This is a genomic window from Schaalia sp. JY-X169 (assembly GCF_014069575.1).
GTDB lineage: Bacteria > Actinomycetota > Actinomycetes > Actinomycetales > Actinomycetaceae > Scrofimicrobium.
In genome coordinates this window covers 1264870-2187615 of record NZ_CP059675.1, presented here as the reverse complement: position 1 = coordinate 2187615, position 922746 = coordinate 1264870, and the positions used below count along the sequence as shown (strand labels likewise).

760 protein-coding genes, 15 tRNA genes, 3 rRNA genes, 4 pseudogenes and 3 riboswitches (1 of these 785 only partly in view) are annotated in these 922746 nt (G+C 59.6%); of the genes and pseudogenes, 426 read left to right on the top strand and 356 right to left on the bottom strand.

Going from position 1 to position 922746, the window contains the following annotated elements; translation table 11 throughout:
* The 4 genes from disA to H2O65_RS09425 form a co-directional block, all read right to left on the bottom strand.
* Positions 1 to 329, bottom strand: partial view of a DNA integrity scanning diadenylate cyclase DisA gene (gene disA / locus H2O65_RS09440; RefSeq protein WP_182141451.1) — the 5' end (the start) only. The gene continues 742 nt to the left of window position 1, outside the view; only the first 329 of its 1071 coding nucleotides appear in the window; it begins with the start codon at positions 327 to 329; its stop codon lies beyond the left edge, outside the window.
* Between the two features lie 35 nt (positions 330 to 364).
* Entirely contained in the window at positions 365 to 1750 is a 1386-nt protein-coding gene (gene radA / locus H2O65_RS09435) for a DNA repair protein RadA (RefSeq protein WP_182141450.1), read from the bottom strand.
* A 146-nt stretch (positions 1751 to 1896) separates the two neighbouring features.
* The gene (locus H2O65_RS09430) at positions 1897 to 2568 is read right to left on the bottom strand and encodes a TrkA family potassium uptake protein (protein ID WP_182141449.1); all 672 of its coding nucleotides are present in this window, start codon (positions 2566 to 2568) and stop codon (positions 1897 to 1899) included.
* Positions 2569 to 2609: 41 nt separating this feature from the next.
* Positions 2610 to 4142 (bottom strand): TrkH family potassium uptake protein, encoded by a 1533-nt coding sequence (locus H2O65_RS09425; RefSeq protein WP_182141448.1) that lies wholly within the window; start codon positions 4140 to 4142, stop codon positions 2610 to 2612.
* A gap of 146 nt (positions 4143 to 4288) precedes the next feature.
* Here H2O65_RS09425 and H2O65_RS09420 point away from each other — a divergent pair, with 146 nt between their 5' ends.
* The gene (locus H2O65_RS09420) at positions 4289 to 4498 is read left to right on the top strand and encodes a helix-turn-helix domain-containing protein (protein ID WP_182141447.1); all 210 of its coding nucleotides are present in this window, start codon (positions 4289 to 4291) and stop codon (positions 4496 to 4498) included.
* 184 nt (positions 4499 to 4682) lie between these two features.
* Positions 4683 to 4781, top strand: coding sequence for a 30S ribosomal protein bS22 (locus H2O65_RS09415; protein ID WP_086992420.1), 99 nt, complete (start codon positions 4683 to 4685; stop codon positions 4779 to 4781).
* A 63-nt stretch (positions 4782 to 4844) separates the two neighbouring features.
* Here H2O65_RS09415 and H2O65_RS09410 read toward each other — a convergent pair whose 3' ends face one another.
* On the bottom strand, positions 4845 to 8081 hold the full coding sequence (locus H2O65_RS09410) for an HAD-IA family hydrolase (protein ID WP_182141446.1): 3237 nt from the start codon (positions 8079 to 8081) through the stop codon (positions 4845 to 4847).
* Positions 8082 to 8231: 150 nt separating this feature from the next.
* Here H2O65_RS09410 and H2O65_RS09405 point away from each other — a divergent pair.
* A tRNA-Lys gene (locus H2O65_RS09405) sits at positions 8232 to 8304 on the top strand.
* Between the two features lie 333 nt (positions 8305 to 8637).
* Here the strand turns inward: H2O65_RS09405 and H2O65_RS09400 are convergent.
* Positions 8638 to 9723 (bottom strand): IS110 family transposase, encoded by a 1086-nt coding sequence (locus H2O65_RS09400; protein WP_182141445.1) that lies wholly within the window; start codon positions 9721 to 9723, stop codon positions 8638 to 8640.
* A gap of 381 nt (positions 9724 to 10104) precedes the next feature.
* On the opposite strand from H2O65_RS09400, the gene H2O65_RS09395 reads away from it, so the two are divergent.
* From H2O65_RS09395 to H2O65_RS09385, 3 genes are read left to right on the top strand one after another with little or no spacing between them, the layout of a single operon-like run.
* Positions 10105 to 10530, top strand: coding sequence for a GntR family transcriptional regulator (locus H2O65_RS09395; RefSeq protein WP_259349515.1), 426 nt, complete (start codon positions 10105 to 10107; stop codon positions 10528 to 10530).
* Positions 10531 to 10533: 3 nt separating this feature from the next.
* On the top strand, positions 10534 to 11466 hold the full coding sequence (locus H2O65_RS09390) for an ABC transporter ATP-binding protein (RefSeq protein WP_182141444.1): 933 nt from the start codon (positions 10534 to 10536) through the stop codon (positions 11464 to 11466).
* The gene (locus tag H2O65_RS09385) at positions 11463 to 12149 is read left to right on the top strand and encodes a hypothetical protein (RefSeq protein WP_182141443.1); all 687 of its coding nucleotides are present in this window, start codon (positions 11463 to 11465) and stop codon (positions 12147 to 12149) included. The genes H2O65_RS09390 and H2O65_RS09385 overlap by 4 nt, the downstream gene beginning before the upstream one ends.
* On the opposite strand, the gene H2O65_RS09380 is transcribed toward H2O65_RS09385, so the two are convergent.
* The 3 genes from H2O65_RS09380 to H2O65_RS09370 are packed head-to-tail and all read right to left on the bottom strand — an operon-like array spanning position 12146 to position 15590.
* Positions 12146 to 12472, bottom strand: coding sequence for an MscL family protein (locus H2O65_RS09380; protein ID WP_259349514.1), 327 nt, complete (start codon positions 12470 to 12472; stop codon positions 12146 to 12148). The genes H2O65_RS09385 and H2O65_RS09380 overlap by 4 nt on opposite strands.
* Positions 12435 to 12878, bottom strand: coding sequence for a Dps family protein (locus H2O65_RS09375; RefSeq protein WP_182141442.1), 444 nt, complete (start codon positions 12876 to 12878; stop codon positions 12435 to 12437). Before H2O65_RS09375 ends, H2O65_RS09380 begins: the two co-directional genes overlap by 38 nt.
* 33 nt (positions 12879 to 12911) lie before the next feature.
* Complete coding sequence (locus tag H2O65_RS09370) at positions 12912 to 15590, bottom strand: YhgE/Pip domain-containing protein (RefSeq protein WP_182141441.1); 2679 nt, start codon at positions 15588 to 15590, stop codon at positions 12912 to 12914.
* A gap of 262 nt (positions 15591 to 15852) precedes the next feature.
* On the opposite strand from H2O65_RS09370, the gene H2O65_RS09365 reads away from it, so the two are divergent.
* Positions 15853 to 16191 carry a LuxR family transcriptional regulator gene (locus H2O65_RS09365; protein ID WP_182141440.1) on the top strand — a complete coding sequence of 113 codons (339 nt, stop codon included), beginning with the start codon at positions 15853 to 15855 and terminating at the stop codon, positions 16189 to 16191.
* Positions 16192 to 16215: 24 nt separating this feature from the next.
* On the opposite strand, the gene H2O65_RS09360 is transcribed toward H2O65_RS09365, so the two are convergent.
* On the bottom strand, positions 16216 to 17043 hold the full coding sequence (locus H2O65_RS09360; RefSeq protein WP_182141439.1) for a histidine phosphatase family protein: 828 nt from the start codon (positions 17041 to 17043) through the stop codon (positions 16216 to 16218).
* A 111-nt stretch (positions 17044 to 17154) separates the two neighbouring features.
* On the opposite strand from H2O65_RS09360, the gene H2O65_RS09355 reads away from it, so the two are divergent.
* Entirely contained in the window at positions 17155 to 20532 is a 3378-nt protein-coding gene (locus tag H2O65_RS09355; RefSeq protein WP_220458744.1) for a hypothetical protein, read from the top strand.
* A gap of 346 nt (positions 20533 to 20878) precedes the next feature.
* On the opposite strand, the gene pstB is transcribed toward H2O65_RS09355, so the two are convergent.
* The 4 genes from pstB to H2O65_RS09335 form a co-directional block, all read right to left on the bottom strand.
* Complete coding sequence (gene pstB / locus H2O65_RS09350) at positions 20879 to 21658, bottom strand: phosphate ABC transporter ATP-binding protein PstB (protein ID WP_182141438.1); 780 nt, start codon at positions 21656 to 21658, stop codon at positions 20879 to 20881.
* A gap of 2 nt (positions 21659 to 21660) precedes the next feature.
* Entirely contained in the window at positions 21661 to 22713 is a 1053-nt protein-coding gene (pstA, locus tag H2O65_RS09345) for a phosphate ABC transporter permease PstA (protein ID WP_182141437.1), read from the bottom strand.
* The gene (pstC, locus tag H2O65_RS09340; protein ID WP_182141436.1) at positions 22710 to 23702 is read right to left on the bottom strand and encodes a phosphate ABC transporter permease subunit PstC; all 993 of its coding nucleotides are present in this window, start codon (positions 23700 to 23702) and stop codon (positions 22710 to 22712) included. The genes pstA and pstC overlap by 4 nt, the downstream gene beginning before the upstream one ends.
* 87 nt (positions 23703 to 23789) lie before the next feature.
* Positions 23790 to 24920, bottom strand: coding sequence for a phosphate ABC transporter substrate-binding protein PstS (locus tag H2O65_RS09335; protein ID WP_182141435.1), 1131 nt, complete (start codon positions 24918 to 24920; stop codon positions 23790 to 23792).
* A gap of 143 nt (positions 24921 to 25063) precedes the next feature.
* Between H2O65_RS09335 and H2O65_RS09330 the strand changes: the two genes are divergently transcribed.
* From H2O65_RS09330 to H2O65_RS09305, 6 genes are read left to right on the top strand one after another with little or no spacing between them, the layout of a single operon-like run.
* A complete protein-coding gene (locus H2O65_RS09330) occupies positions 25064 to 26197 on the top strand; it encodes a cell wall metabolism sensor histidine kinase WalK (RefSeq protein ID WP_182141434.1) in 1134 nt (377 codons plus the stop codon).
* A 40-nt stretch (positions 26198 to 26237) separates the two neighbouring features.
* Positions 26238 to 26975, top strand: coding sequence for a response regulator (locus H2O65_RS09325; protein WP_182141433.1), 738 nt, complete (start codon positions 26238 to 26240; stop codon positions 26973 to 26975).
* Positions 26972 to 27685, top strand: coding sequence for a copper homeostasis protein CutC (locus H2O65_RS09320; RefSeq protein WP_182141432.1), 714 nt, complete (start codon positions 26972 to 26974; stop codon positions 27683 to 27685). Before H2O65_RS09325 ends, H2O65_RS09320 begins: the two co-directional genes overlap by 4 nt.
* Positions 27686 to 27709: 24 nt before the next feature.
* On the top strand, positions 27710 to 28336 hold the full coding sequence (locus tag H2O65_RS09315) for a hypothetical protein (protein WP_182141431.1): 627 nt from the start codon (positions 27710 to 27712) through the stop codon (positions 28334 to 28336).
* A gap of 51 nt (positions 28337 to 28387) precedes the next feature.
* Complete coding sequence (locus H2O65_RS09310) at positions 28388 to 30811, top strand: RNA degradosome polyphosphate kinase (protein ID WP_182141430.1); 2424 nt, start codon at positions 28388 to 28390, stop codon at positions 30809 to 30811.
* A 33-nt stretch (positions 30812 to 30844) separates the two neighbouring features.
* Complete coding sequence (locus H2O65_RS09305) at positions 30845 to 31873, top strand: NUDIX hydrolase (RefSeq protein WP_182141429.1); 1029 nt, start codon at positions 30845 to 30847, stop codon at positions 31871 to 31873.
* Between the two features lie 14 nt (positions 31874 to 31887).
* On the opposite strand, the gene H2O65_RS09300 is transcribed toward H2O65_RS09305, so the two are convergent.
* Genes H2O65_RS09300 through H2O65_RS09290 form a run of 3 tightly spaced genes read right to left on the bottom strand, consistent with a single transcriptional unit; the run spans position 31888 to position 34031 of the window.
* A complete protein-coding gene (locus tag H2O65_RS09300; RefSeq protein ID WP_182141428.1) occupies positions 31888 to 32319 on the bottom strand; it encodes a septum formation family protein in 432 nt (143 codons plus the stop codon).
* A 17-nt stretch (positions 32320 to 32336) separates the two neighbouring features.
* Positions 32337 to 33398 (bottom strand): inorganic phosphate transporter, encoded by a 1062-nt coding sequence (locus H2O65_RS09295; RefSeq protein WP_182141427.1) that lies wholly within the window; start codon positions 33396 to 33398, stop codon positions 32337 to 32339.
* A 3-nt stretch (positions 33399 to 33401) separates the two neighbouring features.
* Positions 33402 to 34031 carry a DUF47 domain-containing protein gene (locus H2O65_RS09290; protein ID WP_182141426.1) on the bottom strand — a complete coding sequence of 210 codons (630 nt, stop codon included), beginning with the start codon at positions 34029 to 34031 and terminating at the stop codon, positions 33402 to 33404.
* A 247-nt stretch (positions 34032 to 34278) separates the two neighbouring features.
* Here H2O65_RS09290 and H2O65_RS09285 point away from each other — a divergent pair, with 247 nt between their 5' ends.
* The 10 genes from H2O65_RS09285 to H2O65_RS09240 all read left to right on the top strand — a co-directional run bounded on the left by H2O65_RS09285 (position 34279) and on the right by H2O65_RS09240 (position 45624).
* Complete coding sequence (locus H2O65_RS09285) at positions 34279 to 36114, top strand: phosphoenolpyruvate carboxykinase (GTP) (protein ID WP_182141425.1); 1836 nt, start codon at positions 34279 to 34281, stop codon at positions 36112 to 36114.
* A 566-nt stretch (positions 36115 to 36680) separates the two neighbouring features.
* The gene (locus tag H2O65_RS09280; protein WP_259349513.1) at positions 36681 to 37862 is read left to right on the top strand and encodes an IS30 family transposase; all 1182 of its coding nucleotides are present in this window, start codon (positions 36681 to 36683) and stop codon (positions 37860 to 37862) included.
* A 270-nt stretch (positions 37863 to 38132) separates the two neighbouring features.
* Positions 38133 to 39386, top strand: a complete 1254-nt coding sequence (locus H2O65_RS09275) for a MoxR family ATPase (RefSeq protein WP_182141424.1) — start codon at positions 38133 to 38135, stop codon at positions 39384 to 39386.
* Between the two features lie 5 nt (positions 39387 to 39391).
* Positions 39392 to 40303 carry a DUF58 domain-containing protein gene (locus H2O65_RS09270; protein WP_182141423.1) on the top strand — a complete coding sequence of 304 codons (912 nt, stop codon included), beginning with the start codon at positions 39392 to 39394 and terminating at the stop codon, positions 40301 to 40303.
* Complete coding sequence (locus H2O65_RS09265) at positions 40293 to 40751, top strand: hypothetical protein (protein WP_182141422.1); 459 nt, start codon at positions 40293 to 40295, stop codon at positions 40749 to 40751. The genes H2O65_RS09270 and H2O65_RS09265 overlap by 11 nt, the downstream gene beginning before the upstream one ends.
* Positions 40748 to 41764: a hypothetical protein gene (locus H2O65_RS09260; RefSeq protein ID WP_182141421.1), complete on the top strand. Its 1017-nt coding sequence runs from the start codon at positions 40748 to 40750 to the stop codon at positions 41762 to 41764. The genes H2O65_RS09265 and H2O65_RS09260 overlap by 4 nt, the downstream gene beginning before the upstream one ends.
* Complete coding sequence (locus tag H2O65_RS09255) at positions 41761 to 42783, top strand: VWA domain-containing protein (protein ID WP_182141420.1); 1023 nt, start codon at positions 41761 to 41763, stop codon at positions 42781 to 42783. Before H2O65_RS09260 ends, H2O65_RS09255 begins: the two co-directional genes overlap by 4 nt.
* On the top strand, positions 42773 to 43762 hold the full coding sequence (locus H2O65_RS09250; protein WP_182141419.1) for a tetratricopeptide repeat protein: 990 nt from the start codon (positions 42773 to 42775) through the stop codon (positions 43760 to 43762). The genes H2O65_RS09255 and H2O65_RS09250 overlap by 11 nt, the downstream gene beginning before the upstream one ends.
* A 142-nt stretch (positions 43763 to 43904) precedes the next feature.
* Positions 43905 to 45242 (top strand): NADP-specific glutamate dehydrogenase, encoded by a 1338-nt coding sequence (gene gdhA / locus H2O65_RS09245; RefSeq protein WP_182141418.1) that lies wholly within the window; start codon positions 43905 to 43907, stop codon positions 45240 to 45242.
* A gap of 4 nt (positions 45243 to 45246) precedes the next feature.
* Positions 45247 to 45624: a sterol carrier family protein gene (locus H2O65_RS09240; protein ID WP_182141417.1), complete on the top strand. Its 378-nt coding sequence runs from the start codon at positions 45247 to 45249 to the stop codon at positions 45622 to 45624.
* A 22-nt stretch (positions 45625 to 45646) separates the two neighbouring features.
* Here H2O65_RS09240 and H2O65_RS09235 read toward each other — a convergent pair whose 3' ends face one another.
* Positions 45647 to 45919, bottom strand: coding sequence for a DUF4235 domain-containing protein (locus H2O65_RS09235; protein WP_182141416.1), 273 nt, complete (start codon positions 45917 to 45919; stop codon positions 45647 to 45649).
* An 89-nt stretch (positions 45920 to 46008) separates the two neighbouring features.
* Here H2O65_RS09235 and H2O65_RS09230 point away from each other — a divergent pair, with 89 nt between their 5' ends.
* Positions 46009 to 47046 carry a substrate-binding domain-containing protein gene (locus H2O65_RS09230; protein ID WP_182141415.1) on the top strand — a complete coding sequence of 346 codons (1038 nt, stop codon included), beginning with the start codon at positions 46009 to 46011 and terminating at the stop codon, positions 47044 to 47046.
* A gap of 11 nt (positions 47047 to 47057) precedes the next feature.
* On the opposite strand, the gene H2O65_RS09225 is transcribed toward H2O65_RS09230, so the two are convergent.
* The 3 genes from H2O65_RS09225 to H2O65_RS09215 form a co-directional block, all read right to left on the bottom strand.
* Positions 47058 to 48377 (bottom strand): DUF4921 family protein, encoded by a 1320-nt coding sequence (locus tag H2O65_RS09225; RefSeq protein WP_182141414.1) that lies wholly within the window; start codon positions 48375 to 48377, stop codon positions 47058 to 47060.
* 51 nt (positions 48378 to 48428) lie between these two features.
* Positions 48429 to 48851 (bottom strand): ACT domain-containing protein, encoded by a 423-nt coding sequence (locus tag H2O65_RS09220; protein WP_182141413.1) that lies wholly within the window; start codon positions 48849 to 48851, stop codon positions 48429 to 48431.
* A gap of 68 nt (positions 48852 to 48919) precedes the next feature.
* Positions 48920 to 49759, bottom strand: coding sequence for a polysaccharide deacetylase family protein (locus H2O65_RS09215; protein WP_182141412.1), 840 nt, complete (start codon positions 49757 to 49759; stop codon positions 48920 to 48922).
* 99 nt (positions 49760 to 49858) lie between these two features.
* Here H2O65_RS09215 and H2O65_RS09210 point away from each other — a divergent pair, with 99 nt between their 5' ends.
* Positions 49859 to 51424: an IS1634 family transposase gene (locus H2O65_RS09210; RefSeq protein WP_182141411.1), complete on the top strand. Its 1566-nt coding sequence runs from the start codon at positions 49859 to 49861 to the stop codon at positions 51422 to 51424.
* 128 nt (positions 51425 to 51552) lie between these two features.
* Here H2O65_RS09210 and H2O65_RS09205 read toward each other — a convergent pair whose 3' ends face one another.
* The 4 genes from H2O65_RS09205 to H2O65_RS09190 all read right to left on the bottom strand — a co-directional run bounded on the left by H2O65_RS09205 (position 51553) and on the right by H2O65_RS09190 (position 57828).
* On the bottom strand, positions 51553 to 53154 hold the full coding sequence (locus tag H2O65_RS09205) for a polysaccharide deacetylase family protein (protein ID WP_182141410.1): 1602 nt from the start codon (positions 53152 to 53154) through the stop codon (positions 51553 to 51555).
* Positions 53155 to 53290: 136 nt separating this feature from the next.
* Complete coding sequence (locus H2O65_RS09200) at positions 53291 to 54130, bottom strand: aldo/keto reductase (protein ID WP_182141409.1); 840 nt, start codon at positions 54128 to 54130, stop codon at positions 53291 to 53293.
* 36 nt (positions 54131 to 54166) lie between these two features.
* A complete protein-coding gene (locus tag H2O65_RS09195) occupies positions 54167 to 56086 on the bottom strand; it encodes an ABC transporter ATP-binding protein (protein WP_220458743.1) in 1920 nt (639 codons plus the stop codon).
* Positions 56083 to 57828 (bottom strand): ABC transporter ATP-binding protein, encoded by a 1746-nt coding sequence (locus tag H2O65_RS09190; protein WP_182141408.1) that lies wholly within the window; start codon positions 57826 to 57828, stop codon positions 56083 to 56085. The genes H2O65_RS09195 and H2O65_RS09190 overlap by 4 nt, the downstream gene beginning before the upstream one ends.
* A gap of 236 nt (positions 57829 to 58064) precedes the next feature.
* Between H2O65_RS09190 and H2O65_RS09185 the strand changes: the two genes are divergently transcribed.
* Entirely contained in the window at positions 58065 to 58727 is a 663-nt protein-coding gene (locus H2O65_RS09185) for a hypothetical protein (protein WP_182141407.1), read from the top strand.
* Here H2O65_RS09185 and H2O65_RS09180 read toward each other — a convergent pair.
* From H2O65_RS09180 to H2O65_RS09170, 3 genes are read right to left on the bottom strand one after another with little or no spacing between them, the layout of a single operon-like run.
* Positions 58724 to 59095, bottom strand: a complete 372-nt coding sequence (locus tag H2O65_RS09180) for an RNA-binding S4 domain-containing protein (protein ID WP_220458742.1) — start codon at positions 59093 to 59095, stop codon at positions 58724 to 58726. The two genes, H2O65_RS09185 and H2O65_RS09180, sit on opposite strands and share 4 nt — an antisense overlap.
* Positions 59096 to 59099: 4 nt before the next feature.
* Entirely contained in the window at positions 59100 to 60437 is a 1338-nt protein-coding gene (locus H2O65_RS09175) for a M18 family aminopeptidase (protein ID WP_182141406.1), read from the bottom strand.
* Between the two features lie 12 nt (positions 60438 to 60449).
* On the bottom strand, positions 60450 to 60905 hold the full coding sequence (locus tag H2O65_RS09170) for an N-acetyltransferase (protein ID WP_182141405.1): 456 nt from the start codon (positions 60903 to 60905) through the stop codon (positions 60450 to 60452).
* A gap of 288 nt (positions 60906 to 61193) precedes the next feature.
* Between H2O65_RS09170 and dnaK the strand changes: the two genes are divergently transcribed.
* The 8 genes from dnaK (at position 61194) to H2O65_RS09130 (ending at position 70214) form a co-directional block, all read left to right on the top strand.
* Positions 61194 to 63047, top strand: a complete 1854-nt coding sequence (gene dnaK, locus H2O65_RS09165) for a molecular chaperone DnaK (RefSeq protein WP_182141404.1) — start codon at positions 61194 to 61196, stop codon at positions 63045 to 63047.
* 121 nt (positions 63048 to 63168) lie between these two features.
* Positions 63169 to 63756, top strand: coding sequence for a nucleotide exchange factor GrpE (locus H2O65_RS09160; protein ID WP_182141403.1), 588 nt, complete (start codon positions 63169 to 63171; stop codon positions 63754 to 63756).
* A 24-nt stretch (positions 63757 to 63780) separates the two neighbouring features.
* A complete protein-coding gene (locus tag H2O65_RS09155; protein ID WP_182141402.1) occupies positions 63781 to 64833 on the top strand; it encodes a DnaJ C-terminal domain-containing protein in 1053 nt (350 codons plus the stop codon).
* The gene (locus tag H2O65_RS09150) at positions 64830 to 65474 is read left to right on the top strand and encodes a heat shock protein transcriptional repressor HspR (protein WP_182141401.1); all 645 of its coding nucleotides are present in this window, start codon (positions 64830 to 64832) and stop codon (positions 65472 to 65474) included. Before H2O65_RS09155 ends, H2O65_RS09150 begins: the two co-directional genes overlap by 4 nt.
* Before the next feature lie 9 nt (positions 65475 to 65483).
* Positions 65484 to 66803 carry a MurT ligase domain-containing protein gene (locus H2O65_RS09145; RefSeq protein ID WP_182141400.1) on the top strand — a complete coding sequence of 440 codons (1320 nt, stop codon included), beginning with the start codon at positions 65484 to 65486 and terminating at the stop codon, positions 66801 to 66803.
* Positions 66796 to 67566 carry a type 1 glutamine amidotransferase gene (locus H2O65_RS09140; RefSeq protein ID WP_182141399.1) on the top strand — a complete coding sequence of 257 codons (771 nt, stop codon included), beginning with the start codon at positions 66796 to 66798 and terminating at the stop codon, positions 67564 to 67566. The genes H2O65_RS09145 and H2O65_RS09140 overlap by 8 nt, the downstream gene beginning before the upstream one ends.
* On the top strand, positions 67566 to 68447 hold the full coding sequence (locus H2O65_RS09135; RefSeq protein ID WP_182141398.1) for a hypothetical protein: 882 nt from the start codon (positions 67566 to 67568) through the stop codon (positions 68445 to 68447). The genes H2O65_RS09140 and H2O65_RS09135 overlap by 1 nt, the downstream gene beginning before the upstream one ends.
* On the top strand, positions 68448 to 70214 hold the full coding sequence (locus H2O65_RS09130) for an N-6 DNA methylase (protein WP_182141397.1): 1767 nt from the start codon (positions 68448 to 68450) through the stop codon (positions 70212 to 70214).
* Positions 70215 to 70516: 302 nt separating this feature from the next.
* Here H2O65_RS09130 and H2O65_RS09125 read toward each other — a convergent pair whose 3' ends face one another.
* Positions 70517 to 72673, bottom strand: a complete 2157-nt coding sequence (locus tag H2O65_RS09125) for a prolyl oligopeptidase family protein (protein WP_182141396.1) — start codon at positions 72671 to 72673, stop codon at positions 70517 to 70519.
* 137 nt (positions 72674 to 72810) lie between these two features.
* Here H2O65_RS09125 and clpB point away from each other — a divergent pair, with 137 nt between their 5' ends.
* Both clpB and H2O65_RS09115 read left to right on the top strand, forming a co-directional pair.
* Positions 72811 to 75420: an ATP-dependent chaperone ClpB gene (clpB, locus tag H2O65_RS09120; RefSeq protein WP_182141395.1), complete on the top strand. Its 2610-nt coding sequence runs from the start codon at positions 72811 to 72813 to the stop codon at positions 75418 to 75420.
* A gap of 20 nt (positions 75421 to 75440) precedes the next feature.
* Positions 75441 to 76334 carry a serine hydrolase gene (locus tag H2O65_RS09115; RefSeq protein WP_182141394.1) on the top strand — a complete coding sequence of 298 codons (894 nt, stop codon included), beginning with the start codon at positions 75441 to 75443 and terminating at the stop codon, positions 76332 to 76334.
* Positions 76335 to 76437: 103 nt separating this feature from the next.
* Here the strand turns inward: H2O65_RS09115 and H2O65_RS09110 are convergent, their stop codons facing one another.
* Positions 76438 to 77235 carry an SDR family oxidoreductase gene (locus tag H2O65_RS09110; protein WP_182141393.1) on the bottom strand — a complete coding sequence of 266 codons (798 nt, stop codon included), beginning with the start codon at positions 77233 to 77235 and terminating at the stop codon, positions 76438 to 76440.
* A 60-nt stretch (positions 77236 to 77295) separates the two neighbouring features.
* Between H2O65_RS09110 and H2O65_RS09105 the strand changes: the two genes are divergently transcribed.
* The gene (locus tag H2O65_RS09105; RefSeq protein ID WP_182141392.1) at positions 77296 to 78108 is read left to right on the top strand and encodes an exodeoxyribonuclease III; all 813 of its coding nucleotides are present in this window, start codon (positions 77296 to 77298) and stop codon (positions 78106 to 78108) included.
* Here the strand turns inward: H2O65_RS09105 and H2O65_RS09100 are convergent.
* Positions 78105 to 78920, bottom strand: a complete 816-nt coding sequence (locus H2O65_RS09100) for an HAD-IIA family hydrolase (RefSeq protein WP_182141391.1) — start codon at positions 78918 to 78920, stop codon at positions 78105 to 78107. The genes H2O65_RS09105 and H2O65_RS09100 overlap by 4 nt on opposite strands.
* Here H2O65_RS09100 and H2O65_RS09095 point away from each other — a divergent pair, their 5' ends adjacent.
* The 4 genes from H2O65_RS09095 to H2O65_RS09080 all read left to right on the top strand — a co-directional run bounded on the left by H2O65_RS09095 (position 78921) and on the right by H2O65_RS09080 (position 83349).
* Positions 78921 to 79592, top strand: a complete 672-nt coding sequence (locus H2O65_RS09095) for a TrmH family RNA methyltransferase (protein WP_182141390.1) — start codon at positions 78921 to 78923, stop codon at positions 79590 to 79592.
* Positions 79593 to 79768: 176 nt separating this feature from the next.
* Positions 79769 to 80791, top strand: a complete 1023-nt coding sequence (gene fbaA, locus H2O65_RS09090) for a class II fructose-bisphosphate aldolase (protein ID WP_182141389.1) — start codon at positions 79769 to 79771, stop codon at positions 80789 to 80791.
* A 258-nt stretch (positions 80792 to 81049) separates the two neighbouring features.
* Positions 81050 to 82339, top strand: coding sequence for a hypothetical protein (locus H2O65_RS09085; RefSeq protein ID WP_182141388.1), 1290 nt, complete (start codon positions 81050 to 81052; stop codon positions 82337 to 82339).
* An 80-nt stretch (positions 82340 to 82419) separates the two neighbouring features.
* On the top strand, positions 82420 to 83349 hold the full coding sequence (locus tag H2O65_RS09080) for a carbamate kinase (protein ID WP_182141387.1): 930 nt from the start codon (positions 82420 to 82422) through the stop codon (positions 83347 to 83349).
* Between the two features lie 294 nt (positions 83350 to 83643).
* Here the strand turns inward: H2O65_RS09080 and H2O65_RS09075 are convergent, their stop codons facing one another.
* The gene (locus H2O65_RS09075) at positions 83644 to 83793 is read right to left on the bottom strand and encodes a hypothetical protein (RefSeq protein WP_182141386.1); all 150 of its coding nucleotides are present in this window, start codon (positions 83791 to 83793) and stop codon (positions 83644 to 83646) included.
* A 186-nt stretch (positions 83794 to 83979) separates the two neighbouring features.
* Here H2O65_RS09075 and H2O65_RS09070 point away from each other — a divergent pair, with 186 nt between their 5' ends.
* The 4 genes from H2O65_RS09070 to H2O65_RS09055 all read left to right on the top strand — a co-directional run bounded on the left by H2O65_RS09070 (position 83980) and on the right by H2O65_RS09055 (position 90809).
* The gene (locus H2O65_RS09070; protein WP_182141385.1) at positions 83980 to 87276 is read left to right on the top strand and encodes an ABC transporter ATP-binding protein/permease; all 3297 of its coding nucleotides are present in this window, start codon (positions 83980 to 83982) and stop codon (positions 87274 to 87276) included.
* 81 nt (positions 87277 to 87357) lie between these two features.
* Entirely contained in the window at positions 87358 to 88167 is an 810-nt protein-coding gene (gene zupT / locus H2O65_RS09065; RefSeq protein WP_182141384.1) for a zinc transporter ZupT, read from the top strand.
* 41 nt (positions 88168 to 88208) lie between these two features.
* On the top strand, positions 88209 to 89786 hold the full coding sequence (locus H2O65_RS09060; protein WP_182141383.1) for a glycoside hydrolase family 1 protein: 1578 nt from the start codon (positions 88209 to 88211) through the stop codon (positions 89784 to 89786).
* A gap of 57 nt (positions 89787 to 89843) precedes the next feature.
* On the top strand, positions 89844 to 90809 hold the full coding sequence (locus tag H2O65_RS09055; RefSeq protein ID WP_182141382.1) for a rhodanese-related sulfurtransferase: 966 nt from the start codon (positions 89844 to 89846) through the stop codon (positions 90807 to 90809).
* On the opposite strand, the gene H2O65_RS09050 is transcribed toward H2O65_RS09055, so the two are convergent.
* Genes H2O65_RS09050 through H2O65_RS09040 form a run of 3 tightly spaced genes read right to left on the bottom strand, consistent with a single transcriptional unit; the run spans position 90784 to position 93464 of the window.
* On the bottom strand, positions 90784 to 91467 hold the full coding sequence (locus tag H2O65_RS09050; RefSeq protein ID WP_182141381.1) for a Crp/Fnr family transcriptional regulator: 684 nt from the start codon (positions 91465 to 91467) through the stop codon (positions 90784 to 90786). The two genes, H2O65_RS09055 and H2O65_RS09050, sit on opposite strands and share 26 nt — an antisense overlap.
* Positions 91436 to 93238: a cation-translocating P-type ATPase gene (locus tag H2O65_RS09045; RefSeq protein WP_182141380.1), complete on the bottom strand. Its 1803-nt coding sequence runs from the start codon at positions 93236 to 93238 to the stop codon at positions 91436 to 91438. The genes H2O65_RS09050 and H2O65_RS09045 overlap by 32 nt, the downstream gene beginning before the upstream one ends.
* Before the next feature lies 1 nt (position 93239).
* A complete protein-coding gene (locus tag H2O65_RS09040) occupies positions 93240 to 93464 on the bottom strand; it encodes a heavy-metal-associated domain-containing protein (protein ID WP_182141379.1) in 225 nt (74 codons plus the stop codon).
* A gap of 75 nt (positions 93465 to 93539) precedes the next feature.
* Between H2O65_RS09040 and H2O65_RS09035 the strand changes: the two genes are divergently transcribed.
* Positions 93540 to 94796 carry a class I SAM-dependent methyltransferase gene (locus H2O65_RS09035; RefSeq protein WP_182141378.1) on the top strand — a complete coding sequence of 419 codons (1257 nt, stop codon included), beginning with the start codon at positions 93540 to 93542 and terminating at the stop codon, positions 94794 to 94796.
* 77 nt (positions 94797 to 94873) lie between these two features.
* Here the strand turns inward: H2O65_RS09035 and H2O65_RS09030 are convergent, their stop codons facing one another.
* Complete coding sequence (locus tag H2O65_RS09030) at positions 94874 to 97246, bottom strand: glycogen/starch/alpha-glucan phosphorylase (RefSeq protein WP_182141377.1); 2373 nt, start codon at positions 97244 to 97246, stop codon at positions 94874 to 94876.
* 159 nt (positions 97247 to 97405) lie between these two features.
* On the bottom strand, positions 97406 to 97570 hold the full coding sequence (locus H2O65_RS09025) for a hypothetical protein (protein WP_182141376.1): 165 nt from the start codon (positions 97568 to 97570) through the stop codon (positions 97406 to 97408).
* Between the two features lie 147 nt (positions 97571 to 97717).
* Between H2O65_RS09025 and H2O65_RS09020 the strand changes: the two genes are divergently transcribed.
* Entirely contained in the window at positions 97718 to 99250 is a 1533-nt protein-coding gene (locus tag H2O65_RS09020) for an APC family permease (protein ID WP_182141375.1), read from the top strand.
* Between the two features lie 259 nt (positions 99251 to 99509).
* Here H2O65_RS09020 and H2O65_RS09015 read toward each other — a convergent pair.
* The 3 genes from H2O65_RS09015 to H2O65_RS09005 form a co-directional block, all read right to left on the bottom strand.
* Positions 99510 to 99585 (bottom strand) — tRNA-Thr (locus H2O65_RS09015).
* 181 nt (positions 99586 to 99766) lie between these two features.
* Entirely contained in the window at positions 99767 to 100570 is an 804-nt protein-coding gene (locus H2O65_RS09010; RefSeq protein ID WP_182141374.1) for a thioredoxin domain-containing protein, read from the bottom strand.
* A gap of 184 nt (positions 100571 to 100754) precedes the next feature.
* The gene (locus H2O65_RS09005; RefSeq protein WP_182141373.1) at positions 100755 to 102335 is read right to left on the bottom strand and encodes a serine/threonine-protein kinase; all 1581 of its coding nucleotides are present in this window, start codon (positions 102333 to 102335) and stop codon (positions 100755 to 100757) included.
* Between the two features lie 147 nt (positions 102336 to 102482).
* On the opposite strand from H2O65_RS09005, the gene H2O65_RS09000 reads away from it, so the two are divergent.
* Together H2O65_RS09000 and H2O65_RS08995 are read left to right on the top strand one after the other, a co-directional pair.
* On the top strand, positions 102483 to 103598 hold the full coding sequence (locus tag H2O65_RS09000) for an ABC transporter ATP-binding protein (protein ID WP_182141372.1): 1116 nt from the start codon (positions 102483 to 102485) through the stop codon (positions 103596 to 103598).
* Between the two features lie 124 nt (positions 103599 to 103722).
* Complete coding sequence (locus H2O65_RS08995) at positions 103723 to 105069, top strand: DUF4032 domain-containing protein (protein WP_182142755.1); 1347 nt, start codon at positions 103723 to 103725, stop codon at positions 105067 to 105069.
* On the opposite strand, the gene H2O65_RS08990 is transcribed toward H2O65_RS08995, so the two are convergent.
* A complete protein-coding gene (locus H2O65_RS08990; RefSeq protein ID WP_182141371.1) occupies positions 105049 to 105714 on the bottom strand; it encodes a uracil-DNA glycosylase in 666 nt (221 codons plus the stop codon). The two genes, H2O65_RS08995 and H2O65_RS08990, sit on opposite strands and share 21 nt — an antisense overlap.
* A 98-nt stretch (positions 105715 to 105812) precedes the next feature.
* Between H2O65_RS08990 and H2O65_RS08985 the strand changes: the two genes are divergently transcribed.
* The gene (locus H2O65_RS08985) at positions 105813 to 106439 is read left to right on the top strand and encodes a LytR C-terminal domain-containing protein (protein ID WP_182141370.1); all 627 of its coding nucleotides are present in this window, start codon (positions 105813 to 105815) and stop codon (positions 106437 to 106439) included.
* 211 nt (positions 106440 to 106650) lie between these two features.
* Positions 106651 to 108270 (top strand): chaperonin GroEL, encoded by a 1620-nt coding sequence (gene groL, locus H2O65_RS08980; protein WP_182141369.1) that lies wholly within the window; start codon positions 106651 to 106653, stop codon positions 108268 to 108270.
* A gap of 288 nt (positions 108271 to 108558) precedes the next feature.
* Here groL and H2O65_RS08975 read toward each other — a convergent pair whose 3' ends face one another.
* Both H2O65_RS08975 and H2O65_RS08970 read right to left on the bottom strand, forming a co-directional pair.
* Positions 108559 to 108852 (bottom strand): WXG100 family type VII secretion target, encoded by a 294-nt coding sequence (locus H2O65_RS08975; protein ID WP_182141368.1) that lies wholly within the window; start codon positions 108850 to 108852, stop codon positions 108559 to 108561.
* A 371-nt stretch (positions 108853 to 109223) separates the two neighbouring features.
* A complete protein-coding gene (locus tag H2O65_RS08970; RefSeq protein ID WP_182141367.1) occupies positions 109224 to 110285 on the bottom strand; it encodes a hypothetical protein in 1062 nt (353 codons plus the stop codon).
* Between the two features lie 164 nt (positions 110286 to 110449).
* Here H2O65_RS08970 and H2O65_RS08965 point away from each other — a divergent pair, with 164 nt between their 5' ends.
* From H2O65_RS08965 to lysS, 5 genes are read left to right on the top strand one after another with little or no spacing between them, the layout of a single operon-like run.
* The gene (locus H2O65_RS08965; protein ID WP_182141366.1) at positions 110450 to 110932 is read left to right on the top strand and encodes a PH domain-containing protein; all 483 of its coding nucleotides are present in this window, start codon (positions 110450 to 110452) and stop codon (positions 110930 to 110932) included.
* Positions 110933 to 110934: 2 nt separating this feature from the next.
* Positions 110935 to 112572 carry a PH domain-containing protein gene (locus H2O65_RS08960; RefSeq protein ID WP_182141365.1) on the top strand — a complete coding sequence of 546 codons (1638 nt, stop codon included), beginning with the start codon at positions 110935 to 110937 and terminating at the stop codon, positions 112570 to 112572.
* A complete protein-coding gene (gene panC, locus H2O65_RS08955; protein WP_182141364.1) occupies positions 112569 to 114293 on the top strand; it encodes a pantoate--beta-alanine ligase in 1725 nt (574 codons plus the stop codon). Before H2O65_RS08960 ends, panC begins: the two co-directional genes overlap by 4 nt.
* Positions 114286 to 114687: an aspartate 1-decarboxylase gene (gene panD, locus H2O65_RS08950; RefSeq protein ID WP_182141363.1), complete on the top strand. Its 402-nt coding sequence runs from the start codon at positions 114286 to 114288 to the stop codon at positions 114685 to 114687. The genes panC and panD overlap by 8 nt, the downstream gene beginning before the upstream one ends.
* A 56-nt stretch (positions 114688 to 114743) precedes the next feature.
* The gene (gene lysS / locus H2O65_RS08945; RefSeq protein ID WP_182141362.1) at positions 114744 to 116309 is read left to right on the top strand and encodes a lysine--tRNA ligase; all 1566 of its coding nucleotides are present in this window, start codon (positions 114744 to 114746) and stop codon (positions 116307 to 116309) included.
* On the opposite strand, the gene H2O65_RS08940 is transcribed toward lysS, so the two are convergent.
* From H2O65_RS08940 to H2O65_RS08920, 5 genes are all read right to left on the bottom strand, one after another.
* Positions 116306 to 116971 carry a uridine kinase gene (locus H2O65_RS08940; RefSeq protein ID WP_182141361.1) on the bottom strand — a complete coding sequence of 222 codons (666 nt, stop codon included), beginning with the start codon at positions 116969 to 116971 and terminating at the stop codon, positions 116306 to 116308. The two genes, lysS and H2O65_RS08940, sit on opposite strands and share 4 nt — an antisense overlap.
* Complete coding sequence (locus tag H2O65_RS08935; RefSeq protein WP_182141360.1) at positions 116971 to 117633, bottom strand: LUD domain-containing protein; 663 nt, start codon at positions 117631 to 117633, stop codon at positions 116971 to 116973. The genes H2O65_RS08940 and H2O65_RS08935 overlap by 1 nt, the downstream gene beginning before the upstream one ends.
* The gene (locus H2O65_RS08930) at positions 117630 to 119090 is read right to left on the bottom strand and encodes a LutB/LldF family L-lactate oxidation iron-sulfur protein (protein ID WP_259349510.1); all 1461 of its coding nucleotides are present in this window, start codon (positions 119088 to 119090) and stop codon (positions 117630 to 117632) included. Before H2O65_RS08930 ends, H2O65_RS08935 begins: the two co-directional genes overlap by 4 nt.
* Positions 119087 to 119887, bottom strand: coding sequence for a (Fe-S)-binding protein (locus H2O65_RS08925; protein WP_182141359.1), 801 nt, complete (start codon positions 119885 to 119887; stop codon positions 119087 to 119089). Before H2O65_RS08925 ends, H2O65_RS08930 begins: the two co-directional genes overlap by 4 nt.
* Positions 119888 to 120000: 113 nt before the next feature.
* Positions 120001 to 120945, bottom strand: a complete 945-nt coding sequence (locus tag H2O65_RS08920) for a sugar-binding domain-containing protein (protein WP_182142753.1) — start codon at positions 120943 to 120945, stop codon at positions 120001 to 120003.
* Positions 120946 to 121170: 225 nt separating this feature from the next.
* Between H2O65_RS08920 and H2O65_RS08915 the strand changes: the two genes are divergently transcribed.
* The 3 genes from H2O65_RS08915 (at position 121171) to glpK (ending at position 125434) form a co-directional block, all read left to right on the top strand.
* On the top strand, positions 121171 to 122898 hold the full coding sequence (locus H2O65_RS08915) for a glycerol-3-phosphate dehydrogenase/oxidase (protein WP_398396220.1): 1728 nt from the start codon (positions 121171 to 121173) through the stop codon (positions 122896 to 122898).
* A 100-nt stretch (positions 122899 to 122998) separates the two neighbouring features.
* The gene (locus tag H2O65_RS08910) at positions 122999 to 123832 is read left to right on the top strand and encodes an MIP/aquaporin family protein (protein ID WP_182142751.1); all 834 of its coding nucleotides are present in this window, start codon (positions 122999 to 123001) and stop codon (positions 123830 to 123832) included.
* A gap of 84 nt (positions 123833 to 123916) precedes the next feature.
* The gene (gene glpK, locus H2O65_RS08905) at positions 123917 to 125434 is read left to right on the top strand and encodes a glycerol kinase GlpK (protein ID WP_182141358.1); all 1518 of its coding nucleotides are present in this window, start codon (positions 123917 to 123919) and stop codon (positions 125432 to 125434) included.
* Between the two features lie 541 nt (positions 125435 to 125975).
* Here the strand turns inward: glpK and H2O65_RS08900 are convergent.
* Positions 125976 to 126689, bottom strand: coding sequence for a PspA/IM30 family protein (locus H2O65_RS08900; RefSeq protein WP_182141357.1), 714 nt, complete (start codon positions 126687 to 126689; stop codon positions 125976 to 125978).
* 89 nt (positions 126690 to 126778) lie between these two features.
* Positions 126779 to 128896, bottom strand: coding sequence for a TPM domain-containing protein (locus H2O65_RS08895; RefSeq protein ID WP_182141356.1), 2118 nt, complete (start codon positions 128894 to 128896; stop codon positions 126779 to 126781).
* 239 nt (positions 128897 to 129135) lie between these two features.
* Between H2O65_RS08895 and H2O65_RS08890 the strand changes: the two genes are divergently transcribed.
* The 4 genes from H2O65_RS08890 to H2O65_RS08875 all read left to right on the top strand — a co-directional run bounded on the left by H2O65_RS08890 (position 129136) and on the right by H2O65_RS08875 (position 133448).
* A complete protein-coding gene (locus tag H2O65_RS08890) occupies positions 129136 to 129510 on the top strand; it encodes a cold-shock protein (RefSeq protein ID WP_182142750.1) in 375 nt (124 codons plus the stop codon).
* Positions 129503 to 130387 carry a DUF3027 domain-containing protein gene (locus tag H2O65_RS08885; protein WP_259349508.1) on the top strand — a complete coding sequence of 295 codons (885 nt, stop codon included), beginning with the start codon at positions 129503 to 129505 and terminating at the stop codon, positions 130385 to 130387. The genes H2O65_RS08890 and H2O65_RS08885 overlap by 8 nt, the downstream gene beginning before the upstream one ends.
* A 105-nt stretch (positions 130388 to 130492) precedes the next feature.
* Positions 130493 to 132007 carry an NCS2 family permease gene (locus H2O65_RS08880; RefSeq protein WP_182142748.1) on the top strand — a complete coding sequence of 505 codons (1515 nt, stop codon included), beginning with the start codon at positions 130493 to 130495 and terminating at the stop codon, positions 132005 to 132007.
* A 31-nt stretch (positions 132008 to 132038) separates the two neighbouring features.
* On the top strand, positions 132039 to 133448 hold the full coding sequence (locus tag H2O65_RS08875; RefSeq protein WP_182141355.1) for an MFS transporter: 1410 nt from the start codon (positions 132039 to 132041) through the stop codon (positions 133446 to 133448).
* Here the strand turns inward: H2O65_RS08875 and serC are convergent.
* On the bottom strand, positions 133438 to 134568 hold the full coding sequence (gene serC, locus H2O65_RS08870) for a phosphoserine transaminase (protein ID WP_182141354.1): 1131 nt from the start codon (positions 134566 to 134568) through the stop codon (positions 133438 to 133440). The genes H2O65_RS08875 and serC overlap by 11 nt on opposite strands.
* 134 nt (positions 134569 to 134702) lie before the next feature.
* Between serC and H2O65_RS08865 the strand changes: the two genes are divergently transcribed.
* The 4 genes from H2O65_RS08865 (at position 134703) to H2O65_RS08850 (ending at position 137674) form a co-directional block, all read left to right on the top strand.
* Positions 134703 to 135386 (top strand): metal-dependent transcriptional regulator, encoded by a 684-nt coding sequence (locus H2O65_RS08865; RefSeq protein ID WP_398397296.1) that lies wholly within the window; start codon positions 134703 to 134705, stop codon positions 135384 to 135386.
* Between the two features lie 84 nt (positions 135387 to 135470).
* Positions 135471 to 135634, top strand: a riboswitch (cyclic di-AMP (ydaO/yuaA leader).
* Between the two features lie 2 nt (positions 135635 to 135636).
* Positions 135637 to 136380 (top strand): C40 family peptidase, encoded by a 744-nt coding sequence (locus H2O65_RS08860; protein ID WP_182141352.1) that lies wholly within the window; start codon positions 135637 to 135639, stop codon positions 136378 to 136380.
* A 211-nt stretch (positions 136381 to 136591) separates the two neighbouring features.
* Positions 136592 to 137518 (top strand): universal stress protein, encoded by a 927-nt coding sequence (locus H2O65_RS08855; RefSeq protein ID WP_182141351.1) that lies wholly within the window; start codon positions 136592 to 136594, stop codon positions 137516 to 137518.
* Positions 137519 to 137601: 83 nt separating this feature from the next.
* Positions 137602 to 137674: transfer RNA gene (locus H2O65_RS08850), tRNA-Arg, on the top strand.
* A gap of 240 nt (positions 137675 to 137914) precedes the next feature.
* On the opposite strand, the gene H2O65_RS08845 is transcribed toward H2O65_RS08850, so the two are convergent.
* Positions 137915 to 138331, bottom strand: a complete 417-nt coding sequence (locus H2O65_RS08845; protein ID WP_220458741.1) for a D-alanyl-D-alanine carboxypeptidase family protein — start codon at positions 138329 to 138331, stop codon at positions 137915 to 137917.
* 105 nt (positions 138332 to 138436) lie between these two features.
* On the opposite strand from H2O65_RS08845, the gene H2O65_RS08840 reads away from it, so the two are divergent.
* Genes H2O65_RS08840 through H2O65_RS08830 form a run of 3 tightly spaced genes read left to right on the top strand, consistent with a single transcriptional unit; the run spans position 138437 to position 141493 of the window.
* Positions 138437 to 139114: a response regulator transcription factor gene (locus tag H2O65_RS08840; protein ID WP_182141350.1), complete on the top strand. Its 678-nt coding sequence runs from the start codon at positions 138437 to 138439 to the stop codon at positions 139112 to 139114.
* A 10-nt stretch (positions 139115 to 139124) separates the two neighbouring features.
* A complete protein-coding gene (locus H2O65_RS08835) occupies positions 139125 to 140186 on the top strand; it encodes a HAMP domain-containing sensor histidine kinase (RefSeq protein WP_182141349.1) in 1062 nt (353 codons plus the stop codon).
* 47 nt (positions 140187 to 140233) lie between these two features.
* Positions 140234 to 141493 carry a hypothetical protein gene (locus tag H2O65_RS08830; RefSeq protein ID WP_182141348.1) on the top strand — a complete coding sequence of 420 codons (1260 nt, stop codon included), beginning with the start codon at positions 140234 to 140236 and terminating at the stop codon, positions 141491 to 141493.
* Between the two features lie 18 nt (positions 141494 to 141511).
* Here the strand turns inward: H2O65_RS08830 and acs are convergent, their stop codons facing one another.
* Positions 141512 to 143410, bottom strand: a complete 1899-nt coding sequence (gene acs / locus H2O65_RS08825; protein WP_182141347.1) for an acetate--CoA ligase — start codon at positions 143408 to 143410, stop codon at positions 141512 to 141514.
* A 148-nt stretch (positions 143411 to 143558) separates the two neighbouring features.
* Between acs and H2O65_RS08820 the strand changes: the two genes are divergently transcribed.
* Both H2O65_RS08820 and H2O65_RS08815 read left to right on the top strand, forming a co-directional pair.
* Positions 143559 to 147818: a hypothetical protein gene (locus H2O65_RS08820; RefSeq protein ID WP_182141346.1), complete on the top strand. Its 4260-nt coding sequence runs from the start codon at positions 143559 to 143561 to the stop codon at positions 147816 to 147818.
* 8 nt (positions 147819 to 147826) lie between these two features.
* Positions 147827 to 148066: a hypothetical protein gene (locus H2O65_RS08815; protein WP_182141345.1), complete on the top strand. Its 240-nt coding sequence runs from the start codon at positions 147827 to 147829 to the stop codon at positions 148064 to 148066.
* 100 nt (positions 148067 to 148166) lie between these two features.
* Here H2O65_RS08815 and H2O65_RS08810 read toward each other — a convergent pair whose 3' ends face one another.
* Positions 148167 to 148802 carry an SAF domain-containing protein gene (locus tag H2O65_RS08810; protein ID WP_182141344.1) on the bottom strand — a complete coding sequence of 212 codons (636 nt, stop codon included), beginning with the start codon at positions 148800 to 148802 and terminating at the stop codon, positions 148167 to 148169.
* Positions 148803 to 148969: 167 nt separating this feature from the next.
* A complete protein-coding gene (locus tag H2O65_RS08805; RefSeq protein ID WP_182141343.1) occupies positions 148970 to 149587 on the bottom strand; it encodes a 5-formyltetrahydrofolate cyclo-ligase in 618 nt (205 codons plus the stop codon).
* Between the two features lie 68 nt (positions 149588 to 149655).
* On the opposite strand from H2O65_RS08805, the gene glp (H2O65_RS08800) reads away from it, so the two are divergent.
* The 4 genes from glp (H2O65_RS08800) (at position 149656) to H2O65_RS08785 (ending at position 152894) form a co-directional block, all read left to right on the top strand.
* Positions 149656 to 150885: a gephyrin-like molybdotransferase Glp gene (gene glp, locus H2O65_RS08800; protein ID WP_182141342.1), complete on the top strand. Its 1230-nt coding sequence runs from the start codon at positions 149656 to 149658 to the stop codon at positions 150883 to 150885.
* Between the two features lie 3 nt (positions 150886 to 150888).
* The gene (locus tag H2O65_RS08795; RefSeq protein ID WP_182141341.1) at positions 150889 to 151584 is read left to right on the top strand and encodes a GNAT family N-acetyltransferase; all 696 of its coding nucleotides are present in this window, start codon (positions 150889 to 150891) and stop codon (positions 151582 to 151584) included.
* Between the two features lie 94 nt (positions 151585 to 151678).
* The gene (locus H2O65_RS08790) at positions 151679 to 152737 is read left to right on the top strand and encodes a hypothetical protein (protein WP_182141340.1); all 1059 of its coding nucleotides are present in this window, start codon (positions 151679 to 151681) and stop codon (positions 152735 to 152737) included.
* 84 nt (positions 152738 to 152821) lie between these two features.
* A tRNA-Ala gene (locus H2O65_RS08785) sits at positions 152822 to 152894 on the top strand.
* Between the two features lie 142 nt (positions 152895 to 153036).
* Here H2O65_RS08785 and H2O65_RS08780 read toward each other — a convergent pair.
* Positions 153037 to 153642 carry a methylated-DNA--[protein]-cysteine S-methyltransferase gene (locus H2O65_RS08780; RefSeq protein WP_182141339.1) on the bottom strand — a complete coding sequence of 202 codons (606 nt, stop codon included), beginning with the start codon at positions 153640 to 153642 and terminating at the stop codon, positions 153037 to 153039.
* 110 nt (positions 153643 to 153752) lie between these two features.
* On the opposite strand from H2O65_RS08780, the gene H2O65_RS08775 reads away from it, so the two are divergent.
* The 4 genes from H2O65_RS08775 to rrf all read left to right on the top strand — a co-directional run bounded on the left by H2O65_RS08775 (position 153753) and on the right by rrf (position 160114).
* Positions 153753 to 154205: an META domain-containing protein gene (locus H2O65_RS08775; protein WP_182141338.1), complete on the top strand. Its 453-nt coding sequence runs from the start codon at positions 153753 to 153755 to the stop codon at positions 154203 to 154205.
* A 476-nt stretch (positions 154206 to 154681) separates the two neighbouring features.
* Positions 154682 to 156216: ribosomal RNA gene (locus H2O65_RS08770) — 16S ribosomal RNA — on the top strand.
* A 413-nt stretch (positions 156217 to 156629) separates the two neighbouring features.
* Positions 156630 to 159757 (top strand): 23S ribosomal RNA (locus H2O65_RS08765).
* Between the two features lie 240 nt (positions 159758 to 159997).
* Positions 159998 to 160114, top strand: a 5S ribosomal RNA gene (gene rrf, locus H2O65_RS08760).
* Together the 16S, 23S and 5S rRNA genes form the textbook arrangement of a ribosomal RNA operon.
* A 551-nt stretch (positions 160115 to 160665) precedes the next feature.
* Here rrf and hemH read toward each other — a convergent pair.
* A complete protein-coding gene (gene hemH / locus H2O65_RS08755; RefSeq protein WP_259349505.1) occupies positions 160666 to 161664 on the bottom strand; it encodes a ferrochelatase in 999 nt (332 codons plus the stop codon).
* Positions 161665 to 161759: 95 nt separating this feature from the next.
* On the opposite strand from hemH, the gene H2O65_RS08750 reads away from it, so the two are divergent.
* Both H2O65_RS08750 and rsmI read left to right on the top strand, forming a co-directional pair.
* Complete coding sequence (locus H2O65_RS08750) at positions 161760 to 163556, top strand: VanW family protein (RefSeq protein WP_182141336.1); 1797 nt, start codon at positions 161760 to 161762, stop codon at positions 163554 to 163556.
* A 39-nt stretch (positions 163557 to 163595) separates the two neighbouring features.
* Complete coding sequence (gene rsmI, locus H2O65_RS08745) at positions 163596 to 164444, top strand: 16S rRNA (cytidine(1402)-2'-O)-methyltransferase (RefSeq protein WP_182141335.1); 849 nt, start codon at positions 163596 to 163598, stop codon at positions 164442 to 164444.
* 7 nt (positions 164445 to 164451) lie between these two features.
* Here rsmI and H2O65_RS08740 read toward each other — a convergent pair whose 3' ends face one another.
* Positions 164452 to 165024: an isochorismatase family protein gene (locus tag H2O65_RS08740; RefSeq protein WP_182141334.1), complete on the bottom strand. Its 573-nt coding sequence runs from the start codon at positions 165022 to 165024 to the stop codon at positions 164452 to 164454.
* Between the two features lie 106 nt (positions 165025 to 165130).
* On the opposite strand from H2O65_RS08740, the gene metG reads away from it, so the two are divergent.
* Positions 165131 to 166987, top strand: coding sequence for a methionine--tRNA ligase (gene metG / locus H2O65_RS08735; RefSeq protein WP_182141333.1), 1857 nt, complete (start codon positions 165131 to 165133; stop codon positions 166985 to 166987).
* 5 nt (positions 166988 to 166992) lie between these two features.
* Here metG and H2O65_RS08730 read toward each other — a convergent pair whose 3' ends face one another.
* A complete protein-coding gene (locus tag H2O65_RS08730; RefSeq protein WP_182141332.1) occupies positions 166993 to 167532 on the bottom strand; it encodes a hypothetical protein in 540 nt (179 codons plus the stop codon).
* Positions 167533 to 167534: 2 nt separating this feature from the next.
* Entirely contained in the window at positions 167535 to 168434 is a 900-nt protein-coding gene (locus tag H2O65_RS08725; protein ID WP_182141331.1) for a hypothetical protein, read from the bottom strand.
* Positions 168435 to 168547: 113 nt separating this feature from the next.
* Between H2O65_RS08725 and H2O65_RS08720 the strand changes: the two genes are divergently transcribed.
* A complete protein-coding gene (locus H2O65_RS08720) occupies positions 168548 to 169939 on the top strand; it encodes an ATP-binding protein (RefSeq protein WP_182141330.1) in 1392 nt (463 codons plus the stop codon).
* Positions 169936 to 170586 (top strand): response regulator transcription factor, encoded by a 651-nt coding sequence (locus H2O65_RS08715; RefSeq protein ID WP_182141329.1) that lies wholly within the window; start codon positions 169936 to 169938, stop codon positions 170584 to 170586. Before H2O65_RS08720 ends, H2O65_RS08715 begins: the two co-directional genes overlap by 4 nt.
* A 14-nt stretch (positions 170587 to 170600) precedes the next feature.
* Here the strand turns inward: H2O65_RS08715 and H2O65_RS08710 are convergent, their stop codons facing one another.
* Entirely contained in the window at positions 170601 to 171524 is a 924-nt protein-coding gene (locus H2O65_RS08710; RefSeq protein WP_182141328.1) for an alpha/beta fold hydrolase, read from the bottom strand.
* Between the two features lie 134 nt (positions 171525 to 171658).
* Here H2O65_RS08710 and H2O65_RS08705 point away from each other — a divergent pair, with 134 nt between their 5' ends.
* The 6 genes from H2O65_RS08705 to H2O65_RS08680 all read left to right on the top strand — a co-directional run bounded on the left by H2O65_RS08705 (position 171659) and on the right by H2O65_RS08680 (position 181895).
* The gene (locus tag H2O65_RS08705) at positions 171659 to 174235 is read left to right on the top strand and encodes a bifunctional lysylphosphatidylglycerol flippase/synthetase MprF (RefSeq protein ID WP_182141327.1); all 2577 of its coding nucleotides are present in this window, start codon (positions 171659 to 171661) and stop codon (positions 174233 to 174235) included.
* A gap of 1004 nt (positions 174236 to 175239) precedes the next feature.
* Positions 175240 to 177813 carry an ATP-dependent helicase gene (locus H2O65_RS08700; protein ID WP_182141326.1) on the top strand — a complete coding sequence of 858 codons (2574 nt, stop codon included), beginning with the start codon at positions 175240 to 175242 and terminating at the stop codon, positions 177811 to 177813.
* Positions 177814 to 177957: 144 nt separating this feature from the next.
* Entirely contained in the window at positions 177958 to 179178 is a 1221-nt protein-coding gene (gene sucC, locus H2O65_RS08695) for an ADP-forming succinate--CoA ligase subunit beta (RefSeq protein ID WP_182141325.1), read from the top strand.
* Between the two features lie 6 nt (positions 179179 to 179184).
* Positions 179185 to 180120 (top strand): succinate--CoA ligase subunit alpha, encoded by a 936-nt coding sequence (gene sucD, locus H2O65_RS08690; protein ID WP_182141324.1) that lies wholly within the window; start codon positions 179185 to 179187, stop codon positions 180118 to 180120.
* Positions 180121 to 180178: 58 nt separating this feature from the next.
* Complete coding sequence (locus H2O65_RS08685; RefSeq protein ID WP_182141323.1) at positions 180179 to 181525, top strand: DUF6350 family protein; 1347 nt, start codon at positions 180179 to 180181, stop codon at positions 181523 to 181525.
* A 109-nt stretch (positions 181526 to 181634) separates the two neighbouring features.
* Complete coding sequence (locus tag H2O65_RS08680; RefSeq protein ID WP_182141322.1) at positions 181635 to 181895, top strand: DUF3017 domain-containing protein; 261 nt, start codon at positions 181635 to 181637, stop codon at positions 181893 to 181895.
* On the opposite strand, the gene H2O65_RS08675 is transcribed toward H2O65_RS08680, so the two are convergent.
* The 3 genes from H2O65_RS08675 to H2O65_RS08665 form a co-directional block, all read right to left on the bottom strand.
* The gene (locus H2O65_RS08675; protein ID WP_220458818.1) at positions 181892 to 182956 is read right to left on the bottom strand and encodes an adenosine deaminase; all 1065 of its coding nucleotides are present in this window, start codon (positions 182954 to 182956) and stop codon (positions 181892 to 181894) included. The two genes, H2O65_RS08680 and H2O65_RS08675, sit on opposite strands and share 4 nt — an antisense overlap.
* The gene (locus H2O65_RS08670; protein ID WP_182141320.1) at positions 182935 to 183741 is read right to left on the bottom strand and encodes an alpha/beta fold hydrolase; all 807 of its coding nucleotides are present in this window, start codon (positions 183739 to 183741) and stop codon (positions 182935 to 182937) included. Before H2O65_RS08670 ends, H2O65_RS08675 begins: the two co-directional genes overlap by 22 nt.
* A gap of 61 nt (positions 183742 to 183802) precedes the next feature.
* Positions 183803 to 185008: a pyridoxal phosphate-dependent aminotransferase gene (locus H2O65_RS08665; RefSeq protein ID WP_182141319.1), complete on the bottom strand. Its 1206-nt coding sequence runs from the start codon at positions 185006 to 185008 to the stop codon at positions 183803 to 183805.
* Positions 185009 to 185200: 192 nt separating this feature from the next.
* Between H2O65_RS08665 and H2O65_RS08660 the strand changes: the two genes are divergently transcribed.
* The 5 genes from H2O65_RS08660 (at position 185201) to rplA (ending at position 188199) form a co-directional block, all read left to right on the top strand.
* Positions 185201 to 185273, top strand: a tRNA-Trp gene (locus tag H2O65_RS08660).
* A 64-nt stretch (positions 185274 to 185337) separates the two neighbouring features.
* Entirely contained in the window at positions 185338 to 185664 is a 327-nt protein-coding gene (gene secE / locus H2O65_RS08655; RefSeq protein WP_398396187.1) for a preprotein translocase subunit SecE, read from the top strand.
* 130 nt (positions 185665 to 185794) lie between these two features.
* Positions 185795 to 186709 carry a transcription termination/antitermination protein NusG gene (gene nusG / locus H2O65_RS08650; protein WP_259349504.1) on the top strand — a complete coding sequence of 305 codons (915 nt, stop codon included), beginning with the start codon at positions 185795 to 185797 and terminating at the stop codon, positions 186707 to 186709.
* 237 nt (positions 186710 to 186946) lie between these two features.
* On the top strand, positions 186947 to 187378 hold the full coding sequence (rplK, locus tag H2O65_RS08645) for a 50S ribosomal protein L11 (RefSeq protein ID WP_182141318.1): 432 nt from the start codon (positions 186947 to 186949) through the stop codon (positions 187376 to 187378).
* 92 nt (positions 187379 to 187470) lie between these two features.
* Entirely contained in the window at positions 187471 to 188199 is a 729-nt protein-coding gene (gene rplA / locus H2O65_RS08640; RefSeq protein WP_182141317.1) for a 50S ribosomal protein L1, read from the top strand.
* Between the two features lie 69 nt (positions 188200 to 188268).
* Here rplA and H2O65_RS10530 read toward each other — a convergent pair whose 3' ends face one another.
* The 3 genes from H2O65_RS10530 to H2O65_RS08625 form a co-directional block, all read right to left on the bottom strand.
* On the bottom strand, positions 188269 to 189318 hold the full coding sequence (locus tag H2O65_RS10530) for a permease prefix domain 1-containing protein (RefSeq protein WP_182141316.1): 1050 nt from the start codon (positions 189316 to 189318) through the stop codon (positions 188269 to 188271).
* On the bottom strand, positions 189318 to 189647 hold the full coding sequence (locus tag H2O65_RS08630) for a PadR family transcriptional regulator (RefSeq protein WP_182141315.1): 330 nt from the start codon (positions 189645 to 189647) through the stop codon (positions 189318 to 189320). Before H2O65_RS08630 ends, H2O65_RS10530 begins: the two co-directional genes overlap by 1 nt.
* 1030 nt (positions 189648 to 190677) lie before the next feature.
* Positions 190678 to 191532: an alpha/beta hydrolase family protein gene (locus H2O65_RS08625; RefSeq protein WP_182141314.1), complete on the bottom strand. Its 855-nt coding sequence runs from the start codon at positions 191530 to 191532 to the stop codon at positions 190678 to 190680.
* 43 nt (positions 191533 to 191575) lie between these two features.
* Here H2O65_RS08625 and H2O65_RS08620 point away from each other — a divergent pair, with 43 nt between their 5' ends.
* The 4 genes from H2O65_RS08620 (at position 191576) to rplL (ending at position 194351) form a co-directional block, all read left to right on the top strand.
* The gene (locus H2O65_RS08620; protein WP_182141313.1) at positions 191576 to 192007 is read left to right on the top strand and encodes a GNAT family N-acetyltransferase; all 432 of its coding nucleotides are present in this window, start codon (positions 191576 to 191578) and stop codon (positions 192005 to 192007) included.
* On the top strand, positions 192004 to 193068 hold the full coding sequence (locus tag H2O65_RS08615; protein ID WP_220458740.1) for an MIP/aquaporin family protein: 1065 nt from the start codon (positions 192004 to 192006) through the stop codon (positions 193066 to 193068). The genes H2O65_RS08620 and H2O65_RS08615 overlap by 4 nt, the downstream gene beginning before the upstream one ends.
* A 288-nt stretch (positions 193069 to 193356) precedes the next feature.
* A complete protein-coding gene (gene rplJ, locus H2O65_RS08610; protein ID WP_182141312.1) occupies positions 193357 to 193878 on the top strand; it encodes a 50S ribosomal protein L10 in 522 nt (173 codons plus the stop codon).
* An 89-nt stretch (positions 193879 to 193967) separates the two neighbouring features.
* Positions 193968 to 194351: a 50S ribosomal protein L7/L12 gene (gene rplL, locus H2O65_RS08605; RefSeq protein ID WP_220458739.1), complete on the top strand. Its 384-nt coding sequence runs from the start codon at positions 193968 to 193970 to the stop codon at positions 194349 to 194351.
* Between the two features lie 112 nt (positions 194352 to 194463).
* Here rplL and H2O65_RS08600 read toward each other — a convergent pair whose 3' ends face one another.
* Complete coding sequence (locus H2O65_RS08600; protein WP_182141311.1) at positions 194464 to 195060, bottom strand: PepSY domain-containing protein; 597 nt, start codon at positions 195058 to 195060, stop codon at positions 194464 to 194466.
* A gap of 150 nt (positions 195061 to 195210) precedes the next feature.
* Here H2O65_RS08600 and H2O65_RS08595 point away from each other — a divergent pair, with 150 nt between their 5' ends.
* Positions 195211 to 196110 carry an ROK family protein gene (locus H2O65_RS08595; RefSeq protein WP_182141310.1) on the top strand — a complete coding sequence of 300 codons (900 nt, stop codon included), beginning with the start codon at positions 195211 to 195213 and terminating at the stop codon, positions 196108 to 196110.
* 7 nt (positions 196111 to 196117) lie between these two features.
* On the opposite strand, the gene H2O65_RS08590 is transcribed toward H2O65_RS08595, so the two are convergent.
* Positions 196118 to 196921, bottom strand: a complete 804-nt coding sequence (locus H2O65_RS08590; RefSeq protein ID WP_259349503.1) for a YggS family pyridoxal phosphate-dependent enzyme — start codon at positions 196919 to 196921, stop codon at positions 196118 to 196120.
* A 316-nt stretch (positions 196922 to 197237) separates the two neighbouring features.
* On the opposite strand from H2O65_RS08590, the gene H2O65_RS08585 reads away from it, so the two are divergent.
* The 3 genes from H2O65_RS08585 (at position 197238) to H2O65_RS08575 (ending at position 206156) form a co-directional block, all read left to right on the top strand.
* Complete coding sequence (locus tag H2O65_RS08585; RefSeq protein WP_182142777.1) at positions 197238 to 198287, top strand: hypothetical protein; 1050 nt, start codon at positions 197238 to 197240, stop codon at positions 198285 to 198287.
* 429 nt (positions 198288 to 198716) lie between these two features.
* Positions 198717 to 202217 (top strand): DNA-directed RNA polymerase subunit beta, encoded by a 3501-nt coding sequence (gene rpoB, locus H2O65_RS08580; RefSeq protein ID WP_182141309.1) that lies wholly within the window; start codon positions 198717 to 198719, stop codon positions 202215 to 202217.
* Between the two features lie 30 nt (positions 202218 to 202247).
* Positions 202248 to 206156, top strand: a complete 3909-nt coding sequence (locus H2O65_RS08575) for a DNA-directed RNA polymerase subunit beta' (protein ID WP_182141308.1) — start codon at positions 202248 to 202250, stop codon at positions 206154 to 206156.
* Between the two features lie 540 nt (positions 206157 to 206696).
* On the opposite strand, the gene H2O65_RS08570 is transcribed toward H2O65_RS08575, so the two are convergent.
* Positions 206697 to 207710, bottom strand: a complete 1014-nt coding sequence (locus H2O65_RS08570; RefSeq protein WP_182141307.1) for a hypothetical protein — start codon at positions 207708 to 207710, stop codon at positions 206697 to 206699.
* 65 nt (positions 207711 to 207775) lie between these two features.
* Here H2O65_RS08570 and H2O65_RS10525 point away from each other — a divergent pair, with 65 nt between their 5' ends.
* The gene (locus tag H2O65_RS10525; RefSeq protein WP_259349502.1) at positions 207776 to 207907 is read left to right on the top strand and encodes a hypothetical protein; all 132 of its coding nucleotides are present in this window, start codon (positions 207776 to 207778) and stop codon (positions 207905 to 207907) included.
* A 218-nt stretch (positions 207908 to 208125) separates the two neighbouring features.
* Here the strand turns inward: H2O65_RS10525 and H2O65_RS08565 are convergent, their stop codons facing one another.
* Complete coding sequence (locus H2O65_RS08565; protein ID WP_182141306.1) at positions 208126 to 209586, bottom strand: glutamate synthase subunit beta; 1461 nt, start codon at positions 209584 to 209586, stop codon at positions 208126 to 208128.
* Positions 209579 to 214126, bottom strand: a complete 4548-nt coding sequence (gene gltB, locus H2O65_RS08560) for a glutamate synthase large subunit (protein WP_259349501.1) — start codon at positions 214124 to 214126, stop codon at positions 209579 to 209581. The genes H2O65_RS08565 and gltB overlap by 8 nt, the downstream gene beginning before the upstream one ends.
* A gap of 282 nt (positions 214127 to 214408) precedes the next feature.
* Here gltB and glnA point away from each other — a divergent pair, with 282 nt between their 5' ends.
* The 3 genes from glnA (at position 214409) to H2O65_RS08545 (ending at position 217522) form a co-directional block, all read left to right on the top strand.
* Positions 214409 to 215830 (top strand): type I glutamate--ammonia ligase, encoded by a 1422-nt coding sequence (gene glnA, locus H2O65_RS08555; protein ID WP_182141304.1) that lies wholly within the window; start codon positions 214409 to 214411, stop codon positions 215828 to 215830.
* An 85-nt stretch (positions 215831 to 215915) separates the two neighbouring features.
* Positions 215916 to 217169, top strand: coding sequence for an ammonium transporter (locus H2O65_RS08550; protein ID WP_182141303.1), 1254 nt, complete (start codon positions 215916 to 215918; stop codon positions 217167 to 217169).
* A 14-nt stretch (positions 217170 to 217183) separates the two neighbouring features.
* Complete coding sequence (locus H2O65_RS08545) at positions 217184 to 217522, top strand: P-II family nitrogen regulator (RefSeq protein ID WP_182141302.1); 339 nt, start codon at positions 217184 to 217186, stop codon at positions 217520 to 217522.
* A gap of 761 nt (positions 217523 to 218283) precedes the next feature.
* Here H2O65_RS08545 and H2O65_RS08540 read toward each other — a convergent pair.
* Entirely contained in the window at positions 218284 to 219954 is a 1671-nt protein-coding gene (locus H2O65_RS08540) for a CTP synthase (RefSeq protein WP_182141301.1), read from the bottom strand.
* 149 nt (positions 219955 to 220103) lie between these two features.
* Between H2O65_RS08540 and hisH the strand changes: the two genes are divergently transcribed.
* A complete protein-coding gene (hisH, locus tag H2O65_RS08535) occupies positions 220104 to 220754 on the top strand; it encodes an imidazole glycerol phosphate synthase subunit HisH (protein WP_182141300.1) in 651 nt (216 codons plus the stop codon).
* Complete coding sequence (hisF, locus tag H2O65_RS08530) at positions 220744 to 221532, top strand: imidazole glycerol phosphate synthase subunit HisF (protein WP_182141299.1); 789 nt, start codon at positions 220744 to 220746, stop codon at positions 221530 to 221532. Before hisH ends, hisF begins: the two co-directional genes overlap by 11 nt.
* A 69-nt stretch (positions 221533 to 221601) precedes the next feature.
* Here hisF and glmS read toward each other — a convergent pair whose 3' ends face one another.
* A complete protein-coding gene (glmS, locus tag H2O65_RS08525) occupies positions 221602 to 223521 on the bottom strand; it encodes a glutamine--fructose-6-phosphate transaminase (isomerizing) (protein ID WP_182141298.1) in 1920 nt (639 codons plus the stop codon).
* A 478-nt stretch (positions 223522 to 223999) separates the two neighbouring features.
* Here glmS and H2O65_RS08520 point away from each other — a divergent pair, with 478 nt between their 5' ends.
* The 6 genes from H2O65_RS08520 to H2O65_RS08495 all read left to right on the top strand — a co-directional run bounded on the left by H2O65_RS08520 (position 224000) and on the right by H2O65_RS08495 (position 231613).
* Entirely contained in the window at positions 224000 to 225184 is a 1185-nt protein-coding gene (locus H2O65_RS08520; protein WP_310649228.1) for an ROK family transcriptional regulator, read from the top strand.
* Between the two features lie 436 nt (positions 225185 to 225620).
* Positions 225621 to 226715: a substrate-binding domain-containing protein gene (locus tag H2O65_RS08515; protein WP_182141296.1), complete on the top strand. Its 1095-nt coding sequence runs from the start codon at positions 225621 to 225623 to the stop codon at positions 226713 to 226715.
* Between the two features lie 62 nt (positions 226716 to 226777).
* On the top strand, positions 226778 to 228319 hold the full coding sequence (locus H2O65_RS08510) for a sugar ABC transporter ATP-binding protein (RefSeq protein WP_182141295.1): 1542 nt from the start codon (positions 226778 to 226780) through the stop codon (positions 228317 to 228319).
* Entirely contained in the window at positions 228319 to 229308 is a 990-nt protein-coding gene (locus H2O65_RS08505) for an ABC transporter permease (RefSeq protein WP_182141294.1), read from the top strand. Before H2O65_RS08510 ends, H2O65_RS08505 begins: the two co-directional genes overlap by 1 nt.
* Complete coding sequence (locus H2O65_RS08500) at positions 229305 to 230300, top strand: ABC transporter permease (protein ID WP_182141293.1); 996 nt, start codon at positions 229305 to 229307, stop codon at positions 230298 to 230300. Before H2O65_RS08505 ends, H2O65_RS08500 begins: the two co-directional genes overlap by 4 nt.
* Before the next feature lie 59 nt (positions 230301 to 230359).
* A complete protein-coding gene (locus H2O65_RS08495; RefSeq protein WP_182141292.1) occupies positions 230360 to 231613 on the top strand; it encodes a Gfo/Idh/MocA family protein in 1254 nt (417 codons plus the stop codon).
* A gap of 624 nt (positions 231614 to 232237) precedes the next feature.
* Here H2O65_RS08495 and H2O65_RS08490 read toward each other — a convergent pair.
* Complete coding sequence (locus H2O65_RS08490) at positions 232238 to 233398, bottom strand: hypothetical protein (RefSeq protein WP_182141291.1); 1161 nt, start codon at positions 233396 to 233398, stop codon at positions 232238 to 232240.
* Positions 233399 to 234810: 1412 nt separating this feature from the next.
* Here H2O65_RS08490 and rpsL point away from each other — a divergent pair.
* From rpsL to H2O65_RS08425, 13 genes are all read left to right on the top strand, one after another.
* A complete protein-coding gene (rpsL, locus tag H2O65_RS08485) occupies positions 234811 to 235185 on the top strand; it encodes a 30S ribosomal protein S12 (RefSeq protein WP_182141290.1) in 375 nt (124 codons plus the stop codon).
* A complete protein-coding gene (gene rpsG / locus H2O65_RS08480; RefSeq protein ID WP_182141289.1) occupies positions 235185 to 235655 on the top strand; it encodes a 30S ribosomal protein S7 in 471 nt (156 codons plus the stop codon). The genes rpsL and rpsG overlap by 1 nt, the downstream gene beginning before the upstream one ends.
* Before the next feature lie 35 nt (positions 235656 to 235690).
* The gene (fusA, locus tag H2O65_RS08475; protein WP_182141288.1) at positions 235691 to 237814 is read left to right on the top strand and encodes an elongation factor G; all 2124 of its coding nucleotides are present in this window, start codon (positions 235691 to 235693) and stop codon (positions 237812 to 237814) included.
* A gap of 157 nt (positions 237815 to 237971) precedes the next feature.
* Positions 237972 to 239162: an elongation factor Tu gene (gene tuf, locus H2O65_RS08470; protein ID WP_182141287.1), complete on the top strand. Its 1191-nt coding sequence runs from the start codon at positions 237972 to 237974 to the stop codon at positions 239160 to 239162.
* A 450-nt stretch (positions 239163 to 239612) separates the two neighbouring features.
* A complete protein-coding gene (locus tag H2O65_RS08465) occupies positions 239613 to 240716 on the top strand; it encodes a hypothetical protein (protein ID WP_182141286.1) in 1104 nt (367 codons plus the stop codon).
* A 126-nt stretch (positions 240717 to 240842) separates the two neighbouring features.
* A complete protein-coding gene (locus H2O65_RS08460) occupies positions 240843 to 241562 on the top strand; it encodes a SagB/ThcOx family dehydrogenase (protein WP_182141285.1) in 720 nt (239 codons plus the stop codon).
* 310 nt (positions 241563 to 241872) lie between these two features.
* Positions 241873 to 245199 (top strand): LPXTG cell wall anchor domain-containing protein, encoded by a 3327-nt coding sequence (locus tag H2O65_RS08455; protein ID WP_182141284.1) that lies wholly within the window; start codon positions 241873 to 241875, stop codon positions 245197 to 245199.
* Positions 245200 to 245285: 86 nt separating this feature from the next.
* Complete coding sequence (locus tag H2O65_RS08450; RefSeq protein ID WP_182141283.1) at positions 245286 to 246863, top strand: SpaH/EbpB family LPXTG-anchored major pilin; 1578 nt, start codon at positions 245286 to 245288, stop codon at positions 246861 to 246863.
* Between the two features lie 112 nt (positions 246864 to 246975).
* Complete coding sequence (locus H2O65_RS08445) at positions 246976 to 247917, top strand: class C sortase (RefSeq protein ID WP_182141282.1); 942 nt, start codon at positions 246976 to 246978, stop codon at positions 247915 to 247917.
* 228 nt (positions 247918 to 248145) lie between these two features.
* Positions 248146 to 250728 (top strand): LuxR C-terminal-related transcriptional regulator, encoded by a 2583-nt coding sequence (locus H2O65_RS08440; protein WP_182141281.1) that lies wholly within the window; start codon positions 248146 to 248148, stop codon positions 250726 to 250728.
* Positions 250729 to 251001: 273 nt separating this feature from the next.
* The gene (locus H2O65_RS08435) at positions 251002 to 254796 is read left to right on the top strand and encodes a SpaA isopeptide-forming pilin-related protein (RefSeq protein WP_182141280.1); all 3795 of its coding nucleotides are present in this window, start codon (positions 251002 to 251004) and stop codon (positions 254794 to 254796) included.
* 86 nt (positions 254797 to 254882) lie between these two features.
* On the top strand, positions 254883 to 256307 hold the full coding sequence (locus H2O65_RS08430; protein WP_182141279.1) for a SpaH/EbpB family LPXTG-anchored major pilin: 1425 nt from the start codon (positions 254883 to 254885) through the stop codon (positions 256305 to 256307).
* A 99-nt stretch (positions 256308 to 256406) separates the two neighbouring features.
* Entirely contained in the window at positions 256407 to 257375 is a 969-nt protein-coding gene (locus H2O65_RS08425; protein WP_182141278.1) for a class C sortase, read from the top strand.
* 40 nt (positions 257376 to 257415) lie between these two features.
* Here the strand turns inward: H2O65_RS08425 and H2O65_RS08420 are convergent, their stop codons facing one another.
* Entirely contained in the window at positions 257416 to 258072 is a 657-nt protein-coding gene (locus H2O65_RS08420; RefSeq protein ID WP_182141277.1) for a response regulator transcription factor, read from the bottom strand.
* Between the two features lie 231 nt (positions 258073 to 258303).
* Here H2O65_RS08420 and H2O65_RS08415 point away from each other — a divergent pair, with 231 nt between their 5' ends.
* The 9 genes from H2O65_RS08415 to H2O65_RS08375 all read left to right on the top strand — a co-directional run bounded on the left by H2O65_RS08415 (position 258304) and on the right by H2O65_RS08375 (position 276846).
* A complete protein-coding gene (locus tag H2O65_RS08415; protein WP_182141276.1) occupies positions 258304 to 259467 on the top strand; it encodes a sensor histidine kinase in 1164 nt (387 codons plus the stop codon).
* A 307-nt stretch (positions 259468 to 259774) separates the two neighbouring features.
* The gene (locus H2O65_RS08410; RefSeq protein ID WP_182141275.1) at positions 259775 to 267127 is read left to right on the top strand and encodes an isopeptide-forming domain-containing fimbrial protein; all 7353 of its coding nucleotides are present in this window, start codon (positions 259775 to 259777) and stop codon (positions 267125 to 267127) included.
* Positions 267128 to 267260: 133 nt separating this feature from the next.
* Entirely contained in the window at positions 267261 to 269807 is a 2547-nt protein-coding gene (locus tag H2O65_RS08405; RefSeq protein WP_182141274.1) for a LuxR C-terminal-related transcriptional regulator, read from the top strand.
* Positions 269808 to 269908: 101 nt separating this feature from the next.
* A complete protein-coding gene (locus tag H2O65_RS08400; RefSeq protein WP_182141273.1) occupies positions 269909 to 272302 on the top strand; it encodes a LuxR C-terminal-related transcriptional regulator in 2394 nt (797 codons plus the stop codon).
* A gap of 295 nt (positions 272303 to 272597) precedes the next feature.
* A complete protein-coding gene (locus H2O65_RS08395; protein WP_182141272.1) occupies positions 272598 to 274526 on the top strand; it encodes a cell wall-binding repeat-containing protein in 1929 nt (642 codons plus the stop codon).
* Between the two features lie 132 nt (positions 274527 to 274658).
* Positions 274659 to 274740: transfer RNA gene (locus H2O65_RS08390), tRNA-Leu, on the top strand.
* A gap of 252 nt (positions 274741 to 274992) precedes the next feature.
* Positions 274993 to 275493 carry a thioredoxin-dependent thiol peroxidase gene (gene bcp, locus H2O65_RS08385; protein ID WP_182141271.1) on the top strand — a complete coding sequence of 167 codons (501 nt, stop codon included), beginning with the start codon at positions 274993 to 274995 and terminating at the stop codon, positions 275491 to 275493.
* A 7-nt stretch (positions 275494 to 275500) separates the two neighbouring features.
* The gene (locus tag H2O65_RS08380; RefSeq protein WP_182141270.1) at positions 275501 to 276238 is read left to right on the top strand and encodes a VIT1/CCC1 transporter family protein; all 738 of its coding nucleotides are present in this window, start codon (positions 275501 to 275503) and stop codon (positions 276236 to 276238) included.
* A gap of 26 nt (positions 276239 to 276264) precedes the next feature.
* Positions 276265 to 276846 carry a 1-acyl-sn-glycerol-3-phosphate acyltransferase gene (locus tag H2O65_RS08375; protein WP_182141269.1) on the top strand — a complete coding sequence of 194 codons (582 nt, stop codon included), beginning with the start codon at positions 276265 to 276267 and terminating at the stop codon, positions 276844 to 276846.
* Here the strand turns inward: H2O65_RS08375 and H2O65_RS08370 are convergent.
* Entirely contained in the window at positions 276843 to 277811 is a 969-nt protein-coding gene (locus H2O65_RS08370; protein WP_182141268.1) for a lysylphosphatidylglycerol synthase transmembrane domain-containing protein, read from the bottom strand. The genes H2O65_RS08375 and H2O65_RS08370 overlap by 4 nt on opposite strands.
* Before the next feature lie 103 nt (positions 277812 to 277914).
* Here H2O65_RS08370 and H2O65_RS08365 point away from each other — a divergent pair, with 103 nt between their 5' ends.
* Together H2O65_RS08365 and H2O65_RS08360 are read left to right on the top strand one after the other, a co-directional pair.
* Complete coding sequence (locus H2O65_RS08365; RefSeq protein WP_182141267.1) at positions 277915 to 278571, top strand: hypothetical protein; 657 nt, start codon at positions 277915 to 277917, stop codon at positions 278569 to 278571.
* Positions 278572 to 278619: 48 nt separating this feature from the next.
* Positions 278620 to 280188, top strand: coding sequence for an aspartate:alanine exchanger family transporter (locus tag H2O65_RS08360; protein WP_182141266.1), 1569 nt, complete (start codon positions 278620 to 278622; stop codon positions 280186 to 280188).
* Positions 280189 to 281048: 860 nt separating this feature from the next.
* Here the strand turns inward: H2O65_RS08360 and H2O65_RS08355 are convergent.
* Entirely contained in the window at positions 281049 to 282035 is a 987-nt protein-coding gene (locus H2O65_RS08355) for a phosphatase PAP2 family protein (protein WP_182141265.1), read from the bottom strand.
* A gap of 61 nt (positions 282036 to 282096) precedes the next feature.
* On the opposite strand from H2O65_RS08355, the gene H2O65_RS08350 reads away from it, so the two are divergent.
* On the top strand, positions 282097 to 282513 hold the full coding sequence (locus tag H2O65_RS08350) for a hypothetical protein (RefSeq protein WP_182141264.1): 417 nt from the start codon (positions 282097 to 282099) through the stop codon (positions 282511 to 282513).
* A gap of 90 nt (positions 282514 to 282603) precedes the next feature.
* Here H2O65_RS08350 and H2O65_RS08345 read toward each other — a convergent pair whose 3' ends face one another.
* Positions 282604 to 283014: a hypothetical protein gene (locus tag H2O65_RS08345; protein WP_182141263.1), complete on the bottom strand. Its 411-nt coding sequence runs from the start codon at positions 283012 to 283014 to the stop codon at positions 282604 to 282606.
* Between the two features lie 469 nt (positions 283015 to 283483).
* Between H2O65_RS08345 and H2O65_RS08340 the strand changes: the two genes are divergently transcribed.
* Positions 283484 to 291184 (top strand): isopeptide-forming domain-containing fimbrial protein, encoded by a 7701-nt coding sequence (locus H2O65_RS08340; RefSeq protein WP_182141262.1) that lies wholly within the window; start codon positions 283484 to 283486, stop codon positions 291182 to 291184.
* 168 nt (positions 291185 to 291352) lie between these two features.
* On the top strand, positions 291353 to 293938 hold the full coding sequence (locus H2O65_RS08335) for a LuxR C-terminal-related transcriptional regulator (RefSeq protein ID WP_182141261.1): 2586 nt from the start codon (positions 291353 to 291355) through the stop codon (positions 293936 to 293938).
* Between the two features lies 1 nt (position 293939).
* Here the strand turns inward: H2O65_RS08335 and H2O65_RS08330 are convergent, their stop codons facing one another.
* From H2O65_RS08330 to H2O65_RS08305, 6 genes are all read right to left on the bottom strand, one after another.
* Complete coding sequence (locus tag H2O65_RS08330; RefSeq protein ID WP_182141260.1) at positions 293940 to 295052, bottom strand: ABC transporter permease; 1113 nt, start codon at positions 295050 to 295052, stop codon at positions 293940 to 293942.
* Complete coding sequence (locus tag H2O65_RS08325; protein ID WP_182141259.1) at positions 295049 to 296020, bottom strand: ABC transporter ATP-binding protein; 972 nt, start codon at positions 296018 to 296020, stop codon at positions 295049 to 295051. Before H2O65_RS08325 ends, H2O65_RS08330 begins: the two co-directional genes overlap by 4 nt.
* Before the next feature lie 69 nt (positions 296021 to 296089).
* Positions 296090 to 297853, bottom strand: coding sequence for an ABC-F family ATP-binding cassette domain-containing protein (locus H2O65_RS08320; RefSeq protein ID WP_182141258.1), 1764 nt, complete (start codon positions 297851 to 297853; stop codon positions 296090 to 296092).
* A 215-nt stretch (positions 297854 to 298068) separates the two neighbouring features.
* Positions 298069 to 299655: a hypothetical protein gene (locus H2O65_RS08315; protein ID WP_182141257.1), complete on the bottom strand. Its 1587-nt coding sequence runs from the start codon at positions 299653 to 299655 to the stop codon at positions 298069 to 298071.
* Positions 299656 to 300146: 491 nt separating this feature from the next.
* Positions 300147 to 302117 (bottom strand): ABC transporter ATP-binding protein, encoded by a 1971-nt coding sequence (locus H2O65_RS08310; protein WP_182141256.1) that lies wholly within the window; start codon positions 302115 to 302117, stop codon positions 300147 to 300149.
* A complete protein-coding gene (locus H2O65_RS08305) occupies positions 302117 to 303847 on the bottom strand; it encodes an ABC transporter ATP-binding protein (protein ID WP_182141255.1) in 1731 nt (576 codons plus the stop codon). Before H2O65_RS08305 ends, H2O65_RS08310 begins: the two co-directional genes overlap by 1 nt.
* Before the next feature lie 128 nt (positions 303848 to 303975).
* Between H2O65_RS08305 and H2O65_RS08300 the strand changes: the two genes are divergently transcribed.
* Entirely contained in the window at positions 303976 to 304959 is a 984-nt protein-coding gene (locus tag H2O65_RS08300; RefSeq protein WP_182141254.1) for an acetylxylan esterase, read from the top strand.
* Here the strand turns inward: H2O65_RS08300 and H2O65_RS08295 are convergent.
* Both H2O65_RS08295 and H2O65_RS08290 read right to left on the bottom strand, forming a co-directional pair.
* On the bottom strand, positions 304947 to 305441 hold the full coding sequence (locus tag H2O65_RS08295) for a holo-ACP synthase (RefSeq protein WP_182141253.1): 495 nt from the start codon (positions 305439 to 305441) through the stop codon (positions 304947 to 304949). The genes H2O65_RS08300 and H2O65_RS08295 overlap by 13 nt on opposite strands.
* A 6-nt stretch (positions 305442 to 305447) precedes the next feature.
* Positions 305448 to 305600 (bottom strand): hypothetical protein, encoded by a 153-nt coding sequence (locus H2O65_RS08290; protein WP_182141252.1) that lies wholly within the window; start codon positions 305598 to 305600, stop codon positions 305448 to 305450.
* Positions 305601 to 305900: 300 nt separating this feature from the next.
* Between H2O65_RS08290 and H2O65_RS08285 the strand changes: the two genes are divergently transcribed.
* The 3 genes from H2O65_RS08285 to H2O65_RS08275 are packed head-to-tail and all read left to right on the top strand — an operon-like array spanning position 305901 to position 307350.
* Positions 305901 to 306536, top strand: coding sequence for a hypothetical protein (locus tag H2O65_RS08285; RefSeq protein ID WP_182141251.1), 636 nt, complete (start codon positions 305901 to 305903; stop codon positions 306534 to 306536).
* A gap of 59 nt (positions 306537 to 306595) precedes the next feature.
* Positions 306596 to 306991: a hypothetical protein gene (locus H2O65_RS08280; protein ID WP_182141250.1), complete on the top strand. Its 396-nt coding sequence runs from the start codon at positions 306596 to 306598 to the stop codon at positions 306989 to 306991.
* Positions 306943 to 307350, top strand: coding sequence for an SDR family NAD(P)-dependent oxidoreductase (locus H2O65_RS08275; RefSeq protein WP_182141249.1), 408 nt, complete (start codon positions 306943 to 306945; stop codon positions 307348 to 307350). The genes H2O65_RS08280 and H2O65_RS08275 overlap by 49 nt, the downstream gene beginning before the upstream one ends.
* A 121-nt stretch (positions 307351 to 307471) precedes the next feature.
* Here H2O65_RS08275 and H2O65_RS08270 read toward each other — a convergent pair whose 3' ends face one another.
* The 4 genes from H2O65_RS08270 to H2O65_RS08255 all read right to left on the bottom strand — a co-directional run bounded on the left by H2O65_RS08270 (position 307472) and on the right by H2O65_RS08255 (position 321337).
* Complete coding sequence (locus H2O65_RS08270; protein ID WP_182141248.1) at positions 307472 to 316834, bottom strand: type I polyketide synthase; 9363 nt, start codon at positions 316832 to 316834, stop codon at positions 307472 to 307474.
* A gap of 89 nt (positions 316835 to 316923) precedes the next feature.
* Positions 316924 to 318429 carry an acyl-CoA carboxylase subunit beta gene (locus H2O65_RS08265; RefSeq protein WP_220458817.1) on the bottom strand — a complete coding sequence of 502 codons (1506 nt, stop codon included), beginning with the start codon at positions 318427 to 318429 and terminating at the stop codon, positions 316924 to 316926.
* Between the two features lie 200 nt (positions 318430 to 318629).
* The gene (locus H2O65_RS08260) at positions 318630 to 320471 is read right to left on the bottom strand and encodes a biotin carboxylase N-terminal domain-containing protein (RefSeq protein ID WP_182141246.1); all 1842 of its coding nucleotides are present in this window, start codon (positions 320469 to 320471) and stop codon (positions 318630 to 318632) included.
* Positions 320468 to 321337 carry a biotin--[acetyl-CoA-carboxylase] ligase gene (locus H2O65_RS08255; protein ID WP_182141245.1) on the bottom strand — a complete coding sequence of 290 codons (870 nt, stop codon included), beginning with the start codon at positions 321335 to 321337 and terminating at the stop codon, positions 320468 to 320470. The genes H2O65_RS08260 and H2O65_RS08255 overlap by 4 nt, the downstream gene beginning before the upstream one ends.
* A gap of 235 nt (positions 321338 to 321572) precedes the next feature.
* Here H2O65_RS08255 and H2O65_RS08250 point away from each other — a divergent pair, with 235 nt between their 5' ends.
* A complete protein-coding gene (locus H2O65_RS08250) occupies positions 321573 to 322145 on the top strand; it encodes a biotin transporter BioY (protein WP_220458738.1) in 573 nt (190 codons plus the stop codon).
* 516 nt (positions 322146 to 322661) lie between these two features.
* On the opposite strand, the gene H2O65_RS08245 is transcribed toward H2O65_RS08250, so the two are convergent.
* From H2O65_RS08245 to H2O65_RS08215, 7 genes are all read right to left on the bottom strand, one after another.
* Positions 322662 to 324143 (bottom strand): family 20 glycosylhydrolase, encoded by a 1482-nt coding sequence (locus H2O65_RS08245; RefSeq protein ID WP_182141244.1) that lies wholly within the window; start codon positions 324141 to 324143, stop codon positions 322662 to 322664.
* A gap of 33 nt (positions 324144 to 324176) precedes the next feature.
* A complete protein-coding gene (locus tag H2O65_RS08240) occupies positions 324177 to 325658 on the bottom strand; it encodes a carboxylesterase/lipase family protein (protein ID WP_182141243.1) in 1482 nt (493 codons plus the stop codon).
* 1293 nt (positions 325659 to 326951) lie between these two features.
* Entirely contained in the window at positions 326952 to 328457 is a 1506-nt protein-coding gene (locus tag H2O65_RS08235) for a cell wall metabolism sensor histidine kinase WalK (protein ID WP_182141242.1), read from the bottom strand.
* Positions 328454 to 329200 (bottom strand): response regulator transcription factor, encoded by a 747-nt coding sequence (locus H2O65_RS08230; protein WP_182141241.1) that lies wholly within the window; start codon positions 329198 to 329200, stop codon positions 328454 to 328456. The genes H2O65_RS08235 and H2O65_RS08230 overlap by 4 nt, the downstream gene beginning before the upstream one ends.
* A 9-nt stretch (positions 329201 to 329209) precedes the next feature.
* Positions 329210 to 331009 carry a carbohydrate-binding domain-containing protein gene (locus H2O65_RS08225; protein ID WP_182141240.1) on the bottom strand — a complete coding sequence of 600 codons (1800 nt, stop codon included), beginning with the start codon at positions 331007 to 331009 and terminating at the stop codon, positions 329210 to 329212.
* Positions 331006 to 331833 carry a polyphosphate polymerase domain-containing protein gene (locus tag H2O65_RS08220; RefSeq protein WP_182141239.1) on the bottom strand — a complete coding sequence of 276 codons (828 nt, stop codon included), beginning with the start codon at positions 331831 to 331833 and terminating at the stop codon, positions 331006 to 331008. The genes H2O65_RS08225 and H2O65_RS08220 overlap by 4 nt, the downstream gene beginning before the upstream one ends.
* On the bottom strand, positions 331830 to 332456 hold the full coding sequence (locus tag H2O65_RS08215) for a DUF4956 domain-containing protein (RefSeq protein ID WP_182141238.1): 627 nt from the start codon (positions 332454 to 332456) through the stop codon (positions 331830 to 331832). Before H2O65_RS08215 ends, H2O65_RS08220 begins: the two co-directional genes overlap by 4 nt.
* A 216-nt stretch (positions 332457 to 332672) precedes the next feature.
* On the opposite strand from H2O65_RS08215, the gene H2O65_RS08210 reads away from it, so the two are divergent.
* Positions 332673 to 333650 (top strand): linear amide C-N hydrolase, encoded by a 978-nt coding sequence (locus H2O65_RS08210; protein ID WP_182141237.1) that lies wholly within the window; start codon positions 332673 to 332675, stop codon positions 333648 to 333650.
* 61 nt (positions 333651 to 333711) lie between these two features.
* Entirely contained in the window at positions 333712 to 334248 is a 537-nt protein-coding gene (locus H2O65_RS08205) for a hypothetical protein (protein WP_182141236.1), read from the top strand.
* A 203-nt stretch (positions 334249 to 334451) separates the two neighbouring features.
* Here the strand turns inward: H2O65_RS08205 and H2O65_RS08200 are convergent, their stop codons facing one another.
* From H2O65_RS08200 to H2O65_RS08180, 5 genes are all read right to left on the bottom strand, one after another.
* The gene (locus H2O65_RS08200) at positions 334452 to 335534 is read right to left on the bottom strand and encodes a sensor histidine kinase KdpD (protein WP_182141235.1); all 1083 of its coding nucleotides are present in this window, start codon (positions 335532 to 335534) and stop codon (positions 334452 to 334454) included.
* A gap of 12 nt (positions 335535 to 335546) precedes the next feature.
* Positions 335547 to 336245 (bottom strand): response regulator transcription factor, encoded by a 699-nt coding sequence (locus tag H2O65_RS08195; RefSeq protein WP_182141234.1) that lies wholly within the window; start codon positions 336243 to 336245, stop codon positions 335547 to 335549.
* A 9-nt stretch (positions 336246 to 336254) separates the two neighbouring features.
* The gene (locus H2O65_RS08190; protein WP_182141233.1) at positions 336255 to 337307 is read right to left on the bottom strand and encodes a glycosyltransferase family 1 protein; all 1053 of its coding nucleotides are present in this window, start codon (positions 337305 to 337307) and stop codon (positions 336255 to 336257) included.
* 3 nt (positions 337308 to 337310) lie between these two features.
* Positions 337311 to 339908, bottom strand: coding sequence for a sodium-translocating pyrophosphatase (locus H2O65_RS08185; RefSeq protein WP_182141232.1), 2598 nt, complete (start codon positions 339906 to 339908; stop codon positions 337311 to 337313).
* A 216-nt stretch (positions 339909 to 340124) separates the two neighbouring features.
* A complete protein-coding gene (locus H2O65_RS08180; protein WP_182141231.1) occupies positions 340125 to 340736 on the bottom strand; it encodes a dTDP-4-dehydrorhamnose 3,5-epimerase family protein in 612 nt (203 codons plus the stop codon).
* 120 nt (positions 340737 to 340856) lie between these two features.
* Here H2O65_RS08180 and rfbD point away from each other — a divergent pair, with 120 nt between their 5' ends.
* Positions 340857 to 341717, top strand: a complete 861-nt coding sequence (gene rfbD, locus H2O65_RS08175; RefSeq protein ID WP_182141230.1) for a dTDP-4-dehydrorhamnose reductase — start codon at positions 340857 to 340859, stop codon at positions 341715 to 341717.
* A gap of 63 nt (positions 341718 to 341780) precedes the next feature.
* Here the strand turns inward: rfbD and H2O65_RS08170 are convergent, their stop codons facing one another.
* The 4 genes from H2O65_RS08170 to H2O65_RS08155 form a co-directional block, all read right to left on the bottom strand.
* The gene (locus H2O65_RS08170; RefSeq protein WP_259349500.1) at positions 341781 to 342314 is read right to left on the bottom strand and encodes a dihydrofolate reductase; all 534 of its coding nucleotides are present in this window, start codon (positions 342312 to 342314) and stop codon (positions 341781 to 341783) included.
* A gap of 16 nt (positions 342315 to 342330) precedes the next feature.
* Positions 342331 to 343128, bottom strand: coding sequence for a thymidylate synthase (locus H2O65_RS08165; protein WP_182142741.1), 798 nt, complete (start codon positions 343126 to 343128; stop codon positions 342331 to 342333).
* Positions 343129 to 343139: 11 nt separating this feature from the next.
* Complete coding sequence (locus H2O65_RS08160) at positions 343140 to 343571, bottom strand: OsmC family protein (RefSeq protein WP_182141228.1); 432 nt, start codon at positions 343569 to 343571, stop codon at positions 343140 to 343142.
* Between the two features lie 80 nt (positions 343572 to 343651).
* On the bottom strand, positions 343652 to 344176 hold the full coding sequence (locus H2O65_RS08155) for a DUF2505 domain-containing protein (RefSeq protein WP_182141227.1): 525 nt from the start codon (positions 344174 to 344176) through the stop codon (positions 343652 to 343654).
* Between the two features lie 49 nt (positions 344177 to 344225).
* On the opposite strand from H2O65_RS08155, the gene H2O65_RS08150 reads away from it, so the two are divergent.
* Positions 344226 to 345695: a sensor histidine kinase gene (locus H2O65_RS08150; protein WP_182141226.1), complete on the top strand. Its 1470-nt coding sequence runs from the start codon at positions 344226 to 344228 to the stop codon at positions 345693 to 345695.
* Positions 345696 to 346304: 609 nt separating this feature from the next.
* Here the strand turns inward: H2O65_RS08150 and H2O65_RS08145 are convergent.
* Positions 346305 to 346553 carry a WhiB family transcriptional regulator gene (locus H2O65_RS08145; RefSeq protein ID WP_182141225.1) on the bottom strand — a complete coding sequence of 83 codons (249 nt, stop codon included), beginning with the start codon at positions 346551 to 346553 and terminating at the stop codon, positions 346305 to 346307.
* Between the two features lie 160 nt (positions 346554 to 346713).
* Positions 346714 to 349782 (bottom strand): FHA domain-containing protein, encoded by a 3069-nt coding sequence (locus tag H2O65_RS08140; RefSeq protein WP_182141224.1) that lies wholly within the window; start codon positions 349780 to 349782, stop codon positions 346714 to 346716.
* Positions 349783 to 349949: 167 nt separating this feature from the next.
* Between H2O65_RS08140 and ligA the strand changes: the two genes are divergently transcribed.
* Entirely contained in the window at positions 349950 to 352325 is a 2376-nt protein-coding gene (gene ligA, locus H2O65_RS08135) for an NAD-dependent DNA ligase LigA (protein WP_182141223.1), read from the top strand.
* Positions 352326 to 352339: 14 nt separating this feature from the next.
* Here ligA and H2O65_RS08130 read toward each other — a convergent pair whose 3' ends face one another.
* Positions 352340 to 353611, bottom strand: a complete 1272-nt coding sequence (locus H2O65_RS08130) for a phospholipase D-like domain-containing protein (protein WP_182142740.1) — start codon at positions 353609 to 353611, stop codon at positions 352340 to 352342.
* A gap of 54 nt (positions 353612 to 353665) precedes the next feature.
* On the opposite strand from H2O65_RS08130, the gene gatC reads away from it, so the two are divergent.
* From gatC to H2O65_RS08110, 4 genes are read left to right on the top strand one after another with little or no spacing between them, the layout of a single operon-like run.
* A complete protein-coding gene (gene gatC, locus H2O65_RS08125; protein WP_182141222.1) occupies positions 353666 to 353968 on the top strand; it encodes an Asp-tRNA(Asn)/Glu-tRNA(Gln) amidotransferase subunit GatC in 303 nt (100 codons plus the stop codon).
* Positions 353968 to 355506 carry an Asp-tRNA(Asn)/Glu-tRNA(Gln) amidotransferase subunit GatA gene (gene gatA / locus H2O65_RS08120; protein WP_182141221.1) on the top strand — a complete coding sequence of 513 codons (1539 nt, stop codon included), beginning with the start codon at positions 353968 to 353970 and terminating at the stop codon, positions 355504 to 355506. Before gatC ends, gatA begins: the two co-directional genes overlap by 1 nt.
* A 16-nt stretch (positions 355507 to 355522) precedes the next feature.
* Positions 355523 to 357010 carry an Asp-tRNA(Asn)/Glu-tRNA(Gln) amidotransferase subunit GatB gene (gene gatB, locus H2O65_RS08115; protein ID WP_259349617.1) on the top strand — a complete coding sequence of 496 codons (1488 nt, stop codon included), beginning with the start codon at positions 355523 to 355525 and terminating at the stop codon, positions 357008 to 357010.
* Positions 357011 to 357067: 57 nt separating this feature from the next.
* Positions 357068 to 358516 carry an NAD-dependent malic enzyme gene (locus tag H2O65_RS08110; RefSeq protein WP_182141220.1) on the top strand — a complete coding sequence of 483 codons (1449 nt, stop codon included), beginning with the start codon at positions 357068 to 357070 and terminating at the stop codon, positions 358514 to 358516.
* A 33-nt stretch (positions 358517 to 358549) separates the two neighbouring features.
* On the opposite strand, the gene H2O65_RS08105 is transcribed toward H2O65_RS08110, so the two are convergent.
* Positions 358550 to 360910 (bottom strand): glycosyltransferase family 2 protein, encoded by a 2361-nt coding sequence (locus H2O65_RS08105; RefSeq protein WP_182141219.1) that lies wholly within the window; start codon positions 360908 to 360910, stop codon positions 358550 to 358552.
* A gap of 151 nt (positions 360911 to 361061) precedes the next feature.
* Here H2O65_RS08105 and H2O65_RS08100 point away from each other — a divergent pair, with 151 nt between their 5' ends.
* The gene (locus tag H2O65_RS08100; RefSeq protein ID WP_182141218.1) at positions 361062 to 362615 is read left to right on the top strand and encodes a chitinase; all 1554 of its coding nucleotides are present in this window, start codon (positions 361062 to 361064) and stop codon (positions 362613 to 362615) included.
* Here H2O65_RS08100 and H2O65_RS08095 read toward each other — a convergent pair.
* Entirely contained in the window at positions 362612 to 365014 is a 2403-nt protein-coding gene (locus tag H2O65_RS08095) for a GGDEF domain-containing protein (RefSeq protein WP_182141217.1), read from the bottom strand. The genes H2O65_RS08100 and H2O65_RS08095 overlap by 4 nt on opposite strands.
* Before the next feature lie 282 nt (positions 365015 to 365296).
* Complete coding sequence (locus tag H2O65_RS08090) at positions 365297 to 366889, bottom strand: aspartate:alanine exchanger family transporter (RefSeq protein WP_182141216.1); 1593 nt, start codon at positions 366887 to 366889, stop codon at positions 365297 to 365299.
* A 413-nt stretch (positions 366890 to 367302) separates the two neighbouring features.
* Here H2O65_RS08090 and H2O65_RS08085 point away from each other — a divergent pair, with 413 nt between their 5' ends.
* The 6 genes from H2O65_RS08085 to H2O65_RS08060 all read left to right on the top strand — a co-directional run bounded on the left by H2O65_RS08085 (position 367303) and on the right by H2O65_RS08060 (position 373602).
* Complete coding sequence (locus tag H2O65_RS08085) at positions 367303 to 369039, top strand: acetolactate synthase large subunit (RefSeq protein ID WP_182142738.1); 1737 nt, start codon at positions 367303 to 367305, stop codon at positions 369037 to 369039.
* A 2-nt stretch (positions 369040 to 369041) separates the two neighbouring features.
* Positions 369042 to 369557 (top strand): acetolactate synthase small subunit, encoded by a 516-nt coding sequence (ilvN, locus tag H2O65_RS08080; RefSeq protein WP_182141215.1) that lies wholly within the window; start codon positions 369042 to 369044, stop codon positions 369555 to 369557.
* Positions 369557 to 370582, top strand: coding sequence for a ketol-acid reductoisomerase (gene ilvC, locus H2O65_RS08075; RefSeq protein ID WP_182141214.1), 1026 nt, complete (start codon positions 369557 to 369559; stop codon positions 370580 to 370582). Before ilvN ends, ilvC begins: the two co-directional genes overlap by 1 nt.
* Complete coding sequence (locus tag H2O65_RS08070; protein ID WP_182141213.1) at positions 370579 to 371643, top strand: 3-isopropylmalate dehydrogenase; 1065 nt, start codon at positions 370579 to 370581, stop codon at positions 371641 to 371643. Before ilvC ends, H2O65_RS08070 begins: the two co-directional genes overlap by 4 nt.
* A gap of 78 nt (positions 371644 to 371721) precedes the next feature.
* Positions 371722 to 372879, top strand: coding sequence for a branched-chain amino acid aminotransferase (locus H2O65_RS08065; RefSeq protein WP_182141212.1), 1158 nt, complete (start codon positions 371722 to 371724; stop codon positions 372877 to 372879).
* A 537-nt stretch (positions 372880 to 373416) separates the two neighbouring features.
* The gene (locus H2O65_RS08060) at positions 373417 to 373602 is read left to right on the top strand and encodes a hypothetical protein (protein WP_182141211.1); all 186 of its coding nucleotides are present in this window, start codon (positions 373417 to 373419) and stop codon (positions 373600 to 373602) included.
* A gap of 195 nt (positions 373603 to 373797) precedes the next feature.
* Here H2O65_RS08060 and H2O65_RS08055 read toward each other — a convergent pair whose 3' ends face one another.
* Together H2O65_RS08055 and H2O65_RS08050 are read right to left on the bottom strand one after the other, a co-directional pair.
* The gene (locus H2O65_RS08055) at positions 373798 to 375219 is read right to left on the bottom strand and encodes a HipA domain-containing protein (protein ID WP_182141210.1); all 1422 of its coding nucleotides are present in this window, start codon (positions 375217 to 375219) and stop codon (positions 373798 to 373800) included.
* Positions 375219 to 375539, bottom strand: a complete 321-nt coding sequence (locus tag H2O65_RS08050; protein ID WP_182141209.1) for a helix-turn-helix transcriptional regulator — start codon at positions 375537 to 375539, stop codon at positions 375219 to 375221. The genes H2O65_RS08055 and H2O65_RS08050 overlap by 1 nt, the downstream gene beginning before the upstream one ends.
* Positions 375540 to 375972: 433 nt before the next feature.
* On the opposite strand from H2O65_RS08050, the gene H2O65_RS08045 reads away from it, so the two are divergent.
* The 3 genes from H2O65_RS08045 to H2O65_RS08035 are packed head-to-tail and all read left to right on the top strand — an operon-like array spanning position 375973 to position 379888.
* On the top strand, positions 375973 to 377172 hold the full coding sequence (locus H2O65_RS08045) for a hypothetical protein (RefSeq protein WP_182141208.1): 1200 nt from the start codon (positions 375973 to 375975) through the stop codon (positions 377170 to 377172).
* The gene (locus H2O65_RS08040; RefSeq protein WP_182141207.1) at positions 377169 to 378476 is read left to right on the top strand and encodes a hypothetical protein; all 1308 of its coding nucleotides are present in this window, start codon (positions 377169 to 377171) and stop codon (positions 378474 to 378476) included. The genes H2O65_RS08045 and H2O65_RS08040 overlap by 4 nt, the downstream gene beginning before the upstream one ends.
* Entirely contained in the window at positions 378473 to 379888 is a 1416-nt protein-coding gene (locus H2O65_RS08035; protein ID WP_182141206.1) for a multicopper oxidase domain-containing protein, read from the top strand. Before H2O65_RS08040 ends, H2O65_RS08035 begins: the two co-directional genes overlap by 4 nt.
* 8 nt (positions 379889 to 379896) lie before the next feature.
* Here the strand turns inward: H2O65_RS08035 and manA are convergent, their stop codons facing one another.
* The 3 genes from manA to ilvD form a co-directional block, all read right to left on the bottom strand.
* Entirely contained in the window at positions 379897 to 381096 is a 1200-nt protein-coding gene (gene manA / locus H2O65_RS08030) for a mannose-6-phosphate isomerase, class I (protein ID WP_182141205.1), read from the bottom strand.
* Positions 381097 to 381130: 34 nt separating this feature from the next.
* Entirely contained in the window at positions 381131 to 382168 is a 1038-nt protein-coding gene (locus tag H2O65_RS08025) for an LCP family protein (RefSeq protein ID WP_182141204.1), read from the bottom strand.
* A gap of 89 nt (positions 382169 to 382257) precedes the next feature.
* Entirely contained in the window at positions 382258 to 384135 is a 1878-nt protein-coding gene (gene ilvD / locus H2O65_RS08020) for a dihydroxy-acid dehydratase (RefSeq protein ID WP_182141203.1), read from the bottom strand.
* A gap of 172 nt (positions 384136 to 384307) precedes the next feature.
* Here ilvD and H2O65_RS08015 point away from each other — a divergent pair, with 172 nt between their 5' ends.
* Genes H2O65_RS08015 through H2O65_RS08005 form a run of 3 tightly spaced genes read left to right on the top strand, consistent with a single transcriptional unit; the run spans position 384308 to position 386065 of the window.
* Entirely contained in the window at positions 384308 to 385372 is a 1065-nt protein-coding gene (locus H2O65_RS08015) for a biotin/lipoate A/B protein ligase family protein (RefSeq protein WP_182141202.1), read from the top strand.
* Positions 385373 to 385418: 46 nt separating this feature from the next.
* Positions 385419 to 385679, top strand: a complete 261-nt coding sequence (locus H2O65_RS08010) for a type II toxin-antitoxin system VapB family antitoxin (RefSeq protein ID WP_182141201.1) — start codon at positions 385419 to 385421, stop codon at positions 385677 to 385679.
* Positions 385676 to 386065 (top strand): type II toxin-antitoxin system VapC family toxin, encoded by a 390-nt coding sequence (locus H2O65_RS08005; protein ID WP_182141200.1) that lies wholly within the window; start codon positions 385676 to 385678, stop codon positions 386063 to 386065. Before H2O65_RS08010 ends, H2O65_RS08005 begins: the two co-directional genes overlap by 4 nt.
* 11 nt (positions 386066 to 386076) lie before the next feature.
* Here the strand turns inward: H2O65_RS08005 and H2O65_RS08000 are convergent, their stop codons facing one another.
* Positions 386077 to 388782, bottom strand: a complete 2706-nt coding sequence (locus H2O65_RS08000; protein WP_398396087.1) for a DEAD/DEAH box helicase — start codon at positions 388780 to 388782, stop codon at positions 386077 to 386079.
* 109 nt (positions 388783 to 388891) lie between these two features.
* Here H2O65_RS08000 and H2O65_RS07995 point away from each other — a divergent pair, with 109 nt between their 5' ends.
* Entirely contained in the window at positions 388892 to 389668 is a 777-nt protein-coding gene (locus H2O65_RS07995; RefSeq protein ID WP_182141199.1) for a fumarylacetoacetate hydrolase family protein, read from the top strand.
* A 19-nt stretch (positions 389669 to 389687) separates the two neighbouring features.
* On the opposite strand, the gene H2O65_RS07990 is transcribed toward H2O65_RS07995, so the two are convergent.
* Entirely contained in the window at positions 389688 to 390869 is a 1182-nt protein-coding gene (locus tag H2O65_RS07990) for a MalY/PatB family protein (protein WP_182141198.1), read from the bottom strand.
* Positions 390870 to 390946: 77 nt separating this feature from the next.
* Between H2O65_RS07990 and gltX the strand changes: the two genes are divergently transcribed.
* Complete coding sequence (gltX, locus tag H2O65_RS07985) at positions 390947 to 392446, top strand: glutamate--tRNA ligase (RefSeq protein WP_182141197.1); 1500 nt, start codon at positions 390947 to 390949, stop codon at positions 392444 to 392446.
* An 89-nt stretch (positions 392447 to 392535) separates the two neighbouring features.
* Here the strand turns inward: gltX and H2O65_RS07980 are convergent, their stop codons facing one another.
* Positions 392536 to 392925 (bottom strand): type II toxin-antitoxin system VapC family toxin, encoded by a 390-nt coding sequence (locus H2O65_RS07980; RefSeq protein ID WP_182141196.1) that lies wholly within the window; start codon positions 392923 to 392925, stop codon positions 392536 to 392538.
* Positions 392922 to 393197, bottom strand: coding sequence for a type II toxin-antitoxin system Phd/YefM family antitoxin (locus H2O65_RS07975; RefSeq protein WP_182141195.1), 276 nt, complete (start codon positions 393195 to 393197; stop codon positions 392922 to 392924). The genes H2O65_RS07980 and H2O65_RS07975 overlap by 4 nt, the downstream gene beginning before the upstream one ends.
* A 165-nt stretch (positions 393198 to 393362) precedes the next feature.
* Between H2O65_RS07975 and H2O65_RS07970 the strand changes: the two genes are divergently transcribed.
* The 4 genes from H2O65_RS07970 to H2O65_RS07955 all read left to right on the top strand — a co-directional run bounded on the left by H2O65_RS07970 (position 393363) and on the right by H2O65_RS07955 (position 395157).
* Positions 393363 to 393434 (top strand) — tRNA-Gln (locus H2O65_RS07970).
* A gap of 38 nt (positions 393435 to 393472) precedes the next feature.
* Positions 393473 to 393545, top strand: a tRNA-Glu gene (locus tag H2O65_RS07965).
* Between the two features lie 43 nt (positions 393546 to 393588).
* Positions 393589 to 393661 (top strand) — tRNA-Glu (locus tag H2O65_RS07960).
* A 317-nt stretch (positions 393662 to 393978) separates the two neighbouring features.
* Positions 393979 to 395157, top strand: coding sequence for a glycosyltransferase family 4 protein (locus tag H2O65_RS07955; protein WP_182141194.1), 1179 nt, complete (start codon positions 393979 to 393981; stop codon positions 395155 to 395157).
* Between the two features lie 130 nt (positions 395158 to 395287).
* On the opposite strand, the gene H2O65_RS07950 is transcribed toward H2O65_RS07955, so the two are convergent.
* On the bottom strand, positions 395288 to 396025 hold the full coding sequence (locus tag H2O65_RS07950) for an IclR family transcriptional regulator (protein WP_182141193.1): 738 nt from the start codon (positions 396023 to 396025) through the stop codon (positions 395288 to 395290).
* Between the two features lie 222 nt (positions 396026 to 396247).
* On the opposite strand from H2O65_RS07950, the gene leuC reads away from it, so the two are divergent.
* The 5 genes from leuC (at position 396248) to H2O65_RS07925 (ending at position 401608) form a co-directional block, all read left to right on the top strand.
* Positions 396248 to 397732, top strand: a complete 1485-nt coding sequence (gene leuC, locus H2O65_RS07945) for a 3-isopropylmalate dehydratase large subunit (RefSeq protein ID WP_182141192.1) — start codon at positions 396248 to 396250, stop codon at positions 397730 to 397732.
* 2 nt (positions 397733 to 397734) lie between these two features.
* Positions 397735 to 398331, top strand: coding sequence for a 3-isopropylmalate dehydratase small subunit (gene leuD, locus H2O65_RS07940; protein ID WP_182141191.1), 597 nt, complete (start codon positions 397735 to 397737; stop codon positions 398329 to 398331).
* 83 nt (positions 398332 to 398414) lie between these two features.
* The gene (gene murA / locus H2O65_RS07935) at positions 398415 to 399806 is read left to right on the top strand and encodes a UDP-N-acetylglucosamine 1-carboxyvinyltransferase (protein WP_259349498.1); all 1392 of its coding nucleotides are present in this window, start codon (positions 398415 to 398417) and stop codon (positions 399804 to 399806) included.
* Complete coding sequence (locus H2O65_RS07930; RefSeq protein ID WP_182141190.1) at positions 399803 to 400753, top strand: diacylglycerol kinase family protein; 951 nt, start codon at positions 399803 to 399805, stop codon at positions 400751 to 400753. The genes murA and H2O65_RS07930 overlap by 4 nt, the downstream gene beginning before the upstream one ends.
* Positions 400754 to 400765: 12 nt before the next feature.
* Complete coding sequence (locus tag H2O65_RS07925) at positions 400766 to 401608, top strand: 1-acyl-sn-glycerol-3-phosphate acyltransferase (protein WP_182141189.1); 843 nt, start codon at positions 400766 to 400768, stop codon at positions 401606 to 401608.
* Between the two features lie 523 nt (positions 401609 to 402131).
* Here the strand turns inward: H2O65_RS07925 and H2O65_RS07920 are convergent.
* Positions 402132 to 402818, bottom strand: a complete 687-nt coding sequence (locus tag H2O65_RS07920) for a hypothetical protein (RefSeq protein ID WP_182141188.1) — start codon at positions 402816 to 402818, stop codon at positions 402132 to 402134.
* A 71-nt stretch (positions 402819 to 402889) separates the two neighbouring features.
* On the opposite strand from H2O65_RS07920, the gene H2O65_RS07915 reads away from it, so the two are divergent.
* On the top strand, positions 402890 to 403915 hold the full coding sequence (locus tag H2O65_RS07915) for an NAD(P)H-dependent glycerol-3-phosphate dehydrogenase (RefSeq protein WP_182141187.1): 1026 nt from the start codon (positions 402890 to 402892) through the stop codon (positions 403913 to 403915).
* A 31-nt stretch (positions 403916 to 403946) separates the two neighbouring features.
* On the opposite strand, the gene H2O65_RS07910 is transcribed toward H2O65_RS07915, so the two are convergent.
* The 4 genes from H2O65_RS07910 to H2O65_RS07895 all read right to left on the bottom strand — a co-directional run bounded on the left by H2O65_RS07910 (position 403947) and on the right by H2O65_RS07895 (position 408155).
* Positions 403947 to 404768: a response regulator transcription factor gene (locus H2O65_RS07910; RefSeq protein WP_220458737.1), complete on the bottom strand. Its 822-nt coding sequence runs from the start codon at positions 404766 to 404768 to the stop codon at positions 403947 to 403949.
* Complete coding sequence (locus H2O65_RS07905) at positions 404765 to 406291, bottom strand: sensor histidine kinase (RefSeq protein ID WP_259349615.1); 1527 nt, start codon at positions 406289 to 406291, stop codon at positions 404765 to 404767. The genes H2O65_RS07910 and H2O65_RS07905 overlap by 4 nt, the downstream gene beginning before the upstream one ends.
* A gap of 2 nt (positions 406292 to 406293) precedes the next feature.
* Positions 406294 to 407175, bottom strand: coding sequence for an ABC transporter permease (locus tag H2O65_RS07900; RefSeq protein ID WP_182141185.1), 882 nt, complete (start codon positions 407173 to 407175; stop codon positions 406294 to 406296).
* A 71-nt stretch (positions 407176 to 407246) separates the two neighbouring features.
* Positions 407247 to 408155, bottom strand: a complete 909-nt coding sequence (locus tag H2O65_RS07895) for an ABC transporter ATP-binding protein (protein ID WP_182141184.1) — start codon at positions 408153 to 408155, stop codon at positions 407247 to 407249.
* A gap of 466 nt (positions 408156 to 408621) precedes the next feature.
* On the opposite strand from H2O65_RS07895, the gene H2O65_RS07890 reads away from it, so the two are divergent.
* From H2O65_RS07890 to H2O65_RS07860, 7 genes are all read left to right on the top strand, one after another.
* Positions 408622 to 409548: a methylenetetrahydrofolate reductase gene (locus H2O65_RS07890; RefSeq protein ID WP_259349497.1), complete on the top strand. Its 927-nt coding sequence runs from the start codon at positions 408622 to 408624 to the stop codon at positions 409546 to 409548.
* Positions 409545 to 411932, top strand: a complete 2388-nt coding sequence (gene metE, locus H2O65_RS07885) for a 5-methyltetrahydropteroyltriglutamate--homocysteine S-methyltransferase (RefSeq protein WP_182141182.1) — start codon at positions 409545 to 409547, stop codon at positions 411930 to 411932. Before H2O65_RS07890 ends, metE begins: the two co-directional genes overlap by 4 nt.
* Before the next feature lie 3 nt (positions 411933 to 411935).
* A complete protein-coding gene (locus tag H2O65_RS07880) occupies positions 411936 to 413135 on the top strand; it encodes a PLP-dependent aspartate aminotransferase family protein (protein ID WP_182141181.1) in 1200 nt (399 codons plus the stop codon).
* Positions 413136 to 413166: 31 nt separating this feature from the next.
* Positions 413167 to 414294 (top strand): D-alanine--D-alanine ligase family protein, encoded by a 1128-nt coding sequence (locus H2O65_RS07875; protein WP_182141180.1) that lies wholly within the window; start codon positions 413167 to 413169, stop codon positions 414292 to 414294.
* Positions 414295 to 414348: 54 nt separating this feature from the next.
* Positions 414349 to 415263, top strand: a complete 915-nt coding sequence (locus tag H2O65_RS07870) for a RimK family alpha-L-glutamate ligase (protein ID WP_182141179.1) — start codon at positions 414349 to 414351, stop codon at positions 415261 to 415263.
* A complete protein-coding gene (locus H2O65_RS07865; RefSeq protein WP_182142734.1) occupies positions 415263 to 415697 on the top strand; it encodes a metallopeptidase family protein in 435 nt (144 codons plus the stop codon). Before H2O65_RS07870 ends, H2O65_RS07865 begins: the two co-directional genes overlap by 1 nt.
* A gap of 96 nt (positions 415698 to 415793) precedes the next feature.
* Positions 415794 to 415869, top strand: a tRNA-His gene (locus H2O65_RS07860).
* A gap of 586 nt (positions 415870 to 416455) precedes the next feature.
* On the opposite strand, the pseudogene H2O65_RS10715 reads toward H2O65_RS07860, so the two are convergent.
* The 8 genes and pseudogenes from H2O65_RS10715 to H2O65_RS07820 all read right to left on the bottom strand — a co-directional run.
* Positions 416456 to 417556 (bottom strand): annotated as a pseudogene (locus tag H2O65_RS10715) (recombinase family protein); the annotation flags it as partial.
* Positions 417557 to 417736: 180 nt separating this feature from the next.
* The gene (locus H2O65_RS07850; RefSeq protein WP_182141178.1) at positions 417737 to 417940 is read right to left on the bottom strand and encodes a hypothetical protein; all 204 of its coding nucleotides are present in this window, start codon (positions 417938 to 417940) and stop codon (positions 417737 to 417739) included.
* The gene (locus H2O65_RS07845; RefSeq protein WP_182141177.1) at positions 417940 to 418494 is read right to left on the bottom strand and encodes a hypothetical protein; all 555 of its coding nucleotides are present in this window, start codon (positions 418492 to 418494) and stop codon (positions 417940 to 417942) included. The genes H2O65_RS07850 and H2O65_RS07845 overlap by 1 nt, the downstream gene beginning before the upstream one ends.
* Positions 418495 to 418515: 21 nt before the next feature.
* Positions 418516 to 418971, bottom strand: coding sequence for a single-stranded DNA-binding protein (locus tag H2O65_RS07840; protein ID WP_182141176.1), 456 nt, complete (start codon positions 418969 to 418971; stop codon positions 418516 to 418518).
* An 82-nt stretch (positions 418972 to 419053) separates the two neighbouring features.
* Positions 419054 to 420838, bottom strand: a complete 1785-nt coding sequence (locus H2O65_RS07835) for a type IV secretory system conjugative DNA transfer family protein (protein ID WP_182141175.1) — start codon at positions 420836 to 420838, stop codon at positions 419054 to 419056.
* A complete protein-coding gene (locus H2O65_RS07830; RefSeq protein WP_182141174.1) occupies positions 420835 to 421380 on the bottom strand; it encodes a hypothetical protein in 546 nt (181 codons plus the stop codon). The genes H2O65_RS07835 and H2O65_RS07830 overlap by 4 nt, the downstream gene beginning before the upstream one ends.
* Before the next feature lie 88 nt (positions 421381 to 421468).
* Positions 421469 to 422872: an ATP-binding protein gene (locus H2O65_RS07825; protein WP_259349495.1), complete on the bottom strand. Its 1404-nt coding sequence runs from the start codon at positions 422870 to 422872 to the stop codon at positions 421469 to 421471.
* A gap of 79 nt (positions 422873 to 422951) precedes the next feature.
* Entirely contained in the window at positions 422952 to 423725 is a 774-nt protein-coding gene (locus H2O65_RS07820; RefSeq protein WP_182141173.1) for a hypothetical protein, read from the bottom strand.
* Positions 423726 to 423863: 138 nt separating this feature from the next.
* On the opposite strand from H2O65_RS07820, the gene H2O65_RS07815 reads away from it, so the two are divergent.
* Together H2O65_RS07815 and H2O65_RS07810 are read left to right on the top strand one after the other, a co-directional pair.
* A complete protein-coding gene (locus tag H2O65_RS07815) occupies positions 423864 to 424439 on the top strand; it encodes a TetR/AcrR family transcriptional regulator (RefSeq protein WP_182141172.1) in 576 nt (191 codons plus the stop codon).
* A gap of 72 nt (positions 424440 to 424511) precedes the next feature.
* The gene (locus H2O65_RS07810; RefSeq protein ID WP_182141171.1) at positions 424512 to 426902 is read left to right on the top strand and encodes an MMPL family transporter; all 2391 of its coding nucleotides are present in this window, start codon (positions 424512 to 424514) and stop codon (positions 426900 to 426902) included.
* Between the two features lie 125 nt (positions 426903 to 427027).
* On the opposite strand, the gene H2O65_RS07805 is transcribed toward H2O65_RS07810, so the two are convergent.
* Positions 427028 to 427528: an SCO6880 family protein gene (locus H2O65_RS07805; RefSeq protein ID WP_310649251.1), complete on the bottom strand. Its 501-nt coding sequence runs from the start codon at positions 427526 to 427528 to the stop codon at positions 427028 to 427030.
* Positions 427529 to 427535: 7 nt separating this feature from the next.
* On the opposite strand from H2O65_RS07805, the gene H2O65_RS07800 reads away from it, so the two are divergent.
* Both H2O65_RS07800 and H2O65_RS07795 read left to right on the top strand, forming a co-directional pair.
* A protein-coding gene (locus H2O65_RS07800; protein ID WP_182141170.1) for an IS3 family transposase occupies positions 427536 to 428770 on the top strand; the annotation gives its coding sequence in 2 pieces (ribosomal slippage) (positions 427536 to 427845 and positions 427845 to 428770; 1236 coding nt in all).
* A gap of 84 nt (positions 428771 to 428854) precedes the next feature.
* Complete coding sequence (locus H2O65_RS07795) at positions 428855 to 429508, top strand: NAD(P)-binding domain-containing protein (RefSeq protein ID WP_220458735.1); 654 nt, start codon at positions 428855 to 428857, stop codon at positions 429506 to 429508.
* Positions 429509 to 429861: 353 nt separating this feature from the next.
* Here the strand turns inward: H2O65_RS07795 and H2O65_RS07790 are convergent, their stop codons facing one another.
* Together H2O65_RS07790 and H2O65_RS07785 are read right to left on the bottom strand one after the other, a co-directional pair.
* A complete protein-coding gene (locus tag H2O65_RS07790) occupies positions 429862 to 430101 on the bottom strand; it encodes a thioredoxin family protein (RefSeq protein WP_182141169.1) in 240 nt (79 codons plus the stop codon).
* A 61-nt stretch (positions 430102 to 430162) separates the two neighbouring features.
* Positions 430163 to 431158, bottom strand: coding sequence for a permease (locus H2O65_RS07785; RefSeq protein WP_182141168.1), 996 nt, complete (start codon positions 431156 to 431158; stop codon positions 430163 to 430165).
* A gap of 219 nt (positions 431159 to 431377) precedes the next feature.
* Here H2O65_RS07785 and H2O65_RS07780 point away from each other — a divergent pair, with 219 nt between their 5' ends.
* Positions 431378 to 431722 (top strand): hypothetical protein, encoded by a 345-nt coding sequence (locus H2O65_RS07780; protein WP_182141167.1) that lies wholly within the window; start codon positions 431378 to 431380, stop codon positions 431720 to 431722.
* On the opposite strand, the gene H2O65_RS07775 is transcribed toward H2O65_RS07780, so the two are convergent.
* On the bottom strand, positions 431719 to 432360 hold the full coding sequence (locus H2O65_RS07775) for a hypothetical protein (RefSeq protein WP_182141166.1): 642 nt from the start codon (positions 432358 to 432360) through the stop codon (positions 431719 to 431721). The two genes, H2O65_RS07780 and H2O65_RS07775, sit on opposite strands and share 4 nt — an antisense overlap.
* Positions 432361 to 432681: 321 nt before the next feature.
* Positions 432682 to 432960 (bottom strand): hypothetical protein, encoded by a 279-nt coding sequence (locus H2O65_RS10400; protein WP_220458734.1) that lies wholly within the window; start codon positions 432958 to 432960, stop codon positions 432682 to 432684.
* Positions 432961 to 433457: 497 nt separating this feature from the next.
* Here H2O65_RS10400 and H2O65_RS07765 point away from each other — a divergent pair, with 497 nt between their 5' ends.
* Positions 433458 to 434297: a sirohydrochlorin chelatase gene (locus tag H2O65_RS07765; protein ID WP_182141165.1), complete on the top strand. Its 840-nt coding sequence runs from the start codon at positions 433458 to 433460 to the stop codon at positions 434295 to 434297.
* Here the strand turns inward: H2O65_RS07765 and H2O65_RS07760 are convergent.
* Positions 434276 to 434785: a dihydrofolate reductase family protein gene (locus H2O65_RS07760; protein ID WP_220458733.1), complete on the bottom strand. Its 510-nt coding sequence runs from the start codon at positions 434783 to 434785 to the stop codon at positions 434276 to 434278. The two genes, H2O65_RS07765 and H2O65_RS07760, sit on opposite strands and share 22 nt — an antisense overlap.
* 211 nt (positions 434786 to 434996) lie before the next feature.
* On the opposite strand from H2O65_RS07760, the gene H2O65_RS07755 reads away from it, so the two are divergent.
* On the top strand, positions 434997 to 435845 hold the full coding sequence (locus tag H2O65_RS07755) for a helix-turn-helix domain-containing protein (RefSeq protein ID WP_182141164.1): 849 nt from the start codon (positions 434997 to 434999) through the stop codon (positions 435843 to 435845).
* Here the strand turns inward: H2O65_RS07755 and H2O65_RS07750 are convergent.
* The 4 genes from H2O65_RS07750 to H2O65_RS10515 form a co-directional block, all read right to left on the bottom strand.
* Positions 435842 to 436375, bottom strand: coding sequence for a DUF4407 domain-containing protein (locus H2O65_RS07750; RefSeq protein ID WP_182141163.1), 534 nt, complete (start codon positions 436373 to 436375; stop codon positions 435842 to 435844). The genes H2O65_RS07755 and H2O65_RS07750 overlap by 4 nt on opposite strands.
* A 210-nt stretch (positions 436376 to 436585) precedes the next feature.
* Positions 436586 to 438337 (bottom strand): arsenical pump-driving ATPase, encoded by a 1752-nt coding sequence (gene arsA, locus H2O65_RS07745; RefSeq protein ID WP_310649226.1) that lies wholly within the window; start codon positions 438335 to 438337, stop codon positions 436586 to 436588.
* A gap of 11 nt (positions 438338 to 438348) precedes the next feature.
* Entirely contained in the window at positions 438349 to 438756 is a 408-nt protein-coding gene (arsD, locus tag H2O65_RS07740; RefSeq protein WP_182141162.1) for an arsenite efflux transporter metallochaperone ArsD, read from the bottom strand.
* A gap of 134 nt (positions 438757 to 438890) precedes the next feature.
* Positions 438891 to 439061 carry a hypothetical protein gene (locus H2O65_RS10515; protein ID WP_259349493.1) on the bottom strand — a complete coding sequence of 57 codons (171 nt, stop codon included), beginning with the start codon at positions 439059 to 439061 and terminating at the stop codon, positions 438891 to 438893.
* On the opposite strand from H2O65_RS10515, the gene H2O65_RS10710 reads away from it, so the two are divergent.
* The 6 genes from H2O65_RS10710 (at position 438978) to H2O65_RS07710 (ending at position 444275) form a co-directional block, all read left to right on the top strand.
* Positions 438978 to 439241: an ArsR/SmtB family transcription factor gene (locus H2O65_RS10710; RefSeq protein ID WP_398397286.1), complete on the top strand. Its 264-nt coding sequence runs from the start codon at positions 438978 to 438980 to the stop codon at positions 439239 to 439241. The genes H2O65_RS10515 and H2O65_RS10710 overlap by 84 nt on opposite strands.
* Positions 439238 to 439642 (top strand): arsenate reductase ArsC, encoded by a 405-nt coding sequence (locus tag H2O65_RS07730; protein WP_182141160.1) that lies wholly within the window; start codon positions 439238 to 439240, stop codon positions 439640 to 439642. Before H2O65_RS10710 ends, H2O65_RS07730 begins: the two co-directional genes overlap by 4 nt.
* A gap of 100 nt (positions 439643 to 439742) precedes the next feature.
* Positions 439743 to 440303: a DUF4395 domain-containing protein gene (locus H2O65_RS07725; protein WP_220458732.1), complete on the top strand. Its 561-nt coding sequence runs from the start codon at positions 439743 to 439745 to the stop codon at positions 440301 to 440303.
* Positions 440304 to 440449: 146 nt separating this feature from the next.
* Complete coding sequence (locus H2O65_RS07720; protein ID WP_220458731.1) at positions 440450 to 442579, top strand: acyltransferase family protein; 2130 nt, start codon at positions 440450 to 440452, stop codon at positions 442577 to 442579.
* A gap of 81 nt (positions 442580 to 442660) precedes the next feature.
* Complete coding sequence (locus H2O65_RS07715) at positions 442661 to 443038, top strand: rhodanese-like domain-containing protein (RefSeq protein ID WP_182141159.1); 378 nt, start codon at positions 442661 to 442663, stop codon at positions 443036 to 443038.
* A 139-nt stretch (positions 443039 to 443177) separates the two neighbouring features.
* Positions 443178 to 444275 (top strand): hypothetical protein, encoded by a 1098-nt coding sequence (locus H2O65_RS07710; protein ID WP_182141158.1) that lies wholly within the window; start codon positions 443178 to 443180, stop codon positions 444273 to 444275.
* Here the strand turns inward: H2O65_RS07710 and H2O65_RS07705 are convergent.
* Positions 444263 to 445768 carry an exo-alpha-sialidase gene (locus tag H2O65_RS07705; protein ID WP_182141157.1) on the bottom strand — a complete coding sequence of 502 codons (1506 nt, stop codon included), beginning with the start codon at positions 445766 to 445768 and terminating at the stop codon, positions 444263 to 444265. The genes H2O65_RS07710 and H2O65_RS07705 overlap by 13 nt on opposite strands.
* A gap of 51 nt (positions 445769 to 445819) precedes the next feature.
* Here H2O65_RS07705 and H2O65_RS10705 point away from each other — a divergent pair.
* Together H2O65_RS10705 and H2O65_RS07700 are read left to right on the top strand one after the other, a co-directional pair.
* Positions 445820 to 446170: pseudogene (locus tag H2O65_RS10705) on the top strand (ADP-ribosylglycohydrolase family protein); the annotation flags it as partial.
* Positions 446171 to 446196: 26 nt separating this feature from the next.
* A complete protein-coding gene (locus tag H2O65_RS07700) occupies positions 446197 to 446574 on the top strand; it encodes an ADP-ribosylglycohydrolase family protein (protein WP_259349492.1) in 378 nt (125 codons plus the stop codon).
* Here H2O65_RS07700 and H2O65_RS07695 read toward each other — a convergent pair.
* Positions 446566 to 446943: a helix-turn-helix domain-containing protein gene (locus H2O65_RS07695; RefSeq protein WP_182141156.1), complete on the bottom strand. Its 378-nt coding sequence runs from the start codon at positions 446941 to 446943 to the stop codon at positions 446566 to 446568. The genes H2O65_RS07700 and H2O65_RS07695 overlap by 9 nt on opposite strands.
* Before the next feature lie 256 nt (positions 446944 to 447199).
* Between H2O65_RS07695 and H2O65_RS07690 the strand changes: the two genes are divergently transcribed.
* The 4 genes from H2O65_RS07690 to H2O65_RS07675 all read left to right on the top strand — a co-directional run bounded on the left by H2O65_RS07690 (position 447200) and on the right by H2O65_RS07675 (position 450863).
* The gene (locus H2O65_RS07690) at positions 447200 to 447763 is read left to right on the top strand and encodes an NAD(P)-dependent oxidoreductase (protein ID WP_220458730.1); all 564 of its coding nucleotides are present in this window, start codon (positions 447200 to 447202) and stop codon (positions 447761 to 447763) included.
* A 167-nt stretch (positions 447764 to 447930) separates the two neighbouring features.
* On the top strand, positions 447931 to 450198 hold the full coding sequence (locus H2O65_RS07685; RefSeq protein ID WP_259349491.1) for an AAA family ATPase: 2268 nt from the start codon (positions 447931 to 447933) through the stop codon (positions 450196 to 450198).
* A gap of 165 nt (positions 450199 to 450363) precedes the next feature.
* A complete protein-coding gene (locus H2O65_RS07680) occupies positions 450364 to 450609 on the top strand; it encodes an alcohol dehydrogenase catalytic domain-containing protein (protein ID WP_182141154.1) in 246 nt (81 codons plus the stop codon).
* Positions 450610 to 450617: 8 nt separating this feature from the next.
* A complete protein-coding gene (locus H2O65_RS07675) occupies positions 450618 to 450863 on the top strand; it encodes a zinc-binding dehydrogenase (protein ID WP_182141153.1) in 246 nt (81 codons plus the stop codon).
* Between the two features lie 160 nt (positions 450864 to 451023).
* Here H2O65_RS07675 and H2O65_RS07670 read toward each other — a convergent pair whose 3' ends face one another.
* Both H2O65_RS07670 and H2O65_RS07665 read right to left on the bottom strand, forming a co-directional pair.
* The gene (locus H2O65_RS07670; protein ID WP_182141152.1) at positions 451024 to 452325 is read right to left on the bottom strand and encodes a TrpB-like pyridoxal phosphate-dependent enzyme; all 1302 of its coding nucleotides are present in this window, start codon (positions 452323 to 452325) and stop codon (positions 451024 to 451026) included.
* 94 nt (positions 452326 to 452419) lie between these two features.
* Complete coding sequence (locus H2O65_RS07665) at positions 452420 to 453751, bottom strand: DNA recombination protein RmuC (protein WP_182141151.1); 1332 nt, start codon at positions 453749 to 453751, stop codon at positions 452420 to 452422.
* A 204-nt stretch (positions 453752 to 453955) separates the two neighbouring features.
* Between H2O65_RS07665 and carB the strand changes: the two genes are divergently transcribed.
* The gene (gene carB, locus H2O65_RS07660; protein WP_182141150.1) at positions 453956 to 457201 is read left to right on the top strand and encodes a carbamoyl-phosphate synthase large subunit; all 3246 of its coding nucleotides are present in this window, start codon (positions 453956 to 453958) and stop codon (positions 457199 to 457201) included.
* Here the strand turns inward: carB and H2O65_RS07655 are convergent.
* Together H2O65_RS07655 and H2O65_RS07650 are read right to left on the bottom strand one after the other, a co-directional pair.
* Positions 457194 to 457700, bottom strand: coding sequence for a GntR family transcriptional regulator (locus tag H2O65_RS07655; RefSeq protein WP_182141149.1), 507 nt, complete (start codon positions 457698 to 457700; stop codon positions 457194 to 457196). The genes carB and H2O65_RS07655 overlap by 8 nt on opposite strands.
* On the bottom strand, positions 457697 to 458824 hold the full coding sequence (locus tag H2O65_RS07650) for an ISL3 family transposase (RefSeq protein WP_182141148.1): 1128 nt from the start codon (positions 458822 to 458824) through the stop codon (positions 457697 to 457699). Before H2O65_RS07650 ends, H2O65_RS07655 begins: the two co-directional genes overlap by 4 nt.
* Positions 458825 to 458847: 23 nt before the next feature.
* Between H2O65_RS07650 and H2O65_RS07645 the strand changes: the two genes are divergently transcribed.
* A protein-coding gene (locus H2O65_RS07645) for an IS3 family transposase (RefSeq protein ID WP_182141147.1) occupies positions 458848 to 460040 on the top strand; the annotation gives its coding sequence in 2 pieces (ribosomal slippage) (positions 458848 to 459132 and positions 459135 to 460040; 1191 coding nt in all).
* Between the two features lie 218 nt (positions 460041 to 460258).
* Positions 460259 to 461488 (top strand): MFS transporter, encoded by a 1230-nt coding sequence (locus H2O65_RS07640; protein ID WP_182141146.1) that lies wholly within the window; start codon positions 460259 to 460261, stop codon positions 461486 to 461488.
* A gap of 364 nt (positions 461489 to 461852) precedes the next feature.
* Here H2O65_RS07640 and H2O65_RS07635 read toward each other — a convergent pair whose 3' ends face one another.
* Positions 461853 to 462065 carry a hypothetical protein gene (locus tag H2O65_RS07635; RefSeq protein ID WP_182141145.1) on the bottom strand — a complete coding sequence of 71 codons (213 nt, stop codon included), beginning with the start codon at positions 462063 to 462065 and terminating at the stop codon, positions 461853 to 461855.
* Between the two features lie 607 nt (positions 462066 to 462672).
* Here H2O65_RS07635 and H2O65_RS07630 point away from each other — a divergent pair.
* Both H2O65_RS07630 and H2O65_RS07625 read left to right on the top strand, forming a co-directional pair.
* Positions 462673 to 463548, top strand: a complete 876-nt coding sequence (locus H2O65_RS07630; RefSeq protein WP_259349490.1) for an IS1634 family transposase — start codon at positions 462673 to 462675, stop codon at positions 463546 to 463548.
* A 21-nt stretch (positions 463549 to 463569) separates the two neighbouring features.
* Positions 463570 to 463959, top strand: a complete 390-nt coding sequence (locus H2O65_RS07625; RefSeq protein WP_182141143.1) for a PTS transporter subunit IIC — start codon at positions 463570 to 463572, stop codon at positions 463957 to 463959.
* A 586-nt stretch (positions 463960 to 464545) separates the two neighbouring features.
* On the opposite strand, the gene H2O65_RS07620 is transcribed toward H2O65_RS07625, so the two are convergent.
* Both H2O65_RS07620 and H2O65_RS07615 read right to left on the bottom strand, forming a co-directional pair.
* Positions 464546 to 465952, bottom strand: coding sequence for an amino acid permease (locus H2O65_RS07620; RefSeq protein WP_220458729.1), 1407 nt, complete (start codon positions 465950 to 465952; stop codon positions 464546 to 464548).
* A gap of 17 nt (positions 465953 to 465969) precedes the next feature.
* Positions 465970 to 466854, bottom strand: a complete 885-nt coding sequence (locus H2O65_RS07615) for an HAD family hydrolase (RefSeq protein ID WP_182141142.1) — start codon at positions 466852 to 466854, stop codon at positions 465970 to 465972.
* 170 nt (positions 466855 to 467024) lie between these two features.
* Between H2O65_RS07615 and H2O65_RS07610 the strand changes: the two genes are divergently transcribed.
* The 3 genes from H2O65_RS07610 to H2O65_RS07600 all read left to right on the top strand — a co-directional run bounded on the left by H2O65_RS07610 (position 467025) and on the right by H2O65_RS07600 (position 472229).
* Positions 467025 to 468884 carry a BCCT family transporter gene (locus tag H2O65_RS07610; RefSeq protein ID WP_182141141.1) on the top strand — a complete coding sequence of 620 codons (1860 nt, stop codon included), beginning with the start codon at positions 467025 to 467027 and terminating at the stop codon, positions 468882 to 468884.
* A 70-nt stretch (positions 468885 to 468954) separates the two neighbouring features.
* A complete protein-coding gene (locus tag H2O65_RS07605) occupies positions 468955 to 469731 on the top strand; it encodes an ABC transporter ATP-binding protein (RefSeq protein WP_182141140.1) in 777 nt (258 codons plus the stop codon).
* Positions 469731 to 472229: an ABC transporter permease gene (locus H2O65_RS07600; protein WP_182141139.1), complete on the top strand. Its 2499-nt coding sequence runs from the start codon at positions 469731 to 469733 to the stop codon at positions 472227 to 472229. The genes H2O65_RS07605 and H2O65_RS07600 overlap by 1 nt, the downstream gene beginning before the upstream one ends.
* A 24-nt stretch (positions 472230 to 472253) precedes the next feature.
* Here the strand turns inward: H2O65_RS07600 and H2O65_RS07595 are convergent, their stop codons facing one another.
* The 13 genes from H2O65_RS07595 to H2O65_RS10700 form a co-directional block, all read right to left on the bottom strand.
* Complete coding sequence (locus tag H2O65_RS07595; protein WP_182141138.1) at positions 472254 to 473291, bottom strand: LacI family DNA-binding transcriptional regulator; 1038 nt, start codon at positions 473289 to 473291, stop codon at positions 472254 to 472256.
* Between the two features lie 14 nt (positions 473292 to 473305).
* A complete protein-coding gene (gene araA / locus H2O65_RS07590; RefSeq protein WP_182141137.1) occupies positions 473306 to 474814 on the bottom strand; it encodes an L-arabinose isomerase in 1509 nt (502 codons plus the stop codon).
* Positions 474811 to 475533, bottom strand: coding sequence for an L-ribulose-5-phosphate 4-epimerase (locus tag H2O65_RS07585; RefSeq protein ID WP_182141136.1), 723 nt, complete (start codon positions 475531 to 475533; stop codon positions 474811 to 474813). Before H2O65_RS07585 ends, araA begins: the two co-directional genes overlap by 4 nt.
* Positions 475534 to 475567: 34 nt before the next feature.
* Positions 475568 to 478018 carry an aldose-1-epimerase gene (locus H2O65_RS10570; protein WP_310649225.1) on the bottom strand — a complete coding sequence of 817 codons (2451 nt, stop codon included), beginning with the start codon at positions 478016 to 478018 and terminating at the stop codon, positions 475568 to 475570.
* 74 nt (positions 478019 to 478092) lie between these two features.
* The gene (locus H2O65_RS07575; RefSeq protein WP_182141135.1) at positions 478093 to 479187 is read right to left on the bottom strand and encodes an ABC transporter permease subunit; all 1095 of its coding nucleotides are present in this window, start codon (positions 479185 to 479187) and stop codon (positions 478093 to 478095) included.
* On the bottom strand, positions 479184 to 480254 hold the full coding sequence (locus H2O65_RS07570; RefSeq protein ID WP_182141134.1) for an ABC transporter permease: 1071 nt from the start codon (positions 480252 to 480254) through the stop codon (positions 479184 to 479186). The genes H2O65_RS07575 and H2O65_RS07570 overlap by 4 nt, the downstream gene beginning before the upstream one ends.
* Positions 480251 to 481780, bottom strand: a complete 1530-nt coding sequence (locus H2O65_RS07565) for a sugar ABC transporter ATP-binding protein (RefSeq protein WP_182141133.1) — start codon at positions 481778 to 481780, stop codon at positions 480251 to 480253. Before H2O65_RS07565 ends, H2O65_RS07570 begins: the two co-directional genes overlap by 4 nt.
* A gap of 115 nt (positions 481781 to 481895) precedes the next feature.
* Positions 481896 to 482933, bottom strand: a complete 1038-nt coding sequence (locus H2O65_RS07560) for an ABC transporter substrate-binding protein (RefSeq protein WP_182141132.1) — start codon at positions 482931 to 482933, stop codon at positions 481896 to 481898.
* Between the two features lie 795 nt (positions 482934 to 483728).
* Positions 483729 to 484562, bottom strand: coding sequence for a carbohydrate ABC transporter permease (locus H2O65_RS07555; protein ID WP_182142727.1), 834 nt, complete (start codon positions 484560 to 484562; stop codon positions 483729 to 483731).
* Positions 484563 to 484641: 79 nt separating this feature from the next.
* The gene (locus H2O65_RS07550) at positions 484642 to 485565 is read right to left on the bottom strand and encodes a carbohydrate ABC transporter permease (RefSeq protein WP_182141131.1); all 924 of its coding nucleotides are present in this window, start codon (positions 485563 to 485565) and stop codon (positions 484642 to 484644) included.
* A 90-nt stretch (positions 485566 to 485655) separates the two neighbouring features.
* Positions 485656 to 486987, bottom strand: a complete 1332-nt coding sequence (locus H2O65_RS07545; protein WP_182142726.1) for an extracellular solute-binding protein — start codon at positions 486985 to 486987, stop codon at positions 485656 to 485658.
* Positions 486900 to 487538, bottom strand: coding sequence for a GNAT family N-acetyltransferase (locus H2O65_RS07540; RefSeq protein WP_182141130.1), 639 nt, complete (start codon positions 487536 to 487538; stop codon positions 486900 to 486902). Before H2O65_RS07540 ends, H2O65_RS07545 begins: the two co-directional genes overlap by 88 nt.
* Entirely contained in the window at positions 487525 to 487818 is a 294-nt protein-coding gene (locus H2O65_RS10700; RefSeq protein WP_398396024.1) for a DUF5652 family protein, read from the bottom strand. Before H2O65_RS10700 ends, H2O65_RS07540 begins: the two co-directional genes overlap by 14 nt.
* Between H2O65_RS10700 and H2O65_RS07535 the strand changes: the two genes are divergently transcribed.
* The 6 genes from H2O65_RS07535 to H2O65_RS07510 all read left to right on the top strand — a co-directional run bounded on the left by H2O65_RS07535 (position 487777) and on the right by H2O65_RS07510 (position 495009).
* A complete protein-coding gene (locus H2O65_RS07535) occupies positions 487777 to 488073 on the top strand; it encodes a hypothetical protein (protein WP_182141129.1) in 297 nt (98 codons plus the stop codon). The genes H2O65_RS10700 and H2O65_RS07535 overlap by 42 nt on opposite strands.
* A 472-nt stretch (positions 488074 to 488545) precedes the next feature.
* Positions 488546 to 488959, top strand: a complete 414-nt coding sequence (locus H2O65_RS07530) for a PadR family transcriptional regulator (protein WP_220458727.1) — start codon at positions 488546 to 488548, stop codon at positions 488957 to 488959.
* 123 nt (positions 488960 to 489082) lie between these two features.
* Positions 489083 to 491827, top strand: coding sequence for an HAD-IC family P-type ATPase (locus tag H2O65_RS07525; RefSeq protein ID WP_182141127.1), 2745 nt, complete (start codon positions 489083 to 489085; stop codon positions 491825 to 491827).
* Positions 491828 to 491880: 53 nt separating this feature from the next.
* Positions 491881 to 493323: an MFS transporter gene (locus H2O65_RS07520; protein ID WP_182141126.1), complete on the top strand. Its 1443-nt coding sequence runs from the start codon at positions 491881 to 491883 to the stop codon at positions 493321 to 493323.
* A complete protein-coding gene (locus H2O65_RS07515; RefSeq protein WP_182141125.1) occupies positions 493316 to 494545 on the top strand; it encodes a M20 family metallopeptidase in 1230 nt (409 codons plus the stop codon). Before H2O65_RS07520 ends, H2O65_RS07515 begins: the two co-directional genes overlap by 8 nt.
* A gap of 113 nt (positions 494546 to 494658) precedes the next feature.
* Positions 494659 to 495009 carry a hypothetical protein gene (locus H2O65_RS07510; RefSeq protein ID WP_182141124.1) on the top strand — a complete coding sequence of 117 codons (351 nt, stop codon included), beginning with the start codon at positions 494659 to 494661 and terminating at the stop codon, positions 495007 to 495009.
* Between the two features lie 53 nt (positions 495010 to 495062).
* Here H2O65_RS07510 and H2O65_RS07505 read toward each other — a convergent pair whose 3' ends face one another.
* From H2O65_RS07505 to H2O65_RS07495, 3 genes are read right to left on the bottom strand one after another with little or no spacing between them, the layout of a single operon-like run.
* A complete protein-coding gene (locus tag H2O65_RS07505; RefSeq protein ID WP_182141123.1) occupies positions 495063 to 495671 on the bottom strand; it encodes a DsrE/DsrF/DrsH-like family protein in 609 nt (202 codons plus the stop codon).
* Positions 495672 to 495708: 37 nt separating this feature from the next.
* Positions 495709 to 496026 (bottom strand): TusE/DsrC/DsvC family sulfur relay protein, encoded by a 318-nt coding sequence (locus H2O65_RS07500; RefSeq protein WP_182141122.1) that lies wholly within the window; start codon positions 496024 to 496026, stop codon positions 495709 to 495711.
* A gap of 33 nt (positions 496027 to 496059) precedes the next feature.
* Complete coding sequence (locus H2O65_RS07495; RefSeq protein ID WP_182141121.1) at positions 496060 to 497307, bottom strand: NAD(P)/FAD-dependent oxidoreductase; 1248 nt, start codon at positions 497305 to 497307, stop codon at positions 496060 to 496062.
* A gap of 145 nt (positions 497308 to 497452) precedes the next feature.
* Here H2O65_RS07495 and H2O65_RS07490 point away from each other — a divergent pair, with 145 nt between their 5' ends.
* Both H2O65_RS07490 and H2O65_RS07485 read left to right on the top strand, forming a co-directional pair.
* A complete protein-coding gene (locus tag H2O65_RS07490) occupies positions 497453 to 497761 on the top strand; it encodes a Dabb family protein (protein ID WP_182141120.1) in 309 nt (102 codons plus the stop codon).
* A gap of 122 nt (positions 497762 to 497883) precedes the next feature.
* Positions 497884 to 497960, top strand: a tRNA-Pro gene (locus H2O65_RS07485).
* Positions 497961 to 498264: 304 nt separating this feature from the next.
* Here the strand turns inward: H2O65_RS07485 and H2O65_RS07480 are convergent.
* Positions 498265 to 499215 (bottom strand): DMT family transporter, encoded by a 951-nt coding sequence (locus H2O65_RS07480; protein WP_182141119.1) that lies wholly within the window; start codon positions 499213 to 499215, stop codon positions 498265 to 498267.
* A 114-nt stretch (positions 499216 to 499329) separates the two neighbouring features.
* Between H2O65_RS07480 and H2O65_RS07475 the strand changes: the two genes are divergently transcribed.
* Positions 499330 to 500112: a DsbA family protein gene (locus H2O65_RS07475; protein ID WP_220458726.1), complete on the top strand. Its 783-nt coding sequence runs from the start codon at positions 499330 to 499332 to the stop codon at positions 500110 to 500112.
* A gap of 4 nt (positions 500113 to 500116) precedes the next feature.
* Entirely contained in the window at positions 500117 to 500944 is an 828-nt protein-coding gene (locus tag H2O65_RS07470; protein ID WP_182141117.1) for a cytochrome c biogenesis CcdA family protein, read from the top strand.
* A gap of 90 nt (positions 500945 to 501034) precedes the next feature.
* On the opposite strand, the gene H2O65_RS07465 is transcribed toward H2O65_RS07470, so the two are convergent.
* From H2O65_RS07465 to H2O65_RS07455, 3 genes are all read right to left on the bottom strand, one after another.
* On the bottom strand, positions 501035 to 502447 hold the full coding sequence (locus H2O65_RS07465; protein WP_182141116.1) for a glycoside hydrolase family 1 protein: 1413 nt from the start codon (positions 502445 to 502447) through the stop codon (positions 501035 to 501037).
* 18 nt (positions 502448 to 502465) lie between these two features.
* On the bottom strand, positions 502466 to 504322 hold the full coding sequence (locus H2O65_RS07460) for a beta-glucoside-specific PTS transporter subunit IIABC (protein WP_182141115.1): 1857 nt from the start codon (positions 504320 to 504322) through the stop codon (positions 502466 to 502468).
* 235 nt (positions 504323 to 504557) lie between these two features.
* Positions 504558 to 505463, bottom strand: a complete 906-nt coding sequence (locus tag H2O65_RS07455; RefSeq protein WP_220458725.1) for a PRD domain-containing protein — start codon at positions 505461 to 505463, stop codon at positions 504558 to 504560.
* Between the two features lie 150 nt (positions 505464 to 505613).
* On the opposite strand from H2O65_RS07455, the gene H2O65_RS07450 reads away from it, so the two are divergent.
* Positions 505614 to 506876 carry a CapA family protein gene (locus tag H2O65_RS07450; RefSeq protein ID WP_182141114.1) on the top strand — a complete coding sequence of 421 codons (1263 nt, stop codon included), beginning with the start codon at positions 505614 to 505616 and terminating at the stop codon, positions 506874 to 506876.
* Here the strand turns inward: H2O65_RS07450 and H2O65_RS07445 are convergent, their stop codons facing one another.
* The 5 genes from H2O65_RS07445 to H2O65_RS07425 all read right to left on the bottom strand — a co-directional run bounded on the left by H2O65_RS07445 (position 506877) and on the right by H2O65_RS07425 (position 512906).
* Entirely contained in the window at positions 506877 to 508364 is a 1488-nt protein-coding gene (locus H2O65_RS07445; protein ID WP_182141113.1) for a glycoside hydrolase family 3 protein, read from the bottom strand.
* On the bottom strand, positions 508361 to 509257 hold the full coding sequence (locus H2O65_RS07440) for a carbohydrate ABC transporter permease (protein ID WP_182141112.1): 897 nt from the start codon (positions 509255 to 509257) through the stop codon (positions 508361 to 508363). Before H2O65_RS07440 ends, H2O65_RS07445 begins: the two co-directional genes overlap by 4 nt.
* On the bottom strand, positions 509254 to 510177 hold the full coding sequence (locus H2O65_RS07435; RefSeq protein ID WP_182141111.1) for a carbohydrate ABC transporter permease: 924 nt from the start codon (positions 510175 to 510177) through the stop codon (positions 509254 to 509256). The genes H2O65_RS07440 and H2O65_RS07435 overlap by 4 nt, the downstream gene beginning before the upstream one ends.
* Positions 510178 to 510256: 79 nt before the next feature.
* Positions 510257 to 511627: an extracellular solute-binding protein gene (locus tag H2O65_RS07430; RefSeq protein WP_182141110.1), complete on the bottom strand. Its 1371-nt coding sequence runs from the start codon at positions 511625 to 511627 to the stop codon at positions 510257 to 510259.
* Positions 511628 to 511661: 34 nt separating this feature from the next.
* Entirely contained in the window at positions 511662 to 512906 is a 1245-nt protein-coding gene (locus H2O65_RS07425; RefSeq protein WP_182141109.1) for an ROK family transcriptional regulator, read from the bottom strand.
* 540 nt (positions 512907 to 513446) lie between these two features.
* On the opposite strand from H2O65_RS07425, the gene H2O65_RS07420 reads away from it, so the two are divergent.
* Together H2O65_RS07420 and H2O65_RS07415 are read left to right on the top strand one after the other, a co-directional pair.
* Positions 513447 to 514031 (top strand): Panacea domain-containing protein, encoded by a 585-nt coding sequence (locus H2O65_RS07420; RefSeq protein WP_182141108.1) that lies wholly within the window; start codon positions 513447 to 513449, stop codon positions 514029 to 514031.
* A gap of 8 nt (positions 514032 to 514039) precedes the next feature.
* Complete coding sequence (locus tag H2O65_RS07415; protein WP_398396004.1) at positions 514040 to 514441, top strand: type II toxin-antitoxin system death-on-curing family toxin; 402 nt, start codon at positions 514040 to 514042, stop codon at positions 514439 to 514441.
* 69 nt (positions 514442 to 514510) lie between these two features.
* Here H2O65_RS07415 and H2O65_RS07410 read toward each other — a convergent pair whose 3' ends face one another.
* The 9 genes from H2O65_RS07410 to H2O65_RS07370 all read right to left on the bottom strand — a co-directional run bounded on the left by H2O65_RS07410 (position 514511) and on the right by H2O65_RS07370 (position 521410).
* A complete protein-coding gene (locus H2O65_RS07410) occupies positions 514511 to 515266 on the bottom strand; it encodes a hypothetical protein (protein WP_182141106.1) in 756 nt (251 codons plus the stop codon).
* A 26-nt stretch (positions 515267 to 515292) separates the two neighbouring features.
* Positions 515293 to 515595, bottom strand: coding sequence for a hypothetical protein (locus tag H2O65_RS07405; RefSeq protein WP_182141105.1), 303 nt, complete (start codon positions 515593 to 515595; stop codon positions 515293 to 515295).
* A 28-nt stretch (positions 515596 to 515623) separates the two neighbouring features.
* The gene (locus H2O65_RS07400) at positions 515624 to 516706 is read right to left on the bottom strand and encodes an HD domain-containing protein (protein WP_182141104.1); all 1083 of its coding nucleotides are present in this window, start codon (positions 516704 to 516706) and stop codon (positions 515624 to 515626) included.
* A 199-nt stretch (positions 516707 to 516905) separates the two neighbouring features.
* Entirely contained in the window at positions 516906 to 517334 is a 429-nt protein-coding gene (locus H2O65_RS07395; protein WP_182141103.1) for a hypothetical protein, read from the bottom strand.
* Positions 517335 to 517413: 79 nt separating this feature from the next.
* The gene (locus tag H2O65_RS10695) at positions 517414 to 517740 is read right to left on the bottom strand and encodes a WhiB family transcriptional regulator (RefSeq protein ID WP_182141102.1); all 327 of its coding nucleotides are present in this window, start codon (positions 517738 to 517740) and stop codon (positions 517414 to 517416) included.
* Complete coding sequence (locus H2O65_RS07385) at positions 517737 to 519983, bottom strand: bifunctional DNA primase/polymerase (RefSeq protein ID WP_182141101.1); 2247 nt, start codon at positions 519981 to 519983, stop codon at positions 517737 to 517739. The genes H2O65_RS10695 and H2O65_RS07385 overlap by 4 nt, the downstream gene beginning before the upstream one ends.
* 238 nt (positions 519984 to 520221) lie before the next feature.
* Positions 520222 to 520647: a hypothetical protein gene (locus H2O65_RS07380; RefSeq protein ID WP_182141100.1), complete on the bottom strand. Its 426-nt coding sequence runs from the start codon at positions 520645 to 520647 to the stop codon at positions 520222 to 520224.
* 3 nt (positions 520648 to 520650) lie between these two features.
* Positions 520651 to 521121: a hypothetical protein gene (locus H2O65_RS07375; RefSeq protein WP_182141099.1), complete on the bottom strand. Its 471-nt coding sequence runs from the start codon at positions 521119 to 521121 to the stop codon at positions 520651 to 520653.
* A gap of 94 nt (positions 521122 to 521215) precedes the next feature.
* Positions 521216 to 521410: an AlpA family transcriptional regulator gene (locus tag H2O65_RS07370; protein WP_182141098.1), complete on the bottom strand. Its 195-nt coding sequence runs from the start codon at positions 521408 to 521410 to the stop codon at positions 521216 to 521218.
* A 129-nt stretch (positions 521411 to 521539) separates the two neighbouring features.
* Between H2O65_RS07370 and H2O65_RS07365 the strand changes: the two genes are divergently transcribed.
* On the top strand, positions 521540 to 522112 hold the full coding sequence (locus H2O65_RS07365) for a helix-turn-helix domain-containing protein (protein ID WP_182141097.1): 573 nt from the start codon (positions 521540 to 521542) through the stop codon (positions 522110 to 522112).
* On the top strand, positions 522105 to 523331 hold the full coding sequence (locus H2O65_RS07360) for a site-specific integrase (protein ID WP_182141096.1): 1227 nt from the start codon (positions 522105 to 522107) through the stop codon (positions 523329 to 523331). The genes H2O65_RS07365 and H2O65_RS07360 overlap by 8 nt, the downstream gene beginning before the upstream one ends.
* Positions 523332 to 523418: 87 nt before the next feature.
* Here H2O65_RS07360 and H2O65_RS07355 read toward each other — a convergent pair.
* Positions 523419 to 523492 (bottom strand) — tRNA-Gly (locus H2O65_RS07355).
* Positions 523493 to 523722: 230 nt separating this feature from the next.
* On the opposite strand from H2O65_RS07355, the gene tig reads away from it, so the two are divergent.
* From tig to H2O65_RS07330, 5 genes are all read left to right on the top strand, one after another.
* The gene (gene tig / locus H2O65_RS07350; RefSeq protein WP_182141095.1) at positions 523723 to 525081 is read left to right on the top strand and encodes a trigger factor; all 1359 of its coding nucleotides are present in this window, start codon (positions 523723 to 523725) and stop codon (positions 525079 to 525081) included.
* A 186-nt stretch (positions 525082 to 525267) separates the two neighbouring features.
* Positions 525268 to 525891: a ClpP family protease gene (locus H2O65_RS07345; protein WP_182141094.1), complete on the top strand. Its 624-nt coding sequence runs from the start codon at positions 525268 to 525270 to the stop codon at positions 525889 to 525891.
* Between the two features lie 2 nt (positions 525892 to 525893).
* The gene (locus H2O65_RS07340; RefSeq protein WP_182141093.1) at positions 525894 to 526568 is read left to right on the top strand and encodes an ATP-dependent Clp protease proteolytic subunit; all 675 of its coding nucleotides are present in this window, start codon (positions 525894 to 525896) and stop codon (positions 526566 to 526568) included.
* Between the two features lie 135 nt (positions 526569 to 526703).
* Positions 526704 to 527954, top strand: a complete 1251-nt coding sequence (gene clpX, locus H2O65_RS07335) for an ATP-dependent Clp protease ATP-binding subunit ClpX (protein WP_182141092.1) — start codon at positions 526704 to 526706, stop codon at positions 527952 to 527954.
* 137 nt (positions 527955 to 528091) lie between these two features.
* Entirely contained in the window at positions 528092 to 528397 is a 306-nt protein-coding gene (locus tag H2O65_RS07330; protein WP_182141091.1) for a chorismate mutase, read from the top strand.
* 590 nt (positions 528398 to 528987) lie between these two features.
* Here H2O65_RS07330 and H2O65_RS07325 read toward each other — a convergent pair.
* From H2O65_RS07325 to proC, 13 genes are all read right to left on the bottom strand, one after another.
* The gene (locus H2O65_RS07325; protein WP_182141090.1) at positions 528988 to 529740 is read right to left on the bottom strand and encodes a siderophore-interacting protein; all 753 of its coding nucleotides are present in this window, start codon (positions 529738 to 529740) and stop codon (positions 528988 to 528990) included.
* A gap of 278 nt (positions 529741 to 530018) precedes the next feature.
* Positions 530019 to 533783: a phosphoribosylformylglycinamidine synthase gene (locus H2O65_RS07320; protein WP_259349489.1), complete on the bottom strand. Its 3765-nt coding sequence runs from the start codon at positions 533781 to 533783 to the stop codon at positions 530019 to 530021.
* On the bottom strand, positions 533780 to 535051 hold the full coding sequence (gene purD, locus H2O65_RS07315; protein WP_182141089.1) for a phosphoribosylamine--glycine ligase: 1272 nt from the start codon (positions 535049 to 535051) through the stop codon (positions 533780 to 533782). Before purD ends, H2O65_RS07320 begins: the two co-directional genes overlap by 4 nt.
* A 10-nt stretch (positions 535052 to 535061) precedes the next feature.
* A complete protein-coding gene (locus H2O65_RS07310) occupies positions 535062 to 536249 on the bottom strand; it encodes a phosphoribosylaminoimidazolecarboxamide formyltransferase (RefSeq protein WP_182141088.1) in 1188 nt (395 codons plus the stop codon).
* Positions 536246 to 536971 carry an IMP cyclohydrolase gene (locus H2O65_RS07305; protein WP_182141087.1) on the bottom strand — a complete coding sequence of 242 codons (726 nt, stop codon included), beginning with the start codon at positions 536969 to 536971 and terminating at the stop codon, positions 536246 to 536248. Before H2O65_RS07305 ends, H2O65_RS07310 begins: the two co-directional genes overlap by 4 nt.
* Positions 536958 to 537557, bottom strand: coding sequence for a phosphoribosylglycinamide formyltransferase (gene purN / locus H2O65_RS07300; protein WP_182141086.1), 600 nt, complete (start codon positions 537555 to 537557; stop codon positions 536958 to 536960). Before purN ends, H2O65_RS07305 begins: the two co-directional genes overlap by 14 nt.
* Positions 537554 to 538594, bottom strand: coding sequence for a phosphoribosylformylglycinamidine cyclo-ligase (purM, locus tag H2O65_RS07295; RefSeq protein ID WP_182141085.1), 1041 nt, complete (start codon positions 538592 to 538594; stop codon positions 537554 to 537556). Before purM ends, purN begins: the two co-directional genes overlap by 4 nt.
* Positions 538595 to 538598: 4 nt before the next feature.
* On the bottom strand, positions 538599 to 539915 hold the full coding sequence (locus tag H2O65_RS07290; RefSeq protein ID WP_259349488.1) for an amidophosphoribosyltransferase: 1317 nt from the start codon (positions 539913 to 539915) through the stop codon (positions 538599 to 538601).
* A 108-nt stretch (positions 539916 to 540023) separates the two neighbouring features.
* Positions 540024 to 540707 (bottom strand): phosphoribosylaminoimidazolesuccinocarboxamide synthase, encoded by a 684-nt coding sequence (locus H2O65_RS07285; protein ID WP_182141083.1) that lies wholly within the window; start codon positions 540705 to 540707, stop codon positions 540024 to 540026.
* 36 nt (positions 540708 to 540743) lie between these two features.
* A complete protein-coding gene (gene purE / locus H2O65_RS07280; protein ID WP_182141082.1) occupies positions 540744 to 541244 on the bottom strand; it encodes a 5-(carboxyamino)imidazole ribonucleotide mutase in 501 nt (166 codons plus the stop codon).
* A gap of 117 nt (positions 541245 to 541361) precedes the next feature.
* Entirely contained in the window at positions 541362 to 543209 is a 1848-nt protein-coding gene (locus H2O65_RS07275; RefSeq protein ID WP_182142724.1) for a long-chain fatty acid--CoA ligase, read from the bottom strand.
* Between the two features lie 119 nt (positions 543210 to 543328).
* Positions 543329 to 546022 carry a valine--tRNA ligase gene (gene valS / locus H2O65_RS07270; RefSeq protein ID WP_182141081.1) on the bottom strand — a complete coding sequence of 898 codons (2694 nt, stop codon included), beginning with the start codon at positions 546020 to 546022 and terminating at the stop codon, positions 543329 to 543331.
* A 90-nt stretch (positions 546023 to 546112) separates the two neighbouring features.
* Positions 546113 to 546928, bottom strand: coding sequence for a pyrroline-5-carboxylate reductase (gene proC / locus H2O65_RS07265; RefSeq protein WP_182141080.1), 816 nt, complete (start codon positions 546926 to 546928; stop codon positions 546113 to 546115).
* 79 nt (positions 546929 to 547007) lie between these two features.
* On the opposite strand from proC, the gene H2O65_RS07260 reads away from it, so the two are divergent.
* Positions 547008 to 547769 carry a ComEA family DNA-binding protein gene (locus H2O65_RS07260; RefSeq protein WP_182141079.1) on the top strand — a complete coding sequence of 254 codons (762 nt, stop codon included), beginning with the start codon at positions 547008 to 547010 and terminating at the stop codon, positions 547767 to 547769.
* Positions 547735 to 549246 (top strand): ComEC/Rec2 family competence protein, encoded by a 1512-nt coding sequence (locus H2O65_RS07255; RefSeq protein WP_182141078.1) that lies wholly within the window; start codon positions 547735 to 547737, stop codon positions 549244 to 549246. Before H2O65_RS07260 ends, H2O65_RS07255 begins: the two co-directional genes overlap by 35 nt.
* A gap of 26 nt (positions 549247 to 549272) precedes the next feature.
* Here the strand turns inward: H2O65_RS07255 and H2O65_RS07250 are convergent, their stop codons facing one another.
* Positions 549273 to 550586: an SLC13 family permease gene (locus tag H2O65_RS07250; RefSeq protein WP_182141077.1), complete on the bottom strand. Its 1314-nt coding sequence runs from the start codon at positions 550584 to 550586 to the stop codon at positions 549273 to 549275.
* A 179-nt stretch (positions 550587 to 550765) separates the two neighbouring features.
* Here H2O65_RS07250 and holA point away from each other — a divergent pair, with 179 nt between their 5' ends.
* Entirely contained in the window at positions 550766 to 551701 is a 936-nt protein-coding gene (gene holA / locus H2O65_RS07245; protein ID WP_182141076.1) for a DNA polymerase III subunit delta, read from the top strand.
* Positions 551702 to 551733: 32 nt separating this feature from the next.
* On the opposite strand, the gene rpsT is transcribed toward holA, so the two are convergent.
* Positions 551734 to 551994, bottom strand: coding sequence for a 30S ribosomal protein S20 (gene rpsT, locus H2O65_RS07240; protein ID WP_182141075.1), 261 nt, complete (start codon positions 551992 to 551994; stop codon positions 551734 to 551736).
* A gap of 202 nt (positions 551995 to 552196) precedes the next feature.
* Positions 552197 to 552925, bottom strand: a complete 729-nt coding sequence (locus H2O65_RS07235) for a hypothetical protein (protein WP_182141074.1) — start codon at positions 552923 to 552925, stop codon at positions 552197 to 552199.
* Positions 552926 to 553054: 129 nt separating this feature from the next.
* On the opposite strand from H2O65_RS07235, the gene lepA reads away from it, so the two are divergent.
* The 17 genes and pseudogenes from lepA to H2O65_RS07150 all read left to right on the top strand — a co-directional run bounded on the left by lepA (position 553055) and on the right by H2O65_RS07150 (position 571440).
* On the top strand, positions 553055 to 554902 hold the full coding sequence (gene lepA / locus H2O65_RS07230; RefSeq protein WP_259349487.1) for a translation elongation factor 4: 1848 nt from the start codon (positions 553055 to 553057) through the stop codon (positions 554900 to 554902).
* Positions 554899 to 555633 carry a tRNA (guanosine(46)-N7)-methyltransferase TrmB gene (trmB, locus tag H2O65_RS07225; protein WP_398395974.1) on the top strand — a complete coding sequence of 245 codons (735 nt, stop codon included), beginning with the start codon at positions 554899 to 554901 and terminating at the stop codon, positions 555631 to 555633. Before lepA ends, trmB begins: the two co-directional genes overlap by 4 nt.
* Positions 555633 to 556808: a radical SAM family heme chaperone HemW gene (gene hemW, locus H2O65_RS07220; RefSeq protein ID WP_182141072.1), complete on the top strand. Its 1176-nt coding sequence runs from the start codon at positions 555633 to 555635 to the stop codon at positions 556806 to 556808. Before trmB ends, hemW begins: the two co-directional genes overlap by 1 nt.
* Positions 556809 to 556917: 109 nt before the next feature.
* Positions 556918 to 557973, top strand: coding sequence for a heat-inducible transcriptional repressor HrcA (gene hrcA, locus H2O65_RS07215; protein WP_182141071.1), 1056 nt, complete (start codon positions 556918 to 556920; stop codon positions 557971 to 557973).
* Positions 557970 to 559097, top strand: coding sequence for a molecular chaperone DnaJ (dnaJ, locus tag H2O65_RS07210; protein WP_182141070.1), 1128 nt, complete (start codon positions 557970 to 557972; stop codon positions 559095 to 559097). The genes hrcA and dnaJ overlap by 4 nt, the downstream gene beginning before the upstream one ends.
* Positions 559097 to 559888, top strand: a complete 792-nt coding sequence (locus H2O65_RS07205; protein ID WP_182141069.1) for a 16S rRNA (uracil(1498)-N(3))-methyltransferase — start codon at positions 559097 to 559099, stop codon at positions 559886 to 559888. Before dnaJ ends, H2O65_RS07205 begins: the two co-directional genes overlap by 1 nt.
* Before the next feature lie 5 nt (positions 559889 to 559893).
* Entirely contained in the window at positions 559894 to 560844 is a 951-nt protein-coding gene (locus H2O65_RS07200) for a PhoH family protein (RefSeq protein WP_259349486.1), read from the top strand.
* The gene (gene ybeY, locus H2O65_RS07195) at positions 560831 to 561277 is read left to right on the top strand and encodes an rRNA maturation RNase YbeY (RefSeq protein ID WP_182141067.1); all 447 of its coding nucleotides are present in this window, start codon (positions 560831 to 560833) and stop codon (positions 561275 to 561277) included. Before H2O65_RS07200 ends, ybeY begins: the two co-directional genes overlap by 14 nt.
* The gene (locus tag H2O65_RS07190; protein WP_182141066.1) at positions 561274 to 562521 is read left to right on the top strand and encodes a hemolysin family protein; all 1248 of its coding nucleotides are present in this window, start codon (positions 561274 to 561276) and stop codon (positions 562519 to 562521) included. Before ybeY ends, H2O65_RS07190 begins: the two co-directional genes overlap by 4 nt.
* 16 nt (positions 562522 to 562537) lie before the next feature.
* Positions 562538 to 563419, top strand: a pseudogene (era, locus tag H2O65_RS07185) (GTPase Era); the annotation flags it as partial.
* Positions 563419 to 564654, top strand: coding sequence for an LssY C-terminal domain-containing protein (locus H2O65_RS07180; protein WP_182141064.1), 1236 nt, complete (start codon positions 563419 to 563421; stop codon positions 564652 to 564654). The pseudogene era and the gene H2O65_RS07180, both read left to right, overlap by 1 nt.
* A gap of 150 nt (positions 564655 to 564804) precedes the next feature.
* The gene (gene leuA / locus H2O65_RS07175) at positions 564805 to 566547 is read left to right on the top strand and encodes a 2-isopropylmalate synthase (RefSeq protein WP_259349485.1); all 1743 of its coding nucleotides are present in this window, start codon (positions 564805 to 564807) and stop codon (positions 566545 to 566547) included.
* Entirely contained in the window at positions 566548 to 567288 is a 741-nt protein-coding gene (gene recO / locus H2O65_RS07170; RefSeq protein WP_182141063.1) for a DNA repair protein RecO, read from the top strand.
* 30 nt (positions 567289 to 567318) lie between these two features.
* Positions 567319 to 568791 carry a C69 family dipeptidase gene (locus H2O65_RS07165; protein ID WP_310649250.1) on the top strand — a complete coding sequence of 491 codons (1473 nt, stop codon included), beginning with the start codon at positions 567319 to 567321 and terminating at the stop codon, positions 568789 to 568791.
* Between the two features lie 2 nt (positions 568792 to 568793).
* Entirely contained in the window at positions 568794 to 569573 is a 780-nt protein-coding gene (locus tag H2O65_RS07160; protein ID WP_182141062.1) for an isoprenyl transferase, read from the top strand.
* Entirely contained in the window at positions 569570 to 570628 is a 1059-nt protein-coding gene (locus H2O65_RS07155; protein ID WP_182141061.1) for a GRP family sugar transporter, read from the top strand. Before H2O65_RS07160 ends, H2O65_RS07155 begins: the two co-directional genes overlap by 4 nt.
* Before the next feature lie 134 nt (positions 570629 to 570762).
* Positions 570763 to 570875, top strand: a riboswitch (SAM riboswitch).
* Between the two features lie 43 nt (positions 570876 to 570918).
* A complete protein-coding gene (locus H2O65_RS07150) occupies positions 570919 to 571440 on the top strand; it encodes a hypothetical protein (RefSeq protein ID WP_220458724.1) in 522 nt (173 codons plus the stop codon).
* A 107-nt stretch (positions 571441 to 571547) separates the two neighbouring features.
* Here the strand turns inward: H2O65_RS07150 and H2O65_RS07145 are convergent, their stop codons facing one another.
* Both H2O65_RS07145 and H2O65_RS07140 read right to left on the bottom strand, forming a co-directional pair.
* Positions 571548 to 573521: an HNH endonuclease signature motif containing protein gene (locus H2O65_RS07145; RefSeq protein WP_182141060.1), complete on the bottom strand. Its 1974-nt coding sequence runs from the start codon at positions 573519 to 573521 to the stop codon at positions 571548 to 571550.
* A 145-nt stretch (positions 573522 to 573666) separates the two neighbouring features.
* Positions 573667 to 574113, bottom strand: a complete 447-nt coding sequence (locus tag H2O65_RS07140) for a hypothetical protein (RefSeq protein ID WP_182141059.1) — start codon at positions 574111 to 574113, stop codon at positions 573667 to 573669.
* A 147-nt stretch (positions 574114 to 574260) separates the two neighbouring features.
* Here H2O65_RS07140 and H2O65_RS07135 point away from each other — a divergent pair, with 147 nt between their 5' ends.
* Positions 574261 to 575175 (top strand): ABC transporter ATP-binding protein, encoded by a 915-nt coding sequence (locus H2O65_RS07135; RefSeq protein ID WP_259349484.1) that lies wholly within the window; start codon positions 574261 to 574263, stop codon positions 575173 to 575175.
* Positions 575175 to 575972 carry an ABC transporter permease gene (locus H2O65_RS07130; protein ID WP_259349612.1) on the top strand — a complete coding sequence of 266 codons (798 nt, stop codon included), beginning with the start codon at positions 575175 to 575177 and terminating at the stop codon, positions 575970 to 575972. The genes H2O65_RS07135 and H2O65_RS07130 overlap by 1 nt, the downstream gene beginning before the upstream one ends.
* 5 nt (positions 575973 to 575977) lie before the next feature.
* Here the strand turns inward: H2O65_RS07130 and H2O65_RS07125 are convergent, their stop codons facing one another.
* From H2O65_RS07125 to H2O65_RS07110, 4 genes are read right to left on the bottom strand one after another with little or no spacing between them, the layout of a single operon-like run.
* Entirely contained in the window at positions 575978 to 576481 is a 504-nt protein-coding gene (locus H2O65_RS07125; protein ID WP_182141057.1) for a hypothetical protein, read from the bottom strand.
* Complete coding sequence (locus H2O65_RS07120) at positions 576481 to 576891, bottom strand: Fur family transcriptional regulator (RefSeq protein WP_259349483.1); 411 nt, start codon at positions 576889 to 576891, stop codon at positions 576481 to 576483. The genes H2O65_RS07125 and H2O65_RS07120 overlap by 1 nt, the downstream gene beginning before the upstream one ends.
* Positions 576888 to 577754 carry a metal ABC transporter permease gene (locus H2O65_RS07115; protein WP_182141056.1) on the bottom strand — a complete coding sequence of 289 codons (867 nt, stop codon included), beginning with the start codon at positions 577752 to 577754 and terminating at the stop codon, positions 576888 to 576890. The genes H2O65_RS07120 and H2O65_RS07115 overlap by 4 nt, the downstream gene beginning before the upstream one ends.
* Entirely contained in the window at positions 577726 to 578481 is a 756-nt protein-coding gene (locus tag H2O65_RS07110; protein ID WP_182141055.1) for a metal ABC transporter ATP-binding protein, read from the bottom strand. Before H2O65_RS07110 ends, H2O65_RS07115 begins: the two co-directional genes overlap by 29 nt.
* A 142-nt stretch (positions 578482 to 578623) precedes the next feature.
* Here H2O65_RS07110 and H2O65_RS07105 point away from each other — a divergent pair, with 142 nt between their 5' ends.
* Genes H2O65_RS07105 through H2O65_RS07095 form a run of 3 tightly spaced genes read left to right on the top strand, consistent with a single transcriptional unit; the run spans position 578624 to position 581926 of the window.
* Complete coding sequence (locus H2O65_RS07105; RefSeq protein WP_182141054.1) at positions 578624 to 580015, top strand: glycine--tRNA ligase; 1392 nt, start codon at positions 578624 to 578626, stop codon at positions 580013 to 580015.
* The gene (dusB, locus tag H2O65_RS07100) at positions 580008 to 581216 is read left to right on the top strand and encodes a tRNA dihydrouridine synthase DusB (protein WP_259349482.1); all 1209 of its coding nucleotides are present in this window, start codon (positions 580008 to 580010) and stop codon (positions 581214 to 581216) included. Before H2O65_RS07105 ends, dusB begins: the two co-directional genes overlap by 8 nt.
* Before the next feature lie 2 nt (positions 581217 to 581218).
* Positions 581219 to 581926, top strand: coding sequence for a type I 3-dehydroquinate dehydratase (locus H2O65_RS07095; RefSeq protein WP_182141053.1), 708 nt, complete (start codon positions 581219 to 581221; stop codon positions 581924 to 581926).
* Positions 581927 to 581969: 43 nt separating this feature from the next.
* Here the strand turns inward: H2O65_RS07095 and H2O65_RS07090 are convergent, their stop codons facing one another.
* Both H2O65_RS07090 and H2O65_RS07085 read right to left on the bottom strand, forming a co-directional pair.
* A complete protein-coding gene (locus H2O65_RS07090; RefSeq protein WP_182141052.1) occupies positions 581970 to 582209 on the bottom strand; it encodes a hypothetical protein in 240 nt (79 codons plus the stop codon).
* 171 nt (positions 582210 to 582380) lie between these two features.
* The gene (locus tag H2O65_RS07085) at positions 582381 to 583631 is read right to left on the bottom strand and encodes a hypothetical protein (protein WP_182141051.1); all 1251 of its coding nucleotides are present in this window, start codon (positions 583629 to 583631) and stop codon (positions 582381 to 582383) included.
* A gap of 123 nt (positions 583632 to 583754) precedes the next feature.
* Between H2O65_RS07085 and H2O65_RS07080 the strand changes: the two genes are divergently transcribed.
* The 6 genes from H2O65_RS07080 to H2O65_RS10505 all read left to right on the top strand — a co-directional run bounded on the left by H2O65_RS07080 (position 583755) and on the right by H2O65_RS10505 (position 588840).
* Complete coding sequence (locus tag H2O65_RS07080; RefSeq protein WP_259349611.1) at positions 583755 to 585014, top strand: deoxyguanosinetriphosphate triphosphohydrolase; 1260 nt, start codon at positions 583755 to 583757, stop codon at positions 585012 to 585014.
* Positions 585015 to 585083: 69 nt separating this feature from the next.
* Entirely contained in the window at positions 585084 to 587069 is a 1986-nt protein-coding gene (gene dnaG / locus H2O65_RS07075; protein ID WP_182141050.1) for a DNA primase, read from the top strand.
* A 108-nt stretch (positions 587070 to 587177) separates the two neighbouring features.
* Positions 587178 to 587513 (top strand): metal-sensitive transcriptional regulator, encoded by a 336-nt coding sequence (locus H2O65_RS07070; RefSeq protein ID WP_182142715.1) that lies wholly within the window; start codon positions 587178 to 587180, stop codon positions 587511 to 587513.
* A 9-nt stretch (positions 587514 to 587522) separates the two neighbouring features.
* Positions 587523 to 588311, top strand: coding sequence for a hypothetical protein (locus H2O65_RS07065; protein ID WP_182141049.1), 789 nt, complete (start codon positions 587523 to 587525; stop codon positions 588309 to 588311).
* A gap of 109 nt (positions 588312 to 588420) precedes the next feature.
* Positions 588421 to 588495 (top strand) — tRNA-Asn (locus tag H2O65_RS07060).
* Between the two features lie 69 nt (positions 588496 to 588564).
* Positions 588565 to 588840 (top strand): transposase, encoded by a 276-nt coding sequence (locus H2O65_RS10505; RefSeq protein WP_259349480.1) that lies wholly within the window; start codon positions 588565 to 588567, stop codon positions 588838 to 588840.
* Between the two features lie 47 nt (positions 588841 to 588887).
* Here the strand turns inward: H2O65_RS10505 and H2O65_RS07050 are convergent, their stop codons facing one another.
* The 4 genes from H2O65_RS07050 to H2O65_RS07035 all read right to left on the bottom strand — a co-directional run bounded on the left by H2O65_RS07050 (position 588888) and on the right by H2O65_RS07035 (position 592440).
* Entirely contained in the window at positions 588888 to 589331 is a 444-nt protein-coding gene (locus H2O65_RS07050) for a helix-turn-helix domain-containing protein (protein ID WP_182141048.1), read from the bottom strand.
* On the bottom strand, positions 589331 to 590128 hold the full coding sequence (locus tag H2O65_RS07045) for a hypothetical protein (RefSeq protein WP_220458723.1): 798 nt from the start codon (positions 590126 to 590128) through the stop codon (positions 589331 to 589333). Before H2O65_RS07045 ends, H2O65_RS07050 begins: the two co-directional genes overlap by 1 nt.
* Positions 590129 to 590687: 559 nt before the next feature.
* Positions 590688 to 591104 carry a hypothetical protein gene (locus H2O65_RS07040; RefSeq protein ID WP_182141047.1) on the bottom strand — a complete coding sequence of 139 codons (417 nt, stop codon included), beginning with the start codon at positions 591102 to 591104 and terminating at the stop codon, positions 590688 to 590690.
* 784 nt (positions 591105 to 591888) lie between these two features.
* On the bottom strand, positions 591889 to 592440 hold the full coding sequence (locus tag H2O65_RS07035; protein ID WP_182141046.1) for a hypothetical protein: 552 nt from the start codon (positions 592438 to 592440) through the stop codon (positions 591889 to 591891).
* 98 nt (positions 592441 to 592538) lie between these two features.
* Here H2O65_RS07035 and H2O65_RS07030 point away from each other — a divergent pair.
* Positions 592539 to 592615, top strand: a tRNA-Ile gene (locus H2O65_RS07030).
* A 49-nt stretch (positions 592616 to 592664) separates the two neighbouring features.
* On the opposite strand, the gene H2O65_RS07025 is transcribed toward H2O65_RS07030, so the two are convergent.
* Together H2O65_RS07025 and H2O65_RS07020 are read right to left on the bottom strand one after the other, a co-directional pair.
* Positions 592665 to 592961 (bottom strand): hypothetical protein, encoded by a 297-nt coding sequence (locus tag H2O65_RS07025; protein ID WP_182141045.1) that lies wholly within the window; start codon positions 592959 to 592961, stop codon positions 592665 to 592667.
* On the bottom strand, positions 592942 to 593853 hold the full coding sequence (locus tag H2O65_RS07020; RefSeq protein ID WP_182141044.1) for a hypothetical protein: 912 nt from the start codon (positions 593851 to 593853) through the stop codon (positions 592942 to 592944). Before H2O65_RS07020 ends, H2O65_RS07025 begins: the two co-directional genes overlap by 20 nt.
* A gap of 306 nt (positions 593854 to 594159) precedes the next feature.
* On the opposite strand from H2O65_RS07020, the gene rimP reads away from it, so the two are divergent.
* The 27 genes from rimP to miaA all read left to right on the top strand — a co-directional run bounded on the left by rimP (position 594160) and on the right by miaA (position 624751).
* Positions 594160 to 594630: a ribosome maturation factor RimP gene (gene rimP / locus H2O65_RS07015; RefSeq protein ID WP_182141043.1), complete on the top strand. Its 471-nt coding sequence runs from the start codon at positions 594160 to 594162 to the stop codon at positions 594628 to 594630.
* Between the two features lie 3 nt (positions 594631 to 594633).
* The gene (nusA, locus tag H2O65_RS07010; RefSeq protein WP_182141042.1) at positions 594634 to 595653 is read left to right on the top strand and encodes a transcription termination factor NusA; all 1020 of its coding nucleotides are present in this window, start codon (positions 594634 to 594636) and stop codon (positions 595651 to 595653) included.
* A 121-nt stretch (positions 595654 to 595774) separates the two neighbouring features.
* On the top strand, positions 595775 to 596065 hold the full coding sequence (locus H2O65_RS10690; RefSeq protein ID WP_182141041.1) for a YlxR family protein: 291 nt from the start codon (positions 595775 to 595777) through the stop codon (positions 596063 to 596065).
* Between the two features lie 134 nt (positions 596066 to 596199).
* Positions 596200 to 599076, top strand: a complete 2877-nt coding sequence (infB, locus tag H2O65_RS07000) for a translation initiation factor IF-2 (RefSeq protein WP_259349479.1) — start codon at positions 596200 to 596202, stop codon at positions 599074 to 599076.
* 114 nt (positions 599077 to 599190) lie between these two features.
* Positions 599191 to 599631: a 30S ribosome-binding factor RbfA gene (gene rbfA / locus H2O65_RS06995; RefSeq protein ID WP_182141039.1), complete on the top strand. Its 441-nt coding sequence runs from the start codon at positions 599191 to 599193 to the stop codon at positions 599629 to 599631.
* Complete coding sequence (gene truB / locus H2O65_RS06990; RefSeq protein WP_182141038.1) at positions 599594 to 600658, top strand: tRNA pseudouridine(55) synthase TruB; 1065 nt, start codon at positions 599594 to 599596, stop codon at positions 600656 to 600658. Before rbfA ends, truB begins: the two co-directional genes overlap by 38 nt.
* A gap of 272 nt (positions 600659 to 600930) precedes the next feature.
* On the top strand, positions 600931 to 601926 hold the full coding sequence (locus H2O65_RS06985; RefSeq protein WP_182142713.1) for a bifunctional riboflavin kinase/FAD synthetase: 996 nt from the start codon (positions 600931 to 600933) through the stop codon (positions 601924 to 601926).
* 693 nt (positions 601927 to 602619) lie between these two features.
* Positions 602620 to 602886: a hypothetical protein gene (locus H2O65_RS06980; protein ID WP_398397277.1), complete on the top strand. Its 267-nt coding sequence runs from the start codon at positions 602620 to 602622 to the stop codon at positions 602884 to 602886.
* The gene (locus H2O65_RS06975; protein WP_182141036.1) at positions 602864 to 603817 is read left to right on the top strand and encodes a 1-phosphofructokinase family hexose kinase; all 954 of its coding nucleotides are present in this window, start codon (positions 602864 to 602866) and stop codon (positions 603815 to 603817) included. Before H2O65_RS06980 ends, H2O65_RS06975 begins: the two co-directional genes overlap by 23 nt.
* 31 nt (positions 603818 to 603848) lie before the next feature.
* Positions 603849 to 605888, top strand: a complete 2040-nt coding sequence (locus H2O65_RS06970; protein WP_182141035.1) for a fructose-specific PTS transporter subunit EIIC — start codon at positions 603849 to 603851, stop codon at positions 605886 to 605888.
* The gene (locus H2O65_RS06965; protein ID WP_182141034.1) at positions 605889 to 606293 is read left to right on the top strand and encodes a Fe-S oxidoreductase; all 405 of its coding nucleotides are present in this window, start codon (positions 605889 to 605891) and stop codon (positions 606291 to 606293) included. It begins immediately after the preceding gene.
* A gap of 171 nt (positions 606294 to 606464) precedes the next feature.
* Complete coding sequence (rpsO, locus tag H2O65_RS06960; RefSeq protein ID WP_182141033.1) at positions 606465 to 606734, top strand: 30S ribosomal protein S15; 270 nt, start codon at positions 606465 to 606467, stop codon at positions 606732 to 606734.
* A gap of 169 nt (positions 606735 to 606903) precedes the next feature.
* A complete protein-coding gene (locus H2O65_RS06955) occupies positions 606904 to 609237 on the top strand; it encodes a polyribonucleotide nucleotidyltransferase (RefSeq protein WP_182141032.1) in 2334 nt (777 codons plus the stop codon).
* A gap of 144 nt (positions 609238 to 609381) precedes the next feature.
* Complete coding sequence (locus tag H2O65_RS06950) at positions 609382 to 610734, top strand: pitrilysin family protein (protein WP_182141031.1); 1353 nt, start codon at positions 609382 to 609384, stop codon at positions 610732 to 610734.
* Positions 610727 to 611326 (top strand): GNAT family N-acetyltransferase, encoded by a 600-nt coding sequence (locus H2O65_RS06945; RefSeq protein ID WP_182141030.1) that lies wholly within the window; start codon positions 610727 to 610729, stop codon positions 611324 to 611326. Before H2O65_RS06950 ends, H2O65_RS06945 begins: the two co-directional genes overlap by 8 nt.
* 53 nt (positions 611327 to 611379) lie before the next feature.
* Positions 611380 to 613071: a ribonuclease J gene (locus tag H2O65_RS06940; protein WP_182141029.1), complete on the top strand. Its 1692-nt coding sequence runs from the start codon at positions 611380 to 611382 to the stop codon at positions 613069 to 613071.
* Entirely contained in the window at positions 613068 to 614147 is a 1080-nt protein-coding gene (locus H2O65_RS06935; RefSeq protein ID WP_182141028.1) for a PfkB family carbohydrate kinase, read from the top strand. The genes H2O65_RS06940 and H2O65_RS06935 overlap by 4 nt, the downstream gene beginning before the upstream one ends.
* 58 nt (positions 614148 to 614205) lie before the next feature.
* On the top strand, positions 614206 to 617013 hold the full coding sequence (locus H2O65_RS06930) for a DNA translocase FtsK (protein ID WP_182141027.1): 2808 nt from the start codon (positions 614206 to 614208) through the stop codon (positions 617011 to 617013).
* A 42-nt stretch (positions 617014 to 617055) separates the two neighbouring features.
* A complete protein-coding gene (gene pgsA / locus H2O65_RS06925) occupies positions 617056 to 617670 on the top strand; it encodes a CDP-diacylglycerol--glycerol-3-phosphate 3-phosphatidyltransferase (protein ID WP_182141026.1) in 615 nt (204 codons plus the stop codon).
* A 476-nt stretch (positions 617671 to 618146) separates the two neighbouring features.
* The gene (locus tag H2O65_RS06920) at positions 618147 to 619064 is read left to right on the top strand and encodes a hypothetical protein (RefSeq protein WP_182141025.1); all 918 of its coding nucleotides are present in this window, start codon (positions 618147 to 618149) and stop codon (positions 619062 to 619064) included.
* Positions 619065 to 619358: 294 nt separating this feature from the next.
* Positions 619359 to 619679, top strand: coding sequence for a helix-turn-helix domain-containing protein (locus tag H2O65_RS06915; RefSeq protein ID WP_182142712.1), 321 nt, complete (start codon positions 619359 to 619361; stop codon positions 619677 to 619679).
* Positions 619676 to 619897, top strand: a complete 222-nt coding sequence (locus H2O65_RS06910) for a DUF3046 domain-containing protein (protein WP_182141024.1) — start codon at positions 619676 to 619678, stop codon at positions 619895 to 619897. Before H2O65_RS06915 ends, H2O65_RS06910 begins: the two co-directional genes overlap by 4 nt.
* A 212-nt stretch (positions 619898 to 620109) precedes the next feature.
* Positions 620110 to 621186: a recombinase RecA gene (gene recA / locus H2O65_RS06905; RefSeq protein WP_182141023.1), complete on the top strand. Its 1077-nt coding sequence runs from the start codon at positions 620110 to 620112 to the stop codon at positions 621184 to 621186.
* Entirely contained in the window at positions 621164 to 621679 is a 516-nt protein-coding gene (locus tag H2O65_RS06900) for a regulatory protein RecX (protein ID WP_182141022.1), read from the top strand. The genes recA and H2O65_RS06900 overlap by 23 nt, the downstream gene beginning before the upstream one ends.
* Positions 621672 to 622184 (top strand): CinA family protein, encoded by a 513-nt coding sequence (locus H2O65_RS06895; protein WP_259349478.1) that lies wholly within the window; start codon positions 621672 to 621674, stop codon positions 622182 to 622184. The genes H2O65_RS06900 and H2O65_RS06895 overlap by 8 nt, the downstream gene beginning before the upstream one ends.
* A 98-nt stretch (positions 622185 to 622282) precedes the next feature.
* Positions 622283 to 623803, top strand: coding sequence for a tRNA (N6-isopentenyl adenosine(37)-C2)-methylthiotransferase MiaB (miaB, locus tag H2O65_RS06890; RefSeq protein WP_182142711.1), 1521 nt, complete (start codon positions 622283 to 622285; stop codon positions 623801 to 623803).
* 15 nt (positions 623804 to 623818) lie between these two features.
* On the top strand, positions 623819 to 624751 hold the full coding sequence (gene miaA / locus H2O65_RS06885) for a tRNA (adenosine(37)-N6)-dimethylallyltransferase MiaA (RefSeq protein WP_182141020.1): 933 nt from the start codon (positions 623819 to 623821) through the stop codon (positions 624749 to 624751).
* Here the strand turns inward: miaA and H2O65_RS06880 are convergent.
* Positions 624728 to 625363, bottom strand: a complete 636-nt coding sequence (locus tag H2O65_RS06880; RefSeq protein WP_182141019.1) for a class I SAM-dependent methyltransferase — start codon at positions 625361 to 625363, stop codon at positions 624728 to 624730. The two genes, miaA and H2O65_RS06880, sit on opposite strands and share 24 nt — an antisense overlap.
* A 95-nt stretch (positions 625364 to 625458) precedes the next feature.
* Between H2O65_RS06880 and hflX the strand changes: the two genes are divergently transcribed.
* Both hflX and H2O65_RS06870 read left to right on the top strand, forming a co-directional pair.
* A complete protein-coding gene (gene hflX, locus H2O65_RS06875; RefSeq protein ID WP_182141018.1) occupies positions 625459 to 627003 on the top strand; it encodes a GTPase HflX in 1545 nt (514 codons plus the stop codon).
* A 106-nt stretch (positions 627004 to 627109) separates the two neighbouring features.
* Entirely contained in the window at positions 627110 to 628093 is a 984-nt protein-coding gene (locus H2O65_RS06870; protein ID WP_182141017.1) for an L-lactate dehydrogenase, read from the top strand.
* A 741-nt stretch (positions 628094 to 628834) separates the two neighbouring features.
* Here H2O65_RS06870 and lexA read toward each other — a convergent pair.
* The gene (gene lexA / locus H2O65_RS06865) at positions 628835 to 629491 is read right to left on the bottom strand and encodes a transcriptional repressor LexA (protein WP_182141016.1); all 657 of its coding nucleotides are present in this window, start codon (positions 629489 to 629491) and stop codon (positions 628835 to 628837) included.
* Between the two features lie 180 nt (positions 629492 to 629671).
* On the opposite strand from lexA, the gene H2O65_RS06860 reads away from it, so the two are divergent.
* Both H2O65_RS06860 and nrdR read left to right on the top strand, forming a co-directional pair.
* Positions 629672 to 630250, top strand: a complete 579-nt coding sequence (locus H2O65_RS06860; protein WP_182141015.1) for a LysM peptidoglycan-binding domain-containing protein — start codon at positions 629672 to 629674, stop codon at positions 630248 to 630250.
* A 66-nt stretch (positions 630251 to 630316) separates the two neighbouring features.
* Positions 630317 to 630778: a transcriptional regulator NrdR gene (gene nrdR, locus H2O65_RS06855; RefSeq protein WP_182141014.1), complete on the top strand. Its 462-nt coding sequence runs from the start codon at positions 630317 to 630319 to the stop codon at positions 630776 to 630778.
* Here the strand turns inward: nrdR and H2O65_RS06850 are convergent.
* The 3 genes from H2O65_RS06850 to H2O65_RS06840 form a co-directional block, all read right to left on the bottom strand.
* A complete protein-coding gene (locus H2O65_RS06850) occupies positions 630764 to 632665 on the bottom strand; it encodes an AMP-binding protein (protein ID WP_182141013.1) in 1902 nt (633 codons plus the stop codon). The genes nrdR and H2O65_RS06850 overlap by 15 nt on opposite strands.
* A gap of 76 nt (positions 632666 to 632741) precedes the next feature.
* On the bottom strand, positions 632742 to 633950 hold the full coding sequence (gene serA / locus H2O65_RS06845; protein WP_182142710.1) for a phosphoglycerate dehydrogenase: 1209 nt from the start codon (positions 633948 to 633950) through the stop codon (positions 632742 to 632744).
* 46 nt (positions 633951 to 633996) lie between these two features.
* Positions 633997 to 636198, bottom strand: coding sequence for an AAA family ATPase (locus tag H2O65_RS06840; RefSeq protein WP_182142709.1), 2202 nt, complete (start codon positions 636196 to 636198; stop codon positions 633997 to 633999).
* Between the two features lie 292 nt (positions 636199 to 636490).
* On the opposite strand from H2O65_RS06840, the gene H2O65_RS06835 reads away from it, so the two are divergent.
* Positions 636491 to 637699 (top strand): PAC2 family protein, encoded by a 1209-nt coding sequence (locus H2O65_RS06835; RefSeq protein WP_182141012.1) that lies wholly within the window; start codon positions 636491 to 636493, stop codon positions 637697 to 637699.
* 4 nt (positions 637700 to 637703) lie between these two features.
* Here H2O65_RS06835 and H2O65_RS06830 read toward each other — a convergent pair whose 3' ends face one another.
* Positions 637704 to 638501: a spermidine synthase gene (locus H2O65_RS06830; RefSeq protein WP_182141011.1), complete on the bottom strand. Its 798-nt coding sequence runs from the start codon at positions 638499 to 638501 to the stop codon at positions 637704 to 637706.
* 82 nt (positions 638502 to 638583) lie between these two features.
* Here H2O65_RS06830 and dinB point away from each other — a divergent pair, with 82 nt between their 5' ends.
* From dinB to H2O65_RS06685, 30 genes are all read left to right on the top strand, one after another.
* Positions 638584 to 639798 carry a DNA polymerase IV gene (gene dinB / locus H2O65_RS06825; RefSeq protein ID WP_182141010.1) on the top strand — a complete coding sequence of 405 codons (1215 nt, stop codon included), beginning with the start codon at positions 638584 to 638586 and terminating at the stop codon, positions 639796 to 639798.
* A gap of 108 nt (positions 639799 to 639906) precedes the next feature.
* Positions 639907 to 640323, top strand: coding sequence for a DUF3040 domain-containing protein (locus tag H2O65_RS06820; protein ID WP_182141009.1), 417 nt, complete (start codon positions 639907 to 639909; stop codon positions 640321 to 640323).
* Between the two features lie 284 nt (positions 640324 to 640607).
* Positions 640608 to 641039 (top strand): division/cell wall cluster transcriptional repressor MraZ, encoded by a 432-nt coding sequence (mraZ, locus tag H2O65_RS06815; protein ID WP_182141008.1) that lies wholly within the window; start codon positions 640608 to 640610, stop codon positions 641037 to 641039.
* A 123-nt stretch (positions 641040 to 641162) separates the two neighbouring features.
* Positions 641163 to 642131 carry a 16S rRNA (cytosine(1402)-N(4))-methyltransferase RsmH gene (rsmH, locus tag H2O65_RS06810; RefSeq protein ID WP_182141007.1) on the top strand — a complete coding sequence of 323 codons (969 nt, stop codon included), beginning with the start codon at positions 641163 to 641165 and terminating at the stop codon, positions 642129 to 642131.
* The gene (locus H2O65_RS06805) at positions 642118 to 642525 is read left to right on the top strand and encodes a hypothetical protein (protein WP_182141006.1); all 408 of its coding nucleotides are present in this window, start codon (positions 642118 to 642120) and stop codon (positions 642523 to 642525) included. The genes rsmH and H2O65_RS06805 overlap by 14 nt, the downstream gene beginning before the upstream one ends.
* Entirely contained in the window at positions 642522 to 644267 is a 1746-nt protein-coding gene (locus tag H2O65_RS06800; RefSeq protein WP_182141005.1) for a penicillin-binding protein 2, read from the top strand. Before H2O65_RS06805 ends, H2O65_RS06800 begins: the two co-directional genes overlap by 4 nt.
* A gap of 78 nt (positions 644268 to 644345) precedes the next feature.
* Complete coding sequence (gene murF / locus H2O65_RS06795) at positions 644346 to 645779, top strand: UDP-N-acetylmuramoyl-tripeptide--D-alanyl-D-alanine ligase (RefSeq protein WP_182141004.1); 1434 nt, start codon at positions 644346 to 644348, stop codon at positions 645777 to 645779.
* A gap of 46 nt (positions 645780 to 645825) precedes the next feature.
* Positions 645826 to 646914, top strand: coding sequence for a phospho-N-acetylmuramoyl-pentapeptide-transferase (gene mraY / locus H2O65_RS06790; RefSeq protein ID WP_182141003.1), 1089 nt, complete (start codon positions 645826 to 645828; stop codon positions 646912 to 646914).
* Positions 646911 to 648359 carry a UDP-N-acetylmuramoyl-L-alanine--D-glutamate ligase gene (gene murD, locus H2O65_RS06785; protein ID WP_182141002.1) on the top strand — a complete coding sequence of 483 codons (1449 nt, stop codon included), beginning with the start codon at positions 646911 to 646913 and terminating at the stop codon, positions 648357 to 648359. Before mraY ends, murD begins: the two co-directional genes overlap by 4 nt.
* Positions 648360 to 648363: 4 nt before the next feature.
* Complete coding sequence (locus H2O65_RS06780; RefSeq protein ID WP_182141001.1) at positions 648364 to 649782, top strand: FtsW/RodA/SpoVE family cell cycle protein; 1419 nt, start codon at positions 648364 to 648366, stop codon at positions 649780 to 649782.
* On the top strand, positions 649782 to 650900 hold the full coding sequence (locus H2O65_RS06775) for a glycosyltransferase (RefSeq protein WP_182141000.1): 1119 nt from the start codon (positions 649782 to 649784) through the stop codon (positions 650898 to 650900). The genes H2O65_RS06780 and H2O65_RS06775 overlap by 1 nt, the downstream gene beginning before the upstream one ends.
* The gene (gene murC / locus H2O65_RS06770; RefSeq protein WP_259349477.1) at positions 650897 to 652309 is read left to right on the top strand and encodes a UDP-N-acetylmuramate--L-alanine ligase; all 1413 of its coding nucleotides are present in this window, start codon (positions 650897 to 650899) and stop codon (positions 652307 to 652309) included. The genes H2O65_RS06775 and murC overlap by 4 nt, the downstream gene beginning before the upstream one ends.
* Positions 652306 to 653067 (top strand): cell division protein FtsQ/DivIB, encoded by a 762-nt coding sequence (locus tag H2O65_RS06765; protein WP_182140999.1) that lies wholly within the window; start codon positions 652306 to 652308, stop codon positions 653065 to 653067. The genes murC and H2O65_RS06765 overlap by 4 nt, the downstream gene beginning before the upstream one ends.
* A 173-nt stretch (positions 653068 to 653240) precedes the next feature.
* A complete protein-coding gene (gene ftsZ / locus H2O65_RS06760) occupies positions 653241 to 654539 on the top strand; it encodes a cell division protein FtsZ (RefSeq protein WP_182140998.1) in 1299 nt (432 codons plus the stop codon).
* Between the two features lie 155 nt (positions 654540 to 654694).
* A complete protein-coding gene (locus tag H2O65_RS06755) occupies positions 654695 to 655144 on the top strand; it encodes a cell division protein SepF (RefSeq protein WP_182140997.1) in 450 nt (149 codons plus the stop codon).
* A 14-nt stretch (positions 655145 to 655158) separates the two neighbouring features.
* Complete coding sequence (locus H2O65_RS06750; protein WP_259349476.1) at positions 655159 to 655479, top strand: YggT family protein; 321 nt, start codon at positions 655159 to 655161, stop codon at positions 655477 to 655479.
* Between the two features lie 169 nt (positions 655480 to 655648).
* On the top strand, positions 655649 to 656284 hold the full coding sequence (locus H2O65_RS06745; protein WP_310649223.1) for a DivIVA domain-containing protein: 636 nt from the start codon (positions 655649 to 655651) through the stop codon (positions 656282 to 656284).
* 778 nt (positions 656285 to 657062) lie between these two features.
* The gene (gene lspA, locus H2O65_RS10390) at positions 657063 to 657632 is read left to right on the top strand and encodes a signal peptidase II (RefSeq protein WP_259349475.1); all 570 of its coding nucleotides are present in this window, start codon (positions 657063 to 657065) and stop codon (positions 657630 to 657632) included.
* Entirely contained in the window at positions 657625 to 658545 is a 921-nt protein-coding gene (locus H2O65_RS06740; protein WP_259349609.1) for an RluA family pseudouridine synthase, read from the top strand. The genes lspA and H2O65_RS06740 overlap by 8 nt, the downstream gene beginning before the upstream one ends.
* A 47-nt stretch (positions 658546 to 658592) precedes the next feature.
* A complete protein-coding gene (gene dnaE / locus H2O65_RS06735; protein ID WP_182140995.1) occupies positions 658593 to 662153 on the top strand; it encodes a DNA polymerase III subunit alpha in 3561 nt (1186 codons plus the stop codon).
* A gap of 96 nt (positions 662154 to 662249) precedes the next feature.
* Positions 662250 to 664742: a histidinol-phosphate transaminase gene (locus H2O65_RS10565; protein ID WP_182140994.1), complete on the top strand. Its 2493-nt coding sequence runs from the start codon at positions 662250 to 662252 to the stop codon at positions 664740 to 664742.
* Positions 664739 to 665347, top strand: coding sequence for an imidazoleglycerol-phosphate dehydratase HisB (gene hisB / locus H2O65_RS06725; RefSeq protein WP_259349474.1), 609 nt, complete (start codon positions 664739 to 664741; stop codon positions 665345 to 665347). The genes H2O65_RS10565 and hisB overlap by 4 nt, the downstream gene beginning before the upstream one ends.
* 5 nt (positions 665348 to 665352) lie before the next feature.
* Positions 665353 to 665946 carry a hypothetical protein gene (locus H2O65_RS06720; RefSeq protein WP_182140993.1) on the top strand — a complete coding sequence of 198 codons (594 nt, stop codon included), beginning with the start codon at positions 665353 to 665355 and terminating at the stop codon, positions 665944 to 665946.
* A 4-nt stretch (positions 665947 to 665950) separates the two neighbouring features.
* Positions 665951 to 666676 (top strand): bifunctional 1-(5-phosphoribosyl)-5-((5-phosphoribosylamino)methylideneamino)imidazole-4-carboxamide isomerase/phosphoribosylanthranilate isomerase PriA, encoded by a 726-nt coding sequence (gene priA / locus H2O65_RS06715; protein ID WP_182140992.1) that lies wholly within the window; start codon positions 665951 to 665953, stop codon positions 666674 to 666676.
* The gene (locus H2O65_RS06710) at positions 666673 to 667479 is read left to right on the top strand and encodes an SseB family protein (protein WP_182140991.1); all 807 of its coding nucleotides are present in this window, start codon (positions 666673 to 666675) and stop codon (positions 667477 to 667479) included. Before priA ends, H2O65_RS06710 begins: the two co-directional genes overlap by 4 nt.
* A gap of 328 nt (positions 667480 to 667807) precedes the next feature.
* Positions 667808 to 668452: a translation initiation factor IF-3 gene (gene infC / locus H2O65_RS06705; protein ID WP_182140990.1), complete on the top strand. Its 645-nt coding sequence runs from the start codon at positions 667808 to 667810 to the stop codon at positions 668450 to 668452.
* Between the two features lie 62 nt (positions 668453 to 668514).
* Positions 668515 to 668709, top strand: coding sequence for a 50S ribosomal protein L35 (gene rpmI, locus H2O65_RS06700; protein ID WP_182140989.1), 195 nt, complete (start codon positions 668515 to 668517; stop codon positions 668707 to 668709).
* Positions 668710 to 668742: 33 nt separating this feature from the next.
* Entirely contained in the window at positions 668743 to 669126 is a 384-nt protein-coding gene (gene rplT / locus H2O65_RS06695; protein WP_182140988.1) for a 50S ribosomal protein L20, read from the top strand.
* A gap of 649 nt (positions 669127 to 669775) precedes the next feature.
* Entirely contained in the window at positions 669776 to 670702 is a 927-nt protein-coding gene (locus H2O65_RS06690) for an RNA methyltransferase (protein WP_182140987.1), read from the top strand.
* A gap of 19 nt (positions 670703 to 670721) precedes the next feature.
* The gene (locus H2O65_RS06685) at positions 670722 to 671726 is read left to right on the top strand and encodes a thiamine-phosphate kinase (RefSeq protein WP_182140986.1); all 1005 of its coding nucleotides are present in this window, start codon (positions 670722 to 670724) and stop codon (positions 671724 to 671726) included.
* A 5-nt stretch (positions 671727 to 671731) separates the two neighbouring features.
* On the opposite strand, the gene H2O65_RS06680 is transcribed toward H2O65_RS06685, so the two are convergent.
* The 4 genes from H2O65_RS06680 to rpmB form a co-directional block, all read right to left on the bottom strand.
* The gene (locus tag H2O65_RS06680; RefSeq protein WP_182140985.1) at positions 671732 to 672463 is read right to left on the bottom strand and encodes an amino acid ABC transporter ATP-binding protein; all 732 of its coding nucleotides are present in this window, start codon (positions 672461 to 672463) and stop codon (positions 671732 to 671734) included.
* Positions 672453 to 673250 (bottom strand): amino acid ABC transporter permease, encoded by a 798-nt coding sequence (locus tag H2O65_RS06675; protein WP_182140984.1) that lies wholly within the window; start codon positions 673248 to 673250, stop codon positions 672453 to 672455. The genes H2O65_RS06680 and H2O65_RS06675 overlap by 11 nt, the downstream gene beginning before the upstream one ends.
* Entirely contained in the window at positions 673229 to 674077 is an 849-nt protein-coding gene (locus H2O65_RS06670) for a transporter substrate-binding domain-containing protein (protein ID WP_182140983.1), read from the bottom strand. Before H2O65_RS06670 ends, H2O65_RS06675 begins: the two co-directional genes overlap by 22 nt.
* A gap of 132 nt (positions 674078 to 674209) precedes the next feature.
* A complete protein-coding gene (gene rpmB, locus H2O65_RS06665) occupies positions 674210 to 674401 on the bottom strand; it encodes a 50S ribosomal protein L28 (RefSeq protein WP_182140982.1) in 192 nt (63 codons plus the stop codon).
* A 283-nt stretch (positions 674402 to 674684) separates the two neighbouring features.
* On the opposite strand from rpmB, the gene H2O65_RS06660 reads away from it, so the two are divergent.
* The 8 genes from H2O65_RS06660 (at position 674685) to H2O65_RS06625 (ending at position 681838) form a co-directional block, all read left to right on the top strand.
* Complete coding sequence (locus H2O65_RS06660) at positions 674685 to 676907, top strand: ATP-dependent DNA helicase RecG (RefSeq protein WP_182140981.1); 2223 nt, start codon at positions 674685 to 674687, stop codon at positions 676905 to 676907.
* A gap of 4 nt (positions 676908 to 676911) precedes the next feature.
* The gene (rsmD, locus tag H2O65_RS06655) at positions 676912 to 677481 is read left to right on the top strand and encodes a 16S rRNA (guanine(966)-N(2))-methyltransferase RsmD (RefSeq protein ID WP_182140980.1); all 570 of its coding nucleotides are present in this window, start codon (positions 676912 to 676914) and stop codon (positions 677479 to 677481) included.
* Positions 677482 to 677490: 9 nt separating this feature from the next.
* Positions 677491 to 678063 carry a pantetheine-phosphate adenylyltransferase gene (gene coaD, locus H2O65_RS06650; RefSeq protein WP_182140979.1) on the top strand — a complete coding sequence of 191 codons (573 nt, stop codon included), beginning with the start codon at positions 677491 to 677493 and terminating at the stop codon, positions 678061 to 678063.
* A gap of 40 nt (positions 678064 to 678103) precedes the next feature.
* Positions 678104 to 678868: a hypothetical protein gene (locus tag H2O65_RS06645; RefSeq protein WP_259349473.1), complete on the top strand. Its 765-nt coding sequence runs from the start codon at positions 678104 to 678106 to the stop codon at positions 678866 to 678868.
* A gap of 40 nt (positions 678869 to 678908) precedes the next feature.
* Entirely contained in the window at positions 678909 to 679493 is a 585-nt protein-coding gene (locus tag H2O65_RS06640) for a DUF177 domain-containing protein (RefSeq protein ID WP_182140978.1), read from the top strand.
* The gene (gene rnc / locus H2O65_RS06635; protein ID WP_182140977.1) at positions 679486 to 680205 is read left to right on the top strand and encodes a ribonuclease III; all 720 of its coding nucleotides are present in this window, start codon (positions 679486 to 679488) and stop codon (positions 680203 to 680205) included. Before H2O65_RS06640 ends, rnc begins: the two co-directional genes overlap by 8 nt.
* A complete protein-coding gene (gene mutM / locus H2O65_RS06630) occupies positions 680198 to 681055 on the top strand; it encodes a bifunctional DNA-formamidopyrimidine glycosylase/DNA-(apurinic or apyrimidinic site) lyase (protein ID WP_182140976.1) in 858 nt (285 codons plus the stop codon). The genes rnc and mutM overlap by 8 nt, the downstream gene beginning before the upstream one ends.
* A gap of 156 nt (positions 681056 to 681211) precedes the next feature.
* Positions 681212 to 681838 (top strand): response regulator transcription factor, encoded by a 627-nt coding sequence (locus tag H2O65_RS06625; protein WP_182142703.1) that lies wholly within the window; start codon positions 681212 to 681214, stop codon positions 681836 to 681838.
* Between the two features lie 113 nt (positions 681839 to 681951).
* Here H2O65_RS06625 and H2O65_RS06620 read toward each other — a convergent pair whose 3' ends face one another.
* The 5 genes from H2O65_RS06620 to H2O65_RS06600 form a co-directional block, all read right to left on the bottom strand.
* On the bottom strand, positions 681952 to 683106 hold the full coding sequence (locus H2O65_RS06620) for a sensor histidine kinase (RefSeq protein ID WP_182140975.1): 1155 nt from the start codon (positions 683104 to 683106) through the stop codon (positions 681952 to 681954).
* Complete coding sequence (gene cydC / locus H2O65_RS06615) at positions 683106 to 684875, bottom strand: thiol reductant ABC exporter subunit CydC (RefSeq protein ID WP_182140974.1); 1770 nt, start codon at positions 684873 to 684875, stop codon at positions 683106 to 683108. Before cydC ends, H2O65_RS06620 begins: the two co-directional genes overlap by 1 nt.
* Positions 684872 to 686704 (bottom strand): thiol reductant ABC exporter subunit CydD, encoded by a 1833-nt coding sequence (gene cydD, locus H2O65_RS06610; RefSeq protein WP_182140973.1) that lies wholly within the window; start codon positions 686702 to 686704, stop codon positions 684872 to 684874. Before cydD ends, cydC begins: the two co-directional genes overlap by 4 nt.
* 170 nt (positions 686705 to 686874) lie before the next feature.
* Positions 686875 to 688032, bottom strand: coding sequence for a cytochrome d ubiquinol oxidase subunit II (gene cydB / locus H2O65_RS06605; RefSeq protein WP_182140972.1), 1158 nt, complete (start codon positions 688030 to 688032; stop codon positions 686875 to 686877).
* A 15-nt stretch (positions 688033 to 688047) separates the two neighbouring features.
* Entirely contained in the window at positions 688048 to 689595 is a 1548-nt protein-coding gene (locus tag H2O65_RS06600) for a cytochrome ubiquinol oxidase subunit I (RefSeq protein ID WP_182140971.1), read from the bottom strand.
* Positions 689596 to 690073: 478 nt separating this feature from the next.
* Between H2O65_RS06600 and H2O65_RS06595 the strand changes: the two genes are divergently transcribed.
* From H2O65_RS06595 to H2O65_RS06565, 7 genes are all read left to right on the top strand, one after another.
* On the top strand, positions 690074 to 692560 hold the full coding sequence (locus H2O65_RS06595; protein WP_182140970.1) for an Rne/Rng family ribonuclease: 2487 nt from the start codon (positions 690074 to 690076) through the stop codon (positions 692558 to 692560).
* A gap of 168 nt (positions 692561 to 692728) precedes the next feature.
* Entirely contained in the window at positions 692729 to 693037 is a 309-nt protein-coding gene (gene rplU / locus H2O65_RS06590) for a 50S ribosomal protein L21 (RefSeq protein ID WP_182140969.1), read from the top strand.
* A 30-nt stretch (positions 693038 to 693067) separates the two neighbouring features.
* Complete coding sequence (rpmA, locus tag H2O65_RS06585; RefSeq protein ID WP_182140968.1) at positions 693068 to 693325, top strand: 50S ribosomal protein L27; 258 nt, start codon at positions 693068 to 693070, stop codon at positions 693323 to 693325.
* Positions 693326 to 693410: 85 nt separating this feature from the next.
* Positions 693411 to 694934, top strand: a complete 1524-nt coding sequence (gene obgE / locus H2O65_RS06580; protein ID WP_182142702.1) for a GTPase ObgE — start codon at positions 693411 to 693413, stop codon at positions 694932 to 694934.
* 32 nt (positions 694935 to 694966) lie between these two features.
* Entirely contained in the window at positions 694967 to 695554 is a 588-nt protein-coding gene (nadD, locus tag H2O65_RS06575; protein ID WP_182142701.1) for a nicotinate-nucleotide adenylyltransferase, read from the top strand.
* A gap of 71 nt (positions 695555 to 695625) precedes the next feature.
* Positions 695626 to 695997, top strand: a complete 372-nt coding sequence (rsfS, locus tag H2O65_RS06570) for a ribosome silencing factor (RefSeq protein ID WP_182140967.1) — start codon at positions 695626 to 695628, stop codon at positions 695995 to 695997.
* A gap of 212 nt (positions 695998 to 696209) precedes the next feature.
* Positions 696210 to 696282 (top strand) — tRNA-Ala (locus H2O65_RS06565).
* Between the two features lie 197 nt (positions 696283 to 696479).
* On the opposite strand, the gene H2O65_RS06560 is transcribed toward H2O65_RS06565, so the two are convergent.
* Entirely contained in the window at positions 696480 to 697664 is a 1185-nt protein-coding gene (locus tag H2O65_RS06560; protein WP_259349472.1) for an IS1249 family transposase, read from the bottom strand.
* Positions 697665 to 698158: 494 nt separating this feature from the next.
* On the opposite strand from H2O65_RS06560, the gene H2O65_RS06555 reads away from it, so the two are divergent.
* On the top strand, positions 698159 to 699289 hold the full coding sequence (locus tag H2O65_RS06555) for an IS1249 family transposase (RefSeq protein WP_259349471.1): 1131 nt from the start codon (positions 698159 to 698161) through the stop codon (positions 699287 to 699289).
* 253 nt (positions 699290 to 699542) lie between these two features.
* Entirely contained in the window at positions 699543 to 700589 is a 1047-nt protein-coding gene (locus H2O65_RS06550) for an esterase family protein (RefSeq protein WP_182140964.1), read from the top strand.
* 318 nt (positions 700590 to 700907) lie between these two features.
* Here the strand turns inward: H2O65_RS06550 and H2O65_RS06545 are convergent, their stop codons facing one another.
* The gene (locus H2O65_RS06545) at positions 700908 to 701345 is read right to left on the bottom strand and encodes a putative immunity protein (RefSeq protein WP_182140963.1); all 438 of its coding nucleotides are present in this window, start codon (positions 701343 to 701345) and stop codon (positions 700908 to 700910) included.
* 68 nt (positions 701346 to 701413) lie between these two features.
* Positions 701414 to 701881 (bottom strand): SRPBCC family protein, encoded by a 468-nt coding sequence (locus H2O65_RS06540; protein ID WP_182140962.1) that lies wholly within the window; start codon positions 701879 to 701881, stop codon positions 701414 to 701416.
* A 160-nt stretch (positions 701882 to 702041) separates the two neighbouring features.
* On the opposite strand from H2O65_RS06540, the gene H2O65_RS06535 reads away from it, so the two are divergent.
* Positions 702042 to 703436: an MFS transporter gene (locus H2O65_RS06535; protein ID WP_182140961.1), complete on the top strand. Its 1395-nt coding sequence runs from the start codon at positions 702042 to 702044 to the stop codon at positions 703434 to 703436.
* A gap of 3 nt (positions 703437 to 703439) precedes the next feature.
* Here the strand turns inward: H2O65_RS06535 and H2O65_RS10375 are convergent, their stop codons facing one another.
* Complete coding sequence (locus H2O65_RS10375) at positions 703440 to 703886, bottom strand: hypothetical protein (RefSeq protein WP_220458722.1); 447 nt, start codon at positions 703884 to 703886, stop codon at positions 703440 to 703442.
* An 80-nt stretch (positions 703887 to 703966) separates the two neighbouring features.
* Between H2O65_RS10375 and gndA the strand changes: the two genes are divergently transcribed.
* Genes gndA through pgl form a run of 4 tightly spaced genes read left to right on the top strand, consistent with a single transcriptional unit; the run spans position 703967 to position 708637 of the window.
* Positions 703967 to 705409 (top strand): NADP-dependent phosphogluconate dehydrogenase, encoded by a 1443-nt coding sequence (gndA, locus tag H2O65_RS06525; RefSeq protein ID WP_182140960.1) that lies wholly within the window; start codon positions 703967 to 703969, stop codon positions 705407 to 705409.
* The gene (zwf, locus tag H2O65_RS06520) at positions 705406 to 706947 is read left to right on the top strand and encodes a glucose-6-phosphate dehydrogenase (RefSeq protein ID WP_182140959.1); all 1542 of its coding nucleotides are present in this window, start codon (positions 705406 to 705408) and stop codon (positions 706945 to 706947) included. Before gndA ends, zwf begins: the two co-directional genes overlap by 4 nt.
* Positions 706944 to 707858 carry a glucose-6-phosphate dehydrogenase assembly protein OpcA gene (locus H2O65_RS06515; RefSeq protein ID WP_182140958.1) on the top strand — a complete coding sequence of 305 codons (915 nt, stop codon included), beginning with the start codon at positions 706944 to 706946 and terminating at the stop codon, positions 707856 to 707858. The genes zwf and H2O65_RS06515 overlap by 4 nt, the downstream gene beginning before the upstream one ends.
* Entirely contained in the window at positions 707858 to 708637 is a 780-nt protein-coding gene (pgl, locus tag H2O65_RS06510) for a 6-phosphogluconolactonase (RefSeq protein WP_182140957.1), read from the top strand. Before H2O65_RS06515 ends, pgl begins: the two co-directional genes overlap by 1 nt.
* 19 nt (positions 708638 to 708656) lie before the next feature.
* Here pgl and H2O65_RS06505 read toward each other — a convergent pair whose 3' ends face one another.
* From H2O65_RS06505 to H2O65_RS06490, 4 genes are all read right to left on the bottom strand, one after another.
* A complete protein-coding gene (locus H2O65_RS06505) occupies positions 708657 to 709418 on the bottom strand; it encodes a glycerophosphodiester phosphodiesterase family protein (RefSeq protein WP_182140956.1) in 762 nt (253 codons plus the stop codon).
* 64 nt (positions 709419 to 709482) lie between these two features.
* Positions 709483 to 711132 carry an ABC transporter permease gene (locus tag H2O65_RS06500; protein ID WP_220458721.1) on the bottom strand — a complete coding sequence of 550 codons (1650 nt, stop codon included), beginning with the start codon at positions 711130 to 711132 and terminating at the stop codon, positions 709483 to 709485.
* Positions 711116 to 712021 (bottom strand): ABC transporter ATP-binding protein, encoded by a 906-nt coding sequence (locus H2O65_RS06495; RefSeq protein WP_182140955.1) that lies wholly within the window; start codon positions 712019 to 712021, stop codon positions 711116 to 711118. The genes H2O65_RS06500 and H2O65_RS06495 overlap by 17 nt, the downstream gene beginning before the upstream one ends.
* A 163-nt stretch (positions 712022 to 712184) precedes the next feature.
* A complete protein-coding gene (locus H2O65_RS06490) occupies positions 712185 to 712895 on the bottom strand; it encodes a TetR family transcriptional regulator (protein WP_182140954.1) in 711 nt (236 codons plus the stop codon).
* Positions 712896 to 712984: 89 nt separating this feature from the next.
* Here H2O65_RS06490 and H2O65_RS06485 point away from each other — a divergent pair, with 89 nt between their 5' ends.
* Both H2O65_RS06485 and H2O65_RS06480 read left to right on the top strand, forming a co-directional pair.
* The gene (locus H2O65_RS06485; protein WP_182140953.1) at positions 712985 to 717463 is read left to right on the top strand and encodes an acyl-CoA dehydratase activase-related protein; all 4479 of its coding nucleotides are present in this window, start codon (positions 712985 to 712987) and stop codon (positions 717461 to 717463) included.
* A gap of 673 nt (positions 717464 to 718136) precedes the next feature.
* Positions 718137 to 719489: a hemolysin family protein gene (locus H2O65_RS06480; RefSeq protein ID WP_182140952.1), complete on the top strand. Its 1353-nt coding sequence runs from the start codon at positions 718137 to 718139 to the stop codon at positions 719487 to 719489.
* Here the strand turns inward: H2O65_RS06480 and H2O65_RS06475 are convergent.
* Both H2O65_RS06475 and H2O65_RS06470 read right to left on the bottom strand, forming a co-directional pair.
* On the bottom strand, positions 719464 to 720516 hold the full coding sequence (locus H2O65_RS06475; protein WP_182140951.1) for a hypothetical protein: 1053 nt from the start codon (positions 720514 to 720516) through the stop codon (positions 719464 to 719466). The two genes, H2O65_RS06480 and H2O65_RS06475, sit on opposite strands and share 26 nt — an antisense overlap.
* Entirely contained in the window at positions 720516 to 723086 is a 2571-nt protein-coding gene (locus H2O65_RS06470) for a DUF3696 domain-containing protein (protein ID WP_182140950.1), read from the bottom strand. Before H2O65_RS06470 ends, H2O65_RS06475 begins: the two co-directional genes overlap by 1 nt.
* A gap of 93 nt (positions 723087 to 723179) precedes the next feature.
* Here H2O65_RS06470 and H2O65_RS06465 point away from each other — a divergent pair, with 93 nt between their 5' ends.
* A complete protein-coding gene (locus H2O65_RS06465) occupies positions 723180 to 725219 on the top strand; it encodes a copper-translocating P-type ATPase (protein WP_220458720.1) in 2040 nt (679 codons plus the stop codon).
* On the opposite strand, the gene H2O65_RS06460 is transcribed toward H2O65_RS06465, so the two are convergent.
* Positions 725194 to 726306: a serine hydrolase domain-containing protein gene (locus H2O65_RS06460; RefSeq protein ID WP_182140948.1), complete on the bottom strand. Its 1113-nt coding sequence runs from the start codon at positions 726304 to 726306 to the stop codon at positions 725194 to 725196. The genes H2O65_RS06465 and H2O65_RS06460 overlap by 26 nt on opposite strands.
* 87 nt (positions 726307 to 726393) lie before the next feature.
* Between H2O65_RS06460 and H2O65_RS06455 the strand changes: the two genes are divergently transcribed.
* Complete coding sequence (locus H2O65_RS06455; protein WP_182140947.1) at positions 726394 to 727449, top strand: LacI family DNA-binding transcriptional regulator; 1056 nt, start codon at positions 726394 to 726396, stop codon at positions 727447 to 727449.
* Here the strand turns inward: H2O65_RS06455 and H2O65_RS06450 are convergent.
* The 3 genes from H2O65_RS06450 to H2O65_RS06440 all read right to left on the bottom strand — a co-directional run bounded on the left by H2O65_RS06450 (position 727433) and on the right by H2O65_RS06440 (position 732556).
* Positions 727433 to 728893 (bottom strand): M81 family metallopeptidase, encoded by a 1461-nt coding sequence (locus H2O65_RS06450; RefSeq protein ID WP_182140946.1) that lies wholly within the window; start codon positions 728891 to 728893, stop codon positions 727433 to 727435. The two genes, H2O65_RS06455 and H2O65_RS06450, sit on opposite strands and share 17 nt — an antisense overlap.
* A 76-nt stretch (positions 728894 to 728969) precedes the next feature.
* Positions 728970 to 731003 carry a sucrose-specific PTS transporter subunit IIBC gene (locus H2O65_RS06445; protein WP_182140945.1) on the bottom strand — a complete coding sequence of 678 codons (2034 nt, stop codon included), beginning with the start codon at positions 731001 to 731003 and terminating at the stop codon, positions 728970 to 728972.
* A gap of 101 nt (positions 731004 to 731104) precedes the next feature.
* Positions 731105 to 732556 (bottom strand): glycoside hydrolase family 32 protein, encoded by a 1452-nt coding sequence (locus H2O65_RS06440; RefSeq protein WP_182140944.1) that lies wholly within the window; start codon positions 732554 to 732556, stop codon positions 731105 to 731107.
* A gap of 123 nt (positions 732557 to 732679) precedes the next feature.
* Here H2O65_RS06440 and H2O65_RS06435 point away from each other — a divergent pair, with 123 nt between their 5' ends.
* Genes H2O65_RS06435 through H2O65_RS06425 form a run of 3 tightly spaced genes read left to right on the top strand, consistent with a single transcriptional unit; the run spans position 732680 to position 736843 of the window.
* Positions 732680 to 733642, top strand: coding sequence for a MoxR family ATPase (locus H2O65_RS06435; RefSeq protein ID WP_259349470.1), 963 nt, complete (start codon positions 732680 to 732682; stop codon positions 733640 to 733642).
* Between the two features lie 41 nt (positions 733643 to 733683).
* Positions 733684 to 734682 (top strand): DUF58 domain-containing protein, encoded by a 999-nt coding sequence (locus H2O65_RS06430; RefSeq protein ID WP_182140943.1) that lies wholly within the window; start codon positions 733684 to 733686, stop codon positions 734680 to 734682.
* Positions 734675 to 736843 (top strand): transglutaminase domain-containing protein, encoded by a 2169-nt coding sequence (locus H2O65_RS06425; protein WP_182140942.1) that lies wholly within the window; start codon positions 734675 to 734677, stop codon positions 736841 to 736843. Before H2O65_RS06430 ends, H2O65_RS06425 begins: the two co-directional genes overlap by 8 nt.
* On the opposite strand, the gene H2O65_RS06420 is transcribed toward H2O65_RS06425, so the two are convergent.
* On the bottom strand, positions 736821 to 737594 hold the full coding sequence (locus H2O65_RS06420) for a cytochrome b5-like heme/steroid binding domain-containing protein (protein ID WP_182140941.1): 774 nt from the start codon (positions 737592 to 737594) through the stop codon (positions 736821 to 736823). The genes H2O65_RS06425 and H2O65_RS06420 overlap by 23 nt on opposite strands.
* A gap of 325 nt (positions 737595 to 737919) precedes the next feature.
* Between H2O65_RS06420 and H2O65_RS06415 the strand changes: the two are divergent.
* Both H2O65_RS06415 and H2O65_RS10685 read left to right on the top strand, forming a co-directional pair.
* Positions 737920 to 738231: pseudogene (locus H2O65_RS06415) on the top strand (transcriptional regulator); the annotation flags it as partial.
* Between the two features lie 64 nt (positions 738232 to 738295).
* Positions 738296 to 738595 carry an NAD-dependent epimerase/dehydratase family protein gene (locus tag H2O65_RS10685; RefSeq protein WP_182140940.1) on the top strand — a complete coding sequence of 100 codons (300 nt, stop codon included), beginning with the start codon at positions 738296 to 738298 and terminating at the stop codon, positions 738593 to 738595.
* Here H2O65_RS10685 and H2O65_RS06405 read toward each other — a convergent pair.
* The gene (locus tag H2O65_RS06405) at positions 738539 to 739186 is read right to left on the bottom strand and encodes a TMEM175 family protein (protein WP_182140939.1); all 648 of its coding nucleotides are present in this window, start codon (positions 739184 to 739186) and stop codon (positions 738539 to 738541) included. The genes H2O65_RS10685 and H2O65_RS06405 overlap by 57 nt on opposite strands.
* Before the next feature lie 125 nt (positions 739187 to 739311).
* Between H2O65_RS06405 and H2O65_RS06400 the strand changes: the two genes are divergently transcribed.
* Positions 739312 to 740181 (top strand): VOC family protein, encoded by an 870-nt coding sequence (locus H2O65_RS06400; RefSeq protein ID WP_182140938.1) that lies wholly within the window; start codon positions 739312 to 739314, stop codon positions 740179 to 740181.
* Positions 740182 to 740234: 53 nt separating this feature from the next.
* Positions 740235 to 740960, top strand: coding sequence for a sulfite exporter TauE/SafE family protein (locus H2O65_RS06395; protein ID WP_182140937.1), 726 nt, complete (start codon positions 740235 to 740237; stop codon positions 740958 to 740960).
* A 323-nt stretch (positions 740961 to 741283) separates the two neighbouring features.
* Here H2O65_RS06395 and H2O65_RS06390 read toward each other — a convergent pair.
* The 3 genes from H2O65_RS06390 to H2O65_RS06380 form a co-directional block, all read right to left on the bottom strand.
* Positions 741284 to 742467, bottom strand: a protein-coding gene (locus tag H2O65_RS06390) for an IS3 family transposase (protein WP_182140936.1) whose coding sequence is annotated in 2 segments (ribosomal slippage) — positions 741284 to 742206 and positions 742206 to 742467 — 1185 coding nt in all. Because the reading frame shifts where the segments join, the coding sequence is not laid out codon by codon here.
* A 59-nt stretch (positions 742468 to 742526) separates the two neighbouring features.
* On the bottom strand, positions 742527 to 744407 hold the full coding sequence (locus tag H2O65_RS06385) for an HNH endonuclease signature motif containing protein (RefSeq protein WP_182140935.1): 1881 nt from the start codon (positions 744405 to 744407) through the stop codon (positions 742527 to 742529).
* Positions 744408 to 744557: 150 nt separating this feature from the next.
* Positions 744558 to 745136, bottom strand: coding sequence for a protein-L-isoaspartate O-methyltransferase (locus H2O65_RS06380; protein WP_310649249.1), 579 nt, complete (start codon positions 745134 to 745136; stop codon positions 744558 to 744560).
* Between the two features lie 122 nt (positions 745137 to 745258).
* Here H2O65_RS06380 and H2O65_RS06375 point away from each other — a divergent pair, with 122 nt between their 5' ends.
* Together H2O65_RS06375 and H2O65_RS06370 are read left to right on the top strand one after the other, a co-directional pair.
* On the top strand, positions 745259 to 747445 hold the full coding sequence (locus H2O65_RS06375; protein ID WP_182140933.1) for an alpha-galactosidase: 2187 nt from the start codon (positions 745259 to 745261) through the stop codon (positions 747443 to 747445).
* Complete coding sequence (locus H2O65_RS06370) at positions 747445 to 748050, top strand: NUDIX hydrolase (RefSeq protein ID WP_182140932.1); 606 nt, start codon at positions 747445 to 747447, stop codon at positions 748048 to 748050. The genes H2O65_RS06375 and H2O65_RS06370 overlap by 1 nt, the downstream gene beginning before the upstream one ends.
* On the opposite strand, the gene H2O65_RS06365 is transcribed toward H2O65_RS06370, so the two are convergent.
* Positions 747948 to 748988: a LacI family DNA-binding transcriptional regulator gene (locus H2O65_RS06365; RefSeq protein ID WP_182140931.1), complete on the bottom strand. Its 1041-nt coding sequence runs from the start codon at positions 748986 to 748988 to the stop codon at positions 747948 to 747950. The genes H2O65_RS06370 and H2O65_RS06365 overlap by 103 nt on opposite strands.
* A 254-nt stretch (positions 748989 to 749242) precedes the next feature.
* Here H2O65_RS06365 and H2O65_RS06360 point away from each other — a divergent pair, with 254 nt between their 5' ends.
* The 5 genes from H2O65_RS06360 to H2O65_RS06340 all read left to right on the top strand — a co-directional run bounded on the left by H2O65_RS06360 (position 749243) and on the right by H2O65_RS06340 (position 756146).
* A complete protein-coding gene (locus tag H2O65_RS06360) occupies positions 749243 to 750556 on the top strand; it encodes an ABC transporter substrate-binding protein (RefSeq protein ID WP_182140930.1) in 1314 nt (437 codons plus the stop codon).
* A 120-nt stretch (positions 750557 to 750676) separates the two neighbouring features.
* Entirely contained in the window at positions 750677 to 751642 is a 966-nt protein-coding gene (locus H2O65_RS06355; RefSeq protein WP_259349469.1) for a carbohydrate ABC transporter permease, read from the top strand.
* On the top strand, positions 751635 to 752456 hold the full coding sequence (locus H2O65_RS06350; RefSeq protein WP_259349468.1) for a carbohydrate ABC transporter permease: 822 nt from the start codon (positions 751635 to 751637) through the stop codon (positions 752454 to 752456). Before H2O65_RS06355 ends, H2O65_RS06350 begins: the two co-directional genes overlap by 8 nt.
* Entirely contained in the window at positions 752453 to 755458 is a 3006-nt protein-coding gene (locus tag H2O65_RS06345) for a glycoside hydrolase family 2 TIM barrel-domain containing protein (RefSeq protein ID WP_182140929.1), read from the top strand. Before H2O65_RS06350 ends, H2O65_RS06345 begins: the two co-directional genes overlap by 4 nt.
* A 46-nt stretch (positions 755459 to 755504) precedes the next feature.
* Positions 755505 to 756146 (top strand): N-acetyltransferase, encoded by a 642-nt coding sequence (locus tag H2O65_RS06340; RefSeq protein WP_182140928.1) that lies wholly within the window; start codon positions 755505 to 755507, stop codon positions 756144 to 756146.
* Between the two features lie 11 nt (positions 756147 to 756157).
* Here H2O65_RS06340 and H2O65_RS06335 read toward each other — a convergent pair whose 3' ends face one another.
* From H2O65_RS06335 to H2O65_RS06325, 3 genes are read right to left on the bottom strand one after another with little or no spacing between them, the layout of a single operon-like run.
* Positions 756158 to 756418, bottom strand: a complete 261-nt coding sequence (locus H2O65_RS06335; RefSeq protein ID WP_182140927.1) for an SHOCT domain-containing protein — start codon at positions 756416 to 756418, stop codon at positions 756158 to 756160.
* 2 nt (positions 756419 to 756420) lie between these two features.
* Positions 756421 to 756852: a DUF6325 family protein gene (locus H2O65_RS06330; protein WP_182140926.1), complete on the bottom strand. Its 432-nt coding sequence runs from the start codon at positions 756850 to 756852 to the stop codon at positions 756421 to 756423.
* 40 nt (positions 756853 to 756892) lie between these two features.
* On the bottom strand, positions 756893 to 757234 hold the full coding sequence (locus tag H2O65_RS06325) for a DUF4342 domain-containing protein (protein WP_182140925.1): 342 nt from the start codon (positions 757232 to 757234) through the stop codon (positions 756893 to 756895).
* Between the two features lie 147 nt (positions 757235 to 757381).
* On the opposite strand from H2O65_RS06325, the gene H2O65_RS06320 reads away from it, so the two are divergent.
* A complete protein-coding gene (locus H2O65_RS06320; protein WP_182140924.1) occupies positions 757382 to 757939 on the top strand; it encodes an exonuclease domain-containing protein in 558 nt (185 codons plus the stop codon).
* Positions 757940 to 757946: 7 nt separating this feature from the next.
* On the opposite strand, the gene H2O65_RS06315 is transcribed toward H2O65_RS06320, so the two are convergent.
* Positions 757947 to 758588 (bottom strand): hypothetical protein, encoded by a 642-nt coding sequence (locus tag H2O65_RS06315; RefSeq protein WP_182140923.1) that lies wholly within the window; start codon positions 758586 to 758588, stop codon positions 757947 to 757949.
* Between the two features lie 82 nt (positions 758589 to 758670).
* On the opposite strand from H2O65_RS06315, the gene H2O65_RS06310 reads away from it, so the two are divergent.
* A complete protein-coding gene (locus H2O65_RS06310) occupies positions 758671 to 759828 on the top strand; it encodes an MFS transporter (RefSeq protein WP_182140922.1) in 1158 nt (385 codons plus the stop codon).
* Here the strand turns inward: H2O65_RS06310 and H2O65_RS06305 are convergent.
* Positions 759825 to 760385 carry a dihydrofolate reductase family protein gene (locus H2O65_RS06305; protein WP_182140921.1) on the bottom strand — a complete coding sequence of 187 codons (561 nt, stop codon included), beginning with the start codon at positions 760383 to 760385 and terminating at the stop codon, positions 759825 to 759827. The genes H2O65_RS06310 and H2O65_RS06305 overlap by 4 nt on opposite strands.
* Before the next feature lie 75 nt (positions 760386 to 760460).
* Here H2O65_RS06305 and H2O65_RS06300 point away from each other — a divergent pair, with 75 nt between their 5' ends.
* Positions 760461 to 760862 (top strand): PGPGW domain-containing protein, encoded by a 402-nt coding sequence (locus H2O65_RS06300; protein ID WP_220458719.1) that lies wholly within the window; start codon positions 760461 to 760463, stop codon positions 760860 to 760862.
* 35 nt (positions 760863 to 760897) lie between these two features.
* Here H2O65_RS06300 and H2O65_RS06295 read toward each other — a convergent pair whose 3' ends face one another.
* The 3 genes from H2O65_RS06295 to H2O65_RS06285 form a co-directional block, all read right to left on the bottom strand.
* Positions 760898 to 761188 (bottom strand): type II toxin-antitoxin system RelE/ParE family toxin, encoded by a 291-nt coding sequence (locus H2O65_RS06295; protein ID WP_182140920.1) that lies wholly within the window; start codon positions 761186 to 761188, stop codon positions 760898 to 760900.
* Complete coding sequence (locus H2O65_RS06290; protein WP_182140919.1) at positions 761185 to 761418, bottom strand: type II toxin-antitoxin system ParD family antitoxin; 234 nt, start codon at positions 761416 to 761418, stop codon at positions 761185 to 761187. The genes H2O65_RS06295 and H2O65_RS06290 overlap by 4 nt, the downstream gene beginning before the upstream one ends.
* A 299-nt stretch (positions 761419 to 761717) precedes the next feature.
* Entirely contained in the window at positions 761718 to 762797 is a 1080-nt protein-coding gene (locus H2O65_RS06285) for a restriction endonuclease (protein WP_182140918.1), read from the bottom strand.
* 222 nt (positions 762798 to 763019) lie between these two features.
* Between H2O65_RS06285 and H2O65_RS06280 the strand changes: the two genes are divergently transcribed.
* From H2O65_RS06280 to H2O65_RS06225, 11 genes are all read left to right on the top strand, one after another.
* A complete protein-coding gene (locus H2O65_RS06280) occupies positions 763020 to 764588 on the top strand; it encodes a type I restriction-modification system subunit M (protein WP_182140917.1) in 1569 nt (522 codons plus the stop codon).
* Positions 764585 to 765508 (top strand): restriction endonuclease, encoded by a 924-nt coding sequence (locus H2O65_RS06275; protein ID WP_182140916.1) that lies wholly within the window; start codon positions 764585 to 764587, stop codon positions 765506 to 765508. The genes H2O65_RS06280 and H2O65_RS06275 overlap by 4 nt, the downstream gene beginning before the upstream one ends.
* Positions 765505 to 766599, top strand: a complete 1095-nt coding sequence (locus H2O65_RS06270; RefSeq protein WP_182140915.1) for a restriction endonuclease subunit S — start codon at positions 765505 to 765507, stop codon at positions 766597 to 766599. The genes H2O65_RS06275 and H2O65_RS06270 overlap by 4 nt, the downstream gene beginning before the upstream one ends.
* A 2-nt stretch (positions 766600 to 766601) precedes the next feature.
* Positions 766602 to 769745, top strand: coding sequence for a type I restriction endonuclease subunit R (locus tag H2O65_RS06265; RefSeq protein ID WP_182142695.1), 3144 nt, complete (start codon positions 766602 to 766604; stop codon positions 769743 to 769745).
* A 114-nt stretch (positions 769746 to 769859) separates the two neighbouring features.
* Positions 769860 to 770111 carry an AbrB/MazE/SpoVT family DNA-binding domain-containing protein gene (locus H2O65_RS06260; protein WP_182140914.1) on the top strand — a complete coding sequence of 84 codons (252 nt, stop codon included), beginning with the start codon at positions 769860 to 769862 and terminating at the stop codon, positions 770109 to 770111.
* Positions 770108 to 770470 (top strand): type II toxin-antitoxin system VapC family toxin, encoded by a 363-nt coding sequence (locus tag H2O65_RS06255; protein ID WP_182140913.1) that lies wholly within the window; start codon positions 770108 to 770110, stop codon positions 770468 to 770470. Before H2O65_RS06260 ends, H2O65_RS06255 begins: the two co-directional genes overlap by 4 nt.
* Before the next feature lie 175 nt (positions 770471 to 770645).
* Complete coding sequence (gene tdh / locus H2O65_RS06250; protein ID WP_182140912.1) at positions 770646 to 771704, top strand: L-threonine 3-dehydrogenase; 1059 nt, start codon at positions 770646 to 770648, stop codon at positions 771702 to 771704.
* Positions 771705 to 772907 carry a glycine C-acetyltransferase gene (locus tag H2O65_RS06245; RefSeq protein ID WP_182140911.1) on the top strand — a complete coding sequence of 401 codons (1203 nt, stop codon included), beginning with the start codon at positions 771705 to 771707 and terminating at the stop codon, positions 772905 to 772907. It abuts the gene before it with no gap.
* Positions 772908 to 772925: 18 nt separating this feature from the next.
* Positions 772926 to 774266 (top strand): family 20 glycosylhydrolase, encoded by a 1341-nt coding sequence (locus tag H2O65_RS06240; protein WP_220458718.1) that lies wholly within the window; start codon positions 772926 to 772928, stop codon positions 774264 to 774266.
* Between the two features lie 325 nt (positions 774267 to 774591).
* Positions 774592 to 776265 (top strand): HNH endonuclease signature motif containing protein, encoded by a 1674-nt coding sequence (locus tag H2O65_RS06230; protein WP_182140910.1) that lies wholly within the window; start codon positions 774592 to 774594, stop codon positions 776263 to 776265.
* A gap of 234 nt (positions 776266 to 776499) precedes the next feature.
* A complete protein-coding gene (locus tag H2O65_RS06225; RefSeq protein WP_182140909.1) occupies positions 776500 to 776847 on the top strand; it encodes a TM2 domain-containing protein in 348 nt (115 codons plus the stop codon).
* On the opposite strand, the gene H2O65_RS06220 is transcribed toward H2O65_RS06225, so the two are convergent.
* Positions 776844 to 778025: an NAD-dependent epimerase/dehydratase family protein gene (locus H2O65_RS06220; protein WP_182140908.1), complete on the bottom strand. Its 1182-nt coding sequence runs from the start codon at positions 778023 to 778025 to the stop codon at positions 776844 to 776846. The two genes, H2O65_RS06225 and H2O65_RS06220, sit on opposite strands and share 4 nt — an antisense overlap.
* Before the next feature lie 412 nt (positions 778026 to 778437).
* Here H2O65_RS06220 and H2O65_RS06215 point away from each other — a divergent pair, with 412 nt between their 5' ends.
* The 3 genes from H2O65_RS06215 to H2O65_RS06205 are packed head-to-tail and all read left to right on the top strand — an operon-like array spanning position 778438 to position 782216.
* Positions 778438 to 779832: a DASS family sodium-coupled anion symporter gene (locus H2O65_RS06215; RefSeq protein ID WP_259349467.1), complete on the top strand. Its 1395-nt coding sequence runs from the start codon at positions 778438 to 778440 to the stop codon at positions 779830 to 779832.
* Positions 779833 to 781731 carry a sensor histidine kinase gene (locus H2O65_RS06210; RefSeq protein ID WP_182140906.1) on the top strand — a complete coding sequence of 633 codons (1899 nt, stop codon included), beginning with the start codon at positions 779833 to 779835 and terminating at the stop codon, positions 781729 to 781731.
* Positions 781728 to 782216, top strand: coding sequence for a response regulator (locus tag H2O65_RS06205; RefSeq protein WP_182140905.1), 489 nt, complete (start codon positions 781728 to 781730; stop codon positions 782214 to 782216). The genes H2O65_RS06210 and H2O65_RS06205 overlap by 4 nt, the downstream gene beginning before the upstream one ends.
* Here H2O65_RS06205 and H2O65_RS06200 read toward each other — a convergent pair.
* From H2O65_RS06200 to H2O65_RS06180, 5 genes are all read right to left on the bottom strand, one after another.
* Positions 782213 to 783157, bottom strand: coding sequence for an N-acetylglucosamine kinase (locus H2O65_RS06200; protein ID WP_182140904.1), 945 nt, complete (start codon positions 783155 to 783157; stop codon positions 782213 to 782215). The genes H2O65_RS06205 and H2O65_RS06200 overlap by 4 nt on opposite strands.
* A gap of 246 nt (positions 783158 to 783403) precedes the next feature.
* Positions 783404 to 784186: a respiratory nitrate reductase subunit gamma gene (gene narI / locus H2O65_RS06195; RefSeq protein ID WP_182140903.1), complete on the bottom strand. Its 783-nt coding sequence runs from the start codon at positions 784184 to 784186 to the stop codon at positions 783404 to 783406.
* Entirely contained in the window at positions 784183 to 784848 is a 666-nt protein-coding gene (gene narJ, locus H2O65_RS06190) for a nitrate reductase molybdenum cofactor assembly chaperone (protein ID WP_182140902.1), read from the bottom strand. Before narJ ends, narI begins: the two co-directional genes overlap by 4 nt.
* Positions 784845 to 786428: a nitrate reductase subunit beta gene (gene narH / locus H2O65_RS06185; protein ID WP_182140901.1), complete on the bottom strand. Its 1584-nt coding sequence runs from the start codon at positions 786426 to 786428 to the stop codon at positions 784845 to 784847. The genes narJ and narH overlap by 4 nt, the downstream gene beginning before the upstream one ends.
* Positions 786428 to 790135: a nitrate reductase subunit alpha gene (locus tag H2O65_RS06180; RefSeq protein WP_182140900.1), complete on the bottom strand. Its 3708-nt coding sequence runs from the start codon at positions 790133 to 790135 to the stop codon at positions 786428 to 786430. The genes narH and H2O65_RS06180 overlap by 1 nt, the downstream gene beginning before the upstream one ends.
* 290 nt (positions 790136 to 790425) lie before the next feature.
* Between H2O65_RS06180 and H2O65_RS06175 the strand changes: the two genes are divergently transcribed.
* Genes H2O65_RS06175 through H2O65_RS06160 form a run of 4 tightly spaced genes read left to right on the top strand, consistent with a single transcriptional unit; the run spans position 790426 to position 793504 of the window.
* Complete coding sequence (locus H2O65_RS06175) at positions 790426 to 790821, top strand: molybdopterin-binding protein (protein WP_182140899.1); 396 nt, start codon at positions 790426 to 790428, stop codon at positions 790819 to 790821.
* A 13-nt stretch (positions 790822 to 790834) separates the two neighbouring features.
* Positions 790835 to 791662 carry a molybdate ABC transporter substrate-binding protein gene (modA, locus tag H2O65_RS06170; protein WP_182140898.1) on the top strand — a complete coding sequence of 276 codons (828 nt, stop codon included), beginning with the start codon at positions 790835 to 790837 and terminating at the stop codon, positions 791660 to 791662.
* A gap of 7 nt (positions 791663 to 791669) precedes the next feature.
* Entirely contained in the window at positions 791670 to 792461 is a 792-nt protein-coding gene (locus H2O65_RS06165) for an ABC transporter permease (RefSeq protein WP_220458717.1), read from the top strand.
* Positions 792458 to 793504, top strand: a complete 1047-nt coding sequence (locus H2O65_RS06160) for a sulfate/molybdate ABC transporter ATP-binding protein (RefSeq protein ID WP_182140896.1) — start codon at positions 792458 to 792460, stop codon at positions 793502 to 793504. The genes H2O65_RS06165 and H2O65_RS06160 overlap by 4 nt, the downstream gene beginning before the upstream one ends.
* On the opposite strand, the gene H2O65_RS06155 is transcribed toward H2O65_RS06160, so the two are convergent.
* Positions 793470 to 794279 carry a TetR/AcrR family transcriptional regulator gene (locus H2O65_RS06155; protein WP_182140895.1) on the bottom strand — a complete coding sequence of 270 codons (810 nt, stop codon included), beginning with the start codon at positions 794277 to 794279 and terminating at the stop codon, positions 793470 to 793472. The two genes, H2O65_RS06160 and H2O65_RS06155, sit on opposite strands and share 35 nt — an antisense overlap.
* 79 nt (positions 794280 to 794358) lie before the next feature.
* Between H2O65_RS06155 and H2O65_RS10560 the strand changes: the two genes are divergently transcribed.
* Positions 794359 to 795348 (top strand): molybdenum cofactor biosynthesis protein MoaE, encoded by a 990-nt coding sequence (locus H2O65_RS10560; protein ID WP_182140894.1) that lies wholly within the window; start codon positions 794359 to 794361, stop codon positions 795346 to 795348.
* Positions 795348 to 795842, top strand: a complete 495-nt coding sequence (locus tag H2O65_RS06145) for a molybdopterin-binding protein (protein ID WP_182140893.1) — start codon at positions 795348 to 795350, stop codon at positions 795840 to 795842. The genes H2O65_RS10560 and H2O65_RS06145 overlap by 1 nt, the downstream gene beginning before the upstream one ends.
* A gap of 19 nt (positions 795843 to 795861) precedes the next feature.
* Here H2O65_RS06145 and moaC read toward each other — a convergent pair whose 3' ends face one another.
* The 9 genes from moaC to moaA form a co-directional block, all read right to left on the bottom strand.
* The gene (gene moaC, locus H2O65_RS06140; protein ID WP_182140892.1) at positions 795862 to 796335 is read right to left on the bottom strand and encodes a cyclic pyranopterin monophosphate synthase MoaC; all 474 of its coding nucleotides are present in this window, start codon (positions 796333 to 796335) and stop codon (positions 795862 to 795864) included.
* A 7-nt stretch (positions 796336 to 796342) separates the two neighbouring features.
* Positions 796343 to 797191 carry a potassium channel family protein gene (locus tag H2O65_RS06135; protein ID WP_182140891.1) on the bottom strand — a complete coding sequence of 283 codons (849 nt, stop codon included), beginning with the start codon at positions 797189 to 797191 and terminating at the stop codon, positions 796343 to 796345.
* A gap of 23 nt (positions 797192 to 797214) precedes the next feature.
* Positions 797215 to 798423, bottom strand: coding sequence for a gephyrin-like molybdotransferase Glp (gene glp, locus H2O65_RS06130; RefSeq protein WP_182140890.1), 1209 nt, complete (start codon positions 798421 to 798423; stop codon positions 797215 to 797217).
* A complete protein-coding gene (locus H2O65_RS06125; protein ID WP_182140889.1) occupies positions 798410 to 799168 on the bottom strand; it encodes a HesA/MoeB/ThiF family protein in 759 nt (252 codons plus the stop codon). The genes glp (H2O65_RS06130) and H2O65_RS06125 overlap by 14 nt, the downstream gene beginning before the upstream one ends.
* 8 nt (positions 799169 to 799176) lie before the next feature.
* Entirely contained in the window at positions 799177 to 800562 is a 1386-nt protein-coding gene (locus H2O65_RS06120) for a NarK/NasA family nitrate transporter (RefSeq protein WP_182140888.1), read from the bottom strand.
* A complete protein-coding gene (locus H2O65_RS06115) occupies positions 800563 to 801900 on the bottom strand; it encodes a nitrate/nitrite transporter (protein ID WP_182140887.1) in 1338 nt (445 codons plus the stop codon).
* A 166-nt stretch (positions 801901 to 802066) separates the two neighbouring features.
* Complete coding sequence (locus H2O65_RS06110; protein ID WP_182140886.1) at positions 802067 to 802663, bottom strand: molybdenum cofactor guanylyltransferase; 597 nt, start codon at positions 802661 to 802663, stop codon at positions 802067 to 802069.
* 4 nt (positions 802664 to 802667) lie between these two features.
* Positions 802668 to 802907, bottom strand: a complete 240-nt coding sequence (locus H2O65_RS06105) for a MoaD/ThiS family protein (protein ID WP_182140885.1) — start codon at positions 802905 to 802907, stop codon at positions 802668 to 802670.
* A complete protein-coding gene (gene moaA / locus H2O65_RS06100; protein ID WP_182140884.1) occupies positions 802908 to 803924 on the bottom strand; it encodes a GTP 3',8-cyclase MoaA in 1017 nt (338 codons plus the stop codon).
* 481 nt (positions 803925 to 804405) lie between these two features.
* Here moaA and H2O65_RS06095 point away from each other — a divergent pair, with 481 nt between their 5' ends.
* The 3 genes from H2O65_RS06095 to H2O65_RS06085 all read left to right on the top strand — a co-directional run bounded on the left by H2O65_RS06095 (position 804406) and on the right by H2O65_RS06085 (position 808757).
* Positions 804406 to 805776, top strand: coding sequence for a bifunctional o-acetylhomoserine/o-acetylserine sulfhydrylase (locus H2O65_RS06095; RefSeq protein ID WP_182140883.1), 1371 nt, complete (start codon positions 804406 to 804408; stop codon positions 805774 to 805776).
* A 129-nt stretch (positions 805777 to 805905) separates the two neighbouring features.
* Positions 805906 to 807246 (top strand): homoserine O-acetyltransferase, encoded by a 1341-nt coding sequence (locus H2O65_RS06090; RefSeq protein ID WP_182140882.1) that lies wholly within the window; start codon positions 805906 to 805908, stop codon positions 807244 to 807246.
* Positions 807247 to 807662: 416 nt separating this feature from the next.
* Entirely contained in the window at positions 807663 to 808757 is a 1095-nt protein-coding gene (locus H2O65_RS06085; protein ID WP_182140881.1) for a hypothetical protein, read from the top strand.
* Positions 808758 to 809040: 283 nt separating this feature from the next.
* Here H2O65_RS06085 and H2O65_RS06080 read toward each other — a convergent pair whose 3' ends face one another.
* From H2O65_RS06080 to H2O65_RS06070, 3 genes are read right to left on the bottom strand one after another with little or no spacing between them, the layout of a single operon-like run.
* Positions 809041 to 811803, bottom strand: a complete 2763-nt coding sequence (locus H2O65_RS06080; protein WP_182140880.1) for a glycoside hydrolase family 3 N-terminal domain-containing protein — start codon at positions 811801 to 811803, stop codon at positions 809041 to 809043.
* Complete coding sequence (locus tag H2O65_RS06075) at positions 811803 to 814220, bottom strand: glycoside hydrolase family 3 C-terminal domain-containing protein (RefSeq protein ID WP_220458716.1); 2418 nt, start codon at positions 814218 to 814220, stop codon at positions 811803 to 811805. Before H2O65_RS06075 ends, H2O65_RS06080 begins: the two co-directional genes overlap by 1 nt.
* Positions 814217 to 815098 (bottom strand): phosphatase PAP2 family protein, encoded by an 882-nt coding sequence (locus H2O65_RS06070; RefSeq protein WP_182140879.1) that lies wholly within the window; start codon positions 815096 to 815098, stop codon positions 814217 to 814219. The genes H2O65_RS06075 and H2O65_RS06070 overlap by 4 nt, the downstream gene beginning before the upstream one ends.
* Before the next feature lie 199 nt (positions 815099 to 815297).
* Between H2O65_RS06070 and H2O65_RS06065 the strand changes: the two genes are divergently transcribed.
* On the top strand, positions 815298 to 815978 hold the full coding sequence (locus H2O65_RS06065) for a TetR/AcrR family transcriptional regulator (RefSeq protein ID WP_182140878.1): 681 nt from the start codon (positions 815298 to 815300) through the stop codon (positions 815976 to 815978).
* Here the strand turns inward: H2O65_RS06065 and H2O65_RS06060 are convergent.
* From H2O65_RS06060 to pdxY, 9 genes are all read right to left on the bottom strand, one after another.
* A complete protein-coding gene (locus H2O65_RS06060; protein WP_182140877.1) occupies positions 815966 to 816727 on the bottom strand; it encodes an ABC transporter ATP-binding protein in 762 nt (253 codons plus the stop codon). The two genes, H2O65_RS06065 and H2O65_RS06060, sit on opposite strands and share 13 nt — an antisense overlap.
* Complete coding sequence (locus tag H2O65_RS06055) at positions 816724 to 817866, bottom strand: iron chelate uptake ABC transporter family permease subunit (RefSeq protein ID WP_259349466.1); 1143 nt, start codon at positions 817864 to 817866, stop codon at positions 816724 to 816726. Before H2O65_RS06055 ends, H2O65_RS06060 begins: the two co-directional genes overlap by 4 nt.
* Positions 817856 to 818896: an ABC transporter permease gene (locus H2O65_RS06050; protein ID WP_182140876.1), complete on the bottom strand. Its 1041-nt coding sequence runs from the start codon at positions 818894 to 818896 to the stop codon at positions 817856 to 817858. Before H2O65_RS06050 ends, H2O65_RS06055 begins: the two co-directional genes overlap by 11 nt.
* A gap of 32 nt (positions 818897 to 818928) precedes the next feature.
* Complete coding sequence (locus tag H2O65_RS06045; RefSeq protein WP_182140875.1) at positions 818929 to 819960, bottom strand: ABC transporter substrate-binding protein; 1032 nt, start codon at positions 819958 to 819960, stop codon at positions 818929 to 818931.
* A gap of 166 nt (positions 819961 to 820126) precedes the next feature.
* Positions 820127 to 820420: a DUF2218 domain-containing protein gene (locus H2O65_RS06040; RefSeq protein ID WP_182140874.1), complete on the bottom strand. Its 294-nt coding sequence runs from the start codon at positions 820418 to 820420 to the stop codon at positions 820127 to 820129.
* A 75-nt stretch (positions 820421 to 820495) separates the two neighbouring features.
* Positions 820496 to 821173 carry a DUF5701 family protein gene (locus tag H2O65_RS06035; protein WP_182140873.1) on the bottom strand — a complete coding sequence of 226 codons (678 nt, stop codon included), beginning with the start codon at positions 821171 to 821173 and terminating at the stop codon, positions 820496 to 820498.
* Positions 821174 to 821215: 42 nt separating this feature from the next.
* Positions 821216 to 822529 (bottom strand): aminopeptidase C, encoded by a 1314-nt coding sequence (locus tag H2O65_RS06030; protein WP_182140872.1) that lies wholly within the window; start codon positions 822527 to 822529, stop codon positions 821216 to 821218.
* Positions 822530 to 822610: 81 nt separating this feature from the next.
* The gene (locus H2O65_RS06025; RefSeq protein ID WP_182140870.1) at positions 822611 to 823483 is read right to left on the bottom strand and encodes an aldo/keto reductase; all 873 of its coding nucleotides are present in this window, start codon (positions 823481 to 823483) and stop codon (positions 822611 to 822613) included.
* A gap of 49 nt (positions 823484 to 823532) precedes the next feature.
* On the bottom strand, positions 823533 to 824384 hold the full coding sequence (gene pdxY, locus H2O65_RS06020; protein WP_182140868.1) for a pyridoxal kinase PdxY: 852 nt from the start codon (positions 824382 to 824384) through the stop codon (positions 823533 to 823535).
* A gap of 88 nt (positions 824385 to 824472) precedes the next feature.
* Between pdxY and H2O65_RS06015 the strand changes: the two genes are divergently transcribed.
* The 3 genes from H2O65_RS06015 to H2O65_RS06005 are packed head-to-tail and all read left to right on the top strand — an operon-like array spanning position 824473 to position 828164.
* On the top strand, positions 824473 to 825756 hold the full coding sequence (locus tag H2O65_RS06015) for a galactokinase family protein (RefSeq protein WP_182140867.1): 1284 nt from the start codon (positions 824473 to 824475) through the stop codon (positions 825754 to 825756).
* Between the two features lie 51 nt (positions 825757 to 825807).
* Positions 825808 to 827346, top strand: coding sequence for a UDP-glucose--hexose-1-phosphate uridylyltransferase (gene galT, locus H2O65_RS06010; RefSeq protein WP_220458715.1), 1539 nt, complete (start codon positions 825808 to 825810; stop codon positions 827344 to 827346).
* Positions 827347 to 827402: 56 nt separating this feature from the next.
* Positions 827403 to 828164: a GTP pyrophosphokinase family protein gene (locus tag H2O65_RS06005; RefSeq protein WP_220458714.1), complete on the top strand. Its 762-nt coding sequence runs from the start codon at positions 827403 to 827405 to the stop codon at positions 828162 to 828164.
* Position 828165: 1 nt separating this feature from the next.
* On the opposite strand, the gene H2O65_RS06000 is transcribed toward H2O65_RS06005, so the two are convergent.
* Positions 828166 to 829329, bottom strand: a complete 1164-nt coding sequence (locus H2O65_RS06000) for a glycerate kinase (protein ID WP_220458713.1) — start codon at positions 829327 to 829329, stop codon at positions 828166 to 828168.
* 36 nt (positions 829330 to 829365) lie between these two features.
* Between H2O65_RS06000 and H2O65_RS05995 the strand changes: the two genes are divergently transcribed.
* The 9 genes from H2O65_RS05995 (at position 829366) to H2O65_RS05955 (ending at position 839159) form a co-directional block, all read left to right on the top strand.
* Positions 829366 to 830058 (top strand): CoA pyrophosphatase, encoded by a 693-nt coding sequence (locus H2O65_RS05995; RefSeq protein WP_182140865.1) that lies wholly within the window; start codon positions 829366 to 829368, stop codon positions 830056 to 830058.
* 18 nt (positions 830059 to 830076) lie between these two features.
* On the top strand, positions 830077 to 830841 hold the full coding sequence (locus tag H2O65_RS05990; RefSeq protein ID WP_220458712.1) for a succinate dehydrogenase cytochrome b subunit: 765 nt from the start codon (positions 830077 to 830079) through the stop codon (positions 830839 to 830841).
* Positions 830838 to 832850: a fumarate reductase/succinate dehydrogenase flavoprotein subunit gene (locus tag H2O65_RS05985; protein ID WP_182140863.1), complete on the top strand. Its 2013-nt coding sequence runs from the start codon at positions 830838 to 830840 to the stop codon at positions 832848 to 832850. The genes H2O65_RS05990 and H2O65_RS05985 overlap by 4 nt, the downstream gene beginning before the upstream one ends.
* A complete protein-coding gene (locus H2O65_RS05980) occupies positions 832847 to 833608 on the top strand; it encodes a succinate dehydrogenase/fumarate reductase iron-sulfur subunit (protein WP_182140862.1) in 762 nt (253 codons plus the stop codon). Before H2O65_RS05985 ends, H2O65_RS05980 begins: the two co-directional genes overlap by 4 nt.
* A gap of 19 nt (positions 833609 to 833627) precedes the next feature.
* Positions 833628 to 834143: a carbonic anhydrase gene (locus H2O65_RS05975; RefSeq protein WP_182140860.1), complete on the top strand. Its 516-nt coding sequence runs from the start codon at positions 833628 to 833630 to the stop codon at positions 834141 to 834143.
* Positions 834133 to 835263 carry a calcium:proton antiporter gene (locus H2O65_RS05970; protein WP_182140858.1) on the top strand — a complete coding sequence of 377 codons (1131 nt, stop codon included), beginning with the start codon at positions 834133 to 834135 and terminating at the stop codon, positions 835261 to 835263. Before H2O65_RS05975 ends, H2O65_RS05970 begins: the two co-directional genes overlap by 11 nt.
* Before the next feature lie 38 nt (positions 835264 to 835301).
* Complete coding sequence (locus H2O65_RS05965; protein ID WP_259349465.1) at positions 835302 to 836573, top strand: alpha-amylase family protein; 1272 nt, start codon at positions 835302 to 835304, stop codon at positions 836571 to 836573.
* Between the two features lie 24 nt (positions 836574 to 836597).
* Complete coding sequence (proB, locus tag H2O65_RS05960; RefSeq protein WP_182140856.1) at positions 836598 to 837770, top strand: glutamate 5-kinase; 1173 nt, start codon at positions 836598 to 836600, stop codon at positions 837768 to 837770.
* 78 nt (positions 837771 to 837848) lie between these two features.
* Positions 837849 to 839159, top strand: a complete 1311-nt coding sequence (locus H2O65_RS05955; RefSeq protein ID WP_182140854.1) for a glutamate-5-semialdehyde dehydrogenase — start codon at positions 837849 to 837851, stop codon at positions 839157 to 839159.
* Positions 839160 to 839169: 10 nt separating this feature from the next.
* Here H2O65_RS05955 and H2O65_RS05950 read toward each other — a convergent pair whose 3' ends face one another.
* Positions 839170 to 839574: a hypothetical protein gene (locus H2O65_RS05950; protein WP_182140852.1), complete on the bottom strand. Its 405-nt coding sequence runs from the start codon at positions 839572 to 839574 to the stop codon at positions 839170 to 839172.
* Positions 839575 to 839627: 53 nt separating this feature from the next.
* Between H2O65_RS05950 and H2O65_RS05945 the strand changes: the two genes are divergently transcribed.
* The 4 genes from H2O65_RS05945 (at position 839628) to H2O65_RS05930 (ending at position 844173) form a co-directional block, all read left to right on the top strand.
* Positions 839628 to 840560 carry an aldo/keto reductase family oxidoreductase gene (locus H2O65_RS05945; protein ID WP_182140850.1) on the top strand — a complete coding sequence of 311 codons (933 nt, stop codon included), beginning with the start codon at positions 839628 to 839630 and terminating at the stop codon, positions 840558 to 840560.
* Between the two features lie 109 nt (positions 840561 to 840669).
* A complete protein-coding gene (locus H2O65_RS05940; RefSeq protein ID WP_182140848.1) occupies positions 840670 to 842124 on the top strand; it encodes an NAD(P)/FAD-dependent oxidoreductase in 1455 nt (484 codons plus the stop codon).
* 5 nt (positions 842125 to 842129) lie between these two features.
* Entirely contained in the window at positions 842130 to 842336 is a 207-nt protein-coding gene (locus H2O65_RS05935; RefSeq protein ID WP_220458711.1) for a hypothetical protein, read from the top strand.
* Between the two features lie 139 nt (positions 842337 to 842475).
* Positions 842476 to 844173: an FAD-dependent oxidoreductase gene (locus H2O65_RS05930; protein ID WP_182140846.1), complete on the top strand. Its 1698-nt coding sequence runs from the start codon at positions 842476 to 842478 to the stop codon at positions 844171 to 844173.
* A gap of 538 nt (positions 844174 to 844711) precedes the next feature.
* Here H2O65_RS05930 and H2O65_RS05925 read toward each other — a convergent pair.
* Positions 844712 to 845308 (bottom strand): HdeD family acid-resistance protein, encoded by a 597-nt coding sequence (locus tag H2O65_RS05925; protein ID WP_182140845.1) that lies wholly within the window; start codon positions 845306 to 845308, stop codon positions 844712 to 844714.
* A gap of 185 nt (positions 845309 to 845493) precedes the next feature.
* Between H2O65_RS05925 and H2O65_RS05920 the strand changes: the two genes are divergently transcribed.
* Both H2O65_RS05920 and tpx read left to right on the top strand, forming a co-directional pair.
* Complete coding sequence (locus H2O65_RS05920) at positions 845494 to 847425, top strand: heavy metal translocating P-type ATPase (RefSeq protein WP_182140844.1); 1932 nt, start codon at positions 845494 to 845496, stop codon at positions 847423 to 847425.
* 4 nt (positions 847426 to 847429) lie between these two features.
* The gene (gene tpx / locus H2O65_RS05915) at positions 847430 to 847936 is read left to right on the top strand and encodes a thiol peroxidase (RefSeq protein WP_182140843.1); all 507 of its coding nucleotides are present in this window, start codon (positions 847430 to 847432) and stop codon (positions 847934 to 847936) included.
* A 72-nt stretch (positions 847937 to 848008) separates the two neighbouring features.
* Here tpx and H2O65_RS05910 read toward each other — a convergent pair whose 3' ends face one another.
* The 3 genes from H2O65_RS05910 to H2O65_RS05900 form a co-directional block, all read right to left on the bottom strand.
* Entirely contained in the window at positions 848009 to 848380 is a 372-nt protein-coding gene (locus H2O65_RS05910; protein WP_182140842.1) for a GntR family transcriptional regulator, read from the bottom strand.
* Positions 848377 to 849228, bottom strand: a complete 852-nt coding sequence (locus tag H2O65_RS05905) for a hypothetical protein (RefSeq protein WP_182140841.1) — start codon at positions 849226 to 849228, stop codon at positions 848377 to 848379. The genes H2O65_RS05910 and H2O65_RS05905 overlap by 4 nt, the downstream gene beginning before the upstream one ends.
* Before the next feature lie 116 nt (positions 849229 to 849344).
* Complete coding sequence (locus H2O65_RS05900) at positions 849345 to 849758, bottom strand: hypothetical protein (RefSeq protein WP_182140840.1); 414 nt, start codon at positions 849756 to 849758, stop codon at positions 849345 to 849347.
* Positions 849759 to 849927: 169 nt separating this feature from the next.
* Here H2O65_RS05900 and H2O65_RS05895 point away from each other — a divergent pair, with 169 nt between their 5' ends.
* A complete protein-coding gene (locus H2O65_RS05895; RefSeq protein ID WP_182140839.1) occupies positions 849928 to 851001 on the top strand; it encodes an aspartate-semialdehyde dehydrogenase in 1074 nt (357 codons plus the stop codon).
* Positions 851002 to 851066: 65 nt separating this feature from the next.
* Here the strand turns inward: H2O65_RS05895 and thrB are convergent, their stop codons facing one another.
* The 5 genes from thrB to H2O65_RS05870 form a co-directional block, all read right to left on the bottom strand.
* Positions 851067 to 851987 carry a homoserine kinase gene (gene thrB / locus H2O65_RS05890; RefSeq protein WP_182140838.1) on the bottom strand — a complete coding sequence of 307 codons (921 nt, stop codon included), beginning with the start codon at positions 851985 to 851987 and terminating at the stop codon, positions 851067 to 851069.
* 11 nt (positions 851988 to 851998) lie between these two features.
* The gene (gene thrC, locus H2O65_RS05885; RefSeq protein ID WP_182140837.1) at positions 851999 to 853054 is read right to left on the bottom strand and encodes a threonine synthase; all 1056 of its coding nucleotides are present in this window, start codon (positions 853052 to 853054) and stop codon (positions 851999 to 852001) included.
* A 123-nt stretch (positions 853055 to 853177) separates the two neighbouring features.
* Positions 853178 to 853966 carry an SGNH/GDSL hydrolase family protein gene (locus H2O65_RS05880; protein WP_220458710.1) on the bottom strand — a complete coding sequence of 263 codons (789 nt, stop codon included), beginning with the start codon at positions 853964 to 853966 and terminating at the stop codon, positions 853178 to 853180.
* Positions 853967 to 854013: 47 nt separating this feature from the next.
* A complete protein-coding gene (gene der / locus H2O65_RS05875; RefSeq protein WP_182140835.1) occupies positions 854014 to 855564 on the bottom strand; it encodes a ribosome biogenesis GTPase Der in 1551 nt (516 codons plus the stop codon).
* 96 nt (positions 855565 to 855660) lie between these two features.
* The gene (locus tag H2O65_RS05870; protein ID WP_182140834.1) at positions 855661 to 857250 is read right to left on the bottom strand and encodes a Mur ligase family protein; all 1590 of its coding nucleotides are present in this window, start codon (positions 857248 to 857250) and stop codon (positions 855661 to 855663) included.
* Positions 857251 to 857301: 51 nt separating this feature from the next.
* On the opposite strand from H2O65_RS05870, the gene H2O65_RS05865 reads away from it, so the two are divergent.
* From H2O65_RS05865 to H2O65_RS05830, 8 genes are all read left to right on the top strand, one after another.
* Complete coding sequence (locus H2O65_RS05865) at positions 857302 to 858129, top strand: DUF881 domain-containing protein (RefSeq protein ID WP_182140833.1); 828 nt, start codon at positions 857302 to 857304, stop codon at positions 858127 to 858129.
* Between the two features lie 10 nt (positions 858130 to 858139).
* Complete coding sequence (locus H2O65_RS05860) at positions 858140 to 858472, top strand: small basic family protein (RefSeq protein ID WP_182140831.1); 333 nt, start codon at positions 858140 to 858142, stop codon at positions 858470 to 858472.
* Positions 858473 to 858590: 118 nt separating this feature from the next.
* The gene (locus H2O65_RS05855) at positions 858591 to 859235 is read left to right on the top strand and encodes a DUF881 domain-containing protein (RefSeq protein WP_182140830.1); all 645 of its coding nucleotides are present in this window, start codon (positions 858591 to 858593) and stop codon (positions 859233 to 859235) included.
* Positions 859236 to 859340: 105 nt separating this feature from the next.
* A complete protein-coding gene (locus tag H2O65_RS05850) occupies positions 859341 to 859772 on the top strand; it encodes an FHA domain-containing protein (RefSeq protein ID WP_310649222.1) in 432 nt (143 codons plus the stop codon).
* A gap of 101 nt (positions 859773 to 859873) precedes the next feature.
* On the top strand, positions 859874 to 860545 hold the full coding sequence (locus H2O65_RS05845) for a MerR family transcriptional regulator (protein WP_182140826.1): 672 nt from the start codon (positions 859874 to 859876) through the stop codon (positions 860543 to 860545).
* A 199-nt stretch (positions 860546 to 860744) separates the two neighbouring features.
* Positions 860745 to 861260 (top strand): MerR family transcriptional regulator, encoded by a 516-nt coding sequence (locus H2O65_RS05840; protein ID WP_182142687.1) that lies wholly within the window; start codon positions 860745 to 860747, stop codon positions 861258 to 861260.
* Positions 861260 to 861547, top strand: coding sequence for an acylphosphatase (locus H2O65_RS05835; RefSeq protein WP_182140824.1), 288 nt, complete (start codon positions 861260 to 861262; stop codon positions 861545 to 861547). Before H2O65_RS05840 ends, H2O65_RS05835 begins: the two co-directional genes overlap by 1 nt.
* 152 nt (positions 861548 to 861699) lie before the next feature.
* Positions 861700 to 862065 carry an RNA polymerase-binding protein RbpA gene (locus H2O65_RS05830; RefSeq protein ID WP_182140823.1) on the top strand — a complete coding sequence of 122 codons (366 nt, stop codon included), beginning with the start codon at positions 861700 to 861702 and terminating at the stop codon, positions 862063 to 862065.
* Here H2O65_RS05830 and lnt read toward each other — a convergent pair.
* The 31 genes from lnt to aspS form a co-directional block, all read right to left on the bottom strand.
* Positions 862062 to 863672, bottom strand: a complete 1611-nt coding sequence (lnt, locus tag H2O65_RS05825) for an apolipoprotein N-acyltransferase (protein WP_182140821.1) — start codon at positions 863670 to 863672, stop codon at positions 862062 to 862064. The two genes, H2O65_RS05830 and lnt, sit on opposite strands and share 4 nt — an antisense overlap.
* Positions 863654 to 866401 (bottom strand): RNA helicase, encoded by a 2748-nt coding sequence (locus H2O65_RS05820; RefSeq protein ID WP_182140819.1) that lies wholly within the window; start codon positions 866399 to 866401, stop codon positions 863654 to 863656. The genes lnt and H2O65_RS05820 overlap by 19 nt, the downstream gene beginning before the upstream one ends.
* On the bottom strand, positions 866394 to 867389 hold the full coding sequence (locus H2O65_RS05815; RefSeq protein WP_182140817.1) for a YafY family protein: 996 nt from the start codon (positions 867387 to 867389) through the stop codon (positions 866394 to 866396). The genes H2O65_RS05820 and H2O65_RS05815 overlap by 8 nt, the downstream gene beginning before the upstream one ends.
* Positions 867382 to 868374 carry a YafY family protein gene (locus H2O65_RS05810; protein WP_182140815.1) on the bottom strand — a complete coding sequence of 331 codons (993 nt, stop codon included), beginning with the start codon at positions 868372 to 868374 and terminating at the stop codon, positions 867382 to 867384. Before H2O65_RS05810 ends, H2O65_RS05815 begins: the two co-directional genes overlap by 8 nt.
* Positions 868375 to 868403: 29 nt before the next feature.
* Positions 868404 to 869252: an ATP phosphoribosyltransferase gene (hisG, locus tag H2O65_RS05805; protein ID WP_182142686.1), complete on the bottom strand. Its 849-nt coding sequence runs from the start codon at positions 869250 to 869252 to the stop codon at positions 868404 to 868406.
* Positions 869253 to 869257: 5 nt separating this feature from the next.
* Positions 869258 to 869521: a phosphoribosyl-ATP diphosphatase gene (locus H2O65_RS05800; RefSeq protein ID WP_182140814.1), complete on the bottom strand. Its 264-nt coding sequence runs from the start codon at positions 869519 to 869521 to the stop codon at positions 869258 to 869260.
* A gap of 68 nt (positions 869522 to 869589) precedes the next feature.
* Positions 869590 to 870693, bottom strand: a complete 1104-nt coding sequence (locus tag H2O65_RS05795; RefSeq protein ID WP_182140812.1) for an ABC transporter substrate-binding protein — start codon at positions 870691 to 870693, stop codon at positions 869590 to 869592.
* Complete coding sequence (locus tag H2O65_RS05790; RefSeq protein ID WP_182142685.1) at positions 870690 to 871466, bottom strand: ABC transporter permease; 777 nt, start codon at positions 871464 to 871466, stop codon at positions 870690 to 870692. Before H2O65_RS05790 ends, H2O65_RS05795 begins: the two co-directional genes overlap by 4 nt.
* An 87-nt stretch (positions 871467 to 871553) precedes the next feature.
* Positions 871554 to 871674, bottom strand: a riboswitch (FMN riboswitch).
* Between the two features lie 71 nt (positions 871675 to 871745).
* Positions 871746 to 872429, bottom strand: a complete 684-nt coding sequence (gene rpe, locus H2O65_RS05785) for a ribulose-phosphate 3-epimerase (RefSeq protein ID WP_182140811.1) — start codon at positions 872427 to 872429, stop codon at positions 871746 to 871748.
* An 18-nt stretch (positions 872430 to 872447) separates the two neighbouring features.
* Positions 872448 to 873869, bottom strand: coding sequence for an RsmB/NOP family class I SAM-dependent RNA methyltransferase (locus tag H2O65_RS05780; RefSeq protein WP_182140809.1), 1422 nt, complete (start codon positions 873867 to 873869; stop codon positions 872448 to 872450).
* Entirely contained in the window at positions 873870 to 874862 is a 993-nt protein-coding gene (gene fmt / locus H2O65_RS05775; RefSeq protein ID WP_182140808.1) for a methionyl-tRNA formyltransferase, read from the bottom strand. It abuts the gene before it with no gap.
* Between the two features lie 31 nt (positions 874863 to 874893).
* Complete coding sequence (locus H2O65_RS05770) at positions 874894 to 876756, bottom strand: hypothetical protein (RefSeq protein WP_182140806.1); 1863 nt, start codon at positions 876754 to 876756, stop codon at positions 874894 to 874896.
* Between the two features lie 26 nt (positions 876757 to 876782).
* A complete protein-coding gene (gene metK / locus H2O65_RS05765; RefSeq protein ID WP_182142684.1) occupies positions 876783 to 877991 on the bottom strand; it encodes a methionine adenosyltransferase in 1209 nt (402 codons plus the stop codon).
* An 8-nt stretch (positions 877992 to 877999) separates the two neighbouring features.
* Positions 878000 to 879268 (bottom strand): bifunctional phosphopantothenoylcysteine decarboxylase/phosphopantothenate--cysteine ligase CoaBC, encoded by a 1269-nt coding sequence (gene coaBC / locus H2O65_RS05760; protein ID WP_220458709.1) that lies wholly within the window; start codon positions 879266 to 879268, stop codon positions 878000 to 878002.
* Complete coding sequence (gene rpoZ, locus H2O65_RS05755; protein WP_182140804.1) at positions 879246 to 879512, bottom strand: DNA-directed RNA polymerase subunit omega; 267 nt, start codon at positions 879510 to 879512, stop codon at positions 879246 to 879248. The genes coaBC and rpoZ overlap by 23 nt, the downstream gene beginning before the upstream one ends.
* Positions 879513 to 879581: 69 nt before the next feature.
* Complete coding sequence (gene gmk, locus H2O65_RS05750; RefSeq protein ID WP_182140803.1) at positions 879582 to 880139, bottom strand: guanylate kinase; 558 nt, start codon at positions 880137 to 880139, stop codon at positions 879582 to 879584.
* Between the two features lie 85 nt (positions 880140 to 880224).
* Positions 880225 to 880539, bottom strand: coding sequence for an integration host factor, actinobacterial type (mihF, locus tag H2O65_RS05745; RefSeq protein ID WP_182140802.1), 315 nt, complete (start codon positions 880537 to 880539; stop codon positions 880225 to 880227).
* A 101-nt stretch (positions 880540 to 880640) separates the two neighbouring features.
* Positions 880641 to 881192 (bottom strand): transcription antitermination factor NusB, encoded by a 552-nt coding sequence (nusB, locus tag H2O65_RS05740; RefSeq protein WP_182140800.1) that lies wholly within the window; start codon positions 881190 to 881192, stop codon positions 880641 to 880643.
* A gap of 16 nt (positions 881193 to 881208) precedes the next feature.
* Positions 881209 to 881772 carry an elongation factor P gene (gene efp, locus H2O65_RS05735; RefSeq protein ID WP_182140798.1) on the bottom strand — a complete coding sequence of 188 codons (564 nt, stop codon included), beginning with the start codon at positions 881770 to 881772 and terminating at the stop codon, positions 881209 to 881211.
* Positions 881773 to 881788: 16 nt separating this feature from the next.
* Complete coding sequence (locus tag H2O65_RS05730; RefSeq protein ID WP_182140796.1) at positions 881789 to 882346, bottom strand: shikimate kinase; 558 nt, start codon at positions 882344 to 882346, stop codon at positions 881789 to 881791.
* Positions 882343 to 883947 (bottom strand): 3-dehydroquinate synthase, encoded by a 1605-nt coding sequence (aroB, locus tag H2O65_RS05725; RefSeq protein WP_259349463.1) that lies wholly within the window; start codon positions 883945 to 883947, stop codon positions 882343 to 882345. The genes H2O65_RS05730 and aroB overlap by 4 nt, the downstream gene beginning before the upstream one ends.
* Positions 883944 to 885179, bottom strand: a complete 1236-nt coding sequence (aroC, locus tag H2O65_RS05720) for a chorismate synthase (protein WP_182140794.1) — start codon at positions 885177 to 885179, stop codon at positions 883944 to 883946. The genes aroB and aroC overlap by 4 nt, the downstream gene beginning before the upstream one ends.
* Positions 885180 to 885191: 12 nt before the next feature.
* On the bottom strand, positions 885192 to 885776 hold the full coding sequence (locus H2O65_RS05715) for a prepilin peptidase (protein WP_182140793.1): 585 nt from the start codon (positions 885774 to 885776) through the stop codon (positions 885192 to 885194).
* Between the two features lie 143 nt (positions 885777 to 885919).
* The gene (locus tag H2O65_RS05710) at positions 885920 to 886804 is read right to left on the bottom strand and encodes a shikimate dehydrogenase (RefSeq protein WP_182140792.1); all 885 of its coding nucleotides are present in this window, start codon (positions 886802 to 886804) and stop codon (positions 885920 to 885922) included.
* Positions 886805 to 886810: 6 nt separating this feature from the next.
* Positions 886811 to 888343: an endolytic transglycosylase MltG gene (mltG, locus tag H2O65_RS05705; RefSeq protein WP_182140791.1), complete on the bottom strand. Its 1533-nt coding sequence runs from the start codon at positions 888341 to 888343 to the stop codon at positions 886811 to 886813.
* On the bottom strand, positions 888330 to 888806 hold the full coding sequence (ruvX, locus tag H2O65_RS05700) for a Holliday junction resolvase RuvX (RefSeq protein ID WP_259349607.1): 477 nt from the start codon (positions 888804 to 888806) through the stop codon (positions 888330 to 888332). The genes mltG and ruvX overlap by 14 nt, the downstream gene beginning before the upstream one ends.
* A gap of 14 nt (positions 888807 to 888820) precedes the next feature.
* Positions 888821 to 891514: an alanine--tRNA ligase gene (alaS, locus tag H2O65_RS05695; protein WP_182140790.1), complete on the bottom strand. Its 2694-nt coding sequence runs from the start codon at positions 891512 to 891514 to the stop codon at positions 888821 to 888823.
* A 142-nt stretch (positions 891515 to 891656) separates the two neighbouring features.
* Positions 891657 to 892280, bottom strand: a complete 624-nt coding sequence (gene rpsD, locus H2O65_RS05690; RefSeq protein ID WP_182140789.1) for a 30S ribosomal protein S4 — start codon at positions 892278 to 892280, stop codon at positions 891657 to 891659.
* Positions 892281 to 892432: 152 nt separating this feature from the next.
* Positions 892433 to 893800, bottom strand: a complete 1368-nt coding sequence (locus tag H2O65_RS05685; RefSeq protein ID WP_182140788.1) for a replication-associated recombination protein A — start codon at positions 893798 to 893800, stop codon at positions 892433 to 892435.
* A 71-nt stretch (positions 893801 to 893871) separates the two neighbouring features.
* The gene (locus tag H2O65_RS05680; RefSeq protein WP_182140787.1) at positions 893872 to 894489 is read right to left on the bottom strand and encodes an L-threonylcarbamoyladenylate synthase; all 618 of its coding nucleotides are present in this window, start codon (positions 894487 to 894489) and stop codon (positions 893872 to 893874) included.
* 86 nt (positions 894490 to 894575) lie between these two features.
* On the bottom strand, positions 894576 to 896378 hold the full coding sequence (gene aspS / locus H2O65_RS05675) for an aspartate--tRNA ligase (protein ID WP_182140786.1): 1803 nt from the start codon (positions 896376 to 896378) through the stop codon (positions 894576 to 894578).
* 236 nt (positions 896379 to 896614) lie between these two features.
* Here aspS and H2O65_RS05670 point away from each other — a divergent pair, with 236 nt between their 5' ends.
* Positions 896615 to 898399, top strand: coding sequence for a DEAD/DEAH box helicase (locus tag H2O65_RS05670; protein WP_182140785.1), 1785 nt, complete (start codon positions 896615 to 896617; stop codon positions 898397 to 898399).
* Between the two features lie 59 nt (positions 898400 to 898458).
* Here H2O65_RS05670 and hisS read toward each other — a convergent pair whose 3' ends face one another.
* The 23 genes from hisS to H2O65_RS05555 form a co-directional block, all read right to left on the bottom strand.
* On the bottom strand, positions 898459 to 899769 hold the full coding sequence (gene hisS, locus H2O65_RS05665) for a histidine--tRNA ligase (RefSeq protein WP_182140784.1): 1311 nt from the start codon (positions 899767 to 899769) through the stop codon (positions 898459 to 898461).
* A 21-nt stretch (positions 899770 to 899790) separates the two neighbouring features.
* Positions 899791 to 900456 carry an MBL fold metallo-hydrolase gene (locus H2O65_RS05660; RefSeq protein ID WP_182140783.1) on the bottom strand — a complete coding sequence of 222 codons (666 nt, stop codon included), beginning with the start codon at positions 900454 to 900456 and terminating at the stop codon, positions 899791 to 899793.
* Positions 900457 to 900472: 16 nt separating this feature from the next.
* Entirely contained in the window at positions 900473 to 901780 is a 1308-nt protein-coding gene (locus tag H2O65_RS05655) for a DUF349 domain-containing protein (RefSeq protein ID WP_259349462.1), read from the bottom strand.
* 188 nt (positions 901781 to 901968) lie between these two features.
* Complete coding sequence (locus H2O65_RS05650) at positions 901969 to 904290, bottom strand: bifunctional (p)ppGpp synthetase/guanosine-3',5'-bis(diphosphate) 3'-pyrophosphohydrolase (RefSeq protein WP_182140781.1); 2322 nt, start codon at positions 904288 to 904290, stop codon at positions 901969 to 901971.
* Positions 904291 to 904305: 15 nt separating this feature from the next.
* The gene (locus tag H2O65_RS05645; protein WP_182140780.1) at positions 904306 to 904869 is read right to left on the bottom strand and encodes an adenine phosphoribosyltransferase; all 564 of its coding nucleotides are present in this window, start codon (positions 904867 to 904869) and stop codon (positions 904306 to 904308) included.
* On the bottom strand, positions 904866 to 905957 hold the full coding sequence (gene secF, locus H2O65_RS05640; RefSeq protein ID WP_182140779.1) for a protein translocase subunit SecF: 1092 nt from the start codon (positions 905955 to 905957) through the stop codon (positions 904866 to 904868). Before secF ends, H2O65_RS05645 begins: the two co-directional genes overlap by 4 nt.
* Entirely contained in the window at positions 905950 to 907863 is a 1914-nt protein-coding gene (gene secD / locus H2O65_RS05635; protein WP_182140778.1) for a protein translocase subunit SecD, read from the bottom strand. The genes secF and secD overlap by 8 nt, the downstream gene beginning before the upstream one ends.
* Before the next feature lie 38 nt (positions 907864 to 907901).
* Positions 907902 to 908321 (bottom strand): preprotein translocase subunit YajC, encoded by a 420-nt coding sequence (gene yajC, locus H2O65_RS05630; RefSeq protein WP_182140777.1) that lies wholly within the window; start codon positions 908319 to 908321, stop codon positions 907902 to 907904.
* Positions 908322 to 908439: 118 nt separating this feature from the next.
* Entirely contained in the window at positions 908440 to 909483 is a 1044-nt protein-coding gene (gene ruvB, locus H2O65_RS05625; RefSeq protein WP_182142681.1) for a Holliday junction branch migration DNA helicase RuvB, read from the bottom strand.
* Positions 909484 to 909502: 19 nt separating this feature from the next.
* Positions 909503 to 910096, bottom strand: a complete 594-nt coding sequence (gene ruvA, locus H2O65_RS05620) for a Holliday junction branch migration protein RuvA (protein ID WP_182140776.1) — start codon at positions 910094 to 910096, stop codon at positions 909503 to 909505.
* 63 nt (positions 910097 to 910159) lie between these two features.
* Positions 910160 to 910804, bottom strand: coding sequence for a crossover junction endodeoxyribonuclease RuvC (ruvC, locus tag H2O65_RS05615; protein ID WP_182140775.1), 645 nt, complete (start codon positions 910802 to 910804; stop codon positions 910160 to 910162).
* An 8-nt stretch (positions 910805 to 910812) separates the two neighbouring features.
* Positions 910813 to 911571: a YebC/PmpR family DNA-binding transcriptional regulator gene (locus H2O65_RS05610; protein WP_182140774.1), complete on the bottom strand. Its 759-nt coding sequence runs from the start codon at positions 911569 to 911571 to the stop codon at positions 910813 to 910815.
* A gap of 83 nt (positions 911572 to 911654) precedes the next feature.
* Positions 911655 to 912230 carry an NUDIX hydrolase gene (locus H2O65_RS05605; protein WP_182140773.1) on the bottom strand — a complete coding sequence of 192 codons (576 nt, stop codon included), beginning with the start codon at positions 912228 to 912230 and terminating at the stop codon, positions 911655 to 911657.
* Complete coding sequence (locus H2O65_RS05600; RefSeq protein ID WP_182140772.1) at positions 912223 to 913509, bottom strand: PrsW family intramembrane metalloprotease; 1287 nt, start codon at positions 913507 to 913509, stop codon at positions 912223 to 912225. Before H2O65_RS05600 ends, H2O65_RS05605 begins: the two co-directional genes overlap by 8 nt.
* On the bottom strand, positions 913499 to 914083 hold the full coding sequence (locus H2O65_RS05595; protein ID WP_182140771.1) for a hypothetical protein: 585 nt from the start codon (positions 914081 to 914083) through the stop codon (positions 913499 to 913501). The genes H2O65_RS05600 and H2O65_RS05595 overlap by 11 nt, the downstream gene beginning before the upstream one ends.
* Positions 914080 to 915252 carry a glycosyltransferase family 4 protein gene (locus H2O65_RS05590; RefSeq protein WP_182140770.1) on the bottom strand — a complete coding sequence of 391 codons (1173 nt, stop codon included), beginning with the start codon at positions 915250 to 915252 and terminating at the stop codon, positions 914080 to 914082. The genes H2O65_RS05595 and H2O65_RS05590 overlap by 4 nt, the downstream gene beginning before the upstream one ends.
* A complete protein-coding gene (locus H2O65_RS05585; RefSeq protein WP_182140769.1) occupies positions 915249 to 916196 on the bottom strand; it encodes a phosphatidylinositol mannoside acyltransferase in 948 nt (315 codons plus the stop codon). Before H2O65_RS05585 ends, H2O65_RS05590 begins: the two co-directional genes overlap by 4 nt.
* Complete coding sequence (gene pgsA / locus H2O65_RS05580) at positions 916193 to 916828, bottom strand: phosphatidylinositol phosphate synthase (RefSeq protein ID WP_182140768.1); 636 nt, start codon at positions 916826 to 916828, stop codon at positions 916193 to 916195. Before pgsA (H2O65_RS05580) ends, H2O65_RS05585 begins: the two co-directional genes overlap by 4 nt.
* A complete protein-coding gene (locus tag H2O65_RS05575; RefSeq protein ID WP_182140767.1) occupies positions 916828 to 917406 on the bottom strand; it encodes an HIT domain-containing protein in 579 nt (192 codons plus the stop codon). The genes pgsA (H2O65_RS05580) and H2O65_RS05575 overlap by 1 nt, the downstream gene beginning before the upstream one ends.
* Positions 917407 to 919431, bottom strand: a complete 2025-nt coding sequence (gene thrS / locus H2O65_RS05570; protein ID WP_182140766.1) for a threonine--tRNA ligase — start codon at positions 919429 to 919431, stop codon at positions 917407 to 917409.
* On the bottom strand, positions 919428 to 920516 hold the full coding sequence (locus H2O65_RS05565; RefSeq protein ID WP_182140765.1) for a lipid II:glycine glycyltransferase FemX: 1089 nt from the start codon (positions 920514 to 920516) through the stop codon (positions 919428 to 919430). Before H2O65_RS05565 ends, thrS begins: the two co-directional genes overlap by 4 nt.
* A 79-nt stretch (positions 920517 to 920595) precedes the next feature.
* The gene (locus H2O65_RS05560; protein WP_182140764.1) at positions 920596 to 922065 is read right to left on the bottom strand and encodes an amidase; all 1470 of its coding nucleotides are present in this window, start codon (positions 922063 to 922065) and stop codon (positions 920596 to 920598) included.
* Between the two features lie 192 nt (positions 922066 to 922257).
* Positions 922258 to 922710: an AraC family transcriptional regulator gene (locus H2O65_RS05555; RefSeq protein WP_182140763.1), complete on the bottom strand. Its 453-nt coding sequence runs from the start codon at positions 922708 to 922710 to the stop codon at positions 922258 to 922260.
* Positions 922711 to 922746: the final 36 nt, after the last annotated feature.

The following is a 922746-nucleotide window of genomic DNA, read 5'->3' as shown; positions in this document are numbered from 1 at the left end:
CTCTGAGCGGTGCGGTGACGCATCCCGGATTCGTCAGTAGGTATCGACGGGTCCGGAATCAGTTGAACGTTGGCCTTACGGATCAGCCAGGTGTCGGTATCGATGATGACTGCGCCGTCCATTTTTGCAAGTTCGCGCAGACGTGCGGGAGAGAAGCCCACTTCGAGTTCAAACCCGCCAGAACACAGTGCTTCAACTTCTGGAGAGTAGCCGAGAATTATCAAGGCTCCCGTATGGGACCTCTGAATCCTCTCTAACCCCTCGCGGAGCTCAGTGCCCGGGGCAACCAGCTGGAGCGCTTTGCGTAGCGCAATGCTGTCTGTATCCATAAGTCGCCCGTATTCCCTTCAAGCTTTGCTTCTACCTAGTCAAACGCGTACCTTGCCGCTTCGACCAGGTTCTCTACTGGTAGGAGCCTAACCGTCTTCGGTACCCGGACTTCACCGATTTGGCTGGCAGGAACCAGTGCTGTATCCCAGCCTAGCCGGGAGCCTTCAATTATTCGGCGTGACAGCCCTGTGCCGCCACGCACCTCCCCTGTCAGACCCACCTCACCCAGAGCAATCACCGACTGACGTGGCTTCTTCCCTTGAGCCGCTGACCAGACCGCCAAGGCAATCGCGAGGTCGACGGCTGGTTCGACAATTCTGGCACCCCCGACCGTGGACACGTACACTTCCTTCTGCGACAGATCCAGACGAAGATGTGCTTGAACAACTGCCATCACCATTGCAACACGTGATGAATCCAGGCCCGAGGTGATGCGACGGGGGCTTCCCCCACTTCCCGGGGCGACGAGGGCTTGAATTTCGGTCAGGAGCGGTCGGTTACCCTCAAGCGTCACGGTGACGATGCTCCCCGGCGCATTCCCGCGAGAGCCTGACGTGAACATAGTGGAAGGGTCCGTGACCTGACGGATTCCCGCCTCTTCAAGCGTGAAACACCCAACCTCATCAGTCGAGCCATACCGGTTCTTCACGGCACGCAGCATGCGCAGAGCCCCGGTGCGTTCCCCCTCAAACTGGCAAACGACGTCCACAAGGTGCTCCAGTGTTCGTGGACCCGCAATTGTCCCATCCTTAGTCACGTGCCCAACAAGCAGTGTCGGAAGTGCATTCTGCTTGGCCGCATTGATGACGACCTGGCACACCGCTTTGACTTGGCTAACCGAACCGGCGGACCCGTCGACGAGGCCGGAGGTCATGGTTTGGACAGAATCAACAATCAACAGTGATGGTTCATGCATCTGTACAAGCGAGGCCACAGACCCAACATCCCCTTCTGCGGCCAGCAAGAGGTTGGAGCTCAGGGCACCGATCCGGTGCGCGCGCTTGGAAACCTGAGCTACAGACTCTTCCCCCGTGACATACAGAACTGGACCCTTTCCCAGAGTCGTGGCTTCCGCAGCGTACCGGGCAGCAACATCAAGAAGTAGAGTGGATTTCCCAACTCCCGGCTCCCCAGCGAGAAGCACAACTGATCCAGGGACGATTCCGCCCCCGAGAACCCTGTCAAACTCTTCGACCCCGCTAGGCCAAGCATTCGCGTCCTCGACTCTCACTTGGTCGAGAGTCACTGCCCCCGCCCCAGAACCGCTACCGACCATCGGAGTAGAGCGACCTGACGAAACCGGTTGAGGGACGAACTCTTCTAATGTTCCCCACGCCTCACACTGGCGACACTGGCCTAGCCATTTGGGGTTCTCCCATTGGCATTGCGCACAACGAAACGCAGTCTTGCTCCGAGCCATCACAGCGCCCACTTTCTACCGTTCATCACCCGAGGCTACAAGACGGTTCCGACATCACAGGATCGCCAGGGCATCGTTGGGGAAAACACCGCCTGCGCAGCTCTGGGGAAAACACCGACCGCCTGACTACGGTCACCCAGAGGGATCTACCTGGGACGCTCAGAGAAACGAATCACATCAAGCGAGTTGCCAGAGACTACCAAGACATCTTCACGATCGACACGTGTTTGCGCGTCTGCATACTGAAAAGCCTTCCCCGACCTCATCAAACTGATGACGCGAACCCCGTACTTGGTCTGCACCATCGATTCTCCAAGCGTGAATCCCTCAAGTTCACGAGGTGGGCGCATCTTTGCGATGACAAACTCCGACTTGTCCATCTCTATGTAGTCAAGCATCTGCCCGCCAACAAGGTGCGCGGTTCGTTGCCCAGCGTCATACTCCGGATACACAACGTGGTGCGCACCGATACGCCGCAGGATTCGTCCGTGTTCCCGTGAAATGGCCTTTGCCCAAATGCTCTCAACTCCGAGGTCGACAAGGTTTGCGGTAATGAGGACTGACGCTTCCAGTGAGGAACCCACCCCAACCACCGCGGAGGAAAAGTCCTGCGCCCCCGCCTGGTCCAATGCCTCAGGATCCGTTCCATCGCCTTGAACCAGTGGCAGCGTGCCACTGAAATGGTGGACGCGGCTGTTCTGCTTCTCCATCGCAAGGACCTCAAAACCCAGGTGCTCCAGCGTCACGGCGACGGCCGCCCCGAATCGTCCCAGTCCCACAACCAACGTCCCGCTGGTCTTCCTAGCTCGCTGTGCCATTGCTACTCCTTAGTAAACACCGTGGCATTCTGGTTGAAGTGTTAGCCAACAATTGGGCGCTCCTCGGGCATACGTATGAAGCTCCTGCGCTCACGCAGCGCTAGTCCCGCAGCAAATGTCATGGGTCCCACACGTCCAACGACCATCACCAGTGCAAGAAGCAGCTTGGCTGCTGGAGGCAATGCAGAAGTTATCCCGGTTGAAAGTCCCACCGTGCCGAAAGCGCTGATCACCTCGAAGAGAATGCGGTCCAGCGTAAATGGAGTGATCACCAGGAGGATTGCGGAGACACTGAGGACGAGGACGACCGCCACAAGCAGGACTGCAACGGCCTGACGAATTGTGTTCTGGGGAAGGCGCCTGCGGAATGCTTCAACATCCCTGCGGCCTCGGGCTTCAGCCCACGCTGCCAACACCAGGATGGTGAACGTTGTGACCTTGATGCCACCGGCATGGGAGCCGGAGCCACCACCAATGAACATCGATATGTCCTGCACCAGCCATGATGCGCCCGTCATCTGGGAAACATCGATGGCGCTGATCCCCAGCGACCTCGTGTTTATTGCACCGACGATGGTGTTGAGGGCCTTCTCAGAGAAGTTCAAGTCCCCGAATGTGTAAGGGTTATTCCATTCGAGGGCGGCGATAATCAGACCGGTCGCGACGGCCAGAGCGATGTATGTCGTGAGGGTGATCTTCGAGTGGAGCGATAGGGACTTCGGGTGCCTCCAGCGCCTGCGCAGGTCCACGATTACAGGAAAGCCAATAGCCCCAACAAACGCCGCAAGGATCAGGGGAAGCATCACCAGCCAGTTGCCAACGTATGCCGCCAGTCCCTCTTCCATGACCACAAAACCGGCGTTGTTGAAGGCGGAGATTGACATGAAGAGCGCCTCCCAAATCGATCTCCACACCGAGTGGCCTTGGCGAAGGAATGCAGGCGCGACGATTATGAAGAGCACGACCTCGGCAACAAGTGTAGTGACGAGGACGCCGCGGATTAGGGTGAGCGCGTCACCCAGACGACCCTGGGTGTCGTCTTGGGAAAGTAGGCGCTGCGTGAGGCCGAGTCTTCGTGACACCGCAAGGGTAAGGAGTGACGCCATGGTCATCACTCCCAGGCCGCCAAGGGTGATCCCGATTGCTATGACAATCTGGCCGAACATGGTCCAGTACGTAGCAGTATCGACAACGGTGAGGCCGGTGACACAGACGGCGGAAACGGCCGTGAAGAAAGCGTCAATGAATGGAGTTATGCCCCCCTGAGTGTTGGCAATGGGTAGTAGCAATAGCCCGGTGATCAAGATGATGAGGAGGGAGAACACCAGCAGGGTGAGCCTGGCCGGGTAGCGCAAGGCATACTGGTTGAAGCTGAGTTGGGAACGATAGAAGAATGAGTGGCCTTCACCGGAGCGAATCAAGAGATGGTCCGTACGCAGCGGAGTTGGAGCTCTATCGACAGGTTCTGCCTCGGCAAAATGGATGTCGTGAGGTGCGGTGTCGAGGGCTTCTGTGCGCAGGGGGTCGCGACGCCAGCCTGAACTATGGCCGGTGCTATTTCGTCGTGAGCCCAATGGACCACACCCCTTAGTGAACTGTGTTCCCCGGTGGCAATCGTGGGATAGTATTCAGTCTATGGTCTGTAGCGGCGGATTTGGCTCGTGTCAGACTCGCCGAAGTATAGTCAGTCTCTTCCTCTGCTCTGGGATAAGGTAAGTCGATGGAAACTCAACCTTCGCCCCGCTTCATGACGGTCAGTGAAGTGGCGGACGTCATGAGGGTGTCCAAGATGACGGTTTACCGCTTAATCCATGCCGGTGAGCTCCCCGCGATTCGCGTGGGAAAGAGTTTCCGAGTCCCTCAGGGCGCAGTGGATCACCTGCTTGACGCGTCATGGACAGCAGATGAGCAGGGCGAGGTCGGTAGTTAGTTCCCCCGATGAGGACGCACGGTCGAGCTAAACACTTCAATTTCTTGTGAGTTTGCGCTTGTTTCCGGCCGAGAGTGTGTTGTTTCCGTCTCTCGTAGTAAAGTAGGGGCGTTCAAAGTCAAGTTGGTGGGGCCCGCAGGGTTGCTACCATTTCAGATGTGATGTTGTTGGAGGGAGTGACCCTATGGGTTCAGTGGTCAAGAAGCGCCGCAAGAGGATGTCGAAGAAGAAGCACCGCAAGATGCTGCGCAAGACCCGCCACCAGCGTCGCAACAAGAAGTAACCTGACGCAGGTCTACAAATGCCCCGATCCACAAGTGGAACGGGGCATTGTTGTCAATGGGGCCTAACGGTTCCCCCACACGATCTGATTCTCGCCTTCGACCTCGACCTCAACTTGTCGGTCCGAGGGCGCGCGATACTCAAAATCAACCCCGGTTCGAGAGACGTGAACATCAAGCGGGTAGCCGTCAAGCTCCAGAGAGAACGTCATCCCCACCCAGTTCACAGGAAGCCGCGGGGCGAAGCGGAGGGTTCCCGTGTCGTCGCGGAGTCCGGCGAAGCCCATGATGAGGGTGCTCCAGGTTCCTCCCAACGATGCGATATGGACACCGACGTCCGTGTTGCGATGTAGGTCCGCAAGGTCCAGATTGAGGAGCCTTTCAAAGTAGTCGGCCGCCAACTCCGGGTGCCCGACCTCGGCTGCCACAATCGACTGTGCGGCTGCCGATAGTGAAGAGTCACCCGTGGTGATTGCATCGTAGTAATCGAAGTTCGCCAGCTTGTCTTCTGGGGAGAACTGAGATCCCAGCAGGTAGAGGGCGAGGACGGTATCCGACTGTTTCAACACCTGGTGTCTGTAGATCACCAGCGGATGATAGTTCAGCAGCAGGGGATAGTTGCTTGGAGGGGTTGCCTCAAAGTCCCACACCTGCTTCTCGAGGAACGCTTCATCTTGCGAATGTAAACCGAGTGCGTCGTTCCACGGGATGAACATCTTGTCTGCGATCTCAGTGAATGAGGCGACCTCTGCATCTGAGAGGGCGAGGCGACGAATAACGGCCTCGTACTCTTCGGGGTGTTCGTCTTCAATCTTCTTCAGCCAGCGGGCGGCAGAATGCAGGTTCGCTTTCGCCATCACGTTGGTGTACAGGTTGTCGTTGACGACGGCCGTGTACTCGTCCGGTCCTGTGACTCCATGGATGTGGAAACGTAGGTCGCGTCCACTGAGGAAGCCCAGGGAGAGCCACATCCTTGACGTCTCAACCAGGATATCGATGGCCTCGGTCAACAGGAAGTCAGTGTCACCTGTGGCGTTGAGGTACTGATTGATGGCATACGAGACTGCGGCATCGATATGGTATTGAGCCGTGCCCGCAGGGTAGTAGGCAGACGACTCTGGTCCTGCGATGGTGCGCCAGGGGAAGAGAGCCCCTTCCTCGCTCATTTCAGAGGCGCGAACCCTTGCTGCATCCAGTGTCAGGTAACGGTAGTGGAGCAGCTGCCTAGCTGCCGAAGGGTTGGCGTAGACCAGGTAGGGCAGCACGTAGATCTCAGCATCCCAGAAGTAGTGCCCGTCGTACCCGGAACCGGTGAGGCCCTTTGCTGGGACGCCCGTCCCCTTTAGGCAGGCCGTTGCCTGCAGGAGCTGGAAGAGGCACCAGCGCACACGGGCCTGGATGGATGCTTTGTCCTCGTCAGGGTGATCGACGATCGCTCCGGGGCGCGGTGTCGCCGTATCGTCCAGCTCAATGACGACGTCCCCGCGGTCCCACAGCGCGGCGACCACGCTCGACTGGCGGTCAAAGAAGGGGGGATTGTCCGCTCGGAGCGTGTCGTCTAATGCGGCATCGGCCTCAGGGGCAGGATCTCCGGGGCGCTCTTCGAAGAGGTCGTCACGCGCGTAGGACAGAGTCTTAGTCAAGGAAAGACTCTCCCCTCTGCAAACTCCCGCAGAGGCAGCCCAGGCCAGAGTGTCGCCCTCGTCCGGCTCAATCGGGGTCACGGCGACAGGGGTCGCCACGGACCCTTTCGCTTGAGTGTGACTCCCGGCCGGTAGTAGTGCCGCCTGGTTCTTGACGGCAAGTGCCGCCGCCATCTGGGAAGCCCGCACCTGGTAGGCGATCGACGCGGACTCGTCAGCAGTGAAGACATCTGTTTCAATCACCGCACCGTGAACAAGTCGGTTTGCCTTACGGGGATCATCGAGTTCCAGGGTGATCCCTTCGGTGAGCTCGATGGGGGGCAGAGCGGGGGTTTCGACGACAGAGCGGATCGCAATCTGGCAGTCGTCCTCGAGCGGGGTGACGCGCAGGTCAATGGTTGCCAGATGCGGGTCAAAGAGGGCGACGGCGGCGCGTTGCTCGATCCGCACGCTGACACCCTCTTCCGCTCCGCGTCCCCGCCACAGCGCTGTTTCGTAGAGGATTCCGGAGTGAAGATCCAGCGTTCGGGATTGCTCAGAAAGGTAGCCGCGCGCCGAATCAGTGATCGCCACGCTGTTCACGAAGATGTCGAACCCGGTGGCGTCCGGCAGGGTCACCATTGACTGGCCGATTCTGGCAAAACCGTACGCGTCCTCGGCGTGAGCGATCGGCCAGGTTTCGTGCAGCCCGTTGAGGTAGGTCCCGTCGGATCCACCCGCGCGTCGCAAGCCGAGATTGCCGCGAATCCCCAAGTATCCGTTGGTGAGGGCGAGGACTGAGGCCTCAACATCTGGGTTCTCCGAGGCGAACTGGGAGTTGCCCATGACCCAGTCGGGATCATCGGTTGGGTGGAAGCGCGGTGGAATATCCACGCCCAGAAACGATCCGGTGGGGAGGTAGTCCTCTGGCACCAGTTCTGCAAGATCTGCCACGACAACCGTCGCTCCGTTTTCGACGAGGACGTCTGCGCCAGCGCCCCTATCCACGCCGATAACCATCCCGAAGTCTCCGCCGCGGCCGGCCTGGACGCCAGACACGGCATCCTCGACCACCGCGCAGGCAGCTGGGTCGACACCAAGCTGCTTGGCTGCATCCAGGTAGGTATCGGGAGCAGGTTTGCCTGCCAATCCGCGGGAAGCGGCGACGTTCCCGTCGACGATGACGGGGAAGTGGTCAAAGAGCCCGGCGGCCTTCAAAACCTCGGGGGCGTTCTTTGAGGAGGAGACGACTGCCGCCTTCAAGGGGTCTCGCGCTCCGCCCTCGTCCTCGGTGCCATTGAAGATGTAGTCCAGGAAGCGCAGAGACCCTGGGTATGGGGCGACCCCAGATGTGGCAACGGCCTCGTTGAACTCGAAGTTCTTACGGTTTCCCAGCCCGCAGATTGTCTCTACGTCAGGGGCGTCCCCCGGATCACCGTAAGCAACCTGGATGCCGCGAGAAGCCAAGATTGCCGCAACCGCGTCATAGCGTGCCCGGCCGTCCAGATGTTCAAAGTAGTCATCGTCCGTGTAGGGGGCAACGCCCTTCCGAGCGAAGTAGTCGCTGAAGAGGCGGCGCCACGCTTCCTCGTGGATGGTGGCGGTTGGGGTGAGGACGCCGTCGAGGTCGAAGAGGACGGCCTGGATGGATGGCGAAAGCGATGGATTTTCCCGGGTCATGGAGCAACACTAGCGCCGGGGAGGGGCGTGCGCGCAAGTGCGATTTGGTCGCAATTTGGGGGGCGAGAGTGAGGGGATCCGGCGTGGTCGACGTGTTTCACACTCGCTGCGGTTTGAGGGAGGTGCGCCGCACACTACAATGATCTGCGCGGGCCTATAGCTCAACTGGCAGAGCAACGGACTTTTAATCCGTGGGTTCCGGGTTCGAGTCCCGGTGGGCCTACAAATTTGGGGGGCGGGACACGCCCCGCGCCCACCACGTCCCGCGCTTGCCACGCCTCGCGCTTGCACCAGCCGTTGACGGGAGTCTTCAGGGAGCGGGTTTGATCTAAGGGAGCGGGTTTGGCCCAGATTACGGTGTGATTTAAGGGCAAAGTGAGCCAAACCCGCTCCGTATGCCCTAACCGGCTCGCTAAAGCCCAACCGACTCCTCGAACACCTCCGCGGCATCGCCCTAGAATTCCGAAACCTCCAAAACTACATCCACCACAGCCTCATCCACACCGGAGGATTCAAACGCCACCTACAGCCCCTTTCGTGACTCTTCTATTGTGTGTCAAGCGGGAATTTTGTGGGTTTCACTTTCGGCTGTGACAGGGATTGTGGCTGCTTGAAGGGTGCGGTAGACCTGCCGGGAGACGTATCGTTTCAGGCAGCGCATGATCTCTTGTTTGCTCTTACCTTCTGCGGTGCGTTTTTGGACGTATTCTTGGGTCTCTTGGTCGTAGCGCATACGAACTAGGACCACTGTGTGCAAAGCATTGTTCAAAGATCGGTCACCGCCTCGGTTGAGACGATAACGCTGATTGTTACCTGATGATGCTGGGATCGGGTTCGCGCCTGCTAGAGCCACGAATGCGGCTGCACTACGGATGCGATCATGGTGGGACCAGGCCAGATAGAACTGGGCGGCAGTAACCGGGCCGATTCCCCTCATAGTGAGAAGAGCCGGTGCTACCTGCTGCACCAGAGTTTCGATAGCGTTTTTGTTATCAGTCAGTGCCTCCCGGTTCGCGATGATGAGCTTAGCGAGCCGCACTGCTTCGCTCCGAGCAACTTGTAAGTCAATGGTCTCAGCGCGAACCCGCCATTTCGCAATCGCTTTGATTTGGATGCGTCCCAAAGCTCTGCGCGCATCGATGCCAAGCGCATTAGTCCGCACTAATGCAGTGAGCCGGTTGATCTGAGCAGTGTTCTCTACGGTGAGCCCATGACGTGCCTGAACCAGGATACGCAGAGCCTCACGAACTCCTCCAGAACGGGGGATCTGGAGAGAAGTAACATCCCACCCCATGACGCTCGTAGCGGCTCTGCGAGCATCAATGAAGTCATTCTTCGCGATCCGTCCTGCCCTATGAGGTGGTTTTGGAGCCTCCGTTACTAAGATGCCTTCTCGCTCCAGGTCTAGTCGCAGGGTCTGCCCAAATGAGCTAACACCTTCCATCGAAACCAAAACCCTGCAACTGTGATTGGTGCGCCGCCGCAGCCAACTAATGGACCGGGCGAAACCCGCAGGAGTGACTGGGAACTCCCCGCAATCAACTTCTGTTTGTGTGCGACTTTCGACAATACTGAAAGCATGTTTACTTGCATGAGTGTCTACCCCGACAACGAAATCGTAGGCATGTGCAACAATGGTCATAGCAGTGACCTCCCTAATCGATAGCTGGCCCTGTTGGCCCGATCCGGGGAATACGTGTTCATGGGGCAGTTCTGTAACGAGCCACGCTAAATACAGAGCGGACAATCTTCTAATCAAGCCACCAAGAGCAGGCCGGATCGGTGCCACCTGAACAGTGCATGGACAAGTCACAAAAAAGACACTCCCAGCACCGCTGCAAGGTCAGAAGAGCCGTGAGCCACACCCACCGAACAGATAACACCCATCCTGCCAGCCAGTCCCAGACCAGCCAATAAACAACTTACAGAAGAGCCGGATTAGTGACGTGGGGCGACGGTGGCGGCTCTTGCGCGCAGCTTCCCCACGTTGTATGGTTGGTTACTCAAGTAATGAACCAGGGAGGTGGTTGTGTTCAGCGATGGTCGACCGATTTTCCTGCAGATTGCAGAGATGATTGAGAATGACATTGTTGCGGGAAACCTGGGTGAAGAGAGCCAGGTTCCCTCTACCAATGAGTTCGCGGCCATGTACCGCATTAACCCTGCCACTGCCGCCAAGGGCATCAACTTGTTGGTCGAGGACGGAATCCTCCACAAACGCCGCGGGATCGGAATGTTCGTCTCACCCGGAGCGCGCGAACGCCTCATGGAAAAGCGACGCGCGCGGTTCTCGCGCGACTACCTGGAGCCCATGCTGATCGAAGCCGCAAGCCTTGGACTGACATCCGCTGAGCTCCACAAACTGATTGATGAGGTAGCCCCTCATCTCCGTGAAACACCAGGTCTCCAACAGGGGACACCAACCGCCCCCTCCGCAGAAAGGGAGTGACCAATGACCGAAGTTGTGGCGCGTGCCCGCAATCTAACGAAAAAGTACAGAGATAATGTCGCACTTGACGACATCTCCTTCACCCTCGAAGCCAAACGCATCTACGGTTTGCTGGGGCGAAATGGCGCTGGTAAGACCACCGTCATGTCGATCCTCACAGCGCAGAACTTCCCAACTGATGGTGTCGTCGAAGTGTTTGGGCAGCCCCCATTTGAGAACTCCAGAGTCCTCAGTCGACTGTGCTTCATTCGCGAATCCCAGAAATACCCGGAAGATTTCACCCCCAAGCACGCCTTCAAGGCGGCCGCCATGTTCTTTGAAAACTGGGATCAGGGGCTCTGCGAGACACTCATCCAAGACTTTGAACTGCCCATGACCCGCACCATCAAGAAGCTATCCCGTGGACAACTGTCCGCAGTTGGGGTCATTATCGGACTGGCATCCCGGGCCGAACTGACGTTTTTCGACGAGCCCTACCTGGGGCTAGACGCAGTAGCCCGACAGATTTTCTACGATCGTCTGTTGCAGGACTATGCCGAGCATCCGCGCACCATTGTCCTTTCCTCACACCTGATCGACGAGGTCGCCAACCTGCTTGAGCACGTCATCGTCCTCGACCATGGGCGAATCATCATGAACGACAACACGGAATCGATCCGCGGCAGCGCTTATACCGCCGTTGGGCCCGGGGTTGCGGTTCGCGAGTTTGTTGGGAGCAAGCCGGTCCTCTATTCGGAGTCCATCGGGTCTTTTGCCCAGATGACTGTTTCTGAGCCGCTTAGTGAAGAAGACGCGCAGAAGGCAGCGCTGCTGGGGGTTGAGATTGTGCCGGTTTCCTTACAGCAACTGATAGTCCGCAAGACGCTGGGCAACCGTTCCGCTGAGTTCAGCGGCAATGGCTCCGCCAAGGCAAGCAAGAGGGGAGAAACAGCATGAACTACATCAGTAAGGTAATGCGACTGCAACTGGTAAACCGGTGGACATTCATCGGTGTCCCCCTCATGGTCCTTGGGGGGTCGCTTCTGATCGTCATCCTCCTCGGCCTCGTCGTCCCAAACGACGGTGTGATGATTACCGGAGCCGCTCAGGCGCCACTGTGGTACTTCATCGTGGTTGGGGTTCAGGCCCTGTCACTGACGTTCCCATTTTCTCAGGCCATGTCCGTGACCAGGCGTGACTACTTCTTGGGGACCTTGGCGACCTTCATTCTGTTCTCACTAGCGTTTGGAGTGGTCTTCCTCGTCCTAGCACTCATTGAACAGGCAACCAGTGGATGGGGCGTTGATACTCTGGTCTTCGCGATCCCCTGGCTTCTCAACACAGGTTGGCTTGCAATGATTCTGTCGGTTGCAGCACTTGCCCTTGTCATGTTCCTGATCGGTTTGTGGATGGCAACCATCTACAAGCGCTGGGGCACGGTGGTCATTGTTGCCATCTCCCTGGGCCTCGGCCTAGTCCTGGTCGGCGTCATTGCGTTGATTACCTATTTTCAGTGGTGGCCGGCAGTGCTCACCTGGGTCGTGGGTCAAACACCGATGAGTGTGGCGGGCTGGCTGCTGATCCTCATCGTTGCACTTTCCTCAGGGTCATTCCTTACGCTGCGGAAAGTGACAACCTAGTTGCTGGTCTTCAGTGAATCGCGGATCTCAGTCAGCAGGAGGACCTCTGGCGAAACTTCAGTGTCATCTTCGGTCTTTTCGAGGTCGAGCATCGCGTCCTTCCTCTTGTTCATCGCGTTGATTGGCACGACGACGAAGAAGTAGAGGGCAGCCGCCACGATCAAGAAGTTCAGTAAGGCCGTAAGGAAAACTCCTGGGCGAACGACAGCAGGGTCGCCCAGGAGTTTAATCTGAAACTCAAATTTGATTCGTAAGACCGTCGTGATTAGAGACTGGAACTGTAACCTAAACCGCCGAACGCAAGAACCAGGCCTGCAAATCAAGTGCCGCAGAGGTAGAGATCAGAAGATCACCAGAGACCGGGTCCTCTTCGTCAACAGGCTCAATGAACCCCTTGATATTGTCAGAGACCTGCTGAACCTTCTCAGCCATCAACTGGTAGGCCTTATCGGATTCCAACATCCCCTCATCAATCTCACTCAAGATCGTGTCGCGGGCAACTGTAGCGGCGCGGCCATCGGGGAAACCACCAACCTGTCCTAGGCGCTCAGCAACTTCATCGAGGGTGCTGCGTGCAGCAGCCACCACTTCGTCAAGAGCTAAGTGAAGCGACCGGAACGATGCTCCACGAATGTTCCAGTGTGCTTGCTTCGACTGCAGTTCCAAGGCAATCAGATCAACCAGGCTCTGCTGCAGTGCGGAGGTAACCGTTGTGCTTGCTTCCTTCATTTTGTCTTCCCTTTCAATCCGCTCAGGGCGCGTTTACTGCCCCAAGACTTGATCCTCAGTTGGACGTCCGTGGACGTGAACGCCCGCTTCCTCCACTCTACTACCAGCATCCGACACAGTGACCAGTGGGTTGACTTCCAACGTTGGATTTGCCCCGCGTTGGCGCGTAGCGCGGTCGTCCGTTGTAGATTTTGGACCGAGGGTTCCCAAAGTAGAGTTCTGGCTGGCTGTAACACCAAACGCGGCAAGCCGGGCCTGTGCGAACGCAAGCAATTCTCTCTTGATGTCGCGACGTCCCGCAAGCGTTGCGACTCCGACCTCGTCCTCGGCCGGGTAGTTGTCCGGCAGCAGTGCGGCGTCATAGGGGAGCGGATGGTTCCTAGTGCGCAGGTACGCCGCAAGCAGAACCAGAGCTGCGCAGATCACCAGCCAAGCCAAGAGAATCGCGACGGTCGAACCCATAATTCCCGGAACACCTCCACCTGCAATCGCGGAGCGGAAAGCAAGCTGGGTGTATGTCATTGGAAGGAATGGATGCACCCAGTTGAAGAACGCTGGCATCGTCTCTATCGGGAACGTCGCACCCATGGAGGCAATCTGTATCAGCAAGAGGACGATTGACACGAATCTTCCTCGGTAGCCCAGTGTCGCGACGCAAGCCTGGTTAACCGCGACAAACGTCAAAGAGGCGAGAATGCCGATGCCGAGCATGGCCCCCACATTGACGGCGTGCAGCTCAACCAGCCAGTTGGTCCCCAGCACTGCAGCTGTAGCCTGAACTACAGCCAGAATGGATGCCGTTGCTGCAGGACGTGCCGCCGCCATCCACCAGGTTTCACCCGGGCCGGGACGGCGGTCGAGGGCGGGAAGGACCAGGAAGATTGCGATTCCACCAATCCACAATGCCAGTGAAATGAACATCGGAGAGAATCCCGCACCGGTGTTGTTGACTTCGCGTTCTCTGACGGGGTCGATTTGGACCAGGTGTGAAGAGGTTTCAGCAATCTGTGTTGCTTCTGTTTGCGAGTAGTCGGGGATCTGCTCTTGGCCCGCTACCAGCCCTTCCTCAAGTTGCGCGCTTCCCGCTGCAAGTGCAGACGACCCGCTTGCGGCCGAGGATGCGCCCGCGGACAGAGAGTTCAGGCCGGTCGACAGGTCGGTGGCTCCGGCCGCGAGGGCTCCTGCGCCCGAGTTGAGTGCATCAACGCCGGAAACCAACGTGGGAACCTTCTCCTGAAGAGTGCCCACACCTGCCTCAAGGGCCTTGCTTCCCGAGGCGAGCTCGTTGGCGCCACCGCGCAGGGTCGCGGAGGTCCCCGATAGCGTCCCGAGCCCGTCGTCTATGGAGTTAACGCCGCCCAGGATAGTCTGGCTGGCCGCGGTGTCCGAGGTCGTTCCAACCGAAGCCTGGAGTGCAGTTAGGCCCTGGTTGACCTGAGCGGATGCTGCTGCGATTTGATCCATGCCCGTCTGGGCAGCCGCAACTCCGGCAATGGCTTCATCGGCCTTTCCTGCAACCTGATCAACCTTGTCGACGATTTGACCTTTGCCCGACGCCATCTGCGCCACAAGTCGGCATAGAGGATCGGTCTCACCGTGTAGTGCCACGCACTGTTGATAGACCGCATCGATACTATTGGACACGCCTGTCACCAAGTCGCGAATCTCTCCCGGGAGCGGCGCAAGCTGCGCGACAGGTTCGCTGATCTGCTTGAAGCTCTCATCCAACTGGGAACTCCCAGCGGCAAGTTGTGCCGAGCCTGTCTGGAGAGAGGAAATCCCTGCTTGCAAGGACGGTGTCTGAGCGCGCAGGGTTGCTGTTCCAGCAGCCACTTGGTCAACCCCCGCGGTGTACTGATTGACCCCGCCGCTAAGGGTGGCTGCACCGCTCGCGAGTGCCGAAGAGCCCGCACCCAATGCCGACACCCCGGTCTGTAGCTCGGGAACCTTGTCTGCCAGGGTGTTCGTCCCGGATGCTAGCTCACCTGCACCAGAGTCCAGTTGCGTTGCCCCGGCGGCGGCCGCGCGGGCGCCCTCGTCCAGTTCGGTCAGACCGTCAGCTAGTACGGTGGATCCATCTGCTAGCGCGGTCGAGCCGTCCACAGCCGTTCCCATGCCGGTGCGGATTGTCCCCAGCGACTCCAGAAGCGCTTCCGCATATATGGAGGAGGCTTCCGAGCTAACCCTGTCCTGCAGAGTTGCGGCGACGGTTCGAGCCAGGGTTCCGGACAGATAGTTGATTCCGTCGTCGGTGACCAGGTTCAGCCGCGCGGAAACGGTGTCAGCAGCACTGACGGTGCCGATCTGGGACACCTCCTCTGAAAGCCCGGCCGGGATGTAGAGGACGGCGCGCACCGACTGGGACTTCATGGCACGTTCGGCCTGGTCTGCACTCATTTCTTCCCAAGTGAAGCCCGTGTCTTCCCCGTCTTCAGGGTGGACGAGGGCGTCCGTGAGCATCTGACCGACATCAACCACCATGTTTGATCCCGACACGAGATCTGCGTCAAACGGCTGATCCTCATTCACAACAGCGGCCTGAATGTGACCCATCCGCTCCAGGGGATCCTGGTATGCGGAAGAGAGGATCCCCCCGTACATGAGTGGGATAGCAATGATCGCCACAACCACCAAGATATTGGCGAAGACGTTGGCGGTGAACTTTGGTTTGCCTACTACATTCGGCATCTCTGAGAGAGATTTCCTTGCCATGGTAGTGCTCCTCCGGGGTGTCAAGCCCCAAATACTTCAATCAATCGATGAGATTTTATTCCGGCTTGACTGTTTGTTCCAGGGTGGGTAATCGCCGTCACGGTACTGTGTCACAGTGATTTCTGAGCCGATTGAGGGGGTGCGCCAGAGCCCCGCCGGGACCTCCAAAAACAGGTGATCAAAACCTCAGAAATCTAGGCAGAGTGGCGGTTTTTTCTGTTCCTCAGACCACAAGGGTGCCGGTGTGGACTAGGCTGAAAATATGATCTCACTCACAGAACTGGGCGCCCTCGAACTGGAAAACGCCCGCGCCTCCAAGAGTGGCCGCTCCGGGAACACCATCTACGGGGGTCACGAACGTCACCTGCGTCAGACAGTGATTGCTCTCAAGGCCGGATGTGGCCTGGCAGACCACGAGAGCCCGGGTGAAGCTACGCTGCAAGTCCTGCGGGGAAACGTCCTCCTGACAAACGCTGAGACGGGAACCTCTGAGAACCTCTCCGAGGGCGACTTCGCCCTCATTCCGCCCGCTGTGCACGGAGTTGAAGCCCACGAGGATTCGGTCCTACTACTTACCGTCTCGCTACACCCGCACAGTTAGGCCGGGCGGGCGTAACGCGTCGGTCTACCAGTCCTCAGCGCTGACATTCGTGCGCACCAGGGCAAATCCTGGATTGGGAGAGTAGCGCAGGTGACAGACCGCAGCATTCGCAATGGGTTCCCCCGCATACTGCACGGGATCCATCAGGGACAGAAGCGTGCGGATGAAGGCGCCGTGTGACACGACCGCGAGGGAGGGGTTCGGTCGCGGCAGTGCCGGGTCTTCCCCGCCACCGGACCCGGACACGCGCTGCTGTGCCAAGGCTTCAGCTTCAAGACGGATGCGCAGAAGAGATTGCTCGGCTCGCTCAAGAAACTGCTCCCAGGTGTTGGCTCCGCCGCTTGCATCTGCTCGCGCCAACGCGGTCATCACTGCTGGTTCATCAAAACCCTCTGCCGCGGCATGCCTCATGTGAGTCCAAAAATTCGCTCCCACTTCTCCAGCCGAGGTTGGTTGGATGCCCAGCTGGTCAAAGATCGCGTGCCACATTGCCTCCAGGGTTGCGCCCTCGTACGCCCCGAAGTTCCATTCGCGAAGCTCTGGAACCAGGTCGATCTCAGGTTCACCGACTTCACCGGCAACCAACCGGGCAGTGTGCAGCGCGCGACCGAGGTCGGACGAGAGCATCCTGTCGATCGGCAAGACTTCCGCTGCATTTCCCCCTCGCCGCGCCAGAGCACGCCCCGTGGCACGAGCTTGCTCCATGCCCACTTCCGTGAGCGGCGTTTCCATCCACCCGGACATTTGCAGTGCAATGTTGGCTTCGGTTTGTCCATGCCGAATGAGGAAGATGTCGACTGGAGGGGTTCGACTTGGTTTCTGGTCGTCTGCGGGTAGGTGGGGTGTAGGCATACAGCCACCATACCGACCGGCGTGATCCGTTTCGTGAGCGCATAGTGAACAACGGGCCAACCAACCCGAGTAGTTCAGGCGCCGATCGGCTTTGGGGCTTAAGCTTGTGGCATGGAGAACAATTTGGATATCGCTGCAGTAAACCTCCGCCTGAGCCTACTTGGGCTTCCAACCCCGACGGATTCGCACGCAACCGACGAAGCGCAGTTGGTCAAACCAATCATTGCGCGACAACGTGAGTTGGACCGGCGCCTCTCGCACCGCCTCTCAGCCGTGGATGGGAGAATCCAGGCGTTCTTAGACTCCTACCTCGACGGTACCGGGGTGTCCCCACAACTGCCGCGGGTCACCTTCGTCCTCGACCAACCGGGCCTAGCGCGAACCCTGTCGTTGCCGATCGAAGGTGACGTTTTCAAATCCGATCTTCTCACGTCGTACCGCACTCTTAACGGAGTCCTCCATAACCCCGCCAATGACCGCCGCACCACCAAGGGCGTCTTCCACATTGCGGATGGGGGACTGCCGGTCCAAGACGACAAGATCGAGGTTCCCCGGGCTGTATTTGGCCGACTGATGGAACACGCCTTTCTCCCGCCTGAGGAAGCAAAGGTTCTTCCCTATACAACCGATTCGGAAGACCCGGTGGGAGCATGGGTTTCCCTTCTGCTGCGCCCCATCGTCGTTCCTGAGGTACCTGGTTTTAGTGGCGAAAGGACAATGGAAGTTCGCTTTATTGCCCCCGGCTCGCTGGTTGCCAACCTGGACTTTGTTGAGGGCATCTTCGGCAATGGTGGCGATCCCTACGTCCCCGAGTTTGACGCCTCCCTCGACCCAGACACCTGGACCGGCACCACGGGCCTGGTCGTCCTCGCCCCCCACCTCACCAAACTCACCAAGAAGGAACTGGGTCTGCCACGGTGGGAGGACGCTACGGAACGTCAACGCCGCGACGGGCAGTGCTGGAAAGATTCCGACGAACTCTACAACGGTGGTAGCGCATTCAAGGTGTGCGCTCGGGATGAACGCGGCGTCATCACCACGGTGATTGCTGACAACTACTTCGGGTACTGCAAGAAGGAAGTCAAGGCACAGATCTCTTACTCCGCGAACCTGTTTGGTGAGGTGGAAGAAGAGCACGCTGGTGGCGCTCGCGTCTACCCGCGCTACAACCTGGGTCCGAACTACACCGACAAAGAGTCCGACCCGTCCTACACGTTGGCCGAGGTCGTATGGCGCGACCCCCAGCGTTTTGTTGCGCAGCCCGAAGGTTACGTGCTGGACATGGAGGACGAGAGGAACGTCCTCGTCCCCGCCGGCGCCACGTACAGCCTATGGACGAACACGATTACTTGGGAGCAGGACGGGAAGAAGCGTTGCATCCCGCTGCGCTACGGCAAGATTTACGTTGCCCCGGACGGGTATCAGATCCACTTGGCCCAACTTGAGAATGACCAATCGCAGTGGACACTGATTGGTTCATCTTCGAGGTCGACGACCTGCCACAAGCCAGCAACCGTCTCAGGTGGCGGCAAGTCAGAAATCTCCAAGGCGATTTCCGATGCGGTCATCAACGGTGATTCGTATGCCCCCGACTTCGACAAAGATATGGCGAAGGTTGCCGAAATCCTCAAGATGGACTTCACCGATCGTTTCATCGATGAGGCGAACATCAGCGACACAAGTCGACCCATCCTCTCTGACCTGCGTTCTGTGGGGTCGGTCGTCAAACTACTGACGCCCAGCCCCGACTACACGGATGAATACAACGAGTGGCTCGCGACAGTCCCGGGTTACATCATGGAGTTGGTGCTGATCGTCAAGCGTTACTACCAGCCTGAATGGGGTGACGATTGGGCATCGCATTTCACTACCGGCATGGTCAATGGCCGCAAGGGCACGCTGGTGCACACCGATCGTGGCAAGGTGCGCGTGTCGATGCTGCGCGTCGGGTATGAGACCGACGGATCATGGCGTCTCTTCGGCTTGCGTTACGATTTCCATCCCGCGGGCAAAGTACAGACCGAGGACGACATCACTGCGAGCATCGTGGTCCCAGGGAAGAACGGCGCTAAGTCGCGGAAGTACGTGAAGAACTGCGAGAACCTGTTGTTCCAACGTCCCGATGAAGCCATCAACCGAGGCTACGATAAGCAGGCAGAGAAGGATATTGCAGGCCCGCATGTCTTCCTTAGCAACTATGAGCCGCTCACCCGTGGGCAGGCGGTCGCGATCGTTGATGACGCGGTGGGATTCAGCCAGTTCACCAAGCCGATGCGGGACATCCTTCTCAGGGCCGCGTATGGTCCGGAAGATCAACCAGCTTACGTGGTGTCATCAGCCCAGCCGCGCATCGTCGATGGGAAGCCTTCTAAGAACCCCCGCTACTTGCAGGTTCGACCCGACCTGGCCCATCCGAAAGCGACGGCAAGTGCGGATCTCGCATCGCGGCTCTTCGCTAAGGTGCCGATGGACGCAGAGTTTGAACTGCCCGTGGATATTGTCGTGGCAGGACGCCGCAACAACCCGGCTGACGAGGGCGTGCCGCCGCTCGCTTCCTACGGGCCGCTGCACTACATGGAGCTCCCGGAGCTGTTCATGGAATTCATTTCCTCGATGACAGGCAAATCGCCCTCGACGACGGGTGCCGGTTCCGAAGGTGCGATGACGAAGGGACCGTTCAATGCGCTTCCCTCAATCATTGACCTAAATGCCGCGCTGCTCTCGTTCGCATTGACGGGCTACGACGGTTGGCTTTCAAGCGCTGGTTACGTGGGACCCAAGGTACGCGTGGATCACGATATTTCGATGTTGATCCCCGAAGTGTTTTCCCGCATGTCGGACGAGGAGCGTTCGGCTAGGAACCTGATTGCCGAGGGCGCCCTCGAACCCGTGCCAAACATTGTGGTTGACGGTCAAGAGGTAGAGGCGAGCCGCTTGGGGTACCGCATGACAAAGCGCTTTGCTACGAAGTACTTCGGCCGCATTTTCCTGCACCCCGACCTGGTCTTCACCCCGGAAATGTTGAGTCCGGAGCTGCAAGGCGAGGACGTTTACGCGGAGTCGGTGGCAACAATCGTTGAGACTCATCGCCGCGTAGCGCAGTCATACATTGATGACGGAACCATCGCATTGGGTGTGCCGCCGATTCGTGCACTGCTTGAGGTGATGGCAAACGGTCAGACTTCCGATGGGTTGACCTTGCAGGATGACGAGTTCCGCAGGCAGTTTGATCGTGAGGCCGTACTGGCCTCAGACTGGTACAGGGAACGGTTGCAGTCTGAGAAGGACCAGCACGTTGCCCTCCTGAAGCGGTCGGCTGCGGCTGTCGAAGACTTCGTGTCCCGCCCGCACGGTGCGACGGAAGACCGTAGAGAGGTCTATGTGGAGCGACTGGAGAGACTGAAAGAGGAGCTCTCGGATCTTGAAGCGCAACCACTTGAGGACTTTGCCGGCACGCTGGGCCGCCAGGTCAGGTGGAATGCAGTCTAGACCCGTGTAGCGCGAGGCCCGCGCCCGCGAGCGTAGGGCTCGGGCCTGGCGCCTGCACTCGCGCCCGGGCCGATTTGCGGGCCGGGTTTCGGCCGGGTTTCGCGTCACGAGAGCTGAGGTTCGCCTCTCCACGGCCGCCTCCCACCAAATGTATACGTGGGGGCGAAATGTGCGTCTCGGGTACCTACCCCAGACGCACATTTCATCCCACCATATACATTTCACGCTGGCTGGGCGCCGGGGCGCGTTTGGGCGCCAGGTTGGGCTGGTGAGGGAGCCGCATTGGCGCCGGGGCGCGTTTGGGCCGGTGGGGCCAAGGCGGGCGCCCGCGTTGAAGAGCGTGAGCCTATCCGAAGCGGCCCGCCACGTAGTCCGCAGTCTGCTTGTTCTTGGGTGCTGAGAAAATCAGCGACGTATCGTCATACTCAACCAGTTTGCCGGGCTTGCCCGCCCCGGCAAGGTTGAAGAAGGCAGTGCGGTCTGAAACGCGTGCCGCCTGCTGCATGTTGTGAGTGACGATGACGATCGTGTAATCGGCTTTAAGCTGCTCAATGAGCTCCTCAATGGCGATCGTAGAGATCGGGTCGAGGGCGGAGCAGGGCTCATCCATTAGGATCACGTCAGGCTCAACGGCGATTGCACGTGCAATACAGAGGCGTTGCTGCTGGCCACCTGAAAGCGACGAACCGGGCTTGTCGAGGCGGTCCTTGACCTCTTCCCACAGGTTCGCGCCGCGAAGCGCCTTCTCAACGATCGCGTCGGCCTCGGCTTTGGGGAGGCGCCCGCCGTTCAGCTTGACTCCCGCCAGCACGTTGTCAGCAATGGACATAGTGGGGAAGGGGTTGGGCCGCTGGAAGACCATTCCCACTTTGCGGCGAACGTCAACCGGATCAACTTTGGAACCGTAGAGGTCTTCGCCATTGATCTTTACGGACCCGTCGACGCGAGCCCCAGGAATCACTTCATGCATGCGGTTCAGCGTCCGCAGGAACGTGGACTTACCGCATCCCGACGGGCCGATGAGGGCGGTGACAGAGCGTGGAGCAATTGTCATCGAAACGCCCTCGACTGCTAGGAAGTCCCCGTAGTAAACATCCAGGTCTTCTGTATCAATCTGCATTGCCATGTTCAGCGGTTTCCTTTCGGTGCGAACTTGGCGGCGATGAGTCGCGCAACCAGGTTCAGTGCCATAACGATCAAGATTAGGGTGAGGGCGCCAGTCCATGCGCGGTCCACGTAGGCTGCCGCGTCAACGCCCTGGGACATGTAAGAGTTGTAGGCGAACACGGGAAGGGTCATCATGGGGCCGTCTGTCAGCGAGTAGTTCATCGACTGCGTTAGGCCAACGGTGACCAGGAGAGGTGCCGTTTCACCGATGACACGCGCGATTGCCAGCATGACGCCCGTGGTGATGCCCGCAATCGAGGTGGGGAGGACAACCTTGGTGATGGTCCTCCACCGCGGGACCCCAAGTGCTAGGGATGCTTCGCGAAGTTCGTTGGGAACCAGTCGCAGCATTTCTTCGCAAGAGCGAACGACGACAGGAATCATCAGGACGGAGAGCGCCACGGCGCCGGCCACACCGTTTTGTGACCCAGGACCAAAGACCAAGAGGAACAAGGAATAGGCGAAGAGGCCGGCGACAATCGATGGGATACCGGTCATGACATCGACGAAGAACGTCACGGCCTTCGCCAGACGTCCTCGGCCGTACTCAACCAGATAGATCGCGGTCATGAGGCCGATTGGTACGGAGATCACCGCTGCCAACCCCGTGATTTCAAGAGTGCCGACGAGGGCGTGAAGCGCGCCTCCGCCCTCGCCAACCACGTTGCGCATCGAGTTGGTGAAGAATGTGACGTCGAACCGGTTGATGCCGCGTGAAATCACGGTGATCATCAGGGACAGAAGCGGGACCATTGCGAGGGCGAAGGAGGCGTAGACCAGGACCGTTGCCACCCTATCCTTCTGGCGGCGCCTCTTGAGATGAACGTCGGACTTATCGACGGCAAATGGTGAGCGAGGGGGCGGAAGAGCAACGCTGCGGTGAGAGTCATGCTCCAACTCGGGCAGGGAGATGATCTCCGCCAAGATCTCTGGCCCGGCGACCTCAAGTGCGCTGGGCTTCTGCTTCTTCGCTTTCGAAGAAGATGCCTTTGGGGAGGCGATATCTTCACTCATGCGTTTGCTCCTGAGAATGCGGCGCGGCGGGAGATAACCCAGCGGGCGCCCATATTGACTACCAGGGTGATTGCGAACAGCACCAAACCGGTTGCAATCAGGGTATTGATCCGAAGACCGAAGGCCTCTGGGAAGTTCAGTGCGATGTTGGCTGCGATCGTGTTGGGGTTCTGCGTGGTGACCAACGCGAATGAGATCAGGGCTGCCGGGGAAAGGACCATGGCAACTGCCATTGTTTCGCCGAGGGCGCGTCCTAGCCCCAGCATCATCGCGGAAATAATGCCGCTGGTGGCGCCTGGAAGCACCGCCATGCGGATCATTTCCCAGCGAGTGGCGCCGAGTGCGAGAGCTGCTTCTTCCTGAAGTTTCGGGGTTTGCAGGAAGACTTCGCGGCACACGGCAGTCATGATCGGAAGGATCATCACGGCAAGAACAAGGGCCACGGTAAGGACGGTACGTCCGGTTCCGGAAGCCGGACCGGTGAAGAGTGGGATCCACCCGAGGTAGGTTGTCAGCCACACATAGACAGGCTGCAGGAAGGGCGCGAGGACCTGAATGCCCCAGAGGCCGAAAACAACCGAAGGGACAGCAGCCAGAAGGTCAACGAGATATCCCAAAGGGGCCGCGATCTTCTTGGGTGCGTAGTGAGAAATGAAGAGCGCAATCCCGATCGCTACCGGGGTAGCCAGCAGAAGGGCGATAGCGGCAACCCAGACGGTTCCAAAGGCGAATGGTGCCACGTACTGCCAAATCGTCTGCGGCTCGTTGACACCAACCTGGTCTCCGGCGACGAAAGCCGGCCATGCTTCGGCCAGAAGGAAGACGGTGACAAAGCCGAGCACAACAAGGATGAGGACGCCAGCGCCAACAGCAAGACCTTTGAAGGACATGTCGGCGAAGCGATTGTTGCGCTTTGGTTCTTTCTTTGTCGTCGCGACATCTCCCGGGGTGGGGGAGCCTGAGGTTGGACGCTGTGCGATGGTGGACATCTGTTCTACCTTTGCGCGCTCGTGGTGATGGCACCCGAATGCGGGGCCGGGCGGAAAGTCCGCACACCCGGCCCCGCAAGGGGTTCGTTACTTGATGGACTCAATGGAGGCCTGGACCAGTTCGCGGGTCGCGGCAGAAAGAGGTGCGGAGCCTGCGCCCTCGGCTGCTGCTTGCTGACCGGCTTCGCTTGCGATGTAGCCTGCGTAAGCCTTGATGAACTCGGTTGTCGCTTCGTCCTTGTTGGTGTCACAGACAAGCAGGTAGGAAACCAGCACTAGCGGGTAGGCGCCCGACTCGGTGGTGGTGCGGTCTAGGTCGATTGCTACGTCACCGTCGTGACGGTTCTCAGCAACAGGAGAGACCTCGACGACCTTGGCAGCTCCTTCGGCTGAGTAAGGAACGAACTCCTCGCCAACCTTCAGAGCGACAGTGGAAAGGCTGGAGACCTTTGAGGCGTCCGCGTAGCCGATGGTTCCTGTTCCCGTGGAGAGGGCCTCAACCACTCCGGAGGTGCCCTGCGCGCCCTCGGCTCCAGCGAAGCTGAAGGGGAACTTATCTTCGGCTTTTGCATCCCAAACATCGCCAGCATTTGCACCCAAGTAGGCTGCGAAGTTCTTTGTTGTACCGGAATCATCTGAGCGGTAGACAACGGTGACTGCCTGATCAGGCAGTGTTGCACCCGGGTTCAGTGAGACGATTGCGTCGTCGCTCCAGTTGGTGATTTCACCTTTGAAGATACGCGCGATGGTGTCTGCGTCAAGGTTGAGGGAGTCATTACCTTCTAGGTTGAAGGCAACTGCGATGGGGGAGATGTAAACGGGGAGGCTGCGAGCCTTTGAATCGGCAGCACAAGCGGCAAAGGTGCCCTCAAGCTCCTCATCAGAGAGGTACGAATCGGAGCCGGCGAATGCAACGGCACCCTCCATGAACTGCTTGCGGCCCGCGCCTGAGCCAACAGGGTTGTAGTTGATTGTGACGTCCGCGTTGTCGGTTTGGAATGCCGCAATCCACGCCGCCTGGGCCGCTTCCTGTGAGGAGGCGCCCGCACCACCATAGGTTCCGGAAATGCTTGAGGACGACTCCGCGGTATCAGTGGATCCGGCGGCCCCTGACTCTGGGGTAGAGGTCGAACCCTCATTTGCTGCGCAACCTGCAAGGGCAAGAGGGAGGGCAGCCGCGAGGGCCGCGATACGTAGAACGTTATTTCGTTTGCTCATGACTTCAGTTTGGCCACGTCGTGTGAACACGCCCTGTAGCAAATGTGAACTCCGCGTGAACACTGGGTGAAGACTTGTTGAAGCCTTGCGTGTGGGCTAGACCACAGGCTATAAGAGTTGTGCGGGGCCCCTACTATGGGGGTATGCAATCGCAGTCGATGGCGATGCTCATCGCCTTGGGGGTAGGCCTGGCACTGGCCTGTCTGGTGCTCCTCATACTAGTTAACAGGGGAAGGTTGACGTCCCGGTCCGCCCCGCGACCGGTCGATGAGTTGGATCCCACCACGGAGGCTCTCTTAGAGTCGATCCCGATGCCTGCAGTAGTCTTCGGCGAATCTCTGCGACAAACCTACGTGAATCCAGCTTTTGTGAGCAGTGAGGACCTGGTGCGGCGCGTTAGGCGTCAAGAGTGGTTCCAACGCGCTCTGATGACCGCGCTCCTGAGCGGGGAGGCCACGTCCCGACCCGCAAGTGCTGAGTATCCCGAGGACATTTACGTCATGGCGCTTCCAGGCAAGAAGACTGTCGCCATCGTCATTGACCAAACTGAGCGTTACAGAACAGCTGCGATGCGGGAGGATTTCATCGCAAATGCCAGCCACGAGCTCAACACTCCCGCGGCCGCCATCTCTCTCTTGGCCGAGGCGATTGTCAAGACTGCGAAGAAGGGCAGTACCACCGAAGTCTTCTCCAAGTCACTGGTTGAAGAGGCGGACAGGCTTACGTCACTGACCAGGGACATTGTCAGGCTCTCGGAGGTTCAAGAAGTCTCTTCGTCAACCGATGACGACCGCAACCTGCAGGTCTTCGATGCGGCACAGTCGGTCGAGTACGTGGTGGCCTCTCACCTTTCTCTAGCTGACCAGGTTGGAGTACAGATCGAGTATCTTCAGCCGATCTCTCCGGGTCCCTTCCTTGTCCAAGGCAACAAGCAGTGGTTTGAGGTTGCCGTTGGAAACCTGGTGGAGAACGCTATTCAGTACTCTCCGGCTGGCGCACCCATAAGTGTTTCGGTGGATGTGGCAGACGGCCTCGTCTCCGTTCATGTGGCAGACCAGGGTCCCGGCGTGGCTCATGAGTTGCAGGAGCAGATCTTCCAGCGTTTCTACCGGCTTGACTCCGCACGCACTCGCAAAGCAGGCGGAACGGGGCTGGGGCTTTCCATTGTTCGCAACACTGCACGCCACATGGGGGGCGATGCAACAGTTGTTTCCCAACCTGGGGAAGGGGCGACCTTTACCCTGTCGGTTCCAGCTACCGCAGAGCCGCTGACATGAAACTCGCCACTGCCCACTGTTGTGATTCGGAAGGAAGCTCGTGAGAAAACGCTTACTACTTGTTGAAGATGAGCCGGCAATCGCCCTGCCGCTCGCTTTTCTCCTTGAGGAGGAAGGATTCAAAGTCAAGACGGTCGGTGACGGGGTCGCTGCGCTCAAAGAGTTTGCTCGCAAGGAGCCGGACCTCATCCTTCTTGATGTCATGCTGCCCGAAATGTCGGGCGTAGAGGTGTGTCAGCGGATTCGTCTCACCTCAGAAGTACCCATCATCATGCTTACCGCGCGGGCCGCTGAGGTAGATAAGGTTGTCGGCCTTGAAGTTGGTGCGGACGACTACGTGACCAAGCCGTATTCATCACGGGAGCTCATCGCCAGGATCCGTTCCGTGATGCGCCGCTCGAAATCTTCGGTTGTGGACGCGATTACCGACGAGGACGAGGTGCTGACGGTGGGTGCTGTATCAATTGACTCGGGACGTCACCTGGTGAAGGTTAACGGGGACGAGGTTGACCTTCCACTTAAGGAGTTCCAGCTCTTGCGAGAACTGATGGCCAATGCGGGCCGCGTTGTCACCCGGGCGCACCTTCTTGACCAGGTGTGGGGGGCGGACTTCTTTGGTGATCAGCGCACGCTTGACGTACATGTCAAGCGCCTCCGCTCCCGCATAAGTCCAGGGGATGTTGAGCGTCGTCTCATCACGACAATCCGCGGTGTTGGGTATCGTTTTGAGGACGTGGATGATACGCGGATGAAGAGCCGGGAAGGCGCAGGACAATGACGATTGTTGAGGTTTGTGTTGACAGTGTCAAAGGCGTAAAGGTGGCCCGTGAGGGCGGAGGGGACCGCGTTGAGCTGTGCCACGAACTGTGGTGCGGCGGCCTCACCCCAAGTCTGGAGACCATAGAGTCGGCAATGGAATGTGCCCCCCGGCTAGGACTGCGGATCCTGGTTCGTGAGAACCCCACGTCGTTCTTCCTCACCTCCGCGCAAGCGGAAGAGCAAGCAAAGCTCATCGCCACGATCGCCGGCCGCTTTGATGGGTCGGGGGTTCCCCTGGGGTTCGTGGTTGGCGGATTGGCCCACGGTGAAGATGGCCCCCAGGTTGATGTGGAAGGCGCCAGACTTTGGCGCAAGGCAGCGCGGACGCACGACCTCGTCTTCCATCGCGCCTTTGACGAAACCGCGGACCACGCCGCGGCCCTGAGGATGCTGATCGACCTCGACTACAACGGCGTTCTCACGACCGGGGGAGGCGCCGGAGTAGCCGATATCGGCGGTCTTCGTGCGCTGCGGGAGCAGGCCGGGGACCACCTTGCCATTATTGGCTCAGGTGGGCTGCGTGCACACAACATCGGCTGGGTCGTTGAAGAAGCCCATTTGCGCGAAGTACATTTTCGAGCGCCCGGACCCGATGGGAGCGGAACTGATCCTGACGCAGTTCGGGACACCGTAAAAGCCGTTCGTGCCATACAATTGAGTGCTACGTAACATTCCTGGCACTAGGAGGATCCCATGTCTGAACGCTCATTCCGCCGCCCCGCATCCCTTGATCAAGCGGAGGCCGAAGCAATCGTCGGAGATGAGGACCCTGCGGCGGAATCAGAAATTGCGCACACCACCGCTTGGGCGCTACTCGGGGTTCCAAATGCTGACTTTGATGTGGCGGCCGTAGCCAAGCTCAGAGAGTCCGTGCGGGCTGAGGGTGTTGACATCATTGCGGCTGCCTGGTCGAAGTCGCCAGAGTTCACACTGCCCGGCGCGCTGTGGCGCATCTATTTGCTCTGGCAGTGGAGTCAGCTCAACCCCGAAATCCTTAATGACCGCTACCAGGAAGGTTTGGACGCCCTCGCTAGTAAAGGTGTGGACGTCCACGACCAGCCCCCGCTAGAAGAGATCATTCGCGGTGTCGAAGGTGTGCTGGCGGGCTACGCGAACGAGGACGATTTGGCGGCTGTCCTTGAAAGTGCCGCCCAGGCCATGCGTGTCATGGCTATGGGAGTACGCTTTGGACCTGAGTGGATCACGGAAGAAAACCACGTCCTCGCACACACCGTCACGCGGCGCCCCCAGGCGCTCCTTGACACGGCGCGGGAACTGGATGAGAGTGCCCAGCAGGCAGCAGCAGGGACACTCGACTGACCAAGCCGACGCCGCTAGAAACCCCCTTATACCGCCGTTGCAGAGGAAGAAATGACAGTGGACGATGCCCCGACCATTCAGGGCGATGAAGATGCATTAGAGGAAGCTGGCGACGCAGCGGACGCGGGAGCAGCAGGAGACGCCTTAGCCGAGGACGAGCAAGCGCGGCTTAAGCTTGAAACGGCCCGCGCCTCGGAGCTCTTCCTTCCCGCCGATAGTGACATTTTGGTTGGCGAAGAACATGAGGACGCGCAGTACGACCTCGACGAGGCATCACTCGTTGATGATGATTGGGATGATGCGGGAACACTGATCCCCACGGGCATGCCGGTCGACACTTCTGTCCCACTGGGCCTGGAACACCCGCTGCCAGACGGGCGCTTTGCGGATCGGGAACTGTCGTGGCTAGCGTTCAACCAGCGCGTCCTCGAACAATCCGAGGACGAATCAGTCCCACTACTTGAGAGACTGTGGTTTTCGGGGATCTTCTCTTCCAACCTTGACGAGTTCTACATGGTGCGGGTCGCGGGCCTGCAACGTCGTATCAATGCGGGCATTGCCCGCCCCGGCGCCTCGGGGCTGCCACCACGCGAGGTGCTTGAACACATTACCGCCCGCACGCGGGAGCTGGTGGAACGCCAAGCCGCCAGCTTTGTGGAAGAGTTCCGACCAGCCTTAGCCGAAGCGGGCATCCGCTTTTCGGAATGGGAAGCCCTGGACCAGACCACCCAGGACCGGCTCTCCTCCTACTTCAGACACCGCGTCTTCCCAGTGTTAACGCCGCTTGCGGTCGATCCGAGCCACCCTTTCCCCTACATCTCGGGTTTGTCACTGAACATTGCGGTGGTTCTGAAGAACCCCGTGTCCGGCAAGAGGCACTTTGCGCGTATCCGGGTTCCAGAGACTCTGCCGCGCCTCATCAACGTCGACACTGCGTTGCGTGAAGGGCGTGTGGAGCAGTACGTTCGACGCGATTCGGGTGCAACGTTCCTGACGATTGAACAGCTGATTGTCGCTCACCTCGACCACCTCTTCCCCGGCGTTGAAGTTCAGGAAGCATATACCTTCCGTGTCACGCGCAATGAGGATCTCGAGGTCGAAGAGGATGATGCAGAGAACCTTCTGACTGCGATGGAGGAAGAATTGCACAGGCGTCGCTTCGGCGCTGCAGTGCGCCTTGAGGTTGAAGAGGCGATGAGTTCCTTTGTCTTGAACTTCCTAACGGAGAAGTTGGAGGTACATGGAGAAGACGTCTTCAAACTGCCGCCTCCGCTGGACTTCACACTCTTCAACGAAGTTCACGACCTCGACCTGCCCGCGTTGAAGTACCTTCCGTTTGTTCCCGTCACTCCGGCTGGGCTTACAGAGGTTGAGTCTTCAAAGCCTCAAGATGTTTTCCGCACGCTGAGTCACCACGACGTGCTTCTTCACCACCCCTATGACTCATTTGCGACCTCCGTGCAGCACTTCATCAGCCAGGCGGCGCGGGACCCCCAGGTCTTAGCCATCAAGCAGACCCTGTATCGCACCTCGGGGGACTCCCCAATTGTCTCGTCCCTTATTGAGGCTGCCCGCAACAACAAGCAAGTTGTGGCAATTGTCGAGGTGAAGGCCCGCTTTGATGAAGAGGCAAACATCGAGTGGGCTCGAAAGTTAGAGAAGGCCGGCGTTCACGTGGTCTACGGCATGCTCGGTTTGAAGACCCACTGCAAACTGTCTCTGGTGGTTCGCCAAGAAGGTGACGTCCTCAAGCGCTACTGCCACGTGGGGACAGGAAACTACCACCCGGGTACAGCGCGCGGCTACGAGGACCTGGGACTGCTCACTTCTGACCCCGTTGTCACGCAGGACCTGACCAGGCTTTTCAACCAGCTTTCTGGCTACGCACCGAAGTCGACGTTCCGCAGGCTCTTAGTCGCACCGGTGTCGATCCGGTCAGGACTCCTTGAACGCATTGAGGAACAGGCTCGACGGAAGCAGGCGGGCGAGGACGCGTGGATTGGGATCAAGGTCAACTCAATCGTCGACGAACGGATCATTGATGCTCTGTACCGAGCGAGCCAGGCAGGGGTCCGCGTTGACATCGTTGTGCGTGGGATCTGCGGCCTCAAACCAGGTGTGAAGGGCCTTTCGGACAACATCAAGGTGAGGTCGATTCTGGGTCGCTTCTTAGAGCACTCGCGCATTTTTGCATTCGGTCCCCCCGGATCCGAAGAGGTGTGGATTGGCTCGGCCGACCTCATGCACCGCAACCTTGACCGGCGGGTTGAAGCGCTGGTGAGTATCGAAAACCGGGAGCATGCCGACTACCTTGCGGGGCTGGTGAGGACAGAGGCGTCGCCCTCGACCTCTGCTTGGAACCTGCGAAAGAGCGGGCGGTGGAACCGGCGGACTCACGACAAGTTCGGTGCACCATTGCGTGATATTCAAACAGAACTCATGCAGGAGGCATCTTCGAGGGTGGTGGGGCGGTAGGGTCTGCCCTCAGGCAGTGGGTAAAGTGGTCATATGGCAAGTCGCACATTGACCTTTCCTAAGGGTTTGGTTCGTTCCGCTGGAGCAGTCGTCTGGCGTCCAGTCCCCGGGGTTAAAGTTGTCCCGGGGCAGCCGGTGTCTCCCAGTGAACTAGAGTTCCTGATCGTTCATCGACCTCGGTATCGGGACTGGAGTTGGCCCAAGGGTAAAGCCGAACGGAATGAGACGGTGCCGGTCGCGGCCGCTCGGGAGGTTGAGGAAGAGACCGGATACGCGGTGATTCTTGGCGCTCCCCTTACGACGCAGCGCTATCGACTCGGCTCGGGACACCTCAAGGAAGTCCACTACTGGACTGGAACGATTCTTGAAAGCGGGCCCGCGCTTGCTGCGAGGACCCCGGTGAGACGAGCTCCAAAGAAGGAAATCGACATCGTTCAGTGGGTTGATCCCAGTCGGGCTCGGGCACTGCTTACCAGGCGTGGGGATCGCAGGTTGATGACAGAGGTCATCAATAGGGCTGGACGCGGTGAACTTGTTACCTCAACAACGATTCTTCTTCGCCATGCTAAGTCTGTTGATCGCGCGAAATGGCGTGGTGATGAGTCGCGTCGTCCGTTGACCAGACTGGGTGGTGCTCAGGCCCTCGACCTCGTGCCACTGCTGTCCGCGTTTGGGGTCAGGGTGGTTCACTCATCAACTTGGTTGCGATGCGTGCAGACGGTGGTCCCGTATGCGGCGGTTGCTGGCGCAAAGTTCAAGGCGGATGAGTTCTTGACGGAGGACGCCGTGAACCTGGACCCGGGCCCGTCAAGTGCCCTCGTTGAGGGGCTGCTGGGTAGGAAAAAGGGGGCGCGGGTTGTGAGCCTTCACCGGCCAGGATACGCGGCTCTGTTGGAGCCGATCAGAGATATCACACCGCGAAGGATGATGGCGTTGGTTGAGGCCCCGCGGAAGAACTTGAACCGCGCAGAGATGCTGGTGGTCCATGTTTCCCATGCGTCTTCTCCCCGGGTTATCGGGGTGGAGAGGCATGAGCCCTACACGAAGCTCGCCGTCAAGTAGCAGGCTCCTAGTCTTTACCTCCGGGCGTCCTCGAACGAAGACCTAACCGCCGTGTCCCCATATACCGCGGCGATACATGCGACGGTGGTGTCCCCGCTATCCCAGGCTCCTTCAGTTGGGAGCAGTGGGAAGAGGGTGAACACGGACGTCAGGGGGTCGGACCCAACAAACTCTTGAAATGCGTCCTGACAGGGCACTTCCGCTTCCTTCGTGAGCTGATCTACGCCCGGGTAGGGCCCCCCAACCGGTTCGTAAAGCCCGACGACCTGGCCACGGTGGGGAACTGTGCAGTCGACGACGTGCACCCCGCTAGTTCCCGTGGAGGGATCCCGTAAGCAGTCGCCCACGTCCAGGGTCTCGGCTGTAGTCGAACAACCGCCCACAACTAAGGGCGTCAACAGCGCCAACACAAAGGTTGCAAGGAGACGAGGACGGAATACCTGCATGGTTTTGAAGGAGTGCTTTACAGCGGGATTATCGCGTGGAACAAGAAGTACATGATGGCTGCGACCGCGGCAGCGGCCGGAAGAGTGAGGACCCACGCGACCATGATGTTCCCGGTTACGGACCAACGCACGGCGGAGAGCCTCTTGGTGGCACCGACACCAAGGATGGAAGCGGTGATCGTTTGGGTTGTGGAGATCGGAGCGTGCAATGCGTAGGCGGCGGTGTAGAGAACACCTGCGGCCACCGTCTCTGCCACGAATCCACGAGCAGGGTCGAGATCGATCATCTTCGACCCCAGGGTTTTCATGATCCTGTACCCGCCGGAGTAGGTGCCAAAGGAGATCGCCGTCGCAGCGGCGAGCTTGACCCAAAGTGGAATTGTCATCTCTCCGGTGGCTGCGTCGAAGATATTGTGGGTCTCACCGTATCCGCCAGCCAGTAGAGCCATGACGATGATGCCCATGGTCTTCTGTGCGTCCTGCAAACCGTGTCCGAGTGCCATCGCGGCGGCAGAGAACGTCTGAAGGATGCGGAAATGCGCCATGGTGCGGTGGTAGGGACGGTTCGCCAGCCACGCGAGAATCGCCTTCATGAAGAAGAATGCCAATACGAAACCGATAACCGGAGATGTGACCATCGGGATGATGACGTGGGTGAGAATCGAATCCCAGTGCACCTGCGTTGCAGATGCCAGGCCCGCACCCATCAGACCACCGATAAGTGCGTGAGAAGACGAGGAGGGCAGCCCGAGCCACCACGTTGTGTAGTTCCAGACCACAGCTCCGACAAGCGCGGCCATAACGATGATCAAGCCGGCTCGCTGCATGGAAGTGTCATCCGAAAGGGCGAATGCGTTGATATCGATAATCCCAGAACCAATAGTCTTAGCAACCTCGGTTCCAAGTAGAGCGCCGACCAGGTTCATGACGGCCGCCATGGCCAGTGCAGTCCTGGGCTTTAGTGCACGAGTCGAGACAGAAGTCGCGATTGCGTTGGCCGCGTCGTGAAACCCATTGGTGTAGTCGAACAGCAGTGCAATGCCGATGACCAGAACGACGAGGAATATGTTGAAGTCCACGGGTCAGGATTCCTTGACTGCGATCGTTTCAATTTCGTGTGCAAGGGACTCGAAGGCATCGGTGCACTTCTCAAGGATGAGGACGAGGTCCTTCAGCTTAATGATGGTCACAGGATCGAGCCCCGAATCAAAGAGGCTGGCAAGAGTGCGGCGGTAGACTTGGTCGCCCTGATTCTCAAGAATGTTGATTTCCAGCCAGAATGCCTTGAGGTTCTGGGGTTTCTTAAGCTTGGGCATAGCATCTGCCGTGAGCTTTGAACACTTACGCAAGACCGCGACTTGGCGTTCAATGAGGTCGTCAAAAGGAGTGGGGATCTCACCAATGTTGTAGAGAACGACCAAGTCTCCGGCCTCGTCCATCAGGTCGACGCAGTCGTCCAAGAGGTGGGCGACCTGGGACATGTCTTCACGATCGAATGGCGTCACGAAAGACTGGTTGATCTTCTGGATGAAGCTGTGATTGATCTCGTCAGCCTCATGCTCAATGTCATGTAAGCGGTCGCGCATCGTGGGGCGATCATCCGGATCTGCTGCAAGGATTTCCCGTAGAAGGGCAGAAGCGTCAACCAACTTCTCTCCTTGCTGCGCTAGAAGCGCAAAGAATGATGGACCGCGGTCCGATGTCAGTCCCATTTCAATCTCCGTTAACTGTTAATCAAGCAAATGTTCATGAACGACACCAGCCTATCTGCACAATTTCACCGCGGTGAACATGGTGTGAAACACGAGTACCAAGATCCGCTCGCAGAGGTGTGAGTCAGGCCACCTCAGGGACTTAACGACCATGCACGTTTACCTTCTATTTGCAATAATGGATGGGCAGAATACGAGGGGCCTACCCGCCCCTAAGCGAAGCCCTTTTATAGGAGGCAAGCAACATATGTCCGTGACTGAACAGGGTGTCCGTGCGGCCGCTCCGGCTAACACACCTGAAGATGTAATCGATTGGGTTACGAAGATCGCTGAGCTGACGAAGCCTGAGGCCGTTGAGTTCTCTGACGGCAGTGATGCTGAGTGGAAGCGACTGACCGACCTGATGGTTGAGAGTGGTACATTCACCCGTCTCAATGAAGAAAAGCGCCCCAACTCTTTCTTGGCACGTTCGCTGCCTTCAGATGTGGCACGCGTCGAGTCGCGTACCTTCATCTGCTCTGAGAAGGAAGAGGATGCAGGCCCCACTAACCACTGGGCAGATCCCAAGGAAATGAAGGCGATCCTTCACGACAAGTTCGACGGCTCCATGGCCGGTCGCACGATGTACGTGATCCCCTTCTCCATGGGTCCGGTAGGTGGCCCCATTTCACAGCTGGGCATCGAGATCACCGATTCGCCTTACGTTGTTACCAACATGCGCATCATGACCCGCATCGGCACTCCTGCCATGGATCTGATTGCTGAAGGTCAGGAATGGGTCCCGGCAGTTCACTCTGTGGGCGCACCGCTCGCTCCAGGCCAGGAAGATGTTCCGTGGCCTTGCAACGATGACAAGTACATCACCCACTTCCCTGAGACCAATGAGATCTGGTCTTACGGTTCGGGTTACGGAGGCAACGCCCTCCTCGGCAAGAAGTGCTACGCCCTGCGTATTGCTTCGACGATGGCCCGCGACAACGGCTGGATGGCCGAGCACATGCTGATTCTGGGCTTGACCCGCGAATCAGATGGTCGCAAGTTCTTCGTAACTGCAGCCTTCCCGTCGGCTTGTGGCAAGACGAACCTCGCCATGCTTGAGCCGACAATCCCCGGTTACAAGGTTGAGACAGTTGGTGACGACATCGCTTGGATGCGTCCCGGCCCAGATGGTCGTCTCTACGCCATCAACCCTGAAGCTGGCTTCTTCGGTGTCGCACCGGGTACGTCTTACGAGACCAACCCGATGGCAATGGAGTCCATGAAGGCAAACGCCATCTTCACGAACGTTGCACTGACCGATGATGGTGACGTGTGGTGGGAAGGTATGACGGACGAGGCTCCGGCGCACCTGATCGACTGGCACGGTAATGACTGGACGCCAGAATCGGATGCTCCATCGTCACACCCGAACAGCCGCTTCACCGCTCCCGCGTGGCAGTGCCCGATCATTTCTGATGACTGGGAAGCTCCGCAGGGTGTGCCGATTGATGCGATCCTCTTCGGTGGGCGTCGCGCGACCAACGTTCCGTTGGTGGCAGAGGCTTACGACCAGGATCACGGCGTTTACGTCGGTGCGACCGTAGCTTCCGAGGTCACCGCCGCCGCGACTGACGTCAAGGCTGGCTCGCTGCGTCACGATCCATTCGCCATGCTGCCCTTCTGTGGTTACAACATGGCCGATTACTGGGGCCACTGGGTAGAGATGGGTGAGAAGCTTGGTGACAAGTTCCCACAGGTCTACCAGGTCAACTGGTTCCGCAAGGACGACAACGGCAAGTTCATGTGGCCGGGCTATGGCGACAACGCTCGCGTTCTTGACTGGATCGTTCGTCGTTCCGCAGGTGAGGTCGACGCGATTGATGGTGTTACCGGTCGCTACCCGAAGTTCGAAGACTTCAACCTTGAGGGCTTGGATCTGACTGAGGACGACTGGAATGCTCTCTACGAGATCGATGCGGATGCTTGGACACTTGAAACCGATGACTCGGAGACCTACTTCGAGCAGTTCGGCGACAAGGTTCCGACGGCTGTTCGCGACCAGCTGACCAAGCTGCGTGAGCGTATTGCTGCCGCGAAGAACTAGGTAGTTTCCAAACTAGTCTGACTCGCTAAGAGTGGTGGGGCACCTGACTGAGGTCGGGTGCCCCATTCTTATGCCCGGGTGTCTTGCGATTCTGCCCGGGTGTCTTGCGATTCTGCCCGGGTGTCCTTTGCTGGCTCTTTGCAGAAGAGGCTGCGGGTATCCTTCTCGCCTCTACGACCGGTCACCGTTGCCGTCATTGCCCACCTCAAACCGCGAGATCGAGTAGTATCGACACATTACACTGTTATTGAACCCGAAACTGTCGATACTATTCGATCTCGCGGAGGCGGAGGAGGAGGAGGCGGAGGCGGAGGGTGAAGAAGGGGCGGCGGAGTCGGCTCGCTAAAGCCTAACCGGCAAGCTAGGCCCAACCGGGACTTCCTTCTGCCGCTTTCAGCCGCGTCTCGCGGTGTTCTCCCATGGCCTTCGCCGTTCCCTACGGCCTTCGCCGTCCCCCTCCACTTGCAAGGTTGCCGCTGTCACGTAGGGTTGCCGCTGTCACGTAAGGTGGCCTGTAAATTTGCGGCGGGTTCTAGCGGTGAGTGCAACACCCTGAGAATAGGAGGGTGAGTACGATGATTGGTTTTTCGGAGAGGTTGCTGCCGGAGGTAACGAACAGGATTTGGGCGTTACGTAAACAAGGACGTTCCGCTAAGGAGATTGGCCAGGTTGTGGGCTGGTCTGAGAGAGCAGTGCGGGGGTTCATTAGTGATCATGGGGGGATTGACCCTCGGAAGAAGACTCGTGCGAGGTCTTTGTCTTTTGAGGAACGTATTGAGATCCAGGCGTTGTGGAAGGCAAAGATGGGGATCCGAGCGATTGCCAGACAGTTGGATCGTTCCGCGTCAACGATTAGCCGGGAAATCAAACGGAATGGACACTTCCAGTGTGAACGATCAGCGACGCTGTCCTATAGTGCTACGCGCGCTCAGGTGGTTGCTTATGAGAGAGCCCGAAGACCAAAGCCCAGTAAACTTGCTACACAGCCTGAGTTACGCGCCTATGTTCAAGACCAGCTCACTTTGAGGCGATCTCCGGAACAAATTTGTGGGAGGTTGCGGCGGGATTTCCCAGACCGGCCGGAGATGCGAGTGTCACACGAAACGATTTACCAGTCGATTTATCTCTTGGCTCGAGGCGGTCTCAAACGTGACCTTGAAGTGCGGCTACGCACAGGTCGGAAGATTCGCCGTGCGAAACGTCGTAGTACTGAACGTGTGGGTCGTATCGCGAATATGGTCAATATTGTGGATCGTCCCGCCGAGGCTGATGATCGAGCCGTTCCTGGCCATTGGGAAGGGGACTTGATCATTGGTAAGGATGGGAAGAGTGCGATCGGGACCGTGGTTGAACGGCATTCAGGCTACCTGATCCTGGTATGGATGGATCCCACCAAGAATCGTGTCGAGGCACTCACTGACGGGCTGATCGCGAAAATGAAAGACCTCCCCGACGTGCTGCGTAAAACCCTGACCTGGGACCAGGGTAAAGAGATGAGTGCGCATCAACAGATCGCGATGGCTGCTGATCTCGACGTGTTCTTTTGTGACCCACACTCACCATGGCAAAGGCCCACCAATGAAAACACCAACGGGCTTCTCAGAGAATACTTCCCCAAGGGCACTGACCTGAGTATCCACAGTCAGGCTGACCTAGACTATGTAGAGTGGGAAATGAATGACCGACCACGGAAGCGGCTCGATTTCCTAAAGCCCGCCGAAGTGATTGAAGAAATCCTGTTGCACTGACCCCTAGAACCCGCCTGCAGAACAGAGGCAACCCTACGTGATAGCGGCAACCTTAGGCTGGAGTCCTCCGATGAATGCCCTCTAGGAGGCCAGATGCTGCTAGCTTCACTAACGTGGCAGGATTTTCCTGATATTTTGCCCAATATCACGCCACATCTGTGAAGTTAGCGAGATCTGGACGCTCAGGACCAGTGGAAGAACTCATGCGGGACGATTTATCTGCACTGTGGGAAGCTTGGGGTGAGATGCAGGCCGATCGTTGGGAATGAAATGGCAGAAGAAAGCTGGGGCCCTGGGAGTACAGAGGACGCTGGGATCGGTGAGACTGCTGGTGCTGGTGGGGCCGATGGGGTTCTTAGTGTGAATGGCTACTCTGGGACCAGTGAGACTGCTGGTGCTGGTGGGGCCGATGGGGCCCGTGAGGTTCCCGAGGTTGGCCGGGATGGGCGAGCCCAAGAGGGTGGCCGGGCCGGTGGGACTCCCGAGGGTGGCCGGGCTCCCGAAAGTGGCGCGTCTGGCGGGGGCCCCGTTGCACCCAGCCCGCACCTCACTGAAGCAGAGTTGGCCCGCAGCGGTGAGTTGCTCAACAAGATCCAGGCGCTTTACGGCGAGCGCGTAGTGGGCCAAGCCGACCTACGCCAGTCACTCCTAGCAGCCCTGATGGCCAGGGGACACGTTCTAATCGAATCTGTGCCTGGTCTGGCCAAAACCACTGCGGCCCAAACGTTGGCAAGTGCCGTATCCGGTTCCTTCCGCCGCATCCAATGCACCCCTGACCTGATGCCCTCTGACATTGTCGGCACCCAGATCTACAACCAACAAGAGGGCACCTTCATCACGCAGCTGGGCCCCGTCCACGCGAACTTTGTGTTGCTCGATGAGATCAACCGCTCCTCTGCCAAGACTCAGTCGGCAATGCTTGAAGCGATGCAAGAAGGACAGACCACGATCGGTGGGGAGAACCACCGCCTCCCCCAGCCCTTCATGGTGATGGCAACCCAGAATCCCATTGAAGAGGAAGGCACCTACGTTCTTCCTGAGGCGCAGATGGATCGCTTCCTCATGAAAGTCGTGATTTCTTACCCCAGCGCCAGTGAAGAAGCCCAAGTTCTAGAGATGATTGACGCTGGAGCCTTCAACAGGCCGAGTGTGGCAACCCCGATCTCTTTGGCCGAGCTAGAAGAGCTCCAGACCTACACGTCCCGGGCTTACGTCCATCCCGCGATCAAGGCCTACATCGTCGACGTCATCAACACTACGCGAGGTGGCGGCCCCAATCCGCTGCCCGGCCTCGACAAACACCTGCGGATGGGCGCGTCTCCCCGTGGGGGCATCGCCCTGATGAAAGTTGCCCAGGCACACGCACTGATGAGCGGACGCAACTATGTGGTCCCCGATGACGTCAAGGCTATGCGCCACTCTGTTCTTCGCCACCGACTAGTGCGGACTTGGGACGCTGTTGCCGACGGGGTTTCCGTGACAGGCCTTGTCGACGCGGCCTTCAACGTGGTTCCAGTTCCATAGATCCCATGTCGTCACCTCGCCTACAGGACTACTCCCGACTGGTTGCCTACCCGGTCCAGAAGAAGCTGCTCTCTCTTCTGGACGGGTACCACCGTGGTGAGGGAGCGGGCAGCAGCCACGAGTTTCTCGACATGGCGGAGTATAGATACGGCGACGATATTTCCGACATCGATTGGAAGGGGACAGCCCGCAGAGGTCAACCCGTGGTGAAGAGGTTTGAGTCAACCGCGGTCCTCTCCGTGATTGTAGCTTCCGACACCGGGTCATCCATGGCTGCTTTGGCCGAGGACGGAAACGCCAAGAATGTCGTTGCCGCAGAAATTGTGAGGGCCCTATCTTGGCTGGTGTCGGCGCACGGGGACCTACTCGGACTAGTTGCCGGGAACGCCAGTGGCGTCCGCTCCATGCCTGCTCGCGCCGGCGTGGGTCACGCGGAAACTCTGTTGAGGGTTGCAGCATCTGCCACGGTTTCTTCTGCGCCATCAGACCTGTCATCACTGTTGCGTCACGTCGAGTTGGGCAGGCGCCGATCCCTGGTTTTCGTCATTAGTGACGATAGCCAGATCAGTGATGTAACGGCCGCCCTCCTGGGGCGGCTCACATCGCGCCACCTAGTGGGGCTCTTCTTGATTGAAGACCTTGATCCCACACGCCCCGGCGGCGCAAAGTTGGATGCCAAAGCGCGTGCTAAGCAAGACCCCTCAGAGTTGGTGGACGTCACGGCAGGCCCGCTTCCCACATTTGTTGAAGGCAACCAGGTGATTGAAGCCCAGTGGAGGATGTTCCGCAAGATCCGCCGCCAAGAGGTCGACCGCAGGCTGGAGGCGCTCCCGCTGACATATCGGCGTGTCGGTGGAATGGGGGACGTGTTGCCCGCACTGGTAGACGTTGTTGGAGGGGGGAATCGTGCAGCCTGAGCTTCGCGAACCCCTGGTCTACTCCAACTGGGTGTGGGTGCTGGGCGCGATAATTATCGTTGTTGCGGTCGTGTGGAGCGTGACACTCCTGCTCGTCTACCGCGGCTCGAAGGTAGAGAAGCAGAGTTCCGTAAAGACCTTGGGTCAACTGCAACGCGGCCGCTACAACCGCCACATTGCGGAGGTGCGAGAGGGGTTTGCAGGGGGTCAAATGACGGCAAGAGACGCCCATTTCGCGCTTGCCTCCCTGATTCGTGCCGCGGCAACGGAGAAGACCGGCCTCAATATCGAGTCCCAAACTTCACTGGAGGTCGCTCAGAACCTGCCGATGTGGCCGTTGCTGACGGAGGCATTGCAGTGGTGTGAGAATGAGACTTTCCCGCCCGAGGGCGCAACTGCGATGGTCCAGCGCGGGGCAGAGCTTGCGAGCGAGGTGGTGAACAGATGAAGTACCCCTGGCTGTTCGCCCTCGTCCTCTTTGTTTTCATACTGACAGCGGGGCTGGCCTGGTGGACTGCGCGAGGCCGAGGATGGGGTCCCGTCACCTGGGTCGCCAACACGGCTGCGATGCGCAGACTGCCCGCGTTCCAAAAGGAACGCTCGAGGTCGCGGTGGACTATGGCGGGTGCTACGGCTGCGCTTGCGGTAATGATCGGGGCCGTTTCCGTATCTGCTGGGCTGCCCGTCGAGCGCAGGGTTGAGCATCCCAAGTTGGCGAGCCGTGACATCGTTCTCTGCTTGGACGCATCCGGGTCTATGCTGCCGTACGACGGGCAGATCCTCCGCAGCTTCCAAGAAATGGTGGAGAGTTTCGAGGGCGAGCGACTGGCGCTGCAACTGTGGAGTGCGCAAACCATCACCCGTTTCCCCCTCACTGATGACTATGAGTTGGTCTCTTCGGTCTTAGGAGAGGCCGCAGGAGTCATCGATCGTGGCTACCTGGGTCCCGAAGGTGAGTACGTTCTGGTCACCCCGGAGCTTTCGTCCTACCTGGAGGGCATTGACGCTCCGGATGGCCAGGAGATCGCTTCCCTGGTGGGTGACGGGCTGGCCACCTGTGTTATGGGCTTTGACAATATGGATTCTGAGCGTTCGCGCACCATTTTGCTGGCTACAGATAACGAAGTGATGGGGGAGCAAATCTACACGCTCGCCGAAGCGGTTGAGACGGCAACTAAGGCCGACATTGACATCATTGCTCTCTACCCTGCGGTTGGTGGTGTCTTGACTGCGGAGGGCGAGCAGCTCCGCAGCGTCGTTGAGGGTGCTGGTGGCGAGTTTTATGACGCGTCTGACCCGGGCGCAATCGCCCAGATCGTCGCAAAGATTGAGGCTGAGCAGCTCGCCGACTTGGAAGGCGAGATCAAGACAGTCGAGACGACTGTGCCACGCACCGCCCTCGTATGGACCGCCTGGGGACTACTAGCTTTCCTAGCGGTAGCGGTGGTGAGGCGGTCATGACGTTTCAGCCGTTGCTCAGCCCAGTTGTTCTGGGACTGTTCCTTGTCGTCGGTCTAGCCTTGGTGACCTGGGCATTTGTTCGAGGACGGCGGAGCACCAGAGGCAGCCGCGGTCTACTCACTCTGCTCCGTAGGGGTGGGATGGTCCTGCTCCTTGGGCTGGCTTTTTCGGGACCCGCGATTGCAGTGGAGCAAGAAGATGTGGTCTCGAACGTTGAAATAATCTTTGCTGTTGATCGGACGGGATCAATGGCCGCCGAGGACGGTCCCGATGGTGCCCCAAGACTCGAGGCTGTCCGCAGGGACATCCGGACGTTGGTGGAGGCGTCCTCGTCCGCACGTTTTGCGGTGGTGACGTGGGATTCCTCAACGCGCGTTGAACTGCCTGTCACCACGGACAGCTCAGCTGTGGTCAACTTTGCGGACAATCTTCACCAGGAGGTTTCGGAGTTCTCCACAGGGTCGTCATTGGAGAGGCCGACAGCGGTTGTGCATGACCTTCTGCAAGGGGCGGCGGAAGCGCGCCCCCAGAACCTGCGCTACCTAGTGGTGTTCTCAGACGGGGAGGCAACCGATGGCATGATGCCGTCAGAGACGTCCGAGGCCGGTGCCTGGAGCGAAGTGTTTGACCTGGTTGATGGTGGAGCCGTCCTCGGGTATGGCACCGCGGAGGGCGGACCGATGCGGATCTACGGCGTGGGTGGCACAGGCGCGACGGATGAGTACATGACCGACGACGGTGGGCAGACCGCGATCTCTTCGATTGATGAGGCGTCCCTCCAAACACTCGCTAGCGAGTTGGGAATGCCCCTGCTGCTCAACCCAACGGAGGTGCAACTGCAGGCACTCGGAGGGGAGTTCATGGATGGTGCAAACACGGTGATTGAGGGTCGTCCCACCGTCTTTACCTACTCGTATCTGACGTGGATCCCGGCACTGGGACTTGCGCTTCTGGTTTGCTGGGAGATTGTCGTCTTCACCAGGGCCGCGGTGAGGTTACGGAGGACGCGTGCGCTATAGCGATTCCTACCGCCGCAAGCCGACTCCCGGAGCGGGTCAGCAGGGGAGCCCCGCGCCGCACTATGGGACATTCAACGGCTCCGCTCCAGAGGTGGGGCAACCGTTCGGTGCCATCACCCTGCCCGCGCCGCCTCCGAGCGTAAGAAACCGCCGCATCCTGCATTTACTGTGGTGGACACTCCCCTTAGCGATCGTCTTCCTGGTCGCGGGCACGGCGCTGATCGGGCTGTGGTTGTGGAGCTCCTCAACGAGTCACGCTGTGGAACGCGAAGATTGGTCTCAAGCCCGGGTTGCCTACGAGCAGCAAACTTCGGTGACAAGTCATTTCCCACAGACCTGGTTGGGTCAGTACAACCTGGGGACAGCCCTGGTCCACGAAGGTGATGTTGAAGGTGGATTGACCCTGCTCAAGGATGCGTTCGAGGGCGTCCCCAAAGCGACGGTTCAAGAGGACGGGAGCATCGGCGCCTTCTCATACGAGTGCTCTGTGAGATTCAACCTCTCAGCAGCGGTAGAGATGCAGGGTGATGCGGCAGTATCCGCCGGGGATGACTCGGGCGCCCTCGAACTTTACGAAACTGCTTTGGGATGGGTGGCGCCCTGCCAGGTGCAGGAACCAGCCGGGGATCCCTCGGAGGATGACTCTTCCGGCGGTGGCGAATCGGACGAGGGCGACCAGGGAGAGCAGAACCAACAGGTTGACCCGGAGATGGATGAGGCGACAGGCGAAGCGGGGGATAGGCTCCGCGAAAAGATCGGTGAACTCACGGCGGATGATGCGAGTGAGGGGCCAGGTGACGCAGAAGAGACTCCGGGTGAATCTTCGGATGGTTCGGGGCAGACAAACGAAGATACCGGAGAGACTCCGGAAGAGCGCGAGCGCCGTGAGGATTTGGAACAGAAGAATCAGGACCAAAGTGAGCGTCTGCGTGAGAGCCAGGAGTCACGCAACCGCGACCCTGGCACCGGCGGGTGGTGACCACGCGACTGAGTCCTACATCACGAGGGCTGCGTTGCATTATCTGGACGAACTGCGCGGATCGTGTGGCAAGGGCGTTTAATTGGCGTCGCCTGCGCATAGTGGGCCCGCTACCCGGCGGGAAATATGGAGAGGAATGAGTATGCATCCGCAAGTTGAACGGACACTCGAAGAAGTGCGTCGTCGTAACCCTGGCGAACCGGAGTTCCAGCAGGCAGTTGTCGAGGTGCTCAGCAGTATTTCCCTGGCGGTTGAGAGGGATCCTTCCCTGGCTGACCACTCGCTCCTTGAGCGCCTTGTCGAGCCAGAGCGACAAATCCTCTTCCGGGTTCCGTGGGTGGATGATTCGGGTACCGTGCAGGTCAACCGTGGATATCGCGTCGAGTTCAACTCGGCTCTGGGTCCCTACAAGGGAGGCTTGAGGTTTCACCAGTCGGTGAACCGTAACATCATCAAGTTCCTGGGGTTTGAGCAAATCTTTAAGAATGCCCTGACGGGGCAGAGCATAGGCGGCGGCAAAGGTGGGTCTGACTTCGATCCGCACGGTAAGTCAGACTGGGAAGTAATGAATTTCTGTCAGGCATTCATGACCGAACTTGCCCGGCACATTGGTGACAAGACGGACGTGCCAGCGGGAGATGTTGGCGTGGGTGAGCGTGAAATTGGCTTCCTGTTTGGTCAGTACCGCAGGCTGAAGAACCGTTGGGAGACCGGTGTGATCACCGGCAAGGGCCTCGATTGGGGTGGCTCGCAGGCCCGCCGCGAGGCAACCGGATACGGCGTAGTTTTCTTTGCAAGGGACATGCTCCGCAACCGTGGGGATGATCTGGAGGGTCGCGTTGTCACCGTGTCAGGTTCTGGCAACGTTGCTATATACGCCATTGAGAAGGCTCTTCAGTTTGGCGCTAAGCCCGTGACTTTCTCAGACTCTTCCGGGTGGGTGTACGATCCCGAAGGCGTTGATATTGAGCTCCTTAAGGAAATCAAGGAGAAGCGCCGTGGGCGCGCTTCAGACTATGTGGCGGAGCGCCCCAGTGCCAAGTTCCACGCTGAGGGGCGACCCTGGTCAGTGCCCTGCGACATCGCTCTGCCCTGCGCCACTCAGAATGAGTTGAATGAGGAAGATGCGAAGCAGCTGGCAAGGAATGGCTGCGTGATCGTGGCCGAGGGCGCAAACATGCCTAGCACTCCCGAGGCAATCCACATTTTTGCCGACGCGGGTATCCTCTTCGCCCCTGGTAAAGCGGCGAATGCCGGCGGTGTTGCGGTCTCTTCTCTGGAGATGGAGCAGAATGCGGCACGCGCACGATGGACTTTCGGAGAGGTCGAAGGTCAGCTGGCCGTCATCATGAGCAACATTCACCGCAGTTGTCTTGAGACTGCAGAAGAGTATGGAAAGCCAGGGGACTACGTCGTCGGCGCTAACATTCGTGCGTTCCTGCGAGTTTCGGATGCGATGCACGCCCAGGGGGTCTTCTAGCCCAATGGCGCTGCGCCGAATTCGTGATGAGGACGGTACCGCTGCGTGGGACCGTTGGCTTACTGAAACAGCCAGCGGTCTGCGCCCGGATCGGGAGGCTACGGCGCTAGCCGTCCGCTACACGTTGCAGAAGATTGCTGATGTTGCCCCCGGGGCATCGGTCGAGGTCCGCGTGGTACCGTTCGGTGCCACACAGATCATTGCCGGCGCCACGCATCGTCGAGGTACACCACCAGCGGTCGTTGAGATGGGTGCGACCACGTGGTTGATGCTGGTCTCAGGGCTCCAGTCGTGGGCCGACGCCCTAGACTCAGGACGCGTGGATGCATCGGGGGCGAGAGCCGATCTAGGTGACCTGTTGCCGCTGTCAGGAACTAGCTAACTTCCTCGGAGCGGTTGCTTGGCTAGGCCTGGACGGAGTCCCCGTCTTGGGAATCAGGGTTCTTTGAGTCGATCAAATACTTCGCCGTCATTGTGTGGCCAACGTGCTGAAAGGCTGTCACTAGTACCGCGGAGATTGCCGCGTAAGCAAGTAGCTGGCCTAGGCGGCTTCCCTCATCTTCCGAGGGCGGTTTGTTGCCAGTGGTTGTCTCCCAAACAAATGCTGCTAGCTTTGGGGCCACGAATGAGGAAATGGCCATCGCGGCGATGCCTGCGATCCTTGCCTGGAGGTTCATCTATTCTCTACCTTCTATGCTGTGTGGACCACGCGCGACCCGGTGCGCGCCGTGGCGCTATCTCCTATCGTAAAGGGTAATCTCGAAGCGTGAATCATCAGAGCAGTGTTTCGAGGGCGATCATGCAGCGGAGGAGTTGGAAGCGGGCAGTAGCGACATTGCTGCTCGGAAGTAGCGTCGTTGCGCTCTCCGCGTGCACGGCAAGCCTTCCGACCAATGTTGCATTGACCTGGGGTGGCAGCGCGCAGAGCGGGGAGGTTGCGGAAGTAGTGACCATCGCAGTGCCGCAGGGTGAAGAGTGGTCGCTTGCGGGACTCGAAGCGCTGTCGGGCGTATCCGGTGTGGCCTATCGCCAGGTTGTTGTGGATGCCACGCTCTTGGGCGAGGTCGAGGGCGGTGCACCGCTGGCTTTAGTTGATGTCCTGGTTGGAAGTGACCCGCTGTGGCTTGAGAGCAGTGGCGTCAAGGGTGTCCTGACGGCAGATTCTGTGCAGATAGAAGGCGGCGTTGATTCGGTACTCTACGGGCATGACGCGGCTTGCGTACTCGCAAATCGCACTTGGTTCTCGGCCAACAACATTACGATGCCGAGTCAGTTGTCGGACCTCACCGCCAAGGAAAAGTACAGTGTGGCCGCGACAGCTGACCCACTGACATCTCCCTCAGCACTGGCCCTCCTTCCCCGTTGGGCAGCGGATTGGGAAGCATTTGAGGGCTTCTCTACCGGGTCAGCAGCGCAGCAGTCTGGGGCGCAAAGTGGGGCCAACGAGGAAGCTGCCACTGGGAGTTCAGCCGCCGGCATTGCGGGTTCTGTCCTAGTGCCACTTCGGCATCCTAATAATCTTGGTACCGACACACAGTTCAAAGTGCTCCCAGATTCGTGTGTGCGGCGCGAGGTTAGTGCTGTTACTGTCGCAACAGCGGCCGATCGGGTTGCCCTTGCAGAGGACTTCATAGACCTGCTGACTTCTCCCCAAGGACAGCGGATCCTTGCAGAGTACGCCCTCGCATACCCTCTGGACACCTCCATCGCTATCACCGGTGCGGTGTCGTGGGCAGACATCCAGGCCGCCTATCCAGATGAGACGGTTCTGGAGGGGGTCAAGGAGTGGGTCGAGACCTTCTAGGTACCCTCGGCTCAGCCACCGAGTAAGGAGGGGTCGACAGAGCACTCCGCGCCAACTCGCAGGGGGCTGATCGCTCCCGCGTCGCGAAGCTCTGCCAGTGTGGAAGTTACCCGGTTGTGGACGCGCCAGGGGTCGATGGTGTTCAGGTAGATCCGCGAACCGCCCTCGAACCCCGCCATGGTAGACACCCGCCATTTCAGCAGAATGCGCCACCGCATTGGGATGCTCACGGAGGGTGGGCGGTAGTACCACTCTTCGTTCGTTGGGATCTTTACGCCCGTCGCAGCGTGCACTGCGTGAAGCATGTCGGAGATGCCCCGTAGTTGCTCCGGGCTCGCTTCCCACGGATTGTAGGGTGCTCCGGTGGGCCACACGGCGACCGTCGGGTAGCGATGCCCGAATCCAGCGAGGGCGATCGCGTGGTCATTCTGAGCAATGACCAGTTTCCTTGTCGTTGCGACCCGGAGGATCTCCTGGTAAATGGCGGGGTTCTTCCGCAGCCGTTCCAGCTCGGATTGTGACTGGACTGATAACTGGTCGATCGCCACAAGTTGCTTGTGGAGGTGGTCAAAAGAGGCGCCAGCTGGCTTGAGCCAGTTCTGGAACGCGACTACGTAGCGAACAGCCGGGTCCAAGTGGTAGAGGTTGTCCATTGCCTTCACGGTGAGACGAATGTACTGTTCGTGCTCATCCGGCGTCAGGGTTCCGGACCCTGCCAGCTGGTCAGTTTGCGTTGCGCCGTAGGTGTAGTGGCGGCGGGGGATGACGAGGTCGTGTCCGCCGGAGAAAAACCCATTGGCTTGCTGGAGCTTGTCCGAATCACTCAGTGCGTCACATTCGTCTTCCGTCATACCTGAGGCCAGCATGCGGTCGTGAACCAGCCGCATCACGTGATCGTAGCCTGCATCCGAGGCCAGGTACTCGGCCATTCGACGGTGCTGGGCTTCAGTCGGGACGTGTCCGTGATTGAGGTGCCAGTAGTTATAGGAGACGATTTCAAAGAGGTTGGGGATTCTCCGGAAATCTGCCACAGTATCGAAGAGCTGGTCCGCGCCTAGGTCACTGAGGTATTTCCACTGGCTGTCACCGACTCGGACCAAACGCTCCTTCTCCGGGGGTGTCTCAAGATAGCGCTTCTCGCAAAACGGGCAGAATGCACCGTTTTGGTGGGGGTTGATCGCACGGGGTTCTGGCAGCGCAGAGGGAATAGGTCGATCCCCTCTGCCTGGGACAGTCCAGACTTCAGTTCCTGAAAGAAGGTTGGTCTGCTTTACCGTGCCATCGGCCATACGAACAATGGCTTCATCGCGATACGTCGCCGGTAACGTCATCTCTCAACCCTAGCTCGAGTAGCCCGACATTGGGGGTTGGCTCGGGCCGTGCTATGCGTTTGCCGATTTGCCTTCCACCCAGCCGCGCGCCTGCTCCGAGAGGCTAGCAAGCATTCCCACAACCTCTTGGGCTTTGTTTGCAGGAACGAAGAAGTGGTCGTGGTGGAACCCCGCTACCACATTGCACGCAATTCCCCGCGAAGCGATGGTCTGCGAAATAGTGGCGGTCAAACCCACAGCACCCAGATCAGTCACCGCACACGGTGTGATGCGTGCAAATAGTTTGTCGCTGGCCAGGCCGTATTCGAGGGCATCGGCCGCCTTGACGATCAGTGTCAGCCCCTCGGCCTCCCGAATCACTGCAAAAGGTTCTAGCCCGGGGGGAACCGTGTCTGTTGATACGAACACGTAATTGCCTTCAACCTGCGCGTCAAGCGCGGCAAGGGTTTCATCAAGTGAATGCAGTGACTCCATGGCAGGAAAGTCTAGTTCGACCGCCGCTACCGCCTCTGGCCGTCTCACAGAGAGACCCAGTGGGGAAACTAACCCCGAATACCCTGTGCAGAGTAGAAGTAATCTGCAGGCAGTTGTGTGTCTCCAAACAACTGGGACACCGTGACCAGCGTAAACCCGCGCTCAAGCAGTCCGTCTGCAACTGCTCCAGCGGCCGCCACAGTCTCTTCGTGGATGTCGTGCATGAGGACGATTCCATCGGGTGTCGCATCCCAAACAGACTGCGCCACGATTGAGTCGTATCCAGGCTTCTGCCAGTCATTAGTGTCCACAGACCAGAGGATTGCTGGCAGGCCACCCGCGGCCAGCGTGCGTGAGTTCAGGTCTCCGTAGGGTGGGCGCAACATAGGCACAGGAGCTCCGGTTACCGCAGTGATGGCGGCGGTTGTGTCGTTCACCTGTGCGGCGACGGAGGCATCATCCAGGGTTGTGAACGCGGGGTGGCTCCAAGAGTGGTTGCCAATTTCGTTGCCCTCGTCGTAGGCCCGCTTCAAGATATCTTCTTGGCCAGCTATGTTCTGTCCAAGGACGAAGAAGGTAGCGGCCGCATATGGGCGAGCAGCGTAGACGTCGAGGACCTGGGGCGTGAGGTATGAGGGCCCATCATCGTAAGTAACGGCAACGCAGGGAACCAGGTCGCAGTCGACGTATTCACGCCCGGAAGGGACTGCGGCGGGACCGGCCCAGGGGAGGGCCTCCGCCATCGAGTTTGAGATGCCAGCTCCGAGAGGTGTAAGAATCTCCTCTGCTCGGGCGGCTGGGATCTTCAGGGTCGTGGGGAGTATTTCCACCTTGGGGTCGCCTGCCGCCAGGAAGGCTATGAAGTCTTGATCGACGGTGACAAGGATATCGCCCCTGACTTGGACCACCTGGGGCTTTTTTGTCGTGTTTGGTTTGTGTTTGTGCTGGTCGTGGCTGGTTTGGTTGGTGGTTTGGGGACACTAAGGGGTGTTGTTTTATGATGGGGTATGCCCCCTAAACTGCGTAAAGTTCCTACCGCGTCGGGAGCGACCGCGGTGCAGATCGTGGTCAAGGAATCTGGGCGGGTGCGGGTGTTGGAGCATCTGGGGTCTGCTCACAGCCCCGGTGAACTGGCGGCACTAATGCAGGTAGGTCGGGAGCGGTTGCATCCGGGTCAAGCGGAACTGGATTTAGGGTTAGACCCCACAGTGCGTGGTGGGGCGGTTGTGCAGTCTCAGTCATCACGCTTGTTGGTTGAGGTTATCCGAACTGCTTGGGATGCTCTGGGGTTTGATGTAATCGCAGATGAGGGGTTCTTTCAACTGGTCCTGGCCCGTTTGGTGGAGCCAACTTCAATGGTTGATAGTCGCCGCGTGTTGGAAGAACTGGGGGTCACCCCAGTGCATTACTCAACCTTCAAACGAGCCTTGACGCGGGCTGGGAAGCGTGATTACCGGGGCCAAATCGCTACAGCCTGCTTTGAGCACTCCGCAGTTACGAGTGGCCTGTCCTTGCTGCTTTACGACGTGACCACCTTGTATTTTGAGGCTGAGAAGGAGGATGACTACCGCAAGGTCGGGTTCTCCAAAGAACGCCGGGTTGATCCCCAAATCGTGGTGGGCTTACTGGTGGATCGGGCGGGTTTCCCTTTAGAGATTCACTGTTTTGCTGGTAACAAACCCGAAACCCAAACCATCCTTCCAGTCGTGAAGGCCTTCGCTGACCGTAATAACGTGGTTGACATGGTGGTGGTAGCAGACGCAGGAATGCTGTCAGCCACCAATCTGGATGCCATCGAGGAAGCCGGGTTGCGGTTCATTGTGGGATCGCGGATGACTAAAGCACCCCAGGACCTGGCGGGCCACTTCCACTGGCACGGCAGTGACGCTACCGATGGTCAAATCGTTGACACCACCACCCTCAAACGGGGCAAGCCTCGCGCTGACCCGGAGGGCAGTGTTCCTCTCACCCAGCCAGTGTGGGACCCAAACAATGCGGCCCACGCCAGGTCGTGGCGCACAGTGTGGCAACACCGCCACAAACGCGCAGTAAGGGACCGTCACACTCTCCAGAAGCAGCGTGAACGAGCCGAAACGATTATCAGCGGTGAAAGGCCCGGTAAAGCGGCCAGGTTTGTGAAAACCAGTGGCACCAAACGTGTTTTTGACCAAGCCACTTTTGAGCGGGCCCTCCTGCTTGCCGGGTGGAAAGGCTACATCACTAACATCCCTAAAACCGTGATGGACGCCCAAGAGATCGTGGGGTCTTACCACGAGTTGTGGCATGTGGAGCAGTCGTTCCGCATGAGTAAAACCGACCTGCAGGCTCGCCCTATCTTCCACCGTGAGCGAGATGCTGTTGAAGCCCATTTGACCGTGGTCTTCACTGCCCTAGCCATCAACCGCTACCTCTACGCAGCAACCGGGACCACCTTGAAAAAACTGGTACAAACCCTACGGCCCCTACGAGACGTCACCATTCAGATCAGCGGCCAACAAATCACCGCCACCCCCAAAATCAGTACCCAAACACAAAAACTACTCAACAACCTCGGAAACAGGAAGGGACACTAAAGAGGTCCAAGTCAGGTCAAGCGCGGCAAGGGTTTCATCAAGTGAATGCAGTGACTCCATGGCAGGAAAGTCTAGTTCGACCGCCGCTACCGCCTCTGGCCGTCTCACAGAGAGACCCAGTGGGGAAACTAACCCCGAATACCCTGTGCAGAGTAGAAGTAATCTGCAGGCAGTTGTGTGTCTCCAAACAACTGGGACACCGTGACCAGCGTAAACCCGCGCTCAAGCAGTCCGTCTGCAACTGCTCCAGCGGCCGCCACAGTCTCTTCGTGGATGTCGTGCATGAGGACGATTCCATCGGGTGTCGCATCCCAAACAGACTGCGCCACGATTGAGTCGTATCCAGGCTTCTGCCAGTCATTAGTGTCCACAGACCAGAGGATTGCTGGCAGGCCACCCGCGGCCAGCGTGCGTGAGTTCAGGTCTCCGTAGGGTGGGCGCAACATAGGCACAGGAGCTCCGGTTACCGCAGTGATGGCGGCGGTTGTGTCGTTCACCTGTGCGGCGACGGAGGCATCATCCAGGGTTGTGAACGCGGGGTGGCTCCAAGAGTGGTTGCCAATTTCGTTGCCCTCGTCGTAGGCCCGCTTCAAGATATCTTCTTGGCCAGCTATGTTCTGTCCAAGGACGAAGAAGGTAGCGGCCGCATATGGGCGAGCAGCGTAGACGTCGAGGACCTGGGGCGTGAGGTATGAGGGCCCATCATCGTAAGTAACGGCAACGCAGGGAACCAGGTCGCAGTCGACGTATTCACGCCCGGAAGGGACTGCGGCGGGACCGGCCCAGGGGAGGGCCTCCGCCATCGAGTTTGAGATGCCAGCTCCGAGAGGTGTAAGAATCTCCTCTGCTCGGGCGGCTGGGATCTTCAGGGTCGTGGGGAGTATTTCCACCTTGGGGTCGCCTGCCGCCAGGAAGGCTATGAAGTCTTGATCGACGGTGACAAGGATATCGCCGTTCGTATCGAAGCCAACATTGGACAGCGATTGCCCCAGGTCTCCAAGGGTTGCAGCGTCGGGAGGCAGCACCTCGCCGCCACTCATGGGGCGTTCAATCTTTGCCAGGTCCGTGAGAGCATCGTAAAGAGTCGGCAGCGCCTCGGGTTTAATGAGATCCCGACCGCGCGCGACCTCGCCAGTCTCCGTGTTCGTGTAGATGATCTCCACAAAGTCGCTGGCAACCTCTGTGGCAGTGCCGCGGACGAAACGCAACTTTTGCCCATAGTTTGTCCCGGAAGCCAAGATCGTATCGCAAGCCACGGTAAGTTCCACGTCGCTACCAGCTGGAAGCGAGAGGCGTGGGTCGTCAAGAATTTCACGTCCAGTCAGTGCGGTGGTTCCCGGCACGCAACCACGCTCCAGCCACTCTGCGCTGCGATCGTGGGCCTCCGGTGTATAGACGGCTCCACGGGCCTCCGCTTGAGCCTGGAGTTGAGTGTTGACCGTGTCCGCAAGGAAACCATTGAACGGCTGCTGACCGGGCAGGTACGCCCATCGCGCTTCAGAACCAGTAGTTGAAGTGATCTTTTGTCCGGTCAGTCCATCAACAACCAGGTCGGTTGGGTGGGTGAAGTATTCTCCCAGGGTGATTTTTGGTGGCTCGGGTGTCTTTCCGCCTGCGCTACCGCTCTGACCTCCGGTTGATGGGGTGCATGCACCAAGTGTCAATGCGGCAGCCACGGTGAGAGCAGCCAACATTTTGCTACGTCTACTTGAAAGAATGCTTGCGTTCATTCTGCTGTTCCTTTTCACACCGACTCAGAATCAAAAGCTATGCGGGCATCACGGGACCCCAATCATTGTTATGCTACCGCCGAAAATGGCTAGTCTCCAAGCAAAACCGTAGGGAGCCGCGTAATGTGTCGCAGTTCTACATTCTGTCCATGAGGTCGGGGTGCTTACCGGTCCGCCCTCGTTCGCCACGGTCGAGGGCGTAAATCTCCCGCATATCGGCATCAGATAACTCAAAGCCGAAGAGATCCAGGTTCTCGCGCTGGCGCAGAGGCGTTGATGACTTAGGAAGAACGATGTCGCCACGCTGAACGCCCCACCGGAGAGCCACCTGCGATGGCGATCTGCCGTGTTCCTTTCCGATTCGCTCCAAGACGGGGTCGGTCAGAAGGGTTCCACGAGCAAGAGGTGACCATGCCTCCGTCACTATGCCGTGCTTGGCGTTGAATGCGTGTAGTTCTACCTCTGCAAAGTAGGGGTGAGATTCGATCTGGTTAACCTCAGGGAGTGTCTTTGCCGTCTGGAAAAGCTGTTCCAAGTGGTGAGCTTCAAAGTTTGACACCCCGATGCTCCGAGCTCGTCCTTCGGCAGCGAACTCTTCAAGGACCGCCCAGGTGGAAGCAAAATCTCCGCAATAGTGCATGGGTACTGGCCAGTGGATTAGGAACAAATCGACGTAGTCAGTCTGCAGATCAATGAGTGTTTGCTCGAAGGTTCTCCGGGCGTCCTCGGGTGCGTGATTGGGGTTGTTTAACTTAGAGGTGAGGAAAATGTCTTCCCGAGGCAGGCCGCTGGCTCTCCATCCCTCACCGACTTCGGTTTCATTTCCGTACATCTGGGCTGTGTCAACATGGCGGTAGCCGACCTCGAGGGCGCTGGTGACTATCGCAGCGGTATTCTCGGTCACCTTGTAGGTGCCAAACCCGACCTGGGGGACCATAACCCCACTCCGCGTTGTGACAGTGGGTATCTGCCTCATCACAAACCTCCGTCCCCAGGACGTGCGCCCCGGAATCTACTCTTCTTGGTGGGGCCCGGAGAACTGGGCCATGAACAGCCGTGCGTAAGCACCGTCTGCAGCTAACAGGTCGTCGTGAGTCCCCTGCTCAACAACGTCGCCGTCTTCCATGACCAAGATCAGCTCAGCATCACGAATGGTGGACAGCCTGTGAGCAATGACGAAGGCGGTCTTGCCTTGGCGCAAGGTATCCATTGCCTCCTGCACAAGTACTTCGGTGCGGGTATCAACGGAGGACGTGGCTTCGTCAAGTATCAGCATCTCCGGGTACGCGATGAAGGCACGTGCAATGGTGAGCAGCTGACGCTCCCCGACGGAGAGGGTATCCCCATCGTCCGAAATGCGCGTGTCGTATCCGTCGGGCAGTTGCCGAATCAGGCGATCAACAGAAGTCTCTCTTGCAGCCTTCTGGACCTCTTCACGGGTAGCCCCTTCCCGTCCGAAAGCAATATTCTCTTCAATTGTGCCGTCGAACAGCCAGGTTTCTTGAAGCACCATTCCCATGTGGTGGCGCAGTGTGTCCTTGTGGATGTCCTGAATGTTGACACCGTTGATCAGAATCTCCCCTGAATCGACCTCGTAGAACCTTTCCAAGAGGTTGACCAAAGTGGTTTTCCCGGCACCTGTGGGGCCAATGATCGCCACCATCTGTCCGGCCTCGACGTTCAGGTTCAAGTTCTTAATGACGGGCTTTTCGGGGTCGTATCCAAAACGGACGTTGCGGAACTCGACGTGACCGGCTTTCATCGGCTTGTCGCTGCCCGTGTCGGGCGCCATATCTGGAGCATCAAGGAAATCGAAGACGCGTTCGGCTGAAGCAAGTCCTGACTGCAGCAGGTTCGCAACTGACGCCAACTGCCCAATCGGCTGGGTGAACTGGCGTGAGTACTGGATGAAAGCCTGCACTTCGCCGATGGTCAGCGCTCCGCCGGTCACCATAATGGCACCTCCGACCGCTACCACCACGTATGACAGGTTTGAAACGAAACTCATCACTGGGTTGACAAGGTTGGAAATGAACTGGGCCTTGAAAGAGGAGCGGTAGAGGGCCTGGTTCTCGACGGTGAAATTGTCCTCGAACTTCTTCTGAAGATTGAAAAGGGTGACGACCTCGTGGCCGGTGATGCTCTCTTCAACCACGCCCGAGACGGCGCCTGTTGCCTTCCACTGCTTGCGGAACTGCGGTTGGGCCTTCTTCATCAAGACGCCGGCGATGATGGCTCCGACGGGGAGAACGAAGAGGGCCACCAGTGTGAGCGACCACGACATAGTCAGCATCATGGTGGCGATACCGATGATGGTAAACACCGACGTGAGCAGTTGGGTCATTGTCTGCTGCAGAGTCTGCGTGATGTTGTCGACGTCGTTGGTGACACGCGAAAGAATGTCGCCACGACTGTGGCGGTCCAAGTACGAAAGTGGAAGCCGGTTGATCTTTTCTTGAATCTGTTGGCGTAACTTCCACCCGGTGTTCTGAACGACGAGCCTGGCAATCTGGCCGGAAGCCCACCCCAGGAAGGCAGAACCGACATAGATCGCTGCAACTAGAAGAAGCAGGTGTCCAAGGGCTGAAAAATCGACTCCCTGGCCGGGGACGATGTCCATTGGCTCGAGCATGTCAGCCATGCTGACTTCGCCGCTGGCACGCAGCTCGGCGATGACCTCCGCCTTGGTCGCTCCCGACGGCATCCGTGAGGAGATGTAGCCGTTGAAGACGGTGTTTGTCGCGTCGCCAAGAATGCGCGGTGCGAGGACGGAGAGTACAACCCCACCGAGGCTGAACAGCGCCACCGCACCGATCATCCACTTGTATTCGCCAAGCATCTTGAGGACTCGCTTGAGCGTGCCCATTGAGTCCTTTACCTTTGCGGGGGCGCGTCCTGCACCGCCGCCGGGACCGTGACCTGGGCCGCTCATTCGCCCTCCTCCAATGCCATCTGGGACTGAACTATCTGTCGGTAGGTGTCGGAAGTCCGCACAAGTTGGTCGTGGGGGCCGCGCGCCACAATCTCCCCATGATCAAGAACCAAGATTTGGTCGGCGTGGCGGATGGTCGCGATGCGTTGCGCGACAATAAGGACAGCGGCACCGCCAACATAGGTGGTGAGGTTGTTGCGGATGGCGGCGTCGGTCGCGTAGTCGAGGGCGCTGAAGGAGTCATCAAAAACATACAGGTCTGCAGCCTTGTAAAGCGCTCGCGCCATGGTGAGGCGTTGCCTCTGGCCCCCGGAGAAGTTGCGTCCGCCGGGATCCACCCGCGTGTCCAGCCCGTCCTCGAGCAGAGAAACAAACTCTGTGGCCTGCGCGCCTTCGAGGGCACGCTCAACCCGGGCGCGCTGCTCAGGTGAGGGGTCGTCAACTCCGGACACCGTGGATGCGATTGTCCCTGAGAAGAGGTAGGCAGACTGTGGAACGAACCCGATGTGAGAGCGCAGTGTGTCCGGGTCGAAGTGGCGAACATCCGTGCCATCGACTGTGATCGCTCCGGCTGAAGGATCCATGAGGCGCGGGAGCAGATTCGCGAACGTACTCTTGCCGGAGCCAGTGGAACCAATCACGGCGGTGACTGTGCCCGGAAGCAAGGTAGCGTCGACCCCCTGGAGCACCGGCTCCTCAGCCCCCGGGTACTGGACCTCAACATTGTCGAATGCGAAGGTTGGGCGCTCGGTGGGGAAGGGGACAAGCGCGGCTGGCGCCGGATTGGCAACCGAAGGGTTGGTTGACAGCACCTCGTTTATGCGGCGGGAAGTCACTGTTGCGCGAGGAAGCATGAAGAACAGCATTGAAGAGGTCATTGTTGCGCCGAAAATCATCGCGAAGTAGGAGATGAAGGCGAGTAGCGCACCGATTTCCATCGATCCGGAATCGACAAGGTGCCCACCGAACCAGACAACCCCGATAGTTGCCATGGAGAAGATCAGTTGCAAGAGGGGGAACATCACTGCGAACACTGCGCCGATGCGGAGGGCAACGGTCTTCAGGGAGTCGTTGGCGCCCGTGTAACGGTTGCCGAACTCATCCTGGCGCACGAATGCCCGGATGACCCTGATGCCGCTGAGTTCTTCGCGCAACACAGTGTTCATCCTGTCGAGGCGGTCCTGTTGGCTGCGGAAGAGCGGATTGAGGATGATGAAGGCGATCGTTATGACGATGGTGATCAGTGGTACGAGGACGATCAGGAGGCTGGCCAACTGCGCGTTCATGCGGAGCGTCATCACGATGCCGCCGACGCCCATGATTGGTGCGGCAATCATGAAGTTGAAGATCATCAGAATTACCATCTGGATCTGCTGAACATCGTTGGTAGACCTGGTGATAAGCGAAGGTGCGCCGAGGTCGTGGACTTCTCGCGATGAGAATTCTTGCACCCGGGTGAACACCTTTGAGCGCAGATCTGCCCCGAGCCCCATGGCCACCAGTGCCGCCAAATACACGGCGAATCCCGCGGTGATCCCCTGCGCTGCAGATACTGCGAGCATTACTGCTCCCAAAACCCACACCCGGTTCACGTCACCCGTCACCACGCCCTCGTCAATGATGGAAGCGTTAAGATCGGGTAGGAAGAGCGCGCAGATTGTGGAGGCCACTTGAAGGATGATGACGGCAGCCACCTGGTGCCAGTGCGCCCTCAGATAGGGCCAAGTTACCCGCCAAAGCATAGACAGTCCTCAATCTCCAGAAAAATGACTTTAGATGCTAAGCCTAAACGGAGATCTTTTCGTTTCGTGATGACCTTTTCTCACAGCGGATTCACGGGGCAACAACCCACGAACGAGCTCTCCGGCTGGGCCCGGCTGCCTGCTGAAGAGCCGGGGCGTTCATGGTTGCCGTGGAAACCTCTAAACTTCTGCTCATAACATGTCAGCCAACGCATCCAGGAATGGGGGGACAAGCCTTGGCAGGAAGCAATTCGGGAGATACCCGCAAGCATGCCGTCCGTGGGGTAAGCCTTCCCAATGAGGTCGTGGAGCTGGGAGTTTGGGCGGTATTAGCAGTGGCTTTCCCACCGCTTAAGGGCCCGCACGGTGAGGAGGGTGACGGCGTGGGCAACGTGTCCGAAACTGCCCGAAAGAAGATTGCCCAGCGCTACATGCCCGGTTTGGATACGCTTCTGGACGGCGCAGTGCGCCTTCGCAATGAGGTGCGCGACGGGCGCCACCTCGCCATTTCCTTGGGCCGTTATGAGAAGGTGCGCAGCGGGCTCGCTGCCGCAAATAAGGTTGCGTCCCGACCGGGTCAAGCGGCTTGGCCTCCCGGGGCGCAGACAGTCGCCGCGCGTCTCGGGGGCGGGGCATGGGCAGAAGCCCTGCGAACCCTCGGCATTAGTGCAGAGCCGGGTGGGCGTGCGCGCGGAAGTGGATCGTTGGCCGACCATGACTTCAAAGCTGCCTTGGCTGCTTTCTTTCACGACTGTGGTGAAGACGGGGGCCCTGCGACGTACTCCGCCTACTGCGCCTGGGTGCAAGAAGAGAGAGCCAATGGACGGCATCGCCCTTCGGGGTCTGCAGTGCGTCAGCGTTACTCATCCTGGTCCGGGGCGCTTGCGGCAAATCGCTAACGCCTAGAGTGTTTCGACCACTCTTCCCCGCGCAGCTCCTCCAACTGACGCCGCTCCTTCTTTGTCGGGCGCCCTGATCCGGGATCCCGAAGTGGTATGCCTCCGTAAATCCGAGGGCGGGGTGGCGAGTGATCAATGTAGGCTTCGCGAGCCAATGGCGCGCCAAGCCGCTTCGGAGGCAGGGAAACGACCTCGACAATTTTGTCAAAACCGTGGTCCCTGATGCGGACAACATCCCCCGGAACCACTTTGAATGACGCTTTGACCGGCGCATCGTTGACTCTGACATGACCTGCTCGCACCGCAGAGGTCGCTAGTGAACGCGACTTGAACTGGCGCGACGTCCACAGCCACACGTCAACACGCACGGGGTCATCCCACCCAAAATGCCGCGATGGCCCGCGCCAGGTAGACGGGGTCGAGGACGTGGCATGTTTCCCGCGTTGAATGCATCGCGAGAATTGGGATACCAACGTCGACAGTCTGGATCCCCAGGCGTGTGGCCAGAAGTGGTCCCACCGTGGATCCCGGCCTCATTGAGCTATGCGAGACAAAGACCTGGCTTGGCACGTTTGCGTTGTGGCACGCCTTGCGCCATGTTGCCACGCCCACGAGTGAAGTGGCGTAGCTCTGATCCGCATCGACTTTGAGAACCGGACCCCCACCCATGACGGGACGCTCTTTGGGTCCATGCTTGTCCTCGTACCCGGGGTTCACACTGTGGGCTGCGTCGGCAGAAAGTAGGACTGAGTTGGCCCGCGTTTGGTCGCGCCCATCGCCGTAGATCCCACTTGCGAGGCAGATACGCCTCATTACTTCTTCGAGAAGGGGCCCACGGGCACCCGTGGGGGTACCCGACCCGATTTCTTCGTGATCAAAGAGTGCGAGGACGGGGATGCGCCCACCGGCCCAAGCGTCCCTATCGAGCAGCTCCTCGCCGCCGCTTCCTGTGATGGAGGTCAGTGCATGGAGTCCCGCGAACACAGATGAGAGATTGTCTTGGCGACCTGACATTAGGAACTGGTCGTCAACCCCAAAGATCTCCGGTGGCTGTGCCGGGACAAGAAACAGTTCACTTGCCGCGATCTCTTCAGCGGACTCGAAACCTGCCATCCGTGCGACCAGACCCATGAGGTCTCGGTCGTCCCCGATGGTCCAGACGGGCTGCATGTTCTTTTGTGGGTCGAGGACGAGCCCCTTGGTGTTGACTTCTCTACCGAGGTGGGGTGCCAGTTGAGGCAAGAAAGCAATTGCGTCGCTGCAGACTAGGCGCCGGTTGCCGTCCCAGTCCACGACAGCGCCCGCGAGACGCAGGGTGCGGTCAAGCCAGGAGTTATTAAGGGGCCCACCGTAGGTCTCCACCATAATCTGCCCCCAGCCGTCACTAGAGGTCTTCTGTGGCAGTGGCTTGAGCTTCAGGGCTGGTGAGTCGGTGTGTGTGGCAGTAAGGGCAAAACCCAGCGCGCCCTCGAACTGAACCCAGGCGACAAGAGCTCCGTCTTCCACAACGAAGTATCTTCCAGGTTCTGTCGGCCAGTCTTCCCGGCGGTCGACCTCCACGAAGCCGCCCTCGGCGAGCATCTGCCCCGCCTGGTCAGCGCAGTGGTACGAGGTCGGACTGGAGTAGAGGAAGTCCGCATACTCCTGCGCATACTCGCGGACGGCGGGGGTCTGGGTAGTGAGGATAGAGGGTTCAGCGACGTTACTCATTGTGATGCTCTGTTACTCCACGTAGCGGTAGATGTTGGTTTCACGGGTTTGGAAACCGCAGCGAACGTAGAGACGGTTTGCGGCTTCGCGGGACGGTCGTGAGGTGAGGTCGACTGAAACACAGCCGAGGACTTTGGCTTGGTCGAGGGCGGCTTCAACCAGGGCCTGTCCAGCTCCCTGGCCCCTGGCGCCGTTGTCGACGACCACGTCCTCAATCCAGGCGCGCTTACCGGTTGGGATCTGAAAGGTCACCAGCGTGAGCATGCCGAGGATTGGGTCCAAGCCTGGGACAGGTGCCTCACCTGTGGGAACTGCCCTGTACGTGAAGAGAAAGACTCCTGGCTGAGCCACAAACTTCTTGAGTGCCTTTTTCCCCATGGGTTGGGCGGAGGAGGAGAGCTGGGGAATCAGCTTCTCAAACGCCTCAACCAGTTCCGGGGTGACGTCGGTGATTAGGTCAACGGTCATGAGGATTCGCTTTCGCAGAAGAAAATGCGGTTAGAACGTCTCAAGGGTACAACGTAGACCCGTGTGGTGAGGATCACTGAAGGCTCTTGGCGGTCAGATTTGGCGAAAACACGAGGAAAACTCCAAGGTTGAGTCGACTGGACTCAAGTCTGCATGATTTGGGGGTTGCGTCCGGTCGTGTCAACTTCTAAGGTTGAGTCCATGAGGCTCAAGGTTGGAAAGGTTGGGAAAGCCCTCCCGACCGTGAGCGACTGACCAAATAGATTTAGAAAACAGGAGGCACGACTCATGGGTCGAGCAGTAGGTATTGACTTGGGAACCACCAACTCCGCACTCGCGGTGCTAGAGGGTGGCGAACCGACGATCATCGTGAACGCTGAGGGCGCACGTACCACCCCTTCGGTGGTGGCATTCTCCAAGAGCGGCGAAGTTCTTGTGGGTGAAATTGCGAAGCGTCAGGCAGTAACCAACGTTGATCGCACAATTTCTTCAGTGAAGCGCCATATGGGAACGAACTGGTCCCAGAGCATTGACGATAAGAACTACACGGCGCAAGAGATTTCGGCGCGTATCTTGTCGAAGCTGAAGCACGATGCAGAATCGTACCTGGGTGAGCCCGTCACCGACGCGGTGATCACGGTCCCCGCGTACTTCAACGATGCTGAGCGTCAGGCAACCAAGGACGCGGGGCAGATTTCAGGTTTGAACGTTCTGCGCATTATCAACGAGCCGACAGCGGCAGCACTTGCCTACGGTCTGGATAAAGGAAAAGAAGAAGAACTGATTCTGGTCTTCGACCTCGGCGGCGGTACCTTCGACGTATCACTGCTGGAAGTTGCCAAGGATGATGATGGCTTCTCCACCATTCAGGTTCGCGCTACAGCAGGCGACAACCGGCTGGGTGGCGACGACTGGGATCAGCGCATCGTTGACTGGTTGATCCAGCAGGTCAAGTCCAAGACCGGTGTTGACCTGGGTAAGGATCCGGTCGCACTGCAGCGTTTGAAGGAAGCGTCAGAGCAGGCGAAGCGTGAGCTTTCAACCGCGACGACCACCACCATCTCGATGCAGTACCTGTCGATGAGCGAGTCAGGCCCAATCCACTTGGATGAGAAGCTAACGCGCGCAAAGTTTGAAGACATGACGAAGGACCTCTTGGATCGCACCGAGAAGCCGTTCAAGGACGTCATCAAGGAGGCCGGAGTTTCGGTTTCTGAGATTGACCACGTGGTGCTGGTTGGTGGCTCAACCCGTATGCCGGCCGTGAACGACCTCGTCGTCAAGTTGACCGGTGGTAAGGAGCCGACTCGTACAGTGAACCCAGATGAGGTTGTTGCTATCGGCGCAGCCCTTCAGGCCGGTGTCATGCAGGGCGACCGCTCTGACGTGCTGCTGATCGACGTGACACCGCTTTCCCTCGGCATTGAGACCAAGGGTGGCGTAATGACCCGACTGATCGAGCGCAACACGGCGATCCCAACCCGTGCAACCGAGGTGTTCTCGACTGCTGAAGATGGCCAGTCTTCCGTCCTCATCCAGGTATTCCAGGGTGAACGTGACTTCACCAGGGATAACAAGCCGCTGGGCACCTTCGAACTGACCGGCATTGCTCCGGCGCCGCGTGGGGTTCCCCAAATTGAGGTCTCCTTCGATATTGACGCCAACGGCATTGTCCACGTTTCCGCCAAGGACCGTGGGACGAACAAGGAACAGTCGATGACAATCACCGGTGGTTCTGCACTTCCCAAGGATGACATTGAGCGCATGGTGAAGGAAGCCGAAGAGCACGCTGAAGAGGATAAGAAGCGTCGCGAGGACCTGGAAACCCGTAACCTTGCTGAGCAGACCGCATACTCTATCGAGAAGCTCCTCAAGGAGAACGAGGACAAGGTTTCTGAAGACACCCGCAAGACGGTTCAGGAAGCCATCGACGAAGTGAAGTCTGCGCTCGAGGGCGACGACACGGATGCTGTGAAGAAGGCATTCGATCACCTCAACGAGGTCGGCATGAAGATTGGTGAAGAGGTTTACCAGGCTGCAGCGTCAGAGGCAGCAGAGGAAGAGCTTCCCAGCCAGGAAGATGTCAACGCTGAGGAAGAAGTCATCGACGCAGAGATCGTTGAAGACGAGGACGACAAGTAGGCGCAGTTTCGACTGACAACTTAGTAACGGGGAGGGGGTCGCGCCTGCGGCCCCCTCCGCCGTCTGTCCGGCAGACTTTAGAAGGAACGTTCAGGCCCAGCAGGCCAACGGAGAAGAGAGCATGACTGAAGAAAACACTGTTGATCCGGGTTCGGAAGACCCCACTCAACATATTGCGGAAAACACATCTGCCGACGAGGGCGGAGAAGACACAGACTTCACCGCATTTGAAGAGAATTTTGGCGACGGCAGCGACCTGGTGAAACTCCAGAAGGATCTTGACGAAGCACGCGATGAGCTCAGCAGAAGCAGGGCAGAGACTTACAACGTACGCCAGGAGTACGGTAACTATGTGCGCCGCTCCAAAGAAGAGGCTGCTAACCGCCAGGCCGCAGCCCGGGAGGACGTTGTGGAGGAACTACTGCCAGTCCTCGACGATATCGAGGCTGCACGTACAGCCGGGGAGCTGGCAGACGGACCGTTCGCGGCAATTGCGGACAAGTTCGAAGAGATCCTCGGTGGACGCTTCGGCCTCGTCCAGTTTGGGGCACCCGGAGACGTCTTCGACCCGACGTTGCACGACGCGCTTATGGCGCAGGCTAACCCCGATGTCGAAGAGGCTGTCATCGCGACCGTTCTGCAACCCGGATTCAAGGTCGGCGAACGGGTTCTTCGCCCAACCAAGGTAATCGTTGACAACCCTGCTTAGGGGTTCGATGGAGAGGAGGCTGAAATGGCTGAACAAGATTGGCTAGACCAAGACTTCTACAAGATCCTCGGCGTCGACAAGTCAGCGGACGACAAAGAGATCCGGAAGGCGTACCGCAAGCTCGCCCGCAAGTGGCACCCGGACCAGAACGCGGGGGACACGAAGGCTGAGGCCAAGTTCAAGGAGATCGGTGAGGCATTCGCCGTTCTTTCCGACAAGGACCAGCGTGAGCGTTATGATGCGATCCGCGCCATGGGTTCGGGCGGCCCCCGCTACACGGGCGGCGGCGCGGGCGGCGGCTTCGAAGACATGTTTGGCGGCATGTTCGGCGGCGGTGCGGGCCAGGGTGGCCCGAACGTGCGCTACCAAACCAGTGGCGGTGGTGGAGGTGGATTCGGTGGAGCCGAAGACATACTCTCCTCACTCTTTGGCGGGGGAGGGGGCTCCAGCCCCTTCGGCAGCGGTGGATCCGGCGGTGGAAGTCCCTTTGGCGGCTTCGGTGGTGGGCAATACGCAGCGCCGCAACCGCAGAAAGGCGCCGACCTCACAACTTCGACCACTCTGACTTTCAAACAGGCGTACGAGGGCGAGACCCTGCAGTTCGCCCTCGACGGCAAGTCGATGAAGGTGCGAATTCCTGCCGGGGTCCGCGACGGACAGAAGATCCGTCTTCGTGGCAAAGGTCAGCCCGGCGTATCAGGAGGACCGGCAGGCGACCTCGTCGTCAAAGTCTCCGTAGAGAAGAGCCCCGTCTTCACGATGGACGGCGCAAACCTACGGGTTAAAGTCCCGGTGTCATACCCGGAAGCAGCGTTGGGTGCAACGATCGACGTGCCGCTGCCCGACGGAACAAAGGTGGGGGTAAAAGTTCCAGCCAACACTTCGTCAGGCCGTGTTCTGCGGGTTCGCGAGCGAGGTGTGAAGAAAGGCAGCAAGCGCGGCGACGTTCTTGTTGAACTACAGGTCAGCACGCCCTCGAAGCTCTCCGACGACGCAAAAGCGACGATAGAAGAGCTACGGACAGAACTTGGTACTTGGGACCCTCGCGAAGCGCTTAAGGCGGCGACAACCCGATGACTGAGGCAGTAGCGTCACAGCAAGCCAACGCGAGGAGTGAGGCCGTCTATACCGTTTCGGTGGCCGCGACTCTGAGTGGAATGCATGCGCAGACACTGCGGCAGTACGACCGTCTTGGACTGGTCAAGCCAGGTCGAACCAAAGGCCAGGGACGACGCTACTCTTCAGCCGACATTGAACGCTTGCGGCATATCCAACGGTTGACTCAGGAACACGGGATCAACCTGGCTGGGGTGCAACGCATTCTCGGCCTCGAAGAAGAAGTGCGTACTTTGAAGAGCGCGCTTGATGACCTCAACGCCGCACTTGCGAGGGCGCAGACCCCCGTGAAGGGGGTTTTCACCGCGGATTCGGAGGGGAAGGTGCAGCTCCGCTCCCACTCCGGGGCAGTGGGTCGACGGTCGGACGTCCCCACCAGCGGCGGTGATGTCGCCGCTGCCTCCCTTCAGCTGCCTGGGTCGCGGCCCGTTGGGGCTGCTCGCGAACTGGTGGAGCTGGTGAGCTCGAAGCCTGGGCGACACGCACCTGTAGAGTTATCCATGCGCCCTGGCAGTGCCCTGGCGGAGCGTGGATTGACGGGCTGGCAACTGGTTGCCAGTCTACGTCTGGGGCAGATAGCAGAGCGTCGCAAGTTGGTTTGAGGGGAACGAATGACACCTAAGCAGTCTCGGGGAGGATCTCTTTCTGCGCGGGCTCGGGCAGCTCTTGTGGCGGGTTTGGGTGCTCGCGCGGCCTCGAAGGCAATGGGCCGCGGGGCGGGCGGAATGTTTGGAGGGCGCGTTGCACTTCGCGTCAACCCCGACATGATTGAAGAGTTGAGCGCCGGTAAACGATGCGTCCTCATCACGGGTACCAACGGGAAATCCACGACGACCAAGATGGTCGCTGCCGCATTGAGTGCCGTAGGCCGGGTCACAGGAAATCTGGGTGGAGACAACATGCAGACCGGCGTGACAACCGCCCTAATGGTGGGGCGGGATGCGCACCTGGCAGCTCTTGAAGTTGATGAGATGAACATGCCCGACATTGCTGGAAAGGTGGGCCCGGAAGCCATAGTTCTGCTGAATCTCTCCCGCGACCAGCTGGACCGGGTCGGAGAAATCGGAGCAGTTGAGAAGCGTCTCAGAGATGCGGTTAACGCCAATCCTCAGGCAACGATCATCGCCAACTGTGATGACCCCCTTGTTGTCTCTGCGGCCTGGGATGCGCCCAAGGTCGTCTGGGTGGCGGCGGGTGCCCCCTGGAAGGACGATGCGGTTTCCTTCCCGCGCACAGGCACGCTCATCGAGCGCCATGATGAGGATTGGGAGGTCGAGGGCGATGGCGCCTATCGCCGTCCGGTCCCCGACTGGGAGATCACCGAGGTGTTCGAGGATGGCTCCTTCGATCTGCTGGGGCCAGACGGTACCCACACCCCAGTGTCTTTGAGTGTTCCTGGCAGGGCCAACCGGGGTAACAGTGCGCAGGCAATAGCTGCCGCGGTTGTGATGGGGGTTGCTCCTCTGCGTGCTGCACGCGCGGTGGGAACTGTCAGTGGGGTTGCTGGACGCTACCAAACCTACGATGTTGCAGGGCGGGCCGTAAATCTGCTGCTGGCCAAGAACCCCGCAGGCTGGCAAGAGTCCCAGACTGCAATTCCTTCCAGTACCGAACAGGTCATTGTTGCGGTCAACGCGCAGCGCGCCGACGGTACTGATACCTCATGGTTGTGGGACGTTGACTTCACACCCCTGCGGGAGCTGGGAGCGAGTCGCATCATAGCCAGCGGGGAGAGGGCCGCAGACTTGGCGGTGAGACTGGATTACGCTGGCATCACTGCCGAAGTGATCGATAGCCCCTTCGAAGCGATCTTTGCCATGGATGTTGCTCCCGTGCAGGTGTTGGCAAATTACACGGCATTCCGGGATCTCAAGAAAGAGATTGAAACAGCACGGGCCAAGTCTGGAAGTGGCGGTGATTCAGATGTCTGAGTCGGTCCTGCGGATCGGTGTCGTTTATCCCGAGGTACTGGGTACCTATGGCGATACCGGCAACGCAACCGTTCTCCGTGAGAGGGCAGTGAGGCGCGGCATTCCAGCCGAAGTGATGATAATTGGTCTCTCGGATGCCATCCCTTCCGACCTCGATATTTATGTCCTCGGTGGTGGGGAGGATACCGCGCAAGCCCTTGCCGCATCACGAATGCGAGAACATAGAGGACTTGTGGAAGCAGCGGAAGCACGGCGTCCCATATTGGCCATTTGTGCTTCACTGCAGGTCCTTGGTGAGAGGTACACGGACGCGGGTGGACGTGAAGTCGAAGGTTTGGGATTGCTTGACGTGGTCACTCGGCCTCGGGGACGTCGTGCGATTGGGGAACTGGTTGAACGTCCCCTGCTGGCGGGTTTGACTCACCTGCTGACGGGGTTTGAGAACCATGGTGGAGGGACAACGCTGGGTCCCGATGCGAGGCCGCTGGGGGAGGTGCTGGTGGGAGTCGGAAATGGAAGCGTCGAGGACTCACTGGAAGCGGACGACTCCTCGTCGGTCCTCTACGAGGGTGCCGTGCAGGGGAGCATTATTGGCACGTACCTACACGGCCCGGCACTAGCGCGGAACCCCCAGTTGGCTGACTACCTTCTGGCAGAGGCGCTCGGAGTCAATCCCGGTGAGTTAGCAGAAATCGAAATGCCCCTTGTTGAGAGGCTGCGAAGTGAACGCCTTGAAGCTGTCGGCGTGGAAGAGGAGAACTGATGAGTGACCCTTATAGTTCGGGAAGTTCCCAGAACAATCGCGGTCAGAATCAGGGTGAGAATCCCTGGCCTGTGTACGGACAGACAAACCCGGGAGGTGTGCAGGAAGGACAGGGTTCGACGCCTTGGCCCGTATACGGTGGAGCGGATGCCTCCGGTTCGCAACCCCCACAGAGTCCCCAGTATTTTCCCGGCGGGCAGGCAGGTGCTCAGTTCCCGACCAGCTCACAACAGACGCAGAACCCATATGGGGCGTCCCCGTATGGAACTGGTCCCCAGGGCGGCACTCCATATGGTTCAGGAGTTCCACAAAACACCCACGGGCCGCACGCGGGCGGATACGGCTATCCGGTGTCGCCTCCGCTCCCGTCACGAACAGGACCGATATTGACGATTGTTGGTGGCGCGATACTTATGGTGGTCATTGCGCCAATCGTCCTCGTTGCCATGATTTTCTCTGGGATTGGACTCTCCAGCATTGTGGAGAGTTCGATGCAGGCAACCAATGGTGGCGTCGTCGTGGTGGGTGAAACCGGCTCCATCGGAGTTGCTACGACATCGACGCTGCCACAGACGTGCACACTCTCACAGGAAGGCTTAGGAAGCGTGGAAATGCAACCTGAGCTTGACGGCGCGATAGTGGTCGCAAGGGATTTGACTCCGGGGGAGTACACGCTTTCCTGCACTGGGATGACGTCATCTGACTCGGTTGTTGTTTTTGACGGGGAGGCATTGGATGGGATGCTCCCCGCGACGGCCTCGGCACTCGGGTGGGCGTCAGTGGTTGGCATCGTTGGTTTGGGGGTTCTGATCGGCGGTATTGTCTGGCTTGTGAAGCGCAACGGGCAACGGCGGTCCGCCATGATGGGCTACCGGGTCTAGGTGGATTCCCAGGTCGTTTCCCGTGCGATAGAGGCGTTGCGCGCCCCGGAGCGCTCTCTCGCACAACTGAACTGGAAGCGTGCCCTAGCGGGATCTCTTTCTCTGAAACGTCCGGATCTGGCGCGCCAACTGATTGGGCACCTCGGTGTAGATCCCTCCGAGGTGTCCCCGTTGGCGGATATGTCTGTGGGGGAGTTAGGCGTTGTGTACGAGGCGCTCCTCGCCCTGTCGGACCCGAAGTCCCGACGCCGCGATGGCCAGTACTTCACGCCCGACGACGTTGCGAAATTCATGGTTGCTGAGGCCGACCACTTCCCTGCGGGTACGTGGCTGGACCCCTGTTGTGGGATCGGTAACCTCTCCTGGCATCTTGCTGCAAGCCAGGATGACCCGAGTACCTTTGTGGCGAGACGCCTGTCCTTGGTCGACTTGGACGAGGTCGCCTTGGCTAGCGCAGAAGCGATCCTCACGGCATCCTTTGCGGCGCGTGGGAACGACGGGGTGCTACCAGAATTGGTGGCCAGGTCGCAAAAGGGTGACTTCCTGTCAGCTCGGATAACTGTCACCGCCGACTACGTCATCATGAACCCTCCCTACGGGAGGAAGGAACGCCAAGATGGCTACGCGACTGCACGGGCTGGCGAGCTCTACGCCTACTTCATGGAGAAGGTATCCGCTAGCACCAAGGGGTTTGTTTCGGTGACTCCGGCCTCGTTCTTGGGTGGGCTGCGATATGCTCCGCTGCGCAACATCCTCTCGAACAGATCAGGACGGATCTACGTCTTTGACAATGTCCCTGACACCATTTTTCGGGGGTACAAATACGGGTCCGCGAACACCAGTACCACCAACTTTGTTAGAGCGTGCATCACGGTCGCGGATCCTCAGGTAGCCGGCTCTGTTTCCGCCGGCCCTGCTTCTGGCCTCGTCCCCCAAAGCGCAGGAATTCCGGGCTGGCTGATCACCCCCATCATTCGCTGGACCAGGGCAAACAGGAAAGCAATGTGGGAAGGATTGAGGGGCTTTCTGGTTCCGCTCCGAAGAGCACCGGGCGGCGAGTGGGCGAAGTTGATGCCCGGCACCGAGGCAGTGTGGGACACACTGTGCGGGCCGGAAGTGTTGGCGCAACCAGGGTCGGAAGACTCCGATGCGAATGCCAGGTGCCTTGCAGACCTACTGGTCGTCGGGAGTCCCGAAGACGGCGAGTCTCTCTACCGGCTGTGGGTTGCATCGACCCCAAGGTACTACGTCAGTGCCAGCAAGAAACCACTACAAAGGTCAAGCTGTCACGTGCTCACCTTCCAGTCGCCAGAAGCCATGAACCAGGCATACCTGCTGCTCAACTCGTCCCTTGCCTACTGGTGGTGGAGGTGTGTGGATGGCGGCATCACCCTGCAAAAACGGACGCTGGCTTCGCTGCCGTTGCCCTCGTTGCTCGAGGACATGAGCGCGGGACGGTCGGACTTGCTCGCGGAGCTCGAGCGCAGTGACAGTAGCGACATCCAGCTGAAACTCAATGCCGGACGGATCAATGAGAATGTCAAGCGCCCTCGGGACCTGGTGGAAGAGATTGACCGGAGTCTCCTAGCAGGGCTCGATTACGACTTTACGTGGGTCTTCGTGCCGGATCTCTTTGCGCAGGACCCCCCTACGCCGGCCCTCCCGGCCCCGGCCTTCCCCACCCTGGCCTTCCCCACCCCGGGACCTGTCGCTTCAGGTTTCCCCGCCCGGGCCCTCCCGACAAGTAGCGAGCCGGTTAAGCCATAGCGAGCCCGCTAGGCTTGCATAACGGTGTGATTTGGGAGTGGGTGGGCCTAGTCGGCTCCGTATGCCCTAAGTGGCTCCGTAACGCGGGGGACGGTCCGCAGTGGAGGGGGTTTCACGCTTTGCGGGGCGAGATACGGGGCACCCCAGCCATCGGGGCGCGAAATGTATACGTGGGGGCGAAATGATTGCCCGGGGTAGGCACCCCAGGCCACCACAAGCACCCAACATATACATTTCGTGAATCAGAGGGGGTGCGAACGTCCCCAGGGTCTGCCCCGAAGCCTTTTCGCCTTTTGGAAGCGCTAAACTCCCAACTCCCGCCAAAGGAATGCCCACCCAAGGGCCTGGTTGTGCGCCCTCTGCTGATTATCGGCTGCTCCGCCGTGGCCGCCCTCGATATTTTCGAAGTACAGCACCGGCTTTCCCGCTGCTTCAGCCAAGTACCCTAGGGAACGGGCATGGCCGGGATGAACGCGATCATCCTTCGTGGAAGTCGTCAACATCAGGGATGGGTAGGACCGTTCGGGGTCGAAAAGGTGAACAGGGCTGAAGGTACGAATGAACTGCCACTGCTGCGGATCTTCAGGGTTCCCGTACTCGGCGATCCAAGAATGCCCAGCTAACATCGTGTGGAAACGGCCCATATTGAGCAACGGAACTTGACAGAGCACCGCTCCGAAGTCATCCGGATACTGGGTGTACATGTTCCCCATCAGGAGCCCGCCGTTTGAGCCACCCTGAATACCCAACTGCTGACGTGTCGTCACTCCACGGCCAACCAGGTCCCGGGCGACAGCCACAAAATCCTCGTACGCTCGGTGGCGGTTCTCTTTCAGGGCACTGCGGTGCCAGCCGGGACCGTATTCCCCGCCACCGCGAGTATTCGCGACCACATACGTGCCGCCGCGTTCCAACCATGCCCGTCCGACTGTCGGGTTGTAGGCGGGAAGTAGACTGACATCGAAGCCTCCGTAGCCGTACAGGAGGGTGGGAGACGGTCCGGAAGTACCCTCGGAAGAAACCTCGAAGTACGGTACGCGTGTGCCATCCTTTGACACCGCGAAATGCTGGGTGACTGTGACGTTTGAAGCGTCGTAGAGGTCCGGCGCTTGCCGAACCGAAGTAGCACTTCCCCGGCCGCTCTCGTCCTCGTCAAGGGAAGGGTGAACCAGCCATAGTTCGCTTGGCTCCGTGTACCCGGTGGTCACGATCCACAGATCGTTACTCTTCTGCTTATCAACCGGGCTGACAACCGCCGTTGCTATTCGTCTGGCGCCGCCATCCGTCCCTCCCGGAACATCCAGCCCCACAGTCTTCCACGCGCCACCGCCCTCGGCCGCTCCCGATGAGGGCGGAACGAGGACGGTCAGATGCGAGACAACGTCGCGGATAGTGGTGAGAACAACCAGATCGCGGGTTAGCGTGAGATCTTCGAGAACCTCGTGGGCCGTAGGTTCAAACAGTGTAGTTGACGGGGCAACGTCAGGGCTTACGAGCAGCTCTTCAGTGTCGAAGGCCAACAGGGACCCGGCTCTGTGCGTCTGCCCCTGCCGACTCCAATCTTCCCGCAACCACGCTAGGGTCCAACGGTTCCACACGGTGGCTTCAGCAGATCGTGGCACTGGAATACGCCGAGCGCTGTCCGGGACCAGCTCCCCTGGTTCCCCCTCAACGAGGAAGCGGTCCGAGGTGTAGAAGTCCTCCATCACCTCGACAATCGAGCGCTCTCCCTGCGCGTCCCTGAGCGCCCGCGCCCACACGCCCATTGCCGAGGGATCAGCCTGCAGAATCACGTTTGCGTCCTCGACTGACTGGCCCCTGTGAAGAAGGCAGGCGCGCAAAGGGTACCCGGACGGAGAGGTGGTGTCAGGTGAGGTGGGTTGGGAGAGCCAGCAGATGTCGCGCGTCAGCCATGACAGGCTGCCCTTTGCTTCCGGGCGGAAGAATCCGTCGTCAACCCAGGTTTTGCTGTCGATTGCGAACTCTCTGGTCTCATCTGCATCCGACCCGCCGTCAGACAGGGTAATGAGTGCGCGGCTAGGGTCCTGCGGGCAGACCGCAGCTCCGTGCCACACCCATGACCTGCTTTCGGTTCGGGCGAGGGCGTCGACGTCCAACAACACGTGCCAGTCATCTGATCCGTCCAGATAGCTCTGATAATTCTGCCTGCGCCACAATCCCCGCGGGTGGTCGCCGTCCGTCCAAAAGTTGTAAGCCCACTCACCGCGAACCGTCACCATGGGAATGCGCTGCGGGTTGTCGAGGACGGAGAGGATCTCTTCTTCGAGGACGTGAACACTTGGAGCTGTGTCGGAGTGGTCCGCCAGCGTCTTTTCGGTACGTTCATTACGTTCACGCACCCACGACAGTGCTTCATCACCCAGGATCTCTTCCAGGAAAGCCGGGGTGATGGAGTCTAGAGGGTCAGGGAGGGACGTATAGGATGCGGGGCTAGTCATCTGCCCACTATGACACTGCCTTCCGACACCTAGCAATTTCGCTCCAAGCGACTTCCCGGTCGCAGATGTCGGAAGTGCGTTCTATGATCGAAGTGTACTGATAGTAGCCCTGATCAAAGTTGTTACAGGAGGAAACGATGAGTGCAAAACTGACAACCCGCGCCCAGGAAGCCGTTTCATCAGCCGTGCAAATGGCGTCGGCGGCAGGTAACCCCCAGGTTGAACCTCTCCATCTCCTAGAGGCGTTGCTGGAACAACCAGAGGGCATTGCCCTGTCGCTTCTTGCAGCCGTTGGGGCGCAACGCGGGCAGGTTGGGGCGCAGGTGCGCACTGCACTGGTGGCGCTTCCGACCTCCAGCGGCTCCTCGGTTGCACAACCTCAAACCTCCCGCGCACTGATGAATGTCATCACCGATGCTCAGAAACGTGCGGAGGTGAAGGGCGACGCCTACGTGTCCACGGAGCACCTCTTGATCGCAATTGCGGCGTCCGACTCAGAGGCGGGCAAGATTCTCCGTTCGAACGGTGCCACCCCTGACGAGCTTGAGGTCCAACTTGAGAAGCTCAGGCCGGAGCCGATAACAACCGTGGATCCGGAAGGGACTTTTCAGGCACTGTTGAAGTATGGACGTGACCTGACCGAAGTTGCCCGGGAAGGGAAGTTGGATCCGGTGATTGGGCGCGACTCTGAGATTCGTCGCGTCGTGCAGGTACTCTCAAGGCGATCCAAGAACAATCCGGTCCTGATCGGCGACCCCGGCGTGGGCAAGACAGCCGTAGTGGAAGGGTTGGCACAACGAATTGTTGAGGGGGATGTGCCTGATTCTCTGCGCAACAAAAAACTGATAAGCCTAGATTTGGGCGCAATGGTCGCAGGGGCAAAGTACCGCGGCGAGTTTGAGGAAAGACTCAAGGCCGTCCTTGATGAGATCCGTAACTCTGACGGTGAAGTCATCACGTTCATTGATGAGCTACACACAGTCGTGGGTGCCGGTGCCTCTGAAGGTTCCATGGACGCAGGCAACATGCTCAAGCCCATGCTGGCTCGCGGGGAACTGCGCATGGTGGGTGCGACCACTCTGGATGAATACAGGGAGAACATTGAGAAGGATCCCGCGCTTGAACGCCGCTTCCAACAGGTCTACGTGGGACAGCCTTCTGTCGAAGACACGGTGGCGATCCTGCGCGGAATTGCTCCCAAGTACGAAGCTCACCACAAGGTAACCATTTCTGACGGAGCGCTTGTCGCGGCCGCCGAACTGTCCGACCGCTACATTGCAGGGCGTCAGCTGCCAGACAAGGCAATTGATCTGATTGATGAGGCCGCGTCGCGCTTGCGGATGGAACTGGACTCATCACCCGTAGAGATTGATGTCTTGCAGCGGTCGTTGAACCGGCTGCAGATGGAAGAGGCTTACCTGAGCGAGTCTGATCCCGACGCTGAAGATGACGCAACACAGGACCGACTTTTCCGCCTCCGTGAGAGCATCGCGGAAACGGGTGAGGAACTGAATGCGTTAGTGGCACGCTGGGAAAATGAGAAGGCTGGTCGCAATAAGGTTGGCGACCTCAGGGTCCAGTTGGATGAACTGCGGACAGCGTTTGAAGTCGCTATGCGTGAGGGTCGGTATGACGAAGCCGGTCGAATTCAGAATGGTGAGATACCGGCGATTCAGGACGCGATAGCAGCTGCCGAACTGGAAGAAATCGACCAGCGCGCTGAAAGTGCAGAGCCCATGATCGCAGAGAAGGTTGGGCCAACGGAGATCGCTGAAGTCATTGAGTCGTGGACGGGAATCCCGACAGGCCGCCTGCTTCAGGGTGAAACAGAGAAGCTTCTCGAAATGGAAGACTGGATTGGCAAGCGCCTTATCGGGCAGAAGGACGCGGTGCGGGCAGTCTCGGACGCAGTTAGACGTTCCCGTGCCGGCGTGGCAGATCCAAATCGCCCCACCGGTTCATTCCTCTTCCTGGGCCCCACCGGTGTGGGCAAGACGGAACTGGCAAAGTCACTGGCGGAGTTCCTGTTTGATGATGAGCGGGCGATGATTCGCATCGACATGTCGGAATACTCTGAGAAGCACTCGATTGCGCGCCTTGTCGGAGCCCCTCCCGGATACGTTGGTTATGACGAGGGCGGGCAGTTGACGGAAGCTGTTCGTAGGCGTCCCTACTCGGTTGTGCTGCTTGATGAGGTAGAGAAGGCTCACCCGGAAGTCTTCAACATTCTGTTGCAGGTCCTAGATGATGGGCGTCTGACGGATGGCCAGGGGAGGACGGTTGATTTCAGAAACACGATTCTGATCCTCACCTCGAACCTTGGCTCCCAGTACCTGATTGACCCTGAACTGTCCTCAGAAGGCAAGCGGGAGTCGGTGATGTCCGCAGTCCGACTCGCCTTCAAACCTGAGTTTCTCAATAGGCTTGATGAGATTGTGATCTTTGATCCTCTGGACAAAGAAGAGCTGGGACAGATTGTCGACCTGCAACTTGAGAGTATGAGTCGCAGGCTGCGCGCTCGTCGCATCACGCTTGAGATTACTGATGAAGCACGCCGTTGGCTGACCAACAACGGTTACGATCCCGCGTATGGGGCGCGTCCGCTACGCAGATTGGTGCAGAAGGAAATCGGGGATCGACTTGCGGTCTTGATCCTAGCCAACGAGGTTGAGGACGGTCAGGAAGTCTTGGTATCGGTTGCTGATGGAGGGAACGAACTTCGCGTTGAGCCGGTGGTTGCAGGCTGAAGTCAGGCAGGCATGCCTAGATGCTATGGGATGACGCTATCGTTGGGCATGTGAATCAGTTCCCGGTCCCGTTTGCCCATTCCATCGCGGCAGTCGACCGTGATGGTCGGGTCATTTGGGAGCAGGGGGATGTCACACGCAGTTTCCCCTTGGCTTCCGTGACCAAGATCGTCACTTCGCTTGCAACACTGCGGGCGGTGCAAAGCGGCATTGTCTCTCTAGCGACCATCGCCGGTTCCGTCCCGCAGTTCCACGCAAACTCGCAGCTGGGAAGCGGTGGCGCTTCGGACAATGGAGAAGCTCCGCCGTTCACACTTGCGCATCTCCTTTCCCATTCATCTGGGCTTGCAGCAGAAGGAAATGGGACGGAATTCCGTGATATGCCCGGTATGCGGCGGATCTACAGTAACCAGGGTTTTGACGTCTTGGGTGAGTTCATGAGAGAGAAGACTGGCGCTGCGACCTCACGGTGGATCGACCGTGAGGTCGCAGCACCACTGGGGCTGCGCTCAACCACAGTTCCAAGCTCCCCAGCTCGGTCGGGGTTTGGGTCAGCGTTGGATTTGACTGTTCTGGCTGAGGAACTCCTTGAGCCGCAGCTGCTGACGCCCAAGATGGCATCGGCGTTCAGTGAGGTGGCACTGCCGGGGCTTCGTGGCATCCTGCCGGGCTACGGTATGCAACGCGACAACACCTGGGGCCTTGGTGTCGAAATAAAGGGCGAAAAGCAGCCACATTGGACCCCGCCGTCCGCGTCTCCATTCACCTTCGGGCACTTTGGAATGTCCGGATCGTTCCTCTGGGTGGACCCACAAAGGGGGATCGGCGCGGTCTTCTTGGGAGCGGAACCCTTCGGTCCCTGGCATAAGGCGAACTGGCCGATACTCGGCGAAAAGATCCTTGAAGCTGCGTAGAGGGACAATTGTGCGAGTAGTTCGCACGGTACGCCCGGCAGCTTCAGTGAAATGTATACGTGGGGGCGAGATATGCGGCTGTAGCATGGCGCCCACCGCACCGTCAGGCGTGGGGCAGTTTGCTCACAATAGCCCGGACCAGGAAGCGAGGCGCAATCCGAGTGGCATGGTAGATGGCCTTGTACCGAAGTGACGGTGTAACCAGCGGTTGCTTACGCTCTAACGCCTCGAGGGTTTCCTTCACCACCTGATGCGGGGTCATCCACAGGGCTTCCATGGCTTGTCCGTAATAGTTCTTGCCGCCGGAACGGTCATGGAACTCAGTGTGCGTGAGGCCCGGCATGACAGCGGTGACGTTGACCCCGCTCCCGCTCAACTCCTCATACAAGCCCTCTGAGAAGGTGCGGACCCACGCCTTGTGGGCTGAGTACGGTCCCATACCAGTGTCTGCCGCAACGGATGAAACGTTGATAATCCCACCTCGACCGGCCGACCGCATCTGCCGTCCGCCGTAGTAGCAGGTTGCCATCACGGCGCGAACCATTACGTCGAGGCCGTAGAGCTGCCTGTCAAAGTCATCATCAAGGAATGACGAATCGAACCCGAAGCCAGCATTGTTTACCAATAGGTCAACCGACGAAGGCAGCTCTTCACTTTCCGGGGTTTCCACCGGCCGGACCGCGAGCCGCCTGCATACCTGCGCTAAGTCATCGGGTTCTGCGAGGTCGGCAACCAGCACCTCCACATTCACGCCGTTGACGCGTCGGATATTGGTCGCAAGTGCGTCCAACCTTCCCCTGTTGCGCGCCACCATGACCAGATCGCTGCCGGCATTGGATAACTGCCAGCAAAACTCCCTACCAATTCCCGACGTCGCGCCGGTTACAAGTGCTGTTCCCATCTGCTCATCGTAGGCGCTTGAAGTGATTTCTGGTGCTGCAAGATGGATAGGCTTAGGGCCATGAGAATCGCTACCTGGAACATCAACTCAATCAGGGCACGAATCGACCGGGCTGTCGCCTTCTTGGAGAGGTCGAACGTGGACGTCCTCGCCCTCCAGGAAATCAAATGCAAACCGGAACAGTTCCCGACGGAGCGGCTTGAGGAACTTGGTTTTGAAGTTCAGATGGTTGGGTATGACCAATGGAATGGGGTTGCCCTCCTTTCCCGACTGCCGTTGACCAATGTGCAGCACTCGTTCCCCGGGCAGCCCGCATGGGCAGGAAAGGACATTGTTGAGGCGCGCGCAATCGGTGCGACTGTGCATCCGCAGGATGGGGAGCCCTTTGCACTGTGGAGCCTCTATGTTCCCAACGGCCGGGAACTGGATGACGCTCACTACGGCTACAAGTTGGAGTTCTTGGCTGCTCTGCGTGAGTACATTGCGACTCTTCGTTCGAAGGACCCCGACGCTCAGATCATGCTGGTTGGGGACTGGAATATTGCCCCTAGGGACGAGGACGTCTGGGACATTGGATTTTTCGAAGGGAAGACTCATGTTTCCGGGCCGGAGAGGGCAGCCTTCTCAGCACTACTTGATGACGGCCTCGTCGAAGTGACGCGCCCTATGGTCGACAACTACACCTACTGGGACTACCAGCAGTTGCGATTTCCGCGTAATCAGGGCATGAGAATCGACTTCGCGCTTGCCTCCCCTCCGCTGGCCGATCGCGTCACGGGCGCAGAGATTGACCGTGATGAACGCAAGGGCAAAGGGGCTTCGGACCACGTGCCGGTCATCGTCGACATTGATGAGGAATGGATGCGCTTCTAGTTCTGCACCAGTTCAACCATGTCCGCAATCGAATCGTGAATGGCTGCGGGCCTGTACGGGAATGACGTGACGTCGGCAAGCTTCGTGGACCCTGTCAGAACAAGGTGAGAATGCAGCCCAGATTCAATGGCTGCAAGTATGTCGGTGTCCATTCTGTCCCCGATCATGGCGGCATCTTCCGAGTGTGCGCCAAGCGTGTTCAGGGCAGCCCGAATCATGATTGGGTTCGGTTTGCCCACAAAATATGGTGTGGCTCCCGTGGCCTTGCTGATCATCGCTGCAATGGCGCCGGTTGCTGGGAGCGTGCCTTCATCCGACGGCCCGGTTGTGTCGGGATTGGTGGCAATGAACTTGGCGCCACCCTCGATCAGACGAATCGCCCTCGTCAGTGAGTTGAAATCATAGCTGCGGGTCTCTCCGAGCACCACGTATTCAGGGTCGACCTCGGTCATGATGTATCCGGCCTGATGAAGCGCGGTTGTAAGTCCCGCTTCGCCCACAACATATGCGGTCGAGTTGGGTGACTGTTGCGTGAGGAATGCAGCAGTTGCATTGGCAGACGTCCAAATCCGGTCTTCAGGGACCATCAGACCCGAGATCGCAAGGCGTGCGGAAAGGTCGCGGTTCGTGAAGATTGAGTTGTTGGTCAGGACTAGGTAGGGCAGTTCCTTCTCGGCGAGGGCGTCGAGGAAGCGCTGGGCGCCTGGGATCGCGATGTTCTCGCGGACGAGGACGCCATCCATGTCGGTGAGCCACGCCTTCACACTGCGGTCACCTACGGAGCTGGTTGTGTTTTTGAGATCAGAAGTCATATGCACAGACTAGGGTTGAGGGGTTCATTGTGGCTAGTTTGCGGGGGAAATGTGGAGCAAGAGGCATCCGACAAACAGCGACGGGGTGTCGGTCCGTGGGTCGGCGCTCACCCAAATGGTGACCAATGGGACATGGATCTGCTGGTCGAGGGCGATTACAGGAATGTCGAGGACGAGTTCCGTTACTGGACGCGGGATGCCATTAGGGCTGAGATTGCTCGCCGATCACTGGGGTTTGAAGTTGCCATTGAGAACCTTGGTCACGACTTCAACATCGGTTCGATTGTCCGTACCGCAAATGCCCTCGGGGTTTCTAAGGTCCACATTGTGGGTCGTCGCAGGTGGAACCGGCGTGGCGCGATGGTCACCGACCGTTACCTGAACGTTGTGCACCATCCCGAGGTTACGGGGTTTCTCGAGGACGTCCGCCCTCGCGGTCTATACATTGCGGGTATCGACAATATAGGAGAGTCCCAGCCAATTGAATCCAGCCGGCTACCTCAACAAACAGTCCTGGTCATGGGGGAGGAGGCTGCAGGTCTCAGTGATGAGATGGTGCAGGCATGCGACGGCATTTTTCATATCACGCAGCATGGTTCCACCAGATCAATGAATGTTGGTCACGCCGCTGCTATAGCAATGTTTGCGTGGAGTATGCAGCATGTTCACTAGGTTAGAGGGCTGCTTCGGCGTGAATCCCGCGTGAGGATGTGCAGCATCGGGGCGGAATACTTTCGGGAATTTGGGCCCTTGGCCTAGCCAGAACTGCCGGCAAATGTGGGACAATGGGGGTTGCGAGATTAACCCACTTCGGTGCAAGTCTGTGCACCAATATTTAGGAGGTCCTTGTGGCAATCGCAACCCCAGAGGTTTACCAGGAAATGCTGAACCGGGCTAAGGAAGGCAAGTTTGCCTACCCGGCGGTGAACGTGACCTCATCCCAAACGCTAACTGCTGCCCTGCAGGGCTTTGCGGAAGCTGGCTCCGACGGCATCATTCAGGTTTCTGTTGGTGGCGCTGAATACTGGTCAGGTTCGACCATTAAGGACCGTGTGGCGGGTTCACTGGCCATGGCGGCATACGCATACCAGGTAGCGAAGAACTACGACATCACAGTTGCTCTGCATACTGACCACTGCTCGAAGGACAACCTGGATTCCTGGGTTATCCCGTTGCTAGAGATCGAAGCAGCAGAAGTTGCAGCTGGTCGCCTTCCTGCCTTCCAGTCCCACATGTGGGATGGTTCGGCTGTTCCGCTTGCTGAGAACCTTGAGATCGCCCAGCGTCTGCTCCCGATGTGCGTTGCTTCCAACACGGTCCTTGAAGTTGAGATCGGTGTTGTTGGTGGCGAAGAAGATGGTGTTGAGGCCGCTATCAATGAGAAGCTTTACACCACGGTTGCAGACGGTTTGAAGACTGTTGAGGCTCTTGGCTTTGGTGAGAATGGTCGTTACATGACCGCTCTAACCTTCGGCAACGTTCACGGTGTTTACAAGCCTGGCGCCGTCAAGTTGCGTCCGGAGCTGCTTGGTGAAATCCAGGTTGCCGTGGGTGCCGCCTACGACAAGGGTGACCGTCCGTTCGACCTCGTTATGCATGGCGGCTCCGGCTCCACTGCTGAAGAGATTGCAACCGCAGTTGCCAACGGTGTCATCAAGATGAACATCGATACCGACACCCAGTACGCATTCACCCGCCCGGTTGCCGGTTGGATGTATGAGAACTACGAGGGCGTTCTGAAGATCGATGGTGAGGTCGGCAATAAGAAGCAGTACGATCCTCGCGCATGGGGCAAGGCTGCTGAGGCCGGAATGGCTGCACGCGTTGTTGAGGCTTGTGAGCGTCTCGGCTCCGCTGGAACCAAGATGTAGTTTCAGCTCGCAATGGCTCGACCTGTCGAGCTGGTGAGTTAGAAGAGTCCCGTTGGCCTGGTGGTCGGCGGGACTCTTTGTGTGTCGGAGGCTGCTTCCTGGTGGTGGTGACTGTTTCCCGACGTCAACACCTGTTGTGCCCCGACAGCACCTATTTTCGTTGCGGGTACCCATCGCGCACATTTCCCCGATCTAGAGAATCTTTGCAGTGAAACGAGACAATCTGGTCGGGACGTGTTGCAATTGGGGAAGAGCAGAATGACTGCGAGTTCGTTGACGCTGTGCCAGCGTCAGGCTGAGGGCCAATCGAAAGGGAGAATGATGGCGGAAGATACCTGGTCCAAAGTTGAGGGAATGGTGATTGCCGGAGCCCTGGACCCGCTGAAGCTCGCTGAAGAGCTGAAGCGTGAATCTGTTGTGGCATCGCTGGTTTGGTACGACAAGACTCCGGAATTGGTGGGGGTTACCGTTGCTGAGCAGCAAGACCAAGTCGCTACGCTCGCCAAGCGCGGTCGGGTGTTCCGGCCGGGTTTGAGCATCCAGGAGCTGGCGGAGAAGATCGCGGACAAGTTCGCAGCCGAGGTCATGCTCGGTGACGTCCAGGTTGACAGGTTTGAGCGTGCTGACGACGAAGACGTCGAAGACGTCGCTTCTGAGGTTGCCTCTACAGCGGGCAAAGCTGGTGCCGAGGACGGTGAATCACTGCCAATTCGGGTTGTTGAGATCAGTGCTACGCCCTCGTCCGCGATTCCTCTTCTTGCAGCGTTCGAGGGCGTAGATGTGGCAGAACTACCCCACGATGAGCACCGCAGCATCCTGCTTGCCCAGGTTCCAGCCCATCGTTCCGGATGGCATTTCGGAGATGCGCCACTTGTTCGGCTCACTCTCCAGGGAGACGAGTTCCACGCACACTTCATGCCTGAGGATGACCCCGAGAGTGTTGTCACCTACAACTGGGGTATGAACGAGGTCGTGGTTGCGGGAGCTAAGGGGTGGGAAGGAAATATTGCGGATGAGGTCCACGACCTCGTCGGCGCGCGCGGCGACATTGTTGCCATCCATGATGCTGTTCCAGGTGTTGACGTCGAGGGCGCTTTTGAGGCCACCAAGATGCGTGGATCAGCGGCTGTCACCAAGTTCGTTCGGTCACTGGGATTGGATCCGCAAGTGGCAGAGTTCCTCCTTGGTTGGTTGACCGTTGAACAGGTCTCTGGCGCTACGGTTCACCATGCTCGCGGTATCTCTAATGCCATCGGTCGAAGTGTGGATATCCTTCTCAACGAGCGCAAGAATGAGGCCAGTTTCTGGGATTCATACACACACCTGGTTCGTAGCAAACCTTGGCTGATTCCGACTATTGCAGTCGGTGAGGTCGTGGCGGCCACCGCCCTTCTTATTGGAGGACGTAAGCGTGACGGGGTCCGTACCACAGGGGGTAAGGTCGCGACAGGGCTTGCCGTCGTTCTCCTTACGGACGCGATCGCGGATACCACCCTTGCGCGGCTTACTGCGCGGCGTGCCGAACGACACGAGGCCCAAGGGAGCTAGTGCAGGCGGTCATATCCCCACGCAGCGTGGGTGACGAAGCGCATCGCAAGTGAAGACCTGCGGGTGCGAAGGAGGCGGTAGTGCGGATAGTTGTCGCCCTGGGTGGCAACGCGTTGGCCAAGAGGGGTCAACCGATGACTGCAGAGATGCTTCGCTACAACATTCGTAGCAGCGTCGTTGCCCTCGGTGACCTGGCCCGCGATAACGAGGTCGTCATCACCCATGGCAATGGGCCCCAAGTGGGACTTTTGGCTCTTCAGGGGCTTGCATACAATGTTGTTCCACCATATCCACTGGACATTCTTGTTGCGCAAAGCCAGGGGATGATCGGATACCCGTTGCAACAGGAGCTCAGCAATGAGTTGGGAGACGACCGGGAGGTCGTCACTATCCTCACTACCACGCAGGTCTATGCTAACGACCCGGATTTTGCCGACCCGACCAAAGCCGTTGGTCCCCTTTACACGGAGTCGGAAGCACACAGTGTTGAGCAGCTTTACGGTTGGCAAACAAAGCCTGACGGATCAGGGTTCAGGCGGGTCGTCCCTTCACCGAAACCAGTGCGCATCCTCGAATCCTCAGCAATTGCTGCGCTCCTAGATAGTGGACGAGTCGTCATCTGCGTAGGTGGTGGCGGTGTCCCGGTAACAATTGAAGGTGGAATCTCAACCGGAGTGGAAGCCGTAGTTGACAAGGATTTGGCGTCTGCGGAACTGGCTGTGGAACTAGGTGCTGACACGCTCTTGATCCTCACCGATGGGGACTATGTGATCGAGAACTGGGGTGAGCCGACGGCTAGGGCAATTGCCCAGGTGTCCCCAGAAATCCTTGAGAAAATGAGTTTCTCTGCTGGGACCATGGCGCCAAAAGTCGCGGCCGCAATAATGGTGGCCAATGCGGGAGGTCGAGCCTTTATCGGCCCATTGGATCGGGTTCCGGAGATGCTTGCTGGAACGATTGGTACGCAAGTACGCCAAGGCATCCTCGGGGGCATCGTCTACGCGGTTTGATTTTCAGGCTCGTCGCAGAAGGGGCTGTGGGTATCCTTCTCGCCTCTACCACCGGTCACCGTTGCCGTCACTACCTGCCTCAAACCGCGAGATCGCATAGTATCGACACATTACACTGTTATTGGACCCGAAACTGTCGATACTATTCGATCTCGCGGAGGCGGGGTGGGTGTGGGTGCTGCGGGTGTAGGTGGGGCGGCCCAAGTGCACGGCGCCCGCACGGTTCCCCCAGCAATGCGGAGCCGGTTAGGGCATACGGAGCCGGTCGGGCCCACCCACCCTTATAACACACCGTTATGCAAGCCTAACCGGCTCCGTATGCCCTAACCGGCTCGCTAAGCCAACCGGCACCTCGACCACCTCCGCGGCATCGCCCGAGGATTCCGAAACCTCCAAAACCACATCCACCACGGCCTCCTCCACACCGGGGGGTTCAAACGCCACCTACAGCCTCTGTTATGACTCTTCTAAGTTCTGTCAAGCGGGTATCTTCTCCTCTTCGATGGGGCCCGTGGCGTTCGCTATTGGGGATGCTTGTAGTACGAGCCGGTTTGTCTAGCTTTTCGCTTTCAGCTAGGAATCCTCCGACTGGTGGAATGCTCCGCGTAGAATCGCGCGAAGGGGGCGTCCATGCTTGAGCTGAACAACATCACAAAGTCATATACAGTTGCCGATTTCACGCAAGTGGCGCTCGATGACGTCTCGATCGCTTTTCGTGACAACGAGTTCGTTGCAGTTCTTGGGCCCTCTGGTTCCGGCAAGACAACAATGCTCAACGTTATTGGCGGCCTCGATCACTACGATTCTGGCTCCCTAATCATTGATGGCATCAACACTTCGGACTACACCGACCGTGACTGGGACACCTACCGCAATAACCGCATCGGGTTTGTTTTCCAAAGTTATAACCTGATTCCCCACCAGACCGTCCTCGCCAACGTGGAGCTTGCGCTCACGCTCACGGGCGTGAGCCGGGCTGAACGTAGAGCGCGGGCAACCGAAGCCCTGCAGGAGGTGGGGCTCGGCGACCACATCAACAAGCTACCCAGTCAGCTTTCCGGCGGCCAGATGCAGAGGGTTGCGATCGCCAGGGCCCTCATCAACGACCCGGAGATCCTCCTGGCGGATGAGCCAACTGGGGCACTGGATTCAACGACCAGCCTGCAAATCATGGCGATGCTCACCAGCATTGCCAAGGACCGACTGGTTGTCATGGTCACACACAATCCAGAGTTGGCGCAGGAGTACGCCACAAGGATCGTTAACTTGCGAGATGGGCGTATCTCTGCCGATTCTGACCCGTTTGTTCCCAGTGCAGTAGACGCGAAAACATCCCAAAAGGCAGCCCGACGCACCTCCATGTCACTGGCCACTGCCGTCGCCCTGTCATTCAAGAACCTCATGACAAAGAAGGGCCGCACGCTGATGACGGCCTTTGCAGGTTCTATCGGAATCATTGGTATCGCAACGATCTTGGCCTTGGCAACCGGTGTCAACAACTACGTCAAGAGCATCGAGGAAGACACTCTCTCGGTCTATCCGCTGTCGATTCAAAGCCAAGGCATGGACATGGCAGCCCTGATGGCGCTCACTGCGGACGCTGGCGCTGGTGGTGGGGGAGGCGAGGCCGAGGCAGAAGAAGGCACAGACGGCTCCGTCCAAGAAATTGCAATGATGCAACGCATGTTCGGCTCGGTCGGTTCAAATGACTTGGCCGCGCTGAAGACTTTCTTGGATTCCAACGGCGGGAATGTTGACGACTACGCGAACCTGATCCAGTACTCGTACAACGTCACCCCACAGATCTTCACGGTGAACGAGGACGACAAGGTCCGTCAAGTCAATCCCGACTCAACGTTTGCCTCGCTTGGCTTCGGAGGGGCAGGAAGCAGTGGGGGCCTGATGGACTCCGCAATGAATACCAATGCTTTTGTTGAAATGATGGATGACTCCACCCTGATCGAGCAGCAGTATGACGTTGTTGCTGGTGATTGGCCCCAGTCCTATGACGAAACCGTCCTCGTCCTCACCCCCAGTGGTGGCGTTAGTGACTTCGTTCTGTACGCGATGAACCTGCGCGACCCAGCGGAGTTGGACACGATGGTCGCGCAGCTGGTTAACGATGAACCAATCGTCACGCCGGAGGGCGGTCCCAAGGCGTTCTCCTACGGGGAGATCATGGACGTGACGTTCAAGATGGTCAACTCTGCGGACTACTACGTCCTCGACCAGACCTATGGGGTGTGGACGGACAAGAGTGGTGACGCCGCCTTCTTGAAGAAGCTGGTGTCCGAGGGCGAAGAGTTGAAGATCAGCGGTATCGTCCAGCCTCGCGAAGGTGTGACAGCAACGGCACTGACACCTGGGATCTACTACACCCCCGATTTGGTCACCCACCTCATCGAAGAAGCTGCGACCTCGGACGTCGTCAAGGAGCAGCTGGCCAAACCGAGCGTCAACGTCTTCACGGGGCGGACGTTTGTGGACGAGGCCGAGAACCCGGAGTCTTCCGACTTCGACATGTCGAAACTTGTCAGCATTGATGAGGAAGCGATCGCCTCTGCGTTCACTTTCGATGAATCGCAACTGGGGATTGACACCTCCGCGCTGAACCTCAACATGGCGGGAATGCCGCCGCTGCAGCTTGACCCATCGGCGCTACCAACCATGGATGTCTCTAGCCTGCTGGGGAGTCTGGACCTCGGTTCGGGTCTTGATATCAGTATTGAAGATGTCCTGTCCGACCTCGACCTCAGCAACATTGACATCAATCTTGACCCGGAGGCCATCACGCAACTGGCCACGGATCTGGCAACCGGTTACGCCCAGTTCTGTATGCAGGGCAATGATTGCACTGACCCTGAAGCCAGCTTCCAAGCATTCCTAGCGACGCCCGAGGGCGTTGCGATCCTGGCGCAAACCGATGAGCTGATCAGTGGCCTCGAGGGCGACTTTGCCGCAGCCCAGGAGGAGATCACGCGACAGCTCACCGCCGCGATCTCGAATGCAGTACAGAAGCAGATCGAGCAGAACTCGGCTGCGATGCAGGCCCAACTGCAGCGGGCAATGGCAAACTACATGACCCAGGCCATGAATGCTATCTCCGTGCAAATTCAGGACCAGGTTGGCACCGTGTTAGAGCGTCAGATTGGTGATGCTTTGAGCTCCTCGATGGGGTCGCTGACTGAGAACATGGCTGCGGCGATGAGCATTGATGAGGAGGCCTTCGCTAACGCATTTGATTTCAATCTGGATGAAGCGGAGCTCAGCGCCCTGATAATGAGCATGATGGGCCAGGCGCAGAGTTCGTTTGATGGCAACCTCGCAAAGCTCGGTTATGCCGATTTTGCTCGGCCCTATTCGATTGACATTTTCCCCAAAGATTTTGAGGCAAAGGGACAAATCATCACGATCCTGGACGATTACAACGCGGACATGGAGGCGCAGGGGAAGGAGGATCGGGTCATCACCTACACCGACTTGGTGGGAACCCTCATGTCCTCGGTGACAGACATCGTCAATGTCGTTTCCTACGTCTTGGTTGCCTTTGTGGCGATCTCGCTAATCGTTTCCTCCATCATGATCGGTGTCATCACATACATTTCCGTCCTCGAACGCAAGAAGGAAATCGGCATCCTCAGGTCGATTGGCGCCTCAAAGAAGGATATTCGCTGGGTGTTTAATGCCGAGACCCTGATTGTCGGCTTTGTCGCCGGCGTGATGGGAATCGGGGTCACCCTTCTCTTGACCATTCCGGCAAATGCCATTGTTTACGCCAGGTTCGGGATTGCGAACGTTGCGACCCTACCGGTTGGCGCTGGAGTTGCACTGGTCCTGATCAGTATGGGACTCACGTTCTTGGCTGGGCTTATTCCGTCCTCGGCCGCGTCCCGAAAAGATCCGGTGGAAGCCCTGCGCTCAGAGTAGGTGGCCAAATCTCCCCATTAGGTACGGTCCCACGCGGCGGCTGGCTTCGCGAAGTTGCACAGATCCGACTACGGTGGAGTCGTGCTCCTGGCTTTACTCGTCTCTCTCTTAGCGGGACTTGCCACCTCCATTGGTGGCCTGATGGTTCTCAACAAGAAGACCCTTCAACGTTCCTACCTTGCAGTGGCGCTGGCATTTGCGGCCGGCGCAATGCTGATCATCTCGCTGTTCCAGATTGTCCCGCTGGGAATCGAGTACATGGAGTCAACGACTTCCGATCGCACGGCTCTCGTGGTTGTTTGGTTGTCGTTTTTTGCTGGAATCGCCCTCGTCCTCACGATCGACCGGCTGCTTCCCGACGTTCTTAACCCGAACGAAATGGAGGGGCGCGAGGACGATATGAGTGTTGGTGACCAAGCCTCGACGAAACATTTGATGAGGTCGGGCGCCCTGGTCGCCGTCGTGCTTGCCCTCCACAACTTCCCCGAGGGCATGGCGACGTTCTTCACCACCTATCAGGATCCGACCGTGGGTATGACCCTGGCGGTGGCGATAGCGATCCACAATATTCCAGAGGGCATTGCGGTTGCCGCACCCGTATATGCCGCCACGGGTTCGCGAAGGAAGGCATTCGCCTGGGCGACTTTCTCCGGGTTGACTGAACCGATTGGCGCGCTGATTGCGGCCGCCATGGTTTCGTGGGTGGTGTCGCCAGAGTTCTTCGGCATTTTCTACGGAATGGTTGCGGGGATGATGGTGTTCCTTGCCTTGGACGAGCTGCTTCCTGGGGCATGGCGCTACCAAACTGACAAGCACCAGACCGTTTATGGCATGCTTGCCGGTATGGCAATGATGGCGGTGAGTTTCATTCTCTTTGCCTCCCCGGCCTGACGGGCGCAGGAGCCTGTGGCCATAGCGAAAGGTCAACGACGATGGTGGCACAGCTTTTTACGGCGCTGAGCGACGCGCGCCTTGGGAGCCCCAGGCAGATACCGGACGACTTCCTATTTGGAGCGGCGACCGCCGCATACCAAATCGAAGGCGCCGCGTTTGAAGACGGCCGGGGCCCTTCGATTTGGGACACTTTCAGCCGCGAGCCGGGCGCAGTTGCGGCAGGGCAGACGGGCGACGTTGCCTGCGATCACTACCATCGCTACCGCGATGATGTTGCCCTGATGAAAGAGCTGGGCTTAGAGAGCTACCGCTTTTCGGTTTCTTGGGCGCGCGTTCAACCTGATGGCGTGCACAGCAACCGGAAGGGCATCGAGTTCTATTCGCGCCTTGTCGACGAGCTGCTCGGGGCGGACATCAAGCCGTGGTTGACCCTCTACCACTGGGATTTGCCGCAGGCGCTTGAGGATAAGGGGGGGTGGCCCAGCCGCGACACCGCAAAACGTTTCCGTGACTACGCAATGGAGGTCTACGGCGTCCTCGGCGACAGGGTTGAGGTTTGGACGACGTTGAATGAGCCGTGGTGCTCGTCTTTCCTCTCTTACACGGCGGGGGAACACGCACCTGGTCGCCAGAGCCTTGAGGCGGGCATGCTGGCGAGTCACCACCTGCTCCTTGGGCACGGGCTTGCAGTCGAAGCATTGCGGGCGGAGAGCGCGTCTCTCGACCTTGGACTGACGCTGAACCTCACGCCGACCCAACCACTGGACCCGGACAGTCCGGCAGACCTTGAGGCGGCAGCGCTTATTGACGGGCAGACAAACCGCTGGTTCTTGGACCCTCTCTTCCGCGCGAGCTATCCCACCGACATTGTCGAGGCTTTTCGGGCCCTAGACCCACGAGCGACCGAAAAGTTTGAGGACAGCGTGCGTCTCGGTGACTTGGAGTCCATCTCCACGCCGATCAGTACGCTTGGCATCAACTACTATCAGGGCGGCATCGTCACTGGTTCGAGGTCGTTATCACCAGAGTTGGCCGAGCGGATCGGGTTCAATGCCTTGGCGACCCCGCCGCTATCGGCTCCAGAGACGACTAGGCGGACCTCGTCCCCGCTTCCTGCGTCCCGCGGCTTCTCTCCGGACACCTACCTGCCGCGGACGGCTCAGCAGTGGCAGATTGACCCCATAATGCTCAAGCACCTGCTGCTACGTGTTCACAATGACTACACGGGCCCATCTGGCACTTCGATTTATGTGACAGAAAACGGCATGGCAGGCAACGACGTGCTCACGCAGACGGAGAGCGGCGCTGCGGTGCACGACCCCACCAGGGAGGCTTTCCTCGAGCTGCACCTGGGTGCCGCCCTCGATGCGCGAGACGAGGGCGCAGATGTCCGCGGCTACTTCTACTGGTCTTTCATGGACAACTATGAGTGGACCTGGGGTTACGACATGCGTTTTGGCATCATCTACGTTGACTACGAGACACAGCGGCGCATCCCCAAAGACAGCGCCAAACTCTATTCAAGGATCATTGCCTCCCGTGAGCTCAATGTCGCCCCGGATGCCGGACTGCTGGTGCGGCGTGGGACCCTGCTTGAGAATGTGCCAGTAATCTAACGTCCCGTGGAGGACACCAAGGTGTCAGCGGGGGCGAGGACGGCCTATCATCGTTCCATGGCTGTTCCCAAGATTCTGCTCTACTACGTTATGGCTCCTGTGCCCGACCCTCGCTCCGTGATGCTCTGGCAGCGGGAGCTCTGTGAACGTCTGGGACTTCGCGGGCGAATCATCGTCTCACCCCACGGCATCAACGGGACGGTCGGCGGAGAAATAGAAGCATGCAAGCAGTACATTAAGCGAACCCGGGAGTACCCGCCGTTCAAGTCTCTGTCTGAGACGGTGAAGTGGTCGGAAGGAAGTGGGTTCGAAGACGACCAGCCGGAGTGGAACGGGGGCAAGGATCGTCGGGCAGCTTGGAAGCGCATTGTCGACTTCCCGAAACTGTCCGTGAAGGTCCGTGATGAGCTGGTTGCCTTCGGCACGCCGGAGGAAGTTAAGGTTGGTCCAGACGGAGTGATTGGTGGGGGAGTCCACCTCAGCCCCGCAGACGTTAACGCCCTCGTCGAAACCCGTGGGGATGAGGTCGTCTTCTTTGATGGCCGCAACGCTTGGGAAGCTGAGATTGGCCGCTTCAGCGGAGCTGTTGTGCCGGATGTTGAGACTACCCACGGTTTCATCAAGCAGATTGAGAGCGGCGCGTTCGACAGCATCAAGAACCGTGCCGTCGTCACATACTGCACCGGGGGGATTCGCTGTGAGATCCTCTCCGCCCTCATGAAGAACCGCGGATTCTCCGAGGTGTACCAGATTGATGGCGGCATTGTTCGCTACGGTGAAACCTTTGGCGACGAAGGGCTTTGGGAGGGTTCCCTAGCCGTGTTTGACGGGCGGGAAACCATCGACTTCTCTGAGGCGGCCAAAGTGGTTGGCGTTTGCGATGTGTGCGGGGAGCCAGCCAAACACCTAGCGAACTGTGAAGATCCCTCCTGCAAGACGCGTCTAGTGGTGTGCGTTGAGCATGCACGCGAGGCTCAAACGTGCGCCGAGCACACGCCTACTGCGGCGAAGCAGCAGCGGTAAGCCCTTCCACGTCCTTGAGCACAATCCTTGACCCGTCAACCGTGATCAGGCCCGACGTGCCGAGCTGCCTGAGCCTGCGGCTCAGGGTCTCTGGCGATATCCCAAGCAACGAGGCAACATTGCGTTTGGTCGTCGGCAGGTAGACTGCCGTGACGCCGCCGGTATGGGTGCGCGGCAGTTCAAGTAGGTAGTGCACCACGCGGCTCAATGCATCCGTGTGCGTCGATCCGGTTAGCGCACGCTCTGCCTCCACCAACCGCCCCGTCACCGCCTGCAGCATCTGCAGCGCAATATCCGGATAGGCCTGAACGAGGGCGGAGAGGTCGCGGTGGCGGAACTGGCACACCTCAACGTCTGTTTCCGCAACTAAGTGCTGGCCGGAAGGACGCCCGGTGACAAAGTCAATCTCCCCGGAGAAATCCCCAGGCTCAAGGAGGCGAACCAGTTGCTCCTGGCCGTTCGCGATGATTCTGGACACCCGCACCGCACCCGTGTGTACCACCATCAGCACTGGGTCCGCATCACCAGGGGCCTGAAGTGTCTCGCCCGCCTTCCGTGAGACGGCATTGGCAAACCGTGCGACCTCGAGTTGTTGGCGTGGCCCCAGAGTCGCAAAGAGGGGAACCTTAGACACGCACGAGTGACTGGTGGGCGTCATGAGTGGGGATCCCTTCCTTCTTCTTTCCGGACAGGCGCAGTGCATTCAGGATAACCAACAGGACACTGGCTTCATGGATGAACATTCCTCCAGCCAGCCCGAGGGCGCCAAGCAGAACGGCCACGATGAGGGCGAAGACTGTGCCTAGAGCAATCGCCGTATTCTGCTTCATGATCCGCAAAGTAGAGCGGGAGACGCTGGAGGCGTGCGCTAACTGGTCAAGGCGATCGCCAAGAAGAACCACCGAGGCCGTCTCCATAGAGATATCAGTTCCCGACTGTCCCATGGCCACCCCGACGCTTGCGGTGGCTAGAGCAGGGGCATCGTTAACACCGTCACCAACCATGACGACGCGAGCGCCTTCTTCTTGAAGTCCTCGAACGTGTTCGGCCTTGTCGTGGGGCAGCATGCGGGCATGCCACTGGGGTATCCCGGCTTGCTCTGCAACTGAATGAGCGGCGCCCTCGTTATCTCCCGTCAGCAGCACCACGTTACGTAGGCCTGATTTCTTGAGATGATCGATGGAGGTGGCCGCTTCTGGCCTGATGGCATCGGTGATGGCGATGAAGCCCACGTAGAGGCCGTCAACGGCGACCAGTAGAACGGTCTGGCCAGCCTCCTCCAGAGTCTGCACGGTTCGCAATGGGCCAGCCCCGATGGCGGTGCCCTCCGTGCCGAGATAGTCGTAGTTCCCAATGTGAACGCGACGGGGTCCAACATGTGCCGCTATGCCGCGCCCACTTACGACTTCGACATCGGTTGGGATTTCCAGAAGGAGTCCCTGTGCCGCAGCCTGCGCCACAACCGCTCGGCCCAGGTGGTGTTCACTGGAGGTTTCTACAGACGCAGCTAGTGTGAGCAGGGCGTCCTCGTCCAAGTTGGCGTTATCGACGTGTACTGTCGTCACCGTGGGCTGGCCGAAGGTGAGGGTTCCCGTCTTGTCAATGGCAAGCGTGTCGGCTCGAGCCAATGCCTCTAAAGCCTCCCCGTTCTTGATGAGAACGCCATTGCGGGCCACGTTGCCAAGGCCAGCGACCGCTGCCACGGGAACCGAGATGACCAGGGCGCCCGGGCATGCGATCACGAGGAAGACCAGAGCCTTCTCTAGATCGCCGGTGAATGCGAACAGTGCGACCGCCCCCACCAGGATCGCGGGCGTGTAGTACTGAGCAAACCTGTCCAGGAATCTCGCTCCACGGGTGCGGGATTCCAAGGAGTCCTCAACAAGTTCAACGATGCGTCCGAAGGTGGTTTCGTCCCCAACTTGCGTTGCCCGAACCTCAAGGTAGCCACTTTCCACAATGGTTGCGGCGTGGACGTCGGATCCAACTTCCTTGAAGGCCGGGGCTGACTCGCCCGTGATTGAGGCCTCGTTGATGCTGGCGCTACCAGCGACGATCACCCCGTCGGCACCAATCCGCTCACCGGTTGTAATGACGAGGACGTCACCGACCTCGATGTCGTCGGCCTCCACCTCGACTCTCTCACCACCCCGCACCACGGTCGCCGTGGTCGGACTTAGATCGATGAGTCCCTGGATAGAGCGCCGTGCCTTCGCAAGGGTGCGCCCTTCAAGCCAGGCCCCGAAGAGGAAAAGGAAACCAACCACGGCAGACTCTAGGTAGTCGCCGATGGCGATCCCGCCGATGATTGCGATCGTCACCAGCAGGTCGATTGACCAGGTGCGGAGCCGCAGTGCCCGCCAGGCGCGAATGGCAATGGGTATGCCAAACGCGACACTGGCGGCAATGAGCAGGACGTCTAGGAGCATCTCAGCGCACCCGTGTCTTCAGCACCTGGTAGCCAAGTGCTGCAACCAGGTCGGCTACTTTCTGCACGTCGGTAACGTCCTCGTCGATGGTTGCGTCAACCTTGTTGGAAGTGAACTTGACCTTGACGTCAAGAACACCGGGGGAGCGGTCAAGTGTTTTTTCAATCTTTGCCACGCAGGAAGGGCAGGTGAACTGGCTGGTTGTGAGGGTAATCTTCTTTGTCATGGCTCCATTTCACCGCGGCTACGGCACTTGCGCCTTGACCTGCGTCAAGGTTGTGTGTAGCGCTAGGCTGGGGTGATGAACTTGGCGACCTTCCCCTTTGAGAAACTGCGTCGCACCCCCGATATTGAAGCCCCAAACCTGTTTGCTGCCGACGCTTCCGACAGGCTCCTGCTCGACCTTGCCACACCCGCGATTGCGGAAGCCTCCCCGGGGAGTGTTGTCGTGGTTGGTGACCGTTACGGCGCGCTCACCCTGGGGGCTGCGGCACTTGGGGTCAGACAAATCCGGGTTCATCAGGACTCCTACACGTCAGAGTTGGCGTTGGCGACCAACTGGGAGCGGCTTGGCGCCGAGTTGGGCTTACCTGCGGATTCTTATGACAACCGCGATCTCGATGCGTCGTTGTTTGACCGGGCGCAAGTCGTCCTCATGCAGCTTCCAAAGGACCTGCGGCAGCTGGAACACTGGGCCCACCTGGTGTCCCACTACGCAGACCCGTCGGTACAGGTATTTGCCGGGGGGCGAGTGAAGCACATGACGCGGGCGATGAATGAAGTTCTTGAGCGGCACTTTGGCTCCGCGACTGCCTCACTGGCACGCCAAAAGTCACGCGCGCTGATCGCCGCAGATCCGCTACCTTTTTACGAGGGCGTGGTGGCGGATACCGAGCGTGAATGCGAGGGCGGAGGTGAGCCTGAGGCCGGGAACGCGGCGCAGTCGCGAGAGTCCCACCTTAGCGAGCACTACGATCCTGATCTCGACCTATGGGTGTGTTCCACACCGGGGTCATTTGCTTCAGGCAAGGTTGATATTGGTACCCGGTTCCTCATCCCGTTTCTTGAGGATCGCGTCAACCTCCCTGAGGGAGCCGAGGGCGCTGAGCTCGTGGCAGTGGACCTGGGGTGCGGCACAGGGCTACTGACCGCCGCGCTGCTGCGTGCTCACCCCGATTACCACGTCATTGCCACAGATCGCTCCGCCGCCGCGGCGGCATCGACGAGGGCGACAATCCGCCGCAACGGCCTCGACAAGTTCGACGGGCGAGTTGAAATTCGCCGTGATCACGGCCTCTCTCAGCAGCCCGATGCCTCGGTTGACCTGGTGGTTTGCAACCCGCCATTCCACTCGGAAGCAGCGATCACCACGGCGGCATCGGACGCGATGTTTGTCGAGGCCGCGCGCGTTCTAAAACCAGACGGGGTGATGCTGACGGTCTTCAACTCTCACCTGCCCCACCGCCGCGCCCTCGAACGCGTGATTGGCCAAACGGTGCAGCTGGGACGCAACGCGAAGTTCACGGTGACGCGCTCGGTCCGCGGGAGTTTGGGATGAGGTGAAGTTGGTGGCTAAAGGGTGAGGGGCCCCACCATTTTCTGGCAGGGCCCCTCAGTGCTTCTTACTTGTCTAGGCTACTTCACCGGTTCTGGCTTGATCTTCCATACGTGTTCGGCGTAGTCCTCGATGGTGCGGTCCGAAGAGAACCGGCCCGATTCGCAGATGTTCACCCAGCACATGCGTGCCCATGCCAACTGGTCACGGTAGTCCTCGGCCATACGGTCGCGCGTCTGGCGGTAGTCCTCAAAGTCGCCCAGCAGATAGTAGGGGTCAGCCGGATCCCAAGTCGTGCCATCCAACAGCGACCACAGCAGGTCGTGGAAGTCACCGTTGCCACCATCTTGTAGGGTTCCGTCGACGAAGGCGTCGAGGACGCGCTTCAGGCCCGGCACCGTCTCATAGAGGTCGCGAGGGCGGTAGTTTGCCTGCAGTTCTGCGAGTTCTTCTTCACGAGCACCAAAGATGTAGGCGTTGTCGTAACCAACCGAATCAACAATCTCCACATTGGCCCCATCCAGCGTGCCCAAGGTGAGGGCGCCATTCATCATGAACTTCATGTTCGAGGTGCCTGACGCTTCCTTGCCAGCCGTTGAGATCTGCTCGGAAACATCGGCCGCCGGAATGATGTGTTCGGCTGGGGTGACGTTGTAGTTCTCCACGAACACAACGGCGAGGCGCCCCTTCATGTCGGGATCATTATTGACGATACGCCCGACCTCGTTGATTAGCTTGATGATCGCCTTAGCACGACGGTAGCCCGGGGCGGATTTCGCACCGAAAATAAAGACGCGGGGCGTCACGTCAAGACTCGGGTCGTCCTTGAGTCGGTAGTAGAGATCCAAGATGTACATGGCGTTGAGCAACTGGCGCTTGTACTCGTGGAGGCGTTTGATTTGCACATCGTAGATTGCGTCGGTGGGGATCTGCTCCCCCTGACGATTCTCAAGCCACTCCGCGAAGTCAACCTTATTGTCGTGCTTGATTGCCATTAGCTCACGCATGAGGGCATCATCATCAGCCTTGGGGAGCAACGTTCGCAGCTGGTCGAGGTCGGTAACCCAGGCATCAGAGCCAAGTTCGCGTGTCAGGAGCGCAGCCAATCGGGGGTTACAGCTCTTGAGCCAGCGGCGTTGGGTGACACCGTTGGTCTTGTTGTTGAAGCGTTCTGGCCAGAGTGCGTACCACTCCTTGAGAGTGTCCTTCTTGAGGATTTCTGTATGCAGCGCCGCGACTCCGTTGATTGAGAAAGAGGCGTAGCACGCGATCCACGCCATGTGGACGCGGCCGCCTGAGACGGGAGCAATCGAGTCAATGGTTGCGTAGTCAAGGCCCAAGGCCCGGAGCTCTTCGTAGAAGCGACGGTTGATTTCGTAAATGATCTCGAGGATGCGGGGGAAAAGCTGCTGGAAGATTGAGATCTCCCAAGTTTCCAGGGCTTCTGTGAGTACCGTGTGGTTAGTGTAAGCGAACGTCTCTTGAACGATTTCCCAGGCTTCATCCCATCCGAGTCCCTCATCATCCATGAGTAGGCGCATCAGCTCGGGAATGGCGAGGACGGGGTGAGTGTCGTTTAGCTGGACGGAGTTAAGCTCGCCGAACTTTGAGAAATCGTCACCATAGGTCGCCTTGTACTTCTCGATGATGGTCTGCAGCGAGGCTGAGACAAAGAAGTACTGCTGACGAACACGCAATACCTTGCCCTCATAGGTGGTGTCATTCGGGTAGAGAACGCGGCAAAGGTCGGCGACGCGTTCGCGCTCAACGATGGCGTCGGTGAAGCGTTGTGAGTTGAAGGCGTCATAGTCGAACTCTTCAATGGGTTCAGACTTCCACAGGCGAAGTGTGTTGACGTTCTTGGTGCCGTAGCCAATGATCGGCATGTCGTAGGGGATGGCCCGTAAGTGCATGTCGGCGAAGTCGACCAGTTTCGCTTCTTCCTCGCGGCGGATTACAAAGGGGTAGCCTTCTTCCATCCAGGGGTCGGGGTGCTCGTTCTGGAAGCCATCATCGATGGTCTGCTTGAACAGTCCGTAGCGGTAGAGGATTCCGTAGCCGGTGACCGGAAGGTCCATGGTAGCGCACGAGTCCAGGAAGCAGGCTGCCAGGCGGCCCAGACCCCCATTGCCAAGAGCGGCGTCATGTTCGGCCTCGAGAACCGCGGTTAACTCCTGGCCGAGAGCGGCAGCGGCTTCGGAGGCTTCCTCAAGCATATCGAGATTGACGAGGTTGTTGAGAAGGGCCCTACCCTCAAGGAACTCGGCCGAGAAGTAGTGTTCCTGTCGTCCCGCCCGGTACAGCTCCGTCGTTGCATTCCAGTCATCAGCAATCTTGTTCACGACAAGGCTGGAGAGGCCCGCCCAGAACTCGGCTGGGGTTGAGTTCTCTGTGGTCTTGCCGGACTCGGAACGCACGAATGAACCCAAGGTTGAGGTTAAATCTGCAGACATTTGCTATGTCTCCTAGCTACAAGTAGGCCAAAGCGCTTGAGACGAAAAAGTCATGGCAACAATTGGCGCGAACATTACCAAGTCTTGCAGAAGTGTGTGCCAACTGCGGGGTCATTCGCTTTGGGCTTAGGCACACTGCCGCGCGACTGGAGAGACTATTTACTCGCCACCCCCACTGAAAATCCCTGCAACGAAGCCAATAATCAACGTGATCACAACAAGGATGATCGCGACCCAAGCCAACCACATCAGGCCCTTGACGACGAAGCCAAGAATCGCGAGGATAACCCAGAGCACAAGGAGGAACATAAGTAACCAAATCATGTCCCCACCCTACCGCGGCATTCGAGCCAGGCTTTCCCGTGCAGCAGAACAAATGATTCAACAGGTGCAGACCGCCGATGGAGACTAACCTCTTAGCCGGATATTTGAGTTGCCCGCGTCGAGACCATCGAAACCAGAGGACCCAGAATGAACACTCCGAGAATAGTGAGCTTTGCGCAACCTGTCGGCTCGACGGTAGCGGGTGGAGGTGGATCGACAGCCACTTCGTCGGCAGGAAAAATGGGTTTGCTTGCGATCATTCTTCTGGGTATCAACGGGATCATCGGCTCTGGTGCCTTCCTCCTTCCCCAGCAGATCTATCATGATGCGGGATTCGCCCTCGGACTTGCAGCGCTCTTGGCGGCGGGGATTGCGACACTGTTCATCGTGTTCTGCTACGCGGACCTGGCTGGGAAAGTTACCGGCAACGGCGGTGCATGGCTGTACTGTTACAACGCTTGGGGCCGCTTCACGGGATTCCAAGTGGGGATCTTTGTCTGGTTTGCCGGGCTTGCCACAATCTCAACTGAGGTCGCCGCTTTGATTCGAATCTTCCGCGACTCGGTGCCGGCTCTGAAGAACCATTGGGTTGCGGTAGGAATCGGCGCCGCAGTGATCGTTCTACTTGGCGCCATCAACTGGTTTGGACCCAAACTCTCCCAGCTGGTCAACAGTATTTCCTCAGCAACGAAGATCGCTACGGCCGCTTTCTTTGTTATCGCAGGGGCATTTGCGTTGAAGATGGCGAACTTCAAGCCACTTGTTCCCGACACGATCAAGGACTTTGGTGAGGGAATGGGTGCGGTAGGGACGGCCTACGGCATCACCTTCTACCTTTTCGCTGGATTCTCATTCCTCACCATTGCCGGTAACAAGATGAGGAATCCGCAGAAGAACCTCTCGAAGGCTCTTGTCATCGTTATTGTCTTGGTTACGGTGGTTTATCTGCTGATCCAGACGGTCACCGTCGGGATCCTTGGTAGTGACACGGCAAAGTCCGCAACGCCGGTTGCAACCGCTATGCAGCACACCCTCGGCGAATGGGCGTACTACCTGGTCATTGCTGGTACCGCAGTTGCCGTGTTTGGCGTTGCTTTTGCATGCTCTTTTGAGGTGCCGGTTCTTGCGGCCTCTCTGGCCAATGAACACAAGCTGTTGCCTGCTTACATGGGTAAGACAAACAAGCATGGAGCGCCCTCGGTGGCGATTATCGTCACCGCTGTTCTTGCGTGCGGAATGCTCACGACTGGTTCGTACGTCTTCCTAGCCTCGTGTGTCGTTTGTGCCAGTGCAGTCCAGTACGTGCCAACCATCCTTGCTGTGCTGAAGCTGAAGAACATGCCGTCCGGGGACGGCGCGTTCCAACTCAAGGGCGCTGCCCGGTGGATCCTGTCGCTCCTAGCGCTGGCAGCGTCCTCGTACCTGTTCTTCTCCCTGACGTGGAAGGTGCTGGTGATCGCGGCTGGTGTGTTCGTGATCGGCGTGATCATCTACGGCTTGGACTCGAAGCGTCGCAGTGACCCCACGCAGAAGGTCGACCCCGGGGTCGAGCTCCACGATCCTGTTGCAACGCGCGCAGGCTCAGCGGTGATTGACCGCTCGGCTTTTCCTGATCGCGTGCTTGCTGCTTCGGCGGCTAAGGCTGCCGCTCCAGCCTCCAAGACAGGCACGTCGTCCTAGCGTCCTAGGCTCCTAGCCCGCTTGCCGACTTCGGGCTGGACTCTCCCAAGGCTGCTTCGTTACAGCCGACGTTTTGCGCGACAGTCCCAAATGTATACGTGGGGGCGAAATGCATGTCTGGGGTACGTACCCCAGAGGCACATCTCGTCCCCACGTATACATTTCGGAGGAGGGAGCGGGCGGACCGTGCAAAGAGCGGGCGGAGCGAGGAAGCAGTGGGCCGCCCACGAAGGAAGAGGCGCGTCCCTGCTGGCATGGATGGAGCCGCCTATCGGACTCGAACCGATGACCTGATGCTTACAAGGCAACTGCTCTACCAACTGAGCTAAGGCGGCGCGCAGATAAGTCTGCCTGAATGCGGCCGCCCCGTCAAAACCGTGGGGCACATGGAGTGTGAGTCGCTGGTCACAGGCGGAGGATCTGCGGGTCACAGGTGTAGGACTTGCTGGTCACACGATATTGGGACCCTTGAACCGCGTGTTTATGAGCTCGGACGCAAGTTCTACCTCCGATGCGTTAGCTGCCACTCACAGCAGTCAAGAGTTCCGCAATGACGGCCTCGGCTGTGTCCCCGGTGAGAGTGATGTTCTTGTTGTGAGCAACGAACTCGGGGGTCGCGACCTGGGTGCGGTCCTGGATATCGGCTGCTACCCAGGTGTTTGTCGCGGTCGTCAAGTAGCCCTGAGCCGCGTCCGTATCAAAAGTTGCGATGAGGTCTTCAGAGACGCCGACTCCGCGGGCGATCTCCGCAACCTGTTCCCGGGAAGCATCAAGATCCTGGTAGAACGTGTCCTCAGAGGTTGCGGCCTCATAGAAGCGGTCAGTCAGTGCGTCCTGGAACTCTAGGAACAAGTCCGGAGCTCCCGCTGCCACGACCAGAGCGCCGGCGGTCGCCGCCACGTTGTAAGCACCACCTGAAGTGATGACAGGCTGCATTAGAAGGTTGTAGTCACCGGCTTGGGCGGTGTCGGTCAGGTGGGGGCGGAGCGCCATCTCAAGCTGGGTGCAGGCACCGCACGTGTAGTCAAAGTAGAAGGTGAGGTCTTCTGCATCCGGATTGGAGACGCCAACGCCCTCGGACGAAACGACAATGGGCTGACCTTCACGGAACTGTTCGGGAAGTCCCTCTGCGGCGCTCTCAGGTGTGGGCCGGTTGACAACCACAAAAACAATGGCGATGGTGATCGCGGCAATCAGTACGACCACCAGGGCAATGATGATGTTCCTGGTCCGTTGATCCGATTTCGCCTGGGCTTCGCGCAACTGCTTTGCCTTGTCGCGAGTTCCACCATCAACCTGCGACGCGTTCTTTTTAGCCATTGGGTCTCTCCCCTTATTGAAGCCTCAACTAATTCTGCTAGTCAGAATACCGGGCATCCCCGATTTCACCAGGGTCTCAGGTTCGCTGTGGATGAAATAAGGGGGAAGTCAGCGCGGCTGGAGACAATGGCCGGGGTCGACCGACGTGCCGTAATCCCAGGCGTACCTGTGCGGCAAAGATCTGTTAGATATTCGCTGCGATCGTCAGGCCGACGAGGGCGATTAAGGCCACAGTGAGCCCCATCAACCAGCGAAGTGCAGGTCGCTTGGAAACCGAGTTGAGTCCCGACCGTAGGCCGACTCTCATTGTGTACGAGGACGGGATCAGCCAGCAGACCGTGATACCGAGAACAAACGCCACCCACACGAGCACCTCACCCGCCACCCAGGCCGCTGCGTCGGCGCCGAACCAGCCCAGTGGTCCAAGCGGATCCCAGATCCCAGCGTAGGCCTGCTGTTGGACGAGGCCGGTGACGTATGCCACGAGTGCGCCTGCGAGGAGGCCCGGCAGCAATGAAACGAGGGCGGTCACGGCCCGCCATGGGGTGGTCACAGCGACAACAAATGCTCGCTGCCCAGATCCTCGAGCGCGGTGGGCCCTCCGTTGCCAAGCGTTCACCGCCAGGGCTCCGACGACCTGAAGTGTAGCGAGGATCCCCACCAGGACGAGCAAACCCTGGAGGTGCCAAAATGCGGGAAGCCACGCGAGGGATCCCACAGAGCCGACTGTCAGAAGCAGACCCAGAGTTCCGCTCGGACCTGTTGGTGGGGGATTTACCAGATCTATCAGAGCCGTGGGAGGGACGGCGTAGGGAGAGTCGTCGGGCATGAGGGTGGGCACTGGAGCCAAGGTGATAGGGGGCGACTCGATGGCCGTCGCTTCCAGGTTGTCGCTACCCGGGGTGACAGGCGCGTCAGGAAACACCAGGCGCGCACCTTGGAGGCAACGCAGCAGGTCATCCGGTGCCAGCCTTTCATCAGCATCAGGCCTCAGTGCCCAGAGAAAGGCTTGCGCAATCTGATCGCTTAGCCCCTCGGTGTCGGGTCGACCTTCAAATACTCTCTGAAGGATCGCGTCGGTCCGCCCCGTGCCAAAGGGTGGACGGCCAGTGGTTGCCTTGAGCAGGGTGGCCGCCCAGGCAAACCAATCGCCATTCTGCAGGTGCTCGAGCGAGGGCTTCGCCGTGGCAAGAAGCTCGGGGGCAACATAGCCCGGGGTTCCGGTGATTGAACCGGTCTGTGTCAGGTGGTTGTCACCCTCGCCGTGAGCAATCCCAAAATCAATGAGTGTTGGGCCCGTTGACGTGAGGATTACGTTTGAAGGCTTGAGGTCACGGTGTGCGATGCCCGCGACGTGGATTGAGTCGAGTGCATCTGCAAGTTCGCTACCGAGCTGTGCTGCGTCGGCAGGGTTGTAGGAGAGCCTGCGTAGTTCGCTCTCTAGAGTTGGGCCCTCAATCAACTCGGTTACGACAAAAGGGGCGTATGCATCGGCCTCGACGTCGAGGACGCGCGCCACGCGAGGTGAGCGGACTTGGTTGACAAGACGGGCCTCGCGAAGGAGTCTGAGTCGCGCTTCCTCCGTGGAGGCAAGGGAAGGATGGAGGAGCTTTAGTGCCACACGGTTGCCGCCCCCGTCCTCGGCAGACCAGACCGTGCCAGTTCCACCACGACCGATCTCAGTCCGTAACAGGTAGCCGCCAACCCAGCCTGAACCCTGCTCAGGACCATCTCCCTGCGCGGAAACTGCATTGTGCGCCACCATTTGATCAATCTTAGGACGGACTGAGAGCGGTGCGTGCTAAAGTACCAAGCGGACCACGTGCGCACCGTTGCGGGTCCTAGTGCCGAAGTCGACACTAAAGAATCTCTACTAAGGATCGTCCGGCACGTACCTGCCGGTGGAGGAAAAATGGCAAGTGTAACTTTTGATCACGCGACGCGAATCTACCCCGGATCTGACCACCCGGCTGTTGACAAGCTGAATCTCGAAATCGCGGATGGCGAGTTCCTGGTTCTAGTTGGTCCCTCGGGCTGTGGCAAGTCAACCTCACTTCGTATGCTGGCCGGACTCGAAGACGTAAACTCCGGACGCATCTTCATTGGCGACCGTGATGTAACGGACGTTCAGCCCAAGAACCGCGACATCGCGATGGTTTTCCAGAACTACGCCCTGTACCCGCACATGACCGTGCGTGACAACATGGGCTTTGCTCTGAAAATTGCTGGTGAACCCAAGGCGGAAATCAAGAAGCGCGTTGATGAGGCCGCGAAGATTCTTGACCTTGAGCCCTACTTGGAGCGCAAGCCAAAGGCGCTCTCCGGTGGTCAGCGTCAGCGTGTTGCAATGGGACGCGCAATCGTTCGTAAGCCCCAGGTCTTCCTGATGGATGAGCCGCTGTCGAACCTTGACGCGAAGCTCCGTGTCCAGACGCGTACGCAGATTGCGTCGCTACAGCGTTCGCTCGGTGTAACAACCGTCTACGTCACCCACGACCAGACGGAAGCCCTCACCATGGGTGACCGTATCGCTGTCATGAAGGATGGCTTGCTTCAGCAGGTTGGCACCCCTCGTGAAATGTATGACGAGCCGGCCAACAGGTTCGTTGCAGGCTTCATTGGCTCACCAGCCATGAACTTGGCCACCTTCACCATTGAAGGCACCCACGCCAAGCTTGCTGGTGCAGTCGTTCCGCTATCGGCAGCAACCCTGGCAGCAGTAACGCCAGAGGATGACGGCAAGATTGTTGTTGGTTTCCGTCCTGAAGGGTTGCGTCCAATCGACAACAACTCGACCACCGGAATCCCGATCGTTGTGGACCTGGTTGAAGAGCTGGGATCAGACGCCTACGTTTACGCTCACCTTGCAGGAACCGGTGAGGGCATTGTTGATGTTGGCGCACAGCAGATCGTGGTGCGCGTGGCTCCGAACTCGGCACCGGTTGCAGGTTCGAACATGCGCGTAGAGATCATTGAGGGTCAGCAGCACTGCTTCTCCCATGCGACGGGTGTCCGCCTGCCGGCATAGTAGTTTCCGCGTATTGCATTAGGCGAAGGGTCGGGGTTTTCCTCGGCCCTTCGTTGTATGCAGCGTATGCCGCTACTATGTTCTAGGTTTGCTGAACTGGAAGGGGGGTGCTGTGCCAAAGAGTATGCAGATCACTGCTGCCAACGTGGATCCTGCGTTGCTGGAATTGCCGTGGGATATTCCCCTTGAAGAGTGGCCCGAGGACGTCTTAGCTGCTCTTCCCCGAGGTATTTCTCGGCATGTCGTCCGGTTTGTGAACCTGTCAGGCAGGGTTATTGCCGTAAAAGAGATTGGTGAGAGCGTTGCGTACCACGAGTACGAAATGCTGCGTGATCTGTCACGTATGGAGGCGCCATCGGTCCAGCCGACAGCGGTTGTCACCGGACGTAGAAACGCGCAGGGTGACGAACTGAACGCGGTGCTCGTCACTGAGCACCTCGAGTTCTCGCTTCCGTACAGGGCGCTGTTCAGCAGGAAAATTACGGCTGAGACGGTCGGTCGACTATTGGACGCCCTCGCCGTGCTCTTGGTTCGCCTGCACCTACTGGGTTTCTATTGGGGTGACGTCTCGCTCTCCAACACTCTGTTTCGGCGCGATGCGGGTTCCTATTCTGCCTACCTGGTGGATGCCGAGACCGGTGATTTACAGACAAAACTGACTGACGGCCAACGAAACTACGATGTTGATCTTGCCCGCACCAACATTATCGGCGAGCTCATGGACCTCCAGGCCGGAGGCTTCCTCCCCGACGATGAAGACCCTATCGAGATCGGCAACAGGATCCAGGAGCGGTACAACCAGCTGTGGGAAGAACTCACAGGCGCGGAGCTCATTGATGCTGACGAGCACTGGCGCGTGCAGGAGCGGATTGATCGGCTTGCCGCGCTAGGCTTCAGTGTTGGTGAGCTAACTATGACCTCTGCGCCTGAGGGTGACCGACTCATCATCCAACCCAAGGTGGTTGATGCGGGGCACTATCACCGTCAAATTATGCGTCTGACGGGCATGGATGTAGAGGAGCTTCAAGCGCGACGAATGCTTGAAGACATTGAAACCTACCGGGCTGTGAACGGCATGTGGCGTCAGAGCCTTGAGCATGTCGCAAGAGCGTGGACCAACGACGTGTACGAGCATGTTATCGATGCGATCCCCCCGGAGCTTTCCGGAAAACTTGAACCCGCTCAGGTCTTTCACGAGATCCTTGAACACCGCTGGTACCTGGGCCAGCAGCGGCAGAGTGACGTCCCTCTCGATGAAGTGATTGCTGACTACCTTGAGAACGTCATGCCAACGAAGCGGGATGAGGCCGTGCTCCTCAGCGGTCCCGCCGATGAGGTTCTAGCCGGGTATGACGACATGAGCAGCCGTTTTGATGACGAAGAAGAAGATGAGGACGAAGAGGCTCTCGACGAAGAGGACCTTGACGTTGCGCCAACCTCAAACGATTCTTCAACACCATTCGATCGGTGAGGCGCCCTCGTCCTCAAGAATGCGGTTCGCGGTAGAGAACGGTTTGGAACCGAAGAAGCCACGGTAGGCTGATAGCGGTGATGGGTGAGGCGACTCGATAGTTGCTGTCGAACCGAGGAGGGGTTTCAGGGAGGCCGCGTCGCGTCCCCAGAGAACTGCCACCAGCGGTTTGTTCCGCGCGACCAGGGATTTGATCGCCTGCTCCGTTATTTTCTCCCACCCTCTGCCTCGATGTGAGCCAGGTCTGCCGGGTTCCACGGTAAGAACTCGATTGAGAAGACACACCCCCTGGTCGGCCCACTTGGAAAGATCACCATTGCTTGGGGGTGCGCAACCCAGGTCGCTTGTTAGCTCTTGGTAGATGTTACGCAGCGACGCTGGAAGAGGCATGTCGGGTGCGACCGCGAAGGATAGTCCAACGGCATCTCCGACTGTCGGATACGGGTCCTGACCGACAATGAGGACCTTGACGTCCTCGAACGGGTAGCAAAACGCACGCAGAATGTTCTCGGGTTCCGGCAGGTACGTTCGCCCGCTCGCCATCTCCTCGCGGAGCATAACTCCCATGGCGTGAATATCGTCCTCAACAGGTCGCAGCGCATGCGCCCATCCGGGATCGATCACGTTCTCTAGGGGCTGCGGCATGGAGTCTCCTTCCCTTTTCCAACCAAATTCCTGCACTGATCTTATGACTCTCGCGGTTGCAGTGTCGTGAAAGCGTGCGAGGGCGGTAGGCTGCCTACGTGAGCGAAACGTATCCAAGAGATGACTTTGACGGCGTTCCTGAAGGAAACCCTGTTGGCGTCCACCGACGTACCCGTAACCCGTGGGCTCCAGTCGTGCCGTTCTTACTGGTGTTGGTGTTGGTCCCACTACTTGCGTGGGGCGTTGCAACACTCATTCAACGAAACGTGCCCCAGGCCGAGGTCGGGGCTGCGCAGTCGCAGTCACAACCGCAGTCGCAACAGGTCCAGCCCACTACGGATCAAGCCCAAAGTGACGTTGTGATTCCGGATTCAAACGTCCCCACGGCGGCCCCTGACGATCCTGGTGCAACACCTGACGAGCCAGCAGAGCCAACGGAACCTGAGGGCACTGTGGATTTCGCAGCGGCTGTGACAGTGCTCAATGGGACAACAATCTCTGGCTATGCGGCTGAGTTTGCGGGATATGTGACGAATGCCGGCTTTACGAATGTGACTGCCACAAATGCATCCACGTGGCCGACAGATCAGAACACTGTGTTCTATCCGTCTGCTGAGCTGCGCGCTACTGCAGAGGCAGTCGCGGCAGCCGCTGGGATTACGAACGTCGTTGAAAGCGGCTTTGAAGAAGCCCCGGGTTCAATCGTGGTGTTCCTGATCAACTAGCAGCGTGACCGTGGTCTCATAGGCCGTGGGAGACGTCATCTTGCACTCTATGGCGTCGAGTGCCAAACTTGGTCTTAGCACTCTCCCTTAGGGAGTGAAAACCTCTGGTTTTGGTGAGAGGCGCGTTGGACCAGGATCGGCCTGGAACATCGTGTCTTGTCCGTCGCGGGCACCAAAGCCAACCGTGAATTTCTCGGAAGGACACAAGTAAATGGCAAAGATCATTTCTTATGATGAAGAAGCACGCCGTGGCATGGAGCGTGGCCTCAACCAGCTTGCTGACACCGTCAAGGTGACGCTCGGCCCGCGTGGTCGTAACGTCGTCCTCGACAAGAAGTGGGGCGCACCGACCATCACTAAAGATGGCGTCTCGGTTGCGAAAGAGATCGAACTTGACGATCCGTTCGAGCGCATTGGTGCTGAACTGGTTAAGGAAGTGGCCAAGCGTACTGATGATGTTGCTGGCGATGGAACTACGACGGCTACCGTCCTCGCTCAGGCACTGGTACGTGAAGGGCTGCGCAACGTGGCTGCTGGCGCTAACCCCCTCGCTCTGAAGAAGGGCATTGAGGTTTCTGTCGACGCGGTCGTGGAAGAACTGCACAAGGGTGCAACACCCATTGAAACCACGGATCAGATCGCGGCGACAGCATCAATTTCGGCAAATGATACAGAGATTGGCGCACTGATTGCCGAGGCATTTGAGAAGGTCGGTGCCGAGGGCGTTGTGACGGTTGAAGAGACCAACTCTTTTGACACCACGCTTGAAACCACAGAGGGCATGCGCTTCGACAAGGGCTTCCTCTCGGCATACTTTGTGACTGATGCCGAGCGTCAGGAAGCGGTCCTTGAAGATGCCTACATCCTGCTTGTTGAAGGAAAGATCTCCTCGATCAAGGATCTGCTCCCTCTCCTTGAGAAGGTTATGCAGACCTCAAAGCCGCTGCTGATCATTGCTGAGGATGTTGAGGGCGAAGCCCTTGCGACGCTGGTTGTGAACAGAATTCGTGGCATTTTCAAGTCGGTTGCCGTGAAGGCTCCGGGCTTTGGTGATCGTCGCAAGGCCATCTTGCAGGACATCGCCATCCTGACGGGTGCAACGGTTATCTCTGAGACAGTTGGCCTGTCTCTTGAGACTGCCGACTTGGATTCACTTGGCACCGCACGCAAGGTTGTTGTCACCAAGGATGAAACCACCATCGTTGACGGTGGCGGTGACAAGGATGCGCTGGAGGCTCGCGTCAAGCAGATCCGCGCAGAAATCGAGAACTCTGACTCTGAGTACGACAAGGAAAAGCTCTCGGAACGTCTGGCCAAGCTCTCCGGTGGCGTTGCCATCATCAAGTCGGGCGCGGCCACTGAAGTTGAGTTGAAGGAACGTAAGCACCGCATTGAGGATGCTATCCGCAATGCTCGCGCTGCATCGGAAGAGGGAATCGTTGCCGGTGGTGGCGTCGCTCTGCTGCAGGCTGCAGAGAAGGTTCTTTCCGACCTCGGCCTCAAGGGTGACGAAGAGACTGGTATGGCAATCGTTCGGGCAGCAGTTGCAGAGCCATTGCGTCAGATTGCTGCCAATGCGGGCTTCGAAGCAGGCGTTGTTGTCGACCGTGTCCGTCATCTGCCAGCAGGCGAGGGACTGAATGCGACAACCGGTGAGTACGGGGACCTCCTTGCTGAGGGTATTGCCGACCCGGTGAAGGTGACGCGTTCTGCTCTTCAGAACGCGGCATCGATCGCAGCAATGTTCCTGACCACCGAAGCCGTTGTGGCTGACAAGCCAGAGCCAGCAGCCCCAGCAGGCGCCGGCGATGACATGGGTGGCATGTACTAGGAAGCACTGGGGTCGTAAGACCTGAAGCGTTTCATGGGCCCAGCCGCAGCTTTCTGCAGCTGGGCCCATTCGCTTGCCCACCTGCAAACACGGGGAGCATACGGGCTCCTTATAGAAAGGGCTGTAGGTGGTGGTCGAGGAGCAGGTTGCCCTAACCGGCTCCGTAATGCTGGGGAACCCCGCGGGCGCCTTGCACTTGGGTCGCCCCACCTACAACTGCGGCGCCCACACACCCTCTTCGGCGACCAGCCAATAAGCAACTTACAGAAGAGCCACCAAACGCTGTCCCTAAGGACCTGCGAACAGCGAGGCGGCAGCGCTTTCGGCTTCGGTGTACGTGGCGGAGGCTTGACTTAGCGCGGCTCCCACTGCTTCTAACGAGCTCTCAACCTGCACTTGCGTTGCCTGCCACTGTGCAATTACACCCTGAAATGATGACGCTGCCGCACCTCCCCAAGAGGCTTCTAGACCGAGCAACTGGGTCATCATTGTCGCGACAGAAGCGCGGATGGTGTCTGCAGTTTGGTTTGCCGCTGCGGATGCTGCACTGATCTGCGCGGCATCAACGTTATAGATTGTCACTATCTGATCCCTTCACTGGTTGGTGGGTCCAATGTGCCCTAGTTTCGGGGGTGGTAGTTGACCGATTCGTGCCAGCTGGGGATATCGCCATGATTGCGGCGATGGGGATAGTGATCGGCCTTGTTCCAGATTGCGGCGGCACGGATGCCGCAGTGAATCCCGGCGTTGGAGACAGACATCGGCCGCGCACCGCCAAATGTATACGTTGGGACGAAATGTGCATGCGGGGTACGTACCCAACACATACATTTGCTCCCCACGTATACATTTCGCGGGGGCTGGGGTGAGAGGGGCTGGGGTGAGAGAGGCGGGGGCTGGGGTGAGAGAGTGGGAGAGGCGGAGCGTAGAAGTGGGACTTGGTGACTCTGCTTCTACTTCTGCCTCCGAGAACGGGATTGTCGGTTCTCAATGAAGTCGGCAACAGTCTCAAGAGTTGATGTGTCTGCGACTGTGGATCTGGTGGATGATGTTTCGTGGGCGTCGGCCACGTCGGAAGGCCTTTCCCGTCCACCTAAAGAGGTGGGGTGGACTGAGGGCGGGGGTGGACCCGTGGGGTCGGACGAGGGCGGACGGGCGTCGGTGGTGTCAGCCGAGATCCCCGCAGCTTCTTGGTCGTCCTCGAGGCACTTGACTTTCTGAGCGCGCGAAATTCGGAGTACCTTCGACTCCCCGCTGGACTTCTCTGCTAGGACGACGTCGCGGGCCCGATCCTGAAAGTAGTCAGGCTCGCTCTCGACCTCGGGTATCTCCACTTGGAGGCTGCGGAGTTTCCGTTCCGTAGCTCCCAGTTCTGCCTCGAGATTCTCCCGCGCAGCGTCTTCCCACTGAGATGCAATTGGTGTCGAGAAGATGTGGGTTCTGTTGACCAGCCGCTGGAGAACGTGTCTGCGAGCACGCAAGAAATCCACCTCGGACAGGTGCAAAGCCTCTGCACGAAAGTGCGAGAGAAACTCTCGGTACTGCTGGGGTGAGGCCGCCAGAGCTGCGAGGTCGGCATCAACCAAGAGCCGCGCACCCAGGTCACTCCTGTCGGGGGTGTGGTACGCCAACTGGTTGATGAGCGACACAATGCGCTGCGTGCGTTCCTCTGGGATGCCGAGCGCAGTGAGATCTTCAATACTAACCATTGCGGGGATGGCTCCAAGCTCATGGGCTGACGCGAGCTCTTCCCACCCAGGTTCCTCAAGTGCGCCACGAAATGCTGCAGCCAGCCGAAGCATCTCCGGTTCGGTAGTTGCACCCTCTAGCTCATCGATACGCTCAAAAAGGTACCCAAGATACTTCCCGTTGTGGAAGCGGCGTCCCTCAAGGTTCCAGGCGGCAATTACTCGATCGATCACCTCGCGACGCTGGTTCTCCGGTGCGGTGGCCCCCGCTGCAACGAGCGCTTCGTCGAGCGCTGAGTACAACCAACTGGGCGTATTAGACCCCATTTCCTCCACCACTTAAGCTAGCGTGCCGTCGCCCCGCATACCAGGAGCTGGTCAACTGTCTGACCCTTCATGTTAGCCCTGCAAGCACTGAAGGTCACTGTGGGAGTATTTTCTACTTGTCGGAGGAATGTGTCACGATTGCGGATGAGTGAAGGAGGGTGAGAATGCCAGATGCGCTCACACCAGCAGGGGTGGACTTCCGCCATGTCTCAAAATCGTTGGCAACGGTTCGGCTGATCGCGGCCGTGCTATCTCTTGGTATCCCAGCGGTTGCGTTTGTGGTCTTGGGGATCGTCTTCTCGCCGTGGTTCTATGTGGGTGCGGGACTTGCGGCCCTGATCTTCCTTTGGCTCCTGTGGCTCATTCCACGTCAGGTACGTGCGATCCAGTTTGCGACAACTGAAACTGACTTCCTGGTACGCAAAGGGATCATGTTCCGCAGACTGGATATTGTTCCATATGGCCGCATCCAGTACGTGGATGTGCATGAAGGTCCGATTGCCCGCAAACTCGGGGTCGCCGCGATCCAATTGCACACAGCGGCTGCGGATACGGACGCGTCATTGGATGGGCTACCCGCAAATCAGGCAGCAGAACTACGTGACCTTCTGGTAGCCAACGGCGTCTCCAACCTGTCTGGGTTGTGAAGATGGCTCAGCGAAAGGGAGTTGTCGAAGAGGGCGTACCTCAGCATGCGTGGCAAAGGGTCCACCCACTTACCCCAGTTTTCAACGGGTGGCAGGTAATTGCAGTCCTGATTGCCGTTGTGCTTTTCCAGAACATCGAGTTCGTTGGTGATCTTGGGAAGCTTGCTGACTCATTCGGATTCGGACTAATTCTGCTTGTTGCCATTGGTGCACTGTTACTGATTCTGTTGGTCGTAGGTGTCTACTCATATATGTCGTGGCGCGCCATGACGTATGCGGTCACAGACCAGGCGGTCTGGCTGAGGCGGGGGATCTTGTTCCGTCAGCAGCGCCATGTCCGGCTGGAGCGCATCCAGGCAGTTGACGTTTCGCATCCCCTTCTCGGGCGAATCTTTGGGCTGGGTCGCCTCAGAGTTGATGCAGCGGGAGGTGCCAACTCTTCCCTGACGATCGGCTTCCTCCGCAGTGACGACCTCTTTGGGCTGCGCGCCGACATCTTGGCACGTGCTGCGGGCATCACTGAAGGAAACTCAGACATCGACAGTGAGACCTATGGAGCAGCTACACAAGAGCCGGTAAAGCGTGTCGTAGAGGCCGATGAGAATCTCCTCTATTCAGTCAATACCCGGACCCTGGTGACATCCTTGGCTTTGAGCATGTCATTCATGTTGGGACTGCTTGCTCTTGCGGCTTCTCTTGTCGCAATCGTCATCGTTGGGTTTGCCGCAGGCTGGGGTATTGCGCTGTCTTTCTTCCCCACGTGGATTCCAATCGTCCTCGTCGTGGGATCCCTCTTGTGGTCACGTTTCTCAAAAGAGTTCAATTTCCAAGCTGCCGTATCCCCGGATGGGATTCGTGTACGCCGTGGACTGCTCGAGCAGCGTGCAGAGACCATTCCCCCCAGACGCATTCACGCTGTAGAGATCCATCAACCATTGCTGTGGAGGCGCCGTGACTGGTACCGCGTTCTAATAACGCAGGCCACAAGGGGTACGCAGGACTCTTCAGGTGGAAGTACTGATTCGCAGGCATTGCTACCAGTGGGTACACGTGAAGAAGCCATGCTAGCGCTGTGGCTGGTGTTGCCAGACCTCGGCGTTGACGACCCGGTGGAGTTCTTCGATGAAGCCGTTCGAGGTCGATCGCCCACAAAACAGTTTATTGGGATCCCCCCCAATGCTCGTATTCTGGATCCCCTCGTGAAAAACCGTCGAGGCGTGGCACTGACGCGCACCTGCATGGTTGTTCGCGATGGCTGGGTGGTTCGCACCGCTGCCTTCGCGCCCTACGAACGGATCCAATCCGTCCTCGTTTCAGAAGGTCCGATTACGAAGGCGATGGATCTGGCTTCCGTTACCGCTTGCTTGGTTCCGGGCCCGGTCAACCTGACGATCTCTCACCTCTCTGGAGGCGACTCCATAGCGGTGAGTGACGAACTAGTCAAGATGAGTCGGCAACTCCGCGGAAGTGAACCGCCAGAACGCTGGTTCAGGCGCGTCAACGAACCTTCCTTCAACGGGGAGGTGAATGTGGATCTTGCAGATCTCAGCACAGTGGAACCCGTGCTCAACCCGACACCTTTGCCCGAAGAGAGCTTCAAGCCACCCGAACAGAACCTACAAAGTGAGGAAGCACAGTGACTTCAGGGGTACGTGTAGGCGTAATAGGAATGGGGAAGGCCGGTCCGGCTATCGCTTCAGCCATGCGAGCATCGGGAGCCCAGATCGTCGGGGTCGCTGCCAGGTCGGATGCGGCGCGCGATCGCGCTGATGCGATGCTCCCCGGTGTGCCTGTCATTGAGGCGGATCAGGTTGCCAGAGAAGCAGAGATACTATTTCTGGCAGTGCCAGATTCACAAGTCACTCCTTTGACCGAAGGGCTCGTTGAGAGGGGAAGCATAAGACCCGGAATGGTTGTCGTCCACCTTTGCGGCGCGGCTGGCATAAATCCCCTCGCCGCAGCAACGCAGATTGGGGCCATACCTTTAGCGCTTCATCCAGCAATGACCTTCTCAGGGACCTCTTTGGACGTTCGCCGCCTCAGCGGTTGTCCCATCGCTTACACAGCTCCCGCCTTGGCGGAGCCGATCGCGCTGGCTCTCATCGAGTACCTCGGCGGTGTGCCTCTCCCGGTAGCAGAGGACGACCGAACGCTCTACCATGCGGGCCTGACACATTCGGCAAATCACCTGGTGACACTGATGGTGCAAGGACAGGAAATCTTGAGCACCGCAGGCGTCGAAAGCCCAGCTGAGGCTATGCGTCCCCTGGTGACCGCGGCCCTAGACCGCGCGCTTGAAGAAGGAATGTCGGCACTCACGGGGCCCGTCGCCAGGAAGGACTACGCAACCGTAGGCTCCCATCTCGCTTCATTGAGTGAGCATCCAGAACTGACGGAAGCTGCACGGACCTACCGCGCCCTATCGCGGGCGACCCGCGTAGCATCCTTCATGCCGGCCAGTGAACCGCTTGTGGTCCACACGCCTGAGGAGCTGCGCACCGCCCTCGCCGATGATCCCCGTCCGACAAGCCTCGTCATGACTATGGGTGCTCTTCATAAGGGCCACCTCTCACTGGTCGAGCAGGTGCGACGCCCTGGATTCAAGACGGTTGTGACGATTTTCGTGAACCCTGAGCAGTTTGGTCCAGGAGAGGACTTTGACAGCTACCCCAGGACCCTTGAAAGCGATGTGGAGGCACTAGCAAACGGTGGGGTGGACATCGTTTATGCTCCGAGCCCCAAGGACGTTTATCCCCACGCTCCTCGTGTTCACGTCACCCCGGGCCCGGCAGCAAGTGTGTTGGAAGGCTACCTGCGGCCGGGTCACTTCCCGGGCGTCCTGCAGGTCGTGGGAAAGATGATGAACCTAATCCGTCCTGACATAGCAATTTTTGGTCAGAAGGACGCTCAACAGTTCGTCAACATTAGCCAGATGGTAGAGGACCTCGATATCCCGCTGGAACTTCTGGAGGCACCGATCGTGCGAAGTGCGGAGGGTTTGGCGCTCTCCAGCCGCAACGAGTATCTCAATGATCACCAGAAACAGGAGGCATTGGCGCTGAGCCACAGTCTCAAAGCTGGGCTTGCCGTAGCCGATCAGGGGGGTTCCCCGGAGCAGATTGTCACCGAGGTTGCAAACATCCTTGCATCTGCGTCAGGTGTCGCTCCTCAGTATGTCGCGCTAGCAGATGCCGAATCATTCGCGGTGGCGGCCCTATGGACACCGGATGCAGAGATGATGGGCGTTGAAAATCTCACTGACTTGGACCCCGGTCAGAGGGCATACTTGCTAGTAGCTGCGCAGGTTGGCCCGGCGCGGCTCATCGACAATGTGATTGTGAAGGTGGGGGCTGATGGTTGAGACTCTGGCATCGAACTGGCCGGTTTACAGGGAAATGGTAACCGGGAAGATCCACCGCGCTACCGTGACCGGCGCGGACATCGACTATGTGGGTTCCATCTCCGTCGACACTGATCTTCTTGAGGCCGCCAACATTCTTGTGGGGCAGAAGGTTGACGTTGTCGACGTCACGAATGGTGCGCGACTATCCACCTACACCATCCCGGCTCCTGCTGGCTCCGGAACTATTCAACTCAACGGGGCAGCAGCACACCTGGTCAACCCCACCGACCTCGTCATCATCATTGCTTACGGACACCTTCCAGATGAGATTGCTCGGACTGCACAGCCAGCAATAGTCCACGTGGATGCCAACAACCGCATCATCAACAGAGGAACTGACCTGTCCCGCTAGACGTGCGTGACGCCTCGCGCACTTCGTTTGTAAGCGCGCTGGTTTACCATGTTGAGGTGACTACGAATCTTCCTTCCCCGCAGACCACTCCAGAATCACCAACAGACGACCTGCCCGAGCAGATAAAGATCCGCTCAGACAAGCGGAAGCGTTTGCTGGAGTCGGGAGTGAACCCGTACCCCGTAGAGCTTCCCATCACTTCCACGATCGAAGAGGTGCGAGCAAAGTACGGCAACCTGGAGCTCGGTGAAGAGACGGATGACGTTGTGGGTCTTTCAGGCCGTGTCGTCCTCTCCCGTATCGCAGGTAAGTTGTGCTTCGCGACTATCCAAGACGGCGGCGGAAACCGCCTCCAAGTGATGCTGTCGGCCCGCGAGGTTGGGCCTGATTCCTTGGCGGCATACAAGGCTGACGTAGACCTGGGGGACATTCTGTTTGTTCACGGCCGCGTCATCTCTTCACGGCGTGGCGAACTGTCCATCATGGCTGCCCCCAGTGAGGACGAGGACGTGCCCGCATGGGCGCTAGCCGCAAAGGCACTTCGACCCCTACCGAAGATTTTTGCCACCGAAGAGGGTGAGGCCGGACTGGCTGAGGACACCCGGGTTCGGCGCCGCTACCTCGACCTGATCGTGCGCCCTTCAGCGCGTGAAATGGTCCGGACCCGTTCCACAGTTGTCCATTCAATCCGCTCATTCCTGCATGATCGTGGTTACCTAGAAATTGAGACGCCAATGCTGCAGACGCTAGCAGGGGGAGCCGCAGCACGACCATTTGTCACACATATGAACGCGTACGACATCGACATGTACATGAGGATTGCGCCGGAGTTGTACTTGAAGCGCGCCCTCATCGGTGGGATCGACAAGGTGTTTGAGTTGAACCGTAGTTTCCGGAACGAGGGCGCGGATTCTTCCCACAACCCCGAGTTCACCATGCTTGAAGCCTATGAGGCTTACGGAACTTACGACACTTACGCGGTCATGCTCCGTGAGCTCATTCAGCACACGGCACTCGATGCTATCGGTACACTTCAGGTTCCGCTTCCGGATGGCAGCACATACGACCTGTCGGGAACTTGGGAGCAGATTTCTCTCTATGGCTCCATCTCGGAAGCCCTGGGACGTGAAGTTACGGCACTGACACCACGCGGGGAGCTGCTGAGTATTGCCGACGGCATCGGACTTGAGCTTCCAGACCACTACGTGGACGGCAAGATTGCGGAAGAAATCTTTGAAGAACTGGTCGGTGACAAGTTGTATGCTCCGACATTCGTTCGGGACTTCCCGGCTGACAACTCCCCCTTGGTGAAGGGTCACCGCACGGTTCCAGGTGTGACCGAAAAGTGGGATCTCTACATGAGGGGCTTCGAGTTGGGGACGGGCTACTCAGAACTAACGGACCCTGTGATTCAGCGTGAACGTTTCAACAAGCAGGCGCTGGCCGCGGCAAATGGCGACCCGGAAGCAATGTCAGTTGATGAAGACTTCCTTGAAGCCATGGACTACGGCATGCCGCCAGCAGCTGGACTAGGTATGGGATTGGACCGCCTCCTCATGGCGCTGACAGGAGAGGGAATCAGGGAGACAATCCTCTTCCCCTTGGTCAAGCCCCGCGCCTAGTCACCTGACTGGGATAGCCGGGTGCGGTGGCGCAACAGGAGGATGTCAGACTCAGCTGTGTCCAACGAAGGGACAGGTCGGCACCCCTGGTTGCGCCACTGGCGGATCTTGCCTGGTTCAAGCCTGGTCAGGCGAGCCCCCCTGTAGACCAACACGTGAACGGGCTTACGCGCCTCCGCAACGTCACGAAGGAAACGGAACCAAGCATTCTTCAGTGGTGAACGCGCGATACAGATGGCATCGGCTAGGAGCCCCTCCTCTATCAGCCTTGGCACCAACTCAGATGCAAAAATCCCTTCCGCAATGAACAGCCGGTTCTGCCCCAGGGTGATCGTCCTCGCCCCTGTTCTCTGGTTGGAAGGGATGTCGTAGATCGGTACTTCAGCCTGGCCTTCGATGCACAGTTGTGCCACTGCCAAGAATGCGGCGTCGCCATCCCATGAGGCAGGGTCATCCCAATCCACCACGTTCTCAGACAGCATGGGCATTCCCTCCTCATCATCCCCTCGGTAGAAATCATCGAGGGAGAGGGAAGGCAGTCCGACGCGAGAAGCCAGCGAGGTTTTTCCCGAACCGGAAGGGCCGGTGAGAATGATGACTTGGGCGCGTGAGCGACGGAAACCGTCCGGAAGTTGAAAAAGTCCTTCTTGGGCGGGGGCCATCAATTCTCTCCGAGGCTGCTCAGTATCACTTTCAGATTACGGGGGCCATGCACGCCTTCGACACGCGATAACTCGATGTCTGACGTGGCTGACGGCCCCGCAATCCACGTGATGGGTCGCGTGGGGTTCGAACTGAGAATAGCGAAAGCTTCGCCAACTGTCTCCCTCACCGCGCCCACATCCACAATAACGACGTGGGTGTCAGGCACCAGTGTGATCGCGCGACGCCCCTGGTCGGGGGTGGCGTCAAGGATTATTGTCCCCGTAGTTGCGACGCCGCACCTGCTTGAAGTCAGGACTGCGTCGATGTTGTCGAGGGCGGAACTTGGGATTTGCCCACCCGGCCCATCCAGGTAAACCCGATGATGCGCCATGGCTGCTTTGACCCATTCTTTGGGAAGGCCACTGGGAACCACAACCGTGTCACAAGACGCAAGGAACCGATTGATTAGGGCGGTAACTTCGTCCTCGTTCGAGGCCAACCCGACCTCGGCACCGTACTCTTCGAGCCGCCCGACAAAGAGTTCCGGCAACGCAGGTGATCCTGCAGGTAGGTCCTCACGACGGTGGTAGTCGCGTGGAACCTCGACGGTGACCCCATCGCGTCCCGCATTGCGGTTAGCGCTTCGGATGCTCGCAAGGATGTCGTCTCTGCTGCTCACCGCTCAGCCTTCTCTCGCCTACTCATCCACCTGCGGAACGATTCGGTTGGTGGGGAAGGAACATCCCGGCTCTTCGTCCATGATGACACGGGCCACGGCAGCTGGGTGATTCTTCCTTCCTTGTCGGCGACGGCGCGCCCCAGTGGGAGTAGCGCCTCTGCGGCCCCCAGGCGCCTTCCGGAGCGCATGACCTCCGAGGACGCTTTCATTGCTGTGCCCCAACCGCTACCGGAACCAGCTCCAGACTCAACGCTGCGGCGGCGCAGTTCCACGAGGATGGACGGAATGTCTATCTTCACGGGGCACACGTCGTAGCAGGCTCCGCACAGAGTAGATGCGAACGGGAGTGTGGCCGACGGGTCACCGTCCTCGAAAGCGCCGAGAAGTTGCGGAGTAAGAATGGCGCCGATGGGTCCCGGATAGACGGAGTTGTACGCGTGGCCGCCTACCATACGGTAGACAGGGCAGATGTTCATACAGGCACCGCAACGAATGCAGGCAAGGGCATCGCGTCCCAAAGGATCGGCGAGCACCGTGGTGCGACCGTTGTCCAGAAGGATGAGGTGGAACTCCTGCGGTCCATCCCCGGGGGTCACACCCGTCCACCACGACGTGTAGGGGTTCATGGGTTCGCCGGTTGCAGAGCGGGGGAGTAGTTCGGTGAAGACTTCAGCATCCTGCCAGGTGGGGATCACTTTCTCGATGCCCACAATGGAGATCAGAACCTCTGGCAAGGTCAGGCACATGCGTCCATTGCCTTCGGACTCATAGACGGATAGGGCGCCGGTGTCAGCAATCATCGAGTTGGCACCGCTGATGGCGACCTTAGCGTTGAGGAATTTCTCTCGGAGGTGGGTCCTGGCTCGCATCGTCAGTTCGCGCGGGTCGTCACTTGATGGGCGATTTCCGTCCTCGAAATTATCTGTGAAGATATCGCGAACCTCAGACCTGTTGCGGTGGATCGCTGGGACCACAACGTGGCTTGGATGATCGTTGCCCAGTTGGACGATGAGCTCCGCCAGGTCCGTTTCTACCGCTTGGATGCCTCGGTCAGCGAAGTACTCGTTGAGGCCAATTTCCTGTGTGGCCATGGACTTGACCTTGACGACCTCATCCACCTGGTGGCGCGCCACGATGTCGTAGGCAATGGCGTTCGCTTCGTGCGCGTCTCTTGCCCAGTGCACGATGCCCCCGTTGGCAGTGACGTTGGCCTCTAGCTCCTCAAGGAGGTCTGCCAAGTGGTCCAAAGAGTAGCGTTTGATGGCCGCGCCAGCATGGCGCAGCTCCTCCCAGTTCTGCGTTTCTGCGGCGCGGGCGTCCCGTTTTGAACGGATGGTCTCTGTTGCGTTGCGCAGGTTTGCACGTAACTGGTCGTTGCCAACCATGCGGCGCGATCCGTCACGGAAGGTTTCCCCCCACTGCAGCGGAGAGGTCTCTGTAGTGGACTGTGGTCTCACGCCTTCCCCCTGGTGGTCAAGGTCGTACCTGCGGGTTCCCGGCGGAACGGGTGGTCGCGTGTGCCCGCCAGTACTTCGGCGAGGTGTAGTGGTTGTGTTGCAATGCCGAGTCGTGACATGCGTCCGGAGATGTTCATCAGGCAGGAGTAGTCGTCCGCGACTAGAAACTCCGCACCCGTCGACGCCACGGCCCGTGCTTTTTCGCTGACGAGGGCGGAAGAAACTTCCGGGTATTTGAGGGAGAACGTTCCGCCAAACCCGCAGCACTGCTCCGCGTCTGGAAGTGGGACGACGGTGGCTCCCTGCACTCGGGAGAGGAGCCGTTCTGGCGCGTCGCCCACTTTCGTGATGCGCATCGAGTGGCACGTCGGGTGGTAGGTGAGGGAATGAGGGAAGTAGGCTCCAACGTCCTCGATCCCAAGGAAATCCGTGAGCAGAAGTGGAAGATCATACGTGTTCTCAGCGATTATGGCCGCCCGGTTTGCCAGCTTCTGGTCGCCAAGTTTGCTGGCAACCATGGCCTGCTGGTGTTTGATGGAGCCGGTGCACGAGCCGGATGGGACGACGATCGCATCCCACGCGCCGTCCAAGATCGGTTGAAAGGTCTTGACGTGGTTCTTGATCAACGGCAGAGCGTCCTCGAAATACCCGGTATTGATGTGCATCTGTCCACAGCATGCCTGCTGTCTTGGGAAGAACACTTCGTGGCCGAGGCGCTCGAGGAGCGTCACCGTCGCGCGGGGTGCCTGCGGAAACATCGCATCCCCCATACAGGTCGCGAAAACCGCTATTCGCATCTTGCTAGTCCCTTCCCGCTACACCCACTTCGCTGTTGAGTGCATCTCCCAAGCTTAGGACTGTTTGGGCTGACTCGTGGGGCTTAGCAGTGAGTCGGAGGACTTGACTTGGATCAGAGGGTGCCGGGCAGATCCCCGCGCCCGACCTCACGTCTGCGGTGAACAAGTGCGCGGGCGGCAGACGAATCAATGATGAGGTCGGTAACTACCCCTGCACGCAAGGCCCCGAGAAGAGCCGGAACTTTGGCGCTTCCCGCCACTACGCACAGCCTAGTTGAGATCCGTTTTAGCTGTGCGGGTAGTGGTCCTGATGCCCGCGCATTGAGTGGCATATCGGTCGTGCCGTCCTCACGTATGAGGACGGTGCAAATATCCCCGACGACACCGTCCTCGCGCGCTTCCTTCAACTCCGTGGAAGACAGATACCCGCCGGCGTAGACGTGGCTGGGCATCGCAGGATCCATTGCTCCAACCCCGAAGACCACGAGGTCGCAGGAGTCGATGACATCAAGAACCCGACGAATTGACCTTTCTCGTACGAGGGCGTTCTTGGTCTCCACATAGTCAAAGAAGGCTGGAACTGGGAAGTGGACTGCTGAAGAGTCAAACGCCTTCGCGAGGGTCGAGATGATGGAGTCGGAATAAAGTGTGCCGGAATCGAAGGCGTTGGCCGCGCCATTTAGCTGGACTACTGTCGAACCCGGCATGGAGTGTGGCGCAATGTGGTTGATAACAGCAGACACGGTGTTTCCCCAGGCGACCCCCAGTGTCTTGCCGGGAGCCATCAATTCGCTCAAGCGGCTGGCTGCTACAGCGGCAACGGAGTTCAGTCTGGTAGCCGGGCTGTCGACCTCAAGTGTGGGGACCACCAGTGTCCGCACCCCGAACTGGCGCTGAAACTCCGCGGCTAAGGTGCCGGGCTCGGTGAGCGGCGCCGAAACGCGGATTTGGACAATCCCTGAGGTGCGCGCAAATGCCAGGAGTCGGGAGACCGAAGAGCGGGAGACATCGAGTCTTCGGGCCACCGCATCCATGGTCAAGCCCTGCTCGTAGTACATAGAGGCAGCAAGATGCGCCTGCTCGCGACGGATATTCACACCTTAGTGTCGCAGGTGCACGTTCGTGCAGGCAAATCGGACATTCGACCACCTGAGGGATAATGTACTTGTCTGTCTGCAACGACGGGGTGGCACTTGCCCTCAAATGGGCCAAGGCGTGGCCTCCGTTTGCGGGCCGTGACCATTCGATAACGTGATCGATCTACATCTGACGGAGATGATAACGTGGTTAGTCCGGTTCTTTCAAGAGAAGCCCGCGGAGAAGCGCTAGAAGAAATGGCACAGGGTGCCCCCCTCGATATTCTTGTCGTCGGTGGTGGCGTGACGGGTGCGGGAATCGCCCTCGACGCCGCAACACGCGGACTGAGAGTGGGAATTATCGAAGCGCAGGACTGGTCGTCCGGCACTTCTTCAAGATCCTCCAAGCTGGTTCACGGTGGTTTGCGCTACCTTTACCAACTTGATTTCGCCCTCGTCACGGAGTCCCTCCGTGAGCGCGGGCTTCTGCTGACCCGAAATGCCCCCCACTTGGTGAAGGCGCAGCCTCTGCTGTGGCCGCTGAAGATGCCAGTGATTGAACGGGCATACTCGGCGGTGGGTGTTGGTATGTATGACGGTTTGGCCCAGTGGGCGCACCGCGGATCGGTGCCGCTACAGCGCCACCACACCCGCAAGGGGTCTCTGAAGTTGTGTCCCGCGCTCAAGCCGGATTACCTGCGCGGTTCGATTGTCTACTACGACGGACGCGTTGACGATTCCCGACTGGTCATCACCCTTGTTCGTAGCGCGGTTCGCTACGGCGCATTGGCCGCCAGCAGAGTCCAAATGGTCGGCGTCGCAAAGGACGGTCAGGGTCATATCAATGGTGCGGACCTGCTCGACCTTGAGACTGGGAACACCCTGCACGTTGCAACCAAGCGCATCATCAATGCAACGGGCGTATGGACTGAAGAGAGCCAAGCTCTGGCAGATGCCACCGGTGGCCTCAAGGTCTTGGCATCAAAGGGCATTCATCTGGTGATCCCCAAAGAAAAGATCGACTCGGAAGTGGGGCTGTTCCTGCGTACCGAGAAGTCCGTCCTCTTCATCATTCCGTGGAAGTACTACTGGATTATCGGAACCACGGACACCGCCTATCATGAAGGTTTCCGTGACCCAGTCGCTGATGAGACCGATATTGAGTACTTGCTGGCAGAAGCCAACACGGTTTTGAAGGACCCCCTCACCAAAGATGACGTCATCTCAACATTTGCTGGATTGCGGCCACTGTTGCAGCCGGGCACCCTTGATGAGAACCAGTCGACGAAGGTTTCTCGTGAACACACCGTGACCACGGTGACCCCGGGTATGACCGCAATTGCTGGTGGAAAGCTCACCACCTACCGCCAGATGGCCGAGGACGCGGTTGACTTTGCGATGGGTGAAGCATTCACGAAGGAGCATCCTTCAGTCACCGCTAAGACGGAGCTGGAAGGTGCCGACGGCTACTTCGCATTGTGGAACAGCCGGGAGACAATCGCTAAAGAGCGTGGTCTGACGGTTGATCAGGTTGAAGACCTTCTGGATCGTTACGGCAGCGACATCCAGATCGTCTTCAAGATGATTGATGAGCGCCCCGATCTTGGTGAACGTTTGAGCCATGCGCCCCACTATTTGCGCGCAGATGTTGCGTTCGGTGTTGCATACGAGGGCGCAATGCACTTAGAAGACATTCTGCTTCACAGAGTCCGCTTGGTTTACGAAGAGCGGGACTCGGGTCTTGAAGCCATGCCGGAGATAGCTGACCTCATGGGTGAGATGCTCGGGTGGGATCACGATACCAAGGCGAGGGAAATGGATCTCTATCGCGACGCCTGCGAAGCAGTTTGGCAGGCACAGAAACTTCCCGATGAGAAAGAAGCTCAGGCCATTCGGGAAATGGTCGAACCTGTTAGGCCTTTCACTCAGGTCTGATACGTTGAAACGGGGTCCGGTGTTGGATCCCAACTAACTGATTCATTTCCTGTGGCCTGGTCACATTGAAGAGACCGGCTAACAGGCAATGGATACCAACATGCGCTACGGCGCGGAAGGAGTTCACAGCACAGTGTGGAATCTATGGGATGTGTTCGCTTCTGAGTTCTTCGGCACAACGATGCTGTTGCTACTCGGTGCGGGCGTTGTAGCAACAAACCTCTTGCCCAAGTCAAAGGGTCGCGGGGGCGGCTGGCTAATGATCAACTGGGGCTGGGGTCTCGCAGTCTTCGTCGGTGTTTACGCCGCTTGGAAGACAGGTGGCCACTTGAACCCTGCGGTAACCGTTGCAAAAGTGGTGGCCTACTGGTTCGACCCAGCGGTCACCCTCAACGGAGCAGCGGTCGGTTCAGCAACCGCCGTTGACGTCACGTTTGGAAATGTGCTGGTGTACTTCGCAGCCCAGTTCCTTGGTGCTTTCGTTGGTGCGGTTCTGGCTTACCTGGCATTCAAGAAGCAGTTTGACCAGGATTGCGATCCGGCCCTCAAGCTCGGCGTTTTCTCTACCGGACCTGAAGTTCGTTCCTACGGTTGGAACCTCGCAACTGAGGCAATTGCTACCGCAGTTCTGATTGTCTTCGTGATGGTTGCCGGCGGCACACCGAGCGCGGTTGGTCCTCTGGCCGTCGCCCTCGTCATTGTCGGTATCGGCGCCTCCCTCGGTGGCCCGACCGGTTACGCTATCAACCCAGCCCGTGACCTCGGACCTCGTATTGCTCACGCAGTACTCCCAATCAAGGGCAAGGGCGGCTCCGACTGGGGTTACGCTTGGGTTCCTGTTGTCGGCCCGATCATCGGCGCGGTAGTTGCCGTTGTAGTCGTTTACCTGCTCGGCCTCGGCAGCATCGACATCACTGCAGCGCTGCCGCTGTAGTAAATCAACTGGGTGGGGGTCTATCTGGCCCCCACCCTTTCTTATCACTCACTCAATTCACAAAGAAGTGGAAGGACACTTTCTATGACCGAGAAGTTCGTTCTCGCAATCGACCAGGGAACCACCTCATCCCGCGCCATTGTCTTCAATCACAGTGGCCAAATTGTTGGTGTGGGCCAGCAGGAGTTCGAGCAGATTTTCCCGAACCCCGGCTGGGTTGAGCACAACCCCATTGAGATCTGGGATTCGGTACGGACTGTCGTCGCAGATGCTCTTGTTGCCGCAGGTATCAACAAAGATGACCTCATTTCAGTCGGTATCACCAACCAGCGTGAAACCGCGGTTGTCTGGGACAAGAACACCGGCGAGCCGGTCTACAACGCCATCGTTTGGCAGGACACTCGCACAGCTCCAATCGTTCGCGAACTGGCGGGCGACGAGGGCGTAGAGAAGTACAAGGATCGCGTCGGCCTGCCGCTCGCCACCTACTTCTCAGGCACAAAAATCAAGTGGATCCTTGACAATGTCGAGGGTGCTCGCGCGCGGGCGGAAGCGGGAGATCTACTCTTCGGCACCACTGACTCCTGGGTTCTGTGGAACCTTACCGGTGGCACCGAGGGCGGCGTACACAAGACGGATGTCACCAATGCTTCCCGTACCTTGCTGATGAACCTGAAGACCCTCGAGTGGGAGCCTGATATTTGTGCCGACTTCGGTATCCCGATGTCGATGTTGCCGCAGATCTGCTCATCGTCTGAGGTTTACGGCCACGGCCGTGAGCATGGACTACTGACAGGCATTCCGATCTCAGGCATTCTGGGTGACCAGCAGGCCGCAACATTCGGCCAGGCGTGCTTCGAGATTGGCATGGCGAAGAACACCTATGGCACCGGCTGCTTCATGCTAATGAACACGGGCGAAGAGGTTGTCTTCTCCCAGAATGGTCTGCTGACAACCCTGTGCTACAAGATTGGTGATCAGAAGGCGGTCTACGCGCTTGAAGGTTCGATCGCAGTGGCTGGATCGTTGATCCAGTGGCTCCGTGACAACCTGAAGATCATTGGCTCGGCTCCCGAGGTTGAGGACATGGCTCTCACCGTTGAGGACAACGGTGGTGTGTACTTCGTTCCTGCCTTCTCCGGCCTGTTCGCGCCGTACTGGCGTGATGATGCGCGCGGCGCAATCGTCGGCATGACACGTTACAACACTCAGGGTCACCTGGCTCGTGCAGCTCTGGAAGCCACGGCGTTCCAGACACGTGAGGTTTTGGATGCCATGGATGCCGACGCTGGCGTTGCTCTCAAGGAGCTCCGCGTTGACGGCGGCATGATTGCTAACAACACCCTCATGCAGTTCCAGGCTGACGTCCTCGGCGTTGACGTGGTTGCTCCAGTCGTCGCTGAAACCACGGCTCTTGGCGCTGCGTACGCAGCCGGCATTGCCGTTGGATTCTGGGAGGGCGAGGCTGACGTTATCGCTAACTGGCAGGAAGCGAAGCGTTGGACCCCCAACATGGATGAGAAGGAAGTTCAGCGTACCTACCGCCTGTGGAAGAAGGCCGTCACCAAGTCGATGGCCTGGGTTGATGAGGACGTGAAGTAATCCAAGCCGGGCTGTTTACAGCCAGGTAGCGGGAGGGGCCGGTCAGTTCAACTGACCGGCCCCCTTTCTGTTGCCTTTGCGCACCAGCCGACGCCAGCATCCGCCCCGGACCGCTTCGCGGCCAGCACCCTCATCAGCACCCGCCCGTTACGAAGCCCCGCCCGGCGGTGCACTGAAATGTATACGTCGGGAACCAATGTGCCTCTCGGGGGCCTACCCCAAAGTGCTTTCGGTTCCCGACGTATACATTTCAAGTGAGTGTGGCCGGAATGCCGTTGACCGTGGTCGAAATGCAGGTGCCGGTGGCCGGGATGCCGTTGACTGTGGTCGAAACACCGGATCGGCCCCGATTGGCCCCGTTTGGCCGGGTATTACGGAGCCACCTAGGGCGTAGCGAGCCGACTACGCCCAGCGCGCCCGGAAATCACACTGTTATGCAAGCCTGGTCGGCTCGCTATGGCGTAACCAGCTCCCTAACGCCAACTGAGGTGGGTGGAGGGGCGACACCTGGGAAACAGGTGCCGCCCCTCCACTGTCTCTCCTACTTGTTCTTGAGGGCTGCCAGCCTCGCCTCGATTTCAACCGCGGAGGAGTCGGTCTCAAGCTCCGCGAACTGACTCTCCAGTGAGGAGGATGCCAGCTCCTGTTGGCCCATAACCTGGGCTTCCGAACGCCGAACCTTCTCTTCATACCGCGAGAGCTCCGAGGTGGGATCCATGACGTTGATCGAACCCATGGCATCGGCAACTTTTGCCTGTGCCTCTGCGGTCTTCTGTCGCGCAACCAGTTGATCGCGGCGAACCTTCAGATCAGCGAGGCGCTCCTTCATCTGGTTCAACCCAGCCTTGAGCTGTTCAACCGTCTGGTTCTGCTGTGCGATTGCCGGTTCCATTGCCTTGGCTTGATCTTCGAAAGAGATCTGCTTACCAATTGCAACCTTGGCTAGGTTGTCCCACTTATCGGCCTCGGCGGCATTGCCGATATTGCGGGCCTCATCCGCCTTGTTCGAGGCCGCCAGTGCTTTGGAACCCCAGTCGGCAGCGGCAGCCCTATCAGTTGCTAGATCCTGCTCCTGAAGTCGCAGGTTGCCGATGGTTTGGGCTATAGCCTTCTCGGCTTCTGCAATCTCATTGGTGTAGTCGCGAATCAGCTGGTCGATCATCTTCTGCGGGTCTTCCGCTTTATCGATCAGGGCGTTAACATTCGCCTTGAGTAGTTGTGACATGCGGCCAAAAACCGATTGCTTCTGTGCCATGTTCTCTCTCTTTCCTTGGTGTTTAGCGAGCTTGTCTCGCAGGTACTAGATTGCTTGCTGATCCATGCGATCCGGATGTGGCTGAGCAGTTAGAACTTTCCGCGACTCCCGCCGCCACTACTTCCACGGAACCCGCCACCGCTGCTCCCTCGGAAGCCGCCACCGCTGCTGCGTCCGCCACCCCCAAACCCACCGCTACTGCGTCCGCCGCCGAAGCTTCCGCCGCTGCGGCCCCTTTGGTTGGAGTATCCAGGTGATCCCCAAGAACCCCTGTTGTTCCTGGAATTGTTACTCATGCTGGAACCTAGAATCATTCCCCACAGGAGGGAATTGTTGCCGGAGGAGCGGTGGTTCACAGGCTGGCGTTGGCTGTACTGCAGGGAGGAAAGCGCATTCTGAGCGGAGGCGAGTGCAGCGTTTGAAGCGCTTATTGACGCCGCTGGATCACTTTGTTGCAGAGCCCGGGCCTGTGCCAACTGTGCTTGCGCATTAGATACGGCTGACCGGGCCTGCAAATCCCCTGAGCTTCGGTTTGCGGCAAGTGTGGATTCAGCTTGTGAAACCATGGCCTGCGCCGCGGTGATTCTCTCAGCGGCGAGGGCGGTGTTCCGCTGTCTCTGGTCGTGTTCAGAACGCAACGATGCGAGTGCCGCATCAAGCGCATCCTCGGCGCTTCGCAGTTGCTGAAGTGCTGCTACGGGGTCTCCCATTCCATTTCGCGCTGCCTGCCCAGCTCGGATCGCGTTCTGTGCATCATCGACAAGCGGAGAAAAGTTTGCCTGGTTAGCGGCAAGCCTAGTGACATCATCCAGGTCCGATGTGATCGAGGCTATCGCGCTACCGAGCACCTGGTTCGACTCAGAGATAACCTTCTCTGCACCATTAACCGAGCTTATGGCAGCGAGCGCGGACTGGAGCTGGGAAGTGGCGCGATCGAGGGCATCCACCGCACCGGCCCGGTTTGTGTCCATCTGCTGCTGTGCTTCGTCGCAGTTCTGAAGGGCCGCTTGAATAAAGGCGGCGGCCTGCTTTGGCTGCGCCTCCAGTGACTGCAGCTGCGTTGCGGTGAACCGAAGGCGAAGATCATTGAGCTTCTGCTCCGAAACTTGAGCCTGCACGCCTGCTTCCTGAAGTCGTGCGCGTAGTTCGCCAAGCCGTGCTTCGGCATTTGTCTGCCGATCGCGGGATGCCTTCAATTCTTCTTGCGCCTCGTGAACGGGGGGCATCACCTGAGCAATGGTGGCTAGAATCTGACCGGCGATCTGGGACTTCTGTGCCAGGTTTGGTGCATCTTGGAGAGAGGGAAGCAGTTGGAAGGACTGGCTTATTGCCTTCTGCGCGGTCTGCACAGCACCGTCAAGTTTGTCCGCTTGGGTGTAGCCCAATTGAGCGCGCGCAAACTGCACTTCGTCCGCGGCAGCGCGTAGCGCCTCATCTGAAGCCAGTAGCTGCTGCTGGGCTAGGTCCACCTGGTGCTGTTGTTCCTGCGGGTTGGTGGGGAGAGACTTACCAGCAGCACCGAGCTTCGCCTTCTTCTTGCTCGACTTTGCGAGCACCACGACTACGGCCAGGATGATTGCCGCAACGGCAACGAAGAAGATGACTCCCGCAAACGAACCACCTGCGGAGCCTGAACCTCCCGAAGAGCCAGAACCAATTGCGCTGCCAATGCTCGCAACGAAGGCTGCGGAAGCCTGCGCAGCGTGCTCACCATCCATTGGGTCGGCCTCTGCCGCAATCGCCAATGCGTCGTCCCAGGCGCGGTCAATAGCACGGTCGCTGATCAGGCTGGAATCCTCAGAGATGTTGGTGCACCAAGACGAGTCGCGCTCCTCGAACGCCAGTGCGAATACCACGGAGTTCTCTGGCAACTGCGAGAGGTTTCCCGCTTGGGAGCACCAGTCAGTTGGATCGTAGCCAGAAAAGTCTGGGACGAGGACGACAAAGGTATCTATGCCTCGACCTGCAGTTAGAGAGATTTCGTTGCGGATGCTGCCAGCTTCGCTTGTTGTGAGGAAGCCCGTCGGGTCGGTGACAGGTTCGGTGAGGGGGACTGGCTCGGATGACGGTAGTGGGCCAGTTGCCGGGTGTGGGGTGGAGGCGGTTGCAACCAGAGGCACTGCGGTGATGAGAGCTGCGACAATTAGGGTCAGCAAGCCCATCCATTTGTGGCGTGCTTTGGGGAGGGTGGTGCTTGGTCTGAGCATCTGCACTTGGTTCGCCTGCCTATCCGAAGTTGGTGGGGCCCTTAGGAAATATGTGTCTTCTGTAAGCCCGATCACTCAATACTACCGAGTGTGCTTGACATCGCCTACACCGTCCTCGCAGCCGGATACCCTGGTTGTTATGCGGTCAGCCGACACTCTCAAAACTGTGGCCGTGACCAAGTAGAATAGAAGAACCCAGCATTTCGCTGCGGTTGTGAGTGGAGATGTGGGTGAGAGCAGTGCCTACCGGCAAAGTTAAATTTTATGACGCGGAACGCCAGTTTGGTTTCATTTCGGGTGACGATGGAGCGCGCGTCTACCTCCATTCTTCGGTTCTGCCCGATGGATACCCTGCACCGAAGCCCGGAACGCGTGTTGAGTACGGTGTTGCAGACGGCCGAAGAGGTCCCCAGGCAATCTCTGTGAAGATTCTTGAGCAACCATCACTTCTTCGCGCCCAGCGTCGCAAGCCGCAAGACATGGTCCCAGTCGTTGAGGATCTCATTAAGCTTCTTGATGGGTCATCAGATTCATTACGTCGAGGGCGTTACCCTGCGAATTCCCATCAGATCGCCAAGGTTCTTAAAGTCGTTGCGGAGGATTTCGATGCCTGATTCCACACCGAATGACAGTGACGACAGGGGTTCCGAAGCCCAGAGTCTCTTGACCGAGCAAGTGGTTGAGGATGCAGAGACAGGGACGCAAGATCCGGCGGTAGTGGACATGGCGGCCAGGGCCAAGCGCAACAGGGCATTTCGTAAGGACACGGTTCTAATGGACTCGGTGTCTGTTGCGAGGGAGGCGGCTCTGTCTGTCGCTCGTGAGTCCTCGCTGGGGGACCACGCTGGTGTGCGTATGGTCGGTGATCGCTTGGCAACTCACCGATTCGTATGCCTCGAGGCCGGGTACCCGGGATGGTTCTGGGAAGTTACGCTTGGACGTGCACCTCGGTCAAAAAAGGCAACGGTTTGCGAGATTGATTTGGCCCCCGGGCCAGATGTGGCGCTGGCTCCCCCGTGGATCCCGTGGCGAGACCGTTTGCAACCCGGTGACGTATCCAGAACGGATGTGCTGCCGTACGACGCAAATGACGGGCGCCTGCAGAATGGGTTCGAAGAGGTTGACTCTGACGAAATTGAGTTGGCTGGTTTGAATGAGATGGGGCACGGGCGCAAACGTGTTCTCTCGCAGCACGGCTTGGATTTGGCCGCGGACCGTTGGTACGACTCGCCTCAGGGGGCTGTTGCCGGAGTTAAGCCGGACGCTATGTGTGCTTCGTGTGGATTCCTGTTAAAGATGCAGGGAACTATGGGCACCCTCTTTGGCGTGTGTGGGAACGAGTGGTCACCAGATGATGGTCGGGTTGTGAGTTTCGACCACTCATGCGGCGCGCACTCCGAAACAGACCAGCCTCAGCAGCGCTCACAATGGCCACTGGTGACATCACGGATCAATGACGATGATGTTGAAATCGGAGAATTTTCGGCGTAACTCTGCGGATTTACAGCAACTTACTATCTGGAGTTTTCAAGCGAGCCTCATGACGCCTGAGAAAATGTGTTCCTCCATTTTACCAGGTTGTTCGTCGCCGCCCGAATGGCGGATGCGGTGCGAGATGGCGCAAAAATCGGGGTCACACTGTGGAGAGTGAACACAAAGGTAGCTGGCAACCAGCAGAAGCAGGCACAGAAAACACCAGACGATCAATCCGGATTCCTCAACAACTTCTTCCAACTGTCACAGCGAGGCTCAACTGTAAGTCGTGAGGTACGAGGTGGCTTGGTCACCTTTATCACGATGGCTTACATCCTGATCCTTAACCCCGCAATCCTCTCGGCGAACACTGAGGGAACAGATATTACGATTGCCGCGATCGCCACGGGCACGGCCCTGGTCGCCGGCATCCTCTCCATCCTCATGGGCATCTTCGCCAACTTCCCCCTCGCGATGGCTGCCGGAATGGGGCTCAACGCCCTCGTCGCTTTCAACCTCGGGCTTGGTTTGGGCCTGACCTACCAGGAGTCGATGGGACTGGTCTTCTGGGAGGGCGTGCTCATCCTCATCCTCGTTCTTACCGGCTTCCGTGAGGCAGTCTTCCGCGCGGTTCCCCGGCAGATGCGCAGCGCAATCTCCGTTGGCATCGGGCTTTTCATTGCGTTTGTTGGCCTGATCAATGCCGGTATTGTGCGCCCCGGTGGCACGCCGGTCCAGCTTGGCGTCGGCGGATCCCTCTCCGGGTGGCCCGCACTGATCTTCGTCATTGGGTTGATCACGATCGTGATTCTCCACGCGCGCAAGGTGAAGGGTGCGATTCTCCTGGGAATCACGTTCGCAACGGTAGTGGCGTTCATTGTCCAGGCAGTCGCCAAGGTGCCGGTTGTAAGCGACGAGGTCGCTGGCGGCTGGCAGTCAACTGTCCCGCAGCTCCAGGGCTCACCAATCCAGATGCCGTCGTTCGCGACCATCTTCCAGATCGACTTCTTCGGCGCATTTACAAAGCTCGGCATTCTCCCCGTAATCCTCCTGATCTTCTCCCTCATGCTGGCCGACTTCTTCGACACCATGGGCACAATGGTTGCTGTTGGCTCGGAAGGGGACCTTTTGGACGAGGACGGAATCCCGCTGAAGTCCCGTTCCATCCTGGTTGTTGATTCACTGGGTGCGATCTTCGGCGGTCTGGGCGGCGTTTCTTCAAATACCGCTTACGTTGAGTCAACTGCGGGTGTTGGCGAAGGTGCTCGGACGGGGCTGGCTTCAGTCGTTACGGGTTCCCTGTTCCTGGTCGCGATGTTCTTTGCGCCGCTTGCCGCCCTGGTTCCCGCAGAGGCTGCCTCGACCGCACTGGTGTTTGTCGGCTTCTTGATGATGTCTCAAGTCACGGACATCGATTGGACAGATGTTGAGTACGCAATTCCAGCGTTCTTGACGATTGCGCTGATGCCATTCGCCTACTCCATCACAGCGGGTATCGGTGCGGGCTTCATCTTCTATACAGTTATTCAAGTAGCCCGAGGCAAAGCAAAGTCCGTGCACGCTCTCATGTGGATTGTCTCCGCAATGTTCTTGCTCTACTTTGCACTGGGGCCAATTCAGACCGCGATCGGCGGTTAGTTCCCAACTTTTAGAGGAGGCGCCACTCTTCGTGAGTAAGACCTTTCAGTCCCTCGGCTTCTACAACTACAAGCTGTGGTTTACGGGCAACATTTTTGCTTCATCCGCCCAGTGGATGCAGCGTGTAGCTCAGGACTGGCTGGTACTGACCGTGCTCACGGAGGGGGGCGGCCTCGAACTAGGCATCGTCACGGCCCTGCAGTTTGCCCCGATCCTACTGTTCTCTGCGTGGGCGGGAGTGGTTGCTGACAGGCTTGACCGCCGCCACCTCCTGCAGATTACTCAGACGCTCACCGCCCTGAGTGGCTTGGTCTTGGGCATCCTAGTGCTATCCGGTTCCGCTGAGCTGTGGATGGTATACATCCTTGCGTTTGTCGGTGGGACAGCGGGAGCCTTTGACAACCCGGTGCGGCAGGCATTTGTTTCCGAGCTGGTCCCAGCCCGCATGCTCCCGAACGCGGTCGCTCTCAACTCGACTGCTTTCAACTCTGCGCGACTAATCGGTCCGGCTATTTCCGGCGTCGTCATCGACTGGGTTGGTCCGGGTTGGGTGTTCGTGATCAACGCAGGATTGTTCTTGGTGCCCGTCTTCACCTTGGCGCTGATGCGCAAAGATGAGTTGTCAACGCCCCCCAAGATCCCACGCGAAAAAGGCCAGTTGCGGGAAGGGATCAACTACGTCCGAGGACGTAAGGACATCATTCTCATTTTGGTGGTGATGGGGATGATCTCTTGCTTCGGCTTGAACTTCCAAATCACTTCGGCACTGATGGCGACGCAGGTCTATAACCTGCCGGCAGGTGGCTACGGTCTTATGAGCACGTTCCTTGCCATCGGAGCTGTATCTGGTTCTCTGGTTATTGCGCGCAATAACAACCCGCGGCTGCGTCTCATCGTGGGCGCGGGCCTCCTGTTTGGCACCTTCCTTGGCTTCTTGGCGCTGGCTCCGAGCTACATGTGGTTCCTGGTGATTGCTATCCCAACCGGTGCACTATCAATGACACTGATCGCCTCGGCGAACGCCGCGGTGCAGATTTCGACAGAACCCAAGTTCCGCGGACGAGTCATGGCTCTCTATTCCATGATCTTCCTAGGAACCACGCCCATTGGAGCCCCTATTGTTGGATGGATTGGTGAGGAATGGGGCGCTCGCTGGGCAATGGGGATTGGTTCAATCGTTTCAATTGTCACGGCTGTTTTCGCGGCGCTGTGGGGTTTCCTGGTGTGGAAGATCCGCCTGGAATGGGACGGTCGACATACCCCTCACCTGGTGATTCCCGGGGCCCCGAATGTGAAACTTGCGGTCGCCTCAGAAGGTGATGCGGTACTTGCTGCGGCCGGAGCTGACACTGGGCCGGTGACACTGCCTAAGACCGAGGCCGACGTCGACCTCGCCCAGCAGGTTCAGGAAGAAACCGAAGAGGAAGAACTCAAAGACTAAGTTGAGAGGTAGCCTGGTCGACCATCCAGTCCACACAGGCTAGGAGCGAACCGATGTCGGACGTTTCCACTGACGGAAATGACGCGATGCGCAGTTGGTTGCGCCCAAGCTTTCGGTAACCCTCAATATCGACGATGCCGACGTCTCGAAGAGTTCGCGCGAGGTCGTAGACATCAATTTCCGGGGCAAGATCAACCGTGGTTGTCACGGGTGAGCGCAACGCCGGGTCTGCGACAAACAGGGATGCGAATGGGCGCGTTTCTGCCCACTCGTGGATCAGGTTGGCGCCGGCGCGGGCCCGCTTCTCCATGGCAGATAAACCCCCATTGTCAAGCATCCACTTGATTTGTTCGTCGAAGAGGATGAGTGTTGCGATGGCTGGCGTGTTGAGCGTCTGGTCCACACGTGACGCCTTGACGGCCTCGTCGAGGTTCAGGATTGCTGGCACGAAGCGGTTTGTGTCTGCCACGAGCCGCTGTGCCCGCTCTAGCGCGTCGGGGGAGAGGACTGAAATCCACAAGCCGCCCTCGGACCCGAAACACTTTTGTGGCGAAAAGTAGTAGGCATCGACCAGGTCCCAGTCAACAACGGAGGCACCCGCGATCGAGGTCGCATCTACCAGCGTTAACGCGGGCGACGGGGCGCCGCGGTAGAGGGGAGACACCACGCCGGTTGAGGTTTCATTCTGGGTATACGCGTACGCATCAGCAGTGGCGGCATTGTCTTCAACTGTGGCGAGCTCACCCGGGGGTGCTTTGACCACATCGACACTGGCCCATGGCGCTGCAGAGATATCGTCAGCAAACTTAGCCCCAAACTCTCCGAACACGGCAGCCTTCGCCCTCGTCTCCACAAGGCAGGAGGTAGCGATGGCCCAGAACGCGGTCGCGCCACCATTTCCGAGGGCGATTTCGTAAGAAGGAGGTAGCGAAAACAGCTCTCGAAGGCCTTCTCGGATGGAGGCTACCCGCGACTTCACGGGAGACTGGCGGTGGGATGTTCCCAGTTCGCTCGCGTCGGCAAGTGCATCCATTTGAGCGGGACGGATTCGGGATGGTCCCACGCCAAACCTGCCATCGGATGGTAAGAGGTGGGATGGTGGTGGGGTCAGAATCGTCATGCGTCCTAGGTTAGTTAATCGGCGACTTCTTGGCTTGGCAACGACATAGCGCGGACGGCAGGTATCGTAACAGGTGAAGCTTCGCAACAGTTTGGGGGATGACGGTGTCGGCTGACTTGATTGATACAACAGAGATGTACCTGAAGACCATTTTCGAACTGGAAGAAGATGGAGTCGTGCCACTGCGGGCACGTATCGTTGAACGCTTAGGCCATTCCGGTCCAACAGTTTCGCAGACAGTTGCACGTATGGAGCGCGATGGTTTAGTGACGGTTCGAGAAGATCGCCACCTCGACCTGACGCCGACGGGACGTTCTCTTGCGCGTGACGTTATGCGCAAGCACAGACTCGCGGAGCGGCTGCTGGTGGACATCATAGGGATGGATTGGGCTACGGCCCATGAGGAAGCATGCCGTTGGGAACACGTCATGTCCACGGCTGTGGAAGGCTATCTTCCGCCTCTTCTGGGTGACCCAACGACGGATCCCTACGGCAACCCCGTTCCAGGCCTTGGCCGCCCCGTGCGCGGTGAAGAGAAAGTCGAGGACGTCGCAGCAAGGTCGGCTGAGCCGACCGAAGTGACTATCTCTCGGATCGGCGAGCCAATCCAAGCAGAGGTGGGCTTGCTTGAAGAGTTTGCAGAGATCGGTGTTCTTCCCGCGGCTCGGGTCACCGTTGTTCTTCGCGGTGGCGACGTTGTCGTCGCAAGAGTGCCCGAAACGGATGAGGAGCGCCGGTTTGAAGTGGGCTCACTACGCGTTCCTAAGGCTTTAGCCCCACATCTGTTTGTTCTAGCGGACGCAAACCCACTTCTGTGAGTTAGATTTCGTTACGTTAGCGTGACATTCGGTGTTTGTTGGCCTAATCTTCATAGAGGAACCTCGGACTTTCGGGAATCCCGCACCCATTGCAGCCTAGTCTGCGTCGCTTTGGGTGTTGATAGGACTAGACGCAGAGTGGGGGAACCACCACTGATCTGATGATCTTGGGGTGAGGTCCTCTTCGGAGGGCGGGACGACCGTTCCTAACCCGACAGCTAACCTCGCAGGCTTAAACGGGAGAGATGGATTGACAGTTAACTACAGTGCACCGCGTCACCGCAGTGTCTCAAAGACAACTACACCGCTCAGCAGCCTTACTGACACACTTACATCCAGCGGCTTCACCACGAAGCGCATTGCCGTTGCTTCCGCAACTGGGGTTGCGGTTACCGCAACAATTGCTGGTTCAGCATTTGCTGGAACACTTCCTTCGGCTGTCCCTTCTCAGCCCTCAGACGATTTCGTCTCCAACCTGTCTACCGTTGATTCTGCGACGCTTGTTTCTTTGGATATCGCGTGGGAACCCGGCGATGAGGTCGCGGCAACCGCGGCTGAGCCAGCTGTTGAAGAAGTGGTTGAAGAAGTTGCGACGGAGACCGCCAGTCGTGATTACGATCGTTCAGCTGCCAGTGCTGAATCCTCTAGCGTTGTCCCGCCTGCTCGCGCTGGCAGCGTGGTAGAGACCGCACTGCAGTACGTTGGCTACCCCTACGTTTACGGTGGTAGCAGTCCGAGTGGCTTTGATTGCTCCGGTTTCGTGCAGTACGTTTTTGCGCAGCACGGTATTGGTCTCCCTCGCACGTCTGGTGAGCAGGGTCGTGCAGGAACGCAGATTCCTGCTTCAGAAGCACAGCCGGGTGACTTGGTCGTGTGGGGTGAAAGCCACATTGCGATCTACATTGGCGACGGCATGATCGTTCATGCATCAACACCTGCAACCGGTGTGAAGGTTAGTTCCCTTTACGGTTCCTACTACTTCTCACGCGTTTAGTCGCAGACTTCAGAAGACCGTGCCGGACTTTGTCTGGCACGTTTTTCGTTAACTGGTGCGCCCCCCGGGCCCTAGTGGTGTGTGCCGGTGTGACGCGCCGCGAATGCAGGTTTTCTCCCGATTCGACTTTGTGACGCGAGACACTTGAGGCACAATGAAGTAGATGGTGCGCAGTGACACCAGAGGCGAGAGTTTTGGGGGCGAAACGATAATGGGACACATCCAAGAGTTAGTGGTTGGTGTCGATGGTTCAGACGAAGCGCTTGATGCGGTCAAGTGGGCCGGTGCTCGTGCTTCGGCCTCGGGAGCCCGATTGCGAATTGTTTGTGCTTACGCAATTGCCTCTTACAGCGCAGCCGCCCTCGACGGTGGATTGGCAGTATTAGATGACAATGCACTCCGCATCGGTGCGGAACGAGTTATTGAGGATGCTGCGGCGTCGATCAGGGATCTTGATGTCTCAGTGACCACCCAGGTTGAGGTGGGTGACCCGTCGAGTGTCCTAGTAGAGCTGTCCCACCATGCGGATCTTATTGTCTTGGGTTCGCGAGGTGGCGGTGGGTTCGCAGATCGTCTGCTTGGCTCTGTGTCGTCGTCAGTGCCAGCACACGCCAGATGCCCGGTGGTGGTGGTGCCCCCTCACCGTTCCGGAGCTCCCTTCGTTCCGATCCGCCGGATTGTTGTTGGTACGGATGGTTCTGACACAGCCTCAATGGCGCTCAAGAAGGCCGTTGATGAGGCCGTGATTTGGAACGCAGAACTGACAGTGGTTGCGGCGGTCCCCATCGCCACTGGTGGGGGAATGATGGGGTGGGTGCCCCCCGCAATGGACCGGCAAACACTGCTTGATGACATCACAACCAGCATGGATCGTGCTATCGCAGAGGCAGTTGGCGACCGCACCATTCGAGTTGCTCGGCACGCACTCGACGGCAGTGCGGCAGCCCTTCTCACCGAATTTTCAACCGCAGTGGACCTGGTAGTGGTCGGAACTCGAGGGCGGGGCGGGTTCGCAGGCATGCTTCTCGGATCTACATCACAGACCGTCCTTCATCATTCAACCTGCCCCGTAATGACGGTCCCATCGCGTCAGCGTGACCGTGAGCCCAATCCCTCCCAGTCGTGGCAGAGGCGCTAGCCACCTCATATAAATGACAGCGGTGGTTTGTGTCGGTGCGTCCGGATGTTAAGCTGGACAGTGCTTTCCGGGAAACCGGACGCGCCCTCGTAGCTCAGGGGATAGAGCACCACTCTCCTAAAGTGGGTGTCGGACGTTCGAATCGTCTCGGGGGCACTTCATAGGGCCGCTGATTCTCAACGTACAGCGTTCCCCTCTGAACGCTGGATCTTGGGTCAGTTCTGCAGGTTCGGGTCGTGAGTGGGGTCGAGGTACGGTTGCGGGCAGCCTTCGGAAAGAGAGTCCGGCCGGTACTCGTAGTGCCATGGTTCGTTCGCGTAGATCTGGCAGAGTCCAAAGCCAGAGCTTCGGTCTTGGAACCAGAGGTAGGCATCTAGGTCTCCGATGTCCACCGCGTCACCGGAGACATGCGCAGACGTTTCCGGGGGTGGCAACCCAGCGGGCGGCTTCTTCGAGTGACCCGTAATCCGAGACTGCTTCTGTCAACAGCTGTTCCTGGAGCGCGGGAGCCCGCCACCCACTGTTGATGAAGATTTCCACTCCCTCCTCACGTGCTGCGCGTGTCGCCTGTTCTAGGGCATTCCGTAGGTCGGGAGAAAGCCCGCTGATACCGGGGAGGCTCTCATCGAACACTGTTGCGTGGGTAGGGAGGACGCCCATCTCCCGATCGTCAACTTCACGTGTCTGCACCGTGGACCCCACAAGACTGCCAAATGTCGCCTGGGGGGCTTGGCATGATACGAGGACGATTGCGGCGAGCGAGAGGGTCGCACACCCGGCAGTGAAGCGGAAGAGTCTGTTCTTGGTCGACATCCTGTATTGAGCATTCATGCATTCAGTACATGTGAGGGAGTGTTGCCAGTCCGTATGCGCTTTTCGATACGTTCGCAATATGCCACCACGCGTAGCCTTGGAAGTATGCGGGTACTGATCGTTGAGGACGAACCTCTTCTGGCTGAGGCCATTCGTGACGGATTACGGCTTGAGGCGATTGCTGCCGACATTGCGTTAGATGGCGAGACCGCGCTCTATCTGCTCGACCTGAACGAGTACGACATTGTCGTTCTCGATCGAGATCTGCCCCGGCTCTCAGGGGATGAGGTGGCCAAGAGAATTGTGCAGTCGGGAAGCGGCCTGCCGATCCTGATGCTCACGGCAGCCGACCGGATCGACGACAAGACCTCGGGCTTTCAACTGGGAGCTGACGACTACCTGACGAAACCATTCGATTTTCAAGAGCTCGTTCTCCGGATCCGAGCGCTTGATCGTCGACGGGCTTCGCGGCGCCCTCCCGTGTATGAGCTGTCGGGTCTCAAATTAGACCCGTTTAGGCGTGAGGTGTATCGGGAGGGCCGATATGTTGCCCTGACCCGGAAGCAGTTCGCCGTGCTCGAGGTGCTCATGTCGGCTGAGGGAGGCGTGGTGAGTGCTGAGGACTTGCTCGAACGAGCATGGGATGAGAACGCGGACCCATTCACCAATGCGGTACGAATCACCGTCTCCGGTCTGCGTAAGCGACTTGGAGAGCCCTGGCTCATCGGCACGGTACCAGGTGCCGGCTACCGGATAGAGGGCCCGGCCAGTGCAGAGAAATAGGCGTGGAGGCATGAGTGTGCGTTGGAAGCTTGCGCTGAGTTACGCGGCATTCCTTATGGCAGCGGGCACGCTCCTCCTCGCCGTCGTCTGGGTATTCCTGCTGCGATACGTTCCCAATACGGCAATCGCCACCACCTCGACCTTTGTTCCCAATCGTTCTGACCTGCTGAGAGCCTTCCTCCCACCGACCCTCATCGCTCTCATCGCACTTCTGGTCGGAGGAGTCCTGGGCGGGTGGTTGCTCGCAGGCAGGATGTTGTCACCCCTTACACGAATCACAGAGGCGACACGCGTCGCCGGTACGGGTGTCCTCTCTCACCGGATCCAAATGGATGACCGGAAGGACGAGTTTGGCGAACTGGCGGATGCCTTCGATGGGATGCTTGCGAAGCTCGAATTGCGCGTTTCCGAGCAGCAGCGTTTTGCCGCGAATGCATCGCATGAGCTGCGTACACCACTTGCGATCACGCGCACCATCATCGATGTGGCGCAAAAGGATCCGCGAAGGGACCCTGTCGCCGACCTGGCGCGTCTGAAAGACACGAACGATCGTGCCATCGCTCTCACGGAGGCACTCCTGTTGCTAAGCCGTGCTGGGAATACCATTGCCGAGCCGGAGATCGTCGACTTATCACTCCTCGCCGATGAGGCAGTTGAGACGTTGCTCCCGCTTGCCGAGCAGCACGGTGTGGTCCTGACAATCGACGGGTCATCTGTCGATGTGTTGGGCTCGTCGCCTCTGCTCCTTCAGATGATCACGAACCTCGTCCACAACGCGATCGTGCACAACCTGCCGCAGGGGGGCCAGGTTCGAGTGAGCACCTTGCGGGAGCGAACTCGAGCGATCGTGGTCATTGAGAACACCGGGGCTGAGATGGCTGCGGTCAAGCTCTCAAGACTCACGGAGCCATTCTTGAAAGCTGCGGGTCGGACACGACTTGACGATCAGCCAGGAAATGGGCTCGGGCTCTCGATCGTCGAGAAGATAACCCGAGCACATCTCGGTGTGCTGCGCCTGGCGCCTCGCCACGGTGGCGGGATGATTGCACGCGCAGAGTCTCCAGCCTCATAGAAAACGGTGGGGCACCGCCGGAGTACCCAACCGTTTAGGGTGAAGGCATGAACAGTATTCTCCTTAGCCTCTCTGCCAACGCGCTTGGGCTAAGCCTGCTCTGCGGCTCTGTGTCGTTGCGTGAAAAAGTCAGGGTCAAGCGCCGTACCTGGGCGGTTCTTGGCACCGTAGCATTCATTATTGCGGGTGTCTTTGTTCTGATAACTCTCAGGAGTGACCCGTACGTTCCGGTGCCAATGGTTTGGGTCGCAGGTGCACTGCTTCTGGTCGGCCTGATTTTCTGGATTGCACTTTTCGCCCTCAACCGGAGCACTGGGGACGGGCTGGGGCTTGTCGCAGTGCACCTCAAATTTGCGGGAAGAGTGGCCCTACCCGACTGGGAGTCCCTTGATACTAAGGAGTTGCGTGCGACTGACCGGTCGGACGCGTCGCACATCAACCAGATTGTCAACGTGGGTGCCGTCCTCGTCATTGTGCCCGGTATCGCCCTGGTGTTGGCGGCATCGATTCTGATGAATGTCCGCGGCAATCAAACATCCGACTTTCTGTCGCACGCAGTAGGGTTCTATACCCTCCTGATCGCAACGTGTTGGACGGCCGCATACGTCCTCACTATCGCTGCGACTTCCCTAATGCAGGTATTGCGAGGAAACGGTGGTGGCATCACGCTTCCAAGAGTCGCGATCAGCCTTGGCACTTGGGCTGGGTTCGGAGCTGCTGCAGGCGTATTCGTGGGCGCGCTGATCCCGCTTGTGGTCGTTCCTCTGTCAACCGGGGAGTTCCAGCTCTTGGGTATGGCCCTACTTGACACGGTGTCCCCGTCACTCCTCTTGGATATCTCCACGGCCGGGGCCGTGTACGGGTTCCTGATTGGCGAGGTCGTTTCAGTTGTGAGCATTTCAGCGCGAGAGAAGAACCTCTACATCAGGTCTGTCCTGCCGCCGTTGATGTTTGCAGTCACCAGCTCCCTGCTTGGACTGGCGGGGCTGACCCCCGGTGCTCTTTCCAAGGCGCTCTCGACTGAGTACTCAAAGACCATGGTGCCGGGTAAGAGTGGTGAAGATCCGTTCACCACGGCACTCACCCAGGGTCTGGACACTCAGGATGGTTGGGCCCACGTTGTTGCGGGTCTCGACCAACACGGATGGAACCAGGTGGTCGACCACCACGTGTTCTTCGTCCTCACCTGGGTCGCTGCCATACTTGTTGCGGCATTCACGCTGATAATCGGTATCCGCAAACGCGAGATGGAACTGCTTAACCTGCCACCTCGGCAAAAACCTGCACCAGACCCCAAGTCGTCCTAGCGCGGGGGATCCGGGTGGCTATCCTTCAAGCGTTGACAGGTCGCCCTCGTCTTGGCCGAGGGCGCGGGCACGCAACACTCTTCGCATGATCTTCCCAGATCGAGTTTTCGGTAAGGAATCGACATAAGAGATTTCGTCCGGCTTGGCGATCGGTGAGAGATGCTTGGCGACGTGGGAGCGCAGATCTTCCGTCATTTCACGACCCTCAGCTCGACCGGGGTTGAGGACAACGTAGACGTGGATTGCGTTGCCTTTGATCTCGTGTGGGAGGCCGATGGCCGCTGCCTCTGCGACGGCGGAATGTGAGGTGATGGCCGACTCGACCTCGGCCGTGCCAAGGCGATGCCCCGACACCTTGATAATGTCGTCGGTTCGTCCAATCACCCAGTAGTAGCCGTCTTCATCCCGTCGGGCAGAATCCCCGGTGGCGTACTTCCCGGGGTAGACGTTCCAGTAGGCGTCAACGTAGCGTTGGTCATCCCCGTAGAGGGTGCGCATCATGGCTGGCCAGGGGTTGAGCAGCGTGAGGAAACCTTCGACCCCATCTTCGACGGGATTTCCGGCCTCGTCCACAATCTGCGCCACCTGACCGAAGACGGGACGCCCAGCTGAACCCGGTTTCTGTGGCATCGCGGGGACGCCAGCGATCTGGAACATCCCTGTCTCTGTCTGCCACCAGGTGTCCATGATGGGACAGCGCCCCTGCCCGACCACGTCGTAGAACCACCGCCAGGCTTCAGGGTTGATCGGCTCCCCAACAGTCCCCAGAATGCGCAGACTTGAAAGGTCGTGGCGGTTCACCCAGGCGTCCCCGAAACGCATCAGGGAGCGGATGGCGGTCGGCGCCGTGTAGAACGTGGTGATCCCGTAGTGTTCGATCAGTGACCACCAGCGGTCGGGGTGGGGATACGATGGTCCGCCCTCGAACATGAACGAGGTCGCCCCGTTGAGGAGGGGACCGTAGACAACGTAGGAATGGCCGGTAATCCACCCGGCATCCGCCGTGCACCAGAAGCGGTCACCGTCGTGGATGTCGAACGTGTCGTGCAGGGTGGCATAGGTGCCGACCATGTAGCCGCCGTGGGTGTGGAGGACTGCTTTCGGCTTCCCGGTTGATCCGGAAGTGTAGAGGATGAACAGTGGGTGTTCGGCGTCCACCTGCACTGTTTCACAGGCTCCCCGCGCGATCGGTAGAGCTGTGAGGTCGTGATACCAGTGGTCCCGCAGTGGGTCCATTTCGACCTCTGAACCCGTCCGTTTGATGACGAGGACGTTCTCCACTGTGGGGGAGAACCGCACGGCCTCATCGACAATGCTCTTGAGGGGAAACACCGAACCGTTGATCCACGAACCGTCGGCCGTAATCACAACTTTCGACTCTGAATCGTCTATGCGGGCAGTGAGTGCGTCGGCAGAGAAGCCCGCAAAAATCACCGAGTGAACGGCACCGATCTTCGCACATGCGAGCATCGCAAAAAAGACTTCGGGGATGCGCGGCAAGTAGATGGTGACCCGGTCGCCCTTGTGGACACCGAGGGCTTTGAGAACGTTCGCCATCTGAGTGACAGCGCGGTTGAGCGAGAAGTACGAGAAGGTGCGGGTTTCTTTCCCATCCTCGGACTGCCACAGCAGTGCCAGCTTGTTCTTACGTGGACCATCGAGGTGGCGATCAATCGCATTGGTGACAATGTTGGTTTGTCCGCCGACAAACCACTTGAAGAAGGGTGCCTCACTGTCGTCCAGCACTTGGGTCCAAGGCTGGGACCAGGTGAGCTCCTTAGCTCGCCCATCCCAGTAGTCAATTGGGTCGCGGCCTGCGGATGCCTCAACTGTGCGCCAGTCCTTCACCCACGCTTCATCAACAATGGCGGGAATGGGTGGGTAGATATTCTGGGAGGTATCACCGGTTGCAGTCATCTCAAGATCCTTCTCTCTGTGCTCAACTCTGAGTGGTCTTGTCGCTATAGTGCACGATGTTGGGTGATCGGGGGAAGAGAGTCCCAGAATGACCCCCTGTACGGCACGCCGATCGCGCGAGCAGGCGCACAGTCGCTAGTGTTGCTTTGTGGCCCGTTCATTTTTTTCGCGTAAGAGCTCCCGACGTGCGGCGCCCAATGGTGCCCAGATTGAGGCCGAGGGCGTTCCCGAAGAGCCCCCTCATGCTAATGAAGTTCCCGCTGCAAGTCCGCGAGGTGAGGATGAACAAGGTGGGGATGAAGAAGAGGATGCGTCTGTTTCGCAACCAGTAGAGGATACTAGCGATTCCTCCAGTCTTCTTGATATGGCGACCGCTCTGCGCACACAACTGGCCGCTTCCGCGCGTCAGGATGCTGCTACGGCCGCAAGTCTGGCCGTGCCTTTGAAGAGTCTTCACCCAGGAGGTCTTGCGGCGCTCTATGCAGATACGCCAACGCGGCTATCCAGTTTGGTCCGCGAGCCCACCGCGCTTGCGGATATAACCGAAAAGGTCAACAGCCTGGGCGCGTTTGCTGAAGCGATGGCGACCCGCCACGGTGGTATCGTCATGCACTTGGTGGTGGGCAGCGCTTCCTGGGGTGGGCAGCGCCCGGCATCGCACGTCCCCGTATTCATGAGGCAGGTTGTAGTTGGCAGCGACGAGGACGGATCTGCGACCCTGCAGCTAATGCCAGGAGTTGAGGTTTCGTCCAGGTTGCTGCGTGAGGCAGCCGCAGCCGGGGTTGACATAGACAGAGACCTCCTGTTTGAGGCGCTGCATGGGCCCGGGGGTTTTTCGCCGGCTAGCGCCCTCGACAAGATTGCCGAAGTTGGGCGCAACATCGAGAGTTTTAGACTCAGGGACGAAATGTCCCTGGCGATCCTCACGCATCCCACAGCGGCACTTTTTAGAGACCTGGCGGATGTGGAGTTTCTTGAGCAGTCCCCTCTGTTGGTGGCTCTCAATGGCGACCGCACCGCTCAGATCGAGGCGGCTACTCAGCCGCAACCCGCAAATCCCGCCGACCGTGACCCCTGGAAGGAGGTTGGAGTTGGGGACCAATCCCCTCAGGTCCAAGACGTAATCGAACAGATTGCGGGCGGAGGATCCTATGTGGTGGTGGCAGAGAACGACTCGGACCTCATCGCGGGTGCGGTTTCCGCTGCCGCGGCTCTTGCTGGTGATGGGAAATCGGTTCTTGTTGTTGCAAATGATCAGGACGCCTATGGTGCTCTTGCCGCACGTTTTGAAGAGATGCGGATCGAATCGGTTGTGGCAAATTTCTTTCCGGATCGTTTTGACGAGGGCGTCACGACGCTTCTTGATACCGCGATGCGTGATGTTGCGCCGGGGCTGAATGAGGCGGAAACAGAGTCCATGCGGGTGGGGTTGCGGCGTGCTCGCGCTGCACTTACTGCCTATGAAGAGCAGTTGCACGCCGAGTTTGAAGAGTGGGGCGTGACGCCTTTTGATGCGCTGCAGGTTTTGACAGAGTTGACGTCCGACCCCGATGGGCCGACTACGCGTGTCAGGCTCTCTAGTGAGACCCTTGGACTTCTGTCCGAGGACGGTGCTGCGCATGCCCGCGATCTCCTCGAGGATGCCTCCCGGCAGGGGCTCTTTAGCGACCTTGGCGAGGCCAGTGGTTGGGATGACATCCCATTGGAAGATGCGGCCCAGGTTGACAGTGTTGTTGACGCGACTGAGACTCTGGCGCGAGAAGCGCTACCTGCACTGCGAGTGCAGATGGCGAGAGTTGCGGGACAAACGGGTCTCAGAACTGCCACCACTTTGGATGGCTGGAAAATGCAGCTGGAGCTCATCGCGCGAGCACGCACGATTCTCGACACATTCCGCCCGGAAGCCTTCGAAAGATCTCCAGCCGACCTCGTCATCGCGACGGCGACGCCCGAGTGGAGGAAACAAAAGGGAATAACGCTGAAAGGGTCCAAGAGGCGGCTTCTCGTCAAGCAGGCACGCGACCTGGTGCGTCCCGGTGTTCACATTGCTGACTTAAATCAGGCCCTGATTGAAGTTCAGGAGTGCCGCCACCAGTGGTTGTCCGCATCTCTGGATGATGAGCCATGGCCCACCATCCCCGAGGGCCTAGAGAGCTGCGCAGAGACTCTGGCGGCAACGGAAGATTTACTTGCGGTGTGTGCCCCATACCTAGAGCAGACGTTTGGTGACCTGGGGTCGATGGCGCTGGATGAACTGTGTCCGACACTCGAGGCCTTGGCAGACGATGCTAACGGTGCACGTTTAGTACCGCAGAGACTCAGGGTTCTAGGCGAGCTGCAGGACCTTGGGTTGGGTGAACTGGTCGACGACCTTCGTCATAGGCGTATCGACGGAGACCTGATAGGTCTCGAGCTTGATCTGGCCTGGTGGGCATCGGTCTTGGGCCTCATGCTCGCAGCCGAACCTAGGCTTGGTGGCTTCGATCCCGACCTGCTACAGGGGTTGGTCAGCGATGTGCGGGTCCTTGACGAGGCCCAAGTGGCAAGTTTGGGGCTGTCGGTGGTTGAGAGGGTTAAGGCACGGCGCCGTGACGCCCTCGCACTGTATCCGGAGCAATACACAGAGCTGGTGGCGTCCCTTGCGGGGGGAGCTGCCGGAGCCAACCTCTTCAACCAGTACTCGCTTGCCTGGGATCTGCTCCCTATCGTGTGTGCTGGACCTTCTATGGTTCCACTTCTGACCCGCCGACGTCACAGTGTCGATGTTGTGTTGGTTGTGGGAGCATCGAGCCTCTCTCTGGCGGAGACCGCCCCGGTGTTGGCTCGGGCAGACGACGCCGTGGTATTCGCACGGGGCGACGCTATCGAAGATGGCAGCTGGGTCACTCGCCTAACAGAGTTCCTCACCGTGTTGGAGTTGCCAGGTAAACCCATTACTGTCAACGGACATTTTGCCGACCTGGTTCGCAAGTACAAGCCAGACGCCAGTATCACCGCAGTGCCCACGCCGCGACCGCCCGCGGATATAGAGCACATAAAAGTTGATGCCTCCGGTATGCCAGCTCCGACAACGGTGGCGATAGAGTCCTCCTTGGGTGAGGCGGAAGCCGCAGCGAACTACCTGATTAGATCCCTCATCGATGAACCTGAGACCAGCGTTGCTGTAGTCGCCTTCAACGACAGGCATGCCGATCGCATCCGCGTCTCACTGCGCAGAGCATTGGCGGAGAAACCGCAGGCGCTCAGCGTCAAACCGGAGAAGCTAATCGTCCTGCCACACGAACTGCCGGCGCTATCTCCTGATCACACGGTACTTTCAGTGGGATTTGCGAAGACGCCACACGGGCGAGTCATCCATGATTTTGGGGTGCTTTCCACTCCGGAGGGCATGGACGTGATCGAAGCCATCGCGCAGGGAAGCGGTGGGAATCTCACAGTCATTACGTCTTTGGAATCGCAAGAGATTGACAGGTCTCGGCTCCGTCACGGCGGTGCATTGGCCCTGGTTGACTTGCTGGAGGTAGCTGAGGGACGTGACGAAGCGGCCGCTGAGGTTGACTCAGGGGAACATGTTCCGGATGACCTGTTGGTTGACTTGGCTGACCGCCTTCACCGTCTGGGACTTCCGGTAGCAGCAAATCTGGGTACTGGCGCGAACCGGATTCCGCTTGCCGTTGGACACCCAGAGGTGCCGGGGGAGTGGCTGGTTGCAGTGCTTACTGATGACCCGTCGTACCGGAGTGAGCCATCGCTTCGTGTTCGCGACAGGTACTGGCCAGAGCTGCTTGAAAGGCAGGGGTGGAAGGTTCGCACGGAGCTGTCAATGTCGGTATTCATCGATCCGACAAGGGAAGCTCAGCATGTTGTGGAGCTGGTCCTAGACGCCGTCGATGACTATTACGTTCGGATTGGTAAGCCGGTGACGCCGGCGTCCGCGGCGACGCTCGCCCTCGAAGGCGTGGAGCTGCGCGCATCGAAGAATCAGGCAGAGACGTCCCCTGAAGGCGTCTTAAGTGGAGACGTCGCCGTGGAGGGCGAGCCCGCGCCGCAGAGTGAACCGGAAGATGCCCCGGAGCCACACGCCCCAGAAGTTCAACCCGAGCCACGGGACCAGCCCGAAAGCGAGCCGGAGCCGCTTTTTGAGACGGTTGCAACGACAGTGGTCGATTCTGCGCCCTCGGACAATGCGACTCCGCTTAGCCCGCCCAGCATTACCAAGGGACTTCCCCTCTCTGCTTACAGTGACGACCAACTTGACGATGTCGCAGCGTGGCTTCGAGCAACTAGTGCGGACGCGGACGAGGGCGAGTTGGTTGAGGGGATGAGGGAGGCAATCGGCCTGAGGCGCAGGGGCTCCCAGTCCCATGCGATCCTGCTCAACGTCATACGGCGTACCTCTGGACAGTGATGATGTCTGTGGCGGGTGAAGATGCGAAGCAAGGCGAGGACGAAGGAACGCCTACCAAAGCGCGCGTCCGACGAGCTGTCTATGTGACGAGAGTTGACAATGGGGGAGTCGAAGATGCCGTCATTGTTGGGGAGGACTCAGTCAGCCCCCTACGCTCAGACATGATCGATGCGCGTGATGAGGCGGTTCCAGAGGGAGAATCTCCAGAAGATCGGTGGCTGAGGGATAACGTTCCCCCTCACTGGTAGCAGGCCCACGCCACGGTCCCGTGCGCCGGCTCCGCCCCAGCCCACCGACTCCAAACAGTCTGGCAGCCCGCGAGCGGATACTTGGGCGGGCGACGGGACGTCACCCCAGCACGAAATGTATGCTCCCGCTGGCTGCTGACTGAAGTACAGGTCCAACATCGCTTGCTTTGAGGCTTAGAGTAACCAGTGTTGGGTTCTCTCCAGAGAAGGAGTTTGAGGGTGGCTCAGAGATGCTAAGAACAGTCACGTCGTCGGCTAACCGAGTAATTGGGCACGGGTCTACGCCGCAATCCATCACCGTCCCCCATACCTCCACTACGTCACCAGCCTCCATGAAGACAGAACCCGGATCCAACGACAGAACGGTTGTCGCATAGCCGGGCGGGATCCTGGCCGTGGTGTCGCCAATGCCCAGTAGGGATTGCGTGAGGACGGTTCCGGCCGGGACGAACTGAGGTGGCCTTTGATCAAGGGCGGCGGCGACATCCCCTACGGCTCCGACGGGGACTGCCTCACCTGGAAGTGTCAGGACCCTGAGCTGTGATCGAACTACTGGTTCATTTGCCGCCAAATCAGACTTGGAGACAACAACTGCGGTGCCTTCGATTGGTGGCCGCAGGGCAAATACTGCGAAGACGACGATGGATAGTGCGGCCAAGAGGAGCAGCAGATGCTGCGCCGTGACCAGTTTGCGTCGCGGGATGAGACGTCTGTTTGAAGTGAGTGAGGGCGCCATGTGTCAACAGTGCCAAATCCCCAGCAACATTTTGTAGCTGAGAACAACATCTGGGGAAATCGCCGCCAGTGCTGCACTGTGGAAACCCCGGTAGTCGTTGGCTGCTCTCCGGGATACTATGCAGCCGTCGAGGACGCTCCGGGAAGTTGAGCAAACGCCAAGGAACTCTACAGGTTTGGGCGGCGACAAATGACCAGCTCAGTCGGCGTTAGGACGAAATCCATCAGCCTATCGTGCTCCTCAATAGGAACGCGCATTGCTTCAACGAGCTCTCCGGCATGGCAGACACCGACCAAAATGGCTCCCTGTGTTGCCTGGGAAAGAGCGCGGTCATACCACCCCGCACCTCTTCCTAGGCGGCGTCCGTCACGACCGAAGATAAGGCCCGGAATCAGTATTAGAGCCGCCTCCGAAAGGACGCCCAGTGGGGGTTCATCCCCGGTGCCACTTGCGCGCTCAGGGGCCTGCTCCTCACATCCGCCTCCGCCATCTTGACAGCTCAGGTGCTGCCACTGCGGTGAACTGCGCCCGCCACTGGCCAGTGCTGCCGGTGTCGGAACCAGAGCAGCGCCACCGCCCTCGACCCATTCCCGCAGTAGTGGCAAAACATCAACTTCAGATGAGAGAGGCAGGTAGCCAGCGATCGTTGCTGACCTGGGGATTGCTTGGATAATTTGGCGAATGTCCTGAAGTGTTAGGGGCAGTCGGGAATGGGCAATGCGCCTTGCCGCCCGCGATGCGAGGTATGCCCGTCGCCAGATCTGCTTCCGCTCTGCCACACTCATGTCTCCATGCTAAATGGAGTGTGGCTTAAGCTAGAGCAAACAGCCGTCTTGGAAGAAAGTTGGTTCCCATGCGCTCGGTTGCAGACATCTACCAGGATTGTCTAAGTAACGCTGATCAGCAAGCTCCGCTGGACCTTCTACTCTTGGATGCAGTTGGGTGCGTGTTGGCCGAGGACGTTGTGGCGGTCGCAGACTATCCGGCAAGTAACGTCGCCAGTAGGGACGGATATGCACTCCGCGCGGGCGACGTTACTATGGCTACCGCACTCACACACGTCGAGTTACCCGTGACCGGGGAGATCCGTGCCGGGCAGGCGCATGCCGGTGGTCTGGCACCAAACACTGCAGTGCGAATCGCGTCGGGGGCGCCACTTCCCATCGGAGCCGATGCAGTTGTGGCACTCACAGACACTGACCAGGGAGAGTCACTGGTGTCAGTCAACGTGGGCGTGGATGTGGGTGACAACGTCCGTCTCCAGGGTGAAGACATCAAACAGGGTAGCGTCGTCGTTCCGAAGAGGACCAGGCTGGGACCCCCGCAAATTGGGGCGATCGCGGCAGCTGGGCGCGCGCGCGTCCTCGTACATCCACGCCCGAGAGTCGTGATTCTCTCCGTCGGTGACGAACTGGTTGAACCCGGCTCAGCTCCCCGTGAAGGAAGTGTTGTCGACATCAACGGCCAAGCTCTAGTTGCTTCAGCATCTGAGGTGGGTGCGGAGACTTTCCATGCGGTCGCGGTTGGAGATGACCGAGCTGCCCTGCGGCAAATGATCGACGACCAACTGATGCGGGCCGACTTGATTGTCACTACCGGCGGTCTTTCCCACGGCTCAGGTAATACGGTGAGGGAGACGTTGGGATCCCACGGGACTGTACGATTCGACACTGTCAGCGGCCAGCCGGGAGCGATGCTGGGGGTCGGCACCGTCAGCGTTGAGGGCGATGAAACCACCGCAACTCCAATCTTTTGTCTCCCGGGTGATCCCGTAGCAGCGCAGGTGTGTTTTGAGGTTTTTGTTCGTCCAGCCCTTCGCAAGATGCAGGGATGGAAGACACTGAACCGTTCATCTGTGAAGGCTCGTGCCACATTTGCCCTACAGTCCCCCGCGGGGATTAGGGAGTTCTTGCGCGTTCGCATCCAGGGATCCCCTTCGTCCGGATATGAAGCGCACGCCCTTGGGGATCCGAAGGCTCTGTGGATTTCTGCGCTTGCGTCCTCGAACGCGCTTGCGGTAATTCCGGAAGAAACCACAAGTGTTCCCGAGGGAACGCTTCTGACGTGCATGCTCCTGGACTGAGCCGTGTCGGGGTTCTTCCGTTCGCGGCGGTCAGTGTGGGGCCGACCGGCCCGCGATCTTGAAATTCGGTACGAGGGCGAGCGGCTGGACGACCTGTTGCACGAAAACCACGGTGTGTCTTCCGTCGTGCTGCGTCCAGCAGCGGGTCGCGAACACTTGGAAATTGAGCGGGTGAGAAGAGCAAACAAGGGTTGGCTGGGCGAATGGGAGGCGACGGTCCCCCCGGGCAGTAGTGCGTCCGTGCCGACTTGGGAGGAGTTTCCGCGGCTGATGGACCGCAAGCAGGCAGGTGGTGAAGCACTCTCAATGATGGTTGTGGTTGACGGGGAGATAGCGGGTCTCATCTCCGTCGGAGCCGTGGAGCGTGGGGCGATGCACCTGGGTGTGCTTGGCTACTGGATAGCGGAGGCCCACGCGGGGAAAGGGATCACGTCCCTCGCGGTTGCCAGCACAATCGATATGGTCTTGAGTCAGCTCGACCTGCACCGTATCGAGATCAATGTTCGCCCTGAGAACGAACCTTCGCTGGGACTGGCTCGGAAACTCAAGCTCCGCGAAGAAGGGTACAAGCCACGCTACATGCACATTAATGGTCGGTGGGCGGACCATGTCGGGTTCGCAGTTGATCAGGAAGACCTGAGGCAGATGCCGGGTGGTTCCCTGGTGGAACACAGGGTCCGACGAGGGGGCAAACACTGACGGGGGCCCAAAAGGCGTGAAACCCAAATGCCAATGGCAGCAACATGCGGAGTGGCACGCCGGAAATGTCGCGGATTCAACTTAGGTTGGAGTCGTGGAATTTGCTGGCTTTATCGTTGCGGTGATCGCGTGCGTGATCGTCCTCTACGCGCTGCCCGCAACAATCGCGCGTCGTGTGGCAGTGGTTACTTCACGTGAGGGGGATCGGTTCTCTCCCGGCGTGGAGTTGGTCCCCTGCAAACAGGTTCAAGTTGAGGAGCGGATGCACCAGGGTCTGCACGTCTCAACCAGGCCTCTTCTTCCCAATGTCTTAGTGAGCCATAGCGAAGGAACACCCATGGTGAACAATCCAGAACTAGGTCTACCCGCGGTGGATCGGCCCGAGGGCCCCAAAAAGGTCGCTTCTGCTGGCAGAGCGGATAGCCCAACTCGGCAGATGGCGGCGTTACGGGCTCGTCGGGTGGCTCGACTGGCGCGTGAGCAGGCGGCTGTGAAGCGGAGGGTGGTGATGGCCGCGGCCTCATCGGTCTTGCTACTAGTCTTCGCTGTCGTTGCAGCCCTAGGTGCGTTGTCGTGGCTGTGGTTGATCCTGCCGGTGACGTTCCTTGTTGCGACGGTGGGTAGCTCTGTGGCGGGTAGTTTCCGGGCGCAGAGTCAGAGCAGGGATGAAGTCGACGAGCTCGCAAGAATCAAGGATCAGGTGAGGGCCACTACGCGTGGGAACTCACGTCCCTCTGAACGGACAGTCTCCTCGCAGAGCCAAGCAGTGGAGCCGGCCAAGGAGGATATTGAGGAGTCACTACCAGTGGGCGCTTCGGATGAGGCCGCGCGCGACGACGTAGAAAGCGATGTTGTGGTCGTCAGTGAACCCACCGCACCGCCCTCGGCCGTGATGCAGAGGCCTGCGAAGGAGTGGAATGTAGTTTCCCTCCCGCCGGTGCGGGGAAGCGGTCAGGCGCCTGCGCTGACGCGCCGTGTGCACGCTGACACCGACTTGGTGCCGATTCAAGAACGTCGGGACTCGGGCGTGCCAGCGCGGCCTTTGCATAAGTCAGACCAGGTAGCAGCAGCTGCGGTTGCAGCTGCGCAGGTGACAGGGCCGACGTTCCGCTTCGACCTGGATGCCGTCCTCGACCAGCGTCGCGCGCAGTAGGGGGCCGGTCGCGGCCATCGTCAACTTCACGGTTGAGCGGTTGTTAGAGCCCGGGGTGTCCGTGCTAAGCTTTCTACCGCATAAGGGGCTATGGCGCAGTTGGTAGCGCGTCTCGTTCGCAATGAGAAGGTCCGGGGTTCGAATCCCCGTAGCTCCACGAATGCACAACGCTCGAACCTTGACATGTTCGTGAAATGTGTACGCGGGGAATAGAAGTGAGCCGGGGGTGCGTACCCCAAGCTATTATTCCGCCCCGACGCATACATTTTGTGGTTCTTGGCCCTGGCGGGAATGTCCGCTCAGGTACGAGGACGTTCGAGGTCGAGAAGGGCTCTCTTTATTTCGGTCCCACCCGTGTAATTTCCTAGCGAGCCGTCGGCCTTGGTGACCCTGTGGCAGGGCAGAATGATCGGCAGTGGGTTCGTGGCGCAGGCCGACCCCACGGCTCGGGCCGCTCTCGGATGTCCAACGAGCTCGGCCACCCGCCCGTACGAGGCCGTCTTCCCATACGGAATTCCTGAGAGTGCCACTTGGACGGTTTGTCGAAAACGTCCGCTTGCCGACACCCAGGGGTTCGGAACCTCTGGCCCGCCCTCGTCGACTTCAAATGTTGGCAGCAGATCAAGTACGAGGGCGAAACTGTGGCGCTGGCCCGCAAAATACTCTGATAGCTGAGTTTCGACCTGGTCGAGGATTTCTACCCCTGGATGATCAACTTGGGCCTGTTTCGCTTCGCTGGGCGCAGCGGTGCGTGGTGTTGCGAGTCCTAGCTGCTCAAGCGTGGCTTCGGGTTCGAACGACAGGGCAGCCAGGCCCCGTCGGCTGGCCACCGCGAACAGAGGGCCGACGGGAGAAGTGATGTGACGGTATACCAGCGCTACTTTGCCTCGTCTAGGGTTTGACATGATTCAATTGTTGCAGGATTGGCGCAATTTAGAACCCCCCAATGCGCGTTTTGCCCAGAGGGGGAATACTGTCACTGTCAGAACGTGATGCCTCAACTCTAGGAGGACTAATGAGGAAGATTTTTTCGGCTGTTGCAGTGGTAGGACTTCTTGCGATGGGGGTTGCGGGATGCTCCTCCTCCGGTGGAACTCAGAGTTCCGAAGGGGCCCCAATCACACAGGAGTCCGCGGCGGGATCCTGGGTTCTCGTCGATGGGAAGGGGCCGGAAGGCGAGGTCAAGCCGACTGAGGAGACCCCCATTGAGCTAACGATTGAATCAGACGGACAGTTCTCAGGCAGCAGCGGCTGTAACTCGATCATGGGAGCCATGACTGTCACCGATGGCAGTGTGGACATGGGAACCATCGGGCAGACCATGATGGCATGTGAAGAGGATGCGATGACACTTGAGTTTGCGTACACGCAGGCTCTGGACTCTGTCACCGCGGGGACAGCCTCGGCTGAAGAAATGACGCTGACGGGAGAGGGTACCGAGCTGCATTTCAAGCCAGCAGGTAGCTAGGCTCAGCGCGTCTTGAGTTCGCCCCGGCAAACTTCCATATCGGAAAGGTTGCCGGGGCGATCGCAATTTTGTGTCGGCGCAGATGCCATCGGTTCCAAAAGGTTGACCGGACGTCGTTTGGACACGCCCGAACACGGATCGTCAACGCGAAATCAATGATGGATAAACCTGCAGGTCAGAGGGTGTTCTAGCCCGTGTGGCCGGGGTCACCGCAGATTCGTTTGACGGTTTGGGGGGCACCTGCGTAAAGTTCTATTTTGTTGCTCCGGTGAACAGCCGGGAAGCAGCCGGAGGCCCAAGGCCTCAAGGTGGACTTCCACAGGTTAGTGGAGCAAACCCCTTCATATGATGTGGGGTGTTGTTTGTGAACTTGATAGTGTGTTTTTGTTTGTTTGAGTGTACTCAATAAATTGTTTTTGTTGGTGTTTTTTTGGTTGGGATTGCAGCCTTTTTTGGTTGTTTTTTTCTGGCATTTTTTGTTGGAGAGTTTGATCCTGGCTCAGGACGAACGCTGGCGGCGTGCTTAACACATGCAAGTCGAACGGATTGCTTGGTGCTTGCACTGAGTGGTTAGTGGCGAACGGGTGAGTAACACGTGAGTAACCTGCCCCCTTCTTTGGGATAAGCACCTGAAAGGGTGTCTAATACTGATTATTCTGCTGGAATCGCATGGTTTTGGTTGGAAAGGTTTTTCTGGTGGGGGATGGGCTCGCGGCTTATCAGCTTGTTGGTGGGGTAATGGCTTACCAAGGCTTTGACGGGTAACCGGCCTGAGAGGGTGACCGGTCACATTGGGACTGAGATACGGCCCAGACTCCTACGGGAGGCAGCAGTGGGGAATATTGCACAATGGACGGAAGTCTGATGCAGCGACGCCGCGTGAGGGATGAAGGCCTTCGGGTTGTAAACCTTTTTCGCTTTTGACCAAGGCAGCATTTTGGTGTTGTTGAGGGTATGAGGTAAAGAAGCTCCGGCTAACTACGTGCCAGCAGCCGCGGTAATACGTAGGGAGCGAGCGTTGTCCGGATTTATTGGGCGTAAAGGGCTTGTAGGTGGCTTGTCGCGTCTGCCGTGAAATTCCGCAGCTTAACTGTGGTAGTGCGGTGGGTACGGGCAGGCTTGAGTGTGGTAGGGGAGACTGGAATTCCTGGTGTAGCGGTGGAATGCGCAGATATCAGGAGGAACACCGGTGGCGAAGGCGGGTCTCTGGGCCATTACTGACGCTGAGGAGCGAAAGCGTGGGGAGCGAACAGGATTAGATACCCTGGTAGTCCACGCTGTAAACGTTGGGAACTAGGTGTGGGGCCTGTCATGGGTTCTGCGCCGGCGCTAACGCATTAAGTTCCCCGCCTGGGGAGTACGGCCGCAAGGCTAAAACTCAAAGGAATTGACGGGGGCCCGCACAAGCGGCGGAGCATGCGGATTAATTCGAGGCAACGCGAAGAACCTTACCAAGGCTTGACATACACCGGAAGCTGCCAGAGATGGTGGTCTCTTTGATACTGGTGTACAGGTGGTGCATGGTTGTCGTCAGCTCGTGTCGTGAGATGTTGGGTTAAGTCCCGCAACGAGCGCAACCCTTGTCCTATGTTGCCAGCACGTTATGGTGGGGACTCATGGGAGACTGCCGGGGTTAACTCGGAGGAAGGTGGGGATGACGTCAAATCATCATGCCCCTTATGTCTTGGGCTTCACGCATGCTACAATGGCCGGTACAGAGGGAAGCGATATCGTGAGGTGGAGCGGATCCCTTAAAGCCGGTCTCAGTTCGGATCGAAGTCTGCAACTCGACTTCGTGAAGGTGGAGTCGCTAGTAATCGCAGATCAGCAACGCTGCGGTGAATACGTTCTCGGGCCTTGTACACACCGCCCGTCACGTCATGAAAGTTGGTAACACCCGAAGCGCGTGGCCTAACCTTTTTGGGGGGAGCGTGCGAAGGTGGGATTGGCGATTGGGACGAAGTCGTAACAAGGTAGCCGTACCGGAAGGTGTGGCTGGATCACCTCCTTTCTAAGGAGCCTCACTGGCCTGCTGGCGCACTCATGTTGGGTGTGTTTGTTTGGTGGGTTTGTTGTGGGGGTTTTGTTTTGTTAGTCATTATGGGCCGCGGTGGCTTGTGATGCGGGCCAACATTTTTGGTTGGTTGGGTATTCTTTTCACTTCTTTGTTGGGGTGGCAAACATTTTCTGGTCATGGTCTTTTGATTGTGGTTGGGGCACACTATCGGGTTTACGTTCAACACTGCTGGCGGGCCTTTTGGGGCTTGTTTGGTGTGTTGGGTGTGGGTTGTTGGTGAATTGTATAGTGGTTGTTTGCATCTTTATTTTTGTGTGATTTTGTTTTGTTTGAGTGATTTTTTGACTTCAGACGCATTTTCCTTTGTTGGTTGGTGTGTTTGGGGTTGGTTCATTTGTGTGTTTGTTTTTGTAGTTTTTGTGGGCGTTCGGTGGATGCCTTGGTATCAAGAGCTGATGAAAGACGTGGCGGTCTGCGATATGCCTCGGGGAGTTGACGAGCGAGTGTTGATCCGGGGATTTCTGAATGGGGGAACCCAGCACCTGTAATGGGGTGTTACCTGCTGGTGAGTTAAGTAGCCAGTATGGGAGGAACGTGGGGAAGTGAAACATCTTAGTACCCATAGGAAGAGATATTCCGTTAGTAGTGGCGAGCGAAAGCGGATGATGGCTAAACCGTGTGTGTGTGATACCCAGCGAGGGTTGCGCATGCGGTGTTGTGGGGCCAGACATGATACACATTCCTTCGCTGGGGGGTGTGGCTGGTGTGTGCGTGGAGTTGAACAACCTGGGATGGTTGACCGGAGGGCGTGATAGTCGCGTAGATGGTTCATGTGTGCATTGGTTTGGTTTGGTGCCCGAGTAGCGCGGGGCTCGTGAAATCCTGTGTGAATCTGCCAAGACCACTTGGTAAGCCTGAATACTTCTTGATAACCGATAGTGAATAGTACCGTGAGGGAATGGTGAAAAGTACCCCGGGAGGGGAGTGAAATAGTTCCTGAAACCGGATGCCTTTAAGCCGTCAGAGCCTTATGCCTTTGGGTGGGGGGTGATGGCGTGCCTTTTGAAGAATGAGCCTGCGAGTTAGTGGCATGTGGCTTGCTTAACCCGTTGTGGGGTAGGCGTAGCGAAAGCGAGTCTGAATAGGGCGTTTTTTGGTCGCGTGTTCTAGACCCGAAGCGGAGTGATCTACCCATGGCCAGGTTGAAGCAGTGGTAAGACGCTGTGGAGGACCGAACCCACCTAGGTTGAAAACTGGGGGGATGAGCTGTGGGTAGGGGTGAAAGGCTAATCAAACTCCGTGATAGCTGGTTCTCCCCGAAATGCATTTAGGTGCAGCGTCGTGTGTTGCCTGGTGGTGGTAGAGCACTGGTTGGTTAATGGGCCCTGTGGGTTACTGAGATCAGCTAAACTCCGAATGCCATTAGTGTTAGCGCGGCAGTGAGACTGCGGGGGATAAGCTTCGTAGTCGAAAGGGAAACAGCCCAGATCACCGGTTAAGGCCCCTAAGTGTGTACTGAGTGGGAAAGGATGTGGAGTTGCAGTGACAACCAGGAGGTTGGCTTAGAAGCAGCCACCCTTGAAAGAGTGCGTAATAGCTCACTGGTCAAGTGATTCCGCGCCGACAATGTAGCGGGGCTGAAGTACACCGCCGAAGCCGTGACATCAAGACTTTGGTCTTGTTGGGTAGGGGAGCGTCCCTCATGAGGTGAAGCAGCAGTGTGAACTGCTGTGGATTGTGGGGGAGTGAGAATGCAGGCATGAGTAGCGATTTGAGGGGTGGGAATCCCCTCCGCCGTATAACTAAGGGTTCCAGGGCTAGGTTTATCCTCCCTGGGTTAGTCGGGTCCTAAGGCGAGGCCGACAGGCGTAGTCGATGGATAACCAGTTGATATTCTGGTACCGGCTTTTGATCCGTTCAACATTGTATCTAGCAGTGAGTCTTTACCGCTGGGCACGAGTTTTTCATTCCGCTTTTGTGGTGGTTTGTTGGGTTTGTGTTTGGTCGTTTTGGTGAGCGTGGGTATGGTGAGCGTGTTAACAGGGGTGACACAAAGTGGTAGCTGCTGCACACCGGTGGTTGTGTGTGTCTAAGCGTGTGGCCTGTTCCTAGGTAAACCCGGGAACGTGATAGGTGAGGCGTGATGGGAATCCCTTTTGTGGGGTTTAGTGGTGAGCCTGTTTTGTCAAGAAAAGCCTCGACGTGAGGGTCAAAGCCGCCCGTACCTAAACCGACACAGGTAGTTAGGTAGAGCATACTAAGGCGTACGAGTGAATCGTGGTTAAGGAACTCGGCAAAATACCCCCGTAACTTCGGAAGAAGGGGGACCCCTGGAAGTGATCCATCCTTGCGGTGGTGAGCGTTTGGGGGTCGCAGAGGATAGAGAGAAGCGACTGTTTACTAAAAACACAGGTGCGTGCTAAGCCGTAAGGCGCCGTATACGCACTGACGCCTGCCCGGTGCTGGAAGGTTAAGAGGAAAGGTCAACACGCTCTTGAGTGTGTGAAGCTTTGAATTGAAGCCCCAGTAAACGGCGGTGGTAACTATAACCATCCTAAGGTAGCGAAATTCCTTGTCGGGTAAGTTCCGACCTGCACGAATGGCGTAACGACTTCTCTACTGTCTCAACCACGAGCTCGGTGAAATTGCACTACGAGTAAAGATGCTCGTTACGCGCAGCAGGACGGTAAGACCCCGGGACCTTTACTATAGCTTGGTATTGGTGTTCGTTAGTGTTTGTGTAGGATAGGTGGGAGACTGTGATACTGGCACGCTAGTGTTGGTGGAGTCATTGGTGAAATACCACTCTGATATTAATGTGCATCTAACCTTGAATCCTTATCGGGTTTGGGGACAGTGCCTGGTGGGTAGTTTAACTGGGGCGGTTGCCTCCTAAATGGTAACGGAGGCGCTCAAAGGTTCCCTCAGCCTGGTTGGTAACCAGGTGTTGAGTGTAAGTGTAAAAGGGAGCTTGACTGTGAGACTGACAAGTCGAGCAGGGACGAAAGTCGGAACTAGTGATCCGGCCACGGCTTGTGGAAGCGTGGTCGCTCAACGGATAAAAGGTACCCCGGGGATAACAGGCTGATCCTGCCCAAGAGTCCATATCGACGGCATGGTTTGGCACCTCGATGTCGGCTCGTCGCATCCTGGGGGTGGAGTCGCTCCCAAGGGTTGGGCTGTTCGCCCATTAAAGCGGTACGCGAGCTGGGTTTAGAACGTCGTGAGACAGTTCGGTCCCTATCCGCTGCGCGCGCAGGAAACTTGTAGAGATCTGTCCCTAGTACGAGAGGACCGGGATGGACGAACCTCTGGTATACCAGTTGTCCCGCCAGGGGCACCGCTGGTTGGCTACGTTCGGGTTGGATAACCGCTGAAAGCATCTAAGCGGGAAGCCATCTCTGAGATTAGGTTTCCAACACCCACATTGTGGGTGTGAAGGCCCCCTAGAGACTATGGGGTAGATAGGCCAGGAGTGGAAGCATCGTAAGGTGTTCTAAAGCTAACTGGTACTAATCGGCCGACACTACAAACAAACACAACACAAAACAAAGTGTTACGAGCATACGCAAACAACCCACACAATCATTCAGATTTGCAAGCAATCACTATGCAAATTCACTAATAATCCACACACAAAGAATAGTGATAACCCCAAGTAACACAAGATTCAGTTACGGGGTTGCCACACCAACAACAAACACCCACACCAACACAAATAAAATGGGGTTGCTCTTAGCAGCCGGTGGGTGGGTAGTGTGTGAACAACAAGTTTTGCGGGGGGCATAGCACAAGGGAAACGCCCAGTTCCATTCCGAACCTGGAAGCTAAGCCTTGTAGCGGCGAAGATACTCCACTCCATAGGGTGCGGGAAAATAGCACCCCCCCGCAAATCAACAACAATGTAGTGCCCCTGAACCAACACAAGTTCAGGGGCACCACTGGTTTAAGGGCTCTTCTGTAAGTTGATTACTGGCTGGTCGCAGAAGAGGCTGGGGTATCCTTCGTACCTCTCCGACAGGTCACCGTTGCCGTCACTACCCACCTCAAACCGCGAAATCGAATAGTATCGACACATAACGATGTTATTGGACCCGAAACTGTCGATACTATTCGATCTCGCGGAGGCGAAGGCGGGGCGGGGATGGGCGGAGGTGCCGCGGGCGCAGGCGGGGTTCCCCAGCACTGCGGAGCCCGATAGGGCCTACCGAGCCCGATATGCCCAGCGCAGCCAGAGATTACGCCGATATGCAAGCCTGGTCGGCTCCCTAAGCCGAACTGGCTCCGTATGGCGTAACCGGCTCCCTAAGCCGGACCGGCTCCTCGACCATCGCCGCGGCATCGCCCTAGGACTTCGAAGCCTCCAAACCCACGTCCACCACAGCCTCCTCCACAACGGAGGATTGAAACACCACCTACAGCCCTATTTGTGATGAGCTTGGTTTAAGCCCAGCCCGCCAGATCGGCCCTCACCAACGCTGCCAAGGCCTGCAACCAGGGGGCGGAGTTGTTCCCCCAAGGCACATAGTTGAACTCGCCGCCACCTGCGTCCTCGTAGGCAGCACGATTGAGTTCATCGATCTCCTCCAACGTCTCTAAGCAGTCACTGACAAAACCCGGGCAGATCACATCGACCCGATCTGTCCCGAGTGCTCCAAGCTCCGTGACCGTGTCGATTGTGGCGGGAGTCAGCCACGGGGCCGGGCCAAACTTAGATTGGTACGCCCTCACCACACCGCCATCAGGGATGGCTAAGCGCCGTTGCAATGCTGCAGTCGTTGCCTCACACTCCTGCGGATAAGGGTCTCCGCCCTCCGCCATCGCGACAGGAATGCCATGAAAAGACAGTACTAGGCGGTCTCCTTCGGCGAAGTTGGGCCTGCCCATGGATTCCCAGCGATTCTCCAAAGCAGAGGCCAGAGCATCAATGTACTTTGGATCCGTAGGAAACGAGCGAGCGATTCGCACGGCAAACTGATCGCGACTTCTGAGCATCCACCGTGCGACCTCGTCAGTAATCGACGCCGTCGTTGAGGCCGCGTACTGAGGGTAAAGAGGTACTACCAGAACCTTCCGGAACCCATCATCGTGCAGGCGCTGGAGGCCGCTCTGCACCGAGCTACTTCCATACCTCATTGCGAACCGGACTTCCGCTGCGTCTCCGAACTCCTGCTGGAGGTACTCTGCTTGCTGCGAGGTTGCCTTCACCAGGGGAGAGGCGTCTTCATCCCATATTGTTCTGTACTTCGCCGCTGACTGCCGAGGGCGAGTGGTTAGGATAATTCCTTCAAGGACCGGACGCCACAGAAGTGGGTGCGTTTCAACGACTCGGCGGTCTGAAAGGAACTGACGTAGATACTTCCTGGTGTGTTTAGTTTCCGGCTGATCAGGACTCCCTAGGTTCACGAGGAGAACAGCTGGGCGTGCAGGAAAAGTCTTCAAAGCAACGGGCCTTCCAGTAGGAGCCACCCATTTTAGCTTGGCAAGCGGCTCGGCTCACATCTGCTGAGGGGTGCAAAAGCACTACGGTTAGACCTGTGAAGAAAACCTCAGACCCTGCAGCACCCGATCCCTCAGCACCCGATCCCGCAGCACCCGATCCCGCAGCACCCGATCTTGTCGGGCCCGATCCCGGATCCCCTGATCAAACCCCGATTGCCGCACCGCGAAAACGCATGTCTGGGAAGCCGAAAGCGATTGTCACGGCCGGTGTCGTTGCAGCACTCTTAATCACGTACGTAGGAGCGGCGTGGCTCCTTTCTGACCGGGTGCCGCGCGGAACCACTGTTGCCGGTGTGGCGGTCGGCGGTATGTCGTCGGCAGCCGCTAAAGAGACTCTGGAATCCTCACTCGCCGATCTCACTTCCAAGCCCATGACCGTTGTCGCGGAGGGTGTAGAAGGTGAACTTGACCCCGCGCGAGCTGGCCTCATATTCGATGCGGATGCCACGGTCGCACATCTCACCGGGTTCACGCTTTCACCGGCTCGCATGTGGAGCCATGTTGCTGGTGGCCATGATGCCGCTCCTGTCAGTCAGGTTGATCGTGAACTACTGACAACCACCCTTGAAGGGATGGCAGAAAGCTTCGCTATTGCGCCGGTTGATGGTGGAATCAGCTTTGTTGATGCACTGCCCCAACCCACGCCTGCGGAGCCGGGCCTTGAAGTTGATGTCGACGGAGCCGTCACGAAGATTGGCGAGCAGTGGCTCACCGAACCCAGACCATTAGCGTTACCCGTGGTTTCCGTTGAACCCGCCATCGATGACGCCGAGGTCGAGCGGGCCTTGACCGAGGACGCCACACCTCTGGTTGAAAGTCCCATTACCGCCGTAGTTGGGGAAACCTCGGCCCAGTTGGCTCCGCCCTCCCTGGCCGCAGCGGCCAGCTTTGTCGCTCAGGGGTCGACCTTGGAGCTGATTCTGGATGGGAAGATGCTTAGTGATGATCTGCGTGCCCAGATTCCCGAACTTGAACAGGCCCCAGTGAACGCGACTGTGCAGATTTCCGAGGGCGCCCCGCAAATCACCCCCGATGCCCTGGGAACCGAAATCAATGCAGAGACGCTAGAATCCGGGGTCCTAGCCGCATCTAAAAGCGAGACGCGCACTGTAGAAGTTGAGTTAGCGCAGGTAGAGGCGGACATGACCGTGGCGGACGTTGAAGCACTGGGGATCGTTGAGAGGATCTCAGACTTTTCAACAAACCTCACCAACGACGAGGTTCGCACAAACAATCTCCGCACGGGTGCCGCTGCAATCAGCGGAGTAATCGTGATGCCGGGTGAGACCTTCAGTTTGCTCGATACTCTTGGTCCCATCACCCCCGAGAACGGTTACGGCAATGCAGGCGTAATAATTGATGGTGTCGTTGTTGATGGGATGGGTGGCGGGCTTTCCCAGCTGGCTACAACCGTCTACAACGCCTCATTCTTTGCCGGTCTAGAAGACGTTGAACACCAGCCGCACTCTCAGTACATCAACCGTTATCCAGAGGGCAGAGAGGCAACCATCTATGTTCCTTCAATTGACCTCAAGTTCAAGAACGATTCCGATTATGGCGTGCTAATCGAATCCTGGGTGGCAGACGGTCAGTTACACGTCGCATTCTGGAGCACAAAGGTGTGGGAGATCCGCACTGAAACCGGCCCGCGTCAGGATATAGTCCAACCAACAACGATCATCTCAACCAGGCCAGGGTGTGTGCCGTCCGGAGCCGGCAACCCCGGGTTCTTCGTCAACGTGGACCGCCACTTCTACCGGGACGGTGAGTTCGTCAAAACCGATTCGCGAGGCTGGCGCTACCAACCCGTGAATGCGGTGCAGTGTGGCTGAGGCATGCCTGCCGAGTAAGGATATGGACATACTGTTCCCATGAGTGAAACCACCCCCGGAGTCATCTACATGGCCGCTACTCCCATCGGGAACACTGACGACGCGTCCGCCCGACTCCGTCACCAACTGGAGACAGCAGACATTATCGCCGCTGAAGATACCCGCAGGTTGAAGGGCCTCTGTTCACGCCTGGGAATTGCGCCGCAGGGACGCATCATGGCGTTTCATGAGCATATTGAGAGCGAGCGGGCTACAGAACTCATTGCTGCAGCCCAAGAGGGGCAGACGGTCCTGGTCGTTAGTGACGCCGGCACCCCAACCGTGTCCGACCCCGGCTATCGACTGGCCATCCTTGCTGCTGCCGAGGACGTGCGCCTTGCACCACTGCCTGGTCCCAGTGCGGCTCTTGCCGCACTCAGCGTCTCTGGCCTACCATCGGACCGTTTCGTCTTTGAGGGTTTCTTGCCCCGCAAAGCCTCCGAACTGAAGGCTCACCTTGAGGGCCTAGCTGTGGAGCCGCGCACCCTCATACTCTTCGAGTCCCCGCGCAGAACCGCCGCTACCCTTGCTCAACTCAGTGATGTGTTCGGCGGCGACCGCCGAGCTGCGCTGTGCCGCGAACTGACGAAAACTTACGAGCAAGTCACCCGGGGCACCCTGGCGGAGTTGGCGGAGTTTGCGCAGGCCGCGCCCGTGTTGGGGGAAGTCACGCTGGTGATCGAAGGTGCCCCTAAACACGCGCAACAAAGCCTGCCTGATCTTGCCCAGGCAGCGTTGGCGCTCTCAGCGCGGGATGGAATCCGCCTCAAAGAGGCGGCTTCGCAGGTTGCCCAGGGTAGTGGTCAGCGCCCCAACGCCATCTTCAAGGCCGCGTTGGACGCCTCTTAGTTGTCCCCTAGGCGCTATGCACCAGCTTGATCCGGGTGCGGGCCATCTCTTCCAGCGCGGCCTCGCCCTGCTCAGGAGAAACCGGTTCTGTCAGGTCTACGAGGACGCGAACACGATCAAGTGAACGCATACGTGCGGCATCCAGGGCGGTTTCCAGCACGCAGTGTGACAGCGCCAGTCCGACGATGTCAACGTCGTCAACGCCCTCGTCCGCGAGGATATCTTCCAGTGTCTCCCCGCTGGGGCATTCGGCTTCAAAGCCCGAGTATGCGGCCTCGTACTCGCCCTTCTTCAGGTGGTAGTCGATACTGACAGGCTCTAGGGACCTGTGCAGTTCGGCTTCCGGAGTGTCAGCAACGCCGTGCGGGGGCCAAGTATCGATAAAGTCGGGTTCATCTGAGAAGTGTTCACCCGGGTCGATGTGCCAGTCCTGGGTGGTGATGATTACGTCGTAGTCGTCCTCGTGTGCGATGGCGTATCTTGCAATCTTTTTCGCGCACTCGTTCCCACCCTCAACCGCGAGTGCGCCACCTTCACAAAATGTCGGCTGAACGTCGACGATGATCAGTGCGCGGGCCATGGTAGTTCCTCCAGATATCTTCCACAGTTCGTTAGATCCGGCTCAGTCCACAAGCCTAGACTCTTCTCGGTTTTATTGGGAGGGGAAGCGCAACTAGGCTAGGGATATGAGTCATATTCTCTCCGCAGTTGCCTGGCCCTACGCTAACGGTCCCCGCCATATCGGTCATGTTGCAGGTTTCGGGGTCCCCTCCGATGTCTTTTCTCGTTACATGCGAATGTCAGGCCATGACGTGCTCATGGTGTCGGGTACGGATGAGCACGGCACGCCTATTTTGGTCGAGGCCGAAAAGCAGGGCAAAACCCCGCGCCAGTTGGCGGATGAGAACAACCTGATTATTGCGCAGGACCTAGTCAAACTGGGTCTGTCCTATGACCTGTTTACGAGGACGACGACCGCGAACCACCATGAGGTGACAAGGTCGATGTTCGAGGTCGTGCGCGACAACGGTTACATGATGGAGCAGACGGCGCAGGCCGCCATTTCGCCCTCGACGGGACGGACGCTGCCGGACCGCTACATTGAGGGCACTTGTCCACTTTGTGGCTACGCGGGAGCGCGCGGGGACCAGTGCGACAACTGCGGAAACCAGTTGGACCCGATCGACCTGATCGATCCGCGTTCCTCAATCAATGGTGAAACCCCCGAGTTTGTTGAGACGACGCACTACTTCCTGAACCTGCCTGAACTGGCAACCGCGCTCAGTGAATGGCTCGATGGCCGTGAGGCCGCAGGCTGGCGTCCCAACGTCATTCGTTTCGCGAAGAACTTCCTTGAGGAGGTTCGCCCTCGGGCAATGACGCGTGACATTGACTGGGGTATCCCGGTTCCCGGTTGGGAAGATCAGCCTACGAAGCGCCTTTACGTCTGGTTCGACGCGGTGGTTGGTTACCTTTCGGCCTCGATCGAATGGGCGAAGCGCACCGGGGATCCGGAGGCGTGGCGGAAGTGGTGGAACGACCCGGAGGCGCTGACCTACTACTTCATGGGTAAGGACAACATTGTCTTCCATGCCCAGATTTGGCCCGCTGAACTGCTGGGCTACAACGGTGAGGGTGCGCTGGGGGGAACCCCCGGGGTGTTCGGCAAGTTGAACCTGCCGACCGAGGTCGTTTCTTCGGAGTTCCTCACTATGGAGGGCAAAAAGTTTGCCACTTCACGTGGGATCGTCATCTACGTTCGCGACATGCTGGAGCGGTACCAGCCTGATGCGCTGCGCTATTTCATCAGCGCAGCGGGTCCTGAAACGTCTGACGCCGACTTCACCTGGGAAGAGTTCCTGCGCCGCACCAACAATGAACTGGTTGCGGGGTGGGGGAACCTGGTGAACCGGACCGCCTCGATGATTCACAAGCGGTTCGGGGAGATCCCGGAGCCAGCGGAACTCCAGCAGATTGACGTCGACTTGCTGGGCTCGCTTGAGAGTGGTTTTGACGAGGTTGGAACGCTGATTGAAGGCCACCACCAGAAGGCCGCCATCGCTGCCGTGATGCGCCTAGTTGGTGAAGTCAACCGTTACGTTACTGACACGCAGCCCTTCAAGCTGAAGTCAGAAGAGGAGCTGCCGCGCCTGCGCACGGTTCTGTGGGTTCTGGCGCAGAGCGTGTCCGATTTGAACACGATGCTGGCACCATTCTTGCCGCACTCTGCTAATGGGGTTGATGCTGTCATGGGTGGGGCGGGCCGCATTGCGCCGATGCCGCGGCTGGTGTGGGTATCTGAAGGGGACGAGGACGGTCTACTTGCGGAGGCCCCCGGCACGCCCGAGGACGTTGCTCCGGACTCTAACCTTGAGGTTGTCTCGGGCCGCTACCCCGTGATCACCGGCGACTACGCCGGATACATGACGTGGGGCCGACATGACGTCGAAGTGGGGACTCCGATCGCCAAGCCGACCCCCGTGTTCACTAAGTTGGATCCGTCCATCGTTGAAGAGGAACTGGAACGGTACGCCTCGCGGTAGAAGCGTTAGTTCTGTTCTGATCCGGGCTGGTTCGCCCTCGCAGAAGCCGCGACGGGACCCCTGTTCTGTGAGGTGAGGTAGGCCAGGATGAGGAAGCCAATACCTGCCGCCGCGAAGAGAATCACGACGATCGCCTGGAATGTGTTGCCGCCAAAAATGGAGGTAAACACAAGGATCAGGCCGACGATGGCAAGGATTGCCCCCCACACCAGGAGGCCCACGTTCATTGTTTGGGGGCCGTCCTCGGGAACAGTTGTTGCACCATAGTGCGCTTGCGGCATTGCACTGTAAGGGGCCTGTGGTGCTGCCATTCCCGGGCCGTACTGGTTTGTTGGCGCAGCATAGGGTCCCGCGTAGTTCGGTGCGCCCCCCGGCATCGTCGATGTCGCGATGCGGCTGCCATCGGGAGCGACAAAGATGCGTTGGACAGGCGGCATCGGCTGGGTCGGACTAGGTTGCATGTTCGGCATTGGCTGGGTTGATCCCGGCTGAGTGCTCGGCATTGTGAACTTCTCCGTTGGTGTGTCTTGCGTGTTGTCAGCCATGATCAGTTTCCCTCTCCGCTCTGAGCTGTTTCGTTTGCGCCGGATTGGGCTTCGTCACCAGAAGACGCAGAACCCAGGTTGTCAAGAATGACAAAGTGGACACTGGAGCTATCATCCAAAGTCAACCGGAAGGACACCACGTTGCTCGCGTCGGCTCCGTTTCGGCCCAGATCCCACGGGTAGTTGCTGGGGACCGGGTCCACGGTCCACGTGACTAGCGCCTCCTCGACCTCGTAATTCCCCAAGAAGGTGGTGGGTGATGTCGCTTGAATATAGGAAGTGTCGTCCAAGTTGAGCTTCTGGAACATGGGGAGCTGCTGGGAGGTCAAGAGGACAGTCAGGTTCGAATACTCCAAATCCACGTCAAAGTCAGGGTTCTGGCCCTCGGGCAGTGCCGTCAAATCGAGGAGCAGGTTCTCGTCGTAGCCCTCAATGTTGCTTTCGGACGGGTCCACCTCGCGACCATCCATGTAGTTGAAGTCGTCCTCGGTCTCATAGTCATAGTCCTCGGTCCACCCGAAGTCCGAGTCTTCCTCGAGGTATTCCGCCGATGAGCCGGTCGTGTAATCCCAGGTCGTGTTCCACGCACCGAGTGCAGCGCCCCCCATAAGGACGGGGAAGGACAGAACTGCGCCAACGATCGTAAAGGGTAGAAACCATCCGGGCTTCTGGTTCTTTAGCGCCGCGTAAATGAGGACGCCGCCCGCAATCAAAATGATGAGGCCGGTTGACACGAGGACGGCTGTACCAGCGGTCCGTGTACCGGTAGAACCGGTCAGAACCAGGATGCCAACCGCGGCGATAAGGAGCATCGCGCCGACGGCGGACAGCGATATTGAGTTGCTCAGAGTTGAAGATTGACTGCGCGCCTTGGGCGCAAGGTTTGATGGTTGTTCGCTCATGGTTCAAGTTTGCCGCACCAACGGTGTCCCCTGTCATGGGGTAAGACCCTGATAATCCCCTCAAAATGCCCGTGGGGGTGGGATGGACGGCGCGTGTCTGCCACGATGGAGTCGTGTCAAAAACAGAACGACCACCATTGCGTCTCGCGCAGTCCGACAGTGCGGACATGGATGCACCCTGGGTTGGAGGGGTAGCGTCCGGAGTTGCTTCCCGGTACGGGCTCCCAGTAGGGGCTGTCCGCGCCACATTCGGTGCGTTGAGTGCGGTTGCCGGCGCGGGCATCATCGCGTACATGTGGTTGTGGCTCACCACCCCCACAGACGAACAGTCTTCGCTGGATGGTAGTGGTGCGCCACACGCAACAGATGCGTTCCGCTCGCCGATGAGGGCGGTGGGTGAACGCCGGGACTCTCAGGTGACCGCGGGACGCCTCTTGGTTGCGGGATCCCTTTTCTTACTGTTCGCTGCTTTCGTAGCCGTCATAGGTATCGCCTCCGGGACGTCGGGGCCGACTTTCTTCTGGTCAATCATCACCGTTCTTGGCCTGCTCATGGTGTGGTTGCAAGCACCACGCATTGCGGGTCGAGCAGTGCGACCAATCGGCTTCGTCGTGCTCGGAACGCTCATGGTCGTGGTGGGGACGGTAGCCGTCCTCGCGGCAAACGGGCAACTGGTTAACGTGGGGTCAGGGCTCATTGCTGCTCTGGCTGTCCTAGTGGTTGCGACAATCGCCCTCGCCCCCCTTGGTATGAGGGTGGTCAAGGACTTGACCGTGTCACGAAGCCGCGAGGCGCGTGAAGTGGAACGTGCCGACATTGCGGCTCACCTGCATGACTCGGTGCTGCAAACCTTGACTCTGATCCGCGGCGCCGCAGACGATCCAGCCCGAGTCCGGGCCCTTGCACTAACCCAAGAGCGCGAGCTGCGTTCCTGGCTTTACACGGGAAGCGTTGAGGCAGCCGTGTCTGTTGCTGAGGCCCTCAAAGAACAGGCTGCTGACGTTGAAGCAACCTACGGGGTTGCGATTGATGTCGTTACCGTGGGGGACACGGTGCCGGGACCACGGCAACTCGCTGCAATTGCAGCGGCAGGTGAGGCAATGACGAATGCCGTGCGCCACGGAGCTGCCCCCATCACCGTTTTTCAGGAGGCGCGCGGGGGCGACCTCGAAATCTTTGTCAAAGATGCTGGAGATGGCTTCGACATGACAGCCATCCCGGACGATCGTCACGGGCTGCGCAACTCAATCCTCGGGAGAGTCTCACGGGTCGGCGGCAAGGTTGAGGTGCGGTTCCTGCCTCCGGTGGAAGTCTCACCGTGGAGTGTGCCCGAGGCTGCAACGGCGCCCTCGGACACGGAAGCTAAGAAGAGTGTCGGCGGAACGGAGATCCGCATCTTCCTACCGCAAGCGGCAGATGAGCGCTGGGTGAGCGCGGCGCGGGACAATAGTGTTGGAATGGCGCTCGTGGCGGCGCCAGAAACTGAGAAGAGAGAATCGGCATGACGATCCGCGTCCTAGTGATTGATGATCACCCCCTTGTGCGGGCTGGAGTCCGGTCCGAACTCGAGAAAAGTGACGTAATCGACGTGGTGGGGGATGCCGCCGACGTGGATTCTGCGGTGGAGGCGTGTCACTCGTTGCAGCCGGACGTGGCCCTTCTTGATGTCCATCTTCCTGGGGGCGGTGGGGGAGGGGGCCCGGAGGTGGCGCGAAGGTGCGCAGACCTGACGCAGACGCGGTTCCTTGCCCTGTCTGTTTCCGATGTTCCCGCCGACGTTGTGGCAGTGATTCGGGCGGGTGCTCGCGGATACGTCACCAAGTCGATTTCCACGCCGGAACTGATCGCATCCGTGGAACGTGTCGCGGCGGGAGACGCTGCGTTTAGTCCCCGTCTTGCGGGGTTTGTCCTGGACGCTTTCGGCACCGAGTCGACGGTGTCGAATGCCGAGGACGAACTGGATCTCCTTACTACCCGTGAGGCAGAGGTGATGCGGCTCATTGCTCGTGGCTACACCTACAAGGAGGTCGCGTCCGACCTCTTCCTCTCTGTGAAGACCATCGAAACTCATGTCTCAGCGGTTCTGCGGAAACTGCAGCTATCGAACCGTCACGAGCTGACCCGCTGGGCGTTGAAGCGCAACATCGTTTAGGTGAGGTGGGTGCGCTACTTGGTGGCTCTAGGGGTCATTGCATCCAGGATTGCGTCTGCCTGATCCAGAAGGATCCCCAAGTGGGTGGCGTCTGGATCAAAGATCAGCTCACAGTCGGGCAGGGATTTGGCCAGCTCTCTGGTTCCGTCAATGTCGACGGAGGTATCGTGGCCGCCCTGCCAGATCGTGATGGGAAGGGGAGGGGAGAGTACCGCAAGTTCTCGTGCCACTTCTGTGACTGTGGTTCCCCAGTCGGTAAGTAGAGCGGCGTTGTCGTGAACGACCCCGCGGCTTGAGACCTCTTGGGCGTGACGATGGGAGCGTGCGAAGACCCTTCGATAGATGCGCTGGTCTGGGCGCTTCTGTCGGTGCTTGTCGGAGAGGCGGAAGGACAGTTCCAAAATGGACTCACCAACGCGTGGCACCCGAGTGAGTGCCTTGAGGGCTGGCATCCAGATTCTGCTTGCCCACCGCTCCAAGTCGTTGTTGAGGACCGCGCGTTCAGTCTGAGGGGCGACCAGGCCAATGCGGTAGAGGTGTTTGCGGAGTTTTGGTCCGCACACCAGCGAGTACGGCCCACCCCCCGACCAGCCGACAATGGAGAACTTCACCAGGTTGAGGTGGTCCGTGATTTGGTGGACGTCGCCCGGCCAATCGACCACCTGCCGGTCAAGAAGAAAGTCGGACCGACCGACGCCTGGGCGATCAACCGCGATGATGCGTGCTTTCCTTGAGCGGGCAGCGTCCTCGAACACCCCGCCCTCGACAGAAGAACCGGGGGTGCCGTGAAAGTAGAGGATCGGGAAGCCGTCCTCGGCCCCAAACTCTCGCCACTCGATACGCCGCCCATCTTGAAGCGTCATCTCGCTTCGGCGTCCCTCGAACGAACCCGTGTCTTCCTGGTGCAGTGGATTGGGGGTATCTGCTCTGTCAGTCAAAAACGTCACCCACCTAACTGGTCCACAGGCAAATCTACCTGCCCCGCGGCGGCAATGTGGGAAGTGCATCATAGAATGCATTGGTAGAAGTTCCCCACACGGGTGCCCAGATCTCAACTAGCGGAGGAAACGCTGTGTCGGAAAGCACTAGCCAGAATCCAGAAGCCACTGAACCTGACAGGAAGGGATGGGCCAGTCAGGTTGGTCCGTGGATTACCCGCTACGGAAAATGGGTGTGGGCAGCACCAGTGTCGATGGCGCTTGCGGCCCTCATGGTCGTTGTTAGGGTGGTCGCCCAGATCGTTGGCTCAGATGCCCTGATGTGGAACGTGGCAAGCGGGGTGGGTGAGCCGTGGTGGACGGTCTTTACCTCCGTGGTGTGGACTTCGACTTGGGTTCACCTTGTTGTAGATGTGGTTCTACTCCTCAGTCTGGGCGCGTGGGTGGAACGCAAGATTACCTCTCAGTGGTACGCACTGGTGGGGCTTGGGTCCGCCTGGGCGGGAACCGCGCTGGCCCTGGGGGGTGCCCAGGTCATTTCCCTCGTTGATCGCCAGTGGGCCGAGGCATTGGCGCCCCAGTACATCTCTGGGATCACCGGACTTCTCGTTGGTACGGCGCTGGCGGTTTCCATCCGTTTGGACACGCTGTGGCGCAGGCGAATCCAGATCGTCCTGTTCACCATCCTTGGCGTCGCCGTGCTTTTCTCAGGGTCGATCGACTCAATCGCCTCGCTGCTCGCGGGCGTCATCGGCTGGGCTATTGGCTTTGTTCTGTGGGGGAAGAACCGCGACCGGCGTGGCCTGACAGGAACGCGACGTGAAGGGCGCGTACTGATTGCGATCATCGTGGCCGGCGTGACGATTGGGACGTTGATGGCGCTGCGTTCCCCAGATATGGTGGGCGCTCTGGCAAACCTGCGAGGTGATCTGCTCCTTGACGTCAACGAGGAAGACGTCGCCCAGGTCTGTAACACGGCCGGCATGGAAGCCCAATGCGCTCATATGTCGTACATGCTGCGATCCACGGGCTTCGCCGCAAGGTTGTTGCCCATTTTGCCGCTGCTGGTACAGCTTGTGCTGGCCTGGGGCTTGCGCGGCGGGCGGAGGGCTGCATTCTGGGGCACCATGGTCATTCAGGGCGGATCGGCGCTGCTGGCCATCGCACACCTTGTGGTCGTCCGGGCCTCGGTCAGCGGCTTCGACGCTGTCGCGGAGTCGCTGGGGATGAACGAGGGCGGTGTGCCTTCCGCCCGTCTCATCATCCCGATTGTGGTTCCGTTGACCCTGCTGCTCCTAGTGGCGGCGAACCGCCGGCTCTTCACGGTGAAAGCAGCCGCTGGCACAAACACGAGGTTCTGGACCCGATTGGGTGTGCTCACCACCATCGTCCTCGTCATTTATGTTGCCGTGGGCCTTACGATGCGGCACACATTCACTCCGGAAGCCACGCTGTTTGGGTTGGTTGGGGACTTCTTTGTGAGGCTTCTGCCGGTTCCGGCTCTCTACCTGATATCCCCGCAGTTCCAGAGTGATTCCATGTGGCTGTCGCGGGCTACCGACTGGCTCGCTATTCTGCCGTGGCTGGCGGCGATCGTCCTTCTCTTGATTTCCTTTGGAAAGCGGGCGCTGCCGAACGCGGCTGAGCGCGAGCGCTACAAGGAGATTGTTCGCGCCACCAACGCCGGGACCATGGCGTGGATGTCGACGTGGGAGGGCAACGACTTCTGGGAGTCGCAAAAGTACGAGGCCGGAGTGGCCTACCGTTCTGATCTTGGCGTTGCCCTGACGGTGACGGACCCGGCGGCGCATCCTGAAGACTTGGAAGAGGTAATGAAGGAGTTCGCGGACTTCTGTTCTTCCCAGGGCATGATTCCAGCTTTCTACTCCGTGCACGGACCGGTCACCGAGGTTACTGACTCGTTGGGTTGGCCCAGACTGCAGGTGGCAGAGGAAACTGTCCTCGAACTACCGGGACTCGCCTTCAAGGGGAAGTCATTCCAAGGAATCCGCACGGCGCTCAACCGGGGGACGAAAGAAGGGATCCGCCCGGTGTGGACGACCTGGCAGGAATGCCCGCCGGACCTGGCCATGCAGATTGAGGCGATGTCTGAGCAGTGGGCCTCCGGAAAAGGACTACCCGAGATGGGCTTCACCCTGGGTGGGGTCGATGAACTGGATGACCCCGATGTGATGCTGCTACTTGCAGTGGACGAGGACGACAAGCTACACGGGGCGACCTCGTGGATGCCCGTCTATGAGCAAGGGAAAATCATCGGGTGGACGCTTGACTTCATGCGACGACGTGATGATGGTTTCCGCCCAGCCATGGAGTACATGATTGCTCAGGCGGCGCTGTGGGCGCAGCAGGAAAACTACCAGATTCTGTCGCTGTCGGGCGCGCCGCTTGCGAAGGCTCAGCCGGCTAAGAACGCGGATAGTGTGGCGGACGAGGACGTTGAGGCGGGCTCGTCGTCGGCCGCCCTCGACTTCATTCTTGAGATCTTGGGCAAGAACTTGGAGCCGGTGTACGGCTTCCGGTCACTGTTGCAGTTCAAGGCGAAGTTCCGGCCGACATACACTCCGGTGTACCTGAGCATGCCGGATGTGGGTTCACTCGCGACGGTTGGGTTGGCTATTGGTCACGCCTATTTGCCTGACATGACCGTTGCGGATACGGCGCGGTTGGTGAAGGCCTTGCGCGACAAGTAGGGGAGTCCGACCCGACCCCGCCCAACCACCGCTAGGATTGCCGCCGACGGCCTCGGCCGCCGCTGCCTGCCGTCGCCAACGGCCTCGCCATTCCGCCTCGCCCGACTCCCCCTCGGCCCCGCCCACGCCATTCCGCGGAATGTATGCGTTGGGGCGAAATGTGCGTCTGGGGTGCGTACCCCAGAGGTGGTTTGGTTCCCCACATATACATTTGGGCGCGAGTCGCTCCAGGGCGCGTGGTGCTAGGGGAGGCGCTCCAACGAGGGCGCCGACTGAACTTCGCCAGCGACCTTGGGTATGACCCCGGCTGCGATCCTGTGACAACAACTTGTCCTCGGCTGAGCTTGATTCGTGAACCTGGTGAAGCGCGCCACCCCGCAGGAGTATCAGACTGCTTGGTCCCGTCTCGGCGCCTCGGTCCCCCGCAGGTCGAGTTCATTGCGTTGTTGAGTGCTCGTTTCTACCTGCGCAGCTCCGAGGAGCCTGCGGGGGACCAAGCAGCTCGGTCTTCCTGCAGGGTGGGCTGAGGCGTGGGGCATTCCGCTGGCGTGGCCCTGGGTTGTGGGGTGGTCATCAGGGCATTCCGCGAAATGTATACGTTCGCGGGCTGCCAGGCTGTTTGGAGTCGGCGGGCTGGTGTTTTCTTGTTGTTGAGGTTGGTGCTGGCGCTACCCCACGTCATAACGGAGCGGGTTATGCCTAACGGAGCGAGTTTGGCATGCATAACGGTGTGATTCAAGGCCAAATGGAGCCAAACTCGCTCCGTTAGGCATAACCCGCTCCGTTAGGCGCACCCGGCTCCGTGATGCTCGGGTGCCCCGAGCGGCCGGGCATCCAAGTCCCCGTCGCTGGCATCCAAGTCCCCGTCGCTGGCACTCAGGTTTCCATCACTGACGCTGCAGCCCCTGTGGCGAAGTGATGTGTGGGTGTGGGTGCCTGTGCCGGGGCAGAGTGTGGCGACGCGGTGCGAAGATGTCGGAAGCCTGCTCTAAGGTAGAGGGGCCATGGACATCCAGAACTTTCTTTTCGAAGCCCACCCCGCAGTCGAGGACGAGGTGTCGCCGTTTGGTGCCGTCTCCGGATCGGACGGGGTAGCCCCGTTTGGTGCCGCTACCGCCTCCCGCCCGGACGGGGCCTCATCCCTTGACGTGCTCACCGGCCTGAACGAAGCCCAAGCACGTGCCGTTCAACACAGCGGGACGCCGCTTCTGATCATGGCCGGTGCCGGCTCTGGGAAGACCCGCGTCCTCACACACCGCATTGCCTATATCCTGCAAACGCACCAGGCCCGCCCTGGCGAGATCCTTGCAATCACCTTCACAAACAAGGCCGCCGCCGAAATGCGCGAACGAACAGCGAAGCTAATCGGGCCAGAGGGGCGACGGGTTTGGGTGTCGACCTTCCACTCCGCATGCGTTCGCATCCTGCGCGAGCATCATGATGCCGTGGGCTTGAAGTCAACGTTCAGCATCTACGACATGCAGGATTCACAACGTCTGCTCTCCATGGTGCTCAAGGACCATGGCGTGGATACCAAACGCTTCACCCCACGCATGGTTTCGGGTCGAATCTCAGACCTGAAGAACGAACTGATCGGGCCTGGACAATACACTGAAACCGCCCCATCCGACCCCATCTCACAGATGGTCGCTAAGGCCTATAAGGAGTACAACAAGAGACTTCGCCAAGCCAACGCCCTCGACTTCGACGACCTGATCATGTTGACGGTAGAAATGCTGCAGAAGCATCCGGGGATTGCAGAGGCATACCATCGCCGCTTCCGCCAAATCATGGTTGACGAATACCAGGACACGAACCACGCCCAGTACGTCCTCGTTCGCGAACTTGTCGGTGACGGCAGTGACGGCGTGGAACCTGCACAACTGACTGTTGTTGGGGACTCAGACCAGTCGATCTATGCTTTCCGCGGCGCTTCCATTCGCAACATTGAAGAATTCGAGCAGGACTACAAGAACGCGACGACCGTCCTACTTGAGCAAAACTACCGCTCCACCCAGAACATACTTGATGCCGCGAATGCCGTAATCTCTCGCAACCGAGGCCGCAGAGCAAAGAACCTGTGGACCGCCGCTGGCAAAGGTCCACTTGTCGCTCTGGAAGCAGGGGACTCAGAACACGATGAAGCGCGACTGATCATTTCTGAGCTGCGCTCCCTCGATGTCAAGAATGTCGACTGGGGCGACATTGCAATCTTCTATCGCACTAACGCCCAGTCACGTGTCATTGAAGAAATGCTGCTCCGCTCCGGGATTCCCTACAAGATCGTTGGTGGCACCCGGTTCTACGAGCGCCTCGAAGTCAAAGATGCCCTGGCCTACCTGCAGGCAGTCGTCAATCCTGACAACACCGTCGCACTGCGGCGCACCATCAACACCCCCAAGCGTGGCATCGGTGACAGTGCGCAAGCCGCCATCGCGGCACACGCGGACAGGTATGGATTGTCCTTTGGTGGAGCGCTTGCGGACACAACCGAGTCCAGCGAACGGCCAGTTGAAGGGCTGGCACCGCGCGCTCGCGCATCGGCCGCTCAGTATTGGGGCCTGCTTGAGGAGATGCGCGCCCTCGATGCCGCAGGTGAGACGCCCGCGGTGATTCTTGAGAAGATCCTGGACTCAACCGGATACCTCGCAGGGCTTCGTGCCTCAACAGATCCGCAGGATGCCTCACGCGTCGAGAACTTGGCTGAGTTGGTTTCAGTTGCGGAAGACTTTGCAAATGAAGGAAGTGTTGACGCCGCAGACCTCGGGGCCTTCCTCGAACGCATTGCACTGGTTGCCGATGCAGATCAGATCCCAGGCGAAGCGGAACGCAGGGGCCAAGTTACCCTCATGACCGTTCACACCGCCAAGGGCCTCGAGTTCCCCTACGTGTTTGTCACCGGACTTGAAGACGGCACATTCCCACACAAGCGGTCTATGGATGATGAAAGTGAACTGGCAGAGGAACGCCGACTTGCGTACGTGGCTCTGACGAGGGCGCAAAAGCAGCTGTACCTGACGCGAGCCGCAACCCGTAGCGCTTGGGGCTCTGTTGAACACATGCCTCCTTCGCGGTTCCTTGATGACCTTCCAGCTGAAGCAGTTGAGGTTCGTAGCGAGTCCACGCAGGAAAAGATGTGGAAGAGCGCCCATGAGCGGGCGCGCCAACGCTCATTCGAGGCCAGCGAGTGGGGTGGATACGGCGACGATGATGGCGGACCAATCATTGGATCCGGGACTTCGGGGTCGTGGGGTTCAGGAAGTCGCGGTGGCTCCGGCGGTCGCGGGAGCTTCAGCGGCACAGGTTCGGCGGGGCGCGGCACGAAAGGGTCGAGGCCGGGTGGATTCGGGGCGGAAACATCCGCGAGGTCTGGCGGAGGTGCCGGAAGGGCTTCCTCGGCTGAAGAAGACGCACCAACACTGTCGCTGACCGTCGGGGATCGCGTCATGCACGCAACCCTTGGTGAAGGCGTTGTTGTTGGCACCGAAGGCTCCGGTCGTTCCGCGGTTGCCAAGATTGCCTTCGACAGTGCCACCAAGCGTCTCCTCCTGCGTATGGCTCCCCTCACAAAGCTCTAGGCTCTGGGACTTTTGTCGTGAAGAGTTCTGCAAAGACAGTCCCGAAACGCTATCTTTGAGGGGGCTAGAGGTGGCGCCACGAAAGTTACGGGAGCGCCAACCCAACCGACGCGGTATGTCAACAGCCAAGAAGGGAACAACGGAGTGGACCTTTACGAATACCAGGCCAAAGATATTTTTGACGCCCACGGTGTGCCTGTCCTGACGGGCATTGTGTGCACCACCGCCAAGGAGGTGAGGGAAGCTGCCGAGACAATCGGGGAGTTCCCCGTGGTCGTCAAAGCACAGGTGAAGATTGGCGGCCGCGGTAAAGCCGGTGGGGTGAAGCTCGCCTGGAGCGCCGACGAGGCCGAAGAGTGGGCGTCGCAAATCCTCGGCATGGACATCCGCGGGCACACCGTCTACTCCGTCCTCGTCGTGGCGGGGGCCGACATCGCAGAAGAGTATTACTTCTCAATCCTTCTGGACCGTGCTGAGCGGTGCGACATCGCCATGTGTTCCAAAGAGGGTGGCATGGACATCGAAACGTTGGCGAAAGAACGCCCCGAAGCATTGGCCCGCGTCGAACTGAGCCCGACCGTCGGCATCAACGAAGAGGTCGCCCTCGACATCCTTTCCAAGGCTGGCTTCTCAGAAGATGAAGCCAGCCCCCTCGCCCCCGTCCTCGTCAGCCTTTGGAAGGTCTACAAGGGCGAGGACGCGACCCTGGTTGAGGTCAACCCCCTGGTCAAGACAGTCGATGGCCGCATCATTGCCCTGGATGGCAAAATCTCCCTTGACGACAACGCATCCTTCCGACATGCCGCCCACGCGGCACTTGCGGATCGCCGCTCCGACGACGCACTTGAAGTGCAGGCTCAAGAAGCCGGGTTGAACTACGTACGCCTCGACGGAGAAGTCGGCATCATCGGCAACGGTGCGGGCCTCGTGATGTCCACCCTCGACGTTGTCGCCATGGCTGGCGAAGACTACGGCGTGAAACCCGCGAACTTCCTAGACATCGGTGGCGGAGCATCCGCCGAGGTGATGGCTAAGGGCCTGGGCGTCATTCTGGGTGATGAGCAAGTCCAGTCCGTCTTCGTCAACGTCTTTGGCGGGATCACAGCGTGTGATGAGGTGGCGCGGGGCATTGTCGGCGCCCTCGAGATCCTGGGAGACAGCGCTACAAAGCCGATCGTTGTCCGTCTGGATGGCAACTCGGTTGTTGAAGGGCGGGAAATCCTAGCCGAAGCAGGTCTTCCACTGGTCACCATGGTTGACACCATGGACTTGGCAGCTGCAGAAGCTGCCCGCCTAGCGGGTCTCGCACTGGGGCGAGATGACGCGGAGGTTTCCGTAGAGTTCACAGCAAGCAGGGGGATGTAACCGGAGATGGCCATTTTTCTAACCGAAACTGACCGAGTCATCGTTCAGGGAATGACAGGCTCGGAAGGCATGAAGCACACACAGCGCATGCTTGATTCTGGAACCAAAGTCGTTGCCGGAGTAAACCCCCGCAAAGCCGGGGTATCCGTACAGTTTGACGTCGTTGGATACGGTCCCATGGAAGACATGGGCCTGATTGAGTCCGGGAGCGTCGACGTCCCCGTTTTTGGCACGGTTGCGGAAGCCAAAGAAGCCACGGGAGCCACGGTATCCGTAGTATTTGTGCCCCCCGCATTTGCCAAGGGTGCAGTGATTGAAGCGATCGACGCCGATCTGGACCTCGTTGTCGTCATCACGGAAGGTATCCCAGTCGCAGACTCGGTAGCCTTCGTCACCCACGCGCTGGAAAAGGGTGTGCGTCTGATTGGGCCCAACTGTCCAGGCATCATCAGCCCCGGTAAGTCGAACGTGGGAATCACTCCCGCTGACATCACGGGGCCGGGTGGCATCGGACTGGTTTCCAAGTCGGGAACCCTCACCTACCAGATGATGTATGAACTCTCAGACATTGGTTTCACAACCTGTATTGGTATCGGCGGGGACCCGGTGGTGGGCACCACCCACATTGATGCTCTGAAGGCTTTCCAAGAGGATCCAGACACCGAAGTGATCGTCCTCATCGGTGAGATCGGTGGTGATGCTGAAGAACGGGCCGCCGAATACATTGCGGCAAACGTCACCAAACCTGTCGTTGGGTATGTCGCCGGATTCACAGCACCCGAAGGTAAGACCATGGGGCACGCGGGAGCAATCGTTTCAGGCTCGTCGGGCACCGCCGAAGCCAAGAAAGAAGCGCTGGAAGCCGTCGGTGTGGCGGTGGGTCGAACCCCCAGCCAGACCGCCGATCTGGCACGCGCTGTATACCGGGAGATCCACCAGTAACAAGACATGCCGCGAGCAACGGTGCTCAAGCCCCCCAGCTGCAACGAAGATAGAGGGAATGAGTACTGACAGCGACACGCAGACACCCGTGGAAGCGGGCGCAACGCACCCCACGTGGAAGAGCGAGCGCCCCACCTTCACGGTCACGCTGCCTTCAGGTTGGGCCCGCAGCGCCCTCGCAGGCATTGAGGCAGCCCTACTCGGGTGGTTGATCCCCGCGTTGGCAGTCGCCGTTGGCTTCTTGGCTGACTCTTCCAACGCCTGGCTCAGTGACACGTCGATTGGGGAAGCAGGCCGTAGCGGCACTGAATTCTGGGCGATGACCCTTGGATCACCCGCGGTTTTCTACGGGGTGACTGTCAGCATCATTCCGCTTCTGTGGACGCTGATACAGGTGGTGGTGTTCAGAGCCCTCCTCCTGTCGGGCCGCAACTTCGGGTCCGCAGCGCTGTGGACTTCGATCCCGTTCTACCTGCTGACAGTGCTGATAGTCCTCACCGCTTCCGGCGCCCAGGTCGTCCTCTGGCGCGCCCTAGTTGGCGCGGGACTCATCTCCTTGATCGCCGTGGGGTGGGCGGTTGCGCGGCAAACAGAAACCTTCCCACGCTGGGCGAAAAGGCTCCGTTGGGTGTGGTCGGGGACACTCATCGGCCTCTCGTGGCTGGCGGCAGTCGCGGCGGTGGGTCTAACAGTCCTTGGGATTGCATTGGCCGTATCCTGGCCGGAAGTTATCGCTACGACAGAGCTATTTGGGTTCAGCAGTGCCGGAAACTTTGGTCTTGGAGCCATGCAAGCCATGTATCTTCCCATGTTTATGGCTTGTGCCATTGCTTGGGTGTCGGGTGCAGGTTTCTCCGTGGTTGGGGGATTGGTATCTTCCGCTCACGTGGTTGCCCCCAACGAGACCATCTTTCTCCCCATAGTCGCGACCATCCCCACCACCGCGCCGGGGGCGTGGGTGCCCGCACTGCTCGCCCTCGGCGGAGTTGGGCTTGGCGTGGTGTTTTCCGTCGTGACATCGCGGTTATCCCTTGTTGACGCCTCCCGGCGTGGCGCTGTCGCCCTCGCATCCTTCGCTGCGGCGATGTACGTGTGGATGAGCGCATCGCGCGGCTCACTTGGGGAGAACCTCCTGGCCGCCCTCGGCCCCACACCTGACGCGTGGCTGGTGACGACAGGCCTGGTGGGATGCGTTGCGTTGGCTGTTGGGGTTGCCCTACACCCGGAGACTCGCAGGCGTGCCAAGGAAGGGTTTGGCTCGTTCCGCGAAGCTCGCTCTGCGGACGAGGGCGAAGGTGTGGATAGTACTGGCGCAGATGCCATCCAGGCGTCAGTCGACGATACTGATGTTAGTGACAACGAAGCTTATGATGAGGTCGGAAAGGGTAGCAATGGGAGATTCTGACCCACTTGTAGTCCCACCACCAGCGCAGGGCCCGGATTCCGACATCTGGCCCGATAGCAAGCATTCCGAGGCGGGGCCAAAGACCACGGGGCCCTCTAGAGAGGCCTCTATGATCTTCGGAATCGTCACCGCTGTTGCAGCAGTGCTCGGGGTGCTCGCCGTCGTCGTTCTTGCCCTATTGGAACGCCCTCATGTCGCTGCTGTCCTGCTTGGATCCGGCATGGTGATGATGGGGTTTCTTCGTGGAGCCTGGCCGGGACGCCCGTGGTTTTCTGCCCGCAACAGGTGGTTCGACGCGTTAGTGTTCGCCCTGGTGGGCGTGGCAATCCTCTGGCTCTCGCCGTGGACGGCGCAGATCCCGCCTGCTTAGAGTGCTGCGCCCTCGTCCTCCCAGTCGCCAACTTTGGTGAGCCACTTCCGTTTGGAGGCGTCAGACGCTCGGGAGGCTGTGATGCTGTCCCGCGCTAGGTCCGCGATCTGCCCCGCGCTGAACCCGTGCACATCGCGCACTGTGACGTACTGGTCGACAAGGCGTGACCGGAACAGTAGGGGGTCGTCCGCGCTCAGCGCGACCGTGGCTCCCGCATCAACGAAAGACCGCAGGGGAAGACTCGCGGGGTCAGAGAAGACGCCCAGCGAAACGTTCGAGGCCGGACAAATCTCAAACGCAATCCCGTCATCAACCAGCCGGTGCAGAAGTTCGGGGTCCTCACTTGCCCGCACGCCATGTCCTAGACGTTGGGGTGCCAGGTGGTTGACGACCTCGCGCACAGACTGGGGCCCCAGCAGTTCACCGCCGTGAGGTACCAGACTTAACCCTGCACGCTTGGCGATCTGGAAGGCGTTAGCGAACTCGGCGGTTGATCCCATGCGTTCATCATTGGAGAGGCCGAACCCGATCACCTCCCCGGGTTGATCCCCGGCGTACTGGGCAGCGAGCCGGGCCAGCACCCGCGCATCCAAAGGGTGCCGTGTCCGAGAGGCGGCGACAATCACGCCAACCTCAACTCCCGTTGCCTTCGTAGCCGCTTTGGCCTCGTCAAGGATGATTTCGAGGGCGGGCGTCAACCCCCCGATAAACGGGGCGTACGAGGTCGGATCAACCTGGATCTCCAAGCGCACAGACCCTTCGGCAGCATCGTCCTCGGCTGCCTCACGAACCACCCTGCGCATGACGTCCTCGGACCGAACCAGAGACCTGGCGGAGTCGTAGGAACGTTGGAAGCGGAACCACCCGCGGGCATCGGCGGGAACCGTGAGTGGGTCTTCTTCAAGCAGGTGCGCGGGAAGTCGTAACCCCTGCTTGTCTGCCAACTCCAGCATGGTGGCGGGCCGCATGGACCCCGTGAAGTGGAGGTGAAGGTGCGCCTTCGGAAGGCTGGTGAGCCGCGGCCTAGAAGTCTGTGGCCCTACGACCACTTGGCAAACCAGTCAACGATTGCCCGGGTGTAAGTGTCCTGCTCAGGTTCGTTGAGTAGTTCGTGGTAGGCGCCCTCGAACGTGACAAGTTCGACCAGATCACCGGCCCTTTCAGCGAACTCAACCGAACCCTCAAAGGAAGCCAAGCCATCATCTCCGCCGTGAAGGATCAGGGTGGGGCGGGCCAGAAGGTTCGCGTGGCGAATCACCTGGCGACCCTGCACCGCCATGGAAGCACCCGTGATGAGGGGGACTTTGCCGTGGTAGACGCTGGGATCTGCCTCGTAGTCCGCAACAACCTGGGGGTCGCGGGAGAGCAGCTCCGTGTCCAACGCGACCGAGTCGAGGAAGGGGAGCAGTGAACCCACCCTCGCCCCCAGTGTCGCAACCGTTTCATTGATGTGTGGCAGGGGGCGCAGCGCGGGCCCCGTCACCGCAACAGCACCCACACGCGCCGGTGAAAGTAGCGTGGAAGCCAGGGTGATGAGGCCACCCATGGAGTGCCCAAAAAAAAGAAGATCAGAGGTGCGGGACCGTTCGAGGACGTCCCGGCGCGCATCAAGGTGCTCACCGATGAGGGCGCCAACATCTACGCGTGAGCGTCTGCCGGGGGAGGTGCCGTGGCCCGTGAAGTCGAATGTCCAAGCGTCAAAGCCCGCTTTGTTGAGCGCATGGATGAACCGGTCATATCGTCCTCGGTGCTCGCCGAAACCGTGGGCTAGCAGGACGGTTCCGCGGGGGACGTCCTCGGGTGAGCGAGAAGAGAAAAGTTCCGGATGCCTATGCGCGTGACTCATGCGTCAAGTTTGGCACAAGAGGTGCCAGCAGGAAGTCGTGATCTTGCTGGCACCTTGCCGGTTAGGCGAACAGGGCTTGAAGGCGCGAGATGCCCTCAACCAGATCCTCGTCGGAAACCGCGTAGGAGAGGCGAATGTAGCCCGGCGTCCCGAAGGCTTCGCCGGGAACAACGGCAACTAGGGCCTCATCGAGGATCAGGTCCGCAAGTTCCGAGGACGTGTTGGCGACCCTCCCGTTGATTTCTTTGCCGAGGGCGCCCTCGACCGAAGAGTAAACGTAGAAGGCTCCCTGCGGCATCGGGGTGTCGAATGCTTCAATCTCCTGGAGCATTGAAACGATCAACTTGCGGCGGCGGTCAAAGGCCTCGCGCATTTCCCCAACCGCTTCCTGCGGGCCTGTCAGTGCTTCCAACGCGGCCTTCTGGGCGATGTTGTTGACGTTTGAGGTGAGGTGGGACTGCAGGGCTCCCGCGGCTTTGATGACGTCGGTGGGGCCAACCATCCAGCCCACGCGCCACCCCGTCATTGCGTACGACTTGGCGACACCGTTCAACACGATGAGCTGGTCGGCGATTTCGGGGACGGCGCGGTACATGGGAACGACCTCGACCCCATCGTATGAGAGGGCTTCGTAGATGTCGTCGGAAAGAACCCAGATACCGTTCTCAAGTGCCCATTCGCCAATTGCCTTGACCTCTTCGGGTGAGTACACGGCGCCCGTCGGGTTGGATGGCGAGCAGAAGACGAGGGCGATCGTCTTGTCAGTTCGCGCGGCCTCGAGGGCTTCGACAGTGACCTTGTAGTCGGAAGTGATGTCTGCGACGACGGGAACTGGGACGCCACCGGCCAGCTTGATGGTCTCCGGGTAGGTCGTCCAGTAGGGGGCGGGAAGAAGGACCTCATCGCCCTCGTCGATGATTGCTGCGCAAGCCTGGTAGACGGCCTGCTTGCCCCCGTTGGTGATGAGAACGTCGTTTGCTGAGGGAACCGCGTCACCGAAAACGCCGACCTTCTGAGCTACGGCCTCACGCAGCGCAAGGAGTCCGTTCCCGGGAGTGTAGCGGTACGAGGTGGGGTCCTTCGTTGCGACAAGTGCAGCATCGACAATGTTGGCGGGGGTATCAAAGTTCGGCTCACCGGGCGCAAAGTTGATAACCGGCTGGCCGGCAGCCTTGAGGGCTTTACCTTTGGCGTCGATGGCCAGGGTCGCGGAAGGGGTGATGGCTGCAAGTCGCGTAGAGACGCGGTGAATCGGCTTTTTGCTCATAGGACTAGCGTGCCAGAATATGAGCGCCTTGGTGATGGACGTGACAGATTTCGGACCACGACTTCAGAAACGGCTCCACTGCAGTGGAAAAAATGGTGTGATTTCGCTCCGTTATTAGGGCCGCGTTGGACAGGGGGCGGAGGCATCATTACAATCAGACAGGCCGCTTCTGGTGATCCCAGTCGCGTGCGTAGGGCAGTGGCGCAATTGGTAGCGCACCGGTCTCCAAAACCGGCGGTTGCGAGTTCGAGTCTCGCCTGCCCTGCTCCCTGTAGGGGATTCCATTGCTATCCTTGGAGTCCACAGTTGGACGAACACTGGAGATACACGTGAGCCAGACGGCAAGTCTTCCGGGTGATGGTGAAAACCTGCCGGAACTGAAGTCCGATGGCGCCCTCGCGCCTAAAGACCGCACGAAGAGCGGTGCTACGCGGAAGCGCGATGATCGCCCTGCTGACAAGAAGCCCAACATCTTCCAACGCATTGCACTCTTTGTTCGGCAGACAATTGCTGAGATGAAGAAGGTAACGTACCCCACTAAAGAGGAGCTTTGGACCTACTTCCTAGTCGTCATCGTCTTTGTGGCGCTGATGATGCTCTTCACGGGGGTTATTGACCTAGGCTCATCGGAGCTTTCTAAGCTAGTATTTGGTTAGTAGACGAGGAACCCGCCAGCAGATTTCTGCAGGCGGGTTTTTTGAAACCATCTTGACGCGTGCGCGCGCTGTGCTTGGCTAAGGCCGATCTAGCTCGGTTGGCGCACCTACCGAACTGAAGGGACTGGCTGTGGCTGAGAATATTTTTTCCGGGTTAGACATGGACGACGACGTGGATGCGGTCGTGCAGATCGACGGGGAACTAGAGGGCGTCCTCGACGACAGTGTTCCCGAGGGCGGGGCCGGGCTTGATGAGGCGGCTGAGGTCGCTGCGGAAGCACGTGAAGAGGCTGCAGATCTTGACATCGCGGCAGCAGAGTCCGGCAGTGAGGGCATTCATGCTGCGCGTCCCGCGGATGACGAGGGCGCGGTTGCTGATGAAGCCGCTGCTGACAGTGAAGAGGTTGCGGGTAGCGAGGATCTCGACCCCATGGAGGCCCTCCGCGAAGAGTTCGAAGATCAGGGTGGCGACTGGTTTGTCGTGCACACCTTCTCCGGTCATGAGCGCAAGGTGAAGGAAAACCTTGAGCGCCGTGTTGAGAACGAGGACTTGCAGCACCTCCTCACACGTGTTGAGGTGCCGATGGAAGAGGTTACAGAGATCCGCAACACCGTTCGTAAGAAGGTGCTGCGCTGCGCTATTCCCGGGTACGTCCTCGTTCAAATGCAGGGCACCGGCTATGACGATGAGATGGATGAGCAGTTGTGGCGCGTGGTGAAAGAAACGCCGGCTGTGACCGGGTTCGTGGGGGATCAGTACAACCCCATGCCCCTCCCGCTCGATGATGTTTTGAAGATGCTGGCTCCGGGACTTCTGGTTGGTAAGGAAGCGAAACTGGCTGGCGTAGCCAAGAAGGCGCCTGCAGTGGTGGACTGGGAGGTTGGCGAGGTCGTTCGTGTTACCGACGGGCCGTTTGCGGAACTCACCGCTGAAATCTCCGAGATCATGATTGAGGGGCAGCGTCTCAAGGTCCTGGTGACTATCTTCGAGCGGGAAACCCCGCTGGAGCTTCGTTTTGACCAGGTGCAAAAGCTCGACAAGTAGCTGGTCGTTGAGCCGGAGGGGCGTAGGCCCCATTCCGGACTGTTAGTGAAGTCGCACACGGGCTGGCAAAACCGACCCCGTGAGACTAGTAGAATCGCAGCTTGCGTACGTCATTGTCAGCGTGCGCAGATGCCCCATCTGGGGCAGCTTCCCAGGTTTGAGTGGCGCAACCTGACTTAGGTTCGCCGTCAATCCAGGTGAAGTGTTGCAATAAGTAGTGAAGGACCCACAAAAACTATGGCACCGAAGAAAAAGGTAACTGGGCTCATCAAGCTCCAGATTCCCGCCGGTCAGGCCAACCCCGCACCGCCCGTTGGGCCGGCGCTAGGCCAGCATGGCGTGAACATCATGGAGTTCTGCAAGGCCTACAACGCAGCAACCGAATCACAGCGCGGCAACATTGTCCCCGTTGAGATCACGGTTTACGAGGATCGTTCGTTCACATTCGTGACGAAGACCCCTCCGGCTGCAGAGATGATCAAGAAGGCTGCAGGCGTTCCCAAGGGTTCCGCAACCCCTCACACCGCGAAGGTTGGCAAGCTAACCTCCGCTCAGGTGCGTGAGATTGCAGAGACCAAGAAGGAAGACCTGAACGCTAACGACGTTGAAGCAGCGATGAAGATTATCGCTGGTACTGCCCGCTCCATGGGCATCACCGTCGAAGCCTGATTCCACGCGCGGACTAAACGCCGCACGTCAACAGAACTTTAGGTGGTAGGGCTGCGCAGCCCGTTCACCACGACTGCAAGGAGAAAAGCAGAATGGCAAAGCGCTCAAAGAAGTACCGGGCAGCTGCTGAGAAGATTCTTCCCGGCATCCTGTACAGCCCGTTTGAGGCGATGAAGCTCGCTAAAGAGACTTCCACGACCTCGTTCCCGTCAACCGTCGAAGGCGTCGTCCGTTTGGGCGTCGACCCCCGTAAAGCGGACCAGATGGTCCGCGGCACTGTTAGCCTGCCGAACGGCACCGGCAAGACCGCTAGGGTCCTGGTTTTTGCTGTTGGCGAGCGGGCAACACAGGCTGAAGAAGCAGGTGCTGACGAGGTCGGTGGCGACGAACTAATCGAGAGGGTAGCCAAGGGCTACACCGATTTCGACGTTGCCGTTGCAACCCCGGACATGATGGGCAAGGTTGGCCGTTTGGGTCGCGTCCTCGGCCCACGTGGTCTGATGCCGAACCCCAAGACCGGCACCGTAACCATGGATGTTGCGAAGGCAGTCAAGGACATCAAGGGTGGTCGTATCGAGTTCCGTGTGGATAAGCACGCGAACGTCCACTTCGTCCTCGGCAACACTGACTTCACAGCGAAGGCACTGACGGAGAACTACGCGGCGGTCTTGGAGGAAATCCTCCGACTGAAGCCGACCACTGCGAAGGGTCGCTACCTGCTGAAGATCACAGCAGCAACGACAATGGGTCCGGGTATCCCTGTGGATCCCACCAAGACCCGCGCCCTGGTTGATGAGGTTGAGGCCGAACACCAGGCATAAGTAGTCACGCATCAAGAACCCCCGCAACTACCGGTTTTCCGAGGTTGCGGGGGTTCTTTGCGTGCTCGGCTACCGCCCCTGTTGGGTGTCGTTGTTCCGGTACACGGCGTAGAGGATGGCGGAGATCGCGCCGAACGCAACGCCCGCGATCGGCCAGAGGATCCACGACGTACCCCACGCGTCCCCGATGAAACTCCAGGTCAGGTAGATCGTCACCATGATCGGCCAGTACCCGGCCATGAAGGCTCGCACCCAGGTCGGGTAGGCCGCCATCTCCCAGTCGCTGGTATCTTCACGGGCTTCAGCCATGCCATCTTCCGAGAGTCGGTTTGCCACGGAGTTTGCCCAGTTCGCAGGCAGAAACAAAAGCAGACCAATCGCAACCATGACCAGGGTGATCGCCATGCCCACTGCCAAGTACTGGTCCGCCTCCGGTTGGGGCATGTCTTGTGTGAAGACGCCCATCGAGATAAGCGGAATGCCAGCCAGTATCCACAGAACGATTGCGATAATGAGGGCCATGGTGCGCGAGTTTGAGTGCTCCCGGCGAACCGCCGCGCCAAACACCTCAACTTCCGGCGTGATGTGCCCCTGTCCCTGGGTGATGAGGTTGAAAGGCTCGAGCTTCTGATTGCGCCACACAAGAAGACCCACCCCTATGGCAACGAGGGGGAGCAAGATGACGATCCCAATCGTGGAGGCTAGGGCTTTGGATACGGGCAGGTTCGGATCGGAAGTTGCGATGCTGAGCGACACCAGAGGGGCGGGTGCGAGGACGAAAATCGCGACAGCCCAGCCCAGCAGCCAGCGTGTCTTCTCGCTCACCGCCGCAAAGTTGCGTGCCTGCGCCATCGATACTGCGGGTCGGTTCCGGTCAAACTGGGCGGCAATCTCGATGGGTGCACCGCTCGGGTCGCCCAGAACCGCAGCGACTTCCTCCATGTTGCCGAACTCAGCGAGTGCTTGGCCAACGGCCTCGTTCCTACTTTGGCCGGCTGCGATTGCGCCGTTGTAGATGTCCTCCATCATTGCGCGCAGCTCCGACTTGGCTTCGACCGTCCTCGGCGTCAGGGGATAGGAGGCAAACATAGTGTCCAAGTAGTTGTCGATGATGTCCATTAGGAGATTCCTTCCACAAAGCGGTCAACGACCTCTTTGGTTTGCTGCCATTCGGCAGACTTTGCTACGAGCATTTCCCGCCCGGACGGGGTGATCTGGTAATAGGTCCGTGGTTTACCCGACTCAGATTGGGAGGCAAAGGCCTCCACGTGCCCGGCACCTTCGAGGCGTTTGAGGGCAGAGTAGAGCGTGGTCTGCTTCATGGCGTACCCGCCGCCGGCGACCTCGGAGATCGTTTTGCCCATTGCGTAGGCGTACGAGGGCGCGTCAACCAGTTGCGACAAGATCAAGATGTCGATGTAGCCGCGCATGGCCTCGGTGCTGATCATGGGTCCCCCTCTCTATGTTTAGCAGTGTTGGCTTGTCTATGGAGCTGTGCTGGCGGAGGTTTCGCGTCCCCGATTCGTGGCGGTGTGCCTCCATTAGCGGTCGAGGACGAGCGAGCCTCAGTACGTCAAACATACTACGACACACGTAGTACGTGTCAAGTGGTGATTCTGGAGCATCGTTGCCTTGCAGGTTGCGCACGTTCGAGTGGCGTGCCAGGAAGTGCACCTGTGCGGAGGGCGTGCCGTGCTGGCGGCCCGCCGTCGGCCAGGCCCGCCGTCGGCCAGGGCTACCGTCGGCTTGGCCCGCCGTCAGCTCGGCAGCCGTCAGCCAGGGCCTTTCTTCTAGGCGCCCTATGCCCGGGCCATTCTTCGAGGCGCCCTCGGCCCGGACCATCCTCCCGCACCAAGCCATCCTCTCGCCCCACGCCCATCTCTAAGGTTGCCGGTATCCCCTAAGGTTGCCCGGAATTCGTAAGGAATGGCGGCAACCTTAGCGGACGCCGGCAACCGTACGTGATACCGGCAACCTTGGCGGACGGCGGCATTCGCAGCTGCCCGTCCTCGTGCACCGCTCGGAGATGCCATCACGTCCCGACTCGTCTCCCTCCGCGGGCTGCCAGGCTGTGTGGAGTCGGTGGGTTGTTATTGGCTTGTCGTGGAGGTTGGCACCGGCGCTACCCCCAAACACGCCAGCACCCAAACGCCCGGCGGCAGCACCCAAGTAATCGTCACTGACGCCACAGCCCCCGCGGCAAAACAGTCATAGGCCCCAATCTCTCAACCCAGACTCACAGACAGTCTGACCCACGCGGCTCAGTCCCCTAGAGGCGCCTTGGTCCCCCGCAGGGCACTTCCAACCCCGGTTTCGGCCACCTTTTCTACCTGCAGGGGACCAAGGAACCTGCAGGGGACCACCGGAACGTGTGAAGGGCAGGGCAGGGCGAGCAGAGGTCGGGTTGTTGGGGGAGATGGGCAGGGCGTGAAAAGGCGGGCCGCGTTGGGCCGGTTGGCAACGATGTGGAGCGGGGTCCTAACTCGGCGTGCCGCGCAGGTGGTCCAGACCGACCGGCAGCCACTCGTTCCAGAACACGTAGTCGTGACCGCCGGGCCCCTCGCGATAGGTCAGATCGAGGCCGATCTCTTCCGCGATATCTCGGAAGCGCCTGTTCTGCTTCAGCAGGCGGTCCTCGGTTCCGCATACCGCGAAACACCGGACGTCGAGAGGTACGGCAACGCTGTGGGTTGCGGGGCTGAGGGTTGGCGTGTTGGGGGTTGGCGTGTTGGGGGTTGGCGTGTTGGGGGTTGGCGTGTTGGGGGTTGGCGTGTTGGGGGCTGCGGCGGCCATCCGTGTGACCAGATCATCGCTCCGCCGAGGACGCTCGAGGTCCCCAAACCCGATCTCGTAGAGATCGAGGTGGCGCGACCGGAAGGCCCGCTCCGCAACATCGAGCGTGCCGGACAGTGAGATCACTCCGCCGAAGGTGCGCGGGTAGTCGAAAGCCGCGCGCACCGCACCATATCCTCCCATCGACAACCCGCCGATGAACGTCTCAGACCGGGCGGCTGAGACCCGCAACACGGAACGCAGGAGCGCGGGCAGTTCACTCCCTACCCAGCGCCCCCACTCAAGACCCACAGCCTGGTCAAGCCAGAACGACCTCGCCCCATCCGGGAGTGCAATCACCAGGTTGTGCCGGTCGGCCAGGGATTGCAGGTCCGTCCTCATCGGCCACACCGCATGGTTTCCCGTCAGTCCATGCAGTAGGACCAGGAGTCCCGGAACCCGTGATTCCTGGCGGGTCATGGCCTCCGGGGTGAATACTGTAAGGGACGTCGCCATGCCCAAGGCTTGGGAGCGGACATCGCTCCATGTCTGCATAGTCATACACCCACGGTAGCCTGAGGCAGTAACGGAAAGGTGGTGCGAAATGACGGAAACACTGATCAGTACTACACGCACGCCGACCAGAGTGGAGCTGCTCGACCTGTACGGCTCGGTCGGATGGACGAAGTACACGGCGGATCCGGACTCGTTGGTCGAGGGCGTTGCCAATTCGCTTCGTGTGGCAACCGCATGGGACCAGAGCGGTGTCCTTGTGGGGCTCGCCCGCGTCGTCGGAGATGGGCACACGATTGCATACTTGCAGGACGTCCTCGTCCGACCCGAATGGCAGCGCACCGGGGTTGGGCGCTGGCTCATGGATGAAGTGTTTGCCCCCTACATGCACGTGCGGCAGCAGGTGCTGATGGCAGATGATGAGCCGAGGCAAAGGGCGTTTTATGAGGCTCTCGGGTTTGTTGAAATCCGCGACCTCGAGAACGAGACGCGTGTCTTTATGAGGTCGGGTGCGCAGGCGTGACGGAAATCCAATCTGAAGTGGGAAGCGGAGTGGGGCGCGTGGATCTGGGAAGCGCGCAGGGTTTGGAAGCGGCGTCGGGCGCTGGCTCGCAGCCGACCCGCGCGGACGCGGTTGCTGGCACTGGCTCGCAGGCGACCCGCGCGGACGCGGTTGCTGGCGCCATGGACGCAAGAGTGGGCTCCCCGGCACGGGACCAGGCTGCATCAATTGGCGCCGTCACCGACCTCGACGAAATCTTCCGCGACTTCAACGACCCGCGGCGAAAGTGGCGTCGCCTCCTTGCGGAATTTGTTGGCACATTCTTCCTGGTGCTAGTCGCCGCGGGCGCGCCGATGATGAACGTCGCAGTCGACGGGTCCGTCTCAAGGCTGGCCGCCGTCGTCGCGCCCGGGATGATGGTGATGGCCGTCATCATGTCGATGGGCAAGGTGTCTGGCGCCCACCTCAACCCCGCTGTCAGCATCGCCTTTGCGTTGCGCGGAGACTTCCCGTGGGGGCGGGTCGTACCTTATATTTGCACGCAACTCCTAGGCGCAAGCGCTGCGGCGTACTTCCTACAGTTCGTGCTCGGGGTTTCCGCCCAGAATGGGTCCACCTACCCGGCGGGAGGCTATGGCACGGGCGCTGCCTTTCTCATGGAGTTCATTCTGACCTTTGGCTTGGTAACCGTGATTCTGGGAACGGCCTCGGGCGCGCAGAATATCGGCATCATCGGATCGCTTGGCGTTGGCGCCTACATCGCCCTCGCAGGCATGTGGGGGTCGCCAGTTTCCGGCGCTTCCATGAACCCGGCCCGAACCTTCGGACCCAACATGGCCAGCCTCACCTTCACCGACTTCTGGATTTACGTAGTGGGACCGCTTGCGGGTATGGCGCTGGCCGTCCTCGTCGGCTATGGATTACGAGGGCGTGGCGGGGGATGGGATGGTTCGACCGCCGCGCAAGGGACGCTCGCCCAAGGGAGGCCGAGGCGCGTTTCGATACCCGAGGGGACTGGTCACGCGGCGTCCTCGTCCTCGCCCGAGGCCCAGACGCAAGCGGGTCCTAGCGACGCATCCTGAGGATGTTGTGACCAGACTCACGCGGAAAAATCTGCCCGAGCGTAGGGCACAGCGCCCTCGTCCTGCTACGCTACTGGAAGCCGAAGACCGTAGGTGTGTTTCTGCAGACTTCAGAAATGAAGGCATCAGGAACCTGAAAATACCCACGTAGGTGTGAAACGACCAGCAGGACCCCAGAGCAATCTGAGGAACAACTGCACGGACCCGGAGCGCATCTGCGTTCCGGGATTTTTGCATTTACGGAGGCACAAGCCGTTTGGTGAAAGATTGAATGTCAGGAGGTGGAAGATGGCGAAGATGGATAAAGATGCTGTAGTAGTTGAGTTGACGGACAAGTTCCGCGACTCCGGGGCAGTCCTTCTGACTGAATACCGTGGGTTGAGTGTTGGTCAGATGAAGGATCTGCGTCGTGCGCTCGGCGACGGTGTCGAATACCGCGTTGTCAAGAACACCCTTGCAACTCTGGCTGCCAAGAAGGTTGGATTCGATTTCCTCGAAGAAGACCTCAATGGCCCGACCGCTATTGCTTTCGTGACCGGGGAACCGGTTGAGGCTGCAAAGGCACTGCGCGATTTTGCGAAGCAAAATGAGGCGCTGGTCGTCAAGTCAGGTGCGATGGATGGTGCATTGCTCTCGCAAGAGGCAGTGAACAAGTTGGCTGATCTTGAGTCCCGTGAGGTGCTGTTGGCTAAGGCCGCCGGCGCCATGAAGGCCAAGATTTCCCAGGCCGCATACGCATTCCAGGCGCTCCCCGTCAAGGTGGTCCGTTTGGCCGATGCTCTGCGGGAAAAGCAGGAAGAAGCCGCGTAAGGAACTGCTGTTCCCGGATCGTTCCCGTCTGATGACGAGGGCGGTCGTGGCCTGAAAAAACCAAGTTTCGTTTTGTGGGAGGAAAAATCATGGCGAAGATGACAAATGAAGAACTGATTGCAGTTTTCAAGGAAATGACGCTGCTCGAGCTCTCTGAGTTCGTGAAGCTGTTCGAAGATGAGTTCGATGTTACCGCTGCTGCTCCGGCTGCTGTTGCAGTTGCTGCTGCTCCGGGCGCCGAGGCCGCTGCCGAGGAAGAGAAGACCGAATTTGACGTCGTTCTCGAGTCCTTCGGTTCCGAGAAGATCCAGGTTATCAAGGCCGTTCGCGCCCTGACCGGCCTGGGCCTGAAGGAAGCCAAGGAGAAGGTTGACGGCGTTCCGTCAGTCCTGCTCGAAGGCGCCAAGAAGGAAGATGCCGACAAGGCCAAGGCTGACATTGAAGCCGTTGGTGGCACCGTAACCCTGAAGTAGTTTTCAGGAGCGTCGTTCTCAGATATTTTGAGACAACGAAACGCCCGTTCAACCCTTGGGTTGGGCGGGCGTTTCTGCTTCCCATTTCAAGTCGCTTACCCGGTCGAGGCGGTTAGTTGTCGCGCTTCTGCTGGACGATGTCGCCCGTTGTGGCGTCAATCTTCAGCTCATACCTTCCGCCCTCGTCCGAGTAAATGTCGAGCTCCCAAACCAAGACTGAGTTCTCAGTGTCAAGTTCGAGTTCATCGAGCTCCCCGGGGACAGCGGCGAAGCCGATCTGAATCGCCTCTGCGGCAGTTATGCCCGCTTCTGCCCTTTTGTCATCTGACAGTGGGTGCGGGTTCGTCGCTATAACCTCACCGGTGACTCGGTCGATGATGACTTCGAAACCGTCGTCAGCGTCTCCCCTCACGACCACTTCCCAGACCGGACGGCCATCCGTAGTCTCCGCTTCTATCTCAACCACGACCCCCGGGCTCCGTGAGAGGGCAATGTCGATTGCTTGAATGGGGTTGACCTCTCCCTGTGAACTCTGGGTGTCGTCAGATGCCTTGCCGCCACCTGACGGTTGAGCCTCACTCTGGGGTATGACGGTGTCCGTTCCTCCTGATATCGCGGGGTCATCCGTGATTGTCTGCGGTGTCGTGCAGGCTGCCATCCCAAGTGCAAGTAACGCTGCTCCGGCGACCAAGTTTGTTCTGATTCTCATGGGTAACTCCTTTCATCCACGCCACTCTTTCACCGAGGACGCGATACCGAAAGTGGGTTGACAGCCGCCGTAGTGTTGGGTTTTCCTTGCGCACTCTGGGCAGAGAAGCCGGATAGTGGAAGTCTGACCGGAGCGGACAAGGGGGTCGGTGTGGGACAGGTTCTTGCAATCGATGTGGGGGGAACGTTCATCAAGTACGCCCTCGTCGACGAGGGCGGGGTCCTCACCGGAAAAGGTAGGGTCCCCACGCCACTGGAAGGCCTGGATGACTTCATCGATACAGTTGAGTCGATATATCAGGTCTTCCACGGCCAGGTGGAAGGGATTGCGCTGAGTGTTCCTGGAGTTGTGGATCGTGACGCGGGGTTCATGCGTTCGGGTGGCGCCCTTGAATACAACTACGGGGTGCCGCTTGCCGCGTTGCTCCAGGAGAGGATGCCCGGCGTCAGCGTCTCGATAGAGAATGACGCAAAAGCAGCGGTGTGGGCAGAGATGACAAGTGGGGCGCTCGAGGACTGCGACAGTGGGGCCGTCGTGATCTGTGGGACCGCAGTTGGGGGAGGGGCGTTCGTGGGTCGGGAGATCCTCCGCGGGCGCAACTCTTTTGCGGGCGAATACAGCTACATATCCGTTGGTAAGGCGCACGAAACTGAGAAGACCAGGTGGTTTGGGTGGGCGACAGGGGTGCCTGGGCTCATCGCGGACTACCAGCGCAGGTCGGGTGCGACGGAAATCGACGGGGAAGAGCTGTTTGCCCGGGCCGGTCAGGGGGACGAGGACGCCCTGGCAGCACTGCGCCGTTACTGTTCAGAGTTTGCTGTCCAGATCCTCAACATTCAGTGTGTCCTCGCCCCAGAGAGGTTCGCGGTTGGAGGCGGGATCAGCGTGCAGCCGCTGTTCCTGCAGATCCTCAACGAAGAGATCCGCGCCGCCAAGAAGTTCTCCGACGAGGTGTTCCCCTTGCCGCACGTTGTAGCGTGTCGGTATTTCAACGATGCCAACCTGCTTGGGGCTGTCTACAACTTCAGAGGGCAGTTCGGGTCAGCCTGATCGCCAGCTAAAGGCGGGGGCCGAAGATTGAGGAGCCAATCCGCACGGTTGTCGCACCCTCTTCGATGGCGATCTCGAAGTCATGGGACATCCCCATGGAGAGTTCTGGGAGTTCCAGCCCCGACGTTGTCCTGAGTGCGTCGCGCAGTTCCCGCAGACGGGAGAAGGTTTGTCGCACCACGCCCTCGTCGTTGGTTAGCGGCGCCATGGTCATGAAACCTGCGACGGCTAGGCCCGGCAGGTCCGCAACCTGTTCGAGGACGGCCCCGACTTCGCTTGGGGCGAGGCCGTGCTTGGCTTCCTCGCCGGACGTGTTGACTTGGAGCAGGACCGTCAGTGGGGTGGCGGCTGCGGATGCGGCTGTGGCGCCCGCACCTGCGTCCTCGTCCTCGCTGTGGAGTCTGACCACGGCATTGCTGAGGGCGGTGGCGACGCGAAGTGAGTCGACTGACTGGACCTCTTGTGCGACCCGCGCGGCCTGTGTCGCCTTATTGGTCTGGAGATGACCGATGAGGACCCAGTTGATGTCGAGGTCACTCATGGCCGCCGCTTTGGCGCGAAGTTCCTGGATCCGGTTCTCGCCAAGGTCTCGGAAACCGAGGCTGTGGATGGCGCGGAGTTGGCTCTCCGGGTGGTACTTGGTGACGGGAAGGAGGCGGATATCCGCGGCACTGCGGCCGGAGCGGAGGGCGGCGGCGTTGATCTGCTCCCGGACGGCGGCAACGTTGCGACCGATTTGAGCGGTGGCCTCGGCGTGGTCGGCTCCGATTACGGAGTGGGAGTCTGAGGTCGAGTCTACGGGCAGATCCACGGGTGTCCCTCCGGTGTCGGGGAAAGATTGCGCGTCCAGTCTAGACTCTCCCGCTAACTGCACTGAAGTGGCAGGAATTTGCAGGGATTTCGGGGGTTTTTGAGCCACAAGAGTGTAGCTAGTGGCGATGGTGCACCCGAGGTCGGCATGGTTGGGTCTGGCTACGTTGGTTGCCTTGCGCGAGCGCGCTTCCGCGGCGACAGTGCCGTCCGGGCCTGACGGGAAGGTCCTTATCCACAGAACCGAGGAACTGCTGATATCCCCAGCCGGGGAAGTTTCACCTGCGCAGACATCTCGAGTCGCGCACGATGCAATTATGGACGTATCAAGCAAGCATCTTCTTCGCTCGACGCAGAGCCGCCGCATCCGCAAGAGCAACAGTCTGGTGATGGTGGTGAGGGGGACATACGTCGCCACCTCGTACCTCGAAGGCGAGAAGCCCTGGGACGTGCGGCGAAGGGTCGCACAAGCGCGGCTGCTCTCAACGACGAGGCACGGAGTGCTGTTCACGGGGGAGTCTGCACTAGTCACCCTCGGGATAGAGCCATGGTGGAACAATCCCGACGTCACAGTACGAACTGACGCCAGGAGTGGGAAGCCCGCGTTGTTCCCCGCTGTCCGCGTGGGTGAGATCATCGTTCCTAGCGTTGCTTGGCATTGTCGTCGCAGCGGGCCAATGGTTGAGGGGCTTGAGGCCGAAGGTTTCTGGGGCATGCCCCTTGCACCGATACCGCTACTGGCTTACGACCTGTGCCAGCGAGCTCATCCGCTGCAGGCATTCCACAACGTCTCCGCCTTCCTGCGGTTCATTGCGGGCTTTGATCGCTGGGACTTAGAGGGGTCGCGAATCCGCGAGGCGCGTTGGCGGGAGCACCTCATTCAAGAGGTTTGCAGTTTGGGAATGGAAAGAGGACACCGCAGGACCCAGGCAGTTCTCGAGAGTGCGAGTGGTGGGATCGAATCACCTGCAGAGTCAACTGTGCTGTGGGTGCTCACGTGCCTGGTGCGAGGGCGACAGGAAGTCGTTTGCCAGCACGAAGTGCAGGTGCGAGGGCGGAGGTTTTTTGTTGATATCGCTCTGCCGGAGGAGATGATCGCAATCGAAGTCTCTGGGATGGGCAAGTTCGGGGGAACTGCAGCAACGGCGGATGAGGTCGCATTGCGATTCTCTAGACGCCAGCAGCTGCTCACCGATAGTGGGTGGCGCTTCATAAATGTCTACTACGAGCAGTGTCGTGACCTCTCAGCCCTGGCTGTGTACTTGCGCGAGCGACTGTGTGCTTTGGGTGTCACAGTGTCTCGACCCGGTGGAAAGCTCTGGGCGGCGCAGTCGCCGGAGCTTTTCCACAGGGACCGGAAGTTCTGAAGGAGTCGGGGCCTTGAGAACGGGTGGGGACCGATGGGCAGCCGCCGCGGGCAGGGCGGTCGGGCCGCCGGCAGGCATTTCCGCTAACTGCACTGAAGTGGCAAGAATTTGCGGGGATTTCGGGGGTTTTTGAGCCACAAGTGTGTAGTTAGTGGCGGATGCGCCCGGGCGGCGGCCCGGAGGTGCGGCGGCGGGGCGGGGCCGGCCGGCAGCGTGCCCAACCTCACGCCGCGCGCCATTGCTATACACCACCGGCCCACATAAACTCAACATTTGCACCCATGTGTCCGAGGTGACCTGTATCCACACGCCGAATCAGCGCCAAGCGTGCAGGAGCGAGTCAGTTAGGGGCCGGGAGCAACGCGCGCAACGCATGCAGGCTCTGTAGTTCACCCTACAGTGTCAGAAACTTGCCGGGAAGGACCCCCTTTGGCTGCCAGTTCAAACGCGGCGAACGCCGTATACGAACCCACACACCGTATTTCATTCGCGAAACTTCGCGAGCCGCTCCAGGCCCCCAACCTCCTCGAACTGCAGATCCGCAGCTTCGACTGGCTGTGTGGGACACGCAACTGGAGCAAGTATTCCCAGACTGCCCTTCAGCAGGCCGTCGCACGTGGCGAAGAAGTTCACGGCGAATCCGGCCTCGACGAAGTGTTTGAGGAAACCTCCGGGATTGAGGACCCCCGCAAGGAAATGCTCCTTGAGTTCCGCGAGCCCACCCTGGAACCCCCCAGCAACTCCCCTGAGGAGTGCCGCGAACGCGACCTCACCTACTCGTCAAAGATGTACGTGAAGGCCGACTTTACCTACGCAGAGACCGGTGAGATCAAGTCCCAGACCGTCTTCATGGGAGACTTCCCCATGATGACCGAGGACGGCACCTTCATCATCAACGGCACCGAACGTGTCGTTGTTTCCCAGCTGGTTCGTTCCCCGGGCGTCTACTTTGACAAGCAGTCGGACCCCAACTCGGACCGCGACACATTCTCTGCGCGCATCATCCCTTCACGTGGCGCATGGCTTGAGTTTGAAATTGACCGCCGCGACGCAGTCTCGGTGCGTATCGACCGCAAGCGTAAGCTTCCCGTCACCCTGTTCCTCAAGGCGATCGGCCTCACCACCCCTGAGATTGAAGTGCTGTATGAGGATTACCCGCTGCTTCTAGAGACCCTCGCTAAAGATGCGATCGAGACTCGCGAAGAGGCTCTGGAAGAGATCTACAAGAAGGTTCGCCCAGGTGAACCAGCTTCGGTCGAGGCCGGAGACGCCCTCCTCTACAACTTCTACCGTGATCCCAAGCGTTACGACATGGGCAAGGTGGGACGCTACAAGGTCAACAAGAAGCTGGGCCTTGACGTCCCAACCAGGGCTAAGACCCTGACCGAGGACGACATTGTTGCCACGGTTCGCTACATGCTTGCCCTGCAGAAGGGTGAGAAGGTTCTTCCTGGTATTCGCCACGGTGAGCCCGCTGAGATCCGCGTTGAGACCGACGACATCGACCACTTCGGTAACCGTCGTGTTCGTTCCGTCGGTGAGCTGATTCAGGCGCAGATCCGCACGGGCCTGTCCCGCATGGAGCGCACGGTTCGTGAGCGCATGTCGACCCAGGATCCGAAGGCGATCACCCCGACCTCACTGATTAACATCCGTCCGCTGACGGCTGCGATCAAGGAGTTCTTCGGCACCTCACAGCTCTCGCAGTTCATGTATCAGAACAACCCGCTTGCGGGCCTGACCCACAAGCGTCGCCTTTCCGCCCTCGGCCCCGGTGGTTTGTCGCGTGACCGTGCGGGCATGGAAGTTCGTGACGTTCACCCCTCTCACTACGGCCGCATGTGCCCGATTGAGACCCCTGAAGGTCCAAACATTGGTCTGATTGGTTCGCTTGCTGCATTCGCGCGCATCAACCCGTTTGGGTTTATCGAGACCCCGTACCGCAAGGTTGTTGACGGTCGTGTCACGGATGAAATCCAGTGGCTGACCGCTGACGATGAGATTGGGCAGTACATTGCTCAGGCATCATCGCCGACGAACCCCGATGGCACCTTCCGCGATGAACTCGTGCAGTGCCGTATTGCCGGCGAGGATCCCATGTTCGTCGAGCACAATGACATCACCTACATGGACGTTTCGGCGCGCCAGATGGTGTCCGTTGCGACCTCGTTGATTCCGTTCCTGGAGCACGACGACGCCAACCGCGCCCTCATGGGTGCGAACATGCAACGTCAGGCCGTGCCGCTGCTGGTGACGGAAGCTCCGCTGGTGGGAACCGGTATGGAACGTCGCACCGCGCATGACTCCATGGAGATTGAAGTTGCCGACAAGGCCGGTGTTGTCAGTTCTGTTTCGGCCGACGAGGTCGTAGTTGCGAACGATGACGCCACCCAGTCGCGTTACTCGCTGACCAAGTTCAAGCGTTCCAACCCCGGTAACTGCATCAACCAGCGCGTCCTCGTCAACGAGGGCGACGTGGTGGAACCCGGTGACGTCATCGCCGACGGTCCCTCCACGGATGGTGGCGAACTGGCGCTCGGCAAGAACCTCCTGGTTGCCTACATGTCGTGGGAAGGCCTCAACTACGAGGACGCGATCATCCTGTCGCGCCGCGTTGTTGAAGACGACGTCCTCACCTCAATCCACATTGAGGAGTACGAGGTCGATGCCCGCGAAACCAAACTTGGTGTCGAAGAGGTAACCCGGGATATCCCCAACATCTCTGAGGAAGCCATGTCCGACCTCGACGAACGCGGCATCATCCGCGTTGGTGCTGAGGTTCGCGCGGGCGACATCCTGGTTGGCAAGGTCACCCCGAAGGGTGAAACCGAACTGACCAGCGAAGAGCGCCTGCTGCGCGCCATCTTCGGTGAGAAGGCGCGCGAGGTGCGTGACACGTCCCTGCGTGTTCCCCACGGTGAAGAGGGTATCGTCATTGATGTTCGCGAACTGAACGAGGACGACGGCGACCTGGGCCCGGGTGTCAAGCAGTCGGTACGCGTCCTCGTCGCACAGCGTCGCAAGATCACCATTGGTGACAAGATGGCTGGACGCCACGGTAACAAGGGTGTCGTCTCGAAGATCCTCCCGGTTGAAGACATGCCGTTCCTCGCGGATGGCACCCCGGTTGACATCATCTTGAACCCGATGGGTGTCCCCGGTCGTATGAACGTCGGTCAGGTTCTTGAGTTCCACACCGGTTGGATCGCGAAGCAGGGGTGGGATGCCACCAAGGCTCGCGAGGCCGGCGAAGAGTGGACAAAGACCCTCCACGCTGATGCGCTGAAGGCAGCTCCGAACTCCAAGGTTGCAACCCCCGCGTTCGACGGTCTGGATGCTGACCAACTGCTCGGTCTGCTGTCAGTGACCAACCCGAACCGTGACGGCGAACAGCTGGTCAACGCCCTGGGCAAAGCCCAACTGTTTGACGGACGCTCCGGCGAGCCTTTCCCGTACGAGATTGCGGTTGGCTACAAGTACATGCTGAAACTGCACCACCTTGTTGACGACAAGATTCACGCTCGTTCAACAGGCCCCTACTCGATGATTACGCAGCAGCCCCTGGGTGGTAAAGCCCAGTTCGGTGGTCAGCGTTTCGGTGAGATGGAAGTGTGGGCTCTTGAGGCTTACGGCGCGGCCTACGCGCTGCAGGAACTCCTGACCATCAAGTCGGACGACACTGCGGGTCGCGTCAAGGTTTACGAAGCGATCGTCAAGGGTGAAGACATTCCGGAGCCGGGTATTCCCGAATCGTTCCGCGTCCTCATCCAAGAAATGCGTTCGCTGTGCCTGGCCGTTGAGGCCCTGGATGCCGAAGGTAACGTCCTCGACATTCAGGTCACCGAAGAGGACATGCGTGCAGGTGAGGAACTGGGGATCACCCTGGACACCCGCCCGCTCTCCGCTGCCGGTTCCATCGACATCATCTGAAACGTGACCCACGGAAATAAGGAGTAAGTCTTGCTGGATGCAAAGACCTTTGACAGTTTGAGGATTTCCCTGGCCACGTCAGAAGACATTGCCAGGTGGTCTTTCGGCGAAGTGAAGAAGCCGGAAACCATTAACTACCGCACCCTGAAGCCAGAGCGTGACGGCCTGTTCTGCGAGCAGATCTTCGGCCCGACCCGTGACTGGGAGTGCGCTTGCGGTAAGTACAAGCGTGTCCGTTACAAGGGCATCACCTGTGAGCGCTGTGGCGTTGAAGTCACCCGTTCCAAGGTTCGTCGTGAGCGCATGGGCCACATCAGCCTTGCCGCTCCCGTCACCCACATCTGGTACCTGAAGGGCGTGCCTTCACGCCTTGGTTACCTGCTGGATTTGGCGCCGAAGGACTTGGAAAAGGTCAACTACTTCGCCGCCTACATGATCACTGAGGTCGACGAGGACGGCCGCCGCGAAGACACGGATATGCTCCGTGACGAGATGGCTGTGAAGAAGAAGCGCCTCGAAACCCGTCGCGATTCTGAGGTCAACGAGATCGCTGCGCGGCTGGAAGAGCGTCTCGCGGAACTTGAGTCCGAGGACGCCCGCGCCGACGTCATCAAGAAGGAACGTCGCCTCTTCGAGCGTGAAATGTCGCAGACCCGCAGGCGTTTTGACGACCAGATCAGCCGTATGGAGGACGTGTGGACGCGCTTCCGCGACCTCAAGGTTGGGGATCTGATCGACGACCAGCGCCTCTACCACGCCATGGTCACCAACTACGGCACCTACTTCAAGGGCGACATGGGCGCGGCAGCGATCCAGAAGCGCCTGCAGGACTTTGACCTTGCAGCAGAGGTTGAGATCCTCAAGGAGACGGTCCGCAGTGGCTCCACCCAGCGTAAGACACGCGCGCTCAAGCGACTGAAGGTCGTCAATGCGTTCCTGTCAACAGGTACGTCACCTGCAACGATGGTCTTGGACAAGGTCCCGGTTATCCCCCCGGATATCCGCCCCATGGTGCAGTTGGATGGCGGCCGTTTTGCGACCTCCGACCTCAACGACCTCTACCGTCGCGTCATCAACCGTAACAATAGGTTGAAGCGCCTGCTCGACCTCGGCGCCCCCGAAATCATTGTCAACAATGAGAAGCGCATGCTTCAGGAGTCCGTGGACGCACTGTTCGACAATGGTCGACGAGGCCGTCCCGTGGCTGGCGCTGGCAACCGTCCCCTCAAGTCGATTTCAGACATGCTCAAGGGCAAGCAGGGACGTTTCCGTCAGAACCTGCTTGGTAAGCGCGTCGACTACTCGGGTCGTTCCGTTATCGTTGTTGGTCCGCAGTTGAAGATGCACCAGTGTGGTCTGCCGAAGCAGATGGCCTTGGAACTGTTCAAGCCCTTCGTCATGAAGCGCCTGGTTGACAAGAACTTCGCCCAGAACGTCAAGGCAGCGAAGCGCAAGGTTGAGCGTCAGCGTCCCGAGGTGTGGGACGTCCTCGACGAGGTCATTCGCGAGCACCCCGTGTTGCTGAACCGTGCACCAACCCTGCACCGCCTGGGTATTCAGGCGTTCGAGCCGCAGCTTATTGAGGGTAAAGCCATCCAGCTGCACCCGCTGGCTTGCGCCGCCTTCAACGCGGACTTCGACGGTGACCAAATGGCAGTTCACCTGCCACTTGGTGCTGAAGCGCAGGCTGAAGCACGCATCCTCATGCTGTCGACGAACAACATCCTCAAGCCCTCTGATGGTCGCCCGGTTGCAATGCCGGCGCAGGACATGGTTTACGGCCTCTTCTACCTGACTTCCGAACCGGACGAGGTCGTAGTTGGTGAAGACGGCAAGGAAATCATTCCGCTGTACGGCACCATCGCCGAAGCGATCATGGCATTCGATGCGGGTGTCATCCGCCTCAACCAGAAGATCCGCCTGCGCCTCGAAGGTGTCGTGCCCCCGCTTGGCTACGAAACACCCGAAGAGTGGGTGGAAGGTGGCGACCTCGAACTGGAAACCAGCCTGGGGCGCGCCCTCTTCAACGAGACGCTTCCGGTTGACTACCCGTACGTGAACTACGTGGTGAAGAAGTCGCAGCTCTCGGAGATTGTCAACGAGTTGGCTGAACGTTACCCGAACGTCCTCGTCGCCGAATGTCTGGACGCTCTGAAGGCGGCCGGCTTCTACTGGGCGACCTGGTCGGGTGTGACGTTCTCATTCACCGACATCCAGCCGTCACCGAACAAGGTGGAGATCCTCGCGAAGTATGAGGAGAAGGCAGCGAAGATTCAGAGTGAGTACGATCGTGGTCTGATCGGTGCTGAGGATCGCTACCGCGAACTGGTTGACGTGTGGACCGAATGCACCCAGGTGGTTGCAAACGACATGCGGCAGAACTTCACCGCGCAGAACACGGTGTACCGGATGGTTGAGTCGGGGGCCCGTGGTAACTGGTCGCAGATTCAGCAGATCGCGGGTATGCGTGGCCTAGTGTCCGACCCGAAGCAGAAGCTGATTGAAAGCCCGATTCGCGCGAACTACCGTGAGGGCCTCACCGTCCTCGAGTACTTCATCGCGACCCACGGCGCCCGTAAGGGAACCGCGGATACGGCGCTTCGTACGGCAGAGTCGGGTTACCTGACGCGTCGTCTGGTCGACGTTTCGCAGGACGTCATCGTTCGCGAAGAGGACTGTGGCACCCGTGGTGGCGTCGAAGTCGAGATTGCTTCGCGCAACGAAGAGACCGGTGAGATGCGCCGCTCCGAAACTCTGGAGACGACCGCGTACTCGAGGACGCTGGCCACTGATGTGATGGACGGGGATGGCAATGTTATTGCTGAGAAGGGCTCCGATGTTACCGGCGAGTCCCTCGACGCGATGATTGCTGCGGGCATTGAGAAGATCAAGGTCCGTTCCGTCCTCACCTGTGAGTCACTGGTCGGTACCTGTGCTGCTTGTTACGGTCGCTCACTTGCGACCGGTAAGCGTGCGGATATCGGCGAGGCCGTGGGCATTATCGCGGCACAATCGATCGGTGAGCCCGGTACCCAGTTGACGATGCGTACCTTCCACACAGGTGGTGCGGCATCCGGTGGTCAGGACATCACCCAGGGTCTGCCGCGTGTTCAGGAGCTGTTTGAGGCACGCACGCCGAAGGGTGTGGCGCGCATGGCCGAGGCCGATGGCACCATCGAAATCAACGAGGACAACCCGAACTACCGCGTCATCATCATCAAGCGTGACGATGACAAGGAAGACGTCACCATTGAGGTGTCGCGTCGTTCGAAGCTGTTGGTTGAGGACGGTGACCACGTCACCACCGGTCAGCAGCTCTCGGTTGGTCGTCTGGACCCGAAGGAAGTTCTGCGTTTGCGTGGGGCTGCGAAGGCTCAGCGCCTGCTGGTTGATGAGGTTCAGGACATCTACCGCTCCCAGGGTGTGGATATCCACGCTAAGCACATTGAGGTTATCGTGCGTCAGATGACGCGTCGGGTAACCGTGCTGGAGCCGGGGGATACCTCCTTCATGCCCGGTGAGCTGGTTGATTCGATGACGTACCGCGATGAGAACCGTCGCATCGCAGCCCAGGGTGGCAAGTTCGCCCAGGGTCGTCCGATGCTGATGGGGATCACCAAGGCGTCGCTTGCAACGGATTCATGGCTGTCGGCCGCCTCCTTCCAGGAGACGACCAAGGTTCTGACTGAAGCGGCGATGAACAACAAGACGGACACCCTGCTGGGTCTGAAGGAGAACGTCATCCTCGGTAAGTTGATTCCGGCTGGTACGGGCCTGGCTCGCTATGGCGATCTTGAGGTTGAGCCCTCCGCCGAAGCGATGGCTGAGATGAACTACAGCCCGCTCGACTTCGCCCTCGAGGACGGGCGCACGGGTCTGGAGGACTTCGTGCACTCGCTGGAGAACATCGACTTCGGGTTCGGGTTCTCCAATAACTAGGTTCTAGTTAGCACCAGCAAGCCCCGGCTTCAGTGGAGACACTGGGGTCGGGGCTTTGGCATGTCCGCGGGGTGCCTTGCCGCCGCCCCCCGCCCACACTCTCGCGCATTGCGCCCGAGGCTGCCGCCGCCCCCGCCCTGCCGCCTGAGAGCGCTCCCGTGCGCCGCGCCACTGTCATACCCCGCCACCCCCGCAAACTCTCGCGCCCCACACCGCGCCGCCGCCACACCGTCGCAGCCAACGGAGCGACTTGTGCCTAACGGAGCGCGTTTGGCTCGATTTGGACATGAATAACGCTGTAATGTCGGCCAAGCGCGCTCCGTTAGACGCAACGCGCTCCGTTAGACGCAACGCGCTCCGTTAGACGCAACGCGCTCCGTTAGACGCAACGCGCTCCGTTAGACGCGACCCGCTCCGTTAGACGGGACCCGCTCCGTTAGACGGGACCCGCTCCGCTCGGAGCAGGCTGTGGCCCGCTCCGCTCGGAGCGGACTGTACCCCAAGGCTCCGTCTGGCGAGCACGCGCCGCCTGTCGACACCTCACGACCTACGATCCCTTGCGAATAACTCGGCAGTCGGAGGTAGCCAAAGCTCTCCCTGCGCCGAACGGGTCTTCACCCCGTGGACAGAGAGCCGCTCAGTTAGATAAGAGATCAGTCCCTCGACGTCTTTGGCCTGCCGGTAGGTCACGTTTATGATGCTCCACCCCAGGTCGTCAAGATCCTGTTGCCTTCTCATGGCTGCGGCTGCGACCTCGTGCGCGTTTGCAGAGCTCCCCCCGAACTTGCCGAAGCCGCTGACCTCAATTGCAATCTGTGGCTCCGGGAGAGCAATATCGACGAAGCGATTCCGTCCATTCGCTGTGAATGCGCGCTGGCTTTGGATTATGTATCCCGGCTCCAACACGCAGTGGAGCGCCCAGAGCACAATCGACTCGGCTGGGGAGTCAACTCCTGGTTCACTCACATTGATGAGCTTAAGCGCGCGCTGAAATCCGCGGATGACCCCTGCCGAGATTGCGCGCAGCGCGTGGAGCTCCTGGTGAAGAGAATTCTTGGCAACCTGTGTGCGAGTTCGCGAGGCCTCCAACTGCCACCTACTAAAGCGGGCGTGAAAACGTAGAAGAACACTAACGTCATGGAATGCCTGAAGGGGATGAGCGGACCGGGCGAGGTCCAGAACCACGAGTGAAACTGGACTGTTTGGCAGACCGCTGGGTGTGAGAATCGGTCGGTCAAGGGAGTTTGAAAAGGTGCTAGTTTGCTGAATCCGGACTCCTGGTACGGTTGTGACGCCCAGCGGGATTGCGCTCATTTCGGTCTGTAAGCCGGACCGGGCTCGACGACGCACGCTGATGTTCGGATTGCTCCACCAGGGCTCAAGTCCAAGTGCAACCATCGCTGATTCTCCAGTGAACGAATAGGTTGCCGGCTTCGAGGCTCGAGCATTGAAGGCCAGCAGTCTCGCTTCAGCCACCCGGGCTCTCACTTTCCACGGCTCCGGATCTCTAGTGAGCGCTTCTTTCTTGATGTAGACGCCTCTTCCCACGCGCACAAGCTGTTCCTCCACAATGCGCCGGGGCTTAACTCGGCCATCGCCGACATTGAGAGTCAGATCGCTTGAAGAGAGAAGCATTCATCAAGGATGGCAAAGCCGTAGAGGCCAATGGGAACGAAGTTCCACGCTTTGTGGAAAATGCCGTGTTCGCTGTTCTGTGGAAGGAGTGGGTTGAGCGTGGTGCTGGCACATGAGGCTGGGTAGCTGGGATGGTGCGCTGCTCCTTCGGCCCAACGGTGCGCACAACGGTGCGCCTTTGGCCTAACGGTGCGTGTTTGGCGCCGCTTAACGATAAATAACAGCGTAATCCCGGCCAAACTCGCACCGTTAGGCCAAACTCGCACCGTTAGGCTGGGATCGCCACGCGAGGCGGGGCTAGGCAGGGCGGGCGCGCCGCTCCTGGGAGTGCGGGCTACGGGCGGAACGCCACCTCCTGCGGCAGCACCGGCGCCGGCAACTCCGTGCGGCCCCGCAGGTAGCTATCCGCCGCCGCGGCAGCTGAGCGGCCCTCGGCAATCGCCCACACAATCAGCGACTGCCCACGCCCCGCATCCCCGGCAACAAACACGCCGGGCACCGAAGTTGCCCACTCCCCATCGCGCACAATTCTCCCGCGCTCATCGACCTCGAGCGCCAACTGCTCCACAGGCCCCTGCTTCTCAACCCCCGTGAAACCCATCGCGAGCAGCACTAACTGGGCGGGCACAAGCCGCTCGGTATCCTCGACAACCGTCAGCGCCCCGTCGACAAACGCCACCTCGTTGAGACGAAGGTGCGTCACCTGGCCATCTCCGTCCTCGTCCACAAACTCCGCGGTCGAAGTGGAGTAAACCCTCTCGCCACCCTCCTGGTGCGCCGACGCCACCCGGAAGATCATCGGGAAAGTCGGCCACGGGTCGCGAGCAGTGCGCTCATCAGCGGGTCGCGGCATAATCTCCAGCGACGTCACCGACTTCGCCCCCTGCCGCAGCGCCGTCCCCAGGCAATCCGCCCCGGTGTCGCCGCCGCCAATCACGATGACGTCCTTGCCCTCAGCCGACACCCAACCCTCAGTGACGCCATCGAGGACGTACTTGGTGGACCGCGTCAGGTAGTCAACCGCCTGGTAGATCCCGCCCAGTTCACGCCCGGGAATCGGCAGGTCACGCGCCACTGTCGCACCCGTGGCGAGGACGAGGGCGTCGAAACGTTCCTGCAAATCCTCTCCCGTCACGTCCACACCAATCGCGGTGTCGGTGTAGAAGCGGGTCCCCTCCGCCCTCATCTGCTCGATACGCCGGTCGAGCACCGCCTTCTCCATCTTGAACTCCGGGATCCCATAACGCATCAGGCCACCGATCGCATCGGCACGCTCGAACACCGCGACCGTATGCCCTGCCCGAGTTAGCTGTTGGGCCGCCGCCAACCCCGCCGGACCCGACCCGATCACCGCCACGGAGTACCCCGTCAACTGATTGGGGATCTGCGGTACCACCCAGCCCTCATCAAACGCGTGGTCAGCAATAGTTTGCTCCACGTTCTTGATGGTGACCGCGGGTTGGTTGATGGCGAGGACGCACCCGGCCTCGCACGGCGCCGGGCACAGCCGCCCCGTGAACTCTGGGAAGTTGTTGGTGGCGTGCAGCCGCTCGCTTGCCGCGTGCCAGTTCCCCTTCCAAGCCAGGTCGTTCCACTCGGGTATCAGGTTCCCCAGTGGGCACGCCATGTGACAGAACGGCACACCGCAGTCCATGCAGCGCCCGGCCTGCTTCTCGACGACGGCCAGCTCCTGGTCTTCGTAGACCTCTTTGTAGTCACGCAGACGGATCGGGATGGGCCGCGGGGTACGCAACTCACGTTCACGGGTATTGAGAAAGCCCTTTGGGTCAGCCATTTGAGACCTCCAGTATTTGCTGCCACACCTTCGCACCTTCTGTGTCGGTGCCGTCTGCCTTCGCCTGCTCCAAGATCGCTTGGACCGAGGCGTATTGTTTCGGCTCAATCCGCGTGAACCGTGCCAGCGACGAGGGCAGGTAGGCGAGGATCTTCCGCGCCACCTCCGACCCCGTCAGCGCCTCGTGGCGCTGCAGGAGTTCCACGACCCGCACGCCCTCGGCGTCGGTGAGGCCACTCACTTCGACCTCGTCCACAATCTGCGGATTGAGGAGCGAACGGTCAAAGTCCAGCAGATACGCCACCCCGCCCGACATCCCCGCCGCCACGTTTCGCCCGGTCGAGCCGAGGATCATCGCTTCCCCGCCGGTCATGTATTCGAGGGCGTGGTCGCCGCAACCCTCCGCAACAATCGTCGCCCCGGAACACCGCACGCCGAACCGCTCGCCGACCCGCCCTCGGATGTGTAGTTCGCCCGAGGTCGCCCCGTACGCCACCACATTCCCCGCCACCGTGTTGTCCTTGGGATCGAAGGCGGCCGACGGCAGTGGGTAAACCGCCACCGTCCCACCACACAGCGACTTGCCGACGTAGTCGTTGGCGTCCCCGCGCACCGAGATGCTGATGCCCTGGGGGAGGAACGCGCCCAGCGACTGGCCCGCCGATCCCGTCAGGTTGATGGAGATGGTGTCCGCGGGAAGCCCGTGGTCGCCATAGCGCAGCGCGACCTCGTGCCCCAGCATGGTGCCCGTTGAGCGGTCCGTGTTGCGGATCTCGGCGTCGATCTGCACTTTCTCCGCATTTTCGAGGGCGGGCGACGACAGCAGGATGAGACGGCGGTCGAGGACGTTTTCGAGGCCATGCTCCTGCCCCTTCACCCCGTGCAGCGACGAACCGGGCCGCGGCTCAATGCGTTGGAAGACGGGGCCGAGGTCGATCCCGTGGGCCTTCCAATGCTCAATCGCCTCCGATGCGTCAAGCAGATCAGCACGCCCCACGGCCTCCTCCAGGGAACGGAACCCCAGGGAGGCGAGTATTTCGCGGACCTGCTCCGCGATGTAGGTGAAGAAGTTGATGACGTACTCCGGCTTGCCGCTGTAGCGGGCGCGCAACTCCGGGTTCTGGGTGGCGACCCCGACCGGGCAGGTGTCTTTCTGGCACACCCGCATCATGATGCAGCCGGAAACCACAAGCGGAGCGGTTGCGAACCCGAACTCCTCGGCGCCCAGCAGGGCGGCAATAATGACGTCGCGTCCGGTCTTGAGTTGCCCGTCGGCCTGGACGACAATCCGGTCGCGGAGGTCGTTAAGGACCAGGGTTTGCTGCGCTTCTGCCAGCCCGATTTCCCATGGGGCACCGGCGTGCTTCAGGGATGTGAGGGGTGCGGCTCCCGTTCCACCGTCGGCCCCGGAAATCAGCACCACATCAGCGCGCGCCTTGGCGACGCCGGCGGCGACTGTGCCCACCCCGACCTCGGACACCAACTTCACGTGAACACGCGCGGAGGGGTTGGAGTTCTTCAGGTCAAAGATCAGCTGTTTGAGGTCCTCGATCGAGTAAATATCGTGGTGGGGCGGGGGAGAAATCAGCCCGACGCCCGGGGTGGAGTGGCGTTCCTTCGCAACCCAGGGGTAGACCTTCGCGGACGGCAACTGCCCGCCCTCGCCCGGCTTCGCACCCTGCGCCATCTTGATCTGGATGTCGCGGGCGTGGCTCAGGTAGTCCGCGGTGACGCCAAACCGCCCCGACGCCACCTGCTTGATCGCGGAGTTCAGCAGCGGGTCGCGCAGACGCTCCGGCGACTCCCCGCCCTCGCCCGTATTGGAACGCGCCCCCAGCGTGTTCATGGCGATGGCCATGGTTTCGTGGGCTTCCTGAGAGATAGACCCAAACGACATGGCGCCGGTCGCGAAGCGTTTGACGATTTCGGAGACGGGTTCGACTTCCTCCAGCGGGACCGGCTCGACCTCGTCGAATCTGAGCCGCATGATCCCCCGCAGGGTCATGAGGCGCCGCGACTGGTCGTCCACGCCGTCCGTGTATGCGCGGAAAACTTCGCGGGACTCGGTGCGTGTCGCGACCTGGAGGCGGGCGATCGTCGGCGGGTCGAAAAGGTGGGCCTCGCCCTCGCGCCGCCACTTGTATTCGCCGCCGACGCCAAGTGTGCGGTGAGCAGGGGAAATGCCCGAGGGCGGGTACGCGACCATGTGGCGCGAGGCGACCTCGTCCGCGATCACGTCGATACCGATGCCGCCCAAGGGTGACGATGTCCCCGTAAAGTACTGGTCAACCAGGGTTTGGCTGAGGCCGATCGCCTGGAAAACCTGTGCCCCACAGTAGGACGACACGGTGGAAATCCCCATCTTCGACATGACTTTGAGGACGCCCTTGCCCAGGGCTTTGACGACGTTCTTGACGGCGGTCTCAGGGGTGGTGTCACCCAGCAAACCCTCCGTGGCCAGCGTCTCTACGGACTCAGTCGCCATGTAGGGGTTGACCGCGACAGCGCCGTAACCGATGAGGAGGGCGATGTGGTGGACCTCGCGGGCGTCCCCAGACTCGACGATGAGGCCGACCTGGGTGCGGGTCTTCTGGCGGAGCAGATGGTGGTGCAGGGCCGAAGTCGCCAGAAGCGAAGGAATCGGGGCCATTTCCGCGTTGGTTTCGCGGTCCGACAAGATCAGGAACGACACGCCCTCGGCAATCGCGCGGTCCGCTTCAGCGAAGAGGCTTTCGAGGGCGGCCTCCAGTTCCGCTCCACCCCCGGACGCGCGGTAGAGGCAGCGCAGCGTCCTCGACGTGAATCCCTTGCCAGCCCGCGCAGTGCCGATGTGTTCGATCTGCGCCAACTGGTCCGAATCAATGACGGGGAAGTCAATCGCCAACTTGCGAGCGTGGCTGCGGGTGTCCTCCAGCAGGTTCGGCTGGGGGCCCGACGTGGTGGCAAGCGAGGTCACCAGCTCTTCGCGAATCGCGTCGAGGGGAGGGTTCGTGACCTGGGCAAACAACTCCGTGAAGTAGTCAAAAAGTAGACGAGGACGCTCTGAGAGCACCGCAATCGGGGTGTCGGAGCCCATCGAGCCGATGGGTTCCACGCCATCGCGTGCCATCGGGGTGAGGATGACGTCCAGGTCCTCTTGCGTGTAGCCAAACTCTTGCTGACGACGCAGAACAGAGGAGCGAGTGTGACCGATGTGCTCGCGCTCCGGGAGTGCATCGATGGTGACCAGCTCTTCGTCCAGCCACTCTTGCCACGGGTGCATGGTTGCCAGGTCGCGCTTCACTTCGGTATCGGGCACGATCCGCCCGCCGTCGAGGTCGACCAGGAACATCGTGCCCGGCTCCAACCGCCCCTTCGCGCGGGTGTGGCTGTCGGGGATGTCCAGGACGCCGGTTTCCGATGCGAAGATGACGAGGTCGTCGTCGGTGATCTGCCAGCGACCCGGCCGCAAGCCATTGCGGTCCATGACGGCGCCGATGGTAGAGCCGTCCGTGAAAGTGACGGCCGCGGGGCCGTCCCAGGGCTCCATCAGGCAGGCGGAGTACTGGTAAAAGGAGCGCAGCTTGGGGTCGAGCAGGGTGTTCTTTTCCCACGCCTCGGGGATCAGCATTGCCATGGTGTGGGGGAGGGAACGCCCGGAAAGGGAGAGTAACTCCAGAACCTCGTCGAGCGAAGCGGAGTCAGAATCGCCCTCGGACGTAATCGGTAGCAGCGGGCCAAAGTCGCCAATCACATCGCTGTGGAGTTCACTTTCGCGGGCGCGCATCCAGTTGCGGTTGCCGCGGACCGTGTTGATTTCGCCGTTGTGGGCGATGCGGCGGAACGGCTGGGCGAGGCGCCACGACGGGAACGTGTTGGTGGAGAAGCGGGAGTGGACCAGGGCCAAGCGGGAGGTAAGTGCGGGGTTGCGCAGGTCCTCAAAGAACTCGGGCAGCTGGTCAGTTGTCAGCATGCCCTTGTAAACGAAGGTCTTGGTGTCGAGGCTGGCGATGTAGGTGTTCGCTTCACGTTCGGCGCGGCGGCGCAGGCGGTAGGCGGCAATGTCGAGGTCGCGGCCACTTCTGACGCCGTCGCGGTCGGTGACCAGCAGTTGGCGGAAGACGGGCATCGAACCACGGGCGGTGGGCCCAATCGGGGCTTCATTGACGGGAACGTCGCGCCAGGCAACAACGCGCAGGCCTTCCTCGCGGACGATTCGTTCGATGGTGGCAACGGATTTGGACAGTTCCACACGACCTTCGTAGGCGCCGGGAAGGAAGACGAGGCCGGCCGCGTAACTGCCGAGGCGCGGCAGGTCGGGGCGGATTGTGGCCCTGAAGAACTCGTCTGGCATCTGCAGGAGGATCCCCGAGCCATCCCCGGTGTTCTCTTCCGCGCCGACCGCGCCGCGGTGGTCGAGGCGTTTTAGGGCCTTTAGTCCCTGCTCCACTATGTGATGGGTGGGCGGACCTGTCAGGGTCGCCACGAAGGCGACACCGCACGCGTCGTGCTCGAATGCGGGGTCGTAAAGGCCGATTGCCCCCGGTTTCTGTGGGCTCACGCTTTCCATTTGTCCTCCTGCCAACATTCCGCGTCATTCCTGGCCTGCTACCAGGAGAGTAAAGAAAGGATCATAAATACGTAAAAACTACGCAAATAGAACTTTTCGGATGTAATCGATTATTACGCACAAACATGATAAATCTGCAAACTCGCCATTATTTGGCGTACCCAGCGCTGCGAATATCTGCTTAGCTAGAGTGTCCTTGGTGATTGATTTACCAATCATTTACTAAGAGTGTGTTCCGGCATTTTTGGCACTGTTACAACGGAAAGGACCACCATGTTTAGCACACCGCAGGAGCTTCTTGAGTTCGTAGCGGCAGAAGGCATTGAGTACGTCGACTGTCGCTTCTGCGATCTGTTCGGAGTTCAGCAGCATTTCAATATCCCTTCTGACGTAGTCGCTGATGCGTTGGAAGATGGGCTCATGTTTGACGGATCTTCGATCCGCGGTTTCAAGGCAATCCACGAATCCGACATGAAGCTGGTCGCCGACGTCTCCACCGCCTACGTTGACCCCTTCCGCGAAGCCAAGACGCTGATCGTCGTGTTCTCAATCGTCGATCCCATAACGGATGAGGCCTACTCGCGCGATCCGCGTCAGGTCGCCGCCAAGGCTGAGGCCTACCTGCGGGAAATGGGACTTGCCGACACCTGCTACATCGGAGCCGAGGCCGAGTTCTTCATCTTCGATGAAATCCGCTTCAACACGGAGCCGGACGAGACCTTCTACTCCATCAAGTCTTCCGAGGGCGCCTGGCAGATCGGCAAGGAAGAAGAAGGCGGCAACCTGGGCAACAAGCTCCCCGTCAAGGGTGGGTACTTCCCCGTGGCCCCGGCCGACCAGTTCGACGAACTCCGCAACAAAATGTCAAACAACTTGCGCGGGGCCGGCCTGAAGATAGAGCGTGCTCACCACGAGGTCGCATCCGCCGGGCAGCAGGAAATCAACTACCGCTTTGCGAGCCTCACCACCGCCGCCGACAACCTGCTGAAGTTCAAGTACATCATCAAGAACACAGCGCTGGCTGACCACAAGACTGCGACCTTCATGCCCAAGCCGATCTTTGGTGACAACGGCTCAGGGATGCACACGAACATTTCCCTGTGGAAAGACGGCAAGAACCTCTTCTTCGACGAGAAGGGCTACGGCGGCTTGTCTGAGCAGGCACGCTGGTTCATTGGGGGACTCCTCAAGCACGCACCCGCCCTCGTCACCTTCACGAACCCTACCGTGAACTCTTACCGTCGTCTGGTTCCCGGGTTTGAAGCGCCCGTCACCCTGGTCTACTCGGCGCGAAACCGCTCTGCAGCAGTGCGTATCCCGCTCACCGGGGACTCGCCCAGCGCGAAGCGGATCGAGTTCCGTGTTCCGGACGCGGCAGCGAACCCGTACCTGGCGTTCTCCGCGTGCCTGATGGCGGGAATCGACGGGATCCTCAACAAGATTGAGCCGCCAGCGCCCGTCGAAAAGGACCTCTTCGATTTGGACGAGGACGAACTGGAAGGCCTCAACTTCGTGCCGGCTTCGCTGGCACGCGCCCTCGACGCCCTTCGCGCCGACCACGACTTCCTGACAGCAGGCGGCGTCTTCCCGAAGGATCTGCTGGACACGTGGATCGAATACAAGTATGAGAACGAAGTGCAGCAAATGCGCGCGTTCCCCCACCCCCTCGAATTCCAGCTCTACTACGGCGTCTAGAAAGAAGGCGTGCCTTGGCTTTACGGCTTGCGGCGCTCACCTACAGTCCCACTTGACGTAGGCGCCGTGCAGGAAGGAAACAACCATGCTTGATACAGGAGCAACCGCGTGGATGCTGACCTCAGCGTCCCTAGTTTTACTCATGACCCCGGCGCTCGCGCTGTTTTACGGGGGGATGAGCCGCAACAAATCAGTACTCAACATGATGATGATGGTCTTTGGTGCGCTCGCCGTAGTTGCCGTCATCTACCCGCTGTGGGGATGGTCGATGACCTACGGTGGACAACCGATCGCGGGGATCTTCGCGAACCCGTTCGAACAATTCGGCCTGATGGGAACCTTCGACGGCGCGGCCGTTGACGACTTTGGTGTTCCCGCCTGGGTCGGGGTGGCATTCCAGTCGACCTTCGCAATCATCACGGTGGCACTCATCGCAGGATCCCTGGCGGAGCGCGTCAAGTTTGGAACCTGGATGCTGTTCGCGACCCTGTGGGTCACGCTCGCGTACTTCCCGATGGCGCACATGGTGTGGGGCGGGGGGCTGCTCTCAGGGGATGGCCCCATCGCGGCCCTGACAGGCACCGCGCCTATCGACTTCGCGGGTGGCACAGTCGTGCACATCAATGCGGGAATGGCAGCGCTGGTGATCGCCCTCGTCATCGGGACGCGGCGCCGGTTTGGTAAAGAACAGGTGCGCCCGCACAGCCTCCCGCTGATCATGCTGGGGTCCGGACTGCTGTTCTTCGGGTGGTTTGGTTTCAACGCGGGTTCCGCGTTCACCGCGGACGGCCTCGCCGGAATGGCGTGGGTCAACACGACAACCGCGACCGGGGCGGCGATGCTGGGGTGGATGCTGTATGAGCAGATCACAGAGAAGCACGCCACCTCCCTCGGCGCCGCATCGGGTGTCGTGGCAGGTTTGGTGGCGGTCACCCCCGCGGCTGGGGCGCTGAACCCGGTTGGTGCGATCGTCCTCGGGCTTGTTGCGGGGTTCGCGTGTGCGGCGGCGGTGAGTTTGAAGTACCGCTTCGGGTTTGATGACTCGCTTGACGTGGTTGGGGTCCACCTAGTGGGCGGCCTCGTCGGAACGGTGGCGATCGGCTTCCTTGCGACCGAGGGCGGACTGCTTTTCGGTGGCGGGTTCGCGCTGCTGATCACGCAGGTGTTGATCGCGTTGGTGGCGCTGGTTTTCTCCGGGGTGGTCACGTTCGCGGTGGCGAAAGCGTTGGAAAAGACGGTCGGGTGGCGCGTGTCGGACAAAGACGAGCTGCTGGGAATCGACCTGACGCAACACGCGGAAACCGCGTACGAGCCGCAGGTTCTCGCGGGGAACTACTAGAAAGGGGCGGGGCGATGAAAATGATAACAGCAGTGATCCAGCCGAATCAGGCGGGTCCGGTGCGAGAGGCGATTGAGACACTGGGACTCGGGGGTGCGACTGTGACCGCGGTTTCGGGCGTAGGGCGGCAGAAGGGGCTCAGCGAGCACTATCGCGGCGCCGATTACACGCCGCACATGGTGCCGAAGACAAAGGTTGAAGTGGTTGTCAATGACGAGGTCGTAGAGGGTGCGCTGGAGGCGATTGTCGCGGCGGCTCGGACCGGCTCCATCGGTGATGGGAAGGTTTGGGTGAGCCCGATCGAGGAGGTCGTTCGGGTGCGGACGGGGGAGCGAGGGGCGGAGGCCGTGTAGCGGGCCCCGGCCCCGCTGGGCCCGGCCTCGGCCGTCCCGGCCTCGCCTGGCTCTGCCGAACTGGGCCCCGGCCCACACCCGGCGTGCCCGACCCCGGCCTCGCCCGGCAGGCCCGACCTGGCGTTCACCATCAGTGTCAACGAAAGCCCCGCGGAATCTCAGGACTCGCGGGGCTTTCCCATACCTGCAGCCGCCCTTCCAAGTCATCCGGGTTTACGCCTCCCGGCGGCCTGGCTTTTCCGCAGCCCTGACTCTACCGGCGGCCTGGCTTTTCCTGCGGTCACCACTTTCGTCCGTCTGGCACTCGGACGACCGCGGGGTCCGGCCGTCTTCGTACCACGTGGTCGGTCCCCCGTAGGTTCCTCGGTCCCCCGGAGGGCGAAAAGCCGGCTGTTTTGGGGTCGGGATTGCACTTCCGGGGGACCGAGGTGCCGCTGGGGGACCGAGGAGCCGCCCTCAGGGTCGCCCGTACCGGGAGTGTTGCGGATATCCGCGGCGTAACCCGCAGGATCGCCGCTCCAGAGGTTTTGTGCGTGGTCGTCGTCGGGTTTGGTGCGTGGCCGTCCTCGAACCCCAGTGGTCGGTCCCCCGTAGGTTCCTCGGAGCTGTGGAGGGCGAAAAGCCGGCTGTTTTGGGGTCGGGATTGCACTTCCGGGGGACCAAGGTGCCGCTGGGGGACCGAGAAGGGATCAACTGTTGGGGACCGAGGCGCCGCTTGGGGACCGAGGCGCGGGAAACTGCCGGGCAACCGGCTGCCGCAGCTAGCCCCGTGCCTCCAACGCAGCCCCGATCAGCCCGGCAAACAGCGGGTGCGGCTTGGTCGGCCTCGACTTGAACTCCGGGTGCGCCTGCGTTGCGACGTAGTACGGGTGCAGGCTCTGGTCCAACTCCACGAACTCCACCAACTCCCCGTCCGGCGAGGTCCCACTCACCTTCAAGCCCATATCGCTGAGGATCTGCCGATATTCCGGGTTTACCTCGTAGCGGTGGCGGTGCCGCTCCGACACCGACGTCGTACCGTACGTCCTCGCCACCAGAGACCCGGGCTCCAGCACAGCGGGGAAGGCCCCGAGCCGCATCGTGCCCCCCACATCGCCCTCACCGCTGACGATTTCCTCCTGAGAAGCCATCGTCGTGATCACGGGATCGACGCAGTTCGGATCGAATTCGGTCGAGGACGCACCTGGCAGACCAGCGAGATTCTGCGCCGCCTCGATCACCATGGACTGCATGCCTAGGCACAGCCCCAGGGTGGGGACACGGTTCTCCCGAGCCCACTTGAGCGCGGCAATCTTCCCCTCGATACCCCGCACCCCAAAGCCTCCGGGAACCACCACTGCGTCGACCCCTTCAAGCGCCTGAGCTGCTTGCCCATCATCGGCGCAGGTGTCGGCCGCAACCCAGCGAATACTCACCCGTGCGTTGTTGGCAAAGCCCCCTGCTCGCAGCGCTTCAATCACCGACAGGTACGCGTCAGGCAGGTCGATGTACTTGCCAACGATGGCGACCTCGACCGAGTGTTGAGGCTCCGTCACCCTGGCGAGAAGCTCATCCCATGCCGACCAATCGGCCTCGTCCAACTTGAGATGCAAACGCTCTGCCACCAGCGTGTCTAGGCCCTCGCTATGGAGGATCTTCGGGACCAGGTAGAGGCTCTTCGCGTCCGGGCAGATCACCACCGCATCCCGCGCCACCCCACACATCACCGAAATCTTACGCCGCACCGAATCTGGCACCTCGATCTCCGAGCGCAACACCAGCACGTCCGGCTGGATACCCAGGCCGCGCAAAGCCGTCACAGAGTGCTGCGTCGGCTTGGTCTTGAGCTCATTCGCAACCTTCAAATAGGCCAGCAGCGACACGTGTATAAAGAGGCATCGGTCGCGCCCCAGTTCGGCGTGGATTTGCCGGGCGGCCTCGAGAAACGGCGTCGACTCGATGTCGCCCACCGTCCCGCCAATCTCCGTAATGATGACGTCGGGAACAGGCGAGCCGTCGGTGGGGTGCGCCTGCGCCCTCATCCGCCGCATGATTTCGTCCGTGATATGCGGGATGACCTGCACGGTATCGCCCAGGTACTCGCCGCGTCGCTCCCGCGCAATCACCGACGCGTAGACCTGCCCGGTGGTGACGTTCGCGCCACCGGAGAGCGGTTCGTCCAAGAAACGCTCGTAATGCCCGATGTCGAGGTCGGTTTCCGCCCCGTCCTCGGTCACAAAAACCTCGCCGTGCTGGAAGGGGTTCATCGTGCCGGGATCGACGTTTATGTAGGGGTCTAGCTTCTGCATCGCGACCGTGACCCCGCGCGCCTTAAGGAGCATCCCCAGCGAGGAGGCCGTGAGGCCCTTGCCCAATGACGAAACGACGCCACCAGTGATGAAAATGTGCCTAGGGGAATCGGACTTGTTTTCCTGCTCTGCGCTCTTTGCCATGGACCCCAATTGTAAGCCCCGAAGCCTCATCCTCCCAGATGCGATCGGATTCTGGAGGGGCGCCCTCGTCCACGTTCTAGTCGGGCAACGGCAGATGTCGGAGGGTCGGTATACCGTTTTCTAGTCGGCATAGCGACGGAAGGAAGCCCATGTCACCTCTGGTTGGGATCATTGACTATCGGACGGGAAACTCGCGTAGTTTCTCGTACGCCCTCGACCGCGTGGAAGTCCCTAACAGGTTGGTGGTTACGCCTCGGGATGCCGAGGGCGTGACGCATTTTGTTCTGCCCGGTGTCGGGGCGGCGGGGGTGACGATGGACTCGCTTGCGGAGCAGGGGTGGATTTCGTACCTCAACGACGTGGTGGTGGGCGAGGGCGTGCCGTTTTTGGGTGTCTGCGTCGGTCTGCAGGTCCTCTTTGACCGCAGTGCCGAGGGGGATGTGGGGTGTCTGGGCTGGCTCCCCGGGTCAGTGGAAAAGTTTGATTCGAGGGCGCTGACGGTACCGCACATGGGGTGGAACTCAGTATCCGCTTCGGGTACCGCCGCGAACCCCCAGGTTTTCCAAACCATGTTTGGTGAGGGCGGATACTTCTATTTTGTGAACTCGTACTTTGCGCGACCAGCGGATGAGAGGACCGTCCTCGGCGTCACTGACTACGGGGAGCCGTTCGCGTCCGTTGTGGGGTTGGACAACGTTTTGGCAACACAGTTCCACGTTGAAAAGAGCGGGCAAACCGGGCTGGCAGTTCTGCGGCAGTTCGTAACTACGATGGGCGTAGGGGGCCTCAATGTTGACTAACCGGCTTGTAGCCTGCTTTGACGTAAAGGAAGGCCGCGTCACTAAGGCGTTGCAATTTGAGGACAACATCGATGTCGGTGACCCCGCACAGCTGGCCGGCAGGCTCTACCAGGAGCAGATTGATGAGATCGTTTTCTACGACATCATGGCCAGTGCCGAAAAGCGCCGGGCGGATATCGCGACGGTTGCTGAGGTTGCGAAGAATATCTTTGTGCCGCTGACTGTTGGTGGGGGGATTCGCAGCCTCGACGACATGCACGCGGTTCTGGCGGCGGGGGCAGAGAAGATCAGTATCGACTCCATGGCCGTGCGTGACCCTGCGCTGATCACGCGTGGTGCCAGCGAGTTTGGGGTGCAGTGCATCGTCGTGAGTCTGCAGGCGAAGTGGGTCGGTCGCAGCGCGGAGATTCCCAGTGGGTATGAGGTCGCTATTGACGGTGCCAGAGTTTTCACGGGGATGGACGCGATTGAGTGGGCTCGCAGGGCGGAGGGGTTGGGGGCTGGTGAGATCGTCGTCAACAGCATCGACCGCGACGGGACGGGGCGTGGCTACGAACTGGACCTGACGGGGCAAATTGCTCGCGCGGTGACGGTGCCGGTGATTGCCTCGGGAGGGGCGGGGACAGCACAGCACATCATGGATGGGTTCGACGCGGGGGCGTCGGCGGCTATTATCTCCTCGATGTTGTATTCGCCCCGCAATAGGAACGTCTCCGTGCCAGAGTTGAAGGCGGAACTGTTGGCGGCGGGGGCGAACGTGCGGCCGCTGGTGGTGTAGGCCGTCGCGTACCAAAACCGTGGGGCCGCTACTTTCGGTGTCTGGTGGGGCCGCTCGCGATTTGGGCCACTACTCGACCGTCACCGACTTCGCCAGGTTGCGGGGCTGGTCCACGTCTAGACCTTTCGCGGAGGCGAGGGCGCAGGCGAACTCCTGCAGCGGTATGACCTGCAGGAGCGGCAAGAACAGGGTCGGTGCTGGCGGCACCCGGAACACCACGTCCGCGAAGGCATCCACGGAGGTATCGCCCTCTTCCGCAACCACCAGTGTGCGGGCGCCACGGGCCTTGACCTGCTGGATGCTCGAGACCGTCTTGCGGTGCAGTTCGGGCCTGCGTGGCGTGGGGACAATAACGAAGATGGGCGTGCCTTCTTCGACGAGGGCGATCGGCCCGTGCTTGAGTTCCCCAGCGGCGAAGCCCTCGGCGTGGATGTAGGCGATTTCCTTGAGTTTCAGCGCGCCCTCCATCGCGACAGGGTAGCCGACGCCGCGGCCCAGGTAGATGACTGAGGTCTCCTCGGTCATGGTTGAGGCCACTTGCCGCACGTACTCCCCATTGCTGAGGACTTCCTGCATCTTGTCGGGGATTTGCGCCAGTTCCTCCAGGTAGCCCTGGATTTCATCGATGTACTTGTTGCCGCGAACCTGTGCCAGGTAGAGCCCCAGAATGTAGGTCGCGGTGATCTGCGCGGTGAAGGCCTTGGTGGAGGCGACGGCGATTTCCGGGCCGGCGTGGGTGAGGAGAACTGCGTCGGACTCGCGCGCGATCGTCGACCCGGGAGTGTTGACAATGGCGATCACCTTGGCGCCCTGGTTCCGCGCGTGCCGGATCGCCATGATCGTATCCATGGTTTCCCCCGACTGGGAAACAGCTACGACCAGTGTCTTTTCGCTGACGACGGGGTCGCGGTAGCGGAACTCGTGGGCCAGTTCGACCTCGACCGGAATGCGGCACCAGTGCTCAATCGCGTAGCGCGCAACCTGCCCCGCGTAGGCGGCGGTGCCGCAGGCGACGATGATCATCTTGTCGGCGCGCCGCAGGACGTCCTCGGAAATGCGCACCTCATCCAGGGTTAGGTGACCGTCAGAGTCCGTCCGGCCGGCAAGGGTATCGAAGATGGAGCGGGGTTGCTCATGGATCTCCTTCTCCATGAAGGTCGCCCAGTTTCCCTTTGACGCACGGTCCCGGAGGAAGTCGACGTTGAGCTCCTTGGGTTGTACCGGGTTGCCGTCGCGGTCGAGGACGGTGACCGCGGTTGGGGTCACGGCGACGACCTGGTCCTGGTCGATTTCGAGGGCGGAGGTCGTGAAGTCCGCGAAGGCCAACGCGTCAGAGCCGAGGTAGTTGGCGCCCTCGCCCACACCAACCACCAGCGGCGAGGAGCGCCGCGCAGCCACGATGGTGTGGGGGGCGCCCGCACAGGTGGCGAGCAGCGTGTAGCTGCCGACTAGTTGGCGGGTCACGTTGAGCATCGCTGCGAGGAGGAGGCGGACCTGGGCTTCTTCGTCACCCTCGACTCCAGAAAGGGTGCCTGACCAGGGGTGTAAGTCGGGATCCGCGACGGCTCGTCCGAGTAGATGTGCGACCACCTCCGTGTCAGTATCTGAGACGAAGACCTGCCCTTCGGCGCGTAGAGCCTGCGCGAAGGCGGGTGCGTTCTCGATGATCCCGTTGTGGACGAGGGCGATGCGTCCATCTGTCGAGACGTGCGGGTGGGCATTGGCTTCCGAGGGTTCGCCGTGGGTCGCCCAGCGGGTGTGGCCGATGGCGGCGGTGGCCGGGGCGGGAGGGTTTTTCGCGAGTGCGTCCCTCAGTTTCGAGAGCTTTCCGGTTCTCTTGATGACGGTGGGGACGCTGCGGTCGGGGCTGTTGAGGGCGATGCCGGCGGAGTCGTAGCCCCGGTATTCCAGTCGGGCGAGGCCGGCTAGGACGACCTCCTCTGGTTGCTGGGAGGGGGTTTTTCCGACGCATCCGACTATTCCGCACATGGGTTTATGTAACCACCATTACGGCGGTTGGTGCAAAGAGGCGCGGCGGGGCGGTGGCCGACGCCCGCCCACCGACCTGCTCCGGCACCGCCCTGCCGCGACTGCACCCCGCCCCGACCTGGCCGTGGCCGCACGCCGCCGCAGTCCTGCCTCGCCACACCGCCCCGCTCCGGCACCGACCTGGCCGTGTCGTTGCCGGTTGGTCCCCGTGGGGCGCCTTGGTCCCTTGCAGGTGGTGTTCGAGGTCGATTTGGTAGGGTTTTTCGCCCTCGGCAGCTCCGAGGAGCCTGCGGGGGACAGAGGCTGTCCGTCTGAGGAGAGTCTGGGTTGAGAGTCTGGGTTGAGAGTCTGGGTTGCGAGTCCGGGTTGCGAGTCCAGGCCGACGTGCGGGAATCTTGACCCGCACCGCAACTCAGGGTCGCCTCCGTTTGACCTACAATGGCGAAACAGGCGGCAGCCAGGTTCGAAGAGCGAGGTGATGCGCGTGCTCAAGCGGGAACTAGCCTGCGCTCCCAGAACGGCCTCTCCCGAGGTTGCGCAGCACAATCGCATGCGCATACTAGAGTGCCTCATCGATGTGGGCCCCCTTTCTCGTGTGGAGATTGCTCGGCTTACCCGCATGGCCCCCGCAACCGTCAACAGGCTCACGTCTTCCCTAATGGCGCAAGGACTGGTGAGTGAGGCGGGAAGCAACGGTGCGACAGGTGGACGGCCGTCGATGCTGGTCAGGTTTTGCCCAGAGGCGAGGACGATCTTGGCACTCGACATTTGGGAAGGTGCGATCGAGGTTGCACTACTGGACTTGGATGGCTGCGAAATCGAACGAGATCGAGTTCCGATATTGGGGACCGAGCCGCAAGAGAAACTAGACCTCTTGGTGGCGGTGGTTGCCGAGTGGGATACCAGAGAGGGCAAGAGGATAGCGGCTATCGGAGTGTCCGTACCCGGTCCGGTCGACGACGACGGAGTGGTGCTGATGGCTCCGGCTTTGGACTGGTACAACCAACCCGTTGGTGCTTCTTTGCGGGGGGCAACGAATGCCCCGGTCGTCGTTGAAAATGACGTGAACCTAATTGCACTCGCCGAGTACTTGAATCTTGACGATCCCGGACACAAAACGCTTGTCGCGATGGCTGTGTACGAGGGCGTCGGCGCCGGGATTGTCGAGGACGGTCGACTGTGGAGAGGCAACCACGGTGCTGCGGGGCAGTTTGGCCGCATGCTGAGAGATGTCTCTGGTTTGAAGCATCAGCGCCATGGATTTGGACATCTCGAGGCGGAGCTCGGAGAACACGGACTCCTACAGCGGGCAATCAATGCTCGCGTCGTTTCTCCCGAAGTGGAGAGTGCCGATGCTGTGTTCAGTGCCGCTGAAGAGGGTGACGAAGAAGCTGTCGCCATGGTTGAGTCAGTTGCCGATGATTACGCGTTCCATCTGGTGAACGTGTGCGCGATGATTGCCCCGGACATTGTGGTTTTCGGCGGACTCTTTGAACGTTGGTCCGACTTGCTCATCCCTATGATCGAGGAGAGACTGCGGGGGAACGTCGTACATGAGCCGGAACTTGCAACGGCATCGCTAGGGGATGAGGGCAAGTTGGTGGGAGCTGGGATGTACGGTTTGCGTCGGGCCGGAGGGCTCGCGGCCGTGCTCTCCGAGTAGCTGACACCCCCGGTGAGGCTTCCGACGCCTGGTGAGCTATGGCTCCCAATCCACGCCGCTCCCGACCAGAAACTAGTGCGCAACCTGGGCGCGCAACCCGCAAGCAAAAGGTAACAAACTTGTGATCTTGGCTGTGAGCTGCATGTTTGTGCCGTTTTGGGACGCAATTCATCTGAAAACCGTCATCGGGGTGCAGACGTGTGACCCATACCTCGTGTAGTGTGACCTCAAGACCTTATTTGCGGATCAAAAATAACCCTTAATACAGGCCATGGTCTGCATGTTTGTTCAGCTGCAGTCGAGGTTCAGTTCCCCGACTGAATCTGGCGAAGCCCACATTGCCGTGGGGGCTCAGCCACACCGGTGAGCATTCCGAAGAATGCGAATCGCACAGTGTCCCGTAGGGGCACAGTTCAAAGTCCAAAGGAGGACCAAAGTGAAGCTAAGGAAGACACTCGTAGCCGTCGCTGCCGTAGCCGGACTCACCCTGGCTGCTGCATGTTCGTCACCTACCCCCGCGGGAACCGACTCCCCCGAAAGCGCGGAGAGTGGCGAAGCCACGGAAAGTGCGGGCCCTTTCACCATCGGCATTTCCAACGCCTTTGTGGGTTCCGAATACCGCACGCAGATGATTGCCGCCATTGAGGATGTGTTCAATGAGTACCAGGAACAGGGCATCTTAGATGAACTGGTAATGGAGAACGCGGACACGGATGTGAACGGTCAGATCCAGCAGGTTCGCAACCTTATCAACAAGGGCGTCGACGCCATAATCATCGACCCTAACTCAGCTACCGCCCTAGACGCGGTGTTCAAGGAAGCCATCGGTCAGGGCATCAAGGTCTACGCCATTGACCAGGCTGTGGAGACACAGGAAGTCCTCAACATCGGTATTTCGCAGCAGGATCTAGGGGCTGCTTCGGCTACCTGGTTCGCTGAGGCCGTAGGGGATGGTGCCAAGATTGTCACTGTAGAGGGTGCCGCGGGCAACCCGGCAACCGAAGCTCGCTGGGCCGGTGCGGAGCCGATCTTCGAGGCCGCAGGCATCGAAGTTCTTACCCGTGGGGACGGTGGCTGGGACCAGACCACTGGTCAAACGGTCGCCACCGACCTTCTTGCCACCTACCCCGATATTGCTGGCATCTGGACCTATGACGGCATGGCACAAGGAACGCTGAAAGCCATTGAGGCCGCTGGCAAGACTGATTCGGTCATCACCACGGGTGAGGCGCGGGTTGGCTTCATGCGCATGTGGAACGACCTGCTTGACACCGGCTTCAAGACCGCTGGCGTCATCAACCCTCCGGGTACAGGCGCCACGGCCCTGCATTTCGCTGTCAACCAGCTACAGGGTCTCGAACTGGATGAATCGAAGCTAGCAGAGGACGGGCACTCCATCATCCTTCCCCTGGATCCGACCATCACCGACGCCAACTTTGCTGAGTACTGGGAGCCGGTTAAAGACGAGCCAGACACCTATGTTCTGGACTCGATCCTCACCGCCGACCAGGTCATGGCGTACTTCAAGTAACCAACCCGGGGTGGGTCGGTACCTCCGGCCCACCCCACCATCAGCAAAGGGGCAGACTCTCAATGCCTTACCTCGTCATGGAAGATGTTTCCAAACGCTTTGGTGGCGTTCGGGCTCTTCAGGGTGCCAGCCTGCAGGTCAATGCGGGGGAGGTACACGGGTTGCTGGGCGCCAACGGCTCCGGCAAGTCAACCCTAAACAAGGTGCTGTCAGGCACTGTTAATCCCGACCAGGCGACAATCTCTATTGCTGGCGAGCCGGTGCGGATCACGCGACCCATCGATGCTCACCGTCATCACGTCGCCTCTGTGTACCAGCAGTTGTCGCTGGTTCCCGAGTTGAGCATTGCCGACAACTTGTCCCTCGGCACCGAGATTTCCCGCGCCGGATTCGTCGACCAAAAGAGGTCACGCCAATACGCGGAAGATGCCCTTGCCCATTTTCTTCCGGGAATGGATGACGGCATTACCCTGAACACCGAGGTTGGGGACCTCTCACCCGGATCGCAGCAGCTGGTAGAGATCGCCAAGGCCGTGGGCCGCCATCCCCGCATCCTCGTCCTCGATGAAGCAACCGCCTCCCTGCGCCGAGACCAGGTCGAACTGGTCTTCTCCAGGGTGCGCCAGCTGGTTGACGAGGGCGTAGCGGTGGTTTTCGTTTCGCACCGCCTTGAAGAGGTACGCCAAATCTGCCAGAAGGCGACGATCCTACGCAACGGCAAGACTGTTGCCACCGTTGATATGCAAGACATGTCAGAAGCCCGCCTTGTTCGCCTCATGGTTGGCGACTTGGTCGAGGATGAAACAGAGAAGACCGAACAGACCCAGCGCGCCGTCCTCCGCGAAGAGGTACAGCTGGAGACTCGCAACCTTCACTCCGCCAACCTTCGGGGGATCAACCTGGACGCCCGAAAAGGTGAGGTAGTTGGACTCGGTGGCCTGCAGGGTCAGGGTCAATCAGAGCTCCTTCACGTCCTCTTTGGGGACATTGCGAAGACCTCTGGTGAAGTCAAGATCGCCGGTGAAACCCAGAACTACCGCCGCCCCCGCGGGGGAATCTCCGCCGGCGTCGCCCTCGTCCCCGGGGATCGCGGCAGCCAGGGTCTGCTGATGACGCGCCCCATCCTCGAGAACCTCTCCATCATTAGCGGACGCAAGCGTCTTGTAGCCAAGTGGTTCATCAACATGGGACGCGAAAAGCAGGCGGCTGGCACCGAAGTCGATCGCCTCCAAATCAAAATCGGCAACCTACGCGACGCTGTCTCCACCCTCTCTGGTGGTAACCAGCAGAAGATCGTCCTCGGCAAGTGGCTGATGAACGACCCGCGTGTCGTCCTCCTCGACGATCCCACCAAGGGCGTTGACGTCGGTGCGAAGGCTGAAATCTACGAAATTATCCGCACCCTGGCGGCAACGGGGGTCACGGTCATCCTCAACTCCAGCGATGACCAGGAACTGGTGGCCCTGTGCGACCGCGTGTTCGTGTTGTATGAGGGCGAGGTCGTCACGGTTTTGAGTGGTTCCGAAGTCACCCAGGACAACCTGGTCTCAGCCGCACTGCTTGTCGGTACAGCGGATTCCGCTGGAACAAAGGGAGGGAACTAATGACCGAAACAAAGACCGGCCTGATGGACGTCCTTCGCGATGGGTCGTGGACCAAGCGGTTCAACTTCCGCCTCAACTATGCCGTCACCCTCGGGCTGCTCATCCTGGCGGTGGTCATCAACGCCGCGTTGCAGCCCACCTTCTTTACTCAGTACTCCCTGACCAGCAACTTCGCGACCTTTGCCCCGTTGGTCTTCGCGGCAATCGCTCAGGCCATAGTCATCATCGGCGGCGGCATCGACCTCTCTTTGGGGGCGCAGGTGGCTTTCATTAGCGTCGTGACTCTGAAGGTAATGGACGGCCAGGACTCGCGAATCTGGCTGGGAGTCATCACCGCGCTGGTAACCGGTGCCGCTTGCGGCGCGCTCAATGGCTTTATCGTCGCGGTGATCCGCCTGCAGCCCCTGATCGCCACCTTCGCCACCTCGTCCGTCTTCGCCGGCCTCGCCCTGGTGGTCTTGCCAACCCCGGGTGGGGCGGTCCCGGCTTCTATGGTTTCCGCCTACCGCATGGCCGTTGTGGCAATACCGGTGCCCATCCTGCTGGTCGCCCTCGGCATGCTGGCGTGGTGGGCGATGTCGAGGACGCGCTACACGCGCCAGCTCTACGCCGTCGGTGGTAACCGTGAAGCCGCCTACGCCTCACTGGTGCCGGTGACCTCGGTGACGTTCCGCAGCTTCGTGTTTGCATCGATGTTCGTTGGCATCGCCGCGTTGACCGTCCTCGCGAATACCGGATCCGGCGACCCGTTCATTGGCGCCAACATGGCGCTGGACTCCATTGCCGCCGTCGTCCTCGGTGGTATTGCCCTGTCCGGTGGACGTGGATCACCGTTTGGGGCTGTCGCAGGTGCGCTGATTTTGGCGATCTCCTCCAACATCCTCTTCTTCTTGAACGTACCTACGACATACCGGGCCCTGGCATCCGGCCTCATCATCATCGTGGCGCTGGCTCTTTCCGTGATGACGACTAAGAGGGGAAAAGCATGAGTACCGCAATCGACACTCCCGTTGAGGAACTGGCCCGGGAACGCAGTCTCGGCGTCCTGAAGAACCCCGTCCTCATCGCCCTCGTCATCACGGTACTCCTGATCGTCGTGGGGCAAATCGTTTCCCCCGGCTTCGGGTCTTACAACCAGATTCTCGCGATGCTGCGGGTCGCGTCTTTTCTAGGGTTTATCGCCATCGGACAGACCATAGTGATCCTTTCGGGTGGCGACGGTATCGACCTTTCAGTGGGGAAGGTGGCGACCCTGGGGGCGATTGTCGCCTCGAAAATCATGGAGGGTTCCAACGACAACCTAGTCTTAGGGATCCTGATTCCGCTTGCGGTCGGTTGCACGATTGGCTTCTTCAATGGCCTTGGCATCTTGCTCCTGCGAATTCCCCCCTTCGTGATGACGCTGGGCATGTCCGGCGTGGTTACCGGGCTCATCCTTGCTTACACCGGCGGAGTTGCGGGAGGGCGAAGTGCTCCGGCTCTAACCGCACTCGTCAACGGGCGCTGGTTGTTCAACATCCCGGGGGTCCTCTACCTTTGGGTCATCGCCACCATCCTCGTGACGATCTTCCTGCGAAGAACTTGGACCGGGTGGAACATATTTGCCGTGGGAGCGAACCGCACGGCCGCTCGACTCTCAGGCATCCCGGTGACGAGGACGGTTCTGCTGTCCTATGTTCTCTCAGGACTCTTCGCAGTGGTGGGTGGTTTGATGCTGTTGGGGTATACGGAGACCGTCTTCCTGAACCTGGCCGACAACCTGACTTTGCCGTCGGTGGCAGCGGTGGTGATTGGTGGAACCCTGGTGGCCGGGGGCATCGGCGGCTACGTTGGCTCCGCCATCGGCGCCGTCCTGCTGACGGTGCTGTCCTCATTCCTCACCACCATCAATATGCCGGAGTCGGGACGAATCATTATCAACGGTGTTGTTCTCATCCTTCTACTTGCGGTTTACGGCAGGCAGCGGAAGCTGCGTGCGTAGGTGATTTTGTAGTTCCGCGTGGCTCGCGCGCGGGCAATTCCTGAAAGGACTGATTTTTCATGGCAGAACGTAGAACACTGGGTGTCGGGATACTCGGAGCGGGGTTCATTGGGAACTTCCACGTTGACTCATTCCGTGGAGTGCGTGATGGCGACATCGTGGCGGTGTGCTCCCGTCGCCTTGAGCGCGCAGCTGACCTGGCCGCGAAGGCGGAGGCACTTGGCGTCGGCTCTGGCGTGACCGCCTACGACGAGATCGTCGAGTTGGTGCGGGACCCCCGGGTTGAAGCGATTTGGGTGTTGACGCCCAACTTCACAAGGGTCGAGGTCATCAAAGCGATTACGGATGAGGTGATTTCGGGTCGCGCGGAACTCAAGGCTCTTGCAATCGAGAAGCCCCTGGGACGCAATGTGGCCGAAGCACGGGAGGTTTTGGAGATGGTTCAGGGCGCTGGCCTCCTTCACGGTTACCTGGAGAACCAGGTTTATGCTCCGGGTTTGGTGCGTTCACGCGAGATCATTTGGGCCCGGGGAGCCGCCGGGTCCGGCTCCCCTTACCTGGCACGTGCCGCGGAGGAGCATTCGGGTCCTCACAACACCTGGTTCTGGAATGGGGCGACAGAGGGCGGGGGTGTCCTCAACGACATGATGTGTCACTCTGTGGAGGCGGGCCGCTTCCTTCTTACCCCTCCCGGCACTCGCCTCTCCGAATGGCTGACGCCAGTGTCGGTGACGGCCACCATCGCCTCCCTGAAGTTCGGTCGTCCCGAGTACGCCAAGTGGTTGCAGGACAACTACGAGGGCGTCGTGGATTACACCAAGACCCCGTCTGAGGATTACGCTCACGCCGTCTTCGAGTTCATCAACGGTGATGGCGAACCTGTTGTCGTGGAAGCCACCACCTCCTGGTCGTTTGTCGGCGCCGGTCTCAGGCTGTCATTCGAGCTACTCGGGCCGGAGTACTCCATGGAGAATGACACCCTCTCCACCGAATCCAAGCTCTTCCTTTCCCGGAACTTGCAGCAGGCCGAGGGCGAGGACATGATCGAGAAGCAGAATGCCGAGCAGGGCTTGATGCCCCTGCTTTCAGACGAGGCCGTCTCCTACGGTTACACGGGCGAGAACTCCCACCTCACCACCATGTTCCTCCAGGGTGAGCAGCCACTAGAGGGCCTAGAATCCGGCCTCGAAGTCATCGAAATGCTCATGGCGGCCTACAAGTCAGCCGAGCAGGGCCGCACCATCACCTGGCCCCTCGACCTCGAGGACTTCGTCCCTGCCGTTGCCAAGGGGGAGTGGAACCCGCGTGGGTAGAGGAGACCGGTAGGTGGTGTCCGCCGGTGGCCCGGACGCTGCGTTGCTGGTCGGTCCCCCTAGGGTGCCTTGGTCCCCTGCAGGTTGTGTTCGAGGTCGATTTGGTGGGGTTCCTCGCCCTCACCAGCTCCGAGGAGCCTGCGGGGGGCCGAGGCTGTCCGTTTGGTAGAGGACGTGCCGCGGCTGTCGGGCGTCTGCCGGAGCTGATGGCGCGTCGGACGCTTGCCAGCTTGCGGGTGGGGGCGCCGACCGACGACTTGGGATGGGCCCCGAGGGCTCGCCTAAAGCTCAGGTAGAAGGTGGTTTAGGGCCCTGATGAGGGAGTTGAGAATCCGCGGCGGCGGATCAATGGCGGACCGACACTCGAGAGAAGGGGTATCGGCGTCAGACGGTTTGCTAATGACGGGGAGCACGAGCGTGGGCACACATGCTTTCTTCTGCGGGGTGCATCGCACGGTGGACCAGCGTAAACGGCCGCAAGACCACCTCGGAACTTCCGGGAGACGACCCTGCAACTACGGCGGGATCACAGGGTATCTTCGGCGCCCCTCCGCGGACCTCTGCGCGAGAGTGCCCACACAGACTTCAACAGGGCGACCTCCCAGGCAGCCTGCTTGCCTGAAGTCAGTACCGCCGCGACTTCGCCATCAAGAGCGGCGCCGCTTCCGCCCAAATCAACGGGTCGGGCACCCCGGTGACAATTCCGTGTTGTGACAGGAGTTTGCGCAGCAAGTCCATCAGGGGTGTCAGCTTCTTCGCCTGGTCGTAGGTGATGTTGATGACCCGCCAGTCCGCAGCCTCCAGCATCTGTTGCCTCGCGACAAACCTGTCAGCAACCCTGTAGGCCGAGGTCGAGGACTCCCCAAACTTGCCCCTGCCGGTCACCTCGATCGCCAGTTTGGCGGTTGGAACCCCAATGTCTATGCGGAAATTCTGCTTCCCCGCCGTGACCGGCACCTGGGTGAGGACGCTCGCGGACTTCTTCACGATGGATCGCAACGACCACAGCACTATGGACTCAGCCGGAGACTCAAGGCCGCCATCGGCGCTGGCCAAGAGCGCCCTCGTCCTGCGAATCCTTGGAACGGCGCCCAAAGTATCCAAGTCCTGACGTAGAGCCTGCCTGACAATCTGCACCCGTTGTCGCGACCCGGCCAAGTCGCGGCTATCCCACCGCGCAAGATGCCGCAGTAGCAACGAAACGTTGTGAAACGCCTGAAGAGGGTGGAGTAGCCGACACAAGTCGTACACAATAAGGTGCGCCGGCGCGATCTGAATGCCCGAGTGAACCCCGGTTTCGTAAGGGTCAACCTCCACACCCTGAGCGGCGAGGCGATGCCCGAAGGAAGTCTCCCCACTACCCCGCAACTGTTTGGTCTTGTGCCGAATCTGCACCAACCGCACCTCAGGGACCCTCGCGTTGTGGACGGGAACCGCTGGTAACACGCACTTGTGTCCGGACCGCCGGACCCGACGAACCACGACATCGGGATTGTTCCACCACGGTTGTAAACCAAGGATGACGAGGGCGGATTCCCCGCTAAAGACAAAGTCACCGTCCTCGGCGGCGTGACGGGCACGGGTGGAAATTAGGTGCTGAACCGTGAGAATCCGCGCTTCCGCGACCCTCTGCCGAGTCACCCACGGCTTCTCAGAGGCGTGCAGTTTGCGCTGACTCAAATGGGCGCAATGCCCGATCTGGACAAATCCATTGCGGAGCGCGCGCGCCGTCGACACGCGGTTCGTCGAGGACGTAACCACCAGGTCTGAGTGTCGAATCTCCATACCAACACTCTGCTCGAACCAATGCGGGCTGGAAACCTCAGCACCACCAATCTGGGGATAACGCCGGGGTGGCCGTCCTGGGGAAACCGCTTCCGGGGACTAGTGGGTTCTGTACGCGCTGGGCGGAGTCCGTGCCCCAGACCGTGATCCGTACTACTATTTATGGGGTTAGAGATCATGTACGCGGCCCCAAACGGGGGCTTCAAGCGGACTTTCTAAGAATGAGGTAGTGCCATGAAGAAGTTCATCAAATCCATTTTCTGTCTAGGTCTTCTTGCTGGTGGCGCGGTTGTTGCCATCCAGTTCCAGCCGGTGCGTGACGCCCTGAAGAAGATTGGCGTGCCGCTCTAGGCGGCCGAGTTGCACACCCCGTTTGTGGGGTGAGCCAAAACCAGCCCCATGCTCCGAGTTGAGTGTGGGGCTGTGTTGTGCCCGTCCCCACGGGTACCGCCGTGCTCCGCTCGCCTGACGTTGTGGTCCGGCTCCTCTCCGCTCGGCTGACGTTGTGGTCCGGCTCCCCTCCGCTCGCCTGACGTTGTGGTCCGGCTCCTCTCCGCTCCCCTCCGCTACCGGCGGCCCGTTCGGGGTCTGTTGGTCCCCTGGAGGTTGGGTACGAGGGCGGATTTGGTCGCAGAATCGCCCTGCGGGGGACCGAGGCGCTTCCGGGGGGCCGTGGGCAGGTGCGGCATGAGGGCACGGGGTAGCGCGCTCGTTGGAGGTGAACCGCTGCCAGCGGCGTCGCTTGCGGTACCGACGCGTGATCTGGTCGTCCCCCGGGTTCGACTCCGCGCAGTTTGCGCGGGTGGCCCCAGGCTCTACTTCTTCGTCGGGGGCATGCTGCGGCGGTTGTGGCTCTCTGTAGTGGCCGTCGTGGTTGGTCCCCACGGGGTTGGTTGGTCCCCTGGAGGTTGGGTACGAGGGCGGATTTGGTCGCAGAATCGCCCTGCGGGGGACCGAGGCGCTTCCGGGGGACCGAGGGGGTACGGCGGCGTGGGTGCGGGGGTTGGCGGGTAGGGGAGTGCTGGCGTCGGTGGCATCGGCAGCGGGGGACCGTGGGAGAGCCCGCCCCGCGGCCCACTGCGTCCCATCGCACACACCCCCACATTGACCCAGACTTACCCGCGCAACTACGCTGTTTCCCGGTACTCGATTTGTCGGGTTCCCAGCCTGCACCGGCCTCAGGGCCAGATCCTCCCTCTTTTGGGGGTGGGGCAGCGTGCAGCAGCGGGCTCCAGTTCCGTCGGAGCTCCGGGTGTCATTCTCCTGGCCAGGATCCCAGATCCAGGTTTCAGTCATGGCGCACCGGCCCCTGGCGGTGGTGTGTGCGCAGGGGATCAGCTAAGTCGACCAAAAGCCGAAATAGGTCGCGCACCTGAAAACGCACGGCCTGCAACAGAAGAGACGGAGCAGTAGTGCCAACAATTCAACAGTTGGTCCGCAAGGGCCGCAAGCCCAAGCCGCGGAAGGCCAGCACCCCCGCGCTGAAGGGTTCCCCTCAGCGTCGCGGCGTATGCACCCGCGTTTACACCACAACCCCTAAGAAGCCGAACTCGGCGCTGCGTAAGGTCGCCCGTGTGCGCCTCTCCAGCGGCATGGAAGTTTCCGCTTACATTCCCGGCGAAGGCCACAACCTCCAGGAGCACTCGATGGTCCTGGTCCGTGGCGGCCGCGTCAAGGACCTCCCTGGCGTTCGCTACCGCATCGTCCGCGGCGCGCTTGACACCCAGGGTGTCCGCGACCGCAAGCAGGCTCGTTCCCGCTACGGCGCGAAGAAGGAGAAGAAGTAATGCCACGTAAGGGTCCAGTCCCCAAGCGTCCCCTGGTTGACGATCCGGTTTACGGCTCAAAGCTGGTTTCCCAGCTGGTCAACCGCATCCTTCTGGATGGCAAGAAGTCCATCGCCGAGGCGATCGTTTACGGCGCCCTCGAAACCGTCGCAGAGAAGACCGATCAGGATCCAGTCGTCGTGCTGAAGCGCGCCCTCGACAACATCCGCCCCGCCCTTGAGGTTCGTTCCCGCCGTGTTGGTGGCGCAACCTACCAGGTCCCGGTTGAGGTTCGCCCCTCCCGCGCAACCACGCTGGCCCTGCGCTGGCTGGTTGACTTCTCACGCAAGCGTCGCGAGAAGACAATGACTGAGCGTCTCGCAAACGAAATCATGGACGCTTCGAATGGTCTTGGCGCTGCTGTGAAGCGTCGCGAAGACATGCACAAGATGGCCGAATCTAACCGCGCCTTCGCGCACTACCGCTGGTAGTCGCAGGGTTCGACTAACACAAGTAAGGATTACTCGTGGCACTTGAAGTGTTGACCGACCTCAACAAGGTCCGCAACATCGGCATCATGGCTCACATCGACGCCGGCAAGACCACCGTGACGGAACGCGTTTTGTTCTACACGGGTATCAACTACAAGATTGGCGAGTCGCATGACGGCGCCGCCACCACCGACTGGATGGAGCAGGAGAAGGAACGTGGCATCACGATCACTTCTGCCGCTGTGACAACGTTCTGGAAGGGTTACCAGATCAACGTCATCGACACCCCCGGTCACGTTGACTTCACGGTCGAGGTCGAGCGCTCACTGCGCGTCCTCGACGGCGCCGTCGCCGTTTTCGATGGTAAGGAAGGCGTTGAACCGCAGTCCGAAACCGTGTGGCGTCAGGCTGACAAGTACAACGTCCCGCGTATTTGCTTCATCAATAAGATGGACAAGCTTGGTGCGGATTTCTACTATTCGGTGAAGACGATCATTGATCGCCTCGGCGCGAAGCCGATCGTCATGGAGTTGCCGATTGGCGCTGAAAGTGATTTCAGCGGCGTCGTCGACCTCATCACCATGCGTGGCCTCACCTTCCCCGCGAAGGACGAGGACGGCAACGCAACCCTTGGTGCGCTTGTGGTCGAGGGCGATATCCCCGCCGACCTGCAGGCCAAGGCCGAAGAGTACCGTGAGAAGCTCATGGAAGCCGCAGCTGAGGGCTCCGAGGAGCTCATGGATGCCTACCTTGAGAACCTTGAACTGACGAACGAGCAGATCAAGGAGGGCGTCCGCGCCCTGACCATCTCGGGTGAAGCGTTCCCGGTTTACTGTGGTACCGCCCTTCGCAACATGGGTGTGCAGCCCGTCCTCGACGCTGTCGTTGACTTCCTGCCTTCCCCTCTGGACGTTGGCGCAATGGAGGGCTTCAAGCCCGGCTACGAAGAGGACGGCAACACCGAGGTCCGCCAGCCGGACGAGGACGAACCGTTCTCAGCCCTGGCGTTCAAGATCGCGGCTCACCCGTTCTTCGGCAAGTTGACGTTCATCCGTGTTTACTCGGGCAAGGTTGAAACCGGTTCGCAGGTTCTCAACTCCACCAAGGGTAAGAAGGAGCGCATTGGAAAGATCTTCCAGATGCACTCCAACAAGGAGAACGCTGTTGATGCCGCTCACGCCGGTCACATTTACGCTGTTGTGGGTCTGAAGGACACCACAACCGGTGACACGCTGTGTGCAATCGACAAGCCGATCGTCCTCGAAACCATGACGTTCCCCAAGCCCGTTATTCACGTGGCTGTGGAACCGAAGTCGAAGGCCGACCAGGAAAAGATGAGCATCGCGATCCAGAAGCTCGCGGAAGAGGATCCCACCTTCTCCGTTGAACTGGATCCGGAGACCGGCCAGACCATCATCGGTGGTATGGGCGAACTTCACCTGGACATCATCGTTGACCGCATGCGTCGCGAGTTCAAGGTTGAGGCAAACGTCGGTAAGCCGATGGTTGCCTACCGCGAAACCATTCGCAAGGCTGTCGAAAAGCTGGAGTACACCCACAAGAAGCAGACGGGTGGTTCCGGCCAGTTCGCTCGCGTCATTGTCGCGATCGAGCCGATGGAAGCCAACGCAGAGGCAGAGTACGAGTTCGAGGACAAGGTCACTGGTGGCCGCGTTCCGCGCGAGTACATCCCCTCGGTCGACAAGGGTATGCAGGCCGCCATGGAGTCCGGCGTCCTCGCTGGATACCCGCTGGTTGGTATCAAGGCAACCCTGCTCGACGGTGCTTACCACGACGTTGACTCTTCGGAAATGGCGTTCAAGATCGCCGGTACCATGGCAATGCGCGAGGCCGCCAAGAAGGCAAGCCCCGTCCTGCTGGAGCCGGTTATGGACGTTGAGGTTCGTACTCCCGAAGAGTACATGGGTGACGTGATTGGCGACCTCAACAGTCGTCGTGGACAGATCCAGTCGATGGACGAGGCCGCAGGCGTTCGCGTCGTACGCGCCCTCGTACCACTGTCGGAAATGTTCGGTTACGTTGGTGACCTGCGTTCGAAGACCCAGGGTCGCGCTGTTTACAGCATGCAGTTTGATAGCTACGCCGAGGTCCCACGTAATGTGGCCGAGGAAGTTATCGGTAAGTCTCGGGGCGAGTAACCCCGGGGTATAAACGTAGTTTCGGGGCACATCCCGCCCCGAAACCGCGTTTCCCCTCACAAAATCAAATAGGAAACCCCGTAGTTGCGGGCCCCCGTTGTAGAGTTACTTCGGGCCATAGGCTTCTATCAACTACCCCGAGTCCAGGAGGACAAAAGTGGCGAAGGCCAAGTTTGAGCGTACAAAGCCGCACGTCAATGTCGGCACCATCGGTCACGTTGACCACGGCAAGACGACGCTGACCGCAGCGATCACCAAGGTTCTGGCAGACAAGTACCCGGACCTGAACAGCTTCACCCCGTTCGACAAGGTCGACAACGCACCTGAAGAGCGCGAACGCGGTATCACCATCAACGTTTCCCACGTTGAGTACCAGACCGAGGATCGTCACTACGCACACGTTGACGCCCCTGGTCACGCTGACTACGTCAAGAACATGATCACCGGTGCTGCCCAGATGGATGGCGCAATCCTGGTGGTTGCAGCGACTGACGGCCCGATGGCCCAGACTCGCGAGCACGTTCTTCTGGCACGCCAGGTTGGCGTTCCCACCATCCTTGTTGCACTGAACAAGTCCGACATGGTTGATGACGAAGAAATGCTTGAACTGGTTGAGGAAGAGGTCCGTGACCTTCTGACCAGCCAGGGCTTCGACGGCGACAACGCTCCTGTTATCCAGGTTTCCGCACTGAAGGCGCTTGAGGGCGATCCGGAGTGGGGCGCGAAGGTTGCAGAGCTCATGGATGCGGTTGACACGTACGTTCCCACCCCGGAGCGCGACATGGACAAGCCGTTCCTGATGCCGATCGAGGACGTGTTCACCATCACCGGTCGTGGCACTGTTGTCACCGGTCGTGTTGAGCGTGGCAAGCTGCCGATCAACTCCGAAGTTGCCATCCTGGGTCTGCGCCCGGAGCAGAAGACGACCGTTACCGGTATCGAAATGTTCCACAAGCAGATGGATGAAGCTTGGGCAGGCGAGAACTGTGGTCTGTTGCTTCGTGGCATCAAGCGTACCGATGTTGAGCGCGGTCAGGTTATCGCGATCCCCGGTTCGATCAAGCCTCACACCAAGTTCAAGGGTCAGGTTTACATCCTCAACAAGTCTGAGGGTGGCCGTGAGAAGCCGTTCTTCTCCAACTACCGTCCCCAGTTCTACTTCCGTACCACGGACGTCACCGGTATCATCCAGCTGCCTGAGGGTCGCGACATGGTCATGCCTGGCGACACCACCGAGATTGACGTTGAGCTGATTCAGCCCATCGCCATGGAAGTTGGCCTCGGCTTCGCTATCCGCGAGGGCGGCCGTACCGTTGGTTCAGGTAAGGTCATCGAGATCGTTGAGTAGTTTCTAATCGAAGCGGCCCCGTGCCGCGGAGCAACTGCTTGGAGCCTTAGGGCTCAGCTAGGGCGGGATCCTCAAAAGGGATCCCGCCCTTTTGCGTGCCTGACGCGGGACGCCCCCTCCGACCCCCGTGCCACGCCACCTTCCGTCTCCGTGCCCGATCAGGCGGGGGTCGTCCTCTCGGCCCCCGCGCCACGCGCTCTCCCGACGCCGCGCGGAGTTGCTACTTTTGGAGCTTGATTTGTGCCGGATCGCGTCAAATCAAGCGTCGAGCAGTAGGTATTCCGAATGGCGTGCTGTGAGACACCCAGGAGAGGGCGTCGAACAGTAGTAATTCTGCAAGTGCATCCCGTGACCGTGCGCGCCTTCATCCACAGGGCCGAAGGAATGGTGCTGTCCACAGGGAACCCAAAACCCCGGCCGCTCGCGCCTCCAACCAGCCATGATCTGCGCATGGAACTTTCAACCGCCGACGTGCTCGCAGCCATGTGCTTTGCCCGTGAAGACCCGAGCCTCCGCCCGAATAGCGCCCGGACTACCGCGCTAGTACGCATCGACCGGGGAGCGTACCTTGACCCATCGCTCATCCCCATCGATGCGAAGCCTTGGGAGATCGAACGCACTGTGACCAAAGCAAGGTGTCACGCACTCGCGCGCCGCACCCGAAGGTCAGATACGCACCCCTATCTCTCAACCCCGATCCTCACGGGAGAAGCAGCCATGGTGGCTGCTGGCGCAGGCACGTGGGATCCGCTACCGGCAATCACCTTCCGGGATGAGGTCCAGCCCTGCGTCCGCAGCCCTTTCCCAGCGGCGCGTCTCGCAGGGAAGCGCGTGCCTCCCGTCCGGGTACTGCAACTTGCCAGCACCCCGAGCCTCGCGTCCATCTCTGCAGAGTTCCAAGGCATTCAGCTTCCTGCCGTCCCACTCCTAGTTGCAGATCTAGCCCGTACGGCGCACCCCGTGAGCGCATACGCCAACATCTGCACTACCTTCTCCCGCGTCACAGAGTTCGACAATAGGGACCAAGGCGCATCCCGCGCTCGCGAGAGCGCCTTGAGAACTGAAATCCTCCAAGCACTCAGCCCTTTCGACTCCACCCGTGCGATTGCTCAGATCCGCGCACTCATCGCGAGGGCCGACGCCGGTGCCGGGTCCGTCTGGCAGGGTGGTTTTCTATGGATGCTGCACTGCTGGCTGAAGCCCAGCATCAGCTGGGAGAGTCAGTACCACGTCTCCCTGGACGGCATGAACTACTACTGTGACGCTGCCATCCCGGAGATGAAGATTAGCCTGGAGTTCGAGGGCACCGGAAAACTCGGTCAGACAGAGCAGGAGTGGCGCCAACGCTCCCGCGATTTCCTGAGGCGGGCTCAATCCTTCTCCCGCCACGGCTGGACGACCGTCCGCCTCACTGCACCAGACTTCCGCAATGTCGAGGCAGCAATGTGGACCCTCGGCCAAGACCTAGACCGCTTGGACATCGCTAGAAGACGGCCGGGAGGACCTCTCTGGAAGCCACTTGGGGTAGGGGATGCGTCTTATCAGCGGCATTGAGGCTGCCACGTCAACGGGGTCAGGTGGTGAACCGAGGCAGCCCCTCTGAAGTCGTGAGACGGACAGGGACTCTCCGGATCTCCGCCACGCCAGGTACGCTCGAGGAAACCTGTCACAGGAGACGCCATGAGGACCAGACACACGAGGGCGATGCTGACATTGGGCGCCGCCGCGCTCGCGCTCACCGCCACCTCCTGCGCGGGATCTGCCGTCAACCCCGAACCTCCCGAGCCGCCCACAACGATCGGCGCCCCACTCGAGTTGCCTGCGCCGACCGGTGTGCCCGCCGCCTCACTCAACGACACCATCGATGAACGCCATTCTGTCCGCGCTTTCTCCGCCCAGCCCCTCACCCAGGAGGGTCTCGCCACGCTTCTGTGGGCAACCTACGGCTACCGCTCTGATGGCGGTCGCACGATCCCATCGGCTGGCGGCCTCTACGCCCTCACCATCTTCATAGCGATCGGCGACGTCGAGGACGTTCCTCCCGGCGTATATATCTGGGATCCAGCCAGGAACCAACTTGGCATGATATCCACGGACGACCCGCGCACCGATCTGGAAGCCGCAGCCCTTAACCAGACCGCGATTGGAGATGCCCCGGTGACCATCGCGATTGCGGGTTCCCCTCTTCGTCTCGAAGAGAGATACGCGGAGCGGGCAGAGCAGTTCACGGTGAACGAGGCCGGCCACGCCTCCCAGAACCTGCTCCTCATGGCAACGGCCCTCGGGCTCGCGGCGGTTCCTATTGGAGGGTTCGAGGACGATCGCGTGAGCGCAACACTCGAGCTCCCAGCCGGGGAAGTCCCTTACTACCTGGTTCCGGTGGGTACGCCAGCGAGCTAAACGCAGCTGCCTCCTAACTTCGCTGCACCATACCGACGCCTGAACTCCACGGGTTGTAGATGAGTTCTGTCCGCATGTGAGCAGAGCCACCGCGAAAATTGCAAGTACTCATCCAAAAATCACCCGTCTGGATCACCCGCCCGGGTCAAATGTCCTACACTTGCGATGAAACTTAGACCCTTGGCTAGGTATATGCGATCTAAACCATGACATTTGGTCACCATGCTGCTAGCGGGTGATCAAAAGTGTGGTTAAGAAGTTTACGAAAGTGATGACGTGAAAGCCGCGTCATATTTTGGAGGGACGACGCGTGACGACGATTTGGCAAGCAGTAGGACTCAGACGTTTTGCTGGCGTAACCACAGCCGCCATACTTTCGCTTTCCATCCTCGGTGCGACCACGGTTGCATCCGCGTCCGAAGAGCTTCCGCAGAGCGGCCTTGATGATCAATCCAGTTCCTCAGCTGATGTGCACGCACAGAGCGGCGGCCCAGGCGAGGGTTCCGCGGTGCCGCTCTCTACATCGACTGGCGATGAGGCAGCGTCTGACATGGACGTCGAGCTCTTCGCGATGCCGACAGGACGCAACTACCTCACCTGGCAAGTCACGAATGCGACAGGTGACCACATAGGGGGCGCAACTGTAGCTGTCCAAGGTCCCCGCACGGGCAACAACAATTGGACTCGCACTTACTACGTCACGGACTGCACCGAGGATCCATGCCCGGCACAGCAGAACGCAATGTACTCAATGGATCAGGATCCTCGCCCGGGACACTTTGCGGTTGAGCAACTAACAGCGGTTACCGGAACCACTCAGACGAACCACACCATCAGCGCCAACTCGAGGTACCGGATCCAACCAGTCGGGTCTCTGCCCGGATACAAGTGGACTACTAGTACTACAGGTTGGAATGAGATCGCTGGCAATGGAAACAGCCCGACGAACTGGCCTTCGAATGGTCCCTGGAACTTCGGGGAGCTTCGCGTTGAGGCGCTTACGCCCAACAACGTCTGTCTGAACCCCGCCTACGCCAATAGTTACTACACCCTGCAGAGGGCATCCTCAGGCTCAACCTCCACTAGTATTCAACGCGCTTCGCACAATACGGCTGCCACCTCAATCAACACCGGTTTGAGCTCCGTTCCGAACTCGGCCGCGAATGTTCTATCCGGACAGACGGCTAACGCCCTCGGCGTGACATCAACGGGCGTCTTCTACTTCACCGCCCAAAATGGAAATTCGAAGTTGGTTTCGGTCTACCGCTTTGACCCCGCATCCGGGGCGTCCCCGTACCCGGTCTTCACAATGAACCTGCTCTCCCCAACGGCAGGCTATGTCGTCGCTGGCGATGCCACCATCTATGAGGGTCGCGAGGAGTTCTATTTCGCATACTTCTCGATGAGTGAGGGAACGAACCAGAATCGTCCTCTTCGACTCCACCTCTACCGTTACGTTCCTGGTGTTGGTGACCGTACCGGCGAAGTTGCGCACGTCGATGTCCCGAGGCCGTCTGGCTTCACCACACAACCAAACGAGATGAATGGCGACTTTGCCTTCGATGCTCAGAACAACATCCAGTTCATCATCTCTGACACGAACGGCGGCCGCACGGTATCTGGCGTCATCGACCAAGACGACTTCCAGCAGCGCCCTGGTGCGCACAACCTCGAGGACGTGCCGACCATTACCGGTAGTGCCAACGCAGGGCAACTCCCAACCGGCATGAGGCAAGCGATCAACGGTGTCACCTTCACCTCGTCGGGCAAGGCGATCATCCAGCAGGGTGGAGGTACCGGGAACACGAGCAACTGGAACGCGCTGGCAGACCCGACCAACCTCAATTTCTCAGGTCGGACCGGCTTCTCCGGCTCGATGTCATTGGTAGACCTCGCGAGCTGCTCGACCCCCGCAACAGTCACGGTTCAGAAGGTTGTTGACGGAGTTCGTGTCGGAGGAGACGCGGACCAGTTCGGCCTTTCCGCAGCCCGAGTCTCAGGGGGCCAGACTCTGTCGTTCGAGGGCGTGACTACCACTGGCGTAGCACCCGGCCTCCAAAACGAGCAGATTGGTGCGTATGTTCTCCAACTGGACGGTACGTTCAAGGCCAGTGAGACCTTCACCAACTCGGCCACGCAGGATGCCTACTCCACGACTCGCGAGTGCTACGCCCTAAACCCCGACGGGACGCGTGGTCAGACGGTTCTTGAAAGGGCAGAAGGCACGAGCCTCGAGTTTGCGCTGAACGTCGGTCAGCCCGGCACGCCCGAAGCTGTCGTCCCCGGCGCCAACCTGGTTTGTGTCTTCACCAATACCCCATTCGCGCCGGCCAAGGTAATCATGCATAAAGATCTCCTCCCCTCAGATGGGGGATCGGGACCTAGCACCCCAGGACAGGGCTGGGAGATGACCGCCTCGCCCACGGCGACGCAGGGAACGATCACCAACGTGACTCCCACAAACACAAACCAAGACACGAACGAGGACGGAGATGCTGAGTGGACGGTCAACTTCGAGCGTCCCACCGAAGGGGAGCCCACACCGTCGGCGAGCATCACGGTGTCCGAGGAAGACCGCGACGGCTTCTCCTTTGTGAACGGCACCTGCACGCACGAGAAGTCTGACGGAACCACAACGTCCTACGATCTGACCAGCGAGCAGGCACTCGGAGGATTCACCGTCAACAACGTTGGTCCCGGTGAGACTCTCACCTGCGACTTCCTCAATGGTTCCGTTCCAACATTGCAGCTCTGCAAGCAGGTGGCATCAATTGAGAATGGCGTCGTTCCGGGGGCGCAACCCACGGATTGGCGTCTCACCGCAGCAGGTCAGAACGGCACTGATGGCGGGTTTACCGACGTTGCGTGCGCGCAGCCACGCCAGGTTGAACCGGGGGAGTACCTGCTCTCCGAGGAGGTCGATCCTGACAGCGAAAACTTGGTCAACGCCAACGCCTACTTGCAGTTGGGCAACTGGTCTTGTGAGCACCGCAAGATTGGTGAGAACGCATTCGGCGACCCGGTTGAGATCGATTCGGATGCCACCGTGGAGGTTCTCGGATCCGAGGCCGGTGACGACCAGGATGCCGCGGTTCGGTGCACAGTGACTAACCAGGCTGCGGAGCTCACGGTACTGAAGCAGCTGGATGGTCAGTGGGGTCCGCTGGTCAGCGACTTCAAGTTGGGTGCTGCCCCCGCGACCGCAACTCCAGGTCTTGAACTGCCGGTCCTAAGGGATGCACTTGGGAACGAGGGCGTTCGAGACTACAACTCAATCCTTGTGCGCCCGGGTATCAACTACGAGGTCTCTGAACAGAGCATCTTCCCTTACTTGCAGAGGTCGTTCCAGCAGTACCTACCCGGAGGGTCCGACGGCACAGATCTAACGACGTGCCCGGCCGTGCTCACCACTGCTGCGTTCAACAATGCTGCGTGCTGGCAGGATGCTAATCCGGATGCGGTGTCCGTCGACCAGGGGGATCGAGGGATCTACCGATTCGTTAACACGGCTCCAATTCCGCCGGAGCTGCCCCAGGCGGGCGGCACCGCCGCAACGTGGTTCATCATCGGCGGCATTGGAGCGTTGGCCGCGGCGGCACTCGCGGGCCTTACTCACATGAGGAGGCGAGCGGAGTAACTCAGAGCAGACCAAAGCAGCAAGAGACCGTTAGACAAAAAGTTTGGTGTCGCTATGGCACCTCCACGGAAGGACAATGGAGAAAATTGAAAGATAACAAAGGAACACTGGGCCGGAAGGCTCTGGCCAGTGTGGGAGCCGCCGCCTTGGGTTTGGTGGGCGTTGTCGGTTTGACGACCACGGCATTTGCGGCCGACTCGGGAAATATTGACCCAGCGAGGGATGGCACCAGCTCCCTCACGGTTCACAAGTACCTCGGATTATCCAGTGACGAATTTGGGCCGAACAACGGAAGCCTCCTCACGGGCGACGACATTCCGGATCTGCCTGTTGCAGAGGGTGTCGAGTTCACAATTCAGCAGGTGGGCGTGAAGGGTGCGGACGATTCGTGCACGCCAATCAACCTGCTAACGAATGACGGCTGGGACCAAGCCAGTGAGGTTTCTGAGGACGGACTCGGTACCGACTACTGCCTGATCGTGGGGTCTGCAGAGACTCTGGAGACCGACGAGTCTGGCGTAGCGGAGTTCGAGGATCTCTCCTTTGGCATGTACTACGTCACCGAAGGCGACGACAACGGTGACAACAACATCGTTCAGAAGGTGGACCCGTTCTTCGTGACCGTCCCCTACCCCAGCTACTCCGGCGAGACGGGTGCGGACCACGTGTGGACCTACGACGTTCACGTCTACCCCAAGAACCAGGCATCTGAGGCGCCCGAGAAGACCATCGAAGAGCGTCCTTCTGACCTCATTATCGGCTCAACCGTGACGTGGACGATCAGCGCAGTCATTCCGGATACAGCTGATGCCATTACTGAAGCCTCGATCTACGACCTACTCGATGATCGCCTGAGCTATGTGTCCTCCACCGTGAAGATCGGCGATGCTGACGTCGCAGCGGGTGATGTGACCTCCCCATCCGAGGGTGACACCGACGCCATCACCTGGACGTTCACCGATCCTCAGGGACTTGCTGCGATCAACGCCAACAAGGGTAAGACGATCACTGTTGAGTTCGTGACCACTGTAACCTCCGTGGGAGACGGCGAGATCGAGAACGCCCCGGGCATACCCGATAACGGCTACGGCTCCAGCTTCAACGACACGCCGACCCCGGGTGAGACCACGCCGGCGACCTACTGGGGTCAGCTTGCGATCCTGAAGACCGATGACAGTGAAACCGCACGAGTCCTTCAAGGCGCTGAGTTCCAGGTGTTCGAGCAGGGCGCCGGCGCGTGTGCAGCGAACGCTGAAGGTGCGGGAACTGCCATTGCCACAGGCACCTCTGGTGCCGACGGTGTTGTCCTGTGGGACAACGCCACGCCCGCGAACTCCTCGCCGCTTGGCCTATGGGTTGCCAACTACCAGGATGTGAATGATGTTCCGACGGAAGGCGCCACCAAGGACTACTGCGTCTACGAGACCAAGGCTCCAGTCGGCTACGTCGCGGGCTCCATCGCGAACCCAGTGACGATCACTCCGGGCGAGCTGGATGAAAACGAGTACACACTCACCGTTGTAAACACCCAGCAGGACGGTCCCGACCTGCCACTCACGGGTGCTGACGGTACCCGCATGATGATCATCGGCGGAACCGCTCTGGTTCTCCTTGCGGGAGGCCTGTACCTGGTGCAGCGTCGTAGGAACCACGCCCAGCAGTAGGTATAGCCTATGCCGCTGGCCATCTCAGGTCCGGCCGGCATAGAGGACACATTGCAGTAGCGGCGGGAGGGTCACCACCTTCCCGCCGCTACCTTGTCGAAAGGAATCCCTCTTGCGTGAGGACAGCTCACAGGGCAGGCGCGGCTGGCGTCCCAATGTCCTCGCCATCATCATCGCCCTCGTCGGCCTGTCCGGCCTCGGTGTCCTTCTGTATCCATCAACGGCTGCCTGGTGGTCGCAGTACCATCAATCACAAGCCATCGAAGCCTATTCATCTAGCGTCATTGAAGACGCTCCACCCGGCAATGAGCTTGAGCTTGGGCGCGCCAGAGAATACAACCAACTGCTTGGATCGGGCGAGGTCGTCGTCGGATCTGACTCACACAAACCGACCACCGATCTGGAGCGGGCTCAAGCTATCGAAATCGATGGGATTGGCTACTGGGACCTCCTGCTCACCCGTCATGACACGATGGCCCGACTGAAGATTCCTTCGATAGACGTAGACCTACCCGTTTACCACGGCACCAGCGATGCCACTCTGGAGAGAGGGGTCGGGCACCTGCAGGGCACGTCACTCCCGGTTGGTGGCACCGACACTCACTCGGTACTTACTGCACACACCGGCCTAGCCAAGGCCACACTCTTCAACAACTTGAACAAGGTCGAGGTCGGAGATACCTTCACCATTGAAGTCTTCGGTGACGTAGTCACGTACCGAGTGACCGAAACGCGTACCGTCCTTCCCAGTGAGACGGAAGCAATTCGTCTCCGGTCGGGGGAGGACCTAGTCACCCTTGTAACCTGCACTCCACTGGGGATCAACACCCATCGCTACCTCGTCACCGGCGAGCGCATTACTCCCACGCCGATAGCCGATATTGAGGCTGCATCCGAGAAACCCGACATCCCCGGCTTCCCCTGGTGGGCGCTGGTCGGCGCCACCGGGATTGTGGTTGTCAGCGCCTACGTTTGGCGTTCCGGCTACCCACCGAAGCGGAAGTCGACGTCAGCCTCAACTGAAGACGCCACGGCGCCGACAAAGGGGCACTAGCTTCACGGTGCAGGCGCAAATATCCGCAGCCCGCTTCGTCCTATTCGATGCGACCCACGCGACACCGAACCACCCTCAACCACCGAACCGGGTGAGGCAACGGGTGGTTAAATCATCTTGCATCACGGAGTTATGACGATATAGTTGCATTGTTAAGCCCAACAACGACGGTCGTTGTGTATGTATGGGATACGGCTCAACAGGGCCGCCCTAGGGTGGTGGCACACAATGTCAGATCCGAATCGGATGACCCCGAACTTGTCGAAGCTTCACTGGAAGCGTCCCGACTTGGTCCGCACGGTGCTTGATGGAGCATCCCTCACCGTTGTCCGCGCGCCCCTAGGCTCCGGCAAGACCAGCATCCTCACCGAAACCGCCCTCACCGTCACCGATGACCCCGCAGCCAAGGCCGTCTTCATTTCCGGCGAAGCGATCAGCCAGATTGGCGCTGGAACCATTTGGGAGCTGAGTGCTGAGGTCCTCGGTGCTCCAGCAGCTCACGATGCAACGGCCACCACCGCCCGCGAACGGTTCTTCCGCGCCGTGGCTGCCACCCCTGAGTCCATCTACCTCCTCATTGACGACGCCCCATTCTTAACGCGTGAGGATACCGAGTTCATCCTGATGCTTCTGCGCACATTCCGGAACCTTTCAGTTGTCGCCGCTTCACAGACCCGCTCACCTCTAGAAAGCCCCCGCATGCAGATGGTCAGTGATCTGAGTGTCATTGACGCAAACCAACTGGCATTCACCACCGGGGAAGTGCGGGATTACCTGCGCCATCACGTTCCTGCCATCAGTGACGCCCTCGTCGACACAGTGTTCGCAAACTCGCAGGGGAATGTCGCCATGACGAAGGCTGCCGTCAAGCATCTCACCCAGGCCGGAGTGTCGGATCTACCGGCCGCTCTGACGAACCTCGTCTCTCACATGCACGCATCATCTGGAGTTGTCGACCTTGAGGCCGCCCTACAGGATGACGATTTTGCTGACTTCATCTTGCAGGTCAGCGTCGTGGACTCTTTTTCTCAGACGCTGGCTCGCACCCTGACTGGACGTTCCGACGTTTCGAACCTACTTGCTAAAGCTGAGCAACTTGGTCTTGGTGTTTGGGGTGCCTACTCCCCTTCAACGTTCACCTTTTCACCACTGGTCCTTGATGAGTTGAGCGAGGTGCGTCGCCTCCGCCTGTCAGATCGCACGATCGCGGCCGCGGTCCGCACCGCAGTGCAGGTTTTGGTGGACGAGGGCGAACCGGCAGCTGCCCTCCTCACCGCCCTCAAAGGTCGTGACTACGCATTGGCCGACGACGTCCTCATGGGTAACTCTGACTTCATTCTGGCTTTGACTCCCGAAGCGCTCCTCCCCATCATCCAGTGGGTGCCTGACACGGTGGCTGACCGCTATCCGGAGTTGGGGTGCCTAGCGGCTATTTCCCTTGGCGGAACCAGCAACAGCCGTGCCCGCTCCATTGATATCTTGAGCCGAAGCGCTGCCGCGGCCCGTTCCTTGCGTGACCGTTCGGACCCGTTCCGCGATGCCCTTCTTTACACCACAGAAGGCACCGCCCTGAGGAAGAGTGGCCGCCCTGCCCGCGCCCTTGAGGTTGCGCTTAAGTCCGCTGAACTCTTGGAAGTCGTTTACACCAACTCTGGAAAGCCCATCTCGAGCCGAGCTGACTTCGCTTCCATCAGTAACGCCGCCTCAATGATGGCTGCCGGTGCCTTCGAGGAAGCTCTCCAACCCCTCATCGCAGTCGCCGAAAATGGGTCAAGCAAACCGATGCGCACTCTCGCCAACGCTCACCTTGCCGCCATCGCCGCACTGTGTGGGGATCTGGTGACAGCAGACCGCGCCGCCAGCAACGTAACTTTCGGTCCCAGTTTCGCCGAGGACGGAAGCATCTTCGCAGGGACCGCCTCCTTCATGATCACTTTGTACGAGGCCGTTCGCGCAGTCGAAATGTTCGACCTCGAACGTGCGTCCGACCTGCTCTTCTCCGTAAGTGGCACCACCTTCGCAGAGGAGTACTGGAGCACTGTCGCGACCGTCCAAGGTTTCATTGACCTTCTCTCCGGCACGCCGCGGGAGGGGATCGCTCGCCTGCAGGCTTCGCGTACCCGCCACTCCGCAGAGAGCCTGACGGTTCGGACGAGGGCGATGCTGGACTACACCGAGCAACTCATGGCCGCCGCCCTCGGGGAAAACCTCAACTTGGATGAGTTCCGCGACAACCTCGACATGCGCACAGCCACCGCCATCCAACTGCTTTCTTACGGGCGCGGACTGTTCCATGCCGGCAAGCTTGGACCAGCACTGCGAGTCCTAGCCCGCGTCCACAAACGCAAAGATGTCACGGTGCGTGTCCGTGCGGAGGCCCTGGCCCTCGAAGCTGCCATCCTGCTTCGCTTTGACGCCGCTGCTGATCTTGCTGGCGTCCTCGGCAAACTGGTGGCCACCCTCTACGAAAACGGTAGTCGTGTCTCTTTGGCTCTCCTCTCTATGGACGATGCTGCCGCCCTGGCCGAGGCCGAAGAGTTAGCGGGGGAGAGTGGCTTGAACGCCCTCCTCAGAGAAGTCCGCTCCGGACCCCTGCAGCTAACGGTCATTACCCCACTTTCGGCTAGGGAACAGCAGATCCTGGAGCAACTCAAGACCAAGGACACGCTTGCTGAGATCGGTGAACGCCTCTTCATTTCGGAGAACACCGTCCGCACCCACGTCAAGTCCATCTACAAAAAGCTCGGCGTCTCCAAACGCCGGGATGCCCTTGGTGTGGCTGGCGTCAGGGGTCTTTTCAACCAGTCGTAAGCGGGCCTACCACCCCGCGCATAGCACGCTCCCAAGACGCCTCACAACCCATTCGGCGTGTCTCGAACACCCGGGTGATTGTCCGGGTGAGTAACTTTGCCCATTGTCCAAACGCCCTGACCAAGGACCTACATTCGGTATCAATGGTGCCTTGTGTGAACGGTGTTATGTGTTCGCAACAAAGCAAATCGAGGGCTTGAAGCGGACGTAGCTATACGCCCCTTATGTACGTGTACTGAGCAAGTTAGAGCGATAGAGCGGTTGGAGAATCAAATGGCGCGAAGAGCTGGACCTAAGCACAGCACCAGCGTGGAGGAAACCTACGCAAGAGGACGTATGGGCGCCCTGGCAGCATTAGCCACCCTCGCCCTTGTCGGCACCGGAGCCGCAGGCGCATTTGCCGCCACCACAATCCCCCAGTCCGACGCAACATCCGAGGACGCCACCCCCGCAGTGGCCATGGTTGCGGATGATGCGGACACGCCAGCGGTCATCACCGAAGAACCTGCGGACGAAGTCCCGAACGAGGGCACCACCCCGGTTACTCCTGCGGACCCTGCACCAGCTCCGGCTCCGGTTCCCGAGGTCACCACCCCAACCGACACAACGGCACCGACGCCAACGGAGCCGTCGAAGCCCGCCGGAGAAGTGTCGACCACCACGGACCAGCCGCAGACGGACACCACCTCCGCGGACGAGGCGGAAGCGCAGTCCCTCGAGGCGGGGATCAGGCCGCTGACTGCGGGACCGGAGTCAACTGTGGACCCGCCGTACATCTATTGGGATGTCCGGGACACCTCCAACAACCTTGTTCAAGGTGCCAGCGTCCGAATTGCGGGCCCGCGATCATCCAGCAGCAACTGGGGGGACACGATCACCGTGCTCGACAACTACGGGCAGGCCGGATACACGGGAGCCGACCTCGATCCTGACCGCGGCGAGTTCCTCGTGAAGCAGATTGGAAGCCACAACATTACCTCGAGCCGCCGATACCGAATCCAGCGAGGTGACGCGCCATATGGCTACACGTGGAGCACCAACAACAACTGGATTGAAATGAGTTCTAGCGCCACCTGGACCAACCAGACCTACGACTTTGGCAACTTGACACTCAACAAAGCCACGACCAGCAACTACACGATCACGGTCCCGAAAGGAACCTACCGAACGGGGACGGCGTCCAACGCAGTGAACGGGACCGACACCGCGGGCGTCAGGTTCGGGATCTTCGCCTCCCAAACGGCTACTGAGCCGATCCACACGTGCGAGATCACTACAGCAAATCCGGGCAACTGTGTCTTCACCAACGTCGCGCTGGTTCAGAGCCAGCAGGTCTTCGTCAGGGAGCTTCCTCCTGCTGCAGGGAGCACCGCAGCGCAGAAGCTTGTTCCGATATTGACGAACTTCTCCACGGGCGACAGCCCATTCATGAACCAGACCTACCAGTACGGCTTCACACCCGCGAGCACCTCTACGATCAGTATTCCGACGACCTCGACGGACAACGGGACGAATTGGACCCAGCCTCCTTACGACGCGGGTAGCGGATACTTCGCCAACCGCGTGGTGAACCCCAGGCTCACACAGACCTGTAACGCTGGAGTGAAAGTTGCGGTGGTGCTGGATACCTCTGGATCCGTCAACAACTACCAAAACACGCTGGCGCAAGCCACCACTGCGCTGGTGGACGGGTTGACCGGCACGCCATCTTCCGTGGCGATGTTCAGTTTCGCAGCCAACAGCCCTGGCGCAGTTCAAAACCACCCGACGCCGCAAAGCGTGGAGACTCCGGCCGGCGCGAACATAGTCAAGGGTTGGTACTCCACTGCTGGGAGCAACGGTCAGACGGCTAACTTCACACCGAGTGGCGGCACCAACTGGGATGACGGGCTTTGGAAGACGGCCCAAGGTGCCCTCAGCAACAATTACGACATCGTGTTCGTGCTGACCGACGGTAACCCAACCTTCTCCAACAACGGACGTGACCGGAGTGGTAGCGGAAGTATGACCACCTTCCGTGAACTCGAGCGGGCGGTCTTCTCCGCCAACGCGGTCAAGGCCACGGACACTCGTGTCGTCACCGTCGGAATCGGCGGCAACCTGTCCGACGACAACTTGGCTGCCATTTCGGGTCCGACCAAGTTCGCCACCGGCATGGGGCTCAACGAGTTCGACTACGCCGTTGCCAACTGGAGCGAGCTGCAGGGAGTGCTGGAGAATTTCGCGCAGGGCCTAAAGTGCGAAGCCACAGTCACCGTCGAGAAGCTCGCGAAGGCCGCCTCTGCGGAGAACTTCACCCCGGCAAGCGGCTGGACCTTCGACTTCGCTCAGACCGGAGCAGATTCACAGACCCCCGTGACTACTGAGGGAACCACCAGCACCGACGGCAAATACACGTGGACCCTCAAGTTCACCAACCCGACAGACACATCAGACGCCACTCTCACTGAGCAGTCGAAGCCAGGGTGGGCGCTCGAGGATATTGCCTGCACGGTTAACGACGCGAACATTACTTTGGACGAGCTGAAGGCTGAAGTCCCGGGTATTGGAATCGGCGAGAATGTCGTCTGCACGTTCAAGAACCGCGAGGTGCCCAAGGGCACGTTGACCTTGGTCAAAGCCGTAACCAATCCGAGCGGTGGACTGGTGACCCCGTTTGCCATGCCCCAGGATTGGGACCTCACGGCCACATCGACCGCGACCGGCAACACCAAGGTCATCGACGCAAAGAAGAGCGGTTCAACCGGTGCAACAAACATCCAGGTTGATCCGGGTAGCTACACGCTCAGTGAGGCGTTCGCGTCTTCGACCACGGGCCCCAGCGGGGATGTCTATGGCCAAGATGGCGACTGGGTGTGCACCGGTTCCGGAGGGGGCGTAACTGGTGGTGACACAGTTACCGTCGCCAACGGCGAGAACGTCACCTGTACCGTCACTAACGCGACAGCCGAACTGACGGTCCTGAAGAAGGCCGACGGCCCAGAGGCTTGGGCAACGGCTGGGGACTGGACGGTCTCGGCAACCTCAGGCACCCTGCCCGGCCTGAACGCCGCAACCGGGTCCAACTCGGCCACGGCTGACAACTCGATCTTGGTCAAGCCCGGAGCCAACTACATGGTGACTGAGGCGTTGGCTAGCGGTCAGAATCCGCAGTATACGCAAACCGCGTTCCAGAAGTATGTGGTCAAGGACGGTTGCCCTGCCGCGCCGATCAACTTCGACGACACGTGCTGGACTACTGACGGCGTGGACGCAGCGAGTGTCAGCGTGGAGAAGGGCGAGCGAGGGATCTACCGGTTTGTCAATGTTCCCAAGCAGACCCTGAACCTGGTGAAGGTCGTCAACAACTCCTATAGCGGCAACCTGACGCCTGAAAGCTGGGATGGCGACCTCTTCGCCCAGAAGGGTAACGACACGAAGCTTGTGTTCGACTCGGGAGAGACCCAGGACGTCGCCTCTGGTAACTATGTCCTCACTGAAGCGCCCAAGGATGGGTACGAGCAAGAGTCCCTCGTCTGCGAGGGTGGAACGCTCGAAGACAGCACCGTGACGGTCGACGCAGGGGCCAGCGTGACTTGTACCTTCACCAACAAGGACAAGCCCGGCACCGTGACCTGGGAAAAGGTCGACTCGGTCAATACCAGCACGTTCCTGGCTGGCTCCGAGTGGACCATTGTTGGCCCGAACCACACCGCTGGAACGGTCATCCAGGACTGTACTTCCGGAACGTGTGCCGAGCTGGACAAGGATCCCGCCGCGGGCAAGTTCAAGTTGGAGGGTCTCCATTGGGGCACCTACACGGTGACTGAGACCAAGGCTCCTCCGGGTTACGTGCTCAACAGCCCGTCGAACTCGTTCACCTTCACCATTGATGGGTTGAACGCGGGCAACACGGTGACCGATAAGGGGAGCCCATTCTTGAACCACAAGGCCGAAGGACCCAAACTACCCCTAACCGGCGGTCAGAGCGCCGCAATGTTCACCATTCTTGGCGGCGGACTCCTGGCCGGAGCCCTAGCGCTTACCGCAATGAACCGTAGGAAGGGGGGCGCAGCACATCGAGCATGAGCTCGTGGACTACACGTCCTACCGACCGAACAGAAAGAAACTTCTTGCGTCCGAAAGACCCAAGGAAATGAGAGGAAACAAGACAAATGTCTAGAACTAAGACAACGTTCGCGAGGCGGGCCCTCGCAAGCGTCGGCGCTGCCGCCTTGGGTCTGATGGGCGTCGTGGGCCTGTCGACCTCGGCGATGGCACTAAGCCCTAGTGCAGAGCAGATCAACCCCAGTGAAAAAGGGTCGATTATCGTCCACAAGCACGTCAAGGATGACACCAGCGCCCCCGGCAATCCGAAGGGTGACCCGCTCGAAGGCGTTACTTTCAAGGTGCAGGAGGTCTTGTACGACGGTGACAGCATCCCGCTGGCTACTGCTGAGGGTTGGGAGCTCGCCGAGGCCCTCGGAACCACACCTACGCCGACGCTGCCAGCTGGCTATTCACTGACCAATGGCACTTCCGACGAGACGGCTGCGAATGGCCAAGTGACATTCTCAGGATTGGGCGTCGGTATGTACCTGGTGACTGAGACGGCCTCAGGCGACAACCTCATCACTCAGAAAGCGGCGCCGTTCTTCGTGACGATCCCCATGCCGGTGAACGACGAGGAAGGCAATTTCGTCAAGTGGGAATACAACGTCCACGCGTACCCGAAGAACGTCCTTGGCACCGTCACCCCCACCAAGACGCCGAATGATCCGAACCATAAGGTTTGGGAAACTGGCACCACCGTCGCCTGGGACATCACCATTCCTGTTCCGGCAGCGGACCAGGACTTTACCTCGTTCGTCATCACCGACACGGCGATGACCGGTCTGGAGTTCACCAGCTGGGGTGACATCAAGATCGGTAGCCAAATGCTGACCGCTGGGACTGCCGGTCCGCCAGAGACTGGTGACTACTATGTCGCGGGCAGCGTGCTGACCTTCACCAAAGACGGCCTGACCAAGCTCAATGCCGGACGCGCCGAAGCCCAAACCGTGACCGCGGTTGTCAACACCACCGTGAAGGAAAGCCCGGATGGCAAACTCGTCAACGAGGTTGTGGTCAAGATCAACGGCGAGCCTGGCACTGGATCAGGCTCGACCAACTGGGGTGACATCGTGCTCACCAAGAAGTCCGTGGGAACCGACACCAAGCTCAGTGGCGCGGTGTTCGACATCTACGACGCAAAGAATGGCACCAAGATTGGCACCCTCACCGACAAGGGTGATGGCACCTACACCGCCAACATCTTTGTTGGTAACGGCACCACGGTTGAGCGCCAGGTGTGGCTGAAGGAAGTTACGGCACCATCTGGTCACGTCCTTCCTGCAGACCCGTGGAGTGGCCCATACACGATCAAGGCGGACGCTCAAACGTCAACGACGGTGACCATCGACAACCACAAACCCAAGGGCCCTGAGCTACCACTCACCGGCGCTAACGGCACCATGCTGATGACCATGGGTGGCATTGGTCTCGTTGCTGTTGCAGGTGGTCTGTACCTGGCGACACGTCGCAAGGCACACCAGGAGTAGTAGAAACACATTGGTTCCTGGCCTAAGAGACAGGGACTAAGCCCCGACGGTGGGGAGAGCGCTATGCTTTCCCCACCGTCTTGGCATGAGAGGGAGAAGATGGAGAGATCCGCGAAGGCGACCAGTGCGCAACACGCTTCCGCGACGGTGCTTGAGCCCAACGGTGCCGCACCAGAAGGCACCAATGGGGATACGCGTCAAAGGCGCGGCTGGCGACTCAGCTGGGTGTCGCTAGTGATCGCGCTGATCGCCCTCGTCGGACTGTCCATCTTCATGTATCCATCTACGGCAGCGTGGTGGTCGCAATGGAATCAGTCCCGTGTTATCGAGAATTACTCCCACCAAGTTCAGGCAAACGTAACTCCGGGTAATGACGAGAAACTAGCTGCGGCCCACGAGTACAACCGTTTGTTGAGCACAGGCGCCATCACTCTGGGTGCAGATGCTCATAAACCCACCACGGATAGTGCGTCGGAAGGCGACCTCGACTACTGGGATCTGCTTGCAGGTCCGACAGAAGCAATGGCGCGCATCAAGATCCCCAGCATCGACGTGGATTTACCGATCTACCACGGTACCTCGGACGAAACTCTGCTCAAGGGGGCGGGTCACCTCCAAGGGACATCGCTACCTGTGGGTGGGATCGACACCCATTCAGTGATCAGCGCTCACCGGGGCCTCGCCTCTGCAACCATGTTCAACAACCTAAACAAGTTGGATATTGGCGACACATTCGTCGTTGAGATTGCAGGGGAAGTGCTCACGTACCAGGTCTTTGAGACGCAGGTTGTTGAGCCCTCAGATACACAGACGGTTCTACCACGCGCGGGGGAGGACATTGTTTCTCTGGTGACGTGCACGCCACTAGGAATCAACACACACCGCATCCTTGTGACAGGGGAGCGGATTACGCCGACACCGATTGAGGACGTGGAGGCGGCGGGGAAGGCGCCGGACATCCCAGGGTTCCCGTGGTGGGCAGTGATCCTGCCCAGCGGTGTTTTGGTGGCTGGTCTGTATGTTTGGCGGTCGGGTTACCCGCCGAAGAAGTCGCGGTCCCAGGAGTAGTTTCGGTTGGTTGCGGCTAGGTAGCGGCCTAGCTTAGTGTCTAGTCAAAGTGGACTAGGCCGGCCCTGGCCGCCGCAACAAGCACCTGCACTCGGTCACGCAAATGCCACTTGGAGATGATGCTGCCGAGGTGGGCTTTGATGGTGCCCTCCGATACCAGAAGGGTGTCTGCCATCTCCGCGTTCGACATGCCGCGGGCAAGGAGGCCTAGAACCTCATTCTCCCGGCCGGTCAGTGGCGCCAGGTCTGAGGAGCTGGGTGTGCCGGTCGATGAGCTGCGGACGTGGCGGACCAGCATCGCGGCGATGCGCGGGGAGAGGGAACTGGTGCCGTCGTGGGCTTGGCGCAGGGCGGCAAGGATTTCCTCGGCGCTTGAATCCTTGAGCATGTAGCCGGTGGCTCCGGCACTAAGCATCGGCAGCACGGTTTCACGGGTGTCGAGAGTGGTGACGGCAAGGACGCGGACGTCAGGGAAGCGCTCAGAGATTTGCTCAGTGGCTTCAATCCCGCCCATTCCAGGCATCTGCACATCCATCATGACGATGTCGGGGTGGTGCTCCTCGATCTCTTTGAGGGCTTCTGCGCCATCGGAAGCTTCCCCAACCACGACGATTTCAGGGTCGCGGGAGACAAAGTGGGACAGTGCAACCCGCACCAGGGGATCATCGTCAGCTATGACTACCCGAATCTCACTCATGAAGACATTCTAATGCCCAGTTCATTAGACGTTTGGCCAATAAAACTCTAGCGAATTGTCCGATGTTTAACCCCGCATTCGACGGAAGAATAGACCTCAACAAGACAAAAGGCCAATAGCCAAATCGAGGGGGGTGCGACCAATGTACATCTGGCGACAGCTTGGAATCTTCTTCGGGTTCATCCGCTAATACTTCCACCAGACTCGGTCCTTCCTCGTCATACTGGAGCAATGGTGCACAAGCAGAAGGCGACAGGGCCCTCAGGTCGACAATGGTTTGACAAGACCGAATACCTCAGCCAGCCCGAACAGTTCGTTCTGTTCGGGCTGGTTGGCGTTCTTGTAGTCAGTGACATTTTGGTCATGGCTCTGAGTTCCAGTCCCAACATTCAAGCCGGAATCATCAGCATATTGGTGACGGTAGCCCTAATCGGCTATATATGGTCTCCGCCAATCGCGACCGCCGTGTTGGGCGGTGTTGTCCTCATAGCCTTCGCAACAGGCAATGCCGTAGATACGGTGATCGCAGGTTCAGTTGCTGCACTCTTGGTGATGCGGCTGGGGTCGACACCCCTCATCCTTACCTACATTGGAGGTCTACTAGTTACCGGTGCGGCAATTTCATCCGGACTAGGGAGCCGCAACGGGGAAACGACCAGCGTGTCGGCACTACTGCTAGTTGCCGCCATATCGGGTCTTGTCGGGTTGGCGCTACGGGTTGCGTACGCACGTGGTGAACGGCTAGAAGCGGCGCTTGAGGAACAGAAGGAACGCGAACACGAAGCCGTCCTCGCCGAACGACGGTGGATCGCAGGGGAACTGCACGACAGCATCGCACACCACCTGACTGTGGTGACACTTCACTCCCAGCTGCTCGATGATGAGCGGACGCGGGAGGAATCAGCCGACGTCATTCGGCTCTCGGCACGCAAGGCGCTCAACGACTTGCGGTTCGTAATCGCGTTGGCCGATGAGATTACGGATACCGAGGGGATCTCTTCCGGTGACTTGGACTCCGCAATCGAGGAGGCGCGTGCGGAGCTGCGCGCAACTGGTCGTAAGACCCTTCTAACCGGGGATCCTGGCAACCCGGTGATTCCCCGTGGGACTGAGATCATCTTCGCGCGGATCGTCCGCGAGTCCACAACGAACATTCTCAAGTACTCCGGTCCGGGTGAAGTGGTGTTTGAGGTCGAGGTCGATGACCAGGTTGTGGAGATGACGATCTCCAACCCTCTGCCAGCCACGCCGCGCCGTGACCTGCCGTCAACGGGCACGGGCCTGAACCGAATGGCGCAGCGCGTCCTCGGCGTCGAAGGGGAGTTCAGTGCGGGGATCGTTGGTTCAGACTGGGTGGTGCGGGCGAGCCTGCCTATTGCGCCGTCGAAGAGCTAGGGTCCGCGGAATCCCGCTAATCGAGCTAATCCGGTAGCTCACCCGTAAGGGTCACCCGCGGCGACAAGGTAGGACCTTTGTATAGTCACGTGCTGGCTAAAGGTCGTAATTCAAGGTTCTCCTTTCGATCAATGTGAGATCCGTCGACATAGGGATTAAGTCAGGGGTGAATTACCCACATCTGGGGACACCCGCAAACAGTGGCGTGGAAGCCTGTCGATTGACTTCGAACAACTGTGCGCGGAAGCAAGGCACAGGTGTCGGTTCATTGATGCAGAGGCCTAGGCCGCAAAAGATGGAGTACCAGGTGCAAACCAATAAGACAAAGGGTCGGCATAGCGCCCCCAAGAAGAGACGAAACCAAGTGTTGGCCGCGTTGCTCGCGGCGACAGCGTTGATTGTTCCAACCGCACTCTCTGTACCAGCACTGGCGTTGAGCGCACCAGACCTTGCTGTCAGTGGTGAGCCTGTTTTGACTAGCGAGACCGATCTGAGCCCGAATGAGGCGCAGTCCGGCGACGTCGAAGAACTGCTCGAAAATGCCGTCGAAGACACCCCGGCAGAGACTCCTGCAAAGATCGAGCAGCGTGCTGCAGCCCCCGTGCCGTTGGCCGCTGCGATCAACCCGCTTTCATGTGAGGCGATCTACGCGGTGTCCAAGTCAGGTCAGATCCAGGAAGTGGCGCTTCCTGGTGGAGCTGTCAAGGAAGTGGGCAACAAGCCTTCTAGCGTGTCCTCCTTCAACGGGCTAGCCATCGGTGGAGGTGGCACTGTTGCGTACGGGTATGAACGAAGCTCGAACGGCAACAACAGTGTTGGGACCGTAGAGATCTACAAGTACGATCCTGCTACCGGTAACTGGACGTCTCAAGGAGGGAAGTACTCACCGGGCCAGGGTGCGCAGTTCGTTGCGGGAGCTGTTGACCTCAAGACAGGTGACTACTACTTCGGTGGATACGCCTCAAATGCTTTCCACATCTACAGGCACAATGTCACCACCAAGGCGAACAGCTACGTGGGCTACATCAGTGCCGCCACGGTCTCCGGAAGCAATGCAAGCAACAATGGCGACATGGCATTCGACGTTGACGGCAACCTCTTCATCGTCCATGGCAACGGGCCGACCGTCCGCGGATACACCGTCACAGCTGCGAGCTTGCAGAGTGCGATCAATGACCCCGGCAAGCAGATCAGCCGATCTGAGAATGGAAGCGCCAACTCGGGGATGTCCAACATCAATGGTGCTGCCTACGGCAATGATGGCAAGGTCTACCTAGGTGACGACGCCACCATCTACGGCTTCACAATGCCTGGTTGGAACAAGGCTTCCGCCAAGCTCAACAATTCCAACATTGATAGCACCGACCTGGCTTCTTGCTCCACTCCTCCAACCCTGACGATTCAGAAGAACATCGTGGATCGAGCTTCCTCCGCTGATCAGTTCAAGTTGTCATTGAACAACGCAGACAAGGAAGTTGCTAGCGCAGTCACCACAGGTTCCGCCAACGGGCTCCAGACCCAGCAGATCGGACCAGAGCCGGTCACTCGCGGACAAAAGCTAACATTCAGTGAAGCACTGGTTGGTGGCAACATTACCGACGGCTACACCTCTAGCTGGGTCTGCAAAGTCGGGAACACAGTCGTGTCGCAGAGTGGGGATGGCAACAGCACGTCTGGATCCATCACGATCCCACAGTCCTCCGCTGCAACGGTTTGCACCTTCACCAATACACCAAAAGCGGGTTCATGGGAGCTAACCAAGTCCTCTAACCCTGCGAGTGGTTCGACTGTAAAGCCGGGCCAGGACATCACGTACATCGTTACGGCAAAAAACACGTCGAACGTTGATGTGAAGGACGTTGTTGTCAATGACGACCTCACCGAGGTTTTGAAGTACGCGGTTCTCGATTCTGGCTCGATCGTGGCAGGGCAAGGCAGTGCGGTCGTTACCGGTGACCAACTGACGTGGAACGTTGGCACGCTGACTGCCAAGACAACCACGACGCTGAAGTACACGGTCAAGGTCAAGGACAGTGCCGTGGGCGTGACACTGAAGAATGTTGTCACCGTTCCTGACACAGTCACGCCTCCGACAGACTGTGCAGTAGAAGATCCCAACTGCCGGGAGACCACCCATGAAACAGGTGCTCCCAAGATCGTCAAGACCGGACAGAGTGCCACGAAGCGTGCCGGACCAGGGCTGGTCTACGACCTCGTTTACAAGATTGAGGTCAGCAACCCAACAGAGGCTGCACTTGACTACACGCTGACTGACACACCTCCGGTTCTGCCAGCAGGTGTTTCACAGGTGGGTGATTGGACAGTTGAGGCTGGAAATCCCGCGGGAACCATATCCCAGCCCACCAAGGGCACTAACAATCCGTGGCAGATTGCCACGGGAACGCTTACTGCAGACGCAACGCACACATACCTGATCAAGGCTGTTGTGGAAGTTGACCGCACCGTTGCTGTTGGTAACGAGGCATGTGAGGACACGGGTAAGACCGGCCTCGCTCTCATCAATGGCGCGACCATCAAGACCGGCAGCTTCGAAGCATCTGATGATGGCTGTGTTGCGATCGAGATGACCCAGTTGAACATGGACAAGTCTGTCGCTAGCACCACGGCTGAAGACGATGGGACGTGGACAATCGTCTACGACGTTGTCGTTTCCATGCCGAACACGGGAACTGCAGAGGATCCCCACTATGGTCGCACCACGTATGACCTGAGTGATGAGTTGAAGTTCGGTGCAGGCATCACGGTCAACAACGCTTCTTGGGTACTGACGGGGAACAACCCTGACCAGGTATCGTCACAGAATCCCCAGAACGGCAGCTTCAACTTGGGGACCTCATCGGCTCAAATGGCTGATGATCGCCCCATCGGTGGTTCGAAGGATGCCGACCCGAAGAACACGTACGAGCACACGTACACGGTAACTGTGAATGCTTCGGTGGCCGAGGGCGCATGGGGCAGTGATGCATTGAAGTGCTCCGCATCGGGAACACAGAATGCAGGGGGCTTCCTTAACGTTGCAACCCTGGACTACTCCGGTGGTCACGTTGTTGACGATGCCTGCTCGACGCCGGCAATCCCCTCCGTTGAGAAGACGGGACGGTCCGCAACACTTGGCGCTGATGGCACAACCTGGACGCTTACCTATGACGTGACCGTGTCGAATCCATCAGACTCCGAACTGCCTTTCACCCTCACAGACACTCCTGATCCGATGCCTACTGGTGTTGAACGCTTGAGTGACTGGGTGGCAACAGCACCAGAAGCCACACCGCTTGATGGTGACACGTTTGACGGGACTGGCACCTGGACACTCGTCGACGGCGCGCGTATTCCCGCAGGAACTGACTACACCTACACGGTTTCAACAACCGTCAAGGTAACAACCGCTGTCAATGACAGCACAGTTGCGGACTGTGCGGACACAGAGGTACACGGGATTGTGTTCCCCAACCTTGCAGAAGTAACGTCCGGCAAACACAACGATAAGGACACGGGTTGCGTGGCAATTCCCGTGGGCGACCTCGACCTTGACAAGACTTGGAAGTCCTCAAGTCAGCGCGTTGATGGAACATGGGACGTCACCTATGACGTGACTGTGGCCAACAACAGCGAGTTTGCGCAGACCTACGACCTGACCGACGGAATCAAGTTCGATCAGTCGCAGATCAAGGTTGTGGGTGGACAGTGGACCGGTCGTGATGGGGCAGCAACTGGAACAATCGCTAGCGGTGCTACTTCGGTGACACTAGCGACCTCCCAGGCTCTTCCCGCAGAGCAGACCGACACCTACACGGTGACGGTCAACGCCAGCGTTGAACCGGGTGCCTGGACTGCTGATACCCAACCCACCAAGTGCGCGGCGCAGGGGGGACCGGCAAACGGCGGCTTCTTCAACACGGCTCACCTGGAGTGGGTTGGCGGAAGCGATGACGCAGAAGACTGCGCATCACCGCAGCGACCTGGCATCGACAAGCAGTTCCTCTTCGCGCAGCCACACGCCGACGACCCCAATGTTTGGTCGGTTGGCTACTCGGTATTCGTCCTCGGAAGCCCCACTGCTTCCTTCTACGTGGACGTCTACGATGAGCCAGGCTTCCCAACCGGTGTGGAACTGGTAGAAGGCACCTGGTTGTCTCCCTACCCCAACGAGGGCGGCACTGAGGTCACCGAAGGTACCGTTGCAGTTGATGGTGACGATGCCTGGTTGATCGAGCGAGGAGTGGAAGTTCCGCGTGGCGGAATGGTGCGCTACCAGGTGACCTGGGACGTGCGGATTCCCGCAAGGATTCCTGCTGACCTCGCCGAGTGTGAGGCTTCGGGAGCGGGACACGGATTCTTCAACGAGGCTCGTCTGGTCAACGGTGGAACCACCCAGACAGATGATGCCTGTGGAGAAATCACCCCGGCGGTGAACCCATCGGTTGAGAAGAACGTTCTCAGCACCGTCCAGAATGATGACGGGACCTGGGGCATCGAGTACGAGGTCGTTGTCACCCTACCGACCAAGGGTCTGAACCCCGGTGGTCTGTCGGCCAAGTATGACCTGACCGATACGCTGGACTACGGGGATGGTCTGACACCTGTTTCCGCCACCTGGCAGCAGGTTCAGCCCGAACCTGCGGGTAGTGTCTCGGACTTCAACACAGGTAGCTGGAGCGCTCAACTCGCGTCCGGGAAGATCATCACAACCGAAGATCCACAGCATGTTTACAAGGTTTCCGTAGTTGCGAACGCTAAGTCTTCAGCGTTCGAGGGCGGAACGGATGTATGTGTTGCGGGCGAGGACGGGGCAGAGAAGTCCGGTTTCTTGAACCGGGCGGTACTGACGTCCAACTCGACCGAATCCGAGGCGGATGCTTGTTCAGAGCCTGCCGCGCCATCGATTGAGAAGGTCGCAAACGACGCTGTTGATAACGGTGATGGAACCTGGTCGGTTTCTTATTTGGCCACGGTCACGAACCCGACTGGTGGTGAATCCGGGGCGGAAGCTCAGGATCTCACTTACCGCCTCGTGGATACCCCGGCGGGTCTGCCAGCAGGGGTGAGTTTGGTCGATGGCTGGAGTGTTGCGAGCAACGATCAGGTAACTTCTGATGCTGGTTTGCCCACAACTGCCACACCGCCCGCTGCAGGGGACTGGGTGATTGCTGAGGGTTCTATCCCAGCAAACACCACATACTCCTTCCTGGTTTCTGCGAAGGTGAAGCTGGACGTCTCAGAGCTAGGTGAGTTTGAAGACTGTGAAGGAGGCGGTACCGGTATTGGCCTAGCCAATGGTCTGGGCATCGTCTCAGGTGGGTTCGAGGCCGATGATGAAGCCTGTGGGTCTATTCCTGTTCCGGACCTTTCATTCAGCAAGAGTCTTGTTGGCTTCAACCAGGTTGATACCGATGGGAACTGGCGTGTCGTCTACGACGTTGTTGTCACTAACTCGAGCGAGAACGGCACGGTTTACGACCTGACTGATGACCTGAAGTTTGGTAGTGGGATCACCGTGACTTCGGCGTCGTGGACAGGCCCGACTGATGGAGCCTTCGCGGAAGGTACGACCTCGGCTCAACTAGCAAATGGTCAGTACATTGCCGGCGGCGACTATCACGTATACACCGTCACCGTCAACGCAAAGGTTGCTCCCGGAGCTTGGGAGAACCCTGGCGCATTGAAGTGTGCGGCAGAGGGTAGCGGCAATGGGGGTGGCTTCCTCAACGAAGCAACCGTCGTCTGGCCGGGTGGAACAGTTGAAGACAATGACTGTGCACAACCGGGTCGACCTTCCATCCAGAAGGATGGAGTCCATTCCACTCAGTCTGCTTCGGACCCGAGCCAGTGGACCGTTGCGTATGTGATCACTGTGAGTGGTGAAGGACTTGATTCCGCCACCGTTTACGATCTGACCGATACGCCCGCATTCGCTACTGGTGTGACCATCAATGGTGGCACTGCCAAGCTACGTGGGGAAGATGGCAGCGTCACGTTGCCAGCGGCCGGTGGAACGATTGCCGAAGATAAGGCGCTAGCAGCGGGGCAGACTCACACATGGGATGTCTCTTGGACCGTGACTATCAACAGTCCGATCCCGCCTGCCGACGCAGGTTGTGAGAACGGTGGGACGCCAGGTAAGGGCTTCTTCAACACCGCACAACTCTCAACGGGAGGCACTGACCAGGAAGACGATGCTTGCCTTCCAATTGACACACTGGTTCGTCCCTCGGTTGATAAGACTGCAAAGGTAGCGACTCAGAATGATGACGGTAGTTGGACAGTCACGTACGACGTCACAGTCGCCCTACCTGAAAAGGGTGAGGGCAACCCTAACGGTTTGTCGGCTAAGTATGACCTGACCGATACGCTGGATTACGGGGACGGTTTGACACCTACTTCTGCCACCTGGCAGCAGGTCAAGCCTGAACCGGCAGGAGCTGTCAGCGACTTTGATTCCACTGGTTGGGTGGCGAAGCTGGCTACGGGCAAGACCATCACCCCCGGCGCCACGCACACCTACGAGGTCGTTGTGGTTGCCGAGGCTGGGAATGCCGCCTTTGAAAAGGGCACTGCATCCTGTTCCGCAACCGGAGAGGACGAGCGCGGTGGCTTCTTGAACACGGCCACAATGAGCAGTGGAGGAACTGACACTGACGTGGAAGCCTGCACTGAACCTGCTGCGCCATCCGCGACTAAGGTTGGTCAGGATCCGATCCAGAACGCCGACGGTACGTTCACTGTTAGCTACGACATCACGGTCCGCAACGACAACGACATTGACGTTGTCTACGAACTGACAGATACACCTGATGCTTTCCCAACAGGGGTAACACTGGTTGAAGGCACCACCTGGACTGCTGCGGCGGTTGCACCGACTGAGGATGCGCGTGTTGTAGCGCCCTCGAAGCCGGCTGAAGGAAACTGGGTCTTCGCTGCGGGTCGTCTTGCCCCCGGAGCCTCAGATAAGTTCACGGTCACCGCGAAAATTGCCGTGGATCCTGCCAAGGTAGAGAGTGTTCCGCTACCTGAAGAGTGCGAGGCCGGAGGGTACGGTATTCCGCTTGGTAACCAGCTGGGGATGGTTTCCGGTGAGGTTGAAGTCAACGATCCAGGTTGCGTCAGGGTTCCTGAAGCACCAACCTGGGAGCTGGAGAAGTCTTCGGTTGCCAAGTCAGGCTCAGAAGTGAAGCCAGGCGAAATCGTCACCTACACGCTGAAGGTAACGAACACCGGGGAAGTCAACCTGTTTGATGCGTTGGTAGAGGACAACCTTACCGATGTGCTCAAGCACGCCACCCTTGTGAAGGACAGCCTGAATGATGAACTGGCTCTTTCAGAGGATGGCAAGACGCTGACGTGGAGTGTCCCAGAGGTTCCAACCGGTGAATCTGTGACCGTCTCCTACAAGGTGAAGGTCAACGCAGATGCGAAGAACGTCAAGTTCAAGAACGTTGCCACGCCTGCGTCTCCGCTGGGGGAGTGTGTTGCAGATAAGTGCACCACGAACCACACGGTTCCTGGTTCCGGTGGGAAGCTGCCGGTTACAGGGGCAAACGTCGGCCTCGTTCTTGGTGGCGGGCTGCTGCTTCTGGGAGGCGGCTACATTGCTCTACGTGCCAGTAAGACCAGAGGACGCGGACAGCACCTCAGCGCATAGGCAAGTGGTGACGCCAAGGTGATGGCGCCACCGTGAGTGAGAGGACCCCCGGGATGTGAAAACCCCGGGGGTCCTTCGCGCGCGCTGAAAAGAACGCTGAACGCGGTAGAGTGCTTGGGGCAAGAAGTACTTGATGGCAGTGGAAAGTGGAGTTGTGAACCTGGGTTCAAGCACGCCTGTGGAGCGGCAGCAGCTTGTTGAGCGCCTTGGCACTCCCGGGGTGGACCTTGCGCCGCTGACAGTTCTTTCTGCTCCGGCTGGTTACGGGAAGACTGAGCTGCTCCGACAGTGGACTGCGTCTTTGCCCGAGGGCGTCCCGCTTCTACGTCTAAGCGCGGCCGACCTCGAAGAACCACTTTCCCTATGGAAGCAGGTTGCGGACTTCAGCTTTAAGTTGCAGGGGTCACCCCAGCGCAGCAGCAGCATTGCGGCGGCGAGGGAACGCGGCCTGCAGTGGGTTGAGGGCCTGATCGAACCAGTCGTCGTCGTCCTGGATGACTATGAGCAGATCACCAACCCGGATCTTGACGACCGTTTGCTCCGCGTTTTCATGAGTAGCGAGCATATTCATCTTGTTATGTCCGGGCGCCGCTTCGCCTCTTTCGACACCCCACTTGTTACGTCACAGGTCGACAGCAAGGTACTTTTCGCGCGGGATCTGGCTTTCACTCCTGAAGAAGTTGCAGCACTGCCTGGTTTTTCTCAGCTGTCGGCGGCAGGAGGCGAGGCTCTTGAACTGATAACTGAGATCGGTGGGTGGCCGCTTGCGACCTCATCGATTCTGCAGGGCACCTGTGATGGAGCGGATGATCTTGGATTGGCCCTGTTCCTAGAACGCATCGATGCCGCGTCACTCACGGTGGAAGCGTCCCGAGTCTTCTCAACAATCGCAGCTGTTGGGGGCACCTCCGCGGTTGTGCTTCTGGAAGCAACAGGACTGCCCCCAGCGAACTTGCAGCAGTGTTTGGTTGAGTTGAGCTCTCGCGGTCTAGTTGAGAGGCGTTGGGTGCGCGGGGGTGGGATTTACGTGCCCCACCGCGGCTTGAAACACACGTTGACCCGGTTCCAGGAGGCGTTTCTGGATGATGAAGACGTTGCGCGGATCAGGCTTCTGCACGCCCGCGACCTCGCCGAACACGATCCAACCGATGCTCTTGTCTTGCTGCTGGAGAACGGACAGTTGGACGAGGCCGAAACCCTGGCGATCCGCTTCTTCTCCCGCATCACCAGCGCTCCGGGGCCAGTAGTGCGGAAACTGGAGCAAATACCTCAAAGTGATCTGGCAGGGTTACCGACACTTCTGGCGCTTCTGATGCTGCTTCAACTCAACGATGCCTCCGTTCCACTTGACCAGGTGCGCTCAATTGCGACGCGGGTTGCCGATGCCGTGTACTCGGCAAATGGCGCCAAGCTGGGTGATGCGGACGCTGTCCACCTCACTTACCTGGTTGCGGCAGAGCGGATCTTGGGTCACTGGGAGAAGGCGTCTACCCTAGCGGAGCAGTTGGAGCTGCGCCTCTCACAGCACCGTCATAGGACATACTGGGGGACGGCCTCGGAACTGCCGCTAATGTATGCAGTTGCAAGCCTAACCGGCATCTTGACGGGCGACTACGAGTTGGCGGAGCGGACTTCAAGCCGTTCGTTGCGGGTAGCGACAGATGAGCTGGTCCCAGCCGTGCAGGCCGCCACGCTGGAGCGGCTGGCGCTGCTTCATGCCATGCAGGTGAATCCAGAAGAAGCTGCCCGGTACTTGAAGCGGGCAGATGCCATCAGGACATCGGCTGAAGCGAGCACCGTAGAGATTGACCTAATCAATGGGACGATAGCGCGCGCCATGGTCGCCCTCTTCGGGGGGAAGAACCAGGAAGCCGCGCAGTTCCTGACTTCGATAGAGCACCTCTTGCCGCGGATGGAACAGTGGGCACTTTTCGCAGTTATCGAGTCTTGGGTCCTCCGCTCAAGCCGGGGGAGCCGCCCCGCACTTGAGAAATTACGCTGGCGCTTGCAGGAACGTGCTGATCCTCGACTCTCCGGTTACACCGAAGCGTTGCTGGCCGCCACAATGGCGAACCTGGCAATACACGACTCAAATCTTCTGGTTGCACAGGCAGTGCTCGAGGTTCCACTTGAGCAAACCCGTGACGTCATCCTGGCAACCGGGCGCTTGGCGTTCCACCAAGGGAAGCCGTTGGAAGCCATCCGCATAACCGAGCAGCTACTAGAGGCCGGATCCACGGGTCTGCACGCACAGAGTGCGATGCTGCTCGGGGCCGCCGCGTTTTTCACCGCAGGCGACCAAGCAATGGCACTATCCCTGCTACATGGTGTTGACCTGCGAGCGGGGCGTGGCCAAGTACAGATGATCCTGCCGACCATTCCTTACGGAGTTCTACACGGTTTGGCTGAGGCCGCCCACCACAAGGGTGATTCCCGTCTTATTGAGCTTATTGAGGCGGTCCCTGCGCGTTACCGATCGAGGACGATTGAGCCCCTCACCACGCGCGAACGAGCGATCGTTCAGGCTGTTGGGAACGCGAGCACAATCAACAAGGCGGCAGTGGAGCTATCCCTCTCGCCCAACACTGTAAAGGCACACTTGAGGCAGATCTATTCCAAGTTGGATGTGACAAGCAAAGCGGACATGCTCAGTGTTGCGCGCGGTTTGGGCCTCCTTTAGCGGGTGAGTTAGAGGGTGAGGGCGTACCATGGATCGTTATGATCCCTGCGGTCCGTGTGAAGGTGCTTCATCGCCCTGCCCTTGAGCAGAGGCTGTGGTGTGTGACCGTCCCCGGAATGATCGTGACTGTTCAGGCTCCGGCGGGCTACGGCAAGACCACGTTGCTCAGCCAGTGGGCCCGTGCCAAGCGGGAGCACGGAGAGACAGTGCAGTGGCTTTCCCTAGCCGATCATGACATCCGCAATTTGCCGCGCGTGGTTGAAGCACTTCTTGGGGACTCCGGTGACGCCACAATCATCATTGATGACTGTAACAATCGGCTTGCCGAGACGGCAGTCAAAGAGCTGGTTGCCGAGCGTGGGGAGCACGCTATCGTAGTGTCGGGTCGATGCGGACTGGATAGCATCGCGTCCGACCTCGCCATCACCGCGACCGACCTCCGCCTTGAGTCCCACGAGGTCGCCGAGCTGGCCGACCTTCTGGATGTCGATGACTACCAGAGTCGGGCCCCGCTGCTGAAGTCTTTATCGGGTTGGCCGCTAGGAACTCGCGTGGCCCTCAGTGCCCATCGCGACGGTGCGGACGCCGGTGAAGTACTCGGTCAGTTGGCTGCAACGATTTACGACAATCTGCCCGGCGACTTGGCAAAAAAGGCACTCTTTGCTGCTGCGTCCCTCGATGTGGTGCGTCCCGAGCTACTCGGGGACGCCCTCGGCATCAGTTGCAGCGACGCAGAGACGACCATGAAACGGTTGCAGGCCGAGGGCGTTGTGGAAGCGGTGACTTCTAGCGCAGCATATGGGGACGACGAGCGTGAAGTACACACCCACTACGCAGTGAGGGAGGGTCTGCGGGCCGGGTTGATGCACCAGGGATCCCACCATTGGGAGGCTTGGGAGTTACGTGAACTCAAGCGACGTCACGCCCTCGCCCGTGGCGATGAATCGCCGCCACAAGCCGTTGCTGATCTGGTCGCCTTGGGTGCGTTCAAGGACGCACAGGACGTGGCGCATGTGCATTTCCAGGAGACCCTCGATGGTGGGGAGACAACGCTTGAGGCGGTGCGCAACCTCCCCTTGGAACAGTTGGAAGAACATCCCACCCTGATGTTGGTCAGGCTGGTGTTGGAACGACCGCTACCCTCGACGCCCGCCTCACTGATGGAGGACCTGGCCGGTCGCCTCCACAGGGTACTGACCGAACGTTCCGCCTCACCCGACCTGCAAGTTGCTGTACCCTCTGCCGCATCGAAAATCGCCGTGGAGCGGATGCTTGGCATGTGGGACGCTGCCCTGGGCAGCTCCGTGGCACTCATGGAGCAGATGGCTGATGAAAGGCTGCGCCAAGGCGTCCTCGCCAACCCCAAAGCCCCGATCCTCTACGCAGTCATCTCGCTGACCGGGGTGCTGGTAGGGGACCTCAACGTCGGGTTGGAGGCGGCGCGGTGGGGACTGGACATCGCCCTCGAACAGGGAAACGTCCTCGAACAGGTGCACGCACTTTCGTTGGCCGCACTGGCGCACAGTCTGCAGGGAGAAGGAGACGCTGCAGCCGCCGCGTTGGAGAGGGCTGACGCGCTTGCGGCCAACGCGGAGTTCGTAGCTCCAGAGTTTTCGTGGACAGACGGAGACATCGCACGGGTGTTTACGGCGTACCAGAAGGGTGATTGCGCTCCGGCCACAGGTGCGCTGGAACGGCTGATCCCCGCGATGGACCGAATGGAACAGTGGCCCATGGTTGTCATGGCTGAGAGCCTGGTCACGGGGCGTTTGCGTGGTAGCGGGCACGCCCTCGTGCAGATGAACAGCCGGATGAGGCAGGCGGCGGTGGGGCGCGTGCTTTCTCCCTACTGGCAACTGAAGTTGGGGTGGCGTCTGGCCGATCTGGCGACGACGACGGGAAGGTACAAGGACGCGGCGAAGCAGATCGCCTCGCTGTCAAACCTTCCCGGCTCGCAGGAGTCGACAGGGCTGCGCCAGTCGAGGGCTCGGCTCGCGTTGTTTCAAGGTCAGTACGAGGACGCGGCACGGATCGCAGCGCAGGTGCCTGCTGGGACTTCGGCGCGGACCCAGCAGGAAAGTGAGCTGGTAGCGGCGCTTGCCCAATATGGGATGGGGAACCGCGAGGCAGCGCAGCAGACACTGCAGGGACTGCAGGCTTCACTGACGCCGGTCGCCCTCGATGCCCTGGTGGGGACGGTGCCCTACGAGATGTTTGCGGAAGTTGCCGACGACCTTGGGATGGGTTGGTTGGTCGAAGCGCTCCAGGCCACGCGTGTTGAGGGGCGCGCGCATCAGTACGGGGCCCTCAGCAAAGCGGAGATTGAGGTGTTGCAGGCGCTGACCAAGAATAAGACCATGGTTGAAACTGCCAGTGACCTTTACCTTTCTCCCAACACGTTGAAGAGTCACTGCCGGAGCATCTACGCAAAGTTGCGGGCCCCATCGCGGGGTGAGGCGTTGACGACGGCGCACATGCTGGGACTGCTCACCTGATCTGTTTTGTTCGGGTGGGTGACTGTGGTCCAGTGGGTGGGCGTGGGACCTTGGGCTTGATCTCACACATAAAACGGGTGGTGAATCGGGTGGGAGCGCTTGCAGTTTGCCGATGACTCTGTTATTGAATTCTGGCTACCTAAGCTGATTTGTGACATCACCGCTTCTCGTTGATGTCGGCGTTTTGTCGGGTGAACCCAGGTTTGCACGGTGAACCGGTCAAATGCAGGATGTCAAAGGCGACAGGTGGTGATTGTCGATGCTTAGCAATAAGCGCGACAGCAATAGGGGTTTCTTGAGCCCTTGGGTTCGAGTTGGTTTGGCGGGGCTTATTGGTTTGTCACTGGGAGCAACGGCGCTCCCAGCAGTGGCGATGCCGGTTGCGGATTCTTCACAGGCGGAAGAGAGTCAAACGGTCACTTCGGATGAGAAGGCCACGCAGGAGGACGTTGTAGCACAGGTTCCAGACACCGTGGAAGACGCGGGTGAGGGGACGGGTGAGTCCACTGAAGTGCTCGAGCCGGTTGTGCCCGAGGGGCTCGTGGCAGACGAGGGCGATGGCCTTGAGCAAGTGGGCCTGATGGCGGCCTCGGCCACAACCACGACGGTTCCAGGCGATGTCGCCCTCGGCATCATCAACCAGGAACGTAAGAAGGCGGGGCTCAGCCCACTCCTCAACGTGCAGCCCATGTACGATGCGGCGCTGACGTGGTCGACCTACATGAACAAGGTGAACAAGTTCGTCCATATGTATGAGGTTTATGACTACAGGTACCAGGCATCATTTGCGAAGAACGCTGGATGGCAATTGGGTGGTGACCTGATCGGCAAAGGTTTTTCAACCGAGCAGCAGGTGGCGAACGCGTGGTTGAACTCAACCAAGCACCGCGAGTGGTTGATGGACAAGCACGGGCAAATGGGCGCGGCGGGCGTGGCGAAGGTTGGAAGTTACTGGACGCTCTACGTTGCGGGCAACCCCTCCAAGACTGGATACGTCGACAGAACGCCGACAGGGGGATCTACTGTGCCCGCCCAACCTGCGTTGACGCTGTCAGTGAGCATTGCGGGCAAAGCCGCGTCGGGTTCCACGCTCACCATGGCGACAGCCGTCGCGGGAGCGGGTAGTCAAGGCGTAACGGAGTCGTTCTCTTGGGCAGTCGGGGGAAAGACCATCCAGTCGGGCAAGACATTGCAGCTCACGAACGCCCAAGCAGGCAAGGCTGTGGATGCCACATACACGGTGAAAGACTTGGCCACTCAGAAAACGTTTACCAAGACAGCTCGGGTCAATGTGGCGGAAATTCCCGTCCAGCGCGTCTCTGGCGATTGCCGTTACTCCACCAGCTGTGCGGTCAATAAGGCGCTGTCGTGCAGTGCCAAGCCGGTGTTCATCGCGACTGGAGCGTCCTTCCCGGACGCGCTCTCGATCGGGCCCGCAGTCGCAAAGCTGGGTGGGAGCCTGTTCCTCACCAAGCCTTCCAGTGCCGACCAGATGGTGATCAATGCGGTCAAGGCTAAGAACCCATCACAGATATTCATAGTTGGTGGAACGGGCGCGGTCTCAGACAACGTCGCAAATCAATTGAAGCGAGCCACGGGAGTGACCCCGGAGCGTATTGCGGGCGCTGATCGTTATGAAACCTCCGCGAACATTTACAAGAGGTTCTTCCAGGGGCAGTCGATTCCACTCGTGTTTGTGGCAACAGGGCGTGACTACCCGGATGCATTGTCAGCTGCCGCCGCAGGTGGGGCATTGGGGGCGCCGGTCGTCCTCGTCGATGGCGTCACCGGGAAGGGAATGTCGGCCGACGTGGTTTCAGGGCTAAAGAAGGCAACCAGCAAGGCCGTTATTGTCGGTGGCGAAGGTGCTGTCGGTCGAAATGTCCAAACCAATCTGGCAGCAAACTTCAAAGTTGAGCGGCTGGCGGGGGATAGTCGCTACAGCACGAACGCCGCCGTAAACACCTATATCGGCAAGGTGTCTGGCGAGGCCGTAACGGATGTTTGGGTGGCGACCGGGAGGAACTTCCCGGATGCGCTGTCGGCGGCGGCCCCGGCGGGTGACCCCACGCAACGCCTCGTGCTGTCGAATGGGGCGTGCATTCCTGGCTCAGTGGTGTCGAAGCAGATCAAGACCGCGGATTCGAAGGTGGCCCAAGTCAACCTGGTGGGCGGGACCGGCGCGCTGAGCAGCTCGGTTGCGAGCCTGACGGAGTGTAAGTAGGGGTATCTTGCGGGATGGCGGCGGGCCCTTGCGCTTGAGGCGTGCTTGCAGGCGGATTCCCGCGGACGTGACAGTGTGGCACATCCCCGTTATTGCCGAGGGCGTTCTCAGGGTAGGATAACTGTCGGTCGCGCGCTCGTGGCGGAATTGGCAGACGCGCTGGATTTAGGTTCCAGTGTCTTACGACGTGGGGGTTCAAGTCCCCCCGAGCGCACCGTGATGTCCCGGGTTATCGTTTCGACGGTGACCCGGGATTTTGTTGCCCGGCCCCCGGTAGTCCAGCCTTGTGGTGCGTGGTGCTGCCTTGGTCGAGGTCGCCGTTGTTTTGGTCGAGGTCGCCGTTGTCGCCACAGGTCGCCGTTGTTTTGGCGAATTATCGGCGACCTATGTGGACAGCGGCGACTATCGGTCTGCTGTTGCCGCCCCGGCACCTCCAAATGTCGGAGGTGCGTGACAGAATATGTCTATGACAGAGAGCACATCAGCGCCGCGCGGCGCCAAGTTGGAAGTGGGCCAGGTTGCGCCCCCATTCACCATTGCAACCACAGAGGGCGAAGTGACGCTGGCGAAGTTGGTCGAGGACGCTGCGAAGGGCGTCATCGTCTACTTTTACCCCAAGGCTGGTACGCCTGGGTGCACTAAAGAGGCATGCGATTTCCGGGACAATCTCAACTCGCTGAAGGGGGCGGGGTACACCGTCATTGGAATCAGCGCCGACAAGATGGCGTCACTGGAGAAATTCCAGGCTAAGCAGCAGCTGAACTTCCTGCTCGGCTCCGACCCTGACCACGCCATCATGACGGCGTGGGGTGTGTGGGGGACTAAGAAGAACTACGGCAAGACCTTCCTGGGCATCATCCGCTCCACCTTCGTGGTTGGTAAGGACGGGCGGCTTGAGGTCGTTCAGTACAACGTGAAGGCAACCGGGCATGTAGCGCGGCTGCGTAAGACACTCGGCCTCGACTGACCCTGTCGTGACAGCCTCGAAGTCGCGGTGGGACCCGTTCGAGTACCTGCGCACCCATCGCCGTGACGCAAATCGGTGGAACCCGTCCGAGGACGCGCAATGGCGGGAGCTGATGTCTGTCGGTAACGATGGCATCATCTCTTCAGCCGCCATCGTGCAGGGCCTCCTCACGGCAGGTGCGACAGGTCAGGAGGCGGTCACGGGCGTCCTCGCACTAATCGCGATCGGCATGGTCGGTAGTGGGGCCAGCCAGTACAGCGAGTCAGAGTCTGAACGGCAATCGCAGCTAAGGATCGTGGAGCGGGAGAGCGCGGCGCTTCTCGCTACCCCCGACGAAGAGTTTGACGAACTGGTCGCTATATATATGGACAAGGGGCTGTCAGCCGACCTCAGCCGCGCCGTCGCCACGGAACTGATGGCGAAGGACGCGCTCACAGCGCAGCTCGATGCAGAGTATGGCCTCGATAGCATTCACGGGAAATGGTGGCCGTGGCAGCGTGCAGGGTTGGCCGCCCTGGTGTTCCTAGTCGGATCGGTGCTGCCACTGCTGTTCCTGCTGATCCTGCCCTGGGACATCCGCGGCGAAGTCACGGTGGCGGCGGTGGTGATCGCCCTCGGCATCTCCGGGTGGATCGGTCACCTCGTTGAACACACATCGGCGTGGCGCGCCATGGCCCGCACCGTGCTGGTGGGCGTGACGATCTTGGGAATCTCGACACTTGCAGGCACTTTGGTGACATTCTGATCCCGTCGCGGATCTAGGATGTCAAAATGACCTTCAAATCTTCAATAGCTTCGCTTGCCACGCGTCTCGCAGGCTACCGGTTCGACATTGAAGAGGGGTGGCCCAAAGACGGCGCCGTCTTCATCGGAGCGCCCCACACCTCGAACTGGGACTTTGCCGCGATGCTCGCCATCACTTGGAAAGCAGGGATCCCAGTGCGGTGGCTCGGCAAATCCCAGGCATTTGATAACCCGTTGGGGTTCGTGCCGCGGTGGCTCGGCGGCATTCCCGTCAACCGGGATGCGCCGCAGGGAATGGCGAAGGCACTCAGTGAAGAGCTGGCAGCGACCCCCGGGGCAGTCCTCATTCTGGCCCCTGAGGGGACGCGCAAGAAGACTGACCACTGGAAGTCCGGCTTCTACCGCATTGCGCGGGACGCGGGGTTGCCGATCGTGCCGGGGTTCATTGATTCCACGACAAAGACGATGGGGCTCGGCCCCGCCCTCGTCCCCAGTGGAAACGTGGTGGCGGACATGGACGTTTTGCGGGCGTTCTACGATGGGAAGAAGGGATTCCGACCCGGGCTGGAAAGTGCGGTGCGGATCAGTCTTGAGGACGAGGGCGCCTAGATCATCTTCTTGCGCTGCATGTGCTCAAAGGCGACCCAGCCGATGGGAATCTGCAGGTAGAAGGTGGCCAGACGGAAGGTGACGGCTGCGCTGAGCGCGACGGCAGCGGAAACACCTATTGCGGTCATGCCGACGGTTAGTGTGGCTTCGATCGAGCCGACGCCGCCGGGAACGGGGATCATGGAGCCAAGCGTGTTGCTGACGAGGTAGGCGGCCCCCACCTTCCAGAAGTCGACCGTGGCGCCGAAGGCGAGTAGGGAAAACATGAAGGCCCCGGCGAAGGACAGGGTCTGCAGCAGGGCGCCAAACATCGCTAAACCCAGTGACTTGGGGTGCTTGAAAGCCCAGACGGCCTGCGGGTAGGCCTTCGTCCATACCGACTTGACCTGCGTGAAGATCCACTTGCGGGACTGGGGGATTGCGAGAGCTAGAAGCGCCACTACGAGCACCCCGAAAGCAACCCAACCGACGATGTGCCAGGGGATCTTGATGTCTGGGTCCACACCCACCAGGAAAATTGCGGCGAGTACCAGGATGAAAGAGGTGAGGAACTGGGACAGTTCCATGAGGATCATGGTGGCGACGGCCTGGGACGTCTGCATTCCTCGTTTCGTTAGGAAACGGATGCTGAGGGCGAGGGCGCCCAGCCCCGCCGGTGCGACAACCCCCACGAAAGACGACGCCACCTGAGTGAGGAGGGCGTCGCGGAACGGGACCTTGATGGGGGCAAACACCTTCATGGGGATCGCGGCGCCAACCCATGTGAGAGTCCCGATCGCGAAGGCCGCAATGAACCACAGCGGCTGCATGTCCTTGAAGGCTCTTTCAAACTCTTCTGGTTTGATCGAGCGGGAGACCACGAAGACCACGATGGCAACGAAGAGCACTGCAATGAGGATCTTGGCGGGGCGCTTCTGCCACCACTTCTGCGACTTGGGGGTCGGAGTGGTTGGGGCAAGGGTCATTGCTGGTCCTCTGCGGGTGGGGCTCGTCTGCCTAGGTGGCGGTTTCCCTCAACTTTAGCTTGTTCTCCGCGTTGTGTCGGAGGTTCGTTGTAGGGTCGAAGGCATGACAGAACCTTTGTTTTCGTCCTCGGGCAGATCCCTTGAAGATGAGGTTGCATACATGGTTGGCAACCTGCTCGCCAAGCATGAGCGCCGCGTGGATAAGTTCCTCAAGCGGCTCAGTGTGGGGACGAATGACGGGCAGAAGGCCCTGCGAAGGCTTGACGTTGCCTTCCTCACCGTCGCGGCAGGGACTGGGGTTGCTAAGGGGGTTGGCACCACAGCGCGGAAGAACCTGAAGATCCCCACCAGGGCGATAAACCGGGCGGCTTCGGTGAGCCTGCTGTCGTTCACAGCGCTGTACATTCTTGGTCACGCGCGCGTGCGGGGACTTTCCACGGCTGACCCCCGCGTGCAGGACGCGGTGCGCAATGCGCTCATGGCCAGCGCAGCGCTTCCCATCGGGCAGATGTTGATAGAGAATCTTGCCCGGTTTGCGCGGCCGGCAGTGGGTTTGCCGACAGATCCGCGCACCTGGTTTGTCATGGCTGCGGGTGTGGCGGGCGGCGGGATTGCGGGGAACGCCCTCGGCAAAGGGATAGTTGAGTCCGTTTACGGAGCTTTTGGGGACGCGGAGATTCCGGTTGACATCGATTTCGCGACGGCGGGCGGGCCGACCATCATCGACATGGACGACGTTGTGGTGGACGAGGGCGCCTGAGGTTCAACGTATACACAAGCCCCACGGCGGGCGGCCTATCCTTGAGGTATGACAGAAATTCTGGTTGGCCAGCCCCTGCTCACGCTGTTTCTAGTTGTGGCGCTCGGGGCGGCGGTCGGAGCCATCCGCATTGGCCCCATTCGTCTGGGAGCAGCGGGTGCCTTGTTTGTTGCCCTGATTGTTTCTGCGGCCAACCCGGAACTGTCTGAGGGGTTCGGCCTCGTCCAACAGGTGGGGCTGGCGCTGTTTGTTTATACCGTGGGGATTGCGTCGGGTGCGACGGTGGGGAAGGCGCTGCGGTCGAACGTGCCGCTGATGGTCGGCGCGGTTGTCGCCAGCGTCCTCGGCGCGATTGTTGCGGGAGTGGTTGGTGGTGCGCTGGGGTTGCCGAGCGGGCTCAGCACCGGCCTGTTTACGGGCGCCCTGACTGCTGCTCCGGCGTTGGATGCGGCAACGCGCATGGTTGGGGGGACGGACCCGGCGGTGGGGTACTCGACGGGGTATCCGGTTGGTGTCCTGGTGGGGATCGTTGTCGTGACACTGATCGCGGGGCTGTCGTGGACTGGGAAGAAGGACACTCCACCGCTGGCCGGACGTGGTTTGCATGCACTGACGGTGCGGGTGACGGAGACGATCCAGCCCAAGGATATTCCCGAGTGGGCGGACCAGACCGTGCGGTTCTCCTACGTCAAGCGTGAGGGGAAGACGCGGGTCCTAGTCCCCGGTGAAGAGTTGCGCGAGGGCGACGAAGTGGTCGTTGTCGGCGAGCCCGGTGGTCCCGAACACGTCCTCGAAGAAATCGGTGTTCCGGTCCCGGGGCACCTGGCGGATGATCGTTCCGAAGTGGTGTTTGAGCGGATTGTGCTCTCCAACGACTCCCTGCCCGGTCGAAGTGTCGCCGATCTGCAACTGCCCGCGCAATACGGCGCAGTGGTGACGCGGGTGCGACGCGGGGACTTGGACCTGTTGGCGCGTGAGGATCTGGCGTTGCAGGCAGGCGACATCTTGGCGGTGGTGGCGCCGGCCAGCGAACTTGGCGCGGTGAAGAAGTACCTAGGGGATTCGCAGAGGTCGATTGCGGAGCTTGACTCACTCTCGATCGGGGTGGGACTGGTTCTGGGGATTCTGGCCGGAATGGTGTCACTGCCGCTACCCGGCGGACAGATGTTCCAGTTGGGGGCTGCGGCGGGACCGCTGCTGGTCGGACTGATTCTTGGGGCCCTGCGTCGAACTGGGCCGCTGGTGTGGTCGATGCCGGAATCGGTGAACCTAACGGTTAGGCACCTAGGGATGCTGTTGTTTCTCTCGGCGTTGGGGTTGTCGGCGGGTCCGCAGGTGGCGGAACTGCTGCGTGGGCCTTTGGGGGTGAAGGCACTGCTGTGCGCGCTGATCGTTGCGATCGTGGGTTGCGTGGTGATGGTGGTTGCCGGGTGGCTGGGAGGAATGTCCGCGGCACGCACAGCCGGGGGAGTCGCTGGGTTCCTGGGGCAGCCCGCCGTGTTCCAGGCGGCTGATGCCCGGGTGCGCGATGAGCGGATCGAGAGCGCGTACTCGGTGCTGTTCGCCCTGGCGATTCTGGTGAAAATCTTGCTGGTGCCGCTGGTGTGGGTGCTGTAGGCGGTCCCAGCTTCCACCCTGACGGCGCCCCCGCCGCCTTTTGTGGTTTCCCCGCTCTGCCCAGGCCGCCCTGACCGGCGTCCGCCGCGCTGACCGGCGCCCGCCGCCGCGCCCGCCGCGGGAGCGCCTCCGAAACTGCCGCCCCGCCTGCCGCGACCTCGTCCCCGCCGCCGCGTCCGCCATGCCCCCAACCCCAAAGTCACCGCACGCTCCCGACGTGCACGGCACCTACGGAGGTCCGCCTCGGTTCCTCAGAGGTGCCTTGGTCCCCCGGAGGGGAGATTCCAGACGTTCCTGGGTTGCTTTTTCCACTTGCGGGGGACAAAGGTGCGTCTGAGGGACCGAGGGCGAAGGCATAGACCGAGGGACGTCCATTCCCCTTCTACAACGTGTTGACTACGCGTGCCGGGAACCTGGTGAACTCCGCCTGGTCCCCCACAGCGTCCTCGGAGCTGTACAGGTAAGGAAACAGGTCCCTGCGAATGCCAGATGTGACCTGCGGGGGACCAAAGGGCCGCCGGGGGACCGAGGGCGAAAGCGCAATCGGAGAGTTTGATGCATTGGTGGTCGGCCCGCGTGGGTCAGCCTGCCTGTGAGTCTGGGTTGGAAGATTGGGGCCTTTGACTGTTGTGCCGCGCAGGGCACCCAAGTATTCCGGAGCCGGTTATTCCTTACGGAGCGGGTTACGCCTAACGGAGCGAGTTTGGCCCCATTTGCCCTTGAATCACACCGTTATGCAAGCCAAGCGCGCTCCGTTAGGCGTAACGCGCACCCTTATGACATGGGGTAGCGCCGGGGGCGAGTGCGAGTGGGGCTGACGGTGCGAGTGGGGCGGGCAGGGGACAAGGGCCGGTGGCTGACTACGGCGCCGCCGTCCCCAACCTGTAGAACGTCGCCCAAAACCACAGCGCCGACAGCGTCGACAACCCCAGTGCCAGCGACTGTGCCGCCAGGTACATATTGTCGTTAAAGACCGGGTCCAAATGCGCTGTGAGCTGCGCCGGAACGCCCGTGGAGTACGACGTCGCGACCTCCTGCAACACGCCAAAGTTCGCCATCGTCCCGATGCCCAACATCAAACCCACGGCAAGCGACCCAACCCCAACAACCACCAGGAAAACCACGTACACCACGCGCAGGGGGTAGACCTTGGACGTCCTCTCCTCTATCGCATGGTGCCCAAGCAGCCACATCGCAACCAGCGCGCCCATCCCAATCGCGATCATGTCCCCACCGATTGTGTCGGACAGTCGATGCCACCGCGCTGTCACAGTGGCCGCGCCAATCGACGTCGCCCATCCCAGTGCAAGCAGCATGACAAGCCCACGCCAGCGGTACGAAACCACCAGCAACAGCGCAACCAGAATCGACATGGCAATCGTGGTGTGACCAGAGGGGAACGAGTTATGTGTGTTGTTCTGGTAGATGTCCGCCAGGTCGGGCCTCGGCAGCACAAAGCGCTTCAACACCTCAGCCAGCACCGCAGATGCCCCAAGTGTGAACATTCCCGCCGCCGCAATCCGCCATGACCTGCGAATCACCCCCAGGATCACCAACAGCACCATCACTACGCAAAGCGACGTCACCGATATGACATCCAGATTGTCGAGGGCGTCCGCGACCTCCGCCTGGGTTGCCTGCTGGGCCCCCAGCAGGGCCGCATTTTCCATGTATTGGCCCAGGTGAGTTCGCACCAACCCGATGTAGGTTGCGAAGAAGACGAGGACGGAAAGGACCGACATCCATACCCACCGCCGCCCAATCTGGCTGCGCAACGTGGTTAGAGCAGGCGGAGTCACCGGTGGTGTCCAGTAGGTTTCGGTCGAACTGTACCGCGATGCGCTCACGTCGGCTCCTTTCCTGGCTCTTGCTGCTCCAACTTTACTCAGTTCCCACTACGCTATGAGCATGGACTCAACTTGGGCAGAGCAAAGACGCCAGAATGCTCGTTTGCAGGCAGACCGCCTCCGCGAGCGGGAAGCAACCGAAAGTGCTCAGGCCGCCGAATACTTGAGACTGTTTATTAGTGCGGCTCGCCGCACCGGCCTCGAACCTGAACCTCTCCACGTAAGGGCCGGCGACGGAAAGCAGGCGAAAACCCCTTATCGCGGCTGGTATCTCAAGGCAGACAAATCAGTGGCGGTGGACGAGGACGGAAAGTTCTACATCCTCACCGCACCACTCACGCTGGCTCAGCGCCTACGTGGCGTAAAGCCAGAGCCGTCGCCCCCAACCCTGATCCTTGGGAAGGGGGGCCGTGACGGAGAGCAGATTGACCTCACTGAAGCCCTGACTATGCGCATTCCCACCTGGGCGGCGGGTTAGGGACTCGCGCCGCCGGAGGTGGCGGGCCAGCCCCGCTTCCGGTTGGAGCGGAGCGGAGGTGGCGGGGCAGCACCCACCGCCGACGGACTCCTAGCTCTGGGCCGTCTCGGGTGCGCAGACCTCAGCGAAAGCCGGAGTCTTCTCCGACAGTTCCGTGTAGGCAGTCATGATGGCTTCCTGATCCTCGGCCGCTGCAGCTTCCATTACCTTCACCTGGAGCTCGGAGATCGGCATCCACACCTCGCGGACTTCGGCGTTGGTGATCTTCTTGTCCAGCTCGTTGAGGCTGTTTTTGGTTGCTATCGACATTTCGCCGAGTTCTTCGGCGGACTCCCCGGTCTTGTCAGCAAACTCTGCGCTGAGCTCATCCAGTGAGGTCATGATGGTCGAGCACGCCTCATCCACTGTCTGGGCTGATCCGCTCTGCGCGCCCCCTGACGAACATGCAGCCATCGACAGGATCGCGACGGTTGCGGTAGCGGCGGCAAGAATCTTCTTCATAGCGGTGTAACCCTTCTCAGTTCTTCCCCGACTAACCGGGGCTCCCACGCAGGTGGGCTCTGTCCATTGTTCACAACCCCGGGTGAAATGTTGCGATGTCGAGGGCGAAATGTGGCAATTGCGACGAAACACCGTCTGTGGCAAGGGCGGGTGGGGCGATTCTGTGAAACGGGTGGGTAGTTGCCCCGCTTCCTAGCCCGTTAGTCCCAGACGGGTGGGTAAAGATGTGTGAAAGATGCTGTACGGGTGGGACAAAGGGCCCAAGTCGGGCAGATGTGTCGTGCCGTGCTCGCCGTGCGGCCTGCAACAAACCCGCTGGTCAAGACCCTGTTGCATTACTGAAGGCGCCTCAAGATGGCTGAATGAGCGGGAAAATCGCCCTCGATATCACCCGTGAAGCAACGTAGATTTCGCACCAAATGTGGGCATTGGTGCCTGCATTTTGAGCCCAACGTGCCTAGGAGGGGCGATGCGAAAGTCAACGTCACACAGTGAGAGAAAGCTGCGCAAAGTACGCACCGAGGTGGCGGGACGATCACCTCGGCGTGTTTTTGCCGCATACGCGGGTGTGGTGGCACTGCTGCTTATGGGAGTAGTCCCAGCAGCATCTGCCGTCGAGGACCCCGGATCTAGTGAGGGCGAGCCGCCCTCTAGTGGAACTTCAAGTGGCGATGCAGAAGAGCTGCTTGCTGGTTTGAGTAGTGATCCGCAGCTTTCAGTGGCGTCGGCATCGACCCTGGATCAACCGCAGAGTAGAGATTCTGCTCCCGCGGCCCAGGCGGCAGTGACACCTCAACCCCTGGTTGCTCCTGCGCCCCAATCAGAGCAAAAGAACGCTGAACCCGCGGGTGACCAACCTGAAAGTGGTGGGACCCAGGCGGATCCACCCGGCGGAACCGACCCGCCCGAGGACGCAGACCAGCAAAGCAAAGAGGACCCGCAGAGCGACGACGGGCAGGCCCAGAGCGGCACCAGTCGGTTGATGCTGTCCAACGATCCTATCCCGCTTGCCGACGCGGCTGCCACGGTCACGGTGACGACGAGGACGTTCGGGCCTGTTGGCTCGGTGACACCACCTCAGGTCTCAGCCAACATGGCCAGCACTGCCGGTGCTAACTATGAGTTGTACACCGTCATCTCCGGGCAGCCGGGTACTGCGACGGGCCTGACGTGCACCGTCCAGGCGGCGACGCCCGGCTCCTGTGTGATTGAGGTTCCCGCCGGCCAGGACAACCAGGCTTACTACGTTGTGCAAACCGGCGCGGCAACCGGGACTTACTTCAACCCGGTCCTAAACCTTGGTAACTCCACAACTCCAAACCGTGACACCAACTACCCCGGCCTCACGCCGAATTTGACCGCCAACAAGGCGGTCCAGATGCCAGCCCAGGCTGTCGACCAGTTCGGCAGCAGCAATCCGATTGCTATGTCGTTCGGTGCGGCAGTCAACTCGATTTCTAACCCTGTACTTCAGGCCAGGTGTGAGGCCGGTGTGAACATTGCTGTTGTGCTCGACGTCTCCGGCTCTATGGATACCAACGTGCAAGGCTACGGCACGCGTCTTGCCATGCTTAAGAGCACCTTCAATGACACGACGAACGGGATTCTTGCGGCTTTGAATGGGAGCCCAACGAAGCTGGCGTTCTTCAATTTCGCTACCAACTCACCGGCTTCTGGAAACACGAACGGGTGGAACGCTCCCGTGCCAGTAGCAGTGACGGACGCAAATATTGCGTCTCTACGTGCCAAGATTAATGGCCTTAGCGCCAGTAACTTCACGAACTGGGACCAGGCACTTCGAGCGGTGGCAGATGCCAACTCTGCACTAGGAGCAGCAGACAAGTACGATGTGGTCGTCTTCGTGACAGATGGAGCGCCAAACTACATCCTCGGCTCGAACGGTAGTGGAGGGCAGGCACCCAACGGTGCCAATGTGACGCTGAGGTCGATGGAGGCACCGATCTACCGCGCCAACGACCTCAAGAGCCAAAATGTTCGCGTCATCGGCTACGGAATTGCCCAGGGATCGACGGGTGCGGATAAGGCTCGGCAAAATCTGCGAGCCATCTCCGGTGTTAACCCCTCATCCGACTACTTTGTTGCCGAGGCCGATGCCCTTCGCGAGTACTTGCGTTCACTCTTTGGATCCCTGGCCTGTAACGTCCCCATCACTGTTGAGAAGTACACTCCCGGAGCAACCGCTGGAAGTTGGACTCCGAAGTCCGGTTGGAATATGGGTGTCGACGAGAATGCGGGCAGCGATGGAACTATGACCGATCCAGCCTCGACCCTCACCAACGCTTCGGGGAAGGCCGGGCCTTGGACCCTCAACTTTACGAGTGAAATGCAGAGGGGTGCTGTAACGGTCACTGAGGAAGATCGGACCGGCTGGCAAACGGCAAGTCCCGCAACCTACACAATCTCTAATATCATCACAGGCTCGCCAGAAAACACAGTGAATCTGCCGGCGAATGGTGTGATCGGTGATCTCAAGGCAGGTGATCAAGTCACCGTTAAGTTCTACAACGAAGAAATCACCACCCCGAGCATCGCGAAGAGCTTCACCTCCGTGGCTCAGGGGACGGGAGACCAGTTCCTGGTCAATTACCTGGTGACGGTTACCGGAGCTAACCAAGCCCTGAGCTACGACCTTGGCGATGTGCCGAAGTTTGCGCCCGGAGTGACTCTGGTGAGTGGCTCCGCACAGCAAATCGACAACCCGACTGACCACAACTCAGTTGGTCCAGAACGCAATATCCCACTGCCGCCAGCGGACGGCAAGTTCGTCACGGGAGTCGCCTTGCCCGCCAACGGCGTGCACTACTACCACGTGCAGTGGGCGGTGACCGTCGACAATGACGAGGTCGCCGGACATACCGAATGTGTGCCGCAGACACCAAACGAGGGTTACTTCAACTCGGCACAGCTTTACGTGGCAGGTCAGGACACGCAGGAAGCAACCGCCTGTGGTCCAATTACCCCGGCCGTGATCCCGGCTGTGACCAAGACAGTGGACAGCGGCTTCCCGGCGCAGAATGCCGATGGAACCTGGGACATTAAGTACACGGTCACAGTGACGCTTCCGACCAACGACACGGATAACCCAAATCATCTCAATGGCACCTACTCGCTGACCGACACCCTCAAGTTCGGGGCCGGAATCAGCGTCGTCAACGCGTCTTGGACACGCACCGGTACCCCGGGAGGTAGCTTCACGGGCAACAATGCGGTGATGGCCACCGACCAGATGCTTGCCTTCACGTCTCCGGTTCATGTCTATAACGTGACGGTTAAGGCCAGCATCAATCCTGCCCAGATAAACGACACCACCGATGTCTGTCTCCCACAGGGGGACTCAGGCTTCTTCAACCACGTGCTGCTTACGTCAGCGGGCGTGGACCGCGAAGATACTGCCTGCGCGCCGCCCGTGTTGACCTCGCCAACCGTGGCAAAGACAGCCTCGACCTCGACCAAGAATGCGGACGGGTCGTGGAAGATCAGCTACAACATCACGGTGACGAACACGTCCTCGACCGCGTTGAACTATTCGCTTAGCGACGACGCAGCTACACCACCGACCAGCGCGTCGTGGCAGGCCGGATCGTCATGGGCGAAGAGCAGCCCGGTTGTTGCGCCAGTTGCAACGGGTGGGACAGCGACGGTTGCGCCAGGCTGGAACGGCACTGGCGTCCTCGCCACCGGGAAGATCGGCGGCAACGCCACGCACACGTTCACGGTGTCGCGTAACGCCGTCCTCGACCCCGACGGTGAGTACGACTATCTACACTGCGAGCCGGGTGTCAAGACCACCGGCTTCTGGAACAGCGCCACCGTCACCAATGGTGTTACCACGGACGACCCCGCTGAGGCCTGCGCCCAAATCCTCACCCCGCGCATCAACGTGGAGAAGGGCGTCGCATCGGTCAACCAGACCGCTGTCGATTCCTGGACCGTGGTTTATGACGTGACGGTGAAGAACACGGGTAACATGCCCGGCTCGTTCGGCCTCACTGACGTGCCCAACTTCGGTGCTGGCTTCACGATCACCAGTCAGGGCTGGCTGGGCGACCCGGCAGACGCTCCCGGTTCAGGGGATGCTGATAACTACATCCTCAACGGACAAACCCTCACCTACCAGTACGAGGTCGTAGCATCGTTCGATCCAGAGGTGCTCGAGCCGGGCCTGGTGTGTGAAGCAGACCCAGATGACGCTGGTGCATTTATGAACCAGATCAACCTGGAATCGGACAGCGGACCCGACAGTGATCACGCCTGTGCGGATCCGCTCAGCCCAACCGTCACCAAGACCCTTGGGTCCGTGACGCAAGACCAAGACACAGGTGACTGGACGGTTACCTACAACCTGGTAGTCGCAGCACCATCGGGCGGAAAGGTTGAATCCCTCGCCTACTCACTGAGTGACACTCTGGCCGGCCTGCCGACCGGCGTTGCACGGGTGGGAACGCCTACCGTGACAGGTCCGACAGCCCTCAACGGAGGCACATTCACCGCGGCAAGCCCTGCGTGGAGTGGTGCCGGGGCGATCGGAACCGGAACCTTGCCTGTTGGTCAGGCGCACGCATTCACCGTCACTCAAGTGGTTAGTGTCGGCGCAGGCGCAGTGCCGGGAAACCTGGAATGTGAAGCAGGCACGCCGACCAAGGGCATCATTAACCAAGCCACCGTCACCAACGGTGTCGGCGGCAACAGCGATGAGGCTTGCGGGTCACTTGAGGTGGGGTCGTGGACTCTGGTGAAATCCTCGAACCCGACCTCGGGATCCACGGTTACTCCGGGTAGCACCATCACCTACACGCTAACGGTCAACAATCCCTCCGAAACGGCAGTTACAGGTGTGGTTGTTACCGACGACCTCTCTGACGTCGTCAACAACGCGACACTCAACACTGCGGGACTCCCCGCAGGCGTCACCTATTCGGCAGCTTCCCAAACGCTCACCTGGGCGGCAGGAACGCTGGCGGCTGGCGCGACGAAGACAGTCTCCTACACGGTGACTGTCAACCCCGACGCATACGGTGTCACACTGCGCAACGTTGCTACAGGAGACGGCTCGGTACCGCCGGAAACTTGCCCGACCGATTCCTCGACGTGCAGTACCATCCACGGCACCGACCCGGCCTGGACACTGGCGAAGACCGCGAACCCGCCCTCGGGCACCACTGTTGAACCGGGTGACACCATCACCTACACGCTCTCCGCAACCAGCATGTCGAAAGACAAGGCAGTCAGCGACGTAGAGGTGACGGATGATCTCACTGCCGTGGTTGCATACGCGGATCTTGGCGCACTGCCAGCGGGTTTGACCTACAACGCGGACACCAAGGTCCTGACCTGGGATGTGGGAACGCTGACGGCGGGCACAACCAAGACGATCTCTTACTCGGTGACCGTCAAGGCTGATGCCTACGGAGTGACGATCAGGAACTTGGCAACAGGTTCTGGATCCGTGCCGCCGCAGGACTGCTCGACAGCGTCGCGCACCTGCACCACAACGCACGACACGGATCCAGCTTGGTCGCTGGTGAAGTCGTCTGATCCGGAAAGTGGGTCCACGGTTGAGCCCGGCGACACCATCACCTACACCGTCACGGCAACCAGTCTGTCGAAGGTGAAGGCTCTGTATGGATTGGTCGTCGTCGATGATCTCTCTGAAGTGCTGGACCACGCCGTCCTCGATGAGTCCGACCTCCCAGCGGATGCACTATACGATCCGGTAGACCAGATCCTCACTTGGAATGTGGGCCCTCTGCAAGCCGGCGCAGATAAGGTGCTGACGTACAGGGTCACGGTGAATGAGGACGCCGTCGGCGTTCACCTCACCAACGTCGTGACCGAAGGCGCCGAAGTTCCGCCACCGGTGCCATGCCCGGCGGGGAGCGCGGATTGCCGCACCACCGAGCACGACACGGATCCGGCCTGGTCGCTGGTGAAGTCGTCTGATCCGGAAAGTGGGTCCACCGTTGATCCGGGCAGCGAAATCACCTACACGCTGACCGCGACCAACCTCTCTCTCGAAACCGCCCTCGAAGGCTACGTCGCGGTCGATGACCTCTCTGACGTACTCAACAATGCGGTTCTTGACGAGGACGGGCTACCCGCTGGTGTCACCTACGACGCGGCAACCCAGCGGCTGACGTGGGCTGTTCCCACACTGGAGGCGGGCTCTTCAGCGGACGTTTCCTACACGGTGACAGTCAACGGAGATGCCGTTGGAGTGATCTTGCGGAATGCGGTCACTGAAGGTGGAGAAACGCCACCCCCGGTTGACTGCCCTGCAGAGGATCTCGACTGCCGCACCACCGAGCACTACACCCCGCAGTTGACCGTCTCCAAGCGCGTCATTGACGCTACGCAGAACGAGGACGGAACCTGGACGGTTCGCTACGACGTCACCGTGGCCAACATAGCCGGGTTTGGGACCACCTACTCCCTGACCGATACCTTGCAGTTCGGCGATGGGATCACGGTCGACTCGGCAACCTGGGATGGACAAACCAGCGGAACCTTCGTCGGCAGCAGCGGAGCCCTAGCAGTGGATGAGCCCATCGGGGATGGCATTCCATACCATTCCTACAGGGTGACCGCCAATGCGACGGTTGAGCCAGATGCCTGGTCCGAAGTGGAAGCGCAGCTGGCTTGCCCAGCACCCGAGAGTTCCGACAAGGGCGGCTTCCTCAACACCGCTGCGCTGACCTACCCGGGCAGCCAAGAAGAGGCGCAAGCCTGCACCGAGCCGGGGCTACCAACCGTGGCAAAAGCATTCGAGTCGGCCACCCAAAGTGATGAAGACCCAACCCAGTGGCAGGTCGCCTACACCCTCACGGTGACAGGTGACGGCCAGTGGCCAACGGTCTACTCCCTGAAGGACGTACCCGGATTTGCCGAGGGCGCCACCCCAACCGGCGGCACCTGGCAGCGTACGGACACCGACCCGGCCTCGCCGCCCGAAACGATTGGCGCAGACGGTCAGATCGCGGACGGCGTGGAGATCGATGCTGAAACAACCCACACCTACCGGGTGATCTGGACGGTGGATGTACCAAACGGAGTCGACCCTGACGTGCAGGAATGCAAGGTTCCGGGCGAGGCCGGTAACGGGTTCTTCAACGAAGCCATCCTCACCTCCGGTGGAGTCGAACAAACCGATGACGCTTGCGGTCCGATCGACACCGTGGTTCGCCCCAGTGTCGCGAAGACAGTGACCGGGTTGGTGCAGAACGATGACGGATCGTGGGACGTCACCTACGACGTTGTTGTCACCCTGCCAACCGGTGAAGAAGTGAACCCGAAGGGTCTGTCCGCTAAGTACGACCTCGTCGACGTCCTCGACTTCGGTGCCAGCATCACGATCCAGGCCGCGACATGGTCCGGAGGCGGTTTGGTTGATCAGCCCTTCGTGGATGGGTCAGCCGAAATGGCATCCGGCGCGGTGATCACTCCCGAAGATGCGGTACACACGTACACGGTTACCGTCAGCGCCCTCGTCGACAATGAGGCGTTTGTAGACGGCAGTGCGTACTGCGAACCGGAGAGTGAAACCGGGTCTGGCTTCCTCAACAGGGTGACGCTGATCAGTGCGGGAACCCCATCGGAGGATCAGGCTTGCACTGAGCCCCCGGCACCGGAGTGGACCCTGGAGAAGACTTCAGATCCAGCCAGCGGCTCCACCGTGAAGGCGGGGGATAAGGTCACATACACACTCAAGGTAACCAACAGCAGTGATGAGGCCGACCTGCACGGGGCCGTCGTCAAAGACGACCTCAGTGACGTCCTCAAGCACGCGGCCCTCAGTGGCGATTTGGCTGCCGGTCTGAGTGTTGATGGTTCGACCCTGACCTGGGCGGTCCCAGTGGTTGCCAAGGGAGAGTCGGTGCAGGTTTCCTACACGGTGACGGTGAAGAAGGATGCGGTGAACGTTCAGTTGAAGAACGTCGCCACACCGGACTCACCCGGAGGTGTGTGTACGCCGGACAAGTGCTCGACGACGCACAAGGTACCGCCGACACCGACACCGACCCCGACGCCACCGACGCCGCGCCCGCCGGCACTGCCGAGGACGGGTGCCACGGTTGGCTCCATCCTGCTCGGCGGATTGGTGCTCGGCGCCATTGGCTACGGTCTGAAGAGAAGGAGTCGGATGGGAGCGTGACCTCCATGACGAGGACGTGTAATCCCGGCTAGGCACGGCGGGGATAACGCCTCAGGAAAGGCGAATGGCGGGCAACCGGTGAGAACTGGTTGCCCGCCATTTGGTGTGAAAAATGGAGTGGAGAAGTTACTACTTCGCAGGTGAGCGGGAACACATTATGCTATAGGGGTGCCGAACGCTAGATTTCCCACCATCGAACGATCACGGGCGCTCGTTGATGAAGAGAGTGGGCCGACTCCACTCACCCTGGTGCGCGCCCCTGCCGGGTACGGGAAGACCACGGCTATTGCGCAATGGCTCAACCGCCCAGGCATGGCTCACTTCGAACAGATCTGGGTGCGTTGCTCCAGAATTGAAGAAGACACAGAGCGCTTTTGGGCTCTACTCGGTGAAGCGCTGGGACGGTCGGCTTCCTCCCGTGAACTGGTTGCGAAGGCCAGGGAATGGGGACTGACTGAACGCGAAGTGGTCGAGCGAACCGTCGAGCAGTTGGACGGGCCGACAATGATCGTTATCGACGACTACCAGTTGGCGACTTCCCCTCGGTTGGACCTGGCGTTGCTGGAACTCTTGGAACTAAGTGACAACCTCTTCCTCACCGTCCTCTCCCGACGCAGGAACTGTCTTGATGGCCCACTGTTTGCAAGCTTGGTTCCCACCACGTACATCGGTGTGGAGCAGTTGGCCTTCACAGACGAGGAGGCGCGGGAGTTTGCTGTACTACACAGCGTCGACCCCGCAGCGGTCCCAAAGTTTGTCACCACGTCAACTGCCGGATGGCCGATGGCGCTCAGTGCAGCTCTCAAGGGGTTGCAAGAAGGGCGCTCTCGCGTCCAGTTGGAGGCACTTCGCACACGCTTCACCATGCAACAACTTGAAATGGTGGACCATCCGGATGCCCGCACCGTCCTGGCCCACATTTCTCTCTGCGAACTGATTGACCTGGCGACGCTGGCGGAGACCCTTGACCTCCCACAAGAACACGTGGCAGCAGTGATAACGGCTCTAGAAGAGCGGGGCTTGGTTGAACAGAGGCTCTTCCCCAGTGGAGAGCGCTACCGGGTTAACTCGGGACTTGAGCCGTCCTTTCAGCACCTAAACCTTCCTGATCTTGGCAACGGTGACCGGGCTGAGCTGCGCCGCCGCCACGCCCTCGGCCTTGCCGTCGATGACCCCGACACCGCCCTCGCCCAACTGCTGCAGATTGGCGACTATGCGATGGCAGAGACGGTATTGATCGGAAATTATCTCTCTGTGCTTACCAACCCTGCACGGTTTGCAGAGCTTCTTCGCTGGGTGCCAATAGGTGACCTGCGCGACCACCGTATCCTCACGTCAGCGCTCTTCCTCATCGAGTTGCGCGACCCCCGCACCCCACCAGCAGTGTTGGACAAACTGCACGCGTCACTGCGCGAAGCAGCGAACCAGAAGGGAGGCAAAGACGTTTCAGAAGCAGACGTCCTCGCACTGACCTCCCTTCTCATCGCTGAGCGCTTGCGGGGCACCACATCGAACACGCTGAAGATTGCGCGCGAACTCGAAAGCAAAGTGCTGGAGCTGCCCGCCGATCGGGAAGCATCGATTGACGGTTCCATATCATTTGTTCACGCCGCAGTGGGATTGACGGGGCTGCTCAACGGCGACGTGGCGCTGGCTAGACGCGGGTATCAACGCAGTCTTGAGTGGGCGCAGGCGCAACTTGATGAGGTCTCCCAGGTTCGCGCCTGGTCAGGGTTAGCGGCCACGGCTGCAACAAGCGGCTTCCTTCAAGAGGCGCGCAACCTCTTGGTTTACGCCGAGCGCGCTATGGAAGCGTCTGGGTTCAGGGGCTCAACATTGGCTTGGATGAACAGGATGACCGCGCAGGCACTACTCGCCGCTGAGGAAGGGAACGAGGAATGGTTTCACACCGTCCTCGAATCCGTGGAACCCCACTTGGAGAGGGCTGAGCAAACTCCGATCATTGTCCTCGCAGAGATCCACATGGCTCGCATGGCTCACGGTTGTGAGGCGGGCCTTGGTGTTCTGCGTCGTCGTCTGCCTCAAATCGAGGCGATATTCCACACCACCCCGTACATGCGCGCCACACTTGTTGCCACCCGGGCCGATCTTGCGACCTACCTGGGTGGATACGCGGGCGCCCGGCACATGCTAGAGAAGCTCCCCAAGGAACACCCCGTCGTACGACTCTCAACCGCGCGTTTGGAACTATACAGCGGCAATAACGACGCGGCTCGCGAGATCGCCCTCGGGCTACTTGGAGAGAACCTCTCTTTGCGGCGCCGTGCGGAAATCGGACTGATTCTGGGGGTGGCGCTCGGGGAGCAGGGAGACGTTGCAGGCGCGGCGGAAGCCTTGACCCCGGCCGTGGAACTGAGCAAAGACCACGGTGGTTCAGTGGTCTACGGAACCGTGCCGCAGGCGGCACTCCTGGAAACCCTGCGGGCATCCATCACTCGCCTCGCGAAGCAGGGTGACGCCCTGTTGGTCAGGGACTTCAAGCGTCTCCTAGAGTTGGTTGAGAACCTCCCTGAGACTCTGGTAACCGAAAGGTTTGAGGCGCTCAGTGTCGCTGAGGAGCGGACCTTACGCGCCCTCGTCGACTTTCAGACCCGCGCGGAGATCGCCAAGGCCCTGTTCGTCAGCGAGAACACGGTCAAGTTCCACCTGCGGGGCATCTACCGAAAACTGGGGGTATCGAACCGCGATGAAGCGATCAGGGAGGCTCGTAACCGGTTCCTGATAGTGAAATAGGCTAGTTGCGGTCGCCCGCCCACGCTTCTTTCAACTTCAAGCGGGGCCCGGTTCGCAGTACAGACGAACGGTAGATACGGGCTGCGATCGCAATCACCAAGGCATCGCTCAGTGCCAAAATCAGCAGGGACAAAACCGGCTCCCACCAGGCCACGCCACCCATGAACATGCGTACCGGCATGGCCACAATCGATGTGAAGGGCACATAGGAAGAGACCGCCATGACGGTCGGGTTGGTGCCGAACAGGATGACGATGAAGTACGGCGCCATCACCAGCATGATGACTGGGGATAGTACCGAACCTGTGTCCTCAATGCGGGAAACCAGTGAAGCTGAGGCCGCGAAAATGGCCGCGAACAACACAAAGCCAAAAATGAAGAAGACGACAAACCACAGCATCGGGGCAGTGAGCATTGACAGGAGTGAACCCTGCCCTGTGATCACTAGGCCGAGGACGCCCGCCAGAACAACCGCGGCGGTCTGACCGATTGCCAAGAGTGAGATACCGAGGATTTTGCCGGCGAGAAGGACTCGGGAGGAAACCGCGGAAACGAGCAGCTCCACCGTCCTCGTCTGCTTCTCCACCACCGTGTTTTGGGCGATTGTCGACCCGAAGGTCATCACCGCCATCATGAAAATAATGCCGAAAACCAGTGAAACAATGTAGTTGAGGCCGAACTGTTCCTCTGACGTGCCAGGATCCAGCAGCTCAACCTCGGGAGAAATTGACGTCGCCATGGTCACGATCGCGGGGACTTCGTCGAGGGCGACCACCTTGTAACGCAGGGGGGCATCAGAGTTGGTTACGGGGATGACAGCAGCATCAACGGTTTCGTCCTCGACCCACTGAATCGCCGTCGCGTCATCCGGGGCGACATGCAGGTCGATCATCGGCGCTCCGGCAAGGACCCCTTCAGTTTCGGAAACGACCGCCACAGGCGTGGCGTTGGTGCCACGGCCTGCAACAACGCCACCAAAAATAGTGGTTGCTAAGACGGCGACAAGCAGGATCACCGTGGAAATGATGAAGGACTTGGTGCGGACCTGGGCCAATACTTCGCGTCTGGCGACCAGCCAAGTTGCGTGAACTGGGTTTGCGGTAGGGGTGGTCATGATGTGGCCTCCTGGGAGTCTTCGTCACTGGTGGTGCCCTCGACGACGTCTCGGAAGATAACGGAAAGTGGTGTTGTGACCGCGCCAAAACTGGTGAGGGGCCCCCGCGCAGTCACTTCTGCGACCAGCGCGCGCATGGCCGACTGCTGGGCATCGGCAGCGCCCTCGACCGTCAGGACAAGATCGCTGACAGGGGGTTGGCCCCACTCGGAAGTGGCCTCTTGCGCCTCGACCGCGGCAACGCCGGGGAAGGCTGCAACCCACCCCAGATCCTGGGGTGCGACAAGGCGGAAACGGTCTCTGGTGTGCTCGCGGCGCAGGTCTTCGATGCTGCCGGCGGCTAGAATCCGCCCCTCGGAAATGATCACCAGGTCGTCACAAAGCCGTTCAACCACGTCCAGTTGGTGGGAGGACAGCAGAAGTGGGATTCCGCGGCGGGCGTTCTCCGTGAGGACGGAAAGAATAACGTCGACCGCCATGGGGTCGAGTCCGCTGAACGGTTCGTCAAGGATCAACGCGGTCGGGCTGTGCACCAGGGACACCGCGACCTGGGCGCGCTGCTGGTTACCCAGAGAAAGATTCTCAATCGGGTCTTTCGCGCGGTCTGTGAGATTGAGGCGTTCCAACAGCTCATCACTGTTCGCCGCCGCCCGCATCTTGGAGAGGCCGTGCAGTTGCGCGAAGTAGATCATCTGATCACGCAGAGCCATCTTGGGGTAGAGGCCGCGTTCCTCAGGCATATAGCCGAAGGAACGCCTAGTGGCCTGGTCCAGTTCCACGCCGTCCAGGGTTACCGTTCCGGCGGAGGGGGCGAGGACGCCCAAGATCATGCGCATGACCGTAGTCTTCCCAGCGCCGTTGGCACCCACGAAACCGGTGAGGCGCCCTCGTTCAACAGAAAAACTGGCATTATCAACGGCCAGACGGTCGCCGAAACGGCGGCTGAGGTGATGCGTTGTTAGAGTCATGGATTCCAGGCTACAGGCCTCGCGTTGGGGTCTCCAAGCTCCGGGAAGCGCTCCGCGGGCTGGGTTGGGCTAGGGTTTTCCGTCTAGATTCAGGGTCTTGCCGTGCCATCGCTGGCGAAGCCAGCGGTCGTGGGAGGCAATAATCACGCTCCCCGGATAGTGGGGAATATCGGCCTCCAACGCTGTTGCCAGTGCAAGCGACAGGTGATTGGTGGGCTCGTCGAGAAGTAGGAGCTCCGGCGGGACCGCCAGCAGTCCGGCCAATTGGACGCGTCTTTGCTGACCGACACTCAAGGATGACAGAGGTCTGCTGAGATCGCGGGGTTCGAGGAGTCCGAAGTATGAGAGAGGGATTGCTTCAGCAAGTCCCTCGCCGACGATGTCGGCGTAAGCCTGGGCTGCGGTTCTGCCCTGGCCGCGATCGTTCGGATCCGCGATTAGGACGTGCTGGCTGAGCAGGCCGACCGTGCCGCGGCCGCCGGGCCTGCTGTGGCTTCTTGGCTTGCTGCGCGAGCCCGGTTTGTTGCCCCCCGTTGGTAGTGTCACGCTTCCCGCCGTGGGCTGCAGGTTCCCAGCCAGAACAGCGAGCAACGTCGACTTGCCAGAGCCATTCGCACCCGTCACCAAGAGGTGCTCGCCCTTCGACAGGGAAAAGGACACCTCGCAGAGCCGACCTGCAACGGTGATGCCGCTCGCTGCAACGGCACTGCGTTCCACATCTGCCCCGGTGGGAGCTCCAAGTCCACTGAACTGCAACTGACGTGGAGGTTTTGCGATCTGGTCCTCTTCCAGATCAGCGAGCCGCCGCTCTGCATCACTCACCCTGCGTGAAACAACCTTCGCGTTGCGGTCCCCATAGAACTTCTTGGCAATACGTGACTCGGTGCGTGGACTCCAATCCGCGTGGCCAACCGTGTGGCTCGACTTCACGGAAGATCGCAGACGCTTCAACTCAGCCTGCTCCTCACGGAAACGGCGCTCCCAACGCTCACGCTCTGCTTGACGGTGAGTCAGGTACTCAGAGTAGTTCCCAGAAAACCGCGTCACCCCGAGGCCGCTGGAGAGGCCGCCATCTTGCCTGTCGCGGACCAGGGTGTGCGGGCGCGGTGCCGGGTCAAGGTCGATGAGGACGCTTGCGGCCTCGTCCAAGAATGCTCGATCATGACTGGCGAACAGCACGGGGCCCTGCCAAGTCGCGAGTGAATCTCTCAGGAACGTGATCGCCGCGTCGTCAAGATGGTTGGTGGGTTCGTCGAGCAGAAGGACTTCGGGCTTGCTGAGCAGCAGCCACGCCAGGGAGAGGCGGGCCTTCTGCCCACCTGAAAGTGCGTGTGTCGGCCTCGACGTGGGGACCGAGTCAAGGCCAAGGGCGCTCAGGGTCGCGGAAATCCTAGAGTCGAGGGTCCAGATGTCGAGGCGTTCGGCCTCATGTAGAGCATCGGCGTAGCGGTTTTCGGCCTGGGAGCTTTCCGGGTGGGTGGCGAGGTCAGTGGCGGCCTCGGACAACTCATGTTCCGCGGCGCGGCTGGGCCGGACGGCGTCCTCGAGGGCTTCCAGGACGGTTGCGTTGGGTGAGAACGGGGGCTCCTGGTGGAGAAGCCCGAAAGTGGGGGTGAATCCGGCCCCCTCGGCGGATACCGTGCCGGAATCGGCCTCGAGGAGGCCCGCGATGATCTTGAGGAGGGTGGTCTTTCCGCTGCCGTTCTCGCCGATTAGGCCGACGACCTCGCCCGCTGAGACGGTCAGTGAAACGTCAGTGAGGACGCGCCGGTCCGGGAAGGACTTCGAAATACCGTCGACGCGCAGGTGTGTGCGGGAGTTCTGTGGGGTCATGTTCGGTGATCTCTCAAGAGTTGAGAAGAACCTGCCGGGCCAGTGTTCCCAGGTCTGCAGGGGGCAGAGCGCAGGGGGCCGCGGGCGCAGGACTGAATCACTTAAATGAACACGCAGCTAGGCTAACGCGGGATTGCGCCTCCCCGCAAGGGGTGCGTAGCCCTAGTGGGCGTGCGTGCTGCCCGTGCTGCACGCGTGCGCCGCCAGGGATGGGGTCACTCGGGTCCGGTGAGCAGATGGAAATCTAGGGAGTGCCCGGAAACGCTGACTCGGGCCTGTTTCAACTCGGCGGATGAGTCTCGGGGGCTCGCGGTGAACGAGATATCGAGTTCACCGGTGCGGGTTTGGGGAAACAACATGCCGGTGGAGGCTATGTAGTCGTCCCAGTTCGGGAGGTCTGCGTGCCAGAGCGTGGTCCCGTCCTCGGGCGAGATTGCGAAGACCGTCCCCGCTAGTGGCGCGATCGTGTGTTCGAGGCCGGACGGAGCGCTCCAGTTCTGTCCTGACAGTTCCGCGTTGCAGACCTGCAGCATGACGATGGCTTCGGCACTCGCGATCCATTCGCCGTCATCGCTGGTTGCAGGGATCCGCGTGCAACCGCCGCTGCTACCGACAAGCCAATCCTCACCGGTTACGAGGTCAACGCCGAGCAGTCCGCGCGAAAGTGTGCTGTTTGCGGCGTCCCAGGTGGAACCGGGCACGTCAGACCTGGCAGTGAGGCGTTCGCCCTCGCGCGAAATAGTGACGGGAATCTGGTTGAAGAACACGAGGGTTTGGTCGAAAAGGCGGTGTTCTGCGTCAGAGGTGCGGGAATAAAGCAGGGCATCGAGGCCGGTGGCGAGTGCGTCCTGCGCGCTCATGGCTGAGATGATTTCGCCTGTTCGAGAGTCGAGCAGCGCCAGAATGTCGCGGCTCCGGGTTGCCTGCGACATGGTGAGGGCAGTTGTCTGGGGCGTGTAAGAGTGAATGGTGACAGGGTTGTGGGCTCCGCGCCAGGTGGTTGTCCACGTGTCGGCGGTGACGTTCACTTGCGACACTACCGAGCCAACTTCGTGGGTGACCTGGGTGGCGTTGAAGATATTTGGGGACAGCTGGGCGGCAACGAGCAACCCGACGACGAACATGGCGCTACCAATCCTTGACGCGCGAGGGATATCTATGATGCCTCGGCGTTCAACAGCTGTTAGTGAGGGAAGTGTTGCTGCACCTGCGAGGATGCATAGCAACGCTCCGCCTGCACCGACCTCTCCGGGAAAAATCAGCCACCAGTACCGCACAGATGTGCTCGCGGAAGTTCCGACCATTACGAGCAGGGTGACGGAGAGAGCGACTACGAGCCACCGCAGGACTGTCCCAACCTTGGCCGCCGCGTTGTAGCGCGCGTTGGCTCGGTCCTTGGTGACCAACCAGCAGATTGCGAAGATGGCCGACAACGCGACGAGCAGTCCCAATCCGAGGTCGTGGAGGGGTCGACTCAGTTTGTCACCCCATACTTGGTCCGGAAAACGCAAGTCGGTGGTGAGCGCAGCCATCCAGTCCCATGACAGTAGAACCCCGAGTAGGGCCCAGATTGCTCCGGCAACCCACAGCAGTGATCCGATGCCGAGGCGTGTGTAGAAGTGTCGGCTGCGTTGGCGGCGCAACCCTGAGCCGCCGCCCCGCCGACTTGAGCCGCCCTGCCCACCCGAGTCGTCCGGCCCACCCGAGCCGCCATCTTGCGAGCCCGAGCCGCCATCCTGCGAACGCCTCTGGGCGTCTCTCAGTTCGGCTGCGCGATGGGCTGCGAGGGTGGAGGAGGTCACATGTCTATCGTAGGGCGTGCGCCGAGCCCTTAGAGTCGCAGGCGTCACCTGCTCCGGTCTCTAAGGTTGCCGCCGACACGTAAGGTTGCCTGGAATTCGCACGAACGGCGGCAACCTTATGTGTCGGCGGCAACCTTAGGGGGGAGTCCCCCAAATGTATACGTTGGGACGAAATGTGCCTCTGGGGTGAGTACCCCACGCGATCATTTGGCCCCCACGTAAACATTTCACAACGTGGGCGCGGGCCTGGGTGTGGGTGCCGGGGCACTGCCTCGTGGCGTGGGCGTGGGCGTGAGCGTGGGCATGGGCGAGGGCGAGGATGCCGGTGCCGGGGCTTGGGTGCCGGGGCACTGCCTTCGGCGGCCAGCCTTGGTCGAGACTAGAGCCGCCGGACTGGAGCCGCCGGACTGGAGCGGCCGGATTAGAGCCGCCAGACTGGGGCGGCCAGACTGGGCGAGCGGACTGAGACAGCCGGACTTAGAGCCGCCGGATTAGAGCGCACCCTCAAACTGCGAGTTGTACAGACGCCAGTAGGCGCTGCGGCTGCGGATCAGCTCTTCGTGAGTGCCCTTCTCAACAATCGCGCCGTTCTCCATCACCAGGATCAAGTCTGCCTCACGAATAGTTGAGAGCCTATGCGCGATAACGAAGGAAGTGCGTCCCTTCTGCAGGGCATTCATCGCATCCTGAAGTAGGCGCTCAGTGCGGGTATCAACCGACGAAGTCGCTTCATCCAAGATCAGGATCGGCGGCTGCGCCACGAATGCGCGGGCAATTGTCAGCAGCTGGCGCTCACCTGCCGAAAGGTTAGAAGCGTCCTCATCCAACTCTGTCTCATAGCCCTTCGGGAGTTGACGCACCAGGCGGTCGACGTAGGTCGCTTTTGCCGCAGCGATGATCTGTTCGTCAGTCGCATCTTCATTGCCGTAGCGAATGTTGTCGTTGATCGTCCCGGCGAATAGCCACGGATCCTGCAGGACCATACCGGTGCGACGACGAACATCGTCCCGTTTGAGTTGTGCGATGTCCTGCCCATTCACCGTGATCTTGCCTCCGTCCAGCTCATAGAACCGCATCAGCAGGTTCACCAGAGTGGTCTTGCCAGCCCCGGTTGGGCCGACGATCGCGACCGTCTGTCCCGGCTCAACCACAAACGAGAGGTCCTCAATCAGAGGCTTGTTCGGAGAGTAGCTGAACCTTACGTGTTCAAACTCAATCCGTCCCTGGCCTTCAACCGGTGCTGGCGCTTCGGGGTTATCCGGCACCTCATCGGCCTCATCCAGAAGCTCATAGACGCGTTCAGTTGACGCAACTCCAGACTGGACTGATGCTGCCATTCCCCCCAGTTCGGCAAGTGGTTGGTTGAAGAGGCTTGAGTACTGGATGAATGCCTGCACACTACCCAGCAACAGAGAGCCTCCAGCGACCATCACGCCACCTACCACCGCAATGCCGACATAGACCAGGTTGCCAATGAAGCTCATCATCGGCATCATCAGGCCCGAGAGGAACTGGGCCTTGAACGCGGCCTCATAAAGTTCCTCATTCTCATCAGCAAACTCTTTCTCAAAGCGCTTCTGCTGTCCGAAGACTTTGACGAGGGCGTGCCCCGAAAACGACTCTTCGACTCGAGCATTAAGGCGGCCAACCTTGAGCCACTGCAAGCTAAATGCCTTCTGCGACTTTGGGCCGATGATCCCGAAGATGACGCCCAGGAGGGGGAACGACACCAGGGCGATCAAAGTGAGCTGCCACGAGATGGTCAGCATCATCACGAGCGCGCCAATCACTGTGAAGACAGAGGTGATGGCCCCAGACATTGACTGTTGCAAAGTGTTGGTCATGTTGTCGATGTCGTTCGTGACCCTGGAGATCAAGTCCCCGCGCTTGACCCTGTCAAAGTACGACAGGGGAAGACGGTTGATCTTGTCTTCAACCTCCCCACGGAGCTTCCACATTGCCCGAACCATGACCCGATTGAGGACGTATCCCTGCAGCCACGAAAACACTGCTGCACCAACGTAAAGCGCCAAGACTAAGAGAAGGATATTCGCCAGATGATTGAAGTCGATCCCAGCACCCGGAGTGACGTCCATCTTCGCTACCATGTCGGCCATTTCAGTTTGGCCAGCAGCGCGCAAACCCGCAATGGCCTGCTCTGTCGTTACACCTGAGGGGATCTGATTGGAGATGTACCCAGAGAAGAGGACGTCGGTGGCGCGGCCAAGAATCCGTGGCGCAAGCACCGTCAACACCACGGAGGCAGCACCGACAACTGTCACAAGGATCATGCGGATCCAGTAGGGCTTCAGGAGCCCCATCATTCGCCAGAATGAGGGCCAGAAGTGCTTCGCTTTTCGAGCGACACCTTCAGCCCCGCTCATCCCCGCGTTGGCTGCGGCGGATTCCGCAATCTCCAGTACTTCTTCATCACTAAGTGGGGTGGGGTTCACGTCAGTCATCAGGACACCTCCGCGCCCAGTTGTGACTCAACAATCTCCACATAAGTGGGACTTGTCTTGAGTAGTTCAGCGTGCGTGCCGGATCCAACAACCCGTCCGTCCTCGATTACCAAAATCTGCTCTGCCTCAGTGATCGTTGAGATTCGTTGTGCGACGACAATCTTGGTGGTATCTGGGAATTCCTTCCATAGCGCTGCGCGCAGTCGGGCATCCGTCGTAAGGTCGAGGGCGGAAAAAGAGTCGTCAAAAATCAAAACCTCTGGGTTGCGAACAAGGGCGCGCGCAATGGAAAGGCGTTGGCGCTGCCCGCCGGAAACATTCGTTCCGCCCTGGGAAATCCTCGCCTCGAGTTGTCCTTCCATATCTGCGACGAAATCCTCTGCTTGGGCAACGCGCAATGCAGCCCAAAGTTCTTCATCCGTTGCATGTTCATTTCCGAAGCGCAGGTTCGTGGCCACTGTACCGGCAAAGAGAACAGGCTTCTGCGGCACGTAGCCAATGGTCGACCACAGGTTCTCGAGTTCCTGATTCCGCACATCTTCGCCACCGACAAGGACGGCCCCGTCTGTCACGTCGACTAAGCGAGGGATGAGGTTGACCATCGTTGTCTTCCCCGCAGCCGTCGAGCCAACTACGGCCGTCGTCTGCCCCTTGGGTGCAACGAAAGAAATGTTCGCCAGTACGGGCTCTTCCGCGTCGGGGAAGGTAAACGACACGTCTTTGAACGCCACTTCACCGGGACTGGGCTGAACGAGGACGGGATCTGTGGGCTCTTCCAGAGTGGACTTTGAGTTGAGGACCGCGGTGATGCGTTCCGCGGAAACAACTGCCCGCGGGAACATCATTGCCATGAAGGTTGCCATGACAATCCCGAAGAGGACCTGGGCAATGTACTGCATGAAAGCCATGATCGTTCCGACTTCCATGGTCCCGTCATTGATGCGGATGGCTCCAAACCAGAGCACAGCCGTGGTTGTGACATTGAGGATCAACATCACCAGCGGAAACATGAGGACAAAGATTGAGCCGACATTACGGCCAACAACCATGATGTCGGTGTTCGCAACCAAGAAGCGTGCGGCCTCAACCCGTTCACGAACGAACGCGCGCACCACCCGGACCCCGGTGAGCTGCTCACGAAGAACCAGGTTCACGGTGTCGAGCCGCTCTTGGTATTCGCGGAACAGGGGAATCAACCGAACCATGATAAGTCCTGCGGCGACCAGCAAAACAGGGATGGCAACCGCGAGAATCCATGACAGGGAAGCATCCTGACGCAGAGCCATTACTATCCCGCCGATGGCCATCAAAGGTGCCATGACCAGCATGGTTGAACCCATCATGGCCAGCATCTGCACTTGCTGCACATCGTTTGTGTTGCGGGTAATCAGGGAGCCGGGACCAAAATGGTTCACCTCACGTTCTGAGAAGCCGGAAACCTTGGTGTAAACCGCATTGCGGATGTCACGACCCATTGCCATGGCGGCACGTGCAGCAAGAAGGAGCGCCAGCACGGACGCAGTGATCTGGATGAATGCGATCGCCAGCATCCACCCGCCACGTTGCCAAATCAACCCGATATTGCCCTGCGCAACACCCTGATCAATGATTTGGGCGTTCAGTGTTGGTAGGTAAAGCGCGGCGATGACCGACACCATCTGAAACACGATGACGCCGACGATGTACCACTTATAGGGCCCAAGGTACCTGGCCAGCAGTTTTCCTAACATTCCCAAATACTAAGGGCACCCTCCGACATTTGGCACGTGCCGTTTTTCACCGGAGCATTCCAGAGCGGTAACCTTGTCCTGTTCACCAAACCCTCAACGTCGAGCAGCCACGCGGAGTTAGTACGACCATGCCCTTTCTTGATTATCCACTCACCGAACTTCAGGCTTACCGTCCTGACGTTAGGGAGCCAGCAGATTTTGACGAGTTCTGGGCCGCAACATTGGCTGAGCACAGTGTGAAGGACCCGTCCTCGGCCATATCGATGACGCCATCGCGGTCCACACTTCATGTCATCGATGCATGGGACGTGACGTTTCCCGGCTTTGGAAGCCAAGTAATCCACGCTCGATACACGCGCCCGGCCGCAGTCACAGAACAGCTGCCAATCATTGTTGAGTTCGTCGGTTACGGTGGCGGACGTGGACTGGTCGAAGAGCACCTCACGTGGGCGGCTTCCGGCCTCGCCCACCTCATCGTGGATACACGCGGGCAGGGAACACGTTGGAGTGGCGGCGGCGACACGGGCGACACTTCCGATACGGATGCATCCGGCGGTGGCTTCATGACCCGGGGGATTCGCTCCCCGCATACCTACTATTACCGGCGTGTTTTTACAGACGCCGCACATGCGTTGCAGATCGCGAGGCTGCTTCCCGGCGTGGATCCAACCCGCGTGATCCCAACGGGCGGCAGTCAGGGCGGCGCGATTACATTGGCGGCGTCCGCCCTCGACGGAAATGTCGCCGGTTTCATGGCGAACGTGCCGTTCCTGTGCAATTTTGAGCGGGCCATTGGGCTCACTGGCGCGTACCCGTATCAGGAGATTGTTGACTATCTCAGTGTCAAACGGGACGACATCGACCTCGTCTTCAACACGCTGTCATACTTCGACTGCGTCAACTTCGCAAAGCGGATCGTGGCTCCCGGACTGTTTTCCGTGGGTCTCATGGACGAGACGACTCCGCCGTCAACCGGGTTCGCCGCGCGCAACTGGTGTCGGGGTGAGACCGCGATGGAGGTGTACCCGTTCAACGGGCACGAGGGCGGTGGCCCGTATCAGGTGCGCAAGCAAATCAAGTGGGTTCGGGACCTGCTTGGCTATGCCGCGTAGCCGAGGACCGCGAAGGCGAGGGCGTAGTCTCCGTCGTGGGATGCGGAGACGTGCCATCTCGGGTCTGGCACCGGGACAGTCGTCGTGAAGGCGTTAGCCATTGTCCCCGTGAGGTGCACCGATGGAACGCCCGAGGGCGTATGACTCACGACGATTTCTGACCACACAACTCCGTCGACTGGTAGTGGGAGGGGTGTCCCGCTGGCTTCGAGCGCCGCAACCCACGCTTTGAGCGCAGCTTCCTTAATTGCCCAAACTGCCGCCAGGTGGTCTGCGAGACGGTCGCCTTTGTGGGTTGCGCGCAACTCTGCGCGGCGGAGTTCCCTGGCGGTGAAAACCACGCCCGGCTCACCGAACCGCGACCCGACCGTGCTGATCTGCTGGGCCAGATCGGGGATGTGGACGATGTCGGTGCCGATGCCGAGGACACACACACCCTTGGGGACTCCAGGCGGGTCTGCGTTGGGCGGGGCGGGTGTCACGGCGAGTTAGTCGTCGAGTTTGTCTTCGGCGAGCAGTTCGCCCACCAGCGCCTCAGGATTTGCGCCTTCCCCAAGCGTGACTGCATCGGTGTCGAAGGACGCTGCCGCAAGGTCCAGTTGGCTGTTGTCGGGGTTGAAACCATCTTCGTTGTTAGTCATGAGGCAATACTACGGCGACGAGGGCGTGGGCGTCTGGTTGCACTTCAGTGTGTGCCCGCTTTGGCGTCGCCCTGGGTCCCCCATAGGGTCCTCGGAGCTCCGCAGGGCGTGATTAGGGGGCAAATCGACCTCGGATTCGACCTCTGGGGGACCGAGCAGCCCGTGGGGGACCGAAGGGACGCGTCAGGTGGATGCTTGCGATGGACCGACCAGGTGCGGCTGCCTGTCACTTCGCGGCGCGCCACGTACGGGAAAGCAAAAAACCTTGCAGACACAAATGCAAGAGATTAGACTTGCGGGATGTTTGTGATTGATGTTGACCAGCGAGGCTCGCGTGGTGCCGAAGACCTCGTTCCTGCCGCCATGCACCGGGTCGAGGGTGTGTTGCGGGGCCCGAAGGGTGCTTCGACCTCATTGGTGCTGCCCATCGAACGGACTGTCGGCGACGAGTTCCAGTGCCTACTAAGCTCGGCTGCTGGCGTGATCGCCGTGGTGCGTGACCTGGTGCGAATCCGGGGTTGGTCCGTAGGTGTGGCGGTGGGTGCGGTCGAATATCCGTTGCCAAACTCGGTGAGAAGCGCGCGCGGACAGGCGTTCGTCCTCGCACGTACTGCAGTAGAAGAGGCGAAGCGCGCGCGTCCGTCCGTTGCGTTCCGGTCACCGAGTGGTAGGCAGTCGCAAGAGATTTCTGCGTATTTTCGACTCTTGGCCACCCTTTGGCAGACGAGGACGGAAGCCGGGTGGGAAGCCATTGACGCCATGGATGCCTCCGCGTCAGAGTTAACAATGTCGGAGGTTGCCCCCAGAATGGGTATCACTCGGCAGGCGCTTAGTCAGCGGCTCCAAGCTGCGGAATGGAAGGTAGAGCGGGAGGCAATCCCGCTTCTTGAGCGTCTTCTGGAAGAGGCGGATAGAGGCTCGTCTTCGGACCAGTGAAGCCGGGATGGAATGGGTGCTGGTTTTCGAATGGGGCGTAGCAGAGTAAGGAGGGGCCAGTGGCGGAACCCTTGCGGTTACTAGTGGAACTCGTTGTTCTCCTTCTTGCTTCTGTCACGGGTTGGCCGATCGTGCTCTTGACGTTGAGGGCGTCCGCGCGGCGAAACTCGGAGGGCGCTCAGCGTGCCGGTTCGCGGGGTGCGTCCGGCGATCAGAACCCGTCGGTGTTACGCGGGGGACTTTGGATTGGCTTCATTGAGAGATTTGCAGTTGCCGGCGCCATCTTGATGGGGCAGGTTTCCCTGATTGCTGTGATAGTTGCGGTCAAAGGCCTAGGTCGGTTTAAGGAACTCGGAACGCCGGAGGCGTCGGAGAAGTTCGTTCTTGGCACGCTGGTGTCCATGACTTGGGCCGTGCTTGTCGCGATCGTGGCGCGTGCAGTGCTCCCGATCTAGAACCTGAGTACGCATGCGAGTCTGCGTGTCGGTTAGGTTGCGTACGCGGTAATGCAGCAGGCACCGCTTACGGCACTTCCAAGCATGCCATTGCGGGAATGACCAAGAGTGAAGCCTTCCTCTACGGACCGCACGGTATACGGGTCAATGCTGTCGCACCCGGTGGGACGGCCACCGGCATCGAGGGATCGTTCAAGTCCGACTTTGCCAAAGAACGCATGGCCCCCTTCCTTGAACTGCTCCCCCCGATTGCCACCGCCGATGAGCAGGCCGCGGCGATTACTTGGCTCCTAAGTAAGGACTCCTCGCACGTCAACGGCGTTCTGCTCCCCACCGACGGAGGCTGGTCGGTGCAGTAGGGGCGGGAACGGTGGTCGCCGGTGGGTCGAAGGGCCGGGGGAGGGCCGGGGTGCAGTAGGGGCGGCCGGGTATGGGGAGCGGCCAAGCCTTGGCGTAGCGCTCCCCATACCCCGCTAGCGGCTACGCCTTGGCGTAGCGCCCGTCAGCCCCCAGTCGCGCGTTGGGGTCTAGCAGCATCGCTGCCTCGGCCTCCTTCGCGACCTGGCCACCCTCCTCAGGCAACCTGCGGTCCGGCGCCGGCGTGAACAGATCCCCACGCCCCAGCATGCCGGCCTCAAGGTCGTGGGCGCCCTCCTCAAGTCGAGCCAGCGCCCGCTCGCGCCAAGCCGCACGCGCCTCATCGCCGAGCGCGCCAGCCACGGCCGCCTCGAACGCGCCCGGGTGCGCCAGCGCCAGGAACGACGAGACGTGCCCGAAGCCCAGCGACGTCACGAGTGCCGCCTTCACGGGCCCAACCTTCCCGACCGCCAGCGGCTGCTTCAGCCACACCAGCCACGGGTTCTTCGCCAGCGCCTCATCGACGCAGTCCAGCGACTTGTTGCCCGGGAGCATCCCGTCGCGGAACACCTGCCCGACCCCGGAAATCTGGAACACCGCGGCTCCACCCTTCGCGTGACCGGTCATCGACTTCTGCGACACCACATACATGGGGTTACCCTCCGTGCGTCCGAGGGCGGCCGCCACGCGGCTGTGCAAGTCAGACTCGTTGGGATCATTGGCATTCGTCGAGGTGTCATGCTTCGACACAAACGCGATGTCATCCGCGCCCAACCCCAGCGCCTCCAAGGAGACCGCCAGGCGGGAGTCCTTCCCACCTCGCGCCGCTGCCAGCGCGCCCAGTCCCGGCGCCGGAATCGAAGTGTGGATCCCATCCGAGAACGACTGCGCAAATGCCACCACCGACAGCACCGGCAAGCCCAGTTCGGCCGCCAGGTCACCGCGAGCCAGCAGCACCGTGCCACCGCCCTGGGACTCAATGAACCCACCGCGACGACGGTCGTTGGCGCGGCTGTAGAAGCGTTCATTCAAGCCCTTCGCCGCCATTTCCGCAGAGTTAGCCGTCGCGTTCATCGACCCGAACCCGACCAGCGATTCCACCGACAGGTCGTCGGTCGCGCCAGCAACCACGAACTTGGCCTTACCTGTATGGATCTTGTCCAGGCCGTCCTCGACCGAAACCGCAGCCGTCGCACAGGCGGACACCGGCTGAACCATGGGGCCGTAGCCGCCAATGAAGTTCTGCATGGTGTGCGCCGCAACCACGTTCGGCAGGGTTTCCTGGAGGACGTCCTGCGGGTACTCCTCGCCAAGGAAGCGGTCCACGAACAGCTTCCGCATGGAGGTCATTCCACCGAACCCGGTGCCCTGGGTCGATGCGACATCGGCCGGGTGAATGGCCTGCAGCAACTCGGCAGGGGAGAACCCGGCGGTGAGGAACGCATCCACCGCACTAACCAGGTTCCATGCTGCGATCCGGTCCATGCCTTCCAACAGCGCTGGCGACAGACCCCACTTGGAGGCGTCGTAACCGGTGGGGAACTGCCCACCAACCGTGCGTGTCAGCGTGGCGCGCCGCGGCAGTCGTGCCTGCGCACCCGCCAGTCGTGTCACTTCCCATTCGCCATCTTCGAGGGGGCGGATGCGGGTGAGGCGCTCGTCCTCGACCACGTAGGACTCAGCGGTTTCGCGGTCCGGGACCGTGAAGGTGACGTCAGTGTTGAGGAACACCGCCGCATCCTCCTGGGTGCCCAGGTCAACGATCCCGGCGTCGGTGATGAAGGAGCGTACACCCGACCGCGCCACGACTTCATCGCGGTAACGATCGAAAATATCGCCCGGCTCCACCAGATTGCCGTCAGCGTCATACCAGCCAGACTCCGGGGATTCTGCCCAGGTGATCAGGCCCATCATCCAGGCTAGTTCGAGGACGCCCGCCGGGGTCAGTTCGACCTCGCCATCACTTTCGAGGCCGAGTTCCGCCTGCCAGCGGGTCCGCGCGCTGCCCCACGGTCCGACTTCGCCGATCCCGACGACAACGACCATGTCCTCAAGGTTGGCGTTGACGCCAGCCCACTCGGCAGGGTCGTAGGAGGCCAACTTGGCCTGTGCGGGGGAGGGGAGCGCCGGAATCAGCGCCACGTCTTCCGCAACGTCTGAGTCGTCCGCCGTCGCCGCAGCATCAGCTGCTGCCGCCGCCTGCAGTGCCTTGAAGTCAACACCCATGGCGAGCCCGCCGGTCAGGTCAGCATCAAGCGGGCCCTCGAGGGCATTTGCCCGTGCCTCAGCCGTGCACAGCGCGACCAGCTCATCAGCCATTTCGTCCGTCGTGTAGGTGCGGATCCCCGCCTTGCGTGCCGCGGGTGCGAGGGCGTCATTGCCGCCCATCAGACCCGTGCCCTGCACCCAACCGATCTTCGGGTGAGCCAGCGTCGTGCCGCGCGCCCAGATCGATTCGGCCGACCAACGGTTGGTGATGGCGTCGAAAGCCGCCTTGGTCTCACCGTATGCTCCGTCTCCGCCAAACATGCCGCGGTTGGGGGAGCCGGGAAGGACCACGTGGACACGCTTGGCCTTCGCGCTGCGATCCGCAAGCGCTGCCAGACCACTGATGGCGCGCTCAACGCTCCACAGCAGCAGACGTGCCTGCGCCTCGAACTGCTCGCCCGAATCCGCCATGGAACCCATGACCGGGGGCGCCGCGAAGGGGAAGAACAGGTCGGGCACCAGGGCCGACTTGACGATCTCCTTAGTTGCACCAACCACCTTGTCCTGTTCAGTGCCGATCCATTCGACGAGGGCGTCCACGTCCCGGTAGGAGGCCAGGTTCGCTGGGACCAGCCACAGCGCCGCATCTCCCGCGGCATTCTTGGCGTAGAGATCCTTGGCGAATGCGAGGCGTGCTGCGTCAACCTTGGACGAGGTCGCGATCACCGTTGCCCCACCACGCAAAAGTCGGGCGGAGACAGCCCCGGCAATGGAGGCCGGGGTTACGCCGGTGACAACTGCAACCTGACCCGCGAACGGAAGATCCGGGTTCGAGGTCGCAGCCTGGGCCGCCTCGGTGTAGTAGTCGGCCAGTTCATCGCGTCCCTCGTGGCGCGCCTTGTCGGCCCACCACGTGGCGTGCTTGGCCACGGTTTCCCCGGCGCCACCGAAGGTGACGAGGGCGGGACGATCCTCAGGTGCAGCGTTCCAGACACGAGCCAGGTCTTCGCGAGCACTAGCCCAACGGTCGTCGATGAGGACGGCCTTTGCAGCGCTGAAACGCGGCTGGACCATCTCAACCCAGCGCGGACCCAGTTCGGCCTCAACGGTGCGGGCGGCGAGGGCGTCTGCGAGGAGCTCCTCGTCTTCACTTGCAAACCCTGCGGGGAGGAGGCCGACACCTTCTAGCCCCAGAACCTCGAGGAGGTGCTTTGCGGTCTGCGCCAGGGCTCCCGATGGTCCGGTGACCTTGTCGGCGTAAGCGTCAAGGGCCGCGGAGTCAACAACTCCACCTCCGCCACCGTTTGCGCCGCCAGCCGAGGGCAGTGAAACTGCAATGCCCCGCATCGCGGAGACCTGCCCCACTGCCGCGTCGACGATTGCCTCGGCCTCGGCCTTGGATCCGGCGGAGGTCGCGAGGGAAGCAAGCTCCCCTCCTCGCGCCGAGTCGCCCTCACGTGAACCCAGCAGGACCTGCGCGGTTGTCGCGTTGGCCCAGCCGTCACCGAGCTGCCACACCTCACGCACGCGGTCACCGACAAATGTCGGCTTCACGCCCGCGCCACCCAGCACCTTGCGGAGGCGGTCACGAATCGCCTCGGTGAGCACCGGGCCGAAGGCCTTGTAGTGGTGGGCCAACTTGTCGACGGAGATCGCCAGTTCACCAACGCTCGCATCAGCCGCACCGTCGATTGACGGCAGACCCAACTCTGCTGACAGGTCCATCAGCAACTGGTTGCGACGTGCGGAAACACCCGCGGTCAAGGTGTCGGTCGTGTCGCCGGCATCGATCTGCTCGGGACGCAACTTGTTGGTGTAGGCCATGAGGACCTTGATGGCGTCCGAGGCCGCAAACGGGATGTCCGCAACGTCCGCGCCCGAAGGACCACCTGTGGCAGCCACCGGAGCGGCAGGCGCGGGAACCGTGGCGGCAGGAACGTAGTCGGCTTCGGCCGGTGCAGGTGCCGGTGCCGACGTTGACTTGGCAGCATCGGCGGAGGTTCCGACTGTCGACGTTGCCTTTGCTGAATCACTGGAGGTTCCGACTGCCGACGACGTCTGAAGGTCGGCGGCTGCGGAACCCCCGTCAGAAGTGGCGTCCTCGTCCTCGTCGTCCACAAACCGCACGTCGACACAGGTGACAACCTGTTCGTCGCGTTGGACGTTGAGGGCGGCCGAGGACGAACCGGAGAACTCATCGAGCTTCAGTGTCTTCTCACCCAGACCAGCCAGCGTCGGGGATGCCCCCAGGCCGATTTCGATGAGACGCTCGACGCCCAACCCGCCGTCTTCAACGGGGGTGAACATGAGGTCTTGGGTTTCAATCCACCGCACCGGGGACGCGAACTGCCAGCACAGCAACTCAATGAGCAGCAGGCGGGCCAGGGCGTCCTCGTCGGCGGCTGCCTCTTCCCAAGCCTCATCACTAGCGAGGAGGGCGGCAATCGGCTCGGATGGCACCTCATCAAGGATGGCCTGCGCGAAGGACCGTGTCACCTCGAATGGCCGCGCCACCAGGTTGGGGATGTATTTGCCAACTAGGCGCTCAGAGGGAATATCCGCGGGGACCAGGCTTTCCAGCTTGTCGCGGAACTCGGGCACGCCATCACGGAGTACGCGCGAGTGGAACGGTACGTCCACACCCGGCACGTACATGAACGGGCCCTTACCCCCAGCGGCGGCGGCGCGAGCGGAAGCGTCCTCGTTCAGAGCTTTGAGCCCCTCAATGGTGCCGGCAATCGCGTACTGCTGTCCGGCCAGGTTGAAGTTGACGATCTGCAGGAACTCCCCCGACTTCTCCGCCACCGAGTCGACGTAGGCAACGACCTCGTCGTCACCGATGCCGAACTGGTTGGGCCGTAGCGCGCCCATGCGGTAGTTGGAGCGTCCCTTGTCGTCACGCGGCACCAGGTGGTGCATGGTTGATCCGCGGTGGAAGACGATTTCGAGGACGTTTTCCAGCGGGAACACCTCGCCGTAAGCAGACAGGGCGTTGTACTCGCCAAGTGAGTGTCCGGCGAAGTAAGCGCGATCCACCAGCGCACCCATTTCACGGAGGCGTTCCGTCTGTGCGAACGCGACGGTTGCCAGCGCCACCTGGGTGAACTGGGTCAGGTTGAGCAGGCCATCAGGGTGGCGCAGCACCTGGTCGCCCACAACCATCTCCGTCGGGTTGTCGCGCACGACGGTGAGGATGGAGAAGCCGAGGGCGTCCTTTGTGAGGCGGTCGGCACGCTCCCACACCTCGCGCGCAGCATCGGAGGTCGCCATCTCTTCCAGCGCCATACCTTGACGTTGGATGCCCTGACCTGGGTAAACGTAGGCGGTCGTCGGGGGAGCGGTTGTCGCGGTGGCGCGTGAGACGATCTGTCCGTCAATCTTCGCCGTCACCTCAAGCAGCAGGCCGCCACCGGGGATGCGCCCGACGCGTTCCACCGTCAGGTCAACGGGATCATTGAGGTTGACCAGGCCGTACATGTTGTAGGTCCACCCGGTGATGCGGTAGCCGGGCTGCTTGCCCTCACGCGCCCCCACCAGGTTTTGCGCCACGGCCGACAGCCACATGCCGTGGACGAGGGCGTCTTCCAGACCCGCCACCCGAGCCGCAGCGTACGAGGTGTGGATGGGGTTGAAGTCGCCGGAAACATTGGCGAATGTCGTCATGTTTGCCGGTGCGACCACCCGTGCGCGGCGCAGTTGCGAGCGCGGGGTGTCGGTCACTCCGACCGCCAGACCCGCAGCGGCAGGTACATCGACCGGTACTGAGTCGGAGCCGATGCGACCACGAATGGCAAAGCGCTCCTGGAAGAAGCCGATCTCCTGCCCGTCGTGGTAGAGGGCTTCCTGCACGGTAACAACGCGGCCAGCGGATGATTCGTCGAGGCCGGTGGTGCGGGCAACAACGGTCAACTGTGTTGACCCGTCCTCGCCGAGCAGGTCATCAACGTCCACGTAAAGGCGCGCAGTGTGGTCCAGATGGACCGCTGAGAGCAGCCCCTCGATGACCGGGTAGTTACCTTCGATGAGGGCGGAGCCGAGCGCCGCATAGATGGCGGGCCAGCACAGGCCAAGGATCGCGTCCGGGGTCCATGTGTCCAGCTCGAAGCGGGCGGGCAGGGCTTCACCGGTGGCGCCGCGGTGCATGTCGGCTAGCCCGCGGTTGATGGTGAAGGTCCAGTGGGCTTCCCCGAAGACGGAGTCCTCAGAGGAGACCATGGTTGGGAGTGCGGTGATGGGGTCGCCGGTAATGGTTTCCCCACCGACTCCCGCGGTGGCTGCAAGCAGCGCAAACATGTGTTCCGGCAGGGCGTCGCGGTCAACAACCGGGTAGCCACCGTCATCCGTTTGCTCTCCGATTGCCAGCGGCACGGTCAGTTTGCGAACCGCGTGCAGGTTGTCACCACCGGGTGTGTTGTCCCAGGCGGTGTCAAGGGAGACGACGAGGTCGTAAACGTCGCTGTCTTCACGCCTTGCAATCTTCAGCATGTCGGCTGGAACAACCCGGGCAGGGTTGTCGACCAGGTTGCCACTCCAGGTTACGTAAGGAACATTGAGGAGGAACTCCTCGGGCGTCTTTGAATCGCCAAGGCGTGCGAACAGGGTCTCTTGTGGGGCGTTTGCAGCCTCGAGGCGTTCCACTGTGGCGGTCTCAAACCGGCCCAGCAGCTCACCGATCGGTTCATCGACACGGGTCATGCCAGCAACGGAGATCGGGCCGGGAATGATCCGCACCTGATCCGCGGTGTAACGCGGATCTTGGGACTGCCACAGGTTGTCCTGGCCCCACCAGCGCAGCAGGTCGGAGTCGAGGACGGGCACGAAAGGCATCGGCTTGGGGTACTTGCGGCACAGGTCCACAAACCAGGCCGCATCCGTCGGGGTCACCCGGGTGCTTGCAGCATTCGGGTAGGTCGCTTCCAAACGGTCAACCGCGCCCAGCGCGTCGCGTGCGGAGTCGAGGTCGGGGAAGATCGTCGCGATCTTGCCGGATTCCTTGTTAGAGAGGCGACCCTCGATGCGCTGCAACAGCAGCTGGAAACGGTTGATCCAGGTGACGTCATTCCACGACCCGTCAATCGGGGAGGCGGAAAGGGTTGCGAAGCGGCGTGCCCACTCCAAGTACGACATCTTGTCGACGTCCCCGAAGTAGGGCTTTGACGTGGCGTCGAGGGCGGCGATGATCTCATCGCGGCGCGCCAGGACGGCCTCTTCGTTGCCGGAGACCTGGGAAACAAGCCGGGCGCAGCGCGCCGCAGCATTGTCGACCTCGTGAATGTCCGCGCGCAGGTGCGACTGGCCGGAAGTGACGCCACCGCGGGTGGATCCGGCTGGAACCCAGCCGCCCAGGGTGTCTGCGGTGGGGGGAATAGCAACGCCGGGTGTGTCAACCAAAAGCTGCTTGACCTCAGCGGTTGTCTTCGCCTCCAACGCCGTCATGGCAGCCGTACCAATGAGGACGCCATCAACCGGCATCAGGGCGCGGCCGTGAGCCAGTGCCCACTGCCCGGAAATGTAGTCGGCAGCCCGCTCGGGGGTGCCGATGCCGCCACCAACACAAAGCACCAGGTTGGGGGTGTTGCGGATGTCGGCGTATGTGGCGAGAAGCAGGTCGTCCAGGTTCTCCCAGGAGTGGTGCCCGCCTGCATGGCCGTCCTCGACCTGAACGATCACCGCGGCCTCTGGAACAGCCTGGGCAATGGTGACGACCTGGCGAATCTGCGCGGTCGTGCCCGGCTTGAATGCCACGTAGGGGAAGCCTGCAGCCTGCAGGTCAGTGATGAGTTGAGTGGCCTCTTCAAGCTCGGGGATGCCCGCAGAAATCACCACGCCATCCAGAGGCGCACCCGCGGCACGGGCTTTGGTGACAATGCTCTGGGCACCGAACTGCAGGTTCCACAGGTAGGGGTCAAGGAACATGGCGTTGAACTGCGCGGCGCGACCCGGGTTGAGAAGCTTCTTCAGCTTCGCCAAGTTCTCCGCAAAGACAGGCTCGGTGACCTGCCCGCCACCGGCCAGTTCAGCCCAGTAACCCGCATTGGCCGCGGCGGCGACGATTTCTGGGTCAACGGTTGTCGGCGTCATGCCCGCAAGCAAGACGGGGGAGCGGCCGGTGAGGCGGCTAAATGCGGTCTCAACGGTGCGGCGACCATCGGGAAGGGTCGTCACCCTGGGCTGGTAGGCAGCCCAGTCCACAGGCGCATCAAACTGCGCCGTCGAGGTGAGGAATGTGTCGCGACCAGCAACGGTTCCCGCCTCAACCACGCCAACCCCGCTGCCCAGAAGCACCCGGGTGGTGATGCGAGCCAGGGCATCACCCGGACCAATATCAAGAATCCACTTGGCACCGGCTTCGACCAGCGGCTCGACCTCGGCCGCCCAATCAACAGGTTCGGTGAGCACGGCGGGAGCCAGGTCCTCAACTAGCGCCGCATCGATACCGGCATCAGCCGCCCAGGCGCGAACCTGTTCGAGGGCGCCCGCCAGCAGCGGGGAGTGGAAAGGAGCCGCAACCGGCAGGTACGCAAAGCGGGGAGCGAAAGGCTTACCGCCGCGAACCTTCGCGGCAATCTGTGCCTCGTCCTCGGCCTGAACCTTCTGGCCCGCCAACTGGATCTGCTCCAGATCGGCAGGGGCCCCGGAAACAACAACCTGCTCTGAACTGTTGCGCAGCGAAACCGTCACTTCGCCTTCAAGGCCAGCGTCAGCAATCAAGGCCTGAACCTGGACTGGGGAGGCGCCAACAACAGCCAGCATCGGGAACTTGCCGCCAACAGGACGGGCCCCGCCCGAGCGGGTCGCGGCGGTAACAGCCACTCCCATCAACTCGGTCAACGCATAGATGGCCGCAATCTTCTGGTAGTCGCCATCAACCCAGGCCTCAAACATGGCCGCACCAAGAATGCCCTGGCTGTGACCGGCCGCAGCGATCGGGGAGTGCACCCGCGCATCAAAGCCCTCAGCAGCCAGGTCAAGAAGCGTCGCGAACTGGGTCAGCAGGATGCCGGGCATGGAAGCGGCGGGAGCGCCCTCGTCGGCAGAAAGAAGAGAAGGAAGGGTGACCGGCGCGCCAGCAACGACCGACAGCGACCGCCCAAGTGGAGCAAGCAGGACCTGACCTGCATCAATGAGGTCCTTAACTTCGCTGGCGACATCTTTGCGGGTCGTCAACTCGGCCAGCGCCTCCTGCCACGGAGTTGCCTGCCCTGCAAACGACAGGGCGTACGGGGTGCCCCCATCGCCACCGAGCGTGAGGTAGAAAGGCGCGGAGTAGCTGGTCATTTTTGTATCTCCCGTTTGTTGTGCGGTGCCGCTTGCGGCTGTCAAGAAAGAGTTGGTGTGTTGCGTCGAGGGTGCATCTGGTTTTGTCATTACAGGGGTCCGTTTCCGTGGCGCTTTGACCCGGAGACGGGGCGGTGTTTGGTCTGGAGCAACTCAAGTGACCCGACGATCGCGTCGCGGGTTTGGGCCGGGGTGATGATGGCGTCGAACTCGCCCTCGGCCACCGACAGGTCGGGGTTGACGGATTCCTCCGTGTACTGGGCGACGAGGGCGGCGCGTACCTTCCCGACGTCCTCGCCCGCCTCTTGGGCTGCGGCGATGTCGCGTCGGTTCATGATTGACACGGCGCCATCGGCACCCATGACGGCCACCTCAGCGCCCGGCCACGCGAAGTTCATGTCGGCGCCGATCGACTTCGACCCCATGACGATGTAGGCGCCGCCGTACGCTTTGCGCAGGACAATGGTGATCATCGGGGTGGTGGCGTTGGCGTATGCGAAGATCATTTTGGCGCCGCGACGGATGATGCCGGCCTGTTCCTGCTGGGTGCCGGGGCGGTAGCCGGGCACGTCAACCAGGGTGATGATCGGGAGACTAAAGGCGTCGCAGAGGCGAACAAACCGGGCGGCCTTCTCAGAGGCGTCAACATCCAGCGTCCCGGCCTCGTGCAGTGGCTGGTTGGCGACGATCCCCACAGAATGTCCGGAGATGCACGCGAAACCGATGACGATGTTCTTTGCGAAACCGGCTTGGACCTCGACGAACTCGCCGTGATCCACCAGGTTTTGCACGACTTGGATGACGTCGTAGGGCGTCCTCGTCGATTCGGGGACCAGGTCGCCAAGCTTCTGCGCCAGGGCGGCCTCGTCCGGGTTGGGCTGGTAGTCGTACGTGGGTGCGGGTTCTTCGAACGAGGACGGAAGGTAGGTGAGAAGCGACCGCGCGTACTCGAGGGCGTCCTCTTCGTCGTCGGCCAGGTAGTGGGCGACGCCGGACTGGAAGTTGTGGACTTCGGCGCCGCCGAGCTCCTCGAAGGAAACCTTCTCACCTGTCACCGCGCGGACCACTTCGGGGCCGGTGACGAACATGTGGCTGTGCTCGCGGGTCATGATGACAAAGTCGGTTAGGGCCGGGCTGTAAACGGCGCCACCTGCGCACGGACCGAGAATCAGGGAGATCTGCGGGACTGAACCCGAAGCCTTGCACGACTTACGGAAAATACGCCCGTACTGGGTCAGCGCAACCACGCCCTCCTGGATGCGTGCGCCGCCGGAATCGAGCATGCCGACAATGGGGATGCGCATTTCCATGGCGACATCCATGATGTTGATGATCTTTTGGCCTTCGACGCGACCCAGTGTTCCACCGCGGACGGAGAAGTCTTGGGCATAAACCGCGACGCGGCGGCCGTTGATCTCGCCATGACCGGTGATGACGGCGGCTCCCGTGAACCCGTTCTTCATTGACCCGCCCATGAACTGGCCGATCTCAACGAAAGTGTCTGGGTCAAGTAGAGTTTCGAGGCGCTCGCGGGCCGTGAGCTTGTCGTTCTTGTGTTGGCGGGCGGAGGCGCGCTCTTCGGCCTGGCGAGTCAGATCTGCGACCTCGGCGGCGTGGGAATCGCGCGCCGACGGGACGCCCGACTTGTCTGAGTCGGCGCTGTGGTTGAACTCCGCGAGTGCCGCGTTGAAACCAGCCTTTGCGGCCTCAAGTCCGGCACGGGCCCTGTTGAGGCCAGCGCGAGCGGCGGCGCGAGCGTCGCTTGCCGTGTTCTTTGAGGAGGGTGCTTTCGGGTTCACTTCTGGCCGCCTTCGTTCGATTCGGCTTCGGGGCTTAGTGTCACGAGGACGTGGCCGGGGGCGACGTTCGCTCCGACCTCGACGTTGATCGCTTCGATGCGGCCCGCACGGGGGGCGAGGACGTAGGACTCCATCTTCATGGACTCCAGAACCGCCAGGACATCGCCTTCGGCAACGTCTGCTCCGACCTCGGTCGCGATCCGCACGACGATTGCCTGCGAGGGGGCGACGACGGAATCCTTACTAACAACCGGCCCCGTCGCGGCGCGTTTGGCGGCTTCGCGGGAGGAGCGCAGGGGTTGCGGAGCCCGCTTCACGGCCGCGGCCGGGGCGGCTGACAGCAGGTTGGCGGGCAGGGTGAGTTCCGCGCGCTTGCCATCAAGCTCAATGATGACGCGGGTGCGTTCCGGGGCTGGCGCGGCAGGTGTAGCGGCCGGTGATGCGGCGCCCAACTCGGCTTCCTCGGCGGCGTAGAGGGCGCCGAACTCGTCAAGGACGCCCGACTCAAGCCAGCGTGTCCACACCCCCAGGTTGCCGTCTTGTGCGAGGGCGAACTCGGGGCGCGAAAGGATGTGTGCGTAGAGGGGGAGGGGGTTGGAGACGCCCTCGAGCACGGTTTCTCGGGTGACGCGCAGGGCCCGCTCAATGGCTTGCTCGCGGGTGGGGGCGGTGACGATGATCTTGGCGACCATGGAGTCAAACTCGGGTGACACGGCGTCGCCCTCGCCAATCCCGGTGTCGATGCGGATACCGGGACCTGTCGGCCATGCCACCCGGGTCAGTGTGCCCATGGTGGGGATCAGATCATTCCCGGGATCCTCGCTGGTGACGCGCAGTTCAATGGAGTGGCCCCGCACTTCACCGCCGCGGGGGATTTCCTCTCCGGCTGCGATGGCAAGTTGGGCTGCCACAAGGTCGACTCCGGCGACCTCTTCGGTGACGGTGTGCTCAACTTGCAGGCGAGGGTTAACTTCAAGGAAGTACAACTCGCCCTCGTCACTGAGCAGGTATTCGCATGTGCCCAGACCGACGTAGTCAACGGCGTCGAAGAGGGCCTTGGAGTTAGCCAGCAGGAGCGCTTCAGTCTCAGGCGTAATAAAGGGCGCGGGGGCCTCTTCGATGAGCTTTTGGTGGCGCCGCTGCACCGAGCAGTCACGGGTCGAATAGACGGTGAAGGTGCCGTGGGAGTCGCGCCCGCTCTGGGTTTCCAGGTGGCGGGCCTTGGGGACGTAGCGTTCAATGAAGAAGCCCGCGCCCGCGATGCCGGTTAGTTCGCGGCCGGTGAAGAAGTTGTCGAGGTCGCCCTCGGCATTGAGGACGTGGATGCCGCGTCCGCCGCCGCCATCAGCAGCTTTGAGGACCACGGGGTAGCCCCATGTTGCGATGAAGTCTTCGACCTCGGCGCGGCCCTGCAGGGGTTCCTGGGTACCGGGAACGGGGGAAACGCCGACGCTGAGCGCCGTCTTGCGGGCGCGGATCTTGTCGCCCAAAAGGTCGATGACCTCGGGCCTGGGGCCAATCCAGTTCAGCCCGGCGTCGATGACCTGCTTGGCGAAGGTGGCGTTCTCGGCAAGGAAGCCGTAGCCGGGGTGAACTGCGTCAGAGTCGGAAGTCGCGGCGATCTCAAGGATTTTGTCGCCGTTCAGGTAGGTGTCGGTGGCGGTGGTGCCGCGCAAGGCGTAGGCCTCATCCGCTGTGCGGACAAACTGGGCATCCATGTCCTGATCAGCGTAAACAGCAACGGCCGTGCGGCCGCTTTCCTGGACAGAACGAATGATGCGCAAGGCAATCTCGCCGCGGTTTGCGACCAGAACCTTAGAGGTTGCCTGTGTGGTCACTGAAGGGCTCCTGGGGTTTCGGGTAGGTTGTCGGCCAGCGTGACGTCGCCGGCGGAAATGGTGTGGGTCGTGCCGCCCTCGTCCTCGACCAGGAGGGCGCCGGAAGTATCGATGCCGGTTCCCGTGCCAGTGATGGTGGAACCGTCGGGCAGGGTGGCGTGGACATTGCCGCGGGTTGAAACGCACCGGGTGGCGTAGTCATTCGCCAGGGAGGCGCTGGTCAGGGTGGCTTTGAGTTGCTCGATGATCATGTGTGCGAGGGCGGTGCGGCTCACGGGGGCAGCGCCCTGCAGGCGTAGGGAAGTGGAGGGGACGGGCGGCAGCTCGTCCTCGCCCTGGGTGACGTTGACCCCGATGCCGAGGGCGACCCAGACGGTGCCATCAGGATCTTTGCCGAGGCGTTCAGAAAGGATGCCGGCGATCTTCTTGCCGCCGACCAGCAGGTCGTTGGGCCACTTGAGGTCAACGCGCGGGGCCACGGCAGGCGCGTTTGCCGCGCCGCCGGGTTGCGTGCCTTCGTCAGTGGGAAGCAGGCCGTCCAGCACCAGAGTTTCTGCAGTTTCGTCCAGCCCCTGCGGTGCGGGGAGCAGGCCGTCCAGCACCAGTGCTGTAGCAAGGCCGCCGGCCAGCGGCATCCAAGTCGCGTCCTCTTCGGTGGTGGGGACCAGAATCGACAGCAGCAGAGAGCTCTTCTTGGGGGCTTCCCACTGGCGCCCCAGGCGTCCTCGGCCGCGAGTTTGGAAATCAGCAACTACGGAGGTGAAAGGGAGGAGCGGGCGGGAGTTGCGTTCGCGCCAGCGGTTGCCTAGCTCATCGTTTGTGGAGGTCGTTTCTCCGAGCTGGATGATGGGTGCGCTGTGGGCCATGCCCCTCCTTGGTTGTTGGTTGCTGCAGTGGGTTGTGATTCCCACACCCCTAATACTTCAAGATTTGTAGTAACTCTTTCAAGTTCTGAAGTATAGTCGTCGGCGACGGAGCGGATCTAGACGTCTGTTTTTGGGCGTGGCGCAAGCCTGAATCCGAAGTAATCCGGCGCTTGTCACTTGGTTCCGTCGCCCCGAAGATCCGCGAAATAGCAACGAAAACTCGAAAGGTTACACCTTGAGTACTACAACCTCCCCCGTGCTTACGGACCTCATTCCAGCCAGTCGTGTGAAAGATACCGCACTGGTGATGGGGGGCACAGCATTGCTGGCTGTCACCTCACAAATCCTGGTGCCGCTGTGGTTCACACCGGTGCCACTGTCACTCGCGACTTTCTCGGTCCTGCTGGTTGGGGCCGCCCTCGGACCGCTTCGTGGTGGGTTGTCGATGGGCCTCTATATGGTGCTTGGCCTAGTGGGGGTCCCGGTGTTTGCCGGGTTCTCTTCGGGGGCGGCATCGGCCTCGTTCGGGTACATCCTTGGCTACGTGCTGGCCGGGATTGCCGTTGGCTTCCTGGCGCGACGCGCGGCGGATCGGCGAGTGTTGTCGGCGTTTGCGATGGCTGTGGTCGGGTCTGCTCTGATCTATGCCGTGGGGGTGCCGTGGCTGATGATTTCGCTGGGGGTGGGGGTGCGCGAGGGGCTGATGCTGGGACTCGTGCCCTTCCTGATCGGCGATGCGATCAAGGCAGTGTTGGCTAGTGCGGTGCTCCCGGCCGCGTGGAAGCTCGTCGGCGGCGCGCCCCGCTAACCTAGCCCGACCGCCTCTCCGGCCCCCACCGCCCCCCCACCGGGCCCCACCGCGAAATCGCTTAACTTCGCCAGATCCGGACGAGATAACATTGTTATGTGGCGGAGTTAAGCGATTTCGCGGTGGCGCCCCGCCCACGGCCGCTGACTCTCCGGCCCCGACCCCGGCGAGGGTCGCCCCGCCCACGGCCGCCCCCTCTCCGCGAGATCGAATAATATCGCCAATTTCGGAGACGATAACACCGTTATGTGGCGATACTATTCGATCTCGCGGAGAGGCGTTCGGGCTCACACTCGTTCGCACAGTCCACCCGCAGCTGCGGTCCCCGATGGGCCTCGCAGCCTGCGGCTAGGAGGTGATCCGGCGAAATGTATATGTGGGGACGAAATGTGCCTCGCGGGTACCTACCCCAGACGATGTTTTGGCCCCCACGTATACATTTCACGGTGGCGGCCGAGGGCGTGGGTGTTGCGGGGCCTCCCCGAGGGCGCACCGGCGGCACGCCCCAAAGCCCGCCTACTTCCAGGCCACCCCCGGCGAGCGGTGCCAGTTCACGCCCATCGCATTCCACCACGCACTTTCGGGGGCGATCCTGCCCGCAAACGACTCCCATTCCAAGGCCCCACGGGCCGACCAACCGACCTCCGCCGCCGCAGCCAAACGTGGCAACAACATGTACGTCATGGCATCAAACCCATGGATATACTCCGTCCACACCGTCGCTTCAACGCCAACCACGTCCTCTTCCGGGACGCCCTCGACCTGAGTGACGGGATCCCATTCGTAGGAATCGCGCAACTCCACATACCCCGACCAGTCCTGGCCATGCGGTGTGTCGGCGTCATACTGCATGTCAAAGTAAACGTGGTTGGCCGGAGAAAGCAGCAGCTGGCCGCCCTCGGACACTGCCTTCGCCATGTCCTCCCGAGTGAGTCGCGGATCCCAGAACTGGTAGATCATGTTCCCCGGAAGCCCCGCCCCGGCCGCTTCCTGCCAGGCCACGGGACGTTTGCCGGTTTCGCGGGCGATCTTCTCTGCCATCGTCACCAGCTCGTTGTAGTTCCCCAAATCCATCTCCAGGGCCTCATCTCCGCCAATGTGGATGTAGGGGCCAACCGTCTGCTCCGCCATCGAGTTGATGACGTCGCGCAGGAACGGTTCCGTTGCTGGCAAGTCCGGGTACAGCTTGCTGAAACCAACCTTGGCCCCGTCGTATGCGGGGGTTGGTTCGCCACTTGGGGTTAGTTCGCCATAGACGTGGGTCGCGGCGTTGGTGTGCCCCGGCAGGTCAAACTCCGGGATCACCGTTACCCCACGGGCAGCCGCGTAGTGTTGAATGTCCGCAAAATCTTCTACCGTGTAGAAACCCGGATCGCCGCCAGCACCTGCGGTTACACCAGAAATCTCCGTGAGTGCTTCTCGCCCCGGAATCTCCAGACGCCACCCCTGGTCATCGGTGAGGTGCAGGTGCAGAGTATTCATCTTGTACGTCGCCAGCAGATCCACCACCGTCTTGACCTCATCGACGGTGTAGAAGGAACGCACAACGTCCATGCTCAGTCCACGCCACGGGAACCTGGGAACATCTTCGACGAGGACGGCTGGGATCACCCATCCCCCGTCCTCGCCCGGCGTCACCATCTGGCGCAATGTGGCAAGCGCCCAGTTCAGACCGCGTGGGGTCGTGGCGCTAAGAGTGACGAGGTCGGAGGTGACTTCAAGTCGGTAGGCCTCATCGCTCATGTCGAGGGCGCCCTCGTCAACCGCTCCTTGTGGAGGCAGGACCAGACGGATCTCACGGGCGTTGTCGCCGCCCTCGGACGTAGATGCAACGGGCAACGTGAGCCCAGTTGTTTGCGAGAGGACCTTGGCGGCGACCTCCGCGACCTCTGTGGCTGCCGGATCAGCGACGATGACGACCTTGTCGTCGAGGGCGAACGGTGGGGTGCCAAGCAAATCAACACTGACAGGGAGTGGGACCAGGTTTAGAGCACTCATGGCACCCAGTTTAGGGGTGTCAGTGGGGGCGCCCTACCGCATTAGGGGCCGCACCTCATCAAACCCACCGGCCTTCACCGCCTCCAGCGGATCGCCATCAAAGACCATCACCTGGCCATCGGCGTTGTCCCAGCGCGGCCACCCCGGATCACCCTGCGCGATGAAGCGCACCGCTGCCTGGTGCATCGTGGTAGCGAGTTCCTGGGAAGGGTGGTCGCCCAGCAACTTCGCCACTCGCGGCGCATCCAAACAATCAAACCAGAACGGTACGTCCGAGCAGTGTCCGGCCAACCCCGTCGTTGGTTGCCTCAATGAGTACTGGTACACCCAGGTTTGCGCCCCTCCGCGGACCATTGCAACCCGCAGCAAGGGGACGCGGAAGAGGGCATCCGTCAGATACCTTCCCATCAGGTCAGCCTTGCCGCGAGCAACCACGTCTGCGTTCGCGCGGGCATAGGCAGCAAATGTGCCACCCGGCGCTCCCACCAGCTGCCTGAGCACCGAGCGCGGAACCCAGCGCATGAGCTTCTTCTGTCCTTCGAAGATCATTGTGAACTCGTCATCTGTCGCGCCGATGAGCAGGTGCTTCCCGCTGCCGACACCCAACGCCATCGACTCGAGGGTCGGCCGCTTCAGCAGGGTCCCGTCAATCACAGGCCCAAAAGGCAGGCCGCCGTTGACGATCTTGCGCAGCTCTGCGATGCTGGCGCCGCCGATCTTGCTCTGTGCTTCCTCAATCGCGGATTCAGGAACTGCGTCCAAGGCTTCCCGCGACGCCGGAACGTCCAGGGCAGCGCCAATCTTCTTCGCTGTTGCCCGTGCATCTGCTTCGGGGATATCCACTAGGGCGCCGGACACCGAGATGGCGCGGTGGAACAGTGATTGCGCCGACTCCATGCCGAGCAGGGTCAGCACCGCGCCTCCGCCAGCGGACTGGCCCGCAATCGTCACGTTCCCCGGGTCACCGCCGAAGGCCGCGATGTTGTTCTGCACCCACCGCAGCGCGGCCAGCCAGTCGAGGATCCCGCGGTTCTGCGGGGCGCCCTCGACCCAACCGAAACCAAGGAAACCCAAACGGTAAGAAATGGTGACTGTGACGACGCCATCCCTGTTGAAGGACTGCCCGTCATACCAGGGACTTGCCGGGGATCCCGCGGTGAAGCCACCCCCGTGAATCCACACCATGACCGGCAGCGAGGCCGAATCGTCACCCGGTGCCGGAGTGAACACGTTGACATTCAGCGTCGAGTCACCCGGCAGCGCTGGCTCCGGGATTAGTGAGTCTTCTGAGTCGGTCCTCTGCGCCGTCGCGCCGTAGTGGAGCGCCTCACGGATTTCGCTCCACGGTGCGACGGGTTGCGGCTCCGCGAAACGCAAGGAGCCGACGGGAGGCTGGGCAAAAGGAATCCCCAAGAACGCGGCACTGTCAGCCCCTTCATTCTGTCTCCAGAAACCCCGAACGGGGCCGCATGGGGGATGGGCGTCGGCGTACACGAAGAGCTCACCGTTAGTCATCACGCAATTCTATGTCGACCCTCCGACAATCGCAGGCGTTCAGCATCGCCCGGCGTTCACCACCAGGCCACCTGGCTGCGGCCTTCCCGGACTCTGTCCGCTCTTTATAGAAGGGGCTGGGGGTGGTGTCTTAGGGCCCTTCATGAAAGGGGCTGTAGGTGGTGGTTGAATCCTCCGGTGTGGAGGAGGGCGTGGTGGATGTAGTTTTGGAGGTTTCGAAATCCTAGGACGGTGCCACGGAGGTGTTCGAGGGGCCGGTCGGGCTTAGCGAGCCAGTTAGGGCATACGGAGCCGGCTATGCCATAGGGAGCAGGTCGGGCTTGCATAACGGTGTGATTCGGGGGTGAGTGAGCCTAGTCGGCTCCGTATGCCCCAACTGGCTCCGCAATGCTGGGGAACCCCGCGGGCGCCTTGCACTGGGGCCGCCCCACCTCCGTCGGGGCAGCCCCACCTACACCCGCGGCACCAACCGCGTGTGTCAAACTGCTTGTGAGTCCGGGTTGGGAGATGTGGACCCATGACTGCTACGCCACAGGGGCTGCAGCGTCAGTGATGGAAACCTGAGTGCCGGCGGCGGGGACTTGGATGCTGCCGCCGGGCGCTTGGGTGCTAGCGACGGGGACTTGGATGCCCGGCCGCTCGGGGTACCCGAGCATTACGGAGCCGGTTGCGCCTTACGGAGCGGGTTATGCCTAACGGAGCGAGTTTGGCTCCATTTGGCCTTGAATCACACCGTTATGCATGCCAAACTCGCTCCGTTAGGCGTAACCCGCTCCGTTATGACGCGGGGTAGCGCCAGCACCAACCTCAACAACAAGAAAACACCAGCCCTCCGACTCCAAACAGCCTGGCAGCCCGCGCATGCTCACCCCCGCCTCCGCGAGATCGAATAGTATCGACAGTTTCGGGTCCAATAACATCGTTATGTGTCGATACTATTCGATCTCGCGGTTTGGGGCGGGTAGTGACGGCAACGGTGGCCTGTCGGAAAGGCGAGAAGGATAACCACAGCCTCTTCTGCGACCAGCCAACAATCAACTTACAGAAGAGCCACTCTGTCCGCGCGTCCTTGGTCCCCTCCGGGGTCCTCGGAGCTGCGCGGGTAGAGAATGCGGGCTTGCTGGCACCGAAAAACCCCCTCTAGGGGACCGCGGCGCCTGTGTGGGACCGAGGCGGGGCGCACGCCGCCTGTGTGGGACCGAGGTGCCTGTGTGGGACCAAGGCGGGGCGCACGCCAGCGGTGCCGACCCCACACACTCAGGAGCTGGCTGACTATTCTCCGGCGTTGGTGTTTTACTTTCCGCCGCCCGCCACGGGCAGCCAGATAGAGAACACGGTGCGACCAGGGATACTATCCAAGGTCACCGTGCCCCCGGAGTTGCGAATAATCTGCTCGGTGATGGAAAGCCCCAGACCGGTGCTGCGCGGCGCGGCTTCCCCCGGCGCGCAAGTGTCCGCCAGCGGAGAACGAGCAGCATCCCCACGCACAAACCTGTCGAAAACTGTCTGCGCTAGTTCCGGTGATATGCCTGGCCCATCGTCCTCGACCCGGATCACGCACTGCACATCAGTGCTCATCGCAAGGGACACGCAGACCGTTGTACCTTCCGGTGTGTGCAGCCGAGCATTGGTAATGAGGTTCGTCAATGCCTGCCGGAGGGCGTCCTCCGGAATATCCGCCTCAATGTGGGCTGCGTCGTCCGGTACTTCGATACGCCAGGACTTGTCGGCGCCGGTGACGCGGGCATCTGAGACGCACTCGAGGATTATCGGTGCGATCAGGGCGCTTCCTTCGGGAGCAACCTCTCCCGCGTCCAGTCGGGCCAGAAGCAACAGGTTTTCAACGATTGTCGCCATTCGTTTCGATTCGGAGCGGATCCGGTCAAGGGAGCGGCGAACGTCCTCGGGCAACTCATCATTGTGACGTTGAGCGAACTCCGCGTAGCCGCTGACCGTGGCAAGTGGAGTGCGCAGTTCATGGCCCGCATCAGCCGCGAACCGCTTCAACTTCTCTTCGGACTGCTCGCGGTGGACGAGGGCGTGTTCGACGTGGTCCATCATCTGGTTGAAGGATTCGGCCAGGTCGCCAACTTCGGTTCCCGGCTGATACTCCTTGCCCGTCACCCGTTCAGGGAGTGTGACAACACCACTGGTCAGGGGTGTTTCGCTGATTGTCGCCGCGGTTGTCTGCAGGGCGCGCAAGGGACGTAGAGTGCGTCTGACCATCATGGCCGACGCGACGGACGCAACCAGGATGCCAGCCAGTGCGGTCAGGGCAAAGAGGCTGACCAGGTTGCGGGTGGTTCGCGCAACATCGCTAAGTGACTGCCCAACAATGGCGTATCCGTCATTTTCGCCATCGGTGACTGCTTGGGCTAGGACCCGGTACATCCCCAGTTCACCGAGATAGACGTTGTAGGGGCCCGGCTCCTCATGAACACTGGCGAGGAGTGTCGCGATGGTGTCCTGATCCAACCGAACCAGGTTCCCATCTGCCGTCATGACCTGTGCCTCCCAGGTCTTTCCACCCACAACAATCAGGTTGAGTGCGCCGATACGCTGGTTCTCAGTTGTCCCGTCCTCATCAACCCAGAAACTCTCAGCTTGGTCGGGCACGCCGGGACCCAGATTGAGGGCCATCGATTTGGCCAGTTGTTCGTCAACCCGTCGCACCAGACTGTCGTTCTGCAGCGTGACGGTCACGGCCCCAATCACGACGGTGACAAGGACGAGGACGATTGAAATTAGCGCCACCAACCTGACCTGGAAGGATGCGCCGACAGTCTGCTTAGTCATCATCCGCCGGCCGCCTCCTCATCACCGGGCCTAATCGAGTATCCCACTCCGCGCAGGGTGTGGATCATCTCAGGGCCCAGCGCATCGATCTTCTTGCGTAGGTAGGAAACATAGATTTCAACCACGTTGGCGTTGCCGTCGAAGTTGTAGTCCCACACTCGCTCCAGGATCTGTGCTTTAGAAAGGACGTGCCTGGGGTTTTCCATCAGGTAGTTGAGGAGCGAGAATTCAGTGGCCGTTAGTTTGATTTGGGTCCCCGCCCTCGTCACCTCATGGGTTTGTGGATCCAAGACCAGGTCGCCAACCACCAGGCGGGTGTCCTCTGCTTCCACAATGGATATCACTCGTCTGCGGGCCATCGCGCGCAGACGCAGCACTACTTCTTCCAAGCTGAACGGCTTGGTGACATAGTCGTCCCCACCTGCTGAAAGACCTTCCAGCTTGTCCTGCAACTCGTCCTTCGCGGTCAAGAAGAGGACGGGCACATCGTCCCCGCGAGCCCGGAGCCTGCGCACCACCTCCACCCCGTCAATCCCAGGAATCATGATGTCCATGATCACGACGTCCGGGGAGGCATCGCGCGCCAGTGCGAGGGCGTCATTCCCGTGGGTTGCACTGTGTGTCTCCCACCCTTCCGCCCGCATCGCCATGGTGAGGAGTTCGTTGAGGAGGGGGTCGTCCTCAACCACCATCACTCGGATGGGGGAGCCGTCGAGGTGAGTAAGGGCGGTCTGCTCGTTGTTCATGCCCAAATCCTACGTTTGATCGGAGGTTCCACCCATTTGCTCAGGTGTGCCGCCGCCGGGACCCCCTGCTGGAGGTTCGCCTGTGGGCGGCTCACCACCTTCGGGCATGGTTCCCGAGGGCGGCTCGCCCATCTGGCCCTGCCCGCCCATCTGGCCCTGCCCGCCCATCTGGCCCGGTCCGCCCATTCCCATCGCGCCACCTTCCAGCGTAGCTGTGGCTTCGACCGAGGACGATCCCGTGGAGACAGTCACGACATCGCCCTCGGCCAAATCTGGGGAGGAATAGAAGACATATCCGAAGGCGCGCGGCGTGGCCGTATCGCGGAGTGCGGCATTGTTAGCTGTGATCGTCACGGTTTCAGACCCGCTGGCCGTAGTGGAGACAAAGGCCTGTTCGACGACCGAGGGCGTCTGCTCCATCTGCCCCGCCGACAGGGCTAGGACGTCGCCGCCACTGAGCGTGAATGTGCCATTGGCATCGAATGCGCCGTCACCACCGCTGCTGGTGCCGAAGACCGTCACTTCTCCGCCGCTAATGGTGAGGTTTCCGTTGGAGTCAATACCGTCGCCTTGCGCATCGATTGTCACGGTGCCCCCGTAGAGGACCAGGTTGGAGCCGTCATCACCCATCGAAGCGCCGCCCATTTGTCCACCCGTCTGTCCCGCTCCGCGCGCAGCCGTGGCCGCGTCAGCGGTGTCGGTTTGAGTGTCCGTGGCCGCGTCAGCGGTTTCCTCCGTCGTGGTTGATCCGACCGTGGCATTGAGCCCGTCATCGCTTGAAGTGACGTCAAGAATCCCGCCACCAACCAGGATGTTTTGTGCTTCAACGCCCTCAACCGAGCCGGTAACAGTCACGGTTCCACCGCTGAATAGGGCATCGGAAATGACATCGATCCCGTCATCTCCGGCCTCGATCGTGACGTTTCCGTCGCTGATCAGGAAGTAACCACGATCGGCTTCGTCCTCGTTGGTGGTTTTCAAACCGTCGCCGATGGACGTGACGTCAACGTCGCCACCCGTGATGACCAGCGCATCTTTCCCGCGCAACCCATCATCGGCGGCGGTCACGGTGAGCGACCCCCCGGTGATGACGAGGTCGTCCTTGGAGGCAATCCCGTCAGAACCGTTGCCGGTCACTTCCAGGGAGCCCTCGCCGGTGATATTGAGATCGACATGTGAGAAGAGGGCGGCGTCCTCGTCTGCGTCCTCGGCATAGGTTGCGGCGTCGGAGATGGAGTTCTGAGATCCAGCTGCCAACTGGACTTCGACTCCATCTGCACTGGTGAGAAGGACTGCCGGTCCTTCCGCGTTGGCAATATTCACACCGTCGAATATCAGTGTCACCTGGGCGTCATCACCGGCGTCGACAACCAGTTGTCCCTGATAGGTGCCGGTGACGGTGTACATGCCCGCCGCGGTGATCGTCACGACTCCCGGCTCAATGGTCACGCCGGACGAGGACGAAGAAATGGATGCGCCGGTGTCCTTCAACGTAATGGTTTGGGGCTTTTGTGCGGCACGCACGTCCTCGTCCACCGTCCAGTAGTCGTGGTTCTGTGCCACCGCTTCCTCAACTGTCATGGGGCGGTCGGAAACGTTTGCAACAGACTGGCTGGTTGCCTGATCAGAACGCAGTTCCGCGCTGGTTGCGGACTGCTCGCCGGACGCCTCTCCAGAAGATGTGCAACCAACCAGCAGCGCGGAGGTGAGCGTCAGTGCTGCCAAGGTTGGAGCGGGGCGGAGCCATCCACTGTTTGACTGTCGTAGGGTGCGGCTGGCCGTGCCGATGGGGGATCTAGAGGTACTCATTTTGACTCCGAGGGCGTAACAAGTGTCTGCAGGGAACGGTGCCAGCGGTTCGCGGGCAACCTGGGGTCAAGCAGGGCGGCGCCGGTGCAGTACTTCGAGATTGGCTGGGGGCGGATCCCCTGATCCCAGAGAATATGGTTGACGGAGTTTGAGACGAAGCGGCTCTTCGTCTGAATGATTCCCACAGTGGGACGGAAGATCATGGCGTGAGGTTCGCCGTAACCGTCCTCGCGCAACTGTTCCCAGTACAGGGCGGTATCCACGGTGGTCCTGGTTGGGCAGAAGTAGCCTGGTGAGACGTAAGTGGAGCGTTGGAAGCCCGTGGCGATGGATGGTGACAGGGTGCGTGCCACGGTGTGATCGATCTGTGCCCTGCGCAACACGGATTCGACGAACTGGATGTCCTTCTTATCCAGTTGATCGAGCCGGTCGAAGTCGTGGGGGATGCGCGCTTTCTCAGTGATGCCTCGCGACCCGCGCACTTTGACTTCTAAGAAGGCTTGCTCGGAATCCAGGTAGGCGCGTGTCCTCACCTTGAACCTCTTGCGACGTTCCGTGGCAGCGGCCTGGTAGCACCCGAGTCGCGGAGTATCGAAGTAAACCGAGTGGTAGGCGAACCGCTGCAGATCACCGATCTGCAGGATGCGTGAGCCCGGCGGTAGCAGTGAGGGAAGGTCCTCCACCGTTTCTGCGTCAACCAGGTATTTGGTATCGACACGGGCCTGGAGAGAGGCGATGGAGTTAAGGTCCGCCAAGCCGATGGGAGGTAGGGTCTGCGTGGTTGTGGACGCGGGCGCGGGACGCAGCGGGGTTGCGATGCTCATCGAGTTGCCTCCGATACTAGGTGGATGGTTTTGGTGGGGCGGGTGCGGCGATCAGGTTCGGTTTGGAGCGGCTGCGAATGCTTGTCTCGCACCCAGCGGACGTCGATCAGGGTCGTGTCGTTGACCAGGTCGACGCTGATGACACGCAGGTTCGTGACCGTTGCGCCCAGCAGTTTCTCAACGTGGCGTGCCAGTTCGTCCTCGTTCGTGAACGCGTGATCCAAACGCATCTCCTCTTGACGTGACGCCGGGAGGATTTTTCGTGAGTCAACCAGCGCCACAACGACTAGGACGAGGGCGATGAGGGCGGATGAAGTGAGAGGATCTCCGGAACCAAGGCCTGCAATCAGGCCGATCGATAGGGCCGAGAAGTAGTAGGCGACCTCGTACTGAGAGATCTCAGTGGAGCGGAGCCGGATGATGGACAGGACACCGAAAAGTCCCATGCCAACCCCGATCCCAATCGAAGCGCTGCCAAGAATCGACGCGACGGCGAAGACACCAATGTTGAGGACAGCGAATGCCGTGAGCAGATCGCGGCGATGATGACGCCGGTAGTAGAGGGGAACGGTGAGGATGAAGATTGCCACAAGGTCTATGGCGATCATGATTTCTGTGCTCATGGTGTCCTTCCGGGTTTCATCACGGGGTGATGAGTTGATGCTGTAATCAAAGGCGGCGAAGCTTGGAGGGAGCTTGGAAGAAGCTCAGGTGTGGCTGAGAAACCCGTGGGTTGGTCGGAACATGCGGCTCATGGGTGCTCGACCTCGTGGAATATGAACGGGAGCCCAAATATCTGGGTACGCTTGGGAAGTCGAAATCTTCAATGAGGAGTAAGCATGTGCACAGTGTGCGTTTGGGCGAAAAAGGGTCAACCGGTTTTCTCGGCACGGAACATGGACTGGGCCATGGATATGGACACGGACCTGTGGGTGATTCCGGCGGGGCAACACCATCGGGCTGGGCCAGAGTCGGAGGCGAACGTCCTCGAGTGGACATCAAAGTATGGCTCGGTCGCCGCAAGCGCCTACGGGATTGGTACGGCTGACGGGTTGAATGAGGCCGGTCTGGCGGCGTCTGCCCTGTGGCTTTCCGAGTCCACTTATGGTCCGCGGGATGAGTCGCTGCCGCTAATGGTGATTTCGTTCTGGTGTCAGTACTACTTGGATAACTTCGCGACTGTGGCTGAGGCCGTGGCTGATTTTGAGACCAATCCTTACCAGCTGCAGACGGCGGAGATCACGCCGGGTCGCTCAACGACGATTCACTTGCAGCTCAGTGATGCAACGGGGGATGTGGCGGTACTCGAGGTGATAGATGGGGCTTTCACCATCCACCACGGAACGGAGTTCACGGTGCTGACAAACTCTCCGACCTATGACCAGCAGCTGGAGAACCTCAAGAAGTACAAAGGGTTCGGGGGTGACCTTCCACTGCCGGGAACGACAGCGCCGGTGGACAGGTTTGTGCGGGCGTCCTACTACGTGGGTGCTTTGCCAACGACGGAGAGCGCGGATAAGGCTGCCGCCGAGATTCTCTCTGTAGTTCGCAATGCTGCACAGCCATACGGCACGGTGGATCCGGAGCGTCCCAATGTTGCGCCAACAATTTGGACGACGATTCGCGACCACACCGATCTGCGCTACTACTTCCAGGCGAGTACCAGCCCGTACCCGGTGTGGTTGGACTTCTCAAAGTTGGACGTCTCGGTGGGGGCGCCCGTCAAGTGCTTGAAGTTGGACGGGTCGGAGGCGCAACTCGGTAACCAGTCTGATGCGCTGGTTGACACGGACTTGTTCGACTTCTCTGTCGGGTGAGCTGACTCACTCCGGGGTTTTCTTGGAGTTGTCTTGGAATCGGCCTCGTAGTTTCTAAGACATGAATGACTCCGAGAAGAACCAGGTAAGCAATCCAAACGACGACACAGCGGTACTCGGTGGGGACACTCCGACCGAGACGTTTGCGGCGCCCATAACCCCGGGTGCGCCAGACCCTCATGCACCAGCCTCACAGTCGACCCCCGGGGTAGCCGACCCTCAGGCGGCTGCCCTCGAATCGCCCGTGTCGGCGCAGGTCCGTCCGGAGCAGCCCGTGAGCCGCAAGATGGGGATTGCCTCCTTCGTGATCGCAATCGCCGGGGCATCGGTCGCGTTCCTTGCTCTGATCCTTGCCATAGCGGGACTAGTCAGCGGTGGTCACGATGGTCGTGATGGTCGCGGCGGGCGCGCAGACTGGTCAAGCGATACAACGATCAGCCAGTTTAAGGAGCGCGAAACCGGGGGAGCCCGCGGTGGTCGGGAACGCATTGAGATGAGTGAAGAAACCTTCACTCGCGAAGGCGGTCGCGGCGATCGGGGCATGCGCAGCGAGCGCTTGCTCGAGGAGTCCGTTGTTGAAGAGGGAGCCCAGTCCTAAGGAACGGATTGCCCGGTAGCGAGCTTCGCCGTCCTCACCTCCGGGCGCGCCATCTTCACCACCGCACCCGCCCGTGCCTTTAGGGGGCCGGGTACGCCTTGGCGAGCCAGCCCGGCTTGCATAACGGTGTGATTCCAGGCGAGCTGGGCCTAGCGGGCTCGCTATGGCCGACCCGGCCCTGTTGGTCGGACCCGTTGGCCGCTCTAGCGCGGTGACGCGGCTGGCACGACCAGCAGGAATGTCGTGCCGGCTGCATCGGTGCGTTCAACCAGCACACGCCCTCCCAACCTCTCAGCAATGTCGCGCACCAGGGAGAGACCCAACCCAAAGCCGCGGCGGCTCGCGTCCCCCCTTGAGAAACGCTCAAAGATCTGATCGGTCGCGGTACCAACGATGCCGCTTCCTTGGTCACTGACCCGGATCTCCACGTGCGGCCCCACCTGTCGCGCTGTGACGTTGACAGTCGAGTTGGCCGGGGAGTGCCCAAGCGCATTATCCAGAAGAATGACGAGGGCACGAACCATAGCGGTGGGCGTGGCCAAGACAAAAACGCCCTCGTCCACATGGACCGCAACGCTCACATTGTCCACCTGGCTGACCCCCGCGGTGAGACGGGCCGCTTCCGACGCCGCAGCGGAAACGTCGACCGCAACGGCCTTCTCAGGTCCAACGCTCGTTGCTTCTGCAGCAAGAAGCAGGTCACTGAGAATCTGCTCTAGTGCTCCCGCATCGCGACGCAGCTCCTTGAGCACGCCCTCGACGTCACCACCACGATCCAGTCGGTGTTGCGCCAGTTGAATGCGGCTGTCGAGGGTGGTTAGTGGCGTGCGCAGCTCGTGACTGGCGTCAGCAATGAAATTTCTCTGCACCCGCAACGCTTCGGCGAGGGGCTGGGTCGCGCTTCGGGATGCAAACCAGGCAACAAGAGCCAGGAGGATAATCCCGACTAGCGCCAGGGCAATGATCAGGGGGACGACCTCTCCGACGTTGACAACACGCTCGGCCCATTCCCCGCGTCCCCCACCTCGCCTGGGAGGGCGTGAGCCGCCGGGAGCTTCGCGGGAAACTGCAACCAGGAGCAGCAGTGTGACGAGGGCGATCGCCGCAATAACCAGGGTGGCGGTGACACCGACGGCAGCCCCGACACGTAGCGCGGCGCGGCGCACCTGGCGGTCATCCGTAGCCGAGGGACCCGCGCTCTCGCGCGTTGCTGAAGGGCCCGAGTTCGGGGGACCCGCCTTGTCGCGTGTGCCCGACTGCCCGGCCTCAACACCATGATCCCGCATGTGTCCCCCTTCCTACTCGCCGTCCCCCAGACGATAGCCCTTCCCCCGCACCGTCTCAATCAGGCTGCGCGTCGTCTTCGAGCGGATGTAGTGAACGTAGGTCTCAACGGCTGAGTTTGACTCGCCGCGAGAGAACGCCCCGTCCAACAGTTCCTCACGCGTAAATATGTGGTTGGGACTTGCCGACAGCAGCTCCAGCAAGCGGTTCTCCTGGTCCGTCAAGACCACCCTGAAACCCGTTGGTGAAAAAAGGCTCCGCGTCTCCGGGGTGTAGAGCCACTCCCCAATGTAACGGCGCTTCCCCTCAGTGCGGAAGGCTCGGCGCAGTGCCCGCAGCCGCGCCTGCAGCTCATCAAAATCAAACGGCTTCACCAGGTAGTCGTTGGCGCCACCATCCAACCCGTCAACTCGGTCCGCAACAGCCCCCAACGCAGTGAGCAGCAGGATCGGAGTGTTGATGTGAGCGGTGCGAAGCCGGCTCACCAGTTCAGTGCCGTCCATTCCAGGCAGTCGCCGGTCAATGACCATGACATCGTAGGGGCGTTTCAGTGCGGATTGCAGCGCGTCTTCGGCGTTGTCAAAATGGTCAATCCGGTAGTGCTCAGAAAGAACTTCGACCACCATCTGTGCGATGGCGTCCTCGTCCTCAACATAGAGAAGACGAGGACGAGGGGCGGACCCCACCCCACGCAACACCACCGGGTCCGCCATCGCCCTGACCTACTCGAACTGCGAGCGGACGAACTCGATAACCTCACGGTCGAAGGTGTCGTCTGAGTGGTGCTGGTTCACCCACTGCGTGAATGAGCCCCCAACCACGTCGTCCAACTCCGCGCGACACAAATCAGGGTCGGTGACAACGCGGTACAGCATCTCCTCGGCCTCAGCTTTGCTGCCGTACAGGAACGGGTAGCCCTCCGGAAGGAGCGACCTCGCCCACTCTTCATCCGGGAAAACCCCAATGACACCCGCGCCGAGTTCCTCAACGTAGGACAGACCATAGGATTCCTCCGAGGCCGTCGCCAGGAACGCGGTCGTGTGCGACAGTGAATCCCAGTACGAGGAACGTGTTGAAGTCAGCGGCCCCACCCAAACCCAAGGGATCTGCGATGCGCGCATTGCTTTCTCACTGACCAGGCTGGTCTCTTCCAAACGCATCTCAACCTCAAGTGGAGTGCGCTTGTGGACGCGGTCCACAATCTCCAGGAAAAGGTCGGGACGTTTGACAGGCGTCAGATAGATGGCTGGGTAACGGACGACCGGAACCTCAGTCGCCACCCTGGGTTTGACGTGGTCCAGGCGGAAGCCCAAGTTCACCCACCCCAGATTCAGCTTCCGGGCAAACGGCTGAATGGTTTGCTTATGGACCAGCTCGCGGACTTCAGAAGCGGTGCGCTCAGAGTTCGCGAAAGTGGGAAAGAGGGCGCTCGAGAGGGCGACCGCAGCCGACTGTTCAACGTGTTCAAGGTGAGCAACGGGCCACCACACAAAGTTCATGATCTGTGGCGGGATCCCTCCAGATTCACTGTAAATCTGGTTCCACATGGCCGGGGAATCAACGACGTCCATGTTGATAATCACCGTGTCTGTGGGGTCGATGAACTCTAGGGGGACGACGTCGAAGCCGTCACACTGGCTGAACTCTGGCCCGATAACCTGAGCCCCTGGGAAGAGCCTGAGGAAACGTCGTACCAACGTTGCCCCCGCATCGAATCCGGCGACCCGACCGTCCTCGGTAATTTCCGTCTGATTGCGCTTGATCGCGATTCTCATGGCCTAAACTCCCTTCCCACTCACGGCGGCGGACGCTGTTCCCGGGGTTGCCGCGCGATTGCGGGCCTCAGGCAGCGGCGTTTCGCCAACCTCATCGTTCTTCGCATCTTCAGTATCGTCTAGAGAGTCGCCCGGGATGCGCATTCCGTAGAAGGAACGGTAAATGAAGAAGTTTGCAACCACGAAGAATACCGCAGCCAAGACATGGACCATTGTTCCTAGCCCCTGGTTCGTGAGGCTGACAGCTAACTCAACTGCCAGCAGACCGAACAGGGTGGTGAACTTGATGACGGGGTTGAGGGCGACCGAGGACGTGTCCTTGTAGGGGTCGCCAACCGTGTCACCAACGATCGTTGCATCGTGGAGGGCGGTGCCTTTGGCATGCAGATCGACCTCGACCACCTTCTTCGCGTTGTCCCACGCGCCGCCGGCATTCGCCATGAAAATCGCCTGGTAGAGCCCGAAAATAGCGATCGACATCAGGTAGCCGATGAATAAGAACGGTTCGACGAAGGCAAATGACAACGTAATGAAGAAGACTGCTAAGAAGATGTTGAGCATGCCCTGTTGCGCGTACTCCGTGCAGATCTCCACGACCTTCTTCGAATCTTCTTCAGAAGCCTTCTTTGACTTGCTGTCCAGCTTGATGTGGCCCTTGATGAACTCGACGGCTCGGTAGGCGCCGGTGGTGACCGCCTGGATGGAGGCACCCGAGAACCAGTAGATCACCGCGCCACCCAGGATAAAGCCCAGCATGAACGGCGCGTGCATGATTGACAGCTTGTCGAGGTTGTCGATGAGGCCGTTTGTGAGGCCAATGATGATGGAGAAGATCATCGTGGTCGCGCCGACAACAGCGGTGCCGATGAGGACGGGCTTCGCCGTTGCCTTGAAGGTGTTGCCAGCCCCGTCGTTCTCTTCCAGCATTAGTTTGGCCTTGGACCATTCGGGCTTGTAACCGTAGTCCTTCTCAATCTGCTCATCGATCCCGGGGATCTGTTCAATCTGCGACAGTTCGAACACAGACTGGGCGTTGTCCGTAACGGGCCCGTATGAATCAACCGCGATGGTAACCGGGCCCATACCGAGGAATCCGAAGGCCACCAAACCAAACGCGAACACTGCGGGAGCCTGCATGAACTCGCCTAGGCCCAACCCAGAGACAAGGAACGCAACCGACATAAGACCAACAATCGCAATTCCAAGCCAGTATGCGGAGAAGTTACCCGCAACCAGGCCAGAAAGGATGTTCAGCGACGGTCCGCCCTCTTTCGAACTCTTCACAGTTTCACGGACGTGTCGTGAAGAGGTGGAGGTGAATGCCTTCACCAACTCGGGGATGAGGGCGCCCGCAAGCGTTCCACAGGTGATGATTGCGGCCAGTTTCCAGCCGAGGCCGTCGTGGGCCCCGCCCAAGACCAGGGCAGTGATGCCGAAGGTGACGGCGATGCAGACGATGGAGGTAATCCACACCAATGAAGACAGGGGAGCCTCAAAGTCCATGCGGGAAGCGTTTTTGTACTTCGCGTTGGTGATTGCTGCATTGATGGCGTAGGCGATACCGGACGCCACCAGCATCGCTGCGCGGACAACGAAAATCCACACTAGGAGCGTGGCCTGCATCTGGGGATCTTCTACAGCCAGAATGATGAAGGTTACGAGGGCGACACCCGTGACGCCGTAGGTTTCGAAGCCGTCAGCCGAGGGGCCGACGGAGTCACCGGCGTTGTCGCCCACACAGTCGGCGATGACGCCGGGGTTGCGGGGATCGTCCTCGTCGATCTTGAAGACGATCTTCATGAGGTCGGACCCGATGTCGGCGATCTTTGTGAAGATGCCGCCCGCGATACGGAGGGCGGACGCGCCCAGAGACTCGCCGATTGCGAAGCCGATGAAGCAGGCGCCGCCGATGGCAGGCGGGAGGATCAGCAGGATGATGAGCATCATGAACAGCTCAAGCGAAATCAGCACCATGCCGATCGACATGCCAGCCTGCATGGGAATCTTGTGGAGGGGCAGCGGCTTACCGCGCACTGATGCGAACGCCATGCGGGAGTTGGCGAAGGTGTTGACGCGGATGCCGAACCAGGCAACGGCATAGGAGCCGGCCATGCCCAGCAGTGAGAAGAAGACGATGATGAGTGTTCGACCCCAGGTGAAATGGGTGAGGAACTTGTAGTAGATGACGATCACCGTCGTGATGAAGATCCACAGAATCATCAAGAAGCGGCCCTGCTTGAAGAGGTAGGCCTTGCATGTCTCGTAGATCAGCTCGGAGATTTCCAGCATCGACTTGTGGACAGGCAGGCCGCGCAGCATTGCGTAGGAGCGAATGCCGAAACCGAACCCGAGGAGACAAATGACTAGTGAAATCCATAGGAGCGCGGTGCCGCTGGTGCCCATCCACACTGTTGCCTGACTGAGGTCGGGCAGTGCGAGGGCGGCTTCCCCGCCGTGGGCTGTATTTTCGCCGCCAGCGCCGCTACTTGTCGCTGAGCAGCCCACAAGAAGTCCTGCGCCCAGCAGAGTCCCGATCACCCCCACTCCCAAGCGTGCCGTTGTTCGTGGTCGTTTGCCGGAATGTGGCAGTGCAGGTTGCATTTTTTCCCCAGTGAAAAAGTCCCGATTTGGAAGGCCATTCTTGGCCGTTTATCCGTTTTGGGAGCCCCTAGAGTCCGATTGAAAGCCCTTGAAGCCCATTTAATAGTAGGGCTTCAAGGGGTGCGGTCTGGGAGAATTTTCACGTTTGCAACGCGCCGCGAGAGGATTTGCGCGCCCCTGAGTGAGCGCAAACATCTTTGCTAGGGGCCAAGGTCCCTAGAGTGAGCGCCGGTAGGCGAGGCACTCCTCGTAGGTGGGAAGCAGACCGGCCTCGACCGCCTCGGTCAGAAGAGGGGCGGCGGTGTCTTTGGGGGAGAGAAGCAGCTCGAGGGGATTGCCATCCAGGTCTTCCTTGGGCCACTCGATTCCGAGGGCGGGATCCAGGGGTTGGACGCCGTGCTCTCGCCCCGGGTTGAAAGACTCGGAGACCAGGTAGTTCACAGTCGACCCGTCCTCCAATGCGCAGAGGGCGTGGCCCAGCCCCTCGGAAAGGTAGACGAAGCGGGGTGCCCGGGAATCCAGTAGGACAGAGACAGACTTGCCGAAAGTTGGCGAACCCACGCGGATGTCCACGATGTAGTCGACAATCGCACCCTTGGTGCAAGAGACGTACTTGGCTTGCGATGGGGGGACATCCGCGTAGTGGATCCCCCTCACAACGCCCGCGTTCGACACGGACATGTTGGCTTGGCGCAGGTTGAACGGGTGGCCGATGTTGGCTTCAAACTCTTCGGAGCGGAAGGTCTCCACAAAGTAGCCACGATCGTCCTCGAACTTCTTAGGTGTGATCAGCCAAGCACCTTCGATTCCAAGTTCTTCCCACTGCATGCGATTCTCCTTCTGACGTCCCTGAGGTCGATATGATCATTGGGCAACTGCAAATCTACTTGATTTTTCGACGTGGTCAGCACAGAACCGAAGTGGGCCACAATAAACCGGGGGTACGTGATGGCTTGGTTGGTAACTGGAGGCTACGGAATGCTGGCGCAAGATGTTTGCGCGGAGCTGGCGTCGCGGGGGATCGAGTACGACGCGCCGGATAGGGATCGGCTGGACATTTGCTCACCCAAGGAAATTGCTGCCTTCCTGGATGAGATGGAGCCAGAAGCGGTAGTCAACTGCGCTGCTTACACCGCCGTGGATGCAGCTGAAGAGAACGAGGGCGTTGCCTTCACGCTTAATGCGACTGCTCCGCAATACCTGGCGCAAGCGACCGCAGAGCGAGGAATCCCTCTGGTGCAGATCTCAACGGACTATGTCTTCTCGGGGACGTCCTCGACCCCTTACGCGGAGGATGCGCCACTTCACCCGCTGGGCGCTTACGGGCGGACCAAGGCCGGCGGCGAATGGGCGGTGCGGGCAAACAACCCGGCGTCGTACATTGTCCGCACGGCGTGGCTGTACGGTGCGGGCGGGCCGTGCTTCCCGAAGACGTTGGCGCGTGTGCTCAAGAAGAATGGCTCGGCGAATGTGGTTGACGATCAGCATGGGCAACCAACATGGACCGTTGACGTCGCCCGAATCGTGGTTGACCTGGTGACAAAGGCCGCACCGTTCGGTGTTTACCATGCGACCAGCCAGGGCGGTGCAACATGGTTTACGTTCACCCAGGCGATCGCAGCCGAGGTCGGAGTGGCGCAAGAGGATGTTCACCCGGTGTCAACGGAGGATTTCCCGCGTCCGGCTCCGCGGCCGGAGTGGTCACTGCTTGCTCACGGTGCTCTGGCGGCGGCCGGGGTTGAGCCGATTGGGCCGTGGGAGGAGCGGTGGAGTGCGGCGGCGGCGAGTGTGCTGGCTGACGTGGAGTAGGCGGCTGCCAATTGACGATGCCGGTGTTGCCCGCCGAAAATACTGGCGTGTCCCACCGAAGTGCTACGAGCGCGGCTCCCTGCGGTCGTATACACGTACCATCCAGCGCGCGTCGCCCGAGTGCTCCCGCCAGTCCTCATCCGACTCACTAGTCACGATCGCCCACTTTTGACGGTCGATGACGGGAGCGAAGACGAGATTGTCGGCAGCCGGGGCGCTTGCGGCGATGTCGAGGTACGTCACGACCAGGCGGTCGACCATATCCATGGTCTCCGCATAAACATGCCCACCACCGGTCACCCAAACCGTTGACGCACCCATCTCTTCAGCCGCGGCTTCAGCCACCGCAAAGGCCTCATCCAGAGAGTGAACCACGACGATGCCAGGGCTGCTGTACCGAACATCCCGGGTCAGCACAATGTTTGCGCGATTGGGAAGAGGTCGCCCAAGGGCCTCAAACGAAGACCTTCCCATGATGATCGGGCAACCCGTCGTCTGCTCCTTGAAAAAGGCGAAGTCGGCAGGCACCCTCCACAGCATCGCAGCCCCATCCCCGATAACTCCGTGGATGTCTTGCGCCCAAATGGAGGCCCTCATCATCACCGTACCGCCCTCACACCGCGACTTTTGCGGCGATCGGTGGGTGGTGGCGGTAGCCGACCACATCCACATTCGTGAAGTCGTAAGAGAACATGTCGGCCACGGGAACCAGCTTCAGTGCCGGAAAAGCGTAGGGCTCGCGCGACAACTGTTCCCGTACCTGCTCCAAATGGTTTGTGTAAAGGTGCACGTCGCCGCCAGTCCAAATGAAATCGCCAACGTCGAGGCCCGTTTGCTGAGCCAACATGTGGGTGAGCAGTGCATATGACGTGATGTTGAACGGTACCCCAAGGAACAGGTCAGCACTGCGCTGGTACAGCTGCAAACTCAGCTTTCCATCCGCCACATAAACCTGGAAGAAGGCATGGCACGGCTGTAACGCCATGTCGGGCAGTGCGCCGACGTTCCAGGCTGAAACCAGCATTCTCCGCGAATCGGGGTCGTTCTTGATCGTTTCGACGAGGTCGGAAATCTGGTCTATTGGCTCACCGTTGGCGTCTGGCCAACTGCGCCACTGTACGCCGTAGACGGGCCCCAACTCCCCGTCCTCGTCCGCCCACTCATTCCAAATCCGCACGCCATTGTCCTGCAGCCACCGCACGTTCGACGAACCGGAGAGGAACCACAGCAGCTCGCCAATCACCGACTTGAGATGAACCCGCTTCGTCGTGATGACGGGGAAGCCTTTGGAGAGGTCATAGCGCAGTTGTCGCCCAAAAACGCTCAGCGTTCCCGTGCCTGTCCGGTCGCCCTTCGGTGTGCCGGTCGCGAGGACGTCCTCGAGCAAATCTTCGTACTGGCGGTCAATCACTGCACCCACAACTAAACCTGCGTGCCGTCGATTTCTAGGGTGGTTGCCGCCGACTTTTCAACCGTGTGGCTGATGGTGCAGTAGTGCTGAACGGCACGGGCGGCCCGCTCTAGCAGTTGCGCGCGATCTTCAGGGTAGAGGCCGCTCAAATCTGGAGCTAACTCAACTTTGAATGAGGCGAAGCGGTCTTCTTCTTTGAGGTAGTCGGCAGTGATACTGCCCGTGATCTCGAAGTCTTCGCCGAGGACGCGTGCGAATCGAGCCTCAGAAGACAGTGCGTTGCACCCGAGTATCGCGAGTTTCAGGAGGTCACCGGGGCTGAACTCGCCTAGACCGTAGCCGATGACGAGTTCGCTGCCCCGTTCATTTTTTGCTGAGTACTGGCGTTCACCTGTGCGCTCAACAGTGAATCCTTCAGGCTTGGTTGTTGGTGTCTCGGTCATTGGGGGCCTCCGTCGGCTGTTTGTGAGTAGAGGATTATTGGCGTTGCGCTCCCGTTCTTGGGGGAGCACAACGCGTGCAACTAGTTGTTAGCGAGCCAGTCTGTTGCGGCCTTCTTGTCCGCAGCGATCAGTTTCGGCGCGAAGGAAAGGGCTTGCTTCTCAAGTTTGGCGCCAAGGAAGGGGATGTTCACCTTAATCTCCCCATTCATTGTGGCTTTCGTATTGCCCGCGGGGGTCTGCTTGAGTTCGACCTGCGCTTGAAGGTATGCGGGAACTCCCTTACCTTCGGCCCGCAAAGCACCGTGGATCGTTGTCGCGTCAACGAGGCGCCATTCTTCACGGATTAGGAACTCCGCGCCACCCTTCAGGAACCTCTGTGCCGCCGCAGGGATCATGCTTGGAGGAACTTCACCCGAGGTCGTTGACACAATCTGGTTTGCTTGCGCATTGGTCTCCACAGTTGGGTCAGGGATTTCGAGGTTCTCATCGCGGCTGGTGACAAATGCGGGGTCAGAGAGCATTTGCCAGACCTTCGCCACCGGCGCTTCGTACTCGTAGCTTTCCGTAAACTTCATCGTTTTGCCTTCCGATTCTGATTGATTCACCCTCGATCCTAGTTCGAACCAGGCACGCAACGCGCGTTAGTCTTGGACTATGCCCAACACTCATGATTTGACGGGAAAAGCACAACTGGTAGCACTTCAGCCAGAGGAGGATTCTTGGCTGGAGCGATTGAAGAGTGACTGGCAGGTGCTAGCCGACCTTGCTTCGGCGGATCTGATTCTTTGGCTGCCAACGACAGATGGCAGATTCTATGCCGCGGCGATGTGCCGCCCTGCGACGTCTATGACGGTCCACGTCGATGATGTGGTTGGCTTGTTCGCTTCTGCGACTCGAGCTGCATTGTTGCGCGAAGCAATGGACACGCGCGAGATCGTCAATGACGACTCAGTTCAGTGGTCGGGGCTCTACTCAATCCAGCGGTCCTGCGTTCCTGTCATGTGCAACGGCCGGTGCATTGCGTTGATGTCGGTGGAACGAAACACTTCTGCTCCGATGGGACAGGTTGACGAGCAGGTGTGGATGCAGTCAGCTGCCGAGATCATTCTCGGGATGATTGTCACGGGGCACTACCCGTCTGAGGAGACCCCGAGCCGCGGGGGCCACGGCGTCCCGCGTGTTGTTGACGGTCCCATTCTGATTGACCCCGAGGGCATTGTCGTTGACATAACTCCGAATGCGAACTCTGCGATGAGGCGTCTGGGATTGGACACTCCGCTTGAGGGGCGCAGCCTCATTGAAGAAGTCACCAAGGTGATTCGCCACGAACACCGGGTTGATGAGGCTTTGGCTCTAGTGCTGATGGGGCGAGCTAACTGGAATGTCAACATTGAGGCGGGCGGCACCATAATCTCGGTTCGTGCGATCCCCCTTCAGGTTGACGGCAAGCGGCGGGGCGCAGTCTTGCTGACGCGGGATGTTACAGAGCAGCACCGCCACGAGCAGCAACTGATGACGAAGGACGCGACAATCCGCGAGATTCACCACCGCGTGAAGAACAATCTGCAAACCGTTTCAGCACTGTTGAGGATTCAGGAGAGGCGTTCAGATTCCGAGGACGTCCAGGATGCACTCCGCGAAGCTGGGAGGCGCGTCGAATCGATCGCTGTCGTCCACGAGGCGCTGTCACACAATGTGGACGAGGTCGTTGACTTTGATGAAATATCGCAGAAGATCCTCACCATGGCTGTCAAGGTTGCGACGATTGGGCACGAGGTCGGCTTGGAGATTGTGGGGAAGTTCGGCCGCCTGTCTGCTGACCAGGCATCTGCTTTGGCCACGGTGCTCACCGAACTGATTGCCAACTCGGTGGAGCATGGTTACCCGGAGCAGGCAGGAACAGTCTGGGTTAAAGCGCACCGTGAGGGTGACGATTTGGAAGTTCGCGTCGAGGATGCGGGGGAGGGCATCGACGTGTCAGTTCTAAACCGTGGCCTCGGTACTCGCATTGCGAAGTCCATGGTTCAGGGAGAGCTTGGGGGAACCATTGAGTGGGCGCCGCGTCCCGAAGGGGGCACGGTTGCCACGCTGCGGATGCGGGCGGAGTGTGCGGGCGGCAGATAGTTCGGTCGGCGCCACCCCCGGAGGCAAGGCTCCTAGCCTGCGGCCTGGGCGGCTCCTGGCCCAACCTGCGTAAAGCGCTGGGCTCTGCAGTCCCACACCCCGCAAACTCGTGAAATGTATACGTGGGGGCCAAATGTGCGTCTGGGGGCAGTACCCCAGAGCGCAATCACGTCCCCACGTATACATTTCACGGCACGCGACGGTGGCCCCGGTGGCAGTGGCGGGGAGCCCTGCCCAGACCGCCGTAGTGGCGGGGGCCCCTGCGACATCCGCGCCAGGGTTACGTCGCTTCTCCCTGTTATGCATCGCGCGAGCGAGCGGTGGTAGGTCCCCCGGAGGTTGGTTGGTCCCCCGCAGGTCGAATTGAGGGATGAATTCGGCTGCAGAATCGACCTGCGGGGGACCGAGGCGCCCAGCAGGGTCCGCGGGTGAACGTGTGGTCTGCTGACCAGGCTTCTGGATGGGGCGAGCTCGCCGGCGCGGCTCGCTAAGGCCGGAGTTGCTCGCTAAGGCCGGGTTGGCTCCCTAACGCCGGAGTCGCTAGCTAAGGCCGGGCGGGGAGCTATGAGGTGGCCGCGCCCAGATGAGGGGCGGCTCTGGGGGCGCTGCTTAGGAGGCGCGGCGTGCGCGTGCAGCGCGGCGCTTCAAGGAACGGCGTTCCTCTTCGCTCAGCCCGCCCCAAACCCCAGAGTCCTGGTGGTTCTCAATTGCCCACTGCAAACATGTCTCGCGAACAGTGCACGAGTTGCAAACCCTCTTCGCCTCTGTAACCTGCACCACTGCGGGTCCAGTGTTCCCGATAGGGAAGAAGAGTTCTGGGTCAACACTCAAACACGCGGCACGACTTCGCCAGTCCATGGAGGGGCTCCTTGATTAGAGCCGCGCGCGCCAAGACGCTCACGGCGCCTTTGCTTGCAGTAAGTACGTCTAGTTTGGGCGAGAGGGGCGTCCTCGGCAACCGTTTTGTGTTGAATATAAACAAATGAACACTGTGTGAACGGTCACGGTTAGGAATGCGTCACTTCTGACCGGGTAGAAACTCGCGGACCAAAACCCCCGAATCATCGACGAAGTGAAGAGCAGAGCCGGTGGCGAACAGCGCCTGCTTGTCCCGGTACGGCTGGGACGCCATCACCCACGCGGCTTCCTCCGGATAGCGCTGACTGAGGAGGCGGCAGAGTTCGCGGGTGGGCTCGATTGCGAGAATGACATCAGAAATATGGGGGACCACGGACAGCCATTGCTCCGGAGGGAGCAGATGCAGACGGTTAGAAGCAGCATCCGTCTTGGTGGCCCTGTGTTCCTTCAGCATATCCTCGCTGGCACCCACGACCCAGACGGCCCTGCCAGCAGCTAGCGCAGCCCGCATCTCATCCGCCCACCGATGCGCATTGTGTTCCGCGGTGTTTGCCGATACCGCTGCGGCAGAGAACAGGTCTACGGGCCGTTCCTCGTGACCATCTGCTGGTACCTGCGCCCAGACGGGGGCAGAAGACACGAACCCTTGTGCGAGGACTCGACCCGCGGTCGGCGATACGTAGCGAGCCAGTTCACCGGGGCGCGAGACCGGGAGCCCATCAGAATCAGGGAGCACTGTCGGCAGGTACGGGGCCAAGTGTGCATTCAGTAGCGAGCGTTGATCAGGCAAACGGACAATCCGCCCTGGCAGACCTGAGAGGTCGTATCGTGCCTTCGTGTCCGTCGCGATCAGAGATATCTGCCCATTGTCCGCAGCGGCGAGCACCCGTTCCCATAGGACCCGAACTTCGTCTGGTGGGGCGCTGCCCTCCAGTTTGCTGAAGAAGTCCGTCGCCCCGTCGAGAACCAGGATGGGGTGTGCTGGCGAGGTCGGCGGGGCGGTAAGGATGGGGTTTGTTGGCGAGGTCGGCGGGGCGGCGGGTACGAATCGGGCGGGCGAGGGTGGCCGGTCAACGGCCCGCAGCAGGCTGGCAAGGCGCCGCACCGAAGGCCCACCTGGCGCCTTGGAATCTATCCAGATACACGCCCGCCCTGGCTGCCCCGGCGGCATCGTGCCCGAGGACGTGTCTGTGTTGTGCGGGGTAGTGCCCGAGGACGTGTCTGTGTTGTTAAGCGTCGTGTTTGCGAATGCACCTCTGCTTCGCGCCACCCAGTAGGCGATCCGAGCCAACTCTCCTCTAACATTCTCCGGACCAATCACAGCGACGCTCCCATGAATGTCCTGGAGCGGTTGACACCCGGAGCCCGCGACCTCGCATATGCCGATTTGTCCGCGCGTCAGAGAGACGGAGTGGGGCAGTGGGTCAGGAATGGTTTTCCATGAACTGGTTGCGTAACGCCCGCCCCACAGCTCCGTCGCAAGCGCAACCCACCGTTCGGGATCGTCGACGTAAGCCGTCTGAAACTCCATTCCACCGACGAGGGCGCGCCCCGGGACTCGAGGTAGATATGCAGCGTCGGGGATGCCCAGGGCCGCCGTCGAGTCGCTGGGCTCACTGCACCGCAGTGCAACGCGGTAATCCAAGGTGGCGCGCAACTGCGCGTTGACAGACCCGGAAGGGCGTTGCGTCGCAAGTATCAGGTGAATGCCTAGGGACCTTCCTTGGGCAGCCACGGAAACCAGTTCCTCCATCAGCGTGGGGTGGGTCTGAGCGAGGACGTGAAACTCGTCAACCACCACCAGCAACCGCGGCGGGGCCCCCTCCCACTGCGCCCAGGTCCGCACATCCGCGGCTTGCATCTGCCGCTTGCGCGTTCGCAGAGCGGCTCCCAGGGAGCGGAGGAGCCAGGGGACTTGGGTCGCTTCGAGGTCACTCAAAGAATGTTCCACGTGGGGCAGTCCCGCTAGGTGTTCAAGGCCCGCGCCACCTTTGAAGTCAATGAGGATCATTCGCAACTGCTCAGGCGAGTAACTAAGCGCGTGAGAGAGCGCGAATGTCGTGAGGAACTCTGACTTGCCCGCCCCTGTACCCCCAACGATCAGCGCATGGGGTCCAACCTCTGTCAGGTCTGCGCTGACCAGACCCGACGTGGATCTCCCCACCGGGACCTTGACGCCTTGGGGAGAACCCGGAAAACCCAGATCCTCAAATGCAAGCCGGTCCTGTAAAGCATTGCCATGGTCCTCGGCGGAACAGAGCTGTTCAAGCCAGCCCCTGGAGCCAACCTCGTGTGATTGAAGAATGATCCGTGCGGTTGGCGGCACGTTGCGAAGCGTGCCTGACCAGCAAACCACCTGGGGTGCCTCCGCAGGTGCTGATGCCGCCCCGGGTTGAGGTGACGCGATGACGGGATGCTGCGTCATCGACTCCGGGCCGGAGGCAGGGGAGCCACGCACCACAGTGTCGTATCCGTGGGCGCGGATTTGCCCCCCAATCCACTGCGCATAGCGTTGCGCGCCTTTCCCCACCACCGCGATGACACCCTGGCTGCGCTTGCCCATCGGTAGTTTGATTTTGCTTTGCCGACCCGGCACACGGAGCACTGTCAACCGCTCGCTCGCCGTGTCCGCCACGCCGGTGTCCCGCCCGCGGTCCTGTTCACCGTGAGTCTCCCGGGCGGCACTAGTCAGCAACAGTCTGGCCTCATCCCACTGGCGCCAGCGTCTGCGAATCACCACCACCACCAACATGCCTGCCACCACAAGTGTGCCAACAACCCCCAGGGCCACGGTGGTCGAGGACGCGAGCCGCAAGACCAGGAGGACCAGCATGATCGGCAGCATGACCCGACCCGCGACCAGGGCCCTGCCACCACGGGTCTCGCTCCCTCCGGGCCACGTGTTCTCCCGGGGGCGCCCTCGAACAATCCAGGACCCCGAGCCCAACGTGACGCGTCGCCCGGGTCGAAGTCGCTTGCGGGCTACGGCTGGTCGGATGGGGTTGGTTGCAGAAAGATCGCTCAGATATAGACCCCCGTCGGGTGCTCGCCCCCGTCCCGCAGTAGTGATCTGAATGTGGCTTCGTGACAGATATGGATCTGTCAGGCCCAGACGTCCCCGACCCATCACCAAGCCATCGACAACTGGAATCACGCAACCCGTATCAGGCCCCTTGGCACACGCAAGGTGCAGCTCGGTTTGCAGGCATTGCTCCACGGTGGTTGTCATCCCCCAACCCTTACGGACCTAGCAGCAGCCCGCACCCGCGTCCTTAGCATTCTGTGGAAAACGCCAGATTCGACGCACTGGGGATACTGCCGCAAGCGTAAGCCGATCAGGGTGGGTGCAATCGGCCAGATGTTTGGAACAATGGCCCCATGAACAAGAATGGCCCCATGGAAACGGACGCGGACATCGCTCGCGGTGAAGCGCGCTGGGTCGAACTTGTTGAGGCGATAAATGAGGCGCGGGGCCGCTACTACGACCTCGACGAACCGACGATCTCAGACGCCGATTACGACGCCCTCTATAGGGAGCTAGAGGAGCTGGAGGCGCGTTTCCCCGAACTGGCCACCCCCGATTCTCCGACGGCTTCAGTTGGCGGTTCGCCCAGTGGCGCGTTTGCCCCCGTGGCTCACGCGCGGCAGATGACCAGCCTGGAGGACGTCTTCTCATTTGAGGAGCTTGGCGCGTGGTTCAAGCGCGTGGAAGGGCGGTGGCCCGATGAGGAGATCCCCATGACAGCCGAGGTGAAGGTTGATGGGTTGGCGGTGAATCTGCGCTATGAGGCGGGCGTCCTCGTGCAGGCAGCGACCCGTGGGGACGGGTTTGTTGGCGAGGACGTGACGGCGAATGTCCGCACCATCAAGACCATTCCTGTACGACTGCGCGGCGCCAACATCCCCGCCATTGTTGATGTCCGCGGGGAGGTCTATTTTCGGCTTGATGACTTCGAGGCGGTGAATGAGGCGCGCCTAGCTGCCGGTGAAAGGACTTTTGTCAATCCCCGCAACGCGGCAGCGGGCTCGCTGCGGCGTAAGGACTCTGCGGAGACAGCGAAGTTACCATTGTCGTTCGTGGTCCACGGTGTCGGCGAAGTGGTGTGGAATGAGGGCGAGGACGAGGACGAGGACGCCGCCAGCCGCCGGCCGAGCACCCAATCCGACTGGTACGACACCATTGCAGCCTGGGGTTTGCCGATCGGAGCTCATACAAAGGTGGTGACGTCGCTTGCGGAGGCCACCGCCACCATTGAAGACTTTGGGCGCCGCCGTGGCAGTTTCGAACATGAGATTGACGGTGTGGTTTTCAAGGTCAATGCCCTGAACCGCCAAGCAGAGATGGGGGCTACGTCGAGGACTCCGCGGTGGGCTGTCGCGTACAAGTACCCCCCTGAGGAGGCATTTACCCGGCTTCTTGATATTCAGGTTCAGGTGGGACGCACCGGTCGCGTCACCCCGTTCGCCGTGTTTGAGAAGATTCTTGTTGCGGGCTCCCACCTGCGCCACGCGACACTGCACAATGCTCGCGAGGTCAAGCGCAAGGGCATCCTCATTGGCGACCTCATCGTGGTCCGCAAGGCCGGGGACGTGATTCCCGAGGTCGTGGGGCCGGTCATGGCGGACCGTGACGGCACGGAACGTGCCTTTGAGATGCCGGAGCTGTGCCCTTCTTGCAAGACGAGGCTCGCGCCAGCAAAGGAGGGGGATGTTGATCTGCGTTGCCCCAATGCGGCGGGTTGCCCCGCGCAAATCACGGAGCGGCTCATCCACTTGGGATCCCGTGGCGCCCTCGACGTTCAGGGGCTCGGTGCTGAGGCGGCGGCCGCCCTGACACAACCGGAACTGGGTCGGGAGCGAGTTGTGGCTGCCCTGGTGTCCGGCGCGAAGGTGGCCTTGGAGAATGGGGAGCAGCTGGAACTCCCCGCCGACTCCCAGCGAACACACGGGGAGCTTTTCGCGGACGCTGAAGAACTGTTGCCCAAGCCGCAAACCGCGACGTTGACGTCCTCGAAAGACATCTTCAGTTTGCAGGCGGACGACGTCGCCGACATTTTCGTATGGCGGCCGGTGCGGGTGCGGGGCGTTGCAACGGGGGACTACAGCCAGGTCCGTTTCTTCTGGACGACCGCGTGGAAGAAAACGGTGCGGTCGAGGGCGGGCGTGAAGACAGCCCACTGGGGTCCCGTGGAGTCAGTGCCGCGCAAGAGTCTGCTGGAAATGCTGGGGCAACTTGAGGGGGCGAAAACCCAGCCGATCTGGCGTTTCTTGGTGGCGTTGTCGATCCGCCACGTCGGCCCCACGGCCGCGCAGGCGTTGGGCGCCAAGTACGGCTCGCTCGACGCGATCGCGGCAGCCGGTGTTGACGACCTTGCCGATACCGAGGGTGTCGGCCAGGTCATCGCTGACTCCGTCCACCAGTGGTTCGAGGTCGACTGGCACCGCGACATTGTTGCGGCGTGGAAGGACGCGGGGGCCGTCTTGGAAGCCACGCAGGAGACAGAGGAAATTCAACAGACTCTGGAGGGTGCAACCATCGTCATTTCGGGGGCGATGCCCGGCTACGACCGGGAGGGTGCGAAGGCGGCCGTGATTGCGCGGGGTGGGAAGGCGTCCTCGTCCGTATCGAAGAAGACCGACCTCGTCGTGGCGGGCCCGGGCGCCGGATCGAAGGTGGCGAAGGCAGAGGGGCTGGGGGTCCCGGTCGTGGACCAGATGGCTTTCGATGCCCTGTTGGAAGGCGGTCTAGAGGCGGTTGTCGCAAGCCACTAGGAGCCCGAGCGTGCCTAAACCACCAGGTTGAATGCCCTCACCAGTCGCTCCAACACGCGCGTGACTATGGGGCGTCCCATCCACTCTTCAATAGTGAGGGGCCGGGCCGTCGTGAGGTCATTCTCGAAGATAGCCTCCATGCGTTCCGCGAACCCGGGATCATCAATCTGCATGGTGACTTCGAAGTTGCCCATCATGGAGAGGCGGTCAATGTTGGCCGTACCAACGATGGAGCGGAACCCATCGGAAACCACCGTCTTGGAGTGAATCATGGCGTGCTGGTAGAGCCAGATTTCCACGCCCGCGCCAAGGAGCTCCCCAAAGTAGGGGCGCGCCACCCAGTCAGCCAGGATGTGGTTGGAGTACTCGGGAATGAGGACGCGAACCTTGACACCGCGCCGCGCCGCCAAAACCAGTTCACGCAGAATTTCCCGGTCGGGGATGAAGTACGCGGTGGTGATCTCAAGGGATTGGGTAGCGCGGCGGAAAGCGTCAATGTACTGCAAGCGCACTGGGAACAGCAGGTGAGAAGGCAGGTTGAAGGCAGCGGTGATCTGGTCATCCCAGGGCAGCTCCTCGCCCTCGGGCAACATGGGTTGGTCCCTGTCGCGGAATGTGTTCCAGAACTCTTGGGCACCTACGGAGAGTATTCTCACCGCCGGCCCAACAAGGCGGATATGGGTGTCGCGCCATTCCATGCCGAAGTCTTTACCGATGTTGAACCCGCCGACGAAACCAACGGCGTCATCGACCACGAGGATCTTGCGGTGGTTGCGCCCGGTTCGGCGCATATCTCCCAGGAAGAGTCCGATGCGTAGTTCTTTGACTCGGTGGACGTGCAGGGTCGGCAGATTTGGGAAGAACTTCAGGGCAGGAGCCGACTTGAAAGAGCCAAAACCGTCATAAATAACGAAGACTTCCACGCCGCGCTGCGCCGCCCGCACCAATGCTTCTTTGAAGGCGAAACCCACCGCATCTGAACGCCACACATAAGTCTCAAAGAACACCGTGGTCTTCGCAGAATCTATGGCTTTGATCATGTCTGCGTAGAGAGTTGTCCCCTCGGTGTAAGCCTGGATCGCGTTATCGCCAACCAAAACCTCTTGCGGTGGCATGGTTGGAAACCCGTGTTGACCACCTGGGATACGCATTTTGCGCACCTTATCGATGGCGTATACGGCACCGACGGCCGTGAACTGGGCGGCACCAGCCACGAGGGCGCCGGTGCGGGCAATGCGCAACAACCGTGCTCTGCGTGCGCTTCTGGAAGGGGGTGTCGGGGGCATTGCATCCTGGGACATGGACTAAGACTACGCAATCTGCGCGCTAAGCTGGCACCCATGGCAGAAAAGACAGTCACAAGAGACGAGGTGGCGGAGCTCGCCGACCTCGCCTGCATCGCTCTTTCCGATGAAGAAATTGCACAACTAGCACTCGACCTAACCGCGATCACCCAGGTGATCGACTCGGTTGCGGCAGCCGTTCCAGGCAATACACCGCAGACTGGTCACCCGATTCCCCTATCCAACGTGATGCGCCCCGACGTTGTGGGGCACACTTTGGATCGCGAGGTGCTGCTTTCGCAGGCACCGGCCGCTTCTGAGGGAATGTTTGAAGTGCCGCGGATTCTGGAGGAAGACTGATGAGTGACTGGATGAAGCTGTCCGCCCTTGAGATGGGTGAGGCGCTACGTAGTGGCAAGGTGACCTCTGCCGAGCTGGTGGAGGCCTCTCTGGCCCGCATTGAGGCTCTGAATCCCTCAATACACGCCTTCCTCGCAGTTGATGCCGAGGGCGCTCGCGCCACCGCCAAGGAAGTTGACGAACTGCGCGCTGCGGGGGCCGACCTGCATCCGCTGGCTGGTGTTCCCGTTGCGATCAAGGACAACATTGTCACGGAAGGCCTGGAAACAACGGCTGCCTCGCGTCTCCTGGAGGGGTGGATCCCGCCCTACGACGCCACGGTTGTGGCCCGCATCAAGGAAGCGCGCCTACCGATCGTTGGGAAGACGAACCTGGATGAGTTCGCAATGGGCTCCTCGACGGAGTTCTCTGCCTTCGGTCCTTCCAAGAACCCGTGGGACCTGTCCCGCGTCCCGGGTGGGTCCGGCGGGGGTTCCGCCGCGGCGGTCGCCTCCTACATGGTGCCCTTCGCCCTCGGATCCGACACGGGCGGGTCGATCCGCCAGCCAGCCATGTTCACGGGCACCGTCGGCGTGAAGCCGACGTACGGGCGGGTTTCCCGCTACGGTGCGATTGCTCTTGCGTCCTCGCTTGATCAGGTTGGTCCAGCCGCCCGCAACCTGGCCGACGCTGCCGCCCTCCAGGACATCATCGCAGGCCCCGACCATCGTGATGCGACATCGCTGCGTGAGGATGCCGGTTCGATGACGGACGCCCTCGGCGAATCCGTCGAAAACGTCGTCAAGGGTCTGCGCGTCGCCGTCATCGACGAAATCCTTGCCGAAGATTACGACGAGGACGTGCGGGCGAACTTCGAACGCACTCTCAAAGAGCTTGAGGACGCGGGCGCGGAGATCATCCACTTCTCGCTTCCATCTATCCAGTACGCGTTCGCGACGTACTACATGATCCTCCCCGCGGAGGCGTCCTCGAACCTGGCCCGCTTTGACGGAATCAGGTACGGAACCCGCTGGATCCCAACCGACAACCCCACCCCGACGGTCAATGAGGTTATGGCGTACACCCGCGACCAAGGCTTCGGCGTCGAAGCGAAGCGCCGCATCATCATGGGCACACGCGTCCTGCGCGCCGAAAACTATGACGACTACTTCGGTGCCGCACTGCGCATGCGCACCCTGGTTCGTGAGGACCTTGAGAAGCTGTTCGAGCAGGCTGACGTGTACGTTTCACCGACCGCTCTTTCGACCTCGTTCCCCTTTGAACGTGAAGTGAAGAGCCCGGTTGAGGCCTACCTCAACGATGTTGCAACCATTCCCGCAAACCTTGCGGGACTGCCCGCCCTGTCGATTCCCAACGGGGTCGACGCCGCGGGCCTGCCCACCGCAATCCAGGTGGTGGCGAACCAGCGTGAAGATGCGCGCCTTTACAGCGTCGCGTCTGCCATTGAAGAACTTGTTGCAGAGGACGTGGTGGAATGCCGCTACCTCGATGATTACTCGGTGCCCGCCCCCGCGCGCGCCGATCGGGAAGGTAAGTGAGGGCGTCGTGGCAAAGATGACGTATGAAGCGGCAGTGAAGAAGTACCAGCCGACGCTCGGCCTCGAAGTTCACGTGGAACTGAACACGGCGACGAAGGCTTTCGATGACTCCCCGCAGGAGTTTGATGCAGAGCCAAACCGTTCCGTGAACGAGGTCTCTGTGGGGCTGCCGGGTACCCTTCCGGTTTTCAATGAGCAGATGCTGGAGTCAGCGATCCGCCTGGGACTTGCCCTGAACTGCAAGATCGCTGAGAACACGACGTTTGCGCGCAAGCACTACTTCTACCCGGATCTGCCGAAGGCCTACCAGATCTCGCAGGCTTCCGATCCAATCGCGTACGACGGTTACGTTGACGTGGAGTTGGCTGACGGCTCCATGTACCGCATTGAGATCGAGCGTGCTCACATGGAAGAGGACGCCGGCAAACTCAACCACGTGGGTGGCGACGGGGCGCGCATTCATGGTGCCACCTACTCGCTGGTTGACTACAACCGTTCGTCTGTTCCGCTGGTAGAAATCGTCACGAAGCCATTCACCGGGGGCGGGGAGCGTGCCGACGAAATCGCTGCCGCCTACGTGCAGACGCTGCGCGATATTTTCCGCACGCTGGACATTTCTGAGGCGCGGATGGAGCGCGGTAACGTCCGGGCCGACGTGAATGTCTCCCTGCGTAAGTCCGAGGACGATCCGCTGGGAACCCGCACTGAAACAAAGAACGTCAACTCTTTCCGCTCCATTGAGCGTGCGGTGCGGTTTGAGGTGGCGCGACAGGCTGAGATTCTTGATGCTGGTGAGAAGGTCTTCCAAGAGACACGCCACTTCCATGAGGAGGACGGTTCGACCTCGTCCGGGCGTCCCAAGTCGGACGCTGACGACTACCGTTACTTCCCCGACCCCGACCTGCCGCCACTGACCCCTGACCCGGTGTGGGTTGAGCAGTTGCGGGCGGGCCTCCCCGAAATGCCTGCCGTGAAGCGGCGCCGCTTGCAGAAGGAGTGGGGTTTGGCCGACCTGGAGATGCGTGACATCGTGTCGTCGGGCGCGTTGGAGCTGGTTGAGGCCACGGTTGCCGAGGGTGCGAGCCCTGCTGCTGCTCGCAAGTGGTGGAATGGTGAACTGGCTAAGACGGCTCGTATCGACGGCATTGCCCTGGCAGATCTTCCCGTCACACCGGCGCAGGTTGCTGCCCTGCAAACCCTGGTTGATGAGGGGCGTCTGACGGACTCACTGGCGCGTCAGGCACTGGAGGGCGTTATGGCGGGCGAGGGCGAACCACACGAGGTTGTCGCTTCCCGTGGCCTCGAGGTTGTCTCTGACGACGGTGCACTTGGCGAAGCCATTGATGCCGCGATCGCTGCAAACCCGGATGTGGTCGCAAAGATCAAGGCGGGCAAGGTTGCAGCGATTGGCGCCCTGGTTGGGGGCGTCATGAAGGCAACCCGAGGCAAGGCTGATGCAGCTAAAGTTCGCGGCTTGATCGCAGAGGCCCTAGAGGTCGACTAAGGTGCGGGTCTCGCACCGTTCTTACCCGTAGTAAAGGCCGTTTCCTGAGGAGTTTCCGTGGCTGTTTCACCGTCGTACACCGCTTCATACCGTCTGTTGGTTGATGAATCCAAGACACGTGTGGCAGCCATAGTTGACGTCGCCACCAAGAGTGGGGCAAGCATCAAGGGTCTTGATGTGGCAGAGTCCGAGGGCGGGGCGATGGTCATTGATGCCACGTTTGACCTGCGGGATTCGCAGCACCGCCACGAGGTGCGCGGTGCCCTGGAGGCGATGCCAGGGGTCACTGTCAAGTCCATTGCTGACCAGACATTCCTGGACCACATTGGCGGGAAGATAGCGGTTTCGCCGCGCAGTCCGCTTCGTAACCGGGACGACCTGTCCCGGGTTTACACTCCCGGCGTGGCGCGTGTGTGCACGGCCATTCACGACGAGCCTTCGAAGGCGCGCCTCCTCACCATGAAAGCCAACACGGTGGCGGTGGTTACGGATGGGACGGCCGTCCTCGGCCTCGGGGATATTGGTCCCGAAGCAGCCCTGCCCGTCATGGAGGGGAAGGCTGTGTTGTTCAAGCATTTCGGTGGGGTGGACGCGTGGCCGGTCGTCCTCGACACTAAGGATACGGAAGAGATTATCTCGATCGTCAAGGCGATTGCTCCGGCGTACGGGGGCATCAACCTTGAGGATATTTCGGCGCCCCGCTGCTTTGAGATTGAGGCGCGGCTGCGCGACGAACTAGACATTCCTGTCTTCCACGATGACCAGCACGGCACGGCAATCGTGGTTTTGGCGGCCCTGCTGAATGCGTTGAAGGTGACGGGGAAGACGATCGAGGACGTGCGGATAGTCGTCTCCGGTGTGGGGGCGGCGGGCTCGGCCATCATCAAACTGCTGTTGACTGCCGGGGCTGTTGACATCATCGGTTACGGCCGCGATGGTGCGCTGTCGCGTGACACGATTGGCGACGCACACGAGTCGCGGCGCTGGCTGGCTGAGAACACAAATCCCCACCTGGTGAAGGGGGATTTGAAGGCTGGGCTCAAGGGTGCGGATGTCTTTATTGGCGTGTCCCGCGGGGGCATTCTCACCGGCGACGATATTGCCACTATGAATGACAAGGCGATTGTTTTCGCTTTGGCGAATCCGACACCTGAGGTGGACCCGTGGGAGGCCAACCAGCACGCAGCGGTGGTGGCGACGGGGCGGTCTGACTACCCGAACCAGATCAACAATGTCTTGGCGTTCCCGGGGTTGTTCCGCGGCGTATTGGATGCTCGGGCAACGGAGATCACGGATGAGGTCCTACATGCTAGTGCAGAGGCGATTGCCGGTGTGATCAGCGAGGACGAGCTCAGCGAGAACTACATCATCCCCGGTGTCTTTGACGATCGTGTGGGGCCCGCCGTGGCGCACGCGACGAAGAAGGCGCTTGTGGGCGCGCATCACGTGAAGATCACTCCGCAGGAGGACCTGGGGTCTGCTAGCCAGAGGGCGAGCCTGGCCTAGGGGCCCCTGGCCGAGGCGGGCAAAGCCCCGCCTCTAGCGGCCCAGCCCCGTCGGCACCGCCCCCGTGTCCGGGTCTGTCTGCCCAAAGTACAGCGCAGCCCTCCAGTCCTGGCGGTCTATGGGTGTGGCGAGCTCCGGCGCCCCCTTTTGGCCATTGTCAGCCATCGCCAACGTGGCGCGCTTGTCGGGCACATAAAACCAGCTTTGCAAACCTAAGAAAATGTCTTGGAGCGAGTTCCTCACACCTATGAACGACACCAATCCCACCGTGCACAAAACCCCGTTGAACGCAGCAAACGCAGCATTGCCCCAGTTCTGCGCAATCACGTAGAGCACAAACACGTAAAACGAGTAAGTGATGATCACGTAGGGCGCCAGTGCGAAAGGCCAAGGTGCAGCAGTGCGGCCCTCAACCTTCGGTGTCCTCGCAAACGGGATCTTCTCATTCGTGATGCCCTGCTCTACAGACTTGATTGTCCCCGACGTGTTGACAGCAAGCAGCACCAGGTTGAACGCGTAAATTCTGAACACGTCCAGATACTTGTAACGGCACGACTTCAGATCCATTGCCATGGAGATGAAATACGGCAGCGCGGCGGCCAGCACCCACGGACTCAGCAGTCGGGAGTCGAACGGGTACCCCAACAACAAAATCAAACCTAGTGACGCCCAAGCAATCGATGCCATGTAGTTGACGCGCAACGCGGTTTCAGGCATGCGGACAGGGTTGCGCGTCTCTTTCCGCAACCGCCGCTCGCGCCAAAATTTGGGCAGGATCAGCAACCCACCATTTGCCCAGCGTCGCCGTTGGATAACAATGGAGCCAAAGTCGGGTGGTGTCGCCGAATAGGAGAGCCGTTCCGGATAGTTCTCAAGAGTCCACCCGTAAAGCCCCAAGTCGATGGAGGACTCAGTGTCTTCAATGACGGTGCGATCCTGAATGTAAACAGTGACGCTATGCGGTCCTTCATTGTTGACAACAGCGATGTCTTCCAGAGCCCTCTTCCTAATCACAGCATTTGCCCCAACCCAGAAGGTGGCATCGTGAAAAGTCAGGCCCTGATGAAGGATGTGCTGAATGTCAGTAGTGGCACCCGAAATCCGTTCCATCCGTGTGGGAGCACCACGGTATGAAGAATAGGGGGTTTGAATGACCGCCACCTTCTCATTTGTGGGTTGCTCCAAGAAGTAGACCAAACGCAGGCAGTAGTCGCGCAACAGCATGGAATCGGCGTCAAGCGTCAGCAGATACTCAGAGTCGGGAATCATCAGATCCGCATACTGCCCATCCGCTGCAGGAAGCAACTGCACACCCTCCGGTGTCTCCACGCGTCTCCAACGGTTGCCCATGAGGGAAATGTAGGAGTTTAGGTTCATTGCCTTGTTGGCTTCGTGCGAAAGCGTAGAGTATCTCTTCCTTTCGAAGCACCCCACCGAAGCGGTGAAGATCCGCACCAAGCGTGTGTACATTTGCTCAACGCGTTCAGCCGGAAGGGTCGCACGGTCCCTGACCGCCTCCGCAACCGCAGCGGCATTCTGCCGCAGATCCTGCGCTAGACCGCCGAGGACGTCCTCCCGGAAAAACAGGTCGGTATGGTCATGGATTTCCCAAGCATCGGCCTTGGCAAGCAACCATTCGACCGCCCACCTGTACTCCGTGGCCAGCCGACCCAGCTCACTACCCCCGATTGCGGCGCGCCCCCCATTCTCATCCAGCGCCCTCGCCCTCGCCTCCATGAAACGTGTTGACGGTTCTGCGAGTTCCTGGGTGATCTGCTCCCCCAAACGGCGTGTGGCCAGCAGCTCTGCGCGGCGGTCTGGATCCTTCGGGAAGGGTGGGTCATCAATGAGGAGCATGACGCGTACATCCGGGAACTCCTGCAAAGCAGCAGACCACAGTGTTTTCTCAACAACCGGGAGCTCTTCAACATAGGAAGGCACCAAGAAAGTGATGTTGCGGTCGTAGTTTGCGGATGAAAAATGACGGTCGAGGACGGCGCGTGGCACCCGTTTATGGTCGCGGAATCGAACCAGCGCCCCCCGCCTTGAAACCAGATACATGGTGGCGGAAAAGCTCAGTGCCGTAACAACCGCCAAGTAGACCCCGGCCTCGACCACGACCCGCAGCGTGTTGAAGTCGCGCTCAATCCACATGCGGACAACCGTGGTCACCGCATACATGAACCAGCACGCCACCGTAATGATGATCGCGATGCGCGCCCACGAAAGCTGCGCCGTGCCGGGCTTCCTATGAAGGATCGGTAAGGATTTTTGGGAACGCTCAGCTCCCCATTCACGCCTGCGGGTATCAGCCGTCCGAGCTTCAGTTGCGTCAGCCCGGGCTTCATCATTGAGAACTTCCACAGTCTCAGGTGTGGCTGGGTGACGTGCCATGGGGATCCTTCCAAAGAGGCCAACACCAGAGCGCTGAAAGCGGATCAGCACCGCGTATACTGACACCGATGTTTTGCCCGCCCCGATTCTACTTCATGGCTGTGAGCGGGGCACACCGTCAAGCAGGGTTGACTTGCAGATTGGGCTTCCAATGAGCACGCGATTTCCCGGACGACGCTTCTCTGTTCGGAGGCTTTTCATCTTCGTTGCCGTCGTCATCGCCCTCGTCTGCGGAACCGTCCTAGCCGTGGCCTACCAGGTGCAGGCGTTCAAACCGTTGCGGACACCGTGGACGGGTGGCTACGTTGATGTCACGGAGACCCCGACGTTCCAGTTGGAGTCGCGCACCGGGTCTGGGCAGAAGAACCTCGTTTTGGCGTTCATTGTCGCCGATGATGGGACGTGCAGCCCGTCGTGGGGAAACTACTACACTCCGGATGAGGCGAACACCGACCTCGACCTCGACCGCCGCATCGCGCAGTTCCACAAGTCAGGACGCACACTAATGCTGTCTTTCGGCGGAGCGCACAACACAGATTTGGCGCGTGCCTGCTCAAGCGCTCCGGAGTTGGCGGACGCGATGGGGAGCGTCATCGACAGGTACGGTGCGAGGGCGATCGACCTCGACATTGAAGGGGACGCCCTCGACGATGTTGCCAGTCAGAAGCTGCGTAGCGACGCGGTGCGGATCCTTCAGGAGCGCATGAGTGACCGTGGCGAAACCCTGGCGGTTTGGCTGACACTGCCAGCAGACCGAGCCGGCCTGACCAACCGGGGTGTTGGGGTTGTGCAACAGGCGCTGCAGTCGGGCGTGAACCTGACCGGCGTCAACTTGATGACGATGAACTTTGGTGTCCCCTCCAACCAGGTTTCGCTTGCGGATTTGAGTACTCAGGCTCTGCAGGCTGCGCACGGGCAGATTACCCGCACTCTCCTCATGTCAGGGCGGATCGCTACCGCGCCTCAGGTGTGGGGGATGCTAGGCGCAACCCCGATGGTGGGCCAGAATGACGAAGTGGACGAAGTGTTCACGATCGAGGACGCGATCGCGCTGCACTCGTTTGCCCAGGCGAACAACCTTGGTCGGCTCTCCTTCTGGTCGCTGAACAGAGACCAGCAGTGTGACTCAAACTATGCGGACTGGCAGACTGCCGTGAACTTCTGCTCGGGGATTGCTCAAGACACCCTGGAGTTCGACGCGATACTGAGCTCAATGAGGGATGGAGGCGCGGACCAGGTCCTCGCAGATCAGGTGCCCGCGCTGCCGCAGTCAAGCGGGACGTTGAGTGGCGCGGATGATCCAGCAACAAGTCCCTACCCGGTGTGGAGTGCGCAGCACAACTACGTGGAGGGCGAACGGGTTGTGTGGCGCCACAACGTCTACGTGGCGCTGTGGGCGAACCGCGACTACATGCCTGATGCTGTGGACGCCCAGGGGCAGACTGCCTGGCGTCTAGTTGGCCCTGTTCTCCCGGGGGAAACTCCTCGGGAACTGCCGACTGTCCCCGCCGGGACATTCCCCGCGTGGGACGCGCAGGCCATCTATGACACGCCTGACCGGGTTGAGTACGAGGGCGTAATCTACGAGGCGAAATGGTGGACGCAGGCTGACAGTCCAGCGGCCTCGGCGGGAAGTGACAGCTCGCCTTGGCGACCTCTGACGGAGGCTGAGATCCAAGAGATACTGGGCGCAGATCGCCCCTAGCCGAGGGTTGCGCCTATGGTGTCCAACCGGGTGAGGAACTCGGTTGCGGAGACTGGGTTGCCAAACAGTGGGCCCTGGACAATGTTGACGTGAAGGCGATCAAGGTAGGGGACTTCTTCGGGTGCTGTAACGTCACCGGCGATGATCTCAAGCCCGCTGGTGCGGAGGCCATCAAGGAATGTCCATGTCGGCGACTCTTCAGATAAGGCACTCAAAGTGGGCAGGAGGTTTGCCGCCAGCTTCATTGACCTGACGGGGTAGTGAAGAAGGGCTGACAGCTCAGAGTAGTTGGTGCCGGTGTCGTCGAGGGCGATGTGGACATCGTTCTGTCTTGCGTAGGCCGACGCCTTGTCGCGTGTCTCGACTGGAGAAACCATCAGGTCGGACGCTTCCAGTTCAAGCACTATTTCCAGGTCGGGGTTTTCTGCTCGCAGCCTCTCATATGTCACCGTGAACTCGTGATCCACGAGTTCGGTTGGGGTGATGTTGACTTGGATGCGGCGCAGATCGGGGCTGAGCGCGCGGAAACGCGACATGTCCGCAACTGAGTGTTCCAGGATTTGCCGGGAGAGTGTGGCGCGTAGCCCCAACCGTGCGGATTCACCGTAAAGGAACGCGACGGGGAGTGCGCCGAAACCCGCGTCAGTGAAACGCACAATCGCCTCGAGGGCCACGATTTTCCCGGTTTCACGGTCAACTATTGGCTGGTAGACCTGGCGGAGTTGGTCGTCGCGGATCGCTTGGACGAGGGCGGCTGTTGGCCCTCCCGAATTCACCAGTTCGTCCATGCTGGACCCATCCGTATATCCCGTGCCATCGACCGCCATGTTTACGTACTTGCGGCGTGCCTCCAAGAGCTGCTTGTCAGCAAGAGACACTAGGCGTGCACGCTCCTGGGGATTGTCATTGTTGGCAATGACCAGGGTCTGCCCGAATGTGACAGCCACAAGTCCGCGGCTGGTCTCTACGGGGCTTTCAACCATGCGGTGTATCTTCCAGGCTGCCTGCTCGGCTTCCCTGCTGGTGGCAAGCCCAACCATTAAGACTGCGAACTCGTCCCCTGCGATGCGGTACGCCGTTGCGCCCTCGACCTCCCTGGTGATTTCGCCCAGACGCCGACCAATACTCTGCAGGACGTGGTCACCGGTTTCAGGACTGTAATTCTGGTTGATCAGGTGCAGGTCGCCCAGCTGCAGGTAGAGGAGGCCAGTCAAACCCGGGCCGTCCTCGTCCGTGTCAATGTCTGTTAGTTCGGCACGCAGCGCCCGGTAGTTGGGGAGGTGGGTCAGCACGTCAGTGTTGGCGATCGAGCGCATGTTGGAGACTTCTCGCTCAGAGCGCAGAGACTCTTGGGCCAGAAGGTTGATGGCTTCAATGTAGCGCCGGTCTGAGAGGGTGAAAGGCCTGCCGAATGCGCGGCGCCGAACGGTTGCCGTGGTGTTGGGCTGATCCAGGTCCAAGGGCTTCGTGGTGACGAAGCGGCCGTCGTAGCTGCCCTTATGGCTAGTTGGGCCCCCAGGGCGGAGGCTGACATCAAAGTAGGGCAGGCCCTGTTGGAGACGTTGCACCATCTGTTCTGCTACGGGAACGCCAGCGGCCCAAGGAATGTCCTCCAGTGCTGAGAGTAGGGACTTCTCCCTTTTGACCCTGTGGTGTTGGCGCCGAGCCGAAGCGAAGAACCCAATCGTTGCGACGACCGCCAAGCTCAAGCCCGCAGTTATTGCGAAAAGGGTTGGGGATCCGGCATGGGAGAAGGTCTGTGCCAGCCATTGTGACAGCCCATAGATGCAGACGCCTGCGAACGATTGGCCGAGGGCACTCCCGACAATCCGAGACCAGGAAATGCTGGTTGCCAGCTGGGAGAATGAGGCTCCCACTTGCAGCGATATGGCAAAGTAGGCGACTGCAAGGGCGGCGATGAACGCGCCGATGATGGAGAGTGCGACGCTGAGAAACTGGCCGCCGCTGTCTGTTCCAATCAGCCTTATGGTTTCCGTTGGAACTGCACCTCGCAGGCAGATGACGACGGCGGAGGACACGGTGGTGAGCACGGCGACGGCGGCAGTTTCCGGGATGCTACGCAGGCTCCAAAGACAGGAGATCAGGATGGCGAGCACCCACACGCCAAACAGTGCCCACCCTCCGGGTTGTCCCGGGTAGAGAACACTCAACACCATGGGGGACAGGCTCATTGTCAGGGTCATCGGTACGGTTCCGACGGAGAATCGCAGTGAGCCAACCAGAAGACCGAGCAGAACAATGACGGCGATCTCAGCGACGTAGCCTTCTAGAACTGCACGTTGGGCATAAAGCGCGAGGACGGCTGAGCAGATGCTCAGCATGATCCACACCCAACCGATCACAGTATTTCGGCGCTCGACTGCCACCGTTTGGTTCACTGCACTTGCCTCCTGAGTCGGACCCCACAAAGGCGCTTTCTTGGGTGCCTCCTTTCATTATGCAGGCAAATGTGCTCTTGGGAGGAGGATTCGTTGTCACCCCTTGGCCGATATGGGTGGTTTCACTCACCCGCTGGCTCACCCTGCGTCTGTTGTTGCTTCGCCGCCGCCTGGCCGCCGCTTCACCCGGGGTCGGGTCGGAGCTGGCGATGGCCAGCGCAACCGGAAACGGGGTTTGGTGGACCAGCCCCATGGAGGCGGACCAGCCCAGCGGGGCTGGGGCTACAACCCGCCCAACACCTGCGCGATGAGGATCTTCGCCACCATCGCCACCGGGTAAACAAGGGCATATCCGAGGGCGACCCGGGGGTCATCCCCGGTACGCGTGTTCGCGAACGCGAGCACTGCTGGTTGGGTCTGCGCCCCGCCAAGCAGGCCGGACAGCCGGGTCCCGCCCATGCGGAAGATCCATCGCATCGTGACGTAAAGGCCAATCGCCATGATCAGCGTGATGATGATGCCGAGGGCGAGGATCTTGACCCACGACCCACCGCGGAACGCCTCCATGATCTGCCCACCTGCGACCGTTCCTGCCTGCGCTAGGAAGATCAGCAGGCCCAGTTCAATCAGCACCTGGCACGCGGTGAAGGGCACAGCCGTAACAAATGGGCCGATGCGCCCAAGCTTGCCAAAGATCAGGCCGATAATCAGCGTGCCAGCCGCGGCACCAATGCTAAAGCTTGATCCGCCGACTGGAATCGCAATGTGTCCGATGAAGATGCCGAGTGCCATACCAAGGCCCATGGCGATTGGGTTGATGTCTGAAAGACCGCGCGCCGAGTCACCAAAGAACTTGGTGATCTGTACCATTTTGGAGGTCGGGGCAACGACACGAACGCGGTCACCCTGTTGGAGGACGAGGCCGGGCTCACCGATCAGGTCAACGTCACCACGGCGAACGCGAGAGACGGTGGCTGAGTACTGCTGAGCCAGGTCGAGGCTGCCAATTGTGCGACCCGCAACCTTGGGGTCCGAGACGGTGATGCGGCGGAAGTCCAGGTAGGAACGGTCACGCATCAGTGAATGGCTTGAGCCATGTCCCAGTTCTTTGGCGGTTTTTGCCACCAGTTCGGTAGGTCCAACAACGGTGATCAAGTCGCCGGGATCCAGGGTGTCAGACATTGAAGGACGAGTAATAGGTCCGACTTCGCCGCGGCGCAGGCGTGAGAAGGTGACCTTGCCACCCATCTTTTCGTAAAGGTCACCGATGAAGGGGTGATCCGTGCGTTCCACGCGCACGGTACGGTTCGCGATGGGGGTGGGGGCATCCTTGTCCGTTTTGGAGTAGGCCAGTGCGGCAAGGCTCGCACCGATCATGCCAATGACACCAAAGATGTAGGCAATCGAGTAGCCAACTGTTGCCTGCCCGGGGTTACCTGAAGCATCACCCGCCGCAGCCAACGCCGGGGTGTTCGTGAGGGCGCCTGCGAAGGTTCCTGCAACAACGGCCGGGTCGAGGTCGAAGACATAAATACCAACCCCGTAGCCAACGCCGGCCGCGATGATAAACAGAACCACCATGGTCAGGAGCGGCCCAACTGCAGTCTTCAGGTTATGGAAGAAGGAGTTGCCAGAGTTGATACCTATAGCAAAGGCAAATAGAACTAGTCCAAGCGTGCCAATAGCTGGGGGGAGAACCAGTTCAACGCCTAGCTCGCCAGCCCAGGCAGCCAGGATGATTGCGCTGAAAAGGACGGCTGCGGGCCCAAGCCCGATGCCTTTGATCTTGATATGACCGAATGCCATGCCAACACCAATTAGAAGGAAGAGGACCAGCACAGGCTGTTCCGCAAGATATTCAAAGACGCCAGTCAACTCAGTTCACCTTTACGGCAGGGGGACAAACAGGCTCATGGTACTTCACCTGGGGCGCCTCACCTCTAGCACAAGGTCCTGCCCGGACGAACCTCACAGACCGACAGGCCTAAAGCCCTCTCGGTTCCAGAGTTGAGCAGCGGCTTCCTGGAGGTAAACGTTGGGGTATCGCGACACTGAACCAAACTGTGAGACGTAAAGCTTCCCGCGGCCGCAACGCCTAATATGGGCCAGGTGAAGATCTTGGCGGCAGTCCTGGCGTTTGCGCTCGTGGTCGTTGTACCCGGGCGTACGGTGCCTGCTGTCTGACAGATGGTCCGTACGCCTTACACCCCACGCTCACAAGTGCGGGGGTTTTTTGTTGCCACGGACGGGCTAGGACGGAGAACAGACAAGTGACCACAGACCAAACAATGACCGGAGCGGAAGCCATCATCCGCTCCCTCGAGGAGCTGGGGGTGAAGGAAGTATTCGGCATGCCAGGAGGCGCCATTCTTCCCACCTACGACCCGCTCATGGATTCAAGCATCCGCCACATCCTGATTCGACATGAACAGGGGGCGGGGCACGCGGCCGAGGGTTTCGCTATCACTAGTGGACGGGTTGGGTGCGCAATCGTCACCTCGGGCCCGGCGGCTATGAACGTGATGACGGCCCTGGCCGATGCCAACCTTGACTCGGTTCCAATCGTCATCATCACCGGACAGGTTGGTTCCGCACTGATTGGCACTGACGCCTTCCAGGAGGCCGACGTGGTTGGGGCTTCGATGCCGATCTCCAAGCACTCATTCCTTGTGACAAACCCTCAGGACATTCCCTCGCGGATCGCCGAAGCGTTCCACATTGCTTCAACGGGTCGCCCCGGTCCCGTCCTCGTTGACATCACCAAGGATGCCCAGGCAGCACAGATGCAGTTCTCCTGGCCGCCTGCATTCGACATTCCTGGCTACAGAGTGCCCGGGAAGCCCTCCCAGAAGCAGATTAGGGCAGCGGCGGCGGCAATCAACGACTCAAACGCCCCCGTGCTCTATGTCGGTGGCGGCGTGATTCGCAGTGGCGCATCCGCTGACTTGATGGAGCTGGTCAACCTCACCGACGCTCCGGTTGTCACAACCCTTCCTGCTCGCGGCGCCATTCCAGACAGCGACCCCCACAACCTAGGAATGCCCGGCATGCACGGCACGGTTGCCGCCGTTGGTGCGCTGCAGCGTGCCGATCTGGTGATTGCACTCGGTGCCAGGTTTGACGATCGCGTGACAGGACGTCTGGACACATTCGCACCCCGTGCCAAAGTGATCCACGTCGACATTGACGCCGCTGAGATCGGCAAGAATCGTGAAGCAGACGTGCCGATCGTTGGCGACTTGAAGGCCGTCATTGAGGCACTCAATGAGACCCTCCCCAGCGTGCTGTCCCCGACCTACAAGGATGACCTCTCCGGTTGGTGGCGCTACCTGGATCGCCTCCGTGACTCCTACCCGCTGGGATGGATCGATACGGCAGACGGCCTGATGGCGCCGCAGTACGTCCTCGAACGGCTTTCTGAACTGTCAGGACCGGACGCCATTTACGCGACCGGCGTGGGTCAGCACCAGATGTGGGCGGCGCAGTTCTTGAAGATTGAGAAGCCGCGCCATTTCGTGACTTCCGCGGGGCTTGGCACCATGGGTTACGGTCTACCAGCGGGCATCGGCGCGAAGGTTGCCAACCCCGACAACGTGGTGTGGATCGTTGACGGCGACGGATCCCTGCAGATGACACTGCAAGAGTTCGCAACGGCGGTCACCAACAACATTCCAGTCAAGGTCGCCCTCATCAACAACACCGTCCTCGGCATGGTGCGCCAGTGGCAGAACCTGTTCTATGGGGAACGCTACTCAAACACCGACCTCAACGTCGGGGTGGAACGTCAGGTGCCTGACTTTGTCGCGCTGGCGGAGGCATACTCAATGCCTGCCCGCCGCGTTGAGGTGGCCGAGGACGTAGATGAAGCGATCAACTGGGCCCTGTCCATCAATGATCGCCCCGTACTTCTTGATTTCCGTGTCTCTAAGGATGCGATGGTGTGGCCGATGGTCGCAGCCGGCGTTTCCAATGATGACATTCGCTTCGCGCGGGGAATGGCGCCAATCTGGGATGAGGACGAGTGACCATGGCTGAACATTTGCACACCCTGACAGTTCTGGTAGAGAACAAGCCTGGCGTTCTGACACGCGTCGCCGGCCTGTTTGCTCGCCGGGCGTTCAACATCAAGTCTCTGACGGTGGGGGAGACGGAGAAGTCCGGTATTTCCCGCATGACAATCATCGTTGACGCGCAAGACCAGCCCCTTGAGCAGGTCATCAAGCAGCTCAACAAACTCGTCAACGTCCTCAAAGTGGTTGAGTTGCCCGAGGACGAAAGCGTGGAGCGGCGCATGCTTCTGCTCAAAGTTCGCGCGGATGATGAGACCCGCACGGCCGTCTTGCAGATCGTTGACCTGTTCCGCGCTCACGTCATCCACGTTGCCCCCAAGACCGTCATCATTGAGTCCGTGGGCACGCGCGGCAAGTTGGAAGCGCTGCTGGAGAGCCTCGAGCCCTACGGCGTGAAAGAAATTGTTCAATCAGGTGCGGTGGCGCTCAGCCGCAGCCCACGGTCTTTGACCGACCAAATTAAGGAGAAATAGTGGCAAAGGTTTACTACGAAAACGACGCCGACCTGGACCTGATTCGTGCCAAGAAGGTTGCGATTATTGGCTACGGCTCACAGGGACACGCACACGCACTGAACCTGCGTGATTCGGGTGTTGACGTTGTGGTCGGGCTGCGCGCGGGCTCCGCGTCGTGGGCGAAGGCCGAGGCCGCTGGCCTGCAGGTTGCAGAGGTCGCCGACGCTGTCGCCCAGGGTGATGTCGTCATGATCCTGGTGCCAGACCAGTACCAGCGCACTGTTTACGCCGAGCAGATTGCCCCGAACCTGAAGCCGGATGGCGCCCTGTTCTTTGCTCACGGTTTCAACATTCGCTACGGCTACATCGAGGCCGATGCCGCCCACGACATCTGCATGGTTGCCCCGAAGGGCCCGGGTCACAAGGTTCGCGAATCCTACGTTGACGGCCAGGGCATTCCCGCCATTGTTGCCGTTGAGCAAGATGCTGACGGCCAGGCTTGGCCGCTGGCCCTGTCGTACGCCAAAGCAATTGGCGCGACGCGCGCCGGCGCCATCCAGACCACCTTCACGGAAGAGACTGAAACCGACCTCTTCGGTGAGCAGGCCGTCCTTTGTGGTGGCGTGTCGAAGCTGATCCAGTACGGCTTTGAGACGTTGACCGAGGCCGGCTACCAGCCCGAGATCGCCTACTTTGAGGTCCTTCACGAAATGAAGCTGATTGTCGACCTCATTTGGGAGGGCGGCATCACCAAGCAGCGCTGGTCGATCTCTGACACCGCCGAGTACGGCGACTACGTGTCCGGCCCCCGCGTCATTGGCCCGCAGGTCAAAGAGGCAATGCAGGACGTCCTCGCCGACATCCAGGACGGCACTTTCGCTAGGCGTTTCATCGCCGACCAGGACAACGGTGGTCAGGAATTCAAGGCCCTGCGCGCCGAGGGCGAGTCGCACCCCATCGAAGCCACCGGCAAGAAGTTGCGCGCCTCCTTCGGTTGGACGCAGGAAGATTCCGACTACAAAGATGGATCTGCTGCCAGGTGAGTAAGGATCGTTCCGCCCTCCGCGTCGCCGTCATTGCCGGGGATGGTATCGGGCAAGAGGTGACTGCGGAGGCGGTCCGTGTTCTTCAGGCCGCGTTGGTTGATAGCGACCGCACCCTGGTGCTGGCCGACTTTGATTTGGGCGCCAACCGCTACCTGGCGGATGGGCACATTTTGGACGAGGACGATCTGGCTCAACTGGCCGAGTTTGACTCGATTCTGCTCGGTGCGGTGGGGGATCCTCGGGTCACGCCGGGCGTCCTCGAACGCGGTTTGCTGCTCAAGTTGCGGTTCGCTTTTGATCACTACGTCAACCTGCGCCCTTCCAAGCACTACCCGGGTGTGGCGTCGCCGCTAAGGGACCCTGAGGGCATCGATTTTGTCGTGGTGCGTGAGGGGACCGAGGGGCTCTACGTCGGCAACGGCGGGGCGGTGCGGGTTGGAACTCCACAGGAGATCGCCACCGAGGTGTCGGTTAATACTGCGTTCGCAGCCGACCGTCTGCTGCGCTACGCGTTCGCCCTCGCTGACTCGCGCCCGGCGAAGCACCTGACTCTGGTGCACAAGATGAACGTCCTCGTCCATGCCGGTTCCCTGTGGAAGCGGCAGGCGGACGCGATTGCGCTGGAGTTCCCGCAGGTCAGCGTGGATTACCAGCACATTGACGCCATCACAATCCACCTGCTCAATAAGCCGCAGAGTTTTGATGTCATCGCAACCGACAACCTGTTCGGGGACATCATTACGGACGAGGCCGGGGCGATCACCGGTGGGATTGGTCTTGCGGCCTCGGGCAATATTAATCCGGGCGGCACGTTCCCTTCCATGTTTGAGCCGGTCCACGGCTCAGCGCCTGACATCGCGGGGCAGGGGATAGCGGATCCGATCGCCGCGATTGCTTCAGTGGTCCTGCTGCTGGAGAACGCGGGCTTGCAGGCACAGGCGGACCGTGTGCAGCGGGCAATCGATGCGGATATGGCGTGGCGGGCGGAGCATCCCGACCTGGCGCGCGAACGTGGGACCAAGGACGTCGGCGCAGCGGTCCTTGCAAAACTAAGCTAAGGATGGGCCGGGCGCGACTGGAAGTGGTTGCGTCGCCCTCGACCAAAATCACGTGGATTTTGAGAGGAATGGGTCGCCATGACCGAAACGAACTCCGACAGTAAGTGGAACTCTCTTGAGGCGGAGTTCCGCGCCCAGCGGCTTCCCGACGCAGATGTTGCGGCGTCTCGTTTCCCCGTCATCCCCAACGTTAATCCTGCCAGCGAAGAGGATCACGCTGCGGCGATGGAAGAGCTGGCTTTTGGGGTCCGATTTGGCGACTACATGGCTGTTGCTGACTGGTCGGTCGAGGACGGGTGGCACGACAGGCGAGTCGTCCCCTTCGGGCCATTGCAGCTGTCCCCGGCGGCAGCTGTCTTGCACTATTCACAAGAGATCTTTGAGGGGTTGAAGGCGTTTCGGTGGGCGGATGGGAGCATTTGGACGTTCCGTCCCGGTTTCAATGCGGCACGTTTGAACCATTCTGCTCGGCGCATGGCGATGCCGGAGATCCCGCTGGATGACTTCATTGGGTCTTTGGTGCAGATGGTGCGGATGGATGAGCGTTGGGTGCCGGGCGCTCCCAACTCTTCCCTGTATCTGCGCCCCTTCATGATTGCTGATGAGGAGTTCGTTGGCGTCCGTCCCGCCCACCACTACAAGTACGTTGCGATCGCGTCCCCTGTCGGCCCTTACTTTAAGGGCGGTATGAGTGGTGTGTCGATTTGGGTGAGCACAGACTTCAACCGGGCCGCTCCCGGTGGTACGGGCGACGCAAAGACGGGTGGCAACTACGCGTCGTCGCTGCTCCCGCAGCGCCTTGCAGCCGAGAAGGGGTTTGAGCAGGTCTGCTACCTGGATGCGGAAACAAACACCAACCTTGAGGAACTGGGCGGCATGAATGTCTTTGTCGTCAAGAAGGACGGCAGTGTCCTCACCCCGCGCCTGACCGGCACCCTCCTTGAGGGCGGGACACGTAGCGCCATCATCCAGCTGCTTGCCGACCGTGGCATTGAGGTTGACCAGGCAACCATCCCGCTCGCCTGGTTGGTGAAGGCGATCGAGGACGGGGAAGTTGTAGAGATGTTCGCTTGCGGCACCGCCGCTATCGTCACTCCGATCGCGCGCCTTGCGGGCGACGGGTTTGACGTCACCCTTGATCGTGATGAGGTGACGGGGCAGATCCTTGAGGAGCTCGGCGGTATCCAGCGCGGCACGATCCCGGATCGTCACGGCTGGATGTACCAGTTGGTCTAGCCCGACCCGCCCCAACCTCCCAAACCGCCCAGACCTCCCAAACCTCCCAGACTTCGCGAGATCGCTTAACTCAGCCAAAAAACACCCAAAAACAGCGGAAAATTGGCTGAGTTAAGCGATCTCGCGAAATGTATATGTTGGGGCGAAATGTGCGTCTGGGGTAGGTACCCCAAGGCCACATCGGTTCCCCACGTAAACACTTCACGAAGGCACCGGCCCACCCCGCTGCACGCGCGGTCTAGCTTGCGCCAAGCATGACCTGCGCCCCGGCGGGCGGGGCGCAGGCCCTGCGCGCCGCCCCGGCCCAGCACGCTGTCGGCCCGACGCCCGCCCCGGCCCTGCGCGCCGCCCCGGCCCAGCACGCTGTCGGCCCGACGCCCGCCCCGGCCCTGCGCGCCGCCCGCCTCTGCCTAGGTTCTGGAGTGCCCCTGCAGAATTACTACCTATGGAGGCAGATTTCGACCGATTATCTCCGTTTGCGGGCTCGAGAGGTAGCTATTCTGCGACGGCGGTCTTGGGCGACGGCGGAGGGGTCTCTTGAGGAACGGGTACGCGGAGGTCCCAATCGAGGGTGGGGCTGCTGAGGTCGTCCAGTCACTTCCGGCCATTCATGGAGATCCATTTGACCGCATGTTAGTGGCGCAAGCCCGCGTTCTTGGGGTCCCCCTGTGGACCTGCGACGCCAAGGTTTCGGAGTATGGCCCGGGAGTGCGGCTTATCTAGGTCGCCCGGGACCAATAGAACTGCAGACGCCGCCCACTTGAGTAAGCCCGATCCTAATGTCGCCGCTGTCACCTAAGGTCGCCGGTAATTCGCAAGAACATAAGCGACCTTTGGTGATAGCGGCGACCTTAGGGGGTGGGTCGGGTGATAGCGGCGACCTTAGGGGGGTGGGCATCTGTGTTCTCGGATGTCGCATCACGTACGAGGGCGGGCCCTCTTCAGTGCGTGCCCAGAGATCCACACGCCGTTGCGCTCATGGCCCGCTACCCATGTCTCGGCGCCTGCATGCCTCCTGTTGTCACCCGTCGTCTTTCGTGTTGGAAGGTCTAACTTCGCTGACTGCGCGGCAAGCATCGAGTAGTGGGTCGCAGAAGACTCAAAGGCGGTAGGTAGTGACATCATCCTTTCCGTCTGGAGTGCAGGTGGCAGCTCGTTGACCGCCTCCTGCGTTGCCTGGGGGAGACGCGCCCCAATCGCCTCGAATATCCCTGAAAAATGAGTGCGGGAGATGCCTAGATCGTCGGCTGTGAGGGCGAGGCTCTCCCCATTTATATAGTTGTAATGGAACGCATTCCCGTAGCTCATGGCCGAACTCTCCCGAAGTCGCGCCGATCGCGGGTAGTAGATTCCCTGGGTTGAGATGAGGTCGTACAGCGGCGCGAAGAGAGTACTAGCACCTGAGTGCAGCACGCTGTAGTTTTTCGCGTGAGCGTCCGTTCCAGCAGTGAGGAGATTGAAGATCACTGCCTCTGCAAATTTCCTCAAGTCATCTTCAACCCGCATGGAGTGGGATCGAATCGCAGCGGATACTTGCGCAATTCCCGGGCCGCCGTGTTCTTCATACTTCAATTCAGGTGGCGTCGCCAGAACTTGGCAGAAGTCTTCCTGGTGAACTCTGGCTACCGTGCTTTCAGGGGTGACCAACCGGTCAAACCTCTCCACGACCAAGGTCGGCAGACCGTCAAGATCGAGCATCTCCACAGCTGCTACATCTAGGCCCGTAAGATTTGCGGCTCGCATCGTGACGTACTCAAGTGCCTGTGTCTCTAGGTTGCTCATCGAAGCGACTGCCATGCCGGGCTTGACGATGTGTGTACTCGGCATGTTGCCTTGCGGCTCAAACCAGTCACCGCCTGTTTTGACAACTGCGAACTTTGGTTGCCCTCCGGCAAGTGACCACCTATCAAATGAGTCGCCATGGTCCCACACCTTGGGGGACCTGACGAGCGACTCAATCTTCGCGGCCATCCCAGCCTCACCTATTCCGGCGAGGTGTCCGTCCTGGCCTGGCGCCTCGCCGTTAGGAAGAATCTGCACCGCGCCTGGCGCATCGACCCCCATGTGGTGCAGCAGTGCAAATGCACTTGTCTGCGTGATTCCGAAGTGGGTGGCCCAACTTCTCCGCGTTGTCGGATCATCAGGAAGGAGGTTCTCAAGCCATGGCATGACCACCGACGGGCCATGAGCCAGACGGTCAATTGGCATGCTTATTGACAGGGGAGTTGCCTGCGCGGCAGAAATATAGTCTGAGTTGTAGATGAACTCGACTAGTCCCGTCTCTCCTTGGTGAAGCTGGCCGGCGAGGGACCCCTCCAGCCACAAGTCGAGCGTGTGCATCACTTGCGCCCCAGGTGTTCTAGGAGAAGATTGGTCTTTGCCTGGCTTTCCTCGCTCACGACCTTGACGTCGAGGTATCGGTTCAGCGCCCTCATCGCCGCGATTGCTGCCCCGATGGTCGGCTGCTGCCGACCTGATTCAACGCTGATCACCCAGGATCGGCTCTTGCCAACCCGTTTGGCCAACTCTTCTTGGGTGATGCCCTCGCGGATTCTTGCGTCGCGGAGAACGCGGGCAAAAGTTGAGGCGTTACGTAGTTCCACGGTACCCCCAATGTCGCTTATAGTCTTCTTTATATGGATGTTTACTATAAACAACATTGCTGCGAATGTAAACATTAGTGAACATTTAGGCTGTTCGGGATGACGTTCGAAAGCTCGTGTGTTCGCCCGGGACCAACAGAACTGTAGACGCCGCCCACTTGAGCAAGCCCGATCCTAATGTCGCCGCTGTCACCTAAGGTCGCCGGTAATTCGCAAGAACATAAGCGACCTTTGGTGACAGCGGCGACCTTAGGCTGGGGGCCGGGCTACCGCGGGTGTCGCGGGAGCGGGCACGTACGAGGGCGGTGCGGGCATGGGGGCGGGAGCGGGCATGGGAGCGGGAGCGGGCATGGGAGCGGGCACGTACGAGGGCGGTGCGGACACGTACGAGGGCGGTGCCGGCGCGTATGAGGGCGGGGCCGCGGTGCAACGAGGCCCATGTGGTCGAGGTCGCCCTTGTTAGGCTCACCTAACCTGCGATAATAGACAGGTGTCGTCTAAAGCCCTCGTGAAGCCCCCGCTGCCCAAAGGCCGCCTCCTCATCCTCTCGGGAGCGATGGTTGCGCTACTGAGCGGGCTCGACGCCGCCCTGCTGCGTCTGGGCCTCAAAGCCCCCGTCGCCTCCATGGATCTAGCCAGCCTGCACGGCGTCCTCATGATTTTCGGCTTCCTTGGAGCCGCCATCACCCTTGAACGAGCCGTCGCCCTCCAGTCCGACCGCCGCCGCATCTCCCTGTGGGCATACCTCTCGCCCGTCGCAGCCGTGGCAGGCACCGCCCTTGCCCTGACACAAATTGCGCTGCACGGCGCCGAAGCCACACGACTCCTTCCCACACTCGCCTGGTCCGCCTCCATGGCACTGCTGGTCGGCATCTACGTCGTGGTGTGGCGCAAGCAGCCCATGATTGCAGTCCTCGTCCAAGCCCTCGGCGCCGTCGCGGGCCTTGCCGGAATCCTGCTGTGGGGGCGCGGATTTGAGATCGCCCAGATCGTCCCCTGGTGGTGTGCGTTCTTGATCTTCACCATCATCGGCGAACGCCTCGAACTTGCCCGCATCACCTTCGCCCGCGGCTCGACAGAGGCGCGCGTCCTCGGCGAAGTGATCCTCACCTGCGTCGGCCTAGTGATGACCCTGTTCGCCCCCGCACTGGGCTACCCGCTCCTCGGCCTCGCCCTTGTCATTGTCGCCCTCGATACCGCCCGCCACGACATCGCCCTACGCACCATCCGTCTACCCGGCGCCCCCAGGTTCATGGCAGCCTGCATGCTAGCCGGGTACGCCTGGATGATCGTGGCTGGCAGCATCTGGGTGATCCGCGGTCCGGTCTTCTCCGGCTACGGCTACGACACCGTCGTTCACGCCCTCACCATCGGGTTCGCGCTTTCCATGGTCCTGGCCCACGCCCCCGTCATCATCCCCGCTATCGCCCGCCGCGACCTGCCCTACAACAGGGCAATGTGGGCTGTGTGGGGCTCGCTACAACTGGGTCTAGTGATCCGCGCCCTCGCTGGGGCCCGCATGGCCGAGGGTGCCTGGCAGTTCGGCGGCGCCCTCGACATCGCCGGCGTCCTCGCTTTCGTCGTGGTCACCGTGACGACCATCGTCATCGCGGGCCGCCCCCGCGCTACAACGCCGCCGGCACCTGCCGCCGAGCAGGCCCCAGAGCCATCCCCCGAGGCCGCCAAGTGAACCCCCAGCCCACCACCGCCAAACGCAACCGCGGCGATCGCATGACCACCGCGTGGATGGCGGCAGCCCTACTCCTCTTCTCCGCCACCATCGTCGGCCGCACCGCCATCCCCCAGTCGTGGTGGCTGTCGATCCACATCCTTACCCTGGGGGTCCTGAGCAACGCCATCCTGCAGTGGTCGTGGTACTTCTCCCGCTCCCTGTTGCGCCTGCGCCGCGATGACCCGGCCGCCACCACCCACCAGCACCTCCGCCAAGTCCTCTTCAACGTCGCCCTAGTCGCCCTCATCGTCGGCATGCTCGCCGCCAACCTACTGACCGTCACCATCGCCGCAGCCGGCGTCGGCGCCATCATCGCCTGGCACGGCATCGCCCTGGTTGTTAGTGCGAGGGCGAAACTGGGCTCCCGTTTTGCCGTCGTCATCCGCTACTACATGGCCGCGGCAGCCTTCCTGGTGATTGGCTGCGTGTATGGCGCCATCATCGCTTCCGCCATGTTCCAAATCGACGCGCCAACCTGGGTGGTCGCGGCACGCAGCGGCCTGACGCTAGCGCACTCCCTAGTCAATGCCCTGGGGTGGCTGGGCTTGACGATCCTCGGCACCCTGGTGACCCTGTGGCCCACCATGTTGCGCACACGTATCGACGAGGACGCTGTCGCCTACTCGACCCGCGCCCTCCCCGCCCTGGTTGGCGGACTCCTCATCGCCCTTGTCGGCGCAACCCTGGGACAGATGCTCTTCACCGCCGCAGGCATCGCCATCTACACCTGCGCCGCTGCCTGGGGGATCGGCATGCCGCTGGTGGCTGAGGCCCGCAAGAAACACCCACACGGTTACGCCACCTGGTCGGCCCTCTCTGGCGTGACCTGGGGATTACTCAGTCTCCTCGCAACTACCATCACCCTGGCAACCTCTTCGTGCCCCGACCAATTCCGACTGGTTTCCCCGACCTTGATCGTCATACTCGGCGTTGGCGGCGTCCTGCAGATCCTGGTCGGCGCCCTCACCTACCTGATGCCGGTTGTTATCGGTGGCGGCCCCGCGGTGGTCCGCCTCGGCATCGCTGTCTTGGAGCGCATGGGCCCCTTCCGCCTCATCCTCCGCAACGCAGGCCTTGCCCTAGCGCTCACCACCGCCGCCGCAGCGCCTCTTTTCTGGCTTCTGGTTGTCCTCTCTTTCACCATCGACCTGGTGATGTTTGGCGCCGACGGCATTGAGCAGGGCCGCGCCAAACGGTCCGCCCAAAACAGAGCAACCACGGAACCCACACCCCTGGCAGATGAATCAGGAGCCCAGAAATGACGACAGACCAGACCAACCGCAGGGCATCCTCTGCCGTGGCAGCCATCGTCGCCATCATCGTCGTGGCAGTCGCTGCGCTTATGGTCGCGCCCAACCTGGCGGTCACCTCGGCGGGTGGGGCCGAGGGCGCAACCACTGCGCCGCCCTCGTCCGTCACCGCGACCGGGGAGATCACAGAGGTTGAAGTCACCGTCCAGGGCATGTCCTTCATCCCCGGCACCATCGAGGTCCCGGTCGGCAACACCCTTGTCGTCACCCTCAACAACACCGGGGATCAGCGTCACGACCTCACCTTCGCCAACGGCGTCACCATCGAACCTGTCGCCCCGGGGGCCTCCGCCACCGTCGAGGTCGGCGTCATCACCGCAGACATGGAGGGCTGGTGCACACTTCCCGGTCACCGCCAGATGGGCATGACACTGGATGTCATCGCTGTTGGAGCCGCGGCCTCAACTAGTGAGTCAGCCGATTCAGACACGAACACAAACACGGGCACCCACACAATGGGTCACTCCATGTCTTCCTCCACAGCCCCCGGCATGGATGCCCTCATCGCCGAGGCCGCCGCCACCGACCCTTACCCCGCCGAACTACCACTCCTGAGCGACGAAACCACCCACGAGTACACCTTCACCGTAACCGAGGATGAACAGTCCCTGGCCGAGGGAGTTGTGCGTCCGGTATGGACCTACAACGGCACCTCCCCGGGCCCAACCCTGCACGGCCGCGTCGGTGACACCTTCAAAATCACCCTGGTCAACCAGGGGACAATGGGCCACTCCATCGATTTCCACGCCGGCATCGTTGCCCCCGATGAGCCGATGAGGACGATCGAGCCGGGAGAGTCCCTGGTCTACGAGTTCGTCGCCCCCCGCTCCGGGATCTGGATGTACCACTGCTCCACAATGCCCATGGCCACCCACATCCAAGCCGGCATGTTCGGCGCCGTCGTCATCGAACCGGACGACCTAGAAGAAGTGGACCGCCAGTACGTCCTCGTCCAATCCGACATCTACCTGGATGATGACTTCGCGGCCGGTGACCTAGTCCCCGACCTGACTGCGTTCAACGGTCGCCCCTTCCAGTACGACGCACACCCCCTGACAGCGAACGTGGGGGAGAGGGTCCGGGTGTGGGTGCTTGACGTCGGACCCAACTCTGCCCTGTCATTCCACGTCGTCGGCACCCAGTTCGACACCGTGTGGTCCGAGGGCGCCTACTCCGTCCACCACTCCACCTCCACAGACGGCCTCACCAAGGGTGACACCGGCGCCCAAGTCCTACCGCTCCTCGCCGCGCAGGGTGGCTTCGTTGAGTTCGTGCCGGTCGAGGCCGGAACCTACCCCTTCGTCAACCACATCATGTCGCTTGCGGAACGCGGCGCCCACGGGCTGTTTGAGGTGGGGGAGTGACGTCCGGTTTACGGGACCGACACCTGTGCCACTTTGCCCACTCCAGAGAGAAGGATCGGGCCATCGAAGTCGGAGATGAACAGGGCTTGGCCGCGGGAAATGGTGGTGGTGCCAGCCAGGGTTTCGATGCCCACTTGGCGATTAAGGCCAACCAGGATGCGGGGGCCTGTGCCGGGAAGGCGCAGGGGGTTCGGAAGGTTCGGGTTGCCGGCGTTTGGGGAAGCGACAGTTAGTTCAAAGTCTTCAACGGGGGAGCGGAAGAGGTCAATGCCCGGAATAGGGTGCTCCGGGGCAATACGGGTCGGCGGGATACCATCAAAGTTTGCGCTGTCCAAAAACAGTTGGGGGTCAATGTGTTTTGAGGTGAGGCCCGCACGGATGACATTGTCAGAGTTTGCCATCACCTCCAAACCCAGCCCACTCTGGTAGGAATGCACGGTGCCCGTTGGGACAAAGGCTGCTGTACCAGGAAGCAAATGCAGGTAGTTCATCAGGAAGCACATGACGATCCCCGGTTCGCCGGGGAAGTCAACCTGCAGTCTTGCGATGATCGAATCAATCTCTGGTTCAGGGGAACTGCCGTCACGAAGACGTTCAGAGCATGCTGCCGCAAAATCCTTCACCTGGGTGGGGGTGGGGCCATCCTCAGAATCTAGAATCCACGACACAACAGGTTTGACACCCCGGCCCGCTGCCAGGCGCAGGCGACGGGAAAGCCTGGACGCCAAGTGGCAGTCCAACCCCTCAAGGCGGGCCCGGGCTTGGCGTCGCACACAAAATCCCACCAGCGCAACAAAATCAGTGAGCGCGTAAATCATTTCAGGCTTGTGAGTGGTGTCCTGGAAAACCCTGCTCGTCGCCCCAATGGGGATACCTGCAGCGTTGTCCTGTTCAAAGCCCTGCACTGCCAGGCTACGTCCGGGATGAACCTGCAGAGAAAGAGCTCGGGCCGGAGCTATCAGTTTCACCAGGTAGGGGAGCTGATCGCCAAACATGTACTGGGTGGAGGGCCCAAGGAAAGCCGTTGGGTCACTGTCTATGGCAGAGCGCAGGTCGGTGCCGGAATCAAGTAATCCCGGGCCCAACTGGTGCGCGCCAAACCACTGTTCCGCCCAGGGTAGACCGTCCTCGTCCTTCCCCAAAAAACTGGGAATCAGGCTTGGTGAACCCCAGTCGTGGTTCTTGGTGACACCGCTCAGTCTGTCCACTGGTTCCCTGTAGGTTGTTTTGGGTGGGGCCGCTCTAATTGTGGGCTGCGTAGTACTCGGCGAGAGTATCCGTCTCAAATGCCTCACGCAACTGTGCCATGCCCTCCGGGTCCAGCAGAATGATGGACTGACCGTCGGCCGAGGTGCCAACCCCGGTGGTCGGTGCAGTCATGAAGTAGAGGTCGGACGTGCGCACGTTCCGCAGGCTGGCGGCCGTCTGCACAATGTACTCGGTTGTGACGCCCTCGGTAACAGCCAGGTAGGGGGAAATCGCGTCAACCATTGCGATCAGACGGGTTGGGTTCGTGAGAGTCTCGCTCGAGATCATCTGCTTGACGACAGCCTTCATGTAGGCCTGCTGGTTGCGAACACGCTGGTAGTCCCCGTCGGCGAAGTTCTTGCGCGCGCGAACGAAGTCAAGAGCCTCTTCGCCGTTCAGTTTGATGTCGCCTGCTGGGAAGTTGTGACCGTTTGCTTCGAAAGCAACCGTGTTCGTTACAGTAACGCCGCCGAGGGCGTTGGTGAGATCCTTGAAACCCTCAAAATCAATGACAACGACCTCATCGATACGCGTACCAATCAGACCTTCAACGACCTGAACGGTAAGAGGAAGGCCCCCGTATGCCATGGCTGCGTTGATCTTTGCCTCCCCAAACCCTGGGATATCAACCCAAGAGTCGCGCATGATGGATGTGAAGTAGATGCCGTCACGATCCGCGGGCAGGTGCATGACCATCATGGTGTCAGAGCGGCTATCCTGTGGTCCGTCCAACGTGCCCTCGTCGATAGCGCCTCGTGTATCTGACCCGAGAAGCAGGATGTTCTGAGCGTTGTCCTGGCGCTCTGCGGGACGGGTTTCTTCCTCGGGGAAGGCCTCCGTCAGTGTCTCAGTATTTCCTTCGTAAGAGGTCGAAACGCGAGTCACGAACCAGCCGAGTACTGCGGCCACAGCCACAGCCGCTGCGACCAGAACAGCAAGGAGGGTCAACCCGATTTTGCCGCCCGTGGTCATTTTTGTTCTGGCGGTGGGGGCGGGTTTGCGCGTCCGGATCCTCGGGGTTTGCTGGCTCATGTTTCGCTTCCTGCAATGCTAATCGGACAGGTTTAACCAGGGTGTTATTCACGCCCTCTAGGACTCTACCAACGCACTGTGGGGAGCTGTCAGTGGATTCGCGCAACTAGTGAGACATCACGCGCGGCGCCCTGAGATGCTGACAGCGCTGTCATGCCGTACAGCTTCAGGGCCGGGGAGATGTGACGTTCGCGGTCCTCGGGTGTCCAGGGGTGTTCCCTCTCTTCCTGGTGGATGCGCCGTTCTTCCAGTTCGGCCGGGTCAACAAGCAACTCCAGCTTCGCCTCATTGACATCAATGAGGATGCGGTCCCCGGTTTCGACGAGGCCGATGAGGCCGCCCGCCGCGGCCTCGGGCGAGACGTGGCCAACTGAGATTCCGGAAGTGCCGCCGGAGAAACGTCCGTCTGTGATGAGGGCGCACTTGGTGCCCAAACCGCGACCCTTGATGAACGAGGTGGGGTAGAGCATTTCCTGCATGCCGGGACCACCCGAAGGGCCCTCGTAGCGGATCACCACGACATCGCCTTCCTTGACTGTCTTGTCGAGGATCTTTTCAATTGCTTCGTCCTGAGATTCAACGACGAGGGCGTTTCCTTCGAACCGGAACAGTGAGGGGTCAATGCCGGCTGACTTCACGATCGCGCCCTCGGGAGCGAGGTTGCCGTAAAGGACGGTGAGACCGCCCGACTTGACGTATGCGTTCTCAACGTCGTGAATACACCCACCCGCGGCATCCCGATCAAGTTCGGCCCAGCGGTTGTTGGTTGAGAACGCCTCGGTCGTGCGCTTGTTGCCGGGTGCGGCGCTGAAAAGGTCGATGGCCTTCTGGCTGGTCTTCCCACCGCGAATATCCCAGGCTTCCAGCCAAGACTCAAGGTCGGGCGAATGTATGGAATGGACGTCGTGGTTCAACATACCGCCACGGTCAAGTTCCCCGAGGAGGGCTGGAATGCCACCGGCGCGGTGCACGTCCTCCATGTGGTAGTCGTTGTGGTTCGGCGCCACCTTCGACAGGGTTGGGACCTTGGCACCGATGCGGCCGATGTCAGCGAGGTCGAAGTCGATCCCGCCCTCGCGCGCCACCGCCAGGATGTGAAGGACGGTGTTGGTGGAGCCACCCATCGCCATGTCCAGGGCCATCGCGTTCTCGAAGGCCTCCTTTGTGGCGATGTTGCGGGGCAGAACGGAGTCATCGTCCTCGTTGTAGTAGCGCTGGCACAGGTTGACGATGATTTGCCCGGCCTCTTCAAACAGGGCTTTGCGTGCAACGTGGGTGGCAAGAGTCGAACCGTTACCGGGTAGGGACAGGCCCAAGGCTTCGGTAAGGCAGTTCATCGAGTTAGCGGTGAACATGCCGGAGCAGGACCCGCAGGTCGGGCAGGCCAGCTTCTCTAGGCGCAGTAGTTCGTCGTCACTGATCGAGTCGTCGGCAGTCGCGTTCATGACGGTGATGAGGTTGCCGTGACCCATGGTGGAATCGCCGATGATGGAATCGGCGGGGATATTCTTGCCCGCCTCCATGGGGCCGCCCGAAACAAAGACCACGGGAATGTTGAGGCGCATGGCTGCAAGCAGCATCCCCGGGGTGATCTTGTCACAGTTGGAAATACACACCATGGCGTCCGCGCAATGAGCCTGCACCATGTACTCCACAGAGTCGGCAATTAGTTCGCGGGAAGGGAGGGAATAAAGCATCCCCTCATGACCCATAGCGATACCGTCATCAACAGCAATCGTGTTGAACTCTTTGGCAACGCCCCCGGCCTCGACAATCGAATCCGCAACAAGTTTGCCCATGTTGCGCAGGTGAACGTGACCTGGAACGAACTCGGTGAAGGAGTTGACGACAGCGATGATCGGCTTACCAAAGTCATCATCACCCATACCCGTTGCACGCCACAGGGCGCGAGCGCCAGCCATGTTGCGGCCGGCTGTGGAAGTTGCAGAACGGAGAGGCCGTGGCATGAGTTCCTCCTGGGAGTCCGAGCGGCCTACCTGTTCCTCTTATCCAACGCTGTTGACCGCAACTGGTGTTGCACCAGCTTAGGCGGCCTGGGTGAAGAGAAACTGATCCGTTCATCACGCGGCCAACTCTTTAGGAGCGCGAGATGTCGGAACCCCCTTTTAGACTGGGGGCATGCACGGAGAATACAAAGAGCCCGGTGGGAAGCTGGTAGTCGTCGACCTTGAAGAGGGGGTTGATGATGATGGTGTGAAGCGCGCGGTGGATGTGAAGATCTCGGGTGACTTCTTTGCTGAACCTGAAGACGTCATCTTTCGCCTCCAGGACGTGGTTGAAGGTGTGCCGACTTCGTCTTCGGCAAGCAGTATCGCCGCGCGCATTGAAGCGCAGTTGCGGCCAGACGACGTCTTGTTCGGGGTCAGCCCGCATGGCATCGGGGTTGCGATTAGGCGTGCGCTGGGGGCAGCCGTGGACTGGGATGACCTGGACTTTGAGGTGATTCACGGGCCATCTGTGAACCCTGTTGTAAATGTTGCGATGGATGAGACGCTGGTGGAAGATGTGGCCGCTGGAAGGCGGAAACCATTCATGCGGATTTGGGAATGGGATGCGCCGCAGATCGTCATTGGCTCATTCCAGAGCTATGAGAATGAGATTGACCCACAGGGTGTCGCCAAGCACGGCATCACCGTGTCGCGGCGGGTGTCGGGGGGCGGTGCCATGTTCATGGAGCCGGGGAACTGCATCACCTACTCACTGGTGATTCCCACGTCCCTGGTGGACGGAATGTCATTTGAGGATTCCTACAAGTTCTTGGACCAGTGGGTGTTGAAGGCTCTGGAGCGGGTGGGGGTGGAAGCGTACTACGTGCCGCTCAACGACATCGCGTCCGCCTACGGGAAGATCGGTGGGGCAGCGCAGAAGCGGTATGCCAACGGATACATGCTGCACCACGTCACTATGGCCTACGACATAGATGCTGTGAAGATGCTGGAATGCCTGCGGATCGGTAAAGAGAAGGTGCGGGATAAGGGGTTGCGGTCCGCGATCAAGCGGGTCGACCCCATGGCCAGCCAGACCGGGTTGCCGCGCGGGGAGATCATTGAGGTTTTCATCGATGAGTTCGCTAAAACCTACGGGGCGGTGCCGGGGCGGATCACTGAGGCAGACCTAGAGAAGGCGGAAGAGCGGGTACGCACCAAGTTTGCGACTGAAGAGTGGGTGCACCGGGTGCCCTGATGCAGGAATGGTAGAAAGGTGTTCTTGTGGAGGGTAGAATATGTTCATGAGTCTGAACATCAAGAATCAGGAGACGCATGCGAAGGTTCGCCGCCTCGCTGAACTCACAGGGGCAAGCCAAACTGCTGCGGTCGATGACGCTGTGGAACGACGCCTCAGGGAGCTGGGCGCAGATCCCAATCTTGACCGTCGAGCTGAAGTCAGAGCTGCGCTCGCAAGGTTCGCAGCTGCATTCTCGGATGAGGAAGCTCATGCCCTTCAGGAGGCTCAAGAGGCCCTCTACGATTCTGAAGGGTTGCCAGTGTGATCATCGATACCTCAGCCATCATCGCGGTACTTCGCTCTGAAGATGAATCTGAGCGAATCGCTGAAGCGTTGGCAAGCACCTCAGACTTGAGGATCTCTGCTGCAACGTACGTAGAGCTGTTCGCAGTCCTAAGTCGTTCGCGGGATCACACGATTGCTGCCAGGCGGCTCCTTGACGATCTGGGTGCTACCGTGGAGCCCTTTGACCATGCTCAAGCGAAGATCGCATCATCCGCATACGTGCAATACGGGCGGGGAAGCGGGCATCGAGCAGGGCTCAACTTGGGGGACACTTATTCATATGCGCTTGCGTGGATCACGGGGCAGGAACTTTTGTTTGTTGGGGACGACTTCTCACACACCGATGTCCTCCCCGCACTCCGATAGGCCCGGGGCCCCTAGTTGAGGGCCCCGAAGGCGGCCGTCCTCAGGACCACTTGGTTAGAGTCGAGAGTTGCTGGGACATCGAGCACGCAGGTCAGTCGCCATGCCCCCGTGTCATCGGGATCAGCAATGATTTGTCGGGACACCCACCAGTTGCGATCTCCGGCAGATGTCACTGGCACGTCCTCGATGTTGTCGACACCGAAGGCTTCGAGGACCTCGGCGCCCTCGGGTGCTTCGGTGAGGTCGAAAAACTCGGAGGCGCGCGCCACCTGGTCGATGCGCATCCACTCAAACTCATCCCAGTAGGGGTCCAGTGCTGCCTCCCAGCGCTGCTGGTCCCACGGCGACCCTTCTGGTTCAAGCGCAGCAAGGCGCATGCAGTTGTCACGAGACAGAAGCTCGACGCGCTTGAACATCTCGTTGCGGACCGCAACGCGCAGGGCGTGACGGTTGGAGCCAAAGAGGATCCGTCCGTCCTCGTCGGCTCCAAAAGCACGTTCAGCACCTTCGGCCTCGGCATCCTGGCGGGTCAGTGACGTAAGTTCCCCGCCGGAGGCGCGGGCTTCCATCATCTGCTGCCATTCAGCAAGCAGCGACGTATCAACTGACCCGAGCATGTCACCCATCCACTCGATGACGGCCTCGACCTCGTCGATCTGATAGTGGGCGGGCAACACCTGGCGCAGGGCTTTGTAGACGTCGGACAGGTAGCGCAGCACCACGCCCTCAGCATTGTTGAGGTCGTAGCGTTGCACCAGTAGCGAGAACGTCAACCCGTCCTCGACCATCTCCCGAACCACGCGTTTCGGCGACGGTTCGTACCCCTTCACCCACGGGTTGGTCTGCGCGAAAGTCGCGAACATGGGGACCAGCAGCTCTTCCAGGGGCTTGGGCCAGGAGATCAGCGCTAGAGCGTCGCGCCGCTCCTCGTACTCCATCCCTTCGGCCTTCATGGTCTGGAAAGCACGGTCCTTCGCCATGCGTTGTTGGGCGTAGAGGATCTGCCGGGGATCCTCCATGACGGCCTCAATGACAGAAATGACGTCCATGGCGAATGAGGGCGATTCTTCATCAAGCAGATCTAGCGCCGCCAGTGCAAACGGGGCCAGCGGCTGGTTGAGGGCGAAGTCGTCCGGGAGGTCGCCAACAACCCGGATCGCCGTGCCCGCCCGCTCCTTCAGGGGGACGCGCTCGATCAAACCGGCCTGGAGCAGCGACTTGTAAATGTCGCCGAACTCGCGAAGGAAACGGTTCGACTCGGCCTCGCCTGCGGGGAGGCGCTGGGAATCGGAGGCCTCACGCGCCAAGCGAAGGATGCGTTCCTCCGGGTCACCCGGACCCTCCAAGACGTTGAGGAAGGCTGCGTGGCTGGTGTGAAAACGAGGGCGGAGGATCTCGGGTTGGGCAGCGGTGAGGCGCTCGAAAGTCGCTTTGGTCCAGGACAGTTCCCCCTGCTTCTTAGGGGAGGCGCCCTTCTTCGCCATCTTCTTCTGCTTCTTGCGGTCCCCGGCCTCCTGAGCCGCGGACATGCGGGCGCGTCGGGCCAGGGCTTCGACCTCGGCCGGAGCTGCAATGGCCTTGACGTAACCAATAGTGTCAAACCCGGGGCGGCCAGCGCGTCCGGCAATCTGGTGGAACTCGCGGGCCGAGAGGTGGCGGGTGCGGGAGCCGTCGTACTTGACTAGAGACGTGAACAGGACGGTGCGGATCGGCACGTTGATGCCGACGCCGAGGGTGTCGGTCCCACAAATCACCTGGAGGAGGCCGCGCTGGGCCAGGCGTTCAACTAGGCGGCGGTAGCGGGGGAGCATGCCGGCGTGGTGGACGGCGACACCCTTAAGGAGCAGTTCCCGCAGTGTTTTGCCGAAACCTCGTGACAGTTCGACACCTCGCAGGGCGTCCTGGATTTCCGCCCTCGTCTCCTTGGGCACGTCGAGCGTTTTTCCCAGGGTAACGGCCGTCTTCACCGCATCATTTTGGGTGAAGTGGACAATGTAGACGGGGGCGCGGTCCTCTTTGATGAGGCGTTGGACGATGGGGTCAAGGTCGTCAACAAGGTACTCAAACTCCAGAGGAACAGGGCGAACGGCGTCAGAGATCAGGGATGTGTCACGTCCGGTGCGTTCCTTGAGCTCCGCCGCGATTTCAGCGGTGTCGCCCAGGGTGGCTGAGAGGAAGACGAACTGCGGGCTGGGCAGTTCCAGCAGAGGCACCTGCCATGCCCAGCCGCGTTGCGGGTCGCCGTAGAAGTGGAACTCATCCATGATCACCATGTCGGTGTCGAGGTCTGCGCCCTCGCGCAAAGATTGGTTGGCAAGGATTTCAGCGGTGCAACAGATGATGGGTGCCTTCGGGTTGAGGGCAACATCGCCGGTCACCATCCCCACGTTGGCGGCGCCGAAAGCATCGACAAGGTCAAAGAACTTTTCAGACACCAGCGCCTTCAGGGGGGCGGTGTAGTACGAGCGGCCCCCGCGCGCCAGGGAGATGAAGTGGGCGGCCAGCGCAATCAGCGACTTTCCACTGCCCGTGGGGGTTTGGGCGATGACGTGGTTGCCGTCCAGCAACTCCAAGAGCGCATCCTCTTGGTGGGGGTAGAGGGGGCGACCCGACTCTTCAGCCCAATCCGCAAAGGTTTCGTAGAGGGCGTCAATGTTGTCGGCCTGCTCCGTGTCGTCGAGTTCATCGAGTACTTTGTTTAGCGATCCTGGCACCATCTGTTGATCATCCCACGTCTGCTCTGGTGAGTCGCGCCGGATGTGCGCCGCGGGCGAAAGGAACGGATTTGGAGCTGCCAGGTCAGCGGTGCGCAGCTAGGATCGTTGCATGCGTATCGTGCGATTCTCCGATGGTTCCTCACCCAAATATGGCTTCCTCAAAGATGATTCCACAAGGATCTTTGTGCTGCGGGGGGACCCGCTGTTCTCCAAGATTGAGCTAAGTGGTGAGGTTTTCGAACTGGATGAGGTGCGGTTGTTGTCACCCGTCATTCCCCGCTCGAAAGTTGTGGGAGTTGGGCGCAACTACGCGGCTCACGTTGCTGAGATGGGGTCTGAGATTCCCGCTGAACCGGTGTTTTTCATCAAACCGAACACCTCCGTGATCGGCCCGGATGACCCGATTGTTCTGCCTTCGTGGTCAAACCATGTTGAACCCGAGGGCGAGTTGGCCGTCATCATCAAGACCGTCGCGAAGGACCTCACCCTTGACGCGGTTGACGACGTCGTTTTTGGTTACACCATTGGCAATGACGTTTCGGCGCGGGACAAGCAGAAACTGGACGGCCAGTGGACGAGGGCGAAAGGGTTTGACACTGCCTGCCCGCTGGGGCCGTGGGTGGTTGTTGACCCCGACCTCGATGTTGACAACCTGCGCCTCACCACCACGGTTGACGGCCAGGTGCGTCAGGATGATTCGACCTCGTCGATGATTGTTGGGGTGCGGGAACTGGTGGTTGCCGCGTCCCAGACGTTCACGCTTTTGCCGGGCGACGTCATCCTCACCGGCACTCCCGCCGGAGTGGCGCCGATCCACCCGGGCGACCGGGTCGACATCACCATTGAGGGCATCGGCACGCTGTCGAACCCGGTGGTGCGCCGCTAGGCCAGGCCCTCCCCGCCCACTACCGCCGGGCCAGGTCCGCGATCGCTGCCACGACCTTCTTCCACGGTTCGGGCGACATGGCGGCGTTGACGCGGATCCAGCGCTCGTAGCCCCGGCCCAGGGTCGCGCCGTCATTGACGCCCACTCGGTACTCCTCACGAAGCGTCACGGCCGGGTCCTCAAGCTCCGGATAGGCGTCGAATCCCAACCAGGTCAGGTAGGTGGCTTCAGGGCGGTGGTAGTCGACGTCTGTGCCCTGCAGCGCCTCGCCGAGTAGGTCCAAGTTGGCGTTGATCTGGGCGATTGCTTCTACCAGCCACTCGTCCGACTCCAGGTAGGCCGGGACCGTAGCCAACTGGCCAAGTGCTGCCGGGTAGCCGAATCGTGACTTTGGGGCGTCCTCGTACTTCTGCCGCAACGCGGCATCGGGCAGGATCACCTGGGCGCAGTTGAGGCCCGCCACGTTCCACGCCTTCGAGGCCGCAACGGCGGTGACGGTGTGTGCCGCGTAGTCGGGGCCAAGCGAGGCGTAAGAAACGAAACTGCCGGGATCGCCGAGGACGAGCGGGGCGTGCACCTCATCCGCAAAGACCAGGGCGTCGTACTTGCCGACCACGGCGTGCAAAGCCTGCAGTTCAGCCACGGTGAGACTGCGCCCGGTCGGGTTCCACGGATTACACAGAACGACCAGGCCCGCGCCGTTTTGCAGGGCTTCCTCAATGGCGATCAGGTTGAGCGCCCAGGCGTCCTCGTCCTCGTCCGATTCAGCATGGTGGAGGGAAGGAATCTCGATGACGTCGCGGCCGTGCTCGGCAGGGATGGTGAGGAAGGGCATGTAGGCCGGAGTGGGAACGATCACCGCGGAACCGGGCCGGGTAAGGGCGTCGATGGTGACGCGCAGGGAGGCGAGGATCGACGGGGCCAGGGTGACCCACCCCGGCTTGATGGCCCAACCGTAGCGGCGGTCTTCAAGCTCAACCAGCGCCTCCTTGACGGCCTCGCCCGCCCAGGCCGGAGGGTAGCCAAGAAACCCCTGCTCAACAGCCTTTTGGAGGCGTGCCTTCACGGCGGGGGAGGTGCCGAAATCCATCTCCGCTACCCATGCTCCAAGGGTTGACTCACCATCGGTCGTCTTCACGCCCGACCACTTTTGGGTGCCGGTTTCGTAGAGTTCGGCCTCGGTCGGAGTCCACAGGGTCATTCTTCGCACCTACTTCACTAGGGGGTTGGTCCGCCCCCATTCTTCCACCTTCTGCGCGGGCGGTAAGCTGGTTCATCATGACTACATCGCCTGTTGACGGATCCCAGGTCCGCGTCCGCTTCTGCCCCTCTCCGACCGGAACCCCGCACGTCGGTATGGTTCGCACCGCCCTCTTCAACTGGGCCTACGCGCGCCACACCGGCGGTACTTTTGTCTTCCGCATTGAAGACACTGACGCGCAGCGGGACTCCCAGGAATCCTTCGACCAGATCATTGAGTCAATGCGCTGGCTGGGCTTGGATTGGGACGAGGGCGTTGGCGTCGGCGGCCCCCACGGCCCCTACCGCCAGTCGGAGCGCATGGACCTTTACAAGGAGGTGGCGGCGAAGTTGCTCGAGGGCGGGTATGCCTACGAATCCTTCTCCACCCCCGACGAGGTCGAAGAGCGCCACCGGGCTGCCGGGCGTAACCCGAAGCTGGGATACGACGGGTTCGACCGCGACCTCACCGACGAACAGAAGGCGGCATTCCGCGCCGAAGGTCGTGAGCCCGTGATCCGCATGCGCATGCCGGACGAGGACATCTCGTTCGACGACCTGATCCGCGGCGAAGTGACGTTCAAGGCCGGCTCGGTGCCGGACTACGTCATTGTCCGCGCCAACGGGGATCCGCTTTACACGCTGGTCAACCCGGTGGACGACGCGCTCATGAAGATCACCCACGTGCTGCGGGGGGAGGACCTGCTGTCTTCGACGCCGCGCCAGGTCGTCCTCATGCGCGCCCTCGTCGAAATCGGTGTGGCGGATGAGATTCCCCTGTACGGTCACCTGCCCTACGTGATGGGGGAGGGGAACAAGAAACTCTCCAAGCGTGACCCGGAGTCCAACCTGCTGCTGCACCGTGAAAACGGGATGATCGCGGAGGGACTGCTCAACTACTTGGCGCTGCTCGGCTGGTCAATCAGCCCTGATGAGGACATCTTCTCCATGGAAGAGATGGTGGCTGCGTTCGACGTCGCCGACGTGAACCCGAACCCGGCGCGCTTTGACCAGAAGAAGTGCACGGCCATCAACGCTACCCACATTCGCATGTTGTCCGAGGACGATTTCGCGGCGCGGGTTGTGCCGTTCCTGCACTCGCAGTCGTTGGTGTCCGCTGACCGGTTTGAGGACCTGTTGCCGCGGGAACGTGAGATTTTGACCAAGGCGGCGCCGCTTGTGCAGACCCGCGTGCAGGTGCTGTCCGAGGCCGTGGGGATGCTGGGCTTCCTCTTCACACTGGATGAGCAGATTGTGGTCGAGGACGATGCGCGCAAGCAGTTGAAGGGTGACACCGAGGCCGTTTTGGCCGCGGCGGTCGCTGCTCTTGAGGTGATCCCGGCTGAGGAGTTCACGGCTGAGCGGATCCACGATGCGCTGAATGTTGCGCTGATCGAGGGGTTGGAGTTGAAGCCGCGCTTCGCGTTTACGCCCCCGCGGGTGGCGCTGACGGGGCGTCGGGTTTCACCGCCGCTGTTTGAGTCGATGGAGATCCTTGGGAAGGATGCGTCGCTGACGCGCTTGAAAAACTTCAAGTAGCGGCCCGCCGCGTGGGGCGCGACAGGTCGCTGCCGCACCAACGTTCGCACGTGCCCCGCCACTGGCTGCTGGGGCAATGCCCGCGGTCGTCAGACCCGGGCGTCCCTCACCCACTTGCTCCCAAGGGAGAGCAGAGTGGTGTCTGCGGTCAGGAGCGTGCAGTTCTCATGGAGTGCCTGCGCATAGATGAAACGGTCGAACGGGTCATGCCTGGCAAGCTCTGGCACATCCAGCATGGCAAGGGCATCGGGGCCGGTGAGCGGCAACTCAAGGAGTCCGGATTCCGCTAAAGCCCGTGGGAGATCCCCGTTTCCGGGCATCTCCAACCTGCCAAGCAGGTGTTTGATGACAATCTCTGCGACCGAAACTGAGGAATAGGCAACCACATCTGAGCGGGCAACAAGCTCGCGGGCTTCCCGCCCCAGGCGAGGTGAATCCAAGTAGAGCCAGAGGAGAGCGTGGGTGTCGAGCAGGATCATGCGCCCTGCCCGTAGAACATGGCTCTGACCTCAGCATCTGCACCGTCGAAGGCGCCCTCGTCAAACTGGAACTTACCCTTGCCCAAGCCGAAGACGACTGTTCGCTTGCGGTGGGGAACAAGGTCAGCAACAGGCGTTCCAGCTCGCGCAATGGTCACTTCCTCCCCGGCAAGAACTCTCTCCACGAGCGCTGAGAGCTGCGTCTTCGCCTCATGCATGTTTACTTGGCTGCGGGCCCGGGGAGCGGTGACCCTGTCGACTTGTTGGCTCATAGCCTTAGTCTAGGCGGGCTAAGTAGAATCGTTCAAGACGTCCCTCGGCACGGTATCTGTGGGGTGTCCCCGCGACATGCACCACAGATGGCCGTGATGATTTGGGGATGGGCGTTCGCTCCGGTAATCTTTTCTTTCGCTGGCCCCACAAGGGCCAGCAAACCTTGGGGTATGGTGTAATTGGCAGCACGAGTGATTCTGGTTCATTTAGTCTAGGTTCGAGTCCTAGTACCCCAGCGATTCCGGTGGTCACTTCGTGGCCAATGGTTTCAGAGGCTCCCATCGTCTAGTGGCCTAGGACGCCGCCCTCTCACGGCGGTAACACGGGTTCAAATCCCGTTGGGAGTACAAGCGTGGCGACGCCCGGTTTTCCGGGTGATCGTAGCGTCGGGCCCCCATCGTCTAGCGGCCCAGGACGCCGCCCTCTCACGGCGGTAACACGGGTTCAAATCCCGTTGGGGGTACTTCTCAACTCTGCTTGGGGTGCGCGGCCCTTCGACCCCATGCCCAAGGTCGCCGATGTCAGCATAGGTCGCCGGTAATTCGCGCAAACAGCGGCGACCTTAGGCGACAGCGGCGACCTTAGGCTCTGGGGTGGGCGACAGCGGCGACCTTAGGCTCTGGGGTGGGCGACAGCGGCGACCTTGGCCTCTGGGGTGGGCGACAGCGGCGACTTTGCCCCTGGGGTGGATGGCAGCGGCGACCTTAGCCGGGACCACCGCAAGCCCAGATCCCGTAAGCTCAGTGCGGCCGACATGCTTGCTCAACCATGGGAGATCCGGTGCGCATCATCCACGTTTCTGACACGTTTGCTCCCGTCATGGGCGGGATCGAAACCCAGGTTGCCCGCCTCGCCACCCAACAGGCTCGCGCCGGTCACGATGTCACCGTCCTGACTGCCGCCATGGCTGATCCAACCAAGGGCTTGCCCCACAGCGTTGGTGATGGGCTTGTGTTTGACGCCGAGGGCGCCCAGCTCTACACCGTTGCGCGCTCACAGTGGCAGAACCCCTTCGGTGCCCCGGTTGACCCGCACGCCGCAGGTCGGTTCATCGAGTACATCCGCGCGCAAAAGCCTGACGCCGTCCATGTTCACCTCGGCGAACTGACCCCGGTGGCGATGGGAGTGCTTGCCGCCCTCAAGGATGGCGACATCCCAACCGTCGCGTCCGTGCACTGCATCTGGTCCAAGTTCCCAACTGTCCCGCTGTACCGGGGCGGTGCGAAGCTCCTCGACCTCTACGATGCGCCAATCCTCTGGCTCCCAAACTCAGAGCTGACAGCAAGCCGTGTCCGCGAGGTCGTCAACCCCGATCGTGTCCGCGTGCAGAACAATTCTGTTGATCCAGCAGGATGGAAGACTGAGCCTGTCCCACACGATGGCCTCGTTGCCGTCACCGCCACCCGGTTTGCGCTTCGCAAGCGCGTGCCCGCCCTGCTGCGCATGCTGCGGGAAGTGGGGGAGCAGCTGGGGCTGAACGGAGCAGGCCAGCGCCCTCGTCCGCTGCGTGTCGTTGTTGCCGGTGAGGGGCCCGGACTCAAGGCTGCCCAAACCTACCTTGACCGGCGCGGCATGTCCGGCTGGGTGGAGCTCCCCGGGCGCCTCAGCAAGGACGCCCTCGTCGAACTCTATTCCCGCAGCGACATCTACCTGGCTCCCAGCGTCAAGGATGCCTTCTCCATTTCGGGACTGGAGGCGCGCGCCGCTGGCCTAGCGATCCTCACCAGGTCCCAGTCGGGCTTCGGCGCTGCCGTCCTCGACGGAATCGAGGGACGAGCAGTCCCCACGGATCGCGCGATGGCGGCAGTCCTAGTGGAGTGGGCGCGGGACCCGGCGGACGTTGCGCGATACAAGGACCACAACCAGGCGGTGGAAATGCCGTACTCGTGGAAGAACGCTCTTCCACAGATTGAGCGGGCCTATAAGGATGCGGCCGCCCTGCACCTGAGCCGCATGTGAAACTCATGAGCCGCCCCCAAATGTATATGTGGGGACGAAATATGCCCCTGGGGTGCGTACCCCCGACAAACATTCCGCCCCCGCATACACATTTCGCGAAGTGGGGGGCGGGTCCGGCAGCAGAGAGGCGTTACAGGCCCATCTCCTCAGCCGTCCTCAGGAAGTCGGTGAGGCGGTTTGCGGCGGCTACCACCGCTGGACCGTAGAGGCGTCCCGGCTGACGCCCCATGCGCTCAATCGGCCCCGACACGGACAAAGCCGCGATGACGCGCCCATCAACGCCGCGCACGGGGGCGGACACGGAAGCAACACCGGGTTCACGCTCCCCAACGGACTGTGCCCACCCGCGCCTGCGCACCTCCGACAAGGTTGTGGCAGTAAACGATGCGTCGATGAGGCCACGGTGCAATCTCTCGGGCTCTTCCCAGGCCAGCAGCACCTGCGCGCCAGAGCCGGCCTTGAGGGACAGGGTTGCACCAACGGGTATGGAATCACGAAGCCCGGTGGTTGGTTCTGCCGATGCGACACAAACGCGGTACTCACCCTGCCAGCGGAACAGCTGGGCGGACTCTTTCGTGTGGTCGCGAAGCGCCACCAGGATCGGCAAGGATGATGAAATCAGGCGGTCTTCACCGGCTGCCGAAGCCAGCTCTTGCAAGCGGGGTCCAAGCACGAACCGTCCCTGCATATCCCGGGTTACGAACCGGTGGTGCTCAAGTGCCACCGCCAAACGGTGGGCCGTGGGTCTTGCCAACCCTGTGGCCGCAACCAGTTGAGCCAGGGTTGCGGGGCCCGCTTCAAGGGCTCCCAGAACCGTGGCTGCCTTATCTAGTACACCAACGCCGCTGGAATCGCTAGTCTCGTCCATGGATGAATACTGTCATCCCAATCTGTGAGATGCCAAATCGACACAGCGTGAACGGGCCGCAAACTTTTGTGAACAGGAGGTACAGCCGTCACCAGCTGGCAGTTGAAGTGCAAGAAAAGCACAACCCGCCCCTAAACACCCGCGCAGCTGACACAGGCGTGGTCGACACAGGAGCAGCCGCAGCCGGCACGGCCTCGATGGGTTTTCAAGGAGTGGATTCGCATGGCCAAGACTATGGCCGAAAAGGTGCGTGAGGCACACATCGTAAAGAAGGGTGAGGGCGCGGCGCCCGACCTGCTTTACGTGGACTTGCACTTCGTTCATGAGGTGACAAGCCCGCAGGCTTTTGAAGGCCTGCGCCTTGCCGGGCGTCCCGTGCGGCGCCCCGACCTGACGATCGCCACCGAAGATCACAACACCCCAACCAAGGACATCTTCCTGCCCATCGCCGACCTGACTTCGCGACTACAGATTGACACGCTGCGTCAGAATGCTGAGGAGTTCGGGGTGCGACTGCACTCCCTGGGTGACGTTGAGCAGGGTATCGTCCACGTCGTCGGCCCTCAGCTGGGACTGACGCAACCGGGCGCCACCATCGTCTGCGGCGACTCCCACACTTCCACCCACGGCGCGTTTGGTGCCTTGGCGTTCGGGATCGGCACGTCCGAGGTCGAACACGTCCTCGCCACCCAAACACTTCCCGTCATGCCCTTCAAAACCATGGCGATCACCGTCAACGGCTCACTGAAACCCGGTGTCACTTCCAAGGACATCATCCTGGCAATCATCGCCAAGATCGGCACCGGAGGGGGCCAGGGGTACGTCCTCGAATACCGCGGGCAGGCCATTCGCGAGCTCTCCATGGAAGCCCGCATGACGATTTGCAACATGTCGATCGAGGCCGGGGCGCGGGCAGGCATGATCGCCCCGGATGAAACCACGTTTGAGTTCATCAAGGGTCGCCCCAGCGCACCCACGGGCGCGGACTGGGATGCGGCTGTCGAGTACTGGAAGCAGCTGGCTTCGGACGAGGACGCTACGTTTGATGCCGAGGTCGTCCTCGACGCCGCCGACATCGAACCGTTCGTCACCTGGGGGACGAACCCCGGTCAGGGTGTACCGCTGTCCGGCGAAGTTCCTGACCCCGATTCGTTCCAGGACCCCATTGACCGCGCCACAGCGCAGCGTGCCCTGGCCTACATGGATCTGGCTCCCGGCACGAAGATGCGCGATATCCCGGTTGACGTGGTCTTCCTGGGGTCCTGCACCAACGCCCGCATTGAGGATCTACGTATGGCTGCGGCGGTCCTTAAGGGCAAGAAGAAGGCCGACACGCTGGAGATGCTGGTGGTGCCAGGCTCGCAGAAGGTCAAGCTGCAGGCCGAGGCCGAAGGACTGGACAAAGTCTTCCTCGACTTCGGCGCAGAGTGGCGAAGTGCAGGCTGCTCGATGTGCCTGGGGATGAACCCCGACCAGTTGCAACCGGGCCAGCGCAGCGCATCGACCTCGAACCGCAACTATGAGGGACGCCAGGGGCGCGACGCCCGCACCCACCTTGTTTCCCCTTTGGTTGCGGCGGCGACCGCTATTCGCGGCACACTGTCAAGCCCGGCCGACCTCGACGACCTCCCCGCCGGGGTGGGACTTGGTTCCGAGTATCGGTCGAGCGGCGCAACTGCACAGAGCGCGAAAGTAGAGGCAAAGTAGCCATGGAGAAGTTCACCTCTCACACCGGCGTCGGCGTCCCGATGCGCCGCTCCAATGTCGATACCGACCAGATTATTCCCGCTGTTTACTTGAAGCGCATCACTCGCACTGGATTCGATGACGCGCTGTTCGCAGCGTGGCGTAAAGACCCAACCTTCGTCCTCAACGACCCTGCTTACGCCAAAGGATCAGTGCTGGTGGCGGGCCCCGACTTCGGCACGGGCTCATCGCGTGAGCACGCGGTGTGGGCGCTCAAGGACTACGGTTTCCGTGTCGTCCTCGCACCCAAGTTCGGGGATATTTTCCGTTCCAACTCGGGGAAGCAGGGGCTTGTCGCAGGGGTGATTTCACAGGAGGACTGCGAGGCGCTGTGGAAGTACTTGGAAACTGAGCCGGGCGCGGAACTGACCGTTTCGCTCGAAGACATGACGGTCACGGGTGGTGGCGCCACATACCCGTTCGAGGTCGATGACTACACGCGGTGGCGCCTCATGGAGGGCCTTGACGACATCGGGTTGACGTTGCGGTCCGAGGACGCCATCACTGAGTTTGAGGCCCAGCGTCCCACTTGGAAGCCGAAGACGCTTGCAGGTCAATAGGGGGTTGCGCGCGGGGTGAAAACTCCGTGAAGTGTGCGGAGGATCAACCGGGTGTTCGGGGTGGCCGGGGTAAGCTCGCTTCAATGACGATCATGAGCAGGGAGTTACCTTTGCAGCAGACGGAATCGGCTCTCGGAATCCACACCCCAGCAGCGAGCAATAATGTGCTCCGCGTAGAAGGTGGACGACCACTTTATGGGACCATCTCGGTTCGGGGTGCCAAGAACTTTGTACCCAAAGCGATGGTTGCGGCCCTTCTGGGGCACACGCCCTCCCAACTGCGCAATGTGCCCCTGATCCGCGACGTTGACGTGGTGAAGGAGATGCTTGAAGCCCACGGAGTCGACGTCATCTTTGACGAGGACGAGGGCGTGATCAACCTGGATCCGTCAAACATTGATGCGGCAAGTGCGACAGAGATTGATGCCCTTTCAGGTTCGTCGCGCATCCCCATTCTCTTCTGCGGACCGCTGCTGCACCGTCTGGGTGAGGCCTTTATTCCGGAGCTCGGCGGATGCGTCATTGGGGATCGCCCCATTGACTTCCACCTCGAGACCCTGCGCAGATTTGGTGCAGAGGTCGTCAAAGAAGCAGACGGCATACGGTTGCGAGCGCCCGAGGGCGGCTTGGTTGGCACCCGGATCGACCTGCCTTACCCCTCGGTCGGAGCGACCGAGCAAACCCTGCTGACAGCAGTTCAGGCTCAGGGCATTACCACCCTGACGGGTGCGGCCATTGAGCCAGAAATCATGGATCTGATCAACGTCCTCCAGAAGATGGGCGCAATCATCTCCGTGGATACGGACCGTACTATCCGCATCGAGGGCGTTGACCGCCTAGATGGTTACTCCCACACCGCGCTACCCGACCGGATCGAGGCGGCATCGTGGGGGGCTGCAGCCCTTGCGACCAGGGGTGACGTCTTCGTTCGCGGAGCGCACCAGCCAGACATGAGCACCTTCCTCAATACCTTCCGCAAGGTTGGAGGTGCATTCGACGTGGAAGAGGACGGCATCCGATTTTACCACCCGGGCGGCCCGCTCCGCTCGATCGTCCTCGAAACCAATGTTCACCCCGGCTTTATGACGGACTGGCAGCAGCCGCTGGTCGTGGCGCTGACCCAGGCGGAGGGCCTATCGATCGTTCACGAGACGGTTTATGAGAACCGCTTTGGTTTTGTGTCGGCCCTTCGTCAAATGGGTGCGAACATTCAGGTTTACACCGAATGCGTTGGCTCGGCGCCGTGTCGGTTTGGTGCGCGCAACTTCTCTCACTCCGCGGTTATTTCCGGTCCCACACCCCTGCACGGGGCCGACATTACGGTGCCGGACCTGCGCGGCGGATTCAGCCACCTCATTGCGGCACTCGCGGCCGACGGGGTTTCTCACGTCTCCGGGATCGACGTCATTTCCCGCGGCTACGAGCACTTCATGGCTAAGCTCCTCAAACTCCACGCAAGAGTGGAATACGTGTGAGGCCGCCCCGTTCGATGACACTATTGGTGTCATCTGTTTCTGCTCGAGGGCGAGCATTGAGGCTGGGACGCGACGTCGTTGCTGCGTTGCGAGCCGGTGGCTGGGAAGTACACGTGAGTGTTACGTCCACTGCGAGCGACGTTGAAGAGCTCTCTCGGACGTGCTCGGACTACTACATTGGCGCCCTCGGTGGCGACGGCTACCTCGCTAGCGCAGCGACGGGGCGGGTGGGACACGAAGGCGTCCTCGTCCCATTTCCTGGAGGACGAGGTAACGATTTGTGCCGCTATTTGGGGATCGGTGTCGATCCGGTGGCATGGGCACAACAGCTCGCTGAAGCCGACCGCGCAACCATGGATCGGTGGACGGGTCCGCTGGACGCCGTTGAGGTCACCAGTGCGGAGGGGACCAAAACCGCCCTCGGAATCATCTCCTTAGGTATCGATGCGACAGCTAACTGGGTGGGCAACCACTCTTGGCTCCGTTCTGGGCCGTTGGCCTACGCGTGGGGCGCCGTCGTCGGATTCGCCGGAGGATTCAAGCCCTGGCCTATTGAAGCACGCATCGACGGGCGAGCCACCGAACTCGGCGGGTGGCTTACTTCTGTGTCGAATACCGGCTGGTTTGGGGGCGGGGTCAATATTCTCCCGCAGTCGAGGGCTGACGATGGGACACTGGAGATCATCAACGTAGAGAAGATGTCGAGGCTGCGCGCGCTTCCGCTTTTGGGGCGCGCACTGGTGGCGCGGCAAATTGATCACCCGATGATCACTGTGAAAATGGGGCGGAAGATTGAGATGATGCGGCCGGTAGGGCTGCGGGCGCTTGCGGATGGGGACGTGGTCGGGCATCTGCCGCTTTCGATGCGTGTCATTCCGGACGCGCTCACGGTGGTGGCGCCTGGGCAGCAGGTGGAGCGCACTGTCGACATTCGCACAGAGAAGTAGTCAGGAGAGCAGATGGTCAAGAACCCGACCCAGGTACGGACCCACCGGGGAAACCTGCACGGCATGTACTGGCTGGGCTACAGGATCCTCACCCCGGTGGTGCACCTGCTTTCTCGACCTCGATGGGACGGACTTGAGAACCTCCCGTCCACGGGTCCCTTCATCCTGGCACCGAACCACATGTCTAACTTCGACCCGGTCTTAATGGGCTACTTTCTGGGAGACAACGGCTTTGAAGTGCGCTTCCTTGCCAAGCATTCGCTGTTCAAGGTGCCGGTGGTGGGGCCGTTCCTGCGTTGGTGGGGGATGATCCCGGTGCTGCGCGGCTCGGACCAAGCGGGCGACGCCCTGAAGTACGCCCATGAAGCGCTGGTCAAGGGCGATGTGGTGGGCATCTACTTCGAGGGGACTCTGACACGGGACCCTGGGTTTTGGCCGATGAAGGGCAAGACTGGCCTGGCACGCCTCGCGCTGGATACCAGGGTGCCGGTGGTCCCGGTTGTGCAGTGGGGCGCGCAGGACATTATGGATCGCTATGTTGGGTTGTCGCTCAACCGGAGGCGGCCGGGTCTGTTTGTCCGCGTGTTGCCGCCGATCGACTACTCGGATATTGAAGGGGATTCTTCGAACCACGAGGGCGTTCGGGAGCTCACCGCGCGCCTGCAGCGCGCCCTTGGTGAGGGGAGCGAGGCGCTTCGTGGAGAAACTGGTCCTCGGGAGCCGTGGGACCAAAAGCTTGAGGGCGGGCCGTCGAAGGATGAGCTGACTTCGCTGTCGAAGTGGAGGCGCTCTTTGGCGAGGGCGAGTCGTAGGCAGGATATTTTGGCGGCCCGGCCGTCGTTCGACCGGGCGTAGCACCAGCCCCGTTTTACCCCGTTCGACCCCATCCCACCCCGTTCGACCCCATTCCGCGAGATCGCTTAACTCAGCCAGCCGAGGGTAAAATAACAGAGTAATGTGGCGAAGTTAAGCGATCTCGCGGGGAGGGCCCGGCAAGGTCGCCGATGTCTGCGTGGGGGCCCAGCAAGGTCGCCGATGTCGGCATAGGTCGCCGACAATTCGCTGGAACAGCGGCGACCCATGTTGTGTTCGGCGACCTTGGGGTTTGAGGGTGTTGTGTTCGGCGACCTTGGGATTTGCGTGGCTCGACGGGTAGCTGCTTAGCAGCGTGTTCCGACGAATTTCCCGAAGTGCGCATGCTGGGTGCTGAAATTTGTCAGGGGTCCACGCACAGGTGCGCATCGGCTTCCTCAGTGCACGTTTCAGACTGTGGCATTGGGAAACCAGCACAGCTGCGGGGCGTCGGAAGTCGTATTGGAGGGCGCCGGCAGGCATGGGGCGCCGGCAGGCGTAAGGCAGGCCGCGGGCGCCCCACACGCTACTTAGTTGCTATGTCAATGACGATGCGGCTTGGGTTGTCGAGGGCGAAGATGTAGAACGGTTCGACACTGTCAACGCCGATGATGAACTGGGCTCGGCCTTCAAACGTTGACTCGTAGATTGCGTGCACGGAGTTTCCAGATACCTGCTGTCCGCCCTCGTAGTAGGCCGCGTAGTCTGCATCCGTGACCGGAATCGACACCCCTGTGACATCCACTTGCAAGAAGGCATTGCCGGCAATCTCGATGGGGTCACCTTTGCCCTGGCCGGTCGGGGTATCAACGTAGCGGGCCTGCCATCCAGCACCTGGTCCACCCAAGTCAACAACCACCCTTTCGAAGCCCTCATGTGCTGCGACTCGGAGCCCGGTGACGATGACGCCATCTTCACCGGTTGTTGTCGGTTCCGCAGTTGAAGTTAGGGCCCAGGTTGAGGTGTCCACGCCCGCGGCCTCGTCCTCATCGGGCAGTGCCTCTGAGTCGCCATCCCCGCCCGACTGGTCGCCTGGGTCAGAGGATTGCGGCGGCACGACGGATTGGGGCTGGGACTGTGACTGTTCGCCCTCGTCGTCAGTCGTTGGAGTCGAGGGCGAGCAGCCAGCAAGCGCTCCCAGCGTGAGAAGCGTGGCTGCGCAAACTCCCGCAAACCGGGGAAGCGAGACATTTCGAACTGTGGTGTGCGGCATGATTCCTCCTTAGGAGCTACCCTTAGCTTAAGGCCGTAGTTGCAAGTACCAGTCAATTTTGGGGGTCCGGCGTGGGACAGACAAATAGTCATATAGCAGTGCTCGGGACAGGCTCTTGGGGTACCACTTTTTCACAGGTACTGGCTGATGCGGGCCTAGAGGTTCGCATGTGGGGGCGCCGTGGGACGATCGTGGAAATGGTGAACTCTGGGGAGAACTCGGCGTACCTGCCGGGTGTTGAGCTCTCTAGCAGAATCACTGCAACCACGGATCTCAAGTCGGCTGTAACCGGAGCTTCGGCAGTGGTCCTAGCGGTTCCCGTGGGTGTCACTGGGGAAGTCGTTGAGGCTGCAGTTGCCCATGCTCCCGAGGCTCCCTTTGTGTCGCTATCGAAGGGTATTGAGCCCGGCACGATGCGCACGGTTTCGCAGCTGATTGCAGCCGCAGGCAACTTGCCGCCGTCGCAAATCGTCGCAATTTCCGGACCCAACCTGTCCATGGAAATCGCCATGCGTCAGCCCACTGCAGCCGTCGTGGCAAGTGAAGACGTAGAAACAGCCAAGCAGATCGCCCGGGCCTGCCACAACGAATACTTCCGTCCGTACGTGTCGACAGACCTGACCGGGGTCGAGGTCGCGGGGGCAGCAAAGAATGTCATCGCCCTCGCCATTGGAGCCTCTGAAGGGATGGGGCTCGGAGCTAACACGCGTGCCACCCTGATTACGCGTGGTTTGGCAGAGATGACTCGCTTGGGTGTTGCTCTCGGTGCGCGAGCCTCCACATTTGCGGGCTTGGCCGGTGTTGGCGACCTTGTGGCGACATGTTCGTCAAGGCTGTCACGCAACTACTCGCTGGGGTTCCGCCTCGGCAAGGGCATGACCCTTGAGGAGGCGTTGGCGCTGTCACCGGGCATCGCGGAAGGGTACAAAACGGCTCCGCCGATGCTGGCGCTGGCCGGTGATCACGACGTTGATATGCCGATCACGCGCGGCGTTGTCGAGGTGATTGAGGGCCGTGCGACCGTCGCACAAATGGGAGAGATGTTGCTGGGCCGGCCCCAGAAGATGGACGGCTGGGAGATAGAACTGCTGGATTAGGGGCTCCTAACTGGGGGCGCCTATCTGCAGGTCAGCGCACTCCGGCCTCGTACGCCAGGATCACGGCGTGAACTCGGTCGCGCAGTTCCAGCTTGGTCAGCACTCTTCCAACGTGTGTCTTCACCGTCGACACCGACAAAAACAAGCGGTCGCCGATCTCAGCGTTCGTGAGACCCTCGGCGATGAGGGCGAATACGTCTCGTTCCCTGTCGGTGAGACGTTCAAGGATAGCGGCAGCATCCTCGGTGCTACGAGCACCGTCCCTGACGTCGGCGGTTGCGCGACCGGAGCCATTCGGATTAGGTCCCTGCGGGTTCCCTATGGGCTCCGCACCGTCGCGCAGTCTAGAGATGAGCCGCCGTGTCAGGCTGGCTGCCATGACGGCGTCGCCCTCGGCAACGGAGCGAACTGCGGCGACCAACTCCGGTGCCCTTGCATCCTTCAAGAGGAACCCGCCGGCTCCCGCCTCGATGGCAGCAAGCGCGTATTCGTCGAGGTCAAAGGTGGTGAGGACGAGGACGCGTGAGTCGGGATAGTCCCTGACTATTAGCCGCGTAGCTTCGATGCCATCCATGCCCGGCATGCGTACGTCCATCAGCACGACATTGGGCAGGCGGTCCTGCTCTGCGAGCCTCTGCATGACTCTGAGCGCTTGGACCCCGTCGCCTGCTTCCCCCACAACCTCGACGCTTGGGCCGCCGCCAGCGCCTGACGTAGAAAGTATGAGGGCGAACCCCGTGCGGATGAGTTCCTGATCGTCGACAAGGAGGACGCGGATCACATCGTCATCGCGCCAGCCTTCGCCGCTGAGATCTTCAACTGTTGAGTCATCGTGGTCTCGGTTGCTTCTCACTGCTGCTCACTCCTTTCCTCCGGGATGCCGTGATGGTCCTCTGCGGGTGCCGCGGCTGGCACCGTTGCCACCAGGCGCCAGCCGGTTCCGTGAGGCCCGGCCTCGAACGAACCGCCAAAGATCTTTGCGCGCTGTGCCGCGCCAGTAAGGCCCCGTCCGCTCCCCGGGATGGGCCGAGCCAAGGTGGACGTCGCGGCGCCGCCACCTTGATCTGCTTCCCCCGCTCTATGGGCAGGTCCGTGGTCAAGCACCTCGACGGAGGTTTCCTCCGGCGAATGGTGAAGCGTCAAATGTGTCCGAGCACCTCGACCCGCATAGCGCAGGGTGTTTGTGAGCCCCTCCTGGATGATCCGGAACACCGCGAGCTGCTGGCTCGCATCGCCAGCGGAGACTCCGGTCTCGGCCACGGTAACCTCCAGCCCGGCCTGACGGAATCCATCGATCAGCCCGTAGAGCTCCGCCATGCCCGGTTGGGGGTTTCTCGGAGCGCTGCTTGCCTCTGCGGTCTTCGCAACTTCGCCCGGACCTCGATCTGCAGCGGGTTTGCTGCCAGTCGTCTTTCCGTCCCCCTCGCCCAACACGCCAAGCAGCCTACGCATCTCGACGAGGGCGGTACGGCCGGTTTCCGCCGCGCGTTCCATAGCGTTCTTCGCCGCTTCTGGTTGGGACTCAACCGTCACCGAGGCCGCCTCACTCAACGTAACGACGACGGAAAGGGAGTGGGCAACAATGTCGTGCATTTCGCGTGCGATCCGCGACCGTTCGGCGGCGGCGGCCAGTGCGGCCTGTTGCTCGCGTTCGCGCTCCAGTTGGTGGGCCCGTTCGATGAGTGCGCCCACGTAGCGTCTGCGGTTGCTGAGGTTGATCGAGATCATGAGGACGGCCAGGAGCCAAAGTGCATTGATGGTGGAGAGTATGAAGTTGCTGTCTTGAAGGTACTGGCCATCGGCGGCGAAGATCGTCACGCTTGGGCCGATGACGGCAGTGGAAGTGTTGCCAGAGAGGAAGATCTGCGCCGTGTTGACCGCCACGACAATCGCGTAGCCGACCCACCCTTGCGCTAGTCCGCGGTAGAGAGGCACAGCGTAGAGGAGCACTACCAGTGCCATTGAGTTGGGGACGGTCAGTGTTCCTTGCTCAAGGAAGAGCAGGAGCGCAACGACTACCAGGCCGACCAGCGGGAATCGACGCCGGTACAGCAGTGCCACGGCAGTGACGACGATAATGAGGATGACCACCATTGCCCACGGCCACTCAAGAAAAGAAGCAACCCCCGCGACCTCGGCTTGGGCTTCGGGGTCGATGGCGGCGAACTCGCCAGCAAAACGACTCACCGTAAGTGCGAACATAATCGCAAGCGCACAGGCCAGGAGGTATGTGGCGACAATTATCCAGTCGACCGCTCTGGGGTGTGCTGCGATCCAACGGCGAAGCACCCCGGGTGGGCGCGGAAGCCGCAGCTCCGAGTCAAGCTCAGAGTTCGTGGCGGTGTCCACACCGACCGGGGTGCCTGTCACGTTCATGTTCACACAGCGTCTCTTGTCTTGAGCAGAATCGCTGCTGGCACCAGTGCTGCGCCAGCCCAGGCGACTAGGCCGCCCAACGCCGCCCAGTATCCCACGCCGACGATCTCAGTGGGGGCATCAGCCGGTAGGAGGGGGCTGGATGACATTTCGTATCCGAGGTCGGCTGGCAACCACTGTGCCGCCTCCGGTACCCAGGCCCAGCCGGTGACGCTGAGAATCTGGAACACAAGGGTTGAGACGAACAGTAGCAGCACCACCACGGAGATTGCGCCAGCACCGGAACGGAATATCACGCCAATGCCGAGCGAAAGGAGGGTAGCGAGTGTCAGGTAGATTGTTGTGCCCAGCATCGAAGCGAGCACGGCAGGTGAAACAAGGACACCGAACGCGTCCCCGCCCATGAAGAGTGCGGCAATGACACCGCCACCAAGGGTGGAGAGCCCGCCCACGACGAATGCAATGCCAGCGACGACCAGTGCCTTGGCAGTAAGCAGCAAGCCGCGGCGCGGCGTAGCGGACAACGTACTGAGGATCATTCCGCTGGAGTACTCACTTGTGGCGGCCAAAACCCCGATTACACCCATGATGAGGACGGTGATGTTACTCCCGAAGGTCGCAGACTGAGCGAGCAGTGTTGGCAGCGTGTCGGCATCGACGGACCCCGTGTCCACCATCGCGAAACTCATGAGCGCTGCGCCAGCCGCGCTAACAAGGAGCATGGTGATGATTGACCAGCGGATCGAGCGCAAGGATGCCAGCTTGATCCACTCACTGCGAAGAATGCCTGCGAAGGTGAGATGCCCTTCCGTCTGCCTTGCTCTGGTTGGGCTGTGAACGGTGGGGGCCAGCGTGTTGGCCGCGGTGGCGGTTGCGGTAGTCATGATTTGTTCTCCTCGGGGAGCAGTAGGCAAAAGGCGAAAGTCGGTGATGAGCAGGTCGGTCGGTCACGGCGTTACGCCGCGACGTACTCGATCTCTCCGTGGGTTAGTTCGAGGTAGGCGTCTTCGAGGGAGGCCGAGTCTGTAGAGAGAGAGTGCAGGACGAGGGCGTTTGCTGCCGCGATCTCACCGATACGTTCCGCAGGCACTCCGTGAATGAGGAGCTCGTTGCCGCCCTTCAGTTGGGTCGTGTGTGCCCCTTGCGCGCGAAGGAGTTCGCCGAGCCTGAGCGAGTCTGGTGATGTGACGCGGACGGTCCGTTGCCCCTTGCCAGTGGCGATAAGGTCGCCAATCGGAGCATCAGCGATCACCGCTCCGCGTCCAAGCACGATGACGTGGTCCGCGGTCTGAGCCATTTCGCTCATGAGGTGGCTGGAGAGCAGCACCGTACCGCCCTCGGCCGCAAAAGACCGCACGAAGTTGCGGACCCAAAGAACGCCGTCGGGGTCGAGGCCGTTGACCGGCTCATCCAACACAAGCACTTGCGGGTCGCCGAGTAGGGCTGCAGCTATGCCGAGTCGCTGCCCCATCCCCAGCGAGAACCCACCGACCCTCTTGTTCGCAACCGACTCCAGTCCGGTGAGTTCAAGTACCTGGTTGACACGTGCTTCACTGATGCTGTGCGTGGCTGCGAGGGCCCGCAGGTGACTGCGTGCGGTGCGTCCCGGATGAACACCTTTCGCATCCAGCAAGGCTCCGACAACACACAGTGGGTTGCGGTGCTCAACGTAGGGTTTACCCATTACGGTGATAGATCCGCTGGTAGGGCGGTCGAGTCCCATAAGTAGGCGCATAGTCGTTGATTTGCCGGCGCCATTTGGACCCAGAAAGCCAGTGACCTGGCCGGGCGCCAGTGAAAAGCTGACGTCTGATACCGCCGTTTTCTTGCCGTACGTCTTCGTGAGGTGTGTTGCCTCGATCATGATGTTCCTTTTGTCGGTCTTGTGGGCCTCCGTGACCCCATGTAGTAAAAGTACGAGGGCGCCCCCGGCTGGCGCGTCAGCCTCAGGTGCCGAAGGTGTCAGCCTGTGGGATGATTCCTGCGGAATCCGGGAAGTGGTGTTAGGTTTTCCTCGTGAACAAGAACCTGGACTGCGCCACAACCGCTCCCGCTGCTATCTGCAGCCGGGACGAAGTTGTTATGGCCATGGTTCGAATGTGCAACGGCTTCTCGAAGTAGAGACGACTAACCGCACTTTTTCGCCTCCCGGGATAAGCAGACCTCCAGGTTGCAACTGGCCTCCCAGTAACTAGGTGACCTCCAGGTTTCAACCAACCTCCGGTGCCAACCTGAGGTATCCCCTTCGAGAAGCTGTGTTCTAGACAGAGTGCCCCGCACTATCTGGCATTGGACATAGGGATATGAATCCGCATTTTCGACCATCACACATGGTTTCGTTTGAGGTGCTTCCACCCAGACGACCCGACCTCATCACCAGGTTCTGGTCTAACGTCGACCAGCTCCTAGCAAGCAGACCAAATTTCATTTCAGTAACATACGGCGCAGGCGGCACGGACCGCGATGGAGCCTGTACGGTTGTTGAGCAGCTGGTCCGGGAGACCCCGGTTCAGCCCATCGCGCATCTGACCTGCGTCGCCTCCCCCAGAGCCGAGGTGCGCTCCGTTGTGGAACGCTACCTGGACCTGGGTGTTCGCTCTTTCATGGCGCTTCGTGGTGACCCTCCCCGAGGCGCCGAAGGGTGGATACCCGCGCCGGGTGACCTTGAGCAGGCCACCGACCTCGTCGCCCTCATGAGGCAGGTCGAGGCCGAGCGCATCGCAGTCGACCCGGGTTTCGCCCTGCGCTCTGCATTCAAACCGCTGACGATTGCCGTGGCAACATTCCCTGGCGGCAATCCAGCAGCGGGAACAACTCCGGAACAAGAGGCGGACCGCCTCCTAGCGAAACAGAACGCCGGAGCATCCTTCGCGGTTACCCAGTTGTTCTGGAATCCCGGATGCTACGAGTTATTCCTCGAGCTCGCGCGTCGAAGGGGCGTCACCATCCCCATCGTTGCCGGGATCCTGCCGCCAACGGACCCCAGGCGGGTGCGACGGATGCAGGAACTCACCGGGGTTGCCGCCCCGTCGTGGCTGCTGGACCCGCTGGATGCGACCTCGAACGCAGAAGAAGCACGGGAAGTTGGCACTGCCCTGGGCCGCAAGATCGCCAGGGAAGTGCTCGAGGCCGGTTCGCCCGGCCTACACGTCTTCACCTTCAACCAGGCCGGACCCGCCCTCGACCTGGTGCGTGATCTTGACCTCTCTGACTCACACGAAACCTCACTTTCGCTTCCTTCAAAGGAACTGATATGACCAAGCAACACCCACAATCCACCCCTGAAACCAGCCCATCAAACGGAAGGCTTACCGTGACCACCTCTTTCCCAAACGCAACAATCATTGGCTACCCGCGGATCGGAGCGGATCGCGAGTTGAAGCGCGCCACGGAGAAATACTGGAGGAATGAGCTTTCCGACGAAGACCTCCTGGCCGCCACAACGGATCTGCGTGACGCCACCTACGCCCGACTCGCGGAGCTGGGGCTGGACAAGGGCGGATACGCCATCCCAGAGTCCTTTTCCCTCTACGACCAGGTCCTCGACACGGCCGTCGCACTAGGCGCGATCCCGCAGCGCTACCGCGGACTCGACGGTTTGGAGCGCTACTTCGCCCTCGCCCGTGGCACCGATACGCTGCCCGCCCTCGAAATGACAAAATGGTTCGACACCAACTACCACTACCTGGTTCCCGAACTCTCGCCGTCTTCTCAGTTTGAGTTCGAGGACGTCAGTAAGGTCGCCGAGTTCGAACGTGCTCGGGACAACGGCTATCTGGTTCGTCCCACTCTGGTCGGGCCGGTCACCTTCCTCGCCCTTTCGAAAGCGGACGAGGACGCACCCGGCGACTGGCATCCCCTGGAATTAATCGACAGGGTCACGGCGGCCTACCGCACCGTTCTGAGTGCATTTGCCGAGGCCGGCGCCGAATGGATCCAGTTCGATGAACCTGCGCTGACCTCTGACAACTTAGACGCGCCCCGCGCCGAACTGATCAGTGCTGCCAAGGCGGTGTGGAGTGAGCTCTCTCGAAGCTCGGAGCGACCGCAGATCTTGGTTGCGCTTCCCTACGGCGACGGAAGCGCCGCCGCAAAGGCACTTGCGGACACCGACGTCGAAGCAATCCACCTGGATCTGCGTCGTAGCCCAGCGCCCGATGCGGAACTCACCACAGCTCTGACAACCAAGACAGTCGTGGCCGGAGTCGTGGAAGGGCGCAATATCTGGCGCGCTGACCTGCGGAAAGCAGCTCAAACGCTGGAAGCACTGCAACAGGCAGGGATCACCAACCTTTCAGCCGCCACCGCAACCTCGCTGCAGCACGTCCCGATCACGACCTCGGCGGAGCAGTGGGACGATCCCGCCCTCGACGGTGCATTGCACAGTTGGCTGTCGTTTGCCGACCAGAAAGTCGAAGAGGTTGTCTTGCTAGGTAAGGGCCTGACGCAAGGCTGGATCGCGGTGGAGGACAGGCTAGTGGCATCCGACCGGGCCATCACGTCACGCGCGGCATATGAAGGCGTGATCCGCCCTGAGGTGCGGCAACGCACCGCCAACGTCACCCCCGCAGACACCGAGCGTGAGGATTCAGAAGCCCGCCGGGCCGCGCAGGCCGAGGTCCTCAACCTGCCACCCCTGCCGACAACGACGATTGGTTCCTTCCCCCAGACGCCAGAAATCCGTCGGGCCCGGGCCGCTCACGTGCGGGGCGACCTCACGGCAGAGCAGTACCGGGAGGCAATGGAGGCCGAAATCGCCTCCGTTATCCGTCTGCAGGAGGATCTGGGCCTGGACGTCCTCGTTCATGGCGAAGCCGAACGCAACGACATGGTGCAGTACTTCGCCGAGCAACTTGACGGGTATGCGGCAACCACTAACGGCTGGGTGCAGTCTTACGGCACGCGTTGTACGAGGCCGTCGATCCTCTGGGGTGATGTGACCCGCCCCGAGCCGATGACGGTTGGCTGGACGACATACGCTGCGTCTTTGACAGACAAGCCGGTGAAGGGAATGCTCACTGGTCCAACCACCATGATCGCCTGGTCGTTCCCTCGCGAAGACCTACCCTTCGGTGAGGTTGCGGCGCAGATTGGCCTGGCGCTACAGGATGAGGTGAGAGACCTCGAAGCCGCTGGAATCCACATCATCCAGGTTGACGAACCGGCCCTTCGTGAACTGCTTCCCCTCGACTCTTCCAAGCACCAGGACTACCTAGACCAGTCGGTGACGGCATTCCGCCTGGCGACCTCGAACGTGGATACTGCCACTCAGATTCACACCCACCTGTGCTATTCAGAGTTTGGTCAGGTCCTTGAGGCAATCCTCGGCCTGAATGCGGATGTTACCTCGATTGAGGCCGCGCGTTCCCGGATGGAGTTGCTTGAGGACGTCGACACCGACGACCTCATTCGCGGGTTGGGTCCGGGAGTGTGGGATATCCATTCGCCGCGTGTCCCAAGCGCCCAGGAGCTGGCTGATCTTCTCCGCGCCGCAGCCGCAGCGGTCCCCGCAGGGCTGCTGTGGGCAAACCCGGATTGCGGGTTGAAAACCCGCGGCTATGCCGAAACTGAGGCCGCTTTGAAGAACCTGGTTGAAGCAGCGAAGACGGTGCGCGCAGAACTCGCACCCGAGGGGGCATAACCCATGACAACCCGACCCGACAAAGCCCATCCTGAGACCCTGGGGTTCAATACCCAGGCCATCCACGTTGGCAACGCTATTGATGAAGGTTCGGGCGCGATCCGCACCCCGATCATCATGGCTAACTCCTATGCGCTGCCCTACGACCCTTCCACGGTTGACTGGTCCGGCACCGACATTCCGCTCTACACACGCAATACCGGCGCAAACCAGATCGCCCTGCAGCAAAAAATCACTGCCCTCGAAGGCGCCGAGGACGCGGTTGTCTTGGCAACCGGAGTCGCTGCTCTGCACGGCGTGTTCTTCACGACCCTGAAGTCGGGGGACCACGCGATCATCTCTGACACCACCTACGAGGCGACTTGGCGCCTATTTGAAGAGATCTTCCCAGAGAAGTACGGGATCGAGGGGACTTTCGTGGACGTGACTGACCTGGATGCTGTGCGAGCTGCCCTGCGTCCCAACACGCGCCTCATCCACACGGAGACCATCGCCAATCCAACTACGCTGACTGCGGACGTAGCGGCCTTGGCGCAGATTGCTCACGATAATGGCGCCCTCCTCAGCGTGGATTCGACCTTCACGCCGCCGCCCCTGTATCGCCCGCTCGAGGACGGTGCAGACTTCGCGGTGCAGTCGCTAACCAAGTACATCAATGGTCACGGGGACGCGATGGGGGGATCGGTTGCCGGGTCCACAGAGCTGATCCAGACCATCAAGTCTGACGCCATGGTTGATGTGGGCGGGGCAATCTCTCCGTTCAACGCCTGGCTCATCCAGCGTGGCTCCGTCACCTTGCCGCTGCGCCTGCAGCGCCACCAGGAAAGCGCCCAGAAGGTCGCGCGGTTCCTTGAAGGCCACCCCAAGGTCGCGTACGTCTACTATCCGGGCCTGGAATCGCATCCTCAACACGAACTCGCCACCCGCCAGTTTGGCGGCCGCGGGTACGGCGGTGTGCTTTGCTTTGCCGTCGAGGGCGACCGTGACACCCAGAACCGTTTTGTCGCGAACCTGAAAGTGATCACCTCCGCAGTCTCGCTGGGACACGACGAAACCCTCATCATGCACGTCAGCAATGAGGGGCCGCGCGTGGTCTACTACCCCGAGCCTTTCAAGGACTATGGTCACCTGCGCCTGTCAGTGGGACTGGAGGATGCGGAAGACCTGATAGCTGATCTGGGGGCTGCCCTGGAGTCGGCATGACCTGCGGGGGGCGGGTACTAAAGTTGTTCCCATGACTGCTGATCCTCGCCCCCTCGTCGCCGTCCTCTTCGGCGGAATGTCAGGGGAACACCAGATTTCCTGTGCAACTGCCGGTGGCGTCCTCGGCGCTATTGACGAAGAGAAGTGGCAGACCTTCGCCATCGGTATCACGCCCGACGGGCAGTGGGTTCCTATGCCCTCGGACCCGCTTGCCTACGTCCTTGGCGACGACGGTGGGTACACGGTTGAGGCAGGGGACCTGCGCGTCGCAATCCTGCCGGGTTCGCCGCGGCTGATTCAGTTTGAGGTGGACGACGGCGGTCATCCAGTCCCAGAAACCGTGCGCACCATCGGTGACATCGACGTCCTCTTCCCACTGCTTCACGGCCCGTACGGCGAGGACGGAACCGTGCAGGGGCTGCTGGAACTCTCCAAGGTTCGCTACGTGGGGTGCGGGGTCGCGTCCTCGGCGGTATGCCAGGACAAGTACCTGACGAAGACCGTCCTCGGCGCCGCGGGCATCGACGTGGGGGAGTGGGTCGCCTTCACGCAGCGAGACTGGCTAGGTGACCAGCAGGAATGGGAGGCGCAAGTCGCCGCCCTCGGCTTCCCGGTATTTGTGAAGCCGTGTCGTGCCGGGTCGTCCCTCGGTGTCTCCAGGGTGGATGCGGCAGCCGACCTAGCCGCCGCCCTCGACGAAGCCATGCGTCATGATCCGCGCGTGATTGTTGAGGCAGCATGCCCTGGTCGTGAAGTTGAGTGTGGAGTCCTTGGAACGGCGGACGGCTCCCTGAGCGCCTCCGCAATTGGGGAAATCCGCGTCCTCACGGAAGGCTTCTACGACTACGAATCCAAGTATTTTGCCCCCCAGGCCGTACAACTGGACTGCCCAGCCGATCTTCCCGAGGACGTGGCGCGAGCAATCCAGAAGATCGCCCTCGTCGCATTCGAAGCGGTAGAGGGGGAGGGGATTTCCCGTATCGACTTCTTCTACAACGAAGAAAGTGGGCGCATCGTCCTCAACGAAATCAACACGTTGCCCGGCTTCACCCCCGGCTCGTTATACCCCGTCATGTTCGACCGAGTGGGGATCACGTATCCAGAACTGGTGAGCGCGCTCTTGGAAGAGGCAGCAGCACGGCCGGTGGGATTGCGCTAACAGCTTCCCTGTAACCACGGCATCTGCGCGACGCCGACGCGGTAACGTAGGGTCATGAGCAAACCAAAGGTGACCCTGGCGACAGCGGCGTCGATGCCGAACCTGTACCCGGATGAAAATGGACTGCTGGACGCCCTCGCCGAACGCGGCATGGACCCGCAGATCAAGGCGTGGACCGACCCTGATGTGAACTGGGATGACGCGGGACTGGTTGTGGTCCGCTCAGTCATTGATTACGCGCGTGATCGCAAGAAGTTCCTTACCTGGGCTCGCAGCGTGCCACGTATTCTCAATAGTGCGGATGCGCTGACGTGGAACTCGGACAAACACTACTTGCAGGAGTTGGCCAGTCGCGGGCTCCCCACCATCCAGACCACGTGGATCGCGGCGGCAAACAACTACGAAAAACGGCAGGTCCACGCGCGTTTCCCAGCGTTTGGTGACTTTGTCGTCAAGCCGACGGTGTCTTCGGGTGTGCGCGACATTGGACGCTACAGCACGAATGACTTGAAGCAACGTCAGGCGGCAATGGCTCAGGCGATGACGCTGCTTGGTGAGGGGCGCGACATCATGGTGCAGCGCTACCGCGAAGAGATTGACGAACATGGTGAGATGTCGTTGATCTTCTTCAACGGGCTTTTGTCTCACGCCGTACAGAAGAAGGCGTTACTGCACCCATCGGAAGTGACGGATCGTTCCATTCGTGAGGCTGTTGTCTCCGCGCATATTCCAACCGAGCAGGAACTGGTGTGGGGGGAGCAGATTCGCCTAGTCATCCACGACTACGTCCGTTCACGGCTGGGTCGGGATGAACAGTTCCTCTTCAACCGCGTCGACGTGGTCCCCGATGGGGAAGGGTCATTCCTGGTGATGGAGATCGCCCTCGTCGATGCTGATCTTTATGAAGATTCCACGCCGGACGCCATGGGTAACTTCGCTGACGCGATTGGGATGCGCGCGTTCTGGTGATGGACGAGGACGGGGGCGCCGCAGCGGGGGAAACGCACGAACCGGATGGGGCCGAACCGGTCGCAGCCGAGCCGGATGCTCCAGAAGTTGAGCTCCCCATCACGGATGAGGAGTTCGAGGAGATGGTGGAAGCCGCCCTCGAACGTGTCCCCAAACACTTCACGGCAGCGGTGGAGAACTGCGCTTTCATTGTGGAGCATGATCCGCCGGGTGGTCGCCGCAACCTGCTGGGGCTGTATCACGGTGTGTCGCTGCCGAATCGGGGGCATTACTCGGGTGCGATGCCGGACACAATCACCATTTACCAGAACCCGATCATCCGCGTGTTTCGGACGCGGGAACGGGTGCGTGAAGAGGTGTACAGAACCGTGGTGCATGAGATCGGGCATTACTTCGGGATGGATGACGAGGAGCTGCACGGATTGGGTTGGTAGACGCACCTCACCCTCACGGAGGGGCGCTCGTGGTCTGAACGGCGGGTTTCCTCTGCTAATATCTGTAGGTGCTGCCTGAGGTTATGGGCGGCAATGGTGGCTGTAGCTCAGTTGGTAGAGCCCCGGCTTGTGGTGCCGGTTGTCGCGGGTTCAAGTCCCGTCAGCCACCCCATAGTGGTGAGGTTCAAACCCTCGACAAGATTATCCAGTCTTGTGAAGGTTTGAACCTCACCCTTTTTTGTTTTTGCATCTGTTGCTGCCGCTGCCCAGTTCAGTGCGTTCGCCTGCTGTTCGGCATCACACAATGACCCATACGGTCGCTGGTACTCAGCCCGCGCTTCCCCGTCTTCATCGATGAAGATTTTACGAAAGAACGCCTGGTTACAGATTCTCCGGTTCGCGTCATCGCAGCGCCCATAGATCAGCGACACGTTCGCGAGTAACGCGAGTGAATCTTCAAGGTTTTCACGCGAAGACGCGTACTCTTCGTGATGTGCGTTAATGCGATGCTCAATATCTTCGAGCCGGTTCGAAATCCTCCCCTGCTCCCGTTTCAACAAATCAAGCGGCACTGCCCCCGCATAGTGAGCCTGCAATAGTTTTGTGCGCTCTTCATCGAGCTGGTCGCGTTCGGCAGCAAGGTTTGCAAGCTCAGCCGATTCGCTGGCCATCAACCGATCGAACTCGGCATGCAGCATGCCAGCAAGCGACTGCCGCACCTCGCCACTCACTTGTATGCGCCCGTAGTACGCCTCGATGAGCCGTTCGACATCTTCTATGAGCACGGCTTGCCGCGTGCAGTTCGTTTTCTTTGAATGCCTACCGTTGCATACGAAATATGGGTAGACCTTGCCGTGCCGGTTCTTTGCGTTGACAATAATCAACCGCCCACCGCACTGCCCGCAATACACGGTGCCCTTCAAGTAATGGTCATGCACTTGGGTCGCGTCGGCCGCTGACTTGTGCGAATCCAACACGTTCTGCACCTGATACCAGACCTCTTTCGGCACGATCACCTCGTGCGCACCCGGGTAGGTTGCGCCTTTGAATCTGACGACTCCGGTGTAATAAGGGTTTGTGAGGATGCGCTGCAAGCCCGACAGGCTGATCGGCTTTGATGGCCGCTTCGGTGTCGGCAGTGTCGTGAGCCCTCGGCGTTCGAGTTCTCGGTGCAGCTGCGAGAGTGTCCACCTGCCTGAAGCGAATCGTTCGAAAGCCCACTTGATGTGTGCTGCCCGCTCTACATCTACCTCAACGGTACGATTCTCACGGCCGCGCTTGTCGCGCACACCGACATTCACGTATCCGATCGGTGCCCGGTTCGTGGTACCACCCTGCGCGGCCTTCTGCGAGAGGCCCTTCACCGTTTCGGTAGCCAAGTTACGTGAGTAGAACTCTGCGATTGACGACATGATGCCGTGTAACAGCATGCCCGACGGCGTCTCGTCAATGTTTTCACTCGCCGACACGAGCGTGACCCCTGCATCACGCAGCGCCAAATGGATCGCAACGTCGTCGGCGCGGTTTCGCGCAAGCCGGTCAACCTTATGCACGATGCAGTAGTTGATCTGGTGCTGGGCGACGTATTTGATCATCCGCATCAACTCGGGTCGGTCTGCCTTGCGCGCAGATTCGCCAGCATCAACAAATTCGGCGACAACGGTCGCCCCAAGGTCATCGGCTTTGCGCTGATTCGCTTCACGCTGGGCGGGGATTGAGTAGCCCTCCTCTGTGCCACCTTTCTCAGCCTGTTCCTTGGTTGAGACACGAAGATACGTGACCGCAACCGCTCCGCCCGAAGGGATCGAAGGGTACGCAAGATCATCGATCGGCTGCCTGTCTGGAACAGTGATGGTCATTGGCTCTTCTCCAAAGTGGGGTAACAAGTGCCCACCGCAGAATCATCAACTGCAAATGTTGATCGTGAGAAGAGCCCGAAGGCTGTAGGACTAAGCCGAATCGGCCACGTTATCTTGCCTCGAATTATTGCCCGAGGGTTTAATGCCACAACATCTACCGCAGCGGCAGACAACTTCATTCTACGCCGACCGCGCAGATTTGGCCTCGAATATGCGGTCGCCTGATTCAGTGGTTCGTCGTGCCCCAACATCTTGGAGGGAGAAACGGATGAGTAGCTCGGTGAGGAGATCGACATCAGGAGTGTCGCGGTGCACTGCGCGGATGCTGAGCTGACGTTCTTCTCTGCTCCGTCGATCAGTCACTCGTTCATAGTTCGGAGTCATCACTCTTCTGCCTCACTGGCGTGCAAATCGATGCTTGCAAAGAAGGCATCTTCTGCGGCTTGGCGGGCTGCGACCTGGTCGAGAACGAACTGCACAAAGTCAGCGTCACGGTCGGTGACGACCTGTTCTGCAATTTGTGGAGGTTGTTCCTCGCCGGGCCAGGGTGTTTGCCGCGTCGGCCGGTCTCGATCTCGGCGAGTGCCGCTTGCGGCAACCCAATCCCGCAGCCTGACACGAGCGTCAGAGAAGTCGCGGTGCCACCCAAATGGTGCTGAACCGTCTTGCTCCGGGTCATAAGCGCAGAGCCAATGCAGATGCAGGGCAGACAGCTCCCAAAGCAGCTCGGAGTGCCGGTGCCACATCGGTGGTATTTCTGACGCTGGTAGCCCGTACTCCGTGCGAAGCCAGTTGACCCAGCGGTTGAGCACCAACAGCTCCTGTTCCAGATCGTGCGCTGTCAGCAGGTTCCAATTGATTGGGTGCGGCGGCACGGCAGCTGGCTCGGGAGAAAAGCTGGACTCCGCAGTGTCATCGAATTCAGTGTGATCGTTCATGAGAGACGCCCCTATTCCCGTTCAACGACCGAGGCCTGGAGTATCGCTACTTGGCCGCCGCCTGGGCGCTTCGAACGTTCTATTTTCCCCTCGTGACGGCACGTCGTGCGCGCCACTGCGAGAACTGCGATCGACGCTGTAGTGTGTGCGAGCGGTGTCGTGCCCGATTTTCTTTGCGACGAACTCTTCACCTTCGAGGTTTTGCCCATCGCGCTCGTAGTTGTACGGATGCAAGTAGCCTTCAGCGACGAAGCTGTCGCCTTTCACGAACCGCTCGTAGGCCCGCTCGGCGGTGGCACGGTATATGACGAGGTTGTGGAAACTTGTTTCAAGTTTCGTGAACGTGCCGTCGCTTTCGTGCCGGTAGTTTTCTTGCCCGAAGCGTGCATAAAATCGCGCTTCACCACGGTCTGTTTCAGTGAGCTGCGGGTCGCTGGCGATAAAACCAGAGATCGACTGCTGTGTGCGAATAGTCATTGGACTGTTCTCCTGTCTGAGTGGAAGCCGCCAGGCCGGTAGCTCCTATCAGGCAGGTGCGCGAGCACCCCCGCGGGGAGTTTCAGTCATCAGATGCAGGTTTAAGCAGCAGCGTTTCGATTTCGCTGCGTTCTCGTTGCAGAGCCTTCGCGTCGGAGCGCTTGGGCCACGGATGCAAGTCGGTAATGATGGGCGGGGCTGAACGCAACAGCAGAACACCGGTGCCAAACGGGATCGTACGGATACGGTCGGGCGGCAGGATCGGCACACGGCGCACAGAACGCTGGCTCGTGCGTGAGCCGTAGTCGCCAAGGCTCACTGAGTCGGTGAACTCGTCCCGTTCACCGATGAGCGTAGAGAGGTCTTGCAAGTCTCGTGAGTTTGAAGCGCCGCCGAGCACGATCTTCACGATGCTGGCGTCCCAGATGGCGGACGCCTGATCGTCGCTCCATTTATCTCTCGCCTGCGCGAGCGACTGCAACACCGGCATTGTCGTGATGCCTGTGCCTCCACCTTCTGCCATCAGCGTTGGTAGAGAGGGCAGCGGTGCGAGATTGCCGATCTCGTCGAGTGCCAGCAGAAGCGGCGGGTCAAGTCGTGCACCGGGTGATCGTGCCGCAATACGACGGCACATCTCCACGAGATCCTCGACGAGTGCCGCAACCAGCGCTGCGCTATTGCCAGCACCGGCCCCGGTAGCCAGCAAATACAGGGTGCCCTTGCTTCGAATGAACACTTCGGGGTCAAATGTTTCATCTTCTGTAGGGCTCACTGCATCCATCACGCGCGGGTCAGCCAGAGCCGCAAGTGCGAGTGAAACACCTTGCCATATGGAATCCCGGGTGCGCGGGTCTGCTTCGATCATCGCCTCCAGCGAGTCCGCCCATCCCGTCGCTGCCCGTGAAGAGGTGTGCAGAATTGCGACTGCGTCTGCTGCAGCTGATGGGTCGAGCGTCCATCGAAACAGTTCAGCAGGGCTGCGATTATCGAGTGCGGCAGCATGCAGCAGTGCTTGGAGCGCGACACGGGTTTTTCCTTCCCAAAACCCGCCACCATCAACACCGCCGTCGCCAAGTCCGGTGGCTGCTGCGAGCCCGGTGGCACGGATCATTGCGGTGAGCGGATCCTCGCACCCGCGAATTGGCGACCATCGTAACCCTGAGGCAACGCCGTCGGCGAGGTGTTGGGGGTCAAACACCATCACCGGGCCGATCCGTTCTCGTGCACGCAGCGTCGCGGTGAGGTTATCTGGCCGGGTCGAGGTCGTTACTACTGCGCCGGGCGCATCAAGAATTGCTGGGATCACTATGTGCAGCCCTTTCCCTGAACGGGGTGGGCCGATGAGCAAGATTGAATCTTCAACGCTCGCCCACACGTCTTTGCCGCGAGATTGCCCGAGTAGGTACCCGATATCTGCTGGCGTCGGGTGTTCGAGCGATGGCCGAAGCGTTCCGGCCCTGCGCAGCAGAGACTTCGCAGAGGCCGCGGTGTGCACCTCATGGGTGGTCGCAACACCAACGAGCCTGCGCGGGTCAGTGTCAATCTTGCGCGAATGCCGACGCCAGAGGCTCCACACCCAGACGGTCACAGTGCCCAAAACACTGAGCATGATCGCTGTGACCATCCAATACGCGAATGAGTTCAGATCTTCAGTTCCGAGCGCAGTGCCGGGATGGCCAGGCGTGAATAGTACGTTCACGCCGCCCGCAATACCTACCTGTGGTGGGTCGCTGCTCATTATGAATGCCGTGATTGTTCCGGCTGCGCGCAGCACGAGGGCGAGGGCGAAGACTCCGATGAGTGCTGCAATCATGATGTTGGTGAGTTCGTCTCCGAGCGCACCAGCTTGTCGGTTCGTTGGTTTCATGGCAGCTGCTCGGTAATGATTCGGCCCGAGATGTTGCCGATCAACAGCACCTCGGTTGCGTACTCGGCCAGTTGGGCGAGATCGATCAGTGCGCGCACTACACCACGTGCATCACTTTCAGCGGAGCTGATGGTAAGTGCGACGGTGATGTCTTCGCCAGGGATGAACCCGGCCCCACCAAGTTCGAGCAGCTGCGGTATTCGGCCCCTCCGTGCGCGCTGTGACACCGGTGCTGGCGTCGAAGGGGCTGCAGGCATGTGTGTAGACATGATTGGGCGTGTGGTGTGAATAATGTCGGTGAACACGGTGCCGTCGCTCTCGCGCACCTCAACCCGAATAGTTCGCGTGCGGTTCAGAGTGAGGGCGTCGAGCAGCTCACCGAACCGCGCTCGACTCCAGGGAGCATCCGGTTCGGTAGCTGGAAAATCAGCACCATCGAGTGTGACGTGTACGTGACCGATTCCACCAACAGTGATGACCGCAAGCGGCAGCTCAATCAACGGTGCTTCGGTGACGTTCGAGTGGGGGTTCTTTATGCTCATGCGACGTAGGTGCGCTTACTTTCCCAGACGGCATTCACCGAGCTGTGTCGCCTGCCGTGGAAGGCTTTGCACTGCAGAAATTGGTGCGTTACTGCGTGTTCATCCGCCCAGTTGTATCGAAAAGCTCAAGTTCAGCGGGGTGGAGCTGATGCTGGCAGACGAACGAGCGGTCTTTGATACGCCACAGCCCTTGGCCGACACCGAGGCCAGGCAAAAGCTGCCGTTCGGTGCCGGTGAGTCCGAGCGCGTTTGCAGTAGCGCCGAGTTGGTCAGATTCTTGGCGGTAGATGATCCGTGTTTCTGCGTTCGCGAGCAGTGAGTTTGCGAGGGAACGCATTGCTGATCCTTGGTCGCCTACGTTTTCAAGATCGGTGAGTTTGTGGAAGATGAGCATGTTTGCGATGCCGTAGTGGCGTGCAAGTCGCCAGTGCGCGTCCATACGCTTCAACAGGGCCGGGTGTGACATGAGCCGCCAGGCTTCATCGTAGATACACCAGCGTTGCCCGCCGTTCGGGTCAAGCAGCGCCGATTCCATCCACGCTGACGAGCAGGTCATCAGCACCGATATCAGTGTCGAGTTCTCTGCAACGCGTGACAGATCGAGCGAGATCATCGGTAGCGTCGGGTCAAACTGCACCGTCGATGGCCCGTCAAAGAGCCCTGCAAGATCGCCTGATACGAGTCTTCTGAGTGCGTGCCCGACGAGCCTGCCATCTTCGGCAAGCCGCCCATCACTATCAGCCGCCTGGTCGGGGGCAAGTACATGGTCGACGATCATTGGCAGGATCGGTACCGTGTTGTGCCTCACGGTTTCTGTCAGCGCAGTATCGATCGCCGTGTGTTCAAGCGGCGAGAGCGGCCGGTCGAGCACTGTCTCTGCGAGTGCTCCGATCAGGTCACGACGCCTTGCGGCAACTGTAATTGCCCACTCATCGTCACCTATTCCTGAGGGCCGGTAGCCTTCGTCGAGAGGGTTGAGGCGCGTGATGAGTCCGTGGCCGAGCACGATCGCGCGCCCACCGACTGCTTCAGCGACGGCAGTGTGTTCACCTTTCGGGTCTCCCGGCACGTAGACACGCCGCCCGAATGGGAGCGATCGAGTGTAGAGGCTCTTTGCGAGGCTCGATTTCCCTGACCCGACGATGCCAGCGAGCACGAGATTTGGGGCCGTGATGATGCCGCGCGAGTAGAGCACCCAGGGGTCATACACGAAGGACCCACCCGAGTAGAGGTCTTGGCCAACGAATACACCGTCGGAGCCGAGCCCACCCTCGGCAAGAAACGGGTACGCGCCAGCGAGCGTTGCTGACGTGTCTTGATGCCGCGGCAATTTGAACCTGCCTGGCGATCGCAATTGTGCAGTGCCAGGTTCTCCTGAGTTGGGTAAATATATGGTGGATCGGCGCTCCGCCTGCTCCGCCTCCCATTTCTCGCGCGCTGCAGCCTGCTCGGTCCGGTGCTGTGCGACTTCAATCTGCTTCGCTGCTTTCACCCGCTGCTTACGAAGGCCACGTTTTCTGCCGCGGGTGAAACGAGCACCGATGTGTGCAGACGCTCACGCTCATCGCGTTTCACAGCCCGAGCCCTCTCGCTCGTTTCACCGCGGCGACTCCGGGATGTTCAAACCACGAGGAGTGATGAACATGCTGAGAGTTACGTGCAGTCGTGTTGAGCACGGGCTGATCCTCGACGGCGTCTTCGGCACTGATCTCGTGCTGCCGGTAGAGGGCAACATATCCGAAGGAGTGACTGTAGGTCATGTCGTAGTCGCCGTCACGAACTTCGCGTTCCAATGGACCCGTCGGCGGTGACTCATAGACATGCCCGTTCTCTAAGGCGGCTTGCGTGCTTTCGTCGCCGTAATCCCAGCTCTTGAGATGGTTGAGAGCAGCATCGATGCCCTCGTCATCGATCAGTTGCAGTACTTCGTCAGCGTCTTCGCCCTGTAAGAAGCAGATGCTCACCCAACGCTTGACTGTGGCGGGTTCTGCGGGAGACTCAGCATGCCACGCGATTCGAGCTGCCGCTGATGCTCCAGCGTTTACGTGCTCTTCCGCTTGGTCAATGAAGATTGCGGCTTGATGTAGTTCGTCAGCTGCTGCGAGAGCATCTCTTGCCCCTGTTTGGTGGTTGCCGTGATCGTCGAAGGCGCGTGATCGCGTCGAAGCATGAGCAGTAGCCAGCTGATCGAGCACCTGCCGCAGTGAGCGTATGTTAGCGAGTAGATCACCGAGCACTCCGTACATGTCTTGTGGGTGCTCGAAGTTGCGGCTCGCATGGGCAAGCCCGCGCATCGCGTCGGCGGCTTCACTGGCATCGGCGACTGGATCGTAAAAAGTAGGCATGACGGCCTCCTCCATGAAGAGTGTTGGATCACTGATCTGATAGGTGTGCTTGGTCGCGCAACTTGACAGCAAACCTGTTTAAACATTTCCCAACGCGCAAAGTTGCTCAATGGGCAAAGTTGCTGTTACTCTCGCTGTATGACAACACCCGGGTTGAGAGACCAGAAACGCAAACAGACCTCGCACGCGCTTTCGCGCACGGCGTTTGAATTCACCCAGGAACGTGGCCTGGATGGGTTTACCATCGACGACGTTGTCAAGCAGGTCGGTGTTTCCAGGCGTACATTCGCTAACTATTTCTCGTGCAAAGAAGAAGCTGTTGCAGCGCTCGCTCTTGAACAGTTAGAAGACGGCATTGCCATGCTGCCGGAGATGCCCGAGGGCATCCCGCTACTGGAGTGGGTGCGCGCACTCGCGCTTCATCAACTTTCGGGGGGCATGCTTGACCTGTTGACCCAGCTGCGAGACCTGGCACGGAAAGATCCGGCTTTGCAGCCGTTCGTTGAGAACGTGCACGCAGAAATTCGTAGAACTGCGCAGGCTGTGGTCACGGCGCAAGCTAAGAATTCTGCGGCGAAGTTTGCGGCTCCGATCATCGTTGGAGCCGCCTACGGTGCACTGACTTCGTTCATCGAAGCCGGGTCTTCGGGGTCGGAGTCGTCGCTCGATGAGTTCGTTGAGAAGGTGTTCTCAAAGCTCAGAGCCGGTCTCTAACCCCACCATTTTTCAACTCTTCGCACGTAGGGGCCCACCCTACGTTTACTCGGCATGCCAGAAAGGCTTTTGATGTCCATATTTCTGTACCGTTTATCACGGTTTTCCTACCGGCGTCCGTGGGTGTTCATTCTCACTTGGCTGCTCATCGTTGGCGGGGTGCTCGGCCTTGCTGTTGCAAGCGGGGCCAAAATCAGCTCGGCAATCACGATCGATGGCACCCAAAGTCAGACGGTCATCGACCAGCTGCGCACCGAGTTTCCCGAAACTTCTGGCGGTCAGGGCACCATCGTCTTCACCGCTGATGAAGGCAAACGCCTTGATGAGGATGGAGCTGCAGACGCGGTTCGCGCGGCAATGAAAGAAATTTCTGAAAACGAATACGTCGTTGCCCGTGAAGCCCCAGCATTAGCAACCCCACCCACCCAAGCGACAGCTGGTCAACAGGCGCAGCAACCGGGGCTGCCACAACAATCAGCTGAGCAGTCACCGATGCCATCCCCGAATGCTCCGCCAAGTCCTGAGCAGCAAGAAAAGATGATGCAAGAGGCCTTGCTGAAACAGGGCATGCTTGCACCCGGGGTGCTCGTGTCAGCTGACGGGGCTGTTGCCCTCATGCAGATCCAGTTCACCGAACAGGTTGAAGACCTGCCATCTGGCGTCATCGAAGACGTCGTTGCGATCGCATCCGAGCATGCCGACACAGCAGGGCTCACGGCACTTCCCACGGAATCTCTGAAACCACACGAACCACCCTTGGGTGGCCATGAAGCGCTCGGGTTACTCGTCGCGGGCCTCGTACTCTTGCTCACGCTCGGCTCGCTTCGAGCGGCGGGCCTGCCACTGGTGACCGGCATCATCGGTGTCGCGGTCGGGCTCGGCGGAGCCTTCGCACTCTCCCAGAGCATCGAACTCACCAGCGCCACCCCGGTACTCGCCCTCATGATCGGGCTCGCCGTCGGGCTAGATTACGCACTCTTTATCGTGAACCGGCAACGCCACCTGATTCTGCGTGAGGGCCTTTCGGCAGAAGAAGCCGCAGGCAGGGCCGCAGGTACAGCAGGAAGCGCCGTGCTCTTTGCAGGCCTCATCGTCATCATCGCCCTCGGGGGCCTTACCCTCATCGGTATCTCGTTCCTCACCACAATGGCGCTGGTAGCGGCAGCAACTGTGCTCTGTGCAGTGTTGATCGCATTGACACTCTTACCAGCACTTCTCGGGCTCATCGGCGAACGAATCCTGAGCACAAAAGCGCGTACTCGCGGGCAGAAGCGCAGCTACGAACAGCGCCACGGCTTCGCCCACCGCTACGCGACAGCACTGGTAAAGGGCAGGTGGGTAGTGATCGTTGCGGTCGTGGCCCTTCTTGGTGTGGCCGCAATCCCGATGACGCAAATGAGCCTGGGCATGCCAAACGGTGCCACAGCAAACCTCGACACCACCGAACGCCAAGCAGCAGACGCCGTCTCCGAAAGCTTCGGTGACGGGTACAACGCACCCCTTGTCACCGTGATCCACGCCCCCGACGGCACTAGCTTCACAGATTCCCAACTGCCTGGCATCACCAGCGAACTTGAACAAAGCGACGCGATCGAAACGGTACGCCCAATGGGCATTTCGCCTGATAGTTCGCTGGCGTTGTTCTCGGTGATCCCGACTGCCGGTGCTGATGATGACGCAACGAAGACACTCGTGCATACCCTGCGTGAAGACACGGGCACGCTCACCGGTATTAGTGGCACCACCATCGGCGTGACAGGGCTCACCGCCATCAACCTCGACATTTCAGAGAAACTCGCAAGCGTCTTGCCGCTCTACATCACCATCATCGTGGTGCTGTCACTTCTCGTGCTGCTCGTCGTATTCCGGTCGGTGCTGATTCCAGTCAAAGCAACCGCCGGATTCTTGCTCACGATCGGTGCCACCTTCGGCATTATGACCGCTATCTTCCAGTGGGGCTGGCTGAAAGAGATTGTAGGATTCGACACGCCAGGCCCGATCCTCTCGTTCCTACCGATCATGGTGACCGGCATCTTGTACGGCCTCGCCATGGACTACGAAATGTTCCTGGTCAGCTCCATGCGTGAAGCCCACGTACACGGGCGCGCAGGCAAACAGTCGGTGATTCATGGATTTGAGCAGGCCAGCCGCGTCGTCGTCGCAGCAGCAGTCATCATGGTGTCCGTGTTCGCAGGATTCATCTTCAGCGACGACAGCATGGTGAAACAATTCGGTCTCGCCCTGGCAGTTGGCATTCTCGTCGACGCGTTCCTCGTGCGTATGACGCTTGTTCCAGCGCTCATGTCGGTGCTTGGAAAAGCGGCATGGTGGATTCCGAAGTGGCTCGACAAGCTGCTCCCCAACCTCGATATCGAAGGCGACCGACTCTTGAAACACCTCCACCAGAGTTCAAACGCCAAACAGCAGGTCGAAGGCGGGGCTCACCCCAATACAGCCCACTAACCTCAGGTGATGCACACCACGCAACGACAGGCACCATGCGGTTCCCGTTGCGTGGTGTGCACACTGTGAGTAATGAAAATGATTGCTATAAGGATTCTGGATGAACCATGCCCAATGCTCAGTTTTCAAACGTTGCGGCACAAGGGCAATGCCGCAGCAGTGAATGCTTGAGCCTGTTGCCCAACGAGTAGCCGGGTTTCACAGGACGCCTGGATCGCGGCCTGCTCGATCGCGGCGACAGCAGCATCAAGTTCTTCCGCGGTCGTTGCAGACACGCTGACTAGGCCGGTGTAGCGGAGCACGCCGTGGCCAGCGGTGAGATCAGCCTCTTGTTGCAGCACATCATGAAACTCTGCTGTTTGTGACGCGTCCTCGATCTGACCGATGCGTTGGCGCTGGTGAGCGTCCGAAATGTATTCGGTCTTCTTCTTCCGAATATCGCGGGCGGCCTGGTCCGAGCGCATAGGAGTGCACAGCAGCGAGAACGAGCGTTGGATTCCCGTCGATAACAGTAGAGGTGCCAGAAACCCGGGGTACACCATCGATCGGGGCCATTCGCTGACGGGGCTTACCCCTTGTTCTTGGACACGTGATTTCCTGCATTCCTGTTGGAAGAGAGCGAGAATCTAAGAGATGGCAAAGAACTACTACCCCGAGGAATTCCGGCGCAAAGCGGTCGACCTCTACGAATCCACCCCTGAGCAGACGATGCAGGAGATTGCAACAGACCTTGGGATCTCTCGCAGTGCCCTGGACACGTGGGTCGCGAAATACGGGACCGGGCAACGAGCCCCTGCTACGCCGACAGCAACCACCACAGGTGCTGACACACCAGAATTCACGATTCGCCGCTTAGAGGCCCAGCTGGCGGCAGCGAAAGCCGAAACTAGGAAGCTCACCACCGAGCGTGACATCCTGCGTCAGGCGGCCAAATATTTCGCGGGAGAGACGAACTGGTGAGCCGCTTCCAGTTCGTTGAAGACCATAAGCACGTCTGGGGCGTGAAGCGGTTGTGTGAAGTTATCGACGTCGCGAGGTCCTCGTTCTATGCCTGGCTCAACGCCGCTGCAGGACGAGCTGCGAGGGCTGCGGCCGACGATGAGTTGGCGGCTCGTATTCGGAGATTGCAGGACACGGAACAAGGTGGTGATCGTGCGTATGGTGCGCCGCGAGTCACTGCCGAACTTAACGATGGGGTGTCTGCTGGTGAACGGGTGAACCACAAGCGAGTTGCCAGGGTGATGCGTGAGCATCAACTTGTAGGGATACGGCTGCGGCGTCGGGTGAGGACCACGATCGCTGAGCAGAGCGACGAGAAGTTCCCTGATCTACTGGATCGTGACTTCAGTACCGGCGAGTCGGGGCGCCGCTATGTGGGCGATATCACTTATCTGCCGATTAAAGATGGCACGAACTTGTATCTCGCGACCTGTATCGATTTGGGGTCGCGCAAGCTTGCGGGTTGGTCGATGGCCGATCATATGCGCACCGAACTTGTTACTGATGCGCTCACGGCTGCGTGGCGTGCGCGTGGCGGCTGTCTTCAAGAGGCTGTGTTTCACAGCGACCACGGCTCGGTCTACACCTCGAAAGCGTATGGGCAGCTGTGTACACAGTACGGGGTGCGCCAGTCGATGGGGCAGGTAGGTTCGTCTGCCGATAACGCGCTTGCGGAATCGTTCAACGCGGCACTCAAGCGTGAGCTCCTTGAGGGGCGGGCCGCGTTTGCTGATCAGGCGAGTGCGTATCGGGCGGTGTTCAGATGGGCGAACCGCTACAACACCAGGCGGAGGCATTCAGCGATCGGGAATATTGCACCAAACGAGTACGAGCGGCGTGAGGCGGATATGCTTCAGAGCGCGGCATAACTATGTGAACAAGATGTCCAAAATCAAGGGTCAAGGCCCCTCACCCGTGTCGCGAAGCGCAACCCAGATACACGCATCACCTGGGTGCTGCGGCGCGGCACCGTCGGGAACACATTCGGCGGGGGCAGTGAAGACGAGCTGCCCGAACGCGGCGCGCTGGGGCAGCGGGCAAAGCAGGCCGTCGAGGACGGAATTGTCGACCTCGTCGCTGGTTTTCGCACGGAACAGATCCTGATGCGTGAAGGCCAAGCTGAGCTTGCGGCAGAGGACGGCCGTCACCTTGACCGTGCGGCCAAGGTGTTTGTTGCAGCCGGGTTCCGGCCTGACCTGTCCTTCCTCTCCGAGATTCGACTCGACCTCGATGTGCGGTTGCAGGCCCCCTCGAAGGTCGCGCTTGAAGTCGACCCGAACCTGCATTCCTGTGGATCCGTGCGCGCTACTGGTGCGGCAGATCTTGCCCAGCCGGAGTCGGGCTTCTGCATCGTGGGTGCGAAGTCGTACGGTCGCGCCCCGACGTTTCTCGCTCTCACCGGCTTCGAACAAGTGCGCAGCGTGGTGGCGGCGATCGCAGGTGACACCGCAGCGGCTGCGCGGGTTGATCTTGTTCTGCCAGATACCGGAGTGTGCGGCGGTGCCGGCCTCTTCGACGCACCTGCAGAGGAATCGGCTGGCGGGTCCTGCTGTGCGCCAGCACCGCAGCTTGTTCAGGTCGGAACGGCGTCCTCGACCTGCTGCTGAATCCTGAACGACCAAGGGGGCAGGAACCAGATCGGTTGCTGCCCCCTTCATGTATGGTGACGTGCTTTGGGCAGACTCTCCGGGAGATCGCGCAGCCAACCGGCAGTCATTTGGGAACGACCCGCGTTGTGGACGCAATCGAAGGGTACGGTGGGCTGGTGTTCGGTAGTCTTGTCTGGGTTGCACTTTCAGTCTGAGGCGAGGGAGTTGAGCAGTGTACGCACGCGGCCTGCGATATCTTCGCGTATCTCAGCGAGTTCGTCGGTGGAGGCGAGGGCGGGATCGCCCACTGCCCAGTCTTCTTAGCGGACCCCGGGAATGATTGAGCACACGTCGGTCGCGAGGTGTCGCCATTACCCGGCCGCCTCAATGAGTTCGCGCAGCGCCCGCGTCACGGGGACCTTGCCCGAGACCACGACCTGCTCGTCGATCACGAGCGCGGGGGTCTGCATGACCCCGTATGCGGCGATCTCGGCGTAGTCGGTCACCTTGGTGACGGTGGCGTCTCGCCCGAGTTCAGCGAGAGCCTCATGGGTGCGCTTCTCGAGTGTGGCGCAGTTGCGGCAGCCGGGGCCGAGAATCTTGATGTCCATGTGCGTGGCCTTTCGAGGGTGGATCTGCCAGCCAGTCGGCGCGATGGCCTTCGGGCGGCTATCAGGCGATCGGGATGAGGTTGAAGATGAAGCCGATGAGGAAGATCGCGGCGAGCACGATCCCGGTGAAGAGCGCCAGCAGCGGCCACTTCATGACCCGGCGCAGCATGATGAGTGAGGGGATGGAGAGCGCGACGAGGCTCATCATGAACGCCATCGTGGTACCGAGTGCGACACCCTTCGTGAAGAGCGCTGAGGCGAGCGGCACGACCGCTGCCGGGTTCGCATAGAGCGGGGCCCCGGCAAATGTGGCGATGAGGAGCGAGAACGGATTCTCGGGGCCCGCGACCTCGGCGAAAAACTCGTCGGGCACCCACCCGTGAATCGCGGCACCGATGAGCACGCCGAGCACCAGGTAGGGGAGGATCTTTACGATTATCTGCCGGGTCTCCGCCCATGAAGCGTCCACCCTGTCACGCATGCTGGGCCTCTTCTGAGCGGTTGCGAGCTGCGTGGTGCGGCTGGTGAAGACGAAGGGCTCGATCCACTGGTCAAGTTTGAAACGCGACAGCACCAGTCCGACCGTGATCGAGACGGTCGCACCGGCGAGGGCCCAGCCTGCGGCGATGTCCCACCCGAAGGTGCCGCCCATCAGGATGATGCCTGTCTCGCTAATGAGTGGGGAGGAGACGAGGAAGGCGAGGGTCACGGCGAGGGGAACGCCCGCGGCGACGAGGCCGATGAAGATCGGGATCGAACTGCACGAGCAGAACGGGGTGATTGCCCCGAGCGCCACCGCCAGCAGGATGCCCACGAAGAGCCCCTTGCCGGTGAGCACCCCGCGCACCCTCTCTGGTGAGATCTGCGTGTTCACGAGGCCCACGAGGAACAGGAGCCCCACGAGCAGCAAGGTGATTTTGACGGTGTCGTAGAGAAAGAACTCAAGGGCCGCGCCGAGTGTGGATGCGAGATCTACCCGGAAGAGGTCGCCAAGCAGCCACGGCCACAGCACCTCGTTCACGGCAAACACCACGCCCCAAACTGCTGCCAGGACCACAAGTAGTGCCCAAACCTTCAGGTCGTCTCGGGGTGACGCGGATCGCGTCGGGCGCGCACTGTCGACCGTCATGCGTGCCTCCCGGAGTTCGTGCTTGCATTGATAATATTCGATGTGAGTCGGGGCGTGTGGTGATTGAGTTCTCGTCGGGTGCTGCACGGGGCGCGGCAGTCTCACAGCGTACTGTTGAGTTACAGGCTGCGTGAGGGGTGGGAACTGATGACGACCGCGGAGGGAGTGCTGCGCGAACTGCTTGCCGAGGCGATGGGCGCGATGGAGCAGGCCTCAGGCGGCGCCTCGGTGTGCAGTTTCACGAAGTCAGGTGTGCCCGTTCCCGCACTGAAATATGCTGAGGGACGATGGGCTGCGCTGCGCGAGCTGAAGTCCCAGGGCGCCACCGAAGAAGCGTCGCTGGCATTGGGTGCCGTCTGGCAGGAGCGCCTCGCGGAACTGCAGTCACGTGGTGCGGGAAGCGATTGGCTCGCGTATACGACCGGAGGGGTTGATGCGCTTGCGGAGTTCAGGCTGCGTGTCAGTCATGAATCCGGGGATGATCGGCCCTAAGGTCGTCCGGTCTGAAACTCGGCCATTTGCTCCGGGGTGAGTGTTCCACCTTGCTCGGCGGCTGCCTGAAACGCTGGCAAATGGACATCGGCTGAAGCGCGGCGAAGATTGGTGAGCACACGGAACAGCGCGGCATCATCCGTCTGAGCGAGGAGGGTGTCGTACATGGCAATGTTCGCGACTTCTCCGTCGGCCCACGCCCGGGCGGCCGTCGTTAGATCTGAGGGGGCCTGGAGCCTCCCGAGGTAAGGGTTTTCGGGAACCTCGATGCCAAGCCGTTCCAACTGTCTGACGAGCGCGCTGCTGTGTCGATCCTCCGCAGCTCGGATCGAAACATAAGGTTCGACTTCACCGAATTTCTCGATGACTGCGAGATAACTCGCGGAGGCATGGTACTCGCCGTCGGGGCCCATCAAAGCCTCCCAGGCGATCGCTGCGTCGGTGCCTGCAGGGGGAGCCTCCGGAAGAGTCACGCTTTCCGGGGAATCCCGCTCGGCGCTCTCCTCCACCGTGCTCTCGGCTGGGGCCTCCGTCGTGGCTGGCGTGTCGGCGTTCTCTGTGACTGGTGCGACTGTCGTGCATCCAGCCAGTCCTATCATCAGGGCGGTTGTTGCGAGAAGGGCGAACTGCCTGATCATTTCGAAACCCCAAACTGTGTGATCGTAATGCGTGTCCTGATACTACCAGGGGTATCTATGTGAGGCCAGCACAAGTTCAGTGATCGGGCAAAGTCATGCGAAGCCGGGGAGCAAAGGGATATGGGCTCACTTGTGACCTGACCTACAGTTTTATTTCCACTCTCACCTGAACGAGCATCAGACCCGAGCGTGACTGTGTGCTTGTCGTGGGGGCTTCATCTCAATTCACGGTCGAGCGTTCGCGATAATTGCACCAGCTGTGACTAGCGAGATGCGCACCTGCTTTCGGTCGGCGCCGAGTGTGCGGGCGATCGCGCGTATCTAGATGCCGCCGCCGTGCAGTTTCACTGCTTCAGCGGCATCCTCGATCGTGAGTCCGTGCTGGCGGCGCACGACATTGTTCCGGGTGAGGTGCTTCGAGACTGTTGCACGGTGCACACCATACTTCTGTGCGAGATAGCCGACGCTGAGACCAGCGAGGTAATCGTCGACCAGGCGGTCTACTTCAGAGGGGGTGAGAAAGGTTTGAGGTTTCCCAATCCTCCTGACGCAGGCCCCTCGAACGTCCTGAATTGGGGTGTTCTCGACCCGCTGAGACACCCGGTAGACGCCTCGTTTCCAGCGGGATATCAACGATTTCAGCATCGGGGTAGGGTTTGAAAACTCTCTACGCAGGAACCCCAAGGAGAGCTGAGAGAAGTGGGAGCTTGCTCACACTTCCGAGGCCGACGCAGGGGTTGATGCGCGCAGCGCGATCACCCCAGATGGGTCAGGTTTGAACTTGTGGCCAGGGTCCGCCCTTGGTTGCGGGTCCTGCCTGGCCCTTTTTCTTTGCGTCAGCGGCCGACGGCGCGCATGCCTGCAGCGTCGTAGCGATCGCCGGACACGCCGAGCCGCTCGACGATTTGGTCCAGGGCGGTGTCGTGCTGTTTGGGGCCGCTATCCCGCTATCCCTATCTCGCCGCCCCCGAGCGTAACGGTGCGCGTTTGGCGTAACGGTGCGCGTTTGGCTTGAATAACGGTGTGATGACGGACGAAATCGCGCCAACCGCGCACCGTTATCCAGGGTTCGTCTCGAGCTTGTCACTAGGTCGCCGATGTCAACATATATCGCCGTTGTTTTGGCGATTTATCGGCGACATATGCCGACATCGGCGACGTTGGGTGCCGGACGCTGGGTGCCGGACGACTTACTTGCCATCCCCGGGGTGGCGCAAGTTCGCACTGCTTATATGGAGTACTCGGAGCCGTCAATCGCCACGCAGCTCAAGGCCTTTGACGCCGATGGGATCACCGATGTCCTTGTCATTCCATTGTTGCTCACGGTCAGTGACCACAGCCTTGATGACATTCCGGCGATTTGTGGACAATCCCATGATCCGAAGCTCTTGGCTCAGCTGGCTTCGGAAAACATTGAGGTGTATCACCCCAAAGCGGACATTCAGTTCTCTCCGACACTTGATTTCTCTGGGCTCGTTAGGGCAAACCTTGCCCGTCGGGCCGACAAGTTGCTGGGGAAGCGGGCCTCGGATGACACCCGCACGGGCCTGGTGCTTGTTGGTTATGGCAGTGCCGAGTTCGATGACGAGTGGACGGCATTCTTCGAAGAGACCCGGCGTCACGCGGAGGAGGATTTGGGAGTTGTGGCCTCTACCCACGCGTGGTGCGGGCATCTGGTTGATTACAGCCGCAAGCCCACGGTGGATGCGATAAACAAAATGCTTGAACAAACCGACCAGGTGGTAGTGGTTCCGCAGTTGGTTTCCTATGATCCAATGTTCCAGGAACGCATTGTTGGGCGGGCAACCAAGGAGTCGGCGGATCCTTCGCGGGTTCTTTACAGTGCGGATGCGATCCTCCCGGACCCGGAAGTTGGTAACTGGGTTGTGCGGATTTCAAATGAGTTGCTGAACGCTCAGGAGAAGCAGGCTTCCTGAGGTAGGAGGCTTCCCCGGACGGCGCGTCTTCCCCTACTTTCCTGAGTAGACGGGGAAGTCGCTGTGTTCGCCGTAGTCGCGGGCGTATCTGAAGACCCGTCCGCGGTGGGGGCGATGACGACACTAAGTTCATCGCAGAGGTTGGCTTGGATGAAGGACCAGTTGAGGACGCCACCGCCTCCCAGCATCAGCGTCTGGACATCGAATAGATCTGAAAGCTTGTCCAAGAGCAGCTCGAAGTCAATATTTGTGTCCCCGGCGATCACGTAGGAGATCCCCAGTTTTCGTAAGAATGCCTTATAAGCGTTCGATGCTCTTCCGGTGAGGACCTCGATGACGTGCGCAGTGGTGGTCCGGTAAGTCATCTCCGCACTATCCCAGCCGAGCCGTCCGGAGGGGTCAATAGATATGTAGTACTTGCTTGCATCACTCACGGCGACGAAGTCTCCATCGGGCACGGGGGCTGCGTCCGCTTCCGGCGTGCGCATCTAGTTGCCGATTATCTTCCCATCCAGTGACGTCATCATGTGGCAGAAAACGTACGGTCTCGTCATGGCTTCTCCTGTTCATTTTGCTGGCTTCTTCTGATCAGCACATGTCCATGTTCCTGCGTTTCGCTGCTTCACGGGAGTGGAGAGTTTTATCCTGGGAGGGATCTATCCCCCTCACAAAGTCGTGGGTTTCAAGGACAATGGAGGGATGAAACGCGACATGCTGCACAACGAGCTCGGGACCTTCCTCAAGGCCCGCCGCGCCGAACTAAGCCCTCGCCGAGTAGGCCTTCCAGACGGTGTTGGGCCGCGCCGTGTTGCGGGACTCCGTCGGGAGGAGGTTGCAACACTCGCCTCCATCAGCACCGACTATTACACGCGTATTGAGCAGGGACGCATCCAAGCTTCAGCACCTGTCCACAACACCCTTGCCGATGTGCTCAGTCTTGACCAGGACCAGCGTCGCTACCTGCTTGACCTTGCGGGCAAACCCTCCACAAGGAGCCCCCGGCAGAGCGTGCAGAAAGTCAAACCTCAACTCCAGCGTTTGCTTGACGATCTGGTGACAACTCCGGCGATTGTGATGGGCAGGCGGCTGGATGTTTTGGCCTGGAACAGGCTTGCCGCAGCAATGATCACCGACTTTGGCCAGGTGCCTGCTAAGCACCGCAACTACGTGCGCACCCTCTTTACCGACTCGGCGATGCGCCGACTTTATAAGGACTGGGAGTCCGTCGCAAGGACCGCTGTAGCGCAACTGCGGATGCAGGCCGCTAGGTACCCCGATGACCCGCGTCTCGCTACCTTGGTTGGTGAGCTCTCAGTGTCCGACGCGCAGTTCGCCCAGTGGTGGGTGGCCCAAGGAGTTGCCAGCCTATCCACCGGGACCAAAACTGTGATCCACCCGAAAGTGGGGGAACTCGTACTCGACTGGGACACACTCGCCGAGGCCGATGACGCCGACCAGCAACTCGTAGTCTGGACAGCAGAGCCTGGCAGCCCGACGCATGAGGCGTTGCGTTTACTTGCTACCGGCATGGCAGACAGGCGCCACTAGGCGCTCGCCGGCATCCTCAGGGAATCCACGAGGCGATCAATCCTCATGTTGGTACCGTCAAGACGGTCATTTAGGGAACGAAGCTCGGCTTTCATATCGCCGCGTAGCTCTGAGATTTCCTGCCGAAGCGCGTCATCTGCATTCTGTGTTTGGGTGCGGAGTTCGCCGATCTCGGTGCGGAGGGATTCGTCTCCGGCTTGCATGTCTGTGCGGAGTTTGCTGATTTCGGTGCGGAGGGATTCGTCTCCGGCTTGCATGTCTGTGCGGAGTTTGCTGATTTCGGTGCGGAGGGATTCGTCTCCGGCTTGCATTGCGCTACGCAGGGATTCGTCTCCGGCTTGCATGTCTGTGCGGAGTTTGCTGATTTCGGTGCGGAGGGACTCGTCTCCCACCTGTATTTCTTTGCGAAGTGAGCTTTCCACTTCCCGGATCTCTCTGCGCAGGCTGCTGGAAAAGACTGCCATTGCGGAGAACATCGCGACGACAACTCCCAGCCCCGTGAGCACGGTGGCCAGTGTTTCTACTGACACCTCTATCATCCTCCCAGTATCGCCTATGTGGCTTCTGTCTGCCACCATGGACACAGTCTGCTGGAAGGTCAGCGACACTGGCGACCGGAGACGACCGAACTGTGGAAAACGCCCACAATCAGGTGCTGTGGACACGCAGAGCGGACTCCAGTAGGTCCTCCATCTTCAAGACCAGGCGCCAACAACTGCAGGGTGCTGAGCTTTTTCTGGCTACCGGGCAGTTCCCAACGCGCGAAGCTGCCCAACACCAACGGGTGGGGTTTCGCGGTAAGGCGTGACAGCTATGCGGCTGGCGTGGGCTTTGACGTGTTTCAGTGGGTCTTGCTCCGCATGAATCCTCTCGGTCAAAAGCGGACTGGACGTATCGGTGGGAGTCAGCGCGCGATTGACGATCCATCCCCATGTGGCGATATCGGCTCTGCCTAGTTCAGAGCAAAGCCCAGCGGCTTCCAACACCGGAGTTGTCTCCGGCAGTGTGACGATGATGACCGTGGTGTTGTCGGGGTCCTGAAGTCGGGTTAGGGGCGTGTGTCCGGCCTCGTCGGGAAGGTTGCGGGCAACCTCGCGATGGTAGGAACCAGTGGCATCCATGAGGAGTAGTGTGTGCCCGGTTGGCGCCGTATCCATGATGACGAACCTGTGAGTGGACTGCTCCACGGCCGCTGCGAAGGCTTGAAATACCGCAACCTCCTCGGTGCACGGTGAGCGCAGATCCTCTGCGAGGTTCGCGCGTCCAGCATCGTCTAGTGCGGCGCCCTTGGTCTCCATGACGTGACGTCGGTAGTCTTCGACTGCCTTCGTTGGATCAATGCTGGAGACCTCGAAGGTTCCCTCATCTCCCACGGTCCAGGAAAGGTGAGCGGCGGGATCAGTGGTGGTTAGGAGCACGTCTTTGCCACGATCGGACAGGCCGACAGCGATGGCGGCGGCCATTGTCGTCTTGCCCACACCTCCCTTTCCCACGAGCATGACGAGGCCGTGGTCCCGAGCTGCCAGCTGATCGATAGTGTCTGTCAGGGTCCCCAGCGTTTCACGGGTGCTGATAGGTGTCTCGTGTGAGACATGGGCTTGATCTGCAGTCTCGGACAGCAATGTGGTGAGTGCACTGAGGCCCATGACATCGCGGGATCGTAGCGGGAGCCTGTCGATGACAAGTTCCGAGAGATTCGCAGGCATGTCAACCAGGGCGGATGCCTCCTCAGTGCGAATGGCATCAGCGAGGGCGTCTTCGACACCTTCCTCGGGAAGGATGCCATTGACGACCAGGTGGGTGGCGCCTACCCCGGCTTCGGCAAGTTCATCGGCCGTGCGGGAGGCTTCAGCTAGTGAGGAGGTTTGCGGACGGGCAACCAGGCCAAGTCGTGTCACTTCCGGGTCGGCAAGGGCTGCGAGTGCGGCAGCGTAGGTGGTTCGGGTCTTATCTAGGCCGGCCATCGGACCCAAACATGAGGCGTCGCCAAGGCCGTCCTCGAGGAAGTCAGTCCACTCCCCGGGTAGCTTGAGGAGCCGGACGGTGTGGCCTGTCGGTGCGGTATCGAAGACAACATGGTCGTAGTCTCGCGTCGTTTCGTCGCTTGCGAGGAAGCTGGTGAACTCGTTGAACGAGGCGATTTCGGTTGTGCAGGATCCCGACAGCTGTTCGGTAACGTCGGCAAGGTCGGTCGCTGACAGAAAGTCACGAATGGGGGCGAGGGCGCGCTCGCGGTACTCTTCCGCGGCATCCTCGGGGTCAATCTCCAGTGCGTCGAGACCTTTCACACCCTCGATCGGGGTGATCTTGTTACCGACCGGTTGGTCGAAGACATGCCCGACGTTCGAGGCAGGATCGGTGGAGACCAGCAGGACCCGGTTCCCTCGGCGTGCGAGCTCCGTTGCGCTGGCGCAGGCAATGCTTGTTTTGCCGACACCGCCTTTGCCAGTTAGGAACAGGAACCTGGGAGGGTTATGGATGAGCTCGATCATCTTGACCGCCTCTATGCCTGAGGTGTGGGCTGGATGGATGCTCTCTGAGGAGTGTTGCAACAACCCGCTGAGGTAGGAGAGTCCTCGCTGCAGCAGCCGCTTGCCGCGACATCGGTTGGTGCTTCCAGACCCGCGATCCGAGCCAGCTCGGAGCGAGAGGGGTAACGGCCGGTTGCGACAGTTACGTCGTCGACGACGATCAGTGGGAGCCCAGAGGCGCCGACCTTCTGTATAAAGGAGCGAGCCAAATCGCTGTCTGCGAAGGCAGCTGGATCCTGTGCCAGGTTTACTCGTCTAATGGGTACGCCTTGGCGCTGTAGCCAGTCGAGATCCGCGGTGAAGTTCACCAGCGCCTGGTCGGGGTCTGGGCCGCAAACCCCGGTGTTGCAGCAAAGCGGGCCTTCGAAAACCTGGATCATGTGGACACCTCTCTCAGATTGATGATGTTCGATATGAAGGCTACGGCTCATATCGATAACTGTCAATCTGAAGTGGTATGCTCTCGGTCATGACTCAGAATCTCCCTGTAGTTGACTGTGTCCCGCAGGGGGCATTAGTCCTTGCCGATGACGTGGCGAATCAGGTCTCCGCCACCTTTAAGGCGCTCTCCGACCCAGTCCGCGTCAAGCTGCTTCACCACATATCTGCCAACTGCTGCTCCAGCGTGTGTGCCTGTCATATGCCGGACAGTCTCGGGATCAGTCAGCCGACTCTTTCTTATCACCTAGGCCGCCTAGTCAAGGTGGGTCTGATTAGCCGGGAGATGAGGCACAAGTGGGCGCACTATCACGCCACTCCGCAAGGACTTGAGATGATACGAGAATTCCTTGGAGGTCTGCCAGATCCGAGCAGCTGCTCAGTGAGTCAACCAATCGACCAGCAACGGAAAGTGGTTCAGCCGTGACTCCTTCCAAGCCGTCAGTGCTCTTCGTGTGCGTGCACAATGCCGGTCGTTCTCAGATGGCAGCAGGTTATCTGTGCCACCTCGGTGGTGGTCGAATTGAAGTTCGCTCGGCAGGCTCGGTCCCCGCTGACCAGCTCAATCCCGTAGCCATCGAAGCAATGCTTGAAGAAGGCATTGACATTGCCGCTGAACAACCGAAGGCTCTTACAACTGACGTAGTCCGCGACTCAGATGTTGTCGTCACGATGGGCTGTGGTGACACTTGTCCGTTCTACCCCGGGAAGCGCTACGAAGATTGGAACCTCGATGATCCCGCTGGCCGGAGTCTTGACGCTGTCCGCCCCATCCGCGACGCCATCAAGGCGCGAGTTGAGGAGTTGATTGCCTCCCTGAACGTCTAGTGCGAGCCGTCGGAGCCCGTCGCCGGTGTCGGCAGGAGCGTCGAGAACTCCTGGGTCTGATACCCTATAGGGTATTATCTAGTCAGACCGAGAGGCCCCCGTGAGCGCTAGTAGTACAAAGACCCCAAGAATTGCCAAGACCGAGCCCGATGCTCCACATATCGGAAGGATCGTCCCGGGGTACTCTGTGCCTGTGATTGACGAACGTGCGGTGCGGATTGGGGCCGGAATACTCTTTTCTCTCGGTCTCATCTCCTTCCTCGCGGCGCTCGTCGAAGGAACGTCTCGGCCGCTGCAACCCTTTGGAATGTTCTTCATGATGGACATGCTGTTGCGGCTGATGGCGGGGGACCGTTGGTCTCCGACACTCGCCCTCGGCCGTCTCGCTGTGCGAGGGCGGGAACCGCAGTGGGTTGGTGCACCGCAGAAGGAGTTCGCCTGGTGGCTCGGATTCGCACTCGCCCTCGTCTCGTGTACAAGTATGGGCTTGCTCTCCGCTCCGCTATGGCTGACGTTGGCGCTTTGTAGCGTCTGCTTGACGTTGCTGTTTCTAGAGGCTGCGTTTGGAGTCTGTGTCGGCTGCTCGCTTCAAGCTCGCTTCGGCAAGCAAGCTCCGCAGTATTGCCCGGGTGGCACCTGCGATGTTGGCGGGAACCACTAGTCTGCGCACGTGCACTTGAGTCCTGTCCTCCGCACGGGAGAACTCGCAGCGCAGTCAGGATCACACCCGTTGGAACGCTCTGCTTAAGTAGGGGTGGCCTAAAATCAGGAGCCGTGGGCATATGCGTCACGGATAGGGGATAGCAAGTGGGCGAGGTCGGTATGGTCGCGCCCGTTTCGACCCTTCAGAAGACCCCTCATCGCAAGGACATTCAGGGCCTTCGTGCAGTTTTGATGCTGCAGGTTCTGTTCTTCCACGCGTGGTTCGTGGGGTCCCCGATCGGTGTCGACGCCTTCATCATGATCTCTGCATTCCTGATGACCTCCTCGTTTATTCGGCGGAGTGAAGCAGGCGCAACACCTTCGGTGCTGGAACGGTGGACAACAACATTCAAGAGACTGCTGCCCCCGCTGGCAATCACTGTGGCGGTGACGCTGACGGCCTCGATCGCGCTTCTTCCTGCACGACGTTGGCAGGACACGGTCGACCAGTCTTTCGCGTCCCTGACCTATTGGCAGAACTGGCTACTCGCGCATGTCTCTACCGACTACTTCGCTGAAGACCATGCTCTAGCTAGCCCACTGCAACATCTGTGGTCCATGTCGATGCAGGGACAGATGTTCCTGCTTTGGCCCGCGCTAATGGCTCTGACGGTGGTGATTGCACGCAAGATGGGGCTGTCGGTGAGGCGCGCCATCTTCGGGGGTTTTGTAGCGATCACGGCACTGTCGCTGATCTGGCTGGTGACGGCCTCGGACCCCTCTGGCACGATCTACTTTGACACGCGGGCACGCATCTGGGAGTTTGCACTAGGGTCCGCGATCGCTGCCCTGGCGCCCTATCTGCGGCTTCCAAAGCGGGCGGCACAGACGGTGTCCGTTGTGGCGCTGGGCGTCCTCGTGCTCTTCTGTCTAGTCTCGATCGGCACTTATCCCGGACCGATGGCGGCCGTTCCCCTTCTGGCGACCAGTGCCCTGATGCTGTTTGCTGCGCAAGGCGGGCCAGCAGCAAGGGCCCTTTCGTGGCGTCCTCTGGTGATGCTCGGAAGTGTCTCGTATTCCGTGTACCTGGTGCACTGGCCGATCTTCGTGTTTTACCTAGTCGCTGTCGATAAGGAGGCTCTTGGGGTCGTAGATGGGATTGCACTCATGGCAGTTTCCATTGTCCTCGCAGCGGCGTTGACCAAGTATGTGGATACGCCGATTCGTAGGCTGGCCTGGGCCAATACGACACTGCGCAAAACCCAGATCATCGGCTTGACCCTGTGGTTGGGACTGACTTTCGTATTCAACATCCAGGTGGGGTTGTGGAAGACTTCGCAGGCGCAGTTCCGCTATTCCGAAGACTCGCAGATCACGACGGATGCGCTTCTTACCCAACCCGCCCTTGTCGACATCCTTACCATGAACGACGAGGGCGCAGGGGTAGACTTGGAAGTTGCGCCGGAGCCGCTACCACCGCTGACAGGCTTCCCCGGGGCAGCCGCCATGGTCTATTCAGGGCCTTTCGCGTTCGAGGGCGATGCTATCCCAGGTCCCCTAACCCTCGAGAACGAGTGGGTGATGTATGAGGGAAAGTGTTCTGACCCCGCACGAGCTCTCTTACTTCAGCATTCCAAGACCGGATGCCACGGACATGGCGACCCCGCAAACCCTCGTATCTTTGTGGGCGGGAGTTCGCATGCCGAGCAGGTATTAATGCCAGCGGCGCGTCTCTTGGCGGACCAGGATGGGTACTATGTCGAGGCCGCTCTAAAGGCGGGCTGCCCCTGGTCGGCCCCTGACCCGGCGAGTGGGGAGGACTGTGCGGGGCACAACGCCATGATTTTGCAGTACCTGCAGGAGAACCCGGTTGACTATGTGTTCTTGATCGTCACCGCGACTAGCGCCAATGGTGTCGAGCAGTTGGGGCACGGCGTGGTGGAGCTGGTGCAGTCCGTAGCTGCGACAGGGGCCACCGTTGTGGGAATCCGAGATAATCTGCGAGCAAACACGGACCTGTACCAATGTGCGCCGAGTCAGGGCCCAGACGTCGCCTATGGGGGATGCCTGTTGAATAGAAGTGACCACTTCGCCGGTGATGGCATTATTGATCCCCTGCTCGAAATACCCGGATTTCGCTACGTCGACGTGATGGACCTCTACTGCTCTGGTGAGGTTTGCCCAACGATCGCTGGAAATGTGCAAATCTATCTGGACACCAACCATGTCACCCAGACGTATGCGCAGACTATGGCGCCAATCCTCGTAGACCGTATCCATGAGGTGCTCAAATAGTCGAGGTCGGGCCACTGAGAATAGCTGAAAGGCCAGAATACCCTGTAGGGTATAACGCATATCGATTGAAAGGACCACATAATGCGCCGCATGATCGCACTCGCACTATCCGCCTTCGTCCTCGTCTTCGGCATCGCTGCTTGCAGCTCCGGGAGTGGCGCCGCAAGCGACTCGGCGCTGCAGGTGAGTGAAGAGACGATCATCTTGGATGTCCGCACTCCTGAGGAGTATGCAGCCGGACATCTGGAGGGTGCCACCCTGCTGGACTTCAACGGTGGGGAAGTCGCGGCAGCGATTCCGAACCTGGATCCCGAGGCGGAGTACGTGGTCTACTGCCGCTCAGGAAACCGGTCCAGTCAGGCCACCGCGATGATGGAGCAGGCCGGGTTTACCAATGTCGTCAACCTGGGTTCACTCGAGCAGGCGTCCTCGGCCACCGGGATCCCCGTAGTCAACTGAGGCGATTCACCCGGGTTCCATCCTCTCCGCTGTGATGTTAGCCTCGAAGCTAGGTCCCCTGGGGAGGGGAGACCCGTTTCTCCAGGGGAGTGCGCAACGTGCACCAACGCCCCAAGTCAGTATTGATAAGGAGAAACAAATGCACATCGATATGCCAACCAGAGATGATGTCACCCGGATCGCCAGTCTGCGCGACCCCCTTTGCGTGACGATCTACGTCCCAACCAGTCCGCTTCCAACCGAATCGGAACACAACCTTCTGCAGGCTCGCGCTCTGTTTGACGCGGCGATGGAGGTCGTGCGCGACACCGCTGACAAGGACGACGCAGATGCAGTTCAGGTCCAGTTTGACGACCTACTTGAAGATGCCTACTTTTGGACCAACCTGGGTCGTAGCCTGGCCATTTTCCTGACTCCTACCAGTGCCTTGGAACTGAGGCTCCCAAATGAGTTGGAGGCGCAGTTTGCAGTGGGGGACAGGTTCGCGATCACCTCTCTCCTCCGCGCGGTCACCTTCCCGCAGGCCGCGTTTGTCCTTGCTCTGTCCCAGAACGGGGCCCGCCTGGTTGAGGTTAGCGCGGACGGTCCCGCCCAGGAGCTCCCGGTTGCTGACATGCCTGACGATGCGGCCAGCGTTTCGAGGCTCACCTCAATCGCGGGGCCGACCCAGGGCGGACGTTTGCAGGGCGATGAAGGCAGGAAGGTGCGTATTGCACAGTATGCACGCGCCGTCGACCGCGCGCTTCGCCCTCAGCTCAATGGAGAAACACTTCCCCTGATAATTGCCGCGACTGAACCAACGCTCAGCATCTTTCGTCAGAACTCCAGCTACGCACACGTTGCCGAGGACGCTATCACCGGCAACCCTGACGCGCTCACCGAAGAGCAGCTTGCAGACTCAGCCCGTGAAATCCTCGATGCAATCTATGCCAAGGACCTGAAGGAACTACATGAGACCTTCTTCGAGTTGCAGGCAAATGGCCTCGCCTCATCGGACCTTAGCGACTTGGCCAGAGCAGCGGCTTTCGGGGCAATCGATATACTCGCTATCGACATGAACGCCGAAGTCGCCGGCTCAGTGACGGACGGCGGTGCGTTAGAGCTGGATACAGAACACGACGCGCTAGAGGACATTGCGCGGCGTGCACTACTCTCAGGCGCCCAAGTCCTAGCGTTGCGCGAAGATGACATGCCCGGCGAACTCCAGGCCACGGGCATTCTGCGTTACTCGTTCTGAGGAGTGAAGGTGAGGACGCGCGATAGTCCAAGCGCGCGCACCTGGAATCGCACTGAGACTAGGTTCGCCGCGACGTCCTCGTCGGTGACAGTGTAAGGGAGACGGAAGTAGGTTGCCTGCCCCCCAGGTGGGATGTCGCGGGGTTCGGTGGCCCCGCCGGGGTGCTCGAGGACGACTGCGTTCACCCCTTCGTCCTCGGGCATCCGCACGCGAGCATTGAACAGTAGGGTGTCGCCCGCGCGTAATCCCGGCTTCGGTGCGCCAAAGAGGCGGCGCTGAGCGTCGCGGGTGCCGACGAAGACTCTACCTGCCGCGCCAAATCGAGCCGCTGTAGCGTTCCACACCTCTGCGTCTACGCCGTCACTGCCAGAAGTCCGAGCGTCGCTTGCGGAATCCCAGTTCAGCGGGGGCGCCGGGTTGATTGCCTCGCGGATCACTTCAAGCAGTGGCTCTTCAGGGCAGGCAATTCCGGCTTGGACCGGGTCTGCGGGACCACTTTTTTCGATCTCCGCCAGCGCCACGGAAGTGAAGGTGATGTGCGTGTATGCGTCCTCTTCATAGAGCACTCCTATGCGGCCGTTGGGAAGCTGGGCGGCGCATGAGTATGCAGAACTACCAGGTTGAAGTACCAGCTGGTGGGGCCATGTTTCACCTCCATCGTGTGACATGCTCAACGCAGTGTTGCGGCGCAGGCTCGGATCCAAGTTTGACGAGGCCAGGAGTGCGGCACGGGGATCGCCCTCGTCGGCGGTTTGGCCGAGGACGATGAGGGAGCCGTTGTCGCTGGGGTCTGGCAATCCGTTGATGGGCTGGGGGGTCGACCAGGTGGCGCCTCCGTCCTCGGAATAAGAGGCCAGGCGATGCCCGACCGATCGCGAATGCATCAGGAGTCGTCCGTCCGCAAGCGCAGCCACGGCCGATTCGTCGGTCCCGACACCGATAGGTGCGCTCAGAGCCCAGGTCGCACCGTGGTCATCGCTGAAAGCAACCGCAGCGGTGATCTGGTCGTGGTCGCGCAGCACCATCGGCTGAACTAGGCGCCCTTTGTACCTACCGGAACGGACCTGGGTTCCGGTGCCAGATGCTGCGAAGATTCCCGATATCCCGGGTCTCTTGAGCTGATCGGTGATGATCCTGTGGGTCCATGTTCGCCCGTCATCGTCGGAGGTGGACAGCCCCACGTGTTGTACGAGGTCGGGAGGCTCCCATCCTTCGACCGCCTCAAAGAACCCGGCCAGGGTGCCTGTTGCATGGAAGGCCAGGATAGTGCCGGTGTCGTGGTCGACGATGAACGACGGATCGCCGAATCCCTCCAGACCTACGCCGGTACGGAGAACCTCTTGGGGCTCCCACGTGTCACCGTTGTCGTGGCTACGGCGAAGGAGCAGGTCAATAGGGCCCGGTAGGTCATCCGGATTGGGGCGACCGTCGTACGCTGCGAGCAGCGTTCCGGCCGGTGTGACGACGAGGGCGGGGATGCGGTAGCAGGTCAACTTCGGCGTCGTCGCGGACGAGTAAAGTCGACCGAGGAGGAGGCAGCAAAGATGCAGGGTAGTGAGGACAGGGCCCTTGGGGCTTTTTGGGGATTGGCAGTTGGGGATGCAATGGGGGCGCCGGTGGAGTTCCTTACCCCGGGCACCTTTCCCAAGGTGACTGGGTACCAGCCATCGCCACGATTTGGCCTTGAGCCTGGAGCGTGGACTGATGACACGATCATGGCTGTCTGCATGGCGGAGTCGATAATTGCCGAGGGCGGATACGACAGCTTTGCTGTGATGCAGGATTACGTTGACTGGATGGTGCGCGGCCACAACTCCCCGAATGGAACCTGCTTTGACATCGGGATTCAGACCGCCAAAGCCCTGCGCCAGTTCCGAGCAAACCCCGCGATTGCAGAGTCCACGCAATCAGCGGGGTTTGCTTGGTTCTGGCTGCAGAGTCGACGGAACGCCACCTCAAAGAGCGTGGACTTCCTTCTCAACTTGTTGCTGAAACGGTCTACGCGTTTGATGACGAGGCCGCGAACAACTCAGGGTTCGTTATCCCGTCGTTGGGCACCGCAATTTGGGCGGTCCGGAGCACCGACAAGTTTGAGGACGCAGTGCTTACGGCCGTGAATCTGGGCGATGACGCGGATACGGTCGCTGCCATCACGGGACAGATGGCGGGCGCCCTTTATGGTGCTAGGGCAATCCCCGAGGAGTGGGTTGCGGACCTGCACCGCAGGGACGACCTCGTCGAAATGACAGCGGGACTCCTGGGTGGCAAAGGAATCGTGCTTCGCACAAGGTCATACTGAGGTTACGTTCACCTTGTCATAGGCCGATTGCGCTGCTTTGACGTCGGACATGTGGGTGGTTGCCCAGGCGGTAAGCGCCGTGAGCGGTTCGATCAGGCTGCGCCCGGTAGGGCTTAGTTCGTAGACAACGCGTGGCGGCACTTCCGCATACACGGTTCGTTTCGCAAGCCCATCACGTTCAAGACCGCGCAGTGCTTGCGTCAGCATCTTCTGCGAGATGCCGTCGATACCGTGGTGCAGCTCCGAGAAGCGTTTGGGGCCGGACTCAAGAGTTCCAACTACCAGTACCGTCCAGCGGTCGCCAATGCGATCAAGTAGTTTTCGTGACGGGCAGTCCTTGTAGTAGGGATCCCAGATTGGCTCACTCATATCTAACCTCCAAAGTAACCTAACGATAGCGACTTACCAATAGATACTCAAGCGTTCTCGAAGGGTTGCTTTGCGGTGGGTAACGCACTCCAAAGTGCCCTCTTCGCAGGCGGCCGGGAGTTACTTATCGTAAGTAACAGCGGAATCGAAACCGTACCAATCGAAAGGAAGATGGCATGGCACGCATTACCGTTATCGGAGGCACCGGATACGCTGGATCAAACGTTGTACGCGAAGCGGCTGCCGCGGACACCAGGTGACTTCATATAGTCGGAAGGCGCCCGAGCAGCCAGTAGCTGGCGTGGACTACAAAACTGGCTCGGTCCTTGACGAGGCCGTTCTAGTTCAGGCAGTCGCTGACACCGACGTCGTTGTCTCCGCGTTGTCGCCTCGGGGGGACATGGAAGGTCAGACAAGCGGTGTGCTTGCGAAGGTTGCCGACCTCGCACGCAACAGCGGTGTAAGGCTTGGAGTGATCGGGGGCGCGGGTTCTCTGCTGGTCGCACCCGACGGTCCGAAACTGGCTGAAACTGATGGCTTCCCAGATGCGTTCAAGCCGGAAGCCGCCGAGATGGGAGCGGTCCTAGAAGACCTGCGTGCAAGCAGTGGTGGCCTGGAATGGTTCTACGTTAGCCCTGCGGGTGGGTTTGGGGCTTGGGCTCCCGGTGAAGCAACCGGCACCTACCGCATTGGCGGGGACGTCCTCCTAACGGATGCGGACGGTCAGTCCAACATTTCGGGCGCCGACCTCGCAAAGGCAATCGTCACCGAGATCGAAGAGCCCGCCCACACGGGGAGCCGCTTCACTGTCGCCTACTGACTAGGAGCGGCCGCCGTCATCCGAACTGCAGGCTTCCGTGTGCTGCTGGGATTGTATTCCGACTACCACGGTCTGGTTTCGGTGCTTGGTAGCGCTGTTTTCACTGTATGAGGTGTTCGGCGTTCGCCCGACGCTACTGCGGGTAACGTAGTGGGATGCCATTGGTCATGACCGCAGAATTCATGCGTGCCCTAGATCTCCTCCACGCTGGGGAGAACGTGTTTGTTACTGGCAAAGCAGGCACCGGGAAGTCAACGCTGGTACGGGAGTTCCTCGCGAGCACGGATCGGAAAACCCTCACGGTGGCACCGACGGGGATCGCGGCTCTGAATGTTGAGGGTTACACGATCCACCGACTCTTCTCATTCCGCCCAGGAGCGGACGCCGCGTACGCGCGGAGTTCCCGCTACCGCCCCGGCCGATTTATGAAGGCGCTATCCAGCTTGGACACGCTGATTGTTGATGAGGCTTCAATGTTGCGTGCCGACCTTTTCGACGCCATGGCTGTGGCGTTAGAACGTTTTGGTCCTAGCCCGGGTGAGCCTTTCGGTGGCGTGCAGCTTGTGCTGGTGGGAGATCTCTATCAGCTACCGCCAGTAGTACGGGACGAAGAACGTGCCTTCTTCGAAGAGACTTATGGCACTCCGTTTTTCTTCTCGGCGAAGAACTTCAACCAGGGTGCCTTCCCAACCGTTGAGCTTTCCACCGTCTTCCGCCAGCTTGGCGACTACCAGCTGGTGTCCCTCCTCAACGGGGTCCGTGATGGTGCTCTGCTCAATGAGGCGCGCGCTCAGCTCAACCAGCGCACAAATCCTAACTTTGAGCCGCCCCTCGACGAGTTCTGGCTGACATTAGCAACCACGAACCGCATTGCCGCAGCCCGCAATAAGGCGATGCTGGCAAGGCTCCCGGCCCAGACCCACGAGTTTGTTGCTACTACTTCCGGAGACAGGGATGCCTTTGAGTTCCCAGCTGAGGAAGTTTTGGAGGTTGCTGTCGGGGCGCAGGTGATGCTCCTCAACAATGACTCCGGTGACCGCTGGGTGAACGGAACCCTTGGTCGAATCGAGCAGGTGACACCCGGCGAGTCCGTTATGGTCCGTACCCGCGAGGGCGATCTTGTCGAGGTCGAACCGCACGAATGGCAGATCACCAGGCCCACGGTCGAGGACGGACGCATCCGACACGAGATGATTGGCTCTTTCACACAACTGCCGATGAAGCTGGCATGGGCAATCACCATCCACAAGAGCCAGGGCCAGACACTAGACCGGGTGGTCGTAGACCTAACCGGGGGAACATTCGCGAATGGGCAGCTCTATGTGGCTTTGAGTCGTTGCACCAGCCTAGAGGGACTGGTACTCAAACGAGATGTTCTGCCGCGAGACCTGAAGACCGACACGCGGGTGCGGCGTTATCTTGAGTCAACTTCCCGCCCCCAGTCAGCGCGCGGCGAAGTCTATCTCAGTGCCCTGATGGTTGGAAACGAGGGTGATCGTTACCGTCCACGCCCTGTTGAAATCGCGGTTGTAACCGATGATGGGCGCGAAGCAAGCACTCTCGTAAACCCGACTTGCGACCTCTACTCGGCGCGTAGCGACTTCGGCATTACGGTTGGCGACATCCAGTTTGCTCCCACTCTTCCCGAAGCGTGGCATGGAATTGCCCCGCTGATGCAAGACCGGATCCCCGTTGGGGTCGACATTGATAACTTGCTAGGACGCCTCGACACGGAGCTGAAGCGCGGTGGGTTGGTGGTGGAAATGCCGATTGGGCGCGAACTTCCCACTTCAGAACTACCAGTTGACCTGCGGCGAGCACTCAGCTCTGGAAGTGCCCTAGACCGCGCTCGTACCCTTCGAGACGGCGCGGTGACACTGAAGGATGGTGCCGAATCAGCCCCTTGGGCTGCCCCTTTCGGAGCGGCCATGGATGAGCCCGGTGTGCTGCTGGCTCGGCCTCCCGCGCATGCGGACCCAGGGGTAGCGGAGCGCATGACGCTTGTTGGAGCAAAGCGCGGCACGGTCGCTGCCGAGGAACTACTCAAGTCAATCTGGTCGCGTGTGCTCGCGCCAGACCGCAGCGCATTTGAGACGATCACTGCGCTGAATGAAAGGTTTGGGGTTCACGCTGAAGGTCAGACTGCTAGAGAAGATGGGGCGCCGACCCCTTCGTCAGTGTTGGCTCCGGGTCTACGCGTCTGTTTCACGGGCACAGTCGTCCTCGGCGATGGTGCCATCATCTTTCGAGAAGAGATGGAAAAACTCGCCCTCGACCATGGCTTGCTACTGTCGGCCCACATGACGAAGACCAAGACAGATGTGCTTGTCGTCGCCGAGTCTGGCACTCAATCTGGCAAGGCGAAGAAGGCAGCGCAGTTTGGCAAGCCCATAATCCTGGCTGAAGAGTTTCTCAACTGGTGCGACAACAACTAACCAGGGCCGACAGCACTCTTGTAGCAATGTGGAGAGCAACGATGCTCTAGCTGTGGTGAATAACACTATCTCTCGCTAGTATCGAAGGAGGGGACAGCGATTGAGACCGCAGATTTCGGCAGGGGACAAGGATCGGCGAGGACGGGCGACAAGACGCTCGCCGCCGTGATTCACGACTACGGCGGACCTGAAAGAATCACGACAGAAGAAGTGCCACTGCCTGTCCTTGGCAGATGTGACGTCTTGGTGCGCCTCGTTGCTAGCGAAGCAAACCACATCGATCGCTACATCCTTTCGGGACAGTACCAAACGACCTTGCAGTTTCCTTTCATCGTGGGTCGCGATGCCGTGGGCGTGGTTGCCGACGTTGGCTCTGGCATCACCAAGTTCGCGGTGGTCGAATCCTGCTAACTGCGGGGATGGAACGCATTCTTGAGCTTCCCGTAGGTGAGCTCTACACGCGCGATGTTAGCGTTCGTGGCTTCGCGATAAGCAATGCATCGGTTGATGACTTGGCCGCGGCAGCGCATGCCATGAACCACCTGATGCGCGAAGGCCGCCTGCGAGGGAGAGGGGCCGCGACGTATCGCCTCTCTGAGGTTCGGCAGGCATACGAAGATCTTGCTTCGGGACTCTTGCGAGGGCGGATCGTTATTATCGCGTAGAACTGCGACGAACTTCTTCCGCCGCAGCGACCCCTGCGCGGAATGAGCCTCTTCCGCCGCACTTTCGTGAAATGTATACGTGGGGAGCAAGAGTGGCCTTGGGGTACGTACCCCAAGCGATCATTTCGCCCCCACGTATACATTTCACGATGTGCCTGCTCTAGGCCTCCGCAGGGTTCTTGTAGGTGGGAAGGAACGACTGGTAGGAAGGCAGGTCCAGTTGTCCGTGTCCAGATAGGCCAATGACAATCACTTCCTCATCATCGTTTTCGAGGACGTGATCGATCGCGGCGGCAAGCGCATGGGTGGATTCGGGGGCCGGCACAATTCCTTCGGTTCGGGCCAAAAGGATGCCAGCGTTGAAGGCGTCATCCTGCTGGATTGCAACGGGGGAGACGTAACCCAGATTCACCGTGTGGCTGAGGGCTGGGGCCATCCCGTGGTAGCGAAGCCCACCCGCGTGGATTGGGTCCGGGACGAAATCTTTGCCGAGGGTGTACATCTTCAGCAGCGGGGTCATGCCGGTGAAATCCCCGAAGTCGTAACGGTATTCGCCCTCTGTTAGAGAGGGGCAAGCAGCAGGTTCAGCAGCAATCACCTTAGTGTCCGCATCGCCACTGATGACATCTTTGAGGAAGGGGAAAGCCAGGCCCGCCAGGTTTGAGCCGCCCCCTGCACACCCGATGACTACGTCGGGGGCTCCTTCGCCGTACTCTTCCAACTGTGCTATCGCCTCTTGGCCAATGACGGTTTGGTGAAGCACGACGTGGTTCAGCACGGATCCCAACGCATAACGAGCTTGGGGGTCCTTCATGGCTACTTCAACTGCTTCACTAACTGCCATGCCGAGGCTGCCTGACGTGTCGGGCTGCTGCTGCAGAATTGCCCGCCCCGCCTCAGTGAGGTCTGACGGGCTGGAATGAACCTTGCCTCCGTACAGCTCCATCAGGTAGCGACGGTAGGGTTTCGAGTCGTAACTGGCCTTCACCTGCCAAACTTCAACATCAATGCCGAACATGGCTCCTGCGAGCGCCAGCGAACTGCCCCACTGTCCTGCCCCGGTTTCGGTTGTTAGCTTGGTGATGCCTTCCTCAGAGTTGAAGTATGCCTGCGCGATTGCGGAGTTTGGTTTGTGGCTGCCAACAGGGCTGGCACCTTCAAACTTCAAGTAGATGTGGGAGTTCGTGCCCAGAGCCTTCTCGAGGCGGCGTGCCCTCAGAAGGGGCGTGCGGCGATAGGACGCGTAAACTTCGCGGACGGGTTCCGGAATGGGAATATAGCGCTCCGTCGACAGTTCTTGTTCCGAGAGTGCCCGGGGAAACAATGCCTGCAGCTCATCAACAGTGATCGGTTCACCAGTTCCCGGGTTCAGGTGCGGCGGGATCGGTTCCGGAAGGTCAGCAGCAATGTTGTACCACGCAGTAGGCACCTGGGGGTAAGCATTGGTGGACGTTGATGTCATGGTAAACCTGCCGAATCTGCTCTGCTCTGAACGCTGTAGGGGGCTGCCGCAGGCCGGTTGCGTCGGGCTGCCCTGGATGATTGCACGGACGCCTTTAGGATAATGATGGGATCTCAATAACCGCTTCGCTGCCCACTACCTGGCCATCCCACTCTTCAACTGTTCGCAAGCGGCGTTCGACGGCTCGCGTGCGTCGTCCCGCTTCTTCAACTGTGGTCTGAGCAGTCTTCAGTTGCTTCCCCAGCTTCTCCCAAACTTGGCCATACTTCACAAACTCGGCTTTCGCTGCAGACAGCACCTGCCACACTTCGGACGAACGCCTTTCAATCGCGAGCGTCTTGAAGCCCATTTGCAAACTGTTGAGCAGGGACATCAGGGTCGTGGGCCCGGTGATGATGACGCGCTTCTTGGATTGGAGGTCCGCGGCGAAGCCCGGCATCCGCAGTGCTTCGGCAAACAGCCCTTCTGTAGGGAGATACATGATGGCGAAGTCGGTGGAGTGGGGCGCTGCAATGTACTTCTCACTGATGAGTCCCGCTTGGATGCGCAGTGCTTTCTCAAGTTCCCTGGTGGCAGCTGCAATCTCTGCCAGATCCCCGCCCTCTTGTGCTTCGAGAAGACGCTCATAGGACTCTTGTGGAAACTTGGAGTCAATGGGGAGGTAGACAGTTGCGTCATCGGTGCGTCCTGGAAGCTTCACGGCGAACTCAACACGCTCACGGGACCCCGGGCGGATTTCCACGTTCTCTTCGTACTGACCGATAGTGAGAATGTCCTCTAGCTGACGTGACAACTGCACTTCCCCCCATGCGCCCCTGGTCTTCACGTTGGAGAGAACACGCTTCAGCCCACCGACATCTGTTGCGAGGCTCTGCATTTCTCCAAGCCCCCGCTGCACCTGTTCTAACCTATCCGACACCAGTTGGAACGATTCTCCCAAGCGCTTCTCAAGCGTTCCCTGCAGTTTCTCATCGACCGTCACGCGCATTTTCTCCAGTGCAGCCTCATTGCTGGCGCGCATTTTCTCCATTTCAGTGGCGTTGTCTGCCCTCATCTGCAAGAGCCCTGCGTTCTGCGCCCGTGCCAGTTCAGCAAGCCGCATGTCCATTTGGGAGAGGCGCTCACCAAGGGTGCGCTGTAGCTCTTCACGCATCACAGACTCATTGCGTGCCCGCAGAGCCGCGTCCTCACTGTTGCGTGTCGCGATGCCAGCCAGTCGTGATTCTAAGACCTGCTGCAGTTCAACCGACCTGGACCCGGATGTTGCTTCAACAATCTGCAGTTGCTGACGCAGTCCCGCTAACTGCCTGACCAAGTCGGCGTCCTTACCGGTCCCGTTGCGTATCAGGAGCCAAACTGCCACCAGCGCCATTATCAGTGTTAGTAACACCGACACGATCAGGAGCCCACTTACCCAAACACTCATGCTTACCCTGCCTTTCTAAGATCCCCCACCCTAGAGCGTGGTTCCGACATATTGATCCAGCCCCACGACGCGATGCGCATTTTTGTCGGGCGCGCAACTGAAGTCCCATCGGTGAGCACGCAACGCGCAAGATGCGCCAAGCGTTTTAGGCTCAAGAGCAGCCTCTAAATTTGCGGTCTGCAGTCTAGGTCCAGGAGGATCGTCATGCCGAAGCGCACTGACATTGCCAAAGTTCTCATCATTGGCTCTGGCCCCATTGTGATTGGGCAGGCCTGCGAGTTCGACTACTCCGGCACTCAGGCCTGCAAAGCCCTGCGACGCCTGGGGTATGACGTAACCCTGGTCAACTCCAACCCCGCAACCATCATGACCGACCCTGTGATGGCGGACGCCACTTACATTGAGCCACTCACAGTGCCAAGCCTTGAGCAGATTATTAAGGCTTCCCGCCCCGATGCGCTCCTGCCCAACCTGGGTGGTCAGACAGCCCTCAACCTGTCGATGCAGCTGGATGAAAAGGGCATTCTGGCGGCTCACGACGTACAGATGATCGGGATTACTCGCGACGTTATTGAGCGTGGGGAAGACCGTGAAACCTTCAAACGTGTCATGGCCCAAATAGGTGTCGACACGCCGGCTTCCAAGACTGTCACGACGGTTGAGGATGCCCTCGACTTCGCTGCCGAGGTCGGCTACCCAATTGTCGTTCGTCCGGCCTACACGATGGGGGGAACCGGCGGCGGTTTTGTGGATGACGAGGACGAGATGCGCATTGTCGCAGCCCGCGGGATCCAGGCTTCACCCATCGACCAAATCCTTGTTGAAGAGTCGATCCTTGGCTGGCAGGAACTTGAAGTCGAGGTCATTCGGGACGCGAAGAACCAGATGATTTCCGTCTGCTTCATCGAAAACGTTGATCCCGTCGGCGTGCACACCGGCGACTCATTCTGTACCGCGCCAATGCTGACAATCGACCAGGCCCTGCAGGACCGCCTGGAAGAAATCGCCCACAGAATCGTCAGCGAAGTGGGTGTTATCGGCGGCACCAACGTGCAGTTGGCGCATGATCCAAAGAGTGGGCGCGTTGTCGTTATCGAGATCAATCCGCGCACTTCTCGCAGTTCCGCCCTCGCCTCCAAAGCAACGGGACTACCCATTGCCATGGTTTCGACCCTTCTTGCGGCAGGACTCACGCTGGATGAAATCCCCTACTGGCGTGACGGATCCCTAGAGAAGTACACCCCCAGCGGCGACTATGTCGTGGCGAAGGTGGCGCGCTGGGCATTTGAAAAATTCCCGGCAGCCCGTGATGAGTTGGGCACGCAGATGCGCGCAGTTGGTGAGGTCATGAGCATTGCCAAGACCTACCAGGAAGCGCTCGGTAAGGCGACGCGGAGCTTGGAGAACGGCCGTGATGGCCTAGGGGACGTTCCCAAACTGTGCCGCCTCGACCAAGATGCGCTTATCAAGGCGTGTATTACGCCCTCGTCCGATCGTCAGTACGTCCTCTACGAAGCGCTTCGTCGCGGCATGTCACCGACCGTCCTCGCGGAGCTAACTGCTATCGACGTGTGGTTCCTGGAGCAGATGGCGCAGGTGGTCGCCGCCGAGGAAGCAGTTGTGCAGTTTGCCGGCGCACTTGGAGACCTTCCGGACGACACCCTTCGCAACGCTAAGGAAGCGGGGCTCAGCGACGCCTATCTGGCCGATCTGCTCGGTGTGTCCGAGGCCGAACTGCGCGACGCCCGCAGAGCCGCCGGAATCATGCACCGCTATGAAGCCATCCCGGTGTCTGGCGTCGAGGACGCCGAATACTACTACTCCACCTACACGCGAGAGCCGGAGGACGGGTCGGGTTCGACTCTCGACCTCGACGGCAAAGCTCCGCGTGTCATGGTCCTTGGTGGCGGCCCGAACCGCATTGGCCAGGGTATTGAGTTTGATTACTGTTGCGTTCACGCCGCCTACACTCTGCGGGACGCAGGCTACGAGACCATCATGGTCAACTGCAACCCCGAAACCGTCTCAACCGACTATGACACTGCTGATCGGCTCTACTTCGAGCCACTAACGGTCGAGGACGTCCTCGCCATTGTTGAACGCGAAAAGCCCGAGGGCGTGGTGTGTCAGTTTGGTGGGCAAACTCCGTTGAACATCGCGCAGCAGTTGAAGGATGCCGGAGTTCCGATCATCGGCACGTCGCCGGAGACGATTGATCTTGCGGAAGACCGCGACCTCTTCCGGGCGATGATGGATCGCCTGGAAATCCCCATGCCTCAGGCCGACATGGTGGTGACTACTGCGGAGGCGCTGGATGCAGCCGCTCGCATCGGCTACCCCGTGATCGTCCGCCCTAACTACGTTCTTGGCGGACGCGGCATGGAGATCATCCACGATGATGACAATCTCCGCCGCTACATGGATGCGGCCGAGGGCGGTTCACCCATCCTTATCGACCAGTTCCTGGAAAACGCCCTCGAATGTGAGGCCGACGCTCTCAGTGACGGCGTTGAGGCGTTTGTTCCCGCGGTTCTTGAACATGTTGAGTACGCGGGAATCCACTCCGGGGACTCCGCCGCGATGATTCCCAGCGTGACGATTCCCGCGGAACACCTAGCCACGATTAAGGATTACACGCGCCGGATTGCCGTGGAACTTGGGGTGGTTGGCCTGATCAACGTTCAGTACGCGATCTCAGGTGGCGTGGTTTATGTTCTTGAGGCCAACCCGAGGGCGTCGAGGACGGTCCCGCTGGTCTCGAAAGTCTGCGATGTCAATATGGCCTCGTTGGCGACCAAGCTCATGCTGGGTGAATCCTTGGAATCCCTGAACTTGACGGAGAAGAATGTCCCCTATTTTGGGGCCAAAGAGTCTGTCTTCCCCTTCAACATGTTCCCCGAGGTCGATCCGGTGCTGGGCCCGGAGATGCGTTCAACGGGGGAGGTCTTGGGGTTGTCCACTTTGCCTGGCTTGGCATTCTTCAAGAGTGAAGAGGCGGCCCAGGCGAAACTTCCAACCAGTGGTGCCGCCCTCATCACCGTGGCGCAGCGTGATCGAATCGATGAGGGGCCGGGCAGCTCCGGTGACAACCTGCTTGCTGCAGCCAGCACCTTACGAGCCAATGGTTTCAAGCTTCTCGCCACAGAGGGGACCGCAACCTACCTTCAAGAGCGTGGGATTCCCGCGGAGGTTCTGAGGAAGGTGCATGAGGGGTCATCAAATGTTGTCGATGCGATTCAGGAGGGTCGGGCGCAACTAGTGATTAACTCGCCTGCGGGGTCAGACGCCGAGCATGACGACAGCATCATCCGTAAGGCTGCGATTCGCGCCAAGGTACCTTACGTGACCACCACTTCGGAGGCGTACATGGCGGCCCTTGGTATCGCTGAGTACTTGCGCGGCAGTGAGAGGGTGAGGTCGCTCCAGGAGTGGCACGCGACGATTAGCTAGGGTTGCGCATGCTGAAGCTGATCTCGCTGTTCTCGGGGGTGTGACGCGCTATTCCGAACGCCACGGGCGTGTCTGCGTCGGAGTACACGGTTGAGTCAACTGCGAGGATCGCAGTGCCGGGTTTGGCTTGCAAGAGGTGTGCCATGGCCGGGCTTGGGACCTCCACGCGCGCCAGGAGATCGTTGCGGCTCATCACTACCTCGTAGGCTTGCTCGAGGTAGTCGAAAAGGGACCCGCTTGAGAAGTCGTGCGCTAAGACTCCCGGGTACTTGCTTGCAGGCAGGTAGGTTTCAACGTGCTGGTGTAGTGCGCCGTTCACATAGCGGAGCCGTTCCAGCACAATGAGCTCATCGGTTGGGTCCAACTGCAAAGCCTGCGCCGCCTCCGCGTTGACCGCGATTCCGTTGCGGAGAACCTGGGTGGTGATGTCATGGCCCAAGATCGACTGCTGCCTGTAAAAGCCCGTGACGCGCCCCGCGAAGGTTTCCCGGCTCTTCATAATAGGGGCTGTAGGTTGTTTTTGAATCCTCCGGTGTGGAGGAGGCTGCGGTGGATGTAGTTTTGGAGGTTTCGGAATCCTAGGGCGATTCCGCGGAGGTGTTCGAGGCGGCCGTTGATGGCTTCGGTTGGTCCGTTGGAGGAGTGGGGGTGGGTGAAGTAGGCCAGGATGTCATCTCTGCGGTTTCGTAGGGTGCGTGCTAGGGAACGCAGTTCGGGAAAGCCCTTGGTGTTGATGGCACCTAGTGCGTCGATTATGGAAGCGAGTTTGTTGCGACCCTTTGTGCGGTTGGGGCTTTCATAGGCGGCGATCACAGCTTGGTAGAGACTCCATATTCGTGTCAGGGCCTCATATTGGGGGTCTTGCAAGATGGCATCAACTTTGGGTGCAGCCGTTTCACTTAACAGTTTGTTACGTGTTAGGAGCAGGCGGCGCGCCTGGTAGAGAGGATCATTTTTTCGTCCTCTACGTCCTAGGGTTTCTTGTTGGAGTCTTTGGCGGCACTGGGTTACCTTGTCACCGACTAGGCGTACCACGTGGAAGGGATCCATTACCGTGGTGGCACTTTTGAGGACTTCTCGCACCGCGCTTTTATAGCCAGTGAATCCATCCATGGCCACGGTTTTCACGTTCAACCTGAACTGAGTGGCCTGGCCCTTCAGCCAGGAGGCAAGTACTTGTTTGGATCGGCCCGGGATCATGTCTAACAGGCGTGCTGGCCTGCCATCACTGCGGGGAGTCAAGTCGATAATGACGGTTACGAACCAGTCTGAGCGCCATCCCACGTGCCGCCAGCAGTGTTCATCCACCCCGATGGTGGTGACCCCATCAAAACGGGTGGGATCACTGATCAAATGCGTGTAGCCCGCTTCTAACACGGCGTCATTGACAGTGTTCCACGCCGTCCCCAGATTCCGTGCCACAGCGTTGATGCTCAAACCATCCAACACCACTGATACCAGCGCCCAGTTGATGGCTGCCCGCGTGAGTTTCGAGCCGGATGCCGCTAGATTCACCGGCACTTGCTCGGACCAATAGGTTTGACACAGGGCGCAAGTGAAACAGCGTAAACGTAGTAAGGGTCTGCTGCACGTTTGGGTGACATCTGATCTGGCTAGTTTCACTACTGGCCTGGAAGGATGTTGTTATGCCTACTGCGTATCCAAAAGAATTCCGTGATGATGTGCTGCGAGTGGTTGCGGCCCGAGAGCCCGGAGTGACGATCAAGATGATCGCGAAGGATTTCGGGATCCATGTGGGGACACTGGATAAGTGGTTGCGTGAGGAGAGAGTGGAGTCTGGGGAAAAACCGGGGGCTACTAAAGCCGAGGTAGCGGAGCTTCGGGAGCTTCGTAAGCGTAATCGCTTACTTGAGCAAGAAAATGAGGTCCTGCGCCGAGCAGCGACCTATTTGTCCCAGGCGAATCTCCCGGGAAAAGGCTATACCCGCTAGTGAGGGAGCTCGCTGTAGATGGTATCTCCATCTCGGTGTCCTTGCGGGTGTTGAAGCTCTCCAGAGCCCCTTATTACCGCTGGTTGAAGCAGCCAGTGAGCGATACCGAATGGAGGGAGGCGTATTGGGCTAATGCCTTGTATGACGCACATAAGGATGATTCCCAGTTCGGGTACCGTCTCCTGGCTGACGAAGCCGAAGACGCCGGTCAAGATATGTGTGATCGGACCGCGTGGAAGATCTGCTCAGAAAACCAGTGGTGGTCTACTTTTGGGAAGAAGAAGGGCAGAAACGGGAAGAAGCCTGGCCCTCCGGTCCATGATGATCTGTGCGCCTATGAAGATAAGCATGGGGTGATTCGCCACCAGTTCACCGCTACCGGCCCCAACGAGCTGTGGCTGACTGACATTTCGGAGCATTGGACTAAGGAAGGCAAGCTCTACCTGTGTGCCATCAAAGATGCCTTCTCAAACCGTGTCGTGGGGTACTCCATTGAGTCCAGAATGACAGCCAGTCTCGCCGTGAATGCTTTAGAGAACGCGGTGCGCATGCGCGGCAATGTTGCGGGCTGCAAGGTTCATTCCGACCGTGGATCTCAGTTTCGTTCCCGCAAATTCCTGCGAGCTCTAGCACGCCATGGGTTGGTTGGGAGCATGGGCCGTGTCGGGGCGGCCGGTAACAATGCAGCTATGGAAAGTTTCTTCGCTCTCCTGCAAAAGAATGTCCTTAACCAGCAAGTATGGGACAGCCACGAACAACTACGCATAGCAATCGTGTGGTGGATCGAGAGGACCTACCACCGCCGACGCCGACAAGCCCGTCTCGGGAAATTGACTCCCATCGATTTCGAAACCATCATGAACCAACAAGCAACAAAAGCTGCCTGACCAACCTGTCACCTAAACGTGCAGCAGTCCCCAGTAACAGCACAAACCATGACCAGCCCACTAGAGTCACTCCTGAAGGCGTAGACAGTGGTCCCGGATGGACCCAGCAGGGACCAGACTCTGCAGACACTAAATAGAGCAAGAATCTCGGAGGACTGATGGTAGACAGTGGGCCAGGGCCAACTGCAGGACGAACTCTAGCTAGGGCCCGGACCCTAATGGTCGCGGGCCTAGTTATATCGGTACTAGGAAATCGACTACTTGATGGGACATTCAACGGCCTAACCGCAGCAGGCATGGTGGCCGCGTTTGCACTCGTAGCGATGGAGTCCCTAAACGAGATAGTTGTCTTCACCTTTCCCCTCTACGCCAAGTTCCTGAAGCGCTTCTCCCCCGATACCGCCATGATCACCAGCGACCTGACAGAGGTCGTCGCCTCATCTATCGCGATCGCCGTTATCCTCGCCAAACCAAGCTGGACAGTCGGCACGCTGATTGTCTACTTGATTTTCACAACGCTTCTGCTCCCTGTAACCGATATCGCTGAAGAGTTCTATGGAGCCAAGGTCGCTGAAGTCGATCCGCAGGCAAACCTTCGATTCAACGCTCACCTACATTCACTACTGGCATTTACCGGTCTAGTGATCGCCTCCCCTGTCGGCGCGCTCTTGGCCGGAGTATCAGTTCCTCTCGTTCTAGCAATCAACCTACTGCTGTCGCTGCTTGGAGCTGGAGTTCGCTCCCGCGCCCGTCAGAAATACCCGATGGATCCGGTCGCGAACGCAAGTATTGAAGACTTCGAAATGCTCGGCACCAGCATGAGAGTCAAGCAGTTCGTTCGCGACCTCTTCGCTTCCGGACCCACTTCACCGTTGATCGAACTTGGACTAAGCCTCGTCTCTTCACTAACCGGGACCCTCATGCTCATCTGGGTAGCCAGGCAAGCATCTATACCGACAACAGATGCAATGGCCATCATCATTGCGATCTTTGGGGTTTCTGCAACAATCGGCCCCCAAATCGGAAGATTCATCGGCGAACGTCTCGGCACCAAAACATCACTACGACTTACGGCTGCCCTATCGGTAGCAAACATGGCAACACTACTAATTGTGGTGTACTTGGGACATGCCAGCTTTGTCTGGGGATGCTTCTTCGTGTTCTTCAACGGCTTACTGAGTCGCGCCAGGATGGTCATTCTTCAGTCCCATCGCCAGATGTTCTTCCGAGGAGAGCAGTACACGCGAATAATGAGCTGGTCTTACAGCTTCGGTGCGGTAGGAACCATCATTGGGCTGAACCTGGGCTACCTAGTGGGACTACCCGAAGACCCGAGAGCCGTCCTAGTCATCGGAATAACCATGTGGCTCATCCTCTACCCATTCGTGACTTCATCACGAAACAGGCACGACCGGAATCCAGACGAACAGGAAACACGAACTCTCTGAGCTGGTCGATTGCAACTGCATGCTAAGTGTCGGGTCATCTGGGAATGATGGCCCGACACTTTACACGTACGATCCCTCGAGCTCCACCATCATGTAATGCAACCGTCTGCGGCTTCAATGACTGATTGACTGTTACCGGTATAGCCCTCTCCCTCTACTCTGCTGCGTAGCGTTTGACTCCCTAATCTTGAGCGAGGCCCGTGAGCATACCCGCTCGAAAACGTCCTCCCTACCCGTAGCACGCGAGAAATCCATGGCCAACGTCCTATCAGGATGCCGGTGAAGTTACCTCTTAAAATGCCCCGCAAGAGGACGCTCATCACCTACCACAGCCCCGAGTCTCGGGGATCTAAGCCAAGGTACGTCAATCGAGGGCCATTCCACACTTCAGCTCTAGAGCCGCAACTGAGTCCTCGTAGGAAACCTCACCAACCAGGATTACCCGTGCCGCAGCCAAATCATCCTCCGTAGGAAAATGCCCTGCAAGCTGTTGCCCCTTCTCAACTAGAGCCATCACTCGTTCAACCTCTTCGGCGTGCCGGCCGGGTACAACTACTTCATCAGTCTCAACCGCCATGTACGCCTCCAGGCCGTAGCAACATGCACTGCGTTACAACTAATCAAACCAAGACACGCCCTGTTTTGGCCCTATGTTTTGAACCCTTTTCTAACCGCGTGTCGTAGGTGTCTCATTAACGGCCGATATTGCCCAACCAATACTGATCAGCGTAAAACATCTACCCCCAGAGTTGGACTCTGCGCAGAGTTTGCCCATTTCCTGATTCGCGCACACATAGTGTCTCTGCTCATCTGCCATTTCCGCGCCGTAACAAATCCACAAAGCTTGACGAGATCAGTTGCTCTGTGATTGACGTGTGGTGTGACGATTCTCGGGTTAGCAACCTTAGTTGAGCTTGTCCAGTATCTGCATAAGCTTTACAATCGCATTGTTGCTGATAGCTTCCAACTCCGTCGCACCTTCGGAAGTTAGGCTGGCCGTGTGCATTACCGTGTTTCTCAACAGGCGGAGCCTTGGCCGCTCTTGTTGAAAGTCATAGGGGATCGAGAGGACCTACCACCGCCGACGCCGACAAGCCCGTCTCGGGAAATTGACTCCCATCGATTTCGAAACCATCATGAACCAACAAGCAACAAAAGCTGCCTGACCAACCTGTCACCTAAACGTGCAGCAGTCCCTGAAAGCCTTCGCTGACCGTAACAATGTGGTTGACATGGTGGTGGTAGCAGACGCAGGAATGCTGTCAGCCACCAATCTGGATGCTATCGAGGAAGCCGGGTTGCGGTTCATTGTGGGATCGCGGATGACTAAAGCACCCCAAGACCTGGCGGGCCACTTCCACTGGCACGGCAGTGACGCTACCGATGGTCAAATCGTTGACACCACTACCTTGAAGCGCGGTAAGCCGCGCCTTGACCCGGAGGGCAGTGTTCCTCTCACCCAGCCGGTGTGGGACCCAAACAATGCGGCACACGCCAGGTCGTGGCGCACAGTGTGGCAACACCGCCACAAACGGGCAGTAAGAGACCGTCACACTCTCCAGAAGCAGCGTGAACGCGTCGAAACGATTATCAGTGGTGAAAGGCCCGGTAAAGCGGCCAGGTTTGTGAAAACCAGTGGCACCAGGCGTGTTTTTGACCAAGCCACTTTTGAGCGGGCCCTACTGCTTGCCGGGTGGAAAGGCTACATCACTAACATCCCTAAAACCGTGATGGACGCCCAAGAGATCGTGGGTTCCTACCACGAGTTGTGGCATGTGGAGCAGTCTTTCCGCATGAGTAAAACCGATCTGCAGGCTCGCCCTATCTTCCACCGTGAGCGAGATGCTGTTGAAGCCCATTTGACCGTGGTGTTCACTGCCCTAGCCATCAACCGCTACCTCTACGCAGCGACTGGGATCACCTTGAAAAAACTGGTGCAAACCCTACGTCCCTTGCGAGACGTCACCATCGAGATCAGCGGCCAGCAAATCACCGCCACCCCCAAAATCAGCGCCCAAACACAAGAACTCCTCAACAACCTCGGAAACAACCACGGGTAACTAAAGTGGTCCAACTCAGGTATGGGTGTGATGATTGCCCTTGGTACGACCATCATCATCCCTGGCGTAGTTGCACACTTCATGACAGGTGCTGCTGCCGGTGTGATTGGCAATCGTGCTGGAGGACGGCGGGGCGCGGTCCTTGGTGCCTTCTCAAATGGCCTGCTGATCACGTTCTTGCCGCTGTTCCTGCTGCCCGTCCTCGGCGACATGGGTCTGTCCAACGCCACGTTCTCAGACTCTGACTATGGAGTCGTCGGACTCTTCCTTGGTGGGCTTAGCTCAGTAGGCGGCCAAATCGCCCTCGTCGTTGGGATCATCCTCTCGGTTGTCCTGCTCTACGTTCTGACATTCCTGAAGAGGAAGCAGAAGGTAGTGGAGACAGCGGAGGCTGCGACGGCGACGAAGTAGTATTACGCACCTGCTTCCCCCTTGGTCGATATGCAAAGCTATCGGTCAAAGGGGAACTTGGTTTAAGCCCCCCGCGCCGGGGCCGGCGCTGCCACCGTTGCCACGGCCCGCGCCACCGTTGCCGGCGCCACTTCCGGCCCCGGCGTGTCCGCCTGCGCCGGGAGTCGTTAGCGAGCCTGCTAGGGCATAGCGAGCCGACTGGGCTTGCATAACAGTGTGATGTAGGCTGTGTTGGGTCTGGCTGGCTCCCTATGTCTGGTCAACGATGGGTCTGGCTGGCTCGCTATGTCCTCCCCGGCTCCGTAGTGCTGTGACACTCCGTAGTGGTGCGGGCCCACCACCTCCGATCGTGGATGTTCCTGTCTTCATCGCGGGAGCTTCCGCCCCATGGCGTGAAATGTATACGTGGGGAACCGAAGTGGCCCTGGGGTACGTACCCCAGACCAACATCAGCGCCCAACGTATACATTTCGCGAATCGGGGATGGGGGCTGGTGCGCGAATCGGGGGAGGGGTGGCTGGTGCGTACGCGGGGGAGGGGTGGGCTGGTGCGTACGCGGGGGAGGGGGCTGTCGCGCCGGGTTCGGCTACGACCTTGAACTGATCCCCTGACGCACCTGGTACGCCACCAGCAAGAACGCGATCCACAGTGGGCCGATGATTGCCGCAAGGCGGAACGAGGGAGAGAAGAACATCAGGACAAACAGTAGCGCCAAGAAGGCCAGAATCAGAACGGTCGCCGCGCGTCCTCCCGGCAGTTTGAACTTCAAAGCTGCGCGTTCACCAGGTGTCAGTCCACGGCTGAACTTGTACTCCGTCATGGTGATCATGAACCACGAGGCCGCGACCGCGAAGGTCGCCAGGCCCATAAGGAACGTAAATGCGAAGTCTGGCCACACCATGACTACGAAAACCGCAGCGACCGTCACTATCGAGGAGGTAAGGATCGCAGCCCACGGTTGCCCGCTGGACGACATTTTCTGAAGGTAGGTGGGGGCGTTTCCCTGCTGCGACAGGGTGTAGAGCATGCGGCCGTTCGCATACAGACTTGAGTTGTAGACCGACGCGGCTGCCACGATGACGACGAAGTTGAGGATGTGTGCGGCACTCGCAATTCCCAGCGTGTCAAAGATCTGCACGAATGGGCTCATGGAGCCATCGATCGTGAACCATGGGATGACGGCCATGATGACCGCTAGCGCACCCACATAGAAGATGAGGATACGGAGGATGACCTGGTTGATGGCTTTCGGAATCGTCTTCTCAGGGTTTTCGGCCTCGCCCGCAGTCACCCCCACCAGTTCTGTGCCGCCGAAAGAAAACGCCACAACCACCAACGCAAGAAGGAACCCTGTGACGCCGTTAGGGAAGAAGCCACCCTGATCGAAGAGGTGGGAGAAAGACGGCGTAACGTCCGCCGAGGGCGTCTTCAGTCCGAGGACGACAATCACCACACCAAAAACAATCATTCCGACAACCGCGAGCACTTTGATCAACGAGAGCCAGAACTCCGTCTCCCCAAAAACCTTCACCGAAGCCAGGTTCGTCGCGGTGATGACCACGAGGAAGAAGGCGGCAGTCACCCACTTTGGCACGCCGGGTAACCAGTAGTTGACGAACTCGCCGACCGCCGCCAGTTCCGCCATCGCAACCGCAATGTATGTGAACCAATAGTTCCACCCCGCGACGAAACCAGCCCGGCGACTCCAGTGCTTGTATGCATAGAACGAAAATGCTCCCGATACCGGTTCCGCAACCGACATCTCGCCGAGGGCGCGGACAATGAGAAACACAACGGTTCCACCAACCAGATACGCCAGAAGGATGGAAGGACCAGCAAGCTGAATCGCGGCTGACGATCCGTAAAAAAGTCCAGTCCCTATCGCGCCGCCGAGGGCGATCATCTGGATGTGGCGGGAACTCAGGTTCCGCTTGTATCCGGCCTCGGCTTCCCGGTCGGTGAGGATGCCGGAAGGTTTCGTCTTTAGGCTCATTGTCGGGGCGGGATTGGCTATATCAATCCCAGGTCTGCGAACGCTTTGTGTACGCCGCCCTCACGAACGCTGGTTGTGACACGGTTCGCGCGGGCCTTAACGCCCTCGTCGGCACCCGCCATGGCGACCGCTTCGCCACAAATGTCAAACATCTCCACGTCATTCCAGCTGTCCCCAATCCCCACGGCATCCTCAGCAGGTATTCCCACGTGTTCGAGGACGGCCTCAATGGCCGAACCTTTGGAAACACCCAGCGGGGAAATCTCTCCGTCGGCCCCCTGAGAAATCGGCATGGAGCCCGGAATGATGTGGAAACGGTCGCCCAGGTTCTCCTCGACGTCCGCCATGTCGACGGGTGCATTAGAGATGAAAAGGAGCTTCGCCGCGTTCTCCATGTTCGAATCGTCGAGGAAGTCGAAGCCTTCAATAAACTCGGTGAATGTCTCCGCCGGTCCCTCCACAAAATCTTCTGGCTCCGCAACGGCCTCCATGGCCTTCTGCTGGTCCAAGAACCGCGCATACTCACTCATGAGGGCGTGAGCGCCGGGGGTCGTGTACGTTTTCTCGTGTGTCTGCACCAAGATCGAGACCCCACGACTCTCAAAGTAGTCGATGAGGAACGCCACGTCTTCCCTAGCCATCGGCCGGGACAAAATCAGCTCATCACCAACTTGCGCGAAGGCGCCACCGTTGGTGATTTCACCATCAAACCCGATCTCTCTGACGCCACGGGGGATGTCTGTCGCTCCACGTCCAGTGGAAATGTAGACCAGGTGTCCGTTGTCACGGGCGCTTTTTATGGCGTCAGAAGCCGAACGGAGTACGGGCGAGGCATGGTCGATCAGTGTGCCATCGATATCAACGAAAATGATGCGCTTGCGGAAGTCTTGATGGGAACTCATACCCCCATTGTCCCAGCCCTGCCATGCTGACCCTAATGGCTGTGGGCGGACTCTCCATCCTGAGGATGCTCAGGGTCCCGGAGAAGCGCATGCTATGGTGGACCGCGGTTCCGGACATGATTCCGGGCTCGACCGACCCTTGAAGAAGGGCAAGCTACCCAACTTTCACAATGCCTTCTGCGCAGCAAGTATCAAAACAGCAAGAGAATCAGCAGTCCCTTAAAGACCTAGTAGGTGCCAACGGAGCTTTGCATCCTGCACTGCTTCCAGGTATTTCAGTTGACGAGGACGCCAAGAAGTTCAAGGTTGATTGGTGGGTGTCGGGTACAGCCCTAGTTGTCGTGATCGCCCTCGTCCTCCTGGGTATTTTTGACGCAGAAGAACTGGGGGAAGCCGCGGCTGCCGGAGTTCATTGGGTGTCGTTGAATACCGGGTGGTTCTTCACGATCCTCACAATCACGGTGTTCGCGTTCATGCTAATCGTGGGGTACTCGTCGAAGGGCAATATCCCTCTCGGGACCGATGACGAAGCCCCGGAGTTCTCTACGGGCTCGTGGATTGCCATGCTGTTTTCCGCGGGCATGGGGATTGGGCTGCTCTTCTTCGGCTCATACGAGCCGCTGCATTTCTTCCTCAACACGCCCCCGGGATTCAGTGCAACCCCGGGGAGCCCCGAAGCGATGAATGCCGCAATCGGACAGACACTTCTGCACTGGGGACCATTTGCGTGGTCCTTCTATGCGCTGGTTGGGGGCGCCATTGCCTACTCCGCATATCGCCGAGGGCGTTCCCCCCTGATTTCTGCGATCTTCACCCCCATATTCAATGAACGTCTCGCGATACCTCTGGGGCGCGTCATCGACACATTCGCAATCCTCGTGACACTATTTGGGACCGCTGTATCCCTGGGTCTTGGTGCACTGCAGATCGGTCGGGGAGTAGAGATAGTCTCCGGGATCGGGCCGCTTGGTAACGGGGCAGTCATCGGACTGATTGCCGCCCTCACCATCGTCTTCATCTTCTCCGCTGTTTCCGGCGTCAAACGCGGCATCCGCATCCTCTCAAACATCAACATGGTGGCCGCCCTCGCCCTCGCACTATTCGTGTTCATTGCCGGACCCACGCTGTTCCTCTTGGACTTCATTCCCTCGGCACTTGTCGCATTTGTGGGTAGCCTCCCGGCCATGCTGAGCGTCTCGGCCTCGTCGTCAACGGAAGCCGCAGCGTTCATGGAGAGCTGGACGACCTACTACTGGGCATGGTGGGTGTCATGGACGCCGTTCGTCGGCATGTTCATTGCTCGGATTTCGCGAGGACGCACGCTGCGAGAGTTTGTCACTGTCGTCATCATCATCCCCTTAATTGTCTGCCTGCTGTGGTTCTCAATAATGGGTGGCACCTCCATGTGGATGGAGATGAACGGCGCCGAAATCTCCGCTGCGCAGTCCAGCCAGGAGTACCTGTTCCGCGTCCTCGACAACCTGCCGTTTACGGCTCTGGCATCCGTCGTTGCCATGTTCTCCCTGACCATCTTCTTTGTGACGAGCGCCGATTCCGCCTCACTTGTCATGGCGACTACCAGCCAGAGCGGGAAGAGCAATCCCGACAAGAGACTCACTGTGGTCTGGGGTGTTTCCCTATCCGCAGTTGCCATCACACTGCTGGTTGCCGGGGGAGAAGAGACAGTCAGCGCCCTGCAGGCGCTAGTGACCATTGCAGCGCTGCCGTTCGCCATCATCCTGGTTTTCCTCATGGTTGCCTGGTGGAAGGACCTTTCCACGGACCCACTTGTGTTGCGCCGCAAATACGCAACCGTTGCCATTGAAGAGGGCGTGCGCAAGGGAATCCGCCAGCACGGAGACGCCTTCGCATTCTCAGCCGGTGTCACCGAACCCGACAGGGGAGCCGGGAGCTGGCTCGACCAGAAGGACAGTTCGCTGACGGACTGGTACGAGGACGTGGCGCGCGACAGGGACGAAGACGCAGACCAGAAGGCGGCCGACGAGGCGGAATCTGCCAAGTCTCTCTAGGGAGCAACCAGGGGGATTTCAGGGGGAACCCCGAGCCGTTTCTGAACCCGTGCGTGGAATGCTTGAATACATGAGCAACATCGAGCCGCGCCACCAGAGCGCACCAACCGATCCAATTCCACCAGCAACAGCGCCGGGAGGTGTGGTTTCCAGCCTGCGGGGCGTCAGTCGCCTCTATGGCGAGGGCGAGACCGCAGTCGCAGCCCTTGACGGAGTGTCCGTCGATTTCTACGCGGGGCAGTTCGCCGCAATCATGGGGCCCTCGGGCTCAGGGAAGTCCACCATGCTCAATGTTTTGGCTGGTCTTGACGCCATCACTTCCGGCTCTGTGAGCCTTGAGGGCGTGGAGTTTCGGGGCCTCTCGGATGACAAGCTCACCAGGCTGCGCCGCGACCGCATCGGGTTTGTGTTTCAGAGCTTCAATCTGATTCCAACCCTCGACGCCAAGGCCAACATCCTTCTACCCAGCCGACTAGCGGGTCACAAGGTGGACGAAGACCTCTACCAAATGATTGTTTCCAGCCTGGGAATCACCAACCGACTCCACCATTTCCCCTCGCAGCTCTCCGGAGGCCAGCAGCAGAGGGTCGCCCTCGCCAGAGCACTGGTGGCCGCGCCCGCCATCATCGTTGCTGACGAACCCACAGGCAACCTTGATTCGGCCTCGACAGATGAGGTGCTGTCGCTGTTGCGCAGTGCAGTTGATGACCTGGGACAAACCATCATCATGGTCACACACGACCACCATGTCGCCCAAAGGTCCGATCGGGTCATTGTGGTACGTGACGGCAGGATCGCTGCCGACCTGTGGAAGCCCAGCGCCGAACAGATCAAGCAGGTGGCCTGATGGGTCCCCTAATTCGAGCAAATTTGAAGCACCACGCCAGGCGCTACACCGCGACGGTGGTAGCGGCAGCGATCGCCGTGGCCTTCGTTGCCGCAGCCCTCGTCTTCGGGGGCGCCCTCAACCAAGGAATCCGTGACCAAGTCGCGGGGCAGTACACGGGGGCAGCAGTCGTGGTGTCACCCGACTACGAATCTGCAGAGTGGCCCGACTTGAGCGAGGCCGTCGGGATAGTTGAAAACGTCCCAGGTGTCACGGAAATCTATGTCTCCTCATACTCCGGAATAGAGTTGGATCGCCCCGACAACCCCTGGCTGTCAGCGGCAACGATTGGTGGGCAACGCCTCCACACCCAAACCCTAGAGTCCGGCACCAACCCAACAACAACCACGGAGATTCTCGTCAGTGACGGGGTGGCGCAGCGGTACGAACTTGAGGTTGGCTCAGTCCTCACCGCGAAGAACAGGGAGGGCAACCCTCTCGACCTTACCGTCACAGGAATAGTCCAAACGAAACAGCAATCAATCATGGTGTCGGTTGCGGACGTTTTCTTCACTAACGAGGGGCTCGCGGCTGCTTCTCCGGGCCTGCAACCAGAGGAACTCCTAGCCGCCGGGGACAAGGCGGAGCTGTCCTCCGAGGAGCAAGAAGACCTAGCTACCGCAGTACGAGCAGCCTTGGACGAGGGCGGCATTGAAGGCGCAGTCGTCACGACCGGCCACGATGCAACTGAAGAGTCTTTGAAGGCGATCAACACCTCCAGTGCAGCCCTGACACTGATGCTGCTACTGTTCCCGGTCATTGCGGCGACGGTCGCGATGATCGTTATTGGAACGACCTTCCAGGTCATCTTCAGGCAACGCGAACGCGAACTGGCACTCCTTCGCGTCATTGGGGCCACGGGCAAACAGGTGCGCCGACTCATGGTCATGGAGTCGGTTGCGGTGGGCCTGGTCGGCTCTGTCATCGGCATTGTTGTGGGGGTGCTCGGCGGGTCTGCCATTGCATCCGCAGGCGGCGTGGTTTCCAGCTTTGCCGTGGCACTGACATCAGTGAGCATCACCCAGGTCTTGGTGCTTCTAGTGACCGGCACACTGCTCACGACGCTTGCGGGTTTCCGTCCCGCGCTCCGGGCCTCTCGGGTTGCACCGGTGCAGGCTCTGGCTGGCAGACCCGAGACCGTTGCGCAGATGACACGCAAACAGGTGGTGACTGGTGTGGTCAGTGGGGTTCTCACGGCGGTCCTGGGCGGCGCCACCGCGTACCTCGCATTCTCTACGACGGATCCGGATCTAAAGATGGAGAGGTTCCCAGCCGTCCTCGGACTTGCTGTTCTCACCGCTGCGGCACTGATAACCCTTCTATCTGCTGTCCTACCTCTAATTACGAGGGCGGTCGGGAAGTGGGGCACGTCGGAGTCATACCGACTGGCAGCCGTGAATACCGTGAGAAATCCGGGGCGAACTGCTGCCACTGGAATCGCGGTGTTCATTGGCGTCACGCTTATTTCAATGGTGACCTTTGGGGCAGAGTCGCTGCGCGCGACCTCGGCCGCAGCACTGGATCGATCAGCGCCTATTGACCTGGTTGTATCTGCACCACCTGCGGGATTCACGGACAAACAGTTGAGCGATTTGGAAGCGATTCCTGGGCTTGCCACATCAGTGGTTGTCGATGGTGCACCTGCCAGAATTGAGGTTAGTGAGGGGTCTGAGGTCTTCGGACCTGAGGGGACACTGGTGGTTGACTCCGGCCTAGACTCCGTCATGCGTGGCAGTGCCGAAGCTCTGAGTGATGGAGAGGTGCTTGTTCCAGCGTGGCTGGTGACGGCTGCAACTGAAGGATCTGTTTGTGTTGAGGACACTTGCGCTGACGTCACCCTCATCCCTTCGGAAGGAACCGCGGGTGATGATCGCTTCGTTGTAACGCCCCCGACGGCAACCAACATGGGCGTAGAACTTGCCCCCACTCAGGTGTGGATGCAACTGGAAGATCCCGGGCAGTATGCGGACATCATCAGCCAGATCCAGGAATCAGGTTCAGACCTACAGATTGAGGGGGCAGTGGCCCTACGATCCGCAATCGACCAGATTGTCAACATTCTGGTGATGGTGGTTGTGGGCCTGCTGGCAGTTTCCGTCCTGGTTGCCCTGGTTGGCATAACCAACACTCTGTCGCTATCTGTTGCAGAAAGAAGCCGGGAGAATGGGCTGCTGCGTGCTCTGGGGATGACCCGCAAGCAGGTGCGGTCCATGCTCTCTTGGGAAGCGCTGCTGATTGCGGTTACTTCCACGCTGCTGGGACTCCTGGCCGGAGCGTACTTCGGGGCAGTCGGCTTCATGTCACTACCGACAGGTGTCAGTGAGTCTGTGCTTGCGGTGCCGTGGGTGCAGTGGCTGATTATCGTGGTCGTTGCGATTGGCGCGGCGCTGGTGGCGTCGATTGTCCCGGGGCGCCGCGCATCGAGGGTGTCACCGGTGGAGGCATTGGCGGCGGAGTAGCCGTCCGGGTGGAGGAGCCCGGCGCTATGCGCTGGCCCGAAGCACCAAGGTTGCTGGAATCATCGCAATCGCCGGGCTCTCACCTTCGATTAGCCGTCGCAGGACGGCTATCGCTTCATCCCCGATTTCCTGAAAGTCCTGGCGCACCGTGGTCAGGGCCGGCTCGAAATATGCAGAGCCATCCTGATCGTCAAAGCCAAAGAGCCGCAGATCCTCAGGGACCCGTACCCCGGCCTCGGACAGAGCCTTCAAAGCTCCCAGAGACATCTGGTCGTTCGCCACAAACACCGCATCGGGCAAGGGGGCGGCAAGCAGCTGCTGTGCTGCCGCGTACCCCGTGTCCGCATCCCAGGCGCCCTGAATGCGGGCACCCTTAGTCATACCCAGCTCTGCCACGCCCTCTGCCCACGCGGCGTCGCGTTCCATTGCATCGAAGTCGCCATCTGGTCCCTTGATGTGAGCAACACTGTCGCACCCCAGCGACTTGAGGTGCGCAAGCGCTGCCCTCACACCGACGCGCTGATCAATTCCGATTCGAGCAATCTCAGAGTCGGAACTGATCCAACTGGACGCAATAACAAGCGTTGGAACGGGAATCGTCTGGGTTTCAAGTTCCCGAGCCATAGGCTCCACTGGTGCAATCACGATCAAGCCCGCAACTCCCAGGCTGAGCAGATCATCGACTGCCCGCTCCATGTTTTCCGCAGTGAACTCGGCAAGCGTTGCCACACTCACGAAGTACCCGGTTTCATTTGCCGCAAGCTGCAATGACAGGAGAGTTGTGGCTGGCCCCCACTCAACAAGGCGGGGAGTGACAACACCAATGAGTCGGCTCTGGCTCGATGCCAACGCCCGCGCCGACTCATTGCGCCGATAGCCCATGTCAGACATGATTTCCAAGATACGCTGGCGCGTTTCTTCCCGGACGGATCCCTTGTTGTTGAGGACGCGAGAAACCGTTTGGTGCGAGACCCCGGCAACAGCGGCAACATCCGCCATTGACGGGCGTCGGGCCGTTTTAACAGCTACGGATTGGCCCGGCGCAATCGGCTTCTGCGACATCGTCATTCTACTTTCTACAGCCCGTTAGCCAGGTGATAGTACGCGAAGTTCCAGCGTAGCTTGTCCTTGAACGCCGGGACGGTTGTCTCCTGGTCGATAACTAGTAGCTCAGTGCTTGCCATCTCCGCGAACAGTCGGAAAATGTCAGCACCCACCGACGTTGTCAGGACTGTGTGATGGGCTCCGCCGGACTCCATCCAGCATTCTGCCGAGACTTCAAGCGATGGCTGCGGCTTCCACACGGCGTGTGCGACCGGCAGGTTGGGCATGGGAGCCGGTGGCGTCACCACCTCGACCTCGTTCGCAGTCAGGCGGAAGCGTGCCCCCATATCTGCCATGGAAACCACGACAGCCGGCCCGGGGTCGGTGTGGAACACCATGCGTACAGGGTCTTCCTTGCCGCCTATTCCGAGCGGGTGGATCTCAACTCTAGGCTTCTGAGTGGTCAGTGACGGGCAAATCTCCAGCATATGTGCGCCAAGAATCAGCTCTTCGCCGCGGACCAGGTTATAAGTGTAGTCCTCCATTAGGGAAGCACCACCGGGCAGCCCCTCACTCATCGCTTTGACTGCTCGGACGAGGACGGCTGTTTTCCAGTCGCCCTCGGCGCCAAACCCATAGCCCTGTGCCATGAGGCGTTGTGCCGCGATGCCGGGGAGTTGCTTGAGGGCACCCAAATCCTCAAAGTTCGTGGTAAAGGCCCCGGCGTTCCGCTCCTCAAGGAAGCGCCGAATCGCAATTTCTTGACTAGCGGCGTAAACCAGAGAGTCGTGACGAGCCCCGCCTTCGCGGAGTTCTGGAACCACGTCGTAGAGGGACTCGTACTCTGCTGCCAACGCTTCGGCCTCGGCTGCAGTGACCTTGTTGATCTTTTCAACCAACTCATTTGCGGAGTACGTTGAGACGTTGACACCGAGGACGCGCTCGGCCTCAGTCTTGTCCCCGTCGGTGACCGCAACGTTGCGCATATTGTCGCCAAACCGCACCACGTTCAGACCATTGACGGCAGCCCACCCAATGCACGCGCGGGACCACAGGGCGATACGTTCGCGGACCTTTGGGTCACTGACGTGACCGACCACGGTCTCACGTGCAATGCGCAGGCGCGAAAGGATGTACGCGTACTCGCGGTCGCCATGCGCGGACTGGTTGAGGTTCATGAAGTCAAAGTCGATTGAGTCCCAGGGCAGTGCCACATTGGCTTGAGTGTTGAGGTGAAGCAAGGGTTTCTTGAGGACCCCGAGACCGTTGATCCACATTTTCGCCGGGCTGAATGTGTGCATCCAAGTGATGACACCCACGACATTGTCGTCGCTGTTGGCGTCGAGCATGGCACGGCGGATGGAATCTGAATCCTTCAGCGTTGGCTTCCAAACGATCCGCACAGGAAGGTCCCCGTCACGGTTCAGATCCGTAACGACCTCCTGTGACTGGTGAGCGACCTGAGCCAGCGTGTCCTCACCGTAGAGGTCTTGGCTACCGGTTAGGAACCAGATCTCTTTTCCTTCAAATGCGCTTTTCATTCCGAGTCACTCGCTCCTTCGCTGTGCTGTCCGTAGACATTTTGATACCTGTAGTAGAGAGAATCGATCTTCTCTTGGGGGATGGGGATGAGGTCGCCCATCTGCCGGGCCGCCCAGATTGTTTGGGAGACTTCTTCAACCATCGCCGCCGTCTTCACGGAGGCTTCCGCGTCCTCTCCGATCGTGAAAGGGCCGTGGTTTTGCATGAGGACGGCGGAAGAGTTGGACTTCGAAAGGGTCTCAACGATGCCGCGTCCGATGGAATCGTCACCGATGAGGGCGAACGGGCCGATCGGTACCGGGCCTCCGAACTCGTCAGCCATCATGGTGAGGACACAGGGAACCTCTTCACCGATTGCTGCCCACGCAGTTGCGTATGTTGAGTGGGTGTGGGTCACGCCACCGACCTCGGGCATGTGGCGGTAAACGTAGGCGTGCGCGGCGGTGTCAGACGAGGGCGAGTGCTCGCCGATAATCAGGTTCGCGTCAAGGTCACAGACCACCATGTCAGCCGGTGTCAACCTGTCGTAGGGAACTCCGGAAGGCTTGATGACGAGGACGTCCTCGGCACCGTCTATGCCGCGCACACGCTGCGAGACGTTGCCTGCAGTCCACACGACAAGGTTCCACTTGATTAGTTCTGCGTGCAGCTCACAGACGACTTTCTTAGCGTCTTCAACGTGCTCCGCCATGCGCGGCGACCACTGCGAGGTCATCATGTTGTGTCCGTCCTCAATTAAGTTGGTTACTGTCTTAGCTGTTTTGTCCCGCGGCCGCCTCGGCGGGTAGTGCGCGCTTATAACGCTCAAGGAAGGTGTTGAATCCCGCGACGTCTTCCGGGTTTGGGTCAACGGAGAGCGCCTCGAGATCAGCAAAGATGTGCCGATTGAGGAACTCGGGGAGACTTAGTTCAGACGCATACTTGCTGGCGTAGAGTGCGAGAAGCGCCATTCCCCAGGGGCCGCCTTCGCCGGCTGTTGCACTCACCGTAACGGGCGTCTTCAGGGCGGCGGCCATGATTGTCTGTGCAACCACCGGGGTCTTGAAGAGGCCCCCGTGGGCGAACAGTCGGTCCAGCTGGACGCCCTCGTCCTCAATCAGGATATCCATTCCCAGACGGAGAACACCGAAGATCGACATGAGTTGGGTCCTCATGAAGTTCGCCAGTGTGATGGGGGCGTCAGGGGTGCGGAAGAACAGGGGACGACCGGTCTCCAGCCCAACGACGGGTTCACCAGAGAGGAAGTTGTAGGCCACCAGTCCGCCACCATCGGGCGCGCCTTCCAGGGCTTTGGCGTAGGCGAGGTCGTAGAGGGCTGGTCGCGACAGTTCACAACCCGCGGACTCGAGGAGTTCTGCGAAGACACCGACCCACTGGTCCCATTCGGAGGCACCATTGTTGGAATGGACCATCGCGACAGGGAGTCCGTCCGGGGTTGTCACCATGTCAAGTTCCGGGTGAACGCGTTGCAGGTCATGTTCGAGGACGACCATCGCAAAGATTGAAGTTCCCGCAGAAACATTGCCAGTCCGCGCCGCAACAGCGTTGGTAGCAACCATGCCTGTGCCCGCGTCGCCCTCGGGTGGGCACATGAGTGTGCCCGGCTGCAAGACTCCACTGGGATCCAGCAGGAGGGCGCCCGCTTCGGTGAGGTGACCTGCGTCCTGACCTGCGACAAGGACCGTTGGTAGCACGTCCCGAAGGGAGAACTCGATGCCCGCCTGGGCAAGCAGTTCATCAAACTTGGCTAGACGTTGCTCGTCGTAGTTGTGGGTGGCCGGATCAATGGGGAACATGCCCGAAGCATCGCCAACGCCGAGGACGGAACGACCCGAGAGGCGCTGGTGGACGAGGCCTGCCAGGGTGGTGATCGACTTGATCTTCGCGACATGGTCTTCACCGTCAATCGCAGCCTGGTAGAGGTGCGCCGAACTCCAACGGTGGGGCATATTGAAGTCCAGTGCTGCGGAGAGCACTTCTGTTGCGGGTCCCGTGTTGGTGTTGCGCCACGTGCGGAAGGGGGTGAGCAGGCCCCCGTCCTCGTCCAATGCAATGTAGCCGTGCATCATCGCGGAGAAACCCAGGGCGGAAAGTGCCGTGATGGCAGTGTTGTAGCGGGCTTGGACGTCCTGCACCAACGAGGCGTAAGCCCCTTGGAGGCCCTGCCAGATCGCAGACTCCGGGTAGGACCAGAGATCATCGGTAAGTTGGTTTTCCCAGTCATGTGCGCCGCTGGCGATGACGGATCCCTTCCCGTCAACAAGCACTGCTTTGATGCGAGTCGACCCGAACTCAATACCCAGTGTGGCTGCGCCCGCGTCGATGATGGCGGTGGGGGAGACATCGCGGATAGCTGTTTTGAACGTTGTGGTTTGTCCTGGCTCAAGAATGATGAGGTCGGTGCCGGAATTGAAGGCATTGGGAGGGCACGTCATGGGTTCAACGGCAACACCTTGGCGCTGCTGGTTTTCTGCTGTGTAGATCTGCACCCAGCGCTCGGAGGAAGTCATTTCAACTGCTCGCCCGGTTTCTGGATCGGTGAGGCTCACGGTCCAGGTCCCGTCGGGAAGCCCGGTGAACGCATGGTCAACGGAGCGGCCCGCCATAGGAACTGCGCCGCGCAGGTCGAGATGGGTGCCCGTGACGTCCACGTCGCCCGTTGGACTGAGATCACCATCGACCTCGAGGACGATGTCTGCAGGGACTGAAATGACGCAGTCGTCAAGAGGGGCCCCGACTGTCAAGTAGGGGTGCACGGACGTCCCATATGGGGCGGGAACGTCGCCGGTGTTTGCTGTCGCGACTGAGATGGAAAGCCCAGTTTGCGGGTCCAAAGTGTAGGTGACAGCGGTTTCAAGGTGGAAAGGGTAGCCGGAAGTGGGAGCAATCCGGGTTCTCAGCGTCGCAGAGGATTCGGTGTGTTCGGTGACTTCCCAGTCGACCCAACAACTCAAGCCATGAAGGGAAGCGCCCGTTTCAGGCTCATTGACTTCGAGAGTGAAGGTTTCGCCCTCCCACACATACTGCCCGTTGGTGATGCGGTTGGGCCAGGGGATTAGCACCTTACCGTTGTAGCCGACGGGCTTTTCTGCAGGGTCGTGTGGGAGGACGATGTCGTGACCCGCGTAGGTGAGAGAGGCCAGACCGGCGCCCTCGGAAACAATAGTTGCGCCATATTTGCCGGCTGTGATTTCAATTGCCATTGTTGTTTGACCTTTCGCGGAGGAGTTCACGGGAATCAGGGATACTTCTTGGAGTTACCTCTGGTTTTACCAGGTTAGAGGTCAGCGGGTGGGGCCTTCTCTGACTCCTTCTCGATGACGGTGGCTTCCTCTTGGGCGCCACCACCCCCGTTGGTGGGGCGCAGGTCGATCGCCCGCTGTAGGAGGACGAAGATCAACAGGATTGCTCCGGTGATGATGGTCGTTGCAGCGGCGGGTACGGAGCCGTCGCGGGTGATGAGCAGCTTGAGGACGCCGAGGACGAAGACACCCGTGACTGAACCGAGGACGTATCCAGCACCGCCGGTTAGGAGCGTGCCACCGATGACGGTTGCGGCGATTGCGTCCAGCTCCCAGCCCACGCCGGTGATGTTCTGAGCGTTGCCAACTGTCGTTGTGTAAACCAGTCCGGCAAGTCCCGCGCAGGTACCTGAAACAACGTAGACCCAGACTGTTGAGCGCCCCGCGGGTAGACCCATCAGTTCGGCTGACTGGGCATTGCCGCCGAGGGCGTAGACGGTGCGTCCGAATCGGGTCCTGTGCAACAGGAAGTAGCCCGCGACAATGACTGCAAGCGCGATAAGGATGTTGAGGGAAATGTAGAAGTCATTTCTCTTCGGGCCATCAATGAGCACAATGCGCGCGGAAAGGGCCATCATTGAGGAATCAGGGTCAACACGAACGGGCTCAATGGAGAGGATCGACGCTAGGCCGCGAGCCAGGAACATCGTTGAGAGTGTGGCGATGAAGGGCTGGAAGTTGAAGTAGCGCACCAGAATTCCGGAGAGCAGCCCAAAGGCAGTTCCCATGAGGACGATTGCCGGCATGACTACCACTACGGGTACACCTGCCTGCAGCATGAGGACGCCAGCGACGGACGAAAATGCCAAGACAGCTCCGACAGAGAGGTCGATGCCGCCAGTCAAAATCGTGAAGGTCATACCCACAGCCAAAACGACGAGGTAGGCATTGTTGTCGAGAAGGCTGGACATGGTGTTCCAGGCGAAGATCTTCCCGTAAACAATCTGGCCCCCGATGAGCAGCGCAGCCAGCAAGACGATCGCTGCAATGGTTGGGTACGCGCTGGCGGAGATATGGACCTTGGGACGCGATTTTCTGGAGGTCGTTGCGCCGACTAGAGCCGCACTCATGCTGAAACCACCTTAGAGTTGTTGAGACCGGCCTCGTTCGTCCTGTCTTCTTGGGCTGAGCCATCTGATCCTCGACCGGGTCTGGAGAACCATCCGTGCACCATGGGTGCCTGAAGGACACAGATGAAGATGATGACAAGAGCCTTGAATGCGGGCACTGCTGCAGAGGAAACACCCAGGTAGACAACTACTTGGTTGAGGGCTGTGATAACAAATGCGCCGAGGACGGTGCCACCCAGGTTGAACTTGCCTCCGGCAAGAGATGTTCCACCGATGACAACAGCGAGGATGGCGTCCATTTCCATGCCGGAACCCGTGCCGCTCGAAGAGACTTCAACGGTACCGATGTAAGACACGGCGAACACCCCGGCAATGGCGGCCATCAGACCCGAGATTGCGTAGACAATGAAGAGGATGCGTCCGGAGCGGATACCCGCCATTTCCGCGGCGCGTGGATTGATTCCCACGGCCTCGATCGAAAGCCCGAGGGCCGTCTTGCGAACCACCAGCACCAAGATGGCCAGAACCACGAGCGCGAGGAGGAAGCCGACGGGGAACCCTAGAACACGTCCCTGTGCAATCCAGTTGAATGAGGTCGAGTTTCCCGCGGCATTCTTGCCGCCGGTAATCATGTTGGCAATGCCTCGTCCCGCAAGCATCATAATCAAGGTTGTTATGAAGGGTTGGAGGCGGACGACAGAGACTAGGAAGCCGGAGAAGGCACCGCAGAGCACACCGACTAGGAGAGCCAAGAGCACTGCGACTATTGCCGCTCCCGCGCTGGATGGAGAGGGCGAGTTGACGAGGAACTGCATCGCCACGGCGCCAGAAACCGCCATCACTGAACCAACCGAGAGATCGATGCCGCTAGTTGCTATGACGAGTGTCATTCCCAGGGAGATCATTAGAATCGGTGGAACGAAAATGAAGAGGTCGATGATGGGCCCGGTTAGCCTGCCATTGGTATAGGCGATGCTGGCACTCTGGTTGTTGAGCAGGATGATGACGATGAGTCCAAGGAGGACGGCGCCAGCCCAAAACAGTTGGTTGCGCAGAAGGTTCTTCATGCTGCTTCACCTCCTCCGGCGATGATGTTGACGATGGAATCCACGGTGGTGTCGCTCGTATCTTCAATGGTTTCTAGTGGGGCGCGGTCCTTGAGGACCAGGATGCGGTTTGAGAGTCTTGCGACCTCGCCGAGTTCTGAGGAGATGAACACAACGGCCATACCGTCTGCGGCCAGCTGCTTGATGATTTCCATGATCTCGGCCTTCGCGCCGATGTCTATGCCACGGGTGGGTTCGTCAAGGAGTAGTACTTCAGGGTTGGTGGCCAGCCAGCGGGCAAGGAGAACCTTCTGCTGGTTCCCACCCGACAGGTTCTTCACCATGCGTTCCGGGTCGGCCGGGCGGATGCCGAGCTCCTTTATATAGCGCTCGCAGAGGGCATCCTGTTCCTTACGGGGAATGGGATGCGTCCAGCCACGGATCGCCTGCAGCGCAACGATGATGTTCTCGCGGACCGTCAGGTCTCCGATGATGCCTTCATCGCGTCGGTTCTCTGTTGAGTAGGCGATGTGCTTGCTCAGGGAAACCGCTGGTGACGACAGCTTGGTGTCACTGCCATCAATGGCGATCGAACCTTCGGTAGGCTTGTCAGCCCCGTAGATCAGCTTGGCCAACTCGGTGCGGCCGGAACCCAGGAGGCCAGCAAACCCGACAATGTCCCCGGCGTAGAGGTCGAGGTCGGTTGCTTTGAGCATTCCTTTTCTGCCCAGGCCAAGCACCTTCAGTTTCGGTGTTCCGCGGTCTGAGGGAATCGTTGATGCGGGTCGGTGCTCGGCTTCGCGGAGAGCCCCCATATCTTTGCCGATCATCTTTGAGATCAGTTCGACCCTCGGAAGGTCTGCTGTTAGGTACTCGCCAACCAGTTTGCCGTTGCGCAGAACGGTCATTCGGTCGGATATTTCGTACACCTGATCCAGGAAGTGTGAGACAAAGAGGATAGCGACACCCTGCTTGCGCAGCCCATCGATCACCTTGAATAGCTGGGCGACTTCGTTGTCGTCCAGGCTCGAGGTCGGTTCGTCGAGGATAAGAACCTTGCACTTGACGACCATTGCTCGGGAGATGGCAACAAGCTGTTGGAGTGCGATGGAGATAGAGGATAGGGGAGCACGTGGATCAAGGTGGCCTAGGTCCAGGGCGGCGAGCGCAGTGCGGGCCTCCTGGTTAGTCTTCTTCCAATTGATACCTAACGGTCCACGTACTTCGTGCCCGAGCATGACGTTTTCACCAATGGAGAGATTGGTGAGGAGGTTGACCTCTTGATACACGGTTGACACACCAGCAGCCTGAGCCGAGGCAGTTCCATCGAAGTTTTCCTCTTTGCCAGACATGTATATCGTGCCGCTAGCAAGGGTGTTCACGCCTGTGAGCGCCTTGATGAGAGTGGACTTGCCGGCACCGTTCTCACCCATTAGCGCGTGTACTTCTCCGGGTAGCAGACGGAAGTCGACGTTTTGGAGGGCCTTTACCCCGGGGAACTCGACCGAGATGTTCTTCATCTCGATGATTGGGTCAGTTTCGCTCATCATTTCTCGCTCAGGTGCAGGTCTGGATGTTTGGGAATGTCAGGGAGTCTCATGAAGTTGCCCCGAGGAAGAACCTCGGGGCAACTTCACAATGCCTAGGAGAACTCGCTACGAACTAGAAGTCGCGTCCCGCATCAAGTGCGGCCTTTGCAGCCTCAGGGCTGTCGAAGATGGCGCTCTGGACAATGAAGTTCTTCTCTACTTCTTCACCACAGAGGGTTGCGATGGCGGTCTGCACGGCGTCAGCGCCGAACAGGGGGTTGTACTCCGCAACCAGGCTGAGCTTGCCTTCGGCAAGTGCTTCGAGGGCGGGCTTGGTGCCATCGATCGTGATGATCTTGACGTCCTCGCCCGGCTTGAGACCTGCTTCTTCAACGGCCTGAACGGCGCCAAGACCCATCTCATCGTTCTGTGCGAAAACAAGCTGGATGTCGTTGTTGTGGGACTTCAGCATCGAGGAGAGGACTGTCTTGCCCTCTTCGGTTGACCAGTTTGCGGTCTGTGCTTCCAGCTTGGTGAAGTTGTCGTTGATCGTGGAATCCCAACCGTTGTTGCGCTCGTTCACGACTGAGACGCCGGAAGGGCCTTCAAGAACTACGTAGTTTGCACCCTCGGGGAACTGCTCGTTGGCCCACTTGGCCGCATTGGCAGCAACTTCTTCGTTATTGGGGGCAAGTCGCTGCACGTAGAGATCCGGCTCATCCGGGTCAATCATGCGGTCAATCAGGATAACGGGGATCTCTGCTTCCTGAGCATCCTGCAGGGAAGTTTCCCAACCGGTTGCTTCAGTGGCGGACAGCAGGATGATGTCCACGCCTTCGTCAACGAATGATGAGAATGCCTGGAGCTGGTTGGCCTGGTCATTGTCTGCGGTGCCTGCGTATTTGACGTCGGCGCCGGCTTCCTTGAACGCAGCCTGGACATTGTTTTCGTTGGCGTCACGCCAGCCACCTTCAGGGCCAACTGCGACGAAGCCGACGGTCAAGCCGGACAGGTCAGCTGGGCACTCGGCCGACGTATCGACGTCGGTGCCTTCTGCGCCGGACTCTTCGGTGTCGGTTGTACCGGCATCTCCGCCGCCGCAGGCTGCAAGTGCCACCATGGACACGCCAGCAGCGGCAGCCATGAATACGTTTCGAATGCTCTTACGCATCTCTCTCTTCCTCGAGAATCTGCGGCATTGGTTTCCGCAGGGGGGATCTTGAGCCCCACTGACAGTAAGGTTAGCGCTAACATGTGGTGCACGCCACCCGTTAAGGTCACAAGAAGGTAACAATCTGGGAATGTTAGCGCTCGTGTGGTCGCGTAGAATGCGTAGAAGTTCTAGTAAGAATGCAGGTGGGGTCCGTTGGAGATATGCCCCAGCCGCCACTGTCCACTCCGCTTCTACCAGCCGCACCAGCCGCCACTGTCCCGCGGCCTGGCACCCGCTAAGCCAGGCGCTACCCGGCCGTCACCTCCTCCGATGCCCCGCCGCCTGGTGTCAGCACCCCTGTCAGTGTCTCGCTGCCTTCTGCCAGCCCTTTTCGCAACGGCCCAGGCGCATTATCGAGCTGGTTAAGCTATAGCGAGCCGGCCAGGCTCGCATAACGGTGTAAGAATAGGCCAAACTGAGCCTAGCCAGCTCCGTATGTCCTAGGTCGCTCCGTAAACCCAGCGCACCCTGTCGTGGAGTGGGCACTTGAGCCTCCACCGCAGGCACCGCACGTGTGCAGAAGGCAGGGGTGCGGGTTGATTGCGTGCGCGTGCGGCAGGCAGGGGTGCAGAGCACCTAGAAACCCTTAACTACACAGTTGTGGCGGGAATCAGGTTGAAACCAAACCCAATTCCCGCCACAACTGTGTAGTTAGCGTCCCGCGGGCCTCGGCTGAAGTGGCAAGTGAGGATTGTCCCTGCGGAATTCCCGCACAACCCCTACCCGCACGCCCGCTTCCCGTAGGCGAACTCCTTACCCCTTGACAGAACCGGCCATAAGCCCGCCAACGAAGTACTTTCCGAGCAGGATGTACACAACCAACGTTGGCGCAGATGCAATCAGCGCGCCAGCCATCGAAGCACCATAGTCGGCCATGATCGACCCATGCGCCAGGTTATTCAGCGACAGGGTGACCGGGCCGGTGTTCGTGTTTGTCAAGAACAGGGCGAAGAGGAAGTCGTTCCATGCGGAAGTGAACTGCCAAATCAAAACCACAACAAATAAGGGAATCGAGATCGGAAGCACCACAGAGAAGTACGTCCGCAACAGCCCGGCGCCGTCCACGCGGGAAGCCTCAATCAGTTCCTGCGGGATCGATTCGTAGTAGTTGCGGAAGATCAGTGTAGTGATCGGGATGCCATAGACAACGTGCGCGAGGATCAGCGTGGGAATACCCGAAGGTAATCCCATTGTCAGGACCATCTTCATCAGCGGGAGCATCACAGCCTGGTAGGGGATGAACATGCCGAAGAGGATCAGGGTGAAGACGACATTCGCTCCGGGGAACCTCCACCGCGACAGCACAAACCCGTTCATGGATCCAAGGAATGCAGAAATGATGGATGAAGGAATCACCAGGAGGAATGTACGACCGATAGGTGCCTTCAACGCCTCCCACGCTCGCACCCAGTTCTGTGTCTGCCATACCTCAGGCAGGAACCAGGTGCGTGACGGGTCTGCTTCAGCAGAACCCTTAAATGATGTGATGAGGAGGACGTAGACGGGAATCAGCACCATCGCCAGGGAGAAGATCAACAACGCATAGCGGAATGCAGTGACACGCGGAGTTGTCCCACTGCGGTCCATCTTCTTGCGCTTTTTGTCAGGCTGTGGCGGTTCCAGCACCGCAGCTTCTTCAAGAGCAATCGTTGCATTTGTCATTTTCTTACCGCCTCTGCTTCGCGTCGTGAATCAGGTACGGCACGACAAGGGCAGCAACAATAACAAGCATGATTGTTCCGACTGCCGCCGCATTGGAGTAGTCCCCCGATGTCATGAAGTTGTACATGTCAATTGCGGGGACCTTGGTTGAGTAGGTGCGCTGGTCCGTCACAGCCATAATCAGGTCGAAGGACTTCATAGCCATGTGTCCAATGATGATGACGGCAGACAGTGCCACTGCAGACAACTGCGGGAAAATGATGTTCTTGTAGAGTTGCCATTCGCTCGCGCCATCAACGCGCGCTGCTTCGCGGAGTTCATCGGGGATGCCGCGGAATCCAGCCAAGAACAGGGCCATGACATACCCGGAGAGCTGCCAAATCGCAGGAATCGCTACAGCAACAACACCGAAAGTGATGTTCGCAGTCCATGAGTTCTGGAGGAAGTCTAAGCCAAGCATCTGGAAGAGTCGGTTGAGACCCTTAGCGTTGTCATCCACGCCTGAGTTGAGCAGCCACTTCCACACAACACCTGAGGCAATGAAGGAGACAGCCATGGGGAAGAGGAATATTGACCGGAAGAAACCTTCACCTTTGATGGGGCGCTCAAGAATCCACGCCCATATGAAGCCGAGGATGAGGGTGCCGACAAGGAAAGTGACGGTGAACAGCAGCAGGTTGATAAGCGAATGCTGGAAGTCTGCGTTTCCGAACAGATTGATGTAGTTCTCGAAGCCTACGAAGGACGTCTCTCGCACTCCGTTGTACTGCGCAACTGTGTGTGCATCGCGCATCGAGGTGACAGTGTTTGCAGCGATGAGCCCATAGACAAAGACCCCGACCAGGATTACCGAGGGCGAGATCAACAGTATTGGGGGTCCGATTTTGCGCCATTGAATTCGACGCCGCGTCTGTGATTTGGTCGCCATTTGTGTTCCTTGCTCATGGTTTGGGTGGTGACACCTGGGGTGCCACCACCCAAACCTGGTTAGTGAGTCGAACCGAGTAGTCCGCAGCGCCTAGTTGCTCATCGGTGCGGCAGCAGCGGTTAGCTCAGCTTGGAGTCCGGCCACATCGGATGCGCCCTGCGAGAACTTAGCGACTGCGTCATTCATTGCGTTCGAGACTGCAACTGGCGTTGCGGCCCCATGCGCAATCGAGGACACGATTGTGTCTTTAGCGAATGCCTTCATCGCGTCCTGCTGGTACTCACTGAACAGAGCAATATCATCTGCGGTCAGATCAGAGCGAGCAGGGATGGAACCCTTGATGGTGTTGAACGTGATCTGGCCTTCCATGCTGGAGATGGTCTCCATCCATGCTTCAGCGCCCGCTACGTTCGGCGCGCCGACTGGCAGTGTGAATGAATCAGCAAGGAAGTCGAACATGCCTTCAGTTCCCGGAACCGGGAATGCCAGGTAGTCGGTGCCGTACACCTTGTCAGCGGCGTCAAAGGCAGCAATCGCCCAGTCACCCATAACGTTGTAAGCGGCATCTCCGCTGAGCACTGGGTTCAGTGCCGGCTCCCAGTCCTCATTGAGGTAGGACTTGTCAGCGAGATCGATGATTGTCGCGAACTTGTCGAGAGCAGCCGTTACTTCAGGTCCGTCCCAAGCGGTCTTTCCGTCAAACAGACCGGTGTAACCATCCGCACCGAGTTCGGCCATGAGCACCGTCTCCAGAAGTTGAAGCTGGGTCCATGCCATGCCAACGGTGATCGGAATCTTGCCGGCAGCCTTGACCTTCTCCATGTCGGCAATCCAGCTGTCGATATCAGCTGGTACCTGGGCCGGATCAATACCGGCTTCTTCCAGTACGGCAGGGTTTGCCCAAACCACGTTGGCGCGGTGTACGTTCGTCGGAACCGAGTAGATCTTGCCGTCGACAGTCAGACGATCGATCAGAGTTGCCGGGAAGGCCTCTCTCAAGTCGAACTTGTCGTAGAGGTACGACACGTCCTCGATCTGCAGTGCATCGATGTAATCAGACAGTTCCGCGCCAGCGTGGGCCTGGAAGCTGTCCGGTGGGTTCTGTGCCGCTAGGTCTGCTGCAAGTTTCTGTTTGGCTTGTGAACCGCCACCACCAGCCACGGCAGCATTCACGAATGTGAAATCGGGATGCTGGGTGTCGAACACCTCAACGAGTGCTTCGAGGCCGATCTTCTCTGAGCCAGCCTCCCACCAGGTTACGACTGAGACATCGCCGCCGCCTTCTGCCGCGCCGCCGCCAGATTCCTCACCAGCCTGGTCTGGCGTGGCAGTCGCTACTCCACAGTGGTGCGCAGCGCAGGACGCACCATAATGAACACGGTCCCGCCCGGAACTGCTGTCAGAGTCTCGATGTGTTCGAATCCGTATCGCTCGTAGAGCCGCTTGCTTCCCTCGGTCGTAGATTCAAGAAAGACAGGTATTGGATCTTCGTCGACGATGGCCAGACGATTCTTCAAAAGGGCCGAGCCAATGCCTTTTCCTCGAGCCTCGGAAGCGGTGACGATATCCCGAAAGTACCAGTGCGGCTGCGCTGGGCGACGTGATTGTACGGCCTCATCATGGGTCCGACCCCTTCTGCCCGAGGGCGTAAGTGTCGCGGCAACCCGCTCAAAAACGCGAGCTGGAAGGGTTTTGATAGGTGCGGTGCCTTCGGGGGGCATGTAGTTGAGCGCACCCAATATGGTCCCTGACTCCGTGCGAATGATGTCGATGTGCCTGTGCCCACCAGCTCTGATTTCCGATTTGAACGCGGCCTTGACAACACGTCTCCGTGATCGTTCACCGGGAACGATCGCAGACCACACTGGATCGGGCGCGAACGCGTCGGAGAATAGTTGTGCGATTGCCTCGGCATCTTCGTTGTTCGCAGGCTCGATGCTAACCGGCGAACTCGGGGGGCTACTTTGGCTCATTGTCTAGATTGGTCCTGGGGTGGGTGGAGAGGTAGATGGTCGGCAGAATACCCAGGGTGTTGAGGACTGCTAGTGGGAGAACCCAACCCTTGTCCTCTCGCTTGAGGGCGCGGCGCAAGGCGACGACCTTGAGAGCTAGATCTGCGAAAGCGACGACTCCGATTGCCGTACGGAGGCCGCTAGGAATGCTACGAGACAAAGAGTGGGTGAAGGGTAAGCAAATGAAAGGTGCGCGGTGGTGACAGACGCACGCGCAGTCGGCCCCTTCTTCCACCTTCATGCCACATACGGGGCAGACGTGGACGTCGCCGTGGCCACCGCATCCGCAAGCGCAGGCTCCCGTGTCGGAGACACATGGTCCGTGGCTGCAGTTGCAGTCTTCAGGTTCGCACCCGCAGTCATCCTCACACCCGCAAGGCAGGTCATTCTCCCCGCAGCAGTGACAGCCGTGGTTACAGCATGCACAATCGCCCTCTTTTGTTGCCGCGCAAGTCTTACACCTGCATTTCTCACAGTCGCAAGTACTTTCCGGTGACACTTCGCCGAGGACGTTTGCTTCGGTATCGGCCATGATCGCCTCCTGTGTGGAGTGGTTGTGGAAGCAACGCAACTCCTGTTGAACTAATGAGAAGTCTACGCTTCGTGGCTCCGATTCGACAGAAGCTGTACCATCCAAAGATCGCTACCGATATATCGTTGACAGGGGCATGCGGTGTATGTAACGATATATCGGTAACGTGTTCGACAACGTGTCGTCACATGCAAAACAAAAAGGAGGTCTCATCGTGAGACTACGAGAGAATGTATACGCAATGGCCCCGTATCCCCATGATGGATTCGGAGGCCACGGTGGTCACCATGGTGGGCCGCAGGGGCGTGGAGGTTGTGAAGAGCGTGGCCACCACGATGGTCACGTAGGCCGTGGCCGCCGCGGAGGAGGACCCCGGGGCAACGGTCCAGGTGGACCTGGAGGTCCACGGCGTGGAGGCCGAGCGCGGCGCGGAGACGTGCGGCTGGCACTGCTTTCACTGCTGGCGGAAGAAAGCGGAAGTGGCTACGCCCTCATCAAGAGGATCGAAGAGAAGACCGGTGGAGTGTGGCGAACGAGTCCCGGGTCGGTGTACCCAACTCTTTCCCAACTGGTAGATGAGGGGTTCGTTGTTGCTCTGCCTACGGGGGGAGGGCGAAACGACTTCGAAGTCACCGATGCGGGACGGGAGTTCGTCGAAGAAAACACGGAAAAGATCGCTTCCATCTGGGCCGGAGACTCCGATGATTTCGAGGGCGCCAAGGCGCTGCGCCATGCGGCCCACACTCTGTTGGGCAAGGTTCGTGAGTTGGGCGTAGAAGGTACCCCGGAACAGATTGCTGAGGCAACCAAGCGCCTCAACGCGTTGGCAACCGAGATAGGCAAAATTTAAAGACTAGCTGAATTGTCAACGGGATGGAAGAGTATTGAATACTCTCGGCAGCAAGGCAGGCAGGTAGTATCGGACGGCAGTAGTGCTCCTCTAGGCTGAAGGCTCAGAAGAGAGGTCCAACAGATGACAACAACTGCCTCGCTGCCGGGCTCCGGTGGCATTGGTGTCCGCTCCGACGGGGATGACGTCAGGTACTACTCACTTACGACTGACCAGGTACTGGTTGAGCTCGACTCCACCCAGGATGGACTCACCCAGTCGGCAGCGCATGAGCGGTTGAAACAGTACGGACCGAATGCCCTCGACACGAAGAAGCGTAAACCCGCCATTCTGCGGTTTTTAGCCCATTTTGATGACATCCTCATCTACATCCTGCTCGGCTCGGCCGGCCTGAAAGCAATCATCGGTGACTGGGTTGATTTCACCGTGATTCTGGTGGCGGCAGTGGCGATTGCCCTCACGGGGTTTATCCAGGAGGGGCAGGCTGAGAATGCCCTCGAAGGCATCAAGAAGATGTTGTCTCTTGAGGCCGAAGTGCTTCGGGATGGTGCGTGGGTGAATGTCCCGGCAGAGGATCTCGTTCCCGGGGACATTGTTCGCCTGGCTGCAGGGGATAGAGCCCCTGCAGACCTGCGGATACTTGAGTCCACGAACTTGCGTGTCGACGAGGCCGCCCTGACGGGGGAGTCTGAACCCAGCGAAAAGGACAGTCGCCCGGTGGGCTCGGATGCGGGCGTGGGGGATCGTTCCTCAATGATCTTCTCTTCAACCATCGTCTCAAGCGGCAATGTTGTCGGGGTGGTTACCGCCACCGGGATGAACACTGAGATTGGTCGCATCACCAAAATGGTGGACGACGTCGAGGAGATGGACACTCCTCTGTCACGCAAGCTGGCGAAGCTGGGGAAGTACATCGCGATCGGTATCGGCATTATTGCCGTCGTCATGGTTCTCATTGGCCGGATCGTCCACCACATGGACATTGATGAGCTGATTTCTGCTGCCATAGGCTTCGCGGTTGCTGCTGTACCTGAAGGTTTGCCCGCGCTGGTGACGATTACCATGGCGCTAGGTGTCAAGCAGATGGCCTCCCGCAATGCAATCACCCGCAAGATGGCGTCGGTGGAGACACTGGGAGCTGTCACCACAATCTGTTCGGACAAGACCGGCACTCTGACGCAAAATGAGATGACTGTTCGTGAGGGAACAACTCGTGACCAGGCGTTTCAGGTTAGTGGAGAAGGGTATTCTCCCGATGGTCAAATCATGTTTGACGGCAAAGAGATCGACGTATCGAGGACTCCGGGACTCACCGCGCTAATAGAAGCGGGAACCCTTGCCAGCAATGCTGAGATCACTAAGAGCAACGGTGAGTGGACACTGGTGGGGGCGCCAACTGAGGGTGCCTTGACCGTGCTGGCGCAGAAGGCAGGCATCCCCAATCAGACGAAGCGTCTTGCAGAGGTGCCTTTTGACTCCGAACATAAGTTCTCGGCTTCGCTGGATGAAATGCCTAACGGGCGCCTCGTCATCCATGTCTACGGAGCACCGGACAGGATCCTGGCGCGTTCGACGCAGGAGACAGATGACCAGGGCATTACCTATTCACTGGACGAGGACGCCTGGGAAGCACGCAACGCTGAGCTATCGAGCCATGGTTTGCGCGTCCTCGGCGCAGCCTCCAAAGATGGGCGTGGAATCGATCCCGAGACGTTCAGCATTGACGATTTGAGGGGTCTGACCTTCCTTGGGTTGTTCGGAATCGTTGACCCGCCACGTCCCGAGGCCGTCCAAGCTATTAAAGAGGCGCATGACGCTGGTATCTGCGTCAAGATGATTACGGGTGACCACGCTGGCACTGCGGTCGCGATCGCGCAGGAGCTGGGAATTGCGCCAGATGGTGACGATCCGCAGGCCCTGGCGATTACCGGCAGCGAAATTGAGGCGATGAGCCAGGATGAGCTCCGTCAGCGCGTTCATGACGTGAACGTGTTTGCGCGGACCAGTCCAGAGCATAAGATCCGCATTGTTCGAGCACTCCAGTCTCGTGGAGAGATTGTGGCAATGACCGGCGACGGAGTTAACGACGCGCCCTCGATCACAAGGGCTGACGTTGGTGTCGCTATGGGAATCAAGGGCACCGAAGCAACAAAAGAGGCTGCGGACATCGTCCTTGCGGATGACAACTTCGCGACCATCGAGAAGGCTGTCGAAGAGGGACGGCGAATCTTCGACAATATCCGCAAGTCCCTTGTCTTTCTTCTTCCAACAAACGGCGCGCAGTCCCTCGTGATTTTGGTTGCGGTTGTTTTCGGCATCTCCATGCCACTTTCCCCGGTGCAAGTCTTGTGGATCAACCTGGTTACGGCGATAACGCTGTCTCTGCCACTCGCCGCGGAACCCGCCGAGCCGGGCATCATGCAACGGAAGCCAAGAGACGTTAACGAGTCGATTCTTCCTCGCGCGCAGATCAGACTGATCGCACTGACTTCATTGCTAATTGGTGGCCTGAGCCTCGGTGTGTTCCTCTACGGTCAAAGCCACGGGCTCACGCACGCTCAGGCGCAGACCACTGCCGTGACGATGCTTGCCTTTGCGCAGTTGGCGTTCCTGTTCTCATCCAGGTTCCTCAACACGTCCGCACTGACACGGCAGGTACTTGTTGGGAACCGTCTGATCTGGATGGCTGCCGGGGCTCTGGTGGTGCTGCAGATGATCTTCATCTACACGCCTTTCATGAACTCCTGGTTCGGGTCGGCGCCCATTGGCTGGCGTTCATGGCTGCTCGTCCTCGTTCTGGCCTTCCTGACCTTCCTTTTTGTGGAGGCGGTGAAAGCCATTTCGCGGAAACTAGAGAAGACTCCCTAACGCAACGGTGGCGTCAGTCATACGCATCATGTGCTGGGACCTAAACTCTGTATATGACATCAGATGCACAGGGCCAAGTTGCGCCAGAGCCGGACGACGGTGGGATAAAGAGTAAGAGTGCCGTCGGATCGGTCCTGATCTTTCTGGTTTTTGTGGAGCTCACCAGCGGTTTCGTGCAGGGCTTCTACACCCCACTTCTTCCCGATCTCGCGAAGCACGTCGGCGTCTCCGGTGAAGCCATGAACTGGTTCCAAACCGCGCAGGCCATGGCCGCGGCAGTTCTGGTACCACTGATGGCCCGGCTGGGTGACATTCACGGGCCCCGCACAGTCCTACGCGTGGCGATTGTTGCTGTTCTGCTTGGAACGATAATGATTGCGGTATTTCCATCGTATCCGCTTGTGCTGTTGGGGCGGATCTTTATCGGGCCGCTGGGAGTGTGGCTACCACTCGCGATCGCGATAATCTATGTGCGAACAGCCGGGGGGTCCGCGTCAAGATCAATCAGCATCATCTCGGCATCGCTGATGGGTGGCATCGTGCTCGGGACAGTGGCGGCGGGTATCGCCCAGGATGTCATGTCGAGCCTCGTGGCCGCACTGCTCATTCCCTCTGTGATGGTTGCACTCTCTGCCCTGGTGGTTTTTCTGAAACTGCCCGAGGACGTGCGCCTCTCAGCCGGGAAAATCGACTGGGTTGGGTTTGTTGGCCTCGGCGCCTTCCTAGTCGCCTTGATCTTGGCGCTCGCATTTATCGGACCTTCACATGCGAAGACCTCATTGGCGCTCTTCGCAGTGACGGTGGCCTTGTTCGTGGGCTGGGTGTGGTGGGAACGCAGGACCAGTGACCCGGCCATTGACTTTGGACTGGTTGTTTCCAAGTCGATGGGACCTCTCTATGTCGCGGCCTTTGCCATGGGCGCGGTGATGATTGACGCGCCGCCCAACCTGGCGGACTTCTTGAGCCGCGACCCTGAAGTCTACGGCTACGGATTTGCGGCCTCGTCGGATGTCCTTGCCGGAATGATCGCCTCAATGCTGGTATTTGCGACTGCTGGAGCCCTAGCGTCAACCTTCATTGCCGCCCGACTGGGTATGCGCACCACGCTGCTTGGTGCGGCACTGTTGGGAGCCGTTGGCCAGGGATTGCTGATACCCATGCCGCACCTGGTTGCAGCGTTCTGGGTGTCGGGAATACTCACTGGGTTCGGCCTCGGCATCCTGGTTGGCGCACTTCCCGCCCTTGTGTCACACGCAGCGCCAGCCGGTCGAACCGGCATTGCCAACGGCATCTACTCCGCCCTTCTCGCAATGGGAGGTGCGGTTGGTGGGGCCGTCTTCAAGCAAGTCCTGGTTGCATTCCGCGACGAGCAGCGCATGACAGAGCTGGGTGGATACACCATGATCTGGGCCATCAGCATTGCACTGTTCCTGTTGACAGCCCTCATGATGGCCACGGTTGAACTACCCGACAAGAGAAAGCAAGTCCATGAGTGATCGCAAAGTAGCACTGCCTGACTTCGCGGGCGAGGCCGCAGAAATCCGCGACGAACTGGTTAGTCTGCGGCGCGCCATCCACTTGGAGCCGGAGATCGGCCTCGACAACCCCCAAACCCAAGCCAAGATCCTTGATGCACTTGAGGGGCTGCCGTTGGAGATAACCCTGGGTAGGGGACTGTCTAGCGTGACGGCGGTGCTACGCGGTGGCAAGCCGGGCCCAACAGTGTTGCTCCGGGGAGACACGGATGGTCTCCCAATGCACGAGCAGACCGGTCTGTTTTTTGCCTCTACGGGGGACACCATGCATGCGTGCGGACATGACCTGCACACCGCAGGACTGGTTGGTGCTGCAAGACTGCTCAGCGCCCACCAGGATGATTTGCCCGGAAATGTTGTATTCATGTTCCAACCGGGTGAAGAGGGTAAAGGCGGGGCTCAGATCATGCTTGACGAGGGTGTTCTTGACGCATCGGGCGAACGTGCCATAGCGGCCTACGCGATCCATGTTGGACCCGGCCCCCGCGGAGTGTTTGCAACAAAGAACGGTTGTGCAACAGCCGGGTCTAACCAGATGTACGTGACGATCAGGGGACGTGGCGGTCACGGGTCCTCTCCCCATCTAGCCCTCGACCCCGTGCCAGTTGCGGCCCAGGTCATCTTGGCCATTCAGTCTTACGTGACTCGCATGATGAACGCTTTCGATCCAGTGGTCGTATCTGTGACGCAGCTAAGTACCGGAGAGAACGCGGTCAACGTAATTCCTGACGCAGTGACCTTGGGTGCGACGATCCGTACGCTCACCGCCCAGTCACTCGCGCAGGTTCGTGAGGGCTTGGAGCAGGTGGTTCGCTCAACGGCAGCAGCATATGGGTGCGATGCGGACTACGAGTTCCTAGTCCTTTATCCCTCGACGATTAACGATGACCTCACCACCGAGGATGCGGTCGTGGACATGCGCAGCCAGTTCGGTGATGAGAGGGTAGCGATTATCCCTTCCCCCATGATGGGCTCTGAAGACTTCGCTTTTGTCCTACAGGAAGTGCCGGGTACTTTCGTGGGGTTGTTCACCACGCCCCCCGAATTGGCTGGTTATCCGACGGAGTTCAACCACTCACCCCGCGTCATCTTCGATGATGCAGTTCTAGGTGATCAGGCGGCGGCGCTGGCAGCCATGGCCTACGGGAGACTTCAACGGGCGGCACAAGACACGGCCGAATAGCGAAGAGGAATGGGACTCTGGGAGTTCCTCGCAAGGGAACCCGACCAGACAATACATCCCACCAAGTCGTAGACTGAATCCAAGTCGACTCTATCCCTAGGAAGGGAAACACCATGGCAATTGATGCGAACCCAGAGGCAGTTGAGTTTGCCCGTCAGCTGATCGAGGACGGACGCTACGTCCTCGACCAGCACGGAGACTGGGATCAGGTCAACCCTGACACCAACGAGCAGGATAATTTTGTTCGTGAGCATGGCATGAAGGCCTACGGCAACTGGCACCTTGGTGTCAAGGTCGGCGGTTCCTACAACGAAAAGTCTGTCTACAGCTTCCCGTATGGCGACTTCCATAAGGTCTACCGTTCGGGCCTGATTGCCGCTCAGGAACGTGCCGCTCAGTACCACCACGGTGCAGTTGAGCAGGCCGCGAAGGATCTGCTGGCGATGCTGCCTGAGGGTGAGTAGTTCCACCGGGTTTTAGTGCCCGCATCCCCTTGGGGTGCGGGCACTTGCCTGCCTTAGACGAAGATGATCTGCGCGCCCTCGGACAACTCAATGAAGTCAGCGGCCGAAATGATCCCCTCCACACCCGGATGCAGCATTGGTTTCTTGACCTGCATCATCTCTGCAGAGAGCTGGCAGGCATACATGTGTGCGCCCATTGCTGACAGGTGGTCTAAGAACTCGGGAATGGTGGGTATGTCCTGTTCAGCCATCATTGACTTGAGCATCTTGGTGCCGAATGCAGTCATCCCAGGAACTCCGGCAAGCATCTGCGGGAACCCCATCGTCGCACCGCCGCCAACGAACCGCTCCATCTGCGGCATGTGCATTGCGGTGTTGCCAGCGTAGGAGAACTTCAGGTCATCCATCGTCCTGACATCGATGATGTCCAATCCCCAGAACGTAAAGAAATAGTCGACTTCAATTCCCTCGCTAAGCGCGGCATTGCCCATGATCAGTGCTGGATAGGCCATATCCAAGTTTCCTTTGGAGCAGATGAAGCACATCTTGCGCGGTCCCGAGGATCCAGGCGAGGATGCTCCGCCCTCGCCTACCTGTGATTTCTCTTGGTTGCTGCCACCACCAAAGTCGGGGATCAGGTTGCCCTCTTCATCAATCGGCATAATCTCTTCCTTTCAAAGCGTCAGTTAGGGGCGACAGTCACACGCATGCCGTGGGCTTGGATCGTCCCGCAATGTAAGCCAGCTTCTTTGCGGGCTTGCCGGGGAACAGTGTGAACAGTGTCTTGATGTCGAAACCGCCGACCTGCTGCATGCGCCGCAGGGTGGGGGACTGGCCCTGTTTGAGGGCGTCCTCGCGTACAAACCTGATCGCACGCCAGTGTTCGTCCGTCAGTTCTTCCACCCCGGCTTTCTGTGCGAAGACGGCTGCAAGGTCCTCATCCCACTGGTCGGGAACAGTAAGAAACCCTTCCTTGTCGACCTCGATCAGTCGCCCGAGAAAAGTATTGGTTGGCATGATTTGTCCTCTTCTGTATGCGCCAAAATCCGACTAGCGAGCGTCCTCGGGAACAATTTTTCCATCCATCTTCATATCCGCAGAAAACGGTAGCGGCCGCCCGGGTAGCAACATGTTCCAATAGACCAACTCAAACCCCATCTTTGAGGCATGGTTCAGGTACGACGGGCCCAACAGGCGTAGGGCGGGGACGCCGTAGATCGGGAAACGTCCCGGTAGAGGCTCCTGGTCGTAGTTGAAGTCCAGGAGCAACGCTTCCCCACGTCCTGACTCAATGAAGCAGTTCGCGTGACCATCAAAGCTGTGGGTGAGCGGAAGGTCTTGAACCGCTGCCACCAGATTGGGGACGAGGGCGTCCATCTCGAAATGTGCAACGGACCCGGCTTTTGAGGTCGGCACATTGGTGGCATCCCCAGCGCACCACACGTTCGGGTCCGCCACAGCCTGAAGGGTGTGCTTGTTGACTTCGATAAAGCCGGCCTCATCAGCCAACCCACTATCTGCAGCAACCTTGGACCCGTGGTTCGGGGGTACCGTTGCCAGAAGGTCGAAGTGTACGCGCCGCCCATCGTAGGAAACAAGCTCGGCGCGTTCGTTATCGATGCTCTCGATCTGGAAGTCCGTAACGACTTCGATGCCACGTTCAGCGAGCAGGTGCCCAAGCGCCTCAGATGCCACGGGTTTGGTGAACGCGCCATCCAACGGAGTCACGAAGACGACGTCAACGTCGAAGCCGCGGCCTCGTTTGCGGAGGTAGTCCTGGGCTAGCAATGCGAACTCCAGTGGTGCGACAGGGCACTTGATGGGCATTTCGCAGACGTTGACGACGAGGCGCCCTCGCTTGAGTTCTTTGAGCTCTGCCTTCAGCCCCTCAGCCCCCTTCAGGGTGTAGAAGTCGAAAACCTTGTCGTACCACAGGGAGCCGTCTTCCATTCCGGGTACGAGGTCGGGGCGCGGAACGGTGCCGGTGGCGATGATGAGCTGGTCGTAGGGCAGTCGCTCTCCGGATTCGAGGACGACCACCTGCGCATCGCGATCTATCGCGACAACATCTTCTTGGACGAAAGCGGCGCGTTTCGGCAAGAACTTTCTGCGGGACTTCGTGATGCGCTTTGCTGGCATCATCCCGAAGGGCACGAAGAGGAATCCTGGCTGGTATTCGTGGTCGTTGTTTTTGTCAACGACGGTGATGGTCCAGTTCTCGAAGACCTTCTCTTTAGTAAGCATGTTTGCCGCCATTGTGCCGGCTGTTCCCGCGCCCAGAACAACGATGTTCTTCATCTACCCTCCCCGTTGATAGTGCTGGTCGAATCATATACTCGCCAGGGTATTCAGAATAGAGGTTTGGGCCGTGCTTTCTGAGCGCATCGCCAGGTGCTTCCGTCGCTCTGTAAAGTGGTGGGTATCAACCTTGAAAGGGAGCGTCATGTTGCGACATGTTGTTATGTGGAAGATCTCAGGCGAACTGATCGGTTCGGGTTTGCGGCGTGAGGATGTTGCGCAGACACTTTCCGATGCACTAGCGGACCTGGTTGGGGTGGTGCCGGGGATCATCTCGCTGACAGTGGGCCCAAACTGCGTCAACGCTGAGGGCAACTGGGACTTCGGCTTGGTCGTTGACTTTGAAACTGAAGAGGACATGCAGGCATACGCTGTCCATCCCGCCCACCTGGAAGTCGTCAGGCAGATGCGCGCGGTTGTTTCTGAACGTGCGGCGGTTGATTTCTGGATGTGATCTACTTTGTGACCGACCCGGCGATTTCTGGTGCAAGACTTCGGTCCCATTGCCGGTATGATGGTCGTCGGCAGTCGTGAGAGTGCCGCAGGTTCTGGCCCAGGTCGGGACCGAAAATAGTTCGGGGCGTGGCGCAGCTTGGTAGCGCACCTGTTTTGGGAACAGGGGGTCGCAGGTTCAAATCCTGTCGCCCCGACCATCAACCCCTCTGATCTGCAAGAATGCGGGTCAGAGGGGTTGCTCTTTACGGAGCGGGTCTGGCCATAGCGAGCCGACTAGGCTTGCATAACGGTGTGATTGTGGGCAATCTGGGCCTAGTCGGCTCCGTATGCCCCAATGGGCTCCGTATGTCCGATCCGACTCCATCGCGGGGCGTGCCGTCTTCATAGTGACGCTGGTTCTGATCCTTCCGGGCAGCAAGTTTCTGGTTCTCTGGCTCACGAAGCTGGTGTTTGGCAGCTCGGTAATGCTGGGAGGGTTCTTGGCCGTGACCGGGTTGGTGGTCACGCTGATGGCTGCGCGCGGCCTCGTTCGCTGGGGGCTTGAACGATTGGCTCGGTAAGAGGCCCAGGCGACTTGGGTGGGGGTTCTTTGGTCTCGACAAGAAACATGGCTGCGAGAACGAGCGCACCGCCCAGCAGGAGGCGCGTGGTTAGTGCCTCGCCACCAAACGCGATGGCAAACCCTGCAGCAAAAACGGGTTCGGTGGTCATGACGATTGCTGCTGTTGTTGTATCCAACCGCGACTGAGCCCATGTCTGTAGCAACAGTGCGCCAAGTCCCGCAATCACCGCCATATAGAGAAAGCTGCTCCACGCGCCAACTGTCTGTGGCATGGCGATACCGCCGGGCAGTGCTGCGGCACCCAGAATGGCTCCCGCGCAAACAATCTGCAGCAGCCCTAGTGTGAGGGGATCACTGTGGCGGGCCCACCGCCCGAGGAAGACGATGTGCAAGGCGTAGAAAAACGCTCCGCCAAGCGTCAGGGCCTCGCCGAACCCAAGCGATACGCCCGGGCCCACAAATGGGACCCCCGTGATGCTTAGGAAACCCAGACCTACCGTTGCAACGGCAACCGCAATCCACACCCTCCCGCTGATGTGGACTCTGAACATTGCGGCCAGGAGGAGTGGAGTGAAGACCACGTACATTCCCGTAACAAACCCCGATATCGATGCATCGGTGTACTGCAATCCAACCGTCTGGAGCAGCTGGCCGCTGGAGTAGAGAAGACCGAGGACGCCGCCGCGCAGCCAATCCTGCCGACTCGCACGTCGCAATCTTGAGAACTGGAAGAGGACAACTATCGCAGCGGCCAGGCCAAAGCGCGCCCCAAGAAAGTCCAACGGAGGCATCTGCTGGACCAGGTCCTTGAGAAGGAAGAAGGTTGAACCCCACACCGCCGTGACTGCGAGCAAGGCGAAGGTAGGCAATGCTGAACTGCGGAGAGACACAGAATCATGCTAGACGCGGGTCAAGTGTGGCGCGTATCGTCCTCATCCAGTGGATCGCCCTCGTGAAAGCCTGCGAAGATGAAGGTTACGCAATCTAGTTTCTGGAGGATCGCTTTGAGTACTGAGCCTAAGAAGAACTCGGTTCCCCGATTTGTTGTTCCGCTGTTGGTTCTGACTGTCGCGGTACTGTTGCTCGTTATCGCATGGCTTATGCAAGGCAGCTCCATAGGGAAGGCTCCTGCAGCGGGGGGTGCCGTTGCGCCACAGTCCGAGGTCGTCTTGGCAGAGACCACCGAAGCAGACCCTCAAGCAACCGCGGATGAGGGCGCCCAAGAGGCCCAAGATCTGACACTGCTTGAAACGCGCGACCCAGACGACCCGCTTGCGGTTGGTGCTGTTGACGCGCCGATTGGCATGGTCGTTTTCTCTGACTACCAGTGTCCCTACTGCGGGCGTTGGAACAACGACACGCTGCCGACGATGTTGGAGTATGTGGATCAGGGGCTGCTTCGTATTGAGTGGCGTGACGCAGTCATCTTTGGGGCCTCGTCCGAGGCCGCCGCGCGCGCAGCCTACGCAGCTGCTCTGCAGGGCCACTTCCTCGAGTACAACGACGCGCTCTTTCCCGGGGGAGACAAACTCCCGGAGAGCAGCCTGACAGATGAGGCTCTGATCGAGTTGGCTGGCGACCTCGGCCTTGACACCACCCGGTTCGCGGCAGACCTGACATCCCCGGAAACCGCTGCGGTCGTAGCGGAACACGCCGCAATGGCAACCGGGGTGGGGGTCACCTCAACTCCGACCTTTACTCTGGGAGGGGTTCCGATAGTGGGGGCCCAACCAACCGAGGTATTTACGTCCACGTTCGAGGACGTCTTAGCGACGAAGCAGGGCTAGACCTGTGGATATCGGGTTGGTTACTGCCTTCTTGGGTGGTGCACTTGCAATCCTCAGTCCCTGTGGGGCACTGCTGTTGCCGGCATTCTTTGCCTCGACGGTAGGAGCTGGCCCGCGGTTGGCACTGCATGGGGCAGTGTTTTACGCCGGGTTGCTCGTAATCCTGGTGCCCCTTGGCATTGGCGCGGGAGCGCTGGGGAGCCTTTTCGTTACCCATCGCACCGCGGTGATTGCCGTGGCCTCTGCAATCATGATCATTTTCGGTGTGCTGCAGATCTTCGGGTTCGGGTTTGACGCGTCGCGTCTGTTGCCGGGCAGCAAAGAGTTGGACCGCCGTGCCACGAACAGCGCCGGCCTGGTCAAATCGTTCCTCCTCGGGATGGCAAGCGGTGTGGCTGGCTTCTGTGCGGGACCGATACTGGGGGCAGTTCTTACGATGGCCGCGGCCCAGGGGAGCATGGTGACCGCTGGCATCTTGCTCGCCATGTACGGTGCTGGAATGGTTGTGCCGTTGCTGGTCATTGCCGCCCTGTGGGACAAGATGAGTGCCCGCACTAAGGGATTGCTGAGAGGAAGGACATTCACGTTCCTCGGTCGCGAGTTCCACACCACCTCAGTCTTCGCTGGCCTGCTGATCGCAGCTGTGGGTGTTCTCTTCTGGGTCACCAACGGCCTGGTGAGCATGCCGTCATTGCTGCCGACCAGTGTCTCCGCCTGGCTGCAGGGGCAGAGCTCCCTGCTCGCCAACATCTGGGTTGATATGGGAGCAATCGTCGTGGTGGCACTGGTCATCCTGGCGATCTGGTGGAGGAAGACCTCGCCGAAGAACTAGCGCCCCGCGAAATCGCTTAACTCTGCCAGCTTTGGCCCTGATAACAGTGTTTTGTGTCGGAGTTAAGCGATTTCGCGGGGCGGGTCCTACCTAGATGTAGAGGCTCTCACCGTTGCTGCCAATGACTTCCTTGTACCAGTTGAAGGACTTCTTCTTGTAGCGCTCCAAGGTCCCGGAGCCGTCATCGTTGCGATCAACGTAGATGAAGCCGTAACGCTTGCTCATCTCAGCGGTGGAGGCACTGACTAGGTCAATGCAGCCCCAACTGGTGTAGCCGAGGACGTCAACCCCGTCCTTGATCGCTTCACCAACCTGGACTAGATGCTGACGAAGATAGTCGATGCGGTAATCATCAACGACAGTCTTCTCACCATCAACTTCGACGAGGACGTCCTTGGCGCCGAGCCCGTTCTCAACAATGAACAGCGGCTTCTGCCAACGCTCCCAGAAGTCGTTGAGGACGATACGCAGGCCAACTGGATCGATCTGCCAGCCCCACTCGCTTGCCTCCAGCGTTGGGTTGGGAACACCACCCAGGAGGTTACCGATGCCCTTGTTCACACTGGGATCTGCCGTTGCACACACGCTCATGTAGTAGCTAAACGACACGAAGTCGACAGTGTTCTTGAGGAGTTCTGTGTCCTCCGGGGTGATCTCGAGAGTGATACCACGTTCGCGCAGGGTGCGCAGGAAGTATCCCGGGTAGGCGCCACGCACGTGGATGTCCCCGAAGACATAGTTGCCGTGTTCGGCTTCCATCGCAGCGAAGACATCCGCAGGAGCCGGTGTTAGTGGATAGGTCGGCATCGCAAGGATCATGCACCCGATCTGGATTCCCGGGACCATCTCATGACCAATCTTGGTGGCCAGTGCCGATGCCACCAGTTCATGATGCATCGCCTGGTAGAGAGCACTTTCATCCAGCTCGTCCTTGGGGGTAGCGATGCCACCACTCATGAACGGAGCATGGGTGAGTGAGTTGATCTCATTGAAGGTCAGCCAGTACTTGACCCTCTTTCCGTATCTCTCGAACAAGACGCGCACGTAGCGTTCATAGAACCCGATCAGCTCTCGATTAGTCCAACCGTCGTACTTCTCCGCAAGGTGCAGCGGGGTCTCGTAGTGAGAGATGGTGACCAGGGGCTCAATGTCATGCTTCTCGAGTTCGTCCAGGAGACGGTCGTAGAAGGCGAGGCCCTCTTCATTTGGCTCTTCTTCGTCCCCATTTGGGAAGATCCGCGACCAGGCGATCGAGAAGCGGTAGACACCGAAGCCCATCTCAGCGAACAGCTCAACGTCCTCGGCGTAGCGGTGGTAGTGATCGATGCCGACTAACTTCAGGTTGTCAGGGGTAGGCACGTCGGTGCGTGGTTTACCGATTCCGCCGTGGGGGAGCACATCCTGGACGGACAGGCCCTTGCCATCTTCGTTATAGGCTCCCTCGAGCTGGTTGGCAGCAGTGGCGCCACCCCACAGGAATGTTGTCGGAAATGGTGTCGTCATATCTTTCTCCTATGGTGGTTAGTTGGCTGCTACTGCGGGTTGGACGGCCTCTGCGTAGAACAGTGGGTCGCCGTGGTTGATTGGTCCGGTCGCCGGTTCGCCGACGATCACGTGTTTTGCCGAGTTCGTGATGATAACCGGCGTGACCATGCTGTACCCGGCAGCCCTGATGGCTTCGATGTCGAATTCGACGAGGACGTCACCCGCGGCAACTTCCTGGCCACGCTTGACCTTGAGGTCAAAGTGCTGGCCTTTCAGCTCCACCGTGTCGAGGCCGATGTGCAACAGCAGCTCGGTGCCGTCTGCTGCGCGCAACCCGATCGCGTGAGCGGTGGGGAAGGCAACGATGACGGTGGCGTCAAACGGTGCGAAAAGAACTCCAGTGCGTGGGTCAATGCCAACACCTTGGCCCATGGCGCCGCCAGCAAATGCCGCGTCAGGAATGTCAGCAAGTGGCATAACGGTGCCGTCGAGAGGGGAGAGGACGCTCAGATCCTTGCCTTCGGCGGGGGCTTCCGCATCTTCTGCTGGGTCTTTGAACCCGACGAGGACGGTGAGGAGGAAGGCAATCAGGATGGCGGATACAATGCCGATCAGTGTCATTGCGATGTTTCCATGGCCCAAAAGTGCGGGTATTGCCAAGCCAGACGGAAGCACAAATGCGTTCGATGCGCCCCCACCGATGGCGATGATGGCACCACCGACTGCTCCACCAACTAGGGCGAAGGCAAAGGGTCTCTTGAGGGGCAGCGTTACGCCATAGATGCCGGGCTCTGTAATACCCGCAAGGAAGCCTGACAGGGTTGCGGGTGCCGCAAGTTCACGTAGCTTCTTGTTCTTTGTTCGCACCCAAACACCTGCGATGGCGCCTGCCATGGCCAGGACGGCTGCGAACAGCGGAGCAAGAATCGTGATGATGCCGGTCTCCTGCAGCTCCAGACTAAAGAAGGGGATAAAGCCCCAGTGCAAGCCGAAGATAACGAACACCTGCCATAGGCCACCCAGAAGAGCCCCGCCCAGCCATGGAACTACTGCGAACACCCAGCCAATACCATCCGCGATGGCGCCAGAAAGGAAGGAAGACACCGGGCCAATGGCCAGGAATGTCAGAGGAACAAGGACGAGGAGAATGATCATTGGGGTCGTGAAGCGCCGTATTGCGGCGGGGAGCCACTTGTAGAGGTACTTTTCCATCCAGGACTGGAGCCAAACCATAATGATGATTGGAATGACCGAGGATACGTATGACACCATGACCATAGGAATGCCAAAGAAAGTCAGGCCTTCGACGCCATTGAGCTCAATGATGCTGGGATAGACCAGTGCTCCGGCCATAGCAAGTGCCGTGAACTGGTTGGCATTGAAGTACCTTGCGGCTGTTATCGCTAGACCCATCGGCAAGAAGTAGATGAACGAATCAGAGAGCGCGTAAAGGACAGTGTACGTCGAACTTTCAGTGTCGATCCAGCCGAACTGGGCAGAAGCAGCAATGAACGCCTTCAGCAATCCGGTGCCAGCCAGCGCCCAGATCAGCGGCGTGAAGATGGCGGAGATCATCTTGATGAAGCGGTTGAGGAGGTTGCCCTTAGGCGCGTCCTCGGCTGGCTCAGAAGCGTCTCCGCTTCCCCCGAATTTGGAGATTGTCCCCATGGCCGCAAAGACCTCGGGCACCTCGTTGCCTACAACAACCTGGAACTGACCGCCACCAACGGCGGTTGTGATGACGCCCGGAACCGCGCGCACCTTAGTTGCATCGGCCTTGTCTTGGTCTTTGAGCACGAAGCGCAGGCGCGTCGCGCAATGCGTCAGCGCTTGAACGTTGGCCTCACCGCCCACGCTTTCCAGAATGCCAGCCGCTGTCTTCTTGTAGTCCACTGTGTTTCACCTTTCCGCCGCGTCAATGCGACGAGTTGTCGGGCCCCAAGGAGGCGTTTCAGGCGACAAAAAAACCTGAACCGGCAACAGCCATGGATGGCTGATGGGTTCAGGTTTTGCCCGCTGCTCTGGTAACAATCCTTGAAGAACTGTTTATCTCAACCAAGACTGGTTGGACTCACACGAAGAATCTAACACAGCAACAGCGTACCGTATCGGGTGAACTGTGCCACGGTTATTCGGTCGTGGTTGAGAGGCGTTCGATGTGGACGATCAGGTAGAGCAGCTCCTCATCGGTTAGCTCTACCTCCCACTTGGATGCCACCATTCCCTTCACTTCTAGCGCGAGGGCGTGCGACCCAGGATAGGAATTACTGGCGACCTCGTACATCGCCGAGTGGTTGCCGCGCAGCATTGTTCCCTCGAGGACCCGTTGGATGAGGAACTTGATGTGCAGAACAAACCGGGCGTAGTCCATGGAGGAATGGTCAAGGCCAGGTGAGCCGCGGTCAGTCAGGGACTCTTCAATCGTGGACACAACCTGGTGGACGCGTGAGAACAGGAGCGCACTGTTGCGACCCGGCTCATCTCGCGTGGCGTTGAGAATGTGCATGGTGAGGAAGACGCCCTCGTCCTCGGGTAGCTCCCTGCCGAGTACTTGGGAGACGGCCTGAATCATCGCCACACCTGCCCGTGACTCTTCCGGGTGAATAACCCGCAGCTCGGGCATCGCCGATGTGGATATGGTCAGCCCTTTATCCATGCGTTCGAGGAGGTACTGGAGGTGGTCTATGACGGCAAGGGTGATCGATCGACCGAGACTGCGACCCATGCACTTCTCTGCGGCGCCAACCCCAGCCGTTGCCGCAGAGAGGACTTCATAGGGTGCATCCTGGAGGAGGAGGCGTTGAGACTCACCCTTCTCACCGCGTTCCAGCACAAATGTTTTCTCTACCTTGTCGACATCAACCAAATCCTTGGGACGTACTTTGAACCCCAGGCCGCGCCCCATGAGAACCCTCTCGACGCCGGAATCGTCAAGGATTACGACAACGTTGTTGTTGAGAACCTGGTGCACGGCGGGCGCCAGGGAGCAGAGGTTTAGCCCCTGAGTGTCAGCGGGTGGTTCATGCAAGGTCACCGATTCAGTATAGGTACGCTAGGTATGCCCAGAGCCCTCCCGAGATTTCTAAGTATTTCAAGACGGTGTTAGATAGGATGATCGCTGGCAAACGGAGGGAAAATGGAACCAAGACACGCTCGAAACCAACGTCCGTCCCCTGGAAGAACCATGACCGCGAGGTTCGCGATGGTTGCGAGCGTCGTTCTGATTATTGTCCTCGCGGTTGTGCTTGCGGTCCTGAAGCCCTGGGAACAGCCGATCCTGGTGGTTGAAGGCAGCGAGCCCGAACAATCACAGCAAGAAGCGCAACCGGCCCCTCAGAGCGAGGCCCAGGAGCCGGCGCCGCTCGAGCCATTGGACTTCACGATCTCTGCGGGTGGTGACATGTTGATCCACATGCCGGTGGCGGATTCGGCATGGAATGGGGAAAGTTGGGACTTCAGCCGACTGATGGAGCCTGTTGCGCCCTTCATTGCAGGTTCAGATATTGCGCTGTGCAACATGGAGACGGCCATGGTTCCACGCGACCAGGCACCCTCGGGCTACCCAATCTTTGGGACGCCACGTGATCTAGCGGACTCCATGGCGGCGACCGGGTGGGACGGCTGCTCGACCTCGTCCAACCATTCTCTGGACCAAGGCTTCGCAGGGGTTGTGAACACAATTGACTTCCTGGAGGCGGCTGGACTCGGACACGTCGGGACAGCACGAACAGCAGAGGAAGCACAGCAGCCACAGTTGTACACCATCGAAGGTAACGGGCAGAAGGTCACCGTCGCCCACATTGCGGCTGCTCACAATACGAACGGTCTTCCGATCCCCGAAGAGGCTCCATGGGCGATCCAAATGATCGACATCCCAGTTATCGAGGAGCGCGCGCGACAGGCCCGCGCAGATGGGGCCGATATCGTCGTTGCCACACTGCATTGTTGCGAGGCGGAGTACAACACCGCTGCCGAGCCATTTCAAGAGGAGACAGCGGCGGCGTTGGCAGCATCCGGCCTCGTCGACATCTATGTCGCTCACCATGCTCACGTGCCTCGTCCCATGGCGCTGCTCGAGGGTGGTCCCAACGGAAACGGGATGTGGGTGGCATACGGAATGGGTAACTTCATCTCCAACCAAACTCGGGACGCCACGGGCTCAACCGAGTCGTCGACCGGCATGTTCGGTATCTTTCATGGAGTCAAGGACGAAGGCGAGCCTGCGCGGGTCGTCTCTGCGGAGTGGTTGGCAGTCACGGTCGATGCAGGCCACGTGGTGCGGCCGCTGATCGGCGGGCTAGCGGAAGGGGCGGTCTTGCCCGCGGATGAGATGGCGTACCGGTACTCGCTGATGCAGCAGATTCTTGAAGGAGGCCCTGCCACCGAAGTTGCTGCTCCGCCCTCGAATGAGGGACACACCACCACCGTGATTCAGCGCAGTTCGTGACTAACTTGAGAGGGCGTCAAGCAGCGCTTCACCAACCGTCTTGGAAGCACCATAGGTCGACAGCTGGGGGAACGGTGGATTGCGATCACCAGGCCACCCCATTTCCACCAGCAGAATCTGCGTGCCACTATCGGACCAGCGCCGAAGTGCTTCACCAACTTCAGGATCACGGTGTAGCAGACGGCCAACGACTACTAGCGGCAACTTGGTCGGGGCATCATCAGGGAGAGCCGCGGGACTGAGGAGAATCGGCTCAGCAAAACGCGCCCGAACAGCGTCGTTGGCAGCCTCTGAAGTCGGAGAGAATGGGCCCCAGGGAACGTGGCCGACAGCCATTGACACTTGGGTTTCAACTCGCGCAACCACGAAGTCGGGGTGCACCTTTAACCATTCGCGAGCTTCTTCGAGTCCCGCGAATGCCGTTGACACAACTCCCGGTGGCGGAAGAGGTGGTTGCGGGCCAGGATTCTCTTTGCCGTCGATAGCGAACGAATGGCCGAGTTTGCCAACCCGCAGCGAGGCACTCCCCAGCCTGTCCCGCTGGAGCCGACCGTCCTCAACTGAGCCGATGATTGACTCAACACACTGCTCCAACAGGTCTGGGGAGCAGTGCGGGCCGAGGCAGAGGAGGTCGCAGCCGGCGACCAGTGCGCGGACCGATCCAGCGGGTATTCCGCCCTCGTCACCGGCACCCTGCATATCCAGGGCATCACTGATTACCACGCCCTCGAACCCGATTTGCTCCCGGAGCAGCTCCTGGAGGATCTTGCGCGAATAGGTGGCAGCCACACTCGGATCAAGGGTTGGCACGCAGATGTGAGACGTCATCACCGCGGCAACTCCGCCATTCGCAACCGCTTGGAAGGGAATGAGTTCCCGGCTCTGAAGCGTTCTCATAGAAACGTCAAGACGGGGGAGACCGAGATGAGAGTCCACCGAGGTGTCCCCGTGTCCCGGGAAGTGTTTCGCGCAGGCTGCCACGCCCTGACTCTGCAGACCCTGCACCCACGCCACCGCGTGACGGGCAACCAGATCGGGGTCCGCCCCGAAAGAACGGGTGCCGATGACCGGATTGTCCGAGTTCGAGTTGACATCGACATCAGGGGCTAAAGCCAGATTGATGCCAAGCTTGCGCAGTGACCAACCGACATGGGCCGCAGTATTGCGCGTTACGTCCTCGTCATCAAGACGTCCGAGGACGGCATTGCCCGGATATGGCGATCCTTCACGGTAGTGGATGCGGGTGACATCGCCACCCTCTTCATCGATCGCTATGACCACATCCGGTCGGATATTCCGGATCTCAGTGACGAACTCCGCCAACTGGTCGGGCGAGACCACGTTCTCCCCGTAGAGGCAGATTGACGCCAGTCCCTGTTCGAAGTAGCGCCCCAGCCAGTTGGGAACCACCGTTCCTGGTAGACCGGGCATGAGGACCGACAGGGCCAGACGGCGTAGTTCGCGATCCTCGGCCGCCGCCGTACTCATCCCTTCACGGCGCCAGAGACGAGGCCGGAAGTCATGCGACCTTGGACCAACAGGAAGAAGATGATCACGGGCACCGCGACCAGCGTGCTTGCCGCCATAACCTCACCCCAGTCGGTCTGTCGCGATGCCGAGGACGTCAGGAAGCCACGCAGCCACAGGGGAAGGGTCGCCATCGACTCCTTCTGCATGATGATGAGGGCGACGGTGAACTCATTCCAGGCCTGCAGGAAAGCGTAGACGCCCGATGCGACGAGGCCGGGAGCGAGAAGAGGGAAGGTAATGCGCAGGAATGCTTGCGTTCGGCTCAGACCGTCAACCATGGCCGCTTCCTCAAGGTCAACAGGAATACCAGCCACGAAGCCGCGCAGCATCCAGATGGTAAATGGAATGACCGCGGCCGTGTAGATGAGCGACAGCCCGAGAATCGAGTTCAGGCCGATCACGGGGCTGACGTTCTCACCCAGCGACTTCACCAGGCGGTACTGGGCGATAAAGAGGCCTTCGGCGGGGAGCATCTGAATCAGCAGTACCGCGAGGATGAACGATTTACGTCCTCGGAATCTAAAGCGACTGATGGCAAGAGCCGCAAGAAAAGCAAAGATAAGGCAAACGGTGACAGTCACGAGGGCGACGGCGACTGAAATGCCTAGCGCCTGCTGAAAGGATCCCCTCGAGAGGACCGAGACAAAATTCTTCCACGAGCCGCCGAACGGGGTCAGGGTTGGAACGGTGCGCTCCAAGACAACTGCGGGGAGGAAGGCGGAATTCACCATCCAGTAGACCGGAAAAACCCACACCAAAGCGACCAGTATGCCAAGAATCCCCCACAGTACTTTGGCGGGTTTGACACGACGATTGCGGCGCGGGCTGGCGGTGACGGTCGTGGTGGTCATGCGTCGGACTCCTCTTTCATCAGGTAACGGACGTAACCCCAACTGAGCAGCACGGTGAGGCCGAGGACGAAGATCGACACGGCGCTTGCGGTCCCGAAGTCCCCGCGGCCTACGCCGAGTTGGTAGATGTAGGTGCCGAGCAGATTGGTTTCCGAGGGATTGGAACCTTGGCCCTGCAGCATGTAAATCTGCGTGAACACGCGCAGATCCCAGATGATCTGTAGCAGGAAGACGATGCCGAGGACAGGTTTGATCATCGGCATGATGATGCTCCACATTTGCTGGAGTGGTGAGGCACCATCCATCGCGGCGGCTTCCAACACCTCGTTGGGCACCTGGGTGAGGCCGGCATAGACGGAGAAGGCAACGAAGGGGACGCTCATCCAGATCACGATGATGCCTGCAACCATGAAGAAGGAGAGCGGATTTTCTAGCCAGTTGTGTCCCGAGGTTCCAAGAACCCAGTTCACTAGGCCGCGCCTCCAGTCGAAGAGCCATGACCAAATAGTCATAGCCGCCACAACCGGCATGGCCCAGGCGAGGAGCAGGGAAATCTGAATACAGAGGCGCACCCACTTGGGAGCCGACCGCATCAACAGGGCGATGAGGACCCCGACAAACATGGTGGCTGCTGCAACGATGAGGCAGAAGGCAACAGACCGTCCCACTACAACCCACATGTAGGAGTCGGTAAACAGATCAACGTAGTTCTGGAGGCCAACGAACTCTGGTGGCTGTCCAAAGACCTGGGCACGTCCATACTTCTGCAAGGACGTGACAAACTGCCACACCAGTGGATAACCCAGGGCCAACAGGATGACCAGTATCGCCGGCGTGATCAGCAGGTAGGGTCCGAGCTTGAGCCGTTGGAGCAGGGGGGTGCGCCGTTGCTCCTGGCCTGTGGTTGACTGTGCGGTCATCTTCTTCTCTTCGTCTGTTTCACTTTGGTCGACGGGAGTGGTGGGGCGACGCGAGGCTGCTCGTCACCCCACCGGCGCACTACTCGTTGAGAAGGGCGTCAAGCTTCTCGTTGTATTCGAGGGCGAGGGCGTTCAGGTCCTCTGCATCGCGAATCTTTGAGAAGAACTCCTCCATCACGTTGGCTGACTCAACTGCTGCCCAACCCGGGGCTGCGGGGGTGAGCTTCGAGTTGGAAGCCGAGGCGATGAGGGCCTGGGCGAACTGGTCGTCACCGAGGGAATCAACGAACTTGCTGTTGCCAGGGCCGAGGCCGTTCTGGCCCAGCATGGTCTGGTACTCCTCAGAGAAGATGATCTTCATGAGTTCTTTAGCAAGTTCTGGCTCCTGAGTTTGAGCCGAAATGCCAATGTTGGAACCACCCGCGAAAACCGGGGCAGGTTTGCCATCGTTGCCCGGTAGAACGAAGGTGCCAAAGACGTCGTCGTTCCATTCGCGAACCATTTCGCCCTCGTCATTTTCGACGAGGTCGCCGATGGACCAGTGTGCCCATCCCGGAGCCATGATCGTTGCTGCTGCGACAGTGATGGTGTCGGTGGTATTGCCGTCGCCATCCTTGACCTCATCAGTGTCATTGATGAACTGGTACTGGTTGGCATCCTTCATGTCGTTGGGTGCTCGCGACGCATTGCGGTAGAGGTCCTGGAGCTGCTCCAAGCCCTTCAGTGTTTCAGGGCTGTCCAGCGTTGCCTTCCACGTTCCGCCCTCGTCCACTGCAATGTTGCCGTCATTAGCAAAGATCCAGGAGATCCCGTCACGCCAGTCCTGGCCGCCCAGGAAGAATCCTGAGAAATCAGTGATGTTGTTCGGGTTCGCCTCTGTGATGGCAACTACCGCCTTGTTGAACTCGTCAAGTGTTGTTGGCACCTCCTGGCCTGCGGCTGCCCAGATGTCCTTGCGGTAGAACATGTAGCGCGAACCGAAGTAGTAGGGGAGTGTGAAGTTCTGGTCGCCGACCTTGCCGACATCGACGAAGGACTGGAGAAGGTCGGAGCCACCGAGCTCCTCATACATATCGGTGATGTCTAGGAACGCACCGACATTGGTAAAAGTTGGCGACTGTGTGTTGCCGATTTCGGTGACGTCCGGAGTGTTGGCCGGGTCGGGCATGGCTGCCGTCAACTTGGTGATGATGTCACCCCAGCCCTGCTCCTCGATGGTCAGCGTTGCTCCAGTGGCAGTGTTGAACTCACTCTTGAGGTAGTCCCGCAGCTCATCGGGAGTGTCCCCGCCGATCAGCCACAGGGTGATTTCCTTCCCGGCGCTATCGGAGCTTTCGCTGCCAGAATCCGTACTGCTCGACGGGGTTTCTGCGGGGGTCCCCCCACAGGCTGCTAGCGCGGTCATGGCGGCGACACCCGCAGCCACTAGACCTAGGGCCCTGCGTTTCATTGTGCTTCCTTTCAGTGTTGCAATCTCTGTGCATCTAGCGGTTGTTGTGGTTTTCGAGGAATCGGTTGAGGGCCAGCCATGCACACCCCAGCAGCACCACGTCGGTGCCAAGTTGGGAGGGGGCGACCTGGAGACCTTCGTTCGAGAAGCTCATGGTTCGTGCTCGAAGGCTCTGGTTGGTGGCTTCTATAAAGGGGCCGGTGACTATGTCATCTGGCCCGTTGAGGACCACCGTGGTCAGGTTCAGCATGGCGACTATTGGGGCGAGGGCGACTGCGAGGTGTTCGCCCGCAGCTGTGAAGACCGCGTCTGCGTCCTCGGACTCACCGAGGCGGTGGTCGAGGGCGGGAAGGGAAATCCATTCCTCCAGTGAGGTGTCACCAGGGCCGACTGTGAGACGCCCAATCTCGCCCGAGGCGAAACTCTGGCCCCGCAGAAGCCCGCCGTCGAGGACGAGGCCGGCCCCAATGCCCGACCAAACCGAGACGAACAGCAGGTCTTCGTTATCTTGCCGCGCCGCGCTTTCCGCGATGGTTGCGGCATTTGCGTCATTCTCAACGATGGTGGGGATGCCCGTGCGTTCTTCAATGAGGGAGGCCAGTGGAATGTCGGTCCAACCCAGGCTCATCGATGTGCGCACCATCCCGTCGGCGCTAACCACGCCGGGGCTGCCAACCCCGAGTCCAATCACCGGCAGAGTTGAGGCTTTCACCAGTTCTGTGGCCAGATCGAGGGCGGCCTCAAGGGCGTCGGTGCCACGCTTGCCAACCCGGGAAACGGAAATGCGCTTGAGCTCTGTAAAGTTGAGGTCGAAGAGCGCGGCTTTGAAGGTGTTGCCGTCTGAGAGGTCGAGGCAGCCGACAGCGAATGCGTCTTTGACGAGGTCGAGGAGGACCGCGGGCTTGCCTGGGCGGAGGTATTGGTCCGCGCCGACCTCCTGGACGAGGCCGTCGCCCATCAGCCGCGCTACCAGGTCTGAGATCGTCACCTTGGTGAGGTGGGTGGCGCGGGCTAGGTCTGCCCGGCTGAGGGGACCATCGGCGTAAATGGTTTGCAGAACAAGCGCGAGGTTGCGGGTTCTGGCCTCGGCTGGGAGGGACTTGGTCTTGCCAGTGGAGAAGGAAACGCGCCAGGAGTCGGGAAGGACCCGGGGGGACTGCGCTGTTGCCATGGCATCGGTTGCGACTTGCGGGGATGCCCCCTCGTTGTCGCCAGTTGCGACCTGCGGGGATGTTCCCTTGGCGCTGGCCGCTGAGGGCTCGTATGTGCTTCGCTGCATATAGTTAGTAAAGTTTACTAACTAAAGAAATGCAAGAGATGTGGGTGCAGATTTTTGGGCTGTGACCGAACTGTTACCTTGAGCCGTGAAGCAGGCTGTATGAACATGAAGTGGAGCGGGTGACGAGAATCGAACTCGCACCATCTGCTTGCAGATCGACTCGATTTCAACCATAAGCGTGTGGAAGCACAGTTAGGCATAAACAACGTTTACCAGGGATAACGGCACGGTCGCTATATCCGACGATAGGCACGGTTCGCCACGCTTTACCATTGAAAGCGTGTGGAAAGCGTGTGGAAGGTGCGACCAAGAAGTAGGCGAAACTAGAAGAAACAGGGTGGACAAGACAAGCAGTGAGTGTCGTGTCACTACGGACGCAAGGCTGTCGCCGATTATTTCCACAAACGCGCTGGTGGGAGTCAACGCGCAACAGAGCAAAGCACTGCGCAACATTGCGGACTAGCGACGAAGGCCGAAATGTCCTAGTACTAGCCGGTACCCATGCGTAGACTGCTGTCAACGAGAGCAAAAGGAGGCGCAATGACTGTCACTCAGAACACCCAAAATGGGGCTCAGAACGAATCCAAGCTCTTCGCTGCTGCGCGACTGATCCAGGAGCTAGACCCCTCTGCTCAAATTATGAAGATGCAGAAGCTGCTCTACTACGTGCAGGGATGGTCGCTGGCGCTGACCGGCGATCCCATGATTGAGTCCTCACCACAAGCATACAAAGATGGCCCGGTGTATCCGGCTGTGCGCGAGGATATGAAGTACTGCGGGAACCGGAAGATTTCTAACGCAAAAACAGGTGTACTGAGCGATCAAGACGTCGAAATCATCACTACCGTCGTCGACCGCTTCCGCCGAAAAGGCGGCAAGGAGTTGGCAGACGCAACTCATTTGGAATCGCCGTGGCTTGAGGCACGCGGGGATTTGGCCGTCGGGGCTCACTGCTCGAGAGAGATGTCTTTGCAAAGCATGATGCGTTACTTCTTGTCGGTTCCTTCAGCTGAAGCTATCCGGATCAAGGCTTCAGTAGTGGCTCCAAAACGAGAGCCTGGTGCTGATTTTTTCCGACGCGAGTCCGCGAAATGGAGTGATCTTCTCGAGCGTCTAGGGGCTTGAGTCGATCGGTGTTTCGCTTCAGTGCAGACAAGCTTGCCCAAACGGCAACGGAATTCAACCAGCAGTTATGCTCCTTGACCGGCGAACCTCATTTCGTCAGAGAACCTGGGCTCCTGCTGGGAGCGGTGGGTCGCCCCTTAGAGACTTGGGGTGGAGACCTGCTGTATGGCTCTGTGACACTCCGCGCGGCGGTCCTCACCAGTGGCATAGCAGGTTCTCATCCCTTTGCTCAGGGAAATAAACGAACAGCTTGGATGATGGGGCTTTTCTTCATCCAAGGTTACGAGTGGGATCTCGAGAACATTGGTCCGGACGAGTCAGAACGGCAGGTACTGTCACTTATCGATCACAGTCTCTCCGAAGAAGGCTACTCTGCTTGGCTCGCTTCTCACCTCGTGAAGCTCAAGTAACTGGTCTCATCACAGTTGTGCCCGCCTAACCAGAGCGGCTAGGCGGGCACAACAACGAAACAGTCATGTTTACTCTAGTGCGGCTTCTTGGCGGGCGTAGTGAGCCGCTACTGCGTGATCCATGCCGGTGCCATGCTTGGCGACGTCGACAATAGCCTGGGCGAGCTCGTCACTGACCTGAGTTGCTTGCACTGTGACGGCGATAGTGACTGCCCCAAGATCCGCTAGGGACTTCCACAGCGCGTTGGTTGCTTTGGCCTCTGAGAGCTCCTGGGTTGCTGCGAAGATCCCCGCGTTGTCAATGCCGACGTTGCCCGCTGCTCTGTCAATCGCGGCGGTGAGTTTGCTTAGCTCTTCGTTCAGGATCGCTGTCTCTGCGTCCCTGTCCGGGATGCCTAGATGCCCGCTCTCCAGAGCTTTCAACCGCGCTTGGATTGCTGGCGGTGCGAACACCTGCAAGGCTCCCAGGGCTTCTGGTGTGGTTGCTGCGGCTGCGAGCTGGGTGTAGGTCATGCCGGTGTCTTTGAGCGGTTGCATAGCGGCCCAGGCCATTTGCACGCGCGCGGGGTCGGCTTGCAGGATCCCGTCAATCTTGGCGCGCTCACGATCGTAACGGGTCTGGGTAGTCGAGAGGTAGTGGCTGGTCTCTGAGTTCTCGCTGGCGAGTGCTCGAGCCTGGTCGCGGTACTTCGCGTACTGGGATTCCCGATACTCTGCTGAAGCATTCGGGTCGACTCTGGCGGCCTGGGCTTTCTCTGTGAGCGCCTTGTATGTCTCGAGGTCTCGAAGTGTCGAGCTGATCGCTGTTGGTGCTGTGATAGTCATAGTGCTTCTTTCTCCTGATTGGTTGGTTACTTCCGGACCCGGGACTGCACCGCTGTGGCGAGCTCGGGGCTTACTGCACGGATCTTGGCGTGCCTCCCTGGGGTGAGGGTGCCTGTGGCCTCTGGACGGGCCGCTACGGTCACGAAGTCCACCCACATGGCATTGATTACCTCCAGGGCCGCCTTGTCGCCCTCTGGGGCTGCTGCGTGGTCTCTGATGGATAGCTGGGCTTTTGTGACTGCGTAGTGCTGAGCGTCGCTGTTGCGGGCACGCTCGAGCAGGTCGATGTACTCGGCTACGTTGTTGATGGTGTTGCTGATGATTGTCATGATGGTTTCTTCTCCTGTGGTTGGTTGTTTATCGAGGGGCTTTGCTTATGGGGCGCTGGTTGATCTGTAGGCCTGTTGGGTCTAGGACAGCTTCAGCGGAGTTTTTGAAGAATGCGAGGATTGCGGACTGCGGAGCTCGCGTCTCCCAAAGACTGGCCCCAACCCTCCAGTGGGTCGCGTACTGAGTGGCAACAATTAGGCGCGGTGTCCAAGAGAGTCCCGACCGCTCGCTGTCTCTCGCACCGCGGTAGAGGATGCTTTTCTTTTGGCCGCGGCGAGCTGTTCGGTTATCTTCCATCGGGACGATGGTCCGGTCCTCCTTCACTACGAAACGTCCCACTGACCGAAATATCGGGATCCAGAACTCTGGCGGCCTTTGGATACTGCGAACTGGATAAGCTTCGGCAAGCCCTAATCGGCGGTCTTTGATCGATAGATGTTCATGGATCTCAGCGAAAAGTACAGGCCAGTGGTAGCGGGGCGTCTGTGCGGCCAGTGGCGCCCATTGGATCCGCTGGCCGGACGCGATGTAATCGTTCGCCGTGGCTATGGTCTCGAGAACTTGGCGCGCTCGAGCTGCCTTTAGATCTCTGTTGAGTATCCGGGCAAAAGGTACCAGTGCATGCGCTTCTTGATGCCTCAGATAGCTAACGTCGAGGCGGTGATCGCCAAACCTAAGACGATCCAGACTATTGGCATCTTTGACGATCAAGTAGTTGCGGACATCCGCGTCAGTACCGCCGTTAGCACGTATGGCGCGGATTCCTTCGGCATCATCGATGGAGTGGTAGCGGATGATCTGGGCTGCTTTGGCATTGTAGGGGGTTACGAATCCTTGTGCGCAGAACTCTTGGTATCGGGTGGCGCCCAGGGCTCCGTGTCTAATGGCGACGGCTTGCCCCTGCAATCCGATGTCGTGGAACACCGCTGCCTGCGCGATTGTCTCAAGTTCGCTCTCTTCAATTGCCAGCGCTTCGGCTAGCTTAAGTGCCAGTATCAGGACGTTCACAGCATGGTCGGCCCCATGCTGTGTGCTTTCCCCGGCTCTCCAGGGATCTGCTTCCTGGAGTACGCGCGCCCAGTGAGTGATGAGTTGCTCAATCGCGCTCATGCTTGCCGACTCCGGCGTAGTAGCGGGTGTTTGCTTTGCCGGTAAGCCTCCGCCGATTTTCGGGGCAATTCCTTCTGGCGGGCTAGGATCGGCCGGCAGTCCGGGCAGATGTGTTGGTTCACCTGGTCGATGATCCAGGCGGCCTGGTCTTCTGGGGTGCTCGAGTTCGTGCAGTCGGCACGTGCACAGTGGAGCGGGGTCACTGGTCTACCTCCCCGGCTTCAGCGGCCAGTAGGCGGGCCTTCTTCGCTGGATCCTCAAACAGGGCCTTGGAGCGTCTGCCGCGTTGCATGGTCATGGTTGCCCGCTGCACCTCTGCGTACAAATCGAAGTCCCGCTTCATCAGAACGTTGAGCGTCTGCGGGCTCGGATACCCGGCCCAACAAATGTCACGCCAAAGCCGTTTGACTGCTCGCATATCCCAGCGTTCACTTTGAGGCTCCGGCCAACGTTGCCGTCGCTGCTTCCATAAGAGCCTGGCAATCTGGTCGTGAGCCTGTTCGCGTGTCTCCCGCCCTGCTTCCACGGTTTCCTTGGGCGTGCCACTGGGAATAATGATGCTCTGAAGTAGTCGTTGGTACTCCGACCAGGCAGCAAGAGCCTTCCTGATTGTCGGGGACTGACTCATGAGCTCACCTCACTGCGGCGCCTCGCGCGCGCGTTTTTAGGGATCGAGCACGTTCGTGTACGCACTCCGCTGATGGTGGTCATGCGGCGTTCCTCCTCGGTGCTGGTGTCTTTGTCGGCGGTCGTTCGGTTTTCCCTTTGAGTCCGGCCCAGGTGCCCGCCCGGTGGGTCTCATGCTCACTGGCATAAGCGGCGCAATGTGCGAGAGCTGGACAGGCTTGGCAAGCTTTAGAGGCTTGCCGGTGGCTGGCGGGGTGGTCAGAGATCCATAGGTCTTTGCGTGGACCGCGGCACGGTATTTGGCGGCCGTCTTCTTCGAGCCATGCCAGGTGCTCGAGTAGCTGAGCATGTGCTTCGGCGCGGGCGAGGTCGGCGGCTTGCTTGGACCCGCTGGCTCTCCCGCTCATAGGAACTCGTCCCCGCTGCGGCCTTCAGGGTCGGTGGTTGGTTCTCCACATTTGGGGCAGTTGTAGGCGAGGGGTCCATAGACCTCTCCGCATGGATTGCAGCGACGATTTAGAGGCTCTGAAGATCCCTTTTCTTTACCGTCTCGAGTGACCTTGCCGCCTTGCCGCCCCTTATAGGGGGCGGCAATCTGGCAAGCTGAAGGGTCCGAGTTTGGCAAGCTGTCGGCAACCTGCGGCAAACTGCCTAGTCTGTTCCTGCCGCCTTCCGAGATTGACAGGATCTTAGCGCCACGATCCCCCAGTTCAGAGATGATTAGATACTGTCCGAGCCCCGAACTTATAGCGTCTCGCAATGCTTGCCGACTGTGCTCTGTAGTTTCGGCAAGGTGCCGCACTAGTGCTGTCTTGGCGGTCGGCAAACTGGATCCCAAATACTCCAGAACGGCATCGAGTGCGGCACCTGTTTTTGCGGCTGTCCGGGTCTGTCCGATAGTGAGGTGGCGAGAGATCGGATCGTAGTCCAGCAACCTCTTTGGGACGTCTACGTCGCGGCCGTGAGCGGTGAAGAATCTGTTACCTTGGGCGGCTGAGTCATTCTCGTTTTCCTGGTCTTTCAAGAGCCTCCATGAAGCATCCGGCCAGTCGAGGATCCGGCTGTCGCCTCTCGATCGTTCCCCTGTGTGGCCCATGTGGTGCACTAAGAGAACGTTGGTTATCCCGGCTTCGAGTGCGAGCTCGTCGAGGGCTTCGAGGAATCGGCCAGCATCCTTGTTTTCATCGAGCGCGAGGGCGTCGAGTGCTGGGCGTAGACAGTCGAAGACAAGGACATCTGCACCGCCTATGTGCTTAGCCCAGGCGGTGCGCACTGAGGGGTTCAGAATGTCGAACTGGGATGCCACTCCACGCAACGCGAGGATGTCGAGCCTGTCGGCGTTCTCGATGTTCTGGTCCCTGAGCCAGCGGCGTAGCGTGAGTGGTGAGAGCTCCAGATCTAAGAGTGCGACGCGGTCGGCTTGCCTGGTGAAGAACTCCCCAAAGAGGGGCACACCGTCGACCAGAGCCCTGATGGTGTTGCCCACTGTGGTGGTCTTCCCGGTCTTCTGTTGGGCGGATAGGACGATGCGGCCACCTTCGGGCCACACGTGTTCCACCCTCCAGGGTGTTGTCTCGTCCGGCTGGGCTAGGAAGTGGTCGAGTCGGATTAGCTGGGGGATCTCGAGCCCGGCGGTTTTTTCTCCGTCTAGGTGTTCGCGGGCTTCCCGGTCGACGCGCAATTGTTCAGCGCGGGCGAGGACTTTCGCCTGGTGTTCCTGCTCCGGGGTGGTCGCGGCGTCTGCTTTGCCCTGTGAGCCATTAGCAAGCTGCTCGGGTAGATCCATGATTACGTTGAACTCGTCGGCGGCACTGCTGCGCCCGTATCCCTGCGTTCTTAGATGCCTGGCTGCTGCGCTCATGTCGCCACCGTGGTTGTAGTGGGCATAGACAAAGAGCTTGGACAGGGGCTGCTCTGTGGGTAGTCCTGCTTCAGTCGAAAACACATAGAGCCCGCCGTCATCGTGCACAGTGGCGCTAGCGCCCTCCCTGGGATCCTTGCCCGGTCTTGTGGCGCTGTCGCCGTGGACGTGCCAGCCGTGGGCGGCTAGAAGGCTCTCCCAAGACGTTTGATTGGCCCAGTCGGTGCCTGGTCTATCATCGGACGCATTGGGAACAGGCGCGCGCTCCACTGGTGGGGCCTTCGCCAGTTCTGGTTCTCTGGTCAGGTACTCCGCCAGGAAGCCCGGCAGCGGGGCGATTTCGCCTCCCTCGTCCACATACTCTTGCCCTTCAGTGTTGATGGATCCGGGGCCGATGACATAGCCGCCGTCGCCGCGCACGTCGATCTTGTAGCCGTCCTTCTTGAAGGGGGCCTGACATTTGATGCGCTTCTTTGGCTGCTGAAAATAGAAGTGGCGGCCGTGGGGTGTTCGGACGGTGCGCGTCTTCGGCAAGGACTCGCCACGATCCTCACAGAAGCGGGTGAGCTCTCCTAAATTGTCCTCGTCGATCACGACAAGGTTAGACAGGCCACAGGCCACGCCATAGTTGATATCGCCGTCACTGAACCAGGACGCTATGGTCTCGGGGTTGTTGGTGGCTTCCTTGGTCCACATGAACCCGGCACGCGGATCTTTGCGGCGGTCCTTGGCGGGCAGCAGGCGGCGGCCGTGATTGCCCTCTGCTACGGCGTGGTCTTTGGTGGTCATTAGTAGAGAACCTCCAGAGCGCCGTGCCTCTCTGCACCGCGGCCCGAGTTGCGGGTGAGTACGATGACAGGCGGCCATTCCGTGGAACGGGCTCGCTCTTTCGGATCTACACAATCAGGACATGTATAGCCAACGATGGCGTTGTCATCCTCTTGGACCTGTACAAGCCAGTCGCTGCTGGCACGGCGCATACGTCGCTTACACCTGCTGCACTTGATCAGCTTGGCCTTTGGTCGGCTCATACCTGGGCCACCTGCTCCCTGTCCTGCTGCGGCGCCACTAGGCTCACCATCTCGAACGCCTCCATTGATAGATCGTCCTCGTCGAGGGGGCGGCAAACGTGGGTGCGCCTGTACTCCTCCCCGTTGCTGTACCAGTCAAAGTCCACAGTCTTAGCAACACGCCAGTCCCGCTGGTCGAACTTATGGAGGACTGTAGTCAGGAAGGCTAGCTCGCTCGTTGCCACGTTCTGGTGGACATAGATCCGCGTGCGCCTGCGATCCTTCACGATCCGGCCCAGCACCTTGTAGGGGCCGTTGCCTGTCTCCTCGCAACAGAAGTAAGTGGCGGGCCGCTCATCAACGCGGAGCTCCACGTCTGGGCGGGCAAGGACCGCCAAAGTCTGTGGGACTGCTATCTGCTGCACTGTCATCCAATGGCTCATGGTCTAGTCCTCCCAAGTCCCGGCGTGGCGGTCTGCGTACTCGTGGATCACGCGGGCCAAGAGCTCCGGCGGCATGAAGTTGAACCTGCTGAACAGTTCATCTCGCACGGTCATTTCCACGTCGTGGCAGAGTGCGCCGTATCCGTACTCCGCGTACGGGCCCAGGTGTTCAGGAGCGCAGTCAGTGAGCGGCGCGTACGTGCGCACAGTGTTCGCTTTGGTGTTTGCGTCGGCGAGCTCCGTGGCGGTGATCTCGAAGAACTCCGCGAAGGCACCTACGTCTTCGATACTCCAGCGCTCACGGCCAGCGACAAGATCAGCTAGGCCCGCCACGTCAGTGCTCAGTGCTTCTGCAAGATCGGCCCATACGTTGCCGCTGCATGATTGCAGAAGTGTGGCAGCGTTGCGAGAGATGACAGCGTTCAAGACGTTCGCGTTCGCGTCATGCGGCTGGGATTCCGGTAGGATGTTCATAGATAGATGCCTTTCAGCTCCTGGTTGATTGCTCTTTCTGGAAAGTCCCCTGTTGCTTTGGTCGGCGCGGGGGCTTTCGCCTTTCTTGAGTCGATTACGCATTGGCTAGTTCCTGTTCTTCGATCCAGTTGTCGACGGTGCTTCTACGCCAGCGGAACAGGCCACCCACTTTGATATGCGGCGGTAGCTCTCCCTTGTTCTTCATGCGGTAGACGGTTGTGTAGGACACTCCCAAGATCTCGGCTAAGTCTTTGAGCTCGAGGTCTGCCCGTTCAGCGGTTGCGGTCATCCTTAGTTCGCCCCTTCAAGTTTTAGTACTAACCACAAGGTTTTCTGTAGTTAGCAATACATTCCCACAGGCGCCTTGGGTTGTCAAGTTTGGTAGAGTTCATGTAAGAAACTTTGAGGTGAGGACTGTATGACACAGCGTAAGAAGAGGCAGCCTGTTCCCATTGGGCCGTCGGGTAAGAACGTCGGCGACAATACTTTTATTCGTCGCGGCTGGCTAAGCCTGACACAGGAAGATCTGAGCGCCCGGCTGGCTTCCCGCGGGATACACCTCGCGGTGCCTGCGATTCGCGACATCGAGAACGGACGTCGCCGGGTAGACGCAGACGAGCTTACGGCCCTTGCCTATGCGCTTGATACCTATCCGAACGACCTCCTCCTCCCCGCGGAAGCACAAGGGGCACTTACTGGCCTTCCCGCGGGCCTGGACGTTCAAGAGATCTCTTGGTGGCTTCAGGGGAAGCAACTGGAACCAAACGTGATGGTGCCCCTATGGGGTGAACGCCTCTCGGCTCTTGAGAAAGAGATCCAGGATCTCGAGCGACCAGCAAAGGATCCCCGCGACCGCCCTCCCCGCGACTCGGCAGACTTTGACCTGTCTACTCTCCAGCTGCAGGACCAGGACAGAATCGACCTAATGCGAGGGTCAGCTCTGTTCATGGAGTCCCGTATCAGGTACTGGGAAGCGAAGGATCATGGCTAGGTCCAAGCTCCCTGAAGGTCATACCAGTAACGTCCTCGTGGCTGGCTATGTGGAAGACGGCCTGAAGGCTTCCGGGGCGAAACGCTACCGGCGCGCCACTGCGGGCGAAGATCCCACGATCTACCGGGCGACGGTGCGCTACCGGGCCGCTAATGGCACGACAAAGACCGCTGAAGCATGGCATGTGCATAAGAGCAAGGCTGAGGCACGCGTTCGCGATAACGCTGCAAGGTACCTCGAGGAAGCTGGGCGGGCTCTGGATCCCACAATGACGGTTGCAGAGCTTGGGGAAGCGTGGCTGTCTGTGTTCGCTGCGAAGGGCTCAGTGCGCCCTCAAACGCTGGGACTCTACGCGAGCGCGCTAAACGATCACGTAGCGCCGTCTCTGGGCGGCTGGGAGCTGCGAGAGCTCACTACAGGCAAGATCACGGCCGCTCTGGACGCTATGGCGAAGACAGCACCGTCTAACGCCAGGTTTTCCCGCGTGGTCCTCAAACACATGATTGACTACGCGATCCAGCACGACGCACTGGAACAGAGCCCGGTCGACAAGACTCCGACGTATAGCAGCTCAGCTGCATCTCCGAAGGCGCTCACGGTCGACCAGTTGATGAAAGTCCGGCAAGCGGTGTCTGCATGGCAGGAAGCGCGTCGCTCTGGGCCGCCACGGGGCCGCAACACTCTGGACGTGCTGGATTTCATGCTGGGCGCTGGTTGTCGCACTGGCGAGGCGTTGGCGGTGCGCTGGGAAGATGTGCGGCTGGGCGGGGATCCCACTGTCACCTTCACTGGGACGATCATTACGCCGCGACATAAGGGCAAGGTGTACCGGCAACCGCTCCCGAAGTCGAAGAGTGGCTTTAGGACGGTTCACATTCCCCAGCATGTGGCGAACATGCTCATGCGGCGCGCGGGTGAAGAGGATCCTGGCGAGCTCGGCCTAGTGTTCGCGTCCCGTGATGGTGGGATCATGTCGCCCAACAACTTCCGGCGCGGGCTGCGCCAGGCGCTGAGGGAAGCGGATCTAGAGGGCTTCTACCCGTACTTGCTGCGCAAGACTGCGGCCACCGCGATTGCCCGGGCCGATGGCATGGAAGCCGCCGCTGCAACGCTGGGACACTCGTCGCCTTCAGTGACCGCGAAACACTATGCGGAACGGAATGTTGAAGCTCCAGATGTGGCGGCCACGGTGCAGCGCTTGTTTGACGCTCTGGTCTGAAAACGTGTGGAAAACGTGTGGAAGTGGACCCGAAACGGTCAGGTGAAGAAGTCGGCTTTTGCATCCGCCCAGGTCACAGGCTATTAGTGGAGCGGGTGACGAGAATCGAACTCGCACCATCTGCTTGGAAGGCAGAGGCTCTACCATTGAGCTACACCCGCATCGCATCCGCAACTCGTGCGTCTGCAACCAGAACACTATAGCGCGCATCTCCTGCGCGCGTCGCCCTCGATCCAGTTGCCTGCGCCACAGCCCGCTGCAGTCCTTAGGCTTCATTGGGGAAACTGCCGTAGTATTGGCGGGGTTGCGAGCATGTCTGCTCGCCAGAATCAGCGCATTCCGGTTCGCGAAAGTGGCCGGGTGCAAAATCTATTTCGTGGGAGTGTAACGCGTGAAGAGCACCGTTGAGAATCTCGAGCCGACCAAGGTCCGTCTGACAGTTACGGTCGATTACGACGAACTCAAGCCTTTCATGGCAGAGGCATACAAGGAGATCGCGGGCCAGGTGAACATCCCCGGCTTCAGGAAGGGTCACATCCCTCCACGCATCATTGACCAGCGCTTTGGTCGCGGCGCCGTTATTGAGCAGGTGGTCAACCAGGTCGTCCCTGAGCAGCTGAACAATGCAATCGTCGAGAACAAGTTGCGCCCTCTGGCCCAGCCAGAGATTGAGGTTGAGGAAATCCCCGCAACTGAGGGAGAGCCTGGCGGCGCTTTGGTTTTCACCGCAAACATGGACGTCGTTCCGGAGTTTGAACTGCCCAGCCTTTCCGATCGTGTCGTAGAAGTTGACGACATTGAGGTTTCGGACGAGGACGTGGATGCAGAGCTTGACTCTCTTCGGGGCCGTTTCGCGACCTTGAAGAACCTGGATCGCCCTGCTGAGGATGGCGACTACCTGACACTGGATCTGGTTGCAAACGTTGGGGAGACAGAGATTGATTCACTGTCTGATGTTTCCTACGAACTGGGCTCCGGCTCGATGCTTCCGGGCCAGGATGAAGCGTTGCGCGGTGCTTCCGCTGGTGACGAAATCCGTTTCACCTCTGAGGTTGCCGGCGGCGAGTTCGCTGGATCCGAGGCGGTCATCGACGTCAAGGTCACTGCTGTCAAGGAACGCGAGCTGCCTGACGTAGATGACGACTTCGCACTGATGGTCTCTGAGTTCGACACGGCAGAAGAACTTCGGGCCGACACGGTCAACACCGTCCGTGAAGGCAAGAAGGGCGCGCAGGCGCTTCAGGCCCGTGATCGTCTCCTCGAGCAGTTGATTGCCGAGGCCGAGATCCTGCTGCCGGAGGCCGTCCTTGAGGCTGAGGTGGCCCGCCGGGTTGAAGAGGACACCGATGAGGAAGCACGCGCGGCAGTCCGTGAGCGCATCGAGGCTGATATTCGTCAGCAGGTCTTCCTGGATACTCTGGTTGAGGGGCGCGAGGTTGAGGTCTCCCAGCAGGAGCTGATCGACTTTATGATGCACACGGCTCAGACCTACGGGATGGACCTGGGCACGATGCTGCAGGACCAGGCGCAGATTCAGAATCTCTACTCCGAACTGGCCCGCACCAAGGCCCTTGTTTCGGTGCTGGGCGACACGGTCGTCAAGGATGCTTCCGGTGAGGTCGTGGACATGACAGCCTTCACCGCCGATGCTTCCCAGGCTGAGGAGGAAGCTCCGGAAGCCCCGGCAGAAGAGGGTACGTTCGCAATCGACATTGAGGACATTGCAGACGAGGCCGACGAAGAGGCTTAACGAGCCGGGCGTTTGCTCAACGAAGGGTCGCGGGGACATTGGTCTTCGCGGCCCTTTGCTATGGTGCGCCAACAGCGAAAAGATCGCGGCTAATGCAGAATTGTGGAGCGGCCGCGACTAGTTTGGGGATAGTTGCGGAGGGTGTGGCCCTCCGTCCTCGTCCTTAGGTTTAGATACGGAGTTCCTATGACTACGCTTCAACCGACCAGTGCGGGACCAAACGAGTCCGGTATGGGTCTGAATGACAATGTCTACCAGCGATTGCTTCAAGAGCGCATCATTTGGCTCGGTGGCGAAGTGCGTGATGACAGCGCAAATGCAATCTGTGCGCAGCTTCTGCTCTTGGCCGCAGAGAACCCGGATGAAGACATCTACCTCTACATCAACAGCCCGGGCGGTTCGGTGACCGCCGGTATGGCAATCTACGACACCATGCAGTACGTGAAGCCCGACATTGCAACGGTTGGTATGGGACTTGCCGCTTCCATGGGACAGTTCCTATTGACGGCGGGAACCAACGGCAAACGTTACATAACGCCCCACACGCGTGTCTTGATGCACCAGCCTTCCGGTGGTGCTGGCGGATCTGCCACCGACATTCGCATTAACGCCGACCTGATCCTTCACATGAAGAAGGAACTGGCTGAGATCATTGCGGACCGGACCGGCAAGACCGTCGAACAGATTGACCGCGACTTCGATCGTGACAAGTGGTTTACTGCGCAAGAGGCGCTGGAGTACGGCTTTGTTGACCACATTGTCGACCAGCCGCAGTCCATTGGCCGCAAGTCCAGCCAGGAAGGGGCATAGCAATGACCTCAACGAAGCCTTACTTTGATGCAATTCAGCGGCAGATGCCGGGAGGCGTAGCTCCCGAGGGAATGCCGCAGTCCCGTTACGTGTTCCCAACATTTGAGGAGCGCACTGCGTACGGCTACAAGCGACAAGACCCGTATGCGAAGCTTTTTGAGGATCGGATCGTGTTCCTCGGCGTTCAGGTTGATGACGCATCCGCAGATGACGTTATGGCGCAACTGCTGGTACTGGAGAGCATGGATACGGACTCCTTGATCACCATGTACATCAACAGCCCCGGCGGGTCCTTCACCGCGATGACGGCTATCTACGACACGATGCAGTACATCCGTCCTCACGTTCAGACTGTGTGCTTGGGGCAGGCGGCCTCGGCAGCTGCGGTGTTGCTCGCAGCGGGCCAGCCGGGCAAGCGCCTCGCGTTGCCTAATGCTCGCATCCTCATTCATCAGCCCGCAATGGATGGGGTGCAGGGGCAGGCTTCAGACATCCAGATTGTCGCGGATGAGATTGACCGGATGCGCGTGTGGATGGAGCGAACGCTCGCGGCACACACGGGACGAACTGAAGAGCAGATCCGCAAAGATGTTGAGAGGGACAAGATTCTTACAGCAGAGCAGGCGGAGGCGTACGGTCTGATCGACCACGTGCTTACCAGTCGAAAGGCCGACTAGCCAAGCAGGCGGGTGATTCCACGGCGCGCCCTCGGGTTAGATGTCGGAAGGCTCTAATAGGCTGAAGGCGCGTCGATGGGACGCCTCTTAGTACCGGCGTCGGTATGGTGAGTCAGCAGGAGGGGTAGGTTCGAAATGACTTCGTTCCAAGATAGTTCGGAGTTGCTGAAGTGCGCCTTCTGTAGCAAATCCCAAAAGCAGGTCCGCAAGTTGATCGGTGGGTCTGGGGTCTACATCTGTAATGAGTGTGTTGAGCTCTGCAATGACATCATTGAAGAGGAACTGCCGGAAGAGGTTGAGCCGCGCCAGTTGACTCTCCCTAAGCCGAAGGAGGTCAAAGAGTTCCTTGACACCTGGGTGGTTGGGCAGGAACGTTCAAAGCGCTCCTTGTCGGTTGCCGTGTACAACCACTACAAGAGGGTGCGCGCCAGCAATGGTGGGGGAGAGGATTTGGAGGGGACGAAGTCGAATGTTCTGCTCCTTGGTCCCACAGGCACTGGGAAGACTCACTTGGCCCGCTCGTTGGCGAAGCTGCTCGATGTTCCCTTCTGTATCGTCGATGCGACCGCGCTGACAGAGGCGGGATATGTGGGTGAGGATGTTGAGAATATTCTTCTCAAGCTCATTCAGTCCGCGGATGGCGACATTAAGAAGGCCGAACGCGGCATCATCTACATTGATGAGATTGACAAGATCGGGCGCAAAGGTGAGAACGCTTCGATCACCAGGGATGTCTCGGGTGAGGGCGTCCAGCAGGCCCTTCTGAAGATCATTGAAGGAACCAAAGCCTCCGTTCCGCCCCAGGGTGGTCGGAAGCATCCGCATCAACAGTTCCTTGAGATTGACACGTCATCCATTCTGTTTATTGCCGCAGGGGCTTTCTCCGGGATTGATGAGATTGTCAAGGCACGCCTCGGGAAACGGCAGACAGGATTTGGTACTGAGCTGGCTGTTGCTTCAGAGATGGGCGACCTGTACAAGCATGTCTCGGCCGAAGATCTTCACTCGTTTGGGTTGATCCCAGAGTTCATTGGGCGCCTCCCGGTGGTTACTTCCACGGAGCTGCTGTCTGAGGGTGATCTGGTGGCAATCTTGACGGAGCCCAAGAACTGTTTGGTGAATCAGTACCGCGCACTCTTCGACCTGGATGGGGTTGAGCTCGAGTTCACCCCTGAGGCTCTGGCTGCGATGGCTCGTCTTGCCATGCAGCGGGAATCGGGTGCGCGCGGCTTGTCATCCATCATGGAAGAGACGCTGTCTGAGCTGATGTTTGAGATTCCGTCTGAGAAGAATGTGGAGCGGGTCGTTGTTACGGCAGAGGCAGTGACCGGTGAGGGTGAACCCCGGGTGTTCCTCTTTGGGGAAACCACTGCGCGGTCTGCATAGATCGGTCGATGTTCTCTGCGGGCGATGCGCTCCCCGTGCTATTCCTGCTTCTGCCCCGCCGCGGAATGCTCGACTGGGTAGCGAATGTTCCGGCTAGACTGCGGTTTGTTCCACTTTGACCGCTAAGGAGTCCCCGGATGACCGCCAGCGATGTTCCGTCTGAGTTGGCGGATGAACGACGCACAATCGACAACATTGATGCCGCTCTGATCCATATTTTGGCTGAGCGATTCCGCTGTACCCAGCGTGTTGGACATATCAAGGCTCAGAAGGGTTTGCCTGCTGCTGACCCGGCGCGAGAGAAAGAGCAGGTGCAGCGTCTGCGGGACCTTGCGGTGGAATCTGGGCTGGATCCTGATTTTGCGGAAACCTTCCTAACATTCATGGTGAATGAAGTGATCCGCCACCATGAGGTAATCAAGAGCTCATACCAGTCGGAGTAGGAGGGGCAACCCTCCCTGCGCAGGGGCAGCTCCCAACGGTAACTCTCATTCTTTGAACCCACGCACCTCAGCCTAGGGTTGCCGGGATCACGCAAGGTTGCCCGGATCACGCAGGGTTGCCGGGATCACGCAAGGTTGCCCGCAATTCGCACGATCGGAGGCAACTTTAAGCGACCCCGGCAACCTTAGACACTTTGGCCAGTGGTGCGGGCGTTGGCAAGGCGGGCGGTGGTGTTGCTGGTGGCGTCGGACCAAATCCTGGCAGACCCACACGCATCGCACGCTTGCAGTTTCGCGAAATGTACGTGTTGTGGCCATGGTCGCCGATGTCGTGGCCTGGAATGCCCTTGGTCGCCGATGTCGTGGCCTGGAACGCCCTTGGTCGCCGATGTCAGCGTAGGTCGCCGATAATTTGGCGAAACAACGGCGACCTACGCTGACTTTGGCGACCTTGGTTCGGGTTTGTGGTGGGTTTGGCGAAACAACGGCGACCTACGCCGACTTTGGCGACCTTGGTTCGGGTTTGTGGTGGGTTCGGCGAAACAACGGCGACCTACGCCGACTTTGGCGACCTGCCCCTGCTGCAGGGTTTAGCGTCGTTTGCCGAAGGGGCGCCCTTCATACCAGTAGGCGCGCGCTGCCAGAGATGAACCGGTCAAAGCAAACTCGCTTCGCACCTTTGTCCGCAGGTGCTTCAGTGATCCGGCCTCGGTCGCGACCCACGCTTGCCATCCGCTCCAGTCGCGGCTCTCAATTGCTTGCGCAAGCGAAGTCTCATCTTTGCGGTCAATCCAGTGGAGCCTCAAGTTTGAGTGGCTGGCAAGCGGGATGGCTCTGTCTTGGTCGTCGTGAAGCTCCAGGTACAGTTCGACAGGAACGGTTCCAGGCAAGGCGTTGATAACGTCGTTTACAGCAGGTATTGCTGCCGCGTCACCGACTAGCAGATAGCCGTGAGGCAGTGGATCTGCAACTTTGAAGGCGGTGGACGCGAGTGAAGTCACCTCGATGGTCGCTCCTGGTTGCACGGCGGCCGCCCACGATGAGGCCGGCCCGGCAGGCTCATGGAGCACAAAGTCAACCGCAAATTTTCCCTCCGCTGGGGTGGCCTCCGAGATGGTGTAACCCCGCTGGTGCTCGCGGCCTGAACCTGAAGGGTCGGGGAACCAAAACCGCAAGTATGCGGTGGGTGCAATGATCGCCTTGGGATCTTGAAAGAGCGTCGGGGAGTGCATGCGGACCCGCACGAAGTGGGGAGCAAGGAACTCGGTGTCAACTACGGTTGCCAAATGGTCCTTGGCTCCGTACACCTTCATCATCACACCGGTGAGACCTCTTGAGGCCATAGATCGCGACTCCTCCCGTATCCGGAAAATAGATTGACTCTTGTGCCGCATCCAGATGACAGGTTGACCCCTGCACATAGTTAGCTTAGGTTAGCCTAACCTAAAATGGAGTTGGATGGTTGGCCAAGACACTGCACTGCGCCTTAACGAGCCGGCTCGCTAGTTGTCTTGGGGGCGTCTGGATCCGCTGGGCTGGGGCGTCCGGACGCGCTGGGCTGGTCGGCTGAGCCCGGGGTGACCTGGTTGCGCTGGGCTGGTCGGCGGTCGAGGTGCCGCGACTAACTGAAGTACTGCACCGCGCTGGTGAACAACCCCATATCAAACTCACCCGGGGCATTCTTGTACAGCCCTTCGCCGACGCGCTCGGTGTGCCCCATCTTGCCGAGGATGCGGCCATCCGGTGAAGTGATGCCTTCTACCGCATAGGTTGAATTGTTGGGGTTGAACCCAACCTCCGAGGTCGGATTACCTTCGAGGTCGACATACTGGGTGGCAACCTGCCCGCGCGCGATCAAGTCCGCCATTACTTCCTCAGAGGCGACAAAACGTCCCTCCCCGTGAGAGATAGCGACAGTGTAGATTTCACCGGGTGCGGTGTTCATGAGCCAAGGCGAGAGGTTCGAGGCTACCCGCGTGCGCACCAACCGCGACTGGTGGTAGCCCACGGTGTTGAGGGTCAAGGTTGGACTGTCCGCACCTGCATCAACGATCTCCCCGTGGGGGACCAATCCCAGTTTCACCAGTGCTTGGAATCCATTGCAGATCCCCAGCATGAGACCGTCTCTGTCATTGAGGAGGCGACCAACTTGCTCGCGCACCGGACCGCTGCGGAAGAACGAGGTAATGAGTTTTGCTGAACCGTCAGGCTCATCGCCACCTGAGAACCCACCCGGGATGAAGATAGCTTGCGCCTGTGCAATGCGCTCTGCGAAGTGCTCGACAGATTGGGAGACCTGCGAGGGCGTCAGGTTGCGGATCACGACGATTTCCGGCTCCGCACCTGCCGCGCGAATCACCTTTGCCGCGTCATACTCGGTGTTGGTCCCCGGGAAAACGGGAATGAGAATGCGCGGTGGGGTGGCGAGTGGAGTGGCTCCCAGTGGAGTGGTGGCGCCCAGTGTGGTGGCGGTGCCCGATGGGGCGCCGTGTGCAGCCGGGCGGGGCCACGTATCTACCGTGTAGTTCAATGTGGGGATGACTCCACCGTCAGGCTCCGGCGTGGAAGGATAAATTGGCTCCAGCTTCGCCTCATAGATCTCTTCGAGCTGAGAGAGGGCAATGGCCTCTCCACCTCGACGTAGTTCTGCCTCAACACTGGTTTTACCCAGCGGGGTGCCAACGGCGTCGCCCTCGTGCTCAAACTCAAGAACGAATGATCCGTAGGAGTACCCGAAGAGGTCCTCGAGCGTGACGTCCTCGTGTAGGTCGAGGCCGATCCGGTTGCCCAGCCCCATCTTCAGGGTGCCCTCGGCAACGCCCCCGTATGTCGAAGTGTATGCCGCGCGAATTTTCCCGGCGCTGGTCAGGTCCACCACGGTTTGGAAGGTTTCGATCAGAGAATCGCCCTCGGGCAGCCCATCGTCTCCGTACCTGGGGGCGAGCAGGGTGACGACGTGACCGGCTTCCTTGAACTCCGGCGAGATGATGCGCGAGATGGGGTCGGTTGTCACCGCAAATGACACTAGGGTCGGCGGCACGTCGAGGTCCTCGAAGCTGCCGCTCATCGAGTCTTTCCCGCCAATCGCGGCCAGAGAAAGCTCCTTCTGGGCACGCAGTGCACCGAGCAGCGAAGCAAGCGGTTTACCCCACCGCACTGCGTCGCCTCGCAGGCGTTCGAAGTACTCCTGGAACGTCAGGTAGGTGTCATCCAGCGAAGCCCCGGTGGCGACCAACTTTGCCACTGACTCCACAACCGCCAGGTATGCACCGTGGTATGGACTCTTCTCCGAAATGAAGGGGTTGAAACCCCACGCCATCAGGGAGGACGTTGTCGTGTCGCCTTCCTCGCGAGAGATCTTGTGAACCATTGCCTGCGAGGGGGTGCGCTGGCGGCGCCCACCGAACGGCATGAGGACGGTGCCCGAACCGATCGTGGAGTCAAACCGTTCACTGAGGCCGCGTTTGGAGGCAACATTGAGGTCGTCGGCGAGGGCGAGCAAACCGGCGGTGAAGCCCCCTGGCAGCTCACGTGCGAAAGGCTTCGAAGGTGTCACATGTGCGACCGCGTGCTTTTCAGCCCCGTTCGTGTCAAGGAAGTCGCGCGACAGGTCGACGATCATCTGCCCGTTCCACACCATCGTCAGGCGTCGATCATCCGTGACTGTGGCGACAACGGTCGCCTCGAGGTTCTCTTTGGAGGCAAGGTCGAGGAAACTCTCAACATCACCGCTCTCAACAACCACGGCCATGCGTTCCTGCGACTCGCTAACCGCTAGTTCAGTACCGTCCAGTCCCTCATATTTCTTGGGGACAGCGTCGAGGTCGATGGCGAGGCCGTCGGCGAGTTCGCCGATGGCAACAGAAACGCCGCCCGCACCGAAGTCGTTGCACCGCTTGATGAGGAGGGACGCCTGGGGATTGCGGAAAAGACGTTGCAGTTTGCGTTCTTCGGGAGCATTCCCCTTCTGCACCTCGGGTCCACCGGTCTCCAAAGACTCGGTGGTGTGGGACTTCGATGACCCGGTTGCCCCGCCGCAACCATCACGACCCGTCTTGCCGCCAAGAAGGATGACGACGTCTCCTGGCTCTGGGACCTCGCGCCGCACGTGCGCCGCCGGCACAGCACCGATGACAGCGCCAATTTCCATGCGCTTGGCCTCATACCCGCCATGGTAAATTTCATCAACCTGGCCGGTAGTAAGACCAATCTGGTTGCCATAGGAACTGTAACCGGCAGCAGACTTGGTGACGATAGTGCGCTGCGGCAGCTTACCGGGCAGTGTTTCGCGCACGGGCTTGAGTGGGTCACCCGCGCCGGTCACGCGCATTGCTGCGTAGACGTAGGCGCGCCCGGAGAGAGGGTCGCGGATTGCGCCGCCGATGCAGGTTGCTGCACCGCCAAACGGTTCAATCTCGGTTGGGTGATTGTGTGTCTCATTCTTGAAGAGAAGCAGCCATTCCTCGGGGCCCTCAGGCGTGTCCACCTGGATCTTCACGGTACAGGCGTTGATTTCCTCCGACTCATCAAGGTGGGGAAGCTTGCCCTCTTTACGCAGGTATTTCCCAGCGATGGTTCCAAGGTCCATGAGGGTGACAGGCTTGGTGCGCCCCAGGTCCCTTCGCATCGCTAAGTAGTCTTCATAGGTTTTCTGAATGAGCGGATCGTCAAACTGGACGTGGTCGATCTCGGTGAGGAATGTCGTGTGCCGACAGTGGTCCGACCAGTAGGTATCGATGACGCGCAGCTCAGTGACGGTGGGATCGCGCAGCTCACCCTGGAAGTGCTGCTGGCAGACAAGGAGGTCATCAAGGTCCATGGCGAACCCGTATGTGCCCTGCAACTCGACAAGTCCGTCCTGGTCGAGGTCGCGGAACCCGCTGACGATGGCAACAGGCTCGGGGGAGCGGTGGGTTTCCTCCAGGGTGTCGACCGGCTTGAGAGAAGCTTCCCGAGCTTCCACGGGGTTGATAATGTGGCGCTTGATGGCTTCGACATCGGAATCACTGAGATCGCCCTCGAGCAGGTAAACACGAGCGTTTCTCACCAGCGGCCGCTCACCCTGCGAGAGGATCTGGATGCACTGCGCAGCGGAGTCCGCCCGCTGGTCGAACTGGCCGGGCTGGTACTCCACTGCGAAGACGTGGGCGCCCGGAACTTCAGGCAACGCGCCAAACACCGTGTCCAACTGCGGCTCCGAGAAGACAGTGCGGGTCGCCTCTTCAAACAGTTCTTCGGAGATACCCGAGACGTCATAGCGGTTGAGCAGGCGCACTTTCGTCAAGCCAGGGACTTGGAGCAGGGCGCGGACATCATCGGCCAGCGCCTTGGCCTCAACGTCGAACCCTTCCCGCTTCTCTACGTAAACGCGGTACACCATGGTCATGACCTTCCTTCGGCAGAGAGTGCTTTGGCCCCGATATCGCGGCGAAAGTATGCGTTGTCAAATGTGACTCTTGCTGTCTGTTCGTACGCCTTCGCGACTGCTTCCGTCAGCGTTGCGCCGGTTGCGGTTACGCCGAGGACGCGCCCACCGCCAGTGGTGAGTTCACCATCAACCAGTTTCGCCCCGGCCACGTACACCTCCGCCTCCAAGTCTTCTGGAACTGCGATGGGGAATCCGCTTTCGTAGGCGCCGGGGTAGCCCGCTGAAGCCATCACTACGCAGCAGGCAGCACCGTCGTGAAACTCCACATCGACATTCGCAAGTTCCCCGCGGGCTGTGGCCTGCATGGTGGTCAGTAGGTCGCTTGACAGGAGCGGCAGCACCACCTGGGCTTCTGGATCACCAAATCTGCAGTTGTACTCGATTACCTTGGGGCCATCTTCGGTAAGGATGAGGCCGAAGTAGAGGCAGCCCTTAAAGGTGCGGTCCTCCGCGTTCATGGCTTCCATTGTGGGAATAAAGATTTCTTCCATGGCGCGCGCAGCGAGTTGGGGAGTGTAATAGGGGTTGGGGGCAACAGTCCCCATTCCTCCCGTGTTGGGGCCATTGTCGCCGTCGAGGGCGCGCTTATGATCCATTGACGACACCATCGGAATCATGGCATCCCCGTCAGTGAAGGCGAGGACGGACACTTCCGGCCCTCTGAGGAACTCCTCGATGACAACGCGGCTGCCACTGTCCCCGAAGACTCTGTCCTCCATCATGGCGCGCACTCCAACGCGTGCTTCATCGCGGGTTTGAGCGATGATGACGCCTTTGCCGAGGGCGAGGCCGTCCGCCTTCACGACAGTTGGCAGGGGAGCCGTGTCCAAGTATGCCAGCGCAGCATCTAGCTCAGTGAAGCTCTCGTAAGCGGCCGTTGGAATGCCGTACCTGCGCATCAGATCCTTTGAGAAGACCTTGCTTCCCTCAAGGATCGCGGCGCGCTTATTGGGTCCGAAGCACGCGATCCCGCGCGCTTCGAGCGCATCGACGGCGCCGAGCACCAGGGGATCGTCGGGAGCAACAACCGCAAAGTCAACCTCGTTGTCGACCGCGAATGCAACCATGCCAGCGATGTCTGTCGCGGCAATGTCCACACAGGTCGCATCCCGCGCTATCCCGCCGTTGCCAGGCAGTGCGTACAGCGTGGTGACGTCCGGGTTCTTGGCTAGGGCTTTGACGAGGGCGTGTTCGCGCCCTCCACCTCCGACAACCATGACCTTCATTCGCGCTCTCCTAGTGGTGGAACAGGCGGACGCCATTGAAGGCCATCGCCATGCCGTATTTGTTGCAGGTGTCAATCACGTTGTCGTCGCGCACTGACCCGCCGGGCTCCACGACGTAGGAAACTCCGCTGCGGTGGGCTCGCTCGATGCTGTCACCGAAGGGGAAGAATGCGTCGCTGCCTAGCGAAACCCCGGTGATTCCAGCCAGGTACTCGCGTTTCTCCGCCCGCGTGAAGGGCTGCGGGCGCGTAGTGAGGAACCTCTGCCAGTTTCCGTCATCAAGCACGTCTCCGCTGTCTTCGTCGGACAGGTAGAGGTCGATCGTGTTGTCGCGGTCTGCGCGCCCAATGTCAGGGCGGAAAGGGAGGTCGAGGACGCGTGGGCTCTGGCGCAAGTGCCACAGATCAGCCTTCTGGGCGGCGAGTCGCGTGCAGTGGATCCGTGACTGCTGCCCGGCACCCACCCCGATGGCCTGGCCATCTACGGCGAAGCACACCGAGTTGGACTGGGTGTACTTGAGGGTAATCAAGGCGACAAGCAGGTCGCGCTGCGCGTTTGTGGGAATCACCTTGTTCTCGGTAACCACGTTGTCCAGGAGGGTCTTGTCAATGACGACGTTGTTGCGGCCCTGAAGGAAGGTGATACCGAAAACCTCTTTGCGTTCGTCCTCTTTCGGGACATAGTTGGGGTCGAGGGCGACCACGGCGTAGGTGCCCCTGCGCTTGGCTTTGAGAATCTCCAGTGCTTCCGGCGTGTAGCCGGGTGCGATCACCCCGTCGGAAACTTCCCGCTTGATGATCTGCGCCGTGGTGGCATCGCAAGTGTCCGACAGGGCAATAAAGTCCCCGAATGAGCACATCCGGTCAGCCCCGCGGGCGCGCGCATAGGCCAACGCCAGCGGTGAGTCGTCCAGACCTTCAATGTCATCCACGAAACAAGCCTTCTTGAGGGCTTCACTCATGGGAAGGCCGAGGGCGGCAGACGTGGGGCTGACGTGCTTGAACGAGGCCGCTGCCGGGCGTCCGGTGGCCTCACGCAACTCCTTCACCAACTGTGCGCTATTGAGGGCATCGAGGAAGTTGATGTACCCGGGGCGCCCATTGAGCACCTGCAGAGGAAGATCACTGCCATCAGCCATGTAGATCTCGGCCGGCTTCTGGTTGGGATTACAACCATATTTCAGTTCAAGGCGGTTCACTGTGCGGTCTCCTCACCGTTCTGGTTGATTAAGTAGTCGCATTCTGGGCCGCCCGTCAGGCTCACCGAACGAACGTAGAGCGCGACGCGGTTGTCAGGGTCAAGCGCCTCCCACATCATTTGGGTGAACGCCTCAACGTCGTCTGCAATTGCGACGCGGCGAGGTTCACCAGTGAAGGAAGGGAGCGGGTCTCCATCACTGTTGTAGGTGTGTAGGAAGTGTCCAACGCCGGCCAGGGGCGGGTAGTTGAAGTAGAAGCGCGAGCACGCTGAGCCTTCGGCGTCTGCGCTCTTGAGAATGGAGAGTTGGTACCGGCCATCAGGAAGTAGAAGCCCGGAGATTCTGGGTGTCAGGTTGGGGGCGTCCGGCTCAAACTCGCGGGTCTCAAGCGCGTCCTCGAAAGAGCGCCCCGCAACAAGTGCATCGCGCACAGTGTCGGTTTGGTCGCCGTTGGTGACGATCAGGGTACCGTCAACGGTCCGCAGAGGGTTGTAGATGATGAGCGAGGGATCTTCAACCTTGCTGGGGTCGTAGGCTCTGGTGCGGATTCCGTCCTCGGTCCGTTCGAAGACGCGGTTCCTGCTGTTGGGGGATCGCCCCATGATGAAGTAGGCCACCACCATCCGCGTGCCGTCCGGGGTTTGTCCGAGGACGATTCCGCGGCCCGGGTAGGGGTTTGCGGAGAGTAGTGTCTCGGGATTTGCTACTTCATAGACACTCAACGGTCGCTCCTTTGTTCAGGCTCTGAGAGATCATTTCGCACGCTCTTGGAAGTAGCACCCATTCGGCTTCTTCCATGACGCGGCGTTGCAGGGTTTCCGGTGTGTCGTCGGGGTGGACTGGGACCGCCTTCTGAGCGATGATCTCCCCGCCGTCCGGAACCTCGTTCACGAAGTGAACCGTCGCCCCCGTTACTTTGACGCCATAGTCGAGGGCGGCCTGGTGAACACGCAGACCGTAGAAGCCCTTACCGCAGAATGCCGGGATGAGTGAGGGGTGAACGTTGATAATCCGCCGGTCAAAGTCCGCTGTGAAGGCAGCGCTGAGGATGCGCATGAACCCCGCGAGGACGACGAGGTCGATGTCGCGTGCTTCCAGTAGGTCACGGAGCTGGGCTTCGAAGTCCTCGGTTAGCACTGCCGTCTCCACGCCCATGGAGCGTGCGCGTTCGAGGGCGTAAGCACCCGGTTGGTCAGAGACAACCAGGACGACCTCCCCGCTCCTCAAGGCTCCCGCCACTTGGGCGTCCAGAAGGGCCTGGAGGTTCGTGCCCCCACCGGAAACCAGGACAGCAATCCGGGCTTTCACCAGAGAATCACGCCTTCTGGGCCGCGCACCACTTCACCGAGCCTGCAGGGCGACTCACCGGCTTCACGCAAAGTCTGCAGTGCCAGATCAGCGTCGGCCTGCGCCACAACCACGGCCATGCCGATCCCCATGTTGAAGGTGTTGAACATGTCGCGTCGCGGCACTGCGCCCTCGGACTGGATGAGTTCAAAAATGGGCAAGACCGGCACGTCTGCTTCCTTGATCTTCGCAGTCATTCCGGGAGGAAGTGCGCGGGGAAGATTTTCGTAGAAGCCACCCCCGGTTATGTGGGAAGCAGACTTGATTTGCACCGCTTCCATTAGGGCCAGCATCGGTTTGACGTAGATGCGTGTGGGGGTAAGCAGCGTTTCACCGAGGCTCGCGCCTCCCAGTTCCTCAACGGGAGCGCTTAGGTCTTGGTTCTCCACATCGAAGACTTTCCGCACCAGGGAGAACCCATTGGAGTGCAAGCCAGTGGAGGGAAGCCCAATGATGACATCGCCCTCGACAATGGTCTTCTTGTCAAAGATCTTTGGCTTGTCCACGATGCCCACGGCAAACCCGGCCATGTCATATTCTTCGGCCTCGTAGAAGCCTGGCATCTCAGCCGTCTCACCGCCGATGATGGCGCAGCCAGCCTGCACGCAGCCTTCGGCGACACCCGAAACGATCTCCGCCACCCGCTCTGGGACATTCTTGCCAACGGCCAGGTAATCGAGGAAAAACAGCGGCTTTGCGCCGCAGCAGACGATGTCGTTGACGCACATGGCAACACAGTCAATGCCGACAGTGTTGTGACGGTCGGTAAGGAAGGCCAGTTTCAATTTGGTGCCAACCCCGTCGGTACCGCTGACTAGGACGGGCTGCGTCATGCCTGTGACGTCAAGTTCGAACAGCCCTCCGAAGTCACCCAGGTCAGACATAGCCCCTGGAATCAGGGTCCTGGCAACGTGGGTTTTCATCAACTCCACCGCCTTGTATCCGGCGGTGATATCAACTCCGGCCTCGGCGTAACTCCGGGACGCTGATTCGCTCACTGTCCTAGCCTTTCCCGCTCCAACAATAGGTGCAGATTTTTGAGGGTTCGAGGCCGATCGCCGCGATTATTCCCTCCAGTGACTGGTATTCCAGGGATGTAAAATGCAACTCTTCGCAGATGCGCTCGCGGAGCGCACGCCCTCGCTCTGTGTTCCCGTCCGCGTACTCATCCAGGTGCGCAAGCCCCTCGTCGCCTTCCAGCTCCTCAATGGTGCGGCGTGCAATCAACTCCATTTCCGATGTGGAACGGGTGAAGTTGAGGTACTTGCACGCGTACATGATCGGGGGACATGCAGAACGGACGTGCACCTCCTTGGCGCCGTTGTCGTAGAGGAACTCCACGGTCTCTCGAAGTTGCGTGCCGCGGACGATGCTGTCGTCGACAAAAAGCAGCCTCTTGCCATCGATCAGTTCGTGAACCGGGATCATTTTCATCTTCGCAACCCGGTTACGTTCCTTCTGGTTCGCGGGCATGAAGCTGCGCGGCCAGGTCGGCGTGTACTTGATGAAGGGGCGGGCAAAGGGAATGTGGCTCTCGTTGGCATAGCCAATGGCGTGGGGCGTGCCTGAATCTGGCACACCGCTGACGTAGTCTATGTCGATCGAGTTGCCCTTGTCTGCCTGTGCGAGGAGGGCGCCATTACGGTTGCGCATGACCTCGACATTGACACCCTCGTAGTTCGAGGTCGGATACCCGTAGTAAGCCCAGAGAAACCCGCAGATCTGCATCTCTTCGCCGGGAGGGACGACCATCTCATACCCGGTGGCCTTCACTGCCACAACTTCGCCCGGACCCAGTTCGTGAACATCTGAGTAGCCGAGTTTTTGGTACGAGAACGATTCGAAGGCGAGGGCGAATCCGTCCTCGCCCTTCCCCAGGTGGATGGGTAGTCTGCCCAAACGATCCCGGCAGGCATAGATGGTGTCTTCCGTCATCACCAGGATGGATGCTGTGCCTTCAACGACCTCTTGAACATGCTTGAGGCCCTCTTCGAAACTGTCCTTCTGATTGATGAGGGCGGCTATGAGTTCAATGGCGTTGACCCTGCCCCCGGTGAGGGCCTCGAAGTGGAACCCGCCGGGGGCAAGCAGCTCATCTATCAGGGCGTCGGCATTGTTGATAACGCCAACGAACGCAATGGCGAACGTCCCCAGTACCGAGCGCACCAGGAGTGGCTGAGGGTCAGAGTCACTAATGCTTCCGATGCAGATATTGCCCTGCATCTCTTCCGTGATGCCTTCGAACTTGGTGCGGAAGGGGGAATTCTCAATATTATGAATGTCCCTCTGGAAGCCGCGTGTGCCACCGTAGGCGGCCATACCACCCCGCCTAGTGCCCAGGTGAGAGTGGTAGTCCGTCCCAAAAAACACGTCGAAGACACAGTCCCGCGTGGAAACTGCGCCGAAGAAGCCGCCCAAGGTCTTAGTTCAGTCCTCAAAGAAGATTCGGGACAGTTCCATGGGCTCGACGTACTCCCCGTCGCGGTATGCCCTCATGTTTCCCGAGGCGATTTCGTCGATGAGGATCACGTCGCCGTCTTCGTCGTACCCGAACTCAAACTTGATGTCGTAGAGGACCAGGCCCTTCTTGAGGAGCTCGCTTGCAACAATCGCGTTGATCTTCTGGGTCATTTCCTTGAGGTCGTCGTACTGCTCACCACTCATGATCCCCAGGTCGACGAGGGCGTCTTTCGTGATGAGGGGATCTCCGCGCTCATCATCCTTGAGAGTCGTCTCAACGTAAGAGGGGAGGGGCGCGCCCTCGACCACATAGTCGCCGTAGCGGCGGAAGAAACTTCCGACGGCGCGGTCGCGACAAATCACTTCCAGACCCTTGCCGAACACCTTGGCGGGAAGTACCTCCATGGTGACCTCTTCGGGGTCAGCACTCACGAAGTGCGTCTTGATGCCAGCCTCATTGATCTTCTCGAAGAAGTGGGTGGACATGGCGAGGTTGACCTGGCCGACTCCTTCGATGCTGAGACCCACCGTGTTTGCGCCGGGATCAAACACCCCGTCAACTCCGGTGACGTCGTCTTTGAACTTGAGAAGGTAGTTGCCGTTCTCTAGCGCGTAGACATCTTTCGTCTTACCTGTGTAAACCTTGTTCATACTGTACAACTCCCGAAAGGTTGGGTGTGGAACTGACTAGGTAGTAGGTGTGAATCTCTTCGTGAGGGCGGCGTCTTTCGCCAAGATCTTGGTGCGCTCAGCCGACCTGGAGTCCTCAAGCTTTTGTGCCAATTCTGCGTCTTCGACTGCCAGGATCTGCATGGCGAGCAGCGCTGCATTAGCTGCTCCGTCGATCGCGACGGTTGCGACAGGCATGCCCGGGGGCATCTGCACGGTTGAAAGTAGGGCGTCCAAGCCGTCAAGTGCGGACGCTTTGATTGGAATGCCAATAACGGGCAATGTCGTGTTTGCGGCGACTGAGCCAGCAAGGTGTGCGGCTTTCCCGGCGGCTGCAATGATCACTCCGAAACCATTGGCGCGAGCGTTTGCAGAGAAATCGCGAGCTTGCTCAGGGGTTCTGTGTGCGGAGTAGACGTGTGCTTCAAATGGTACGGAGAACTCTTTGAGCTTCTCCAGTGCTTTCTCGACTACGGGTAGATCGCTGTCGCTACCCATGATCACGGCAACCTTTTTCATCTGCTTCGTACTCCTGTTTGCTGCAGGGGGTCCTAAAAAGCTCTGATGTCTGATTTATACAACAAGTTGGAGGGGTGGAGCTGCCGGGCCCTAACATTCGGACCCGGCACCAACTGCCTACTCCTGCTCTACTGGGCCCCCGTAGAGAGCATCGATATCCGCACTATGACGCTTCAGGACCTCTCCGCGCTTCATCTTCATGGAAGGGGTCATCAATCCATTTGCTTCCGTGAAGTCTGTGCTGAGAATCTCGAACTTCCTGATCGATTCGGCGCGAGAGACGCCCTCGTTCGCCCGGTCGATTGCCGCAGAAAGTGACGCGCGGATCTCCGGGTGACGAACCGCCTGGCTGACAGTCATTGGGTCGAGGCCCTTGTTCTTCAGCCAGATTGGCATCATCTCATCGTCCAGTGTTATTAGGGCGCCGATAAACGGACGCTTGTCACCAACGACAATCACCTGGCTGATGAGGGGATGGCCGCGCAGGGAGTCTTCCAAGGTAGAGGGAATGACATTTTTGCCACCGGCGGTAACGATGACTTCCTTCATGCGGCCGGTGATGGAAACATAGCCATCACGATCGATCCACCCCAGGTCACCGGTGCGGAACCATCCGTCCTCGTCAAACGTGGCAGCCGTGAGGTCAGGCCGATTGTGGTAGCCCTGGAAGACTGCTGGACCCTTGACCAGCACCTCTCCCTCATCGGAAATCTTGGTACGCATGGGGGGCAGCGTGGGGCCAACCGTCCCAATCTTGGTGAGGTGAGGTGTGTTGACGGACAGGGGGCCGGTAGTCTCGGTGAGGCCGTAGCCCTCCTGGATCGGCAGACCCGCGCCGCGGAAGAAGTGCGCCAGACGCTCCGACAGGGGCGCACCACCGGAAATAATGATGCCCACGTTGCCGCCGACCATGCTGGTCAACTTCGAATAGACGAGGGCGTCCCCGGCCTTGCGTTGCATGCGCAGCTGCCGCGACGGACCCTCCGGGGTGTCGAGTGCTTTGGAGTACTCGACCGCTACGTTTGCAGCCCAACGGAAGATCGTCTTCTTGGCACCTGTGCCCGCTTTCGCGTCGGCGGAGTTGTAGATCTTCTCCAGAACTCGGGGGACCACCAGGAGGAACGTGGGGCGGAAACTTGCCAGGTCCGGAAGGAGGGTCTTGATGTCCGAGGTGTGGCCAATGACGCCCTCGCCTGTGACAACGAAAACCTGCAGGAAGCGTGCGAGGATGTGCGCAAGTGGCAGGAAGAGCAACATGCGCGAGCGGGGGAAGTCTGCGACCTCGGGCATCCACAGGTGTGAGTTCTTGTTGAGGTCGGTGAAGTTGCCATGGGAAATAACGGCACCCTTGGGGGTTCCTGTGGTTCCGGACGTGTAGACAATGGTTGCCACTGAGTCCAACGTGAGCTGGTTGGTGCGCGCCGTGACCTCGGCTGCAGGAACTGAGACGCCAGCCGCCTCCAGCTCACCCATGGCCCCCTGATCCAGGGAGAGTATGGTGACTTCTGCGTTTACGTCCTCGGCTGCTGCGGCAACCAGGTTCGCCATCACCACCGATTCCGTGACAGCAAACTTTACCTTCGCATCACTGATAATGTGCTCGATCTGCGCCTTTGAAGAGGTCTCATAAATGGGGATTGGCACTAGGCCGGCAGCCCAGGCAGCGAAGTCAAGAACCATCCACTCGTAGCGGGTTCGCGACATGATTGCGACCGGGTCACCAAACTCCAGGCCCATCCCAATGAGGCCCTGGGCAATCTTGTTGACGTACTCCCAGAACTGCCCGGCAGTAACCGTCCGCCACGTCCCGGTGATTGGCTCTTTAACTTCGGCCAGGGGGCGGCGCGGGCCCTTCTGCACGCGTTGGAGCAGTGCGTGGGGCAGTGTGTCTTGGTCGTCGACGCGGGCGAGCACAGGCGCAGTCCACTCCAGAGCCTCGGTGCTGACAAGGCCCTCAGCGTCGATTTTCTCAACTAGGACGGCGTCACCAAGCGGACTGGCCTCCGCGCCGACGTCCTCTTGTGGATCTACGTTCGGTTGTGGATCGCTCACATTTGCTCCTCTTGTAGGTGGGCGGTGCGTGCTCAGCCCCTGTTGCGCTTCGGTGGTGTTCCCAGTTCAAAGTCGGTGACGGCAAACTCTGTGGTGTCTTCAGTCCCGACGAGGGCGAAGACACCCTCGGACTTCGTAGCAGCCTTGAGGTCTTCCTGTACCGAGTCCAGCAAGCCAATCTTCGTGGTGGGTCCGGAGAGGGTGACACTCAGGTAGGGCGTGCGAGGGGAGACCTTTGCTTCAGACTTGACTCGTCGCAACTGAATCAAGGCGGCTGAAGTGGCTTCTAAGACGGCTGGGTCACCGCCCGTGCGGTAGTCCTCTGCAACTGGCCAAGAGGCGACGTGCACGGAACCGTTACGGTACCAGGACCAGGCTTCCTCGGCGGAGAAGGGGAGGAATGGGGCAAGGAGGCGAACAAAGGCGTCGACGCCCAGGGCGAGGGTCGCCCGAGCAGAGGCTGACTCTTCGGTGCTCCACTGCCCAGCCGTGTTGTAAGCACGTTCCTTGACCAACTCGATGTAGTCATCGCAGAAAGCCCAGAAGAAGGTCTCTGTGACTTCGAGGGCATGGGTGTGATCGTAGTTGTGGAACGAGGTCGTTGCCGAGTCGACGACCTCGGCCAGAGTCGCCAAGACTGAGGCGTCCACGGGGACCGTGACACGGGCCGGATCCAGGTCAAGCGAGCCATCGGTCGCGGCCATTGACAGCGCAAACTTGGAGGCATTCAAGAGCTTGATGGCCAGGCGGCGGCCGATCTTCAACTGCCCCTCATCAAAGGTGGCATCCGTGCCAAGACGCGCCGAATCAGCCCAGTAGCGAACCGCATCCGAACCATACTTCTCAAGCAGGGCCATCGGTGTCACCACATTGCCCTTTGATTTGGACATCTTCTTGCGGTCCGCGTCCAGGATCCACCCGGAAATGGCCGCGTTGGACCAGGGGAGGCAGTCGAACTGCAGGTTGGAACGCAGGATCGTTGAGAACAGCCAGGTGCGCAGAATATCTTGGCCCTGGGCACGCATATCCATGGGGAAGACACGTGAGTAGAGGTCTGCATCACGTAGCCAACCCGTGGGAATCTGCGGCGTCAGGGAAGAGGTGGCCCAGGTGTCCATGATGTCGATCTCAGGCTGGAAACCCCCTGCAACACCGCGCTGGTCAGAGGTGTAACCAGGAGGGACGTCGACGGTGGGATCAATGGGGAGCTGCTCAAAGTCGGGGGCGAGGACGTTGTCGTAATCGACCTCGCCCGAATCGTCAATGCCATACCAGACCGGGAGTGGAACGCCGAAGAAGCGCTGACGGGAAATCAGCCAGTCGGTGTTGAGGCCGTTGACCCAGTTCTCATAGCGCACCCGCATAAAGTCGGGGTGGAAGTTCAGTTCGCGACCGCGTTGCAGCAGCTCTTCGCGCAGGTCAACCGTTGCGCCACTGCGCGTGTATTCGCGGCCACCATTACGCACGTACCACTGGCGGGAAGTGACGATCTCTAGCGGCTTGTCGCCCTTCTCAAAGAAGTTCGCCATACGGTTGGTGGGCGTCGGCTCTCCGACGACGTCACCGGATTCGACCAGGGCCTCGACAATCTCCTTGCGGGCAGAGAAGGTCGTCTTACCAGCGGTGGCCTCAAATAGTGCCTCGCCCTCGGGCGCGGTAATCCACGCCGGGACTTCCCGGGTGATGCGGCCATCCTTGTCGAGGATGGCGCGTAGAGGCAGACGCAACTCACGCCACCACTGCACGTCGGTAATGTCGCCGAACGTACAACACATCGCGATGCCCGCGCCCTTGTCCTTCTCAGCAAGGGGATGGGCGAGGACGGGAAGGCGAACCCCGAATCCCGGGGACGTGACGTAGGCGCCGAAAAGGTCCTGGTAGCGCTCATCATCAGGGTGGGCAATCAGGGCGACGCAGGCTCCCAGAAGTTCGGGCCGGGTCGTTTCAATCTCGACATTGCGACCCGCTGCGTCTTCGCCAACTTCTGCGGCGTCGCCGTGGAAAACCAACTTGTAGTAGTGGCCCGGATACTCACGCGCCTCGACCTCGGCCTGAGCGACCGCTGTTTGCAGGGTGACATCCCAAAGTCCGGGGGCTTCAGCGCGGTACGCTTCGCCGCGAGCGAGGTTCTGGAGGAAAGCAGCCTGGGTGACCAGGCGGGCGTCGGCGCCGATGGTCTGGTAGGTCATTCCCCAGTCAACAGAAAGGCCCAGGTAGCGCCATAGTGACTCAAACTGAGCTTCATCCTCTTGGGACAAGCGCTCGCAAAGTTCAATGAAGTTCTGGCGGGAAATGGGCTGCTGATCCGCAGCCTTGATCGACTTGCCCTCCCCGCCCTCGTACGGAGGTTGGTAATCCGCCACGTACGGCAGGGTTGGATCGCAGCGCACCCCGTAGTAGTTCTGGACGCGACGCTCAGTTGGGAGGCCGTTGTCATCCCAGCCCATCGGATAGAAGACCTTCTTACCCATCATGCGCTGGAACCGCGCCATGGTGTCGGTGTGGGTGTATGAGAAGGCATGACCGATGTGGAGAGAGCCCGACACTGTGGGGGGAGGCGTGTCGATAGAGAACACTTCCTCGCGCGTTGCATCACGGTCGAACTTGTAAACCTGCTGGTCCTCCCAAGTTTGCAGCCACTTGTTTTCCAGGCCCTCGGTAACAACCCGGTCCGGCACCTCGGGAGCGGATAGTGAGAGGGGGAGGGACTGATCGGGTCGGGACATGAGGTTTACTCCAAAAAGTGTGTCGTTGTTGCCGGGGTCAAAATTACTTGGGATTGTCCCGTGGTCCAAACGGTTGGGTCGGACCTCTCGTTATGGGTGGCCCAGTTCCTTGTCTCTAGCGACGACCGCGTCCACGGCGTCGACGAGGGCCGGGCCCAGTCCGGCGGCCTGCGCAGCCAAAAGACCAGCGATGGTGGTACCACCCGGGGAGCAGACGCGGTCGACCAACTGGGCGGGGTGTCCGCCTTCTTCCAGGGTGTGAGCCAGCATGGCCGCGGAACCCAGCATTGTGCTGCAGGCAGCCTTTGTGGCCTGTTCTTTGGTGAGGCCGTGCTTGACACCGGCATGTGCGAGGTCGTCGACAATCTGGAAGAACCAGGCGGGCGACGATCCGGCCATGGCTGTGAAGACGCCGAAGAGGTACTCATCAATTTGCATGGTGGTGCCGACACTCTCAAAGAGGGTGACGACTGCTGCGACCTGCTCATCGGTGGCGTCCACACTGCCGCATACGGCAGTCGTGGCGTGGCCGACAATGGCGTTGACGTTGGGCATGACGCGCACGACAGGGACGTCGCTTTGACCCAACCCCGAAAGATCCTTCCCGATGTCGGCCAGTGTGCGGCCGGCGGCAATGGAAACAAGGATCTGGCCGTCAAGCTTGGGGAGAGAGTTTATTACGCGCGACTGGACCTGGGGCTTGACCGCAAGAACGACCATATTGGCTCCGGCGACGGCATCCGCTGCACTTGCGGCAGAGCGGCCACCAACTGCTTGGGCTGCAGATTGTGCTGCGGCCTGGTTTGGATCAAAGAAGGTGAACTCCCAGCTGCCCGGCTGGTGGGTTGCTGCGCCCTCGGCGATTGCGTGCCCCATGACACCGGCCCCGATAAAGGCTACTTTCATGTGATTCCTCCTTGGTCCCCTTGATTCTAGATCCACAGCGCAGGGAATCCGGCGCAATCCCCAGGCGCGGACATTAGCGATGGACACGGAATCTGCTGCGGGGAACGATTTGAGTCACTCACTTGCGACAGTGAGCACTGCCAGCGGAGGGCGCTGCGCGGAGACGGCACATTCGGACAGGAGCAAAGAGGTGGGTGGGAAGCACAGCAGCTACGCGGCGGACGGGCGTCTGCGCTATCGCATGACTCCGGTGGTGGCAGTGGGGCTCGCCCTCGTCGTTGTCCTCCTGGCAACGCTCGGTCTCTGGCGGGGAGTGGCGGGTGATGCTCAAAGCATGGGCCCGGGGTTGCCCGTGCAGTCGGGCGGCGCTGTCCAAGACATGGGATACGGCCTCGCTGAAGCAAGTCGGGGGGAAGGTGACGGGTTGATCGTGCATGTTGTGGGGGCCGTGAAAGAGCCTGGAATCGTCGAACTGCCCGCGGGTGCGCGCGTAGTCGATGCCATTGATGCGGCTGGCGGGGTTGGTCCGGATGCGGATACGGGTGTTCTGAACCTGGCGGCCTTCGTTAGCGATGGGACACAAATTACGGTGCCAAAAGTCGGTGAAGTTCTTCCCAGTGGTGAGGTTGCGAATGCGGTTGCCGGGGGCGGATGCGTTGATCTGAACACCGCATCCGAGGAGGAGCTGCAGACATTGGACGGGGTGGGCCCCAAGATCGCGGCTAGGATCGTCGCCTGGCGCGATGGGGCCGGTCCGATTCAAACAGCAGCGCAGTTGACCGGTGTCCCGGGGATTGGAAGTACCCTTGCTGAGCGAATCAGTGCCGGAACCTGCCAGTGAGGCCGTTCCCCGCGGTGTTGATCTGCGGCTCGGGACGCTCGCTTGCGGGACTTGGGTCGGGGCTCTTCTGGGGGTGTTGGAGCAATCCTGGGTGGTGATCGTGGTGGTTGTAATCGGAGTTCTTACTGCCCTCTTTTCGCTACGTGACATCGGCTTGATGCTGAGCATTGCAGTGGGTCTACTTGGTTGTTTGGTCGCGTGCTTCGTTGGTGCACACGTTCGGGGCGACTGGGAGCAGGTGGCGACCGCGTTGGAGCGCAGCGATTCGGAAGTCAGCGTTGTTGCGCGGGTGATCAGCGACCCGACGGTGGCGTCCGAAAACTGGGGCGAACCTGGCTGGCGATTTGCCGTGGAGGCCGAATCACGGGTGCGACTCTATGTCAGCGTCGCTAGTGGAGACCTGGGCGGAGCGCGGCTGGTTAGAGGCACGGTCTTGCGACTGCACGGAACACTTGAGACGGAAGGGAGTCCTGGCCCGCCCGCACTGGGATACCTACGAGCTTCAGGGGTGCAAGAGATTGAGTCGGCTCCACGGTGGCAACGATTCGTTGCGAACCTGAAGTCCACCCTGTCCCAGATCAGTGAGGCTAAGGCCGGGTCTGCCGGACCGTTGATCGGGGGGATGTCAATCGGTGATGACCGGGGACTGAGTAAGGAGACGAAGGAGGCGATGCTGACCACCTCACTCACCCACCTCACGGCGGTTTCAGGCTCCCACATAGCGATCTCGCTCTCTGTAATTTCTGTGCTGCTACCGGGGCGGCGCCGGATCAAAGCGGTGGCAACCTGGTGTTTTTTGGCGACGATGGTGGTGGTGGTTGGTCCACAACCCGCGGTACTGCGCGCGGTTGGTATGGGGGCGCTGGCTGCGTGGGGTTTGATACTGGGAAGGGGCGGTCAACCGCTTGGGCTCTTGTTTGCGGTCACCGCGGGGACCTTGCTTATCGACCCGTGGAGCGCAGTTTCTCTAGGTTTTGCACTGTCAACACTGGCGACGGCCGGAATTCTCACGGCGGGGCGCGGCTTGACCGGGTGGTTGAAGCAGACCGTGGACGACTGGTCGGGAGGCATCAAACCAATCGCCCAGGCTGTAGGCGAGGCCGTGGTGATCGCAGTGGTCGCCCAGGCGGTTACGCTGCCGATCCTTGCGCTGGTTAACCCGTGGCTCCCGACTTGGGGGGTGGTCGCGAATCTCCTCGTCGCTCCTATTGTCACCCCGTTGACACTACTGGGCTTAACTGCGGCCGCAACCTGCCTGTGGTGGCCTGCGGCGGCGAATGTCTGCGCATATTTGGCGGCACCTTTGGCCCGCTATATGGAAGCCACTGCCCTCCGCGTGGCCGGGTGGCCGCTGGCGCGGCTGGCTTGGCCAAGCGGCATTGCGGGGCTGCTAGCCGCCGCGGCCGTCATAGTTGCGATCGTACTGGTGGGATGGGCTGGCGCGAGGACGCTCGGACGAGCACGGGGGTCCGGTTAGGCCGGAGCGCGCGGCCCGGTTGGGCATTAGCCACCCCAAGGCGGGAGGATCATTGTCGCCCACGCAATGATGGGCACGGCGACGATCAAGACCCAACACCAAATGAAGAGCTTCCTGTAGACGTAGTTGCTCTGGTACGAGGCATTAGCAACCGCTAACGCCCCATTTGTGGAGAAGGGTGAGACGTCTACGGCCGATGATGCCACCGCAAGCGCCCCGATCAACATTGTGGCGCTCAGTGCTGCGGGGCTTCCATCAGACATGACCAGGAACGGGACCGAAAGGGGGATCAGTGCGCCAAGAATGCCGGTAGTGGAGGCGAAGGCAGAGACTAATGCTCCGACGAAGAGGATGATGATGGCTGCCATCTTGGGGTTGCCAAGGCTCGCGGCTCCGTCGCCTATCCACGCGATGATGCCCTGCCGCTCAAGCATGGACACATAAGTGACGATGCCGCCTACTAGCAGAATGGTTTGCCAGGCGATCTGTCTGATGGCCCCCTTTGCTGAGTTAGGGAAGAGCAGGGTAAGTACTGCCCCGACTGTGAGGGCCGTGAGGCCAACGTCCAGGCCGAAAACAAGGACCAGGAGGGCCATGATGGCGATACCTGCAAGGGTTGCCGCGCGCTGGATTCCGAACTGGTGACGGGGACGCCTCGCAAGGATGCCGTGGCCATTCTCTTCACTCTCACTCTGAGCGGTTCCAGGGTTAGAAGGGGCGGGCCTGCGGTACATCAGCCATGTGATGACTGTGATGACCAGGCTGACCATGAAGACGACTGCCCAAGTCACGGACGGGTTGTAGAGGTCTCTCAGTTGCTGGCCGGACCGCTGCACGACGGAGTTGACGATAACACCGTAGACACCCATCGGAGAGAAGGACCCCGCTGTTGCGCCTTGAATAATGGCCTGCGTCATGGGAAGGGGATTGAGTCGATTACGCCGTGAGAAGCTCAGGGCGATTGGCATAAGAATTGCGGCAGCCGCCGGTGTTGCCGCGCCGATGGCTGTCAGGACAGCAGTTACGACGAACATGATGAGGGGGAACACGGATGCGCGGCCACCAACTATCCGCAATCCCCAGTTGACCAGCCAGCCCACGGTGCCATTGTTTGTGGCTATTGCGAAAAGGTACGTCACACCCATGAGTGTGAAGAAAAGACTGAGTGGGAAACCCTGCTGAATCTCTTGAACGGACTCTCCGAAAACCAGGGGTCCAACGATCGTTGCTGCGACGATCGCCGCAATACCCATCTGCAGCTTGCTGACCGTTCCGATCACGAACACAAGGGCTAGGACAAGCAGCGCAATGACAGCCGTTGTTGTATCTATCTCAGGCATTTAGACCAGTCCACAACATTTATAAACAATACGCGCACCCACAGCTTCGTCGTGTGGGTTTGTGTCGGAACCTGCCGCTAGGGTTGCTTTCAAGGGTTCCCACCAAGACGGGTGGGAAGCCTGTGGGACTAGTAGTGAAGGGTGGTTGGAAATTGAATTCCCAGCAAAGAGGCCGACCGTTGCCCCCACCCGCTCCAATCACTCTGATTAGGGGTGGTGAGGACGCCCTGGTTTTGCGCGCTACCACTCAGATTCGTACAGCGGTGCAGTCCGTTGCGCCGGATGTAGAGATAGTTGAGTTCTCCGCTCAGACCTATGAAAAGGGGGAACTGGCAACACATGCCTCCGGCTCCCTGTTTTCGGATGAGCGACTCCTGATCATCTCTGACTTGGACAAGATGAGTGATGATTTCGCGACGGACTTTGAGAACTACGTCAAGAATCCGGCTCAGTCGGTCTGGGTGATCGCCCAGCACCGCGGTGGCAACAAGGGTGCGCGGATAATTCGGGCTCTCAAGGCGGGCAAGTTTCCAGAGATAAGCGCTGCGCCGGTGAAGGGTAACGAGCAGAAGGTAGAACTTGTTGCTGATGAGGTCCGTAGCGTAGGGGGCAGTATTACTCGCCAGGCAGCAGCTGATCTTGTCGCGGCTTTGGGTGGCGAACTGGGCGAGCTCCTGGCCTCTGCCCGTCAGCTGGTTGCGGATTGCGGTGGTGACATCACTCCGGATGCTGTGCGGATTTTCCACCAGGGTCGGGTTGAGACCCGCCCATTTGAAGTGGCGCAGGCCCTTGCAGAACATGATTCCACGCGAGCGCTGCTCTTACTGCGTCAAGCCCTTGGAACCAAGGTCCCACTGGTTGTCATTGTCGCGGCTTTGGCTAGTGAGTTCCGCCTGATGGCAAAGGTGAAGATCCCCGGTGTCACAGCTGCAGAACTGAAGGTTCAGCCGTGGATGCTCGACAACTCGCGCAAGAGGGCCCGGGGATGGAATGAAGAACACCTGGGCAAGGCCATACGGATCATCGCCGATGCGGACGCGGCAGTTAAAGGGGAATCCCGCACCCCGGAAGCTGCAATCGACCTGTGCATTATGGAGATTGCACGGATTCGATAGGCTCCCGAACTGCGGGATTGACGAAACCCTAGTTACATCTGGTTTACAAGCCGGGACAGCTTCGACTTGCGCTGCGCCGCCTGGTTGCGGTGAATAACGCCCTTCGAAACAGCGACGTCCAGCTTGCGGCAGGCCTCGCGCAGGTTGGTTTCAGCCAAGTCCTTGTCACCGGCTTCGACTGCTTCACGAGTCTTGCGAACAAACGTCTTCAGTTCGGACTTGTAGCCCTGGTTGCGGACGCGACGCTTCTCGTTTGTGCCAACGCGCTTCTTCTGCTGCTTGATGTTTGCCACTCTTAGACTCTCCTCAAAAAAATGTTGATAGTTCTGGTCGATGAGGGGTGAGGTCTGACCGGGGACTGGGCGTGGGGACACCCGCGATCGGTCTAAACCTGGTCCCACGCTCAACCACACGCGCGAGTCCAATCGCCAACTTTATCAGTCGTTCCTTGACTGTAAATGGCCTAGGCCGCGTGCAACTGGTCACGCGGCCTCTCTAGAACGGCCCCGTCGAGAACAAGAGGACAAACAACGTCACTGCTGCGGTAACCATCATTACGGGGATCGAGGCCGCAACAGCGACGAACGAGACCACGAGGGGTCTCAGGTCAAACCGTATCCATCCGGGCTGCTGATTGCCTCCCACGAGGACGCGGATGGAGCGTTGTGCAGCTTCAACTCTGGGCAGCGGTGTCTGCCGACGGACAGAGAACTCGGTGGATGCACGACTGATGCGCTCTGCGGCCTCCACCGAAATCGTCCCGTCAGCCCGGGCGCCTGGTGACATGGATCCTGACGTTGAAGTCGGAGCGCCCTCGTCCTTAGTGGAGCCACTGTTGATGTCCGGCGTGGCGCGTTGATTCATGCCACTGGTGGGACGTTGGTTTGTGTCCGCTACCAGGCCCCATGTTTGGCCTACGGCGGGACCTTCACCAGCCCGGTTGATGCGCCAACGGAGGAATGCCAGTGCGATCCAGCACAGCCAAGAGATACCAACGATGATGAGCGGAACTGTTCCCCGACCGGGTGCTACCCGCTGAAGCAGGAACGCCAGGATTGTGGCTCCCAAGTTTGTTGCGCCGCTGAGGATCAAGAGGAGAAACCCCGTGGCACTCAGAGCGCGACCGGCAAAACTTGCCAGGTTGAGCATCGCGCGCCCGTGGGGAGTTGACCGACTTTGCGGCGGCAGAGGGTCAAGAATGTAGTCCTCGAAACTGTTCGCCACCGCCGCCTCCTCGTCTGTTTTCTAGTCTACCCACGTGCCTTGCTGTGGAAAGGTCACACCGGGGCCGTTAGAGTTACGACCTTGCCCGTGGCAAACTTAGGATCTGTATAAAAGATGAGGAGATCACTGGTGAACGATGTGAAGTTCGGTAGCAACGTCCCTGGCGATACGCCTGAGGACCGTATCCGCAACTTCTCGATTATCGCTCACATCGACCATGGGAAGTCAACGCTTGCCGACCGCATGCTTGCGTTGACTGGCGTCGTTGAGTCGCGGGAAATGCGCGCCCAGTACCTGGACCGGATGGATATTGAGCGCGAGCGTGGCATCACCATCAAGAGCCAGGCGGTGCGTTTGCCGTGGAGTGTTGATGGGCAAACCTACGCCCTCAACATGATTGACACCCCCGGACACGTCGACTTCACCTACGAGGTTTCACGCTCACTGGCGGCATGCGAGGGCGCGGTGCTGCTAGTTGATGCGGCCCAGGGGATCGAAGCACAGACCCTGGCAAACCTCTATTTGGCGATGGAAAACGACCTCGCCATCATTCCCGTACTCAACAAGATTGACCTGCCAGGGGCGCAACCGGAGAAGTTTGCTGAAGAACTAGCATCGCTAATTGGTGTGGATCCAAGTGAAGTGTTGCGGGTCTCTGGCAAGACGGGCGAGGGCGTCGCGGAGCTGTTGGATCGCATTGTTGCCGAGGTCCCAGCCCCGTCTGGTCAACCAGAGGGGGCAACCAGGGCGGAGATCTTCGACTCCGTCTACGACTCCTACCGCGGGGTTGTCACGTATGTGCGTGTGGTCGACGGTCACCTTTCCAAACGTGAACGCGTCAAGATGATGTCTACCGGCGCAACGTATGAGCTCCTTGAGCTCGGCGTGATGTCACCGGAACCGACCCCGACAAATGGCCTGGGTGCCGGCGAAGTCGGTTACCTTATCACCGGGGTTAAGGACGTGCGCAAGTCGCGGGTTGGTGACACGATCACCACGGCTGTTCGCCCCGCAGACCAGCCTCTGCCCGGCTATCACAATCCACTTCCCATGGTGTTTTCAGGCATTTACCCGGTTGACGGTTCAGACTTTCCGGACCTGCGCGAAGCTCTCACCAAACTCCAGTTGAACGATGCGGCCCTCACCTTCGAACCGGAGACCTCTGTCGCCCTCGGCTTCGGGTTCCGGTGTGGCTTCCTGGGCCTACTGCACCTGGAGATTGTGCGTGAGCGTTTGGAGAGGGAGTTCGGCCTCGACCTCATTGCCACCTCGCCGAACGTTGTCTATGAGGTGACGGCCGAGGACGGAACGAAGATCCGTGTGGATAACCCCTCAGAGTTCCCGGACGGGAAGATTTCTGAGGTTCGTGAACCAATGGTCGCAGCAACGATCCTCACACCGAACGATTTCGTGGGTTCGGTGATGGAGTTGTGTCAAGAGAGGCGTGGCACACTGCTGGGAATGGACTATCTGTCGCCTGAACGCGTTGAGCTGCGCTACAAGTTGCCGCTGGCAGAGATTGTTTTTGACTTCTTCGACCACCTCAAGTCCCGCACCCGCGGCTATGCGTCACTGGACTATCACGAGGACGGCGAGGCCGTTGCGGACTTGGTGAAGGTTGACATTCTGCTCAATACAGAGCAGGTTGACGCATTCAGCGCCATCGTTCACAAGGACAATGCCTACTCGTATGGGCTGCGGATGACGAAGCGCCTCAAGGAGCTAATCCCCAGGCAGCAGTTTGAGATTCCCGTGCAGGCGGCAGTTGGCTCGCGGGTTATCAGTCGCGAGACCATCAAGGCTCTGCGCAAAGACATGCTAGCCAAGTGCTACGGCGGCGACATTTCCCGTAAGCGCAAACTTCTTGAGAAGCAAAAGGAAGGCAAGAAGCGCATGAAGGCAATCGGTCGCGTGGAAGTGCCCCAGGAGGCATTCATTGCTGCTCTGACCTCGGACGCTCCGACGGGAAAGAAGTGAGCGAAGAAGTTTTCATGGCGCGGACTAAGTCGTTCACCCGACGGATCCGCGATATGAATCCCTCTCTTGAACGCCAGTTTGCGGCTGTGCGGGACGACTACGTGATTGATGTTCCGCGCGGGGTTGGGGAGACCACGGTTGCGGATGGGTATCGACTGGATGTCGAGGGCGTTTTCGGTCGCTGTGCGCCGTTGTTTGTGGAGATAGGGCCGGGTCGTGGGGAGCAGGTTGTTGATTTCGCATCCCGCCACCCGGAGGTGAACTTCTTGGCTTTTGAGGTGTGGACGCCGGGGATTGCGCGTCTCACGGTGACTGCTGCGGAGCGCGGAGTCACCAATATCCGCGTCATTGAAGCCGACGCGCAACAGGCCTTGCCGATCCTTCTGGGACCCGCTTCGGTGCGTGAGGTGTGGACGTTTTTTCCTGATCCGTGGCGCAAGGCTCGCCACCATAAACGCCGCATTGTCTCCCTTCCGTTTGCGAAGGTGGTCGCTGACCTTCTGGAGGACGGTGGCGTGTGGCGCATGGCGACGGACTGGGAGAACTATGCCGAGCAGATGCTGGAAGTGATGACGGCAGCCCCCGACTTTCAGATTGCGGTTGAGGATGGTGCCACAACGTTTTCGCCACGGTTTGAGGGGCGGGTCGAAACACACTTTGAGCAGCGCGGCAAAGAAGCCGGGCGTGAGACGTGGGATATCGCTGCGGTGCGTTTGCCGCGTGGGTTGTAATGCCCCGTCAACCCGAGGGAAGTGTCTGGCCCGAGGACGGCACACTCGAGCCGAGTGTGGGGAACAGTCCCTTTGCGGCGTATGTGCATGTGCCGTTTTGTACGGTGCGTTGTGGATACTGCGATTTCAACACCTACACCACGGGGTTTGGTGAGGGCGCGGATCTTGCAACCTATGCGGACTCCGTCGTCCGCGAGATTGAGTTCAGCAGAGGCATCGTGGATCCCCGTCCACTGGAGTCTGTCTTTTTTGGTGGTGGCACACCGTCGCTTCTTGCTCCCGGTGAGATAGGGAGAATCCTCCGCACCCTCGACGCCGCCTTCGGTATTGCCGAGGGCGCAGAGGTGACCCTGGAGGCTAACCCGGAGACACTGGACGAAAAGAAGGCCCAACAGTTCGCAAATGCGGGTATCAACCGCTTTTCGATTGGCATGCAGTCGGCCGTGCCCCATGTTCTGAAAACTTTGGACCGCACTCACAACCCGGAGAATGTGCCGCGCGCCGTAGCAGCTGCGAAGGCGGCCGACTGTCAGGTTTCAGTCGACCTCATCTATGGGGCCCCAGGCGAAACTTTGGGGGACTGGGAGGCTTCATTGCGGCAGGCGATTGGGATGCACCCGGATCACATCAGCGCCTACTCCCTGATCATCGAGGAGGGGACGAAGATGGGGAGAGAGTTGGCATCCGGCCTCATTGCGCCACCCGATGGGGATCTAGATGCGCAGAAGTACGAGTTAGCTGACGCCCTGTTGGGGCAGGCCGGCTTCCACTGGTATGAAATCTCCAACTTCTCAACCTCGGATGCGACCCGTTCCACCCACAACCTGGCGTACTGGCGGAACTGGGATTGGTGGGGCTATGGGCCGGGAGCGCATTCCCACGTGGCGGGCCAGCGCTGGTGGAATGTTAAGCATCCCCGCGCATACGCCGGTCGTCTCCTGCAGGGAGTTTCGCCGGGTTTTGCTGGTGAGAAGCTCTCTGAGGAAGACCGTCGGGTCGAGGCCGTGATGCTGGGGATTCGCACCAGGGAGGGAATGGGTGGGTTTGACCCCGCAGTGGTTGCGGGTTTAGTCCGCGACGGACTCCTCGATGTGTTCGAGGGCGAGCGGGCGGTGCTGACCCTGAAAGGACGCCTGCTAGCCGATTTGGTGACGCGGACGCTACTTGGTTGGTAGGCCCCGAATGTGACCAGACGCTACCGGCATTTGGGGTTGAGACGGATAAACTGGGTCTCATTAGCACTCGCCCGATGTGAGTGCGGATGCTCAACGGGAGGTGGTCGTGATGTCAACAGCGCAGCGGCGCCTCGATGTGCTTCGAGCGATTGTCATCGAGTATGTCAACACCAATGAACCCGTCGCGTCAAAGGCAGTCGCGCAGTCTTACGTGCAGGGTGTTTCTTCTGCAACAATCCGCAATGACATGGGGGTCCTTGAGGATGAGGGTTTGATTCGTCAACCCCACACCTCTGCCGGTCGTGTTCCGACGGAGGCCGGGTACAGGATTTTTGTCGACTGCCTTGACCCCTCCGCGACCCAAGTGGCTCGCAACCGTGCACTGCTGGTTGAGCGTCTCGGGTCGGTCGAATCCCTTGAGGATGCGATTGGGCGGACCGTGCGTGTCCTCGCCGGTATCACCGGGCAGGCAGCGGTAGCCGAGTACCCCGACCTGGTTGCAGATCGAATCCGCCGCGTCGAAATGATTGACCTAGACGAAGCCCGTCTTCTGGTCATAGTGGTCACGGCGGCCGGCAAGGTGTTTGAGCGACGGGTTACCGTGCCCGAGGCCGTCATTGGCGCCGACTGGGACAGGGTTCGCGACAGTGTGAACCGGGCGGTCGAGGGCGTCCTCGCGGATGAGGTCGCGCAGGCCCTTGCCACAGCGAATGTCGAACTTGAACTGGAGGATGCCTACAGCTTGGCTGCGGGCGCGGTGAAAGAGAGTTTGCGGGCGTTGGAAACCTCGCGAATTGTCACTGCCGGGGCGGCAAATCTAGCGCGGTCCGGCGTGGATATTCGCGACGTAGCCAGTGTGTTGGAAGTTCTTGAAGACCAGACCGCACTGATGCAGGTCCTTCACAGGATTCACATGGCCCCAGTCCAGGTGTCGATTGGTGCAGAGAACCTGCACGAAGGTTTGACGGATGTCTCGCTAGTTTCTGCGATGTATGCCACCCCCACATCCAGTCACGTTGGCGTGATTGGTCCAACACGAATGGACTACGCGCGTTCGCTTGCGGCGGTAGAAGCTGTGTCGGGGTATTTGTCGCGACTACTGTTGAAACAATCTGGCGCATCAAGTGGTGTGCATGCTGATGATGGTGGAGAAGAGACCGAGTGAAGGACTATTACGAGCTGCTGGGGGTTAGTCGCACTGCGACAACCGAGGAGATTCGCCGCGCATACCGCAAGAAGGCCCGTGAGCTGCACCCTGACTATGCAGGACCCGAGTCAGAGGAAGACTTCAAGATGGTCTCCATGGCGTATGAGGTGCTATCCGATCCTCAGAAGCGTCAGCGCTATGACCTGGGTGGCGGGCCCGGAATGGGGAACGGCTCTGCAGGATACGGCGGGTTCGAGGGCACGTTCCAAGACATCTTCGAGACGATGTTCGGTGGGGCGGGAGCCTTCGGTGGCGCGAGCTCTTTCGGCGGACAGCCGCAACGGGGACGCCCCGGCCAAGACATCCTGGTGGCAATTGAGATCAGCCTCAAGGACGTAGTGTTTGGTACGACCAAAGAGGTGATGGTCGACTCGGCAATGGTGTGTGCAACCTGCAACGGAACTGCTGCCGCACCGGGAACATCCCCTGTCACCTGCAGTGATTGTGGAGGGAGCGGATCTGTTACGCGCCTGCAAAACACGCTGCTCGGCCAAATGCGGGTCGCAGTGCCCTGCTCTAGGTGTCAGGGCCAGGGACAAACCATCGCCACGCCCTGCCCGGAATGCCACGGGGAGGGACGGGTACAGGCCAGCCGCACGGTCTCTGTGGAGATCCCAGCAGGAGTGGAAACGGGAACACGAATCCGCCTGCGGGGAGAGGGCCAGGCTGGCACAAAGGGCGCACAGGCTGGGGATCTTTACGTTGAGATCCGTGAAGTTCCGGACCCCATGTTCTCCAGGCTAGGTTTCGACCTCAACACCTCCATTACCGTGCCGATGACCACTGCCGCACTGGGAACAGTCTTCACGCTACAGACACTGGATGGGGAGAGGCAGGTAGAGATCCCGGCGGGTACTCAACCGGGCCAGAAGGTGACATTGAAAGGCTTGGGGATAAAGCGTCTGCGTGGCAGCGGGCGCGGTGACTTGCACGTTCACGTTGAAGTTGAGGTCCCCGGGAAGCTGGATGCTGAATCACGCTCACTCTTGGAGCAGTTGGCCGCGCTGCGTGGGGAGAGCCGAGTGGAGCCAGTTGGTTCACGTTCGGGCGGCTTCTTCGACAAGCTGCGCGGAAAGCGCTGATGACCAACCCTGTCTTCTTAGTTCCTGAGGTGCGAGTGGGTTCCGGCGCTCTCCAGGCGCTTGCGGATGCGGCGGCACCGGGCGTTTTCTTACTCCTTGAAGGGAGCGAGGCGCGTCACGCCCAGAAGGTGCAGCGCCTGCGGGAGGGTGAAGAACTGGACCTTGTCGATGGACATGGAACTAGGGCTAGTGTCGTTGTTCGGAGCCGTCGCGACGAGCCAATGAGGGTGGAAGTCACGAGTGTCACCATTGAGGAGCCGTCCTTACCCCGGCTCGTCCTCGTTCAAGCCTTAGCAAAAGGGGGGCGGGATGAGCAGGCAGTAGAAGCCGCCACCGAGGTCGGAGTTGACACCGTGGTGCCCTGGGCGGCGTCACGGAGTGTGGTGCGTTGGGAAGGTAAGAAGGCTGAGGTTGCCCGGGAGCGCTGGCAGCGAGTCGCGGCTGCCGCAGCCAAGCAGGCTCGACGTTCCACAGTGCCGTCGGTTGAGCAAATGGAAACTTCCAGCGAGCTTTCCGCAACGGTTGGGAGAATCACTGGTGAGGGCGGTGTCGTCCTCATTTGCCATGAGAGTGCTTCGGCGCCATACTCGCAGGTTGTTGCGGGGCTGCTCAAAGATGTGCCGAGTGTCGCAGTGATCGTTGGACCCGAAGGCGGCATCACTGATGAAGAACTGCAAGCATTGACCGCCGCGGGTGGAAGAATCGTCCAGCTCGGTTCCACGGTGATGCGCTCTTCCACTGCGGGACCCGCGGCCCTGGTTGCGCTGAACCTCTCACTTGGCAGATGGTAGAGGCTATGGACTTAGTGTCACAGAGCATTCGGATCCCCGACGAGGTCGATCACATCGACGTTATGGGTACCTCCGACCAGTTTCTTCGACTTCTCGAGAAGGGTTTCCCAGCAACGCGGCTGTCAGTTTCTGGTAGGAGCGTGCAACTGCAGGGGCCCGCAGATGAGGTCCCCCTGGTGGCGGGGATCGTGGAAGAGATGGTTGCTGCAGCCGTGGCGGGAGCACCGCTTGACGGCGAAACCATTGCCGAGGCCGCGCAGATTCTCCGCTACCCGGAACGACCGAAACCCCTGCTCACAGCAGGAGGCAAGTATGTGCGTGCGAAAACTCCCGGTCAGCAGCGATACCTGGATGATTTGGAGTCTCACCAGATCACCTTCGGTATTGGGCCCGCGGGTACTGGGAAAACCTACCTGGCGATGGCAAAAGCTGTTGAAGCCCTACTTTCCGGAGCGGTGCGACGCCTGATCCTGACACGACCAGCAGTCGAGGCCGGGGAAAACCTGGGTTACCTGCCCGGTTCACTCACTGACAAGATTGACCCTTACCTGAGGCCGCTCTATGACGCGCTCCAAGACCTTCTCGAAGAGGGTGCACTGCGACGCTTGATGGAAGCCGGCGCCATTGAGGTTGCGCCACTTGCTTACATGCGAGGGCGGACGCTCAACGATGCCTTCATCATCTTAGATGAGGCGCAGAATACGACAACAGCGCAAATGAAGATGCTCCTGACAAGGTTGGGTCAGGGGTCAAAACTGGCTGTTACCGGTGACGTCACCCAGGTGGATCTTGGGCGCGGACAACGCTCGGGGCTGACGCATGCTGAAGAGGTTCTAAAGAATGTTGAAGGATTGGCGTTCTGCTATCTCACCAGCGCGGATGTGGTGAGGACGCGGATTGTTGCTGACATAGTTGACGCATACGAAGACTGGGAGCTCGGGCGTGACAGTAATTAATGAAACAGACTACGAAATCGACCTGGCTGAGTTTGCCGAGTTGGCGGACTACGTCCTGACACAAATGCACGTTTCAACAGACTCGGAGCTAACAGTCCTTTTCATCGAAGAGGAACCGATGGCCGACCTGCACGTGCGGTGGTTGGACTTAGAAGGCCCCACGGATGTCATGAGTTTCCCCATGGATGAACTACGCCCCGGCCGTCCGGATGCGGTGACCCCGCAGGGCGCCCTCGGCGACATCTGCATTTGCCCAAGTGTCGCGCAGAAGCAGGCACTGGCGGCAGGTCATTCAATGGTTGAAGAGATGCTCCTGCTGCAAACCCACGGGATCCTGCACCTTCTGGGATACGATCATGCCGAACCAGAGGATGAAGAGGTCATGTTTGCGTTGCAACGCCACCTGCTGCTGACATTCCTCGCGCAGAGATGAACCTGCCCGCAGCCGTTGCGATTTCCCTTGCAATCTTTGGGGTTTTCGCCCTGTTTTTGGGGGCGTGGTTTGCCGCGGTCGATACAGCCATCTCACGAATGACCATTGCGTATGCAGAGGACTTGGTGGAGCAGCAGCGTAAAGGCTCGCACACTCTACGTCAGGCGGTGCGTGAGAGGCGTGAGGTCGGTTCGTCGCTGGCGTCCGCCCGCGTCCTCTCGACGACCGTCGGTATCGTTTCCCTGACGTTTGTTCTGGTCAACGAGTTTTGGGATCTTGACTGGAAGTGGTGGTTGACCCTCGCTGTCACGCTGGCGATTGTGGCGGCGGTGCAGCTCCTCGCCCTCGGCTTTTCCACACAACTCAATGCTGGTTCCCGCTATGTCAAAGTGGCTCTGGTTGGTTCAAAGTCGGCGCTGCGCATTCTCACCAGGCGCGACCACGTTGAGGTGGTGCCAGAAGCAAGACTGGCGATGGTGGATGAGTTGCGCGAGCTTCTCGATGAGGTGTCTGAGGATGGTGAACCAGCCCCGCTCGAGGAGGTGGACCGCAAGATTCTGCGTTCAGTCTTTGAGTTGGGGCAGACACGCGTGGGGGAGTTAATGGTCCCTCGCGCTGAAATGGTGACGATTAAGGGTGACGAGGACGGTCACGCGGCCTTCGAACTGTTCGTTACCTCCGGATTCTCCCGAATGCCGGTCATCGGAAAGACGCTTGATGAGGTGCAGGGTGTCCTTTACATGAAGGATTTGGCGCGACGCTCCCTGAAGGGTCCTGATGCTTTGGACATCGAGGTAAGAGACATTGCGCGCGCGGCGGCATTCGTGCCAGAGATGAAACTTGCAGACGATGAACTGCGTGTCATGCAGGCGAACAACACGCACCTCGCGTTGGTAGTTGACGAGTACGGTGGGATTGCGGGTCTCGTCACCGCGGAGGACATCCTTGAGGAACTCGTTGGCGAACTGACGGATGAACATGACGTTGATGTGGGTAGCCCCGAAGAGGTTGAGCCGGGAGTGTGGCTGATTCCGTCCTCGTACCCAATCGACGATCTTGAAGACCTTTTAGACGTCGAGTTTGACGAGGACGAGCTGTATTCGGTCGGCGGTCTGCTCACGAAGGCGATTGGTCGAGTGCCGCTCCCTGGTGACAGTGCGGAAGTCAACGGTGTACTAATTGAGGCCGGTGAACAGACCGGCAGGCGCAAGCGGGTTTTGAGCGTTTACGTGCGGCGTGGGTGAAGGGGAAGAAATGAGCGAGTTCCGGGCAGGTTTTGTTGCGATCGTGGGGCGTCCCAACGTGGGAAAGTCAACGCTGACCAACGCGCTTGTGGGGCACAAAGTCGCCATCACCTCAATGAGGCCGGAGACGACACGCCATAACATTCGTGGCATTGTGCAGGCCCCAGACGGGCAACTTGTTGTGGTTGATACCCCCGGGTTTCACCGTCCTCGGACACTTCTTGGCCGACGCCTCAACGAAATGGTGCAAGAGGCGCTTATCGACGTTGATGCCGTGGTGGTGTGTTTTCCCGCAGACCAAAAGGTTGGTCCAGGCGACCGGTTTATCACAAGTGAGGCGACTCGCGGCGGGGCAACCAAGATCGCTGTGGTCACCAAGATCGACCAGGTCAGCAAGGACAGGCTTGCAGAGCACCTGCTGGCCGTAAGTGAGCTGGACTCGTGGTCGGCAATCGTCCCGGTTAGTGCCAAGACCGGAGAGAACATGGATCGTCTCACCGAGGTGCTGGTTTCTGAAATGCCCGTTTCACCGCCGCTCTATCCCGAAGATGAGATCACCGAGGAGACGGAAGAGACCCTAATTTCCGAGTTTGTCCGTGAAGCCGCCCTCGAAGGTGTGCACCACGAACTGCCGCACTCCGTGGCCGTCCAGGTAACGGAGATGATCGAACGGAAAAAGGCGGGTGTCCTGGATGTTCACGTCACGATTTACGTGGAACGGGACAGTCAGAAGGCAATCATTATTGGTAAGGGTGGGTCCCGTCTCAAGCAAATTGGGACGACGGCACGCAAGGAAATAGAGGCCCTGCTGGGGCGTCGAATCTACCTGCACATTCACGTTACGGTTGCGAAGAACTGGCAGACAGACCCGAAGATTCTCCAGAGGTTCGGTTTCTAGTGTTACGCAAGAAACTGGTCACATACGTCAACACCTTCTTCTTCCTCTTTGCCGGTTTTGCAGCGCTGTGGCTGGTAGTGCTAGCGGTCGTAGACACGCGCGGATTGCAATGGGAAATCGCGGTGTATGCGGTGGTTGCGTGGGCTGTGATTGCCTACGTGTTCCTTCCCCGCCTCTACAAGCTCATGACGGCAGTGTTTCTACCCGACTACTTCATCGGGAGGGCGAGGACGAGTTCAGGTCTGCTTGGCGACGTTGTCAACATGGCGTGGGATGGTCCCGAAGATAACATTCACAGCGCAATGCAGGCCGCGGGCTGGACGCTGGCAACCCCGATCACACTGGGTTCAGCGCTGGGGATTATCCGCTCCGTGTTGACTCGTTCGCCGGACCCTGACGCGCCCATATCGCCTCTCTTCCTGTTCGGTCGAAAGCAAGACTTTGCCTACCAGAAAGAGGTTGGCGGCAGCGCAAACCAGCGCCACCACATCCGTTTTTGGAAGTGTCCTCCGCACTGGCCCCTGCCAGGTGGAACTGAAGTTGACTGGCTCGCCGGAGCAGCTTTTGATACAGGAGTGCGCCTGTCTTCATTCACATTGCAGGTTACGCACGCGATCTCAGGTGATATCGACAAGGAACGTGACTTCACGATCTCCTCGTTGAAGGGCGTCGATCCGGGCCTCAAAGTCACGTGGATTGAGAAGTTCTCTACCGCATTCCACGCACGCAATGGCGGCGGCGACATGGTTCACACCGATGGGAATCTTCCCATCGTCGATGTAGAGACCTTGCCCGCCTCAATCCCGCAGGTGCATCTGAGTACTGCCAAGCCGCCAGCAGCAAAGACGTTGAAGCAGAAACTGGCGCAGACCAAGCGGCCGGCAACCATTTACGTCGCCACCTTCTTCATCATGGTTTCGATAATGCTCACCGCGCGCGACCTCGTTGCGGGAACAACTATCAGTCCGGCGCTTTCCTGGGTTTCCATCGGAGTCCTAGTTCTACTCTGGCCAGCCCTTTACTACGGGATGGCACCAGCCCGATGGCTCCTAATGGTGCTCTTCGGCGTAGACGTCCTCGTTCACCTAGTCGCGTGGTTCCAAGCAGACTTTGTGGTGAATGCTTCAACCGGGGTTGCCCACGTCGGGGTGGCAACCATCATGCTGGTGATCCTTTCATCTGACCCGGTTACAGACTTCACGGCCACGATCAGCAGTTGGTGGAGGGCCAAATGATGAATGTTGGTTGCGGAAACAATACGGAGGGTTGTAGATTGCGATCGTGACTAGCCTGCTACTTAGCTGCCGCGGTGAAGCCTGATCCAGATCGGAAGGCACACCGCGGAGTTTGGCGTTCCGGTCAGCAACGGATACAAAGGCAGACAAATGATCACAAACGGTCCCGCTAACTTACAGCAAAACTCTTCCATGCCGGTTGCGAAGTACCGGCCATTCCTCCAGACCAATCCTCCCCACCTCACCTACCGGAAGTGGCCGGAAAAGCAGATTGTTAAGGCTCCCCGCTGGCTCACCACCGACCTGCGTGACGGTAACCAGTCTTTGGTGGAGCCGATGGACCCAGCGCGTAAACGTCTCATGTTCGACCTGCTGGTACGCATGGGTTACAAAGAAATCGAGATTGGGTTCCCCGCAGCATCCCAGACGGACTTTGACTTTGTTCGCTCCCTGGTGGAGACGGGCGCAGTCCCCGACGATGTGACAGTTTCCGTCCTCACCCAATCGCGCCCGGAAATCATCACCAGAACGGTGGAATCCCTAGTTGGTCTGAAGCGCGCAACCGTGCACCTCTACAATGCGACATCACCCATGTTCCGCGACGTGGTCTTCCGCAATAGCAAGGAAGAAACCATAGCGCTTGCGGTTGAGGGAACGCGGCACGTCATGGCTGCAGCTGAGAAGATTCTTGGCGACCAGACAGTGTTCGGCTACGAGTACTCTCCGGAGATCTTCATTGACACTGAACCGCAGTTCGCCCTCGACATCTGCGAGGCCGTCATGGATGTCTGGCAGCCGGGACCTGACCGGGAGATCATTCTGAACCTACCCGCAACCATCGAACGTTCCACACCGAACGTCTACGCGGACCAGGTGGAGTGGATGTCGACTAACCTGTCGCGGCGCGAGTTCATCACGCTGTCCGTGCACCCACACAACGACCGTGGCACTGCGGTGGCGTCAGCGGAACTCGCCATGCTCGCCGGGGCTGACCGAGTGGAAGGCTGCCTTTTCGGCCACGGTGAACGAACGGGTAACGTCGACCTCGTGACGTTGGCGCTGAACCTTTACACGCAAGGTGTCAATCCGCAGGTGGACCTGTCGGACATCGACGATGTCCGGCGAACCGTTGAGTACTGCACCGGTATGGGCGTTCACGACCGTGCGCCGTATGCGGGTGACCTTGTGTACACGTCCTTCTCGGGTTCGCACCAGGACGCAATCCGCAAGGGATTCGCAGTCCGTGCCGCCAAGGTGGACGAGCAGGGCTCGGACGTGTACTGGGAGATCCCCTACTTGCCTGTTGACCCCCATGACGTAGGCCGGTCGTACGAGGCCGTTGTGCGCGTGAACTCGCAGTCCGGGAAGGGTGGCGTCGCCTTCCTTATGTCGTCCGCGCATTCCCTGGAGTTGCCGCGGCGCCTGCAGATCGAGTTTTCACGAATCGTCCAGGCTGAAACTGAGGAGAGGGGCGGCGAGATTGACGCCGCGACGTTGTGGCAGTTCTTCGCGGATGCCTACCTGCCCAATGATGCGGCAGAGAACTTAGAGCCGTGGGGGAGATTTGTCCTCGGACGTTCCTCAGTGACTTCGGATGACTCCGGGGCTCAGTTGCAGGCTGAACTGTTTGATCGGGGAAGCCAGCTGATCATGAAGTCAACGGGTAACGGACCCGTTGACGCATTCGTGAAGGGGCTTGAGGACCTCGGGCATGACCTGAGGATCCTTGATTACTCAGAGCACGCGATGAGTTCCGGCCATGGTGCGAACGCCGCTGCATACATTGAGGCAATCGTTGATGGCCGCACGGTGTGGGGTGTCGGCATTGACTCGTCCATTGCTCGGGCGTCGTACAAGGCAATCATCTCGGCGCTGAACCGGGCCCTGCGCTGAATGCAGCGAACTTTCCGTGATAGGGCGTTCGTTTTACGTGCCTACAAACTGGGAGAAGCAGACCGAATCCTGGTGATGCTGGGGGAGAAGAGCGGGCAGTTCCGGGTTGTTGCTAAGGGAATCCGGCGCACTTCCTCTAAGTTTGGGGCGCGGCTGCAATCCTTCAACCTTGTCGATGTTCAGTTTTATCGAGGCCGCAGTGAGCTTGCCACCCTGACGCAGGCGGAGACGATCAGTGCGTACTCGGTGGACATCGCTCAGAGTTACGGAAGTTTCACGAATGCGAAGCTCATTGTGGAGGCGGCTCAGCGAATAACTGAGGGGCAAGAGCTGCCGTCACCGGAGCAGTTCGCCCTGCTTCACGGCGCCCTGCACGCCATGGCTTCCGGAACCAAACCGCCGGCCCTAGTCGCAGCGTCGTACTTGCTGCGGCTTGCAACCATTGAAGGATGGCAGCCGACCCTGGACAGGTGTGCCCAGTGCGATACCCAAGGGTGGTATTCACACTTCTCGGCAACCAGTGGCGGCAGTGTCTGTGACGACTGCGCAAGCGCGGATGCACTACGTGTTGAACCCGGTGCGCTCAGACTCATGGACATGCTGCTCCGGGCTGATTGGCAGTCCGCCCTCGCACAGGAAAGTGAGCACTGGGGCGAGGCATTGGATGTGTCGGGGGCGTGGGTGCAGTGGCAGTTGGAGCAGCGTCTGCGCGCACTCCCATTTGCAAGCATCGTGGACTGAAGCGTGGCGGCGGCCTTGCCCCGCGCTGCGGTGCCCGTTCATTTGCCCCGACCCGCTGGGCTTAACATTGAGGTGACAGAGGAGGTTCTCGTGGGGTGCACGACGATTTTGGTGGGTAAAGACGCAAGCTATGATGGCTCGCCTCTGGTGGCGCGGAATGAGGACTCACCCAACGGTGAGTTCCACCCGAAGAAGATCATTGTTGTAAAGCCCGGTGACCAGCCCCGCGAGTACACAAGCGTCATCTCAAAGGTGACCGTCCCGCTCCCAGACGACCCGATGCGTTACACGGCCGCCCCGAACGCCATCCCTGATCAGGGGATTTGGGCCCAGGCTGGGATTAACTCGGCCAACGTAGCGATGAGCGCAACTGAGACGCTCACCAGCAACGAGCGCGTCCTCGGCGCCGACCCGCTGGTCTCGGGTGGCATTGGCGAAGAGGACTTCGTAACCCTGGTGCTCCCGTACATTCATTCGGCGCGTGAGGGTGTTGTTCGTCTTGGTGCGCTGCTGGAGCAGTACGGCACGTATGAGATGAACGGCGTCGCCTTTGCGGATGCGGATGAGATCTGGTGGCTTGAAACCGTTGGAGGTCACCACTGGATCGCGCGCCGCGTCCCCGACGACGTCTATGTGACGATGCCTAACCAGCTGGGCATTGACAGTTTCGATGTGGAGGACGCCCTCGGTGAAGGCCGCGAGTACCTGGCGTCTTCTGACTTGCGAGATTTCATCGCGGACAACTGGCTAGACCTCTCCATTGATGGGAACCTGAACCCGCGGGACGCATTCGGCTCACACTCGGATGCCGACCACGTTTACAACACTCCTCGCGCCTGGTTCATGCAGCGCATCTTGAATCCCAACAGTACGGAGTACGCACCGACCTCGGACGATATTCCATGGTGCCGGCACCCAGAACGCAAAATCACCATTGAAGATATCAAGTATGTATTGAGCTCGCACTACCAGGGCACCCCATATGACCCGTATGCGGGCACCGATGAGCAGGCGAGACTATTCCGCCCGATTGGGATCAATCGGCATAGTCAACTTTCTATCCTGCAGGTAAGGCCAAAATCGTCCCGTTCGATACAGTGGATCGCATTTGCTTCCAACCCTTTCAACACGCTGATTCCCCTCTACACTAACGTTGAGAAAATGCCCGACTATGTCTCTGACACGACAGGCCGAGTAACAACGGAGAACTTCTACTGGGCCAGCCGCATCCTCGCTGCATTGGCAGACGCCCAGTTTTCTGCGGCGCTACCTGAGATTGAGAGCTACCAGCAGGCCACGCTTGCTGCAGGCCACGAAAACCTCGCAAAAACTGATGCTGAGGCACGTATCCTCGTCGACAGTGCATCGGTAGGTGGCCTTCTCGAGGCCGCCAATGAGGCGATCACAACCACGGTCAAAGAGGCAACCGAGGCGGTGCTCGACAAGGTTCTCCTGATTGTCAGCAACGGCATGAAGAACAGCTTCTCCAGGTCGGATGGTTAGACATGGCACTTGATGCGCCAGGTGCTGGTCGCACCGTTGTCCCGCCCCATCTTTTAGGCCACGTCCCCGAACATGTCGCGGTGATCATGGATGGCAATGGGCGTTGGGCGAATGCAAGGGGCCTGCCCAGGACCGAAGGGCACCGAGCCGGTGAGCTTGCACTAATGGACACCGTCGCGGGCGCTGTCGAGGCTGGCGTCAAGTACCTCTCGATGTACGCGTTCTCTACGGAGAACTGGAAGCGTTCGCCCGAGGAGGTCCGTTTCCTTATGGGGTACTCACGGGATGTGATACGTAAGCACACGGACCGCCTCGACGAATGGGGCGTGCGGGTCCGTTGGGTCGGACGAAGACCACGTCTTTGGAAGTCTGTCCTCAAAGAGCTACGGGTTGCCGAAGAGCGAACCAAGAACAACACCAAGACGGAACTGCTTCTGTGTATCAACTATGGGGGGAGAGCCGAAATCACAGACGCCGCCCGGGCGCTTGCGGAAGAAGTTGCTGCTGGAACTCGCAAGGCTTCCTCTATCAGGGAAGCCGATCTGGCGTCGCACCTGTACGCCGCGCAGGCCCCAGACGTCGACCTGTTGATACGCACGTCGGGCGAGTCAAGGATTTCTAACTTCTTGCTTTGGCAGCTGGCTTACGCCGAACTAGATTTCGTGCCGCAGGCGTGGCCGGAGTTTGGGCGGGAACAGCTTTGGGAGCGTCTGATCGCCTACCGGGAACGCGAGAGACGCTACGGCGGAGCGGTTGACGCCGTTGCCGGTAGCAACCAATGAGCTTTGCGATTGGGCTCTTACCCGCGCTGCTATTTGGGTCTTCAAGTGTCCTGCTGATGAAGCTCGGCGGGGACAGCCGACAGCAGACCATGGGGCAGTTTCTTGGCGCCTTGGCAGTGGCGATAGTTTTGGCGCTCAGCGTGGGAGTGGACACGAACCCCGCTGTTCTTCTCACCGCCTTTGTTGCGGGTGCAGTGCTTGGTGTGGGGATGAATCTGCAGATTATTTCCTTTCACTATCTGGGTGTCTCACGTGTCATGCCGCTCACGACGGGCGGTCAGCTGATCGGGGTGGCGGTTCTTGGTATTGCCCTGTTCGGAGAGTGGGTCGGATCGGCGGCGCTGCCGGTGGGAATCGCGGCGTTGGCGTCAATACTGGTGGGGGTATTTCTTGCGGGCTGGAGCGAGCCCGACCCTCTCACCGTGTCCGCTCCCGCGGATCCCGCTCGGGTCGCTCCCGCAGATTCTGCTCGGGTCACGTCTGCTCCGCTCGCTCCCGCAGATCCCGCTCCCGCGGATCCCGCTCCTGCAGATCCCGCTCCTGCACCCGCTTCCGCTCCTGCTTCTGCTTCCGCTCCTGCTTCTGCTTCCGCTTCCGCTCCTGCTTCCGCTTCCGTGCGAACCGGAATGGTCATCATGGCCATTTCTACGTTGTTCTTGATTGCATTTCCTACCCTCACGAGGTTGTGGTCGATTGATCCGATGACGTCGCTGTTGCCGGAGGCGATTGGTTTCGTGGTGGTGGGTGTGATCGCCACATCCCCGCGACGAGGCATGCCAGATACGCGTTGGAGTCGCCCTACCGTTGGCGCCTTGCTCCCGGGGGTCCTGTGGGGCACGGGGTTGATCGTGCTGCAGTACTCAATAAATGTGCTCGGGGTGGCTGTGGGATTTGCACTTTCGCAGTTAACGGTGGTGGTTGCGACTTTTGGGGGCATCTGGATTCTCCAAGAGAAGAAGACACGCAAAGAGATGCGCGTGACCATGTTGGGAATGCTGTTTCTGGTCGGCGGTGCGATGCTGCTCGGATACGCGAACGCACTAGACGGAATCTAGCCACACTGGCGGCGTGACATACTCAGCGCCTCCTGCTTGACGGTGGCCTGCTGCTTCCCGCTGCTCGTTCGGCGAGGGTGCTTAGGGTCAGCCCCACGACAATGTGTCGTGCGACCGTGCTACGGTTCTTGCAGGTTCAAGAGTTGTAGCTTTCAGTACCTGGCTGGCTGCACGGCAACCCTCTGCGTCGAGCGGGGTGCCCCAGGGGAAGAACCGGCGTGAACAACCGTTCATGCAAGTCGAGGGGGGCCCAGGCGTGCGCGTGTTGGGCTCCGGTAAGGATTGTTCCCATGCCTGTTTTCCAGATTGCCGTCGCTGATGGGGGAGTAGAGGACTTCGAGACCACGGACGGGTGGGGTGAAGTGCCTGAAGTGGATCGGCCCGTGTGGTCTCGCTATATGCTCGACCATTGCCCTTGGTTTCCCGGGGCGACCATTGTGTCCTTTATTGCGTCTGGCGTAGTCAACGGCGGCTCCCGCGTCCCTGAGGTTTGGAAGGAGACGGCCGCGGAGCTGCACAGCGGCGGCTTTACTCCGCTCCAGTACTACCTACTTGCGCAGTTGTTGTCGGATAAGCGCAGGAGGAACGAGCTTGATGAGGCCACTCATGGGCATCTTTTCAAGCAGTGGTATGAGGAAGGGTTCCCAGCTTTTCAACTTGATGCCGAAGCCTGGAAGCCCTGGCTTGAGCGACTTGTGCGAGCACAGTCGCCGCGTCGCGCCCTCGACCATATGCTCTTCGGGCCGGACCTGCCGGCACTGGGTATGGTGATGTCGCTCTCCGGAGAGCTGGCCCGGGTCGTTTCCGACTGACGGTTGCACTCAAGGGGGCTTGGGCGGCCTAGGGTTTTCTCTTTCAGCAAGGCCCCCAGTCTAAGAGGGCCCACTATCCGAAATCCCTTGGCTGCCCAGGCGTTCGGTTAGGCGGCGTGGTTCCACAGTGTTGGTGGCGTCCCATTTTGGCTGCCTGGTGGCGCGCCTTGTTGGCCTGGCTCCCTACTGTGTTGGTTTGGTGGCGGACCGGTTTCGTCGGGGGCTGCGCTGTGTCTGTCTGGTGGCGCGCTGGTTTGGTTTGGTGGCTTGTTTTGGGGTGGGAGGACGCGTGTGGTTGGTTGCCATTTTTGTGTGGGGTCTTTCCAGTGGGGTGGTTTGATTTGGGGTGTCCCGTTTTTCATTTGGATGTTCCAGGGGCCGTGTTCGATGTGGCGGTGGTGTCCGTGGCAGAGGAGGACGCCGTTGTCGGTGTGGGTTTTGCCGCCTTGGGCGTGGGGGGTGACGTGGTGGACTTCGCACCATTGGGCGGGGGTGTCGCAGCCGGGGATGATGCAGCCGCCGTCGCGGGCGAGGATGACGCGTTTTTGGTGGTTGGTGAAGACTCTTTGGGTGTTGCCTAGTTCGGTGATTTTGCCTTGGGGGTCGGTGGCGTAGAACTGGATGGCTCCGGTGCAGGCGGCGTGTTCGATGGCGAGGTTGGAGATGGTGAGGGGGCCTTGATTGGTGTGGATGAGGCCGGGGCGCCGGTTTTGTAGGGCTTGGCGGCTGGTTTGCATCATGACTACGGTGCCTGATCCGCCGAGGAGGGGTGTGCCTGGTTGACCGGTTTTGATGAGGTTGGTGGTGTGGGTGGCGGCGCTGGAGGCAACTGTGATGATGGAGGCGAAAGCGTCGTGGCGTTTTTGTGCGGGGCTGCGCTGATCCCAAACCCCACCAGCATTGTCATTACTGTTGCTGGCCGGGTCGCCACTGTTGTTGTGGGCCGGGTCGCCACTGTTGCTGGAGTGGTTACCGGCGCTACTGGTGTTGTCACTGTTGGTGGGGTCCCAGTGGTGGCGTGTTCTGGGGGAGGTGATGGTGTTGAGCATGGTTTCTAGGTGGGCGGCGATTTCTGGGGTGAGGTTGGCGCGTAGGGGGATGAGTCCGTGTGCTTCTTGGCCGATGGTGAGGAAACGTTTACTGGTGGTGTGGTAGTCGGCTTGGATGCTTTGGCGGGGGTCCCAGAGGTCGGCTGCTTGGCTGCAGGCGCGACGTATTTCATCTAGGTGAGCGCCACTGAAACCAGTCGTGGGAGTTCCACCAAACCCAGCGCCCAAACCAGTATCAGTTCCAGCGCCAGTGGCGGCGTCAGTGTCGGTGCCGGTGGTTGTAGGGGTGTTTCTGGTAGGGACATTGTTGTTGTGGAGGTGTTGGGCAACATCGTGGTAGTTGCGTTTGTCACCTGGTAGGCCGAGGGCGGTTCCGACTAGTTGGCCTTCCATGTCCCCGGTGTGGGTGCCACCGCGTTTGTCATGTTGGGTCAGGGTGTCAACAATGCGGAGGGCGCCTGCTTCACTAAGACCCCCAGTTTCAAGGGCGGAGGCTACTAACTCAAATGTTGCACCACGCCCCGGAACACCGCCACTGCCGCTGCCGGGGTCACTGCCAACCTCAGGGCCCCTGCCACTGCCAGCAGCGTTGCTAGCGAGGTCATTGCAGCTGCCAGGGTCAGTGGAGGGATATGTTTGCGGCAGGGTTGCTTCGGCAAGGCGGAGGCGGGCGCGCGCCTCGGTAATACTGCAACCGGTTAGGTCGCGTACCAGTGCAGCGCCCCCGGTGAATCCGGCCATGGCTCCACCATTGAGGGCCCCACTCTTCAAACGTTGATCCAGCACTCCCGCACACCCGGTACCAATGGCTTGCAGGCGTTTGACCAACACGGCAGTAATCTGGGCTAACCCTAAAACCTGCGAGTTGGGTGCCCCCATGATGTCAGTGATCGCCGGTAAACCGGCTCCCACCGCGGCCAAATCAGTAATGACCCCAACCAAGCCCGCCGGAATGTCCGCTGCTGGTCCGGCTGAGAACCTGGCCGCCGGGACCGCCCTGCCCTCAACAATGCCCTCTATAGGACTGGTCAAGATCATCACCTCCTCACAAGTAGGACCGAACAAGTAGAACACCTGTTCGATAAACCAACCCTACGAGCACCCTCCGACATCAACCCCCCAAAACCACCACCCCCACACCGAACAGTGACCCACCTCACAAAAACTGCTGTGCCGCCTAGCCTACCGCCCGCCTCACCAGAACCCTGAGCTGGTCTGCGACCTCGTCATTTATCTCCAATACAGCGAACGACGTCGGCCAGAACACGCCCTCGTCCAAAGCGGCGACATCGTTGAGACCGATGGTGGCGTACCTGGTGTCAAACTTGGACGCCGGCTGCAGAAACACAACGACCTTGCCGTCCCGGGCATACGAGGGAAATCCGTACCAAGTCTTCGGGTCAAGTTCAGGCGTAACCTCCCAGACGATCTCATGGAATCGCTCCGCGATCTGCCGGTCACTGCCCTCAAGCGCGCTGATGGCATCGAGACAAGCCTGCAACTCTCGGGCCCTTCGCGCCGAACCCTTCTCACCTTCACGTGCTGCCCGAAGTTCCTCGGCACGCTGCTTCATGGCGGCCCGCTCAGTTGCGCTGAAGCCGGTCGATTCTTCGTCCTGTGTCATTGTGCCTCCTTACATAAATCCCCTTGTCGGGTGGTTTCTGAGCCTATGTCTTAGCACGTCCTACACACCAGTCCCCAAAGCTCAGTACCTGCGACGGAACTTGGCCGTGCCCTATTGTCGCGCGCCGCGATTGCGTAGCCTAAGGCCATGGAGATGAACTTGGTTCCGTCGGCGCTCGGTCTAGAGCACGTAACGATGCGCTATCCCGGGGGAGTCACAGCAGTCGACGACGTGACCTTGACGATCGCCCAGGGTGAGGTTGTTGCGCTCCTCGGGCCAAACGGCGCAGGAAAAACAACGTTGATAGACCTAGCCCTGGGCCTGCAACACCCAACGGCAGGCTCCGCGAACCTACTGGGCATGTCCCCACCAGACGCGATCTCGCGGGGTTTGATAGGGGTTGTCAACCAGACTGGGGCTCTTCCCGTGGATTTCTCGGTGCACCAGCTTTTGACGCTCTTCAGCGGGTTCTACGCCACGCCACTCGGTCTTGTGGAGGTGGTTGAAGCCACCAACCTCGGCGGCCTCGTGAAGAGAAAGATCCGCAAGCTCTCCGGTGGCGAACAGCAGAGGGTCCGCCTCGCCCTCGCCCTTCTTCCGGACCCTTTGGTCATGTTTCTGGATGAACCGACCGCTGGAATGGACCCCACGGCACGCCAGGACTTTTGGCGGGTCATCAAGAAGGCAGCGGGAACTGGCAGGACCGTCATCTTCGCGACCCACTATCTTGCCGAGGCCGAAGCCTTCGCCGAACGAACGATCATCATGAGGGACGGCCGGGTCGCCGTCGATTCCCCCACCCACGCACTGATGAGACGTGGCACAGCAAGGCTGACGATTGATTTGGACGAGGGCGATGCCATCGGAGTCCTTGCTTCCCTTGAAGAGCGCGGCTGGACAGCCCTGTGGGAAGACGGAAGGTTGGTAGTGAGCGGAAGCGACCTCGATGACGCTGCCCGCATCCTCTTGGCAGTACCGGGAGCACACAACTTGCGTTTGGTCGATGCGAGCCTTGAAGACATCTTCGCGTCGGTCACAGGAGTGAAGGAAGGTCCGCAGTGATGAGCCACTCACTGACAGCAGAGCAAATTCGTAGTCAGAACCCGGTTGTGAGGCCGAACAGGGGACTTGGCCGCTTTATCTGGGTCTTATTTAGCGGAGTCTTCTTCAACCCGTTCAACATTGGCTTCGCGATTTTGATGCCCGTGATCATGTACCTGATGTTTGGTGCCAACCAGGAGTACTCGGACTTCTCTGTTGGAAACGGAAATGTCGCCTCGCAGGTCCTGGTCTCTATGACATTGTTCGGCATGATGATGACAACTTCGTCTTTTGCGGCCAACGTCAGTTTGGAACGTGCTCAGGGGGTGAGCAGGCTCTACGCTCTGACGCCGATGTCTGCGTTGTTCCAACTTGTTGGGCGAATGGTTGCGATTCTCTGCGTGGGCTGCGTCGTTGTGCTCATAACCTTTGGCGTGGGGGTTGCGACGGGCGCGTCCATGTCAGGCGTGGTTTGGGCCCAGAGCGCCCCCATCCTCTTGCTTGTGTCGACGGTGGGAATCGCGATTGGTTTCGGATGCGGTTTCGCGGTGCGATCGGATGGGGCGTTCGCCGCAACGTCAGCGATTGTCGTCCTGTCTGCCTTCGGGGGCGGTCTGACGATCCCGTTGGACCAGATGGGGGCGTTCTTCCAGAGTTTGGCGCCGTGGACGCCACTGTGGGGTGCCGGTCAGATGGTGCTGCTCCCGATTCACGGCTGGGAGAATTTCACTCCCAACATGCTTGTGAACGTCGCGATTTGGGCAGCATTGTTCATCGCTTTGGCGGTGTGGGGGCTACGCAGAGATACGGGGCGCTGACCAGACTAGTTAAAAACGCGCGCCGTTGCTGCCGTGCGAATGCGTCCGCGCTGCTTGAGGACGAGGACGGTGCCAACAAGTGCCGCTAGTGCAGCCCAAGCCCACGGGCTCCCGGCAGCGGCCTTCACAACCGCGGTCCACACGGCAAGCAACCCGTATCCGTAGAGGAGGGCCCAAGCCACGCATCCCGGGATCATCGCGGCCGTGAACTTGCCCCAGTTCATCCGCACCAGACCCGAACCCGCGAGTACAGCCGTCTGCATTCCGACAGTGAGGAAGCACAGGGGGATCGCAACGATACCCCAGTGTTCCAGGATGTTAGCGCCTTTGCGTGGCACGGGTCCGTCAACCCATTTTGCGAGGCCTGCGAAACGTTTGGAGTTCGTCCCCCACTTGGAGATTGCCGTGGGCACGGAGCGTGCGATCCAGTAGGTGCCTTGCGCGCGGAAGAAGACAACAAAGAAGAGGAAGACCACCAGTGGGATCCCTGACTGCGCCCAACTTGGCATTACTGTTCTCCTTCTTCGAGGCCACGACACTGCTCACAGAGTCCGGCCAGCTCAACGGTGTGGTCAAGCAGTTCGAACCCGTGGCTCTGTGCCAAATCTTGCATGATCTGCTCCAATCCGTCTAGCTCCACCTCTTCCGCGCGTCCACATCTTGTACATATCAGGTGGTGGTGGTGTGATCCTGGCGTACAGGAGCGGTAGAGCATCTCCCCACTTTCCCCGCGAATCGCATCTACCAGCCCGGAATCTTCCAGCACCTGCAGGTTGCGGTAGACGGTTGCCAGACCGGCGGTTTCCCCCGCATTCTCCATGGATCCGTGGATTTCTTGGGCGCTGCGGAAAGTTGAGTGGGACTCGAGGTTATCGAGCACAGCTTTGCGCTGCTTGGACATTCTTTGAGGTGAACTCACCTGCGGGCCATCCTCTCTAGCGCTGAACGCGCTGCAAAGGTTACCGCGTAGACCGTAACCGCCAGTACGACAATGGTTGCGCCGGGGGAGATGTTCACTTGGAAGGTGATCCCCAAACCGATCACTGACACCAGTGCGCCAATGAGCATCCCGAAACCCATTGTTGAGCGGAATGATTTGGCAAACAGCTGCGCGGTTGCGACGGGGATAATCATGATTGCTGACACAAGCAGTGCGCCGACGACCCGCATCGACACCGCAACTGTCACTGCCGACATGACCGCTATCAGCATGGACAGCGTATTGACGGGTAGTCCGGACGCCCTCGCGAAGTCCTCATCATTGGTCACCGAGAAAAGCAGTGGCCGCAGTCCGATCCCAATTGCGAATATCCCCAGGGCCATACAGGCAATGAGGACGAGGTCGCCCATTGAGACCGTCGCAAGTGACCCGAACAGGTATGAGTTCAGTTGCGTTGAGGACCCCCCGGCCAAGCCGATCAGGACCACACCGGCTGCGATGCCACCGTAGAAGAGGAGGGCGAGGACGACATCCGCGGAGGTTCGCCCCGATCGGCGCACCAATTCGATGACGACGGCTGCCGCAACCGAAGCAACTATTGCGCCGGGCACCGCGAACCGATCAATCGGAGTGAGGTTGGCCAAGGATCCCACCAGCCAGCCAACGGCAACACCGGTGAGAGCGACGTGCCCGATGCCGTCGCCGAGCATCGCGAGCCGCCTGTGGACAAGGTAGGTTCCCACGACGGGCGCCGACAGGCCAACTAGGAGAGCCGCCAGGAAGGAGTAGATAAAGAGGGGGGAGAGGAACAGGCTAAGCACGGGCGCCCTCGTTATCTTCATCGTGATCCCACCAGGGGCCGGTTTCATCGCCGTGGTGCGTGTGTGTGCATGGACCGTCGTGAGTGATGTGACCGGCTGCGATGCGGACTTCCCGCTCAATCAGCGGGCGCAGTTCCCCCAGCTCATGGAGGACAAGGACGACTGTGCAACCGGCAGCCAGTGACTCCTGGAGGATCTCTTTGAGGCGGATGCGGTTGTGTTCATCCAGCCCGGAAAGAGGTTCGTCAAGGAGGAGTAGGGATGGGTTGCGAACCAGGGCCCGCGCAATGAGCACGCGTTGCTGTTGCCCCCCGGAAAGGTCTTGAAACGGTTCGCGGAGTCTATGGAGCATCCCCACTTGTTGCAGCGCTTCTTGGACACGTTTACGCCAGTTGGAGGGTAGTCGCAGGTGACCGGATCCCAGCAGCCCGGAGGCCACCATTTCCGAAACAGTTGATTCGATTCCTCCGGCTGAGGCGAGACGCTGGGGTACGTAGCCAATCTTGTAGCCCGGTTGGGGGCCCGTTGGCTTCTTACCTGCCTCCCATGTCGACCCCAGAATGCTCACCTTGCCGTTCATGAGGGGCAGGGTGCCAATGAGTGTCTTGATGAGTGTGGACTTTCCCGAACCGTTATTCCCGGTGATAGCCACACACTCGCCCTCGTCGATCTTGAGAGTCAGGTCGTGGAGGACGACGTGGCCCCGGTAGCCGGCCTCGACATCTTGAAGTGCAATGGCAGTGTGCATCTTCCAATGGTGTTCTTAGTGAGAACCATTGTCAATATAGTGGTCGCCAGCTAGCCGCAGGTCACATGGGCGCAGGCCTCAGTATGCGGTGGAACTCGGTAGACTGGCTGGCTGACTATTAGTTTTGTTTGAGGAGATAAGCGTGGCTCAGGACACTTCAACTCTGGACGCCGTCATCAGTCTTGCTAAGCGGCGTGGATTCGTCTTCCCCTCTGGTGAAATCTACGGCGGGACGCGCAGTGCGTGGGATTATGGGCCCCTCGGCGTCGAACTCAAAGAGAACATCAAGCGTCAGTGGTGGAAGACGGTTGTCCGTATGCGTGAGGACGTGGTCGGCATTGACTCCTCTGTCATTCTTCCCACCGCCGTATGGAACGCGTCGGGTCACGTTGAAGCGTTCACCGACCCGCTCATCGAGTGCCAGTCATGTCACCACCGCTTCCGTCAGGACCAGTTGGTCGAGCAGTTCGCAGAGAAGAAGGGTGTGGACGAGGACGAAGTGGCGATGACTGAGATCGCATGCCCGGACTGTGGCGTGCGGGGTCAGTGGACGGAGCCGAGGGCGTTTTCCGGCCTCCTCAAGACCTATCTTGGTCCCGTCGACGATGAACAGGGCCTGCACTACCTGCGACCGGAAACCGCGCAGGGAATCTTTGTCAACTTCGACAATGTCATGACTTCGGCGCGCAAGAAGCCGCCGTTTGGGATTGCCCAGATCGGCAAGTCTTTCCGCAATGAGATCACGCCCGGGAACTTCATTTTCCGCACCCGCGAGTTTGAGCAGATGGAACTGGAGTTCTTTGTTGAGCCCGGAACCGATGAGGAATGGCACCAGTACTGGATCGACCAGCGTATTGCTTGGTACACCGACCTCGGCGTCAATCGTGACAACCTGCGTCTTTACGAGCACCCGCAAGAGAAGTTGTCCCACTACTCCAAGCGCACCGTCGACATTGAGTACACCTTTGGGTTCCAGGGATCACAGTGGGGGGAACTGGAAGGGATCGCCAACCGGACCGGCTACGACCTCGGCACCCACTCCGAGAAGTCCGGCAAGAAGCTGGACTACTTCGATCAGGCCAAGAACGAACGGTGGACGCCATGGGTGATCGAACCGTCGGCGGGTCTGACCCGCTCCCTGATGGCCTTCCTCATTGAAGCGTATTCCGAGGACGAAGCGCCCAACACGAAGGGGGGCGTCGATAAGCGCATCGTTTTGCGCCTTGACCCACGCCTGTCTCCCGTGAAGGTCGCGGTGTTGCCGCTGTCGAAGAAGGAAGAATTGGCGGGACCTGCACGCGAGCTAACCAATAGTCTTCGTGGCCTGTGGAATGTGGAGTATGACGAGACGGGTGCGGTGGGGCGCCGTTACCGCCGTCAAGATGAAATTGGCACTCCTTTCTGCATCACCTATGACTTTGAGTCGTTGGAGGATCAGGCCGTGACGATTCGTGAACGCGACACCATGGAGCAGGTTCGTATCCCGCTGACGGACGTCCGCGGCTGGCTCTTGGAACGCTTGGACGTTGCCTGAGCTCGCACCAATCGACCTCGGTGCCATTTCACTTCGCACCCCGGTGATCTTGGCCCCCATGGCGGGGGTCACTGACCGTGCATTTCGACGTCTGTGTCGCCAGTTCGCGGATGAAGGACTACCGCAGGGCGCCGCAGATTCTGCTCGACTAGTCGCTGCGGGTGGCCTATTTGTCAATGAAATGGTGACGGCGAGGGCGCTTCTTGAGGGCAATGAGGCGTCGTGGCACATGGTAGAGCCGGACGAGGACGATCCGGTGCGTTCGTTGCAGCTGTACGGAACGGACCCCGAGACACTGGGCTTGGCCACTGGAATGCTGGTTGAGAGGGGCTTGGCGGACCACATTGACTTGAACTTCGGTTGCCCGGTCCCCAAGGTGACCCGCAAGGGTGGGGGAGCTGCAATTCCGTGGAAGAAAGACCTGTTTGAGGGGATCGTTTCCTCGGTGGTCTTGGCTGCCGATCGTGCTGCCCCGGGTGGTCCGGGTTCGGTTCCCGTCACCGTGAAGATGCGTATCGGCATTGACGATGACCACATTACTGTCTTCGATGCCGCGCAGACTGCACGCAAAGCAGGGGTTGCGGCGGTTGGACTCCATGCCCGAACCCAGGAGCAGTACTACTCTGGCGCTGCCCGCTGGCCGTTCATCGCAATGCTCAAGGAACAGATGGAGATCCCAGTCTTTGGAAACGGGGATGTCTTCTCTGGATCGGACGCCACAGAAATGATGGCGCAAACTGGCTGTGACGCCGTTGTAGTGGGCCGTGGATGCCAAGGGCGTCCCTGGCTTTTTGGTGAGATCACCGCGTCAATGTGGGGCGGCGATATTCCACGCGACCCCACTCTGGCTGAGATTTGCGAAGTGTTGAACCGCCACGCGGAGTTGGCCGTGCGATTTGATGGCATAGAGGAGCGCGCCATGAAGGAGCTTCGTAAGCACGTCGGCTGGTATCTGCGTGGTTTCTCCATTGGCGGTGAAGCAAGGCGAGCCCTGAACCTGGTTTCCACCAGAGAAGAACTGCGTGCAAGACTTGCTGAACTGGACCAAGACCAGCCCTATCCGCCGGGTGCTCGGGGTTCCCGAGGGCGTAAGGGCACGGCGCGACGTCCTCATCTTCCTGAGGGATGGTTGGAGAGCCGCTACTTGAATGATGATCAACGGGCAGGCTTGGATGATGGTGATGGAAGCGATGGAGGATAGACGTGGGCGTCAGTTTTGATACGACCTCGGCAACGATTGTCGTCCCCATCATGGCTGCTTCGCTAGAGGACGTGGCGCTGCAGTGGGAGGCCGCCGTTGGAGCCGGTGCGGACATTGTTGAGTGGCGCATTGACGCCCTCGAACCACAACTGTGGGATGCAGAGACTGTTGGGGAGAGCGGCGCTGCGTTGCGTGCCCAGTTCGGCACGCCCGTCCTCGCAACCATGAGAACCGCGAAGGAAGGCGGCGGGTTTACTGGCAGCGCCGCGCAGTACCGCTCGATTCTGCGCGATGCTGGGGGCTGGGCTGACCTAGTGGATGTCGAGGTCGGATACCGGGGTGCCGAAGAATTGATTGCGGAGCTTCGGGGGAGAACCGCGGTTGTCGGCTCTTTTCATGACTTCACAACTGAGCCAAGCGCCGCCACCACGGTGCAACTTCTGGGCCAGATGCAGGACTTGGGGTGCGGCGTCGGTAAGGTGGCGTGGATGGTTACGACCGAGGCCGACCTCGCCCTGGTGAAGAACCTTCAGGTTTGGGCGGCCGAACACCTGTCGATGCCCACGGTCGTTATCGGGATGGGCCCGCTTGGAACTGAGTCTCGCTTGGGTAACTCCGCACTGATCAGCGCCTTCACATTTGCCCGCGGCAGTGTGGAGAGCGCTCCGGGCCAGCCAACTGTTGAAGAGATCCGCGCCAGCGTCAGCTAGCCTGCTCTTCTGACTGGGCACGCGACGCCGGAGGCGCCTCCGGCTACTGGGACGGACAACCGCGAGATGCCAGCCATTCCTTAGCGCTGGCCACGGCGTCGTCGGGGCCGGTAAGTGTGTCAGGTGCTATCGGTTCGTCCCCGAAGACCTCACCGGTGCGTGCCTTCGTCCTCGTCGTGGAAACCGCGACCACATAGTCCTCAACCTGCTCATATTCGGGCCCTGTGGCTAGGCCAAGCGTGGGCGCGCAGGTCGAGGACGACGCCGCACACCCCTGGCTCATGCAGTGCGGTGTTGACTGTTTGGGCGTACTTCTCAGCCTGGGAACCGCGCTCTCCACGATTTAGGAAAGGCAGCGCAAAAACGACGCAGAGTGCGCCAACCACAAGGAGCGCAAGAACAATTGGGCGGAGGCGCACTTTTGCTTGGGAGGGCAAGGCTTTGCATGCCGCCTTTAGTTTCGCGGGTACTGGCCGGGATCAGTGGGACGAAGTTCCGCGGGGCTGAACCAGCAGCATGTGTCGGGCGGAACGGAAGTTCCACCACCAGCAACAATCCCAGCTTCATCGGAAGCAAGAAGGAGTGTGTACTTCCGGGGCACAATGACCGCCTCGGAAGAGGTGTTGAGTACCACCATGGTGTGACCAACCAGCACGACGACTGCGGAGTCCCCGGTCCAAGTCAGGCCGTCGATGAAGGCGAGTGGGCTAGCGGCCATGCCGCCTTCTCGCCGGAGACGTAGGGCTTCGGTCATCATCTGCACCAGTGTTTGCTCGGCCGGGGTGCTATTGAAAGACACCTCTACGGTGGTTGCGCCTTGCGCCTGGGGGTAGGTCGTGCCTCCGCCAATACCCAAGAACGGCAGGTAGGGGCTTCCCGGTAAGGCAGCGATGAACAGGTTCATGGCGCCATAGCGTTTGAGGGGAGCACCCTTTGCCCAGCCGACATCCTCACTTCCCCTTGCCAGTGGCGCCATATCGGGGCGCTGAAGGACGTGACGCCAGGGGGTTGCAAGTCCCAGGGAGTCACGTTGGGTGAAGGCATGGGTAATTGCCTCCCGCAGAGCCTTGCTTTCCCATTCGACCTCAAGCATCGCTGATGAGCGAAGGTGGTGGAACCAGTCCTCAGTCAAGTGCTGGGTGAAGTTCTCTTTCGGTTCAGCCGGGAGAGCCGCGGTCAGGATACGTTCGTCATCAAATTCGGCAAGTTCGGCCAGTGCAACATTGACTGCGGAGCTAAAGGCTTGCATTTTCCAAGGGGCGGGTTCGGGGTCGTCAGTGACCACGACGGTACCCAGATCCACGCCGTCAACCCCTGCCTTCAAGGCCGCGCGAATCCGTTCAGCCAGCAAATCGACGTTCTTCTCTAGTGACACCAGTGGTGGCGAATCGGGGCCCGTGACAACCTGGTCGGCTGGAAGCAGAAAAGCCCTGACCAGAAGGTGTAGACCCGCGGCGTGAGCCTGGGCGATGAACTCAGGGAAAAAACTCAGCTGATCTTCTACCTTCGGGGTTGCTGGTCTCAGAAGAAGGGTCTCGAAGCCCATCTCAGCAAGATCGGGGAGGATCGGCACTAACCGACGCAGTCCCTCGTTATCCCACAATCCGGGAATGTCGCAGACCACGGTTGTGCGCCACCACGGCATTTCACCCCGGTCGCGCGGGTGAACCAGGCTTGTGGTTATGGTCTGGCCGTCTGGCACCACTTGCAACCCCCAGTTCCCAAGAGGTCCATGACCTCGGATGACACTCGTCCATACTAGCCTTGGATTGTGAAATCCAGTATCGACGAGCGTGATTTTGACGCGCAAAATGCCAGTTTATCGGGTTTGGAATGGCCCTACGATCGAGACGATCGGGCCAGATTTCTTGACGAGGACCCTAAAGACCCACGTCGCAGCCCGTTTGACCGGGATAGAGCTCGAATACTTCACTCTGCAGGGTTGCGCCGTCTAGGAACGAAGACCCAGGTTTTGGGGCCCGGATCAGATGATTTTGTCCGCACTAGGCTGACCCACTCTCTAGAGGTTGCACAGGTGGGACGTGGTCTAGCGCTTGAGTTGGGCTGCAATCCTGACGTTGTCGATGCTGCCTGCTTGGCACACGACCTCGGCCATCCGCCATTTGGACACAACGGGGAGCGCGCACTGGATGAGGTGGCAGCCAACACTGGAGGCTTCGAAGGAAACGCACAGACCTTCCGGCTCGTGGCACGTTTAGAGGCGAAGGTGCTGGGCGAGGACGATACCCCCGGGGGGCTGAACCTGACCCGCGCGACCCTGGATGCCATCACCAAGTATCCGTGGGGTCGGGGCGACGGGCCGGACATCGAGAAGTCCCTTCACAAGTATGGCCACTACCAGGATGACACCAGGGTTTTCAACTGGATGCGTGCGGATGCGCCCAGGGGCGAACGGTGTTTGGAAGCCCAGGTTATGGATCTTTCAGATGACATTGGCTACTCCGTTCACGACCTCGAAGACGCTGTGGTGACAGGGCATTTCGAGCTTGAGAAGTTGCTTCACAGTGGGGAAACCGACGCGATTATTTCGTCGACTTTGGCCTGGTACGGCAAGTCCCTGACCCGCGAGGAGCTGGAATCCGCGGCCCAGCGGGTCTTTGCGTTGCCCTATTGGCCTGACTCCTACAACGGCTCCTACCGGGCTCGCGCGCGAATGAAGGACCTCACCAGCCAGTTGATTGGCAGATTTGCGTCCTCGACGGTGAACGCAACGCGCGAACAGTATGGAAGTGGGCCGCTGGGACGCTACGGTGCAAACTTGGTGATACCACCCGAAACTGAGGCGGAGATTGGTTTGCTGAAGGGGATCGCTGTTCACTACGTAATGAGTCCCCGGGAAACGCAACCTGTCTATTACCAGCAGCGAACAATAATCCACGACCTCGTGCAAGCATTGATTGAGGCCGGACCAGCAGAGTTGGAACCGCCCTTCGCTGAGGAGTGGGAACGGGCGGGGGACGATGCTGGTCGGCTGCGCGCGGTTGTGGACCAGGTGGCTTGTCTCACCGACGTGTCCGCCAATCTGTGGCATGCAAGGCTGTGTGGACTTCTCTCAACTCTCCTGTGAAGTTGCGCCCGTAGGGGATCGCAATCCACAGGGGGAACGGGGCGGGGCGTGCGGACCTAAGCTGAGGCTATGGCCGGACTCATCAGACGTGAAGACATCGACTTGGTCCGTGAGCGCGCGCGGATTGATGAGGTGGTGGGAGAGTACGTCACACTGAAGTCCGCAGGCGTCGGCTCGATGAAGGGTTTGTGTCCGTTCCATGATGAACGGACCCCTTCATTCCACGTTCGTCCCCAGTTGGGCCGGTGGCACTGCTTTGGTTGCTCCGAGGGCGGTGACGTCTTTTCCTTCCTGCAGAAGATCAACCACGTCTCCTTCATGGAAGCCGTGGAGTTCCTGGCTGGTAAGTATGGCGTCCAGTTGCGGTACGAGGGCGGGGATCGCCCTCGTCGTGGCCCCGATCAGAGCCAGCGACGTCGCCTTCTTGAGGCACACCGTATTGCTGAGGAGTTCTACAGGGCATACCTCATGTTGCCCGAGGCCGAGGAGGCGAGAAAGTTCCTCAAGGGACGCCACTTCGGGAAGGAAGACGTTGAGAAGTTCGGTGTTGGCGCTTCACCTGCCGGCTGGGATGGTCTGACGCGGCACTTGCGTTCGAAGTCTTTTACCGACGATGAGATCATCGCGGCAGGTTTGGCAATCAGGGGGCAGCGTGGCCCGTACGACCGCTTCCGTGACCGCGTGATGTGGCCAATCCGCGACGTTACGGGTGCGACAGTGGGCTTCGGGGCTCGCAGATTAGGTGACGACCCGAACGCCCCCAAATACTTGAACACTCCGGAAACGCCGATCTATCACAAGTCGCAGGTCCTCTACGGTCTCGACCTCGCGAAAAAGGATGTTTCCAGGCAGCGCAGGGTCATCGTCGTTGAGGGATACACGGATGTGATGGCTGCTCACGCGGCGGGAGAGACGACCGCGGTCGCCACCTGCGGTACCGCGTTTGGTAAGGAGCACACCCAGTTGATGCGGCGCCTCCTTGGTGATGTAGAGAGCGCTTCAGCAGGGGTGATGCTTGCTGATGGGCGCGCGCGTGGTGGCGAAGTCATCTTCACGTTCGACGGGGACGAGGCCGGAAAGGCCGCTGCGCGTCGTGCTTACGTCGAAGATCAGGCTTTTGCTGCCCAGACGTTTGTAGCTGTCGATCCTCATGGGAAAGACCCTTGCGACCTGCGCGTTGAGGGTGGGGATGAAGCCTTGCAGACGCTGATTGCTTCAAGGGTGCCCCTGTTTGAGTTTGTCCTCAGATCTGTTTTGTTGTCACTGAATCTAGACACAGCGGAGGGAAGGGTGCAGGGTCTGCGTGCTGCAGCACCAATCCTTGCGGGAATCAAAGACCGAGCTTTGCAGACCGAGTATGCGCGTCAAGTTGCCGGGTGGCTAGGACTAGAACCGAGGGAAGTGGAGCGGGCAATGTATCAGTCTGCTCGCACGCAACCCAGACCGCAAGCGCAGCACAGCAGCCCACCTGAAAGTCGGCGCGAATCCGCTGACGTGGTGGAGCCTCAAACTCCGCCACTGCAACGCCTTCTGCCAGATAGTCGTGGTGGCCACTCCGCTGAACGACTGACGATTGCCGCAACGTTGCAGCGTCCCCTGGACATGGTCGGAGCTGGCCTGGAAGGGCTGACGCCCGCTGCGTTTGCTGATTCCCGCAATCAAGCGATGTTTGCGGAGATCGTACGTCGCGGAGGCCTGGATGCTTTCCTCGATCAACTGCAACGCGCGGAGGGAGAGGTCGGTGCTGGTGAAGCAGCGGTCGGAGTTGCCACGCAACGTTGGGTTGCTGATCTGGTCGACGGGGCAAGTCCGCAGGTAGCGGAGGATCTCACCGCCCTAATGGTGATGTCCCTTCCAGTGGAGGAGGATGATCTGCGTGATTATGCGCAGGGATTAGTGCGGTCGTTAGTGCGGCGCGACCTCGAGCAACAGGGGCGGATTCTCCAGGCCCGTCTGGCACGCCTCGATTCGTCCTCGCCCGAGTCGACAGAAACACTTGAGAAGCTGTGGGCGGTGGAGAGGCGCAGGCGCGCGTACATGAGCATGGAAGAGTAGAGCGAGCTGACGCTTTCAGGGTGGGGACACCCACGTTGCGCGCAGAAACAGTGGGGTAACCTAGATCAACAATCGTTGTGAGGCAGAGGGGGAAATGTGTCCGAAAAGATGGACGTATCCGTTGAGGTGAGTAAGTCTGCCCCTGAGACTACTGCGGTCCTAGCTGCGCCGGTCGAAGCTAAGAAGATTGCCAATCGCCTCAAGAGGGCCCGCGGGCAACTGGACGGCCTCATCAACGCATTCGAATCCGGTGCGGGTTGCAGGGACGTGGTCACACAGTTGGCTGCTGTTTCGAAAGCGCTGGATCGCGCAGGTTTTCTGATCGTTTCCACGGCGATGCAAGACTGCTTGAGGGAACCGGGTGAAGACGGTGACCCAAATGCGGATCCCGACAAGCAAATGGATATCGAGGAGCTGGAGAAGCTCTTCATGATGCTGACCTAGCCCTTTGTAATGAGTGACAACCGCTTTTCGCCAAGCTCAGCAGACAAGGCGAACCCCTACGCTTCGACGAACCCATGGGGCAGCGCCACGCAGCCCGCGCCACCCCCGCAGACACCCGTAAGTAGCCCGCCGCCCGCGGACCTTACAGTGCCGAATACGGGCCAGACCGCGCAGCCCAGCGGTAACCCGTATGCCTCGCCGCAACGACCACACTTCGCGCAGCAGGGTGCGTCCTCTGCTACCTCTTGGCCCGCCCAGCCCGGCCCTGGCGGAGCTTGGGTGCCCTACGGCGAACCGCTGCCACAAAAGCCCAAGAAGCGCTGGGTCCTTCCAACCGTGGTGGGAGTGACCTGCCTTTTTCTGGGGTTCTCCCTTGCTGGTGGTAATGAAAACAGTGAGCTACGGGACCAGGTTGCGACCCTGGAGTCTGAGAATGCGACCCTGTCCAACGATCTCTTCGATCGAGACACGCAGCTAGAGGAGCTGCGCGAAAGAGTATGGATGCTCGAGTCGCAGAGTGACGCCGGCGCTCAAGGCTCAGCCCCATCAGTTGGGCTTGGTCCGGCCGCCACGGAGGGTTTTCCGGGTGAGGGAGTTTTCATCGTGGGCCTCGAGGTCGAAGAGGGAACCTATGAGAGTGCGGGGCAAGTTGGTTGCTCATGGACGCGTGCGACAACCGGCATGGACTCGGCTGACGATGAAACCGTGACAACGGATGAGCTAACGCAGGTGACCTTGACCTCTGAGGACCTCATGTTCATAACCAGTGGGTGTGCTGACTGGGTGCGGATCGGCTAGTCCGCCAATATTCCTCGCCGCTCACTTCTGCAAGTTTGCATAGTGAGGGATTTGGCACTCCTGAGGATTTGCCCCGGCTTCATGGACCGACCTAGACTGTTCTTCGCAATCCCGCGTAGCTCAACGGCAGAGCATCCGACTGTTAATCGGACGGTTGTTGGTTCGAATCCAACCGCGGGAGCCACTGGACTGCTGCGCGTTTAGGTGTCATTCGATATGGCTAGCTTTTGGTTGGCCTGGAAGGATGATCATCATGCCCGCAAAATATCCCAAGGAGTTCCGAGACGACGTGGTGCGTGTCGCGTTGAACCGTGAACCTGGTGTCACGCTGTCACAGATTGCGAAGGACTTCGGCATTCATGTTGGCACTCTTGATAAGTGGTTACGGCAAGCCCGCATCGAAGACGGCGAGCAGCCTGGTATGACTCGCTGCGAGAATGAGGAGCTTCGAGATCTGCGATGCCGCAACAGGGTTCTCGAACAAGAAAATGAGGTTTTGCGCCGCGCGGCAGCGAGTTCGTTAACGTAAGTACCACTTGCCGGTTACCGCATTCATCTCCAACTGGGGGTTTGCGTTCAGGGCGCAAGGTATCGGCGGCGGCCCTCGCCGATGCCCCGTACTTTCTGGACCACAACAGCCGATGGGGTAACCGCTCCAGACTCGTAACTGGACAGCCGAGACCGCGATGTACCTAAATACTGGGCCAATTCAGCCCTGCTCATCCCGGTTTCAATGACCCACTTGCGGAATGAGCGGGCGAAACGCTTCTTGTCTTCTTCCCGGCAGTATTCGAGCCAGTCCTCCATGAGTTTGGTGATGCTGGGGCTTTGGGTGACGTCTAGGGCCTGTTCCAGGTCAAGCGCCACCTTCCCGTAAGGTTCGGCTTCGACAGCAGATTGGATTCGCCCCCAGTGTTCACTTCCACCTCGGTCGATGGCGGTGGCGATTCCCTCCACTCCCCACAGGTCGACGGTGTCTTCAGGAGTGACGTTGAGGTTTCGGAACTGGAGGCGAGCCATTACGACCACCTCCGCAGTTCCATGTTGGCTCCGATCTGCCCGAGGACATCTACCACGGCGCCCCACTGTTGCCAGCGAACATTGAGCCCTTTGTATTCACTCAATCGGCTAGTGACGCGGTGATCTCGCGGCGAAGGCAACAGTAACTGTCGGACCAGTTGGTCTCGCACAGGCGTACCTGGGACTCCAGGGTCCGTGTAGTAGTCGTCAATGGCCATGAGGGTGGCTGATGCGTGGTCGATGCCGTACCGGTCGGCGAGAGCGGCGACATCGAGGTAGTCGCGGGTCTGGTTGCGCTTGACGACAAGGAAACCTTTGATTCTGAGGGTTTCCGAGCGGGTGGGAACCCGAAGCATGGCCCCGCTGGGAAGTTCTACTTCGGTGACTTCTAGGGGCCTCTTGCGGATTAGCTGCCGAACACCAGCCTCGATATCCCCGATCTGACCAAGAATTAGTTTTCCAGGGACGGCGCGGTTTGTCACCCACTTCCCCTCTCGCTCGAGTGCATCCAGGACTGAGTCGAACCTGTCCCTCAGGTCGGAAATGACGTGGTCGTGGTCGTAGGACGCGCGGTGAGCAGCGTAGAGCGCGGAGGCGGAACCTCCCACAAGCACCGTGTCTGGGACAAGCTTTTGGAGCTCTGCTGCCTGCTCCAAGACTTCGAGCAAGTCGGCGTGCAATTCGCCAAAAGCAGGTGCTAATTCGACGCCGACCGCTTCGTTGTATGGGCGCGCCGAAAACCCTCCCTGGTTATGAGGGTCCCCTCCGCGAGGATGTTGCGATTCATCAAAAACCATGCCTTGAGTGTATCAGAAGTGATAACAAAGGTTCCTAGTTGCTCCCGGTAAAAACCTAAGCGCGCCCAAACACCACACATCCAGGTCCGAACACAAGCGCCTCAGCCACTAGCCGCAGGTCTTCTTTCCGGCAGTCCCGACCAGGACTACTGGTCCAGACACCTCACCGCTTTGTGGGTCTCCCCGAAAGTACCCATCAATCCATACCGCGTGGTGTGCTTGCCGGCTGGCGTACCACTGCGGGAATCTTTCTCCGCCTTAAGAAACTGCGGGGCCGAGATATAGGAGGTACGGACGGTGCGCTGCTTGCGAGCCGTGCGCGACGAGCTCGGCAACTTCCGGGAAGCCCGAACTGGCAAGTCATCTGTCGAGGTGTAGGTGGAGTGAGCCGCGGCTGTAATCGACCCCAACAGGCCAGCCAATAGGCGACGTGCCTCTTGATGAGAGGGGTTCGTCCCTTCCTCGAACCAGGTCGCGCTCTTTACCGTGTCTGAAAAAGAGCAGGGAATGCGCATGAACATAGCGGGGGACAGCGGCTCCTTAGTCGGTGCTGCATTCTTTAGTCCTTCACACCAGAGGACTGCCAGGAGGGGCCCTCCGCTTCGCGATGCTCCGCCTTGCCTATGAACGAGCCCCATCCCTTACCTGTGGCGAGCAGGGTCCGTTTCTCCCCGTCCGGGTCATTCCACCAGAACTGAGCCTGCCAAGAAATCGCCCGGACAGGTTGGCCAAGCAGTCTTTCATCAGGAAAACCAAACACCTCAGCAGCAACGGGCTCCTGGAAAAGCAGAAACCCATTGGGGGAGGACAGGTCCTCGGCCCTTAGCTTCACGCTTGGGTGCTCGTGAGCCATCAAAACCATTAGCTCGGTAAGACCTTCGGTAACTAGCAGTGGCTGTGTGGTCGCCCAAAACCCTCGCTCGCCCGGGGTGTGAACGTAATCATCAGCGAAGTTCGATAGCTCTCGAGGAGCCATCGCTATCTTTTCCTCAGCGTCTTGCAGTGCGCCACTGCCAAGTGGTCACAGGACCTGTTGAAGACCGTGCCAGGAGTATGCACCAATGGTGGGGCAGATAGTTTCCATCAAGGAATACTTCGTCAAAGATCTCTCCTGTGACGGGAGGCTTTGGGATTGGCACATTCCAACACCACGAGAACTGGCGCCTAGCGGTTCTGCCAGTGCGTGTGCCATCAACCTCGCCTTGTGATTCCTTACCTTTGATCCATGCCAGGAAGGCTGTGAACTGGGCTAACTGTGTCGTATCAGGGCGAGTGCGTGAGGGGCTAGATCCGCAGTTGGTGCATCGCCACCGAATTTTGCCATTACGAGTCCCATTACGTTTCAACCCTGGCTGATGACAATCAGGACATTTCTTTATAGATGCAGGTCTTCCCATGTTTGAACAAGATCAGACCGGTTCCTAGCACACAAATCAGTCAAGGGCTGGGACGTGAGAGGCTCTACCGAAAAATAGGCTTCAAAAGCCTATCAACACCAACCTTCCCTTGCTACATCAACGAAAACCCCGGAGTTTAGACACCAATAACGGCCGCTATCCCGCATGCGGGGCCGGTTACGCCATTCGATCTCGTGGAGGCCGGAGGCGAGGGCGGGTAGTGGCGGCAACGGTGACCGGTCGTAGAGGTGGGAAGGATACCCACAGCCTCTTCTGCGACTAGCCAATAATCAGCTTACAGAAGGGCCGGATAGTGGTCCGCCGGGACCAACAGTCTGCCGGGGCTATGAACCCCTGGGAGTTCTAGGAATCCATTCCCAACTCTTCACGGAGTTTCGCTTCGAGTTCGTAAGCCTTTTCCTGGTCCGCATCGCTGATGGGGCCGGAGGTCACGACTGCCGAGAAAAGTTCACCGTCAACGCGGCGACGCACGGTGGCGGCAACCGACGCTCCGGTTGAGGTTACAAAGCGACGCGTTGCGACGATTGTGTCGTCCACGCGGTGGGTGATTTTCTCCATAAGTGACTGGGGGTTGTCGCTGATGGTTTTTCCGACGAGGGCGGGGCGGTCTGGTTGGGACCAGACGAGGCGGAACTGCCGGGTTCGTGCGTCCCACGACGCGTACTGGACCTCATGCCACAAACCGGAGTCCACCAGGTGGGTGGCGTCCGTAACCATGATGATATTGCGGCCCACCACAATGAAACGCCCATCTTCAAGTTCCTCGTATGGGCCCCCGCGCTGGTCTTTCGGAATGTCGGCGAGGGCGGCACTGGGGAGTGTGCCCCCTTGTGGTGACGCGTCGGTTGAGTCTTGCTGTGTGGTCTCAGGCGTGTCTCTCTTGAACAATCTCATCTGCTAAGAGTAGTCGGCGTCACGCTTTGCGTGAGGGGTGGAAAACGTGTTGAGTCGAAGGATCGCTCAGGCTGAGGTAAAGTTAGTCCGCGCAAGCAGCCCCCGTAGCTCAGTCGGTTAGAGCAGTGGACTCATAATCCATTTGTCCTGGGTTCGAGCCCCAGCGGGGGTACCAAGCGTCATTTCAGGGTGTAGGCAGCGCCCAGACGAGCGGTACCCAAGTACTACTCGGTATTGGGTTTGCCCTTCTTCACTACCCGTTTTCGTTCAGATCGCAGCGAGTAGACCCAGATGGTGGTGCCCATGTACGCCATGGCGAACACGAACGCTGCCACCACAAACGTGATCTCAAGGAACCGGGGGGCGGAGAAAAAGCTGGTGAGGAGGTAGCCGACGATTGTGATCGCCAACCCGATAAGGGCGCCACGGTGCCACTGCTCTGAGCGTTTCGCCTCCCGAGTCATCTCCTTGGAATAGACGGGTGGATTCCCGGGGGTCTGATCAGGATTGGGGTTCACCATTCTCCTCGACTATTGGTAGCAGGGACACTGTTGGCGCAGACACCGGGTCCAACTGGGCCCACAACTGCGCATCGTACGAAATGTCAGCGGGTGCCCGCAACGAAGTGGTACTGGATCCCATCAACAAGAGATCCGCGGTCAAAATGTCCGTGAGCACACCCTCAACCGTGTCCTGCGGGGTCGTGCAGCGCAAGGGGCGCGTGTCTTCTACGCCGACTTCAAGCAGGCGCTTGACCCGATCGTTCAACTCCTTTGCCAGTGAGCGTGCGGTGTCGTGCTCCAGCTCTTGACCCCCTAGCGCCAGCGTTGAAGTGCGGGCACAGTCAAAGAGGACGAGGGCGGATTCTGCGGCTGACTCAGAGATCTCATCGGGTTGGTCGAAGTCCTCCAGTCCGGACATTTGATCTGCACCTGACATTTTGTCATCTTCCGCGACTCGACTGTTTTCCACGGGGGCAACTGGACTCGTAGCAGACTCGGGAAGGTCGGCCACCGCCGTCGCGAGGTCGACCGCAAACCCATCGGCAAGGAGCTGTGCAGAAGCCACACGACCCGCCAGAAGCGACGCCAGTGCTTCCCTTTCCGGACCTGTCAAGCCCTCCACTTGCGCCAGCTCATCCAACTGTTCCCGGGCACTGCGGAGCATAAATGCGGCAAATGGGCCCACTGTGTAAGGGGCCTGCCCAATCTGGGCCGGAACCTCAACAAATGACTCCGCATCCTCACGATCCGAGAAGTCACCCCAGGGCTCCCACAGGCCGCCGCTTGCGGCTAGTCGAGCTTCGGCATCTTGGGTTACGGAACTGAGCATAGTTGCGCAGGTGGCGCACTCTGTGGCGGCGCGTGCCATCTGAGCTGCGCGCTCAACGGTGGCTGCTTCCGACCTCGCCACACTGTCCCTCATTGTCTGAGCGGGCGAGAGCGCCGACAACTCCACTGCATCGTGAGCCCCGGAAATCGAGTCGACTGCAGTGGGTACTCCGGCGCAACCACTGAGCCCTAGTGCAACACACGCTGAAGCACACAGTGCGGCACACGTCTTCGTCCAGGTCGAGGTGTGAGGTAAGGCCAGGAATCGGTGCACTGTGAGATCATCCCATGATCTGCAAGTAACATGGGTTCAACACAGTGAAAATGTGCTTGATCGCTGAAGTACGTCGGGGGTGAATACCCCAGAACGTTGATAGGAGAATCGACAATGGCAAACGAAAACGTTGAGAATGCAGTGGAGCAGCTCTTGGCGCCTCTCGCGGCCGCCCAGAACTCTGTGGTTGAGAACGTGGCTCTCACCGGTAGTGGAAACAACCAGGTTCTTACCGTTACGGTCGATTTGGAGCGTGCCGGTGCTGATCTCTCTTCTGACCAGGTTGCTCAGTTGGCTCGTGAGTTCTCACTGGCGCTGGACAAGCACGACCCCATTGATGGTGCCTACACGCTTGAGGTGACATCACCGGGAGCGGATCGTCAGATCACCAACCTGCGTCAGTATCGCCGCTCTGTCGGCAAGGCAGTCAAGGTTGTCCTGAAGAACGATGACAAGGTCGACGGAACCATCACAGCGGTTGAAGATGATGGCTTCACCGTTGATGGCCCCCACGGCACCCGCACAATTCCCTTCGACGATGTCAAGAAGACACATCTCGTTGTGGAGACTCCGAAAGAGAGCTAGCACATGGAAATCGACATGACCGCTTTGCGGATGGTTGAACAGGATAAGGGCATCAGCCTGGACACCCTGGTTGAAGCCATTGAGGAGGCCCTGCTGAAGGCCTACCACAACATGCCCGGTGCCATTGAGCAGGCTCGTATTGAGGTTAACCGCAAGACGGGCCGCGCATCTGTAATCGCGACGGAAACAGACGAGGACGGTACGGTCCTGGGCGAGTTTGACGATACGCCGTCAAACTTCGGCAGGATTGCCACCGTCACCGCCCGTTCGATGATCACCCAACGTCTGCGTGAAGCCGAGGATTCCCGAGTGCTGGGAACCTATGCTGGTAAAGAAGGCTCCGTCGTCACGGGCGTCGTGCAACAGAGTCGCGACCGGCTCGCGACTGTGGTCAAGTTGGGCGACGAGTTTGAGGCGATCCTCCCGGATAATGAGAAGGTGCCGGGCGAAACCTACGAACACGGTGACCGCATCCGCGCCTACGTGGTGTCGGTTGAGCGCACGGACAAGGGTCCGAGGATCGTCTTGTCGCGTAGCCATCCCGGCCTCGTGCAAGGCCTCTTCCGGCGCGAAGTTCCTGAGATTGACCAGGGTCTGGTAGAGATCAAGGCGATTGCCCGGGAGGCCGGACACCGCACGAAAATTGCGGTTGCTGCAACGCGGCCGGACGTGAACGCCAAGGGTGCCTGCATCGGACCCATGGGGGGCCGCGTTCGCAACGTGATGGCCGAACTCGGTGGGGAGAAAATCGATATTGTCGACTGGTCGCAAGACCCAGCTCGGTTCATTTCTAACTCACTTTCACCAGCACGGGTCTCACGAGTCATCGTTCATTCCAGGGACAACAAGACAGCGACGGCGATCGTGCCGGACTTCCAGCTGCGCCTCGCTATTGGTAAAGATGGGCAGAATGCGCGACTTGCAGCCCGCTTGACCGGGTACCACATTGACATCCATTCCGACACCGCAGAGGGCGAAGTTGAGGTTTCCCGCTCTTCGATTGCGGATAGCATCGACAACTAGTCGGATAAGGTTTTGAACGAGGCCGGAGGGTAGATCCCTTCGGCTTCGTTGCGTGATGATTCGCTCATAGTGGAGGGGTGGAACCTGCTGCTTGGGCGACTAGACTGTTTTCCGGATACTTATGGCGGAATTACTCTCTGGTACTAAAACCCCCATCCGAACATGTGTCGGGTGCGGGCGCAGGCAAGCCAAGTCGGAGCTGGTCCGTATTGTTGGGAATCCGCGATCTGCCCTACAGGTAGATTTGAAGCAGAGTTTGCCCGGTCGTGGCGTGTGGCTTCACCCTAATCAGAGGTGTTACCAGAAGGCGCGTAGCTCGGGTCGGCTCAGCCGATCACTCAGATGTGACTTTCGAGGTGATCAAGCATGGGCGCAGTTAGAGGACTTCTTTACTGTGCAGGACCGAGGCTGAGGCCTCATAAACAACGGAAGCGGGTTGGAAGCTGATGGGCACCCGATGAGTACCCAGCGATGAGCTGCCAGCAGGTCTAGTTGTCCGTCCTCTCTTCTTGGGGATGGACCCGAAGAGGAGAAACTGTGCCAAGGATGCGCGTACACGAGCTTGCAAAAGAGCTCGGCATCACCAGTAAGACATTAAGGGAAGACCTTACGAAGCGTGGGGAGTTTGTTAAGTCCGCGTCTTCAATGGTTGAAGCCCCAATTGTTCGCCAGATGTTGGAAGAATATGCTTCTGCGTCGAAGAGTGAACCGGCTGCGCCAGTAAAGAGCGCCAAGCCAGCGAAGAGCCCAACAACTCAGGCGAAGACACCCGCGCCGGCTGCGAAGCCTGATACTCCTGCGCCCGCACCTGCGCCCGCACCTGGGCCCAAGCCTGCGGCTGGCGCACCCAAGCCCGGAGCCGTCAAGCCAGGACCTGTGGCTCCCGTCAAAGAAGCCGAACCCCAGCCAAAGCCGGAAGTTCCCGACACTGCGGCTGCAACCCCAGCTTTCAGCGACCAGCCTGAGGTCCAGCCCAAGGCTGCGCCGAGCCCCGGTCCCGCAGTGGCTAAGAAGCCTGCCGCGCCTCAGTCGAAGGATGCCAAGCCTGCCACAACGGCACCGGCTCCACGTCCCGGTGGCCCGCGGCCCGCAGCCCCGGCACCGTCCGGAGGGCGGCGTCCTCGTGGACCTCGACCCGGCAACAACCCCTACGCTTCAAGCCAGGGCATGCCCCGTCCAGGGGCTCCCCGTAGCGGTGCGCCGCGTCCGGGTGCTCCGAGGCCGGCGGGTGGCGCAAATGCTGCTCCACGGCCCGGTGGAGGACCTCGTCCTAACCCCGGAATGATGCCGGGCTCGGCCTCGTTCCAGCGTAATGAGGCTCCGTCTTCCACGCGCCCCAGCGGTGGTGGCAGAGGACGCCCAGGCGGCGCACGCCCAAGCGGTGGCCCGGGCCGATTTGGTGGGGGCGGCGCCGGTGGTGGCGCTGCAACTCCGGGGCAGGCTCCCGGTGGTTTCACCTCGCCTCCGCGCGGTGGTCGCGGCGGCGGTCGCGGTGCTGCACCAGGCGCATTCGGTCGTGGTGGCGGTCGTAGCCAGAAGGGCCGCAAGTCGAAGCGAGCAAAGCGTCAAGAGTTTGAGCAGCAGTCGGCGCCCGCAATTGGCGGCGTGTCGATACCTCGTGGCAATGACCAAGAGGTGCAGATTCGCCAGGGTGCATCCCTCGCCGACCTCGCCGATAAGATCAACGTCAACCCCGCTGACCTTGTCGCGATTCTGTTCCACCTGGGGGAGATGGCGACAGCCACCCAGTCCCTGGATCAGGACACCTTTGAGGTTTTGGGTGCGGAGTTGGGCTACCGCGTCAGCGTTGTTTCACCTGAGGATGAGGACAGGGAGCTACTTGAGTCCTTTGACATCGACCTCGGCGCTGAAGAGCTTGAAGATGCGGAGAATCTGCAGCCACGGTCCCCGGTTGTCACTGTCATGGGCCACGTTGACCACGGAAAGACACGGCTGCTCGATGCCATCCGGAACACGGACGTTGTTGCCGGTGAGCACGGCGGCATCACCCAGCACATTGGTGCCTACCAGGTTGGTGTTCCAAGCGAAGATGGTGAACGACTCATCACCTTCCTGGATACCCCGGGCCACGAGGCGTTCACCGCTATGCGTGCCCGCGGCGCGCAGGTTACCGACCTCGCGATTCTGGTTGTCGCCGCAGATGACGGTGTCATGCCGCAGACGGTTGAAGCAATCAACCACGCTCAGGCAGCCGGAGTTCCGATTGTTGTCGCGGTAAACAAGATCGATAAGGAAGACGCTAACCCGGAGAAGATCCGTGGCCAGCTAACCGAGTACGGTCTTGTTGCTGAAGACTTCGGTGGGGACGTCATGTTTGTCGATGTCTCTGCTCGGGAGAACATCAACATTGACAGCCTGCTTGAGGCGGTTCTTCTAACCGCTGACGCAACGCTTGATCTCAATGCGAACGCCGAGGCAGAAGCTCGCGGTGTCGCTATTGAGGCAAACCTGGATAAGGGTCGCGGCGCCGTGGTTACCATGCTGGTTCAGCGTGGCACGCTACGGGTCGGCGATGCCGTTGTAGTTGGTTCTTCACACGGTCGTGTTCGCGCCATGTTCGATGAGTATGGTGCCCCGATCCAAGAGGCGGGTCCTGCTCGCCCAGTGCAGATGATTGGTTTGACGTCGGTGCCGCGTGCGGGGGATACCTTCCTTGTCGCGTCTGATGACCGTACGGCTCGCCAGATTGCATCCAAGCGTGAGGCAGCGGAACGTCAGGCGATGCTTGCACGCCGCCGTAAGCGTGTCACGCTTGAGGACTTCGACCGCGTTCTTAAGGAAGGCAAGGTTGACCACCTCAACCTCATCCTCAAGGGTGACGTCGCCGGTGCCGTGGAAGCGCTGGAAGACTCGTTGCTCAAGATTGATGTGGGCGAGGACGTTGCCTTGCGTATCATCCACCGCGGTGTTGGTGCTGTTACACAGAACGACGTCAACCTGGCAACCGTTGACAACGCCGTGATCATTGCGTTCAACGTTCGCCCGGCTGAGCGCGTTCAGGAACTGGCTGATTCCGAGGGTGTCGAGATCAAGTACTACTCGGTGATCTACCGTGCGCTTGAGGAAATCGAAGACGCCATGAAGGGCATGCTCAAGCCAATCTACGAAGAGGTCGCAACGGGCAGTGCAGAGATCCTCCAGGTCTTCCGTTCTGGCAAGTTCGGAAACATTGCGGGCTCGATCGTTCGTAGCGGTACATTGCGACGTGGAGCGAAGGCTCGCCTGGTTCGTGATGGTGTGGTTGTGGCAGAAGATCTTGAGATCAAGTCGCTACGCCGCGAGAAGGATGACGTCACCGAGGTCCGTGAGGGCTTCGAATGCGGTGTCACCCTGGGTTACAAGGACATCCAAGAGGGTGACCGGATTGAAACCTGGGAGATGCGAGAGAAGGCGCGCGCCTAGCCTCTTGCCCGTCTAGCGTAAAGGCACCCGCCGGTAGTTTCCGGTGGGTGCCTTTGCTCTAGGCTAGTGTGTGCATTTCCGCGTGTGCGGATTCAACGATGGAAGGGAATCGTCATGGCTGATCAAGGACGGCAACGTCGTATTGCAGAGCGCATCCGGGAGTCGGTGGCGAGCACTCTTGAGCGCAAAGTGAAGGACCCGCGTCTTGGTTTCGTCACGGTAACGGACGTGAGGATCACGGGCGACTTGCAGCACGCCACGGTCTTTTACACGGTGATGGGCGATGAGGAAGAGCAGAAGAAAACGCGCAGGGCTCTGGAATCTTCCAAGGGGCTGATCCGCTCCGAGGTGGGTGCTGCCCTGGGTATCCGACTGACCCCGACCATTACGTTCCAGGCTGACGCGCTTCCAGAGGCTGCGGCATCTATCGAGGAGGCGCTGCGCGCGGCTCGAGAGAATGACGCAAAGATCGCCGCTGCCGCGCAGGGCCAGTCCTTTGCCGGTGATGCTTCGCCGTATGTTGTCGACGAAGAAGCAGTCGAAGAGGACGACTAGGCCAGCTTTGAAACAGGGGACAGCCCAAGGACCGGGAACAGGGCCGGTCGAACCGCGTCTCGTTGAGGCCGGGATCCTCCTCGTTGATAAGCCAGCTGGCCTGACGTCTCACGACGTGGTTGCAAGGGGGAGGCGGCTGGCGAAGACGCGCCGCGTTGGTCACGCGGGAACACTGGATCCAATGGCGACGGGCGTCCTCGTCCTCGGTATTAACAGCGGGACGAAACTTCTGCAGTATGTTTCGGGTGCGGCGAAAACCTATCTGGCGACGATTCGTTTGGGCATTTCCACCAACACGGATGATGCCGAGGGCGAGATCATTGGTCAAGCGGGATGCCCTCCACTCTCGCGGGAGGCTATCGACCGGGCGCTGGAGACGTATCACGGAGAGATCCTTCAAGTGCCCACCACGGTCAGTGCCATCAAGGTTGACGGGAAACGTGCCTACGCCCTCGCACGGGCTGGCAAGGACGTCAAGCTTGAGGCGCGTCCCATCGTGATCCACCGTTTCGATGTCATTGGGGAGCCCGCGGTGGCGACCGCACACAACGACAATGCTGACGTTCCGGTTGTGGATGTGGATGTGGTTGTCGAGTGCTCCTCGGGGACATACATTCGTGCGTTGGCACGCGACATCGGTCGTGATCTGGGGGTCGGGGGACACCTGACTGCCCTCCGTAGAACGGCGACGGGCCCGTGGAAAGTAGAGCAGTGTCATGATCTGGAGGATCTTTTCGCCGGTGATGACGAGGGCGAAGCGTTGCCGTTGATCCCACTGGACCGCGCTGCTCAAACACTGTTCCCCACACTGGTCGTGACCGGTGAGGCCGCGGCGCGGTTCCGCAACGGTCAGGCTCCCGGGAGCGAAGAGGTCGTAGACGTACTACCCGGCGGATCAGCCAACCCTAAGTTTCCAGGCATCCGGGCATTAGTACCGGTGGGGGACCAAAGTCACGTACTAGGACTGGTGCGCGTTGTCGAAGGGACTACGCTGGACCTTAAGACCGTGTCTGTGTTTGCACAGTGATGGGAACGATCGGGGAAAATCTCGCCACCTGGTGGCGCAGAGATGATGAAGGGATTGCACGCATGGCTAACGAAGAAGAACGCAAGTCAGGTGGGTGTGGTTGCGGTGGTTGCGGTTGCGGAGGCGGCGGCAACAAGAAGGGCCGCGAAGGTCAGCCGGTAGATGATGAGGGTCGAACGAACCTGGGCCTAAGAGGAACCAACTAGGCGTTCGCCCCTGCTTATCCCGCCCCGCCGAGCAGTCGACGGGGCGGCTCTATGGAAGAAGGTCTTGTGGAGGTCTGGAGGAACCTGAATGAAGTTCCTGGCAACCAAAAATCGGTTGTCACCATCGGGAACTTTGATGGCATGCACCAGGGGCATTCGCGAGTCATCGCAACGTGCGTGGAGAGAGCGCGTAAACGCAACTGCCAGTCGGTCGCGCTGACGTTTGACCCTCACCCCAGATCGGTGCACCGCCCCCAAGAACCTCTCGAGCTGATTGCCTCCCTTGATGATCGCCTTGATGCGATGGCCATTGCCGGGTTGGATGCGGTGTTTGTCGCGCAGTATTCTCCCGATCTCTACATGCTGAGTGCCGAGGACTTTGTGGTGTCCTACATCGTGGAGCGGCTCGGGGCAGTGGAGGTTGTGGTTGGTGAGGACTTCCGTTTTGGTCGCAACAACTCCGGCGATATTGAAACCTTGCGGAAACTGGGCCGTCAACACGGGTTTGACGTCTCCATGGTGACCGACGTTGAGTCACCTTCGGGGAGACGATGGTCGTCCTCGTGGGTGAGAGAAGAGATGGCATCCGGAAATGTGGAAGAGGCCAGCCGCGTCCTCGGCCGCTTTCCGCGGGTGTGGGGTCATGTTATTCACGGGGCAAAACGAGGCCGCGAACTTGGCTTTCCAACAGCAAATCTCGAGGTCGAAGGGCAGATGGTTCCGGCTGACGGGGTCTACGCGGGATGGCTGGTGCGCGACGTGAGTCAGAGTGATGGGGGAAGTCAGGAGTTCCTCCCAGCCGCGATTTCGGTGGGGACGAACCCTCAGTTTCAGGGAACTGTCAGGACAGTGGAAGCCCACGTCCTCGGGCGGGCCGACTTGGACCTGTACGACGAACGCGTCACCGTCGTGTTTGTGAAGAGGATACGGCCGATGATGGTCTTCGACTCTATCGATCAGCTTCTTGCCCGTATGGATGATGACCTGCGCGCCACCGCAGCGATATTGGGGGCACGAAGCGCTTCCCGGATCGATCCGGGCAGGGTGACCGCGGGGATTTGAGGTCGCTGGCGCGGTAGTTGGCCCCGGCCCCCGGCCTGCCTCCACTGCCTGCGGCTCACGCCCAGGAACCCGGCCGTTGCCCCCGGCCTGCCGCCCTGACCCCAGGAACCCGGCCTGCCGCCCTCAGCGATTGTCGAGCCGACCGAGCCATAGGGAGCCCGCTAGGCTCAGAGCCGCTAAGATTACATCGTTATGCGGGCCTGGCGGGCTCCGTATGGCGTAGTCGGCTCGAGGATGAGAGGTTTGATGGGCTCGGGCGACGGTGGCGGATGAGAGCGCTCCCCAGTCGGCCCGTGTGGCACGGGGGTGGCGGAGGCCATTCCTCGGCTCCGGCGCGTCGCGAAATGTATACGTGGGGGCGAAATGATCGTCTGGGTTACGCACCCCAGGCTCGCTTTTTCTCCCCACGTATACATTTCAGTACCCGCAGGGGTCATGGAGTCTCTGGGTCGCCGTCGCCCCTCGGCGTGTTGTGGTCTTCCTGGGAATGCTGTGGTCTTCCTGTGGATGTTGTGGTCTGCCTCGGACTGTCGTCGTCAGACCGCGCGATTGCGGAGCCGACCAAGCCATAGGGAGCCCGCTAGGCTCAGAGTCGCTAAGATTACACCGTTATGCGGACCTGGCGGGCTCCGTATGTCGTAGTCGGCTCGCGGATGAGAGGTTTGATCGGCTCGGGCGACGGTGGCGGTGAGGATGTTTGGTGGGTTCGGCTCGGGCGAGGGCAAGGGCGAGGGCGAGGGCAAGGGCGAGGGCGAGGGCGACGGCGAGGGCAAGGGCGAGGGCGAGGGCGACGGCGAGGGCGACGGCGACGGCGAGGGCGGGGCCGATCGAGAGAATGCCTCAACCTGTGGCCCAAATCACCCATTGGTTAGTAGAGTTACCAGTGGAGCCGGTTCATCTCGGTGTGCAGCCGGCCATCTGATAGAAGGTTGGGCTGATGATTGTCACGTTTACCGCTAACCCATCTCTGGACAGAACGGTTACCCTCGGCTCCGCCCTCGTCCCAGGTGGTGTCCACAGGATTGAAGTGGACACAACTCAACCCGGCGGCAAGGGGATCAACGTTGCGCTGGGACTAGTTGGCGCAGGGCTAGATGTCGTCGCACTGTTGCCAGCCAGGGATGACGACCCCCTGCTCGGACTTCTGACCGAGAACGATTTGCCCTTTGAGGCGATTCCCGTGGTGGGCCCGGTGCGGACCAACATGACTGTGCTCGGTGGGGGAGAGACAACCAAAATCAATGAACCGGGAGCGACTCTCAACGAGGGGGAAGTGGCCGCGGTGGAAGCTGCACTAGTTGAAGCAGCAGCCGCCGCCGACACGGTCATGCTTTCCGGGTCATTGGCGCCAGGTTTTCCCGTTGATGAGTACGCGCGCCTCGTTCGGCGTCTACGGCCATTAGGGGTGTGGATTGGGGTGGACACTTCGGACGCGCCACTGATTGCTCTGGGAGAGAACTTCGAGGACGCGGCACCGGACTTTCTGAAGCCGAACGGCCTCGAACTGGGGCAGCTCACGGGACACGATGGACTTCATATTGAGAGACAAGCAGAAAATGGGGACCTCTCGGCAGCCAAAGATGCAGCTCTTGCGCTTCACGGTCGCGGTGTCGCAGAGGTCCTTGTCACCCTGGGCGGGGCGGGCGGACTCCTCGTTACTGGTGAGGGAGCGTGGTACTCGCCTTCACCGAAAGTCGATGTCGTCTCAACCGTGGGTGCTGGTGACTCTGCGACAGCCGGGTACCTGATTGCCCGCGAGGCAGGTCTGGATGCCCCCGCAAGGCTCGCCTACGCGGTTGCCTATGGCGCAGCAGCCGTTTCCCTTCCCGGCACCACAATCCCAACCCCTCAGCAGGTGAGTCCAAATTTTGAGGCAGTCGAAGAGATTTGACCGCATACAGAGTCAAGAGAAAGACAAGAACATGAGCGAACCACTGATAACTCCCGACCTCGTTGCCCTAGATGTCACGGTCGAGGGCGACAAGCACGCGGTGATTGCGGCAATGGCGCAGTTGGTTGCCGGGACCGGTCGAGCCAGCGAAGCCGGTCTGCGCGAAGCAATGGAGGCTCGGGAAGAACAGTTCCCAACCGGCATGCCAGGTGGGATCGCAATACCCCACTGCCGAACCACTGCGGTCGAAGTTGCCTCCCTGGGATTCCTCCGGCTTGCCACACCCGTCGACTTCGGTGCCAAAGACGGTCCCGCAGACCTCGTTATTGGCATTGCTGCTCCGGATGAGTCCGGATCCCAGCACATGAAGCTGCTGGCAAAACTGTCCCGCGCCCTCGTCCGTAAAGAATTCGTTCAGTCACTTCGGGATGCGAAGACGCCGGAGGAGGTCTCCACCCTGATCATGAATGTCGTTGAGCCACCGGATACTGCTGCATCGCCAGCGGCAGAGCGCGCTCCGAAACACGCGGCACCTGGAAGCGGCGAAGGTACGCCGGTCCTGCTGGCGATCACCTCGTGTCCCACGGGGATCGCTCACACATACATGGCTGCCGAGGCGCTAGAACAGGCAGCGAAGGACGCTGGCGTTGAACTCTATGTGGAGACGCAGGGATCCGGCGGTATCGAACCTTTCACCCCGGAGCAGATTGCTAGTGCCGGCGCCCTGATCATCGCAGCAGACGTCAATATCGCTGGGCGTGATCGTTTTGCGGGCATGCCACTGGTCGAGTCAAGCGTGAAGAGGCCTATGAACAAGGGCGAGGGCCCCAAAATGATTCAGGAGGCACTCGAGGCCGCCAAGGACCCCAATGCGAAGCGCGTTGCCGCGGGAAGTGGATCCGAATCGTCAGGGGCATCCGGCGGTGGAGCAGGAGTCTCTTGGCCGAAGAGGATCCAGCAGGCGCTCATGACCGGTGTCTCATACATGATCCCCTTCGTGGCAGCTGGCGGCCTCCTGATTGCCCTGGCCTTCCTCTTTGGCGGGTACAACGTCACGGACGTTGGCGATCAGGTCGTACGGTCGTACACCCTGTGGAACCTACCTGACGTGTCAGCTCTATCAGCCGAGGTCGGGACCGATCTGCTGGCAAAGAACGGCTTCCTGCTCTACGTTGGCTCGGTCCTGTTGGTTCTGGGGCAGGCGGGGATGGGGTTCCTCGTGGCGGCACTCTCCGGATATATCGCATTTGGTTTGGCGGGACGCCCCGGCATAGCTCCGGGCTTCATTGGCGGCGCCATCTCAGTTTTCGTTGGTGCGGGCTTCATCGGCGGTTTGATCACAGGGATCCTGGCTGGTTTGGTCGCCTACTGGTTCACAACGCTCAAGCCGCCGAGGTGGCTTGCAGGTTTGATGCCAGTCGTAATCATCCCGCTTCTGACAACTGCCATTGTCGGTGGCTTGATGCTGATGCTTCTGGGGCGTCCCCTCGAGGCGCTGATGACGGGGCTGACGTCCTGGTTGACTGGAATGTCGGAGGGGTCGGGGGCGATCGTCCTCGGCATCATTCTCGGTTTGATGATGTGCTTCGATATGGGAGGTCCGGTCAACAAGGCGGCCTACCTCTTTGCAACAACGGGTTTGGCAGCACAGACTGAAGCATCATTCATGATCATGGCGGCGGTCATGGCGGCAGGAATGGTTCCACCCCTTGCAATGGCACTTTCGACAACGATCCGACCCAGGCTTTACACCCCGGCCGAACGCGAGAACGGCGTGACAGCGTGGCTTCTTGGTGCGGCTTTCATCTCAGAGGGAGCAATTCCCTTCGCGGCCGCAGATCCGTTCAGGGTCATCCCCTCAATCATGGCGGGAGGTGCGGTTACCGGAGCAATCAGCATGGCGCTCGGCGTTGGATCTCGCGCCCCTCACGGCGGCGCCTTCGTGTTCTTTGCGATTGATCCGTTCTGGGGTTTCTTGGTCGCGGTGCTTGCGGGCATGGTTGTGGGCGGTCTGCTCGTTACTGTCCTCAAACAAATGGGGGCAAAGAAGGCAGCCGAGGTCGGCGTGTAGATGACAGGGGCTTCAATCTCCCAGCTCGTCCTCGGACGCATGCTCTTCTGCAATGGACTGACGAAACTGGCCACCGAAGTGGTGTCGGCGGTCGCGGTGGGCTACGCGGCAGTGTTTCGCGATTCCAGCTTTCGGCGTGACGGTGACATTGTCATTGCGTCTGGTCTGCCGCAGTGTGCATACCCACGTGGGGGAGTATGCGTCGGGCGGGTCTTCCTGACGGGGCCGCTCCCTTCGAGGGCGGTGATCGCCCACGAAAAGCGCCACGTCACGCAGTGGTACCGCTACGGCGCTCTATTTCCCCTCCTCTACGCTGTAGCGGGCCGCGATGCGCTCAGCAACAGGTTTGAGATCGAAGCGGGATTGGAGGACGGTGGATACCTCCCGGCCCAGCGGGCTCGCTAGAGTGCTTGGTGCTACATTTCACGCCACCTAGTTGCGATAACTCCCACACGGGGGCGGATTGCAGGGCGCCCACTGATAGTCTTGTCGGTGCCGTTAGATCGGCCACGGTAAGTCTGCCCGGGTGTTATGGCCCCGGCGCTCCGTGCAACGACCAAAGGAAAGTGAGTGCAAATGGCGCTGTCAAAGGATCAAAAAGAAGCAATCATCTCGGAATACGCGACGCATGAGGGCGACACTGGCTCTCCGGAGGTCCAGGTCGCGCTGCTAACCCAGCGGATCACCGAACTGACCGAACACTCGAAGACTCACAAGCATGATCACAACTCACGTCGTGGACTCATGCTGATGGTTGGCCGTCGTCGTCACCTCCTCGACTACCTCGAGGGCATCGACGTAGAACGCTACCGTAGCCTTATCGAACGTCTCGGTTTGCGTCGATAACCTACTGATCGGCCCGGTTCCACTGTGGAGTCGGGCCGAAACACTAACTTAAGAGAAAAACTGAGTAACCACTGCTAGACGCGGTTTTCGACAGTGGCTTACGGAGCAGATGGTTCCGTGGGCTTCGATCGAAGGCCGACGGCAGTGGACTCCAAATGAAAAGGAAACCATGTCCGAAGTGACACTGACACCACGCAAAGTGGTTTCGGCAGAAGCAATTATTGATAACGGCCGTTTCGGCAAGCGCACCGTGCGCTTTGAAACCGGTCGTCTCGCCCTGCAGGCAGCAGGCTCAGCCGTTGCCTACCTGGATGAGGAAACGACGGTCCTGTCGGCGACAACTGCTGGCAAGACCCCTAAGGACCAGTTTGACTTCTTCCCGTTGACGGTTGACGTTGAGGAACGCCAGTACGCGATTGGCAAGATCCCCGGTTCGTTCTTCCGCCGCGAAGGCCGTCCCGGCACCGAAGCGATTCTCGCCTGCCGTCTGATCGACCGGCCCCTGCGTCCCGGCTTCGTGAAGGGTCTGCGCAACGAGGTTCAGGTTGTCGAGACCGTTCTTTCCGTCAACCCCGATGACGCATACGACGTCCTCGCGATCAACGCGGCCTCCATGTCGACCCAGATTGCGGGCCTACCGTTCTCCGGTCCCATCGCAGGAACCCGTTTGGCTCTTATTGACGGCCAGTGGGTCGCTTTCCCTCGCTACTCCGAACTGGAAAACTCCGTGTTCAACATGGTGGTATCCGGGCGCATCGTTGAGAAAGAGGACGGCACCTCCGACATCGCCATCATGATGGTCGAGGCCGGTGGCGGCGACAACCAGTGGGAACTCATCCAGGCTGGCGCGCAGAAGCCGACCGAGGACGTAGTGGCAGGCGGCCTCGAAGCTGCCAAGCCTTTCCTGCGTGTTCTGTGTGAAGCACAGATTGAAGTTGCAAACCAGGCTTCAAAGGAAACCGCGGACTTCCCACTGTTCTTCGACTACACCGATGAAGAGTTCGCTGCGGTCAAGAATGCTGTCGGTGACAAGCTCGCTCAGGCCCTGCTGACCGAGGGCAAGCTCGCTCGCATGGATGCTGTGGACGCCGTCAAGGCGGAGGCAATCGCTGCTGGTCTCACCCAGTTCCCCGATTCGGAGAAGGCCCTCAAGGCCGCTTTCCGCAGCCTTGAGAAGGAAACCATTCGCAACCGCACCCTCCGTGATGGCGTGCGCATGGACGGCCGGACACCAACCGAGATTCGCTCTCTGGGAGCCGAGGTTGAGGTTCTTCCTCGCGTTCACGGTTCCGCGCTGTTTGAGCGTGGTGAGACCCAGATTCTTGGTGTCACCACCCTGGCGATGTTGCGCATGGAGCAGCAGCTGGACAACCTCAGCCCGCAGACGCACAAGCGCTACATGCACCAGTACAACTTCCCACCTTTCTCAACTGGTGAGACCGGTCGTGTTGGTTCCCCGAAGCGCCGCGAGATCGGCCACGGTGACCTTGCCGAGCGCGCCCTGCGCCCAGTCTTGCCGTCGCGTGAGGACTTCCCCTACGCGATCCGTCAGGTCTCTGAGGCCCTTGGCTCCAATGGCTCCACCTCGATGGGCTCCGTTTGCGCTTCGACACTGTCGATGATGCAGGCTGGCGTTCCGTTGCGCGCACCGGTTGCCGGTATTGCAATGGGTCTGATGACCGGGATCGTTGATGGCGAGAGCCGCGCGGTCACCCTGACCGATATCCTCGGCGCTGAAGATGGCTTCGGCGACATGGACTTCAAGGTTGCGGGTACTTCCGAGTTCATCACCGCACTGCAGTTGGACACCAAGTTGGACGGGATCGATTCGGATCTTCTGAAGTCCGCCCTCGGCCAGGCCCGCGACGCGCGCCTCGCAATCTTGGATGTCATGAGCCAGGCAATCGATCACCCGGATGAGATGGCGATGACTGCACCGCGCATCATCACGGTGAAGGTTCCCGTTGACAAGATCGGCGAAGTCATCGGCCCGAAGGGCAAGATGATCAACCAGATCCAGGAAGACACCGGAGCCGACCTGACGATCGAGGACGACGGAACCGTTTACATCGGTGCCTCTTCAGGCGAGGCCGCAGAGGCCGCTCGCGCCCTCGTCAATCAGATCGCCAACCCGCAGATGCCAGAGGTTGGGGAGCGGTTCATTGGAACGGTCGTCAAGACGACCTCGTTCGGAGCCTTCGTCTCACTGAGCCCGGGTAAGGATGGCCTGCTGCACATCTCGCAGATCCGTCGCCTGGTTGGTGGTAAGCGTGTTGAGAACGTCGAGGACGTCCTGCAGGTGGGCCAGAAGGTCGAAGTACAGATTGCCGAAATCGATGATCGCGGCAAGCTGTCCCTGCACGCAGTTGTTGAGGACGAGCAGGGTGAGGCAGTTGAGGGTGACGCAAAGTCCGAAGAGGCCGACAAGGGCGATGATCGCCCTCGTCGTCCCCGTCAGCGTAGCCGCCGCAGCCGCAATGACAACAAGGGACAGGAAGGCTAAGTCCTTCCTTCCACAACCAGTCGCCGCGAAGCGGTAGACTGAACGCGACACCCCGGCACGAGAGACCCCGAATATTCGGGCGCAGTGCCGGGGTGTCGTTCGCACCAGCAGGTTCCCTAAGCCACCGTCATAGAAAGCTGTACTTTGCCCTCACTACCAAGGTATGTCGATCCAGCCACTCCGACTCCACTCCCGCTGGGTCCCAACAGTGCAACGTCCGTTATCGACGACTCCGGCCTCGAAATACGCCGGTCGATTCTGCCGGGCGGGGTGCGCCTCATCACCGAGGCAATCCCCGGCGCCCTGTCGGCATCGCTCGGTATGTGGGTGGCAGTTGGCTCCCGAGATGAGGGACCGGGCGAGGGCGGAATCAGCCACTTCCTGGAGCACCTCCTCTTCAAGGGCACACACGTGCGGAGTTCGTTCGATATTGCCGAAGCATTCGACGCTGTCGGTGCGGAATCAAATGCGGCGACGACCAAGGAAGCCACATACTACTGGGCCCACATGGTTGCCGATGACCTCCCTGCTCTTCTGCCGGTTCTCACGGACATGGTCACCGATTCGGTTATCTCTGATCACGACGTCGAGGTCGAACGGGGCGTGATTCTCGATGAGCTCGCAATGGGAGAGGATTCCCCTCCCGATGTTGTCGGCGAGGCCTTCGCGCGGGCAATCTACGGCGGGTCACAACTGGGCCGCCCCATTGGTGGAACGCGCCAGTCGGTGGAGGCAATGGATCCGGGCAAGATCCGTGACCTCTACCATCGCAAGTATGGTACCGACGACTTGATCGTCAGCGTTGCCGGCGCAGTTGATCATGACGAGCTGGCAGACCGTCTCCAGGCCGCGCTTGCTGGTTCGCCGTGGTCAGAGCAACTGGCAACCAACAACCTGCCCAGAAGGCGCACTCCGAGCAAGCCGGGACCCGCCGCAAGCACAGATCACGAGCGGCACCTCGTCCTCAAGCGTGACATCGAGCAGGCTCACGTCATTGTGGGGGGCCCATGGCTCGCAGCACTGGATCCTGTCGGTCCGGCCAGCGGTGTGGCACTGAACCTACTCGGCGGTGGAATGTCCTCGCGTCTCTTCCAGGAGATCCGTGAGAAGAGGGGCCTTGCGTACTCGACCTATGCCTTCTCCTCGGCCTATTCGGATTCGGGAAGCTTCGCCATGTATGCGGGGTGCGCTCCGCGCAATCTCTCCGAAGTGCAGAAGGTCATGTGGGGAGAACTTGAGAAGCTCGCCGAAAAAGGCCCATCCGATAAGGAGTTGTCGAGGTCGAAAGGGCAGATCAGGGGTGGTGTGACCTTGAATCTTGAGGACACCGGCTCACGAATGTCACGGTTGGCCCGCGCAGAGTTGGTCGGCGAACTTACCTCTGTATCAGACGCCCTCGCCCGGATTGATGCCGTTCACGGCGAGGACGTTCAGGCGGTGGCCCGCCTGATGCTAGAAACCAACAGTGCCAGTGCGATTGTGAGTTCCAATGACTGAGCGAACACCTCCCCTGACAGTACGCAGCGCTACGTCGCAGGATGCTGGAGCCGTAGCGTCGATCCAGGTTGCATCCCTTGTGGACTCGGTTGTCAATGTCGTGGGGCAGCAGTACAGAGATCGGGTCGCTTCCCAACTCTCGGTTGATGACATTGAAGAAATCTGGTCCACCACGATCAGTCAGGAGGGTGATGCGAGCCGCGGGGTCCTTGTTGCACGCAACGGTGAGGAAGTTGTTGGCTTTGCCGCCTACGTCACGGGCACCGCTTCGGACGAGGTCGGCGGGAGCGGGCCTGCCTCAGTTCCTGGCTTACCATTTGACGTTCCCACCTCCTCGGCGCAGATCTTGGCATTCGAGGTTGAGGCGGAGAGTCGACGTAGTGGTCACGGCTCCCGACTGTTGGCCGCTATCGCAGATTCTCTTCGGCCATCTGGATGCCCCGGATTGGTGATTTGGATTGTCGGTGATGATGAGGCGCGCGTTCGCTTCTTTGAGAAGGCAGGATTCGCCCCGGTTGGTCTTCGGCGAAGTGTCGATACCGGTGTGGGTGAGGTTGTGGAGCACCTCTGGTTCGCTGCGCTTGCTGACTAGGCCGCCAGGAGTTGGTGGCGCGGTAAGTGTCGCGGACGTGGCAAGCTGTGGGTATGAACAATCTTTACGAGAACCTTTCCGAACCGGGCCCCGTGGGCAAGAATGTGTTGCGAGTGGTCCCCCTGGGGGGACTCGGCGAAGTTGGCCGCAACATGACGGTTCTGGAAACTAAGGGGAAAATCCTCCTCATCGATTGCGGGGTGCTTTTTCCCTCTGAGCACCAGCCCGGAGTTGACCTGATTCTGCCGGACTTCGGCTACATTGCGGACCGGCTCCAGGACGTTACCGCCCTCGTACTGACCCACGGGCATGAAGACCACATTGGCGCGGTTCCCTACCTCCTGAAGTTGCGTTCAGACATTCCCATCTATGGCTCCCGACTTACCTTGGCGCTGGTTGAAGCGAAGCTTGCTGAGCACCGCCTCCCGACCAAGAACCTCCACGTTGTCGCCGAGGGCGAAAGCGTTGCGCTGAAGCCATTTGACGTTGAGTTCGTCTCGGTAAACCACTCGATTCCTGACGCACTTGCAGTGTTCGTTCGCACGGCTGCCGGGACAGTTCTTGCTACCGGTGACTTCAAGATGGATCAGCTCCCCATAGACGGCCGCCTCACCGACCTTCGGTCATTTGGACGGTTCGGGGCCGAGGGCGTGGACCTGTTCCTCGTCGATTCGACGAATGCTGAAGTACCCGGGTTCGTAACTTCCGAAATCGAGATCGCGCCGGCGCTAGAGCGGGCATTTGCTGAGACTTCCGGTGCCGTCATTGTTGCGTCCTTCGCCTCCCACATTCATCGGGTGCAGCAGGTCCTCCAAGCGGCTGCGCAGACCGGCCGCAAGGTCGTGTTCGTTGGACGTTCAATGGAACGGAATATGCGCATTGCCGCGGATTTGGGGTATCTGGACACGGGAGAGAACATCGTGGTCCCGCTGTCTGAAATGAATAGCATCCCGCGCCGTGAGCGCGTCTACATGGTGACAGGATCCCAGGGTGAACCGATGGCTGCTCTCGGGAGAATTGCCCGGGGCGACCACAACAGTATTGAGGTGGGACCCGGCGACACCGTTGTGTTTGCTTCGAGTTTGATTCCGGGTAACGAAAGCTCGATCTATCGGGTTATCAATGATCTGACAGGGCTGGGTGCCAAGGTTGTTCACCAGGGGAATGCGAAAGTGCATGTCTCTGGACATGCCTCCGCGGGGGAGTTGCTGTACTGCTACAACATCATCCAGCCCAAGAACGTCATGCCCGTTCACGGCGAAATCCGCCACCTGGTCGCCAATGGGCAACTTGCTGTGAGGACCGGCGTTGACCCGGATAACGTGGTGTTGGCCGAGGGCGGAGTGGTTGTTGATCTCGAGGACGGACGTGCTCGCATTGCGGGAGTCGTTCCTAATGAACTGGTCTACGTTGATGGTTCATCAATCGGCGACCTGTCGGAAGATGAGTTGGCCGAGAGGATAGTCCTCGGCTCAGAAGGTTTGGTCACCGTCTATGCGGTTGTCGACAAAGAATCGGGAATGGTGCTGTCCGACCCTGTGGTACGGGCGGTCGGAGTTGCTGAGGAGGACGAGATCTTTGATGAGATCCGTCCCGAACTGGTAAAGGCCCTCAAGGATGCGGCTGCTCCCGGGAATGTATCTACCCACAAATTGCAGCAAACGCTGCGGCGCACGTTGGGTCGCTGGGTTGCGCGTCGGCTGCGTCGGCGCCCCGTGATCGTCCCGATTGTGGTGCAGCAGTGAGAGGAAGCGGACCGTACGGATTCGTCGATGACCAGGGACGGCAGTTCTCCGGGTACCTGAGGCATACCGCGCCTAAAGAATCGTTGCGCTCACGCCACAGATTCATCACGACAGCTGCCGTACACCTCGCTGTGACGCTTAATGTGCAGCAAGTTCCCTCAGAGGGGGATCAGGTGCGGGCGAGCCGGGCGGTTTCTTCGCCCGGTGGTGGGTACATTGTGGCCGCCGGTGCGCGTGCTCAAGAGGTGGCAACCTTCTTGGCCTCACCACTGGGAACCGGGCCGAACTCGCACTCCATCCGCAGGAGCCTGCTCAGTGCAGGTATCGAGACCTTTGAGACCGCCCTCGTTGGAGACATTGGTGTCGCAGTCACCATGGTCGAAGAGGACGGCAAGATGGCGCAGGTGGTGGCGCCCGGTGTTGAAGCAGAGTCCTCCCAGGAGCTGCTTGAACGCGTCCATGTGGAACCGGGTGACGTCGTTCATGTCAGTGGGGCCGACCTCGTCTCAGAGGCAGGCGCCCAGTCGATCATCACATGGCTCAAGAGCCTCCCTGAAGGCGTGACACTGGTTGTGGCCGCTTCTCCTGCTGTCGCACTGGTTTCCACAGAGGTTTGGTTGGAAGTTTTGGGTTTGGCCGACATTGTCACCATGAACATCAGGGAGGCCGCAGTCTTCACGCTGAACCTCAAACCTCACACAACAGGTGAGTGGTTCCAGGGCGTTTTGCGGCCAACTGCGAGCATTGTTCGGAGGATGGGTCCCCTGGGGTGTGAGGTGATAGAAGACTGTGGGACGCGGGTAACCGCTATCCCGGCCTTCACCGCGACCCCCGTCGACACAACGGGCGTGGGCGACATACACGTGGCAGTAATGTGTGCTTCACTCCTGGCTGGAAACACGCTGGTGCAAGCTTGTCTCCGTGCTAACGCGGCAGCGACGGTTGAGATTAACCACTCCACGGCATTCCCGGTTCCCACACTCGAGGATGTGGATGCATTGATTGAGGCCGGACATCACGACATTGTTCCGACCCGAGCGACCCCGGCGGTCGTTGGCATAATGGACGCTGAGTAGGGGAGAGGCGGCGCGCCGCAGGGGTTCACCCACGTGATTCTTGTAGCGTCAATTTGTTATGGCTACATCAAAGAAAACCCGTTCAAACGGGCCTTCGAAGCAGGGAGCAACAGCTGCCAGCCCCGGATCCTCAACCCGAAAGGGGGGAGGATCCTCTAGGACGCCGCGCGCAGCTGTCACTGATGAAGATGAGAGCCAGAAGACACCGGGTGCTCTGGCGAGGATGGGATCCTCATTGGCTGCCTCATGGCGCGCAGTTGACCCACAGATGAAGCGTGACGGGCTTGGATTCATTCTTGTTGCGCTGGCCGTGGTTGTTGCTGTCCGGGAGTGGTTTGGCGTTGCGGGAACCCTTGGTTCAGCCATTCACCATGGTGTCGCTGGGGCTGTCGGTGTCTTCGCGGTCCTGGTTCCAGTCGTTTTGGCCCTCTGCGGGGCCGCGCTTTTCCGGCGTCGTCGCAACATTGAGATGTTGCCATACCGCGCTGCTGGAACCCTGGGTGTCGTGGCATCCCTGACCGGTTTGGTGCAGCTTTTCCGTGGCAACCCTCCCATCGCCGACTTCCCCGCAATTGAGGCAGCCGGCGGGGTGCTGGGTTGGTTTATCGCGTCTCCCATGGCACGTCTTCTTTCGCCGGTCGTCGCGGGAATTCTACTGGTCCTCCTGCTGATCTACTCGGTGCTTCTGGGAACCAAGACTCCGCTACGTGAGGTCGCGCCGCGAGCGAAGGACCTGGGGGGGCGTATCCGCCGCAGCAGGCAGGGTAGTGGCCAGAGTGAGGAAGAGGCAGTCGTCCTCGCGACCGACGGCGATCAGTGGCTGGAAGACAACAGAGTCACGCAGAATCGCAGCAAACGAATCGGGCGGGGCGCCCGGACTGGGGAAGCGCTTTACGACCTGGAAGCCGAGGTCGCCCAAACCGAGAGAGACTCGTTTGATCCTCTCGATCCGCTCGATGACTCTTTCCCACTTCCCATCACGGGGGAAGAGGATATGACGCTCGTGCAGTCCGCGCCAGCCTTCGACCAGACCGCTGTGGACCCGCGTTCCCCGCAGGATGAGCGTGCCACCGTCGCCCTCGACGTCACAGATGTCCCGCGAACGGATGATGAGTGGCTTGAACCGCCTCAGCCAGCGCGTGAGTACAAGTTGCCCATGCCGAATCTACTCAAGCGTGGAAGGCCCCATAAAACACGCTCGGCTGTCAATGATCAGGTGATAGAGACCCTGCAGGGCGTCCTTGATGAGTTTAGCGTGGATGCTCATGTATCAGGGTTCTCGCGGGGGCCAACAGTGACCCGCTACGAGGTGACTCTTGGATCCGGGGTGAAGGTCGATCGGATCACCGCCCTCGCAGGAAATATTTCCTATGCTGTTGCCAGTGCGGACGTGCGGATACTTGCTCCGATTCCCGGTAAGTCTGCGATCGGCGTAGAGATTCCCAACACAGATCGAGAGACGGTCGTCCTCGGCGATGTTCTACGCTGCGGACAAGCCCAGAAGAACCATCACCCTCTGCTCGTCGGTGTTGGAAAGGACGTCGAGGGCGGTTACGTCGTTACGAACCTTGCCCGCACCCCGCACCTCTTGGTGGCGGGGCAAACTGGGTCCGGCAAATCTTCATTCATCAACTCGATGATTGTCTCCATTTTGATGAGGGCGACCCCCGACCAAGTCAAACTGATTCTGATCGATCCTAAACGTGTGGAACTATCGATTTACGAAGGCATTCCACACCTGGTGACACCCATTATCACCAACCCGAAGAAGGCTTCCGAAGCCCTTGAATGGGTGGTTCGGGAGATGGATGCACGCTATGACGATCTTGCGGAGTACGGGTTCAAACACATTGACGACTTCAACGCCGCCATCCGTGAAGGAAGGGTTAGTCCTCCGCCCGGATCCAAGCGTCGCCTGAAACCGTACCCATATCTTTTGGTGGTCGTAGATGAGCTGGCGGACCTGATGATGATTGCACCGCGCGATGTTGAGTCCTCAGTTCAGAGGATCACCCAGCTGGCGCGGGCTGCTGGCATTCACCTGGTGCTCGCCACACAAAGGCCTTCAGTTGATGTTGTTACGGGCCTCATCAAAGCAAATGTTCCCTCGAGGCTTGCCTTCGCAACCTCCGCACTTGCGGACTCGCGAGTAATCCTCGATCAGCCGGGAGCAGAGAAGCTGATTGGGCAGGGTGATGCTCTCTATCTGCCGGCGGGAGCTGCTAAGCCGATGCGCGTTCAGGGCGCGTGGGTGGATGAGGATGAGATAAGCGCTGCCGTGGAGTACTGCCGCACCCAAGCAGACCCTCAGTATGACGAAACCGTGATGACTCAGCAGAGCACCGCGAAGGTTGCGGACGACATCGGCGATGACCTCAATGACCTCCTGTCGGCTGCAGAACTTGTGGTTAACACCCAGCTGGGGTCGACTTCAATGCTACAGAGGAAGCTGCGGATTGGGTTTGCACGTGCTGGCCGTCTGATGGACCTGCTTGAATCACGCGACGTCGTTGGACCTTCGCAGGGCTCCAAGGCCCGGGAGGTGCTGGTGGCTCCCGAGGAACTGCCTTCCGTCCTCGCACTTCTTCGTGGGGAAGCACAGAGTCTGCCGGATACTACTGCTGATGATGGCAATGCCGGTTCGCAAGCTGGGGACGACTGGGATGACGAGGGAGCGGCAGTCGAGGAAGTCACCGAACTGTCTCCGCGGTGGAGCGATGAAGATGCACTCCGGTCGCACGCGGTTGAGCGCGGCAGTGCATACCGTGATGAGCGGGAAGGTCCGGGCACGGGGGCGTTTGCTGAGGCTGCAACGAAGCCGATCCGTATCACTCCAGAGTTCAGTGGCGGAAGTGGCATATCATGAGGATCGCGGAGCTTTTGAGTCAGGGATTAGGGGTGCATCATTATGTCCGGTGGTGAAGGAAAAGGGGAGAACAAGGCTCCTTCTGCGGTGAACGTACCCAATGCGCTGACGGTCCTCCGCCTTGTGCTTGTCCCTGTCTTTTTGTGGCTCTTGCTTGAGAACACGACGGGATCACGCTGGTGGGCGCTGGCCGTATTTGCGATTGCTGCGTACACGGATCATCTCGATGGTGAGATTGCGCGTAAGCACAACATCATTACTAACTTTGGGAAGCTTGCCGATCCGCTGGCAGACAAGTTCCTCACCCTGGGCGCGTTCATTGCTCTGTCAGTCCTTGGCGACCTGACCTGGTGGTTTACCATCATTGTTGCTGTGAGAGAGATTGGGATTACGATCCTGCGGGAGGTGCTACGCAGACGGGGCACCATCGTGGCGGCGTCATCTGGTGGGAAGCTCAAGACCGTCTTGCAGATGGTGTTGATCATGATGTTGATCGTCCCCTGGGATGCGTTCTCAAATGCACTGATTCTGCAGCTGCTCCTCATCGTGATTTGGATAATCGCCCTGGCAGCGCTGGTGGTAACGGTGTGGTCCGGGGTGCAGTACGCGGTCGTGGCGGCACACGCCATGAAGAAGCAGAACGGGGATGAGGCGTAGGGGACAAAAGGCTCGGGTTGCGCGTCCCGCGATGCGCTCCAAGCGTCCGGAAGGCTGCCGGCCTTCCTACGTGGCGGCGCGCAGGCCTACCTACCCGATCCCACTTCCCGACCCCCAACCCGCCCGGTCGACGAAAAACAGCGAGCCGTCCTGGCCATAGCGCGCCGTCTGGGTCTTAGGGAGCCAGCCCGGCTTGCATAACACCGTATTAGATCGTTTGTGGGGCCAGGCGGGCTCGCTATGACCGATGTGGCTCGCTAATCGTGGCGAGACTCTCAAGACGCAAGAATCCTGGCGGACCTCTGAATACGCAAAGGCCTCTCGGGAAATTCGGCCGTCATCGGCACAGCGAGCGCCAAGACCTCCTAGACCGTTGCAGTCGGCGTCAGTCTCCACAGTGCTGCGATTCGGGCGTTTTCCACAGAGATGACAATCTGCTCCGCCGTCGGGAGCATCCACTGCGTCATTCTTGGAGGATGTTCCTATCTGCAAGCGATCTGGTTCTCAATGCCAATGGTGTGCGTGTTGGACCGCGCCGCGTAACTGAAGAGCGCCTTCTGCGCGTAGACCGGGGAGTCTATATCGGTGTCGACAAGCTTGCGGCGGACCCTGCATCTTGGAGCGTACGGGCCCGCGTTGCCGAAGCGAGATTGCTTGCTCTCAACGCTCGCGCCTTTGGTTCCGAGGGCTTTGCATTTACAGGTGAGTCTGCGTTGGTCGTCCTCGGACTGGATCCCTGGTGGAATAACCCGGACGTCAGCGTACGCCGCAAGGTGCGCTCGGGGACTAAGACCGGCATGTGGGCCATGCACGTCGGTAGTACAACGGTTTCCGAGACCCGGATCAAACAGACCGACGTCTTCGCCGACTCCCTGGACACATCATTGTTCACGAAGCGTGGACTGCCGATAAGTCCGCTTCCAATCCTGGTTCTTGACCTCGTTAGATCAGCCCATCCGCTTCAGGCTTTCCACGACGTAAGTGTGCTACTTCGTTATCACTCCCGTTTTGACAGGTGGGAGCTGGAATGTTCACAGGCTCAAGCGGCTCACATAAAGCAGGATCTCCGCAACGAACTGTGTGACTTACGCGCAGGTCGAGACAAGAGAATCCACGGGTTTGGCCGCGCACTTGCTGTGTTGGATGCGAGTGACCCGGGTGTTGAGTCCCCGGCACACCAGGTCGCTGCAGCTGCCGTGAAGCGACAGCAGGACCTCGAAGACTTAGGGTGGCACATTGTGAACATCACCTATCAACAAGCAAGAGATGTTGAGGGCCTAGTCAACTACCTGACACAGAGGCTAGGTGCACTCGGAGTAAGGACCCACTCGGCACACGGGCTCCTTTGGGAGCCGCCCAGTCTTGAACTATTCGCTAAGCACCGCCGCTCCTAAGTGCTCAAGCTTTACCGCGACACCGTAGCGAGCCGGGTTGGCCCGACTTCACTGGACATGACACTGTTATGTGAGCCTAGTGGGCGCGCTAAGTCCTGTCTGGCTCGGGGTGGGCGGGGCGTCTGCATGTGATGCGGATAACGCAATAATCCATGGCCGAACATCGTTCTAGTGTGCATGAACACTGAAAATCAACTTCGCCGCCCGCCGGGCGTGCCGTCACGCCCCCGGGCAGGCGCTCGCAACGGACAGGTTATCCGTCCTGGAGTCAAGACGAGCTACAGTAGCGGGATGATGAGTGTCATTTCCGCAAAGCCACCACTATTGCGAAGCGAGTTGGGCGATGTATTGCGTTCGCTTCGCACCTTGCAAGAGCGTACGTTGCGTGAGGTTTCCTCTCAAGCGCAAGTCTCCCTCGGCTATTTGAGTGAGGTAGAGCGCGGACAGAAGGAAGCTTCCTCCGAACTACTCGAGTCGATTTGCTCCGCTCTGGGAGTTCCACTTTGGTTCGTGCTTCGCGAGGTCGCAGACCGCATGATGGTTCTCGATACGGCCACTGTGCCCGATACTGTTCCGGATGACCTGCTCGCAGGTTCTCTGGTTTCTAACAGGTGAATAAATCCGAGTTTTGGAACGCCCTAGAGCAGGTTTTTGGAACCGCTCTAGGGCGTTCTCTTGCTCACGATCTGCACTTGTCAAAGCTGGGCGAAACCGCTGAGGAAGCACTCGAGAGAGGTACCAAGCACGACGTCATATGGCATGCCTTGATTGATGAGACTGGGATGGGCGAGGACGCCCGCTGGGTCCACCGACGCCCCGTCAAGAAGAGGTAAGCGCGGACGCGTGTCGAACTTGAATCGAACGCATGTTCGAGTAAGGTTATCCCCAGGTAGCGCGGGTCGGCGTTTTCCACAGCTTGGAAATCACCGACCCGATTATGTCGGTGGTCGGGCATATCGTTGCGTATCAGGTCTCGGTGAGGGTTCCTGAATCCAAAGACCAGCATGTAACTCAGCCGGAGAGGCTGTTGACGAAGGGAAGACTTATGGCGCGTGCAGCCAACTCGAAAGTAACCATAGCCCCAGGAGGCGATCGGGATAAGGCGCTGGACCTGGCACTCAGTCAGATTGATCGCCAGTTCGGCAAGGGGTCGGTGATGCGTCTAGGTGATGATGCGCGCCCACCAGTCAAGGTCATTCCCACTGGGTCGTTGGCACTTGATGTGGCACTTGGGATCGGCGGGCTCCCGCGAGGCCGGGTTGTCGAGATCTACGGTCCTGAATCCTCAGGGAAGACAACTGTCGCACTACACGCAGTTGCAAGCGCTCAACGTGGCGGCGGCAATGCTGCCTTTATCGACGCAGAGCATGCGCTCGACCCGATCTATGCCCGTGCACTTGGTGTTGACACGGATAACCTCCTCGTCTCCCAGCCGGACACGGGGGAGCAGGCACTCGAAATTACTGACATGCTCATCCGCTCGGGCGGCATTGACATTATCGTCATTGACTCAGTTGCTGCCCTGGTACCTAAGGCAGAAATTGAGGGTGAGATGGGTGATTCTCACGTGGGCCTCCAGGCACGTTTGATGAGCCAGGCGCTTCGAAAGATTACTGGTGCATTATCTGCGACCGGTACGACAGCAATCTTTATCAATCAGCTCCGCGAAAAGATCGGAGTCTTCTTTGGCTCCCCAGAGACCACCACTGGTGGAAAGGCGCTCAAGTTCTATTCTTCAGTGCGTATCGACGTTCGACGCATCGAGACTCTGAAGGAAGCGGGAGCCCCTGTCGGCAACCGCACCCGCGCGAAGATCGTCAAGAACAAGATGGCTCCTCCGTTCAAGCAGGCAGAGTTCGACATCATTTATGGCAAGGGTGTCTCGCGTGAAGGCTCGATCATAGATATGGGCGTTGAAGCGGGGATCGTGCGAAAGTCAGGATCGTGGTTCACCTACGACAATGACCAATTGGGGCAAGGCAAAGAGAACGTTCGCCAATTCTTGGTCGATAATCCTGACCTTGCAGATGAGATTGAGGCAAAGATCCTTGCAGCTTTAGGCATTGGTGAACCTGTTGCTGAAGCAGAGGCGGCTGTAAGTGAAGAGCCAGACTTCGAATAAGGGAGCAGCCGCAGCTGGAAGCAGCATGGACGTGGCCTTGCGCGTCCTCGGCGTCAGGGATCATTCCTGCTTCGAGATGGAACAGAAGCTGCTTAGCCGCGGTTTTGATGAAGCAGAGGTTCACGAGACACTGGGGAAGCTGCAAGGCTACGGATACTTGGACGACGAGCGGTTTGCGGTTTTATTGGCGCGATCAAACCGAGGTTTGGGACGGCGGGGTCTAGCTAGGAAGATGGCGCAGAAGGGTATCACGTCGCAAATCAGCGAAGCGCTCTTAGAGCAGATAGATGAAGATGAAGAGCTGGCTCGGGCGCTGGCTGCGGCTAGGAAACATAGTCCGACCAGCAAGATCTCTTCACTTGATCGCGAAACGTGGCAGAGGCGGCTATCGTCATTCCTAGCCCGTCGAGGCTTCTCGACGGGGGTCATCTTGAATGTGTGTCAGCAGCTTGAAGATGAGCTTGCGCAGGGAGCTGAGGTGTCGTTTGAGTGAACGCAAGAGCCTCGTTGAGACAATTGCAGGTGTTCTAAAGAGTAACGAGTGGACTGTTGCAACCGCTGAATCGCTAACCGGCGGTGACCTGTGCGCCAGGCTGATAGACATGCCTGGCGCAAGTGAGGTTGTGCGAGGCGGCATTGTCGCATATGCAACAGATTTGAAAAGCTCACTTCTTGGTGTTGATAAGGACCTCCTCGCTAGGCGCGGCCCAGTTACAGCAGAGGTCGCACGGCAGATGGCGGCAGGTGTACGCGAACTTTGCCGTGCAGACTACGGGTTGGCAACCACCGGGGTTGCCGGTCCCGGCGACTCTGAGGACGGGCCGGAAGGGCTGGTCTATATCGCTGTCGCCGGCCCTTCGCATAGCGCGGTACGCGAGCTGAAACTTTCGGGTGGCAGATCAGCGGTGCGCTCAGCCACCGTGGCAGAGGCTCTTACTCTTCTTGGAGAGGTAGTGGAGTGCGAAGTTGATGAACGTGGGACTCACTCTTCAACCTGATCAGACTCGCAGGTGTTTGCGATGGCGTTCTTGGGATGGTCGCCGGACCGTACTAGGCTGGCTTGGCGATGAATGATAATACTGCTCCAAACGAGCCCATGTCCCTCCTGGGGTCTGCCGATGTGCCACGCACATACTTGGTTCGAACTCTCGGGTGCCAGATGAACCAACACGACTCTGAGCGTATTGCCGGACTTCTTGAGGATTCCGGACTGGTGCCAGTTGAGAGTGTGCCCAGTGCAATGTTGAGGGCAACCGATGCCGGCGACGGCGGCGCTGACGTTGTCGTGGTGAACACGTGCTCCGTTCGTGAGAACGCTGCAAACCGCCTGTTCGGCAACCTCGGACAGCTCGCCTCTGTGAAGCGTGAGCGACCGGGCATGCAGATTGCCGTCGGCGGGTGCCTAGCCCAGCAGATGCGTGACGGTATTGTGGAGCGCGCACCCTGGGTTGATGCGGTGTTTGGAACCCACAACTTGGATGTCTTGCCTGCGTTGCTTCGCAGATCCGAGCACAACCAGGCAGCTGCAGTGGAAATCGAAGAGTCACTCAAAGTCTTTCCTTCGACTCTGCCCTCAGTCAGGGAGTCTGCCTACGCGGCATGGGTGTCCATCTCGGTGGGGTGCAACAACACCTGTACTTTCTGCATTGTTCCGCGGCTTCGTGGCCGTGAACGTGACCGCCTCCCAACCGAAGTCCTCGACGAGGTCGCAGCCGTTGTCTCCGAAGGCGCTATCGAAGTGACGTTGCTGGGGCAGAATGTGAACTCTTACGGCGCTTCGTTCCGTGATCGGGGGGCATTCGCAAAGCTGCTTCGGGAGGTTGGAGCAACCCCCGGCCTTGAAAGGCTTAGGTTCACGTCTCCTCACCCCGCGGCCTTCACGGATGACGTCATTGAAGCAATGGCTGAAACACCCGCCATAATGCCCTCTTTACACATGCCGCTCCAGTCTGGTTCCGACAGGGTTCTCAAGGACATGAGGCGTTCCTATAGGGCCAAGAGGTTTGCTTCCATCCTAGAGAAGGTGCGCATTGCGATTCCCGATGCCGCAATTACTACGGACATAATCGTTGGCTTCCCGGGCGAAACTGAAGAGGATTTTCAGGCAACACTAGATGTTGTGGAGGAGTCTCGATTCGCATCGGCATTCACATTTCAGTACTCTCCACGTCCTGGGACACCTGCTGGCGCCCGAACGGACTCCGTGCCGCCCGAAGTCGTAGCTGAGCGGTATGCGCGGCTCCTTGATCTGCAAAACCGGATTTCGTTGGAAGAGAATGTTGCTCTGGTAGGTACGCGGGTCGAGGTGCTGGTGGCCGAGGGCGAAGGTCGCAAGTCCGGAGAGAGTCACAGGCTGTCAGGACGCGCCCGCGACGGGCGCCTGATCCACTTCGCTGTGCCTGATGGTGCCACCAAGCCACGGCCAGGCGACTTTGTCGATGTGGAAGTGACTCACGGAGCCCCCTACCACCTGTTGGCTGACTCGGCGCTGAGTGATGGGGGACTGTACACGGTTCGTCCAACAAGGGCAGGTGATGTCTGGCAGGAAAAGCAAGACAGCGTTGATGCAGATCCAGTGGGCGTCTCACTGGGTATTCCTGTTCTGCGCACCCGCTAAAGGTGCGTCACCGCAGTGAGTAGTCAGCCTGTTGTCGCAATTGTTGGCCCAACTGCCACGGGAAAGAGCGACCTCGCCCTCGACCTTGCAGAGTCGTTCGGTGGCCCCCAGCGTGTGGAGATTGTCAACGCTGACTCCATGCAGTTTTATCGCGGGATGGATATTGGGACGGCAAAACTGCCTCTAGAGCACCGCAGGGGTTTTCTTCACCACCAATTGGACGTCCTCGACGTGACTGAGGATGCTTCGGTTGCCGCCTACCAGGAGGCGACTCGCGATATTCTCGAACGGATCGCAGAGGGCGGTAAGCAAGCGATCGTCGTGGGTGGATCGGGCCTGTATCTACGCGCACTTCTTGACGAAATGCAGTTTCCCCCGACGGACACGATTGTTCGTGCTCAACTTGAGGCTGAGCTGGAGGCTCAGGGCCCGGCTCAGCTCCACAGAACGCTGATGGCGCTAGACCCACAGGCAGCCGAGTCGATTGGCAGTGCGAATGGACGCAGGATCGTTCGTGCTTTGGAGGTCATCAGGCTTACTGGCCGCCCGTACTCATCGTCTCTGCCGCGGTATACCTATGCGCTTCCCGCCGTTCAGATCGGGCTGCGCGCGGGTAAAGAATTCCTTGATGAGCGCATCGCGAGGCGTGCACAGTCCATGTTCGACGGGGGTCTTCTTGAGGAGGTGCGGCGCCTAGAAGGCCTTGGGCTCCGCAAGGGCAAGACTGCCCGACGCGCCACAGGATACGCGCAGGCGCTGGGCGTCCTCGACGGCGTGTTGACGGTTGATGAGGCCATTTCGGCAACGGCAATCGCGACAAGACAGTTGGCCCGTCGCCAGATGAAGTGGTTTCGTCGAGACCCGCGGATCACGTGGATTGACGTGGATCGCCAGGGTGATGTGGCGGGGCGCGCGCGGGAACTCCTAAGTTCTGTCCTTACCGCGTGAGACTTCAAGGATCCTGAAGCCCTTGCGGGATGCGAGCCTTGAAACGACAAATCCCTGGTCGTCAAGCCACTTTGCCAGGCTATCTGCGCCAAGATGACGATTGACAACAAGGTATGCAACGCCTTGCTCCGCCAGAAGATCCAGCCATTCAAGGAGAAGACTCTGCAAAGAGGTCTTGCCAATGCGTATCGGAGGGTTTGACCAGATCACGTCGAAGCGCGTACCGGACTGGCGGGCTTCCTCTAGCGCAACTGCTGCCTCGAGGATCCGCAGGTTGTCAAGCCTGGCCCGGTGGGCATTGATGCGTGTCAGCGCCAGAGCACGCTCATTTACGTCCACGGCCCACACCGTTGCGGCCGGAGACTCCGCAGCCATGGTCAGCGCGACCGGCCCCCATCCGCAGCCGAGGTCGAGAAAAGTGCCTGCGTCTGGCAATGGAGGTGCTTTGTGAAGCAGTTGTTCCGTTCCGAGATCGACTTCCGATGCTGAGAAGACCTTGTCTCCCGCCACAAGGTTGAGGTCATGACCACGGTAGGCGACGCGAACATCGCGTAGCTTTCCCAGATCGTTGGTATCGGTGTCCTTATGCGGGGAGAAATAGTGTTCACTCACCCGCTAAGACTACAAGCTCTGCGTGCTCACTCTAGGGGCAGGTGTGAACGAACCAGGCATGTGAAGAGAGCCATACTTCGTACTAGCATCGAAGCATGAGTCAAGACGAAACCGAATACTCAGGTGAAGAGACGTCAGAAGCGCAGGTCTCCCGAGCTGAGGTGATTGCTGCGCGGATCCTTGCCCGGGATGAGTCGGATTTCTCCGAAGTGGATGATCATGCAGCGGCCCTCCCGGGCACGATTGATATCGTAGGTCTGGGATTGACAGGTTCCTCCCATGAGGACTGGCAGGACCGTCGTTCTGTGGGCAGATCTGCTCACCTAGCTGCCTCAACGGAGCTCTTGGACATTCAAGAGGTCGAGTATCGCCAGGTCAGACTGGAACGGGTAGTGGTCGTTGGCCTTCGCACTGAAGGCACTGCGGCGGATGCCGAGAACTCTCTTCGCGAGCTTGCCGCCCTCGCCCAGACGGCCGGTGCCACAGTGACCGCGGCGATGCTCCAGCGCAGGGATAAGCCGGATCCCGCGACCTACTTGGGCAAGGGCAAGGCGCAGGAACTACGGGAGGTTGTCCATGAGACGGAGTCGGACACCGTTGTTGTAGACGGGGATCTTGCCCCTTCGCAGCGGCGTGCGCTCGAGGACGCAGTCGGCGTCAAAGTCATCGACAGGACTGCTGTCATTCTCGATATTTTTGCTCAGCACGCTAAGTCCAGGGAGGGGAAGGCGCAGGTTGAACTAGCCCAGCTTGAGTACCTCCTCCCTCGTCTGCGTGGTTGGGGTGAGTCGATGTCTCGGCAGGCCGGCGGTCGAGTCGCGGGCGGTGAAGGCATCGGATCACGTGGTCCCGGCGAGACCAAGATTGAGTTGGATAGACGTCGTATCCGCACCCGGATGGCAAAGCTCCGTCAGCAGATCAAGAAAATGGAACCGGGTCGCGTAACTCGGAGACTGTCGAGACGTAGAGGAGAGGTGCCAGCTGTCGCTATCGCCGGCTACACCAACGCCGGGAAGTCGACACTGCTCAACGCTCTGACAGGTGCGGATGTGATGGCGGCAGACGCGCTGTTCGCGACCTTGGACCCTACGGTTCGCAGAGTTGAGACCGAGGACGGGCGCGAGTATACGGTTACGGACACCGTTGGGTTTGTGCGTAGCCTTCCGACGCAGCTTGTGGAGGCATTTCGCTCGACACTCGAGGAGATTGGTGAGGCAGACCTGGTCTTGCACGTTGTTGATGCGTCTCACGCTGACCCTCAGTCTCAAGTTGAGGCAGTTCGCGACGTTTTGAGTGGGATAGAGGGCTTTGACAGCGGTAAAGAACTCGTCGTCCTGAACAAGACAGACCTTGCGTCTGCCACGGAGCGGGCACGCCTCCGAGCACTGTACCCGGACGCTCTCGAAGTCTCAGCTCAAACTGGGTTTGGCATAGAAGCCTTGCGTCTAGAGGTTGCCAGCCGTCTCCCGCGACCAGAAGTTGAAATTGACCTCCTCGTCCCGTTCAAGAACGCGGGGCTGGTGAGCAGAGCCCATGATGTTGGGGAGGTTGACGAGGAAGAGTGGACCGACCTTGGCGTGCGGCTCAAGGGACGGGTCCCTAAAGACCTCGCGGCGCGCCTGCGCGAGGTGGGTGTCTGAGCATAGACTGGACCTAGCGGTGAACGAAATTCCAAATCCATGTTGCGGCACACGGTTTTCAGCCAAGATGTAGCTGGGGATCACAGCATCTAGTGAAGGAGACACGATGGCAGAGAAAGCAACGGCTTCAACGAAGGCTATGGGCCGACCGTCCAAACTGACAGTAGTTGGCGCGGGCGCTGTAGGAACTGCGGTTGCCTACTCCGCAGCAATTTCGGGCGTTGCCCGCTCAGTCGCTCTGTACGACATCAATGGCCCCAAGGTGAGGGCGGATGCGCTGGACATTGCGCACGGCATTCAGTTCACCCCGACGGGTACTGTTGAGGGATCTGATGACATCAACATCCTCAAGGGCTCTGACCTGGTGATTGTCACGGCTGGTGCTAAGCAGAAGCCCGGACAGTCACGTCTCGACCTCGCACAATCCACGGTCGATCTGATGAAGGTCATCGTGCCCCAGATGCTTGAGGTTGCTCCGGATGCAATCTACATGTTCGTAACGAACCCGGTCGATGTCGTCACCTATGCTGCGCTGAAGATCTCGGGTCTTCCACGCAACCAGGTCTTTGGTTCGGGCACGGTTCTTGACACTTCGCGTTTCCGGTACCTGATCTCGCAAGAAACAGGTATTTCCTCCAAGTCAATCCATGCCCTTATTGCTGGCGAACATGGTGACTCCGAGGTCGCCTTGTGGTCGTCTGCAGAGATTGGCAACGTCCCGGTTCAAGAGTGGGGAACGACGCTTTCAGGCAAGCCGTTCGATGATGCACTCAAGGAGCGGATCGCAAGGGATGTGGTGAACTCTGCTTACGAGATCATTGAGGGCAAGGGCGCAACGAACTTTGCAATCGGTCTTGCTTCAACTGCAATCGCAACCGCGGTTCTACGGGATGAGCACCGTGTCATGACCATTTCCAGCCTGCTCGAGGACTGGGCGGGAATTAGTGATGTATGCATGGCTGCTCCGACCGTGGTTACACGCAACGGCGCGGGTCGCACCCTGGTTCCTCCGATGTCCGGTAGGGAGTTCGCAGGCCTGCGAAAGTCGGCGGATGAGATTAAGGCGGTCGCGAAGTCCCTCGGGTTCTAATGGTCTGAGGCGCAGCGGTTCCACGCGCGTGCATGACGCGCCACAGCTCCTGGGTTGTGGCGCGTTTGCCGTGTGGAAGGCTCTTCGCAGAAGAGGCTGTGGGTATCCTTCTCGCCTCTGCGACCGGTCACCGTTGCCGTCACTACCTACCTCAAACCGCGAGATCGCATAGTATCGACACATTACACTGTTATTGGGCCTGAAACTGTCGATACTATGCGATCTCGCGGTTTGAGGTGCGGGTGTGGGTGGGGTGCCGCGGGTGTGGGTGTGGGTGCCGGTGGGGCGGCCCAAGTGCAAGGCGCCCGCGGGGTTCCCCAGCTTTGCGGAGCCGGTTAGGGCATACGGAGCCGGTTACGCTATAGGGAGCCGACCAGGCTTGCATAACGGTGAGATCTAAAGGTGGGCTGGCCCGACCGGCTCCGTATGTCCTAACCGGCTCGCTAAGCCCAACCGGCTCCTCGACCACCCCCGCGGCATCGCCCTATGATTTTGAAACCTCCAAAACTACATCAACCGCAGCCTCCTCCAGACCGGAGGATTCGAGCACCACATACAGCCCCTTTTGTGACCAGCCAAGGTTGCCGGTATCACCTAGAGTTGCCTCCGTTTTTGCGAATTGCGGGCAACCTTAGGCGATATCGGCAACCTTACTTGACTCCAGCAACCTTAGGGTTGGTGGCTGGCCCGAAGGAGTTTTCGCAGAAGAGCCCCTAAGAAGGAGTTTTCGCAGAAGGGCCCCTAAAGTGAGCGCACGACTGTCACAACTTTTCCGAGGATAGTTGCGTGATCGGCGGGGATCGGCGCGTAGTCCTCGTTTTGGGGTAGTAGCCAGACGTGGCCGTCTGCCTTAGAGAAGACCTTGACCGTCGCCTCCCCGTCAATCATGGCTGCGACAATCATGCCGCTGTCGGCAACATTCTGCGTGCGGACGACCACGAAGTCGCCGTCACAAATGGCGGCATCCACCATTGAGTCCCCGTGTACTTCGAGGACGAAAAGCTGGCCTCCCCCCGTCAATCGGGTTGGGAGCGTGAACACATCTTCCACTTGTTGCTCCGCAGTGATGGGTGTGCCAGCAGCAATTCGGCCGACAAGTGGCGCTGCCACATAGTCGCCCTCGGCGAGGGAAACCGGGATTGTCACTTCCGTGGGACGCAGTGCTTCCACAGCGGGTTCGCGCCGAAGATCAATGGCACGAGGGCGCCCCGCGTCGCGCTGTATAAATCCTTCACGTTCCAGTGCATCGAGGTGGTGCTTAACGGTTGATGGGGAGGTGAGGTTCACCGCCCGTCCAATCTCTCTGAGCGAAGGAGGGTACCCTCTTTCGTCCGTGAGGCTTCGAACGACACTCAGAATCTGTTGTTGCCTCTTTGTCAGAGTTGACTCATCAGACATCGCGGACCCCTTTCCGTTTCCGCCAGTTTAGGCGCAATTGTCACAGAAATGAAACATATGTTCGAGCGAGTCTTCTAAATGTCGGAACCTCTTGGTATCGTACAAGTGTTCGACGAACAACTGTTCGAAACTTGTCGGTGTGGAAGTTCATAGTTGCCACCGGTGTCAAAGGAGTAAGTGATGAGTGCGGTACCACTACTGGAGGTTTCAGGGACCTCGGCCGTTCCCTCAGAACGCCCGCGTCGAAGCGCCCTCGCAGCCCAGGTGTCTGTGTGGCCCGTGACGCAGGGGGGTGCGACCGTTGTCTCGATTGATGAAGCTCGTCGGCGGTTGCGACGGGAGACAGCGGGCAACGTCAGTGTTGACTCGGACGCGGCTACGGTGGCTGGTACCCGTGCGCCCATGGGGTCTGCAGCCGTTGCGGGAGCACGTAGCGCTGCTGAGGCTACCGGGACCGCTTCAAGCGTCCTGCCGCGGGTTGACTTCACCGCAGTAGCACTTCGGATTGTGGCGTGGAGCGTCGCAGTTGTCGTTGCCTTCTCGGTTGCTCTCGGCTTGGGACTGGCTCTCCGTCCCGCGCCCTATGGTGGTGAGACGTACGTGCACTCTGTAACTGCCGGGGAATCCGTTTGGGGCCTGGCTGAATCCCTTGGGTCAAGCCGGGCTTTAGAAGACGTGGTGGCTGACATTGTGTCGTTGAACGCACTCGATGCCAATGTTCTGCACCCCGGACAAGAACTATTGCTCCCAGCTGAGTGAAATGGTTTTGCAGGAACTCCCCGGACATCTTAGAGTCTTCCTACTGGCATCGCTGAGGTGCTAGCAATGATTTGGAGGGCCGCCTTGCACTGTCCGTTCTGTCAGAATGATGACACTCGCGTTGTCGACACCCGCGTTACCGATGATGGTGCAACAATACGCCGCCGCCGGGAGTGCAGTGAATGCAAGCGCAGATTCACAACACTCGAGACATCGTCGTTCTCTGTTGAGAAGCGCTCGGGTGTTGTCGAACCTTTCTCCCGCGACAAAGTGACGGTAGGCGTGCGGAAGGCATGCCAGGGTCGACCGGTTTCGGAACATGACTTGGCCATCATTGCGCAGCAGGTCGAAGAGGCCCTGCGGGTCAGTGGGCAGTCGACAGTCTCCGCAGATGAAGTCGGGAAGGCCGTGTTGCCGTTCCTGCGCGAACTAGACGAAGTCGCATACCTCCGGTTCGCTTCTGTCTACTCCTCATTCCAGTCTCTTGAAGACTTTGAACGCGCAATAGCCGACTTACGGCAACAGTAACGTAGTTGTGCCGGGCCTCCTACTGCTCGGAGGTGCTGCTGGCAGAGCCTTTCTCCTGGTCGTCCTCGTTGCCGGTGAAAGCAGCGCAGAGGCCCGTTCAGAAGCTTCGGATCTGGCTTGCGCGACCGACTCCTTCAATGCTGCGGCTGCCTGACCTACCTGCTCACTGAGCTCAGAAGCGGAGGCCCGCAAAGTTGGGAACCGCGCATCCAAGTTGCTCTGAAGCTCAGCAATCTGCCGTTGCACGGAACGCCGCATGACTTTGCCAATCTGCGACTTTGGAAGTTCTTGCAGAACCACCACTTGGCGCGGCAATGCATAGTGAGCCAGAGACTTCTCCGCCCATTCGCGTACATCAGCGAGGGTCACCGACGCGCCACCTTCGAGAACCAGTGCCGCAACCACCTCTTCACCCTTGTTGCCCCCGGGCATACCAACCACAGCCACGTCAGCGACGCCCGGCATCATACGCACAACGTCTTCAACCTGGCTTGGGTACACGTTGAAGCCTCCCGAGAGGATTAGTTCCTTCCGGCGATCTTCCATGAAGACGAAGCCGTTCCGAACCTGCACTAGGTCACCGGTGAATAGCCAGCCATCACGAAGAACAAGCGCGGTCTCTTCAGGGTTGTCTAGATAGCCTTGGAAGACCTGGGGCCCTCGCGCGATCAACTCCCCAATTTGCCCCTCTTCAACATCGACTTCCGGGTTCTCCGGGTCGACAATCCGAATCTCCGTCGACGGCCACGGAATACCCAGGGCTCCAGGTATGCGATCATGCGACAGGGGAGAGCCAAGAATGATTGGCGATGCCTCGGTCATCCCGTAGCCCTCGACTACGTACCCAGTTGTGGCCTCCTCCCAGCGCTTCGAGAGTTCTTCAGAGAGCGGCATTGCCCCGGAAATTGTGTAGTTGATCGATGTCAAATCCACGTTGAGGTGGGGTGCCTCGGCTAGGAGACGGTCAAACATCGGGGGGACTCCCACAAAGAAAGTGCAGGGGAGCCTCTTCTGGGAAAGCAACACCTGCGAGACATCGAACTTCGGGAAGATCGCAATTGTTGCACCCAGGCGAACTCCGGCTAGGAGAGTGACTGTGAAACCGTAAGCATGGAAGAACGGGAGAATGGAGTAGAAGACCTCAGCGCCCTCGCGAAGGGGTGACACCCAAGCGATTGCTTGGAAGACATTGGAGGCAAGATTCTTGTGCGAGAGGACGGCTGCCTTGGGTGTACCCGTGGTGCCGGACGTGTGCAACATGACCGCTGGATCGTCAGCATGGGCAGTTGCATCACCCATCCAGGGCTGCGCTTCACGCACCTCATGATCCCAAGAACGAACAAAATCTGGCACGGATGCGCCTAGGATCCTCTTCTTCTCTTTTACAGACTTGAGTGGAAGTCTCAGCAGCATGCGCGTAGTGCGGGAGAGCGCGTAGGCGAGGTTGACACCGAAGACCCGCACGTCTGAACCGAGAAAACCAAGCTTTTCAACGGTGTTCTGCCACGCGATGACGGTCTTGGACTTGTGTCGTGCAAACTCACTCTTCAGTTCCTCTTCGGGAGCGAGCGGGTTGTGTTCGACCGACACCGCACCTACCAGGGCAATCGCGAAGACCGCGACAACATGTTGGGGGCAGTTGGGCATTATGAGCGCAATGTGGTCGCCTTGCTTCACACCTGAATCACGCAGGACGCTCGCTGCTTGGCGGACTTGGTGAACCAGCTCCTCATAGGTTGTTTGCTGGCTGAGGAAGTCCAGGGCAATCCGCTTGGGATAGTACGCAGCGGTGTCGAAGAGGAAGTCGCAGATCAACGTTGACCCGGAGTCCGTGAAGTATGGGACACCCGGAGCGTAGCCCTGGCGTAGTTGTTCTGTCAGGTTCATAGTGCCTCCATGCTCGACTGTGTTTGATGTTAGCTGCTTACCCACACACAGGTCACCGACCTGGTGGTATTGGCTATTACCTAATGGGAAAGTACCGCATTCTCACCGAGGACGATGACGATCCAATGAGTTCGAGGGCGTGTTCGCTCAGGGGTGAGCGCAGATCCGTGATGGCGTAACCCAGTGACCCCGAGGTCGCCAGTGCCTGGCCTTCGACGTTGACACCCTCCTGCGCGAAGACGTCGTTGAGTCGAGCCATGACACCCGGCGTGTTGTGGTGAACAAAGCAGAGTCGTTGGGCGCGTGGCGAGGAAGCAGGCAGACTCAAGTTGGGGAGGTTGACGCTGAGCGTAGTCGATCCACGGGAGAGGTATCCCTGGACTTTTCCCGCCACGAATACGGCAATATCATGCTGGGCTTCAAGCGTTGAGCCACCGATGTGGGGAGTGAGGATCACGTTGTCCAATCCCGCGAGTTCCGACGTGAAATGGTCCCCGTTTGCCTTCGGTTCCTCAGGAAACACGTCGACGGCGGCACCCAGAAGGTGACCGCTCTCAAGTGCGCTGCGAAGTGCATTAACGTCGACGGTGAACCCACGTGACAGATTGATGAAGACTGCGCCAGGCTTCATCATGGCAAACTCACGTTCGCCAAGCAGGCCGGTGTTTGAAAGGCTACCGTCGACGTGCACCGAGACGATGTCAGCCTCCCGCAGCACCTCTTCCATGCTTGCGGCGGGGTGGGCGTTGCCGAGGGCGAGCCTCTCGGCAATGTCGTAGAAGATTACGCGTAACCCGAGCGCCTCAGCCAGGACAGAAAGCTGTGTGCCGATGTTGCCATATCCGATAATCCCCAGTGTCCGCCCTCGAATTTCGTGAGCGTGATCAGCGGACTTGTCCCATACTCCCTTGTGCAGGCGGCTGTTCTTCACGGTGAGACGGCGCGTAAGGGCAATAATCTCGCCGATCGCTAGTTCAACCACGGACCGCGTGTTGGCATAAGGGGCGTTGAATACGGGGATCCCACGTTCGGCCGCGAACTCCGTAGCGATCTGGTTGGTGCCAATGCAGAACGCTCCCACAACTTCCAGTTTTGGTGCGTGCGCAAGGACTTTGCGCGTCACTTCCGTCTTGGATCTGATGCCGAGGACGGAGACACCATCCAGTGCTGCGATGAGGTCGTCTTCATCAAGGCTGCCGTGAACGACCTCGACCTCGTAGTTGTCTCGCTTCAGAAGCTCGGCGGCAATTGGGTGGGGATTTTCAAGAAGTAGAACTTTGGTCACCAGAGCATTGTGCCGAAGTCCTTCAGCATTTGCAGGATGGTCCCGACTAGTGGCCTGCTTCTGGGTGCCATTCGTCAGAAACACTAGTTACAGCTTTCGCCCAAGCTCGTGGCAGTTCAGTCGAACGAACCGAATGGAGTCGTTTCGTGCAACGGGTCATTGCAACGAAAAGGTCCCCGGGCCCGTCGGAGAGGATTTCTGTTGGTTCAACAACTATGGTCGTGTCGAACTCCAAACCCTTTGCTCCCGCCACGCTCAGCACACTGACCCGGTGATCGAGGGCGGTGGAACCGAAAATGTCACCGCGCCAACGGTGTGCTCGCTCGTCAGCGACAAGCACGCCGATTCGACCCATCCCGTGGCCCGTGGTCGCGTCGAGGAGGCTTTCCTCCTGTGCCACCACGTCCTGCACAGCCTTCCAGAGGGGATCTTCCTCCCGGTCACCGTTTGTGTCACCACCTTGAACAACAGTGTCTGCCAGGGCGTCCTCGACCTCACGAGCAGATGTCAGTGGATACAGTGGCGGTTGTCCGAGGTCGGAGAGAACCTGCTGCGCAAGCGTGGTGACAGTCGCCGGTGTTCTGTAGGAAACGGTGAGAATGAACTCCGATGACAGTCCACGCTTGGCTGGACCCAGTGCTTTCTCCCAGTTTGCGGGACGTTGGTGCCCGCGCGCTTGGTCGAGGTCGCCCACGACTGTGAATGAGCGAGCCGGACAGCGCCGCAGGAGCGCGTGCCATGCCATGGGAGAGAGGTCCTGTGCCTCATCGACAACGACATGCCCATACGTCCAAGTGCGGTCTGCAACGGCCCGCTCGGCAAGGGGCGTCCATTCCCGTTCCCCGCGGGCACGTTCGGCGAGCACCTCGGCTGACACTATCCCCCCACCAAGGTTCTGCCCCTCCATGGCCATGCGAACTCGTTCCAGTTCCTCGTTCTCCAGTGCAGCGCGATTGCGGCGTTTCTGATTGAGTAGTTCCTCGGAAGTTCCAAGCAGCTCCTCTAGCTCATCGAGAAGAGGAACGTCGGCGACCGTGAAGGGGGCATCCCACGGTCGGGAAACCAACAGCTGTTCACGCGCCGAGAGCCCGCGGGCAACCCGTCGTAGCAGATCAGGTTTTGTGTAGAGGCGGCTCAGAAGATCGGTCGCCCTCGTCGGCATCCAGCACAGATTTATCTCTCTGCGCACGTCGCGACTGGAGCGGACGGACTCCCTCCACCAGTCAAGGTCTTCAGGATCGGGATCTGCACCGGCAACCTGCCTAACAAGGACATCTATTAGGTCGAGGGCGAACCCCGTGCGCGCGACGTTGTGCGGCTTGCTGCTTCGACGAGCGCGGCTCCGTGCCGCTGCCACATCCGCTGGGGTTAGAGTGGCCGTCTTGCCACCAATCGAGAATGTCTTTGTCTCTGCAGGCAGGCGTTGAAGGTCGCGCACCGCTGCCTTCGCAGTCTCTATCCAAGCGGTCTTGCCTTTGACAAATGCAACTTCCGCGGGGTCCGTTTCGACCGCATGGATACCCGGCACCAGTTCACCCATCGGAACTGACACGACCCCGTTCTCTCCGAGGGAAGGGAGAACTTGCTCTATGTAGCGCAGGAAAATCCGCGACGGACCGACGATCAGAACCCCAGACCGCTCCAGGCGCTCGCGGTGAGTGTAGAGAAGATACGCCGCGCGGTGCAGTGCAACGGCCGTCTTCCCTGTCCCGGGGCCACCTTGAACAACGACGATTCCCTGATCATCGGAGCGGATGATCGCATCCTGCTCGGCCTGAATCGTTGCAACTATGTCACTCATGTGGCCGCCACGGGCAGATGCAAGAGCCGACATAAGAGCGCCTTCACCCTGGAAAGTCATCCCCTGGTCAGTTGCGGCATCGACGTCAAGAACGTCGTCCTCGATCCCTGTTACAACGCTTCCTGATGTGGCGATGTGGCGACGTCGAACGACGCCTGCGGGGGTGACAGCGGTGGCCTGGTAGAAAGGACGCGCTGCCGGCGCGCGCCAGTCAATAAGGAGACGACCCCCCGTTGAGTCCGGCAGGCCCGCGCGGCCGATGTAGTGGGTGCTGGCGTCCGTCATATCGACACGGCCAAACACCAGGTGGTCTTGGATCTGCTCCAGACGCATGGCCTGATCGCCAAAATGAGAGGCCTGGGCATCACGCTCGGTTCGAGCCTGGGGTGATCCCCAGGCTCCTTGGGCCTCGATACGGCGCTGTGCTTCCCTGTAGTCGGTCCTCATGGAATCAAGAACCGAGTAGGCGTGACTCACGAACTCTTGTTCTTGCGTCAAATCGTCTTCTCGATTGGGAAGATTGGGAGTCTCGGTGTTCAAACTCGCTCCTTACCGGCCGAAAAATACCAAGTGTCCATTATTCCCTAAACGTGGACCGGACGGCACCCAGAGGTTTTGTGACTCATAGAGAGTTCAGTTCACCTTCCAGCGCAATGTTTGTTGAGTTCCTCGCCGAATCAGGGAGTCAACGAGTACGGTGAAAGGGAACACTAGGACTGGTGACCGGGAGGGGAGCATCATGGCGCGTATCGAAGACCTTTACACAAAAGGACCTGCCGCCGGTTCAAAGGCGCCAATCCTGATTGCTCATTTTGAGGGCGCCATGGATGCTGGTTCAGCCGGTACCTTGGCTGTGGTTCAGCTTCTCACTTCGCTGTCGCCAGAACGTGTCGCCACTTTTGACACCGATCTGTTGATCGATTACCGCTCCCACCGCCCTGTTATGGAGGTTGACGAGTGGGTGACGACTGACATGTCGGAGCCTGAGATCGCCCTCGACCTCGTACACGATGACGCCGGGACCCCGATCTTGCTACTTCATGGTCCGGAGCCGGATGCTCGCTGGAAGTCTTTCCGTGATGCTGTCGGCACTCTGGCGGAGGAAGCTGGCGTTGAAGCAATCTTTTCGTTCCACGGATTGCCAGCCGCAGTTCCCCATACCCGCCCCGCCACAGTCCACCTGCAGAGCACGGATCGCGACGTGATTCCGCAGCAGCCACTGATGGGGGGCACCGCTCGATTCCCGGCACCACTGACATCATTCCTCCAGTACCACCTTCATCTTGAAGGCGTCACTGGCGCAACGCTGCTTGCGACAGTGCCCTATTACCTCTCTGATGTGACATTCCCCAGAGCATCGTCGGCACTGTTGAGGCGTCTAGCGGAGATCGCTGACCTGCAGCTCCCCATTGGTGACCTTGAGAGAGGTGCGGACGAGGACGCGAGCCAGGTGGAGAGACTTCTTGAAGTTAACCCCGACCTGCAACGCACTGTTCAGGGTCTTGAACAGCACTTCGACTCGATCTCACTGGCTGCCGCTGAGGGCATCGAGATTGATTCCGTGATGCGCGGGGAGGAAGCGGAGGATGCAACCTCACAGTTGGAGGCGGTCCTGCCTGGATGGGATGACTTGACTGGTATTGATCAGGCCGTGTTTCCCGAGGCCGAACGGATGGATAGTACGCCAACGGACTCCATGGCGGATGCGATCGGTGACGCAATCGAGAGCTACTTGAAGACACGCTCCAAGCAGAAGCCAGCAAGCGAGCAGAGACTCCCAGGATCAACTGGCGACGACGCGAACTCTGAAGGTGTGGAGGACGGAGCTGGCGTGTCTCGACCTCGGCCAAGACACCGTGCGCCAAACGTGTGGGAGCTGGATCGCCTGCCCGAAGAGCCAGATGAGCCTCCCTTCAAGGAAGGTCCCGTTGACGATGGCGGTGCGTAGTTCCCTAGTGGTCGATTGGTTGGGCGCCACCCAGCCAACGCCTCACCTCATCGGTTCGGTAGAGACGTGCAGGCAGGGGCAGCCGTCGCAGCACCCGGTCTAGTTCGTCAAAGTCAGGTAGCAGGCCAACCCACCCCGCTACGACGAGGTTACCGCTGCGGTCACCGCGCCACACTTTTGGGTCTGTCACAACAGTTGTCACGGCGAAGATGTCGAGGACGGTTGCCACTTCCTCCTTTGACGGCGCGGTCCTGTCCCTGCCGACATTGACAAGGTAGACGCCCTCGTCCAGGAGACGCGACGCGACCAGGTTCGTCCACTTGCTAGTTGTCAGGTGACGGGGCGTTCGGGAGCCAACAAACGCGTCACGAACGATGACGTTGTACTTGGCTCCAGATCCAGCGAGAACTTGCTCCGCGTCTCCTACTCTCAACTTGAGTCGAGGTTTCCTCTTGAGACCGGCGGCCCCACCAACGACTTCTACGAGCTCAGGGTCCACTTCAACTGCAACCTGTGACATTGCCGGATGCTTGGCTTCCCATGCGAGGGGGAGTGCGCAGGCGCCGGCTCCGCCGTGGAAGGCGCGCAGATGCGGGATGGACCATGCTTCATGAGCCATGTCCAAGAGCACGTCCATATGTTGCAGGTATTCAAACTCAATGGTTTTTGGACGACTGAGGTCGATGACGGATTGTTCGATTCCCGACGCGCTGACTCTAAGCGAAGAGCCGGTGCTGGATATCTCCGTGCCCATCCGCGTCACCGAATGGGGGAGGGCAGTTCTCTTTTGTACCTTGGCCACTGCTTTACCCTACATAGTCTCAGGTGGTAGTGAAATGTCGGAGGGACTAGCTACGGTGTAGGTGGGGAAGGAGGTGGAAGCAATGTCAGTCTCACCGCGGGGCAAAGTCCACAGCCAGTGGGGTGGTGACGACAGTGAGGCTCCGATTCTCCACGTTGACATGGACAGCTTCTTTGCCTCGGTGGAGGTGTTACAGAACCCAGCACTCCGGGGACTGCCGGTGATTGTGGGCGGCATCGGAGTCCGCGGCGTTGTCACTGCCGCAACTTATGAGGCGAGGGCGTTTGGAGTCCGTGCGGGTATGCCGATTGGGCGCGCCCGCGCACTCTGCCCAGCGGCTGTCTTGCTTCCTGGGCGTCATGACCTCTATGGCAGCTACTCCAAACAGGTGATGGAAGTACTGCACAGCGTGACTCCACTGGTGGAACCAGTCAGTATTGATGAGGCTTTTCTGGATGTCAGCGGTGCTCGCCGCCAGTTTGGCTCGCCCGTGGAAGTTGGCGGCCTCATTCGAACAAGAATCCGTGAGGAAGTGGGCCTTCCCGCTTCGGTTGGCATTGCGGCAACGAAGAGCGTGGCAAAGATCGCTTCTGCGCACGCGAAGCCCGATGGTCGTTTGCTCATACCAAAGGACCGGACACTTGACTTCCTTCATCCCCTTCCCATCGGGGCGCTGTGGGGCGTTGGAAAGAGGACGGGGGAGGTTCTGCGGGTACGTGGCATCGACACAGTTGGTCAGTTGGCGAATGTGCCGATTCGTGACTTGGCGCAATGGATTGGCAATGCCAGTGCCCAGCACCTCAATGCGTTGGCATGGGGGGTTGATGACAGGGCAGTGTCGACAAGGGAACGGGAGAAGTCGATTTCCACGGAAAGAACCTTCGAGGTGAATGTGACATCGCCAGAGGTTCTCAAGGCCTTTATCCTCAGGGCAGCTCACGATTGCGCCAGACGGCTACGAAAGATGGGCCTCCTTGCATGGACGGTTACCGTAAAGGTTCGCGACCAGAAGTTCAATACCACTGCTCGATCCAAGACTCTCTTAGCACCTACTGACGTTGGCCGTGAGATCGCTCAGGTCGCGACTTCTTTGATTGAGATGCGCTCGCTGCCATCGGGTGGTGTTCGCCTAGCGGGTGTGGGCGTATCCTCATTGGTCGGGGGTGACGGAGGGGTTCCTACGCTGTTAGATGAAGACCCGCGTCCGCGGGTGGCTGAACTGGCAATGGATGCTGCTCAAGAGCGATTTGGGGCGGGTGCGGTCATGCCGGCATCGCTCCTTCCGGGTAAGAAGTAGCACCCCGGTGCGTGTAGATGGAAAGCATGGTTAGTTGGGGCGTCGGGATCCGGGTAGACTAGGTAGTGATATTGGGGAACCGAGTTGATGTGGGACAGGGGGTAAGTGATGGCTCTTTCAGAGTATGAGAAGCAGATTCTGGCTGAGATGGAGCAGCACTTACGTCAGCAGGATCCCGATCTTGCAGACACGATGGCCTCATCATTGCCGGAGCCGGAGAAGGCTCCGGAGCGCGCCCCGTCAGCACCTCTTTCCCCGCGTCGCATTGCACTTGGTTCGATCCTTGCGGCAGTCGGCCTTGCGGTAGTTCTGCTCGGGGTGACAATCGGGGTGGCGCTATGGACAATCCTTTTGGGTGTAGCTGGTTTTGCGTGCATGGTAGGCGGTGTTCTCTTGGCTTTGAGCACTGACAAGAATGCCCTACCCACAAATGATGGCGTTCGGCAAGCGCAGAAGGCCCCCAAGATCTCGAAAGAAGAGCGGGATGCGCAACGTCGCGAACGGTGGCAGAACCGAGGGCAGTAGCGGCGAAGAACTGGAAACTAGGAAGCCAACTGAGATTTCAGTTGGCTTTTTCTGTGCCTACTTCCCGGCGTGCTTCGAGCAGGCGGTGGCGCCCAGGCGGGTGCAAGCCAGTCCTCCGGGGCCCAAGTATCCCCAGATTTCGAGAACTACCCCCACTTTCCTCCCCCCATGGTTGAACAGGGAATACTCAAAAGACTATTGGCCAAAATCTGAGAAATAACGGCGTCAAGGGATACAAGTGGAGGGAAGTGGAGTATTGTGGACAGATCGAGAGGGGGTGGGGTGTGTTCCTGGGTACCTATGAACCAAAGATGGATGAGAAGGGCCGGGTCATCCTGCCTGCGAAGTTCCGCGATCAGCTTGCCGACGGCCTCGTAATTACCCCCGGTCAAGACCGCTGTCTCTACGTGGTTTCAGCTGCAGAGTTCTCTCGGATGGTTGATGATCTCGCAAAATCGCCAAGTGCCTCGAAGAATGCGCGCGACTATATTCGCGTGCTGATGTCGGGCGCCTCAGATGAGGTTCCCGACAAGCAGGGGCGCATCACAGTCCCACCACGACTTCGCATGTATGCCGGGTTATCCCGGGACCTCATCGTCGTAGGTGTCGGCACCCGAGCTGAAATTTGGGATGCGGAAGCCTGGAACCGTTATCTCTCCGCTCAAGAAGAGGCCTTCTCCCAGTCCGTTGAGGAGGTTATTCCAGGAATGTTTTAGCTTCGCGCGGGCACTGGGACGCGCTCTGACTTCACTTCCCCGTTGTCAGAACCGACCAGTGCCCACCGCGACCACTCAGATAGTGACCTCAAGCAGACAGCCCGAAGTTCAGAGAGGAAGACAATGACGGACACCGCTGTGAAGCACACACCGGTCATGTTGGCTCGTTGCCTTGACCTCTTGGCCCCCGCGTTTGAGGTTGCTTCTCCCCTCATGGTCGACGCGACAGTCGGACTCGGGGGGCACACGGAGGGTGCTCTCAAGAGATTTCCCTCCCTCACAGTCATTGGTATCGACCGAGATCCCGTGGCTTTGGAGTTGGCTTCGGCGAGACTTGCGCCCTTTGGGAACCGCTTCAGGCCATTCCAAGGAACATACGATCAAATCGGTGACGCGCTCGACGGCCAGTTGGCGAACGGGATCCTGATGGATCTTGGGGTTTCTTCGATGCAGTTGGACGAGGTCGAGCGTGGATTCTCCTATGCCACGGACGCCCCCCTTGATATGAGGATGGACGCGACATCTGGCGAGAGCGCTGCAGAACTGCTTGCCCGCATTGATCGCAATGACCTGGTGAGAATCCTGCGCAGGTACGGGGATGAGAAGTTTGCTCCTCGCATTGCAGACCTGGTGGTCAAGCGTCGTGAGACTGACCCATTGCAGACGACTGGGCAGTTGGTTGACATCGTGCGCGCCGCGATTCCTGCGCCGGCACGGCGTACTGGCGGTAATCCGGCTAAGCGTACCTTCCAGGCAATCCGAATCGCAGTAAATGATGAACTGGCGATTTTGGAGGATGCTATCCCAGCTGCGCTCTCAAACCTGGCTGTTGGAGGGCGTCTTGTCGTCGAGGCATACCAGTCCCTTGAAGATCGCATCGTCAAGGACTATTTCAATGCGGGAGCGAACCCACAGCTTCCGGCAGGGCTCCCAATGACCGCTGACGAAGTTGATGCCCACAGGACTCTGCGTTTGCTTACGCGAGGTGCCGAACGGGCTTCAGAATCTGAGGCAAATACCAACCCTCGCTCAATTCCGGTGCGCTTGCGCGCCGCCGAACTTCTGACTCAGTGGAGGCATGATGTCCGCTAGCGCACAGCCAGTTCTTCCTCAGTCGACGCAGAGTGTCACTCCGGGGATATCGTCCTCCACTCGGATTCAAGTCGTCACCGGGCAGAAAATCAACGTACGCACTTCTGCATGGCCCTTCATCCTCATTGCGAGTCTTTTGGTGATCCTAACCATCGCCTTGCCCATGGTTGTCAACACGCAAATGGCTCAGCGGGCCTACGAGATTCGTGATCAACAGGTCCAGCTGGCAGAAATTAACGCGCGGGTTGAGACCTTGGAAGCAGAGCTGTTGATTGTCTCCTCGCCCCAGAAACTTGAGGAGAAGGCGAACGCCATTGGTTTGGTTCGTTCGGGGAGTATCGGCGCAGTCACCCTTGAGACCAGAACGGTCGAGGGCGGAGAGGCTGCCCAATGACCGACCGACCTGCCCCTTCGAGCAGAGGCACTGCTACTCGACGGTCCCGATCGATACTCATCGTTGCAGTCGTATTTCTACTTGTTGCTGCAGCACAGCTTTTCATGATTCAGATTGTGCGTGGGGATGAACTAGCTGACCAGGGTCGCGTGGTCCGTACTTCAGCCAGTGCGATTCAAGCCCCCCGTGGCTCAATCGTTGATGCTGATGGCGTGGTCTTAGTGGAGTCGCGTATCACCTACCACATCGCGGCGAATCAGAAGGCACTCCTCGAATATCGCAATGTGGATGACAACGGCGTGATTGTCGGCCGGGGGCCCGCCGAGGCCGCTCGCCAACTGGCGCCGATTCTGGGTATGGATGTAGCTGAGCTCGGGGGCATGCTCTTAGGCGATAGTACCTACCAGTACCTAGCGAAGAATGTTGAGCCTGATACCTACCGAGAGATCCGGCGGCTGGGAATCTACGGGATCGAATGGGAACCTTCCTTCGATCGACTCTATCCCGGGGGTTCCCTCGCGGGTACGGTCTTGGGTAGCGTCGATGTCGCGGGGGATGGCAACTCCGGCCTCGAACTGATATTTCAGGATGCGCTGACCGGAGAGCCAGGTGAGGAATCCTATGAGATCGGGCCGACTGGTGCGGTCATTCCCGGCGCTAAGGTTGTCTCAAAAGAGGCTCAACCCGGAGACACGGTGAACACCACCCTTGTTGCAGATCTCCAGTATGCGGTCCAGAGTGAACTGGATGCAGCCGTTGACCAGCACGGTGCTGAGTGGGGAGCCGCCGTGGTTATGGATGTCGCGAGTGCGGAGATTCTTGCACTCGCAGACTCAGACACCACGACTCCGGAGAACGGACCCCAAGCCTCAAAGGCGGTCCAGATGGTTTACGAGCCAGGGTCCGTGGGAAAGATCTTCACATTTGCTGGCGCACTGGAACGCGGTGTGATCACGCCCGAGTCAACCTTCACAATGGCCGACAAGTACACGACTTCTAACGGGCAAACGTTCAGCGACATGGTCCCCCATGAGACTTTCACGAAGACTGCAACCGGGATCATAGCCCAATCCTTGAACACCGGGACCGTGATGATCGGTGAGCAGATTCCGGCTGAGGATCGCTACGAACTAATGCGACGCTTCGGCCTCGGGGAGAAGACCGGGGTGCAGTTGGCGGGCGAATCAGCTGGAATTCTCAGTAGTCCTGAGGACTGGGATGGTAGAACCTTCTACACAACGACCTTTGGGCAGGGATACGCCATTAACGCGGTACAAGCCGCCTCGGTCATGGCAACTTTGGGTAACGGTGGGGTGCGAATCGCGCCGACCCTCGTTTCGGGGTTCACGGCTCCGGACGGCACCGTGCAAGAGCTCGACCGGGGGGTTCCGACAGAAGTTGTTCAACCTGAAGTTGCCCAGACCCTGGTGAAAATGCTTGAGTCTGTTACCAACGGTGGTTCGGGGTATCTGGCAAACGTTGACGGCTACCGTGTCGCAGCGAAGACGGGTACATCCGAGATAGGCACCGGCGGAACAATCGCGAACATGGTGGCACTTTTCCCGGCGGACAACCCCCAGGTGGCCATTTCGACGATCCTCTACAAGCCAACGGGTCTGTACAAGGGGAGCGAAACTGCCGCGCCGCTTGTGCATCAGATCGTGACGGACTGTATACGCGTACTGGGGATTCCGCCGTCTAAGGAAGCACCGGCGCTATTTCCTAGTGATCCAGGGGCATGAGAAACTACCCGTACTATTGGAATTATGAGAAGCAGTGTGGATAGTTTTCTGTAACGAAGAGCCCGCAGAGGAGGCGTGATGTTTCGCTCGCTTGAGTGGATTGCGGCCGCGACGGAAGGTGAGACCTACATCGAGGGTCTCACTGCATACGATCTGCCAGATGGTGTGGACGTTGGGTTAGCAACCACGGACTCTCGTGAATGCGTGGCCGGTTCCCTTTACTTCGCCAGGGTTGGTGAAACCAGTGACGGGCATAGCTACCTGCACCAGGCAGTCGACGCGGGCGCAGTTGCGGCGGTGGTTGAGCGGGCTTCAGATTCGCTGTCGATTCCCCAGGTTGTCGTTAGGGATTCCACTGTTGCTCTGGGTCGATTAGCAAAAGCACATCTCGCCGATTTGCGGAGCAGCGGACCAATCCAAGTTGCGGGCATTACGGGATCTGCAGGTAAGACAACAGTTAAGGACCTTCTGGCTCGCGTGTTGGCACGTTCGGGTCCCACGGTTGCCCCCATTCTTTCCTTCAACAACGAGGTCGGGTGCCCGCTGACCATTCTCAAGGGTGACGAAGACACACGGTTCATGGTTCTGGAGATGGGCGCATCAGGACCGGGTCATATCCGTTATCTGACAGAGATTGCACCGTTGGATACCGCGATTGAACTGATGGTTGGCCGCGCCCACCTAGGCGGATATGACTCGCTAGAGAGCCTGATTGCTACGAAGCGCGAGCTCGTTGAGGGCCTTGTCCCAGATGGTGTTGGCATCCTCAACGCGGATGACCCAACTGTGGCTGGAATGGCTCAGGCTTGCCCCGGAGAGGTGTGCTTCTTTTCTGCTGCAGGGCTGGAAGATGCCCAGGTAAGAGCCACATTGGTGCAGGTTGAGGCCGACGGAGCTCCGAGTTTTGTTCTTGAAACCCCCGATTTTCGAGGGCGGGTGAAGCTTCGCCTTGTCGGCCGCCACCAGGTTAGCAATGCGCTCGCAACTGTTGCCTGCAACTACGTCCTTGGTCGGTCCACCATTACCGCTGTTCGTGAACTTGAGGTCGCGGGTGCCGTATCACCACATCGTATGGACATGACTGAGGGTCTGCGTGTGGCAACGACCGATGGCAAAGATGTGGTCGTAACAATGATCGATGACGCATACAACGCGAACCCGGACTCGATGGCGGCTTCGTTTGGTGCCGCGACGTCGCTCAGGAATGGTCGACGGCTGGTTATGGTACTTGGTGAAATGCTCGAGTTGGGAGAACACTCAGCAGAGATTCACCGCGAGGTCGGTAAAGCTGTCGCGGCTGCCAATCCTGACGTGCTGATCACTGTCGGGGTGGGAGCTTCACCACTTCATGAGTCTGTCGATGCGGGTGTTTCGAAGTTTGAAACAGAGGATTCCCAAGGCGCACTCGGCGCACTGAGGGGTGCCATGAGAGACGGCGACCTTGTTCTCTTGAAAGGATCGTACGGTTCTGGCGTGTGGGAAATCGCGAATGCACTTCGTGCGACAGCGTAGGATCATGGCGGTGGACATGTACGACCAGGCAAACGGAGGTTAGTCGATGATCGGTGTGATTGTCGCATTTGCGGCCGCGCTCCTAGCCAGTCTTTTTGGGACACCTGTCCTCATTAAGTTCCTAGTCAAGAAGCAATACGGGCAGTTCATCCGCCAGGATGGGCCAACAGCGCACTTTACGAAACGCGGAACACCCACGATGGGCGGCATCGTCATAATTATTGCGGTGCTGGTTGGGATCTTTGTGGGATTCGCCTTCAATGGTTCCCTTCCCACCTACTCTGTTTGGCTGCTAATTCTGCTCACCACAGGCTTAGGTTTCGTCGGTTTTCTCGATGACTTCATCAAGATTCGCAACCATCGAAGTCTCGGCTTGAATCCCATTGGCAAGATCATTGGCCAGGTCGGCATCGCCACCCTCTTCGGCGCACTGCTCCTCCTGAACCCCAACTCACTGGGACGAACTCCAGGCTCCACGGAGATCTCCATTGTCCGCGGGGTATCCCTTAACCTCGCCTTCGCCGGTGTAGTCTTCGGCGTCATCCTTTTCCTGCTGTGGATCAACTTCCTTGTTGCTGCCTGGTCAAACGGCGTCAACCTCACTGATGGACTCGACGGACTGGCGACGGGCGCATCGATAGGGGCTTTCTCCGCTTATGTCATCATTTCGTTCTGGCAGTACAGTCAGGCATGCTCCCGTCACACCGGGGGGATGAACGTGTGCTATGAAACTCGCGACCCGCTTGGTCTCGCAATTTTCGCGGCTGCCGTGGTGGGCGCGCTGATCGGCTTCCTCTGGTGGAACTCTTCACCCGCGCAAATCTTCATGGGAGATACCGGTTCCCTGGCATTGGGTGGTGCCTTTGCCGGTCTGTCAATAATGTCCCACACAGAACTTGTCGCCGTCATAATCGGTGGTCTCTTCGTGGTTATTGTCTTGTCGGACGTCATTCAGATTGGCAGCTTCAAAGCCACCGGTAAACGTGTTTTCAAGATGGCTCCGCTGCATCATCACTTCGAGCTGTCGGGATGGAAAGAAGTAACGATTGTTACGCGGTTCTGGATCATCTCTGCACTGTTTGCCGCACTCGGGGTGGGCCTCTTCTACCTCGAGTGGGTCTCGGGTCTCCAATGACGCACCCCAAAGCGGCAGTCGTCGGGCTTGGCGTCTCTGGACGGGCTGCTGTGGAACTTCTGTACGAGGACGGATATGAGGTCACGGTATTTGACCAGTCCGCAACTGAGGCCCCAGAGTCACTGCGTGAATGCCTGACATCCGTGGTCGTGATTGCTGATCCCGTGAAGTTGGGAGAAGCGATTTGTGCGCTGGAGCCTGCGGTCGTAGTTCTGTCACCCGGAGTACCTGGGACTTCCCCTATCGCGAGTATTCCGCAACAGCGTGGGATTGACGTGATTGGAGAGGTTGAGCTTGCCTACCGCCATAGGTCGCTCCAACCGGGGGGAGCAAAGTGGCTTGCGGTGACCGGGACAAACGGGAAGACCACGACGGTGGGAATGGTCGAGGCTATCCTTCGAGCAGCCCACGTTGACGCGATTCAGACTGGAAACGTGGGCTATCCGGTCGCGAAGGCAGTTGCAGAGGGTCACGAAGTGCTTGTCGCAGAACTGTCGTCTTTTCAGCTGGCAACCACGGCAACGTTGGCTCCTTGGGCAAGTATCTGCCTGAATGTTGATTCCGACCATTTGGATTGGCACGGAAATGTTGCCGCGTACCGGGCTGCGAAGGCGCGCGTGTACGACAGGGTGCGCAAGGCCAGGTTTGCATTTGCAGATGATGAGGTCACAGCTGAGATGGCCGTGCAGTGCAATGACTGCTCAGACTCCTCCTTGGTCCCATTGACCTTCGGGGTGGTTGCCTCCGGCGACATTGGAATCGCCGATGGCTTCCTTATTGACTTCGCCTTCATAGATTCACCCGAGGATGAGCCAGTCATTGCGGACCTGCGGCAAGTTCCTCTCCTGAGTGGCGCTTTGACAAGGCTTGACGGCGCCTCGTCTCCCCTTGTGCGGGATGCGCTGGCCGCTGCTGCACTAGCCAGGTCTCTCGGAGTCAGCGGTGAGGACATTGTCGCGGGTCTCCAGACCTTCCAAATGGCCCCACACCGATACGCCCTCGTACCAACTGGTGACGGGCGCTACTGGGTTGATGATTCGAAAGCTACAAATGTCCACGCAGCACGGGCCGCTTTGAACAACGTTGTAGCAGGTACGGCGGTGTGGATCGTGGGGGGTGACGCAAAAGGGCAGGACCTCTCTGCCCTAATCGCGGAGGCCGCGAAAGACGTAAAGGCAGCCGTGGTGATTGGAGCAGAGCAAGAAGGCCTCCTTGAGTTGTTCAAACGCTACGGACCCGATCTTCCAGTTGTGAGTGTCCCCGGAATGGGTCCGGTTGAATCTTGGATGAAGGACGCTGTGCGCGCCTGCGGCCGAATTGCCGAAGTTGGCGATACCGTATTGCTTGCGCCTGCCTGTGCATCTTGGGATCAGTTTGCGAGCTACTCGCAGAGGGGGGATGTGTTTCGGGAGGCAGTCACGGATGTAGTCGGAGGCAAGGGGTAGGGACATGGCTTCAGAGGCCACGCAGAAGCGTCCACTGCTTCAGCGGGTTCCAAAGATACGCTTCGGCTCACCAAGCCCACAGAATGCCCAGCCATCACCCGTGGCCACGTACTATCTGATCCTTGTTCCTGCTGTTTTCCTGGCACTCTTTGGTTTGCTGATGGGGTTCTCGGCATCTGCCGTTACCAACATCGCGCAAGGTGTCAATCCGTATGTGCCGTTCGTCAAGACGCTCGGCATTGCTCTCCTTGCCCTCGCGGCTGCCGTGGGGGCGACGCTCATCCCACCGCGTGTGTGGCGCGCGCTGGCACCGTTACTGTTTGTGATCGGCCTAGCCTTGCAGGGGGCCGTCTTCTTCGTGGGAATCAGCGAAGGTGGAAACACCAACTGGCTACCAATCCCTGGCACCGGCCAGGTGATTCAACCTTCAGAGTTCCTCAAGCTTGCCACCTGCCTCATGCTGGGACGCATGTTGAGTATGAAGACCACCGATCTGAACAACTGGAAGCAGGTTGTTCTTTTTGGTCTTGCTCCCGTACTAGTCGCCATGGCTGCAGTCATGGTTGGCGGTGACATGGGGACGATGCTCATCTTTGTCGGTATTGGTTTTGGAGCACTCTGGGTTGCGGGCGTTCCCGGCAAATGGTTCGGGATGATGGCGGTAGCGGGGGGTGCACTGGCAGTCCTCCTTGTGGTTGTCAGCCCGTCGAGGACTAGGAGAGTCCTCGAGTTTCTTCCAGGATTTGGCACCCCACCGGACCCCTCCGCACCGACCCAGACCGACCATGGGCTATGGGCATTGGGTGCGGGAGGCCTGACCGGCCTGGGCCCCGGAGCATCTAGGGAGAAGTGGAATTACCTCCGGGAGGCCCACACTGACTTCATCCTTGCCATTGTGGGGGAGGAGTTTGGGTTAATTGGGACCCTTACCCTGTTGGCGTTACTTGGGCTCCTGATCTACGGAGCTCTGCGCCTTGCTTCGAATGCCCAGTCACGCTTCATAAGTATTTCGGCCGGAGGCATAGCTACGTGGTTGACGTTGCAGGGGCTACTAAACATAGGTACCGTCACGGGCTTGGCGCCTGTAATCGGCGTGCCGTTCCCGCTGGTGTCCTACGGGGGGTCGTCCTTCCTTTTCACTGCAATGGCGATCGGTGTGCTGTTGTCATTTGCCCGTAACGAGGCAGGAATGCGCAAGACTGGGCGGTTCAGCACAGAAACCGCGGGTCGTGATCCAAGGCGCACACCCGCCCCTCGCCGACCGCAGCGTTACGCTTCGGACACTACTACGAAGAACCCCCCGACAGTGCCCCCTGTGATTGGTAGCGTGGGCAAACGGCCCCGCCCAATTTCACGGCCCCTACCGACAGAGTCGCGGGGTTGGAACCTTGACAATGAGACGAACAAACCGGAGGCATCCTAATGGTTTTACGAGTTGTCCTAGCCGGCGGGGGAACTGCCGGACACGTGAATCCCCTCTTGGCGACAGCCGGCGTCCTCGAAGGACGGGGCCACAAGATTGAGGTGCTTGGCACGGAGGAGGGGCTTGAATCGACACTGGTGCCCGCAGCCAACCTCAAGTTACACACCATTCCCAAGGTGCCAATACCGCGTCGGCCTTCGAAAGACCTTCTAACGGTTCCCACCCGGCTGAAAAATGCCACGAAGCTTGCTGGCGAGGTCCTCAGTGGGGCAGATGTTCTTGTTGGTTTCGGTGGGTATGTGTCGGCACCCGCCTACATAGCAGCTTCACGTCTTGGCGTGCCGTTCGTTGTCCAGGAGCAGAATGCGCGCCCCGGATGGGCCAACCGTCTCGGTGCGCGCAGTGCCAAGTCTGTTTCTCTGACCTTTCCACAGACCAAGCTGGCTGCAAGGCGCGGGCGAACTGTTTTCACCGGCTTGCCGCTGCGACGCTCGATTGTGGAGCTGGCAGAGCAACGTTCCACATCAGAGGGACTCAAGAGGGCGCGGACCAGTGCCTGTGAGCTTTTCGGCCTCGACCCTGATCTACCCGTCTTACTGGTGACCGGGGGATCACTGGGTGCTCAGCACATCAATGAGGTGGTTGCCAGCGGAGCAGCTGCATTTGCAGGTCGGGCCCAAATCCTTCATGCAACAGGAACTGGTAAGGCCGACGAGATCAGTGTTGGCGCCGCGAACACTCCGGGAGTGACCTGGGTGATTCGCGAGTACATCTCAAATATGGAGGATGCTCTGGCCGCCGCAGATCTGGTGCTGTGCCGGTCTGGCGCTGGAACAGTCGCTGAGCTTGGCGCATTGGGCTTGCCCGCATTCTATGTGCCGCTTCCTATTGGTAACGGCGAGCAGCGGCGCAACGCTGAAGGGCAGATCGCGGCGGGTGGGGCACTACTTGTCGAGGACAAGGACTTTTCGGTTGACAACCTTCGCAACCAGGTGCTCCCGATCCTTGGTGATCCCGCCATTCTGAAGAGGATGGGCGAGGCAAATAGAAGCACGTCACCAGGAGATGGGGCCAGCGCTGTGGCGGATTTGGTGGAAGAAGCGGGAGAGTCGCGGTGAGCAGGACAGAGCGACTTGCGGGCCAGTCATTCCACCTGATTGGTGTGGGCGGGGCCGGGATGTCCGTTGTTGCGGAACTCCTGGCAGGCCAAGGAGCCGCGGTGACCGGCTCGGACCGTCAGGACTCTGCGGTGCTTCAGGACTTGGTGTCGAAGGGGATCGGCGCGTACTACCCGCATGCCACAGAGTCCGTCCCGGCTGAAGCAACAGTGGTGCTTTCATCCGCCATCAGGGAGACAAACCCGGAGCTCATTGTTGCTCGAGGGCGAGGGCAGCAGATTATCCACAGATCACAGGCCCTAGCATTGGCTGCGCAAGGGCAACCCTTTATTGCGGTTGCGGGTGCGCACGGGAAGACTTCGACTTCGGCCATGATCGCAGTGGCCCTGCTCCACAGCGGTGTCGATGCCTCATTCGCTATTGGTGGTCCCGTCCTCGGGAGCGGGTCCGGAGCCAGAGTCGGGACAGGTATTTTCGTTGCAGAGGCGGATGAATCAGACGGGTCATTCCTGCACTACTCGCCATCGATTGAGGTGATCACGAATGTCGAGCCTGATCACCTCGACCACTTTGGATCAAAGGAGGAGTTCGTAGGGATCTTCAGGGAGTTTGTCGAACGCCTGATGCCCGGAGGCACACTGATTTGCTGTGGTGAGGATCCAGGATCTTGCGAGATCGCCGAGCATGGCTTAGCTACCGATCGGGTGGGGGAGGTTGTCACATATGGGCGACCCGGCTCTTCGCTTTGTCCACTGACGGTGGAAGTCACCGATGTCGTCATGGACGCAGACTCGTCTCGGGCGACTCTCTCTACGCAGGATGAGCGCGTTTCGCTTGAGTTGATGGTAACGGGTGTGCACAATCTCCTTAATGCTGCCGGCGCGTGGGCAGCGTGTGTCGCAGCAGGAATTGACGGTGAAGTGGCAGCTAGTGCTCTCAGGTACTTTCAGGGGGCGGGTCGCAGGTTCGAATTGAAGGCAGCCGTTGGTGGCAGGCGAGTTTATGACGACTACGCCCACCATCCCACCGAAGTCGAGGCTGCGCTCAAACAGGCTCGGATTGTCGCCGGAGAGGGTCGCGTCATTGCGGTCTTTCAACCGCATCTTTTTTCTAGAACACGTAACTTCGCGGATCGGTTTGCCAAGGCACTTTCTAACGCAGACGAGGTTGTGTTGGCGGATATCTATGCTGCACGCGAAGATCCGATCCCCGGGGTTACTTCAGAACTGATCGCGCAGAGTCCTTACATGCATGCACCGTTCCATTTTCTTGGCGACTGCCATGATGCAGCGGTGTTTGCCGCTTCGATCACGGACCCGGGTGACGTGTGCCTTCTGATCGGCGCGGGCGATATCTTCCTTCAGTCCTCCACCGTTGAGAAGGTGTGGGCGCAGGAAGTGCCGACGTGAGTCAAGTTGGTCCTAGTCCGCGCTCGGTTCGAGTTGATTTGCGGGACCATGTCAAGGAGAGACAATCCGCCCGACGACGCCTTCTAGCTTTCCGGGTCCTTGGTTTGCTGGCTGTGGTGGGTGCTGTTGCAGGGATCATTTGGGCAGTGTTCTACTCTTCTCTCTTCGCAATGAAGATGGATAGTCTGGTCATTGAGGGAGCGCAGTCGGACGTCGCGGCGGCAGATGTCGAACCCGCAGTCGCAAAATACGAGGGCGTGCCGCTGCCCAGAGTGCCGGTGGATTCCATACGGGATGAACTTCTGACGCGGCCTTTGATCGCGGAGGCGCAAGTCTACCGTTCTTGGATGCACGGCGTGACGGTGGATGTAGTTCAGAGGGTTCCAGCGGCGATGGTGGTGATCGATGGGGGGTACGCCCTCGTCGGAAGCGACGGTGTCACCACGACCGTTACCGAGGAGCCTGTGGAAGGACTTCCCTACGTTCATGTGGTAAGTGACGATGAGAGTGGAAGGGTTGGGCAGGCGAAGTCGGCTATTGCTGTCTGGGACAGCCTGGGTGATCCTCTACGCGCTCAGGTTTCGTCGATTTCCGCCGATGGAATGGTCGTCCGACTTGACTTAGTTGACGGGTCTCAGGTGGTGTGGGGGGACGAGGGCGAGAGTGCGCTTAAGGCCCAGGTTCTCGAGCTACTTGTTGAGCAACGACCGGCCTCGGTATACGACCTGCGGGATCCTCGCAAGCCGGTGACGAGGTAGTGAGCACTTGCTTGTCGAGCAGTAGGGTGCCTTCTGTGCAACACGCCGCAGTTGGTCCTTGATCGATAGTTCGAGTGCCCCTACCGTCTATCCGCTAGAGCAATGATCAAAGACAACCTTCAACTTGAGCCTTAGGGTTCTTGGGTGAGGTTGCAGCACCTCCGGGGGGACCAGTGGCGGTACCGCAGAACCATCTCGCAGTCATCAAGGTTGTCGGCATCGGCGGCGGCGGTGTCAATGCCGTGAACAACATGATTGATGCGGGGCTAAAAGGCGTTGAGTTCATCGCCATCAACACGGATGCGCAAGCGTTGTTGATGTCCGATGCAGAAACCAAGCTAGATATCGGACGCGATCTGACACACGGGCTGGGCGCCGGAGCTGATCCGGCGGTGGGACGTAAAGCGGCCGAAGATCACTCAGAAGATATTATGGAGGCCGTGGCGGGTGCCGACATGGTGTTTGTCACCGCGGGTGAAGGCGGCGGGACGGGTACCGGTGGAGCTCCGGTCGTCGCGAAGGCAGCTCGTGAAGCAGGTGCCCTCACCGTGGGTGTTGTCACGCGCCCCTTCTCATGGGAAGGACGTCGTCGTTCCCAGCAGGCAGAGTCGGGTGTCGAAGCGTTGCGGGATGAGGTCGACACTCTGATCGTTATCCCCAATGATCGTCTGCTCGACATCTCTGACCGGGATATCTCAATTATCGATGCCTTCAAAGAGGCCGATAAGGTACTGTTGTCCGGCGTCCAGGGGATCACCGAACTCATCACAACCCCGGGTTTGATGAACGTCGACTTCAACGACGTGAAGAGCGTCATGAAGGACGCTGGATCAGCGCTTATGGGAATCGGTGCAGCAACAGGGGAAGACCGGGCGCTACGTGCCGTTGAGACTGCTATTTCCTCACCTCTCCTCGAGGCTTCAATCGATGGTGCTCACGGAATTCTCTTCTTTGTTCAGGGTGGTCCCGATCTTGGTTTGCATGAGATTATGCAGGCCGCGACGTTGGTTCAGGAGGCAGCCCACGAAGAGGCCAACATCATCTTCGGCAATGTCGTGGATGAGTCCCTTGGAGATGAGATCCGCGTGACTGTTATTGCTGCCGGTTTTGACCAGCAAGCACAGATGCAGGCGGCACGGGAGGAAGCGGTGAGGGCTGCTCGCGAGGAAGCGCGGAGCGCGCCGACTTCTTCACCCGCAGGTGGTGTACCTCTTGCGACGCCTCCCGCACCGCGAAGGGTCGTGGAAGTTGACGATTACATCGAGGAGCCACGCGTGAGGACCAGTGCTGCACCGCAGACAAGGTCTCATCGAGCAGCGCCTGAGGTGCCCACCAGAACTGGTGCGATGGCGGCACTCCGGGCGGATAGTGTGCGTTCTCGAGGTCGTGTGGATGAGGGGTTTGAAGCCCCCCGCGTCTTTGCAGAAGAAGTTGTCGATGAGGATCTAGACATCCCGGACTTCCTTCGCTAAGTCGATGTGAGTGGGTGCTTTACGACATGCCGTGTCGGCTCCGACCCGCGTGAGAGTGATTGCACTAGCGTTTGAGTTGTTGTGACAGATGGGTTTAGAGATTTCACGTCACGCCGCTTCAGTACTGAATGGGTAAGTCTTGGAAAGGTATCGCGATGGCGCAACGCTTCAACCGCGCAATGGAAGTTATGGGCTGGAGGATTCCCGACGAGGATGAAGTTTCTTTCGACGATGTCTTAGCCGGCACCGAAGAAGCTGAGATTCGCGAGGTTGATTTCCAGTCCTACACGGCAGTCGCTGAGCCGAAGTTTGATGTTGTGTCAAAACCAGCTGCATCGGTGCGACGTATCTCAACAGTTCACCCATCTTCCTATGGGGATGCTCGCCTGATCGGTGAAGCGTTTCGTGATGGCACTCCGGTGATTATGAACCTTGAGGAGTTGCCGGATGCTGAGGCGCGCAGAATCGTTGATTTCGCGGCGGGTCTAGTTTTTGGCATGCACGGGGCAATCGAACGGGTCACAGCCCGCGTGTTCCTGCTGTCCCCGCGGGACGTCGAAGTTTCGTCGCAGGCCACTGGTCACGCCACCAACATTTTCGGCTAAGCGAGGACTGTTAGGTGGGTTCAATACTCGTAATCCTCGGCAACCTGGTGTCATTGGCCGCATCCCTATACACACTGGTTCTTTTGGCACGTGTGATTTTTGATTGGGCCAGGGTGCTGGCCCCACAGTGGTATCCCCCGGGTTGGTTGCTTGCGATCATTGATGTGATCTACAAGCTCACCGATCCTCCAGTCCGCTGGCTGCGGAAATTCATTCCGCCGATTCGGTTGGGTACAGTCGCCATCGATGTTGGCTTCATGGTGCTTTTTATTGGTGTTATCTTGTTGCAGAGAGTTGGTGGGTGGATCGCCTATTTAGGGTACGTGAATAGCTAGACCATTCAGCAAGTAAGACCGTACTCTGTTACAGATGTTGCAAATGTTGCGCATGGGGAACCGGGTATCGGTATGATCTAGAAGTAAGCGGCATGGTTGAGGTTGATTGACCAGAGTCGTTGGCTGTCGGTTCTACCACCCGGTAGGCCGGTGTCTTACGAATTTGACGATGACAGAGGTGAACAATATGGCGCTCCTTTCCGCCGACGACGTTCTGAACAAGACATTTCAGTCCGTTAAGTTCCGTGAGGGATACGACCAAATCGAGGTTGATGAGTTCCTTGACGAGGTCGTTGCTACGATCTATGCACTTTCGGTTGAGAACTCAGAGCTGAAGGAAAAGCTCTCGGTTGCCGATCAGCGAATTCAGGATCTTCAGTCTGGCGTTGCCGATCACGCCGCCCCTGAGGCTGAGACAACGGTTGTCGAAGCCGTTGTAGAGGAACCAGCACCGGTTGTTGAGCCGGTTATTGAAGAAGATCCGGCTCCAGCCGTTGATCCAGCAGATCCTCAGGCGGCGGCCTCGATGCTCGCACTCGCTCAGAGGCTTCACGATGAGTACGTCAATGACGGTCGTGAAGAGGGTGAACGGATTGTAGCGGACGCACACCAGCAGGCCAGAGGCATTGTTGAAGAAGCCAATGGCAAACGCGACGAAATCTTGACCAAGCTGAGTTCTGAGCAGAGTGCGCTTGAGGACTCGATTAACAACCTGCGCGGATTTGAAGCAGACTACCGTTCCTCGATTTCTGAGCACCTACAGAAGCTTCTTGGGGATCTGCAGTCAGACGCGAAGCCTCAGTAGCCACGTACTTGTAGCATTCACGATGTCCGCCTCCTGTTGACGGGGGCGGACATTCTGTGTTCATGGTGTGCGCTCCTCCCGCTGGCGCACTCCTACCGCTGGCGCACGCGCCCTCGCGCCGCTGACGCACCGGGCCGCTGACGCGCCTCCCGCCGCTGCTGGCGCGCGCTGCCGCCGCTGCTGGCGCGCTCTCACGCCGCTGTGGCGTGGAATGTATACGCCGGGACGAAAACCGCGTCTGGGGTGCGTACCCCACACGATCATTTCGCCCCCACGTATACATTTCGCAGGTGGCCGGCTGGGGCAGTGGTTGGGTGCCCGACCGCGCGGGGCACCCAAGTGTTACGGAGCCGGTTATGCCTTGCGGAGCGAGTTACGCCTAACGGAGCGGGTTTGGTCCCATTTGCCCTGAAATCACACCGTTATGCAAGCCAAACCCGCTCCGTTAGGCGTAACTCGCTCCCTTATGACACGGGGCAGCGCCGCTACCAACCTCAACAACAAGCAGAGAACAACCCACCGACTCGAAATAGTCTGGCAGCCCGCGCCTAACGCGAAATGTATGCGTGGGGACGACGGATGCGGCTGGGGTAGGGACCCCAGGGGCACATTTCGCCCCCACGTATACATTTCAGTGGGTGGACGGCTGGGATGTGGGCAGCCGCTGGGGCAGTGGACGGCTGGGATGTGGGCAGCCGCTGGGCGGGAGGGTGCTGGGGATGTGGGCAGCTTCGGCCCTGCGGGTTGCGCGTAACCCCAGGGGCTAAGCTGTTGGTCTATGCGCGATAATCCTGTCAGCCCCCCGTCGTCCCAGCTAAATCCACCCCACACGAAGAAGAGGTCATTATTCTGGTTGGTGGCTCTTGTTGCCATCGCAGCTCTTGGCCTTGATCTTCTAACAAAAGCCTGGGCCCTTGCGAACCTTGAGGAAGGCGTCGCGCAACCATTTTTGGGGAACTTCATTCAGCTGCAGCTAATCCACAACCCGGGTGCAGCATTCTCTTTGGGCGCGGGTTCAACTTGGATTTTCACAATTCTGTCGATCGGTATCATCGGTCTGATCCTCTGGTACGCGACACGCGTGTACAGCCCATCCTTAGCGATTCTTCTGGGTCTCATAGCTGGCGGCGCCGCGGGTAACCTTTGGGATCGGCTCACGCGCCCACCAGCCATCGGGCAGGGTCACGTCGTTGACTTCATCAACTACAACGGGTGGTTTATCGGCAATGTTGCTGATATCTGGATCGTCGGTGCCGCCCTCGTCCTCATCGTGTGGAAACTGTTTGAAAAGGACAGTGACGAAGAGAAGGACGCCAGTCTCGAAGCCGCCGGTGGCAGAAGTGAGTAGCCCCCGCATCCTGCCAGTTCCCGAGGGATTGGTTGGGGAACGGATCGACGTGGGGCTTTCCCGAATGCTGGGACTGTCCCGAAGTCAGTGCGCATCTCTGGTTGAAGAGGGGAGGGTGCTGGTCGACGGAGAAGTTCCTTCAAAATCTCTGCGCCTTCCCATGGGGGTCCTTCTTGAAGTGGATCTCCCGACGCCGGACACAACTCCGCCGCCCACAGCGTCCCTCGACATTCTGTACGAGGACGAAGACCTTATTGTCATCAACAAGCCTGTCGGAGTAGCAGCGCACACCGGGCCGGGATGGGATGGTCCGACGGTGATTTCCAGTCTGGAGGCTGCGGGAGTGCGCGTCTCTACCTCGGGTCCGACCGAACGTCAGGGGATCGTGCAGCGGCTCGACGTTGGCACCTCTGGCGCAATGATGGTTGCCAAGTCCGAACTGGCTTACGGGAGATTGAAGAACGCCTTCCGGAGGCGCGAGGTGCGCAAAATATACCACGCTGTAGTCGAAGGCCACCCGGACCCGTCCAGGGGAACAATTGACGCACCGATTGGCCGCCACCCGTCCCGCACATGGCGAATGGCTGTCACCGAGGATGGAAAACGCGCGACAACCCACTACGACGTCGAAGAGCTCATGGCGGGTGCCGCTCTTCTGGAGGTGAACCTTGAGACAGGGCGAACCCACCAGATCAGAGTTCACATGGCAGCCATAGGCCACCCCTGCGTCGGGGATGTGTTCTACGGGGCAGACCCTCGTAGAGCCGAGGAGCTTGGTTTGGTGAGGCAGTGGCTTCACGCCGTCGAGGTCGAGTTCCGGCACCCGCGGACCGAAGAGAAGGTCGTTGTGAGCGCACCCTATGCGGCGGACCTTGAGTCTGCCCTGGAAACTTTGCGAAACGGCGCCGCTTAGGATCGCAGCGCGCCAAGATGTCGGAGGGCGCTACTAGGATGGCGGGCATGGCTGCTACACGTAATGGTTTCGTCCACCTTCACAACCACACCGAATACTCGATGCTTGACGGGGCTGCAAAAATCAAGCCGATGGTTGCTGAAGCGGTTCGGCTTGGCCAACCCGCGCTCGGCATCACAGACCACGGCTACCTCTTTGGGGCCTATGAGTTCTATCGGGAGTGCGTTAGTGCCGGAATCAAGCCGATCATCGGCTTGGAAGCCTACGTGACACCGGGGACCTCAAGGTTCGACAAGTCCAAGGTGACGTGGGGGGAACCATGGCAGAAGAATGACGACGTCTCAGCCCGCGGCACCTACACGCACCTCACGCTCCTTGCTCACAGTACGCAGGGGGTTCACAATCTTTTTCGTATGGGATCCATGGCTTCTCTGGAAGGTCAGGTTGGCAAGTACCCCAGGGTTGATAAGGACCTCATGGCCCGCTACCACGAAGGGATCACAGTCCTCACAGGGTGTCCTTCAAGCGCGGTGCAGACCCGTATGCGCCTGGGCCAGTGGGATGAAGCAGTGAAGGAAGCCGGAGAACTGCGGGACATTTTCGGAGCTGATCGGTTCTACGTTGAGCTAATGGACCACGGGATTGAAATCGAACGCAAGACCCGCGATCAGCTGCCACGACTCGCGGAACTGCTCGGGGCCCCAATGGTGGTCTCGAACGACTCCCACTATGTTTCTAAGGAGGATGCCCACACCCAAGAGGCAATGCTTGCTCTGCAGTCCACGACGACGCTGCTGGACAAGCCCTACCATGAGGGCGGTCCCAGGTTCGCTTTCGAGGGCGATACGTTCTACCTGCGGTCAACCGAAGACATGCGTCGCACCTGGAAGGAACTCCCGCAGGCACTCGACTCCACGTTGGAGATTGCAGAGAGAAGCGATGTCACTTTCAGGACAACATCTGACGGGGCTAACTACATGCCGCGTTTCCCCACTCCTCCGGGCGAAGATGAGCAGTCGTGGTTCGTGAAGGAGGTAAGAAAGGGGCTCCACGCTCGTTTTGGTGAGAGCATTCCAGCCCACGTCCTCGACCGCGCGGAGTTTGAAGAGGGTGTCATCCTCCAGATGGGCTTCCCGGGCTACTTCCTGGTTGTTGCCGACTTCATTGGCTGGGCCAAGTCACGGGGGATTCGCGTTGGTCCGGGAAGGGGCTCGGGTGCCGGTTCGATGGTTGCCTACGCGATGGGAATCACCGACCTGAACCCGATTGAACACGGGCTGCTGTTTGAGCGCTTCCTGAACCCCGAACGTGTCTCAATGCCCGACTTTGACGTCGACTTCGATGAGCGCCGCAGGGATGAGGTGATTGGATACGTCCGTGAGAAGTATGGGGATGACCGTGTCGCGCAGGTTGTCACCTACGGAAAGATCAAGTCGAAGCAGGCGCTGAAGGATTCCGCCAGGGTCATGGGTAGGGAGTACAGAGTCGGGGAAGAGCTTACGAAGGCTCTGCCTGGTGACGTGATGGGTAAGCCCATGTCACTTGCTGGGATTTTTGACGACAAGCACCCGCGGTACGCGGAAGCTAAGGAGTTCCGCAAGCTTTATGAGGAGAGGCCGGATATCCATGATGTTTTCGACCTCGCAAAGCGCCTTGAGGGCATAACCCGGCAGTGGGGCGTGCACGCCTGCGCGGTCATCATGTCCAGTGAACCTCTGGCCGACGTCATTCCCCTCATGATGCGACCCCAAGACGGGGCGATCATCACCCAGTTCGACTACCCATCTTGTGAAGATCTGGGTCTGCTGAAGATGGACTTCCTGGGCCTGCGCAACCTGACCATAATTTCCGATGCGCTCGAGAACATCCGTCTGGGCGGTAAGGAAGTACCCGACCTTGACTCGCTAGCCCTCGATGATCCCAAGACCTATGAGTTGCTCGGCCGCGGTGACACTCTGGGCATCTTCCAGCTCGAGGGCGGAGGGATGCGAGAGTTGTTGGCTACCATGCAGCCCGACAACTTTGAGGACATATCCGCAGTTGGCGCACTATATCGGCCCGGCCCCATGGGGGCGGGTTCGCACACCAACTATGCGCTGCGCAAGAACGGGCGCCAGGCCGTCGTTCCGATTCACCCGGAACTGGAGAAACCGCTAGAAGAAATCCTCGGCGCGACTTTTGGTTTGATCGTCTACCAAGAGCAAGTTATGCAGATTGCCCAGAAGGTTGCCGGCTACTCCCTGGGACAAGCTGACATGCTTCGACGTGCCATGGGTAAGAAGAAGAAGGAGATCCTCGACAAAGAGTTCGAACCGTTCAAGGCGGGAATGCTCAACAACGGTTTCTCCGAAGACTGTGTCAACACTCTGTGGGGAATCCTGGTTCCCTTCTCTGACTACGCGTTCAACAAGTCTCACTCCGCCGCATACGGACTGGTCTCCTATTGGACTGCTTACCTCAAAGCAAACTTCCCGGACGAATATATGGCTGCGCTCCTCACATCTGCGGCAGCCAGCACGGACAAGCGAGCGCTCTACCTGGCTGAGTGTCGACACATGGGAATCCCCGTAGCGCGCCCGGATGTGAACCGCTCTCGTGATGTTTTCACAGCCGACTCTGAGGGAGTGCGGTTTGGCATGGCCTCAATCCGCAACGTTGGAAAGAACGTTGTTGATGGGATCGTTTCTGCGCGCGAGGCAAAGGGCGACTTCACATCGTTCCAAGACTTCCTCGACAAGGTGCCAATCGAGGTCTGCAACAAGAGAACAATGCAGTCTCTGATCAAAGCCGGTGCTTTTGACGGGTTTGGTCATCCACGCCGGGCTCTGCTCGCTAGGAGCGACGACGCTGTCGATGCCGTGATTGATCTGAAGCGCAATGAGGCACACGGGCAGTACGACCTCTTCGCGGCCTTAGACGGTGACAGTGGGGGAGCGTCCTCGTTCACTGTTGAGATCCCGGAGATTGCGGAATGGGACCGCAAGGAGAAGCTGGCATTCGAACGGGAAATGCTTGGACTCTACGTTTCCGATCATCCCTTGCGAGGCATGGAGAGGTCACTACCACGACACCAGGACGTGGAGATTGGCAAGATCAAGGAAGAGCCCCGCAAGTTCGACAACCAACGCATTACGATCGCCGGATTGGTTACGGGCCTGGAAGTGCGCCTCAACAAGCAGGGGCTCCCCTGGGCGATCGTGACGCTTGAAGATTTTAGTGGCTCAATCGAGGTGCTCTTCTTCCCCAGGCAGTACGAGGGGGTTCAGGAAATCCTGGAACAGGACCAGATTGTCGCCGTCACCGGACGCATTGGGATCAGGGATGATCAGGCATCCATGACCGGAAACAGCGTGAGAATCTTGGAGCTGCGTGACCGCAGTGACATGCCCGTGGAGATTTCGCTGAACGCTCAGGACTGCACGCCGGAACTGCTGGGGCGACTCAGTGAAACCCTTTCGGGCTACCCGGGCAGCGCCAGGGTCCGGGTGCATCTACGCGACCGATCCAAAGAGACCACGATTGACCTGGGTGACAGGCTCCTCGTGGATCCGGATTCTTCTTTCTACGCGGCAGTGAAGGGGCTTCTGGGTGCCTCAGCAGTTTCTTGACCGAAATGACGGGTACTCAGCGCTGGCTGGGTCTACGCGGCGGCCAGCCTTCGATCGGATCGGCGCTAAGCGCCCTGTACTTCGTAGTATTGCAGGGTGCGAATCATCGACCTACGCGAAGCGGATCCCGGAGTAACCTTCCAGGATCTGCTTCCCAGACCAAAAATTGACACAACAGCCGCAACCGAGGTTGTTCGTCCCCTCATAGAGGATGTGCGAATCCGCGGGGCAGAGGCGCTTTACGATCTTGATGAGAGGTTCGATGGCGTTCGGCCGGCGTCGCTTGCGGTTTCACCGCAGGCGCTGGCCCAGGCACTCGCTGACCTGGATCCCAAGGTGAGGCGTAGCCTGCAGGTCTCTATTGACAATGCCCGACTTGCTCACAGTGCACAGATTCCCCTTCCCGCTGCCACAGAGGTCGTGCCGGGTGGGATGGTTTACCAGAGGTGGGTCCCACTTGGTCGTGTGGGCCTGTATGTGCCCGGCGGTCTTGCGGTCTATCCGTCCTCGGTCGTTATGAACGTGGTGACCGCCCAGGTGGCAGGTGTCAAGTCGATGGTTGTCGCCACCCCTCCTCAAAAGGAGTTCGGGGGCTTGCCACACCCGACAATTTTGGCCGCGTGCGCAATGCTTGGAGTGAAGGAAGTGATTGCGGTGGGCGGTGCCCAGGCAATTGCGGCCATGGCGTACGGGTTCGAGGACGGGGAGTATCGTTGCGCCCCGGTTGACAAGGTGACTGGCCCTGGGAACGTTTACGTGGCTGCCGCGAAGCGTGTCGTCCAGTCTGTTTGTGGCATCGATTCAGAAGCTGGAACAACAGAGATTGCGATTCTGGCGGACGAGGGCGCAAACCCGCTCTTCGTGTGTACCGACCTGATCAGTCAGGCCGAGCATGACCCAGCTGCTGCTTCCGTCCTCGTCACCCCCAGCGAAACACTGGCGGACGAGGTCGTCAGGCTCCTTCCGGGTCTGGTTCGGGAGGCCGCGGAGAGCGAACGAATCGCTACTGCTCTCGGTGGACCTCAGTCGGCAATCGTTCTGACAGGGTCTCTTGACGAGGCCGTTGAGGTTGTTGAGGCATATGCTCCGGAGCACCTGGAAATACAGACACGCAACGCCCTCGAACTCTCCGAGAAGATAACAACCGCAGGTGCGGTTTTCGTTGGTGACTACACGCCGGTCCCACTGGGTGACTACGTTGCGGGTTCTAACCATGTGCTTCCCACGGGCGGTACCGCGCGTTACTCGGCGGGGCTGAACGTGACACAGTACTTGCGGTCCATGCAGGTCGTCGACTACTCGAAGCGGGGGCTGCGGGCAGTTGCCCCGGCTCTTATTGAGCTCTCTCACGCCGAGGGGCTCTACGCTCACGGAGTGGCAGCGGAGGTCCGCTTTGAAGGTGAGCAGTTGCCTTCGGTTCTTGCGCAGGTCGATAGTAGCGGGGCGCCGGACTTTGTGGCGCGGCTTCCGTTCCGCATCGAACTTGAGGGTGTGGAGCCGTACGGGGCACCCATGATCGATGTTCCTGTCCGACTGAACGTCAATGAGAATCCATTCCCACCCAGCCCAGAAGTTATCGAGTCGATCGCCCGCGCGGTGGCGGACGCGGCCTCGAACCTGAACCGCTATGCGGACAGGGATGCCGTGGAGTTGCGGGAGGACCTAGCCGCGTATGTGAGCGCAGAATCAGGCGTGGCAGTGACTGCCGGTCAGGTGTGGGCAGCTAACGGGTCGAATGAGGTAATGATCCAGTTGCTGCAGGCCTTTGGCGGGCCGGGGCGCAGCGCACTGGCGATGTGGCCGACATACTCCATGTATGAGGAGTATGCCCGGGACACGTTCACCAACTGGGTGCTTGTGGGAGGTCCGGGTCCCGATCCACGGCAGTTGCCGCACTTTGACAAGACCCAACTTATCGGGGCTATGCGGGCGCAGCGGCCCGCCGTCGTCTTCATCCCCAGTCCGAACAACCCGACCGGTGAGGCCATCGGTAATGACGCGCTAGCGGATGTGCTTGAGGCTTCCACGACCTCGGGGCCCCGGGACACGAGGACTGGCCAACCCACATCTTCGATCATCATTGTGGATGAGGCATATGCGGAGTTTCGTGCTTCGGGCGTTCCTTCGGCACTCGAGTTGCTCGCAGAGCATCCCAACCTCGTTGTGACACGAACCATGTCCAAGGCCTTTGCGGCTGCCGGACTGCGGCTTGGCTACCTTGTGGCGGACCCGCGGATCATCCACGAAGTACAGAAAGTGCGCTTGCCCTACCACCTCTCCCTGATCACACAGGCAGCGGCGCGGGCGGCTCTGCGTCACGCAGACAGCCAGATGCGGCAGGTCGAGCTGATCCGTAGCGAACGCTCCGTACTCGCGAAGTGGCTTGAGGAGCAGGGCTTCGTGGTGTCGTCATCGTCCTCGAACTTTTTGCTGTTTGGGCCACTTCTAAACAGGCGCGAAGTGTGGGAATCACTGGTTGCCGACGGCGTCCTCATCCGGGAAGTGGGACCCGAAGGCTACCTGCGGGTTACAGTGGGAACCCAGGCAGAAAATGAAGCGTTCAAGGCCGCTTTGAAGGAGGCGCTGTGACGACACAGGAGCGAGTTGCAACGGTGATGCGAAAGACCAGTGAGTCTGACGTGACTGTCACGATTAATCTTGACGGAAGTGGGGCGAACACGATCGATACCGGCGTGCCCTTCTACGATCACATGCTCACTGCGCTTTCCAAGCACTCCCTGATCGACATGCAGATCAAGGCAACGGGAGACGTTCATATTGATGTGCATCATACGGTCGAGGACGTGGCGATAACCCTGGGCAAGGCTCTTGCCAAGGCGCTTGGTGACAAACGGGGACTGCGCCGCTACGGAACTGGCTTCGCACCCCTGGACGAATCACTCGCGCGCGCTGTGGTCGACGTGGCTGGACGCCCCTACTGCGTGGTGACCGGCGAGCCTGACGGCCAGACCTATCACCTCATAGGCGGTCACTACACCGGAGCCATGACCCAGCACGTTTTTGAGTCGCTCGCATTCAATGCGGGTCTGTGCCTACACGTGACACTCCTGTATGGCCGCGACCCCCACCACATCGTTGAGGCACAGTTCAAGGCTCTCGCACTCGCCCTCAGAGAGGCTGTCGCCCTCGACCCCCGGGTAGTTGGGATTCCATCAACCAAGGGTGCTCTGTAGCTGAAATGACTGACGACATGAGTTTTGACGGAGATGACCTAGACGCAGAGTTCTTCAAAATGGTTGAGGACGTGACGCCCTCGGCTCGCAGATTCTGCCGGGCATTAGTTATATCGCCCATTGATTCGCCGGGTGCACTCAGGGCAGCATTGGACATGGTCGGTTCACCGGCCCCCGTGGTTTCGCTTGGAAGAGCCAGTGCCGTTTACCTGGAAGTGGAAGTGGAAGAGGAGGATCCGGATCAAGATGCGGAGCTGCTAGCTCTGCTCGCTGAGGAGCCCCCCTTGCCACCGGAAGTCGACCAGATGGGCAAACTTCTGTCCAAACTCAGCGCACACGGCAGCGTTGCTATCGCCTCATGGACGACTGAGGAGGACAGCGAAGCGGAGAGCGCACCGCCGGAAGTGAACGGTACCATCGCTGCGATGAGATACGTCAACGGTGAGGCGGAGGTGCCTCTCCCTTCCGGCCTCGTTCTGGCGGGACTGGATCTTGCCGCAGAAGAACTGCTCCTGGGGCGAATCACCCCGGAACAGGTGGATGACTACAGGGAACCCGGTCCATGGACCGGCTGGCTCAAGGGCCGGGGAAAGCGATAGAACAATGAAGCTTACGCTCCTTCCAGCAATCGACATTGTTGGTGGTAAGGCTGTGCGCTTAGTGCAGGGCGAGGCCGGGACTGAGACCGAGTACGGTCATCCCGTGGAAATTGCTCGTCAGTTCCGGGACGCCGGCGCCGAATGGATTCATCTGGTGGATCTTGACGCTGCATTTGGGCGTGGAAGCAACCAGGATCTGCTGGAGCAGGTGATTGACGCTACCGACCTCTTCGTGGAGCTCTCCGGTGGGATTCGCGGTGAAGAATCACTGGTGCGCGCCCTCGACATGGGAGCGACCCGGGTCAATCTGGGGACAGCTGCGCTTGAGAATCCGGACTGGACTGAGAGTGCCATTGGCCGATTTGGTGACAGGGTCGCTGTGGGTCTTGACGTCCGTGGGGACACTTTGGCTGCGCGTGGATGGACGAAGGAGGGCGGGAATCTCTGGGAAACGCTGATGCGACTGAACATGGCCGGATGCGCCCGCTATGTTTTGACCGACGTGGGTAGGGACGGGATGCTCAATGGGCCCAACATTGAACTTCTTGAAAGGGTTGCCGGACGCACTGATGCCCCGATCGTTGCATCGGGTGGGGTTTCCTCACTTGAGGACATCGCGGCTCTGCGAACCCTGGTTCCCATTGGAGTTGATAGCGCCATCGTTGGGAAGGCGCTTTACGCGGGCAAGTTCACTCTGGAAGAGGCCCTGAAAGTTGCCGCGGGGCAGTGACAGTCGAACGGGTGAATGGACTCACGCAGGCGCAGCGCTTGAAGATGGAGCAACGCCTCAACTTGCATCATGACAGGTCCGACCGGGGACAACTGCTTCCGCTGACGGCCATTGCCCTGGCTGAGCCGTCGGGGTCGGTCCGTCAGAAGGCTGGCAGGGCAGTGGCCCTTGCCGCCGCGCTGGTAAGTGAACGGCTTGTGGTGCCAGTCCCCGTAGAAGTGCACCCAGACGATGCGGGAGAACATCGGCATCAAGGCTTGGGGATGGAAGATGAGATTCCCCTGCCGGTCGCAGCTGGGGCATTCGGCAACACGGTAATAGCGTTCTCGTCTGCTGAGCAGCTGGCAGCGTGGGACCCCGTGGCAAGACCGATGACAATGAGTGCGCAGCGAGTCGCCCTCTTCGCGACGCAGACCGCCGCGCCGCCGTCGATCGTGGTGGACGTGGCATCGTCCTCGCCCGTCACACTGCCGGTAGCTGCCGTCCATGCACTTGTTGGTGGTGACACGTGGCTGCCGCCGTGGGCGGACCCCGCGCTAGCCGCTGACCTAGTGGCGGCTGCGCAGACTCAGTGCTCAGACATTGTTGATGTGCGTGTGGCACCGACAGTCACCCCGGGTCAAGATGGGGCATGGGTGGGGGCGCTGCAAGTAACAATCTTGTTCCTCGCGGATATAGGTGCTGATTTCGCTACTCAGAGGCAGTCGCTTGCTAATGCGCTTTCGGAGGTAAGTCACCACCCGCGGCTTGCGGCCGCAGCTCCCGCCGTAGAACTGGTACCGAAGCCAGTGGCGGCTGCTTAGCCTGTTGTGAGCAGGCTGTGACTGGTTCCACCAGCGCAAACGTTCGCAGGTCTCGGCCTCAGGCAAAACCACTGGTAGAGTTGACGGCGACCGAAACGGCTAACCTGCAGAAGGTTTGCCGAACGTAAGTGGAGCTAATCCCACCTGGGGGCCCACCGCACAGCGTAAGTTCTGCGGCAGGATACGACAGCTGGAAACAGTTGTTTGGATCCGGAGGCGCCGGGTAATGCGGGCGTACTGCTGTGAGCAGAGGTACGTCTGCTTGAGGGATAGCTCCGTGCGCGTTGATCGGCACGGAGTTTTTTGTTGGCTCAAGTAGGGCCAAACATTGGGAAGGAGAGGCGCCATCAGCGAACCTCGCATCAATGATCGGATTCGAGTTCCGGAAGTACGGCTTGTTGGCCCAGCGGGCGAACAGGTCGGCGTTGTGCGCGTTGAAGATGCGCTCAGGCTTGCTGAAGAAGCAGGCTTGGACCTAGTTGAGGTAGCGCCGGAGGCGCGTCCTCCCGTAGCCAAGTTGATGGACTACGGAAAATACAAGTATGAGGCCGGGCAGAAAGCGCGTGATGCGCGCCGTAACCAGGCAAACACACAGCTCAAGGAGATTCGTTTCCGCATCAAGATTGATGACCATGATTTCGCCACAAAGACGGGTCATGTGAAGCGATTCCTCGAGGGTGGGGACAAAGTCAAAGTCATGATCATGTTCCGCGGTCGCGAACAGTCGCGTCCTGAAGCTGGCATTCGTTTGCTACAGCGTCTTGCGGACGAGGTCGCTGACATCAGCGTCGTCGAGTCGACTCCACGCCAGGACGGCCGCAACATGACAATGGTTCTTGCTCCGACCCGTAAGAAGGCCGATGCAATGGTTCAGCAGCGTGAACGCCGGGAGGCTGCACGTAGTGAACGCCGTGCGAAGCACGAAGTGCGTAGTCAGCGGGACCAGGTTCGCCAGTCCCGTTCGGACTTCTAACGAACTTGCACCCGTCCTCGTTCCTCTTGGGACGGGTGGCGCCGATTTGAAAAGGAAAGATAATGCCAAAGAACAAGACGCACTCCGGGGCGAAGAAGCGTTTCCGCACCACCGGTAGCGGCAAGATCATGCGTGAGCGTGCTGGTACCCGCCACCTCATGGAGCACAAGTCATCCCGCAAGACCCGTCGTTTGGCGAACGATGTTGAGATTGCGCGATCAGACAAGAAAGAGGTCCGTTCACTTCTGGGCAAGTGAACGTACGGGAACTGACTTTAGGAGAACACTTCAATGGCACGTGTAAAGCGTTCAGTAAACGCAAAGAAGAAGCGCCGCGACGTACTTGAGCAGGCCTCGGGCTACCGTGGTCAGCGCTCACGCCTGTACCGCAAGGCAAAGGAACAGGTCACTCACAGCCACGTTTACGCATACCGTGATCGTCGCAACAAGAAGCGCGATTTCCGTCGCCTGTGGATCCAACGCATCAACGCTGGCGCCCGCGCGGAAGGCTTGACGTACAACCGTTTCATCCAGGGTCTTAACCTGGCTGGCATCGAGGTTGACCGCCGTATGCTTGCGGACATGGCCGTCAACGATCCAACATCGTTCTCAGCTCTGGTGAAGGCTGCAAAGGCAGCTTTGCCTGCCGATGTGAACGCGCCGAAGGCTGCGTGATTCAAGTTTCTAAGAGCGTGATTTGCTCTTAGTAACACGGCAAAGAGCTCGCTTCACAGCGTGACTCTAAGAGTGAGGGTGTCCCTGCGGGGGCGCCCTCTTCTTCTTTTGGAGGGCCGCCGGGCGGGGCTCCCGGGTATTACGGAGCCGGTAACGCCTTACGGAGCCGGTAACGCCTTAGGGAGCGAGTTTGGCCCCATTTCCCCTTGAATCACACTGTTATGCAAGCCAAACTCGCTCCGTTACGCGTAACTCGCTCCGTAACGCGTAACTCGCTCCCTTTTGGCACGGGCAGCGCCAGTACCAACCTCAACAACAAGCCAACAACAACCCGCCGACTCCAAATAGCCTGGCAGCCCGCGCTGGCAGGCAGCCGCCCCGCCTCCAAGCGCGAAATGTATACGTTGGGGCGAAAAGTGGGTCGCGGGTATCGACCCCAAGCATGCATTTGATCCCAACGTAAACATTTCGCGGCGGGAGCGGTAGAGAAGGGGCGTGAGTGAGGGGCGTCGCGGCGGGAGCGGAGGCGATCCATGTGTATCATGCTGGGCGTGATCGGGCCAGCGGGGGTCGTGGAGGGGGGGAGTCGGCGGCGCCCTCTTCAGCCAGCAGGTGGGTTGGCGCCGAGGGGACAGGTAGAGTTTCAACCATGACACAACCCCCGATGATCGATAACCCACGCTCCGACCGGATCAAGGCCGTAGCGTCGCTGACCGGCAGGTCCGCGCGAAGGCGCTCCGGCCGCATCCTGGTCGAAGGGCCACAGGCGGTCCGCGAACTGGCATTGCACCGGCCAGAATCCATCATCGATATCTACATCACCGATCGGGTCGAGATGGCCGACCCCGCGCTTGCAAAGGCTGTGCGTGAGGCAACCCGGTGGGTTCATTCCGTTACCCCGGAGGTGGCCGCTGCGATAAGTCCTGACTGTCAGGGGATTGCGGCCGTCGCGGGCGCCGAGGCCCTCGAGCATGGAGCCGAGCAAATCTGGGAGAGGTTGGATCTTGACCTCGCGGCTCTCGAAGCCAAGAGCATCCCCGGCGCATCAGACGTTCCCGTGCCACCAGATGTCTCCGTGCCATTTGTCGTATGCCTGCCTGAGACGCAGGATCCGGGCAATGTTGGGACTGTGATTCGCTCAGCTGACGCGATGGGTGCGGCCGCAGTGATCCTTGGCTCGGGAACCGCAGATCCCGCAAACCCCAAGGTGATACGAGCCTCTGCGGGGTCGGTCTTCCATATTCCTCTGGTCCGTGTTCCCCTAGAAACCGTACGGGGCAATCTCCGCCCTGGCGACTGGGCCATGCTTGGGACCGCAGGACACGGAGCAGACGTGAGACTGGATGACATTGCCAAGGCCGCCCTAACCGGGCACGGTGACGCACTGACAGCGGTCCTTGCGCGGCCGCACGCCTGGGTCTTTGGCAATGAAGCGCGTGGCTTGGCTGCGGAAGACATCGTCCTGTGCGACCTGCTTGTCGAGATTCCCCTGGCCGGCCACGCAGAGTCACTCAATGCGGCTGCAGCAGCGGCCATGTGTTTATACATCTCCCACCTGGCAACGGCAAATCATTAGGACGAGGACGGTAGAACCGATGAGAGTAAGTGAACTTAGTGAGAGCCAACTGATCTCTCGTATCCTTCCGTACCTGCCTGAGGGGCCCCTCACGCTGCTTGGATCTGGTGACGATTGCGCGGTTGTGGGTGCGCCGGGAGCAAGGTTTGTCGTGACGACAGACGTTTTGGTCGAGGGCGAGCACTTCACCCGGGACTGGTCCACAGGTGCGGAAGTGGGGGCGAGGGCGGCTGCCCAAAACCTCGCGGATGTGGCGGCCATGGGAGCGAAGCCAACCTCGCTCGTGGTGTCGCTGGTCCTTCCCCCTGATTTGGAGGTCGCCTGGCTGGAAGACCTAGCTGGCGGCTTGGGAACAGAGGCGTATCGAGCCGGCGCCGGGGTAGTCGGGGGAGATCTGAGTAGGGGCCCCGTCCTCGTCATCTCTGTCACCGCTCACGGCACACTGGCTGGCGCGCCCATCACACGGAGCGGAGCTTCGCCGGGGGATACCCTCGCCATTGTGGGAACACTTGGCAGGTCAGCGGCAGGATTGGCTGCGCTTGACTCCGGTGCGGTCGCGCCGTCACTTCACGGCGCCCAGGTCCCCACCCCGTTTCAAGAGCCGGTTGCCCTCTATCGCAGCCCCAAGCCGCCACTGGAGGCTGGCCCTCTCGCAGCGCAACGCGGCGCTACGGCAATGATGGATATTTCTGATGGCCTGGTGGTGGACGCAACTCGCCTGGCGGAAGCTTCCGGCGTCGCCCTCGACATCACTCGGTATGGACTGCACGACGACTTGGCGGCTCTAGAGAAGGTGGGCAACGCCCTCGGCGCTGACCCACAACAGTGGGTGCTGTACGGCGGTGAAGACCACAGTCTCCTTGTGGCGTTCCCACCTTACGTCCTCGTCACAGCACCTTTCCGTACAATCGGCACGGTTGGTGACTACGGGGAGGCGCGAAGAGGGGAGGGGCGCACGCGCGTCACACTCGACGGCACCTCACTGAGAGGCGGCTTTGACCACTTTGGTGGGGGAGCGAAGTAGCGGGTCTAGTTCCACTGGCTTAGTTTGCTAAGGAACCGCTGCAAACCGGCTGTCTTCGGGTTGGCGAAAGTTTCATTGCTTGGCCCGTGCTCGCAAATCACACCGTCGCTGAGGTAGGCAACCCTGTCGCAAGCCTTCCGCGCAAATCCCATTTCATGTGTGACGATGATGAACCGTGTCCCCTCCGTCTTCAGTCCATCGATCAGATCCAGGACCTCTGCGGTGTATTCGGGGTCGAGGGCGCTGGTGGGCTCGTCGAGCAACAGCATCTTCGGCTCGGGGGCCACGGCTCGAGCAATGGCAACCCGTTGGCGCTCACCACCAGAGAGCTGTGAGGGGTGCTTGCCCACTACGACATTGAGGCCAAACCTGTTGAGCAGCTCCTCGGCTCGCTCCCGCGCTTCGCCCTCGCCCACACCGTGGACGACCCGCAGGGGGAGGGCAACGTTCTCCAGGGCAGTCAGGTGGTCAAAAAGCCCGGCATGTTGAAAGACGAACCCGAGGCTAGCCCGATACGCGGGGAGGGTGCGCGCCTGGTAGTTGACGAGGGCGCCCTCGACCGCGACTTCCCCAGATGTGGGAACCTCCAGTCCACCAATAATGCGCAGCAGCGTCGACTTCCCACCGCCGGACGGTCCGATCAGTGCGAGGGTCGAGAAATGCTCGTCAAGATTGACCCCCCAGAGAACCTCTTGATCCCCAAACGACTTTTTCAGGTCCCGAAGCTCAATGCGCATAGTCAAACTTCCGCTCGAAGTGGGAGCTCACAAACATCAGAGGCAGAGTCAGACAAAGGTAGAGGCCGCCGAGGAAGATGTATCCGCCAAAGAAGTTGTAGTTGGTTGCGGTGATCTCGCGGATTGTCTGTGTCACCTCAATGATGGCGATGACTGACAGAAGGGACGAATCTTTGATGAGTGAGGCGAACTGGCCGGTCAGTGCGGGCAGTGTCCGCGCCACCATCTGTGGGATAACCACGTAGCGGAGTGTTTGGGGTTTAGTAAACCCGACCGCATCTGCGGCAAGTAGCTGGTCTTTGTCTAGGGACGAGGCCGAACCCCGGATGATCTCAGCAATATATGCTCCGGTGAAAATTGAGAGGATAAGGATTCCTGCAACAGTCTTGTTGTTGATTCCCCAGGCTGTTCCGATGATGTAGTAGAACAGGTAGATCTGCACCAGAAGTGGGGTGCCCCGAATGATCTTGACGTAGAAGTCAGCGGCATATCGCAGTGGCAGAACGCGTGATCGGGCGGCAACTGCAACAGGGATACCGATGATCATTGACAGCACGAGGGATGCGGCACAGATCTGCAGTGTCAGCACAAATCCGTCGAGGAGCCGATGTCTGTATTCGCCGACAAAGCCAAAATCGAGTTGTACTCCGGCGCCATAAAGTGAGAGCCAAAAGAGCCCAACAATAATGATGACAACGAAGAGGTAGTTGATGAGCGCCTTCAGTGGAGGCGTCCTCGTTCCCCGATCAGAAGTGAACCACCGCCTTAGTCCAGGGTGAAGAACCACGTGAAACCCAGATCGTCAAAGGCCTGCTTTTCATCGGCAAGGTACTTGTCTGTGATGCGGTCAAAACCGCCATCGGCAGAGTAGCTCGCGATGAACTCGTTGAGCTGTTCCCTTAGCTCGTCGTTGCCCTTGGCGACAGCAATTCCCCAGAACTCGGGGTCTTGGAAGGGGATGAACACGGCCGTTGTCGTATCCGGGTTCCGCTGCTGGTTGCGGTAGATCGTAAGTTGGTCGTAAAGGAAGGCATCGGCCTTCCCCTGGACGACCTCTGTCACCGCTGCGCTTTCGTCAGCGAGGCGAACGATCTGGGCTTCGGGAAGATTCTTCGTGGCAAAAACATCGCCGGTGGAGCCAGTTTTCACAGCAACGGTTTTGTCCGGCGCGTTCAGGTCGGCAATATCGGTGATGTCCGAGGCCGAGTTGGCAAGGATAGCCAGTTGTGCTCGTGCGTACGGATCGGTGAAGTCAACCGACTGCGCACGGTCCTCCGTGATCGTCATTGACGACATGACTGCGTCTGCCTTACCTGTTTGCAGCATGGGGATGAGGCCATCGAATGCGGTGTTTTCAATGGTGAGGTCGTAATCGTACTGCTCTGCAAAGTCGCGCATGAAGTCGGGTGCCACGCCCTCGGGTTCACCGGCCTGGTTCTTCGTCTCAAAGGGGGGATAGGCCAACTCCATGGCGACAACCAGGGGTTTTCCTCCGGAAGCAGGGCCGCTTTCAGAGCCACCCTTGGGCTCACCGGAGTTGGCGGAGCACCCTGCAAGCGCCAGGACTCCGGCAATGATGAATGTGACGGCGGATGGCAGCGCTTGGCGTCTCATGCGTTTTCCTCCCTGTAAACAGTGGCGTCGCCAGCTTACAGATGTGGGACGAGGGCGATGGTGAGCGCCCATGGGGACAACAAAAGATCCCCCGCCAAAAGGTGGGGGATCAGTGTCTGCTACGACTACGTGTCACGCTGCGCGCTGGACGCGATCGCTCTTGATGCAGGTGGTGCAAACGTTCATACGCTTCGTTTCCCCGTTCACCAGGGCGCGAACACGCTGGATGTTGGGGTTGAAACGGCGGTTCGTGCGCACGTGCGAGTGCGAGACCGACTTGCCGAACTGCGGAGCCTTTCCACAGATATCGCATACCGAGGCCACGGGGTCCTCCTCATTAGTTCCAAAAGTCTAAATCGCCATCTTGACTGATGACCATTCCGCCCCCACATCGGGCGGGTTAGACCGCGCGTCGAAGAAGCAACTAAGCAAGATTAGCCGAATCAGGGTTACATGGACAAACAACCGGGCCCAAAAAGCGCTGTAGAGTCGCCCACACTTGTCGCCTCGTCGAGTCCCAATCGGCGTATCCGGCCTCGAGAATCGATTATGTCGGAACCTAGTGTAAGACTTGGCTGAAGAAGATGGCAGCTTAGGAAGTGGGGAAATGGACGCGGTAGGTCTTGAGACACCGTTGACGCTCTGCGTCGGCAAAGCTGCGGTCAGGCGGTTGGCTGACGGCGGGCTGTCGACTGTGCGTGATCTTGTCTACTATTCGCCAAGGCGCTACTACTCCTGGGGACGGCTCACCAACATCCAGTGGCTCAAGGTTGGTGAAGAAGCAACGCTTCTGGTTCAGGTGGTGAACGCAAATCTGGTTTCGAACCGATCGGGACAGGGGGTACGTCTGATGGTTGACGTAACGGATGGAACCCAGCGCCTCACCTGCACCTTCTTCGCGAAGAACCGCTACATGCTTGCCCCCCACCAACGTCTCCTCAAGCCGGGTTCAACGGTGCTGGTATCGGGGAAGATCGGGGAGTTCCAAGGCAAGCTGCAGATGGTGCAGCCCGAATTTGAGGAGCTTGAGGATTCGTCGCCTGAGGCGGTTGCTAGGCGTGCAGGGCGTCCCATTCCCATTTACAAGGCGGTTGGCGGCCTCCCCTCGTGGAAAGTCAGTGCGCTGATCGGCACGGTTCTGGAGCGGCTTGATGACAGTCAGATCCCCGAGGTTATCCCGGATGAGGTGCGCGCCCGCTACAGTCTGATGTCCGCGCCAGCTGCACTGCGAAATATGCACCAACCTGAAGCCACAGTTGATTGGGAAACCGCAAAGCGAACCCTCGCTTGGGAAGAGGCTCTGGTTTTGCAGACCGCGCTCCTTTCAGGCCGCAGGGATGCCGCGGGGCACCTGGTGAGGAAGGCTCACCCATTGGCACCTCACGACGGTGGGGCAGGCAGTGTTGAGGCCCTGATCAATGGGCTCCCGTTCTCTCTCACAGAATCCCAGATTCAAGCGTGGGGACAGATCTCAGCAGACCTGGCCCTGCAAGTCCCGATGCAACGTTTGCTTCAAGCGGATGTAGGCGCTGGGAAAACCGTCATGGCCCTCTTGGCGATGGTTTCGGCTGTTGAGAATGGTTTCCAGGCCGCACTTCTTGCCCCAACAGAGGTGCTGGCTCGCCAGCATTATTCGTCCCTAGGTGATCTCCTGACCCGCGCGGGTCTTGATGTTCCACTGCATCTCCTGACCGGAAAACGCTCACAGGCGGAAAAGAATGAGGCTCTCTTGCGCCTAGCGGCGGGTGAAGCCGGGATCGTTGTCGGCACACACGCACTAATCCAAGAGGGGGTGGAAATCCCCCAGCTTGCGCTCCTGGTCGTTGACGAACAGCATCGTTTCGGGGTGGCACAGAGGGAGTACCTGCGGGAAGGTAGGGAATGGACCCCACACCTCCTAGTCATGACGGCTACCCCAATCCCTCGAACCATTGCCATGACTGTATTCGGGGATCTTGACGTCACTCTCATGAAGGGGATGCCTCCGGGCAGGCTGCCCGTAGAGACACATTTGGTCAGCAACACAAACGCCGCGTGGATGAAACGCATATGGAGCCGCGCAAAGGAGGAAGTTGAAAAAGGCGGCCGCGTGTATGTGGTCTGCCCCAGGATTGACGGGGGCGAAGCCAGCTCGGACCTCGGCCGTGACGGCCTTGGGGAGGAAGTCACCATCGAGGCTGAGGGCGACGACGTTCCCGGTGACGGCACCGTTGGCTCCGACGTGCCAGCCGCAGAAGTGGTGGCAGAAAACCTCCGGTCCATGCCTGAGCTAGACGGCATTCGTGTCGGACTTGCGCACGGACGCAGAAGCCCCGAAGAAAATGCGGCGGCCTTCTCACAGTTCGCTTCTGGTGAGGCACCGATTCTCGTCGCAACCACAGTGATAGAAGTGGGGGTTGATGTACCAGAGGCGACACTTATGATCGTCCTTGGAGCTCAACGGTTCGGTCTGTCCCAATTGCACCAACTTAGAGGCAGGGTGGGGCGATCAACGACCCAGAGTGTCTGCCTGCTCGTTCATAGCCCAACGCAATCACCGGTGACTGAAGAACGGCTTGACGCCATCGCAACAACGACAGACGGGTTCACGCTTGCGGAGATTGACCTGAGGTTGCGCAGTGAGGGGGATGTTCTGGGGCAATCGCAGTCGGGACGTTTCTCAGGGCTAAAGTTCCTCTCAGTACGCTCCGATGGCGCTACGATTGCCGCGGCGCGTGGGGTTGCGCGCAGCATCCTTGCGGATGACCCTGCGCTACTTGGCAGCAGTGCGCTGGCAAGCGCTGTCCAAGCCTCTCTCGGGACTGAGGCCGTGTGGCTGGAAAGGAACTAGGCGAATGACACGCATCATCGCCGGGGCCGCAAAGGGGCGCAGGCTCGAAATTCCCTCTCAGGGGACTCGACCGACCTCGGACAAGGTGAGAGGAGCTATTTTTTCTAGGCTTCTTGGGTGGGGCGCAGTTGAGGATGCACACGTTCTTGACCTATTTGCGGGTTCTGGCGCATTGGCTTTGGAAGCACTGTCCAGGGGCGCGGCAGACGCCGTAGCCGTGGAAAAGTCTCCTGCAGCCAGCGCAGTAGTTCGCAAGAACGCCCAGAGCTGCGGGGTCCAGGACGTGCTCACGGTAGCCACAAGTGACGTCACCGACTATCTGAAGCGTGCCCGGCCAACGCGGGAAGGACTCGACCTCGTTTTCATTGATCCCCCGTACAGTTGCACCGAACAGGAGGTAAGTGGGGTGCTTGAGGCTCTGCTTCCGCACCTCCACGTGGATGCCACGATTGTTTTGGAGCGGGATGGAAGATCGCCCGAGCCGACTATTCCCCCTGAACTTACGGTGCTCTCAGGCAAGCGCTGGGGTGATACCGCGGCGTGGTACCTGGGGTTGGCAGCAAGTGAAGCCTAGGATAACCCCATGGTGACGGCACTCTTTCCAGGCAGCTTCGACCCCGTGACAAACGGGCATTTGGACCTGATCACCAGAGCGGCCCAGATTTTTGATCACGTTGTTGTGGCCGTTGGCTTCAACATGGCGAAGCCGGGCTGGATGTCAGTTGCGCAGAGGGTGGAGCTGTTGCGGCGCACAGTGGAAGATCAGCTGGAGCTGGATAACGTTTCGGTCGGGCAGTTCGAGGGGTTGACGACAGACTACGCAGAGCACGTTGGTGCGACCGTCATTATCAAAGGAAGCCGCTCGTCCGCAGACTGGGAATGGGAATACACTCAGGCAGCGGTAAACCGCAAGCTTTCTGGCATCGACACGCTGATCTTGCCAGCAGACTCGCAGTGGGCAACCCTGTCCTCATCAATCGTCAGGGAGCTGGCCAGGTACGGTGCTCCTCTGGAGGGGCTGGTCCCACCTCTGGTGGCGGCCGCCATTGACGGCAGACACAGCGAATTGTCCCAGCAATCGAACGCTTCGACCCTAGACTTGGAAGAAGCGAAGGACCGTGAGGATGGAGCCGGGAAGCAGCGCCCGGTTTCGTGAGTGCACGCGAACAATAGAGAGTCTTGATACAGGAGCGCCGATGCCGCAACGATACGATTCAGAAGACCACGCCCCCCTTGATGTCACCCCCCCGGCAAATGATGATGCTGGGACGCTGGAAGATAGGGACATTTACGCGGAGGGCGGATCATACGGTCCGTCCACTGTTATCGCGGCACTCGACCAAATCCAAATTCTTGTTGAGTCTGCGCGCGCCGTGCCACTTTCCGCAAACATTGTCCTCAACAAAGCGGAGATCCTTGACCTAGTGAATCAGGCGCGCGAAGCGCTTCCAGATGACCTGGTTGTCGCTGACGCAGTTGTTGCGGATGCTGATGCCGTTCTTGGCAGGGCTGACGATGTCGCAGAGGCAGCGGTTGCCGAGGCATCTTTGAAGGCACGCACGCTCCTTGATGATGCGCGCAGTAAAGCCGATGCTCTCCTAGCTGAAGCAGTTGATGAGGCAGAACGCAAGGTTGGACGTGCCAATGAAGAGGCCGCAACGGTGAAGGCACGGGCAACGTCCGAGGTTGAAGCCTTGCTTGCTGACGCGCACGCGCAGGCCGACCGCTTGGTGTCTGCCGACCAAATTACGGAGATCTCGCAGCAGCGGGCCCGAGACCTGGTCATGCAGGCTAAGCGTGAAGCCGCGGGCCTTCGTCAAGGGGCCGAATCATACGTTGCAAACTCTCTTGAACAGACGTCAAGCCTGCTCAACGACCTTTTGCGCCGCACAGAGGCGGGGCTTCGCGCACTGTCAGATCGTGAAAGGGTTGACGAGGCGGCTAACATCAATCTCGACTGATCGGCCACCCTATCGGGTGCCGTAGAAGAGAAGAGTTGACATGACTGAGAAGACTGACTTGCGGCTTTCACTGCGGGACCAGCCGCGCCGCACCGGTTCCCGCACGGAGCGTGAGGTGACGTGGCAGGTGCCTGAAGGTTGGGGTACCCATGTGCTCACCTTGACCCCGGGCACGACACTGCCATTGACCGTTGCTGTAACAAGCGTCGACGAGGGCGTTTATGTCGAAATGCAAGGCAATGCCGAGCTTGCGGGGGAGTGTGTCCGTTGCCTCGATCCGACCACTGTGCCGGTTGAGATCAACGCTGGCGAACTTTACATGCAAACCGCTTCAAGCAACCGATCCCGAACTCGCAAGTCCGATGACCGCGAGGACGTTGAGGTTGAAGGAGACCAACTTGATCCTGACTACCTGATTGAGCAAGACAGTGTGGATCTTGAACCACTGTTGAGGGACGCCCTCTTCGGTGACGTAACTTTACAGCCTCTGTGCAGTGAGGATTGCGAGGGGATGTGCGAGCACTGTGGGATTCGCTGGCGCGATGCGGAACCAGGGCACTCACACGAGATTGTCGACCCACGTTTTGCGTCCCTCCAGTCGCTGCTTGACGTAGACAATGACTAAGGCATCGCCGTCTGGTGCGGCAAACCCCGATGCCGACGCGTTGGTGCATGCTTGGGGAGCCGCCATTGATCCCGAGCTGCTGATCCTGGCGCTTACCCATAGGTCTTTCGCCAATGAGGCCGGCCTAGCTGGCAATAATGAGCGGCTTGAGTTTCTTGGGGATTCGGTCTTGTCCATCATCACTACTGATGAGCTCTACCATCGTTTCCCGGACGTGCCAGAAAGCGACCTCGCACGGTTACGTTCTTCAGTTGTTTCACAGAAGCCTCTGGCTGAGTTGGCGCGAAGCATCGGACTCGGTGAATTCATCCTCCTGGGTGTTGGTGAGAACAAGACGGGCGGCCGCGACAAGGCCTCGATTCTTTCCGACACAGTGGAAGCCCTGATTGGGGCGACCTACCTTTCAAACGGACTTGAACCAACTCGTAAGGCGCTTCTCCAACACCTCACACCACTCATTGACAAGGCCGGAGAGCCGGAGGCTGTCGCTGACTGGAAGACTCCTTTGGCCCGACTTGTGCGGGATAGAAACCTCGGAGACATCGACTTTGTTGTCACCGGGAGTGGCCCCGACCATGATCGCTACTACACTGCTGACCTGCTGGTCGATGGCCGCAGTGTCGCCCAGGGGCAGGGGCGCTCCAAGAAGATTGCTGAGAATATGGCGGCGCATGTCGGCCTTGAGATCCTCACCAAGGATGTGCATGCCTGAACTGCCAGAGGTCGAAACGATCCGTCGCGGCATCGACCGTCATTTGCGCGGGCACCGAATTGTCTCTGTCGAGGGTGGTGGAGGACGTTTGGTCCGCAACAACCCTCAGGGAATGGTGGATCTTCACGCACACCTCACCAACTCACAGGTCACAGCGGTTGAACGCCGTGGGAAATTCATGTGGATGGAGTTTGACGAGGCCGACTCCGCCCTCGTCATCCACCTTGGAATGTCGGGACACGTTCGTATTCTCGAGGGGTCTTCAGACGGGTTGGGGCGCCATGAGCACGTCCGTTTGACAATGGATGACGGTCAGAAGGTCTCATTTATTGACCCACGCATGTTTGGTCACCTGACGATTTCACGACTAGTTGAGGACGCGACAGGCCGCTTAGTTCCGGAAGTAGCACGGAGCATCGCTCCCGACCCTTTGGAGGACGCTCCTCTTGAACTGTGGACCACGCCAATGCTGCGGACCCGAAGGTTCATCAAGACTGTTTTGCTTGACCAGACTGTGATCTCTGGGATCGGCAACATCTATGCCGATGAAGCGCTCTTTAGAGCAGGTATCAATGGTTTGGTTCGTTCCGACACCATGTCGTCCGCAACTGCTACCAACGTTGTTGAGGCCGCCCGCGACGTAATGACAGAGGCGGTCGCAGTAGGGGGAACTTCCTTCGACGCGCTCTACCTGAATACTGACGGTGATCCGGGGTACTTTGCTCGATCGCTACAGGTATACGGGCGTGAGGCAGAGCCGTGCAAACGTTGTGGACATCCGGTTGAACGTCAGGTCATCAATGGGCGCTCTCACCATTTCTGCGCCGAATGTCAGAAGCTTCCGGACTAACCTGCGACTCCGGGGACCAACATCCCGACCCCTGGGTAGTACGACTAGCTGTTCCCGGCACAGACGTGCAAGAAGGTGGCATATCCTGGGACTTTTTTCCCGTATCATGGAGCGGTGAATAGAAACGTCGAGTCTCCAGGCCTGGTCGTTCGCGTCATGATTGTGGATGACCATGAGATCGTCCGTCGAGGTATCGCGGACATTGTTGATAGGGATCCACGCTTTCAGGTGGTTGCGGAAGCGGGATCTGTTGAGGACGCGCTGCGCCGCGGTGCGATAGTGAGTCCCGACGTGCTGCTTGTTGATCTGCAACTCCCCGATGGTACAGGTATCGACGTGATGAAGGGGTTCAAACAGTTCAACCCTGATGCGAAGCCGATTGTCCTCACGACATTCGACGATGATGCGGCAGTGTCGGAGGCGCTCGATGCCGGAGCACGCGCGTACATTCTGAAGACGATTCGCGGAAGCGAGATCAACGATATTATCGCCGCGGTCTCGGAGGGCCGCGTAATGCTCGATGCTGCGACAGTTACCCGGCGCCAAGCTGAGTCCAATGATCCGACAGCGTCACTCACCCCGTCTGAGAGGCGGGTTCTCGACCTCATCGGTGATGGTATGTCGAACCGTGAGATTGGTGAACACCTGGGGATCGCGGAGAAGACCGTGAAAAACCACATCACCTCCCTGCTTTCAAAGATGGGCTTGCAGCGGCGAACCCAGGTTGCTGCCTGGGTTGCCTCGCAGCGTTCGGTACCGTGGCGCCAGGGGAGCGCGGGCTAGCACCTCGGATTAACGAAATGTATATGTTGGGAGCGGATGGTGCTCTGGGGTTAGTACCCCAGACGCACATTGGTTCCCCACGTATACATTTCGCGGCGCGGTGCCTCGGGTAGCTACTCAAGCGGGCTACGCCACACCAGTGAGGTTCCCCGTCCCCGCGGACCCGCACCAACGGCAAATGACCCGCCGTGGTTTGTGGCCCGTCGTTGCATGTTTGCAATGCCAGAACTTCTTGACTGGCTCGGGTCGACTCCAGCCCCATCATCAACGATGAGAACCTCGATTTCACCGGTTGGCCCGGCTCCAAAGAGGCTGACTTTCACCTGAGCTGAGTGGGCTCCCGCGTGGCGTGCAATGTTTGTTAGCGACTCGCGGATAACCGCGACAACGTCCTCGGACAACGACTCGTTGACGAGTTCGGGAGCGCGCGTCCTTAGCTGCTGCATCTCTTGCGAGCCCGGCCGAATCTGCACCTCATCAACCTCAAATGTGATCGTTGGTGCGAAGCCCAGGTTTGATCGGGCAACGGTGGCTTCACGTTCTACCGCGTCAACAAGCCCAACTGAGGCGTCCTCGTCCCGCAGGCGATACACGATGTTACGAATCTGGTGCACCGCTTCGTCAAGTCGTTCCATCGCCTCCTGCAGGCCGTTCTTTGTCTTGCGGGGGGAGAGGCCGGCATCAACTTCTGCCTTGAGTTTCTGCAAGAGCATCCCGGTGGCGAATAGGTGCTGAATCCCCAGGTCGTGCAGGTCACGGCTGATGCGGTCCCGCTCTTCAAATAGCACTGCGAGGTCGTGTGCCTGACGGGAACCGATCAGGTCGAGGGCGAGTGCACCCTGACGGCCGTAAGCCATCGCCAACTGGCGGTCCGAACTGGTGAACGGAAGATCTTGTTCGGCTCGCTCAAGGACCAGGCAGCCCTGCAGGGCCCCCTGTATCTTCAATGGGACGAAGAGCTGGGGCCCCAGTGGAAGTGTCTCGCCCTCGGTGAGCAGCTGGCGTTGCGCGTCCCCAAGGTCGAAAGCGGCCCCAATCAGCGCGGACGCTGCCGCCCCGCCCTCATCCGAAAAGGCGGCTGCGGCCTCACAGAGCCACACACCACCAACCGTCGGCATAAAAACAGCCGCTGACTTCGAGTTGGACGCCGCGAGGGCCTGCTGTGCGAACAGTGTGAGGGCCTCACCGTCGTCATCGTCGGGATCTTCAACCAGTGGCTTCGTGAAAAGGCAGATGGCGTCAAACCACTGCTGTAGTGGGTCTTGCACTATGCGCGCTCCTGTTCTGCGGCCCAACGGTAGTCAGGAACGCTGGCAAGCAGCTCCGCGTGGGTGCCGTTTGCACCGACAGTTGCGGACTTTTCCCGGCTGAGGGCGGGGCGTAGAACAATCACCTGATCCGCTGCCTCAAGGCCCGTGAGTCGGTGGGTCACTACGACGAGGCCGCGGTTGGTGCCTCCGCCCTCGAACAATGACTTGAGGACTGAGTCGGCGGTCTGCGCGTCGAGGTGTTCGCCGGGTTCGTCAAGAAGGAGTAGACGCGCGGGGGACGCGAGTGCGCGAGCCAGAAGGAGCCTGCGGCGTTCTCCTCCCGATATGGAGGTTGCGCCGACACCCAGGAGAGTGTCGAGGCCGTTCGGCAGGGAGCCTAGCCAGTCGCTAAGACCGACCTGGCCCAGAAGCACCTTGCATTCATCACGAGTCAGGTCACCTCTGGCGACGCGCAGGTTCTCATAGAGAGTGGTTGCGAAGACGTGCGCATCTTCAGTTGTGAGTGACACGTTGTGCGTGACTTCGTCTCGGTCGCCACCCCACAGTTCAACCCCATTCAAGTCGGCCTGCCCGCCCTTGGGCTCCAGCATGCCCGCCAGCGTATAGAGCAGTGTGGATTTGCCAATCCCTGACGGACCAACGATTGCCACGACCTTACCGGGGGAGAGGTCTAGGTTCACGCCCTCAAGCGCGGTGGGACGACCCGGCCATCCAACTGCCAGGTCGTGTGCTTGGACTTCTGGCTGGTCAGTTTCGGGGATGCGGTGGGTTGGAGAGGGCTTTGCGTCCTCGGGCCCCAGCAGGTTGTCGATCCGTTCCGCGGCGCGTGCCGAGCGGATGAGTTGGACGGCTGCTGCACCAAGATCCGCGGTGCCCTCAAAGGCCGTGAGCGGGGTGAGGACGAGGACGGCGAGGGCGACGGCTGCGACCAGTCCGGCATTCGTTTCAGGGGTTGCTACAAGCAGAACTCCGACAACGACACCTCCCATCGCAAAACGGTCCAGTGCGGTAGCGAATGCGGCAGGCCGAGCAGCCAGGCCGCGTGCTTTGTCCAATGCTGCTGAAGTGAGCCGCAACCGGGCGAAAGTCGCTCCGAGACGCCCCGACACGGCAAGTTCGTCAGCAGACTCTAAGAGGTCAAGCGTTGTCACGGACAATTGTTGGCGAGCGGCCTGCTCTTCTTTCTCAGCAGCGCGCGCCGAGTGCGCCATGAGAAGCGGAGCCACCACGCCGGAAAGGAGCAGGCCGACGGCAAGCACGATAGCTGCGGGAATGGAAAGGAATGCGAACCCAATAACCGTTCCAACTCCAACGATCGACGCGACTAGGAAGGGAAGAAGAGACTTAACGATGTAATCTCCCACCGCGTCAATATCAGCTCCGATTCTGGCAAGCAGGTCGCCGCGTTGGATTGCTGCGACGCGGTCGATTGGACCATCTGTGAGCGTGTCGTAGATGCGCAGACGCAGTGAGTCCATTCCTTCGAGGGCGACTTTGTGGCTGGCAATGCGTTGCATATAGCGGAAGAGAGCCCTCATGACACCGAACATGCGCACCGAAGTTGCTGCGACGCTCAAGTAGAGGACGGGTGGCATCTGGGAGGCTCTTGCTATCAGCCAGGCAGACACGGCAGCGAGCCCAATGGCTGAACCCAACCCGGCGACGCCGTAGAGCAGAGAGAGCGCCATACCTCCGGGGCGGAGCCCCAGCATTTTGACGATGCGTCGAAGAGCCTTTCGCTCAGTTCTTGTGAGGAACAGGGTCACTTGCGGACCTCCAGTTCTACGTCGACATCGCCGTCACCGACGGGATTCAGGGCAGCCGGGTCCAGTAGGCCCGGTAGTGTGCCACTTAGATCAGCGAGTTCAAAGTCGTCTTCCAACTGCGGGTACTCCTGGATCTCCTCGTCGGTCGCACCAGCAGATGCAACGTGGAGGACGGTGTCGGCAGCCTGGACCACGGCGTTGCGGTGGGCAATGACAAGGATTGTTGACCCGGATGCTTTCAGTTCGCGAAGCACCGCCACGACCTGCCCTTCGCTCAGCGCATCCAGGTGCGCGGTTGGTTCGTCGAGGATCAGCATTGAAGGGGGAGAGACGAGGGTCCGGGTGAGGGCTAGTCGTTGGCGTTGCCCAACTGACAGCCCCACTCCGCCAGAACCAACTGGTGTTTCCCAGCCGGAGGGCAGTGATGCTACGACCTCGTCGAAACCCGTTGCTGCGGCCGCCGCAAGAATGTCGGGTCCGGGAGATCCGCTACTACCGGGCGTGGCGCTGCTGATGGCGAGGTCATCCCCGCGAACATTTTGCAGGACGGTTCCCGGGGTGATGGTGGGGTGCTGGGGGATCCACGCGATCCCTTCCCACCATTCCTCACGGTTGATCGAGCTGATCGGAACGCGCGTGCCGTCATCGCTGCCGACCAGAATGCTTCCCTTTGTTGCGTCTTCAAAGCCGAGGAGCACTTGCACCGTGGTTGACTTACCTCCGCCGGATGCGCCAACCAGGGCGCTGATTCTGCCGGGTTCAATCGTTCCACTCAGGTCCGAGGGCGCCCAGGCTCCGCGGGCGGCAACAGAGAGGTGCTCTATGGAGATTGGCGTCGTGCCGGCGGGGGCCGGGTGGATATCCCCGTGGCTGGGTTCGTCCTCTTCAAGGATTGTGAAGCATTCTTCCGCTGCTGCAACCCCGTTTGTGGAGGCGTGGAACTGGGCTCCAACCTGACGCAAGGGTTCGAAAACCTCGGGTGCCAGCATGATGATTATCAGTCCCACGCCCAGGCTGAGATGCCCACTGACCATTCGCATACCCACCTGCACGGCGACGAGGGCGACCGACAGGGTTGCCATGAACTCGAGGACGCCACCAGAAAGGAACGCGACCCGGAGCGTCTGCATGGTTGTCTGGGTGTTCTGCTTGCTGAGACGAACAAGGTGGGTTCGTGGCCCTTTCTCGCGACCCAGTGCGCGTAGCGTCGGCAGCCCCGTCAAGAGGTCGAGGAGTTGGGCACCGAGACGCTCCATTGCGATGAGTTTCTTCTGCGAGAAGCCCTGGGTGAGTCGACCGATGAGGACCATGAAGATGGGGATCAGTGGGATTACCACCACCGCGATGAGTGCTGACCAGAAGTCCAACATCAAGATTGTCAGCAACGCCAGCGGTGTCACCGTCAGTGTGAGGAGGAGCTGGGGGAGGAACTTCACGAAGTACGGTTCCAGGTCGTCGAGGCCGCGTGTCAAGAGAGTGGCCGTTTCGGTGGCGTGGCGCGCCCTCCACCTGGGGCCGAGGCGAACCGCTTTCCTTGTGACTTCGCTCCGGAGCGCGTCGATTGCGCGGTCTGCTGCGCGGTGGGCGCGGGCCTCACGGAAGTAGGTGGCCAGAGCCCGCGTTACCACGATGAGGAAGAGAATCCCGATGGTTGGTAGGATGTCCTGCAGGGGTGTGCCATTCGTGATGACTGGACTGACAGCGTTTGAGATGGTGAAGGCCTGGACAATCACCAGAATCGCGGTGATCAGGCCGAGGACGGCAATCTCAACGATGAAGCGTCGTGTGGATCGGGCATATTTGAGGAGTCGGGGGTCAAACGGTTTCACCGGACCATTGTCCCAGGTTTCTCACGAAAACACTTCACATGTGCTCCCTGAGCCTCAAGACGCCTGCTCCCAAACGCGAGGAATGCGGCCCCCGAATACTCGGAGACCGCATTCTTCTGCGCCAACTAACTGGTGGGCACAGGCCCTTGTTGAGCCGAAACTCTGCCTAGCTAGCCTTGCTTCCCAGTCAGGAAGTTCGACTTAGGGCGAATGCTCTTCGGCAGCAAGCCTTGCGTCGCGTAGGTCGACTTCGGGTCGATACGACCGCGGAACACGTAGTACGACCACAGGGTGTAGCCGATGACGATCGGGACCAGGACAATCGCAACCACCAACATGACGGTCAAGGTGGGCTGTGTTGATGAGGCCCAGTCCATGGTTAGCGAATACTCAGGCGCAATCGACGACTTCATCACGTAGGGGGCCATGGTTGAGAAGACCCACGCCACGGCACTAGCGATCCCAAGTGACGAGAAGAGGAATGCCCGTCCCTCATTGCGTGTTGCTGACTGGGAGAACATGGCCGTGAGAATCAGTGACACGGCAGCAACCAGCAGCGGGATCCACGACCATGCGTTTGCGGAGTAGGTAAGTTGACCCCAGATGACCCAGACCGCCCCCATGACGAGGGCAACAATCGAGGCAGGTGCAGAGATCTTCGTGGCTCGCTTCTGGACTTCACCCTCAGTCTTCAAAGAGAGGAACTGGCTTCCTTGAGCGAAACTAATTGCCACCAGGGTCAGGCCTCCCCACAGGGAGTAGAACGTGAACAGCGACCAGAAGCCGCCGGTCAGGTTGAAGGCGATATTGCCCGTCTCAAGCGCGCCAGATACCGCACTGGGCTCAATCGTTGTGACTTGGAGTCGGCCATCCACAACGGTAGGTGTCTGGGCTTCGATCTTCATGCCAGAAACCAGGTTCGAGAATGCGACACCAAGGATCAGTGGTGCACCGTAGCCAGCGATGACTTGGAATGTGTCCCAGGTGTTGACCCACTTTTGCGACTTGATCTTCGAGCGCCATTCGATTGCAACAATGCGCAGAATTAGCAGAACCAAGAGCAGGAAGAGCGCCATGTACATGCCGGAGAACATGGTGGCATACCACAGTGGGAATGCCGCAAACATCGCGCCACCAGCCGTGAGTAGCCACACCTCATTGCCGTCCCAGTGCGGACCGATGGTACGCACTGTTGCCGTTCTTTCTTCCGGTGTCTTTCCTACGATGCGCAGGAGCATTCCAACACCGAAGTCGAAACCTTCGAGCACCAGGTAGCCGGTCCACAGGACCGCAATCAGCACAAACCAGATAACTACTAGAGCAGTCATTTCAATTGGCTCCTATCAGTATCCGAAGTTGAGGGCTTGAGCAGAGACTTCCTTCTTGCTCTCATCCGAGAAGTCGGAGACCCCTTCTAGGACGTACCTACGCATCAGCCACACCCACACGACACCGAGGGCCAGGTAGAGCACGGTGAAGAGGATCATTGTCGTGAGCATCTGGCCCGCACTTACGGCGGTCGAGATACCCATTGGAGTCAGCTGGTTGACGTCACCGAGCGGATCACCGGCCTGCATTGAAACCAGGTTGGGAACGACTACCCACGGTTGGCGACCCATTTCAGTAAAGATCCAGCCAGTGGCCACCCCGATAAATGGCATTGGAATAGAGAAGATGCCGAACCTACCGAGCCATACGGAGGTGGGGACTCGGTCCTTGCGGATTGCCCACAGACCCCACAGTGCAAGCAGCGCCGAGAACGCGGCTGTGCCAATCATGATTCGGAATGACCAGAAGACTGGCATCTGCGGTGGGATGAAGTTGTACTGAGAAGCGTCGCCGTACTTCTCCACAAACACCTCGTTGGAGTTCATGAGGTCGACCATGCGTTCCTGAACGTCGGCCACGCCCTCGACCGGAGCAGTGAAGGAGTTGGTGGCCATGAACGATGCCACGCCCGGCACAGTGATGACACGCGTTGGCTGTACGCCGTCGCGGTCTAGAGGGCAGTCTCCGAACATGGCAACAGTGAATGCACCCGCTTCAGTATCCACACAGATTCCCTCGGCAGCGGCCATCTTCGCCGGTTGTATTTCTACCAGCTCTTGTCCCTGGAAGTGTCCTGTTCCAGTGGTGCCAAGCCCACCAATAACTATTACCCAGAGCCCGAAGATCGTGACGGGGCGCCAAACGTTGCGCGCTTGGGCCATTCCGGCCTCACCACCCTCACGTGCGGCTCTTGTCATCCACCACACTGCGATGCCGGTGATGAACGTGCCCGTTAGGAGCCAGGCTGATGTAATCACGTGGCTAAAGGTGAACCAAAGGACTGGGTTGAGAAGCAGTTGGAAGAAGCCACCCACCCCGTCCAGCTCAGCTCGGCCCGTAGCAGGGTTGAATATGGTGCCAACCGGGTGCTGCATCCAGGAGTTCGCGGCGAGGATCCACAGAGCTGAGAGATTCACGCCAGCGGTGACAAGCCAAATCATGAGCAGGTGAACGCCCTTTGAGAGCCTGCCCCAGCCGAAGATCCACAAGCCCAGGAAGGTCGATTCAAGGAAGAACGCCAGAAGTGCCTCAATGGCAAGGGGTGCCCCGAAGATGTCGCCGACGTAGCGGGAGTACTCGGACCAGTTCATGCCGAACTGGAACTCTTGCACAATGCCGGTCGCAACGCCTAGGGCGAAGTTAATGAGCAGTAATTTGCCGAAGAAGCGCGTGGCATGCAGCCACGCATCTTTGCCTGTCGCATACCAAAGGGATTGCATGATCGCTACGCAGAGCGATAGTCCAATGGTCAGCGGCACTAGGAAGAAGTGGTAGACAGTCGTAATGCCGAACTGCCACCTTCCTATGGCGACAGTGTCAAGCGCTGCCGATAGGATGTCCATTCATCTGGCCTTTCATCTCAGTCGGGGAAAAGTAATCGGTGAATCACAGCGCACCTCTACACACCCGGTAGACCTAGAAACAAGATCCAACCCAGACTTACGCAGTGGTGACGGCATGTCCCAACCTGAATCTACCGTGTTCCTGGGTCCTCCGCCCTATGTTCTACGTGTTTTCGGGTCACAGGTTGCTTACATTTCGTCAAGCGATCTAAGAAGGACTTGTAGTGGCAATTGATTCTTGGCGCTATTTGTCACTATGTGACGCGCCACAAAGAGATCGGGACGTCGTGCGGTAACATGTGATCGAAGGGCCCCCGGCCACACCGTCGGGTGGAACCAGGTGGATGTTCAGCGCAAATGCGGAGCAACACCGGTAACTGGAAATGGCCCGTTAAGTTTTCCGTCCCACTTGAGGACGAGTTTTTGTTAGCGTGTGGCGCGCTCGGTGTGGGGTTGCGCCGACGCGTGGGAGTAAAAATTGAGTAGCGAAAAAGAGGCGAAGTCAACTTCCCCTCAGACCCCAGCAGCGGCCCTGCTGTTTCAGGCCCCCGAGTTTCAGGCCCCTGCCTTTCAGGCCCCTGCCTTTCAGGCCCCCGAGCGTGTTGAGAAGGTAGCGGAACCCCGGGCCGTGGGCGTCGACAGTGGAGACGCGCGCAGTGAGAGGACACCCTCCAAGCGTGGTGGCTCCCAGACAAAGGGCACTCAAGGCTCTGGACGTAACAAGTCGGCCGATGAGCAAGACGACTCGTCCCGTGGCGGTAAAGCAAAAGGTTCCGCGAAAGCAGAGTCGACATCAGCGGAGGGGCAGCAGCCCGCAAAGCAGGCGCAGAAGAGCAAGCGCCAAGGCGCGCAGGGAGCCAGAAAGAAATCCGATGACAGCTCCGGGGGTGATTCTGCCGAGGTAGAAGAAGGAACCAGCCCGGAGACGCCGCCTTCTGAAGGGGCAAGCGACCAAAGCAGTTCCTCAAGTCGTCGCAGGCGCCGCAGGACTCGCAGTGACGGGGCGGACGCACCTGAGTCGAGTGATGCTGACCAGGTGCAGTCGATCAAAGGGTCGACCAGGCTCGAAGCCAAGCGCATGCGCCGCCGCGAGGGCCGTAAAGAGGGGCGACGCCGTCACTCGATCACTGAGGCGGAGTTTCTTGCACGCCGCGAGTCCGTTGACCGGCAGATGATCGTTCGTCATGAGGAAGGATCTGACCAGGTTGCTGTCCTAGAGGACGGCATCCTCGTTGAACACTTTGTAGCCAGACGCACCAATCAGTCGATTGTTGGCAACATTTACCTGGGTAAAGTACAGAATGTGTTGCCCTCAATGGAAGCCGCATTCATCGATGTGGGACGAGGGCGTAATGCTGTCCTCTACGCGGGCGAAGTCAACTGGGACAGCCTTGGTATGCAGGGAAAGCCACGCCGTATCGAGACTGCTCTTTCCGCGGGTGACAACGTCCTCGTCCAGGTGACGAAGGACCCGATTGGCCACAAAGGCGCGCGTCTCACCAGCCAGATCACTCTGGCAGGCCGCTACTTGGTCCTGGTTCCCGGCTCGACCGTGCTTGGGATAAGTCGCAAGCTTCCTGATCCTGAGCGCAACCGCCTGAAGAAGATCCTCAAAGAGGTCGTTCCCGAGGGCACGGGAGTCATTGTGCGAACGGCGTCCGAGGGTGCTTCAGAGGAGCAGCTGCGCGACGACGTTGAGCGCCTCACCAAACAGTGGGACAAGATTGAGAAGAAGGTTGCGACCACTCGCAAAGCTCCGGTCCTCTTGCGGGGTGAGCCAGAAATGGTGGTCCGCGTGGTTCGGGACCTCTTTAACGAGGACGTAACGCGACTGACCGTGCAGGGTGAGGAGACGTGGCAGACGGTTCACGAGTATGTCGAAGAGCTGTCCCCTGAGCTTCTTGACCGGCTCGAGAAGTGGACCTCCAAGGACGATGTCTTCGCAGAGAGGGACATCAAAGCCCAGTTGGCAAAGGGGATGGACCGCAAGGTCTGGCTGCCCAGCGGTGGCACTCTCATCATTGAGCGCACCGAGGCGATGACGGTAGTTGACGTCAATACGGGTAAGTTCATCGGCTCTGGGGGCACCCTGGAAGAGACCGTCACCCGGAACAATCTTGAGGCTGCCGAAGAGATCGTGCGGCAGTTGAGGCTTCGCGACATTGGCGGAATCATCATCATCGACTTTGTCGACATGGTTCTGGAGGCGAACCGCGAACTTGTTCTGCGCCGCCTTGTGGAGGCACTTGGTAGGGATAGAACTCGCCACCAGGTCACAGAAATCACGTCGCTCGGCCTCGTCCAAATGACGCGTAAGCGGGTTGGGGAGGGGCTGGTTGAAACCTTCTCAACCACGTGCGAAGTGTGTGAGGGAAGAGGGTTTATTGTCCACGACCACCCGGTTGAGGATAGTGGCGCTGGTGCGTCCCACCCCCGACACAAGCAGTCTCAAGGTGGGAACTCTCGTGGTGACGACCGACGAGGGCGAGAGCGTCATTCGGACGAACGTGGCCAGCAGGCTCAAAGTGATAGCCACGTAGGTGACAAGAAGGTCAAGTCAGCCCTCACGGCCATCGCGGCAGCAACTGCGGCTAGCTCAGTTGCAACAGAGACGGAACCTGTGGCGTCGGCTGCCAGCAAGCCTAAATCTGAGCACACCGAACGGGAGACGCCCAAGCGCGAGGCTACGAAGCGTGAGACGCCCAAGCGCGAGGAGCCTAAGAGAGAACCTGCGAAGCGAGAGCCAGCACCATCTGAGAAGGCTGTCCCAGCCTCTGTTAACGACATTGTTCTTCCGACTCAACACAGTGTTTCCAAGGTTGTGACTCGTCCTGTGCGGCGCAGAGCCGTTGTCACTGGACCCTTGGACCCGGGGAAAACAAAGGCCGCATCAGCTAGCAAGGAACAGTCTGTCAGTAAGGAAGAGTCGGCCAGGGCGGCGGTTCGCGACCTCCTCGAGAAGTGACAATGCCCCGTAGTTCGGCGGTTTCTGGTCAACGTGCCGAACTACACACTGCAAATTGGGCCGAAACGGCCCCTCAAGGTTGCCCGTGAATGCGGGTTTCAGTTAGATTTACTAGTCGGCGCTTATGCGTCGATTTGAAGATTTTTTCCGACAAGAGATGAGCAAAACGTGGTCTACGCGATCGTGAAGGCTGGCGGCCATCAGGACAAAGTGGCTGTTGGCGACGTTGTCGTAATCGACAAGGTTGTGGCTGAAGTTGGAGAGACCGTTGAGCTTGAGCCAGTCATGATTGTTGACGGCGAAACCGCTCTGGTCGGCTCTGACAAGCTTGCTGGCAAGACCGTCAAGGCAGAGATTATTGGTGACGCAAAGGGTCCGAAGATCCGCATCATCAAGTACAAGAACAAGACCGGCTACCGTAAGCGCCTTGGTCACCGTCAACCGCTGACTGTGGTTGAGATCAAGGAAATCGGCTAACCGCCGATCGGGATATTAGGGAGCTAGAAAATGGCATCAAAGAAGGGCGTTGGCTCTACTCGTAACGGCCGCGACTCGAATGCTCAGCGCCTGGGCGTGAAGCGTTTTGGTGGCCAGTACGTTTCGGCAGGCGAAATCATCGTCCGTCAGCGTGGCACTAAGTACCACCCCGGCCACAATGTTGGTCGTGGCAAGGACGACACCCTGTTTGCCCTGATCGACGGAAACGTTGAGTTCGGCAACATTCATGGGCGTCGCGCCATCAGCGTTGTTGAAGCAGCCGCATAAGGCTGGTATCACACATACTGATTACAGCGAGGGGGGCATCCGCGCAGCGGGTGTCCTCTTTTGCTACCTAGAGTGAGGGAAGATGATGGCGGATTTTGTTGATCGCGCAAAGATCAATGTGATTGCTGGTAACGGTGGTCACGGCGTTGCTTCCGTGCACCGGGAGAAGTTTAAGCCTCTGGGCGGTCCCGACGGTGGAAACGGGGGACGCGGGGGGTCCGTGATTGTTCGTGCGGATGACCAGGTCACTACCTTGCTGACTTATCATCACAAACCACACCACAAGGCGCTGAATGGCACTCAGGGTGCCGGGGCTTTGCGTCACGGGAAGAATGCACAAGACTTGGTACTGACGGTTCCCGCTGGAACTGTCGTTAAGTCCGCGCAAGGGGAGATTCTTGCTGACCTTTCAGCGCTGGGTGATGAGATTGTTGTTGCCGAGGGCGGGCGCGGGGGACTGGGCAATGCTGCGCTGGCTAACAGGGCCCGGCGTGCACCGGGTTTCGCCCTGCTTGGCGAACCGGGTGAGGAAGCGGATGTCGTTCTTGAACTGAAGTCGATCGCGGATGTCGCCCTCGTCGGCTATCCGTCAGCAGGTAAGTCATCCTTGATTGCAGCCATGTCGGCTGCGCGACCTAAGATCGCCGACTATCCCTTCACCACCCTGGTGCCAAACCTCGGAGTTGTTGATGCGGGCGGTCAGCGATACACGATCGCGGATGTGCCAGGCTTGATCCCGGGTGCTTCGGAGGGGAAGGGCCTCGGCCTTGATTTCCTCCGCCACATTGAACGTTGCTCGGTGATCGCCCACGTTATCGACACGGCCTCATTCGAGGTCGAGCGGGATCCGCTGCGGGACCTAGACACGATTGAAGCGGAACTTGCCGCCTACCAGGGCGACCTCGGCGAGATCGAAGGTTATGTTCCCCTGGCAGAGCGCCCTCGCGTGGTGATTCTCAACAAGATTGATATCCCAGACGGCCGCGAGCTTGCGGACATGGTGAAAGCCGATCTGGACGCACGGGGTTTGCAGTCGTTTGAAGTCTCAGCGGTGTCGCATGAAGGGCTGAAGGAGCTGTCCTTCGCACTGGCCGCCATCGTGGAAGAGAACCGCGTTGCAGAAGAAGCACGGGAAGAGGCTCGCGTTGTCATCCGTCCTCGGGCAGTGGGTTCTTCGGACACAATCACAGTGAAGAAGATTCAGTTTGGCGGTGAGTCTGTGTACCAGGTGCGGGGTCGTAAGCCGGAACTATGGGTGAAACAAACCAACTTCGGCAATGATGAGGCGGTTGGTTATCTTGCTGACCGTTTGGCTTCCGCGGGTGTTGAAGATGAGCTGGTTCGCGCGGGGGCTATGCCCGGGGACCCGGTGGTGATTGGTGAAGTTGAGGGCGGGCTGATCTTTGATTGGGAGCCGTCAATCGCCACGGGAGCTGAACTGTTGGCAGGTCGTGGGGAGGATCCACGACTTCACGAACGAACCAGGTCAACGCATCGGGAGCGCCGGGCCGGGTATCTTGAGCAGATGGATGGCAAGGAACGTGCGCGCCAGGAGCTGCGTGATGAGGCGTCCCAGGGTATTTGGACGGACCCGGGGAAGACAGAGTGAACGGAGTCAATGCTGGCGTTGGGGTTGGGCCGATGAGGCGTCGGCGCCGCATTGGGATCATGGGTGGAACGTTTGATCCCATCCACCACGGTCACTTAGTTGCCGCCTCGGAAGTGATGAGCCGCTTCGGGTTGGAGCAAGTGGTCTTTGTACCCACGTCCACCCAGCCTTTCAAACAGGATCGTGACACAACCGCTGCGGAACACCGCTACTTGATGACGGTGATCGCGACGGCCTCGAACAACCGCTTTACGGTGTCTCGTGTCGACATCGATCGTGGGGGACTGACGTACACGTATGAGACCCTGCGGGACTTGCGCGCTGTCGAACCGGATGTCGACTGGTACTTCATCACCGGAGCTGATGCCCTTCACGACATTCTCAACTGGAAGCATGTTGATGAACTATTCGAATCGGCGCACTTCATCGGGGTGTCCCGGCCGGGTCACGACCTAGATGTCGGCGGTCTCCCAGAGGACAAGGTTGATCTGGTGGAGGTGCCAGCCATGGCGATCTCCTCAAGCGATTGCCGGCGGCGGGTCGCTGAGGGGGAGCCAATTTGGTACTTGGTGCCTGACGGCGTGGTGCAGTACATCGACAAGTACGCTTTGTATCAGTAGAACGTTCCCCTAGCACTGGCGTGCACGACATTTCTAAAACTTGGTAAGAAGAAAACCCGAGAAGGAGATTGATGACTCTGAGCGAAGAGACCACGGAGCTGCTGAATGCAGCGGCCCAGGCTGCTGCTGATGCCCTGGCCGAAGATCTGGTTGCTATCGATGTGACTGGCGTACTGCCATTTAGCGACGCATTCCTGATTGTCACAGCTGATAACCCCCGGCACCTCAGCGGCGTGAAGTCTGGCATTGAGGATGACGTGCATGAGGCTCTGGGGCGTTCACCCCGCGTCGAAGGCGACCAGAACTCGGAGTGGCTGCTGCTTGACTACGGCGATGTGGCTGTACACATCTTCTTGCGGGAAGCACGGGACTTCTATGCCTTGGACAAACTGTGGAATCAGGCCCCACGAGTCAACATCACCGAGGTATCTACAACGCGGTAGGCCGGCAACCTTAGCGCTGGTCGTCTTCAAGTGGCTGCCTCTGGGCTGCCGACGGGTTGCTGTGTCCATACTGCTGTGTCTGAGCCGCTGCCGACGGGCCGCTGTATCTGAGCCGCTGTCTCTGGGCCGCTGTCTCTGGGCCGCTGTGTCCGGGCGCACGTCTTCCAGATTTGCCGCCCTTACTTGCCCCCGCGTATAGTTGTCTCTTGTTCGGGGCTATGGCGCAGTTGGTAGCGCGCTTCCATGGCATGGAAGAGGTCAGGGGTTCGAATCCCCTTAGCTCCACTTTTTGTTTCCCGGGTCATCGTTCCGATGGTGTCCCGGGATTTCTTGTTGCGTGGGATGCTCTCGGGACTGGGTCGCCGATGTCAGTGCTTTTTCGGTTCTGGGTCGCCAATATCGTCATAGGTCGCCGGTGTTTGGGTGAATTATCGGGGATGTGGCCATTATTGGTGTCTAAACTCCGGGGTTTGGGCGTGTCGTTAGGGTTGCCACTTGCCTGCCCATCCTTTTCTGGCCCAGAGTCCTTCTTCGGGGGTTGGGGCAGTGCCCCATTTTTGGGGTCCTTGTGGTGTTGGTTGTTTCTTGTGTTTGGGTATGAGTCGCCGGGTGGGTTCCCCGTTGTTGCGCCAGTTCTTTAGGATTTCTGCTGGTGTGCTTGGGTTCTCGGTATAGGAATACAAGAGCCATTCCACAGCGGCGATCATGTGGTCTTCACTGAGTCCGGGATGCAGGCCGATTAGCCGTGTGATTTGGGCGTTTATGGCCTCAACTGGGTTAGTGGTTCGTTCCAAGATAGTGCCGGGTATAGCGGTGAGGAAAGCGAAGAGTTGCCCGTTGGTGAAGAGTCGGTCGAACCGGTAGTACACGCGGCGGTCTCGTTCATGGGTGTACCACCAGCCAGAGGGTTTCTTCCCGCGTCTAAGGGCTTCTTCAGGGTCCTCACGGGCGTAGGTGCGTGCCTTGAGCCAAGTGTCGTACTCGCTGTAGAAGGCAGCAAGGTTCGCGCTCCATATAGCAGCTTCGTCAAGGTTGGTGACTTTGAGAAGGGTTTGGGATAGTGCCAGGAGTGCTTTGCCTGCCCCGGTTCGCGGCTTTGACGTTAAGTCGCGAAGGTTGTTGCGGTGTACATGCACTAAGCAGCGTTGCACGGTTACGTCTGGCCAGGTCTCTTTCAGTGCTTTCTGGCATCCTCCACTGCCATCTATAGCAACCACTACCGGTGGTGCCATACGGGCTAGGACTGCTTGGTAGGCGGCGGCAGTTTCTGTGTTGCACCACTGCCAAGTGGTCACAGGACCTGTTGAAGACCGTGCCAGGAGTATGCACCAATGGTGGGGCAGATAGTTTCCATCAAGGAATACTTCGTCAAAGATCTCCCCTGTGACGGGAGGCTTTGGGATTGGCACATTCCAACACCACGAGAACTGGCGCCTAGCGGTTCTGCCAGTGCGTGTGCCATCAACCTCGCCTTGTGATTCCTTACCTTTGATCCATGCCAGGAAGGCTGTGAACTGGGCTAACTGTGTCGTATCAGGGCGAGTGCGTGAGGGGCTAGATCCGCAGTTGGTGCATCGCCACCGAATTTTGCCATTACGAGTCCCATTACGTTTCAACCCTGGCTGATGACAATCAGGACATTTCTTTATAGATGCAGGTCTTCCCATGTTTGAACAAGATCAGACCGGTTCCTAGCATACAAATCAGTCAAGGTGTGGGACGTGAGAGGCTCTACCGAAAAATAGGCTTCAAAAGACTATCAACACCAACTTTCCCTTGCTACATCAACGAAAACACTGGAGTTTAGACACCAATAATGGCCGCTATCCCGAATTATCGGCGATGTATGCCGACATCGGCAACCTTATCGGGCTCTTCGCAGAAAAGGCTGTGGGTATCCTTCTCGCCTCTACGACCGGTCACCGTTGCCGTCACTACCCGGGCTATAGGACATTTGGTGTGTTTTTTGGGGCTGTTTTCTGTTGTGTTGGCGCTGTAGTTCGGGTTTTGAAACTGGGTTGGCCCGGTTTCATGGGTGGCCAAAAAGTGTGTCTAGGATCCGGGTTTTTCGTTGTGGTTCCAAGGGATAAGTCTGTTTGAAACCCGGGTTTTTGGTGGACACACGATTTGTCCTATATGTTGTGACCGATTCGCTTAAGGGATGGAACGTAGACCGTGTTGCCACGTGTGTGGCCAAGCGATGAAGAGGAACGGAACAACTAAGGCTGGGACGTTGCGTTGGCGGTGTAAAAACCCTGATTGCGGGGTGAGTTTGGTTAGGAAGAACAACGCGGACGCGGCGGGGCTGGCAACCTTCTTGAAATGGCTACTAAAGCCGTTAGCTCAAGGGGAAATGAGTGACTCAACATCGCGCACTTTTCGTCGGAAAACAGCAAAATACTGGGCCTACTGGCCGCTGCCGCACTTTCGAGACGAATCAGTGAGTGTGCTGCATGTTGATGGTCTTCATATGGGTCGTAAAGGGGTGATCCTGATTGGCTGCAACGAGGCTGGTACTCCTCTGGGCTGGTACCTCGCCAGAACTGAACACGCTGGTGCCTGGTCAGCGCTCCTCGCCCAGATAAGCACCCCACTCATGGTGGTAACTGATGGGGGCAGCGGCTTTCGTAAAGCCATGAAAGACACCTGGCCCCAGGTGCGAATTCAGCGCTGCTTGTTCCACGTTTACTTGAATATCACTGCGTTGACGTCTAAACGGCCAAGGCTGGCTCCGGGCCGGGAACTCAAGTGGTTAGCCCACCAGTTACTAGCAGCAAAAACTCCCAAAGATGCTTGGCAATGGGAGCAGGATTACCTGGCTTGGGAAGCCCGGTGGGCCGGTTTCCTAGCCGAGAAAAGCGTGTACGCAACCGGGGAGTATAAAGACACCCACGCCAAACTGGTACGTGCCAGAAACCTTGTGCGTACCCTGCTACGTCAAGGCCAGCTCTTCACGTTTTTGAGTCCCGCCCTCCTCGCTGCCAGCGGCCTTGAGACCCTACCCTCCACCAATAGCCGGCTCGAAGGGGGCATCAACGCTCAAATCCGTCGCATGTGGGGTTGGCACCGCGGGATGCCTTTCCTACACCGCGTCAAAGCCGCCTACTGGTGGTGCTACACGCATTCACCCAGCCCCTTACCCGCGGCGCGGATCCTTGGTGAAATGCCCACCGATGCCACCATCGAGGCTCTCTACCAAGACGCGCTCCAACACCACCGCCAGCACGGCCCCGTCAAATGGGGCACCGCCATTAGCTGGGAAGACCTACACCATAAAACCTGGAAACAGTAATTCAAACCCAGACCAGACACACTTAATGTCCTATAACCCGAAATGTATGCGTTGGGACGAAATGGATGTCTGCGGAGCGTACCCCAGGGTCGCCGCGGTTCCTTACGTATACATTTCGCGTCACGGGGTCTAGAGAGGTTCGCCCGCGTGACTGGTGTGTCCCTCAGGACGCGCAGGTGACGGCGTGCATAGACTGTCGGCGGTGTACTGACAGTTCCTCCTTTGGCGGCGACAGTGTCGCTAGCCTCGAAGCATGCATCGAGTAACGTCCCGAAGAATGACCGCCGTTGCCTCTTTGGCTGGTCTACTGCTCCTGACCGCATGCACTAGCGGCGGTGAGAGCCCCGACGGAGCCAGTGACGCCCTCGAACGAATTCGCGAGACCGAAACCCAGTCAGGGGAGAGAATGAGCGCGACGATTCCTTCCGACCTCGAGATGATTCCCGACGACTACCGCGTCCCGGCCAACCGGCAGGGCAGACTGGAGCGCCTCACCTACACGACGTATGAGTCCTTCTCATATGAGGACCGCAGTCAGGAGCTGGCGAAGACCGCCTGGGTGTATGTGCCCTACGGATATACGGATGAGCAGCCCTACAACGTTTTGTATTTGAGCCACGGCGGGTGGAGCAACGAGACGACGATTATGGGTACGGATACCAACCCGACGACGTTCAAGAATGTTGTGGATCATGGGATCGAGGACGGTCTGATCGAGCCCCTCATTATTGTGCTGCCTACCTACAACAACACGAGCCCCGAAGATAGTGGCGACTATGGTCTGGCGATCAGGCTGACGGACAACTTCCACAACGAGCTGGTCAATGACCTGATCCCGGCGGCAGAGTCGACGTACTCCACGTATGCCGAGGACGTCAGCGCCGAAGGAATCGAAGCATCTCGGGATCACCGTGGCTTTGGCGGGTTTTCAATGGGGTCGGTCAACACGTGGCGCACCTTCGAGCACGCACTCCCGTACTTCCGCTACTTCATGCCGATGAGCGGATCCCTGTCTTCTGATAGCGAGTTCTTAGAGGGGATTGTCGGAGATTCCGGGTATACCAGCGACGACTTCTTCATCTTCGCGATGACCGGCACCGACGATTTTGCGTACTCGGGCTTCAAGAATCAGATCGACGCGATGGCAGGCAGCGCCAACGGGGTCTTTGTGGAGGCCGACAGTGAAGCTGAGGGGAACCTTGCCTACCGTGAACGCGAAGGATACCGCCATGATGGCGCTGCGTCTGACGAGTACACCTACAATGGGCTGCGGTTCTTCTGGAATCCGCGGACTCGGTAGCTGCCGCTCTGCCATCTACCATCTTTGAGCCGCGTCCACCATGTACAAAGGGGTAAGTGCGTGATTCATCCAATGTCGCCTGTGCAGTATTGCCAGCGTTGCGGCACTGCCAGCGAGCCGGGCGAAGACACCTGTGCGAACTGTGGGTACCCGATGGATGGCCCCTCCTGAGCCGATGCCCCTAGTTCGTGAAATGTATACGTTGGGACGGGATGTGTGTCTGGGGTGCATACCCCAGGGTTGTTTCGGTTCCCAACGTATGCATTTCGCGTGGTGGTGGTGGCGGTCGGGTGAGTGGTAGCGAAAGGATGTACGGACCTAACCGGTGGTCTCCACGCGGGAGCCGTAGACATAGGCCTCGAAGCGGACCGGGATGTGCTCGCGTTGCCACGCCAGTTCCGGCGCTGCATCCCCTCCAAGTGCCTTTGCTGTGTAGCGGCTGATTTCTCGACTATGCCCGCCCATGTGGGCGATGGCGGCAGCTTGACCACACGCTCGGGCGACGGCTGATGCGGCTACGTCGTCAACGTCGCGCGCTGCGGCGTGGCATCCGAAAGCGAGGTGACGCATCGGCCCGACGCTGAGTTCACCGCGTGCGAAGGCCTCCGCGCCGTCAAGAGCTTGTGAAAGACGGGGATCGCCGGGCGCTGCACTCTCGAAGATTGGCAGGAGCCTCCGAACGCATTCCGCTGCCCAGCGGATGAGGTCGCGCCGCTCCGCTTCGGGCAACGTTAGGTCTGACGGTTCTGGGGCCATGCATCCATGTTCACAGGACGATCTCAACCGGTCAAGAATCGGGCTTTGCGAAGGTGGCTTAGGCTCAGCTACCCAACCATCGGCTCGCCAGTTTCCAGTAGTGTCTTCAGGCCGCTGAGTACGAACATCCATCCGGGTCCGCCAACCCCTGCCGCCGTGTTAGGGGACTCCTCAAGTTGATCGTGGATAACGGTGAGTAGGCAGGTACCGTCGCTCTGGTCTTCGATCTGCCAGGAAACGCGGCTTGGTGGCTCGTCGCGAGCGTCCGGGTTGAACAGGGATCGCCAGCCGACGACTAGTTTGTTTGGGCGGTCAGACTCCAGCACGACCTCGTCACCCCAGAGTGATGCGCCGTCGGGTGAGTGGTAGCGGAAGGGCGTACCGACCTCAGCGGTTGTTTCCACGCGGGAGCCGTAGAAGTATTTAGCAGTAAATTCTGGGCGTGCAAGCGCGTCCCAGATGGTGTCGGCAGGAGCCTTGATGAAGATGTGGTACGTCTGGGGTGCGGTAGCTACGCTGACCTCGGTGTTTGTCATGGTGACTCCTCATGTTGGGTTACTGCAGCCATTTCGTTCTTCCAAACTTCCGTTATTGCGGCGCGATTGTTGATAGTAGTTAGGTTATGCGGTCTTAACGAGGGGTCGCTAAAGACCCGTTCTGGGAACTGAGAAAAGCAACGGCGCTTGAGGTAGACACATGGACGACAAGAAGTATTTGAAGTGGTACAACAAGGTCGGTTACGGCGCGGGCGACGTTGGCGGCAACGTTGTTTACGCGTTCATCGCATTCTTTGTGATGATCTACCTGACCGACACGATGGGGATGAATCCCGGCATTGTCGGCACCCTGATCATGGTGGCAAGGATATTCGACGGCGTCTCCGACCTCTTCTTCGGGGCACTCATCGATAGAACGAATACCAAGATGGGTAAGGCTCGTCCCTGGATGTTCTACGCATACTTCGGGTGTGCGTTGATGATTGTCGCAATCTTTGCCATCCCCGCCGACCTTGGCGACTTCTCTAAGTACGCGTGGTTCTTCATCACCTACGTGCTGCTCAATGCCGTCTTCTACACCGCAAACAACATCTCTTACTCAACCCTGACCGCTTTGATCACCAAGAACCCTGAAGAGCGGGTGCAGATGGGTTCCCTGCGCTTCATCTTCGCCTTCGGAACCAGCCTGGTGATCCAGGTATCGACGGTTGGTTTGGTGCAGGCATTCGGCGGGGACGCAGCCGCATGGCGCAATGTGGCCATCCTTTACGCTGTGATCGGCCTCGTCGTCAACACTATCTCCGTGTTCTCAGTTCGTGAGCTTCCCGCCGAAGTCCTCTACGAAAAGGTTGGCGAGGACGCCGAAGAAGAGCAGGAAGCAATTGACGAGGGCGCACCCCCACTACTTGAGTCGTTCAAGCTTCTGTTCTCAAACAAGTACTATCTGCTAGTTGTCGCAGTCTTCATGATGGGGCAGCTCTTCACCGCCATGATGGGGACCGGAATCTACTTCATGACCTACGTCCTTGGGGATGCGAGTTACTTCTCCACGTTTGCGTGGGCGATCAATGTGCCGCTCATCTTGGGACTGGTTGTCACACCCTTCATCGTCAAGAGAGTCGGTATGATCTACCCGGTCAACTTCGTTGGCTACGTCATCGCATTCGTCGGCAGGGCCCTGGTGATTGTTGCGGCCGGGATGGGGAACATTCCTCTGATGTTGGCCTTCTCGGCACTGGCGTCCTTCGGGATGAGCCCGCTCCAGGGAACACTAAACGCACTGATTGCGGAGGCTTCCCAGAACACCTACCTCACCCACAACAAGCGGATCGACGGCATGATGTTCTCCGCTACCTCACTGGGCGTGAAGATCGGCGGCGGCGGCGGTGTCGCCCTCTCGGGCTGGCTCCTCGCTGCCGGTGGCTACGTCGGGGGAGCAGCAGTGCAACCTGCGACGGCAATCAACATGCTGAACTTCATGTACCTGTGGTTGCCAGTAATCATCGCGGCCCTCATCGCGTTCCTGCTGTGGTGGCTGCGGGTCGAGCAGGCAAATAATAAGCTCCGCCAAGAGTTGGCAGAAAACGAGAAGTAGGAATCAGGGCTTGGGTCTGGCACCCGCAGGTACTGCCGAAGTGTGCCGGACCTTCCCGAAACGCCACACGACGACCGCGAAGACCGCTGGAATCACCGCGCCGACACTTGAGAAGAGAAGGAGTCGCCGCAGGTCGAGGCCGGAACCCCACCTCCCGTATGCGAAGCGCCCGATGCCCATGAGGAGCGCAAACAGTCCGGGCCCGAGCAGTCCGAGGATGATCGTGGTTCCCACGACAACTGCGACCTGTCCCCAGCAGTAGAAGGAATGCAGCAGTGCCATTCCAGAGGCCTTTTGGTCTGCCGGAGTTGGCAGGTGCTCCACGATGGGACTGACCAGCACCTCAAGCAGGCCGCCGCCAACAGCGTAGATCGCCACCCGCATCGAGAATCTGCGAAGACATCGCGCTCCGTCTAATTTGTTGGCGGGGGTCAATCCGTCAAGGACCATTGCAAACCTTATCAGGGTCGCTCCTGGTCATAGTTTGAACATCCCGGACCACTTGGGCCGACTTGCGGAACAGTAGAGCCATGAGTCTAGGTACGAAGGCCCAAATTGGGGTCACAGGTTTGGCAGTTATGGGTCGCAACTTGGCGCGCAACATTGCGCGGCACGGCTATGTGACGGCGGTTCACAACCGCACCTATGCGCGCACCCAGTCGCTGATTGAGGACCACGGGGACGAGGGCGAGTTTGTGCCTTCGACGACGATGGAAGAGTTTGTCGAGTCGCTGGAGCGCCCTCGAACAATCATTTCCATGGTTCAGGCTGGTGTCGCAACCGACGCCGTCATCAACGAGTTGGTTCCGCTCCTGGAGCCGGGCGACATTATTGTCGATGCCGGAAACGCCCACTTCCCCGACACTGTGCGCCGGGAACTGGCGCTGCGTGAGGCGGGCATCCACTTCGTTGGTATGGGTGTGTCCGGGGGAGAAGAGGGCGCGCTCAACGGACCTTCTATCATGCCCGGCGGTGCACCTGAGTTTTACGAAACCTTGGGGCCGATCCTTGAGGACATTGCAGCCCAGGTCGATGGCGTCCCCTGCACCACCTACGTCGGTCCGGACGGTGCCGGGCACTTCGTCAAGATGGTTCACAACGGCATCGAGTACGCTGACATGCAGCTAATCGCTGAGGCTTACGACCTGCTCCGCCAGGGATTGGGCGCATCGGCAGCTGAAATTGGGGAAATCTTCGCCAAGTGGAACGAGGGCGAACTGGAGTCATTCCTCATTGAAATCACCGCTGAAGTCCTCTCTCAGGTTGACGCCAAAACCGGCAAGGCTTTCGTGGACATCGTCCTTGACCAGGCCGAACAGAAGGGGACTGGACGTTGGACGGTGCAGAACGCCCTCGACCTCGGGGTGCCGATCACGGGGATCGCGGAAGCTACCTTTGCCCGTGCGCTGTCCGGATCGGTACCGCAGCGCGAAGCTGCCCAAGGGGTGCTTCCGGCTGACACTCTTCCCTGGGACATCACTGACCGTGACGCCTTCATTGAAGACGTACGTCAGGCGCTTTACGCTTCAAAGATTGTTGCCTACTCCCAGGGGTTCGACCAGATCGCCGCGGCTTCCGAGGCCTTCGGGTGGAACATCAACCGCGCGGCTATGGCGCGGATCTGGCGTGGTGGCTGCATCATTCGCGCAAGCTTCCTCAATCGCATCACTGAGGCCTATGAGCGCGACCCGGCACTGCCGCTGCTGCTCGCGGACGAATACTTCACGGGCGCTGTTGCAGCCGGGCTGAAGTCGTGGAGGCGTATTGTCTCTGACGCTGCACTACACGGGGTGCCGACCCCCGCTTTCTCTTCGTCGCTGGCCTACTACGACGGGGTTCGCGCCGAGCGGCTTCCGGCCAACCTGATCCAAGCGCAACGTGACTACTTTGGCGCACACACCTACCAGCGCACCGATCGGCCCGGCTTCTTCCATACCGAATGGACAGCGGATCGGTCCGAGACCGAACAATGAGCCCCGCAGAAGTAACCGCGACACACAACCCACTGCGCGACAAGCGTGACCGGAGGCTGCCGCGCATTGCTGGGTCCTCCGGCCTGGTGATCTTCGGAGTCACCGGAGACCTGGCACGCAAGAAGCTCCTCCCGGCCATCTACGACCTCGCCAACCGCGGGCTCCTCTCACCGGGATTCGCTCTGATTGGGTTTGGTCGCCGCGACTGGGATGACGCGAAGTTCGCCGAGGTCGTCAAAGAGTGCATCCAAGAGTATTCACGTACCGAGTTCAATGAGGCGGCGTGGCAACAACTGCTTGGTGGCATCCGCTTTGTCAGTGGCTCCTTTGACGACGACGCTGCTTTCGACAGGCTGCGGGATGTCATGGTGGAACTGGACCGCACCCGCGGCACGCGTGGCAATTTCGCCTTCTACCTCTCCGTGCCACCCAGCGCGTTTCCGCAGGTGTGCGGACAGTTGGCACGTGCGGGGATTTCCGAGGGCGCCAACGGGTCTTGGCGACGCGTTGTCATTGAGAAGCCGTTCGGGCACGACCTCGAGTCAGCCCGCGCCCTCAACCGCGTGGTCGAGGACGTCTTCCCGCCGCGTTCCGTTTTCCGCATCGACCATTATCTTGGCAAAGAGACGGTGCAGAACCTCTTGGCGTTGCGCTTCTCAAACCAGTTGTTCGAACCGCTGTGGAACAGTCGCTATGTCGACCACGTCCAGATCACCATGGCCGAAGACATCGGTGTTGGTGGGCGTGCCGGCTACTACGACGGGATCGGTGCGGCTCGGGACGTCATTCAAAATCACCTGCTGCAGCTGTTGGCGCTCACCGCCATGGAGGAGCCGGTCACTTTCGATGCCGATGACCTAGAGACTGAGAAGGTCAAGGTTCTCTCAGCCGCGAGCGTCCCGCCCGACATCGAATACCACACCGCCCGCGGTCAGTATGAGGCCGGGTGGCAGGGTGGGCAGCAGGTTGTCGGATATCTGGACGAGGGCGGATTTGACCCCAACTCAACGACGGAGACCTACGCTGCAATCCGCGTGGATATTGACAACCGGCGCTGGTCAGGAGTCCCGTTCTACCTGAGGACCGGCAAGAGGCTGGCGCGCCGCGTCACAGAGATTGCCGTAGTCTTCAAGAAGGCGCCGCCGCTACCTTTCTCAACCACTGGGAGCCGTGAGCCCGGCAATAACGCCCTCGTCATCCGCATCCAACCCGACGACGGGGCGAGCCTGCAGTTCAACGCGAAGGTTCCCGGGGCGGTAATGGAGGTGCGCGATGTGACGATGGACTTCGGGTATGGGCACTCGTTCACGGAGGCGTCTCCGGAGGCGTACGAACGGTTGCTTCTCGATGTTCTGCTGGGTGACCCACCGCTGTTTCCGCGTCACCGTGAGGTGGAGTTGTCGTGGGAGATCCTCGACCCCGTCATCGAATATTGGGCCAACAATGGGAAGCCTGAGCCATACCGCGCCGGCACCTGGGGGCCAGACTCGGCAGAGGAAATGGTTCGACGCGACGGACACAGCTGGAGGCGCCCGTGATTATCAACATGGACAACACAACCGTTGCTGACATTAATCGGCGGCTCATCCACGAGCGTGAAGAGGGTGGAGCAGTGGCGCTGTCCCGCGTCCTCACCCTGGTCATCGACGCAGGCCATGCCGATGTTGAGCCCGCAATCGAGGCCGCTAACACTGCGAGTAGGGAGCATCCCTGCCGCGTGATCGCCCTCGTACAAAACGATGACATTGAGGGGGAGTTGCACGGGCAACTGCGGCTGGGTCACGATGCCGGGGCCAGCGAAGTCATTGTTTTGCAACACAGCGCGGAACTGGCCGAACACCTCGACACACTGGTCCTTCCACTTCTGCTGCCGGACGCCCCCGTGGTGGTGTACTGGCCGTGCAACTCACCATCATCTCCGTCGACCGATCCGCTCGGGAAGTTGGCCCAGCGGCGCATCACGGATAGCTATTCAGCGACTGATGGCATGGGTCAGTTGCGTGAGCATCGCGAGCATTACGCACCGGGCGACACTGACTTGGCGTGGACGAGGACGACTCTGTGGCGCGGACTGATCGCTGCGACATTGGACCAGCCGCCCTATGAACCTGTCCTCTCAGCGAGCGTGACGGGAGAGGCAGGGCACCCCGCCCTCGACCTCCTGGGGGCGTGGCTGGCGCTGCACTTGGAGTGCCCTGTTGAGATGGAGCGGATCGAGGGCGCCCCGGGACTCACCGAGTTGCGGTTAGAGCGCGAGTCGGGACCGATTGTGCTGTCGCGTCCTGACGGGAGGAACGCGTCGTTGCAGGTTCCCGGTGAACCTCGCCAGTACATTACCTTGCCGATGCGTCCGCTCAGTGAGAGTCTGGCAGAGGATCTCAGGCGGCTCGATGCCGATGAAGCATACGGCGATGTCCTGCTTAATGGGCTCGCACTCTTGGAGGAATGATGACTGTTTTACCACCGACACCACGGGTAGTTGTCTACCCGGACGCCGACACTTTGGCGGCGGGCACTGCCGCGTGCCTGATCACACGCATTACGGACGTCCAGTCCGTGACGTCACCGGTTCACGTCGTGCTTACCGGGGGCACCGTGGGGACCAAGACGCTTGCTGCCATCGTCAATGAGCCCGCCGCGGGCGCGGTGGACTGGGCGCAAGTGCATTTCTGGTGGGGGGATGAGCGTTTCCTTGTGGATGGCGACCCGGAACGCAATGAGACCGGGGCCCGGGAGGTGTTTCTGAGTCGCTTTGCCGAAGCCATACCTGAGACGAACATTCACCAGATGCCGGCCCTTGACCCAGAAGGTGGGGTCGCGACACCTGAGATTGCGGCGGAACTCTATGCTGGCGAACTGGCAGAGTTCGCTCCCGAGGGGGTCGGCGTGCCAGAGTTTGACGTGCTGATGCTTGGGGTTGGCCCCGATGGTCACATCGCTTCATTGTTCCCGGGTAACGCCGCGCTTGACGCCAGTGGCACGGTGGTCGCGGTGCGCGATTCTCCGAAGCCCCCGCCGCTTCGTGTTTCGCTCACGTTCGATGCGATCGAGGCCGCTCGGGCGATCTGGCTGGTACCAGCCGGGGCGGACAAGGCTGACGCGGTTGCTTCCGCGTGGTCGGGCGCTCCGCGCAAGGTGACGCCGGCGGGCTCGGTCCGCGGGACAGAAGAGACGCTGTGGTTGGTGGACGTGGCGGCGGCCTCGAAGGGAAGCCGAGGCAAGGGCTAGGGCCACGACGTTCACTGGGCTACACGAAGCGGTCGGCTGTATCTGTGAAGATGCCAGTTGCACCCCAGTTGAACAACTGGTTTACGCGGTCGGGAGCATTCACCGTCCACACATTGACGCCGTAGCCAGCGCCCGTGAAAGCATCCATGCGTGTGGGGGACAGGTCGACGTCCTCAGCGTGGATGTAGCTCGCACCCACCATCTCGAGGACGGAGAGCCAGTCGTAGTACATTGCCTTGGACTCCCAGAGCATTCCGATGGCCAGTTCGGGCGCCTCCTCGTGAAAGTGAGCAAGCAACAGGGATGAGAACGAGGAAATGATTAGCTCGCGTTCCGGGTCGAGGTTTTCCAGTTCCTTCAGCACCGATCCGATCAGCCTCAGGGAGCCTTCCTTACCTGTTTCATGTGCTTTGAGCTCAATGTTGGCGTTGACACCGGCCTCGTTCATGAATGTGACCAGGTCTGAGAGAAGCGGAATGCGGGTGCCGCGGAAGTCCCTTCCAAACCAGGCGCCCGCGTCGATCTGACTGAGGTCAGCACGGGTGAGGCCATAGAAGCCGCCGGTGCGGTTCGTGGTGCGATCCAAGGTGGAGTCGTGGATCAGGATGGGGGTGCCGTCGGCGATGATGTCGACGTCAGTCTCAATCCATTGCACACCGGCCCCGGCTGCGGCCTCGAATGCTGGCATCGTGTTCTCCGGTGCCTGATGGTTGAGCCCGCGGTGGGCAAACACCATGCGGCTACTGGTCGGCACATGGGCCATGGGTATGGTTACTGACATCTGAGCTCCTCTGCTGCGAGTACTGCGGGTCGGCATCCCATTGACAATAGTATTCGCCCTTCGTTCAGGTGGTGGCGAGGTCGCGTCGCCTGAACCCAACAAAGCCGACCGTGAGGAAGCCGACCGTAAAGAGGCTGACCCAAAGCAGCCCTGACCAGTCAGGACTTGGCTGTGTGACAACGGGGACATGCCAGAACGGACTTATTCCCAGCGCCCAGTCCGGCAGGTTGAAGGATGGCCCCAGCAGGGTGAGCATGAACGACATGAGCACGCCTGCCCAGGCTGCCAGCGGCACACGAGGGCGGACGCCAACAACCAGGACCGAAAACGCCACCACCGTCCACATCGCCGGGACAGTAGCCAGAGTCTGAAGCATGCCCTCACCAAAACTAATACCGACATCGGCCCGCACCGCTAGGACGGTGAGAATCATTCCAGCCGTCACGAGGTAGATGGTTGAGGAAAGGAACGCCAGTCCGACATTTCCGGCGTAGTAGCGCCACCGGGACACCGCACCAGCAAGGATTGGCTCAACCCGTTCAGCGAGTTCCTCTGAACGGACCTTGAGGATCACTTGGACACCCGGAATCGCGGCAAGGCTTCCTAGGATCGCCAGGATACTCAAGAAAAAGGCACCAATCAGTTCGTCGTGGGTTACGGCCCCCGCCGCCAAGATATGAGCGACGGCGCTGTCTTGATTGAGAACCTCTTCGATGGAGCCGGTGAAGTAGCCAAATGTGATGCCAAGAAGTATGAAGGCAACTATCCATGTCAGCAACAGGCCCGCATTAATGTGTATTGCCAAGCCCCACGGCGAGCGGATGCGCCCCCGCGCGGGCCCCGGGCGCGGTGCCACAGCTCCCTGCCCGAAATCGCGCTTCGACTGGAGGACAAAGGCCAACGTAAGGCAGATGATTGTCAAAACGACGGCATAGACCAGTGGAAGCCAGTTGTTGCCCGTCGCTGGGCGCGCCTCGGTCAGCCATCCCAGCGGGTTGACCCACATCGCCCAGGCATCCGCATTGAGGGAGTAAGCCAAACCGCGTAGCACGTAGAGTACGCCCAAGGTTCCGAGCGCCAGTGTTGATGCTGCTCGCGCGTCGGTCCCAAGTTGGGAGGCGACCGCGGCGAATCCGGTAAACATCCATCCGGTGGCGGTAAATGTTGCCCCAAGAAGCAGTGAGGATTCCCAGTCCCCACCGAATAGGCCTGTCGCGACGCCAGATACCAGGCCGATGAGGACCGATTCGATCAGTGCAAGTCCAACGCCGGTAAGGAGCCGACTTCCCCTCCCGAGGACGCTGGAAGCAAGCAGTTCAGCCTGCCCCGAGTCCTCCTGACCCCTGGTTGCTCGCACCACCGTGAAGGTCGCGGCGAGCGCAGTGAGGAAGCCGCCGAGGGCGAGCGAACGCCAGGCATTAAAGCCGTCAACGGTCGCAAGGTCGAATGCCGGGCCCAGCACCAATCCCAGTGCGGGATTTGATCCGACCGCAGCGGCAAAGGCTGCTCGATCAGCCTGTTCGGGAAAAATCACCGGATACAGCACCACTGAAGAGACAGACAGAACGGTGGCAATGAGGATCCACGGCGCAAAAGTGTGAGCGTCGTAGCGCAGCGAGGTCTTGAGCAGCACTCCGGTACCGGTCAGGGGGCTAGTGCTTCGAGTCGTGCCCTCGCCGTGACGGCCTCGGGTCCGCCTAGCCATCCTGGTCACTGGTTTCGTCCTCGTACAAACGAAGGAACAGCGACTCTAGCGATGGCGGTTCCACCGTGAGGGCCGTGAGTCCGTAGGGGACCAGCGCCGTCATCGCTACTCCCACGCCGTCCGCTCCGACCGTGGCAGTGAGCCTGTTGCCGTCAAGGTGCACGTCCTGAAGGCCGGTCAGGGCGGCGGGAGAAGGAACTCGATGCAACGTGGCAGTGATTGTCGTTCGCGCATGCCCGCGGAACTGCTCCAGCGTTCCGGCCTCGACCACGACGCCATCGCGAATCACCGTGAGGCGGTCCGCTAGATTCTCCACTTCCGCGAGGATGTGGGAGGAAAGCAGCACTGTTGTTCCCCGCGCTTTTGCTTCCCCGACCACCTCTTGGAACACCTTGCCCATCAGGGGGTCGAGGCCGCTGGTTGGTTCGTCAAGAATCAGTAGTTCAGCGTCGGAGGCAAGTGCTGCGATGATGGCGACCTTTTGCCGGTTACCTTTGGAGTACTGGCGCCCACGCTTGGTTGGGTCCAACTCAAAGCGTTCAATCAGCTCGGTCCTGCGGCTCTCATTGAGGCCGCCACGCAGAGAAGCGAGCAGGTCGATAGCCTCGCCTCCGCTCATCTTTGGCCACAGCGAGACATCCCCGGGAACGTAGGCGAGGCGTCTGTGAAGCTCCACCACATCCTTCCAGGGATCTTGCCCGAGGACGGTTGCCGTTCCACCGTCTGCGCGGATTAGTCCCAGCAGGACACGAATCGCGGTGGTTTTCCCGGCCCCGTTGGGACCCAGGAAGCCGTGAACCTGGCCGGCCTCGACAGTCAGATTGAGTCCGGAGAGCGCCTGAAACCTGCCAAAGGACTTCGTGACTTCCCGGACCTCAATCGTCTTGGACAGTGTCATTCCAACACCCCCGTTGTAGTTGTTGGATCGCGCAGCTCGCGGTATCGATCGTAGTTTAGTGCCTCTATCGCGCTGTCATTTCGGCATTTAGCATGGTGCTAGGCGGTACGCGATCTCAAAAATGGGCTTCAGGAGATGGAAACCCCGTACAGGAGGTTGGAGCTTATCGCTCCTGCGATCTCTCCAGCCGGGCAAAGGCGCGGTCGATACGAATCTGCAGGATGGCCCCAAGTTCCCGGATAAGTCGCTCTTTCGGCATGGAGGCAAGCGGTTCCAGCCTGACGATGTAGCGCATGGTGATGACGCCGAAGGTTGCGGCCATCGCGATTTCGACTTCTTCCGCGAGCTCTGTTGTGATCCCAAGCTTTGCGCCGACCTCACCAATGACATCGTTGCGGATGTAGTCGCGAAAGCGTTGGCTTGTACCGGCGTCGGTCATAAGCGTTTGCATCAGGACGCGAAGTGTCTCGCCAGAGGTACCTTCTTCGTAGAACTGGAAGGCTCGACGCGCAATCCTGTCGCCAGCACCCTCGCGCCCTTCAGAGAGGTGTTCGAGGATCGTCTCCGCCGGGTCGAGTGGCAGGTTGAAGCCTGCGCGAAACAGACGCTGCTTGCTTTCAAAGTAGTACGTGATCATGGCGGACGTGCAACCGGCCCGCTTCGCGATGGCGCTCATCGTTGTCGGGTCATAGCCCTTCTCCACAAACTCTTCGTGTGCTGCGACAAGAATCTTTTCTTTGATCTCACCTCGTTTCGCAGAGGGACCGCGGGAAGACAATTTCTTCCCTTCTGACTTCCTTGGGTCGTTGGTCCCAGCTGTGGGTTGGGCGTCTTTTGGGCGTTGTGGTGCGGCTTCTGGGTTGTTCGACGACATGGTCTCATCCTAATTTAAACAGGGTGGAAACTACAGCGTTATCTACGTACACTCGGCGCCAGTTGATGATGTAGGAGGTACCGGAAGCAATGAGCAGTAGTAACGCGCTCCGCCTGGGGCTGGATGTTGGCTCCACGACGGTCAAGGCAGTGCTCCTTGATGGCAACCGCGTGGTCTTCTCTGACTACCGCCGCCACAATGCCGACGTGCGGGGGGAGCTACTTCGCTTACTGGCGGACATCTACGACCGGTTCGAGGACGTACCCATTACCGCTGCGCTTACAGGTTCGGGCGGACTCTCTCTTGCCAAGACGATGGGCATTGCCTTCGTTCAAGAGGTCATCGCGGGCACGCATGCAACCCAGACGCTGCATCCCGAAGTTGATGTCGTCATCGAACTTGGGGGTGAGGACGCCAAGATCACCTACCTGCACCCCACGCCCGAGCAGCGCATGAACGGCACCTGCGCAGGCGGCACCGGTGCGTTCATCGACCAGATGGCGACTCTGCTGCAGACTGATCCGACAGGCCTCAACGACCTTGCTTCGCGCCACAAGCAGCTCTACCCGATCGCGTCGAGATGTGGCGTTTTCGCCAAGTCAGATCTCCAGCCACTCCTCAACCAAGGTGCGGCGCACGAAGATCTTGCGGCTTCCATCTTCTCTGCGGTTGCGACACAGACCATCGCGGGTTTGGCGAATGGGCGGCCGATTCGCGGCACCGTCATGTTCCTCGGTGGCCCGCTCCACTTCCTGCCCCAGCTTCGCGCTGCCTATGAGCGCCTGCTTCCCAGCGCAGAAGGCTTCGTCACCCCTGATAACGCCCAGCTTTACGTCGCTATGGGTGCCGCGCTCTCGGCGGAGAATGCCGCAACCGAGGCGCAGTCGGCACAGAAGCTGGTCACGCTTATCGACCGCCTCACAACGGCCCATGTCATTGCGGAGTCCTCTCGGATGAGGCCCCTCTTCGCAGACGATGAGGAAAGGGCGCGGTTCCAAGACCGCCACGCCCTCGACGAAGTTCCGACCCTTCCGATCTCTCAGGCTCACGGGCGGTGCTGGTTGGGAATTGACGCTGGCTCGACAACCATCAAGGCCGTCCTCGTCGACGAGGACGAGAGGATTGTTTTCTCTCACTACGCCCCCAACGAGGGCGACCCAGTGGCCGCGGCAGTCGCCATCCTGCGTCGGGTGCGTGAGGAGCTCCCGGAGACTGCTCACATCGGACGCTCCTGCTCAACCGGTTACGGGGAAGCCCTGGTTGCCGCTGCTCTGCAGATGGACGAGGGCGTTGTCGAAACCATGGCCCACTTCCGCGCAGCCGACCACATGATGCCCGGGGTTACTTCGGTAATCGACATTGGTGGCCAGGACATGAAGTACCTGAAGATCAAGGATCGCGCAGTCGACTCAATCTCGGTGAATGAGGCCTGCTCCTCAGGATGCGGGTCGTTCCTGCAGACCTTCGCGGCGACAATGGGTACGGACGTGCAGAACTTCGCCCGCCTCGCCGTTGAGTCTGATGCGCCGGTGGATCTGGGGACACGCTGCACGGTGTTCATGAACTCATCGGTGAAGCAGGCGCAGAAAGAGGGGGCCAACGTTCGCGATATCTCCGCGGGCCTGTCCTACTCGGTGGTGCGTAATGCGCTCTACAAGGTCATCAAGCTCAAGGACCCCTCCGACCTCGGCGACAAGGTTGTCGTCCAGGGCGGCACCTTCCTCAATGATTCGGTGCTTCGGGCATTCGAACTGCTCACCGACCGTGAGGTCGTGCGTCCCTCGGTTGCCGGACTCATGGGAGCCTACGGGGCAGCCCTGACTGCCAAACTTCACGATGAGGGAACCCAGTCGACCCTTGCTGAGCTGTCCGACCTCGACCGCTTTAGTGTGGAGACAACCCGCAAGACCTGCCGCCTGTGCCAGAACCACTGCCAAATGACGATCTCTACCTTCTCCAATGGGGAACGCAGCGTCTCTGGTAACCGGTGTGATCGCGGCGCCTCTTTGGAGCGGATCCCCAAGAAGTCTGAGCTGCCGAACATGTATGACTGGAAGTACAAGCGGCTCTTCGGCTACCGCCGCCTGACAGAAGCGAAGGCATTCCGCGGTGACATCGGCATTCCGCGTGCATTGAACCTGTATGAGAACTACCCATTCTGGTTCACGATGCTGACTACTCTGGGGTTCCGCGTCATGATTTCAGGACGGTCCGACCACAACCTCTTTGAGCGGGGGATGGAGTCCATTCCCTCTGAGAACGTCTGCTACCCGGCCAAACTGGTCCACGGTCATATCGAGTCGCTGCTCGACAAGGGTGTGAGAACAATCTTCTACCCCTGCGTCAGTTTCGAGCAGAAGGAGTTTGACGGGGCTGACAACAGCTTCAATTGTCCGGTGGTCGCGACCTACCCGGAGGTTATCCGCAACAATATTGAGCAGGCGGAGGACGTTCGGATCATCTCTCCATTCGTGAATCTGGACAACCGCGATTACCTTGCTAAGCACCTTGCCTCAGCATTTTCCGACTGGGATGTTTCGGTCGACGAAATGCAGGCCGCCCTCGACGCCGCATGGGAAGAGGATGCCGCGTTCAAGCGTGACGTTCGTGAGAAGGGTGCCGAGTACCTGCAATGGATTGCTGACCACGACGTCAAGGGGGTCGTCCTCGCCGGACGTCCGTATCACCTTGATCCTGAGGTCAACCACGGAATCCCCGAGCTGGTCAACGGTCTTGGCATGGCTGTGCTCACCGAAGATTGCCTCACTGACGGCCGGCTGGAGCGGCCTCTACGGGTGCGTGACCAGTGGGCTTACCACTCTCGACTGTACGAGGCCGCCGCACGGGTCGGTGATGAGCCGTCGCTGCAGCTGGTGCAGCTCAACTCATTCGGTTGCGGCGTTGACGCCATCACGGCTGATCAGGTGCAAGAGATCCTCGAGGGCCGCGGGGATGTGCACACCGTCCTGAAGATCGACGAGGTTTCTAACCTTGGCGCAGCACGGATTCGGCTGCGGTCGCTGCAGGCTGCCGTTACCGAGCGGGAGTCACTGGTGTCGGAACACGTCGACACGCTGGACCTGGTTGACCCCTCGGGCGCTGCCGCTGCCGAGGAGGCCGCCGAGGCCGGACACGTGGTGCCCCACGCTTCCTTCACGAAGGAGATGCGCGAGGACGGGTGGGAAATCCTTGCCCCTCAGATGGCTCCGATCCAGTTCCGACTGCTTGAGCCGGTTCTGCAGCGCGCGGGCTTGAACGTGCGCGTCCTCGAACACACTAACCACGAGACGATGGAGACGGGCCTCAAGTACGTCAACAACGATTCGTGCTATCCGGCCATCGTGGTGATCGGACAGCTACTGGATGAGTTTGTTCAGGGTCGATCCAACCCTGATCGCACGGCAGTTGCCGTCACGCAGACTGGCGGAATGTGCCGGGCTACCAACTATGCGGCGCTGCTCCGCAAGGGACTTCGGGACGCGGGCTTCCCCCAGGTTCCGGTGATTGCGGCCTCGGTGCAGGGAATCGAAGAGAACACCGGGTTTACGCTGGGTCTTGGTGATATCAACCGAGCGATCCAGTCCATTGTGCTTGGTGACCTGCTGCAGTCGCTGCTGCTGCGAGTGCGTCCCTACGAGGCCGTTCCGGGCAGTGCCATGGAGCTCTACGAGCGGTGGAACGACCTCATGACGCAGTGGCTTTCTGAGGGCGGCTACTCGAAGGAGTGGCGCGGACACTGGACCTTCCGCAGGCTGATTGCAAAGTGCGTCCGGGAGTTTGACGACCTCGAACTGCTGGATATTCCACGCAAACCCCAGGTGGGGTTGGTGGGGGAGATCCTGGTTAAGTTCCATCCCGATGCTAACAATCACGCTGTTGATGTCATTGAGGAAGAGGGGTGCGAGGCCGTCCTTCCCGGCCTCATGCAGTTCTTCCATAACTCAGCGGCTAGCGGGAAATGGAACCAGGAGAACCTGGGGGGAACAACTAAGAACCGCAGGCTGCGCTCGGCGGCGCTGTGGGCGATGGAGAGGTATGAAGATCCGGTGCGGGCCGCGCTGTTGAAGACTAACGGGAAGTTCGTTCCTCACAGAGGGATCCTTGAGATGGCTGAGCGTTCCACGGACATTGCCAGCATGGGGAACCAGGCGGGTGAAGGCTGGTACCTGACGGCAGAGATGGTCGACATGATCGAGCACGGCTGTCCCAACATCATCTGTGCCCAGCCGTTTGCCTGCCTGCCTAACCACGTCATCGGCAAGGGCATGTTCCGCGCGATTCGCAACCGTTACCCAGAGGCCAACGTGGTTTCTGTTGACTTTGATCCGGGCGCTTCCGAGGTGAACCAGCTCAACCGCATCAAGTTGATGCTGGCAACCGCCATGCAGCAGCACGGCGACCAGGAAACGCGGCTCGACTTTGGCGCGGACACGCAGATTACTTGGGACGAACCCGAAGCGTCTGGGTGCGGCGGATGTTCTATTTCTGCGCTAGCAGGGGCCTCGAGTGGAGGCCCGGTGAGCCTCGGTTTGCCGATGGTGCGCCCGGAGGTACGGCGCTCGGCCTAGCCAATCCCGGGACTGGTCCGACGGCGTCGCCCGTTCCCGTTAGCGCGCCGGTTGGGCCATAGCGAGCCGACTAGGTCGTATAACGGCGTCATTCAGGGTGTAGAGGGGCCGGACCGGCTCGCTATGCCCTAACCGGCGCGCTAATGCTGGGGCGTCGCGCAGTGATGCGTGTGCTTCCACCTTCGTCGCGGCCATTTCCACCCCAGTCGCCCGCTTTTCGGCTTCCGTGGTGTGTCTACCACCCTCCATGGTGGGCCCTCACGCTTCCACCGTGTGTTTGCCGCCCTCCACGGCGTGAAATGTATACGTGGGGAACGGAAGTCACCTTGGGGTACATACCCCAGAGGCACATTTCGCCCCCACGTATACACTTCATGCTGGGCGGGTGCTTGGAGTGGGTTGGGCGGGTGCTGGGAGTGGGCTGGGCGGGTGCTGGATCTCCGGGGTCCGCCTCTGGCTGACATCACTCTTGTGGCATGAAGACCAGCGATTTTGGCCCCAGATCTTGCCACAATAGTGCGGATAGGTCAGCAGGCGATTTCTGCCTAGGGCAAACCCTCTTGCTCAGGTTGCGAAGCCGCCATGGTTTCGTATGGAATAGGTGGATGGATGATTATCGAAGTACCAACGGCCGACCCACCTGCGTGACCTTCTTGAAGATGGCAGTGACGCAATGAGCGCAGACATCTGGTGGAGCATCGGCCTCGTCTTCCTCTTCATAATCATCGGCGGTATCTTCGCGGGTACCGAAATCGCCCTGGTATCACTGCGACCCAGTCAAATTGACCAGTTGGCCAAGAAGGGCAAGCGGGGTGAGCGGACCGCAGCAATCGCCCGGGACCCGAACCGCTTCCTAGCTGCGGTGCAGATTGGTGTCACCGTGGCAGGGTTCTTCTCCGCAGCCTATGGGGCATCAGCAATTGCGCCCGCCCTCGTCCCACTTCTGACAAGTTGGGGCATGAACACGTCGGTTGCTAACACGGTGGCGCTGATCTTCATGACCCTTCTTATTGCCTACTTTTCACTGGTCCTCGGCGAACTGGTTCCGAAACGCATCGGTTTGCAGCGTTCAACAACAGTTGCGCTCGCCACTGCCCCGACTCTGGGGTCGTTCGCAACGCTGATGAGACCCGTCATCGCTGTCTTGTCCGCTTCGACGAACGCCGTGGTGCGGCTGTTCGGCGGTGATCCCAACAAGACCAGCGAAGAAATGGACGAGGCCGAGCTCCGCGAGGTCGTCACCGGGCACGAAGGCTTGGATGCTGACGAGAGGGGCATTCTCGCTGACGTTTTTGCTGCGGGGGACCACACCTTGGCGGAAGTTATGCAACCTCGTCACGCCGTGGCGTTTCTTGATGCGGACCAAACGGTGGAGGATGCGCTGGCGAATGTCTCCGCACAGCCCTACTCACGCTACCCGGTCCGTGATGGCAACGTTGACAACATCATGGGTTTTGTTCACGTCCGCGACGTTTGGGAGGCGGCGTTCCGTAACCGCGGTGGCGAGCCGATCTACATTCGTGATCTGGTGCGTGACATCGTGGTCCTTCCTGGCTCTAACAGGCTGCTGCCAACTATCACAACCATGCGTGACCAGCGTGTTCACATCGGCCTCGTCATCGATGAGTACGGGGGCACCGACGGGATTGTTACGTTGGAGGACCTGGTTGAGGAACTGGTTGGTGATATTCAGGACGAATACGACGAGGGCGACGCTGAGGTGACCAGTGAGTCGAAACGGGGGCCGTGGTTGGTTCCCGGTGTCCTCACGCTCGAGGACGTCGCTGACGTGACCAGATTGATGCTTCCCGAGGGGCCCTATGAGACTATCGGCGGTTACGTCATGGACAACCTCGATCGCGTTGCCGAAGTTGGGGACTCGGTGACAGTGGTGGTCGAGGACGAATCGTGGACACTTGAGGTCACGGAGGTTGACGGTAACAGGATTGTTGAGGTTCGCGTGCAACCAACCCCGGAGGGCTCTGGACAAGATGAAGCCACTAAGAGGGACGACTCCCGGCCTTGAGTCGCACGATGTGGGTGCCGCGGGCGCGCTTGACCTCCTGCTCACGCGACTCCAGTTCGGCCAGTGCAGCCGGTGACCACCTGTAGGTGAAGCCGAAGCTGTCCCGGAGGCGAGGCTGGTCAAGACGGTCGAAACCCGCGGGGACTTCGATTGCCGCACCGGCGCTAAACCGGACGTGGCGGTCGTGATGCATGTGGCGCGCGCGGGTGGACTCTGCGAATACCACCTGGACGGAGCCGAGGCGCCCCCAGGTGTCTGGGAGGTACTCACGAAGCAGGCGTTCAGCCTCGCGAGCGTCAGAGGGAATCCTCTCCTCGCCGTATTGACCTTCGATGCCGCGCGCGGCGATTAGGACCACTCCCGCGCCCTCGGGGGCGACCTCGTTGAGGTTCTTGAGCATCCAGGTGACGTGTTCATCACCGGTTTCAAACAGTCGGCTCAGCAGATATTTGTCAAAGATGGTGATTTCTTTGCTAACTGAGGCCAGGGGTCCAAAGAGGGAGTTCCACACTTCGCTCCGCGGGGTTCCTTCGGGGAGTCTTCCGGTGTCTACCAGCTCCCGCAGGCCCTGGTAGAGCTGTGAGTCCGCAACCGAGCCGGGAACGGTGATCTCCAAACCCGGGTAAGGCACAGCGTGACCACTGGTCGCATCGGGAAAGAGTCGCCGGTAGGTCTCTTCCCCCAGCACCGAGAGCATTGGCGCACCCTTGGTGAGGCCCTCGATCTCGGCGAGTGTGCTGGCGACCTCGGCATCTGTGATCAGCGGGGGAGTGGAAGCGCTAAGCCTGCCCTGCTTTTTGAGGCTGAGGAGTAGTTGCTGCCACTCCTTTTTCTCCGCTGGAGTCAGGTCTGGCAGTCCCAGGGAGTCGATCCACCGTCCGGCCTCGTCCGAGGACGTGAAGCGCATGACGCCGTGGCGGAGTAGCAGTTCAACCAGGTCACGACGGAGCGCGGGTGCATTGAACCGCGCTTCCGACTGGGTTGTTTCAACCAGCGCGCGCGGCGTGATGTGAACGTTGAGCAGCACTACAAGTCCCCGAAGATTTCATTGAACTGCTCATCGAAGAAGCCGCCTGGCCAGTGGTCGATGAACTCGCCACTTTCGTCGATGCGGAGTTCGCGTATGGAGGCGTTCCCGCCTTCGGCTTGATCAACGTAGAGGAGGAGGACGTCCTCGGGCGTAATCAACTGCTCCTTAATGCGTCGTTGGATCCTCATGATGAGGGTTTCAGAGTGGGTCTCGGCGATGATTTGGTTGCCCCGACCCGCAGGATTTGTTGACTCAATCAAGAGGTCAGCTAGTTCCGCCTGCATGGCTGGGTGGAGGTGGATCTCAGGCTGCTCAACCATGATCACGCTGTTGGTTCGCGCCGAAAGCTCCGTGATGATCGGCAGGACCTGGGAGATTCCGAATCCGACGTCGGCCGGTGTCACATCCACCCCACTCCGGGTATCGGTGAGTACCACCGAAGCGATATCCCCTAGGGTGTCGCGGTGCTTGGGGTGGATGGGGTTGACGACGTCGAGGACGTACGGCACCCCGAGGCGCTGGAGTGCCGCGGACACCTCTTCGCGTTCTGAAGGGTTCTCCAACAGGAAAAACGGCATGTCGAAGATGCCCGCGTTTGCGTTGCGGTGACTGAACCTCTCTGGAGCGCGGCGCAGGGGACCCAGGTACACCATGCGTTGGGCGAGGTTCACGGACTCTTGGGAAAGGGCCTGGAATAGTCGGGTGGTCGCACTCACCGCCTCGCGCCCCCAGGCCTGGTAGGCGGACCCGGATGTTCGGTAGTCAATCTCTGCTCGGAACTGAGGGTTCAGTGTGCCAACCGTGATGCCATCCGGTCGGAAAAGTAGCTCAGGAAACGCGTCGTCAGCTAGGAAGGCGAAGGGTTGTGCGGCATCAGCTAACGCTCCGGCAGCCTCAGTGCCCTGCACCAGGTCAGAGCGGTAGAGGGCGCCCTCCGTGGTGAGAAGTGTGGTGGCTCGCCGAAATGCGTCAACGGGGAGGTAGAAGTCTGGGGCGTGGAAATCGAACCTAAAGCTGTCGTCGCCCAAACCAAGTTTCAACGCTTCCGGCATCCCCGTGTCTTGAGTATGGGGATAGGTGAAACGAACATCAAAGGAGCGCATCCGACGCGGATCCGGCAGGGCCGCATCAGCATCGATGCTTGGGTTGGAGGCAAATGAAATGCCGATGTTCATTGGTTCGCCAAGATCATGGCGATGCAGCAGGCCGGGCAGGCTGCCGAGGTCGACATTGTCACCGGCTGCCGTGAATGCCCCACTGAGAAGCGACTGCTTGAGAAGCAGAAGCGACTGGATCAGGGACGACTTGCCTGCGGAGTTCTTCCCGTAGAGCAGGGTGAGGGGACGCAGGGGAAGCGTGAGGGGCTCCCCGACACTCTTGAAGTTGTGGAGTCGGAGCTCGGTGAGAAGATGGCCCGGGGGTGTGGGCCGAACCTGGTGACGAATCGGTGGGTTCGTCAGGTGCAGTTGCGGTGCATAGCCTTTCGCCTCCAACTCCCATGAGGGGACAAGTGCGGCAAGCCATGGCGGTGCAACCGGTTCTTTGGCCTCGTCTATCCAGTCGACAATAAGTTGCACTACCGAGGCCGCATCGGAGCGAGTTTGCTCAGATCCATCAACGGTGCTGGCTGCAACCATCAGTACCCGGCTTTCACCGTCGGCGCCAAGTTTCTTGGGATCGCGTGCACCCGACAGTACCCACAGGAAAGGTGCGACGTCGCTGCCTAGCTCTGAACCTGGGGGAAGCGTGATGACGGCTTCGAGGCGCCCTTCCTTAGCCAGCTTGCGGCGCACTGTTTGAATCTGTGTGCGGTAGGAAGAAGAGGCGGGCCGAACAACCACGATCCCGCGCCCCGTTGCAGAGATCAACGATGCCACGAGAGCAAGCCAGGTAGCGTTCCCATCAAGGGTGCGCCACTCAGGACCCACTTGTGAGACCAGGCTGGGTGCGATCTCTGCGCTTGAAAGATGTGGGTTGAGGGGCGGCTGGGAGATGACCAGGTCGAACTTGCGCTCGGGTGGGTCGGTGAGAGAGTTTTCGACCTCTATGATCGGATCGACAGCCCCCGCGATAAGGAGACGCATCCGGGTGATGGCGACTGCGTAGGGGTCGGTGTCGATTCCGTAGAGACACTGGGTTTGCCGCGCCACTGCTGCAAGCGTGCCGCCGAGTCCGCAAGCTGGATCCATTGCATTTTGGGCGGATCCGGCCAGTGCCCCGATGAGCTTGTTCAGCGCGGGTGAAGACATGGACTGCAGAGCTGCTCGTGAAGCGAGGGAGGCGCGCGCGTCGAGAAGGGCTTCGAACCGGGCGGAGATGTCTGCGGCCGCAGTGCGGCGCGCATCGTCGTCAATCTCACCGCAGGTGCGTGACGCCAGATCGGACCAGTTCGACGCCAGCGGTTCAATGAGGGCATCTACGTTAATGTCCGCACCAGTGTGCTGCTTCCAGGTGCGAAACAGGGCGGTCAGGGCATAGGTGATGGATGCTTCCGGGGAGCTTGAGCGCTTCGCAAGTAGGACGAGGCTGTCACGCTCCCAAGAAGAGGTTTTCTCTGGTTCAGTCACCTTCGAAGCTTATGGCATGGCAGGGGCACGTTCGCGCTCAGTATGCAACCCATAGGCGAGATCCGCGCTGGGAGCTACCGTGGGGGAATGGAGATGACAGACAGCTCGAGACATGTTCATGAGCATCACGGCGACCACGATGCTCATGCCGGTCATGGTGGCCATGCCCAGCAGTTCCAGCGCCTCTTCTGGATCATGTTTGTCCTGGCAGTGCCTGTGGTGGCGGCGAACGGAATGTTTGCGGACCTGATCGGCTACACACTGCCTGATATGACCTGGATCAAATGGGTTTCGCCGATCCTGGGTACGGTCATGTACTTCTGGGGTGGCTGGCCTTTCCTGAGTGGGGCCATCGACGAAATCAAGTCACGCAAGCCAGGGATGATGCTCTTGATTGGGCTGGCAATCACCGTGGCATTCCTTGCCTCCTGGGGGGCCAGCCTGCACCTGCTCGACCACCAACTCGACTTCTGGTGGGAGTTAGCCTTACTGATCGTCATCATGTTGCTGGGGCACTGGATTGAGATGCGCTCCCTCGCCCAGACAAGTTCCGCCCTCGACAGCCTTGCCGCGCTCTTGCCAGATGAGGCTGAACGAGTCGAGGGTGATGACGTTGTCCCCGTTGCTCCCGCTGACTTGGAAGTAGGCGACGTTGTGGTGGTTCGCCCCGGCGCCTCAGTCCCCGCCGACGGCAAGATAGTTGACGGTTCCGCCTCAATGGATGAGTCAATGATCACCGGAGAATCGAGAACGGTGCGCCGCGAGAGCGGTGACAGTGTTGTCGCTGGGACAATCGCGACCGATTCAGGTCTGCGCGTTGAGATCACCAAGATTGGTGACGACACCGCACTGGCTGGGATCCAAAAGCTGGTTTCCGAAGCACAAAACTCCTCCTCAAGAGCCCAACGCATTGCAGACCGGGCAGCCGGGTGGCTGTTTTGGTTCGCACTGGGTGCGGCCGTCGTTACCGCTGTGGTATGGGCGCTACTCGGCTCCCCGGATGACGCCGTCGTACGGGCAATCACCGTCCTCGTCATTGCCTGCCCTCATGCCCTTGGCCTTGCCATCCCGCTGGTTGTCGCCATCGCCACCGAACGCGCGGCTAGTGCCGGGGTGCTTGTCAAGGATCGCCTCGCCCTCGAATCAATGCGCAAGGTAGACACAGTCCTTTTCGACAAGACAGGCACCCTGACCAAGGGTGAACCCACAGTTACCGCCATTGTCACTGTGAACGGAATGGATGAGGACGAGGTACTCGCACTTGCCGCAGCTGCCGAAGCTGATAGTGAGCACCCGCTGGCCCGCGCAATAACAGGGGCCGCACAGGACCTGTCGGTTCCCAGTGCCGCTGACTTCGCGTCCTCCCCTGCAGTTGGGGTCAAGGCAACGGTTGACGGTAAGACTATCGAGGTGGGCGGACCGAAACTGCTGGACGAACGCGGCCTCGACCAACTTGAGATCGCCGAGGAATGGGGTGATGAGGGCGCCATCATCCTCCACGTAGTCTCCGACGGCAAGGCCATTGGCGCGCTGCGTCTCGAGGACGAACCACGCCCAGAGTCCCGTGACGCCGTGGAAGCACTGCATACCCTTGGCCTAGAGGTCGTCCTCATCACCGGGGATGCCCAGGCAGTTGCCGATACCGTAGCCGAAGAGCTCGGCATAGACCGCGTGTTCGCCGGCGTCCGACCCGAAGATAAGGCTGCCAAAGTCAAGGAGTTGCAAGACGAAGGGCGCATGGTGGCAATGGTTGGTGACGGCGTCAACGACGCACCGGCGCTCGCCCAGGCGGATGTCGGTATTGCGATCGGCGCTGGAACAGAAGTGGCCATTGGCACCGCTGGCGTCATCCTCGCCAGCTCAGATCCACGCTCTGTCCTCTCCGTCATCGACCTGTCAAACGCCACCTATTCCAAGATGAAACAGAACCTCTGGTGGGCCGGGGGATACAACCTGATCTCCGTGCCACTTGCCGCCGGAGTCCTGGCGCCAATCGGCTTTGTGTTGCCCATGAGTATTGGCGCGCTACTAATGTCGGCCTCAACGGTGGTTGTTGCCCTCAACGCCCAGCTTCTGCGTCGTGTCGATCTGAGCCCTGAGTCTTCAACTAAGAAGGCGTTGAAGTCCGCTTAGTTGTTCCGAGGGCGTCCTCGACGGCCTCGCCGAGGAGGTCGACGCGTTCGAACGTACCAAGTCCCCGGGTCACGTATGCCATGGAGTAGTTGCGTGAGGGGACGAACCAACCTCCACTGCCGCCGATGCCACCCATTCCGAACTCTCCGTCGTCAACGCGCAGTCCAAGCGACCACGAGGCCGGTGAGTCAAGGAAGTGGTCGTGACCAGTGGCCTGCGCCGTGAGGAACTCCCGGTACATTTCAGGGCCGAGGTAGCGGGCCACCGCCCCGTCAGTCCGCCCCAGATCATCGTAGAAACGCGCCAGTGAGGCGGCGTTTGTATAGAGCCCAATGGCCGGGAAGGAACAGGCCCGCCACTTCGCAGTGTTTGTGAAGGCGGGGTCGAGGACGCCAACCGGGTTGGAGAGGGCAGCACTTCCGAGGTCGCGTTCCAAATACTCGGCAGTGAACCCGTCGTCAATGATCGTTAAATCTGCGATTCGGCCCTGGTCACCGGGATTGAGCCCGAAGTGCAGGTCGATGCCCAGTTCTGCTGCCAACGCCTCGGTTGCGGTGGCGACATCGTCGGCTCCCACCGCTGCAAGGGCGCCGTCGATGAGGTGACCGTAGGTTGCAGCATGCTCTGCAATGACCGCGCCCGGTTGCCAGCGTGGTTCCTGGTCGATGAGATCCTGGATGAGTGCAGACTTGTCGGTGGGATCTACCTGGAGAGCATACTCAGAAAAGGTCGGTAGACCAGCGGTGTGGCTCAGTATGTGCCGCAATGTGGTGGATTCTTTGCCGCGCGTTGCAAACGTCGGCCACCATCGCTCCACCGGCGTATCCAAATCGAGCAAACCATCACGAACCGCCTTGAGGGCAGCCAGTGCAGCGATCGGCTTGCCAGTCGAATAGGTCATGGCAAGTGTGTCCGGCTGCCAGGGCCGACCTAGGCCAGCGTATCCACCGTGAACCTCAAGCAGGGGGACGCCATCGCGCCACACGCTCAGACTGGCTCCGACCTCATCACCGTCGTTCAGCAGTTGGGTGAAGACGTCGAGGACGCCCTCGAATCCCGGTTCGAGGATTGGCGCGTTGGAGTTCATAAACCAAAGGCTACCGTGTCAAGCATGGCGGAGCCCCTGCGGGACTCACAGCCGTCTAAGATGCAGGTACCGGGAAAGGGCGGTGAGATGCGTAAAGATCAGGAACCGAATCTCGCTGACGTCGCGGCGCTTGCGGGTGTCTCTCCCACGACTGTCTCTCGGGTCCTCAACAATCGCGGCTACCTGAGCCAGCAGACCAAAGACAAGGTTGCGGACGCAATCAAGGAACTGAACTACCGGCCGAATGAGGTCGCTCGGGCACTGCTGGGGAGCAAGACAAATATCGTTGGCATCATCGTCCCAACTGTCGCACACCCATTTTTTGGAGAGTTGGCGGCCGCCCTCGAACACCATTTGGCCGAACGTGGCTACCGTGCCCTGCTCTGCAACAGTATGGGTAGAAGTGACCGCGAGCGCGGCTATCTGCGCCAGCTTGAGGGACGGCGCGTTGACGGACTGATCACCGGGGCTCACAATGCCTTGATTCCCGAGTATGAGACAACGCGCCTCCCGATCGTCATGGTTGACCGCAACCTTGCCGGACACATCCCTAACGTGCGGGCAGACAATCGTCAGGGAGGCAGGCTCGCAACCGAACTCCTAATTGCCAGGGGGTGTTCGAGGCCGTTGCTGGTGACATCCTCACTTGGCCCCAGCAACCTGCGTGAGGCAGGCTACCGCGAGGCGGTGGCGGCCGCAGGCATAGAGCCGCTCGCCGTTTCCGTAAAGTTCGGCACACCGGAGCCAGAGTATTCCACCATGTTGCACGCCGGTCTTGAGGATCTGCAGGGCAGTTTTGACGGGGTCTTCGCCACTGATGACCTCACCGCCTGCAATGTGGCGAACTGGGCGCGTTCGCGGGGGCTGCGGGTCCCGGAGGACCTGAAGATTATCGGCTTCGACGGCACCAGCGCTGTGCGAACCGCGGCTGCCTGGCTCTCAACCGTTGTTCAACCGATTGATGCCATGGCGCAGAAGGCGGTGGAACTTCTTGTCGCTCAGATCGATGCCGAGGGCGGAACTCGCGACGATGAGGAGCCCAGCGTCTTTGAACTTCCCGTATCCGTCGTAGAGAGTGCATCAACCAGTCTTGCTTCGAGCGTTGCTACTCCTGAGGTGCCGCCCTCTATCTGGTCAATCTGACCACGGGCCGCAGATCCGGGGCAGCCACGAATGCGTCGAACGGGAACATGGGCCGATCGATTTTGGCGTGTCCCAGCCGCTCTAGGTCTTGGTCCACGCCACCGGGAGTGAGCGCCATCATCCAGCCTCGTTGCGCATCATAGAGGTCCGGTTCAAGGTAGCCGATCTTCACAACCACCACGTCCTCATCACGCGGATCAAGCCTCAATGCAAGGTACTGGTCTAGTTCCGCATACTGGTTGCGCTTCGAGGTAACAATGAGGTCGAGGCCGCCCGTGGTGATCACGGCGGTGAGGCCGCCGCGCGGATCGTCGAAGATCGTCCGCACGTTACCTGTGACCTCCACCGGTCCCGGATCCCGCGAATCGATGTTGCCGCCAACCGGAGTGCTAACTGTGTTTCCCACACCGGCTACCGCGCAAGCCGTGACAGCGTCAGGGTCAAGGATGGAAGCGAGAGTGACACTCAGCGTCCCCTCCATAACCGGAGGCCACTTCAGCAGCTCCGCGAGGGCGACGGTAACATCATCCGCACCACCAGCACCCGGATTGTCGCCAGAGTCTGAAATAAAGTAGGGGCGCGGACCAGTGAGCGCGGCCTCGAGGCACTCCTGCACGGTCCCAACGGGCGCCACAAACTCGAACTGCTCCCGAGCATCCCAGAATGCCTGTGCGAGGGCGCTTGCCTGTGCCGCCACGTCCTCGGAATCGTCGCCCGTCACGACCACCGCGCCCTTACAGCGGGGCTGGTCGGCCCAAGCAAAGCCGATCCAGATCGCCACATCAAGGATGCCGGGGCGGGCCTCGATCGGCGGGATCATTGCATAGAGGCCCTTGGCGGGTTCAATGCGGGTTGAGGTTTTCTCTCCGGGCAGCAGAACAGGGACATGCACCAGGGCCTTCGCGGGTTTGCCACTGCCAGAGATGATGCGCTCTACCAGGTTGCGCGCTGCTCGCTCGCGTGACTCCAGGGCGTCCTCGTGCGGTGCCATGCGGTAGCAGGTCAGCAGGTCACAGCCCTCAAAGAGATCCATGGAGACGTTGCCGTGCAGGTCCATTGAGGCTGAGACTATCGGCTCCTCTCCAACCGCGTCGCGGATTGCTTGGATCAAGTCACCTTCTGCGTCGTCCATCCCTTCCACGCTCATTGCGCCGTGGATGTCGAAAAAGATGCCGTCAAGGGGAGCCAAGCCCGCAAGGCCCGCCGCAATCTCAGTTTTCCAGGATTCGTACGCTGTCCGTTCGACCACACCACCCGGCAGGGCCCGCGCGTGCAGGACAGGCAGCCACTCAACTTGGCGGGCCCAGGACTGATCCATCCATGCGTAGCGCGCAAGCAGCTTCCTCCCACGAGTGACTTGGAAGTCGGCTTCTGTGGAGACGTAGGGCGTGAAGGTGGAAGATTCGATGTGGATGCCGCAGATGGCGATACGTGGTTTAGTCACCGGTCAAGGTTACCGTCACAAAGCTTTCGGCCCGGCCTGCAGGGGATCTGTGCAGGCCGGGCCGAAGGATTCTTAACTAGGCCTCGTCCTCAAGGACTAGAAGTTGTTGGCCGAAGTCAACAGGGCCGACTACCGCGCCCTCGACGTCAGCAAATTTCTTGTGGTTGGTGACCAGGACCGGGGTGATCGGGGAGTATCCGGCGGCTTCGATCGCGTCGCGGTCAAAAGAAACCAAGGGGTCTCCGGCTTTGACCTGAGCGCCGCGCTCCACGTGGACTGTGAAACCTTCGCCCTTCATGTTGACGGTGTCGATACCGATGTGGACCAGCAGTTCGGCGCCGTTGTCGAGCTTCAGGCCGACTGCGTGTCCGGTTGGGAATGTCATGACAACCTTGCCGGAACTCGGGGCTCTGACGATTCCTTCGATTGGGTAGATCCCAATGCCCTTGCCAACTGCGCCGCTGGCGAAGCCGGGATCCGGCACCTGATCCAGTGGCATTGCGATGCCGTGAAGAGGGGAGGCGACAGTTCCGACGGCCTCAACCTCAGTGCGCTCGAGGACCGCAGTTGCAACTGCTGCTGCATCTGTGGCGTCGTAACCAACCGGCATATCGTTACCTTGAATGAGAGCACTAACCGCCGCGGCCTCGTCGATCTTGTCGAAGTCTTCTGCTGCTTCTTGGACGCCCTCGACCAGGTCGGCCTTGCCTCGGGTCTTGCCCCAGAACATCGCCAACCCAAATGCCAGACCGATGGAAACTGCCTGGGCGACGAAGAAGAGCGGGATGTCTTTTGGCACCATGGCGACGAAGCCGAGGATACCGGCAGAACCCAGCGACATCGAGCGCAGGTCGAAGAGGCTTACCAGGGCGGAACCAAAGGCGGAACCGATCATGCCGCAGAAGAAGGCCCAGCGGATTCGAAGGTTGACACCGAAGATGGCTGGCTCGGTGATCCCGAAGAAGGCCGAGGCCGAGGCCGCGCCTGCCAGACCCTTGATCTTCTGATTCTTCACCAGGAGGAAGATCGCTAGTGCAGCGGCTGCCTGAGCGGAGTTGGCCATGGAGGCAATCGGCAGAACGAACGAGCCGCCCGTTGAAGCAACATCAGCGATGAGCGGCAACTCGATGGCAGGGAAGGACTGGTGCAGACCGGTGATAACGATCGGGGAGTAAACCAACCCGAAGACGAAGCCGCCAACTGGACCGCCGTTTGTGTACAACCACAGGAGACCCTCGGTAAGACCGTTAGCAACGATGCGCATGAACGGACCAACAATGACGAAGGCAAGGAACCCGGTGACGATCATTGTAACCAGCGGGGTAACCAGGAAGTCGGTGGTGCCCTTGAGACGCTTGTGCAACCACTTCTCAATGGTTGCCAGCAGCCAGGCAACAGCAATCATTGGGATGACTTGCCCCTGGTAGCCGACCTTGGTGACGGTGAGCCCGAACAGTTGCCAGGCCTCCATGCCTCCAGCAGCGGCCACATCGACCTGGGCGTAGGCGTTGATCAGTTCGGAAGAAACCATGGCGGCGCCCATCGCGGCGCCGAGGTAGGGGTTGCCACCAAAACGTTTGACGGCCGAGAAGCCGATCAGTACGGGCAGGGAGGCGAACGCCGCGGAGGCAACCAGCTGGATCAGCGCCGCATAGTCGGTGAGCCAAGGCCACAGCTCAATCAGCGATTGGGGTCCAAACAGACCCTGAGCGGTCATGATGTTGTTGAGGGACATCATGAGGCCGCCGGCTACCAGCGCGGGAAGCATCGGCACGAAAATGTCGGCGATAGTCTTGATGAAACGTGAGAAGACGTTCTGCTTCTCAGCAGCTACGCCCTTTGCTTCATCTTTGGAGACTTCCCGGACACCTTTGTCAGCGAGGTTCTTGTAAACGATATTGACATCGCCGGGGCCGATGATGATCTGAAACATACCCCCGGCGGCAAAGGTGCCCTTGATGTCGGGGTCGTTATCCAGTGTCTTCTGATCGATCTTGTCGTTGTCGACAAGGACAAGCCGGAGGCGTGTGGCGCAGTGCGCTGCCGCCGAAATATTCTCTGGGCCGCCGACGGCGTCTAACACCGTCGCAGCGACTCGACTATGGTCCATATGCTGTTCCTCCCTGAACTGCCCGGGGTCTGTCCCCAGCACCAGTGTGTCAATCGTATGACAGAGATGTCAATCGATTGACAGAATGACCTGCGTCACATCTACAGTATGGTCGCTTGTGCGCGGACAAGTGTGGTTTTGCCGCCGATTTGGACGCGGAACCCATCGGGGTCTAGATAGCTGCGCATCGTGAAGGCTGTGTGGCCGTCGCCCACGAATATTTCCGTGACAGACCGGTCGTGAACGACCTTGACTTTGCGGGTCCCCGCCGCGGGGATCGTGATTTCACGCCTATCTCCGTGCGGGTAGTGCGTGGAGGAGCGGTCGACCATCATCGTGTCGTCGGCAAACGCAATGCGAACGTGAGCGCCGTCTGGCTTTCCCAATATGATGTGCCAAGCGTCGTCGCCCGCAACCTCTAGGTCGAGGACGAAACTGCGCTGGTCAGCCAACTCTGCAAAGTCGACCTCCTCACCCTTGACCGCCGTGCCCGACGCAAGCTGTACGCGCGTATCGGGCTCCACGAAACGCTCAAGGCGCGGGGACTGGTAGATTCGCCCATCCCGAAGCGTCAGGTCCCGCGCGGTGGTCAGCATGTGGACCCAGCCATAGTCGCGCAGCGAGGGCTGGTTGTCTTCGGAGGCGTTCCCGACCCACCCCACCAGGAGGGGAGTTGTCGCGTCCTCGTCCGGTCCGAAGGTGAAGACCTGCGGTGCATAGAACTCGAACCCGCTATCCAGCTCAATGAAGTCTGAGGTCGGCGTAAAGTGGCGCCCCTCAAGATGTCCGACCACATACCCGCAGGCAAAGATGTTGCGGAACTGGTGGTCTTCGGCATCGATTCCCTGAGGCGAAAACAGCAGGACGTCAAACTTTTCGCCGGTTGCTTCGTCCGCCAACTGCAGGACGTTGGGGCATTCCCACATATAGCCGAAGTGCTCGTAGCCTTCCCCTTCAACTTCGAGTTCCCCCGACAGCTCCCAGTTCTCTAGGTCGTCGGAGGTGTAAACCAGAATTGCCCCGCTGAGATCTTCCCTCTGTGCGCCCAGGTACATCACGTAGCCATCGCCGGCTGGCACGACGAAGGGGTCGCGGATATGGGCTGTGTATCCGGGGGGAGGTCCTGAGATGAGCGGGTTTGCCGCAAGTTTCTCAAAAGTCTTGAAATCGCGAGTGGTGACTGCACACTGGTATGCCTCCCGAACGCCCTCGTCCGTCTTGACGTTGCCCGTGTAGTGCAGCCACGTGACGTCACCGCGTTGAATAGCTCCGCCGGAGTAGACCCCGCTTCGGTCGAACCAGTCCGTGGGCGTGATGGCCGGGTCGTGTTGAGTCCAGTTGACCAGGTCCGAGGACGTTGCGTGGCCCCAGGCAATCAACTTGCCGGTGGGGAAAAATGGGCCGAACTGGTAGAAGACGTGGTAGACGCCATTGTCGACGATGAGGCCGTTGGGGTCGTTGAGGCGTCCCACCGGGGGAGCCACGTGGAACCGTGGATAGTTGGGGTCGGATGCGGCGTTGGAGTCCGCAATTGCGCGCTTGGTTTGAGCCATAAAGTCTGTGTAGGAGATCACAAGCCACAGTGTGTCAAAGGTTTAGCAGAGAGTCAAGGGGTACTGACACTCCCTGTCACAAGCCCCGGAGCACCGTTACCCTTTTGCTAGGAGGAACCCACTTTGGCACAACAAACCAATGACCTCGACTATGTAGGCGACATCGCAAGGCGACTTGCCCGATCGATGGGCCGTGTCCTTAGCGGTCAATCGGGTCCAATAGAAGCGGCCATCACCACACTGTTTGCAGGTGGACACCTGTTGATCGAGGATGTTCCCGGCGTCGGCAAGACGACGCTGGCCGCCGCGTTGGCAAAGTCCCTGGATGCCGGAATGCGGCGCGTCCAGTTCACCTCCGATATGCTCCCCACCGACGTGACGGGTCTTTCCATTTACGATCCCGGTGACCAGCGGTTCCATTTCCACCCCGGACCGGTGTTTACAAACGTGGTCATCGCGGATGAAATCAACCGTGCCACCCCCAAGACGCAGTCAGCACTTCTTGAGGCGATGGGTGAGGGGTCAGTGACAGTCGACGGTCAGACATATCGCCTACCAGCCCCGTTCACCGTTGCCGCTACGCAGAATCCCCAAGATATGGAGGGAACGTTCGCCCTTCCCGAGGCGCAGAGGGATCGCTTCATGACCCGTGTTTCCCTGGGGTACCCCGATGTACGTTCGGAGATTGCCATGCTGGCAGACCGCGGCGGTCGCGATCCGCTCGACGGCGTCACAGCTGTTGCCACCGTCGATGACGTGGTTGCCGCGCAGCACGCCGTCGCGCGGGTCGCCCTGTCTGATGAGGCAGCCCGCTACCTAGTGCAGATTGTTGGGGGGACGAGGTCGCATTCCGGACTCGTCCTCGGCGGCAGTCCGCGCGCAAGCCTGCACCTAGCGAAGATGGCTCGGGCACGGGCCGCAATCCGCGGACGCGCATTCGTTGCCCCCGACGACATCGCCGTTCTGGCGGGAAGCGTACTCACGCACCGCCTAACAGTTGCGGGTCGTTTCGGGTCCGTGAGTGAGGCCCACAATGCAGCGTCGGCGATTGTGGCCGAGGTCGTGGCAGGGACACCCACGCGATGAGGGCCCCGCTCAACCTCACAGCGCGCGGTTGGGCGTTTCTGATGAGCGCGGCCGCTCTTGGTTGCGGCGCCCATTTTGTGCAGCTGCGTGACACCTGGTATCTGGTGGCATTCCTGGCAGCACTCGTCTTTGTCGGGTTGGGATCAGCCGTGGCACTGCCACTAGTTGCCCGCCCTCGTCTGCACCTGTCAGTTTCGAGTCGTCTTCCCACAGTTGATGAGGACATAGCAGTTGGCATTCACCTGCGTGTGGCGGTTGGTGGGGTGGTCACTGTGACGGCGCATCTCGTAGGCAGCGCCGAGTCCATACCTATCAAGACCCGCCGCGGCAAATCGACAACCGCCACCGTGCGCTGGGTGCCGAGAAACCGCGGCCCAGTCCGCATGGTGGTATCTTCCCTAGAGTTCAGGGAACCACTTGGCATCGCCGTGCGCAGACTGCGCGTTCGTGAGTCAGAGGAACTGTTGGTGCTGCCGGCGGAGTTAGGTGGACTGAAGGAGGTGGCGTGGGGCAGTGGCTCCGAGGACAACCAGGCTAATTTGAATGGTATGGGCGTCCCCGGAGGTGCGGTGCGCGACTACCAGGCAGGTGACCCGCAGCGGCAGGTCCACTGGAAACAGAGTGCACGGCAGGGGTCTCTGCTGGTGAACCTACATGAGGACGATGCCGTTCAGACTGAGAATCTGCACCTTGTCACTGACGCAGCCGCATACGCAAGTAGCGAAGATTTTGAAACTGCCGTGCGGGCCGCCGCGACCATTGGCTGCGAGTGGCTGCGGTGCGGGGTACAGGTGAGACTGACGGTCGGTAGTTCAACTCCCCAATTGTTCACGGAAGAAGAATCCCTCCTCGTGGCGCTCGCCCTCGTACAACCGAGTGGGGACGCCACCCCATCTCTCGACAGGGGGGTCGTTGTGACCGGGGTCCACCCGCCGGACTCTCTTGCCTCACGACCGGGCGGTACTGTCGTCGCTGTTGGCCATGTGACGGTGCCGGCGGGGTGGGAGCTTGTGGTGGTTGAAGGCGGCGCCAGTGACTGAAGCAGAACCTCGGAACGGTACTTCTGCCCTGGTTGTGCTGGCTTCCACCGCGGTGCTTACGGCCCTGTGGTACCTAGTGTTGACGTCCATGACGGCGCTGATGGAGCCTGGGCCATGGTTGCATAGTGCTTTCGCCGTGGCCGCCACGACCACCATTGTTACGGGTCTCCTCAAAACGCTTTCCTGGTACACGGCGGCTGCCCTCGGCGGAGCCATGGCGGGGCTCGGAGTGGTGGTGTACCGCGCAGGCACATGGCTCACCGACCCGGCGTCCCTGTTCGCGATGGCGCGCGTCGACATCATCGAGGGCGTGGCTCCCATGGTGGCCTCGCAGCCACTTGAGGCCCTGCTCCTAGTGTTTACGTTCCTCGCCTCGGTGATTGTGGCTCTGATCTTTGTGGGAGCGCCAGCAATCGCAGGGATTGCAACATCACTTCTTCTTCTGGTGCCGTACGCCGTGACAGGAGTGTCGGTGGGCGGGGAAACCCTGCTGCTGGCGGGTCTCGCCCTCGTGGTGTTGGTGTGGCTCGGGGCGTCGCGACTCAATCTGGCGGGCCTGGTTGGCGCAGCGGCAGCCTTAGGGATCGCCGCCGCAGTGGTAGCCGTTGCACCGATTCCGCGTGACCGCGTCTGGAACGAGTCGCTGATGCTGGGCCCCGTGAGCGGTTCGGGTGTCGACGTCACGATCGCCCTCGCCGAGGATCTGCGGCAACCCAGTCCCACCGTGGCATTCACCTACACAAACACCGCCGGTGGCCCGACGCGCTTCAAGCTGGCGACTCTTGCCGAGTTTTCCTCGACCGGGAGGTGGTATCCCCAAGAGGAGGCGGCCGAAGGCGACCTCGACGTAGAGACGCGCCGGAGCGCGGTGGAGCAGCCGCCCTCGCCCGTCCCAGAGCAACTACAGGCGGTAGTTGAAGTGGAGATCGTGGGGTTAGTGAGCTCCTGGCTGCCCCTGCCTGACTCGTCTTCTCAGCAAGTTACCGGTGGTGGGGGTGGGTTTAACCCGCAGGAGTGGATTTGGCGCGAAGAGTCGAACACCGCGCATTCGGACGTGGCAGTCACCCGCGGTGGCAACCGCTACATGGCGCTAGCGGAACCCGTACAACCGACCGGCGAGGTCGCGCAGGGCGGAGCTGAGCAGTACCTGGAATTGCCCGAGGACGTTCCCCAGGCGATTCGAGCCGCGGCGCAGGAAGTAACGCAGGGAAGTGAAGACCCCCTCCAGGCTGCCTCCGCTCTTGAGGGCTGGTTCCGTTCCGGCGACTTCACCTATGACGAATCAGCCCCTTACTCGCCAGGAACTGACAACCCGTTCTCGGTGATGGAGGCTTTTCTTGAGACCAGGAGTGGCTTCTGCGTCCATTTTGCCTCCACATTTGCAGTTATGGCCCGCAGTGTTGGGATTCCAACGCGGGTTGCAGTCGGATACGTCAGCGGGTCTGAACCCGGTTCGCAGACCTCGGTGCGTAACAACGAGTTGCACGCGTGGCCGGAGATCTACCAGGACGGCTTCGGCTGGGTCGCTTTTGAGCCAACTCCAGGTGGCGCCGGGGTGCGCGCTGAAACGGGCGACGACGTGCCCGTAGAACCTGAGGTCGAAGAAGAAGCACCGGAGACTCCAGACGCGGCCAATCCTCAGCGGGAAGAGATCCCGGAGGAGGACGTCACCGCCGACGATGCGGCCAACCCAGTGGAGAGTTCCGAGGGTGTCGTTGAGGGAGAGAGCCTGGCGGGACTGGTGTGGCTTCTAGTCGCCCTCATTGCCCTGGTAGTACTCACTCCAGCAACAACTCGCTGGATCAAGAGAGTTCATCGGTTGCGGGGTGTGTCCGCCCAAATGGCTTGGGCAGAGTTCGAGGACACGGCGATTGACTTGGGTCTCATGGGCGCACTCCGAGCCCAGACCACCGATGCCCTGGTGGAGGACCTGGGTGAGAGGGGCATTTTGAGCGCCGGGAGCGCGCAGTACCTAGCCGATGCAGCCAATGCTGAACGCTACGGAACGCCTGCGTCCCCTATCCCTAGCTCAGCACTGCAATCCGCCCTCGACGCCTGCGTTGCGGAACTACGCGCCCATGCGTCGCGCTCACAACGCTTCCTTGCGGTTGTTTGGCCGAGGTCGCTGTGGGACAGGCCTACCCCAACTCGCCGATCTTGAAGCCTGCCAGTTCACGCTGTGCTTCGGCGTTGCTGCCGTGCTGGCGCTGGAATGCTGCGGTGGCGTCGGTGCCGCACAGCGCTTCGATTTCTCGAGATCCGCCGGGGTGTTCTGAAATCCACTCGGTGAGGTCGTAAACGGATCCGTCGACGGAGGCCCAGCACGAAGTGGCGTCTGAGTTCTGCGCAACCTGCGCTGCGGTGAACGTTCCCGTCGTGTCGGAGGCTGACTGCGGGTCAGATGAAGACTCGGAACCCGCTGGCGCGTCCTCGACGGTTGCTTGCTCGTCCTCGACGGCTGTGCTCTCTGATTGCGAAGTCGTGCCGCCCCACGCTGCTTCCGCCCCGCTGTGTCCGGTCAGCACGGTGAAGATCAGGGTTGCCACAACTAGGACCACGGTGACGATTGAGGACGCCCAGACGATGCGGGACTCCTGCTCATTGTCGCGCTCTTGATGTTGCAGAAGCCACCAGACGATCGCGGAGACACTGAGCGCAGCGGCTGTCCACACCAGAATCGTTCCCAGGGTTGCGTGGCGGGCAGGTAGGCCAATGGTTTCTGCGAAGGCATTTCCGGTCAGGACTGCTGCGACAGCACCAAGGGTGCCGACGACCAATCCCGCCACGGCCAGCCACGCGTAGTGGGGGCGCCACTTGCGAACGAAGATCAGTAGCACAAGGGCAAGGGCAGACAGTGGAATCAGAACAACGGGCGCGTGAACGACCAGGGGGTGTAGTGGCAATCCGCCCATGATTTATGTGCCTTTCCGACGTGGTTGAATGATTTGAAGCTACGCGGAACCCGTTGGCACGTCAACAGATTCTCACCGCTGGCGCCCCTCTGGGCGGACACCGCAAAATCCAGGTAAAGGTCAGGCACGCCGTGATTCGAGTAGCGTGGGGGCATGGAGCTGAAAGCCGAAGTTGGAGATTTCCTGCGTTCCCGCCGAAGTGGTTGAATAAATCCTGTTGCACTGACCCCTAGAACCCGCCGACTTTGTGGCGGCAAACTCCCTTGGACGTGCTCTCTATGCACCTCTGCTTGGTGACCCTGACAACAAATAGAACACTGCACGGTTCACTTTCCTCAACCCTGCATCCAGAGGCTTCTTCCCAGACTGGGAAGAGAACGCCGATGCAATAGCCGCCACGCTTCGAAACTATTTGGGGCAGAACCCCGACGATGAGGTGCTGGCAGCCCTCATAGAGGAGCTCGTTGAACGCAGTGAAGACTTCAGGGTCCGCTGGGATCAACACGATGTGAGGCACCACCGAGCGGGCCTGAAATGGGTGAATCATCCAGAAGTAGGGGAGATGGAGTTCTCTTACCAGGTCATGAACCTCCCCGCTAACCCAGAGGTCGAGGCAGCTGTTGGCATGCACCGCTGATGGGTGGACTAGCAGTTCCTGGGCCGGACCCATAAAGCGTTCAGAGCATAATCCGCATCCAGACGTGAACTCCGTACTTGTCATTGGCGCTTCCGGCAGCATCGGACGACTTGTGGTTGATGAGCTGGTTCAACGAGGGGCAGCCGTTAGGGTCATGGTCCGCGCGGGATCCAGTGCTGGATTCCCTCAAAGCACCGACGTCACTGATCCCACCGCGGTAAAGGACGTTCTCGACCCAGACACTCCGCCGCTTACTGACGAACCTGCACGGGTTTTAGCTGGTGCGTCGGCAAGCCTAGAGCCAACGCTATGCGGTCCTTTGTGGGGGCATCAATCGGCGAACGATCCTTTGAACCGGGTCTGACAGGAGCATGACGAATAGCGAGTAGTAGCCAACGACAGGGAAAACCACTGCTAACACAAGTGCGACTGTAAAAAGAAAGACCAGAGAGATGTCAATCGCGGCACCATTAGTGACTTCCTGGTCCCCGCCGGTACGCAGGTGCGGATGATTGCGGACGTAGAGCCGCACTGCCAGTGACATGAGAGAAGTCAGGATCAGACTTCCGATGTAGAGGACTCTCGCGAGAATGTCGTCATCTGCCATTCGCCCCGCAATCGCGGTTGCGATCGGGAGCCAAACTATGGTCAGTACCCAGCCTGCGAGCAGCCACAGGAGTGGTTCGGTGACCCGTTCTACAACCGAGAACAACCTCAGGTTGATCATCCAAAACATCATGATCAACACGAAACTGATCAGAAAGCTGGTGATTTGCCCACGCTGGCCCACGAGCCATGTGAGCGTGTCGTCGCCGCTGCGTGCTGCGTCTCCCAAACTGTCCATGAGCGGCAGGATCAGCAAGGTAAGTGCGATGGCGACTACCGCATCAATGAATGCTTTGGGACGCTCGACGCCATAGCCTATCTTGGCTTCGGCGATCGATTCTGGTGTCATGTCCAGAGTCTACTGCCGTCGACTTTCCCCGGGTTGGACACCGGGTGGTCATCCTTCACGGACCGCATGGGCTGGTGGACAATTGGCTGTGTGTACTGTGCCCGCGCGATAGACCGGAGGAATCCATGCAGCGGATCGTTCCCAACCTGTGGTTCACGGCAAATGCTGAAGAAGCGGTTGGCTTCTACGGGCGGGCTTTCCCTGACTTCAAGGTCCTTGCGACCGAACACTATCCAACCGAGGGGCTCCTAGACTTCCAGGTTCCTTTCGCAGGCGAGATTCTAACGATTGAGTTTGAGATTGCCGGTTTTCGTTTCATCGCTATCAACGCCGGCGAGGAGTTCCGCCCCAACCCAACAGTGTCATTTTTCGTGCGCTTTGAACCCGGCGAGGCACACCAGCTGCGCAACTTGCACGCCAACTTGGTCGAGGGCGGTAAGGAACTTATGCCACTCGACAGCTACCCATTCAGTCCGCAGTATGCGTGGGTTGAAGACAAGTACGGGGTGTCGTGGCAGTTGATCACGTCGGACCAGGATCGTCCTCGGATCATGCCCAACATACTCTTCTGCGGGCCCCAGCAGGGGCATGCTGACGAAGCGGTCAACTTCTATACCTCACTGTTCCGCGGCAAGCGGGCACTGACTGAGCCCTACCCGGATGACGCCGGCAGCCTGGCGGGTCAGCTCATGTACGCGGAGTTCGTCTTGTTGTATCAGTGGTTCATTGCCATGGATGGAAACGACCCGCAGTGGTCATTCTCGCCGGGGGTCTCACTGATGGTGGAGTGCGTGGATCAGGCTGAGATTGACTATTACTGGGATGGTCTGAGCAAGGTCCCTGAAGCCGAGGCTTGCGGGTGGTGTGTAGATCAGTTCGGGTTGAGTTGGCAGATCGTGCCCGAGCGGATTGATGACATGATGGCTGCTGCTGGCGCGTACCAGCGTCTCTTGGAGATGAAGAAGATTGACATCAATGAGCTTCTGGGGCGGTGACTTGGTCGCGGATTAATCGTTCGGTCTCCTCGCGATAGGCTGGTTCGGGAGGAATGTTGTCGATCATTGCTATTGCCGTAGCTGTCCTAGTGGGTTGTTTTGCTCAGGCTGTCGCTGGTACGGGCCTGGGACTCATTGCTGGCGGCATCTTGGTTTCTGTGCTTGGCCGGGAGCCATCAATCATGCTGCTGACGTTGATCTCTGTACCCATGATGTTGGCGGTGGGGTGGCAGAACCGCGCGGGAATCCACTGGTCGAGAGCGCTCATTATGGGTGGGACGGCACTGGTGTTGTCTCCTCCACTGGCAATAGGCTTGCGCGCATTGGATCAATCGGTCTTGATGGTGGTGTGCGGAGTTCTCATTTTGGTGTCCGTTGCATTGCTCTACTTCGGCTTCTCATCGACGAAGCTGGTCGGGAAGAGGGGAGCTGTGCTTGCGGGCTCACTGACTTCTTTGTTGAACATGCTCTCTGGCACCGGCGGGCCTCCGGCGGCGATCTATGCGGTCAATTCGGGGTGGGATGCCACGGCGACGCGGGGGACGCTACAGGTTGTCTTCTTCATGGTGGGTGTCGGCACGGTCGCGTCGCTGGGTGTCTCGCACTGGGAGCCGGAAGTGGTGATTGCGGCGGCTGGAGCGGCGCTGGTGGGCACGGTGGCGGGCATGCTATCAGCGAAGCATGTTCCGGCGGAGTACGCGCGCCTGGCTATCTTGGCGCTCGCGACGCTCGGCGGGTTCACGGTCCTGGGCTCGGGGATAGGACAGCTCGCGGCCTGACGAGCCGGCGCCGCTGGTGGAATGCGAGGCGGTGCGGCTGGAGGATTAGGACGCTGCGCTGAAGTTTGCGAGCCCCCCAGCCTCCCGTTCGCACAAATCAGCAGTGCACGCCCGCCGGTGTGGCGGCGTTTTGTTAGGCGGCGTGGTCCCACAGTGTTGGTGGCGCCCCATTTTGGCTGCCTGGTGGCGCGCCTTGTTGGCCTGGCTCCCTACTGTGTCTATTTGGTGGCGGGCTGGTTTGGTTTGGTGGCGGACCTGTTTCGTCGGGGGCTGCGCCGTGTGGGCAGCTGTGTGGATTTCGGACAGCGGTTTGATGGGTTTTCTTATGCTGCCAGTGTTGACTGTTGGTAACTGTAGTGGACGTCGTTGGGGTATTGATAATTGAGTGCGGAGTGGCGTCGTCGGCTGTTGTAGAAGCCTTCAATGTAGGCGATGATATCGCGTCTGGCTTGCTTCTTGGTGGCGTAAATCGTGCGGTAGACACGTTCGTTCTTTAGGGCTGAGAAGAACGATTCCGCCAATGAATTGTCCCAGCACACCCCGGTCCTACCCATCGAGGAACGCATCCCTAAGCGGTTGACCAGAGTCCGGTAAGCAGCGGAGGTATAAACGCTTCCTCTATCAGAGTGGAAGATCGCGTCTGGTTCGATCCAGGTGGTGGCTGCAGCGTTCTTTAACGCGTCTTCAACTAGTTCGGTACGCATGTGATCAGCGATGGACCAGCCCACGACTTTCTTGGAATAGCAATCAATCACGGTAGCCAGGTAGATGAAGCCTTGCCAGGTATGAATGTAGGTAATGTCGCCAACGAACTTCACGCCCGGACACTGCGCGGTGAAGTCCCGTTTCACTAGGTCTGGCATCTTGGCTGCAGCGTCTTCATCGGCTTGCGTGGTGATTCGAAATGGGCGTGGCTGACACGGTATCAATGCCTCTTGTCGCATGATCTGGCGCACCAACTCCGGGGAACACTCGATACCCTCACAGGCCAGATCGGCATGGATACGCCGATACCCATAGGTGCCATCCGACTTCTCGAAGAAAGAACGGATCCATACCGCTAGGTCCGCTCGGCGGGCTGCGGTTGCCGACTGCGGGCGCGACAACCAGTTATAAAACCCCGACGTTGACACCTCCAACCACAAGCACATCTTTACTACCGGGTTCGTGTTCGACGCATCATTTCTTTGGGAGTCGATGTATTCATATTTGCTCACTACCGCTGCTCCCTGGCGAAGTAAGCGCTGGCTTTTTTTAGGAATGCCGTCTCAGCCCGCAACTCCTGATTCTCACGCTCGAGCTCCTTCAAACGAGCCCGCTCCGACAAGGTGAGCTCTTCGTTACTACCGCCGTGTTCCTCACGATATTTGATCAGCCACCTGCGCAAAGTCTCAGCGCCAACCCCATAGGCCTCAGCGACATCCCTAATCGGCCTCGAGGTAGAAATCACCTCCTGACACAACTCGTCCTTGAACTCCTGGCTAAATCGCCTTCGTGATGCAGTCATCCTACGGATCTCTCTTTCAGTAAGGCCCCCAGTCTAAGAGGGCCCACTATCCGAAATCCCTAGGCCGCCCAGTGTCTATCTGGTGGCGCGCTGGTTTGGTCTGGTGGCGCGCTGGTTTGGGGTGGGAGGACGCGTGTGGTTGGTTGCCATTTTTGGGTGGGGTCTTTCCAGTGGGGTGGTTTGATTTGGGGGAGCCCGTTTTTCATTTGGATGTTCCAGGGGCCGTGTTCGATGTGGCGGTGGTGTCCGTGGCAGAGGAGGACGCCGTTGTCGGTGTGGGTTTTACCGCCTTGGGCGTGGGGGGTGACGTGGTGGACTTCGCACCATTGGGCGGGGGTGTCGCAGCCGGGGATGATGCAGCCGCCGTCGCGGGCGAGGATGACGCGTTTTTGGTGGTTGGTGAAGACTCTTTGGGTGTTGCCTAGTTCGGTGATTTTGCCTTGGGGGTCGGTGGCGTAGAACTGGATGGCTCCGGTGCAGGCGGCGTGTTCGATGGCGAGGTTGGAGATGGTGAGGGGGCCTTGGTTGGTGTGGATGAGGCCGGGGCGCCGGTTTTGTAGGGCTTGGCGACTGGTTTGCATCATGACTACGGTGCCTGATCCTCCCAGGAGGGGGGTGCCGGGTTGACCGGTTTTGATGAGGTTGGTGGTGTGGGTGGCGGCTGTGGAGGCAACAGTGATGATGGAGGCGAAAGCGTCGTGGCGTTTTTGTGCGGGGCTGCGCTGATCCCAAACCCCACCAGCATTGTCACTACTGTTGCTGGCCTGGTCGCCACTGTTGCTGGAGTGGGTGCGGGCCGGGCCGCTGCTGCTGTTGTGGGCCTGGTCGCCACTGCTATGGGCGTTGTCGCTGCTGTTGGCCTGGTTGGTGGGGTCCCAGTGGTGGCGTGTTCTGGGGGAGGTGATGGTGTTGAGCATGGTTTCTAGGTGGGCGGCGATTTCTGGGGTGAGGTTGGCGCGTAGGGGGATGAGTCCGTGTGCTTCTTGGCCGATGGTGAGGAAACGTTTACTGGTGGTGTGGTAGTCGGCTTCAACTATTTGGCGGGGGTCCCAGAGGTCGGCTGCTTGGCTGCAGGCGCGACGTATTTCATCTAGGTGAGCGCCACTAAAACCCACACTGGCAGGACCCAAACCGATGCCGGTGCCAGTGCCAGTGCCAGTGCCAGTGCCGGCGCCAGTGCCGGTGTCAGTGTCAGTGCCGGTGGTTGTAGGGGTGTTTCTGGTAGGGAGATTGTTGTTGTGGAGGTGTTGGGCAACATCGTGGTAGTTGCGGTTGTCACCTGGTAGGCCGAGGGCGGTTCCAACTAGTTGACCTTCCATGTCCCAGGTGTGGGTGCCACCGCGTTTGTCATGTTGGGTCAGAGTGTCAACAATGCGGAGGGCGCCTGCTTCACTAAGCCCCCCAGTTTCAAGGGCGGAGGCTACTAACTCAAATGTTGCGCCACGCACCGGAACACCGCCACTGCCAACCTCAGGGCCACTGCCACTGCCAGCAGCGTTGCTAGCGAGGTCATTGCAGCTGCCAGGGTCAGTGGAGGGGTGGGTTTGCGGCAGGGTTGCTTCGGCGAGGCGGAGGCGGGCGCGGGCCTCGGTAATACTGCAACCGGTTAGGTCCCGTACCAGTGCAGCGCCCCCGGTGAATCCGGCCATGGCCCCACCATGGAGGGCCCCACTCTTCAAACGTTGATCTAGAACTCCCGCACACCCGGTACCAATGGCTTGCAAGCGCTTGACCAACACGGCAGTAATCTGGGCTAACTCCAAAACCTGCGAGTTGGGCGCCCCCATGATGTCAGTGATCGCCGGTAAACCGGCTCCCACCGCGGCCAAATCAGTAATGACCCCAACCAAACCCGCCGGAACGTCCGCTGCAGGTCCGGCTGAGAAGCTGGCCGCCGGGATCGCCCTGCCCTCAACGATGCCCTCTATAGGACTGGTCAAGATCATCACCCCCCGTAGAAGTCGCACCGAACAAGTAGAACACCTGTTCGATAAACCAACCCTACGAGGACCCTCCGACATCAACCCCCCAAAACCACCACCCCCACACCAAACAGTGACCCACCTCACAAAAACGGGGGCGTGGGGGAGTCACGGAATCAGCGGAACAAAACTGTAAAAGCCGTGATTACTGGAGGTTATCCGACCTTCAGGATCCTTGCGGACGGCCACCATCACGGATGCGACGGGAACAACCAACACGCCTCCAGGCCCCAACTGGTCGACCAGTTCCCGTGGCAGGTCCCGCGCCATCGCAGAGACCAGAATGCGATCAAACGGGCCCTGATCCGGAAGGCCGAGGACGCCCTCGACGGATTGGTGCACTTCAACCTGAGGCCACGGTGCGAGCGCTTCTCGGGAACGCTCGACCAGCTGCGGGATTCTCTCCACCGCATAAACCTCTCCCGATTCCCCGACCAGTTCAGCCAGCAGGGCGCTTGTCCAACCCGATCCGGCACCGACATCGAGGACGCGCGCACCGCGGGCCACATCCAGCAGTTCAAGCATGTTAAACACGGTAGTTGGTTGAGAGTTGGTGACGCCGTAGCCAATGGGTAGGGGAACATCGGCATCGGCATGGGCACGCTGACCAGCAGGAAGAAATAGTTCGCGAGGCGCCCCAACTAGTGCGAAAGCGAGTGCATCGTCCACCATCCCTCCATTCTGCAGCGCTGGGAATTACCCCGACTCTACCGCTGGGAGTTGGACACCTGCCACAACCGGCTATATTGCTCCCCGTAAGCATGTTCGGGATTGGACCGTACACACATTCAGAGGATTCGAGGACAGAAATGGCTCCCAAACCAGAGAACTACCATTTGATCTGCGGCGGAACCTCGTTGATTGCCCATGTTCCTCGCTTCGGGTTGCCTCGGGTTCTCTACTGGGGTCCGGCCGTGGGGGAGCTTTCTGAGGTCCAGCTGGAGAGTTTTGCCGCGGCGCAGGTTCCCTACACCTACGGCTCAACTGCAGACACAGCTCCGGCACTATCTTTGTGTCCGCAACAAAGTGAGGGCTGGTCTGGTACGCCAGGTTTGGTGGGCTCCCGCGGTGGGATCGCCCTCTTCCCCCTCTTTGAAACCCTGTCCGCCACGACAGACGACCTCGACAACGGAAGTCGCGCAATCACCTTTGATTCCGTCGACGCAGAGTCGAACGTCCGACTGGTGACAATGTTGGAACTCACCCCTTCCGGGCTTCTTCGCACCCGCGCAGAGCTCACCAACATCGGCGAGGACGGCTACGCACTTGACTCGCTACTTCTGGCTCTTCCAACCCCGAGCGCGGAGACCCAGGTGATCGACCAGACGGGCCACCACCTGCGGGAGCGAGACATCCAAACCCACGACTTCACCATTGGGACGCACGCCCAAGCTCTCCACATGAACCGCGGTCACGCGGCCTCTTCCATTCATGGAACCTGCGCGAACGGCGCGGGTTGGCGCAGCGGGTCCGTCCACTACATTCACGTCGCTTGGTCGGGGAATACCCGCAGCCTGGCTGAGAAGGACACCCTTGGTTTCCAGACTCTGATGGGAGGCCAACTCCTGCTCCCAGGTGAGGTGGGCCTCAACGCCGGGCAAACCTACACGTCACCGTGGATCTACGCGACTTGGGGGGAGGGGTTGGACGAGGCCGCTGGGCGCATCCATGACTACCTGCGCGCACGCCCGAACCATCCCGCCGCCCCACGTCCGGTAACCTTCAACGCCTGGGAGGCGATCTACTTCGATCATTCGCTTCCCCGCCTGCTTGAGTTGGCGGATGCCGCGGCACAGATTGGTGCTGAGCGTTTCGTCCTCGACGACGGATGGTTTGGAAGCCGCCGTGACGACACCGCAGGACTGGGGGACTGGGTGATTTCCGAGGACGTCTGGCCGGACGGACTCACCCCACTAGCGGACGCGGTCCATAAGAACGGGATGCAGTTTGGCCTGTGGTTTGAGCCGGAAATGATCAACCCTGACTCTGATGCGGCCCGCGCCCACCCGGAATGGATCCTCAAACCAGCGACCCACATGCCCATAGAGGCACGCCAACAACAGGTCATTGACCTAACAAACCCGGAAGCGTTTGAGCATGTGCGTGGCCAGATGTTGGCCGTCTTGGACCAGACGCCGATCGACTACATTAAGTGGGATTTCAACCGCGACATGCACGAAGCGGTTTCCCAGCGTTCCGGTCGCCCGGTCTACAACGACCAGGTCAAAGCAACGTATGCACTGATGGAAGCACTCCTCGAAGCACACCCTGAACTTGAGATTGAGTCATGTGCGGGCGGCGGCGGCCGCATCGACCTCGAGATGATGAACCGAGCCGTGCGGATCTGGGCCTCGGACTGTATCGACCCCCTAGAGCGCGTCCTGATTGAGGCCGGTACGGCCCTGCTACTTCCCCCGGAGCTGGTCGGCTCCCATGTTGCCTCCCAGGTCTCTCACACCACCGGGCGCAACCTCAACCTGACGTTGCGGGCTGCGACCGCCATGTTCTCTCACATGGGAATTGAATGGGACCTAACTCAGGCCAGCGACGATGACCGCGCTGAACTTGCTGCCTGGGTGACCTTTCACAAGAAGATCCGCCCCCTTCTGCACACGGGACGCGTGGTTCACGCCGACCACCCGGACGACGGCTACTGGGTCCACGGTGTCGTAGCGCCCGACCGTAGTGAAGCGGTGTACTCGATCACCCGTGTGGCGACCTCGGCTCAACGCCCAACTCCGCCACTGTGCCTGCCTGGCCTTGACGCAACCGCCAGTTACACGGTCTCCGAGCTTCTTCCCGAGGGCGCCGAGGCGACCGTTGCTGGTTACGGAGGGGCGCAGGTGCCCTGGTGGGGAGGTGATTTGCACCTGACTGGAAGCGCCTTGGGGCTGGGTGGTATCCGCTTCCCGGACCTGAACCCGGAACAGGTGATTCTGCTTAGGATCGTTGCAACGCCCAGTGAGGGAGCTCAGTCGAAGGAGTTGAGTAGCTGATGCGGACTTCTGTTGCCGAAACGCTCACGGAAGCGTATGGAATAGCTGCGGATCCAGGTGCTCTTTTCGAGGAGTACCTGGATTTCGCGCGGGACCCTGCGAACACGTACCGCGGCACAGCCTCCGGCGAACACTTCACGGCCAGCGGCTTCGTCTTCAATCTGACCCGGGAAAAGGTCCTGTTGTGTTTCCATAAGAAGGGACAGTTCTGGGTGCAGTTTGGTGGGCATATTGAGCCCGAGGATGACTCTCTACTGGAGGCAGCAACCCGTGAGGTGAAGGAAGAGAGTGGACTTGCGAACCTGCGACCACTGCTTCCATACCCGGCGGAACTTAACCGGCACGAACTATCAGATGCTTTTGGGAAGTGTCGCGCGCACTGGGACGTAGGTTTCGCTTTCGAGGCGACCGAGGGCGAGGACGTGCTGGTCAGCGATGAGAGCGAGGACGTGCGCTGGTGGCCCATCCGCGCTCTGCCAGCGAACGCGGCTCCTTTGCTCGGTCAGCGAATCACAGCGGGCCTGGCTGCCGTTGACTCTCTAATGACCAGGGATACAGGAATCAGTTCCGGCTCCAATGTGACGGGACGTGTTCCCCGTATCTGAGCCAGAAGCTGATCGACCGCCCGCTTCGTGAAGAGGTGGAAGTTCTGGTCAACGGTGGTCAAGGGTGGGGTGGAGAACTTTGCGAGGGCGGTGCCGTCGAATCCTGCGACAGAGATGTCCTCGGGAACGCGTACACCATGCTCCTCAAAGTAGCGCAGCAGGCCGAAGGCCATTTCATCATTCGCGCAGAAGACAGTGGTCACATCGGGATCCTTGGCGATTTCTGCACCCGCGGAGTATCCCGACTGGATACTCCAGTCACCACGCCAAACCACTCCCTCTGGTTGGTTGGCATCCTTGAGTTCTTGTTGGAAGGCCTTTTCTCGCATTACTGACGGATATGAGTCAGCGGGACCGGCCAGATGGCCGATCGTGGTGTGACCCAGCTCGAGCAGGTGCTCCATGACATCCTTGACGCCCTGCCGTTCGTCGGCATTAACACTGGGGTACTGGTCCGACATCTTTGTGTCACATGCTGTGACTGGAAGCCGTGGCGGCAATGCCACTGGGCCTGTGGAAACGTGACCGATGCGGACGATGATGAGACCGTCAATGGGGAGATCAGCAAGGCGGTCTGCGGCCCGTTGGAGTTCGGCGGGGTCGGAGTGGCTGATTTGAACCAGTGTCACGGTGTACCCGCGCTTCTCGGCCTCGTTGACTATCCCGGATGTCATGAGAGATTCTCCGGTGCGCTCCACCTGTTGCGTCACAACCCCGATTGCCTTGTATTCACCACCTCTAAGCGAGCGTGCCGCGGGATTTGGGGTGTAATCGAGCTGCTCCATTGCCTCGCGCACACGCGCTTCTGTATCGCGTGCGACTTGGGATGACCCGGTGGAGACACGGGATGCGGTTTGCGGAGAAACGCCCGCAAGGCGAGCCACATCACCCAGGGAGGCAGGCTTCTGTTTGGAGCCGGACTTTCTTGAGGCACGCACGACCCGGACCCCTCCAAATCTCACCAGCGGCTGATTACGTTACCAGACTGTTATCAGTTCGAACTGAACCTAATGTTATTCTTACCACGTTGTTGGTAACGTTACCAATGACAGTGGTGTCAACCAATGGTGCATACGCCATCCGAACATTTCGGACGGTTCTCAAGGAAGATATGGGTCGCGGCAAGATTGTCGTGCGGATTTCCTTGGCCGTCCGTTAGGCGCCTGGCCACTCAACAAAGGAGTTCGAGAGTATGAAATCGATTCGCAAGAAGTCTCTGCTTGCCGCAGCGGCTGTCCTTCCGCTCAGTCTTGGTTTAGCCGCGTGCGGTGGAGGAGATGGGGGAGGGTCCGAGTCTGGCGACGCGTCCGGTGACGGCGGCAACGAACTCACCGTTTGGGCGTGGGACCCAGCATTCAACATCCGTGCAATGCAGGAAGCTGAGAAGATCTACCAGCAGGACCATCCTGATTTCAAGCTCAACATCGTTGAAACGCCGTGGGATGACCTTCAGACCAAGCTAACAACTTTGGCCATGTCAGACACTCTTGAAGAGCTGCCTGACATCTTCCTGATCCAGAACAATGCCACACAGAAGAACGTCATCAACTATCCGGAAATCTTCGGTTCCATGACTGGTGGCCCAGTTGACTTCGCGGAGTTCCCCAAGGCCGTTGTCGACTACTCCGTGATTGATGGAGAGAACTACGCTGTCCCATTTGACTCGGGCACCGCAATCACCGCGCTTCGAACCGATGTTCTTGCGGAGGCCGGCCTAACCATTGATGACTTCACTGACATCACGTGGGATGAGTTCATTGAGAAGGGCGAGGCCGTTCTGGCAGCTACGGGCAAGCCTCTCCTTTCCGGTGTGCGGGCTGAAGCTGACACCATCATGATGATGCTGCAGTCCTCGGGCGCCTCGCTGTTCGATGCTGAGGGAAACCCGACCATCAACTCCCCTGAAGTGAAGGTCGTCCTGGAGCAGTACGCGAAGCTCATCGAGAGCGGCGTGATGATTGAAAAGAACTCGTGGGATGAATACATCGGTTCATTCGTCAATGATGAGGTTGCTGGCACGGTAAATGGCATTTGGATTGTTGGCTCGATCCAAACCGCTGAAGATCAGTCCGGTAAGTGGGCAATCACCAACGTTCCGAAGCTCGACGGGGTAGCTGGTGCGACTAACTACACCGCCAACGGTGGGTCATCATGGGCAATTTCGTCCTCGGGTAACCAGGAACTAGCAATGGACTTCCTGGCGGCTACGTTTGCTGGCTCAACAGAGTTGTTCGACACGATCCTCCCCGAGACGGGCGCAGTGACGAACTGGATCCCTGCGGGATCATCGCCTGTCTACCAGGAGCCACAGCCGTTCTTCAGCGACCAGCCCATCTTCGAGATGGTTGTTGGATTTGGTGAGAAGGTGCCAAGCAACAACACCGGCGCCTACTACTACGAAGGTCGCAACGCTATCGGTGTTGCTTCGACAGAATACCTAGGCGGAGCAGACCTCGACACCGCGCTTGCAAACGCGCAGCAGCAGGTTGAGTTCGCAATGCAGTAGTGCACTCTCGATGGGCTGGGGAGTGAACCTCCCCAGCCCATCAACTTCACCGGCTTCGCTGGTGTTATCTAAAAGATTGGCGGTAGAAGACCGCCACAACCTGACACGAAAGCTGGACTCGTGCAAGCAGTTGAAACCGGAGCGAAACGCTCCCTCTTTTCTCGGAAGGGGACAGGTAATCCCGAACTGGAACGGGAGAGCCGGATGATGTCACCCCCAACCCGTAGAAATCTCACCGGCTGGGCCTTCTTGATCCCCGCCGCCACGCTCATAGCAATCATGAGCTTCTACCCCATGTTCCAGGCCTTCATCCTGTCGTTGCAGACAGGCAAGGGCTCTCGAATGACCTGGGGGGAGCCGCTGTGGGCAAACTATGCGCGTCTCTTTCAAGACCCCATCTTCAAACTGACGCTTTTCAACACCTTCATCTACCTGATCATTCAGGTTCCGATCATGCTGGTCCTAGCGATGGTGCTGGCGAACCTGCTCAACAATCCGAACCTGAAGTTCAAGGGCTTCTTCCGAACCGCGATCTTCCTACCGGCTGCCGTATCGCTGGTTTCATACTCACTGGTGTTCCGAACCCTGTTCGCAACGGACGGCACGATCAACAACATTTTGAAGTCGATCGGGTTGATAAGTTCCAACATTGACTGGTTGGGTCAGCCGGGAACTGCACGCGCTGTCATCATCATTGGTCTGCTGTGGCGCTGGACCGGCTACAACATGATCTTCTATTTGGCTGCCCTGCAGAACGTGGATCCGGCAACACTTGAGGCTGCTCGCCTTGACGGCGCAGGGCCTATCAAGACGTTCTGGTACGTGACCGTGCCGCAGCTCAAACCCATGATTGTTCTTACGGCAATCATGTCTACGAACGGAACACTGCAGCTGTTCGATGAACCGTTCAACCTGACAAAGGGTGGGCCCGCAAACACGACCATGTCGATGTCGCAGTACCTGTACAACACGGCATTCAACCTGAACGACAACTTTGGCTATGCCTCAGCGATCTCATACGCGATTCTGATTTTGGTCGCGATTCTTGCGTTTATCCAGATGAGGATTGGTGACAAGCGTGACTAACAAGACACTCCGGAAGGCTCCGGGCTACATTTTCCTGGTCATCTTCTCTCTGTTCTCTCTGTTCCCCCTGTATTTCATGTTGGTTTCCGCAACGAACACCTCAAGGGATGTTCTGGCTGCCCGCATGCTGCCAGGCGGAGCGTTCATGGAGAACTGGACCAACTTGACTGCGAATCATGGATTGTGGCCAGCGGTCATGCACTCCACGATTAACGCGGTGATCACAACCGTCCTCGCCCTCATCATCTGTTCTATCGCTGGTTACGGGTTTGAGATCTACCATTCACGCGGAAAAGACAACCTGATGAAGGTTCTGCTCCTCGCGATGATGATCCCGTTCGCTGCGACGATGATTCCCCTGTTCACCCTGTTTGCCGACTTTGGGATGCTGAAGGGATTCTGGGGTTCGACGATGGCGGTTGTTCTGCCGACGGTCGCGACGCCGTTCCTGATTCTGCTGTTCAGGCAGGCCTCACGCAGTTTCCCCCATGAAACCCTGGAGGCAGCGCGCATTGATGGTCTGGGTGAGATCGCTATTTTCACGCGCATCTACATGCCAATGATGAAGCCAACCTTCTCTGCTGCCACGGTTATTACCTTCATGGCTGCGTGGAATAGCTTTATGTGGCCGAAGGTGATCCTACCTGCAAGATTCCAAACCCTGCCGATGTTGACCTCAGGTCTCACAGCGGGCTACGTAACCGACTATGGTGTTCTGATGCTTTCAGTCCTGATTGCATCCCTTCCGACAATGGTTATCTTCCTAGTACTTCAGAAAAGCTTCTCAAACGGAATTATTGGAGCCGTCAAATGACCTTCGACCTCACGCTACTTTCGGATCCGCAGGTAGTCGCAATCAACCGCTTAGATCCTCATTCGGACCATCGGTGGTTTGCATCCCTCCAAGAGCAGCGTGGGGGGCGAAGCAGTTACGAGCAAAGCTTGGATGGAACCTGGAAGTTCCACTACTCTCGCAACCCCCTCGGCGTTCCGCAGGGGTTTGAGAAACTCGATTACGACACCTCAACCTGGGATGACATTCGCGTTCCTGCTCACATTCAGATGGAGGGCTACGACCGCAATCAGTACGTCAACACGCAATACCCGTGGGATGGCCAGGAAGAGCTAGAGGTCCCTGAAGTTCCCATGCGGTTCAACCCCACGGCGTGCTACGTGAAGAACTTTTCTTTGGATCGCACCCCTGAGCCCGGTGAACGTGTCACCATCACCTTCAACGGCGCTGAGAGTGCGATTGCCCTGTGGCTCAACGGCACATTTGTTGGCTACGCAGAGGACAGCTTCACGCCCTCGGAGTTTGACATCACGGAACTTTTGGTCGAGGGCGAGAACAAATTGGCCGCCGAAGTATTCAAGTGGTGTTCGGCCTCGTGGTTGGAAGACCAGGATTTCTTCCGCTTCTCCGGTATCTTCCGCGACGTTATTTTGCGGACTTACCCGGCTACCCACGTGCGGGACATTCACGTCGGCGTCGACGTTGCTGACGACCTCGCTTCCGCAGATATCAAGATTGATGCGGATGTCGAGGGCGAAGGAAGCGTCGTTGTCTGGTTGGGTGGGCAGGCCCTGGATGTGGACGAGGACGGGAAGTTCGTCATTACCCTGACCAACCCCCACCTGTGGTCCGCCGAAGACCCTTACCTCTACGAAGCTCAGGTAGAGGTGTCCAACGACGAGGGCGTCGTCCTCGAGTACATTCCCCTGAAGATTGGTGTTCGTCGTTTCGGAATCGAAGACGGACTGATGAAGATAAACGGCGAGCGCATCGTCTTCTTCGGCGTTAACCGTCACGAGTTCGGGTTGCAGGGCCGCGTCATGACGCGTGAGGAAACTGAGGCCGATATGGTCGCCCTTAAGCAGGCCGGTTTGAATGCGATTCGTACCAGCCACTACCCGAACAACTCGTTCTTCTACGAGTTGGCTGATCAGTACGGCTTCTACGTTATGGATGAGATGAACCTCGAGAGCCACGGACTGTGGGACAAGGTTCGGTTCGGGGAACTTCCAGTCGAGACAGCCACACCGGGGGATAACCCGATTTGGCTGCCGTCCCTGTTTGACCGTGCCGCCAACATGTATGAGCGCGACAAGAACCACCCCAGCATCGTGATCTGGTCGTGCGGCAATGAGTCATTTGGTGGCACCGACATCTTGGCGGTGTCGAACTACTTCCGCGACGTTGACAGCCGTCCAGTGCATTACGAGGGCGTCCACTGGGATCCGCGTTACCCGGAGACCACGGACATGTACTCGCAGATGTACACGCCTGCCGCAGATGTTGAAGAGTTCTTAAAGGAGCACCGCGACAAGCCATTCATCCTTTGCGAGTACGCACATGCCATGGGCAACTCCTTTGGGGCAGTGGATCGATACATGGATCTGGCTGACCGCGATCCGCTGTACCAGGGTGGTTTCATCTGGGACTTTGCGGATCAGGCGATCCTCATGACTGACCGCTATGGCAAGCAGTACTTTGGATACGGCGGGGACAGCAGTGAGGCTCCGTACGACAACGAGTTCTGCGGTAACGGCATCTTCTTCGCTGACCATTCACCGACTCCCAGGATGCAGGAGGTCAAGTACCTGCACCAGGGGATCCGCGGCACGGTGACGCCCTCAGAAATCACCATCACGAACCGCTACAACTTCACCAACACCAACGCATTCGACTGTGTTGTCACCGTGTCGCGTGAGGGTGAAGTGGTTGAAGAGGCGGGTCTGGAAACCAGTGTCGCTCCCGGAGAGACGAAGGTTTACGAAGTCCCCGTGGCAATCCCCAACGAACCGGGCGAGTACACGGTGGACGTGTCCTTCCGACTCCGTAGCGATGAACCGTGGGCTCCCGCAGGCTTCGAGGTCGCCGCCGAAAAGGGGGTCGTCGAGGTCGAGGGCGCACCTGAGCCCATCCGTCCTCCGGCTCCGACAGTCGTGGAAGGAATCCACAACTACGGTGTTTATGGAGAGAACTTCTCCGTGTCGTTCTCAAGGTTGTACGGCGGGATCCAGTCCTACCGTTATGGCCTGACGGGCGATGGCGGGCGTGACCTGTTGAAGACGGTTCCGGTGCCGAACTTCTGGCATGCTCCGACCTCGAACGAAAGAGGATGGGGCGCACCTGCCGAGGACGGACAGTGGTTGCTTGCCTCGCGTTACGCGAAGTCCACATGGACGGAAGATAATCCGACCCTGGAAGAGCGCGATAACTTGGCGGTAGTTACCTACAGGTACGCGCTGCCAACAATCCCAGCCAGCGAGTGTGTCGTGGAGTACGCGGTGGACGGCGCCGGACACATTGATGTCACGATGACCCTGAAGCCGGGGGAGGGACTCGGTGACCTACCCGAGTTCGGGATGCTCTTCACTGCGGACGCGGATCTTTCCGAACTGAAGTGGTATGGCGAGGGTCCGGATGAAAGCTACTCGGATAGGCGCGGCGGCGCACGTCTTGGGGTGTACGAACAGAAAGTTGCCGACCAACTGACCCCGTACCTTCGTCCTCAGGAAGCCGGCAACCATACCGGAGTCCGCTGGGCTGAAGTGACGGACGAACGAGGGCGGGGCCTACGGTTCGACACCGACGCGCCAATGGACTTCTCAGCGCTGCACTGGAGTCCGTTTGAGATCGAGAATGCTGCTCACCACAACGAACTGCCACCCATCATCAACACCGTGATTCGTCCGGCTTTGGCGCGACGCGGCGTTGCTGGGGACAACACATGGGGGGCGCGTCCTCACGAGGAATACCTGATCCCGGCTGAGGAGATGGTGTTCAAGTTCGGGTTTGTCGGCCTCCTGTAGCACTGCGGTGGTATCTGAGTCGCATGTCCTTCGTAGGGGCGGGTTGTTGATCCGCCCCTACGAAGCTGCGGACTGGGATGGTGTCGGAAGAGTCTGCGTACAGACCGGTGATAGCGGTGACGATGCAACCGGGATTTATGCCAATGACGACTTGCTCCCCGCTATCTATGCCTACCCCTACGTGGTTTTCGAACCGGACTTGGCGTGGGTGGTTGTGGCGGATTCAGCCGAGGACGATGCCAATGACGGTGATGTTGTGGGCTATATTCTCGGCACCTCGAACGTCACCGCGTTTGTTGAGTGGTGGGCGGGGGACTGGGCTCCCAAGTTTGAGGAGCTCCTCCCAGTTGATGACGGTTGGACTGGCGCTGACCTTGAAGTGCGCAGCCGCGGTGAGCACCCCGAAAACCAACTGAATGAGATCGTGCGGAAGTACCCGGGGGAGTTCCATATTGATCTGCTCCCTGAGGCCCAGGGACACGGCCTCGGTCGCACGCTGATCGCCATTTTTGCCGCGGCACTGCGTGACCGGGGGGTGCAGCGTCTCTCCATTGGTGTTGGGGCAGCCAACCAGGACGCCCTGGCGTTTTACAGGCATCTTGGGTTTGAAGAGTTGGGACGCGAAGTTGCGGAATCTGGTGAGGTCCTCGCATACCGCATGGGTGCACAGGTAACCGACCTGGTTTGACCACCTGGGTGTTAGCCTCCTGCGAGGATCCGCTGTTTCTGCATCTCGAACTCTGCCGGGGTGAGGACACCTGCGTCCCGGAGCGCCCCGAGCTGTGCCAGCTGATCGAGCATCGGTGACGCAGGAGGCGGCGCGCTCTGAGCTTTGACAGGCTGGTTTACTCCGGCTATTGCGGCATCTTGGGCCGCCCAGCGCTGCTGCTGGCGGCGGTGAGTGCTGCCGATTACCCTGGTTGCAACGTGAGCCCTGGCGGCTGTGCGTAGCAAGCTCATGTCTAGCTCTTTTCTTCTAGTGCGTGGTCGAGGTCGGAAATGGCAACTCCGCCAGAGAAGACTTCAGCCCCTCCGGCCCGCACCCATGCCTCGGCTGCGGTTGCAAGCGAACGATCTTCGTAGACAATCGCCACCGCGAATTGTCCATCTTGTAAGTCTGCGACGATCGTGTCCATGTCTTCAGCGTCGAGGATTCCTGAGTCGACCCCTTCGAGGAGACCAAGGTCAAAACCTGTCACGTCCAACAGATCCGCGAACTGACTCTTTGAGGGATGGCCCGCACTATCCTTGCTGATGAGCTCAATATCAAGGACCTCAATAATGCCTTGGTCAACGCGATCGAGCAGAGCTTGCAGACCCAGACCTATATCGGCGCCTTGGTCAAATGCGAACACAAGGTAGTCGACTGGTCCTGAGAATTCTTCTGAGGCCATTGCTAGGCCATCCTTTCACTGTGAGTGCGAAAGCCTTCGGCTAGTCGTTGTTTTCGGCGTACGGGGTCAACTGGATCGCAATGGTCTCTTCGGTGGCTCCCGAAGGCGTTGTCGGCTCATCGCGGATCACTTCCACCTGCACCGATGAGGCTAGGGCTGCGATGACCCCGATTGCGCTAACAAGGGGAGCTGCGAGGACGAATGCGCCCCCGGCAATGGCACTCCCGGTGAGTGGAACGTTGACAAGTTCCTTGCCCTTCTTATTGCGGACAATGACCCTGCGGGCGTTGCCCTGCTCAACAAGCTCCTTGATCTTGTCTGCCAGGTTCTCGGTGGCAACGGTAAAGGTCTCTGAGAAGGTGTTTCCGTCTTTTTCGGACATTTTGGTGCGCTCCTTCGCGGTGTGGATTGGAGGTCGGGCGACGTCAGATCCAAGGTCTGCCTTAAGGTTGTGTAGCAGATCTCAGTGTAATCAACAGCTTCTGCGGTGGCGAGAGGCGCGGCGACTGCCGTTGAGTAGCATGAATGGATGCGTAATCGTTATCCCGCGTCTTCCAAGTGGGTTGCTCCCGCCGCCGTCCTCGCCACGCCCTCGTTTGTGGCCGTCGATTTTGAAACTGCCAACACCAGTCGAGTATCGGCATGCCAGATTGCCATGGTGCGCATTGAGCGAGGGCGGATTGTGGATCGTTTCGCAACGCTTCTTGCACCCCCACCCGGGTTCAACATGTTCCAGTTCACCTACCTCCATGGGATCAGCGCGCAGGATGTCTACTATTCGCCCTCGTGGGCGGAAGTTTCGCAGCAGGTTACCCAGTTCAGCGGGGCCTCCCCGGTTTTTGCGCACAATGCGTCCTTTGATGCTGGAGTGTGGAAGGCGTTGGACGACTTCTACGCTTGCTCGACTCTGCCGCATGACTTCTACTGCTCATACCGCACCGCGAAAGGCCTGGTGCCGGGCCTTGAGAACTACAAGCTACCGACCGTTACCCAGGCTCTGGTTCCCGGCTACCAACTTGACCACCACCGCGCCGAATCTGACGCGGAGGCGTGCGGGCTGATCGTGGCGGCGTTGGCCAGGATCTAGCGGGACCTCAGTTGTTTTCCGCCCTCAGGCGTGACTGAATAGCGGCGATCTCGGCAATCGTGCGTTCGGTGGCCTTGGAATAGGCCGTGAGTTCACTGTGTAAGTCGGCCTCGCCCTCGTCCGCATTCTGCACGCCGGACTCAAGTTCAACGACGCAATCACGGATGTCGTCGAGGCTTTCGGCAAGATCGGCGATGTGGTTCATCAGTGCCTGTACGTCCGCGGAAGACGCGAGAAACTGCGACCACCGCGCCAGTGCATGAGTGATGTCTTCACGTTCACGAATGACTTCGTGCAAAAGTGCGTCGAGCTGTGCGGCTGTGGGATGGTCTACAACGGTGAGCGTTCGGGGCACGATATGCCCGCGCCTGATGTCACTGTGTTCGTCGTCCGCAAGTGCGTGCAAGATGTCCGTCAGGGCTAGGCGTGTAACCGGAGACCATTTGCGATGCTCACGGGCAGCCGTCCACCGGTCGATGAAGAGCGCCGTCAGAAGGAAAGTCAGAAGACCAGCGGCAATGCCCGAAAGGATGACGGTTTCCGCCCACACGCCTGACGCAATATCAAGCCAGATGATGCCGAAAAGGAGTAGGACGATGAGGGCGCCAGCCGTAATGTCGAGGGCGCGGCGTATCCTTTTAGAAGGCATGTGGGTCATGTCTTTGACCATAGCCCGGAAGTGTGAGAACCGCAGAAGGGGTGGGGTAATTATCAACGACGTAGGACTCGGATTGGCACCAGGCCACCCCGACTACGGCAGGGCGCGTTTGGCGCTGCTGCTTGTCGGGGTTGCAACGCTTGGCCTGATGTATGCGCCCCAGCCGCTCTTGCCCGTTATTTCGGAGCAGTACGCGCTGAGTGCAGCCCACGCCTCATGGCTGATGTCCGCCGTGACGCTGGGTGTTGCAGTCGGGGTGCTCCCACTCGGTGCCGCAAGCGCTCGGTGGGGACGAGGGCGGATGATCGTTGCGGGGCTCGCCCTCGCCACCGTTGCGGGATTGTCCCTGGGCGTGTTGACGCCGTGGTGGGCGCTTGTCTTGGCACGTTTCATCCAGGGACTAGGTATTGCCGCGGTTCTCGTTTCGGCTATGGCCTGGGTGGTTGACAACGTGGCGCCCAGGGCGGTTGCGCGTGTGGGTGGGCTCTACATTGCTGGAACAACCCTGGGTGGCATGGGGGGCAGGATTCTCTCGGGTGCGTTGACGGACCTGCTTGGCTCCTGGCACATGGGTTTGCTGTGTGCGGGAGTTCTCCTTGCGGCAGTTGGGGGCCTGGCACATCTACTGCTGCCAAGCGCCGCACCTCTTCGACCTCGAGTGATCCCGTCCGTTCGTGGGGATCGGTCGGTCGCGTCACGCCGGGTTATGTACGCCCTCGCCTTCTGCGGCATGGCTGTGCATTCGGGGGTTTACAACGCCGCTGCGTTCCGGGGGGCTGCCGCGCCGCTCTTCATGAACCCTGCGATGATCTCTCTTCTTTTCCTTGCGTACGGGGCCGGAACACTCACATCCTCTCTGGTGGGTCGAGTATCTGCTCGCGTCCCGGCCCGAACAATTCACGTGGCTGCCCTGACATGCTCGGCTGGCGGACTCGCTGTGTCCTTGATCCCGCAACTGTGGAGCTTCGTCCTCGGACTTGTGATGCTCTCAGCGGGGTTCTTCGCGGTTCACGCCCTTGCGAACCCGACGGCTGCCCGCTTGTCGGCGCAACCTTCGGCTGGCGCTGCTCGGTACAACCTGGCCTACTACGTGGGTGCGTCAGTGGGGGCAGTCATCTTCGCGACGGCCTGGGACGCGGGAGGATGGGGAGCCGTTGTCGTCCTCGCATGCGGTTTCCTTGCTGTTGCCGCGGTCTTGGCGTGGATCTGGGCGCCGCGGGAAGCGGGTTAGCGACGAGGACGGAACTGGAGGGCGACTGCCCCTGAGGCAAACTCGCGGCGGCCTACTTGCTCAAGGTTGATCAGTGCCTGCAATCCCGATAGCAAAGTTGGGCCACGGCCCGCGAGGATGGGTTGGACGATGAAGACATACTCATCGATGAGCCCCAGGTCGGCCAGTGCCAACGGAAGCGTCACGCCACCCGTCAGTAGGTAGCCGCCTGGCTGCTCCTTGAGGGTCCGGACAGCGTGTTCGAGGTCGTCCCGGATTAGTTCGGCATTCCAGTCGACTGTGTTGAAGGTGCTCGAGACGACGTGCTTCTCCGTCTTGTGGATGGCCTCTGCGAACGGGATCTCCCACTCTTCCATCCACGTTGGCCACGCTCCGCCCTCGGGTTTTCGCCACGCATCCTCCATCATTTGGTAGGTAATCCGACCGAACAGGAGTGCATCTGCTCCATCCATCTGAGAAGTCCAGAACAGCATCGATTCCTCATCTGGGGGAAGTCCTGCCTCATGATGGCAACAGCCATCCAGGGTCACGTTGATCGCGTACCGAAGTTGTCTCATGGGGTCGCTCCACTCTGGTAGCGGAAGTCCGTTCCGTGGGTGTACGTGCTGGTGGTTGTTCCGTAGGATCATGATATGGCGCAGAACACAGAGAATCCCAGGGCGTCAGAAGCCCGCCCTACACAGCAGTACGCCACAAACATGCAGGGTGAGAGTCCGCCAACAGAGGAAGGGTACTTCCGACAGGTTGGGCGCCTCACGCGACAGGCGATCGCCAATAATCCGAAGGCGGACCGCGCTTACCGCACCACGGTTGGGGTTGTCGGTGGCGGAGCAACGGCCTTGGGCGTGGTTATGATGCCGCTGCCGGGCCCCGGTGCACTTGTGGCGATAGGTGGCCTCTCCATCCTGGCAACCGAGTTCAAGACCCCAGCCAAAGTGCGGGACGTGAGCATCAAGGGGCTCAAGGCCGCAACCGCGAAGGCCAAGGAACTGAACGAGAAGCGGAAGGCTGCATCTACAGACCCGGGCAACTAGCGGTGGTCCGATGGAGCCCACGCTCGGGGCCCGCCTCAAAGATGTCGTGTTGGGTCCATTCTCTGATGCAGGATCCGGATGACATCCACTCCATCGGGCCTCTTAACATAGAAAATGAGGTGGCTCCCAATGGAGTATCTGCGGTAGCCAACGCGGATCTCATCGCAGGTGCGACCACGGCCTGGGTTGTCAGCGATGCGCTCGAGTGCCGCTCTTATCTCAGTAACGTAGGTCTCGGCTTGACGCGCATCCCAGCGTCCCTGCGTGAAGTCCCAAATCGACGAAAGGTCCCGTTGCGCGGCCGGAGTGAGACGATACCGGCTCACGACTTCTTTGCCGCGATGAAGGCCTCAAAGTCAAAAACCTCTGGCGCCCCGCTCTCTTCGCCGGTCACCAGGGCCGCGCGGAGGGCAGCCATCTGAGTCTCCTGATCTTCCAGTAGCCGCAGGCCTGCACGGACTACCTCACTGGCAGACCGATAGCGCCCCGAGGACACTTCCCTGGAGAGGAAGCCCGAGAAGTGATCATCCAAGCTGATTGAGGTGTTCTGAGCCATGACCCAAGCATACCAAGAATTGGTAATTGTCTGCCGTGCGGAGTCGCAGCCGGTGTACGTTTTCAATCGTGTAGGTGCTGGTTTTAGAGGTAACAAGACCGGTTCCGCTGCCCGCTTCGGTGGGAGTCCAGGGCCGGTCCTCGTTTTTCTTCGCAGACGGTGAGCACGGGCCGGGTTTGAATATGGCAGTTGGTTTGGCGACCGTTCCTTTCTGTCTCACAGGAATCTGCCACAACAGCGTAGCCTCCAGTCGAGGGCGAGCCGTTCGTTCGTTGCATCGGCTAGATCGCTGCAGCGGGCTAGACGGTCTCACTCTCATCGATGAGCCAAGCCTTGCGAAGGGGAATGGTGCGTTTCACGTCGTCGGGCATCTGATCGTAATGCTCCAGGAGGCGGTTGAGTACTTCTTCAGCGTCCCACACGGCTACCTTGAGTTGCTGTGCCCTGACCTTGGCCCTGGCGGGGCTTGTCAGTCCGCCCATTGCGACTAGCAGACCGTGATCGGCTTGGTGCTGGCCGACAACACCGCCAAGTTGGTCTAGAACTTCTGAGCCAACGCGGCCGCTCTGTGATTTCACCTGCACGATGATTGTCGGCGCGGAAATACCCAAGACTCCCGACCCGGCAACGATGTCGATGCCACCATCGGATCCCTTAGGGGGCACTTTGCACGTCATTCCTTCTGCGCGAAGGATAGCTGCGACTAGGTCTTGGAGTTCATGTCCGGAGTATTGCTCACGGATGCGGGCGAGGATGCGATCGCGGGAGTAGCGGATGATGTCCTGACCGTCAGATGCAATCGCTTCGTCGGAGTCAACGACCTCGGTGTCCGTTGGAGGCAGGACAAGCTGCACTTCGGCGCGAGCACCCGGGTCTGACTCCGCGCCGGCACGAAGCTGCCGGAGCCTGTATTCCGCGTCGTTCCGTTTTATTTCACAGACGGTGCTGAATGCGCCGAGCGAGTAAAGAAGATCTTGGTTAACTGAGCTGCGACTGACATCAGTGCGGACCCACTCTATTTTCCTCACGTGCTTGAGACCGTCAGAGTCTGGCAGATACTCGTAGTCGCCAGTCACGGTGCCAAGTGCGAGCAAACCCTCTGAAGTCATGGGAAGCACCACCGTATCGCCGGCCTTGATCTTGTTTGCAAATGCGTTCAACTGAGCCGCATAGTTACCAAGAGCGCCACTCTTCTCGCCCGGATACTGGCGCGCAACCACGGTGCGCATGGCCGCTAGATCAGCCGCTTCCCTAAGATCGCCGACCTCGCGGAAGTCGATCCCGGTGTAGCCCTCATCGAGCATCCACTGTTTGAAACGCACATCCTTTGAGCCGCGAACCAACCAAGCTCTGGGCGTTTTGGTTTGGCTGCTTATCACCGGACTTCTCCTTCATAGGGCGTGTTCAGAAACGACCTCATCGTCTTGGAGCCTCGCTCAGAGCCAGAGTATCCGCAAGTCGTAATTCATGTTTGACCAATGCAGGGTCTTAAGGTGCGGCGCCATGCGGCGGTGCGGGGCGTGAATGTCGGAGGTGGCAGTTACGGTTGAAGCAGTTGCAGTAGAGACTGCAAGAGCACTGTCGCGGAGGACAAGAGACGTATGACCCCAACCAGCAAGGAAGCTCAGCGCGCCGAGCTTCACAAGACAATTTGGCGTATTGCCAACGATCTTCGCGGCAGTGTTGATGGGTGGGACTTTAAGAGTTACGTGCTCGGGATGCTTTTCTACCGGTTTATCTCTGAGCATCTAACTTCCTACCTGAATGGTTGGGAAGAACAGGCTGGGGAGTCGGGCTTCGATTACGCGACCCTCGCTGATGAGCATGCTGAGACTGAGCGTGAAGCAATTGTTAGTGAGAAGGGCTTTTTCATTAGTCCCTCTGAGTTGTTTGAGAATGTGCGTAAGCGGGCATCCTCGGACGACAACTTGAATGAGACCTTGGAGCGGGTCTTCAAGAACATTGAGGGGTCTGCTGTTGGAACTGAGAGCGAGGGCGATCTGCGGGGCCTCTTTGATGACCTTGATGTCAACAGTTCTAAACTGGGCAATACTGTTGAGGCGCGCAACGCCAAACTGGCCAAACTCCTTGACGCTATCGGAGACCTTCCTCTTGGAGCCTTCGAAGACAATGCCATTGACCTCTTTGGTGACGCATACGAATATCTGATGCAGATGTACGCCTCCCAGGCGGGGAAGTCTGGAGGCGAGTATTACACCCCACAGGAAGTCTCTGAGGTACTAACCCGGATTGCAGTTGATGGCCGCGACTACATCAACAAGGTCTATGATCCCGCTGCCGGATCGGGCTCCCTACTGCTCAAGTTTGCCAAGATTCTTGGACCCAACAACGTGGGTGGCTTTTACGGTCAAGAAATCAACCTCACCACGTACAACCTGGCGCGCATCAACATGTTCCTGCACGGGGTCAACTATGAGAAGTTCAGTATTGCCTTGGGGGATACTCTCATCGAACCGGAGCACTGGGATGACGAGCCTTTTGACGCCATAGTCTCCAATCCTCCCTATTCAATCAAGTGGGCCGGGGACGCCAACCCTCTGCTCATCAACGACCCTAGGTTCGCCCCAGCCGGCGTCTTGGCTCCAAAGTCGAAGGCTGACCTGGCCTTCACCATGCACATTCTGTCGTGGTTGGCGGTTGACGGCACTGCCGCAATCGTTGAGTTCCCCGGTGTTTTGTACCGGGGTGGCGCCGAGAAGAAGATCCGCAAGTACCTTGTCGACAACAACTACATCGACGCCGTAATCCAGTTGCCCCCTGACCTTTTCTTCGGCACCACTATCGCCACATGCATCATAGTTTTGAAGAAGTCTAAGACCGATAACTCGATCCTTTTCATCGACGCTTCAAAGCAGTTCAAACGTGTTGGCAACAAGAACAAGCTGCTGGCAGGCAATCAGGAAGCCATTCTCACTGCCCTCAAGGATCGTGTCAATGTTGAGTATGCGGCACATCTTGTGTCGAACGAGGACGTTGCAGCGGCAGACTACAACCTGTCCGTCTCCAGTCATGTTGAAGCCGAGGACACCCGCGAGGTCATCGACATCGATGAGCTGAACGCTGAGATCGCCCGTATCGTTGCCCGCCAGTCAGTCCTACGAACAGAGATCGACGCCATCGTTGTTGACCTGGAGGGAGGTGTGGCATGACCGATATGCCGAACTGGGAGGGTTTCATGATCCCAACGCTCGAAGTGATGAACGACGGCCAGGTCCGCCACTGGCGCGACTTTCAGCCCCTTATCGCCGATCTCGTTCAGCTAAGCGACGATCAGAGAAACGAGCTTCTGCCATCAGGTAGCCAGTTTAGGTACCAGAATCGGATCGGCTGGGCGGTCTCATTTCTCACGAACGTAGGAGCTATCGACCGTCCAAAGCGTGGGCACTACCGGATAACTGACGCAGGGCGACAGCTTCTGAAGCTGTTCCCTGAAGGAGTCAAAGAGCGGGATATCGATGCCCTAGGTGAAGATCCAAACTCGCCGATTCGCATTTACCAAGCGACGGTTGAACGCTCGGCGGTCCCGGGTCCGCCGACCGCTCCCGGAGAGTCATCGATGACTCCGACTGAACAGGTGCAGAGCGGCATCGAGCGAATTCATGAGGAGGTTGCAACCGATCTTCTGACACGACTTCAGTCGAGGGAACCTGGGTTCTTTGAGCAAGCTGTTGTCGATCTGCTACTCGCAATGGGATACGGTGGAACATCTGGGGCAGGCAGCGTGACACAACGCAGCAATGACGGTGGCATCGACGGTGTGATTGACCAGGACGTCTTAGGTCTCAATAGGGTCTATGTTCAGGCAAAGCGATATAAGGACGAGAATGTAGTTGGACGCCCCGACCTCCAAGCATTTGTCGGCGCACTGAGCGGAAAAGCCGACAGCGGGGTCTTTATTACTACGAGCCGCTTTTCAGACGGGGCCAAATTCTATGCGGAGAATGTGCCCACACGAGTCATCCTGATCGATGGAAAGCGCTTGGCCCGACTCATGATCAGATACGGCGTCGGTGTTCAGGTGAAGGAAACCTACAAGATCGTCGAGATCGATGAGGACTTTTTCGCATGAGCCACATTGACGACCTCATTGAAGAGCTGTGCCCCGACGGGGTGGAGCACAGGCCGCTGGGACAGCTAGTAAGAATCCGCAACGGGCGAGATCACAAGCATCTCGGGGAAGGCACAACGCCCGTGTACGGAAGCGGTGGAATCATGCGCTACGTAGATTCCTCGCTTGCGGAGGGCCCTTCCGTCCTCATCCCTCGTAAGGGGTCGCTGGGGAACATCTTCTATGTGGAGGGGTCATTTTGGAACGTTGACACTATATTCAGCACCGAGGTTGATACCTCTGCGATCATCCCGAAGTTTTTATACCATGTACTGCTGACGATGCGGCTAGGAGAAATGAACCAAGCTGGGGGAGTTCCGAGCCAGACCCAGGCGGTTCTCGGCGCCCTCCGCATTCCAGTCCCTCCCTTGGCAGTCCAACAAGAGATTGTGAGGATCTTGGACAAGTTCACGGCGCTGGAGGCGGAGCTGGCGGCGGAGCTGGCGGCAAGAAAGAAGCAGTACGAACACTACCGAGCGCAGCTCCTTAGGAGTGGCGACGGGATCGCAACTGCGCCGTTGGGGACATTGGCAGTGAACCTTGACGGCCAGCGTAGACCGATTGCGAAGGGGGCCCGGATACCGGGCCAGACGCCGTACTTCGGTGCTTCTGGAATTGTTGACTACGTTGATGGACATATATTCGATGGCGACTTTTTGCTGGTTTCCGAAGACGGCGCCAATCTCCTCGCGCGCTCTACACCGATTGCGTTCTCGGCATCGGGCAAGATTTGGGTTAACAATCACGCGCATGTTCTGCAGTTCGATACCTATTCCGAACGGCGCTATGCAGAGCTGTATCTCAACTCAATCGACCTCACCATCTACATTTCGTCTGCTGCTCAACCCAAGTTGAACCAGGCGAACTTGAATCGCATACCCGTCCCATGTCCATCCCGAGACGAGAAGGTGTTCATCGTCGACATCTTGGACAAGTTTGACGCCCTCGTGAACGACCTCAGTGTTGGGTTGCCGGCTGAATTGGCGGCACGGCGTAAGCAGTATGAGTACTACAGGGATCGGCTGTTGACGTTCAAGGAGTTGGCGGCGTGATTGTGGGTGAAGGGTCTGGTTTTCGTGGGGGTACAGGTGCTGCAGCCGAGCGTGGGGGAGCGCCCAAGTACGATCCGATAGTCGTGTCCGCAGAGTCGACGGTGGTGTCAGAGTATGAGGCAGAGGTGTCCTCGGACACTGGGTACCAGTCAGAAGCGGAACTTGAAGCATCTTTCATTCGTCTGCTGGAATCACAGGCGTACGAGTATCTGCCGATAACCTCAGAAGCAGAGCTGATTGCCAACCTGCGTCTGCAACTGGAGAAGGTCAACGACATGACGTTCTCAGACGCGGAATGGGAGAGGTTCTTCTCAAGTTGCATAGCCAGCAAGAACGACGGCATCGTTGAGAAAACCGTACGCATCCAAGAGAATCATATTCAGTTGCTGCGGCGCGATGACGGGTCAACGAAGAATGTCACGCTTCTGGATAAGAAGAATATTCACAACAACAGGTTGCAGGTCATCAACCAGTATGAAGTTGGGCGTGCTGTTCCTGAGGATGACTACGACCCGGGAGGGCGCTACGCCAACCGTTATGACGTCACCGTCCTCGTCAACGGATTGCCAATGGTTCACGTTGAACTGAAGAGGCGTGGGGTGGCGATTCGTGAAGCATTCAACCAGATCAACCGTTACCAGAGGGACAGTTTCTGGGCGGGCAGTGGGCTGTTTGAGTACGTGCAGCTGTTCGTCATCTCCAATGGGACCCAGACCAAGTACTACTCCAACACCACACGAGACTCCCATATCAAAGAGGGGCGCAAGCGTGGGAAGGGCTCGAAGACTACCAACAGCTTTGAGTTCACGTCGTGGTGGGCGGATGCGCAAAACCGCCCCATTGAGGATTTGTCGGCATTTGCAAAGACGTTCTTCGCAAAGCACGCACTGCTCAACATTCTGACCCGGTACTGCGTGCTGACATCAGACCGTCGGCTGCTGGTGATGAGGCCCTACCAGATCGTGGCAACAGAGCGGATCCTGCAGAAGATCCAGGTTTCCACCAACTACAGGCAGTTGGGGCGTATTGAGGCAGGCGGATACGTCTGGCACACCACTGGATCGGGCAAGACGCTGACATCGTTCAAGGCGGCCCAACTCGCGTCCAAGATGCCGGGGATCGACAAGGTGTTGTTCATTGTTGACCGCAAGGACCTCGACTACCAGACCATGCGGGAATACGACAGGTTCGAGAAGGGAGCCGCGAACTCGAACGCGTCGACGGCGGTCCTGAAGAAGCAGCTGGAAGACCCGAACGCGAAGATCATCATCACGACGATTCAGAAACTGTCGAACTTCATTGCGGGAAACAAGGGACACGCGATCTACTCCGGGCACGTCGTCCTAATCTTCGACGAGTGCCACCGTTCCCAGTTCGGAGACATGCATGCTGCCATTACGCGGTCATTCGAGAACTTCCACCTGTTCGGGTTCACCGGCACGCCGATCTTCGCGGAGAACAGTCCGGGAGGTGGGAGCCCTGGTCTGAAGACTACCGAGCAGGCGTTCGGCCAGAAACTGCACACCTACACGATCGTGGATGCCATTCACGACAAGAATGTCCTGCCGTTCCGGATCGACTACGTGAACACCATCAAGGTGGGGAACGTCATCGACAAACAGGTCTCTGCCATCGAGACCGAGAAGGCAATGATGGACCCTCGACGGGTGCGGGACGTCGTGCAGTACGTCCTCGAACACTTCGATCAGAAGACCAGGCGCGCCGACAGCTTCGTGCACCAGGTGGTCACCAACGTTGTCGACTCGAGTCGGGGGCGCGGTCGGGCTGATGCTGTTCTTGAAGCGCGGCGGGTGCGTGGGTTTAACGCCATCTTCGCAACCGCTTCCATTGATGCGGCGCGGCGCTACTACACGGAGTTCCAGAAGCAGATGGAGGTGCTGCCGCAGGATCGACGGCTCAAAGTGGGGATCATCTACTCCTACGGAGCCAACGAAGAGGTTGCCGACGGTGTGATCGATGAAGAGGCGTTTGACACGAATGGGCTGGAGGCCGATGCTCGCACGTTCCTCGAAGATGCGATCCAGGACTACAACGACATGTTCGGGACCAGTTACGACACCAGTAGCGACAAGTTTCAGAACTACTACAAAGACCTGTCGCTGCGGCTGAAGAACCGGGAACTCGACCTCGTCATTGTTGTCAACATGTTCCTCACCGGATTTGATGCGACAACCTTGAACACGCTGTTCGTGGATAAGAATCTGCGGGCGCACGGCCTTATCCAGGCGTATTCGCGGACTAACCGGATCCTCAACTCCGTCAAGACGTACGGCAACATCGTGGCGTTCCGCAACCTGGAAGAAGAGACCAATGCGGCGTTGGAACTGTTTGGAAACAAGGACGCCAAGGGGATCGTCCTCCTGAAGCCCTTCAGCGACTATTACGTGGAGTACGAAAAGCTGGTTGGGGACCTACTTGAGCAGTTCCCCAGTGACCGGGGGATTGTCGGAGAAGAAGCGAAGAAGCAGTTCGTCAACCTGTTCGGCGCAATCCTGCGACTGGAGAACATCCTGGCCTCCTTTGATGAGTTTGTTGGCCGGGAGTTGCTGACTCCGCGGCAGGGGCAGGACTACCGGAGTCGTTACCTCGACTTGCATGCCGAAATGCGTCCCACAACCGAAGACAAAGAGCGCATCAATGAGGACCTCGTCTTTGAGATCGAGTTGATCAAACAGGTTGAAATTAACGTCGACTACATCCTCATGCTCGTGGAACGGTACCGCAAGGAACACGGTGATGGGGATGATCGGGAGATTCGTGCGGAGATCTCACGGGCAGTTAATGCCAGCCCGACCCTGAGGAGTAAGCGGGATCTGATTGAAGGGTTCGTTGACTCGGTGTCGGTGGATGGAGCGATCGATTCCGAATGGCGCGCGTTCATCACGGCGAAGCGGGATCAGGAACTGGACCAGATCATCAGTGAAGAGAACCTGCGGCCCGAAGAGGCACACCGCTTCCTTGAGGTGGCGTTCCGTGATGGGGCGCTGCGGACTTCGGGCACCGACATCACTTCGGTGCTGCCCCCTGTGCCGCGTTTTAGTCGGGGTGGTCAGCACGGGGTAACGAAGCAGAGGGTCATCGAAAGGCTGACGGGGTTCTTTGAGCGGTTCCTCGGCCTTGTGTGATCTGGCGGGGCCGTCGCCGAGGGTTCAGTGTGGTGATCCGGCGCGGCGGAAGATGGCGAGTGGGAGGCACGGCACTCTGTTCCACGCCGAGGTTCGTGGTGGTACAGTTCATGCATGAGTACCACATTTGTTGCGCCGTTGGGAGACCGAGGGCGGTTAGTGCTGCCGGCTAAGCTCCGCGCAAGCCAGAACTGGGAGCAAGGTGACTCTCTTGTATTGGTGGAAACGTCCAAGGGTGTCTTGATTGCGACCCGTCGGCAAGCGCTAGACCTGCTTCGTGACCAATTGGCGGGAGAGAGCCTGGTCCAAGAGCTTATTGACGAGCGGCGACAGGCAGCCAAGGCCGAGCAGAGTGGCGACGAGTGATTGTCCTCGACGCATCTGCGGTCCTAGCGTTCCTTGCCGGAGAGCAGGGGAGCGAGATTGTTGAGAGGCAGTTGGCGGGCGGCGTTATCGGTGCGGCAAACTGGTCTGAGGTGCTGCAGAAGATCCGCACGCGGGGGGCCGACTGCGATGTCGCGGCAGCGGTGCTTGCAAGCTACGGCGTAGAGGTCGTGGCAGTGACTGCTGAGGACGCATTGGTTGCAGCTAGGCTGTGGCACCCAAAGACTCCACTGTCGCTGGGGGACCGCCTCTGTTTGGCGCTAGGTGAGCGGATGGGTGTCTCGGTGTTAACCGCGGACCGCGCATGGGGCTCCGAAGGGCGAATCGTCCAGATCCGCTGAGAGGTTGATCGCGCTTTAGCGCAGTCGTGCGGATTGTGGGAGAGGGCGGTTTAGGGGGCGCGGGCGCCCTCGTACAATAGGTCCGGTAGCCATGACAGGTTACTCACCGAAGTTGCGTTGGAGGTCGTGTCAGTGTCTTTCGTCTGTCGGCGTTGATTTGGCTGTAGGAGGCCGCGTGCGCGCGCTAAGGAAAGTAACTGAAGGTCCAGGACTTGAACTGGTCGACATCCCTGAGCCGCAGCCGGGGTGGGACGACGTGAAGATCCGTGTCAAGCGAGCGGGCCTATGCGGGACGGATCTGCACCTCTACCGCTGGGATGGCGGAGCACCCGGTTCATTGAGGCCACCGCAGACGCTGGGTCACGAGTTCTCCGGAACCATCGTTGAACTGGGTGAGGGCGTGGCGAACCAGGAAGGACCCAACGCGCTCAAGGTTGGGCAACTGGTCAGCGTCGAAGGGCACGTCGTGTGCGGGCGGTGCCGCAACTGTCGGGCCGGGCGCGGCCACATGTGCCTGAATGCGGCTGGAATCGGTGTTAACCGGGACGGCGCATTTGCTGATTACGTGGTGGTTCCGGCCTCGAACGTCTGGGTTCAACCCGACACGATTGACCCCGAACTGGGAGCCCTTTTCGACCCGCTCGGCAATGCTGTTCACACCTGCCAGCAGGTGGAACTCACCGGGCAAGACGTTCTCATCACCGGGGCCGGGCCGATCGGGATCATGTGTGTCGCCCTCGCCAAGCACGCCGGGGCGCGCCACGTCGTCATCACCGACCTCAACGAAGACCGCCTTGAAATGGCGCGCAGTGTCGGTGCGGATGCCGCGTTGCAGCCCAACGGCGACGAACTGCGTGCCGCTATGGCTGAGTTGCGGATCCGCGAAGGATTCGACGTAGGACTGGAAATGTCCGGGGCACCCGCTGCGCTCCAGACACTGGTTGACTTCTGCAACCACGGGGCGACGCTGGCGCTCCTGGGCCTGCCCACCAAACCGTTCGCGATCGACTGGCACAAAGTCATCACCCACATGCTCACAATCAAGGGCGTGTACGGGCGCGAAATGTACGACACGTGGTACGTGGCGACATTCTTGACGGAAACCTCACCGGAACTCCGTGAGACATTGCGATCCGTGATTACACACCGCTTCACGCCTGAGCAGTTTGAGGACGCCTTCGCCACCGCGGGCTCCGGGCAAGCAGGCAAGATCATTATCGACTGGGAGAAATAGATGTACGCCAACAAAGAGCAGGTCACCGCGGAGCTGCAGAGCATTCGTGATGCTGGCCTGTACAAAGAAGAGCGTCCGCTGATGGGCCCGCAGGGCGCCCTCGTGCAAACCCTTTCGGGGCGGGCGCTCAACTTCTGCGCAAACAACTACCTGGGGCTTGCCGACGATCCGCGCATTGTGGCGGCCAGTAAGGAGTCGCTGGACCAGTGGGGCTACGGATTATCGTCTGTGCGGTTCATTTGCGGGACGCAGGAGCAGCATCTCGCCCTCGAATACGGGATCTCGCAGTACTTGCGCCGCGATGACACCATCTTGTTCTCCTCCTGCTTTGACGCAAACGGGGGGATCTTCCAGGTTCTCTTTGGTCCCGAGGACGCCATCGTTTCGGACGCCCTCAACCACGCGTCTCTAATTGACGGGATTCGCCTCTCCAAGGCGAAGAGGTTCCGCTATGCCAACAGGGACATGGCGGACCTGCGCGCTCAGTTGGTGGCGGCGCGCGAAGCGGGGGCGAAGACTATTGTGATCGTGACCGACGGCGTGTTCTCCATGGATGGGTACTATGCGCCGCTGCCGGAAATCTGCGATCTGGCGGACGAGTTTGGCGCCTTGGTGATGGTGGATGACTCCCACGCCACGGGTTTCGTTGGGCCGGAAGGTCGAGGTGTCGCCGCCATGTACGGCGTGGAGGATCGCGTTGACATCCTCACGGGCACACTCGGCAAGGCGCTGGGTGGCGCATCTGGCGGCTACGTTTCTTCGCACCAGGAAATCATCGATCTTCTGCGGCAGAGGGCGCGTCCCTACCTGTTCTCAAACACTCTGGCGCCGTCGATTGTGGCGGGGGCGAGCGAGGCAATTGCGATCGCTCAAGAAGCCGACGACGCGCGTGAACACCTGCAAGAGATGGCGAACCTCTTCCGTGAGTTGATGGATGAGGCCGGATTCGAGCTTCTGCCCGGAAGTCACCCGATCATTGCCGTCATGTTTCCCGGCGAGGACGGGGCGCGGCAAGCCACCGCTGTAGCGGCAGAGATGCTGCGCCAAGGTGTGTACGTGACCGCATTCAGTTTCCCTGTGGTTCCGAAGGGGGAGGCGCGGATTCGCGTGCAGATCTCAGCGGCGCACAGTGAAGGTGATGTGAGAGCGGCGGTTGCGGCGTTTGTGAATGCGCTGGAGACCATGGGCTCTGTCGGAATCTGACAGGAAGGCTTGGAGAATATGTCAGTTCCGCTAGTTCCAGCACCCGTTCACATGGCCGTTGGGAGTGGGTCGTTTGAGCTCATTCCCGGCGGGGTCGCGGCCCCGCCACAGTTCGCCGGAGTTGCCCAGTTGTTTGCTGACGAGGTCGCACGGGAATCGGGGATTTCCCTGACCGTTGCGTCCTCGGACAGTGCGTCGCCTGTGATCACAGTTGAGTTGAGTAGTGAGGGGCTTGACGCTGTAGCGAGGGCGAGTGGGAACCGGGCTGATGGTAACGCAGAGGCAGACGAACGTTACGGCCTCGCAATCACGACGGAGGGCGTGCGGGTATGGGCGGCCACCCCGGAGGGCGTGTTCCGCGGGCTGGCATCGCTACGCCAACTGATTGCTGCAGGGGCGTCGGACGGGGTCGCGACCCTCCCCGTGATCGAGGTCGTCGACGGACCAAGGTATGCATGGCGGGGAATCTCGTTTGACGTCGTTCGTACCTTCCACGGGCCCGAGACGGTGCGGCGCGTCATCGACATGCTCGCCGTTCACAAGCTCAACGTGCTGCACCTGCATCTCACCGATGACCAGGGATGGCGCATCGAGGTGCCGTCACGCCCCGCGCTGACCGAGGTGGGGTCCACTGGCGCCATCGGGGACCGGCCGGGTGGGTTCTATACCGTCGCTGAGATGGCCGAACTGGTGAAGTATGCGGCCGACCGCTTCATCACCATTGTCCCGGAGATCGACATGCCGGGTCACACTGGCGCCATTTTCCGGTCGTACCCTGAACTGGCTCCCACCAAGGGTTTCTCCGGGGATATTGCGCCCGGGCTTGCGGTGGGGACGCTGGATCCTGGGCGTCCGGAGACCTGGGAGTTCGTGGGGGACGTCCTCGACGACATCATTCCGCAGTTTCCAAACACCGCCTATATCCACATAGGTGGCGATGAGGCGTTCGGAATGCCTGTGGAGGAGCACGCGGCATTCATGGAGCGAGCGACCCGGATGGTTCGCGACCGAGGGCGGTTTGCCGTGGTGTGGCAAGAGGCGGCGCGGGGGAACTTGAGTAGTCAGGACGTTGTCCAGTACTGGATGGATGCACGAGATACTGGGGCGATGCTGGCCAATGAGGCGCTCACAGCGATGGTTCCCGAGGAAATGCTCGGGGTGCTGAAGGAGACGCTTTCGCACGTGGCGCAAGACGTGCCGCGGGCGTTGGAGATGGGAACGAAACTGATTGTCTCTCCGACCAGTCGTCTCTACTTTGACCGTCCTCAAGGGGATGCCTCATTGCCGATTGACACACAGTATGAAGAGGTTGGTTTTGGGTTCAACAAGTCTGTTCTCACAGGGTTGCTGTGCGATTAGCTTGGGTTTGATGGGACTGTCTGCACGGACTGGGGCTTGATCACCGACAACGAGGTGATGCAAGCGAAAGCCTGGGGTGTTGAGCACCTTACAAGGGAAGAGCGGATGCTGAAGATCCTCGATGCCGGCGCCGAGTGATTCGCTGACGCTACTGATGAACCGGGAGCAGATTCTTCCGTTGGAGCGGGGTCTGTGACATTAGTGTGATGTAGGCCACAATGGCGGCAGGGGGCTCCTTTGGCGAGTCTGGATGTCGGAGGTGGGTCGTAGGGTTTAGGAGTCGAACAGGTGTTCGATTTAATTCTCTACGAAGGGGGTGGCGGCCATGGGGATGCGATTAGCGCAGACCGTTGCGGAATTGCAACACGTTGATGGTCTGCTGCCGACGGTGGAGCAAATCGGTACAGGCACCGACGTGGAGGTGCTTGAACTCGCACGCTTTACGGCATTCTTAGTGAAGAGAATCCAGGGCGTGGGTGTGGCGTGCGCCGGCGTGTTGGACCGGCGTATCACTGACGGGTCTATCACCGACGGCGGCGCACTCGGGTTTGGGGGAGCAGCGCAACTGGTGCGCGACCTGACGGGTTCCTCAATGGCTGAGGCACGAAAGCGACTCCGGTTGGCTGTCGCGATTACTCCCGGGGATGATGGCAGAGAGTTCGGCTCTGCTCCGCCGTGCGAGCTTGTTGCGGCAGCGGTTGAGGAAGGACAGGTTTCTGAAGCGGCTGCAGTGCAGATTGTCGACACGCTGAAGCGGCATGAAGAGCTCGGAGGAGCCGCGGGAAAAGAGATGGAGTCGCATTTGATTGGTGTGGCTATGGGTGTCGATACCTCAGGAGTTGACTATGGCGCTGTCGAACGGCAGATCCGCGATGGGAGCCTCTGCGGCGCTTTGGGTGCAGGGCCAGGTAGGGGTACTGACATCCCTGGAACGGGCCGGGAGGCGCACTTGGATGAGGTGCGGCGGGCGTGTAGTCAGGCATCGGACTCGTGGAATCCTCGCAGGGCGGTTGATGCGGACCGTGATGTGACAAAGGGACGTTTTCTGGTGATTGGCCGGGAGGTCGAGGGGCTCGTTTCGTTGCGGGGCAGTCTGCTACCAGAGGTAGCAGCATCTCTTGAAGCAATGACCAATGCAATTACGTCACCACGGGCTCGGATCAGGCCAGAGGGCTATGGGCGCGGCAGCGATGCGCTTCTTCATTGCGATGGTGCCGGGCAAGCAGGTGAAGCCTCGGGGGTGGCGCATGAGTCTGACAGCAAAGATAGCGCGTTTGATCGTCGGGATCCCGGGCAAAAACGACATGATGCTTTCGCATCGATACTGAATGTCGCGGCCGCGACGGCCGCCGCCACTGCCTCTGCCACCTCAGGTGTGCCCATTCTTGGGGGCGCCGCATCTACAGTGATGATTCAGACAAGTCGTGAAGCGATGGAGCAACGTCGCGCCGGAGTCGTCCACACAAACAACGGGCCAGTCAGCACTTCTGGGCTGGCAGTAGAGCACGCGGCCTGTGTTGGGGCAGTGCAGTTCTACTCCGTGGATCCCGGCGGCGCTTTGATCAGCCTTGGTAATCAGCAGAGGACGTTCACTGGCCACCAGCGTCGCGCAATCCTGGCGCGGGATGGCGGATGCGTCATCCCCAACTGTGATGTCCCTGGGCAGTGGTGCGAAGTACACCATGTAACTCCGCATGCTCTGAATGGACCGACCCATACTGACAACGGGGTTCTCCTGTGCTACTTCCATCATCGCCACATCGAGGAATCCGGATGGAATGTGCGAATGAAGAACGGTGTTCCGGAGGTGCGTCCGCCTCGCTGGAAGGACCCTGACAGGCGGTGGTGGCCAACTCGGAGAGTTGGCAGTACGGGCAGTGACACTGGCTCTGAGAAGAGTGCCAGTGGAATTCGGGGCACTACTGGAAGTGGCGCGCTATTGCTCGATCCCGATCGTGGCCACGGGCCCGATGGTGAGCAAACACCCTTGCTGTTGTAGGCATGGGCGCTGCCATCACAGTTGCAGTTGCACTAGATGTAGGCATGGGCAGCGGCATCACACTCGCCGTCGCCGTCGAACTCGCCTCAGGCGTTGGTGTAGTGCCGATTCATGCGAGTTCTGCGTTGTTTTTTGATGCGGGGTGTGAGGTGTGTGCCCCGGTGTGAGAAAATGTGATGTAATCCGTGACAGCGCCCGACATTGGGCACGCACAAGAAACTCTGAGGAGCGATCATGACATATCAATACCCAAGTAACGTAGTCGTGCAGCCGACCAAATCGTTCGTCGTCACGTGGTTGCTCTCGTGGTTTCTTGGCTACTTTGGGATTGACCGCTTCTACCTGGGCAAAGTCGGCACCGGCATCCTCAAACTGGTGACCCTGGGCGGCTTTGGCGTCTGGTACCTGATTGATCTGATCATGACCCTAGTCGGCGCACAGACCGACAAGTGGGGACGTCCGCTTGCAGGGTACAAGAAGAACAGTGCGCTCGCGTGGATCATCACCATCATCGTCACATTCGGGAGCACCATCATCACGTTCATTTCAGGTGGCTTCTCTGCTCTGATGGGCATGTTCTAGGCGAAGACTACTCGGCCGGACAAGGGGGCACTCGGCCGGATGAGGGGTCGCCCGGCCGGATGAGTTGTCACCCAATCCAGAGTGTCACGGATCGTGTCCTGCAGTGGGCGCGGTGCGTAGCCGAGCTCCCGGCGTGCTCGTGTGCTTGAGAACCTTCCTGGCTCGGCAAGAACCCGCAGCGAGTACTTGGTAAACAGGGGGGCCGTGCCTCGGAGCAGCGCGATGAGTTCCGCCAGCGGTGCGATTGTGCGTGCAATCCACAGTGGTAGAGCTGCAGGTCGGAAATGTCCCTGGGCAGAAGCGACCGCCGACACGAGCTTACTTACCGGGCAGTAGTGTCCCGGCAACAGGTAGGTTCGCCCACTGTGTCCCTTCTCGATTGCAGCGATTGTCGCCTCCGCTATGTCCCGTGCGTCCGCGAAGTCATACCCTCCCTTGACCGAAATGAAGAGGGTTCCCGAAGCTGCATCCCGCACCAGTCGGGTCAGGTGTGTATCCCCAAAGTCGTGGTGTCCAGCCATTCCTGAAGGGAAAACTACGACGCGCCAGAGATCTGTGGCACCAAGGACAATGCTCGTTGCAGCGGCCTTGGTCTTCGCGTACTCACCGTGCACGGCATCTGGGTTGAAGTCCTCGGAGTGATCAAGCTCCCGAGCGACCCCGTCAACTTCAGGCATGGCATGCACGCTTGAGATGTAAGCCAACCTTTCGACGCTCGTTGATCGCGCTGCGGCAACCACATTGGCTGTGCCACCCACATTTGTTTCCTCGACTAGAGGAGTAACCTTGCCCGCAATCGAGACGATGCCGACACAGTGCACAACCCACACGGGGAGATCGCTGGACGTGAAGGCTTGCTGCACGGACGCAAGGTCACGTACGTCTATTCGAACAATCTCCAGGTTCTCATCATCTTGGAGGTCGACAAGCGCCGGGGGTACCGAGTCTGCGCGTGGTGGGAGGGCCGGAGGTGTTTTGTCAGACGGTGGGAGGGCCGGAGGTGTTTTGTCAGACGGTGGGAGGACGGGAGGTGTTGGGCCCGTGTGTTCCTGGCCCATATAGACCGCGGCACGCACACTCTCTCCCTTTGCGAGCAGCTCTCGAACCACATTGTTGCCGAGGAATCCGGCCGCACCTGTTACTACCCATAGCCGGGACGAGCTTTCTCTTGCTCCCACTATCCCTGTCCTGCCAACACGAAGAATCAAAGCTTCTTCCAGTATCCCCTTGTCCTCGCTACGCGCATCGGCCTTAGGGCCTACGCCACGGGAAAATTGAGGCCGTATCCTCAAGCATATGAGTCCCTCTGACGATGGCGCTACGAACTCGTCTCCACCACAGAAATCCTCGGGAACACCCGTGCACACTGGCGCGACACGGCCCACGCAAGACAAGCAATCGGAAAGGCAGCAGCGTCGCGAGAGCAGTGCGCGGCGCGCTGGCGCTGGGCGGGCCGGGCGGACTGGACGCGGCAGCCGGGCTGGGCGGGCCGGGCGTGCTGGCGCTGGGCAGACCGGTGCGGGACGGACCGGGCGTGCTAGTGCTGGGCGGACTGGGCGCGGCAGCACTGGGCGCGGGACTGCTCCCGGGTTGAAGCCCGTCCAAAAGGTCGGCCTCGTCCTTGGTATCGCAGCCTTCTTCGTTCCTTTCATCGTTGATATTCCAAACCTGGATGCACCGGGGGAGCGGATGTTGGCGATCTTCCTGCTCGCCATCGTCTTCTGGGTAACCGAGGCGGTCCCCCTGACGGCAACCGCCGTCCTCGTCATTCTCCTGGAAGTGCTGCTGGTCGCCCAAGGTGCCCTGTGGGACCCGACCGGTGGCAACCCCGAACTTATCGAGGCGGCCCTTCCGGCTTCCACTTACTTTGCGGCTCTTGCCAACCCGGTGATTATCCTCTTCCTCGGCGGATTCATGATCGCTGACGGAGCAGAGAAGTACGGGCTTGATAAGAACATCACGGCCGTAATGCTCAAACCGTTTGCGGGTTCAGCGCGTTCCACAGTGCTTGGATTAATGCTGATTACCGGTATTCTCTCCGCATTCATGTCAAACACCGCCACCACGGCGACCATGTTCGCAGTTGTGATCCCCATCCTGAGTTCCATAAAGGACCCCAAGGCACGAGCGGGCGTCGCACTCGCGATTCCGTTGGCCGCCAACGTTGGCGGAATCGCCACGCCCGTGGGTACCCCACCGAATGCTATTGCGATCGGTGCTCTCTCCACGCAGGGAATTGATGTCTCATTCGCTCACTGGACGATGATGGCGGCCCCTTTTGCCATCGTGATCCTGGTTGCGTCGTGGATGCTGATTTGTCTCCTATTCATTCCTCGCGGGCAGACGATCGACCTCGAGGTTGAAGCCGACTGGAACATGACGAACAAGGCCAAAATCTTCTACGCGGTCGCAGCCCTAACGATCATCCTGTGGATGACTGAGCCGGTACACGGGATCTCATCCAATACGGTTGGGTTCATTCCGGTGGCTCTACTTCTCTGCTTGCGTGTCATGGACGGAGAAGACGTCAAGAAGCTGGACTGGCCCGTTCTCTGGCTGGTGTCTGGCGGTATCGCCCTCGGCACCGGGGTGGGAGCAACCGGGCTTGACGCCTGGTTGGTGAACTCAATCGGGTGGCACGCTCTGGGTGGAGTCGGAGTCATCGTGGTCCTGTGTATGGTCGGACTGGGTTTTGCGAATGTCATGTCTCACTCGGCAGCTGCCAACCTGCTGGTTCCACTGGCTATTTCGCTGTCGGTGGCGCTGCCCGGAACCAACACCATGATGATCGCGGTGGTTGTGGCAATCGCGACCTCGCTGGGGATGTCGCTACCGATCTCAACTCCACCGAACGCCATCGCGTATTCCACCGGCATGGTTTCGGTGAAGAACATGGCAATAGTGGGGGTCATTGTCGGCATCGTTGCGACACTGCTCCTAGCCCTCGCGATGCCGCCACTGTGGAACATCATGGGGTTGGTTTAGGTGCTGCCCCTTGCTGTAATGGTCGGCGAGGGCGAGTATCCGGCAAGTTTGGCTCGCCTCTTTCGTGAGAATCTTGGCGACCAATGTCAAACGGTCGCGTACCCGAACACGGGTGAGGCAGCAGCAGCTTTTGGGTGTGTGGCAGGCGCCGATACGGCTTGTTCCACAGAGCCGGTTGCCCTGCTGGTTGTGGTGGTCGGAGACGATACTCTTCCGGCGGACGAACTGATCAGACCGCTCTCGGGATGTGAGGCGTTCCGTGAGACCCGAATCGTCGTTCTTTCCACAAGCCTCAGTATCAAGGGCGTTGATTGGCTTGTCGACACGGGCAACCTGGATTGGGTTGGGTTCACAGAGGATCTGCGCATCGAGGCCTTCCTGCACAGCATGCGGGCCCAAATCAAACTGTTCCATGAGCATCAGAAGATTGGAGCAACCCCAGAGGTTTCTTCGCTATTTGATCAGCCCTTCACCGACTCTGAGATTATTCAGAAGATTCTGCGCCGGATTGAGCTCTCCCTCGGAGCGCAGCCACGCATCACACTTCCTGCTGGGGTACGCCTCACCACCAAGGGAGCCTGGGTAGAGGAAGTCACCATCATCCTTGAAGGATCCGTCGCCCTGATCCATGAGAGCCCGGGCGGTGACATCGTCATGCATGAGGAATCTACAGGGCGAATAATCGGGTTGCTGGCGGTATCCGAAGGCCGTCAGGCCCTGTTGAATGCAGTCACTACCAGCCCGGTGACCGGAGTTCGTCTGACCGTCGAGCAGCTAAACTCTTCCATTGAAGGACACCCGGACATTGTCCTCTTGGTGGCGACCCTCTTCATTCGCTCCCTGGACCGTCGTTTGCGGCGAGCCGAAGAACTGCACATTGAGAACGCGGAACTCTCCGAACAGGTGGAGACTGAACGATCGCAACTGGCAACAGCCCTCACGAATTTGGAGGAGGCACGCACGGAGCTGTCAGCCCAAGAACGGCTTGTCTCCCTGGGGACCCTCGCCGCGGGGATAGCCCACGAACTGAACAACCCGATGGCAGCGATTCAGAGAATCAGTGAACACCTGGGTGACGACGTCCTCGGACTGGTAGAGACTGCCCCAAACAAGAAGTGGTCCGATCTCGCCGGCCGAGCCCTGCGCAGCGGAGTGGAAGCGCCATCCCTATCAACGCGCGCCGAGCGCCAATTGCGTCGTGACCTAACCAAGGTTACGGGTGACCCCGCAGTTGCTCAGCAGCTGGCTCTGGCAGGTATCCGGGACCTTGATCTGGCAAAACGACTGACATCCCGTTCGAACCTCTCCCTTGATGGTGCCCGCCAGGCTGCTTCTATTGGCACTGGGCTGCGCAACCTTCGTTCTGCCTCAACCAGGATCACACAGCTAGTTTCATCGCTGCGATCCTACGCGCGCCCCGACGGCGACACGGTCACTGGCATAGACCTGCACGAAAGCATCGATGACGCAGTCCGCCTCTTGCCGCACAAGCTGGACGGGATCCAGCTGATTCGCAAGTACTCTGACCTGCCGCCTCTTGAAGGGCACCCGGGTCAGCTGGCACAGGTGTGGACGAACATTCTCACCAATGCTGCTGAAGCGATTGTTGAAGCGGCAGACCAAAAACCAGGGGTCATCACCATTCGAACCAGCGAACCCACCCCCGGCTGGCTTAGAGTAGAGATAACAGACAACGGGCCGGGTATACCCGATTCAATCTTGCCGAGGATTTTCGAGCCGCGCTTCACGACGAAGTCGGGCCAGGTTCGCTATGGCATGGGAATTGGGCTTGGTGTCACCCGGACCATTGTTGGCCGACACCATGGCACCATGCGCATTCACACAGGGGCAGATGGCACCACAGTCGTTGTCGATCTTCCCACTAAGGAGGAACAGTGAAACTCTCAATTCTTGTTCTTGAGGATGAACCCGAAGTCCGTGCGGCGATTGAACGGGACCTCATGCAACTGGCACCAACGATCCGCATTGAACCAGCAGAGGATGTCGAGGACGCTTGGGAGGTGATTGGAGAGATCCTTGATGACGGTGACCTCTTAGCCGTCGCCCTGTGCGACCACAGACTCCCTGGGACCACCGGCGTCGACTTCATGATTGAGATGGCACATGACCCGGACCTTGCGGCCACGGGAAAGGTACTGGTGACAGGTCAAGCAGACCTCGAAGACACGGTTCGAGCTGTCAATGACGCCCAACTGGACCACTACATTGCCAAGCCTTGGAACGCCGAGGAGCTTATCGAGATAGTCAAGGAGCAGCTGACAGACTACGTGATCAAGATGAAGCTCAACCCGCTCCCTTATCTCAAAGTCTTGGACATGGAGCGCGCCCTCGATGCAGTGCGTGACTACGGCCGAGCGGACTAGAACGCTGCAGCTGCCCTCTCGATAGCCGCGCGATCTGCTCCTGCGCTTTGCAGCGCCAAGAGGGTTGCTCCAGCCACGGACTCCTTCTGAGGGAACAGAACCTGGGCTTCCGGTAGCACTTGCAGAACTCCCTCCTCGACCTGGTCGAGCAGGCTAGGGTTACGAGCAGCGAGGATGCTGTCGGCTAGCACCACGTCCACTTCACCCGTCAGACTCAGCGCATCGGTTCCGGCCCGAACATAGGCGACGACCTCGGATGCCTGACGTTCCACCAGTTGCTGAGCGACCCGGTCACCCCTGTCAGCAGCGTAAAACACCGCCGGCGCCATTCGGCCTAGTTCGACTTCGGGCATCTCCCCGCGGTACAGTGCCGCAATCACGGCCTCGACGGGCATGTCGAACTCATATTCAATCTCCTCAGTAAGGGCGGTTTTCGGTCCGCGGCGATCGAGGGCGCGGGCCGCATGCCACAGCGCAGCCTTGCCCAGTCCGATGCCTCCACCCCAGTCTCCGGAGAGACTACCCATGGAAGCGAAGGTCCACTTCTCGCCCCTGTCATTTGTCGCAATCGCGGTAGACCCCACGCCACACGAAACAGCCACTGCATTGGGGTTGAGAGTCGCACTGCGAAGTACTGCTAGAGGTTGCGGCTCAATATCCAAACCATTGCGGGCCCATTCGAACCTGCGAAGCCTCTGACGGAACAGTGACGCTTCCGTGTCCAAGTGAAGTCCGGATAGGCATACCGATGCATGTACCACGTCGGGATTGTCGACGATCCCGGTGACAAGACCATTCAGCGCCTCAGTTGCATCGTCAATAACCTTCAACCTGGCACTGGAAGTGGCGCGACCGACCAACTCGCCGCCCGTTGTCATTACGACAACGTTCGTCTTAGTCTCTCCACTGTCAATACCAACGACAAGCTTATTACTGGGCATCGCAGAAGCCGTCCGCTCGGGGCATATGGGCCTTTCATGACCACATATATGTGTTGCCCATCGTACGACAGATTGCATTCTGCAAGCTGTGGCTCCCGCGGGCGCTGGCAGGGTCCGGCAAGGCGGGGCTGGGTTAGGCCCGGCGAGGCCGGGAAGGGTCAGTTCGGGCAGAGTCAGTTCGGGCAGAGTCAGTTCGGGCGATGCCGCGGCCCGCCAGGTGGGTTCGAGACCGGGCGGGCGGGATTGCTAGTCCTTCTCCGTCGTAAACGTTGAACGGTACGATCCGCTGGAGACGCTATCCCGTGAAGGTGACTTGCCGGTGCCCTGCCAGTTCCCTGGTGAACCAACTTCCGTACCCCGGCTGCGGTACACCATGTAGGGGCGAACGGGGTAGAGGACAGGTGGCGCGACCGCGTGCACAAGACGTGTGTACGGCAGCACTGCAAACAGGAGCAGGCCAGCAATAATGTGCAGCTTAAACTCCCACGGCACATCAACCATCAACTGGGCTTCCGGGTGGAAGTAGAACAGAGAGCGGAACCACGGGCTGATTGTCTCCCGGTAGTTGTACCCGTGTTCGCCACCAAAAATCTGTGTCGAAACGGTTGCCAGCGTTCCCAAGGCGATGGCTGCAACAAGGATGACGTACATGACGATGTCACGTGGAGAGGTTGCGAGCTTGACCGACCTCACCACGAATCTGCGTACCAGCAGGCCCGCCAGACCAATGATCGTCATGATTGCCGCGACTGTGCCCAGCGACAATGCCATGAAGTGATAGAGACCCTCACTAATACCAATTGCAGAGGTCCACGACTCTGGGACAGCAAGACCGACCAGGTGGCCCATCACCACAAGAAGGATCCCGTAGTGGAACAGCGGGGATGAAATCCGCAGCCACGTGCGTTCATACGTCTCTGAAGAACGCGTCACCCACCCGAACTTGTCGGTCCGCCACCGCCAGACAATCCCAATAAACAAAGATGCTAAAGCCAGGTAGGGGAAAATGATCCACAGGAATGTGTTCATGATGTGCTCCAAGCGAAGTTGACTCCGACCATTTCGGTGGGCGGACCCTGGGTAATGAGTCGTTGAAAACGTTCGACGACCTCGTCCGAAACCTCCGGAAGAGTGCAGACAAGGCCGTCAAGAAGGTGTGCGTAGGGAGAGTGTGCAGCATGCAGGGCAGAACGCATTACCTCAAGGCCATCGCGGTGGGCGGCCAGCAACTGCACGACCAAAGGATCACCAGAGGTCGCAGAGAGCTCGAGAATCACCGGTAGGTAGTCATCAAGCTCATCGGTGTCATTTTCGTAGCCCAAAGCACCAAGAAAGTCCTTGAAGCCCAAAATGGCGCTACCCCGCAGCCGGGTGTCACCAGCAACGTAGTAGCTCAGGTACAGGGCAGTGCGACGCCGCTGGTCAAAAACCTCAACGTAGTGCTCACAAACCTCACGACGAGGGCGGGTCACCGCCCAGTCGACGAATGCGTCCAAGTGCACGCGAATGCCCGCGGGGAGCGCATCACGAACCTCGTCGTACGCGGTCAGGGCCGGATCAAACCGTTCCTCGGGGTAGGTCAGCCAGGCAGCAATGAGCATGTGAGCCGTGCGGATCTGCTGCTCGGTGCACGCCACTGGCTCGATGGGAGCCACTGGCGAAGGGGTGAGAAAACGAACCGGCTTCGTCATCGCAATGCCGAACTGTCAGATGGGCTTTTGAGGTCAACGAAGACTGGTTCACGCCGCGTTCCACCGGTGGAACCACAACCGATTGCCGACGTGCAGGCCGAGGGCGCGCCCTCGCCCAAATACCCAGCATCACCCATGCCTTCCGTGTCGATTCCCAGTTCCTCCATGCGGGGGGCAGGTGCACTTCCGCCCTCGGGAATTACGTAGCGGTCGTCATACTTGGCGATCGCTAGCAGGCGGTACATCTCTTCAAGCTGTTTCCCGGTCATGCCGACCGATTCAGCTATCTCCTCATCAACCTCCCGGCCCAGGTTGACATCCCGCATGTGGGAACGCATGGCCGCAAGCCTGCGCAACGCCAACTCAACGGGGCGCGGATCCCCAGCCGTGAACAGCTCTGCAAGGTAGTCCAAGGGAATACGCATCTTCGACAGTGTGGTGAGCAAAATCCTGTGGTCTTCACCGTCTGCACCCGATGCGGTCACCGCATCCACCACGGGGGCCAGCGGCGGCACGTACCAAACCATCGGCATCGTCCGGTATTCCGGGTGCAGGGGGAGGGCCAGGCGGTACTCCTTGATCAAAGACCAGATCGGAGACTCCTGAGCCGCCAGAATCCACCTGTCTGAAATCCCTTCGGCACGTGCAGCCGCAACTACCAGCGGATCGTGAGGATCCAGGAGGATGTCCATCTGAGCCTCGTACAGGTCCTGCTCATTTTCAGTTGCAGCAGCCTCTCCGACCCGATCTGCGTCATAAAGCATGACACCCAGGTAGCGCAGGCGCCCCACGCAGGTCTCCGAGCAAACCGTTGGTTCACCAATCTCAATCCGCGGGTAGCAGAGCGTGCACTTCTCAGACTTACCCGTCTCATGATTGAAGTAGATCTTCTTGTACGGGCATGCCGCCACACACATGCGCCAACCACGGCAGGCGTCCTGATCAACCAGAACGATCCCGTCTTCGTTCCTCTTGTAGATCGCTCCCGACGGGCAGGCAGCCATGCAGGTTGGGTTCAGGCAGTGTTCACAAATCCTCGGCAGGTAAAACATGAACGAAGACTCAATGTCGGCCTTCACCTTGGTGGCGATCTCCTTCAAGATCGGATCCCCAGCCAACGCGGCCTCGCCCCCGCCAAGATCATCATCCCAGTTTGGTCCCCAGGCGACAGTATCGATGTTGTCACCGGTGATCTGGCTGACCGGACGTGCAACAGGGAAATACTTGGAATCCCGCGGGGCGCTGAGCAGCTTGTCGTACTCATACGTCCACGGTTCGTAGTAGTCGTCCAGCATCGGCATGCGCGGGCACGCAAAAATCTGGCTGAGGACGGAGAGCCGTCCCCCGGAACGCGGCACTACCTTGCCCGCCTTCGTGCGCTTCCACCCGCCACGCCATTTCTCTTGGTCTTCCCACTGCGCCGGATAGCCGCCACCGGGGCGGGTCTCAACATTGTTGAACCACATGTACTCAGTGCCAGAGCGGTTCGTCCATGTCTGCTTGCAGGTAACCGAACAGGTGTGGCACCCAATGCACTTGTCCAGGTTCATTACCATCGCGACTTGAGCCATGACTTTCATCAGTACGTAACCTCCTGGCTGCGCTTACGGATCAGGGTGACTTCGTCACGTTGGCTACCCGTTGGTCCCACGTAGTTGAATGCGTAGGAGTGTTGAGCGTAGCCACCGATCAGGTGGGTGGGTTTGATCATGACGCGGGTGAGGGAGTTGTGGATGCCTCCACGTCGCCCGTTCGTTTCGGTTAGTGGAGTCCCCATGATGCGTTCCTGTGCGTGGTACATGTAGACAGTTCCGCGGGGGAGCCGGTGGGAGACAATCGCCCTGGCAACGACGACACCGTTGCGGTTCCATGCCTCAATCCACTCGTTGTCAGCCACTCCGATTGTCGCCGCATCCTCGGGGCTGATCCACACGGTTTGCCCGCCGCGCCCCAGCGTCAACATGTGGGGGTTGTCGTAGTACTGCGAGTGGATTGCCCACTTGTGGTGCGGGGTTAGGTAGCGGACCGCCACGCTGGTTTCCCCGTCGACCGTGCCCGTTTCACCGACGGTTGGTTCACCGTAAAGGGTGTCGAGGGCAAGAGGTGCCTTGAAGATCGGCAGCGATTCGCCGAGGTCGCGCATCCAGTCGTGGTCCAGATAGTAGTGTTGCCGCCCCGTGAGGGTATGGAAGGGACGCCCTCGTTCAATGTTCTGCACGAACGCTGAGTAGCGCCGCCCCCCGTGTTCTGAGCCGGACCATTCGGGCGAGGTAATGACGCTCTCAGGTCCCTTCTCATTGAGCTGGCGGATGGTGACCTTCTTGTCTTCGAGCCCCGCGGAGAGGTCGGCGAGCTTGGTTCCAGTTCTCTTTTCCAGAGTTTCGAAACCGGTTGTCGCTAGACGCCCGTTGGTGGTGCCTGACAGGGAGAGGATCATGTCGCACGCGGCCTCGGCACTGTCGATCTGTGGCCTGCCGTTGCTCGGATGCGTCCCGTACTGTTTGCCGAGGGCCTCGACTTCGACCGACGGGTCATAGACGACACCCTTGGTGACCAAGCCGACCTTGTCGGCGAGCGGCCCCAGGGAGTTGAAACGATCGATGAGTGTCGTGTAGTCACGTTCGACAGGCACCAGCTTCGGCATGTTGACCCCCGGGGTGAGGGGGATCTTGTCGAGGTCGGCGACAACTCCACCCGGATTTGCGTACTCATCCGGGGTATCGTGCGCCATCGGAACCGGGATAATGTCGGTCTGTTTGCCGAGGTGAACCTCCGCCATCTCGGAAACGTGGCCGGCCAGCTCCTGGAAGATCTCGTAGTCGGTGCGCGCCTCCCACGGCGGGTCAATCGCGGCGTCGAAGGCGTGAATGTAGGGGTGCATGTCAGTCGATGACAGGTCCCGCTTCTCATACCAGGTCGCCGCGGGGAGGACGAGATCGGACATCAACGTCGTGGTCGTGTTGCGGAAGTCCACTGTCATCATCAGGTCGACTTTGCCCGAGGCCGCAGCTTCGCGCCACACCATGGTTTCGGGTCGACGGTCTTCAGGGAGTTCAGCAGCGGACACCGCGTCATCTGTGCCAACCATGTGCCGGTAGAAGAACTCCGCGCCCTTGGCCGTGTTACCCAGGAGGTTGGTGCGCCAGGAGGTGAGGATGCGCGGGAAGTTCTCCGGGTTATCAGGATCCTCGGCAGCAAACTTCAGTTCACCCTTCTCAAGTTGGTCCACCACGTAGGCAGGACCCGCCATTCCGGCTTCCCGTGCTTCCTGGCCCAGCAGCAGGGTTGACCTGTCAAAGGTGGGGAAAGAGGGCATCCAACCGCGCTTCATCGATTCAACCAGCGTGTCCGCGGTTGACTTGCCCTTCCAGTCGAGGTCTGCAAGGGGTGAACGCAACTTGTCGACGGGGGTCCCGTCGTAGCGCCACTGGTCGGTGATCAGATAGAAGAACCCCGTGGTGATCATCTGGCGTGCCGGGCGCACCCAGTCGAGGCCGAAGGCAAACTGGGCCCAGCCTGTGATCGGGCGCACTTTCTCTTGTCCGACGTAGTGGGCCCATCCGCCACCGTTGACCCCCTGCGTCGCACACATTGAGGTCAGGGCCAAGATCGTCCGGTACATGGTGTCAGCGTGGTAGTAGTGGTTGACACCAGCCCCAAGGATGACCATGGACCGGCCTTTGGAATCAATGGCGTTCTGGGCGAACTCGAGACCGATCCGAACCGCTGCATTGGCGGGAACCCCGGTGTGGGTTTCCTGCCACGCGGGTGTCGGAACCGCGTCGACGTCGTCGTAGCCTGCGGGCCACTCACCGGGGATTCCCTCGCGCTCTACGCCGTACTGCGCAAGGAGGATGTCGTAGACGGTGGTGACAAGGTTGCCATCAACCTTCACGGCCGGCACACCGCGCTTGACGATGCCGGTACCCGGCGACACCTGTTCGGGTGTGGCCGGAAGGTCGAAGCGGGGAAGAAGGATCTCTACGCCCTCGGCTCCCGCGATTTCATCCGCGGAAAGGAAGGGGTCCACTCCTTCCATCTCCAGGTTCCATTTGCCCATGCCTTCTGCACCAAAGTGGTCGGCAGAGGTACCACCCGGGTCGACGATGCCACGCTCTTTGTCCCACACCAGGGTGCGGAACGCAGCGTTTTCCGAGTCGACCAGCTCTGGTCCCGCAGCGCCCTCGGCAGCAGTGAGGAACTTCCCCGGAACATACGCCCCGTCCTTCTCCTCAAGTTTGACCAGGAAGGGGGAGTCGGTGAACTTTGCCATGTAGTCCAAGAAGAACGGCTCTTGGCGCTGCACATGGAACTCTTTGAGGATGACGTGCCCCATCGCCATGGCTAAAGCGCCGTCAGCGCCGGGTGCGACACGCAGCCATTCATCAGCGAACTTGGTATTGGCGGCGAAGTCCGGGGAAACAGCCACAACCTTTTGGCCGTGGTAGCGGGCCTCTGTCATGAAGTGGGCGTCGGGCGTCCTCGTCTGAGGGACATTGGAGCCCCACATGATCAAGTACTGGGAGTTGTACCAGTCGCCAGACTCCGGAACATCGGTCTGGTCACCGAAAACTTCGGGCGAGGCCGGGGGAAGGTCCGCGTACCAGTCGTAGAACGACAGCATCGATCCGCCCATGAGTTCATAGAAACGCGACCCCGCGCCGTACGAAACCTGCGACATCGCCGGAATGACTGAAAAGCCAAACATCCTGTCTGGCCCGTACCGCTTCGTGGTGTAGACGTGGGCGGCTGTGGCGATTTCCATCGCTTCCTGCCACGAGCACCTCACCAGGCCACCCCTGCCTCGTGCAGACTTGTACCTGGCAGACTTCTCAGGGTCCTCGACAACGTCTCGCCAGGCGAGGACGGGGTCTCCCAACCGCTCTTTGGCTTCGCGGTAGTAGTCCAAGAGGATGCCGCGCGCATAGGGGTGGCGGATACGGGTTGGGGAGTAGGTGTACCAGGAGAACGCGGCTCCACGAGGGCAGCCGCGCGGTTCGTACTCGGGCATGTCCGGGCCGGTGGTCGGGTAGTCAACCGCCTGGGTTTCCCAGGTGATCACACCATTCTTCACGAACACCCACCACGAGCACGAGCCCGTGCAGTTCACCCCATGGGTTGAGCGGACCTTGCGGTCGTGGTTCCAGCGTTGGCGGTAGAACTGATCCGCCTCACGTCCGCCCTCGAGAAAAAGCTGCCGAGAGTTTGCGGCAGTGGCGGCAGGTCGCAGAAACGCACCAAGCTTGGCAACGGAGTCTGGGAGTGTAAATGGGGAGGTGTCAGCCATCGGTTTCCTCACTCAACTTCATGCGGATTGGGCGTCTTCACCCAGGTGCTTCTATTCAACAACGAATGGCTTGAAAAAGGCTGGTTTCCGCGGAAATACGCCTATTCCACACGTGTCGTATAGGGCAAATTTTGCCCTATATGAGCAGGGAAGTGTTGCGTAATTGCAGATCGCTCTCCACAGTGGTGAAACCACGCCTAATCTGCACGGGCTGTCTTCCACATTGCGGCTGAAAAGGCTTCTGAGGCGCCAGTAGCACGAACCGCAAATACGTGTCTATACTGCAATCTATGACGCAAATACGGATTAGCGAAGCGGCGCAGTTTCTCGGGGTCAGTGACGACACCGTGCGGCGGTGGATTGAGACGGGGCTGCTCAGCGCGGGGCTTGACTCCAGCAACAGAAAAGTCGTGGACGGGCGTGAACTCGCAGAGTTTGCCCAGTCCCTTGCAGCTCCGCCGCCTGATCCAACGGGCGGTCAAACATCCGCACGCAACCGACTGGTGGGACTGGTAACCAAAGTGACCTCCGACCGTGTCATGTCCCAGGTTGAAATGCAGTGCGGACCCTTTCGCATCGTCTCGCTGATGAGCACGGAGGCCGTGGGCGACCTCGGCTTGGAGCCAGGGGTCGTCGCGGTTGCAGTGGTGAAGGCAACCACCGTCATAGTCGAAGCCGCAAACTAGAAAGGCACATGCAATGGAAAGAAGCATTCTCAGCAAGGTCGTCCTCGGACTTGGCATCACCTCGCTTTTGCTCGGCGGTTGCGCTGCCGGGGGTGGCACGTCGGCAGAATCCGGGGCCGCAGGTACGTCGACTCAGTCTGCTACTTCGGGCGATACTTCCTCGAGTGAAGCACGGACACTGACAGTGTTCGCAGCCGCGTCAATGGAGCCAACCTTCACCGAGCTGGCGAAGATGTTTGAGGGCGTCAAGGTTGTCTTCAACTTCGCGGGCTCCCAGGATCTGCAAGAGCAAATCGTCGAGGGCGCTCCAGCCGACGTATTTGCATCTGCAAATGAGAAGCAAATGGCGCCTGTGGTTGAGGCGGGGCTGAACTCAAGCGAGCCGATCATCTACGCAACGAACCAACTGACGATTGTCACGCCCCCGGACAACCCCGCGCAGATTGCAACCTTTCAAGACCTCACCAAAGAGGGTCTGCTGCTGGTGATCTGCGCCCCGGAAGTACCATGCGGGGCTGCAACCCAGAAGGTTGTCGAAGCCAGTGGGGTGACGCTGAAGCCAGTCTCTGAGGAGCAGTCGGTAACTGACGTCCTCGCCAAGGTTCAAGCCGGTGAAGCCGACGCTGGCCTGGTCTACAAGACCGATGCCATCTCGGCCGGGGACACCGTTGAGGCCATAGCATTCCCAGAGTCGGCCGACGCTGTCAACAAGAACCCAATCGTTGCTGTGACCACGGGCGCGGAGCCTGAACTTGGTCAGGAGTGGGTCGACTTCATCCTCAGCGATTCAGTCCAGCAGATCCTCAAGGATGCGGGCTTCGGTCCTGCCCAAACAAGCTAGCAGACCGGTGACGAGGGAGTATTCGGGCATACCTGGCTGGCTCTATGTGCCAGCGGTCATCGGGGGCGCATTCATCCTGGTTCCCCTCATCGCAATGGGAACCAGGATTGAGTGGAGCAACTTTTGGTCCCTCATCACCAGTCCCTCATCCCGGACCGCCCTCATCCTCAGCCTACAAACCGCAAGCGTGTCGACGCTTCTGTGCATCATCTTCGGTGTTCCGATGGCGATTGTCCTGGCACGCGGTTCGTTTCGGGGGCAGACCCTTCTTCGTTCCCTGGTTTTGCTGCCCATGGTTCTTCCGCCGGTAGTTGGCGGGATTGCTTTGCTCTACACCTTCGGGAGGCGCGGCCTGATTGGCCGGTACCTCGAAGTGTTTGGAATGAACATTGCGTTCTCGACGACTGCGGTCGTCCTGGCCCAAACGTTTGTGGCACTCCCGTTTTTGGTGGTGTCCCTGGAGGGGACGTTGCGGACGTACGGGCGTAAGTATGAGGTGGTTGCGGCGACGCTGGGCGCGAGTCCGTCCGTGGCTTTGCGGCAGGTGACTCTGCCGCTCGTGGTGCCTGGGTTGGTGTCCGCCGCAATTCTTTCGTTTGCTCGGGCGTTGGGCGAGTTTGGTGCGACGATCACGTTTGCTGGGAGTCTCGAGGGCGTGACGCGGACGCTTCCGTTAGAGATTTATCTGCAACGAGTCAAGGATCCCCAGGCCGCCATAGCTCTTTCCCTATTGCTGGTGGTGGTGTCTGTGTTGGTCACCGCCGCCACGACGGCCATTTCAAGGCGGTCACAGCGATGAGTTTGCTGTTTGATGCCCAGGTCGCGTCGCGCAACTTTGACGTGCAGATTGAGGTCGAGGACGGAACCCACGTTGCAGTCCTCGGACGCAATGGTTCGGGTAAGTCGACGCTGTTGAGCATTCTTGCCGGGGTGTTGCGACCGGATAGCGGGCGCGCGTTCCTCGGTGACAAGATGCTCTTCGACATTCCCAAGTGGACTGCTCCTCACACGCGGGGGGTCTCGCTGCTGTCGCAAGAGCCCCTTTTGTTCCCACATAAAACGGTCGCGCAGAACACGGCCTTTGGGCCGCTTGCTAAGCATGTGCCCCGCGGGGAGGCCGCGCGGTTGGCAGCACATTGGTTGGACGAGGTTGGGATGGCTGAGTTCTCCAGCCGCAGGCCGGGCGAATTATCAGGGGGACAGGCCCAACGTGTGGCTGTGGCGCGCGCGTTGGCGGCTCAACCTGAACTGTTGCTCTTGGATGAGCCAATGGCTGCCCTCGACGTTGCTGTTGCACCCGCACTGCGCCGGGTTCTGCGGCGCGTCCTCGAAGGGCAAACGACGCTGATCGTCACGCATGATCTGGTGGATGCGGCGCTGCTCTCTGACTACGTGATCGTTTTGGAGGATGGGCGGGTGGCGGAGCGTGGGCCCACCGACCAGGTTCTCTATAATCCCAAGACATCTTTCACCGCCGGGTTGGCTGGGCTGAACCTTGTTCGAGGACGATTTCAGGGTGGTGCGGTGGTCGGTCCCGGAGGGATGACAGTGCTCGGAATGGGTGAGGAGCCGCGCACCGGGGATATGGCGGCGGCTGCTTTCTCTCCCCGAGCTGTTTCTGTCTATCCGGCGGCGATCCAGGGCAGTCCTCGCAATAACTTTGAAGTCACAGTAAGGGAGATTGAGCCTGCCAACGGCTTGGTGCGTATCCACGGCGAGTCGTCGGGCCAGAGCCTGGCAGCCGACATTACGGTCAAGGCTTTGGCTGACCTTGATCTCTATCCTGGTAGCAGGGTTGTGTTTGCGGTCAAGGCAACTCAGGTGACGGTTTATGCCGCGTAGTTCCCAGGGTGATTCGTCCTCGGCCGTGGAGAAGGTTGGGACCGATCCCCACTTCGTTATCGAGGCGTTCACCATCGGGACCGAAACTCGCGCTAAGGAGACCCTGGATCGGATCGACCCTCAGGGTGGAACGACCCAGCTCTGAGATGTGCGCGACCTGCCAGGGAGGTAGCAGGCTGAAATAGGCAGCCACGACCTCGTCTGGATCTTCGGTCATGCCTGTCTTCAGCCAGGACTGCACCATGGCAATGGTGTTGTGAACCTGTTGGGAAGAAGCCATCTGGATCCACAGTTCCGAGGGGACCGGCCCTTCGACGTGACGCACGAAATCGCGGACGAACTCCTCGAAGAGGGCATCAAAGTACGAAGTGATCATGGCCAGAACGACTGATTGCCCGCCCTCGGGAAGAACATGGTTGTAAACACGGTGATTGGCGGCCACGTGTTCGAGGAGGGCGAGGTGGATTTCCCGCCACTGCAGCAGGTAGCCGGGGCCGGGCTGGTCAAGTAGATGTGCGATGGGTTCCATTTGCGGCGCTAGAGCTGAGATGAGGTGCTCGGCAAGGAATGAGGACGGAGAGCTGGAGTGCTTGTAGAAGGTGGTCCTAGAAACACCGGCCGCCTCGGTCAGTTCCGACACGGAGATCTGCTCGGCGGGCTTCTGTGCTGCCAGTGCGAGGATCGCATCAGTGAGTTTGGAACGGATACGCTGATAACGGGGATCATCAACTGGCTGGCGGGGCACGGCTTTTCCAACAGCTACCTGTTCCATCATGCCCACCCGCCCTACTCGAAAACAGCCTGCCTACAAGGATAGAGCGTACTGGTCAGCGTGGAGTAGATATGCTGGGGGTATGGTGAAAATCGCGGTCGTAACTGTTTCAGATCGGGTCTCTCGCGGGGAACGGGAGGATGCGTCGGGTCCACTGGCCGCATCCTTACTTTCCGCCTACGGCGAGGTGGTTCGCACGGATGTTGTGCCTGATGGCGTCGACACCGTGACGGCCGCAATCTCGGGAGCTGCGGACGCCGGGGTCAATGTTGTTTTCACAACTGGCGGAACGGGGGTAACAGGACGGGACCAGACTCCTGAGGCCACTGAGGCTCTCATCGAACAACGGATGTTCGGCATTGAAAACCTGTTGCGTTCAAACCCGAATGTGCCGCAAGCCGCACTCTCTCGGGGTCTTGCGGGTGTTGGGCGCTTTGGCGGTCTGCCGGTGCTGATTATCAACGCTCCCGGTTCTGTCGGTGGGGTGCGGGACGCAGTTCGGGTTGTTGGACCACTGCTGGAGCACATCGTCTCCCAGATGCGCGATGGGGACCACCCCGTACCGCAGGGTGAAGATCCCTTCGAAGGGTTTGATGGACACCTGGAGGCCACCTCCCGGGTACAAAACAGGGGCAGAAGCCAGGGAGGAGCAGCCCGGGTTGTCATCGCTGGTGTATCTGATCAAACCTTAGACATGGGCGTCCTCGTTGACGCGGTTGATGACCCGACGGCGGGGGCAGTCGTGACCTTCTGTGGTCAGGTGCGTAACCACGACGACGGGCGCCAAGTGACCGCCATCGACTATGAGGCACACCCCGATGCGGGTCGGGTGGTTGAGGAGATCGCAGAGCAGGTTGCACAGGCAAGCGGTGCCTGTCGGATAGCGGTGCTACACCGCACCGGGCATTTGGAGGTGGGTGGTATCGCCCTCGGAGCCGCGGTGTCTGCCCCGCACCGCGCGGAGGCTTTCCGCCTGCTCGAAGCAGTTATAGAGCAGGTGAAAATGAGACTGCCAGTGTGGAAACGACAGCATTTTGCAGACGGAAGCCAAGAATGGACAGGGGTGGCGTGATGACGACAGTGACGGTGATTTCTTGTTCCGATGCTGCTCTTGAAGACGCCGCTGAAGACCGTGCCGGTACAGTGTTGCGCGAAGGTCTCGCGTCACTGGGTTTTCAAGTAAGCGACCCGCAAATCGTGCCTTGCGATACGTCCCTGATAACTTCCGCCCTGGTCGATGCGTTTCACGGGGGCGCGCGGGTGGCTATCACCGCGGGTGCCAGCGGATTGCTGCCGCAAGATGTTGCGGTTGAGGCAACCATGCCACTGGTGGAATTTGAGATCCCGGGGATCATGGAAGAGATTCGACGCCGTGGTGCTGAGAAGACCCCGCTGTCCCTGCTTTCGCGTGGAGTGGCGGGCGTGGTCGAACTCCCGGGCCTGCCGAGATCATTGGTTGTCAATGCACCCGGCTCCCGTGGGGGAGCCAGGGACACTCTGGCCGTCCTCGGCCCAATGCTTGAGCGCATAGTCGCGTCGTTGGACGGGGTGGGGCACGACCGTTAGGCCGGAAACGATCACGACGTCAGTCTGCGTTTCTCGTCCAGTCGCCGCTACGGCCCCCGGACTTAGCCGTAACCCGCGCATGAAGGATTTCTGCGCTGCGATCCACGCCTTTGACCATGTCCACAATCGCGAGGGCGGCAACGGTCACCGCTGTTAGTGCCTCCATCTCGACCCCTGTCCGGTCCGCGGTCTTTACGTCCGCGCGGAGCTGGACGCCCTCGTCCACGATGGTGAGTTCGAGGGCAACACCGTGCACGCCGATCACGTGAGCGAGCGGCAGAAGATCCGGGACCTTTTTCGCGGCGGCGATCCCCGCGACTCGAGCCACCGCAAGGACGTCGCCCTTGGGGACGGTGCCGTCCCGTAGTGCACGCACCACGTCAGGTGAGCAGGCAACCATGGCCTCCGCGGTCGCGGAGCGGACCGTGGGCTGCTTGGCAGTGACGTCGACCATGCGCGCGTCGCCGCGCTCATTGAGGTGTGTGAACTGCATGGGGCTCCTAGGACGAGGTCGGCGGTGACGAGGGCGATCCGGGCGGTGACGATGGCGAGGACGATGGCGAGGTCGGCGGCGCGCCATCACCCGGGAAGGCTCCGTGTTGGGCGTCTGGGCCGGGCCCAGCAGTGCCAGTGTCATGGTTGTGGAGGAGATGGAAGTGGGGGAGCTGCGGGACGGCTCTAGCTCCCTTTTCCGCCTCGTGCCGCGAGGCGATTTCAATCATCAGCGAGGCCAGCGTTGCTGTCGTAACCCCAATCAGGGCCATCCCCCCAAACATGAGAGCGGTTGCCGTGAGCCTTCCCGCGCTGGTGACAGGGGTGTAGTCGCCGTAGCCTGTCGTTGACACTGTCACACAAGCCCACCAGATAGCATCGCGGAACGTCTTGATGGTAGCGCCCGCAGCATTGCGTTCGGCCTCAAGAACGGCCAGTGCAGAGATGTAGATGAGAATCGCGGAGGCGCCGATGCCGTAAACCATTACCTGGACACGCATTCGGTCACCGGGAGATGCCCACCTGCTACCGAGCTGCGTAAAGACGCGGAGCAGGAGCACCAGACGTAGCACCGGAACCAGTACACAGAGAAGATCGAACCAATGTGTTGTGAACCAGCGGAAGTTCTCTTTGGCTGTCGCAAAACGCACCACGTAGTCAACGAAAAACATGAGCCAGGTTATCGTCATGGTTGATGTCGTTAGCGCCCATCCCACCCCGGACAGGTCCCCGATGGCCCGCCATGTGTAGGCAATCAGATAGGCGAGACTAGCGACGATCAAAGGGACGTCAGTGTACTTATGCCAGGTCTGCTGACTCTGCGTCATCTGCGGCCGCGACTTCTTCTTTGTCTCCAAGGCTGCCTCCTCCGGGCCTTAACTTACCGCACCGGGTATACCTTGAGCATGTCGGAAGGAGCCACTGCAGAGACTTCTGCGGGGACTACGGCAAGCGCATTCGCCAGATGGGTGGACGCAATCAGGTGCGATCCAGAACCAAGATGGTGGATGCGTGAAACTGCGCCGTTGTCAATGATTACGGGGACGAACTGGCGCCGGCCAGAGGGGCTCTTCCAGCCTTCTTCAGTCGGCAGCTCCACCGCCTGCCAAGCGGCCTCGGCTCCCTGAAACCTGGCCAACAGGGGGCGCAGAAAAACCCAAGCCGAAACAAAGACGCTGACGGGGTTGCCGGGAAGACCGACAAAAGCGGTCGGTCGGCCCTGCAGAGTCAGCATGCCGCAGGCCTGCGGTTTGCCCGGTTGCATTGCAACCTTGTTGAAGGACACTTTCCCCTCAAGGCTTTGCCTGACTACTTCAAACGCTCCCGCCGAGATGGCACCCGCGGTCACAATCAGGTCGGCGCCCAGGCTCGCGGCTCGGTCGAGGGAGTCCTCGAACTGCGAGACGGAGTCGGGAACCGCGGTAGTCAGGACGACCTCGCCACCGAACTGCTCGACAAGGCCCGCGAGGAGGATCGAGTTTGAGTCGGGAATCTGCCCGAACCCCAACTGTGCGCCCGGGCTCACCAACTCCGAACCGGTTGCGAGCACTGCGACGCGCGGTCGGCGGCGCAGAGGGACCTCGCTGTAACCAACTGAAGCGGCAGCGGCGGCAGCTGCGGGCGTCCAGGAAGCCCCAGCTCGAAGAACTTTCGCGCCGACCGCCACATCCTCACCGCGGTGACGTACGTTGCCACCTCGAGGCAGTGGGTTCACCACAACCGACCGCGGAAGTGGGACATCACCTGCCGCCTGGTCCGAAAGCTCAACTGGAATGACCGTGTCAGCGCCGCGGGGCAGGGGGGCGCCGGTCATGATTCTGACGGCCTCGCCCGCCCCGACGGGAGGAGCGTCCTGTGCCCCCGCAGGGATATCACCGACGACTTCCAGGCGGGTCGGCCCGATCCCCAAGTCTGCTGCCCGCACCGCAAACCCATCCATGGCGGAGTTTGTGAAAGGTGGAACCGGATAGCGTGCAAAGAGGTCTTCCGCCAGAATCCGGCCAAAGCCCCCGCCAATTGGTTCCACGCTGCTCGGCACCAGATCGGCCAGAGCCAAGACTTTGTCTAGGTACTCCTCAACACTCAACATTGGTCCTCCTTGATGAGCGAAGCGGCAGGGTCTCCCACCTTGGCGACAGCGCGTCCAAGACCATGACCCGGCCGACCAGTGGTTGCCCCACACCGAGCAGCAGTTTGATTGCCTCCGTGGCCTGCAGAGTTCCAATCTGGCCAACCATGGCTCCCAGCACCCCAACCTCGGTTGCCATCTTGTAGGTGTCGCGTGGGGGTTCTTCGGGAACTAGGTCCCGAAGATAAAGCCGCTGCCCGTCCTCGTCCTCTACCCCAAACACGGAACACTGCCCCTGCCACGCCACCGCAGTTGCCCACACCAGTGGAACCCCAACGTCCTCGGCAGCGTCCGAAATCAGGAACTTAGCTGCAAAAGTGTCAGTGCAGTCCAAGACCAGGTCATAGCGCGCAAAGAGTTTGCGGGCACGGTCTGGCGTCAGCATCTCAGGGTAGATGTCGACGGCAACCTCGGGATTGAGTTCGTGCAGGCGCTCCGCCGCAGACTCAGCCTTGTTTCGACCCAGCTCGGTGTGGAGAACCTGGCGCTGCATGTTCGTTAGTTCAACAACGTCACCATCAACGATCCCGATCCGACCAACCCCAGCTGCAGCCAGGTACGGAAGGGCCGCGGAACCCAAGCCTCCAGCCCCAATGACGAGGACGGAGGATTCAAGGAGGCGACGTTGCCCAACCTCTCCAACACCTCTGAGCGCAATGTTGCGCGCATAGCGTTCTTGCTCAAGGGGGAAAAAGTCGGGAGTCAAGTTCGTAGTCAGCCTTTCCGTGGGGCGCCAGGTCGAGCGTAGCGCCACCAGGTGATTCCAATACACATCACTGCCCACACCGCGCCGATGATGTAGAAGGGAACGGCGCCCATCGTGGTCAGGCCGACCCCGAAGATAAATGGCCCAAATGCGGCAATCGCGCCCGTCCAACCAATCACCCCTCCCGCCTGGCGGCGGTTGAAAATCATTGGCATCTGCTTAAAGGTTGACGCATTGCCGATACCTGAGAAGAGGAAGATCGCCAACATACCCCAGAGGAACTGGTTGAAACCCGCATCGAGCGTTGCAGCGCTGGTGGTATCGGGAGTTAGCCCAGGAATGGTGTAGATGATTGAGGCAAGGATGCCGATCCCAGCGATTAGGGTCCAGATTGCGCCACCCATACGGTCAGTGAGGGGAGAGAAGAGGACGCGTGCGCCCGCCCCAATCAGCGGACCTAGGAAGACGAACTTCACTGGATCGGGGACGTTATAGCCCTCGATGAGAAGGGTGGCTGTGGCCCCGCTGCCGTCGACAATGGCAGGGTTGCCCGCGCCGTAGAGGTTAGACATCAGCAATCCGAACTGAGCGGCCAGACCTGAGAAGGTTGCGAAAGTCATGATGTACAGGGCTGTCATCAGCCATGTGTCGAGGTTGTTGAAGATGTCGAACTGCTGCTTGATATTGGCCTTGACAGGCACGGAACGAAGTACGATGTAAGCCCAAATGGCTCCGACAATGATGAACGGGATGTAGACGAGGGCGCTGTTCTGATACCAGACAGTCACGCTGTCCTTGCCGGGGACAGCCATCTGCTGGCTGCCCAGGAACGCAAACATTGAGAAGGTAATCAGCCATGGGGTCAGCAGCTGCACAAGCGACACGCCAAAGTTGCCAACCCCAGCCTGGATGCCGAGGACGGTACCCTGCATCTTCTTGGGGAAGAAGTAAGAGGTGGATGGCATGAACCCTGAGAATGCGCCGCCGCCGATGCCGGCCAGGAATGCCAGCGCCATGAGCCTCCAGTAAGGAACATCAGGGTTGGTGACCTCAAATCCCCAGCCCAGCACGGGAAGGATCAGGAGCAGCGTGGTTAGTGTGACCATCTTGCGTGTGCCCTGAATAGGAGGGAGCACCATCCACACCAGGCGGAGCAAACCACCTGAAAGGCCGGGCATAGCGGCCATCCAGTACAACTGGCTGGTGGTGAAACTGAATCCTAGCGCGTTGAGCTTGGGGACTATCGCGGAGGGAAGGAACCAGGTAACAAAGCACAGGGTCAACGTAAAAGTGGTGACCGTAAGCGTCGTCCAGGCCCGCTTCTTGTCCCATTTTTTCGGGTCTTCTGGATCCCACTCTTGGAGCCAGTCACCTTTGACAGGAATAGAGCTCATTTACTCTGCCTCTTTCTTGAGTTCGCCCTCGGGAAGGCGTTCGGGACCTTGTTTGGTGAGCATGGTGTGTACTGTCAACTGCATCCACACCGCGCAGACAACAACAAGTATGAAAATGACGAAGAATGTTGATGAGGGGAAGCCTGAGAAGACTTTCGTGTAGGCGAACAGGGGTGGAAGGAAGAAGCCTCCCAGGCCGCCGAACATGCCGACGAGGCCGCCAACAGACCCGACGTTGTCGGGGAAATAGGCGGGAATGTACTTGTATACAGCCGCCTTGCCAATCCCCATGGCGCACCCGAGGAAGAAGACCAGAATCGCAAACGCGTAGACGTTCATCCCGTAGTGCAGATGTTGGGTTTGACTGCCGTCAGGGTGGACAATCGTGATGAAGCCGCTGGGCATCATGAGGATTCCGGAAGTTACCAACATGATCGCCCAAGTTAGATAGAGGGCGGCTCGGGCCCCCCAGCGGTCCGAGATCCATCCACCCAACGGCCTCAGTAGCGATGCAGGAAAGATGAATGTTGCCGTCAGTAGGCCAGCGGTTGCCAGAGAAATGTCAAAGTTGTCCACGTAATACTTGGGGAGCCATGCCGACAGCGCCACATAGGCACCGAACACCGCGACGTAGTAAAGGGAGAAGCGCCAGACGCGAACCTGCTTCAGTGGGGCAAGCTGTTCGGCAATGGTTTGCTGTGACCCGGGTGCATGGTCGGGTTTGGGAGCAACGAAGATTGTCACGATACCGACAATGACCAGCAGTACCGCGTAGATTACCGGGACTAGGCGCCATCCTCCTTGGATGCCAAGAATGAACGTTGAACCGGCCGTGGCCGCAATGATCCCCGGGCCAATCAGTTTTGTGACGGAAGCACCGACGTTGCCCGCACCGAAGATGCCGAGGGCGAGGCCTTTGCGGTCCTGACCAAACCACGCGCTGTTCCAAGACACGCCAACCGAGAACAGGTTGCCTGCGAAACCCACCAGGAAGGCCAAGATAAGAATCCAGGTGTAGCTGTTGGCGATGGAAACCATGTAGGCGGGAATCGCGGTTGCAAAGAGCATGAAGATCGTAATCTTCCGCCCGCCAATTCTGTCGGCCAGCATGCCGGCTGGGAGCCGCCACATGGAACCATTGAGAACCGCCACCGCAGAGATCCACGACAGTTGGACGTCACTGAGCCCAAACTCTTCCTGAATCGGAATACCCAGGATGCCAAACATCAACCACACCGCAAACATCAGAGTGAATGCGATGGTCGACATTGTCACTACGCGACCCGCGCCCTTTTCGGTGGGGTGATTCGGGGAAACTTCAATCAGATTCTTGGACATCAAGGGCCTTTGGAGGTTGCGAAGAGACAGTCTCAGCACGTTGCGAAATTTCGTCGTACTAGGGATGATCCTAACTGGATGGTGGCGGGATTTTGCGCTTTTAAACGACAGCTGTCACGATGAGTTTGTTAGCGGGTCTGCGCCGCGTCGCCAGGGGACTTTTGGCCTAGGAATAGAGGGAGAGATCCTCGGGTGTGTCCATATCCGCCGTGACCTGAAGCGGCACTTGAACCAGTGCAACATCAAGGCCTCTAAGGACACTTCTGACAGATCTATCCCGCACACTGCCAGCAGCTTCGAATGCGCCTTGCAATGAGTTCAGCCTGTAACGTCCCGCCAAGAACTGTGGCCAACCCTCACGGTCTTCAAGCACCACGCCATCTGCGTGATTGACGGCAGGGGATAGTGCGGCTACGGCCCGGTGCGGGTTCGCCAGGTCGCCGGCGAGAATAAGGACTTCGCAGTCATCCACCTTCGACTCCGCGTCACCAATTAACCTCAACACCTGCTGCAATCCGGCCCTGATCCCCGCGGCTGGCCCGCCCAAAGGTGGATCCTCCAGCGTGAAGGAAACGCGGTCGTCCTCTTCCCCACGCCAACTGCCTTCCGGGGCCACCACAACCACGTGGGATGCCCAGCTCAGCGCGGCATCAACCGTTCTGGCGAGCAGAGGCTTTCCATCCACTTCGACCCGCATCTTGTCGCGTCCCATGCGAGATGAGCGCCCACCGCCGAGGACGATAGCGAACCGGCGTCCCGACACTTTCCTAGCCGCCTGCGAAGGGTGGCAGGACGTCGAGCTGCGTGACCTCTGTCAGAGAAGTAGACGGCGAGGTGATACGAACGCCATCCGCAAGCAGACTCGAGACCTTGAGAACCTGTTCCAAGGCCGGGTTGCCCCGCCCCAGTGTCTGCACGAGGGCGCCTGCATCCAAGCCACTCGCATCGACGTGGGTGGAGTGGACCCCTGCCGCTTCTGCGGCTCCTGCGAAGTAGCGGATTAGCATCTAGCCTCCAATGGCGCTCATAGTTCGCTCAGGTTGCACGAAGCCTTCATCATTAATTCCATGGGCTTGTGCCTTGATGAGGTGCTCCGCAGTCCATGCCTCAACAATGTCGTCGTCGGTGCCGCCGCCACGCATGATGAAACGCAGGTCTCGTTCTGATTTTGCAAACAGGCAGTTGCGAACCTGGCCATCACTGGTGATGCGGGTGCGGTCGCAGGTGGCACAAAATGGCGCCGTCACCGAGGCGATTATGCCAATGGAGCCGCCGGGCTGCCGGGCATCCTTCGCGACGTGCCACAGGGTTGCTGGAGCGGTGGTGTCGCCACCGGTGTCTGGCGTCAGTGTGTACCGCTTGCGGAGCTCCGCAAGAATGGCCTCCTGGGTCACCATCTTGTTGCGGTCCCAGGTGTGTTTTGGTCCAAGTGGCATCTGCTCGATGAAGCGCAGCTGGTAGCCGTGGTCCAGGCAGAAATCGGCGAGCGGCAGGATGGCGTCCTCGTTCACATCCTGCATGATCACGGCGTTGATTTTCAGTGGGCGCAACCCGGCCTTGTCGACAGCATCGATACTGCGGCGGACGTCCTCGTACCGATCACGCCGTGTTAGGCGTGCGTAATGGTCACGATCCATTGTGTCTAGCGAAATGTTGACGCGTTGCAGACCGGCCTCGATGAGCTCAGGAAGTCGGCGGTCTAAGCCGAGGCCGTTCGTGGTCAACGCAATGTCGGGTGGTGCGCCCGCGGCGGTGCGTAGGGATGCTGCGGCCGCAATGATCTCGGCAAGGTCGCGTCGCAGCAGCGGCTCACCACCTGTGAAGCGGACCTTGGTGATGCCGAGGTCGTCCACCGCGATGCGAAGTAGGCGAACTATTTCAGACGTTGTGAGAGTGTCCTGGGTTGGGAGCCACTCCAATCCTTCCGCGGGCATGCAGTAGGTGCAACGCAGGTTGCAGCGGTCGGTTAGGGAAACCCGCAGATCGCGGGCAACCCGTCCGTACTTGTCCAGAAGCTGCGCCATGGCACCAGTCTAGTTGTAAGCAACAAGTGTCGCTTTCAAGACGGGCGCGGCGGGTCTTGCCCGTGGGATCCTCTGGCCTGATGCTCCCTATCGGCTCCCGAGGTGACGTTCCGAGTAGGTCTCTTGGGGGATTGTTCAGAATGCGGACGGTTCTGGATCACAACGTGGGATGTCGCCTAACCTGACTGACATGTTCAAACGAATGTGCCGCTAACGGACGCACTGACAGGCTCACGCCAGCGCGACAACCATCTCGCGTGTCACGTCGCTGTTCCGGGTACGTTGGGACTTCCCCTAAACCACGTGCGCAAATGCGCAGCCAAGGTTTGAACTCCCTGTACTGACACGGCCAGCACAAGTGCGTTCTCCTCATCGGCGAGGACCCCGGCACTTGGCACGGCACCCAAGCAACGCCCCTCCCGAACTGCCACAAAACCATAACTGGGCGTATCGCCCGAACTAGCAACCTGGGAGTAAAGAAATGTCTGCAAACTGGTCCTTTGAAACCCGTCAGATCCACGCCGGTCAAACCCCGGACCCCACAACCGGGGCTCAAGCACTACCCATCTACCAAACTAACGCCTACGTCTTCGACAACGCTGGACAGGCAGCAGGGCGCTTCGCTTTGTCGGAACTGGGTCCGATCTACACCCGCATCACCAACCCAACACAAGAGGTTGTCGAGAACCGTCTAGCCGACCTTGAAGGTGGAGTCGGGGCCCTACTCCTTGCCTCAGGCCAGGCAGCAAACACCTTCGCAATCCTCAATCTTGCGGGCGCAGGCGACAACATAGTTGCTTCCCCAAGCCTGTACGGCGGCACCTTCAACCTCTTGGCAAACACACTTCCGAAGTTGGGAATCACGGTGACGTTCGTAGAGGACCCCTATGACCTCGAACAGTGGCGCGAGGCCGCGGCGCCCAACACCAAGGCATTCTTTGGGGAGACCATCCCCAACCCGAAGTCAGACATTTTTGACATCGAAGGGGTGGCTGCCGTGGCACACGAGGTCGGTGTGCCCCTGATTGTCGACAATACGGTTGCGACGCCGTACCTGATTCGGCCCATTGAGTGGGGCGCCGACATCGTGACGCACTCTGCCACCAAGTATCTGGGTGGCCACGGCACTACTTTGGGAGGCGTGATCGTCGATGCCGGCAAGTTCGACTTCGGTGCGGATCCCGAGCGCTTCCCGGGCTTCAATGAGCCGGACCCCTCGTATAACGGGCTCGTATATGCCCGCGACCTGGGTGAAGGGGGAGCCCTGGGAGCAAACCTTTCCTACATCCTTAAGGCCCGCGTTCAGCTGCTGCGCGACTTAGGCTCGGCGATTTCTCCCTTCAACGCCTTCCTGCTTGCCCAGGGCATTGAGACGCTGTCTTTGCGTTTGGACCGGCACACGCAGAACGCGGAAAAGATCGCCAAGTGGCTTGAAGATCGTCCAGATGTGTCGGTAGTTCACTACGCTGGCCTTCCGTCCTCGCCCTATCACGAGTTGGCGCAGAAGTATGCGCCCAAGGGCACCAGCGGCGTTGTCGCATTTGACCTGGATGGTGGGGAAGAGGCAGGCGTGGCGTTTGTGAATGCTCTTGAGCTGCACTCCCTGGTCGCCAACCTGGGGGACGTGCGCTCTCTAGTTGCCCACCCTTACTCGACGACCCACAGCCAGGCCTCCGACGAAGAGAAGGCGCAGTCCGCGGTCACACCCGGACTGGTGCGTCTATCTGTTGGCCTCGAGGACGTCGAGGACATCATTGCCGACCTCGAACTGGGGTTTGCGGCTGCCGCCGCGGTCCGTGAGAGTGCCGGGGATGGGGCAGGGGTCGCGGCCGAAACCGTGACCGCCGCCTGAGGTGCATCAATCCGGACCGCCTCCCGACAGAGCGAGACGGTCCGGCAGGCGCTCCCGGACCCACATAGAGTTTGGTGACGCCTGCGCTTGCTAGGTAGTCCGCGAATCACAGAGAGGGGATCTAGGCTGATGGGCAGTTCTTCTGAATCCGTCCCGTTGCTCCCGCCGGCCTCGGGCGCGTGGTTTGAAACCGATCCGGTTGGCAGACGCAAGTTCTTTGAGGGCGGTCCACTGGTGCTTGAAGCAGGTGGCGAGCTGGAGCAGTTCACACTTGCATATGAGACTTGGGGTGAGCTGAGCGAGGACGGGTCCAACGCAGTTCTGATTCTTCACGCACTAACTGGCGACTCACACCTGTCTGGTGAGACTGGTCCGGGACATCCGACGGCGGGGTGGTGGACCGATCTGATTGGTGCGGGTGCGCCGATCGACACGGAGCGGTATTTTGTGGTTGCGCCTAACATCCTTGGTGGTTGTCAGGGGTCGACGGGACCGGCCTCGTTGCGAGAAGGTGCGTCCTCGCCGGATACGTTCTCGTCCGTACCGGGTGCGTCCTCGCCCGTACCGGTCGGATCCCAAGCGCAAGCCCGGTGGGGTGGGGACTTCCCCTTCGTGACCATCCGGGACACTGTGGCGGCCGAAGCGCAATTGGCAGATGAACTGGGTATTGGCACTTGGCAGATGGTGATTGGGGGTTCACTCGGCGGGATGCGGGCGCTCGAATGGGCCGCAATGTTCCCGGGCCGAGTGGCAAAGTTGGTGCCGGTCGCGACCACTGCCGCCACCACTGCGGACCAAATTGCTTGGGCTCACACCCAGCTGGCGGCAATCGTCAGTGATCCGGGATTCAACGACGGGAACTACTACGGTGCCGCGCCGGGCGAGGGCCCCACGACGGGCCTGGGGATTGCCCGCCAGATCGCGCACACCACGTACCGTAGCGCGCCTGAGCTTGAGACCCGGTTCGGCGCAAACGCGCAAGGGGGAGAGGACCCTTGGGCAGGAGGGCGATACGCCGTACAGTCCTACCTGCAGCACCAGGGTGGCAAGTTCGTCTATCGGTTTGATGCCAACTCATACAAGGTTCTCACTGAGGCTTTCATGGCGCACGACATAGGTCGAGGGCGTGGAGGGCTCGATGTTGGGCTTGCCTCAATCACCGCGCAGACACTAGTGGTAGCGGTGGACTCAGATCGGCTGTGCCTTCCGGAAGCGTCCGAGGTGATTGCCCGCGGCGTTCCCAACTGTGTGGGGGTGCAAACGGTGCGTTCTCACAGTGGACATGATGGTTTCCTCATCGAGTTTGAGCAGTTCGGCCCGTTGTTGAAGGAGTTCCTTGAGGGTCGGGTGGTGGCGGTGCCGTGCGGCACAGCGGTTGCTCGGACTCGGTGGAGCCGCAGGGTCGGAAATGCGACGCGCATGTGGAAGCAGGTTCCTCAGCATGCGCCGGTGGGCGCAACGTTGCTGTAGTACGCACCCTCGACCCGGCCGTACCCTCGACCCGGCCGTACCCTCGACCCGGCCGTACCCTCGGCTCGCCCGTACCCTCGGCTCGCCCGTACCCTCGGCTCGCCCGTACCCGTGCCCCCGATCCTTGAAATGTATACGTGGGGGCGAAATGTGCGTCTAGGGTGCTTACCCCAGGGCCACGTTGGTTCCCCACGTATACATTTCACATGCTCGACGCCCTCGGTACCGAGCTCGCGGCTCCGAGCGGTGTGTTTGGAACTGCGAGCGGCGTGTTCGAGGACCCTGTGAGTGTCGAGATGGAGGGCTGGTTGCATTTCCGGGGACGGCCAGTGTCCCCAGCGCAGTGAATGCTCAGTTTTCCACAGAAGCGGGGAAACCGTTGGCGCAGGGCACTGTACACGAGGCTAACTTGTGTCATGAAGACCAACTCAACCACACCGCTGATCGGCCTCGAAGACCTCCAGTTCACTTCCCGGGACGCGCGAATTTCCCCTGCCCAGGTTCGCAGGCGCGGACTCGTGAAGCTCAGACGCGGCTGTTATCTGGAAGGGAACGCAGTTCCGGAGGGTGCGGAACGCTGGGTTGTGAGGAAGTTGGTCACGCAAGCTCGAGCTGTGGCCACTGTGACAGCTGCTGCTTCGGGAGCAGCCCTGACGATGGATGCTTCCCTGGCGGTGCGCGGCATCGATACTTGGGGAAACACGACGGACATTGACTATTGGCCCGTGGGTGTGGGAAAGAACTCTGTTCGAACTTCTCTCGCTCAGGTCCAGGTCCGCGGAATCCAGGTACCTCCGGCTAGGACGATTCCACATAGGGCTTCGAGGAGCGGAACCACGACCGAGCTGATCCGCGGCATACCGACGGTGCCACTTGCCGAGACGATATTGGATCTTGCTAGGTTTGCACATCCGCTGCGGGCCTGGGTTGGAATTACCATGGCGATGCGGGACATGACGTGTTTTGACCGGCGGTTTCTCGATGAGTCATTCGCCAGAGTTGAAACCCTACGGGGTGAACTTCTAACAGAACTTCAACAGTTCAGAGAGGAGCGCGGATACAAGCGGGCAAGAGCAGTGGTCCGCGGTGTCGACTGCGGCGCTGAAAGCGTTGGGGAGGCGGCGCTGCTGTGGATTCTCACCATACTCCTACGCGAAAACACTGACTTACGCGCGCAGTTCCAGTCCCAGGTTGAAGTCCACTTCCAGGGACGCAACTACTTCATGGACGTCGGTTTCCCGAATCTCCCCTTTCGAATCGAGTTCGATGGGGTTGAAAAACTGACGCTCGATAGAGGTATGGCGCGTGAGTTCACGCGGCGGGAGCATATCCTCAACAATCTTGGCTGGGACTCGCTCGCTTTGGGATTCGATTCTTTGCGTGACCTCCATGGACTGGCTCGAATGCTGGTGGCGGATTTAGAGCGCCGCGGAGTGAAGACCAAGACCCTGGGCGGACCCCTGTGGATGCCGATACCGGCACGGCTTGTGGATCCGCGTTATCTCCACTGATTGACCAAGCCCGCATGCAGCGCGCCAGCAACCACCGCACCATCGCCAAATGTTTACGCGGGGAACCAACGTGGCCCTGGGGTAGGTACCCCAGACGCACATTCCGCCCCCACGTATGCATTTCGTGGGTCCGTGTGTTGGGTCGCGGGCCGCCGTGGGTTGGGTGGCGGGCCGCCGTGGGTTGGGTCGCGGGTCCGCGGGTCCGTGGGCGGGCCGCCGGGCGAGGTTGTCGGGCGGGGCCGCAGTCCCGTGGGCCGCGGAGATGGGCCGTGGGACTGCGGGGCTACTCGAACAAATCCGTCTGCAGCAGAGAGTATGTCGTCTGATGGACACGATCCCGCAGCGCGTTCCCCATCCCGACGGGGTCAGCGCTGAGCGCCCGCAACGTGGTCCGCGCAGCAGAGTTAGGAATCGGCGTCAGCATTAGCTCATTGCCATTCATTGCCGCCTGGGCCGGATCCATAAACGCCGCCAGCACCGCGTCTGTTGACACTACGCCCTCAAATCCCCATTCGTCGCGCAACACATTTTGCAGCAGTTCAGGGTTACCACCCGACCACTTCGGCCCAACGTGGATAAACGAAGACATCGCACCGTTCGCGCCACCTTCCTTGACCGTGATCTCGAAGGGCTTCAAGTACACCTCGCGTAGAGCCTGCTCACTGACAAACACATTGACGCCACTGCGGGCATTGATCTCCTGGTCATTGAGGACGAAGTGCTTCATGAATGTCAGCACCCCCTGATCCTGCGCACCCATGACCGTGGCAGCCGCAATCTTGCCTGACAGGACCGGGTCCTCAGAGTAATACTCGAAGTTACGCCCACCCATGGCCGTGCGCTGAATGTTCATGCCGGGCGCGTACCATCCCTGCACTCCGTAAGCGTTGGCTTCCAACCCAACGGCCTCGCCGAGGGCGTACGCCAAAGCGTCATTCCACGTCGACGCCAGAACCACTGCGGTCGGATACGCGGCTGCAGTCATCTTCGTGAAGAACGAGTTCAGGCCAGCAGGCCCATCCAAGAGGACGGCAGAGGGAATACCCAAGCGAGGAATCTCCGCGGTTCTCCATGCGCCTTGCGAGGTCATGGCAACCAGCTCACCCGCCGTGAATTGGTCTAGGAACAGATCCCACTGCGGGTCATTGAAGTCCAGCCCCTGCATGTCGCTGAGCTGCAGCCCGTTCGACGCGCCATAGGTGGGGATTTCTCCCTCAGTGGGTTCAACGGTCCCGTCCGCAAGAGACTGGGAAAGCGAGGGCATTTGCGCGAGCAGCTCATCGCTCGCGGTGTAGTTACGGTTGTCGGCGTTCGGGTACGTCCCCTCCCAGTCGGCCCGGGACAGGTAGGTGATATCACCTTCGGCGTAGTCGAACTGGTTAGACAGCTCGGTTCCCGTTACCGGGTCAGCAGTTATGGTCTTCGTTTGATCGATTGTGAAATCAAACGTCTGCACCGGGTTGTGGATATCGCGGCTCACCTGCAGTGTGTAGTCTCCGGCGTCGAGGACGTATGCCCCATCCCCCCACGACGCCATGTCAGCGGTGGCGAAGGACACGGTGAGGGTCTCGGTTGCGCCAGGGTCCAGCAGGCTGGTCTTGACGTATCCTCCCAGTTCAATCGCGGACTTCTCTATTCCGCCCTCTATATAGGGTGCGGAGTAGTACACCTCTACGACATCTTTGCCAGCGCGGCTGCCCGCATTGGTGACCTGAACGGTGACCGAGATTGATTCGTCATCGATGACGGGTTCGGCAACATTCCAGTCGAAGTCGGTATACGACAGGCCAAACCCGAAGGGGAACTGCACTGCTTGCGCATATGCGGCCTCATCGCCCTCGTACACGGTTTCGTAGTAGCGGTAGCCGACGTAGATTCCCTCTTCATAGTTGATGAAACCACGGTTCGCATTGTCATACTTGAAGTCGCCGAAGTTCACGGTCGAGGGCGCGCTTTCAACCGAATAAGCATAGGTGTTCGAAAGGCGCCCGGATGGGTTGACCTCACCCGACAATGCCTTCGCCAGAGATACGGCACCGAAGGGTCCGGGGGTGCCAATCCACATTGCGCTCTTGATCTGCGGGTAGTCGTCTAGGAAGCCCAGCTCCATCTGGTTGCCGAAGTTGATAACCACAACCACATCGTCGAAGTCGGCCGTGATGCGGTCGAGTAGGGCGATCTGATTGTCCGTTAGGCGTAGCTGTTGCGCGGTGAAGTCCTGTGCTTCCACACCGTCATTACCCAACACCACCAGCGCGGTTGTGGAGAACGAGGTCGCGTTCGCCATCACCTCATCCGTAAGGTAATCTGGGGCAATTTCGTCCTCAGTGGACCCGGAAGTCATGGACGAAACAACGTCAACCAGTCCCGTATTGTTGCTGACTGCTGCCGTCGCGCCACTGTCGATCATGGATTGGTCGAGGTCAGGGTTGTACTCAATACCCTGCTGTTCCAGTGCTTCAAACAAGGTGATTGCGAGGGACTGGTCAGCACCCCCGGAACCCCCGCCGCCGTAGCGCAGGTTGTATGAAGCGAAGCCGAAGACATTGACTTTTCCGCCTTCGAGGGGAAGCAGGTCTTCCTCATTCTTGAGGAGCACCAGCCCCTCGTCGGCAATCTGGGATGACACTGCCTGTGCGTACACGCGTGCATCCTCGCCAGCAGCGGTTTCCGAGTCCACGTCCATCTGGAAGAGCCGGGACAGGTCACCGACAAATGGCACGGCCAGGATGATGACGAGGGCGACCACCCCGGCTGTGACACCCCAGCCAATGCCGCGCCGACGCCTGTTGGCGACCTTGCGGTGGATCCGTGCTTCACGCCTGTCCGCGCGGCGTTCCTTGCGGGTCATCTTCGCCCGAGCGGCCTTACGTTCGGCCTTGTCAGCGGCCTTTGCCGCCTTGGCGGCTGCCTTGTCACTTGCCTTGGCGGCCTTACGGGTGGCAGGGTCCATTGCGGCAAGTTCTTCGACCCGCGCCTTGGCTTGCTCTCGGTTCTGTTCAGCTGCTTCGACCGCGGCTGCCTTAATGTCTTTGCGTGTTGCCATTACTCTGTCTTTCCAGCTTCTTTGCTTGCAGCCCGGTTGCCTTTGGGAAGGCGACCGTTGAGCACATTGATAAGGTCATCCAAGGCCGATTCGCTAAACGCTCCGCCCGAAAGCCTGGGGAGGGTCCGCAGTGGCATGTCTAGGGCAAAATTCATGTTGTTTGCAAGCATGGGCTTGCCGACCGCGTGCAAGATGGAACCGATGCCCGTAATGGCGCCGCCACACAAACCGGCGATACCGCCGCGACCGACGAGCTGCGCCAAGATTGAGTCGCGTGTGATCGGCAGCGACCGATCCCAGAACTCTGGCGGCGGAGTCCTTCCCAAAAGGTGTGCGAACTCGGATGTGCCGATGCCTTTGACTTCACCCGAGAAATAGCGGGGGAGGACGTCCCGATCGTAGTTGAGGTCGAACTCTTCTCCATCCACGTTCACGGTGCCTTCGAGGCGGATGTCCCGAGAGGATGCGCCGACAAGCGCCGTGTAGCGGCCTTTACGCTGGCGCCACTTTCCCGTGTTCACATCAAAGACACTGAAGGCGTGCTCGCTGAAGTCAATCCTCACCGAGGCCGACTCCCCGGCCTCGAGCGTGACGCGGGCAAATCCCGCCAGCTGCTGTGGTGCAACGAAATCGGTGGTCTCGGGAGGGCCGATGTAGACCTGAACGACCTCGGTGCCGGGGCGGGTCCCCGTGTTGGTGACCGTCACGGACACGCCCTCGGCATCAACCTGCAAGTTCGAGTATTCGAACGTGGTGTATGAAAGTCCGTGACCGAACGGGAACCGCACCCGCCCACCGACCTTGTCGAAGTAGCGGTAGCCGATGTAGATGCTCTCATCGTGGTACGAGGCCGCCTCCGTGTTCCCGTACGTCGGCGCGGACGGCACGTCCTCGTAGACTACTGGGTAGGTTTCAGCCAACTTCCCACTGGGGTTGACGGCCCCGACAAGCACGTTGGCGATTGCGCTGGCGCCGCCTTGCCCGGGGAGGTAGCCCGCGAGGATCGCGTCAACGTGATCGGCAAACGGCAACTCCATGGGGGAGCCGCCGACAAGGATGACAATCGGTTTGTGTCCCGCAGCCAGCAAGTCGTGGAGAAGGCGCAGTTGCTCGCGGGGAATCCGCATGTGAGGGCGGTCAGCGGCTTCGGCCTCGAGAGATTCGTCCAGGCCGATGAAAACAATGGTCGTTTCGGCTCGGGATGCCAGCTCAACCGCCTGCTTACGGAGCGCATCCGAGCGTCCTCCGTGGCGTTTGAAACCCTGGGCAAATCCCGCCACGTTAAGGCCAGCGGCAGAGAGTGCATCCAGAGGGCTCTCAGTCCGGGTTGGATTCACCCGCGATGACCCGGCGCCTTGGATACGCAGGTCGTCCGCGAAATCACCAATCACCGCCACGCAGCTGCCCCGGCGGAGTGGAAGCGTCGGATTTTGCGCGGGGCCGTTCTTCAGTAGAACCACCCCTTCCTCGGCAGCCCGAACTGCCAGGTCGTGATGGCCGTCAAAATCTGGATTCACGTCCGAAAGGTCCGCTAGAGCAGGGTTCGCCGCGGCTGTCCGATCAATCAGCTCCAGGACTTCCGCGACTCGGGCGTCGAGGACGGCTTCATCTAATGAGCCGTCTTGAACTGCAACCACGATCTCCGCATCGGTGATCCCGCCGGTTGACGGCATCTCCAGGGCATTGCCCGCTAACAGACCAGCCACGCGGTCGTTGTTACCGCCCCAGTCTGTCACCACCAATCCGTCAAATCCCCACTCGTTGCGCAGAATATCCATCAGTGGCTGGTTCTCATTGGTGTAGTCGCCATTGACCTTGTTATAAGAGGACATGACCGTGTACGGGTTGCCCTCTTGCACGGCGATCCTGAAGCCTTCCAGGTATGTTTCGTGCAGAGCCCGCTCATCAACCACCTCGTCAATGCTCATGCGGTGCTTCTCTTGGCTGTTGACAGCGTAGTGTTTCATGCTGGCCCCAACGCCCTCGGACTGGATGCCGCGGATTAGTGCGGCGGCCATTTTGCCAGCCAGAAGAGGATCTTCTGAGAAGTACTCGAAGTTGCGTCCCGCCAACGGATTGCGCTTGATGTTGAGGCCGGGGCCAAGCAGAACGCTGACGCCCTCGGCCTTCGCTTCAACGCCAAGAGCCTGCCCAACCTCATACCCCAGGTGCGGATCCCATGAGTTGGCAAGCGTTGCGGCAGTCGGGAAGCAAGTGGCGGGAAGGGACTGGTTCAACCCGAGGTGGTCGGCGGAGCCGCCCTGCTTGCGCAGACCGTGCGGGCCGTCAGTAAGCATCATGGAGGGAATACCGAGACGGTCGATTCCCTTGGAGTTCCAGAAGTTCGCCCCCGACATCAGCGAGGCCTTCTCTTCCAGAGTCATTTGGTCAATCAGTTTGCGGTGTGCGTCTTTCACTGCTGTGTTCCCTTCGATTGCTCGCGGTCGAGGTTCCCATACTTTTCAGTTTCGCTTAGCGACGGTGGGAAGATCAGTCGGTATGCGATAAGGATGATGACAAACGTGACGGTGAATCCGACGACGGTGTCGGAAACGAAGTGCGCGCCCACGATGATGCGGGAGAAGCCCACGTAGATACCCCAGACGGCGCCGCCCCAGAAGAGGAGGTTCGACCACTTTTCAAGCGATGCCCGCAACGGAATGAGTGCTGTCGCCATGATTGCCAAGGTGGCGTTTGCGGTGTGCCCAGAGGGGAATGACTTGAACTCCTCGGCTTCCACTCCGCCCGCAACAAGTGCGTCACGCTCGGGTGTTCCCGGACTCCACCAGGGAGAGAACCCAACCGCGTCAGTCTCAGAGATAAAACGCATTCGAGGGCGTTCCCAGCCGATTTTGATGATGTTGATCAATATGAGTTCAGTTAGGACGACGATGAAAAGTGCGAGGGCGACGCGGATTGCCAGACGCCGACTTGCTCCGCGGGCAAGCACGACGACTCCCCAACTTGTGGCGGCCACAATGACGACGCCGGTCAGGACCACAACAAGAATCGGCCACGACAGGTAGCGCGTGGGGAGGTAGAGAACCATCCCTGCACCGACTGTGTAGAGGAGCCCTCCACCCACGACCTGCCCCACGCGGACCCCAAGGCGCTCTCTGCTGCGGAAGACAATGAGCAGCGTTCCCGCGACAAGCAGGGCCATACCCGCCGGCAGCTCCCCATAGGCGGCGCCAAAGATGCCAAGCGGATTCCGCGGGTTGTACAGCGCCTGGGAAATCTGCAGATCCCAGATGCTTCCGATGATGAGCATGCCAAGCAATACTCCGGAAAGCACCAGGGCGTTTCTTGGCGAGATAAGACGGTTTCCAGGATGCCAGAGGACTGGGGTTGGCTTCCCTTGTTCAGTTTCGTTGTGCAATTGATTCCCCATTGAGTCGTCGGTTGCTGAGCAAGTAACAGTAGAGTAGCAGTCAACCCCACCAAGTGGTGGAAAGTTTTTGTTGTCTTGGTTACGGTTCTGTAAGGTTGGCAAAATGGAGCAAACAGATGTGGACTCACTAATCGAGCGGGTCCTGGCGGAACTGGACTCGGGCAGTGTTCGTGGCCAGAAAACCAAGTTGGCCATTATCGAGCATGCGGCTAGCGCGTTTGCAACCGGCGGCTTCCAAGGAACATCGATGAGGTCGATCGCGCGTTCGGTGGGTATCGATCATTCGACGCTTCTCCACCACTTTAAGTCCAAGGATGAGCTACTGGTTGCGGTCCTGGGTTGGCGGGATGTCAGCGGGGGAAGGCAGGTAGCAGGTTCCGGTATCGGACCCGAGATCACCGCCGACACGCTCGCCGAAGGGGTGCGTACCCTCGCGACGGCGAATGCCGAGGATGCGGATCTGACCAGACTGTTCTCAATCATGGTCGCTGAAGCAGGGCAAAAGGGCCATCCGGCGCGGCAGTACCTGCAGTGGCGCCAGAAGCTTGCCATGGACTTCTGGCAGGGCTTTGCTCAAGAGGCTGGGTCCGGTTCCGGTGATGTTGCGCCCACCTTCACCGCTCACGAAAGAGCGGCTCTCTTCATCAGCGTGTGGGATGGGCTGCAGACCTATGATGCCCTGAATCCGGGGGATGTTGATCCCCCGGAACTCCTCGCCCGGATCGCCCAGGTTCTTTTCGGCGGCCCCGCCTCGGACCCAATCTCATCAGATCATGAGCGGTGATAGACCGCAAACTTGCCGCTGGGACCATCAAGCACGGTGACTGGTGTGCGGAACACTGTAGTTAGCACCTCGTCGGTGATGATTTCCTCCGGGGTGCCTGCTATGGCAATCGCGCCCTCGTCCATCGCAACGATGTAGTCGCTGTAGGCTGCCGCGAAGTTGATGTCGTGAAGGACGATGATGATGGTTCGGCCCAGTTCATCCGCCGCACGCCGCAACTGAGTCATCATTTCGACGGAGTGCTGCGCATCGAGATTATTGAGGGGTTCATCGAGCAGTAGGTACTCGGTATCTTGCGCTAGCACCATTGCGACATAGGCGCGCTGCCGCTGCCCTCCAGAGAGTTGGTCCAGGAACCTCTGCTCCAAATCCGTCATGTCAAGGAAGTCAATGGCCTGCGAGATGGCGTCCTCGTCCACTTGAGTCAGCCGACCTCCGCTGTGTGGGTAGCGGCCAAAGCCCACCAGCTGACGGACCGTGAGCCTGGTGACAAAGTGATTCTCCTGGCGCAGGATCGACACCTTACGTGCCACGTCTTTCGAGGGCGCCCGGAACACGTCGAGCCCACCGATCGTGATTGATCCCGACGTCACGGGCATCAGCCGACCCATCATCGTCAGCAGGGTGGACTTGCCCGCTCCATTGGGGCCGACGAGGGCGATGATCCCGCCCGGGGGCAGCTGGAGGGAAACAGGTCCGATTTGCACGTCTCTTGAGTAGCGCTTCACCACAGAGTCAAGAACAATCACAGACGACCTCGTTTCACGATGACAAGCAAGAAGACGGCCCCGCCGATCAGTTCCACGATGATCATCACCGCATCCACCATGGGGAAAACATGCTTGAGGAGGAAGTAGGCAGCCCCAAGAATCACAACGCCCAACAGCCACGCGACCGGCAGAATCCGCCGGTGATCGTGGGTGTCGGTGATCGAGTAGGCCAGGGTCGCCATGAGGAACCCCAGGAATGTCATGGGCCCAACCAGGGAAGTCGACATTGCCATCAAGACTGCCACCAACGTCAGCATCAGCATGGTTTGGCGACGGTGATTGAGCCCCAGGTTGGTGGCAATTTGGGGACCGAGGGCGAGGACGTTGAGGCGGCGCCCCAGTAGCCAAATGCCCAGGCCAGCAGCCAGGCAGATCGGCACGGCGTAGGGGAGTAGCTCCACCTTTGCGGTGCCAATGTTTGCGAAGAGTCGCGCCCGAAGTACGTCGAACTCGTTGGGATCCAGCATGCGCTGCATGAACGTCGACAGTGACCCCAGCCCTGTGCCAATGACAATGCCAACCAGCAGCATGATATGTAAATTGCCGAACCTGCCCGAAAGGAGCCAGGAATAGAGGAGGACCGCGAACCCCACCATCACGGCGGATTGAAGCAGGAACTGACCCGTCGTTCCAAGCCCCGATAGTCCGCGGGTTCCCAGGAAGTAGACGAGGCCGGTTTGGATGAGGACGAAAAGAGATTCGAACCCCATGATCGACGGGGTAATGATCCTGTTGTTAGTCACCGTTTGGAATGTCACTGTCGCCATGGCTTGCGCGAAGGTCACGGTCAGAATGACGACAACCGCACTGATACGCATCTTGGAGACGCGCCACCACTTGTCACTGAGGAACTCAAAATCATTCCCCCAGGTAAGGATCAGTACGCAGAGAACCAGAGCCGCGACGATCAGGCTGCCAAGGATTACGAGGTAGCGGGTGCGATGATGAGCGCTGGTGTAGGGCCCGACCGACCTCGTCCTTGGCGCAACGTCCGAGTCAGGGGCGGGGGGAGATAGCCGGTTCATGACAACGGTCGTGGTACCGGGCTGGACGTCCTCGGACGGAAGTGGCTCTATGGCTTGCGTATCGGCGGGGCGAACTAGGGTTTCAGCCGACATTCGTCCTCCTCGTCCGCAGCAGCATGACGACGAACACAACCGAACCGACGGCTCCCAGGACCAGCGAGACGGGAACTTCAAACGGCGCGATGATGGTCCTTCCGATCAGGTCGCAGATGGTGACGACCCAGATGCCTGTCAGGAAGACCCAGGGGATATTGGTGCGCAGGTTGTCGCCGCGGACCATCGACACCAGGTTGGGAACGATCAACCCCAGGAAGGGCAGCATCCCCACAACGACGGTGACAACACCGGTGGTTATGGACACGAGCCCGACACCGAGCAGGACAACCCGTTCGTAGTTCAGCCCCACGTTGGTTGCTACGTCTTTTCCGAGGCCGGCGCACGTGAATCTATCTGCCAGCACGACGACCAGTGCACAGACGATCAGGACGATCCACAGCGGCTCGTAGCGGCCCACCTCGATACCGGTAAACCGTCCGGCGAACCATGCGCCAAGGGTCTGCAGCAGGTTGAAACGGATGGCAATGAAGGTGGAAATGGCGCTGACAACCGCCCCAAACATCATTCCTACAATCGGCACGATCAGCGACGATTTGAGCTTCACCTTCTGCAGGAACGCAAAGAAGATCATGGTGCCAACGAAGCCGAAAACGATGGCTGCACCCATTTTGGTCAGGAGCCCTGACATTGGGAAGAAGACGTAAACCAGCAGAAGCCCAAGCCCCGCCCACTCTGTGGTGCCAACCGTGGTGGGCTCGACAAAACGGTTCTGCGTTAGTAGTTGCATGACCAGTCCTGCCATCGCCATGGAAGCTCCGGACAGCACGAGGGCGACCGTGCGGGGAATGCGTGTGATCCACAGGAAGTCACTGCCGCCACCGGCGGTGTCGGTAATATCCGCCACCCCGGTAAAGACAGAGAGGCCAAGAAGCGCCACAGTAAAGACCGTTGCGAGAAGCGCTGGACCGTAGCGCCTAAGCGGTGATTGTTGCGCAGAATAGCGCCGAGTCACCCGCCCGGCGGTCACATTGGTGACACGGGTAGGTGACTCGGCGATTGTTGCCATCTGAGGGAACCCAGTCTGCTGGTTGTTGGTTGCTACTTATGTTCTGTGAATGCCTGCTGCAGTCCGCCCAAGACATCGATGTATGCGTAGATGTCTTCGGTGAGGTAGTAGTCGGCTGGCATGACGTAGATGGCCTGGTTCTGTACCGCGGGAACACCAGCGAGGGCGGTGGAGCCATTGATTAGCTCCAGTGCCGGGGTGGTCTCCCCGTCGGAGGTAACTGCGGCGTCACGGTCGAGGACTAGGAAGAAGTCGGGGTTGGACTCCGCGATCGCTTCGATGGAGATGTCGTCGCCCTGGTGGTTGGTGGAACCTTCAGCGTCAAGCGCCGGGGTCAGATCCAAGAGGTTGAAGAAGATGCTGGCTCCGCGGCCATCAGCCGGGTTGGAGTAGCGGATTTCGTTGGCGTTTGTCACCAGACCCATGACTGTCATTGCTGGGTCGTAGGCGGCTTTGGCGTCCTCGACAGCGGTGTGGAACTGGTCGATGAGGGCGGCGGCCTCGTCCTGCTTGCAGAAGACCTCCCCAAGCAGCGTCACCTGTGCGATGGCGTACTCATCGGGGCTCAGGTCAGCATTGTCCATTTCGACGAGGGCGGCGTCCGGCGCTGCTTCCTGCATCTTTTCCGCGTGGTCGCGGTAGCGGTAGCCGTTGATGATGACGGTGGGGTCGGCAGCAATGACCTGGTCGAAGTTCGGTTCGGCGTGGCTTCCAGTGTCAAGGATGGTTTCGTCCTCGGCCCAGCTGTTCTGCGGTGACATGAGGGTGCGCGGTGCGGCGGTCGGCTGCACGCCCCACTCGTTGAGGACCGCGAAGGTGCGGTTGTCGGTTACTGCAACGGAGTCGGCGCTCTCTATGGTCACTTCGTTGCCGGCCATATCGGTCACCGTGACGGGGTATGCACACTCGGCGGAAGCGGCGTCCTCTACGGCCTGGTCAACCTGTTCGCTCTGCTGTTCTTCGGCGGACTGGCTGCCGCCTGCCGATGAACATCCGGAAAGGACGAGGGCGAGTGCAGCAACCCCGGCCATAGCGAAAGTTGAGTGGCGCTTAGTGAGCGTCATGCGGAATCTCCTTGAAACGTCTTACCGGTGGGACAGAACGTGCCTCCGGCCTAAGCCAAGTTAGGTTTGCCTAACCTGACCTAAGGAGCATATCGAGGGGCGTCATTTATGTGCAACTGGTGTTGCGTAAATATGTTGGGTAAATCAGCACGTCGTAGGTGGTGTTCTAGCTCCGCGTCCACTGCATGGTCAGGTTGTCTTTGGCGCCAAACTTGACCAAATGTCGTTCGATGACGTCTTCAAGGAACGTTGCGGTCTCTTCGTCCTCTGCTTCAACTGTGATCGTCATCATGTCGTCGGCGCACTTTAGGTCAGCCCTGGTGGTGGGGAAAAGGATGTACCCACGGTCGGCCTCACTGTCCCACTCGCCACCATGGCGGCGGGACATGTGTGAAACCAGCTGCTTGCTGTAGCGAGCTGCTCGGGAGGTGGCGCAGGTGCCGGTGGAGGTGATGGTCATGGTAGTCCTCGGGTCTGTAGGTGGTTAGGTGAGCCTAACCTGAGAATCAAGGGGGTGGACTGTGATGTTGTGGGGCTACTCCGTCCTCCGCGCAGCGTGGGCAATGCCCAGCCAGGTATGCCGGTTGTTCCACCAGCACCAGCCCAGCTTTGCGGCATTCTTATTGGCAGCGGTGTCCCGGCCGGTGCCGTTGCTGATCCACAGGGCCGGGGTGCGTGCATCGAAGCCGACCTTTTTCCTCTTGCGTGAACCAATCGTCATGAAGCAGTGGTTTCGTTCCAGCAACCCGGGCCCGGAACTGGTAGGTGGGCACTGGAGCGCCCAAAAGATGCCCTCGATCATTGTGAGGGGAATGCGTTGGTCAGCGACGATTTGCTGCAATGCCTCGGCGGGGGAGGCGTTCGAGAACTCGTCGCCACGCCGCGGGTCTTCCAACAGGTACCAACCCTGGGGCAACTGCGTTGGTGTCGGCTCCGCGGTATCGAACACTTCAAACGAGGACGCGTCGGTAAAGTCCTCGACGACGAACCCGGGCTTACCGTCGAGCTCAACAAGGGCCATGAGGTCGGCATACGTGCACGGAATCCGGCTTGGAACCAGCAGGCATGGGCCGACTGCTAGGGGCTCCAGCGTTGCGGCTGCAGAGCGAAGATCGTCCTCGCCAACCTCCAAGAGAGTGGGAACTCCGAGGTGGATCAACCGCTGCGCCTGCTCGGTTACGGAAGGAAGCGCGTTTGGGTACAAGGTGCTCATTTGACGGATTGTGCCACGGCTCGCCCCGCCGCGATAGAGGTCCTACATCAATGCATCCCATTCCGGCAGGACGATCCACTCACGGTCAAGGGCGTCGATGACTCCGGGTGAGAGACGGGTTGGTGAGACCGCAACCTGGAAAACGTACTCATCAAACCAGTCGTCATCCATGGTGAAGAAGCCCTTCTTGCCGACTTCGTCACCCCAGCTGTTCTCGACACGCCAGCGCTTCGCATTCCCGTCCTCGTCCAAGTCGACGCCGACAAAAACCATGATGTGGGTGGCGTTCGTGTCCCGCATCCGCATTCTGTCGGCTTTGGACATGGAGTAGTCGACGCCATATAGGGCGTCGTAGTCATGCAGATGCGCCGACCAGATGCCCTCTTTTCTGGCAAACTGCTTTGCAACATCGCAGGCGAACCACACTGGTTCCCCGTCGCGCATGGAGGCGATGGTGGCCCTCTTCATTTCGTCCAATGACACTGAAATGTGAACGTAGGGGCTCCCGCCCTCCATGAACGGAAGGTTCGCGACAACGTACGCGTCGTCGACCGGGTGCTCTTCGCGGGGGTCGTGTGCAAGCACAACGTAGTCCGCCAGATCTGCGGGGAGATAGCGTTGGGCGAACTCAAGTGGGGTCACTACGCCCTCCGCGTGGAAATTCTTCTCTTTGTCGCGGTACTGCCAGGTGAAGGACGAGGGCGGTGTGCCGAGGTGGATGGCAAGAATCCGCCACACGTCTTCAAGAGTGGCGGTGCGAATGGCATCGCGGTCCTCGGGAACAGCGTTGCGAATTCGACCCACAGCCTTGCGCAGTACTGCTGACAGGGCTCGGTTCATCTGGTCTGTGTTTCCAGCCGATTCTGTGTCCGGCATCGCCCACACGGGGACCAGACCGTACTTAGTGACTAGGTCGACGAACTGGAACCAGTAGCCGCCATCGTCCCCGGCGTTATCCAGGATGCGGCGGACCTTCTCATTCTGCAGGGGCAGATCAGCGGTCTCGATGGCCTTTGCAAGGGTGTGATTGGCTTTCTCAAGTTTGTCGTGGAAGGCAACGAAGTTCTGGCTGAAAGCAAAGTCCTCCAGGCCAAGCTCGTTGATGATTTTTGCCCGAAGAACGTTGAGCCCAGAGAAGTTCCAGCACCGCCCAGACTTCTTTTGAGAGGTGACAGCCCAGGTGTCCAGGCGCTCCGATGTGGAGTCATCGAGGCGGTTGATGATGTCCCGATCGAGCGAGACTTCATCCGCCCCTTGCGCACTGACCGCGTTTTGCACGATGCGCGCGACGGGGTCACCGCGGAAGGCTTCCGCGCGCGAAGTGGTGAAGGTTGCGGGCAGTGCTGACGTTGACATAGATGACTCTCCTACATAAATCACTCAAGACCCTGCTGTGTTCCCGGCACTAGCAGAAGGGGTGCGATGGTCAACTGCAGTCTAGAACTCTTCGTGGGTTGCCGGATCCAGGTCGAGGACGCGACCGGCACGCGGGCTGCGACCTTCGCCTTCAGGGCCTTCCCCGAGCGCAGTAATAGCCGCGACCTCGGGTTCACTGAGATCCAGGTTCACTGACTCGAGGTTGGAGGCCAAGCGTTCCAGCGACGACGACTTGGGGATTGGCACCGCACCCCGGCTCATGTGCCAGGCGAGCACAACCTGCGCTGGCGTGGCGTCATGGGCCTCCGCGATGTCAACAATCGTCGGCTCTTCCAGCAGGGCCTTTCCCTTGCCCAGTGGCGTCCAGGCTTCAGTGATGATTCTCTTGCTCCGGTCATAGGCGACCTGGGTTGAATCGGGGAAGTATGGGTGGCACTGTATTTGGTTGACTTCCGGCACAACGCCTGTTTCTGCTTCAAGGCGCTCAATGTGCTCTGGCAGGAAGTTGGATACGCCGATCCACTTGACGAGGCCACGGTCGCGGGCGTCTATCAGTGCCTGCCACGCCTCCACGTACCGATCCACTTTGGGAAGGGGCCAGTGGATCAGGTAGAGGTCGATGTAGTCAAGGCCCGTCCTCAGCAGAGATTCTTCAATGGCGAGGACGGCATCGTCGTAGCGGTGGTGACGTCCGGGCAGTTTGGATGTGTAGATCAGTTGGTCGCGGGGGACTGACGATGCCCTGATTGCAGCACCAGTCGCGCCCTCGTTCTCATAGTTGAATGCGGAGTCAATAAGGCGATACCCCATGTCAATTGCAGCTTCGATCGCTTCGGCCCCGGCAATCCCGTTGAGTGTGTAGGTGCCAAGTCCGATCTTGGGTAGGGCTAGCCCTCCGTGCGAAGTTACGGTCTGTGTTGTCCCACCCGCCATGGTGCACTCCATTCCTCCGGGCCTCCGAGCAGCTCCGGCTTGGTTTGGGCTAGCGTACCTGAGTTACTTCGAAGCTGCGCTTGGGGTTGACAAAGGCTTCCTGGGCTTCAATCAGTAGCAGCTCTGAGGAGCCAGCATCATAGGTCGCCTCAAGCAGATCGAAGATGGAGGCCGCTGTGCGGGCAAGAGCCTGTGGCGCGGAACCAGTTTCAACCAGTGCTGATGCAAACAGTGCGGCGGTGACGTCCCCGGAACCTGAAGGGTGGAAGTCGAGGCGGGGTGTTTGCACCAGCCAGGCGCCCTCGTCATTGACCGCTAGCATTTCGATGGTTCCGGCAGGTGCGTCAGGACGGTCAACCGAAGTGACGAGGACGGTTGAAGGACCCTTAGCGCGAACCAGATCAACTGATTCCAGGGTCTCTTCGAGTGTGCGTGGTTCTGTCCCGGTGAGGAAGCCCAACTCAAACTGGTTAGGGGTGATGATGTCCGCTTGGGGCACCACCCTGTCGCGAACCAGGGCCTGCACCTCGGGTGAGACGAAGCAGCCCTTGATGGCACTTCCCAGTACCGGGTCGCAAGCGTAGAGCGCATTCGGGTTGCGCTCCTTCACCAACTTGACCGAATCGAGGATGGCGTCCCCGATGTCGTTGCCACCCTGGTATCCGGAAAGTACTAGTTCGGTGTCACCGAGCCCACCTCTGGTGTCGATGCCCGCAACAATGTCGCGGACGTTCTGCCCCGTCATCATCGGGCCCTTCCAATCCCCGTACCCCGTGTGATTGGAGAACATGACCGTATAAACCGGCATCACCTCATGTCCCATGCGCTGAAGAGGGAAGACGGCGGCAGAGTTGCCGACGTGGCCGTAGGAGACTGCGGACTGGATCGAAAGGATTCTCATAAAGACAATGTTGCACCTAAGTCCTAGATGCAGGCAATCTGCTTCCAACTGATGAATGTCACCGGCGCCCCCGCGGTAGGATTGCATCATGGACTCTAACGAGCTGCTGACGCGTCTGCGCGATGGAAATCTTAACGAAGTCTTGGCTGATCTTTACGGTTCAAGCGACTCTGAGCTTGATGCCGCAACGGAGCGGCTGATCCACCTGGTGGAGGTGTACGAGGACGTCTTTCCGGGCAATCCAGCGACACTATTTACCGCAGCTGGGCGAACCGAGATGGGTGGGAACCACACGGACCACCAGCACGGCCGGGTTCTGGCCGCATCGGTGAACATGGACATGGTTGCATGCGCGGGCCCAAATGGCACCAACGAAATCCGCATCCACCAGGAAGGCTTCGGTGACCTGGTCCTGGATGTGAGCGACCTGGCTCAAAAAGAGGCCGAGGTCGGGAAGTTCCCCTCTCTGGTCCGTGGGGTTGCCAGTGCGATTGCACAGCGCGGATACACCCTGGGTGGTTTCAATGCTGTCGTTGATTCCCAGGTTTTGGCTGGTTCCGGCCTTTCGTCCTCGGCCGCGTATGAGGTGCTGATTGGCAACATCCTCAACACGTTATTCTGCGATGGTGAACTGTCATCAATAGAGCTGGCCCAGATCGGCCAGTATGCAGAGAACGTTTACTTTGGGAAGCCCTCGGGTCTCATGGACCAGATGGCATGCTCGATTGGTGGGGTTGTCAGCATTGACTTCGGTGACCCGGCACATCCGCTCGTTGACGAGGTCGGTTTTGCCATGGCCGATTCCGGTCACGTCCTGTGCATTATCGATTCGGGTGCAGACCACGCGGATCTTACTGATGACTATTCCGCGATCACCCACGACATGGGTGCGGTCGCGAACTACTTCGGCCAGGACCACCTCAGGGACGTTGACGAAGAGATGTTTTGGGCGGATTTGGCCGGTGTCCGCGCCGCCACAAGCGATCGGGCGCTACTGCGAGCCATCCATTTCTTCCAGGACAATGCCCGCGTTCCCGTTCAGGCCAGCGCATTGGCAGGGGGACACTTCGATGATTTCCTAGACCTGGTCACTGAATCCGGCGTGTCCTCTGCGACGAACCTGCAGAACATCTATTCCGTATCTGCACCGGAGGGACAGGCGGTGGGTTTGACGATCGCCCTCGCTGAGAAGCTACTTGCTGGTCGGGGTGCAGTGCGCGTCCATGGCGGTGGCTTTGCCGGGACCGTGCAGGCATACGTCCCAGAGAATGAAGCAGCAGATTTCAAAGCCAATATCGAAGCGGTGTTGGGACCGAACATGTGTCATATCCTGCGTATCCGCCCAGTTGGTGGCGGAGTTATTGCGGGCTAGCAGCCTTGCGCGCTGTCGTACGAACTGAACTCATAGGGAAGAGAAGTGCTCGTGGCCGACGCCCAAACACGAACAGTCAGCAGATACATTGATGCCCTGGTGGATTACGCACATCAGCGGGGCTTGATTGAAGCCTCGGACCGGGTGTGGGCTCGCAACGGAGTCCTAGAAGAACTGCAGCGGGACACTTACGTGGCGGCCGATGAAGGTGAGCGGATTCGGGGCCTGGACGTGGCGCAAATCCTCGATGTCCTGACTGATGACGCGGTTGCTCGCGGCGTTGTCGAGCAGGACTCTGTGGTGTACCGCGACCTCTTCGATACTGCTCTCATGGGCCGACTAACTCCGCCGCCGCGCGAAGTTCGCCGCCGGTTCCGCGAACTTGCCGAGGTCGACCCCCAGTCCGCGACCGACTGGTACTACGCCCTTAGTCAAGACACCAACTACATTCGCCGCGATCGCATGGCGAAAGATGTTGCCTGGCAGAGCGCCACAGACTACGGGACAATCGACATGACGATTAACCTGGCGAAGCCTGAGAAGGACCCCAGAGCCATCGCGGCGGCACGCAACATGCCGGCAGCCGAATACCCGCTGTGCCTGCTGTGCGCAGAGAACGAAGGGTACGCGGGAAGACTCAATCACCCAGCCCGGCAGAACCATCGTTTGGTTCCGGTGACGATCAACAGCGCGCCCTGGTACATCCAGTACTCGCCATACGTCTACTACAACGAGCACTGCATCGTCTTCAATGAAGAGCACACACCGATGAAGATCGACCGGGCCGCGTTTGGGAAACTACTGGACTTTGTCGCTCAGTTTCCCCACTACTTTGTTGGGTCGAATGCGGACTTACCAATTGTCGGCGGGTCAATTCTCTCTCACGACCACTTCCAGGGGGGCCGATTCGAGTTCGCAATGGAGCGGGCACCCCTGCGTGAGACAGTCGAGTTCACCGGGTACGAGGACGTGGACGCCGGCATTGTCGAGTGGCCCATGTCGGTCCTGCGCCTCACCGCTGACGATCCACATCGACTGATTGACCTGGCCGACAAGATCCTCACGAAGTGGCGCGGTTACACGGACGAGGACGCCATGGTTCTTGCGGTCACGGATGGGGAACCCCATTCCACAATCACGCCGATTGCGCGCAGACGCGGCGCACGGTTTGAACTGGATCTGGTCCTCCGCAACAATCTCACCACCGAAGAGCACCCACTTGGTCTCTACCATCCCCACGCTGAACTGCACCACCTCAAGAAAGAGAACATCGGCCTGATTGAAGTTATGGGATTGGCCGTGCTTCCCGCCCGCCTCAAGGATGAACTGGCCGCGGTTGCGGACGGTCTAGTTGCCAGCGCAGACTTGCGGGAAAGCGAACTAACTGAAAAACATGCGGAGTGGGCTGAGGGGTTTGCAGATCGGGTCACTGCCGAAAATGCCCAGAAGGTGGTCGAGGACGAGGTGGGGAAGGCTTTTGCAACCGTCCTCGAACATGCGGGCGTGTACAAGAATGACCCTGAGGGAAGTGCCGCTTTCCAGCGGTTTATTTCCTACGTGAATGGAGAAGATTCAACCCTGTCAGCCTGAAGCTGAACAGTTTGCGGAAAGCGGTGACCGTGACTGCTGGCGCCTACACTTCCACTATGAGTACGTCCTCCGAGTCGCAACAAATCGTCACCATGCCGCAGCCCAGCATCGAGATGGCGAACTTTGCAAGGCAAATGCGTGACGACTTCACGCGCATGATGATGGAGTACCAGTTCGGTATTGATGAGGTCCTCACCAAGGTGACGATCCTTCGGGAAGAGTTCCTGCACTTGCAGAAGTACAACCCGATTGAGCACGTCACCTCCAGGGTTAAGTCTGCAGAATCCATTCTTTCGAAAATGAACCGTCGGGGGATTGCCCCTTCGGTTCAGGCGATTCGGGAGAATGTGCGGGACATAGCGGGGATACGCATCACCTGCAGTTTCAAAGCAGACACATATCGGGTGCTGCAGGCACTCAGTTCTCAGGATGACATTACAATCCTTGAGCTCAAGGACTATATCGCCAACCCTAAGCCCAATGGATACAAGAGTCTCCACGCGATTATTGAGATCCCCGTTTTCCTTTCTACGGGTCCGGTACGGGTGCCGGTGGAGATCCAGATCAGAACCATTGCTATGGATTTCTGGGCTGCGTTGGAGCACAAGATTTTCTACAAGTATGACGGTGAAGTGCCGGACCACATTGTCGAAGAGCTGACAGAAGCGGCTGCTGCGGCAGAGATCTTGGATCATCGTATGGAGCAGCTCCACCGCCAGGTACATGGCAACTCAAGCTTCGTTGAAGAGCCTGCGACCCCGGTTCTCAATGAGGAAGTACTCCAGCAACTGTGGGAACAGGCCCGCCGCTCAAGTTGACTCAGTGCTTCGTCTGCGTGAAATAGGCTGCTACCGCCTTTTCGAGGTTGGTGGGCCCATTCTGAAGAGCGACCTCTAAGGGAAGATCGCGTGGGCTGATTTCCACAATGTCCTTGATTCCATCCAAGATGTCGGATTTTTGACTGTTGACACGTCCAGCAAACACCACGGTTGGAATGCCGCGTTGTGCCGCCTGCTGGACAACGCCCATGACTGTTTTTCCACCCAGGGTTTGGGCATCGAAACTGCCTTCACCGGTGAGGAGGAGGTCTGCGCCAGACAGCGCATCAGGAAGTCCCACGATCTGAGAGATCAGGTCGACTCCAGACTTCGGTGTGGCGCCGAGGACCTCCATGAAGGCCCACCCCAACCCTCCGGCAGCGCCGGCACCGGGCCGTATGTGAGTGTTGGAAGTGCCGTCCGCTCCGGAGGCGGAATGGACGGCGCCCACCAGGCGTTCGAGAACCACTTCGAGTTGAGGAATATCATCGGGTGTAGCCCCTTTTTGAGGACCAAAAACCGCTGTCGCGCCCCGAGGTCCGAACAGGGGATTGTCGACATCCACTGCGACCTCGAGTTCACACTCGAAGATGCGTGGATCCAGCTGCCCTAGGTCAACCCGGGCAAGGCTCTTCAATCCCTGTGGGGTGGCCTCGACTGCATTTCCGTCCTCGTCCATAAGTCGCATACCGAGGGCAGCCAGTGCGCCGACGCCACCGTCGTTTGTGGAACTACCACCGAGCCCCACGGTGATTTTCCGGGCGCCCCAATCCAGTGCATCGCGGACGAGTTCGCCGACCCCGAACGATGACTGTCTCCAGATGTTCCTCTCTGAAGGAGGGACGGTTTGTAGCCCGATTGCTTCCGCAGACTCGATAAAGGCGTTACGTTGAACGCCATTCCAGGCATACCGCGTAGTTTTTGGTTGCCCGAGGGCGCCTTGGACGCACATCTGAACGGGAGCGAACCGGCTAGCAGGGGCGTTGAGTACGGTCTGCAAGGACCCTTCCCCACCGTCAGCCATCGGGCAGACGATTACATGAGCATGGGGGACAGCCGTCAGAAGGCCCCGCCTCATGGCCTCTGCAGCCATGGCTGCAGACATGGACTCTTTGAACGAGTCGGGTGCGATTACGACCTTCACATGTCGATTGTGGCAGTTCATGCCCACATCTGAGGTGACCCGACATAGGCTGGACCCATGTCTAGATCAGTGGAGGATGCGCTTTCCGACCTCCGACGCTTGGCTGACAATGCTGAGTCCTTCGATTTCGATATGCCGGTTGATGGAGGGGGACTCGCAGTTCGCAAGTCGGCCGTGCTACTTCTCTTTGGGAGCCTTGATGCGGTTCCCGCAGCCACGCCTCTCGGCGCGGTACCACCGGAGTTGGACGTCCTCCTGCTTCGCCGCTCCACCACGCTCAGCCACCACCCCGGGCAGATTGCCTTTCCCGGGGGAGGGGTCGAGCCCGGTGACTGCAGCCCATTTGCCACCGCGGTAAGGGAAGCAGCAGAGGAAACCGGCTTGGAACCGGCGGGAGTCACCGACCTGGGGCCCCTCACGACCGCACTGATTCCAAACAGCGGTAACCTGGTGACCCCGGTCCTAGCCTGGTGGCACAAAGCCTCACCGCTGGTACCAGATGGGACAGAAACGGCTGACGTGTTTCGGGTGCCAGTCGGTGAGCTTCTGGACCCAGTGCGACGGGGTGTCTCCATACTGAACCATTCCGGCACGCGGTTTACGGGTCCCATGTTCGTCCTCGGACCCCAGTTCGGGGGCCACATTGTCTGGGGTTTCACGGCAATGATCCTTTCCCGACTATTCGATGAGCTGGGGTGGACGATTCCGTGGGACCGAAGTCGCGTCAAAAGCGTGACCTCTTCCATATAGTTGGGTAGAGGGGGCGAGATGGCGACGAAGACAGACTCAGCAAGCACCGACCTTGAGAAGGTGCACGGCGGATGGCGACCTCCCGGCAACTGGGCGCTAAAAGTGACGATGGCAGTGACCGGCCTGATCTGGGTGGCGTTCGTGCTGATCCACCTCTACGGCAACCTCAAAGTCTTCATTGGCCCCGATTCCTTCAACACCTACGCCCACTGGCTTCGCCACGCGTTCTACCCGCTCTTTCCCGAGGGATTCATACTCTGGGCCATGAGGATCATCCTTGTGGTGGCACTCTTGCTTCATGTCTGGGCGGCTACCATCGTGTGGCTGCGAGGACGCAGAGCGGGCGGCAAGAGCGCACGCATCAATCTGCGGGACCGAGCACGCGGCGGCCGGGGCACCGTGAAGTCAGTTTCTGCGCAGTTGATGCCATACACGGGCGTAGCGATTCTCGCCTTCCTGATCATGCACGTTCTTGACCTCACCCTTGGAGCCTCTCCCGTCGCACCCGTGGAGTTTGCGGGGCACACCGAATCGGCCTCCTACGCCTACGCGAACCTGGTTGCCTCGTTTCAGAGACCTTGGATGGCTGCCATCTACCTTCTTGTGATGGTGTTGCTTTCTGCGCACGTGTTCCACGGGGTGCAAACCGCTGGGCAAGACCTCGGAGCAATGGGTTACCGCTTGCGGCAGGTGCTGGTTTGGGTGGGCGGCTTGTGCGCGCTGGTGATTTTGGCGGGCAATGGCTTTATTCCGGTGGCGGTGCAGATGGGGTGGTTGTCATGAGTTTTGGGATTTCTTGGCAAAAGCGCGGCAAAACGACCCGGCCTTTTGTGGCTCCGCCCTCGTCGGCGCCACGTGTCCAAGTTGGGTCTACGGTGGATTCCGGAGTTCCGGACGGAGACCCAGAGACCGCGTGGGCGCGCCGCAAAGACCAGTACCGCCTTGTTAGTCCGCTCAACCGCAGTAAGTTCACCGTCGTTGTAGTTGGGACAGGACTGGCCGGAGCGGGCGCTTGCGCGACCCTTGGCGAACTCGGCTACAACGTTGAGGCAGTCACGTACCATGATGCTCCGCGACGGGCCCACTCAGTTGCTGCACAGGGAGGCATAAACGCCGCCCGAGCACGCAAGGTCGACGGAGACTCGCTAGGTCGGTTCGTGAAAGATACCGTCAAGGGCGGAGACTTTCGAGGGCGCGAAGCAGAGGCATTTCGCCTTGGTGAGGAGTCGGTACGCGTCATCGACCACATGAACGCTATTGGAGCGCCGTTTGCCAGGGAGTATGGAGGGACGCTTGCGACGCGTTCCTTTGGTGGGGTGCAGGTTTCCAGGACGTACTACACGCGGGGTCAGTCGGGTCAGCAGTTGCAGATCGCTGCAGCTCAAGCACTATTGCGGCAGGTTGATCGCGGCCGGGTCACGCTGCACACCAGAACCGAGATGCTCGACCTCATCGTCAAGGATGGTGAGGCGCGCGGGGTGGTTGTCCGCGACTTGGTGACCGGTGAGGTACGCGCAATTCCTGCTCACGCCGTTATCTTGGCGACCGGCGGATACGGGTCCGTCTACTACTACTCAACGCTAGCGTTGAACTCAAATGCCACGGCAGCGTGGAGGGCTCACATGCGTGGGGCGTGGATGTCACACCCCAGTTTCGTGCAGTTCCACCCCACCGCACTGCCCGTTAACTCCCCGTGGCAGTCCAAAACGATTCTGATGAGCGAATCTCTTCGTAATGACGGAAGGATCTGGGTCCCAAAGGTTGCGGGCGATTCCCGCGCGCCGGGTGAGATCCCAGAGTCGGAGCGGGACTACTACCTAGAGCGAAAGTATCCGGCATTTGGAAACCTGGCTCCGCGCGACATTTCGTCGAGGGCGGCAACTGAGCAGATCAACCTCGGTAAGGGCGTGGGTCCGCTGAAGAACTCGGTGTACCTCGATTTCTCAGACGCAATCTCGAAAGTGGGCGCTAAGACGATTGGTGAACGCTACGGGAACCTCTTCACCATGTACCAGCACGCAACGGGAGAGGACCCATACACCGTCCCCATGCGCATTGCCCCGGGAGCTCACTTCACGATGGGGGGCCTGTGGACGGACTATGACCTGATGAGCAACATTCCCGGCCTCTTTGTGGGTGGGGAAGCAGGCTGGAGCTATCACGGCGCAAACCGACTGGGGGCAAATTCGCTGCTCAGTGCGTGTGTTGACGGCTGGTTCACCCTGCCGTTCTCCGTTCCCAACTACTTGGCGCCGCATTTGGGGGAAACTCTGATCGACGAGGACGACCCAGCGGTGCTCGCGACGGTTCGCGATGTCTCAACCAGGGTGAGCAGACTCCTTGAAGTTGGCGGAGACGTCAGCCCAGGAGCCTTCCACCGCGAACTGGGCGACATTCTCTATAGGGGTTGCGGGGTTGAGCGTTCTGAGACATCGCTGACTGAGGCAAGGCGCGAAGTGATTGAGCTCCGGGAGAGGTTCTGGAGGGAAGTTTCCGTGCCCGGATCGGGAGAAAACATCAACCAAACCCTCGAAAAAGCAGGTAGGGTCGCCGACTTCTTGGATTTGGCTGAGCTAATGATCGTTGACGCCTTAGACCGCCGCGAATCAGCCGGGGCCCACTTCCGCAGCGAGTACCAGGTTGATGGCGAAGCAAAGCGAGATGACAGGAACTGGGCGTTTGCCTCAGCGTGGCAGAGCGCCCGGGACTCATCGGGGCGACTGTCCTTCATCCGCCATTGCGAACCGCTCACCTTCACTGCGGTCCCACTTGCCACAAGGAGCTACGCATGAAACTCAAGTTGGAGGTCCTTCGCCAGGACAATGCTGATGCCAACCCACGCTGGGAACGTTTCACGGTGGACGACCTCGACGAATCGATGTCCATCCTTGAGGTCCTTGACCGGCTCAACGAACGTTTGGTCTCTGCGGGTCGGGACGCCGTCACGTTTGAGTCGGACTGTCGAGAAGGTATCTGCGGTGCCTGTGGGATCACGGTAAATGGATTTCCTCACGGCCCAGAAGAGAACACGCCCGCCTGCCACCAGCGCCTGCGCTCCTTCCAAGATGGGCAGACGGTACGCATTTCTCCCCTCGGCTCAGCGGCATATCCTGTCATTCGGGATCTCATGGTTGATCGGCGCGCACTAGACGCGGTGATTGAAGCCGGTGGCTACGTCAGCATCGACACGGGCACTGCCCCGGACGCCGAAGCGGTGCCGGTGGACCACACAACTGTAGAGAACGCTCTGGACTTCGCGGCATGTATCGGGTGTGGTGCGTGTGTGGCGGCCTGTCCTAATGGGTCAGCCAACCTGTTTGTCGGGTCGAAGCTGATGCACCTGTCTCTCCTGCCGCTCCCCGCTGAGGAGCGTGCCCGCAGGGCCAAGCGCATGGTCGAAGTGGCGGATCAGAACTTTGGCCCCTGTTCCAACTACGGCGAATGCGCGATCGTCTGCCCGGCTTCAATCCCCCTGTCGGCGGTCGCGGCAGTGAATCACGAACGGTTGCGCTCAGGCATGCTCCGTCGCCTTTTTCCCCAGCGGGGCTAGTCGGCGGTAGATTGACATCATGTCTGAACTTGAGAAAGTACTCGCTGCGAACGCTGAATACGTCGAAGCGTATCCATACCCGGAAGATTTGCCGCACCGACCGACTCGCAAGATCGCGGTACTAACCTGCATGGATTGCAGACTGGAGCCTGATCGAGCTCTGGGATTGTCAGTTCCTGAGGCTCACTACATCCGCAATGCGGGAGGGCGGGCATCAGATGATGCACTGCGATCTCTAGTGGCTTCCACCCGACTACTGGGCACTGACGAAATCTTTGTAGTTCAGCATCTTGATTGCGGAATGTCGGGGACGACTCAGGCGGGAATCGTCGAGGTGCTTGCTCGCGAGAACCTCGCGCTGGAAGCCCCCGCGTCGATGGTTGATTGGCTTACCATTGGTGACCCGGAGGCGACCGTTCGGGCGGATGTAGAGATCATCCGGAACTATCCGCTACTTTCCGCAGATGTCACAGTGCGCGGTTTCCTACTGGACCCCAAGACGGGGGCACTTTTACCGGTGACAGATGCGGACTGACCGCGGGGTCTTTCGCCTGCTTCGGCTCCTCACCGCGTGGCTGGCAGTGGGCCTGTTCCAACTGTTCCATGTCGATCCAACTTCAACCCCGGTCGGCCTCGTCATCGTTGGTTTTATCGCTCTCCTCGGGGTGATTATCTTCGCCTCCTTTGGCGTCCTCGCCGAAGCCAACGCACTGGCCAAGCGGCTGGGGGAGCCGTACGGGTCTCTGATTCTCACGCTCTCAGTCGTGGTGATCGAAGTGGTCCTGATTGCGGCTGTCATGCTTGGGCCCAGTCCCGCGCCCACGATCGCACGTGACTCCATCTACTCGGTAATGATGATCATCCTCAACCTGGTTGTCGGTGTCGCGATTGTCATCGGGGCCCGCCGCAACGGCCCCCAGCGGTTCAATCCTGGCGGCACCCGCATCTATCTGGTCTTGATCACCACGCTCGCACTGGCAACCTTCCTCGGCCCCGTCGTTTTCCGCCCTTACACTGGCTCATTCCCAACGGCTGCGGCCCTCATCCTGGCGAATGTTGTGGGCGTGGGCTACGCGGTGTTCCTGGTCTTCCAAATTGGCCGAGGACGGAATCTTTTTCGAGCTCCACATACGGGTGGGGTGGCTCTTAAGGGACACGGTCGCACTGACGAGAAAACCTCTCCAGCGAAAGCGTCACCAGTTGACTCACTTGCCGCGAGGTTCCTGATCCTTGTCGCGCTCCTGGTAGCCATCGCCATGTTGGCGGAACACCTGGCAACCCTCATCGACTTCGGGGTCAGTGAGTTGCATCTGCCTATCGCCCTCGGGGGCGTGGTGATCGCGGCCATTGTCTTCACACCAGAAACGCTGACCACCCTGCGGGCGGCGCTCAACAATGAGATGCAGCGGGTTGTCAACCTCTGCCTTGGCGCTTTTGTTTCCACCGTTGGTTTGACCGTGCCATCCGTCCTCGTCATCGGGGTGGTGACAGGCAACGTTGTCGTATTTGGCTTGCGTGGGTTGGATGTTGCGTTGCTTCTGGCAACGCTGATCCTGCTGTGGGTCACGTATACCCGGCGGCGGACGACCGTGCCATTAGGGGTGGCACACCTGGTTCTTTTTGCAGGCTTCGCCGGATCGGTATTCATCGCCTAGGTCAGGGCTAAGCTCGGTACAAATGTCAAAGCGGAGTCGTGAGAAGCGAGGCTAATGTGAACTGGGTTGACAACACAATCTGGTGGCATCTTTATCCCCTGGGATTCGTCGGCGCCCCAATTCGCGATCAGGGTGGCGACGAGGGCGAGAGCCACCGTCTGCTCCAAGTAATCGACTGGCTTGATTACGCCACACAGTTGGGTGTTTCAGGCATCCTGTTCGGTCCTCTCTTCCTTTCTTCCTCTCATGGTTACGACACCCTTGATCAGTTCACAATCGATCCTCGACTGGGAACTGAAGAGGACTTCGACCTACTTCTTGCGGAATGCAAGAAGCGTGGGCTGCGGGTTCTTCTCGATGGGGTGTTCAGCCATGTGGGGTCCCAGAATCCCCAGGTTCTCGCTGCACTGGCTGAAGGGCCCGACTCGCCCGACGCCGACCTCTTCGACATTGACTGGGATGCAAGCGGTGGTCCGCAACCGCGCGTTTTTGAAGGCCACGGTTCACTGGTGCGTCTCAACCATGCGAGCCCGGCGGCGCAAACCTACGTGTCTGAGGTGATTAACCACTGGTTGGGTAAGGGCATCGACGGGTGGCGGCTGGACGCTGCTTACTCGGTGGCCCCGTGGTTTTGGGCGAAGATCCTCCCGGCGGCGCGTGAGGCATACCCGGACGCCTGGTTCCTGGGTGAAGTCATCCACGGCGACTATGTCGAGTTTGTTGAAGAGTCGACAGTTGATTCTGTTACGCAGTACGAACTGTGGAAGGCGATCTGGTCCAGCATCCTGGATGAGAACTTCTTCGAGCTCGACTGGGGTTTGAAGAGACACAACGACTTCTTGGAGCACTTTGTTCCCAACACATTCGTTGGCAACCATGACGTGACCAGAATTGCTTCCACTCTTGGCGCGAATGGGGCCGTGATTGCGTTCGCGATCCTCATGACCGTTGGGGGGATACCATCGGTTTACTACGGGGATGAGCAGGGCTTCACTGGTATCAAGGAAGAGAATGTTGCGGGGGATGACGCAATCCGCCCGAGGATGCCCGAGACGCCAGATGGCCTACTTGGCTTCGGCAAAGCAACACTTGAGTCGCACAAAGCGTTGATTGCGCTGAGGCGTCGCAACCCGTGGCTGGTCCGCGCCACCACTGAGCCCGTGCTTGTTGAGCACACACGATACGTCTACCGGACCATATCCGAGGACGGAAGGCGACACATCGAAACCGCTATCAGCCTAGAAGGCGCTGGAAGTGTCGTGATTCGCGACCAGGACGGGGTCATCCTTTGGGGCAAGCCCACCATCTAGGGGTGCAGGAGGCAGAGACACAAGATGGAAGCAGCAGAAAATGGTGGAACGCCCCGCGCGGCTACCCTGTCGCGCTCGGATATCCCCGGAGCGCAGCGACTAGTTATCAAGGTTGGCTCATCCTCTCTGACGCGCCCTGACGGTCACCTTGATCTTGGCGCCGTGGGCCGCCTGACTAAGACGATTGCCGCCGCCCGAGGTCGAGGCCAGGAAGTTGTGCTGGTTTCATCGGGTGCCCAGGCGGCCGCTATGGGTCCCCTGGGATTGAAGTGCAAGCCGCGCACGTTGTCCGGTGCTCAAGCGGCTGCAAGCGTTGGGCAGGGTCTGTTGATTGCCGAATACACCAGGCAGTTCGCTGAACTTGGCTACATTGTTGGCCAGGTCCTCCTCACGGCCGAGGACGTCTTGCGGCGCACCAACTATAAGAATGCGCGCCGCGCCCTCGACACACTCTTGTCTCTGGGGGTGATTCCTATTGTCAATGAGAATGACACGGTCGCAACTGATGAGATCCGCTTTGGGGACAATGACAAACTTGCCGCGCTGACGGCTCACTTGGTGCACGCAGACGCCCTCGTTCTTCTCACGGATGTGGATGCGCTTTATGACAAGAATCCTCGGCTGCCCGACGCTGCGCGGGTCCGATCCATCCGGAGTTTCTCCGAGGCGGAGAGGCTCGATGTTGGCACGCGGGGAACCGCTTTTGGCACAGGCGGGATGATCACGAAGATTCAGGCAGCGGCCATGTCGATGTCGTCGGGTGTCCCGGTGTTGCTGACCTCGGCCCAGAATGCGGGTGCGGCGCTGGCGGGGGAAGAGGTGGGTACTTGGTTTGAGGCGACGGCCAGTCGGCTTCCGGCTCGCCAGCTCTGGCTTGCCTATGCGGCGGATATTCGGGGACAGATTCTGGTGGACGAGGGCGCCGCCCGGGCGGTGGCCGATCGCAATGCCTCGTTGCTTCCTGCGGGTGTGGTCGGATCAGAGGGGGAGTTCATCGCGGGTGACGCGGTGGAAATTGTGGCCCCGGATGGCGCAATTGTCGCACGGGGCCTGGCTGGCTTCTCTTCACCGCGGATTCCCCAGATTGCGGGCTTGTCCATGGCGGGTGTCGAGGAGACGCTGGGGGAGAGGTACGCGCACGAGGTGGTTCACCGCGATGAGCTGGTGGTAATGGCGCGTCACCGGCGGGTGCGTTAGGCGCGTCACCCCGTCCGGCTCGTCGTCCACAAAGTGGCGCCCTTGGCAGACGAGGGCCCGCCGGTCTAGGTTGTCGGTATGACTTTCCCCACGAGTGAGACCTTCTCTACTGCCCACGAGTCGTCATCCGCAGAAGCCGGAGTCGTGGACATTGCCCGGCGAGCAAAGGTTGCTGCCCGCTCTCTAGCGACTGCATCAACCGACACAAAGAACCGTGCCCTTGAGGCCGTCGCGGATGCGCTGCTCGTGAATCAGCAGAGGATCCTCACGGCAAACCAGGCAGATGTTGACCGAGAGAGGGAAGCGGGCTTGGATGAGGGCCTGCTGGATCGACTCGCGCTGGATGAGGGCCGTCTGCGCGGAATTGCGGGCGCTCTGCGCGACCTCGCGACTCTGCCCGATCCCGTGGGCGAGGTCGTCCGCGGCTCAACTTTGCCGAATGGGATCCGCCTGCGCCAGCTGCGGGTGCCGATGGGTGTCGTTGGAATGATCTACGAAGCCCGTCCCAACGTGACAGTGGATGCTGCGGGTATCGCCCTGAAGAGTGGGAACGCGGTCATCCTCCGCGGCGGCAGTGCAGCATTGGAGAGCAACACCGCCCTCGTCGACGTAATCGCTGCCGCCCTCGTGCAACAGGGGCTACCAGCGGACTTGGTGCAGTCTATCGACAGGTATGGGCGCGCCGGTGCGGTCGCCCTGATGAGAGCGCGCGGTTTGGTTGATGTCCTAGTGCCTCGCGGTGGCGCGAACCTGATTCAGACAGTGGTGCGTGAAGCATCAGTGCCGGTGATTGAAACCGGGGTGGGAAACTGCCACGTCTACGTTGACGCGCAAGTAGATGAAGACCAAGCCCTAGCGATCGCAATCAACTCAAAGACGCACCGGATTTCGGTGTGCAATGCGACTGAGACGATTTTAGTGAACGAGGTCGTGGCGCCGAGTTTCCTTCCGCGGCTACTTGTCGCGCTCGCGGAGGGGGGCGTGACGATTCACGGCGACGCGCACACGCAGGCTCTCGCTCCCAGCGGTGTTGATGTCCTGACGGCAACGGACGAGGATTGGGCAACCGAGTATCTATCGATGGATGTCGCGGTACGGGTGGTGCCGGACCTGGATTCCGCCCTCGAACACATTCGCCTGTGGTCGTCGGGACATACCGACGCCATCTGCACGACGTCGCTTCTGTCTAGCGAACGCTTTACGGCCGAGGTCGATTCCGCCGTTGTGAATGTGAATGCCTCAACCAGATTCACGGACGGGGGAGAGTTTGGACTTGGGGCAGAAATCGGCATCTCTACCCAAAAGCTGCATGCCCGCGGGCCGATGGGTCTGGCCGAACTCACCACCACGAAATGGATTGTGGTGGGAGATGGCCATATTCGGCAGTGAGGGCCGGGGTTTAGGAGTAGATGACCTCGAAGGTTTCAATGACCACTTTGTTTGAGGGGTCATCTTCGGCCCATTCGGTCTTGACATCCGTATCTGAGACCAGGGCTACAGGTTCGCCGTTTCCATCGCAGATGATTGACATGTCACCGGGGGCGGGCAGCGGCGCACCCTGATCGGTGAAGTCGTTCAGTGGCGTCGTAAAGGTGGTCTTCTTGCCAGCGAGGACCTCTTGAGCGACGCGCGTGGCCTCCGCTTTATCATCGGAAAACTGGAACGCTGGAGGCATCAGGCCCGCTTCAGTCTGTTCTCCAAAGAGGGCGCTGTCCGAGTGAACCTCTATTTCATCTGCCGCACCTGCCCAAAACTCGTTAACTCTCTGGATGTTGGGAGGGGTAGCTTCGTATGATTTAGTCATGGCGCAAGTTTACCCAGGTGGGCGCGCGTCGTACCGAACGAAAGGGAAGTTCAATGAAGACTTACATCCTGCCCCAGACAGATGTTGTTGCGCCCAGGGTCGTTTCGGGTCAGATGCGAATTGCAGATAAGAGCAACGAGGCGATTCGGGCCCTCTATGATGCGGCACGCGCCGGTGGAGTCAACTACTTTGACCACGCGGACATCTACGGCAATGACTGGCACCAGTGTGAACGTAAGTTTGCTGATGCCCTTCAACTATCGAGCCTTGAACGTGATGAGATTATTCTGCAGACCAAGTGCGGAATCATTCGCGGAGAGGGCTACTACGACCTGTCCTATGACCACATTATGAAGCAGGTTGACGGGTCTCTTGAGGCGCTGGGAACCGACTACATTGACTTCCTTCTGTTGCACCGCCCAGACGCCCTCGTCGAACCTGAAGAGGTTGCGCGGGCCTTTGACGACTTGCATCGCTCTGGGAAAGTCCGCCATTTTGGGGTTTCCAATCACACTCCGCGCCAGATTGATGTCTTGAAGACGGCGGTCAAGCAACCTTTGGCAATCAACCAGTTGCAGCTTTCTCTGACAAACTGTCCAATCGTTACTCAAGGGATTGCTTCAAACATGGCCAGGGAATCCCAATCTGTTGTCATTGATGGGGGTGGGGTGCTGGACTACTGTCGCGCAAACCAGATCACGGTCCAGGCCTGGTCGCCATTCCAAGCACGCTTCTTTGATGGCACCTTCCTGGGTAACCCCCAGTTTGCGCCCCTCAACAAGGTGATTGCGCGTCTAGCAAAGAGTTATGGGGTTGCCGAGGAGGCCATCGTTGCGTCGTGGATTACCCGCCATCCCGCAAAGATGCAGGTGGTGCTTGGTACCACCACGCCGGATCGTCTTCGCGCCGTAGCTGATGGGACCGTGGAGTTAACGCGCAAGGAATGGTATGGACTGTTCCGGGCTGCCGATCATATTGTTCCCTAAGTCGTAATCCCGCTCCAAAATACCCCGGGGGGCGTATGCTTGAGACGAGGACGTCATCGAATGAGCGACGTCCTCGTTCACGCGTACATCATCAAGGGAGAGAATGCGCATGGCCAACATAGTGGTGTTGGGCGCCGGCGTTTCAGGGCACACAGCAGCCTTGCATTTGCGTCGCATGCTTGGCAAAGAACACAGCGTGACGGTTGTTACGCCAAATCGGGACTGGAACTGGATTCCATCAAACATCTGGGTTGGTGTTGGAACAATGCCTCAGCAGAAGGTCTTGTTTCCACTTGCCCCGATATACAAGAAAAAGGGCATCAACCTGGTGCAAGCGAAGGCCACCCAGATTTGGCCGAACGGTGGTGATGGCGTCGATAGTGGATTCGTTGAGGTTGAGAGCACGCTGCCCGAGCAAGAAGGACGCAGGGCGCGCATCCCTTACGACTATCTGATCAACGCAACAGGCCCCAAGCTGCGCTTTGAAGCGACGCCGGGGCTGGGTCCGGATCAGGGTGAGACTGTTTCGGTGTGCACCGCCGACCACGCTGTACATGCGGCAAGGGAGTTGGACGCGCTGATTGAGCGTGCCAGAGCGGGTCAGAAGCAGGTTGCAGTGGTCGGCACGGGTCATGGCACATGCACCTGTGAGGGCGCTGCCTTCGAGTATGTTTTCAACGTCGACGATCGACTTCGTAAAGCCGGAGTTCGCGACATGGTTCGGCTCGTCTTCCTCACAAATGAGGCGGAACTCGGCGACTTTGGCGTCGATGGCATGACCTTCGTCGACCGAGGTTTTGAGACCTCTTCTGAACTGTGGACTGGGTCGCTGTTCAGGGAGCGCAACGTCGAGGCCATCCTTGGAACTGCGGTCGAGCAGATCGCCGATGGCGTCATTACGTATGAGACGCTCGATGGTGAGAAGCACAAGCTATCGTTCGATTTCGCGATGCTGCTTCCCCCGTTCGGTGGGGTCCCACTCAAGGCTTTCGATGCTGACGGTACGGATATCTCTGAAAAGATGTTCGCCCCGTCCGGGTTTATGAAGGTTGACGCCGACTACACGCCGAAGCCTTACGAGGAGTGGCGAGCCGCGGACTGGCCCAAGACCTATGAAGCCCCGTTGTTCCCCAACGTGTTTGCAGTCGGTATTGCGTTTGCTCCACCCCACCAGATCTCGCGCCCTCGGACTACTCCAAACGGGACCATGATCGCACCTGCTCCGCCGAGGACGGGAATGCCTTCGGGCGTCATGGGCAAGGCTGTGGCTCAGACCATCGCTAAACGAATCAAGGACCCCAATGCGACTGCAGTATCTGCTTCCATGGCAAACATGGGGGCTGCGTGTGTTGCGTCCGCAGGTACGGGAATGACGCAGGGTTCTGCTGCTGCGATGACAATGATGCCGGTCGTACCTGACTACGTGAAGTACCCGACGGGTCGCGACATCAAAGACACTCGCGGAGACATTGGATTGTCCGGGCACTGGGTGAAGCTGATGTTGCACTACCTATTCATCTACAAGGCGAAGGCTAACCCCTTCTGGTTCTTGATTCCGGAGTGACTGAGATGACAAGTGAGAAGGCGGAAGCAATGTCGGAATCGACTACTACTGACAAGTATGTTGGGGGACCAGTTGCAGACCTTGCAGCTGCACCCCTGCCAACCGACGCAACCTTGCGGGCAAGGAAGTCCTTGATCCCGCAGTTTGTGAAGTTTGTTGGGTTTGATCTAACTATCATGCGTATGGTCCTGAAAGGCCATTCGCACGACTAGCGCAGGTGGTTAGCAGGAGTTAAATGGGGTGTGTGGAGACAATCCACACACCCCGCTCTTGATACCCCATGGGGTATAGTAAACGTCGTTGAAATCAAATAAATAGTCGTTGAAATCAAACAATAGGAGGACCACCCGCATGCGCACAGTTGTCGTTGGGGGAGTAGCAACAGGGATGAGTGCGGCTGCGCGCCTGCGCCGCCTCGATGAAACCGCAGAGATCATTGTCCTTGAGAAGGGCCCCTACGTTTCTTACGCGAACTGTGGTTTGCCATATTACGTCGGTGGAGAGATAGAGGATGGCGCCGCACTGCTGGTGCAGACCCCCGAGAAGCTGCGGGCCGCTCTCAATCTGGACGTACGCACCGGTCACGAAGTGGTCGGCGTGGATGCTGAGGCAAAGACCGTCATGGTTCGCAGCGGGGACGGCGAGGACGTCCTGCATTATGACAACCTGATCCTTGCTCCGGGTGCGGTTGCGCTGCGTCCCGACCTACCCGGGTTTGACTCGGAACAGGTTTGGCACATGCGTACTGTTCCCGATGCCCTAGAGATGCGCAAGCGTGTCCTAGAGGGCAGCGTTAGGCAGGCAGTTGTTCTGGGTGCTGGGTTCATCGGGTTGGAAGCTGCCGAGGCCTTGGCTCATCAAGGCGTGAAAACCACGATCGTTGAGTTGGCGCCTCACGTACTTCCGCCGACTGAACCGGAAGTTGCGGCACGGGTGACCTCAGAACTACACCGCCTGGGCATTGAGACAGTGACCGGCGTGGCAGCAGCAAGTATCGAACCATCCGGAGATGCCGTGGACGTTGTCCTAGCGGATGGGCGCCGCCTGCCAGCAGACCTGGTTGTTCTCTCCATTGGTGTTCGCCCGGCTACCACGGTGTTCGAGGCCGCGGGCCTGAAAACTGAACGCGGTGCACTGGTGGTTGACCGTCACGGTCGGACTAACCTCCCAGGCATTTGGGCAGGAGGCGACGCCGTTGCTTCGCCGGATCCGCTCACGGGTGCACTGCGCCCGGTACCTTTGGCCGGACCTGCCAACAGGGCCGGTCGCCTCATCGCTGATGACATTGCGCGGGGCGCAGGCACGACTGAAGTGCAAGCGCGGCAGTTTGCTGTGCCGCTGGGCACTGCAGTTGTTCGGGTCGGCAAATTTACTGCAGCCATGACCGGAGCGAACCGTCGCGCCCTCGACGCTTCGGGAATCGACTACCACACGGTTTACACTCACCCCAACGACCACGCAGCATATTTCCCCGGTGCGACGCAGATCCACATGGTCGTGCACTTCTCAAAGGCAGACGGCACGCTCCTGGGTGCCCAGGCAGTTGGAGAAAACGGCGTCGAGAAGAGAATCGACGTGCTGGCGACCGCGATGAGGGGCGGACTGAAGGTTGATGACCTCATTGACCTGGACCTGTCTTACTCGCCCCCTTACGGCAGTGCAAAGGATCCCGTCAACATGATTGGCTACTACGGTCAGAATGTTATGGATGGGGTTACAAAGCTGTGGTATGCGAGCGAGATCCCCGAGGTTCTAGAGAACAGCCTGGTCTTGGATGTTCGCAGTGCAAGCGAGTTTGCCTCAGGGCATCTGGAAGGGGCTCTCAACATTCCTCACACGGAGTTGCGGGCACGCCTTGACGAGGTGAGAGAGGCGGCAGGGGGACGCCCAGTCCGGGTCCACTGCCAGTCGGGTGTGCGGTCCTTCCTCGCGGAACGGATCCTCGTCCAAGAAGGGTTCGATGATGTTCGCAATCTGTCAGGGGGCATGCTGACCATTCGTGATGCGATTGCCGGGGGCGTTATTCCCGAGGTTGAGATCATCAAGTAGGGCTCGATGCAGTACTTCAATAACTTCAACAAAGTAGCAAAGTAACAACAAAGGATTGAAAACTATGTGTTCACCAGTTAAGTGCAAGACCTGCGGTAAGACAACATGGAGTGGCTGTGGGCAGCATGTGGCCGCAGTTAAGGCCAGCGTTCCCAAGGGACAGTGGTGCGACGGGCACCCGAAGTCCGAATCCTCAAAGGGCGGCTTCTTCAGCTTCGGTCGTAAGTAGACACAGTTTCGGCCGCAGCGTGGGAGACCCCCAGGCATGCGGAGCCGCCTAGGCTCACATAACGATGTGATTTTAGGTCAAACCGGGCCTGCCCGGCTCCGTATGTCCTAAGTCGCTCCGCGGCGCCACGGCACTCAAGGTAGTCCGGCATTTTCAGCCCCGTTCCGGTGCTGTCCGCCCGACGCGGCGCGAAATGTATATGTGGGGAACCGAAGTAACCCGGGGGTGGGCACCCGCGACTAACATTAGCGCCCAACGTATACATTTCACGGATCTGCAGGGGTGCCGTGGCCCGGCCTGAGTCAGGCCCTAGCCTTCCTTCACCTCAATATTGACCTTGATCTCACGCGATGCCATCGCGGCCCGGTAAACCTGGGCAATGCCGAGGAGGACAAGACCAAAACCGATCATCCAGCGCAAGAACGCGGTTCCCCACACCGGGGTGAGTAGTAGCAAGACCCCAATGACAAGCGCAACGACTGCATAGGCTGTTGCCAGCGCATTCTGTTCGACGCGACCACGCAAGAGTATAAGTGCAGAGACGCCCTCGACCATCCACAAGATGCCCAGGATGACGCCGAGGACGTTTGCGAGGACCACTGCTGAGGCACTGAGGAAGCTAAGCATGACAATGCCGGCCGTGATGAAGGCGATGCCCGCAACCACGCGGGTAATCCGCGCAAGCGACTTGAGCTCCTTAGCTCGAATGGCCGTGAAGATGTAGATCAGCCCGGAAAGTACTGCGTAGATCCCTACTAGCAGGGCAGCGATCTTCACCATTTCATTCGGCCACACCAAGACAAAGATGCCCATAGCGATTGCTACCAAGCCCGCAATGCCGAAACCCCAACGGTAGGTGGTTATTGTTACGCGCAGCTTCTCACTTGCAGATGTCTTGTCCGCCACAATGGTCTCCTCTATATAAGTAGGTCAGGACTCACCGATACGGAGCCTCCCGCCTGAACACTGTAATCATAGGGCCTTGAGGCAGTTCTGGGCCCGTAGAAGCTGCCGTGTCGCTGGCTGTCTTCCTAAGGTTGGCAACCCTTACCTTCCTTGAAATCCCGCCGAAAACTGGCAATGCTATCCGCATGAGAAAGATTAGAGATGCAGCGCGCCGCTACCCTCTGGTGGGCGCGACCATTCTGATTGGCCTGATCGTCCTCGTGACCGCACTCCTTGGCTACACGACGATCGCTCAGGTGTTGGCCACCATCTATGTGGGCGGGGTGGTTCTCTGGACAGTAGTGGACATGGTCCGCGACATGATGGCTGGGAACTTTGGGCTGGATGTGCTCGCAGTGATGGCGATGGTGGCAACTCTGGCTGTCGGCGAATACGGGGCATCAATAATTATTGTGCTCATGCTGACCGGGGGAGAAGCCCTGGAGGATTACGCAAGCAACCGTGCAAAGAGTGCGCTCACCGCACTTCTTGAGCAGGCCCCCCAAACGGCCCACAGGTTCTCCTCACGCCAAGGAGATAAAGACGAAGCTATTGAAGACGTCCCAGCTGCTCAGGTTCGCGTGGGTGATCACTTGCTTGTGCGACCCGGTGAAGTCGTCCCGGTTGACGCAAAGTTGCTAAGCACACGCGGGTCATTTGACGAGTCAGCCATCACGGGCGAGTCGTTGCCTGTGAACCTTCGTGCAGGCAGTGAGGTCCCCTCTGGATCTCTCAACGGTGACGAGGCCGTCCGCCTTGAGGCTCTACGTACTACTGAAAACTCTCAGTACCAGCAGATCGTCGCGCTGGTAGCCGATGCGGAAAAGCAGAAGGCTCCAGTTGTCCGAATTGCCGACCGTTTCGCTGTACCTTTCACGGCACTGGCGTTGATAATCGCCGGAACAGCATGGTTCATTTCCGGTGACGCGGTCAGGTTCGCTGAGGTTCTCGTCCTCGCAACTCCGTGCCCGCTCTTGATTGCGGCACCGGTGGCATTCATGGGTGGCCTGTCACGCAGTGCCAAGAACGGCGTGATTTTCAAGGGTGGCGCAGTAATCGAAAGCCTGTCTAACATTCGCAGCGCTGCCTTTGACAAGACGGGCACGATCACTGGAGGACGGCCCGAGGTCGTCCGAGTTGATACCTATCCGGGTTTTGACGAGTCTGAAGTTCTGAAGTTGGCAGCATCTGCTGAACAGTACTCGGCCCATGTGCTTGCAGTAGGCATTGTGGCTGCTGCAAAGGGCCGCGGCCTCGGACTCTTGGCGGCTGAGACAGCCGAAGAGACCGCAGGATCGGGTGTCAGCGCAACATTTGGTCAGCGCCGAGTAGTTATTGGCAGCAGGCACTTCGTGCTCGGAACGGACGCGCCTCACAGCCCTGAGTATGGTGTGAGGCTAGAACCGGGTGAGGTTGCTTCATACATGACCATCAATGGAGAGCCTGCCGGAGTCATCGTCCTCGCGGACCAAATGCGACCTGACGCTCCTGCGCTGGTTGCCTACCTTCGCGATCAGGGTGTTGAGACCATTGAGATGCTGACAGGTGATGGCGAGAGTACGGCTAGAGAAATCGGTGCCCAAGCGGGAATAACTGATGTTCGCTACTCATTGCGACCTGAGCAGAAGGTTGCGCTTGTCCACGATCTCCAACCTCGGCCAGCACTCATGGTCGGCGATGGTGTGAATGATGCGCCGGCGCTCGCCTCTGCGGATGTTGGCATAGCAATGGGCGCTCGTGGGGCGACGGCGGCTGGCGAAGCCGCAGATGCCGTGATCGTGCCAGATAGCGTATGGAAGGTTGCAGATGCTCATACCATCGCAAAGCAGACTATGCGGGTTGCGCTCACTGCGATCTGGATCGGCATTATCCTCAGTGTTGGACTGATGCTGGTGGCAGCGACAGGAGCCATTCCAGCCATGGTTGGGGCACTGACCCAGGAGATTGTTGACCTAGCTGCAATCCTCTACGCGCTACGGGCACTATCTGGCAAGTTGCCCAGCAAGCAAAAATACCTTGCGCAGGCCGGGCAGCAGGACAATGCCACTGGCAGAGTCTTGAGCAAAGTGGGACGATAGGACTATGAGCACAATTACACTTGAAGGAAATGAAGTCCAAACGATCGGCTCCCTCCCAGAAAAGGGGACCAAAGCCCCACATTTCTCACTTGTCGCTAATGACTTGAGTGAAGTCAATGATGAGGATTTTGCTGGTAAACGCATTGTTCTCAACATCTTCCCCTCAGTAGACACCGGTGTCTGTGCCATGTCGGTACGTCGGTTCAACAAAATAGCAGCAGAGCTTCCAAACACCGTGGTTGTCTGTGCATCGAAGGATCTTCCCTTCGCTCTGGCCCGCTTCTGCGGGGCGGATGGGATTGACAATGCCGTGACAGCATCGGCATTCCGCTCCACATTTGGTGAGGACTACGGGGTAACAATGACGACAGGGCCGCTAGCTGGACTCCTGTCCAGGGCAGTTGTCATCGTTGAACCGGACGGGACGGTGTCTTACACGCAGCAGGTTCCAGAAATACACGACGAACCTGACTACGAACTGGTTATGGAAGCACTGGAACAGGTCTACTAGCGAAGCCTAGGAGTCGGCCCAGACTGGGCCGACTCGAGCGGATATCCCGAGCGGGCCGCCCCACCGAGCCCGTTACCGGTTTCTTCGTAGTAACGCGCCCTGCACGATTGCAAGCACTTCGTCATCCGGCATTTGTGAGGCGTTAGCAGCAGCGATCAACTGACTGACTGAGTCTCTCAGCGCCTCGGAGAGATCCGGAGCGCCCTCGGCAACAACTGTTCCTGTCCGTCGCCGGGATGTCACCAATCCCAAACTCTCCAGTTCCCGGTATGCCCTGGTCACGGTTCCAACGGCGATCCCGAGATCCGCGGCCAAGTCCCGAACTGTGGGGAGCCGGGTGCCAGGAGTGAGGACGCCGGCGGAAATCAGGGCTGCCAACTGGGAACGCACCTGTTCAAACGGTGGAACAGCCGAAGTGATGTCGATGCTGATTTGCGCGCTCATCGTGATCGCCACACTAGGATGACCACCGCTGCAATCAAGATCGCCACTGACAATGCGATGCAGACTGGTCCCCACCAGTAACCCGCATTGGCACTGGATTGCCCGGCAATCAGTAGCACTCCGGCAAGGCTGACTGCGAGCGATGCTTGAGTCCCTTTCAAGAGGTTCGTTGCGGATATACGCCGCAGTTGAGCGTCACTTTGCGGTGTGCTCCCACTAACTGCGGGGCGGCGCGCAATCACGTGGAGTACCGCAAGCGCCAACGCGATCAGGACCGCCGCTAGGACGAGCATGGGGATTCCGTAGGGCCATCCTGGGAACGGGCCACTCTGACCATTGACAGCGGGATCTGCGGCGACGTGCGCGATCGCCCTCCCGCTCGCGTCACCTCCCTTGGTAGCAATCGATCCGAAGAGGATCAGTGACAGCACCAGTAGAACGGCCCAGACAATCGTTGCAATCCGGGCAGCTGCGTCGGCGTTGGCGAGGGCGGGTCGTCGGGTCAGGTATGCGCCGCGCTTCTGGCCTTTCGGTCGGGGCCAAAAGGACTCACCAAGGGCTGCCACATCAACAAAGAGGATCCCGGCAAGTAGAGGACCGAGAGCCGCAAGCAGGCCCGGTACCACGGTCGAGTTGACGTAGATGGTTGGAAACGCATAGGCGGCAAGCGCCGCGAAAGCAATGCCGACCAGTGCTGCGGTGCCATAGAGGATTTGTATGCGACGCCTCGCGCCGTGGCTCGGATCCTCGGTCTTGACGACAATTGTGAGCACGATGCCCACGACTACGGTAAAGAGAGCGACGGCGACGAAAACTATCAGAAGAACCGTTATGAAGGACGTGGACATGGTTGAACTCCTCTCAGTGGGTAGCACAATCATCCAACTAATGAATCAATGTGTCAAGTCATTGATACAAAGTCTTTGGCCATCGAGCTGGTCCTGCCGAGGTGAGCGCTAGCCCGTTACATTACGAGTGAGATGATCCCAATTGCCAGAGCAGTTAGTGCAATGACCGTCCCGGAGACTGCAACCGAGAAGGCTGCAATGCCCCAAGCACGTGCGGTCTTGTCTGCGCCCCCCAAATGCGACGAAGACTTGCCGACAATGTCACGCGCAACGCTTCCGAGGCCGGGTGTCTCAAAGACTTCTCCGTCCTCCTCTGTCATTTCGCGGGCCGAGTAGGGGATTTGTCCGTCCAGAGAATCCACAAAGTCTGCCGCGGCTCGCGGACTTTCGAACCGAAAAGTTGCGGTCCGATCAGTTGATGTAAGTTCCGCTGGGAAGTCCCCAAGTAGGGCATCCAGATCCTCGTCGGACAGCGTCATGGTGGCGGGTACCGCATCCAGCCTAAACTCGCGGGGAATGTTGATCTGCACTGTTCCTCCAATACTGTGACGTTAGGAGTCTACTTGTACTCAGAGCGCCAAGTTCACCAAGGGTCCTTGAGCCAAACGAGAGCAACGGTCCGAAGTCTGGTCGTTTGATGGACAACTTCGCACGTCCTCGTACGCTGTTCATTGCTAGTAGTCTCCGAAAGGACAAGATATGGCCCCCCAGGGTAGCGGACTTAATGTCGCTGTTGTTGGTGCAACCGGCCAGGTCGGTGGCGTGATGCTCGACCTGCTCGATGAGCGTGATTACCCGGTTGCGAACCTTCGTCTCTTCTCTTCACCACGTTCTGCCGGAAAGACGGTGACGTGGAAGGGACATGAGATTACCGTCGAGGACGTCACGGTTGCCGCGCCCAAGGATCTTGAGGGTATTCAAGTTGCCATCTTCAGTGCGGGTGGTGCCGCTTCTAAGGCCTACGCCCCCCTGTTTGCTCAAGCCGGAGCAGTGGTAATCGACAACTCATCTGCGTGGCGCAAAGATCCTCTGGTTCCGCTTGTCGTTTCTGAGGTCAACCCGAAGGATGCACTCAACCGCCCGCTGGGCATAATCGCCAATCCAAACTGCACCACGATGGCCACGATGCCCGCGCTCAAGGCACTGGATGAGGTTGCGGGGCTGCGTGCTCTGCGTGCCACCACCTTCCAAGCCGTATCCGGAAGTGGCCTTGCGGGTGTTGCTGAACTGGGCTCCCAGGTGCGAGCCGTTGTGGAAGGTGATGCTCCAATCGAAGGACTTGCTCGCGATGGTAGTGCTGTGCAACACGGTGAACCAAAGGTGTACGCCGCTCCAATTGCTTTCAACGTGGTCGCGCAGGCGGGCAACTTCGTAGATGACGGCAGCGGAGAGACCGACGAAGAGCAGAAGTTGCGGGATGAGTCGCGTCGCATTCTTGGACTTCCAGACCTTGCGGTTAGTGCGACCTGCGTGCGCGTCCCTGTTTTCTCTGGGCACTCGCTAACCATTCATGCGGAGTTTGCCAAGCCCATCTCTGTCGATCAGGCTAACGCCGCACTGACAATGATGGACGGTGTCAATCTGGTTGACCTTCCCAATCCGCTCGAAGCAGCCGGCAAAGATGGCACCTTCGTAGGACGCGTGCGCCGCGACCAGTCTGTAGGAGGGGACCGTGGGTTGGTGTTCTTCGTCTCCTCAGACAACCTCCGCAAGGGTGCCGCGCTAAACGCTGTGGAAGTGGCTGAGCTTATTGCCAAGGAACACGGCTTCTAAGCCTGTCGGGCTCCATCTTGGGCGGCTGCATTTGCGCGCAGCCGCCCAAGACTTCAACCCAAACATCAGGAGACGACCTGCACCCCGTCGCCAATGCGCAGTGAGTGACTGGTAAATCCGGCAAAGCGAGGATCGCCAGCCGCCGCTTCAAGCGTTAGGTCAACAAGGGCGCCTTGGTCACTGCTGTGGAAGACAACGACCGTGGGGCCCGCACCTGAGATGCAGGCTGCCAGACCCTGGCCGCGTAGGTGCTCTACCAGTGCCAGCGAAACCGGATAGAGGCCGCGGCGATACTCCTGGTGGAGCCGGTCGGATGTGCCATCAAGCAGTAGCTCTGGCGCCGACGCAAAAGCATGCATAAGCAGAGCGGTGTGTGCTGAGTTCGCGATGGCATCCTCAAGCGGAATACTGGCAGGCATCGCGGCGCGTGCCTTCTCAGTCTCAAGCACGGTTGATGGCACCAGGGCCGTGATACGAATATCCTCCCGGACCGTGGCCTGGGCGATCTGCCACGTACCCTGGCGGAGCCAGCCGATTGTGAGCCCACCAAATATGGCTGGTCCAACGTTGTCGGGGTGGCCCTCTATGTCGACAGCAACGCCAAAGGCCCAGGAGCGGTCAAGGGGTCGATCCGGGTAAACCAGCCCCCAGGCCAGCGCTAGCCCCGCAGAAATGGCAGCGGACGACGAGCCAAGCCCCCTCGCGAGCGGAATGGTGTTGTGAGCCGTAAACGACAGACCTGGAACTTCCACTCCCAGATCCTCGATGCCGCGCAGGATCGTTTTGAGGACGAGATGGCTCGCATCCCGGGGAAGCGCAGCCGCACCGGCTCCCGACAGCGAAAAAGTGTATCCGTCTTCAATGACAGCCACGGAAGCTTGATCAACCCAGTCGAGAGCCAAACCCAGTGCGTCAAAACCGGGCCCCAGGTTCGCGGTGGTTGCCGGTGTACGAACCGTTGCGCTACGTCCCACGGGGATGAGCATTGTCATTGCTTCTAGAGACCCAGACTGGTCGCGACTAGGTCCACATCCGCAGGCAGCACCTCGGCGACAATGTCGCGTCCCAGCATGGCTGTGTCAATATCTTTTAGACCGTTACCAGTCACCGTGATGGTGATGGTCTTACCTGTCGGAAGCGTGCCCGCCTCGCTGGACTTCAGAAGACCCGCGATGCCCGCGGCCGAGGCCGGTTCGACAAACACACCCTCGCTCGCCGCCAGGAGTGCCTGCGCAGCAAGGATCTCTTCATCTGTAACAGCCTCGATTCGACCGCCTGAGTCATCACGCGCCGCAACTGCTTGATCCCACGAGGCCGGGTTACCAATGCGAATTGCCGTCGCAACGGTTTCGGGGTCCGCGATCGGGTGACCGACAACAAACGGCGCTGAGCCAGCCGCCTGGAAGCCCCACATCTGCGGCAGTCGCGTGGACTTACCGGCCTCGAAGTATTCGCGATAGCCCTTCCAATAAGCGGTAATGTTCCCGGCATTGCCAACGGGGAGCATATGAATATCGGGGGCGTCACCAAGTGAATCAACGATCTCGAACGAAGCCGTTTTCTGCCCCTCAATGCGATCCGGGTTCACCGAGTTAACAAGGGCGATCGGATAGTTGGCATCCAGCTTGCGGGCCACGTCGAGGCAGTCATCAAAGTTGCCGTCAATCTGCACGATTCGCGCCCCGTACACCACCGACTGAGCAAGTTTGCCCTTGGCGATCTTGCCCGCGGGGAGGAGGACAACGGGGGTCATTCCTGCCTGAACTGCATAGGCAGCTGCCGACGCAGAAGTGTTTCCCGTGGAAGCACAGACAACAGCCTGTGCTCCGCGAGCAGCAGCCATAGACACCGCCACCGTCATGCCGCGGTCCTTGAAGGAACCTGTCGGGTTCGCGCCCTCGACCTTAACCCACACCTCATTGCCTACGCGTTCAGAAATTACCCGGCAGTACACCAGCGGCGTCGAACCCTCACCGAGGCTGATGATTGGCTGGCCCTCCGCTACCGGCAACCACTGTGCATAGCGATGGATAAGTCCCTGGGTCTGCGGCATTCCCGACAAGATACCCTCCAAAAGTTGTAGATGTGTGGAAACAGTTTGCTAGCGGCAAGTGTGCCAAATAAGGGCGGACGCCCCCGCAGTCGCCATCATGCGGACGAGGACGACCGCGTTGCCTCACAGGTCGTATTCGGCGCGGAACTCACTCAGCAGAGGACGCTTAGCCATTCGGCCATCACCGGAGGAACGACCCGTGAGGCGACGTCCGATCCACGGAGTGATGTATGTGTTGAAGTAGGCCGGGCTGCGGTAATTTTTCGGGTCAGGCACCGGGTAACGCGGATCGGCCCAATCATTCGGGTAGGAAATCCCGAGTGCGTCTAGGCAGTTAGCGGCCACTCGAAGGTGCCCCGCGGGTGACAGGTGTAGACCGTCCTCGGACCAGTATGTTGAGTCGCGGAACGCCAGGTCGTTGAAGTTGTCGACAAAGGTGACACCATCCATGCCGGCAACCGCATTTGTGGCCAACTCCGTGTACTGCTCGCCTCTTGAGGAGAAGACATGGCCCATGGGGAGGTTGTTGACAGGGTCCGGACCCGCGAGGAGGAGGACATGGGTTCCGGTCACGCGGATCGCCTCGACGGCTTCGACGATTTGATCGATCGACTCGGCCGGATCGAACTTTGGCCGCAACATGTTGTTGCCACCGGCGTTAAATGACATGACATCGGGACTCTGCGCTAGGGCAGGCTGCAGCTGTTCTGCAATGATCGGACCGAGCTTTCGTCCTCGAATCGCCAAGTTTGCGTAGCGGAAGGGGCGGTTGTTGCCGTCCGGCGAAGCCGAGTAACCATTTGCCAAGCCGGCCGCCACGCGGTCAGCCCACCCGCGAAGGGAACCGTCAGGCCGCGGGTCCCCAAGTCCTTCTGTAAAACTGTCTCCAATAGCAATGTAACTGCTGAACACTTTAATCAACTTCCCGTGACTACTTACTACTTTCTACTTCCTCTGCTTTACCGGCGGCGGCGCTCTCGCACGCGAACCGACAGTTGGATCGGCGTGCCTTCGAAGCCAAACTCCTCCCGCAAACGTCGCTGAATGAAACGTCTGTAGGCAGGGTCCAAGAAACCGGTTGTAAAGAGGACGAAGCGTGGGGGAGCGGTTGAAGCCTGCGTCCCGAAGAGAATGCGCGGTTGCTTGCCGCCGCGCAATGGATGGGGATGGGCAGAAGTGAGGCGACCAAAAAAGGCGTTGAGGCGCCCTGTGGAGACGCGCGTCTCCCAACCGTCAAGGGCTGTGTCGAGGGCGCGCGTAATCCTGTTGACATGCCAGGTAGTTTTCGCGGACAGATTGATGCGGGGAGCCCAGTCAACCTGCACCAGTTCACGCTCCTCCTGCTTCATCAACGCAACCCGTTGCTCATCATCAACCAGGTCCCACTTGTTGTTGACGATGACGATGCCACGCCCGGCATCTACTGCCTGCTGTATGACGCGGACGTCTTGCTCTGTCAGCGGGACTGACGCATCGACGAGTACCAGCGCAATCTCAGCGCGTTCCAAAGCCGCCTGCGTGCGGATGGAGGCATAGTAGTCGGCGCCGCTGGTGCGGTGTAGTCGGCGCTTTATGCCTGCCGTATCGATGAACTCCCACTGGCGTCCCTCGATTTCAACGATCTCGTCGATTGGGTCACGGGTGGTGCCAGCCAGGTCGTGGACAACTGCCCGCGTTTCCCCGGCAAGAGCATTCAGAAGTGAAGACTTGCCTACGTTGGGTCGACCAACAAGGGCAATACGCCTGATGGCGGACGGACGTCGTTTTGTCGGGTGTGCGGACTCTTCTGGCATCGCGCGGACAACCGCGTCCAACATGTCACCGGCGCCGCGACCATGCAGGGCCGAGATGGCGTAGGGCTCACCTAAACCCAGGGACCACAGCGCCGTAACGTCAGACTCCTGTGTTGAGGAGTCGGCTTTATTTGCGGCAAGAATAACCGGCTTTCCAGACTTGCGGAGTAGAGGAACAACCTGCTCATCTGTCGACGTTGCGCCGACGTTGGCATCCACAACAAAGATGATGACATCGGCCAGATCTATTGCGACCTCGGCCTGTTCCGCGATTTGGCGATCCAAACCTTTAACGTCAACCTCCCATCCGCCAGTGTCGACGAGGACGAAATCAACCCCGGCCCACTCCGCGTCGTAGAGAACTCGGTCGCGGGTCACACCGGGCGTGTCTTGGACAACTGCTTCACGGCGCCCCAGCACACGGTTGACAAGAGTTGACTTGCCGACATTCGGCCGCCCGATTACGGCAACAACGGGACGTGAGGAGTATTCGAGGTCGGGCTGGGACCAGTCATCACCCTGACTGAGGAGCTCCAGGTCCTCAGCCTCGAGGTCGTACTGGGCGAGGTCGGCACGCATTGCACGCATGCGCTGAAGCTGAAGCTCTGCGTCCTCGACCTCGGCTTCCTCAGTGAAATCCGTGCCAGGGGACACGGCAGACTCCTCATCGAAAAGGTCACTGTCGTCAAACCCGTTGTCGGTGGTTGTCGGTTCCATTGGTCGTCCTCGCAAAGTGACGTTTGGGAGCGGGGTATGAACCCGTGCTCTGTTGATCTCTACTGATTGTATGTTGGCAAGTCTCTGATCAACACACTACTTGGCGTAGGCGGCAAGCACCTCGGAAGCCACAGCTGCATCCTCAAACGCATGCTTGACCCCGCGAATGTCCTGATAAGTTTCCGGTCCCTTGCCAGAGATGATGACAACATCCCCCTCTCTGGCGCTGTAGATTGCCTCCCGTATCGCGTCTCGACGACATGTCGTCACCTCGATCACATCCTTCATGCTTGGACGAGTTTTGCGAACCCCCTCGAGGATTTGAGTGCGGATAGCCTGGGCATCTTCCCAGCGTGGATTCTCATCGGTAACCCACAGTCGGTCTCCACTCTGAGCCGCTACCTCACCGAGTGGGACTCTTTTGCTCGGGTCGCGGTCACCGTCTGTGCCAAATACGAGGATTACCTCGCCGTGGCAGAGCGGGCGCATGTCTAGTAGCAGCCGCTCAAGGGCTTCGGGGGTATGCGCGAAGTCCACAAGTACCAGGGGTTGATTTGGAAGACTCGGCACCCACTGCATTCTTCCGGGAACGGCTGGTGCATTGGCGACACCATCGATTGCATCTTGAATTGGAACACCAAGGAGCCCTGCGCCGACGATGGCGAGAGCCGCGTCCTGAACATTGACCAGACCGGGAATTGGGCAGACTGCTTGGTACTCGGTTCCACTTGGGTCTGTGAGTGTGAACGTGTTCCCACCGATCGCTCGGTTCGGAGTCACACCTGTGACTCTCCAAAGAGGGACGGCCAAGTCGCAAAGGTCATCGTCTGTGAGGACCTGGACCGCGTGCATGGGAACCTGGGCCTGGCGAACGAGGCGACGCCCATATTCGTCATCAACCGCGCTGACTCCGGCCCTGGTGCGTGATGGTTCGAAGAGTGATGCCTTGGCCTCAAAATAGAGGTCCATGCTGTTCTCATAGAAGTCCAGGTGATCGTGCTGCAGGTTGGTAAATATCGCAAGGTCGAAGTCGATCCCATCAACCCTTCCTAGGGAGAGAGCATGCGACGAGACCTCGACGACAGCGCCCCTCAAGCCTGCCTGCGCTGTGGCGGCCAGGGCGCGATGAACGACAGGAGCCTCATGGGTGGTTCTGTGTGCCGTGACAGACAGGGAACCCGTGTTAACTTCGAGTGTTCCGAACAGTCCCATTTGTCCAAGGCCGGAGGCGAGGGCGGAACGCAGAAAATACGTGGTGGTGGTCTTGCCATTGGTTCCGGTCACACCTGCAATAACCAGGTCCTTCTGCGCGGGTGCGTGAAGGTTTGCGGCCATCATGGCAGCCGTGTGACGAGGGTTAGAAACGACGACGATTGGTAGATCCGCATCTTGGGCCAGTTCGGCTCCATCCTGATCAGTGACAATCACGCTTGCACCGCCAAGTCGCGCCGCTTCCCAAAGAGATGCTCCGTGGCGATGCGCTCCTGGGACACCTACAAACACCCAGTCGGCGTCCAAGTCATCCGTACTGACTGAGACTCCTGTAACCGGGAGTGCCTTTAGGGTGTCAGAGGGGTCGACCAATCCATTCTCATCGGTCCACATTTGCCACGTACCGCAGCCCTCTAGTGCAATATCTAGCGGGAGAGCAGTAGTCTGGGGACGTATCTCAGATAGTGAAGACATGCCCCCATTCTAGGTCAGGCAGGACTCGGTTCCGACGTTGGGAGGTGCCCCGTGAGTCACGATGACCCCGCAGGCGTGCCCGCCGTTGACGCGGCACACAGGGACCCTGCGGCTTCGATGCTACTTCTCAAGAACATTGAGAGATTCTCGCTGGACCCCGGATACTACGATGCTGCAGAAATCGACGCTCCGAAGAGCTCCTTGGCAAGAAGAGTCGTGGCTCTAGTCTTGACTGCAGCACTTGGCTTTGGGATGACGGTAGCGGCTCTCAACCTGCGCAACATCAATGATGATGTGACGAGTCCACGGGCGCTTCTTGCGCAACAGGTACGCGATGCGCAAGTACGCGTACGGATTCTAGATGAAGAAAATCAGGGACTACAGGCTCAAGCGCGAGCTTCGGAGGTGCTTGAGGGTGAATCAATGGAGCTGGGTTCTGGACTTGCTGTGAGCGCAGGAAGTGTTCGAAGTGCAGGTCCGGGTGTAGTGGTTTCTATCGCTGAGCAGGCAACCTCACTGTCGGGACGCGCAAGCCGTTTCAGAGACGCTGACCTTAGGGCAGTTGTCAACATTTTGTGGTCAGGGGGAGCGGAGGCAATGGCGATCAATGGGCACAGGGTTGTCGCAAGCACATCGGTTCGGATGGCAGGGTCTTCAATACTTGTGAACCTCGACCCGGTTGTATCGCCCTATGTTATTGAGGCGATCGGAGATCCCACCGAACTGTTGGCTGCACTACAGAGCGGCAGCGGAGCGGAGCGCGTCGCTGAGATAGAGAAAGCCACTTCCGCTCAGGTGACTGAGACTCGAGCCGAGAGCCTTACCCTTGGCGCAATACCACTACGATCGAGTCAGGCGACTCCCATGGAATCGCAGTAGGGGGAACCAAGTGATAGCAGCAATCGGATTGATACTGGGTGTTGTAGCCGGCCTGATCTTTGAGCCCGTCATCCCTTTGGGCTTACAGCCATTCCTGCCCGTAGCGGTGGTGGCGGCACTCGACGCCCTTTTTGGAGCCTTTCGTGCCTGGTTGGAAGGTGTTTTTTCCGATCGAGTCTTTATCGCCTCGTTCTTCTGGAACGTCCTGATTGCCTGTTTCCTAGTGTTCCTCGGTGTCCAGCTTGGTGTCGGTGGCGCGATGACTACGGCAGTGATCGTCGTCTTGGGTATCCGTATCTTCAGCAACTCGGCATCCATCCGTCGCTTGATTTTCAAGGCCTAACATGGGACCAAGCACTCCAAGTCGGCACCACTCTCATGAACGTCGAGGTTTCAGCCCTCAGCGGTTCATCAACTCTTTTGTCTCCAGGCCCCGTCCGCTGCACATTCTGCTGCTGGCAATGTTCTTACTGATCGGCTTAGCGATCACAACGACAGTGCGAACGCAGGCAGCGGATCCTCTAGCCGGTCTCAACGAGGATCAGCTGGTTGCTCTGCTAGGGGACCTAGAGCAACGCGAGGATGCGCTACGCAATGAAAGAAGCGCTCTGCAGGGGCAGCTCACTGAGCTTAAGGAGGCTGCTGATGCCAGCCAGGCTGCCCGTGATGCAGTTGCCTTGGCTACGTCACAGGCCGAGGTCGCTGCCGGCACAGTTCCGGTGGAGGGGCCGGGCATCATAATGAGGGTGTCGGCTCAGCAAGAGATGATCCCCGTTTCAGTGTTCGTCACGACTTTGGCGGAACTTAGGAACGCAGGCGCCGAATCGATTTCCATTAATGATGTCCGACTAAATGCCCGCGCCTGGTTTGGAACGGACTCCCAGGGGGGGATCGTTGCTAGTGGGGCACCGTTGTCTCCACCTTACGAATGGCGCGCAATAGGTGATGGCTCGACTCTGTCTGTCGCGTTGGAGATCAGAGGAGGGGCGGTCTCTCAGTTCAAAGCGTACGGGGCCATGGTTACCACTGAAGTTTCAAACTTGCTTCAGATCAAGGCTGTTACAGAACCGTTCGAACCGGTCTGGGCCAAGCCAGCAATTGACTGACGGTCGACCAACAAAGAGTGCGGGAAAGCGACTAGGATGGTCTCAGTTTGGATCGGTCAGGAGTATGTCGGTCCGCAAAGTTTAGGTGGAAACAAGGAGGACGAAGTGGCTGAAGAAGCAACTTTTGACCCAACAAGTACCGCGTTCTTCGGTACTCCTGAAGAGTCCGACGCGTCTGAGGTCTCGAAGGTTCCACTCTCAGCGCGGGACCAGGCGGCGGTAGATGCTCTCCCGCCGGGGAATGCGCTTTTGATTGTTCAGCGTGGACCGAATTCCGGGGCCCGGTTCCTCTTGGATCAAGAGGTGACTAACGCGGGGCGTTCGGCCTCGTCGGATATCTTTCTCGACGACGTAACCGTTTCGCGCAAACACTGCCAGTTTCTCGTCAAAGAGGGGCGCCACTACGTTCGGGACTCCGGTGCCCTGAACGGCACGTATGTGAACCGTGAGCGAGTTGATCAGGCACTGCTGTCGGCGGGGGATGAGGTCCAGGTTGGCAAGTACCGACTCACATACCACCCGTCGTCTCAACGATAGTGGGCGCTGCACGTAGCGCAGGGCCGGCAAGGGACACCATTTCTTCCCAACGGCCACAGGCGCTAGAACCTTGGCCTCGAGGCGTTTCCCGTGACGCGGTGATGACAATCGGCCAGGTCGTGAAGATTCTGGACAGGGAGTTTCCAGCTACCACAGTTTCCAAGGTGCGGTTCTTGGAAGAAAAGGGCCTGGTCACACCTCATCGCACTGCGTCGGGATACCGCAAGTACTCGTCCGCGGACGTCGAACGCATCAGACTGATTCTGACGAAACAAAGGGATTCCTACGCGCCACTACGGGTCATACTTGAGGAGCTTGAAGCCCTCGACAACGGCCATGACGTCGAAGCACCCCCGCGGGCGCGGCTGGTATCTTCAGATGGCGTTGCCGTGGTCCCCGAGAGAGGCCGCACCATCACTGTGCGTGAGCTGGGGGAGCTAACTGGCTGTTCACGCGCGGTTCTAGAGTCTTACGTCAAGCTTGGTTTGATCGCCCCGGACCTGGGCGGCCATTTTGCCGGTGGAACAGTACAGGTGGTTCGCTTGATCACTGCTTTGGTAGCCGCTGGCCTTCCTGCACGGAACCTACGAACTATTCGCAGCAGCGCAGATCGAAGTGCAGACATTATCGACTTTGCAATCTCTTCGTCTTCCCGGCGCGACCGCCCCGGCGACATAGAGAGGGCCAGGGCTCAGGCTGAGGAAATGGGCGAGCTGGCCGGTGCTCTCCACACTGCTTACTTGCAAATTGCCGTCGACTCACTGGGGGAGTAGGCACGAAAATTACTGCGACACACCCAAGCCTAACCCTCAGGTTAAGCGTGAGACTGGAACAACCGCGCTATCGTTAGGTGTTGTAGGTGGCAGTTGGTTGTAGAACAATGACCCGAAGATAGACCTGTTCGTAAGAACTCAGCAAGGAGATGCCGTGAGTCCAGAGGTTTCTGCTAAGACAGATCGGACACGTCAGCCCATGCTATTTGGCGACCCGCTTGCACAGGTGGATGTAGCCGCTGGTTATCGTGGACCCGTGGCCTGCGAAGCCACTGGAATTACATACCGCCAGCTTGACTACTGGGCGCGCACCGGCCTCGTGGAGCCAAGCCTTCGAGCCGCTGCGGGATCCGGTAGCCAGCGTCTGTACTCCTTCAAGGACATCCTGGTCCTCAAAGTCGTCAAGAAGCTACTTGATACGGGGATCTCATTGCAGCAGGTCCGTGTCGCAGTCCAACAGCTTTCCGAACGCGGTATCGATGACCTCGCTTCTATCACGCTAATGAGTGACGGTGCTTCCGTGTATGAGTGCTCGTCGCCGGATGAAATTGTCGACCTGCTCCAGGGTGGCCAGGGCGTGTTTGGAATCGCCGTTGGGCGCGTGTGGCGTGAGGTCGAAGGCAGCTTGGCGCAGTTCCCGGTAGAAGCCGACTCCACGGTAGTGGGGATGGATGAGCTGGCGCGCCGTCGCCGTGAGAAGCAAGCAGCGTCCTAATGTCTGGCGACCAGTACCTGAAAGCAGTGGACGTCGTGGTCCGCGGTCATGTGCAGGGTGTCGGATTTCGTTACCGCACAATGTGGGCCGCTGACGAACAAGGTGTGGCTGGCTGGGTGCGTAATGAGTATGACGGCAGCGTAAAGATTCACGTTGAAGGTGTGGAGCATCGTGTTGATATGTTCCTCCAGACCCTTCGTAGGGGATTCCCCGGAGCCCACGTTTCAAGACTGGAAACCTCACGTTCAACTCCGGAGGGACTGAGGGACTTCAAAGTCGTCTACTAGAATCTGACATAATGTACATTATCGGATCGTAGCTACCTGCTGTTTCGTTCGCCCTCGGCGTCCAAGGTGGGAATCTCTAGTCTTCAGGGGTAAAATAGTTTGCTGCACGTGCCCCTTTGGCCGTGCTCTGTCTGTACACCCAAGGAGACGCAGTGGCTGACCGTGCATTACGAGGCATGCAAATAGGGTCCAAATCATTGGAGTCTGAAGATGGCGTAGTTTTCGCTGAGCGCTTTGAGGCAAAATACGTCTGCTCCAATGGCCACGAGTTCAAGATTGCAATGGCCTTTGATGCAGAACCCCCTGCAACTTGGGAATGCCGTTGCGGCGAAGTTGCGGAACTTGTGGGCGAAGCAGCCGAAGAAGATGAATCAAAAAACATCAAGCCACAGCGTACCCACTGGGATATGTTGCTGGAACGACGCAGCCTTGAGGAATTGGACGTACTGCTCCAGGAACAGCTCGAGGCATACCGCAACGGCGACTTGATCTTCGATACGGACTATCGCAGACCCTAACCCTCTTCCGTCCTCTTATCACGGCCTCGGGCGTAGTAATACGCGCCGAGGCTCGTTGATGCCAAGAGCAATCCGCCGACCATCACGAGAACCGGCATGAAAGACGCCACATAAGTAAACGGCGTTATGGATGTGCGGAGAGGTAGTTCCCCAACCAGGTGTGCTGCCTCCTGTGTCCCGGTGACTGCAACTAGCGAACCGTCGGGGCGGATCATTCCAGAGACGCCATTTGTCGACACTTGGACAGTGGACCGTGAGAACTCAGCTGCTCTGAAGCGTGCCATCTGCAACTGCTGGTCTGACTCTGCGGAATTCTGAAAGTGAGCATTATTGGTGGGGATAACGATCAGTTCGCCGCCCATTGCCACGCCCTCGGCGATCAGCGGCTCATAGGCAACTTCAAAGCAGATCCCCACAGCAAGGGGAATGCTCCTGCCGTCGGAGAGTTCCACCTCCATGAAAGCAGGGTTATCAACGGATGCCATATCCACGCTGATCTGCGCAGACGCGGTGGCCAGGAACTCTGAAATCTCTCTGAGAGGAACGTACTCTCCCCACGGGACAGGGTGCTGCTTCCCGTACATTTCCTCTAGCAACCCCCGGTCTGGATCCCAGACAGCCATCCAGTTATAGCGCTGCTCCCCCGCGTACTCCATCACGCCCAGCATGACCGGTTTGCCGGCCCGGTCCACTACCTCTTCGACGAGGGCGGCCGTCGCCGGGTCAATACGCGGGTCGATATCAGTCGCATTTTCCCCCCAGAGGATGAGGTCGACCTCATGACCTTCATCCAACATAGCCAGGGTTTGGCGGGCGTGGTTGCCCGTTACCTTCCGCGGCGTTGCGAAGGTTTCTGCCATCGGAATTTCGACGTTGCCCTGGATTAGCGCTAGTTCAATCTCCCCGTTTTCCTGACTCTTGGGAAGGGAATATAACGCCGGTGCGATGAAGAGGACACCTGCGATACCAAGCGCCGCAAGACGGGCGAAGAAGCTCTCTTCTCTGTTGGGTGCTGTCCGCAGAGCCAGAGCGCGTCTCAGAACGATCGCGATGACAACCGCAACAAATGAAGTTAGGACCTCGCCCCCTAGCGGAGCAAATGCAAGCAAAGGACTATCCACCTGCGTGTATGCAAGTTTGCCCCAGGGGAAACCCCCGAAGGGAACTCGGGAACGTAGTTCTTCGAAAGTGACCCAGAGCAGGGCTCCGCCAAGCGCTTCCCCCCAAATGCTCTGGGCCCAAGCCCAAGTTCGCATTGCAGACAGCGCCAGACCCCACAGGGCGATGAAGAATGCCTGCGCTCCGGCCAGTGCGACCCAGGCGATGACCGTATTGTCAGTTGCAATCTGCATCCAGGAAATATGCGGCATGAAGAACGCCATTGCCCATACTGCTGCGTATCCGGCTGCGCGTCCCGGATGAATACGGTCCACCAACGCCACGAGTAATGCGATTGAAGGGATCGCAAGAAACCACAGATTAGCGAAAGGAAAGGCGGCCCACATTGCTGCGGCCGAAACCAGGATAAGAACCAGGTCGAGCCAGGTACGCCCAGTTGCAGACCTGCTTCGCCACTGTGCCGGTACTCTCACGAGAACTCGGTCCATGCCACAACTCCGTGCAGAAGTTTGGAGCGTGCCTTGGTGGCAGCGGTTCTGATTTCAGGATCCTCGAGGCGGCGCAGCTGATCAAGCATGTCTAAGACTTGGCGTACCCAGCGGACAAAGTCTCCGCCAGAGAGTTCAGTTTTTTCCAGGATTGTTGCTAGTGATGAACCCTTTGACCAGCGGTACATGGCATCGAGCAGCTGTCCGGCAGGTGGCTTTGTGACTTCATGGTTTGCTCGGACTTCCGCGCCGTGAACCTGATTGAAAACGTCCATGGTGGTAGACCAAGCTGTCTCTAGTCCTGCGGTTGGGAAGTTTGCAGGAACGGCTGATACTCCGTCCTCGCCCCGTGGCTCATAGACGATTGCACTGACGATTGCCGCCAGCTCCTCCGGTTTCAAGCCAGCCCAGGCATTCTCGGCGATGACCTGCGCTACCAGCAGGTCACGCTCTCCAAAGATGCGTCGCAATCTTTGTCCGCGTTGCGTCACATGGTTACCGTCCAGGAAGCCAAGACTACGAAGGACGGAGCAAACCGCTTTGAATTCGTCGACAATCTCTGAGCTGCGGTCATTGATTTTCTTTGCGAGTGCATTTCGCTCCCGCAGAAGCCTCGCGTACTCATGTCCAATGCCCGCATGACTTTCCCGATCTGGGCAACTGTGAACTGGATGCTTGCGGATTCTCTCTTCGAGGACGGCAGCCTCATCGAGCATTTTTGACACCTTGGCATCATCACGGCCTCGGCTGCGTGTGTGGGCACGTGTAAAGTCTGCGTTGCGCAATGCTGCAGCAAGCTCTGCGCGGTCTTTGGGACGCTTCGCTCCCCTATCCGGAACCGGCATGCGCCCCAGGACTTCCAAGCCACCCTCGGCCTCGCGTGGGCCCACAGACCCAGGTTTTCCGTCCTCACCAACCACTCGTGCAAGCGGAGTCGCAAACCCTGATGTTGGAGCCTGTACAACGACTGCGCTACGAAGTCTGCGTCCCTTCTTGAACCGCACTACATCGCCAACCTTAAGCTCTGCGAGGATCCGTCCCTGCTGCTGAGCGCGACCGTCCCTTGATGCCTTTGCCGCACGTTTCTGCAGCGTCGTCACCTGTTCACGAAGCCCAAAATACTCCGCCGCATCACCGTGATCGCAGTGAAGCTTTGCGGCTGCCTCATCCAGGCGATTGTTAGCTCGCCGTAGCCTCTGGGCGTCCTTGACGACTGAGGCGTCCGTTTGGAACTGGGCGAACGATGACTCAAGGATCTCGGTTGCGTCTTCAAGATCAAGTCGAGACAGAAGATTGACGGCCATGTTGTAGTTGGGGTGAAAAGCGCTATGGAGGGGGTAGGACCGCCCGGAAGAAAGCTCAACAACTTCCTCGGGTGTGACGACACCGCGCTCAATGACGAGGGCGTGCCCCTCGATGTCGATTCCTCGCCGTCCCGCTCGTCCTGTTAGCTGGGTGTACTCACGCGGAGTGAGGCGCACGTGCTCGCTTCCATCCCACTTCTCTAAAGACTCGATTACCACGGTGCGTGCGGGCATGTTAATGCCTAGAGCCAGTGTTTCGGTTGCAAACACGGCCTTGATGAGACCTCTCCCGAAGAGTCTTTCAACAGCTTCCTTCTGCTGTGGTAAGAGTCCGGCGTGGTGGGCAGCAACGCCCTCCTCCAGGGTATGACCCCACTGGTGCAGGTTAAGGGCACCATGGTCTTCAATGGGGATGCTTGAGAGCGTCTGTTCAACTTCTTCCCTGATCGCCAAGCGCTCACTGGAGGTGGTTAGCTGCAGTCCAAAGGTTGCTGCGTCATTTGCGGCGTCCTCGCATCCCGCACGAGAGAAAACGAAGACGATCGCCGGTAGCAACCTCTTTTGCTGTAGTGATTCGAGCATGCGGTACCGGGAAACGGGAACGCGTCTGCGCCGCGACGGTCGTCCTCGTCCGCCGTAGGGACCGGGGCTTCGTTCTTGGATCTGACTTATTGCGGCTTGCAGGTCGGGGTTGATTGCGCGTGTCCCCTTCCCCGCGGCCGCCTGTTTTGGTCGTGCGTAGAGGTCATATATGCGCGGCCCCACCATCATGTGCTGGTAGAGGGGAACGGGGCGGTCATCAGAGATCACAACTTCGCAGGAGCCCCGCACGTCCTCGACCCAACGGCCAAATTCCCGCGCGTTCGACAGTGTGGCGGACAGCGCCACGATGAGGACGTGCTCGGGTAGCTGAATGAGGATTTCTTCCCACACCGGGCCACGGAAGCGGTCTGAAAGGTAGTGAACCTCATCCATGACTACCACGCCCAGGTCACGAAGATCCTTGCCCGCGTAGATCATGTTGCGAAGCACTTCGGTTGTCATGACGATGATTGGCGCGTCCGGGTTGATGGCGGTGTCGCCGGTGAGTAGACCGACCTCGTCGTCGCCGAAGCGGTCACGAAAGTCGCGCAGCTTCTGATTGGAGAGCGCCTTGATGGGCGTCGTGTAGTAGACCTGCTTGCCGCGGGCCCTAGCAAGGTATGTTGCCCCCTCACCGACGACGGTCTTGCCTGCTCCGGTAGGGGCACAAACGAGGACGGAAGAACCCAAGGCTAAGTGTTCTAATGCCTCAACCTGGAATGGGTCTGGGGAGAAATGCAGGGATGACAGGTACTGCTCGAGGCCGGATTCCTGAACAACCATGTGGCGTCGGAACTGCGCCATGCGGTCCGCAGCGCTGAGTACCTCTTCTTGTTCAGGCATTACCTGTGTCCTCTCCTTGCAATGGCTCTTCGAGTGCTTGTCGCGCGTAAACGGCGGCCTCTTCTAGGTAGTGGTGTGGGGAGACGTCCTCCACATAGGGTGCTAGCGCCAGGAGCTCCGTGCGCATCCAGGTTGGATCCCACACCCGGTATGTAGCAGTCAATGCTCCGGCGCGGCCTTCTTCTACAATCGTGGCCGGCGACTCTCGAAGAGCCCACGCGGCTCCTGGGTCAAGGGTGACTATGACAGCTTCGCCCGGTTCCCCGGATTCCATTCCCTGGCCCGAAGACGTTGCGTCAACCGGCGGTGTAAAGGCCGTTTGGACAACCGCGAGATTGGTCGTTCGGTCGAGCCTAAACGTTCGTTCTGACTCTGCTGTGTGACAGTATCCTGTCATCACCCAGCCGTCTCTTTCGAGGACGAGGGCGGATGGGGAGACAGTTCGGTGGGAGTGCCTCCCCGCACCATTGACGTAATCGAAAACAATTGCGGTGCAATCTGTGAGAGCCCTTTGCACCTCTGCAACCTTCTCCCTTGTTACTTCCGAGATAGCGGGTGTGAGATTGGCGAGAGCATCCCCATCGGCGGTGGTCGCCTGCATGCGACTACGAGCTGCTAAGAGCGTAGACAGAGTCTGTGGCAGTATCTGTTGCTCAGATTCAGTAAGGGTTGGAGCCATTGCTTGGAGAGCGGTAACTAGGCGCGCAAACTCTTTTTCCGTAATCGGCAGAGGAGCGGAGAGATTCAGTTGTGAACGCAGCGTGAGGAGGCCCTGCTCGGTGTAGAGGTCATAGTCAATTTCAAACGTTCTTCCCGGGAGCAGATCCCCAATGCCGGCATTATCAAGAAGATCTATGTCGGCCCGTATGCGCTTCTCTGGTCGGCCGAAGAACTGCGCAAGTTCGGTGACGGAAATGCCTGGCTGGGCATCGATGATGCGCACCATAGAGATGAGGCGGGCAAGGATGGTCGTACTGGGTTCAGGCACGGTCTTCGTCCCTCCAGGCGGCCGCTGATCTCAGCCGAGTCTCGATAAGCTCAGCAAGCCAAGAGGGTTCAAGGACGCGGACATCACGTGCTTCTCGGAGCAGGCGCTCCTCCCATATGTGCGCATCCTCCCGCTCCCCCACGCGCCGTCGCCACATGCCGGTGTCTTCCGGTGCTGGCATTGCAGCCGTGGACCCAGCCTCGGCAGAATCCACCTCTGGAAGTGGGGTTGAGTGGGCACTTGTGATGGGAGAGCTACCGTGTCTCACCAACATCACAGGCTGAATCAAGAAGAAATCCGGGGCGAAAGCCACCTCTTGAAGGGGACCTTGTGACGGTGTTGAGTCAGGGGGAGCCGCAAATGCAGGGATGGTGAGGAACCGGGAGAATCTGAAGAGTCTTGGCTCCCAAGCGTCCAGATCAAATCCCCATAGGTAGAGCGCACGACCACGAACAATGACTCTCCAGGGCGCAACGCAGCGCTGGGATGCCCCCTTTTGGGACAGATAGTCAAAGGCAACGGGCCGTGCCTGCTCAATTGCTCCTTGAACAATTTCGAGGCCGTTGGCAGATTCCAGGCTGAAGCGCGTGCTGCTCTGCTGGGGCGCGAGGACGGTTTCTGAGAATCCGCGCAGCTTGTTGCGCAGGGCTTCCATTTCGCCGCTTCCATCACTCCACGCATCCACTGCCCGCAGGAGCAACGCGACCTCGCGGTCCGTCAAGATCGTTCCTTGTGCCGGTAGCGATGAAGCTGAAATACGGTAGGTAGCAGCGTCAAAGCGGTCTTGAACATCGACGGCCAAACCCATCCGTCGCAAGTGTTCAATATCCCTCTCAAACACGCGCTGGGCACTGGCTGAGTCCGTTGCGCCGTATCCCCTCACCACGGTCATGAGTTGGACACGGCCTAGGCCCTCACGAGTGTTCAGAAGATTGAGCGCAAGATTCAGGATACGTAGGGGCGCCTGAACTTTTGCTTGAACCACTGCGCCCCCAAGTTTCTATTTGCCTTGTCCTAGCGTAGTCGAGAGGCAACCAGGGAGGTGACGATGATGCCCTCAGCGCCGACATTCAGCAGAGAGTCCATGACCTGGTTCATGTCAGCCCGGCGCACAACGACCCGAACTGCCTTCCAATCCGCCTCAGCCAGAGTAGAAACGGTTGGCGATTCCAGACCCGGTGCCAACGCTGTGGCCGCCTCTAGGTGGTCGCCGCGAATGTTGTAGTCAATGAGTACGTGATCGCGAGCGACGATGACACCGCGCAGCCTCTGCTCCAACACTTGAAGTGCTGGATCGGAAAGATGCTGGGGCGCGGTAATGAGGATTGCTTCCGACTGAAGAATTGTTGGGCCGAATGTTTCTAGTCCGGCAGCTTTGAGTGTCGAGCCTGTCTCCACAACGTCAGCTATGGCGTCGGCAACGCCTAACTGCACTGATGATTCGACTGCTCCGTCAAGGTGAATCACATCGGCGTTTATCCCATGGGATGCGAGGTAACCGCTCACCAGAAGGTCGTAAGAAGCAGCGATTCGTGCCCCTTGAAGATCAGCGAGTTCACTCTTGGTGCCAATGGGAGCAGCAAATCGGAAGCGTGAGCGACCGAAGCCAAGTCCCAGCATCTCAGTTGCCTTAGTGCCGGAATCTAGCAGAAGGTCACGACCCGTAATCCCCGCTTGGATTCGCCCCTGACCCACATACACCGCAATATCGCGAGGCCGGAGGAAGAAGATCTCCACGTCGTTCGCGGCGTCGGCAAGGACGAGTTCCCTGCCCCTGCGCCTGGTCCTGTACCCGGCCTCGGCCAAGAGGTTGACAGCTGACTCAGAGAGGGATCCCTTATTGGGAACTGCAATTCGCAACATTTTGCTCACAGGTACTTGTAGATATCGTCGAGGGAAACCTCTTTTGCAACCATCATGACCTGCAGATGGTAAAGCAGCTGAGAGATTTCCAGGGCAAGGTCTGCTTTTGATTCGTACTCAGCAGCCATCCAGACTTCCGCAGCTTCCTCAACTATCTTCTTACCGATTGCATGCACGCCCGCGTCAAGCTCCTTGACGGTGCCGGAACCCTCAGGGCGGTCCTTGGCTTTGACTTCTAGTTCAGCAAAAAGATCTTCGAAAGTGGTCATGGGAAAACCCTAACCGGGCAGTCCGGAAGCAGTGGAATGTGTCCGCGCCGGGAAGAGTAATTCGCCTCTCACTTCTTCGCGAAGTCGTTAGTCACGGCTGCCTCGACCTCGGCTTTGGGAATCTCTTCGTCCAGGACACCTGACAGGAAGGTGCCCATTTCTGCCCATGTCTCAAGGTTCTGTAAGCCGGATGTGACGCCCTCGGAATCAAGCCAGAGCGGAATGGTTGCGTCCAGGACAGCGCTGGCTCCCCGTCGTGTTTGTGGGTCTTCCAAAGCCGGATCCCACAGGGCTGTCACCTCAAGTGCGTGCTGAGGATTTGCCACAACTCGGTCTGCACCCGCGGTGATAGCTCCGACTACGCCCTCGGCCAACTTCGGATTGGCGTCAAGCCACTTACGGGTCGTGACGATTGATGCCCCAACCAGCGGTGTGGGGTCTTCGGTGAGAGGGACAACCGTGATTGGGACTCCCAAATCCTGCAACTGGACCACATCTGAATTCACGAATCCAACTATCGCGTCCACTTGGTCCGATGCCAAAGATGCTGCTTGCGTATAGCCAATGGGGACCACTGTTATGTCCCCCGTGGTCATGTTTGCATCCTGGAGAGCCGCTAGGAGTCCAAACCAGTTGGAGCCAAATTCACCTGGCAATCCCACTTTTTTGCCGCGTAAGTCAGCGATTGTCGAAATTCCGCTGTCTTCCTTAGCCACGACAACAACCGGGTACTCGTGGTAGTAAGCACCGATCGAAACCAGATCCATCCCCATAGTGCGGGCCTGGAGGACCTCATCGCCACTAGCAACAGTGACGTCCTCGTCTCCCGACATCAAAGCGGTGAAGAGCCCCTCATCACCTCCGTGGTGCCGAATGGAGGCCCCGATGCCAGCCGCGCGAAAGATCTCATCCGTACCCGCTACGTAAACGGGCGCAAACTGAACACTGGGAACGTAGGTAAGCCCAATGGTGACTCCTTCTCCTCCGACACCCAGATCTACGGTCTCCCCCGCCAGGCCGGATTGCGGGATTTCGCCTGCGGTCGTACCTCCGCTTTGGGGTGTCGACGAGCCCGCACACCCTGCCAGTCCCATTGTCGAGACAAGGAGGATGCTGGCAGCCGTCAGCAGACGTGCGCTTCGTGACGTTCTCTTGGTTGCAGTAGCGGTCATGCTGATGTCCTGCTTTCTGGTCGAGGGCGATCGTGTCGTGAAGGTGAAACGTCGCGGCGTGCGCGACGCTCCGCGCTGTAGATGAGGCCGTAAAGGATCATGGCCATAGTGGCGAGGATGAAAACAGTGACGAACATTCCTGCGGTGTCGAGGTTGTGCCGCTGCTGCGTTAGCACCTGACCGAGTCCCGCCCCGCCCATCACCATCTCACCGACAATCGCGCCGGTGACGGATAGTGCGAATCCATTGCGAATACCGGCCAGTATTGCCGGGGCGGCCAACGGTGCCTCGATCGAGTGGATCATGGCCCATCCCGATGCCCCATCGAGAGCCGCTGCATCGAGGACGTCGGTATCCATCTGGCGCAAGCCGACAGTTGTGGAGACGAGGACGGGAAAGAACGTGATCAGTGCACAAAGGACGATAATCGGCGTGAACCCGTTTCCCATCCACAGGACCAAAAGGGGTGCGATGGCAATGGCCGGGATCGCCTGGGTTGCTCCCAGAAATGGCTCAACTCCAGCGCGGACAAACTCGTTGTTGAAGATCCCCCAGGCTAGGGGAAGAGCAACGACTGTGCCAAATACCGCCCCAATGACAGCTTCGCCTGATGTAACCGCAATCCTTTGCCACATCCACGACTGACTCAGCAGGGTCACGAGCCTTTCGAAAAAGGCGTTGGGGGTAGGAAATACCCAGGCTTCAACCGGTCGCAGAGTTGTGAGCATCCACCACAGCCCCAGCACGATTACGGCGATGCTTAGGGGCGCCATCCAGGCAAGGAATGGCGAGGATTGGTTTGTGCGTCTGGCCACCGTAGCCTTTCCGCCACGGGGTAGGGCGCGCCAGGTAGCACTGACGGCCCGCTCCTCCCATCCGGACTTTAACCGTCGGCATCGGAATTTCACCGATTCAACCGCCTGATGGCGGGTCGCGGGCTTTCACCGCCGGCTCGGACTTTCACCGACCCCGGAGCTATGCTTCGATTATGCCATGGTGTTCAGCATCGGCGGTAGCGGAGCCTGGTGCATGGTTTGTCACGAACGGCAATACTAGGCCAAGAATGCCTTGGGGCCGTTGAGGATTGCATTAGCCTCTCTACGCAGGGCCTCTATCTGTGCGGCCGGATCGTCGCTGTCGAACACTGCTGAGCCTGCCACGAAAACATCGGCTCCGGCCTCGGCTGCACCGAGAATAGTCTGCTTATCGATTCCCCCATCGACCTGAAGCTGTATTGCCGCACCGCAATCAGTAATGGCTTTGCGAACTTGGCGAATCTTCGGCAATGTCGAATCTAGGAACCGTTGTCCTCCGAAGCCTGGCTCAACGGTCATCACCAAAATCATGTCGAATTCGTCTATGAAGTCCAGGTAGGCGCCGATTTGAGTCGAGGGTCGGAAGGCCACTGCTGCACGTGCCCCTGCCTTGCGAATGCTCCGCGCAAGCGTGATTGGTGCCGTTGCCGCTTCGGCATGGAAGGTGACCGAGGCCGCGCCCGCTTGCGCGTACTGTACGGCCCAGCGGTCAGGATCTTCGATCATGAGGTGCGTGTCAACAGGAAGTCCCCCGTGTCGAACCGCGGCCTCCACAACGGGAAGACCCCACGTCAGGTTCGGTACAAAGTGGCCATCCATAACATCTACGTGCACCAGGTCCGCGTTTGAAATACGGTCAAGCTCTTGGGCAAGGCGGCCGATGTCGCAGGAGAGAATTGACGGGGCTATCTTTACATCCATTCCTCTACCCTATCTGTCCTACATGCGTCTCAGTAATGCTACGAACATGGCGTCGGTCCCGTGGCGGTGGGGCCACAGTTGAACAGTCTGCGCGGCGATGTCGTCTCCGGTTTGCAGATCCAGATCGTCGGGAGAGCCCGCCTGTGCCAGCGCTGCAGCGTCAACCAGCTCCACTAACCCTCCGTCAAGAACCTTTTGAACCTGTCCGAGAGTTTCCGCGGTGTGAGGTGAGCAGGTCACCCAGGCGATCACTCCCCCGGGCCTGGTCAAGCGCATTCCTGAAGCCAGGAGCTCCTCTTGTAAGGGGATCAGTTCGTCGAGGTCGCTTCGGGAGTGACGCCACCTTGATTCGGGCCGGCGCCGTAGTGAACCCAAGCCCAGGCAGGGAGCATCAACCAGCACCCGGTCAAAGAGTTGGTCCGTCTTGATATCTCTTCCATCAGAAGTCGTTACAGTAACGTTGCTGACTGCCTGCACCGATCGCTCGACTAGGCGAGCCCTGCGGGGGTTTACCTCATTCGCAATGAGCTCCACGCCCCGATCTGACCCGAGCGCGGCGAGGAGCGCGGACTTGCCGCCTGGCCCAGCACACATGTCGAGCCAACGGGTGTCGCTTCCTTGCACTGGTGCCTGAGCAAGAAGGATCGCAGCCAGCTGAGAGCCTTCGTCTTGAACTGCGGCGCGACCGCTTCTCACGGATGGGAGCGCCCCGGGGTCACCGCCCTCGTCGAGTACCACCGCATACTCGCTAATGCTGCCCTGCCGCGTTGTTACACCCAAGACATCCTCGGCCTCCTGGGCGAGTTCGGCGGCGGTAATTAATCCGGGTCTGGCAACAAGTGTGACGCGTGGTGCAGCGTTGTTAGCCTCAAGTGCATCACCGAGCTCGTTGGGGTCAATGCCCCTTGCACGTAAGGCTTCGCGGATGTCAGAAACAATCCATCCGGGATGGGAGTGTTTCGTGGCCAAGCGGGTCTGCTCATCACCAATCGCGGCAACCCGTGCGAACACGGCCTCGCTCCCTTCACGTTGCAGGGAGCGCAGAACAGCATTGACAAACTTAGATGCTCCTTCGCCTGCCAGACTGCGTGCCACCTCAACGGTTTCTGACACCGCTGCATGGTCCGCGACCCTCATATATAGAAGCTGGTAGGCCCCCATGCGGAGGCTGACCAGGACAGGGATATCCAAGCTGAGGAGCGGCTTCGAGCAGTGCTTAGCCAATGCGAAGTCAAGCAGTCCTTGACGCCGCAGAGTGCCATAGACCAGCTCTGAGGTGAACGCGCTATCCCTGAAGTCAAAGCGCCTGTTTCTGGTTTGCTCAGTCCTTAGCGCCTTGGGAAGGACTAAGTTGGCGAATCTGCCCCCCTCTTCAACTTCAATGAGGACTTCGGCCGCCACCATCCTGGCTGGATCCGTTTTACCACCCTTGACACTCATCTACTTGCCCCCATCCATTGCCCCGCCTAAACGTGCGCCTTCTGGCAGTCGAGCACCGCGAAACCAATCGCTGGCGGCCATCCACTTCTTTCCTGCCGGACCAACCTCACCGAGTTGGACTGCGCCGTCCGCGCAGGCGACTTGTAGACCGCCCTTTTCAAGTGTCATTGAGCCCGGTAGAGCCCTGTCTTTTTCTGTTGGGAGCTCACCGCCCTGTGGCGAAATCCGGTGGAGCGGACCCAGTTTCATGACTGATCTGTCAGGAAGGGTGGTCCACGCTCCCGGATCTGGCGTTACCCCGCGCACGCGGTCTACCACCTCGCCAGCCGCCTCCTTGAAGTCGATAAAGCCATCGGCTCGAGCCAGCTTGGGTGCCTGTGAAATGTTCTCTCCATACACGCCCGTATCCTGAGGCACCGCGACAGCGGTCCCCTCACTCAGGGCGTCCACGACAGCAACAACCTGAGCGGCCCCAACGCTACCAAGGTGTTCAAGTGCTTCCCCGGACGTCGCATGAGGATCAATCGAGTGCCGCACGGATGAGAACACCGGGCCCGTATCCATTCCCCGTTCGAGTTGGAACACGCTGCTACCTAGTTCCGTGTCCCCGCGAAGAAGTGCCCTTTGCACCGGCGCAGCACCGCGCAGATCTGGCAACGATGAAAAATGAAGATTGATCCACCCCAGCGGAAGCGCATCGAGAACAGGCTGTGTGAGGAGTGCGCCAAAGGCGACGACCACCCCCAGATCGGCGCGGGCGGATTTTATCCACGCCAATGACTCATCATCCCTGGGACGTTCTGTCTCAAGAAGCGGAATTCCATGCTCTTGTGCGAAGGCCGCCACCTCACTGGGAACCAGTGCTTTTGAGCGTCCCCGCCGTCTTGGGGGCCGTGTCACCACCCCAACCACGCTGTGCTCTGATTCGACGAGGGCGGCAAGAGTCGGGAGTGCGACACTCGGGGTACCGCCAAAAATAATGCGTAGCGCCAAGATTCTGCGCCCCTTTCCTTACCTGACGTTGTTAAACCAGTGAACTGGGGTTGATGTCAAAGCCTGGTAGCTCCCGGCCATTACGACTGAGCTCCCGTCGCGCTTCCCCCAACGCCACCATTAGTCTTCGAATGTTACGAGGAGCCACCGACAAAACTACACGCTCTCTTACGTGCCCATCGTCTCCAACCCGGGTTTCGTGACTCACCAGCGTGAGAGGGGCCCATTCTTCGCCGGGGAATCGAGCCTGTGCCACCCCCATTGACTGCTCTGCGGCCGCCAACTCTGCCTCAACAGCGAAGGTGTTGCCCTCTATGGCAACCGTCCATCGTGCGGGCGGAAACCCCAACTCTTGCCGCCTCATCCATTCATCGTGAGCCAGAATTTGAGGGCGCCAGTACACGAGTGAATCCAGAAGAGGCATGGGGACTTCACCGACCAGCAGGAGTGGGGCCTTCGGCGCCGCGAGAGCCGCCGCTTCCATCCACCTGCGGAGGGCGTCGAGGCTCCCGTCCAGGCTATCGCGGTACGCCACGCCACTTGCTCCCGTGATCACGATTGATGAGTAGCCTTCCGAAGTCCGCGGCTCGACCCCGGGCGTCGAGACGACTATGCCTTGGGAATCTTCCAGGGATCGCACCACTCCCCCGGTAGATGAAGAGACCACTACTTGCACCCCGGGAAATGCCCTCTCGAGTTCATCGCGGACCCGATCGGATCCAACTCGAAAGTAGCCGGATCCAGTTTCTGTTACCGAACCTGCCGCAGGAACTGAGACAAGGACAGGACCTTCCGTTAATCCCTTCCGTATCATTCGGTAAGCGGCGTCGGGTAGTCGCGTGAACCCGGTCGCGCCCTCGCGCTCAGCGGAAAAACCATCAAACATCGCCACTCGCGGAACTGTGGAACGAACTAGGTCCCCGGGGGGAACGACCTCGGACGCCCAACCGGTCTCCACCAGCGCCTGAGCCTTGATAGAGCGTGCGTACGACAAACACACGAGCGCCACATGCTCGACATGGCTGCGAGCGACCGCCACGTCGAGGGCGTCCAGCCTGGGTGCCCTTTGTTCCCTGTAGCGATCGTCTCCGTCGTCCCAGATGACGATCGTGTGAAGGTTCGGGAGTGGTGTCCACACCGCCGATCTGGAACCGACCAGAACGTCAAACCTGCCCAGAAGCGCCTGAAGATAGACGCGATAGCGACGATCAGCACTCTGTTCAGCATCAATGTGTCCCACACGCAGCCCAGGGCTCTGCTCTAGTTCCCCGCAAATCTGTTGGCTTGACGCGGCAGTTGGTGCTAGGACGAGGGCGGTTGCCCCCAGTGCTGCGATCTCACTCACCAGGTTGGTAAGCATTTTCTGGCGGTCACCGGGAAGTGCGGTGATCACCTTCCTCTCAACCTGCGACGGCGGTAGCAGAGCGGTGGCAGGCTCCTGGAAGATGCCCTCTCCCGCGCTGCGTGCGGTCGCAATCGCATCCCCGAAGCTTTTTTCGACGCGGGCCCGACGGGTAGGCACAACGAATGAGAGAAGCTGACTCCTTGTCGCGCAGTAGCGAAGGCTCAGGTAGTTGATCGTCTCAAGAAGAGCCTTGGACAGGACTGGAAGCGGTGTGACAACCCGCAAAATGGGAGCCAGTTTTCCAGAGAATGACGAGCTTGCGGATAATCCCACGACATAGCCGCTCACCCTCCGTCGTCCAAAACGGACCTGAACCTGTGAACCTACGCATACCGTGTCGCGAAACTCTACGGGTACGGCATAATCGTACGGCTCATCCAGGTGGGGAGCATCGATGTCGACGATGACCTGGGCCACGCCGCGGCCAGGAAACTCCACGGAGTCGGCGTCAGTTGTGGTTGGTGCACTAGCGATAGTTTGGTCAGACATGCGTCCACCTCCCTATCCCCATGTTGCTACACCTTTGCCGCTGTCAGCAGATCCTCGGTACGGTCAATTTCTTCCCAACTAAAGCCAGGACGACCAAAGTGTCCGTAAGCAGCCGTGTCCCGGTAGTGAACCAAGGAGGTATCGAGTAGGCGAAGATCTTCAATGATACCCAAGGGGCGCAGATCAAACACATCTTCGATGACAGCCGCCAACGCTACCTCCGGAATGATGCCGGTACCGTAGGTATCAATCGTGATCGAGACTGGGCGGGAGGAACCGATCGCGTATGCCAACTGGATTTTGCACTTCTTCGCGAGTCCCGAAGCAACAACATTCTTAGCTATCCACCGAGCGGCGTACGAGGCCGAACGATCCACCTTGGACGGGTCTTTACCGGAGAATGCACCGCCGCCGTGCGACGCGCTACCACCGTAGGTGTCCACGATGATCTTTCGACCGGTGAGCCCCGCGTCGGCTGCCGGACCGCCAAGCACAAACCTTCCGGAAGGGTTGACCATCCTGCGCGCTGTCGCAAAGTCAAGCGCAATACCGCAGTTCGCAAAAACGGGGTCGATGACTTCTGAGTTGATGGCGTCGCGCAAGTCAACTTCCGCCAGACTCTCAACGTGTTGACTTGAGACAACAACATTGTCGACAGCTACCGGGCGGTCGCCCTCGTACAGAAGCGTAACCTGGGTCTTTCCATCCGGGAGCAGGCCATCGACGATTCCCAACTTGCGAACTTCAGCCAAGCGCATGGCCAGCTTTTGCGCCAGCCAAATCGGGGCCGGCATCAGATCCGGGGTCTCGTCGGATGCGAATCCGAACATGATTCCCTGGTCGCCAGCACCCTGCACATCGCGCGGATCGCTGCCGTCAGCCAGGTGATCGCGAACCTCTAACGACTCGTTAACACCGCCGGAAATATCGGGGCTCTGCTGCCCGATAGCAACAGAGACACCACAGGAGTTGCCGTCGAAACCTGCCTGCTGGCTGTCATAGCCGATGCGGACGATCTCTTCGCGGACAACATTGGGAATCTCAACGTAAGCGTTCGTGTTTATTTCACCGACCACGTGCACGAGACCCTTTGTTGCCACCACCTCAACAGCAACGCGAGCAGCTCTGTCCTGGTCAAGAATCTCATCAAGAATCGCGTCGGAGACTCGATCACAAAGCTTGTCTGGGTGCCCTTCCGTTACAGACTCGGAAGTGAACGGGCGAAGTTCCCCTATTGACACAATTAGTCCTTCTTTCGCAAGAGCTCTGCCACACGAGAGATCAAATCTGCGGCAACCTGGTCTTTTGACCCGCTGGTTTCACCGACTATCTCACCGGCAGCATCAAAATACACCAGGGTGTTGGGTACGTCGCCGAATCCGATTCCGTTACCGACCTGGTTTACCGCCAATAGGTCGCACCCCTTTGCCCGGGCTTTGCGGGATCCAAGGTGCTCAACCTGGGCGCGGCTGCCGGTTTCCGCGCCAAAACCGATGAGGGCGGACGGCCTCTGTGGTGACTTGGCTACTGAAGCGAGTATGTCCTCTGTACGGTGCAGGGTTAACACAAGTTCTTCAGTGGTTGCAGTCTTCTTGATCTTCTCATCAGAGACACTGATCGGCGTAAAATCGGCGACTGCCGCAGCCATGATCAGGGCATCGGAGTGACCGACCTCCGAGCGCACACTTGTTGCCAAATCGCTTGCCGTGGCCGCGTGAACCACGGTGAGACTTGGGTGGATGGGAATGGCTGCACTCATAGCCGCGGCGATCAGAGTCACTTCGGCACCCTGGTCGAGTGCAGCATTGACAAGGGAAATCCCCTGCGTTCCCGACGATCTGTTTCCCACGTACCTAACTGGGTCAATGGGTTCCTGCGTGCCTCCAGCCGTAATGACTACCCTGCGGCCAGAGAGCGCAAGCTCTCTCTCAGATTGGCTCGCGTGCGACCCAGATTGGGTCTGTTCCCAGATACGCAATGCATCGGCACCGATGGCTTCGGGGTCAGGTAGTCTGCCAAGCCCCTCGTCCCCTGAGGATAGGGACCCAGACTCAGGTTTGATGACGTGAACGCCCCGCGCCTGCAGCACAGCTATGTTCTCTTGCGTGGCTGCACTCTCCCACATTTGTGTGTGCATAGCAGGGGCTAGGACCAGAGGGGCCGCACTTGCAGCAATGGTGGTTGTCAGCATGTCATCGGCGATGCCGACACGGATCTTGGCAATAATGTTGGCTGTGGCTGGCGCGACAACGATCAGATCAGCCCGATTTGCAAGGTGAATATGTCCGGGACCCTCTGGCGAAAACACGTCGGTTGTCACCGGGTTTTCAGAAAGCTCACGCCAGGTTGGCTCACCGACAAACCGCAAAGCTGACCGGGTGGGAAGAACGTGCACTTCCCACCCCTCTTTGCGCAAGAAGCGCACAAGATAGCCGACCTTATAGGCGGCTATCCCACCGCCGACGCCGACAATCGCGACAGGCGCTGTACTACGCTTCTTCGTTGCGTCCAAGTTCCAACTTGTCTTCCACGATTTCGCGTAGGGAGATTGCTAGAGCCTTATCGTCGGCTTCAAAGGGGACAACTGGGCCAACAGACTGAATCATGTTGGAGTCCAGCTGCATCCGGTAAGAGTTGATCTGACGGGCGCGCTTGGCCGCAAGAATGACGAGGGCGTACTTTGAGTCAGCACGTTCGAGCAGCTCGTCGATCGGCGGGTAGGTGATACCTTCTGGCTGGGCCACAATTCCCGACATGTATTTCTCCTCTTGCCCGCTACGGAGCAGGTTTGTCACTAGGGCGTTCGCCCACATACCCGCACTATTCTAGTTCAGCCCCATGACCTGGGCCAGTTCCGCAGCTGTGCGATCGACGTCATGGTTTACCAAAACCACATTGAACTCCCCCGAGGCCGCCATCTCATCGCGCGCTGTGCGAAGGCGTCGAGACTGTTCCTCTAGGGTTTCTGTTCCTCGAGAGACAAGACGTCTTTGCAGATCTTCCCAAGCAGGAGGAGCGATGAAGATCAAGACGGCATCGGGGATTTTTCGTTTGACTTGGCGTGCGCCAGCAAGGTCCAACTCCAGCAGAACTGGTCTGCCAGCGCTTCGTTGTTCTTCAACCCATGCGGCGGGTGTCCCGTAGCGATGAATACTGTGCACTACCGCCCACTCTAAGAACTCGCCCCTGTCTACCATCCTGTCGAACTCACCATCAGACACAAAGAAGTAGTCGACTCCGCTTACTTCCCCCGGCCTCGGATCACGAGTCGTCGCTGAAACTGACAGTGGCAGATCGGGGTGTCTACTTCTCAGTGCGGCCACAACTGTGCCTTTGCCAACTGCGGTAGGGCCAGCGACAACAAAGAGTGGAGCGGGTTTCATATCCCAACGATTGCACAAAAGTTCTCAGGTGAAAAACCGTTGCGGTCCTCGTCACTTTCTGGATTCGCGAAGCAGTTCGTGCGGGCTAGTTCCCGAACATGTCGAGAAGAGCCTCGCGTTGCACTCTTCCTAACCCGCGCACACGTCGAGTCTTAGAAATCCCGATCTCATCCATTATCAGGGCGGACCTGTGCACACCGACGCGAGGTAGGGACTCAAGGAGAGACTTCGCGCGCATCTTCGCAAGCGCCTCATCCTCGTCTGCCAGTTCAAAGAACTGTCCCAAGGAAATGTTCCGACTCTTCAGGCCCACCTTAACTTCAGCTCGACGGCGTCTTGCCGCCGTAGCCTTCTCTAGTGCGTCTTCACGCTGCTGGGCCGTAAGTTCTGGAAGCGGCATAATCTATCTCCCCAAAGAATGTTTCATAACTGCATTTACTCTAGGGCAGAGTCCGCCTTCGCGTGTGGAATCAGAGCGTAAACCCACAGGTGGGATAAGAACTAGTACTCGTCGAGCAGCTCATCGAGGTCGAACTCCGTCTCCACTTCCTGTTTCGGGGTCTTTTCTTCAAAATCAGAAGTAGCTGGCGAAGCTGTGGCGACCTCGTCCCTATCGAGATGCAAGCGCACCGCATCAAGGACGGCATTCACATAGGCGGGGGAAGCGTCGGTAGAAATCTGCTTGACAACGGAAACGGCCTCGTCAATGGCTGTGATCCGTGGGACTTCCTCTGAGTTGTGAAGCATCTCCCAGACGGCCACCCGCAAGACTGCAAGATCTACGGCGGGTAACCGGTCGATCCCCGCTCCCTTGGCATGTTGATTAAGAAGGTCATCGACTTGCGGAAGAGCCGACGCGACACCCTCAATAATCTCAACCGAGTATGCGGGCAGCGGCGAGGGGGCGGACGTGAACTCCTTCCGCTCCTCAAGAAGACTCAGAAGATCACTTGGAGAAGCAACGACCCTCTTCTGGTCGGCTTCATAGAGAACCTCGGCAGCCCTCTTTCGTGCCTTGGTGCGCGAAGTGAACCGCCCTCTGTCATGTGCCACGGCGCTGCCCGTCCTGCTACTCGTTTACACGACCGGCAAATGCGCCCGTCCGTGTATCAACTTTGATCAGAGTGTCTTCATCCATGTAGAGCGGAACCTGAATCTCAAATCCCGTTTCAATCGTTGCGGGCTTGGTGCCTGCAGACGAGCGGTCTCCCTGGAGACCTGGCTCGGTGTGCGTGATGCGCAGGGTCACAGTTGCGGGTAGTTCGACGGAAAGCACCTGGTCACCATGGAACGCAACAACCGCCCTCTGGTTGTCAGTCAAGTAGTTTGCGGCATCCCCAACGATCGCTGCTGACAGTGGTATCTGCTCATACGTGGAATCATCCATGAAGACGAAGTCTTCACCGTCGTGGTACAGGTACGTCATGTCACGGCGATCGACCGTCGCCGTCTCAACTTTCAGTCCAGCGTTGAACGTCTTATCGACGGTCTTGCCCGAGAGCACATTGCGGATCTTGGTGCGAACGAAAGCAGGGCCCTTACCTGGCTTGACGTGTTGGAATTCGACCACTTGCCAGAGGTTTCCGTCAATGACGAGGATCATGCCGTTCTTGAGGTCGTTCGTTGTTGCCACGGGTACTACTTTCTGGTTAGTCAGGCATCCTTGCAGGGAAGGAAAACCCGAGGTCTGCTGCGATTAACCGCGCGGCCATGGCGCTATCGCAGGTATCAGTATCGCACCAAACGTCTGCCACTTTCGAGTACGCCTCCTCTAGAGTGGCTAACTGCGTCCTAAACCACGCTCGCGGAGTGCCCAGGTTGGTTGGACGAATAGCATCCAAACCGTTTCTGCGAACCAGTGAGGACAGTGATGCGCGTAGGGCAGTGACCTTGGTTCCCGCGGCTTTGGCCGCTTCTAAAGCCACCATTACCCCGGGGTTCAGAACCGCGGAAGGACTGAGCACGACAATCGCCCCCGCTCCGGGACCGCCCTCGGCGAGCACGTCCTGGGATGCCACGGCCAAGGCTTCAAGGGCATCCTCAGGAGAGTCCGTCATCATCTCTCCCAATGGAACTCCTGCCCGCTCCGCCACCATTGCTTCCACCTCAACGACGCGCAGCTCAAGCCTTCGTCCAAGTGCATCAGCCACTGCGGACTTGCCGGATCCGGAGGCTCCCAGTATTACGAGGACGGGGAACGAACTCATCTTTCCTCCATTTCAAGGAGTGTAGCCACGCGGACGACGGTGTCGTTTGTGACCTCTTGTACCGCAGGGTGGGTACCTGCACTGAGCAAGACGAAACGCAGTTTACCCTGCCGTGCCTTCTTGTCCGTGGCCAAACCTTCCATGAGAACCGAGAGGTTACCGCGATATCGAGTCGGCAACCCTACCGACTCAAAGAGCAGCTCGTGTTTGTGTGCAGTCTCAGCGTTGATCAGGCCCAACTCCACGCCGAGGTGCGCCGCGAAGATGCACCCGATTGCCACTGCTTCGCCGTGGCGCATGCCGTAGTTCTCTGCACGTTCAATAGCGTGTCCCATGGTGTGACCGTAGTTGAGCGTCTCCCTGAGTCCACCTTCAAGGCGGTCCGCGCTGACAATTCTTGCCTTCACAGCGATGGAACGCTGGACGATTTCCGCGACCGTATCCATGCCTTCACTGGCTGCCCATGCGACGTCCCCAATACGCGGATTGTCTTCTATGATCCGGAGGATTTCTGGGTCTTCGATGAGGCCGGTTTTTATTACCTCTGCGAGGCCCGCGGTGTACTCACTCTGTGGCAGCGTGACGAGGCTGTCCAAATCAACCAGCACGGCTAGAGGATCGTAGAAGGCGCCGACGAGGTTCTTTCCCGCGGGGGTGTCTATCCCCGTTTTGCCGCCGATTGAGGCGTCGACCATTGCGAGTAGCGTAGTGGGAAGATGGATGACTGGAACCCCACGCAACCATGTGGCAGCCACGAAACCGCCCAGGTCTGTGCTCACTCCGCCGCCAAATGTGACGACTAGGTCTCTTCTTCCGATGCGAGCTTTCCCAAGCATGTCCCAAGCGCGGGATAACGTCCCAAGGTCCTTAGCGGTCTCTCCGTCCCTGTGTGCGAAGACATGGACTTCAAGGCCTGCCCCGCGCAGAATGCTCTCAATGTGGGATGCCTGATTGGCAAGGGCGTCCGGGACGACGAGCAGCGCCTTCGTAGCGTCCGCTGGAATATACCCGGCCAGAAGCTCCGATACACCGCTCCCTGTTATGACGTTATATCTGTGGGTGCCCCTGACGGAGACGAAGTCCCACTCAAGAAGTCGGCGCAAGATCTGACGCACGACCTCGTCGGGGGGGCCGGAAGTAGACTGGGCTGTGCACGTGGCAACCTCACGGTAGAGGGGGCTGCGGCGCTCCGTCAGGTCCAGAAGCTTCTGCTCGGGGTTGTCCACCAGCAGTGGGCGTCTCGTGTTGCGTGAAACCCTTGCCAGTAGCTCACGATGGTGCGCTTCAATCCAAATCACCGTCTGGTCGCGAAGAAAATCACGGACTTCCGGGGTCTCAACGCATCCTCCGCCAAGCGAGAACACGCCGGGTTGACCAGCGGTTGCGAGGATCGCTTTGGCTTCCTGCTGCCGAAACGCTGCTTCGCCCTCCCCCGAGAAGATCTCGCTGATGGTCTTCCCGGAGGTACGCTCTATCTCCGCGTCAATGTCGATATGCGGCACGCGCAACGTTGCGCCAAGAATTCGGCCCACTTTTGACTTCCCACTCCCGGGGAGACCAATCAGATACCAGGGTTGACTTGTGGGGAGCTGTGCTATCAACTGCTTTCACCCTCCTGCTTGATGCGAAGTCTGCTACTGACGTATGCCTCCTGGAGGTCGAACTGGGCGCGTACCTCTTCGACGGACGCCCCGCCAAAACGGTCAGTGAGTGCCTGTGCGAGGACGAGGGCAACCATTGCTTCGGCAATGACAGCGCCCGGAACTACCTGGCAAGTGTCCGATCGCTGGTGGAAAGCGGAGCTCGCCTCACCGGTTGCAAGATCAACTGAAGGAAGAGCCCTGGGCACAGTGGAGATTGGTTTGAAGCCAACCCTTGCAACGATAGGCTGACCGTTTGAGGTTCCCCCCTCGATTCCCCCGGCCCTATTCGAGGAACGGGTGATGGCGCCATCCTGGCGCACTATCTCGTCGTGAGCAGCCGAACCGGGACTCGCAACAGTCTCGAAGCCCTCACCAATTTCCACGGCCTTCGCAGACTGGATACTCATCAGGGCCCACGCGATCGCCGCGTCCAGCTTCCTGTCTGATGACACGTGAGAACCGAGTCCCACGGGGACGTTGTACGCGATCACTTCGGCAACTCCGCCAATGGTTTCCTGGTTTTCTTCCGCCTCATCGATAGCTTTGATGAAGGCCTCTTCCGCCCTCGCCCCTAGGGTGCGGACTGGAGAAGCGCGCAACTGGTCGTAGTCTGCGGGGGTGGGAAGTGGGACTGCTCGTACGCTTGCTTGCCCAATGCTCACAACGTGGGAGACGATCTCGGTACCGCAGACTTGATGAAGAAGCTGTTTTGCTACTGCGCCAAGAGCGACGCGTGCAGCCGTCTCTCGCGCGGATGCGCGTTCCAGGATGTTCCTTGCGTCCTCCTGCCGGTAAGAAAGAACACCTGCTAGGTCGGCGTGCCCGGGACGAGGGCGTGTCAGCGGTTTGTTCCGCGCCATCTCCCGAACATCACCACGTCCAGCATCTACAAGAAGAGCTTCTTGTGGTACCGGATCAGCGCTCATCACGGCCTCCCACTTTGGCCACTCGGAATTGTGAATGACGATGGTGATTGGTGCTCCGGTTGTGCGGCCATGGCGAACACCAGTGAGGATATCGACGCGGTCCTTCTCAAACTGTTGCCTCGGCCCACGACCATAACCTAGTCGGCGTTCAGCGAGCGCCTCCGCAATCAAAGCGGTACTTACAAGTATCCCTGCAGGTGCGCCCTCCAGAGAAGCGACCAAAGCGGGACCGTGTGATTCTCCAGCAGTTGTCCATTTCAGCATGGACCCAGCTTTTCACAATCCGCTTGAGCCGGGTGACAGAGGTCCAAGAGTCGCAAGCGCCCAGCACCCCAGTGCACTTCCCATCAGGTAGGGGCCAAAGGAGAACCTCTTAGAGAGTCCCCCGCGTACTGTTAGAAACAGTGCGCGGATGGCTGCTGCCACAAACGCGGCGGCTAGTCCAAGAAGGGCCACGCGAAAGGAGCATGTTGCTAGGGCTGCTCCCAGCACCGGAGCTAACTTGACATCCCCCAGCCCCACTTGTCCAAGTCTTTGACCAACTGCCAATGGCAGAGTCCAAACGACGGCCCCTGCGACTATCGGCAGGAACCACTGCGACGCAACACCAATTGTCCAGGGAGAGACGAGTATGAGCACTGCGACCTCGACCGCCAGGAGCCCAGTGAGTTGGTCGGGTAACTTCCGAACTCTGGAATCAATCAGTATGCTCATCCAACCGAGTGATGCGAGTGAGACTCCAAGCGCAGTGACAGTTCCACCCTCAAGGCTAGCTCCTGTTCCAATTGCGGCGAAGCCCCAACCCCCGACCGGTATGTCAGCACCCCAAGAACCGACGTATAGGGCCGCAGCTCCGCTCACGGTCGTGCCCCACATCAAGCTCAAGTGAGATAGCGGAGAGTCTGGAAGGTAGTGATCTAGTAGCGAACGTCCACGCAGCCCGACCCAGAGCAGATTGGCAGCAAACACAATAGAGGCTAGGACCCACTGAGCCTCGTTCCCAATCATTGCCGCGCAGCTGTGACCGCTTTGTGTACCGGATCAAAAGGAACGTCCTCGGACGTCCAAATCTTCACCTGGGCAATCCCCTGCAGAGTAAGCATGGTCAACGGAGAAGTCACATGCGCTCCCGCGCGCACGAACCTGTTCTCAAGGGGGGTCTGCCCCGATGAGTATGTGACGTCGAGCAAGACCCCGTCACGAAGTGGCGTCAGCTTCGATGCGAGGTCAACTGTGGCAGCGGGCGGCACGGTAGAGATCAGTACGGGGGTGGCGTTGAGTGCGGGGAGGTACCGGTCGACAACTCTGAGAAGCACACTGTGCACTTCGAGGCCAAGAGCCATTCCGATTACGTATGCATTCTGAGGGCCCGCGAAGGATCTTCCTACCAGGTAGACCTTTGTGGCGCCCAGAGATTTGAGTGCAGCTAGAGCGGAACACGCGGTAGCGCCTGTACCGACGACCACTGCGGGAGGAAGTGAGGTGAGGGGCCCTGCATTTTCTGGAACCAAGAGGCCCAGCCCGGAGCTACCTGTGACACTAGGTGCGACCAAGTGGGGGCGAACTGTGTCAACTATTGCTTGGACATCAGTGTTAAACGCCGCGCTCATGGATGAGGAGAAAGCAACGGTGTTGGCCGCCTCTACCAGGTTCGCGAGTCCGTCTGTCGCATCCACCAGAGGTAGTACTGCGCGCTTCAGGGGCGATGTGACGCTGAGTCCCACACAGTCCGCTCCAACACCTGCAATGAAGGTGGCTAACTCGTCTGTCTCAACCCTGTACTTGCGATACTCCCAATCAAGACCGAGCAGCCCGAATGCAGTATCGTGCAGGATCGGTGACAATGAGTGCTCGATCGGTGACCCAATGACGCCAGCCCACCGCTTCATCGTGTCTCAGCACCTGCCTTCATTTTGCTCACACCACTGGGTAAGCAACTCGATGTTGCTTGTTTGCTCTGCAAGTGTTGAGCTGAACAGTGTCTCTCCCGTATCCAGGTTTACCGTGACAAAGTAGAGCCAATCGCCATCTGCGGGATTGATCGTCGCTTCAATGGCAGCCTGGGAAGGTGTTGCAATAGGTGTCGGGGGAAGACCTTGAACTCGGTAGGTGTTGTAGGGACTGTCCGAACCCAAGTCCTCCGCCGTGGGTAGTCCACCCGATTTACCAACTCCATAAAGCACAGTTGAGTCCATCTGAAGGAGCCCCCGCGTCTCAGCTTCCGGCAACTCAAGGCGATTGAGGATTACACGTGCCACCTTGGGCAAATCGTCAGGGACGCCTGCTTCACGCTCAAGAATTGATGCCTTAATGAGGGTTTCTTGCCAGTCGGCTTCAGCAATTCCCAAGTCAGTCAGCAACGCGGTTGTACGGCCCACCATCGTCATCAGGACGTCCGTTGCACTCTCCCCGATGGCCACCTCGTAGGACCCGGCAGCGAGCCAACCCTCAACGTTGCCGTCTGCAGCCTCCGGCAGTCCAAGCACTGCAGGATCTGCAAGGGCCTGGTCGATTTCATCCTGGGTGAAGCCGCCAACCGAGATCATGCGCTCGTAGACCTGAGCGGCCGTCTGACCGGCATTCACTGTAATCGCGTTGTCGCTTCGGTTGGCCTCGTCAAGGAGTGCAGCAAGAGCATCTGCGGACCTCATACCTAGCTTGAGGGTGTAGGTTCCAGGCTTGATGGTTGCCGAGGCAGAGTTTCCTTCAAATGCTAGTGTGAAACCACGGACCGTCTTCACAACGCCGGCGTCGACCAGCGACTGACCGATCTCAGAGCCAAGCTCTCCTGTTGTGATTGTGACTTCAACGCTACCTTCGCCCGGACCCGGGAAATCAAGCTCTTCTTGCGAGGTCGCAGAGTCGCCACTCAGACCCATCCACGCCCAGTAGACAGCTCCACCCACCAGGGCAAGTAGCAGGATCAGGATCAGTGCGACGCGCCACTTAGGGGCCTTCTTGGCCTTCATTTTTGAAGGGGTACTTGCCCGACCATTCAGCGGGGAAACTGCTCCGGAGTTTAGTCGAGTGGGCGGAACACCATTACCGGGTGCTAGAGGGCGAGTGCCGAGGCTTGGCTGAGGCGAAGGTTCACGACCGGAAGTCACCTCTACCTTCATCGCGCTATCTTCTGCCTTCTTTGCGAGTCGCTCGGACTTCTTTGGCGAGCGTTGTTTGACTTGAGGAAGTGCGCCGGTCTCGATGAGGTGCTCTCGACGCGTCGGGAATGACCCCTCGGACGTGTGAGACACAGCGGGTGTCGGCAAGGCTTGTCCAACGACCTCAGTTTCAGCCACGCCTGCGGCGCTGTAATCAGCGCTCGCATCGCTTGAACTCGCGGCTCCCCTGCTAGGTATCCGCGAAGCATGCAGATCGCGCCGTGATGGAAAGGGACTGCCCGAAGCGTCCTCAGAGCTACTGTTGCTCATCGTCACCCCTCTCGTCTAAGTTCATCACCCGAATCTCCTCACCGGGAGGCTTAGCGCTTACCCGCTCTACTTCCAGTGCGTGTTCAAGGATGACTTGTGCCGCGACGGAATCAATCAAAAGACGTTGCTCCTTCTCTTGGATCCCACGTTCATGCAGTAGTTCCTTTGCGGCGATAGTCGAGCGTCGCTCATCCACCAGGCAAAGTCTCACGTCAGGCAGCATAGTAGCAAGCGCGGCCGAAAACTCACGAACGAGATGTGCGGATTCTCCTTCGGTTCCGTTCAGATGCTTGGGCAACCCAACAACAACTTCAATTGCACCGCGCTCGCGAACCTGCTTTGTTATGAGTCTAAGGGCACGCTTCCGGGGCTTCGCTGGGACATACTCCAAAGGAATCGCGACAGCGGCATCCCCAGGGGCAAATGCGACACCGATACGAGCGCTTCCGATATCGAGGCCGATTCGCGCGCCGGGCCTCAGGACGCCACTCCGCTCACTTGAGCAGCGACAGCTTGCAATGCATCTTGAAGTGCATTGGGATCAGTTCCGCCACCCTGAGCAACATCGGCTTTGCCACCGCCACCCCCACCAAGGACTTTTGCTCCAGTCCTGACAAGGTCCCCAGCTCGGATACCGCCATCCCTGGCGCTCTGATTGGTAGCCACCACCAGGATAGGTCTGTCATTCATGACAGCCCCCAAGGCAACAACCACGGGTTCACTAGCACCAAGTCGGTTGCGCACGTCTAGAACCACGTCCCGAACCGCATCGGCACTAGACACTGTTCCGAGGTCGGCTTTTGCCATCCGAACCACCCCGACACGGGTCGCGCCCTCGGCGATATCCGCAGCCTTGGAGCGCAAGAGTTGGCTTTGCAGTGCAGCAAGATCACGCTCAGTGGACTTCACCCTGTCAAGAAGGGTAGAGATCTTCTCAGGGAGCTCTTCTGGCTTGCCGCGCAGCAGATTCGTCAATTGTGAAACCAGAAGATGCTCCGCCGATTGGAACTCGTACGAGGAATCCGCGACAAGTGCGTCGACACGGCGGACCCCAGAGCCAATAGAAGACTCTGAAAGGATGTTGAGGCGGCCAATCTGCCCGGTTGCCGACACGTGTGTCCCCAGACAAATCTCCATTGACCAATCGTCACCGATGGTGACCACTCTGACGTCTTTGCCGTACTTCTCCCCAAAGAGGGCCATGGCGCCGCGCGCCTTCGCCTCTTCGACTGGGAGGACGGTCTCCGTAATCTCCAAGTCATCCATCATCTTGGCATTGACCATTGCCTCGATATCGGACAGCTGAGTGTTCGTCAGTGCCTTGCCGTGGCGGAAGTCAAGGCGCATTCGTGACGGCGAGTTCTCGGATCCTGCCTGTGTTGCCCGCTCGGACACGACCTCGTGGAGTGCTTTATGGATCATATGGGTCGACGTGTGAGCACGCGCGATGGCGAGCCTGCGTTCACGATCAATTTCGGCGTAGGCCCTATCCCCGACTGCCACGGTGCCAGCTGGCAGCGTGGTGCGGTGAACAGATAGACCTTTGAGAGGTGACTGGACATCAAAGACTTCCAGTTCAACGCCATTCTCAACCCGAATGACACCCTGATCGGCCTTCTGTCCACCGGCCTCAGCAAAGAACGGTGTGCGGGTGAGGACCACATCCACTTGGGCGGGTCCTTCCACGAACGGCACTGGAATTCCGTCGACAAGGAGGCCCGCAATCTGGGACTCCCCGGTGGCACTGGTGTAACCAACAAATTCGCTGCCTCCGCCAATGCTATCCGCGATCTCGTGGAACACCTTGACGTCAACGTGACCGGCCTTCTTTGCGCGAGCATCCGCGCGGGCACGTTCCTTCTGCTCACTCATGAGCTTGCGGAACTGTGCCTCGTTAACCGCAAGTCCCTTCTCACGCGCCATTTCGAGGGTGAGGTCGATCGGGAATCCGTAGGTGTCGTGAAGCGCGAAAGCGGCCTCGCCCGACAGGGTTGCAACACCGCTCGTAGACTCCTCCTCAGCCTTGCGACTTGCCACGTCAAAGATTGTGGTTCCTGCATCCAACGTGCGTCGGAAGGAAACCTCTTCACCATACGCGACGTCGGCGATCGTGTCCCAGTTGGTCAGTAGGTCGGGGTACGAGGGAGACATGGCATCTCGTGAAACAGGGAAAAGCTCCGGGAGCGTCACTTCGTCAACACCCAGCAAACGCACCGAGCGGACTGCGCGCCGCATTAGGCGGCGGAGAACGTAACCAGCACCGTCATTACCTGGGCGGACGCCATCATTGATCAACATCATGGAAGAGCGGATATGGTCAGCAATGACTCGCATGCGGACGTCATCTTCACCACCGGAACCGTAACGCCTACCGGAGATTTCTTCCACTTTGGTGATGACTGGTCGGACCTCATCGATCTCGAACATGTTTGCTTTGCCTTGCAACACGAACGCCAGCCGCTCGAGACCCGCACCTGTATCGATGCACTTGCGATCCAGCTCGTGCAGTAGTTCGTAGTTCTGGCCTTCGCCTTCACCGCGCATGTACTGATCGAAAACGAGGTTCCACAGCTCTAGATAACGATCTCCACCCGGATCGGTCGTAGTGTCAACCGCTTCTGGGCCGTATGCGGGACCACGGTCATAATGCCATTCGCAGCAGGGTCCAGCAGGGCCGGGCTGGCCGGTGGACCAGAAGTTCTCAACGCGGGGAAGGCGGACAATGTGTTTGGAGTCCATGCCGATCTGCTTGGTGAGCACGTCCAAGCTTTCCTGATCGCCGTCCCAGATAGTCACCCAAAGGCGGTCGGCGTCGAGGCCGTACTTACCGTCCTCGACCGCACCCGTGAGGAGATCATGAGCGTAGTGAATCGCGCCTTCTTTGAAGTAGTCCCCAAATGAAAAGTTACCGTTCATCTGGAAAAAGGTGCCGTGGCGCGAGGTATGCCCGACGTTGTCAATATCGTTTGTACGAATGCACTTCTGCACCGAAGCGACACGAGGCCACGGTGGTTCTTCCTCCCCTGTTATGTAAGGGATAAAAGGAACCATTCCGGCAATGGTGAAGAGAATGGACGGCTCGGGCGACAACAGTGGTACCGAAGGACGAATCTCATGCTGATTGGCAGCGAAATAGTTGATCCATCGCTCGCGAATCTCGTGTGTGCGCATTTCTCTCTCTTAGCTTCAGTGGTCCCAATCCTGGCTGCGGATTGAGAATAGCAAAGAGGACGGGTGCCAACAGCTCCCGTCCTCATCGCATTTGCTGCATGTGCTCTCCCGGAAGAAGTCCACCGAGGCACAAGTATCTGGTTTAGCGCGAGTAGTACTCAACAACCATCTGGACGTCGCACTCAACAGGGACGTCGCTGCGCTTCGGGATCTCCGTCAGCGTTGCCTTGAGATTTGCGATATCTACGTCAAGGTAACCGGGGACCTTGGGCAGGACCTCCTGGTGAGCGCCAGCGGCTGCGACCTCGAACGGTACAGTGGTCTGGGACTTCGGCTTCACCTGAATGACCTGGCCCGGCTTGACTCGGAACGAAGGGCGATCAACGATCTTGCCATCCACCAGGATGTGGCGGTGGACAACCGCCTGGCGTGCCTGAGCGGTGGTGCGTGCAAACCCTGAGCGCAAGACAAGGGCGTCCAGTCGGGTCTCTAGCAATGACACGAGGTTCTCACCAGCCATGCCCTGCATGCGACGAGCCTCTTGGAACGTGTTCGCCATCTGTGCTTCACGGATACCGTACTGGGCGCGAAGACGCTGCTTTTCCTTGAGTCGAACCGCGTAATCGGACTCTTGACGGCGGCGTGTGCGGCCATGCTCTCCGGGTCCGTAAGGGCGCTTCTCAAAGTAGCGCACTGCCTTCGGGGTCAGCGGGATACCGAGGGCGCGTGATTGGCGCACCTGCTTGCGTGCACGATTATCTGCCATGCCTATTTCTCCTGTTTCAGTTTGTCATGGTCCCGCTGGCTGCGAGGCCATGGGGTCAACACTCATTTGGCTAAGACCCCAGGTTCGATCAAAAATGACCAGATGCAATGCTACTTGATGCCGAGGTCAGCTTCGATCGACAGCCATGACATTTAGATGAGCGGTTGGTCACCTTGTTGATTTGTGGCCTTCTTGTGAAGTCTTGCGATCGCCTCCATGCTTGCCGCAATTCTGGCTTCTTCACCCCTGCCGGTCGGCACATAGTAGTTGGCGTCACGGAGCGCATCAGGGAGATAGGTCTGCCCAGCCGCGATTGCGTGAGGTTGGTCGTGGGAGTAGACGTAGTCGAGCCCATGACCTAGCTTGCGAGATCCGGAACTATGGCCATCACGCAAATGCAATGGAACGGGACCTGCCTTACCGGACCTCACGTCCTCTGTGGCCTTGCTGATTGCGACCACTGCCGTGTTGGACTTCGGGGCAGTTGCGACCGCTAGAACCGCCTCCGCAAGAATTATCTGTGCTTCGGGCATTCCCACCATCGCAACGGCCTGAGCTGCGGCAACTGCTGTTTGGAGAACACTCGGATCGGCCAAGCCAACATCCTCAGCGGCGCTAATCATGATTCTCCTGGCAACGAAGCGCGGATCCTCACCTGCTTCCAGCATTCGGGCCAGATAGTGGACAGCTGCATTGGGGTCTGAACCTCGCATCGACTTAATGAAAGCGCTGGCTACGTCGTAATGCTGGTCCTCATCCCAGCGAACCAGTGCGCTCGCTGCAGCAGTCGATACATCCTCAACCGTGATTAACCTGTCACCCCGGTCGAGGGTGGCTGCTGCCGCTGCTTCTAAGAGTGTCAAAGCTTTGCGGGCATCACCACCAGCAATGCGAGTCAGAACCCCCAGTGAACCCTCTCCAAGTTCTACGGCTGCGTTCAACCCGGACGCGCTCTTTAGAGCGCGTTGCAGGGTCTCCCCTATCGCCTCGTCATCCAGCGGGTGAAGTACAAGGAGTAGAGACCTGGATAACAAAGGTGAAATTACTGAAAAACTGGGATTCTCGGTTGTCGCCGCAACAAGTGTGATCCACTGGTTCTCTACGGCAGGCAGAAGGGCATCCTGTTGTGATTTTGAGAAGCGGTGTACCTCATCGATAAACAGAACCGTTTCTTCACCACTGGCCATTAGTGCATGTTTTGCGGACGCAATCACCTCACGTACCTCTTTGACGCCAGCGTTCACAGCCGAAACCTCAGCAAACCGTCTTCCAGACTGGCGGGCAATCAGGTAGGCCAACGTCGTCTTTCCCGTTCCCGGGGGTCCCCACAGGATGACTGACGGTACAGAAGTTGACTGAGAATCCAAGAGCCGAGCCAGTGGTGAGCCGGGAGTCAGCAAATGCGACTGGCCCAGAAGTTCTTCCACTGTCGTGGGTCGCATCCGAACAGCCAGGGGCCCCGAGGCCGACGGCCGCGGCAGCCCATGACTGTCGATGCCTTGAGCATCAAATAGATCCATTAGAAAGAGGTCCTTTAAAAAGCGGTGCGTGCTTGTACGGCGGTGGACCACCCACCGCTTCGTCGAGGACGTTAGGCAAACAAGGATGTGTCGCCAGCACCCTCACGCACGACTTCCGGGTAGCCGGGAATGAAGTCAATAACCGTGGTCGCACCCGCAAGCCCAACCGGAGCATCAACAACGAGGTCAACTTCGTTCCCGATCCTTGCCGCCACATCTTCAGCATCGGTCAACGGCTCATCCTCTCCGGGCATGATCAGGGTGGAGCAAAGCAACGGCGCCCCCAGCTCTTCGACGATAGCCTGGGTGACCTTGTGGTCTGGTAGACGGACACCCACCGTCTTCTTCTTCTTGTTCAGGGTCATTCGCGGGACTTCCTTCGTGGCAGGAAGTATGAAGGTGTACGCCCCCGGCGTCAGCGCTTTGATTGTGCGGTAGGCCTTGTTATCCACTATTACCAGTTCGCCCAACTGTCCGAACGACTGGCACAGCAGGGAAAAATTGTGCTTGTCATCGAGGTTGCGGATGCGGCGGATCACATCCATACCATCCTTGTTGCCAAGCATGCAGGCAACGGCATAACCGGAATCAGTAGGGAGCGCTATTGTGCCACCGTCATTCAGAACAGCAACGATCTGGCGAACGAGTCGTGGTTGAGGGTTATCTGGGTGTAGTTCAACGATCTTCATGGTCACAGCTTAACTGTGACCTCCGACATCTGGGGAGTGTCTGTGAGAACTTGATAGAAAGTGCTGCCCACTCCCCAGTTGTCGAACTAGGCGTCTGTACCCGCGTCGTCGGCTTGCTCTTCTTCCTCAGGAACAAAATCAACCCCGGTCTCTGCGCGCTGAGCTGCGTCGATTGGCCCGGGTGCCTCCGTCAGTGGGTCGTATCCCCCACCCGACTTCGGGAACGCAATGACATCACGAATCGAGTCGGCACCGGACAGAAGGGCAGCAATCCGATCCCAACCGAGCGCGATTCCCCCGTGAGGAGGCGCGCCGAACTGGAAGGCATCAAGAAGGAAGCCAAATTTCTGCTGTGCTTCTTCCTGACCGATTCCCATCACCTCAAAAACCCGCTCCTGAATATCTCTGCGGTGAATACGGATCGACCCTCCGCCAATCTCATTACCGTTGCAGACAATGTCGTAGGCGTTTGCCAAGGCGGAGCCGGGATCAGAGTCAAACGTGTCCAGATACTCCGGCTTCGGGCCCGTGAAGGCATGGTGGACCGCAGTCCAAGCGCTGGCACCCAACGCAACATCGCCCTCGGCCTTTGCGGCTGCTGATGGCTTGAACATAGGAGCATCGACAACCCAGAGGAACGACCATTCATTCGGGTCCATCAGTCCCAGTCGCGAACCTATCTCTAAGCGGGCTGCACCCAAGAGGGACCTTGCTGAGTCCGCGACGCCTGCGGCAAAAAACACGCAGTCTCCCGGGTTCGCGCCGACTGCCTCAGCGAGTCCTGCACGTTCTTCCTCAGAGATATTCTTTGCAACCGGCCCGCCGAGCGTTCCGTCATCGGCGATGGTCACATATGCGAGACCCTTACCGCCACGGGACTTCGCCCATTCCTGCCATTTGTCGAAGGCTCGCCTCGGTTGAGAGCCACCACCGGGCATCACAACGGCGCCAACATATGGGGCCTGGAACAATCGGAACGGGCTCCCTGCAAAGAAATCCGTCAAATTAACAAGCTCAAGATCAAAACGCAGATCAGGCTTGTCAGTACCGTAACGTTCCATCGCTTCAAGGAACGGCATCCGCCGGATGGGCGTCGGAATGTCATAGCCAATTAGTGCCCAAATGTTACGGAGTACCTTTTCCGTTTCCTCCAGGACATCGTCCTGGTCAACGAAGCTCATCTCAACGTCAAGCTGCGTAAACTCTGGTTGCCTGTCGGCACGGAAGTCCTCATCGCGGTAGCAGCGCGCAATCTGGAAGTACTTTTCCATTCCTCCCACCATGAGCAGCTGTTTGAAAAGCTGCGGCGACTGGGGAAGGGCATACCAGGAGCCGGGCGCAAGACGAGCAGGAACCAAGAAGTCCCTTGCCCCTTCGGGAGTGGACCTAGTCAGCGTCGGCGTCTCAATCTCAACAAAGCCATCATCTAGCAGCGTCTCACGCGTTACGCGAGACATTGCCGACCGCAACCGGAGGGCATGCTGGGCCGCTGGCCGCCTCAAGTCGAGATAACGATACTTGAGTCGTACCTCCTCACCAGCCACTGCGCCATCCGCGTGGGTGGAAACCTGGAAAGGTAGAGGAGCCGCAGTGTTAAGTATCTCTACTTCATCAGTCAGCACCTCAATCTGCCCTGAAGCAAGATTTGGGTTCTCATTACCAACGGGCCGCGCAGAGACTTTGCCAGTGACCTTCAGAACATACTCTGGGCGCAGTTGGTGACCGATTTCTTCATCACGGACCACTACCTGAGCAATACCAGAAGCGTCCCGAAGGTCAATAAAGATAACGCCACCGTGATCACGGCGACGGTCAACCCATCCGGCTAACGTGACTGTCTCGCCTTCTAGATCAAGGCCAAGCTCGTTCATCGTGTGAGTGCGTAGCACGAAGTTCCTTTCCCACAGCTCGCGTCAAGCGCGAATCAACCTGCTCCATTCAACTGCTCCGATTGTACGCGTTCGGCGCGTCGTCCCTGACGTAGAGTCCTTCGGCAAAGACATACGGAGCGTGGAGGTAGTCACAGCGCGCGCCGGAGCGCCTCTTCCCGCGTAAAGTGAACCCGGCGTAACTTGGCGCAACTAGAGGGAACACGGCCCCGGCGGTGACTCCACAAAAGGAAGAAATGACTGAAGAAACCACCCCCACGACCTTCGCGGACCTGGGACTGCCGGGCTATCAGCTAATAGTTCTCGAGGACCTTGGATTCAATATCCCCACGCCTATCCAGGTGTCTGCTATCCCTCCACTGCTCGCAGGCCGCGACGTCGTCGGCATAGCGCAAACCGGTACGGGCAAGACTGCGGCCTTTGGGCTTCCGCTCCTCGGTCGGGTCAACGGCAATGTCAAAGGTGTTGCCGCCCTCGTCCTCGCCCCAACACGCGAACTTGCGCTTCAAACCACAGAAGCCTTAGAGACGCTTGCAGGACCTAAGTCAAAGGTCCATATGGTCACTGTCTACGGCGGGTCATCCTACGGTCCCCAGCTGCGCGCGTTGCGTGAGGGCGCACAGGTCGTCGTGGGGACGCCGGGGCGCATTATGGACCTGATCGAAAAGGGTGCGTTGGATCTGACCTCCGTCAACACCGTGGTACTTGACGAGGCTGATGAAATGCTTCGCATGGGCTTTGCCGAGGACGTTGAGACTATTCTGTCAACCGTCCCGAATGAGCGTCTCACTGCGCTCTTCTCCGCCACGATGCCCCGCGGCATTACCAAGGTTGCTGGTAAGCACCTGCGCGATCCGGAACGTATCGAAGTCACCTCGGCTGCCTCGACAGTGAAGACCATTCACCAGACCTACTCATTGGTCCCTGCGAATCTACGCACCGAAGCCCTGGCTCGCGTCCTCGAAATGCGCGGCAACTATGAGGGGCGCGAGGGCGGCGCAGCTATTGTCTTCGTTCGGACAAGGCGGGATGCTGAAGAAATCCCTGTGGCCCTCTTGAGCCGTGGGATCCGCGCGTCTGGTATTTCAGGAGACATTGCACAACGTGAGCGTGAACGCATGGTCCAGGGTCTGCGCAACGGAGACCTCGACGTGCTCGTAGCAACCGACGTGGCGGCTCGCGGGCTGGACGTGGAGCGCATCGGTTTGGTGGTCAACTATGAGGCCCCGATCGAACCTGAGATTTACGTTCACAGGATCGGTCGCACCGGTCGTGCGGGGCGCGCGGGACGGTCCCTGACCTTCTTCTCGCCAAGGGATAGGCGACGCCTCCACCAGATTGAGCGTGTCACTGGCGCGAAGCTGCAGCAGGTTCCGATTCCAACCAGCCAAGAGATCATCGATGCGCGCGCCCGCCGCGTCCTCGAAGGGCTGATCAACGCTGATTCGGGTGGGGCGGCACAGGATACTTCCGCAATCGAAGGAGCCCTCGCGGCAGCACACGCGAGCGGCCTACGCTACCGGGATATCGCGGCGCAACTGCTCTATAGTGCGGCTGTTCCTCCAACGATGCAGAATGTCTCCGACAGTGCGCGTGAACGCATGGATGCAAACTTCAACAAGATTGACGCGACTGATGCCCCTCGCGCTCGGAAGACACGCGGGGATCGGCGAAGCAACCGTTACCGCCTTGAAGTTGGTAAGCGGGACGGCGTCTCCCCTAAGGCGATTGTCGGCGCGATGACCGGCGAGGCCGGATTGCGCGGGGCGGACCTTGGCAAGATCAACATCTACCCGTCGTTCTCGGTTGTTGAGGTCACGGATGAACTCTCGGAACGCCAGATGGCAAAGCTCAACAAAGCCCAGGTATCCGGCCGACGGCTCCGTATTTCGGTAGACGAGGGCCCGCGCGGGGGCAGCCACGGTGATGGGCCGCGCTCAGAACGCACGTACGAGGGCGGACGCGCAGGGCGCCAGTTCGACCGCAAGGGTGGCAAGAAGTACGGAAAGCCGCGTCGCTAGAAGGACGTCCCCGAGGTGAACGCCGCGGGGACGTTCAAACAGGGGGACTACTCAACAACCTAAACGTCAGCAGGCAGCCATTGTGCAGGGTCAGCCGGCTCTTGATCGCCAGTGACGATGTTCTTCACCGAATGGGCCCCGTCCTCGTCTACAAACCAGACGTAGCTGATGCCGCGGCGCTCCGCAAAACGTATCTGCTGGCCAAATTTCCGAGCACTCGGTGAGACTTCGGTTGCGATGTTCCGCTGCCGCAAAGCGCGTGCGACGGCGACGGATTCACCCCTTGTCTCCTCATTGGTGACTGCCACCAAGACTCGTGCGGGACTCGGTGCCCCCGGTTCCAGGATGCCAGTTGTGAGAAGAAGTGCGACAAGTCGAGATACCCCGATGGAGAGTCCGACTCCCGGGAACGTTCTGCGTCCATCAGAAACGAGGGCGTCGTAGCGACCACCAGAACAAACCGAACCGAAGCTCTCATGTCCGGGGATCACTGTCTCGTAGACGGTGCCCGTGTAGTAATCCAATCCTCGTGCGATTCGCAGTGAGGCACGGACCTGTCCGGGTGCGTACTCCTGGAGGGCATCCAGAACGGTCGCCAACTCATCGAGTCCTTCTGCAAGTGGAGTTGGATCGAGGCCGAGGGCGCCGACTGCCTCACGCAGTTGCCTGCCGGTTTCGACTGAAATAGCTGCGGCGTTTAGAGCTACGTCAATCTGAGAATCCGACAGACCGAGGGCCCGCAGTTCCTCAGATACGCCCCGCGGTCCGATCTTGTCGTACTTGTCGAGACCGCGCAGAGTTCCCTCAAAGTCTTCAATACCCGCACTTGTTGCGATGCCTTGAAGGAGCTTACGGTTGTTGATCTCCATCAACACCGGGCCGATATCGAGCCCTGCGAATGCATCAAGCATGACCTCCCCGGCCTCGACCTCGTGATGCAGACCAAGGTTTCCAGACCCCACGATGTCAATATCGGCTTGTGTGAACTCGCGGAATCGCCCCTCTTGAGGACGCTCGCCACGCCAGACTTTCTGTATCTGGTAGCGCTTGAAAGGGAAGGTAAGGTCATTCGAGTTTGCCAGAACGTAGCGGGCTAGCGGCACGGTGAGATCAAAATGCAGTCCCAGAGTGTCAGATCGGAGAGGAATAGGCCCTCCAGAACGTGCAGATTGAAGTCTCTGTAGCACGTACACTTCCTTGGACGTCTCACCCTTCGCCTCGAGGGCAGTAAGTGGCTCGACTGACCGTGTCTGTATTCCTGCGAACCCGTGTAACTCAAAAGTGTTCCGTAGGCGGTCCTCAACCATGGATTCAACTGCACGTCCTGCTGGAAGTAGTTCAGGAAACCCAGAGATGGACTTCTTGCTCACGTTGCCTCTTTACGGGGTCGGCTATCTACGTCGCTGGGCACGTAGAACAAATGGATTGGTTTGCAGCTCAGTGCCCCAGCGTGTCTGGGGACCGTGTCCCGGCAGAAGCACCGTCGCCGGATCGAGGACGTCTGCAAGTGTACGGAGGCTCTCACGCATCACGTACTCGTCCCCTCCGGGAAGATCAGTGCGGCCGACTGAGCCCGCGAAAATAACGTCACCGGACAGTGCCATTGGAGCGTCTGTCGGGGTTGGGGCGAAGAGAAATACCGATGAGCCCGGTGAGTGTCCCGGGGCAGGAATGACACGAACTGTGATGCCCTCTACCGGATTAAACTGCTCGCTCCCTAGCGGAACAACCACCTCCGGATACTGCCACTCCCCTATCCCTAGCGCAGATGCGCGCATGCCAAGGGCTCCCATGGGGTTTTCTATCAGTGCTAAGTCAGGCTCAGGAATATAGACGGGCCTGCCAGCGGAGACCGTAGCGCACTGCCAGACATGATCAATATGCCCATGGGTCAATAGCACAGCGCCCACAGCAAGATCATGGCTTTCCAGTACCTCGCTGACACCTTCTGCTGTGCCTGGGCCCGGATCGACGACCAGTGCTTCCTTGGAGCCCTCAAGCCACATCACATAACAGTTTGCATCAAAGAGTGAAGCACCTACGACTTCGATTTTCACCAGTAACCCCGGGATTCTAGTCAATCGATGACTGAATCTGTTCCAACCAAAGAACCTTCACTTTGAGGGCAGCATCAGTTTCTTCAGCCAGCTTCTCGTTCCCCGCCTTCTCAGCGGCTTCCTTAGCTGCTGTTAGGTCTGCGATTGAGTCTTGAAGCTGGGCCAGCATTCCCTGTGCTCGGGCTCGTGTCTCAGGATCGGACCGCTGCCACTCCTTGTTCTCTGCCTCGCGGAGCTCGCGCTCTACAGCACGGAGCCGACCCTCGATACGGGAGACATCCCGAGACGGGACCTGGCCCACGTCTTCCCACTTGTCTTGGATGTCACGTAGTGCCTTCTTGGTTGCCTCAATGTCGGTTATGGGCAGCAGGGCCTCGGCCTCGGATGCGAGTGCTTCCTTGAGGGCGAGGTTTGCTCCGAACTCAACGTCAACCGCTGCTTCGTGGTTGCGCCTCTTGTCGAAGAACACCTGCTGAGCAGCACGGAAGCGAGCCCATAGGGCATCGTCTTCCTTGCGAGAGGCGCGACCAGCCTGCTTCCACTGATCCATAAGGCCACGGTACTTGAAGGCGGTGTCACGCCAGTCGGTGGAGTCCTGCAGCTCTTCGGCCTCCTTGATAAGGCGTTCTTTGGTTGTCTTTGTGGTTGCCTGTCGAGCATCCAAGGCTGAGAAATACTGCCTGCGGCCGCGGTCGAATGTTGTGCGCGCCAGCGAGAAGCGCTTCCAGAGGGCGTCCTCGTCCCCCTTATCAAGACGGGGTCCTTGCTGCTGGTAGAGCTTCCACTGGTCCAGGAGTTCGCGCAGGCGGGCTCCGGAGTTCTTCCACTGAGTTCTCTCCGATGGCTGAGCTGCAATCTCTTCGGCCTCCACGACGATGGCAGTTCGCTGTTCCAATGCGGCGACCTTGGCTGCTGCACGTTCAACTCGCAGAGCTTCCTTCCTAGCAGTGACCTCGCTGGCCAGGCCCGCTACTCGCTTACGGAGCCCGGGGAGGTCACCAATTGCGGCTGGCTCTTTCACCTGGTCCTCAAGAGACTTCAGAGTGGAGTCAAGGTCCCGTGCGGAAAGCTGCGGCATCCTTGCCTCAAAAAGGTTCACCGTGGCAACGAGGTCCTCATAGCGCCGGGTGTAGAGCGCGAATGGCTCCTCAGGCAGGCCATCGGGATATGCCCCCACGATTCGCGCATCATCTCCATCCTTAGCCCAGATGTTCCCATCGGCATCCGTATAGCCGAACTCAAGGGTTTTCACTTCCTGGGGCTTCTTCTCAGAGACCGGAGATTGGTCTTCTGCGGGAACCTGGGGCTTTGCTTGCTCAGTCAAAGTAATCCTCAAGAGTTAGGCCAATGCTATTGGCGTACGATTGCGCGTCGTGTGCACCACTGATATGCACACAGCAAACATACTACCCGCCAACGCACAAACGCGGAAAGCAGGGGGAGCAAGTGGGTGGCAACCTCCATTTTTTTGGGGGCGCGGCTTACACCTGCCACCGGGCAAGTCTCTAACCCCTACTTTTCTTTCTTCCTTTGTGCTGTCCCTAAGACCCTTGATGCCTCGAAGACGCCGTCAACCCTGCGCAAGGCTGAGAGCACCTGGTCCAGATAGCCCACCCCGGGAAGTCCAAAGGTGAACCGAGCGGTGGCAATCTGATCACTTGATGAGGCCATTGAACCTGAAACAATATCCACGCGGTGGTCAGAGAATACTCTGGACAACTCGTTCAGAAGGCCAGGCCTGTTGAGTGCTTTAGTCTCAACCTCAACCAGATATTGGCTGCCTGTTTGGTTCGCATCCCACTGAACCTCGATCATCCGCTCGGGGCTCGTTTCAATGAGATGCTGCGCATTGACGCAGCTCTCCTGGTGGATCGACACACCCTCCCCCCGCGTCACGAAGCCAACAATAGAGTCGCCAGGCACGGGTTTGCAGCAACGCGCCAGCTTAACCCAAACCTCATTGGAGCTAAGACCCGAGACGATCACAGCAGCATCTTGCGAGGAGGCGTGCGAAGAAGCAGGTGTTAGGCCAGGGGTAACCGCTTCGGAAAGCGTCTCCTCAGTTCCTGCATCGCCCCCCAGGACCTCCACCAACTGATTCACGACATGCTGGGCCGAGACATGGTTCTCCCCAACTGCCGCATAGAGGGCAGAAATATCCTTCAAACCCATGTTGGTCGCAATTGACAGAACCGCACTGTGAGTCATCAGGCGCTGGAGAGGCAGATTCTGCTTCTTCATTGCCTTAGCAATGTGGTCCCTGCCCAAGTCGATCATTTCTTCGCGGCGCTCACGCTGGAACCATGACTTGATTTTCGACTTTGCTCTGGATGAAGCCACGAACTTCAGCCAGTCTTGAGACGGCGCACCCTTGCCCTGTTGAGCAGTTATCACCTCTACCGAGTCTCCGGACTCTAGTTTGGTATCAAGGGCGACAAGACGTCCGTTAACTCTTGCACCCACTGTGCCGTGCCCTACCTCCGTGTGGACAGCGTACGCAAAATCCACAGGTGTTGAACCAGGGGGGAGCACAATCACCTGGCCCCTGGGCGTAAACACATAGACTTCGTCGCCGGCGATCTCATACCTTAGAGAGTCCAGGAACTCCTCGGGATCGCCTGTCTCCTTCTCCATTTCCACAAGGAGGCGAACCCAATCCATCTGCTCTTTGGGCGACATCCGGTCAGGTTCAGCCTGCGAGGTCGCGGCAGACTGCTTGTAACGCCAGTGAGCTGCAACCCCAAACTCGGCTCGCTCATGCATTTCACGAGTGCGGATCTGCAGCTCGACGGGTCGGCCCCCGGGCCCAACGACAGTCGTGTGCAGCGACTGGTACAAGTTGAACTTCGGCATCGCAATGTAGTCCTTGAAGCGGCCCGGAATGGGGTTCCAGCGTGCATGGGCAGCACCAAGGACTGCGTAGCAGTCCTTTACCGAGTCGACAAGGACACGAACGGCAACCAGGTCATAGATCTCGTCAAACTGTTTGCCGCGGACAATCATCTTTTGATAGATCGAGTAGTGATGTTTAGGCCGACCGCTCACCGTCCCCTTGATCCGAGCGTGGCGCAAATCTTCCTCGAGCTGGCCGATAACATCACTGAGGTATACCTCTCTCTCAGGTGCTCTCTCCCCCACCAAGCGATCGATCTCTTCGTAGATGTCCGGGTAGAGCGTCTGGAAAGAAAGCTCCTCAAGTTCCCACTTGATGGTGTTCATACCGAGTCGGTGCGCAAGTGGCGCATAGATCTCTAGTGTTTCGCGTGCTTTACCCTTTGCTGACTCAGACGCAACATACTTCCAGGTGCGCGCGTTGTGCAACCTGTCGCCAAGTTTGATCAGAAGGACTCGAATGTCGCGACTCATCGCGACAATCATCTTCCGAAGTGTCTCCGATTGCGCAGACGCACCGTAGCGAATGCGATCGAGTTTGGTCACGCCGTCCACCATCGCTGCAATCTCAGGCCCAAACTCCTCCGAGAGTGCCTCTAATGTATAGCCGGTATCCTCAACGGTATCGTGCAGCAGCGCAGCCACCAGTGTTGGAGGGGTCATACCGATCTCAGCAAGAATTGTCGCTACAGCCACCGGGTGTGTCACATACGACTCACCCGACTTACGCTTTTGCCCTTCATGCCACTTTGCAGCAGTGCGGTAAGCGCGCTCGATCTCTGCCGTATTAGCACGAGGGTGGTGCGCCTTCACGGCCCGAATCAATGGTTCGATCTCAGGAATACTGGATCGACCGCGCGAGGAGAACCACGCTAGTCCCGAGCGGACTAGCGAGCCCGATGGGGGCGTCTTAGGCCCCTCGACTACCTCGATCTCCTCCATTCGGCAATGATAGTCCTACTCTTGAGGATCTACCTCGCCGTCTTCATGAACCTTTATCAAGACTTCAACGTTTTCCCGTTCGATCTTCGCAAGTCCACCTAGGTCAACAAGTTCGAGCAAGAAGAACATGCCAACGACGTGTGCGCCCGAGTGCTCTAGGAGTGATACTGCAGCCGCCGCGGTGCCGCCGGTTGCGAGCACATCGTCGACGATGAGGACACGTGCACCTTGAGGAACAGTATCAGGCCGTACCTCCAAACGTGCTGTGCCGTACTCTAGTGCATAGTCAACCCCAACCACAGGGGGCGGAAGCTTGCCTGCCTTGCGCAAAGTGAGCATCCCGATTCCAAGCTCTGCGGCCAGTGGGGCGGCCAAAATAAAGCCCCGTGACTCCAGGCCGGCCACATAGTCAATGTGCCCTGCGTACTTCTGCGCGAGGTACTCAGTGAGCTCTGCAAAAATAGGCCCATTGGCAATCAGAGGGGTGATATCTCGGAAGAGGACGCCCTCTTCGGGGAAGTCGGGGATCAGACCAATCGCTGATTCAACCGTCTTTGCTACTTCACTCTTGGAACTCACTTCTTCCCCCTGCGCTTGCGCTTCGGTTGCGCACTCTGACCGAGGTGGTGACCCGGTTTGGTGTTGGATCGGGCAACGAGCACCTCATCTTGGTGCTTTTCACCCTCGACATGTGTCTTCTCTCGAACTTCGAGGATTGTGTCATCCACCTTCTTTGTCTTCACTCGGCGGCTCTGCATGAGAGCCAAAGTGGGAGCGGCGATGAAGATGGATGAGAACGTCCCAACAATGATTCCGACGAATAGTGCAAGAGAAATGTCTGTGAGTGTGCCTGCACCGAGAAGTAGAGATCCAATGAAGAGGATTGAACCGACAGGTAGTAGTGCGACCACAGACGTGTTGATGGAGCGCACGAGAGTTTGATTCACACCGAGGTTAACGAGTTGACCGTAGGTGTATTTCCTCTGGTCAATGTGATTCGCAGTCAGTTCACGGATTTTATCAAAAACAACCACGGTGTCGTATAGGGAGTAACCGAGGATCGTGAGGAATCCGATGACAGTTGCGGGCGACACTTCGACTTGGGTGAGGGCGAAGAAGCCAACCGTGATGACGAGGTCGTGTGCGAGCGCCACCATTGCGGCCAGTGACATCGTCCAAGAACGGAAGTACACCGTCATCACCACTGCCACGATCAGAACGAAGATCAAGATTGACTGAAGGGCCTTTTGGGTGACGTCTTGGGACCACGTTGCACCCACCGAGTTTGTCTGTACATCCTCCGGTGGCACGTCGTAAGCCGCAGCCAAGTCGTTGCGAAGTTCCGTTGTCTGCGCAGTATCGAGACTTTGGGCTTGGATACGGATGGAGTCCGTCCCCAATGCTGAGACGCGAACGTTCTCGGTAATCCCATCAGCAGCAAGGGTGTCATAGGCAACCTGTTGGCTAGCACCTGGCGCACCCGAGATGATGAACTGTGTTCCTCCGGAGAACTCAATCGAAGGGTTGAGACCCCTGAAGCCAACAAGGAGAAGCGATACGATCATCAACGTAATACCGACGGTCAGGAATGTCTTGGCTCGACCGACAATGTTGTAGGACCTCTTGCCAGAGTAAAGCTCATTACCCCACTGGGAAAAACTAACCACGGCTTTCCTCCTTAACATCTGATTCTTCCCCGCTAGAGTCCCCGGTGCTCGGAGAGAGGCGCCGTCGTTCTGCCAGCGATAGTCGCGGCTCACCTGGTGCTTGCCGGACGACTGGTGGTACGTCTACAGACGCATCCACTTCGTCAGCACTGGACTCAAGGGTAGTATCCGTGATCACTGTGGGTTCAACTGCCGAGGCCGCACCCGCACCCACAGGAACTGGTACCTGTACCTTGGATTTGCGAATGGGTTCCGCGTTCAAGCGGCCCCTGTAGATCGAGCTGTTTGAAGCACCAAGGTGGGCGGGATCAAGCCCCGAGAGCTTGTGTCCCTGGCCCCAGAACTTGGTTCGCACCATCAGCGACATCATCGGGTGCGTGAAGAAGAAGACGACTATTAGGTCGACGACCGTCGTGACGCCCAGTGTGAAGGCGAAGCCTTGCACACCGCCCACAGCGAGCACGTAGAGCACAACAGCGGCGACTAGGTTGACAGCGTCAGAAATAACTAGCGTTCGCTTGGCGCGCTGCCAACCTTCTTCAACGGCAACTGAGAGCGGTCTTCCATCTCGAACTTCATCTCTAATGCGTTCGAAGTAGACAATGAAGGAGTCAGCAGTGATGCCGACTGCAATAATCAAGCCCGCAACACCGGGAAGTGAGAGGCGATAGCCCATGGTCCACGACAATATCGTGATGATTAGATAAGTGAGGCCGCCTGCAACGACGAGTGACCCAGCAGAAAGCAGCGCCAGACCACGGTACTGCCATGCCATGTAGCCCACAACCAGGAGAAGTCCGACCAGACCTGCCCAGATACCCTTCTGAAGGTGATCAACACCAAGGGTTGCTGAAATCTGCTGTTCAGATTGGACTTCGAAGTTGAGCGGAAGTGAACCGAACTGGAGTTGGTTCGCCAGCTCTTGAGCCTCCGAGGCTGTGAAGTTGCCTGTAATGCTTGCGCGACCGTCGCTGATGGGCACATTCATTGAAGGTGCGACGATAACGGTACCGTCGAGGACGACCGCGAACCGGTTGCGCGTTGCGTCGGTGTCAGCAAACTCATACAGACGCTGCGACGCCTCCGCGAACTGCTTAGTCCCCGCCGAATCGAGCTCAAGGGACACGGCATACTGTCCGGTGGGCTGGCCAGTGGCAGTAGTGTCCATTCCGGCTGAAGCATTCTTCAGGTGGGTACCTTCGATATCAACTGGCCCCAAAATGTACTTGGCATCTCCGTCAACGCCACACGTAACCATGGACGCGGCTGGATCATCCGCGATACCACCTGTGCGGTTCGCGGCATCCGTACAGTCAAGCAACAGGAAGTCACGGTAGTTCGCCTCTGTGATCCATGCCGTGTCCGAGTTGTTCTCTGGTGTCGCAACGGGTTCTTCCGAGATAACGCCATCACCGTTGGTGTCGGCCAGGCTGTTCGCGAGCTCCTCCAAAGACATCGCGGCCAGTTCCGTTTCACTCTGGGGAACTTGCGACAAATCGAGGGGAAGGGGGCTACCTGTGGTCAGAACCGGACGGAAACGCATGGTTGCTGAGGTGCGAACTAGATTCAGAATCGACTCGTCAGTGTCCCCGGGAATCGCAACAACGATGTTGTTCGAGCCCAGTGTCGAGATTTCCGCTTCTGCTACTCCAGACGCATCGACTCGTTGACGAATGATTGCGATTGCTTCATTCATGTCATCTGCTGTCACAGAACGTGCATCGGCGCCTTCTTCAAGCTTGGGAGTCAGAATGATCTGCGTCCCGCCCTCAAGGTCGAGGGCGAGTTTCGGGGTAAAGCCGGCCCCCTGCGTGAAATGGCCAATAACCAGTGCTCCCACTGCGATCGCTGTAACGATAAGCATGGAGAGCAGGGTTCTGCCCGGCCGATTCTTTTTTGTTGCCAAGGTAGTGGAACCTTTATCTGCGCGGTTTAACTAAATTCTTACTTGTTTGACTCTTCAGTTGGCTCGGTTGCGACCTCACCATCCAAATCGACGACACCGTCAAGCTGCTCTGATTCGTCCGTGCCATCAACGTCGGACTCGATCTGCAGTACATCTACCTCAATATCGTCTTCTGACTCACCCAAGGTCTCGAAAGGGGGGTCGGTTACTGCACGGATAGCAGCACGCAACCAGTAGGTTTCTTCCCCACTGGGAGTCTCGAGGATGATGACGTCGCCATCAGTATCGACAAAACGTCCAAAAAAGCCGGAGTACGTCTGTACCCAGGCCCCCGGAACCATGAGTTCGGACATGGTCTTCTCTGCTTCATCCTGGCGCTTCTTCTGCGACTTCTTGGCAAAGGAGTTCATTACGAACATGCCGCCAACAAGTACTGCCATGAACAACAGGATCTCCACGGGGGACCTTCTTTCCATCGATTGCAATGCTCACAAAGTCTAGGGGACAGATTGTGGTTTACGTAACCTGGGCGGACCCTCTATGCCGCAACTAACTAGTAAACCTCACAAAAATCAGCTATGCGCCAAAAAGGGCATCCGGTTCCGGCGGGACTAGACCTAGGTGAGCCCAGGTTTTCTGTGTCGCAACCCTGCCACGTGAAGTGCGAACGATAAAGCCGTGCCGTACCAGATAGGGCTCTGCCACTGTCTCGAGTGTCTCAGCCTCTTCCCCGACCGTGTGGGCCAACGTTGACAGGCCTACGGGCCCCCCGCCATACATACGGCACATGGCTTCTAGGACGGCACGGTCCAAACGATCGAGTCCAAGCGCATCCACTTCGAAGAGTTCAAGCGCATTGGACGCACTCTTTTGAGAGACGGTCAGCTCGCCTGCTACCTGTGCATAGTCTGTAACGCGGCGTAGCAAGCGGTTCGCAATACGTGGTGTCCCCCGCGAACGACGAGCAATCTCATTTCCTGCCCCCGACTCCAGCTTTGCACCCAAAAGGGAAGCACTGCGACCGACCACTGCCTGGAGATCGGCTACCGAATAGAACTCAAGGTGGGCGGTGTACCCAAACCGGTCCCTGAGGGGGGCCGGTAGCATGCCAGATCTTGTTGTAGCACCAACGACCGTGAATCTCGGCAGGGTGAGCGGAATGGAAGTGGCACCGGGCCCCTTGCCAACAATGATGTCAACCCTGAAATCTTCCATCGCCATGTAGAGCATTTCCTGGGCAGTCCGCGCCAAACGGTGGATCTCATCAATAAAGAGCAGGTCCCCGGGCTGAAGCGCCGACAGAATCGACGCGAGGTCGCCGGCGTGCTGAATAGCGGGACCTGAAGTGAGACGCAGTGACGCCCCCATTTCGGAGGCAATGATCATCGCGAGTGTGGTCTTTCCCAGGCCAGGTGGACCTACTAGGAGAACGTGATCCGCTGGCTCCCCACGCCCGCGCGCCGCATCGAGCACAACACTCAACTGGCGGCGAACAGCAGGTTGACCAATGAACTCGTTGAGGGAACGAGGGCGCAGCGCGGCTTCGGCTGCCCTTTCTATCTCATCACTGTCCGGAGCAATGATCCGGCTTACTTCAGGTTCCTCAGCCGGTGTGTTCAAGTAGTCGAAGTCATCGATATTAGAAGCCACGCTGAGCCCCCAAAACCGCTAGGGCGCCACGCAACATTTCTTCAACACTTGTAAACTCACCCGAGAGTTCATTTAGCGTACGTTCTGCGATGGCACGTGGCCACCCTAACTGCTCAAGGGCTGCTGCAACAGGTTCCCGCAGCGTACTAGTCGTGGTTGAACCAGAAGAGCCTCCGCCTGCAGTATCCGCTGGCAAACCCAACTTGTCACCGATTTCCAGAACCATACGCTGCGCCGTCTTCTTTCCGACGCCCGGTATCCGTGTAAGCAGCGCCAAGTCGCCTGATGCTACGCCACTGCGCAAATCATCCAGCCCAACGGTGTCAATAGCTGCGAGGGCGAGTCTTGGTCCAATTCCAGAAACAGACATGAGAACTTCGAAGCCATCACGTTCTTCCGTGGTTGTGAATCCAAAGAGGGTTAGAGAATCTTCCCGGACGATGAGGCTTGTCTGCAACGTGACTTCCTCAGAGGTAATCTGCAAAGACTTCGGAATCTCTACCCGAAAACCGACTCCTGCCACGACAATCTGCACCCAGTCGGCACTGCGGATACCGACAGTGCCTGTAAGTGATGAGATCATAGCTCCCCCTTCGAACAGTTGTACGATACCAGTGCGCACCGACAATAGAAGAAATGCCTGCCGCTACGGGGTGTTCTTCCTCTGCGTGCTGCGCCTTGGATCGACTGCTCCTCGCCGTTTTTGCATTGCTTGGGCTTGCGCCCAAGCCAGCTGGGCTGGAGTAAGTGGAGCCTTCGAAGAAACTTTCCCAGACAGTGACACTTCCACGGCGCTATCAGATCCGCTACCCAAGAGGCCTGTCCCCCGCCATGCATGACAGATGGCGATAGCTAGAGCATCCGCTGCATCGGCGGGCTGTGGGGGCGCGGACAGTGACAGGATGCGTGCGACCATGTGCTGGACCTGAGCCTTCCCTGCTCTGCCCGATCCGGTGACTGCCGCTTTAACCTCGGAAGGCGTATACACAGCCATGGCAAGTCCCGCGCGTCCCACTTCCACCATTGCGGCACCCATAACCTGGGTAGTTGGCGTCACTGACTGAAGATTGTCCTGCGTGAACACACGCTCGATTGCAACTACCTCAGGTTGGTACTTGCCAATGGCCGCTGCGATTGCATCTGCAATATCCCTGAGGCGGAAGTGGGTGGCCAGGGAGGGGCTGGTTCGAGCCACTTCGACTCCAACCAGTGTGGCCCTCCGTGAATCATCGACTTCCACGGCCCCCAAACCACAGCGCGTGAGGCCGGGATCAATTCCCAGTACTCTCACTGCCCGGTCTAGTCCTCTTCCTCAAGGGCCGCTGCTACCTCTTCTGAGATATCTACATTTGAGAACACGTTTTGCACGTCGTCGGAGTCATCCAGAGCATCGATCAGCCGCATGACTTTCTTTGCGCCCTCAAGATCCACTGGAACCTCGACTGACGCTTCAAATTCTGCTTCCGCCGAGTTGTAGTCAATGCCCGCGCCTTGCAGTGCGGTGCGGACTGCGACCATATCCGATGGATCTGAAGTGATCCTGAAAATATCGCCATAACGAACGACGTCGTCAGCACCCGACTCCACCGCCACCTCAAACAGATTGTCTTCGTCGACGCCTTCAGTGGGTACCTCGATCATGCCCCTCCTGCTGAAGAGATATGACACGGAGCCAGGCTCGGCAAGCGAGCCACCGTTCCTGCTCAGCGCGACTCGAACTTCAGACGCTGCACGGTTGCGGTTATCCGTCAGGCACTCGATCAGCAGCGCGACACCACCGGGTCCGTAGCCTTCGTACATGATGCTCTGCCAGTCAGCGCCTCCGGATTCAGCGCCGGACCCACGCTTGAGAGCACGGTCAATGTTGTCTGCCGGAACCGAATTCTTCTTGGCTTTCTGGATGGCGTCATAGAGCGTCGGGTTCGCAGCGGGGTCACCCCCACCGTTACGTGCGGACACTTCAATGTTCTTCACCAGTCGTGCGAAGAGCTTTCCACGCTTCGCGTCGATGGCGGCTTTCTTGTGCTTTGTTGTCGCCCACTTAGAGTGACCGGACATGATGCCTCCCTGTTGCAGATTCGCTGGTGATTCTACCTTGTGTAGACCGGCTTCCAGTACCGGCAAACGGCCTTGCATTCACATCAACGCGGATCGGGGTCCCTTACCCACCCTTGCGTGGCGCCGCCCTCGGCCGCCAACTCTACGTAAACGCCATCCCATTCTTTGTGCCACGCAAGCACATGTTCCGGTAGTGACAGCGGATACACCGTCTCACGCCCTGCAAGAGCTACTAGTTCCTCCGGAGAAAACCAGGCAAACTCGTCGAGCGTCTCGTTCTCCAGCGCAGTTAGGTTCTGAGACTCGACCTGTGGTCTCACTCCGTCAACACGCGCGATGAAGAAAAGCTCCTCTTGACGTGCCATGACATTACGGAAACGAAACTCCGCCTTTCGATGCATGACCGGACCTTCCACGAAACGTGCATCGAAACAGAATCCGGTCTCCTCAATCGCCTCACGAAGTGCCCCCGCACGCGGATCCTCGTCCTGCTCCAACCCTCCGCCGACCGTAAACCACCAGCGGTGTTTGAGGTCGTGCGTATCGTGGCCCCTGATCAGGAGAATGTTTCCTTCACGATCAAAAATGAGTAGCCTCGCGCCCTTTCGGCTGGGTACGCCCTCGTCGTCGGGAACCCAGTCGGGACCCAGATCAGTCATCTCCGGCGATTCTTCCCTCTTCAACGGCCAACTGACCGGCTTCCAAGTACGCTTCCCGATGAATGATCATCTCAGCTAGTGCCTTCTGTGCAACCAGGGTACGAGGGCGTGACGGTCCGCTGTTCTCAATCTGGCGTTGCTCTAGTCCCAGCCGTCCCGCGTTCTTCATGTAACCCCGCAGCGCTTTCGGGGCTGGCTTGCCGACTTTCCGGGCCCACTGCCTCGCATACTTCCTCCCCCCGGCATCGCAAACCATATGGAGCTCTTGGGTGGACAACCAACCTGTTGCCACATAGGGGTCCAAGCCTTGTCCAATACGCGGAAGTTCTTTTTTCGGCCGCCGCAGTATCCAGATCAGCCAGACAATAAAGAGTGGAACCTCAAGCAGGATGTACCAGACAAGCCACTCGATCCCCCTGCTGGCCAAGCCATTCCAAGCAGCATGAACGAAAATGGCTGCAATCCACCCCACGCCACCTCGCCAGCAACGACTCCAGATCCCCTTGGGACCTAGAAGAGCCGCGGCAACGCCGATCCCGATTAGGGATGTTGCGAGGGGATGGACGAATGGACTCATAACTGCGCGGGCAAAGATGGTCACGCCCAAGGATGAAGTACCTTCAGCGTGGGCCTGAGCAAAGTAGAGGATGTTCTCAGTGAATGCGAATCCCGCACCAGCCAAACCCCCGACTGCCACACCATTGCTGAGTGAGACCACGTACGGGCGACCCACGACAAGAATGACCACAACCCCAAGACCCTTGAGGACTTCTTCTGAGAACGGCGCCACCAGGACCGCAGCGCGGACTTCCGCAGATGCTACGTCGCCTAAATAGTGGATGAGATCTTCAAAAAGGGCTGTGTTGATAGCCGCCGCAATTGCGGTTGCGACACCGGCGCCCCATGCAGCTGAGAAGAGAAGGTATCTGAGCGGCATTGGTGCCAATGCGTCCGAGCGGGAGAGAACCCATGCCACGATCCCCAATGGGAGTAACGCAATTAGGCCGAACGCACCGGTAGAGACGAACCCGGTACTTTGAAACAAGACAAGACTGGTCGCGATCAAACCCACTACTGCGGCAATGACGATTACCGTGTCCGAGGTCGACAGCCCTCTTGCAACCCACCACGTCCGGAACCGCCCAACTTTTGCATCTGAAGAGGGCTGGGCTTGGGAGTATGGCGAGGGTGAATCGAGGTGATGCCCCTCGTCTTGCCGCTCAGATCTCTGGGCTGAGAGCCGGTACCGCTCCCAGGGATTAGGCTCGCTACTGGTCATCTATATCCACATACTGTGGCAACGGTGCTCTACCACTGAGGTGAAACACGCGTGCAATCGGCTTGGCACGGAGCCTGCGTACATTGGAGACATCCTGGTTGTGCAAGTTGCGAGCCACTCGCGCCCTGTAGGTCGCAGAAGCGAGCACGTCCAACTGTGTGTGAGTCAGGACGGACTGTTCCAGCTCCCCGCGCAGCTCGGGAGTCAACGTCGAGCGAAGTACTTGCGATAAAGAAGATTCAGCGTGGCGTCGCAGTGCCGAATCCTCTGCGCTGCCTCGACCCTGTCGTGCAAACCCTCCCAGAGAATCTTCAGCCAATGGAAACTCAGCGGCGCTCAGGGCCGCGGTAGCCACTTCCCGAAGAGCGTTCGAATCTTCCTTTGTGAGTGCTCCCGAATCGGCAAGCCTCACAGCCTCTGCAGAGCGTTTCACTAGGTGTCGATCCAAGCGGAGCCGCGCGGACGCGATTCTCCGGTGCAGTCGGTCAATCCTTGCACCATAGGTCCAAGCTAAGGTCGCAACCGTCACGATGAGAATCACCCCTCCACTGACCCACCACATCCAGGATGTCACTGAGGATCTGCCTTGCCCATCTTCGATCGAACGGTTTCGTACGCAGTGCCCGTCACGGGCGGGGCACCCCAGTCGACTACTTCCTCATAGACGGCCATGATCTGGTCGGTCACAGTTCCCCAGTCATACATCGCTGAACGCGCAAGACCGGCTGCAGCGAGGGCCTCGACGCGTTCGGGATCGCGCAGAAGCGCCCTCGTCTTTTCTGCAAGGGACTTGGAGTCTCTATTGGAGAAAAGCTCTCCGGCATTTCCATTGTCAAGGACCGCCGAAAATGCGGCGATATCCGATGCGACAACAGCGGTACCTGCGGCCATCGCCTCGACCAGAACAATACCGAATGACTCGCCACCCGTTTGCGGTGCGATGTAAAGGGTCGCCCCGCTCAGGAGGGAAGCCTTCTCTTCATCACTGATCTCCCCAAGGAGTGTGACGTTGTCTGGGTGGCGTTTGAGGACGGAGTCCAAGACCTTGGCATCCCCGCGGCCCGCAACAAGGAACCTGGCGTGTGGAAACTCTGCGAGAACTGGCTCAATTGCGCCTTCGAAGACTGGAAGACCCTTTCTCGACTCGTCAAGACGCCCGAGGAAAACAATGACGGGCACGTCGACGGATCCTTCCCATTCGGGAGTGGGAGCCGCCTCCTTGAACAAACTCGTCTCAACTCCATTGGGAATGATGATCGCATCACCACCGTGATGTTCGACAAGTGTTCGCCGCGCCTCATTCGACACAGCAATGCGGGCCGATATTTTCTCCAGCAGAGGGCGAACAAGCGGGGCGGTTAGAGTGCGGATTGTGGAGCGCTCCATAGCGGAGTGAAACGTAGCCACGACGGGCACATCGGCATTTTTTAGTGCATGCATTCCAAGTGATGGGGTGCCCGGTTCATGAATATGGACAACATCAAAATTGCCGTCTTCCAGCCACTTCTTGGTCTTCCCTGCTGCGCGCGGACCGTATGACAGCCGGGCAACAGAACCGTTGAACCTGATGGCGACAGCAGGCCCTGCAGGCACAAACCAGTCGGGGTGGTCATCGCTCTCGGAAGGAGCAAGAACTGACACAAAATGTCCGCGACGCACCAGTTCCGTTGCCAGGTCTTGGATGTGGATCTGCACGCCACCTGGAACATCAAATGAGTATGGACTGACAATACCGATCCTCACTGCATCTCCCTTTCGTTGCCTTCAGCCCTATTCTCCAGTGCACGCTTCCTAGCTCGCTCTAGCCTGGCAGGGTCCAGGTCCTTGACATAGAGCTTTTGCATCATGTGCCAGTCGACAACATGTTCTTGCATGATAGGAGCAATGGCCTCTACCCATGCCTTGGTCCATGCCTCTACTAAAGACTGTCCCGCTCCAGGAGTCGGACGAGGTATGGGGTCCGTGAAATGGAAGTAGAGCTGCCATTTGCCTTTGAACCGTCGATATGAAATATGACCGGCGATCAAAGGCCTGTCAAGGGCCTCTGCAAGCGCAGCAGGTCCAGCAGCAACGAGAGCAGCCTGAGAGCCGAGCATGACTTCAACTCCGCTTCCAGAGATATCCCGGTCAGCAAGGAGTGGCACCAACACAGAACGTCCTCGCGCCTGGTCCTTCAGTTGCTCAAACACGTGCTCACCGGGACCCACCCCGATAATCTCGAGACCAAGAGAGTTACGGAACTTGACGAACTCATCAAACAGTTCTGGTGGTTCCAGCTTCTCAGCAACCGTGAGAACCGTGCCGTAGCCTTGGGAGAACCAAGCGCCCGCCATGTCCCAGTTGCCGGAATGTGTCAGGGCTAGGACTACGGGGCCGTCCTTCATCAGGTCATGAACTGTCTCAACCCCGGGGTAAACACATGCTTGCCTGATCTCTGCTGTGGAGAATCCCGGAAGCGTGAACTGCTCAGCAAAACTCCGGAAGTACGATTGCACGCCTTGTCGAACCATGGTCTGCGAAGCATCCTGGCCCAGTAGTGCAGCATAGTTGCTTCGAAGTTGACGTACGGAACCGCCATTGCCTCGTGCGACCACTCGGGCCGCAATGTCCGCCCCGCCATAAACCAGTGTGCGCGGTAAGTGTGGAAGAATGCGCCAAGCAAAACGATAGATGCGACCCAAGTTCATGACTGTTCTAGCCCCTCGCCTGCCAGGGCGCGGTGGGCGACCACCATCCGCTGGATGACTGTCACACACGAAGCAAACGCCACCCAGACCATTCCGATTGGGAAGAGAACCTCGGGAAGCCCGAAGTCTGTGAAACCCGCACCGACGAGGACGATGATGAGCCGATCGGTACGTTCCGCAATTCCGACCTTGGCAACGACGCCGAAGTTTTCCGCCCTCGCACGCGTGTAAGGCACCACGCCAATGGCAACCATTGAAACGATTCCGGCGACAATCGTTGTTGTCCGGATGGCGCCGTCTGGCAGTCCCACAATCGCCCACCACAGCAGTGAGCCAAAAACCATTCCATCGGTGATTCTGTCCATGGTGGAGTCAAGGAAGGCACCGTACTTCGAGGACGTGCCAGTCAGGCGGGAGAGCACGCCGTCGACCGAATCCGCGAACAGGACGACTCCCAGCAGAATCCCCCCTAATCCCAGGTAGCCCCGAGCCAGAAGGCCGAAAGAAAGCCCGGCAACGATGACAGCGGATCCGTACGTCACCATGTTCGGTGTGATACCGATGCGGGCCAGCAGCTTTGCAAACGGAGTGAAGACTACGGTCGCAACCGACCGGCCATGGTTTCCAAGCACTACACGATCTCCTCATCATTCGACGGACGTTCTACAGGCCAGGCTGCCGCGAGCTTGGCGCGGGCATCCCCAAGTAGCTCTGGAATCGCTTTGGTTTGGGCAATGATCGGGAAGAAGTTGGCGTCCCCACCCCACCTTGGCACGACATGTTGGTGCAGGTGACCGGCAATGCCTGCTCCCGCAATTGCACCCTGGTTCATCCCCAGGTTGAACCCGTGGGGGGCTGCAACAAGCCGTTCCACCCGCATTGCCTCGGCGGTGAGTTCACCGACCTCGATCCGTTCATCGGTCGTCAGGTCGGTGTAGTCAGCTACATGCCGGTAGGGACAAACAAGCATGTGGCCAGAGTTGTAGGGGTAGAGATTGAGAATAACGAACGCGTTGCGCCCCCTGTGGACAATCAGTGCGTCCTCATCGTTTAGTGATGGTGCGACACAGAACGGGCATGCCGAGGCCGCCCTCGTGTCACCGGATTCGATGTAGGCCATGCGGTATGGGGTCCACAGACGTTCGAAGCCGTCTGGGGCACCCGCCAACTCGTGGCCATCTCCGGAATCAACACCGTTCTGCTGAGACATCTACTGTGCCACTGGCCAAATGTCGTCGTCGTTGCGCCGCGTCCGAATGTGATCCACAATCCTCGCCACGGCGTCATCAACGGGAACACCGTTGATCTGTTCGCCGCCGCGAAGGCGGAAAGAGACTGCATCTGCGGCTTCGTCCTCGCCCCCGGCAATCAGGACCACTGGAATTTTCTCTTTGGAAGCGTTGCGGATCTTCTTACCAAACCTGTCGGAAGAAGTATCGACCTCCACACGGACGCCCTCTTTCCGCAGTTTCTTGGCAATGTCATCCATGTAGTCATTGAAAGCGTCGGCAACGGGAATGAGTCGAACTTGAACAGGTGCCAACCACAGTGGGAATGCGCCAGCGTAGTGTTCAAGAAGAATCGCGAAGAAGCGCTCAATCGAGCCGAAGAGAGCCCTGTGAATCATCACGGGTCTCTGCCGTGATCCGTCCGACTCCGTGTATTCCAGGTCGAGGCGCTCAGGCGTGTTGAAGTCCAACTGGATCGTGGACATCTGCCAGGTGCGGCCGAGGGCGTCGCGGGCTTGCACTGAGATCTTCGGGCCATAGAACGCTGCGCCGCCGGGGTCTTCGACCAGTTCTAGGCCTGATTCCTCAGCAACCTCGCGAAGTGTTGCCGTTGCCTCATCCCAAATCTCATCAGTGCCAACGTACTTTTCGGGATCCTTGGTGGAGACCTCCAGGTAGAAATCCTCCAGTCCGTAGTCACGCAGCAACTGCAAGATGAACTCTAAGACTTCGCGGATTTCATCCTTCATCTGCGATCTAGTGGTGTAGATGTGCGCGTCATCTTGCGTGAAACCGCGGGCGCGCGTCAGGCCATGAACCACACCGGACTTCTCGTATCGGTACACGGTACCGAACTCGAACAACCTCATAGGGAGGTCGCGGTATGAGCGCCCTCGTGAACCAAAAACCAGTGAGTGCATGGGGCAGTTCATGGGCTTCAGGTAGTAGTCCTGACCAGGTTTGGTAACCTCCCCCGTTTCCTCATCGACGACCTCATCGACATGGAGGGGTGGGAACATTCCGTCCTTGTACCAAGCGAGGTGTCCCGAACGCTCAAACAATTCGCCTTTTGTGATGTGGGGGGTTGAAACGAAGTCGTATCCGCCGGCTAGGTGCTGGCGACGTGAGTGCTCTTCCATCTCCATGCGCACGGCTGCACCTTTGGTGTGGAAGATAGGTAGTCCCGACCCGATTTCATCTGGGAAGGAGAACAGGTCCAGTTCGCTGCCCAGTCTGCGGTGATCGCGTCGCTCAGCCTCTGCGATGCGTTCCTGATAAGCCCTCAGTTCATCCTTGGTGGGCCAGGCCGTGCCGTAGATACGCTGCAGTTGAGCGTTCTTCTCACTTCCACGCCAGTAGGCTGCGGACGACCGCGTCAATGCGAAGCCGTTCCCCAGGTACTTCGTTGACGGCACGTGAGGGCCGCGGCACAGGTCCTTCCATGCCACATCGCCATTGCGGCGTACGTTGTCATAGATGGTGAGCTCGTCGCCGCCCACTTCTACGGATGATCCGTCCTCGGAAGTAGCCGACGACTTGTCGGCGATCAGTTCGATCTTGTAGGGCTCATCGGCTAACTCTTCGCGCGCTTCGTCCTCGGAAACTACCCTTCTGCGGAAGGTCTGGTTCTCTTTGACGATCCGCGCCATGGACTTTTCCAAAGCACGCAAGTCCTCTGGAGTAAAAGGCTCGTCAACACCGAAGTCGTAGTAGAAGCCATCGGTGATTGGCGGGCCAATACCAAGGTCAGCGTGGGGGTTGACGTCCTGGACAGCCTGCGCAAGCACGTGGGCGCTGCTGTGGCGGAGAATCGCAAGCCCTTCAGGTGAGCCAATGGTGATCGCGGAGACTACGCCCCCGTTCGGCAGCTCTGCTGCGAGATCAACCTCCTTGCCATTGAGAGTCATTGCGACGATGTCACGTCGTTTCCCAAAGAGGTCCAGACCTGTGGTCCCAGGTTCAACTTCCTGGTCTTCTCCATCAACATTCACCACGAATGATGTCACTTTTCCCCCAGCGTCAGACTTTCAGGTGCGGTGGGCCCGCCTTGCCTGTCCAATAATAGCCGCAGCCTTGAAGACACCGACCGCCATGTGGCCCTAACCTTGAGTGCGCCACATAGAGTTCCGTAAATGTTGGGACGGAGTGGGAACTCCCATAGCCCCGGTACGTTCGTGTAGTTCTGCACAAACTGCAGCTTGTACCGGCCCACGCTGTAGAGGCTTGGGACCATCGGTGAGTGCACACCCATCAAATCGAGGTCGCACATGCCTTCTTCGGCCAGCATGCACGCCACCTCGAAGTCCAAGAGCACCGTCGCCTTGGTCTGCCGCGAACTGTCGGAGGAAGCCCCGAAGAACGCCCCAACATTCTTGCGGTAGGCGATTACCAAATCCCAGCACACCAGGTCACCGTCGATGCGGGCACCAAATAGCCGCGCGTGCTCTGGACCCAACTGAACTAGGAGCTGCCAATAGTAGTTCTCTTCATGAGGCGTGAAGCAGTCCCTCAGGGCAGTCTCTTCCAAGAGTTTGTAGTACTCGTGAAACTCTTCTTGAGTAAGCCCCGTCTCCTCCGCAATCACTCCGCCCGCTTCACCAAACAGCGTCTGGGATCGTCGTACGAGTTTGCGTCCCGCTGACGGCATGGCATCCAAAGCTGCCTGACGGTTGCCTCGTGCTCCATTGATCAAGGCTGTTCGATCATATCCGAGGACGCGAATCGGGGTTCGCAAGAAGGGGTGGACATACCATGAGTGAAGGCGGATGAAGACGATCTCCGGGTCTTCCGCTGTTACATATCGTTTGATCGCTAAGAGGGCCGATTCTTCACGTTCCGGTGGCGGCTGCTTCAACCAGACTGGGCCACGACGAGCCCAGAGGAACTTTGCGCCGCGAAGTTCATGGCTGTACAGCGATACGAATGCAAGGGGTTTTCCGTCCTCGCTAATTAGGAGTCGAAAGCGAAGAGGACTACCCATCACAGCAGCGAAACCCTCCCACGGTTCCGCCTGCTCGAGAGGTGTGCGACCGACAAGACCACTCTGGACTTGACGTAGGTCCTCTGCACTTACGGAATGGACTTCGAGCACTGCTCCTCCTACATCTGGCAATTGCGCGTTGTCGCGCCTAGCACAAGCTGAGAATACCAAGCAAGGTTGTCCTCTAAGTTCAGATTGGAAGTGGCACACGCGACGACCAGTCGGCAACCTCCTCGAGTTGCAAGGCGAGTTTCAGAAGCGTCGACTCATCCCCCGGCCTGCCTATCGCCTGCACGCCCACCGGTAGTGTGATCCCGCCCGGAGCACCGTCTGGCTGCCCCGTGCCGACAGGCATGGAGAGGGCTGGAAGGCCGGCAACGTTCACATAGCTGGTGAAAGGGGTGAACTGGCACTGCTGCATAAAGTTACGTTCCCCATCGGAGTCATCAAACCACCCGGTTGGTCGCGGTGTCATGGCGAGTAGTGGAGTAAGGATCAGGTCGTAGGGCTGGTAGTCAGCAATGATCTGTAATTCGAACTGTTTCAGTGCTGCCAGCGCCTTGGGAAGGTCGGCAGCGGGACGTGTTCTTCCCGTGCGGACAAGCCATGCGGTGAGGGGTTCGAGCGCGTCGAGCGCCTCATCTGGAACAGGGAGTGATGCAGCGCTGGCCATCCACACGGCACGGAAACTCGCGAAGTAGTCCGGGGCTGGACTCGGCTCGACGTATTCGACAGTGTGTCCCATCTCCACTGCCGCTAACAGGGCTTCCTCGAACACCCGGTTCACTTGGTAGTCGACCTCAATCTCATAGTTCGTCGACCAAGGCGACCACACATTCCACCCAATTCGCAGTGGGCGGAGAGGGGCTTCAAGACTATCCACGTAAGAGCCCGAGGCCGGAAGTCCGAGGTCGTCGGGGGCACGCAGTGCATACCTATTTGGTCCGCTAACCATCCCGTCCAGCAGAAGGGCAACATCACCAACGCTGCGCCCAAGAGGTCCCCCTACCGCGAGCCCCGCGAGGGAGGCGATGCCGGACTCCCCTGGCACTCGTCCTCGGGTTGGTTTGAGACCAACCAATCCGCATGCAGAGGCGGGAATGCGAATGGAGCCTCCGGCATCGTTGCCAGGCGCAAAAGGTAGCATTCGCGCAGCAACGGCAGCCGCCGCCCCAGAGGAGCTCCCCCCGGGATCGCGCGTCAGATCCCATGGGTTGCGGGCCGATCCTTGGGGCAAGAGATTCTCCCCGTATGCCGGAAAGCCGAACTCAGGAACGTTGGTCTTTCCCAGTGAGACCCCTCCGGCCTCGTCCATATCAACAACGATTGGTGAAGATTCCCCAGCCATATAGTCGGCCGTGAGTCTCGAACCATAGGTAGAGGTAACCCCAGCCCTATCGTTCAAGTCCTTGTCAGCGAAGGGCATGCCCCACAGCGGAGACTCGTGACGGGTAGGCCGACCTCTATCACGACTGTCGTCCTCGAGTTGACGGGCCCTATCCAGTGCACGCTCAGGCGTAACTGTCGTAAGTGCGTGAACACTCGGGTTCAGTAGGTCGATCCGCTCCAAGTAGTGCTCGGTTAGTTCGACGGGAGAGATGGTGCCTTGAGTGAGGAGTTCGCGTTGGGTGAGGGCCGGGAGTTCATGCAGTTCAACCATGTGTCAATACTCCCACGCGCACCCTCCCGCCGACGCTCAGCGAAATGATTACGTTGGGAACCGATGTGCACACCGAGTACACACCCCAGAAGCAGATTTCACCCCAACGTATACATTTCGCGAACTTGGAGGGCTAGCGCCGTCACCGTGAGTCTGGAGGGGGGTCCATCACCACAAGTCTTATGGGACCTACTATTCGCTTTGGCTCGTTCTGCTAATCGGTACCAGGCAGTCGACCTCGCCCTCACGGCGGTAGTACTCGATGTGCGGCCTCTTCGGGTCGTGGTCTGCGCGATCGAAGAGTACGTCGAATGCTGGGGCGATATCGTCGTATATGGACGGGGCAGACCCGCGCAAACGCAGCCGGAGGTAGCTCCCGCCAGGAATGACGGTTTCGTCCAGACCAAGGGGGTTATCGAAATCTCGATCGAGCCGCACAGACGACAACCGATAGACGCCATGCTCACCGTAGAAGAGTCCCATCATCTTGCGACCCTGCAGCGAGTCGAATGAGTTCTCAAAACCGGGCCAGGCAGCTTGAATCGCCGAGATATTAAGGCCAACGTCGCGACTCAGGGCAGGGGTATCGTCAAGTTCGATGACGTCGATCCGGCCGAGCGAGTGATTCACAGAGTAGTTACTCATAGACTCAAGGATAACGGGCTGGAAGTTGGAGTCTGA

Coding starts and splice junctions, on each gene's coding strand:
- H2O65_RS06160 (WP_182140896.1), top strand. CDS start 792,458: ATGAGTTTGCTGTTTGATGCCCAGGTCGCGTCGCGCAACTTTGACGTG.
- H2O65_RS08845 (WP_220458741.1), bottom strand. CDS start 138,331: ATGTCGACCAAGAACAGACTCTTCCGCTTCACTGCCGGGTGTGCGACC.
- rpsO (WP_182141033.1), top strand. CDS start 606,465: ATGGCGCTGTCAAAGGATCAAAAAGAAGCAATCATCTCGGAATACGCG.
- H2O65_RS09045 (WP_182141380.1), bottom strand. CDS start 93,238: ATGCTCCTAGACGTCCTGCTCATTGCCGCCAGTGTCGCGTTTGGCATA.
- H2O65_RS08270 (WP_182141248.1), bottom strand. CDS start 316,834: ATGACCAGCTACTCCGCGCCTTTCTACCTCACGCTCGGTGGCGATGGG.
- ilvN (WP_182141215.1), top strand. CDS start 369,042: ATGGCTGAACATTTGCACACCCTGACAGTTCTGGTAGAGAACAAGCCT.
- H2O65_RS07780 (WP_182141167.1), top strand. CDS start 431,378: ATGACGACCGCGGAGGGAGTGCTGCGCGAACTGCTTGCCGAGGCGATG.
- ilvD (WP_182141203.1), bottom strand. CDS start 384,135: ATGCCACGGCCTCTCCGTTCTGCAACTTCCACAGCCGGCCGCAACATG.
- H2O65_RS08665 (WP_182141319.1), bottom strand. CDS start 185,008: ATGAGCAAAAAGCCGATTCACCGCGTCTCTACGCGACTTGCAGCCATC.
- glpK (WP_182141358.1), top strand. CDS start 123,917: ATGACCGAGAAGTTCGTTCTCGCAATCGACCAGGGAACCACCTCATCC.
- H2O65_RS07380 (WP_182141100.1), bottom strand. CDS start 520,647: ATGAGCCATTGGATGACAGTGCAGCAGATAGCAGTCCCACAGACTTTG.
- H2O65_RS06430 (WP_182140943.1), top strand. CDS start 733,684: ATGAGCGCGGCCGCTCTTGGTTGCGGCGCCCATTTTGTGCAGCTGCGT.
- H2O65_RS06870 (WP_182141017.1), top strand. CDS start 627,110: ATGGCAGAGAAAGCAACGGCTTCAACGAAGGCTATGGGCCGACCGTCC.
- H2O65_RS06820 (WP_182141009.1), top strand. CDS start 639,907: ATGGCTCTTTCAGAGTATGAGAAGCAGATTCTGGCTGAGATGGAGCAG.
- arsD (WP_182141162.1), bottom strand. CDS start 438,756: ATGATCCAGGTTTTCGAAGGCCCGCTTTGCTGCAACACCGGGGTTTGC.
- H2O65_RS07830 (WP_182141174.1), bottom strand. CDS start 421,380: ATGAGCATAAAGAACCCCCACTCGAACGTCACCGAAGCACCGTTGATT.
- H2O65_RS08865 (WP_398397296.1), top strand. CDS start 134,703: ATGTACCTGAAGACCATTTTCGAACTGGAAGAAGATGGAGTCGTGCCA.
- H2O65_RS10570 (WP_310649225.1), bottom strand. CDS start 478,018: ATGGCAATTGAAATCACAGCCGGCAAATATGGCGCAACTATTGTTTCC.
- H2O65_RS06000 (WP_220458713.1), bottom strand. CDS start 829,329: ATGAACTGCCACAATCGACATGTGAAGGTCGTAATCGCACCCGACTCG.
- H2O65_RS08620 (WP_182141313.1), top strand. CDS start 191,576: ATGACGGAAACACTGATCAGTACTACACGCACGCCGACCAGAGTGGAG.
- H2O65_RS08185 (WP_182141232.1), bottom strand. CDS start 339,908: ATGCAACCTGCACTGCCACATTCCGGCAAACGACCACGAACAACGGCA.
- H2O65_RS10695 (WP_182141102.1), bottom strand. CDS start 517,740: ATGAGCGGGAGAGCCAGCGGGTCCAAGCAAGCCGCCGACCTCGCCCGC.
- H2O65_RS06980 (WP_398397277.1), top strand. CDS start 602,620: ATGTTTGGTGGGTTCGGCTCGGGCGAGGGCAAGGGCGAGGGCGAGGGC.
- H2O65_RS07610 (WP_182141141.1), top strand. CDS start 467,025: ATGCCTTCTGCGCAGCAAGTATCAAAACAGCAAGAGAATCAGCAGTCC.
- H2O65_RS07155 (WP_182141061.1), top strand. CDS start 569,570: ATGAGCTTTGCGATTGGGCTCTTACCCGCGCTGCTATTTGGGTCTTCA.
- H2O65_RS08255 (WP_182141245.1), bottom strand. CDS start 321,337: ATGGCCCACAGCGCACCCATCATCCAGCTCGGAGAAACGACCTCCACA.
- H2O65_RS06915 (WP_182142712.1), top strand. CDS start 619,359: ATGAGTGTCATTTCCGCAAAGCCACCACTATTGCGAAGCGAGTTGGGC.
- H2O65_RS06505 (WP_182140956.1), bottom strand. CDS start 709,418: ATGTCAGTAACCATACCCATGGCCCATGTGCCGACCAGTAGCCGCATG.
- H2O65_RS09290 (WP_182141426.1), bottom strand. CDS start 34,031: ATGGGACTGACATCGGACCGCGGTCCATCATTCTTTGCGCTTCTAGCG.
- glp (WP_182141342.1), top strand. CDS start 149,656: ATGCGCTCGGTTGCAGACATCTACCAGGATTGTCTAAGTAACGCTGAT.
- H2O65_RS07555 (WP_182142727.1), bottom strand. CDS start 484,562: ATGGACCGCAGTGGGACAACTCCGCGTGTCACTGCATTCCGCTATGCG.
- H2O65_RS05680 (WP_182140787.1), bottom strand. CDS start 894,489: ATGAAGATCGTTGAACTACACCCAGATAACCCTCAACCACGACTCGTT.
- rpoZ (WP_182140804.1), bottom strand. CDS start 879,512: ATGTCGGGAATTGTGGCCCAGCCAGAAGGTATCACCTACCCGCCGATC.
- H2O65_RS05840 (WP_182142687.1), top strand. CDS start 860,745: ATGCTATTTGGCGACCCGCTTGCACAGGTGGATGTAGCCGCTGGTTAT.
- H2O65_RS09030 (WP_182141377.1), bottom strand. CDS start 97,246: ATGTCTGCAGATTTAACCTCAACCTTGGGTTCATTCGTGCGTTCCGAG.
- H2O65_RS08415 (WP_182141276.1), top strand. CDS start 258,304: ATGGTGCACAAGCAGAAGGCGACAGGGCCCTCAGGTCGACAATGGTTT.
- H2O65_RS08195 (WP_182141234.1), bottom strand. CDS start 336,245: ATGGCGGACCCGGTGGTGTTGCGTGGGGTGGGGTCCGCCCCTCGTCCT.
- ruvA (WP_182140776.1), bottom strand. CDS start 910,096: ATGATCTCATCACTTACAGGCACTGTCGGTATCCGCAGTGCCGACTGG.
- H2O65_RS06680 (WP_182140985.1), bottom strand. CDS start 672,463: ATGCGCATTGAGCTTCGGGACCTGAAAAAGTCGTTTGGGGATCAAGAG.
- H2O65_RS08200 (WP_182141235.1), bottom strand. CDS start 335,534: ATGCGGGATCATGGTGTTGAGGCCGGGCAGTCGGGCACACGCGACAAG.
- H2O65_RS06315 (WP_182140923.1), bottom strand. CDS start 758,588: ATGCCTTCTAAAAGGATACGCCGCGCCCTCGACATTACGGCTGGCGCC.
- zwf (WP_182140959.1), top strand. CDS start 705,406: ATGAGCCCCGCAGAAGTAACCGCGACACACAACCCACTGCGCGACAAG.
- H2O65_RS06745 (WP_310649223.1), top strand. CDS start 655,649: ATGACAGAGGTGAACAATATGGCGCTCCTTTCCGCCGACGACGTTCTG.
- H2O65_RS06120 (WP_182140888.1), bottom strand. CDS start 800,562: ATGAGCTCTATTCCTGTCAAAGGTGACTGGCTCCAAGAGTGGGATCCA.
- H2O65_RS07395 (WP_182141103.1), bottom strand. CDS start 517,334: ATGAGTCAGTCCCCGACAATCAGGAAGGCTCTTGCTGCCTGGTCGGAG.
- infB (WP_259349479.1), top strand. CDS start 596,200: ATGCGCGTACACGAGCTTGCAAAAGAGCTCGGCATCACCAGTAAGACA.
- pstC (WP_182141436.1), bottom strand. CDS start 23,702: ATGTCCACCATCGCACAGCGTCCAACCTCAGGCTCCCCCACCCCGGGA.
- H2O65_RS06440 (WP_182140944.1), bottom strand. CDS start 732,556: ATGGCTCAAACCAAGCGCGCAATTGCGGACTCCAACGCCGCATCCGAC.
- H2O65_RS05920 (WP_182140844.1), top strand. CDS start 845,494: ATGAGAAAGATTAGAGATGCAGCGCGCCGCTACCCTCTGGTGGGCGCG.
- H2O65_RS07190 (WP_182141066.1), top strand. CDS start 561,274: ATGAACCTGCCCGCAGCCGTTGCGATTTCCCTTGCAATCTTTGGGGTT.
- H2O65_RS07540 (WP_182141130.1), bottom strand. CDS start 487,538: ATGAGCCAAAGTAGCCCCCCGAGTTCGCCGGTTAGCATCGAGCCTGCG.
- H2O65_RS07130 (WP_259349612.1), top strand. CDS start 575,175: ATGAGCCACTCACTGACAGCAGAGCAAATTCGTAGTCAGAACCCGGTT.
- nusA (WP_182141042.1), top strand. CDS start 594,634: ATGGAAATCGACATGACCGCTTTGCGGATGGTTGAACAGGATAAGGGC.
- H2O65_RS07065 (WP_182141049.1), top strand. CDS start 587,523: ATGAGTGACAACCGCTTTTCGCCAAGCTCAGCAGACAAGGCGAACCCC.
- H2O65_RS08190 (WP_182141233.1), bottom strand. CDS start 337,307: ATGAGAATCGCGATCAAGCGCAATCAGACGGAAATTACCGAGGACGGT.
- H2O65_RS07070 (WP_182142715.1), top strand. CDS start 587,178: ATGGACGTATCCGTTGAGGTGAGTAAGTCTGCCCCTGAGACTACTGCG.
- H2O65_RS06090 (WP_182140882.1), top strand. CDS start 805,906: ATGGGCAGTTCTTCTGAATCCGTCCCGTTGCTCCCGCCGGCCTCGGGC.
- H2O65_RS08510 (WP_182141295.1), top strand. CDS start 226,778: ATGCCTTACCTCGTCATGGAAGATGTTTCCAAACGCTTTGGTGGCGTT.
- H2O65_RS08960 (WP_182141365.1), top strand. CDS start 110,935: ATGGCTCAGCGAAAGGGAGTTGTCGAAGAGGGCGTACCTCAGCATGCG.
- H2O65_RS07425 (WP_182141109.1), bottom strand. CDS start 512,906: ATGCAGCGAAGCACATACGAGCCCTCAGCGGCCAGCGCCAAGGGAACA.
- H2O65_RS07560 (WP_182141132.1), bottom strand. CDS start 482,933: ATGCGTAAGAGCATTCGAAACGTATTCATGGCTGCCGCTGCTGGCGTG.
- H2O65_RS08205 (WP_182141236.1), top strand. CDS start 333,712: ATGAATGACTCCGAGAAGAACCAGGTAAGCAATCCAAACGACGACACA.
- H2O65_RS07045 (WP_220458723.1), bottom strand. CDS start 590,128: ATGGTTTTTGATGAATCGCAACATCCTCGCGGAGGGGACCCTCATAAC.
- H2O65_RS05790 (WP_182142685.1), bottom strand. CDS start 871,466: ATGGCGCCCCTAAGCATCGCCGTAATCGTGCTGGGGCTGTGGTGGATG.
- H2O65_RS09360 (WP_182141439.1), bottom strand. CDS start 17,043: ATGCCTACACCCCACCTACCCGCAGACGACCAGAAACCAAGTCGAACC.
- H2O65_RS08180 (WP_182141231.1), bottom strand. CDS start 340,736: ATGCAGTGGGAAGAACTTGGAATCGAAGGTGCTTGGCTGATCACACCT.
- miaB (WP_182142711.1), top strand. CDS start 622,283: ATGTCCCTCCTGGGGTCTGCCGATGTGCCACGCACATACTTGGTTCGA.
- priA (WP_182140992.1), top strand. CDS start 665,951: ATGAAGCTTACGCTCCTTCCAGCAATCGACATTGTTGGTGGTAAGGCT.
- rsmH (WP_182141007.1), top strand. CDS start 641,163: ATGACGGACACCGCTGTGAAGCACACACCGGTCATGTTGGCTCGTTGC.
- H2O65_RS07515 (WP_182141125.1), top strand. CDS start 493,316: ATGAGTGATCGCAAAGTAGCACTGCCTGACTTCGCGGGCGAGGCCGCA.
- H2O65_RS07050 (WP_182141048.1), bottom strand. CDS start 589,331: ATGGCTCGCCTCCAGTTCCGAAACCTCAACGTCACTCCTGAAGACACC.
- H2O65_RS05930 (WP_182140846.1), top strand. CDS start 842,476: ATGCGCACAGTTGTCGTTGGGGGAGTAGCAACAGGGATGAGTGCGGCT.
- H2O65_RS05605 (WP_182140773.1), bottom strand. CDS start 912,230: ATGACTGATCTGGGTCCCGACTGGGTTCCCGACGACGAGGGCGTACCC.
- H2O65_RS06375 (WP_182140933.1), top strand. CDS start 745,259: ATGGCTCCCAAACCAGAGAACTACCATTTGATCTGCGGCGGAACCTCG.
- H2O65_RS07405 (WP_182141105.1), bottom strand. CDS start 515,595: ATGACAATCATCAGCAACACCATCAACAACGTAGCCGAGTACATCGAC.
- H2O65_RS06330 (WP_182140926.1), bottom strand. CDS start 756,852: ATGGCCTCAGAAGAATTCTCAGGACCAGTCGACTACCTTGTGTTCGCA.
- H2O65_RS06180 (WP_182140900.1), bottom strand. CDS start 790,135: ATGGCTGACACCTCCCCATTTACACTCCCAGACTCCGTTGCCAAGCTT.
- H2O65_RS07615 (WP_182141142.1), bottom strand. CDS start 466,854: ATGAGTTCCCATCAAGACTTCCGCAAGCGCATCATTTTCGTTGATATC.
- H2O65_RS08775 (WP_182141338.1), top strand. CDS start 153,753: ATGAGGAAGATTTTTTCGGCTGTTGCAGTGGTAGGACTTCTTGCGATG.
- H2O65_RS06625 (WP_182142703.1), top strand. CDS start 681,212: ATGATTGTGGATGACCATGAGATCGTCCGTCGAGGTATCGCGGACATT.
- H2O65_RS07325 (WP_182141090.1), bottom strand. CDS start 529,740: ATGGCCTCAAGAGGTCTCACCGGTGTGATGATGAAGGTGTACGGAGCC.
- H2O65_RS06050 (WP_182140876.1), bottom strand. CDS start 818,896: ATGGCAACAATCGCCGAGTCACCTACCCGTGTCACCAATGTGACCGCC.
- rsmD (WP_182140980.1), top strand. CDS start 676,912: ATGACACGCATCATCGCCGGGGCCGCAAAGGGGCGCAGGCTCGAAATT.
- H2O65_RS10375 (WP_220458722.1), bottom strand. CDS start 703,886: ATGGTCCTTGACGGATTGACCCCCGCCAACAAATTAGACGGAGCGCGA.
- H2O65_RS08290 (WP_182141252.1), bottom strand. CDS start 305,600: ATGACTAACAACGAAGATGGTTTCAACCCCGACAACAGCCAACTGGAC.
- H2O65_RS09145 (WP_182141400.1), top strand. CDS start 65,484: ATGACACCTAAGCAGTCTCGGGGAGGATCTCTTTCTGCGCGGGCTCGG.
- H2O65_RS09385 (WP_182141443.1), top strand. CDS start 11,463: ATGAACTACATCAGTAAGGTAATGCGACTGCAACTGGTAAACCGGTGG.
- bcp (WP_182141271.1), top strand. CDS start 274,993: ATGACAGAGAGCACATCAGCGCCGCGCGGCGCCAAGTTGGAAGTGGGC.
- rsfS (WP_182140967.1), top strand. CDS start 695,626: ATGACTCTGAGCGAAGAGACCACGGAGCTGCTGAATGCAGCGGCCCAG.
- moaC (WP_182140892.1), bottom strand. CDS start 796,335: ATGCAGTTCACACACCTCAATGAGCGCGGCGACGCGCGCATGGTCGAC.
- gltX (WP_182141197.1), top strand. CDS start 390,947: ATGACTACATCGCCTGTTGACGGATCCCAGGTCCGCGTCCGCTTCTGC.
- H2O65_RS09085 (WP_182141388.1), top strand. CDS start 81,050: ATGACTGCGAGTTCGTTGACGCTGTGCCAGCGTCAGGCTGAGGGCCAA.
- H2O65_RS06270 (WP_182140915.1), top strand. CDS start 765,505: ATGAGCCACATTGACGACCTCATTGAAGAGCTGTGCCCCGACGGGGTG.
- H2O65_RS07675 (WP_182141153.1), top strand. CDS start 450,618: ATGGAACGCATTCTTGAGCTTCCCGTAGGTGAGCTCTACACGCGCGAT.
- H2O65_RS07365 (WP_182141097.1), top strand. CDS start 521,540: ATGACACAGCGTAAGAAGAGGCAGCCTGTTCCCATTGGGCCGTCGGGT.
- pstB (WP_182141438.1), bottom strand. CDS start 21,658: ATGGCAATGCAGATTGATACAGAAGACCTGGATGTTTACTACGGGGAC.
- H2O65_RS06275 (WP_182140916.1), top strand. CDS start 764,585: ATGACCGATATGCCGAACTGGGAGGGTTTCATGATCCCAACGCTCGAA.
- H2O65_RS05845 (WP_182140826.1), top strand. CDS start 859,874: ATGACAATCGGCCAGGTCGTGAAGATTCTGGACAGGGAGTTTCCAGCT.
- H2O65_RS08025 (WP_182141204.1), bottom strand. CDS start 382,168: ATGAGCCAGCAAACCCCGAGGATCCGGACGCGCAAACCCGCCCCCACC.
- H2O65_RS08520 (WP_310649228.1), top strand. CDS start 224,000: ATGCGCGTGCTCAAGCGGGAACTAGCCTGCGCTCCCAGAACGGCCTCT.
- H2O65_RS06025 (WP_182140870.1), bottom strand. CDS start 823,483: ATGGCGGGTGGGACAACACAGACCGTAACTTCGCACGGAGGGCTAGCC.
- H2O65_RS05995 (WP_182140865.1), top strand. CDS start 829,366: ATGTCTAGATCAGTGGAGGATGCGCTTTCCGACCTCCGACGCTTGGCT.
- H2O65_RS08370 (WP_182141268.1), bottom strand. CDS start 277,811: ATGACCCTTGCCCCAACCACTCCGACCCCCAAGTCGCAGAAGTGGTGG.
- H2O65_RS06005 (WP_220458714.1), top strand. CDS start 827,403: ATGAGTACGTCCTCCGAGTCGCAACAAATCGTCACCATGCCGCAGCCC.
- H2O65_RS05955 (WP_182140854.1), top strand. CDS start 837,849: ATGACTTTCCCCACGAGTGAGACCTTCTCTACTGCCCACGAGTCGTCA.
- H2O65_RS07360 (WP_182141096.1), top strand. CDS start 522,105: ATGGCTAGGTCCAAGCTCCCTGAAGGTCATACCAGTAACGTCCTCGTG.
- H2O65_RS06105 (WP_182140885.1), bottom strand. CDS start 802,907: ATGCTAATCCGCTACTTCGCAGGAGCCGCAGAAGCGGCAGGGGTCCAC.
- H2O65_RS06095 (WP_182140883.1), top strand. CDS start 804,406: ATGTCTGCAAACTGGTCCTTTGAAACCCGTCAGATCCACGCCGGTCAA.
- H2O65_RS07835 (WP_182141175.1), bottom strand. CDS start 420,838: ATGAAACCAACGAACCGACAAGCTGGTGCGCTCGGAGACGAACTCACC.
- H2O65_RS06080 (WP_182140880.1), bottom strand. CDS start 811,803: ATGGCAACACGCAAAGACATTAAGGCAGCCGCGGTCGAAGCAGCTGAA.
- H2O65_RS05855 (WP_182140830.1), top strand. CDS start 858,591: ATGTTCTTACTGATCGGCTTAGCGATCACAACGACAGTGCGAACGCAG.
- H2O65_RS08680 (WP_182141322.1), top strand. CDS start 181,635: ATGATCTTCGGAATCGTCACCGCTGTTGCAGCAGTGCTCGGGGTGCTC.
- H2O65_RS06690 (WP_182140987.1), top strand. CDS start 669,776: ATGACACAACCCCCGATGATCGATAACCCACGCTCCGACCGGATCAAG.
- H2O65_RS06550 (WP_182140964.1), top strand. CDS start 699,543: ATGCATCGAGTAACGTCCCGAAGAATGACCGCCGTTGCCTCTTTGGCT.
- rbfA (WP_182141039.1), top strand. CDS start 599,191: ATGGCTGATCAAGGACGGCAACGTCGTATTGCAGAGCGCATCCGGGAG.
- H2O65_RS07160 (WP_182141062.1), top strand. CDS start 568,794: ATGGCACTTGATGCGCCAGGTGCTGGTCGCACCGTTGTCCCGCCCCAT.
- H2O65_RS05935 (WP_220458711.1), top strand. CDS start 842,130: ATGACAAGTGAGAAGGCGGAAGCAATGTCGGAATCGACTACTACTGAC.
- lspA (WP_259349475.1), top strand. CDS start 657,063: ATGCGCGATAATCCTGTCAGCCCCCCGTCGTCCCAGCTAAATCCACCC.
- hisG (WP_182142686.1), bottom strand. CDS start 869,252: ATGTTGCGAATTGCAGTTCCCAATAAGGGATCCCTCTCTGAGTCAGCT.
- H2O65_RS08990 (WP_182141371.1), bottom strand. CDS start 105,714: ATGCCGCAGCCCCTAGAGAACGTGATCGATCCCGGATGGGCGCATGCG.
- H2O65_RS10690 (WP_182141041.1), top strand. CDS start 595,775: ATGGCGGAATTACTCTCTGGTACTAAAACCCCCATCCGAACATGTGTC.
- H2O65_RS08495 (WP_182141292.1), top strand. CDS start 230,360: ATGGCAGAACGTAGAACACTGGGTGTCGGGATACTCGGAGCGGGGTTC.
- H2O65_RS07865 (WP_182142734.1), top strand. CDS start 415,263: ATGGACGAGGACGGGGGCGCCGCAGCGGGGGAAACGCACGAACCGGAT.
- H2O65_RS09420 (WP_182141447.1), top strand. CDS start 4,289: ATGGAAACTCAACCTTCGCCCCGCTTCATGACGGTCAGTGAAGTGGCG.
- proB (WP_182140856.1), top strand. CDS start 836,598: ATGGAAGCAGCAGAAAATGGTGGAACGCCCCGCGCGGCTACCCTGTCG.
- H2O65_RS07990 (WP_182141198.1), bottom strand. CDS start 390,869: ATGACCCTGTGGACTCCGACCGAGGCCGAACTCTACGAAACCGGCACC.
- H2O65_RS07870 (WP_182141179.1), top strand. CDS start 414,349: ATGAGCAAACCAAAGGTGACCCTGGCGACAGCGGCGTCGATGCCGAAC.
- H2O65_RS07435 (WP_182141111.1), bottom strand. CDS start 510,177: ATGACCGCACAGTCAACCACAGGCCAGGAGCAACGGCGCACCCCCCTG.
- H2O65_RS07980 (WP_182141196.1), bottom strand. CDS start 392,925: ATGATCCTGCTCGACACCCACGCTCTCCTCTGGCTCTACTTGGATTCA.
- dnaG (WP_182141050.1), top strand. CDS start 585,084: ATGGCCGGACTCATCAGACGTGAAGACATCGACTTGGTCCGTGAGCGC.
- H2O65_RS09415 (WP_086992420.1), top strand. CDS start 4,683: ATGGGTTCAGTGGTCAAGAAGCGCCGCAAGAGGATGTCGAAGAAGAAG.
- H2O65_RS08150 (WP_182141226.1), top strand. CDS start 344,226: ATGCCCAACACTCATGATTTGACGGGAAAAGCACAACTGGTAGCACTT.
- H2O65_RS07820 (WP_182141173.1), bottom strand. CDS start 423,725: ATGCCTACTTTTTACGATCCAGTCGCCGATGCCAGTGAAGCCGCCGAC.
- H2O65_RS09225 (WP_182141414.1), bottom strand. CDS start 48,377: ATGACGTTACCGGCGACGTATCGCGATGAAGCCATTGTTCGTATGGCC.
- H2O65_RS09255 (WP_182141420.1), top strand. CDS start 41,761: ATGACGTTTCAGCCGTTGCTCAGCCCAGTTGTTCTGGGACTGTTCCTT.
- H2O65_RS06455 (WP_182140947.1), top strand. CDS start 726,394: ATGCGTAAAGATCAGGAACCGAATCTCGCTGACGTCGCGGCGCTTGCG.
- lnt (WP_182140821.1), bottom strand. CDS start 863,672: ATGGACCGAGTTCTCGTGAGAGTACCGGCACAGTGGCGAAGCAGGTCT.
- rsmI (WP_182141335.1), top strand. CDS start 163,596: ATGAGTGAAACCACCCCCGGAGTCATCTACATGGCCGCTACTCCCATC.
- H2O65_RS08910 (WP_182142751.1), top strand. CDS start 122,999: ATGCGCTACGGCGCGGAAGGAGTTCACAGCACAGTGTGGAATCTATGG.
- H2O65_RS08440 (WP_182141281.1), top strand. CDS start 248,146: ATGTCAGATCCGAATCGGATGACCCCGAACTTGTCGAAGCTTCACTGG.
- H2O65_RS08600 (WP_182141311.1), bottom strand. CDS start 195,060: ATGAGAATCAGAACAAACTTGGTCGCCGGAGCAGCGTTACTTGCACTT.
- H2O65_RS07575 (WP_182141135.1), bottom strand. CDS start 479,187: ATGAGTGCGGCTCTAGTCGGCGCAACGACCTCCAGAAAATCGCGTCCC.
- H2O65_RS07450 (WP_182141114.1), top strand. CDS start 505,614: ATGACCGCGAGGTTCGCGATGGTTGCGAGCGTCGTTCTGATTATTGTC.
- H2O65_RS08700 (WP_182141326.1), top strand. CDS start 175,240: ATGGACATCCAGAACTTTCTTTTCGAAGCCCACCCCGCAGTCGAGGAC.
- H2O65_RS07810 (WP_182141171.1), top strand. CDS start 424,512: ATGTCCATATTTCTGTACCGTTTATCACGGTTTTCCTACCGGCGTCCG.
- H2O65_RS09135 (WP_182141398.1), top strand. CDS start 67,566: ATGAGTGACCCTTATAGTTCGGGAAGTTCCCAGAACAATCGCGGTCAG.
- H2O65_RS07285 (WP_182141083.1), bottom strand. CDS start 540,707: ATGAACAAGGTTTACACAGGTAAGACGAAAGATGTCTACGCGCTAGAG.
- H2O65_RS10505 (WP_259349480.1), top strand. CDS start 588,565: ATGCCCGCAAAATATCCCAAGGAGTTCCGAGACGACGTGGTGCGTGTC.
- H2O65_RS09275 (WP_182141424.1), top strand. CDS start 38,133: ATGGCAGAAGAAAGCTGGGGCCCTGGGAGTACAGAGGACGCTGGGATC.
- carB (WP_182141150.1), top strand. CDS start 453,956: ATGCCGAAGCGCACTGACATTGCCAAAGTTCTCATCATTGGCTCTGGC.
- H2O65_RS05780 (WP_182140809.1), bottom strand. CDS start 873,869: ATGAGTGTCAAGGGTGGTAAAACGGATCCAGCCAGGATGGTGGCGGCC.
- H2O65_RS06930 (WP_182141027.1), top strand. CDS start 614,206: ATGGCTACATCAAAGAAAACCCGTTCAAACGGGCCTTCGAAGCAGGGA.
- H2O65_RS06540 (WP_182140962.1), bottom strand. CDS start 701,881: ATGACAAACACCGAGGTCAGCGTAGCTACCGCACCCCAGACGTACCAC.
- H2O65_RS07845 (WP_182141177.1), bottom strand. CDS start 418,494: ATGAACGATCACACTGAATTCGATGACACTGCGGAGTCCAGCTTTTCT.
- pgl (WP_182140957.1), top strand. CDS start 707,858: ATGACTGTTTTACCACCGACACCACGGGTAGTTGTCTACCCGGACGCC.
- H2O65_RS06835 (WP_182141012.1), top strand. CDS start 636,491: ATGGCGCGTATCGAAGACCTTTACACAAAAGGACCTGCCGCCGGTTCA.
- H2O65_RS07330 (WP_182141091.1), top strand. CDS start 528,092: ATGACCGCCAGCGATGTTCCGTCTGAGTTGGCGGATGAACGACGCACA.
- H2O65_RS06460 (WP_182140948.1), bottom strand. CDS start 726,306: ATGAACTCCAACGCGCCAATCCTCGAACCGGGATTCGAGGGCGTCCTC.
- arsA (WP_310649226.1), bottom strand. CDS start 438,337: ATGATCGAGCTCATCCATAACCCTCCCAGGTTCCTGTTCCTAACTGGC.
- H2O65_RS06805 (WP_182141006.1), top strand. CDS start 642,118: ATGATGTCCGCTAGCGCACAGCCAGTTCTTCCTCAGTCGACGCAGAGT.
- H2O65_RS08105 (WP_182141219.1), bottom strand. CDS start 360,910: ATGGCACGTCACCCAGCCACACCTGAGACTGTGGAAGTTCTCAATGAT.
- hisF (WP_182141299.1), top strand. CDS start 220,744: ATGTTGACTAACCGGCTTGTAGCCTGCTTTGACGTAAAGGAAGGCCGC.
- H2O65_RS07875 (WP_182141180.1), top strand. CDS start 413,167: ATGACTGCTGATCCTCGCCCCCTCGTCGCCGTCCTCTTCGGCGGAATG.
- H2O65_RS08625 (WP_182141314.1), bottom strand. CDS start 191,532: ATGACTATGCAGACATGGAGCGATGTCCGCTCCCAAGCCTTGGGCATG.
- H2O65_RS07345 (WP_182141094.1), top strand. CDS start 525,268: ATGACTACGCTTCAACCGACCAGTGCGGGACCAAACGAGTCCGGTATG.
- H2O65_RS08490 (WP_182141291.1), bottom strand. CDS start 233,398: ATGGAGATTCGACACTCAGACCTGGTGGTTACGTCCTCGACGAACCGC.
- H2O65_RS07090 (WP_182141052.1), bottom strand. CDS start 582,209: ATGAGCCAGGGGTGTGCGGCGTCGTCCTCGACCTGCGCGCCCACGCTT.
- H2O65_RS07995 (WP_182141199.1), top strand. CDS start 388,892: ATGCGTATCGTGCGATTCTCCGATGGTTCCTCACCCAAATATGGCTTC.
- H2O65_RS08435 (WP_182141280.1), top strand. CDS start 251,002: ATGGCGCGAAGAGCTGGACCTAAGCACAGCACCAGCGTGGAGGAAACC.
- H2O65_RS06225 (WP_182140909.1), top strand. CDS start 776,500: ATGACATATCAATACCCAAGTAACGTAGTCGTGCAGCCGACCAAATCG.
- H2O65_RS09115 (WP_182141394.1), top strand. CDS start 75,441: ATGCTATGGGATGACGCTATCGTTGGGCATGTGAATCAGTTCCCGGTC.
- groL (WP_182141369.1), top strand. CDS start 106,651: ATGGCAAAGATCATTTCTTATGATGAAGAAGCACGCCGTGGCATGGAG.
- H2O65_RS08630 (WP_182141315.1), bottom strand. CDS start 189,647: ATGATCAGCACCGAGGCCATGCGCGGCTACATCGACATCTTGATCTTG.
- H2O65_RS06240 (WP_220458718.1), top strand. CDS start 772,926: ATGTCAGTTCCGCTAGTTCCAGCACCCGTTCACATGGCCGTTGGGAGT.
- H2O65_RS05870 (WP_182140834.1), bottom strand. CDS start 857,250: ATGTCTTCACTATCTGAGATACGTCCCCAGACTACTGCTCTCCCGCTA.
- H2O65_RS06360 (WP_182140930.1), top strand. CDS start 749,243: ATGAAATCGATTCGCAAGAAGTCTCTGCTTGCCGCAGCGGCTGTCCTT.
- H2O65_RS08505 (WP_182141294.1), top strand. CDS start 228,319: ATGACCGAAACAAAGACCGGCCTGATGGACGTCCTTCGCGATGGGTCG.
- H2O65_RS05905 (WP_182140841.1), bottom strand. CDS start 849,228: ATGTCCACGTCCTTCATAACGGTTCTTCTGATAGTTTTCGTCGCCGTC.
- H2O65_RS07110 (WP_182141055.1), bottom strand. CDS start 578,481: ATGCACACTGCCATTGCACTTCAAGATGTCGAGGCCGGCTACCGGGGC.
- H2O65_RS06945 (WP_182141030.1), top strand. CDS start 610,727: ATGACTGAGCGAACACCTCCCCTGACAGTACGCAGCGCTACGTCGCAG.
- H2O65_RS09100 (WP_182141391.1), bottom strand. CDS start 78,920: ATGACTTCTGATCTCAAAAACACAACCAGCTCCGTAGGTGACCGCAGT.
- H2O65_RS05990 (WP_220458712.1), top strand. CDS start 830,077: ATGGCGACGAAGACAGACTCAGCAAGCACCGACCTTGAGAAGGTGCAC.
- moaA (WP_182140884.1), bottom strand. CDS start 803,924: ATGGCGCAGCTTCTGGACAAGTACGGACGGGTTGCCCGCGATCTGCGG.
- H2O65_RS09035 (WP_182141378.1), top strand. CDS start 93,540: ATGAACTTGGCGACCTTCCCCTTTGAGAAACTGCGTCGCACCCCCGAT.
- H2O65_RS06035 (WP_182140873.1), bottom strand. CDS start 821,173: ATGAGCACCTTGTACCCAAACGCGCTTCCTTCCGTAACCGAGCAGGCG.
- H2O65_RS08670 (WP_182141320.1), bottom strand. CDS start 183,741: ATGAGTCACGCGCATAGGCATCCGGAACTTTTCTCTTCTCGCTCACCC.
- H2O65_RS07135 (WP_259349484.1), top strand. CDS start 574,261: ATGGAGATGAACTTGGTTCCGTCGGCGCTCGGTCTAGAGCACGTAACG.
- rimP (WP_182141043.1), top strand. CDS start 594,160: ATGGCAAACGAAAACGTTGAGAATGCAGTGGAGCAGCTCTTGGCGCCT.
- coaD (WP_182140979.1), top strand. CDS start 677,491: ATGGTGACGGCACTCTTTCCAGGCAGCTTCGACCCCGTGACAAACGGG.
- H2O65_RS09285 (WP_182141425.1), top strand. CDS start 34,279: ATGTCCGTGACTGAACAGGGTGTCCGTGCGGCCGCTCCGGCTAACACA.
- H2O65_RS08145 (WP_182141225.1), bottom strand. CDS start 346,553: ATGGACTGGCGAAGTCGTGCCGCGTGTTTGAGTGTTGACCCAGAACTC.
- H2O65_RS05950 (WP_182140852.1), bottom strand. CDS start 839,574: ATGACTAAATCATACGAAGCTACCCCTCCCAACATCCAGAGAGTTAAC.
- H2O65_RS08345 (WP_182141263.1), bottom strand. CDS start 283,014: ATGAAGAAGATTCTTGCCGCCGCTACCGCAACCGTCGCGATCCTGTCG.
- H2O65_RS07430 (WP_182141110.1), bottom strand. CDS start 511,627: ATGAAACGCAGGGCCCTAGGTCTAGTGGCTGCGGGTGTCGCCGCCATG.
- modA (WP_182140898.1), top strand. CDS start 790,835: ATGGAAAGAAGCATTCTCAGCAAGGTCGTCCTCGGACTTGGCATCACC.
- H2O65_RS07840 (WP_182141176.1), bottom strand. CDS start 418,971: ATGACTATTCGCACACAGCAGTCGATCTCTGGTTTTATCGCCAGCGAC.
- H2O65_RS05895 (WP_182140839.1), top strand. CDS start 849,928: ATGGCCCCCCAGGGTAGCGGACTTAATGTCGCTGTTGTTGGTGCAACC.
- H2O65_RS08085 (WP_182142738.1), top strand. CDS start 367,303: ATGACCGGAGCGGAAGCCATCATCCGCTCCCTCGAGGAGCTGGGGGTG.
- H2O65_RS09055 (WP_182141382.1), top strand. CDS start 89,844: ATGGCTGTTCCCAAGATTCTGCTCTACTACGTTATGGCTCCTGTGCCC.
- H2O65_RS06175 (WP_182140899.1), top strand. CDS start 790,426: ATGACGCAAATACGGATTAGCGAAGCGGCGCAGTTTCTCGGGGTCAGT.
- H2O65_RS05940 (WP_182140848.1), top strand. CDS start 840,670: ATGGCCAACATAGTGGTGTTGGGCGCCGGCGTTTCAGGGCACACAGCA.
- H2O65_RS07620 (WP_220458729.1), bottom strand. CDS start 465,952: ATGAGCCTAAAGACGAAACCTTCCGGCATCCTCACCGACCGGGAAGCC.
- H2O65_RS06640 (WP_182140978.1), top strand. CDS start 678,909: ATGACTGAGAAGACTGACTTGCGGCTTTCACTGCGGGACCAGCCGCGC.
- H2O65_RS07420 (WP_182141108.1), top strand. CDS start 513,447: ATGACTGTCACTCAGAACACCCAAAATGGGGCTCAGAACGAATCCAAG.
- H2O65_RS08330 (WP_182141260.1), bottom strand. CDS start 295,052: ATGACCACCCCTACCGCAAACCCAGTTCACGCAACTTGGCTGGTCGCC.
- metG (WP_182141333.1), top strand. CDS start 165,131: ATGAGTCATATTCTCTCCGCAGTTGCCTGGCCCTACGCTAACGGTCCC.
- H2O65_RS07605 (WP_182141140.1), top strand. CDS start 468,955: ATGAGCAACATCGAGCCGCGCCACCAGAGCGCACCAACCGATCCAATT.
- araA (WP_182141137.1), bottom strand. CDS start 474,814: ATGAAAAGCGCATTTGAAGGAAAAGAGATCTGGTTCCTAACCGGTAGC.
- H2O65_RS05795 (WP_182140812.1), bottom strand. CDS start 870,693: ATGACCGCTACTGCAACCAAGAGAACGTCACGAAGCGCACGTCTGCTG.
- H2O65_RS09305 (WP_182141429.1), top strand. CDS start 30,845: ATGGCAAGTCGCACATTGACCTTTCCTAAGGGTTTGGTTCGTTCCGCT.
- H2O65_RS09430 (WP_182141449.1), bottom strand. CDS start 2,568: ATGGCACAGCGAGCTAGGAAGACCAGCGGGACGTTGGTTGTGGGACTG.
- mltG (WP_182140791.1), bottom strand. CDS start 888,343: ATGAGCAACAGTAGCTCTGAGGACGCTTCGGGCAGTCCCTTTCCATCA.
- panD (WP_182141363.1), top strand. CDS start 114,286: ATGGTTGAGACTCTGGCATCGAACTGGCCGGTTTACAGGGAAATGGTA.
- H2O65_RS05560 (WP_182140764.1), bottom strand. CDS start 922,065: ATGGTTGAACTGCATGAACTCCCGGCCCTCACCCAACGCGAACTCCTC.
- H2O65_RS09050 (WP_182141381.1), bottom strand. CDS start 91,467: ATGACGCCCACCAGTCACTCGTGCGTGTCTAAGGTTCCCCTCTTTGCG.
- H2O65_RS06045 (WP_182140875.1), bottom strand. CDS start 819,960: ATGACGCTCACTAAGCGCCACTCAACTTTCGCTATGGCCGGGGTTGCT.
- H2O65_RS06345 (WP_182140929.1), top strand. CDS start 752,453: ATGACCTTCGACCTCACGCTACTTTCGGATCCGCAGGTAGTCGCAATC.
- H2O65_RS09155 (WP_182141402.1), top strand. CDS start 63,781: ATGGCTGAACAAGATTGGCTAGACCAAGACTTCTACAAGATCCTCGGC.
- H2O65_RS08225 (WP_182141240.1), bottom strand. CDS start 331,009: ATGAGTACCTCTAGATCCCCCATCGGCACGGCCAGCCGCACCCTACGA.
- cydB (WP_182140972.1), bottom strand. CDS start 688,032: ATGACTGCTCTAGTAGTTATCTGGTTTGTGCTGATTGCGGTCCTGTGG.
- H2O65_RS09005 (WP_182141373.1), bottom strand. CDS start 102,335: ATGGTGGCGCACAATGCAGTTTCCGCGCAGGGAGATGGTCCTGAGCAG.
- H2O65_RS08405 (WP_182141274.1), top strand. CDS start 267,261: ATGGCAGTGGAAAGTGGAGTTGTGAACCTGGGTTCAAGCACGCCTGTG.
- H2O65_RS10700 (WP_398396024.1), bottom strand. CDS start 487,818: ATGAAGGTGGAAGAAGGGGCCGACTGCGCGTGCGTCTGTCACCACCGC.
- H2O65_RS06395 (WP_182140937.1), top strand. CDS start 740,235: ATGTTGTCGATCATTGCTATTGCCGTAGCTGTCCTAGTGGGTTGTTTT.
- H2O65_RS06840 (WP_182142709.1), bottom strand. CDS start 636,198: ATGAGGACCGACTACAGGGAAGCACAGCGCCGTATCGAGGCCCAAGGA.
- gndA (WP_182140960.1), top strand. CDS start 703,967: ATGAGTCTAGGTACGAAGGCCCAAATTGGGGTCACAGGTTTGGCAGTT.
- H2O65_RS08830 (WP_182141348.1), top strand. CDS start 140,234: ATGAACAGTATTCTCCTTAGCCTCTCTGCCAACGCGCTTGGGCTAAGC.
- H2O65_RS09150 (WP_182141401.1), top strand. CDS start 64,830: ATGACTGAGGCAGTAGCGTCACAGCAAGCCAACGCGAGGAGTGAGGCC.
- H2O65_RS08285 (WP_182141251.1), top strand. CDS start 305,901: ATGTTTGTGATTGATGTTGACCAGCGAGGCTCGCGTGGTGCCGAAGAC.
- H2O65_RS08160 (WP_182141228.1), bottom strand. CDS start 343,571: ATGACCGAGACACCAACAACCAAGCCTGAAGGATTCACTGTTGAGCGC.
- rnc (WP_182140977.1), top strand. CDS start 679,486: ATGACTAAGGCATCGCCGTCTGGTGCGGCAAACCCCGATGCCGACGCG.
- rpmI (WP_182140989.1), top strand. CDS start 668,515: ATGCCAAAGAACAAGACGCACTCCGGGGCGAAGAAGCGTTTCCGCACC.
- H2O65_RS09355 (WP_220458744.1), top strand. CDS start 17,155: ATGGAGAACAATTTGGATATCGCTGCAGTAAACCTCCGCCTGAGCCTA.
- H2O65_RS07950 (WP_182141193.1), bottom strand. CDS start 396,025: ATGGACGAGACTAGCGATTCCAGCGGCGTTGGTGTACTAGATAAGGCA.
- H2O65_RS07880 (WP_182141181.1), top strand. CDS start 411,936: ATGACAACCCGACCCGACAAAGCCCATCCTGAGACCCTGGGGTTCAAT.
- H2O65_RS07570 (WP_182141134.1), bottom strand. CDS start 480,254: ATGAAGAACCTTCTGCGCAACCAACTGTTTTGGGCTGGCGCCGTCCTC.
- H2O65_RS08430 (WP_182141279.1), top strand. CDS start 254,883: ATGTCTAGAACTAAGACAACGTTCGCGAGGCGGGCCCTCGCAAGCGTC.
- H2O65_RS06290 (WP_182140919.1), bottom strand. CDS start 761,418: ATGGCTCAGAACACCTCAATCAGCTTGGATGATCACTTCTCGGGCTTC.
- H2O65_RS10530 (WP_182141316.1), bottom strand. CDS start 189,318: ATGGACATCATCGACAACTACTTGGACACTATGTTTGCCTCCTATCCC.
- H2O65_RS05610 (WP_182140774.1), bottom strand. CDS start 911,571: ATGTCCGGTCACTCTAAGTGGGCGACAACAAAGCACAAGAAAGCCGCC.
- H2O65_RS06645 (WP_259349473.1), top strand. CDS start 678,104: ATGCCGCAACGATACGATTCAGAAGACCACGCCCCCCTTGATGTCACC.
- hflX (WP_182141018.1), top strand. CDS start 625,459: ATGAGTCAAGACGAAACCGAATACTCAGGTGAAGAGACGTCAGAAGCG.
- H2O65_RS09000 (WP_182141372.1), top strand. CDS start 102,483: ATGGCAAGTGTAACTTTTGATCACGCGACGCGAATCTACCCCGGATCT.
- purD (WP_182141089.1), bottom strand. CDS start 535,051: ATGAAGGTCATGGTTGTCGGAGGTGGAGGGCGCGAACACGCCCTCGTC.
- H2O65_RS06670 (WP_182140983.1), bottom strand. CDS start 674,077: ATGAGACGCCAAGCGCTGCCATCCGCCGTCACATTCATCATTGCCGGA.
- H2O65_RS07040 (WP_182141047.1), bottom strand. CDS start 591,104: ATGGCTCCTCGAGAGCTATCGAACTTCGCTGATGATTACGTTCACACC.
- H2O65_RS08420 (WP_182141277.1), bottom strand. CDS start 258,072: ATGAGTGAGATTCGGGTAGTCATAGCTGACGATGATCCCCTGGTGCGG.
- clpX (WP_182141092.1), top strand. CDS start 526,704: ATGACTTCGTTCCAAGATAGTTCGGAGTTGCTGAAGTGCGCCTTCTGT.
- H2O65_RS06055 (WP_259349466.1), bottom strand. CDS start 817,866: ATGTCGGCTGAAACCCTAGTTCGCCCCGCCGATACGCAAGCCATAGAG.
- H2O65_RS08940 (WP_182141361.1), bottom strand. CDS start 116,971: ATGGCCCCCGCCCAAGAAGGACTTTTTCAACTTCCGGACGGTTTCCGT.
- H2O65_RS07685 (WP_259349491.1), top strand. CDS start 447,931: ATGACCGCAGAATTCATGCGTGCCCTAGATCTCCTCCACGCTGGGGAG.
- H2O65_RS09140 (WP_182141399.1), top strand. CDS start 66,796: ATGTCTGAGTCGGTCCTGCGGATCGGTGTCGTTTATCCCGAGGTACTG.
- H2O65_RS06400 (WP_182140938.1), top strand. CDS start 739,312: ATGCAGCGGATCGTTCCCAACCTGTGGTTCACGGCAAATGCTGAAGAA.
- H2O65_RS09410 (WP_182141446.1), bottom strand. CDS start 8,081: ATGACCCGGGAAAATCCATCGCTTTCGCCATCCATCCAGGCCGTCCTC.
- H2O65_RS07035 (WP_182141046.1), bottom strand. CDS start 592,440: ATGAGATTGTTCAAGAGAGACACGCCTGAGACCACACAGCAAGACTCA.
- H2O65_RS06480 (WP_182140952.1), top strand. CDS start 718,137: ATGAGCGCAGACATCTGGTGGAGCATCGGCCTCGTCTTCCTCTTCATA.
- H2O65_RS07790 (WP_182141169.1), bottom strand. CDS start 430,101: ATGGACATCAAGATTCTCGGCCCCGGCTGCCGCAACTGCGCCACACTC.
- H2O65_RS06030 (WP_182140872.1), bottom strand. CDS start 822,529: ATGTCAACGTCAGCACTGCCCGCAACCTTCACCACTTCGCGCGCGGAA.
- H2O65_RS08900 (WP_182141357.1), bottom strand. CDS start 126,689: ATGGCACAGAAGCAATCGGTTTTTGGCCGCATGTCACAACTACTCAAG.
- serC (WP_182141354.1), bottom strand. CDS start 134,568: ATGACGATTCTGACCCCACCACCATCCCACCTCTTACCATCCGATGGC.
- H2O65_RS08000 (WP_398396087.1), bottom strand. CDS start 388,782: ATGGTGCCAGGATCGCTAAACAAAGTACTCGATGAACTCGACGACACG.
- thrB (WP_182140838.1), bottom strand. CDS start 851,987: ATGCTCATCCCCGTGGGACGTAGCGCAACGGTTCGTACACCGGCAACC.
- H2O65_RS06800 (WP_182141005.1), top strand. CDS start 642,522: ATGACCGACCGACCTGCCCCTTCGAGCAGAGGCACTGCTACTCGACGG.
- alaS (WP_182140790.1), bottom strand. CDS start 891,514: ATGCGCACACACGAGATTCGCGAGCGATGGATCAACTATTTCGCTGCC.
- glnA (WP_182141304.1), top strand. CDS start 214,409: ATGTTTAGCACACCGCAGGAGCTTCTTGAGTTCGTAGCGGCAGAAGGC.
- H2O65_RS07125 (WP_182141057.1), bottom strand. CDS start 576,481: ATGCCAAGTTGGGCGCAGTCAGGGATCCCACTGGTGGTCTTCCTCTTC.
- H2O65_RS05835 (WP_182140824.1), top strand. CDS start 861,260: ATGTCTGGCGACCAGTACCTGAAAGCAGTGGACGTCGTGGTCCGCGGT.
- H2O65_RS06685 (WP_182140986.1), top strand. CDS start 670,722: ATGAGAGTAAGTGAACTTAGTGAGAGCCAACTGATCTCTCGTATCCTT.
- pgsA (WP_182141026.1), top strand. CDS start 617,056: ATGTCCGGTGGTGAAGGAAAAGGGGAGAACAAGGCTCCTTCTGCGGTG.
- H2O65_RS08365 (WP_182141267.1), top strand. CDS start 277,915: ATGACAGAACCTTTGTTTTCGTCCTCGGGCAGATCCCTTGAAGATGAG.
- H2O65_RS07695 (WP_182141156.1), bottom strand. CDS start 446,943: ATGAGTGAGCCAATCTGGGATCCCTACTACAAGGACTGCCCGTCACGA.
- dnaK (WP_182141404.1), top strand. CDS start 61,194: ATGGGTCGAGCAGTAGGTATTGACTTGGGAACCACCAACTCCGCACTC.
- H2O65_RS05970 (WP_182140858.1), top strand. CDS start 834,133: ATGCGGACTGACCGCGGGGTCTTTCGCCTGCTTCGGCTCCTCACCGCG.
- H2O65_RS06485 (WP_182140953.1), top strand. CDS start 712,985: ATGAGCAGTAGTAACGCGCTCCGCCTGGGGCTGGATGTTGGCTCCACG.
- H2O65_RS08140 (WP_182141224.1), bottom strand. CDS start 349,782: ATGACAACCACCGTGGAGCAATGCCTGCAAACCGAGCTGCACCTTGCG.
- H2O65_RS06200 (WP_182140904.1), bottom strand. CDS start 783,157: ATGCCCAGTAATAAGCTTGTCGTTGGTATTGACAGTGGAGAGACTAAG.
- H2O65_RS08215 (WP_182141238.1), bottom strand. CDS start 332,456: ATGAGCACAGAAATCATGATCGCCATAGACCTTGTGGCAATCTTCATC.
- purE (WP_182141082.1), bottom strand. CDS start 541,244: ATGAAAAAGGTTGCCGTGATCATGGGTAGCGACAGCGATCTACCCGTA.
- H2O65_RS09010 (WP_182141374.1), bottom strand. CDS start 100,570: ATGGCTAAAAAGAACGCGTCGCAGGTTGATGGTGGAACTCGCGACAAG.
- H2O65_RS07400 (WP_182141104.1), bottom strand. CDS start 516,706: ATGAGCGCGATTGAGCAACTCATCACTCACTGGGCGCGCGTACTCCAG.
- H2O65_RS05980 (WP_182140862.1), top strand. CDS start 832,847: ATGAAACTCAAGTTGGAGGTCCTTCGCCAGGACAATGCTGATGCCAAC.
- H2O65_RS07895 (WP_182141184.1), bottom strand. CDS start 408,155: ATGATCGAGGCAACACACCTCACGAAGACGTACGGCAAGAAAACGGCG.
- H2O65_RS09315 (WP_182141431.1), top strand. CDS start 27,710: ATGTCTGAACGCTCATTCCGCCGCCCCGCATCCCTTGATCAAGCGGAG.
- H2O65_RS05650 (WP_182140781.1), bottom strand. CDS start 904,290: ATGGAGGAGATCGAGGTAGTCGAGGGGCCTAAGACGCCCCCATCGGGC.
- nrdR (WP_182141014.1), top strand. CDS start 630,317: ATGATTTGGAGGGCCGCCTTGCACTGTCCGTTCTGTCAGAATGATGAC.
- H2O65_RS08715 (WP_182141329.1), top strand. CDS start 169,936: ATGACGATCCGCGTCCTAGTGATTGATGATCACCCCCTTGTGCGGGCT.
- H2O65_RS06145 (WP_182140893.1), top strand. CDS start 795,348: ATGACGACAGTGACGGTGATTTCTTGTTCCGATGCTGCTCTTGAAGAC.
- thrC (WP_182140837.1), bottom strand. CDS start 853,054: ATGCCGCAGACCCAGGGACTTATCCATCGCTATGCACAGTGGTTGCCG.
- H2O65_RS09220 (WP_182141413.1), bottom strand. CDS start 48,851: ATGGAGTCACTGCATTCACTTGATGAAACCCTTGCCGCGCTTGACGCG.
- H2O65_RS06970 (WP_182141035.1), top strand. CDS start 603,849: ATGAGCGAACCACTGATAACTCCCGACCTCGTTGCCCTAGATGTCACG.
- H2O65_RS09205 (WP_182141410.1), bottom strand. CDS start 53,154: ATGAACGCAAGCATTCTTTCAAGTAGACGTAGCAAAATGTTGGCTGCT.
- rfbD (WP_182141230.1), top strand. CDS start 340,857: ATGGCTTGGTTGGTAACTGGAGGCTACGGAATGCTGGCGCAAGATGTT.
- H2O65_RS06940 (WP_182141029.1), top strand. CDS start 611,380: ATGAACAATCTTTACGAGAACCTTTCCGAACCGGGCCCCGTGGGCAAG.
- glp (WP_182140890.1), bottom strand. CDS start 798,423: ATGTTGAGTGTTGAGGAGTACCTAGACAAAGTCTTGGCTCTGGCCGAT.
- recO (WP_182141063.1), top strand. CDS start 566,548: ATGCAGCGAACTTTCCGTGATAGGGCGTTCGTTTTACGTGCCTACAAA.
- H2O65_RS08305 (WP_182141255.1), bottom strand. CDS start 303,847: ATGTTAGGAAAACTGCTGGCCAGGTACCTTGGGCCCTATAAGTGGTAC.
- H2O65_RS05910 (WP_182140842.1), bottom strand. CDS start 848,380: ATGAGCGCGCAAATCAGCATCGACATCACTTCGGCTGTTCCACCGTTT.
- lexA (WP_182141016.1), bottom strand. CDS start 629,491: ATGTCTGATGAGTCAACTCTGACAAAGAGGCAACAACAGATTCTGAGT.
- H2O65_RS08375 (WP_182141269.1), top strand. CDS start 276,265: ATGACCTTCAAATCTTCAATAGCTTCGCTTGCCACGCGTCTCGCAGGC.
- H2O65_RS06850 (WP_182141013.1), bottom strand. CDS start 632,665: ATGAACCTGACAGAACAACTACGCCAGGGCTACGCTCCGGGTGTCCCA.
- H2O65_RS07975 (WP_182141195.1), bottom strand. CDS start 393,197: ATGAGCCAACAAGTCGACAGGGTCACCGCTCCCCGGGCCCGCAGCCAA.
- H2O65_RS05710 (WP_182140792.1), bottom strand. CDS start 886,804: ATGAAGCGGTGGGCTGGCGTCATTGGGTCACCGATCGAGCACTCATTG.
- mihF (WP_182140802.1), bottom strand. CDS start 880,539: ATGCCGCTTCCAGAACTTACGGCCCAGCAGCGTGAAGACGCACTAGAG.
- metE (WP_182141182.1), top strand. CDS start 409,545: ATGACCAAGCAACACCCACAATCCACCCCTGAAACCAGCCCATCAAAC.
- H2O65_RS06545 (WP_182140963.1), bottom strand. CDS start 701,345: ATGGCCCCAGAACCGTCAGACCTAACGTTGCCCGAAGCGGAGCGGCGC.
- H2O65_RS07925 (WP_182141189.1), top strand. CDS start 400,766: ATGGTCAAGAACCCGACCCAGGTACGGACCCACCGGGGAAACCTGCAC.
- leuC (WP_182141192.1), top strand. CDS start 396,248: ATGGCCAAGACTATGGCCGAAAAGGTGCGTGAGGCACACATCGTAAAG.
- H2O65_RS05985 (WP_182140863.1), top strand. CDS start 830,838: ATGAGTTTTGGGATTTCTTGGCAAAAGCGCGGCAAAACGACCCGGCCT.
- H2O65_RS06775 (WP_182141000.1), top strand. CDS start 649,782: ATGGTTTTACGAGTTGTCCTAGCCGGCGGGGGAACTGCCGGACACGTG.
- H2O65_RS08895 (WP_182141356.1), bottom strand. CDS start 128,896: ATGCTCAGACCAAGCACCACCCTCCCCAAAGCACGCCACAAATGGATG.
- H2O65_RS08055 (WP_182141210.1), bottom strand. CDS start 375,219: ATGCACACGCTCGACTTGTGGCTGGAGGGGTCCCTCGCCGGCCAGCTT.
- H2O65_RS07260 (WP_182141079.1), top strand. CDS start 547,008: ATGGACACGGAATCTGCTGCGGGGAACGATTTGAGTCACTCACTTGCG.
- H2O65_RS08015 (WP_182141202.1), top strand. CDS start 384,308: ATGCACGGAGAATACAAAGAGCCCGGTGGGAAGCTGGTAGTCGTCGAC.
- H2O65_RS07670 (WP_182141152.1), bottom strand. CDS start 452,325: ATGACATCAACGTCCACCAATGCTTACCCCCAGGTGCCTACTGCGTGG.
- H2O65_RS06155 (WP_182140895.1), bottom strand. CDS start 794,279: ATGATGGAACAGGTAGCTGTTGGAAAAGCCGTGCCCCGCCAGCCAGTT.
- H2O65_RS09070 (WP_182141385.1), top strand. CDS start 83,980: ATGCTTGAGCTGAACAACATCACAAAGTCATATACAGTTGCCGATTTC.
- H2O65_RS09235 (WP_182141416.1), bottom strand. CDS start 45,919: ATGAACCTCCAGGCAAGGATCGCAGGCATCGCCGCGATGGCCATTTCC.
- H2O65_RS06555 (WP_259349471.1), top strand. CDS start 698,159: ATGGAACGTAGACCGTGTTGCCACGTGTGTGGCCAAGCGATGAAGAGG.
- H2O65_RS07600 (WP_182141139.1), top strand. CDS start 469,731: ATGGGTCCCCTAATTCGAGCAAATTTGAAGCACCACGCCAGGCGCTAC.
- H2O65_RS07765 (WP_182141165.1), top strand. CDS start 433,458: ATGTCAACATATATCGCCGTTGTTTTGGCGATTTATCGGCGACATATG.
- H2O65_RS07655 (WP_182141149.1), bottom strand. CDS start 457,700: ATGAAGAGCCGGGAAACCTTCGCGGGGCGCGTCACGGGCTTTTACAGG.
- H2O65_RS07150 (WP_220458724.1), top strand. CDS start 570,919: ATGCCTGTTTTCCAGATTGCCGTCGCTGATGGGGGAGTAGAGGACTTC.
- H2O65_RS06720 (WP_182140993.1), top strand. CDS start 665,353: ATGACTGACGACATGAGTTTTGACGGAGATGACCTAGACGCAGAGTTC.
- H2O65_RS06975 (WP_182141036.1), top strand. CDS start 602,864: ATGATTGTCACGTTTACCGCTAACCCATCTCTGGACAGAACGGTTACC.
- H2O65_RS08325 (WP_182141259.1), bottom strand. CDS start 296,020: ATGACTCTAACAACGCATCACCTCAGCCGCCGTTTCGGCGACCGTCTG.
- H2O65_RS08840 (WP_182141350.1), top strand. CDS start 138,437: ATGCGGGTACTGATCGTTGAGGACGAACCTCTTCTGGCTGAGGCCATT.
- glmS (WP_182141298.1), bottom strand. CDS start 223,521: ATGTGCGGAATAGTCGGATGCGTCGGAAAAACCCCCTCCCAGCAACCA.
- H2O65_RS07565 (WP_182141133.1), bottom strand. CDS start 481,780: ATGAGCGAAACTGACCCAATCATCGAGATGAAGAACATCTCGGTCGAG.
- H2O65_RS06420 (WP_182140941.1), bottom strand. CDS start 737,594: ATGGGCGGATTGCCACTACACCCCCTGGTCGTTCACGCGCCCGTTGTT.
- hrcA (WP_182141071.1), top strand. CDS start 556,918: ATGTCAACAGCGCAGCGGCGCCTCGATGTGCTTCGAGCGATTGTCATC.
- H2O65_RS08585 (WP_182142777.1), top strand. CDS start 197,238: ATGGACGTATCAAGCAAGCATCTTCTTCGCTCGACGCAGAGCCGCCGC.
- H2O65_RS07815 (WP_182141172.1), top strand. CDS start 423,864: ATGACAACACCCGGGTTGAGAGACCAGAAACGCAAACAGACCTCGCAC.
- narH (WP_182140901.1), bottom strand. CDS start 786,428: ATGAAAGTCATGGCTCAAGTCGCGATGGTAATGAACCTGGACAAGTGC.
- H2O65_RS07490 (WP_182141120.1), top strand. CDS start 497,453: ATGTTGCGACATGTTGTTATGTGGAAGATCTCAGGCGAACTGATCGGT.
- H2O65_RS05685 (WP_182140788.1), bottom strand. CDS start 893,800: ATGGATCTATTTGATGCTCAAGGCATCGACAGTCATGGGCTGCCGCGG.
- H2O65_RS08995 (WP_182142755.1), top strand. CDS start 103,723: ATGCAGATCACTGCTGCCAACGTGGATCCTGCGTTGCTGGAATTGCCG.
- rplJ (WP_182141312.1), top strand. CDS start 193,357: ATGGCGAAGATGGATAAAGATGCTGTAGTAGTTGAGTTGACGGACAAG.
- H2O65_RS06040 (WP_182140874.1), bottom strand. CDS start 820,420: ATGACCATCACCTCCACCGGCACCTGCGCCACCTCCCGAGCAGCTCGC.
- murD (WP_182141002.1), top strand. CDS start 646,911: ATGACGCACCCCAAAGCGGCAGTCGTCGGGCTTGGCGTCTCTGGACGG.
- H2O65_RS08780 (WP_182141339.1), bottom strand. CDS start 153,642: ATGTCAAACCCTAGACGAGGCAAAGTAGCGCTGGTATACCGTCACATC.
- der (WP_182140835.1), bottom strand. CDS start 855,564: ATGGAACCGACAACCACCGACAACGGGTTTGACGACAGTGACCTTTTC.
- H2O65_RS09095 (WP_182141390.1), top strand. CDS start 78,921: ATGCACAGACTAGGGTTGAGGGGTTCATTGTGGCTAGTTTGCGGGGGA.
- H2O65_RS08460 (WP_182141285.1), top strand. CDS start 240,843: ATGAGGACCAGACACACGAGGGCGATGCTGACATTGGGCGCCGCCGCG.
- H2O65_RS06490 (WP_182140954.1), bottom strand. CDS start 712,895: ATGTCGTCGAACAACCCAGAAGCCGCACCACAACGCCCAAAAGACGCC.
- H2O65_RS08230 (WP_182141241.1), bottom strand. CDS start 329,200: ATGAACAACGAGCAGACCGCCCTTACTCACCTCGACGGCTCCCCCATC.
- H2O65_RS09200 (WP_182141409.1), bottom strand. CDS start 54,130: ATGAGGCAGATACCCACTGTCACAACGCGGAGTGGGGTTATGGTCCCC.
- H2O65_RS07905 (WP_259349615.1), bottom strand. CDS start 406,291: ATGAACGTGACAGGCACCCCGGTCGGTGTGGACACCGCCACGAACTCT.
- H2O65_RS08545 (WP_182141302.1), top strand. CDS start 217,184: ATGAAAATGATAACAGCAGTGATCCAGCCGAATCAGGCGGGTCCGGTG.
- H2O65_RS07495 (WP_182141121.1), bottom strand. CDS start 497,307: ATGAAGAACATCGTTGTTCTGGGCGCGGGAACAGCCGGCACAATGGCG.
- gatC (WP_182141222.1), top strand. CDS start 353,666: ATGGCAGAAAAGACAGTCACAAGAGACGAGGTGGCGGAGCTCGCCGAC.
- H2O65_RS06305 (WP_182140921.1), bottom strand. CDS start 760,385: ATGAGACAACTTCGGTACGCGATCAACGTGACCCTGGATGGCTGTTGC.
- rpmA (WP_182140968.1), top strand. CDS start 693,068: ATGGCATCAAAGAAGGGCGTTGGCTCTACTCGTAACGGCCGCGACTCG.
- rplT (WP_182140988.1), top strand. CDS start 668,743: ATGGCACGTGTAAAGCGTTCAGTAAACGCAAAGAAGAAGCGCCGCGAC.
- H2O65_RS10560 (WP_182140894.1), top strand. CDS start 794,359: ATGGTGAAAATCGCGGTCGTAACTGTTTCAGATCGGGTCTCTCGCGGG.
- H2O65_RS06560 (WP_259349472.1), bottom strand. CDS start 697,664: ATGGGAAGACCTGCATCTATAAAGAAATGTCCTGATTGTCATCAGCCA.
- gdhA (WP_182141418.1), top strand. CDS start 43,905: ATGCATCCGCAAGTTGAACGGACACTCGAAGAAGTGCGTCGTCGTAAC.
- H2O65_RS07665 (WP_182141151.1), bottom strand. CDS start 453,751: ATGAGTGTTTGGGTAAGTGGGCTCCTGATCGTGTCGGTGTTACTAACA.
- ligA (WP_182141223.1), top strand. CDS start 349,950: ATGGAAACGGACGCGGACATCGCTCGCGGTGAAGCGCGCTGGGTCGAA.
- H2O65_RS07440 (WP_182141112.1), bottom strand. CDS start 509,257: ATGACCACCACGACCGTCACCGCCAGCCCGCGCCGCAATCGTCGTGTC.
- H2O65_RS09025 (WP_182141376.1), bottom strand. CDS start 97,570: ATGATTTGGTTACTTATGTTCCTCCTTGTGCTCTGGGTTATCCTCGCG.
- H2O65_RS08540 (WP_182141301.1), bottom strand. CDS start 219,954: ATGGCAAAGAGCGCAGAGCAGGAAAACAAGTCCGATTCCCCTAGGCAC.
- proC (WP_182141080.1), bottom strand. CDS start 546,928: ATGAAAGTAGCCTTTATCGGGGCCGGTGTCATGGGGCACGCAATCGCC.
- H2O65_RS08685 (WP_182141323.1), top strand. CDS start 180,179: ATGAGTACTGACAGCGACACGCAGACACCCGTGGAAGCGGGCGCAACG.
- rplA (WP_182141317.1), top strand. CDS start 187,471: ATGGCAAAGCGCTCAAAGAAGTACCGGGCAGCTGCTGAGAAGATTCTT.
- H2O65_RS09160 (WP_182141403.1), top strand. CDS start 63,169: ATGACTGAAGAAAACACTGTTGATCCGGGTTCGGAAGACCCCACTCAA.
- hemW (WP_182141072.1), top strand. CDS start 555,633: ATGCCCCGTCAACCCGAGGGAAGTGTCTGGCCCGAGGACGGCACACTC.
- H2O65_RS06965 (WP_182141034.1), top strand. CDS start 605,889: ATGACAGGGGCTTCAATCTCCCAGCTCGTCCTCGGACGCATGCTCTTC.
- narI (WP_182140903.1), bottom strand. CDS start 784,186: ATGAACACATTCCTGTGGATCATTTTCCCCTACCTGGCTTTAGCATCT.
- murF (WP_182141004.1), top strand. CDS start 644,346: ATGTTTCGCTCGCTTGAGTGGATTGCGGCCGCGACGGAAGGTGAGACC.
- H2O65_RS07900 (WP_182141185.1), bottom strand. CDS start 407,175: ATGACTACCGCAACCGCCACCGCGGCCAACACGCTGGCCCCCACCGTT.
- H2O65_RS06245 (WP_182140911.1), top strand. CDS start 771,705: ATGTACGCCAACAAAGAGCAGGTCACCGCGGAGCTGCAGAGCATTCGT.
- H2O65_RS06600 (WP_182140971.1), bottom strand. CDS start 689,595: ATGGACATCCTATCGGCAGCGCTTGACACTGTCGCCATAGGAAGGTGG.
- mraY (WP_182141003.1), top strand. CDS start 645,826: ATGATCGGTGTGATTGTCGCATTTGCGGCCGCGCTCCTAGCCAGTCTT.
- H2O65_RS06370 (WP_182140932.1), top strand. CDS start 747,445: ATGCGGACTTCTGTTGCCGAAACGCTCACGGAAGCGTATGGAATAGCT.
- H2O65_RS09195 (WP_220458743.1), bottom strand. CDS start 56,086: ATGAGCGGCCCAGGTCACGGTCCCGGCGGCGGTGCAGGACGCGCCCCC.
- H2O65_RS09330 (WP_182141434.1), top strand. CDS start 25,064: ATGCAATCGCAGTCGATGGCGATGCTCATCGCCTTGGGGGTAGGCCTG.
- H2O65_RS07640 (WP_182141146.1), top strand. CDS start 460,259: ATGGTCGCGGGCCTAGTTATATCGGTACTAGGAAATCGACTACTTGAT.
- H2O65_RS07200 (WP_259349486.1), top strand. CDS start 559,894: ATGGACTTAGTGTCACAGAGCATTCGGATCCCCGACGAGGTCGATCAC.
- H2O65_RS08855 (WP_182141351.1), top strand. CDS start 136,592: ATGGGACACATCCAAGAGTTAGTGGTTGGTGTCGATGGTTCAGACGAA.
- H2O65_RS09300 (WP_182141428.1), bottom strand. CDS start 32,319: ATGCAGGTATTCCGTCCTCGTCTCCTTGCAACCTTTGTGTTGGCGCTG.
- H2O65_RS07510 (WP_182141124.1), top strand. CDS start 494,659: ATGGCAATTGATGCGAACCCAGAGGCAGTTGAGTTTGCCCGTCAGCTG.
- H2O65_RS09375 (WP_182141442.1), bottom strand. CDS start 12,878: ATGAAGGAAGCAAGCACAACGGTTACCTCCGCACTGCAGCAGAGCCTG.
- H2O65_RS07250 (WP_182141077.1), bottom strand. CDS start 550,586: ATGCCTGAGATAGATACAACAACGGCTGTCATTGCGCTGCTTGTCCTA.
- H2O65_RS08835 (WP_182141349.1), top strand. CDS start 139,125: ATGAGTGTGCGTTGGAAGCTTGCGCTGAGTTACGCGGCATTCCTTATG.
- H2O65_RS06535 (WP_182140961.1), top strand. CDS start 702,042: ATGGACGACAAGAAGTATTTGAAGTGGTACAACAAGGTCGGTTACGGC.
- H2O65_RS08970 (WP_182141367.1), bottom strand. CDS start 110,285: ATGGGGTCTAATACGCCCAGTTGGTTGTACTCAGCGCTCGACGAAGCG.
- H2O65_RS07710 (WP_182141158.1), top strand. CDS start 443,178: ATGCACATCGATATGCCAACCAGAGATGATGTCACCCGGATCGCCAGT.
- H2O65_RS08805 (WP_182141343.1), bottom strand. CDS start 149,587: ATGAGTGTGGCAGAGCGGAAGCAGATCTGGCGACGGGCATACCTCGCA.
- hisH (WP_182141300.1), top strand. CDS start 220,104: ATGTCACCTCTGGTTGGGATCATTGACTATCGGACGGGAAACTCGCGT.
- H2O65_RS08300 (WP_182141254.1), top strand. CDS start 303,976: ATGCCCTTTCTTGATTATCCACTCACCGAACTTCAGGCTTACCGTCCT.
- H2O65_RS07775 (WP_182141166.1), bottom strand. CDS start 432,360: ATGATCAGGCAGTTCGCCCTTCTCGCAACAACCGCCCTGATGATAGGA.
- sucD (WP_182141324.1), top strand. CDS start 179,185: ATGGCCATTTTTCTAACCGAAACTGACCGAGTCATCGTTCAGGGAATG.
- dnaE (WP_182140995.1), top strand. CDS start 658,593: ATGGCTGCTACACGTAATGGTTTCGTCCACCTTCACAACCACACCGAA.
- H2O65_RS08100 (WP_182141218.1), top strand. CDS start 361,062: ATGAGCACGCGATTTCCCGGACGACGCTTCTCTGTTCGGAGGCTTTTC.
- H2O65_RS05975 (WP_182140860.1), top strand. CDS start 833,628: ATGTCTGAACTTGAGAAAGTACTCGCTGCGAACGCTGAATACGTCGAA.
- H2O65_RS07760 (WP_220458733.1), bottom strand. CDS start 434,785: ATGCGCACGCCGGAAGCGGACGCAGCCCCCGTGCCCGATGGAGACTTC.
- gmk (WP_182140803.1), bottom strand. CDS start 880,139: ATGAAACCCGCTCCACTCTTTGTTGTCGCTGGCCCTACCGCAGTTGGC.
- H2O65_RS06405 (WP_182140939.1), bottom strand. CDS start 739,186: ATGACACCAGAATCGATCGCCGAAGCCAAGATAGGCTATGGCGTCGAG.
- H2O65_RS05770 (WP_182140806.1), bottom strand. CDS start 876,756: ATGTCTGACCAAACTATCGCTAGTGCACCAACCACAACTGACGCCGAC.
- H2O65_RS06065 (WP_182140878.1), top strand. CDS start 815,298: ATGGAGCAAACAGATGTGGACTCACTAATCGAGCGGGTCCTGGCGGAA.
- nadD (WP_182142701.1), top strand. CDS start 694,967: ATGAGGCGTCGGCGCCGCATTGGGATCATGGGTGGAACGTTTGATCCC.
- H2O65_RS06230 (WP_182140910.1), top strand. CDS start 774,592: ATGGGGATGCGATTAGCGCAGACCGTTGCGGAATTGCAACACGTTGAT.
- H2O65_RS05945 (WP_182140850.1), top strand. CDS start 839,628: ATGAAGACTTACATCCTGCCCCAGACAGATGTTGTTGCGCCCAGGGTC.
- H2O65_RS07370 (WP_182141098.1), bottom strand. CDS start 521,410: ATGACCGCAACCGCTGAACGGGCAGACCTCGAGCTCAAAGACTTAGCC.
- H2O65_RS09335 (WP_182141435.1), bottom strand. CDS start 24,920: ATGAGCAAACGAAATAACGTTCTACGTATCGCGGCCCTCGCGGCTGCC.
- recA (WP_182141023.1), top strand. CDS start 620,110: ATGGCGCGTGCAGCCAACTCGAAAGTAACCATAGCCCCAGGAGGCGAT.
- H2O65_RS07290 (WP_259349488.1), bottom strand. CDS start 539,915: ATGGCCGCCTACGGTGGCACACGCGGCTTCCAGAGGGACATTCATAAT.
- H2O65_RS06085 (WP_182140881.1), top strand. CDS start 807,663: ATGAAGACCAACTCAACCACACCGCTGATCGGCCTCGAAGACCTCCAG.
- H2O65_RS07340 (WP_182141093.1), top strand. CDS start 525,894: ATGACCTCAACGAAGCCTTACTTTGATGCAATTCAGCGGCAGATGCCG.
- H2O65_RS08550 (WP_182141303.1), top strand. CDS start 215,916: ATGCTTGATACAGGAGCAACCGCGTGGATGCTGACCTCAGCGTCCCTA.
- H2O65_RS08240 (WP_182141243.1), bottom strand. CDS start 325,658: ATGACTAACGGTGAGCTCTTCGTGTACGCCGACGCCCATCCCCCATGC.
- pstA (WP_182141437.1), bottom strand. CDS start 22,713: ATGAGTGAAGATATCGCCTCCCCAAAGGCATCTTCTTCGAAAGCGAAG.
- rpsD (WP_182140789.1), bottom strand. CDS start 892,280: ATGGCAGATAATCGTGCACGCAAGCAGGTGCGCCAATCACGCGCCCTC.
- H2O65_RS06955 (WP_182141032.1), top strand. CDS start 606,904: ATGTCCGAAGTGACACTGACACCACGCAAAGTGGTTTCGGCAGAAGCA.
- H2O65_RS05555 (WP_182140763.1), bottom strand. CDS start 922,710: ATGAGTAACTACTCTGTGAATCACTCGCTCGGCCGGATCGACGTCATC.
- H2O65_RS07410 (WP_182141106.1), bottom strand. CDS start 515,266: ATGACTATCACAGCACCAACAGCGATCAGCTCGACACTTCGAGACCTC.
- H2O65_RS05670 (WP_182140785.1), top strand. CDS start 896,615: ATGACTGAAGAAACCACCCCCACGACCTTCGCGGACCTGGGACTGCCG.
- H2O65_RS07520 (WP_182141126.1), top strand. CDS start 491,881: ATGACATCAGATGCACAGGGCCAAGTTGCGCCAGAGCCGGACGACGGT.
- H2O65_RS06860 (WP_182141015.1), top strand. CDS start 629,672: ATGAGTGCGGTACCACTACTGGAGGTTTCAGGGACCTCGGCCGTTCCC.
- acs (WP_182141347.1), bottom strand. CDS start 143,410: ATGACTGCAACCGGTGATACCTCCCAGAATATCTACCCACCCATTCCC.
- H2O65_RS08220 (WP_182141239.1), bottom strand. CDS start 331,833: ATGAGCATCGCAACCCCGCTGCGTCCCGCGCCCGCGTCCACAACCACG.
- H2O65_RS06465 (WP_220458720.1), top strand. CDS start 723,180: ATGACAGACAGCTCGAGACATGTTCATGAGCATCACGGCGACCACGAT.
- H2O65_RS07140 (WP_182141059.1), bottom strand. CDS start 574,113: ATGACACAGGACGAAGAATCGACCGGCTTCAGCGCAACTGAGCGGGCC.
- H2O65_RS06755 (WP_182140997.1), top strand. CDS start 654,695: ATGGCGCAACGCTTCAACCGCGCAATGGAAGTTATGGGCTGGAGGATT.
- H2O65_RS08925 (WP_182141359.1), bottom strand. CDS start 119,887: ATGCGAATAGCGGTTTTCGCGACCTGTATGGGGGATGCGATGTTTCCG.
- H2O65_RS07385 (WP_182141101.1), bottom strand. CDS start 519,983: ATGACCACCAAAGACCACGCCGTAGCAGAGGGCAATCACGGCCGCCGC.
- H2O65_RS09125 (WP_182141396.1), bottom strand. CDS start 72,673: ATGACTAGCCCCGCATCCTATACGTCCCTCCCTGACCCTCTAGACTCC.
- mutM (WP_182140976.1), top strand. CDS start 680,198: ATGCCTGAACTGCCAGAGGTCGAAACGATCCGTCGCGGCATCGACCGT.
- H2O65_RS08050 (WP_182141209.1), bottom strand. CDS start 375,539: ATGTTGTTTATAGTAAACATCCATATAAAGAAGACTATAAGCGACATT.
- H2O65_RS09110 (WP_182141393.1), bottom strand. CDS start 77,235: ATGGGAACAGCACTTGTAACCGGCGCGACGTCGGGAATTGGTAGGGAG.
- leuA (WP_259349485.1), top strand. CDS start 564,805: ATGATCACAAACGGTCCCGCTAACTTACAGCAAAACTCTTCCATGCCG.
- H2O65_RS07115 (WP_182141056.1), bottom strand. CDS start 577,754: ATGAAGATAACGAGGGCGCCCGTGCTTAGCCTGTTCCTCTCCCCCCTC.
- H2O65_RS07920 (WP_182141188.1), bottom strand. CDS start 402,818: ATGCCGCACACCACAGTTCGAAATGTCTCGCTTCCCCGGTTTGCGGGA.
- leuD (WP_182141191.1), top strand. CDS start 397,735: ATGGAGAAGTTCACCTCTCACACCGGCGTCGGCGTCCCGATGCGCCGC.
- H2O65_RS08065 (WP_182141212.1), top strand. CDS start 371,722: ATGACCGAAACGAACTCCGACAGTAAGTGGAACTCTCTTGAGGCGGAG.
- H2O65_RS08350 (WP_182141264.1), top strand. CDS start 282,097: ATGGACTCAACTTGGGCAGAGCAAAGACGCCAGAATGCTCGTTTGCAG.
- H2O65_RS07375 (WP_182141099.1), bottom strand. CDS start 521,121: ATGAACATCCTACCGGAATCCCAGCCGCATGACGCGAACGCGAACGTC.
- H2O65_RS08725 (WP_182141331.1), bottom strand. CDS start 168,434: ATGAGCGAACAACCATCAAACCTTGCGCCCAAGGCGCGCAGTCAATCT.
- H2O65_RS06780 (WP_182141001.1), top strand. CDS start 648,364: ATGGCTTCAGAGGCCACGCAGAAGCGTCCACTGCTTCAGCGGGTTCCA.
- H2O65_RS08740 (WP_182141334.1), bottom strand. CDS start 165,024: ATGGCCCGCGCACTGATCATCGTCGACGTTCAGCCGACATTTTGTGAA.
- H2O65_RS07500 (WP_182141122.1), bottom strand. CDS start 496,026: ATGCCAACCAATACTTTTCTCGGGCGACTGATCGAGGTCGACAAGGAA.
- H2O65_RS07465 (WP_182141116.1), bottom strand. CDS start 502,447: ATGACGACACCATTTCCGACAACATTCCTGTGGGGTGGCGCCACTGCT.
- H2O65_RS05600 (WP_182140772.1), bottom strand. CDS start 913,509: ATGACCAGTAGCGAGCCTAATCCCTGGGAGCGGTACCGGCTCTCAGCC.
- H2O65_RS08965 (WP_182141366.1), top strand. CDS start 110,450: ATGCCAGATGCGCTCACACCAGCAGGGGTGGACTTCCGCCATGTCTCA.
- H2O65_RS06015 (WP_182140867.1), top strand. CDS start 824,473: ATGGACTCTAACGAGCTGCTGACGCGTCTGCGCGATGGAAATCTTAAC.
- H2O65_RS06260 (WP_182140914.1), top strand. CDS start 769,860: ATGAGTACCACATTTGTTGCGCCGTTGGGAGACCGAGGGCGGTTAGTG.
- H2O65_RS05730 (WP_182140796.1), bottom strand. CDS start 882,346: ATGAGTTCGTTCCCCGTCCTCGTAATACTGGGAGCCTCCGGATCCGGC.
- H2O65_RS06335 (WP_182140927.1), bottom strand. CDS start 756,418: ATGAGCTTGCTACGCACAGCCGCCAGGGCTCACGTTGCAACCAGGGTA.
- H2O65_RS07635 (WP_182141145.1), bottom strand. CDS start 462,065: ATGGCGGTTGAGACTGATGAAGTAGTTGTACCCGGCCGGCACGCCGAA.
- tpx (WP_182140843.1), top strand. CDS start 847,430: ATGAGCACAATTACACTTGAAGGAAATGAAGTCCAAACGATCGGCTCC.
- H2O65_RS08210 (WP_182141237.1), top strand. CDS start 332,673: ATGTGCACAGTGTGCGTTTGGGCGAAAAAGGGTCAACCGGTTTTCTCG.
- H2O65_RS07595 (WP_182141138.1), bottom strand. CDS start 473,291: ATGTCGCAGAAGCCGATTGCGCCGGGCCAATCCGTAGCTGTTAAAACG.
- H2O65_RS07505 (WP_182141123.1), bottom strand. CDS start 495,671: ATGCCGATTGATGAAGAGGGCAACCTGATCCCCGACTTTGGTGGTGGC.
- H2O65_RS08880 (WP_182142748.1), top strand. CDS start 130,493: ATGGCGGATGCGGTGCGAGATGGCGCAAAAATCGGGGTCACACTGTGG.
- H2O65_RS09105 (WP_182141392.1), top strand. CDS start 77,296: ATGAGAATCGCTACCTGGAACATCAACTCAATCAGGGCACGAATCGAC.
- H2O65_RS05585 (WP_182140769.1), bottom strand. CDS start 916,196: ATGAACTTGGGTCGCATCTATCGTTTTGCTTGGCGCATTCTTCCACAC.
- H2O65_RS07625 (WP_182141143.1), top strand. CDS start 463,570: ATGGGTGTGATGATTGCCCTTGGTACGACCATCATCATCCCTGGCGTA.
- H2O65_RS07550 (WP_182141131.1), bottom strand. CDS start 485,565: ATGGCGACCAAATCACAGACGCGGCGTCGAATTCAATGGCGCAAAATC.
- H2O65_RS08885 (WP_259349508.1), top strand. CDS start 129,503: ATGCCTGATTCCACACCGAATGACAGTGACGACAGGGGTTCCGAAGCC.
- H2O65_RS07025 (WP_182141045.1), bottom strand. CDS start 592,961: ATGGTGAACCCCAATCCTGATCAGACCCCCGGGAATCCACCCGTCTAT.
- rplK (WP_182141318.1), top strand. CDS start 186,947: ATGGCACCGAAGAAAAAGGTAACTGGGCTCATCAAGCTCCAGATTCCC.
- H2O65_RS09170 (WP_182141405.1), bottom strand. CDS start 60,905: ATGACCGTTGACCTAATCACCGACGTCACCCCGGAACTGGTTGAGGCG.
- H2O65_RS07525 (WP_182141127.1), top strand. CDS start 489,083: ATGACAACAACTGCCTCGCTGCCGGGCTCCGGTGGCATTGGTGTCCGC.
- murA (WP_259349498.1), top strand. CDS start 398,415: ATGACGATCATGAGCAGGGAGTTACCTTTGCAGCAGACGGAATCGGCT.
- H2O65_RS06115 (WP_182140887.1), bottom strand. CDS start 801,900: ATGTCCAAGAATCTGATTGAAGTTTCCCCGAATCACCCCACCGAAAAG.
- H2O65_RS05820 (WP_182140819.1), bottom strand. CDS start 866,401: ATGCCTGAACAAGAAGAGGTACTCAGCGCTGCGGACCGCATGGCGCAG.
- H2O65_RS05800 (WP_182140814.1), bottom strand. CDS start 869,521: ATGACCACTTTCGAAGATCTTTTTGCTGAACTAGAAGTCAAAGCCAAG.
- H2O65_RS06920 (WP_182141025.1), top strand. CDS start 618,147: ATGTTCCTATCTGCAAGCGATCTGGTTCTCAATGCCAATGGTGTGCGT.
- H2O65_RS09270 (WP_182141423.1), top strand. CDS start 39,392: ATGTCGTCACCTCGCCTACAGGACTACTCCCGACTGGTTGCCTACCCG.
- H2O65_RS07755 (WP_182141164.1), top strand. CDS start 434,997: ATGAAACGCGACATGCTGCACAACGAGCTCGGGACCTTCCTCAAGGCC.
- H2O65_RS09060 (WP_182141383.1), top strand. CDS start 88,209: ATGGTGGCACAGCTTTTTACGGCGCTGAGCGACGCGCGCCTTGGGAGC.
- H2O65_RS06495 (WP_182140955.1), bottom strand. CDS start 712,021: ATGACACTGTCCAAGACGATTGAGGTCCGGGAAGTCACGAAGTCCTTT.
- H2O65_RS09370 (WP_182141441.1), bottom strand. CDS start 15,590: ATGGCAAGGAAATCTCTCTCAGAGATGCCGAATGTAGTAGGCAAACCA.
- H2O65_RS09210 (WP_182141411.1), top strand. CDS start 49,859: ATGCCCCCTAAACTGCGTAAAGTTCCTACCGCGTCGGGAGCGACCGCG.
- H2O65_RS08130 (WP_182142740.1), bottom strand. CDS start 353,611: ATGCCCCCGACACCCCCTTCCAGAAGCGCACGCAGAGCACGGTTGTTG.
- rpe (WP_182140811.1), bottom strand. CDS start 872,429: ATGGATGTAAAGATAGCCCCGTCAATTCTCTCCTGCGACATCGGCCGC.
- H2O65_RS08565 (WP_182141306.1), bottom strand. CDS start 209,586: ATGGCTGACCCAAAGGGCTTTCTCAATACCCGTGAACGTGAGTTGCGT.
- obgE (WP_182142702.1), top strand. CDS start 693,411: ATGGCGGATTTTGTTGATCGCGCAAAGATCAATGTGATTGCTGGTAAC.
- H2O65_RS08310 (WP_182141256.1), bottom strand. CDS start 302,117: ATGACTGACGTGAACCCCACCCCACTTAGTGATGAAGAAGTACTGGAG.
- H2O65_RS06445 (WP_182140945.1), bottom strand. CDS start 731,003: ATGGACCATAGTCGAGTCGCTGCGACGGTGTTAGACGCCGTCGGCGGC.
- H2O65_RS05575 (WP_182140767.1), bottom strand. CDS start 917,406: ATGTCTCAGCAGAACGGTGTTGATTCCGGAGATGGCCACGAGTTGGCG.
- H2O65_RS08170 (WP_259349500.1), bottom strand. CDS start 342,314: ATGAGGGCCTCCATTTGGGCGCAAGACATCCACGGAGTTATCGGGGAT.
- H2O65_RS06325 (WP_182140925.1), bottom strand. CDS start 757,234: ATGTCCGAAAAAGACGGAAACACCTTCTCAGAGACCTTTACCGTTGCC.
- H2O65_RS09390 (WP_182141444.1), top strand. CDS start 10,534: ATGACCGAAGTTGTGGCGCGTGCCCGCAATCTAACGAAAAAGTACAGA.
- H2O65_RS09190 (WP_182141408.1), bottom strand. CDS start 57,828: ATGCTTTGGCGGGTAACTTGGCCCTATCTGAGGGCGCACTGGCACCAG.
- H2O65_RS09365 (WP_182141440.1), top strand. CDS start 15,853: ATGATCTCACTCACAGAACTGGGCGCCCTCGAACTGGAAAACGCCCGC.
- H2O65_RS08245 (WP_182141244.1), bottom strand. CDS start 324,143: ATGAGTGCTCTAAACCTGGTCCCACTCCCTGTCAGTGTTGATTTGCTT.
- clpB (WP_182141395.1), top strand. CDS start 72,811: ATGAGTGCAAAACTGACAACCCGCGCCCAGGAAGCCGTTTCATCAGCC.
- H2O65_RS09260 (WP_182141421.1), top strand. CDS start 40,748: ATGAAGTACCCCTGGCTGTTCGCCCTCGTCCTCTTTGTTTTCATACTG.
- H2O65_RS09040 (WP_182141379.1), bottom strand. CDS start 93,464: ATGACAAAGAAGATTACCCTCACAACCAGCCAGTTCACCTGCCCTTCC.
- H2O65_RS09175 (WP_182141406.1), bottom strand. CDS start 60,437: ATGAGTAACGTCGCTGAACCCTCTATCCTCACTACCCAGACCCCCGCC.
- H2O65_RS09240 (WP_182141417.1), top strand. CDS start 45,247: ATGGCGCTGCGCCGAATTCGTGATGAGGACGGTACCGCTGCGTGGGAC.
- H2O65_RS08730 (WP_182141332.1), bottom strand. CDS start 167,532: ATGGCTGACAACACGCAAGACACACCAACGGAGAAGTTCACAATGCCG.
- valS (WP_182141081.1), bottom strand. CDS start 546,022: ATGTCCCGACCCGATCAGTCCCTCCCCCTCTCACTATCCGCTCCCGAG.
- H2O65_RS06660 (WP_182140981.1), top strand. CDS start 674,685: ATGGACGCGGTAGGTCTTGAGACACCGTTGACGCTCTGCGTCGGCAAA.
- H2O65_RS07890 (WP_259349497.1), top strand. CDS start 408,622: ATGGTTTCGTTTGAGGTGCTTCCACCCAGACGACCCGACCTCATCACC.
- H2O65_RS08465 (WP_182141286.1), top strand. CDS start 239,613: ATGGAACTTTCAACCGCCGACGTGCTCGCAGCCATGTGCTTTGCCCGT.
- H2O65_RS08010 (WP_182141201.1), top strand. CDS start 385,419: ATGAGTCTGAACATCAAGAATCAGGAGACGCATGCGAAGGTTCGCCGC.
- H2O65_RS09310 (WP_182141430.1), top strand. CDS start 28,388: ATGACAGTGGACGATGCCCCGACCATTCAGGGCGATGAAGATGCATTA.
- H2O65_RS07715 (WP_182141159.1), top strand. CDS start 442,661: ATGCGCCGCATGATCGCACTCGCACTATCCGCCTTCGTCCTCGTCTTC.
- gatA (WP_182141221.1), top strand. CDS start 353,968: ATGAGTGACTGGATGAAGCTGTCCGCCCTTGAGATGGGTGAGGCGCTA.
- narJ (WP_182140902.1), bottom strand. CDS start 784,848: ATGACGAAGCCGGTTCGTTTTCTCACCCCTTCGCCAGTGGCTCCCATC.
- aroC (WP_182140794.1), bottom strand. CDS start 885,179: ATGCTGAAATGGACAACTGCTGGAGAATCACACGGTCCCGCTTTGGTC.
- H2O65_RS06320 (WP_182140924.1), top strand. CDS start 757,382: ATGCGTAATCGTTATCCCGCGTCTTCCAAGTGGGTTGCTCCCGCCGCC.
- H2O65_RS08810 (WP_182141344.1), bottom strand. CDS start 148,802: ATGGCGCCCTCACTCACTTCAAACAGACGTCTCATCCCGCGACGCAAA.
- H2O65_RS07205 (WP_182141069.1), top strand. CDS start 559,097: ATGACCAACCCTGTCTTCTTAGTTCCTGAGGTGCGAGTGGGTTCCGGC.
- H2O65_RS07320 (WP_259349489.1), bottom strand. CDS start 533,783: ATGACCATGGTGTACCGCGTTTACGTAGAGAAGCGGGAAGGGTTCGAC.
- H2O65_RS07850 (WP_182141178.1), bottom strand. CDS start 417,940: ATGACTCCGAACTATGAACGAGTGACTGATCGACGGAGCAGAGAAGAA.
- H2O65_RS08360 (WP_182141266.1), top strand. CDS start 278,620: ATGACAGAAATTCTGGTTGGCCAGCCCCTGCTCACGCTGTTTCTAGTT.
- H2O65_RS08320 (WP_182141258.1), bottom strand. CDS start 297,853: ATGACCCCACAGAACTCCCGCACACACCTGCGCGTCGACGGTATTTCG.
- pdxY (WP_182140868.1), bottom strand. CDS start 824,384: ATGAGAATCCTTTCGATCCAGTCCGCAGTCTCCTACGGCCACGTCGGC.
- truB (WP_182141038.1), top strand. CDS start 599,594: ATGTTGTCGACGAAGAAGCAGTCGAAGAGGACGACTAGGCCAGCTTTG.
- H2O65_RS09020 (WP_182141375.1), top strand. CDS start 97,718: ATGAACACTCCGAGAATAGTGAGCTTTGCGCAACCTGTCGGCTCGACG.
- H2O65_RS08425 (WP_182141278.1), top strand. CDS start 256,407: ATGGAGAGATCCGCGAAGGCGACCAGTGCGCAACACGCTTCCGCGACG.
- H2O65_RS09320 (WP_182141432.1), top strand. CDS start 26,972: ATGACGATTGTTGAGGTTTGTGTTGACAGTGTCAAAGGCGTAAAGGTG.
- rplL (WP_220458739.1), top strand. CDS start 193,968: ATGGCGAAGATGACAAATGAAGAACTGATTGCAGTTTTCAAGGAAATG.
- H2O65_RS07445 (WP_182141113.1), bottom strand. CDS start 508,364: ATGAGTACGGCGGCGGCCGAGGATCGCGAACTACGCCGTCTGGCCCTG.
- H2O65_RS07585 (WP_182141136.1), bottom strand. CDS start 475,533: ATGATGACCTCGCAGTGGTCGCCGCGCATGGCGGAGCACGTTGAAGAC.
- H2O65_RS09400 (WP_182141445.1), bottom strand. CDS start 9,723: ATGACCATTGTTGCACATGCCTACGATTTCGTTGTCGGGGTAGACACT.
- rpsG (WP_182141289.1), top strand. CDS start 235,185: ATGCCACGTAAGGGTCCAGTCCCCAAGCGTCCCCTGGTTGACGATCCG.
- gatB (WP_259349617.1), top strand. CDS start 355,523: ATGACGTATGAAGCGGCAGTGAAGAAGTACCAGCCGACGCTCGGCCTC.
- H2O65_RS08920 (WP_182142753.1), bottom strand. CDS start 120,945: ATGTACTACGAGCAGGGCTTGACCATGGATGCGGTGGCCCGAAGACTC.
- H2O65_RS08235 (WP_182141242.1), bottom strand. CDS start 328,457: ATGATGACTAAGCAGACTGTCGGCGCATCCTTCCAGGTCAGGTTGGTG.
- radA (WP_182141450.1), bottom strand. CDS start 1,750: ATGGCTCGGAGCAAGACTGCGTTTCGTTGTGCGCAATGCCAATGGGAG.
- H2O65_RS06300 (WP_220458719.1), top strand. CDS start 760,461: ATGGCGCAGAACACAGAGAATCCCAGGGCGTCAGAAGCCCGCCCTACA.
- dinB (WP_182141010.1), top strand. CDS start 638,584: ATGTCAGTCTCACCGCGGGGCAAAGTCCACAGCCAGTGGGGTGGTGAC.
- H2O65_RS08500 (WP_182141293.1), top strand. CDS start 229,305: ATGAGTACCGCAATCGACACTCCCGTTGAGGAACTGGCCCGGGAACGC.
- H2O65_RS08035 (WP_182141206.1), top strand. CDS start 378,473: ATGACGACAGACCAGACCAACCGCAGGGCATCCTCTGCCGTGGCAGCC.
- H2O65_RS08340 (WP_182141262.1), top strand. CDS start 283,484: ATGCGAAAGTCAACGTCACACAGTGAGAGAAAGCTGCGCAAAGTACGC.
- H2O65_RS06280 (WP_182140917.1), top strand. CDS start 763,020: ATGACCCCAACCAGCAAGGAAGCTCAGCGCGCCGAGCTTCACAAGACA.